Annotated in this window: 797 protein-coding genes, 12 tRNA genes, 2 pseudogenes and 3 riboswitches (2 of these 814 only partly in view); of the genes and pseudogenes, 281 read left to right on the forward strand and 530 right to left on the reverse strand. The window is 73.1% G+C overall.

Annotated elements, in window-relative coordinates; translation table 11 throughout:
- From EDF34_RS03270 to EDF34_RS03285, 4 genes are all read right to left on the reverse strand, one after another.
- Positions 1–364, reverse strand: partial view of a DNA-binding response regulator gene (locus tag EDF34_RS03270; RefSeq protein ID WP_123369909.1) — the 5' portion only. The gene continues 242 nt to the left of window position 1, outside the view; only the first 364 of its 606 coding nucleotides appear in the window; it begins with the start codon at positions 362–364; its stop codon lies off the left edge, out of view.
- Positions 361–1,554, reverse strand: coding sequence for a sensor histidine kinase (locus EDF34_RS03275; protein ID WP_148076563.1), 1,194 nt, complete (start codon positions 1,552–1,554; stop codon positions 361–363). The genes EDF34_RS03270 and EDF34_RS03275 overlap by 4 nt, the downstream gene beginning before the upstream one ends.
- Positions 1,555–1,631: 77 nt before the next feature.
- Complete coding sequence (locus EDF34_RS03280; protein ID WP_123369911.1) at positions 1,632–2,402, reverse strand: ABC transporter permease; 771 nt, start codon at positions 2,400–2,402, stop codon at positions 1,632–1,634.
- Positions 2,399–3,349, reverse strand: coding sequence for an ABC transporter ATP-binding protein (locus EDF34_RS03285; RefSeq protein WP_123369912.1), 951 nt, complete (start codon positions 3,347–3,349; stop codon positions 2,399–2,401). The genes EDF34_RS03280 and EDF34_RS03285 overlap by 4 nt, the downstream gene beginning before the upstream one ends.
- Positions 3,350–3,468: 119 nt before the next feature.
- Between EDF34_RS03285 and EDF34_RS03290 the strand changes: the two genes are divergently transcribed.
- The 4 genes from EDF34_RS03290 (at position 3,469) to EDF34_RS03305 (ending at position 7,414) form a co-directional block, all read left to right on the forward strand.
- Positions 3,469–4,086: a SigE family RNA polymerase sigma factor gene (locus tag EDF34_RS03290; protein WP_123370642.1), complete on the forward strand. Its 618-nt coding sequence runs from the start codon at positions 3,469–3,471 to the stop codon at positions 4,084–4,086.
- On the forward strand, positions 4,083–5,147 hold the full coding sequence (locus EDF34_RS03295; RefSeq protein ID WP_123369913.1) for a DUF4169 family protein: 1,065 nt from the start codon (positions 4,083–4,085) through the stop codon (positions 5,145–5,147). Before EDF34_RS03290 ends, EDF34_RS03295 begins: the two co-directional genes overlap by 4 nt.
- Positions 5,148–5,270: 123 nt before the next feature.
- Positions 5,271–5,915, forward strand: coding sequence for a SigE family RNA polymerase sigma factor (locus EDF34_RS03300; RefSeq protein WP_123369914.1), 645 nt, complete (start codon positions 5,271–5,273; stop codon positions 5,913–5,915).
- Entirely contained in the window at positions 5,912–7,414 is a 1,503-nt protein-coding gene (locus tag EDF34_RS03305; RefSeq protein ID WP_123369915.1) for a hypothetical protein, read from the forward strand. The genes EDF34_RS03300 and EDF34_RS03305 overlap by 4 nt, the downstream gene beginning before the upstream one ends.
- 43 nt (positions 7,415–7,457) lie before the next feature.
- On the opposite strand, the gene EDF34_RS03310 is transcribed toward EDF34_RS03305, so the two are convergent.
- On the reverse strand, positions 7,458–8,843 hold the full coding sequence (locus EDF34_RS03310; RefSeq protein ID WP_123369916.1) for a glycine--tRNA ligase: 1,386 nt from the start codon (positions 8,841–8,843) through the stop codon (positions 7,458–7,460).
- A gap of 159 nt (positions 8,844–9,002) precedes the next feature.
- Between EDF34_RS03310 and EDF34_RS03315 the strand changes: the two genes are divergently transcribed.
- Positions 9,003–9,611 carry a DedA family protein gene (locus EDF34_RS03315; RefSeq protein WP_123369917.1) on the forward strand — a complete coding sequence of 203 codons (609 nt, stop codon included), beginning with the start codon at positions 9,003–9,005 and terminating at the stop codon, positions 9,609–9,611.
- Between the two features lie 7 nt (positions 9,612–9,618).
- On the opposite strand, the gene EDF34_RS03320 is transcribed toward EDF34_RS03315, so the two are convergent.
- The 23 genes from EDF34_RS03320 to hrcA all read right to left on the reverse strand — a co-directional run bounded on the left by EDF34_RS03320 (position 9,619) and on the right by hrcA (position 39,881).
- Positions 9,619–9,981, reverse strand: a complete 363-nt coding sequence (locus EDF34_RS03320; RefSeq protein WP_123369918.1) for a VOC family protein — start codon at positions 9,979–9,981, stop codon at positions 9,619–9,621.
- Between the two features lie 9 nt (positions 9,982–9,990).
- Positions 9,991–10,353, reverse strand: coding sequence for a hypothetical protein (locus EDF34_RS03325; RefSeq protein WP_148076564.1), 363 nt, complete (start codon positions 10,351–10,353; stop codon positions 9,991–9,993).
- A 34-nt stretch (positions 10,354–10,387) separates the two neighbouring features.
- Positions 10,388–10,768 carry a hypothetical protein gene (locus tag EDF34_RS03330; RefSeq protein WP_123369920.1) on the reverse strand — a complete coding sequence of 127 codons (381 nt, stop codon included), beginning with the start codon at positions 10,766–10,768 and terminating at the stop codon, positions 10,388–10,390.
- Positions 10,765–11,553 (reverse strand): isoprenyl transferase, encoded by a 789-nt coding sequence (locus EDF34_RS03335; RefSeq protein ID WP_123369921.1) that lies wholly within the window; start codon positions 11,551–11,553, stop codon positions 10,765–10,767. Before EDF34_RS03335 ends, EDF34_RS03330 begins: the two co-directional genes overlap by 4 nt.
- Positions 11,554–11,581: 28 nt before the next feature.
- On the reverse strand, positions 11,582–12,313 hold the full coding sequence (gene recO / locus EDF34_RS03340; protein WP_123369922.1) for a DNA repair protein RecO: 732 nt from the start codon (positions 12,311–12,313) through the stop codon (positions 11,582–11,584).
- Between the two features lie 189 nt (positions 12,314–12,502).
- Entirely contained in the window at positions 12,503–14,275 is a 1,773-nt protein-coding gene (leuA, locus tag EDF34_RS03345) for a 2-isopropylmalate synthase (protein WP_123369923.1), read from the reverse strand.
- 185 nt (positions 14,276–14,460) lie between these two features.
- Positions 14,461–15,870, reverse strand: a complete 1,410-nt coding sequence (locus EDF34_RS03350) for a PQQ-binding-like beta-propeller repeat protein (protein ID WP_123369924.1) — start codon at positions 15,868–15,870, stop codon at positions 14,461–14,463.
- Positions 15,871–15,893: 23 nt separating this feature from the next.
- Entirely contained in the window at positions 15,894–17,144 is a 1,251-nt protein-coding gene (locus EDF34_RS03355) for an RDD family protein (RefSeq protein WP_123369925.1), read from the reverse strand.
- Positions 17,141–19,438 (reverse strand): transglutaminase domain-containing protein, encoded by a 2,298-nt coding sequence (locus EDF34_RS03360; RefSeq protein ID WP_123369926.1) that lies wholly within the window; start codon positions 19,436–19,438, stop codon positions 17,141–17,143. The genes EDF34_RS03355 and EDF34_RS03360 overlap by 4 nt, the downstream gene beginning before the upstream one ends.
- Positions 19,435–20,577 carry a DUF58 domain-containing protein gene (locus tag EDF34_RS03365; protein ID WP_123369927.1) on the reverse strand — a complete coding sequence of 381 codons (1,143 nt, stop codon included), beginning with the start codon at positions 20,575–20,577 and terminating at the stop codon, positions 19,435–19,437. Before EDF34_RS03365 ends, EDF34_RS03360 begins: the two co-directional genes overlap by 4 nt.
- Before the next feature lie 2 nt (positions 20,578–20,579).
- Complete coding sequence (locus EDF34_RS03370; RefSeq protein ID WP_123369928.1) at positions 20,580–21,536, reverse strand: MoxR family ATPase; 957 nt, start codon at positions 21,534–21,536, stop codon at positions 20,580–20,582.
- A gap of 48 nt (positions 21,537–21,584) precedes the next feature.
- Positions 21,585–27,686: a fibronectin type III domain-containing protein gene (locus EDF34_RS03375; RefSeq protein WP_123370643.1), complete on the reverse strand. Its 6,102-nt coding sequence runs from the start codon at positions 27,684–27,686 to the stop codon at positions 21,585–21,587.
- Positions 27,683–29,152: a serine/threonine-protein kinase gene (locus EDF34_RS03380; protein WP_123369929.1), complete on the reverse strand. Its 1,470-nt coding sequence runs from the start codon at positions 29,150–29,152 to the stop codon at positions 27,683–27,685. The genes EDF34_RS03375 and EDF34_RS03380 overlap by 4 nt, the downstream gene beginning before the upstream one ends.
- Positions 29,149–30,516: an FHA domain-containing protein gene (locus tag EDF34_RS03385; RefSeq protein WP_123369930.1), complete on the reverse strand. Its 1,368-nt coding sequence runs from the start codon at positions 30,514–30,516 to the stop codon at positions 29,149–29,151. The genes EDF34_RS03380 and EDF34_RS03385 overlap by 4 nt, the downstream gene beginning before the upstream one ends.
- Positions 30,513–31,364 carry a PP2C family serine/threonine-protein phosphatase gene (locus tag EDF34_RS03390; RefSeq protein WP_123369931.1) on the reverse strand — a complete coding sequence of 284 codons (852 nt, stop codon included), beginning with the start codon at positions 31,362–31,364 and terminating at the stop codon, positions 30,513–30,515. The genes EDF34_RS03385 and EDF34_RS03390 overlap by 4 nt, the downstream gene beginning before the upstream one ends.
- Positions 31,365–31,498: 134 nt before the next feature.
- Positions 31,499–33,097 carry an alpha/beta hydrolase family protein gene (locus tag EDF34_RS03395; RefSeq protein ID WP_370450021.1) on the reverse strand — a complete coding sequence of 533 codons (1,599 nt, stop codon included), beginning with the start codon at positions 33,095–33,097 and terminating at the stop codon, positions 31,499–31,501.
- Position 33,098: 1 nt separating this feature from the next.
- Positions 33,099–34,010, reverse strand: coding sequence for a GTPase Era (gene era, locus EDF34_RS03400; protein WP_123369932.1), 912 nt, complete (start codon positions 34,008–34,010; stop codon positions 33,099–33,101).
- The gene (locus tag EDF34_RS03405) at positions 34,007–35,365 is read right to left on the reverse strand and encodes a hemolysin family protein (RefSeq protein ID WP_123369933.1); all 1,359 of its coding nucleotides are present in this window, start codon (positions 35,363–35,365) and stop codon (positions 34,007–34,009) included. Before EDF34_RS03405 ends, era begins: the two co-directional genes overlap by 4 nt.
- 10 nt (positions 35,366–35,375) lie before the next feature.
- Positions 35,376–35,828 carry an rRNA maturation RNase YbeY gene (gene ybeY, locus EDF34_RS03410; protein ID WP_123369934.1) on the reverse strand — a complete coding sequence of 151 codons (453 nt, stop codon included), beginning with the start codon at positions 35,826–35,828 and terminating at the stop codon, positions 35,376–35,378.
- Between the two features lie 7 nt (positions 35,829–35,835).
- A complete protein-coding gene (locus EDF34_RS03415) occupies positions 35,836–36,834 on the reverse strand; it encodes a PhoH family protein (protein ID WP_123369935.1) in 999 nt (332 codons plus the stop codon).
- A gap of 113 nt (positions 36,835–36,947) precedes the next feature.
- Positions 36,948–37,706 (reverse strand): 16S rRNA (uracil(1498)-N(3))-methyltransferase, encoded by a 759-nt coding sequence (locus EDF34_RS03420; RefSeq protein ID WP_123369936.1) that lies wholly within the window; start codon positions 37,704–37,706, stop codon positions 36,948–36,950.
- On the reverse strand, positions 37,703–38,824 hold the full coding sequence (gene dnaJ, locus EDF34_RS03425; protein ID WP_123369937.1) for a molecular chaperone DnaJ: 1,122 nt from the start codon (positions 38,822–38,824) through the stop codon (positions 37,703–37,705). Before dnaJ ends, EDF34_RS03420 begins: the two co-directional genes overlap by 4 nt.
- A 31-nt stretch (positions 38,825–38,855) precedes the next feature.
- Positions 38,856–39,881 (reverse strand): heat-inducible transcriptional repressor HrcA, encoded by a 1,026-nt coding sequence (gene hrcA / locus EDF34_RS03430; RefSeq protein ID WP_123369938.1) that lies wholly within the window; start codon positions 39,879–39,881, stop codon positions 38,856–38,858.
- Between the two features lie 148 nt (positions 39,882–40,029).
- Between hrcA and EDF34_RS03435 the strand changes: the two genes are divergently transcribed.
- Complete coding sequence (locus tag EDF34_RS03435; RefSeq protein ID WP_123369939.1) at positions 40,030–40,890, forward strand: DUF3097 domain-containing protein; 861 nt, start codon at positions 40,030–40,032, stop codon at positions 40,888–40,890.
- A gap of 57 nt (positions 40,891–40,947) precedes the next feature.
- Here the strand turns inward: EDF34_RS03435 and EDF34_RS03440 are convergent, their stop codons facing one another.
- The gene (locus EDF34_RS03440) at positions 40,948–41,997 is read right to left on the reverse strand and encodes a hypothetical protein (RefSeq protein WP_148076565.1); all 1,050 of its coding nucleotides are present in this window, start codon (positions 41,995–41,997) and stop codon (positions 40,948–40,950) included.
- A 152-nt stretch (positions 41,998–42,149) separates the two neighbouring features.
- On the opposite strand from EDF34_RS03440, the gene EDF34_RS03445 reads away from it, so the two are divergent.
- Entirely contained in the window at positions 42,150–42,626 is a 477-nt protein-coding gene (locus EDF34_RS03445) for a DUF4870 domain-containing protein (protein WP_123369941.1), read from the forward strand.
- A gap of 88 nt (positions 42,627–42,714) precedes the next feature.
- Complete coding sequence (locus EDF34_RS03450) at positions 42,715–43,092, forward strand: DUF4870 domain-containing protein (protein ID WP_123369942.1); 378 nt, start codon at positions 42,715–42,717, stop codon at positions 43,090–43,092.
- Positions 43,093–43,110: 18 nt separating this feature from the next.
- Here EDF34_RS03450 and hemW read toward each other — a convergent pair whose 3' ends face one another.
- Together hemW and lepA are read right to left on the reverse strand one after the other, a co-directional pair.
- A complete protein-coding gene (gene hemW / locus EDF34_RS03455; RefSeq protein ID WP_123369943.1) occupies positions 43,111–44,349 on the reverse strand; it encodes a radical SAM family heme chaperone HemW in 1,239 nt (412 codons plus the stop codon).
- Positions 44,346–46,235 (reverse strand): translation elongation factor 4, encoded by a 1,890-nt coding sequence (lepA, locus tag EDF34_RS03460; protein WP_305038120.1) that lies wholly within the window; start codon positions 46,233–46,235, stop codon positions 44,346–44,348. The genes hemW and lepA overlap by 4 nt, the downstream gene beginning before the upstream one ends.
- A gap of 111 nt (positions 46,236–46,346) precedes the next feature.
- On the opposite strand from lepA, the gene EDF34_RS03465 reads away from it, so the two are divergent.
- Positions 46,347–47,051, forward strand: a complete 705-nt coding sequence (locus EDF34_RS03465) for a maleylpyruvate isomerase family mycothiol-dependent enzyme (RefSeq protein WP_123369944.1) — start codon at positions 46,347–46,349, stop codon at positions 47,049–47,051.
- Positions 47,052–47,090: 39 nt separating this feature from the next.
- Here EDF34_RS03465 and EDF34_RS03470 read toward each other — a convergent pair whose 3' ends face one another.
- The 3 genes from EDF34_RS03470 to EDF34_RS03480 are packed head-to-tail and all read right to left on the reverse strand — an operon-like array spanning position 47,091 to position 50,419.
- Positions 47,091–47,930, reverse strand: coding sequence for a transglutaminase family protein (locus EDF34_RS03470; protein WP_123369945.1), 840 nt, complete (start codon positions 47,928–47,930; stop codon positions 47,091–47,093).
- Entirely contained in the window at positions 47,927–48,856 is a 930-nt protein-coding gene (locus EDF34_RS03475) for an alpha-E domain-containing protein (protein WP_123369946.1), read from the reverse strand. The genes EDF34_RS03470 and EDF34_RS03475 overlap by 4 nt, the downstream gene beginning before the upstream one ends.
- Positions 48,857–50,419 (reverse strand): circularly permuted type 2 ATP-grasp protein, encoded by a 1,563-nt coding sequence (locus EDF34_RS03480; protein ID WP_123369947.1) that lies wholly within the window; start codon positions 50,417–50,419, stop codon positions 48,857–48,859.
- Between the two features lie 101 nt (positions 50,420–50,520).
- On the opposite strand from EDF34_RS03480, the gene EDF34_RS03485 reads away from it, so the two are divergent.
- The 4 genes from EDF34_RS03485 to EDF34_RS03500 all read left to right on the forward strand — a co-directional run bounded on the left by EDF34_RS03485 (position 50,521) and on the right by EDF34_RS03500 (position 53,051).
- Positions 50,521–51,012 carry a type II toxin-antitoxin system PemK/MazF family toxin gene (locus EDF34_RS03485; RefSeq protein WP_123369948.1) on the forward strand — a complete coding sequence of 164 codons (492 nt, stop codon included), beginning with the start codon at positions 50,521–50,523 and terminating at the stop codon, positions 51,010–51,012.
- Between the two features lie 184 nt (positions 51,013–51,196).
- Complete coding sequence (gene rpsT, locus EDF34_RS03490; protein ID WP_123369949.1) at positions 51,197–51,457, forward strand: 30S ribosomal protein S20; 261 nt, start codon at positions 51,197–51,199, stop codon at positions 51,455–51,457.
- Between the two features lie 181 nt (positions 51,458–51,638).
- The gene (locus tag EDF34_RS03495) at positions 51,639–52,376 is read left to right on the forward strand and encodes an EAL domain-containing protein (protein WP_233575159.1); all 738 of its coding nucleotides are present in this window, start codon (positions 51,639–51,641) and stop codon (positions 52,374–52,376) included.
- A gap of 90 nt (positions 52,377–52,466) precedes the next feature.
- Entirely contained in the window at positions 52,467–53,051 is a 585-nt protein-coding gene (locus EDF34_RS03500; protein ID WP_233575160.1) for an EAL domain-containing protein, read from the forward strand.
- A 9-nt stretch (positions 53,052–53,060) separates the two neighbouring features.
- Here the strand turns inward: EDF34_RS03500 and holA are convergent, their stop codons facing one another.
- The 10 genes from holA to EDF34_RS03550 form a co-directional block, all read right to left on the reverse strand.
- Positions 53,061–54,086 (reverse strand): DNA polymerase III subunit delta, encoded by a 1,026-nt coding sequence (gene holA / locus EDF34_RS03505; RefSeq protein ID WP_123370646.1) that lies wholly within the window; start codon positions 54,084–54,086, stop codon positions 53,061–53,063.
- A 49-nt stretch (positions 54,087–54,135) separates the two neighbouring features.
- Complete coding sequence (locus tag EDF34_RS03510; protein WP_123369951.1) at positions 54,136–55,746, reverse strand: ComEC/Rec2 family competence protein; 1,611 nt, start codon at positions 55,744–55,746, stop codon at positions 54,136–54,138.
- Complete coding sequence (locus tag EDF34_RS03515; protein ID WP_233575161.1) at positions 55,743–56,849, reverse strand: ComEA family DNA-binding protein; 1,107 nt, start codon at positions 56,847–56,849, stop codon at positions 55,743–55,745. Before EDF34_RS03515 ends, EDF34_RS03510 begins: the two co-directional genes overlap by 4 nt.
- Before the next feature lie 112 nt (positions 56,850–56,961).
- Positions 56,962–57,933 carry a DegV family protein gene (locus EDF34_RS03520; RefSeq protein WP_233575244.1) on the reverse strand — a complete coding sequence of 324 codons (972 nt, stop codon included), beginning with the start codon at positions 57,931–57,933 and terminating at the stop codon, positions 56,962–56,964.
- A complete protein-coding gene (gene leuS, locus EDF34_RS03525; RefSeq protein ID WP_123369952.1) occupies positions 57,930–60,854 on the reverse strand; it encodes a leucine--tRNA ligase in 2,925 nt (974 codons plus the stop codon). The genes EDF34_RS03520 and leuS overlap by 4 nt, the downstream gene beginning before the upstream one ends.
- A gap of 50 nt (positions 60,855–60,904) precedes the next feature.
- Positions 60,905–62,107 (reverse strand): MFS transporter, encoded by a 1,203-nt coding sequence (locus tag EDF34_RS03530; RefSeq protein WP_370450035.1) that lies wholly within the window; start codon positions 62,105–62,107, stop codon positions 60,905–60,907.
- A 105-nt stretch (positions 62,108–62,212) separates the two neighbouring features.
- Positions 62,213–62,902 (reverse strand): metal-dependent transcriptional regulator, encoded by a 690-nt coding sequence (locus EDF34_RS03535; protein WP_233575163.1) that lies wholly within the window; start codon positions 62,900–62,902, stop codon positions 62,213–62,215.
- A gap of 25 nt (positions 62,903–62,927) precedes the next feature.
- The gene (locus EDF34_RS03540; RefSeq protein WP_123369955.1) at positions 62,928–64,472 is read right to left on the reverse strand and encodes a D-alanyl-D-alanine carboxypeptidase family protein; all 1,545 of its coding nucleotides are present in this window, start codon (positions 64,470–64,472) and stop codon (positions 62,928–62,930) included.
- Positions 64,473–64,554: 82 nt separating this feature from the next.
- Complete coding sequence (locus tag EDF34_RS03545) at positions 64,555–66,192, reverse strand: metallophosphoesterase (protein WP_123369956.1); 1,638 nt, start codon at positions 66,190–66,192, stop codon at positions 64,555–64,557.
- Positions 66,193–66,428: 236 nt separating this feature from the next.
- Positions 66,429–67,205, reverse strand: a complete 777-nt coding sequence (locus EDF34_RS03550; protein WP_123369957.1) for an LLM class F420-dependent oxidoreductase — start codon at positions 67,203–67,205, stop codon at positions 66,429–66,431.
- Positions 67,206–67,292: 87 nt separating this feature from the next.
- Here EDF34_RS03550 and EDF34_RS03555 point away from each other — a divergent pair, with 87 nt between their 5' ends.
- The gene (locus EDF34_RS03555; protein WP_123369958.1) at positions 67,293–67,826 is read left to right on the forward strand and encodes a GNAT family N-acetyltransferase; all 534 of its coding nucleotides are present in this window, start codon (positions 67,293–67,295) and stop codon (positions 67,824–67,826) included.
- 166 nt (positions 67,827–67,992) lie between these two features.
- Here the strand turns inward: EDF34_RS03555 and EDF34_RS03560 are convergent, their stop codons facing one another.
- The 6 genes from EDF34_RS03560 to EDF34_RS03595 form a co-directional block, all read right to left on the reverse strand.
- Complete coding sequence (locus EDF34_RS03560; RefSeq protein WP_148076566.1) at positions 67,993–69,354, reverse strand: HNH endonuclease signature motif containing protein; 1,362 nt, start codon at positions 69,352–69,354, stop codon at positions 67,993–67,995.
- 87 nt (positions 69,355–69,441) lie between these two features.
- Positions 69,442–71,286: a hypothetical protein gene (locus EDF34_RS17495; RefSeq protein WP_158615032.1), complete on the reverse strand. Its 1,845-nt coding sequence runs from the start codon at positions 71,284–71,286 to the stop codon at positions 69,442–69,444.
- A 69-nt stretch (positions 71,287–71,355) separates the two neighbouring features.
- Positions 71,356–72,294: a VOC family protein gene (locus tag EDF34_RS03580; protein ID WP_370450022.1), complete on the reverse strand. Its 939-nt coding sequence runs from the start codon at positions 72,292–72,294 to the stop codon at positions 71,356–71,358.
- Between the two features lie 46 nt (positions 72,295–72,340).
- Entirely contained in the window at positions 72,341–72,985 is a 645-nt protein-coding gene (locus EDF34_RS03585) for a hypothetical protein (RefSeq protein WP_123369963.1), read from the reverse strand.
- A gap of 16 nt (positions 72,986–73,001) precedes the next feature.
- A complete protein-coding gene (locus EDF34_RS03590; RefSeq protein ID WP_123369964.1) occupies positions 73,002–75,533 on the reverse strand; it encodes an ABC transporter permease in 2,532 nt (843 codons plus the stop codon).
- Positions 75,533–76,282, reverse strand: a complete 750-nt coding sequence (locus EDF34_RS03595) for an ABC transporter ATP-binding protein (protein WP_123369965.1) — start codon at positions 76,280–76,282, stop codon at positions 75,533–75,535. The genes EDF34_RS03590 and EDF34_RS03595 overlap by 1 nt, the downstream gene beginning before the upstream one ends.
- 142 nt (positions 76,283–76,424) lie before the next feature.
- Between EDF34_RS03595 and EDF34_RS03600 the strand changes: the two genes are divergently transcribed.
- Positions 76,425–78,143, forward strand: a complete 1,719-nt coding sequence (locus tag EDF34_RS03600; protein WP_123369966.1) for an alpha/beta-hydrolase family protein — start codon at positions 76,425–76,427, stop codon at positions 78,141–78,143.
- A 172-nt stretch (positions 78,144–78,315) separates the two neighbouring features.
- Positions 78,316–79,776, forward strand: a complete 1,461-nt coding sequence (locus EDF34_RS03605; RefSeq protein WP_123369967.1) for a DEAD/DEAH box helicase — start codon at positions 78,316–78,318, stop codon at positions 79,774–79,776.
- A 4-nt stretch (positions 79,777–79,780) separates the two neighbouring features.
- Here the strand turns inward: EDF34_RS03605 and EDF34_RS03610 are convergent, their stop codons facing one another.
- Complete coding sequence (locus EDF34_RS03610; RefSeq protein WP_158615033.1) at positions 79,781–81,016, reverse strand: MFS transporter; 1,236 nt, start codon at positions 81,014–81,016, stop codon at positions 79,781–79,783.
- Positions 81,013–81,600: a helix-turn-helix domain-containing protein gene (locus tag EDF34_RS17640; protein ID WP_199737614.1), complete on the reverse strand. Its 588-nt coding sequence runs from the start codon at positions 81,598–81,600 to the stop codon at positions 81,013–81,015. The genes EDF34_RS03610 and EDF34_RS17640 overlap by 4 nt, the downstream gene beginning before the upstream one ends.
- A gap of 142 nt (positions 81,601–81,742) precedes the next feature.
- Between EDF34_RS17640 and EDF34_RS03620 the strand changes: the two genes are divergently transcribed.
- Genes EDF34_RS03620 through EDF34_RS03630 form a run of 3 tightly spaced genes read left to right on the forward strand, consistent with a single transcriptional unit; the run spans position 81,743 to position 83,626 of the window.
- A complete protein-coding gene (locus EDF34_RS03620) occupies positions 81,743–82,345 on the forward strand; it encodes a sulfite oxidase-like oxidoreductase (protein WP_123369969.1) in 603 nt (200 codons plus the stop codon).
- Positions 82,338–83,132, forward strand: coding sequence for a ferredoxin reductase (locus EDF34_RS03625; protein WP_233575164.1), 795 nt, complete (start codon positions 82,338–82,340; stop codon positions 83,130–83,132). The genes EDF34_RS03620 and EDF34_RS03625 overlap by 8 nt, the downstream gene beginning before the upstream one ends.
- A gap of 14 nt (positions 83,133–83,146) precedes the next feature.
- Positions 83,147–83,626 carry an NUDIX domain-containing protein gene (locus EDF34_RS03630; protein ID WP_123369970.1) on the forward strand — a complete coding sequence of 160 codons (480 nt, stop codon included), beginning with the start codon at positions 83,147–83,149 and terminating at the stop codon, positions 83,624–83,626.
- A gap of 3 nt (positions 83,627–83,629) precedes the next feature.
- Here the strand turns inward: EDF34_RS03630 and EDF34_RS03635 are convergent, their stop codons facing one another.
- The gene (locus tag EDF34_RS03635) at positions 83,630–86,305 is read right to left on the reverse strand and encodes a phosphoenolpyruvate carboxylase (RefSeq protein ID WP_233575165.1); all 2,676 of its coding nucleotides are present in this window, start codon (positions 86,303–86,305) and stop codon (positions 83,630–83,632) included.
- Positions 86,306–86,394: 89 nt separating this feature from the next.
- The gene (locus tag EDF34_RS03640; protein ID WP_123370652.1) at positions 86,395–87,243 is read right to left on the reverse strand and encodes an NAD-dependent epimerase/dehydratase family protein; all 849 of its coding nucleotides are present in this window, start codon (positions 87,241–87,243) and stop codon (positions 86,395–86,397) included.
- Positions 87,244–87,386: 143 nt separating this feature from the next.
- On the opposite strand from EDF34_RS03640, the gene EDF34_RS03645 reads away from it, so the two are divergent.
- Complete coding sequence (locus tag EDF34_RS03645) at positions 87,387–88,007, forward strand: alpha/beta fold hydrolase (RefSeq protein ID WP_233575166.1); 621 nt, start codon at positions 87,387–87,389, stop codon at positions 88,005–88,007.
- 11 nt (positions 88,008–88,018) lie between these two features.
- Here EDF34_RS03645 and EDF34_RS03650 read toward each other — a convergent pair whose 3' ends face one another.
- Both EDF34_RS03650 and EDF34_RS03655 read right to left on the reverse strand, forming a co-directional pair.
- Positions 88,019–88,561: a hypothetical protein gene (locus EDF34_RS03650; RefSeq protein WP_123369973.1), complete on the reverse strand. Its 543-nt coding sequence runs from the start codon at positions 88,559–88,561 to the stop codon at positions 88,019–88,021.
- A gap of 59 nt (positions 88,562–88,620) precedes the next feature.
- The gene (locus tag EDF34_RS03655) at positions 88,621–89,202 is read right to left on the reverse strand and encodes a dienelactone hydrolase family protein (RefSeq protein ID WP_123369974.1); all 582 of its coding nucleotides are present in this window, start codon (positions 89,200–89,202) and stop codon (positions 88,621–88,623) included.
- Positions 89,203–89,481: 279 nt separating this feature from the next.
- Between EDF34_RS03655 and EDF34_RS03660 the strand changes: the two genes are divergently transcribed.
- Both EDF34_RS03660 and EDF34_RS03665 read left to right on the forward strand, forming a co-directional pair.
- Complete coding sequence (locus tag EDF34_RS03660; RefSeq protein ID WP_123370653.1) at positions 89,482–90,177, forward strand: ABC transporter ATP-binding protein; 696 nt, start codon at positions 89,482–89,484, stop codon at positions 90,175–90,177.
- Positions 90,178–90,182: 5 nt separating this feature from the next.
- Positions 90,183–92,672, forward strand: coding sequence for an ABC transporter permease (locus EDF34_RS03665; RefSeq protein WP_123369975.1), 2,490 nt, complete (start codon positions 90,183–90,185; stop codon positions 92,670–92,672).
- Between the two features lie 42 nt (positions 92,673–92,714).
- Here the strand turns inward: EDF34_RS03665 and EDF34_RS03670 are convergent, their stop codons facing one another.
- A complete protein-coding gene (locus tag EDF34_RS03670) occupies positions 92,715–94,238 on the reverse strand; it encodes a polysaccharide deacetylase family protein (protein ID WP_158615034.1) in 1,524 nt (507 codons plus the stop codon).
- A 54-nt stretch (positions 94,239–94,292) separates the two neighbouring features.
- Entirely contained in the window at positions 94,293–95,141 is an 849-nt protein-coding gene (locus EDF34_RS03675) for a hypothetical protein (RefSeq protein WP_123370654.1), read from the reverse strand.
- A gap of 102 nt (positions 95,142–95,243) precedes the next feature.
- On the opposite strand from EDF34_RS03675, the gene EDF34_RS03680 reads away from it, so the two are divergent.
- The 3 genes from EDF34_RS03680 to EDF34_RS03690 are packed head-to-tail and all read left to right on the forward strand — an operon-like array spanning position 95,244 to position 100,716.
- Entirely contained in the window at positions 95,244–95,948 is a 705-nt protein-coding gene (locus EDF34_RS03680; RefSeq protein WP_148076568.1) for a DUF998 domain-containing protein, read from the forward strand.
- On the forward strand, positions 95,945–99,277 hold the full coding sequence (gene lysX / locus EDF34_RS03685) for a bifunctional lysylphosphatidylglycerol synthetase/lysine--tRNA ligase LysX (RefSeq protein ID WP_123369978.1): 3,333 nt from the start codon (positions 95,945–95,947) through the stop codon (positions 99,275–99,277). Before EDF34_RS03680 ends, lysX begins: the two co-directional genes overlap by 4 nt.
- Positions 99,274–100,716: a basic amino acid/polyamine antiporter gene (locus tag EDF34_RS03690; RefSeq protein ID WP_123369979.1), complete on the forward strand. Its 1,443-nt coding sequence runs from the start codon at positions 99,274–99,276 to the stop codon at positions 100,714–100,716. Before lysX ends, EDF34_RS03690 begins: the two co-directional genes overlap by 4 nt.
- A 4-nt stretch (positions 100,717–100,720) precedes the next feature.
- On the opposite strand, the gene EDF34_RS03695 is transcribed toward EDF34_RS03690, so the two are convergent.
- From EDF34_RS03695 to EDF34_RS03725, 7 genes are all read right to left on the reverse strand, one after another.
- The gene (locus EDF34_RS03695; protein WP_123369980.1) at positions 100,721–101,599 is read right to left on the reverse strand and encodes a hypothetical protein; all 879 of its coding nucleotides are present in this window, start codon (positions 101,597–101,599) and stop codon (positions 100,721–100,723) included.
- Positions 101,600–101,637: 38 nt separating this feature from the next.
- Positions 101,638–102,438 (reverse strand): ABC transporter permease, encoded by an 801-nt coding sequence (locus EDF34_RS03700; protein ID WP_123369981.1) that lies wholly within the window; start codon positions 102,436–102,438, stop codon positions 101,638–101,640.
- Positions 102,435–103,379 (reverse strand): ABC transporter ATP-binding protein, encoded by a 945-nt coding sequence (locus EDF34_RS03705; protein ID WP_123369982.1) that lies wholly within the window; start codon positions 103,377–103,379, stop codon positions 102,435–102,437. Before EDF34_RS03705 ends, EDF34_RS03700 begins: the two co-directional genes overlap by 4 nt.
- A gap of 126 nt (positions 103,380–103,505) precedes the next feature.
- Entirely contained in the window at positions 103,506–104,165 is a 660-nt protein-coding gene (locus EDF34_RS03710; RefSeq protein ID WP_123369983.1) for a response regulator transcription factor, read from the reverse strand.
- Entirely contained in the window at positions 104,162–105,334 is a 1,173-nt protein-coding gene (locus EDF34_RS03715; RefSeq protein WP_148076569.1) for a sensor histidine kinase, read from the reverse strand. The genes EDF34_RS03710 and EDF34_RS03715 overlap by 4 nt, the downstream gene beginning before the upstream one ends.
- Before the next feature lie 71 nt (positions 105,335–105,405).
- Positions 105,406–106,176 (reverse strand): polysaccharide deacetylase family protein, encoded by a 771-nt coding sequence (locus tag EDF34_RS03720; protein WP_199737615.1) that lies wholly within the window; start codon positions 106,174–106,176, stop codon positions 105,406–105,408.
- 306 nt (positions 106,177–106,482) lie between these two features.
- A complete protein-coding gene (locus EDF34_RS03725) occupies positions 106,483–107,187 on the reverse strand; it encodes a VOC family protein (protein WP_123369985.1) in 705 nt (234 codons plus the stop codon).
- Positions 107,188–107,741: 554 nt separating this feature from the next.
- Between EDF34_RS03725 and EDF34_RS03735 the strand changes: the two genes are divergently transcribed.
- From EDF34_RS03735 to EDF34_RS03760, 6 genes are all read left to right on the forward strand, one after another.
- The gene (locus tag EDF34_RS03735) at positions 107,742–108,596 is read left to right on the forward strand and encodes a type II CAAX prenyl endopeptidase Rce1 family protein (RefSeq protein WP_123369987.1); all 855 of its coding nucleotides are present in this window, start codon (positions 107,742–107,744) and stop codon (positions 108,594–108,596) included.
- Between the two features lie 25 nt (positions 108,597–108,621).
- The gene (locus EDF34_RS03740; RefSeq protein ID WP_123369988.1) at positions 108,622–109,662 is read left to right on the forward strand and encodes a hypothetical protein; all 1,041 of its coding nucleotides are present in this window, start codon (positions 108,622–108,624) and stop codon (positions 109,660–109,662) included.
- 152 nt (positions 109,663–109,814) lie between these two features.
- On the forward strand, positions 109,815–110,060 hold the full coding sequence (locus tag EDF34_RS03745; RefSeq protein ID WP_123370656.1) for a BatC protein: 246 nt from the start codon (positions 109,815–109,817) through the stop codon (positions 110,058–110,060).
- Complete coding sequence (locus EDF34_RS03750) at positions 110,060–111,301, forward strand: cupin domain-containing protein (RefSeq protein WP_123369989.1); 1,242 nt, start codon at positions 110,060–110,062, stop codon at positions 111,299–111,301. The genes EDF34_RS03745 and EDF34_RS03750 overlap by 1 nt, the downstream gene beginning before the upstream one ends.
- A complete protein-coding gene (locus EDF34_RS03755) occupies positions 111,298–112,224 on the forward strand; it encodes a sucrase ferredoxin (RefSeq protein ID WP_123369990.1) in 927 nt (308 codons plus the stop codon). The genes EDF34_RS03750 and EDF34_RS03755 overlap by 4 nt, the downstream gene beginning before the upstream one ends.
- Before the next feature lie 270 nt (positions 112,225–112,494).
- The gene (locus EDF34_RS03760; protein WP_158615035.1) at positions 112,495–115,614 is read left to right on the forward strand and encodes a right-handed parallel beta-helix repeat-containing protein; all 3,120 of its coding nucleotides are present in this window, start codon (positions 112,495–112,497) and stop codon (positions 115,612–115,614) included.
- Positions 115,615–115,983: 369 nt separating this feature from the next.
- Here the strand turns inward: EDF34_RS03760 and EDF34_RS03765 are convergent, their stop codons facing one another.
- From EDF34_RS03765 to EDF34_RS03835, 16 genes are all read right to left on the reverse strand, one after another.
- On the reverse strand, positions 115,984–116,991 hold the full coding sequence (locus tag EDF34_RS03765; RefSeq protein ID WP_123369992.1) for a hypothetical protein: 1,008 nt from the start codon (positions 116,989–116,991) through the stop codon (positions 115,984–115,986).
- Positions 116,992–117,025: 34 nt separating this feature from the next.
- The gene (locus EDF34_RS03770; protein ID WP_123369993.1) at positions 117,026–117,682 is read right to left on the reverse strand and encodes an ABC transporter ATP-binding protein; all 657 of its coding nucleotides are present in this window, start codon (positions 117,680–117,682) and stop codon (positions 117,026–117,028) included.
- Entirely contained in the window at positions 117,667–118,617 is a 951-nt protein-coding gene (locus EDF34_RS03775; protein WP_158615036.1) for a peptidoglycan-binding protein, read from the reverse strand. The genes EDF34_RS03770 and EDF34_RS03775 overlap by 16 nt, the downstream gene beginning before the upstream one ends.
- 98 nt (positions 118,618–118,715) lie before the next feature.
- The gene (locus tag EDF34_RS03780; RefSeq protein ID WP_123369995.1) at positions 118,716–119,306 is read right to left on the reverse strand and encodes a hypothetical protein; all 591 of its coding nucleotides are present in this window, start codon (positions 119,304–119,306) and stop codon (positions 118,716–118,718) included.
- Between the two features lie 503 nt (positions 119,307–119,809).
- Positions 119,810–119,962 (reverse strand): hypothetical protein, encoded by a 153-nt coding sequence (locus EDF34_RS03785; RefSeq protein ID WP_158615037.1) that lies wholly within the window; start codon positions 119,960–119,962, stop codon positions 119,810–119,812.
- A gap of 193 nt (positions 119,963–120,155) precedes the next feature.
- Positions 120,156–120,231, reverse strand: a tRNA-Ala gene (locus tag EDF34_RS03790).
- A 130-nt stretch (positions 120,232–120,361) separates the two neighbouring features.
- Positions 120,362–121,525, reverse strand: coding sequence for a hypothetical protein (locus EDF34_RS03795; protein ID WP_199737617.1), 1,164 nt, complete (start codon positions 121,523–121,525; stop codon positions 120,362–120,364).
- A 45-nt stretch (positions 121,526–121,570) separates the two neighbouring features.
- Positions 121,571–121,804 carry a hypothetical protein gene (locus tag EDF34_RS03800; protein WP_123369998.1) on the reverse strand — a complete coding sequence of 78 codons (234 nt, stop codon included), beginning with the start codon at positions 121,802–121,804 and terminating at the stop codon, positions 121,571–121,573.
- The gene (locus EDF34_RS03805) at positions 121,801–122,451 is read right to left on the reverse strand and encodes an RNA polymerase sigma factor (protein WP_199737619.1); all 651 of its coding nucleotides are present in this window, start codon (positions 122,449–122,451) and stop codon (positions 121,801–121,803) included. Before EDF34_RS03805 ends, EDF34_RS03800 begins: the two co-directional genes overlap by 4 nt.
- Positions 122,452–122,477: 26 nt before the next feature.
- Positions 122,478–123,176 carry a histidine phosphatase family protein gene (locus tag EDF34_RS03810; RefSeq protein ID WP_123369999.1) on the reverse strand — a complete coding sequence of 233 codons (699 nt, stop codon included), beginning with the start codon at positions 123,174–123,176 and terminating at the stop codon, positions 122,478–122,480.
- Positions 123,173–123,562, reverse strand: a complete 390-nt coding sequence (gene rsfS / locus EDF34_RS03815; protein WP_123370000.1) for a ribosome silencing factor — start codon at positions 123,560–123,562, stop codon at positions 123,173–123,175. Before rsfS ends, EDF34_RS03810 begins: the two co-directional genes overlap by 4 nt.
- Positions 123,563–123,583: 21 nt before the next feature.
- A complete protein-coding gene (locus tag EDF34_RS03820) occupies positions 123,584–124,945 on the reverse strand; it encodes a hypothetical protein (protein WP_148076570.1) in 1,362 nt (453 codons plus the stop codon).
- On the reverse strand, positions 124,942–125,541 hold the full coding sequence (gene nadD / locus EDF34_RS03825; protein ID WP_123370002.1) for a nicotinate-nucleotide adenylyltransferase: 600 nt from the start codon (positions 125,539–125,541) through the stop codon (positions 124,942–124,944). The genes EDF34_RS03820 and nadD overlap by 4 nt, the downstream gene beginning before the upstream one ends.
- A 20-nt stretch (positions 125,542–125,561) precedes the next feature.
- Positions 125,562–125,717: a hypothetical protein gene (locus EDF34_RS17645; protein WP_199737621.1), complete on the reverse strand. Its 156-nt coding sequence runs from the start codon at positions 125,715–125,717 to the stop codon at positions 125,562–125,564.
- Positions 125,718–125,775: 58 nt separating this feature from the next.
- The gene (locus EDF34_RS03830; protein WP_123370003.1) at positions 125,776–127,101 is read right to left on the reverse strand and encodes a glutamate-5-semialdehyde dehydrogenase; all 1,326 of its coding nucleotides are present in this window, start codon (positions 127,099–127,101) and stop codon (positions 125,776–125,778) included.
- Positions 127,102–127,174: 73 nt separating this feature from the next.
- A complete protein-coding gene (locus EDF34_RS03835; RefSeq protein ID WP_123370004.1) occupies positions 127,175–127,546 on the reverse strand; it encodes a metalloregulator ArsR/SmtB family transcription factor in 372 nt (123 codons plus the stop codon).
- 109 nt (positions 127,547–127,655) lie between these two features.
- Between EDF34_RS03835 and arsM the strand changes: the two genes are divergently transcribed.
- Positions 127,656–128,411 carry an arsenite methyltransferase gene (gene arsM, locus EDF34_RS03840; RefSeq protein WP_123370005.1) on the forward strand — a complete coding sequence of 252 codons (756 nt, stop codon included), beginning with the start codon at positions 127,656–127,658 and terminating at the stop codon, positions 128,409–128,411.
- 46 nt (positions 128,412–128,457) lie between these two features.
- Here the strand turns inward: arsM and EDF34_RS03845 are convergent, their stop codons facing one another.
- The 9 genes from EDF34_RS03845 to EDF34_RS03885 all read right to left on the reverse strand — a co-directional run bounded on the left by EDF34_RS03845 (position 128,458) and on the right by EDF34_RS03885 (position 139,365).
- Positions 128,458–128,874 carry an arsenate reductase ArsC gene (locus EDF34_RS03845; protein ID WP_123370006.1) on the reverse strand — a complete coding sequence of 139 codons (417 nt, stop codon included), beginning with the start codon at positions 128,872–128,874 and terminating at the stop codon, positions 128,458–128,460.
- 27 nt (positions 128,875–128,901) lie between these two features.
- Positions 128,902–129,906: a metalloregulator ArsR/SmtB family transcription factor gene (locus tag EDF34_RS03850; protein ID WP_123370007.1), complete on the reverse strand. Its 1,005-nt coding sequence runs from the start codon at positions 129,904–129,906 to the stop codon at positions 128,902–128,904.
- Positions 129,896–131,008, reverse strand: coding sequence for an ACR3 family arsenite efflux transporter (gene arsB / locus EDF34_RS03855; RefSeq protein WP_123370008.1), 1,113 nt, complete (start codon positions 131,006–131,008; stop codon positions 129,896–129,898). The genes EDF34_RS03850 and arsB overlap by 11 nt, the downstream gene beginning before the upstream one ends.
- Positions 131,005–131,958 (reverse strand): thioredoxin-disulfide reductase, encoded by a 954-nt coding sequence (trxB, locus tag EDF34_RS03860; protein WP_123370009.1) that lies wholly within the window; start codon positions 131,956–131,958, stop codon positions 131,005–131,007. Before trxB ends, arsB begins: the two co-directional genes overlap by 4 nt.
- A 117-nt stretch (positions 131,959–132,075) precedes the next feature.
- The gene (proB, locus tag EDF34_RS03865) at positions 132,076–133,215 is read right to left on the reverse strand and encodes a glutamate 5-kinase (RefSeq protein ID WP_123370658.1); all 1,140 of its coding nucleotides are present in this window, start codon (positions 133,213–133,215) and stop codon (positions 132,076–132,078) included.
- 68 nt (positions 133,216–133,283) lie between these two features.
- A complete protein-coding gene (gene obgE / locus EDF34_RS03870; protein WP_123370010.1) occupies positions 133,284–134,807 on the reverse strand; it encodes a GTPase ObgE in 1,524 nt (507 codons plus the stop codon).
- A 182-nt stretch (positions 134,808–134,989) separates the two neighbouring features.
- Positions 134,990–135,247, reverse strand: a complete 258-nt coding sequence (gene rpmA, locus EDF34_RS03875) for a 50S ribosomal protein L27 (protein WP_123370011.1) — start codon at positions 135,245–135,247, stop codon at positions 134,990–134,992.
- Between the two features lie 70 nt (positions 135,248–135,317).
- Positions 135,318–135,626, reverse strand: a complete 309-nt coding sequence (rplU, locus tag EDF34_RS03880; RefSeq protein WP_199721427.1) for a 50S ribosomal protein L21 — start codon at positions 135,624–135,626, stop codon at positions 135,318–135,320.
- Between the two features lie 262 nt (positions 135,627–135,888).
- The gene (locus EDF34_RS03885) at positions 135,889–139,365 is read right to left on the reverse strand and encodes an Rne/Rng family ribonuclease (protein ID WP_123370012.1); all 3,477 of its coding nucleotides are present in this window, start codon (positions 139,363–139,365) and stop codon (positions 135,889–135,891) included.
- A 460-nt stretch (positions 139,366–139,825) separates the two neighbouring features.
- Between EDF34_RS03885 and EDF34_RS03890 the strand changes: the two genes are divergently transcribed.
- Genes EDF34_RS03890 through EDF34_RS03915 form a run of 6 tightly spaced genes read left to right on the forward strand, consistent with a single transcriptional unit; the run spans position 139,826 to position 149,585 of the window.
- Positions 139,826–141,313 (forward strand): cytochrome ubiquinol oxidase subunit I, encoded by a 1,488-nt coding sequence (locus EDF34_RS03890; RefSeq protein ID WP_123370013.1) that lies wholly within the window; start codon positions 139,826–139,828, stop codon positions 141,311–141,313.
- A 12-nt stretch (positions 141,314–141,325) separates the two neighbouring features.
- Positions 141,326–142,390 (forward strand): cytochrome d ubiquinol oxidase subunit II, encoded by a 1,065-nt coding sequence (cydB, locus tag EDF34_RS03895; RefSeq protein ID WP_123370014.1) that lies wholly within the window; start codon positions 141,326–141,328, stop codon positions 142,388–142,390.
- 13 nt (positions 142,391–142,403) lie between these two features.
- Entirely contained in the window at positions 142,404–144,047 is a 1,644-nt protein-coding gene (gene cydD / locus EDF34_RS03900; RefSeq protein WP_123370015.1) for a thiol reductant ABC exporter subunit CydD, read from the forward strand.
- Positions 144,044–145,777: a thiol reductant ABC exporter subunit CydC gene (gene cydC, locus EDF34_RS03905; RefSeq protein WP_123370016.1), complete on the forward strand. Its 1,734-nt coding sequence runs from the start codon at positions 144,044–144,046 to the stop codon at positions 145,775–145,777. Before cydD ends, cydC begins: the two co-directional genes overlap by 4 nt.
- Positions 145,774–147,507 (forward strand): GAF domain-containing protein, encoded by a 1,734-nt coding sequence (locus EDF34_RS03910; protein ID WP_123370017.1) that lies wholly within the window; start codon positions 145,774–145,776, stop codon positions 147,505–147,507. Before cydC ends, EDF34_RS03910 begins: the two co-directional genes overlap by 4 nt.
- A 56-nt stretch (positions 147,508–147,563) precedes the next feature.
- Positions 147,564–149,585, forward strand: a complete 2,022-nt coding sequence (locus EDF34_RS03915; RefSeq protein WP_123370018.1) for an MFS transporter — start codon at positions 147,564–147,566, stop codon at positions 149,583–149,585.
- Between the two features lie 16 nt (positions 149,586–149,601).
- On the opposite strand, the gene EDF34_RS03920 is transcribed toward EDF34_RS03915, so the two are convergent.
- Entirely contained in the window at positions 149,602–150,228 is a 627-nt protein-coding gene (locus tag EDF34_RS03920; protein ID WP_123370019.1) for a response regulator transcription factor, read from the reverse strand.
- A gap of 46 nt (positions 150,229–150,274) precedes the next feature.
- Between EDF34_RS03920 and EDF34_RS03925 the strand changes: the two genes are divergently transcribed.
- Positions 150,275–151,228: an NAD(P)-dependent oxidoreductase gene (locus tag EDF34_RS03925; protein WP_233575167.1), complete on the forward strand. Its 954-nt coding sequence runs from the start codon at positions 150,275–150,277 to the stop codon at positions 151,226–151,228.
- Positions 151,229–151,231: 3 nt separating this feature from the next.
- Here the strand turns inward: EDF34_RS03925 and mutM are convergent, their stop codons facing one another.
- The 6 genes from mutM to coaD all read right to left on the reverse strand — a co-directional run bounded on the left by mutM (position 151,232) and on the right by coaD (position 154,720).
- Positions 151,232–152,128 carry a bifunctional DNA-formamidopyrimidine glycosylase/DNA-(apurinic or apyrimidinic site) lyase gene (gene mutM / locus EDF34_RS03930; RefSeq protein WP_123370020.1) on the reverse strand — a complete coding sequence of 299 codons (897 nt, stop codon included), beginning with the start codon at positions 152,126–152,128 and terminating at the stop codon, positions 151,232–151,234.
- A gap of 3 nt (positions 152,129–152,131) precedes the next feature.
- Positions 152,132–152,836 carry a ribonuclease III gene (rnc, locus tag EDF34_RS03935; protein WP_123370021.1) on the reverse strand — a complete coding sequence of 235 codons (705 nt, stop codon included), beginning with the start codon at positions 152,834–152,836 and terminating at the stop codon, positions 152,132–152,134.
- A gap of 40 nt (positions 152,837–152,876) precedes the next feature.
- On the reverse strand, positions 152,877–153,071 hold the full coding sequence (rpmF, locus tag EDF34_RS03940) for a 50S ribosomal protein L32 (protein ID WP_118766294.1): 195 nt from the start codon (positions 153,069–153,071) through the stop codon (positions 152,877–152,879).
- A 2-nt stretch (positions 153,072–153,073) separates the two neighbouring features.
- The gene (locus EDF34_RS03945; protein WP_123370022.1) at positions 153,074–153,652 is read right to left on the reverse strand and encodes a DUF177 domain-containing protein; all 579 of its coding nucleotides are present in this window, start codon (positions 153,650–153,652) and stop codon (positions 153,074–153,076) included.
- A 106-nt stretch (positions 153,653–153,758) separates the two neighbouring features.
- Positions 153,759–154,238: a hypothetical protein gene (locus tag EDF34_RS03950; protein WP_123370023.1), complete on the reverse strand. Its 480-nt coding sequence runs from the start codon at positions 154,236–154,238 to the stop codon at positions 153,759–153,761.
- The gene (gene coaD / locus EDF34_RS03955; protein WP_123370024.1) at positions 154,235–154,720 is read right to left on the reverse strand and encodes a pantetheine-phosphate adenylyltransferase; all 486 of its coding nucleotides are present in this window, start codon (positions 154,718–154,720) and stop codon (positions 154,235–154,237) included. The genes EDF34_RS03950 and coaD overlap by 4 nt, the downstream gene beginning before the upstream one ends.
- Positions 154,721–154,759: 39 nt before the next feature.
- On the opposite strand from coaD, the gene EDF34_RS03960 reads away from it, so the two are divergent.
- Positions 154,760–155,374 (forward strand): GNAT family N-acetyltransferase, encoded by a 615-nt coding sequence (locus EDF34_RS03960; RefSeq protein ID WP_123370025.1) that lies wholly within the window; start codon positions 154,760–154,762, stop codon positions 155,372–155,374.
- Here EDF34_RS03960 and rsmD read toward each other — a convergent pair.
- The 5 genes from rsmD to EDF34_RS03985 all read right to left on the reverse strand — a co-directional run bounded on the left by rsmD (position 155,335) and on the right by EDF34_RS03985 (position 161,949).
- The gene (rsmD, locus tag EDF34_RS03965; RefSeq protein ID WP_123370026.1) at positions 155,335–155,883 is read right to left on the reverse strand and encodes a 16S rRNA (guanine(966)-N(2))-methyltransferase RsmD; all 549 of its coding nucleotides are present in this window, start codon (positions 155,881–155,883) and stop codon (positions 155,335–155,337) included. The genes EDF34_RS03960 and rsmD overlap by 40 nt on opposite strands.
- Entirely contained in the window at positions 155,880–157,475 is a 1,596-nt protein-coding gene (locus tag EDF34_RS03970) for a DUF6297 family protein (RefSeq protein ID WP_123370027.1), read from the reverse strand. The genes rsmD and EDF34_RS03970 overlap by 4 nt, the downstream gene beginning before the upstream one ends.
- Positions 157,472–158,161 (reverse strand): ABC transporter ATP-binding protein, encoded by a 690-nt coding sequence (locus EDF34_RS03975; protein ID WP_123370028.1) that lies wholly within the window; start codon positions 158,159–158,161, stop codon positions 157,472–157,474. The genes EDF34_RS03970 and EDF34_RS03975 overlap by 4 nt, the downstream gene beginning before the upstream one ends.
- 61 nt (positions 158,162–158,222) lie before the next feature.
- Complete coding sequence (locus EDF34_RS03980; RefSeq protein ID WP_305038121.1) at positions 158,223–160,478, reverse strand: ATP-dependent DNA helicase RecG; 2,256 nt, start codon at positions 160,476–160,478, stop codon at positions 158,223–158,225.
- Positions 160,479–160,482: 4 nt separating this feature from the next.
- On the reverse strand, positions 160,483–161,949 hold the full coding sequence (locus tag EDF34_RS03985) for a DAK2 domain-containing protein (protein ID WP_123370029.1): 1,467 nt from the start codon (positions 161,947–161,949) through the stop codon (positions 160,483–160,485).
- A 317-nt stretch (positions 161,950–162,266) separates the two neighbouring features.
- On the opposite strand from EDF34_RS03985, the gene rpmB reads away from it, so the two are divergent.
- Together rpmB and EDF34_RS03995 are read left to right on the forward strand one after the other, a co-directional pair.
- On the forward strand, positions 162,267–162,458 hold the full coding sequence (gene rpmB, locus EDF34_RS03990) for a 50S ribosomal protein L28 (RefSeq protein ID WP_123370030.1): 192 nt from the start codon (positions 162,267–162,269) through the stop codon (positions 162,456–162,458).
- A 92-nt stretch (positions 162,459–162,550) separates the two neighbouring features.
- Positions 162,551–163,075, forward strand: a complete 525-nt coding sequence (locus tag EDF34_RS03995; RefSeq protein ID WP_123370031.1) for a GNAT family N-acetyltransferase — start codon at positions 162,551–162,553, stop codon at positions 163,073–163,075.
- Positions 163,076–163,090: 15 nt separating this feature from the next.
- Here the strand turns inward: EDF34_RS03995 and EDF34_RS04000 are convergent, their stop codons facing one another.
- Positions 163,091–164,071, reverse strand: a complete 981-nt coding sequence (locus EDF34_RS04000; RefSeq protein WP_199737623.1) for a thiamine-phosphate kinase — start codon at positions 164,069–164,071, stop codon at positions 163,091–163,093.
- A gap of 84 nt (positions 164,072–164,155) precedes the next feature.
- Here EDF34_RS04000 and EDF34_RS04005 point away from each other — a divergent pair, with 84 nt between their 5' ends.
- Positions 164,156–164,635, forward strand: a complete 480-nt coding sequence (locus tag EDF34_RS04005) for a DUF3515 family protein (protein ID WP_123370032.1) — start codon at positions 164,156–164,158, stop codon at positions 164,633–164,635.
- 6 nt (positions 164,636–164,641) lie between these two features.
- Here the strand turns inward: EDF34_RS04005 and EDF34_RS04010 are convergent, their stop codons facing one another.
- Positions 164,642–165,817: a D-alanine--D-alanine ligase family protein gene (locus tag EDF34_RS04010; protein WP_199737624.1), complete on the reverse strand. Its 1,176-nt coding sequence runs from the start codon at positions 165,815–165,817 to the stop codon at positions 164,642–164,644.
- Positions 165,818–165,868: 51 nt separating this feature from the next.
- On the opposite strand from EDF34_RS04010, the gene EDF34_RS04015 reads away from it, so the two are divergent.
- Positions 165,869–167,005 carry a PLP-dependent aspartate aminotransferase family protein gene (locus EDF34_RS04015; RefSeq protein ID WP_123370033.1) on the forward strand — a complete coding sequence of 379 codons (1,137 nt, stop codon included), beginning with the start codon at positions 165,869–165,871 and terminating at the stop codon, positions 167,003–167,005.
- 7 nt (positions 167,006–167,012) lie between these two features.
- Here the strand turns inward: EDF34_RS04015 and EDF34_RS04020 are convergent, their stop codons facing one another.
- The 7 genes from EDF34_RS04020 to leuC all read right to left on the reverse strand — a co-directional run bounded on the left by EDF34_RS04020 (position 167,013) and on the right by leuC (position 173,910).
- Positions 167,013–167,657, reverse strand: a complete 645-nt coding sequence (locus EDF34_RS04020; protein ID WP_123370034.1) for a hypothetical protein — start codon at positions 167,655–167,657, stop codon at positions 167,013–167,015.
- 65 nt (positions 167,658–167,722) lie between these two features.
- Positions 167,723–168,763: an NAD(P)H-dependent glycerol-3-phosphate dehydrogenase gene (locus EDF34_RS04025; protein WP_123370035.1), complete on the reverse strand. Its 1,041-nt coding sequence runs from the start codon at positions 168,761–168,763 to the stop codon at positions 167,723–167,725.
- Positions 168,760–169,524, reverse strand: a complete 765-nt coding sequence (locus EDF34_RS04030; RefSeq protein ID WP_123370036.1) for a 1-acyl-sn-glycerol-3-phosphate acyltransferase — start codon at positions 169,522–169,524, stop codon at positions 168,760–168,762. Before EDF34_RS04030 ends, EDF34_RS04025 begins: the two co-directional genes overlap by 4 nt.
- Positions 169,525–169,588: 64 nt before the next feature.
- Positions 169,589–170,905, reverse strand: coding sequence for a UDP-N-acetylglucosamine 1-carboxyvinyltransferase (gene murA, locus EDF34_RS04035; protein WP_123370037.1), 1,317 nt, complete (start codon positions 170,903–170,905; stop codon positions 169,589–169,591).
- 118 nt (positions 170,906–171,023) lie between these two features.
- Positions 171,024–171,650 (reverse strand): HU family DNA-binding protein, encoded by a 627-nt coding sequence (locus EDF34_RS17945; RefSeq protein ID WP_123370038.1) that lies wholly within the window; start codon positions 171,648–171,650, stop codon positions 171,024–171,026.
- A gap of 114 nt (positions 171,651–171,764) precedes the next feature.
- Positions 171,765–172,433, reverse strand: coding sequence for a 3-isopropylmalate dehydratase small subunit (gene leuD, locus EDF34_RS04045; protein WP_123370039.1), 669 nt, complete (start codon positions 172,431–172,433; stop codon positions 171,765–171,767).
- Positions 172,434–172,455: 22 nt separating this feature from the next.
- Complete coding sequence (gene leuC / locus EDF34_RS04050) at positions 172,456–173,910, reverse strand: 3-isopropylmalate dehydratase large subunit (RefSeq protein ID WP_123370040.1); 1,455 nt, start codon at positions 173,908–173,910, stop codon at positions 172,456–172,458.
- A 74-nt stretch (positions 173,911–173,984) separates the two neighbouring features.
- Here leuC and EDF34_RS04055 point away from each other — a divergent pair, with 74 nt between their 5' ends.
- Positions 173,985–174,704, forward strand: a complete 720-nt coding sequence (locus EDF34_RS04055) for an IclR family transcriptional regulator (protein ID WP_118767660.1) — start codon at positions 173,985–173,987, stop codon at positions 174,702–174,704.
- Complete coding sequence (locus EDF34_RS04060) at positions 174,704–174,934, forward strand: hypothetical protein (protein ID WP_123370041.1); 231 nt, start codon at positions 174,704–174,706, stop codon at positions 174,932–174,934. The genes EDF34_RS04055 and EDF34_RS04060 overlap by 1 nt, the downstream gene beginning before the upstream one ends.
- A 17-nt stretch (positions 174,935–174,951) precedes the next feature.
- Here EDF34_RS04060 and EDF34_RS04065 read toward each other — a convergent pair whose 3' ends face one another.
- Positions 174,952–175,635, reverse strand: coding sequence for a TetR/AcrR family transcriptional regulator (locus EDF34_RS04065; protein ID WP_123370042.1), 684 nt, complete (start codon positions 175,633–175,635; stop codon positions 174,952–174,954).
- Positions 175,636–175,766: 131 nt separating this feature from the next.
- Here EDF34_RS04065 and EDF34_RS04070 point away from each other — a divergent pair, with 131 nt between their 5' ends.
- Positions 175,767–177,227 (forward strand): MFS transporter, encoded by a 1,461-nt coding sequence (locus EDF34_RS04070; protein WP_123370043.1) that lies wholly within the window; start codon positions 175,767–175,769, stop codon positions 177,225–177,227.
- A gap of 100 nt (positions 177,228–177,327) precedes the next feature.
- Here the strand turns inward: EDF34_RS04070 and EDF34_RS04075 are convergent.
- The 5 genes from EDF34_RS04075 to EDF34_RS04095 form a co-directional block, all read right to left on the reverse strand.
- Positions 177,328–177,400: transfer RNA gene (locus EDF34_RS04075), tRNA-Glu, on the reverse strand.
- A gap of 94 nt (positions 177,401–177,494) precedes the next feature.
- Positions 177,495–177,566, reverse strand: a tRNA-Gln gene (locus tag EDF34_RS04080).
- Between the two features lie 192 nt (positions 177,567–177,758).
- The gene (locus EDF34_RS04085) at positions 177,759–178,211 is read right to left on the reverse strand and encodes a hypothetical protein (RefSeq protein ID WP_123370044.1); all 453 of its coding nucleotides are present in this window, start codon (positions 178,209–178,211) and stop codon (positions 177,759–177,761) included.
- 84 nt (positions 178,212–178,295) lie between these two features.
- Positions 178,296–179,540, reverse strand: coding sequence for a P-loop NTPase (locus EDF34_RS04090; protein WP_123370045.1), 1,245 nt, complete (start codon positions 179,538–179,540; stop codon positions 178,296–178,298).
- Between the two features lies 1 nt (position 179,541).
- Entirely contained in the window at positions 179,542–180,201 is a 660-nt protein-coding gene (locus EDF34_RS04095) for a hypothetical protein (protein WP_123370046.1), read from the reverse strand.
- Between the two features lie 142 nt (positions 180,202–180,343).
- On the opposite strand from EDF34_RS04095, the gene EDF34_RS04100 reads away from it, so the two are divergent.
- Positions 180,344–180,562 (forward strand): helix-turn-helix domain-containing protein, encoded by a 219-nt coding sequence (locus EDF34_RS04100; RefSeq protein ID WP_118767655.1) that lies wholly within the window; start codon positions 180,344–180,346, stop codon positions 180,560–180,562.
- A gap of 33 nt (positions 180,563–180,595) precedes the next feature.
- Here the strand turns inward: EDF34_RS04100 and EDF34_RS04105 are convergent, their stop codons facing one another.
- Both EDF34_RS04105 and EDF34_RS04110 read right to left on the reverse strand, forming a co-directional pair.
- Entirely contained in the window at positions 180,596–181,123 is a 528-nt protein-coding gene (locus tag EDF34_RS04105) for a hypothetical protein (RefSeq protein ID WP_123370047.1), read from the reverse strand.
- A gap of 40 nt (positions 181,124–181,163) precedes the next feature.
- Positions 181,164–181,934 (reverse strand): cutinase family protein, encoded by a 771-nt coding sequence (locus EDF34_RS04110; RefSeq protein WP_158615038.1) that lies wholly within the window; start codon positions 181,932–181,934, stop codon positions 181,164–181,166.
- 150 nt (positions 181,935–182,084) lie between these two features.
- Between EDF34_RS04110 and EDF34_RS17970 the strand changes: the two genes are divergently transcribed.
- Both EDF34_RS17970 and EDF34_RS04120 read left to right on the forward strand, forming a co-directional pair.
- Positions 182,085–183,122: a LysM peptidoglycan-binding domain-containing protein gene (locus tag EDF34_RS17970; protein WP_148076571.1), complete on the forward strand. Its 1,038-nt coding sequence runs from the start codon at positions 182,085–182,087 to the stop codon at positions 183,120–183,122.
- On the forward strand, positions 183,119–183,859 hold the full coding sequence (locus tag EDF34_RS04120) for an Rv3235 family protein (RefSeq protein WP_123370050.1): 741 nt from the start codon (positions 183,119–183,121) through the stop codon (positions 183,857–183,859). The genes EDF34_RS17970 and EDF34_RS04120 overlap by 4 nt, the downstream gene beginning before the upstream one ends.
- A gap of 98 nt (positions 183,860–183,957) precedes the next feature.
- Here the strand turns inward: EDF34_RS04120 and secA are convergent, their stop codons facing one another.
- From secA to mtrA, 7 genes are all read right to left on the reverse strand, one after another.
- Complete coding sequence (gene secA, locus EDF34_RS04125; protein WP_123370051.1) at positions 183,958–186,720, reverse strand: preprotein translocase subunit SecA; 2,763 nt, start codon at positions 186,718–186,720, stop codon at positions 183,958–183,960.
- 156 nt (positions 186,721–186,876) lie between these two features.
- On the reverse strand, positions 186,877–188,142 hold the full coding sequence (locus EDF34_RS04130) for a winged helix-turn-helix domain-containing protein (protein ID WP_233575168.1): 1,266 nt from the start codon (positions 188,140–188,142) through the stop codon (positions 186,877–186,879).
- 98 nt (positions 188,143–188,240) lie between these two features.
- Positions 188,241–188,867, reverse strand: coding sequence for a ribosome hibernation-promoting factor, HPF/YfiA family (gene hpf / locus EDF34_RS04135; RefSeq protein WP_123370053.1), 627 nt, complete (start codon positions 188,865–188,867; stop codon positions 188,241–188,243).
- 167 nt (positions 188,868–189,034) lie between these two features.
- Complete coding sequence (locus tag EDF34_RS04140) at positions 189,035–189,811, reverse strand: ComF family protein (RefSeq protein WP_199737626.1); 777 nt, start codon at positions 189,809–189,811, stop codon at positions 189,035–189,037.
- Positions 189,812–189,872: 61 nt separating this feature from the next.
- Positions 189,873–191,528: an LpqB family beta-propeller domain-containing protein gene (locus EDF34_RS04145; protein ID WP_123370054.1), complete on the reverse strand. Its 1,656-nt coding sequence runs from the start codon at positions 191,526–191,528 to the stop codon at positions 189,873–189,875.
- Positions 191,525–193,219, reverse strand: a complete 1,695-nt coding sequence (mtrB, locus tag EDF34_RS04150; RefSeq protein ID WP_123370055.1) for an MtrAB system histidine kinase MtrB — start codon at positions 193,217–193,219, stop codon at positions 191,525–191,527. The genes EDF34_RS04145 and mtrB overlap by 4 nt, the downstream gene beginning before the upstream one ends.
- On the reverse strand, positions 193,219–193,902 hold the full coding sequence (mtrA, locus tag EDF34_RS04155; protein ID WP_123370056.1) for an MtrAB system response regulator MtrA: 684 nt from the start codon (positions 193,900–193,902) through the stop codon (positions 193,219–193,221). The genes mtrB and mtrA overlap by 1 nt, the downstream gene beginning before the upstream one ends.
- Before the next feature lie 324 nt (positions 193,903–194,226).
- Between mtrA and EDF34_RS04160 the strand changes: the two genes are divergently transcribed.
- Genes EDF34_RS04160 through EDF34_RS04185 form a run of 6 tightly spaced genes read left to right on the forward strand, consistent with a single transcriptional unit; the run spans position 194,227 to position 199,772 of the window.
- On the forward strand, positions 194,227–195,273 hold the full coding sequence (locus tag EDF34_RS04160) for a glycerophosphoryl diester phosphodiesterase membrane domain-containing protein (RefSeq protein ID WP_233575169.1): 1,047 nt from the start codon (positions 194,227–194,229) through the stop codon (positions 195,271–195,273).
- Positions 195,274–195,281: 8 nt separating this feature from the next.
- Positions 195,282–195,908 carry a DUF4129 domain-containing protein gene (locus tag EDF34_RS04165; protein ID WP_233575170.1) on the forward strand — a complete coding sequence of 209 codons (627 nt, stop codon included), beginning with the start codon at positions 195,282–195,284 and terminating at the stop codon, positions 195,906–195,908.
- A complete protein-coding gene (locus tag EDF34_RS17795) occupies positions 195,905–197,098 on the forward strand; it encodes a DUF4350 domain-containing protein (protein WP_123370059.1) in 1,194 nt (397 codons plus the stop codon). Before EDF34_RS04165 ends, EDF34_RS17795 begins: the two co-directional genes overlap by 4 nt.
- Positions 197,095–198,078: a MoxR family ATPase gene (locus EDF34_RS04175; RefSeq protein ID WP_255414171.1), complete on the forward strand. Its 984-nt coding sequence runs from the start codon at positions 197,095–197,097 to the stop codon at positions 198,076–198,078. The genes EDF34_RS17795 and EDF34_RS04175 overlap by 4 nt, the downstream gene beginning before the upstream one ends.
- Positions 198,079–198,084: 6 nt before the next feature.
- A complete protein-coding gene (locus tag EDF34_RS04180) occupies positions 198,085–199,377 on the forward strand; it encodes a DUF58 domain-containing protein (protein ID WP_123370060.1) in 1,293 nt (430 codons plus the stop codon).
- Positions 199,378–199,421: 44 nt separating this feature from the next.
- On the forward strand, positions 199,422–199,772 hold the full coding sequence (locus EDF34_RS04185) for a DUF2200 domain-containing protein (protein ID WP_123370061.1): 351 nt from the start codon (positions 199,422–199,424) through the stop codon (positions 199,770–199,772).
- Between the two features lie 2 nt (positions 199,773–199,774).
- On the opposite strand, the gene EDF34_RS04190 is transcribed toward EDF34_RS04185, so the two are convergent.
- A complete protein-coding gene (locus EDF34_RS04190) occupies positions 199,775–200,974 on the reverse strand; it encodes an MFS transporter (protein WP_123370062.1) in 1,200 nt (399 codons plus the stop codon).
- A 189-nt stretch (positions 200,975–201,163) separates the two neighbouring features.
- On the opposite strand from EDF34_RS04190, the pseudogene EDF34_RS04195 reads away from it, so the two are divergent.
- Positions 201,164–202,162, forward strand: a pseudogene (locus EDF34_RS04195) (winged helix DNA-binding domain-containing protein); the annotation flags it as partial.
- A gap of 50 nt (positions 202,163–202,212) precedes the next feature.
- On the opposite strand, the gene EDF34_RS04200 reads toward EDF34_RS04195, so the two are convergent.
- Positions 202,213–203,202: a stage II sporulation protein M gene (locus EDF34_RS04200; RefSeq protein WP_123370063.1), complete on the reverse strand. Its 990-nt coding sequence runs from the start codon at positions 203,200–203,202 to the stop codon at positions 202,213–202,215.
- Between the two features lie 86 nt (positions 203,203–203,288).
- Here EDF34_RS04200 and EDF34_RS04205 point away from each other — a divergent pair, with 86 nt between their 5' ends.
- Entirely contained in the window at positions 203,289–204,107 is an 819-nt protein-coding gene (locus EDF34_RS04205; RefSeq protein ID WP_123370664.1) for an RDD family protein, read from the forward strand.
- Positions 204,108–204,111: 4 nt separating this feature from the next.
- Here the strand turns inward: EDF34_RS04205 and EDF34_RS04210 are convergent, their stop codons facing one another.
- From EDF34_RS04210 to EDF34_RS04230, 5 genes are read right to left on the reverse strand one after another with little or no spacing between them, the layout of a single operon-like run.
- Complete coding sequence (locus EDF34_RS04210; RefSeq protein WP_123370064.1) at positions 204,112–205,023, reverse strand: cation diffusion facilitator family transporter; 912 nt, start codon at positions 205,021–205,023, stop codon at positions 204,112–204,114.
- Positions 205,024–205,215 carry a Trm112 family protein gene (locus EDF34_RS04215; RefSeq protein ID WP_123370065.1) on the reverse strand — a complete coding sequence of 64 codons (192 nt, stop codon included), beginning with the start codon at positions 205,213–205,215 and terminating at the stop codon, positions 205,024–205,026. It lies immediately after the preceding gene.
- Positions 205,212–206,663, reverse strand: a complete 1,452-nt coding sequence (locus tag EDF34_RS04220; RefSeq protein ID WP_123370665.1) for a phosphomannomutase/phosphoglucomutase — start codon at positions 206,661–206,663, stop codon at positions 205,212–205,214. The genes EDF34_RS04215 and EDF34_RS04220 overlap by 4 nt, the downstream gene beginning before the upstream one ends.
- A 37-nt stretch (positions 206,664–206,700) precedes the next feature.
- Positions 206,701–206,961: a hypothetical protein gene (locus tag EDF34_RS04225; RefSeq protein WP_123370066.1), complete on the reverse strand. Its 261-nt coding sequence runs from the start codon at positions 206,959–206,961 to the stop codon at positions 206,701–206,703.
- Positions 206,961–207,329, reverse strand: a complete 369-nt coding sequence (locus EDF34_RS04230) for a DUF3499 domain-containing protein (RefSeq protein WP_123370067.1) — start codon at positions 207,327–207,329, stop codon at positions 206,961–206,963. Before EDF34_RS04230 ends, EDF34_RS04225 begins: the two co-directional genes overlap by 1 nt.
- 71 nt (positions 207,330–207,400) lie before the next feature.
- Here EDF34_RS04230 and EDF34_RS04235 point away from each other — a divergent pair, with 71 nt between their 5' ends.
- Complete coding sequence (locus EDF34_RS04235) at positions 207,401–207,874, forward strand: metallopeptidase family protein (protein ID WP_370450023.1); 474 nt, start codon at positions 207,401–207,403, stop codon at positions 207,872–207,874.
- Positions 207,875–207,876: 2 nt separating this feature from the next.
- Here EDF34_RS04235 and EDF34_RS04240 read toward each other — a convergent pair whose 3' ends face one another.
- The 3 genes from EDF34_RS04240 to EDF34_RS04250 all read right to left on the reverse strand — a co-directional run bounded on the left by EDF34_RS04240 (position 207,877) and on the right by EDF34_RS04250 (position 213,281).
- Positions 207,877–209,448: a DUF5719 family protein gene (locus EDF34_RS04240; RefSeq protein WP_123370068.1), complete on the reverse strand. Its 1,572-nt coding sequence runs from the start codon at positions 209,446–209,448 to the stop codon at positions 207,877–207,879.
- A complete protein-coding gene (locus EDF34_RS04245; protein ID WP_123370667.1) occupies positions 209,445–212,864 on the reverse strand; it encodes a glycosyltransferase in 3,420 nt (1,139 codons plus the stop codon). Before EDF34_RS04245 ends, EDF34_RS04240 begins: the two co-directional genes overlap by 4 nt.
- An 87-nt stretch (positions 212,865–212,951) precedes the next feature.
- Positions 212,952–213,281 (reverse strand): WhiB family transcriptional regulator, encoded by a 330-nt coding sequence (locus tag EDF34_RS04250; RefSeq protein WP_123370069.1) that lies wholly within the window; start codon positions 213,279–213,281, stop codon positions 212,952–212,954.
- 231 nt (positions 213,282–213,512) lie between these two features.
- Here EDF34_RS04250 and EDF34_RS04255 point away from each other — a divergent pair, with 231 nt between their 5' ends.
- Positions 213,513–214,205: a TIGR03089 family protein gene (locus EDF34_RS04255; RefSeq protein WP_123370070.1), complete on the forward strand. Its 693-nt coding sequence runs from the start codon at positions 213,513–213,515 to the stop codon at positions 214,203–214,205.
- Between the two features lie 4 nt (positions 214,206–214,209).
- On the opposite strand, the gene EDF34_RS04260 is transcribed toward EDF34_RS04255, so the two are convergent.
- Entirely contained in the window at positions 214,210–215,289 is a 1,080-nt protein-coding gene (locus EDF34_RS04260) for an immunoglobulin domain-containing protein (RefSeq protein WP_148076572.1), read from the reverse strand.
- Positions 215,290–215,405: 116 nt separating this feature from the next.
- A complete protein-coding gene (locus tag EDF34_RS04265) occupies positions 215,406–216,530 on the reverse strand; it encodes a hypothetical protein (protein WP_148076573.1) in 1,125 nt (374 codons plus the stop codon).
- Positions 216,531–216,647: 117 nt separating this feature from the next.
- On the opposite strand from EDF34_RS04265, the gene rfbA reads away from it, so the two are divergent.
- The gene (gene rfbA / locus EDF34_RS04270; RefSeq protein WP_123370073.1) at positions 216,648–217,517 is read left to right on the forward strand and encodes a glucose-1-phosphate thymidylyltransferase RfbA; all 870 of its coding nucleotides are present in this window, start codon (positions 216,648–216,650) and stop codon (positions 217,515–217,517) included.
- Here rfbA and rfbD read toward each other — a convergent pair.
- Complete coding sequence (gene rfbD / locus EDF34_RS04275; RefSeq protein ID WP_123370074.1) at positions 217,484–218,359, reverse strand: dTDP-4-dehydrorhamnose reductase; 876 nt, start codon at positions 218,357–218,359, stop codon at positions 217,484–217,486. The genes rfbA and rfbD overlap by 34 nt on opposite strands.
- A gap of 101 nt (positions 218,360–218,460) precedes the next feature.
- Here rfbD and EDF34_RS04280 point away from each other — a divergent pair, with 101 nt between their 5' ends.
- Complete coding sequence (locus tag EDF34_RS04280; RefSeq protein WP_123370075.1) at positions 218,461–219,075, forward strand: dTDP-4-dehydrorhamnose 3,5-epimerase family protein; 615 nt, start codon at positions 218,461–218,463, stop codon at positions 219,073–219,075.
- Between the two features lie 12 nt (positions 219,076–219,087).
- Here EDF34_RS04280 and EDF34_RS04285 read toward each other — a convergent pair whose 3' ends face one another.
- The 3 genes from EDF34_RS04285 to EDF34_RS04295 all read right to left on the reverse strand — a co-directional run bounded on the left by EDF34_RS04285 (position 219,088) and on the right by EDF34_RS04295 (position 222,934).
- A complete protein-coding gene (locus EDF34_RS04285; protein ID WP_158615039.1) occupies positions 219,088–221,001 on the reverse strand; it encodes a glycosyltransferase family 2 protein in 1,914 nt (637 codons plus the stop codon).
- A gap of 87 nt (positions 221,002–221,088) precedes the next feature.
- Positions 221,089–221,943 carry an ABC transporter ATP-binding protein gene (locus tag EDF34_RS04290; RefSeq protein WP_123370077.1) on the reverse strand — a complete coding sequence of 285 codons (855 nt, stop codon included), beginning with the start codon at positions 221,941–221,943 and terminating at the stop codon, positions 221,089–221,091.
- A 1-nt stretch (position 221,944) separates the two neighbouring features.
- Positions 221,945–222,934, reverse strand: coding sequence for an ABC transporter permease (locus tag EDF34_RS04295; RefSeq protein WP_233575171.1), 990 nt, complete (start codon positions 222,932–222,934; stop codon positions 221,945–221,947).
- 200 nt (positions 222,935–223,134) lie between these two features.
- Between EDF34_RS04295 and EDF34_RS04300 the strand changes: the two genes are divergently transcribed.
- Genes EDF34_RS04300 through EDF34_RS04310 form a run of 3 tightly spaced genes read left to right on the forward strand, consistent with a single transcriptional unit; the run spans position 223,135 to position 226,285 of the window.
- Entirely contained in the window at positions 223,135–223,815 is a 681-nt protein-coding gene (locus tag EDF34_RS04300) for a 2-C-methyl-D-erythritol 4-phosphate cytidylyltransferase (protein ID WP_123370079.1), read from the forward strand.
- The gene (locus EDF34_RS04305) at positions 223,815–224,534 is read left to right on the forward strand and encodes an SDR family NAD(P)-dependent oxidoreductase (RefSeq protein WP_123370080.1); all 720 of its coding nucleotides are present in this window, start codon (positions 223,815–223,817) and stop codon (positions 224,532–224,534) included. The genes EDF34_RS04300 and EDF34_RS04305 overlap by 1 nt, the downstream gene beginning before the upstream one ends.
- Entirely contained in the window at positions 224,531–226,285 is a 1,755-nt protein-coding gene (locus EDF34_RS04310; RefSeq protein WP_123370081.1) for a CDP-glycerol glycerophosphotransferase family protein, read from the forward strand. Before EDF34_RS04305 ends, EDF34_RS04310 begins: the two co-directional genes overlap by 4 nt.
- A 6-nt stretch (positions 226,286–226,291) precedes the next feature.
- Here EDF34_RS04310 and EDF34_RS04315 read toward each other — a convergent pair whose 3' ends face one another.
- The 3 genes from EDF34_RS04315 to EDF34_RS04325 all read right to left on the reverse strand — a co-directional run bounded on the left by EDF34_RS04315 (position 226,292) and on the right by EDF34_RS04325 (position 232,064).
- Positions 226,292–227,542 carry a CDP-glycerol glycerophosphotransferase family protein gene (locus EDF34_RS04315; RefSeq protein ID WP_158615040.1) on the reverse strand — a complete coding sequence of 417 codons (1,251 nt, stop codon included), beginning with the start codon at positions 227,540–227,542 and terminating at the stop codon, positions 226,292–226,294.
- 148 nt (positions 227,543–227,690) lie between these two features.
- A complete protein-coding gene (locus EDF34_RS04320; protein ID WP_148076574.1) occupies positions 227,691–229,340 on the reverse strand; it encodes a carboxypeptidase regulatory-like domain-containing protein in 1,650 nt (549 codons plus the stop codon).
- A 120-nt stretch (positions 229,341–229,460) separates the two neighbouring features.
- On the reverse strand, positions 229,461–232,064 hold the full coding sequence (locus EDF34_RS04325; RefSeq protein ID WP_123370084.1) for an N-acetylmuramoyl-L-alanine amidase: 2,604 nt from the start codon (positions 232,062–232,064) through the stop codon (positions 229,461–229,463).
- Positions 232,065–232,213: 149 nt separating this feature from the next.
- Here EDF34_RS04325 and rfbB point away from each other — a divergent pair, with 149 nt between their 5' ends.
- The gene (rfbB, locus tag EDF34_RS04330) at positions 232,214–233,209 is read left to right on the forward strand and encodes a dTDP-glucose 4,6-dehydratase (RefSeq protein ID WP_123370085.1); all 996 of its coding nucleotides are present in this window, start codon (positions 232,214–232,216) and stop codon (positions 233,207–233,209) included.
- A gap of 36 nt (positions 233,210–233,245) precedes the next feature.
- Here rfbB and EDF34_RS04335 read toward each other — a convergent pair whose 3' ends face one another.
- The 8 genes from EDF34_RS04335 to EDF34_RS04370 form a co-directional block, all read right to left on the reverse strand.
- A complete protein-coding gene (locus EDF34_RS04335) occupies positions 233,246–235,327 on the reverse strand; it encodes a SpoIID/LytB domain-containing protein (protein WP_158615041.1) in 2,082 nt (693 codons plus the stop codon).
- 161 nt (positions 235,328–235,488) lie between these two features.
- Positions 235,489–236,364, reverse strand: a complete 876-nt coding sequence (locus tag EDF34_RS04340) for a glycosyltransferase family 2 protein (protein WP_123370087.1) — start codon at positions 236,362–236,364, stop codon at positions 235,489–235,491.
- Positions 236,361–237,167, reverse strand: a complete 807-nt coding sequence (locus tag EDF34_RS04345; RefSeq protein WP_123370088.1) for a CDP-alcohol phosphatidyltransferase family protein — start codon at positions 237,165–237,167, stop codon at positions 236,361–236,363. The genes EDF34_RS04340 and EDF34_RS04345 overlap by 4 nt, the downstream gene beginning before the upstream one ends.
- Positions 237,164–238,390 carry a CDP-glycerol glycerophosphotransferase family protein gene (locus EDF34_RS04350; protein WP_123370089.1) on the reverse strand — a complete coding sequence of 409 codons (1,227 nt, stop codon included), beginning with the start codon at positions 238,388–238,390 and terminating at the stop codon, positions 237,164–237,166. Before EDF34_RS04350 ends, EDF34_RS04345 begins: the two co-directional genes overlap by 4 nt.
- Positions 238,391–238,394: 4 nt before the next feature.
- Positions 238,395–239,084: an NTP transferase domain-containing protein gene (locus EDF34_RS04355; RefSeq protein ID WP_123370090.1), complete on the reverse strand. Its 690-nt coding sequence runs from the start codon at positions 239,082–239,084 to the stop codon at positions 238,395–238,397.
- Positions 239,081–240,361 (reverse strand): CDP-glycerol glycerophosphotransferase family protein, encoded by a 1,281-nt coding sequence (locus EDF34_RS04360; protein WP_233575248.1) that lies wholly within the window; start codon positions 240,359–240,361, stop codon positions 239,081–239,083. The genes EDF34_RS04355 and EDF34_RS04360 overlap by 4 nt, the downstream gene beginning before the upstream one ends.
- Positions 240,362–240,494: 133 nt before the next feature.
- Entirely contained in the window at positions 240,495–241,694 is a 1,200-nt protein-coding gene (locus EDF34_RS04365) for a CHAP domain-containing protein (protein WP_123370091.1), read from the reverse strand.
- Entirely contained in the window at positions 241,694–242,854 is a 1,161-nt protein-coding gene (locus tag EDF34_RS04370; protein WP_123370092.1) for a CHAP domain-containing protein, read from the reverse strand. The genes EDF34_RS04365 and EDF34_RS04370 overlap by 1 nt, the downstream gene beginning before the upstream one ends.
- Before the next feature lie 126 nt (positions 242,855–242,980).
- Between EDF34_RS04370 and EDF34_RS04375 the strand changes: the two genes are divergently transcribed.
- Positions 242,981–244,021 (forward strand): acyltransferase family protein, encoded by a 1,041-nt coding sequence (locus tag EDF34_RS04375; RefSeq protein WP_158615042.1) that lies wholly within the window; start codon positions 242,981–242,983, stop codon positions 244,019–244,021.
- 7 nt (positions 244,022–244,028) lie between these two features.
- Here the strand turns inward: EDF34_RS04375 and EDF34_RS04380 are convergent, their stop codons facing one another.
- Positions 244,029–246,203 (reverse strand): acyltransferase family protein, encoded by a 2,175-nt coding sequence (locus tag EDF34_RS04380; protein ID WP_123370094.1) that lies wholly within the window; start codon positions 246,201–246,203, stop codon positions 244,029–244,031.
- Positions 246,204–246,350: 147 nt separating this feature from the next.
- On the reverse strand, positions 246,351–247,682 hold the full coding sequence (locus tag EDF34_RS04385) for a polysaccharide pyruvyl transferase family protein (protein ID WP_158615043.1): 1,332 nt from the start codon (positions 247,680–247,682) through the stop codon (positions 246,351–246,353).
- Positions 247,683–247,977: 295 nt separating this feature from the next.
- Between EDF34_RS04385 and EDF34_RS04390 the strand changes: the two genes are divergently transcribed.
- From EDF34_RS04390 to EDF34_RS04400, 3 genes are read left to right on the forward strand one after another with little or no spacing between them, the layout of a single operon-like run.
- Positions 247,978–249,984, forward strand: coding sequence for a CDP-glycerol glycerophosphotransferase family protein (locus EDF34_RS04390; RefSeq protein ID WP_123370096.1), 2,007 nt, complete (start codon positions 247,978–247,980; stop codon positions 249,982–249,984).
- A complete protein-coding gene (locus tag EDF34_RS04395; RefSeq protein WP_123370097.1) occupies positions 249,981–250,706 on the forward strand; it encodes a 2-C-methyl-D-erythritol 4-phosphate cytidylyltransferase in 726 nt (241 codons plus the stop codon). The genes EDF34_RS04390 and EDF34_RS04395 overlap by 4 nt, the downstream gene beginning before the upstream one ends.
- A complete protein-coding gene (locus EDF34_RS04400; protein WP_123370098.1) occupies positions 250,703–251,755 on the forward strand; it encodes an NAD(P)-dependent oxidoreductase in 1,053 nt (350 codons plus the stop codon). The genes EDF34_RS04395 and EDF34_RS04400 overlap by 4 nt, the downstream gene beginning before the upstream one ends.
- A gap of 24 nt (positions 251,756–251,779) precedes the next feature.
- Here EDF34_RS04400 and EDF34_RS04405 read toward each other — a convergent pair whose 3' ends face one another.
- On the reverse strand, positions 251,780–252,796 hold the full coding sequence (locus EDF34_RS04405) for a glycosyltransferase (protein ID WP_123370099.1): 1,017 nt from the start codon (positions 252,794–252,796) through the stop codon (positions 251,780–251,782).
- A gap of 42 nt (positions 252,797–252,838) precedes the next feature.
- Positions 252,839–253,837, reverse strand: a complete 999-nt coding sequence (galE, locus tag EDF34_RS04410; RefSeq protein ID WP_123370100.1) for a UDP-glucose 4-epimerase GalE — start codon at positions 253,835–253,837, stop codon at positions 252,839–252,841.
- Between the two features lie 126 nt (positions 253,838–253,963).
- Between galE (EDF34_RS04410) and EDF34_RS04415 the strand changes: the two genes are divergently transcribed.
- Both EDF34_RS04415 and EDF34_RS04420 read left to right on the forward strand, forming a co-directional pair.
- Positions 253,964–255,214 carry an LCP family protein gene (locus EDF34_RS04415; protein ID WP_123370101.1) on the forward strand — a complete coding sequence of 417 codons (1,251 nt, stop codon included), beginning with the start codon at positions 253,964–253,966 and terminating at the stop codon, positions 255,212–255,214.
- Between the two features lie 99 nt (positions 255,215–255,313).
- A complete protein-coding gene (locus EDF34_RS04420; protein ID WP_233575172.1) occupies positions 255,314–256,597 on the forward strand; it encodes an LCP family protein in 1,284 nt (427 codons plus the stop codon).
- Positions 256,598–256,601: 4 nt separating this feature from the next.
- On the opposite strand, the gene purE is transcribed toward EDF34_RS04420, so the two are convergent.
- Positions 256,602–257,144, reverse strand: coding sequence for a 5-(carboxyamino)imidazole ribonucleotide mutase (purE, locus tag EDF34_RS04425; protein ID WP_123370670.1), 543 nt, complete (start codon positions 257,142–257,144; stop codon positions 256,602–256,604).
- Between the two features lie 84 nt (positions 257,145–257,228).
- Here purE and EDF34_RS04430 point away from each other — a divergent pair, with 84 nt between their 5' ends.
- On the forward strand, positions 257,229–257,495 hold the full coding sequence (locus EDF34_RS04430) for a type II toxin-antitoxin system Phd/YefM family antitoxin (protein WP_158615044.1): 267 nt from the start codon (positions 257,229–257,231) through the stop codon (positions 257,493–257,495).
- Entirely contained in the window at positions 257,492–257,881 is a 390-nt protein-coding gene (locus EDF34_RS04435; protein WP_123370103.1) for a type II toxin-antitoxin system VapC family toxin, read from the forward strand. The genes EDF34_RS04430 and EDF34_RS04435 overlap by 4 nt, the downstream gene beginning before the upstream one ends.
- Positions 257,882–257,892: 11 nt before the next feature.
- Here EDF34_RS04435 and EDF34_RS04440 read toward each other — a convergent pair whose 3' ends face one another.
- Positions 257,893–259,026 (reverse strand): 5-(carboxyamino)imidazole ribonucleotide synthase, encoded by a 1,134-nt coding sequence (locus EDF34_RS04440; RefSeq protein ID WP_123370104.1) that lies wholly within the window; start codon positions 259,024–259,026, stop codon positions 257,893–257,895.
- A 105-nt stretch (positions 259,027–259,131) separates the two neighbouring features.
- On the opposite strand from EDF34_RS04440, the gene EDF34_RS04445 reads away from it, so the two are divergent.
- On the forward strand, positions 259,132–259,629 hold the full coding sequence (locus EDF34_RS04445; protein WP_233575173.1) for a GtrA family protein: 498 nt from the start codon (positions 259,132–259,134) through the stop codon (positions 259,627–259,629).
- Between the two features lie 3 nt (positions 259,630–259,632).
- Here the strand turns inward: EDF34_RS04445 and manA are convergent, their stop codons facing one another.
- The 3 genes from manA to EDF34_RS04460 form a co-directional block, all read right to left on the reverse strand.
- A complete protein-coding gene (gene manA, locus EDF34_RS04450; RefSeq protein WP_123370672.1) occupies positions 259,633–260,820 on the reverse strand; it encodes a mannose-6-phosphate isomerase, class I in 1,188 nt (395 codons plus the stop codon).
- Positions 260,821–260,953: 133 nt separating this feature from the next.
- On the reverse strand, positions 260,954–262,279 hold the full coding sequence (locus EDF34_RS04455; RefSeq protein WP_123370105.1) for an ATP-binding protein: 1,326 nt from the start codon (positions 262,277–262,279) through the stop codon (positions 260,954–260,956).
- A gap of 3 nt (positions 262,280–262,282) precedes the next feature.
- Entirely contained in the window at positions 262,283–262,984 is a 702-nt protein-coding gene (locus tag EDF34_RS04460) for a response regulator transcription factor (RefSeq protein ID WP_118768021.1), read from the reverse strand.
- 131 nt (positions 262,985–263,115) lie between these two features.
- Here EDF34_RS04460 and EDF34_RS04465 point away from each other — a divergent pair, with 131 nt between their 5' ends.
- The 5 genes from EDF34_RS04465 (at position 263,116) to EDF34_RS04485 (ending at position 272,307) form a co-directional block, all read left to right on the forward strand.
- The gene (locus EDF34_RS04465) at positions 263,116–264,354 is read left to right on the forward strand and encodes a sensor histidine kinase (RefSeq protein ID WP_123370106.1); all 1,239 of its coding nucleotides are present in this window, start codon (positions 263,116–263,118) and stop codon (positions 264,352–264,354) included.
- The gene (locus EDF34_RS04470) at positions 264,351–265,064 is read left to right on the forward strand and encodes a response regulator transcription factor (protein ID WP_233575174.1); all 714 of its coding nucleotides are present in this window, start codon (positions 264,351–264,353) and stop codon (positions 265,062–265,064) included. Before EDF34_RS04465 ends, EDF34_RS04470 begins: the two co-directional genes overlap by 4 nt.
- Positions 265,065–265,201: 137 nt before the next feature.
- The gene (locus EDF34_RS04475; protein WP_123370107.1) at positions 265,202–265,981 is read left to right on the forward strand and encodes an ABC transporter ATP-binding protein; all 780 of its coding nucleotides are present in this window, start codon (positions 265,202–265,204) and stop codon (positions 265,979–265,981) included.
- Positions 265,981–268,488: an ABC transporter permease gene (locus EDF34_RS04480; protein WP_123370108.1), complete on the forward strand. Its 2,508-nt coding sequence runs from the start codon at positions 265,981–265,983 to the stop codon at positions 268,486–268,488. Before EDF34_RS04475 ends, EDF34_RS04480 begins: the two co-directional genes overlap by 1 nt.
- A 171-nt stretch (positions 268,489–268,659) precedes the next feature.
- Entirely contained in the window at positions 268,660–272,307 is a 3,648-nt protein-coding gene (locus EDF34_RS04485) for an FtsK/SpoIIIE domain-containing protein (protein ID WP_123370109.1), read from the forward strand.
- Here EDF34_RS04485 and EDF34_RS04490 read toward each other — a convergent pair.
- Positions 272,280–272,699 carry a hypothetical protein gene (locus tag EDF34_RS04490; protein WP_123370110.1) on the reverse strand — a complete coding sequence of 140 codons (420 nt, stop codon included), beginning with the start codon at positions 272,697–272,699 and terminating at the stop codon, positions 272,280–272,282. The genes EDF34_RS04485 and EDF34_RS04490 overlap by 28 nt on opposite strands.
- Before the next feature lie 247 nt (positions 272,700–272,946).
- Here EDF34_RS04490 and EDF34_RS04495 point away from each other — a divergent pair, with 247 nt between their 5' ends.
- Positions 272,947–273,195: a WhiB family transcriptional regulator gene (locus EDF34_RS04495; protein ID WP_123370111.1), complete on the forward strand. Its 249-nt coding sequence runs from the start codon at positions 272,947–272,949 to the stop codon at positions 273,193–273,195.
- 149 nt (positions 273,196–273,344) lie between these two features.
- Here the strand turns inward: EDF34_RS04495 and EDF34_RS04500 are convergent, their stop codons facing one another.
- Entirely contained in the window at positions 273,345–274,826 is a 1,482-nt protein-coding gene (locus EDF34_RS04500) for a sensor histidine kinase (protein ID WP_123370112.1), read from the reverse strand.
- Between the two features lie 206 nt (positions 274,827–275,032).
- On the opposite strand from EDF34_RS04500, the gene EDF34_RS04505 reads away from it, so the two are divergent.
- From EDF34_RS04505 to EDF34_RS04525, 5 genes are all read left to right on the forward strand, one after another.
- Positions 275,033–275,566 (forward strand): DUF2505 domain-containing protein, encoded by a 534-nt coding sequence (locus EDF34_RS04505; RefSeq protein WP_123370113.1) that lies wholly within the window; start codon positions 275,033–275,035, stop codon positions 275,564–275,566.
- A 277-nt stretch (positions 275,567–275,843) separates the two neighbouring features.
- Positions 275,844–277,160 carry an ABC transporter substrate-binding protein gene (locus EDF34_RS04510; protein ID WP_123370114.1) on the forward strand — a complete coding sequence of 439 codons (1,317 nt, stop codon included), beginning with the start codon at positions 275,844–275,846 and terminating at the stop codon, positions 277,158–277,160.
- Between the two features lie 99 nt (positions 277,161–277,259).
- A complete protein-coding gene (locus tag EDF34_RS04515) occupies positions 277,260–278,270 on the forward strand; it encodes a carbohydrate ABC transporter permease (RefSeq protein ID WP_123370115.1) in 1,011 nt (336 codons plus the stop codon).
- On the forward strand, positions 278,267–279,193 hold the full coding sequence (locus tag EDF34_RS04520) for a carbohydrate ABC transporter permease (protein ID WP_123370116.1): 927 nt from the start codon (positions 278,267–278,269) through the stop codon (positions 279,191–279,193). The genes EDF34_RS04515 and EDF34_RS04520 overlap by 4 nt, the downstream gene beginning before the upstream one ends.
- 179 nt (positions 279,194–279,372) lie before the next feature.
- Positions 279,373–280,410, forward strand: coding sequence for a LacI family DNA-binding transcriptional regulator (locus tag EDF34_RS04525; RefSeq protein WP_233575175.1), 1,038 nt, complete (start codon positions 279,373–279,375; stop codon positions 280,408–280,410).
- 3 nt (positions 280,411–280,413) lie between these two features.
- Here EDF34_RS04525 and EDF34_RS04530 read toward each other — a convergent pair whose 3' ends face one another.
- A complete protein-coding gene (locus EDF34_RS04530; protein ID WP_123370118.1) occupies positions 280,414–283,704 on the reverse strand; it encodes a proline dehydrogenase family protein in 3,291 nt (1,096 codons plus the stop codon).
- A gap of 311 nt (positions 283,705–284,015) precedes the next feature.
- On the opposite strand from EDF34_RS04530, the gene EDF34_RS04535 reads away from it, so the two are divergent.
- Complete coding sequence (locus EDF34_RS04535) at positions 284,016–285,302, forward strand: Glu/Leu/Phe/Val dehydrogenase (protein WP_123370119.1); 1,287 nt, start codon at positions 284,016–284,018, stop codon at positions 285,300–285,302.
- Between the two features lie 108 nt (positions 285,303–285,410).
- Here the strand turns inward: EDF34_RS04535 and EDF34_RS17975 are convergent, their stop codons facing one another.
- The 9 genes from EDF34_RS17975 to EDF34_RS04580 all read right to left on the reverse strand — a co-directional run bounded on the left by EDF34_RS17975 (position 285,411) and on the right by EDF34_RS04580 (position 297,710).
- Positions 285,411–288,392 (reverse strand): glycosyl hydrolase, encoded by a 2,982-nt coding sequence (locus EDF34_RS17975; protein ID WP_123370120.1) that lies wholly within the window; start codon positions 288,390–288,392, stop codon positions 285,411–285,413.
- A 203-nt stretch (positions 288,393–288,595) separates the two neighbouring features.
- The gene (locus EDF34_RS04545; RefSeq protein WP_123370121.1) at positions 288,596–289,003 is read right to left on the reverse strand and encodes an META domain-containing protein; all 408 of its coding nucleotides are present in this window, start codon (positions 289,001–289,003) and stop codon (positions 288,596–288,598) included.
- Positions 289,004–289,069: 66 nt separating this feature from the next.
- Entirely contained in the window at positions 289,070–289,765 is a 696-nt protein-coding gene (gene hemQ / locus EDF34_RS04550; protein WP_123370122.1) for a hydrogen peroxide-dependent heme synthase, read from the reverse strand.
- 12 nt (positions 289,766–289,777) lie between these two features.
- Positions 289,778–290,947 carry a ferrochelatase gene (locus tag EDF34_RS04555; RefSeq protein ID WP_123370123.1) on the reverse strand — a complete coding sequence of 390 codons (1,170 nt, stop codon included), beginning with the start codon at positions 290,945–290,947 and terminating at the stop codon, positions 289,778–289,780.
- Positions 290,948–291,044: 97 nt separating this feature from the next.
- On the reverse strand, positions 291,045–292,046 hold the full coding sequence (locus EDF34_RS04560; protein ID WP_370450024.1) for a carbohydrate ABC transporter permease: 1,002 nt from the start codon (positions 292,044–292,046) through the stop codon (positions 291,045–291,047).
- Complete coding sequence (locus EDF34_RS04565) at positions 292,043–293,002, reverse strand: carbohydrate ABC transporter permease (protein WP_199737629.1); 960 nt, start codon at positions 293,000–293,002, stop codon at positions 292,043–292,045. Before EDF34_RS04565 ends, EDF34_RS04560 begins: the two co-directional genes overlap by 4 nt.
- 85 nt (positions 293,003–293,087) lie before the next feature.
- The gene (locus EDF34_RS04570; RefSeq protein ID WP_123370124.1) at positions 293,088–294,503 is read right to left on the reverse strand and encodes an ABC transporter substrate-binding protein; all 1,416 of its coding nucleotides are present in this window, start codon (positions 294,501–294,503) and stop codon (positions 293,088–293,090) included.
- A 148-nt stretch (positions 294,504–294,651) separates the two neighbouring features.
- Positions 294,652–296,292 carry a glycoside hydrolase family 13 protein gene (locus tag EDF34_RS04575; protein WP_199737630.1) on the reverse strand — a complete coding sequence of 547 codons (1,641 nt, stop codon included), beginning with the start codon at positions 296,290–296,292 and terminating at the stop codon, positions 294,652–294,654.
- Between the two features lie 389 nt (positions 296,293–296,681).
- Positions 296,682–297,710 (reverse strand): LacI family DNA-binding transcriptional regulator, encoded by a 1,029-nt coding sequence (locus EDF34_RS04580; RefSeq protein WP_370450025.1) that lies wholly within the window; start codon positions 297,708–297,710, stop codon positions 296,682–296,684.
- 259 nt (positions 297,711–297,969) lie between these two features.
- Here EDF34_RS04580 and EDF34_RS04585 point away from each other — a divergent pair, with 259 nt between their 5' ends.
- A complete protein-coding gene (locus EDF34_RS04585) occupies positions 297,970–298,782 on the forward strand; it encodes a serine/threonine-protein kinase (protein ID WP_233575250.1) in 813 nt (270 codons plus the stop codon).
- Positions 298,783–298,784: 2 nt separating this feature from the next.
- On the opposite strand, the gene EDF34_RS04590 is transcribed toward EDF34_RS04585, so the two are convergent.
- A complete protein-coding gene (locus EDF34_RS04590; protein ID WP_233575176.1) occupies positions 298,785–299,294 on the reverse strand; it encodes a flavodoxin domain-containing protein in 510 nt (169 codons plus the stop codon).
- 69 nt (positions 299,295–299,363) lie between these two features.
- Positions 299,364–299,837 (reverse strand): MarR family winged helix-turn-helix transcriptional regulator, encoded by a 474-nt coding sequence (locus tag EDF34_RS04595; RefSeq protein WP_123370129.1) that lies wholly within the window; start codon positions 299,835–299,837, stop codon positions 299,364–299,366.
- 83 nt (positions 299,838–299,920) lie between these two features.
- Between EDF34_RS04595 and EDF34_RS04600 the strand changes: the two genes are divergently transcribed.
- From EDF34_RS04600 to EDF34_RS04610, 3 genes are all read left to right on the forward strand, one after another.
- Positions 299,921–300,496 carry an NYN domain-containing protein gene (locus EDF34_RS04600; protein ID WP_123370130.1) on the forward strand — a complete coding sequence of 192 codons (576 nt, stop codon included), beginning with the start codon at positions 299,921–299,923 and terminating at the stop codon, positions 300,494–300,496.
- A 233-nt stretch (positions 300,497–300,729) separates the two neighbouring features.
- Complete coding sequence (locus tag EDF34_RS04605; protein WP_123370131.1) at positions 300,730–301,416, forward strand: hypothetical protein; 687 nt, start codon at positions 300,730–300,732, stop codon at positions 301,414–301,416.
- Position 301,417: 1 nt separating this feature from the next.
- Positions 301,418–304,207 carry a hypothetical protein gene (locus EDF34_RS04610; protein ID WP_123370132.1) on the forward strand — a complete coding sequence of 930 codons (2,790 nt, stop codon included), beginning with the start codon at positions 301,418–301,420 and terminating at the stop codon, positions 304,205–304,207.
- A 133-nt stretch (positions 304,208–304,340) separates the two neighbouring features.
- Here EDF34_RS04610 and EDF34_RS04615 read toward each other — a convergent pair whose 3' ends face one another.
- The 6 genes from EDF34_RS04615 to nirB are packed head-to-tail and all read right to left on the reverse strand — an operon-like array spanning position 304,341 to position 311,190.
- Positions 304,341–305,123, reverse strand: coding sequence for a hypothetical protein (locus tag EDF34_RS04615; RefSeq protein WP_123370133.1), 783 nt, complete (start codon positions 305,121–305,123; stop codon positions 304,341–304,343).
- Positions 305,124–305,182: 59 nt separating this feature from the next.
- Entirely contained in the window at positions 305,183–305,860 is a 678-nt protein-coding gene (locus EDF34_RS04620; protein ID WP_123370134.1) for a sirohydrochlorin chelatase, read from the reverse strand.
- A complete protein-coding gene (locus EDF34_RS04625; RefSeq protein WP_123370135.1) occupies positions 305,857–306,975 on the reverse strand; it encodes a uroporphyrinogen-III synthase in 1,119 nt (372 codons plus the stop codon). The genes EDF34_RS04620 and EDF34_RS04625 overlap by 4 nt, the downstream gene beginning before the upstream one ends.
- Positions 306,972–308,225 carry a uroporphyrinogen-III C-methyltransferase gene (gene cobA, locus EDF34_RS04630; protein ID WP_123370136.1) on the reverse strand — a complete coding sequence of 418 codons (1,254 nt, stop codon included), beginning with the start codon at positions 308,223–308,225 and terminating at the stop codon, positions 306,972–306,974. Before cobA ends, EDF34_RS04625 begins: the two co-directional genes overlap by 4 nt.
- Complete coding sequence (nirD, locus tag EDF34_RS04635) at positions 308,222–308,611, reverse strand: nitrite reductase small subunit NirD (protein ID WP_123370137.1); 390 nt, start codon at positions 308,609–308,611, stop codon at positions 308,222–308,224. The genes cobA and nirD overlap by 4 nt, the downstream gene beginning before the upstream one ends.
- Positions 308,608–311,190: a nitrite reductase large subunit NirB gene (nirB, locus tag EDF34_RS04640; protein WP_123370138.1), complete on the reverse strand. Its 2,583-nt coding sequence runs from the start codon at positions 311,188–311,190 to the stop codon at positions 308,608–308,610. Before nirB ends, nirD begins: the two co-directional genes overlap by 4 nt.
- A gap of 177 nt (positions 311,191–311,367) precedes the next feature.
- Between nirB and EDF34_RS04645 the strand changes: the two genes are divergently transcribed.
- The 5 genes from EDF34_RS04645 (at position 311,368) to EDF34_RS04665 (ending at position 316,267) form a co-directional block, all read left to right on the forward strand.
- Positions 311,368–311,904, forward strand: a complete 537-nt coding sequence (locus EDF34_RS04645; RefSeq protein ID WP_123370139.1) for a DUF1697 domain-containing protein — start codon at positions 311,368–311,370, stop codon at positions 311,902–311,904.
- Between the two features lie 38 nt (positions 311,905–311,942).
- The gene (locus EDF34_RS04650; protein ID WP_123370140.1) at positions 311,943–312,884 is read left to right on the forward strand and encodes an ABC transporter ATP-binding protein; all 942 of its coding nucleotides are present in this window, start codon (positions 311,943–311,945) and stop codon (positions 312,882–312,884) included.
- Positions 312,881–314,086, forward strand: coding sequence for an ABC transporter permease (locus EDF34_RS04655; RefSeq protein ID WP_123370141.1), 1,206 nt, complete (start codon positions 312,881–312,883; stop codon positions 314,084–314,086). Before EDF34_RS04650 ends, EDF34_RS04655 begins: the two co-directional genes overlap by 4 nt.
- A gap of 26 nt (positions 314,087–314,112) precedes the next feature.
- The gene (locus tag EDF34_RS04660) at positions 314,113–314,562 is read left to right on the forward strand and encodes an HIT family protein (protein WP_123370142.1); all 450 of its coding nucleotides are present in this window, start codon (positions 314,113–314,115) and stop codon (positions 314,560–314,562) included.
- 79 nt (positions 314,563–314,641) lie between these two features.
- Entirely contained in the window at positions 314,642–316,267 is a 1,626-nt protein-coding gene (locus EDF34_RS04665) for a molybdopterin-dependent oxidoreductase (RefSeq protein WP_123370143.1), read from the forward strand.
- 98 nt (positions 316,268–316,365) lie between these two features.
- Here the strand turns inward: EDF34_RS04665 and EDF34_RS04670 are convergent, their stop codons facing one another.
- The 6 genes from EDF34_RS04670 to EDF34_RS04695 all read right to left on the reverse strand — a co-directional run bounded on the left by EDF34_RS04670 (position 316,366) and on the right by EDF34_RS04695 (position 325,112).
- Entirely contained in the window at positions 316,366–320,520 is a 4,155-nt protein-coding gene (locus EDF34_RS04670; RefSeq protein WP_123370144.1) for a bifunctional nitrate reductase/sulfite reductase flavoprotein subunit alpha, read from the reverse strand.
- A 19-nt stretch (positions 320,521–320,539) separates the two neighbouring features.
- Complete coding sequence (locus tag EDF34_RS04675) at positions 320,540–321,898, reverse strand: MFS transporter (protein WP_123370145.1); 1,359 nt, start codon at positions 321,896–321,898, stop codon at positions 320,540–320,542.
- Positions 321,899–322,040: 142 nt separating this feature from the next.
- Entirely contained in the window at positions 322,041–323,087 is a 1,047-nt protein-coding gene (locus EDF34_RS04680) for an ABC transporter ATP-binding protein (RefSeq protein WP_123370676.1), read from the reverse strand.
- A complete protein-coding gene (locus EDF34_RS04685) occupies positions 323,084–323,890 on the reverse strand; it encodes an ABC transporter permease (RefSeq protein WP_123370146.1) in 807 nt (268 codons plus the stop codon). Before EDF34_RS04685 ends, EDF34_RS04680 begins: the two co-directional genes overlap by 4 nt.
- Complete coding sequence (gene modA / locus EDF34_RS04690; protein ID WP_123370147.1) at positions 323,887–324,714, reverse strand: molybdate ABC transporter substrate-binding protein; 828 nt, start codon at positions 324,712–324,714, stop codon at positions 323,887–323,889. The genes EDF34_RS04685 and modA overlap by 4 nt, the downstream gene beginning before the upstream one ends.
- Positions 324,711–325,112 carry a molybdopterin-binding protein gene (locus EDF34_RS04695; RefSeq protein ID WP_123370148.1) on the reverse strand — a complete coding sequence of 134 codons (402 nt, stop codon included), beginning with the start codon at positions 325,110–325,112 and terminating at the stop codon, positions 324,711–324,713. Before EDF34_RS04695 ends, modA begins: the two co-directional genes overlap by 4 nt.
- Before the next feature lie 172 nt (positions 325,113–325,284).
- Here EDF34_RS04695 and EDF34_RS04700 point away from each other — a divergent pair, with 172 nt between their 5' ends.
- The 3 genes from EDF34_RS04700 to nhaA all read left to right on the forward strand — a co-directional run bounded on the left by EDF34_RS04700 (position 325,285) and on the right by nhaA (position 329,165).
- The gene (locus EDF34_RS04700; protein ID WP_123370149.1) at positions 325,285–326,748 is read left to right on the forward strand and encodes an HNH endonuclease signature motif containing protein; all 1,464 of its coding nucleotides are present in this window, start codon (positions 325,285–325,287) and stop codon (positions 326,746–326,748) included.
- A 117-nt stretch (positions 326,749–326,865) separates the two neighbouring features.
- Positions 326,866–327,699 (forward strand): polyphosphate kinase 2, encoded by an 834-nt coding sequence (gene ppk2 / locus EDF34_RS04705; protein WP_123370150.1) that lies wholly within the window; start codon positions 326,866–326,868, stop codon positions 327,697–327,699.
- A gap of 89 nt (positions 327,700–327,788) precedes the next feature.
- Entirely contained in the window at positions 327,789–329,165 is a 1,377-nt protein-coding gene (gene nhaA, locus EDF34_RS04710; protein WP_123370151.1) for a Na+/H+ antiporter NhaA, read from the forward strand.
- Between the two features lie 30 nt (positions 329,166–329,195).
- On the opposite strand, the gene EDF34_RS04715 is transcribed toward nhaA, so the two are convergent.
- From EDF34_RS04715 to EDF34_RS04730, 4 genes are all read right to left on the reverse strand, one after another.
- Positions 329,196–330,023 carry an SDR family NAD(P)-dependent oxidoreductase gene (locus tag EDF34_RS04715; protein WP_233575177.1) on the reverse strand — a complete coding sequence of 276 codons (828 nt, stop codon included), beginning with the start codon at positions 330,021–330,023 and terminating at the stop codon, positions 329,196–329,198.
- Between the two features lie 73 nt (positions 330,024–330,096).
- Positions 330,097–330,660: a thioredoxin domain-containing protein gene (locus EDF34_RS04720; protein WP_123370677.1), complete on the reverse strand. Its 564-nt coding sequence runs from the start codon at positions 330,658–330,660 to the stop codon at positions 330,097–330,099.
- Between the two features lie 69 nt (positions 330,661–330,729).
- Positions 330,730–331,266: a methylated-DNA--[protein]-cysteine S-methyltransferase gene (locus EDF34_RS04725; RefSeq protein WP_305038122.1), complete on the reverse strand. Its 537-nt coding sequence runs from the start codon at positions 331,264–331,266 to the stop codon at positions 330,730–330,732.
- A gap of 86 nt (positions 331,267–331,352) precedes the next feature.
- Positions 331,353–332,885 (reverse strand): mechanosensitive ion channel family protein, encoded by a 1,533-nt coding sequence (locus EDF34_RS04730; protein WP_370450026.1) that lies wholly within the window; start codon positions 332,883–332,885, stop codon positions 331,353–331,355.
- Positions 332,886–332,930: 45 nt separating this feature from the next.
- Between EDF34_RS04730 and EDF34_RS04735 the strand changes: the two genes are divergently transcribed.
- A complete protein-coding gene (locus tag EDF34_RS04735) occupies positions 332,931–333,764 on the forward strand; it encodes a DNA-3-methyladenine glycosylase (protein ID WP_199737632.1) in 834 nt (277 codons plus the stop codon).
- A gap of 143 nt (positions 333,765–333,907) precedes the next feature.
- Positions 333,908–334,885, forward strand: a complete 978-nt coding sequence (locus EDF34_RS04740; RefSeq protein WP_123370154.1) for a DUF4349 domain-containing protein — start codon at positions 333,908–333,910, stop codon at positions 334,883–334,885.
- Between the two features lie 22 nt (positions 334,886–334,907).
- Here the strand turns inward: EDF34_RS04740 and EDF34_RS04745 are convergent, their stop codons facing one another.
- On the reverse strand, positions 334,908–337,019 hold the full coding sequence (locus EDF34_RS04745) for an acyltransferase family protein (protein ID WP_233575178.1): 2,112 nt from the start codon (positions 337,017–337,019) through the stop codon (positions 334,908–334,910).
- Between the two features lie 140 nt (positions 337,020–337,159).
- Positions 337,160–339,028, reverse strand: coding sequence for a cytochrome c biogenesis protein DipZ (locus EDF34_RS04750; RefSeq protein ID WP_233575179.1), 1,869 nt, complete (start codon positions 339,026–339,028; stop codon positions 337,160–337,162).
- A 159-nt stretch (positions 339,029–339,187) separates the two neighbouring features.
- Between EDF34_RS04750 and EDF34_RS04755 the strand changes: the two genes are divergently transcribed.
- Positions 339,188–339,877, forward strand: a complete 690-nt coding sequence (locus tag EDF34_RS04755; protein WP_123370155.1) for a fasciclin domain-containing protein — start codon at positions 339,188–339,190, stop codon at positions 339,875–339,877.
- Positions 339,878–339,950: 73 nt separating this feature from the next.
- Here the strand turns inward: EDF34_RS04755 and EDF34_RS04760 are convergent, their stop codons facing one another.
- The 3 genes from EDF34_RS04760 to sigK are packed head-to-tail and all read right to left on the reverse strand — an operon-like array spanning position 339,951 to position 341,824.
- Complete coding sequence (locus EDF34_RS04760; protein WP_148076577.1) at positions 339,951–340,313, reverse strand: hypothetical protein; 363 nt, start codon at positions 340,311–340,313, stop codon at positions 339,951–339,953.
- Between the two features lie 48 nt (positions 340,314–340,361).
- Positions 340,362–341,180: an anti-sigma factor gene (locus tag EDF34_RS04765; RefSeq protein ID WP_123370157.1), complete on the reverse strand. Its 819-nt coding sequence runs from the start codon at positions 341,178–341,180 to the stop codon at positions 340,362–340,364.
- A complete protein-coding gene (sigK, locus tag EDF34_RS04770; RefSeq protein ID WP_233575180.1) occupies positions 341,177–341,824 on the reverse strand; it encodes an ECF RNA polymerase sigma factor SigK in 648 nt (215 codons plus the stop codon). The genes EDF34_RS04765 and sigK overlap by 4 nt, the downstream gene beginning before the upstream one ends.
- Before the next feature lie 151 nt (positions 341,825–341,975).
- On the opposite strand from sigK, the gene EDF34_RS04775 reads away from it, so the two are divergent.
- Genes EDF34_RS04775 through EDF34_RS04785 form a run of 3 tightly spaced genes read left to right on the forward strand, consistent with a single transcriptional unit; the run spans position 341,976 to position 343,499 of the window.
- Positions 341,976–342,398: a DoxX family protein gene (locus EDF34_RS04775; protein WP_123370158.1), complete on the forward strand. Its 423-nt coding sequence runs from the start codon at positions 341,976–341,978 to the stop codon at positions 342,396–342,398.
- A 53-nt stretch (positions 342,399–342,451) separates the two neighbouring features.
- The gene (locus tag EDF34_RS04780; protein ID WP_123370159.1) at positions 342,452–343,051 is read left to right on the forward strand and encodes a DinB family protein; all 600 of its coding nucleotides are present in this window, start codon (positions 342,452–342,454) and stop codon (positions 343,049–343,051) included.
- Between the two features lie 34 nt (positions 343,052–343,085).
- Positions 343,086–343,499 carry a nitroreductase/quinone reductase family protein gene (locus EDF34_RS04785; RefSeq protein ID WP_199737634.1) on the forward strand — a complete coding sequence of 138 codons (414 nt, stop codon included), beginning with the start codon at positions 343,086–343,088 and terminating at the stop codon, positions 343,497–343,499.
- A gap of 50 nt (positions 343,500–343,549) precedes the next feature.
- Here EDF34_RS04785 and EDF34_RS04790 read toward each other — a convergent pair whose 3' ends face one another.
- A complete protein-coding gene (locus EDF34_RS04790; RefSeq protein ID WP_123370160.1) occupies positions 343,550–348,667 on the reverse strand; it encodes a discoidin domain-containing protein in 5,118 nt (1,705 codons plus the stop codon).
- Between the two features lie 315 nt (positions 348,668–348,982).
- Between EDF34_RS04790 and EDF34_RS04795 the strand changes: the two genes are divergently transcribed.
- Both EDF34_RS04795 and EDF34_RS04800 read left to right on the forward strand, forming a co-directional pair.
- Entirely contained in the window at positions 348,983–350,032 is a 1,050-nt protein-coding gene (locus EDF34_RS04795) for a LacI family DNA-binding transcriptional regulator (protein ID WP_199737635.1), read from the forward strand.
- 51 nt (positions 350,033–350,083) lie between these two features.
- The gene (locus EDF34_RS04800) at positions 350,084–351,349 is read left to right on the forward strand and encodes a YibE/F family protein (RefSeq protein ID WP_233575181.1); all 1,266 of its coding nucleotides are present in this window, start codon (positions 350,084–350,086) and stop codon (positions 351,347–351,349) included.
- A 13-nt stretch (positions 351,350–351,362) separates the two neighbouring features.
- On the opposite strand, the gene EDF34_RS04805 is transcribed toward EDF34_RS04800, so the two are convergent.
- Positions 351,363–352,541 (reverse strand): YibE/F family protein, encoded by a 1,179-nt coding sequence (locus EDF34_RS04805; protein ID WP_123370685.1) that lies wholly within the window; start codon positions 352,539–352,541, stop codon positions 351,363–351,365.
- Positions 352,542–352,731: 190 nt separating this feature from the next.
- Between EDF34_RS04805 and EDF34_RS04810 the strand changes: the two genes are divergently transcribed.
- Genes EDF34_RS04810 through EDF34_RS04820 form a run of 3 tightly spaced genes read left to right on the forward strand, consistent with a single transcriptional unit; the run spans position 352,732 to position 355,336 of the window.
- A complete protein-coding gene (locus EDF34_RS04810; RefSeq protein WP_123370162.1) occupies positions 352,732–353,631 on the forward strand; it encodes a metal ABC transporter solute-binding protein, Zn/Mn family in 900 nt (299 codons plus the stop codon).
- A complete protein-coding gene (locus tag EDF34_RS04815; protein ID WP_123370163.1) occupies positions 353,628–354,422 on the forward strand; it encodes a metal ABC transporter ATP-binding protein in 795 nt (264 codons plus the stop codon). Before EDF34_RS04810 ends, EDF34_RS04815 begins: the two co-directional genes overlap by 4 nt.
- Before the next feature lie 35 nt (positions 354,423–354,457).
- Complete coding sequence (locus EDF34_RS04820; RefSeq protein WP_123370686.1) at positions 354,458–355,336, forward strand: metal ABC transporter permease; 879 nt, start codon at positions 354,458–354,460, stop codon at positions 355,334–355,336.
- Here EDF34_RS04820 and galE (EDF34_RS04825) read toward each other — a convergent pair.
- The 3 genes from galE (EDF34_RS04825) to galT are packed head-to-tail and all read right to left on the reverse strand — an operon-like array spanning position 355,333 to position 358,746.
- A complete protein-coding gene (gene galE, locus EDF34_RS04825; protein WP_123370164.1) occupies positions 355,333–356,316 on the reverse strand; it encodes a UDP-glucose 4-epimerase GalE in 984 nt (327 codons plus the stop codon). The genes EDF34_RS04820 and galE (EDF34_RS04825) overlap by 4 nt on opposite strands.
- Position 356,317: 1 nt before the next feature.
- On the reverse strand, positions 356,318–357,547 hold the full coding sequence (gene galK, locus EDF34_RS04830; RefSeq protein ID WP_123370165.1) for a galactokinase: 1,230 nt from the start codon (positions 357,545–357,547) through the stop codon (positions 356,318–356,320).
- On the reverse strand, positions 357,544–358,746 hold the full coding sequence (galT, locus tag EDF34_RS04835) for a galactose-1-phosphate uridylyltransferase (RefSeq protein WP_123370687.1): 1,203 nt from the start codon (positions 358,744–358,746) through the stop codon (positions 357,544–357,546). The genes galK and galT overlap by 4 nt, the downstream gene beginning before the upstream one ends.
- Positions 358,747–358,999: 253 nt before the next feature.
- Between galT and EDF34_RS04840 the strand changes: the two genes are divergently transcribed.
- The gene (locus EDF34_RS04840; RefSeq protein ID WP_123370166.1) at positions 359,000–360,043 is read left to right on the forward strand and encodes a LacI family DNA-binding transcriptional regulator; all 1,044 of its coding nucleotides are present in this window, start codon (positions 359,000–359,002) and stop codon (positions 360,041–360,043) included.
- A 450-nt stretch (positions 360,044–360,493) separates the two neighbouring features.
- Positions 360,494–365,092: an Ig-like domain repeat protein gene (locus EDF34_RS04845; RefSeq protein WP_148076578.1), complete on the forward strand. Its 4,599-nt coding sequence runs from the start codon at positions 360,494–360,496 to the stop codon at positions 365,090–365,092.
- 76 nt (positions 365,093–365,168) lie between these two features.
- Here the strand turns inward: EDF34_RS04845 and EDF34_RS04850 are convergent, their stop codons facing one another.
- The 5 genes from EDF34_RS04850 to EDF34_RS04870 all read right to left on the reverse strand — a co-directional run bounded on the left by EDF34_RS04850 (position 365,169) and on the right by EDF34_RS04870 (position 370,801).
- Positions 365,169–365,543, reverse strand: a complete 375-nt coding sequence (locus tag EDF34_RS04850) for a cold-shock protein (protein ID WP_123370168.1) — start codon at positions 365,541–365,543, stop codon at positions 365,169–365,171.
- A gap of 98 nt (positions 365,544–365,641) precedes the next feature.
- Positions 365,642–367,411 (reverse strand): beta-galactosidase family protein, encoded by a 1,770-nt coding sequence (locus tag EDF34_RS04855; protein ID WP_123370169.1) that lies wholly within the window; start codon positions 367,409–367,411, stop codon positions 365,642–365,644.
- Between the two features lie 83 nt (positions 367,412–367,494).
- The gene (locus EDF34_RS04860) at positions 367,495–368,835 is read right to left on the reverse strand and encodes an ABC transporter substrate-binding protein (RefSeq protein ID WP_123370170.1); all 1,341 of its coding nucleotides are present in this window, start codon (positions 368,833–368,835) and stop codon (positions 367,495–367,497) included.
- Positions 368,836–368,934: 99 nt separating this feature from the next.
- Positions 368,935–369,816: a carbohydrate ABC transporter permease gene (locus tag EDF34_RS04865; RefSeq protein ID WP_123370688.1), complete on the reverse strand. Its 882-nt coding sequence runs from the start codon at positions 369,814–369,816 to the stop codon at positions 368,935–368,937.
- Positions 369,817–369,880: 64 nt separating this feature from the next.
- On the reverse strand, positions 369,881–370,801 hold the full coding sequence (locus EDF34_RS04870; RefSeq protein WP_370450027.1) for a carbohydrate ABC transporter permease: 921 nt from the start codon (positions 370,799–370,801) through the stop codon (positions 369,881–369,883).
- 180 nt (positions 370,802–370,981) lie between these two features.
- Here EDF34_RS04870 and EDF34_RS04875 point away from each other — a divergent pair, with 180 nt between their 5' ends.
- On the forward strand, positions 370,982–372,037 hold the full coding sequence (locus EDF34_RS04875) for a LacI family DNA-binding transcriptional regulator (protein WP_123370690.1): 1,056 nt from the start codon (positions 370,982–370,984) through the stop codon (positions 372,035–372,037).
- A 38-nt stretch (positions 372,038–372,075) separates the two neighbouring features.
- On the forward strand, positions 372,076–373,326 hold the full coding sequence (locus EDF34_RS04880; RefSeq protein WP_233575182.1) for an APC family permease: 1,251 nt from the start codon (positions 372,076–372,078) through the stop codon (positions 373,324–373,326).
- Here the strand turns inward: EDF34_RS04880 and EDF34_RS04885 are convergent.
- Complete coding sequence (locus tag EDF34_RS04885) at positions 373,289–373,570, reverse strand: hypothetical protein (RefSeq protein WP_233575183.1); 282 nt, start codon at positions 373,568–373,570, stop codon at positions 373,289–373,291. The genes EDF34_RS04880 and EDF34_RS04885 overlap by 38 nt on opposite strands.
- Positions 373,571–373,601: 31 nt before the next feature.
- The gene (locus EDF34_RS04890) at positions 373,602–375,299 is read right to left on the reverse strand and encodes an alpha-glucosidase (protein WP_199737637.1); all 1,698 of its coding nucleotides are present in this window, start codon (positions 375,297–375,299) and stop codon (positions 373,602–373,604) included.
- A 96-nt stretch (positions 375,300–375,395) separates the two neighbouring features.
- Between EDF34_RS04890 and EDF34_RS04895 the strand changes: the two genes are divergently transcribed.
- Positions 375,396–377,810, forward strand: a complete 2,415-nt coding sequence (locus EDF34_RS04895; RefSeq protein ID WP_123370172.1) for a lysylphosphatidylglycerol synthase transmembrane domain-containing protein — start codon at positions 375,396–375,398, stop codon at positions 377,808–377,810.
- Here the strand turns inward: EDF34_RS04895 and EDF34_RS04900 are convergent.
- Positions 377,807–378,253, reverse strand: coding sequence for a hypothetical protein (locus EDF34_RS04900; RefSeq protein WP_123370173.1), 447 nt, complete (start codon positions 378,251–378,253; stop codon positions 377,807–377,809). The genes EDF34_RS04895 and EDF34_RS04900 overlap by 4 nt on opposite strands.
- Positions 378,254–378,317: 64 nt before the next feature.
- On the opposite strand from EDF34_RS04900, the gene EDF34_RS04905 reads away from it, so the two are divergent.
- The 3 genes from EDF34_RS04905 to EDF34_RS04915 all read left to right on the forward strand — a co-directional run bounded on the left by EDF34_RS04905 (position 378,318) and on the right by EDF34_RS04915 (position 380,391).
- Positions 378,318–379,139 carry a UbiA family prenyltransferase gene (locus tag EDF34_RS04905; RefSeq protein WP_123370174.1) on the forward strand — a complete coding sequence of 274 codons (822 nt, stop codon included), beginning with the start codon at positions 378,318–378,320 and terminating at the stop codon, positions 379,137–379,139.
- 37 nt (positions 379,140–379,176) lie between these two features.
- Complete coding sequence (locus EDF34_RS04910) at positions 379,177–379,677, forward strand: DUF427 domain-containing protein (protein ID WP_123370175.1); 501 nt, start codon at positions 379,177–379,179, stop codon at positions 379,675–379,677.
- Between the two features lie 234 nt (positions 379,678–379,911).
- A complete protein-coding gene (locus EDF34_RS04915) occupies positions 379,912–380,391 on the forward strand; it encodes an NUDIX hydrolase (protein WP_123370176.1) in 480 nt (159 codons plus the stop codon).
- Here EDF34_RS04915 and EDF34_RS04920 read toward each other — a convergent pair.
- From EDF34_RS04920 to EDF34_RS04935, 4 genes are all read right to left on the reverse strand, one after another.
- Positions 380,375–380,863, reverse strand: coding sequence for a carbonic anhydrase (locus tag EDF34_RS04920; RefSeq protein WP_123370177.1), 489 nt, complete (start codon positions 380,861–380,863; stop codon positions 380,375–380,377). The two genes, EDF34_RS04915 and EDF34_RS04920, sit on opposite strands and share 17 nt — an antisense overlap.
- A 71-nt stretch (positions 380,864–380,934) precedes the next feature.
- Positions 380,935–381,657, reverse strand: a complete 723-nt coding sequence (locus EDF34_RS04925) for a class F sortase (RefSeq protein WP_123370178.1) — start codon at positions 381,655–381,657, stop codon at positions 380,935–380,937.
- Positions 381,657–382,448, reverse strand: coding sequence for a CHRD domain-containing protein (locus EDF34_RS04930; protein WP_199737638.1), 792 nt, complete (start codon positions 382,446–382,448; stop codon positions 381,657–381,659). The genes EDF34_RS04925 and EDF34_RS04930 overlap by 1 nt, the downstream gene beginning before the upstream one ends.
- 138 nt (positions 382,449–382,586) lie before the next feature.
- Positions 382,587–383,207, reverse strand: a complete 621-nt coding sequence (locus tag EDF34_RS04935; protein WP_148076579.1) for a hypothetical protein — start codon at positions 383,205–383,207, stop codon at positions 382,587–382,589.
- A 130-nt stretch (positions 383,208–383,337) separates the two neighbouring features.
- On the opposite strand from EDF34_RS04935, the gene EDF34_RS04940 reads away from it, so the two are divergent.
- Complete coding sequence (locus EDF34_RS04940; RefSeq protein WP_199737639.1) at positions 383,338–383,886, forward strand: hypothetical protein; 549 nt, start codon at positions 383,338–383,340, stop codon at positions 383,884–383,886.
- Here the strand turns inward: EDF34_RS04940 and EDF34_RS04945 are convergent, their stop codons facing one another.
- Positions 383,887–384,675 carry a M15 family metallopeptidase gene (locus tag EDF34_RS04945; protein ID WP_148076580.1) on the reverse strand — a complete coding sequence of 263 codons (789 nt, stop codon included), beginning with the start codon at positions 384,673–384,675 and terminating at the stop codon, positions 383,887–383,889.
- 43 nt (positions 384,676–384,718) lie between these two features.
- Here EDF34_RS04945 and EDF34_RS04950 point away from each other — a divergent pair, with 43 nt between their 5' ends.
- The gene (locus EDF34_RS04950; RefSeq protein ID WP_123370181.1) at positions 384,719–385,102 is read left to right on the forward strand and encodes a nuclear transport factor 2 family protein; all 384 of its coding nucleotides are present in this window, start codon (positions 384,719–384,721) and stop codon (positions 385,100–385,102) included.
- Positions 385,103–385,124: 22 nt separating this feature from the next.
- On the opposite strand, the gene EDF34_RS04955 is transcribed toward EDF34_RS04950, so the two are convergent.
- On the reverse strand, positions 385,125–386,555 hold the full coding sequence (locus EDF34_RS04955) for an MFS transporter (protein ID WP_123370694.1): 1,431 nt from the start codon (positions 386,553–386,555) through the stop codon (positions 385,125–385,127).
- A 132-nt stretch (positions 386,556–386,687) separates the two neighbouring features.
- Here EDF34_RS04955 and EDF34_RS04960 point away from each other — a divergent pair, with 132 nt between their 5' ends.
- The 4 genes from EDF34_RS04960 (at position 386,688) to EDF34_RS04975 (ending at position 389,873) form a co-directional block, all read left to right on the forward strand.
- The gene (locus EDF34_RS04960; RefSeq protein WP_158615045.1) at positions 386,688–387,251 is read left to right on the forward strand and encodes a TetR family transcriptional regulator; all 564 of its coding nucleotides are present in this window, start codon (positions 386,688–386,690) and stop codon (positions 387,249–387,251) included.
- Positions 387,252–387,328: 77 nt separating this feature from the next.
- A complete protein-coding gene (locus EDF34_RS17650) occupies positions 387,329–388,219 on the forward strand; it encodes an SRPBCC family protein (protein WP_199737640.1) in 891 nt (296 codons plus the stop codon).
- Between the two features lie 28 nt (positions 388,220–388,247).
- Complete coding sequence (locus EDF34_RS04970; protein WP_123370183.1) at positions 388,248–388,973, forward strand: S9 family peptidase; 726 nt, start codon at positions 388,248–388,250, stop codon at positions 388,971–388,973.
- Between the two features lie 57 nt (positions 388,974–389,030).
- A complete protein-coding gene (locus EDF34_RS04975; protein WP_123370184.1) occupies positions 389,031–389,873 on the forward strand; it encodes an HAD hydrolase family protein in 843 nt (280 codons plus the stop codon).
- Positions 389,874–389,892: 19 nt separating this feature from the next.
- Here the strand turns inward: EDF34_RS04975 and EDF34_RS04980 are convergent, their stop codons facing one another.
- Positions 389,893–390,258 carry an HNH endonuclease gene (locus EDF34_RS04980; protein ID WP_199737641.1) on the reverse strand — a complete coding sequence of 122 codons (366 nt, stop codon included), beginning with the start codon at positions 390,256–390,258 and terminating at the stop codon, positions 389,893–389,895.
- Positions 390,259–390,357: 99 nt separating this feature from the next.
- Complete coding sequence (locus EDF34_RS04985) at positions 390,358–394,524, reverse strand: glycoside hydrolase family 3 C-terminal domain-containing protein (protein WP_158615046.1); 4,167 nt, start codon at positions 394,522–394,524, stop codon at positions 390,358–390,360.
- A 244-nt stretch (positions 394,525–394,768) separates the two neighbouring features.
- On the opposite strand from EDF34_RS04985, the gene EDF34_RS04990 reads away from it, so the two are divergent.
- Positions 394,769–395,932, forward strand: coding sequence for an ROK family transcriptional regulator (locus EDF34_RS04990; RefSeq protein ID WP_123370187.1), 1,164 nt, complete (start codon positions 394,769–394,771; stop codon positions 395,930–395,932).
- A complete protein-coding gene (locus tag EDF34_RS04995) occupies positions 395,932–396,411 on the forward strand; it encodes a hypothetical protein (RefSeq protein WP_123370188.1) in 480 nt (159 codons plus the stop codon). The genes EDF34_RS04990 and EDF34_RS04995 overlap by 1 nt, the downstream gene beginning before the upstream one ends.
- A 109-nt stretch (positions 396,412–396,520) precedes the next feature.
- Here the strand turns inward: EDF34_RS04995 and EDF34_RS05000 are convergent, their stop codons facing one another.
- From EDF34_RS05000 to EDF34_RS05010, 3 genes are all read right to left on the reverse strand, one after another.
- Positions 396,521–400,258: a hypothetical protein gene (locus EDF34_RS05000; RefSeq protein WP_123370189.1), complete on the reverse strand. Its 3,738-nt coding sequence runs from the start codon at positions 400,256–400,258 to the stop codon at positions 396,521–396,523.
- 229 nt (positions 400,259–400,487) lie between these two features.
- Positions 400,488–400,561: transfer RNA gene (locus EDF34_RS05005), tRNA-Met, on the reverse strand.
- Positions 400,562–400,622: 61 nt separating this feature from the next.
- Positions 400,623–403,616, reverse strand: a complete 2,994-nt coding sequence (locus EDF34_RS05010; protein ID WP_123370190.1) for a UPF0182 family protein — start codon at positions 403,614–403,616, stop codon at positions 400,623–400,625.
- Between the two features lie 107 nt (positions 403,617–403,723).
- On the opposite strand from EDF34_RS05010, the gene EDF34_RS05015 reads away from it, so the two are divergent.
- Entirely contained in the window at positions 403,724–404,287 is a 564-nt protein-coding gene (locus EDF34_RS05015) for a PPA1309 family protein (protein ID WP_233575184.1), read from the forward strand.
- Positions 404,288–404,303: 16 nt separating this feature from the next.
- On the opposite strand, the gene EDF34_RS05020 is transcribed toward EDF34_RS05015, so the two are convergent.
- Both EDF34_RS05020 and EDF34_RS05025 read right to left on the reverse strand, forming a co-directional pair.
- Positions 404,304–405,446, reverse strand: coding sequence for a PDZ domain-containing protein (locus tag EDF34_RS05020; protein ID WP_233575185.1), 1,143 nt, complete (start codon positions 405,444–405,446; stop codon positions 404,304–404,306).
- Between the two features lie 21 nt (positions 405,447–405,467).
- Entirely contained in the window at positions 405,468–406,526 is a 1,059-nt protein-coding gene (locus EDF34_RS05025; RefSeq protein ID WP_233575186.1) for a nucleoside-diphosphate sugar epimerase, read from the reverse strand.
- Positions 406,527–406,654: 128 nt separating this feature from the next.
- Here EDF34_RS05025 and EDF34_RS05030 point away from each other — a divergent pair, with 128 nt between their 5' ends.
- Positions 406,655–407,992 carry a zinc-dependent metalloprotease gene (locus EDF34_RS05030; RefSeq protein WP_123370697.1) on the forward strand — a complete coding sequence of 446 codons (1,338 nt, stop codon included), beginning with the start codon at positions 406,655–406,657 and terminating at the stop codon, positions 407,990–407,992.
- 24 nt (positions 407,993–408,016) lie between these two features.
- On the opposite strand, the gene EDF34_RS05035 is transcribed toward EDF34_RS05030, so the two are convergent.
- The gene (locus EDF34_RS05035) at positions 408,017–408,628 is read right to left on the reverse strand and encodes a YgjP-like metallopeptidase domain-containing protein (protein ID WP_123370193.1); all 612 of its coding nucleotides are present in this window, start codon (positions 408,626–408,628) and stop codon (positions 408,017–408,019) included.
- Positions 408,629–408,823: 195 nt separating this feature from the next.
- On the opposite strand from EDF34_RS05035, the gene EDF34_RS17655 reads away from it, so the two are divergent.
- Positions 408,824–408,982: a DUF5679 domain-containing protein gene (locus tag EDF34_RS17655; protein ID WP_090034128.1), complete on the forward strand. Its 159-nt coding sequence runs from the start codon at positions 408,824–408,826 to the stop codon at positions 408,980–408,982.
- A 174-nt stretch (positions 408,983–409,156) separates the two neighbouring features.
- Positions 409,157–410,155 (forward strand): ThiF family adenylyltransferase, encoded by a 999-nt coding sequence (locus EDF34_RS05045; RefSeq protein ID WP_158615047.1) that lies wholly within the window; start codon positions 409,157–409,159, stop codon positions 410,153–410,155.
- Positions 410,156–410,186: 31 nt separating this feature from the next.
- On the opposite strand, the gene EDF34_RS17805 is transcribed toward EDF34_RS05045, so the two are convergent.
- Both EDF34_RS17805 and EDF34_RS05060 read right to left on the reverse strand, forming a co-directional pair.
- Positions 410,187–410,528, reverse strand: coding sequence for a WhiB family transcriptional regulator (locus EDF34_RS17805; protein ID WP_305038123.1), 342 nt, complete (start codon positions 410,526–410,528; stop codon positions 410,187–410,189).
- 550 nt (positions 410,529–411,078) lie between these two features.
- Positions 411,079–413,070: an ATP-dependent helicase gene (locus EDF34_RS05060; RefSeq protein ID WP_123370197.1), complete on the reverse strand. Its 1,992-nt coding sequence runs from the start codon at positions 413,068–413,070 to the stop codon at positions 411,079–411,081.
- Between the two features lie 132 nt (positions 413,071–413,202).
- Here EDF34_RS05060 and EDF34_RS05065 point away from each other — a divergent pair, with 132 nt between their 5' ends.
- Positions 413,203–413,466 (forward strand): mycoredoxin, encoded by a 264-nt coding sequence (locus EDF34_RS05065; protein ID WP_123370198.1) that lies wholly within the window; start codon positions 413,203–413,205, stop codon positions 413,464–413,466.
- A 22-nt stretch (positions 413,467–413,488) separates the two neighbouring features.
- Here the strand turns inward: EDF34_RS05065 and nudC are convergent, their stop codons facing one another.
- Entirely contained in the window at positions 413,489–414,496 is a 1,008-nt protein-coding gene (gene nudC, locus EDF34_RS05070) for an NAD(+) diphosphatase (protein ID WP_123370199.1), read from the reverse strand.
- A gap of 162 nt (positions 414,497–414,658) precedes the next feature.
- On the opposite strand from nudC, the gene EDF34_RS05075 reads away from it, so the two are divergent.
- Together EDF34_RS05075 and EDF34_RS05080 are read left to right on the forward strand one after the other, a co-directional pair.
- The gene (locus EDF34_RS05075; protein WP_123370698.1) at positions 414,659–415,606 is read left to right on the forward strand and encodes a phosphotransferase; all 948 of its coding nucleotides are present in this window, start codon (positions 414,659–414,661) and stop codon (positions 415,604–415,606) included.
- Positions 415,603–416,316, forward strand: a complete 714-nt coding sequence (locus EDF34_RS05080; RefSeq protein WP_158615048.1) for a tyrosine-protein phosphatase — start codon at positions 415,603–415,605, stop codon at positions 416,314–416,316. Before EDF34_RS05075 ends, EDF34_RS05080 begins: the two co-directional genes overlap by 4 nt.
- A 28-nt stretch (positions 416,317–416,344) precedes the next feature.
- Here the strand turns inward: EDF34_RS05080 and EDF34_RS05085 are convergent, their stop codons facing one another.
- Genes EDF34_RS05085 through EDF34_RS05095 form a run of 3 tightly spaced genes read right to left on the reverse strand, consistent with a single transcriptional unit; the run spans position 416,345 to position 424,038 of the window.
- Entirely contained in the window at positions 416,345–419,905 is a 3,561-nt protein-coding gene (locus tag EDF34_RS05085) for an ATP-dependent DNA helicase (RefSeq protein ID WP_123370699.1), read from the reverse strand.
- The gene (locus EDF34_RS05090) at positions 419,902–423,099 is read right to left on the reverse strand and encodes a UrvD/REP family ATP-dependent DNA helicase (RefSeq protein ID WP_123370201.1); all 3,198 of its coding nucleotides are present in this window, start codon (positions 423,097–423,099) and stop codon (positions 419,902–419,904) included. The genes EDF34_RS05085 and EDF34_RS05090 overlap by 4 nt, the downstream gene beginning before the upstream one ends.
- Before the next feature lie 36 nt (positions 423,100–423,135).
- Positions 423,136–424,038, reverse strand: a complete 903-nt coding sequence (locus EDF34_RS05095) for a DUF3152 domain-containing protein (protein ID WP_123370202.1) — start codon at positions 424,036–424,038, stop codon at positions 423,136–423,138.
- A gap of 47 nt (positions 424,039–424,085) precedes the next feature.
- Here EDF34_RS05095 and EDF34_RS05100 point away from each other — a divergent pair, with 47 nt between their 5' ends.
- Together EDF34_RS05100 and EDF34_RS05105 are read left to right on the forward strand one after the other, a co-directional pair.
- Positions 424,086–424,754, forward strand: a complete 669-nt coding sequence (locus EDF34_RS05100) for a TetR/AcrR family transcriptional regulator (protein ID WP_123370203.1) — start codon at positions 424,086–424,088, stop codon at positions 424,752–424,754.
- A gap of 122 nt (positions 424,755–424,876) precedes the next feature.
- Entirely contained in the window at positions 424,877–425,101 is a 225-nt protein-coding gene (locus tag EDF34_RS05105; RefSeq protein ID WP_118766019.1) for a DUF3107 domain-containing protein, read from the forward strand.
- A 60-nt stretch (positions 425,102–425,161) separates the two neighbouring features.
- Here the strand turns inward: EDF34_RS05105 and EDF34_RS05110 are convergent, their stop codons facing one another.
- Positions 425,162–425,899: a ferritin-like fold-containing protein gene (locus EDF34_RS05110; protein WP_123370700.1), complete on the reverse strand. Its 738-nt coding sequence runs from the start codon at positions 425,897–425,899 to the stop codon at positions 425,162–425,164.
- 386 nt (positions 425,900–426,285) lie between these two features.
- On the opposite strand from EDF34_RS05110, the gene EDF34_RS05115 reads away from it, so the two are divergent.
- On the forward strand, positions 426,286–427,911 hold the full coding sequence (locus EDF34_RS05115) for a DEAD/DEAH box helicase (RefSeq protein WP_123370701.1): 1,626 nt from the start codon (positions 426,286–426,288) through the stop codon (positions 427,909–427,911).
- 221 nt (positions 427,912–428,132) lie between these two features.
- Here the strand turns inward: EDF34_RS05115 and EDF34_RS05120 are convergent, their stop codons facing one another.
- Entirely contained in the window at positions 428,133–428,756 is a 624-nt protein-coding gene (locus EDF34_RS05120; protein WP_123370204.1) for a MarC family protein, read from the reverse strand.
- Positions 428,753–429,595, reverse strand: a complete 843-nt coding sequence (locus EDF34_RS05125) for a PHP domain-containing protein (protein ID WP_123370205.1) — start codon at positions 429,593–429,595, stop codon at positions 428,753–428,755. Before EDF34_RS05125 ends, EDF34_RS05120 begins: the two co-directional genes overlap by 4 nt.
- 94 nt (positions 429,596–429,689) lie before the next feature.
- Here EDF34_RS05125 and EDF34_RS05130 point away from each other — a divergent pair, with 94 nt between their 5' ends.
- Positions 429,690–431,222: an aminopeptidase P family protein gene (locus EDF34_RS05130; RefSeq protein WP_123370206.1), complete on the forward strand. Its 1,533-nt coding sequence runs from the start codon at positions 429,690–429,692 to the stop codon at positions 431,220–431,222.
- 233 nt (positions 431,223–431,455) lie between these two features.
- Here the strand turns inward: EDF34_RS05130 and EDF34_RS05135 are convergent, their stop codons facing one another.
- A complete protein-coding gene (locus EDF34_RS05135; protein WP_123370207.1) occupies positions 431,456–432,094 on the reverse strand; it encodes a general stress protein in 639 nt (212 codons plus the stop codon).
- An 88-nt stretch (positions 432,095–432,182) separates the two neighbouring features.
- On the opposite strand from EDF34_RS05135, the gene EDF34_RS05140 reads away from it, so the two are divergent.
- The 3 genes from EDF34_RS05140 to EDF34_RS05150 are packed head-to-tail and all read left to right on the forward strand — an operon-like array spanning position 432,183 to position 435,167.
- The gene (locus EDF34_RS05140; protein ID WP_123370208.1) at positions 432,183–433,475 is read left to right on the forward strand and encodes a magnesium transporter MgtE N-terminal domain-containing protein; all 1,293 of its coding nucleotides are present in this window, start codon (positions 432,183–432,185) and stop codon (positions 433,473–433,475) included.
- Entirely contained in the window at positions 433,468–433,977 is a 510-nt protein-coding gene (locus tag EDF34_RS05145; RefSeq protein WP_123370209.1) for a DUF1003 domain-containing protein, read from the forward strand. The genes EDF34_RS05140 and EDF34_RS05145 overlap by 8 nt, the downstream gene beginning before the upstream one ends.
- Positions 433,978–434,024: 47 nt before the next feature.
- Positions 434,025–435,167: an Mrp/NBP35 family ATP-binding protein gene (locus EDF34_RS05150; RefSeq protein ID WP_123370210.1), complete on the forward strand. Its 1,143-nt coding sequence runs from the start codon at positions 434,025–434,027 to the stop codon at positions 435,165–435,167.
- On the opposite strand, the gene EDF34_RS05155 is transcribed toward EDF34_RS05150, so the two are convergent.
- The gene (locus tag EDF34_RS05155) at positions 435,148–435,702 is read right to left on the reverse strand and encodes a transcriptional regulator (RefSeq protein WP_123370211.1); all 555 of its coding nucleotides are present in this window, start codon (positions 435,700–435,702) and stop codon (positions 435,148–435,150) included. The two genes, EDF34_RS05150 and EDF34_RS05155, sit on opposite strands and share 20 nt — an antisense overlap.
- Positions 435,703–435,791: 89 nt before the next feature.
- On the opposite strand from EDF34_RS05155, the gene EDF34_RS05160 reads away from it, so the two are divergent.
- Entirely contained in the window at positions 435,792–437,153 is a 1,362-nt protein-coding gene (locus EDF34_RS05160; protein ID WP_233575187.1) for an MFS transporter, read from the forward strand.
- A gap of 5 nt (positions 437,154–437,158) precedes the next feature.
- Here EDF34_RS05160 and EDF34_RS05165 read toward each other — a convergent pair whose 3' ends face one another.
- The 5 genes from EDF34_RS05165 to EDF34_RS05185 all read right to left on the reverse strand — a co-directional run bounded on the left by EDF34_RS05165 (position 437,159) and on the right by EDF34_RS05185 (position 442,508).
- Complete coding sequence (locus tag EDF34_RS05165) at positions 437,159–437,971, reverse strand: exodeoxyribonuclease III (protein WP_123370213.1); 813 nt, start codon at positions 437,969–437,971, stop codon at positions 437,159–437,161.
- A gap of 86 nt (positions 437,972–438,057) precedes the next feature.
- Positions 438,058–438,543 (reverse strand): VOC family protein, encoded by a 486-nt coding sequence (locus tag EDF34_RS05170; protein WP_123370214.1) that lies wholly within the window; start codon positions 438,541–438,543, stop codon positions 438,058–438,060.
- Positions 438,544–438,625: 82 nt separating this feature from the next.
- A complete protein-coding gene (locus EDF34_RS05175; RefSeq protein ID WP_123370215.1) occupies positions 438,626–439,513 on the reverse strand; it encodes a bifunctional methylenetetrahydrofolate dehydrogenase/methenyltetrahydrofolate cyclohydrolase in 888 nt (295 codons plus the stop codon).
- 1 nt (position 439,514) lies between these two features.
- Entirely contained in the window at positions 439,515–440,807 is a 1,293-nt protein-coding gene (gene glyA, locus EDF34_RS05180; protein ID WP_123370216.1) for a serine hydroxymethyltransferase, read from the reverse strand.
- Positions 440,808–440,882: 75 nt separating this feature from the next.
- A riboswitch (ZMP/ZTP riboswitch) is annotated at positions 440,883–440,971 on the reverse strand.
- Positions 440,972–441,002: 31 nt separating this feature from the next.
- Positions 441,003–442,508, reverse strand: a complete 1,506-nt coding sequence (locus tag EDF34_RS05185) for a hypothetical protein (protein WP_123370217.1) — start codon at positions 442,506–442,508, stop codon at positions 441,003–441,005.
- 130 nt (positions 442,509–442,638) lie between these two features.
- On the opposite strand from EDF34_RS05185, the gene EDF34_RS05190 reads away from it, so the two are divergent.
- A complete protein-coding gene (locus EDF34_RS05190) occupies positions 442,639–443,532 on the forward strand; it encodes a hypothetical protein (protein ID WP_123370218.1) in 894 nt (297 codons plus the stop codon).
- 25 nt (positions 443,533–443,557) lie between these two features.
- Here the strand turns inward: EDF34_RS05190 and EDF34_RS05195 are convergent, their stop codons facing one another.
- The gene (locus EDF34_RS05195; protein ID WP_123370219.1) at positions 443,558–444,268 is read right to left on the reverse strand and encodes an aminoglycoside 3'-phosphotransferase; all 711 of its coding nucleotides are present in this window, start codon (positions 444,266–444,268) and stop codon (positions 443,558–443,560) included.
- Positions 444,269–444,275: 7 nt separating this feature from the next.
- The gene (locus EDF34_RS05200) at positions 444,276–444,764 is read right to left on the reverse strand and encodes a GNAT family N-acetyltransferase (RefSeq protein ID WP_123370220.1); all 489 of its coding nucleotides are present in this window, start codon (positions 444,762–444,764) and stop codon (positions 444,276–444,278) included.
- Between the two features lie 126 nt (positions 444,765–444,890).
- On the opposite strand from EDF34_RS05200, the gene purU reads away from it, so the two are divergent.
- The 3 genes from purU (at position 444,891) to EDF34_RS05215 (ending at position 446,782) form a co-directional block, all read left to right on the forward strand.
- The gene (purU, locus tag EDF34_RS05205; RefSeq protein WP_123370221.1) at positions 444,891–445,766 is read left to right on the forward strand and encodes a formyltetrahydrofolate deformylase; all 876 of its coding nucleotides are present in this window, start codon (positions 444,891–444,893) and stop codon (positions 445,764–445,766) included.
- 147 nt (positions 445,767–445,913) lie between these two features.
- Positions 445,914–446,312: a helix-turn-helix transcriptional regulator gene (locus tag EDF34_RS05210; protein ID WP_123370222.1), complete on the forward strand. Its 399-nt coding sequence runs from the start codon at positions 445,914–445,916 to the stop codon at positions 446,310–446,312.
- Complete coding sequence (locus EDF34_RS05215) at positions 446,309–446,782, forward strand: SRPBCC family protein (RefSeq protein WP_123370223.1); 474 nt, start codon at positions 446,309–446,311, stop codon at positions 446,780–446,782. Before EDF34_RS05210 ends, EDF34_RS05215 begins: the two co-directional genes overlap by 4 nt.
- Positions 446,783–446,812: 30 nt before the next feature.
- On the opposite strand, the gene EDF34_RS05220 is transcribed toward EDF34_RS05215, so the two are convergent.
- From EDF34_RS05220 to EDF34_RS05235, 4 genes are read right to left on the reverse strand one after another with little or no spacing between them, the layout of a single operon-like run.
- Positions 446,813–448,000: a sugar ABC transporter permease gene (locus tag EDF34_RS05220; protein ID WP_123370224.1), complete on the reverse strand. Its 1,188-nt coding sequence runs from the start codon at positions 447,998–448,000 to the stop codon at positions 446,813–446,815.
- The gene (locus EDF34_RS05225) at positions 447,997–448,743 is read right to left on the reverse strand and encodes an ATP-binding cassette domain-containing protein (RefSeq protein WP_123370225.1); all 747 of its coding nucleotides are present in this window, start codon (positions 448,741–448,743) and stop codon (positions 447,997–447,999) included. The genes EDF34_RS05220 and EDF34_RS05225 overlap by 4 nt, the downstream gene beginning before the upstream one ends.
- The gene (locus tag EDF34_RS05230) at positions 448,740–449,828 is read right to left on the reverse strand and encodes a substrate-binding domain-containing protein (protein WP_199737642.1); all 1,089 of its coding nucleotides are present in this window, start codon (positions 449,826–449,828) and stop codon (positions 448,740–448,742) included. Before EDF34_RS05230 ends, EDF34_RS05225 begins: the two co-directional genes overlap by 4 nt.
- Before the next feature lie 11 nt (positions 449,829–449,839).
- A complete protein-coding gene (locus EDF34_RS05235) occupies positions 449,840–451,021 on the reverse strand; it encodes an ROK family transcriptional regulator (RefSeq protein WP_123370227.1) in 1,182 nt (393 codons plus the stop codon).
- A 402-nt stretch (positions 451,022–451,423) separates the two neighbouring features.
- Between EDF34_RS05235 and EDF34_RS05240 the strand changes: the two genes are divergently transcribed.
- The 3 genes from EDF34_RS05240 to EDF34_RS05250 all read left to right on the forward strand — a co-directional run bounded on the left by EDF34_RS05240 (position 451,424) and on the right by EDF34_RS05250 (position 454,639).
- A complete protein-coding gene (locus EDF34_RS05240) occupies positions 451,424–452,722 on the forward strand; it encodes an ABC transporter substrate-binding protein (RefSeq protein WP_123370228.1) in 1,299 nt (432 codons plus the stop codon).
- A 118-nt stretch (positions 452,723–452,840) separates the two neighbouring features.
- Positions 452,841–453,746, forward strand: a complete 906-nt coding sequence (locus EDF34_RS05245; RefSeq protein ID WP_123370229.1) for a carbohydrate ABC transporter permease — start codon at positions 452,841–452,843, stop codon at positions 453,744–453,746.
- Positions 453,743–454,639, forward strand: a complete 897-nt coding sequence (locus EDF34_RS05250; RefSeq protein ID WP_123370230.1) for a carbohydrate ABC transporter permease — start codon at positions 453,743–453,745, stop codon at positions 454,637–454,639. The genes EDF34_RS05245 and EDF34_RS05250 overlap by 4 nt, the downstream gene beginning before the upstream one ends.
- Positions 454,640–454,707: 68 nt before the next feature.
- Here the strand turns inward: EDF34_RS05250 and EDF34_RS05255 are convergent, their stop codons facing one another.
- The 5 genes from EDF34_RS05255 to EDF34_RS05275 form a co-directional block, all read right to left on the reverse strand.
- Positions 454,708–457,782 (reverse strand): glycoside hydrolase family 3 protein, encoded by a 3,075-nt coding sequence (locus EDF34_RS05255; RefSeq protein WP_233575188.1) that lies wholly within the window; start codon positions 457,780–457,782, stop codon positions 454,708–454,710.
- 419 nt (positions 457,783–458,201) lie between these two features.
- On the reverse strand, positions 458,202–465,119 hold the full coding sequence (pulA, locus tag EDF34_RS05260; RefSeq protein WP_123370231.1) for a pullulanase-type alpha-1,6-glucosidase: 6,918 nt from the start codon (positions 465,117–465,119) through the stop codon (positions 458,202–458,204).
- 287 nt (positions 465,120–465,406) lie between these two features.
- A complete protein-coding gene (locus tag EDF34_RS05265) occupies positions 465,407–465,679 on the reverse strand; it encodes a DUF167 family protein (RefSeq protein ID WP_123370232.1) in 273 nt (90 codons plus the stop codon).
- A 23-nt stretch (positions 465,680–465,702) separates the two neighbouring features.
- Positions 465,703–466,707, reverse strand: coding sequence for a malate dehydrogenase (locus tag EDF34_RS05270; protein WP_123370233.1), 1,005 nt, complete (start codon positions 466,705–466,707; stop codon positions 465,703–465,705).
- A gap of 171 nt (positions 466,708–466,878) precedes the next feature.
- Entirely contained in the window at positions 466,879–467,193 is a 315-nt protein-coding gene (locus EDF34_RS05275) for a hypothetical protein (protein ID WP_123370234.1), read from the reverse strand.
- A 138-nt stretch (positions 467,194–467,331) separates the two neighbouring features.
- Between EDF34_RS05275 and EDF34_RS05280 the strand changes: the two genes are divergently transcribed.
- On the forward strand, positions 467,332–469,137 hold the full coding sequence (locus EDF34_RS05280; protein ID WP_158615049.1) for an HNH endonuclease signature motif containing protein: 1,806 nt from the start codon (positions 467,332–467,334) through the stop codon (positions 469,135–469,137).
- Positions 469,138–469,323: 186 nt separating this feature from the next.
- Here the strand turns inward: EDF34_RS05280 and EDF34_RS05285 are convergent, their stop codons facing one another.
- A complete protein-coding gene (locus tag EDF34_RS05285; RefSeq protein ID WP_123370236.1) occupies positions 469,324–470,541 on the reverse strand; it encodes an NADP-dependent isocitrate dehydrogenase in 1,218 nt (405 codons plus the stop codon).
- 281 nt (positions 470,542–470,822) lie between these two features.
- On the opposite strand from EDF34_RS05285, the gene EDF34_RS05290 reads away from it, so the two are divergent.
- Positions 470,823–471,872, forward strand: coding sequence for an MIP family channel protein (locus EDF34_RS05290; RefSeq protein ID WP_123370237.1), 1,050 nt, complete (start codon positions 470,823–470,825; stop codon positions 471,870–471,872).
- Positions 471,873–471,977: 105 nt separating this feature from the next.
- On the opposite strand, the gene EDF34_RS05295 is transcribed toward EDF34_RS05290, so the two are convergent.
- Complete coding sequence (locus tag EDF34_RS05295; protein ID WP_123370238.1) at positions 471,978–472,517, reverse strand: DUF3017 domain-containing protein; 540 nt, start codon at positions 472,515–472,517, stop codon at positions 471,978–471,980.
- Between the two features lie 37 nt (positions 472,518–472,554).
- On the opposite strand from EDF34_RS05295, the gene EDF34_RS05300 reads away from it, so the two are divergent.
- Positions 472,555–473,844: an NAD(P)/FAD-dependent oxidoreductase gene (locus EDF34_RS05300; protein ID WP_233575189.1), complete on the forward strand. Its 1,290-nt coding sequence runs from the start codon at positions 472,555–472,557 to the stop codon at positions 473,842–473,844.
- Between the two features lie 82 nt (positions 473,845–473,926).
- On the opposite strand, the gene purH is transcribed toward EDF34_RS05300, so the two are convergent.
- On the reverse strand, positions 473,927–475,555 hold the full coding sequence (purH, locus tag EDF34_RS05305) for a bifunctional phosphoribosylaminoimidazolecarboxamide formyltransferase/IMP cyclohydrolase (protein ID WP_123370240.1): 1,629 nt from the start codon (positions 475,553–475,555) through the stop codon (positions 473,927–473,929).
- A 68-nt stretch (positions 475,556–475,623) separates the two neighbouring features.
- Positions 475,624–475,711, reverse strand: a riboswitch (ZMP/ZTP riboswitch).
- A gap of 36 nt (positions 475,712–475,747) precedes the next feature.
- On the reverse strand, positions 475,748–476,413 hold the full coding sequence (gene purN / locus EDF34_RS05310; RefSeq protein WP_123370241.1) for a phosphoribosylglycinamide formyltransferase: 666 nt from the start codon (positions 476,411–476,413) through the stop codon (positions 475,748–475,750).
- A 98-nt stretch (positions 476,414–476,511) separates the two neighbouring features.
- Between purN and EDF34_RS05315 the strand changes: the two genes are divergently transcribed.
- Positions 476,512–477,192 carry a cytochrome d ubiquinol oxidase subunit II gene (locus tag EDF34_RS05315; RefSeq protein WP_148076582.1) on the forward strand — a complete coding sequence of 227 codons (681 nt, stop codon included), beginning with the start codon at positions 476,512–476,514 and terminating at the stop codon, positions 477,190–477,192.
- A 5-nt stretch (positions 477,193–477,197) separates the two neighbouring features.
- Here the strand turns inward: EDF34_RS05315 and EDF34_RS05320 are convergent, their stop codons facing one another.
- The 4 genes from EDF34_RS05320 to EDF34_RS05335 form a co-directional block, all read right to left on the reverse strand.
- Positions 477,198–478,550, reverse strand: coding sequence for a DUF6350 family protein (locus EDF34_RS05320; protein WP_123370243.1), 1,353 nt, complete (start codon positions 478,548–478,550; stop codon positions 477,198–477,200).
- Positions 478,551–478,715: 165 nt separating this feature from the next.
- Positions 478,716–479,597, reverse strand: a complete 882-nt coding sequence (sucD, locus tag EDF34_RS05325; RefSeq protein ID WP_123370244.1) for a succinate--CoA ligase subunit alpha — start codon at positions 479,595–479,597, stop codon at positions 478,716–478,718.
- Between the two features lie 36 nt (positions 479,598–479,633).
- Positions 479,634–480,821, reverse strand: a complete 1,188-nt coding sequence (sucC, locus tag EDF34_RS05330; RefSeq protein WP_123370245.1) for an ADP-forming succinate--CoA ligase subunit beta — start codon at positions 480,819–480,821, stop codon at positions 479,634–479,636.
- A gap of 128 nt (positions 480,822–480,949) precedes the next feature.
- Complete coding sequence (locus EDF34_RS05335; protein WP_123370703.1) at positions 480,950–482,887, reverse strand: acyltransferase family protein; 1,938 nt, start codon at positions 482,885–482,887, stop codon at positions 480,950–480,952.
- A gap of 181 nt (positions 482,888–483,068) precedes the next feature.
- Here EDF34_RS05335 and EDF34_RS05340 point away from each other — a divergent pair, with 181 nt between their 5' ends.
- Together EDF34_RS05340 and EDF34_RS05345 are read left to right on the forward strand one after the other, a co-directional pair.
- Positions 483,069–483,278: a helix-turn-helix domain-containing protein gene (locus tag EDF34_RS05340; protein ID WP_123370246.1), complete on the forward strand. Its 210-nt coding sequence runs from the start codon at positions 483,069–483,071 to the stop codon at positions 483,276–483,278.
- Positions 483,278–483,808 (forward strand): Clp protease N-terminal domain-containing protein, encoded by a 531-nt coding sequence (locus tag EDF34_RS05345; protein ID WP_123370247.1) that lies wholly within the window; start codon positions 483,278–483,280, stop codon positions 483,806–483,808. The genes EDF34_RS05340 and EDF34_RS05345 overlap by 1 nt, the downstream gene beginning before the upstream one ends.
- A gap of 7 nt (positions 483,809–483,815) precedes the next feature.
- Here EDF34_RS05345 and pcrA read toward each other — a convergent pair whose 3' ends face one another.
- The 5 genes from pcrA to EDF34_RS05370 all read right to left on the reverse strand — a co-directional run bounded on the left by pcrA (position 483,816) and on the right by EDF34_RS05370 (position 489,554).
- Positions 483,816–486,527, reverse strand: coding sequence for a DNA helicase PcrA (gene pcrA, locus EDF34_RS05350; protein WP_123370248.1), 2,712 nt, complete (start codon positions 486,525–486,527; stop codon positions 483,816–483,818).
- A gap of 81 nt (positions 486,528–486,608) precedes the next feature.
- The gene (locus EDF34_RS05355) at positions 486,609–487,091 is read right to left on the reverse strand and encodes a DUF456 domain-containing protein (protein WP_123370249.1); all 483 of its coding nucleotides are present in this window, start codon (positions 487,089–487,091) and stop codon (positions 486,609–486,611) included.
- Between the two features lie 64 nt (positions 487,092–487,155).
- Positions 487,156–487,503: a hypothetical protein gene (locus EDF34_RS05360; protein ID WP_123370250.1), complete on the reverse strand. Its 348-nt coding sequence runs from the start codon at positions 487,501–487,503 to the stop codon at positions 487,156–487,158.
- A 39-nt stretch (positions 487,504–487,542) separates the two neighbouring features.
- The gene (locus EDF34_RS05365) at positions 487,543–488,205 is read right to left on the reverse strand and encodes a response regulator transcription factor (protein ID WP_123370251.1); all 663 of its coding nucleotides are present in this window, start codon (positions 488,203–488,205) and stop codon (positions 487,543–487,545) included.
- Positions 488,202–489,554: an ATP-binding protein gene (locus EDF34_RS05370; protein ID WP_123370252.1), complete on the reverse strand. Its 1,353-nt coding sequence runs from the start codon at positions 489,552–489,554 to the stop codon at positions 488,202–488,204. Before EDF34_RS05370 ends, EDF34_RS05365 begins: the two co-directional genes overlap by 4 nt.
- A gap of 146 nt (positions 489,555–489,700) precedes the next feature.
- Here EDF34_RS05370 and EDF34_RS05375 point away from each other — a divergent pair, with 146 nt between their 5' ends.
- Together EDF34_RS05375 and EDF34_RS05380 are read left to right on the forward strand one after the other, a co-directional pair.
- On the forward strand, positions 489,701–491,173 hold the full coding sequence (locus EDF34_RS05375; RefSeq protein WP_123370253.1) for a PspC domain-containing protein: 1,473 nt from the start codon (positions 489,701–489,703) through the stop codon (positions 491,171–491,173).
- Entirely contained in the window at positions 491,170–491,859 is a 690-nt protein-coding gene (locus tag EDF34_RS05380; RefSeq protein ID WP_123370254.1) for a hypothetical protein, read from the forward strand. The genes EDF34_RS05375 and EDF34_RS05380 overlap by 4 nt, the downstream gene beginning before the upstream one ends.
- 86 nt (positions 491,860–491,945) lie before the next feature.
- Here the strand turns inward: EDF34_RS05380 and EDF34_RS18005 are convergent, their stop codons facing one another.
- The 3 genes from EDF34_RS18005 to guaA form a co-directional block, all read right to left on the reverse strand.
- The gene (locus EDF34_RS18005; protein ID WP_370450028.1) at positions 491,946–492,704 is read right to left on the reverse strand and encodes a hypothetical protein; all 759 of its coding nucleotides are present in this window, start codon (positions 492,702–492,704) and stop codon (positions 491,946–491,948) included.
- A 189-nt stretch (positions 492,705–492,893) separates the two neighbouring features.
- Positions 492,894–493,316: a DUF3817 domain-containing protein gene (locus EDF34_RS05390; RefSeq protein ID WP_233575190.1), complete on the reverse strand. Its 423-nt coding sequence runs from the start codon at positions 493,314–493,316 to the stop codon at positions 492,894–492,896.
- Positions 493,317–493,370: 54 nt separating this feature from the next.
- On the reverse strand, positions 493,371–494,942 hold the full coding sequence (gene guaA / locus EDF34_RS05395; RefSeq protein ID WP_123370255.1) for a glutamine-hydrolyzing GMP synthase: 1,572 nt from the start codon (positions 494,940–494,942) through the stop codon (positions 493,371–493,373).
- A gap of 119 nt (positions 494,943–495,061) precedes the next feature.
- On the opposite strand from guaA, the gene EDF34_RS05400 reads away from it, so the two are divergent.
- The 3 genes from EDF34_RS05400 to arfB are packed head-to-tail and all read left to right on the forward strand — an operon-like array spanning position 495,062 to position 499,095.
- Positions 495,062–496,909 carry an ABC transporter ATP-binding protein gene (locus tag EDF34_RS05400; RefSeq protein WP_123370256.1) on the forward strand — a complete coding sequence of 616 codons (1,848 nt, stop codon included), beginning with the start codon at positions 495,062–495,064 and terminating at the stop codon, positions 496,907–496,909.
- Positions 496,906–498,639: an ABC transporter ATP-binding protein gene (locus tag EDF34_RS05405; protein WP_123370257.1), complete on the forward strand. Its 1,734-nt coding sequence runs from the start codon at positions 496,906–496,908 to the stop codon at positions 498,637–498,639. The genes EDF34_RS05400 and EDF34_RS05405 overlap by 4 nt, the downstream gene beginning before the upstream one ends.
- Positions 498,640–498,654: 15 nt before the next feature.
- Positions 498,655–499,095: an alternative ribosome rescue aminoacyl-tRNA hydrolase ArfB gene (gene arfB / locus EDF34_RS05410; protein WP_233575191.1), complete on the forward strand. Its 441-nt coding sequence runs from the start codon at positions 498,655–498,657 to the stop codon at positions 499,093–499,095.
- On the opposite strand, the gene EDF34_RS05415 is transcribed toward arfB, so the two are convergent.
- From EDF34_RS05415 to EDF34_RS05425, 3 genes are all read right to left on the reverse strand, one after another.
- On the reverse strand, positions 499,061–500,383 hold the full coding sequence (locus EDF34_RS05415; protein WP_123370258.1) for a YhgE/Pip domain-containing protein: 1,323 nt from the start codon (positions 500,381–500,383) through the stop codon (positions 499,061–499,063). The genes arfB and EDF34_RS05415 overlap by 35 nt on opposite strands.
- Before the next feature lie 37 nt (positions 500,384–500,420).
- Complete coding sequence (locus EDF34_RS05420; protein WP_123370259.1) at positions 500,421–501,047, reverse strand: TetR family transcriptional regulator; 627 nt, start codon at positions 501,045–501,047, stop codon at positions 500,421–500,423.
- Positions 501,048–501,126: 79 nt separating this feature from the next.
- Positions 501,127–502,020, reverse strand: a complete 894-nt coding sequence (locus EDF34_RS05425) for an SURF1 family protein (protein ID WP_233575192.1) — start codon at positions 502,018–502,020, stop codon at positions 501,127–501,129.
- Positions 502,021–502,294: 274 nt separating this feature from the next.
- Here EDF34_RS05425 and EDF34_RS05430 point away from each other — a divergent pair, with 274 nt between their 5' ends.
- The 3 genes from EDF34_RS05430 to EDF34_RS05440 all read left to right on the forward strand — a co-directional run bounded on the left by EDF34_RS05430 (position 502,295) and on the right by EDF34_RS05440 (position 508,162).
- A complete protein-coding gene (locus EDF34_RS05430; protein ID WP_123370260.1) occupies positions 502,295–504,772 on the forward strand; it encodes a phosphoketolase in 2,478 nt (825 codons plus the stop codon).
- 73 nt (positions 504,773–504,845) lie between these two features.
- Positions 504,846–506,924, forward strand: coding sequence for a phosphate acetyltransferase (gene pta, locus EDF34_RS05435; protein ID WP_123370261.1), 2,079 nt, complete (start codon positions 504,846–504,848; stop codon positions 506,922–506,924).
- A complete protein-coding gene (locus EDF34_RS05440) occupies positions 506,921–508,162 on the forward strand; it encodes an acetate/propionate family kinase (protein WP_123370262.1) in 1,242 nt (413 codons plus the stop codon). Before pta ends, EDF34_RS05440 begins: the two co-directional genes overlap by 4 nt.
- A 113-nt stretch (positions 508,163–508,275) precedes the next feature.
- Here the strand turns inward: EDF34_RS05440 and EDF34_RS05445 are convergent, their stop codons facing one another.
- The gene (locus tag EDF34_RS05445; RefSeq protein ID WP_123370263.1) at positions 508,276–509,934 is read right to left on the reverse strand and encodes a succinic semialdehyde dehydrogenase; all 1,659 of its coding nucleotides are present in this window, start codon (positions 509,932–509,934) and stop codon (positions 508,276–508,278) included.
- 294 nt (positions 509,935–510,228) lie between these two features.
- On the opposite strand from EDF34_RS05445, the gene EDF34_RS05450 reads away from it, so the two are divergent.
- The 4 genes from EDF34_RS05450 to EDF34_RS05465 all read left to right on the forward strand — a co-directional run bounded on the left by EDF34_RS05450 (position 510,229) and on the right by EDF34_RS05465 (position 514,254).
- Positions 510,229–511,290, forward strand: coding sequence for an iron-siderophore ABC transporter substrate-binding protein (locus tag EDF34_RS05450; RefSeq protein WP_123370264.1), 1,062 nt, complete (start codon positions 510,229–510,231; stop codon positions 511,288–511,290).
- Positions 511,287–512,342: an iron ABC transporter permease gene (locus EDF34_RS05455; RefSeq protein ID WP_199737643.1), complete on the forward strand. Its 1,056-nt coding sequence runs from the start codon at positions 511,287–511,289 to the stop codon at positions 512,340–512,342. The genes EDF34_RS05450 and EDF34_RS05455 overlap by 4 nt, the downstream gene beginning before the upstream one ends.
- Positions 512,339–513,388 carry an iron chelate uptake ABC transporter family permease subunit gene (locus EDF34_RS05460; RefSeq protein ID WP_123370265.1) on the forward strand — a complete coding sequence of 350 codons (1,050 nt, stop codon included), beginning with the start codon at positions 512,339–512,341 and terminating at the stop codon, positions 513,386–513,388. Before EDF34_RS05455 ends, EDF34_RS05460 begins: the two co-directional genes overlap by 4 nt.
- A 62-nt stretch (positions 513,389–513,450) precedes the next feature.
- Complete coding sequence (locus EDF34_RS05465; RefSeq protein WP_199737699.1) at positions 513,451–514,254, forward strand: ABC transporter ATP-binding protein; 804 nt, start codon at positions 513,451–513,453, stop codon at positions 514,252–514,254.
- A 55-nt stretch (positions 514,255–514,309) separates the two neighbouring features.
- Here EDF34_RS05465 and EDF34_RS05470 read toward each other — a convergent pair whose 3' ends face one another.
- Positions 514,310–515,392 carry an acyl-CoA desaturase gene (locus tag EDF34_RS05470; RefSeq protein ID WP_123370266.1) on the reverse strand — a complete coding sequence of 361 codons (1,083 nt, stop codon included), beginning with the start codon at positions 515,390–515,392 and terminating at the stop codon, positions 514,310–514,312.
- Between the two features lie 328 nt (positions 515,393–515,720).
- The gene (locus EDF34_RS05475) at positions 515,721–516,845 is read right to left on the reverse strand and encodes a GuaB3 family IMP dehydrogenase-related protein (RefSeq protein WP_123370267.1); all 1,125 of its coding nucleotides are present in this window, start codon (positions 516,843–516,845) and stop codon (positions 515,721–515,723) included.
- Between the two features lie 163 nt (positions 516,846–517,008).
- Here EDF34_RS05475 and EDF34_RS05480 point away from each other — a divergent pair, with 163 nt between their 5' ends.
- Positions 517,009–517,728, forward strand: a complete 720-nt coding sequence (locus EDF34_RS05480) for an exonuclease domain-containing protein (protein WP_123370268.1) — start codon at positions 517,009–517,011, stop codon at positions 517,726–517,728.
- 16 nt (positions 517,729–517,744) lie between these two features.
- On the opposite strand, the gene guaB is transcribed toward EDF34_RS05480, so the two are convergent.
- From guaB to EDF34_RS05495, 3 genes are all read right to left on the reverse strand, one after another.
- Complete coding sequence (guaB, locus tag EDF34_RS05485; RefSeq protein ID WP_123370269.1) at positions 517,745–519,253, reverse strand: IMP dehydrogenase; 1,509 nt, start codon at positions 519,251–519,253, stop codon at positions 517,745–517,747.
- A gap of 66 nt (positions 519,254–519,319) precedes the next feature.
- Positions 519,320–520,009, reverse strand: a complete 690-nt coding sequence (locus EDF34_RS05490; RefSeq protein ID WP_123370270.1) for a response regulator transcription factor — start codon at positions 520,007–520,009, stop codon at positions 519,320–519,322.
- Positions 520,010–520,165: 156 nt separating this feature from the next.
- Positions 520,166–521,113, reverse strand: coding sequence for a MerR family transcriptional regulator (locus EDF34_RS05495; RefSeq protein WP_123370271.1), 948 nt, complete (start codon positions 521,111–521,113; stop codon positions 520,166–520,168).
- Between the two features lie 235 nt (positions 521,114–521,348).
- On the opposite strand from EDF34_RS05495, the gene EDF34_RS05500 reads away from it, so the two are divergent.
- Positions 521,349–521,645: a WhiB family transcriptional regulator gene (locus EDF34_RS05500; protein ID WP_123370272.1), complete on the forward strand. Its 297-nt coding sequence runs from the start codon at positions 521,349–521,351 to the stop codon at positions 521,643–521,645.
- Between the two features lie 101 nt (positions 521,646–521,746).
- Entirely contained in the window at positions 521,747–522,130 is a 384-nt protein-coding gene (locus EDF34_RS05505; protein ID WP_123370273.1) for a hypothetical protein, read from the forward strand.
- Between the two features lie 90 nt (positions 522,131–522,220).
- On the opposite strand, the gene groES is transcribed toward EDF34_RS05505, so the two are convergent.
- Complete coding sequence (gene groES / locus EDF34_RS05510; protein WP_118766721.1) at positions 522,221–522,517, reverse strand: co-chaperone GroES; 297 nt, start codon at positions 522,515–522,517, stop codon at positions 522,221–522,223.
- A gap of 238 nt (positions 522,518–522,755) precedes the next feature.
- Here groES and EDF34_RS05515 point away from each other — a divergent pair, with 238 nt between their 5' ends.
- Together EDF34_RS05515 and EDF34_RS05520 are read left to right on the forward strand one after the other, a co-directional pair.
- Complete coding sequence (locus tag EDF34_RS05515; protein WP_123370274.1) at positions 522,756–523,937, forward strand: class I SAM-dependent methyltransferase; 1,182 nt, start codon at positions 522,756–522,758, stop codon at positions 523,935–523,937.
- Positions 523,937–525,085 (forward strand): glutamate--cysteine ligase, encoded by a 1,149-nt coding sequence (locus tag EDF34_RS05520; protein WP_123370275.1) that lies wholly within the window; start codon positions 523,937–523,939, stop codon positions 525,083–525,085. Before EDF34_RS05515 ends, EDF34_RS05520 begins: the two co-directional genes overlap by 1 nt.
- Positions 525,086–525,106: 21 nt before the next feature.
- Here the strand turns inward: EDF34_RS05520 and tsaD are convergent, their stop codons facing one another.
- Positions 525,107–526,147, reverse strand: a complete 1,041-nt coding sequence (gene tsaD, locus EDF34_RS05525; RefSeq protein ID WP_123370276.1) for a tRNA (adenosine(37)-N6)-threonylcarbamoyltransferase complex transferase subunit TsaD — start codon at positions 526,145–526,147, stop codon at positions 525,107–525,109.
- Positions 526,148–526,234: 87 nt separating this feature from the next.
- Here tsaD and EDF34_RS05530 point away from each other — a divergent pair, with 87 nt between their 5' ends.
- Entirely contained in the window at positions 526,235–526,876 is a 642-nt protein-coding gene (locus tag EDF34_RS05530; protein WP_123370277.1) for a malonic semialdehyde reductase, read from the forward strand.
- A 211-nt stretch (positions 526,877–527,087) separates the two neighbouring features.
- Here the strand turns inward: EDF34_RS05530 and EDF34_RS05535 are convergent, their stop codons facing one another.
- Genes EDF34_RS05535 through EDF34_RS05565 form a run of 7 tightly spaced genes read right to left on the reverse strand, consistent with a single transcriptional unit; the run spans position 527,088 to position 532,864 of the window.
- Positions 527,088–527,924: a sulfurtransferase gene (locus tag EDF34_RS05535; protein ID WP_233575193.1), complete on the reverse strand. Its 837-nt coding sequence runs from the start codon at positions 527,922–527,924 to the stop codon at positions 527,088–527,090.
- A complete protein-coding gene (gene rimI / locus EDF34_RS05540; protein WP_123370279.1) occupies positions 527,917–528,384 on the reverse strand; it encodes a ribosomal protein S18-alanine N-acetyltransferase in 468 nt (155 codons plus the stop codon). Before rimI ends, EDF34_RS05535 begins: the two co-directional genes overlap by 8 nt.
- Entirely contained in the window at positions 528,381–529,058 is a 678-nt protein-coding gene (gene tsaB, locus EDF34_RS05545; RefSeq protein WP_123370280.1) for a tRNA (adenosine(37)-N6)-threonylcarbamoyltransferase complex dimerization subunit type 1 TsaB, read from the reverse strand. Before tsaB ends, rimI begins: the two co-directional genes overlap by 4 nt.
- Positions 529,059–529,062: 4 nt before the next feature.
- The gene (tsaE, locus tag EDF34_RS05550; RefSeq protein ID WP_123370281.1) at positions 529,063–529,599 is read right to left on the reverse strand and encodes a tRNA (adenosine(37)-N6)-threonylcarbamoyltransferase complex ATPase subunit type 1 TsaE; all 537 of its coding nucleotides are present in this window, start codon (positions 529,597–529,599) and stop codon (positions 529,063–529,065) included.
- Positions 529,596–530,771, reverse strand: coding sequence for an alanine racemase (gene alr, locus EDF34_RS05555; RefSeq protein WP_123370282.1), 1,176 nt, complete (start codon positions 530,769–530,771; stop codon positions 529,596–529,598). The genes tsaE and alr overlap by 4 nt, the downstream gene beginning before the upstream one ends.
- Before the next feature lie 12 nt (positions 530,772–530,783).
- Complete coding sequence (locus EDF34_RS05560; RefSeq protein WP_123370283.1) at positions 530,784–531,395, reverse strand: nucleoside/nucleotide kinase family protein; 612 nt, start codon at positions 531,393–531,395, stop codon at positions 530,784–530,786.
- Complete coding sequence (locus tag EDF34_RS05565) at positions 531,392–532,864, reverse strand: NAD(P)H-hydrate epimerase (protein WP_123370284.1); 1,473 nt, start codon at positions 532,862–532,864, stop codon at positions 531,392–531,394. The genes EDF34_RS05560 and EDF34_RS05565 overlap by 4 nt, the downstream gene beginning before the upstream one ends.
- 70 nt (positions 532,865–532,934) lie before the next feature.
- Here EDF34_RS05565 and EDF34_RS05570 point away from each other — a divergent pair, with 70 nt between their 5' ends.
- Positions 532,935–533,921, forward strand: a complete 987-nt coding sequence (locus tag EDF34_RS05570) for an LLM class F420-dependent oxidoreductase (protein ID WP_123370285.1) — start codon at positions 532,935–532,937, stop codon at positions 533,919–533,921.
- Position 533,922: 1 nt separating this feature from the next.
- Here EDF34_RS05570 and EDF34_RS05575 read toward each other — a convergent pair whose 3' ends face one another.
- The 4 genes from EDF34_RS05575 to glmS form a co-directional block, all read right to left on the reverse strand.
- Positions 533,923–535,410, reverse strand: a complete 1,488-nt coding sequence (locus EDF34_RS05575) for a hypothetical protein (RefSeq protein WP_123370286.1) — start codon at positions 535,408–535,410, stop codon at positions 533,923–533,925.
- Between the two features lie 64 nt (positions 535,411–535,474).
- Positions 535,475–535,828: a holo-ACP synthase gene (locus tag EDF34_RS05580; protein WP_123370287.1), complete on the reverse strand. Its 354-nt coding sequence runs from the start codon at positions 535,826–535,828 to the stop codon at positions 535,475–535,477.
- Entirely contained in the window at positions 535,825–536,139 is a 315-nt protein-coding gene (locus tag EDF34_RS05585) for a MazG nucleotide pyrophosphohydrolase domain-containing protein (protein ID WP_123370288.1), read from the reverse strand. Before EDF34_RS05585 ends, EDF34_RS05580 begins: the two co-directional genes overlap by 4 nt.
- Positions 536,139–537,995: a glutamine--fructose-6-phosphate transaminase (isomerizing) gene (gene glmS / locus EDF34_RS05590; protein ID WP_123370289.1), complete on the reverse strand. Its 1,857-nt coding sequence runs from the start codon at positions 537,993–537,995 to the stop codon at positions 536,139–536,141. The genes EDF34_RS05585 and glmS overlap by 1 nt, the downstream gene beginning before the upstream one ends.
- 98 nt (positions 537,996–538,093) lie before the next feature.
- Between glmS and coaA the strand changes: the two genes are divergently transcribed.
- A complete protein-coding gene (gene coaA, locus EDF34_RS05595; RefSeq protein ID WP_123370290.1) occupies positions 538,094–539,044 on the forward strand; it encodes a type I pantothenate kinase in 951 nt (316 codons plus the stop codon).
- Between the two features lie 2 nt (positions 539,045–539,046).
- Here the strand turns inward: coaA and EDF34_RS05600 are convergent, their stop codons facing one another.
- The 7 genes from EDF34_RS05600 to EDF34_RS05630 form a co-directional block, all read right to left on the reverse strand.
- Positions 539,047–539,634 carry a hypothetical protein gene (locus EDF34_RS05600; protein WP_148076583.1) on the reverse strand — a complete coding sequence of 196 codons (588 nt, stop codon included), beginning with the start codon at positions 539,632–539,634 and terminating at the stop codon, positions 539,047–539,049.
- Positions 539,635–539,770: 136 nt separating this feature from the next.
- A complete protein-coding gene (locus EDF34_RS05605; RefSeq protein WP_233575194.1) occupies positions 539,771–540,514 on the reverse strand; it encodes a DedA family protein in 744 nt (247 codons plus the stop codon).
- Positions 540,515–540,590: 76 nt separating this feature from the next.
- On the reverse strand, positions 540,591–541,259 hold the full coding sequence (locus EDF34_RS05610; protein ID WP_123370710.1) for a peptide deformylase: 669 nt from the start codon (positions 541,257–541,259) through the stop codon (positions 540,591–540,593).
- A gap of 55 nt (positions 541,260–541,314) precedes the next feature.
- Positions 541,315–542,661 (reverse strand): phosphoglucosamine mutase, encoded by a 1,347-nt coding sequence (gene glmM, locus EDF34_RS05615; protein ID WP_123370292.1) that lies wholly within the window; start codon positions 542,659–542,661, stop codon positions 541,315–541,317.
- Between the two features lie 141 nt (positions 542,662–542,802).
- Positions 542,803–543,291 carry a 30S ribosomal protein S9 gene (gene rpsI, locus EDF34_RS05620; RefSeq protein WP_118767744.1) on the reverse strand — a complete coding sequence of 163 codons (489 nt, stop codon included), beginning with the start codon at positions 543,289–543,291 and terminating at the stop codon, positions 542,803–542,805.
- 32 nt (positions 543,292–543,323) lie between these two features.
- The gene (rplM, locus tag EDF34_RS05625) at positions 543,324–543,773 is read right to left on the reverse strand and encodes a 50S ribosomal protein L13 (RefSeq protein ID WP_118767743.1); all 450 of its coding nucleotides are present in this window, start codon (positions 543,771–543,773) and stop codon (positions 543,324–543,326) included.
- A gap of 232 nt (positions 543,774–544,005) precedes the next feature.
- A complete protein-coding gene (locus EDF34_RS05630) occupies positions 544,006–544,974 on the reverse strand; it encodes a LysR family transcriptional regulator ArgP (RefSeq protein WP_123370293.1) in 969 nt (322 codons plus the stop codon).
- An 82-nt stretch (positions 544,975–545,056) separates the two neighbouring features.
- Between EDF34_RS05630 and EDF34_RS05635 the strand changes: the two genes are divergently transcribed.
- Complete coding sequence (locus EDF34_RS05635) at positions 545,057–545,653, forward strand: LysE/ArgO family amino acid transporter (protein WP_233575195.1); 597 nt, start codon at positions 545,057–545,059, stop codon at positions 545,651–545,653.
- Here the strand turns inward: EDF34_RS05635 and EDF34_RS05640 are convergent.
- Complete coding sequence (locus EDF34_RS05640) at positions 545,650–547,332, reverse strand: ABC-F family ATP-binding cassette domain-containing protein (RefSeq protein WP_123370295.1); 1,683 nt, start codon at positions 547,330–547,332, stop codon at positions 545,650–545,652. The two genes, EDF34_RS05635 and EDF34_RS05640, sit on opposite strands and share 4 nt — an antisense overlap.
- A 115-nt stretch (positions 547,333–547,447) precedes the next feature.
- On the opposite strand from EDF34_RS05640, the gene EDF34_RS05645 reads away from it, so the two are divergent.
- Complete coding sequence (locus EDF34_RS05645) at positions 547,448–547,735, forward strand: excalibur calcium-binding domain-containing protein (protein WP_233575196.1); 288 nt, start codon at positions 547,448–547,450, stop codon at positions 547,733–547,735.
- 69 nt (positions 547,736–547,804) lie between these two features.
- Positions 547,805–548,251 carry a DUF5709 domain-containing protein gene (locus EDF34_RS05650; RefSeq protein ID WP_123370297.1) on the forward strand — a complete coding sequence of 149 codons (447 nt, stop codon included), beginning with the start codon at positions 547,805–547,807 and terminating at the stop codon, positions 548,249–548,251.
- A gap of 19 nt (positions 548,252–548,270) precedes the next feature.
- Here EDF34_RS05650 and truA read toward each other — a convergent pair whose 3' ends face one another.
- On the reverse strand, positions 548,271–549,140 hold the full coding sequence (gene truA, locus EDF34_RS05655; RefSeq protein ID WP_123370298.1) for a tRNA pseudouridine(38-40) synthase TruA: 870 nt from the start codon (positions 549,138–549,140) through the stop codon (positions 548,271–548,273).
- A gap of 38 nt (positions 549,141–549,178) precedes the next feature.
- On the opposite strand from truA, the gene EDF34_RS05660 reads away from it, so the two are divergent.
- On the forward strand, positions 549,179–549,943 hold the full coding sequence (locus EDF34_RS05660; RefSeq protein WP_123370299.1) for an ROK family protein: 765 nt from the start codon (positions 549,179–549,181) through the stop codon (positions 549,941–549,943).
- Here the strand turns inward: EDF34_RS05660 and EDF34_RS05665 are convergent.
- Positions 549,940–550,641 carry an alpha/beta fold hydrolase gene (locus EDF34_RS05665; protein ID WP_199737704.1) on the reverse strand — a complete coding sequence of 234 codons (702 nt, stop codon included), beginning with the start codon at positions 550,639–550,641 and terminating at the stop codon, positions 549,940–549,942. The genes EDF34_RS05660 and EDF34_RS05665 overlap by 4 nt on opposite strands.
- 137 nt (positions 550,642–550,778) lie before the next feature.
- Between EDF34_RS05665 and EDF34_RS05670 the strand changes: the two genes are divergently transcribed.
- Positions 550,779–551,690, forward strand: a complete 912-nt coding sequence (locus EDF34_RS05670) for a hypothetical protein (protein ID WP_148076584.1) — start codon at positions 550,779–550,781, stop codon at positions 551,688–551,690.
- Between the two features lie 74 nt (positions 551,691–551,764).
- Here EDF34_RS05670 and rplQ read toward each other — a convergent pair whose 3' ends face one another.
- From rplQ to rplJ, 39 genes are all read right to left on the reverse strand, one after another.
- Positions 551,765–552,298 (reverse strand): 50S ribosomal protein L17, encoded by a 534-nt coding sequence (gene rplQ, locus EDF34_RS05675; protein ID WP_123370302.1) that lies wholly within the window; start codon positions 552,296–552,298, stop codon positions 551,765–551,767.
- Positions 552,299–552,363: 65 nt separating this feature from the next.
- Entirely contained in the window at positions 552,364–553,374 is a 1,011-nt protein-coding gene (locus EDF34_RS05680) for a DNA-directed RNA polymerase subunit alpha (RefSeq protein WP_123370303.1), read from the reverse strand.
- A gap of 133 nt (positions 553,375–553,507) precedes the next feature.
- The gene (gene rpsK, locus EDF34_RS05685; protein ID WP_123370304.1) at positions 553,508–553,909 is read right to left on the reverse strand and encodes a 30S ribosomal protein S11; all 402 of its coding nucleotides are present in this window, start codon (positions 553,907–553,909) and stop codon (positions 553,508–553,510) included.
- Positions 553,910–553,973: 64 nt separating this feature from the next.
- Positions 553,974–554,351: a 30S ribosomal protein S13 gene (rpsM, locus tag EDF34_RS05690; protein WP_123370305.1), complete on the reverse strand. Its 378-nt coding sequence runs from the start codon at positions 554,349–554,351 to the stop codon at positions 553,974–553,976.
- A 201-nt stretch (positions 554,352–554,552) separates the two neighbouring features.
- A complete protein-coding gene (gene rpmJ / locus EDF34_RS05695) occupies positions 554,553–554,666 on the reverse strand; it encodes a 50S ribosomal protein L36 (protein ID WP_013117849.1) in 114 nt (37 codons plus the stop codon).
- 77 nt (positions 554,667–554,743) lie between these two features.
- Complete coding sequence (infA, locus tag EDF34_RS05700; protein ID WP_013770189.1) at positions 554,744–554,965, reverse strand: translation initiation factor IF-1; 222 nt, start codon at positions 554,963–554,965, stop codon at positions 554,744–554,746.
- Positions 554,966–555,227: 262 nt separating this feature from the next.
- Positions 555,228–556,070 carry a type I methionyl aminopeptidase gene (gene map, locus EDF34_RS05705; RefSeq protein ID WP_123370306.1) on the reverse strand — a complete coding sequence of 281 codons (843 nt, stop codon included), beginning with the start codon at positions 556,068–556,070 and terminating at the stop codon, positions 555,228–555,230.
- Positions 556,071–556,074: 4 nt separating this feature from the next.
- Positions 556,075–556,653: an adenylate kinase gene (locus tag EDF34_RS05710; protein WP_123370307.1), complete on the reverse strand. Its 579-nt coding sequence runs from the start codon at positions 556,651–556,653 to the stop codon at positions 556,075–556,077.
- On the reverse strand, positions 556,650–557,945 hold the full coding sequence (gene secY, locus EDF34_RS05715; protein ID WP_123370308.1) for a preprotein translocase subunit SecY: 1,296 nt from the start codon (positions 557,943–557,945) through the stop codon (positions 556,650–556,652). Before secY ends, EDF34_RS05710 begins: the two co-directional genes overlap by 4 nt.
- A gap of 164 nt (positions 557,946–558,109) precedes the next feature.
- The gene (gene rplO / locus EDF34_RS17810) at positions 558,110–558,871 is read right to left on the reverse strand and encodes a 50S ribosomal protein L15 (RefSeq protein WP_123370309.1); all 762 of its coding nucleotides are present in this window, start codon (positions 558,869–558,871) and stop codon (positions 558,110–558,112) included.
- 2 nt (positions 558,872–558,873) lie between these two features.
- Positions 558,874–559,056 carry a 50S ribosomal protein L30 gene (gene rpmD, locus EDF34_RS05725; RefSeq protein WP_029290623.1) on the reverse strand — a complete coding sequence of 61 codons (183 nt, stop codon included), beginning with the start codon at positions 559,054–559,056 and terminating at the stop codon, positions 558,874–558,876.
- Complete coding sequence (gene rpsE, locus EDF34_RS05730) at positions 559,056–559,721, reverse strand: 30S ribosomal protein S5 (RefSeq protein ID WP_123370310.1); 666 nt, start codon at positions 559,719–559,721, stop codon at positions 559,056–559,058. Before rpsE ends, rpmD begins: the two co-directional genes overlap by 1 nt.
- Before the next feature lie 31 nt (positions 559,722–559,752).
- Complete coding sequence (gene rplR, locus EDF34_RS05735) at positions 559,753–560,124, reverse strand: 50S ribosomal protein L18 (RefSeq protein ID WP_123370311.1); 372 nt, start codon at positions 560,122–560,124, stop codon at positions 559,753–559,755.
- Between the two features lie 2 nt (positions 560,125–560,126).
- A complete protein-coding gene (gene rplF, locus EDF34_RS05740) occupies positions 560,127–560,666 on the reverse strand; it encodes a 50S ribosomal protein L6 (protein WP_123370312.1) in 540 nt (179 codons plus the stop codon).
- 25 nt (positions 560,667–560,691) lie between these two features.
- Positions 560,692–561,090 carry a 30S ribosomal protein S8 gene (gene rpsH / locus EDF34_RS05745; RefSeq protein ID WP_123370313.1) on the reverse strand — a complete coding sequence of 133 codons (399 nt, stop codon included), beginning with the start codon at positions 561,088–561,090 and terminating at the stop codon, positions 560,692–560,694.
- Between the two features lie 87 nt (positions 561,091–561,177).
- Positions 561,178–561,363, reverse strand: coding sequence for a type Z 30S ribosomal protein S14 (locus tag EDF34_RS05750; RefSeq protein ID WP_028045055.1), 186 nt, complete (start codon positions 561,361–561,363; stop codon positions 561,178–561,180).
- Between the two features lie 2 nt (positions 561,364–561,365).
- Positions 561,366–561,938, reverse strand: a complete 573-nt coding sequence (rplE, locus tag EDF34_RS05755; RefSeq protein WP_123370314.1) for a 50S ribosomal protein L5 — start codon at positions 561,936–561,938, stop codon at positions 561,366–561,368.
- Entirely contained in the window at positions 561,938–562,279 is a 342-nt protein-coding gene (gene rplX, locus EDF34_RS05760) for a 50S ribosomal protein L24 (protein WP_118767722.1), read from the reverse strand. The genes rplE and rplX overlap by 1 nt, the downstream gene beginning before the upstream one ends.
- Before the next feature lie 2 nt (positions 562,280–562,281).
- Entirely contained in the window at positions 562,282–562,650 is a 369-nt protein-coding gene (gene rplN / locus EDF34_RS05765; RefSeq protein ID WP_123370315.1) for a 50S ribosomal protein L14, read from the reverse strand.
- 143 nt (positions 562,651–562,793) lie between these two features.
- Positions 562,794–563,078 (reverse strand): 30S ribosomal protein S17, encoded by a 285-nt coding sequence (rpsQ, locus tag EDF34_RS05770; RefSeq protein WP_123370316.1) that lies wholly within the window; start codon positions 563,076–563,078, stop codon positions 562,794–562,796.
- Between the two features lie 7 nt (positions 563,079–563,085).
- The gene (gene rpmC, locus EDF34_RS05775) at positions 563,086–563,325 is read right to left on the reverse strand and encodes a 50S ribosomal protein L29 (protein WP_123370317.1); all 240 of its coding nucleotides are present in this window, start codon (positions 563,323–563,325) and stop codon (positions 563,086–563,088) included.
- Positions 563,325–563,741 carry a 50S ribosomal protein L16 gene (gene rplP / locus EDF34_RS05780; RefSeq protein ID WP_123370318.1) on the reverse strand — a complete coding sequence of 139 codons (417 nt, stop codon included), beginning with the start codon at positions 563,739–563,741 and terminating at the stop codon, positions 563,325–563,327. The genes rpmC and rplP overlap by 1 nt, the downstream gene beginning before the upstream one ends.
- Before the next feature lie 3 nt (positions 563,742–563,744).
- Positions 563,745–564,578, reverse strand: a complete 834-nt coding sequence (gene rpsC, locus EDF34_RS05785) for a 30S ribosomal protein S3 (protein ID WP_123370319.1) — start codon at positions 564,576–564,578, stop codon at positions 563,745–563,747.
- The gene (gene rplV, locus EDF34_RS05790) at positions 564,578–564,949 is read right to left on the reverse strand and encodes a 50S ribosomal protein L22 (RefSeq protein WP_118767717.1); all 372 of its coding nucleotides are present in this window, start codon (positions 564,947–564,949) and stop codon (positions 564,578–564,580) included. The genes rpsC and rplV overlap by 1 nt, the downstream gene beginning before the upstream one ends.
- A 56-nt stretch (positions 564,950–565,005) precedes the next feature.
- On the reverse strand, positions 565,006–565,287 hold the full coding sequence (gene rpsS / locus EDF34_RS05795) for a 30S ribosomal protein S19 (protein WP_028045064.1): 282 nt from the start codon (positions 565,285–565,287) through the stop codon (positions 565,006–565,008).
- Between the two features lie 12 nt (positions 565,288–565,299).
- A complete protein-coding gene (gene rplB / locus EDF34_RS05800; RefSeq protein ID WP_118767716.1) occupies positions 565,300–566,139 on the reverse strand; it encodes a 50S ribosomal protein L2 in 840 nt (279 codons plus the stop codon).
- An 18-nt stretch (positions 566,140–566,157) separates the two neighbouring features.
- Positions 566,158–566,460 (reverse strand): 50S ribosomal protein L23, encoded by a 303-nt coding sequence (rplW, locus tag EDF34_RS05805; RefSeq protein ID WP_118767715.1) that lies wholly within the window; start codon positions 566,458–566,460, stop codon positions 566,158–566,160.
- On the reverse strand, positions 566,457–567,116 hold the full coding sequence (rplD, locus tag EDF34_RS05810; RefSeq protein ID WP_123370711.1) for a 50S ribosomal protein L4: 660 nt from the start codon (positions 567,114–567,116) through the stop codon (positions 566,457–566,459). Before rplD ends, rplW begins: the two co-directional genes overlap by 4 nt.
- 5 nt (positions 567,117–567,121) lie before the next feature.
- On the reverse strand, positions 567,122–567,781 hold the full coding sequence (gene rplC / locus EDF34_RS05815) for a 50S ribosomal protein L3 (RefSeq protein ID WP_123370320.1): 660 nt from the start codon (positions 567,779–567,781) through the stop codon (positions 567,122–567,124).
- Between the two features lie 22 nt (positions 567,782–567,803).
- Entirely contained in the window at positions 567,804–568,112 is a 309-nt protein-coding gene (gene rpsJ / locus EDF34_RS05820; RefSeq protein ID WP_013117879.1) for a 30S ribosomal protein S10, read from the reverse strand.
- Between the two features lie 374 nt (positions 568,113–568,486).
- Complete coding sequence (locus EDF34_RS05825) at positions 568,487–569,239, reverse strand: hypothetical protein (RefSeq protein ID WP_123370321.1); 753 nt, start codon at positions 569,237–569,239, stop codon at positions 568,487–568,489.
- A gap of 132 nt (positions 569,240–569,371) precedes the next feature.
- Positions 569,372–570,565 (reverse strand): elongation factor Tu, encoded by a 1,194-nt coding sequence (gene tuf / locus EDF34_RS05830; protein ID WP_123370322.1) that lies wholly within the window; start codon positions 570,563–570,565, stop codon positions 569,372–569,374.
- A 121-nt stretch (positions 570,566–570,686) separates the two neighbouring features.
- Complete coding sequence (fusA, locus tag EDF34_RS05835) at positions 570,687–572,789, reverse strand: elongation factor G (protein ID WP_123370323.1); 2,103 nt, start codon at positions 572,787–572,789, stop codon at positions 570,687–570,689.
- A gap of 83 nt (positions 572,790–572,872) precedes the next feature.
- Positions 572,873–573,343, reverse strand: coding sequence for a 30S ribosomal protein S7 (gene rpsG / locus EDF34_RS05840; RefSeq protein WP_118767709.1), 471 nt, complete (start codon positions 573,341–573,343; stop codon positions 572,873–572,875).
- On the reverse strand, positions 573,343–573,714 hold the full coding sequence (gene rpsL, locus EDF34_RS05845) for a 30S ribosomal protein S12 (protein ID WP_013770160.1): 372 nt from the start codon (positions 573,712–573,714) through the stop codon (positions 573,343–573,345). Before rpsL ends, rpsG begins: the two co-directional genes overlap by 1 nt.
- Before the next feature lie 469 nt (positions 573,715–574,183).
- Positions 574,184–578,053 carry a DNA-directed RNA polymerase subunit beta' gene (locus EDF34_RS05850; protein WP_123370324.1) on the reverse strand — a complete coding sequence of 1,290 codons (3,870 nt, stop codon included), beginning with the start codon at positions 578,051–578,053 and terminating at the stop codon, positions 574,184–574,186.
- A 108-nt stretch (positions 578,054–578,161) separates the two neighbouring features.
- Complete coding sequence (gene rpoB, locus EDF34_RS05855) at positions 578,162–581,671, reverse strand: DNA-directed RNA polymerase subunit beta (RefSeq protein ID WP_123370325.1); 3,510 nt, start codon at positions 581,669–581,671, stop codon at positions 578,162–578,164.
- 392 nt (positions 581,672–582,063) lie between these two features.
- Positions 582,064–582,453: a 50S ribosomal protein L7/L12 gene (gene rplL / locus EDF34_RS05860; protein ID WP_123370326.1), complete on the reverse strand. Its 390-nt coding sequence runs from the start codon at positions 582,451–582,453 to the stop codon at positions 582,064–582,066.
- Between the two features lie 99 nt (positions 582,454–582,552).
- Positions 582,553–583,083, reverse strand: a complete 531-nt coding sequence (gene rplJ / locus EDF34_RS05865; RefSeq protein ID WP_118765717.1) for a 50S ribosomal protein L10 — start codon at positions 583,081–583,083, stop codon at positions 582,553–582,555.
- A gap of 297 nt (positions 583,084–583,380) precedes the next feature.
- Between rplJ and EDF34_RS05870 the strand changes: the two genes are divergently transcribed.
- Together EDF34_RS05870 and EDF34_RS05875 are read left to right on the forward strand one after the other, a co-directional pair.
- The gene (locus tag EDF34_RS05870; RefSeq protein WP_123370327.1) at positions 583,381–583,797 is read left to right on the forward strand and encodes a DUF4383 domain-containing protein; all 417 of its coding nucleotides are present in this window, start codon (positions 583,381–583,383) and stop codon (positions 583,795–583,797) included.
- Positions 583,794–584,381 (forward strand): hypothetical protein, encoded by a 588-nt coding sequence (locus EDF34_RS05875; RefSeq protein ID WP_123370328.1) that lies wholly within the window; start codon positions 583,794–583,796, stop codon positions 584,379–584,381. Before EDF34_RS05870 ends, EDF34_RS05875 begins: the two co-directional genes overlap by 4 nt.
- A gap of 5 nt (positions 584,382–584,386) precedes the next feature.
- Here the strand turns inward: EDF34_RS05875 and EDF34_RS05880 are convergent, their stop codons facing one another.
- From EDF34_RS05880 to EDF34_RS05890, 3 genes are read right to left on the reverse strand one after another with little or no spacing between them, the layout of a single operon-like run.
- Positions 584,387–586,996, reverse strand: a complete 2,610-nt coding sequence (locus tag EDF34_RS05880; protein ID WP_123370329.1) for a CHAT domain-containing protein — start codon at positions 586,994–586,996, stop codon at positions 584,387–584,389.
- A gap of 6 nt (positions 586,997–587,002) precedes the next feature.
- The gene (locus tag EDF34_RS05885; RefSeq protein WP_123370330.1) at positions 587,003–587,506 is read right to left on the reverse strand and encodes a carboxypeptidase regulatory-like domain-containing protein; all 504 of its coding nucleotides are present in this window, start codon (positions 587,504–587,506) and stop codon (positions 587,003–587,005) included.
- Positions 587,503–588,132 (reverse strand): RNA polymerase sigma factor, encoded by a 630-nt coding sequence (locus tag EDF34_RS05890; protein WP_233575197.1) that lies wholly within the window; start codon positions 588,130–588,132, stop codon positions 587,503–587,505. The genes EDF34_RS05885 and EDF34_RS05890 overlap by 4 nt, the downstream gene beginning before the upstream one ends.
- A gap of 295 nt (positions 588,133–588,427) precedes the next feature.
- Between EDF34_RS05890 and EDF34_RS05895 the strand changes: the two genes are divergently transcribed.
- On the forward strand, positions 588,428–590,227 hold the full coding sequence (locus EDF34_RS05895; RefSeq protein ID WP_123370332.1) for a peptidase S32: 1,800 nt from the start codon (positions 588,428–588,430) through the stop codon (positions 590,225–590,227).
- Positions 590,228–590,281: 54 nt separating this feature from the next.
- Positions 590,282–591,133 carry a hypothetical protein gene (locus EDF34_RS05900; RefSeq protein ID WP_123370333.1) on the forward strand — a complete coding sequence of 284 codons (852 nt, stop codon included), beginning with the start codon at positions 590,282–590,284 and terminating at the stop codon, positions 591,131–591,133.
- Between the two features lie 102 nt (positions 591,134–591,235).
- Here the strand turns inward: EDF34_RS05900 and rplA are convergent, their stop codons facing one another.
- From rplA to EDF34_RS05925, 5 genes are all read right to left on the reverse strand, one after another.
- Positions 591,236–591,955, reverse strand: coding sequence for a 50S ribosomal protein L1 (gene rplA, locus EDF34_RS05905; RefSeq protein ID WP_123370334.1), 720 nt, complete (start codon positions 591,953–591,955; stop codon positions 591,236–591,238).
- A gap of 194 nt (positions 591,956–592,149) precedes the next feature.
- Positions 592,150–592,581 carry a 50S ribosomal protein L11 gene (rplK, locus tag EDF34_RS05910; RefSeq protein ID WP_123370335.1) on the reverse strand — a complete coding sequence of 144 codons (432 nt, stop codon included), beginning with the start codon at positions 592,579–592,581 and terminating at the stop codon, positions 592,150–592,152.
- Between the two features lie 82 nt (positions 592,582–592,663).
- A complete protein-coding gene (gene nusG / locus EDF34_RS05915) occupies positions 592,664–593,479 on the reverse strand; it encodes a transcription termination/antitermination protein NusG (RefSeq protein WP_123370336.1) in 816 nt (271 codons plus the stop codon).
- A 71-nt stretch (positions 593,480–593,550) separates the two neighbouring features.
- Complete coding sequence (secE, locus tag EDF34_RS05920) at positions 593,551–593,829, reverse strand: preprotein translocase subunit SecE (protein WP_123370337.1); 279 nt, start codon at positions 593,827–593,829, stop codon at positions 593,551–593,553.
- A 134-nt stretch (positions 593,830–593,963) separates the two neighbouring features.
- Positions 593,964–594,036, reverse strand: a tRNA-Trp gene (locus EDF34_RS05925).
- A gap of 184 nt (positions 594,037–594,220) precedes the next feature.
- Here EDF34_RS05925 and EDF34_RS05930 point away from each other — a divergent pair.
- The gene (locus EDF34_RS05930; RefSeq protein WP_123370338.1) at positions 594,221–595,438 is read left to right on the forward strand and encodes a pyridoxal phosphate-dependent aminotransferase; all 1,218 of its coding nucleotides are present in this window, start codon (positions 594,221–594,223) and stop codon (positions 595,436–595,438) included.
- Here EDF34_RS05930 and EDF34_RS05935 read toward each other — a convergent pair.
- Complete coding sequence (locus EDF34_RS05935; protein WP_123370339.1) at positions 595,432–597,321, reverse strand: hypothetical protein; 1,890 nt, start codon at positions 597,319–597,321, stop codon at positions 595,432–595,434. The genes EDF34_RS05930 and EDF34_RS05935 overlap by 7 nt on opposite strands.
- 127 nt (positions 597,322–597,448) lie before the next feature.
- On the opposite strand from EDF34_RS05935, the gene EDF34_RS05940 reads away from it, so the two are divergent.
- Positions 597,449–598,465, forward strand: a complete 1,017-nt coding sequence (locus EDF34_RS05940) for an adenosine deaminase (protein ID WP_123370340.1) — start codon at positions 597,449–597,451, stop codon at positions 598,463–598,465.
- Positions 598,466–598,471: 6 nt separating this feature from the next.
- Here EDF34_RS05940 and EDF34_RS05945 read toward each other — a convergent pair whose 3' ends face one another.
- The 3 genes from EDF34_RS05945 to EDF34_RS05955 are packed head-to-tail and all read right to left on the reverse strand — an operon-like array spanning position 598,472 to position 602,219.
- The gene (locus tag EDF34_RS05945) at positions 598,472–599,560 is read right to left on the reverse strand and encodes a UDP-N-acetylmuramate dehydrogenase (RefSeq protein ID WP_123370341.1); all 1,089 of its coding nucleotides are present in this window, start codon (positions 599,558–599,560) and stop codon (positions 598,472–598,474) included.
- A 9-nt stretch (positions 599,561–599,569) separates the two neighbouring features.
- A complete protein-coding gene (locus EDF34_RS05950; protein WP_123370342.1) occupies positions 599,570–600,817 on the reverse strand; it encodes an MFS transporter in 1,248 nt (415 codons plus the stop codon).
- Between the two features lie 34 nt (positions 600,818–600,851).
- Positions 600,852–602,219: an MFS transporter gene (locus EDF34_RS05955; protein WP_370450036.1), complete on the reverse strand. Its 1,368-nt coding sequence runs from the start codon at positions 602,217–602,219 to the stop codon at positions 600,852–600,854.
- Between the two features lie 163 nt (positions 602,220–602,382).
- On the opposite strand from EDF34_RS05955, the gene EDF34_RS05960 reads away from it, so the two are divergent.
- From EDF34_RS05960 to EDF34_RS05975, 4 genes are read left to right on the forward strand one after another with little or no spacing between them, the layout of a single operon-like run.
- Positions 602,383–603,444 carry a LacI family DNA-binding transcriptional regulator gene (locus tag EDF34_RS05960; RefSeq protein ID WP_233575255.1) on the forward strand — a complete coding sequence of 354 codons (1,062 nt, stop codon included), beginning with the start codon at positions 602,383–602,385 and terminating at the stop codon, positions 603,442–603,444.
- Between the two features lie 46 nt (positions 603,445–603,490).
- On the forward strand, positions 603,491–604,900 hold the full coding sequence (locus tag EDF34_RS05965) for an MFS transporter (RefSeq protein WP_148076585.1): 1,410 nt from the start codon (positions 603,491–603,493) through the stop codon (positions 604,898–604,900).
- A gap of 6 nt (positions 604,901–604,906) precedes the next feature.
- Positions 604,907–605,779 (forward strand): formate dehydrogenase accessory sulfurtransferase FdhD, encoded by an 873-nt coding sequence (fdhD, locus tag EDF34_RS05970; protein ID WP_123370346.1) that lies wholly within the window; start codon positions 604,907–604,909, stop codon positions 605,777–605,779.
- Positions 605,779–608,070 carry an FdhF/YdeP family oxidoreductase gene (locus EDF34_RS05975; RefSeq protein ID WP_123370712.1) on the forward strand — a complete coding sequence of 764 codons (2,292 nt, stop codon included), beginning with the start codon at positions 605,779–605,781 and terminating at the stop codon, positions 608,068–608,070. Before fdhD ends, EDF34_RS05975 begins: the two co-directional genes overlap by 1 nt.
- Here the strand turns inward: EDF34_RS05975 and EDF34_RS05980 are convergent, their stop codons facing one another.
- From EDF34_RS05980 to EDF34_RS06005, 6 genes are all read right to left on the reverse strand, one after another.
- Positions 608,071–608,493, reverse strand: a complete 423-nt coding sequence (locus tag EDF34_RS05980; RefSeq protein ID WP_123370347.1) for a MaoC family dehydratase — start codon at positions 608,491–608,493, stop codon at positions 608,071–608,073.
- Positions 608,490–608,942, reverse strand: coding sequence for a MaoC family dehydratase N-terminal domain-containing protein (locus tag EDF34_RS05985; RefSeq protein WP_123370348.1), 453 nt, complete (start codon positions 608,940–608,942; stop codon positions 608,490–608,492). The genes EDF34_RS05980 and EDF34_RS05985 overlap by 4 nt, the downstream gene beginning before the upstream one ends.
- 119 nt (positions 608,943–609,061) lie before the next feature.
- A complete protein-coding gene (gene rpmG / locus EDF34_RS05990) occupies positions 609,062–609,232 on the reverse strand; it encodes a 50S ribosomal protein L33 (RefSeq protein ID WP_028045094.1) in 171 nt (56 codons plus the stop codon).
- A gap of 79 nt (positions 609,233–609,311) precedes the next feature.
- Positions 609,312–609,388: transfer RNA gene (locus tag EDF34_RS05995), tRNA-Met, on the reverse strand.
- Positions 609,389–609,439: 51 nt separating this feature from the next.
- A tRNA-Thr gene (locus EDF34_RS06000) sits at positions 609,440–609,512 on the reverse strand.
- A gap of 136 nt (positions 609,513–609,648) precedes the next feature.
- Positions 609,649–609,730 (reverse strand) — tRNA-Tyr (locus tag EDF34_RS06005).
- Positions 609,731–609,900: 170 nt separating this feature from the next.
- Here EDF34_RS06005 and EDF34_RS06010 point away from each other — a divergent pair.
- Both EDF34_RS06010 and EDF34_RS06015 read left to right on the forward strand, forming a co-directional pair.
- Positions 609,901–610,404, forward strand: coding sequence for a YajQ family cyclic di-GMP-binding protein (locus EDF34_RS06010; RefSeq protein WP_123370349.1), 504 nt, complete (start codon positions 609,901–609,903; stop codon positions 610,402–610,404).
- Between the two features lies 1 nt (position 610,405).
- A complete protein-coding gene (locus tag EDF34_RS06015; RefSeq protein ID WP_123370350.1) occupies positions 610,406–611,068 on the forward strand; it encodes an NAD(P)-binding oxidoreductase in 663 nt (220 codons plus the stop codon).
- Between the two features lie 6 nt (positions 611,069–611,074).
- Here EDF34_RS06015 and EDF34_RS06020 read toward each other — a convergent pair whose 3' ends face one another.
- From EDF34_RS06020 to EDF34_RS06045, 6 genes are all read right to left on the reverse strand, one after another.
- Positions 611,075–611,494 carry an organic hydroperoxide resistance protein gene (locus EDF34_RS06020; RefSeq protein ID WP_123370351.1) on the reverse strand — a complete coding sequence of 140 codons (420 nt, stop codon included), beginning with the start codon at positions 611,492–611,494 and terminating at the stop codon, positions 611,075–611,077.
- A gap of 73 nt (positions 611,495–611,567) precedes the next feature.
- On the reverse strand, positions 611,568–613,748 hold the full coding sequence (locus EDF34_RS06025) for a DUF11 domain-containing protein (RefSeq protein ID WP_123370352.1): 2,181 nt from the start codon (positions 613,746–613,748) through the stop codon (positions 611,568–611,570).
- 67 nt (positions 613,749–613,815) lie between these two features.
- Positions 613,816–622,953, reverse strand: a complete 9,138-nt coding sequence (locus EDF34_RS06030; RefSeq protein ID WP_123370353.1) for a DUF5979 domain-containing protein — start codon at positions 622,951–622,953, stop codon at positions 613,816–613,818.
- Between the two features lie 170 nt (positions 622,954–623,123).
- Positions 623,124–623,999 carry a zinc metalloprotease HtpX gene (gene htpX / locus EDF34_RS06035; protein WP_123370354.1) on the reverse strand — a complete coding sequence of 292 codons (876 nt, stop codon included), beginning with the start codon at positions 623,997–623,999 and terminating at the stop codon, positions 623,124–623,126.
- 86 nt (positions 624,000–624,085) lie between these two features.
- On the reverse strand, positions 624,086–625,465 hold the full coding sequence (locus tag EDF34_RS06040) for an FAD-dependent oxidoreductase (RefSeq protein WP_123370355.1): 1,380 nt from the start codon (positions 625,463–625,465) through the stop codon (positions 624,086–624,088).
- A gap of 240 nt (positions 625,466–625,705) precedes the next feature.
- A complete protein-coding gene (locus EDF34_RS06045) occupies positions 625,706–627,835 on the reverse strand; it encodes a carbohydrate-binding module family 20 domain-containing protein (protein WP_123370356.1) in 2,130 nt (709 codons plus the stop codon).
- A 257-nt stretch (positions 627,836–628,092) separates the two neighbouring features.
- Here EDF34_RS06045 and rarD point away from each other — a divergent pair, with 257 nt between their 5' ends.
- Positions 628,093–629,010, forward strand: coding sequence for an EamA family transporter RarD (rarD, locus tag EDF34_RS06050; RefSeq protein ID WP_123370357.1), 918 nt, complete (start codon positions 628,093–628,095; stop codon positions 629,008–629,010).
- A gap of 16 nt (positions 629,011–629,026) precedes the next feature.
- Here the strand turns inward: rarD and EDF34_RS06055 are convergent, their stop codons facing one another.
- The 19 genes from EDF34_RS06055 to EDF34_RS06145 form a co-directional block, all read right to left on the reverse strand.
- On the reverse strand, positions 629,027–629,773 hold the full coding sequence (locus EDF34_RS06055; protein WP_123370358.1) for a PP2C family serine/threonine-protein phosphatase: 747 nt from the start codon (positions 629,771–629,773) through the stop codon (positions 629,027–629,029).
- Between the two features lie 88 nt (positions 629,774–629,861).
- Positions 629,862–631,169 (reverse strand): RDD family protein, encoded by a 1,308-nt coding sequence (locus EDF34_RS06060; RefSeq protein WP_123370359.1) that lies wholly within the window; start codon positions 631,167–631,169, stop codon positions 629,862–629,864.
- Positions 631,170–631,244: 75 nt separating this feature from the next.
- The gene (locus EDF34_RS06065) at positions 631,245–632,252 is read right to left on the reverse strand and encodes a polyprenyl synthetase family protein (protein WP_123370360.1); all 1,008 of its coding nucleotides are present in this window, start codon (positions 632,250–632,252) and stop codon (positions 631,245–631,247) included.
- A 38-nt stretch (positions 632,253–632,290) separates the two neighbouring features.
- Complete coding sequence (nuoN, locus tag EDF34_RS06070; protein ID WP_123370361.1) at positions 632,291–633,958, reverse strand: NADH-quinone oxidoreductase subunit NuoN; 1,668 nt, start codon at positions 633,956–633,958, stop codon at positions 632,291–632,293.
- Positions 633,955–635,493 carry an NADH-quinone oxidoreductase subunit M gene (locus EDF34_RS06075; protein WP_123370362.1) on the reverse strand — a complete coding sequence of 513 codons (1,539 nt, stop codon included), beginning with the start codon at positions 635,491–635,493 and terminating at the stop codon, positions 633,955–633,957. Before EDF34_RS06075 ends, nuoN begins: the two co-directional genes overlap by 4 nt.
- Before the next feature lie 15 nt (positions 635,494–635,508).
- Complete coding sequence (gene nuoL, locus EDF34_RS06080; protein WP_233575199.1) at positions 635,509–637,461, reverse strand: NADH-quinone oxidoreductase subunit L; 1,953 nt, start codon at positions 637,459–637,461, stop codon at positions 635,509–635,511.
- Between the two features lie 46 nt (positions 637,462–637,507).
- A complete protein-coding gene (gene nuoK / locus EDF34_RS06085) occupies positions 637,508–637,807 on the reverse strand; it encodes an NADH-quinone oxidoreductase subunit NuoK (protein ID WP_123370363.1) in 300 nt (99 codons plus the stop codon).
- The gene (locus EDF34_RS06090; RefSeq protein ID WP_123370364.1) at positions 637,804–638,709 is read right to left on the reverse strand and encodes an NADH-quinone oxidoreductase subunit J; all 906 of its coding nucleotides are present in this window, start codon (positions 638,707–638,709) and stop codon (positions 637,804–637,806) included. The genes nuoK and EDF34_RS06090 overlap by 4 nt, the downstream gene beginning before the upstream one ends.
- Positions 638,706–639,536, reverse strand: coding sequence for an NADH-quinone oxidoreductase subunit NuoI (gene nuoI, locus EDF34_RS06095; RefSeq protein ID WP_370450029.1), 831 nt, complete (start codon positions 639,534–639,536; stop codon positions 638,706–638,708). The genes EDF34_RS06090 and nuoI overlap by 4 nt, the downstream gene beginning before the upstream one ends.
- A complete protein-coding gene (nuoH, locus tag EDF34_RS06100) occupies positions 639,529–640,875 on the reverse strand; it encodes an NADH-quinone oxidoreductase subunit NuoH (protein ID WP_123370365.1) in 1,347 nt (448 codons plus the stop codon). The genes nuoI and nuoH overlap by 8 nt, the downstream gene beginning before the upstream one ends.
- On the reverse strand, positions 640,875–643,436 hold the full coding sequence (locus EDF34_RS06105) for an NADH-quinone oxidoreductase subunit G (protein ID WP_123370366.1): 2,562 nt from the start codon (positions 643,434–643,436) through the stop codon (positions 640,875–640,877). The genes nuoH and EDF34_RS06105 overlap by 1 nt, the downstream gene beginning before the upstream one ends.
- On the reverse strand, positions 643,433–644,764 hold the full coding sequence (gene nuoF / locus EDF34_RS06110) for an NADH-quinone oxidoreductase subunit NuoF (protein WP_123370367.1): 1,332 nt from the start codon (positions 644,762–644,764) through the stop codon (positions 643,433–643,435). Before nuoF ends, EDF34_RS06105 begins: the two co-directional genes overlap by 4 nt.
- Positions 644,764–645,630 carry an NADH-quinone oxidoreductase subunit NuoE gene (gene nuoE / locus EDF34_RS06115; protein ID WP_123370368.1) on the reverse strand — a complete coding sequence of 289 codons (867 nt, stop codon included), beginning with the start codon at positions 645,628–645,630 and terminating at the stop codon, positions 644,764–644,766. The genes nuoF and nuoE overlap by 1 nt, the downstream gene beginning before the upstream one ends.
- Positions 645,630–646,964 carry an NADH-quinone oxidoreductase subunit D gene (locus EDF34_RS06120; RefSeq protein WP_123370369.1) on the reverse strand — a complete coding sequence of 445 codons (1,335 nt, stop codon included), beginning with the start codon at positions 646,962–646,964 and terminating at the stop codon, positions 645,630–645,632. Before EDF34_RS06120 ends, nuoE begins: the two co-directional genes overlap by 1 nt.
- Complete coding sequence (locus EDF34_RS06125; protein WP_123370370.1) at positions 646,961–647,746, reverse strand: NADH-quinone oxidoreductase subunit C; 786 nt, start codon at positions 647,744–647,746, stop codon at positions 646,961–646,963. The genes EDF34_RS06120 and EDF34_RS06125 overlap by 4 nt, the downstream gene beginning before the upstream one ends.
- On the reverse strand, positions 647,743–648,294 hold the full coding sequence (locus tag EDF34_RS06130) for an NADH-quinone oxidoreductase subunit B family protein (RefSeq protein ID WP_118766123.1): 552 nt from the start codon (positions 648,292–648,294) through the stop codon (positions 647,743–647,745). The genes EDF34_RS06125 and EDF34_RS06130 overlap by 4 nt, the downstream gene beginning before the upstream one ends.
- A gap of 37 nt (positions 648,295–648,331) precedes the next feature.
- Positions 648,332–648,694, reverse strand: coding sequence for an NADH-quinone oxidoreductase subunit A (locus EDF34_RS06135; RefSeq protein WP_118766124.1), 363 nt, complete (start codon positions 648,692–648,694; stop codon positions 648,332–648,334).
- Between the two features lie 40 nt (positions 648,695–648,734).
- Positions 648,735–650,030 (reverse strand): geranylgeranyl reductase family protein, encoded by a 1,296-nt coding sequence (locus tag EDF34_RS06140; RefSeq protein WP_123370371.1) that lies wholly within the window; start codon positions 650,028–650,030, stop codon positions 648,735–648,737.
- A gap of 251 nt (positions 650,031–650,281) precedes the next feature.
- Entirely contained in the window at positions 650,282–650,977 is a 696-nt protein-coding gene (locus EDF34_RS06145; protein WP_123370372.1) for a demethylmenaquinone methyltransferase, read from the reverse strand.
- A gap of 273 nt (positions 650,978–651,250) precedes the next feature.
- Here EDF34_RS06145 and EDF34_RS06150 point away from each other — a divergent pair, with 273 nt between their 5' ends.
- Positions 651,251–652,570: an isochorismate synthase MenF gene (locus tag EDF34_RS06150; RefSeq protein ID WP_123370373.1), complete on the forward strand. Its 1,320-nt coding sequence runs from the start codon at positions 651,251–651,253 to the stop codon at positions 652,568–652,570.
- A gap of 241 nt (positions 652,571–652,811) precedes the next feature.
- Here EDF34_RS06150 and EDF34_RS06155 read toward each other — a convergent pair whose 3' ends face one another.
- From EDF34_RS06155 to EDF34_RS06175, 5 genes are all read right to left on the reverse strand, one after another.
- Positions 652,812–654,545 (reverse strand): S1C family serine protease, encoded by a 1,734-nt coding sequence (locus EDF34_RS06155; protein ID WP_123370374.1) that lies wholly within the window; start codon positions 654,543–654,545, stop codon positions 652,812–652,814.
- A 137-nt stretch (positions 654,546–654,682) separates the two neighbouring features.
- Entirely contained in the window at positions 654,683–656,479 is a 1,797-nt protein-coding gene (gene menD / locus EDF34_RS06160) for a 2-succinyl-5-enolpyruvyl-6-hydroxy-3-cyclohexene-1-carboxylic-acid synthase (protein ID WP_233575200.1), read from the reverse strand.
- Entirely contained in the window at positions 656,479–657,429 is a 951-nt protein-coding gene (locus EDF34_RS06165) for an o-succinylbenzoate synthase (protein ID WP_233575201.1), read from the reverse strand. The genes menD and EDF34_RS06165 overlap by 1 nt, the downstream gene beginning before the upstream one ends.
- A 14-nt stretch (positions 657,430–657,443) precedes the next feature.
- A complete protein-coding gene (locus tag EDF34_RS06170) occupies positions 657,444–657,971 on the reverse strand; it encodes a TetR/AcrR family transcriptional regulator (RefSeq protein ID WP_123370376.1) in 528 nt (175 codons plus the stop codon).
- Positions 657,968–658,294 (reverse strand): multidrug efflux SMR transporter, encoded by a 327-nt coding sequence (locus EDF34_RS06175; RefSeq protein WP_123370377.1) that lies wholly within the window; start codon positions 658,292–658,294, stop codon positions 657,968–657,970. Before EDF34_RS06175 ends, EDF34_RS06170 begins: the two co-directional genes overlap by 4 nt.
- Positions 658,295–658,377: 83 nt before the next feature.
- Between EDF34_RS06175 and EDF34_RS06180 the strand changes: the two genes are divergently transcribed.
- Complete coding sequence (locus tag EDF34_RS06180; protein ID WP_123370378.1) at positions 658,378–659,346, forward strand: 1,4-dihydroxy-2-naphthoyl-CoA synthase; 969 nt, start codon at positions 658,378–658,380, stop codon at positions 659,344–659,346.
- A gap of 7 nt (positions 659,347–659,353) precedes the next feature.
- Here the strand turns inward: EDF34_RS06180 and EDF34_RS17665 are convergent, their stop codons facing one another.
- Both EDF34_RS17665 and EDF34_RS06190 read right to left on the reverse strand, forming a co-directional pair.
- Entirely contained in the window at positions 659,354–659,515 is a 162-nt protein-coding gene (locus EDF34_RS17665) for a hypothetical protein (protein ID WP_199737645.1), read from the reverse strand.
- A gap of 97 nt (positions 659,516–659,612) precedes the next feature.
- The gene (locus tag EDF34_RS06190) at positions 659,613–660,683 is read right to left on the reverse strand and encodes a DUF3048 domain-containing protein (protein ID WP_123370380.1); all 1,071 of its coding nucleotides are present in this window, start codon (positions 660,681–660,683) and stop codon (positions 659,613–659,615) included.
- 135 nt (positions 660,684–660,818) lie between these two features.
- Here EDF34_RS06190 and menE point away from each other — a divergent pair, with 135 nt between their 5' ends.
- Together menE and EDF34_RS06200 are read left to right on the forward strand one after the other, a co-directional pair.
- Positions 660,819–661,997: an o-succinylbenzoate--CoA ligase gene (menE, locus tag EDF34_RS06195; RefSeq protein ID WP_123370381.1), complete on the forward strand. Its 1,179-nt coding sequence runs from the start codon at positions 660,819–660,821 to the stop codon at positions 661,995–661,997.
- Positions 661,994–662,863: a 1,4-dihydroxy-2-naphthoate polyprenyltransferase gene (locus EDF34_RS06200; RefSeq protein WP_123370382.1), complete on the forward strand. Its 870-nt coding sequence runs from the start codon at positions 661,994–661,996 to the stop codon at positions 662,861–662,863. The genes menE and EDF34_RS06200 overlap by 4 nt, the downstream gene beginning before the upstream one ends.
- Here the strand turns inward: EDF34_RS06200 and EDF34_RS06205 are convergent, their stop codons facing one another.
- Entirely contained in the window at positions 662,864–663,148 is a 285-nt protein-coding gene (locus EDF34_RS06205) for a DUF4229 domain-containing protein (protein WP_123370716.1), read from the reverse strand.
- A 54-nt stretch (positions 663,149–663,202) separates the two neighbouring features.
- Here EDF34_RS06205 and EDF34_RS06210 point away from each other — a divergent pair, with 54 nt between their 5' ends.
- Entirely contained in the window at positions 663,203–663,514 is a 312-nt protein-coding gene (locus EDF34_RS06210; protein WP_123370383.1) for a PLDc N-terminal domain-containing protein, read from the forward strand.
- An 18-nt stretch (positions 663,515–663,532) separates the two neighbouring features.
- On the opposite strand, the gene ccsB is transcribed toward EDF34_RS06210, so the two are convergent.
- From ccsB to EDF34_RS06240, 6 genes are read right to left on the reverse strand one after another with little or no spacing between them, the layout of a single operon-like run.
- Complete coding sequence (gene ccsB, locus EDF34_RS06215; RefSeq protein ID WP_123370384.1) at positions 663,533–664,546, reverse strand: c-type cytochrome biogenesis protein CcsB; 1,014 nt, start codon at positions 664,544–664,546, stop codon at positions 663,533–663,535.
- Positions 664,543–666,204: a cytochrome c biogenesis protein ResB gene (locus EDF34_RS06220; protein WP_123370385.1), complete on the reverse strand. Its 1,662-nt coding sequence runs from the start codon at positions 666,202–666,204 to the stop codon at positions 664,543–664,545. The genes ccsB and EDF34_RS06220 overlap by 4 nt, the downstream gene beginning before the upstream one ends.
- 1 nt (position 666,205) lies before the next feature.
- The gene (locus EDF34_RS06225) at positions 666,206–667,006 is read right to left on the reverse strand and encodes a cytochrome c biogenesis CcdA family protein (protein WP_123370386.1); all 801 of its coding nucleotides are present in this window, start codon (positions 667,004–667,006) and stop codon (positions 666,206–666,208) included.
- Positions 667,003–667,587: a TlpA family protein disulfide reductase gene (locus EDF34_RS06230; protein WP_370450030.1), complete on the reverse strand. Its 585-nt coding sequence runs from the start codon at positions 667,585–667,587 to the stop codon at positions 667,003–667,005. Before EDF34_RS06230 ends, EDF34_RS06225 begins: the two co-directional genes overlap by 4 nt.
- Positions 667,584–668,234, reverse strand: a complete 651-nt coding sequence (locus EDF34_RS06235; RefSeq protein ID WP_123370387.1) for a histidine phosphatase family protein — start codon at positions 668,232–668,234, stop codon at positions 667,584–667,586. The genes EDF34_RS06230 and EDF34_RS06235 overlap by 4 nt, the downstream gene beginning before the upstream one ends.
- A 39-nt stretch (positions 668,235–668,273) precedes the next feature.
- Positions 668,274–668,780 (reverse strand): MarR family winged helix-turn-helix transcriptional regulator, encoded by a 507-nt coding sequence (locus EDF34_RS06240; protein ID WP_123370388.1) that lies wholly within the window; start codon positions 668,778–668,780, stop codon positions 668,274–668,276.
- Positions 668,781–668,884: 104 nt separating this feature from the next.
- Here EDF34_RS06240 and EDF34_RS06245 point away from each other — a divergent pair, with 104 nt between their 5' ends.
- Entirely contained in the window at positions 668,885–669,442 is a 558-nt protein-coding gene (locus tag EDF34_RS06245; RefSeq protein ID WP_123370389.1) for a YceI family protein, read from the forward strand.
- Between the two features lie 181 nt (positions 669,443–669,623).
- Here EDF34_RS06245 and EDF34_RS06250 read toward each other — a convergent pair whose 3' ends face one another.
- Both EDF34_RS06250 and EDF34_RS06255 read right to left on the reverse strand, forming a co-directional pair.
- On the reverse strand, positions 669,624–670,295 hold the full coding sequence (locus EDF34_RS06250) for a redox-sensing transcriptional repressor Rex (RefSeq protein ID WP_123370390.1): 672 nt from the start codon (positions 670,293–670,295) through the stop codon (positions 669,624–669,626).
- Between the two features lie 46 nt (positions 670,296–670,341).
- Positions 670,342–670,632, reverse strand: a complete 291-nt coding sequence (locus tag EDF34_RS06255; RefSeq protein ID WP_233575202.1) for a glutaredoxin family protein — start codon at positions 670,630–670,632, stop codon at positions 670,342–670,344.
- Positions 670,633–670,677: 45 nt separating this feature from the next.
- On the opposite strand from EDF34_RS06255, the gene EDF34_RS06260 reads away from it, so the two are divergent.
- Both EDF34_RS06260 and EDF34_RS06265 read left to right on the forward strand, forming a co-directional pair.
- Positions 670,678–671,484, forward strand: a complete 807-nt coding sequence (locus tag EDF34_RS06260; protein ID WP_233575203.1) for an HAD family phosphatase — start codon at positions 670,678–670,680, stop codon at positions 671,482–671,484.
- 224 nt (positions 671,485–671,708) lie between these two features.
- Positions 671,709–672,251, forward strand: coding sequence for a GNAT family N-acetyltransferase (locus EDF34_RS06265; protein ID WP_199737647.1), 543 nt, complete (start codon positions 671,709–671,711; stop codon positions 672,249–672,251).
- 45 nt (positions 672,252–672,296) lie between these two features.
- Here EDF34_RS06265 and EDF34_RS06270 read toward each other — a convergent pair whose 3' ends face one another.
- The 3 genes from EDF34_RS06270 to EDF34_RS06280 all read right to left on the reverse strand — a co-directional run bounded on the left by EDF34_RS06270 (position 672,297) and on the right by EDF34_RS06280 (position 674,143).
- A complete protein-coding gene (locus EDF34_RS06270) occupies positions 672,297–672,395 on the reverse strand; it encodes a 30S ribosomal protein bS22 (RefSeq protein WP_003792170.1) in 99 nt (32 codons plus the stop codon).
- 179 nt (positions 672,396–672,574) lie between these two features.
- Complete coding sequence (locus EDF34_RS06275) at positions 672,575–672,808, reverse strand: helix-turn-helix domain-containing protein (RefSeq protein ID WP_123370391.1); 234 nt, start codon at positions 672,806–672,808, stop codon at positions 672,575–672,577.
- Between the two features lie 156 nt (positions 672,809–672,964).
- Positions 672,965–674,143 (reverse strand): acetoin utilization protein AcuC, encoded by a 1,179-nt coding sequence (locus tag EDF34_RS06280; RefSeq protein WP_123370392.1) that lies wholly within the window; start codon positions 674,141–674,143, stop codon positions 672,965–672,967.
- A 112-nt stretch (positions 674,144–674,255) separates the two neighbouring features.
- Here EDF34_RS06280 and EDF34_RS06285 point away from each other — a divergent pair, with 112 nt between their 5' ends.
- Both EDF34_RS06285 and EDF34_RS06290 read left to right on the forward strand, forming a co-directional pair.
- The gene (locus EDF34_RS06285) at positions 674,256–675,632 is read left to right on the forward strand and encodes a TrkH family potassium uptake protein (protein ID WP_123370393.1); all 1,377 of its coding nucleotides are present in this window, start codon (positions 674,256–674,258) and stop codon (positions 675,630–675,632) included.
- Positions 675,625–676,311, forward strand: a complete 687-nt coding sequence (locus tag EDF34_RS06290; RefSeq protein WP_123370394.1) for a TrkA family potassium uptake protein — start codon at positions 675,625–675,627, stop codon at positions 676,309–676,311. The genes EDF34_RS06285 and EDF34_RS06290 overlap by 8 nt, the downstream gene beginning before the upstream one ends.
- Positions 676,312–676,314: 3 nt before the next feature.
- On the opposite strand, the gene EDF34_RS06295 is transcribed toward EDF34_RS06290, so the two are convergent.
- The 17 genes from EDF34_RS06295 to EDF34_RS06375 form a co-directional block, all read right to left on the reverse strand.
- Positions 676,315–676,749: a hypothetical protein gene (locus EDF34_RS06295; protein WP_123370395.1), complete on the reverse strand. Its 435-nt coding sequence runs from the start codon at positions 676,747–676,749 to the stop codon at positions 676,315–676,317.
- Positions 676,746–677,531, reverse strand: coding sequence for a maleylpyruvate isomerase N-terminal domain-containing protein (locus EDF34_RS06300; protein ID WP_158615050.1), 786 nt, complete (start codon positions 677,529–677,531; stop codon positions 676,746–676,748). Before EDF34_RS06300 ends, EDF34_RS06295 begins: the two co-directional genes overlap by 4 nt.
- 85 nt (positions 677,532–677,616) lie before the next feature.
- Positions 677,617–682,434: an immunoglobulin-like domain-containing protein gene (locus tag EDF34_RS06305; protein WP_148076586.1), complete on the reverse strand. Its 4,818-nt coding sequence runs from the start codon at positions 682,432–682,434 to the stop codon at positions 677,617–677,619.
- A gap of 80 nt (positions 682,435–682,514) precedes the next feature.
- Positions 682,515–686,144, reverse strand: a complete 3,630-nt coding sequence (locus EDF34_RS06310) for an immunoglobulin-like domain-containing protein (RefSeq protein WP_123370398.1) — start codon at positions 686,142–686,144, stop codon at positions 682,515–682,517.
- 132 nt (positions 686,145–686,276) lie between these two features.
- On the reverse strand, positions 686,277–690,950 hold the full coding sequence (locus EDF34_RS06315) for an alpha-L-arabinofuranosidase C-terminal domain-containing protein (RefSeq protein WP_123370399.1): 4,674 nt from the start codon (positions 690,948–690,950) through the stop codon (positions 686,277–686,279).
- Between the two features lie 211 nt (positions 690,951–691,161).
- Positions 691,162–692,190 carry a galactofuranose ABC transporter, permease protein YjfF gene (yjfF, locus tag EDF34_RS06320; protein ID WP_123370400.1) on the reverse strand — a complete coding sequence of 343 codons (1,029 nt, stop codon included), beginning with the start codon at positions 692,188–692,190 and terminating at the stop codon, positions 691,162–691,164.
- Entirely contained in the window at positions 692,190–693,227 is a 1,038-nt protein-coding gene (locus tag EDF34_RS06325) for an ABC transporter permease (RefSeq protein ID WP_123370401.1), read from the reverse strand. Before EDF34_RS06325 ends, yjfF begins: the two co-directional genes overlap by 1 nt.
- A complete protein-coding gene (locus EDF34_RS06330; protein ID WP_123370721.1) occupies positions 693,224–694,756 on the reverse strand; it encodes a sugar ABC transporter ATP-binding protein in 1,533 nt (510 codons plus the stop codon). The genes EDF34_RS06325 and EDF34_RS06330 overlap by 4 nt, the downstream gene beginning before the upstream one ends.
- A gap of 128 nt (positions 694,757–694,884) precedes the next feature.
- Positions 694,885–695,901, reverse strand: coding sequence for an ABC transporter substrate-binding protein (locus EDF34_RS06335; protein WP_123370402.1), 1,017 nt, complete (start codon positions 695,899–695,901; stop codon positions 694,885–694,887).
- A gap of 233 nt (positions 695,902–696,134) precedes the next feature.
- Positions 696,135–696,968, reverse strand: a complete 834-nt coding sequence (locus tag EDF34_RS06340) for a DeoR/GlpR family DNA-binding transcription regulator (RefSeq protein ID WP_233575204.1) — start codon at positions 696,966–696,968, stop codon at positions 696,135–696,137.
- Between the two features lie 120 nt (positions 696,969–697,088).
- Positions 697,089–698,597 (reverse strand): L-arabinose isomerase, encoded by a 1,509-nt coding sequence (araA, locus tag EDF34_RS06345; RefSeq protein ID WP_123370403.1) that lies wholly within the window; start codon positions 698,595–698,597, stop codon positions 697,089–697,091.
- Positions 698,594–699,301: an L-ribulose-5-phosphate 4-epimerase gene (locus tag EDF34_RS06350; RefSeq protein ID WP_123370404.1), complete on the reverse strand. Its 708-nt coding sequence runs from the start codon at positions 699,299–699,301 to the stop codon at positions 698,594–698,596. Before EDF34_RS06350 ends, araA begins: the two co-directional genes overlap by 4 nt.
- Positions 699,302–699,324: 23 nt before the next feature.
- Positions 699,325–700,929, reverse strand: coding sequence for a xylulokinase (locus tag EDF34_RS06355; protein ID WP_123370405.1), 1,605 nt, complete (start codon positions 700,927–700,929; stop codon positions 699,325–699,327).
- Positions 700,930–701,049: 120 nt separating this feature from the next.
- A complete protein-coding gene (locus EDF34_RS06360; protein WP_123370406.1) occupies positions 701,050–702,951 on the reverse strand; it encodes a glycoside hydrolase family 127 protein in 1,902 nt (633 codons plus the stop codon).
- Positions 702,948–703,772, reverse strand: a complete 825-nt coding sequence (locus tag EDF34_RS06365) for a carbohydrate ABC transporter permease (RefSeq protein WP_123370407.1) — start codon at positions 703,770–703,772, stop codon at positions 702,948–702,950. The genes EDF34_RS06360 and EDF34_RS06365 overlap by 4 nt, the downstream gene beginning before the upstream one ends.
- Positions 703,769–704,716 carry a carbohydrate ABC transporter permease gene (locus EDF34_RS06370; RefSeq protein ID WP_123370408.1) on the reverse strand — a complete coding sequence of 316 codons (948 nt, stop codon included), beginning with the start codon at positions 704,714–704,716 and terminating at the stop codon, positions 703,769–703,771. The genes EDF34_RS06365 and EDF34_RS06370 overlap by 4 nt, the downstream gene beginning before the upstream one ends.
- A gap of 80 nt (positions 704,717–704,796) precedes the next feature.
- The gene (locus EDF34_RS06375) at positions 704,797–706,125 is read right to left on the reverse strand and encodes an ABC transporter substrate-binding protein (RefSeq protein WP_123370409.1); all 1,329 of its coding nucleotides are present in this window, start codon (positions 706,123–706,125) and stop codon (positions 704,797–704,799) included.
- Positions 706,126–706,321: 196 nt separating this feature from the next.
- Between EDF34_RS06375 and EDF34_RS06380 the strand changes: the two genes are divergently transcribed.
- The gene (locus tag EDF34_RS06380) at positions 706,322–707,386 is read left to right on the forward strand and encodes a LacI family DNA-binding transcriptional regulator (RefSeq protein WP_123370410.1); all 1,065 of its coding nucleotides are present in this window, start codon (positions 706,322–706,324) and stop codon (positions 707,384–707,386) included.
- Here EDF34_RS06380 and EDF34_RS06385 read toward each other — a convergent pair whose 3' ends face one another.
- From EDF34_RS06385 to EDF34_RS06440, 12 genes are all read right to left on the reverse strand, one after another.
- Positions 707,387–708,550, reverse strand: a complete 1,164-nt coding sequence (locus EDF34_RS06385; RefSeq protein ID WP_123370723.1) for an epoxide hydrolase family protein — start codon at positions 708,548–708,550, stop codon at positions 707,387–707,389. It abuts the gene before it with no gap.
- 20 nt (positions 708,551–708,570) lie between these two features.
- The gene (locus EDF34_RS06390) at positions 708,571–709,584 is read right to left on the reverse strand and encodes a LacI family DNA-binding transcriptional regulator (RefSeq protein WP_233575206.1); all 1,014 of its coding nucleotides are present in this window, start codon (positions 709,582–709,584) and stop codon (positions 708,571–708,573) included.
- A gap of 100 nt (positions 709,585–709,684) precedes the next feature.
- A complete protein-coding gene (locus EDF34_RS06395) occupies positions 709,685–713,815 on the reverse strand; it encodes a family 43 glycosylhydrolase (RefSeq protein ID WP_123370411.1) in 4,131 nt (1,376 codons plus the stop codon).
- Positions 713,816–713,898: 83 nt separating this feature from the next.
- Complete coding sequence (locus EDF34_RS06400) at positions 713,899–720,084, reverse strand: Ig-like domain-containing protein (RefSeq protein WP_123370412.1); 6,186 nt, start codon at positions 720,082–720,084, stop codon at positions 713,899–713,901.
- 217 nt (positions 720,085–720,301) lie between these two features.
- A complete protein-coding gene (locus tag EDF34_RS06405; protein ID WP_123370413.1) occupies positions 720,302–721,285 on the reverse strand; it encodes a LacI family DNA-binding transcriptional regulator in 984 nt (327 codons plus the stop codon).
- Positions 721,286–721,317: 32 nt separating this feature from the next.
- Positions 721,318–722,154 (reverse strand): pyrroline-5-carboxylate reductase, encoded by an 837-nt coding sequence (gene proC, locus EDF34_RS06410; protein WP_123370414.1) that lies wholly within the window; start codon positions 722,152–722,154, stop codon positions 721,318–721,320.
- 108 nt (positions 722,155–722,262) lie between these two features.
- Positions 722,263–724,467: an HlyD family efflux transporter periplasmic adaptor subunit gene (locus tag EDF34_RS06415; protein WP_123370415.1), complete on the reverse strand. Its 2,205-nt coding sequence runs from the start codon at positions 724,465–724,467 to the stop codon at positions 722,263–722,265.
- Entirely contained in the window at positions 724,460–725,419 is a 960-nt protein-coding gene (locus EDF34_RS06420) for a DUF5666 domain-containing protein (protein WP_123370416.1), read from the reverse strand. Before EDF34_RS06420 ends, EDF34_RS06415 begins: the two co-directional genes overlap by 8 nt.
- Before the next feature lie 35 nt (positions 725,420–725,454).
- On the reverse strand, positions 725,455–726,687 hold the full coding sequence (locus tag EDF34_RS06425) for an ABC transporter permease (RefSeq protein WP_123370417.1): 1,233 nt from the start codon (positions 726,685–726,687) through the stop codon (positions 725,455–725,457).
- On the reverse strand, positions 726,684–727,454 hold the full coding sequence (locus EDF34_RS06430; RefSeq protein WP_123370418.1) for an ABC transporter ATP-binding protein: 771 nt from the start codon (positions 727,452–727,454) through the stop codon (positions 726,684–726,686). Before EDF34_RS06430 ends, EDF34_RS06425 begins: the two co-directional genes overlap by 4 nt.
- The gene (locus tag EDF34_RS06435; RefSeq protein ID WP_123370419.1) at positions 727,447–728,727 is read right to left on the reverse strand and encodes an efflux RND transporter periplasmic adaptor subunit; all 1,281 of its coding nucleotides are present in this window, start codon (positions 728,725–728,727) and stop codon (positions 727,447–727,449) included. Before EDF34_RS06435 ends, EDF34_RS06430 begins: the two co-directional genes overlap by 8 nt.
- Positions 728,728–728,833: 106 nt before the next feature.
- The gene (locus EDF34_RS06440; protein WP_123370420.1) at positions 728,834–730,351 is read right to left on the reverse strand and encodes a methyltransferase; all 1,518 of its coding nucleotides are present in this window, start codon (positions 730,349–730,351) and stop codon (positions 728,834–728,836) included.
- 84 nt (positions 730,352–730,435) lie between these two features.
- Between EDF34_RS06440 and EDF34_RS17500 the strand changes: the two genes are divergently transcribed.
- The gene (locus EDF34_RS17500; protein ID WP_158615051.1) at positions 730,436–730,603 is read left to right on the forward strand and encodes a hypothetical protein; all 168 of its coding nucleotides are present in this window, start codon (positions 730,436–730,438) and stop codon (positions 730,601–730,603) included.
- A gap of 4 nt (positions 730,604–730,607) precedes the next feature.
- Here EDF34_RS17500 and EDF34_RS06445 read toward each other — a convergent pair whose 3' ends face one another.
- The gene (locus EDF34_RS06445) at positions 730,608–731,063 is read right to left on the reverse strand and encodes a hypothetical protein (RefSeq protein WP_148076587.1); all 456 of its coding nucleotides are present in this window, start codon (positions 731,061–731,063) and stop codon (positions 730,608–730,610) included.
- A gap of 140 nt (positions 731,064–731,203) precedes the next feature.
- On the opposite strand from EDF34_RS06445, the gene EDF34_RS06450 reads away from it, so the two are divergent.
- Complete coding sequence (locus EDF34_RS06450; protein WP_123370422.1) at positions 731,204–732,226, forward strand: LLM class flavin-dependent oxidoreductase; 1,023 nt, start codon at positions 731,204–731,206, stop codon at positions 732,224–732,226.
- Positions 732,227–732,242: 16 nt separating this feature from the next.
- Here the strand turns inward: EDF34_RS06450 and EDF34_RS06455 are convergent, their stop codons facing one another.
- The gene (locus tag EDF34_RS06455) at positions 732,243–732,704 is read right to left on the reverse strand and encodes a hypothetical protein (RefSeq protein WP_123370423.1); all 462 of its coding nucleotides are present in this window, start codon (positions 732,702–732,704) and stop codon (positions 732,243–732,245) included.
- Positions 732,705–732,937: 233 nt separating this feature from the next.
- Positions 732,938–735,241: a sodium-translocating pyrophosphatase gene (locus EDF34_RS06460; RefSeq protein WP_123370424.1), complete on the reverse strand. Its 2,304-nt coding sequence runs from the start codon at positions 735,239–735,241 to the stop codon at positions 732,938–732,940.
- A gap of 202 nt (positions 735,242–735,443) precedes the next feature.
- On the opposite strand from EDF34_RS06460, the gene EDF34_RS06465 reads away from it, so the two are divergent.
- Complete coding sequence (locus tag EDF34_RS06465; protein WP_123370425.1) at positions 735,444–735,971, forward strand: sigma-70 family RNA polymerase sigma factor; 528 nt, start codon at positions 735,444–735,446, stop codon at positions 735,969–735,971.
- Entirely contained in the window at positions 735,968–737,194 is a 1,227-nt protein-coding gene (locus tag EDF34_RS06470) for a hypothetical protein (protein ID WP_123370426.1), read from the forward strand. The genes EDF34_RS06465 and EDF34_RS06470 overlap by 4 nt, the downstream gene beginning before the upstream one ends.
- On the opposite strand, the gene EDF34_RS06475 is transcribed toward EDF34_RS06470, so the two are convergent.
- The 5 genes from EDF34_RS06475 to EDF34_RS06495 form a co-directional block, all read right to left on the reverse strand.
- On the reverse strand, positions 737,178–737,912 hold the full coding sequence (locus EDF34_RS06475) for an anaerobic ribonucleoside-triphosphate reductase activating protein (RefSeq protein ID WP_370450031.1): 735 nt from the start codon (positions 737,910–737,912) through the stop codon (positions 737,178–737,180). The genes EDF34_RS06470 and EDF34_RS06475 overlap by 17 nt on opposite strands.
- 107 nt (positions 737,913–738,019) lie before the next feature.
- The gene (locus EDF34_RS06480; RefSeq protein ID WP_123370428.1) at positions 738,020–739,810 is read right to left on the reverse strand and encodes a ribonucleoside triphosphate reductase; all 1,791 of its coding nucleotides are present in this window, start codon (positions 739,808–739,810) and stop codon (positions 738,020–738,022) included.
- A gap of 348 nt (positions 739,811–740,158) precedes the next feature.
- Entirely contained in the window at positions 740,159–741,025 is an 867-nt protein-coding gene (locus EDF34_RS06485; protein WP_123370429.1) for a biotin-dependent carboxyltransferase family protein, read from the reverse strand.
- Positions 741,022–741,654, reverse strand: coding sequence for an allophanate hydrolase subunit 1 (locus EDF34_RS06490; protein ID WP_123370430.1), 633 nt, complete (start codon positions 741,652–741,654; stop codon positions 741,022–741,024). The genes EDF34_RS06485 and EDF34_RS06490 overlap by 4 nt, the downstream gene beginning before the upstream one ends.
- Entirely contained in the window at positions 741,651–742,409 is a 759-nt protein-coding gene (locus EDF34_RS06495) for a LamB/YcsF family protein (protein ID WP_123370431.1), read from the reverse strand. Before EDF34_RS06495 ends, EDF34_RS06490 begins: the two co-directional genes overlap by 4 nt.
- Positions 742,410–742,513: 104 nt before the next feature.
- Here EDF34_RS06495 and EDF34_RS06500 point away from each other — a divergent pair, with 104 nt between their 5' ends.
- Positions 742,514–745,042, forward strand: coding sequence for a DEAD/DEAH box helicase (locus EDF34_RS06500; RefSeq protein ID WP_233575207.1), 2,529 nt, complete (start codon positions 742,514–742,516; stop codon positions 745,040–745,042).
- Between the two features lie 78 nt (positions 745,043–745,120).
- Here the strand turns inward: EDF34_RS06500 and EDF34_RS06505 are convergent, their stop codons facing one another.
- From EDF34_RS06505 to EDF34_RS06535, 7 genes are all read right to left on the reverse strand, one after another.
- Complete coding sequence (locus EDF34_RS06505; RefSeq protein ID WP_123370432.1) at positions 745,121–745,507, reverse strand: Rv3654c family TadE-like protein; 387 nt, start codon at positions 745,505–745,507, stop codon at positions 745,121–745,123.
- Entirely contained in the window at positions 745,504–745,899 is a 396-nt protein-coding gene (locus EDF34_RS06510; RefSeq protein ID WP_123370433.1) for a TadE family type IV pilus minor pilin, read from the reverse strand. The genes EDF34_RS06505 and EDF34_RS06510 overlap by 4 nt, the downstream gene beginning before the upstream one ends.
- Positions 745,896–746,330 carry a DUF4244 domain-containing protein gene (locus EDF34_RS17815; RefSeq protein WP_233575209.1) on the reverse strand — a complete coding sequence of 145 codons (435 nt, stop codon included), beginning with the start codon at positions 746,328–746,330 and terminating at the stop codon, positions 745,896–745,898. Before EDF34_RS17815 ends, EDF34_RS06510 begins: the two co-directional genes overlap by 4 nt.
- 143 nt (positions 746,331–746,473) lie before the next feature.
- On the reverse strand, positions 746,474–747,067 hold the full coding sequence (locus EDF34_RS06520; protein WP_123370434.1) for a type II secretion system F family protein: 594 nt from the start codon (positions 747,065–747,067) through the stop codon (positions 746,474–746,476).
- Entirely contained in the window at positions 747,064–747,687 is a 624-nt protein-coding gene (locus tag EDF34_RS06525) for a type II secretion protein F (protein ID WP_148076588.1), read from the reverse strand. Before EDF34_RS06525 ends, EDF34_RS06520 begins: the two co-directional genes overlap by 4 nt.
- Positions 747,684–748,862: a TadA family conjugal transfer-associated ATPase gene (locus EDF34_RS06530; RefSeq protein ID WP_123370436.1), complete on the reverse strand. Its 1,179-nt coding sequence runs from the start codon at positions 748,860–748,862 to the stop codon at positions 747,684–747,686. Before EDF34_RS06530 ends, EDF34_RS06525 begins: the two co-directional genes overlap by 4 nt.
- Entirely contained in the window at positions 748,859–749,644 is a 786-nt protein-coding gene (locus EDF34_RS06535) for a pilus assembly protein FlpE (protein WP_233575210.1), read from the reverse strand. Before EDF34_RS06535 ends, EDF34_RS06530 begins: the two co-directional genes overlap by 4 nt.
- Before the next feature lie 232 nt (positions 749,645–749,876).
- Here EDF34_RS06535 and EDF34_RS06540 point away from each other — a divergent pair, with 232 nt between their 5' ends.
- On the forward strand, positions 749,877–750,698 hold the full coding sequence (locus EDF34_RS06540) for an HAD family phosphatase (RefSeq protein ID WP_123370437.1): 822 nt from the start codon (positions 749,877–749,879) through the stop codon (positions 750,696–750,698).
- A 279-nt stretch (positions 750,699–750,977) separates the two neighbouring features.
- Here EDF34_RS06540 and EDF34_RS06545 read toward each other — a convergent pair whose 3' ends face one another.
- The 3 genes from EDF34_RS06545 to EDF34_RS06555 are packed head-to-tail and all read right to left on the reverse strand — an operon-like array spanning position 750,978 to position 752,721.
- A complete protein-coding gene (locus tag EDF34_RS06545) occupies positions 750,978–751,826 on the reverse strand; it encodes a Fic family protein (protein ID WP_123370728.1) in 849 nt (282 codons plus the stop codon).
- A gap of 24 nt (positions 751,827–751,850) precedes the next feature.
- Positions 751,851–752,252: a VOC family protein gene (locus tag EDF34_RS06550; protein WP_123370438.1), complete on the reverse strand. Its 402-nt coding sequence runs from the start codon at positions 752,250–752,252 to the stop codon at positions 751,851–751,853.
- A 52-nt stretch (positions 752,253–752,304) separates the two neighbouring features.
- On the reverse strand, positions 752,305–752,721 hold the full coding sequence (locus tag EDF34_RS06555) for a helix-turn-helix transcriptional regulator (RefSeq protein WP_123370729.1): 417 nt from the start codon (positions 752,719–752,721) through the stop codon (positions 752,305–752,307).
- A 52-nt stretch (positions 752,722–752,773) separates the two neighbouring features.
- On the opposite strand from EDF34_RS06555, the gene EDF34_RS06560 reads away from it, so the two are divergent.
- Complete coding sequence (locus EDF34_RS06560) at positions 752,774–754,168, forward strand: NAD-dependent malic enzyme (protein WP_123370439.1); 1,395 nt, start codon at positions 752,774–752,776, stop codon at positions 754,166–754,168.
- Here EDF34_RS06560 and EDF34_RS06565 read toward each other — a convergent pair.
- A complete protein-coding gene (locus EDF34_RS06565) occupies positions 754,165–755,271 on the reverse strand; it encodes an NADH:flavin oxidoreductase/NADH oxidase (protein WP_123370440.1) in 1,107 nt (368 codons plus the stop codon). The genes EDF34_RS06560 and EDF34_RS06565 overlap by 4 nt on opposite strands.
- A gap of 92 nt (positions 755,272–755,363) precedes the next feature.
- On the opposite strand from EDF34_RS06565, the gene EDF34_RS06570 reads away from it, so the two are divergent.
- The 5 genes from EDF34_RS06570 to EDF34_RS06590 all read left to right on the forward strand — a co-directional run bounded on the left by EDF34_RS06570 (position 755,364) and on the right by EDF34_RS06590 (position 762,141).
- Complete coding sequence (locus EDF34_RS06570) at positions 755,364–756,188, forward strand: formate/nitrite transporter family protein (protein WP_123370441.1); 825 nt, start codon at positions 755,364–755,366, stop codon at positions 756,186–756,188.
- 50 nt (positions 756,189–756,238) lie between these two features.
- On the forward strand, positions 756,239–757,147 hold the full coding sequence (locus tag EDF34_RS06575) for a hypothetical protein (RefSeq protein WP_123370442.1): 909 nt from the start codon (positions 756,239–756,241) through the stop codon (positions 757,145–757,147).
- 88 nt (positions 757,148–757,235) lie between these two features.
- A complete protein-coding gene (gene acs, locus EDF34_RS06580; RefSeq protein WP_233575211.1) occupies positions 757,236–759,224 on the forward strand; it encodes an acetate--CoA ligase in 1,989 nt (662 codons plus the stop codon).
- 81 nt (positions 759,225–759,305) lie between these two features.
- On the forward strand, positions 759,306–760,478 hold the full coding sequence (gene serC / locus EDF34_RS06585; RefSeq protein ID WP_199737709.1) for a phosphoserine transaminase: 1,173 nt from the start codon (positions 759,306–759,308) through the stop codon (positions 760,476–760,478).
- 184 nt (positions 760,479–760,662) lie between these two features.
- Positions 760,663–762,141, forward strand: coding sequence for a cellulase family glycosylhydrolase (locus EDF34_RS06590; RefSeq protein ID WP_123370445.1), 1,479 nt, complete (start codon positions 760,663–760,665; stop codon positions 762,139–762,141).
- A gap of 206 nt (positions 762,142–762,347) precedes the next feature.
- Here the strand turns inward: EDF34_RS06590 and EDF34_RS06595 are convergent, their stop codons facing one another.
- A complete protein-coding gene (locus EDF34_RS06595; RefSeq protein ID WP_233575212.1) occupies positions 762,348–763,883 on the reverse strand; it encodes an NAD(P)-binding domain-containing protein in 1,536 nt (511 codons plus the stop codon).
- Between the two features lie 92 nt (positions 763,884–763,975).
- Between EDF34_RS06595 and mshD the strand changes: the two genes are divergently transcribed.
- From mshD to EDF34_RS06610, 3 genes are read left to right on the forward strand one after another with little or no spacing between them, the layout of a single operon-like run.
- On the forward strand, positions 763,976–764,938 hold the full coding sequence (gene mshD, locus EDF34_RS06600; RefSeq protein ID WP_123370446.1) for a mycothiol synthase: 963 nt from the start codon (positions 763,976–763,978) through the stop codon (positions 764,936–764,938).
- Positions 764,935–767,172: an RNA degradosome polyphosphate kinase gene (locus tag EDF34_RS06605; protein WP_123370447.1), complete on the forward strand. Its 2,238-nt coding sequence runs from the start codon at positions 764,935–764,937 to the stop codon at positions 767,170–767,172. Before mshD ends, EDF34_RS06605 begins: the two co-directional genes overlap by 4 nt.
- Positions 767,169–768,155: an NUDIX hydrolase gene (locus EDF34_RS06610; protein WP_123370448.1), complete on the forward strand. Its 987-nt coding sequence runs from the start codon at positions 767,169–767,171 to the stop codon at positions 768,153–768,155. The genes EDF34_RS06605 and EDF34_RS06610 overlap by 4 nt, the downstream gene beginning before the upstream one ends.
- On the opposite strand, the gene EDF34_RS06615 is transcribed toward EDF34_RS06610, so the two are convergent.
- The 3 genes from EDF34_RS06615 to EDF34_RS06625 form a co-directional block, all read right to left on the reverse strand.
- Positions 768,148–769,152 carry an inorganic phosphate transporter gene (locus tag EDF34_RS06615; RefSeq protein ID WP_123370449.1) on the reverse strand — a complete coding sequence of 335 codons (1,005 nt, stop codon included), beginning with the start codon at positions 769,150–769,152 and terminating at the stop codon, positions 768,148–768,150. The two genes, EDF34_RS06610 and EDF34_RS06615, sit on opposite strands and share 8 nt — an antisense overlap.
- Positions 769,153–769,158: 6 nt before the next feature.
- Entirely contained in the window at positions 769,159–769,779 is a 621-nt protein-coding gene (locus EDF34_RS06620; RefSeq protein ID WP_123370450.1) for a DUF47 domain-containing protein, read from the reverse strand.
- A 646-nt stretch (positions 769,780–770,425) separates the two neighbouring features.
- A complete protein-coding gene (locus EDF34_RS06625) occupies positions 770,426–771,025 on the reverse strand; it encodes a hypothetical protein (protein ID WP_123370731.1) in 600 nt (199 codons plus the stop codon).
- A 200-nt stretch (positions 771,026–771,225) separates the two neighbouring features.
- Here EDF34_RS06625 and EDF34_RS06630 point away from each other — a divergent pair, with 200 nt between their 5' ends.
- The 3 genes from EDF34_RS06630 (at position 771,226) to EDF34_RS06640 (ending at position 775,122) form a co-directional block, all read left to right on the forward strand.
- Positions 771,226–772,740, forward strand: coding sequence for a sugar porter family MFS transporter (locus EDF34_RS06630; protein ID WP_123370451.1), 1,515 nt, complete (start codon positions 771,226–771,228; stop codon positions 772,738–772,740).
- Positions 772,741–772,872: 132 nt separating this feature from the next.
- On the forward strand, positions 772,873–773,385 hold the full coding sequence (locus EDF34_RS06635; protein ID WP_123370452.1) for a MarR family winged helix-turn-helix transcriptional regulator: 513 nt from the start codon (positions 772,873–772,875) through the stop codon (positions 773,383–773,385).
- Between the two features lie 105 nt (positions 773,386–773,490).
- Positions 773,491–775,122 (forward strand): MDR family MFS transporter, encoded by a 1,632-nt coding sequence (locus EDF34_RS06640; protein ID WP_123370453.1) that lies wholly within the window; start codon positions 773,491–773,493, stop codon positions 775,120–775,122.
- Between the two features lie 65 nt (positions 775,123–775,187).
- On the opposite strand, the gene EDF34_RS06645 is transcribed toward EDF34_RS06640, so the two are convergent.
- The 3 genes from EDF34_RS06645 to msrB all read right to left on the reverse strand — a co-directional run bounded on the left by EDF34_RS06645 (position 775,188) and on the right by msrB (position 777,027).
- Complete coding sequence (locus EDF34_RS06645) at positions 775,188–775,667, reverse strand: MarR family winged helix-turn-helix transcriptional regulator (protein ID WP_123370454.1); 480 nt, start codon at positions 775,665–775,667, stop codon at positions 775,188–775,190.
- An 86-nt stretch (positions 775,668–775,753) separates the two neighbouring features.
- Positions 775,754–776,536 (reverse strand): NERD domain-containing protein, encoded by a 783-nt coding sequence (locus EDF34_RS06650; protein WP_123370455.1) that lies wholly within the window; start codon positions 776,534–776,536, stop codon positions 775,754–775,756.
- A gap of 89 nt (positions 776,537–776,625) precedes the next feature.
- On the reverse strand, positions 776,626–777,027 hold the full coding sequence (gene msrB, locus EDF34_RS06655) for a peptide-methionine (R)-S-oxide reductase MsrB (protein ID WP_123370456.1): 402 nt from the start codon (positions 777,025–777,027) through the stop codon (positions 776,626–776,628).
- Positions 777,028–777,189: 162 nt separating this feature from the next.
- Between msrB and EDF34_RS06660 the strand changes: the two genes are divergently transcribed.
- From EDF34_RS06660 to EDF34_RS06675, 4 genes are all read left to right on the forward strand, one after another.
- Positions 777,190–779,253 (forward strand): bifunctional diguanylate cyclase/phosphodiesterase, encoded by a 2,064-nt coding sequence (locus EDF34_RS06660; protein ID WP_233575213.1) that lies wholly within the window; start codon positions 777,190–777,192, stop codon positions 779,251–779,253.
- A gap of 94 nt (positions 779,254–779,347) precedes the next feature.
- Positions 779,348–780,058: a TasA family protein gene (locus EDF34_RS06665; protein ID WP_123370457.1), complete on the forward strand. Its 711-nt coding sequence runs from the start codon at positions 779,348–779,350 to the stop codon at positions 780,056–780,058.
- Positions 780,059–780,091: 33 nt separating this feature from the next.
- Positions 780,092–780,763 (forward strand): signal peptidase I, encoded by a 672-nt coding sequence (locus tag EDF34_RS06670; protein ID WP_233575214.1) that lies wholly within the window; start codon positions 780,092–780,094, stop codon positions 780,761–780,763.
- Positions 780,744–781,028, forward strand: coding sequence for a hypothetical protein (locus EDF34_RS06675; RefSeq protein WP_123370459.1), 285 nt, complete (start codon positions 780,744–780,746; stop codon positions 781,026–781,028). Before EDF34_RS06670 ends, EDF34_RS06675 begins: the two co-directional genes overlap by 20 nt.
- A gap of 5 nt (positions 781,029–781,033) precedes the next feature.
- On the opposite strand, the gene EDF34_RS06680 is transcribed toward EDF34_RS06675, so the two are convergent.
- The 7 genes from EDF34_RS06680 to EDF34_RS06705 all read right to left on the reverse strand — a co-directional run bounded on the left by EDF34_RS06680 (position 781,034) and on the right by EDF34_RS06705 (position 788,784).
- Positions 781,034–782,434 (reverse strand): FAD-binding oxidoreductase, encoded by a 1,401-nt coding sequence (locus EDF34_RS06680; protein ID WP_123370460.1) that lies wholly within the window; start codon positions 782,432–782,434, stop codon positions 781,034–781,036.
- Positions 782,435–782,561: 127 nt separating this feature from the next.
- Complete coding sequence (locus EDF34_RS06685) at positions 782,562–784,376, reverse strand: ATP-binding protein (protein ID WP_233575215.1); 1,815 nt, start codon at positions 784,374–784,376, stop codon at positions 782,562–782,564.
- Complete coding sequence (locus EDF34_RS17505; protein WP_158615052.1) at positions 784,373–784,531, reverse strand: hypothetical protein; 159 nt, start codon at positions 784,529–784,531, stop codon at positions 784,373–784,375. The genes EDF34_RS06685 and EDF34_RS17505 overlap by 4 nt, the downstream gene beginning before the upstream one ends.
- Positions 784,531–786,024, reverse strand: coding sequence for a glycosyltransferase family 2 protein (locus EDF34_RS06690; protein WP_123370734.1), 1,494 nt, complete (start codon positions 786,022–786,024; stop codon positions 784,531–784,533). Before EDF34_RS06690 ends, EDF34_RS17505 begins: the two co-directional genes overlap by 1 nt.
- Positions 786,021–786,746 carry a PHP domain-containing protein gene (locus tag EDF34_RS06695; RefSeq protein WP_123370461.1) on the reverse strand — a complete coding sequence of 242 codons (726 nt, stop codon included), beginning with the start codon at positions 786,744–786,746 and terminating at the stop codon, positions 786,021–786,023. The genes EDF34_RS06690 and EDF34_RS06695 overlap by 4 nt, the downstream gene beginning before the upstream one ends.
- Positions 786,743–787,708 (reverse strand): ATP-grasp domain-containing protein, encoded by a 966-nt coding sequence (locus EDF34_RS06700; protein ID WP_123370462.1) that lies wholly within the window; start codon positions 787,706–787,708, stop codon positions 786,743–786,745. Before EDF34_RS06700 ends, EDF34_RS06695 begins: the two co-directional genes overlap by 4 nt.
- Positions 787,705–788,784, reverse strand: a complete 1,080-nt coding sequence (locus EDF34_RS06705) for a response regulator (RefSeq protein ID WP_123370735.1) — start codon at positions 788,782–788,784, stop codon at positions 787,705–787,707. Before EDF34_RS06705 ends, EDF34_RS06700 begins: the two co-directional genes overlap by 4 nt.
- A 207-nt stretch (positions 788,785–788,991) precedes the next feature.
- Here EDF34_RS06705 and EDF34_RS06710 point away from each other — a divergent pair, with 207 nt between their 5' ends.
- The 6 genes from EDF34_RS06710 (at position 788,992) to EDF34_RS06735 (ending at position 796,456) form a co-directional block, all read left to right on the forward strand.
- On the forward strand, positions 788,992–790,167 hold the full coding sequence (locus EDF34_RS06710; protein WP_123370463.1) for an LLM class flavin-dependent oxidoreductase: 1,176 nt from the start codon (positions 788,992–788,994) through the stop codon (positions 790,165–790,167).
- A gap of 37 nt (positions 790,168–790,204) precedes the next feature.
- Positions 790,205–790,825, forward strand: a complete 621-nt coding sequence (locus EDF34_RS06715; protein ID WP_123370464.1) for an FMN reductase — start codon at positions 790,205–790,207, stop codon at positions 790,823–790,825.
- Between the two features lie 187 nt (positions 790,826–791,012).
- The gene (locus EDF34_RS06720; protein ID WP_123370465.1) at positions 791,013–791,396 is read left to right on the forward strand and encodes a nitroreductase family deazaflavin-dependent oxidoreductase; all 384 of its coding nucleotides are present in this window, start codon (positions 791,013–791,015) and stop codon (positions 791,394–791,396) included.
- Between the two features lie 228 nt (positions 791,397–791,624).
- On the forward strand, positions 791,625–792,965 hold the full coding sequence (locus EDF34_RS06725) for a threonine/serine exporter ThrE family protein (RefSeq protein WP_123370466.1): 1,341 nt from the start codon (positions 791,625–791,627) through the stop codon (positions 792,963–792,965).
- Between the two features lie 183 nt (positions 792,966–793,148).
- A complete protein-coding gene (locus tag EDF34_RS06730; protein WP_123370467.1) occupies positions 793,149–795,359 on the forward strand; it encodes a discoidin domain-containing protein in 2,211 nt (736 codons plus the stop codon).
- A 62-nt stretch (positions 795,360–795,421) separates the two neighbouring features.
- Positions 795,422–796,456 carry a LacI family DNA-binding transcriptional regulator gene (locus EDF34_RS06735; RefSeq protein WP_123370468.1) on the forward strand — a complete coding sequence of 345 codons (1,035 nt, stop codon included), beginning with the start codon at positions 795,422–795,424 and terminating at the stop codon, positions 796,454–796,456.
- A 157-nt stretch (positions 796,457–796,613) separates the two neighbouring features.
- Here the strand turns inward: EDF34_RS06735 and EDF34_RS06740 are convergent, their stop codons facing one another.
- From EDF34_RS06740 to EDF34_RS06760, 5 genes are all read right to left on the reverse strand, one after another.
- Positions 796,614–798,644 carry a glycosyl hydrolase family 28-related protein gene (locus tag EDF34_RS06740; RefSeq protein WP_123370469.1) on the reverse strand — a complete coding sequence of 677 codons (2,031 nt, stop codon included), beginning with the start codon at positions 798,642–798,644 and terminating at the stop codon, positions 796,614–796,616.
- Between the two features lie 181 nt (positions 798,645–798,825).
- Positions 798,826–800,193, reverse strand: a complete 1,368-nt coding sequence (locus EDF34_RS06745; RefSeq protein ID WP_123370470.1) for a PQQ-binding-like beta-propeller repeat protein — start codon at positions 800,191–800,193, stop codon at positions 798,826–798,828.
- 74 nt (positions 800,194–800,267) lie between these two features.
- The gene (locus tag EDF34_RS06750) at positions 800,268–801,977 is read right to left on the reverse strand and encodes a glycosyl hydrolase family 18 protein (protein ID WP_123370471.1); all 1,710 of its coding nucleotides are present in this window, start codon (positions 801,975–801,977) and stop codon (positions 800,268–800,270) included.
- Between the two features lie 366 nt (positions 801,978–802,343).
- The gene (locus tag EDF34_RS06755) at positions 802,344–802,967 is read right to left on the reverse strand and encodes a class I SAM-dependent methyltransferase (protein ID WP_123370472.1); all 624 of its coding nucleotides are present in this window, start codon (positions 802,965–802,967) and stop codon (positions 802,344–802,346) included.
- On the reverse strand, positions 802,964–803,884 hold the full coding sequence (locus tag EDF34_RS06760) for an NAD(P)/FAD-dependent oxidoreductase (RefSeq protein ID WP_123370473.1): 921 nt from the start codon (positions 803,882–803,884) through the stop codon (positions 802,964–802,966). Before EDF34_RS06760 ends, EDF34_RS06755 begins: the two co-directional genes overlap by 4 nt.
- Positions 803,885–803,957: 73 nt before the next feature.
- Between EDF34_RS06760 and EDF34_RS06765 the strand changes: the two genes are divergently transcribed.
- The 4 genes from EDF34_RS06765 (at position 803,958) to EDF34_RS06780 (ending at position 806,630) form a co-directional block, all read left to right on the forward strand.
- A complete protein-coding gene (locus EDF34_RS06765; protein WP_233575216.1) occupies positions 803,958–804,524 on the forward strand; it encodes a helix-turn-helix domain-containing protein in 567 nt (188 codons plus the stop codon).
- A 67-nt stretch (positions 804,525–804,591) separates the two neighbouring features.
- Positions 804,592–805,212 carry a DUF2510 domain-containing protein gene (locus EDF34_RS06770; RefSeq protein WP_158615053.1) on the forward strand — a complete coding sequence of 207 codons (621 nt, stop codon included), beginning with the start codon at positions 804,592–804,594 and terminating at the stop codon, positions 805,210–805,212.
- A gap of 23 nt (positions 805,213–805,235) precedes the next feature.
- Positions 805,236–805,724, forward strand: coding sequence for a GNAT family N-acetyltransferase (locus tag EDF34_RS06775; protein ID WP_233575217.1), 489 nt, complete (start codon positions 805,236–805,238; stop codon positions 805,722–805,724).
- Between the two features lie 27 nt (positions 805,725–805,751).
- Positions 805,752–806,630 carry an aldo/keto reductase gene (locus tag EDF34_RS06780; RefSeq protein WP_123370476.1) on the forward strand — a complete coding sequence of 293 codons (879 nt, stop codon included), beginning with the start codon at positions 805,752–805,754 and terminating at the stop codon, positions 806,628–806,630.
- Positions 806,631–806,648: 18 nt separating this feature from the next.
- On the opposite strand, the gene EDF34_RS06785 is transcribed toward EDF34_RS06780, so the two are convergent.
- The 3 genes from EDF34_RS06785 to EDF34_RS06795 form a co-directional block, all read right to left on the reverse strand.
- Positions 806,649–806,852: a DUF2510 domain-containing protein gene (locus EDF34_RS06785; protein ID WP_123370477.1), complete on the reverse strand. Its 204-nt coding sequence runs from the start codon at positions 806,850–806,852 to the stop codon at positions 806,649–806,651.
- An 82-nt stretch (positions 806,853–806,934) separates the two neighbouring features.
- Positions 806,935–807,219, reverse strand: coding sequence for a hypothetical protein (locus tag EDF34_RS06790; RefSeq protein ID WP_123370478.1), 285 nt, complete (start codon positions 807,217–807,219; stop codon positions 806,935–806,937).
- An 81-nt stretch (positions 807,220–807,300) separates the two neighbouring features.
- Positions 807,301–808,110 carry an IclR family transcriptional regulator gene (locus EDF34_RS06795; protein ID WP_123370479.1) on the reverse strand — a complete coding sequence of 270 codons (810 nt, stop codon included), beginning with the start codon at positions 808,108–808,110 and terminating at the stop codon, positions 807,301–807,303.
- Between the two features lie 77 nt (positions 808,111–808,187).
- Here EDF34_RS06795 and EDF34_RS06800 point away from each other — a divergent pair, with 77 nt between their 5' ends.
- Positions 808,188–809,039 carry a VOC family protein gene (locus EDF34_RS06800; RefSeq protein WP_123370480.1) on the forward strand — a complete coding sequence of 284 codons (852 nt, stop codon included), beginning with the start codon at positions 808,188–808,190 and terminating at the stop codon, positions 809,037–809,039.
- A gap of 24 nt (positions 809,040–809,063) precedes the next feature.
- On the opposite strand, the gene EDF34_RS06805 is transcribed toward EDF34_RS06800, so the two are convergent.
- The 3 genes from EDF34_RS06805 to EDF34_RS06815 form a co-directional block, all read right to left on the reverse strand.
- Positions 809,064–809,936: a hypothetical protein gene (locus EDF34_RS06805; protein ID WP_148076589.1), complete on the reverse strand. Its 873-nt coding sequence runs from the start codon at positions 809,934–809,936 to the stop codon at positions 809,064–809,066.
- A gap of 164 nt (positions 809,937–810,100) precedes the next feature.
- Positions 810,101–810,751, reverse strand: a complete 651-nt coding sequence (locus EDF34_RS06810; protein WP_148076590.1) for a hypothetical protein — start codon at positions 810,749–810,751, stop codon at positions 810,101–810,103.
- 111 nt (positions 810,752–810,862) lie between these two features.
- Positions 810,863–811,522 (reverse strand): DUF4241 domain-containing protein, encoded by a 660-nt coding sequence (locus EDF34_RS06815; RefSeq protein WP_158615054.1) that lies wholly within the window; start codon positions 811,520–811,522, stop codon positions 810,863–810,865.
- Positions 811,523–811,842: 320 nt separating this feature from the next.
- Between EDF34_RS06815 and EDF34_RS06820 the strand changes: the two genes are divergently transcribed.
- A tRNA-Lys gene (locus EDF34_RS06820) sits at positions 811,843–811,918 on the forward strand.
- A gap of 16 nt (positions 811,919–811,934) precedes the next feature.
- Here EDF34_RS06820 and EDF34_RS06825 read toward each other — a convergent pair.
- Together EDF34_RS06825 and EDF34_RS06830 are read right to left on the reverse strand one after the other, a co-directional pair.
- The gene (locus EDF34_RS06825; RefSeq protein WP_233575218.1) at positions 811,935–812,498 is read right to left on the reverse strand and encodes a phosphoribosyltransferase family protein; all 564 of its coding nucleotides are present in this window, start codon (positions 812,496–812,498) and stop codon (positions 811,935–811,937) included.
- A 74-nt stretch (positions 812,499–812,572) separates the two neighbouring features.
- Entirely contained in the window at positions 812,573–813,469 is an 897-nt protein-coding gene (locus tag EDF34_RS06830; protein ID WP_123370484.1) for an SDR family oxidoreductase, read from the reverse strand.
- An 83-nt stretch (positions 813,470–813,552) separates the two neighbouring features.
- On the opposite strand from EDF34_RS06830, the gene EDF34_RS06835 reads away from it, so the two are divergent.
- The 6 genes and pseudogenes from EDF34_RS06835 (at position 813,553) to EDF34_RS06860 (ending at position 820,502) form a co-directional block, all read left to right on the forward strand.
- Complete coding sequence (locus EDF34_RS06835) at positions 813,553–814,119, forward strand: TetR/AcrR family transcriptional regulator (RefSeq protein ID WP_123370485.1); 567 nt, start codon at positions 813,553–813,555, stop codon at positions 814,117–814,119.
- 190 nt (positions 814,120–814,309) lie between these two features.
- Complete coding sequence (locus EDF34_RS06840) at positions 814,310–814,732, forward strand: SHOCT domain-containing protein (protein WP_123370486.1); 423 nt, start codon at positions 814,310–814,312, stop codon at positions 814,730–814,732.
- A gap of 207 nt (positions 814,733–814,939) precedes the next feature.
- Positions 814,940–816,580: pseudogene (locus EDF34_RS06845) on the forward strand (ABC transporter substrate-binding protein).
- Positions 816,581–816,617: 37 nt separating this feature from the next.
- Positions 816,618–817,724, forward strand: a complete 1,107-nt coding sequence (locus EDF34_RS06850; protein ID WP_123370487.1) for an ABC transporter permease — start codon at positions 816,618–816,620, stop codon at positions 817,722–817,724.
- Between the two features lies 1 nt (position 817,725).
- Complete coding sequence (locus tag EDF34_RS06855) at positions 817,726–818,811, forward strand: ABC transporter permease (protein WP_123370488.1); 1,086 nt, start codon at positions 817,726–817,728, stop codon at positions 818,809–818,811.
- On the forward strand, positions 818,808–820,502 hold the full coding sequence (locus tag EDF34_RS06860; RefSeq protein ID WP_123370489.1) for an ABC transporter ATP-binding protein: 1,695 nt from the start codon (positions 818,808–818,810) through the stop codon (positions 820,500–820,502). The genes EDF34_RS06855 and EDF34_RS06860 overlap by 4 nt, the downstream gene beginning before the upstream one ends.
- Positions 820,503–820,507: 5 nt before the next feature.
- Here the strand turns inward: EDF34_RS06860 and EDF34_RS06865 are convergent, their stop codons facing one another.
- Positions 820,508–821,137: a TetR/AcrR family transcriptional regulator gene (locus tag EDF34_RS06865; RefSeq protein WP_123370490.1), complete on the reverse strand. Its 630-nt coding sequence runs from the start codon at positions 821,135–821,137 to the stop codon at positions 820,508–820,510.
- Positions 821,138–821,272: 135 nt separating this feature from the next.
- On the opposite strand from EDF34_RS06865, the gene EDF34_RS06870 reads away from it, so the two are divergent.
- Complete coding sequence (locus EDF34_RS06870) at positions 821,273–822,772, forward strand: MFS transporter (RefSeq protein ID WP_123370491.1); 1,500 nt, start codon at positions 821,273–821,275, stop codon at positions 822,770–822,772.
- Between the two features lie 80 nt (positions 822,773–822,852).
- Here the strand turns inward: EDF34_RS06870 and EDF34_RS06875 are convergent, their stop codons facing one another.
- The 3 genes from EDF34_RS06875 to EDF34_RS06885 are packed head-to-tail and all read right to left on the reverse strand — an operon-like array spanning position 822,853 to position 825,100.
- The gene (locus tag EDF34_RS06875; protein WP_123370492.1) at positions 822,853–823,767 is read right to left on the reverse strand and encodes an LLM class flavin-dependent oxidoreductase; all 915 of its coding nucleotides are present in this window, start codon (positions 823,765–823,767) and stop codon (positions 822,853–822,855) included.
- A gap of 53 nt (positions 823,768–823,820) precedes the next feature.
- On the reverse strand, positions 823,821–824,756 hold the full coding sequence (locus tag EDF34_RS06880) for a cation diffusion facilitator family transporter (protein ID WP_123370738.1): 936 nt from the start codon (positions 824,754–824,756) through the stop codon (positions 823,821–823,823).
- Positions 824,756–825,100 (reverse strand): metallopeptidase family protein, encoded by a 345-nt coding sequence (locus tag EDF34_RS06885; protein ID WP_123370739.1) that lies wholly within the window; start codon positions 825,098–825,100, stop codon positions 824,756–824,758. Before EDF34_RS06885 ends, EDF34_RS06880 begins: the two co-directional genes overlap by 1 nt.
- 133 nt (positions 825,101–825,233) lie before the next feature.
- Between EDF34_RS06885 and EDF34_RS06890 the strand changes: the two genes are divergently transcribed.
- From EDF34_RS06890 to EDF34_RS06925, 8 genes are all read left to right on the forward strand, one after another.
- A tRNA-Glu gene (locus tag EDF34_RS06890) sits at positions 825,234–825,306 on the forward strand.
- A gap of 47 nt (positions 825,307–825,353) precedes the next feature.
- Positions 825,354–825,427, forward strand: a tRNA-Asp gene (locus EDF34_RS06895).
- A gap of 54 nt (positions 825,428–825,481) precedes the next feature.
- Positions 825,482–825,557: transfer RNA gene (locus EDF34_RS06900), tRNA-Phe, on the forward strand.
- Between the two features lie 140 nt (positions 825,558–825,697).
- On the forward strand, positions 825,698–827,974 hold the full coding sequence (locus EDF34_RS06905) for a SpoIIE family protein phosphatase (protein ID WP_123370493.1): 2,277 nt from the start codon (positions 825,698–825,700) through the stop codon (positions 827,972–827,974).
- 79 nt (positions 827,975–828,053) lie between these two features.
- Complete coding sequence (locus EDF34_RS06910; RefSeq protein ID WP_123370494.1) at positions 828,054–829,232, forward strand: cation:proton antiporter; 1,179 nt, start codon at positions 828,054–828,056, stop codon at positions 829,230–829,232.
- A 32-nt stretch (positions 829,233–829,264) separates the two neighbouring features.
- Complete coding sequence (locus tag EDF34_RS06915; RefSeq protein WP_123370495.1) at positions 829,265–829,696, forward strand: phage holin family protein; 432 nt, start codon at positions 829,265–829,267, stop codon at positions 829,694–829,696.
- A 93-nt stretch (positions 829,697–829,789) separates the two neighbouring features.
- Complete coding sequence (locus EDF34_RS06920; RefSeq protein WP_123370496.1) at positions 829,790–830,176, forward strand: phage holin family protein; 387 nt, start codon at positions 829,790–829,792, stop codon at positions 830,174–830,176.
- Position 830,177: 1 nt separating this feature from the next.
- Positions 830,178–830,489: a DUF3618 domain-containing protein gene (locus tag EDF34_RS06925; protein WP_123370497.1), complete on the forward strand. Its 312-nt coding sequence runs from the start codon at positions 830,178–830,180 to the stop codon at positions 830,487–830,489.
- Positions 830,490–830,494: 5 nt separating this feature from the next.
- On the opposite strand, the gene EDF34_RS06930 is transcribed toward EDF34_RS06925, so the two are convergent.
- Entirely contained in the window at positions 830,495–830,701 is a 207-nt protein-coding gene (locus tag EDF34_RS06930) for a BldC family transcriptional regulator (protein WP_123370498.1), read from the reverse strand.
- 445 nt (positions 830,702–831,146) lie between these two features.
- Between EDF34_RS06930 and EDF34_RS06935 the strand changes: the two genes are divergently transcribed.
- Complete coding sequence (locus tag EDF34_RS06935; protein WP_118768448.1) at positions 831,147–831,353, forward strand: DUF3073 domain-containing protein; 207 nt, start codon at positions 831,147–831,149, stop codon at positions 831,351–831,353.
- Positions 831,354–831,468: 115 nt separating this feature from the next.
- On the opposite strand, the gene purM is transcribed toward EDF34_RS06935, so the two are convergent.
- The 4 genes from purM to EDF34_RS06955 are packed head-to-tail and all read right to left on the reverse strand — an operon-like array spanning position 831,469 to position 834,997.
- Positions 831,469–832,587 (reverse strand): phosphoribosylformylglycinamidine cyclo-ligase, encoded by a 1,119-nt coding sequence (gene purM, locus EDF34_RS06940; protein WP_123370499.1) that lies wholly within the window; start codon positions 832,585–832,587, stop codon positions 831,469–831,471.
- On the reverse strand, positions 832,584–834,137 hold the full coding sequence (purF, locus tag EDF34_RS06945; RefSeq protein ID WP_123370500.1) for an amidophosphoribosyltransferase: 1,554 nt from the start codon (positions 834,135–834,137) through the stop codon (positions 832,584–832,586). Before purF ends, purM begins: the two co-directional genes overlap by 4 nt.
- Before the next feature lie 57 nt (positions 834,138–834,194).
- The gene (locus EDF34_RS06950; RefSeq protein ID WP_233575219.1) at positions 834,195–834,590 is read right to left on the reverse strand and encodes a histidine kinase; all 396 of its coding nucleotides are present in this window, start codon (positions 834,588–834,590) and stop codon (positions 834,195–834,197) included.
- A 26-nt stretch (positions 834,591–834,616) separates the two neighbouring features.
- The gene (locus EDF34_RS06955; RefSeq protein ID WP_123370501.1) at positions 834,617–834,997 is read right to left on the reverse strand and encodes a sterol carrier family protein; all 381 of its coding nucleotides are present in this window, start codon (positions 834,995–834,997) and stop codon (positions 834,617–834,619) included.
- 257 nt (positions 834,998–835,254) lie between these two features.
- On the opposite strand from EDF34_RS06955, the gene trpS reads away from it, so the two are divergent.
- Entirely contained in the window at positions 835,255–836,220 is a 966-nt protein-coding gene (gene trpS / locus EDF34_RS06960; RefSeq protein WP_123370741.1) for a tryptophan--tRNA ligase, read from the forward strand.
- 4 nt (positions 836,221–836,224) lie between these two features.
- On the opposite strand, the gene EDF34_RS06965 is transcribed toward trpS, so the two are convergent.
- The 4 genes from EDF34_RS06965 to purL all read right to left on the reverse strand — a co-directional run bounded on the left by EDF34_RS06965 (position 836,225) and on the right by purL (position 843,452).
- Positions 836,225–837,616, reverse strand: coding sequence for a glycoside hydrolase family 6 protein (locus EDF34_RS06965; RefSeq protein WP_123370502.1), 1,392 nt, complete (start codon positions 837,614–837,616; stop codon positions 836,225–836,227).
- A gap of 173 nt (positions 837,617–837,789) precedes the next feature.
- Positions 837,790–839,853, reverse strand: a complete 2,064-nt coding sequence (locus EDF34_RS06970; RefSeq protein WP_123370503.1) for a PQQ-dependent sugar dehydrogenase — start codon at positions 839,851–839,853, stop codon at positions 837,790–837,792.
- Between the two features lie 93 nt (positions 839,854–839,946).
- Entirely contained in the window at positions 839,947–840,969 is a 1,023-nt protein-coding gene (rsgA, locus tag EDF34_RS06975; protein WP_123370504.1) for a ribosome small subunit-dependent GTPase A, read from the reverse strand.
- 116 nt (positions 840,970–841,085) lie between these two features.
- A complete protein-coding gene (gene purL / locus EDF34_RS06980; RefSeq protein WP_123370505.1) occupies positions 841,086–843,452 on the reverse strand; it encodes a phosphoribosylformylglycinamidine synthase subunit PurL in 2,367 nt (788 codons plus the stop codon).
- A gap of 122 nt (positions 843,453–843,574) precedes the next feature.
- Between purL and EDF34_RS06985 the strand changes: the two genes are divergently transcribed.
- The 3 genes from EDF34_RS06985 to EDF34_RS06995 all read left to right on the forward strand — a co-directional run bounded on the left by EDF34_RS06985 (position 843,575) and on the right by EDF34_RS06995 (position 845,770).
- On the forward strand, positions 843,575–844,660 hold the full coding sequence (locus tag EDF34_RS06985) for a hypothetical protein (RefSeq protein WP_123370506.1): 1,086 nt from the start codon (positions 843,575–843,577) through the stop codon (positions 844,658–844,660).
- Positions 844,657–845,403 carry a DUF2599 domain-containing protein gene (locus EDF34_RS06990; protein ID WP_123370507.1) on the forward strand — a complete coding sequence of 249 codons (747 nt, stop codon included), beginning with the start codon at positions 844,657–844,659 and terminating at the stop codon, positions 845,401–845,403. Before EDF34_RS06985 ends, EDF34_RS06990 begins: the two co-directional genes overlap by 4 nt.
- Before the next feature lie 103 nt (positions 845,404–845,506).
- Positions 845,507–845,770, forward strand: coding sequence for a LapA family protein (locus EDF34_RS06995; protein ID WP_158615055.1), 264 nt, complete (start codon positions 845,507–845,509; stop codon positions 845,768–845,770).
- A 106-nt stretch (positions 845,771–845,876) separates the two neighbouring features.
- On the opposite strand, the gene EDF34_RS07000 is transcribed toward EDF34_RS06995, so the two are convergent.
- Both EDF34_RS07000 and EDF34_RS07005 read right to left on the reverse strand, forming a co-directional pair.
- Positions 845,877–847,946 (reverse strand): acyl-CoA dehydrogenase, encoded by a 2,070-nt coding sequence (locus EDF34_RS07000; RefSeq protein WP_123370509.1) that lies wholly within the window; start codon positions 847,944–847,946, stop codon positions 845,877–845,879.
- Positions 847,943–848,860 (reverse strand): TetR/AcrR family transcriptional regulator, encoded by a 918-nt coding sequence (locus EDF34_RS07005; protein ID WP_370450032.1) that lies wholly within the window; start codon positions 848,858–848,860, stop codon positions 847,943–847,945. Before EDF34_RS07005 ends, EDF34_RS07000 begins: the two co-directional genes overlap by 4 nt.
- Before the next feature lie 117 nt (positions 848,861–848,977).
- On the opposite strand from EDF34_RS07005, the gene EDF34_RS07010 reads away from it, so the two are divergent.
- Genes EDF34_RS07010 through EDF34_RS07020 form a run of 3 tightly spaced genes read left to right on the forward strand, consistent with a single transcriptional unit; the run spans position 848,978 to position 852,524 of the window.
- Entirely contained in the window at positions 848,978–850,303 is a 1,326-nt protein-coding gene (locus EDF34_RS07010) for an acetyl-CoA C-acetyltransferase (protein ID WP_123370510.1), read from the forward strand.
- Positions 850,304–850,305: 2 nt separating this feature from the next.
- On the forward strand, positions 850,306–851,649 hold the full coding sequence (locus EDF34_RS07015) for a 3-oxoacyl-ACP reductase (RefSeq protein WP_123370511.1): 1,344 nt from the start codon (positions 850,306–850,308) through the stop codon (positions 851,647–851,649).
- Entirely contained in the window at positions 851,646–852,524 is an 879-nt protein-coding gene (locus EDF34_RS07020) for a MaoC/PaaZ C-terminal domain-containing protein (protein ID WP_123370512.1), read from the forward strand. Before EDF34_RS07015 ends, EDF34_RS07020 begins: the two co-directional genes overlap by 4 nt.
- On the opposite strand, the gene EDF34_RS07025 is transcribed toward EDF34_RS07020, so the two are convergent.
- Positions 852,494–853,093, reverse strand: a complete 600-nt coding sequence (locus EDF34_RS07025) for a GNAT family N-acetyltransferase (RefSeq protein WP_123370513.1) — start codon at positions 853,091–853,093, stop codon at positions 852,494–852,496. The genes EDF34_RS07020 and EDF34_RS07025 overlap by 31 nt on opposite strands.
- A gap of 48 nt (positions 853,094–853,141) precedes the next feature.
- On the opposite strand from EDF34_RS07025, the gene EDF34_RS07030 reads away from it, so the two are divergent.
- On the forward strand, positions 853,142–853,729 hold the full coding sequence (locus tag EDF34_RS07030) for a pentapeptide repeat-containing protein (RefSeq protein WP_123370743.1): 588 nt from the start codon (positions 853,142–853,144) through the stop codon (positions 853,727–853,729).
- Positions 853,730–853,733: 4 nt separating this feature from the next.
- On the opposite strand, the gene EDF34_RS07035 is transcribed toward EDF34_RS07030, so the two are convergent.
- Both EDF34_RS07035 and EDF34_RS07040 read right to left on the reverse strand, forming a co-directional pair.
- Entirely contained in the window at positions 853,734–854,378 is a 645-nt protein-coding gene (locus EDF34_RS07035) for a fasciclin domain-containing protein (RefSeq protein ID WP_123370514.1), read from the reverse strand.
- A 139-nt stretch (positions 854,379–854,517) separates the two neighbouring features.
- Positions 854,518–855,915, reverse strand: coding sequence for an aminotransferase class V-fold PLP-dependent enzyme (locus EDF34_RS07040; RefSeq protein ID WP_123370515.1), 1,398 nt, complete (start codon positions 855,913–855,915; stop codon positions 854,518–854,520).
- Between the two features lie 38 nt (positions 855,916–855,953).
- A riboswitch (SAM riboswitch) is annotated at positions 855,954–856,067 on the reverse strand.
- 232 nt (positions 856,068–856,299) lie between these two features.
- On the opposite strand from EDF34_RS07040, the gene EDF34_RS07045 reads away from it, so the two are divergent.
- On the forward strand, positions 856,300–856,713 hold the full coding sequence (locus EDF34_RS07045) for a rhodanese-like domain-containing protein (RefSeq protein ID WP_123370516.1): 414 nt from the start codon (positions 856,300–856,302) through the stop codon (positions 856,711–856,713).
- A complete protein-coding gene (locus tag EDF34_RS07050) occupies positions 856,710–857,960 on the forward strand; it encodes an O-succinylhomoserine sulfhydrylase (protein ID WP_123370517.1) in 1,251 nt (416 codons plus the stop codon). The genes EDF34_RS07045 and EDF34_RS07050 overlap by 4 nt, the downstream gene beginning before the upstream one ends.
- A 93-nt stretch (positions 857,961–858,053) precedes the next feature.
- Here EDF34_RS07050 and EDF34_RS07055 read toward each other — a convergent pair whose 3' ends face one another.
- The 4 genes from EDF34_RS07055 to EDF34_RS07070 all read right to left on the reverse strand — a co-directional run bounded on the left by EDF34_RS07055 (position 858,054) and on the right by EDF34_RS07070 (position 861,295).
- Positions 858,054–858,533: a pyridoxamine 5'-phosphate oxidase family protein gene (locus EDF34_RS07055; protein WP_123370518.1), complete on the reverse strand. Its 480-nt coding sequence runs from the start codon at positions 858,531–858,533 to the stop codon at positions 858,054–858,056.
- 223 nt (positions 858,534–858,756) lie between these two features.
- On the reverse strand, positions 858,757–859,485 hold the full coding sequence (locus tag EDF34_RS07060; RefSeq protein ID WP_123370744.1) for a DUF72 domain-containing protein: 729 nt from the start codon (positions 859,483–859,485) through the stop codon (positions 858,757–858,759).
- A gap of 37 nt (positions 859,486–859,522) precedes the next feature.
- Positions 859,523–860,350 carry a PhzF family phenazine biosynthesis protein gene (locus EDF34_RS07065; RefSeq protein ID WP_123370519.1) on the reverse strand — a complete coding sequence of 276 codons (828 nt, stop codon included), beginning with the start codon at positions 860,348–860,350 and terminating at the stop codon, positions 859,523–859,525.
- A 72-nt stretch (positions 860,351–860,422) separates the two neighbouring features.
- Positions 860,423–861,295: a carboxylesterase gene (locus EDF34_RS07070; RefSeq protein ID WP_123370520.1), complete on the reverse strand. Its 873-nt coding sequence runs from the start codon at positions 861,293–861,295 to the stop codon at positions 860,423–860,425.
- A 226-nt stretch (positions 861,296–861,521) separates the two neighbouring features.
- Here EDF34_RS07070 and EDF34_RS07075 point away from each other — a divergent pair, with 226 nt between their 5' ends.
- Entirely contained in the window at positions 861,522–862,481 is a 960-nt protein-coding gene (locus EDF34_RS07075; RefSeq protein WP_123370521.1) for a helix-turn-helix domain-containing protein, read from the forward strand.
- 16 nt (positions 862,482–862,497) lie between these two features.
- Here the strand turns inward: EDF34_RS07075 and EDF34_RS07080 are convergent, their stop codons facing one another.
- The 13 genes from EDF34_RS07080 to EDF34_RS07140 form a co-directional block, all read right to left on the reverse strand.
- The gene (locus tag EDF34_RS07080; RefSeq protein ID WP_123370522.1) at positions 862,498–863,496 is read right to left on the reverse strand and encodes a GNAT family N-acetyltransferase; all 999 of its coding nucleotides are present in this window, start codon (positions 863,494–863,496) and stop codon (positions 862,498–862,500) included.
- Positions 863,496–864,191, reverse strand: coding sequence for a phosphoribosylformylglycinamidine synthase subunit PurQ (purQ, locus tag EDF34_RS07085; RefSeq protein WP_123370523.1), 696 nt, complete (start codon positions 864,189–864,191; stop codon positions 863,496–863,498). Before purQ ends, EDF34_RS07080 begins: the two co-directional genes overlap by 1 nt.
- On the reverse strand, positions 864,188–864,457 hold the full coding sequence (gene purS / locus EDF34_RS07090) for a phosphoribosylformylglycinamidine synthase subunit PurS (RefSeq protein WP_118768479.1): 270 nt from the start codon (positions 864,455–864,457) through the stop codon (positions 864,188–864,190). The genes purQ and purS overlap by 4 nt, the downstream gene beginning before the upstream one ends.
- Before the next feature lie 48 nt (positions 864,458–864,505).
- Positions 864,506–865,066, reverse strand: coding sequence for a hypothetical protein (locus EDF34_RS07095; protein WP_123370524.1), 561 nt, complete (start codon positions 865,064–865,066; stop codon positions 864,506–864,508).
- Positions 865,063–866,079, reverse strand: a complete 1,017-nt coding sequence (locus EDF34_RS07100; RefSeq protein WP_123370525.1) for a hypothetical protein — start codon at positions 866,077–866,079, stop codon at positions 865,063–865,065. Before EDF34_RS07100 ends, EDF34_RS07095 begins: the two co-directional genes overlap by 4 nt.
- Positions 866,079–866,414 (reverse strand): PadR family transcriptional regulator, encoded by a 336-nt coding sequence (locus EDF34_RS07105; protein ID WP_123370526.1) that lies wholly within the window; start codon positions 866,412–866,414, stop codon positions 866,079–866,081. The genes EDF34_RS07100 and EDF34_RS07105 overlap by 1 nt, the downstream gene beginning before the upstream one ends.
- 24 nt (positions 866,415–866,438) lie before the next feature.
- Positions 866,439–867,911: an amidohydrolase gene (locus tag EDF34_RS07110; RefSeq protein ID WP_123370745.1), complete on the reverse strand. Its 1,473-nt coding sequence runs from the start codon at positions 867,909–867,911 to the stop codon at positions 866,439–866,441.
- Entirely contained in the window at positions 867,908–868,513 is a 606-nt protein-coding gene (locus EDF34_RS07115) for a TMEM175 family protein (protein ID WP_199737650.1), read from the reverse strand. The genes EDF34_RS07110 and EDF34_RS07115 overlap by 4 nt, the downstream gene beginning before the upstream one ends.
- Before the next feature lie 15 nt (positions 868,514–868,528).
- Positions 868,529–869,452 (reverse strand): phosphoribosylaminoimidazolesuccinocarboxamide synthase, encoded by a 924-nt coding sequence (locus EDF34_RS07120; protein ID WP_233575220.1) that lies wholly within the window; start codon positions 869,450–869,452, stop codon positions 868,529–868,531.
- A 28-nt stretch (positions 869,453–869,480) separates the two neighbouring features.
- Entirely contained in the window at positions 869,481–869,888 is a 408-nt protein-coding gene (locus EDF34_RS07125) for a hypothetical protein (protein WP_123370528.1), read from the reverse strand.
- Between the two features lie 48 nt (positions 869,889–869,936).
- On the reverse strand, positions 869,937–871,196 hold the full coding sequence (gene purD / locus EDF34_RS07130; RefSeq protein WP_123370529.1) for a phosphoribosylamine--glycine ligase: 1,260 nt from the start codon (positions 871,194–871,196) through the stop codon (positions 869,937–869,939).
- Between the two features lie 198 nt (positions 871,197–871,394).
- Positions 871,395–872,681 (reverse strand): adenylosuccinate synthase, encoded by a 1,287-nt coding sequence (locus EDF34_RS07135; protein WP_123370530.1) that lies wholly within the window; start codon positions 872,679–872,681, stop codon positions 871,395–871,397.
- Positions 872,682–872,818: 137 nt separating this feature from the next.
- On the reverse strand, positions 872,819–873,247 hold the full coding sequence (locus tag EDF34_RS07140) for a DUF3151 domain-containing protein (RefSeq protein WP_123370531.1): 429 nt from the start codon (positions 873,245–873,247) through the stop codon (positions 872,819–872,821).
- 172 nt (positions 873,248–873,419) lie between these two features.
- Here EDF34_RS07140 and EDF34_RS07145 point away from each other — a divergent pair, with 172 nt between their 5' ends.
- Complete coding sequence (locus tag EDF34_RS07145) at positions 873,420–873,785, forward strand: STAS domain-containing protein (protein ID WP_123370532.1); 366 nt, start codon at positions 873,420–873,422, stop codon at positions 873,783–873,785.
- Between the two features lie 6 nt (positions 873,786–873,791).
- On the opposite strand, the gene EDF34_RS07155 is transcribed toward EDF34_RS07145, so the two are convergent.
- Positions 873,792–875,882: a SpoIIE family protein phosphatase gene (locus EDF34_RS07155; protein WP_233575221.1), complete on the reverse strand. Its 2,091-nt coding sequence runs from the start codon at positions 875,880–875,882 to the stop codon at positions 873,792–873,794.
- A 156-nt stretch (positions 875,883–876,038) separates the two neighbouring features.
- Between EDF34_RS07155 and EDF34_RS07160 the strand changes: the two genes are divergently transcribed.
- The gene (locus EDF34_RS07160) at positions 876,039–876,455 is read left to right on the forward strand and encodes an STAS domain-containing protein (protein ID WP_123370748.1); all 417 of its coding nucleotides are present in this window, start codon (positions 876,039–876,041) and stop codon (positions 876,453–876,455) included.
- 65 nt (positions 876,456–876,520) lie between these two features.
- Here EDF34_RS07160 and fbaA read toward each other — a convergent pair whose 3' ends face one another.
- Both fbaA and EDF34_RS07170 read right to left on the reverse strand, forming a co-directional pair.
- Entirely contained in the window at positions 876,521–877,540 is a 1,020-nt protein-coding gene (gene fbaA, locus EDF34_RS07165) for a class II fructose-bisphosphate aldolase (protein ID WP_118766209.1), read from the reverse strand.
- Between the two features lie 118 nt (positions 877,541–877,658).
- Positions 877,659–878,315, reverse strand: a complete 657-nt coding sequence (locus EDF34_RS07170; RefSeq protein WP_123370533.1) for a TrmH family RNA methyltransferase — start codon at positions 878,313–878,315, stop codon at positions 877,659–877,661.
- Between the two features lie 84 nt (positions 878,316–878,399).
- On the opposite strand from EDF34_RS07170, the gene EDF34_RS07175 reads away from it, so the two are divergent.
- Both EDF34_RS07175 and EDF34_RS07180 read left to right on the forward strand, forming a co-directional pair.
- On the forward strand, positions 878,400–879,143 hold the full coding sequence (locus EDF34_RS07175) for a VTT domain-containing protein (protein WP_123370534.1): 744 nt from the start codon (positions 878,400–878,402) through the stop codon (positions 879,141–879,143).
- Positions 879,140–879,913 carry an HAD-IIA family hydrolase gene (locus EDF34_RS07180; protein ID WP_123370535.1) on the forward strand — a complete coding sequence of 258 codons (774 nt, stop codon included), beginning with the start codon at positions 879,140–879,142 and terminating at the stop codon, positions 879,911–879,913. The genes EDF34_RS07175 and EDF34_RS07180 overlap by 4 nt, the downstream gene beginning before the upstream one ends.
- 4 nt (positions 879,914–879,917) lie before the next feature.
- On the opposite strand, the gene pyrE is transcribed toward EDF34_RS07180, so the two are convergent.
- Together pyrE and EDF34_RS07190 are read right to left on the reverse strand one after the other, a co-directional pair.
- Entirely contained in the window at positions 879,918–880,493 is a 576-nt protein-coding gene (pyrE, locus tag EDF34_RS07185; RefSeq protein WP_123370536.1) for an orotate phosphoribosyltransferase, read from the reverse strand.
- A gap of 19 nt (positions 880,494–880,512) precedes the next feature.
- Complete coding sequence (locus EDF34_RS07190; RefSeq protein ID WP_123370537.1) at positions 880,513–881,289, reverse strand: SDR family oxidoreductase; 777 nt, start codon at positions 881,287–881,289, stop codon at positions 880,513–880,515.
- Positions 881,290–881,390: 101 nt separating this feature from the next.
- Here EDF34_RS07190 and EDF34_RS07195 point away from each other — a divergent pair, with 101 nt between their 5' ends.
- From EDF34_RS07195 to EDF34_RS07205, 3 genes are all read left to right on the forward strand, one after another.
- Positions 881,391–884,618: a DEAD/DEAH box helicase gene (locus tag EDF34_RS07195; RefSeq protein WP_158615056.1), complete on the forward strand. Its 3,228-nt coding sequence runs from the start codon at positions 881,391–881,393 to the stop codon at positions 884,616–884,618.
- Positions 884,619–884,685: 67 nt separating this feature from the next.
- Positions 884,686–886,677 (forward strand): DNA helicase RecQ, encoded by a 1,992-nt coding sequence (gene recQ, locus EDF34_RS07200; protein ID WP_370450033.1) that lies wholly within the window; start codon positions 884,686–884,688, stop codon positions 886,675–886,677.
- Positions 886,678–886,897: 220 nt separating this feature from the next.
- The gene (locus EDF34_RS07205; RefSeq protein ID WP_158615057.1) at positions 886,898–888,337 is read left to right on the forward strand and encodes an HNH endonuclease signature motif containing protein; all 1,440 of its coding nucleotides are present in this window, start codon (positions 886,898–886,900) and stop codon (positions 888,335–888,337) included.
- Between the two features lie 136 nt (positions 888,338–888,473).
- Here EDF34_RS07205 and EDF34_RS07210 read toward each other — a convergent pair whose 3' ends face one another.
- On the reverse strand, positions 888,474–889,469 hold the full coding sequence (locus EDF34_RS07210) for an aldo/keto reductase (RefSeq protein WP_199737715.1): 996 nt from the start codon (positions 889,467–889,469) through the stop codon (positions 888,474–888,476).
- A gap of 115 nt (positions 889,470–889,584) precedes the next feature.
- Here EDF34_RS07210 and EDF34_RS07215 point away from each other — a divergent pair, with 115 nt between their 5' ends.
- A complete protein-coding gene (locus tag EDF34_RS07215; RefSeq protein WP_123370541.1) occupies positions 889,585–890,049 on the forward strand; it encodes a tRNA (cytidine(34)-2'-O)-methyltransferase in 465 nt (154 codons plus the stop codon).
- A 3-nt stretch (positions 890,050–890,052) separates the two neighbouring features.
- Here EDF34_RS07215 and EDF34_RS07220 read toward each other — a convergent pair whose 3' ends face one another.
- Together EDF34_RS07220 and EDF34_RS07225 are read right to left on the reverse strand one after the other, a co-directional pair.
- Positions 890,053–891,756 (reverse strand): serine hydrolase, encoded by a 1,704-nt coding sequence (locus tag EDF34_RS07220; RefSeq protein WP_123370542.1) that lies wholly within the window; start codon positions 891,754–891,756, stop codon positions 890,053–890,055.
- A gap of 83 nt (positions 891,757–891,839) precedes the next feature.
- A complete protein-coding gene (locus EDF34_RS07225) occupies positions 891,840–892,862 on the reverse strand; it encodes a LacI family DNA-binding transcriptional regulator (protein WP_123370543.1) in 1,023 nt (340 codons plus the stop codon).
- 224 nt (positions 892,863–893,086) lie between these two features.
- On the opposite strand from EDF34_RS07225, the gene EDF34_RS07230 reads away from it, so the two are divergent.
- A complete protein-coding gene (locus EDF34_RS07230) occupies positions 893,087–894,664 on the forward strand; it encodes a UxaA family hydrolase (RefSeq protein ID WP_123370544.1) in 1,578 nt (525 codons plus the stop codon).
- A 37-nt stretch (positions 894,665–894,701) separates the two neighbouring features.
- On the opposite strand, the gene uxaC is transcribed toward EDF34_RS07230, so the two are convergent.
- Entirely contained in the window at positions 894,702–896,132 is a 1,431-nt protein-coding gene (gene uxaC / locus EDF34_RS07235) for a glucuronate isomerase (RefSeq protein ID WP_123370750.1), read from the reverse strand.
- A gap of 234 nt (positions 896,133–896,366) precedes the next feature.
- Here uxaC and EDF34_RS07240 point away from each other — a divergent pair, with 234 nt between their 5' ends.
- The 4 genes from EDF34_RS07240 (at position 896,367) to EDF34_RS07255 (ending at position 901,091) form a co-directional block, all read left to right on the forward strand.
- On the forward strand, positions 896,367–897,392 hold the full coding sequence (locus EDF34_RS07240; protein WP_123370545.1) for a LacI family DNA-binding transcriptional regulator: 1,026 nt from the start codon (positions 896,367–896,369) through the stop codon (positions 897,390–897,392).
- The gene (locus EDF34_RS07245) at positions 897,389–898,885 is read left to right on the forward strand and encodes a mannitol dehydrogenase family protein (RefSeq protein WP_123370546.1); all 1,497 of its coding nucleotides are present in this window, start codon (positions 897,389–897,391) and stop codon (positions 898,883–898,885) included. The genes EDF34_RS07240 and EDF34_RS07245 overlap by 4 nt, the downstream gene beginning before the upstream one ends.
- Positions 898,886–899,037: 152 nt before the next feature.
- On the forward strand, positions 899,038–900,201 hold the full coding sequence (locus EDF34_RS07250) for a Gfo/Idh/MocA family protein (protein WP_123370547.1): 1,164 nt from the start codon (positions 899,038–899,040) through the stop codon (positions 900,199–900,201).
- Positions 900,198–901,091, forward strand: coding sequence for a sugar phosphate isomerase/epimerase (locus EDF34_RS07255; RefSeq protein ID WP_123370548.1), 894 nt, complete (start codon positions 900,198–900,200; stop codon positions 901,089–901,091). The genes EDF34_RS07250 and EDF34_RS07255 overlap by 4 nt, the downstream gene beginning before the upstream one ends.
- Positions 901,092–901,129: 38 nt before the next feature.
- On the opposite strand, the gene EDF34_RS07260 is transcribed toward EDF34_RS07255, so the two are convergent.
- Together EDF34_RS07260 and EDF34_RS07265 are read right to left on the reverse strand one after the other, a co-directional pair.
- The gene (locus tag EDF34_RS07260) at positions 901,130–903,289 is read right to left on the reverse strand and encodes an FAD-binding protein (RefSeq protein WP_233575222.1); all 2,160 of its coding nucleotides are present in this window, start codon (positions 903,287–903,289) and stop codon (positions 901,130–901,132) included.
- A complete protein-coding gene (locus EDF34_RS07265) occupies positions 903,286–904,080 on the reverse strand; it encodes a 3-ketoacyl-ACP reductase (protein ID WP_123370752.1) in 795 nt (264 codons plus the stop codon). Before EDF34_RS07265 ends, EDF34_RS07260 begins: the two co-directional genes overlap by 4 nt.
- 169 nt (positions 904,081–904,249) lie before the next feature.
- Here EDF34_RS07265 and EDF34_RS07270 point away from each other — a divergent pair, with 169 nt between their 5' ends.
- Complete coding sequence (locus tag EDF34_RS07270; RefSeq protein ID WP_158615058.1) at positions 904,250–905,188, forward strand: AEC family transporter; 939 nt, start codon at positions 904,250–904,252, stop codon at positions 905,186–905,188.
- Here EDF34_RS07270 and EDF34_RS07275 read toward each other — a convergent pair.
- The 4 genes from EDF34_RS07275 to EDF34_RS07290 all read right to left on the reverse strand — a co-directional run bounded on the left by EDF34_RS07275 (position 905,169) and on the right by EDF34_RS07290 (position 909,928).
- The gene (locus tag EDF34_RS07275; protein WP_123370550.1) at positions 905,169–906,626 is read right to left on the reverse strand and encodes a Gfo/Idh/MocA family oxidoreductase; all 1,458 of its coding nucleotides are present in this window, start codon (positions 906,624–906,626) and stop codon (positions 905,169–905,171) included. The genes EDF34_RS07270 and EDF34_RS07275 overlap by 20 nt on opposite strands.
- 95 nt (positions 906,627–906,721) lie before the next feature.
- Entirely contained in the window at positions 906,722–908,044 is a 1,323-nt protein-coding gene (locus EDF34_RS07280; RefSeq protein ID WP_123370551.1) for an ABC transporter substrate-binding protein, read from the reverse strand.
- A 101-nt stretch (positions 908,045–908,145) separates the two neighbouring features.
- Entirely contained in the window at positions 908,146–909,081 is a 936-nt protein-coding gene (locus EDF34_RS07285; protein WP_123370552.1) for a carbohydrate ABC transporter permease, read from the reverse strand.
- Positions 909,074–909,928 carry a carbohydrate ABC transporter permease gene (locus EDF34_RS07290; protein WP_233575259.1) on the reverse strand — a complete coding sequence of 285 codons (855 nt, stop codon included), beginning with the start codon at positions 909,926–909,928 and terminating at the stop codon, positions 909,074–909,076. The genes EDF34_RS07285 and EDF34_RS07290 overlap by 8 nt, the downstream gene beginning before the upstream one ends.
- 323 nt (positions 909,929–910,251) lie before the next feature.
- On the opposite strand from EDF34_RS07290, the gene EDF34_RS07295 reads away from it, so the two are divergent.
- A complete protein-coding gene (locus tag EDF34_RS07295) occupies positions 910,252–912,225 on the forward strand; it encodes a DUF6807 family protein (RefSeq protein WP_123370554.1) in 1,974 nt (657 codons plus the stop codon).
- A complete protein-coding gene (locus EDF34_RS07300) occupies positions 912,222–913,385 on the forward strand; it encodes a Gfo/Idh/MocA family protein (protein ID WP_233575223.1) in 1,164 nt (387 codons plus the stop codon). The genes EDF34_RS07295 and EDF34_RS07300 overlap by 4 nt, the downstream gene beginning before the upstream one ends.
- 36 nt (positions 913,386–913,421) lie before the next feature.
- Here EDF34_RS07300 and EDF34_RS07305 read toward each other — a convergent pair whose 3' ends face one another.
- The 5 genes from EDF34_RS07305 to EDF34_RS07325 all read right to left on the reverse strand — a co-directional run bounded on the left by EDF34_RS07305 (position 913,422) and on the right by EDF34_RS07325 (position 918,473).
- Positions 913,422–914,525, reverse strand: coding sequence for a sugar kinase (locus EDF34_RS07305; RefSeq protein ID WP_123370556.1), 1,104 nt, complete (start codon positions 914,523–914,525; stop codon positions 913,422–913,424).
- 25 nt (positions 914,526–914,550) lie between these two features.
- The gene (gene eda / locus EDF34_RS07310) at positions 914,551–915,201 is read right to left on the reverse strand and encodes a bifunctional 4-hydroxy-2-oxoglutarate aldolase/2-dehydro-3-deoxy-phosphogluconate aldolase (RefSeq protein WP_123370557.1); all 651 of its coding nucleotides are present in this window, start codon (positions 915,199–915,201) and stop codon (positions 914,551–914,553) included.
- 171 nt (positions 915,202–915,372) lie between these two features.
- On the reverse strand, positions 915,373–916,167 hold the full coding sequence (locus tag EDF34_RS07315) for an IclR family transcriptional regulator (protein ID WP_123370558.1): 795 nt from the start codon (positions 916,165–916,167) through the stop codon (positions 915,373–915,375).
- Positions 916,168–916,229: 62 nt separating this feature from the next.
- The gene (locus EDF34_RS07320) at positions 916,230–917,189 is read right to left on the reverse strand and encodes a diguanylate cyclase domain-containing protein (protein ID WP_123370559.1); all 960 of its coding nucleotides are present in this window, start codon (positions 917,187–917,189) and stop codon (positions 916,230–916,232) included.
- 108 nt (positions 917,190–917,297) lie between these two features.
- Complete coding sequence (locus EDF34_RS07325; protein ID WP_123370560.1) at positions 917,298–918,473, reverse strand: LacI family DNA-binding transcriptional regulator; 1,176 nt, start codon at positions 918,471–918,473, stop codon at positions 917,298–917,300.
- A gap of 399 nt (positions 918,474–918,872) precedes the next feature.
- Here EDF34_RS07325 and EDF34_RS07330 point away from each other — a divergent pair, with 399 nt between their 5' ends.
- On the forward strand, positions 918,873–919,424 hold the 5' end (the start) of the coding sequence (locus tag EDF34_RS07330) for a discoidin domain-containing protein (RefSeq protein ID WP_123370561.1). Its footprint extends 2,100 nt past the window's final position; 552 of the gene's 2,652 nt are visible here — the first part of the coding sequence; the start codon lies at positions 918,873–918,875; its stop codon lies beyond the right edge, outside the window.

Genomic DNA, 919,424 nt, shown 5'->3' on the forward strand with positions numbered 1-919,424 from the left:
GCCCGCGGTGCACGCGCCGGACCGCGTCGGCGAGCTCCTCGGCCGGGGTGTCCTTCACGACGAAGCCGCTCGCGCCGGCGTCCAGCGCGCGCCGCAGGTAGCCCGGGCGACCGAACGTCGTGACGATCAGCGAGCGGCACGTCGGCAGCCGCCGGTGCAGCTCGGCGGCCACCGTGATCCCGTCGAGGCCGGGCATCTCCACGTCGAGGAGCGCCACGTCGACCGCGTGATCGCGGGCGGCGGCCAGCACCTCGTCGCCGCGGCCCACCTGGGTGACGACCTCGAGGTCCGCCTCGAGGTCGAGCAGGGCGGCCAGGGCGCCGCGGACCAGCGCCTGGTCGTCGGCCAGGAGCAGGCGGATCACGGGGCGACCTCTCGGGTGGTGGTGACCAGCAGGCGGAACCCGCCCAGCGGGCTCGTGGACACCTCGACGCGCGCGCCGGCCGCCCGCGCCCGCTCGACGAGGCCGTGCAGTCCGTTGCCGCGCTCGTCGGCGGCCGGGCCGGTGCCGTCGTCGTCGACCGTGAGCGTGTTGGCCGTCATGGTGATCTGCACGTGGGACGCGGCGGAGTGCCGCAGGACGTTGGTGGTGCCCTCGCGGATCGCCCACGCGAACAGCACGCGCAGCTCCTCGGGCACCTCGTCGATCGTGCCCGGGACGACGGCCTCGATCGCCGCCGAGTCGAAGGCCTGCCGGGCGCCCGCGAGCTCCCCGGACAGGGTCACGGCGCGGGTCGCGGTCACCATGCCGCGCACGTCCGCGAGCGCGGTGCGCGCCAGGTTCTGCACCTCGAGCATCTCGGTCCGCGAGCGCGCGGGGTCGACGTCGAACAGCTTCGCGGCCAGCTCCGCCTTGACCGAGATGACGGTCAGGGAGTGGCCGAGCACGTCGTGCATGTCGCGCGCGATGCGCTCGCGCTCGCGCTCGACGGCGAGCACCGCGACCTCGTCGCGCGCGAGCTGCAGCTGACGGTTGCGCATCACGAGCTGCGTGAACCCGAACACCGCGACGGACGCCAGGATCACGGAGATCACCAGGTCGTCGATCGTGTCCCACCCGGGGACCAGTCGCGGCACGACGACGATGAGCACGGCCGACCACAGCGCGAGGCCGAGCGCGCGCGGGTCGCGCAGCAGGAAGATCCCGGAGACGCAGACGAACACGAGGCCGACGAGCCCGTCCTGGTCGGCCGCGAGGCACGCGAGCGCGACGAGCCCCGTCTGGCCCAGCAGGAAGAGCGCGGCGCGGCGCGGCTCCATCGTCTGGCCGTGCGGACCCGCGTGGGTGAGGACCACCCACGCGAACGAGATCGCCAGGCCGGCGATCGCGACGAGCGAGACGACCCGCTCCCAGCCCGGCGAGCTGTCCCACGCGGACTGCCACGGCTGCAGGAGGAAGACCGCCCAGACGATCCCCATCACGGGGCCGATCACGCGCATCGTGCGGCGTGCGCGCCCGGGGGGCAGGTCCTCGCGCCCGGGCCGGGTCACGTACAGGGCGGTGTCGCCCTGCGGCCAGTTGTCCCGCAGCCGCCCGCGCCAGGACGTCGTCACGGCGCCCACGCTATCGTCCGCGCAGTCGCGCGACCCGGCGCCGCTCGGGCCGCCGGGTCGCGCGTCGCGCGTGCTGGTCACACCCGGGCCGTGTCGCGGCGGAACCGCCAGGCCGCGCCGACGACGAACACGATCCCCCAGGCCACGACGTTGACGACCGCCCACATCGAGACCCCCTCGTCGGTGATCGGTCCGCGCACGATCTCGGCCAGGCCGTACGTCGGCACGAACTGCGCGATCGTCGCGAAGACACCGTCACCGAGCGGCATGAACAGGCCGCCGGCGAAGGACAGCAGTGCGAGCACCGGACCGAGGATCTGCATGACGTTCTCGGACGGCAGCAGGTACCCCATGAACAGGCCGAACGCGGCGAACACCGAGGACCCGACCCACGCGAGGGCGAGCGACGCGACGATGCGCGACGTGTCACCGGTCGCGCCCGAGGCCATGCCGACCGCGGCCGTCACGACGACCGCGCCGAGCCCCATCACCATGGCCACCGCGACCTTCGTCACGACGTACGTCGTGGGACTCAGCGGCGTGAGCCGCAGCTGGCGCGTCCAGCCCTGCGCCCGCTCGACCGAGACGCTCGCCCCGCCGCTCGTCGTGGCCAGGATGGCGCCGTACAGGGCCATCGAGATCATGATCCAGGCGGTCACGTTCGCGTGGCCGACGGACTCGGTCTTGTAGCTGCTCACCGTGCCGAAGAGCAGGAAGAACACCGGCGGCATGACGAGCGTGAAGATGATCCCGCGCCGGTTGCGCAGCAGGCGGCGCAGCTCGATCGTCAGGAACGTGGCGTTGAGCCCGCGACGGGGCCCGGTGACGGGGACGGCGACGGCGGTCATGCGATGCTCCCGATGGACTCGTGGGTGGCGGCGTGGTCGGTGGTCAGGGCCAGGAACGCGTCCTCGAGGCCGCGCGCGGCGATCTCCAGGTCGGTCGCGTCCGTGGCGGTCAGCAGGTGGCGGGCGACGGCGTCGGAGTCCGTGGTGCGGATGATCACGCGCTCGCGCCGCACCTCGACGTCCTGCACGCCCGGCAGCGCTCGCAGCGCGGCCTCGTCGAGCGCGCCCTCGAACGACGCGGAGACCGTGCGTCCCGCGGTCAGGCTCTTGACCTGCGCGGCGGAGCCGTCGGCCACGATGCGGCCGTGGCTGACCAGGACGATGCGGTCCGCGTACGCGTCCGCCTCCTCCAGGTAGTGCGTGGCGAAGATGATGGTGCGGCCGCGGGCGGCGTCGGCGCGCAGCGCGTTCCAGAAGTCGCGGCGGCCCTCGACGTCCATGCCGGTCGTCGGCTCGTCGAGCACGATGACGTCCGGGTCCGGCAGCAGCGCGAGCGCGAACCGCAGCCGCTGCTGCTGGCCGCCCGAGCACTTGCCGACCCGGCGGTCCGCGATCTCGGCGATCCCGGCGCGCTCCATGACCTCCCGCGGCGAGCGCGTGCCGCGGAAGAACGAGGCGGTCAGCTCGATCGTCTCGGCGACGGTCAGGTCCTTGAGCAGGCCGCCGCTCTGCATGACGGCGGACACGCGGCCGGCGGCGATCGCCGCGGACGGCTCGAGGCCGAGCACCTGGACGGTGCCCTCGTCGGGCTCGGCCAGGCCGAGCAGCATGTCGATGGTCGTCGTCTTGCCGGCGCCGTTCGGGCCGAGGAACGCGACGACCTCACCGGGACGGACGGCCAGGTCCAGGCCGTCGACGGCACGCACGGTGCCGAAGGACTTGCGCAGCCCGCGCAGGTCGAGCGCGAGGGTCCCCGTGGTCGGGGTGTCGAGCAGCTCTGTGGTCATGACTCGATCCTGGCGCGCTGCCGAGCGCCGCTCCCCCGCCGTGCGTCACGAGTCGCACATGACGGATGTCATGACTCAACCTTCGGCCGAGGTCGTGCGTCTTCTACGGTGTGACCACCATGCCGATCCCGCTCGTGCGCAGCGTCGCGCACGCCGATCCCCACCCACCGGACGCGCCGGCAGAGGCGAGCACGCCCGAGACCGTCGACGTCGTCGTCTCGGGCGGGACCCGGACCTCCCGGGCCGTGCGCGACGAGCAGTTCACCGCGTTCATGGCTGCGCACCAGGGCCACCTCCTGCACACCGCCTGGCTCCTGACGGGCGACGCGCACCGCGCGGAGGAGCTCGTCCAGCAGGCGCTCGTGCGGACCTACTCGTCGTGGGACCGCGTCGCCACGGACCGCCTCGCGTACACCCGCCGCACGCTCGTGAACCTGCGCGTCGACACCTGGCGGCGCCGGCGGCGCGAGGTGCTCACCTCCGAGCTGCCCGAGCGCGGCATCGCCGACGCGCACGGCCCGACCGATGACCGTGACCAGCTGGTCCGCGCCCTGGCGTTGCTGAGTCCCCGCCAGCGACGCGTCGTCGTCCTGCGCCACCTCGTCGGGCTGCCCGAGGCGGAGGTCGCCGCCGAGCTCGGCGTGAGCCTGGGCACCGTGAAGTCCACCGCGTCGCGCGGCCTGCAGCGCCTGCGCGAGACCCTCGCCGAGACCGACCCGAACGGAGTGGTCCCATGACCATCGCCCCCGAGCTCGATCCCGATCCCACCCTGGCCGCGCTCGCCGCGCGCACCCGCCCGCCCATGGTGCTCGACCCGGTCGCCGTGCTCGGTGCCGCGCACCGGCATGCGCACCGCCGCACCGCCGCGCGGGTCGTCGCGTCGGTGGCCGCGGTGGCTGCTGCGGCCACGGTCGCCGTGAACGTCTCCGGCATGCGGGACCATGCCGCGCCTGCCTGGCGCTCCACGCAGCCACCGTCCACCGCGCAGGTCGCCCAGACGCTCGGAGAGGGCGACCTCGCGACGATGTCGGGCGGCATCCAGGCCGTGAACCTGCCGGGACCGGCAGCACCCCCAGCACACAGCATCAGCGCGGCGATCCCCGGGATCACCGCGGAGCACGACCTCGCGCTCGCCGGTCCCGACGGCGCGTCGGTCGTGCTGCTCACGGGAGGCCCGCGAGCCGACGGGACCGCGGGGCTGCTGGTCACCTACGCCGACAAGTTCGGCGAGCCGATCGATCTCGGGCAGGACATGCCCGTGTGGTCCTGGGGTGGCAGCACGGGCACGTCGGCCGACACGGCGGCCTGGGCCGTCGCTGAGCCCGACGCGACGCACCGGCTCGACGTGGCGCTCGTGCCGGCGGATCTCGAGCTCCCGCGCGTCGTCTACTGGACCGTTGACGACACGGGAACGCAGTGGCAGGAGGTGCCGACGTTCGACGCCGGGAACGGCCGGCTCGTGACGGCCTTCACGACCACCGGTGCGGTGCCGGACAGCTCGGGACTGGCGTTCGTCGGGCACGACGGCCAGATCGTCGAGGCGCCATGCCCTGCGCACCTGCGCTGCACCAGCGCCGACGAGGTCCCCGGCCTCGAGGACTACCTGCACACCTTCACCGCCGCCGGCGAGGAAGAGTTCCGCGTCATCCTCCAGCGCCAGTCCGATGCGGAAAAGGCCGCGCGCGCCGCCAAGGACAGGCTGGCCGCCGCCGATACCGAGGCGGAACGGCAGGCTGCCGAGGACGACATCCAGAAGGCGCAGGCACAGCTGGACGCCATCACCTTCCCGGGCGGCTGACGCCCCGAGCACACGTCACGCCGGGCGCTCAAGGGGCGCGCCCGGCGTGACGTGCGTCAGAAGTGATCGGCATCCTGACTCAACCTCCGGGGCGGGTCCTGCGTTCTCTACGGTGTGAGCACCATGTCGACCGCTGCCAGCACCCCGGCCGATGACCCCGGACCCGCCGTCCACGTCCCGCACGCGGAGGTCGTCGACGTGCTCGGCGTGCGGCGCCGGTCGAGCTCCGCGTCGAGCCCGGCGCGTGACTCGGTCGACGCCGAGTTCACCGCGTTCATGACCACCCACGGCCCGGCGCTGCTCCGGACGGCGTGGTTGCTGTGCGGGGACGGCCACCGCGCCGAGGAGCTGACCCAGCAGGCGCTCGTGCGTACGTACGCCGCGTGGCCACGGGCCCGCCGCGACCCGCTCGCGTACGCCCGCCGCATCCTGGTCAACCTCCGGGTCGACACCTGGCGCCGGCGGCGGCGCGAGGTCCTGACGTCACCCGACGAGATGCCCGACACGGCGGGCACCGTTCGCGTCGGGGCGTCCGTGAGTGACGACCACGCGCGTACCGAGGACCGGGACCAGCTCGTGCGTGCCCTCGCGCTCCTGTCGCCACGACAACGGCGCATCGTCGTGCTGCGACATCTCGTCGACCTGCCCGAGGCAGAGGTCGCGGCCGTCCTCGGGGTGAGCGTCGGCACCGTCAAGTCCACGTCGTCGCGCGGGCTTGCGACCCTCCGCGAGGCGCTGACCGACGATCGTGAAGGAGACGCGCGATGAGCCGCACCGACCAGGACGACCTCCGGGCCCGCATCGACGAGCTGCTGCCCGTGATGACGCTCGACGTCGCGACCGTCCGCCGCGCGGGCCGCCAGCGGCGGCGCACGCAGGTAGCGAGCCTGACCGCGATCTCCGGGGCGGCTGCGGCGCTCGTCGTCGGCCTGGCGCTGCACGCCAACGGGCTCGCGCTCGACCGGACCGAGCCTGCGGGCCCGTCGCCGTCGGTGAGCCAGCCGGCGGCCGTCGTCGACGTCGCGCGAGGGCTCGGGATCACGGCGGCGACAGGCGCGGACCCGGCCGGTGGCGGCTGGGACACGGGGCTCACCTTCGGCCGTGAGGAAGGAGATGCCGGCACGTTGCTGATCCGGGCTGCGTCGTCCGCGGACGTCGCGACGGTCGCGAGCACGGCCGGCGTGACCGCCGACCACGGGCTCGAGCTGAGCCTGGACCCCGAGGACACCTCCGGGACGGTCGTGATCTGGGCCGACGGCGACTCCGCCGACCGGTTCCCCATCGGGCGGACGTACCCGGGATCGATGACCTGGGCGGAGAACGACGACGTGCGGATGGTCGCGGGCGTGGTGCCCACGTGGATGCCCGGCGCACGTGTGCTCCTGTATCTCCCGCGCGGGATCGGCGCTGCCGACGACCGCACGAACGCCGTCGAGGTGCCCACGTTCGTCGACCCGACAGGCACGGGCGCCCGGGTGTACGCGGCGCAGCTGGACGCCGGACTGGTGCGCAACGCGGTGATCCCCGGTGAGGACGTGCGTGTGCTGTTCGTCGACGCCGCGTCGGGCGCGGTGTTCGACCCGCTCGGTGCGTGCAGCGATCTGCCGGCCCCGTGCCTCGCGGCGCAGGACGACGGTGGCGGCATGCTGGCGTCCGCGGTCGAGGCACTCGGCGGGGACGTGAGCTCGGTCGTCCTTGGCCCGGGGGTCCAGCCGCCCTCGGGCGTGACGTCGGCGCGCCAGGTCTCGGCTGGCGTCACCGCGGCGACGACCCTGAGCGAGGGCACACGCCTCGACCTCGGCGAGGACTCGACAGGCGGGCGAGTGTGGATCGACCTGAGGATGTACGACCTCACGGCCGCGCCCGAGCTGTACCGCGGCGCGCAGTCGCTGACCAACCAGCCGTACCAGGTCGACTTCTCGAGCGCGCAGGACGACTACTCCGCGACGACGCTCGACCAGAGCGACGACACCGCCACCTTCGGGTCCGTGCCGGCCGGGACGACGAAGACCTACCTCTGGATGGATGCCGACCAGAGGGCCGTCGAGCTGCCGACCGTCTCCGTTCCCGGCACGGACGGCCGCTCCGCGTACGCGTACCTGGCCCAGCCAGGATCGGCAGCGGCGACCGGGACGACGGGAGTCGTCTTCGTGGCCGAGGACGGCTCCCTCACGGCGGCAGGCTGCGGCCAGGTCAGCGAGTCCGAGTGCGAGACGACGAGCCTGACGGCCGGCATGTTCGACGCCGTCCGGGCGGCGATGGGCTGAACGACGCGCGTGGTGCCGCAGGGGGGCACCACGCGCGTCGGGGTCAGCAGCCGATCAGACGTGCGGCGAGGTAGCTCGTGACCTGGTCGAGCGAGACCCGCTCCTGCGTCATGTCGTCGCGGTGGCGGATCGTGACGGCCTGGTCGTCGAGCGTGTCGAAGTCGACGGTGATGCAGAACGGCGTGCCGATCTCGTCCTGGCGGCGGTAGCGACGGCCGATGGCGCCGGCGTCGTCGAAGTCGACGTTCCAGTTCCGGCGCAGCTCAGCCGCGAGGTCGCGGGCCTTGGGCGAGAGCGACTCGTTGCGGGACAGCGGCAGCACGGCGGCCTTGACCGGCGCGAGGCGCGGGTCGAGCTTGAGCACGACGCGCGTGTCGACGCCGCCCTTCGTGTTGGGCGCCTCGTCCTCCGTGTAGGACTCGACGAGGAACGCCATGAGCGAGCGCGTCAGGCCGGCGGCGGGTTCGATGACGTAGGGCACGTAGCGCTCGTTCTTGGCCTGGTCGAAGAACGACAGGTCCTGGCCCGAGTGCTCGGAGTGCGTCTTGAGGTCGAAGTCCGTGCGGTTGGCGATGCCCTCGAGCTCGCCCCACTCGCTGCCCTGGAAGCCGAAGCGGTACTCGATGTCGACGGTCCGCTTGGAGTAGTGCGAGAGCTTCTCGGCCGGGTGCTCGTAGTGGCGCAGGTTGTCGCGCGCGATGCCCAGGTCCGTGTACCAGTCGGTGCGCAGGTCGATCCAGGTCTGGTGCCACTGCTCGTCGGTGCCGGGCTCGACGAAGAACTCCATCTCCATCTGCTCGAACTCGCGCGTGCGGAAGATGAAGTTTCCGGGGGTGATCTCGTTGCGGAACGACTTGCCGATCTGGCCGATGCCGAACGGCGGGCGCATGCGCGCGGTGGTGTAGACGTTCTTGAAGTTCACGAAGATGCCCTGCGCGGTCTCGGGCCGCAGGTAGTGCAGGCCGGACTCGTCCTCGACCGGGCCGAGGTAGGTCTTGAGCATCATGTTGAAGTCGCGCGGCTCGGTCCACTGACCCCGGGTGCCGCAGTTGGGGCACGCGATGTCCGCCAGGCCGTTCTCCGGAGCGCGGCCCTTCTTCTCCTCGAACTCCTCGAGCATGTGGTCCTCGCGGAACCGCTTGTGGCAGCTCAGGCACTCGGTGAGCGGGTCGGTGAAGACGCCGACGTGACCGGAGGCGACCCAGGTCTGGCGCGGCAGGATCACCGCGGAGTCGAGGCCGACGATGTCCTCGCGGCTGGTCACCATCGTGCGCCACCACTGACGCTTGATGTTCTCCTTGAGCTCGACACCCAGGGGGCCGTAGTCCCATGCGGACCGCGTCCCTCCGTAGATCTCACCGCTCGGGAAAACGAAGCCACGGCGCTTCGCGAGGGAGACGACGGAATCCAGACGGGACGGTGCAGCCACGAGTGTTCACTCCAGGGGTTGGCCCGCTGCTGGGTGCGGCGGGCGGATGACCGCGACCGGGTGCCGCGGGATGAGCCCGCCCAGGCTACCGGCCGGACCGGCGCGCCGCCGGGCCGGTCCGCGCCGGGCGCGTCACCGGTGGCCCTCTAGGATCGCGGCGTGGACGACGACCCCCTAGACGCCTTCGGCCTCGGCTCGGTGTCGCTGATCGTTGCCGTCTGCGCCCTGTTCGTCGTCGCGATGGCCCGCTCGCACGCCACCTACTGGGCCGGCCGTGGCGTGATCCGCGGCGCGAAGACCGTGCACGAGACCGACAAGGGCTTTGCCTGGTGGCGCTCGATGATCGAGCACCTCGAGGCGTGGACGAACTCGCGCGCCGCGCAGCGCGGGCTCGACCTGGTGCGGCGGTGGGGCGCCCCCGCCGTGTCGCTCGCCTACCTGACGTTCGGCGTGCAGACCGCCGTGTTCGCGTCCGCCGGGCTGATCAAGATGAAGTACACCAAGTTCACCATCGCGTCCGTCCCGGGCTCGATCGCGTGGGCCATCATCTGGTCGACGGTCGGGCTCGGTGCGGTCTGGGGCGCGATCCGGCTGTTCGCCAAGTCGCCGGTCGCGCTGATCCTCGTCGTGCTCCTGCTCGGAGTGCTTCTCGCCTGGTGGATGCGCCGACGCCTGCTGCGCCGTGCCGCCGAGATGCAGGCGCTCCCGCCCGCCACGCGCCCCGAGGCCGACCACGGCCGGCACGTCGCACCCTCCGACGAGGACTGACGCCGGCTCAGCCCTCGTCGGACGCCTGAGCCACGCAGAACTGGTTCCCGTCCGGGTCCGCGAGCACGACCCACGGGAAGCCGCCCACCTCGTGCCGCGCGACGAGCGTCGCGCCGTCGCCCAGAAGCCGGTCGACCTCCGCCTCCCGGTCCGGGGCCGAGACGTCCAGGTGGATGCGGTTCTTGCCTGCCGTCGGGTCGGCGATCTGCTGGAACGCCAGGATCGGTCCGGTGCCCGACGACGGGCGAACGAGCACGAACTCGTCGCCGTGGTCCGCGTGCACCGACCCGCCGGTCTGCCGCGCCCACCATCCCGCGAGCGTGGGTGCGTCGGTCGTGTCGAACGTGATCATCCCCAGTGAGATCGTCATGCCGGCACGCTACCGACGGGCACTGACAACGCGTCGTGGCCGCGCCACGAGCACCACGAGCGCCGCCACGACCGCGACCGCCTCCACGAGGACGGCGACCTCCGCCTGCCCCTGAGCCGCTCGACAACCGGCCGGCAGCCCCTCGGGGCCCATGTCGAACGACGTCGTCAGGAGCGTCAGCACGCTCCGTCCGCAGTGCCCGCGGAACCACGGCTCCGTCACGAGGAGTGCGATGCTCAGCGCCGTCGCCGCTCCCAGCCCGAGGAGCGTCCAGCCCGGCACGCCGAAGCCGGCTCGGTCCACGGCGCGGGTCAGGAACGTCAGAGCGATGATGCCGAGCACCGCGACATCGACGAACAGCACGTACGCCATCACGATGCTCGCCCGTCCGCGGCCCAGGACCACCTCATGCGTGGTCGCTCGTCCGCCGGCGAGCGGACCGCCGGCCCGAGAGGACGAGCGCGACGACGACCGCCGCGAGCGCAGCCAGCTCGAGCCCCAGCGCCAGGGCGGGTTGGATGTCCGCGGTGTCCAGGCACGCGCTCTCGTCGATGGCGAAGGCCTGGAGTGAGGCGTCCGTCCCCGTCAGCACGTCCAGCCCGGCGCACGTGCCCAGCTGCCAGGGGCCGCCCCACAGGATCACCAGGTCGACGACGGTCACGAGCACGAGCGCGCCCAACCCGATGGCCGCACGCCTGCTCAACCGCCCCGCCGCACGCAACCGGACGGCCACCAGCACGCACACGGCGATCACCAGCAGGTCCACCGGCCCGAGCATCCCCGTCATGACGGCTGGTCGACCGCCCCGCCGTACCGCCGGTCGCGGCGCGCGTACTCCTCGACCGCGCGCCACAGGTGGCGCCGGTCGACGTCGGGCCACGGCTCGTCGAGGAACACCATCTCCGCGTACGCGGCCTGCCAGATCATGAAGTTCGACGTCCGCTGCTCGCCCGACGAGCGCAGGAACAGGTCGACGTCCGGCAGGTCGGGCTCGTCGAGGTAGCGCGCGAACACCTTCTCGGTGATCCGGTCCGGCTTGACCTTGCCCGCGGCGACGTCGCGCGCGAGCGCCTGCGCGGCGTCGGCGATCTCGGCGCGGCCGCCGTAGTTGACGCACATCGTCAGCGTGCAGGTCGAGTTCCCCCGGGTCCGCTCCTCCGCCGTCTCGAGCTCATTGATGACCGAGCGCCACAGCCGCGGCCGCCGCCCCGCCCAGCGCACCCGCACGCCCCACGAGTCCATGAGGTCGCGGCGGCGGCGCAGCACGTCACGGTTGAATCCCATGAGGAAGCGGACCTCCTCGGGCGAGCGCGACCAGTTCTCGGTGGAGAAGGCGTACGCGGAGACGTACTCGACGCCGACCTCGATGGCGCCGGCGACGACGTCGAGCAGCGACGCCTCACCCGCCCGGTGCCCCTCGACGCGGGGCAGGCCGCGCGCGTTGGCCCATCGGCCGTTGCCGTCCATGACGACCGCGACGTGCTTGGGCACGAACTGCTTCGGGATGGCCGGGGGGCGAGCGCCCGAGGGGTGCGGGTAGGGGGCGACGACGTCGTGAGGCACGACCGCCATTCTGCCGCCCCCGGCTACCGGCGGAGGGTCAAACGCGCTCGACCATCGGCAGCGACCGCAGCTGCCGCTCGAGGTGGAACTGGCTGTACGCGGCGACCAGACCGTTGCCCTCGCCGCGGTGCCGCTCGGCGCTCGCGTCGGCCACCGACCAGTCCCCCGACAGCAGCGAGGCGAGCAGGGCGAACGTCTCCGGGGCCGGCGACGCGGCACCCGGCGGGCGGCAGCGCGAGCAGACGGCTCCGCCGGACGCGATCGCGAACGCGTGGTGGGGGCCGGGCTCGCCGCAGCGGGCGCAGTCCGTGAAGGACGGCGCCCAGCCAGCGATCGCCAGCGCGCGCAGCAGGTAGGAGTCGAGGATCAGGCCGACCGCGTGCTCCCGCGTGGACAGCGCACGGACGGCACCCACGAGCAGCCAGTACTGCTGCACGGCGGGCTCGCGCTCGGCCTCGACCAGCCGGTCCGCGGTCTCGAGCATCACGGTGCCCGCGGTGTAGAGCGTGTAGTCCTCGCACACCGAGCGGCCGTACGCGCCGAGGGTCTCGGCCTGCGTGACGATGTCGAGGTTGCGCCCCGTGGACAGCTGCAGGTCCACGTGCATGAACGGCTCGAGCCGCGAGCCGAAGCGCGACGAGGTCCGCCGCACGCCCTTGCCGACCGCGCGCACCTTGCCGTGCGTGCGGGTCAGGAGGGTGACGATGCGGTCCGCCTCACCCAGCTTATGGGTGCGCAGCACGATCGCCTCGTCGCGGTAGAGGCTCACGCGGTCATTGTCCCCCGCACCACCGACACCTCCGCGGCAACACGCATCGAGCGGGGGTGTGCTCTGCGTGGAGATCGGGTGTCGGCGGCGCGGGAGCATCCGTGCGCGGCGTCGTCGGGGTCGCCGACGACGCTCCGCACGCCCGGCACCGGGCGGCCGTGGTGCCCGGGTGCCGGAAGCGGGAGGTCGTCAGCGCTGGTAGCGGTTGACGGCCGAGGTGATGGCCTTGAGCGAGGCGGTCGTGATCGACGGGTCGATGCCGACGCCCCACAGGATCTGGTCGCCGATCGCGCACTCGACGTAGGCGGCCGCGGTGGCGTCGCCGCCCGACGAGAGCGCGTGCTCGGCGTAGTCGAGCACCGCGATGTCGACGCCGATGCCCTTGAGCGCCGTGACGAACGCGGCGACCGGGCCGTTGCCCGAGCCCTCGATCGTGCGCGAGTCGCCGCGGTCGACGAGGTCCACGACGAGCGTGTCCGCGCCGTCCTGCACGCTCGTCGCTCGCGTCCCGCTCAGCGAGAACCGGCCCCACGGCACGAGGTCACCGAAGTCCTGCACCGGCGTGGTCACCTTGCCGACCTCGACGGGCAGGTACTCGTCGACGAAGATCCGCCACAGCTCGTCGGCCGTGACCTCCGTGCCGTGCTCGTCGGTGTGCCGCTGCACCACCTGGGAGAACTCGATCTGCAGGCGACGCGGCAGGTCCAGGTCCTTCTCGGACTTCATCAGGTAGCTGATGCCGCCCTTCCCGGACTGGGAGTTCACGCGGATGATCGCCTCGTACGACCGGCCCACGTCCTTCGGGTCGATCGGCAGGTACGGCACGGCCCAGACGATGTCGTCGACCGTCTTGCCCACGCGCTCGGCGGACTTCTCCAGCGCGTCCAGGCCCTTCTTGATCGCGTCCTGGTGCGAGCCGGAGAACGCGGTGAAGACCAGGTCGCCGCCGTAGGGGTGCCGCTCGGCGACGGGCAGCTGGTTGCACCGCTCGACGGTCCGGCGGATGTGGTCCATGTCGGAGAAGTCGAGCTCGGGGTCGATCCCCTGGCTGAACAGGTTCATGCCCAGCGTCACCAGGCACACGTTGCCGGTGCGCTCGCCGTTGCCGAACAGGCAGCCCTCGATGCGGTCCGCACCGGCCTGGTAGCCCAGCTCCGCGGCAGCCACCGCGGTGCCGCGGTCGTTGTGCGGGTGCAGCGACAGCACGACCGACTCGCGGTAGCGCAGGTTGCGGCTCATCCACTCGATCGAGTCGGCGTAGACGTTCGGCGTGGCCATCTCGACCGTCGCGGGCAGGTTGATGATGACCTTGCGGTCGGGCGTCGGCGCCAGCTCGTCGAGCACCGCGTTGCAGATCCGCAGCGCGAACTCGAGCTCGGTGCCGGTGTACGACTCCGGGCTGTACTCGTAGAAGACCTCGGTGTCTGGGACCAGCTCCTCGAACTTCTTGCAGAACCGGGCGCCCGAGACGGCGATGTCGACGATCCCGTCCTCGTCCGAGCGGAACACGACCTCGCGCTGCAGCGTGGACGTCGAGTTGTACAGGTGCACGATGGCCTGCTTGGCGCCGGCGATCGCCTCGTACGTGCGCTCGATCAGGTGCTCGCGCGCCTGGGTCAGCACCTGGATGACGACGTCGTCGGGGATGCGCCCCTCCTCGATCAGCATCCGGACGAAGTCGAAGTCCGTCTGGGACGCCGCGGGGAAGCCGACCTCGATCTCCTTGAAGCCCATGCCGACGAGCAGCTCGAACATCTCGAGCTTGCGGGCGGGGTTCATCGGCTCGATCAGCGCCTGGTTGCCGTCGCGCAGGTCCACGGCGCACCAGCGCGGGGCCTTCTCGATGCGCGTGTCCGGCCACCGGCGGTCGGGCAGGTCGACGCGGATCTGCTCGTGGAACGGGCGGTACTTGTGGATCGGCATCGGCGACGGCTGCTGGGGGCTCGTCTCGAGGTAGCTCATGGGGTCAATCCTTCGCTGCGTGTCTGCGGGTGGCCAGCCGGCACACGGAACACCGCGGCGAGGATCCGGCCTAGTAGGCCTCGCCGCGGCAGCGAAGAAGGAGGGTGTACCCGAGCATGCGCGCCACCCTACTCCCGGTCCCGGCGCGAGAAGCAAGTCGGCTCGCACGGCGAGACGCGCGGGCGTCAGCGCAGCGCGACGACCCTGTCGTCGGCCAGGACGTAGAGCTGGGCGCCGAGCCGCACCACCCGGCGCGTGTCGTCGGGCAGCGTGACCCGCCAGACCTGGTCGCCGTCGTCGAGCCGGAACGCCGCGATCCCCCGGCTCCCGTCCGGCATCCGCACGGGCACCGCCACGCGCGACCCGTCGGAGAAGACCCCGCGCGGCTCCACGGCGACCGGCCGCTGCCACACGCGCCGCCCCGTCGCGGCGTCCAGGCCGACGAGGGACTCCTCGCGCTCCAGCAGCACCCGGCCCCCGGCGTCGAGCACGACGGATCCTGCCGGCTCGGTGGCCAGCCACGACGCCTCGGTCGACCGGCCGAGGTACGCCCGCACCGCCACCGCGCCGTCGACCTCCTCGACGGTCAGGGTCCGCGGCGAGGCCGGGTCGTCGACCGAGGGCTCGAGCGCCTCCCCCTGCGTGGTCAGCACGACCTGCCCCGTGCCGTCGGTCACGCGCGAGGCGGCCGCGATCGAGCCGGCGTTCGACAGGTAGCGCGTGCGGACGTAGGTGCCGTCGGTGCGCAGGCGGACCACGTCGTCGGCGTCGTCCAGCGGCAGGGCGGTCCCGTCGGTGGCGTGCAGCGCCAGCTGGGACGGGAACGACGACGCGACGACGACGTCCCCCGATGCCGCGAGGGTGATGTTCCCGGTGTCGCGGGGGTGGGCGCGGTCCGACGGCGGCGCCGCCCAGCGCACCGCGCCGGTCCTGGGGTCCACCCGGACCACGCCGAGGCCGTCGGGCACCCACCCGGCCAGCACCACGTCACGGCCGACGGCGGCGATCTCGCCCCACCGGCCCGGCACGTCGTGGGCCGCCAGCACCCGGCCCGCGGTCGCGTCGAGCAGCACCACGCTCGAGGGCGGGTCGCTGCCTCGCCCGGGACGGCCCGCGACGCACGCCACGCTCCCGCCGAGCGCGACGCAGTCCTGCACCGGCGAGCCGGCCGACCCGAACGGACCCCGGTCCCACAGTCGCTCGCCGGTCACCACGTCGATGCCGGCCAGGTGGTGCGCCGGGTCGTCCGTGGCGACGACGAGCGTGTCCCCGACGAGGACGGGCACGACCGAGCTGTCGGCCGCAACGCTCCAGCGCTCCTCCAGCGGGTGCGCGAGCGAGTGGACGGCCCCCTCGAAGGAGGCGGCCGAGAGCACCGCGGTCCGCTCGCGTCCGGCGGTCAGCCGCGGGGCGACGACGACGAACGCAGCGACCAGGACGAGGGCGGAGCAGCCCCCGATCACCGCGACCAGGGGCCGACGGCGGGCCCACGCCCACAGCCTCGGGGCGTCGTCGGCCGCGCGCGAGCCATCGTCCTGCTCGTCGTCGTCGAGCAGGACCATCTGCAGCGGGCGGTCGCGGCCGTGCGGTCCCACCCGTGCACCGTACGCCCGCCGCGTCAGGACCGGGCTGCGGGTCCTCGCACGACGACGAACGAGTAGTCGCCGAACGCGACGGTCGCGCCGGGGCGCAGCCGGATCGGCTGGTCGACCGGGCAGACCACCTGCGCGCCGTCGGGCAGGGTCACGACCGTCCCGTTCGTCGACCCGCGGTCCGCGACCCAGACGCCGGTCGGCGTGACGGCGACCTGCAGGTGCGTCTTGGACACGGAGCGGCCCGGGTCGATGACGCGCACGATCTGGACGTCGATCGCGGCGGCCGGGTTGCGTCCGACCAGAGCGACGCCCTCGACGACGACGCGGCGGCCGTCGCTCAGCGCGAGCTCGGCCGTGGTCGCAGGCTCGGGGACCGCCACCGGCTCGGGGCGCGGCACGGACCGGCGGGTCATCTCGACCTCGGGGTCGAGGCCGACGGGTGTCACCACGAGCGGCTCGACCACGGTCGGCTGGACCTCGGCGGGCGGCTCGGCGAGCGGCTCGGCGAGAGCGAGAGCGGGCGCCCGGACGGGGGCGGCCGGGGGCGCGGGCGGAGGCGCGCCGACGTGCTGGGCGACCGGGCGCTCGCCGAGCATCGTCGTGCGGACCACCGGGATGGTCCGCGTGTCGACGTCGGGCCCGTGCTCACGCGGTGCAAGCGGCGCGAGCAGGAGCGGCTGGCTGCCCGTCACGGTGGGCGCCTCGGTGCCGTCCAGCGGAGAGAGCCACGGCGGGACGGGTGCCTCGACCGAGCGCGCCGCCCGCACGGCGGCGGCGCGGGGCGGGACGCGGACGTCGGTCGCGTCGTCGCGCCAGGCCGGAGCAGCGGGGGCGTCGCGCCGGATGTCGACCACCTCGTCGCGTGCTGCGCGGTCATGCCAGCCGCGGTTGCGGCCGGTGCGGTCGAACGCGGGCGACGCGAGCACGACGAGCTGGCCCACGCCGAACGCCAGCGCGCCGGCCGCGACCACGAGGCCGCGCAGCAGCACGCGCGCCATGCCGATCGGCTGCAGGGTCTCGACGTCCGCGGTGCGCATGCCGAGCACGAGGCGGCCGAGCGTCCACCCGAGCCGCCCGTGCCACACCCACTGCAGCACGACGACGGCGACGACGAGCAACGAGCCGAGCACGACGAGCACCGTGCCGCCGTCGGCCGCGGTGCCGACCAGGAGCGGCACGGCGGCGAGGCCCGCGACGACCCCGTCGAGCAGGAAGCCCGCGAGCCGCCGTCCCAGCGAGGCGACGGTGGCGGGGGCCTGGGCGAGCGCGGTCATGAGGTCCTTCCTCGGCGCGACGGGCGGTGCCGGCCGCGCAGCGAGACGAGCGAGAGGCGCGCCCGCAGGCGGCGGCGGCGGGTCGCGCCGCGGCGCATCTCACGGACGGCCGTGTCGACGTCCGCCCAGTAGGCGGCGGCCTCGGCTGCGGTCGGTCGGTGCGCGGAGAACACCGCGCGGTCGGCGGTGCGGGCGAGCTGGGCGACGGTCCCGGCGGCGACGGGCTTCGCCCCCGAGCCTGCGAGCGAGTCGGTCAGCGTCCGCGCCGACTCGGTGCGGGTCGCGTGCGGGACGACCGGCTGGCGCAGGTCGACGGCGGCGTCGAGCACCTCGTCCCACCCGCCGGCGACGCGCTGGGCCGCGTCGCGCGTGCGACGGCGTCGGCGGCGTCGGCGGGCCTTGATCGCCCCGACGACGAGGAACGGCAGCGCGAGCAGCAGCAGCGGCACGGCGACGGCCCCGCCGACCAGCGCGATGGTGCGCCACAGCGGCACCGACGTGTCGGTGGCGGGCGGCGACTCCGGCTGGGGCTGCTCGGTGTCGTCGTCGGGCGGCTTGACCGCGTCTGGCGCGGGCGGGGGCGGCTGCACCACCTGCGGCTGCGGCTCGGACGGGTTCGGCTTCTCGTTCTCCTGCGGCGTCTGCTCGCGGGGCGGCGTGGCGTCGAACGGCACCCAGCCGTGGCCCGCGAAGGCGATCTCCACCCACGCCTGGATGTCCTTGCCGGTCACGGCGACGGGAGCGTCGGCGTCGACCGGGGTGCCGTCGGCGTCGGCAGGCGGGACGAACCCGAGGACGACGCGCGACGGGAGGCCCATCGCGCGCGCCATGAGAGCCATCGCCGAGGCGTACTGCTCGCCGTCCCCGACCATGAGGTCGCCGTCGAGCAGGGCGACCATCCGGCTCGCGCCGTGCCCGGACAGCGACGGCGCCTGACCGGCGTCGACGAGGCCGTCGCTGAAGTAGCCCTCCTCCGAGAGCCACTGCGAGAGCGTCTGCGCCACCTGCGCCGCCGTTCCTGCGTCGCGCGCCACGTCGGCGGCGGTGACACCGACGACGTCGGGCACCCCCGTCGCCGGCGGCTGGGACACGTCCTGCTCGTGCGCACCGCCGATCTCGCGCACCGACGGGACGGGCGGCACGACGACGTCCATCGAGTACCGCAGGCCCGGGTGCAGCGCGCCGGTGAGCACGGCCGCGCCCGTCGCCTCGTTGAAGCGCAGACCGTCGGCGGCCGCGTCGTCGCTGATGTCGATCGACGTCGCCTCGCCGACCGTCGGCAGCCACACGCCGGACAGGGCATCGATGTCGACGTCGACGTGGGCGGCCGTGCCGCGCACGTTCGTGGGGATCTCGTCGCCCACGCGCCGGAACTCCCCCGAGCTCTCGGCCGTGCCGTCGCCCGCGACGTTCCAGACGACGCCGTCGTAGCGGTCCAGGGTGGCCAGGCGCACCCGCGCACCGGCCGGCAGTCCGGCGACGGTGAAGAGGGTGGCGTCCTTCTGCCGCTTGACGAAGTCACGGAAGGCGGCGAGCGGGCTCGGGTACGCACGCGGGTCGAACGGCGGGACGATCTCGTCGCGCACGACGAGCCGGGGTGTCTCGCCGACCACGGCGGGAGCGCCGGCGATCGCCGCCCCGGCGGCCACGGCCGTGAGCACCGCGAGCGAGACGACGCGGCGCGCGCGCAGCAGCCCGGCACGCCAGGACGCCCACGGCAGCAGGACCAGGAGCAGCACCACGCCCGTGGCCAGCGGCGGGATGCTCGGAGCGCGTGTGCCGAGCAGTGCGACGACGCTCGCGACCAGCACGGGGACGACGGCCGCCGACGCAGCGGCGGCCGCGTTGCGCACCCGCAGGGCGAGCCCGAGTGCGGCGGCGGAACCGACGAGCGCGAGCAGGTACGGGGCGACGAGCAGGCCGCCGCTGTCGCCGACCGGAGGCTGCAGCGTGAGCATCTCCTGCCACGACGAGCCGACGCCGCGGGCCAGGGTCTCGAACGTGTCGAGCGTCGGGACGACGCCGGCGACGGTCGTCGTCGGCGCGGCCAGCGCTCCCCCGGCCAGCGCGTACACGACGACGAGCGAGGCGACGACGGACAGCGCCGACCACCCGCGCACGGCGGCAAGGACCGCGAGCCCACCACCGAGCAGGAGGCCGCCTACGACGGCCGGCAGTGCGGTCGTGCCGCCGTAGACGGCGAGCAGCGGCCACAGCGCGAGGGCGAGGGCGCCGAGCAGGCACGCCGTGTCGACGGCGGTGCGTGCCGCCGTGCGGACCGGGGCGCGCCTCATGCCAGCGCCCGTCGCAGCAGGCGGGGCAGCTCGTCGAGGTCGCCGAGGGTGGACAGCGTGAGCGCACCCTGGCTGCGCACCGCGAGCTCGCCGTCGCGCACGCAGCGGACGACGAGGGTGCGCGTGCCGAACGGGACGTACCGCGCGGCGACCCGGAGGTCGGCCTCGGTCGGCACCGAACCCGTGACGAGGATCGCGACCGTGACGTCGGGGGTCTCGCGCGTGACGCGGCGGCCCAGGATCGTCGCCCCGGCGCCGGTCGACGACGTCGAGATGGCCGAGCAGTCGTCGAGCAGCCGCGGGGGCGTGTCGACCCGCAGCGAACCGGGACCGGCCAGGACGGCCAGCCCGCGCTCCTCGCGGATCACCTGCGCGCCGATCGACGCGACCGTCGACACCGCGAGCTCGAGCTCGTCCTCGTGCGCGTAGTCGGCGGGGTCGGTGGCCAGCGCGATGACGGTCTGCGTGCGGCGGGTGTCCTCGAACTGCTTGACCATCAGCACACCGCGGCGGGCGGTCGTGCGCCAGTGGATGTAGCGCCGGTCGTCACCCGCGACGTAGTCCCGCAGCGCGTGGAACGAGAGGTCGGCGTCGGTGATCTCGCGGGTCGACTGACCCTCGAGGTCGCGCAGCAGTCCCGCGCTCGCGCCGGCCAGCGGCACGACGCGCGGGTGGACGTAGAGGTCGACCGGCCGCGTCCACAGGACGCTGCGGCGCACGAGCCCCAGCGGGTCGCCGCGCACGGAGCGCACGGGCCCGACGACGACGACCGCGCGCTTCTCGGTCGGGATGGCGAACAGCTCGTCGTGCGTCCCACCGGGCGCCAGGCCGGGCACGCCCAGCTCGGCGACGTTGGTGCCGACAGGCAGCTCGATGCGCGAGGGCAGCGACCGCCGCCGCGCGCGGTTGGTGACCTCGACCCGCCCCACGGCGCGCTCGCCGATCCGCACCCGGCGGTCGGCCATGTCGAGCTCGACGTCGTAGCGGGCACGCCCGATCGTCATGAGCAGCGCCACGACGAGGACGGCGACGAGGCCCGCCCCCAGCGCCGCGAGCTCGAGCCAGCCCAGCCAGCGACCCACCACGAGAGCGGCGGCCGCGACGAGGGCGACCCCCCATCCCAGCGGTGAGACGCGCACGCTCAGGCCGCCCGGACCGTCGGAGGCGGCGTCACCTCGAGCACGCGGGCCACGACCTCGGCCTGCGTCACGCCGGCGAACTCCGCCTCGGAGTCGAGGATGATGCGGTGCGCCAGGACGGGCTGGGCCAGCTGCTTGATGTCGTCGGGCAGGACGAACTCGCGTCCCTGCGAGGCGGCCCAGACCTTGGCGCAGCGGACGAGTGCCAGCCCGCCGCGCACGCTCGCGCCGAGCGCCGTGCGGCCGTCCTCGCGCGTGCCCTCCAGGAGGCGGGCGATGTAGTCGACGACCGCCTCCTCGATGTGGACCGTCGTCGCCAGGTCGGCCATGGTGCCGACCGCCTGCGTCGTGATGCGCGCGGTCAGGACCGACGTGCGGTCCTTCGCACCCGCGAGGATCTCGATCGCCGAGGCGCGGTCCGGGTAGCCCAGGGACGTCTTGAGCAGGAAGCGGTCGAGCTGCGCCTCGGGCAGCCGGTACGTGCCGGCCTGCTCGATCGGGTTCTGGGTGGCGATCACCATGAACGGGCGGCCGACGGGGTGCGTGATCCCGTCGACGGTGACGTTGCCCTCCTCCATGACCTCCAGCAGCGCGGCCTGCGTCTTGGGCGAGGCCCGGTTGATCTCGTCGGCCAGCACCACCGACGCGAAGATCGGGCCCGGGTGGAACTCGAACCGCTGCGTGCCCTGGTCGTAGATCGTCACGCCCGTGACGTCCGAGGGCAGCAGGTCCGGCGTGAACTGGATCCGGTTGTGCGTGCCCTGGACCGTCGCCGAGATCGCCTTGGCGAGGCTCGTCTTGCCGGTGCCGGGGGCGTCCTCGAGCAGCACGTGCCCCTCGGCCACCATCGCCGTGAGCGTGAGCCGGATCGTCTGCTCCTTGCCCAGGAGGGCCAGGCCGACGTTGGACACGAGGGCGTCGAACGTCTCGGCGAACCAGGCGCTCTGCTCGGGTGTCATCTGGGTGTCTCTCCTTGGCGGTGCGGACGGGGTCGGGTGGCTCATGGGTCAGCCGCCACCAGCGGCTGCGGGCATCGTGAACTCGGCGGCGGACGACGGTCCGTCACCCTTCGAGCTGTGGGGCGTCACCACGACCTTGACGACGGCGCCGGGAGCGGGGTCGCCCAGGTCGCCGACGGTGCGGCTCGCCGTGGTGTCGTCGACGTCGTCGCACTTCTTCTGGTCGACGCCGTCCACGGTCCAGCAGACCCTGAACGACACGCTCGCTCCGCCGCTCGGGCCCGCGGTCCACGCCGCGCTCAGCCTCGTCGGTGCGACGGTGTCGTCCGGCGACAGCGACAGTCCGGAGACCGCACCCGGCGGCTCGCCCCACGTGAACGTCTGCGTCTGGCTCGCCTTGTCGCCGGACCCGGTGTTCGTCGTCGACGCCCACACGCGCAGCGTGACGTCGGTGCCGCCGAGCCCGATCCAGTTGTCGATCCGGATGCCCGTCACGGACGTCTGCTCCGTCGTGACCTCACCCGTCGTGCGGTTGCCGCCCGCGCTGAGGACGTACGTGTACTGCAGGCCGCGTCCGCCACCGCTCGACGCCGCGTTCCACGAGATGTCCAGCGCCGTGGGGCGATTGAAGTTCCCGCGGTCGGAGACCGTCATCGTCAGCCCCGACGGGGTGCCGGGCGGCGTGGTGGCCGTGGCGGTCACGGCGGCACTCCACTCGCTCGAGCCCGCGGCGTTCACCGAGCGCACCTGGTACGTGTAGTCGGTCCCACCCGTCAGGCCGGTGAACGTCGCCGACGTGCGCGACCCGCCCACGGACTGCGGCGATCCGTCGGGCAGCTTGATCTCGTAGGCCGTGATCGGCGAGCCGTTGTCGGTCGCCGGGTTCCACGACACGGTGATCGACCCGTCGCCCACGGGCGCCGACGCCGCGACGCCGCCCGGCGTGCCGGGCAGGCCGAACGTCGAGGCCGTCACGCTGCCCCTCGAGCCCCAACCGGCCTTGTTCTTCGCGCGGACCGAGACCGTGTACGGCTTGCCCGTCTCCGCGTCGTTGAACGTGTAGGAGCGCGTGCCGGCAGAGACCGTCGCCGTCGTCCCACCGGGGCCGTCGACCGTGACCTCGTAGGACCCGATGCGGTCGCCGTTGGACTTCGGCTCGCTCCAGGTCACCTCGAGGATGCGCCCCGCCTTGGTGTCCGTCGGGTCCGCCTTGACCTCTGGCGCCTCGGGGACGCCGGCCGGTGTCTCGCTCGCCGAGGGGCTCCAGCCGCTCGGGTCGGGCGCGTCGTTGTGGGCGCGCACGCGGACCGTGTAGCTGGTGCCGTTGCTCAGGCCGGTGAACGTGTGTCGCGTCGAGACCTCGGTGACCGTCGTGGTCGTCCCGCCCGTGAGCTCGACGGTGTACGACGTGACGGGAGACCCCTGCGAGTCGGGCACGTTCCAGGAGACGTCGAGCCGCCCGTCGCCGAACTCCACCGTCGGAGTCCCGGGCGCGTCCGGGACGGCGTCGGGGCGCGCGGGCTGCGAGGCCGGGCTCGGGTCGGACCAGCCGACCTCGTTCTGCGCGGCGACCGTGAACGTGTACTCGGTGTCGTTCGTCAGCCCGTCGAACGTGCAGGTCGTGCTCGCGCACGACTTCTGCAGGTTGCCGGGTTGAGCCGTCAACCGGTAGCCGGTGATCGGCGTACCGCGGCTGTCGGGCGCACGCCAGGACAGCACGACCGTGCGGTCGCGGACCTCGCCGACGCGCGGCGCGGTCGGCGTCGCGGGCTTGCCGCGCACGGTGACCGTGATCCGGCCCTCGGCGTCACGGTCGGGGTCGCCCGTGACGTCCCGCACGCGGAAGCGGACCACCATCGAGCCGATGAAGCCCTCGTTCGGGCGCACGCTCACGGTCGAGGCCGTCCGTCCGGCGGTCCCGGAGTCGGGCGTCTCGACGACCGCGTCGACGACCTTCAGGGGTGAGTCCGGGAAGGGGTTGAAGGCGTCGTCGAGCACGTTGAGCGTGACCTGCTGCCCCTCGGCGCCGTCGGGCACCGAGCGGTCGACCACGCGGGCGGTGGAACGCGTGCTCGCGATCACGCGCAGGTCGATCGTCGTGTCCAGGACACCGGTGCGGCCGTAGCCGACCTTCAGGGCGAGCTGGCCCGTGCGGCCCTTGGCGGTCGACTCCGCGGCCGAGACCGAGAGCATCGTGCCCTCGAGCGTCGCGGTGAAGCCCGGCGGGACGGCGGACGCGAGCGAGTAGGAGTACCGGTTCGCGGCACCCGTCGCTCCCTCCGGACCCGTGGTGAACGACTGCAGGTCGACCTTGATCGGCGCCTCTCCGGGCGCGACCTCGAGGACGGAGGGCGTGAACGTCGGCGGGTGGTCCTCCAACGCGTACACGGTGATCGGCAGCGTGAGGAAGGCCGTGCGCGCGCGCGTGTCGGACGTGCTGGTGGCGTCGGTCACCGGGATCGTGATCGAGGCGTTCCCGGCGAACCCCTTCGCCGACGTGAACTCGACATGGCCGTCGTCCTGGCCGACGAGCGACGCGCCGTTCGAGTTGGAGGCGGTGATGCCGTTCAGGTCCGCGACGCTCGGCTCGCGCCCGGGAGCGACCTTGACGTACTCGTCCAGCGCGATCTCCAACGGCTCGCCCGAAGCGACGCGCAGGGCAGGGGCGTTCGGGCGCAGGGTCGGCGGGAAGTCTCCCAGCGCGGGGACGGTGATGAAGGCGTACGAGGCGACCTTCCCGCCGGGCGCCGTGGTGTTGGTCAGGAGGAACGGCACGGTCTGGGCGTGGTCGACGAGCGTCACGATGACGTTCCCGGACGGGTCCACACGCGCGACGTCCGCCACCGTCGAGGGCACCGAGACGGCGAGGTCGTCGAGCGGACCGCTCGGGTTCTGCGCCACCGCGAGCACGTCGACCGACACCTCCGCCAGGCCGAACGTCTCGGCCGGGGGCACGACGACGTCGCGGGCGATCGGGCGCAGCACCTCGGCCTTGTCGTCCACGTTGACGGTCAGGACGGCCGTGTCCCGTCCGCCGGCCGCGTTGGTCGCCCGGTACTCGACCTGGATCGTCTGGTTCTTGGCCGGGGCCACCACGACGATGCGGCGACCCAGGACCTTCGCGTCGATCCCCGCGGGCACGTCGAGCTCCGGGTCGATGCTGAGCTCGCCGCCGCTGGAGTCGATGTCGTTCGCGAGCACCCGGACCTCGATCGTCTGGCCCGGGCGGATCGTCACCTCGTCGTCGCGCGCGACGACCGTGGCGGCGTTGGTGGGGCGCGGGCTGATGCCGACGCGGATGGTCGCCGTCGCCCGCTGGCCCACCCAGTCCTCGACCGCGTAGGTGAACTCGTCGGTGCCCACGCCCTCGTCGTTCGCCGTGTACTCGATCCAGTCCGCGCCCTTGTCGGTGACGTTGCCCAGCTTCGGCGCGGTGGCGCTGCCGAGCAGCGTCACGCCGTCGCCGTCCTCGTCGATGCCGACGAGCGGGATCGGGATGCGGATCTTCTGGCCGGCGAACACGCGCGCCGTGACGTCCTTCGGACGCGGCGGCTTCTTGCTCTCCGCGTCGGACGCGTGCACCTTCACGGTCACGGTCGCGGCCGTCGGGGTGCTCGTGCCGTCGGTGACCTCGAACGTCGCCCGGGCGGTGATGGGCGTGCTCGGCGCCTGGTAGCGCAGCACGTCGCCCGAGACGAACATCAGGCCCTGGCCCGCACCGAGGGCCTCGACGAGCTCGGGCACGAGCGAGAGCGGGTCCCCGTCGGGGTCGTACGCCGTGTCGAGGACCGGGATCGTGACGATGCCGCCGGTCCGGACGGTGACCTCGACGTTCTGGACCACCGGGCTCTGGTTGGTCGCGGACGCCGGCACGGGCTGCACGACGATCTGCCCGGTGGCGGAGGCCGCGCCGTTCGAGACCGTGTAGGTGAGCACCTCGGGAGCGTCCAGCGTCTGCTCGGAGCGGATCTGGACCAGACGGTGGTCGAGGACCGCGGCGCTGATCGACGAGCCGTCGGGCACGTCCACGTCCTGGAGCACCAGGACGCTGCCCGAGGGGTCGGAGTCGTTGCTCAGCGGGTCGATCGTGACCTCGCCACCGGCCGGCAGGAACGCGCGGTCGCGGACCGCCACGGGCGGCGGGGCGTCGGCCGGCCACTCCTTGACGTCGATGCGCGCGAGGCCGGTCGCCTGCTGGGGTGCGGCGGTCACGGTGAACGGCACGTAGTACGTCCCGACGCGTCCCGCGGAGAACGTGAACGTCCCGCCCGGCAGGTCCGGCGTCAGGGTCGCGCCCGGGACGTCCTGGACCGAGGCGAGCCGGACCGGCTCGGTCGAGCTGGACCGCACGGCGTCGAGCGGCTTCACGGTGACGACCTGGTTGCGGTAGGCCACGGCGTGCACCGGGTCGATCTGGGGCGGCACCGAGCCCGCGGGACGCACGTCGACGTCGAGCGTCCCCTTGATCGTGTGCGTGCCGTCCGAGACCTGCAGCGTCACGCGCGCCCGTCCGAGCTTGTCGCCCCCCGCGGTGAAGGTCAGCGACCCGTCCTGGCGCGTGCTGACCGAGCCCACCGCGTCGTCGACGCTCGCGCCGACCAGCAGCAGGTCGTCCCCGTCGGGGTCCTGGAAGTCGGCCAGCGCCTGGTAGGTCGCCTGCCCACCCTGCTCGACCTTCATCGACCCGGTCCGGATCTGCTCGGGCTCGTCGTTGAGATCGTCGGGCCGAGCCGTCAGCGTCACGGTGGCGGTCGACGGCGCGCTCGTGCCGCGGCCGTCGGTGATGGTGTACCGGAACTGCGCGGTCCCGGTGGCCGTCGGCGCGACGTCCACCTGCAGCGCCCGGCCGTCGTACACGGTGCTCACGTGGCCGAACGAGGAGGGCAGGTCGTCGACCTCGGAGACGACCAGCACGCCGCAGTCGGGCGAGGAGTCGTTGTCGATCACCGGCAGGATCGTGGCCCGGCCGGGGCGCACGCCGAACTCGTCGTCCGCGGCAGCCGGCGGGGCCGACTCCGTCGAGCACTCCGTGACCAGGTCCTGGATCGTCTCGGTGCTGTCCGAGTCGTCCTTCTGGTCCTCGGGGTCGTCGGGGGTCTCGATGTCGTCCCAGTTGGGCGTGCGCAGGTCGGTGTCCTGCAGCGGCATCCACAGCCGGCCCCGCAGCGTGTCGTTGAGGACGACCATCGAGCGGTTGACCCGGAAGACGAGCACGTCCTGCGCCGACGTGTCCTGCAGGTCCTTGACGACGGCGTCCTTGCCGTCGCAGAGCTGCAGGTAGGAGCCGGTCGCGGTGGCCCACGCGGCGTGCGCGCAGGAGCCGACCTGGACGGGAGCGGCGGGCTTGCCGCTGCCCGTCGTGGGGTGCTCGACGACCTTGCCGCCGTCCAGAGGCACCTCGTAGAGCGTGTCCGAGCTCGAGACCAGCACGCGCGACGACGACGGCCCCGGCTGCTGGAGCACCAGGTCGGAACCCGCGAGCTCGACCGAGCCGTGCAGCGTGTGGACCGTCGAGCCGCGGAGCACGACGGGCTCGTCACCGACGGCCGTGAGCGCGTCGAACGACCCCTCGCCGACCGAGCCCGCGTCTGCCGGCGCCTGGCCGGGCGCCACGCGGGTCGCCTCGCCGGTCCCGTCGACGGCCACGACGGTCCCGTCGGGTGCGACCACGGCCTTGCCGCCCTCGCCGAGAGCCACGTCGGGCGCGTCGGTCCCGACCCGCAGCCCCTCGAGCGACCCGAGCGTGCGCACGTAGAGGCCGCCGTCGACGCCGACGACCGACAGCACGCCGGCCGCCATCGAGACGCTCTTGTCCGCGCCCGGCGCGGCCACCTGGCTGCCGAGCGTGACCGTCGCCGGGTCGACCACGGCGAACCCGTCGGGCTGGGTGAGGACCACGTCCCCGCCGTCCTGCAGGACGTCGAACGTGCTGCCGTCGGTCACCAGCCCCGCGTTCAGCTCCTCGACGGGCACGTTGTACCGGCCGAGCTTGAGCTGGCTCGTGGCCGTGACCCACACGCTGCCGTCGTTCAGGTCGACCTTCGCGAGCGGGAAGCCCTGGTTGACGAGCGCCAGGACCGCGACGAGCACGGGCACGGTGACGACTGCCGCGGCGGTCGTCGCGCGCTGGCGCAGGCGGGGCCACCTCACGGCACGCACCCCTGGGTCGGGGTCTCGGAGGCGCGCCCGTCGGCGCGGACGAGCGACACCTCGACGCAGACCTCGCCGCCGCCCGTGGAGGGCACGACGACGGTCGGCTCGGTGACGATCGCGAGCTCGGGCTCCCCCGTCGCCGTCAGCACGCCCCACGTGTAGCGGTCGCCGTCGGCGGGCTCCGGGTTGGTCCAGGTGAACACGACGGTGTCGTCGGCCTGGCGCGTCCCCGACAGGCCGGTCGGCGACGGCACCTCGCGCCCCGCCACCGAGTCCGGCGGCTGCGAGAACTCGGGGCTGCTGGTCGGGTTCGGGTCGGACCCGCCGTTCATCGTGGCGGCCGCGATGGCGACGACGGCGGCGAGCACGACGAGGCCCGAGACGATCGCGGTGACGGCGCGGCCGCGTCCCGGGGCCGGCTCGTCCTCGACCTCGTCGACCAGCAGCTCGGTGACCGGCTGCTCGGGCGCGTCGGGCGGCGGCGGGACCGCGGACCAGGTCGGCACGGAGGGCGCGACCTCGACGACCGGCCGCAACCGGGTCGCGTCGTCGCTCTGGGCGGGCTGCCGCTCGTCGTCGGGCTCGCGCGGCATGTCCGGCAGGTCGAGCGGCGTGACGGGCAGCCCGAGGTCGGCCTCGACCTGCTGCAGCGCGCGGGCGACCGCCTGCGCGCTGGCGTAGCGGCGCGACGGGTGCTTGGCCATCGCGCGCTCGAGCACCGCGAACAGCGCGGGCGGCACGTCCTGGCGGCCCAGCTGCGGCAGCGGCGTGCGCTCGATGCGCGTCACGAGGTCCTGCGCGCTGTTGTTCCCGCCCGGCACCTCGAACGGCGTCCGCCCGGCCAGGAGCGAGTAGATCGTGGCCGCGAGCGAGTAGACGTCCGAGCGCTCGTCGCCCGTGGGGTGCTCGGCGAGCAGCTCGGGCGGGGACCACGGGATCGACATGCCGACCGTCGCGCCGGCGCCCTGCCCGACCGTCGCGGCGATGCCGAAGTCCGTCAGCGCAGGCCACCCGAAGTCGGTGGTCAGCACGTTCGCGGGCTTGATGTCGCGGTGCAGGATGCCGACGCGGTGCGCGGCCTCGACCGCCGAGGCGAGCCGGATGCCGATGCGCAGCGCCTCGTGCACCGAGACGTGCTCGGTGCGGTAGCGCTGCGACAGGCCCGGCCGCGAGCAGTACTCCATGACGAGGTACGGCCGACCGTCGGCCGCGATCGCGGCCTGGTGGATCGTGACGATCGACGGGTGGTGCGAGAGCTGGGCCATGAGGTTGGCCTCGGTCTGGAACCGCGTGCGCACGTCGTCGTCCAGGCTGCCCGCGAGCAGCACCTTGACGGCGACGTCCCGGACGGGCAGGTCCTGGCGGTACAGGAAGACGTCCGCGAACCCTCCCAGCCCCAGCAACCGCACGTACCGGTAGCCGGGAAGCGTCGGCGGTGCCGAAGGCTCCCGGCGTGCGGTCACGACCCGCGCTCCACCGTGAACGTCACGCCGTCGCCGAGGTCGACGACGTGGCCGGCCTCGACCACGGTCGCCTCGCCCGGGTGCAGGCGGCGCGCGCCCTCGCCCTGCTTGGTCACGTGCACCCCGTTCGTCGAGGCGAGGTCGGTGACGAGCACCTGCCCGTTCTCGACGCGGACCTCCGCGTGCGTGCGCGAGATGTCCTGCTGCGGGCTCGGGACCGTGACCAGGTGCGGCAGCTCGCTGTTGGTCACGCGCGCCACCTGGGGCGCGCGGCCGAGGAGCACCGAGCGGTCGAGCGGCACGACGAGCCCCGTCGAGAGCACGAGCTGCGGGACGGGGCCGTCCTGCTTCGGCGCCTCGAACGGGCCGGGGACGGCCTCGCCGCCCGTCCAGTCGGCGGCCCAGGAGGGCAGCCGCTCGCGGATCGCGGCGAGGTCGGTCGACAGGATGGTCAGGCCGTCGTGGTCGTCGACCGACGACGCACCGACCGAGACGAGCGCCGGCAGCGCGGTCGGCGACGTGGACGGGCCGGTGCCGGGCTCGGTGGCCGCGAACGCCGGTGTGGCGACCGGTGCCGGGGTCGGCTCGGGTGCGGGAGCCGACTGCTGGGTCGGGACGGGTGCCGGGGCCGGGACGACCGGCGTCGGCTCGGACTCGAGCGGGACGAGGGCCGGGGCGTCATCGGGCTCGGGCTCTAGCTCGGGCTCGGGCTCGGGCTCGGGCTCGGGCTCAACGGCGGCGACTGGCTCGGGCGCTTCCGGCTCGGGCTCCGCGGCGACCGGCTCCTGCTCCGCAGCAACAGGCGCCACAGCGACCGGCTCCGCAGCGACCGACTCCGCAGCGACGGGCTCCGTTGCAACAGGCTCGGCAACAGGCTCGGCAACCAGCTCCGCAGCCACCGCGGGGATCGCCGCGGTGCCCTCGGCGGCCTCGGCCGGCACGAGCGAGACCTGCACGGCGGACGCGGCGGCGGCCCCGTCGCCGAGCGGCCACGCGCTCTCGTCGGCCGACGACCCGGCGACCCGCAGCTCGACCGCGGTCGCCGGCTCGAGCACCTGCTCGGTCCAGGTGGTGACCCCGTCGGCGGTCAGCGTCCGGGACCCCACGGCCGACGACACGACGACCTCGACGTCCCCGCGCTGCACGACGTGCACGCGCTGACCCCGCACGGCCACCAGCGCGAAGCCGGGCAGCCCCTCGAACCCCTGCCGCGCGAGCACCGCGAGGGCGCCGAGCACACCGTCGGCGCCGCGCTCCCACACGGACCGGACGGTCTCCGCGGGCACGCTCGGGTCCAGCAGCGCGACGAAGCCGGGGCAGGCGACGGCGGTCCAGTCGCCGGGACGGTAGGCGGGCACGCTCATCGCGGCAGCTCCTCGGATGCGGAAGAGGGTCGGAACCGGGGCACCGTGGCCCCGTGCAGCATCTCGTCCCACTGGTGCACGCCGAGCTCGGCGCCCATCCGCGGGACGGTGATGTGGACGTCGTCGAGCTGACCGGCCGCGGTGGCGACGTCGACCACGACCGCGCTGACGTTGTCGCGCGCGCCGTGCTCGAGCGCCCTGCCGACGAGGGTCGCGGCGGCCTCCTGCGCGTCCGGGACGGAGGCGAGCACCGCGGCGAGCTCGGCCGGGCCGAGCTCGCGCGTCAGGCCGTCCGTGCAGATCAGGAGGCGGTCGTGCGGGCCGGAGGGCAGCAGCCAGTAGTCGGGCTCGGGCTCGCCGCTCGTGCCGAGCGCGCGCGTGAGCACGTGGCGCTCGGGGTGCGACGCGGCGTCGGCCACGTCGATCCGGCCCATGTCGATGAGCTCCTGGACCACCGAGTGGTCGACGCTGACCTGCTCGAGCCGCTCGTCGGCCCAGCGGTAGACGCGCGAGTCGCCGACGTTGAACACGAGCCAGTAGGCGCCGCCCTCGTGCACGGTCACGGCCACGCCGGCGACGGTCGTGCCGCCCTGGCGGCCGCCCGTGAACTCGCCACGGATCCGGCTCGCGGTGCGCGAGAAGCACGCGTGCACGTCGTCGGCCGTCGCGGACGGCTGGCCCGCGAGCTGCGCGAACTCCTCGACCGCGATCCGGCTCGCGAGGTCCCCCGCGTCGTGCCCGCCCATCCCGTCGGCGACGAGGAAGACGGGCGGATACGCCAGCAGCGCGTCCTCGTTGACCTCACGCACGAGCCCGCGATCGGTCGCGGATCCCCACGACGTGCGCATGGCCACCCCCTCGTGTCGGTCGCCGGGCGTCGGACCCTGACGATTGCATCGGCGCACATCGTGCCTCACCTGAGGCCAGATCGGCACATCTGGCGGCAGATCGGACGCGCGCGTCGGATGTCAGGCCCGCCCGATCAGATGCCCAGCTGGAAGACGCCCCAGTAGGCCAGCACGACGAGCAGCACGGACGAGCCGACCACCACGCACCAGAAAGCGGCCGCCCGGAGCACGCCCTGCGCCGACCGGCCCGTGGCCGCGAGGGCCTCCCGCTCACGCTGCAGCAGCAGGACGCCGGCGGCGACCGCCGCGATGCCGAGCAGCCGCACGGCGACCCAACCGCCCTTGACCACCCAGTCGTTGTGGGCGTAGTCGAGGGCCAGCTTCGCGATCGCCACGAGGTACCAGACGAGGGCGGCCACCGTCAGCACCGCGCCGAGCGCGCACACCACCATGCGCACCGCGACCCCGCGCGGGAACCGGTGGACCGCGACCTCGGACGCGCCGCGCCGGCGGCGTGCGACCTCGATGACCCGGGCGGTGGGCACGAGCACGAGCGGCAGGACCAGCAGCGCGCCCGCGACGAGCACGGTGGCGATGACCACGTCCCCGTTGCGCAGCCAGCTCGGCTCGGGCACGGGTGCGGCGAGGAACTCCTGGGTGGGCTGGTCCCCGGCGATGTGCGGCGCGGCGTCGGCCGTCGCGGGCAGCCCGAGCACCCAGCCGGACAGGTCGTCGAGGAAGGTCGTCGGCATGACGTCGTCGATCTTCATGCCGTGGTTCGCACCCGCATAGTACCGCACGGTCACGTCGCCGTCACCGGCGATGGCCGTGTCGCGCAGCACCTGCTCCGCGCCCTGCACGATCGGCATCGACGAGTCGCCCGTGCCGTAGACCATGAGGACCGGCTGGGTCATCTGCCGCTGCCACGGGGTCACGTCGAAGTCGGCGTACTCGAACCCGCCGCCCGGCAGCGCCATCCCCACCGCGCGCGGGATCGCGCGGAACACCCCGTGGGGGACGTTGGTGTTGCGCAGGTAGTTGTCGGCCGCGAAGGCGGCCTGCTCGCGCGGCGGCACCACGGGCGCGGAGGCGAGCACGACGAACGCGAGGTCCTCGTCGGTCGCCGCCATCACGGGCGCGATCCACGCACCCTCGCTCTCGGCGTACACGCCGACCCGCGTCGGGTCGACGCCCGCGTGCTTGCGCAGCACGTCGACCGACTTCTCGTAGTCGGCCGCCATCGCGACGTAGTCACGGTGCCGGGCGGAGTAGGTGTCGAGCCGCTTGTCCGGCACCATCGTGACGATCCCGGACGCGGCCATCGCGGCGGTCTGCTCGCTGAACGCGGTCTCCGAGGACCCGGTCCCGGCGCCGTGCACGAACACGACCCCCGGCATCGGCTCGGGCGCGCCGACCGGCACGCTGATCTTGGCCTGCACCGTGGTCCCGTCGAGCTGGACGGTGACGCGCTCGATCTCGACGGGGTAGGTCTGCAGGGGCGGGGCGTGGGTGATCGCGGTGGAGGGGTTCTCGACGACCAACGGGTCGGTGAGCGGGATCGGGTCCCACTGCGGGCCCATCACGGCCCCGAGGACCGCCAGCGCGATGACGCCCAGGGCCGTGCTCGCGACCAGCCGGTACGGCCCGGTGAGACGTCGCTCGACGAACGCGCGCGCGCCGGAGCGCCCCCGACCCGCGTCGGAGGTCACGTCCTCCCGGTCCTGCTGCAGCACCTCAGAACCCGAGCCGTCCGAGCTGCTTGGGGTCGCGCTGCCAGTCCTTCGCCACCTTCACGTGCAGGTCGAGGTAGACCTTGGTGCCGAGCAGCGCCTCGATGCCGCGGCGGGCCTGGCTGCCGACGTCGCGCAGGCGCGTCCCGCCCTTGCCGATGATGATCGCCTTCTGGCTGTCGCGCTCCACGAAGAGGTTGACGCGCACGTCGAGCATGGCGGGAGCGTCACCGAGCCGCTCGCGCGGGACGATCTCGTCGACGACGACCGCCAAGGAGTGCGGCAGCTCGTCGTGCACGCCCTCGAGCGCGGCCTCGCGCACGAGCTCGGCGACCATGACGATCTCCGGCTCGTCCGTGAGCTCGCCGTCCGCGTACAGCGGCGGGCCCTCCGGGAGGTGGCCGATCAGCACGTCGGACAGCGTGTCGACCTGGTAGCCGCCGACGGCGGAGACGGGGACGATGTCGGCCCACTCCCCCAGCCGCGACACGGCGAGCAGGTGCTCCGCGAGGCGCCCCTTGGGCACCAGGTCGGACTTGGTCACGACCGCGACGACCGGGGTGCCGCGACCGTCCCCTGCGAGCTGGACGAGCTGCTCGGCGATGAAGCGGTCCCCGGGCCCGACCTTCTGGTCGGCCGGCAGGCAGAACCCGACGACGTCGACCTCGGTGAGCGTGTCCTTGACGAGCGCGTTGAGCCGCTCGCCGAGCAGCGTGCGGGGCCGGTGCAGCCCCGGCGTGTCGACGAGCACCATCTGGGCGTCCTCGCGGTGCACGATGCCGCGGATGGTGTGACGCGTCGTCTGGGGCCGGTCGGACGTGATCGCGACCTTCTGCCCGACGAGCGCGTTCGTCAGCGTCGACTTGCCCGCGTTGGGCCGGCCGACGAAGCAGGCGAATCCCGAGCGGAAGGTCATGGGGTGGCTCCGTGGTTCGTGTCGTCGTGCGCGTGGTGCGAGTCCTTCGTGTCCTGCTTGTCCTTCGTCTCACGTCCGGCGGGTTCGTCGTCGTCGTGGCGCTCGACCTCGCTGACGAGGACGGTCGCGAGCCGTCGTCGGCGCCCCTCGACACGGTCCGCGACCAGGTGCAGGCCGTGGATGTCGCCGGCGGACCCGGGCAGAGGAACCTTACCCAGTGCCTTGGCCAGCAGTCCGCCGGCGCTGTCCACGTCCTCGTCGTCGACCTCGAGCCCGAACAGCTCCCCGAGCTCGTCGCGGCCCAGCCGCGCGGGCACCCGGTAGGTGCCGGGCGCGACCTCCTCGACCGCCTGCGCGCTGGGGTCGTGCTCGTCGGTGAGCTCGCCGACGATCTCCTCGAGGGCGTCCTCGATGGTGACCAGGCCGGCGATGCCGCCGTACTCGTCGACGACCATCGCGATGTGCGAGGCGCCGGCCTGCAGCTCGCGCAGCAGGTCGTCGACCGGCTTGGACTCCGGCACGAAGATCGCGGGCCGCACGAGCGAGGACGCGGGCGCGTCGAGCACGTCGTCGGACTCGTCGCGCTGGCCCGGGGCGATCGGCAGGCGGCGGACGACGTCCTTGAGGTACAGCACGCCGCGCAGGTCGTCGACGTCGTCGCCGGTCACGGGCACGCGGGAGAACCCGGAGCGCAGCAGCAGCGCGAGCGCCTTGTGCACGGGCGAGTCGGCGTGGGCCGTGACCATGTCCGTGCGCGGGACCATGACCTCGCGGGTGAGGGTGTCGCCGAGGCCGAGCACCGAGCGGAACATCTCGCGCTCGTCGTCCTCGATCGCCTCGGACTCGCTGACGCGCTGCACCATGTCACGCAGCTCGTCCTCGTCGTCGTCGATGCTGCCGCGCGCGCTCGGTGCGCCGCGGGCGATCGTGCCGGCGACCGCGGTGACCGCGAGGAGCGGCCCCGAGAGCAGCACGAGCGTGGACAGCGGGTGACGCCGACCGATCGTGCGCGGGCTGACGCGGACCAGCAGGTACGCGACCAGCGCGCACGCGGCGACGGACACCAGGGCGACGGCCCACCACGGCAGGGACCCGGACGCGACCACGAGCGTGATCCCGACCGTGGCGACCATCTCCGCGAGGAGGCGGACGAAGGCCGCCGCCGCGGCGACGTGGGCAGGGTGCTCGACGAGGCGGCGGACCCGGTCGGACGAGGGGTGCCGCTCGGCGACGAGCTCGGTGACGGCGGCACGCGAGACCCGGAGGACGGCGACCTCACCGGCGGACAGTGCGGCGGCCGCGAGGATGCCGAGCAGAGCGACCAGGACGAGGAGGGCGACGGGGACGTCGGTCATGCGCGGGCTGTCACCTGCTCGCGAGGAACGTCAGCAGGAGGCGGCGCTGGAGGGCGAACATCTCCTTCTCCTCCTCCGGCTCCGCGTGGTCGTAGCCGAGCAGGTGCAGGATGCCGTGCGTCGTCAGGAGCAGCAGCTCCTCGACGGTCGAGTGGCCCGCGGCGACAGCCTGGCCCGCGGCGACCTCCGGGCACAGCACGACGTCGCCGAGCAGGCCGGCGGGCGTGGTGTCGCCGTCGCGGCCGGGGCGCAGCTCGTCCATCGGGAACGAGAGCACGTCCGTGGGGCCGGGCTCGTCCATCCACTTGACGTGCAGGTCCGTCATCACGTCCGTGCCGACCAGCATGATCGACAGGTCGGTCTGCGGGTGCAGGTGCATCTCGTCGAGCACGTAGCGCGCCAGGGCGGCGAACTCGGCCTCGTCGACCGCGAAGCCCGACTCGTTGTTGACCTCGATGCTCATCGGGGCTTCAGCTCCTGTCCCAGCGCGCGTACGCGTCGATGATCTGACTCACGAGGCGGTGCCGGACCACGTCGGAGGACTCCAGCCGGCAGAACGCGACGTCGTCGATGCCGCCGAGGATGTCCTCGACGACGCGCAGCCCCGACGGCTGGCCCGACGGCAGGTCCACCTGGGTCACGTCGCCGGTGACGACCACGGTCGAGCCGAAGCCGAGCCGCGTGAGGAACATCTTCATCTGCTCGACGGACGTGTTCTGCGCCTCGTCGAGGATGATGAAGGAGTCGTTGAGGGTGCGACCGCGCATGTAGGCGAGCGGCGCGACCTCGATCGTGCCGGCCTCCATGAGCCGCGGGATCGTCTCGGGGTCGACCATGTCGTGCAGCGCGTCGTACAGCGGCCGCAGGTACGGGTCGATCTTGTCCGACAGCGAGCCGGGCAGGAAGCCGAGCCGCTCGCCCGCCTCGACCGCGGGCCGCGTCAGCACGATGCGGTGCACGCGCCGCTCCTGCAGCGCCTGCACGGCCTTGGCCATCGCGAGGTACGTCTTGCCGGTGCCGGCGGGGCCGATGCCGAACGTGACGGTGTGCCGGTCGATCGCGTCGACGTAGTCCTTCTGCCCCGACGTCTTGGGACGGATGGTCTTGCCGCGGCTCGACAGGATGTTGAACGAGAGGATGTCGGCGGGCTTCGCGTGCGACCCGGCGGTCAGCATCGCGACCGTGCGGCGCACGACGTCCGGCGTCAGCGGGGTGCCCGCGCCGGCCATCTCGACGAGCTCGTCCACGAGCCGTGCGACGAGCGCGACGTCGCCCGCGGGGCCCGCGAGGCGGACCTCGTTGCCGCGGACGTGGATGTCGACCCCGGTGAAGCCGTCCTCGATCGAGCGCAGCACCTCGTCGCGCAGGCCGAGGAGCTCGACCATCGAGACGTCCGCCGGGACGGATATGCGGTGCTCGACGCGGGCGGGCGCGCCGACGGTGCGGGGTGCGGGGGTGGACTCGGCCATGAGCTCGGCAGGTGCCGCTGCGCTCCTTGCTTGTGGTGGTTTCGTCGTGGGGAGGACGCCGTGCTGCCCAGTCTATCGAGCGCGTCCGACAGCAGGCCGCTCGATATCCGTGCTCAGCCCCAGCGGCCCGAACGTTGCGCGAGCAGCGCGAGCGCGACCGGCCCGGCGGTGGAGGTCCGCAGCACGTGAGGCCCGAGACGCACGGCGCGGGCTCCCGCGTCGGTCAGCCGGCGCAGCTCGTCGTCACCGATGCCGCCCTCGGGGCCGACGACGACCAGGAGCTCGCCGCTGACGGGCAGCGCGGCCTCGGCGATCGGCACGGACGCCTCCTCGTGCAGCACGAGGGCGCCGCCCCCCGCGGCCACCGCCGCGGCGACCCGGACGGCCAGAGCCTTGCTGTCGACCGCGACGCCCACCTCGGGCACCCACGCGCGTCGCGACTGCTTGGCGGCGGTCCGCACGGTGCCGAGCCAGCGGGCGCGGCTCTTGGCGGCACGGTCGCCGCGCCAGACCACGATCGAGCGGTCGGCCTGCCAGGGCACGACGCCGTCGGCGCCGACCTCGGTGGCCGCCTCGATCGCGAGCTCGTCGCGGTCGCCCTTGGCCAGCGCCTGCACGAGGACGAGCGGCACGGCGGGAGCCGGCTCGTCGACGCGCTCGACGACCTCGACGAGCACGCCGTCGGGGACGACCGACGCGATGCGGCCGACGAGCCGCACCCCTGCGCCGTCGACGACGTCGACCCGCTCCCCCACCGCCTTGCGCTGCACGACCCCGGCGTGCCGGCCCTCCGCGCCGTCGAGCAGCACGGTGTCACCGACGTTCGCGGCCCGGACGCGGTGCTCGTCGCCCAGGAAGACCGGCGCGCTCAACGCCCCGAGAGCTTGTCGCGCAGCTTGCCGAACACGCCCGAGTGGCTCGACGCGAGGCGGGCGTCGGGACGCTCCTCGCCGCGCAGCGTCGCCAGGCGGCGCAGCAGCTCTGCCTGCTCGTCGTCCAGGGCCGTGGGGACGGCGACCTCGACGTGCACGTGCAGGTCACCGCGGCCGCCGACGTGCAGGTGCCCGACGCCGAGCCCCTTGAGGGTGACGACCTGGTCCGGCTGGGTGCCGGGGCGCAGGTCCACCTCCTGCTCGCCGTCGAGGGTGTCGAGCGAGAGGACGGTGCCGAGAGCGGCCGCCGTCATCGGCACCTCGAGCGTGGCGTGCAGGTCGTCGCCGCGCCGCACGAACGTCTCGTGCTTGCGCTCGCGCACCTCGAGGTAGACGTCGCCGGCCGGGCCGCCGGCGGGGCCGACCTCGCCCTGGCCCGTGAGCTTGATCCGCGTCCCGGTGTCGACGCCCGCGGGGACGTCGACCGACAGGGTGCGGCGCGAGCGCACGCGACCCTCGCCGGAGCAGTCCGTGCAGGGCTCGGGGATCACGGTGCCGAACCCGTGGCACGCTGCGCAGGGCTGGGTGGTCATCACCTGGCCGAGGAACGAGCGGGCCACGCGCTGCACCGTGCCGCGGCCGTGGCAGACCTCGCAGGTGCGCGGCGACGTGCCGGGGCGGCAGCAGGTGCCGGAGCAGGTGGGACAGACGACCGCGGTGTCGACGGGCACCTCGCGGTGCACGCCGAACGTGACGTCGGACAGCTCGAGGTCGAGCCGGACCAGGGCGTCCTGGCCGCGGCGGGCGCGCGGGATGGGGCCCCGCTGCGCCTGGGCTCCGGCGGCGCCGAAGAACGTCTCGAAGATGTCCTGGAAGCCGAACCCGGCACCCGCTCCCCCGCCGGACGAGCCGTCGCCGCCCAGGTCGTAGGAACGGCGCTTGTCGGGGTTGCCGAGGACGTCGTAGGCGCGCGAGACGTCCTTGAACCTCTCCTCGGCGCCCGGGTCCTCGCCGGCGACGTCCGGGTGGTGCTCGCGGGCGAGCTTGCGGTACGCCTTCTTGATCTGCTCCGGGCTCGCGTCGCGCGGCACACCGAGGATCTCGTAGTAGTCGGTCACAGCTCTCTTCTCGTGGTCACGTCCGGGCCCCTCAGGAGCCGGCCAGGATGCGGGTCAGGTAGCGGGCGACGGCGCGCACGGCGGCCATCGTCCCGGGGTAGTCCATACGGGTGGGGCCGATCGAGCCGACGCGAGCGATCGCCCCGTGCTCGTCGCCGTAGCCGGTGGTCACGAAGCTCGTCTCGAGCAGGCCGGCGTGCTGGGTCTCGCGGCCGATCCGGACCGATACCGTGGCCTCGTCCTCGGCCATCTCCGAGAGCAGCCGCATGAGCACGACCTGCTCCTCGAGCGCCTCGAGCACGGGCCCGAGCGTCCCGACGAAGTCCGCGCCACCCACGCGGGCGAGGTTGGCGGTGCCCGCGAGCACCACGCGCTCCTCGGACTCCTGCGCGAGGGTCTCCTCGATGATCGAGACGACCGAGGCGACGAGCGAGGCGTGCGCGGGCTCGAACGCCGCGGTGAGCGTCTCCAGCGCGCCGCTCAGCTCGGACAGCCGCCGACCGGCGACGCACACGTTGAGCTGGACCCGCAGCCGCGCGACGAGCAGCTCGTCGAGGTCGGCGTCCGTCTCGAGCGTGCGCTGCTCGACGCGGCCGGTGTCGGTGATGAGCACGACGAGCAGGTGCCGCGTCCCGACCGGGACGAGCTCGATGTGCCGCAGCGCCGAGCGCCGCAGCGACGGGTACTGCACCACCGCGACCTGCTGCGTCAGCTGCGCGATGAGGCGCACCGAGCGGTCGACGACGTCGTCCAGGTCCACGGCGTCCTCGAGGAACGAGCCGATCGCGCGGCGCTCGGGCGCCGACAGCGGCTTGACCGTCGAGAGCCGGTCGACGAACACCCGGTAGCCCTTGTCGGTCGGCACGCGCCCGGCCGACGTGTGGGGCTGCGCGATGTAGCCGGCCTCCTCGAGGGCGGCCATGTCGTTGCGGATCGTGGCCGGCGAGACACCGAGCGTGTGGCGCTCGACGAGCGCGCGCGAGCCGACCGGCTCCCTCGTCGCCACGTAGTCCTCGACGATGGCGCGCAGCACGTCCAGGCGGCGGTCGTCGCTCACGGTGCACCTCCCTCGTCGAGTCCTCCGGCCTGACCGCCGGGCGTCCGTGCCAGACCGGTAGCACTCTCGGCCTGCGAGTGCCAAGCGTACGCCGCCACGCCGACACCTACCGGCTCAGGCCCACGGTGGGCGACCTAAGGTGTCGGGCGTGAACGACGACCGCTACGGCTCCGACGTCCTGGCGACAGGCTCCGCGACCCACCACCGACCCGCGCGGACGTCCCGCCCCCAGCCCGCCGAGCGCGGACTGGTGGTCGAGGAGGTCACCACCGGCTGGGTCGGTGCCGTGACGCGCGTCGAGAAGTCGGGCGGCCAGCACGTCGTCGTCCTCGAGGACCGCCGCGGCCGCACCCGCACCTTCCCGCTCGGGCCCGGGTTCTGGGTCGACGGCGAGCCCGTGCTCCTCACGGCTCCGGTCCGGCAGGCCGCCCCGGCGGCCCCCACCCGCACCGCGTCGGGCTCGGTGGCCGTGCACGACGCACGCGCTCGGGTGGCCCGCGCGAGCCGGATCTGGGTCGAGGGCAAGCACGACGCCGAGCTCGTCGAGAAGGTGTGGGGCGACGACCTGCGCCTCGAGGGCGTCGTCGTCGAGCTGCTGGACGGCGTCGACAACCTCACCGACGCGCTGCGCGACTTCGGTCCCGGGCCCGGGCGCCGCGTCGGTGTGCTCGTCGACCACCTCGTGGCCGGCTCCAAGGAGAGCCGGATCGCCGCCGAGGCCACCCGGTCCGCGCCCGCGGGCTCCGTGCTCGTGCTCGGCCACCCGTACGTGGACGTGTGGCAGGCCGTCCGGCCCGAGCGCATCGGCCTGCAGGCGTGGCCGACGATCGAGCGCGGCACCGAGTGGAAGCACGGCATCCTGCGCGAGCTCGGCTGGCCCGCCGCGGAGCAGGCCGACGTCGCGCGCGCCTGGCAGCGGATCCTGCGCTCGGTGCGCAGCTACGCCGACCTCGAGCCGACCCTGCTGGGCCGCGTCGAGGAGCTCATCGACTTCGTCACCGCGCCGTGAGCCGATGGTGAAGGGTTGCGCCCGCTGGGCGGGCGCAACTCTCCGCCATCCACGCGCTCAGGCGACCGGCGCGATCGGCTCGCCGAGCAGGTTGCGATACAGGTACGACGTCGCCACCAGGACCACCGGGATCGCGACGAGCGCCCCGAGGCCGCACAGCAGGAAGCCGACGAACAGGATCACCGCGGCGAGCAGGTAGAACAGGATCGTCGTCGCCAGGTTGGCACGCACGAGCTCGACGCTCGCCTTGATCGCGTCGATCGGCGATAGGTTCTTGTCCACCACGAACCAGAGCGTGAACAGCAGCGCCAGGTTCGCCGCGAGGCCGATGATCTGGCCGATCAGCGGGATCCACGTGACGAGGCCGAGCACGAGGTTGATCCCCGCGATCAGCAGCGCCGTGATCAGCACGTTCGTCGCGTTGTCGAACTTGAAGAAGTCGCCGAACTCGAGACGCTGCCCGTAGGTCACCTTGAGCGAGGCCCGCACGAAGGCGGCCTCGACGAGGTAGAAGACCAGGGAGAAGATCCCGATGATCAGGATGAAGGTGAACGACAGCCCGAAGCCCACCCTGCCGTTGTTGTTCGTGCCGACCGCGTTCGCGATGCCGCCGAAGGCAAGCACCACGATGGTGAAGACCACGGTCGTGATGATGAGCCAGACCAGGGTCGCGGCGACGAAGATGCCGCCGCCCCGCGTGAAGGCGTTCCAGCCGTAGCTGATGGCCGCCCCGATCGGCGACGGCGGCACCGCGGAGTACCCGCCCGGGGGCGGCGGGGACGCGGGGTAGCCGCCGGGTGCCTGCCCGTAGCCACCGGCCGGCGGAGGCGGTGGGTAGCCGCCCTGGGCAGGCGGTGGGTAGCCGCCCTGGGCAGGCGGCGGGTAGCCGCCGGCCGCCGGCTGGCCGTAGCTCGGGGCCGGGGGCGTGTAGCCCGCGGGGGGCTCGGACGGTGCACCGTAGGCCGGAGCCGGCGGAGCGACCGGGGGCGCCGGCGGCTCGGGTGCTGCGGGCTGTGCTGCGGGGTCGGGTGCCGTGGGCTCCGGGGCCACGGCGTCCGGTGCCGGCTCGTCGTCGCGCGGCGGCGTTCCGCCTGGGTTCTCGCTCATGTCGGCATTCCTCCCGATTGCGGGCCTTCGCGCCCTGGTGTGAGCGAACCGAACCCCGCAGGTGGTGTCAAGGAGACCCACCGCTCGTCTCTGCCCCCGACCGATACGCTGACCAGCGACGACGACAGCCGACGCGCGAGAGGGAGCCGACGATGACCAGCCCCGAGCCCGACCCGCAGTTCCTGCGCAAGGCCGAGCAGCCCGAGCAGTTGCGCACCCCGCCGCAGCCGTCGGCCCAGCTGCCTCCGCAGCCGCCCTCTCCCCCGCAGCAGCAGACCTGGGGCGCGGCGCCGCCCGTGCCGCTGCGCCCCGACGAGGAGCGGACCTGGGCGATCCTCGCCCACGTGCTCCCGCTCGTCGTGGGCGGCTTCCTGCCCCCGCTGATCATCTGGCTCGCCTTCAGGGGCCGCGGCGCCTACCTCGAGGACCAGGCCAAGGAGGCGCTCAACTTCCAGCTCACGCTCCTGATCGCCTACGTGATCGGCTTCGTCACGGTGTTCATCCTCGTCGGGTTCGTGATCCTCGCGGCCGCCGGCATCGGCGCTCTCGTGTTCGCGATCCTCGCGGCCGTGGCCTCCAGCCGGTACGAGTGGTACCGCTACCCGCTCACGATCCGGTTCGTGAAGTAGCTCGCCGCGCGCGAGCGGCGCGGACGCGCCAGAATCCTCCACGGTCACGCATCGAGGGCCGGCACGGCCCCGCACGCAAGGAGCTCCCATGTCCCAGCAGTACCCCACCGGCCCGGCCCGCAGCGCGGACCAGTCGCGCACGTGGTCGATGCTCTCTCACCTCGGCGGCATCCTCACGTACTTCTTCATCGGGTGGGTCGTCTCGCTGGTCGTCTGGCTCGTCGAGCGCGAGCGCGGCACGGGTGCGCGCGAGCAGGCACGCGTCGCGCTGAACTTCCAGCTCACGCTGCTCATCGGGATGGTCGCGTTCAAGATCCTCGACGCGTTCCCGGTGATCGGCGTCCTCGGCTGGGTCGGAATGCTGGCCGTCGGGCTCATCGGGCTCGTGCTCTCGATCGTCGCCGCGGTCGCGGTGTCGCAGGGCGGGTCCTACCGCTACCCGTTCTCGCTCGAGCTGGTGCGCTGACGCCGGGCCCGGCGCAGATCAGTCGTCGAAGCCCGCAAGGGTCCGCACGACGAGGTCCGCGAGCAGCCGCCCACGCAGCGTGAGCAGCACGCGCTGGTCGGTCAGCAGGGCACGCCCGTCGACAAGTCCGTCCGCGACGAGCCCCGCCACCGAGGTCCGCGCGTCCACGGGGACCTCGTCGAGCGGCATCCCCTCCGCGAGGCGGACGTGCAGCATCAGCCGCTCGAGCGTCGCAGCCTCGGCGTCGACGACCTCGCGGCCCGCGGCCGGGCTCAGCCCTTGCTCGAGCCGGCCCGCGTACGCGCGCGGGTGCTTGACGTTCCACCAGCGCACGCCGCCCACGTGCGAGTGCGCGCCGGGTCCGACGCCCCACCAGTCGTCGCCGCGCCAGTAGGCCAGGTTGTGCCGGCACGCCGTCTCCGGCGTGCGCGCCCAGTTGGAGACCTCGTACCAGCCGAGGCCGGCGGCGGTGAGCAGCTCGTCGGCCAGCTCGTACTTGGCGGCCTGGTCGTCGCCGTCGGGCAGCTCGAGCTCGCCGCGGCGCACCTGCACGGCCATCTTGGTGCCCTGCTCGACGACGAGCGCGTACGCCGAGACGTGGTCGACACCCGTGGCGAGCGCGGCCTCGAGCGAGGCGCGCCAGTCGTCGAGCGACTCCCCCGGCGTGCCGTAGATGAGGTCGAGCGAGACGGCCAGGCCGGCGTCGCGGGCCCACCGGACGACGTCGGGGATGCGCCGCGGGTCGTGCGTGCGCTCGAGGGTGGCCAGCACGTGCGGGACCGCGGACTGCATGCCGAACGAGACGCGCGTGAAGCCGCCGGCCGCGAGTGCCGCCAGCGACTCGGGAGTGACCGAGTCGGGGTTGGCCTCGGTCGTCACCTCGGCGTCGTCGGCCAGGCCCCAGGCCTCGCGGACGCCGTCGAGCATCCGCACCAGGTCGCCGGCGGGCAGGACGGTGGGCGTGCCGCCGCCGACGAAGACCGTCGAGGCCGCCCGTGCCGGCAGGCCGGAGGCCGCGAGGACGTCGCGGCCGAGCGCGATCTCGCGCAGCGCGGTGTCCGCGTAGGACGACTGGCTCGCTCCCCCGCCGAGCTCGCTCGCGGTGTAGGTGTTGAAGTCGCAGTACCCGCAGCGCACCGTGCAGAACGGCACGTGCAGGTAGACGCCGAACGCGCGGTGCTCGGCTCCCGCGACGACGGAGACCGGCAGCCCGCCGTCGTCGGGCGCCGCGTCCCCCTCGGGGAGGGCCGGGCTCACTTCTTCTTCGCGTCCTTGGCGTCCCGCCCGCCCGCGGAGCCGGCGGCCTCGGAGGAGAGCGCGGCGATGAAGGCCTCCTGCGGCACGTCGACCCGGCCGATGGTCTTCATGCGCTTCTTGCCCTCCTTCTGCTTCTCGAGCAGCTTGCGCTTGCGGGTGATGTCGCCGCCGTAGCACTTGGCCAGGACGTCCTTGCGGATCGCGCGGATGGTCTCGCGGGCGATGACCCGGGCTCCGACGGCGGCCTGGATCGGCACCTCGAACTGCTGGCGCGGGATGAGCTCGCGCAGCTTGCCGGTCATCATCACGCCGTAGGCGTACGCCTTGTCCTTGTGGACGATCGAGCTGAACGCGTCGACCGCCTCGCCCTGCAGCAGGATGTCGACCTTGACGAGGTCGGCCACCTGGTCGCCGATGCGCTCGTAGTCGAGGCTCGCGTAGCCGCGCGTCTTGGACTTGAGCAGGTCGAAGAAGTCGAAGACGATCTCCGCCATCGGCAGCACGTAGCGCAGCTCGACGCGCTCCTCGGACAGGTAGTCCATGCCCTGCAGCTCGCCACGCTTGCCCTGGCAGAGCTCCATGATCGCGCCGATGAACTCGCTCGGCGCCAGGATCGTCGCCTTGACGATCGGCTCGTGGACCTCGCCGATCTTGCCGCTCGGGAACTCGCTCGGGTTGGTCACCGTCACGGTCGACCTGTCCTCGAGGGTGACCTCGTAGACGACGTTCGGGGCGGTCGAGATGAGGTCCAGGTCGAACTCGCGCTCGAGCCGCTCGCGGATGATCTCGAGGTGCAGCAGGCCGAGGAAGCCGACCCGGAAGCCGAAGCCGAGCGCCACGGACGTCTCGGGCTCGTAGTTGAGCGCGGCGTCGTTGAGCTTGAGCTTGTCGAGCGCGTCGCGCAGCACCGGGTAGTCGGTGCCGTCGATCGGGTACAGGCCGCTGAAGACCATCGGCTTCGGGTCGGAGTACCCGCCGAGCGCCTCGCCGGCGGGCTTGCTCGCGTTGGTGACGGTGTCACCGACCTTGGACTGGCGCACGTCCTTCACGCCGGTGATCAGGTAGCCGACCTCGCCGACCCCCAGACCCTTGGAGGGGACGGGCTCGGGTGAGATGACGCCGATCTCGAGCAGCTCGTGGGTCGCGCGCGTCGACATCATGACGATCTTCTCGCGCGGGTTCAGGTTGCCGTCGACGACCCGGACGTAGGTGACCACGCCGCGGTAGGTGTCGTAGACCGAGTCGAAGATCATGGCGCGGGCGGGCGCGTCCGCATCGCCGGTGGGCGGCGGGACGAGCTCGACGATGCGGTCCAGCAGGTCCTCGACGCCCACGCCCGTCTTGCCCGAGACCCGCAGGCAGTCCTCGGGCTCGCCGCCGATGAGCTTGGCGAGCTCCTCGGCGTACTTCTCGGGCTGAGCGGCCGGCAGGTCGATCTTGTTGAGGACCGGGATGATCGTCAGGTCGTTCTCGAGCGCCAGGTACAGGTTGGCCAGCGTCTGGGCCTCGATGCCCTGCGCGGCGTCGACCAGGAGCACGGCGCCCTCGCACGCGGCGAGCGAGCGCGAGACCTCGTACGTGAAGTCGACGTGGCCCGGGGTGTCGATCATGTTCAGCGCGAACGCCTGGTCCCCCACGCCCCACGGCATGCGCACGGCCTGCGACTTGATGGTGATGCCGCGCTCGCGCTCGATGTCCATGCGGTCGAGGTACTGGGCGCGCATGGCACGCGCGTCGACGACGCCGGTCTTCTGCAGCATGCGGTCGGCGAGGGTCGACTTGCCGTGGTCGATGTGCGCGATGATGCAGAAGTTGCGCAGCAGCTCCGGAGCGGTCGCGGCAACCTGGATGCGCGACGACGCGGCGGCACTGGGGATCGGGGACACGCGCGGACAGCTCCCGGCTTCAAGGGGTGGCGGGCACGATTGGCGCTCGCTCGACGGACGATGACCGGCAGACACCTGTCGGGTGTCGGCGGCCGGCACCACCATGGTCCCATGACGACGGCCCCGACCGACGCCCTCGACCACCTCGCGGTGCTGGGCGACCTCCAGGACCAGTTCCTCGCGTCGATCGACCTCGTCGACCCGACGACTCCCATCCCCTGGTGCGGCCGCTGGCGGGTGCGCAACCTCGTCGTGCACCTGGCCCGGATCCACCACTGGGCCGCCGGCCAGGCCCGCCGCCGCCAGGAGACTCCCCTGGGGCGCGGGCCGTTCGTGCTCACCGACCTCTACGCCTCCTGCGCGCGCGAGCTGCGCACCACGCTCGCCGACCTCGACCCGTCGGCTCCGGCCTGGACGCTCGACGACAGCGGCGTCGCCGCGTTCTGGCGCCGACGACAGACGCACGAGACGCTCGTGCACCTGTGGGACCTGCGCACGGCCGGCGGGCTGCCGCTGGACGTGCCGGCCGCGGTGTGGGCGGACACGGTCGACGAGGTCGTCACGGTGATGCAGCCGCGCCAGGAGCAGATGGGGCGGATGGACCCGCTGGCGGCGCCGATCGAGCTCGTGGCCGACGACACGGACGCGTCCTGGCTGCTCGGCGGCCCGGGCGAGCCAGCCGCGCAGGTCACAGGTCCGGCGTCGGCGCTCGCTCTGCTGATGTGGGGTCGCACCAGGCCCGACGACGCCGTCCTCGGGGTGATCGGCGATCGCGAGACGCTCGACGAGGCGCTGGGCTGCAGACTCACGCCGTGACGGTCGGGCGCGACCGGCGTCGCGTTGCCGACCTGGGTCTCACCCCTCGCGCGTGATCTGCACCGTCACCGCGAGCTCCTGCGTCCCGGTCCCCGCGTAGATCCCCCGCAGCGGCGGCACGTCGTCGTACGACCGCCCCCGCGCGAGCACCACGTGGTGCGACCCGGCGGGCATCCGGTTGGTCGGGTCGAAGGGCACCCAGTCCCCCACCCACCACTCGACCCACGCGTGCGACTCCCCGGAGACGGTCTCGCCGACCTCGCTGTCCTGGTTCGGGTGCAGGTAGCCCGAGACGTAGCGGGCGGGGATGCCGAGCGAGCGCAGGGCGCCGACCGCGAGGTGGGCGACGTCCTGGCAGACGCCGGCGCGCGCGGCCCACGCCTCGGAGGCCGGGGTGTGCACGCTCGTGACGCCGGGGATGTACTCGACCTCGTCGCGCAGCGCGAGGCACACGGCCAGGGCGGCGGCGTCGGGGTCGAGGCCGTCCGCAGCGGCGGCGGCCAGCGCGACGAGCTCGTCGGGCGCCTCTGTCGTCGGGGTGTCCGAGAGGAACTCGGCCAGCCGGTCGCGGACCTCGGGCGAGCGCAGCGCAGCCCACGACGCGGGTGAGCGGACCGGCGGGCGGTCGCCGACCTCGACCAGGTGCTCGGCGGTGATGACCAGGGACTCGTGCGGCGCGAGCACCTCGAACGCGGTGACGGCCGTGCCCCAGTAGTCGCGGTAGTCGTGCGTCCACGTCTGCGGCTGGACCGACAGCCGCGTGTCGATGACGGTCTGGCCCGCCTGCGACAGGGGCGTCATGCGCGCCTCGTTGTAGGACGCCTGCACCGGGCCGGAGTAGCGGAAGGTCGACGTGTGCGTCACGCGCAGCCGGCTCACAGCGCCTCACCGACCCAGGTGGTCGCCGCGCCCGAGGGGAAGTAGCGGCCGCGGATCGCGTCGGATGCTGCCGAGCAGGCTCGCTGCACCTTCTCCATCTCCTGGGGCAGGTTGTCGAGGACCTCGCCGAGCGGGCGGTACTCGAGGTTGGTGCGGACGTGGCCGATGTGCCGGCGCGCGTCGTCGACCGTGGCGCGGTCGACGACGGGCTCGAGAGCCGCGAGCGACGCCTCGGCCTGGTTGAGCGCGAAGACGATCGAGCGGGGGAAGAGCCGGTCCAGGAGCAGGAACCCGGCGGCCCGCTCGTCGGACGCGGTGCCGCGGTACGTGCGCAGGAACGCCTCGTGCGCGCCGCACGAGCGCAGCAGGGTGGTCCAGCCGGGGCCGGCCGAGCCGGCGAGCGCGCGGGTCGCCAGGAGACGGGCGGTCATGTCCGCGCGTTCGATCGAGCGGCCGAGCATCATGAACGAGAACGTGTCGTCACGCGAGGTCGCGGAGTCCATGATCCCGGCGACGATCGCCGCGCGCTCCCGCACCCACGTGAAGTAGTCGTGCGGCCGCGCGGGCCGCATGTGCGAGGGCAGCTGGTTCCAGGTCGTGTTGAGGCACTCCCACAGCTCGGTCGAGATGATCTCGCGCGCCCGTCGGGCGTTCTCCCGGGCCGAGACGAGCGAGCCCGCGATCGACGACGGCGCGAACCGGTCGTACGCGAGCATGTCGAGCACGTACTCGCGCCCCACGGCGACCTTCTCCGGCGGCGCCGGACGGTCCATCACCGACAGCAGCGAGCGGCAGGCCAGGTCCTCCTCCGCCCACGGGTCCTCGAGCAGGATCTGCACGTGCACGTCGAGCAGGCGGGCAGTGTCGTCGGCGCGCTCGACGTAGCGGCCGATCCAGAACAGGGACTCCGCGATGCGACTGAGCACTTATGCCCCCATCTGCTGCTGCTGCATGACCTGGGCCCGCATGTCGTTCGGGTTGGTGTCGATCGGCACCGCGCTGTCCACGGGCACGGACTGCGGCCGGTCGATCGCCGGCCGCTTGCCCTGCCACGCCGGGTTCCCGCCGAGCACCCACGTGTCCTTGGACCCGCCACCCTGGGAGGAGTTCACGACGAGCTCGCCCTCGGGCAGCGCGACACGCGTCAGCCCGCCTGGGAGCACCCAGACGTCCTCGCCGTCGTTGACCGCGAACGGGCGCAGGTCGGTGTGCCGCGGACGCATCCGGTCGTCGATGAGCGTCGGGATGGTCGAGAGCTGCACCACGGGCTGCGCGATCCAGCCGCGCGGGTCGTCTTGCAACCGGCGGCGCAGGGCGTCGAGCTCGGCCTTGCTGGCCTTGGGGCCGACGACCAGGCCCTTGCCGCCCGAGCCGTCGACCGGCTTGACCACGAGCTCGTCGAGCCGGTCGAGCACCTCCTCGAGCGCGCCCGGGTCCTCGAGCCGCCAGGTGTCGACGTTCTTGAGGATCGGCTCCTCGCCCAGGTAGTACCGGATCATGTCCGGGACGTAGGTGTAGACGAGCTTGTCGTCGGCGACGCCGTTGCCCACCGCGTTGGCGATGGTCACCGTGCCGTTGCGCGCGCACGTCATCAGGCCCGGGCTGCCGAGCAGCGAGTCGGAGCGGAACGCCACCGGGTCGAGGAACTCGTCGTCCACCCGGCGGTAGATCACGTCGACCCGGCGCCGGCCCTGCGTGGTGCGCATGTAGACGCGGCCGCCGGAGCAGAACAGGTCGCGCCCCTCGACGAGCTCGACGCCCATCGTCCGGGCCAGCAGGGAGTGCTCGAAGTAGGCCGAGTTGAAGACGCCGGGCGTCAGGACGACGACCGTCGGGTCGTCGACCCCCGACGGCGCGGCGGCGATCAGCGCCGCGAGCAGGCGGCGCGGGTAGTCCGAGACGGGCCGGATGCGCAGCGCCGCGAACAGCTCGGGGAAAGTCTGGGTCATCGCGCGCCGGTTGGACAGCACGTAGGACACGCCGGACGGCACCCGCACGTTGTCCTCGAGCACCCGCCAGCCGTCCAGCGCGTCACGCACGAGGTCGATCCCCGAGACGTGCACCCGGACGCCGTTCGGCGGCTGGATGCCGCGCGCGGCCCGGTGGAAGTGGGTCGAGGAGACGATGACCGAGCGCGGGATGACGCCGTCGGCGACCGCGCGCTGCTGGCCGTAGACGTCGGCGAGGAACGCCTCGAGCGCCTTGACGCGCTGCGAGACACCCGGCGCGACGTGGTCCCAGTCGTCGCGGCCGATCACCCGCGGCACGACGTCCAGCGGGAACGGGCGCTCCTCGCCCGCGAAGTCGAACGTCACACCCTGCGTCAGGTACGTGCGCGCCAGCGTGTCGGCTCGCGCCTGCAGCTCGCCGGCCGTCAGCTCGGCGAGCGCGGCGTGCACCTTCGTGTACGCGGTGCGCGGGCCTGACTCGGGATCGAGCATCTCGTCCCATGCCTGCCCCGGCGGGTAGTCGTCGAACAGGTCTGCCATGTCTCGGACCCTATTCCTGGTGTGTTGCGAGCGCGTGACGAGCGAGCGGTCCCCGGAACACTCCCGTCACATGACCGTGCAGGTCCGGCTACGGTCGGGTCATGACGACGAGCGACGTGCGCGGGCTGCTGCGCCGCGCGCTCCGTCGGCTGCGCCCGGGCCGCACGACCGCTCCCGCGCGCCGGGGGCAGCCGGACTTCCACGGCACCGTCCACCTCGAGTACTCCCCGCACGCCGACGACGCGGCGGATCCCGGTGAGATCGTCTGGACGTGGGTGCCCTACGAGGAGGACCCGACGCAGGGCAAGGACCGCCCCGTGCTCGTCGTCGGGCGCGACGGCGCCTTCGTCCTGGCCCTGATGCTCACGAGCAAGGACCACACGCGCGACGCCGCCCGCGAGGCGAGGCGCGGCCGGCACTGGATGGACATCGGGACCGGCCCGTGGGACGCGAAGCGACGGCCGTCCGAGGTCCGGCTCGACCGCGTGCTGCGCCTCGACCCCCACGGGATCCGGCGTGAGGGCTGTATCGTCGACCGTCCGCTGTTCGACTCGGTCGTGCACGCGATGGCTGTGATCCCTCGCACGACGTGATCCGCGGCACGAAGAGCCGCGCACCCCGTCAGTCCTGGTAAGATCGCACTTCGCGTGTCCGCCCAGGTCGGCGGGCACTCGCCCAGCTCCTCCCCGAGGGTGTCCCCACGCCCCAGTCCCGGAGCTGCGCGCGCCCTCTACGACCTGTCAGATCGCTTCGGCGAACGCACAAGAGAGTCCTCACGTGGCAAACATCAAGTCTCAGATCAAGCGCATCACGACGAACGAGAAGGCGCGCCTGCGGAACAAGGCCGTCAAGTCGGAGCTCAAGACGCACGTCCGTCGCGTCCGCGAGGCCGTCGCCGGTGGCGACAAGGACGGCGCGCAGGCCGCGCTCGTCGTCGCCTCGAAGAAGCTCGACAAGGCAGCCTCGAAGGGCGTCATCCACGCCAACCAGGCCGCGAACAAGAAGTCGGCGCTCGCGAAGACGGTCGGCGCTCTCTGAGCCGACCGCCCACGGGCAGCAGCGAAGGCGTCGTCCCCCTCCACGGGGGCGGCGCCTTCGTCGTACGCCAGCAGGACGGGGTGAACTTTCGCGAGCGGGAGAGCGTTCTCCCGCACCAATCGCCCAAAGCACCCGATATCGCCCGCCGTCACCTGGTTGCGTCCCCCTTTCGTGTGGTCTGATGGATGACATGACGCCGGACGGTGCCGACGGGCGGTACGCACGCCTCGCGGCGGCGGTCGAGGATGCGATCCCCGACACGCTGCGCCGCGAGTGGGAGCAACGCGCGGCGGCCGAGCCCGTGCTGGTCGCCCGGCAGGGCATCTTCTCCGCCGCGGGCAACCCGGTCGCCTACCAGCTCTCGTTCCGCTCCCCCGGCGGGGAGACCTCGTCGGCCACCTCGTGGAGCGACACCCAGCACGACCACGCCACGGCCCACGTCCTCGACGCGACCTTCGGCCGCGCGGACCTCGAGAGCGTCGCCCACGGGCGGCTGCTGTTCGTGCGCTGCACACGCGCCTACCTCGTCGGGGACTTGCAGGTGCCGGCCCGCCCGGACCGGCTCGTCATCGAGGTCCCCTACTGGGTCGACGTCGACCGCGAGGTCGTCGCCGGGGTGCGGCGGCTGCGGGACGCCGGGTACCGGATCGCGGTGCCGTCGTTCGTCAGCACCGCGCACCAGCGGATGATCCTGCCGCACGCCGACTTCGTGAAGATCGACGTGCGTGACCTCGACGTCGAGGGCCACCCCGTCGTGGCCTTGGCCCGGTCCTACGGAGCGACGCTGGTCGCCGAGTTCGTCGAGACACCCGACCTGCACCAGCACGCGCAGGAGCTCGGGTTCGCTCTGTTCCAAGGGAACCTGCTGGAGCGTGCCGGCATCCTCGACCGCGCGGGTGCGCGTCCGGTGACGGGCTGACGCGAAGTCGCGTCATAGTCCGCGCCCAGCGCCCTCTCATCCATCGTGAGCATCCCCGCCACGCCTCCTCGGCTCTCGACCCCGCCCCCCGTGGCGCGGCAGCCGATCTGGGCGCGCGACGGATCGCTGTTCGCGCATGAGCTGCTCTACCGCGCTCATGACGGCAGCGCCGTAGGGGTCGACCGGTGGCACGTCAGCGACCAGGACCGCGCGACCGCCTCGGTCCTCTCCGCCCTCCAGCACGGCGACCCGTACCTGCGCGAGGGGCGCGCGTTCGTCAACGTGACCCGGTCGTTCATCGTCGACGACCTCCCTCTCCCGCCGGCTGATCCCGACCTCGTCCTCGAGGTCGTGGAGACCGTGCCCGACGACGACGACGTCCTGGCCGGCCTGCGGCGCCTGCGCGACGCCGGCCACCACATCGCGCTGGACGACTTCGCCGCCGAGGCCCACCAGGTGGCGATGCTGCCGTTCGCCGACTACGTCAAGATCGACTGCCGCGAGCTGGTCCGGCACGGATCCGCGCTCGTCGACCTCGCCCGCCGCGACGGTGCGCTGCTGGTCGCCGAGCGGGTCAGCGACGCCGGGCTCGTCGAGACGTGCCTCCAGCTCGGGTTCGACCTGCTGCAGGGCGACGCCCTCGGGGCTGCGACGACCGCGTCGCCGACCGACTGATCCGCTGGCTCAGCTGCCGCTGGCCTGGGCGACCCGGAGCACGGCGCGCTCGACCGCGAACTGCGGGTCACGGCTCTCGCCCTTGACCTCCGCGTCCGCCTGCGCGACCGCGCTGATGGCCGTCGCGAGCCCCTCGGGCGTCCAGCGACGGAGCTCCTTCATCGCGCGGTCCACCTGCCACGGCGCCAGGCCCAGGTCGCGCAGCGCGCCCTGCCCCTTGCTCCGCACCGCGCCGACCTTGGCCAGCGTCCGCAGCTTCATCGCGAGCGCGGCCACCATCGGCACCGGGTCGACGCCTGTGGCCAGCGCGTGCCGCAGCAGTGCGACGGCCTCCCCCGCCTGGCCCGCCACGGCAGCGTCGGCCACCCGGAAGCCGGTCGCCTCGATCCGGCCGCCGTAGTACCGCTCGACGACGTCGGCGCCGATCAGGCCGTTCGTGTCCGCCACCAGCTGGGAGCAGGCTGCGGCGAGCTCGCGCAGGTCGCTGCCGACCGCGTCGACGAGAGCGCGCACGGCCTGGCCGTCGGCCCGCCTGCCCGCCCGGCGCAGCTCCGCCCCGACGAACGCGGTCTTGTCCGAGTCCGAGGTGATGGGGTCACACGCGACGACCGGGACCTTGGCGGCCTTGAGCGCGTCGAGCAGCTTCTTGCCACGCTGGCCGGAGCCGTACCGCAGCACCATGACGACGCCGGGGGCCGGCGAGGCCAGGTAGGCCGTGGCCTCGGCGAGCAGCTCCTCGGTGCCGCGCTCGAGGCCGTCGACGACGAGCACCTTGTCCTCGGCGAACAGCGACGGGCTGGTCAGCACCCCGAGCGCTCCGGGCGTGTACTGGTCGGCGTCGAAGCGGGTGACCTCGACGCCGGGGTCTGCCGCCTTGGCGAGCGCGACGAGGCGGTCGATGGCCCGGTCCGCGAGCAGGCCCTCCGCGCCGCGGACGAGCACGACCGGGGCGAGGGCCACCTCCTCCCACGAGACGCCCTCGGTGGCGGCGCCGCGGCCGGAACGGGCGGCTGGGCGGCGGGTGGCGGGAGGCACGCGCACAGCCTGCCAGACGCCGCCGACACCGCCGCACCGCGACCGTGGCTCAGGCGGTGGTGCCCGCGCTGCCACCGCCCGACGTCCGGCCACGCGGCAGCAGGAGGCGGACGACGCACAGGCCCGACAGGCCGAGCACCCCGACGCCGAGCGCGCCCGGGAGCCACGCCAGCTGGGCTCCCGGAGCACCGGCAGCGACTCGCGCGACCGCCCCGATCCACCAGCAGGCCGCGCCGGCCACCCACGCGAGCACCGTCGCCAGAGGCGCGCACCACGGCTCGACGACGCCCGCGGCCAGGCCGAGCACGGTGGCCGGAGCCACCGCGGGCGCCGCGAGGACGTTGGCCGGGATCGCGTACGTGGCGAAGCTCGGCGTGAGCACGACGACGACGGGCCCGCACACCACCTGCGCGGCGACGGGCACCGCCAGGGTCGCCGCGAGCGGCCGTCCCAGCCTCGTCGACCAGCGCACGGTCAGCGGCTCGGCGACCAGCACGATCCCGGCCGTCGCCAGCACCGACAGCACGAACCCGATCTCACCGGCCAGCCACGGGTCGAGGACCAGCAGCACCACGACCGCGGCGGCCAGCGCCGCGGGCGCCCGCGCGGGACGCCCGAGCAGCATCGCCCACACGCCGACGAGCCCCATCACGGCGGCCCGCACCACGCTGGGCGACGGGTGCACGAGGAGCACCATCGCCGCCATCGCACCGACGACGACCCCCGCCCGCGCCCGTCGCGGCATGCGCAGGAGCCCGGCGGCGACGACCGTCAGCGTCGCGACCAGCGAGAAGTGCGCACCCGAGACCGCGGTGAGGTGCGTGAGGCCGGACGCACGCAGAGCGTCGCGCAGGTCCTCGTCGACGCCGCTCGTGTCTCCCACCGTCACGCCCGGGAGCAGGGCGCGGGCGTCGCGCGGCAGCGGCGCGGCCAGGCGATGCTCCGCGGCCCGGACGCCCTGCGCCGTCCGCTGCCACGGTGGCGGTGCCCGCACGACGAGCACGTCGTCCGAGGTCAGGAGGGTCGCGACCGCCCGCTCCCCGCGGGGCTCGAGGCGCAGCCGGCCCTGCAGGAGGACGACGGCGTCGAACGGTGGCACGTCCGCCGCCGGTCCGATCACGCGCACGGGAGCGCGCGCGACCTGCCTGCTGGGCAGCGCTCCGGTCGTCTCGACGACGAGCGTCGTCATCCCCCACATCGCCTGCTCGGGAGCACCCGGCCAGGGCGGCGGCAGGCGAATCGCGTCGCCCGTGACCCTCCCTTCGAGGCGCACCTCGTCACCGGCGAGGCGCACCCACGGACCCGAGTCGCGTGCCGCCACCTGGCCCGACCCGGCCGCCATCGTGAAGGTCGCGACGACGAGCGCCAGGACCGCCGCCCCCGCGAACCGGTCGACTCGTCGCGGGTCACCCGGTCCCGGCAGGGATCGGGCCCGACGCCGGCGGTGGACGAGCGACCCGCCGACTCCCATCAGCGCCATGGCCACGGCGGCCGCGATCCTCGCGCTCACCCCCGCCTCGGCCCGGACCACGACGACGGCGGCCAGCCAGGCGGCACCGAGCGAGGGGAACAGCCGCAGGTCGATCCGCGCGGCGGGCGGACCGGAGCGCGACACGTCGTCGGGCGGCGCGCCGGAGACCGGGGGCGTCGACGCCGTCACACGCGCACCAGGTCGCCGAGCGACGCCATCAGGGCGGGGCCGATCCCCGGGACGTCCTCGAGCTGGTCGACGCTCGCGAACGGGTGATCGGCGCGGTGGTCGACGATCCGCTGCGCCAGGACCGGGCCGATGCCGGGCAGGGCGTCGAGTGCGGCGACGTCCGCGGTGTTGAGGTCGACGAGACCGCCGCCCGCGACCCCGGGCTGGCCGTCGGTGCTCGGTGGGGGTGCGGCCGTCGGCGCGGGCGACTCACCTGTGCGCGGCACGACGATCTGCTCGCCGTCGACCAGCACCCGGGCGAGGTTGAGGCCGTCGAGGTCGGCCGACCTCGTCGCGCCGCCGGCGGCGTCGACCGCGTCGCCCACGCGCGAGCCGCCGGGCAGCCGCACGATGCCGTGGTCGTGCACCGCGCCCACCACGTGCACCACGACCTCCGCGGAGCCGGTCGCGGCGCTCGACGGCGCGCTCGACGGACCGCCCGACGCACCGACGCTCCCCGCGGACGAGACCGGGCCGCACGCGGCTGCGCACGCCGTGCCCTCGGGGGACGGCACGGGCAGCACGACGGCGGGGCCGGCGCTGACCGAGGCCGCGCGCACGGCGACCGCTCCCCCGACCAGCGCCAGCGCGAGCGCCGCAGCCCCGGCGGCCCGCCACGACACGGCCCAGCGACGACGCCCGGTCTCGCGCTCGACCCGGTCCAGCGGGTCCCCGTGCTGCTCCACGTACTCGCGGCGCACCGCCCGCATCGCTCGTGCGGTGGCCACCTCTGCCTCCGCGACGGGCGCAGGACCCCCGGTCCGTGCCGGCTGCGCGCTCGGCGCCCCGATCCGGTGGCCGATCTCGTCGAGCGCCCCGGGAGCGGCCGCAGCGACGGGTTCGGCGAGCACGTGCGCCGCGGGTCGATCGGGCACCCAGGAGTCCGGCGTCCCGACGTCCGGCGCCCCGACGTCCGGCGGCCGGACGTCCGACGCCCCGACGTCCGGCGGCCCGAGGCCCGACGTCCCGGGACCGGCGGGCGCGACCGGGCCAGGCACCGTCCCGCCCGCGAGCTCGGCGAGCCGCCGTCCCGCGATCGACGGGTCAGGCGGACGGCGGGGCACCTCTCGACCGTAGGTTCGAGTCGGCCGGCCCCTCGGACCGGCGACGTCCGCCTGTGGACCGACAGCTCACGACGAGGTGCTGTGGACGCCTCGACGGGGACGGCGACGCCGGTCAGGCGTCCGTGACCACCACGGCCAGCAGGCCGGGCCCGGCGTGGGCCGCGAGCACCGCGCTGGACTCGCAGGTCACGGCCTCGACGAGCCGCCCGCCCGACCAGGCGCTGAGCTGGTCGGCCATCTCCTGGGCGACCTCGGGCTGCCCGAGATGGTGCACCGCGATCCGTGCGGACTCGCGCTCGGCGACGTTCTCCAGGGTCACCGCCTGCAGCCGGTCCCGGGCGGCACGCCGCGTGCGGACCTTCTCCGCGACGACGACCTGGCCGTCGGCGAGGGTGAGCAGGGGACGCAGCCCGAGGACGGTGCCCAGCGCGGCAGCGGGCGCGCTGAGCCGGCCGCCGCGGCGCAGGTGCTCGAGAGAGTCGACCAGGAACCAGACGCCCGCCCCCGCCGCGACGCCGCGCGCGTGCACGCCGACGGTCTCGCCCGAGGGCAGCTCGGCGGGCACGGGGCGTCGGCGGAACCACGAGCGCGTCGCGGGCGGCTCGACCACGGCGGGCTCGACGATCGACGCCGGGGCGTCGGGACGGCCCGCCGCGAGCCGGGCCGCGTCGAGCACGGCGAAGCCGAGGGCCATGCCGACGGCACGCGAGTCGACGACGTGCACCGGCACGGGTGCCGACGCGGCCGCGAGGCGCGCGGCCTGCACCGTCCCGGACAGCTCCCCGGACAGGTGCACGGACACGACCTCGTGCGCCCCGGACGCCGCGGCCCGCTCGTAGGCGGCGGCGAACGCGGCGGGCGAGGGCTGCGACGTCGAGACGCGCGCCCCGCGGTTCAGCGCCACCAGCAGGTCGGCCGACGAGAGGTCGACGCCCTCGGCGAACCGCTCCCCGTCGATCACGACGTCGAGCGGCACGACGCCGATCCCCCACCGCTCGGCCGCGCCCTCCGGCAGCGACGCGGTCGAGTCGGTGACGATCGCGACCGACGCCCGACCGGGCGCCGTCCCGCGGTCGCGGCTCAGGCCGGCACCACGTTGACGAGCTTGGGCGCCCGCACGATGATCGTGCGGATCCCCCGGCCGTCGAGCGCCCGCTGCACCCCCGCGTCGGCCAGCGCGAGCTCGCGCAGCTCGTCCTCCGAGACGCCGGCCGGCACCTCGACGCGTCCGCGCACCTTGCCCTGCACCTGCAGGATGCACGTGACCGTGTCCTCGACGAGGTACGCGGGATCGGCGACGGGGAACTCCGCGTGCGCGAGCGAGCGGTCGTGGCCCAGCCGGGACCACAGCTCCTCGGCGACGTGCGGGGCGACCGGCGCGGTCATCAGGACGAGCGCCTCGGCGGCCGCGCGCGGCGTCGTGGTCAGCGTCGTGAGGTGGTTGTTCAGCACGATGAGCTTGGCGATCGCCGTGTTGACGCGCATGTGCTCCATGTCGGCGCGGACGCCGTCGATGGTGTGGTGCAGGATCCGCAGCGTCGCCTCGTCGGGCGCGTCGTCCGTCACCAGGAGCGAGCCGTCGGCCTCGGAGACGACGTTGCGCCACAGCCGCTGCAGGAAGCGCTGCGAGCCGACGACGGCCCGGGTCTCCCACGGACGCGACAGGTCGAGCGGACCCATCGACATCTCGTAGACGCGCAGCGTGTCGGCGCCGTACTCCGCGTACATGTCGTCGGGCGTCACCATGTTCTTCAGCGACTTGCCCATCTTCCCGTACTCGCGGTTGACGGCCTCGCCGTTCCAGCTGAAGCCGGTCGACGACGACGCGTCCTCGACGACCTCGGCCGCCGGGACGTGCACGCCGCGCGCGTCGGTGTAGGCGTACGCCTGGATGTAGCCCTGGTTGAACAGCTTGTGGAACGGCTCCCCGGACGCCACGTGGCCCAGGTCGAACAGCACCTTGTGCCAGAACCGCGCGTACAGCAGGTGCAGCACCGCGTGCTCGACCCCGCCGACGTACAGGTCGACGCCGCCGATCGAGCCTTCCTTCTGGGCACCGTGGCCGGGGCCCATCCAGTACTGCTCGAGGACGGGGTCGACGAGCGTGACGTCGCTGGTCGGGTCCAGGTAGCGCAGGTAGTACCAGCACGAGCCGGCCCAGTTGGGCATGGTGTTGGTGTCGCGGCGGTACTGCTTGGGGCCGTCGCCGAGGTCCAGCGTGACGTTCACCCAGTCGTCGTTGCGGCCCAGGGGCGGCTCCGGCGAGGAGTGCGCGTCCTGCGGGTCGAACGTGCGCGGCGAGTAGTCCGGCACCTCGGGCAGGTTGACCGGCAGCGCGTCCTGCGGCAGCGCGATCGGCTGGTCGTGCTCGTCGTACACGATCGGGAAGGGCTCACCCCAGTAGCGCTGGCGGCTGAACAGCCAGTCGCGCAGGCGGTAGGTGATGGTCTCCTCGCCGACGCCGCGCTCGCCCAGCCAGGCGATGATCGACGCCTTCGCCTCGGCCACGGACAGCCCGTCCAGGCTGATCGACTCGTTCGAGGAGTTGATGACGGCGCCGGCTCCCGTGCGTGCACCCTCCGGGGTGCCCTCGGGAGCGTCGACCGTGTAGGTCACGGGCAGCTCGTAGGCCTGCGCGAACGCGAAGTCACGCTCGTCGCCGCCCGGCACGGCCATGATCGCGCCCGTGCCGTAGCCCATCAGCACGTAGTCGGCCGTGAAGACGGGCAGCAGGTCGCCGTTGACGGGGTTGGCCGCGAGGTGGCCGGTGAAGACGCCCGTCTTGCGGCCGGCGTCCGCCTGCCGCTCGACGGCGGTCTTGGCGGCGGCCTCGGCGCGGTAGGCCGCGACGGCCTCGGCCGGGCTCGCGTGGCCACCCGTCCAGGCGCCGTGCGTGCCGTCGGGCCACTCGGTGGGGACCTCGTCGAGCAGCGGGTGCTCGGGGGCGACGACCATGAAGGTCGCACCGAAGAGCGTGTCGGGTCGGGTGGTGAACACCTCGACCGTCGAGCCGCCGACGACCGCGAACCGCACGCGGGCACCCGACGAGCGGCCGATCCAGTGGCGCTGCATCGACTTGACCTTCTCGGGCCAGTCGATGAGCTCCAGGTCGTCGGTCAGGCGGTCGGCGTAGGCCGTGATCCGCATGTTCCACTGCCGCAGGCTGCGCTGGAAGACAGGGAAGTTGCCGCGCTCGGAGCGCCCCTCGGAGGTGACCTCCTCGTTGGCCAGGACGGTGCCCAGCCCGGGGCACCAGTTGACCGGCGTCTCGGAGACGTAGGCCAGGCGCTGCGAGTCGACGACCCGGCGGCGCTCGACGTCGGACAGGGCCGTCCAGGCGGTGTCGGCCGGCACGCCGTCGACGACGGGCAGGGGGCGCCCGGCCGCGAACGCCTCCTCGAGCGTGGCGATGGGGCGGGCGGCGCCGCGTCCGCCGTCGGGCCGCACCGCGTCCTCGTCGTACCAGGAGCCGAAGATCTGCAGGAAGATCCACTGCGTCCAGCGCACGTAGGCCGGGTCGATCGTCGCGAACGAGCGGCGCGAGTCGTGGCCCAGACCGAGGCGCCGGAGCTGGCGCTTCATGATGTCCATGTTCGCCTCGGTCGTGGTGCGCGGGTGCTGGCCCGTCTGCACCGCGAACTGCTCGGCCGGCAGGCCGAACGCGTCGAACCCGAGGGCGTGCAGGACGTTGTCGCCCTGCATGCGGCGGAAGCGCGCGACGACGTCGGTGGCGATGTACCCGAGCGGGTGGCCGATGTGCAGGCCCGCGCCGGAGGGGTACGGGAACATGTCCATGACGAAGTAGGGGCTCGCGCCGGGTGCCGCGTGCGCGCCCTCGCCGTCGGTCAGGTCGCCGACGGGGTTGGCCGCGAAGAACGTGCCGCGGCTCTCCCACTCCTCCTGCCAACGGAGCTCGATGTCCTGGGCGAGCGCCGCGGTGTAGCGGAACGGGACGTCGTCGGTGGCCGCTGCGGCGGTGGGGGCGGAGGTGTCCTGCGAAGTCACCCGCCGAGTTTACCGGCACGCCTGTCCCGGCCCGTGCCTCGGCCCGTGCCTCACGCAGCTGCGGTGACGCGCTCCCGCTCCGGGGCGGCGACGGTCGCGGTCGCCGGGCCCCGGCCGATCGTCAGGAACACGAGCAGGCCGAGTGCGGTCAGAGCAGCCCCCACCCAGGCGGGCGCGAGGTAGCCGTAGCCGCCCTCGATGACGAGCCCGCCCAGGAACGCGCCGGACGCGTTGCCCAGGTTGAGGGCCGAGTGGCACAGGGCCGCGCCGAGCGAGGGGGCGGCGGGCGAGACGTCCATGAGCCGGGTCTGCAGCGACAGCCCGAGGATCTGCGAGCTCACCCCGAGCAGGACGAGCGCGACCACCGCGGGCAGCGGGAACGGCCCGACGAGCGCGATCGCGACGAGCACGAGGATCGTCGAGACCATCCCGATGATGACCGTGCGCATCACGGACCGGTCGGCCAGCCGGCCGCCGATCACCGTGCCGACGGTCATGCCGATGCCGTACAGGGCCAGGACCACCGGGACGAGGTCCACCGACACGCCGGTGACGTCGGTGAGCAGCGGCTTGACGTAGGAGTAGACGGCGAACATGCCGCCGAACCCGATGGCCCCGCCGGCGAAGGCGATCCAGAGCCGGCGGTTCTTCAGCGCGGCGAGCTCCGTGCGCACCGTGGCGCCCTCGAGCGGGGCGAGCGGAGGCGTCCAGGCGCGCACGGCGGCGAGGGTCGCGAGGCCGATGACGCCGACGCCCGCGAACGCCCAGCGCCAGCCCACGGCGTGCCCGACGATCGCCGTCAGGGGGACGCCGACCGCGCACGCGATAGTCAGCCCGGCCATCATCGAGGCGACCGCGTGGCCGCGCCGCGCCTGGCCGACGACGGCCGTGCCCATGACCGCACCGACGCCGAAGAACGCGCCGTGCGGCAGCCCCGCCAGGAACCGGGCGACGACCAGGGTCGGCGCGGAGGGCGCGAACGCGGAGGCCACGTTCGCGACGGTGAACGCGACCATCAGCCACAGCAGCAGGCGGCGGCGGTCCATCCGGGCGCCGAGCGCGGCGAGCGTGGGCGCTCCGACGACGACGCCGAGCGCGTAGGCGGTGATCGCGTGGCCCGCGACGGGGATGGAGACGTCCAAGTCCCCCGCGATCTCGGGGAGCAGGCCCATCGTCGCGAACTCGGTGGTGCCGATGCCGAACCCGCCGAGCGCGAGCGCGAACAGCGCGGCGCGGGCCTTGCCCTGGGGCAGCGGGAGCACGGGACCTCCGGGTCGTATCGTTTCGATGCGGCATCGGAGAGCGTCGTCGTCAGCTCCGGTGGATGCGCCCCAGCCTAGTTCACGCGCGCGTCGGCGTCAGCGGTGCGCGCCCGGCACCAGCCAGATGGCGCGCGCGGCGACCTCGCCGAGCTCGACGGAACGCTCGTCGGCCCCGACCCGCAACGAGACCACCCCGACGGCGTCGCGTCGCACGACGACCTCGACGGCCGCGTCGAGAACGAGGCCGACGGACTCGACGAAGCGCAGCAGCTCGGGGTCCGCGTCGGAGATGCGGGTGACGTGCCAGCGGCCCGGCTCCGCGTCCCACAGCAAGGTGGCCGCGGGCGGGTCGAAGGAGCCGTCCGGCCCGGGGATCGGGTCGCCGTGCGGGTCGCGGCTCGGGTGGCCGAGGCGCGCCGCGATCCGGTCGACGAACAGGTCGGACACCGCGTGCTCGAGCATCTCGGCCTCGTCGTGCACCTCGTCCCAGCCGTAGCCGAGCACCTCGACGAGGAACGTCTCGACCAGCCTGTGCCGGCGCACCATCGCCAGCGCGAGACCGCGACCGGCGTCCGTGAGGCCGACCGCTCCGTAGGGCTCGTGCGTGACGAAGCCGGAGTCGGCCAGGCGGCGCACCGTCTCGGAGACGGTGGACGCGCCGACGCCGAGGCGCGCGGCGAGCATCTTGGTGGTGACCGGACGGTCCTCCCACTCCGTGGCGGACCAGATCACCTTGAGGTAGTCCTGGCTCACCGCCGACAGCTGGGCGGGCTCGGGTGTGCTCACGCGCCCCAGGGTAGGCGGTGGGGCGTCACCAGCCGTCGACGCTCCAGTGCCACGGCTCGCCCGGCAGGTTCTTCAGCCCGTAGGCGTGCGCGTTCTGCGCCAGCCAGGCCCAGCCCGTCGAGCCCGCCGAGACGACCCGGCCGTCGACCGTGAAGTCGATCGCGAGACCACGCTCGTGCCGGGAGGTCCCGGGCGTCGCGGTCATCGGGCGGCATCCGGACGGCGTGCAGTTCCGTGCACGCAGCGCGCGCTGCTGCTCGTTGCTGCGCCAGCCCCAGCCACCCAGGTCGACTCCGTCCGCGTGCGCCGCGGCGAGCAGTGCGTCGATCGCGACGACCATGCACGGGTGGACCCGGATCCCCGTCTCGGTCAGCACCGTCGCGGCGAGGGGCACCGGGGTCGTCACGTCGGCGCAGTCGGTGACCGTGGTGGCCGCGTCGAAGAGGCCTGGCGGCACGTCGGCGCGCCACAGCTCCTGGCCCGTGGGAGCGCGCAGCACGACCCCGCCCGCGTCGAGCTCGAGCGCCGCGTGCTTGGTGCCGGCCGTCTCCGAGGACCAGTAGACGGCGCCGTCGGTGCCCCGCAGGACGAGGTTGCCGCTCTTGCGCAGGGTCAGCTGGAGCTTCTCGTCGGGCACCGCCGGGATCACGGCCCAGACGGCGTTGCCGTCGAGCTCGAGACGCAGGCCGTCGGCGTCCACGCGCAGCGAGAGCCGGCCGTCCGGGGAGTCCAGCCGCTTGCCGACCGCGAGCGACCTCGTCGCCGCCAGGCCCGTGGGCCCGAGCGCCGTGCCGGTGCTCCAGACCTTCGCGCCGTCGGCGTCGAACAGGACGAGGTCGCCGTCGTCCTGGAGCGTCAGCGTCGTGTCGTCGTGCCCGGCCGTCGCCGTGCTCCACAGGATCGCGCCGGGCTCGGAGCGCACGACGAGGTTCCCGTCCTCGAGCAGGACGAGCGAGGCCCCGGGGACGTCCGTGCCCGACGACCACCGCACGCGGGCGTCGGGCCCCAGGAGCTGCAGGTCGCCCTCCACGCTCATCACCAACGTGTGCCGGCCGTCCTGCGACGCGAGAGCCGCTCCGGGCTCGAGCTTCGAGCCGGCGTTGAGCAGCGTGGGCGGCGTGGCCGTGCCGGCCGACCACACCACGGTGTCCTCGTCGTCCAGGACGACGAGATCGCCGTCGTCCTCGACCACGAGTCGCGCGCCGTCGGCGCCCGTGGTGCCGGTGTGCCAGCCGACCTTGCCGGTCTCGTCCACGAGCGCGACGTCGCCGTCGTCTCGCACCTCCAGCCGCGAACCGGGGACGCCGGGTCCGCTGGTCCAGCGCAGGTCGCCGCCGGCGGCGTACAGCGAGAGCACGCCCTCCTTCTCCACGACGGCGACCTGGCTGCCGTCGGCCGAGACGAGGGACTGCGTCGCCTGCAGGGACTCGCCCGGGTCGAGGGTGTCGTCGTCGGCTGCGGCGTGCGCGGGGGCGGCTGTCAGGGACGCCCAGACGAGGGCGGCGACGACCGGGAGCGCGGAACGTCGGAGCGCACGCGAGGCGTGCGTCGCTCGTCCCGACTCGACCACGCCCTACCTCCCCCTTGCTCGGCCCACCCGACGTCGCTGTCCGGAATGTGCGCTTCCCCACCGTAGACCCAGATCCGGCAGATCACACGGGTGAAGGAGCACCGGGCTGGGTGCCGGTGATCGTCGGCGGGACGACGATCGTCGGCCAGGCCTGCGGCCACAGCACGCGGGCGGTCGCGTCGGGGGTCACCTGCACGACCTGGTAGTCCACGACGCGGCGCGTGCTGGGGTCCCAGTGCAGGACCGTCATCTCAGCCGTGCCCTTGAGGGGGCCGACGGTCGGCTCGTTGAGGGTCGCACCCGCCGAGCTCGAGCTGCCGTACCGGATGCCCTCGCCGATCTGCTCGGGGCCGGTGCGGCGGTGCAGGTGCCCGGAGACCTGCGCGGGGGCGCACCCGCCGTCGAGGGTCGCGTCCCCGACCCAGGGGGTGTGGATCAGGAGCAGGTCGACGCCGTCCTCGTCGTCGCACGCCGTCGCGGCGAGGTCGGCACCCTCCTCCTCCGCGGTCCGCACGCCGGCCGAGGTGCCCTGGCCGAGGCGGGTCTCGTTGGGGTCGCGGTCGCCGAGGATGCGGATGCCGTCGACCTCGACGACCTCGCCGCCCAGGACCTGCGCGCCGGCGCGGTCGTACATCGCCGACGTCTCTGCGGAGTCGTGGTTGCCCGGCGAGGTCACGAGGTCGACGCCGTCGGGGATCGCGCGGGCGAACGTCGAGACGCAGTACTGCTCGACGCTCGTGCCGTTGATCGTCGTGTCGCCGGCGTCGAGGACGAGGCTCGCTCCCGACCGTTCGACGAGCGTAGTGATCAGTGGCGCCATGCCGACGTTGCAGTGCAGGTCGGACACGACGACGAGCGTCACCAGGTCCGGGGCGGGTGCGCGGACGTAGCTGTGGTCGCCCTGGCCGCCGCCCAGGAGCGACTGCTGGGTCGCGATCGCGTCCGACGTGATGTCCCACTGGGTCGACAGCGCGCGGTCGGCGCGGGCGTAGAACGCCTCGTTCGACCGGTAGGCGTCCATCACGTTGCTGCCGTAGGTGTCGATGACGCCGCCGAGCCGGCCCGTGACCCGGGCCCCCTCCAGCGGGGTCCCCGCGAAGACGGCCTCGGCCGGGGCGTCCTCGGCGTCTCGTCGTGCGGTCTCGATGCCCGACGAGGCGGCGAGCACGACGACCGCCGCGATCGCACTCCCGACCAGCAGGTGGCGCTCGTGGGGCCGGACGCGCTCCGCCAGCTCGTCCCGACGCGCGGCGCCGACGAGCGCGGCGATCGTGAACCAGCCCGCGATGAGCACGAGGAGCGCCACCAGGGTGCGCAGCACCGCGTCGACCACGAGCGCCCGCGCGACGTCCCGGACCGTCGCCTCGGGTGCCGAGAAGAACTGCGCGTAGTCGTTGAGGTCACCCGTGAGCGCCTTGAGGGTCGTCGCCTGGTCGAGCTGGTCGAACGAGGCGGGGATCTCCTGGACGGTGATGCGGGCACCGAGCGCGAGCGGCAGCGGGGAGTCGATCCGCAGCGTGCCGAGCGGGCCCAGGTCGACCGTGAGGGTCTCGTCGGTCGTGACGTCGTAGCGGGCCTCGTGCGGGCCGAAGCTGCCCTCGACGGACGCCGTCGTCACGCCGAAGACGAGGCTCGCGACCACCGCCACGGCCCCCAGCAGGATCCGAGGCCACCAGCGCCGACGCGTGCGCGTCGTCCCGGGGCTGGTCAGGCTGCTCATACGCTCCTACCTTAGGTCCGCGCGCTGCCCCGTCCCGAACGCGGGCCTGGCACGCGGGACGGACGAGCACTCCGGTCGGGGTGCTTGCCGGCGGCGCGCTCCAGGCGCGTTGCGGGCGCGAGCGAGGCCGGTGCGGCCGGCGGCACCCTGCGACGCGAACGGTGAGCCGCCTCAGGTGCACTCGGTCGTGCGAGTGCCGCCCGAGCCGTTGCCGGCCCGGGCGACAAGCCGCACGCTCAGCCCTGCGCGTCGCGCCAGGCGACCCACTTCTTGACGAGCTCCAGGTCGTAGTCCGGCCCGGAGGTGCCGATCGTGAACAGGGTCGCCCCGGCCGCCACGAGCGCGTCGGCGACCTCCTCGGGTGCGCTGCCGACCCCGACGGAGCGCTCGACGAGCGTGGCCGTCTCGCGGCCGACCGCCGCCCCGTGCTCGTCGAGGATCGCGCTCTTGCGGGCGAGGGTCTCGACGTCGCCGAAGGAGTGCCATTGGTCGGCGTGCTCGGCCACGACGCGCAGCGTCTTGCGCTCGCCACCGCCGCCGATGAGGATCGGGATCTCTCGCGTCGGCAGCGGGTTCGACGCGGCCCAGCGCGCCTTGATGCGGGGCAGCGCGTCGGCGAGGTCCGCGATGCGCGAGCCGGCGGTGCCGAACTCGTAGCCGAACTGGTCGTAGTCCTTCTCGAACCAGCCGGCGCCGATGCCGAGGATCAGCCGGCCACCGCTGATGTGGTCGACCGTGCGGGCCATGTCCGCCAGGAGCTCGGGGTTCCGGTAGGAGTTGCAGGTGACGAGGGCGCCGATCTCGACGCGCTCCGTCTGCTCGGCCCAGGCGCCGAGCATGGTCCAGCACTCGTAGTGCTTGCCGTCGGGATCGCCGCTGAGCGGGAAGAAGTGGTCCCAGTTGAAGATGACGTCGACGCCGGCGTCCTCGGCGCGGCGGACCGCGTCACGGATCTGGCCGTAGTCGGCGTGCTGGGGCTGGATCTGGACACCGATGCGCACAGGAAAGGTCACCCGACGAGCCTAAGCGGCTCGCGCGGAACCCGCTGGCCCTGACCGTCGCACGGACGAGGCCGAGGCGCTCCGTGCGAGCATCGAGCCGTGGAACTGCTCCTGCGTCCCTGGCGCCCCGACGACGCCGCCGACCTGGCCGCTGCGGCATCGACCACCCCCGACCTCGCCGTCCAGGTCGGCGGCGCCGACCTCTTGGAGCCCGAGGCGAGCCGGCGCCACCTCGTCGCCGTCGACGCCCTACGACCCACGAACCTGGCGTTCGCGATCACCGTGGACGGCCACGCGGTCGGCAACGTGGGCCTGAGCGGCATCGAGCACACCCACGACACGGCATGGGTCTCGTACTGGCTCGCGACCAGCGCGCGCGGTCAGGGCCTGGCCGGCCGCGCCGTCGCGACCGTGGCCCGCCTGGCGTTCGCCGAGCTGGGTCTGTTCCGGCTCGAGCTCGGCCACCGCGTCAACAACCCCGCCTCGTGCCGGGTCGCCCTCGCGGCCGGCTTCCCTGCCGAAGGGCTCGAGCGCGCCAAGCTCCGCTACGGCCGCGATCGCTTCGACGTCGAGACCCACGCGAGGCTCGCCACCGACCCCGACGTGACCTTGACGATGCCCGCCGCCTGGTGAGGTGTCGGGTGCCCCCGGCACCCTGGCCACACATCCACGCCGGGCACGCAGGCACCCAGTCATCCGAGGCACCCAGGCACCCCAGGCACCCAGGCACCCAGGCACCCCAGGCACCCCAGGCACCCAGGCACCCAGGCACCCAGGCACCCAGTCATCCCGGGGACCGCTAGAACGGCGGTGGCCCGATGTCCTCAGGGACGTCCGGCACCGGCGGAGGCCGATGCCCCCGAGCCGACGGCAGCACGATCACTGAGTCCGGCGCTCGGGAGTACGTGATCCCGAGCGCGCTCGTCCACGTCATCACGCCACTGACGGGATCCCGGCGCGGCGTCCACGCCCCGTCGGTCTTCGCCTGGTGGTGGTGCTTGCACAGGCAGTCGAGGTTCGAGGCCGTCGTCTGCTCCTCGGCCGGCCGGCTCGGGTCGAACGGCACCCGGTGGTCGAGCTCGCACCGCATCGCGGGCCGACGGCACCCGGGGAACCGACAGGTCCGGTCCCGCGAGGTCACCAGGCCGGTGAGGTCGACCCCCGGCCGGTACCGGACCGGTGACCGCTCCAGGATCGCCCCGGTCACCGCGTCGTGCAGCAGCCGCGACCAGGTCGCGTCCTGCGCGAGCTTGCGTGCTACCGGCGCCGGGATCGGCCCGTAGCCGGCCAGGTAGCCGGGGTTCTCGTCGAGACCCATCAGCGTCCCCGCCCCGACCGTGACCTCGACCGACGTCCGGCGGCCCTTGCGCTGCGGCAACGGCCGCCCGGACGGCAGTTCGCCGCGATCGAGCACGTCCCCGAACAGGTCCACGAGTGCGTCGGCACGCAGCTGGTCGGCCGTGCGTGTCTCGCCGGGTACCCGACTGTCGGCGAGGGCATCGAGCACGGTCTTCACCGTGATGCCGTCCGCCGCAGCGAGGTACGCGCTCACCCAGACCATCGAGTCGGGCATCCACTGCACCTCGACGCGTCGCTCCTCGTGCGCAGCGACCTCACGCTTCGCGGCGGTCTCCGGGTCCGCGAGGACGACCGCCTGGCGCACGTGCCGCTTCAGCTGCGGCGCGGTCAGGCTCCCGCCGCGCTCGGCGGCGTCGCGCACGACGGCATCCCGTGCCGGACCGTCCGCGAGCGTCGCCACCTCGGCGAGGATCGCGTCGACCTTGCGGACGTCGAGCATCCCGTTGAGCAGGCCGTCGTTCAGGGCGGGCTCGCGGCCGAGCGCCTCCGCACGCAGCACCATCGCCTGGGCAGCCTGCCGCGTGCACGCGAGGGCGCTGGCGATCTCGTCGTCCGCGTACGACGCCGCCAGGCCTCCCCGCGCCGCGATCTCGCGCGCGGCCTCCGCCTGGCGCGCCGCCCCGATGGCCTGGACCTGGTCCCACGCGGCGATCACGGCGATGAGGTCTGGTCCGGCGAGGTCCGCGACCGGCGTCGACTCGACGAGCTCGAGGATGTCACGCGGATCCACGGCCGCGACGGGGAACCGCGGATAGCGGAGCCCGCCGACGGCGGGCTCGAGCACCGCCTCCGCATACGCCACCACCACCGCCACCACCCCGTTCAACTTGTCCGCTATCGAACAAATGTACTATCGGGGCCCGACACGACGTGCGGTTCGTCCACAGGACTACTGGTACGTCACGAGGTCCGGCTTCGGCGTGATCTTGTACGTCTTCTTCGGCGACAGCATCGGGTGGTCCTCGTCGTAGAAGTTCTTCCACCCCCAGTGCACGTCGGGCGCCCCGGCGCGCAGCGCCTTCCACGTCCCCCGCTTCGCCGGCTGCGAGCCCTGCCCGTCCACGTGGATGAGCACCGCCAGCTCGTCGTGCGACACGTCGAGCTTCGAGCGGTCCTTGATCATCGACAGCGAGAACTGGTGCAGCACGAACATCTTCTGCGGCAGGTGCCGCTCGGCCGTGAACTCGGCGAGCCAGTCGCCGACGCGGTTGACCTCCGCGACCTTCACGGACCCGATCTGGCGCAGGTGCTTCTGGTTCTTCTTCAGGCGCCACTCGGGGTCGAGCGCGAGCCCGACGTTCGGCATCGCCAGCAGGTCCTCGTACCGCTTGGCCTGCGTGAGGAAGTCGGTACGCCCCGGCTGGAGGTCGAGCACGACGGCGAGGCCCTTGCGGTGCGCGGCCTCGACGAGCGGGCGCAGCTCGGCGACCGACCGCTCGCGCGAGTAGTCCTTGTCGTCGCCGGCCGAAGCCGACGCGATCGTCGCGATGATCTCCACCATCGGGACCACCGTGTCCTTCGTCAGCGCGCGGTACGGCTTGGCGGTCCTGGTCGCCCGCGCGACCGTCTTGGCCACGGACTGCTCGCCCAGCACGCCCAGCGCCTTGCTCCCCGGGGTCCCGTAGAGCGCGACGTACCGCTTGCCGCGCACGCCGTCGCCCTCGGGGAACACGAGCTGCCCGCCGCCCGGGACGAGCACGCCCGTCCGGGCGGTGGCGACGCGGGCGGCCAGGGTCGAGGGCGAGCCGAAGCCCGTGCCCAGCGCGATGACCGAGTCCGGCGTCGCGGTCGCGACGGCCTTGACCGTCGCGGAGGTCGCGCGCGGGTCGCCGCCAGGGATCGTCACGACCGGCACGCCGGCGGCTCGCAGCGTGGCCAGCGCGGCCACAGGCGTCGGACCGGCGCCGACGAGCGCCACGAGGCCGGCCGGCGCCGTCGGGAGCACGGTGGGCGCGGGTGTCGTGGTCGGGCCAGGTGCGGCCGACGAGGCAGCCGCGCCAGACGAGGCAGCGGAGTCGCCCGACGACGGGCCCGACATCCCGGCCGTCGGCGAACCCGTCGGCGTCGCACTCGGCGTCGACGTCGGCCTCGGTGCGTGAGCCGTCGGCCCGACGAGCACGACCGGCCGCTCCCCGTCGAGCGCCACCACCGCGGAGGCAGCGGCACCGTCACCCTTCTTCACCCGCCGCGCGTCCCCGAACGTCACCCCGGTCACGGCCTCGAGATCCGCGGCGGACGCCCCGGGCGCGACGGCCTCGAGCGAGACCCCGCCCACGTCGGGCACGTCTCCCACGGCCACCACGCGCGTGGCTCCGAGCCGACGGACCTCGGCGGCGAGGGCGGCGTCGGAGACCCCGTCGCCGACCAGCAGCACCGGCGCACCGACGGCGACCGCGATCGACGCCGCGGTCAGCTGCCCGTCCGGGTCGCCCGCGTCGGCCACGACCACCGCGGGCGCTGACACGAACACCGCGCGTGAGGCCTCGAGCGCCGCGACCGCGGGTCCGGCGTCGACGACGGTCGCCGCAGCAGCAGGCGCCGCGACCTCGGAACCAGCAGGAGGCGGGTCGGCAGGAGCCGAGGCGACGGGCGACGGGGTCGCCGGAGCAGAGGAGGGCGCCGACGACGAGGGCGACGCACTCGGCGTCGTCCCCTCCGTGCATGCCACGAGCAGCCCCAGCACCACGACCCCAGCGGCCGCACCCCGCACCAGGCGCGATCGGTCGAACGACACGCAGTCCCCCTCCGTCGAGTCGGCCGCCCACTGTATGTGGGTCACGTGGCCGATCCGAAAACGGGGAGGTCAGACCTCCGCGGAGACCCGGATCAGGTTGCGCCACGGGTCGGCGAACGTCAGCGACGCCCCGTCGTCGGCCACCGCGACCCCGGCCGCGGCGACCCGCGCACCGAGCGCGCCCAGGTCGTCGGCGGTCGGCACGGCGATCCGCACCTCGCCCAGCCCGAGCGCCGAGGCCCGCGGTCCCGCTCCGGCCGAGCTCCACGTGTTCATGGCCAGGTGGTGGTGGTACCCACCGGCGGAGACGAACAGCGCACCGTGCCACTGCGCGGTCACGTCGAAGCCGAGCGCGTCGACGTAGAAGGCCCGCGCGGACGGCACGTCGCCCACCGACAGGTGCACGTGCCCGACGACCGCCTCCCCGGTCCCGGGCGAAGCCAGGAGCGCGTCCGTCAGGTGCTCGCCCAGGAACGCGTTCGGGTCGAGCCGCAGCGAGTCCATCACCACGGTCCCGTCCTCGCCGTGGTTCCACAGCGAGCGGCTCCGGTCCCAGTACAGCTCGACGCCGTTGCCCTCGGGATCCGTGAAGTAGAAGGCCAGCGAGACGAGGTGGTCGGCCGATCCGGTGAACGAGCCCGGCTCGCGCTGCGCGAGCGACGCCAGCGTCGCGGCCAGCCCGGCCTCGTCGTCGAACAGGATCGCCGTGTGGAAGAGCCCGGCCGACCCGCGCGCGGCGGGCGGCAGGTCGGGCGTGTGCTTCAGCACGACGAGCGGCGTCGTCCCTCGTCCGAGCACCACGGTCGCCGGCCCGGTCGCGAACCGGTCCGCCGGCTGCTCGACGACCGACAGCGCCAACCCGTCCCGGTAGAACCGCAGCTGCCGGTCGAGGTCGCCCACCAGCAGCGTGACGGCGTCCATGGCCGTGCCGGCCGCGATGCTGTCGTGCGGGTGCGGGCTCGCGAGCTGCTGGGCGGCGCCCTGTCCGGGGGTGGGTGCGGTCGACACGGTCGTGCTCCTTCGTCGGGGGTCTACCCGAACAATAGTTGAAGCATCAACTTTGTTCCCGGGGCTGCTCCAGCTCGTTCGTCCCGAGCCCCCGCAGGAAGCGCGGCCCCCGCGCGGCGAGCTCCGCCTCGAAGTCGGCCGCCCACGGCCCGTACGGCGTCCTCGACAGCGCGTCGTTGGAGAACCGCGGGTCGTCGGTCACCTCGGTCACGCAGAACGCCGGGATCGCCAGGTCGGTGACCGGTCCCCCGCGCTCGACCTCCGCGACGACGAGCGGCGCGTTGGCCCCGCCGAACGTGTCGATGACCCAGCCGTCCGACCCGAGCCACGACGAGTGCCGCGTCTTGACGATCCGCGACCCGCCGCGCCGGATCATCTCCAGCCCCACGGCCACGTCCACCTCGCGCTCGGCCTCGTACCGCGTGCCGGCGTTCATCGGCCCCTTGAGCGTGATCGCGCAGAAGTCGAACCGGTCCTCGAACGTGTCCAGCACCACGAGCGGCTCGAGCGTGGGGTCCAGCACGGCCGTCCCGCCGGAGGTCTGCGCGCGCAGCCGGATCGCGAAGCCCGCGTCGGCCAGGTAGTAGCTCTGCACGATCAGGGTGGGCGCGCCGTCCAGCACGTCCGTCGGCAGGTCACGGACCCAGAAGCGCCGCTCGAACTCGAAGTCGCCGTACCCGGTGTCGCTCACACGCCGAGCGTAGGCGTCAGTCCGTGCTCACGGCCGCCAGCACGGCGAGCCGCGCCGCGCGCACGCCCGGGCCGACGGCCGCGAGCACCCCGACGACGACCGCGAGCGCGAGCATCGCCAGCAGCGAGGACCACGGCACGGCGAGCTCGCGGAGCCCCACGTCCCCGAACACGGTCGGCAAGGTGGACGCCAGCGCGACGCCCACACCGAGCCCGACGACCGTCCCGAACACCGCCGTGAGCACCGACTCGGCCGTAATCACCGAGGCGAGCTGCAGCCGCCCGAGCCCCACGGCGCGCAGCAGCCCGATCTCCCGCGTCCGCTCGATCACGGACAGCGCGAGCGTGTTGACGATCCCGAGCACCGCGATCACCACCGAGAGCCCGAGCAGCGCGTAGAGGATCACGAGCACCTGGTCCACCTGGTCGGCGAGCTCGGACACGAACTCGTCGGGGTCCATGACCGTCACCACGACGTACGGCCGCACGGTGGCGGTCAGCTCCGCGCGCACGTCGTCGAGCGAGGCGCCCGGGAGCACGGTGACGAACACCGTCGAGACGACCTGCTGCGCGGCGGGCACGAGCGTGGACAGCAGGTCGGCCGGCACGACGACGGGCACGCCGAACGCCGGCGAGTCGATGACCGCCCCGATCTGCGCGGTCCGCGTCCCGCTCTCGCCCGTCAGCTCGACCCGGTCGCCGAGTGCCCATCCCCGGTCGTCGGCCGCGGTCCGCTGCACGGCGATCTCGCCGGCCGCGAGCGCCGAGCCCAGCGACCCGGCGACGTCCTCGACCACGATGCTGCGCCCCACGGCGGCGGGGTCGATGCCCGAGACCGCGGTCGACGAGCCGTCGACGCGCAGCGCCGCGCTCGCGAACGAGTCGGCCGCGCGCACGTCGGGCAGCGCCCGCACGTCGTCGAGCGCCTGCTCGGGCACCGAGGACGACGCCGGCGCCCGCAGCACGAAGTCCGCGGTCGCCTCCTTCGACACGATCGCGCTGGTCGAGGCCTGCGCGGTCGCCGCGATCACGGCCGATGCCCCCACCAGCGCCATCCCGATCATCAGCGCACCCGCGGTGTTCGCCGTCCGCCGCGGGTTGCGCGTGACGTTCCCCCGCGCGAGCCGCCCGACGGGCCGCAGCGGCAGCAGTGCCGCACCGAGCACGCGCAGCACCGCGCGGGCCAGCACGGGTGAGACCGCGAGCACGCCCAGCACCACGGCGCCGGCCCCGTACCCGAGCCGCGCACCCGCAGCATCGTCCCCGGGCCGCGCCATCGCCCACGCGACGGCCCCGGTCCCGGCGACGAGGAGCACGAGCCCGACGACGGCACGCCTCCGCAGCGAGCGCTCCGGCACCGTCACCTCGTCGCGGAGCGCCTCCACGGGCGGGACGAGCGCCGCACGACGCGCGGGGACCGCGGCCGCCGCGACGCTGACCAGCGTCCCGATCAGCACGGACACGAGCACGGTGAAGCCGTCGAGCGGGATCTGACCGGTCAGCTGCATCCCCAGCCCGGCCAGGACGCGCCGCAGCACGACGACGAGCCCGAGCCCGGCGAGCACGCCGACCCCCGCCCCCACGAGCCCGACGACCACCGCCTGCAGCACGATCGAGGCGAACACCTGCAGCGGCGAGGCGCCCACGGCCCGCAGCAGTGCGAGCTCGCGCGTGCGCTGGCGCACCCACATCGAGAACGTGTTGGCGATGATGAACGCGCCCACGAACAGCGAGATGCCGGCGAACACCAGCAGGAACGTCGTGATGAAGCCCAGCACCTGCTCGATCGACGCGGTCGTCTCGTCGCGCAGCTGCTCGCCGGTGACCACCTGCGCGTCGGACCCGACCACGGGCTCCAGCCGGGCCACGAGCGACTCCTGCGCGAGCCCGTCGACCGCGTAGACCCCGATCGACGCGACCGACCCGTCCGGCGCGAACAGCGCCTCCGCGGTCGCCGTGTCGACGAACACGACGGTCGCACCGGCCAACGCCGAGCCGAGCCCGACCTCGCCGACGACCCGCACCTCGCGGATGTCTCCCGCCAGCACCACCCGGGTCGTGTCCCCGATCGCCAGCCCCGACGAGGCCAGCGTGGCGGTCTCGAGCGCGACCTCGTCCGGCCCGCTCGGCGCCACCCCGGCCACCAGGTGCAGCGCGGGGTCCCGCGCGTCGTAGCCGAACGCGAAGCTGGGCGCCTGCGTGCTCTGCACGGCCGTCCCGTCGGCCCCGACGAGGACCGCGGGGCCCTGCAGGTCCGGCAGCGCGCGCTCGACGCCGTCGACCGCCTCGATCGTCGGGACCAGGTCGAGCGGGACGCGGTTGCGGCTCACGCCGCCGAACCCGCTGGTCGACGCACCGGCCTCGTCCGCCCCGCGGACGTAGGCGTCGCCCAGCGTCGTCGTCGCGACGATGTCCGTGAACGTCGAGCCCAGCATCGTGCGCAGTGCGAACGTGCCCGCGACGAAGGCGACCCCGAGCGCCACCGCGAGCACGGACAGGAAGAACCGGACGAGGTGCGCGCGGATCCCGCGCAGCGCGACCCGACCCATCAGGCCGCGTCCCGCGGCGGGCCGGTCAGCGCGCCCAGGGTCTCGAGCACGGCCGCCCGGGTCGGGTCGCGCAGCTCGTCGACGACCCGCCCGTCGGCGAGGAACAGCACCCGGTGCGCGTACCCGGCAGACGTCGCGTCGTGCGTGACCATGACGACCGACTGGCCGAGGTCGTCGACGCTGCGGCGCAGGAACCCGAGCACCTCCGCGGCCGACGTCGAGTCGAGGTTCCCGGTCGGCTCGTCGGCGAACACCACCGCGGGCCGCGCGACCAGCGCCCGCGCGCACGCCACCCGCTGCTGCTGCCCGCCCGAGAGCTCGGTGGGCCGGTGCCCCAGCCGGTCCGTCAGCCCGAGGGTGCGCACGACGAGGTCGAGGTGCTCGGGGTCCACCGGCCGACGCGCGATGTCCAGCGGGAGCGTGATGTTCTCCAGCGCCGTGAGCGTCGGCACCAGGTTGTAGGCCTGGAACACGAACCCCACGCGCGTGCGCCGCAGCTTCGTCAGCCGCCGCTCGGACATCTTGCTGACCGGCTCGCCGTCCACGACGACCGACCCCGACGTCGGCTTGTCGAGCCCGGCCAGGCAGTGCATGAGCGTCGACTTGCCGGAGCCCGACGCGCCCATGATCGCGGTCAGCTCGCCCCGCACGAGGTCCACGTCGACCCCGTCGAGCGCGCGCACGGCCGTCGGCCCCTCGCCGTACACCTTGACGAGGGAACGGGCGTACGCGATCACGGAGCTCGACATGGATTCCTCGCTGGCTCGGGACGGGAGCACGATCGTCCCCCGCGCAGCCCCCGCGCGCCACGGGCCGGACGGCGGTCTGGACCCCCCGGCCGACCCGCTAGGTTCGCCGTGACCAGCGCAGACAGCCCAGCAGGAGCCGTTCATGAGCGACGCAGCCCCCCGCCCCTCCTGGTGGCGCCGCACCCTCGCGCGCCTGGGCCGCTGGGCAGGCCGCTACTCCGCGTTCGGCCTCGCGGGCGCGCTCGCGTTCTTCGCGACTGCGCTCGGCCCGGCGCTGATCCCCCGCAGCCCGCTGTTCCAGGGTCTGGCGGCCGGCATCTGCGCGGCCATCGGCTACGGCCTCGGCGTCCTGCTCGCCTGGGTGCTCCGGCTCGCGGGCGTGCGGTGGCCGGCGCGGGTCGTGCACTGGGGCTGGCGCCTCCTGCTGGCCGCGACGATCGTCACGGTCCCCGTCGCTCTCGTCGTGAGCACCACGTGGCAGGACGACCTGCGGGACCTGTTCGGCATGGAGCACCCCTCGTCGGCGCACTCGATCACGATCCTCGTGCTCGCCCTGCTGATCGCCATCGGGCTCGTCGGCCTCGGCCGCGCGCTGCGTCGTCTCACTCATCTCGTCGGGCGGCTCGTCGGCCGCTGGATCCCGCCCGTCGTCGCCCGGCTCACGGCCGTCGCCGTCGTGGCGCTCGCCGTGGTCCTCCTGGTGAACGGCACGATCGTGCAGGGCGGGATGGCCGCGCTCAACTCGATCTACGGGAGCGTCGACGACACGACCGCCGAGGGCGTCGTCCAGCCGACCGACCCGCTGCGCAGCGGGTCGGACGCGTCGCTCGCGGCGTGGGACGAGCTCGGCAAGCAGGGGCGCACGTTCGTCGCCGGCGGCCGGCCCGAGGCACAGCTCGAGGCCGTCGCTGCCCGCACGGGCGCGACGAAGCCCGTCATGGACCCGATCCGCGTCTACGCGGGCCTGCAGTCCGGCGACGACCTCGACGCGATCGCGCAGGTCGTCGTCGCCGAGCTCGACCGCACCCATGCGTGGGACCGCTCGGTGCTCGCCGTGGTCACCGCGACCGGCACCGGCTGGGTGGACCCGTCGATGGCCGACTCGCTCGAGCTGCTCTGGGGCGGCGACACCGCGATCGCCTCGATGCAGTACTCCTACCTGCCGAGCTGGGTCAGCTTCCTGGGCGCGCGCTCGACGCCGCCCGCCGCCGGCAAGGCGCTGTTCGAGGCGATCTACGCGCGCTGGTCGCAGCTGCCGGAGGACGACCGGCCGCTGCTCGAGGTCGCCGGCATCTCGTTGGGCTCGTTCGGCTCGCAGGGCGCGTTCTCGAGCCTGCAGGACGTGACCGCCCGCACCGACGGTGCGCTGTGGATGGGCACCCCGGGGTTCACGCCGCTGTGGGGCGACCTGACGGCGCACCGCGACGCCGGCTCCCCCGAGATCACGCCCGTCGTCGACGGCGGCGCGACCGCGCGATGGGCCAACCGCCCGGGCGAGGGCGACGACCGCCAGCTCTGGCAGCTCGGCACCAGCTGGCAGCAGCCACGCGTCGTCTTCGACCAGCACGCCTCCGACGGCGTGACGTGGTGGTCGCCGGACCTGATCCTGCACCGGCCCGACTGGCTCGCCGAGCCGCGCGGCACCGACGTGCTCGACTCGACCACCTGGCTGCCCGTCGTGACGTTCTGGCGCTCGACGATCGACCTGTTCGTCGCCGCGTCGGTGCCAGCCGGGCACGGGCACAACTACCACCAGGAGTACGCCGACGGCTGGGCGGCGATCGCGCCCCCCGAGGGCTGGACCGAGCCCGACACGGACGTCCTGCGTGAGGTCGTGGGGTCGGTGGCCAGCGAGAGCTGACCCGTGTCGTTCGTCACGGCGTGCCGGTTCGCGCGGCCGAGTGTGAGAAGGTGGGGCCTCCGGGAGCGCCGCTGTCTGCGTGCGCCCCGCGTCGTGGAGATCGCCCGAGCCCGCACGTTCGACTCGGTTGCTTACGCGGCGATCCCGACCCAGCCCTGAGAGGCCCTTTCCTGTGACGACTTTCGCTGACCTCGGCGTGCCCGCTGCTCTTGTCCGTTCCCTGACGGACCAGGGCATCACCGCCCCCTTCCCCATCCAGACCGCGACCCTGCCCGACTCGCTGGCCGGCACCGACGTGCTCGGCCGCGGCCGCACCGGCTCCGGCAAGACGCTCGCGTTCGCCCTCCCCCTCGTCGTGCGCACCGCCGCGGCCCGCGCCAAGACGGCCCCCCGCCGCCCCCGCGCGCTGGTCCTGGCCCCGACCCGCGAGCTCGCCTCGCAGATCGACGCCACCGTCGCGCCGCTCGCCAAGGAGCTCGGCCTGACCACGACGACGATCTTCGGCGGCGTCGCGCAGTCCCGCCAGGTCTCGGCCCTGAACGCCGGCGTCGACATCGTCATCGCGTGCCCCGGTCGCCTCGAGGACCTGATGAAGCAGCGCCTCATCTCGCTCGACGACGTGCAGATCACCGTGCTCGACGAGGCCGACCACATGGCCGACCTCGGCTTCCTGCCGGTCGTCAAGCGCCTGCTCGACCGCACGCCGACCAACGGCCAGCGCCTGCTGTTCTCCGCGACGCTGGACAACGGCGTCGACGTCATCATCAAGCGCTACCTGCGCTCCCCCGTCGAGCACTCCGTCGACAGCGCCGCCTCGCCGGTCAGCACCATGACGCACCACGTGCTCGAGGTGCGCGACGCCGACACCAAGAAGGCAGTCGTGCAGCAGCTCGCCTCCGGCACCGGCCGCCGCGTGCTGTTCATGCGCACCAAGCACCACGCCAAGAAGCTGGCCAAGCAGCTGACCGCCGACGGCATCCCCGCGGTGGACCTGCACGGCAACCTCGGCCAGGGTGCGCGCGAGCGCAACCTCGAGGCGTTCTCCTCCGGCGCTGTCAAGGTGCTCGTCGCGACGGACATCGCCGCGCGCGGCATCCACATCGACGACGTCGAGCTCGTCATCCACGTGGACCCGCCGGCCGAGCACAAGGCCTACCTGCACCGCTCGGGCCGCACGGCTCGCGCCGGGTCGGGCGGCGACGTGGTCACCCTCGTCCTGCCCGAGCAGCGCGGTGACGTCCGCGCGCTGACGCGGGCCGCGAAGATCACCGCGCAGCCCCAGCACGTCACGCCCGGCGACGCGACGCTCACGCGCCTCGTCGGCGAGGTCGCCCCGCACGTGCGCCCCGCGCCGGTGCAGACCCAGCCGCAGCAGGCCTCGCGCCCGCGGTCGGCCTCGAACGGCCAGCGCTCGGGTCGCGGCCAGGGCCAGGGCCAGGCCCGCTCGGCCCAGCCTCGCTCGACCACGATGTACTCGACCACGACGGGCCAGCCGAGCGTCGGCTCGGCGCCCAGCCACGCGGGTCAGGGCCAGTCCGGCCAGCAGCGCCCGACCGGCGACCCCGCGCGCCGTCGCCGCCGCGGCGGCCGGGGCCGCGGCGCCGCTGCCCCGCAGCAGTCGTCGCGCGCCTGACGTCTCACACCGGCCGGGCACTCCTCAGGGGTGCCCGGCCGAGTGCTGCCGCCCCCAGCAGCACGACGACCGAGACGGCGATGAGCACGCGGTAGTCGACCACCGCCAGTGCGGCGGCACCGAGCATCGTGACGACGGTCTGCGGGAGGTTGAACGACACGTTCATCGCCGCCGACGTCCGCCCCTGCAGCTCGGGCGGCGTCACCTTGATCCGGTAGGTCGAGGCCCCGACGACGACCCACGGGATGCCCACGCCGCCGACCGCGAGGCCGAGCCCGACCGCGACGAGCCCCCACGGCTCGGGCACGGGCGCCACGAACGTGAGCACGAGCGCCCCGGTCATCGCGATCGCCAGCATCAGCAGGCCGGCCACGACGGCACCACGCTCCCCCAGCCGCCGCACCACCCGGGCCGCGACGAGCCCGCCGAGCACCGCGCCCACTCCCTGCACGGGCACGACGACGCCGAGCGCCTCGGCCCCGAGCCCGAGCGCCTGGTCGAGGATCGGGAAGATCGCGACGTTGGTCAGTCCGGTGATGCCGAAGCCCACCGCGAGCACGAGCGTCAGCCGGGCCAGCTCCGGCTCGCGGGCGATGAACCGCACCCCCGCCACGAGCTGGTCCCAGTAGCCGGGCCCCTCCTCGCGGTTCGGCGGCGTCTCCGCGACGCGCACGGTCAGCAGGATGACGGCGGTCGCGACGAAGGTCGTCGAGGTGAGCGCCACGACGGCACCCGGCCCGAAGGCCACGAACAGCGCCGTCCCGAGCAGCGGGCTGAGCAGCCGCAGCGCCTGGTCGATCGTCGTGAACAGCCCGTTGGCCGACGCGAGCTCGTCGTCCGGCAGCAGGTCGCGCAGCAGCCCGGACTGCGCCGCGCCCGTGGCGTACCCCGCGCAGCCGTAGAGGAAGGTCACGACGTAGATGACCCACACCTGCTCGGCGCTGTGCACCGTGAGCAGCGCGAGCAGGACCACGGCCGTCACGACGTTGACCACGACGAGCGCCGCGCGGCGGGACACCTGGTCGACGAGGTGGCCCAGCACGGGCGCGAGCAGCGCCGGCAGGCCGAGCACCGCGAACACGAGCGCGGCCTGCGCGTCCGAGCCGGTGAGCTGCTTCGCCCAGACGGCCATCATCAGGTACAGCGCGCTGTCACCGACGTTCGTGCAGACCCATGCGGCGGTGAGGCGGCGGAACGCAGGCCTCGCGAGCGGGCGGCCGGGCGCCTCCACGGCACTCACCGCTCGACCCCGGGAACCACGTCGAGGTCGGGGAGCACGACGCCGAGGAGTCGGCCACGCACCGCGCCCGCGGGCCGCGCCGACGGGTCGTCCCCGCGCCCGGTGAACGGGTCGGTGAGCTCTCGCACGCGACGGACGAGGTCCGCCATCTCCTCGCGCGTGGCCCAGAAGGTCGACCGGTTCACGACCACCGCCTCGGCCCAGCCCTGCGCCACGCTCGTCGCCGCGGCGAGCTCGGCCGCCATGCTCTCGGCCTCGCGCCGGAGGGTCATCGCCGCCAGCGCGCCCACCGCCCGCACGGAGTCGGGGTCGGACTCGTCGGCCCGCAGCTCGCGGTTCCGGCTGACCGACCGCCACGGCCACGCGGTCCCCTGCCGCTCGCCGCGCTCGATGTAGCCGTAGCGCGCGAGCGTCCTCAGGTGGAAGGAGCAGTTGCCGACCGTCTGGCCGGTGAGCTCGGCGGCGCGGGACGCGGTGAGCTCGCCCTCGGCGTCGAGGAGGTCGAGCAGCTCGATGCGGACGGGGTGGGCCAGCGCCCGCAGGGCCTCGGGATCGGTCGTCGTGAAGACGTCGTCTCTATTCACAACAACCATTGTGCAACACCTCTTGTTATTCCACAAGGGGTGTTGTGGAAGCTCAGGGTCTAGCGCTCCGGCGCGCGGGCGGTCATCATGGGGACACCGCCCAGCCCCGGGGAGATCTCATGCCTCACCTGCAGGAACGCTGATGGCCATCGTCTCGCGAGGCTTTCGCGGGAAGCGCGCCTCCGACCCGCGGCTCCCGCCCGGCCAGTACCTGGAGGGCGGCTTCCCCGTCCTCTCGGCGGGGCCGACGCCACGCGCCGACCTCGGCACCTGGACGTTCTCGATCACCGGGAGCGGCACGACGCGCGCGTCCTGGACGTGGGCCGAGCTGCGGGCTCTGCCGGCCGACGACATCGTCAAGGACATCCACTGCGTGACGAAGTGGACCAAGCTCGACTCCTCCTGGCGGGGCGTCTCCCTGGACACGCTCCTCGAAGCGGTCGAGATCGCGCCCGAGGAGCAGTTCGCGCTCGCGCACTGCGACGGCGGGTACACGACCAACGTGCCGCTCGCCGACCTGCGCGGCGGCAAGGCCTGGATCGCGTACGGCTACGACGGCGCGCCCCTGCGCCCCGAGCACGGCGGCCCCGCCCGCCTGCTCATCCCCCACCTGTACTTCTGGAAGTCCGCGAAGTGGGTGCGCAGCATCGACCTCGGCCCCAGCGACACCTACGGGTTCTGGGAGAAGCTCGGGTACCACGCCTACGGCGACCCGTGGAAGGAACAGCGGTACTGGGGTGACTGACGCTCCCGACGAGGTCGCGGACCTCGTCCCCGACGACGTCCCCTACTCCGTGCCGTGGCGAGTCGCGACGCTCGTGGCGCGCGTGCGCGAGACGGCGACGGCGATGACGCTCGAGCTGGACGTGCCCGGCTGGCGTGGCGCGATGGCCGGCCAGCACGTCGACGTGCGGCTCACCGCGGAGGACGGCTACTCCGCGCAGCGCTCCTACTCGCTCGCGTCCCCCGCATCGATGGGTGCACCGGGACCGGCATCGGAGCGCGTCGCACTGACGGTGCAGGTGGTCGACGACGGCGAGGTCTCCCCCTACCTGACCGAGGACCTGCAGGTCGGAGACCTGCTCGAGCTGCGCGGGCCGATCGGGAACTGGTTCGTGTGGCACCCGACCGACGCCCGTCCGGTGCAGCTCGTCGCGGGCGGGTCGGGGCTCGTCCCCCTGATGTCGATGGCGCGGACGCACGTGGAGAGGGGCTCGTCGGCGCCCATGCGCCTGCTCGTCTCCGTCCGCAGCCCGGCCGATGCGCTGTACGCCGACGAGCTCGACGGACTCGGCCCGGGCGTCGAGGTCACCCGCGTGTGGACGCGGTCCGGGCCGCCCGCGTGGGCCGGGCCGGTGGGGCGCGTCTCGTCGGAGCTGCTGGCCGCGGCCTGCGTCCCGCCCGACGAGTCGCCGCGCGTGTTCGTGTGCGGCCCGACCGCCTTCGTCGAGGCGGTCGCCGACGCGCTCGTCGACCTCGGCCACGACGCCGACCTCATCCGCACCGAGCGGTTCGGGCCCACGGGCACCTGACGCAGACTGGTCGCATGACGTACGCCGCCGACGACCACCTGGCCGAGCGCACCCTGCTCGTCGCCGCCGCCTACGTGGTGCTGCGCCGAGGAGACCAGGTGCTGATGCAGCTGCGGCAGGGCACCGGCTACCGCGACGGGCACTGGGCGGTGCTGGCCGGCCACGTGGACGCGGGCGAGTCCGTGCACGAGGCCGCAGTGCGCGAGGCGCTCGAGGAGGGCGGCGTCACGATCGAGCCCGGCGACCTCGTGCCGCTGACCGCGCTGCACCGCTTCGCGCGCGGCGGCCCGGCGGTCGAGCAGCGGCTCGACGTGTTCTTCGAGGTCACCCGCTGGACCGGCGAGCCGGACCTGCGCGAGCCGGACCGCGCGGCGCGGATGGCCTGGTTCGCGCTCGACGCGCTCCCCGAGCCGGTCGTGCCGCACGAGCGGCTCGTCCTGGACGCGCTCGCGAGCGGGACGCCGCTGCCGGCGTTCCGCTCGCTCGCGTCGTGAGGGTCAGCCCGTGTTCTGGACGCCCGCGGCGACGCCGTTGACGGTGAGCAGCAGCAGGCGGCGCAGGTCGTCGGCCTGCTCGGGGGCCTCGCCCGTGCGCAGCCCACGCAGCGCGCGCAGCTGAAGCAGCGACAGCGCGTCGACGTAGGGGCTGCGCAGCTGGACCGCGCGGCCCAGGATGCGCTTGCGGGACAGCACCGCGTCCGAGTCCGTGATCGCGAGCACCCAGTGGCGGGTCAGCGCCATCTCCTCGAGCACCTGCGCCGCGAGGTCGTCACGGTCGCCGAGCGCGAGGTAGCGGGCGGCGATGCGCTCGTCGGTCTTGGCCAGCGACATCTCGACGTTGTCGATCATCGTGGCGAACAGCGGCCAGCGGGCGTAGGCCTCACGCAGCTCGGTGAGGTCGTCGACCTCCTCGAGCGCGGTGCCCAGGCCGTACCAGCCGGCCAGGTTGATGCGCGCCTGCGACCACGAGAACACCCAGGGGATCGCGCGCAGGTCGTCGAGCGAGGAGACCGACAGGCCGCGGCGCGCCGGGCGCGAGCCGATGGGCAGCAGGCCCACCTCCTCGAGCGGCGTGACCTCGGCGAACCACTGCGGGAAGCCCTCGGCGCGGACCAGCGCGTGGAAGCGGGTGCGCGACGACTCGTCGAGGCGGGTCGCGAGCTCGGCGAACCGCTCGGTCGCGGCCGCGTTGCGCTTCTCCACCGACGGCGTGCCGGCCAGCAGCGTCGCCGCCATGACCTGCTCGATGTGACGGGCGGCGATGACCGGGTCGCCGTAGCGCGCGAAGATGACCTCGCCCTGCTCGGTGAGCTTGAACCGGCCGTCGACCGAGCCCGGGGGCTGGGCCAGCACGGCGCGGTTGGCGGGGCCGCCGCCGCGGCCGAGCGCGCCGCCGCGGCCGTGGAAGAGCGTCAGCTCGATGTCGTGCCGGCGCGCCCAGTCCGTGATGCGGGCCTGCGCGGCGTCGAGCGCGAGCGTCGCGGAGACCGGGCCGACGTCCTTGGACGAGTCGGAGTAGCCGAGCATGACCTCGACCTTGCGGCCGTTGGCGGCCAGCCGGCGCTGGACCGGCTCGAACTCGAGCGACTTCTCGAGGATGTCGACGGCGGCCTCGAGGTCCGCGAAGGTCTCGAAGAGCGGGATCGCGTCGATCACGGGCGCGTCGTCCGAGCCAGCGAACGCGTAGTCGGCCAGCTCGTACACGGCGGCGAGGTGCTCGGGCTTCTGCGTGAACGAGACGATGTAGCGCCGCGCGGCGAGCGGCCCGAACCGGCGCTGCACGTGACCGAGGGCGCGGAAGGTGTCGAGCACCTCGACGGTGCGGGGCTCGAGCGTGCCGTCGACGCCGTTCTTGGCCAGGTCGGCCAGCGCGGCCTCGTGCACCTGCGAGTGCTGGCGCAGCTCGAGCTCGGCCAGGTGGAAGCCGAACGACGTGACCTGCCACAGCAGTCGCTGCAGGTCGCCGTACGCCGAGCGCTTGGCGCCCGCCGCGTCGAGCGAGCGCTGCACGACCAGCAGGTCGGCCTCGAGCGCCTCGGGACCGGCGTAGGCGAGGTCCGCGTCCCGGCGCCGCGTCGCGGCGATCCGCTCGGCGACCACCAGGATGACGCGGCGGTGCGGCTCGTTGGGGGCGTCTGCGGCGATCCGGGCGGTGATCTCGTCGGACAGCGCGCGCTGGCGCTGCCAGAGCGTGGCGAGCTCGGCCGAGGCGGGGGTGCCGTCGCTGTCGAGCGTGAGCCCCTCGGCCGCACGACGGGCCGAGGCCTCGAGCGCGGTGAGCACCTGCTCGGACAGCAGCAGCGCGGACGCCCGCGTGATCTCGGCGGTGACGTTGGGGTTGCCGTCGCGGTCGCCGCCGATCCACGAACCCAGGCGGGCGAACGGGCGGACGACGGGAGCCTGGGTGCCGGCGGCCTCGCCGAGGATCCAGTCGTCCAGGCGCCGGTAGACCGCCGGGAAGCCGTCGGCCAGCGTCGACTCGAAGACCGCCAGGACGGTGCGGACCTCGTCGAGGACGGTCGGCTTGGCCTGGCGCAGGGGCGCGGTGCGCCACAGCGTCTCGATCTCGGACAGCAGCCGGCGCTCGTTCTCGACGAGCGACATCCCCCCGATGTTGCGGGCGTCGCGCTCGGCGACCAGCTCCGCGATGCGGCGGATCGAGCGGGACACCGCACGGCGGCGCGCCTCGGTCGGGTGAGCCGTCAGGACCGGGCGGAACTCGAGGTCCTGCAGGCGCTGGCGCGCGACGTCGTCACCGAGCTCCTCGCGGACCTTGAGCACCGCGGCGGGCAGCGAGTCGTCCGGCGCCAGGCTGTGCGGCTCGAGGCTGGCCTCGCGGTCACGCAGCACGCGGATGCGGTGGTACTCCTCGGCGGTGTTCGCGAGGTGGAAGTAGCAGGTGAACGCGCGCGCGACCTGCTCGGCCCGCTCGAGCGTGAAGCCCGCGACGAGCTCCTCCGCCCGGGCGAGCGCGTCGCTCGTCGGGTCCGTGTGCGCGTGGATCGCGAGCTCGCGCAGGGCCTCGACGTCGGCGAGCAGGTCGTCTCCGCCTGCCTCGGCCAGCACGCGGCCCAGGAACTCGCCCAGCACGCGGACGTCGTTGCGCAGGGGCTCGGGGATCTCGTGGCTGGCGAGGAGTCGGGGGACGTCGCGCGGCGGGAGCGGTGCTGTCACGGGGTCAAAGTAGGCCACAAGCGCCCGGGTGCGTCCAGAGGTCCAGGCGTTGGGCGGTGTGACGCGCGTCTCGTCGACCTCCCCCGGGCTCAGGCCCCGGCGAGCTCGTCGAGCAGCGACGGACGGCTCGGACGCCAGCCCAGCGCGCGGGCCTTCGCTCCCGAGGCCTGCTGGTCGAGCAGCAGCGCGTCGGCGAACCCCTCACCGAGCCGCGCGCGCGTCGCGTCGACGCTCTCGGCGACCACCACGCCGGCGGCCGCCTCGGCGACCTCGCGCGCGGTCGGGTTCTGGCCGCTCGCCGCGATGAGCCGCTCCCCCGCCGGGCCCCGCTCGAGGGCGAGGACGTACAGCTCCGCGAGGTCGTCGACGTGCACGGTCGTCCAGTGCTGGGTCCCGTCGCCGACGAGCAGCAGCGCGCCGTCCCCGTCACGCGGGCCGGCCGCGACGACGCCCGCCGGGATGCCGCCCTTGCGGCCGTAGACGATCGCGGGCGCGACCACCGTGGCGCGCACGCCGGAGGACATCAGGCGCTCCTCACGCGCCGCGCGCCAGGCGACGATCGCTGGCGGGTCCAGCGGGCTGTCCTCCGTGAGGTCCGCGCCGGAGCCCCAGATCCAGATGCCGCTCGTGTGCAGGTACGGCTTGCCGGTCCCGGAGAAGGCGGCGACCACCGCGTCGATCACGCCGTCGTCGAGCTGCGCGGAGGTGCCGTCGTCGGCCGCGGCGAGGTGGATCGCCGCGTCGACCTCGCCCAGGCGCGCCGTGAGCCAGGCGGTGTCGCCCAGGTCCCCGACGACCGCCGTCGCGCCACCCGCGCGCGCCTGCTCCGCGGACGCGTCGCTGCGGGTCAGCGCCAGGACGTCGTGCCCGTGCGCGACGAGCGCCTCGAGCACCGCCGAGCCGACGTAGCCGGTCGAACCCGTGAGCAGCACGTTCATGGTGATCTCCTCCGTCTGGACCATCGACGTGGGCGACAACCACGCGCGGCCCCAGGCTGTTCCCAGGTTGCCGGGCTAACGTGGCGGGACCGCCAGCCGGACCTCACCCAGGAGATCCCATCTCGCTCCGACCGATCGTGCTCGTGCACGGCACGCGCACCTCGTCGGCCATCTGGGCCGACCAGGTCGCCGCACTGCAGCGCTCGGGGCACCCCACGCTGGCCCTCGACCTGCCCGGCCACGGCGTGCGGTCCGCCGAGCGGTTCAGCATGAGCGGCGCCCTCGCGGCCATCGACGACGCCGTGGCGTCGTTCGCGGTCCCGCCGCTGCTCGTCGGCCTGTCGCTCGGCGGCTACACGAGCCTGGCGTACGCGCACGCGAACCAGTCGAAGCTCGCGGGCGTGGTGCTCGCCGGCTGCTCGACCGAGATCAAGGGCAAGCCGCTCGGCGCCTACCGCCGCGCCTCGGGCGTCGTCGCGGGCCTCGCCCGTGCGGGCGGCGGCACCTGGCACGTGGTGACCGACATGCTGGCCGCGCTCGCCGGGTACTCCCCGCTCGCCGACCTGCGCCGGCTGCGACTGCCCGTCTGGCTGGTCAACGGCAGCCGCGACCCCCTGCGTCTCGACGAGCGGCGCTACCTGCTCGCCGCACCGGGCTCGCGGCTGACCGTCGTGCCCGGCGCCGGGCACGACGTGAACTCCCACGCCCCCGTCGCGTTCAACCGCGTCCTGCTCGACGCCCTGCACGAGCTGCGCGCCGCCTGACGGATCGGCACTCAGGCCGTCGGCAGCGCCGCAGGCTCCGGGGGCTTCATCGCCTGCTTCGCCGGCGGGCAGCGCACGTCGCGCACGTGCGTCACGGCGCCCGCCTGCACGGTGTAGACGAAGCAGCGCGCCGCCGCGCTGTCGACCTGCCGCGTGGCGCCGACGACCCGGCCGGCGCGGATCGAGAGATCCGCGTCGATGCGGACCGTCACCCGCGCCCCGCTCGTGCTCGTGGTGCTTCCCCGCCACGCGATCGGGGCGGCGGTGAGCGTACCGGTGGCCTCGTCGGGCACGGGCAGGGTGATGACCGCCGATCCCTTGGTCGCCTTGGCGGCCAGCAGCGCCGCCACGAGCTGCTTGGCCGAGTACTTCTCGTCGTCGGGCGGGTCGAGCCAGCGCGCGACGTCGGCGCTGCGCGCGGCCGCGTACCTGCCGGCCGCGGCGTCGCCCGTGCCGACAGACTGCTGCCCCAGCACCTGCACCGACGCGGCGGCGCTCACGACGAGCACGACCAGCGTGCCCCCGAGTACGCCTGCGGTCAGCTTTGCCCCCATTTGCCGGATGGTAGTCCGGTGCGGTCGGCCCGCGCTGGGGTCTGACGGATGAAGTCCGGCTAGCGCGCGTCGACCGCGGCGAGGAACGCGAGGACACGCTCGAGCGCGAGCGTCGCGGCCTCCTCGTCGTACTCCTCGAGGCTGCTGTCCGCGAACAGGTGGTCCTCGCCGTCGTAGAGGAACAGCTCCGCGCCGGCCACCTTCACGAGCTCGCGCGCCGCGTCGAGGTCCCCCTCCTCGACGAACAGCTCGTCCTCCTCCATCGCGTGCACCTGCACGGGGACGCCGGCGGGCCACTCGTCGGCGAACTCCGTGGGCGGCACGCACGAGTGGAAGAACACCGCGCCGAGCGCGCCGGCCCGGGTCTGCGCGAGCGCCTGCGCCGGCATGACGCCCAGCGAGAAGCCGACGTAGACGACCTCGCCCGGGGCGTCCTCGACCGCGTCCTGGCCGCGCTTGATGACGGTGCCGAAGCCGACCCGGTCGGCGTACTCGAGGCCGTCCTCGAGGGTGTCGAACGTGTGGCCCTCGTACATGTCGGGCACGGTCACGTCGTGGCCGGCCGCGCGCAGCGAGTCGGCGAACTCGGTGATGCCCTCGGTCAGGCCCTGGGCGTGGTGGAACAGGATGATCTCGGCCATGGCGGGCTCCTCGTGCGGTGGTCTGGACAGCCGCGAACACCCTAGCCGTGGGTCCTGACACCCGACCTCCTCACGGACGTCTGGCTGCAGAACCGCAGATGAGCGCTGCAGGCTGCGGGTGAAGTCCGGCGAGCCACCCGATACGGTGTCCGCATCGGGACGTCGGGGGCCGGGTCGTCGTCCTCCACCGTCCAGCCCCTCCCGCAGAAGGCCGGTGGAACTGTGACAGACCTCGACGTCCGCACCGAGAAGATCCCGGCGGCCCGCGCCGTCGACGCGATGAAGACCTACGGCACCGGTGAGGCCTCGGTGCACGCGCTCGCCGGCGTCACGGTGGACTTCCCGCGGCACGGCTTCACCGCCATCATGGGCCCGTCCGGGTCGGGCAAGAGCACGCTCATGCAGTGCGTCGCCGGCCTGGACCGTCTCACGTCGGGGCACGTGTTCATCGGCACGACGGCGATCGACGGGCTCTCGAAGACGGACCTGACGCTCCTGCGGCGTGACCGGCTCGGGTTCATCTTCCAGCAGTACAACCTGATCCCCTCGCTGTCCGCGGAGGAGAACATCCTGCTCCCGCTGTCCCTGGCGGGGACCAAGGTCGATCGAGCCTGGTTCGACGAGGTCGTGCAGACGGTCGGCATGCAGGACCGGCTGAAGAACCTGCCGAGCCAGCTCTCCGGTGGCCAGCAGCAGCGCGTCGCGGTCGCCCGCGCCCTGGTGCCGAAGCCCGAGATCATCTTCGCCGACGAACCCACCGGCGCCCTGGACTCCCGGACCGGGACCGAGATCCTGTCGTTCATGCGCCGTGCGGTCGACACGACCGGGCAGACGATCGTCATGGTCACCCACGACCCGCACGCCGCGTCCTACGCCGACCGTGTGCTGTTCCTCGCCGACGGGCAGATCGTCGACGAGATGGACGCACCGACCACCGACCGCGTGCTCGACCGCATGAAGCGCTTCGAGGGCTGACGCCGATGTTCCGGCTGATCATCAGCAGCGTCCGCCACAACCGGAGCCGCTACACCGCCACGCTGATCGCGATCATCACCGGCGTCGCGTTCTACGCCGCGACCGGGTTCGTCTCCGACCGCGTCATCGACAGCCTCGAGGGCGACGTCAACCGCCAGTACGGCAACGTCGACGTCGCGGTCGTCGCCGAGGAGTCCGCCAGCTCGACGGCCGTCCCGGCGACGATCTCCGGGAAGCAGGCCGACGCTCTCACAGCCCTCCCAGGTGTCGAGGGATCCGCGGGCAGCCTCGTCGGCGCGACCGGCTTCGTCGACGCGCAGGGCAAGCCGTACGCCACCGACGCCGCGGGCCGGCTGTGGATCACGGACGACCAGCTCAACCCGCTGCAGATCTCGTCGGGCCGGGCCCCCGCCAAGACCGGCGAGATCGCGGTCGACCGGGGCCTGGCCGACCGCCAGAAGCTCAAGACCGGTGACCAGGTCACCGTCCTGACCCTGGCGGGCAACCAGCCCGCGACGATCGTCGGCATCACGCACTTCGCCAAGAGCGACGCGCTCGACGACGGCGGGACCGTCTCGGTCCCGGAGGCCGCGGCGTTCGACTGGCTGAGCAACGGTCACCGGGTCTACCAGGAGTACTACCTGCGCGGCGCGGACCCAGACGCGCTCCGCACGGCCGCGGCGAAGATCGCTCCGACGGGTTTCACAGCGCTGTCGGGCGACGAGTTCCGCGCCGAGAAGCGTGAGTCGGTCGGCTCGTTCGGACAGGTGCTCAAGCAGGCGCTGCAGGCGTTCGCGATCCTGGCGCTGCTCGTCGGCGGCTTCGTCATCTACAACACGTTCACGGTGATCGTCGCGCAGCGGCTGCGCGAGCTCGCGGTGCTGGCAGCGATCGGCGCGACGGGCAAGCAGCTCAAGCGCTCGCTGCGGTACGAGGGGCTCGTCATCGGGCTCGTCGGCTCGATCCTCGGCGTCGTCGCGGGGCTGGGGCTGACGTTCGTCCTCATCGGCGCACTCACGCTGTTCGGCGTCTCGCTGCCCGGCAGCGGCCTGGTGCTGACCCCGAGCAACGTGATCAGCGGGATCTTCCTGGGCACGATCATCACGGTGCTCTCCGTGATGATCCCCGCCCGCCGCGCCGCGAGGACCGAGCCGATCGAGGCCATGCGGTCGGCCGCGGTCGAGAGCGTCAAGCTGCCGGTCCGACGCGGGGTCACGGCCGCGGTCCTCGGCCTGCTCGGCCTGGCGGCGATGCTGCTGGGCACCAACGCCGGCCTCATCGGCCTCGGCGTCGTGCTGTTCGTCGCTGCCGTGCTCATCGGCGGCCCGCACATCGCCTCGATCGGCGCACGCCTGGCCCGCCCGCTGCTGTCCCGCTTCGGCATCGAGGGACGGCTCGCCGTCGACAACTCGGTGCGCAACCCGAAGCGCACGGCCGCCACGGCGAACGCCCTGGTGATCGGCGTGTTCCTGGTGACCCTCGTCGCCGTGGTCGGCACCACCGTCAAGGACTTCGCGGTGGGCCAGCTCGCCACTCTCCAGAGCGCGGACTACCTCGTGATCTCCGACGGCGGCACGGTCGACGCCGCCTTCGTCGACAAGCTGAGCGCGGTCAAGGACGTGGAGCAGGTCGTGCCGTTCCAGCGCCAGGCGGTCTCCGTCGACTCCACCCCGGGCGCGCTCTCCACGGGCGACATCGCGGCCCTGCGCCAGGTCGCCAACATCCAGGTCTCCTCCGGCAGCCTGGACAAGCTCGGACCGGGCACGATCGCCGTGCCGGAGGACGACAAGACCCCGCACCGGGTCGGGTCGACCGTCACGGTGACGAACGACGCGGGCACCTCGACGGACCTGCGGGTCGTCGCCGTCATCGGGTTGTCGCTCGACTCGGGCGTCATCGGGAACCTGGTCGACCAGGCCACCTTCACGTCGATCGAGGGGGACGTCGCACCGACGGCAGCGTTCGTCGACACCGCGGACGGCGCCCAGACGGAGACCAAGGAGGCGATCCAGACCCTCGCCGACCTGCGGCCCGACATCACGGTCACACCGGGGAACCAGCTCGGTCAGACCCTGTCGACGGTGTTCGACTTCATCATCAACGCCGTGACCGGGCTGCTCCTCATGAGCGTCCTCGTGGCGCTCATCGGGATCATCAACACGATGTCGCTGTCGATCCTCGAGCGCCGCCGCGAGCTCGGGCTGCTGCGCATCATCGGGACGACCGACGACCGGGTCAAGCGGATGATCCGGCTCGAGGCGGTGCTGATCTCGCTGCTCGGGACCCTCACGGGCCTGGTCGCGGGCGTGATCGTCAGCCTCTGCGTCACGGTGTCGATCAACCGGCTCACGAACGTGGCGATCACACCCCATGCGCCGTTCATCGAGATCGTGGTCATCCTCGTGGCGGGCGTGGTCCTGGGCTTCGTCGCGGCCCTGCTGCCGGCACGCCGCTCGACCCGGATGTCCCCGCTCGAGGCCGTCCAGGCGACGTGACGCGCTCGGCGCCGCGAGGGTGGACCCCGCGGCGCCGAGGCGTCACTCGCTGAAGTACTTGCCGCCCGGCTTGAGCGCGTCGCCGAGCAGCTGCGGGATCGTGACCAACGTGTAGCCCTTGGCCTGGAGCGCGCGGTAGATGCCCGGTGCGGCCTTCACGGTCGACGGGTGGATGTCGTGCATGAGGATGATGGCGCCGCGGTGCGCGCCTGCCAGAGCCCGCTGCGTCGTGATGGCCGCATCGCGGTTCTTCCAGTCCTCGGTGTCGACGTCCCAGAGGATCGCGGACTCGCCGCGACCCTTGAGCACGCCCTGCACGGTGTCGTTGGTGGCGCCGTACGGCGGGCGGACGAGCACCGGCTCGAACCCGGTCGCCTTCTTGATGGCAGCGGCGGTCCTGTCGAGCTCCGAGTTGACCTGGTCCGGCGTGAGCCGACGCAGGTCGGGGTGCGTCCACGTGTGGTTCCCGATCGCGTGACCCTCGGCGAGCTCGCGTGCGGCGACCTTCGGGTAGGACGCCGTCTGCTTGCCGATCTGGAAGAACGTGGCGTGGGCGCCAGCCGCCTTGAGCTCGTCGAGCAGCTTGTCCGTGTACGGGCCCGGGCCGTCGTCGTACGTCACGGCGATGCACTTGAGCTTGCTGCAGTCGACATCGCCGGTCGCGGGTGCCCGCGTCGGGGCGCTGGTAACGGTGGCCGTTGCGGTGGCCCTTGCGGTGGCCGTCGGGATGGCAGTGCTCCCGGCGAACGGCTGCCCCGCCATCGCCGCGGCACGGATCGCCGACCCCTGCGCGGTGAGCAGGGTCGCGGCCTGCGCCGGCTCGATCCGCACGGCGACCGCTCCCGCCGCGGACGCCACGGGCTCGCCCGGGTCCATGACGGTGACGAGCGACCCGTCCGACCCGAAGCGGACGTCGTGCGTGACCTCCGCCGGCTCGGGAGCGGTCTCGGACAGGTCGGCCTGCCCGAGGGCGACCCCGGCCCACTCGGCGAGCTGCTGCGGATCGCCGACGAGGTCGGCGCTGGGCCACGTGCGGTCCGCGGTGACATCCGTGTAGAGCGCCTGCGAACGGCTCTGGCCGTGCGCTCCGCCCGTGTAGAGGAACGTGGTCGCCTGCACGCCGAGGTACGGTCCGGCGGCCAGGACGGCGTCGAAGCCGATGTTCAGCTCGTTCGCGGATCCGGGCGACCGGCGCGGCTCGTACTCGGCGACGCCCGCCGACACGATGGCGTCGGTCGCGGTGCGCAGCGACGTGTCGCCCGCGAGCGTCAACGTCGAGAACGCGCGCTGGTCCTCGTCGTCCGCGGTCGAGCTCTGCGCGGCGACGACGCCGGCGACCGAGCCTGCGTCGATGGGTGCCGGCACGGCCACGACGGACGCGGGTCCGGCCGTGGCGCTCGGCGAGGCGGTCGGCGTGGGCGTCTCCCCGGCATCGGGATCGTCGTCGGAGCTGACCGAGGCGATGGCCGCGGCGACCGCCCCGAGGACGAGGACGATCGTGATGAGGACGGCGACGAGCGGGAGGAGGCGGCGGCGGGGCCGCGGAGCGGTCTCGGAGGTCGTCATGGCGTCCACGCTACCCATCGCCGGGGCGGTGACCGGCCGCCGTGGTCCGGCCCGTCAGGCCTGGATCTCGCCGTGCCGCGCCAGCGCGACCGCACCGCCCACGGCGAGCACGAACCCGGCGATCGCCACGCCTGCCCACCCCGGTCGGGTGTGGTCCCCCAGCACGAGGACTCCCACGATCGCCGGAGCGACCGTCTCGCCCACCACGAGGGGCGCGGTCGCCTGGGTGACGCTCCCCCGCTGCAGCGCCGTGGAGTAGGTCAGCAGCGCCAGGACGCCCGCGATCGCCAGGGCGTACGTCGCCGGGCTGGTCAGCAGCGTCCCGGCATCGTGCAGGACGGCCGACGGCGTCAGCTCGACCGGGAGCATCCGCGCGGCCACGGACGTCGCGCCGAAGGCGAGTCCCGCGATCGCGCCCAGCACGGCGGCCCCACGGGCGCCGGGCACCCGGGCGGCGGGGACGGCCGCGAGTGCCAGCACGACCGTCACAGCGAGCAAGATCCACGCCCCGGTCGTGCTGGCCGGAGCACCCGACTCCTCGGCGGCCGACGAGCCGACGAGCACCAGCCCGACGACCACCACGGTTAGCGCGACGCGGTCGGACCGGGTCAGCGGCATCTTGAGGAAGATCGCCCCCAGCACGGCGGTGACGGCCAGGAAGGAGGCGACGACGGACTGCACGACGAACAGCGGGAGCGACTGCACCGCGACGAGCGAGAGCACGAAGCCGACACCGTCGAGCCCGACCCCGAGGACGTAGCGCCACGACCGCAGCAGGCGGATGAGCAGGCGTGGGTCGAGGCCCTCGGCGGACGCCGTCCCGCGCGCCGCCACCGCCTGGAGCACCGAGCCCACGCCGTAGCAGAGCGCTGCCGCGACGGCGGTGACCAGGCCGAGGAGCACAGGGTGACGGTAGCGGAGCGGTGCGACGAGCGGCGTGATGCGACAGACTGACGACGCGGTGGCGTGGACCACCAGCCGAAGCACCGAGCCTCCGGGGGGCCGATGAGCACAGGTAGCCAGCCGAGGCTGCACCCCCTCCCGCTCGTCGTCGGCATCGTGGCCGCCCTGCTCTACTGCAACTTCCTGATCGACTGGGTCCTGCGTGGGTTCGAGGGCATGGGCGAGATCGTCAGCGAGCTCGAGTCCCCGGGCGAGCCGAACGCCATGCTGCTGCGCGTCACCGACGTGGTGTGCGCGGTCCTCGTCGTCGTCCTGGTGGTCTGGGCCCGAGCCCTGCTCCCCCGGGGCGCGTGGCGCGAGGTGTTCACCTGGTCGACCGTGCTGTTCGCGATCGGCGCCGCGCTGGCCGCGATCGTCCCCGAGCCGTGCGGCCCGGGCGTGCCGTGCGACGCGCCGCACCAGGTGCTGCAGCGCGACGTGCACGGGTACGCGTCGGTCGCCAGCGACACCGCCCTGTTCCTCGGCGTCTTCGCCGTCATCGTCGTCACGTGGCGCGTGGGGCCGGCGTGGCTGCGGCGCGTGGGATGGGTCGTCCTCGTCCTGGGCGGCCTCGTCTCGAGCCTCGCGTTCGGCTACTACCACCGCTACCCCGACCCCGACTGGGCCGTGGGCGCCAGCCAGCGGATCCACATCGCGTTCATCGCCGCGTGGATCTTCTGCCTCGGGCTGTTCTCGGCCCGCGCCGAGCCCCCGTCCGCACCCGAGACCTCCCCCGCCCCAGCGCACGATCGGACGATGACGCGATGAGTGAGGCACAGCCCGAGCGAGAGCTCTCGATCCACCGCGCCGGCGACGACCGGTGGCCCGACCGGTTCGCCGGCGCGATGTTCCTCTTCGCGGCCTTCACCGCGGTCGTCACGGTCGTGCCCGCGTGGCGCGCGTACTTCGAGAGCCCTCAGGACGCCGTGTCGCTCCTGACCATCCCCGTCGTCCCGAGCCTGGTGTACGTCACGCTCCTGCTGGTCGTCGCCGTCGCCCTGCGCCGCCGGCTGCGGGCCGCGTGGTGGGTCCTGGTGGTCTGGTGGCTGGTCATCCCGCAGCTCGGACGAGCCACGTTGATCGTGAACGGCGAGCACGTCGCACTCGCCGTCATCGGCATCGTGGTGAACCTGCTGGTGCTGGTGATCGCGATCCGTGCACGTCGGCAGTTCGTCGCGCGAGGCGTGCCGGGGAGCTTTCGCGCGGCGGTCGCCGTGTTCGCGCTGGGTGGCATCGTCACTCTCTTCGGCGGCGCGGCGCTCGTCATGGCCTTCGGCAGCGCGGACACCTACGGCGACGCGTGGCTCTACGTGTTCGGAGGCATGCTCACCGACATCGGCCGCGTCGGGCTGGAGAGCTCGGGCTCCGCGCCGTGGTGGATCAGTCTGCTCACGGGGGTGGTCGGGGCCATCGTCATCGTCATCGCCGCGACGCTCCTGTTCCGCGCGCCTCGTGGCACCCGGACGATGGCCGTCGCCGACGAGGCCCAGGTGCGTGCGATGCTCCGGGACTTCGGCGACCACGACTCCCTGGGGTACTTCGCGACGCGGCGGGACAAGGTCGTCGTGTGGGACACCGCAGCCGCGGAGACGGCGCGCGCCGGCGTCTCCCATCGGGTGATCGGCTCCGTCAGCCTCGCCAGCGGCAACCCCCTGGGCGATCCGGCACGCTGGCCCGACGCGATCGACCGGTGGCGCCGGGACGCCCATGCCCGTGGCCTGTCGCTCGCGGTGATGGGCGCGGGGCACGAGGGGGCGCTCGCGTACGCGGACGCCGGGCTGCGCATGCTCGACATCGGCGACGAGGCCGTGGTCGACATGGGCACGTTCTCGCTGCGGGGGCCCGGCATGAAGGCGGTACGCCGCTCGGTGTCGAGCCTGCAGCGCCGGGGGTACACGACGACGGTCGTCCGGCACGCGAACCTCACCCGCGACGACTTCGACGCGCTCGACGCCGCGGCAGCGAGGTGGCGGGGCGACGGCGGCGAGGAGCGAGGGTTCTCGATGGCCCTCGGCCGGTTGGGCGACCCGCTCGACGGGCAGTGCGTGCTGGTGGAGGCGCGCGACGGCGAGGGTGACCTACGGGGCTTCCTCAGCTTCGTGCCGTGGGGCCGGGCCGGCCTCTCCCTCGACCTCATGCGCCGTGATCCCACCGCGGACAACGGCCTCGTCGAGCTCATGGTCGCGGGGCTCGCTGCACACAGCGCGACCTTCGGGGTCGGGCCCGTGTCGTTGAACTTCGCGATGTTCCGGGAGGCCTTCGAGCGCGGTGCGGAGGTCGGCGCCGGGCCGATCGCGCGGCTCTGGCGCCAGGGGCTGCTCGCCGCGAGCAAGAACTGGCAGCTCGAGTCGCTCTACCGCTCCAACATGAAGTACGCGCCGGAGTGGCAGCCCCGCTACATGGGCTACGAGTACACCTCGGACCTGCCGCGGGTGGGCGTCGCCGCCGGAAGCGCGGAGGGGTTCCTGAAGACGCCGACGCTCGCGTCGTTCCGCCGCGCGGGCGAGGTCAGCGACGCCCTGGACTCGGGCAGCACCGACCACGCGTCGGCGGTTCTCGCGCTCATCCCGCCGGCCCCGGACCCGGTCGCCGAGGCGCTGTCGACCGCGCACCTCCCCGAGCAGATGCGGGTGCGGCGGGCCAAGCTCGACCGGATCCGCGCGCAGGGCGTCGACCCCTACCCCGCGTCCGTGCCCCGAACCCACACGGTCGACGAGGTCCGCACCGCAGCGGGCGACCTCGCGCCCGACACCCGCACCGGCAGCACGGTCTCCGTCGCCGGCCGCGTCGTGCTCAAGCGCGACATGGGCGGCCTCGGGTTCGCCACGATCCGCGACGGCAGCGGCGACCTGCAGGTGATGGTCGACGCCCAGTCGCTGCCGGCCGAGCAGCTGACGTTCTGGGAGCACTCCGTCGACATCGGCGACCACGTCGGCGTCACGGGTGAGGTGATCACGACCCGCAAGGGCGAGCTGTCGGTCCTGGCCTCGTCCGTCGTCCTGGCCAGCAAGTCGTTGCGGCCGCTCCCGGACAAGCACAAGGGCATGGTCGATCCCGACGCGCGGGTGCGGAAGCGGTACGTCGACCTCATCGTCCGACCGGACGCCCGCACGATCGCCTACCAGCGCGCGACGATCGTGCGCAGCGTGCGCGACTCGCTCCAGGCGCGCGGGTTCACGGAGGTCGAGACCCCGGTCCTGCAGACGATCCACGGCGGCGCCAACGCCCGCCCGTTCGAGACGCACATCAACGCGTACGACATGGACCTCTACCTGCGCATCGCGACCGAGCTGCACCTCAAGCGCCTGCTCGTGGGCGGCATGGAGAAGGTCTTCGAGATCGGCCGCCAGTTCCGCAACGAGGGCGCCGACTTCAAGCACAACCCCGAGTTCACCTCGCTCGAGGTCTACGAGACCTTCGGCGACTACGACACCATGCGGGTGCTCACCCAGGAGCTCATCCAGGAGGCGGCGACCAGCATCTACGGCTCCCCGGTCGCCCGACGAGCGGGAGCGGACGGCAAGGTCGTCGAGTACGACCTGTCCGGCCCGTGGCCGGTCAAGACGATCTGCCAGGCGGTCTCCGAGGCGCTGGGCGAGGAGGTCACCGCCGACACGCCGCTCCCGGTGCTGCTGCGCCACGCGGAGCGCATCGGCCTCGAGCTCGACCGCGAGCCCACCTGGGGTCCCGTGCTCGAGGAGATCTACGGCGAGCTGTGCGAAGGCCAGACGACGACGCCGGTGTTCTACACCGACTTCCCCAAGGAGAACGCCCCGCTGACCCGCCCGCACCGCGGCGACCCGCGGCTCGCGGAGAAGTGGGACCTGGTGATCTTCGGCGCCGAGCAGGGCACCGCCTACTCCGAGCTCGTCGACCCCGTCGACCAGCGCCAGCGCCTCGTCGCGCAGTCGCTGCTCGCGTCCGCGGGCGACGCCGAGGCGATGCAGGTCGACGAGGACTTCCTCGAGGCGCTCGAGTACGGCATGCCACCGACCGGCGGCATGGGGCTCGGCATGGACCGGCTGGTCATGAACCTGACCGGCCTGAGCATCCGCGACACGATCCTGTTCCCGCTGGTCAAGCCCACCGGCTCGTGACGACCACCTCGACGACCGCGCACCCGGCGGTGCAGAAGGTCTCCGTCCTGACGCTGGCGGCCATGGTCGTCGGCTCGATGGTCGGCGGCGGCATCTTCACGCTCCCCGCGCAGTTCGGCGGCGCGACCGGGGTGCTGGGAGCGCTCATCGCGTGGACCATCGCCGGCCTGGGCATGCTCATGCTCGCGTTCGTGTTCCAGTCGCTCGCGCTGCGCCGCCCGGACCTCGACAACGGCATCTACGCCTACGCACAGGCCGGGTTCGGCAACTACGCGGGCTTCAACGCCGCGTGGGGGTACTGGGCGAGCAACGTCGTCGGGAACGTCTTCTTCATGACCTTCGCGATGGCCAGCATCGGCGCGTTCGTCCCCGGGCTGGGCAAGGGCGACTCGGTGCTCGCCGTCCTCCTCGCGTCGGCCGGGGTGTGGCTGTTCCACGTGCTCATCGTCCGCGGGGTGCGCGAGGCCGCCGTCATCAACCGCATCGTGACCGTCGCGAAGATCGTGCCGATCGGCATGTTCATCATCATCGTGGCCGTCGCGTTCGACGCCGACACCTTCGGCCAGAACCTCCTCGGCGACGCCACGGGCTCGAGCCTTTTCGAGCAGGTCACGGACACGATGCTCGTCACGACGTTCGTCTTCCTCGGCATCGAGGGGGCGAGCGTCTACTCGCGCATGGCCCGTCGGCGCGAGGACATCGGGCGCGCGACCCTGCTCGGGCTGGGGAGCACCCTGGCGCTGTTCGCGTCCGTCACGCTCGTCTCCTACGGCGTGCTCCCCCAGCGCGACCTCGCCGCCGCAGCCGAGCCGTCGATGGGCGCCGTGCTCGAGTCCGTGGTCGGCGGGTGGGGCTCGACGCTCATCGACCTCGGCGTCATCGTCTCCGTGCTCGGCGCCTACCTGGCCTGGACCCTGCTCAACGCCGAGGTCCTCTACATGCCGGCCCGCACCGAGCTGATGCCCCGCGTGCTGGCCCGCGCGAACCGTGACGGCACGCCGGTCGCCGCCCTGATCGCGACGAACATCTCCGTGCAGGCGTTCCTGCTGGTCGTGCTCGTCGTCGACGACGCCCTCGACTTCCTGCTGACCCTCGACACCGCGCTCACGCTGCTGCCCTACCTGCTGGCCGCGGCGTTCGCCGTGAAGCTCGCGGTCACCGGTCAGACGTACGAGGTGGACGGCGATCGACGACGCCGGGAGCTGGTGGTCGCCTCGCTCGCCGTCGTCTACTCCCTGTTCCTGGTCTACGCGGCCGGCGTGGAGTACGTCCTGCTCGGCTGCATCATCTACGCGCCCGGGGTGTTCCTCTACCGGCGGGCACGGCGCGAGCACGGCGAGCGTGTGTTCACGCCCGCCGAGCTCGTCGCCTGCGTCGTCCTGTGGGCGCTCGCCTGCCTGGGCGTCGTCCTCATCGCGACCGGGGTGGTGTCGGTGTAGCCGATCACCTGTCGTGGCGCACCGCGGCCATGCGGACCGGCCCGGCGAGCAGCCCGCCGAGGGCGAGGAGCACCGCGGCGACCAGCGCCATGGCGCCGAGGTTCGCCCCGGTATGGGCGAGGACCCGGGTCTGCTGCGCCGCGACCGGGTCGGGCGTCGCCTGCTGGGCCGTCGGAGGCTCGGCCCGGTCGCCGGGCGTGACCGCCTTCGTCGGGGCGGGCGTGGTCGCCGTGGTCGGGACGGGGGTCGACGTCCGCGCGACAGCGGGCGTCGGGGTCGTCGTCGGGACCGCGGTCGGCTTGGCCGGCGTCGTCGGGACCGCGGTCGGCTTGGCCGGCGTGGTCGGGACCGCGGTGACCTTGGTCGACGTCGTGGGGACCGCGGTGGGGCGCGGGTCCGGCGACGCGGTCTTCGGCGGCACGACGACCGTCGCAGGCTGCTCGGTCGGGAGCGGCACGGGCGTGACGGTCGCAGGAGGCTCGGGCGCGACGGTCGGCAGCGGCTGGTCCACCAGGTCGATCCCGCAGACCGGCAGCCGCTCGGTCGGTACCCGCACCGGACCCTGCACCTCGATCTGGGTGATGCACGAGTCGATCGGGACGCCGGGCAGCGAGGACCAGGCCAGGAACGACGACCCCGCGAGCGACGAGCCCGGGTCGATCGTCAGGGTCGTGGTCCGCGTCTCACCGCGGTAGGTGTACGTGACCTCGACGGCGACGGCGTCCCGCAGCACGGCCCCCTGCGGGAGCTGGATGCCGTCGATGGTGAGGCCGGCCGCGTCATCGGGCGTGGATGCCGCCTCCGCCGAGGCACCCGCGCCGACGAGCAGCGCGGTGCCGAGGACGGCGGTGAGGACGGCTCCGAGAGTGCGTGATCTGGACATGGTGGTGCGTGCCTTCGTTCTGTGTGAGGGAGGGAGGTTCAGACGTCGCGGCGGTTGAGCACGGCGACCGCGGCACCGAGGGCGAGCACGACCCAGGCGAGGAATGCCCCGAGCCCCGCGGACGGAGACATCGCCGCGTCGCCCGTGATGGTCGCGAAGGCCTCGCCGGCCGAGGCGGGCAGGGCGTCGAGCACCGTGCTCCACGCCGCGGGAAGCAGGGCAGCGAGGATCGGCGGCAGGACGAGCACGAGGCCGATGACGGTGGCGACCGAGCCGGCGACGCTGCGCAGGATCATGCCGACGGCCATGCCGATCAGGGCGATGCCGACGAGGTAGACGACGACGCCGAGCATCGCGCGCAGGGCGAGCGGGTCGGTGAGCGCGAGGGTCGGCACACCGTGCGATCGCTGGACCGCCGATCCGACGCCGGCGGGGAGAAGCACGCCGATCGCCGCGGCGGGCGCGAGGAGCGCTGTGAGGGCGACCCCCTTGCCGACCACGATCCGTGAGCGCCGCGGAACGGCGGCCGCCGTCGTCCGGATCATGCCCGAGCCGTACTCCCGTGCGCCGACGAGCGCGCCCAGCGCGCCGACGAACATCACGGCGAGCCCTGTCCCGCCCACGGTGACGCTGAACGCCTCCGGGGCGGTCGTTCCCGCCGTGGTGCTGGTGGCCGCGATGATGCCGAACGCCGCGAGGACGGCGACGGCGGCGCCGAGGGTGACCCAGGTGGAGCGCAGGGTGCGCAGCTTGATCCACTCGGATCGGACGACCCGTCCCGTCGTGACGCGGATGCGGGCTGAGCTGAACGTCGGCGCGGGGGCCGAGAGGGCGGTCATGAGCGTGCACCTTCTGCGAGCAGGGCCGAGTCCGGCCCGGTGGTTCCGTGGTGGGTGACCGCGGAGTGGGTGAGGGCCATGTAGGCCTCTTCGAGCGAGACGGACACGGAGTGCAGCTCGTGGAGCACCACCCCGTTCCGCAGGGCGAGGTCGCCGATGGCGGCAGCCTCGAGGCCGGTGACCTCGAGCGTGTGCGCGCCGCACCGCGTGAGCGAGACACCCGGCGTGGCCAGGATCCACTGGAGCCGGGCCGCGTCAGGGGTGGTCACGCGGACGTGCGCGCGGCCGGAGCCACCGAGCAGCTGGGCCATCGGCATGTCGGCGATGATGCGGCCCTTCCCGATGACGACGAGGTGGTCGGCGGTGAGCTCCATCTCGCTCATCAGGTGCGAGCTGAGGAACACCGTGCGGCCCTCGTCGGCAAGGCGACGCAGGAGGGTGCGGATCCACAGGATCCCGTCCGGGTCCAGGCCGTTGACCGGCTCGTCGAGCATGACGATCGCGGGGTCCGCAAGGAGGGCTGCCGCGATGCCGAGGCGCTGCCCCATGCCGAGCGAGAAGTCCCCGGCCGCGCGGTGCGCCACGGCGGTGAGGCCGACGGTCGCGAGGACCTCGTCGACGCGCTTGGTGCCGATGCCCACCGTCGCCCCGAGGGCGCGTAGGTGGTTGCGGGCGCTGCGCCCCTTGTCGACCGACTTCGCGTCGAGCAGGGCGCCGATGGTGCCGATCGGGGCGCGCAGGTCGCCGTAGGCGTGCCCGTTGATGAGGACGCGGCCGGCGGTGGGCCGGTCGAGGCCCATGATCGCGCGCATCGTCGTGGACTTCCCGGCACCGTTCGGGCCGAGGAAGCCGGTGATCACGCCGGGCCGGACGGCGAACGAGATGTCGTCGACGGCGGCGGTCTTGCCGTACTTCTTGGTGAGGCTCTGTACCTCGATCATGATGATCAGGCTCCTGGGTCGTTGTGCTGACAAGACCCAGGCTCGTCCTACGGGGTGCTGCTCGTCGTCGTCCGGATGCGGTGACCTGCGCGTACTGCGCACGCAGTACGCGCAGCGATCAGCGGGTCAGCCCTTCGCCAGGCCGGACTGGTAGGCGAAGACCACCAGCTGGGCGCGGTCGCGCGCCCCGAGCTTCATCATCGAGCGGTTGACGTGCGTCTTGGCCGTCAACGGCGACAGGTACAGCTGCGCGGCGATCTCGTCGTTGCTCAGGCCCCGCGCGACGAGCTCGACGATCTCCCGCTCGCGCGGCGTCAGGTGCGCGAAGGCCTCGCCGTCCACGACCGGGGCGGCATGCTGGTCGAGCACCTGCGCGATGAGGCTGCGCGTGGCCTTGGGTGACAGGAGCGAGTCGCCGCCGGCGACCGTCCGGATGCCGTCGAGCAGCGCCGCGGGCCGCACGCCCTTGCCGAGGAACCCGCTCGCCCCGGCGCGCAGCGCGGCCACCACGTACTCGTCCATCTCGAAGGTGGTCAGGACGATGACCTTGACGTCCGCGAGGTCCGGGTCGGCGGCGATGACCTCGGTGGCGGCGATGCCGTCCATGCCCGGCATGCGGATGTCGATGAGCACGACGTCGGGGCGCTCCCGGCGCGCGATCTCGATCGCGGCCGCGCCGTCGTCGGCCTCGCCGACGACCTCCATGTCCGGCGCGGCGCCCACGAGGGCGGCGAACCCCGCTCGGATGAGCTCCTGGTCGTCGACGACGAGGACGCGGATCGTCACGGGGCTCCGATCACGGCGGGGGTGGCAGGTGGAGGAAGGGTCGGCAGCACCACGCTGACACGGTAGACGGTGCCGTCCGAGGCTGCCAGGACCGCTCCCCCGACCGAGGCGACGCGCTCACGCATCCCCACCAGCCCGTGCCCGCCGTCGGGCCGGCCCACCTGCGGCGTGGCAGCCAGCGGGTTGGTGATCTCGATGGTCAGGCTCGGAGAGGTCCAGGCGAGCAGGAGCTGCGCGCGCCCGGAGCCGTGCTTGTGCGCGTTCGTCAGCGCCTCCTGGATGACGCGGAACGCGGTGAGGTCGACGACGGGTGCCAGGGGCTGCTCCTCCCCGGACACGTGGACGTCCAGCGCGAGACCCGTCGAGCGCACGTCGTCGAGCAGCCGGTCGAGGACCGACATCCCCTGGGCGGGCGCGGCGCGCAGGTCGTCGTCGGTCTCCCGGAGCACCTCCACGAGCGCGCCGAGCTCGCTCAGCACGGACTCGGCCGCGTCCTGGACGTGCACGAGTGCCGTCCTGGCCGCGTCGGTGTCCGTAGCCAGCAGCATCTCGGCGACCCCGGCCTGCACGCCGATCACGGCGACGTGGTGGCCGAGCACGTCGTGCAGCTCGCGCGCGATCCGAAGCCGCTCCTCGGCGACGCGCCGCGCCGCCTCGAGCTCGCGGGTCTGCTCGGCGCGCTCGGCGCGGTCGCTGGCCTCGCGGATCGCCGACCGACGGGACTCGACGGCGAAGCCTGCCGCCACCGCGATGGCCAGGAGCGCCGAGACGCCCAGCACGTCCCCGTCGGCCCAGTCTCCCGTCTGCACCGCGACCACGACCGCGACCGCGACGATCTCGACGAGCGCGGCCATCGTCCCGGCGAACCGTCGGCCCCAGGCGATCGCGGAGTACACGCCGATCAGGGAAGCGGCGAGCCCGCCCGAGGCCGCGCCGCCGAGGACCGTCGCGAGGCACAGCGCCGAGCCGGTGACCCCGAGCGCGAGCAGCGGGAGCGTGCGGCGCCACACCAGTGCGGCGATGCCGACGACGATGACCACGAGGACCCCGGCGGGCCGGTCGTCGTTCCGGCCGTCGACGAGGACGAGCGCGAGCAGCACCGCGGCGAGCACCCCGTCGCGCAGCATCGTCGGGCGCGCTCGCCACGCATCCAGGGCACGTCGGACCATGCGCGCACGATACCGAGCACGCGACGATCCCCCGGGGCTGCGCGCCGGGGGATCCTCGCGGTGCGAGCAGGTCACCGGTTGAAGTACTTGTGACCGGCGACCGGGTGGCCCAGCAGCTGCGGGACCGTCACGAGCGTGTAGCCGCGCGCCTTGAGCGCCTTGATGATCCCGGGCACCGCCTGGACGGTCGTCGGGTGGATGTCGTGCATGAGGATGATCGCGCCCGGCCGGGCGCCCGCGAGCGCGCGCTGGGTCGTGATGCTGACGCTGCGGTTCTTCCAGTCCTCGGTGTCGACGTTCCACAGCACGGCCGACAGGTGGTGCTGGCCCAGCACGCCGAGGACCCGCGGGTTGACGGCGCCGTACGGCGGGCGCATGAGCGTCGGCGTGATGCCGGCCGCGTGGTGGATCGCGGTCTGCGTGCGCGCCACCTCACGGGCGACCGCGCTCGAGGACAGCAGCGTGAGCTGCGGGTGCGACCAGCTGTGGTTGCCGACCGCGTGGCCGCCGGCGACCTCGGCCCGCACCAGGCTCGGGTAGTGGCCGACGTTGCCGCCGATGAGGAAGAACGTCGCCTCGACCTTGGCCGCCGCCAGCTCGCCGAGCAGCTTGTGCGTGTACGGCCCGGGGCCGTCGTCGAACGTCAGGGCGATGCACTTCTTGACGTTGCAGTTGACCTTGGCTGCCGGGACCGCGGGCGCGGCGGGGACACGGTGCGCGACGAGGGTCACGGGAGCTGTGCCCGCGGGCGGCGTGCTCACCGGGTGGTGCGAGCCGGTCGTGCTGGTCGACGAGACCTCGACCTGCGCGGCTGCAGCGGGCGACCGATGCGCCCAGCTCACGGCTCCGACGCCGATCATCGCTGCGGCCGCGACGGTCGCGGTGATACCGAACGCGACACGGCGGCCCCTTCCGCTCCCCGCCATCGGCGCCGGACCAGACTGGGGTGCGTAGCTCACCTGGATCGGCCTGCTGTGCGCCGACCGGGGCTCCGGACCCTGCGTGCCGTTCATCGTCGTGCTCCTCCGCTGTGCTCTGCCTCGGACCGGTCGGCCCGTCGAGCACCACTCTTCGCCGCGGGGGCGCGCGGGTCGTCCTCCCTGCGCAGACACCTGTGCGTACTGCGGCGGCAGTACGGCGCGGCCGGCTCAGCGGGCAGGGCGGAGGCTGAACACGTTCCCGTCGGGGTCCGTGAGCTCGACGACGCGGTCGTCGAGCGCCGCTCGCGCCGCACCGAGGCCGACGAGCCGCGCGACCTCGTCGGCCAGGCCGCCCGCGACCACCGCGAGCTCGAACCACTGCCGCCCACCGGGGTGCCGCTCCCCGGGCGGCTCCCCTCCCCACGAGATCTTCGTGCCGCCCTCCGGCGACTGCACCGCCGTCTCCTGGTCCTGGTCCCACACCAGCGGCCAGCCCAGCGCCGCGGACCAGAACAGGCCGTCCGCACGCGTGCCCTCGCAGGTGACCTCGCCGAGGAACCCGGTCCCGGCCAGGAACGACGTGCCCGGTTCGATCACGCACAGCTCGTTGCCCTCGGGATCTGCCAGCACGACGTGCCGCTCCCCCGGGAGCTGACCGACGTCGAGGTGCCTCGCGCCGAGACCCAGCGCGCGGCCGACGACGTCCTGCTGGTCAGCCTCGCTCGTGCTCGTCAGGTGCAGGTGGAGGGGGTTCTGGTCCACCTTCGCCGAGCTGCTCGGGACGAACCGCAGGCCGAGCTGGGTCTCGGTCCCCGGAACCAGCACGCCGCGTCCGTCGTCGACCTCCGGCCGGCCGAGCAGCGCGGCCCAGAAGGTGCCGACGCGGGCGGGGTCGGCGGCCTCGAAGGCGACGGCCATCAATCGGCTGGTCATCACGGCAACGTACGCGCGGTCGCCCCGCGCGGCACGCGGTCGCGCCGGCTCCGCGCGCGCCGCAGGCCGACCCGCTCCAGGAGCCGGGCCACGCGCGCCGTGGGCCGTTGGTCCGTCCTCGCGGGTCCGGACCGCCCGTAGCGTCGAGCACGTGATCACCCTTCGACGACGTCCGACGACATGCCGCACGAACGACTCGACGCCGAGCACGAAGTTCTGCCCGCGCTGCGGCGGTCCGAGCACGTGGGTCCGCCGTGAGGCCGGGCCGCAGAGCGACGGGGACTCCCTCGCACGTACTGCCTGCGGGCGCTGCGCACCGGCCCTGGCCGCGTGGCTCGACGAGGGGCGCGATCCCGACGCCTTCGTCGACGTCACGCTCGCTGCGCCGTGGCGCGCAGCGCTGGACCATTTCGACGGCCTGGCGGATGCGGCGGCCCGCGACGAGGTCAGATCGCTCGTGCCCACGGCCTGACCGTCGACGCACGTGCGCCCTGTTGTCGGCGCTGACCAGGCCCGATAGCGTCCTCCCATCGTCATCCGACCGAGGGGGCACCATGGCAGCGGACCAGGCTCACGACGAAGATCGCGGCGGTCTGCGCGGGTTCCTGGCCAGGGGCGGCATCTGGCGCTGGCTCCTCGTCCTGGTCGTGTACCTGGTGATCTACGAGCTCGCGAGCGTGGTCGCCGGGAAGGTCGGGGGCCACTACGTCGACGACGACCTGCTCAGCAGCGTCGGGTCCGTGTTCTTCCAGGTCACGTTCGCACTCATCGTGGGCGCGATCGTCCTGATCGCGTTCACGGCGTACATGGGGTGGGGCAGCGAGGTGTTCGGGCGGCAGCGCGTCTACCGGTCGTGGTGGATGTGGCTCGGCCCCGTCATCGTGCTGATCCCGATCGTCCTGCGGGTGCTGGGCATCGAGTGGGGGGCGCACACGACCGAGATCGTCGTCGCGATCATGGTGACCGGGCTCCTGATCGGCTTCGTCGAGGAGCTCGCCTACCGGGGCATCGGCGTCAAGATGGTCCGCGACGGCGGTCACCGCGAGTGGGTGGTCGCAGCGGTGACCTCGCTCTTCTTCGGACTCTCCCACCTGTCGAACCTGATCGGCGGGCAGTCGGGCCAGACCGTGGGCGGCACGGTCGTCTACACGATCGCGTTCGGCGTCCTCATGTACCTCACGCTGCGCACCACGGGCTTCCTGGTCGGCGCGATGCTCCTGCACGGGCTGACCGACCCCACGACCATCCTCGCGACGGGCGCCATCGACGAGGTCAAGACGGGTGCGGCCGCGAACTCGATGCTGACCGGCGCGGCCGGCTTCACCGTCCTCGTGATCCTCGCCGGGTACGTGCTGCTCATCTTCATCCGCGGCCGCGTCACGGATCGTCGCGCTGCTCAGGTGGCGTAGCGCGCGTCACGATGCGGACCGACCGGTGAGCCAGCTCGAGGACGTCGTCGACGACCTCTACTCCGGCCCGCTGTCGGAGTTCGTCGCCCGTCGCACCGCCGCGGTGAAGGCCGCCCGGTCCGCCAAGGACCGCGGGCTCGCCACCGCCATCGGTGAGCTGCGCAAGCCGACGGTCTCGGCGTGGCTCGCCAACCTCCTGGTGCGTGACCAGCCCGACGTGGCAGAGCAGATCGTGGCGCTGGGCGCGGGGCTGCGCGAGGCCGAGCGGTCGCTGGACGGACCGGCTCTGCGACAGCTCTCGTCCCAGCGGCGCCAGCTCGTCCGGTCCATGGTCGCGCGGGCGCGGACCCTCGCGCAGGCGGAGGGTGCCGCCGTGGGCGAGAGCGCGGTGCACGAGCTGGAGACGACGCTCGCCGCTGCCCTTGCCGACCCCGAGACCGCCCGCGAGGTCGTCTCCGGCCGACTCACCGGTCCCCGCGAGCACGTCGGGTTCGGTGGGACCGACGCTTCCGAGCAGTCGGCCTCCACGCCGTCGTCGCGACGAGCGGACACGCCGGCACCGACCCCGACGGCCCGGGCCGGCGGCAGGTTGCGGCTCGTCGGCGACGCCGAGCGAGCACCGAAGGCGACCGGACGGACGCCCGGCCTGGCGTCCGGCCCGAGCCCGGAGGAGCACCGCCGGGCCCGACGCGAGGAGCGGGAGCGGCGCGTGCGTGACGAGGCCCGCGCTGCGTGGGAGCAGGCCGACCGGGCGGTGCAGGAGGCGCTGCAGCGCACGGAGGCTGCTGCGGGGGTGCGCGACGAGAGCGCCGCGCAGACCGCGCGGGCCGAGGAGGCCGCCGAGCGGGCGCACGCGTCGGAGGAGGACCTCGTCGAGGAGCTCGCCGAGGTGCGGCGCCGGTTGACGGCGGCGGGCAAGGCAGCGACCGCTGCCGACAAGGCGCTCGCGACGAGCCAGCAGACGCTGCGCGCCGACGAGAAGGACGTCGCGGCCGCGGACCGCGCGCTCCGACGCGCGCAGGATCAGCTGCTGGCCGCCGCCGAGTCGCTCGACCAGCACGCCTGACGACCGGGTGCCGCCCAGCCGTCGGGGGCGCGGCGTGCAGCCCGCGCAGGGAGCGCACGCCGAACGGCGCGATGTGCGGCTGCTCGATACGCTCGCGGAGCGACATGGTCGAGCAGCGGCGCAGTCGCGTCACGCAAGACGAAGGGACGACGATGGGCATCAACGACGACGACATCAGCACCGAGGCGCCCGCGGCGGGTGAGGGCACGGCCGACGGCGGCGCCAACCCGAGCGGGCACGACGGCGGCGCGGACGGCTCGGCGGGCGAAGGCACGGCCGACGGCGGCGCCAACCCCAGCGGCCACGACGGCGGCGCGGACGGCTCGGCGGGCGAAGGCACGGCCGACGGCGGCGCCAACCCCAGCGGCCACGACGGCGGCGCCGACGGCTCGGCGTGATGGCTGGTTCGAGCACCGGCCGGGGGTCCGCCCTCGGCCGGTGCCTCGGCACGTCGCCGGAGACCTTCGCACGTGACCACTGGGGCACGGCGCCGTTGCTCTCCCGGGCCGGCACCCTGGGCGACGGCGGGTTCACGGACCTGTTCTCCGTGGAGGCCGTCGACGAGCTCGTCGCCCGCCGGGGTGTCCGCACGCCGTTCGTGCGCATGGCCAAGGAGGGCTCCGTCCTGCCGGCAGGTCGGTTCACGGGCCCGGCTGGTTACGGCGCCGAGGTCGGCGACCAGCTCTCGAGCGAGAAGGTCCTGGCCGAGTTCGGCGCCGGCGCCACGATCGTGCTCCAGGGCCTGCACCGCCTGTGGCCTCCCCTGATCGACTTCACCAGGCGGCTCGTCGCCGAGATCGGGCACCCCGCCCAGGTCAACGCGTACGTGACGCCGCCGTCGTCGCGCGGCTTCGACGCGCACTACGACACGCACGACGTGTTCGTCCTGCAGGTCGCCGGCGAGAAGCACTGGAGGATCCACTCCCCCGTGCACGTCGACCCCCTCGCGGACCAGCCGTGGTCGGCGCATGCGGACGACGTCGCCCGCGCGGCACAGGGCGAGCCCGTGATCGACGCGGTCCTGACCGCGGGCGACGCGCTCTACCTGCCGCGAGGCTGGATCCACTCCGCCGAGGCCCTGGGCGACACCTCGGTGCACCTCACCGTCGGGATGTCGGCGTACACACGTGCCGACGTCGTCGACGCCCTGCTCGGTCTCGTCGGCGACACCCCTGCCCTGCGCTCCTCCCTCCCGCTCGGCGTCGACGTCTCGGACCCGGAGGAGCTGCGCCCGATCGTCGATTCCGTGCTGGCGGACCTTGCCAACGCCCTCGCGCAGCGATCCGACCGGGCGGCCGAGCTGGTCGCCAAGGGGCTCGGCTCGCGGTTCGAGCAGCAGACCCGGCCCGAACCGGTCGGCCCCGTGCAGACCCTCGCGGCGGCGGCCCTCCTCACGACGACCCACCGCGTGCGGCTGCGGGAGGCGCTCGGCGCATCGGTCGAGGACGCTGACGACACGGTGCGCCTGAGGGCCCGCGGGCGAGCACTGGTGTTCCCTGCCGAGGCGGGGCCGGCACTGCGCCACCTGCTCACCGGCGAGCCGGTGGCCGTCGGCGACCTGCCCGGGCTCGACGCCGCGAGCGCCGTGGTCGTGGCTCGACGCCTCCTGCGCGAGGGGTACGTGGTGACGGCGGGGTGAGTGCCGAAGCGCCGCTCTGGGCACCCTGCAGCGACCGGTCGCGGGAGCGCGCCGACCCGCTGGCCGGGACCGGGTCGCACGGCGACACCTGGTTCCTGGTGGAGAGCTCGGGCGGGTGGGGGCGGCACGCCTTCCTCGACCCGCCGGCCGACGTCGAGCTCGGGCGCGCGCTCGTGCGCCGCATCGAGGGCGCGGGCACCCGCCCCCTCGCGATCCGCCGCGTCGGGCGTCGCCCGCGGCAGACCTCGACCCGCTGGGCCTTCGTCGACTCCCGGGCCGGGCAGGAGGCGATCGTGTGGGGCGAGGTCGACGACCCCCGGGACCTGCTCGACGTGCCGCTCGACGGCTCCGCAGGGACGCCCTCGGAGCGACCGGTCTTCGCCGTCTGCACCCATGCGCGCCACGACCAGTGCTGCGCGGTGCGCGGCCGCCCCGTGGCCGCCCGCCTCGCGGAGCACTACCCCGACGAGACGTGGGAGTGCTCGCACCTCGGCGGCGACCGGTTCGCCGGCACCATGGTCGTGCTGCCGCACGGGCTGTACTACGGCCGGGTCGACGACGCCGACGCGCTGGATGTCGCGACCGCCCACGGACGCGGCGAGGTGCTCCCGCACCTCCTGAGAGGGCGCAGCTCGTTCTCCCACGCGGTCCAGGCCGCTCAGCACGCTGCCCGGTCCCGGTTCGGCGACAACCGCATCACCTCCTACGCCCCGCTGCGTGAGGAGCGAAGCGGCCGGACCTGGTTCGTGGAGCTCGCCACTCCCGACGGGTCGCTCGACGTCACGCTCGAGGAGGCGGGGTCGCCGCCCCTGCTGTCCACCTGTGCGGCGACTCGCGCCATCGCCGTCCCCCAGCTCGTCGTGGTGCAGGTCGGCCCGCACCGACCCGGGGATGGCGTTCGGCGTGCCGCACCCGAGGGCTGACCCAGCGGCAGCTGACCTCCGCGGCGCGGACGTCCGGGCCTCACGTCCCGGACCGGGCATCTCGTTCACCAGGCAGAGTGCCTTGACGAACTGCCCGCTTTGGGGCCATCTGGGACCAGGGCACGACTCTGCGACGGCGCAGGACCGACGACCGGGGGCGCGATGCGGGTTGCGGGCACGTGGAGGGAGCGGCGCCGCGCGACGGCGTGCGCGGCTGCGGTCGCGCTCGTCGCCGCCGCACTTCTGACGCCTGCAGCGGTCGCTCCGGCCATGGCGGCCTCGCCGCCGGACACGGTCGACACCGGCGACCCGCCACCGCCCGCGGACCCGACGACTCCCGGCGGCCTGGAGCAGGCGACTCCGGTCCCGGACGACAGCGTCGTCGAGATGCCGCCCCCGGCCTCCCCGGGCATCGTTGCGAATGCGAACACCGTCAAGATGGCCTGGGTCGGAGCGCCGAGCGATCGGCCGGCCGACGCGGCTCTCCTCACCCTTCAAGCCGCTCTGAACGCAGCGCCTGCCGGGGCCACGGTCTCCTTCGACCCGAACGACTACGCGTTCACGGGTGCCCTCACGGTGCCGCGGGCGGTGACGCTCGACAGCAGCGCCGCGTCGATGCTCTACACCCGGGTCACGGTCAGCGGCGGCGGCCTGGCGCTGGACGACGACGTCACCATCGCCGCCGCCAACACCGGCGCCGTGATCACCGTCACGGCGGCGAACGCGGTCCTGACCGACGTGACCATCCGCAACCCGACCCCTGTGCTGCGACCTATCGGCGTCCAGCTCGGAGCAGGCGTCACGGGCGTCGTCATCGACGGGCTCGACGTGGACGGCGCGGGTCAGGCGTCGTCGTACGGCGTCAACCTCACGACTGGCGCTGCGACCGTGACCGATCCCACGATCGCGGGTGTCGCCTCTGGCGTCGTCGTCACCGCGGCCTCGGCGGCGGCCGGTATCACCGTGCGCGGCGGCTCGATCGCTGCGGTCACCGCCGGAATTGCTCTTGGCTCCGCCACCGGCCCCACGGTCGACGGCGTCGACGTCAGCGGGCCTGCGGGCGCGGGAACGGGGATCGACCTGGCGAGCTCGACGGGCGCCGTCGTCGAGGCCGTCACCGTGCATGGTTTCGCCCGCGGCATCGGCACATCGCCGACGAATGCCGGCGCCGGCGCGACGATCACGGACGCGGTCGTCGACGGCAGCGGCCGCGAGGGCATCGCCCTCGGTTCGACGAGCGGCGCCGAGGTCACCGATGCCACGATCACGCTGACGGGAGCGGTGCAGACCACTGGCATCCTCACGCTGCTGGCCACGGGCGTGGTGATCGAGAGCCCCACGATCTCGGGCGCGATGTACGGCATCACGACCAGCGCCGCGAACACCGGCGCTGGACCGACGATCACCTCACCGACGATCACCGCCTTCGGTGGCATCACGCTCGGCTCGACGAAGGACGCGCTCGTCACCGACGCCGTGCTCGACAGCGGGACGTGGAGCGGGGGCACGGGGATCAACATCGTCAACGCCGGGCGCGTGACGATCTCGGACGTGACCGCCTCGGGCTTCCTCTACGGGATCGCCTCGCAGTCGACGATCGATCCGGCATCGAACCGCGTCGACATCTCGATCTCCGACGTCCACGTCGACGGAGCACCGAGCGCGTCGCACGGCGTCTCTCTGTACGACGTGGAGAACGCGACCGTCTCGCGCCTCACTGCGGACCTGACCGGGACCGGCCTCGTCGTCCACGAGTCGCAGGACGTGCAGGCGCAGGACCTCGTCATCACGGGCCACGAGGGGCCGACCTCCGTCACGGGAGCATCGATCCTGCGCGCCTACGGCTCCCTTGACGTCGACGTGAACCGTGCCTCGATCGACGGCGGCTCGTACGGCTTCTTCTACTCGGGCACCGACGGGTCCACGGTGACCAACGCGACGGTCGAGAACCTCGTGGAGTACGGGCTGTACGGGCGCAGCGTCGCGAACCTCGACGTGAGCGCGACCACGTTCACGGGCAACTCGGCCGTCGGGCTGTTCATCGTGACGAAGCCCGAGGACGGCATCAGTCACGACATCGCGGTGCACGACGACGTCATGACGGACAACGACCACGGGATCAGCGTGCTGCAGGGCACCACCGGAACGCGCATCACCGGGAACACCGTCAGCGGCCAGCCCGACTTCGTCGTCGCCGGCCCTGCACACGACCTGCTGGTCGCCGACAACGCGGTCGACCAGGTCGGCACCGCCGACGACGCTGCCATCACCGTCGCGCCGCTGTGGGAGGACGGCGCCCTGGCCGGCTCGTACTCCTCGTCGAACGTGCATGTGGCCCGGAACGTGTTCTCCGGCACGGGTACCTGGCTCCAGGTCGGCACCGCCGACCCTGACGCCGAGGCGGCGACGCGCCGGACCCTGCGCGACGACGTCCTCGTCACCGGCAACACCTTCCCTGCGGGCTCGACCGCAGTGCGCACGTTCGGCAACGCCGTCGTCGGAACGGACACGGCCACGAACGTCGCGCGCGCGCTGCCCGTCGACGGTCCGATCGCCGTCGACGCCCGGGACCACGACGACCCCAACGACTGGGGGTCACGGTGCCGAGCGACCGGCTTCCTCGACGGCGCCTCGTACTACGACGGCGGCGGCGCAGGGGTGTACGAGCTCACCGATGCCCCCGTGCTCTACCCGATGAGCTGCATCGACCTGTCCCTCGTCGAGACCCTCGATTCCAGCACCGGCGCGCCGTTCCGCGCTGGCGACCTCGTGACCTGGGTCCTCACGCCGCACAACGACGGACCCCGTGTCGCGCCGGCCGGCTGGACGATCACCCAGCTCCTGCCCGCCGGGGTGGAGCTCGTCTCAATGACGGGTGACGGCTACACGGTCAGCGGAGCCACGGCTACGGCCACAGCAGACCTCGCCGTCGACGCCGACGGCGGCGCGCTGACCCTCACGGTGCGTCTCGTCACTCCCCCGCCCGGCCGGTCGACGATGCGCGACGTCGCCTACGTCGCGCCCGCACCCGACACCGATCTCGACGGCGACGGCGTGGTCGACGCGATCATCGAGCGGCGGAGCCCGCTCACCGTCCCCACGATCAGGACCGACACCACGGAGTCCGCGACCGACAACGACGCCCAAGGCCTCTGGGAGGCGGTCGGTGCGCCGGCGCCGACCCCGACGCCGTCCCCCACCCCTGACGACCCGACACCGGCGCCCAGCGACTCGACGGCACCGACGGCCGCGCCCGGCGAGGGCACCGGCGAGCCACCCGCGCCGATCGCTCTGACCGGTGCGGACGTCATCGGGCCCGGCCTGGTTGCCGCGGTCCTGGTCGCGGCCGGAGCCGCACTGGCGTTCCTGCGCCGCCGACGTATGCCGTGAGCCACCGCGCGATGCGGGGTCGGCACATCAGGTCCGGGCCGGCGCCGCGGCTTTCCGAACGCAAGCAAAGAGGCCGTCTCTCCTCAGGAGAACGGCCTCTGGCCTGCTACTTCGGTGGAGCTGAGGGGATTCGAACCCCTGACCCCCTGAATCACGCACCCCTTGTTGCCCGTGTCGAGCAACCTGGACCCGCCTCGTGCGTGCTTCACAAGTCTCGAGTAAACGCCGAGATCAGCGCCGTTCTCGCTACCGATCGTATCGCTCAACCTGGATGGTTCTCGAGCCGCCGAGACCTGCCTCGCGACGCATTAATGGCCACTTTCTGGCCATCGCAGCTCGCTCCGAACGGGCTCGCGGACGCGGGCCCGCCTAGCGATCTCGAAGGATGTCGGTCACGTTGCCTCGCGTAGCAGCGATCGTGAGCCCAACCCCAATCAGCAGGGCAGTCAGCGTGGCGGCGACAGCTTGAGCGACAGCCGTGACGACAAGCGCTGGCAGTGCACCGCTGCCGGTCACCATCGCGTGCGCGAGTACGCCGAGCAGTGTGCCGGCTGCGGGCGCGGGGGCCAAGGCCAACGTGTTCTCGATGACCACCAACATGACGACTGCTGAGCGTGGAGTGCCGAACGTGCGGTAGACGGCCAGGTCGGTGCGTCGTGCCCACAGAGCGAGTGCTGCGGCGGCGGCGACGGCAGCAGCGGCGAGCAGCCAGGGTTGTTGGTCCACGGTGCGTTTCCAGACCTGCGCGGGTGGAACGTCACCTGCTTGCTGCCGCACGAACGGGGCGACGGCCGCGACGCCGTCGGGGTACGCGGTGGCGAGGATGTCGTGGCCGTAGGCGACTGCGGCGGGGTTCATGCGAATCCAACACGCATCGAGCGGCGCATCCGGGGCGATCGGAACCACGACGCTGGACGTCAGCGCCCCGATTGGCGCCTGCGAGATGACGGCGGTGACCTGCTGCGCTCGCGCGCCCTCCTGGTCGATCAACCACGAACCGTCGCCGACTTCGTTCAGCGCCGCCAAGTCGGCACCGACGGTCGTCGCCGCCCACGGTGCGCGCGGTGCGAATACCTGGGCGGCGCCTGGGGTCAACCCGGTCAGAGGCAAGGGCTGGCCGCCAGGAAATGCGCTCAGCTCGGGTAGTCCGGTCGAGGACTGGCCGCCGGCGGCGGCCACACCGTCGAGCACGGCCAGGCGGGTGCACGTCGTGCCGTCGAGCGGAGTTGCGAGGTCAGTCGCGGTCGCGGTCCACACGAGTGAGCCAGCGGCGCGCCGGGCGGATTCCTGGTTGATGGCGTGGCTACCTTGCACGAGCAGGAGCGCGATGAGCGCTCCTGCGACGATGCTCCCGACCAGTCCCAGGACGAGGTGCACCGGCCCGAGGTTGCGTCGGGCTTCGGTGCACAGTTCACGAAGGCGCCACATCGCCGCTCACCTCAGGCTCGAGCCGCAAGATCGCGTCGGCCATCTCCGCGACGTGCTCGTCGTGTGTTGCGAGCAGCACGGTCGTTTCAGTCGCGGCCTGAAGCAAGGCACGGGCCACGCCGCGGCCGGTGGCGATATCGAGATTGGCGGTCGGCTCGTCGGCGATGATCACGGCGGGGCGGGACATGAGCGCACGCGCTACCCCCACTCGTTGCGCCTGGCCACCGGACAGGGTGCGCGCGACCTGATCGGGGCTCTCGATCCCGACCCGCAGGAGCACCTCGACGGCGTCGTCGTGCAGATCGTCGCGCGACCCCCCGGCAGCGAGGGCTGGCAGTAACACGTTGTCCAGGGCCGTGCGCCGCGGAAGCAGGTTGACCGATTGCAGCACCCAGGCGATCTCGCCGCGCAGCATCGTCGGCGCGTCACGGACGGTGCGCGTCTGGCCGTCGATCGTGACCTCACCTGATGTCGGTGCCAGGAGCAGTCCAGCGATGGCGAGCGCAGTGGACTTTCCGGTGCCCGATGGTCCCATCAGTGCGAGCGATGTCCCGGTCGGGACGAAGAGGTTGAGGTTGGTCAGCACCGCCCGGGCAGTGCCGGGATACGTCAGGCTGACGTCCGTCAGCGCGAGGGACACGTCACGTCGCCCACGATCATCAACGGATTGAGTAGTACTTGGTCTCCCTCATCGAGGGTTGTGCCGATGCGAGCCGTTCCGTCGGCGCCTGCTCCCACGACCTCGACCAGACGCGGTTTGCGGTCGGCAGCGAGCACGACGCAGGTCGCGCCCGCTGCGTCAGTCACGATCGCAGCGCCCGGCACCGCTTGACCCTCGACTGGGTTGGCGAGCCGTACCCGCCCGCCGAGGTTCGCGGTCGTGCCCGTGACATCACCGGTGAGGACGAGAGCGGCAGCCTCATCGGAGTCGTCAAAGGTCCAGCCCGTGGCATCGCGTTCGACGGCTACCGTCTGCCCGTGGCTGACGAACTCGTACGCGCCGGCTGGTCCACGTGACTCCGTCGTCAGACTGAAGCCGGTGGCCGTCGCGGCGCCGGTCAGGATGGCTTCTCCAGTGCTCGGGGCGGAAGCCCCCAGCTGAGCGTTCACGTTCTCGACGAGGAACGGGTCCTTCGGGAGCCTGGTGAACCACGCGGGATTCAGCACGCCCGACGGTGAGTGTCCGATGCGCTTTTCGTATGCACGGACAGCGTCGCGCGTCTCAGCGTCAAACGTGCCGTCGTCGTCGAGCGACTGGCCGAGCAAACTCGCGAGGAGCCGTTGCGCGGTCTTCACATCGGGACCAGTGGCGCCGAGCTCGAGCGGTCGGTAGAGCACTGCACCGTCGCTGTACCCGACCACCGGAACTCCATCGACCGAGTAGATCGGCTCCCCAGTATGAACGGGCTCGCCGGCCCGTGCTGCGATCTTCGTGACTGTCCCCGACAGCGCGGACGCCAGCACGGCCGGCCCGGGAGCGACCTCTGCCGAGATTGTCGCGTCGGCCGCATAGTCGAGGCTCCCCGAACTCACCGGAGCCGAGACGGGTACAGGCGGCGGGTCGAGCGTCGCCAACGCATCTCCTGCTCCGCGGGTCAGCAGCCACACTGCCAGCACTGCACCGACGACCAGGACTACGAGCAGGGCCCCATAGCCCGCACGGATGTGCCGCATCAGCCTGCTGAACCGAAGAGCTGCGCCTTGTACTGCGTCCAGCATGCACCAGCCGCATCACCGTCGCCGCCGTCATTCACTGCGCGCGCGATTTTGTCCTGCACCTGGCTCACCGTGTCCGCCGAGCTCAAGGCGTGCACCCCAGCCGTATCGAGGCACGCTGCGAAATCAGCAAAGGTCGCCTCACGTTCGGCTCCCGTCGCCGCGTTCTGGTCTTGAATCGCCAGTTCGGCCTCCATGAGCCCGTACTGCTGCTCGCAAGCTGCCTGATCGTCTGGCCCGCTGACGGTCTTGCCACTCGCATCGACTTGCGTGCCAGCCCCGCCGCTGAACGTAAACCCGAACGTGACGCCATCGGGCCGCTTCTTAACCTCGTTGACGTCATACCCCTTGTCCACCATGCACTGCCTGACCGCGCGAACGATTCCCACGTACTGCGCCTCAGTAATCGGTCCCGACCCGTATGACAACGATGGCGTAGGGTCTCGATCCGTCGGTCCGCAGGCCCCCAACAGGAGCGTCACGATGAGCGCCAGGATCGCCGCTCCGGCCGCAGGAAGGTGACCGGCGTTCGACTTCGCGCTCAGCACGAGATCGACGCGTATGCGCCGTAACCCTCTTCTGCGCCGGTAAAGGTGTCGTTGCCCCAGCCGTACGTGCGGTAGTTGCCTGCGGTGCAGGACGTCGTCGAGGACGAAGACGTGAGTGTCGTCGTTCCGCCGCTGCTGGCCGCAGGGGCGGACGCGACGACGGTGCTGACCCGACGAAGCTGCGCCTTTGCGTAGGCCGCATAGGCGGAGTTCCCGCACGTTGTGATCGATGAGTAGTAGGTGTGACCGCCGGAGCGGTATGGCGTACCCGGGTACAGCCCACACTTGGAATTCATGGCTGCGTCTGCGGGTACCGCAGCCGCGAAGGCATCGGTGACAGACAAAGCGACGGCGGCCAGTACTGAGACAACACGAGAATTCGACCCGCGCGCCATGCTTCCCCCTCGAACGAAGTGAGTGCTGAGATCACTACAACCCAGTCCCCTTTCGGTTGCCTGGGCTACCTGCGACGCTAGACCGGACGCTGCGCGCCGGTCGTGGGATCACAATGTGATCTGCATCACATCGATGCCGCCTCCCTCGCGCAACGCGCCGCTCCATCGCAGGTCTGCACCGCCCGCCTCGCGTGGCGCAGTGGGGAGCCCATAGGACTGACCGCTCACCGACAAAAACGCGGCGAGCTCGGGCAGGGTCATCGACGGCTCTGTGGCCGACCTCACGGTGGTGTCCATGCCAGCAGGTGTGCGGCGGACGTCCAAGACGCGACGAGGCGGTCCGAGACTCAACCCTGCGGACTCGATGCCGGGATCAATTCTGGCTATTAAATGGCTAGTGGCCACGTCCAGCTCCTGTGTTCAGGATCCCGACGTGGCCTCTGACCTGCGAAAATGGTGGAGCTGAGGGGATTCGAACCCCTGACCCCCTGCATGCCATGCAGGTGCGCTACCAGCTGCGCCACAGCCCCGCGGTCCACCGGAGCGGACCACCACACCCTTGCGGGCGCTCGGAGAGTTTAAGACGATCCGCGCCCGGAAAGCCAATCGGGCACCGCCCGCCCTCGGGACCGGGCCGGAGCCCGGTCCCGGGGGTGGCGGTCAGGAGGAGGCCAGGCCTTCGCCACCGATCGTGCCGGGCACGGTGACCGTACCCACGGGGGTCAGCGCACCACCCGCGCCGATGCGGAACGTGTCGACGGTCCCCAGGGCGCCGGTCTGCACGTCGAGCCAGCGGCCGTCGCTGCTCACGGTCGCGTCGACCGTGCCCGGGTTGGTGGCGGTGCGGCCGGTCGCCGTGAGCGTGCCGGAGCGTGCGACGTCGAAGCCGCTCAGGGTGGCGCTGCCCGCGTTCGAGGCCCACAACTGGTCGCCGGACGCCACGATCCAGCAGGTCGCCGCCTGAGCGGTCGGCTGCACGTCGATGGCCGCCAGGGTGCCGTGCGCGCCCAGCGCGAAGGTCGCGACGTTGCCGCTCGCCTCCGCGACGACCACGTGGTCGCGGGCGTCGAGCTCGATCGCGAACGGCACCGCGCCTGGCAGCGACGTCACCGTCGGCGCGTGCGACGGCCGCCCGAACGGCCCGAAGGTGAACACGTCGATGCTGTTCGCCGCGGCCTTCGTCGTGACGAGCAGGGTCCGGCCGTCGGGCCCGAACGCGACCTGACCCGGCGTGTGCGTGAACTCGGGCGCGACGGTCGGGTCCAGCCCGAGATCGCGGTGCCAGGACGGCACGGCGACGAGGTGGGAGCCGATGCGCGCGAAGCCCTGGACCGATCCGCCGTCGCGCGCGTTGAGCACGTAGACGCGCGCGTCGTGCACGGCGACGCTCACCGGGAACTCGCCGCGGGTCGGCACCACGTCGCGCAGCCGCAGCCGGTCACCGTCGACGGCGAACACGCTCAGGCTGTCGCTTCCCGCGTTGACGACGTAGAGCAGGCCCGCACCGCGGTCGAGCACGGTCGAGCCCTGGGATGCCAGCCGGTCGACGACCGCGCCGTCGAGAGCGCCGCCCGATCCGTGGGTGGGGTAGGAGCCGGCCGCGTGGAGCGAGCCGTCGTCGGCGCGGTCGTAGACGCGGACCGCGTTGCCGCCCGGGTCGTTGGTCGGGACGTAGACCACCGAGGGCGTCGGTGCGTGCCGCGCTGGTTCGTTCGCGAGCGCGGGGACGGCGGCCAGGACCGATGCGGAGGACAGGGCGACGATCGCGCCCCACCGGGTCATGCGCTTCATGAGATGCCTTTTCTCGTCGGAGAGGTTGGACATCTCATCTGCGTCACGCGGGAAGCGGTTCTTACCTCGTCGCCCCGATCAGCTCTCGTCGGCGGCGTCGGCCACGAGCGCGCGCAGGATCCCGGCGAGGTCCTCGGCGCAGGGACCGCACTGCGAGAGGTGGACCGCGATGCCGGGGTAGCGGGCACGGGCGGACCGCGGGTCCGCGTGGGTGAGCTCGGCGTACACCTCCAGCACGGCCATGGCCTCGTCGCACCCGACGTCGGCGGGGTCGGTGTGCAGGAAGTGCTCGACGCGCGTCCAGTCGCTCATGCCGGCCTCCCCTCCCCCTGGCCAAGCTGCCCGTGCTCGACGAGGGCCGCGCGCACCTTGCGCCGCGCGTCGAACAGGGCCTTGTAGACGGTGTTGCGGCTGACGCCCAGCCCTACGGCCACGGCCTCGAGCGGCACGCCGTCGATGAGCACGGCGACGAACACGCGGCGCTGGTAGTCGGTGAGGTCCTCGTCGACGGCCCGCGCGACCTCGGAGACGAGCTCGCGCTGCACGGCGTGCTCCTCCGGGCCCAGCCCCATCCGGTCCGGCAGCACCTCCCAGTCCACCTCGGTCCGCCCGGGCGCGTGGTGCTGCCACTGGTGGCGAGCCACCTTCGCGGACACCTCGAGCATGACGAACTTGTAGACCCACGTCGTGAACCGGGACTCGCCGCGGAACTGGTCCAGCTTGGCCAGCACAGCGAGCATCGCGTCGCCCGCGGACTGCACGGCGAGGTCGTCGAGCTCGCGGCCCGAGACCGCGATCTGGTGCGCGCGCCGGCCCATCTCGCGCCGAGCCACCCGGGTCATGAGCTCGTGCAGGCGAGCCAGGCACCCCTCGTGATCGACCGCCGAGTCCTCGAGGCAGCCGAGCCACCCCGCGGAGGCAGGGTCGAGCTTGGCGGGGTCGACCCCGGCGGTGGGCACGGTTCGGAGCGTACGCCCGCGCTGGCTCAGTCCGGGTCGCGGGTCTGCGCGTCGGCCTCGGAGCCGTGCACGGTGTCGGGTCCGGCGTTCCAGTCCGACGAGGCGTCCGTCGGGCCGAGGTTGTAGCCCGTCATGCGCCAGGAGGCCCGGCCGTCGACGGTCGAGGAGATGAGCTCGGCCCAGTGGGCGTTGAGCATGCCGACGAAGCCACGCCACTCGGGCGCCATCCCCAGCAGCTCGCCGACCGCGGAACTGATGGCCGCGCCGTGCGAGACGACGACGAGGGTGTCGCCGCGGTCCAGCGCGGCGGCGCGCTCGTTGATGGCCTCGGACGTGCGGGCGGCGACCTGGGCACGGGTCTCGGCGCCGACGCGCGACGGCTCTCCCCCGGCACGCCACAGCGCGAAGTCCTCGGGCCAGCTCGCGTGGATCTCGTCGCCCGTCAGGCCCTCCCAGTCGCCGAACGCGCGCTCGCGCACGCGGACCTCGGGGACGACCTCGAGGCCGGCGGCGCGCGCCAGGAAGCGCGCGGTCTCGTCGGCCCGGACCAGGTCGGAGGCGACGATGTGCGTCGGCTCGTGCCGCTCGAGCATGCGGGCAGCCGCCGTGCGAGCCTGCCAGCGCCCGATGTCGTCGAGCGGGATGTCGACCTGGCCCTGGAGGCGGGCCTCGGCGTTGTAGGCGGTGCGTCCGTGCCGCCAGAGCAGCAGCCGGCCGGCCGTCACGCCACGTCGCTCGGCTCGGTGCCCCTCGCGTCCTCGGGCAGCTCGATGACCGGGCAGTCCTTCCAGAGGCGCTCGAGCGCGTAGTAGACGCGGTCCTCGGAGTGCTGCACGTGGACGACGACGTCGCCGAAGTCGACGAGCACCCAGCGGCCGGCCGACTTGCCCTCGCGGCGCACCGGCTTGGCACCGAGCTTGTGCAGGGACTCCTCGACGGCGTCGACGATGGCGCCGACCTGCCGCTCGTTGGTGCCGGACGCGATGAGGAAGACGTCCGTGAGGACGAGCTGCTCGCTCACGTCGAGGGCGATGATCTCCTCGGCCTTGATGTCGGAAGCTGCGCGGGCTGCCGCGATGGCAAGCTCGACGGCGCGTTCGGTGGCAGGCACGGGACTCCTTGGATCAGGGGATCAGACAGACGAGGGTGTGACGGCGCCCGAGGACGACGCGAGGTGCACGCCGCCCGTCGTCGCGCCCGAGGCGCTGCCGTCAGGACGGCCGTTCACGACGAGCAGCATGATGAGGAAGCCCAGGACGAAGGCGACCAGGGCGAGCACGATCAGGTGCAGCCAGGTGTACGGGTGCCGCGGCTTGCGCTCGGCCTCGTCCTCGTCGTCGAGCTCGTCGACGTGCGGGGCCGCGGCGGACTCGGCGGCGGGCAGGCCGACGGCGACGGGCGCCCACGCGGGCGCGATCTCGTCGGAAGCGCCCGCGGCGGCCGGACCGGCCGGCGCGGCTGGCGTGACCGGCGCGTGATCAGGCTGAGCGGACCAGCCGACCCCGGGCGACGGGGTCGGGCGCACAGGCGCGGGCTCGGCGGGCCGCGCGGGCTGGGCCGTGGGGGTCCACGCGGCCGGAGCGGCCGGAGCGGCCGGGCGCTGGACCGGCGGCTGAGCGGCCTCCGGCGTGCGAGGCGCCCAGGGCGCGCGCTGCTCCGGGACAGGTGCGGCGGCCGGCTGCTGGAACGCCGAGGGGGCGGCCGGCGCCGTGCGCGGGGTCGGGGCGGACCACGACGGCGTGCCCTGCGTGACAGGTCGCGGGCTCGCAGTGGGGTCCAGCACGGTGTCGCGGCTCGATCGGCGCGAGCGCGCGGCGTCGCCGCCGTACGTCGGCGCGTCCCCTGCGGCCGGCCGGGGGCCAGAGCTCGACGGACGGGAGGTCGCCGTGGAGTCCGCGACGGCACTGCGCGGCGCGGCGTTCGGGGTGGCCGAGGGGCCACCGGGTGCCCGGACCTCCGAGGCCGTCCCCCACGCGGTGCGCGGCGGCGTGCTGGCGGCCGGGAGCCGCGTGGGAGCAGGTGCCGCGGACTGGGGCGACGCGGGCTGGGGAGCGGACATCTGCGGGGCAGAGGTGCGCGGGTGCGCCGAGGGCGACGTCTGCGGGCGGGGCGCCGACGCGGCGGGCCTCGCGCTCGCCGGCTGCGGGGGGGCCGCGGGCCAGGACGTCTGCGGCGCGCCGTTCGTCGGCCGCGCGGGTGCAGCCGAAGGTTGCGCGGGTGCAGCCGAGGGCCGTGCGGGAGCTGAGGCAGGCTGCGCGGGCGCCGCGGCGCTCGTCGGCCAGCCCGACGGCTGCGCGGGGATCGGCTCGGAGACGCGGCGCGCGCGGCGGGAACCGGGCGCGGCGGGCGTCGAGCCGGTGGCGGGTGGTGCTGCGGGCGTCGTGGGACCTGCCGGCGCCGGCTGCGCGGGGGCAGGCGGGGTCGACTCGACAGCGCCGGTCTCGGCGCTGCGGTGGAGGTCACGGCGACGCCGCCGCTCTCCGGGTTCACTCATGACAGACCTCGATACAACCTGTGCTTGGCGATGTACTGGACGACCCCGTCAGGGACGAGGTACCAGACGGGCTTCCCTGCCTGGGCACGCGCGCGGACGTCGGTCGAGGAGATGGCCAGTGCGGGGATCTCGAGCACGTGCACTCGGTCCCGCGGGAGGCCGTCGACCGTCAGCGTGTGCCCGGGGCGGGTGACCGCCACGAACTGCGCCATCGAGAACAGCTCCTCCGCATCCTTCCACGTCAGGATCTGCTCGATGGCGTCCGCACCCGTGATGAAGAACAACTCGGCGTCCGGCCGCGTGTCCTTGAGGTCCCGCAGGGTGTCGACGGTGAACGTCACACCCTCACGGTCGATGTCCACGCGGCTCACGGTGAACCGGGGGTTCGACGCGGTCGCGACCACGGACATCAGGTAGCGGTGCTCCGGCAGGGTGACCTGCTGGTCGAGCTTGAAGGTGGGCCGGCCGGTCGGGACGAACACGACCTCGTCGAGGTCGAACGTCGCGGCAGCCTCCGACGCGGCGACGAGGTGGCCGTGGTGGATGGGGTCGAACGTGCCGCCCATCACCCCCAGCCGGGGTCGTCGCGTCGTCATCTCCCCAGGGCCCGCGGCGCTCAGTGGCGCGTGCCCACGCTACGGAAGGCGTAGGTGATGAGCAGCATCGCGATGAGCCCACCGAAGGCCCCGAGCCCGAAGACGACGGGCGGGAACGGCAGCTCGGTCGTGTGCTCAGCGGCCTGCTCGGCAGCGGAGATCAGGGCAGCGTGCACGTGACTTCCTCCAGGGGTGGTTGGGCTGGCGACCAGTGTCGCACGGGGGTCTGAGCGATCAGGGCCTGACGTGCCCGTCGCCGTGCACGATCCACTTGGTGGTCGTGAGCTCGGCCAGGCCCATCGGGCCGCGGGCGTGCAGCTTCTGCGTCGAGATGCCGATCTCGGCGCCCAGGCCGAGCTGCCCGCCGTCGGTGAAGCGCGTCGAGGCGTTGACCATGACGGCCGCCGAGTCGACCTCGGCGACGAACCGCTCCGAGGCTGCGAGGTCGCGCGTGATGATCGCCTCGGTGTGGCCCGAGCTCCACGTGCGGATGTGCTCGAGCGCCTCGTCGAGGTCCTCCACGACGCGGACGGCGAGGTCGAGGGACAGGTACTCGGTGGCCCAGTCCTCGTCGGTGGCGGGCACGACGTCGGCCTCCTCGGGCGCGAGCGCGAGGGTCTCGGCGTCGCCGTGGATCGTCACGCCCTCGTCGGCGAGCATCGCGATCGCGATCGGCAGGAACTCGTCGGCCACGCCCTGGTGCACCAGCAGCGTCTCGGCCGCGTTGCACACCCCGACGCGCTGGGTCTTGGCGTTCAGCAGGATCGGCAGCGCGACGGCGAGGTCGGCGCTCTCGTCGACGTAGACGTGCACGTTGCCGACGCCGGTCTCGATGACGGGCACGGTCGACTCGCGCACGACGGTCCGGATGAGGTCGGCTCCCCCGCGCGGCACCAGCACGTCGACGAGCCCGCGGGCCCGCATGAGCGCCACTGCGCCCTCGCGCCCCCAGGCGTCGATCGACTGCACGAGCGCGCCGGGCAGGTCCCGGGACTCGAGCGCTGCGGCGAGCACCTCGACGATCACGGCGTTGCTCGACGCCGCCGCCGAGCCGCCGCGCAGGATCACGGCGTTGCCGCTCTTGAGCGCCAGCCCGGCGGCGTCGACGGTCACGTTCGGGCGCGCCTCGTAGATCATCCCGACGACGCCCATCGGCACGCGCACCTGGCGCAGCCGCAGGCCGTTGGGCAGCGTCGAGCCGCGCACGACCTCGCCGACGGGGTCCGGCAGCGCGGCGAGCTCGCGCAGCGCGTCGGCGATCGCGACGATGCGCTGCGGGTCCAGCGCGAGGCGGTCGAGCAGGCCCGCGGCCATCCCCGACTCGCGGCCGCGCGCCAGGTCCTCGGCGTTCGCGGCGACGATCCGGTCGGTCGCGGCGACCAGCGCGTCCGCGAGCGCGTGCAGCGCGGCGTCCTTGGTGGCCCGGTTGGCGGTCGCCAGTCGGCGCGACGCCCGCTTGGCGCGGGTCGCGACCGCCTCGACCTCCGCCGCGACGTCCACCGGGGCCGGCGTGCCGGGGGTGGTCGTCGTGAGGTCGGGGGCGTCGAGCGACGTGGTCATCCGGCCAGGGTAGTCCGGTCGCCGACGGGTTGTCCGGCCCGTCCCGTGGAGAGAGACCCCGCGCCCGCGCCGGTCAGCGCGAGCCTGGGGCCAGGTGGGTGCCGAGCTCGTGCGTCACGGCCGCCAACGCCCCGGGGACGAGCGCGTAGTACGCCCACACCCCGCGCTTGTCCCGCGTGACGAGCCCCGCGTCGACGAGCACCTTGAGATGGTGCGACACCGTGGGCTGGCTCAGCCCGACCGGGTCAACGAGGTCGCAGACGCAGGCCTCCGCACCTTCGTGCGCGGCGATGAGCGAGAGGAGGCGCAGCCGAGCAGGGTCAGCGAGCGCCTTCATCGTCCGAGCCAGGTCGACGGCCGCTCGCTCCGTGAGCGGCGCGCGGGTCTGCGGTCCGCAGCACGCGCCGTCGGTCGCGGTCGTCACCGGCAGCATGTCGAGTGGCATCGTCCGATTCTGCCCCAGACATCCACGGCTGTCGATATTGACATCGATCGATGGATCGCCCAGATTGGGCATCGACAGCTATCGATGGATGAGCGGGAAGGCGGATGACATGAACGAGGTGCGCGAGCAGGTGCGTCAGCGGTACGCGCTGGCCGCCGTCCAGGGCGGCGACCAGGGTTGCTGCAGCGGCGCGTCGTGCGATCCGGAGCAGATCGTCGTCGACGAGAAGTTCGGCGCCTCCCTCTACAGCGCGCAGGACGCCGTGAGCATCCCCGCCGAGGCCCTCGCCGCGTCGCTGGGCTGCGGCAACCCGCTCGCGGTCGCCGACCTGCGAGCGGGCGAGCGGGTGCTCGACCTCGGCTCGGGTGGCGGCATCGACGTGCTGCTCTCCGCCCGGCGGGTGGGGCCTGACGGGTTCGCCTACGGCGTCGACATGACCGACGAGATGCTGGAGCTGGCGCGCGCCAACGCCACCAAGGCCGGCGCGACGAACGTCGAGTTCCTCCGGGGCACGATCGAGGACCTGCCGCTCGACGACGCCGTGGTCGACGTGGTCATCTCCAACTGCGTGGTCAACCTGTCGACCGACAAGCCTGCCGTCCTGGCCGAGGCCTTCCGCGTGCTGGTTCCCGGAGGCCGCATCGGGATCTCGGACGTCGTCGCCGAAGACCACCTCAGCGAGCGGGACCGGGCGGAGCGGGGCTCGTACGTCGGGTGCATCGCCGGCGCGCTGTCGCGGTCCGAGTACGTCCAGGGGCTCGCCGCCGCAGGCTTCGCCGATGCCGAGGTGACGTTCACTCACGAGGTCGCCGAGGGCATGCACGGCGCCATCGTCCGGGCGCGCAAGCCCTTGGCCGCACACTGACGCGGCCTCGGCGGACGCACCCGACCAGGGTGCGTCCGTCGACCCGTCAGACCGAGACGGGCTCGACGCCGAGCTCGGAGAGCAGCGCGAGGATGCGCCCGCGGATCTCGTCGCGGATGGGCCGGACCGACTCGATGCCCTGCCCGGCGGGGTCCTCGAGCACCCAGTCCTCGTACCGCTTGCCCGGGAAGTAGGGGCAGGCGTCCCCGCATCCCATCGTCACGACCACGTCGGAGGCCTGCACAGCCTCGGTGGTCAGCACCTTGGGCTGCTCGGCCCGGATGTCGATGCCGACCTCGGCCATCGCCTCGACGGCGACGACGTTGACCTGGTCGGCGGGCATCGATCCGGCCGAGCGGACCTCGACGGCACCGCCGGTCAGCGCGGTCAGGAAGCCGGCGGCCATCTGGGAGCGGCCGGCGTTGTGGACGCAGACGAACAGGACGCTGGGCTTGGTGCTCATGGTTCTCCTTGGCAGTTGCAGAGGGGTTCAGGCGGGCAGTTGCAGGTGGGGTGCGAGGTCGGCGAGCAGGTCTCGCACGCGGGCGTCGATGTCGGCACGGATAGCCGCGACGCCTTCGGGTGAGGCCAGGGCCGGGTCGCCGACCGCCCAGTCCTCGTAGCGGATGCCGGGGTAGGTCGGGCACACGTCGCCGCAGCCCATGGTGATCACGACGTCCGCCGCGCGGACCGCGTCGTCGGTCAGCGGCTTCGGGAAGGCATCGTCCGTCGCGCCGAGGGCGGCGAGGGCGGGCTGCACGAGGGCATGGACGCTCTCGGACGGGGCCGAGCCAGCGGAGCGGACGGCAATCGCGTCGCCGGCGTAGTGGTTGAGCAGGGCAGCGGCGAGCTGGGAGCGGCCGGCGTTGGCGACGCAGACGAACAGGACGTGCGGGACGCTGGCCACGCCGTCGATGCGGTTGAGGTCCTCGAGCCGCTGGCGCGCGAACTTCTCGGCCAGGACCACGAGGTGCGCGCGCAGTCCCGCTGTGCGCGCGAGGGCGGTGGAGGAGTCGCGCACGACGTCGCGGATGCGCGTGGGATCGATGGCCGGGAACCGGTCGGTGAGGTCGGTGGTGATTCGGTCGAGCATGTGGTCGAGATCCGCGATCCCGTCCTCGACTCCTGAGAGCCCGGGCTCGCCATGGTCGACGGTCGCAGGGGCGAACGACTCGAGCAGCGAGCGGATCGCACCCGTGTGGTCCGGACTGATCCGGTAGTAGACCCACGTGCCACGCCGCTGGGAGGTCACGAGCCCGACGTCCTTGAGGACCTTGAGGTGGTGGGAGACGGTCGGCTGGGAGACGTTCGTGAGCTCGCTGATGTCGCACACGCACGCCTCGTGGGTCGGTGACGCGGCGATCAGCGACAACGCCCGCAGACGCAGCGGGTCAGCCAGCGCCTTGAGAGCTCGGGCGACCTGGTCGGCGGCCGGCGCACCCATGGCCCTGTCAGTGATGGACTCCAACGAGTCGCAGGACGTGTCAACGGTCATGACGGTCGCCTCCCAGCGTTGCGGGCATCTGCGGCTGCGGCCATCGGCGCGCGAGCCAGAGCGAGACGTAGACGAGGCCGACGAGCACGGGGACCTCGATCAGGGGCCCGACGACGCCGGCGAGCGCCTCACCGGACGCCGCGCCGAAGGTGCCGATCGCGACGGCGATCGCGAGCTCGAAGTTGTTGCCGGCGGCCGTGAACGCCAGCGTCGTCGACCGGGCGTAGCCGAGGTCCAGGACGCGGCCGGTGGCCATGCCGGTGCCCCACATGATGGCGAAGTAGGCCAGCAAGGGTGCGGCGATGCGCACGACGTCCAGCGGGTTGCTCGTGACGGCGTCGCCCTGCAGAGCGAACAGCAGCACGATGGTGAACAGCAGCCCGTACAGCGCCCAGGGCCCGATCCGCGGGACGAAGCTCGACTCGTACCAGTCGCGCCCGCGGCGCCGTTCGCCGATCCATCGCGAGGCGAACCCGGCGACCAGCGGGATTCCGAGGAAGACCAGCACGTTCAGCGCGATCTGCCCCATCGAGACGTCCAGGCCCTGGGAGTCCAGACCGAGCCAGCCTGGCAGGACCGTGAGGTAGAAGTAGCCCAGCAGGGAGAACGCCACGACCTGGAACATCGAGTTCAGCGCGACCAGGACCGCGGCCGCCTCCCGGTCTCCGCACGCGAGGTCGTTCCAGATGACGACCATCGCGATGCACCGCGCGAGCCCGACGATGATCAGGCCGGTGCGGTACTCGGGCAGGTCGGGGAGCATCAACCAGGCGAGCGCGAACATCAGCGCCGGACCAACCACCCAGTTGAGCACGAGGGAGGACACCAGCAAGCGCTTGTCGCCGGTGACGGCCCCGACGCGGTCGTAGCGCACCTTGGCCAGAACCGGGTACATCATCACGAGCAGACCGAGCGCGATCGGCACCGAGATCCCGCCGACCTGCACCGCCTCGAGTGCGTCGCCCACGCCCGGCACGAACCGTCCGAGCAGCAACCCTGCAACCATCGCCAGCCCGATCCACGCGGGCAGCCAGCGGTCCAGCGTCGAGAGTCGGCCCGGACTGACCGCCGGTGCGGACGGCGCGATGGCTGCGGCGGTCACGGTGCGACCTCGGACCGATCGTCGAGCGCGGCGAGGAAGTGCTGGGCGTCCAGGGCGGCGGAGCAGCCGGAGCCGGCGGCGGTGATGGCCTGGCGGTAGGTGTGGTCGACGAGGTCGCCGCACGCGAACACGCCGGGCAGGTTGGTCGCGGTGGTGCGGCCCACGACCTTGACGTAGCCGGCGTCGTCGAGCTCGATCTGCCCGACGAGCAGCTCGGAGCGCGGCACGTGGCCGATCGCGACGAACACGCCCGTGGCGGGGTGCTCGCGGGTCTCGCCCGTCACGGTGTCGCGCAGCGTCACGCCCGTGACCTTGGCGTCGCCGGCGATGGCGACGATCTCGGAGTTCCAGGCGAACTCGATCTTCGGGTCGTTCGCGGCTCGGTCGGCCATGATCTTCGAGGCGCGCAGCTGGTCGCGGCGGTGGACCATCGTGACGCGCTTGCCGAACCGGGTCAGGAACGTGGCCTCCTCGACCGCGGAGTCACCGCCGCCGACGACGATGATCTCCTGGTCCTTGAAGAAGAACCCGTCGCAGGTCGCGCACCAGGACACGCCGCGACCGGACAGACGCTTCTCGTCGTCCAGGCCGAGCTCGCGGTACGCGGAGCCGGTCGACAAGATCACCGACCGGGCCAGGTAGGTCTCTCCACCGGAGACGACGATCTTCTTGACCGGGCCGTCGAGCTCGAGCGACGTCGCGTCGTCCCACAGCACCTCGGCACCGAAGCGCTCGGCCTGCTTCTGCAGGTTCTCCATGAGCTCGGGGCCCTGGATGCCGTCGGGGAAGCCCGGGAAGTTCTCGACCTCGGTCGTGTTCATCAAGGCGCCGCCCGCGGTCACCGAGCCGGCGACGATCAGCGGGGCGAGCCCGGCACGTGCTGCGTAGATGGCCGCGGTGTAGCCGGCGGGGCCGGAACCGACGATCACGAGGTCGCGTTGCATTGACATGCTTCTATATTGAAGATCATCTAAACACGAGTCAAGCGGAGGCTTCGCAGCACCGGAGCAGGCCAGCAGGCGCCGTCACCCTCGAGCTCGGCACGAACAGGCAGACGCACACTCGAACTAGCGTCGGCGGCGCGCCAGGACCAGGTCGTCGCGGTGCACGAGGGCGCGGTCGTAGCCCGCACCGAGCTCGACTCTCAGGTCGGACGTCGAGCGGCCGAGCAGCCGCGGCACCTCGTCGGACCCGTAGGCCACCAGGCCGCGACCGACGACGACCGCGTCGGGGCCGACGAGCTCGACCGGGTCCCCGGCCTCGAACTCGCCCTCGAACCCGGTGACCCCGGCGGGCAGGAGCGAGGTCCGGCGGTCGACGACGGCCCGCACCGCCCCCTCGTCGAGGACGAGCCGACCGTGCGCCTTGGCGGCGTGCGCGAGCCAGAGCAGGCGGATGGACGTGCGGCGGCCGGTCGCGGCGAACCACGTGCCGACGTCCTCGCCGGCGAGCGCCGAGGCGGCCTGGGCAGCGGACGTGAGGACCACGGGGATGCCCGACTGCGTGGCGATCGCGACCGACTCGAGCTTGGTGATCATGCCGCCGGTGCCCACGGCGCTCCCCCGCGACGCGACGTCGATGCCGTCGAGGTCCGCGGCGCCGTCGACGCGACCGATGCGGCGCGACCCGGGCCGCGAGGGCGGGCCGGTGTAGAGCGCGTCGACGTCGGTGAGCAGGACGAGCGCGTCGGCGTGCACGAGGTGGGAGACCAGCGCCGCCAGCCGGTCGTTGTCGCCGAACCGGATCTCGTCGGTCGCGACCGCGTCGTTCTCGTTGATGACCGGCACCACGCCCAGGTCGAGCAGGCGGGTGAGCGCGCGGTGCGCGTTGCGGTAGTGGCCGCGCCGCACGGTGTCGTCGGCGGTCAGCAGCACCTGCCCGACTCGCAGTCCGTGGTCGGCGAAGGCGCGCGTGTAGTGCGCGACGAGCAGCCCCTGGCCGACGGACGCCGCCGCCTGCTGCGTCGCGAGGTCACGCGGGCGGGCGGCCAGTCCCAGCGGGCCGATGGCGGCGGCGATGGCACCCGAGGAGACGAGGACCACCTGCCCGCCGGCCTCCCGCCGGGCCGCGAGGACCTCGACGAGGGCGCGCAGACGCTCCGGGTCCAACCGACCGTCAGGGCTGGTGAGCGAGCTCGAACCCACCTTGACCACGACCCGCGCAGCCGCCGGGAGCTGCTGGCGGTCGAGCAGTGCGGCGGCGGTCACGTGGGCATTGTGCCGCGTGCCGCCGCCGAGCCGTGCGTCCATTCATGGACCGGACAGGCCGGGCGACCTCAGGCCTCGTCGGCCGGGTCCGCCCAGTGGCCCTGCTTGCGCTCGGTCCACAGCTCCTCGCGGGCGAGCGCCTTGGCGTCCATGCGGTCCTTGTACTCGACGCGCTTCTCGCCACGCGTCGGACGGCTCCGCTCCTCGATCCGCTGGTCGGTGCCGCGCGGGCCGCCGAGCAGCTCCGAACCGGTGAGCAGGGTGGGCTCCCAGTCGAAGACGACCGAGTTGTGGTCCGGACCGATCCGGACCTCGTCACCCGCGACGGCGCCCGCGGCGAAGAGCCGCTCCTCGACGCCGAGCCGCGCGAGACGGTCGGCGAGGTAGCCGACGGCCTCGTCGTTCGAGAACTCGGTCTGCCGCACCCAGCGCTCGGGCTTCTCGCCGCGCAGCGAGTACCAGACCGCGCCACCGCTCTCGCGGCGCGTGACCGTGAAGCCCGCGTCGTCGACGGCCTTCGGTCGCAGGACGACGCGGGTCGCCTCGGGCACGGGTGCCTCGCGACGCGCCTTCTCGACGAGCTCGGCGAGGCCGAACGTCAGCGCGCGCAGGCCCTCGTGGGAGGCCGTCGAGATCTCGAAGACCCGCATGCCGCGCGCCTCCAGCTCGGGCTTGACCATCTCGGCCAGCTCACGCGCCTCGGGGACGTCGATCTTGTTGAGCGCGACGATGCGCGGGCGCTCGGTCAGCGGCACGCGGCCACCCTCGATGCCGAGGTCGCCGGCGTACAGCGCGAGCTCCGCCTCGATGATGTCCAGGTCCGAGATCGGGTCGCGGTCCGGCTCCAGCGTCGCGCAGTCGAGCACGTGCACCAGGACGGCGCAGCGCTCGATGTGGCGCAGGAACTCCAGGCCGAGGCCCTTGCCCTTGGACGCACCCGGGATGAGCCCGGGGACGTCGGCGACCGTGTAGCGCGCCGAGCCCGCCTGCACGACGCCGAGGTTCGGGATCAGGGTGGTGAAGGGGTAGTCGGCGATCTTCGGCCGCGCGGCCGAGATCGACGCGACGAGGCTCGACTTGCCGGCGCTCGGGTAGCCGACCAGGGCCACGTCCGCGATCGACTTCAGCTCGAGCACGACGTCGAGCGCGTTGCCGGGCTCGCCGAGCAGCGCGAAGCCCGGTGCCTTGCGGCGCGGCGAGGACAGCGCGGCGTTACCCAGCCCTCCGCGGCCACCCTCGGCGACCACGAACTGCGCACCCACGCCGACGAGATCGGCGAGGACCTCGCCGTCCTGGGACTTCACGACCGTCCCGTCCGGGACGCCCAGGACCAGGTCGCCACCCGTGCTGCCCGCACGGTGGTCGCCCATGCCCTGCGTGCCGCTCGGCGCGTGGCGGTGCGGCAGGTGGTGGAACTCGAGCAGCGTGGTGACCTGCGGGTCGACCTCGAGGATCACCGAGCCGCCGTTGCCGCCGTTGCCGCCGTCGGGCCCGGCCAGGGGCTTGAACTTCTCGCGGTGGATGGACGCACAGCCGTTCCCACCGTCACCGCCGGTCGCGTGCAGCACGACCCGGTCGACGAATGTCGCCACAGCTGTCCTCCTTCGTTCCGATCCCGCCCGTCTTGTGACCGAGCGTGGCGCGTGCGGCTCCGGGGAGCCACACGAGTGCGCTCGTGTCACAGGTGGGGCGGGGTCTGGCTACTGCGATGGTCACACGACGAAGGGGCGCACCGCACCGGTGCGCCCCTTCGTACGAGAAAACTGGGTGAGGCTCAGGCCTCGACGGCGACGATGTCGATGACCTTGCGGCCACGACGCGTCCCGAAGGTCACGGCACCGGGGGTCAGCGCGAACAGCGTGTCGTCGCCGCCACGGCCGACGTTGACGCCGGGGTGGAAGTGGGTGCCACGCTGGCGGACGATGATCTCGCCGGCCTTGACGACCTGGCCACCGAAGCGCTTGACGCCCAGGCGCTGGGCGTTCGAGTCGCGGCCGTTGCGCGAGGAGCTCGCGCCCTTCTTGTGTGCCATGACGAACCTGCTTTCGTGCTCAGAGAATGGGGGGCTGTATCCCGATAGCCGTCCGGCCGACGGCGCGAGATCAGGAGATGCCGGTGACCTTGAGCCGGGTCAGCTGCTGACGGTGACCCTTGCGCACGCGGTAACCGGTCTTGTTCTTGTACTTGAGGATGTCGATCTTGGGACCCTTCTCGTCCCGCACGACCTCCGCCGTCACCGTCACCTTGGCCAGGGCCGCGGCGTCGGTGGTGATCTTGTCACCGTCGACCAGCAGCAGCGCCGGCAGCTCGACCGAGGCGCCCGCCTTGGCGGCGAGGCGGTCGACGACGACGATGTCGCCGACGGCGACCTTCTCCTGGCGGCCGCCAGCCTTCACGATCGCGTACACCACGTTGCTGCTCATCTCTGCTCGTCGAACTGCTTGCTGTCTGCGGGTGCCCCGTCGGCGCCCGCGCACGACCCGATCCGCCGACATGAGCCGGTGAGGTGCGGGGTTCGCATGAGCGCCGCTGCGGCGGCACGGTGATCGGCGCGCACCAGACGCGCCGACAGTCCAGGGTACGGACCCAGCACCCCAGGGTCAAACCTGGACGGCGGCGCGGAGGTCCGTCCGACCCCCGACGTGACCAAGGCCACGCCGGGAGCCGGGTCGATCAGTGCTGCGGCGAGCCGTCGGGCTGGTCGCCCTGCTCGTCGGTGGCGTCGTCATCGGCCTCGCCGCCCTCGCTGACCTCGAAGAGGACCGCGTCGACGGGCGTGAGCTCGAGGGTCGCGTCGCTCGTCGGCGCCGGCGTGTGGTCCGCGAAGGCGGCCAGCACGTCCAGGACAGGGCGGTCGGCGACGGCCTCGGCCTCGGGGGCCTCGTCGGCCTCCGGTGCCTCGACGGGCTCGTCGGCCGCCTCGACCTCGAGCTCCTCGAACGTCTCGACGGCGACGAGGTCGTCGACGACGATCGCGTCGCCGACGGGCACGTCGTGGTCGTGGTCGTGGTCGTGCGCGTGCGCAGCGGCCGCGGCGATCGTGGCGAGCGTGGCCTTGACGGCCTCGCGCGCCTCGGGCAGCACCGGCACGGGCGAGTGCGGCGCGCCGCCGGCGGGCTCCTTGACGGCCGCTCCGCCGCGCTTGCGACGCGCGCGCTTGGGCTCGCCGGCCCCCGCGGACGGCTCGGCGGGGACCTGCTGAGCGGCGCCCGCGTCGGACCGGCCGTTCTTCTCGATCGGCTCGTCGTGCACGATGAAGCCGCGCCCGTGGCAGTGCTCGCAGGTCTCGGAGAACGCCTCGACCAGGCCCTGGCCCACGCGCTTCCGGGTCATCTGCACGAGGCCGAGCGAGGTGACCTCGGCGACCTGGTGCTTGGTGCGGTCGCGTCCCAGGCACTCGACCAGGCGCCGCAGCACGAGGTCACGGTTGGACTCGAGCACCATGTCGATGAAGTCGACGACGATCATGCCGCCGATGTCACGCAGCCGGAGCTGGCGCACGATCTCCTCGGCGGCCTCGAGGTTGTTGCGCGTGACCGTCTCCTCGAGCGTCCCGCCCGATCCGGTGAACTTGCCGGTGTTGACGTCGACGACGGTCATCGCCTCGGTGCGGTCGATGACGAGCGAGCCGCCCGACGGGAGCCAGACCTTGCGGTCCATCCCCTTCGCCAGCTGCTCGTCGATCCGGTGCGCCGAGAACACGTCGCCCGTGCCCGTGTACTTCGAGATCTTCTGCGCCAGGTCCGGCGCGAGCTCGTCGATGTACTGCGAGATCGTCGACCACGCCTCGTCGCCCTGGACGACCAGGGAGCCGAAGTCGTCGTTGAAGATGTCGCGGACCACGCGGATGGCCATGTCCGGCTCGCCCTGGAGCAGGGCCGGGGCGGACGCGGTCTTGGACTTCTTCTCGATGGCGTCCCACTGCGACTGCAGGCGCGCGATGTCCGCGCGCAGCTCCTCCTCGGAGGCGCCCTCCGCCGCGGTGCGCACGATGACGCCGGCCGAGTCCGGCACGACCTCGCGCAGGATCTTCTTCAGGCGGTTGCGCTCGATGTCGGGCAGCTTGCGGCTGATGCCGGTCATGCCGCCGCCGGGCACGTACACGAGGTAGCGCCCTGCGAGCGTGACCTGCGACGTCAGACGGGCGCCCTTGTGGCCGATCGGGTCCTTGGTGACCTGGACCAGCACGGAGTCGCCGGACTTGAGCGCCTGCTCGATGCGACGGGCGGAGCCGCCCTCGACGTTCGCGGCGTCCCAGTTGACCTCGCCGGCGTAGAGCACGGCGTTGCGGCCCTTGCCGACGTCGACGAACGCGGCCTCCATGCTCGGCAGCACGTTCTGCACGCGGCCGAGGTAGACGTTGCCGACCATCGAGACCGACGCCTGGTTCGAGACGTAGTGCTCGACGAGCACGCCGTCCTCGAGCACGGCGATCTGCGTGCGACCGGCCTTCTCGCGGACGATCATCGAGCGGTCGACCGACTCACGGCGGGCCAGGAACTCGGCCTCGGTGATGATCTGGCGGCGACGACCGGCGTCGCGGCCCTCGCGGCGGCGCTGGCGCTTGGCCTCGAGGCGGGTCGAGCCGCGCAGCGCCGTGACCTCGTCGCTGACCGGGCGCGTGCGGGCCGGGCGAGGCTCGGCGTCGGGCTCGCCCGGTCGGGCGGAGCCGCGGCGGCGACGGCGACGGCGACGGCTCGACGAGCCGGGCTCGCCGTCCTCGTCGGACTCGTCGTCGTCCTCGTTCGGGGTGCTCTCGGGGTCGGCGCTGCCAGGCTCGCCCTCGGGCGTGCCGTCCGCGTCGTCAGCCGTCGCGTCGCCCGCGGTGGCCTCTCCCGCGTCGGGCCGACGACGGCCGCGGCCGCCCCGGCGGCGACGACGACGCGGGGCGTTGCCGCCTGCCTCGCCGGACTCGTCGTCCTCGTCCTCGTCGTTCTCGTCGGTCTCGCTCTCGACCTCCGCCGCGGGCGCACCCTCGACGTCGCGGGTCTCGTCGGTCTCGTCTGCCTCGTCCTCGGCCGGCGTCTCCTCGGCGGGCTCGTCGTCAGCAGCACGCGGCGGCTCGCCGCCGCGGCCTCGACGGCCACGACGGCGCGAGCTGCGGTTGCCGGAGGCGGCGGGGCGCTCCTCGACGACGGGGGCGTCCTCGGTCTCGGTCTCGCCGTCGGCCGACTCCAGCCGAGCGGCCTCCAGCTGGGCGGCCTCGAGCTCGGCCTGCTCCTCCTGCTCGCGTTCGATCCGTGCGGCCTCGGAGATCGCCTCGGGCGAGCCGGCGCTGGACGTCGCACGGCGACGGCGCTGGCGGGAGGCCGTGGGGTCGGGCGCCTGGAACAGGAGCGCGGTCGTCGCCAGGCGCGGCTGCGCGGCGGGCGGCGCGGCCTCGGTGGCCGGGGCGGACCGGGGGGCGTTGCGCGGGGCACGAGCCGAGCGGGAGGTCCGCGGCGCGGCTGCCGCCGGCGCGGCTGCCGCCGGCTCGGCGAACGCCGCGAGCACGTCGAGCGCCGGTGCGTCCTCGACGGGCTCTGCGGCAGCGGGTGCCGCCGCCTCGACCGGCGCACCGGGCGCAGCCGCGGGGCGCGAGCTCGCGCGGCGCCGGCGGGCGGGCGCGGCGCTCTCGGGGGCGGCGACGGGCGCCGCCTCGGCGGGGGCAGCAACGGTGGGTGCGGCGGCGAGTGGTGCAGTGGGCGCTGCGGCGGAAGGCTCGGCTGCCGGCACGACGGCGTCGGCCGCGGCTGCCGGCCGCGTGGCGCGCTTGCGGGTCTTCGTGGGGGCGGGCGTCTCCGCCACGGTGACCGAGGGCTCGGTGACCGAGGGCTCGACGACCGGGGCCTCGACGACCGAGGCCTCGACGGGCGCGGCAGCCTTGCGGCCAACCCGCGAACGAGCGGCGCGCGGGGCCTCGGTCGCTGCGTCGCCGGCGGGCGTCTCGGCCACGTCGGTCGCGGGCTTGGCGCGCTTGCGCGCGGGCTTCTTGGCTGGCGCCTCGGCGGCAGCCTCGAGAGCGGGGGCCTCCACGGCGGCGGGCGCGGGCGTCGAGACGGCGTCCGGGGCGGCCACGCTACGGGTGGCGCGGCGGCGACGCGCCGGGGCCGGCGCTGCCTCACTCCCGGTCGACGTGGTGACTGCGGACTCGGGAGTGTTGTCGGACATCACGCGAGGTGCTCCTGGGTACCACGAACCGCCGTCCACACGTGTGGCGGCCCGTAGCGGGTCGGTCGTCGCTCACGCTGCGCGCGGCGACGGAAGTCGTCGGTCATGGCTGCTGCACCTGGCCGGGGCCATCGCCTGCCTGACGGAATCCCGGCCCCGATCGGGGACCTGGCGGACTGCCGGGCGGCGGCTGGCGCACGCGACGTGGTCGATGCGGCGAGCTCACGGGTTCACGGGGCGGTGTGGACGCTTTGTGGACCGCGGTCAGTATCGCACAGACACCTGGTCCGGGCCCGCCATCGCCGCTCGAAGAAGACGACAGCGTGTCAGTACCCGGGACCTTGGTCCCAGGGGCAGACTGGACCCCGTCCTAGCGTTTCCCCAGGTCCGCTCCTAGAAGCTGCTCGAGCACCCCGCGGACTTACGACCACCGACTCGCACTCCCCCGCTCGGAGATCCTGTGGACGCCCTCGACCTCGCCCGCTGGCAGTTCGGCATCACGACCGTCTACCACTTCATCTTCGTACCGCTGACGATCGGCCTCGCGCCCCTCGTCGCGATCATGCAGACGGCGTGGGTCCGCACCGGCAACGAGCGCTGGCTGCGCCTGACCAAGTTCTTCGGCAAGCTGCTGCTGATCAACTTCGCGATCGGCGTCGCCACCGGCATCGTGCAGGAGTTCCAGTTCGGCATGGCGTGGAGCGAGTACTCACGCTTCGTCGGCGACGTGTTCGGGGCACCGCTCGCGATGGAGGCGCTCGCCGCGTTCTTCGTCGAGTCGACGTTCCTGGGGCTGTGGATCTTCGGCTGGGACAAGCTGCCCAAGAAGATCCACCTCGCGTGCATCTGGGCCGTCGCGATCGCGACCAACCTCTCCGCCTACTTCATCCTCGCCGCGAACTCGTGGATGCAGCACCCGGTCGGCGCGATCTTCAACGAGAAGGCGGGCCGCGCGGAGATGAACGACATCGGGGCGGTCCTCACCAACCCGACCGTGCTCGCAGCCTTCCCCCACACGATCTCCGCCGCGTTCCTCACGGCGGGGACGTTCGTCGCCGGCATCGCCGCCTGGTGGATGGTCAGGCTGGTCCGCCGCGGTGACGCGGCCACGGCCAAGGACGTCTACCGCCCCGCGGTGATCGTCGGCCTCGTCGCCATCATCGTCAGCGGCGCGGGTGTCGCGATCACCGGCGACCAGCAGGCCAAGCTGATGTTCGAGCAGCAGCCCATGAAGATGGCGTCCGCCGAGGCGCTGTGCACGACGTCGTCCAACGTCTCCTTCTCGATCCTGGCGATCGGCAACCTGTCCAACGACTGCGACAACGTCACGCACGTCATCGAGATCCCCGGCATGCTGTCGTTCCTCGCGACGGGCGACTTCAACGCCACGCTCCAGGGCGTCGACGACCTGCAGGCGGAGTACGAGCAGAAGTTCGGGTACACCGACGAGAACGGCGACCCGATCTCCTACCAGCCCGACCTCACGGTCACCTACTGGGGCTTCCGCCTCATGATCGGCTTCGGCATCGGCTCCGCCGCGCTCGCCGTCGCGGCGCTGTGGCTCACCCGCAAGGGCCGGGTCACGGGCAAGACGTGGTTCGGGACGCTCGGCATCGCCGCGATCGCCACCCCGTTCCTCGCCTCGTCGGCCGGCTGGGTCTTCACGGAGATGGGCCGCCAGCCGTGGGTGGTCGCGCCCAACCCGAACCCGTCCGGCGTCGACGGCGTGTGGCTGATCACCGCGCGGGGCGTGTCCACGGTGCCCGGCGTCTCGAGCATCGCGATCTCGCTGGTCGCGTTCACGCTGCTCTACGGCGTGCTGGCGGTGCTCTGGTACCGCCTCATGCACCGCTACACGATCGAAGGGGTCGCTCCGTCCGAGAAGGACCCCAGTCCGGAGGCGCGCACCGACGACGACGCCGACGCCCCGCTGTCCTTCGCGTACTGACAGGAGACGACCATGGAGCTGACCACCGTCTGGTTCATCCTCATCGCCGTCCTGTGGACGGGGTACCTCGTGCTCGAGGGGTTCGACTTCGGCGTCGGCATGCTGCTCGGCTGGCTGCCGCACAAGCAGGACCGCGAGCGCGAGCGCCGCGTCATGATCAACACGATCGGCCCGGTGTGGGACGGCAACGAGGTGTGGCTGCTCACCGCGGGCGGCGCGACGTTCGCCGCGTTCCCCGAGTGGTACGCGACGTTGTTCTCCGGCTTCTACCTGCCGCTGCTGCTCATCCTGCTCGCGCTGATCATCCGCGTGGTGGCGTTCGAGTGGCGCGGGAAGATCAACGACGACCGCTGGCGCGCCTGGGCGGACCGGGCCTTGATCGTCGGCTCCTGGGTGCCCGCCGTGCTGTGGGGCGTGGCGTTCGCGAACATCGTGCGCGGCGTCGAGCTGGACGCCGACCACCAGTACGTCGGCGGGTTCTGGGCGCTGCTCAACCCGTTCGCGCTGCTCGGCGGCGCGACGACCGCGCTCATCTTCCTCACGCACGGCGCCGCGTTCCTGGCGCTGAAGTCCGCCGGTGACATCCGTGACCGGGCCGCGTCGCTCGCCGCGCGTCTCGCGCCCGTCACCCTCGTGGTCGCCGCCGCGTGGGCGATCTGGGCGCAGGTCGCCTACTCGGACGCCGCCTGGACGTGGGCCGCCGTCGCGGTCGCCGCTGTGGCGCTCGTCGTGCTCGTGCTCGCCACCCGGACGCGGCGCGAGGGTCTCGCGTTCATCGCCTCGGCGGTGACCATCGTGGCGGCCGTCGTGCTGATCTTCGGCTCGCTGTTCCCCGACGTGATGCCGGCGTTCGACCCGGCCAACTCGCTCACCGTCACCAACGCGTCCTCGACGCACTACACGCTGACCGTGATGACCTGGGTCGCCGTGATCCTCACGCCGGTGGTGCTGCTCTACCAGGGCTGGACCTACTGGGTGTTCCGCAAGCGTGTCTCGACGGCCCACATCCCCGACTCGATCGGGCTGACGTTCGACCGCAGCCCCGCGCGCGTCGGTGCGGCCGACGAGGAGCGATGACGGCACCGGCCGCATGAGGCCCCTCGACCCCCGGCTGCTGCGCCACGCGCGTGCGGCGCGCGGCTACGTCGCGCTCACCGCCTCGCTCGGCATCCTCACGGCCGCGCTCGTCGTCGCGCAGGCGCTGCTGCTCGCGCACGCGCTCGGGCGCGCGGTGCACGACGGTGCCGACCTCGAGGCGATCGGCCCGCTGGTCGCGTGGCTCGCGGTCGTGGTCGCGCTGCGTGCGCTGGCGACGGCCGCCCAGGAGCGGTTCGCGCACCGCGCGGCGACCCGGGCCGTGGCCGAGCTGCGCGAGGGCGTCGTCGCGCACGCCGCGGCGCTCGGACCGCGGTGGCTCGCGACCGGTGAGGGGCCGGGGGTGGCCACGCTGGCGACCCGTGGGCTCGACGCGCTCGAGCCGTACTTCGTCCGCTACCTGCCGCAGCTGGTCCTCGCCGCGACCGTCACCCCCGCGACGCTCCTGGTGATCCTTGGCCTCGACTGGGTGTCGGCCGCGATCCTCGTCGCGGTGCTGCCGCTCGTGCCGATCTTCATGTGGCTGGTCGGCCGGCTCACGCAGGGTCGCTCCGAGCAGGGGCTGGCCACCATGCGGCGGCTCGGGGCGCAGACGCTCGACCTCCTCGCGGGCCTGCCCACGCTGCGGGCGTTCGGCCGCGAGCGCGGCCCCGCGGCGCGCGTGCAGGCCCTCGGGGACGCGCACCGACGCGCCACGATGGGCACGCTGCGCATCGCGTTCCTGTCCGGCATGGTGCTCGAGCTGCTCACCACGCTGTCGGTGGCCCTGGTGGCCGTGGGCATCGGGCTGCGGCTCGTCGAGGGCGACCTCGACCTGGTCACCGGGCTGGCGGTGCTGGTGCTGGCGCCCGAGGTGTTCAACCCGTTGCGCCAGGTCGGCGCGCAGTTCCACGCCTCGAGCGACGGCGTCGCGGCCGCCGAGCAGGCGTTCGCGGTGCTCGAGACGCCCGTGACCGCCGACGGCACCCGGCCGGCGCCCGACCTCGCGGGCGTCACGGTGCGGCTGCGTGGCGTGACCGTCACGACCGCCGCCGGCCGCACGCCGGACGGTCTCGACCTCGACGTGCGGCCGGGGCGCGTGGTCGCCCTGGCCGGGCCGACCGGTGGCGGGAAGTCGACGACCGTCGAGGTCGTGCTGGGGCTCCTGGTGCCCGACGAGGGGACCGTCGAGCTCGTCGCCCCGGCCGGGCCGATCCCTCTGGCCGACGTGGAGCGCGCCGGGTACTGGTCGCAGGTCGCGTGGCTGCCGCAGCGCCCGGTGCTCGAGCCGGGCTCGGTGCAGGAGGTCGTGGGCGGGGCCGACGACGCCGCGCGCGCGAGGGCCGCCGCGCTGACCGGACTCGACGCGGTCCTCGCCGACCTCCCGGACGGCTGGCAGACCGCCGTCGGCCACCTGTCCGTCGGGCAGCGCCAGCGGGTCGCCCTCACCCGGGCGCTGCTGTCCCCCGCGCCGCTCGTCGTGCTCGACGAGCCGACCGCGCACCTCGACGCGGCGGGCGAGCGGGTCGTGCTCGACACGGTCCGCGCCCTGCGTGCCGGCGGCCGCACGGTCCTGCTCGTCGCGCACCGCGCATCCCTGCTCGCCGCGGCCGACGAGGTCGTCATGGTCGCCCCGGTGCGGACGGAGGCGCTGCGATGACTCCCCCGCCCCGCGGCACGCTGCGGCGGGCGGTCGCCCTGCTCGAGGTCGACCGGCGTCGCGCGGTCCAGGCGGTCGTGCTCGGCACCCTCGCGCTCGGCTGCGCGGTCGCGCTGGCCGCCGTGGCCGCGTGGCTCATCGCCCGCGCGTCCCAGATGCCGCCGGTGCTGACCCTGAGCGTCGCGACGGTCGCCGTGCGTGCGTTCGGCATCGGCCGGGGGGTGCTGCGCTACTGCGAGCGACTCGTCTCGCACGACGTCGCCCTGCGGGGCATGACGACCCTGCGGACCACGCTCTACAGCCGCCTGGCGAGCGGGCAGCCCGGGGCCGTCCTCGGCGTGCGGCGCGGTGACCTGCTGGCGCGCGTCGGGGCCGACGTCGACGCCGTCGGCGACGTGGTGGTCCGTGGGCTGCTGCCGGGCGCTGTCGCCGCCGTCCTGGGCGTGGCGACCGTGGCGGCGATGTCGCTGATCTGGCTGCCCGCGGGCCTCGCGCTGGCGGGGTGCCTCCTGCTGGCGGGCGTCGTCGCGCCCACCCTGGCCGCTGCGGGTGCCCGGACCACCCAGGCGCGCGCCACCGACGGCCGGGCACGGGCGACCGCGAGCGCGCTCGGCATCCTCGACGACGCCGGCCCGCTCGCCGTCGCCGGCCGCACCGCCACCGAGCTCGAGGCCCTGCGAGCCGCGGACCGCGAGGTCGCCGCCGCCACCGACGCAGGCGCACCCACTGCGGCGCTGGCCGCCGGCATCGGGCAGGTCGCCGTCGGTCTCGCGGTGCTCGCCGCCCTGCTCACGGGCGTGCCGGCCGTGGTGTCGGGGCAGCTGTCCGCCGTCGGTCTCGCCGTCGTCGTCCTCACGCCGCTCGCCGCGTTCGAGGCGACCTCCCTGCTGCCGGCCGCTGCCGTCCAGGTGCGGCGCTCGCGCGCCGCGGCCGCACGGATCCTCGCGCTGCTGGACGCTGCCGGGCCGTCTGCCGCGCCTCGCCCTGCCGGCGCCGCCGGCCGCGCGCACCTGACGGCCCGCGACCTGGACTGCGGCTGGCCCGGTGCGCCGCGCGTGGTGCGGGACCTCGACCTCGACGTCTCCCCCGGCCGCGCGATCGCCGTCGTCGGCCCGAGCGGCACGGGCAAGACCACCCTCCTGCTCACGCTCGCCGGCCTGCTGCCCCGCCGCGGCGGCGAGCTCGAGCTCGACGGCACCGACGTCGAGGACCTCGCCCGGCCGGCCGACGCCGTCGTGCACGTCGCCGAGGACGGGCACGTCTTCGGCACGAGCGTGCTGGAGAACCTGCGCGTGGCTCGCGGGGACGTCACGCCCGACGAAGCCACGCAGGCTCTCGCCGACGTCGGCCTCGACGCCTGGCTCGCGGCGCAGCCGGACGGCCTCGAGACGCTGCTGGGGCCCGACGGTCGCACGCTGTCCGGCGGCGAGCGCCGGCGGCTCCTGCTCGCGCGTGGTCTCCTGAGCCCCGCCCCGCTGCTGCTCGTCGACGAGCCCGCCGAGCACCTGGACCCGGCCACCGCGGACGCGGTCGTCCGCAGCCTGCTCACCCGGTACCGGCACCGCGGCGTCGTCGTCGTCACCCACCGCCTCTCCCCGCTGGCCGATGCCGACGAGGTGGTCCGCCTCGACGGCGGACGCGTCGCGGCGCGTGGGACGCACGCGGACCTCGTAGAGCGAGTCGCCCGCTACCGTGAGGACCTCGCCGAGGAGTCCAGGGAGGACGCGTGAGTCCGCACGACGAGGGACCGGGCGCACCGTTCCGCGGCGGCGTGCTCTCCGAGGTCGACGCGCTGCCCGTGCCGTTCACGGGCGACGCGCTGCACGACCTGCTGGACGCGATCCTCGCGGTGGCGAGCGAGCTGGACCTGCCCGAGGTGCTCAACAGGTTCGTCCAGGTCAGCGCCGAGCTGACCGGCGCCCGGTACGCGGCGATCAACGTCGTGGACGCCCGGGGCGCCTCGACGACGTTCGTCTACACCGGCGTCCCGACCGCGGTCGCCCGGATGATGGGCCACGCCCCGCACGCGTTCGGGGTGCTCGGCCAGATCCCCGCCGAGGGGGCCCTGCGTCTGGACGACCTGCGCGAGCACCCCGCGTTCATCGGCTTCCCGCGCGAGCACCCGCCGATGGGCTCGTTCCTCGGGGCGTCCGTGCGGGTGGGCAACCAGGTGTTCGGTCAGCTGTACCTGTCGGAGAAGGCGGGCGGCTTCACGGCCGCCGACGAGCGCACGGTCATCGCCCTCGCCGCCGCGGCGGGCGTCGCCGTCGCCAACGCCCAGCTCTACGCCGAGGCCGCACGTCGCGAGCACTGGCTGCGTGCGGGGCAGGACATCGCCACGATGCTGCTCGAGGGCATCGACGAGGAGGAGGCGCTCGAGCACATCGCCGCCACCGCGCGCGAGATCGCGGGGGCGGACGTCGCGGCGCTCGCGCTCCCGGGGGTCGGCGGCCAGCTGTTCATCGAGCTCGCCGCGGGGCACGAGTCCGCCCGCCTCGTCGGCGCACGGATGCCCGAGGGCGGTCGCGCCTGGACCGTGATGACCGAGGGCCGGGGCCTGCTGACGCCGTCGCTGTCGCAGTCGCGGAGCGTCAAGCTCGAGGTCATGCGCGCGTTCGGGCCCGCGATGTTCGCGCCGCTGCAGACCTCGGGCCGGGGCGTGGGGGTCCTCATCCTGCTGCGCCGCATCGGCGCAGCGCCGTTCGACGAGAGCGACCTGGCCACCGCGGAGTCGTTCGCGGCGCAGGCCGCGCTCGCGTACGTGCTGGCCGAGGCTCGCCACGCGCAGGACATCGCCGCCCTCCTCGACGAGCGCGAGCGCATCGCGCGCGACCTGCACGACCTGGCGATCCAGCAGCTGTTCGCCACCGGCATGCAGCTCGAGACGGTGCGTCGGCGCTCGGCGCGCGGCGTCGACCCCGCCGAGCTCACCTCGATCGTCGAGGAGGCGCTCGACAACGTCGACTCCTCGGTCCGCCAGATCCGCCAGATCGTGTACGCGCTGCGCGACCCCGACGCCGCCACCGGCCTCGTCGAGCGGCTGCGCCGCGAGGCGTCACTGGCCCGCACCGGCCTCGGGTTCGCGCCGTCGATGGTGCTCACGCTCGACGGCCACGGGCTGTCAGACGACGGGATCGACGAGGACCTCGTCGACGAGCGCACCGGTACGGACCTGACCGACGACGTCGTCGCCGTGGTCCGCGAGGGCCTGGCCAACGCGGCCCGGCACGCCCACGCCGCCTCCGTCACCGTGCGGGTCGACGTCCGTGGCACCGGTCCCCTGGGGGTCGTCCACGTCGAGGTCGAGGACGACGGCGTCGGGCTGCCTCCCACGCGCGACCGCTCCTCGGGCACCGGCAACCTCGCCGCGCGGGCCCGCCAGCACGGCGGGACGTTCACCCTCGGCGCGGCCCCCACGGGCACCGGCACGCTCCTGACCTGGCAATCCCCTTTGTCCTGATCTGTTGCGTCGGGCGCCCGTCGGTAAGACGATGCACTCGAGACGAGGGGGCACCCATGACCGAGCAGGTCTCAGCCGGACCCACCGACGCGGGGTTCCCCGCGGCCAAGCAGCTGTCGCAGCGGGCCATCTGGACCATCTTCGGCGGGCTCATGCTCGCGATGCTCCTGGCCGCCCTGGACCAGACCATCGTCGCCACCGCGCTGCCGACCATCGTCAGCGACCTCGGCGGCGCGGAGCACCTCTCGTGGGTCGTCACGGCCTACATGCTCGCGACGACGATCACGACTCCGCTGTGGGGCAAGCTCGGCGACCTGTACGGCCGCAAGATCCTGTTCATCACGTGCATCGTCATCTTCCTCATCGGCTCCGGGCTCGCCGGGACGTCGCAGAACATGGGCCAGCTCATCGCCTGGCGCGCCGTGCAGGGCGTCGGCGGCGGCGGGCTCATGGTGCTGGCGCAGGCGATCATCGCCGACGTCGTCCCCGCCCGTGACCGCGGTCGGTACCAAGGTGCGTTCGGCGCGGTCTTCGGCATCTCCAGCGTCGCGGGCCCCCTGCTCGGCGGGCTCTTCGTCGACACCATCGGCTGGAGGTGGGTGTTCTACATCAACCTCCCGATCGGTGTCGTCGCCCTCGCCGTGGTCAGCGCCGTGCTCCCGGTCACCAAGGCCCGCACGTCGCCCAAGATCGACTACATCGGCGTGACCCTGCTCGCGGTGGTCGCGACGTCGATCGTGCTGATCACGAGCCTCGGCGGGAGCACGTGGGACTGGGGCGGCACGCAGGTGATCGGTCTCGCGGTCCTCGGCGTGCTCGCCGCGATCGCCTTCGTCTTCGTCGAGGCGCGCGTCCCGGAGCCGGTGCTGCCGCTGCGGCTGTTCAAGAACCGCGTGTTCGCGACGACCTCGATCGTCGGCTTCGTCGTCGGCTTCGCGATGTTCGGCTCGATCACCTACCTCCCGCTCTACCTGCAGGGCGTGCACGGGGCGTCGCCCACCGCGTCCGGCCTGCAGATGCTGCCGATGATGCTGGGTCTGCTCATCACGTCGATCGGCAGCGGCCAGCTCATCAGCCGGACCGGGCGGTACAGGATCTATCCGATCGTCGGCACAGCGGTCATGACCGTGGGCCTCTACCTGCTGTCCCTCATGGGCCGGGACACGTCCGGGCTGCAGGCCAGCATCGCGATGTTCGTGCTCGGCGCCGGGCTCGGGCTCGTCATGCAGGTGCTCGTGCTCGCGGTGCAGAACGCGGTCGAGTACCGCGACCTGGGCACCGGGACGAGCGGCGCGACGTTCTTCCGCACGATCGGCAGCTGCGTGGGCGTCGCGGTGTTCGGGACCGTGTTCAGCTCGCACCTGGGCTCGACGCTCGCGAGCAGCCCACCCGCGGGGGCTGTGGGGGGATGCTCTGCCGATGTGCTGACCAAGACCACCGCGAACATCGACAAGTGCGGCTCCGCAGTCATCAACTGGTTCCTCGACGGCTACGCCGACTCGATCCACACGATCTTCCTGCTCGGCGTGCCGATCGGCGTGGTCGCGTTCCTGCTCACCTGGCTCATCCCCGAGCGGCCTCTGCGCACGGGCGCGAGCAGCCCCGAGCAGGGCGAGGTGTTCGCGGCCCCCGCCGGCCGCTCGTCCTACGAGGAGCTGCGCCTCATGCTGTGGCGCGAGGTCGGCCGCCAGGACCCGCTCGCGGCCTACGCGATCCTCAACAAGGACCTCGACATCGACCTCACGCCTGGCCAGTGCTGGATGCTCTCCCGCGTCAGCGGCGAACGGTCCCGGACGTTCGCGCGCATGACCGAGCGGTCGGGCGTCGAGCTCGACCGGGTGCGCGCGGTCGCGGCCGAGCTCGAGTCCCGCGGCCTGATCGAGGTGCACGACGAGACGGCGACGCCGACCCCGGCCGGCGACGCAGTCGCCGAGGAGCTGCGCGAGAACGAGCGCTCACAGCTGCGCGAGATCGTCGCGCAGTGGGGCGACGGCGAGCCCGAGCTGGAGGAGCTGGTCGAGCAGGTCACGGACCGGTTGCGCCAGCAGGACCCGTCGTCGGCCGCCCTGCGGGGCTGACCGGGTCAGCTCGGGCTCAGTGGCCCGGCTCGGCCCGCCAGCCGGAGTGCTTGCGCGAGGCGACCCAGGCGGCGACCTGGGTGCGCCGCTGCAGCCCCATCTTGGCGAGCAGCGACGTGATGTGGTTCTTCACGGTCTTCTCGGCGACGCCCAGCCGCTCGGCGATCTCGCGGTTGGACAAGCCCTCGCCGATCAGGTCGAGCACACGCAGCTCGCTGGGCGTGAGGTTCTCGGTCGGGTCCTCGTGGCCGGCCTTGCGGCGGGTGATGGTCCGCTCGTCCAGCAGGGTGCGGCCCGCGGCGACCGCGCGGATCACGTCGGTGATCTCCGCACCGCGCACGGACTTGAGCAGGTAGGCCGACGCGCCCGCGTCGAGAGCGGCGGCGAGCGCCTCGTCGTCGTCGAAGGACGTCAGGACGATCGCGCGGGCCTCGGGCTGCGCCGCGTGCACCTGGCGGATGAGGTCGATCCCCGTGCCGTCGGGCAGCTGCAGGTCGACGAGCAGGACCTGTGGCCGGACGAGGCCGGCGCGGCGCACCCCGTCGGCGACGGAGCCGGCCTCGGCGCTGACGGTCATGCCCTCGGCGCGCTCGACCACCTCCGCGATGCCGCGACGCACGACCTCGTGGTCGTCCACGATCATGACGCTGATGGGACCAGGCTTCGCTGCGGTGGCGGGAATCGGCACGATGGCATCGTATCGAGGTGTGACCACGATCCTCGTCCCCACCACGCTGCACGACCACGTCACACTCCCCGCCGGGGTGCAGGCGGTCCGCTACGCACCCGACGAACCCGTGCCGGACTCCGACGCCGAGGTGCTCGTCGTGTGGGGCAGCGGCCGCCGCGTGCTGCGCGACGCCGCGACACGGCTGCCGCGCCTGCGCTGGGTGGCGGGCCTCGCCGCCGGCGTGGACACCATCCTGGAGGCGGGGTTCGCGCCCGAGGTGGTGGTGACCTCGGGCCGCGGGCTGCACGACGGGCCGGTCGCCGAGCACACGCTCGCGCTCGTGCTGGCGTGCGCGCGCCGGGTCCCCGAGCTCGTGCGCGCGCAGGACGAGCACCGCTGGGTCGCCGAGCTCGGCGGCATCCAGGAGATCCGGGCCGACGAGTTCCGTTCCCTGGCAGGCGCGCGCGTCGTCGTCTGGGGCTTCGGCTCCATCGCAGGACGGCTGGCCCCGCTGCTGACCGCGCTCGGCGCGTCGGTGACCGGCGTCGCGACGTCGTCGGGTGTCCGCGGGGGCTACCACGTGGTGACGCCCGACGAGCTGCTCGGCGTGCTGCCCGCGACGGACCTGCTCGTCTCGCTGCTGCCCGACACGCCCGGCACGCGCCACGCCATCGACGCCGAGGTGCTCGCATTCCTGCCGCCCCACGCGTGGGTCGTCAACGTCGGGCGCGGCGCCACGCTCGACCAGGACGCCCTGCTCGCCGCGGTCCGCACGGGCGCGCTCGCCGGCGCCGCCCTGGACGTCTTCGAGCGCGAGCCCCTGCCCGCGGACTCGCCGATCTGGGACGAGCCCCGCATCCTGGTCAGCCCGCACGGCGCCGGCGGTCGCCCCATCGGCGCGGGCGCTCTGCTCTCGGAGAACCTCGCCGCCTACCTGGCCGGTCGCCCGCTGCGGAACACCGTGGACCGCTGAGCGCTACCAGCGGCCGTTGCGCGGGCGCGGCTGGCAGCGCGGGCACGTGAAGGCTGAGCGGTTCATGAACTCGTCACGGCGCACCGGCGTGCCGCAGCGCGGGCACGGCCGGCCCTCCTGGCCGTAGACCGCGAGCGATCGGTCGAAGTAGCCGGACGCTCCGTTGACGTTGACGTACAGCGCGTCGAAGCTCGTGCCACCCTGCGCGAGCGCCTCGGACATCACGTCGCGCGCCCCGGACAGTGCCCGCTGCGCGTCGGGCCGCCGCATCGTGTCCGTGGCACGGGCGTAGTGCAGCTGCGCGCGCCACAGGCCCTCGTCGGCGTAGATGTTCCCGACCCCGGAGACGAGCGTCTGGTCGAGGATCGCGCGCTTGAGACCCGTGCGGCGGGCGCGCAGCGCGGTGAGCACGGCAGCCTCGTCGAGGAACGGGTCGAGCAGGTCGCGCGCGATGTGGCTCACGGGCTCGGGCACGGCGGCCAGGTCGGAGCCCGCTCCGCCCGGTGCTCCGTCGGGCGTGGGGACGAGCTCCTGGACGCTGAGGTGGCCGAAGGTGCGCTGGTCGACGAAGTCGAGCACCCCGTCGTCGAGCAGCAGGCGGACCCGCAGGTGGGGGTGGTCAGCGCCCTCCTCGGCCGACGACCGCACGAGCAGCTGGCCGCTCATGCCGAGGTGGGCCAGCAGGGCCTCGTCGTCCCCCAGCAGCAGCCAGCAGAACTTGCCGCGTCGCACGGCGGCCTCGAGCCTGCGGCCCGTGAGCCGACCGGCGAAGTCGAGCGGGCCGGCCTCGTGCCGGCGGACGCTGTAGTCGCGCCGGACCTCGACGCCGCGCACGGTGCGCCCCAGCACGTGGCGGGCCAGCCCGTCGCGGACGGTCTCGACCTCGGGCAGCTCGGGCACGCGTCAGGAGCGACCGGCGCGGGCGCGCAGCGGCTCGAGCGCCAGGTAGGCCGCCTCGGCGGCCTGCTGCTCGGCGACCTTCTTGGCCGGACCCACGCCGCTGCCGCGCGGCTCGCCGGCGATCATCGCGTGCGCCGTGAAGGTCCGGGCGTGGTCGGGGCCCTCGCCGGTCACCTCGTAGTGCGGTGCACCGAGGTCGAGCTCGGCGGACAGCTCCTGCAGGGACGTCTTCCAGTCGAGCCCGGCGCCCAGGTCCGCGGCCGCCACGAGCGACGGGCCGACGAGCCGCTCCACCACCGTGCGCGCGACCTCGAGGCCGTGCGAGAGGTAGATCGCGCCGAACAGCGCCTCGAGCGTGTCGGACAGGATCGAGTCCTTCTCGGTGCCGCCCGTCGCGAGCTCTCCCTTGCCGAGCAGCACGTAGGAGCCCAGGTCCAGATCGCGCGCGACCACCGCCAGCGCGCGCTGGGAGACCGTCGCGGCCCGCATCTTGGCCAGCGCGCCCTCTGGCTCGTCGGCGTGCGCCCGGAACAGCGACTCGGTGACCACGAGGCCCAGCACCGTGTCGCCGAGGAACTCGAGGCGCTCGTTGGTGGGGATGCCACCGGCCTCGTGGGCGAACGACCGGTGGGTCAGGGCAAGCACGAGAAGCTCGGGGTCCAGAGGGACCCCGAGCTTCTCGAGAAGTTCAGCTGCCGCGGCGCTCACGCCGTCTCCGGCTCACGCGTCACGGATGGAGACGCAGTCGTCAGACCGCGAGCTCGGTGCGCTGCGCCTCGGCGTACGTGCGGCCGTTGTAGGCACCGCACGACGGGCACGCCGTGTGGGGCTTCTTGTCGGCCTTGCACTGCGGGCACGACGTGAGCGTCGTGGCAGTGGTCTTCCACTGCGACCGACGCGCACGGGTGTTGCTGCGCGACATCTTGCGCTTCGGAACCGCCACGGCTAGCTCTCTTCTCTCTCGTCTTGCACACCAGCCAGGCCGCTCAGTGCGGACCAGCGCGGGTCAAGGATCTCATGCGAATGGTCAGGGTCGTCCGCCAGGCGGGCTCCGCACTCGGAGCACAGACCCGGGCAGTCAGGTTGGCACAACGGCTGGAACGGCAGAGCCGGCACGACCGCGTCCCGCAGCGCGGGCTCGAGATCGATCAGATCGCTCTCCAGCTCGCGCACGTCTTCGTCCTCGTCCCCGTCGTCGGCCGCCGCCTTCGCACGCTCGGGGTAGACGTACAGCTCGGTGAGGTGGAGGTCGACATCCTCGACCGCCTCGCCCAAGCAGCGCACGCACTCCCCGATCGCCCGACCGCGAACGGTTCCGGAGACCAGGACCCCCTCCATGACCGCCTCGAGCCGGAGGTCCAGCTCGACGTCGGTCCCGGTGGGGATGCCGATCACGTCCGTCCCGAGATCCTCAGGGGCGTCGACCGTCCGTTGCACGGTCCGCGTCGATCCCGGACGTCGGCCGAGCTCATGGGTGTCGAGCACGAACGGCGAGCGGGGATCGAGGTGGGCAGGGCGCTGCACGGCCGGGTCCCCTCGTTGATCTCGGTCCGTGCCATGAACGGCAGGACCAACCGACAACAGTACGGCACTCGCGCGCGCCGCCCAAATCAGCCGGGTGCTCAGCAGATCAGTCGCCGGTCAGTCGGCCGGCGAGCTTCGCACGGCCCGCCTGCACCTGCGCGAGCACCTTGCCGAGGTCGATCTCGAAGTCGGCCAGCCGCCGGTCGCAGTAGTCGTCCGCGTCGCGGCGCAGCCCGTCCGCGGTCTCCTGCGCGTCGGCCACGACCTGGGCGGCACGCTCGTGCGCGGCGACGACGACCGCCTCGGACTCGACGAGCCGCGCCGCCTCCTGGCGCGCGGCGTCGAGCACGGCGTCGGCCTCGGCCTGCGCGGCCGTCCGTGCGGCGTCGGCGTCGGCGAGCACCTCGTCGGCCTGGCTCAGCTGCGTCGGCAGCACGTCGCGAGCCTGCAGGACGAGGTCCAGCAGCTCCGCGCGGTTGACCAGCACCGACGAGGACATCGGCATCGCCCGCGCGGCGACCACCGCGCTCTCGATCGCGTCGAGCACGCCCGTCAGGCCCTCGGGCCTCGTCGTCGGTTCGCTCATCGCGCACTCCCTCCCAGCGCCTCGCGCACCGCGACGGCGACGCCGTCCGGCACGAGGTCGTCGATCGGCCCACCGAAGCGGGCCACGTCCTTGACCAGCGAGGACGCGATGTGCGCCAGGCCGGGGTCTGCCACCACGAACACGGTCTCCACGCCGGTCAGGTGGCGGTTCATCAGGGCCATCGGCAGCTCCGCGTCGAAGTCGGCGCCGCCCCGCAGGCCCTTGACCAGCGCGTCGGCACCGCTGTCGCGGACGAAGTCGGCGAGCAGCCCGTCGACGACCTCGACCCGCACGCCCTCGTCGTCGGCCAGCGCCGCCCGGGCCAGCGCGACGCGCGTGGCGACGTCGAGCAGGGCGGTCTTCGAGGAGTTGCGGGCCACGCCCACGATCACCTCGTCGAAGAGGGTGCGAGCCCGCCGCACGACGTCGACGTGGCCGAGCGTGAGCGGGTCGAACGAGCCGGGGCACACCGCGATGGTCACCGGCCCAGGGTAGGCCAGTGCGCCTCGTACGCTCGGCCCATGGACGACGAGGTGCGCGACGCCTGCCAGGACGACGTCCCCGCGATCCGCACGGTGCTCGCGCGCGCCTACGACGCGAACCCGTTGATCCGGTGGGTCTTCCCGGACGACGCCACGCGCGCCGGGTCCACGGCGGCCTGGCTGGGACCGTCGATCGAGCAGTACCTGGCCGTCGGCGTGGTGCACGTCGCCCTCGCCGGCAGCGCGGTGGTCGGCGTGGCTGCCTGGCGCCCGGCGGGTGCGGCGTCGGCTCCCGCGGGCCGGCCGGCCCCCGCGGACGTGCTGCGCGGGCTCGTCGGGCCCACGCGCGCTGCCGAGGTCCTCGAGGTGCTGGCCGGCACGCGCGAGCTCGCGCCCTCGACGACCGCCGCGTACCTCAACTACTTCGCCGTCGATCCCCCGCACCAAGGACGAGGCCACGGCGCGCGCCTGCTCGGCGCCGCACCCGAAGGTGACGCGTGGCTGGGCACGACCGACCCCACCAACGTCCCGTTCTACGAGCGGCTGGGCTACCGCACCTTCGCGAGCCGGCCGCTCGGCGACGGCCCCACGCTCACGCTGATGGCCCGCAGCGGTCAGGACGGCTCGGCGAACCAGACGACGGTCTCCCCGTAGGCCCGGCGGTCGAACCGGGTCACGCCCTCGGGCCACACCGGCTCGGGTGCGCGCGACGACCGCTCGACCGCCAGCACGGCGCCCGGCGCGAGCGCGCGGCCGGCCCCGGCGACCACGGCCTCGAGATCCGGCTCGGGCAGGTCGTAGGGCGGGTCGACGAGCACGAGGTCCCAGGCCGCGGCCACGGGCCGCTCGACGAACCTCTCGGCCCGCTCGGCGACGACGACCACGCCGGGCAGGCCGAGCACGGCGGCGTTGCGACGGCAGACCTCGGCCGCCTCCTTGGCCGCCTCGACGAGCGTCACGGCGACCGCGCCGCGGCTGGCCGCCTCGAGCCCGAGTGCCCCCGAGCCGGCGAACAGGTCGAGCACGCGGGCGCCGTCCACGACGTCCAGGTGCTCGAGGCGGGAGAATAGCGCCTCGCGGACCCGCTCGCTCGTGGGGCGGGTCCCCTTGCGCGGCACGCTCAGCGTGCGCCCACCGGCTGCCCCGGCCACGATGCGGGTCACTTCTTCGCCTTCTTCTCCAGCTCCTCCTGGCTCGCCATCATGCGCTCCATGAAGGTCCCGGTCGCGACCGACGAGGCGATCCCGAACGCGATCGCCGCGAGCCCCGCCTGGATCACGATCATCGTCTCGTTGACGTCGCGCAGCAGGACGGCGATCCACACGGGCAGCAGGCCGAGCACGACGAGGTCCGGGCCGCGGGCCAGCACCGCGCCGACGCCGGTCGGCAGCGCGCCCATGGGCGTCGACACCAGCGGGCCGGCCCAGTCGGGCGCCGGGCGGTACGACGAACGCACCGCGGCCGCCGCCCACACGGGCGTCGAGGCGACGCCGAGCACGATCCAGGACGCCATGTCGCCGGTCCAGCGCCCGACGGCCCCGAACGCGACGACCGACCACACGAGCATCGCGATCGCCGGCACGACCGTTCGCAGCCGGCGCACGGTCTTGGCCTCGAGCGGCAGGAGGCGGTCCAGGATCGGTGCCATCTGCGCGCGCCGGGCCCCCTCGCCCGTCGCGCTCATGGCCACGTAGCCGGACACCAGCAGCGCGAGCAGCACACCCGCGGAGCTCGCCAGCTGCGGCACGGTGCTGACCAGCACGGGCACGAGCGCGGCGACGACGAGCTGGACCATGTGGCGCAGCGAGCGGCGCAGGACCACGAGGTCGGCGGTGACGACCGCGGACGCCGGCCCGCGCGCGGTGCGCAGGCGGGAGATGCGGCGGCGCGTGGTCCGGGCGGCTCCGTCGGTGAGCGCGCGCCCGAGCTCGCGCGAGTCCAGCGAGACGGCCGCGCCCACGGCCTGCGTGGCGACCGACCCGCTCTCCCGCAGCGACCGCGTCGGGATCCGGTGCAGGCGGCGGTCGACGAGCACGCCCGCGCCGGCCAGCAGCAGCGCGGCGACGACCGCGCCGTACCAGGGCAGCGTCGGCACCTCGTCCAGCGACCAGCCGGTCAGCGCGAGCACGACGGCCGCGACGGGCGCGGCGCCCAGGATCAGGTCCCCCGTGAGGGCGGTCGCGGACCGGCTCACCCCGCGCGACTGCGCGAGCGCGGCGAGCAGCACGATGCCCGCACCCACGAGCGCCGAGGTGATGACGACGTGCACGACCCGCGGCCCGGAGTCGGCCAGCAGCCCCGCGTCGAGGAGCCCGACGAGGATCGCGGCGACCAGCGCGGCGACCAGCGGCAGCCGGCGCGCGGCCGGTCGCAGCAGCCCGCGCCGGTCGACGGGCAGCGGCAGCCACCACGCGGCCTCGGCGCCGCCCGCGCCCACGGGACCGAGCCGTCCCGCGAGCGAGACGAGCGTGCCCGCGAGCGCCACGATGATGACCACGACGAGCGTCGCCAGGCTCAGGCTCAGGTGCGTCCGCACGTCGGGCTCGGGTGGGAGCGCGACGCGCATCGCCTGCGCGAAGCCGAGCGCCATGCCGATCGCGATGCCGATCGTGATGACCGCGTAGTAGACGCTCGCGAGCAGCGAGCCCAGGCTCGCGCCGCCACGCGCGTTGGCAGCCTGCGCGGTGTACCGGCGGATGTCGCGCGCGGCCGGGACCTCGCCGAGGCCACCGGGGTGCACCGCCGGCTCGGTCACGGGTTCTCCTTGCTGATGAGCGTCGCGGCCTCGGCCGGAGCGAGCACGCGCGTCACGTCGTCGGCCACGTGGACCGCGCGGTCCGCGACGGCCAGCACCAGGTCGGGGTCGTGCGTCGCGAGCAGCACCGCGCCGCCCGCGCGCTTCTCGGCGACGAGCCGCGCCGCGAGGCGGTCGCGCATCGCGCGGTCCAGGCGCTGCTCGGGCTCGTCGAGCACCAGGAGCGAGCGCGGCCGGACGAACCCGGCGGCGAGCAGCAGCCGCCGGCGCTGGCCGGAGGAGAGCGCGACCGGCAGCGAGCGGGAGTGCTCCGTGAGCCCGAACTCCTCGAGCAGCTCGGTCACCACACCGTCCGCGCCGACGACGCCGTGACCGCGCGCGGTGAGGTACAGGTGCTCGTAGACGGTCAGGGCCGGGAAGTACGCGTCGTCGTCGAGCACGCTGGCGACCTGGGTGCGGAAGGAGATCTCGCGCTCGTCGACCTCCTCGCCGAACACCGCGAGCTTGCCGCCCGACGGCTCGAGCAGGCCGATCACGGCGCGCAGGACCGTCGACTTGCCCGATCCGTTCGCGCCGACGAGTGCCACCGCCCTGCCCGGCGAGAGCGTGAACGTCACGGGGGCGCACACGGGGGCACCGCCGTAACCGACGAGCAGGTCCTGGGCGCGCACGGCAGGCTTCGACACGCCCGCCAGGGTATCCGCGCCAGCCCAGTGCTCGGGCACGCCGGTCGGCGGGCTCGACGGGTCAGGTGCGGTCGAGGAACTCGTCGCGGCTGTCGGTCAGGCGGGCGTCGATCGCCGCCTGCAGCGCCGGCCAGGCAGCGAGCTCGGGGTCCTGCTCGACCAGGGCGCGGGCGTCGGCGCGTGCGTCGTCGATGAGGTCGCCGTCCCGCGCGACACGCAGCAGCCGCAGCGAGGTGGCCGCGCCCCACTGGGAGGCCCCGAGGACGTCGCCCTCCCCGCGCTGCTCGAGGTCGAAGCTCGCGAGCTCGAAGCCGTCGCTCGTGCCGGCGACGGTGCTGACGCGGTCGGCCGCGGGTGTCCCCGGTGGGGCGGAGCTGACCAGCAGGCACACCCCGGGGGCGGCGCCACGACCGATCCGGCCGCGCAGCTGGTGCAGCTGGGAGACGCCGAACCGGTCCGCGTCGAGGACGACCATCACCGTGGCCTCGGGGACGTCGACGCCGACCTCGACGACGGTCGTCGAGACGAGCACCGGCACCGCACCGGACGCGAAGTCCGCGAGCGCGCGCTCCTTGTCCTCCGGGCTCATCCGGCCGTGCAGGATGCCCACGGCGACCCCGTCGAGGTCGGGCAGGCCGCGCAGCTCGTCGGCGACCTCGACCACGGCGCGCAGCGGTCGGCGGGGCGCGGCGCCGGAGTCGCCGAGCGTCACGGGCTCGGTGGCCACCAGGTCGGCGCCGTCGTCGTCGTCCCCCTCGATCCGCGCGCAGACCACGTAGGCCCGGCCGCCCTTGTCGACCTCCTCGCGCACCCGCTTCCAGGTGCGTGCGACCCACGGCCGGTTGTCCGCGGGCACCACGTGCGTGCTCACGCCGCTGCGGCCTGCCGGGACCTCGGTCAGCACCGAGGTCTCGAGGTCGCCGAAGACGGTCATCGCGACGGTGCGCGGGATCGGGGTCGCGGTCATGACCAGCAGGTGGGGGCTCGCGGCGGCCTTGGCGCGCAGGGTGTCGCGCTGCTCGACGCCGAACTTGTGCTGCTCGTCGACGACCACGAGCCCGAGCTCGGCGAACTGGACGTTCTTGGACAGCAGCGCGTGCGTGCCCACCACGATGCCGGCGGCGCCGCTCGCGGCGTCCAGGAGCGCGTCGCGCCGCGCGGTGGTCGAGAGCGAGCCGGTGAGCAGCGCGACGCGCGTGCCGGCCTCGGCGCCGCCGAGCATCCCGCCCTCGGCGAGGTCGCCGAGCAGCGCGCGCAGCGACCGGGCGTGCTGGGAGGCGAGCACCTCGGTGGGTGCCAGCAGTGCCGCCTGCCCGCCGGCGTCGACCACCTGGAGCATCGCGCGCAGCGCCACGACCGTCTTGCCCGAGCCGACCTCGCCCTGCAGCAGCCGCTGCATCGGGACGGGCAGCGCGAGCTCGCGGGCCAGCTCGTCGCCGACCTCGCGCTGACCCGCCGTGAGCGTGAACGGCAGCCGCGCGTCGAAGGCGTCCAGCAGACCGCCGACGACCCGGGGGCGCGCGGTCGCGGGCTCCGCCGCCGCGCGGGCTCGGCGGCGGGCGAGCTCGGCCTGCAGGACGAAGGCCTCCTCGTACCGCAGCCGGTGGCGCGCGCGCCGCCAGTCGTCGTCCGTGCGGGGCACGTGGATGTCGTACAGGGCCTGTCGCAGCGGCCCGAGCCGGCGGGCCTCGCGCACCGACGCGGGCACGGGGTCGCTCAGCTCGTCCTCGCGCAGCGGCTCGACCACGAGTCGCGCGACGGCGCGGATCTTCGTCGAGTCGAGCTGCGCGCTGGCCGGGTACAGCGGCGTCGGCCAGCCGGCCTCCTCCCGGGCGCGCTGCTCCACGTCGTCGTCGCCGTCGAACCAGTCGTGCTTGGGGTTCGTCAGCTGCGCCTGGTCCATGAACACCGAGACCTTGCCGGTGAACAGCCCCCGCCGCCCGCGGTGCATCGACTGGACCATGTGCTGCGCCATGCCCTGCCGCTTCGTGAAGAACGTCGCGCGCAGCGTGCGGGTGCCGTCCGTGATCTCGGCCTCGACGCGGGGCGCGCCGTCCTTGCGCGCGTGCTTGATGACGGCGCTGCGGACCTCGGCGACGATCGAGACGGTCTCCCCGACCACGAGCCCGGAGATGTCGGTCAGGTTCGACGGGTCGGCGTAGCGGCGCGGGTAGTAGCGCAGCACGTCGCCCGCGGTGCGCATGCCGAGGGCCTCGAACGCCTTGCCCATGCGCGGGGCCACGCTCGAGACCGGCTTGTCCAGAGCACCGGACGAGCCCACCCGGTCCTCGTACCCGACGTCACGTCGCGTCGCCACGGCGTCAGTCCAGCCCGGCCGCGAGCGCGGGACCGTGCCCGGTCGGGCCGACGAACGTCACCTCGAGCCCCCCGCGGGCCTGCTCGATGCTCGCGCGCGCCGCGTCGTCGAGCGGGTCGCGGTGCACCACCGTGAGGTTCTCCCCCGGCCAGCCGAGCGCCCCGACGCGGCTCACCAGCCCGGCGACGTCGTCGGCCTCGGCGGGCTGGAGCCGTTCGAGGGCCGCGCTCGCAGCGTGCTCCGGGCCGTCGTCGGCGGCCGCGACGAACGCGAGCGCCGCGACGGACGCGCGCAGGGCGTCCCGCGCGTCCAGGACGACCAGCCGCTCTCCGTGCGCGCGGACGAGCGCGTCGATCTCGTCGGGCGCGAGCCCGTCACCGGCGAGCAGCACCACGCGGGACGCACCCGTGTCGGTGATCGCGCGCGTCACGTGCTCGGCCGTCACCGGCGCCTCGGGACACCGCACGACGGTCACGGCACCGGTCGCCGCGAACCACGTTGCCAGCGCTGGCGAGGCGGTGCAGGCCACCAGGCCCGGGCCGCTCGTCTCGGGCACCTGCCCGTGCGAACCCTCGAGCAGACGCACCACGACCTGCTCCCGCACGCCGACCTCGCACAGCGCGATCGCGCCCTCGGGGTCGTCGGTGTGGACGTGCACGTGCCACCAGCCGTCGGCGCCGACCACCGCCACCGAGTCGCCGACCGTCCCCAGCGACGAGCGCAGCCCCGCACCCAGGTCCTGCGGCCCGCCGCGCACCAGGGCCATCACCTCGTACGCGCCGCCCTCCGCGCTGGCCTCGGCCTCGTCGTCGCCCGCCGCACGGGCCGTCGGCAGCCAGGTGACGTCCGGGACCGCGTCGGCATCCTCCGCGGCGACGCGGGCCAGCGCGCCGAGCACGACGAGCAGCGCGCACGCGCCGGCGTCGAGGACGTGCGCGCGGCGCAGCACGGGGTGGGCGGCGCTGATCGTGGCGAGGGCGCGGTGGGCGTCGTCGAGCACCTCGGCGAGCATGGTGGACAGGTCCGCGCGGGCGCCGGCCGCGATGAGCGCTCCCTGCGCGACCTCGTCGGCGACCGTCAGGACGGTCCCCTCCTGGGGGTCCGCGAGCGCCTGCCGGGCGGACCGCGCCGCGTTCGCCAGCCCGGCCGCGACCTCGTCCGTGCCGGGCGCGTCGCCCCACGAACGGGCCAGCCCCGCGAGGTACTGGCTGAGGATCACGCCGGAGTTGCCGCGCGCCGCGAGCATCGCCCCGCGCGCGAACGCGACGACCAGCTCGTCCGGCCCCGCGCCCGCCTCGACACGGTCGACGGCCTCGACGCCGCCGGTGACCGTGAGCAGGACGTTCGTCCCCGTGTCGGAGTCGGCCACCGGGAACACGTTCACGGCGTCGATGCTCGCGCGTGCGCGCTCGAGCCCGGTCCGCGCCGCGTGCGCCCAGGCGCGCACCGCCGCCCCGTCGAGCCGATCCATCGCCACGTCCGCCTGCGTCCCCTCGTCGATCGCTCGTCAACCCGGCGCCGGGCTCCCGGCTGTGTCCGACCACACCCTGCCCCATCCCGCCGACATTTGGGGTGCCGCCCGACGATGGGCTAGTCTTGACCGGTTGCCCGGAGGACTTCGGGCACCTCGAGGCGCGCGGACATCGTCTGCACGGCCCGCATCCGAGCTCCGGAGACGGTCCCCAGTCGTGCGTGCGCCCGGTACAAGCTTCGCCGCTCTCGCGGCGTGACCGCACACCACCGGGTCCGGATCGCTTCGGCCCCGGACCGAGAACACAGGAGAAACTCGTGGCTGCCAACTGCGACGTCTGCACCAAGGGCCCGAGCTTCGGGCACAGCGTCTCGCACTCGAACCGGAAGACGAAGCGCCGCTGGAACCCGAACATCCAGCGTGTGCGTGCCGTCGTCGCGGGGACGCCCAAGCGCCTCAACGTCTGCACCTCGTGCCTCAAGGCCGGCAAGGTCCAGCGCGCGATCTGACGTCTCGACCACATCGAGTTCGTGTCGAGGGCCCGCACCGTTCACGGTGCGGGCCTTCGTCATGCCCAGCAGGGTGTGGCAGGGTGAGTGTCATGACAGAGCAGCTGGACGAGGTGACGATCCGCATCGCCCGACCGGACGACGCCACGCCCCTGGCCCAGGTGCACGTCCGCTCGTGGCAGGAGGCGTACGCGGACATCGTCCCGGCGGCATACCTCGCCTCGCTGAACCCCGAGACGCGTGCCCAGCAGTGGACGTCCTACCTGACCAAGGGTCCGGAGGACGGCATCACGACCTGGGTGGCGATCGCCGGGGAGCGTCACGTCGGCTTCGTCTCGCTCGGCCCGGCCCGCGACGAGGACGCCCGGCGCGGTGACCGCGAGATCTACTCGATCTACCTCGACCCCGGCACGTGGGGTCACGGCGTCGCCCGTGAGCTCATGCGGACGGTCATCGCCGAGGCCGGCGAGCGCAGCCGCATCACGCTGTGGGTGCTGGCCGACAACGAGCGTGCCCGGCACTTCTACCGGCGGCACGGCTTCCAGGCCGACGGGGTCGAGCGCTTCGAGGACGTCGGCGGCGCCGAGCTGCTCGAGGTCCGCTACCGCCGCAACTGACCCGGCGGGGCCCGCTCAGCCGAAGTGGTCCCAGCCGGCGCTGCCGGTCCAGGCGCGCCCCTCGACGAGCACACCCGGGACGCCGCTCCGGACGCGTCCGACGACCCGGAAGCCGTCGGGCAGCGCGACGCCCTGCGGGAACGTCGCGAGCAGCCCGTGGTCCTCTCCCCCCGTCATGACCCAGTCGCCCGCGTCGCGACCCAGCGCCGACGCCGCGGGCGCAAGGGCGGCCACGTCGGCGCCGTAGGCGGCCGGCCCGACGAGGTCCAGCACGACGGCGCTGGCCCGGCCGATCCGGCCCGCGTCGCGCACGAGCCCGTCGGAGACGTCGATCATCGCTGTCGCTCCCGCGAGTGCCGCGGCTGGCCCGAGCGCCAGCGGCGACGACGGTCGCAGGTACCCCGCGACGAGATCGGGGGCGAGGTCGGCGCGATCGGCCTCGAGCAGAGCCCACCCGGCCGCCGACCACCCCCGCACGCCTGCGTGGGCGACGACGTCGTCGGCCCGCGCTCCCCCGCGCAGCACGGGCTCACGACCCTCGAGGTCGCCGTGCGCGGTGACCGCGACGACGACGACCGGCCCTCCGGACAGGTCGCCGCCGACGACGCCCACGTCGAGCGGCGCGCACGCCGCGCCGAACCCGCGCGCCAGGTCCTCGACCCACTGCGCCGGGAGGTCGCCGGGCACGACGAGCGACACGACGAGGCTCGTCGGGCGCGCGCCCATCGCGGCCACGTCCGCGAGGTTCTGCACCGCGGCCCGCACCCCGACGTCGAACCCGCCCGACCAGCGACGCCGGAAGTGGCGGTCCTCGACGAGCACGTCGGTGGTGACCACGAACCGGCCGTCCGGCGCCGCGACGACCGCCGCGTCGTCGCCGGGCGGCACGAGGGTCGCCGCGCCGCGGGGCAGGTGCGGGAAGATCCGAGCCAGCAGGGCGTCCTCGTCCAGGTCACGCACGAGGGGACCGACCGCCGACTGCCCGTTGCTGCTCACGCGGACACGCTAGACGACGTCGGAGCGGCGGGGATCACAGCGCCAGCGGTCGGGAGTGCGGTCCGCGGCGGCTAGCGTGGACCGGTGCGCAGACGACCGGCAGCCCTCCTCGCGGCCACGACGCTCGTCCTGCTCGCGGGCTGCGCGACGACGGTCCCCACGAAGGTCGGGCCCGACGCCACCGATCCCGTGTGCGCGGACGTCGTGCTCTCGACGCCCGACGAGCTGTCCGGCCTGGCGCGCAAGGACACGAACGCGCAGGCGACGACGGCGTGGGGCGAGCCCGAGGCTGCGATCATCCTGCGCTGCGGCGTCCAGCCGCTCGGCCCGACGACCGACCGGTGCGTCACGGTCGAGTCGGCTGACGGCACCGCGATCGACTGGGTCGTGACCCAGGGCGACACCGACTCGAACGAGGGCGACGCGACCTTCACGACCTACGGCCGCGTGCCCGCCGTCGAGGTGTTCGTCCCCGCGTCGGTCCGCAAGGAGCACTCGACGTCGATGCTCATCGACCTCGGGCCGGCCGTCGCGAAGACGCAGAAGCAGCGGTCCTGCCTGTAGCCGTGCTCAGCGCAGCCCGGTCGGCCGGTGCAGCGCGAGCCGGACGAGCTCGTCGACCAGCTCGGGGTACTCCAGGCCGGAGGCCTGCCACATCCGCGGGTACATCGAGAACGGCGTGAAGCCGGGCATCGTGTTGATCTCGTTGACCACCACCTCGCCGTCGGGCGTCACGAAGACGTCGACCCGCGCGAGGCCCTCGCAGCCCACCGCCTCGAACGAGCGGATGGCGACGTCCTGGACCTTCGCGACGATCTCGTCGGGCAGGTCGGCCGGGCAGACGAGGTCGACGCCCGCCTCGTCGAGGTACTTCGCCTCGAAGTCGTAGAAGTCGTGGCGCGCGTCGGTGACGATGATCTCGCCGGGCAGCGACGCCCTGGCGCGGTCCCCGTCGTGGCCGCCGAGCACGCCGCACTCGATCTCCCGGCCGACGATGCCGGACTCGACGACGATCTTCGGGTCGTGCTGCGCGGCGGCCTCGACCGCGGCCGGCAGGTCGTCGAGGTCGTCGACCCGGGTGATGCCGAGGCTCGACCCGGCGCGGGCGGGCTTGACGAACAGCGGCAGGCCCAGCGGCTCGACCCGCGCGGTCGCGGCGGCCGGGTCGCGGTCGAACTCGCCGGGCGCCAGGACGACGAACGGCCCGACGGGCAGCCCGTGGCCCGCCAGCACGACCTTCATCATGTGCTTGTCCATGCCCACGGCCGAGGCGAGCACGCCCGCGCCGACGTAGCGCACGTCGGCCAGCTCGAGCATGCCCTGCAGGGTGCCGTCCTCGCCGAACGGGCCGTGCAGGAGCGGGAAGACGACGTCGACGTTTCCCAGCGCGCGCGGGAGCTCGCCGGGCTCGAGGACCTGGACGTCGCGGTCGTCGACGGCCTGGGGCAGCAGGACGTGGGAGGCGGTGTCCTCCACCTGCGGGAGCTGCCCGTCGGTGATGGCCCAGCGCTCGGGGTCGGGGTCGGCCAGCACCCAGCGGCCGGTCGGCGTGATGCCGACGGCCAGCACGTCGTACCGCTGCGGGTCGAGCGCGCGGAGCACGCCGCCGGCAGTCGCACAGCTGATCGCGTGCTCGCCCGAGCGGCCCCCGAACAGGACCATCACCCGCGGGCGGTGCTCGGTGAGCACCCACTGGGCGTCCTCGTCGGGCGTGGTGCGGACCTCGGAGTCGGGAGTCGCGTTCATCGGCCCCGACCCTACCCGCCAGCCGGGAGACCGGGTGCGTAACCTGCTCTCGTGAGCCACGACGCACCCCTCGCACCCGCCACCGTCACCGTCGCCGCGGGCCGCCCCGCCAGGACGCAGGGCGCTGCGGTCAACCCTCCGGTCGTCCTGTCCTCCACGTTCGTCTCGCAGGGCGTCCCGGCCCCTGGCGAGCTGCTCTACGGGCGCATCGACGCAGACACGTGGCACCCGTTCGAGCAGGTCCTCGGCGAGCTCGAGCAGTCACGCCACCCGGCGCTCGTCTTCGGCTCGGGGATGGCCGCGATCGCCGCCGCCCTCTCGCTGGTCCCGCCCGGCGGCCGGCTCGTCCTGCCCCGGCACTGCTACCAGGTGACGCTCGGCTACGCGGCGGACCTCTCCGAGCGGCAGGGCGTCGAGGTCGTGCTGGTCGACATCGACGACACCGACGCGGTGCTCGCCGCGCTGCCCGGGACGTCGATGCTGTGGGTCGAGTCCCCCACCAACCCGATGCTCGAGGTCGCCGACCTGCCCGTGCTGGTCGAGGCCGCGCACGCGGCGGGCGCCCTGGTCGGGGTCGACAACACGTTCGCCACCCCCCTGGTCCAGCGCCCCCTGACGGTCGGCGCGGACGTCGTCGTGCACTCGGTGACCAAGTACCTCGCGGGGCACAGCGACGTGGTGCTGGGTGCGGCCCTGGCCGACGACGACGCGCTGCACGCTCGTCTGCACGCGTACCGGACCCTGCACGGCTCGATCGCCGGGCCGTTCGAGGTGTGGCTCGCGCTGCGCGGGCTGCGGACGCTGGCGCTGCGCGTCGAGCGCGCACAGGCCAACGCCGCCGAGCTCGCGCGGCGGCTCTCGGCGCACCCCGCCGTGGTGGCCGTCCGGCACCCGAGCCTGCCCGACGACCCCGGGTACGAGCGGGCTGCCCGGCTGATGGACGGGTTCGGCTCGATCATCGGGCTGCGCCCGAGGGGCGGCGCCGCCGGCGCGGACGCCGTGATCGCTGCGCTGCGCCTGTGGGTGCCCGCGACGAGTCTGGGCGGCGTCGAGTCGAGCCTGGAGCGGCGGCGGCGGTTCGCCACCGAGTCGCTCACGGTGCCCGAGGACTTGCTGCGGCTGTCGGTCGGGATCGAGGACGTCGACGACCTCTGGGCCGACCTCGCGGCGGCGCTGGACCAGCTGTAGGCGCGAGCTACGACGGCAAGCTGCAGTCCTCGCCGATCGAGACGGCCAGCGCGCGAGCGGCCGCCGCGGTCGTGCTGCCGCGATCGGTGTCGTCCTCGCAGGACAGGGTCCCGGAGCCCGAGAAGTCGTACGTGTGCAGCAACCCGGACGCGGACGCACCGCCGCACGTGAACGTGAACGGCGTCGTCATCGCCGTCACCCAGCTGTAGGCCAGCGTGCGGCCGGGCCCGGTGGCAGTGGCCTGGTCGTCATCGCCGGTGTCGAGGTCGTCGAACGAGCGCAGGTAGTCCCCCTCGTCCGCCGACTCGCGGACCGCAGCCACGACGGCTCGCTCCGGCACACCTTCAGGCAGGTCGCTCACCGCCAGCGAGGGGTCCGGCGGGTTCCAGGTGTTCTCGACCTGGGAGAGCCCCCCGTCGCCCTCCTCCGTGACGGCGTACGTCGTCCCGACGATCCGGACCTCACCCCGCTCGGCGGTGCCGAGCACGACGTCGCCGACGATGCACGCGGACGGCGTCGGAGCCGATGTCGTCTGCCCGGCGCTCGGGGCCGCGGCCTCGGGTACCCCCGTCCCCGCGAGGGCGATCGCCACGGGCGCGGCCAGGCACAGTGCCGCGACGCCCCCGACCGCCCACCACCGTCGTCGTTCCATGCGCACGCCCCCCGTGTCGGCCGCCCCGCACGCGCGGGCCACGCCGATGGTGCCAGATGGTGTGGCTAGACGCCCTCGGCCTTGTGCGGGCGGGCCAGCAGCAGTGCGGCCAGGTCGTCGACGGGCAGGCCCTCGTGCAGCACGCGGACCACGGCGTGCGTGATCGGCATCTCGACGCCCAGCGACTCGGCCAGCTCGAGCACGGACCGGCTGGACTTGACGCCCTCGGCCGTCCCGCCGGTCGCGGCGAGAGCCTCCTCGAGCGTCATGCCGCGGCCGATGTGGTTGCCGAGCGTGTGGTTGCGCGAGTCGGGCGACGCGCACGTGGCCATGAGGTCGCCCATGCCGGCGAGGCCTGGGAACGTCTCGGCGTCGGCGCCGAGCGCCAGGCCGAGGCGCGTGATCTCGACGAGGCCACGCGTGATGACCGTGGCCATCGTGTTGTAGCCCAGGCCGCGGCCCTGCGAGATCCCGACGGCGAGCGCGATGACGTTCTTCACCGCGCCGCACAGCTCGACGCCGACGACGTCGCGGTTCGTGTACGGGCGGAAGTACGACGAGGCGCAGGCCTTCGCGACGAGCTGCGCCGTCTCGTCGTTCGTCGAGGCCACCACCGTCGCCGTCGGCTGGCGGTGCGCGATCTCCTTGGCCAGGTTCGGTCCCGAGACGACGGCGATGCGGTCGTGCCCGATCCCGAGCGACTCGGCCACGACCTGGCTCATACGCCGGTCGGTGCCGAGCTCGACGCCCTTCATGAGCGAGACGGCCACGGCGTCCGGGCCGATGACGTCGCGCAGGGTCTCGAGCGTGGCCCGGGCGCTCTGCGAGGGGATCGCGATGACCACGAGGTCCGCGCCGTCGACGGCCGCGCGCGCGTCGGTGGTCGCGGTGATGCCCGCGGGCAGCTCGACGCCGGGCACGTACCGCTCGTTGCGGTGGTGCTCGGTGATCTGGCGGCAGACCTTCTCGTCGCGCCCCCAGACCGTCACCTCGCAGCCGGCGTCGGCCATCACGGCGGCGAACGTGGTCCCCCAGCTGCCGGCACCCAGGACCGCGGCGCGCAGGGCGTGCGGCTGCGCGGGAGGGACCTCGCGGTCGACCGTCACGGCAGCTCGGGCTTCGTCGCGTGGTCGCCGCCGACGCGCTTGTCCCCCGGCGGCACCGGCTTGCGCATGTCGTAGCGGACTGCCGGCGCCTTCTGGCCGCGCACGCCCTCGAGCAGCGCGGTGATGGCGTCCATGACCCGCTCGGTCGCCTCACGCAGCGTGGCGTTGTCGAGCGGTCGTCCGTACAGGTCGTCGAGGTCGACCGGCGGGCCGGCGACGACGGTGATCTTCTTGGGCGGGACGGGCTTGAGCCACTTGGAGTAGCGGCCCAGCAGGTCCTGCGCTCCCCACTGCGCCACGGGGATCACGGGCGCCCGGGTCATGAGCGCGAGCCGCGCGACACCCGTCTTGCCGGCCATCGGCCACAGGTCAGGCTCACGGGTCAGCGTGCCCTCGGGGAACACGGCCACCGCCTCGCCCGCATCGATCGCGGCCACGCCCGCCGCCAGCGAGTCCACGGCCGCGGTCGTGTTGCGGTACACCGGGATCTGACCCGTGGCCCGCAGCACCCCGCCGACGACGGGCACCTTGAACAGCGAGGCCTTGGCGAGGATCTTCGGCGCGAAGCCGTTGTCCCACAGGTAGTGCGCGAACGTGATGGGGTCGACGTTGGTCATGTGGTTGGAGGCCACGATGAAGCCCACGTCGGTCGGCAGGTGCTCGGCACCGTGCCAGTCACGCTTCGTCACCACCATCAGGACGGGGCGCAGGACGCGCGCGACGTTGCGGTAGGCGCGGTTGGATCGAGACGGCGAATGCACGGGAGCCGATGCTACCGGTTGGGTCGGGACGTGAGTCCCTTCCCCACCCGTCCCCGCCGCACCGTCAGTCCCTGCTGAACTCGGCGCCGAGCGCGTCGAGCTTGTCCATGAAGTGCTCGTAGCCGCGGTCGATGAGGCTGATCCCCCGCACGGCGGACGTGCCCTTCGCGGTCAGCGCGGCGATGAGATGGCTGAAGCCGCCACGCAGGTCGGGCACCTCGATGTCCGCCGCCGCCAGGGGCGTCGGGCCGCTGATCACGGCCGAGTGGTAGAAGTTGCGCTGGCCGAACCGGCACGGCCGGCCGCCCAGGCACTCCTTGTAGACCTGGATCGTCGCGCCCATCCCGACGAGCGCGTCGGTGAACCCGAACCGGTTCTCGTAGACGGTCTCGTGCACGATCGACAGGCCCTTGGCCTGCGTGAGCGCGACGACGAGCGGCTGCTGCCAGTCCGTCATGAAGCCGGGGTGCACGTCGGTCTCGAGCTGGATCGAGCGCAGGTCGCCGCCGGGGTGCCAGAAGCGGATGCCGTCGTCGTCGACCTGGAACTCGCCGCCGACCTTGCGGAACGTGTTGAGGAACGTCGTCATCTCCGGCTGGGTCGCCCCGCGCACGTAGATGTCGCCGCCCGTGGCGAGCGCGGCCGAAGCCCAGGACGCGGCCTCGATCCGGTCGGACAGGGACGTGTGCTGGAAGCCCTCGAGGCGGTCGACGCCCTCGATCCGGATCACGCGGTCGGTGTCGACCGAGATGATCGCGCCCATCTTCTGCAGGACGTTGATGAGGTCCATGATCTCAGGCTCGATCGCGGCGCCCGCGAGCTCGGTGATCCCCTCGGCGCGCACGGCCGTCAGCAGCAGCTGCTCGGTGGCGCCGACGCTCGGGTAGGGCAGCGCGATCTTCGTGCCCTGCAGGCGGCGCGGTGCGCGGATGTGGATGCCGTTGTGGGTCTTGTCCACCACGGCGCCGAACTGGCGCAGGATGTCGAGGTGGTAGTTGATCGGCCGGTCGCCGATGCGGCAGCCGCCGAGGTCGGGGATGAACGCCTCGCCGAGACGGTGCAGCAGCGGGCCGCAGAACAGGATCGGGATGCGGCTCGACCCGGCGTGCGCGTCGATGTCCGCGACGTGCGCGGACTCCACGTTCGTCGGGTCCAGGTGCAGCGTGCCGGCCTTCGCGTCGGCGACGACGCTCACGCCGTGCAGCTCGAGCAGGCCGGTCACCACGGCGACGTCACGGATCTGTGGCACGTTGCGCAGCACGCTCGGGGTCTCCCCCAGCAGCGCGGCCACCATGGCCTTCGAGACGAAGTTCTTGGCGCCGCGCACGGTGATCTCACCGGACAGAGGCGTCCCGCCATTGACGTAGAGCAGATCGTTCACGGGCCCCATCCTCGCCTACCTCTCGCTGTGCCTCGTCCTGCACGTGCCCGCGAGTCGTCGTCCGCCCGAAACCTTCACAGACCGGACCCGCGGGCACCATCACGTCGCAGACGCGGAGCTACTTCTTCTTGCCCTTGGCGGACTTGGCCTTCGTCGTGGCTGCGGCCTTCTTCTTGGCAGAGCTCTTGGCCTTCGCCGCCTTCTCGGCAGCCTTGACCTTCGCCGCCTTGTCGGCGGCCTTCCGCTTCGCGGCCTCGGCCTTGGCGGCCTTCTCGGCCGCGGCCTTCGCCTTCGCGGCGGCCTTGCCCGTCGTCCTCGCCGGCTTGACCTTGACCTTGTCCGCACCCTTGGCACGGTGGATCGTCTCCGTGGTGTCCTCGTGCTGCCCGTGCGAGGTCCTGCTCGCCGAGCCGGCGGCCAGCACGGGTGACGCCGGGGCTGCCGCGAGCTCGCCGAGCGCGACCGGGCTGCCCGACGCGACGCGGGACCGCAGCGTGGCACCCGGGTGGAACCGCGCGACGGTGGTGGCGGCGACGTCGATCGACGCACCCGTGCGCGGGTTGCGTGCCGACCGGGCAGCACGGGCCGCGGGCTCGAACGTCCCGAACCCGGTGAGCGTCACGCGCTCGCCCGCGGCGAGCGCCGCGGTGATCTCGTCGAGGACGGCGTCGACGGCCGTGCCCGCTGCCTGGCGGCTCCATCCCCGTGCGGCGATCCGGTCGGCGATCTGCGACTTGCCGGGCATGGTCGTCCCTTCGTCGGCGGCACGTCGCGCACCGCGATCGTGCCCACCGTATCGACCCGGACGCACCGATGGGCCGTCCGCGCGGCGGACGGCCCATCGGGTGAGATGCGGTGCTCAGGGTCGACGCAGCCCGATCTCCACCGGCACGCCCGCGGGACGTGCGGCCTTGATCTCGACCGGCGGCAGGTGCTTGGCCGGCAGCGTCGCGGGGCGCCAGGACTCACGCTCTGCCTCGAAGGCCGTGATCTCGTCGGCGTGCTCGAGGGTCAGGCCGATGTCGTCCAGGCCCTCGATGAGGCGCCAGCGCGTGTAGTCGTCGACCTGGAACGGGACGACGACGTCGTCGCACGTGATCGTGCGCGCCTCGAGGTCCACCGTGATCTCGGTGCCGGGACGGGTCTCGAGGATCTTCCAGATGAGCTCGATGTCCTCGGCCGAGGCGACGGCGGCGAGCAGACCCTGCTTGCCGGAGTTGCCGCGGAAGATGTCGGCGAACCGGGTCGAGATGACGACCTTGAACCCGTAGTCCTTCAGGGCCCAGACGGCGTGCTCACGCGAGGATCCGGTACCGAAGTCGGGGCCGGCCACGAGCACCGAGCCGCTCGCGTAGGCCTCCTGGTTGAGGACGAACGCCGGGTCGCCGCGCCAGGCGGCGAACAGCGCGTCCTCGAACCCGGTGCGCGTGACCCGCTTGAGGTACACGGCCGGGATGATCTGGTCGGTGTCGACGTTGCTGCGGCGCAGCGGGACGCCGACGCCGGTGTGCTGGGTGAACTTCTCCATGAGGCTCTTCCTTGTCTTCCGGTCAGACCGTCTGGAGGTCGCTGAGCGGGCTGCCGTCGGGCGCAGGGGCACCCGTCGCGAGGTCGGAGTACGACGAGAGCGTCCCGCGGATCGCGGTCGCGGCGGCGACCAGGGGTGAGACGAGGTGGGTCCGTCCGCCCTTGCCCTGGCGGCCCTCGAAGTTGCGGTTCGACGTGGACGCCGAGCGCTCGCCCGGGGCCAGCTGGTCCGGGTTCATCCCGAGGCACATCGAGCAGCCGGCGTTGCGCCACTCGGCACCGAAGTCGAGGAAGATCTTGTCGAGCCCCTCCGCCTCGGCCTGCAGGCGGACGCGCGCCGAGGCGGGGACGACCAGGACGCGCACGTCGTCGGCCTTGTGCTTGCCGGCGACGACCTTGGCGACCGAGCGCAGGTCCTCGATGCGACCGTTCGTGCACGAGCCGATGAAGACCGTGTCGACCTTGATCTCGCGCAGCGGCTGGCCGGGGACCAGGCCCATGTACTCGATCGCACGCTCAGCGGTGACGCGCTCGTTCTCGTCGGCGATGAGCTCGGGCACGGGCACCGAGCCGCTCAGCGGCAGGCCCTGGCCGGGGTTCGTGCCCCACGTGACGAAGGGCTCCAGGTCCTCCGCCTCGAGCACGACCTCGACGTCGAACGTCGCGTCGTCGTCGGTCTTCAGGGTCTTCCAGTACTCGACGGCCGCGTCCCAGTCGGCGCCCTCGGGCGCGTGCGGGCGGCCCTGGAGGTAGTCGAACGTGGTCTGGTCGGGCGCGATCATGCCCGCGCGGGCGCCGGCCTCGATCGACATGTTGCAGATGGTCATGCGGGCTTCCATCGACAGCGTGCTGATCGCCTCGCCGCGGTACTCGAGCACGTAGCCCTGGCCACCGCCGGTGCCGATCTTGGCGATGATCGCCAGGATGATGTCCTTGCTGGTGGCACCCTCGGGCAGCTGGCCGTTGACCGTGATCGCCATCGTCTTGAACGGCGCGAGCGGCAGCGTCTGGGTGGCGAGCACGTGCTCGACCTCGCTCGTGCCGATGCCGAACGCGAGCGCGCCGAACGCGCCGTGCGTCGAGGTGTGCGAGTCGCCGCAGACGACCGTGAGGCCCGGCTGCGTCAGGCCGAGCTGCGGGCCGACCTGGTGGACGATGCCCTGGTCCGCGTCGCCCAGCGAGTGGATGCGCACCCCGAACTCCGCGGCGTTGTTGCGCAGCGTCTGGATCTGGGTCCGGCTCGTCTCGTCCGCGATGGGCCGGTCGATGTCGAGCGTCGGGGTGTTGTGGTCCTCGGTGGCGAGCGTCAGGTCGGGGCGCCGCACGGGGCGCCCGGCGAGGCGCAGACCCTCGAATGCCTGCGGGCTCGTGACCTCGTGCACGAGGTGCAGGTCGATGTAGAGGAGGTCCGGCGCTCCGTCCGCGCCATGGCGCACGACGTGTGCGTCCCAGACCTTCTCTGCCAACGTGCCGGCCATGTTCTCGGTCCTGTCTCTCGTCCAGCTGGGGGGTGTCGCTTGCATCTCAGTCTACGAGACGGCAATATCGACCTATGGACAACTCTAGCGGAGTCGGCGTTCTGGACAAGGCCGCGTCCGTTCTCAGCGCTCTGGAAGCCGGGCCGGCCACCCTCGCCCAGCTCGTCACCGCCACCCATCTTGCTCGCCCGACGGCCCATCGTCTCGCAGTTGCGCTCGAGCACCACCGCCTGGTCGCTCGCGACATGCAGGGCCGGTTCGTGCTGGGGCCGCGCCTGTCGGAGCTCGCGACCGCCGCGGGCGAGGACCGGCTGCTCGCCGCGGCGGGTCCCGTGCTCGCAGCGGTGCGCGACCACACGGGCGAGAGCGCGCAGCTCTACCGCCGCCAGGGCGACCAGCGGATCTGCGTGGCCGCCGCCGAGCGGCCGATCGGCCTGCGCGACTCGATCCCGGTCGGCGCGACGCTCACCATGCAGGCCGGCTCGGCCGCGCAGGTGCTGCTCGCGTGGGAGGAGCCCGACCGCCTGCACCGCGGGCTGCAGGGCTCGAAGTTCACCGCGACGATCCTGTCCGGCGTGCGCCGCCGCGGCTGGGCGCAGTCCGTGTCCGAGCGCGAGGTCGGCGTCGCGTCGGTCTCCGCGCCGGTGCGTGGCCCGTCCGGGCGTGTCGTGGCCGCCGTGTCGGTCTCCGGGCCGCTCGAGCGCCTCTCCCGTCAGCCTGGCCGGCTGCACGCCGCCGCGGTCGTCTCGGCGGCCAACCGGCTGACCGAGGTCCTGCGCCGAACGGCCGACTGATGGCCGTCCGGGGTGCCGCGGCTGCGCGCCGCCGCCTGCGCCGGCGGGTGGCCGTGGTCTGCGGTGCCGTGGGCCTGCTCATCGGCGCCACCGCCGCCCTCATGGGTGGCGGTGGCCTCGGCGACGCACTGGTCACAGGCATCTTCCTGGGCGCTCTCGCCGCGCTGATCGGCTACGTCGTCGTCGCGCTGCTGCCGACCTCGCACCACGGCCCGCCCGGGCAGCACTGACGCCTGCGGGGCGCGGGTCAGTGCCGCCAGGCACCCACCCACTCGTCCCAGGGCGGACCATCGGCCAGCACGACGCCCGCACGGGCGTCCTCGTGCAGCCCGCGCGCGAGGAGCGCGAGGTAGCGCAGGTGGAGGGCGTCGGCGCGCTCCCGGGGGAACGGGAGCGCCGGCCGCAGGTGCAGGAGGAGCTGCATCACGTCCGCGGCCGTGAGGCCCACCGGGACGAGACCCGCCGCGAGGTCCTGCGCGATCAGCCGCTCGAGGCCGACACGGAGGTCCTCGGAGGCGGCCGCGAGGGCCGGAGGAAGCGCGCTGGAGGCGCCCCGGGGACGCAGCAGCGGCCCCGTCGCGTCGGTGATCTGACGGCCGAGAAAGGTCACCACGGCACCGACGTCCTCGGCCGCCAGCAGGCCCCCCCACGTCGACGGCACACGGTCCCCGCCATCGTCGGCGACCTCACCGACCAGCCGGGCCGCCTCGCCGACCGCGTGCAGGTGCAACGCCGCGACGAGGGCCTCCTTCGTCGGGTAGCGCCGGTAGACCGAGCCGACACCCACGCCCGCGTGCCGCGCGACGTCGGCCATCGACGCGTCGTGCCCCTGGGCAGTGAAGACCTCGCGCGCCGCGGCGAGAACTGCGGTGTCGTTCGACCGCGCCTCGCGCTGCCGGCCGGGCAGGGGGCGGTCGGTGGCGTCGGGCATGGCCCCAATGTACTGGCGGCCCTGCTGTTACGATGAATCGGAACGGAGCCTCCGTTCCGCTTGGATAGCAGATCTCGTCGTGAGTCGACGAGAGCCTCGACACCCCCCTGGCACAGAGAGCGAGCACGCCCATGTCCCCCGCCATCACCACGAACGAGGACGCCGTGCGGGTCGAGCCCGGCGCGGGTCGCCGGGCGGAGGTGGTCCCGCCCCGCGCGTCACCACGTGCCGGGCGCTTCACCTTCGCGCTCAGCGCCACGGTCTTCTCCTTCGCCCTGATGCAGACCCTCGTCGTCCCCGCGCTGCCGACGCTCGGCCACGACCTCGGCGCGACCAGCCAGGGCACCGGATGGATCCTCACGGCGTTCCTCCTGGCCGGCGCGATCCTCGCACCCGTGGTCGGCAACCTGGGCGACCGGTTCGGGCACCGCCGGGTGCTGCTCGCGGCGCTGATCGGCTTCGCGGCCGCGACCCTCGTCGCGGCGGTCGCCCCGAACCTCGCGGTCCTCCTCGCCGCACGCGTCGTGCAGGGCGTCGGAACAGCCACCTTCCCGCTCGCGCTCGCCCTCGCGCGCGGGATGCTGGACGGACCACGGCGCGCGGCGGCGTTCGGCTGGATCGCGGGGATGATCGGCCTCGGCGCCGGCGTCGCCCTCGTCGTCGGAGGCGTCGTCGTCGACGCCCTGTCCTGGCGCTGGCTCTTCGTGCTCGGCGCAGCCCTGATCGTCGCGTCGGGCGCGATGGTCGCCGCCTGGGTCCCGCGTACCGCGGCGCCTGCCGTCGCCCGGCGGACCGACTGGGCAGGGATCGCCCTGCTCTCGAGCGGTCTCGTGGGCGTGCTGCTCGCCGTCTCGCAGGGCAGCGACTGGGGTTGGGGCTCGAGCCGCACGATCGCGACCGGCACCGCGGGCCTGCTCCTGCTCGCGATCCTGGTCGCCGTCGAGCTCCGGGTCGCGAACCCGGTCGTCGACGTGCGGACCTTCCGCCATGGCCCGCTGGTCCTCATCAGCCTCGTGACGATCGCCGTCGGGTTCGTCCCGTACGTGTGCTACATCGCGCTGCCGGTGCTGCTGCAAGCCCCGACGAGCACCGGTTACGGGCACGGCATGAGCGTGACCGCATCAGCTCTGGCGATGCTCCCGAGCGCGATCCTGGTGTTCCTCGGCGGCCGCCTGACACCCGTGCTGGTCGCCAGGATCGGCGCGGGCGGCGCAGCCACGGCCGCCGGCGCGACGATGGCCCTCGGTGCCGCCGGGCTCGCGCTGTGGCCGACGTCGACCGTTGCCGTCGTCGTGGCCTTCTCGATCCTCGGCATCGGGAACGGGATCGGGTACGCGATCTGCGCCCAGCTCGTCATGGCGTGGTCCCCGGCCGCGGAGGCAGGGGCGGCCGTCGGCCTGAACAGCGTCGTGCGCACGGTCGGCTCCGCGGCCGCCGCCCCCGTCGTGGTCGCGCTGCTCTCGGCGCAGGGCGTCGCGACCCACGGTGCGGCGTACCCGTTCTCGGCCGCCTTCTGGGTGGCGGCCGGGGCGAGCCTTCTCGGCGTCGCGGCCGCACTCACCCTGGTCGCGCGCTCGCGCCGGGCTGCCTGACGGCGCACGGTCGCTCGCCGGCGGCGGCCGGCGCGGTGTCCACGGCCAACGCAGAAGGCCCCTCCTCGCGCTTCCGCGAGGAGGGGCCTTCTGTGCTCTGTACCCCCGACCGGATTCGAACCGGCGCTACCGCCGTGAGAGGGCGGCGTGCTAGGCCGCTACACAACGGGGGCCTATCAGCTGCGTGACCCGTGGGCCTCGCTTACCGAGTGAACACTTTACCCGATGCTCCGAGTGGCTCGGAACTGCGGATCAGCGGTGCTCGCGCTGGGGTACCAGGACTCGAACCTAGACTAACTGAACCAGAATCAGTCGTGCTGCCAATTACACCATACCCCATGGGGGTATAACCCCCGGTGAGAGCGCCGTCCCCGAGGGGGCGGAGCGATCGTGCACCGGACGTCGTACCGGGCGTGAACACTACCTGGTGACAGGCGCCGTGGTCCAACCGGCCCCGGCCTCCGGGCCCGTTCGTGACGAAGGCCACGCACCTGCGACCCGCAGGACCGGGGAGATCCGCGCGAAGACGCGTCAGCGTGGGATCGCGGCGAGCTCGCTCGCGTCGTACCAGAGCAGGTCCGCGTCGTCGAGACGCTCTCCTGCCTCGTCGTCCCCCGCCACCGTCGCGCCGACGTCGGCGGCGGCACCCGGCTCGTCCACGTGCACGCAGGCGATGTCGGCAGCGGCAACCGTCCCGACGATCTCCACGAGGCTGGGCGCGCCGTCCTCGGCGTCCTCCACGGTCGTCACGCGAGCGTCCGGGAGGTCGACCGAGACGACGAGCCGCAGCCGCGGGGCAGCCTCGGACGCGCGGATCAGGTCGAGGCTGTCGTCGGCGGCCATGAGCTGCGCGGCGAACTCGAGGCCCTCGTCGTCCTCGTCGGGCAACGCCGCTCGCAGGGCCGCGGTGACCGCGTGCCCGCGTCGCGGGGGAAGCTCGCTCGCGTCGAGCTCGTCGAGGGTGGCCGGCAGGTAGATGCGCACGAGTGCCAGTGTGCCCCTCGGCGAGCGTGGGTGGCGGCAGGCGCGGCCAGGACGGGGCGCCCGACGGGGTCGACCGGCCGGGGTTCAGGAGACGACGGTCGCGAGGTCCGGGGAGGCGACCAGCGACGCCACGCGCGCCGCGGCCTCGGCGATCGCGCGTCGAGCGGGCGAGCCCGGGGCCACCTCGCGCAGCGTGCGCGCCTCGAGCAGGGCGGTGTCCGTCGCCGCGCGGTCCTCCGGCACCAGGACGGCGTCGACGACTCCCGCGTAGCGGGCCAGCGCCTGCGCGACGGCCTCGGCGGGGCGGGGACCGGCGACGGACGCCCGCACACGGTTGACCAGCACCACGCGGGTCGCCCCCAGGCCGAGGTCGGTGAGCTCGGTCAGCCCGCGCACCAGCCGCTGGATGCCGACGGGGTCCCCACCGCCGACGATCACCACCACGTCGGCGGCCTCGAGCGTGCGCACGGTGGCGGCGTTGCGCTGGGGCGCGCGGGTGTCGTAGCTGAGCAGCTCGTCCTGCTCGAGGCAGAAGCCCACGTCGACCACGGTCCAGCGCGCCAGGTCCCGGGCGACGCTCCACACCGTCTCCAGCGCGGACGACGACAGCTCGGGCCAGCGGTCCGCGCGCGACGTCCCGGAGAGGATCCGCAGCTGGGGCGAGAGCACCGGCGCGAGCCGCGCGAGGGTCGTCACGTCCAGCAGGCCGAGCCCCGCCTGCCGCACGGCCGCGGCCAGACCGGGGGCCTCGTCGAGCAGCCCGACGACCTGGGCGACGCTGCCGCCGTACGTGTCGGCGTCGGCGAGCAGCACCGAGGCCCCGGTCGCCGCGAGCTCGGCAGCCACGTTGACCGCGACGGTCGTGCGCCCCGGGGCGCCTGTCGGACCCCAGACCGCGACGACGTCGCCGCGCGCGCCCGGCCTGGGCGCGGGCGGCGGCGCGGCCGGCTCGCGCACCGCGGGCGTGGCGGCCAGCGCGCGCAGGACGGCCGAGACGACGGCGGCCGCGCCCGCCTCGTCGTCGGGCTCCGGCACGACGTCGTCAGCACCCGCACCGCGCAGTCGCTCGGCCGACCACGCGGCGTCCGCGCTCGCGAGGCCGACGAGCAGGACCCCGGCGGCGCGCAGCGCGTCGACGGCCTCCCGGTCCAGGTGCTCGAGCGCGCCCGAGGCGACCGCGACGCGACCCAGGCCCGCCTCGGCGGCGGCCAGCAGCTCGGTGAGGTCGGCGCAGCGGCGCGTGACCTGCAGCTGCGGGTTGGCGTCGAGGGCCTGGACCACCAGCGACTCGGCGACGCCCCGGACCGCGCAGAGGACTCCCAGCGGCACGTCAGCCGCCCGTGCCGGGGACGGGGACGACGTCGAGCACGCCGTCGGACGCGAGTGCCGCGAGGACGTCCGGCAGCTGGCCCTGCGGCACCAGGACGTGCACCGCGTTGCCACCCGATCCGCCGAGCGAGCGCTGGGGCCGGCTCACCTCCGCCACCGGCAGGCTGGTCGCGAGCTGACGCGGCTCGTCGGGCTCCCCGTCCGCGCCCGCCGCGGGTGAGAACCAGACGTCGACCAGCGCGCCGACCGTCACGTCCCGGGAGGGGGCACGCTCCAGCGGGATCGCCACGGCGCGCACGTCCACGTCCGCCGCGCTGCCCAGCGCGGTCGCCGGCACGAGCTCGTCCTGCCCGACGACCCGCACCGCGACAGCGTCGTCAGGAAGCGGCTCGTCGGCCCGCAGGTAGTGCTCGAGCTCGCCGTCCGCGAGCTGCACGTCCGCGACCACGAGGTCGTCGGCAGCGACCCGCTGGCCCGGCACGAGGGCCTCGCGGGCGACGTAGACCGGCACCGTCGTCTGCGCCGACCGCACGACCCAGGACCCCAGCGCCACCGACGCGGCCACCATCGCGACGCCGACGAGGAGACGCGGGTCCCGCCACCCCGGCCGGCGCAAGCGCGCCGCGACGGGTGCGGGCAGATCGAGCACGGCGCTGTCCATCGGCTCTCCGTCCGGTCGGCGGCCTCTCGCGCGAGATCAGGCCTCGGGGCGCCCATCCTGCCCGACCGAAGGCCGCTTTCGGGGCGAAACGGAAGATTGTGGACAACCCCGATCGAGGGGCGAGCCGTGCCAGACTTCCGCCATGCCCCCGCGGTTCCTCACGCTCGCCGACGTCAGCGAGGTCCTCAACATCTCCGCGCAGCAGACCTACCAGCTGCTGCACTCCGGCGACCTGCGCGGCATCCAGATCGGCCCCAAGAAGATCTGGCGCATCGAGGCCAGCGAGCTCGAGGGCTACATCCAGCGGATGTACGAGCGGACCCGGCCGGCGTCGGCCGAGCAGGTCGACGCGGACAGGTAGCCGCTCGGGGCTCGCTCGACGTCCGGCGGTCCCTCAGCCCGTCCGGATGGTCGCCAAGGACGCGAACGGCACCACGGACGAAGCGGCAGCCCCCCGGGCGTCCCGGGCGACGACCTCGACGTGGTCGGCGCCGACGGCGCCCAGCACGCCAGCCAGCTCGACGTCACCGGAGCGCACGAGCACGGCGGCACGGTCCCGAGCCAGCACGCGCAGGGCGTGCCCGAGCCCGAGTCGACGCTCCACGCGACCCGGCTCCGGCGCGGCGTGCGCGCCGAGCCCCGCGATGGCGACGATCGCGCGCGAGGGCACCAGCACCCGGCGCTCCCGCTCCTGCCCGACGAGGAGCCACTGCTCCGTGGCATCGATGACCTCGCCCTGGATCACCTCGGCGCCGAGGACGTGGACCCGGACCTGACGTCCGACGGCCGCCCGTAGCCGATCGACGAGGTGCACCGTCGCGCGCTCGGCGCGCACGAGCTCGGCGACGTCCGCGCGCACGCCAGCACGCTCGGCCGCCTCGAGCTGCGCCTCCATGTCCGCGAACAACGCCTCCCACCGCATGCCCACACCGTAGGGGCCGCGGCAGAGCGACGGGGCGGGTTCAGAGCTTGCTGCGGATGAACGTCGCGGCGGCCTTCTCCAGCGTGATGTTGTCGTAGCTGGTGTGGATCTTCATGGCGTCGGCGTTGTCGACGTTCTGGCAGAACCGGTCGCCCGCGTAGCAGTACGACCGGATGCGTGACGCGAACGCTGCCAGCTGACCGGCGCCGCGCGGGAACATCCCGCTCCGCGTCCGCTTGACCGAGTTGAACGACTCCCCCGCGCGGTAGGTCGGGTCCCCGAAGAGCACGACCGCCTTGATGCGCGCCTTCGCCGTGGCCGAGAGCTGGATCGGCTGACCCTTGGACAGCGTGTCGCCGATGATGTGCGCGCCCTGGGAGTAGCCGACGAGCACGACGCGGGTCGCCGAGGAGCAGGTCGCGAGGTCCTCGAGCTCCTCGCGCAGCTCGTAGCGCCCACGCGTCATGCTCGTGACGTACCCGCCCGGCATCGGGAGGCTCGGCCAGATCGACGCCGGGTACTTCAGCGCGGCCGTGCGCACGCCTGCCGTCGAGAGCGACTGCGTGTAGTACGCCGCGCCGCTCGTGGTGCCGAACCCGCCGTTCGCATAGGTCCGGTCACCGGCACCCGAACCGGTGCCCGCCTTCTCGTACGACCCGCGGACGCCGATGACGACGACGCTCGCGCAGTGCTTGCTCGAGACGGTGGCCTGCGCGGGCGCTGCCGCCAGCGGGAGCAGGGCGACCGCGCACAGGGCGACGATCAGCGTGGTGCGGGTACGGGTCGACGACCTACGGGTGCTGCCGAGCATGCGCGCTCCTTGGTCAGTGCCGCGTCCACGTCGAGCGGCCTGCGCACCGTAGCGCACACCGCTCGGGGTGGACACGAAAGGGACGATCGGGTACATCTAAGGCAACGAAACGTTGTCAAAACAGATCACCAGTACCCAAGAGGAGTCATCATGGTCAGACGCGTCGATGGGGTGGCTCGGTCCGCAGCTGGTGGCGGGCTGCTCGCAGGTGGCGTCGCGGCCATCGCGGTCGCCGGCGCGCTGTGCGGCCGGCTGGTCGCAACGGCCTCCACCCCCCTGCTCGGCGTCGACGACATCGTCGAGGCCGCCGTCCTGGGGCTCGGGCTCGCCGCGGCGTCCTGGCTCGCGCTGTCCTGCGTCGTCGGCGCGCTGTGCGTCGCTGCACGGACCGTCGGAGCGACCTGGCGGTCCGGCGAGCGTGCCGTCCAGCGGTACGCCCCCTCGGTCGTCCGGCGGGCGCTCGGGGTCGGCGTCGCGACCTCGCTCGCCGTCGGCCTGGCCTCGGGCGCCGGCGCGGTCGCGCCCCCCGGGGACGCCTCGCCGCCAGGGAGCACCGCCGGCACGAGCGCGACGGCCGAGCTGGGCTGGGTCGGCGTGGAGGCCGCCCGCGTCGACTCAGGCTCCGCGGCCTCCGTCGGCGCGGTGGGAGCATCGGGGTCCGGCGGCGACGCCGCGGGCGCGCACGACGACTTCGGATGGGTCGTCAGCGACGACGCACGGCCCGCGTCGGAACCCGCGGCTGTACCTCACGCCACGCCCACCGCTCCGCCGACGAGATCTCCCCAGGCGACCGTGGCTCCGAGCGCGACGCCGTCGAGCCCGTCCGCTGACGGCGCGACCGCGGACGTCGCGTCGCCGGGCTGGCGGTGGTCGCCGATCCCGTGGCCTGCCGGGCCGGCCGCGCCTCCGGTCGACGACCCAGGAGCGGCGATCCGCCCCGATGCGCGGCAGGCCGTCACCGCGACGGCCGTGGGAGCGACAGTCGTCGTGCACGCCGGGGACTCGCTGTGGAGCATCGCCGAGGCTCACCTCGGCAGAGGCGGTGCTGCGGCAGGCGTCGAGGAGATCGCCGCGGCGTGGCCCGCCTGGTACGCCGCCAACGCCGACGTCATCGGCGACGACCCCGACAGCATCCGCCCCGGGCAGCGCCTGGTCGTCCCGACGAGCACCGAGCGGAGCGGACGATGAGCGCACTCACCGTCGAGCGGCCGCGCTCGCTCGTCGAGGACCAGTTCGCCGTCCCCGTCCTGGCCATCGCCCCTGGCGACCACGTGGCAGCACCGGTCGTCGACGCAGCGGCTGGCGAGCCAACCCCCAGCGAGGCGAGAGAGACCGACCCGCCGACCCTCGGGACCGCCTCGAGCCTGTCGAGCTTCACCGTCGCCGACGCCGGCCTGACGAGCACCGTGCCAACCGCCCCCGCGCCCACGCCGCGCGTCCGGCTGCTGGCGGCTCGCGCGCCGGGCGCTGCCGCGGTCGCCCACGGCCAGGCGGCGCAGGTGCCGCCGACGCTCACCGAGCGGATCGCCGTGCTGCGCGCGACCGACCGCTCCCCCGTGCTGGAGGCGGTCGACGAGGACCGGGGCCCGGAGCCCGCCGCGGACCCGGCCCACGTCGCGCGCGCCATCGCGCACGCCGTCGTGGAGGTGCTGCTCGGGCGCCGCCCGGTCACCCAGCTCGCCCGCTGGATGACACCGGGCGTCTACGAGACGTTGCAGGGCCGAGCGGCACTCACGGCGCGCGTCCTGGGCCCGCGGAACTCCGGACGCGGCGCGGCCGTGCGCCGGGTGCGCGTGTGCGCCGTCGAGCCGCACGTGTGCGAGGCGGGCGTCGTGGTCGACGACGGCGTACGAGTCCGAGCGGTCGCTCTTCGGCTCGAGACCCACCGCGGCACGTGGCGCACGACGTCGCTCGAGGTCGGCTGACCCGGCTGCCTGCCTGTCCGCCTGACGAGCAACCACAAGCCCCCGCGAGAACGCCGAGGGCCGCACCCGGTGAACGGGTGCGGCCCTCGGTCGGTCGATCAGCGGCGCTTGGCCTGCTTGGCCGCCTTGCGGCGCGCCTCACGGTTGTCGCCGTCGCCGGACACCGTCTGAGCGGGCGCTCCGGGGGCGTCGCCCTTGACGACGACAGCACCGTCACCGTCGGCGGACGGCGCCGTGTACTGCAGCGGCACACGCTCGGCGGGACCGTCGATGCCCTTGGCGATGAGGCGCTGCGCGGCGGCACCGGACTGCATCGCGACCTGGGCGGCCGAGGCTGCGGTGACCGGGGCCTCCGCCTCCTCCTCGACCTTGACCTCGAGGTTGTACAGGAAGCCGATGGTCTCTTCCTTGATGGCGTCCGTCATCGCGTTGAACAGCTGGTAGCCCTCGCGCTGGTACTCGACGAGCGGGTCGCGCTGGGCCATCGCGCGCAGGCCGATGCCCTCCTTGAGGTAGTCCATCTCGTAGAGGTGCTCACGCCACTTGCGGTCCAGCACGGACAGCGTCACGCGCCGCTCGAGCTGGCGCATGTTCTCCGAGCCGATCTGCTCCTCGCGCTCGTCGTACGCGTGCTCCGCGTCCGAGAGGACCTCGCGGGTCAGCAGCTCGGCCGACAGCCGCGTGGGCCCACCGGCCTGCTCCACGACCTCCTCGGACGTGATGCTCACCGGGTACACGGCACGCAGCGCGGTCCACAGCGCCTCGAGGTCCCACTCCTCCGGGCGCCCCTCGGCGGTCGCGGCGTCGACGTAGGCGGACAGGACGTCGGAGCGGAAGTGGCCGACCTGCTCGTGCAGGTCCTCGCCCTCCAGGACGCGGCGGCGCTGCTCGTAGATGACCACGCGCTGACGGGACATGACGTCGTCGTACTTGAGCACGTTCTTGCGGATCTCGAAGTTGCGCGCCTCGACCTGCGACTGCGCGGACTGGATGCCGCGCGTGACGATCTTCGACTCGAGCGGCATGTCCTCGGGGAAGCCCGCGCGCGTCATCATCGACTCGGCCAGGCCGGAGTTGAACAGGCGCATGAGGTCGTCCTGCATCGACAGGTAGAAGCGGGACTCGCCCGGGTCTCCCTGCCGGCCGGAGCGGCCGCGCAGCTGGTTGTCGATGCGGCGGGACTCGTGGCGCTCGGTGCCGAGCACGTAGAGACCACCGAGCTCGACGACCTCGTCGTGCTCGGACTGCACGGCCTCCTTGGCCTTCTCGAGCGCGTCCGGCCATGCGGCCTCGTACTCGTCCGGGTTCTCGGCCGGGTCGAGGCCTCGCGCGGCGAGGTCGGCGACGGCCATGAACTCGGCGTTGCCACCGAGCATGATGTCCGTGCCACGGCCGGCCATGTTGGTCGCGACCGTGACGGCACCCTTGCGACCGGCCTGGGCGACGACGGCGGCCTCGCGCTGGTGCTGCTTGGCGTTGAGGACCTCGTGCGGCACGCCCTGCTTCTTGAGCTTGGCGGACAGCAGCTCGCTCTTCTCGACGCTCGTCGTGCCGACCAGGACGGGCTGGCCCGCGGCGTGCCGCTCGACGATGTCCGCGACGACGGCGTCGAACTTGCCGTCCTCGCTCTTGTAGACGAAGTCGCGCTGGTCGATGCGCTGCATCCCCCGGTTGGTGGGGATGGGCACGACGCCGAGCTCGTAGGTGCCCTGGAACTCGGCCGCCTCGGTCTCGGCCGTACCGGTCATGCCCGAGAGCTTCTCGTACAGGCGGAAGTAGTTCTGCAGCGTGATCGTGGCGAGCGTCTGGTTCTCGGCCTTGATGGCCACGCCCTCCTTCGCCTCGATCGCCTGGTGCATGCCCTCGTTGTAGCGACGGCCGGGCAGGATGCGGCCGGTGTGCTCGTCGACGATGAGCACCTCGCCGTTCATCACGACGTAGTCCTTGTCGCGCTTGAACAGCTCCTGCGCCTTGATGGCGTTGTTGAGGAAGCCGATCAGCGGCGTGTTGAGGGACTCGTAGAGGTTGTCGATCCCGAGGTAGTCCTCGACGCGCTCGATGCCGGGCTCCAGGACGCCGACGGTGCGCTTCTTCTCGTCGACCTCGTAGTCCTGCTCGACCTTGAGGCGGCGCACCACCTTGGCGAACTCCGCGTACCAGCGGTTCGTGTCGCCCGAGGCCGGGCCGGAGATGATCAGCGGCGTCCGGGCCTCGTCGATGAGGATCGAGTCGACCTCGTCGACGATCGCGAAGTTGTGGCCACGCTGGACGAGCTCGTCGGTGCTCCACGCCATGTTGTCGCGCAGGAAGTCGAAGCCGAACTCGTTGTTCGTGCCGTACGTGATGTCGGCGGCGTACTGCTCACGGCGCTCGGACGGGTTCTGGTTCGACAGGATCACGCCGCTCGTCAGGCCCAGGAAGCGGAAGACGCGACCCATGAGCTCGGACTGGTAGCTGGCGAGGTAGTCGTTGACCGTGACGACGTGCACGCCCTTGCCGGACAGCGCGTTGAGGTAGGCCGGCGCGGTGGCGACCAGCGTCTTGCCCTCGCCGGTCTTCATCTCCGCGATGTTGCCGAGGTGCAGGGCGGCGCCGCCCATGAGCTGGACGTCGAAGTGCCGCTGCCCCAGGGTCCGGCGCGACGCCTCGCGGACGGCCGCGAAGGCCTCCGCGAGGATGTCGTCCAGCGTCTCGCCCTCGGCGAGGCGGGCCTTGAAGCGGTCCGTCTCCTCGCGCAGCTCGGCGTCGGACAGCGACGTGAAGCTGTCCTCCAGGGCGTTGACCTGCTGGGCGATGCCCGACAGCTTCTTGATGATCCGGCCCTCGCCGAGACGGAGGACCTTCTCGAGGATCGCTGGCACGCATGACTCCCGACGTGTTCACACCCCGGGCGCCAACGGCGTCGGGGCGGCTTCGATGACCGGCCGCACGGCCGGGCCCGACCATCGTAGGCGAGGCCGGCGCGCCTGCGGGCGCATCGGCCACACCTCGACGGGATTCCGCCACACGTGAACGCGTCAGGCAGCCAGCACGGCCGCGTGCAGTGCCGGAGCGAGATCCCCGACGAGCGTCCCGCTCGCGTCCGCCACGACCACCTGCTCGAGGCCCAGCCACTGCGCCATGAGCTCGAGCTCGTCCACGAGGGCCTCGACGACGCTCACGTCGCTCGCGCCGGACCGCGCCGGTGCGGGCGCCCGGTGGACCCCGTGCACGCGCAGCACCTTGTCCTTGCGGTCCGCCTTGAGGTCGACGAGCGCCTCGATGTGCTCGCCCATGAGGAAAGGCAGCACGTAGTAGCCCCACACGCGCAGGTGCGCGGGCACGTAGATCTCGATCCGGTAGCGCAGCCCGTACACCTCCTCGAGGCGACGGCGCTCGAAGACCAGCGGGTCGAACGGGCTCAGCAGCGCCGAGGCCGTCGCCCGGCGCGGGAGCGTCGCGTCGCGGTGCCGGAACACCCGCCGCGGCCACCCGTCGACCGCGACGGGGACGAGCACGCCCTGGTCGACGAGGTCGGCGACCGCAGGCTCCACGCGCGCCTGCTTGATCCGGAAGTAGTCGCCGAGGCACTTCTGCGAGCCGATCCCGTGGGCCCGGGCGGAGATCGCCACGAGCTCGCGCACGGCGTCCGCGTCGTCCGGCAGGGGCTGCGCAGCGACGGCGGGAGGCAGCACGCGGGAGGTGAGGTCGTAGCGCCGCTCGAACGCGCCGTTGCGGCCGGCGGAGGTCACCTCGCCGACGAAGAAGAGGTACTCGAGGGCCTGCTTGGCCACGGTCCAGTTCCAGCCCCACTCCGTGGTGCTGCGCGGCGGAGACGCCTCCATGAGGTCGTGCACCTTGGCCGCGGAGACCGGCCCGTGCTCCGCGACGAGCGCTCGGACCTCGTCGAGCACCGCGCTGCGCTCGCTGGGCATCGAGGCGATGCCTCCCCACGCCTCGGTCTGGTAGGCCCGGCGCCGCCACTCCAGGAGCCGGAACGTCTCGGGCGGGACGAACGAGGCCTCGTGCGCCCACGCCTCGACGAGTCGCCGCGGCGCGGTGCCCGCGGCGCGGTCGAGGAGCCCGGTGTCGTACGGCCCGAGCCGGGAGAAGGCGGGCATGAGGTGGGCACGGGCGAGCACGTTCACGGAGTCGATCTGCAGCAGGCCGAGCCGGTCGACCACCTGCTGGAACCCGCGCATGGTCACCGGCCCTGCGCGCGACGGGCGCGGGCCCGCCAGGCCCTGGGCGCGCAGCGCGATCCGGCGGGCCTGGGACAACGAGTAGCGCTCGGCAGCGACCATGACCGCCATCCTGCCGTCGCCCACTGACACGACGGCGGGGACCGGGCAGAGCGACGCCCGGCCGGGGCATGGCACCGGCCGGGCGTCGGTCGAGGGTGTCAGCGAGCGACCGCCGGCACTGCCACGGGTGTGTCGAGCTTGATGACGCCGTAGCTCCAGCCGCGGCGGCGGTACGCGACCGACGGCTGGGCCGTCTCGGCGTCGACGAAGAGGAAGAAGTCGTGCCCGACCAGCTCCATCTCGTAGAGCGCGTCGTCGATGGTCATCGGCTGCGCCTCGTGCAGCTTCTCGCGGATCAGCACCGGCGAGTCGCCGAGCATGTGCTCCGTCACCGACCCGTCGCCCTGCGGCGCGTCCTCGGCCGCCGGCGGTTCCGGCTCGGGCGGGCGGACGTCCACGGGCGTCAGCGGAGTGTGGTTGCGATGGTCCTTGCGCCGGTCCCGGGTCCGACGCAGGCGCTCGAGCAGCTTGGCGAGCGCCAGGTCGAGGGCCGCGTACCGGTCGTCGGCGCACGCCTCGGCGCGGATCACGGGCCCCTTGTCGATGACGGTGAGCTCGACACGCTCACTGCTGTCGGCCTGTCGGGGGTTGACCTCGTGCGAGACGAGGACGTCGATCCGCTGCGCGCGCGGGGCCAGCTGTTCGACCTTGGCGAGCTTCTGCTCGACGAAGGCGCGGTACTTGGGCAGTACCTCGGTGTGCCGGCCGGCAACCACAATCTCCATGTGAGCCTCCTGGGAGGTGAGGGCGGGACGCAGCCCGCCACGGGTCTCGTGCGTTCGTCGCCCCGGTTGGGGCGCCTTGGCGGCATCACCTCCTCCCACACCCCACCCGCGTCACCCCCGCAAGGGTGCGCGCCACGGTGTCGTCGGCAGTCGTAGAGCTCGGACTCCTACGCTAGTCCCCGCAGCGTCTCCTCGACCACTCGCGCAGCAGATCCACAGGGATCGCTCGGCCCGCTCGCAGGCCGGGCACCCGGCGGCGGGGTCGAGGCGAGCGTGACACCGGCCGCGACGAACGCCCCCGCGGCCTCCAGGACGGTCCGGCACGCGACGACCGTGGCGCCCGTCGTCAGCACGTCGTCGACCACGACCACGCACCGGCCCGCCAGCCGCGCCCTGTCGCGCGGCCGCACCCGGACGTGCCCGGTGAGGTTCAGCCACCGCGCGCGCGTGCCGAGCCCGACCTGGTCCCCGCCGCGCCGGGCGAGCACGGGCGACGACCGCGCGGGGCACCCACCGGAGCGCAGCCCGGCCGCGAGCGCAGCCGCCAGGTCGTCGACGAGGTTCCCGCCGCGCCGTCTGCGTGAGGCCGGGGTCGAGGGCGCGGGGACGACGAGCACCTCACCCGGTCCGAGCACGTCCGCCAGCTCCTCCCCTGCCGCGACGAGCGCCGCCGCGAAGGGCCGCGTGAGATCGCGCCGACCGTGGTCCTTCCACGCCAGGACGGCGGCCCGGACGGGTCCCACGCAGTCGGCCACGGTCCACACCGGCAGCCCGCCGGGCGCGCCCATGAGGTCGAGCCGCCCGGCGCGGCTCTCGCAGCGCCACGGCGGCCCGAGCAGCGCGTCGCACGCCGAGCACCACGGCTCGTCGTCGACCCCGCAGCCCCCGCAGGCGACGGGCAGCACGAGTCGGCTCAGCTCGGTCCACCACCTGCGTGCGCCCACGGTCCCAGCGTCGCCGACCGACCGCGCCCGTGGACCCGTCGGGCGGGATCTGTGGACAGGCTCAGCCGGGGAAGCTCGGATCCAGGACGCCCTCGACCCCGGGCACCGCGGTCCAGCTGGACGCGGTGTACCGCCGCAGCATGCCGTCCTTGCTCGTCGCGTACAGCACGCTCCCGCCGGCGACCGCGTCCAGGTCGGGCACCTCGGGCAGCGCCGACGTCGTTCCCGAGACGGGCACGAGGTGCACGGCGAGGGTCCCGGCGCTGCGGCCGACGACCGCGAGCGTCGACTCGTCCTTCCAGACGAGCGCGGTCGCGTCGGTCAGCAGCGACCCGGCCCGGATGACCTCGCCGATCTGCTGCGGCGCGCCGTTGGCGTCGCGGACGACCGCACCGACGTTGATCGCGACGCCGTCGGGTCCCGAGGAGATGACGGCCACGCGCGTCCCGTCCCGCGCCACGCGCACGGACCGGACCTGGCGGCCCTGCAGGAAGTCGGCGGTGATGCTGACCGGCTTCGCGCCAGCCCGCCCGGCGACGAGCCCGTCGGCGGTCGTCGCCGTCCAGGCCCAGCCGAACCGGTCGACCGACGGCGCCACGAGGTCGGCCCCCGTCAGCAGCGTCGTGCCGGCCTTGCCGCCCTGCGGGAGCGTCACGAGCGACGAGCCGCCGGACACCCCGACCCGGACGTCGCCGTCCTCGTCGCGCGCCGGGTAGCGGATGCCGAGGCCCTCGAGCGACCCGATGCCGTCCACGGGCTTGACCGTGCCGCCGGCCAGGGAGACGAGCTTGCCCGCCTGGAGCATCTCGACCGGGACGTCCGGCGTCGGGCCCTGCTGGAGCGTCGCGGCCCCCTCGAGGATCACCCCGTCGACGCCACCCGCGGTGACCTTCACGGAGCCGACGCCCGGCAGCGGGCGCAGGCTCGCGTCGATCTGCGCGAGGAACAGCTTGCGCTTGGCGGCGAGCACGGTCGCCGCGGGTTCGAGCCCCACCTCGGCCGTGCCCGCGCCCGTGATGACGACGGCCTCGGGCTTGAGCTGTGTGCCGTCGGGGATCTCGGTGACGACGGCGTCGCGCAGCCACGGCGACGGCCCGGCGAGCAGGGCCTTCATCACGTGGGTCGGCAGCTTGTCCTGGGGGAGCCAGCGGGTCTCGGGGACCAGGAACGTCTCGTCGGCGGACAGGAAGTAGATCGAGGCGGCGCGGAACCGCGCGTCGAACACCACCTTGGGCAGCAGGAGCCCGTCGGGGACGCCGGAGATGCGCCACTCGCCGTCCGCGTTGCGCACGAGGTCGTACGTGACCGACTCGCGCGCGTCCGGCGGCGCCTCGGTGTACCGGCCGTCGCCGTCGACCCGCGCGAGGACGGGGACGTCGACGGTCACCTGCGTCTTGGAGGTCGTCGAGTAGGTGAGCGGCCCGGCGACGACGACGCCGGCGAGCGGCTTCCACGCCTGGCGCGCGTCGCCCGCGAGGTACTGCCGCGCGGTGACGAACTCGTCCGGGAACCCGTTCGCCCCGGCGATCAGGAAGCTCTGCACGATGTCGACGGGTCCGGCGCCGGCCTGGGGCCCCTCGGGCAGCGGGGCGGCCCGTCCCTCGTCGCTGGCGACGACGTTGCTGCGGACCGGGGGGCCGGACGTGGGCATCGAGGTGCAGGCGGCCAGGAGCATCACGACGACGGCGAGCGTGACGGCGCGCAGGCGGACGTTCATCGGACCTCCTGGCGGGCGTCGTGGCTCTCGTCGTCGAGCTCGGGCAGCGCCGCGGGATCGGTGCGGGGCCGGACCACGGGGGCGAGCACGGGCTGCGGGTCCGCGTCGTCGGGCACGAGCGGGAGGGGCGAGTCGGTCAGGCGGATGCCCGCGCGGCGCGGCAGCGTCAGGCGGAAGCAGGCACCGCGACCGGGCCTCCCCCACGCCTCGAGCCAGCCGCCGTGCAGGTGCGCGTCCTCGAGCGAGATCGCCAGCCCCAGGCCGGTGCCGCCGGTCGTCCGCGCGCGGGCCGGGTCCGCGCGCCAGAACCGGTCGAAGACGTGCGCGGTCTCGACCGTCGACATCCCGACGCCGTGGTCGCGCACGGTGACAGCGACGGCGTACTCGTCGGCACCGACCGTGACCTCGACGGACGTGCCCTCGGCGTGCTCGATCGCGTTGACCAGGAGGTTGCGCAGCACGCGCTCGACGCGGCGGGGGTCGATGTCCGCCTGGGCCCGCTTCTCGGGGAGCGTGACGCGCAGCCACGTCCCGCGGCGCTCGGCGAGCGGGAACGCGTGGTCCGCGGCCGCGATGACCACGTCGCGCACGTCGCGCCCCTCGGCGTCGAGCACGGCGGCACCCGCGTCGAACCGGCTGATCTCCAGCAGGTCGGCGAGCAGGTCCTCGAACCGGTCGAGCTGGGTCTGCAGGAGCTCGGCCGAGCGCTTGACGGCCGGCTCGAAGTCGGCGCGCGACGCGTGGATGACCTCGCCGGCCATCCGGATCGTGGTCAGCGGGGTGCGCAGCTCGTGGGAGACGTCCGAGACGAACCGGCGCTGCAGCGCAGACAGGTCCTCCATGCGGCTGATCTGGTCCTGCAGACCGGCGGCCATCTCGTTGAACGAGCGCGCGAGCGTCGCCATCTCGTCCTCGCCCTTGACCGGCATGCGCTCGGACAGGTGGCCGTCCGCGAGGCGCTCGGCGACCTGCGCGGCCCGGCGCACCGGGCGCACGGCCTGGCGGGTGACCAGCCACGTCATCGAGCCGAGCAGCAGGACGAGCGCGACCGCCGCGAGCGCGAGCGTGCGCTGCAGGAAGTCGAGACGCTCCTGCTCGGCCTCGAGGCTGTACAGGAAGAAGAGCTGGAACGTGCCGGCGACCGGTACGTCGACGTTCTGGCCGACCATCACGGCGGGCTCCTCGCCCACCGCGACCGGCCACGCCACGGACTGCCAGTGCTGGCCGCCCACGGCGGTGGCGGCCTGCAGCTGCTTGGTGACGATCCCGGTCTGGGCGAGCGCCAGGTCCGAGGCCGCCGCGCCGACGGACACCGTCGAGCTCTGACCGGGCGCGCGCAGGAGGAAGACCTCGCGCTCCCCCGAGCCGCCCGAGCTCTGCGCGGTCACGACGTCCGTGAGCAGGCGCGAGACCTCGGGCCCCTGCGTCGCCGTCGACTCGTCGAACGTCGCCTGCGCCTGCTGCGTGCTGCGGGCGCTCTCCTCGAGGATCTGCTCCACGCGGCCGTCGAAGAGGCCGTCGCGCATCCTCTCCCCGACGTACAGCCCGACGAGCACGAGGGTGACCAGGCCGATGGCCGTGGTCGTCGTGATGACGCGCACCTGCAGCGACGAGCGCCAGGCGTGCCCGCCCGAGCGGATCCGCCGGGCCGTGCGGGCCCGGACGAGGCGCCACGTGCCGGCGACCCGCATCACGTCGTGGTCACGCCCGCCTTGTAGCCGACGCCGCGCACGGTGACGACGATCTCGGGCTGCTCGGGGTCGTTCTCGATCTTCGAGCGCAGGCGCTGGACGTGGACGTTGACCAGGCGCGTGTCCGCGGCGTGCCGGTAGCCCCACACCTTCTCGAGCAGGATCTCGCGCGTGAAGACCTGCCACGGCTTGCGGGCCAGCGCCACGAGGAGGTCGAACTCGAGCGGAGTCAGCGAGATCGGCCGACCGGCGCGGACCACGCGGTGGCCGGGCACGTCGATGCTCACGTCGCCGATCGACAGGTGCTCGGGGGCGGGCTCGTCGCTGCGGCGCAGCCGGGCCCGCACGCGGGCGACGAGCTCCTTGGGCTTGAACGGCTTGGAGATGTAGTCGTCTGCTCCCGACTCCAGGCCGAGGACCACGTCGACCGTGTCGCTCTTGGCCGTCAGCATGACGATCGGCACGCCCGACTCGGCGCGGATCTGACGGCACACCTCGTTGCCGTCCTTGCCCGGGAGCATGAGGTCGAGCAGCACGAGGTCCGGCTGCGTGGCGCGGAACACGCCCAGCGCCTCGTCACCGTCCTCGCAGAACACCGGGTCGAAACCCTCCGACCGCAGCACGATCCCGATCATCTCTGCCAGCGCGGTGTCGTCGTCGACCACCAGCACGCGTCCCCTCATGGCGGACATTCTCGCATCGGAAACGGTGCGCCACGGCGCGCCTGTGCACGGATCACCCGTGTGCGTCCCGAACGAGGGTGCCGCGTGGCACGATGGGCGTCCGCCTGGGGGTGGCGCCGGCGCCTGGCCGCCCCTCCCGGCCCCGTCAACGACCGACGACAGCCGAGGAGCCGCGCTCGCATGACGAGCCCGCAGGACGACGAACCGCAGCCCACCTGGACTGCCCCGGGATCTGCCGTGCCACCGCCGCCCACCCCGCCCACCTCACCCGCAGCGGCTCCGGACCTGACGAAGCCCGTGCCCCCGGTACCGCCCGTGCCCCCCGTGGCACCGCCCGTCGCACCGCCGGTCCCCGTGCAGGGCTGGGGCGGCCAGCCGGCGTGGAACGGCCAGCCCGGCTGGGGCGCGCCCGCCCCGACCGCGTGGCGCCCGCCCGCGCTGCAGCCCGGCATCGTGCCGCTGCGGCCGCTCGGGCTCGGCGAGATCCTCGACGGCGCCTTCAAGGCCGTGCGGGCCAACCCGCGCGTGATGTTCGGGCTGTCCGCGATCGTCGTGACCATCGCGGTCGCCGTCGAGTCGGTGCTCACCTGGTACGTCTCGGGCCTCATCGACGGCGCGATCGCCGACGCGGCGGCCTCGTCGGACCTGTTCACCGAGTCCGACACGGACGGCCTCGGCACCGTGTTCAGCCAGGTCATCGCCGCACCCATCACGACCGTCGTCACCACGATCCTCACCGGCTGGCTGATCATCTCGGTGAGCCGGTCCGTGATCGGGCAGAAGGTCAGCCCGCGCGAGGTGCTCCGCAGCAAGCGGATCTGGCTCGTGGTCGGGTTCACCGCGCTCCTCGGCCTCGCGATCGCCCTGGTCGTCGGCGCGTACGTCGCGCTGGTCGTGCTGTTCGCCTCGCAGGACCTGGTGGGGCTCGCGGTCGGCTTCGGCCTGCTCGTCGGGCTCGCCCTGTTCCTGCTGCTCGTGCTGGTGTCCGTGCGCACCCTGCTCGTGCCACCCGCGCTCATGCTCGAGGGCAAGAGCTTCCGCTCGACCGTGGCGCGCGCGTGGCGACTGACCCGCGGCAGCTTCTGGCGGCTGCTCGGCATCTACCTGCTCGTCAGCCTGCTGGTCGGGGTCATCACGCAGATCGTGGTGACGCCCGCCGCGATCCTGTCGGCGCTCGTGTTCTCCGACCCGATGGGCGAGGAGTTCGGGTCCATCGTGGTCACGGGCATCGCCAAGATCATCGCCCTCACGCTGAGCACCACCTACCTCGCCTCGGTCGTCGCGCTGCTGTACATCGACGTGCGGATCCGCCGCGAGGGGCTCGACATCGAGCTCGCGCGCGCAGCCGACGCGGCCGTCGCGGCACGGTGACCCCAGGAGTGCGCACCGACGTCCCCGTCACGCCCGACGGGCCGACCGGACGCCGCTGGGCGCTCGAGGAGCTGAGCCACCCCGAGTACCACGAGAACAAGTCGCTGCTGTCGCGGTTCATCGAGTGGGTGCTCGACCGGTTCGACGGGCTCGGCGGCGTCGGGCTCTCCGGGGTCCAGTCGGCGCTGGTCGTCGTGGGCATCACCGTGGTCGTCGTCGCCGTGGCGTTCCTCGTCGCGGGACCCGTGCGCCGGTCTCGGCGGGTGCGCACGTCGGGCGCGGTGCTCGCGCAGGACGACGCGCGCACGGCCGACCAGATGCGCGCCGCGGCCGACGCCGCCGCGCGCGCCGGGGACTTCTCGCTCGCCGTGGTCGAGCGGTTCCGCGCGCTCGTCCGGGGCCTCGAGGAACGCCTCGTGCTCGACGAGCGCGCCGGCCGGACCGCGCACGAGGCGAGCCTCGACGCAGGCCGCCGGCTGCCCGCGCTCGCGGCCGAGCTCGCGTCCGCCGGCGCGCTGTTCGACGACGTCGCCTACGGCGGCCGCACCGCGGGCGCCGACGACGACGAGCGGCTGCGCGGGCTCGAGGAGCGCGCGCGGCACGAGCGGCCCGCCCTCGCCGGAGCCGCGCGATGACCACGACCGCCCCCGCTCCCGTCGTCGGCGACGGGACGACCGCCCGCTCCCGCGCGACGGGGCGCTGGCGCCGCTGGCGCGGACCGATCGCGATCCTGTCGCTCCTGTGCGTCGTCGGGCTGCTCGCCGCCCTGCCGGAGCCGCGCACGTCGTCCGTGCCGCTCGCGCCGGACAGCACCGCGGCGACCGGTGCTCGCGCCGTGGCCCAGATCCTCGAGGAGCAGGGCGTGCAGGTGACGTTCGTCCGCCGCGCGTCCGCTGCGCGTGCCGCGGCGACGCCGGGCTCGACCGTGCTGCTCGCGGGTGACCGCAACATCTTCGACCAGTCGCAGTTCGACTTCCTGGCCGACCTGGACGCCGACCTCGTGCTCGTCGACGCCTCGTGGCCCGCCTCGGAGCTGGCCGGCGTCGACTCGTCGTGGTCGGACGTCGCCACGAGCGCGGCGCTCGAGCCCGGCTGCGACGACCCGGACGCGACCGCCGCGGGCTCCCTCCGGGCCTCCGGACGGGTCCTGGCGTCGAGCCCGGACACGGTCGTGTGCTTCCGCGGTCCGGGGGACGCCGCCGACCAGGGCGCCTACACGGTCCGCACGGTCGAGGGCCAGCGCGTCGCCGTCCTCGCGGACGCTGCCCCGCTGATGAACGCCCACCTCGCCGAGGCGGGGAACGCGGCGCTGGTGCTGCGGATGCTCGGCCGCCACGACCACCTCGTGTGGTACCTGCCCAGCCCGTACGACACCGGCTCCGACGAGGGCGAGGCCGGCCCCGGCCTCGGCGACCTCGTGCCGCCTGTCGTCGGCGTCCTGGGCCTGCAGCTGCTGCTCGTGGTGGTCGTCGTGGCGTTCTGGCGCGGCCGGCGGCTGGGCAGGCTGGTCACCGAGCCGATGCCCGTCGTCGTCCCCGCCGCCGAGGCCACCCGCGGCCGCGGCCGGCTCTACCGGCGCTCACGTTCCTACGGCCACGCTGCCGCCGCCCTGCGGGCCGGCGCGGCGAGCCGCTGCGCACGCCGGCTCGGCCTCCCGGGATCCACCCCGGCGCCCCAGCTGATCGACGCCGTCGCCCTGGCGACCGGTCGACGCAACCCCGACGTGGCGGCCCTCTTCTACGGGCCGCCTCCCACCGACGACTCCGCGCTGGCCAGGCTGGCGCGGGACCTGGACGACATCGAGAGCGAGGTCCAATCATCGTGAGCGACCACACCGAAGCAACCGTCGACCCATCCCCGGAGCTGCGCGCCGCGCTCGCCGGCGTGCGCGCGGAGGTCGCCAAGGCCGTCGTCGGCCAGGACGCCGCCGTGTCGGGCCTGATCATCGCGCTGCTGTGCCGGGGGCACGTGCTCCTCGAGGGGGTCCCGGGCGTCGCCAAGACGCTGCTGGTCCGGACGCTGTCCGCCTCGCTCGACCTCGACACCAAGCGCGTGCAGTTCACGCCGGACCTCATGCCCGGCGACGTCACCGGCTCGCTGGTCTACGACGCCCGCAGCGCCGAGTTCTCCTTCCGTGCCGGGCCGGTCTTCACCAACCTCCTGCTGGCCGACGAGATCAACCGCACGCCCCCCAAGACGCAGGCCTCCCTGCTCGAGGCGATGGAGGAGCGGCAGGTCTCGGTCGACGGCACCCCGCGGCCGCTGCCGGACCCGTTCCTGGTCATCGCCACGCAGAACCCCGTGGAGTACGAGGGCACCTACTCGCTGCCCGAGGCGCAGCTGGACCGGTTCCTGCTCAAGCTCACCCTGCCGCTGCCCGAGCGCGAGGACGAGGTCGAGGTGCTCGCACGTCACGCCGCCGGGTTCGACCCGCGCGACCTGGCGGCGGCGGGCGTGAAGCCCGTCGCGGACGCCGACGTGCTCGCGCGGGCGCGGGCCGAGGTGGCACGCGTCCAGGTCTCGCGCGAGGTGCTCGCGTACGCGGTCGACGTGTGCCGCGCGACGCGGACGTCGCCGTCCCTGTCCCTCGGGGTCTCCCCGCGTGGTGCGACCGCGCTGCTCGCGACGTCGCGCGCGTGGGCGTGGCTCTCCGGCCGCGGCTACGTGACCCCCGACGACGTCAAGGCCCTCGCGCACCCGACGCTGCGCCACCGCGTGCAGCTGCGCGCCGAGGCCGAGCTCGAGGGCGTCACCACCGAGTCCGTGCTCGACACGGTGCTGGCCTCCGTGCCCGTCCCCCGCTGACCTTCCGTGGCCCTCACCTGGCGCGCGGCCGTGCTCGCCGCGCTCGGCATCCCCGCGGTGCTCGTCGTGCCCGTGCCCGGGACCGTGCTGCTGTGGGCGCTCGTGGTGCTCGTCGTGTGCGCGGTGGACGCAGCCCTCGCCGCGTCGCCGCGCGAGGTCGCCGTCGTGCGCCGCGTGCCGCCCTCGGTGCGGCTCGGCGAGCCCGCGACGAGCGACCTGGAGGTCACCAACGTGGCGTCGCGCCGGTTGCGCGCGCTCGTGCGGGACGCCTGGCCGCCGTCGTCAGGCGCGGTCGCACCCCGGCACGAGGTCGACCTGCCCCCGGGCGACGGGCGGCGCCTGCGCACCGTGCTCGTCCCCACCCGGCGCGGTGACGCGCACGCCGACCGCGTGACGATCCGCAGCATCGGGCCGCTCGGCGTCGCCGCGCGGCAGGCCTCGCTCGAGGTGCCCGCGCGGCTGCGCGTGCTGCCCGAGTTCGCCTCGCGCCGGCACCTGCCGAGCAGGCTGGCCCGGCTGCGGGAGCTCGACGGGCGCGCGGCCGTGCAGGTCCGCGGCGCCGGGACCGAGTTCGACTCGCTGCGCGAGTACGTGATCGGCGACGACGTGCGCTCGATCGACTGGCGTGCCTCGGCCCGCCGCTCCGACGTGGTGGTGCGCACGTGGCGCCCGGAGCGGGACCGGCGCGTCCTGGTCGTGCTCGACACGGGCCGCACGTCCGCGGTCCGGGTGCTCGACGCACCCAGGATCGACGCGTCCATCGAGGCCGCTCTCCTGCTCGCCGCCCTGGCCACCCGGGCGGGCGACCGCGTCGAGCTCCTCGCCTACGACCGCCGAGTCCGGGCACGCGTCGCGGGAACCGGCGGCCCGCGCCTCATGCCCGCGCTGGCGGACGCGCTCGCGACCGCGCACCCCGAGCTCATCGAGACGGACTGGGCCGGCGTGGTGAGCCAGGTGCGCGAGCGGCTGAGCCAGCGTGCGCTCGTCGTGCTGCTCACGGCGCTGGACCCGGCCGTGGTCGAGCAGGGGCTGCTGCCCGTCGTCGACCAGCTCACGTCGCGCCACCAGGTGGTGCTCGCGTCGGTCGCCGACCCCGAGCTGCACGAGCTCTCGCAGCAGCGCGGGTCCGCGGCCGAGGTGTTCGACGCCGCGGCGGCCGAGCGCGTCGGGCTCGAGCGTGCGGCCGTCGCCGTCCGGCTGCGGCAGCGGGGCGTCGAGGTGGTCGAGGCGCTGCCCGACGACCTCGCGCCGCGGCTCGCCGACACGTACCTGGCGCTCAAGGCGGCCGGGCGGCTGTAGGCGGCAGACTGGTCGCCAGCACATCACGACGACGGAGGTTCACCGTGGCAGGGCACCGCATCTTCGCGACGAGCTTCGCGAGCATCTACCCGTTGTACGTGACCAAGGTCGAGCGCAAGGACTACACCCGGGACGAGGTCGACGAGGTCATCACCTGGCTCACCGGCTACTCGGAGGCGGGCCTCGCGAAGGCCGTCGCCGACGAGGTGGACCTCGAGACGTTCTTCGCCGAGGCGCCCGCCCTCAACCCGAACGCGGCCCTCATCACGGGTGTCATCTGCGGGCACCGGGTCGAGGAGATCGAGGACCCCCTCATGCAGAAGATCCGCTACATGGACAAGCTCGTGGACGAGGTCGCCCGGGGCAAGAAGATGACGTCGATCCTGCGCTCCTGACGTCAGGCGTGGTCGGGTGCGGCGGGGAACGCGCGCCGGGCCAGTAGCACGACCACCAGGGCGAGCGCCACGAGTCCGGCTCCCCAGTACGGCAGCGAGCCCAGGCCGGGCCCGGCGAGCACCCAGGCGCCGAGAGCCGCCCCTCCCCCGATGCCGATGTTCGCGGTGGAGTTCACGAGCGCGCCGATGACGTCCGGCGACGCCCCCGACGTGCGGATGGCCGCGGTCTGGAACACCGACGCCACGGCGCCGAACCCGGCCGTCCAGACGGCAGCCGCGGCGAGCACGCCGACCTGAGCAGGGAACAACAGGCCGAGCGCCAGCAGGCCGAGAGCCACGGTCGCGAGGACGACGAGCGTGCCGCGCCGCGGCTGCCGGTCGAGCAAGGACGCCGCGTACGCGGTGCCGACCAGGCCGAGCGCGCCCAGCACGAGCAGCGTCGGCCCGACGGCCGCGCGCGTCAGGCCGGCGGCCAGCAGCAGCAGGGTGACGTAGGTGTAGACGGTGTACTGGCCGAGGTACGTGAGCGTGTTGGCGGCCGAGACGACGCCGAGGCGGGCGCGGTTGGTGCGGCGCGCGTCGTCGGCGGCCGGGGCGGCGCCCGTGCTGACGGCGGGCAGCAGCACCGCGACGAGCCCGCCCGCGACGGCGCAGGCGATCGCCAGCGCGACGAACGAGGCCCGCCACCCGACGGCCGCCCCCAGGGCCGTCGAGAGGGGCACTCCGAGGACGAAGCCTGCCGACGCACCGGCGGTGACCAGGGCGAGCGCGCGGCCCGTGAACCGCGGGCCGACGAGGCGCGACGCGTACCCGATCGCGACCGAGAAGAACACCGCGTGCGCGATCCCCCCGAGCGCCCGCGCGCCGGCCACCACGCCGAACGCCGGTGCCACGGCCACGAGCGTGTTGCTCACCGTGTAGGCGGCCAGCGTGCCGAGCAGCAGCGGCTTGCGCGCGAACCGCCGCGTCGCGAGCGTCAGCGGCACGGCGAGCACGGCGACCATGACCGCGTACACGGTGACGAGGAGGCCCGCGACGGAGCGGGTCACGTCCAGGTCGTCGCTGATCTGCGGCAGCAGCCCGACGGGCAGGAGCTCGGTGGTGATCGCGGCGAAGGTCGCCAGCGCGAGCGCGAGGATCCCGCCGGCCGCGGCACGGACGGTGCCGGCCTGCGAGCGGCTGTCGGTGGTCGCGTCGGTCACGAGCGCATGCTCGCACGCGGCCCCGACACGTGCCGGTGCCGTGTCGGTGAGTGACGGTAGGTTTCGGGCACCGACGCCTGACGAGGGAGAGCCGTGGTGGACGGACCGGTGCTGACCGCCGACGAGCTCTCGCGTGCACTGCTCGCGCGCCAGCACCTCCTGGAGCGGACCACGGCGCCGTTCCACGAGGTGGTCGACCACCTCGTCGGGCTGCAGGCGCAGAACGCCTGGTCGCCCTACCTGGCTCTGGCCAGCCGCGTGGACGGGTTCACGCACGCGCAGCTCGGCGACGCGCTCGTCGGGCGCTCCGTGGCCCGCATCGCGGTGATGCGCGGCACGATCCACCTGGTCACGGCGGACGACGCGCTCCTGCTGCCGGTCCTGACGGCACCGATCTTCACGCGCGACCTGCTGGCCAACGCCCAGCACGGCGCGCCGCTGCGCACCGTGGACGTCGCGGAGGTGACCGCCGCCGCCCGCACGCTGGTCGAGCAGGAGCCGCGGGTGACCACCGTGCTCGGCGCCCTGCTCGCCCAGCGGTGGCCGGACGTCCCGCCCGGGTCGCTCGCGCACGCCGCGCGCGGGACGCTGCCGCTCGTCCAGGTGCCCCCGCGGGGCGTGTGGGGACGGTCGGGCCCGACGACGTGGACCACGGCCTGGCACTGGCTCGGCGCGAGCGCACCTGACCTGTCCGACCCCGACGCCCTCGCGGTGGCGCTCGAGGACCTGCTGCTGCGCTACCTCGCGGCGTTCGGGCCCGCCACGGTCGCCGACGCCCAGGCGTGGTCGGGCCTCACGGGGCTGCGGGCGGTCGCCGACCGGCTGGGCGACCGGGTCGTGCGGCTCGCCGCGGAGCCGTCGCCGGGCAAGGTCCGCCCGCGCGAGGTGCTCGACCTGCCGGACGCCCCGCGGCCGCCGGGCGGGACCCCCGCGCCCGTGCGCTTCCTGCCCGACTTCGACAACCTGCTGCTCGGGCACGCCGATCGGACGCGGCTGATCAGCGACGAGCAGCGACGGTCCTTCCAGTCCTCGAACGGCGTCGTGCCCGGCACGTTCCTGCTCGCCGGGCGTGTCGGGGGCACGTGGCGGATCGACCGATCGGCGCGAGGGCGCGCGACGCTCGTCGTGTCGCCCTTCTCGCCGCTCTCCCGCGCGGCGGTCGACGAGGTGAGCGCCGAGGCCGAGGCGGTCGTGCGGTTCGTCGCCGACGACGCGGCGGACCACGACGTGCGGCTCGGTCAGCCGACGGTCTCGAGCACGTATCCCGCGCGGTCCGCCTCGAGGTCACCCGTCTCGCCGTCGCGGACGCCGCGCCGGCCGAGCACCAGCACGTACGCCCAGAACCCGGCGAGCGCGATCGCGCCGATGACGATCTTGAGCCACCACGGCATCGCCGACCCGGTGACGAAGCCCTCGATGAGCCCCGAGACGGCCAGCACGCCGACGAGACCGATGGCCACGGTGAACAGCGCCCGCGCCTCCTGCGACAGGGCCCGCGACCGCGTGCGTGGCCCTGGGACGACCCAGGTCCAGAAGATGCGCAGCCCCGCGGCCCCGGCGACGAAGACGGCCGTCAGCTCGAGCATCCCGTGCGGGGCGATGAGCTGCAGGAAGATGTCCAGCTTGCCCGCCTCCGCCATCATCCCGCCCGTGGCGCCGACCATGACCGCGTTGTTGACCATGAAGTAGACCGGGCCGATCCCGGTGATGCCGGTGGCGACGCACACCGCGGTGAGCCACGCGTTGTTCGTCCACACCGTCGCGGCGAAGCCGGCACCCGGGTCGTAGTACTCCGCGAACGCACGGTCCACGTACTCCTGGCGCGCGGCGGGGGTGCCCATCGCCGCGAGCGCGTCCGGCTGGGTGGCGACCCAGATCCCCGCGACGACCGCGAGCAGCACGAACGTGCCACCGACCGCGACGGTCCACCAGCGGATCCGGTACATGGCCACGGGCAGGGTCACGGCGACGAACCGGGTGACGTCGCGCCATGCCGGCTCGTGGGTGCCCGCGATCGCCGACCGGGCGCGGGCGAGCGTCTGCGAGAGGCGGGTCACCATCTCGGGGTCCGGTGCCGCCGAGCGGATCACCGAGAGGTCGGTGGCGGTCGCCTGGTACAGGCGCACGAGCTCGTCGGCCTCGGCTCCCGTGCGGCGGCGCTGCTTGGTCAGGGTGTCCAGGCGCTGCCACGCGGGACCGTGCACCAGCAGGTAGGCGTCCAGGTCCATGACGCACAGGATGCCATCCGCGAGCGCCCCGCAGCGGTTACTCTGCCCAGGTCGCGGCAGGCGGCGGCAGAGACCTGGGAGGTGTGGTGGACGGCATCGTCACCGGCGAGGGCGTCCTCCTCGACTCGCAGGCCGCCTCGGCCGCCTCACGGCTCCTCGCGGGCCTGATCGACGTGGCGGTGCTCGCCGTCGTCATCATCGTGCTGAGCCTGGCCACGGTCGGGATCGCCAGCAACGTCCGGTCCGATGCCGCGCCCGCCGTCGCGACCATCCTGCTGCTCGTCGTGCTCATGCTCGTGCTGCCCGTCACCGTCGACACGCTCACGCGCGGCCGTTCCCTCGGCAAGGCCGCCGTCGGCATCCGGGTCGTGCGCGACGACGGCGGCCCGATCGTGTTCCGTCAGGCGTTCGTCCGTGCGCTGACCGGCATCGTCGAGCTGTGGCTCACGTTCGGCATCGTCGCGACGATCTGCTCGATGGTGCACCCGCAGGGCAAGCGCGTCGGCGACATCCTGGCCGGGACGTACGCGATCCGGGTGCGCGGCGCGACGAAGGCCCGGATCCCGGTCCAGGCCCCGCCCTACCTCGTCGGCTGGGCGCACCAGGCCGAGATCGCGCGCCTGCCCGACGGCCTGGCGCTCACCGTCCGGCAGTTCCTCCAGCGGGCGGCCCAGCTGCACCCGACGTCACGGGTCGAGCTGGGTGGGCGGCTCACGGCCGAGGTCGCGCAGTACGTGCAGCCCCTCCCGCCGGCCGGCACGCATCCCGAGGACTTCCTCGCCGCGGTGCTCGCCGAGCGGCGGCGTCGCGAGATCGACGTGCTCTCCCGCAACGCCACCCGCAACGCCCAGGACGCCCAGGGCCTGCACCGGCTCCCGCACGGGGTGCCGGACCCGGTCGACTGACCCGTCAGTCGCGGCGCAGGTCCGGCTCGAGGTAGATGACCCGGGCGATCGGCACGGCCGCGCGCACGCGCTGCTCGGCGGCGTCGATCGCGGCCGCCACGTCGGCAGCCGTCGTCGCCGCCGGCACCTCGATCTTCGCGGCCACCAGCACCTCCTCCGGGCCCAGGTGCAGCGTGCGCAGGTGGATGACCGACGAGACGCCGGGGCCGACGAGAGCGGACTTGATCGCGGCGACGTCGGACTTGGTGGCCGACTCCCCCAGCAGCAGCGACTTGGTCTCCAGCGCGAGGACGATCGCGATGAGCACGAGGAGCACGCCGATCCCGGCGGTGCCCGCGGCGTCCCACTCGCCGTTCCCGGTCGCGAGGGTCATGCCGACGCCGATCAGCGCGAGCACCAGGCCGATCAGCGCACCGAAGTCCTCCAGGAGCACCACGGGCAGCTCGGGCGCTTTCGCGGTGCGGACGAACGACACCCACGACTGCTTGCCGCGGACCAGGTTCGACTCGTGGATCGCGGTGCGGAACGAGAAGCCCTCGAGACCGATCGCCGCGACGAGCACCACCACGGGCACCCACTTCCACGACTCGATCGGGTGGGGGTCCTGCCACTTGTGCCACGCCTCGTACAGCGCGAACAGGCCACCGAGCGAGAAGAGCACGATCGAGACGATGAACGCGAACACGTACCGCTCGCGCCCGTAGCCGAAGGGGTGCGCGTCGTCAGCCGCCTTCTGCGCACGCTTGCCGCCGATGAGCAGCAGCAGCTGGTTGCCGGAGTCCGCGAGCGAGTGCACGCCCTCGGCCAGCATCGAGCTGGAGCTCGTCAGCAGGTAGGCGATGAACTTCGTGACCGCGATTCCCAGGTTCGCCGCGAGCGCGGCGACGATCGCCCTGTTCCCGCCACCGTGCGACATCTAGCGCCCCTCGTCGGCGAGCAGGATCGGGATGCCGTCGCGGACCGGGTACGTGCGCGGGTCGGTCGGGTGGGTCGAGACGAGCACGGGCTGGCCGTCGTCGTCCACGCCGTCGACGAGCGTCGCGCCCGTCACGGGGCAGCGCAGCAGGTCACGGGCCCACTGCTCGAGGTTCACACCGGACTCGCTCATGCCTGCTGCTCCTGTCGGACGAGCGCGAGCACGTCGTCGCGCACCTTCTCCATGATGTCCTCGTCAGCCGCCTCGACGTTGAGCCGCAGCAGCGGCTCGGTGTTGGAGGCGCGCAGGTTGAACCACCACTGCGGGTGGCCGTCCCAGTGCGAGACGGTCAGGCCATCGAGCTCGTCGACGGTGACCGGACCGGCACCCTGCTGCGTGACGTACGCGTCGACGACGCGCGCGCGGGCCTCGGGCACCGAGGTCACGACTGAGTTGATCTCCCCCGAGGCCGAGTACGGCTGGTAGAGCTCGGCGAGGACCGACAGCGGGTGCGGCTGCTCGCCGAGCGCCGCGAGCACGTGCAGCGCCGCGAGCATGCCGGTGTCGGCGAAGAAGAAGTCGCGGAAGTAGTAGTGCGCGCTGTGCTCGCCGCCGAAGACCGCGTCGTTCTCGGCCATCTCGGCCTTGATGAACGAGTGGCCCACGCGCGTGCGGACCGTGCGGGCGCCCGCGGCCTGCAGCAGGTCGGGCACGACCTTGGAGGTGATGAGGTTGTAGATCACCGTGGGCGTCCGGCCGGCGGCGCGCTCGCGCGCGACCTCGCGCAGGCCGACCAGGGCGGTGATCGCCGACGGCGAGACCGGGTCGCCGTGCTCGTCGATCACGAAGCAGCGGTCGGCGTCGCCGTCGAACGCCAGCCCCAGGTCGGCGTCGTGCTCGACGACCGCCGCCTGCAGGTCGCGCAGGTTCTCGGGGTCGAGCGGGTTCGCCTCGTGGTTGGGGAACGTGCCGTCGAGCTCGAAGTACAGCGGGATGATCTCGAGCGGCAGCCCGGGCAGCCCCGCGCCGGTGCCGAGCACGGCCGGCGCGGTGAAGCCGCCCATGCCGTTGCCGGCGTCCACGACGACCTTGAGCGGGCGGATGCCGGACAGGTCGACGAGCGAGCGCAGGAAGGCCGCGTACTCGGCGAGCATGTCGCGCGTGCTGATCTCGCCGACGGCGTCGGCCACCGGGACCTCGTCGGCCAGGTAGGCGCCCGCGAGGTCTCGCACCGCGGCCAGGCCGGAGTCCTGGCCCACCGGACGGGCACCCGCACGGCACAGCTTGATGCCGTTGTACTGCGCCGGGTTGTGGCTCGCGGTGAACATGGCGCCCGGGATGCCCAGCGAGCCGGACGCGAAGTAGAGGCCGTCGGTCGAGGCCAGGCCGATCGTGATCACGTCGACGCCCCGCACCGCGAGGCCGTCGGCGAACGCGGCGACCAGCGACGGGCCCGAGGGGCGCATGTCGTTGGCGATCACCACCCGCGGGCGCTGACCGGCGGCGACCTCGGGCAGCACGACGACGTCGGCGAAGGCCGCGCCGATCGCGCGCGCGACGGGCTCGTTCAGCTCGCTCGGCACGACGCCGCGCACGTCGTAGGCCTTGATGAAGGCGGACAGGTCCACGGGCTCGGGCAAGGTGACCCCTCGGTGAGTCGGCAGGAACGGCGCCACTCTAGTTGCCGAGGACCTCGGAGCGGTCCAGCGGGACGCCGTCGCCCTCGAGAGCGAACCAGTTGGTCTGCTCGCACGCGGGGCACGAGACGAACACCGCGGGGCGGCCGTCGGTCAGGGTCATCCGGATGCGCGTGAGCTCGCTCGCCCCGCACTTCAGGCAGGACTCGGTGCCGGCGACGAGCGGCCCGGTCGGCTGGCTCATCGAGCCCAGCGGCTCGACCGGCTGACCCGCACGACCGGCGCCCCGGCGGCGAGCCATCAGCCCTCGCCCCGCAGCACGCGCAGGTGGCCCCGACGCGGGGCCTCGGCGAGCTCGGCGGACTCGGTGACGGGTGCCGCCGCCGCTGCGACCCGCGGCCGGCCGGCCTCGCGCACGGCGTCGGCCAGCGCGAGCAGGTCGTCGTGGCTGGGCGCGGCGGGCTCGAAGTCGGGCGTGAGCCGCACGACCTCCCAGCCGCGCGGTGCCGTGAGCCGCGACGCGTGCTCGGCGCACAGGTCGTACGAGTGGGGCTCGGCCGTCTGCGCGAGCGGCCCGAGCACGGCCGTGGAGTCGGCGTAGACGTAGGTCAGCGTGGCGACGGCGGCACGGCCGCAGGCCGAGCGGGAGCACTGCCGGACGGATCTCACCCGCAGAAGGTACTCCCGCGCGCCGACACCCCGCTCCCCCCACGCCGTGGCACCCGAACTACGATGCAGGCGTGACGACCGACCCGTACGCCCGCCGTGGGCTCACCACGAGCCGTGGGGCCGGGTCGAGCGCCGCTCCCGTCCGTCGCCGCGACCGGCGGGGCCACGGCCCGCGCGGCCCGCTGATGCCGACGTCGATGCCCGCCTACCGCACGCGCGCGCAGCGGTTCGACGACTACGTCCTCGACGCCGTCGAGCGCATCGAGCGTCGCTGGTCACGCCAGCTCGCGGGCACCGAGTTCGCGGTCGAGGACGTGCCGCCCTCCCACCCGGCGCCGTGGGAGCACGGCGGCGTGCCGCTCGGGCGCTACTTCCCCGCGGACGCCGGTCAGGCGGCCCGCATCGTCATCTACCGGCGCCCGGTCGAGTCCCGGTCGAACGATGCGCTCGACCTGGCGGACCTGGTGCGCGAGGTCGTCGTCGAGCAGGTGGCGCACATGATCGGCCGGGCGCCCGAGGAGATCGACCCCGAGCTGCGCGACTGACCTCAGCGCGTGCCGACGCGCGGGTCCTGGCGGACGGTGACCGCGGCGCTGGCAGGGTCGGCGGGCACCGGGCTGAGCACCGAGACGAGCGTGCCGTCGGGGCGCGCGACGTCGGCGACCAGGGCCCACGCGAGCGTCGTCGGGCCGTCGTCGGGCACGAGCTCGAGCGCGGCGACCGTGACGCCGGGCGTCGCGGTCCCCTGCTTGCCCGGCACCACCGTTCCGGTGCCGACGAGCGTGTCGGCGACCCACGAGCCGGTCGTCCCCGCGGGGACGGAGACCTGCCGCTCCGCGAGCACGCGACCGTCGGACCCGATCGCGCGCAACGTGCCGGTCGCGCTCCCGGCCTCGCCGACGGCGGTCGCGACCAGCACCCCGCGGGTCCCGCCGGGAACCGTGACGATGCCGCTGACCCCCGCAGTCGTGGACGGGACCCAGGCGCGTTCCCTGCTCGGCGCGGGGTCGACCGAGGTCGCCGCGCCGGCGCGCGCGACGAGTCCCGACGCGACGACGGCGCGATCGGCGTCGATGACGGCCGTGTACGCGCCCGCCGGCAGCCCGCCCAGCGGCACGTCCGTGACCTCGCCGGGCGCGAGCTCGATCTCCTGCGCGCCGGGCAGGTCCTGCACGCCGTCGGGTCCGAGCAGCTGGACGTGTGCCGTCGTGGCCTTCTTGCCCGTGACCATGAGCCGCAGCGCGCCTGCCAGCGGGCTGTCGACGTCGGCCGCGACCACCGACAGACCCGGGACCACCTGGTGCTTGGCGGGTGCGGAGCCTGGGACCACCAGGTCGGTGCCCAGCGGGGTGAAGCCGTCGAGCGCGGAGTCCTGGAGGTAGGTGGTGATCGCCCCACCGGTCGCGGTGACGCGCACCGCTACCCGCCGCTGCTCGGGCGCGACGGCGCCGAGCACGACCACGCGCTGCGCACCCGGCGCGACGAGGTAGTGCGACGCCGAGAGGTCGACCTTGCCCGACGGGCCGTAGACCGCGACCGTGACCTCGGCCGGCGTGGAGCCCGCGGCGGCGATGACGAGCTGCGCGGTGCTGGACAGGTCGGTGGCGCCGCCGACGAGCCACGCGTCCGTCGTCGGGCGCTGGCAGGACGCGGCCGAGAGACCACGCAGGTCTCCCGCGGTGACGACCGACCCGACGGACGCGGCCACGCGGGCGGCGACCTCGGTGGGCTCCGCGCGCACGACCAGCGGCGCGGTCGGGGTGACACGCGCCGCCGACGAGCCGGGGGCCAGCGTCGCGACCGCGTCTCCCCCGGCTGCGGGCGCGACGGAGCCGCCGGCGGACGACGCCGCCGCGGCCACGAGCGAGAAGATCGGCGCGACGGGCGTGGGGTCGAAGGCCTTGTCGCCGGTGCTGTCCGGCAGGATCAGGGGCCCCGGGCAGGTCAGCGTGACGGTTCCCGGTGGCACGTCGACGACCGTCCCGTCCAGCGGCGCGGCCGTGTCCTGGTCGGGCAGCCGGACTCCCGCTGCCACGACGGCGGCGACGAGCGCGACGACGCCGAGCCCCGAGACCGTCCGGACCGTGCGGCCGAGCCATACCGTGCGTCGCGCGCTCATGCGCGGACCCCCCGTCGGCGCCGCACGGGCACGGCGAGCAGCACCGTCACGAGCAGGACGAGGCCCTGCGCGACGAGCCACGGCGTGCGCTGCGGCGCGTCGTAGTGCACCGTCAGGTGGCCGCCCGCGGCGCCCACCTGGAAGACCTGGCGCCAGCCGTCGTCCACCGCGCGCAGCGAGCGCCCGTCGAGGCGGGCCTGCCAGTGCGGGTCGGCCCGCTCGGCGAGGACGAGCAGCCGCTCGCCGCTGCCCGCCGGGACCGTCGTGTCGACGCTGCGCTGGTCGGACGCGACGGCGGTGGCAGCCGTGGCGGGATCGGCCAGGTCAGCGCCCTGCGGGGCGATCCGCGCCCAGGAGGTCACCGCGGTGTCCGCGTCGCGGGTCAGGGGCTGGACCCGCCACAGGGTGCCGCGCGCGCTCTGCGTGACGCGCTCGAGGCCGGCCGTGGAGTCCAGGGTCGCGACGAGCCGCTCGCGCGCGGTCCGGGCCGCGCTCGAGTCGCGGGTGTCGGTCGCGACCGACGGGACGAGCACGTCGCTGACGGCGAGCGCGCCGAGCGGGCCGGCGACGTCGCCGGACGCCCCACCGACGAGCCGTGCGACGAGGTCCTCGACCTCCGCCGCGGCGGCGTCCGGCCCGCGCACGGACGCATCGGTCAGCCCGCCGACGAGCAGGCGGGTGCTCACGGCCGCGGCCTGGTCGACGAGCAGGGGGCCGTCGCCGCGCAGGAGCTGCCAGGTGACGTCCGGGCCGGCGCTCGCTCCTGCGGGTGCGGCGGCGAGCGCGAGGACCCGCGAGGCGTCGGGCGAGGTCTGGGACTGGCGGCCGACCGCGGGGACGATCTCGTCGTCGATCGCGCGCAGCGCCACGGCGTCTCCCGTCCGTGCCTGCCAGGTCCACCCACCCAGCCAGGCCACGGGGGCGGCGACCGCGACGACGGTGACGAGCGCGACCAGCGGCTGGCGCCACCCGAAGCTCTGGTGCCCGAGCCGGGCCTGCAGCCGGTCCGCGCCGAGCACGGCCGCGGTGAGCAGCCCGAGCCCGGCGAGCGACAGGAGGGGGCCCGTCCAGCCGTACGCGGTCACGCCGTCCTGCACGCCGACCGGGACGCGCGCGACGAGCGTCGCGGCGGCGAGCCCGATCGCGGCGACCATCCAGGCGGCGCGCACCGCGCGAGCCGCGGGCGCTCCCCGCAGGAGCGCGAGGAGGGCGAGGAGCACGACGACGGCGCCGGCGAGCAGCGGCCACACGTCGGCGACGGGCTCGGCCCAGGACGGCACGAGCGCGGCCGCGTCGGCCGGCAGCCCGAGCAGCCGCTCGACCGGGGTGGCGGGGTCGCCGGCGACCGGCAGGCCCGGCCCGGCGACCAGGAGCCGCCAGCCGGGCAGGCCACGCCGGGCGGCCTCGACGAGCGTCGGGCCGAGCAGGACGAGCGCCGGCGCGAGCACGAGGAGCAGGCGAGCCCGGCTGCGCCGTGCGCAGAGGGCCACGACGAGCAGCGCGAGGGCTCCGGGCAGGAGCAGGACGGGCGCGCCGGCGGCGACGACGGCGAACGCGAGGCCCGCCGCAGCGGCGGCGGTCAGCGAGCCGGTCGGGTCGGGTGCGCCGACGAGCTCGCCGCTGACCCGCTGCGTGGGGATCGTGGGGTTGCCCCGCACGGGCGTGTCGACGTCCGCCTCGTCGGCGGCCTCCTCGTGGCTGGCCGTGGCCACCCCGGACAGCACCTGGTCGACGCGCTGGACGCCGACGGCCCGGGCGACGCCCAGCACCACCCAGGGCAGCGTCGCGTGCGCGAGGACCGCACCGAGGCGCCCCTGGCCCAGGCCGAGCAGCAGCGCGGGCGCCCCGGCCCACACGATGGCGGCCCAGGCGCGCACGCCGACCGAGCGCGTCGCGGCACCGGCGGCCGCCCACGCGCCGAGCCCGGCGAGCAGCACCGAGCCGAGCAGCAGCGCCGAGACGGCACCGGTGAGCTGCCCGCCCGCGACGAACGTCGGCGCGGCGAGCACGTCGAGCAGCGCGTCGGCCGGACCGGGCGCGCCGAGTCCGCCGGCGACCCAGCCCGACGTCGCGGCGGCCCACAGCTGGCCGAGGTCGGAGGCGGCGGGCGCGAGGGCGGCCCCCACGAGGCGGGCACCGCCCGCGGCGGCGCCGATCAGCGGGCCGAGCGCGACGGCGACGACCAGCACGAGAACCGCGGACACGACGCCGAGGGTCACCCGCCGGCGCGTCGTGAGCTGTGCGAGCTCGCGCAGCTCGAGCTCGCTCGGCGCCTGGACGACGCGGCGCGCCTCGGCGCGGGCGAGCCGGCGGTCCTGCGTCTGGCGCCAGACGTCCTGCCAGGTGGCCTGCAACGGGCGCAGGGTGCGTCGGCTGACGGTGCTCGTGCGTCGTGCGGTCGCCCGTGCCCTGACGACGGCGACGGGCCGGGCGAGCGCCTCGAGCGGCGCGCGCAGCTCGTCGACGGCGAGACCGGGCTGCTTGGCGGTGAGCTGCGCGAGGCTGCGCACCACGCCGAGCGCGAGCGCGAGGACCGCGACGACCGGCACGAGCAGCAGCGGGGCGGACGCGAGGCGCTGGTGGACCAGCGAGCGGCGGCGGGCCGCGTGCGAGCGGCGGGCGTCGGGCTCGTCGTGCTCGTCGCGCAGACCCAGGAATCCCGCCTGTGCGTGCCGCACGACGGCCTCGGGCACGACGATGACGCGGTGGCCCGCGAGCCGCGCACGCCGGGACAGGTCCAGCCCGTCGCCGAACGGGCCGAGGACGGGGTCCGTCCCGCGCAGGGCGTCCCACACGTCGCGCCGGACGAGCGCACCGGCCAGGCCGACGCCGAGCACGTCGTCGCGCGCGTCGTGCTGCCCCTGGTCCAGCTCGCCGGGCTCGACGTCCGTCATCCGCCGGCCGGACCGCGAGGTGCGCAGGCCTGCCTCGAGCAGGCGCTCGGGGTCGGACCAGGTGCGCTGCTTGGCCCCGGCCACCCCGACGGAGCGCGCGCGGGTCACGGCTCGCGTGAGCTCCGCGAGGGCGCCGGAGGCCGGCGCGCTGTCGTCGTGCAGCAGCCACAGCCAGGTGGCGGGGAGGCCGGCGCCCTCGGCGCCGTCGGCGAGGGCACGGCGGACGGCGTCGCCGAACGTGCGGGCGCCCGGGACGGAGATCGTCCGGAGGGCCGGTTGCGGCGCGCCCCCGGCGGCGGCGACCGTCTGCTCCAGAAGAGCGCCCAGCTGCTGGTCGGGGCTCTCGCCCGCGTCGACCAGCACGATGCGCAGCGGACGGCGCGTCTGCGCGGCCAGCGCCGCGAGCGTCGTTGGGAGGTACGTCGTCAGACCTCGGGTGACGACGACGGCCGTCACCGGCGCGGTCGCCGGTGTCGAGGATGTCGTCGTGGGAAGGTCCACGGGAAGGAGCGTCTCAGTCATGCTGCGGCCCATGATTGCCCGGGGAGCGGGTGCTGCTCGGCAGCGACACTCCCCGTGCTCGCACAGGTTGTCCTCAGGCTGGCTGCGTCAGACGACGCGGCGCTTGAGCTTGCGACGCTCCCGCTCGGACAGGCCACCCCAGATGCCGAACCGCTCGTCGTTGGCGAGTGCGTACTCCAGGCACTCGGACTTGACGTCGCAGCCGGTGCAGACCTTCTTGGCCTCCCGTGTCGAGCCGCCCTTCTCGGGGAAGAAGGCCTCAGGGTCGGTCTGGGCGCACAGCGCGCGCTCCTGCCAACCCATCAGCCCGTCGTCCTCGGGCGTGCCGAACAGGGGAAGGACGTTGTCGGGCTGCGACGGTGCAGCCGTCCGTGCGTCGGAGGGGAAGCTCCCGTCGCCGTCGAGCAGATTCCACATGCGTGCCTCCGTGCGGCTGGTTGCTCGTTCTTGCTTCGGTGATCGTCCGTGAGCGGTTGGTCCCAGGTGGGACGGACCCGCGTAGCGTGCAAGCACCGGCCTGAACCGGTTGACATGAATTACACGCGTGTCGTTCACCTGCGTCAAGCGGGCCCGTGGTAGTTGTCCGGGTTTGCCGGGTGAACTTCGGCGCCATGAGGCCTATCGGCGTGTCGCGCCTAGTCTTGAGCAGTGCCCCTCCGTGATGTCGCCGCCCTGCTCAGCCAGCTGACCCGTGACCCGGGGCGCCCCCGGATCACCTGGTACGGCGCCGACTTCGAGCGCGTGGAGCTCTCGGGCGCCGTGCTCGACAACTGGGTGAGCAAGACCACCAACCTGCTCGTCGAGGAGTTCGACGCCGCCCCCGGCGTGCGCGTCCTGGTCGACCTGCCGCCGCACTGGCGCACGCTCGTGTGGGCGTTGGCGACCTGGCGGACGGGAGCCTGCGTCGTGCTCGACGGCGAGGCCGACGTCGTGGTGACGTCCCGCCCGGAGCAGCACTCCGGGCACGCCGTCGTCGCGGTGTCCCTGCCCGCGCTCGCCCGCCGCTTCGACGGCACGCTGCCGCGCGGGGCGGTCGACGCCGCCGCAGCCGTCATGACCTACGGCGACGCGATCGGGTGGCTGCCGCCGACCGAGCCCGGCTCCCCCGCGCTCGAGGGCGTGCCCTACGCGGAGCTGGCCGGCTGGTGGACGGCGGCCGACGAGGCACGGGTGGCGCTCGACACCGGCGACGACACGGCCGCGTTCCTGCGGCGAGTGGTGGGGTCGTTGGCGGGCGACGGGTCCGTCGTGGCGATCTCGTCGGCGCGAGCCCTGGAGCTGGACGCGAACGACGGCGCGCGCGGCCGCCTGCTGGAGACCGAGCGCGCCGTCGAGGGCTGACCTGTCAGTTGACGGCCAGGTACTCCGTGAAGCCGTTGCTCGTGTCGGTGACCTTCCAGACGGCGCCCCTGAGCGCACTCGCCGGGACCAGTGCCACGGCACCCAGGTCCTTCGACTCGCCCGACGCGATCATGACCGGGTCGGAGTCGATGAGCGCGGGGTCACCCTCGGTGTACGTCTTGCCATCGCCGCCGACGAGGACGACCTTGAGGCCGGACTGAGCGTTCCCCGTGCCCTCGCCGATGTAGTAGACGCGCGTGCTCAGCGCGTAGTAGCGCGTGCCTGTTGCCGGGGTGTGGGCACCCGCCTTCACGGCATCCGTCGTGACGTCGTCGGTCCCGAAGGACGCGAGGGCCCACTCGTTCAGCTCGGCGTACTGGCCGATCGCGAACGGGTCCGCGACGGACGAGCGCACCCACAGGGTCGCCACCTTGCTCGCGACCTTGCCGGCCTTGTTGCTGACCACGACGCGGTAGTCGGTGCCGTCGAACGCCGTCCTCGTGCTCACCACGATGCTCGCGCTCGTCTTGCCCGACACGGTCGCCCACGCGCCACCGTCGACCGACTTCTGCCACTGGTAGTGCAGCGCGTGACCTGCGGCCTTGACCGTGAACGTCGCCTTGGAGCCCGTCTTCACGAGGACGGTGCGCGGGTTCGTCGTCACCTTCGGCTTCGACACGACGACGAGCCTCGCGGACTTCGAGGTGACGGTGCCCTTCGCCCCGCGGACGACGACGCGGTAGCGCGCCCCGTCGACCTTGCTCGAGGTCTTCACCGAGTAGGAGGACTTCTTCGCGCCCGAGATCTTCGCGAACGACTTCTTGCCGGGCTTGCTCACGTACCACTGGTAGGTGAGCTTGGTGCCCTTGGCGCCGACCTTGAACGTCGCCTTCTTGCCGGCGACGACGGTGAGCGACCTCGGCGCGGTGGTGACCTTCGTCGTGACTGCCTTCGCAGCAGCCTGGTGCGTCACCACGGCCGAGGTCACGGGGGCGGCGTTCGCGGGAGCGACGAGGCCGAGGGCAAGGGCGCCACCGAGGACGGCGGCGATGCCGGCGCGGAGGGCCATCGGGCGGGCAGACATGGGTGTTCCTCTTCCTGACAGGTGCTGGCGCAGAGCGGCGCCGTCAGAGAATCGGTTGCTGCAGGCTCCGGCTTGAGCCGGACGGCACACCCGCCGGGTGTGCCGTCCGTCTCAGGTCAGGCGGCCTTGACCGCCCAGTACGCGGTGGAGGCGGGGAGGTAGAGGCCCTTGGGTCCGGTCGCGGCCCAGGTGGCGCCGACGATCGCCGAGTCGGGGACGAGGGCTCCGACGGTGGAGAGCGTGCAGCCGGCCTCCACCAGGTCGGAGTACTTCTTGACCGCCGCCGCGGGGGCCGCCGGCAGCGTGACGCCGGCCGCCGTGTAGAACGCACCGTTCTTGGCGCGCAGGCGGACGGTTGCGGGAGCGGGCGTCTCGTCGTCCTCGGCGAAGCTGCAGGCGACGAGCGTCGAGGTGACGTACGTCGAGCCGGCGGGCGCGGGAGCGTTGGCACCCGAGGCCGCGGCGACCTCGGCGTCGGCGTCGAGGTCGGAACCACCGAGGACCAGGGCCCACTCACCGGCGAGCGCCATGGTGTCGGGCGCGTAGGGGTCCTCGGGCGTCGAGCTCACGTCGAGGAAGGCCGGGAAGCTCTCGACCTTGCCCGCCTTGTTCTTCACGACGGCCTGGACGACGCTGCCGTTGAGCGCCGTCCGCGCGGTGATCGTGACGGTCCGGGCGTGGCTCGGCAGCGTCGCCCAGTCCACGGAGTCCGCACTCATGATCCGCCACGAGTACGACAGCCCGTGCCCGACGGCCTTCACCGAGAACGTCACCTTGTCCCCGCTGGTCACCTCGCGGTCGGCGGGGTCCGTGGTGATCTTCGGCTTGGAGATCACGACGAGCGCGGCCGACTTCGACGTCACGGCGCCCTTGGCGCCCTTGACGACCACGCGGTACCTCGCGCCGTCGATCCGGCTCATCGCCGTCACGGCGTACGTGCGCGACTTCGCCCCGGTGACCTTCGCGTACGAGGTCCTGCCCGGCTTGCGGACGTACCACTGGTAGGTGAGCTTGGTGCCCTTCGCCGTCACCGAGAACTTCGCGCGCTTGCCCGCGACGATGCTGACGGACTTCGGGGCACGGGCGACCTTCGTCTTGACCGCCTTCGCGGCCGCCTCGTGCGAGACGACGACGGACGTGACGGGACCGGCCGCGCTCGCCGGGGACATGAGGCCGAAGGCCAGGGCTCCACCGAGAACCGCGGCGATGCCGGCTCGAAGTGCCAACGGACGGACGGGCATGGGTTCCTCTTCCTGACGGCTGCGCGCGCCAGTCGGCACAGCCGTGAATCGGTTGCCGGAGGGACCGACTTGAGGGACGACGGTCCGCGAGTGCCCCACATCGGCAAGGATGGCCCCATGCGAGGCATCATCCTGGCCGGTGGATCCGGTACCCGACTGCACCCGATCACGCTCGGCGTGAGCAAGCAGCTCGTCCCCGTGTACGACAAGCCGATGATCTACTACCCGCTGTCGACGCTGATCCTGGCGGGCATCCGGGACGTGCTGATCATCACGACGCCGCACGACGCGGACCAGTTCCGCCGGCTGCTGGGCGACGGCTCGCAGTTCGGGATCTCGATCGAGTACACCGTGCAGGCGGAGCCCAACGGCCTCGCGCAGGCGTTCGTCCTCGGCGCGAGCTTCCTCGGCTCGGAGCCCGCCGCCCTGGTGCTCGGCGACAACATCTTCTACGGACCGGGCCTGGGCAACCAGCTGCAGCGCTTCGCGCACGTCGACGGCGGCGCGGTGTTCGCCTACCGCGTCGCGGACCCGACCGCGTACGGCGTCGTCGAGTTCGACGCCGACGGCAAGGCGCTGTCGATCGAGGAGAAGCCCACCGCGCCGAAGAGCAACTACGCCGTGCCTGGGCTCTACTTCTACGACAACGACGTCGTCGCGATCGCTCGTGACCTGCAGCCGTCCCCGCGCGGCGAGTACGAGATCACCGACGTCAACCGCACCTACCTCGCGCAGGGCCGCCTGCAGGTGGGCGTCCTCCCCCGCGGCACGGCGTGGCTCGACACGGGCACGTTCGACTCGCTCATCGAGGCGTCGGACTACGTCCGCACGGTCGAGCACCGCCAGGGCCTGAAGATCGGGTCGCCGGAGGAGGTCGCCTGGCGCCGCGGGTTCCTGTCCGACGACGAGCTGCGCGTGCGCGCCGAGGCGCTCGTGAAGTCGGGCTACGGCACCTACCTGCTCAGGCTGCTCGACGAGGACCGCTGACCGAGCACCTCGTCGGCCGCGAGCGCCCAGCGCTCGTCCCAGCGGCCGATGGGCGCGACGCCGGCGGCGTGCAGGGCGTCGTGCCCCAGCACGGAGTAGGCGGGCCGCGGCGCCGGCCGGACGAAGGCCGCGCTCGTCGTCGGCGCCACGATGGCCGGGTCCAGGCCTGCCGCGGCGACGACAGCCTGCGCGAAGCCGTGCCACGAGACGTCGCCCGACGAGGTGCCGTGGTAGGTGCCGACCGGGGCGCCCGCGGCGACGAGCCGGACCACGAGGTCGGCGAGGTCCGCGGTCCACGTCGGCTGGCCCACCTGGTCCGCCACGACGTCCAGCCCACCGCGCTCGGCGGCGACGCGGGCGATCGTCTTCGGGAAGCACGGCCCACCGGCGCCGTACAGCCAGGCGGTCCGGACGACGAGAGCGGCCGGGTGCTCCGCGCGCACCGCCCACTCGCCCGCGGCCTTCGTGCGACCGTACGCGGAGCGCGGCGCGATCGGGGCGCCCTCCGCGTACGGGGTGGTCGCGTGCCCGTCGAAGACGTAGTCGGTGCTGATGTGCACCAGGCGGGCACCGGCGCCCCACGCGGCCCGGGCGACGACCTGCGCGCCGACCCCGTTGACGGCGAACGCGGCTGCCTCGTCGGCCTCCGCCGCGTCGACCGCGGTGTACGCGGCGCAGTTCACGACGACGTCGGCGCCGGCGAGGGCGCGCGTCGCCGCCTCGAGGTCCGTCACGTCGAGGTCGCCGCGACCCAGCCCGACGACGTCGGCACCGTCCCCGGCGAGCCGGCGCACGAGGTCCTGGCCCAGCATCCCGTTCGCCCCAGCGACCACCCAGCGCACGTCGACCTCCGTCCCGTCCCACCCCGGTGGCGCGACGACGGTCCAGCGTAGTCAGCGCACTACCCTGGCGCAGACGCGTGCGCCGAGAGACGAGGAACCCCATGGAGTATCGAGAGCTGTCCGTCCCGGGCGCGTGGGAGATCACGCCCCGCCAGTTCGGCGACCCGCGCGGGGTGTTCCTCGAGTGGTTCAAGGAGGCGCCGTTCGCGGAGAACGCGGACCACGCCCTGAGCCTCGCGCAGGCCAACCTCTCGGTCTCGGCGGCCGGGGTGCTGCGCGGCATCCACTTCGCCGACGTCCCCCCGGGGCAGGCGAAGTACGTGACCTGCGCCCGCGGCGCCGTGCTCGACGTCGTCGTCGACATCCGGGTCGGCTCGCCGACCTTCGGCCAGTGGGACTCGGTGCTGCTCGACGACGTCGACCGGCGCGCGATCTACCTCGGCGAGGGCCTCGGCCACGCGTTCATGTCGCTCGAGGACGACTCGACCGTGCTGTACCTGTGCTCGACGGGGTACGCGCCGGGCCGCGAGCACGGGATCCACCCGCTCGACCCCGGGGTCGGCATCGACTGGCCGCGGACCGCCCGCGACGGCACGCCCCTCGAGCCGTTGCTGTCGGACAAGGACCGCGACGCGCCGACGCTCGCCGAGGCCGCCGCCCAGGGTCTGCTCCCCCACGCGGACGACGTCGCGGCGTACCTCGCGTCGCTGGGCTGACCGGCGCCGGAGCTACGACTCGGCAGGCGGCGTGGCCGGCGGCGGGGAGGACAGGATGACCCCGTCGGCCGCGACCTTGAGCACGTACCTCGTCCGACGGAGCTCGTCGAGCCTCAGGGCGTAGACCCGGTACTGCCCGGCCGCCAGCGGCGTCGCGTCCGCCTCGATCCGCGCACCGCCAGAGTCGGCCACGAGCCGAGCGCCCAGGTCGATGCCCACGTCGATCGAGAGGTGATCCGCGTCTTCCGGGGCGGGGACGGCGTACAACGGCGCTGGCTGCTCCGTCGCGCCCACGACCGCGATCTGGTCGAGCGGGACAAGGAGGCGGTCCCCCTTGTCGATCCTGCCCAGTCGCGGGTGCGCGTCGATCGCGACGGTGCGCAGCTGCCCCGAGGAGTCGATGGTCAGCGCGTGCTTGCCGTTGCGGTACGCGGTCGCAGTGACCCCGGCGAGCGCCGCCGGCTTCACGGGCAGGTCGTAGGCGACGGCACCGATGCGTTCCATCCCGCCGAAGATCATCGACCACCGGAGGTCCCAGACCCCGGGCTCGAGCGCGGCACCGAGCTGGGCACGCGCGAAGTCGAGCGTGACCGTCGCCTCGCCGTACAGCTCGGCCACGCCCGCGACCTCGCGGCACTCGACGCTCTCGACGCTGACGGGAAGCTCCCACGAGACGAACCGGGAGCGCTCGCGGGCGACCACGCGGACCTGCATGTCGCGCACGTCGTCGGTCACGTCGAGGTCGCGCTCGCGCAGCGCCTTCTTCACGGGCTCGGAGGCCTCCACGAAGATGCGGTCCCCGGCCGTGCGGAACACCGGGGTCTTCTTGTCCCTCGAGGTCCAGCGGAACTGGAGGCTGATCTTCGCGGTCGTGCCGCTCCACCGGATTCCCGTCGCCTCGAGCTGCGCGGTGCGGGCAAGGTCGGACTGGTGGTGCTGGGCGAACAGGTCGGGCTGGTTCTTCCGGAGGAACCCTGCCTGCACACGGTGCTTCTGCGGCAGGTGCCGCTCGATGCTGCGCGTGCTGTGCTTCAGGAGCAGGCGCCGCGCGTAGTCGAAAGCGCGGACCTTCTCCTCCTCGGGTGCATCGCTCACGAGAAGACGCGCTGTGCGGTCGACGATCCGGACGCGCACCTGCTGCGCGCGCATGAACTCCCGCTCGTTGCGGAACGCCCGGCCGGACAGGGTCTCGTCGGTGAAGTCCAGCAGCTTCTCGAGCATCGTCCAGAAGTCCTCGCGGGACGGGTCGAACGTGTGCGAGCTGTTCGTGGCCGACGAGTGCCACAGGTAGGTCGGGTGGTCGGCCTGGACGGAGACAACCTTCGCGTGGCGATAGACCGCGATGTTGAAGAACTGGTCCTCCCAGAGCACGCGCTCCCCCTCCGGGAAGGCGATCCCGTGGTCGACGAGGAGCTGGCGGCGGTACAGCTTGTGGGGCACCATCGGGACGATCGACTGGATGCCGTAGCCGTCGCGGACGTCGGCGAGGTTCGTCGACGAGGCCGGGGCCGTGGGCCACCACGTGTAGTTCAGCCCCCACCAGGCGTCGTTCGTCTTCGACTCCTTGGGGCTCACCAGGTCCGAGCCGTTCGCATGCGCGAACTCCCACAGGCCGCGCAGCGCGTCCGGGTAGAGCGAGTCGTCGTGGTCCATGTACAGCGTGTACTCGCCCCGGGCCTGTCGCGTGCCCTCGTTGCGTGGTGCGCTGCCCCAGCCGGAGTTCGGGATGGTGAACACCCGCATCCAGGGGCGGGTCTCCGCGAGGACGCGCAGGCGGTCGAGGGTGTCGTCCGGCGACCCGTCGTCGACGAAGACGGCCTCGAACTCGTCCGTCGGCAGCGTCTGCGCCTCCAGGGAGGAGATGACCCGATCCAGACCGTCCTGGGGCGTCGCGTAGGCGGCGATGACGACACTGACCTTGATCACGCAGGCAACCTCCTGTGGAAACGTGTGCCGGTGGAGTCTACCGGCGCGCGCGTCCCCGACCAGCGACAGCGGGCACGACGGCGGGTGCTACGACTTCCCGTCCTGCGCCTTGACGAAGGCCTTGTACGCGGCGCAGACCTCGGCCGACGGTCCGTCCATGACGAGTCGGCCCTTGTTGATCCACAAGGTCCGCGAGCAGATGCTCTCGACCGTCGCGAGCGAGTGGCTGACGAGGAACACCGTGCCGGCCTGGTCGCGGATCGCGTCGATGCGGTCCTTGCTCTTGCGGCGGAAGGCGGCGTCGCCCGTGGCCAGGGCCTCGTCGATCATCAGCACGTCCGGCACGGCAGCGGCGCTGATGGCGAACCGCAGCCGCGCGCTCATGCCCGAGGAGTAGGCCTTCATCGGGAGGTACACGGCGTCGCCGATCCCCGAGAACTCCACGATGTCGTCGAACTTCTCGCGGACCTCGTCGGGCGACAGACCCAGGGCCAGCGCGCCGATCATGATGTTGCGCTCGCCGGTCAGCGAGCCCATGAGCACCGCGTTGACGCCGAGCAGCGACGGGTCGCCCGCGACGTACACCGAGCCCTGGGTCGGCGGGATCAGGCCGGCGATCGCCCGCATGAGCGTGCTCTTGCCGGACCCGTTGGTCCCCACGATGCCGATCGACTCGCCGTGACGGGCGACGAACGAGATGCCCTTGACGGCCTCGACCTGCGTGAGCCCGCCGACGTGCGCGCGCCCGCGGCTGAGCACGCGCTTGAGCACGTTCGGCGGCGTCCCCGAGCCGTTGCCGACGCGCTTGCCGCCGAAGACCCGGTAGGTGATGTAGAGGTCGTCGACGACGAGCGACGGTGCGCCGAGCTGCTTGGTGGACTCGACGAGCGGCGTCAGGTCGTCGACGTCGACCTCGAAGTCGATCTCTTCGGGGATGCTCATGTCAGTCCCGTCCGTAGCGCTCTTCGCCGCGCCAGAAGACGAGGAAGCCGGCCACGAGGGTCACGACGGCCCACCCCACGGCGGCGAGCCACATCTTCGGGTCCAGCGGGATCGTCGGCTCGTTCAGCACGGTCGACCGGGCGATGTCCAGGAACACGGCGATCGGCTGGTAGCTCAGCACGGCCGCCAGGAGCTCATTCTTGATGAGGTTGTCGATGCTGAACAGCACCCCGGAGGCGTAGAACACGAACCGCAGGGCGAACGGGATCACGTTGTTGAGGTCCGGAGTGATCGCGACCCAGCGCGCGACGAAGAACGCGCAGCCGGTGTTGAACAGCCACATGAGCGCCACCGCGACCGGCAGCAGCAGGAGGCGCCACGTGATCGGCACCTCGCCCTGCATGGGCAGGAGGCCGGAGGCCCACGAGACCACGCACATGACCGCGAGCGCGGGGCCGAGGGTCGCGAGCTCGGTGATCGTGGTGGAGATCGGCAGCACGGCGCGCGGGAAGTGCACGGACCGCACCAGGTTCATGTTGCCCTTGAGCGAGTTGGCGCCCGCGCTGACCGAGGCGTCGAAGAACCGGTACAGGAACACCCCGGTGACGATGAACGCGATGCCGTTCTCCATGCCGCGGGTCGTCTCGATGAGGATCCCGAAGATGAAGACGTAGACCAGCGAGTTCAGCAAGGGCGTCAGCACGGACCACAGCTGGCCGAGGTAGGACCCCTGGTTGCGCGCGTACGCCTTGGCCGAGCCCAGGGTGCGGATGAACGAGCGCCGCGCCCACAGCGAGCGGACGTAGTCCGTCAGGGGCGGGCGCACGCCCATCTGCCGCAGGCCGCTCGCCTGGGCGATCGCGCGCAGCTCCTCGCTCGACGCGAGCGTGCCGAGGGGCTCCGGGAGTGCTCCCCCGGTCGGGGCCTCGCGCGCAGGGCGCTCGGGAACGACGATCCCGTCCGCGCCCTGCCCCTGGGACGCCGGAGTCACGAGTCCTGCGGACTGCGTCGGAGCGGGCACGTGTGGTCGGGCCAATCTGTCGGGGATCGGGCGCCGGCCCGGTCGCACGGGGCGCCCGGACCGATGCCCCATACTAGACGCCGGGCAGGGTCGCACCGTCGCGACAGGTTCCGCCTGCGGCCGCGAGTCGCGCCGTAGCGTCTCGCCCCACGTACGTGAGAGGACTCTCGATGTACTCGTTGCTGCTGCTCAACGGCGGCATCGGCGCCCGAGCCGGAGCCGGCCAGCCCAAGCAGCTGGTCAAGGTCAACGGCCTGCCGATCCTGGTCTACTCGCTGGTCGCAGCAGATGCGGTCGACGAGATCACCCAGATCATCCTCAACTACCCCGACGGATGGCGCCAGCAGATCGAGGCGATCGTGTCCGCCTACGCGATCCGCACGCCCGTCGTCTACGTGCGCGCGGGCGCCACGCGCCACGAGTCGGTGCGCGCGATGCTCGACGCGGCGACCGAGGACGACGTCGTGATCCACGAGACCGCGCGCCCGCTGGTCACCTCGGCGGACTTCAGCACGCTGGTCGCCTCCGAGCACCGCAACGTCTCTCTCATGCTGGAGATCCCCTTCACGGTCGCGCCGGTCGATCCCGCCACGCAGCGGGTGACCGGCTACCTGGAGCGTTCGACGCTGCGCAACGTGCAGCTCCCGCAGAAGTTCTCGACGGCAGACCTGCGCGACGCGCACGCGTTCGCCGAGCGCGAGGACCGCCTGTTCACCGAGGACGCCACGCTCGTCGCCGTCGCGGGTCACGACGTGCGCTTCGTCCCGGGCTCCGACCGCAACATCAAGGTCACGACGCCGACCGACATCAAGCTGGCGACGTACCTGCTCACGGGCGGGGACGAGGAGTGATGTCCAAGACGCTCCTCGTGACGGGGGCCTCGCGCGGGATCGGCCAGGAGACGGTCCGACGCTTCCTGCAGGACTCGAGCCCGGAGAAGGGCACGGTCGACAAGATCGTGCTCGTCGCGCGCGACTCCCAGGACTACACCGACGCGCTCGCCGAGCTCGAGGCGGCCAACCCGCGGGGTGTGGAGCTGGCCGCCTACCGCGCAGACGTCGGCGACCGCGCCGCACTGCTCGAGCTCGTCGACCAGCTCGCCGAGGAGCAGGGCAACATCGACTTCCTGGTCAACAACGCGGGCTACACCAACCCGGTCCCGCTCCAGCAGGTCGACTTCACCGACTTCGAGCGCACCATGGCCGTCAACCTGTACGCGCCGTTCACGCTCGTGCAGGAGCTGCTGCACCGCGGCAACCACTTCGACCTGATCGTGAACATCGCCTCGACGGCCGGCATCACGGGCCGCTCGGGATGGCTCACCTACTCGGCGTCCAAGGCCGCGCTCATCAACATGAGCGAGGTCATGCGCGAGGAGCTCGCGATCTACGGCACCCGGGTGGTCTGCATCTCCCCCGGCCGCACGGCGACCGCCCTGCGCAGGGTGCTCGCGCCGACCGAGGACCCGACGACGATCATGCAGCCCGGCGACGTGGCGGCCGTCATCGAGATGCTCGCGTCGCCGGTGGGCAGGTACGTGGACTCGGCCAACCTCGTCGTCCGTCAATGAGAGCACTCGTCGGCCGGCTGCGTCTGCGGCTGCGGCCGGGCACGGCGGGCAAGGCCGTGCTCACGGGTCTCCTGAACGGCGTGGCCGTCCTCGCGGTCTGCGCGGCGGCGCTCGACCACACCGTGTGGGCGTTCGTCCTCGGCGGGGTGGTGCTCGGCGCGACTGCGGTCGGCCTGCGCCACCGGCCGCGCTCGCTGCGCCACCTCGGGTCGTGGGGCGCCGCGCGCACCCTCACCGCGGTCGCCGCGGTCGTGCTCGTCGCGCGGTCCGACCTGCCGGAGTGGACCGTCCTGATCGGCGCGACCCTGGCGGCGATCGTCGCGACCGAGCCGTCCGGGGCCCGCCTCTGGCGCGCCGCCGGGCGCCCTGTGCTGAACCTGCCGGGCTTCGACCTCGACCGTCCCTACGTCCGCAGCGGCGGGCTGGTCGTCGCCGCATCGGTCGCACTCATCGCGCTCACCGCCTTCGGAACCCTCTGGACCCCGGTCGCAGCGGTGGCGGCGGTCGGCACGGCGGTGGACACCGCGGTGATCGCCGCCTGGACGCTGCACGCCGTGCGCGACCGCTCCCGGCTCGGCGATGCCGTCGCGACAGCGCTCGAGGACTACGCGCCGCAGGTCATGCTCTACCTGTCCGGGCCGGCGGGGACCGAGTACCAGCTGCGGACCTGGCTCGAGCACATCGACGCCGTGGACCGACGGCACGTGGTCGTCGTCCGCGAGGCGCCGCTCGCCCAGGCAGTCGCCCGGCTGACGGACGCGCCGGTCGTCGCCGCGGGCACGCTCCAGGAGCTCGACCGCGTCCAGGTGCCGAGCCTGCGGGTCGCCCTGTACGTCAACAACGGGGCGAAGAACAGCCACAACGTGCGGTACCGCGACCTGGTCCACGTGCAGCTGCTGCACGGCGACAGCGACAAGCCGTCGAGCTTCAACCCGGTCGCAGCCATGTTCGACGCGATCTTCGTCGCAGGCCAGGCCGGCGTCGACCGGTACGCGCTGCACGGCATCGCGATCCCCGCGTCGAAGTTCCGGATCGTCGGACGCCCGCAGGTCCAGGACATCGCGCGCGCGGCGGGCGACCGTCGCGAGCACGTGCTCTACGCGCCGACCTGGACGGGGTTCCACGCGGACAACAGCTTCGGGTCGCTCGCCCACGGCACGCTGCTCGTCGGCGAGCTCCTCGCCGCGGGCTGGACCGTGACGTTCCGTCCCCACCCGTACTCGATCGCGGATGCCGCCTCTCGCCAGCACATCGCGGACGTCCACGCGATGCTCGACGCCGACACGGCACGGACCGGCCGTGCGCACGTGTACGGCGAGGCGGCCTCCGCCCTCGACCTGGTCGAGAGCTTCAACGCCTCCGACGCGCTCGTCGCCGACGTCTCCTCGGTGCCCGCGGACTACCTGTTCAGCGAGAAGCCGTTCGTGCTGGCCCGCATGGGGACGGCCGACGACGCCACGTTCCTCGCCGAGTTCCCGCTCGCGCGGGCGGCGTACGTCGCGCACGCCGACGACCGCGCGGAGGTCGCGGCCGCGGTCGCCCGCCTGAAGGTCGACGACATGGCCGGCGTCCGCGCCGAGCTGCGCCGCTACTACCTCGGCGACTTCCCCGTCGAGGGGTACGGCCAGGTGTTCGTCGACGCGGTCCGCGACCTCGTGGACGCGCCGCGGGACGACGGGCACGAGGCGACCGACGACGACGAGCTCGAGGCGCACGCGTTCGAGGCGGAGCTGGCCGACGACGAGGTCTGAGGCCCCTCAGGCGCGGGAGGGGTCCGCCTGCTCCGGCACGGCCCCGGCCGTCGGCGGCTCGCCGCCGGCGAGGATCGCCTCGCACGCCTCGAGGAACCGGCGCGAGGCCGAGCCGGGGCTGATGTCGCCGAGGTAGTACTCGGCGACCTCGCGGCGCGCGTCGGCGCGCTCGTCGAGCTCGACCTCGCGGCGCAGCAGGGCCGCGGCGTCGACGGCGCCGACGGAGGGGAGGCGCGTGACCGCCTGGGCCAGCGCGCCGCGCATCGCGGGGGTGTCCGCGTCGCCGGGCTGCGTGAGCACGAGGGGCCGGCCGGTGGCGAGCCAGTCGACCGCGACGGCCGAGACGTCGCACACGAGCACGTCCGCGGCGGCGAAGTCCTCCGCGAGCGGCCCGCCTGCGGAGATGCGCTGACCGGTCTCGGCCACGACGCTGCGGACGGCAGCGTCGGCCTCGCCGTACTCCGGGCTGCGGACGCCGGTGAGCGGGTGCGGGCGGTACACGAGGCGCAGCCCGGGGTCGGCGGCCACCGCTCGCGCGAGAGCGACGCCGTGGGTGGGCAGCGACCCGTAGGCCGCCGACGTCTGCGCCCCCTCCCACGTGGGCGCGTAGAGCACCGTGATCGGGTCGTCGTCACGGCGTGGCCGGGGTGCGGGCGCCGCCTGCGGCCTGCCGATGACGACGCAGCGCGCTGCCGCGTCGAAGTGCCGGAGGTGCGCGTCGAGCCGGTCCACCGCAGCCCGGCCCGCGACGAACGTGAAGTCGTACGCCTTGGCCTGGTTGGAGACGGAGACGACCTTGTCGCTGTCTCCGTGCAGCAGCGAGACGTGGGTCAGCGCCGCGAACCTCATGAGCGAGAAGTTCTGGACGTGGTGGTTCACGTAGAGGGCGAGCCGGGCGTCGCTGCCCGCGAGCACGTCGTCGAACGTCGCGTAGCGGGCGACCGTGACCACGCGCAGCCGCGTCAGCTCGCGCAGACGTCGCGCCGACCGGGAGTCGGCGGTGACGACCAGGACCGGGTGCGCCGCATCGAGCTGCTCGAGCACGGGCAGCCACTGCTCGAGCTGGTAGACGGTGTCCGCCGTGCTGCCGAAGTACACGACGACCTGCTCGGTCATCGGACCGGCGGCCACGAGCGCGGCGTCGTCACCACGGGCGTCGGGGACTCCGGCGGGCAGCAGGCCGAGCCGCTGGATCCACCGGCCACCGATGCGCCTGAACCTGCGGGCCACGGTGTCCGTGCGCGCGACTGTCGTCATTGCCATCCGTTCCGCTCGTGGGCACGTGGAGTCTAGTACCGGCAGGTTCGGGCCCCTCCGCCGCGGCGGCGGCTCCGGGCCATGCCTCCGGAGACGGGTCGAGGCCCGGTCCCGCGCAGGGACCGGGCCTCGACGTCGCTCGAGCGTGCTACTTGACCGTGACGGTCGAGACCTTCAGGGACTTGCCCTTCTTCACGGTGACCTTCTTCGCGGCGTTGTGGTACCCACCCGTGTACGGGTCGGTCACGCTGACCGTGGTCTTGCCGGGGGCGACGCCCGTGAGCGTGTACTTGCCGCTCGCGTTCGTCGTCGTGAACGCGCCACCCGCACTGACCGAGACGCCCTTGACGCCCTTCGACCCGTGCTTCACGTAGCCGGTGAGCGTCGAGCCCTTGCCGAGCGTCAGGTTCTTGGTGACGCTCTTGCCCTTCTTGACCGTGATCTTGGCGCTCACGGCGTAGTCCTTGCCGCCGTTCGGCGAGGCCCAGACGTAGTAGGTGCCGCTGATCAGGCCCTTGATCTTGTAGCGCCCCTTCGAGTCGGTCTGGGCGGCTCCGGCCTGCGTGCCCTGGCCGTCGGACAGGTAGACGTAGACGGCCTTGGCGGCCTTCTTGCCCGAGGACTTGACGACGCCCTTGACCGTCGTGAGCTTGCCGCGCGAGATCGTGCCGAAGCTCTTCGTCTTGCCGGCGGAGACCTTGACCTTCTTGGTCAGGTTGGTACCGTCCACGGCGACCGTGTACGTGCCGGCCTTGAGGCCCGCGAACGTCACCTTGCCGGAGGACGTGGGCTGCGCCCACGCGACGGGGAGCTTCTTCGAGTTGAGCAGCGAGACGCCCTGCGTGGTGACCTTGGAGCCGGCCGTCTTGACCTTGCCGGTGATCTTGGCCGAGCCGGCGGCCTTGAGCTTGATCGTCTTCGCGGTGCGGGCCGAGCCCTGGACCGCGGTGACCGTCGTGCTGCCCGTGACGTAGGTGGTACCGGACTGGCGGCCGGCGCTCACGCTGACCTTGCCCGACGGGAGCCCCGTCAGCACGTACACGCCCTTGGAGTTCGTGCCCGCGTAGGTGTAGCCGTACCGCGAGAGGTTGCTCGCGGAGACCTGGACGTTCTTCAGCGGCCGGCCCTTGGAGTCGACGACCTTGCCCGTGATCTTGGCGCCGACCTTGACGGCGATGCTCGCCGACGTCGTGACGCCGGACTTGACCGTGAGCACCTTCGCGTCGGGCAGGCGAACGGTGTTGCCGTAGTACGTCGGCAGGTAGTTCGTCCCGTAGGTCTGGGCGACGACGGTGTAGCTGCCGGGCTTGACGCCGTCCGTGGTGAACCTGCCCGAACCGTCCGTCTGGGCGTAGCCGTACTCCCCCTTCGCGCCGCCGACGCCCGTGAAGGAGAGCGAGACGTTCTTGAGCGGGCTGCTGCCGGCCTTCAGGGTTCCGGTGACCAGCGTGACGCCGGAGACCTTGACGGTCGTCGTGACGTCCGAGGCACCGACGGTCAGGGCGCTCGACGCGGCGTGGGACGCCCCGTTGGAGTACACCGTCGCCGTGGCCTTGTACGAGCCGGGGTCGACCAGCGAGAACGACGCCACCCCGGCCGCGCTGACCGACTCGCCGTCCACCCAGCTGTCGGTGCTGGTGTACAGCTCGACGTAGGCGTTCGGCAGCGGCGTGCCCGACGAGTTCGTGACCTTGACCGTCACGGTGTAGGCGCCCGCGGCCGTGGCGGGCGCGGCGCCCACCAGACCGAGGACGAGCGCCGCGACGACTGCCGCGGCGAGAGAGAGGGACTTCCTCACGGGATCTCCAGTGTTCTCGTGCGCCCCCTGGGTGTCCGGCGCTGGGTGCGACAAGGCTCCCAGGTCGCACCCACGTACCGGTGCAGCCGACCGGGTGATTGTTGCCCCAGGGCTCGGCGGTCAGCGTCCGAGGACGACCGCGGAGATACGCACGCGCTTGTGGTCGAGCGTGGTGAGGGTGACCGTGCCGCTCATCGCCCTCGGCAGGACGACGTCGACGTGGCGGTGCGCCACGTGCTTCGCCGACGCGGTCGACACCGTGCGGATCATCGTGGACCCGACCTTGATCTTGACCCGACCGCGGTCGGGCGCCGAGGCGACGATCAGCCGGATGGAGCGGACGCTCTTCGCCTTCGTGATCGTGAGGGTGCGCTTCGCGGTCGTCGCCTGGAAGGCGGCGTCACGGAACCATGCGTCGTTGTGCACGGTCTTCCATCCGGACGACCTCTTGACCAGTGCACTGGACACCGGCCGCGTCGCGGCGGGGAACGCCGTGATCGCGCTCGTGCCGCCCTTGCCGACCGTCCGGACCCCGACGACCCAGGTGCGGCCGGTCTGCGTCATCTTCTGCACGAAGGAGGTCGCGGTCGTCGTCCGCACCTTCGTCCACGACGACGGCAGCGTCGAGCCGTGGGCCGCCGTGCGGACGAAGACCTCGTACCTGGTCGCCCCCGGCACGCGCTTCCACCGGTACGTGGAGCTGGTCGTCTCGCGGAACGGCGCCTGCGACGCCGCGAGCGTGACCTTCGTCGGCTTGGCCGGCGGCAGCGTCCCGGTCCCGATCGCCTTCGACGCCACCGCCACGCGCGGGAACGCGAGGGCCGCGACGCGCACCGCACCGGTCCCCTTGACGGTCCGGACGGTCAGGGTGCCGGACACGGAGCGGCCGAGGTCGAGTCGAACGACCGAGCGCGCGCTGGCCGTCGACGCTCGCGTCTCGACGAACCCCAGTCGCGTCGACCCGACGCGTACCTCGAGCCTGCCGGTGGACGGTCCCCGCTCGACCTGGAGCACCACGGCACGGGCCTGCTTCACGCCCTTGACGGTCAGGACCGCTCCCCCGGCGGTGGCACGGTACGTCGGGTACCCGGCCGAGACGCTGCCGGACCACCCCGACGACCGCGCGACCGCGGACCAGTCGACCATCCGGGTCACCTGCCCGACCGTCGCGACCGTGCCGCGGCGGCCCTTCGAGTCGATGGCACGCACGGCGACGACGCGCGTACGGCCGGCATCTGTCGGCACGGAGGCGGACGTCGTCCGCACGGTCTTGAGCACGCTCCAGGCGCGCGCGTCGTCCATCGCGTAGCTCAGGCCCGACGAGCGCGTGAGCACCTGGTAGGACACCGCACCCTTGACCGCCGCCCAGCGGTAGGTCGACGAGGCCGACCACTGCACCGGCGCCTGCGTCGAGCTCGGGGCCACGACGGTCGGCGCCGCGAGGGCGGGAACGGGCTTGCCGTACTTCGCCAGCGCCGCGGTGACCTGCGTCTTCACGGCCTTGCGGATCGCGGGGAGCTTCTCGTACAGACGCCACCCGGGGCAGGCCGTGTAGTTCGTGTCCCGGTGGCCGAGGATCACCGGGACGGTGACCTTGGCGCCGCCCTTGGCGCGCGTGCCGCTGCCGGTGCTCGAACCGGTGATCAGCGTCGTCCTGCCCGTCGCGTCCAGGCCGTGCGCGTAGGCCTGCCACGCGAACACCTTCTCGATGGAGGCGACCATCGCGGCGGGCGGGTTGCCGTCCTGGAAGTTGCCCATCGCCGAGACGCCGATGGTCGCGGTGTTGTACCCACCGGCCTGCGCGCCGATCGGCAGGTCGTTGATCGCCTCGCGGCGGCCCTGGTAGACGGTGCCGAACCGGTCGACGAGGAACTGGTAGCCGATGTCCGGCCACCCGCGGCTGCCCGTGTGGAAGGCGTAGATGCCGCGCACGATCGAGGCCGACTGCGCCTTGGTGTAGCTGTTCGTCCCTGCGGTGTGGTGCAGGTACATCGCGGAGAGCTTCGCGGAGACCTCGGGCCACGCGCTGCCGCGCTTCTCGTTCGCGCCCCACTGCGCGCGGGTGACGATGCCCGGCCGGATGACGTCGCCGGTGGCGCCCTTCGCGGTCACCGCGGTCGTGGTGGTCGTCGTGGTCGTCGTCGTCGGCTCGGTCGTCGCCGTGCCGTCGTCGACGACGTCCAGCCGGAGCCCCGCGACGTCCGCCGCACCGTCCGCGGTCGCGACCCGCACCTGCGCGGCGTCGGCACCCGAGCTCACGACGGGCTCCGTGCCCGGCCGCTCCCCCGGCACCCCCGCGTCGACGACGTCGAGCTCCTGCCACGCCGTCCACGCGCCCTGCTCGCGGACGCGGACCGCCACCTGGGTCACGTCGACGTCCTGCCCGGCGTCCCAGGTCACGCCCGCGACGAGGAACCGGGCGGTCAGCGTGCGCGCGCCGAGCGCGACGACGTCCGCCGGGTCGACCGGCTCGGTGCCGGGATCGGTCGCGCTCGCCGACTCGCCCTGCGCGTCGTCGAACGCCGTGGCGTCCCGAGCCGCGGCGGGATCGATGCCGTCGACCGCGACGGTCGTCACCGTGGGATCGACGGGAGCCGGTGCGGCCAGCGGGGCCACCGCAGGCGACTCGACCGTCGGGGACGGTCCCGCGGCCGCCGCAGGCGACACGAACCCCGTCACCACCAGCGCGGGCGCGACGAGCACCCCGAACCATCGTCGACCCATGAGCCTGCCTCCCCCGTGGACGCCCGCACCAGGCACCAGACAGGCGGCGCGGACGCCGTCCAGAGTACGTGCGCCGTTAGAGTGAGGCCGTCCTGCGCCGGGCGTGTTCCATCGCCGGGCGGACGAATCGAATCCTCGCGGGAGCTCACGTGCGTGTCCTCGTCACCGGCGGTGCCGGCTTCATCGGCGCCAACTTCGTCCACCAGACCGTGCGCGAGCGCCCGGACGTGCACGTCACGGTCCTGGACGCCCTGACGTACGCGGGCGACGAGGCCAGCCTCGCCGACGTCGCCGACGCGATCACCTTCGTCCGGGGCGACGTCGCGGACGCCGAGGTCGTCGACCGCCTCGTCGCCGACGCGGACCTCGTCGTCCACTTCGCGGCCGAGTCGCACAACGACAACTCGCTGTCCGACCCCTGGCCCTTCGTGCAGACGAACGTCATCGGCACGTTCACGCTGCTCGAGGCCGTGCGCCGGCACGGGGTGCGCTACCACCACATCTCGACCGACGAGGTCTACGGCGACCTCGAGCTCGACGACCCCGCCAAGTTCACGGACCAGACGCCGTACAACCCGTCGAGCCCGTACTCCTCGACCAAGGCGTCCTCCGACCTCCTGGTCCGCGCGTGGGTCCGGTCCTTCGGGGTCCAGGCGACGATCTCCAACTGCTCGAACAACTACGGGCCGTACCAGCACGTGGAGAAGTTCATCCCGCGGCAGATCACCAACCTCGTCGACGGCGTCCGGCCCAAGCTCTACGGCACGGGCCAGAACGTGCGCGACTGGATCCACGTCGAGGACCACAACACCGCGGTGTGGGCCATCGTCGAGCGCGGCGAGATCGGCCAGACCTACCTCATCGGCGCCGACGGCGAGGTCGACAACAAGACCGTCGTCGAGACCCTGCTCGAGCTCATGGGCCAGGACCGCGACGCGTACGACCTGGTCAGCGACCGCCCCGGCCACGACCTGCGCTACGCGATCGACGCGACCCGCCTGCGTACCGAGCTCGGCTGGCGCCCGCAGTACGGCTCGTTCCGCGACGGCCTCGCGGCGACCGTCGAGTGGTACCGCGCGAACGAGGCCTGGTGGCGCCCCCGCAAGGACGCCACCGAGGCGAAGTACGCGACGCTGGGTCGCTGAGATCCACCAGCCGGTCGGCCCGCGAGGGCCGACCGGTCACTTGGGCTGGACGGCCTTGAACGACTTGATCCACGGTGCCTTGACGTAGCCCACCGCGATCGCGTTGAGCTTGCTGCGCAGCGCGTCGGACTTGCCGGTGATCGTCTTCGTCGCACCCGTCGAGGACGTCGCCTTCATCGACCTGATCCCGCCACCCGCGTAGGTGCCGACCGAGATCGCGACCACGTCGCGCAGGCCGAAGTAGGACCGGGCCGTCGCCTGCGTGAGCGACGCCGTCCACGCGATGTTCGGGTTGCCCGAGCTCGCCATCAGGCTCCACGGGTCGTCGACCGAGCGCTCGTACGGGACGACCGACGCCCAGACGTCCTCGCTGTTGAGCGTGCCGCCGCCCGACGCCGAGTAGTAGTGCGTCGCGACCGGCTTGCCGCCGTAGGTGACCAGCAGGCCGTTCGCGCCGGAGACCGTCTTGTCGACGGCCGCCTTCCAGAGCTTGCCGTAGACGGCGTTCGTGCCCTCGTTCTCCTTCTTCCACCCGGTGAAGTTCTGGTCCCGGATGTCGTCGACCAGGTGGCAGCCGCACGAGCTCTTGATGCCGGCCCGGTACTTGAGCAGCGCGTAGGACCGTGCGGTCACGACCTGGGCCTGCAGGGCCGCCGAGCCCTTCGTGCCCCACGACGAGGGCATCTCGGCGATCCCGTAGAGGTACTCCGTGTTGAGGTCCAGGTCGTTCACGACGTTGATGAAGCCGTTGATGACCGAGATGGTCAGCCGGCCGTGGCGGTAGGAGCCCTGCGCCCCGGCGACCGTCGCGTACGTCGTCGCCCCGCTCTTGGGGTAGTCGGACGTGCCCGTCCAGTACAGCCGCAGCACGGAGTCCTTGGAGGTCTTCCCGCCGTAGGTCACCGACGCGCTGCTGCCGTCGACCTTGAACGTCAGCGTCGAGTCCGTGGTCTTGGCGGCGACCGTGCTCCCGGCCTTGTTCTGCACCATCCAGCCGCCGCCGTTGACGCTCACCGCGACCGAGGTCTTGCGGTCGTCGTAGACGGAGTTGCTGGCATCCGGCCCGAAGACCTGGACGGAGAGCGGTGCGGTCGGCATCGCGGTCTGCGCGACGCTCACCCCCGTGTAGTACGTCTTGAGGATCGACGTGGCGGACTTGCCGGCCCGCGCCATCGCGTAGGCGCCGTACTGCGACATGCCGATGCCGTGGCCGAAGCCCGAGCCGTTGATCGTGAACGACGTCGGGATCACGGTCTTCACGCTGACCGTCACCGAGGCGCTCGAGACCTTGCCCGCCAGCAGCCGGTAGGTCCGCGTGACGAGGGGCTTGACGGAGACGGTCGCGGCGCCGGAGGTCACCTTCACGCTCTTGGCCGTCGTCCACGCGCCGCTGCCGATCCGCTGCTGCAGCACGATCGTGCCGTTCGCCTTCTTGCCTGCGGAGTACCAGACGATGCTGGCGGTGGTGGTGGCCTCGGAGGTCGTCAGGGAACGCGAGGAGAACGCGAGCGACGCCCAGTCGCGGTCGACCGTGACGGTGCGCGTCGCGCTGGGGGCCACGCCGGACTTGGCGAGCCGGTAGGACGTCGTCGTCGTCGGCCGCACCACGACCTTGGCCCCGCTGGCCGGCACCGCGAGGCGCGTGACCGACACCCAGCTCGAGCCCGACCGCCGCTGCAGGCTGACCGCTCCCGCGGTGGCCTTGCCGTTGTGCACGTACTTCAGGGACAGCGTCACCGCCGAGCCGACCTTGATCGAGGCCGACGTCGGGCCGAGCGAGAGCCAGTTCTTGACGACGGTCACCTTCTTCGAGGTCGACCGGTGCGCCGAGGTCGCCATGCGGTAGGTCGCGGTCGCCGTCGGCTTGATGGACACCGAGCCGCGGCCCTTGACGACCTTGACCTTCGCCACGGTCTTCCAGGTGGTCCCGGACTTGCGCTGCAGCTTGACGGTGCCGGTGGCGCCCGTCCCCCGGGTGAACCAGGTGGCCTTCATCGTCGCGGACGACCCGAGCCGGACCGAGGTCGGCGCGGTGAGCGTGTAGGCGGTCGTCGCCGCCTGCGCCGCCGCCGGCACGGCGACCGTGAGGCCCGCCATCACCAGGGTGGCAGCCAGCACGGACGCCAGGGTCCGCGTGACACGAGTGAACGAATGACGACTCCGGTGGCGCATGAGGCCCACTGTGACACGCTCCCGCGCTCTGCTTCCAGTCCCGTCCGTGCGGCCGGGAGGTTCTACCGGAAGATCGGCACGGACCTCGCCCTGATGAAGCGAAGCCGTCAGACGATCGGCGGCCGCCCGTGCGCGGTCATCCGGGCGACCGTGCGCCAGGACATGACGCGGACGTCACCCGGGTCCTCGGCGAACCCCTCGCGGAAGCCCGTGAACCAGACGCGCAGCGCCGCGCGGTCCGACCGGTCGCGCAGCACCTGCACGGCGGTCCACGTGCCCAGGTACAGCGGGCGAAGCACGACGGGCAGGTTGCGCCGCGCGAGCCAGACCCGGTTGCGGCCGTTGAGCCGCTGGCTCACGGCATGGCGCGAGGGGTCGGTCGCGGGATGGTGCATCTCGACGTCGCCCATGTGCCAGACCTCGAAACCCTGGTCCCACACCCGCCACGCGAGCTCGATGCCCTCGTGCGCGTAGAAGAAGGCACCCGCCCAGCCACCGGCACCCTCGAAGGCGTCGCGGCGGACCGCGGTGACGCCCTCGGTGACGGAGAAGATCGGGCTGGACCGGCGAGGGTCACCCTTGCGCAGCCGGCGCACCCAGCGACCCGGCGACTCCGAGCCGTCGGTGGCGGTCAGCAGGGCCTGCGCCATCCCCAGCTTCGGGCGGCGGGCGAACCGCTCCGCCATGGTCCGCAGGGCGGTGGTGGACGGGATCACGGCGTCGTCGTCGAGGAAGAAGACGAGCTCGCCCGTCACGTGCGCGGCCCCGACGTTGCGGCCCTCGGGGATGCCAAGGTTCTCCGGCAGCGCGAGCGCGCGCGCACCGTCCGGCAGCCCCGTGGGCTCCCAGCCGTTGCCGACGACGAGGACGTCGAGCTCGACGCCCTCCTGGGCGAGCGCGGAGTCGACCGCGATGGTCAGGTCCACGGGTCGGTTGCCCATGGACAGGACGACGACGCCGATGGACGGCAGGGCCCGGCTCATGCGCGCAGCCGCGAGGACGTGAGGATCGCCAGCACGTGGCCGAGCCCCGTGACGACGACCGCGACGATGAGGCCGATCAGGGTCCAGCGCGTGACGTCGTCGCCCCCGACGAACGCGTCGACGATCGCCGCGAGCGCGATGACCGTCGCGAGCTCGACCGCGTGGAACAGCCGGTGGAACGGCACGAACCGCGCCGCCCGACGCAGGCGCGCCACTCCCCCGACTCGCGGCGCCGCCACCTCGGCCGCGTCCTTGGCGGGCGGCAGGCCGCCCTGCGCGCGGGAGGAGACGACGAGGTCGTTGACGACCTTGTTGAGCAGCAGCAGCGTCGCGAACAGCCCGCCCCACGTGGTCCACACGAGGTTGTCGCCGATCTCGCCGAACCCGCCAGCGGCGCGCACGCCGAGGGCCAGGGCGATGAGCGCCTCGGTCGTGTAGTGCGCGAGCTTGTCGATGAAGATGCCCACCGGTCCGGTCGTCTGCCGCCAGCGGGCGACCTCGCCGTCGGAGGAGTCGACGACCATCTGCAGGTGGCAGAGCACCACGGCGAGCACCGCGAGCGGCCAGCCGGGCACGGCGACGGCCACCGCGGCCAGCCAGCCGATCGCGAGCATCACCCAGGTGACGGCGTTCGCGGACATCCCGAGGCGCAGGGCGACCAGCGTCAGGTAGGGCGAGATGCGCCGGCCGTAGACGTCGGCCGTCCAGTGCTCGGCGTTGCGCCGCTTGCGGATCGCGTCCGGCTGCCCGACGCGGCGGATGTCCGCCACGGTGGGCCGGGAGTTCGTGGTGTCGTGAGTCATGCCCGTCCTCGTTCGGTGCGCAGGTCGTCGCGCTCGCGCACGACGCGGTCGCACTCGGCGACGAACCGCGCGGTGGCACCACCGACGGTGCCGAAGTAGTACTCGACGAGCGCGGCGCGCTCGTCCGCCGTCGGGTCCAGCTCGACCTCGCGCGCGACGAGCTCGGCCACCTTCCCCACGTCCTGCGCCGCCAGGCGCGGCACGGTCGCGAGCAGCCGGGTCGCCGCGACGTCGGCGGTGCCCGGGGGCATGGTCACCACGAGCGGCCGGCCCGTGGCCAGCCAGTCGAAGGCGATCGCCGAGACGTCGGTCACCATGACGTCCGCACCGCCGAAGGTCTGGTGGGGATCGCGGTGGGAGTCGACCCGGTTGCCGGCCCCGGCGGTGGCGACGGCGGCGCGGATCGACGCGTCGGCGGACGCGTACCGGGCGTCGGTCACGCCGGTGCGTGGGTGCGGCCGGTAGACGACCCTGAACCGTGGGTCACCGACCAGCGCCTCGACCAGGGCCACGCCGTGGCTGAGCACCGAGGAGTAGGCGCTGGCGGCGTCGCTGCCCTCCCACGTCGGCGCGTAGAGCACGACGATCGGGTCGAGCGTCCCGCGCACCCGCGGGCCGGTCGCCAGCGAGTCGAGCTGCGGGCGCCCGACCGGCACGGCGTGCGCCCGCGCGTCGAACCGCATGAGCTGGTCGGCAAACCTGTCGACCGCACCCTGCCCGGCCACGAACGCGTAGTCGTAGGCCTTGATGACGTTCGACGCCGCGACCCTCTTGTCGCTCTCCCCGTGCGAGAGGAAGACGTGCAGGACGCTCGGGGTCCGCAGCGCCCCGAGGTTGCCGTTGTCGTGAGCGACGTAGCAGAACAGGGCCGCGTCCGACCGTTCGGCCATCGCGTCCAGCGTCGCGGCGCGTCCCACGGTCACCACGGGCAGCGTCTGCTCGGAGGCGACCGCGCGCGCGGCCCGGGAGTCCGCGCAGACGATCAGCACGCCGTGCACCGCATCGAGCGCGAGCAGCGCGGCGTACCACTGCCGCAGCTGGTAGAGGTTCTGCCGCGTGCCCCCGAAGTAGACGAAGACGCGCTGGTCGACGGTGCGCCGCAGCAGTGCCGCGTCGTCGCCGAGACCGTCGGGCGTGCCGGCGGGCAGCAGACCGAGACGGCGTACGGCTCGCCCGCCCCAGCCGCGTACCCGTCGGCGCACGCGCACCTTGTCGACACCCATGCGCTCAGACGTACTCGTTGGCGCGCGCGAGGTCCTCGGCGAAGTCCACCTCGACGGCCCACAGGTCGGAGATGTCGACGGGCACGAACTTGATGCCGTCCTGCTGGATCGCGAGCTCGATGCCCCGCTCGAAGTAGTCCTGCTCGCCGACCTCGTCGAGCCGCGCGATGAGCGCGGCCTTGTCCGGCGCCGCGACGTAGTTGATGCCGACGGCCTCGCCGAGCGCGTCGGCGACCTGCTTCGAGAGCTCGTCGATGAACCCGTCCGCGTCGACCGTGTACTTGACCTCCTCCTCGGCCACCGCGGCGGTGTTGACCGCGACGAGGGACCGCTCCTGGGCGAGGTAGGGCTTGAGGCGGTCCAGGATGGCGGGGTCGAACACGACGTCCCCGTTGAGCCACAGCACCCCGCCGTCGCCGGACGCGCGCAGCGCGCGCAGCAGGCTCTTGGACGTGTTGGTGCGGTCGAACTCCTCGTTGTAGACGAAGAGCGAGCGGGGGTGCGCCTCGAGGATCATGTCGAGCTTGAAGCCGACGACCGTGTAGAGCTGGACGTCCTCGAACGCGGCCCGGATCTTGGCGACCTGCTGGTCCATGATCGTGGTGCCGTCCCGCAGCGGGGTCAGCGGCTTCGGGAACGGGCGGCCCAGCCTCGTACCCATGCCCGCAGCGAGGATCGCCACCTGCGTCGTCATTGAGAAGTCACTCCCCGGTCGTCACCCGTCCACCCGGCGTTCGGTGCCCTGCGATCGTAGTCGTCCACGCCCTCGGCCCGGGCCAGCAGCGCCTGCGCCCGCTCACGCACGACCTGGTCGGCTGCGGCCAGGAACCGCGCCATCGCGGCACCCGGCGTCGTGTCGCCGAAGTAGTCCTCGACGATCTGCGCGCGGCCCGCGCTCTCGCCGGCCAGCTCCTTCTCGATCCGGGTGACCACGTGCGGCGCGTCCGCTGCGTCGAGCGTCTCGATGCGGTCGGCCAGCGAGCCGGGCGCGATCACGGCCTCGGGCGAGGCCGGCTGCGCGAGCAGCAGCGGCCGCCCGGACGCGAGCCAGTCGAACGCGACCGCGGAGACGTCGGTGACGCACACGTCGGCCGCACGGACGTGCCACCCGAAGTCGGTGTCCCGGTCCACCACGTGCCCCGCCGACGGGTCGTGGCGGTTCGCCTGCTCGAGGAGCGCGCCGAGCGCCCGGTCGGCCCGCGCGAAGGCGGGGTCGAAGGCCCCGGTGCGGGGGTGCGGGCGGTACACGACCCGGAACCGCCCGTCGTCGACGAGCGCCGCGAGCATCGCGGCCCCGTGGCTGACCAGGGACGAGTACGCCATCGACGGTCGGTCGCCCTCCCACGTCGGCGCGTACAGCACCACCGTCCGACCGTCGTCGGGCAGGGCCGGCCCGGCGTGCTCCACGTCGACCTGCGGTCGACCGACGGGGACCAGACGGTCCGCCGGCAGGTCGAAGACGTTCGCGCCGATCCGCCGGACGGCCGCGGGGCCGGCGACGAACACCCGGTCGTAGGCCTTGAGCTGGTTGGAGGCCATGTACGCCTTGTCCGACTCCCCGTGCGAGAGGAACACGTGCGCCTGGTCCGCGAACCGCATGACCGCGAAGTTGCGACGGTTCTGGTTCACGTAGAAGAAGGTGGCCACCTGCTGCGTGGCGAGCCAGCGCTCGAGCCCGGCGATCGTCGAGATGGGCAGCACGGGGAACGGGCTCTCGTCGAACAGGGCGAGCGTCGCATCGGGCGACCGGGTCACGACGACGACCGGGTGCTGCTCCGCCAGGCGCCGCAGGGGCTCCAACCACTGCCGGACCTGGTACAGGTTCACGGCGCTGTCGGCGAAGTAGAGCACGACGCGCGCGTGGCCCTCGGGCACCCGGGGCCGCCTCGCGGCTGCGCGCACCATCTGCCGGTACGCCCCGCGTCGACGGATGACCCGGCGCACCTTGGCCAGGTCGGACGTCACCTTCACGATCAACTATCGGCTCCTTGAGGGCGACGTGGGCGGAAGCGCACCAGGCTAGCCGTCCGGCGAGCGGGCTGCCGGAGCGGTCCCGTCCCGCCGCGGCGCGAGCCGGGCGACCCCGAGGAGCCGGGCACGGCACTCACCAGTCGGGCTCCGCGTAGAACAGGATCTTGGAGGCCGGCCGCGTGTGGACGTACACGCCGCGCTTGTCCGTGAAGCGAGACCCCGACGACGCGTTGCCCTCGAGCACCGTGACGGTCCCGCCGGAGCGGCTGATCAGCACGCCGACGTGCGACGCCTTCTTCGGCGACGCGTTGCGGAAGTCGAAGAACACGAGCGTTCCCGCGTGCGGCTTGTGGGTCTTCGACCGAGGGCTGAACGTCGTCAGCCGGTTCTTCACGGCCGCGACGAAGCCGGGGAACGTCGTGCGCGCCGGGACCGCCCCGGGGTTGCCCGCCGCGGCCGCGACCCAGGCCTGGAACGTGCCGCACCAGGCCTCCTTCGCGCCGATCCAGGTGTTGTACTTCGAGCCGCGCCACGACGGCTCCTTGTAGCCGACCTGCGACCGCGCCGTGGCGAGGTACTCGGCCCGGCGCGACGAGCCGGCCTGGTAGAAGGCCTTGGACTTGGTGGCGTTCTGGTAGGCCGCGACCTTGCTGAACTGCTGCACGCACCCCGACTCGAGCACGACGCACCGGGCGTCCCGGCGGGGGACGCCGAACGTGCCGGTCGGCCCGCCGGTCGCCGCGTACCGGGTGCGGATCTTGCCGGGGACGAACCAGGTCCGCTTGGTCCCCGCGCGCACCACCTCGACGAGGGTGCCCTTGGCGTAGGCGCGGTAGCGGACGGACGTCACCGTCGTGTCGCCCACCTTGGCGACCTTGCCCGACGACAGCCGCTTGAGGGACGACGTCGCCGCACCCAGCCGTGAGCCGAGCAGCTGCGCCCGGTTCTCCAGGGTCTGCCCGGCGCTCGTGCGCTTCACGGGCAGGTCCTTGCCGCGGACGGCACCCGTCCCGGACGTCCGCACGTAGTAGCGCGCGGACGCGTCGGGTGCCGCCGGGATCGAGAAGCCGCCCGTCGCGCTCGTCCGCGCCGACGTGACGAGCACCTTGCGCCCGGAGGTGGGGATCTTGACCAGCTGCACGGTCGTCCGCGGCACGGCCTTGCCGTTCTTCTTGACATGACCCGTGAACCACAGGCCCTCGCCGATGCGGAACGTCGAGGCACTCACCTTCGAGGTGATGACCACGGTCGCCGCGGCGGCCGGCATCGCGCCGACGAGTCCCGTGACCGCGAGCGCGAGCACGCACCCGGCGGCGGTGACGAGGCGCCGCATCAGTACCTCGGGTAGGCGTAGTAGAGGGGCATAGAGCGCGGACGCTCCTTCTGGTACACCCCGCGACCGTCGCTGGCGCCGGGGGTGCTCGTGTTGCCCTCGATCGTCACGATGGTCTTCGAGCGGACCTCGACCACGAGGCCGACGTGGGTCGCGGCGGTCTTGCCGTCGAGGATCGTGTCGTAGAACACGAGCGCGCCGACGCGCGGCGTGCTCCCGAGCTTCTCGTTCTTACGCACGTCGGCGAGGAAGCTCGCCCACCGGGCGTGCTGCGGGATGACCCAGGTGTTCCCGGAGGCCGCCGCCGCCCAGGACTGGAAGACCGAGCACCAGGCGCCCGTGCGCCCGGCCCACTTGTTGTACTTCGAGTTGTTGTAGGACGTCTGCTGGTACCCGACCTGCGACTTCGCCGCGGCGATGATCTCGACCTTCCGGCCGGTACCGCGCACGACCACGGCCGCCTTGTTCTTGTTGTCGTAGATCGCGCCACCGGTGAACCGCTGCACGCAGCCGCTCTCGAGCAGGCCGCACTTCGGGTCGGCCAGGGGAACGCCCAGCCACCCGGTGGGGCCGCCCCGCTTCCGGTACGCCGTGAGGATGTCGCCGTAGACGAGCCAGCTCCGCTGGGTGCCCGAGGCCTTCGTCACCTGGACGAGCATGCCCTTCGTGAACGAGCGGTAGCGGACCGACTTCGTGCCCTTCACCGTCGCCGACGCCGTGGAGCCCTTCGCCGTGCCCAGCCGGGACCCGAGGATGTCGGCACGCTGCCACAGCCCGCGCTTCCCGCCCGTGATCTCGATGGACCGCCGGGCGCTGGCCACGCCCGCCGCCTTGGCGAGCACGCGGTAGGTGTGCTCGGCGGCGGGTCGCTGCCGGATGGAGAACGTGCCCTTCGACGACGTCGTCGACGTCGCGACCGTGGTCCACGTCGAGCCGCTGCGGCGCTGCAGGGCCAGGCTCCGGCCCGTGGCGGCCTTCCCGCCCGCGGTGACCTTCCCGGAGAACCAGACCATCTCGCCGCGGCGGACCTGCTGGCTGCTCACGGACATCGTGACCACCGTCCGGCCTGCCGCCCCGGCGGGCGGTGCGAGCACCGTCAGCCCCGAGGCCACCAGGATCGCGACGATCGTCATGACGCTCCACCGCTGCTTCGTCACCATCGGAACACCCTGAACGACGTGAGGACGGACGGCAACCCCTCGGGCCCGTCGAGACGACCGCGCGCACCCCACCGGTCGTCGGCGCCGAGGCTGGCGCAGCCGAGCCGCACCGCCTAGATTCCGGCCGTGAGCAGCAACGAGGTGACCGTCGTCCGCGAGCGGGACCCGTACTGGGACAACGCCAAGGCCATCCTGGTCACGCTCGTCGTCGTCGGGCACGCGATCCAGCCCGCGGCCGCGCACGAGCAGGTCGGGGCCGACGTCCTCTACCGCTGGATCTACCTCTTCCACATGCCGGCGTTCGTGCTCGTCGGCGGCTACCTGTCCGCGAGCCTGACCCGGCGCCGTGCGGGCCTGCTGGCGGTCGGCCTCGTCGTCCCGTACCTGATCTTCCAGGTCGCCCAGGCGGTGGAGCGGGCGGTGATCGACGGCGAGCAGCCCGACCTGACGCGGCTGCTCGTCCCCCGCTGGACGCTCTGGTTCCTCGTCGCCATGGTGCTGTGGCGCCTCTCGGCGCCGCTGTGGCTGGCGCTGCGACCCACGGTGGCCGTGGTGGGTGCGGTCGCGCTCGCGGTCGTGGCCGGGCTCGGCAGCGGTGTGGGCCACGCCCTCGCGCTCGACGACACGCTGGGCTACCTGCCGTTCTTCGTCGGTGGGCTTCTCCTGCGCGAGCGCGGCTGGCGTCCGCCGGCCACCACGAGCGCGCGCTGGCTCGCGGCAGGAGCGCTCGTGCTGGCCCCCGTCGTCATCGCCCTGACCCGCGACTCGTACTCGCGGTCGGTCCACCAGCTCGGTTTCGCAGCGACGGCGACCGACGACGGCAACCTGTCGGCGTCGGCGCTCCGCCTGCTGCTCCTGGGCGCCGGCGCCGTCCTCACGCTGGCCGTGCTCGTGCTCGTGCCGCGCGGCGGGCACGCCTGGACGTCGGTGGGGCGCTGGTCGCTGTACGTCTACCTGCTGCACGCCCTCGTGCTGATCCCGTTCCGCGAGGGCGAGCGGCTGGGCCAGGTCGGGGCGCTCGGCGTGGTCGTCGTCGTCGTGCTCTCGGTAGCCCTGACCCTGGTGCTGGCCAGCCGCCCGGCCCGGGTCCTCACCTGGTGGGCGGTCGAGCCCACGTGGACCGGCCGGCTCCTCGTCCGGCCGTCCGAGGGCCCCGAACCCCGGTAGCCCGTCGCTACCGGGCGGCGACGTCCGCGAGGATCCCCGACAGCTGCTTCCAGAGGTAGGGCGCGAGCGTCGCGCTGTAGGTCGCCGTCACGTGGTGGCGGTCGCGGTAGACGTTCGCCCCGCCGATCACCGCCGGGCACGTCGTCTGCGTGCAGTACATGTCCGTGAGGTCGACGAGGTGGGCCCGACCGCCGGTGCGCTCGACGGCGTCGACCTGCGGGTCGGGGAACTCGAGTGCGTGCTCACGCGAGATGTCGCACGCGCTCGCGTCCTTGGCACCCTCGGTGCGCAGGCACTCGTTCGGGTCCGTGCCGGGGATCGGGTTGTCCCGGAGGGCGATGACCGGGTCACCGGCGTCGAGGAGCGGCGTCCACGCGGCCAGCAGGCCGTCCGCTCGGTACACGGCACGGTCGCCCACGTCCGCGGGGTAGACCAGCTTCGCGGCCGAGAACCCCGCGGTGACGATGGCGTCGTACTGGCCGGCGTCCGACAGCAGCTTCTTCTCCAGCGCGGTCCGCCAGATGCGGCACCCCTTCTGGCCCGCGGCGTCTCCGGCGACCGCCACGGTCGTCGACCACGCGCAGGACGCCTTGAGGTAGGTGTCGACCACGATCTTGTGCTGGTCCGCGAGCTCGACGAAGGCGGGCAGCCACGCCCGGGCGTGCGAGTCACCGACGAGCGCGATGTGCGGCACCGCGGGATCGCCCTTCGCGTCGCCGAAGGTGCACGAGGTCAGGTCGCTGTCCTCCGAGACCACCCAGCACTCCTTGTGCGACCCGCTGTCTCCGCTGACCCGCGACGGGTCCGGGACGACGACACCCGCGAGGGCGGCGGTCGGGCACTGGGGGCGGGTCGGGTCCATGGACGCCGCGCCGAAGCACTCCGCGCGGCTCTGCGAGATCTGCTGCTCCTCGGCCAGAGCCCTCGAGGCCTCGACGTCGGCGCGGTGCGTCATCGCGGCGCACGACGCGACGACGAGCACCATCGCGACGAGCATGGCGCCGAACGTCACCGACGGGCGTCGCAGGCCGAACCGGTTCGTCGTCCGCACGGGGTCCTCGACCCACCTCTTCGTCGCCCACGCGAGCACCAGGACCACGGCCAGCAGGACGAGCTTGGTCTTCGCGTCCAGGGCGTGCCCGAGCACGAACGGGAGGATGACGATCGGCGGCCAGTGCCACAGGTACGTCGAGTACGAGATGTCGCCCAGGAGCTGGGCAGGACGGAGCGCGAGCATCCGGGCGGGTGACCACGGCGCAGCCGACGACCCCGCGGCGATCACCGCGCCGGCGCCGAGGACCGGGACGAGGGCTGCCGTGCCGGGGAAGGGCGTCGCCGCCGTGAAGCTCACGGCACCCCAGGCGATCGCCGCGAGGCCGATCCACGAGACAGCGGCGCGGGTCCGCACGGCACCGTCCCACCGTCGCTCGAGCGCCGGGGCCGCGAGGAGCAGCGCCAGGAGGGCGCCCGCGCCGAACTGCCAGGCCCGCACCGGCGTCACGAAGTAGGCCCGCGCGGGACTCGTCTCGGTGAGGTGCAGCGACCAGAGGAAGCTCGCCGCCGTGAGGACGCCCAGCACGCCCGCCACCACGGCGGTCGGCCTCCGGCGACCCCGCAGCGCGAGCCACAGGGCGAGCGCGATCAGCAGCGGCCAGACGAGGTAGAACTGCTCCTCGACCGAGAGCGACCAGTAGTGCAGCGCGGGCGACGCGGTGTTGTCCGCCGCGAGGTAGTCGACCGAGTCGGCCGCGAGCACCCAGTTGAGGACGTAGACACCGGCGGCGCCGATCTCGCGCGCGTACTGCTGCCAGAGCGCGACCGGCACCCAGACGTACGTCGCCACGAGGCTCGTCACGAGCACGAGCAGCGAGGCGGGCAGGAGCCGGCGCGCACGCCGCGCCCAGAACTGCCCGAGCCGCACCCGCCCGTGACGCTCGGCGTCCCGCATCAGGTGCGCGGTGATGAGGAACCCGGAGATGACGAAGAAGACGTCGACGCCGATGTACCCGCCCGTGAGGCGCTTCGGCCACAGGTGGTAGAGCACCACGAGCATCACGGCGATGGCACGGAGCCCCTGGATCTCGGGGCGCACCCGCGTCGCCTGCGCGACGGCGCCAGCGGGCGGCGTCGACGGCGTCCCGCTCGTGACGGTGGTGGTGCTCAGCCCGGCGGGCAACGACACTGATTCACTCCTTCGCGGGACCACAGGACCGCCGCACCCTACCCGGCCGACCCATGTTCTCCGTCCTCGCGAGCGACGCCCAGTCGTCCCCGCCCGCCGCGGAAGGCCTCGAGGTGACCGTCGTCACCCGCGGTGGCCCCCCTCACGTCACCGAGCGGGACGCAGGACGCGCTTGACCTTCCCCAGGACGCGGCGGGGCAGCGAACGCTTGACGGCCTTCTTCTTCGGACCGCGGGCGTTCAACGTGTCGTAGATGCGCCGCAGCTTGTTGCGCATCTTCTCCTGGTACTGCGCGGGGGTCGTCCCGGGGTAGCGCGGCAGCTTCTCGCGCAGCTCGCCGTACGTGTACGGCTCGGGGTCGCTGCCCGGCGCGACGATCGCCTTGAGCCCGGCGAACAACGTCGAGTAGACGCTCGTGAGGAAGTCCTCGTCCTTCGTCACGCCGGCCGCCATGGCCTTCTCGAGCGCGCCGACGACGTCGGTCGCGTTCCAGTGCTCGCGGCCGAGCGCGCGGTCGCCGTGGCCGACCGACTCGTAGAAGTACGGCACCTTGAAGTTCCAGGACAGGCCGATCGAGGGAATGCCGTAGGCGAATGCGGTGATGCTCGCGTGCAGGCGGTAGGCGATCACGCCGTCGCAGGCGCTGAGCTCGTCGACGAGCTCCTCCTGGGAGTTGACCGTGATGGCCGCGTTGCTCTGCGGGACGCCCTTGACCTTGACCAGCTCGTCGAGGAACGCCTCGTCCGTGAAGTGCCCCGTCGTGAAGAGCTTGTAGTCGAATCCACGCTCCGTGAGCAGGTCGATGACGTCGAGCCAGAACTTCTGCTGCTCGCCCTTGGTGAAGGCGATCCCGTTGTCCTTGAAGATGCCGGCCCGGGTCACCACGAGGCCGACCTTGCGACGTGCGCCCGGGCGACCCGCGAGGCCCGACTTCGCCTCACCGAAGACGACGTCCGCGAACACCGCGGGGTCGGAGACGTGGGCGACGGGGATCTCCGTGCCCTCGACGTACTTCTGGAGCGACGCGAAGTCGTCCCGCGTCGTGATCTGGCGCACGCAGGACAGCGACAGCGCCTCCTTGAGCGCCACGGACTTCGGGTTCGTCGGGTCGTACGGCTCGACGCCGATGCTCGAGAACAGGACGGGGACGTTGTACTCCTCCGCCAGCTCCAGCGTCCTGATCGTGCGCAGGTAGAAGCTCTGGTAGGAGTAGTTGAACAGGGGCGCGCCGCCGAAGACGATCACATCGGCCGCGGAGATCGCCGCGCGGGCGGGCGCCAGGAGCGCCGGGTCGCCGCTGCTCATGTACTTCCTGGAGATGATTCCGGCGGCGCGGCTCGAGATCGCGTAGTCGCTCGTCGGGACACCAAGGTTCGCCATGATTCCCTTGATGATCGAGACAGCGGTCGCCTCGATGATCTGGTCACCGACATTGTCGGAATCCCTGTTGGTGAGCAGCAGAATCCTGAACTTCGCCACCGATACTCCATTCGTCGAAACCGGCGCAGGCAGCGCGATCCAGTGGTTTGAGCCAGCGCCGAGGGTAGCAGGCCAGCCTCCCCGGGCACCCGTCCAGCAGGCGGTGCGGAGGCCCCCGCAACCGGGACGTGACGACCGCCACACCCGCCCCCGGCGGGCCCCGCGCAGGCTCGTCCGGAACGGTGGGGGCACCACCCGTCTGGCACAATGACCCAGCCGGATGATCGGAGCGACCTCGGTCTGGGGCACCGGCCCGATTCCACCGAATCGGGTAGTCGTCATGAGAGGCAGGTCCATGTCCACCGAGTTCCGGGTCGAATCCGTCGAGTGGGCGAGGGTCAACCTGACCTTTCATCTCCGTCTTGGCTGGACCCCCCGTGACGGAGGGCCGTGGGAGCCTGTCGCACCGCTGGTCTCGGCGCCGCTGACGCTGGGACAGGGTGACAGCGAGCCTGTCGACCTCGTCGCGCTCGAGGACGTCGACCAGGGCCCCGGAGGCGCCGAGGGCGGCGAGTCGGAGGACTTCACCGAGGTCGACGACGACGGCACCGTGGCCGTGGCGTCGCCCGAGTCGGCGCTGGCGCCCACCGAGGAGGCGGACCTCGACACCCACCCCTCTCCCCTCGTCGGGATCTTCATCCGCGACACCAAGGCCATGCACACCGTCGACTGGACCTCGCTCGGCGAGGGGCGCTACCGCGTCGACATCAACATCAGCAACTTCGCCGAGCGCGCGTTCCTGCCGCGCGGCACGTGGAAGTTCTTCGCGAAGCTCGAGTCCGGCGCCGAGATCGGCGCGGGCTGGGAGCTGGCCCGGCTGGACGAGCTCGACTCGCTGACCCGCGTGTTCCTCTTCGCGGGGAACCGCCAGGCGTACACGGTCTCGTTCGGCCTGACCGAAGACGACGTGAACCCGCTGTTCGCGGTCCGCGCCTACAGCTTCGTGCGCAAGCCCGGCGCGACCAAGCGCGCGCGGAACCCGATCCGGCTCGCGCAGCGGGTGGCCAAGAAGTACGCCTCGCAGGGTCGGCGTCGACAGCTCGCGCAGGCGATCTACAAGCGGACCGCCCAGGAGGAGCAGGCCCGCCGTGCGGTACGGGGCGCCTCCGGCCAGGCCCGCAGGACGCGGGTGCTGTTCGCCTCCGAGATGCGCGAGGGGCTCGAGGGGAACCTGCTCGCCGTCCGCGACCGGATGGTCGCCCGCGGGCTCGACCAGGAGCTCGACCTGCACTACTCGTTCCGGACCTCGCGCACCGCGACCCGCTCGAACTACCTGAACCTCGTGCGCGAGCTCGCCCGTGCGGACATCGTCCTCATCGACGACTACTTCCCGCCGTTCGAGAACCTCACGCTCGACCCGTCGACCCGCGTCATCCAGGTCTGGCATGCCGGCAGCGGCTTCAAGAGCGTGGGCTTCAGCCGGTTCGGCAAGTTCGGCTCGCCCGGCCTGACGAACGCCCACCGCAAGTACACCTACGCGATCTCGGCCTCGCGGAGCCTCAAGCACGTGTACGCCGAGGTGTTCGGCATCGAGGAGGAGGCCGTGATCCCCACGGGCCTCCCCCGCATCGACACCTTCCTCGACCCCGACGCGCAGGCCGAGGCGCGGGCCAGGGTCTACTCGCTGTACCCGACCCTCGAGGGCAAGCGCGTCATCATGTTCGCGCCGACCTTCCGCGGCCGTGGGGCGATGCAGGCGAGCTACGACTACGCGCAGATCGACTTCCAGGCGCTCTACGACCTGTGCGGCGAGGACACCGTGGTCGCGTTCCGCATGCACCACTTCATCCACGAGGGCGTGCCGATCCCGGACTGGATGCGGGACCGGTTCGTCGACGTCTCGGAGTACCGCGACGGCAACGCGCTCCTGCTCGTCACGGACCTGCTGATCACCGACTACTCGTCGATCATCTTCGAGTACTCGCTGCTCGAGCGCCCGATGCTGTTCTTCGCGTACGACGAGGAGGTCTACAGCGCCGTGCGCGGCTTCCACCGCCCGTACAAGGAGACCGCGCCGGGCAAGGTCTGCCACACGTTCGACGAGCTCCTCACCGCGATCCGCTCGGAGGACTTCGAGCTCGAGCGCGGCGCCGCCTTCCGCGACGAGAACTTCGACGTCATCGACACGCACTCGTCCGACCGCGTGATCGACTGGCTCGTCATCGGCGACCCGCCCGAGTCCGCGGTCGTCGCGGAGCCGCACGGCGCCCACGACGTCCCCGCCCCGCCCGTCTCACCCTCACCCGTGCCCCTCGACGACGCCGGGACCCTCGACGACGCCCAGGAGAGTCAGGTCCGATGAACATCGCAGTGGTCTTCGCCGGCGGCATCGGCTCGCGGATGAACAGCCGCGCCCTGCCCAAGCAGTTCCTCGAGGTGCACGGCAAGCCGATCCTCGTGCACACCCTCGAGAAGTTCGAGAACCACCCCGAGATCGACGCGATCGCCCTGGCGATCCTCCCGGAGTGGCGCGAGCACACCGAGCGGATGGTGCGCCGCTACGAGCTCACCAAGGTCCGCTGGATCGTGAACGGCGGTGCGACGGGCCAGGAGTCGCGGCACAAGGCGCTGCGCACGGTCGCGGCCGACATCACCGACGTGTCCGACGCCGTGGTCCTCATCCACGACGGCGTGCGACCCCTCATCACCGCCGACCTCATCTCCGAGAACATCGCGACCGCCCGTGAGCACGGCAACGCCATCACGTGCACGAAGTTCAACGAGACCGTGGCCGTGAGCGCGGACGAGACGATCTCCGACGTCATCCCGCGTGACCACATCTACGCGGCGCAGGCGCCCCAGACGTTCCACCTCGACGAGATCCTCGGCCTGTACGACGACGCCGTGGAGCGGGGCGAGCACGACTCGATCGACTCCTGCACCCTCATGCAGTCCCAGGGCCGCACGCTCTACCGCGTCGACGGGCCGCGCTCGAACATCAAGATCACGACGGCCGAGGACTTCTACGTGTGCCGCACCTACTTCGACGTGCTGGAGAACCAGCAGATCGCAGGCATGGCATGAGCGCACCGTCCCCCGTCGTCGCCCACGACGTCGAGGAGATCCTCGGGCGCGACCTGCCCTGGCACGAGCTCGACGGTGCCACCGTGCTCGTCACGGGCGCGAACGGGATGCTCCCGTCGTACGCGCTGCACACGCTCCTCGCGCTCAACGACGCGCGCGGCGCGGGCCTGCGCGTGATCGGCCTGGTCCGCAACGAGGCCAAGGCCCGTGGGATCCTCGGCGCGACCGTCGACCGGCCGGACTTCGAGCTCCTGGCCACCGACGTCACGCGCCTGACCGAGCTGGACGGCCCCCTCGACGTGGTGATCCACGGCGCCAGCGCCGCACGCCCGGCGCTGCACGCGACCGACCCGGTGAGCACCATCAAGGCGAACACGCTCGGCAGCTTCAACCTGCTCGACCTCGCCGTGGCCAAGCAGGCCGGCCGGTTCGTGCTGATGTCCTCCTCGGAGGTCTACGGCGCGCAGCCCGAGGACGTCCGGCTCATCCCCGAGGGGTCCTACGGCGGGTTCGACATCCTCGACCCGCGGGCCAGCTACTCCGAGGGCAAGCGCGCGGCCGAGACCATCGCGAGCGTGTACGCGGCACAGCACGGCATCGACACCCGCATCGTCCGCTTCGGCCACGTGTACGGCCCGGGCCTGGCGCTCGACGACGGGCGCGTCCAGGCCGACTTCGCCGCGAACGTCGTCCGCGGCGAGAACATCGTGCTGAACAGCGACGGCCGCGCGATGCGCACGTACACCTACGTCGCCGACGCGGTGGCCGGCATGTTCTACGCCGCCCTCGTCGGGACCGACCGCGCCTACAACGTCGCCGACCCGAACGGCATGGTCAGCATCCGCGACCTCGCGCAGCACTTCACGCGCGCGCGGCCCGAGAAGCACCTGGAGCGCGTGTTCACGCGCGCCGAGGACGCGGAGGAGCGCTCGTACAACACGAGCCGGTTCCTGGGGCTCGACGCGAGCGCGCTCGGGGCCCTCGGGTGGCAGCCGCTCGTCGACCTCGACGCGGGCATCGACCGCATGCTGCGGAGCTTCGAGGCCTGACCCGACCGTCAGGCTCCGGGCGGGTCAGCGCCCGCGCGGACCGCCGCGCAGGTAGCCGAGCCCCCATGCGAGGTGCATGGTCGCGAGCACGGCAGGCAGGGCGGCCCACGAGCGCAGCGGCAGCCCGCGCCCGCTGACGAGCGCCGCGGCGACCTCGCCGAGGACCCACAGCGCGGGCGCGACGAGCGCGAGCGTCAGGAGCGTGCTGCCGAGCACGAGGCCGACGAGCCCGACGAGCGTCCCGAGCACGACGACCGCCGCGACGACCGGCGGGGCCAGGTACCGCGCCGAGGCGGTCCGCGGGTAGCGGGACACGACCTCGCGCCGCCAGCGCCCCGTCTTGTAGAACTGCTGCGCGACGGCCCGCAGCGACCCGCGCGGGCGGTACTCGACCCGCATGCGCGGCGTGAACCAGACCAGGGCGCCGCTCTCCCGCAGCCGCAGGTTCAGCTCCCAGTCCTGCGCGCGCGTCCAGTGCTCGTCGTACCCGCCGAGGCGCTCGAACGTCGCCCGCCGGAACGAGCCCAGGTACACCGTGTCCGCGGCGCCCTCGGCGCCGCCGGTGTGGAAGCGCCCGCCGCCCAGGCCGACCGGGTGGGACATCGCCAGCGCGACGGCCTCCTGCACGACCCCGTCGCCGACGGGCACCATCATGCCGCCGACGTTGTCCGCGCCGGCGCGCTCCAGGGTGTCGACCGCGACGCGCACGTAGTCGACGGGGAGGGTCGCGTGCCCGTCGGTGCGCACGAGGTACACGCTCGAGGGCTGCGCCGCGATCCCCGCCTGCACGGCGATGTTGAGGCCCTGCGGGGTCAGGCCCGTCGGGTTCTCGACCATCACGACCCGTGGGTCGGCGTCCGCGAGCTCGGCGGCGATCGCAGCGGTGGCGTCGCTCGACGGCCCGACCGCGAGCGCGAACACCATCGGCCCCGGGTAGTCCTGCGCGAGGACCGCGGCGACGGCTGCGCGCAGGTCACGCTCCTCGTTGCGGACCGTGGCGAAGACGACGACGGGGGGCCGGGTGGAGCGGGCTGCGGGCACGCGCGAAGGATAGGTCACGGCACGCGGACGGCCCGAATCGCCTCAGGCCGTCGGGCGGATGGGGTCGAGGCCTGCGGCCCGCTGGGCTCGCCACGCCTCCCAGGCCGACGCGACGATCTCGTCGAGCCCCCGGCGCGGCGCCCAGCCGAGCTCGGTGCGGATCCGCTCGGCGGTCGCGACCAGCACGGCGGGGTCCCCCGGACGTCGGTCGACCACGCGCGGTGCGATCGTCGACCCGCTCGCCGCAGCGATCGCCGTCAGCATCTCCGCGACGGACACGCCCCGGCCCGAGCCGACGTCGAACGTGTCGGACCGGTCCGGCCGCTCGAGGTGGTCGAGGGCGGCGACGTGGGCCTCGGCGAGGTCCGCGACGTGGACGTAGTCGCGCACGCAGGTGCCGTCGGGCGTCGGGTAGTCGTCGCCGAAGATCACGGGCGCCTCGCCGCGCTCGAGGCGGTCGAGCACGAGCGTCATGAGGTTGAGCACCGCCGGGTCGCCCAGGTCCGGCCGCCCGGCACCGGCCACGTTGAAGTAGCGCAGCGCGACCTGCCGCAGCCCCCACGCGCGCTCCGCGGCACGGACCATCCACTCCCCGACGACCTTCGTCTGCCCGTAGGGGTTGATGGGTGCGGCCGGCGTCTCCTCGGTCACCACGCCGCCCGCCGGCTCGCCGTAGACGGCCGCGGACGACGAGAACACGAGGCGGTCGCAGCCGACGGCGCGCGCCGCCTCGAGCACGGTGCCGAGCCCGCCGACGTTCTGGCGGAAGTACCACTCGGGCCGCGCGACGGACTCCCCGACCTGCTTCTTGGCGGCAAGGTGCACGATGCCCGTCGCGCCGTGCGACGTCAGCACCTGCGCGAGCTCGTCGGGAGCCGACGGCGCCGCCAGGTCCAGCCGATGCAGCGGGAAGCCGTCCACGCGCGCGGCGCTGGAGGTCGACAGGTCGTCGACGACGACGACGTCACGGCCGGACTCGGCCAGGGCCTGGACGACATGGGCTCCGATGTAGCCGGCGCCGCCGGTCACGATGATCGTCATGGTTCTGGAGCCTAGGTCCGATTCGAGCCGGTCCGGGCAAAGATGTGCGCCCATCTGCACAGATCCTCCACCGCGCTCCCGCGCCGGGTCCGCCGCTCGCGCAAGGCCCGAACCTAGGATTCCGGTGTGACAGTCCGCCACGCCACGCCCGAGCGCCCCCGAACGGCGCGCCACTCGCGCCACGCCACCCACGCCACCCGCAGGGTCCTGCGCGGCACCGCCATCGCGGCGACCGCGCTCCTCGCGTTCGGTGTCGGCAGCGCCGCGGCGACGTACGCCCGCATCAACGGCAACGTCAACCAGGCGGACATCGGCTCGCTCGTCGAGGACGACCCGCGCCCGACGAAGGCCGCGAACCCCGACGACCCGAACGCCGGCAAGGACGTCAACATCCTGCTGCTCGGCTCGGACCAGCGCGACGGCGAGAACGCCGACATCGGCGGCAGCTTCGGCGGCATGCGCTCGGACACCACGATCGTGCTGCACATCTCCGCCGACCGGTCCCGCGTCGAGGCGATCTCGATCCCGCGCGACTCGATGGTCGACGTACCCTCGTGCACGCTGTCCGACGGCAAGAAGACGAACGCGTACTTCGGCATGTTCAACTCGGCGTTCGCGACCGGGTGGGACCAGGGCGGCGACATCGCCTCGGCCGTGGGCTGCACCTGGAAGACCGTCGAGAAGAACACCGGCGTGCACATCGACCACTCCGTCGTCGTCGACTTCGCGGGGTTCGAGAAGATGGTCGACGCGCTCGGCGGCGTCCCGATCTGCATCCCCAACGAGATGATCTCGAAGAAGGCCAAGCTGCACCTGCAGCCCGGCAACCAGACGCTCAACGGCACCGAGGCCCTCGGCTTCGCCCGGGCGCGCACCGGCACCGGCGTCGGCGACGGCTCGGACACCAACCGCATCGGCCGTCAGCAGCAGCTCATCGCCGCCATGGTCCAGGCGATCCTGCACAAGAACGTGCTGACCGACGTGGGTGACCTGCTGGGCCTGCTGGGGGCCGCGACGAGCTCCGTCACCACGGACAAGGGCCTGTCCCTGACCGACATGGCCGGGCTCGCCTACACGATGCGGGACATCCGCGGTGGCAACATCACCTTCATGACGATTCCTTGGGGCGCCTACCCGGCTGACCACAACCGTGTGCAGTGGACCGCCGAGGCCGCCACGGTCTGGGACAGGCTCGCGAAGGACAAGCCGCTCGACGGCGAGACCACGCCGACGTCCAAGCCGTCGGCGACGTCGAACGCGACACCCGGTGCGACGTCGACCTCCACGCCCAAGGCGACCCCGAAGCCGACCGAGTCCAAGCAGGCGGGTCGCGAGGCGTTCAGCCTCGACGACAGCACCGCCAGCTGCTCCGCCTGACAGGAGACCTCTCTGAGCCCGGACCAACCGCGCCGTCCCGCGCCGCCGAGCTTCGCTCCCGGCGCACGGGTCACCCGGCCTGCCGCCGAGGCCGAGCCCGTGGTCGTCGGGCAGCAGCAGCCCGACGCGACGCGCGTGCTGCCCACGACGCCGCCGCGCGCGCCGTCGAGCCGTCCCGCGGCCCCGCGCGCGACCCCGCCCCGGGGTGCCGCGAGCGTGCCGCCGGCGGCCGCCCGGCCCGCGAGCAGGTCGACGAGCGCGCCGCGCCCGACGAGCACCGCGCGACCGGCGAGCGCCGCCGCCGCACGCACCACGAGCGGTCACCCCACCGGCCACGCCCCGTCGCGCCCCGCCGGTCCGGCGCAGCGCTCCGGGCCCCCGTCGCGCCCCAGCGACCCGGCCGGCACCGGTGGCGGCGAGCCGCCGAGGAAGCGCCGCCGTGGCCGCAAGGCGATCGTCGTCTCGATCGTCGCGATCGTGCTCATCGCGCTGCTCGCGTGGCCGATCGGCCTGGTCATGTGGGCGAACGGCAAGATCCAGCACACCGAGGCGCTGTCCGGGTCCCCGGGCACCGACGGCACGACGTACCTCCTGACCGGGTCCGACTCCCGCGCCGACGGCGGCGTGAAGGACGACGGCACGGTCGGCGCGCGCACGGACACGATTCTGCTGCTGCACGTCCCCGACAGCGGCCCGACGGCGCTGATCTCGCTCCCGCGTGACACCTACGTCGACATCCCCGGTCACGGCCCCGCCAAGCTCAACGCGGCCTTCGCGTGGGGTGGCGCGCCCCTGCTCGTGGAGACCGTCGAGGGCCTGTCCGGCCTGACCGTGGACCACTACGCCGAGATCGGCATGGCGGGCGTGAAGAACGTCGTGGACGCCGTCGACGGCGTCCGGCTCTGCTACGACAAGACGGTCGACGACAAGGACTCGCACCTCAAGTGGAAGGCCGGCTGCCACGTCGTCCACGGCAAGAAGGCGCTCGCCTTCTCCCGCATGCGCAAGTCGGACCCCGAGGGTGACATCGGCCGCGCGCAGCGCCAGCGCCAGCTGGTCTCCGCGATCATGGCCAAGGTCGACCCCAAGTCCCTGGTGCTGCACCCGTCGCAGCAGGTCGGGCTCATCGACGCCGCGACCGGCGCGCTGACGGTCGACGAGGACATGGGCATGATCGACATGGGCAAGATGGCCCTGGCGTTCAAGGCGGCCAACGGCGACGGCGGCATCACGGGCACGCCCCCGATCAAGAGCCTCGACTACCGTCCGGGCGGCGTCGGCTCGACCGTCCAGCTCGACCCGAAGAAGACGCCCGCGTTCTTCGAGAAGATCCGCGACGGCAAGCTCGACCCGGGCAAGGTCGGCGGGATGCCCGGGTCCTGAGGACTCAGGCCTGGAACCCGATCCCCGCGCGCGTTGCGCCCGTCTGACCGCGCAGGCGCTGACCCTTGGCGTCGGCCTGCTCGCGCAGACCGACCTGGAACGCGGCCATCGCGGTGCGCAGGCGCGCCGCCTCGTCGCCCGCGCCGGACGCGAGGATCCGCACCGCGAGCAGGCCCGCGTTGCGCGCCCCGCCCACGGAGACGGTCGCCACGGGCACCCCCGCGGGCATCTGCACGATGGAGAGCAGCGAGTCCATCCCGTCGAGGTAGGCGAGGGGCACGGGCACGCCGACGACCGGGAGCGTCGTGACCGAGGCGAGCATGCCGGGCAGGTGCGCCGCTCCCCCGGCGCCGGCGATGATCGCGCGCAGCCCGCGGTCGGCGGCGCTGCGGCCGTAGTCGATCATCTTCTCGGGCTGGCGGTGCGCGGAGACGACGTCGACCTCGACGGGGACGTCGAACTCCGCGAGCACGTCCGCGGCGGCCTGCATGACCGGCCAGTCCGAGTCCGAGCCCATGACGATCCCGACCAGGGCACCTGCAGCCATCACGCTCTCCATCCGTCCGTCATGCTCGCAGCTCGTGCCGCGGGGCCATCATCGCCCGTGGTACGCCCGTGGTACGGTCGCCCGATGGAGACGACGACGGTTCGGCGACTCAGTCACGACACGGCTGGGGTGCTCGCCCTGGTGGCGACGGGTCACACCGTCGAGGTGACCCGCAACGGTCAGCCGGTAGCACGGATCGTCCCGGTGCAGCCTGATGTCCTGGCCGGCCTGGTCGCGTCAGGCGCCCTGATCGCAGCCGACCCGACCGCCGTTCGCCCCTCCCGCCTGCCGGCCGGGCCAGGTCCCTCGACGACGGAGATCCTCGACGACCTTCGCTCCGACCGCCTGTGATCTACCTCGACACGAGTGCGCTGGCGAAGCTGCTGATCGACGAGCCCGAGTCTGCCGCGCTCGAGACATGGCTCGAAGCGCGGCCAGGACCGCTGCTGACCTCCGTCCTGGCCCAGATCGAGCTGGCGCTGACACTGGCGCGACGAGGCAGTCCGGTCGGCCTCGGGGACGAGCTGCTCCGGGGCGTTGCGCGTCTGGAGATCAACGAGCCGGTGCGCCGCCGGGCGACGACCTTGCGGTCGATGCGGGCGCTCGACGCGATCCATGTGGCGACCGCGATCGAGCTCGACGCACTCGCGCCTGGGTCCGTGATCGTCGTGACCTACGACGCCCGGATGCGGGCCGCTTCGGCGTCCGCGGGCCTGGCGACCGCCGGGCCCGCGTAGCTGCAGGCGGGCTACTCGCCGCGCAGCAGCGCCGCCGCCGCGTCCGCCCGACGGCGCACGTCGGTCAGGTCGTCCCCCGAGACGTTGACGTGCCCGAGCTTGCGGCCGGGGCGCACCTCCTTGCCGTACAGCTGCACCTTGGCCGCGGGGTCGGCGGCGGCCACGGCCGCGAGCGCGTCGGTCAGGTCGGCGAGCTCGCTGCCCAGCACGTTCGCCATCACGGTCCACCGCGACCGGGCGCTCGTGTCACCGAGCGGAAGATCGAGGACCGCGCGGAGGTGCTGCTCGAACTGGCTGGTCACGGCGCCGTCGATGGTCCAGTGCCCCGAGTTGTGCGGGCGCATCGCGAGCTCGTTGACCACGACGTCGCCGTCGACCTCGAACAGCTCGACAGCCAGGACGCCGGTGACCCCGAGGCCGTCGGCGATCCGGACGGCGACGTCCACCGCACGAGCGGCGAGTGCCGGGTCGAGGTCGGGGGCGGGCGCGACGACCTCGGCGCAGACACCGTCGCGCTGCACCGACTCGACGACGGGCCAGGTGCGCACCTCCCCGGAGGGGCGGCGCGCGACGAGCACCGCGAGCTCACGCGCGAACGGCACCTTCTCCTCGGCCAGCAGCGGCACTCCGCCGTCGGCCGCGGCGGCGAACCAGTCGGCGACCTCGTCGGCCGAGCGGACCACGCGCACGCCCTTGCCGTCGTACCCGCCGCGGGCGGTCTTCACGACCGCCTCGCCGACGTCGGCGAGGAACGCCGTCAGGTCCTCGGGCCCGGACAGCTCGGTCCAGCGCGGGCAGGGCACGTCGAGCTCCGTGAGCCGGCGCCGCATGACGATCTTGTCCTGCGCGTGCACGAGCGCGTGCGTGCCGGGGTGCACGGGCACGCCGGCAGCCGCGAGGCGGTCGAGCAGCGCGAACGGGACGTGCTCGTGCTCGAACGTGAGCACGTCCGCGCCGACGGTCAGCGCGGAGACCGCCGCGGCGTCGGTGGCCGCACCCACGGGCGCGTCGACGACGACCTGGGCGGCCGACGAGGTCGGGCTCTCGACCAGCACGCGCAGGTGCACGCCCAGCGCCGTCGCGGCGGGCGCCATCATGCGGGCCAGCTGCCCACCACCGACCACGGCCACCACGGGTGCACTCACGGGCGCCGAGCGTAGTCCAGGCGGGCAGGACGCTCGGTGCGTGACCAGGATCCGGGGCTATCCTCGCGGAGACCGACGACCGAGCATCACCCGAGGAGTGCAGGCGTGAGCGAGACCGACGAGGCCACCGTGGGTGCACCGCTCCCCGGTCCGCCCCCGCCCGCGGCCCTGCGCTGGGTGGTGATGCGTGCCCGCGCGCTCGAGGTCGCGCGGTTCCTGTCCGTCGGCGCGATCGCCTTCGTCGTCGACCTGGGCCTGTTCAACCTGCTGCGGTTCGGCCCCGGCCACGTCCTGGAGCACAAGCCGATCACCGCGAAGATCATCTCGGTCGCCGCGGCGACGCTCGTGTCGTGGCTCGGCAACCGGCACTGGACCTTCGCCGAGCACGCCACGCCGCAGCGCGGGCGCGAGCTGTTCGTGTTCGCCCTGATCAACGTGCTCTGCGCGGCGATCCCGATCGGCACGCTCGCGTTCTCGCACTACACGCTCGACCTCGTGTCGCAGACCGCGGACAACGTGGCCACCGTGATCGGCATCGCGATCGGCACGGTGCTGCGCTACGTCGGCTACAAGCGCTGGGTCTTCACGGGGCACCGCCCCTAGGCGTCAGGGGACGTCGGCCTGGACCAGGACGCCGTCGCCCCGGGCCGTGAGCGGGCCGTCCGCCGCCGGCACGAACGCGGACTGGCCGCGCTCGAGCACGAGCGTGCCGTCGAGCTCCCCGTGGACCTCGACCTCTCCCTCGATGCACAGGATCACGCGCGGGCCGCGGCCCGGGATCCGGGTCGTGCCCTCGTCGGTGAGCCGCGTGACGGACAGCTCGAAGTCGTCGACCGGCGCGTAGAAGATCTCCGTCGAGGTGAACACGCGCTCGGGCGCGATGCGGATCGGCGGCGCGGCCACGGTGTCGAGCGTGGCGAGCAGCTCGTCGGTGTCGATGTGCTTGCCGGTGAACCCGGCGCGCAGCACGTTGTCGGAGTTCGCCATGATCTCCACCGCGAGCCCGCCCAGGTACGCGTGCACCGCACCGGCGGGCACGAACAGCGCCTCGCCCGGTCGCAGCGTCACGGGGTTGAGCAGCACCGACGTCGCCGCGCCCGGGTCGCCCGGGTAGGCGGCGGCGAGGCGCATGACCGTGCGGTCGGTACGCGGCGAGGGCGAGCCGTCCTCGAGACGGCGCGCGCAGGCGGCGGCGAGGGCGTCGACGTCGGCCGCGCTGGGCCGCGTCTCGGACGCGAGGAGCCAGGAGAACGCCGCCCGGACGCCCGCCGACGTGGGGTCGGCGACGAGGATCTCCTGCAGCCGGGCCGCGAGCGGGACGTCGAGGCCCGTGAGGAGCTCGGCGGCGCGGCGCGGCGCACGGAAGCCCACCATCGCGTCGAAGCGGGTCAGCGCGTAGACGAGCTCGGGCTTGTGGTTGCAGTCCTTGTAGTTGCGCTCGGGCGCGTTGCGCGGGATGCCCGCGGCCTCCTCGGCGGCGAAGCCGGCGCGGGCGCGCTCGACGTCCGGGTGCACCTGCAGCGAGAGGGGCGCGTCCGCGGCGATGAGCTTGAGCAGGTACGGCAGGTGCGCGCCGAAGCGGGCCGCGACGCCCTCGCCGAGCGCGGAGGCCGGGTCGGCGGCGATGAACGCGTCGAGCGCGGGTCCGTCGACGATCGTCGCGGGGGCGCTCGGGTGGGCCCCGAACCATGCCTCGGCGAGCGGCAGCCCGTCCGGGACGGTGCGCAGCACGTCCTGGATCGCGGTCGTCGAGCCCCAGTCGTAGCGCTGGGTGGCGGGCGTCAGCCGGTACAACGTCACTCCTCGGGTCTCCGGGTCCTGCGGGTGCCGGTCACGCTACGGGACGCCCGTGCCCGAACTGCCTGAGTTCGGCCGTCGTTCAGCCGATGTTCGGCGCATCGTCGCCCCTCGGCCGGCCCTCGCACGGCTACCTCCGCCGCCGGTCGTGCCGCGACGCGACGACCGAGCCCAGCGGCAGCACGACGTCCGCCCGCAGGGACGCGGGCACGCCCGAGAGGAACAGCGCGAACACCGCGGGGCGACGCTGCGCGAGCTCGAGCCGCCCGCCGTCGGCGGCGGCCAGGTCCCGCGCCAGCGCGAGCCCGAGGCCGGTCCCCGCGCCGGAGGTCACCTCGCGCTCGAAGATCCGGCCGGCGAGGTCGTCGGGCACGCCCGCACCCTCGTCGGCCACCTCGACGACGATCATCCCGGACGGGCCGCCCGGGCGGGACCGGACCGTCGTCGTCCCGGCGCCGTGCTTGAGCGAGTTCTCGATGAGCGTCGCGAGCACCTGCGCGAGCGCGCCCGGTGTCGCGAGGACCTGCGTGGAGCTGTCGACCTCGACGGCGAGCCGGCGGCCGGCCACCTCGAACGTGGGCGCCCACTCCTCCTCCTGCTGGTGGACGACCTCGATGAGGTCGACCGCCTCGGTGGTCCCGCCCTGGCTGCGGCGCGAGGCCATCAGCAGGTCGTCCACCACGCGCACGAGCCGCTCGACCTGCTCGAGCGAGATGCGGCCCTCCTCGCGGATCTCCTCGGAGTCCGTGGCCAGCATGATCTCCTCGAGCCGCATCGAGAGCGCGGTCAGGGGCGTGCGCAGCTGGTGGGAGGCGTCCGCAGCGAACTGCCGCTCGGCCGCCAGCCGCCCGGCCATGCGGTCGGCGCTGCGCGCGAGCTCGGCGGCCACCAGGTCGATCTCCTCGACGCCCGACGGCTCCACGCGTGGTCTGACCTGCCCGGAGCCCAGCTGCTCGGCCGACGCGGCCAGGTACACGAGCGGGGCGGTCAGCCGGTTGGCCTGCCAGATCGCCATCGCGATGCCGGCCGCGAACGCGACGATCGCGGCGGCCACGACGAGCGCGATGACGCGCGCGCTGAGCCAGAACACGTCCCACCAGGAGACGTACAGGAGGACCGTCGCGCCGGCCGTCGAGTCCGCCTGGACCGACAGGCTGCGCCCGCGGATCCGGTCGCCGGCGTGGTAGACCTCGCCGGTCGGTGCGCGCACGACGACGGACGCGTCGATCTCCTCGTCGTCCGTGCCGGTGTAGGGCTCGAACATGCGGTCCGTGAGCTCGATGTTGCTCTCGACGCGGAAGTCGACCGCCCGGGCCGCCGACTGCGCGCGCGACTGCAGCGTCTGCATCTCGTTCTCGCGCACCAGCTGGGCACCGAGGAACGCGAGCGGGAAGCCGAGCAGGACGACCGCGACCGTGACGGCCGCGATGGTCGCCTGCAGGACGCGACGGCGCAAAGGTCAGCCCCGCTCGGGGCTGCTCGGGCTGCCGGTCTCGAACCGGAAGCCCATCCCTCGCACGGTCGTGACGTAGCGCGGCGCGTTCGCGTCGTCGCCGAGCTTGCGACGCAGCCAGGACACGTGCATGTCGAGCGTCTTGGTGGAGCCCGTCGGGTCCGAGTCCCAGACCTCGCGCATGAGCGTCTCGCGTGCGACGACGGCACCGGCGGCCCCGACGAGCACGCGCAGCAGCTCGAACTCCTTGGCGGTCAGGTGCAGCTCGCGCTCGCCCTGGAAGGCGCGGTGCGCGGCGACGTCGACGCGCACGTTCTGCGCGTGCAGCTCGTCCTCGTCGGCCGGCTCCCCGACCGTGCGGCGCAGCAGCGCACGCACCCGCGCGAGCAGCTCGGCCAGCCGGAAGGGCTTGGTCACGTAGTCGTCGGCGCCGGCGTCGAGCCCGACGACGAGGTCCACCTCGTCGGCGCGCGCGGTCAGCACCAGCACGGGCGTCGTGAGGCCCAGGTTCCGGATGGCGCGCGCGACGTCGAGGCCGTCCATGTCCGGCAGGCCCAGGTCGAGGACGACCAGATCCGCCGCGGCGGCACCGTCGATCGCTCCTTGACCAGTTCCTTGCACGCGCACGTCATAACCTTCACGTCCCAGCGCGCGAGCCAAAGGCTCGGCAATGGCGGGATCGTCCTCGGCCAGCAGCACCAGGGTCATTCGCCCATGTTAGGTCACGAGTGCATCCCCGACGCCAGACCGGCACGCCCACCTGTGGTCGGATGCGTCACGGCGGGTTCTCCTCCCCCGGGCCGACGCCTCCGCGTGCGGCCCGCCCCTACCCTCGGGGGGTGAACACCTGGGACCGCCTGCTGGCGTGGGAGGAGCGGCACCGGTTCCTCGTCGACCTCGTCGGCACGCTGCTCCTGATGCTCGTCGTCGCCCCCGCGACCGCCGCGTTCGGGCAGAACGCGTTCTACGACTCTCGCAGCACCGGCGGCTGGCTCGGCATCCTGCTCATCGCGCCGCTCGCCTGGCGGCGGGTCCGCCCCACCGCCTCCTGTGCGGCGGTCTACACGATCGCGCTCGTGCAGATGCTGTTCTTCACGCCGATCGCGCTGCCAGCAGACCTCGTCGTCCTCCTCGCGCTGTACTCCGTGACGGTGCACGGGCCCCGATGGGCGCACCGGGTCGCGATCGGCGGCGCACTCGTCGGCGCGATCGTCCTCATGGGCGCGACGCGGACGTACGACGACCCGCTCACGACGCTCGCGATCGGCGCGTTCACCGCGACGCTCTCGCTGACCGTGTGGGCGTTCGGCCTCGTCCGCCGCTCGCGGCGCGAGACCATCGAGGCGCTCGTCGACCGTGCCGAACGCCTCGAGACCGAGCGCGACCAGCAGTCCCGTCTGGCAACTGCCGCGGAACGCGCGCGGATCGCTCGCGAGATGCACGACATCGTCGCCCACTCGCTGACCGTGATGATCGCGCAGGCCGACGGCGGTCGGTACGCCGCCGACGCCGACCCGCCCGCGGCGACGCGCGCGCTCGGCACCATCGCGGAGACCGGCCGCGCGGCGCTGACCGACATGCGTCGCCTGCTCGGCGTGCTGCGCGACGAGCCCCGCCCGGAGCGCGGGGGGGCGCCCGCGCTCGGCACGACGACGCCGCAGCCGGCCGCCGACGACCTCGAGGCGCTCGTCGAGCAGGTGCGCGCGAGCGGCGTCCGGGTCTCGATGGTCCGGATGGGGTCGCCCCGGCCGCTGCCGCCCGGCGTCGGTCTCACCGTGTACCGGATCGCCCAGGAGGCGCTCACCAACGTGCTCAAGCACGCCGGGCCGGAGCCCGTCACCACCGTGATGGTGCAGTGGCGGCCGGACGGCATCACGCTCGAGATCACCGACGACGGCCGCGGCGCCGCCGCGGACAGCGACGGGCTCGGCCAGGGCCTGCGCGGCATGGCCGAGCGCGCGACGATGTTCGGCGGCAGCGTGAGCGCCGGCCCACGCCCCGGCGGCGGGTTCCGTGTCCGAGCCGTCATCCCGACCCCGGACGGCTCGAGCCGTCCCCCACAGGTGGAGACCCCGTGAACGACGAGCAGGTCCGCGTGGCCGTGGTGGACGACCAGCAGCTGGTGCGCGCGGGCTTCCGCATGGTCATCGACTCCCAGCCCGACCTCACCGTCGTGGTCGAGGCCGGCGACGGTGCCCAGGCCGTGCGCGCCCTGACCCCGCCGGCCGCGACCCCCGTGGACGTCGTGCTCATGGACGTGCGGATGCCCACGATGGACGGGCTGACCGCGACCGCGCAGATCATCGCCGCCGGCACGCCGGACCACCCCGCGCCGCGCGTCATCGTGCTGACCACCTTCGACCTCGACGAGTACGTCCTGTCGGCCATCCGCGCCGGCGCGAGCGGGTTCCTGCTCAAGGACGCGCCGCCCGAGGAGATGCTCGCCGCGATCCGCACCGTCCACCAGGGCGACGCGGTCATCGCCCCGTCGAGCACGCGCCGCCTCCTCGAGCACCTGATCACGGCGCTGCCGTCCGACGAGCCCGGCGCCGCGACGGACCCGGCACGCCTGGCGGTCGCCGACCTGACCGAGCGCGAGCGCGAGGTCCTGGTGCTGATGGCTCGGGGCCGCTCGAACACGGAGATCGGCCAGGACCTGTTCGTCGCCGAGGCCACGGTCAAGACGCACGTCGGTCGCATCCTGGCCAAGCTCGGCGCGCGCGACCGGGTGCAGGCCGTGGTCACGGCCTACGAGACCGGCTTGGTCCGCCCCGGGGACGCCCCCTGAGTCGTCCACTGGTCGTCCACAGGTCGTCCCATGGGATGACGGGTCCTCCCCCAGGACCAGACCGCAGCCCGATGCCCCGCCGCCGGGGTGCCGCCTAGCGTCGAGGTATCACCGACGACGAAGGAACGAGCACCCACGTGAGCATCGAATCGAGCACCTCCACAGCTCCCCGCGCGACGGCCTCCAGCGCGCGCGGCCTGACCAAGGTCTACGGGTCGGGCGCGGCCGCCGTGCGCGCCCTGGACGCGGTCGACGTCGACTTCGCGGCCGGCGCCTTCACCGCGATCATGGGCCCCTCCGGCTCCGGCAAGTCCACCCTCATGCACCTGCTCGCCGGCCTCGACCAGGCGAGCGCGGGGCGCGCGCTGCTGGGCGAGACCGACATCACCGCGCTCGACGACGACGCCTTGACGGGCCTGCGCCGCGACCGGGTCGGCTTCGTCTTCCAGTCCTTCAACCTGCTGCCGATGTTCACGGCCGAGCAGAACGTGCTCCTGCCGCTGGACCTCGCGGGTGCCGCCGTCGACCGGCAGTGGTTCGACACGCTCGTCGAGACCCTGGGCCTCGGCGCACGCCTCTCCCACCGTCCGAGCGAGCTGTCCGGCGGCCAGCAGCAGCGCGTGGCCATCGCCCGCGCCCTGATCGCCAAGCCCGAGGTCGTCTTCGCCGACGAGCCCACCGGCAACCTCGACTCGCGCTCGGGCGCCGAGGTGCTCAGCTTCCTGCGCCGCTCGGTGCGCGAGCTCGGCCGCACGGTCATCATGGTCACGCACGACCCGGCCGCAGCCGCCTACGCCGACCGCGTGGTGCTGCTGGCCGACGGCCGGATCGCGGGCGAGATCCTCGACCCGACGCCGGAGTCCGTGCTCGCAGGCCTCGACGCGCTGCGCGCGCTCGACTCGGTGGTGGGTGCCTGATGCTCCGCCTCACCCTCGCGCAGATGCGCCGGAGCCTGGGGCGGCTCGCCGCCGCCGGGATCGCCATCGCGATCGGCACGGCATTCGTCACGGCGACGCTGATCGCCGGCAACGTCTTCTCGCAGACCACGAGCAACGCGCTGACCGCCCGCTACGGCGACGCGGACCTGGTGGTCAACGGAGCAGTCACCGCCGACCGGGTCGCTGCCGTGCGTGCGACGCCCGGCGTGCTGGGCGCAGCGCCGCTGCTCCTGGGCTACGCCGAGGTCGGGGCCCACCAGCGCGGGGAGTACCTGGCACTCGTCGCGCAGGCGCCGGACCCCGCGTTCGACACGCTCACGGCGACGTCAGGCACCCTCGCCAAGGACGGCCAGGTCGCGCTGCCGCAGACGACCGCGAAGCGCCTCGGCGTGGGAGTCGGCGACACCGTCGAGGTGACCTTCACGCCCGCGGACGCCACCACGTCGACCACCGAGCAGGTCCAGGTCTCCGGCATCGTCGACGACCCGGCGGGGGCGTGGACGGAGTACGGCGGCGCCGGATCGGCGACCGCGTCCGACGTCGACCGCTGGAACGGCGCACCCGTCGACTCGCGCTCGATCCTCGTGCGCACGGACGACCCGGCCGCCACCCAGGCCCAGCTGGCCGAGCGGCTCGGGGCGACCCCCGCGGGCGGCGACGCCCTCACCAAGCAGCAGGCGGCCGAGCGCGCGATGGGGCAGCTGTCGGACGACGGGACCAACTTCGTCGTCCTGCTCGTCCTGGGCTTCGCCGCTGTTGCGCTGCTGGTGGCCGGGCTCGTCATCGCCAACACCTTCCAGGTGCTGGTCGCCCAGCGCACCCGCACGCTCGCCCTGCTGCGCTGCGTCGGGGCCCGACGCTCGCAGCTGCGCGCCTCGGTCCTGTTCGAGGCGTCCCTGCTGGGCCTGGGAGCCTCCGCAATCGGGGTGCTCGCGGGCGTCACGCTCGCTCAGGGAACCCTCTGGGCGCTCGACGGCGCGCGCACGGGCGCCGGGCGGCTGCCCACGACGATCAGCGTGTCCGCCTGGACCATCCTGGTCCCGCTCGTCGTCGGCGCGCTGGTCACCGTGGTCTCGTCGATGGTCCCGGCACGCGCCGCGACCCGCGTCGCCCCGATCGCCGCGCTGCGGCCGGCCGACGCCCCCACGGTCCGCTCCACCGCGGGCACCGTGCGGCTCGTGCTGTCTCTCGTCATGGCCGTCGGCGGCCTTGCCGGCCTCCTGCTGTCGGTCGCGGCGGCGCAGGTCAGCCCGATGCTCGGGCTCGCGCTAGGCGTCCTGGCCGGTGCCGTGTCGTTCGTCGGCGTGCTCGTCGGCGCCGTCTACTGGGTGCCGAAGGTCGTCGGTCGAGTCGGTGGGCTGCTGGCGCGCAGCGGGTCCAGCGCGCGGCTCGCGGCGGCGAACGCCGTGCGCAACCCGCGCCGCACGGCCGCGACCAGCACGGCACTGCTCATCGGCGTGACCCTGGTCGCGCTCATGAGCACGGGAGCCGCGAGCGCACGCTCGTCGCTCGCGGGCGGGCTCGACGAGCAGTTCCCGGTTGACATGATGCTGACGTCGACGAGCTGGACAGAGGGACAGGGCAGCGACCCGCTGCCCGCGGCGACGAAGCAGCAGGTGCTCAGGGTCGACGGCGTGGCCGACGCGATCGAGCTCCCCGCGGCCACGCTGCAGGACGCCTCCGGCAACCAGTTCGACGTCGTGGCCGTCGACCCCGCCCAGGCGAAGACGGTCCTGCGGGACGAGTCGCTGGTCGACGGCCTGCAGGACGGGACGATGCTGACGAACGCCATCGACGACCCCAGGGACGCCGAGATGCAGGCCGTCGAGGGCGTGTCGGCCGCCGGCACGAGCACCGACATCCTGACGCTGGTCCCGCGCCGGCAGCTGAACGGGACGTCGATCGTCACGCCCGCGACCCTGGAGGCGCTCGCGCCGGGCGCGCCCACCACGACCCTGTGGGTGCGCCTGGACAAGGACGCCGACCCGGCGGCCGTGCTGAACGACGTCCGCGAGGTCGTCGACCCGAACATCGCCGTGCAGAGCGCCGGTGCTGAGCGGCGCAGCTACGAGCAGACGATCGACGCGCTGCTCGCCATCGTGGTCGGCCTGCTCGGCGTGGCGGTGCTCATCGCGCTCATCGGCGTCGCCAACACGCTGTCCCTGTCGGTGCTCGAGCGGCGCCGCGAGTCGGCCACCCTGCGGGCGATCGGGCTCTCCAAGCGCCAGCTGCGGATCTCGTTGGGCGTCGAGGGGATGCTCATCGCGGGCGTCGGCGCGCTGCTCGGGGTGCTGCTCGGCCTCGTCTACGGGTGGGCCGGGTCGGCGATCATCTTCGGCGCCTTCGGGGACCTGAGGCTGGCCGTGCCGTGGCGGGACCTCGCGATCGTGCTGGTCGTGGCGGTCGCGGCCGGGCTCGTCGCGTCGGTCCTGCCGGCGCGGAAGGCGGCGCGCACGTCGCCCGTCGCGGCCCTCGGGGTCGAGTAGAGCTCTCGGCGTCGAGAAGGGGGTGCTCGACGCCGAGCAGGGGGTGATCGCCGTCGTCTGAGGGGCCGACGGCGGTCACGAGCCGACCGGGCGGGCTGTGGAGCGGGGGGACGTCCCCCGGTCCGCGGCCCCGCCCGGTCGGCTCGTTCGTGCCGCGGGCACAGTCGTCCGGTGCGTCTGACCCTGTCCTCCCCCGCGGCCGAGCTCGACGTGGAGGTCGACGTCGGCGCGTGCGTCGGCGACCTCCGCCCGCACCTCGCGCGCCTCACCGGCGAGCCAGGATGGGCGGCCGCACCCCTGACGGTGGGAGGACGGGTGCTCGACGACTCGCACGCGGCCGGCCACGCTCCCCTGGTCGGCGGTGCCGTCGTGCGCCTCGGTCCGGGGCTCGTCGACGCGGCCGTGGACGCGGTGCGGGCGCCCTGGCACGTCGCCGTGCTCGCCGGCCCGGCCGCAGGGGCGCTCGTGGCACTGCGGGTGGGCGACGAGGTGCGGCTGGAGGCCCTCCGGGTGCGAGCCCGCGGCCGGGGCGGGGTCCGAGGCGGGGTCCGGGTCCGCGGTGCCGGACGCGGCCCGCTGTGGCGGCGGTGGCGCGTCGGGTCCGAGCTCACGGCCGGCGCCTCACGGTTCGAGCTGCGGACGACCGCGCCGGCCCGCGCCGCGACCGCCGTGCCGACCACGACCCGACCCGGCCGCGACCCGGGCACGGGTGCCGGCACCTGGCTCGCTCCGCTCGTGGGAGCGGGGGCACTGGCCGCCGTCACCGGCCAGCCCCTGTTCCTGGCGGCGGCGCTCGCCGTCCCGCTGGCGGCTCTCGCGCCCCGCGTGGTGCGCGCCCTGCGCCGCCGTCGAGGGTCCGGGCCGGCTCCGACCGGCCCGGACCCGACCGCGGCCGCCGACCTGGCGGCGGTGGTGGCGCGCTCCGCGGCTGCGGCCGACGGCACCCTCGGCACGGTCCGGCTTGCCGTCACCTGGGGGGCCGACGGGTCGCTCGCGGTGGTCGGGCCACGGGCGGCCGCCCTCGCGCGTGCGCGGGAGATCGCCGTGGGTGCCGTCGGGTCCCACGCCGAGGTCGATCTCCACGTGCGCTCGCGCGCACCGCAGGACTGGCGCTGGGCGCGCTGGGCGGCGGGCGGCTCCCCCGCGCTGCCCGACGCCGGCGCGAGGGACACGGTGGTGGTCGACGACGGGTCGGCCGACCTCTCCGCGGTCGCGGGGTGGCGCCGCGCCGCCGAGCCCCGGCACCGGCTGCTGCTGGTGCTGCCCGGGCCCGGCGACGTGCCGGCGTGGTGCGGCACGGTCGAGCAGGCCGAGCCGGGACGCACCGGCCCGACGGCGGCCACGGCCGAGGACCAGGTGCGCCGCGCGATCGCGGCGCGCGGACCGTCCGCGCGGCCGGTGCCGGACGAGGTCGCGCTCGGCGCCCTCGACGGCGTCCCACCACCGAGCGCCGCGGAGGTCGCCGCTCGGTGGGAAGCCTCGACAGGCTCGCTCGCGCCCGTCGTCGGGCGAGGTCCGGGCGGCTCCCCCGCGCGGCTGGACCTGGCCCGCGACGGGCCGCACGTGCTCGTCGGCGGCACGACGGGCGCCGGCAAGTCGGAGCTGCTGGTCTCGCTCGTCCTGGCGTGCGCACTCGCCCAGCCGCCCGAGCGGCTCGCGGTGCTCCTCGTCGACTTCAAGGGCGGGACCGGTCTCGGCCCGGTCGCTGGCCTGCCGCACGTGGTCGACCACGTGAGCGACCTCGACCCGGCCGCCGCGGCGCGGCTGCTCGTCGGGCTGCGCGCCGAGCTCCGGCGTCGCGAGCGAGTCCTCGCCGGGGCGGGCGCCCGCGACCTGCGCGATCTCGACCCGACGGACCCGGCCACGCCGCCGCGGCTGCTGGTGGTCGTCGACGAGCTGCGGGCCGTGCTCGAGGACGTCCCGGACGCCGCCGCGACGCTGGCGCGGCTGGCGGCGCTCGGGCGCTCGCTCGGCGTCCATCTCGTGCTCGCCACCCAGCGGCCGGCGGGAGCGGTGGGTGCCGACCTCCGCGCCAACGTCTCGCTGCGGATCGCGCTGCGCGTCGCCGACGACGCCGACTCCACGGACCTCATCGACGTGCCTGACGCTGCCCGGATCGACCCGCGCACCCCCGGACGCGCACTGGTCCGCGCCGGCGACGGCACGGTGCGCGAGGTCCAGGTCGCTCGCGCCGTCACGGCCGCACGGCGTCCGCCGGTGCGGATCGCCGACGACGCCGTCGGCTGGAGCCCGGTCCTGCCGACCGCGACGGACGACGTGGCGGCCTGGGTGGGCGCGGCCCGCTCCGCGGCCGGCTGCGAGCCCGCGGGCGCACCGCGGCCGACTGCCCCGGGCGTCCCCGCTCCCACAGCCACCCCGAGGCGCCCGAACGTCCCGTGGCTACCCGCCCTGCCCGTGCTCGTCCACGGCGCCGACCTCGACCGGGGCGATCCCCACGACCAGGAGCTCACCCTCGCCCTGGCCGACGAGCCGGCCGAGCAGCGCCGCGGGCTCGTCCGCTGGGGTCCGGACGCGGGCCACCTGCTCGTCGTCGGCGGCCCGCGCTCGGGCCGGACGACGGCCCTGCTCACGATCGGCACGACCGCCCTGCTCGCCGGCCGGGCGGTCCACACGCTCGGCCTGCCGCCCTGGGCCGTCGAGCACCTGGCGCGCCTCGGCGGCCGGCTCGGGACCGTCGCCACGCTCGACGAGCCCCGGCTCCTCGCACGCCTGCTCCGGCTGCTCGCGGACGACGTCGTCGACGACCCGCACCTCCCGGTGCTGCTCGTCGACGGCCTCGAGGCAGCCCTCGAGTCGCTCGGGCGCGTCCATCGCGGGGCCGGTGCGGACCTGCTGACCGCCGTGTGGCGCGGCGGACCGCGGCGGGTCGGGCTCGTGGCCTCGGGGGACACTCGAGGCGCGGTCCTGGCCCACGCCCCGGCGTTCCGCGACCGGCTCGTGCTCCCCGTGCCGGACGCCGGGGCGGACGTGCTCGCGGGCGTGCCGACCGCGCTGCTGGGACCCCGCGGCGTCCCCGGGCGGGCGATCCACCTCGACGGCGACCGCGCCACGCTCTGCCAGGTCGCCCTCCCGCTCGACGAGCACGCCCGGGACGAGCACGCCCGCGTCGAGCATGACCGCGTCGGCGGCCGACGCGACCCGATCCGGCTCCGGCCCCTGCCCGTCGTCGTCGACCGCCCCGCCGCACCGGCGGGCACCCGGACGCGGACGGTCGACCTCCGCGCCATCCCCCTCGGCATCGGCGGCGACACCGCGCACGAGGTCGGGGCCGACCTGACGCGCGGCGTGCTCGTGGCCGGCCCGGTCGGCTCGGGCCGGACGACCACGCTCAGCGTACTGGCAGCGGGCGCGCTGGCGGCCGGCGCGCGCGTGCTCACCGCGAGCGCCGGCGTGTGGCCGGTGGGCGTGGAGAGGCTGGGACCGAGCGACCTCGTGGCCGCCTCGGCAGCGACCGGTCCCGCAGCCGTCGTGCTCGTCGACGACCTCGACGAGCTCGAGCGCGACGACCCGTCCCGGGCGGATGCCCTCGCCGACCTCGTCGCGAGCGCGGGCGTGCGGGTCGTGGCGGCGGCGACGGCTGGCGCCGCCGCGGGCGCCTACCGGGGCGTGCTCGCCACGCTCCTCCGGCGGCGCACGATGGTGGTGCTCGACCCGTCGGACGGCGCCTCGGCCGAGCTCGTCGGCCCCGGCTCCGGGTGGCTGGCCGACGTCGTCAGCCCGCCGGGCCGGGCCGTGGCGGTGCAGGGCCGACGCGCGGTACCCGTCCAGGTCTACCGGGCGGTGCGGGGACCGTCCTGAGCGTCCGAGCTCCCCGTGCGCGCGGTGGCGGCGACGACCGACGGGAGCAGCAGGCCGACGCCGATCACGAGCGCGACCACCAGGACGGCGACGCCCCAGACCGTGACCTCGGCGCCGAGCCAGCCGAGCGCGAGCACGACCAGCAGCACCTGCCAGGTGATGACGGGCGAGCGCGCCCAGCGACGGCTGTTCCACAGGCCGCGCGCGGAGAACCCGAGAAGCGCCGCGATCCCGAGGCAGAACACGACGAGGAACACGACCGCGCCGGGCAGCTCGGCGCCGTTGCGGACGAGGTCCACGAGCCAGGCCACGGCGAGGCCGACGAACGCGAGCGCCTCGACCAGCACGAGCAGGCACACGACGAGCAGCAACGGGGGTCGGTGTTCATCCACCGGACGAGCCTAGGCCGAACGCGGATGCACCCTGGACAACTGGACAAATGACCAGGTGACGTCTCAGGCGGCGCACAGATGTGACCAATGCCTCACCCGTTATCGACTCGAAACCTATTCGTAACCCCTTGTGCGACAAGCCGGGGGATGTGACTCTAGGTGGAGCACGTCCCCCCACCCCTATTACCACGACTTGTCGCGCGCCCTGACCACGGGCAGCCCGGTCGTGCGGCCGAGGAGAGCAACCATGGATTGGCGCCACCGCGCAGCGTGTCTCGACGAGGACCCGGAGCTGTTCTTCCCGATCGGCAACACCGGTCCTGCGCTCCTCCAGATCGACGAGGCGAAGGCCGTCTGCCGTCGTTGCCCCGTCGTGGACACCTGCCTGAAGTGGGCCATCGAGACCGGCCAGGACGCCGGTGTCTGGGGCGGCCTCTCCGAGGACGAGCGCCGCGCGCTCAAGCGCCGCACGGCCCGTCAGCGCCGCGCCAGCTGACGTCCTGACCTACCGAGGTCGGGCTCGCCCCCGCACCTCCCACGACGGACCGGATCGCCCCCGCGACCGGTCCGTCGTCGTGTCAGGCCCCGGTCGAGGCGAGCGCGGCCGCCCGGTCCCGCGAGCGCGGTCCGCGTCCAGCCGTCCGCTCAGAGCAGCGCGAGGTCCCGCCCCGAGCGCAGCCGCGCGGTGATGACCACCGACGTCCCACCGCCCTCCCGCGGGTTCCACTCGATCGTCCCGTGCAGCTCGTTGGTCACCAGCGTGAGCACGATCTGCGTGCCGAGCCCCGAGCCCGCGCCGCGGTCGGCCGGGAGCCCGGCACCGTCGTCGGCGACCTCGACCCGCAGGTCGTCGCCGTCACGGGCCACCGTGATGTCCACGTTGCCGTCCTCGCGTCCGTCGAGGCCGTGCTCGACGGCATTCGTCACGAGCTCGGTGAGGACGAGCGCGAGGGCCGTGGCGTCGTCGGCCGGGACCGATCCGAACGTGCCGTGCACCGTCGTCCGCACGTGCGTGCTGGCCGTCGCGACGTCCGCCGCGAGGCGCAGGCTGCGGCCGACGAGGTCGTCGAACGGCACCGTCTCGTCGATGGTCTGCGACAGGGTGTCGTGCACGAGCGCGATCGTCGCGACGCGGCGCATCGCCTCCGCGAGCGCGTCCCGCGCCTCGGGCGACGACATCCGCCGCGACTGGAGCCGCAGCAGGGCGGCCACCGTCTGCAGGTTGTTCTTCACGCGGTGGTGGATCTCGCGGATCGTGGCGTCCTTGGTGATCAGCTCACGCTCGCGGCGGCGCAGCTCGGAGACGTCGCGGCACAGCAGGACGGCACCCATCCGCTGACCGTGCTCGGTGAGCGGGACCGCCCGCAGCGACAGCGCGACACCACGTGCCTCGACGTCGGTGCGCCAGGGCGCTCGGCCCATGAGGACCAGCGGCATCGACTCGTCGACCGTCGCCTGCTGCTCGATGAGGTCGGCGGTCACCTCGACGAGGGAGCGCCCGACGAGGTCGCCCAGCGCGCCGAGCCGGTGGAAGCAGGACAGGGCGTTCGGGCTCGCGTACAGCACCTCGCCCTCGGAGTTCAGGCGGACGAGGCCGTCGCCGACTCGGGGCGCTCCGCGGCGCGGACCGGTCGGGGCGTCGGGGGCGGGGAACTCGCCGCGCGCGATCATCCCGAAGATGTCGTCGGCGGCTTCGACGTAGTTGAGCTCGAGCCTGCTCGGGGTCCGCGCGCCGCCGAGGTTCGTCTGCCGCGCGATCACGGCGATCGGGCGTCCCTTGCGCACCACGGGGACGGCCTCCTCGCGGACGGCGTACGCGCCGAACCACCGCGGCTCCCGTGAGCGCTGCGCCACCTTCTCGTCGAGCGCGCGCTGGAGCTGGGGCCGCTGCCCCTCGGGCGCGTGGGAACCGACCACGTCGTCGTAGTGGACCGTGGCGCCGGTCGACGGCCGCGCCTGACCGACTGCGACGAAGTCGCCCGCGTCGGTCGGCAGCCAGAGCACGAGGTCGGCGAACGCGAGGTCCGAGACCGCCTGCCAGTCGCCGACGAGCAGGTGGAGCCACTCGAGGTCGGCGGCGTCGAGCGTCGAGGCATGACGGGCGACGAGATCGCTGAGCGTGGGCACGGCCCCAGGTTAGGTGGGTGTCGCGGTCGCGACGAAACAGGCACGGGGCGGCCGCGGGCACGCACGGCCAGGCGCCCTGCCCGCCGGGCCGACCGCCGCACCGCTGCCCCACCGGGGATAACCTCGACCAGGGGCGCCCGCGCCCGCCGCCGGCCGCGCCGCCGGCACCGCCTCAGTCCCACCCGTCCGACCACCAGGGGACCCCCGTGCGCCTCACGTTGACCGTCGAGATCCCGACCGATGCGCACGCGGCTGCCCGCCTGCTGGCCGACCCGGAGTTCGTCCGCGAGACCGTGCGCGCCTCCGGGGCGACCGGCGAGCAGGTCGACGTCACCGGCTCCCCCGACGCGGCCTTCACCGTGACCAGCCGCCGGGCCCTTCCGGCGGACCAGATCCCGGCGCACCTGCGCGGCTTCGTCGGGAGCACGATCGACGTGCGGCAGGTGGACGCCTGGGAGGCACCGGGCGCGGACGGCAGCAGGCTGGGCACCGTCGTCGTCGAGATCGCCGGTGCGCCCGTCCGCCTGACCGGGCGGACGACCCTGGCGCCCGCCGGGCCTGCTGGCTCGACCGCCACGTACGACGGCGACCTCAAGGCCGCGATCCCCCTGTTCGGCTCGGCCGTCGAGCAGGCCGCCGCGGGAGCGATCCGATCCGCCGTGGCCGTGACCGCGGACGTCGCACGACGGCGACTCGCCGAGCGAGGCCGAACAGGCGACGGGAAGGACACCGCGCCGTAACGATTCGGTAACGTGGGAACGGGTGAGAAACGCTGTGACCTGCAGGAACGTTGGTGTGGGATCGCTACCACACCACATCACGGCGTGGTCCTCCTTGACACTTCCCACGGCCCGGGACGACAGTTCACCCAGCGCGTGGGAACGCTCCCGCAACTGCGGAGGGGAGCGCTCCCAAGCCGGGTCCACCAGGCCCACGTAGAAGGACCGTCATCGCAGACGGACGGCCTTCTTCGTCCAGGTACGGCGACGCAGCCGTCCGACCGACAAGGGAGTCATAGTGCGCAAGACCACCCGCAAGTTCCTGGCCGTCACGGCCGGGGTCGCGAGCATCGCCCTGCTCGCCTCTGCGTGTTCCTCCGACAGCGGCGACGGCGACAAGCCGTCCGGCTCGTCGTCCGCCTCGGCGCCGAGCGATGAGAAGGTGACGCTGAAGGTCGCGACCTTCAACGAGTTCGGCTACGCGGACCTGTACGAGGAGTACATGAAGCTGCACCCGAACGTCACGATCGTCAACGACAAGGCTGACACGTCGGACAACGCGCGTGCCGCCGTGCAGAACTCGATCGCCACCAACACGGTCGTCGACGACATCGTCGCCGCCGACTCCGACTGGATGCCCGAACTCATCGCATCCTCCGACTTCTTCGCCGACCTCGGCTCGGACACGGTCAAGGACCGTTGGCCCGCCTGGAAGGCGCAGCTGAGCACGACCGCGGACGGCAAGCTCATCGGCTACGGCACGGACTCGGGCCCCGAGGCCGTCTGCTACCGCAAGGACCTGTTCGAGAAGGCCGGTCTCCCGACCGACCGCACCGAGGTCGCCAAGCTGCTCGAGGGCAGCTGGGACAACTACTTCACCGTGGGCCAGAAGTTCATGGACGCCAAGACCGGCGCCGCCTGGTTCGACTCCATCGGTGCGCTCTCGCAGGGCATGATCAACCAGCTCGAGGCCCCGTTCGAGGACCCGTCCACGGACGAGATCACGGTTCTGGGCGCCGACTCCAAGGCGAAGCCGGTCTACGACCTGCTGACCTCGGACAAGGTCCTCGGGCAGTCCGCTCACCTCGGCCAGTGGTCGCAGGACTGGACCGACGCGTTCAAGGGCGACAAGTGGGCCACCATGCTCTGCCCGCCGTGGATGACGCAGATCATCGCCGGCAACGCGCCTGACCAGAAGAACTGGGACGTCGCCGACGCCCTGCCCGGTGGCGCCAGCAACTGGGGCGGCTCCTTCCTCCTCGTCCCCGAGGGTGGCAAGAACGTCGAGGCCGCCAAGCAGCTCGCTGACTGGCTGACCGACCCGAAGCAGGCCGCGGCCGTCTTCGTCAAGTACGGCAACTTCCCGAGCCAGACGGCCGCCACGACCGACGCCTCGGTCACCGGCAAGACGGACGACTACTTCGGTGGCGCCCCGACCGGCCAGATCTTCTCGAACCGCTTCGCCCCGATCGAGAAGCAGCCGTACCGCGGCTCGCACTACTTCGCGATCAACCAGGCGCTCTCTGACGCCTACACGCGTGTCGACGTCGACAAGACCGACGACTCCGCCTCGTCGTGGAAGAAGTTCGAGACGGCCGTCAAGGACCTGAGCTGACGATCTGCTAGAACGAACCACCGGGGTCGGGACCTAGCGTCCCGGCCCCGGTGGCCAGCCCAGCCCGAGCACCACCGATCCGCCGCTCGAAGGACCTTCATGACCAGCACCCGAACCCCGGCCGCACCGGGACCCACGGCCAGCGACGAGAGAGACCGGCAGCAGCGACGTGTCGGCTTCTCGCAGAAGCTCGGGCGCTGGGACGTCAAGCTCTCCCCGTACCTGTACATCTCCCCGTTCTTCCTCCTGTTCGTCGTGGTGGGCCTGTTCCCGCTGCTGTACACAGGCGTCGTCTCGGTCCACCAGTGGGACCTGCTCAAGGGCAAGGGCGACTTCGTCGGATTCGAGAACTTCTCGACCGTGCTGCAGGCGCCGGTCTTCTGGAAGTCCGTCCGCAACACGCTGAGCATCTTCCTGCTCAGCTCGATCCCGCAGGTGATCCTCGCGCTGGTCGTCGCCGCGCTGCTGGACGCCAACCTGCGCGCCAAGACGTTCTGGCGGATGGGTGTCCTCGTCCCCTACGTCGTGGCCCCCGTCGCCGTCTCGCTGATCTTCGGCCAGATGTTCGCCGACCAGTCCGGCATCATCAACCAGATCCTGCGCAACCTGGGCTTCGCCGGCATCGGCTGGCACTCCGAGGTGCTGCCGAGCCACATCGCGATCGCGTCGATGGTGAACTTCCGCTGGACGGGCTACAACACCCTGATCTTCCTGGCGGCCATGCAGGCCATCCCGCGTGACCTCTACGAGGCCGCGCTGATCGACGGCGCCAACCGCGTCCGCCAGTTCTTCTCCATCACCATCCCGATGCTGCGACCGACGATCATCTTCGTGATCATCACGTCGACCATCGGTGGTCTGCAGATCTTCGACGAGCCCCGCATGTTCGACCAGTTCGGCCGCGGTGGCGCCGACCAGCAGTACCTCACGGTGACGAACTACATCTACCAGCTGGGGTGGACCAACAAGAACTTCGGCCGAGCGGCAGCCGTCGCGTGGTTGCTGTTCCTGCTCATCCTGGTCATCAGCATCGTCAACTACCTCATCACGAGACGCATCGCGTCCGAGGGCGGCGCCAAGCAGAAGAAGCGAAAGAAGGTCTCCGCATGAGCACGCCCTCTGTCGCTGCCATCGAGCAGTTCGCGGGCAAGGGCGCAGCGCGCAGCGCGGCCCGCAGGCGCAACCGGAGCGCCGGGCTCAACGCGGGTTCTGAGCGTCGCCCCCGCTGGCTCACGTACGTCCTGCTGGGCCTGACGATCGCGATCTCGTTCTACCCGCTGTACTACGCCTTCCTCCTGGCGTCGTCGACGGCCTCGGACATCGCGCGGCACCCGATCCCGTCGCTGATCCCGGGCAGCCACTTCTTCGAGAACGTGCAGCGCGTCCTCGAGTCGGACATCGGCTTCTGGAAGGCCGTCACCAACTCGGTGATCATCGCGGTCATCACCTCGCTCTCGGTGGTCCTGTTCTCCACGCTGGCGGGCTTCTCGTTCGCGAAGCTGCGGTTCAAGGGCCGCGGCCCGCTCCTGGTGTTCGTCATCGCGACGACGGCCGTCCCGACCCAGCTGGGTGTGGTGCCGCTGTTCCTGGTGATGAAGCAGCTCGGGTGGATCGGTCAGCTCCAGGCGGTCATCGTGCCGGGCCTGGTCACCGCGTTCGGCGTGTTCTGGATGACCCAGTACCTCGAGTCGGCACTGCCGTACGAGCTGATCGAGGCCGCCCGCGTGGACGGCGCGTCGATGTTCCGCACGTTCTGGAGCATCGCCCTGCCCGCCGCACGACCCGCCGCCACGATGCTCGGCCTGTTCACGTTCGTCGCCTCGTGGACGAACTACTTCTGGCCGTTCATCATCCTCGGCTCCGCGAACCCGACGCTGCCCGTGGCGCTCCAGCTGCTGCAGGCGACGTTCTTCAAGGACATGTCCCTGATCATGGCCGGCGTCGTGCTGTCCGTGATCCCGCTCCTCCTGCTCTTCATCGCCGCCGGTCGCCAGCTGGTCGCCGGCATCATGCAGGGCGCCGTCAAGGGCTGATCGCTCCACCCCGGTCCCGGTGCGCGGTCCTCCACGGACCCGCACCGGGAGCGGTGGGCGCGTCGTCGCGCCACACTCGCAGGACCAGATGTACTGCTCGCACCGCCGCGCGCACCGATGCGCGGGGAAGCCACAGCTTGGATCCGCTGCCCACCCGCAGCACGGAAGGGATGCCCCCGGTGAACACCACGTTCCGACAGGACGAGGCTCCCCCCGTCACGCCGACCCTCGAGCAGGTCGCCGAGCGCGCCGGGGTCTCGCGCTCCACCGCGTCGCGCGCCATCAACGGCGGGCTCCGCGTCTCCCCCGAGGCGCAGGCATCCGTGGAGGCCGCCGTCGCCGAGCTCGGCTACACGCCGAACCGCGCCGCCCGCTCGCTGGTCACCAAGCGCACCGACTCGATCGCGCTGGTCGTGCCCGAGCCCGACGAGCGCGTGCTGTCCGACCCGTTCTTCGCCGGAACCCTCAACGGCCTGAGCTCCTCGCTCGCCGACTCCGACATCCAGGTGGTGCTGGTCATCGCCCGCCCCGGGGAGGCCGAGCGCACGCTGCGCTACCTGCGCAACGGCCACGTCGACGGTGCGGTCGTCGTGTCGCACCACCGCGCCGACGACCTGGACAGCGCGCTGCTGAAGTCGCGCGTCCCCAACGTCTTCGTCGGCCGGCCCCTGTCCGCCGACGTCGCCGACGTCAACTACGTCGACACCGACAACGTCGCCGGCGGACGCCTCGCCACGCAGGCGCTCATCGAGCGTGGCTGCCGCCGCATCGCGACGATCGCCGGCCCGGAGGACATGTCCGCGGGCATCGACCGCCTCGTGGGCTGGCGCTCCGCCCTGACCGACGCCCGGATGGCGACGGACGCGGTCGTGTTCGGCGACTTCACGATCGCCTCGGGTGCGGCCGCCGCGCGCGAGCTGCTGGCCCGCCACCCCGACGTCGACGGCATCTTCATCGCCTCCGACCTCATGGCCGCGGGCGCGATGGGCGTCCTCGGCGAGGCCGGCAAGGACATCCCGGGCGACATCGCGATCGTCGGCTACGACAACATCGGCGTCGCCGCGTCGACCACTCCCCCGCTGACCACCGTCGTGCAGCCCGTCGCGGCGATGGCCCGGGCGGCCGGCGTCCGCCTGCTGGCACAGCTGCAGGGGATGCCGATGCCGCTCGAGCCGCTCATCTTCGCGCCCGAGCTCGTCCGCCGCGCGTCCGCCTGAGCCTCACTCCGCGGGCAGGTGCCCGAACCGGTGCCGTGTCCTGCTGATCGCCTGCTCGCGCACCACCGTGAGCAGCTCGCGCTCGGCTGAGGCGAGCACCGGCCCGTCCAGCACCGTCACCTCACCGGCCCGGCCGGCCGCGGCGGCCCGCAGCGCGTCGTCGGGCCCACCCAGCACGCGGATCCGGCCGCTCACGTCCCCACGGGCCACCCGGCCGGCGAAGACGTCGTCGGGCTCGGTCGACACGGTGACGGGGACCCCCGCGACCTCGGCCGCGTGCAGCACCCGGTCGAGCTCACGTCCGCCGGCTCCCGGGCGGACGCGCACCACCAGGGCGGGCAGGGGCCGGTAGCGCAGCACGTTCGCCTCGGCGCGCAGGCCGCTCGGGTCGTTCTCGGTGCCGAACACCTCCGCCCACGCCCGCTCGTCGTCCGCCGCCGCCCAGGCGAGCCAGCCCTCGTCGTCGGTCGGCACCTCCGGCGCGTCGGCCCACGTCCCGAGCTGGGCGACGTAGTGCGGACCTCCCGCCTTCGCGCCCGGCCCGACGACCGACGCCTTCCACCCGCCGAAAGGCTGGCGCTGCACGATCGCGCCGGTGATGTGGCGGTTCACGTAGGCGTTGCCGACCTCGACGCGCTCGAGCCAGTGCTCGATCTCGTGCTCGTCGAGCGAGTGGAGTCCGCCCGTGAGGCCGAAGGCGACGGCGTTCTGCCACGCGATCGCCTCGTCGAGCGTGCGGGCGCGCATCACGCCGAGCACCGGCCCGAAGCACTCCGTGGTGTGGAACCACGAGCCCGGCCGCACACCGTGCTTGACGCCCGGCGTCCAGAGCAGCCCGCCGTCGTCGAGCTGCCGGGGCGCGACCAGCCACTCCTCGCCCTCGTCGAGGGTCGTCAGGGCCCGCAGCAGCTTCTCGCTCGGCGGCTCGACCAGCGGCCCCATGCCCGTGGCCAGGTCAGCGGCGGGTCCGACGCGCAGGGAGGAGACGGCGTCGGCGAGCTGGCGGCGCAGCCGGTCGTCGCTCCCGGTGGAGCCGACGACGACGAGCAGCGACGCGGCCGAGCACTTCTGCCCCGCGTGCCCGAAGGCCGAGCGCACCACGTCGGCCACCGCGAGGTCGACGTCGGCCGAGGGCGTGACGACCAGGGCGTTCTTGCCCGACGTCTCGGCCATGACGTCGAGGCCGGGACGCCAGCCCGCGAACGCACGCGCGGTCTCGATCGAGCCCGTGAGCAGCACGCGGGCGACGTCGGGGTGCGTGACCAGGCGTCGCCCGACGTCCCCCTCGGGGCTGAGCACGACCGTGAGCACGTCCGGAGGCAGCACGGCCGCGATCGCCGCCATCGCGACCTGCGCGCACTGCGGCGTCGCCGGCGCCGGCTTGACCAGCACGGGGCTGCCGGCCGCGATCGCAGCGAGCACGGACCCGACCGGGATCGCGACCGGGAAGTTCCAGGGCGGCGTCACGACCGTCACCCCGTGCGGCCGGAACAGAGCGCCCGGCGTGCGCCCGTCCGCGAGGTCCTCGGCGCGGTCCGCGTAGTAGCGGGCGAAGTCGACCGCCTCGCTGACCTCGGGGTCGGCCTCGGCCACGGTCTTGGCGGCCTCGCGCACCATGACGGCCACGAGGTCGCCGCGCGCGGCCTCGAGCGCGTCGGCGGCCCGCCGGAGGGCCTCGCTCCGGGTCCGCGGCGAGGCTGCGGCCCAGCCGGGTGCCGCGGCGACCGCGCGCGCGACGACGGCGTCGACCTCGTCCGTCGTCGTGACGCGCACCGCGCCGTCAGGCGGCTGCACGGCCCGGACGACCAGGCCGCGCGCCCACGCCCGGGCGTCCGGGACGGCGGGGTCGGTGTCGGCAGCGTTGGCGAAGGTCCGGCCCGGCGCCGGGCGCTGGTCGTCGCGGCGCGGCGTCGAGGCGACCGAGGTCCGACGGGCCACGGCGGCGACGAACGCGGACTCCTGGTCGCCCATCGCCGCGTGCTCGAGGTCGGACCGGTCGGCGTCGGCCTCCGCCGGCGCGAACAGCGCGTGCAGGAAGTTCTCCCCCGCCGCGTTCTCCTCCAGCCGCCGCACGAGGTAGGAGACCGCGACGTCGAAGTCGTCCCGCGCCACGACCGGCGTGTACAGGAGCACCTCGCCGACGTCGTCGCGGACCGCGCGAGCCTGGGCGGGGGCCATGCCCTGGAGCATCTCGACGTCCATCGCGTCGGACACCCCGCGCGCACCCGCGAGCACGTGGGCCGCGGCGACGTGGAACAGGTTGTGGCTCGCGACGCCGACCCGCAGCGCGCGGGTCCGGTCACGGTCCAGCGCGCGGTCGACGAGACGCAGGTAGGCCGCGTCGACCTCGGCCTTGGTCCCGTACGGCGCCTGCGCCCACCCGTGCAGCTCGGCCTCGACGCGCTCCATCGCGAGGTTCGCGCCCTTGACCAGCCGGACCTTGAGCGGCGCACCACCCGCCGTGCGACGCTCGTCGGCCAGCGCTGCGAGCTCGTCGTACGCCGCGAGCGCGTCGGGCAGGTAGGCCTGCAGCACGATGCCCATGGGGGCGGCACGCAGCGCCGGGTCGGTCGCGAGCTGCCGGAAGACGCGCAGCGTCAGGCCCAGGTCGCGGTACTCCTCCATGTCCAGGTTGAGGAACGTGCCGTGCTCCGCCGCGGTCGCGTAGAGCGGTGTGAGCCGCTCGGCCACGCGTGCCGCGCTGCCCTCGGTGTCCCACGTGGACAGCTGGCTCGCGACCGCCGAGACCTTGACGGAGACGTAGTCGACGTCGGGCCGCTCGACGAGCGCGGTGAGCCGGGTCAGCCGCGCGGCCGCCTCCTGCTCCCCGAGGACGGCCTCGCCCAGGAGGTTGAGGTTGAGCCGGTAGCCCTGCGTCCGCATCCGCGCGAGGTGCGGACCGAGCCCCGGCCCGGCGTCGGCGATGAGGTGCCCGACGAGCTGGCGCAGGCGGATGCGCGCCGCCGGCACGACGAGGGCCGGCGCGAGCGGGGCGACGCGGGTGCCGATCGTCAGCAGGGCGCGGTCCGCGGGGCCCAGGAACGAGGCGTGACCGGCGGCCCGGCCCAGGGCGGCGAGCTCGCGCGCGGCGACGTGGAGGTCCCGCGGTCGCGCGACCCGGTCGACGAACCGGACGGCCAGCTCGAGCCCCGCGGGATCCGCGACGAGCGCGCCCAGCCGGGCGGCGGTGCGCCGCTCCTTGGCGGGTCCGGCCGCGGTGCCCTCCGTGGTGGCGTCGAGCCACCAGTGGGCCAGCGCCAGCGCGCGCGGGACGAGGTCGTCGAGCTCGGTCATGGTCCTCCTCGGTCCGACGGCACCGGGGGTCGCCCGCGCCGTCGCGTGACTGGGCCGCGCAGGGTGCGCGCGACTCGTGACCAGTCTGGACCGGAGCGGGCCGTGGACGCGACAGGCACGCGACAGGCCCTCGTCCGGCAGGCGACAGGCACGCGTCCGGCAGGCGCGCGGCGCACCGCGGCGCGTGCCTGCCTCGTGCGCGCCGCGTCGCGGTGGCAAGGTGGAGGCGCGGCGCGGGAGCACCGCGGTCGGCGACGAGGCCGACCACCTGTGCCGGTCACGAGCCGGCCGCACGTCCGGGAAGGACATCCATGCCTGACGAAGACCGCACGACGCCCGCCACCACCCCCGGCACGGCGACCGCACCCCTCGAGACGGCGCAGGCGCAGCTCTCGTCCGCCGTCGAGATCCTCGGCTACGACGAGGGCCTGCACCAGATGCTGGCGACCCCGCGGCGCGAGATGAACGTCGCCGTCCCGCTGCGGCGCGACGACGGCTCGATCGAGCTGTTCCGCGGCTACCGGGTGCAGCACAACATCTCCCGCGGACCCGGCAAGGGCGGCCTGCGCTACTCGGCCGGCGTCGACGTCGACGAGGTCCGCGCGCTGGCGATGTGGATGACGTGGAAGTGCGCCGTCGTCGACGTCCCCTACGGCGGCGCGAAGGGCGGCGTCACGATCGACCCCGCCGACTACAGCACCACCGAGCTCGAGCGCGTGACCCGGCGGTACACGAGCGAGATCATGCCGATCATCGGCCCGGAGCGGGACATCATGGCGCCCGACATCGGCACCAACGAGCAGACCATGGCGTGGGTCATGGACACCTACTCGGTGAACATGGGCTACACGGTCACCGCCGTCACCACCGGCAAGCCGTTGACCGTCGGCGGCTCGCTCGGCCGGGCGACCGCCACGTCACGCGGCGTCGTGCACGCCGCCGCGGCAGCCCTCGCGGAGGCCGGCGTGCGGCTCGACGAGGTGTCCGCCGCGGTGCAGGGCTTCGGCAAGGTCGGCTCGCACGCGGCACGGTTCCTGCACGAGGCCGGCACGAAGGTCGTGGCGGTCAGCGACGAGCACGGCGGCATCCAGTCGTCCGACGGGCTCGACGTCCCCGCCCTGCTCGCGCACGTCGCCGAGGGCGGGCACGTCTCGGACTTCGAGGGGGGCTCGCCGGTGAGCAACTCGGAGCTGCTGGCGCTGGACGTCGACGTGCTCGTGCCCGCGGCGGTGGAGGGAGTGCTCGACGCCGAGACCGCTGCGCGGGTCAAGGCCCGCTGGGTCGTCGAGGGCGCCAACGGGCCGACGACGACGGAGGGCGACCGCGTGCTCGCGGAGCGCGGCATCGTCGTCGTGCCCGACATCCTCGCCAACGCGGGCGGCGTGATCGTGTCCTACTTCGAGTGGGTCCAGGCCAACCAGGCCTACTGGTGGACCGAGCAGGAGATCGCCGAGCGGCTCGAGCAGCGCATGGCCGCGTCGTTCAACGCGGTCTCGACCGTCTCCCGCCGCGAGCAGATCACCATGCGCGACGCGGCGCTGATCATCGGCGTCCGCCGTGTCGCCGAGGCCCACCAGATCCGCGGGCTCTACCCCTGACGAACCCCTCGGTCGTTGCGCACGCCCTGGCCCCCACCAGCGTGCGCAACGACCCGGGCGGCCGGCCCGCCGCAGCGCGGGCCGGCCCGTCAGGTGGTCGCAGCGCCGTCAGCGGGTCAGCGGCAGGTGCAGCACCGACGTGCGTGCGTCGAGGCTGGTCGACTGGCTGCCGATCGCGTTCCAGACAGCCACCCGCACCGTGCCGCGGGTCAGGGCGCCCAGCGTGCCCGACGAGCGCACGAGGCCGACCGCCTCCGTGTAGTGCTCGTCGCCGGGCACCGGGTCCGTGGCGAAGTAGCGGTACACCTCGGTGCGGTCCCAGGTGCCGTCGCCCGTGAGGTCGTAGGCGATCGAGACGCGAGTGCCGCTGCCGACAGCCATGCCCGCGTCGACCGCCAGGTCGAACCGTGCCGGCTGCCCCGTCGCCGCCGCGGTCACGCCGCGCAGCGTGAACACCCGTGCGTCGGACGGCTCCTCGAGGTTGTCCCCCAGCCCCGTCGAGCGCGGGATCGCGATCCGGGCCGCCGGCGGTGCCGTCGGGGTCAGCACCCCGGACGGGTCGAGGTAGAGGGACCCGAGCGAGGTCGGGGTCGTGGGAGTCGGTGTGGGTGTGGGCGTGGGCGTCGGCGTCGGAGTCGGCGTGGGGGTCACGGTCGGCGTCGGAGTCGGCGTCGGCGTGGGAGTCGGGGTCGGAGTCGGCCCGCCGCCCCCCGGGCCGCCGGGCGCACTGCCCCCGGACCAGGTCTGCGCCCCGACGGCGACCGTCTTCCCGGCCGGTACGGGCACGACGCGCCCGTCGCTGAAGGTCACGGTGATCGCCGCCGACGTCACGTTCGCCGCCACGTACGTCCGCGCGCCGGAGCGCGTGAACACGGCCGCGAGCGGATGGTCGGCGTGCACGCTCGCGTCGAGCGTGCCGAGCGCCGCGAGGTTGGCGATCCAGTGCCGCGTGTGCGCGCGCGACTCGCCCTCCTCGACCGCGTACCCCGGGTTCGCGTCGAGCTTCACGAGCGCCGCGGCGGGGTCGCCGAGCGCCAGGTAGCTCCACAGGATGTCCTGCCAGACGCCGGGCTCCCCGCCGTTGGCCGTCACCAGCTCGGCGTAGTTGGCGCGCACGTCCGCGGGCCGCAGGCCCAGGTACAGGTGCGCACCCGTGATGGGCAGCGTGTTGATGCCCTGGATCATCTCGGGCTCGCCGCTGAACCACGTCGCGTAGGCGCCGCCGTCGCCCCAGATCATGCCGACGGTCGAGTGGCCGAAGCCGGCAGGGATCGCCTGCGCCCCGTCGAACCAGTAGTCCTGGATCGCGGCGGCCTGCGTCGCGTAGAGGTACGCACCCGCGTCCCGCGCGGCCTGGTCACCGGTCGCCTCGCCCCACAGGAGCAGGGCGCCGGCGTAGTTCATGCCCTCCGAGCTCGACTCCTGGTTGTTGCCCGCGAGGAAGCCGCCGTGGCCCGAGGCCCAGTCGTGGCCGGCGTACACGTCGAAGTCGCGCAGGTACGGGAAGAGCGTGTCCGTCCGGTCGTAGCCGTTCGCGTCGCGGATGAGCAGCTTCACCATGCCGCCGTACTTCTGCGCCCACTGCGGGTCGAACCGCGCAAGGGTGGCGGCCGCCGCCACGAAGTACCCGTAGTGGAAGTGGTGGTCGTTGAGGTCCTCGTCGGACCCGTAGGACGCGGGGTAGCCGATCAGGGTCCCCCACCGGCGGTCGTAGGCGAAGACCTGCGCGGTCTTGCCCGGCGTCGCGGTGAACCAGTCGGTCAGGGCGGTGCGGACGCCCGCGAGGAGCCGGTCGCGCAGGTCGGTGCGGCCGAGCTGGTCGGCGATCTCCGCGAGCCGGGTCGCCTTGCCGAGCGCCTTGCCCGTCCAGTACGTGTCCGTCGACGGGATCGGCAGCGCCTCCGCCGTCGCCGCCTCCAGCAGGCCGACCAGCTGGGTCCGCGCGGACCCGGACCCCGTCGCCACCGCAGGCACCTCGGGCAGCACCCCGGTGAACGGCGTGCTCGTGGTGAACGCCTGCACGCCCGCGTACGCGGTCATCGCACCGCGCGGCGAGACGTAGGTCGCGGCCACCTTCGTGCCGCCGGTCGCCGTCACGTACTGCTGCTGGTGCGGGTACAGCGCGACCACGCTGCGACGCTCGGTGCCCTGGCGTGCCACGGTCGTCAGCGCGTACGTCGTGCGGACCACCGCGTTCGCCTCGTCGTACACGTAGGTGGCCTTCGTGCCCGTGACCTCGGCGAACGCGTACGGCTGGTACGCCTGGGCCGCAGCGGTGCGCGCGGCGTCGGAGGCCGACGAGGGGGTCGGCAGCGCCACGACGGACAGGAAGCCCGAGCCCGCGAGCGACGAGGTCGCCCGCGTCGAGGTCGTCGACCACGTGCTGCCGGTCGGCGCGAACGCGGCGTAGTCGTGGCCGTTCGCGGTGAAGCCGATCGCGCCGCCGGAGCGCCACCACAGGGTGAGCCCCTGCGACGCGGTCAGGACGGCGTCGCCGCCCGTGAGGTGGTACCAGCTGAACGGCAGCCCGTGCCCGATCGTCGCGCGCAGGCTCTTGCCGTCGCCCTCCCAGGCGGGCGTCACGGTCCAGTCGCTCCAGCCGGCGACCTTCACCACGGGCGCGTCGAGCCCGCTCACGCCGACGACGACGTCCTCGGCGTACGGGTAGTGGAACTCGCCGATGCCACCGGACGTGCCGCTGAGCACCGCGGTGCGTGGCGTCGACAGGCCCAGCCCGGCGGCCGTCGGCTGGTAGGCGACCGGGTGCGCGTACAAGGGAGCGCTCGTGCGGCACTCCCACTTCTTGAACAGGAGCGAGGACCACCAGTCGTTCGTCGGCAGCGCACCGGTGGGCGCGTCCGCCGTCAAGGACGACCGCGGGTCGGTCTCGACCGCGGGGCAGCCCTTCGGCGTCGCGCCGGGCGGCGTGCCGAGGTAGGACCCGCTCCCGACGGGGTTGACGCCCGCGCCCGGGTCGGCGGCACCGGCCGGTACCGCGAGCGCGCCGAGCAGGACCACCGAGGCCACGGCGGCGACGAGGCCACGACCCCGACGGCTCCTGCCGTCGGGAGAAATGAGGTGCGATGACATGGGTGGAGCCCCCGGTCCTGTCATGCGCTCGGCCGACCCCTGCAGCAGGACCGAGCGCCCGGCGGGTGCGTCGTTGCGCCCGCCCGGGGGCGCGCCGGTCTGACCCAGTCCCTGTCGGCTGACAGACCCCTAGGAGCGCTCCCACGGTCTAATCCATCACCCTTTCGGGTGAAGGGCAAGCGCTGGAGCGCCGCGTCCTCGGATCAGTTTCGCGGCGTCGTCCGGCGGAGCTCGACCGAGCCACCGTCGCTCGCGAGCAGGTCGACGATGGCCGGCCTCCCGGCCGCCGACGCCGCCGGGTCGAGCATCGGGTCGGCGCTGCTGGCCGCCGCCCCGTCCGCGGTGTGCAGCGTCAACGGGGCCGCCAGGAGCCCGTGGAGCGCGCTCTCGAGCGCCATCGCCTGGGGCGGGCCAGCCATCATCGTCGACGCCAGCGGCCCGAACGTCAGGACGTCTCCGTCGACCGACCACGTGCCGCGGACACGGTTCACGCCGGACATCCCGAACACCTGGCCGTCGCCGTCGAACGTCAGCCACGGCCCGTGCTGCTCACCCGAAGGCACCGTCACCCCCGACACCGCGGTCACCGTCCAGGTCCCCACGAGTCTCATCACGAGGACGATCCTGGCACCGGCCGCCGACCCGCGCCGGGCGGACGGCCGATGTCACCCGGCGGGTCAGCCGCGCGGCTGCTTCTCCGCCCAGGCCGCCAGCTCCACCCGAGGACCGGTGTAGAACGGCACCTCCTCGCGGACGTGCAGGCGGGCGTCGGTGGCGCGCAGGTCACGCATGAGGTCGACGATCCGGTACAGCTCGCCGGCCTCGAACGCGAGGATCCACTCGTAGTCACCGAGCGCGAAGGCCGAGACGGTGTTGGCGCGCACGTCGGCGTAGTCCCGGGCGGCCTGGCCGTGCTCGACGAGCATGCGGCGTCGGTCGTCCTCGGGCAGCACGTACCAGTCGTACGACCGCACGAACGGGTACACGCAGATGTAGTCCCCCGCGGGCTCGCCCGCGAGGAACGCCGGCACGTGGGCCCGGTTGAACTCCGCCGGACGGTGCAGGCCGACGACCGACCACACGGGCAGCAGGTACCGGCCCAGCGCGCTGGCCCGCAGCCGCTGGTAGGCGCCCTGCACCTCCTCGATCGTCTCGGCGTGCCACCAGACCATGAGGTCGGCGTCAGCCCGCAGGCCCGCGACGTCGTACCAGCCGCGCACGACGAGGCCGTCGCGCTCGACGGACCGCAGCGCCTCGGCGATGAGCTGCGCGCGCTCCGAGTCGTCCTCGGGGAGGACGTCCTCGAGGGAGAAGACGGTCCACATGGTGTAGCGGACGGTCGCGTTGAGTGCTTCGGCGTTCGGGTGGCTCACGGGGGGATCCTCTCAGGACAGCGCGTCGGTCGAGCAGGCCGCCGGCACGCCGGACGCGACGCCGTCCTGGCGCCGGCAGCAGCCGGGCGCGCAGATGCTGCGCCACGCGGGCAGGTCACCGGTGGTGGCCGCAGCGGGCGCCGCCTCCCCGGAGTCGATGGCGCGTGCGAGGGCGGCGCGCTCCAGGACGAGGTCCACCAGCCCGGAGACGAATGCGGCCCGCACGCCGACGGTGTCGGCGCGCACGGCAGTCAGACCCAGCCGGGCCGCCGTCTCGAGGGCCTCGGTGTCGAGGTCGAACGCGACCTCCATGTGGTCGGAGATGAAGCCGATCGGCGAGATCACCACGGCCGTCGTCCCCGCGGCGGAGAGCGCCTCGAGGTGGTCGTTCACGTCGGGCTCGAGCCACGGCTGGCTCGGCGGGCCGGAGCGCGAGCAGTAGGCGAGGTCCCACTCGACGGCGTGCCCGACGCGCTCGGCGACCTGGCCGGCCACCTCGGCCGCGACCGACAGGTGCTGCGCGCTGTAGGTCGCGCCGCTGACCGCCGAGGCGGCCTCCATCGTGTCCGGGATGGAGTGCGTGACGAAGACGATCCGGGCGCCGTCGGGCACCTGCGCGTACGCCTCGGTCACGGCGTCGACGTTCGCGGCGACGAAGCCGGGGTGGTTGAAGTACGAGCGGACCTTGTCGATGACGAGGGGGTGCTCGGTCTCGCCCAGGTCGGAGGCCAGCGCGTCGAGCGAGGACCAGAAGTCCTCGCGGTACTGCCGGCACCCCGAGTACGACGAGTACGCGCTCGTGACCAGCGCGAGCACACGCCGAGCCCCGTCCGCGTGCGCGGCCGCGAGCGCGTCACGCGTGTACGGCGTCCAGTTGCGGTTGCCCCACACGACCGGCAGGTCGACGCCCCGGCGCTCCAGCTCCTGGACGAGCGCGCGCTGCAGGGCGAGGTTCTGGGCGTTGATCGGGCTCGCGCCACCGAAGTGGTGGTAGTGCTCGGCGACCTCGGCGAGCCGCTCGTCGGGGATCCCCTTGCCGGCGGTGACGTTGCGCAGGAACGGGAGCACGTCGTCGGGGCCGTCGGGTCCTCCGAAGGAGGCGAGCATGAGGGCGTCGTACGGTGCGGTCAGGGTGTGTGGGGGCACGGATCGATCATCGCACCCGGCCCCGGGTGCCCTCATCCCGAGCGACGTGATCTTGACCCGACAGCGCGTCAGCAACACGCACGAGCGCCCGGGACGACGAGGACCGTCCCGGGCGCGCGCTGTGGATGGACGGTCAGCCCTTGACGGCTCCACCCAGTCCGGCCCCGCGCAGGAACATGCGCTGGAAGATCAGGAACATCGCGATCGGGATCAGCGTCGAGATCGCCAGGGCCGCCATGAGCGTGCCCTTGTCCACGTTGGCCATCGACTGCAGGTAGACCGACAGCGGCTTGACGCTGTCGTCCTTGAGCACGAGGAACGGCCAGAGGAAGTCCTTCCACGACGCGATCACCGCGAACACGGAGACCACGCCGATGATCGGCTTGCTCATGGGCAGCACGATGTGCCAGAAGAGCCGGAACGGCCCGGCGCCGTCCACACGTGCGGCCTCGAAGATCTCCCGCGGGAGCGAGTCGAAGAACCGCGCGACGAGCACCACGTTGAACGCGCTCGCGCCCGCCGGCAGCCACACCGCGAAGAAGCTGTTGATCAGCGAGTCGCCGATCGGCGGGTGCACGATGAGCTTGTAGAGCGGGATCAGCAGGACGACGGCCGGCACGAACAGCGTGGCGAGCACCGCCCAGTTGAGCACCTTCGCCCAGCGGGGGCGCAGCACCGACAGGACGAACCCGCCCGTGGTGGCCACGAGGATCTGGCTGAACCAGGCGCCGAGGGCGAACCACACGGTGTTCATGAAGAACTGGCCGATGTGGTACCGGTTCCAGGCCTGGTCGATGTTCTTCGTCGTCGCCCCGTTCGGGAAGATCGACATCGGGTGGGTCAGGATGTCCTGCGTCGGGGTGAACGCGAACTTGCCGAGCAGCAGCAGCGGCCCGAGGCACCACAGCAGCAGCAGCAGGAGCAGCACGAAGTGCATGCCGCGCCACGAGTACTTGACGCCCGGTCGGCGCCAGTCGGCGGTCGAGAGCGCGCCGCGGTCGGGGTTGTCGGGCGCCGCACGGCGGCGGCGCCGGACCGTGGTCGCGAGCACCGCGCTGGGTGCCGCGGCACCGGCGGAGCCCGGCATCGCGCCGGGGAGGGCGGGGGGCGGGGTGCTTGCGTCAGTGGTGGTCACGACTGGCTCCAGGAACGCGTGATGCGGAAGTACACGAGCGACATGACCGCGAGGAAGGCTGCGAGCAGGAGGCTGAGCGCCGTGGCCTGCCCGAAGTTGTTGCCGAGGTTGGCGAACGCGAGGTTGTAGACCCGCAGCATGATCGTCTCGGTGGCGTGGTTCGGCCCGCCGTTGGTGAAGAGGAAGGGTTCGAGGAACACCTGCGCCGTCCCGATGATCTGCAGGATCAGCGTGATGAACAGGACGCCGCGCAGCTGGGGCATCGTCACGTGCCAGACCTTGCGCCAGACGGAGGCGCCGTCGACCTCGGCCGCGTCGTAGAGCTCGGCGGGCACCGAGATGAGGGCCGCGAGGTAGATGATCACGGTTCCGCCCGCCGCGGCCCACGTCGCCTCGAGCACGAGGGACGGCATGGCCCACGTCGAGTCGGCGAGCCACGGGTACGGCCCGAGCCCGATCCAGCCGAGCACCGTGTTGAACACGCCCTCGGGCCGCGGGTCGTAGAAGAACTTCCACAGCAGCACCGCGACGACCGGGGGCACGACGACGGGCAGGTAGGCCAGCACGGAGTAGAGGCCCTTGCGCTTGCGCAGCTCGCTCATGAGCACCGCGCCGACGAGCGGCACCGGGTAGCCGAAGATCAGGGCCAGCACCGCGAACCAGGCGGTGTTCTTGATGACGGTCGGCAGCAGCGGGTCGGCGAACACCGCGCGGAAGTTGTCGAGCCCGACCCACACGGGGGCGTCGGTCAGGTTGGTCTTCTGCAGGCTCATGATGAAGGCCGAGATGATCGGCCACCACGAGAACGCCCCGAAGATGAACAGGATCGGGATCGCGAACAGCAGCGCGCTGAGTCCGCCCCGGCGCACCCAGGTGACGGGTGAGCGGCGGATCCTCGGGCGCGTGTGCAGGTTGATGGCGGGCGGTGCCGCGGGGACGACGTCGTCCGTGGTCATGTGCTGGTTCTCTTCCCTCTGGTGCGAGTCGGGCAGGGGTGCCGGGCAGGGGCTTCGCGCCCCTGCCCGGCACCGTCCGTCCGGATCAGCCGGCGGCGTCGATCGCCGCCTGGCCGGTCTTGTTCGCCTCGTCGAGCAGCTTGTCGACGTCGGCGTTCTTGTCCGTGATCACGGCCTGCACCACGGGGACCAGCGCGTTGTACAGGTCCTGGACCGAGGCCGAGGCCTCAGGAACCAGCTTCTGCGTGAACATGACGTCCGTGTAGCCCTTCATGTCGTCGAGGGGGACGTTGATGTAGTCCTTGATCCACTCCTGCGACTCCTTGTAGTTCTCCTCGCTGAAGATGGGGAGAACGGGCGTGCCGACGGCCTGGGCCGGGTCGGCCTCGGCGCGGGTCTTCGCGTCGGCGACGGCCTGCGTCTGGTCCTGCAGCTTGGACAGGTACCACCAGTCGATCCACTTGACCGCGGCGTCCTTCTGGGCGTCCGTCGAGTCCTTCGTGACGGCGGCCAGGGTGCCACCCGTCAGCGCGCCGCCACCGTTGTCGGTGGGGATCGCCGTCAGGCCGTAGCCCCAGTCGGCGTCGACGCCGTTGCCCTCGACCAGCGCGTTGTAGACGTCGGAGCCCGACGTGTACATGGCGAGCTCGCCACCGCCGAACGCGGCGTTGATCTCACCCCAGCCGAGGTCGGCGCGGGCGAGCAGCGAGTTGTCCTCCCACCGCAGGGCCTTGAGCCACTCGAGGTGGGCCTTGACCGCGGGGTCGGTGAGCGTGGCGGTGTACTTGCCGTCGCCCGCCGAGGTCTCGATGAGGCCCCCGCGCGAGTTGGCGCCTGCAGCGAGCTGCCAGCCACCCGACGCGTCGAGCGCCATCGTCGCGTAGCCCGCGACGCCGGTCTTGTCGTGGATCGCCTTGGCGTCCTCGCGGACCTGGTCCCACGTCGTCGGCGGCTTGTCGGGGTCGAGCCCCGCCTGGGTGAACAGCTTGCGGTTGTAGTGCAGCGCGACCGCGTAGATCGACTTGGCGGGCACGGCGTAGATCTTGCCGTCCGAGCCCTGGCCGTTGGCGAGCAGCGCCGGGTTGAAGTCGCTGCCGTAGGGCAGGGCCTTCACGTACTGGTCGATGTCGGCCAGCTGGCCGTTCTCGATCAGCGTCTTGCCGTCGGTCAGCGGGATCTCGAACACGTTCGGCAGCGTGCCGCCGGCGAGCTGGGTGGTGAACGTCGAGTTCTTCCACTCGTAGTCCTCGGACTTCACCGTGATGTTCGGGTACTTCTCCTGGAACGAGGTGATGCGGTCCGCGAGCTGCTGCTTGGCGGCGTCGTCGGCGGTGGGGAGCAGGCCGGCGACCGTGATCTCCACGGGCGCGTTCGGGTCGGCGGACGTGGCCGGGCTGCCGCTGTCCGACGTCGTCGGGTCGTCGTCGTTGCTGCACGCCGCCAGCAGGCCGAGGGACATCGTCCCGGCCATGACGAGCGCGGTGGTGCGATTGAACCTCATCGTCACTCCTTCGTGAGGTACGTCCTGACCGGTGCCAGGGCCGTGATGGGGAACTTCTGTGCGGTGGTGCGGGCTGGTGCGGGTCCTGCGAGGTGGTGCTGCCGTCCGTGCCGGGGCTACTGCGGGACGCTCCGGACCGGCCGGCCGCCTAGGGGGTCGTGCGGAGCCACACGGCGGTGTCGCGCGGCAGCTTGCCTGCCACGAGCGGCGCGCTCGCGAGCAGGAGATCGGTGTGCGCCGGCAGGTCCGCCGGCTCGTGGCCCAGGTTGACGACGCACGCGACGTCCCCCCGGGAGAACGCGAGGACGTCGTCGTCGCTGTCGAGCCACGTCATGGGTCCGTCGCCCAGCGACGGCTCGGCGTGCCGGTGGGCCAGCACGTCGCGGTACAGGTGCAGCATCGACGTCGCGTCGGACGACTGCGCCTGCACGGTCAGGTCCGCCCAGTCCGCCGGCTGCGGGAGCCAGGTCGGGTCGGCGCCCTCGGGGCTGAAGCCGTACGGCGCCTGGGTGCCGGCCCACGGCAGGGGCACGCGGCACCCGTCGCGACCCGGGTCGACGCCCTCGGAGCGGAAGTGCATCGGGTCCTGCAGCAGCTCGCGCGGCAGGTCCTCCACCTCGGGCAGCCCGAGCTCGTCGCCCTGGTACAGGTAGAGCGAGCCGGGCAGCGCGGCGGTCAGCAGCGCGGCGGCGCGGGCGCGGCGACGGCCGGCGTCGAGGTCGGTCGGTGTGCCGAAGCGCTTGGCGGTGAAGGCGAAGGAGCTGTCCTCGCGGCCGTACCGCGTCACGGGCCGGGTCACGTCATGGTTGGACAGCACCCAGGTGGCCGGTGCCCCGACGGGTCCGTGCGCCGCGATCGTCATGTCGATCGACTCGCGCAGCTGCTTGGCGTCCCAGGGGCGGGCCATGAAGTCGAAGTTGAAGGCGGTGTGCATCTCGTCGGGGCGCAGGTACTGCGCGAAGCGCGAGCGGTCCTGGAGCCACACCTCGCCGACGAGCACGCGCGTGCCCTCGTAGGAGTCGGCGACCGAGCGCCAGGCCCGGTAGACGTCGTGGATCTCGTCGCGGTCCACGTGCGGGTGCCCGCCGGGGCTGACGTGCTCGGCGTACTCGGGCAGCGTCGCGTCCTTGATGAGCAGGGCCGCGGAGTCGATCCGGATCCCGGCCACGCCGCGGTCGAACCAGAAGCGCAGGACGTCCTCGAACTCGGCGCGCACCTCGGGGTGGTCCCAGTTGAGGTCGGGCTGCTGGGGGGCGAACAGGTGCAGGTACCACTCCCCCGGCGTGCCGTCGGGGTTCGTCGTGCGCGTCCAGGTGTTGCCCTGGAAGTCGGACACCCAGCCCGTCGGGATGACCTCGCCGTGCTCGCCCTTGCCGGGGTGGAACCAGAACCGCTCGCGCTCGGGAGAACCCGGTCCGGCGGCGAGTGCCGCCTGGAACCACGCGTGCTGGTCGGAGACGTGGTTGGGGACGATGTCGATGATCGTGCGGATGCCGAGTGCGAGCGCCTCGTCGACGAGCGCCTCGGCCTCCTCCAGCGTGCCGAACGCCGGGTCGATCGCGCGGTAGTCGGCCACGTCGTAGCCGCCGTCGGCCAGCGGCGACACGTACCAGGGGGTCACCCAGATCGCGTCGACACCGAGGTCACGCAGGTACGGCAGGCGTGCTCGCAGACCCGCCAGGTCGCCCGTGCCGTCGCCGTTGCCGTCGGCGAAGCTGCGGGGGTAGACCTGGTAGATCACGGCGCCGCGCCACCACGTGGGGTCGGTCTCGGGCTGGGCGTGCGCCACGGGGAGCTCGTCTCTCGTGGGCCGACGACGTCGTCGTGGCCGGTGGGTCGATGTCTGCGGCAGGTCCGCCGCCCACTCGTCGTGCACCGTGGCCGGCGCTCGACACCCGAGGACGTCTCTGTCGTGGATGACACTAAAGGACCGAACGAGAAGTACGCAAGAACATGACAGGACAGTTATCGAAGCGTGACCGAACGTCAGGTCGAACGCGATGAGAACCTGTCGGGCGCTGGCGTGACGTGGGACACAGGCGGCACGCTCGAGCCTCCCGGACACGCGATCACCCGGCCGGCCCGGCCCGCAGACGACGAGGCCCGACCGCAGGCTGACGGGCAGCGCGTGCGACCGGGCGGAGGTCGTCGTCGGCAGGCGTCGTGCGCCCGACGAGGTCAGGAGGCGGGCACGGCCACCCGGACGGGGGCGGGGCCGGTCGAGCCGCGCACCACGAGCTCGGGCTCGAACAGGAGCTCCTCCTGCGGCACGGACCCGCCGTTGATCTGGTTGACCAGCAGGTCGATCGCCGCGCGGCCCATCGGCTCGATGGGCTGACGGACGGTGGTCAGCGGCGGCTCGGTGCAGTTCATGAAGGCCGAGTCGTCGTACCCGACGATCGAGATGTCCTCCGGGACGCGCAGGCCCGCCCGCCGGGCGGCGCGGATCGCACCGAGCGCCAGGGGGTCGCTCGCGCAGACGATGCCCGTGACACCCTCCTTGATCAGGCGCGTCGCTGCGGCCTGCCCGCTCTCGAGCGAGTACGCCGACCTCACGACGTGGCGCTCGCCCAGCTCGATGCCGAGGCGCTCGGAGACGATCTTCGCCGCGTGCAGCTTGCGCTCGGACGGCACGTGGTCGTTCGGGCCGAGGACGAGGCCGACGCTCGTGTGGCCCAGCGAGGCGAGGTGCCCGAGCGCCTGCTCGATGGCCACCTCGTCGTCGCACGAGACACGCGGGAACGGCAGGTCCTCGATCGAGGCGTTGATGAGCACGACGGGCAGGTTGCGGCCGGTCAGGCGCTCGTAGTGGCCGTGCACGGCGTCGCGCTGGGCGTAGTTCCCACCGGCGAACACGATCCCCGAGACCTGCTGGCCGAGCAGCAGCTCGACGTAGTCGGCCTCGGACACTCCCCCGGCGGTCTGCGTGCACAGCACCGGGGTGAAGCCCTGCTGCGCCAGCGCCCCTCCGACGACCTCGGCGAACGCGGGGAAGATCGGGTTCTGCAGCTCGGGGAGCACCAGCCCGACGAGGCGGGCGCGCTCGCCGCGGAGCTTGGTCGGGCGCTCGTAGCCGAGCACGTCGAGCGCCGTGAGGACGGCCTCGCGAGTCTGCTCGGAGACGCCCGGCTTGCCGTTCAGCACGCGGCTGACCGTCGCCTCGGAGACTCCGACCTTGCGTGCAACCTCTGCGAGACGCCGTGACATGGCGCTCACTCTACGGGTCATGACTGCAAGTTGCTTGCAGATCGTTGCAAGCGGTTCGCGGGCGCGTCCGCACGGCTCGCACGATTCCACCCGGCCGCGCGCCCGCCTCACCGTGCGCGTCGCGCACGGCTCCCCTACGTTCAGGAGGGAAGAGACGACAGCGAGGGGGATCCCTCCGCGAACGACGGGACATGCCACGGACACCGAGCTCTCGGGGCGACCCGGGCCCGCCACCACGACGCTCGGGCGGCGCTACCGCATCACGTCCCGGCTCGGCGCGGGCGGCTCGGGCGAGGTGTTCCGCGCGATCGACCTCCGCCTCGGCCGACCGGTCGCACTCAAGGTGTTCGCACTGGACGACGCGTCCCCGCAGGACGTGCGCCGGTACGCGCAGGAGGCGCGGGTGCTCGCCGGCCTGCGCCACCCGGGCCTCGTCGCCCTGTTCGACGTCGGCGCGGACCAGGTCCCCGCACTCGGCCCGGTCGCCTACCTCGCCATGGAGCTCATCGAGGGCACCACGCTGCGCGACACGATCGCCCAGGGCGCGCTGCCGGCCGGCGTCACGGCCGAGGTCGGCCACCAGCTGGCGCTCGCGCTGGCCCACGCGCACGCTGCGGGCGTCGTGCACCGGGACGTCAAGCCGTCCAACGTGCTGGTCGCCGAGCCCGACGGCGCTCCCGTGGTGATGGACCAGCCCGTGCTCACCGTCGTGCTCGCCGACTTCGGGATCGCGACCACCCGGACCCGGTCAGGGCCGGCGAACCGCGGCCCGGCGGTCTCGTCGGGCACCGCGTCCTACCACTCGCCCGAGCAGGCGCTCGGGCAGGCCGTCGGACCGGCGTCCGACGTGTACTCGCTCGGCCTGGTGCTGCTCGAGTGCCGCACCGGCTCGCGCACCTACCCGGGCGCGCCGCTCGCGAGCTCGCTCGCGCGGCTGCTCGGTCCGGTGCCGGTCCCGCAGGACCTGGGACGCGACTGGGTGCGGCTGCTGACGGCGATGACCGCGGCGGACGCCGACGACCGACCGCCGCTCACGGCCGTGGCCGCCGAGCTGCGCGCGCTGCGCGGCTGACCTCAGACCGACGCGCGCTCGTCGGCGAGCACGTCCGCGATCTCGGCCGCCCAGCGCTCGATCGCGGGGAAGTCGCGGTGGTCGCCGTCGCGTCCCCGTGCGCCGGCGATGATCGCGCGCTCGGTGAAGCTCAGGACGGACCGGTCCAGCCGGCCGCGAAAGCTGCGGTGCCCGCGCGCGCCGATCGTCGCGCCCAGCGCCGCGATCTCGTGGGGCGAGTTGGCCGCGGCCGCGGGCTGGGTCGCCAGGCCCGACGAGAAGAGCCAGACCGGCCGCGCCGCGAGGGCGTCGCGCTCGCGCGCCACCAGCTCCCGCGCGGCGGGCAGCCAGTGCGCGGTGTAGACCGCCGAGCCGACGACGACCGCGTCGTAGCCCGCGACGTCGGTGACGTCCTCGACGTCGCGCACGTCGACCGCGTTGCCGCGTGCGCGCAGCACCTGCGCGACGGCCTCGCCGATCTCCTGCGTCGCCCCGTGGCGCGACGCCACGGCCACCAGCACCCAAGCTCCCACCGCACACCTCCTGGCCTCGGCCTCCATCGTCCGTCGCAGGGGCGCCGCCCGCGTGGGCCGGAGGTCCCGTCAGGAGTCGGGGATGCCGGCCTGGGCCGCGCGCAGCTTGTCGGTCAAGGCCTTCAGCGTCGCGAGCTCGTCGGCGTCCAGCGCTCCGCCGACGAAGTGCCGGATCGAGCGGGCGTGCGCTCGTCCGACCTCGCGCTGCAGGGCGGCACCCGCGGGGGTGAGCGTCACCGCGACGCCGCGACCGTCGCCCTCGACCGGACCCCGCGTGACCCAGCCGTCGACCTCGAGGCGCTCGACGAGCCGCGAGAGGCTCGGCTGCGTGAGCAGGCTGTGCTCCGCGAGCTCGCGCAGCCGGGCCGAGCCGCCCGGGCAGCCGGAGAGCGTGAAGAGCACGTCGTACTCGCGGATGGTCAGCGGCCCCCACACGTCGTCGCGCTGGAACCGGCGCATGAGCGCCACCTGCGCGCGGAACAGCGACTCCCAGGCCTGCGCGGCCTCGCGCGTGCCCGGCTGCTTGCGGCCCTCGTCGGCCATGCCGTCCTCCGTTCCATGCGTACGCATGGACCAACCGCGCGACACCCGGTGATGTTCCCCGCTCGTCCCACTACATTGGCGGCATGAGCACCGAGGACGCGGTCCGCACCACCTACGTGATCGTCGACGGCGAGAACATCGACGCCACCCTCGGGTCCAGCATCCTCGGCGGTCGGCCGGCCCCGGACCAGCGCCCGCGCTGGGACCGGATCCTCAGCTTCGCGAAGCAGGAGTGGGCGCAGCCGGTCAAGGCGCTGTTCTTCCTCAACGCGTCCAACGGCTCGCTGCCGATGCAGTTCATCCAGGCGCTGACCGCGATGGAGTACCAGGTCATCCCGCTGTCCGGCGAGTCGTACGAGAAGGTCGTCGACATCGGCATCAAGCGCACCCTCGCGGCCATCGCGCTGCGCGAGGGCGACGTGCTGCTGGCCAGCCACGACGGCGACTTCGCGCCCGAGGTCGAGGTGCTGGTCGACGACGAGGACCGGCGGGTCGGCCTGCTGGCGTTCCGCGAGTTCACCAGCGGGTCGCTCGCCTCGCTCACCGCCCGCGGCCTGCAGACGTTCGACCTCGAGTACGACGTCAAGGCGTTCAACGTCCAGCTGCCGCGCCTGCGGATCATCCCGCTCGACGAGTTCGACCCGCTGCGCTACCTCTGAGCCGGATGGCCCGACGTGGCGCAGGTCACAGCCGCGTAACTCTTACCTAGTACCGGGGTCGATTTACCTAGTACCTCGTGGCCCAGGTGTTTCGCCTGCTGGTAGACAGACCGCGGTCTCGTCCCGGGCAGGGCTCGCGCGCGGTCGTCAACGGCGACGAAGCGCGCGCGAACCCCTGCCCCGGGCGGACCAGTCATCCGGTCGTTCCAGAGGTTCACCACATCGAGGTGGTCATGAGGCGGTACATCTTGGCGGGACTCGTTCTCGCCGTCCTGACGACGTTGCTCGTCGTCCTCTCCGACGCGCTCGGGCTCGACACCGAGGGCATCGCGCTGCTCGGTGGCGCGCTCGGCGGAGCACTCGGCCTCGTGCCGGACCGCTCCCCCGCGCAGCGCGCGGGGGCCTTCATCGTCGGCTTCGTCGCGGCCTGGGTCGGCTACGGCCTGCGGGCCGCGGTGCTGCCCGACGCCACGGCGGGACGCGCGATCGCGGTCCTGGTCGTGCTCCTGGTCTGCCTCGCCGTCGGTGCCGCCACCCGCGGCCGCCTGCCCCTGTGGGCGACGCTTCTCGGCGCCGCCGCGATGGCGGGCGCCTACGAGACCACGTACGCCGCCGACCCGACGGCGTTCATCTCCTCGTCCGCCGCGACGGCCACCTCGATCCTCGTCGCCGCCGGCGCCGGTTTCGTCGCCACGTCGCTGCTCGGCCCGCAGGTCGAGCGCGAGCGCGAGAACGAGCGCTCCGCCGCCCGGCACGCCGAGACCGCGCCGGCGACCGAGGTCGCTCCCGAGCTCGAGAACGCCCACGCGATGGCCGTCGAGACCCCCGCGAACGGCACCCCCCAGGTGGGGTCGACCGCCGAGAACCGTCGGCCCGGCATCGCCCCGTACCTTCCCCTGCAGCCCCGCCCGGAGGCCTGACGTGCGACGCACCACCCTCACCACCGCCGCCGCCCTGGCCGCGGTCCCCCTGCTCGTCGGGACCTCCGCCGCGCCCGCCCTCGCCGCCGACAGCGGCGACGTCTCGGTGACCAACACCGAGACCGTCCAGGCGCACCTCGACGCCAGCGGCTCGTTGCAGGACGCCCGCATCTACGAGCAGCTCGCGCTCAGCGGTCACGGCACGACGACGATCACCAACCCCGTCTCCACGCACGGCCTGCGCAACCTCGACGGCTTCGGCGGGTACCGCGTCGTCGACGGCAACGTCGTCGCGCAGGTCAGCGTCGACGGCGAGCGGCGGCTGCGCTCGGTCAGCGACTACGACAAGAAGCTGCCGCTGTCGGTGAAGATCACCTACACGCTGGACGGCAAGCCCGTGAAGCCGGGCGCGGTCGTCGGCAGGTCCGGCCTGCTCGAGGTCCACTTCACGGTGACGAACGAGACGGCCGAGCAGCAGTCGGTGACGTACGACGACGGCCACGGCGTGATGAAGACCTCGACCGAGACCACCGTCATCCCGATGATCGGCCAGCTCGTCACCGTGCTGCCCTCGTCGTTCACCGCGGTGCAGTCCGACGAGGCCGGCATGGCCGGCGACGGCCGCGGCGGCACGCAGATGACGTTCCAGATGACGCTCTTCCCGCCCATCGGCTCCCCCACCGCGGAGTTCGGCTACTCGGCGCGGATCAGCGACGGCGTGGTGCCCTCGGCATCGCTGACGTCGATGCCCGTCTCGCCGCTCGACTACCCGTCGTTCAAGGGCGGCTCGGCCAGCTACAAGGCGGGGGCCGCCAGCGGCGTGGCCCTGACCGCCGGGTCGGCCGAGATCGACAGCAACCTGCTCAAGCTGCACGACGGCGCCGCGCAGCTGCTCGGCGGTCTGCTGCAGCTCAGCGACGGCGCGGGCCAGCTGTCCGACGGGCTGAACGACGACGCCAAGCCCGGGTCAGCCGAGCTCGCCGCGGGCCTCAACGACCAGGCGAAGCCCGGGTCCGCCGACCTCGCCGCGGGGCTCAACGACAAGCTCGCTCCCGGGGCCCACCAGATCGCCGACGGCCTGGCCACCGCCGCCCCCGGGACGGGCGACCTCGCGGACGCCCTGGGCGACCAGCTCGCACCCGGAGCCGGCGCCATCGCGGGGGGGCTCAACGAGCAGCTCGCGCCCGGCCTGGGCGACCTCGCAGACGGCCTGAACAGCGAGCTCGCCCCCGGGGCCAAGGAGCTCGCGACCGGGCTGAACAAGGACGCGAAGCCCGGTGCGGCCAAGCTCGCCGCCGGCGCGTCCGCACTCGACGACGGTCTCGCTGCGGCCCTGGCCGGCGCACCGACGCTCGTCGGCGGCGTGGCCCAGGTGTCCGCCGGGCTCCAGAGCGTCGACGACGGTCTCGCGCTGCTCAGCTCGACCGTCGGGGGCCTGTCGAGCAACGACGACGTCGTGAAGCTCACCGCCGGACTGGCATCGATCCGCGCCGGCCTCGCCGCCGACGGCGACCTTCGCCAGGGGGTCGCGGCACTGCAGGCGGGCGTCTCGGGGACATCCGACACGAAGGACGGCGCCGGCACCGGCGGGGCAGGCCGCCTGCTCTCCGGTGTCGGCGCTGGCGCGAGCGCGAGCGCGGGTGACATCGCGGCGCAGATCGCGAAGCTGACGGCGGTCTCCCAGAGCCTGAGGGCGGCCCAGCAGGACGCGGACGCGGACGCTGTCGACGCCTCGATCAAGGCCCTGGGCGGCATCGCGCAGTCGGTCGGGGTCGCCGGGGGCACGGTGAGCGCCGTCGGTGGCAAGCTCACCGCGCTCGGGCCGTCGTTCGACAAGGTCAGCGGCGGTCTCGCGCAGCTGGCCGGGGGCTCCGTCGCCGTCGACGAGGGCACGAAGAAGCTGTTGGCGACGGTCGTCCAGGGCGTGCAGCAGGCCATCGGCGGCGCGACGGACGTGCCGCAGAAGGACCCCAGCAAGACGACGCTCCGCGGCGGTGTGCACGGCCTGCAGGCCGGGGCCGGCCAGCTGGGTGCCGGCGGGGCCGACCTCGCCACCGGCCTGGGCAAGCTCGCAGCGGGCGCCTCAGCGCTCAAGGCGGGCTCCGCCGACCTCTCGACCGGCATCACCAAGGCCGCTGACGGCTCGGCGAAGCTCTCGACGGGCGCCGACGCCGCGGCTGACGGGGCAGCCCAGCTCTCGGACGGCGCGAACCAGCTGGCCGACGGCTCCGGTCAGCTCTACGCGGGCATGCTCGAGGCAGCGACCGGATCGCACACGATCGCGGTCGGCGTCGAGAAGCTGTCGACCGGCGCCGACGCACTCTCCGGCGGTCTCGACACGGCCGCGGCCGGGTCGACCAAGCTCGCCGGCGGGATCTCCGACGCGGCCAGTGGTTCGCAGCAGCTCGCCGACGGCATCGCCTCGGCCGCCGACGGGTCGAAGAAGCTCGCCGACGGCGCCGGCAAGGCCGCGGACGGGGCCCCCGCCCTGGTCGACGGCTCGCAGCAGCTGTCCGACGAGGGCACCTCGAAGCTGGTCTCGACCGGCGAGGAGACGGCCCAGTCCTACGGCGCCGAGTACGCGGTCCTGGCCGCGGGCGCCGAGCGCGCCTCGGCCGAGGGCATGGCGGAGGGCGCGCCGCAGGGCGCCGTGGGTGCCACGGCGTACTCGATCGAGATCGCCGGCGCCGATGGTGAGGGCGCCAGCTCGCTGGGCCGCCTGATCCTGGCGATCGTCCTGTTCGTGGGCGGCGCGGGCATCGCGACGGTCGTCCGGCGCCGCTGGGTCTGACCGGGCTGACCGAAGGGGGCGCGGCCTACGGGCCGCGCCCCCTTCGTCGTCCGCTCGCTCGTGTTCAGCGTTGGTGCCGCTGGGCGCGAGCAACGCTGAACACAAGTGGGCGAAGCGCGTGCGCGCGGCGCGGTCAGCCGGCGAAGGAGCGGGTGAGCTCGTCGTCGATCGCGAAGGTCACGTGCTCGGCGTGGTCCGTGTCGGCGAGCATCGCGACGCCGTGCGCCGCGAGCGGGATCTCGAGGAACGAGGGACCGTCGTCCGGGCGGGAGACCCGGCGGGAGTCGGAGCTCGCCACGCCGCGGTCGTCCCTGGCCGCGATGACCAGGAGCGGCCCGGTGTAGCCCACGTTGATCGAGCGAGCGTCGAGGCCCTCGAACACCGACGGCGGGCTCAGCGCGACGACCCCGACCGCACCGAGCTCCTCGGCCATCGCGGCGGCGTACGTCCCGCCCTTGGACGCGCCGACGAGCGCGACGGTCGGCGCCCCGGCCTGGTGCAGCGCGTCGACCGCCGAGCGCATCGCAGCCTCGCCCGCCTCCCGGCCGGTGTCCGGCCACGTGAACGTCGCCACCCGGTAGCCCTCGTCGACGAGGTGCTCGGCCTCGTGCGCCCACTGGCACCAGTCCCCGCCGTTCTGCGGCGCGAGCACGACACCGCGCTCCCCGCCACCGGCCACGGCGACCGCCGTGGCGACGTCCCCGGACGTCACCGCGACGGCCTGGGTCCCCGCCGGGAGGCAGTCCGGCGCCTTGACGCCGCGCATCGGGGCGGCGGACGGGCTGCCGGACGGCGCGGCGACCGACGGGTCGGCGTTTGACGGGTCGGCGTCCGACGACGGCGCCGACGTGCAGCCGGCAAGGCCCGCGACGAGCGCGAGCGCGAGCAGCGGGAGGCGGTTCACGGCGGTGTGCACCCGTCATTCCTACGCGTGGGAGAGCGCTCTACGCCAGGGCGTGTCCGGGATGTGGCCGGTCAGAGGGCGGCGTCGAACCGGTCGAGGACGATCGCGGCGAGTCTCATGTCGGGCGCGAGGGGGTCGGTGACGACGTCGGCGCCCGCCTCCATCACCCGGTCGTGGAAGTAGCCCGGCGCGAGCAGGTAGGAGGCGATGACGACCCGCCCCCCGGCGTCCAGCGACGCGCGTGCGTCGGCCACCGCGGCGGGCACGGTGGGCGAGGCACCGGCGCCGTAGCCGATCGTCACCGGGTTCTCGATCGCGTCGGCGAGTCCCGCGGCGACCGCCTCGACCGCGATCGCCGCGGCGGGGTCGGTGGAGCCGGCGGCGGCGAGCACGACGACGTCGTCGGGCTGGAGCCCGACGGCCTCGAGCCGGTCGACGAGCATCGCCACGAGCCGCGGGTCCGGCCCGAGCGGCGGCGCGGCGGACGCCCCCTCGCGGTCGACCGCCTCGGCGATGTCGACGCGCACGTGGAACCCCACGGACAGCAGCAGCGGGACGACGACGGCGGACCCGCCCCCGGCGACCGCGTCGGCGACGACCGCGGCGACCTCGGGGATCTGCACGTCGACGAACGCCTCGCGCGCGTCCAGCTCGGGCCGCATGCGGCGCACGTCGGCGAGGATCGTGCGGATGGCCGCGCGGCCGTCGGTGTTGTCGGTGCCGTGCGAGCAGCCGACGAGGACGGTCACGACTGCCCCGCCAGCTCGAGCCGGTAGCCGCGCTTGACCACGGTGCGGATCAGCGCGCGGCTGCCGGTCGCCTCGCGCAGCCGCGCGATCGCCACCTCGGCGGCGTGCGGGTCGCGCGAGTCGCCGGGCAGGACGTCGAGCACCCGGTCGCGCAGCACGACCGACCCGCGCGCGGCCGCGAGCACGCGCAGGACCTCGAGTCCGCTCGGGCTCAGCGCGAGCACGTGCCCGTCGAGGACGGCGGCACCGCGGTGGACCTGCAGCGGACCGGCGATGGTGTCGAGCGCCTGCAGCTCGCCGTAGTGCCCGATGATCAGCCGCACGAGCGCGCCGAGACGACCACGGTCCGGCACGAGGGGCTCGATGCCCCGGTCGACGAGCGGCTTCGCCGTCACCGGGCCGACCGCCGCCATGATGACGCCGCCGGCCTTGCACCGGCGCACGATCGCCTCGGTGACGCCCTCGTCGTCGGCGGCCGCGAGCCACGCCGCGGCCCCGGGGGCCGAGGTGAAGGCGACCGCGTCGATCTCGCCGGCGGCCACGGCACGCACGGATGCGGCGACGACGGCCGGGTCGGGTGGCGGTCCCCAGCGGTACACGACGAGGCTGCGCACGCGCGCGCCGGCCGCCTGGAACGCCTCGTCGAGCCCGTCGGCCCCCGCGCCGTGGTGCTGCACGGCGATGTCCTGCCCGGCCACGCCCTCGTCGAGCAGCACCTCGGCGATCTCGGCGCTGGTCTCGGACTCGGCGACCCAGTCGGCCGTGAGCCCCGCCGCCTGGATCGCGCCGCGCGCCTTGGGCCCGCGCGCGACGATCCGGGTGCCGCGCAGCATGTCGACGAGCGGCTCGGCGAGGCCCGCCGCGTCGGCGGCCTCGATCCAGCCGCGGAAGCCGATGCCGGTGGTGACCACGACAGTGTCCGGCGGGTCGGCGAGCAGTGACCGCGTTCCGGCGAGCAGGGTCGCGTCGTCGATGTGCGGGACCATCCCGAGCGCGGGTGCGTGCCGGACCGTCGCCCCGCGCCGGGTGAGCGCGGCGGACAGCTCCGCGGACCGCCGGTCAGCGGTCACGAGCACGACGCAGCCGGCCAGGGTCTGGTCGATGGGCTCGTTCACGTGGCCATTGTGTCGTGCTTGTGAGCACCAGGGGCGACCTGGGGCTCCCCCAGCAGCCCGGGCGCGGCGACGTCCCCGAGGACGATGACCGCAGGGGCGCGAACTCCCGCCGCGGAGGCGGCGTCCACCACCGCGTCGAGCCGGGCACGGGTGACCCGCTGCGTGTCCAGCGTGCCGCTCTCGACGACCGCCACGGGCGTGGCCGGGTCGACCCCGAACTCGAGCGCACCCTCGACGAGCGCGCCGAGCACGGCGACGCCCATCAGCACGACGACCGTGCAGCTCGCATCGCGCAGGCCGACGAGGCCGGCCGACGACCAGCCGTCGTGCCCGTTCATCACGTGCACGGCGCCGACGACGCCGCGGTGGGTCAGCGGGATCCCCGCGGCGGCGGGCGCGGCGAACGCGCTGCTCACGCCGGGGATCACCTCGACCCGCACGCCCGCCTCGCGGCACGCGAGGACCTCCTCGCCGCCGCGTCCGTAGACGAACGGGTCGCCGCCCTTGAGCCGCACCACGGAGCGGCCGCGCTGCGCCTGCTCGACGAGGATGCGGCCGATCTCGTGCTGCGGGACCGGGTGGTTGCCGGGCGTCTTGCCCACGTCGATGATCTCCACGTCGGGCGCGAGCTCGTCGAGCACCTCGACCGGGCCGAGCCGGTCGACGACGACGACGTCGGCAGCGGCCAGCGCGCGACGCCCCGCGAGCGTGAGCAGGCCGAGGTCGCCCGGTCCGCCGCCGACGAGCACCACGTGGCCGTCGGCCGCCGTGCGGGACCGGTGGGAGCGCAGGTCGACGTGCCCCTCGCGCAGGTGCGCCGCGATGGCGTCCCGGACGACGGTCGTGCGGCGCGGGTCGGGAGCGCCCGCGGACACGACGCCGACGAGCACGTCTCCGCTGCGCGTCGTCGCGGGCGTGCGAGCGGAGCCGGCCGCGGCGTAGCCCGCGTCGATGCAGAAGATCCGGCGCTCGTGCGCCCAGCCGACGACCGCGGCGTCGGTCGCGCGGTCGCCCGTGGCCGTCTGGACGAGCCAGGCACCCTCGAGGTCGGCGGACGTCACCTCGCGGGAGACCCACTCGACGAGCCCCCACCGGTGCATGTCACGCAGCGGCTCGCACACCGCGGGCGCGACGACGACGACCGCGGCCGCGTCGGCCAGCAGCCCCTGCGCGCGGCGCGCGGCCACCGGTCCCCCGCCGACGACGACGACGCGCCGTCCGGCCAGGTCCACCCCGAGCATCGTGGTCATGCCGGCACCTCGATCTCGACGACGCCGCCGGTCACCCGGGCGGGCCAGGTGCGCAGGTCCGCGGGCAGGCCGCGGGCGGGGGTCTTGCCGACCGGCTCGAGGCATCGGCCGGTGCGCAGGTCGAAGACCTGCTTGTGCATGGGCGAGGCGACGGTCGGCACCTCCACGCCGTCCACCGAGCGGGAGCCGACGATGCCGCGGGCCAGCACGTACGCGTCGCTGAACGGGTCGTGCTGCTGGACCGCCAGCACGGTGTCGTCGGCCAGCCGGAACACCGCGACCTGCTCACCGCCCAGCAGTGCTGCGGCTCCGCGCTCGCGCGCCAGGTCGTCGAGGCGGCAGACGGCCGTCCACACGGCCGTCGTCGGGTCGTCGAGGATCGTCATGACCGCACCTCCAGGGTGGTTCCGGCGACGAGCACGGGCTCGCCGCGCAGGGCTGCGTCCCGCTCGTCGGCCGTCGCGGGCCGGGCCTGGCCGCGCTCGGGGACGTAAGCGAGGGACGGGTCGGCGACGTCGGGGGCGTTGACGAAGGACGCGAACCGCTTGAGCTTCTCGGGGTCGTCGAGCGTGGCCTTCCACTCGTCCTCGTAGTCCGCGACGTGCTCGAGCATCTGCCGGTCGAGGTCCGCGGCGATGCCGAGCGAGTCCTCGAGCACCACGGCCCGGACGCCGTCGAGGCCGCCCTCGACGTCCTCGATCCACGGCGCGGTGCGCTGCAGGCGGTCGGCGGTGCGGACGTAGTACAGGAGGAACCTGTCGATGGTGCGGATGAGCGTCTCGGTGTCGAGGTCCTCCGCGAGCAGCTGCGCGTGCCGCGGCGTGAAGCCGCCGTTGCCGCCGACGTAGACGTTCCAGCCCTTGTCGGTCGCGATGACGCCCACGTCCTTGCCGCGGGCCTCCGCGCACTCTCGCGCGCAGCCGGAGACGCCGAGCTTGATCTTGTGCGGCGAGCGCAGGCCGCGGTAGCGCAGCTCGAGCAGCACCGCGAGCGCCACCGAGTCCTGCACCCCGAACCGGCACCACGTCGACCCGACGCAGGACTTCACGGTGCGCAGCGACTTGCCGTACGCGTGGCCGGACTCGAAGCCCGCGTCGACCAGGCGCTGCCAGATCAGCGGGAGCTGGTCGATGCGGGCGCCGAACATGTCGATCCGCTGGCCGCCGGTGATCTTCGTGTAGAGCCCGAAGTCCTTGGCCACCGCGCCGATCGCGATGAGCCCCTCCGGCGTCACCTCGCCGCCTGCGATGCGCGGCACCACGGAGTACGAGCCGTCCTTCTGCAGGTTGGCCATCACGTGGTCGTTGGTGTCCTGCAGCGCGGCCCGCTCGCCGTCGAGGACGTGCGCGGGGGCCGTCGTCGCGAGGATCGAGGCCACCGCGGGCTTGCAGATGTCGCAGCCGCGGGCGTCGGGGCGGGTGCCGAACCGCGCGACGACCTCGGTGAACGAGCGCACGCCCGCCACCCGGATCGCGTCGTACAGCCCGGCGCGCGAGAGCGCGAAGTGCTCGCACAGGGCGGTCGAGACCGCGATGCCCTGCTTGGTGAGCTCGGTGGTGACGAGCTTCTTGACGAGCGGGAGGCAGGACCCGCAGCTCGTGCCGGCCTTGGTGCAGGCCTTGACCGCGGGCAGGTCGGTGCAGCCGTGCTCGGTGACCGCGCCGCGCACGGCCCCGGCGGACACGTTGTTGCACGAGCACACCGCGGCGTCGTCGGGCAGCTCGAGGTCCGGGGCTCCCCCGGTGCCCTCGGGCAGGAGGTAGGCCGCGGGATCGCCGGGCAGCTCGCGGCCGAGCATCGGCCGCAGGCTCGCGTACGCGGACGCGTCGCCGACGAGGACGCCGCCGAGCAGCGTGCGTGCGTCGTCGGACATGACGAGCTTCTTGTAGACGCCGGCCACGGGGTCGGCCCAGACGATCTCGAGCGCGCCGGGCGTCTGGCCGAACGCGTCGCCGAAGCTCGCGACATCGACGCCGGAGAGCTTGAGCTTCGTGGCCGTGTCAGCCCCGGGGAACGACGCGTGGCCGCCCAGCAGCCGGTCGACGGCGACCTCGGCCATCGCGTACCCGGGGGCGACGAGGCCGATGCAGGCACCCTGGATGCAGGCGACCTCGCCGACCCCGGAGATGTGGGGATCGGACGTGAGGCAGGTGTCGTCGACGACGACCCCGCCGCGCGCGCCGATCTCGAGCCCGGCGTCGCGGGCCAGCTCGTCGCGGGGCCGGACGCCGGCGGCGATGACGACGACGTCCGCGTCGACCCGACCTCCGTCCGCGAGGTCGAGCCTGCCCACGCCGCCGCGGCGGTGCGGACGGATCCGCGTCGTGGCCGCGTTCAGCCGCACACCGACGCCCAGCGCGTTGATGAGGCGGCGCAGCGCCTCGCCGCCGCCCAGGTCGACCTGCGCGGACATGAGGTGCGTGCCCACCTGCAGGACCGTGGTCTGCGCGCCGAGCGCCTGGAGGGCGCCCGCGGCCTCGAGCCCCAGCAGGCCGCCTCCGAGCACCGCACCGCGCACCGTCCTGCCCTCGCCCATCGCCTCGACGTACCCGCGCAGGGCTGCGACGTCGTCGATGGTGCGGTAGACGAACACGCCCGGCAGGTCGGCGCCCTCGATGGGCGGCACCCAGGCCGACGAGCCGGTCGCGAGGACCAGGTGGTCGTAGTGCTCGACGCGTCCGCGGGCCGTCGTGACGGTCCGGGCCTCGCGGTCGACGGCCACGACCCGCTCGTCGCGGGCGAGCGTGACGAGCGGGTCGTGCCACAGGTCGGCGTCACCCAGCGCGAGGTCGTCGGCGTCGCGGCCCGAGAAGTAGCTGGTCAGCGCGACGCGGTCGTAGGGCCGACGAGGCTCCTCGGCGAGGACGGTGACGCGCCACGCGCCGGCCCGGTCCCGGTCGCGCAGGGCCTCGACGAGGCGCTGCGCGACCATGCCACCGCCGACGACGACGAGGTGCTGGCTCATGGGGCTCCGTCCGTGCTGCTGCTCGAGGCGTCGGGTCTGCTCTGGGGGTGCAGGTCCGTGCTCCGACGGTAGGAACCGCGTGTTTCGCCTCCAGGCGCGCATCGGTTTCCTGGTCGGAACGCTTCCCGCACACCGGGCCCCCGGCCGTTGTGAGAGGTCCGTGGCACGCTGGCGCGCATGGGAGTCGTGATCGCGCTGCTGCGGGCCGTCAACGTCGGGGGCCGCAAGGTCACCGCCGCGGGGATGCGGTCGGTCGCCGAGGGGCTCGGGTACGAGCAGGTGGCCAGCTACGTGAACAGCGGGAACCTCGTGCTCGTGACGTCCGAGCGGCCGGCCGCCGTCGAGCGCGACCTGTCCGCAGCGCTGTCCGCCGACGTCGGGTTCGACGTGCCCGTCGCCGCGCGGACGCTCGCGCAGTGGGACGCCGTGATCGACGCGCTGCCGTTCCCCGACGAGGCGCGCGACGACCCGTCCCACCTGGTCGTCTACGCGTGGGACGGAGACGTGGGCGGCACCACCTTCGACCCGTCGCCGTACGGGAACGAGCGGGTGGTGTGGAAGGGGCACGAGGCGTACGCGTCCTACCCCGACGGCATCGGCCGCTCGAAGCTGACCCTGCCGGTGCTGAGCAAGGCGTGCGGGCGGGCCGGCACCGCACGCAACTGGAACACCGTGCTGGCGCTGGCCAGGCTCGGACACGAGCGGGAGCCGTGATCCCTGCCGATGTCGGGAGGATTTGATTGAATCGGGCGATGGCCTCGCTCGAGATCGACGCTCTCAACAAGACCTACGGATCCGTCCGCGCGCTGCGCGACATGACGTTCGACGTGCGCGCCGGGGAGATCTTCGGCTTCGTCGGCTCCAACGGTGCCGGGAAGTCCACCACCATGCGCATCGTGCTGGGCGTGCTCGCCCAGGACAGCGGCGAGGTGCGCTGGGACTCCGCGCCGCTGGGCCCGGACACGCGCCGCCGGATCGGGTACATGCCCGAGGAACGGGGCCTGTACCCCCGCATGAAGGTCGGCGAGCAGCTCGTCTACCTCGCGCGGCTGCACGGCATGGACACCGCGGCAGCGCGCGCGTCGATGGAGCGGTGGACCGAGACGCTCGGCATCGAGGAGCGCCGCGGCGACGAGGTGCTCAAGCTCTCGCTCGGCAACCAGCAACGCGTCCAGCTCGCGGCCGCCCTGGTGCACGAGCCCGACATCCTCGTGCTCGACGAGCCCTTCTCCGGGCTCGACCCGGTGGCGGTCGACGTGATGAGCGGGGTGCTGCGCGAGCAGGCGGCCGCCGGCCGGCCGGTCGTGTTCTCCTCCCACCAGCTCGAGCTCGTGGAGCGGCTGAGCGACCGGGTCGGGATCGTGCGGGCCGGGTCGATGGTGGCGCTCGGCGGGATCGACGAGCTGCGCACGACCGAGCACCGACGCTGGGCGGTCGACGGTCCGCCCGACTCCTCGTGGGCGACCGGCGTGCCCCAGGTCCGCGTCGTCGAGTCGTCCGGCACGACGACCGTGGTCGAGGCCGCGGGGACCGGCCCGGACGACGTGGACCAGGCCGTCCTGCGCGCGGCGCTCGCCGCCGGACCGGTGCGGGAGTTCTCGCTCGTGCGGCCGTCGCTGACCGAGCTGTACCGCGACGTGGTGGCAGCCGAGGCTCCCGCCGACCAGGACGAGACCGAGGAGGGGGCCGCATGAGCGCCGACCGCTCGCTGGGTTCCGGCGCCGCGATCCGGCTCGTCGCGGGCCGGGAGATCCGCACGCGCCTGGCGTCGAAGGCGTTCATCTGGCTCACGCTCGCGTTCGTCGTGATCGTCGTGCTCGGTGGGCTGCTGTTCAAGCTCACGGGCTCGTCGAGCGACCCGCAGCAGGTCGCCGTCACGGCCGACGCCGCAGCGGTGGCGGACCAGGTCGAGGCGACCGCGACCGGCGTCGGGGTCGAGGTCGTCACGCGCGAGGTCCCCGACCGTGCCGCCGGCGAGAAGCTCCTGTCGTCGGGGGACGCCGACGCCCTCGTCGTCGCGACCTCGCCGACGCTCGAGATCGTGGTGAAGCAGGACCTGAGCGACCAGCTCGGGTCCGTGTTCGGGTCGCTCGCGCAGCAGCTCGCACTGAGCAGCGCGGTGACCGACCTGGGCGGCGACCCGGCCGAGGTCGGGAAGGCGGTCGCGACCGCCGCGCCGACGGTCACCGCGCTCGAGCCCGAGCCCGAGCGCGACGGCGGCCAGATCGCCGCCGGGGTGATCGTCGGGATCCTGCTGTTCATCGCCCTGATGAACGCCGGCCAGCTCGTCGCGCAGGGCGTGGTCGAGGAGAAGACGAGCCGCGTGGTCGAGCTGCTGCTCGCGACGCTGCGCCCGTGGCAGCTCATGGCGGGCAAGGTGCTCGGGATCGGCGTCGTCGGGCTGGTGCAGCTCGTGCTGATCGTCGGCGCGGCCGTCGCCTCGTCCCTCGGGTTCGGCGTGCTCGACTCGTCGTCCCTGGACGTGGGCGCGATCGCGGTGTGGGCGCTCGTGTGGTTCGTCGTCGGCTTCGCGATGTTCGCGCTCGTGCTCGCCGCCCTCGCCGCGTTGGTCTCGCGCCAGGAGGACATCGGCTCGGTGACGGGACCCGTCATCGCGCTGATGATCGTCCCGTACATCGTCGGCATCAGCATCGCTCCCTACGACCCGGAGAGCACGATCGTCGTCGTGATGTCCTTCATCCCGTTCGCGGCGCCGTTCATCATGCCGATCCGGCAGGCCCTCGGCGCGGTCGAGGGCTGGGAGGTCGCGGTGTCGCTCGGGCTCTCGATCGCGCTGATACCCGTGCTGGTGTGGCTCGCGGGGCGGGTGTACTCCAACGCGGTGCTGCGCGCCGGCGGTCGGGTCAAGCTCAAGGACGCGCTCGGGGGACGCTGACCGGCGCACCTGGTTAGGTTGGGCGCATGGCGACCCTGTTCACGCGCATCATCGACGGCGAGATCCCCGGGCGCTTCGTCTGGGCCGACGAGGTGGCGGTCGCGTTCGCGACGATCGCGCCCATCACGGACGGGCACGTGCTCGTGGTCCCGCGTGCGGAGATCGTGCAGCTCACCGATGCGCCCGACGAGGTCCTCGCACACCTGGTCGGTGTCGCGAAGACGATCGGGCTCGCGCAGCAGGCCGCGTGGGGCGCACCGCGCGCCGCGCTGCTCGTCGCCGGGTTCGAGGTGCCGCACCTGCACCTGCACGTGCTCCCCGCCTGGGACGAGGCGAGCCTGTCGTTCGCCAACGCCAGGACCGACCTGCCCGGTGCGGAGCTGGACGCCGCCGCGCAGAGCGTCCGCGCCGAGCTCGTCGCGGCGGGCCACGGAGCGCACGTCCCTCGGACGCTGGTCTCGCCCGAGCTCGCGTGACGATCACCCCCTCCGCAACGCGCGTCGGCGCGCGACCCACAGCCTGCGGGCGCACCATGGACGCCGAGCGGAGGTGCCGATGAGCACGCGGGAGAGCAGGACGCGGGACGGGCTGGCCGCGCTGGCCGGGCTCGCGGCAGGCGCCGTCACCGTCGGTGTCGGGAGCCTCGTCGCGCTGTTCACCGGCGCGGCCTCCGACCCGATCAACGCGGTCGGCGCGACGTTCGTCGACGCGACTCCGCTCTGGCTCAAAGAGTTCGCGACCTCCACGTTCGGCACCGACGACAAGCTCGTGCTCGGGCTCGGCGAGGTGCTGGTCCTCGCCCTGCTGGCCGCGGTGGCCGGGGTGCTGGCCGCCCGGAGGTGGGCGTGGGGCGCGACGCTCGTCGTGCTGCTCGCGGCCGTGAGCGGGATCGCCGCGATGTCCCGGCCGGACACGGGGACGCTCGCAGCGGTACCCAGCGTGGCCGCGGGGGTCGCGGGACTCGTCTCGCTGCGGCTGCTCGTCGACCGGCTCCCCCGGGTGGCCGCGAAGGCCGCGCGTCCGACGCCTGCCGCACCCGACCCACGGCCCGTCGACTCCGCCCGGCCCATCGGCGCAGCCGCAGCGACGACACCTGCGCCGCGCCCGGCTCCCGGGCCGGACCGGCGGGCGTTCCTGCAGGCGACGGCCGCCGCGGCGAGCCTGGGTGTCATCGCTGCCTTCGTCGGCCGCGCCGTGGGGGCGACCGGGCGCGCCGCCCGCAGCGCCCGCGCGGCCCTGCGCCTTCCGGCGCCCGCGACCACGGCGGCACCCGTTCCCACGGGCGTGCAGGTTGACACCCCCGGGATGGAGCCGTGGGAGACACCCCCGGACGACTTCTACCGGATCGACACGGCGCTCGTCGTCCCGCAGGTCGACCCGAGCACGTGGGAGCTGCGCGTTCACGGGCTGGTGGAGCAGGAGGTCACGCTCACGTGGGACGAGCTGCTCGCCTCCGAGCTGGTGGAGGCGTGGGTGACGCTGTGCTGCGTGTCCAACCCCGTGGGCGGTGACCTGATCGGCAACCAGCGCTGGCTCGGCCTCCCGATCCGTGAGGTCCTGGCGCGGGCCAAGCCGCACGCCGACGCCGACATGGTGCTCTCGAAGAGCTCCGACGGGTTCACCGCCTCGACGCCGATCGAGGCCCTCACCGACGACCGCGACGCCCTGCTCGCGATCGGCATGGACGGCGAGCCCCTGCCCATCGAGCACGGGTTCCCCGTGCGGATGGTGGTGCCCGGGCTGTACGGGTACGTGTCGGCGACCAAGTGGGTGGTCGACCTCGAGGTCACCCGGTTCGCGGACAAGACGTCGTACTGGACCGACCGTGGCTGGTCGCCGCACGGGCCGGTCAAGACGCAGTCGCGGATCAGCGTGCCGCGGTACGACGACTCGCTGAAGGCCGGCGAGATCGTCGTGGCCGGCACCTCGTGGGCGCAGCACCGCGGCGTCACGCGCGTGCAGGTCCGCGTGGACAGCGGGCCGTGGGTGGACGTCGACCTCGCCGACGACGGCGGCATCGACTCGTGGCGCCAGTGGAGCTACCGCTGGCAGGCCGAGCCCGGCAGGCACACCCTCCTGGTGCGTGCGTACGACCCGGACGGCGTGCAGTCGGGCAAGCGGGTCGACGTGGTCCCGAACGGCGCCGAAGGCTACGACCAGGTCCAGGTCACGGTCGCCTGACCCCCACGCCCCCCGCGAGTGCTACCCCAGCCGATCGAGTGCGCCCGTAACGACGGGCGCACTGGGTGGACACGGGGCACTCGCCGGGGGCGGGGGGATCAGTAGACGTCGCGGACGTAGCGGCGGGTGGTCGTGAGGTGCTTGACGTAGGCGTCCGCCGCCTCGGGGGTCAGGTGGCCCTGGGTCGCGACGATCTCGCGCAGCGCCGCGTCGACGTCCTTGGCCATGCGGGAGGCGTCGCCGCAGACGAAGAACGACGCGCCCGCCTCGAGCCACTCCCACAGGCGCGCACCGTGCTCGCGCATCCGGTCCTGGACGTAGACCTTGCCGCGCTGGTCGCGGGAGAACGCGGTCGAGAGCCGGTCGAGCGTGCCGTCCTTGAGCAGCTGGGACAGCTCGTCGCGGTAGTAGAAGTCGGTGGCCTGGTGCTGCTCCCCGAAGAACAGCCAGTTGCGCCCGGTGTGGCCGGCGGCGGCGCGGTCGGCGAGGAAGCCGACGAACGGCGCGACGCCCGTGCCCGGTCCGACCATGATCGCGGGCACGTCGGGAGCCGGCGGCAGGAAGTGCGAGGTCGGCTGCACGTGCACCGGCACGACGGTGCCCAGCGGGGCGTCGGCCAGGAACGTCGAGCAGACCCCTCCGCGGTCCGTCCCGGTCGGTGAGGCGTACCGGACGACGGACATCGTCAGCGACACCGCGTGGGGCGCGACGCGCGCGCTCGACGAGATCGAGTACTGGCGCGGCGCGAGGCGGCGCAGGACGCCGACGAGCTCGGCGGCCGGCACGCCGGGCGCGAGCTCGGTGACCACGTCGACCGCCTGCCGGCACCACGTCCAGCGCGCCAGGTCGTGGGCGTTGCCGGGCCGCAGGAGCTGGCGCAGCTCGGCGCTGCCCGAGCGCTCGGCGACGAAGGTGAGCAGGTCGGTCGACAGGCGGCTGATGTCGAGGTCCGTGGTGAGCGCGTCGCGCAGAGCTCGGGCGCGCCCGTCGACGACGACCTCCTGGTGCGGGTCCCAGCCGGTCACGGCGAACCACTCGTCGACCAGCGCCGTCGCGTTCGTCGGCCGGACCGCGATCGCGTCGCCCGCGCGGTAGACGACCGCGCGCGGGCTGTCCGCGACGTCGAGGACGACCTCGCGGACCTCCTTGCCCGAGCCGGGCAGGGACAGCAGGCGGTTGCCGACGAGGCGCGCCTCGCCGGGGTTCTGACGGGTGGCGGGGCCGGCGGTGGGCGCGGGGCTGGGGGCGACGGCGGCAGCAGGCCCGACGTCCGACGACGGCGGTGCCGGGTCCACCGCGGCGAGCGCGGCCGCGACCGCGTCGATCCATGCGTGCGCCCGGTCGTCCTCGCCGGGCTCGCAGTCGACGCGCTCGACGACCCTGGCCGCACCGAGCTCCTCGAGCCGGTGGTCGAGCCGGCGGCCGTGCCCGGCGAACCGGTCGTAGCTCGAGTCGCCCAGGGCCAGCACCGCGAAGCGCGAACCGTCGAGGCGGCGCGCTCCCTCGGCGGCGACCGACTCCCAGAAGGCGGTGCCGTTGTCGGGGGCGTCGCCGTCGCCGAAGGTGCTCGTGACGAGGACGAGGTCCGCGCCGACGGGCAGGTCGGCGGGCAGGCAGTCATCCATCGCGACGGTCCGGGGCGCGAGGCCCGCGCCGGTGAGTCGCTGCGCCGCAGCTGCGGCCAGGTCCTCGGCCGTGCCGGTCTGGGACGCCCAGAGGACGACGACCTGGCGGGTGGTCGTCGTGGCCTCGTCGGGCGCCTCCCCCCGCCCGTGCCGCTCGGGCGTGCGCGAGAACAACCCGGCGAGCAGTCCGTCGACCCACAGCGCCTGGTCGGCGTCGAGCGGAGCTGTTGACGGGAGCACGGGCGTGCCCGGCTCTCCCCCGCCGAGGCCCGCGAGGAACCCCGCGAGGTAGCGCCGCTGGCTCTCGCCGAGCCGGGGAGGCTCGGGGACGTCGAGCCCCAGGGCCGCGCCGAGCGCACGGATCGCCAGGGCACCGGGGGTCAGGCCGCCACGGGTGACGGGCTCCTCCACCACGGGAGCCACGGGCGCAGCGACCAGGTTGAGCGCGACCGCGCACACCTTGAGCTCGGGCTGGAAGGAGAGCGGGTCCACCGCGTCGTTCGTCACGGCGTTGACCGCGAGGTACTCCCCGAACACGTCGTTCCAGTGGAAGGGCGCGAACAGGGCGCCGGGCAGCACGCGGTCCGTGACCCGTGCCGGCAGCACGGCGCGGCCCCGGCGTGAGGCGATCTCGACCGACGCGCCGTCGACCAGGCCGAGCTCGGCCGCGTCCGACGGGTGGATCTCGACGAACGGCCCGGGCGCGAGCTTGGTGAGCTTGGCGACCTTGCCCGTCTTGGTCATCGTGTGCCACTGGTGCTGCACGCGGCCGGTGTTGAGCACGAAGGGGTAGTCGTCGTCGGGTAGCTCGGCCGCGGGCAGGTGGGGACGGGCGTGGAACCGGGCGCGGCCGGACGGCGTCGGGAAGCGGAGGCGGGGCCGGGTGCCGTCGGGGTGCTCGAGGACGGGCTGGCTGACGCCGTCGTTGAGGTAGCGGATGGGGTTGCGGCGCGGGGCGTCGGGCGCGGCCGGCCACTGCACGGACCCGCCGCGGAGGCGGTCGTACGTCACGCCGCGCAGGTCGTAGCCCGTGCGGGGGTTCGCGAACGCGCGCAGCTCCCCGAAGACCTCCTCCGACGTCGCGAAGTCGAAGCCGTCGTAGCCCATCGCGGTCGCCACGCGGGCGATCAGCTGCCAGTCCGGCAGCGCGTCGCCGGGCGGCCGCAGCGCCGCGCGGGCCAGGGTGAGGTTCCGCTCCGAGTTGATCATCACGCCGTCGGACTCCGACCACAGGGCGCCCGGCAGCACGACGTCGGCGTACGCGTTGGTCTCGGTGTCCGCGAAGGCGTCCTGCGTCACGACGAGCTCGGCCCGCTCGAGGCCCTCGATGACCGTGCGCCGGTTCCCGACCGACGCTACCGGGTTGGTGCACACCACCCAGCACGCCTTGATCTCCCCGGCGGCCATGCGCTCGAACATGTCGACCGTGCCGCGGCCGGTGAAGTCGGGGCGCAGCGTCCCGGGCGCCAGGTCCCACACGCCCTCGACGAACGCGCGGTCGTCGGCGTCGAGGACTGAGCGCTGGCCCGGCAGCCCGGGACCCATGTAGCCCATCTCGCGACCGCCCATCGCGTTGGGCTGGCCGGTCAGCGAGAACGGACCGGACCCGGTGCGGCAGATCGCGCCCGTCGCGAGGTGCAGATTGACCAGCACGTTCGTGTTCCACGTGCCGTGCGCGGACTGGTTGAGGCCCATCGTCCAGCAGGAGACCCAGCTGCTCGCTCCCGCGAGCATCGAGGCGGCCGCGCGCAGGTCGGCCTCCGGGACGCCGGTGATCCGCGCGACCTCGTCGGCCGGGTAGTCCTCGAGCATCGCCTCGACGTCTTCCCAGCCCTCGGTGTGCTCGGCCACGAACTGCTCGTCGAGCCCGCCGGCCTCCACCACGAGGCGCAGCAGGCCGTTCATCAGGGCGATGTCCGTGCCGGGCGCGACCTGGAGGAAGAGGTCGGCCTTGTCCGCGGTGGCGGTCCGACGAGGGTCGACGACGATCAGCTTCGCGCCGGCCTTGACCCGGTCGAGCAGGCGCAGGAACAGGATCGGGTGGCAGTCGGCCATGTTCGCGCCGATGACGAAGAACACGTCGGCGTGGTCCAGGTCGTCGTACGACCCGGGCGGGCCGTCGGCGCCCAGCGAGAGCTTGTAGCCCGTCCCCGCGCTGGCCATGCACAGGCGCGAGTTCGACTCGATCCACTGCGTGCGCACGTACCCCTTGGCGAGCTTGTTGGCCAGGTACTGCGCCTCGAGGCTCATCTGCCCGGACACGTACAGGGCGAACGCGTCGGGGCCGTGGGTGTCGACGACCTCACGCAGGCGGCGCGCGACGAGCTCGATGGTCGCGTCGAGGTCCGCCCGCGCCGGCTCGGCACCGCGCTCGTCCCGCACGAGGGCGTGGCTCGCGCGGCCGCCCGCGGCGAGCATGTCCGCGCTCGTCGCCCCCTTGGTGCACAGCCGTCCCGCGTTGGCCGGGTGCGACTTGTCACCGCGCGCGCCGCGTGCCACCCGGCGGCCCTCGTCGTCGCACTCGACGTCGAGGACGATGCCGCAGCCCACGCCGCAGTAGGAGCACACCGTCGCGACCTGCTCGAGCGACGTGGTGCTCCCCTGCGGCGCGGGAGTGGTGGTGGTCATCGGGGGCCGGTACCGGCGGTCAGATCTTCGTCGTGCCGAAGGAGGAGCCGCGGCGCTGGTAGATGGCCCACACCACGGCGGCCATGACGACGTAGGCGCCGACGATCACCCACAGGGCGGCCTGGATGTTGCCCGTGTGGTTCGTCGAGTAGGCGAACCCGCGCGGGATGAGGAAGCCGCCGAAGGCGCCGATCGCGCCGGCGATGCCGAGGCAGCCGGCCGCGGCCTTGGCGCGGCGGGCGCGGTCGGCGTCGTCGGTCACGCCGTGCCGGAACACGGCCGGGATCATCCGGTAGACCGAGCCGTTGCCGGCACCGGTGGCGGTGAACAGCACGAGGAAGGAGGCGAGGAATGCACCGAAGGCGTGCTCGCGCAGGGCGAAGATCGCGCTGACCGTGCCAGCGGCCATGATGGCGAACGCCGCGATCGTGACGCGGGAGCCGCCGAACCTGTCCGCGAGCCAACCACCCGCGGGGCGGGCGACCGAGCCGACGAGCGCACCGAGGAAGGCGATCGACATCGTGACCTCGGGGAACTGGGCCTTGAGCAGCGTGGGGAACGCGCCGGAGAAGCCGATGAAAGAGCCGAAGGTGCCGATGTAGACGAACGAGATGATCCAGGTGTGCCGCGAGCGGGCCGCGACGCCGTAGGTGCGCGGGTCCGACTTGGCGTTCGAGAGGTTGTCCATGAAGCGCCAGGCCAGGACGGCCGCGATCAGGATGAGCGGGAGGAACATCCAGCCGGCCCGCTCGAGCTGCACGCCGGCGGCGCCGACGATGATGATCGGCACCGCGAACTGCACGGCCGCCGTGCCGATGTTGCCGCCCGCGGCGTTCAGGCCCAGCGCCCGGCCCTTCTCCCGCTCGGGGTAGAAGAACGAGATGTTGGCCATCGAGGACGCGAAGTTGCCGCCGCCGAGACCGGCGAGCGCGGCGACGAGCAGCAGGACGCCGAACGACGTGTCGCTGTTCTGGACTGCGAGCGCCAGCGACACCGTGGGGATCAGGAGCAGCATCGCCGAGACGATGGTCCAGTTGCGGCCACCGAAGATCGGGACCGCGAACGTGTAGGGGATGCGCAGGGTCGCGCCGACGAGGCTCGGCACCGCGATGAGCCAGAACATCTGGTCGACCGTGAGGTCGAAGCCGGCGGCGGGCAGCTGCGGGACGACGATGCTCCACAGCGCCCAGACTGCGAACCCGAGGAACTCGGCGAAGACGGAGAGGCCGAGGTTGCGGCGGGCGACCGAGCGGCCCTCGACCGCCCACTGCCCCGCGTCCTCCGGGTCCCAGCCGTCGATCCACCGGCCGGGCCGACGGGTGAGCGTCGCGGCGGTCGCGACCGTCGATGGTGCTTCGTCCACGAGCGGTGTCGCCATGAGTGCCTCCGGGAGGGAATGGTGCTGACTCGACGCGACGAACGCTAGGAAGCCGATGTTTCCGCCCCGTGCGCGCGGCTGTTGCGCGTTGCGAACCTTTCGCGCACCGGCACGCCCCGCGGGCTGTGAGGTTTTCCGCGGGTCAGGCGTGCGGGACGGCGCGCGCGCGGACGTCGCCGGGCGCGACCGCGAGGCGCAGGGGTGCACCGACGCGCAGGTCCAGGGCCGCGGCCCGCGCGGGCGCGAGGTCGACGACCACGTCGGCCGACGTCCGGACGCGGACCCCGGTGGCGCCGTTCTCGACGTCGACGACGCGGGCGTCCCAGCCGGTCGCCGAGACCTCGACCGCCGACGGGGCGAACGTGACCTGAGCGCGCGCGCCGGTGGGCGGGGCGTCCGGACCGCACGGGACGACGACGCCCTCGGGGCCGACGAGCGCCCCGTCGGCCATCGTGCCGACGACCAGGTTGACCCCGGCGAGGGCGGCCGTGAACGGGTGCACGGGGTCGGTGAGGACCGCGAGCACGTCGCCCTGCTCGACGACGCGACCGTCGTGCAGGACGACCACGTGGTCGGCGAGCGTGAGCCCGTCGACCAGGTCGTGCGTGACGAGCACCGCCGCGGTGCGCGTGCGACGGACCTGGTCGCGCACGAGGTCGCGCAGCTCGGCCGCGGTGCGGACGTCGAGCTGGGCGAAGGGCTCGTCGAGCAGCATCACGGCCGGTCCGGGCGCGAGCGCGCGGGCGAGCGCGACGCGCTGGCGCTGGCCGCCCGAGAGGGCACCGGGACGTCGGGCGGCCTGGTCGGCCAGGCCCACGTCGGCGAGCCACCGCGCGGCAGCGGCGCGGGCGTCCCTGGCCGACGTGCCGCGGCTGCGCGGTCCGAAGGCGACGTTCTCCAGCGCGGACAGGTGCGGGAAGACGAGCGGGTCCTGACCGAGCAGCCCGACCGAGCGGTGCTCGGGGCGGACACGGTCGCCGGTCGCGGCGTCGGTCAGGACGCGGTCGCCGATCGCCACGCGGCCCTCGTCGGGCATCAGGAGGCCCGCGATCGCGTCGAGCAGGGTCGACTTGCCGGCGCCGTTGGGGCCGACGACGGCGACGATCCGGCCCGGGTGGGCCTCGATCTCGGCGTCGAGGACGAAGTCGCCGCGGCGGACGAGGACGCGGGCGTGCAGGTTCGCGGTCACGCCGCCCTCCCGGGCCGCCACGCGCGGGCGGCGAGCAGCACGGCGACCGCAGCCGCGACGAGCAGCAGGGACAGCGCGACGGCCGTCCCCTGCGACACGCCGGAGCCGTTGAACGCCGAGTAGATCGCCAGCGGCATGGTCTGGGTGACCCCGGGGGTGTTGCCCGCGAACAGCGCGGTCGCACCGAACTCCCCGAGGGCACGCGCGAAGCACAGGACCGTGCCGCTGATCAGGCCGGGCGCGACCAGGGGCAGCGTGATGCGGCGCAGGACGGTCCAGCGGCCGGCACCCAGCGTCGCGGCGACGACCTCGTAGCGGGTCCCGGCCGTGCGCAGGGCGCCCTCGAGGCCGAGGACCAGGAACGGCATCGCGACGAACGCCTGGGCGATCACGACGGCGGCGGTCGTGAAGGGCAGCCGGATGTCGAACCAGACGTCGAGCTGCTCACCGAGGAGACCTCGCCGGCCGAGCAGGTAGAGCAGCGCGATGCCGCCGACCGTCGGCGGCAGCACGAGCGGCAGCGTGACGAGGGCCCGCAGCAGGTCGGCACCCCACCCGTCGGCCCGCGCGAGCAGGACCGCCAGCGGGACGCCGAGCAGGAGGCAGATCACGGTCGCGGCGATCGACGTGGTCAGCGACAGGGTCAGCGCGCGGACGGCCGCGGGCGAGCTGACGTCGGACGGGAGCGAGGACCAGTCGGCGCGGACGACGAGGGCCACGACGGGCAGCACGAGCAGGCCCACCGCGAGGGCGGCGGGGGCCCAGAGCAGTCGAGGGGAGCTGCTCGTCCTGCCGGAGCTCACGGCGCGGTGAACCCCTTGTCGGCGAGCACCTGCTGGCCCTCGGCGGACAGGACCAGGTCGACGAAGGCCTGGGCCGTCGCGACCTCGTGGCCGTCGTCGCGTGCGTCGTCGCCGAGGGCGGCGATGGGGTACTTGTTGACGACGCCGGCCGCCTCGGCGAAGTCGACGCCCTCGACGTCGTCGCCGGCCTTGAGGACGTCGGTGCGGTAGACGAGGCCCGCGTCGGCCTCGCCCGAGACGACCTTGGTGAGCACGGCACTGACGCTCTGCTCCTCGCTGGCCGGCTTGAGCTCGACCTTCGCCGCGTCCAGGACCTGCTGCGAGGCCGAGCCGCAGGGGACCGCCGCGGCGCAGAGGACGACGATGCCGCCGTCGTCGGCCAGCGTGGCGAGGTCCGCAAGGCTCGTGACCTTCTTCGGGTTGCCGGGCGCGACGACGATCTGGAGCGTGTTCGTCGTGAAGATCGTCGGGGCCGACGCTGTCAGGCCGGCGTCGACGACCGGCGTCATGGTCTTCTCGTCGGCCGAGGCGAAGACGTCCGCGTTGCCACCCTCGACGAGCTGGGTCGCCAGGGTCGACGAGCCGTCGTAGGTCACGGGGTTGACCGTGACGTCCGGGTGGTCCGCGGCGAACGTGGCGGCGAGCTCGTCGAACACGGGCTGCAGGCTGGCGGCGGCGAAGATCGTGAGCTCCCCGGTGAGGCCGTCGCTCGGGACGCTGCTGCTGGGGCTCCCGGTGCCTGCCTCGTTCGTCGACGTGCAGCCCGTGAGGGCGAGGAGGGCCGCGAGCACGAGGGCCGTGCGGACTGTCGTCGTGCGGGTCATCGGGCGCCCCCTGAGGTCTCGACGACGACCGTCGTCGCCTTGACCACGGCGGCCGCGCGCGAGCCGACCTCGAGGCCGAGGTCGCGCACCGCCTCGCTCGACATCAGGGAGACGACGCGGAACGGACCGCACTGCAGCTCGACCTGCGCCATGACGGTGTCGGCGGTGATGGCGGTGACGAGCCCGACGAAGCGGTTGCGGGCCGACGTGCGGCCGGCGTCGGGGTCGTCGGGCGTCCTGGCGCGTTCGACCGCGAGGGCAGCGAGGGCGGCTCCCTCGACGACCGTTCGTCCGGCCTCGGTCTGGGCGTCCAGGGCGCCAGCCTCGACCCAGCGGCGCACCGTGTCGTCGCTGACGCCGAGCAGCGCGGCGGCTTCACTGATCCGGAAGAGAGTCACAACCGGGAGCCTAGTGCCGCATCCACGTTTCAAATCGCGCAATGCAAGCGCACATGCGGAACGGGCCACTCCTCCCCTCACGGGCGATCCTCGCCTGTGGATGACGCGCTCGTGATGTCAGAGGCGCCTCGTACACTTGTTCGAGTCGGACATTCCGGGCGGAGGGCAGGTCATGGGCGTCGAGCGCAGCGAGCTGATCGCGACGATCTCCGCATGCGCGGACGCTCTGCACGAGCTCACGGTCGACGGCCTCGACGGCCGCGAGGCGGCCGAGCACCTCCTGGCGATCGACGCTCTCGCGGGCCGGTTCACGGCGTTGTCGGCCCGCCTCGTGCCGGTGGTCGAGGCCGATGGCTGGTGGGCGGTCTCGGGCGCGCGGTCGATCGCGTCCTGGCTCTCGACGACGAGCCGGATGGCCCACGGCCGCGCGAAGCGGCTCGTCGCGATGGGCCGGGCGTTCGCGGCAGAGCTCGAGGCGACGGGTGAGGTCGCCGCGGGCGGCGAGCTGCCGATCGATCACGCCGAGGCGCTCGTCCGGCATGCGCCGACGTCGGCGTTGCGACGCGAGACGCTCGCCCGGCCCGCGGCCGAGTGCGGCGAGGACTTCCTGCTCTCCCACGCCCCGCTCTTCGGCGCCGACACGTACACGCGCCTCGTCAAGCGATGGGCCGCGGCAGCAGACCCCGAGTCGGACGACCGCGGCTACCGCAAGGCGAGCGACCGCGAGCACCTGACGCTGTCGGACACGACGGGGGGCGCCTTCCTCCGGGGGTTCCTGACGGCCGAGCACGGCGCGATGCTGCGCAGCGCCCTCGAGGCGGTCATGGTGCCGCCCGCCAAGGACGACGAGCGGACGACGACGCAGCGTCGCGCCCAGGCGCTGGCCGACCTCGCGCGCCTCACCCTGGACCACGGTCTCGCCGGCACCGGCTCGGACGTGCGCCCCCACCTGAGCTGCGTCGTGGACTTCGAGACGCTGCAGCGTGCGGTCCGCCGCGCGTACGGCGACGAGACGGACGAGTGGGGCCATGGGGACCGCGAGGACACGAGCGGCGAGGACCCGAGCGGCGAGGACCCGAGCAGCGACGACACGAGCAGCGAGGACCCGAGCGGCGAGGAGGCCAGCGACGGGAGCGCCGGCGGCGCGCCCGACAGCGGCGCAGCGAGCAACCGTCGCGCTCCAGGTCCGGCCACTCGGCCGCTGAGGCTTGCGTCGGTGGCCGACATCGAGCGGTTCGCGGTGGGTGAGGTGCTCGGCATGGGCCCGATCCCCGGCTCGGTCCTCGCCCGGCTCGCGTGCGACAGCGAGGTCACGCGCGTGGTCTTCGGGCCGTCCTCGCAGGTCATCGACGCGGGCCGGGCCGAGCGAACCTTCTCGGGGCCGCGCCGTCGGGCGATCATCGCCCGCGACCAGACCTGCCGGTACCCGAGCTGCACCGCGCCACCCGCGTTGGGCGAGCTGCACCACGTCGACCACTGGGCTTCCGGCGGTAGGACGGACATCAACGCGGGCATCCTGCTCTGCTGGTACCACCACGACCTCGTCCACCGGCTCCGGATCAGCATCAGCCGGTCGCCCGGCGGCGGCTGGACGTTCACGACGAGGCACGGCACCGCCCTGCCCCGCGCCGCGTAGGGGCTGCGGCACACGGATCGTGCCGACACCGATCGTGCCGACGACCTGCGGTTCTGCGCGTCGGCGAGTTGCCGCTCAGTCCCCCTCTTCGCACGCCCGGACGGGTAGGTTCCGGACATGGCGAAGAAGGCGGACAAGAAGAAGCTGTCCAACAAGGTCTACGAGGCGGAGCTCTTCCGCCTCCAGACCGAGCTGGTCACGCTCCAGGAGTGGGTCAAGGCGACGGGCGCACGCATCGTCGTGATCTTCGAAGGACGCGACGCAGCGGGCAAGGGCGGCACCATCAAGCGCCTGACCGAGTACATGAGCGCCCGCACGGCGCGCATCGCGGCCCTCCCCGCGCCGACCGAGCGCGAGAAGACTCAGTGGTACTACCAGCGCTACGTCAACCACCTCCCCGCCGCGGGCGAGATCGTCGTCTTCGACCGCTCCTGGTACAACCGCGCGGGCGTCGAGCGCGTCATGGGCTTCTGCACGCCGCAGGAGTACAGCCGGTTCATGCGGCAGACGCCGATCTTCGAGCAGATGCTCGTCGAGGACGGGATCCTGCTGCGCAAGTACTGGTTCTCGGTGTCGGACGGCGAGCAGCTCAAGCGGTTCCGCTCGCGCTTGAACGACCCGCTGCGCCAGTGGAAGCTGTCGTCGATGGACCTCGAGTCGATCTCGCGGTGGGAGGAGTACTCGCGCGCCAAGGACGAGATGCTCGTGCACACCGACGTCCCGGCCAGTCCCTGGTACATCGTCGAGTCGGACATCAAGAAGAACGCCCGCATCAACATGCTGGCGCACCTGCTCTCGACCATCCCGTACACCGACGTCCCGCGGGACAAGATCCACCTGCCCGACCGGCCGGCACCTTCGAGCGGGTACGAGCGCCCCCCGCGCGACCTGTCGACGTACGTGCCCGACCAGGCCGCCCGCCTGCAGGGTGACCGCGAGAAGGACCTGTAGCCGGTCTCGTCGGCCGCCGACGACGGTCCGACGAACGTCACGTGGCGCGCCCGTTGCGTCCGCCGCGTCGACCTGCGACGTTGGACGCCATGTCGGCCCCCACGTCCTCCCCCGGGCCGACCCTGCGCGTCCGGGTCCCCGGTGTCTCCCCCGCGGTGCGGGACTTCCTGGCCACGGAGGCCGGGTCGGCCGTCGTCCTCCTGGCCGCCACGGTCCTCGCCCTGGTGTGGGCGAACTCCCCGTGGTCGGACGCTTACGAGACGTTCTGGTCGACGACCGCCGGGTGGCACGTCGGCAGCTGGTCGATCGACCTCGACCTGCACCACTGGGTCAACGACGCCGCGATGGCGGTCTTCTTCGCGGTCGTCGGTCTCGAGATCAGCCGCGAGGTCAGCCACGGCGAGCTGCGTGACCGCCGGACCGTCGCCGTGCCGGCACTCGGCGCCCTCGGCGGCCTCCTCGTCCCGGTGCTCATCTACCTCGCGTTCACGGCCGGCACGGACGCCATGCACGGCTGGGGCGTCGTGATGTCGACCGACACCGCGTTCCTCGTCGGGATCCTCGCGCTGTTCGGCCCCGCCTGCCCGGACCGCCTGCGGCTGTTCCTGCTGACGCTCGCGATCGTCGACGACATCGGTGCGATCACCGTGATGGCCGTCTTCTACTCGGACGACGTCGACCTCATGGCGCTCGGCCTCGCCGCGCTGGTTGTCGTCGCGATGCTCGTCATGCGGTGGCTGCGGGTCTGGCAGCTGACCCCGTACGTGCTCGCCGGCCTCGTGCTGTGGGGCGCGGTGCAGGCCTCGGGGGTGCACGCCACCCTGGCGGGCGTGCTCGTCGGGCTGCTCGTGCCGGCCACCCTCCCCCGCCGCGAGCACGTCGAGGCCGTCGCCGGGTACGCCGGCGACCTGGTCGACGACGCCACCGCGGAGCGCGAGCACCTCGCCGAGCTGGCCGCGCGGGCCGCCGTGCCGACGAGCGACCGGCTGCAGCGGATGCTGCACCCGTGGAGCGCCTACGTCGTCGTTCCGCTGTTCGGCCTGGCGAACGCGGGCATCGAGCTCGACCCCGAGACGCTGTCGGACGCGATGCGCTCACGCCTGACGATCGGGGTCGCGGTCGCGCTCGTCGTCGGCAACGCGGTCGGCATCACCGGTGCTGCGACGCTCGCCATCCGGCTGGGGCTCGGCGAGCTGCCCGGTCGCGTGCGGTACGGGCACCTGCTCGGCGGGGCCGTGCTCGCGGGGATCGGGTTCACGATCTCGCTCTTCATCGCGCAGCTGGCGTTCGACGACGAGACCCAGCTCTCCGAGGCCAAGATCGGCATCCTCGCGGGATCGCTGATCGCTGCCGTCCTCGGGTCGATCCTGCTGCGCTGGCTCGGCGAGAAGCTGCCGCTGTGCTCGCCCGGGACGGACGGGCCACCGCCGTCGCTGCCGCCCCTGCCGTGGGGCGTCCAGGTCTGACCTCGCGGCTCCAGGTCAGGCACCCGAGTCTCACGCGATCGGGTCGTCCTCGCCGTACGGCGGCAGGCGCAGGGTGCGCGCGTCGGTCGCGACGATCCGGTCGCTGGCGTCGAGCAACGTCTCGACCGTGTCGACGCCCGCCCGGACCAGCCGGCCCGACAGCGCGTCGAGCGTTCCCTCGCCGAACGCCGTGACCAGCGCGACGACGGCCTCGAGCGGCGTCCAGTCGGTGCGCCCCTCGTGCATGGGCATCGAACCCGTCATGTCGGTCTCGACGTGGCCCGGCGCGAGGTCGAGGACCCGGATCCCGCGCTCGCGGTACTGGGTGTCGACCATCGTCGTGAGCCGTGCGAGCGCGCCCTTGCTGATGCTGTAGCCCGTGTACGTCGAGGCGCGGCGGTACCCGGATCCGGAGTTGAGGTTGAGCACGCGGCCACCGCCCCGCGCGAGCATCGCCGGGAGCACCGCGTGCGTGACCAGGAGCGGTCCGCGCACGTTGGTCTCGATGACCCGCCACGCGTCCTCGACGTCGTCCGCGACGAAGTCGGTCTCGGCCCGCTCGATGACGCCCGCGTTGTTGACGAGCAGACCGATGCCGCCGAGATCGGCCTCGGCCCGCGTCACGGCGTCGGCGACCTCGGTCGCGTCGACGAGGTCCGCCGACGCCGCGAACGCCGTGCCACCCGCTGCCCGGATCTCGGCGGCGACCTGGTCGACGTGCGCGCGCGTCCGCCCGACGAGCGCCACCGCGAACCCGGCCCGCGCGAGCCCCGACGCGATCCCGCGTCCGATGCCGCGACCACCACCCGTCACGAGTGCCGTACGAGGGACAGGGGCGGGAGCGGAGAGGTCGGTCACCGCTTCATGGTGCCGCATCGCCCGGGGACGCGACCGCCCGAGGGAGGTGTGCAGCCAGTCCCGGCCCGACGGGTCAGGCCGTCGCCGCCGCGACGGCCTCGCGCAGCGCCGCGAGCTCGACGCGACCGCGGAACCGGGTACCCCCGACGAACAGGGTCGGCGTCCCCTGCACGCCCGCGGCGAGGCCGGCGAGGTAGTCGCTCTCGACAGCCGGCGCGTACCGCTGAGCACCCGCGCCGGCGAACGCGGCGGGGTCGAGCCCGAGCGTCGTGGCGTGGCGACGCAGGTCGGCGTCGGCCAGGTGGCCCTGGTCGGCGAAGCACAGGTCGTGCAGGTCCCAGAACCGGCCGTGCGCCGCCGCCGCCTCGGACGCCAGCGCGGCCGTGAGGGCGTGGGGGTGCACCTCGAACAGCGGGAAGTGCCGCCAGACCAGCCGGACCTGCCCTCCTGAGGTGTCGACCAGCTCGCGCAGCACGGGCGCCGCGGCCCGGCAGTGCGGGCACTCGAGGTCGCCGTACTCGGTCACGGTGACGGGTGCGTCCGGCGACCCGTACGCGTGCCGCTCCGGGGCGGCCGAGGGGACCGGGGCCGTGGCGGTCGGGGAAGCAGAGGCGGCGGTGGCGGGGGCGTCGTCCATGGTCAGAGCATGCACGCTGCGCGCGGCGATGCCCATGCCGGACAGCGCGGGACAGAACAGCCGGGCCGGTCAGAACAGCCGGGTCGCCTCGAGGTCGAGCAGGAACCGCTTGCGCTCGATCCCGCCGGCGTACCCGGTCAGCGACCCGTCGGCGCCGATCACCCGGTGGCACGGGACGACGATCGCCAGCGGGTTGCGCCCGTTGGCGGCGCCGACGGCCCGCGAGGCCGTCCGCGGGTCGAGCCCCACGTCGACGGCGAGCTGCCCGTACGAGCGCGTCTCGCCGTACGGGATCCGCATCAGCCCTTCCCACACGCGGCGCTGGAACGCGCTGCCGACCAGGTGCAGCGGGAGGTCGAACGAGGTGCGGATCCCCGCGAAGTACTCCGCGAGCTGCCGCGCGGGCTCCTCGAAGCCGTCGTCGGCCGGGGTCCCGAACGCACCCCGCGCCGGCGACCCGTCGAGCTCCGGCAGCAGGAGCTTGCTCAGGACGCCGTCGGTCGCCACGAGCGTGACCGGGCCGACCGGCGAGGGCACCACGGTGTGCGTGACGACGCCCGCGGGGCCCGCCAGGTCGTGGAGCGTGTCAGCCGTCATGGTCGTCATCCTGCCGTCCTTTCGTCGTCGGGCCGCCGGTGCGAGCAGGCCCTACGACGTAGACGGCGCGCGGACGCACGATGTGAGATCGGCCGTCAGGACCGGTCCGGCTCCCGCCCGTCGTCGTCCGCGCCGTGCTCGTCCTGCGAGTCCTCCGCGTTGTGCTCGCGCTCGTCCATGACGTCCTGCCCCGGGCCCTGGAAGTTCCGCGAGCGCTCGAGCGCCTCGACGCTGCCCGTGAACAGCCGCGAGTCGCTCCCGACCGGACGCATCGTCTGGGTGTCGTCCATCGCCCAGCCGCCCGGCAGCGGGAGCGGTCCGGTCGCGGCCTGCGAGGCGTCGTCGGGCACGGTCACAAGCGGGACGGTGCCCGACGAGACGGGCACACCCGCAGGCGGTGGCACCTCGGCGTCCTCGGCACCCGGATCCTTGCCCGCCGCGAGCGCAGCCGCCGGGTCGGGCGCGACGTCCGGACGCAGCGCACCGGCCACCGCCGGCCCGTCGGTCGGCGAGACGTTCGCGGCCCCCTCCCACCGCGTGCGCGGGATCGCGTGCGGCGCCTCGCGCTGCGCCCACTCGACGAGCCCCTCGCGCACGTAGCAGCGCAGGTCGAACAGCGTGGGTGCGTCGGCGGCGCTGGCGAGCGCACGGACCCGCACGGAGCCGCCGACGGCGTCGACCACCTGCAGGATCCCGACCCGGCGGTCCCACAGGTCCGTCGCGTCGAGCAGCCGGGTGAGCTCGTGGCGCATCGCCTGGACCGGGACCTGCCAGTCGACGTCGAGCTCCACCGTGCCGAGCAGCTCGGCCGCGCGACGGGTCCAGTTCTCGAAGGGCGTCGTCGTGAAGTAGGTCGACGGCAGGATCAGCCGCCGGTCGTCCCACGCGTGCACGACGACGTACGTGAGCGTGAGCTCCTCGATGCGTCCCCACTGACCGTCGACGACGACCACGTCGTCGACCCGGATCGCGTCGGTGAACGCGAGCTGCATGCCCGCGAAGACGTTCGCGAGCGACGACTGCGCCGCGAGGCCCGCGACGATCGAGAGCAGGCCGGCCGAGGCGAGCAGGCTCGCGCCGAACGCCCGCGCCGACGGGAACGTGAGCGCGATGCCCGCGGCGGCACAGACCACCAGCACGGCGACCGTCACGCGCCGCAGGACCTGGACCTGGGTCCGCACCCGGCGGGCGTGCCGGTTGTCGGCGACGTCGGTGCGGTAGCGCGCGAGCGCGGCGTCCTCGAGGACGAAGGCGAGGCTCCCGACGAGCCACGTGACCGCGACGATCAGCGCCACGAGCAGCAGGTGCTCCATCACCCGCCGCCAGTGCGCCAGGTCCGTGCTGATCCGTAACGCGATCCACACGGCGACGATGACGAGCACGGCACGCAAGGGCGTCCGCGAGCGCCTGGTCAGGTCCGCGGCGATCGACGAGCGCCGGGCCAGGCGCCCGACGAGGGCCCCGACGAGGGCCGACACCGCCACGGCGACCACCCCCGCGACGACGACGGCGAGGACGACGAGCAGGACGTCGGTCACCTCGGTGGCCGCCTTCTCGACATCCGGCTGCGCGGCGGCGAGGTTCGGGGGGCTGAGGACGGGGTGGGCAGTCGTGAGGAAACGGATCACCGGCACAGGTTAGGCGCCGCACCCGTGAGCGGGCAGACTCGCGCGGTGGACGTCCCCCTCGACCCCGGCCCGCTCCTGGGATCCCTGCGCGCCCACGCGATCCCCGGCGTCGAGGACGTCGACGTGGACGCCGGCACCGTGCGGCGAACGGTCCGGCTGGCCACCGGGCCGGCCGTCGTCGAGGCCACGCTGGCTCCCGACTCCGTCCAGGTCCGCGTCGTCGCGGGCAGCGCGTCCGACGACGACCTCACCGCGCTGGCCGAACGGTGGTTCGGCCTGGCCGACGACGTGGCGGCGGTCGGACGGCACTTCGCCGACGACCCGGTCCTCTCCCCGCTCGTCGCCGCGCGCCCCCGCCTGCGGATCCTCGGCCACCCCGACGGCTTCGAGGCGGCCGTCCAGACCGTTCTGGGCCAGCAGGTCTCGCTCGCCGCGGCCCGCACCTTCACCGGCCGGTTCGCCGCCGCGTTCGGGACGCCCGGGCCGGGCGCCTCCACGGTGTTCCCGACCCCGGCCGACGTGGTCGGGCGCGACGCCGACGAGGTCCAGGCCGCCGTCCGCGTCACGGGTGCCCGCGCCCGCACGCTCGTCGCCCTCGCGCGGGCCTGCGCCGACGGGCTGGCCCTCGCGCCCGGTGTCGACCTCGCCGACGCCCGCGCCCGTCTGCTCGCCCTGCCCGGCATCGGCCCGTGGACCGTGGAGTACCTCGCGCTGCGGGTTCTCGGCGATCGCGACGCCTTCCCTGCAGGCGACCTGGTGCTGCGCCGCGCGCTCGACGTGCCGGACACGCGCGCGGTCGACGAGGCCGCCCGCGCCTGGTCACCCCTGCGCGCCTTCGCCGCCCAGCACCTGTGGACCGTCACGGCCTACCCCGTCTGACCTGCGGCGACCTCGCCCGACGCACCGGCGCCCCGATCCGTTGACACTCCCGAGGTCCCGATCGCGTGACGGTCACGTCACCGTTGGGCGACGATTCGCCCGTTCCCGCCCGACGCGCGCCCCGCACCCCTAGCGTCACGACCATGACCACCTCGACGGCACGACCCACCCACCGCACCGGCGCCGTGCTCGCGGGCGCCGCCCTGCTCGTCGCACTGCTCGCGGGCTGCTCCGCGAGCGATGACGCGGGGTCCGCCAGCGAGCCGGCGTCCGTCGCGGGTGGCGCCGACAGCGCGGCCGACGGCGTCGCCGCGAGCACCGAGGAGGGCGGCGACCAGGCGTCCACCCTCCCGGCGAGCGGCGAGGAGCGTCAGGTCGTCCAGACCGGCGACCTGGACCTGCGCGTCAAGGACGCCCGCACGGCGACCGACGCGGTCGTGACGCGGGTCGAGGCGGCGGGTGGCCGCGTCGACGACCGCTCGGAGCAGGCCACCACCGAGGACTCGGCGGGCAGCGCGACACTCGTCGTCCGCATCCCGGCCGACCAGGTGACTCCCGTGATCGACGGGCTGGACGCGATCGGGACCGTCGACCGCATCGACCTCAAGTCCACCGACGTGACGGGGGCCGCGCAGGACCTCGACGCCCGGATCCACGCGCTCGAGGTCTCGGTCGACCGCATGGACGCCCTGCTGGCCAAGGCCACGACGAGCAAGGACATCATCGACGCGGAGAGCGCGCTCACCGAGCGCCAGTCGAACCTCGAGCAGCTCCAGGCCGAGCGCAACCGCCTCGCGGACCAGGTCTCGCTGTCGACGCTGACGGTGAACGTCTACGGCCCCGACGTCGCGCCACCGGTGGAGACCGAGGGACCGACCTCGTTCCTCGACGGGATCGGCGTCGGGTGGGACGCGTTCCTCTCGTCGGCCAAGGCCGTGCTCGTCGTGGCAGGCGTGCTGCTGCCGTGGCTCGCGTTCGGCGGGGCGATCGCGGCCGGCATCGTCGCGCTCGTGCGCTGGAACCGCCGCCGCCGTCCGGCCGGCCCGGTCGCCCAGCCCGCGCCCATGCGCGCGTACGTCGCCCCGGCCGAGCAGGACGGTCCGCCGCGGGCCGACGGCTGACAGGTGCCGGCTGGCGGCGCGGTCAGCCGATCCGGGCCGCGACCGCCGCCTCGACCTCAGGTCGGAGCGTCCGCGCGAACGTCGTCGTGAGGTGCCCCCAGTCGAACAGGACGATCACCCCGCCGATCACGTCGCGGCAGGTCCCGTCCTGGCAGAGCAGGTCGTTGACGTCGAGCACGTCGACGAGACCTGTCGTGTCGGCCGCGGCGACGTCGGCCAGCGGGTCCGGCTCGAGGGCGACATCCGCAGGGGTCGAGCACTGCGCGTAGTGCGAACGCTCGCGCGCCACGCAGTCGGGCGCGTTCTCGGCGGCCGCCGGGGTGTCGCGCAGGACGAGCACGGGGATGCCTGCATCGGTGAAGCGGGCCACCACCCGGGCGTAGGCCGCGCGCGCGGTCGCGACCTTGTCGTCCTCGCTCACGCCCACCAGCGGTTGGAACGTGCGGTCGGACATGATCACGAGGTCGGGCGCCTCCGTGATCACGGCGTCGACGGCCCAGGCGTTCCACGCGCTGCAGCCGTCGCTCGCCTCCGCGGTCTCGATCTCGATCGGGACGTCCACGGTGTAGCAGACCGAGGCGAGGTAGGTGGACAGCTGCCAGCTCTCCCGGTCGAGCTGGTCCTGCAGCGCGGGAAGCCAGTGGCCGGCGTGCGAGTTGCCGAGCAGCGCGATGCGCTTCGTCGGCGTCGTCGAGCCGTACTCGCACACGTGGCGAGACGTGAAGGGGGCGTTGTTCCAGCAGCCGTCGCGGTAGACGTCGGGGGTGTCGGTCGCCGCCACGGTCGGGCTCGTGAACAGCGTGTCGCCGACGAGGTCGCAGGCGCTGTCCCTGGCGGCCTCGGCTCCGAAGCACTCCGGCGAGCTCGCCTGGACCGCCGCGAACGTCGCGCGCTCCTGGTCGAGCCGGTCCGAGCCCCACGCGCCGGCCGCGGTCGCCGCACCCGCGGTCAGCGCCATGCACAGCCCGCCGACCAGGAACGTGCGGCCCACCGAGCCCGTCAGCCGCCGGTCGGAGCGCACCGGGTCCTCGACGAGAACCTTGGTGAGCGCGGCGAGCAGTACCGACGCGGCCAGGATCGCGAGCTTCATCGGCCAGCTCATGGCTGCTCCGAGCGCGAACGGCAGCAGGATGATCAGCGGCCAGTGCCACAGGTAGACCGCGTACGACAGGTCGCCGAGCCGGACGACGGGCCGCCGCCCGAGCACCCCGCTCGGGCCTCCGCGCGCGTCGTCGGCGTCCGCCCAGATCACCGCGGCGGCGCCCAGGGTCGGCAGCAGCGCGGCCACGCCGGGGAACGGCGTGCCGGCCGAGAACTGCGTCGCCGCGGCGACGATCGCCGCCAGGCCGCACCACGCGAGGACGGCCCGCACCGGCGCGGGCAGCGAACGGCGCGTGACCAGCACCGCGACCAGGCCGCCGAGCGCGAGCTCCCACATGCGGGTCCGCGTGACGAAGTAGGCGCGGGCCGGGTCGTCCGTCGTGAGCTGGACGCCGTACGCGAGACTTGCCGCGAACACCGCCCCGATGCCCACCGCCACCGCCACGCGAGAGCGACGCAGGCGCAGCCCGACGAACGCCACGAGCCCGATCACGAGGGGCCACACGACGTAGAACTGCTCCTCGACCGCGAGCGACCAGAAGTGCTGCACAGGCGTCGGCGTGTTGTCCGCTGCGAGGTAGTCGGTCGCCTGCTGCGCCAGAGACCAGTTCTCGGCGTAGAACGTCGCACGGACCGCCTCGTGCGCCGCACGCACGAGCAGTCCGCTGGGCAGCAGCACGGCCGCGGCGACCACCGTCACCAGGAGGACCAGGCTCGCGGCCGGCAGCAGTCGCCGGACCCGGCGGGCCCAGAACTGCGCGAGGTCGCGCGGCCGGCGCGGGGGGTGGCGCAGCAGGTGGGACGTGATGAGGAAGCCCGAGATGACGAAGAAGACGTCCACGCCGACGTAGCCACCGCGCAGGCTCGCCGGCCACAGGTGGTAGACGACGACGAGCGCCACCGCGAGCGCGCGCATCACCTGGATGTCGCGGCGGGGGGCGGGCTGCTCACCGCGCGCGGGCCGCGTGGCGGGCAGCGCGAGGGCTGTCGGGGAGGTCGTCATGAAGGGCGCCGGGGTCGGGGGTCGGCGCACCGCATCGTAGTTCCGGCGCGTGTGAGCCCGCGCCCGGTGCGTCGCTCGGGGGTGCCAGGTCGGACGACCGCCGGTCGGCGGCGTGGGGCGGGGCTGCGGCTCCTTTGTTGGAACCACAGCCCCGCGCTGGGCCGGTCGGGTCACCCGAAGGTGAACGAGAACGCCTGCACGCCCTTCGACGGCGCGATCTCCACGGTGCCCTCCGCGACCTTCGACCCCTCGACCAGCGTGTACGCCTTGGGCGAGCCGGACACCTCGACGGTGTCCCGGCTGACCTCGGCGCCGTTCGCGTCGCGCCGGATCACGTCGACCGTCCCGGACCCGCCGAGCACCGCCTGCACGACGGCCGCGTGGTACGTCAGCCGCAGCCGCGCGTCGGCCCCCGCGGTCGCGCCCTGGTAGTCGGTCGTCCACGTGCCGCCGAACGCGACGGTGTCGGGCTTCTGGTCGGCCGGGAGCGTCGCGGAGAACTCGCCCTCCTGGTAGTCGCCGTCGACGTTGCGGTGCTTGCTCACGGACAGGAACGTCTCGGGCGTGATGTCGCCCTGGGGAGTCGTGTCGCCGACCTGCGTCTCGGCGGGCAGGTCGACCGACGGGTTCGCGTCCTTGAGCAGCGTCCGGATGAGCTTCTCGGTCTGCTCGTAGCCGCCCTCACCCTGCGAGACCTGGCGCACCTGGCCGGTCGCGTCGATGAGGTAGTGCGCCGGCCAGTAGCGGTTCCGGTAGGCGGTCCAGGTGGCGTAGGAGTTGTCCTGCGCGACCGGATAGGTGATGCCGAGGCGCTTCGCGCCGTCGACGACGTTGCGGGTCTCGCGCTCGAACGCGTACTCCGGGGTGTGGACGCCGATCACGACGAGGCCGTCGTCGGCGTAGGCCTTGTCCCAGGCGGTGACGTGCGGGACCGAGCGCTGGCAGTTGATGCAGCTGTATGCCCAGAAGTCGATCAGCACGACCTTGCCCTTGAGGTCGGCGAGCTTCAGGCCCTGGCCGTCGGGGGTGTTGAGCCAGGTGTCGATGCCGCGGATCTCGGGCGCCGGCCCGCAGTCCTCGAGCGTCGCGGAGTTGTTGGTGCAGCGCGACAGGCCCTTGTTCTCGTCCGTCGTCAGGCCACCGAGGTTGAGCTGGCTCTGCACGGTCTTGTCCGCGGCGATCTTCGACTGCAGCGTGTCGGTGTACCCGGGCAGCGCGCGCTGGATCGCGTCGGTGAGGTTGAAGGAGAGCGCCAGCGCGAGGGCGAGCATGAGCGCGCCGCCGATCTTGCGGACGGTGCCCTGGTGGGCGCGGAACGCCGCGACCCGCTCGGCGACCTTGCGGCCCGCGAGCGCGAGGATGAGCAGCGGGATGGCGGCCCCGATCGCGAAGGCGACGGTCAGCACCACGGTGCCCGGCCCGACCGTCCCGGTCGCACCCGCGACCGTGATCGCCGCGAGCACCGGCCCGGCGCACGGCACGTAGACCGCGCCCAGACCGAGGCCGAGGACGAACCCGCCGCGGCCCTGGCCGGGCGCGCGCTTGGGGGTGAGCCGCTGGAACGGCCGCTCGATGATCTCCTCGAAGCGCGGCACCAGGAGGCCGACGCCGAGGATCGCCAGGACGGCGATGCCCGCCCACCGCAGCAGGTCCTGCGGGAGACCGAGCAGCGACAGCACCAGGGTGCCGAGCAGGGTCACGACCGTGAAGCTCGTGACCAGGCCGGCGATGACCAGGTACGGCCGCGCCGACTCGCCGCGGCTCGGCGGGGTCTCGACCGGACGCTCGGCGACGGCGACGCCGCCCGCTTCCCCGGCCGGCGGAGGAGCGGCCCGGGACAGGAAGGCCGGTTGGGCCATCGCCCCGACTCCCCCGGCGGCGCCGCTCGCGCGGGCCACCTTGATCTCGGTCCGCGCGGGACGGGCGTTCTCCACGCCACCCGCGAAGAAGACGACGGGCAGCACGGGGAGGATGCACGGCGAGATTCCCGTGACGAGTCCTCCGACGAGGCCGATGAGCGCGAGCGTGAGCAGGTCCATGGCGGAGGTTCGGCGCGGCGACCCGCTCGGATGGGCCCGAGGCTGGTCGAGAACTCGTCGCACATCCGACCCATCCACCCCGGCGTGGGCGCCGAACTCCCCTCGACAGTGGACGCCGGGAAGCTCCCGGGGTCTCCACCCAAGACAAGGAGTTCCACCATGCGTACCACCGCCCGCACCCGCATCGCCGCAGTCCTGCTCGCCGGTGTCACCGGCCTGGCCCTGACGGCCTGCAGCTCCGACAGCGACAGCTCCACCGACGCGGGTGCCTCGTCGCCCGCGATGGAGTCGCCGGCCATGGAGTCGCCGTCGATGGCACCGAGCGACGACGCCACCACCGGGATGATGGACCCCGCTTCGGACCTCGTCGGCGCCGGCTGTGCCGACTACGCCGCCGCCGTCCCCGACGGCCCGGGCTCGGTGACCGGCATGTCGACCGACCCGGTCGCGGTCGCCGCATCGAACAACCCCCTGCTGACCACGCTCACCGCGGCGGTCTCCGGCAAGCTCAACCCGGACGTGAACCTGGTCGACACGCTCAACGGCAGCGAGTTCACGGTCTTCGCCCCGGTCGACGACGCGTTCAAGAAGATCGACGCCGCCACGATCGACGGCCTCAAGACCGACAGCGACACCCTGACCAAGATCCTCACGTACCACGTGGTCCCCGGTCAGATCTCGCCCGACAAGATCGACGGCGAGCACAAGACCGTCGAGGGCGGCACCGTGAAGGTGACCGGCTCGGGCGACGACATCATGGTGAACGGCGCCAAGGTCATCTGCGGTGGCGTGCACACCGCGAACGCCACGGTGTACCTCATCGACTCGGTGCTCATGCCGACCATGTGACACGAGCCGGACCGGAGCCCCCGCGCCAGCCCCCACCGGGCGCGGGGGCTCCTTCATGCCCGGCTCGCGACGCTCAGGGCAGGTGCGGGGCGTCGTCGAGCACAGCGGTGAGCTGCCGGTCGTACGCGCGGTGTCCCCCGAACGCGAGTCGCCACGGGTAGCGCCGCGAGCGCCCCAGGTCCCACACCAGCACGCCCCGCGCTGTCGAGACGGTGATCACCACACCGTGCGGCGCGTACTCGTACGGCACCGGGCCGACCCTCGCGAGCACGGTGTTCATCCGGTAGGCGAAGGATGCTGCGGTCGGGAGCAGCAGTCCGACGCCCGTGACCTGGGACCAGGCGACGTGCTCAGGCGCGTCGACCGCTCCTCTGCGGGTCACGCCGGAGTCGTCGAGCACGACCGACGCCGCACGGTCGGCCGACCGCCACGTCACGCCTTCGGCCGTCGCCCGCCAGGGCAGGTCGGCGACCACCCGCGCGGGTCAGCTCTGGGTGAGGACGACGACCGGGGTGGTGGTCGGCTGGGCGGAGCCGCCCTCCGGCTCGACGGTCATCGCCAGGGCGTCGCCCGACGAGAAGTCGTCGGTCAGTCGACGCACGGAGCCGCCGTCGGCGGAGAGGACCCCGGCCGACGCCGCCTCGTCACCGTTCACGACCCACAGCTGGTAGACCTTCCCGTCCGCGAGGGCCGGCAGGCCGGTCGCGCTGAACAGGGCGTCGTCGTCGGTGAGGACGGCCGTCGCGGTGCCACCGCCGGCCACGTCGCCGTGCACGAGCACGGCAGAGGGGTCGCGGAGCACGTCGGCGAGCGCCTGCTGCTGGTTGCTGGCGTCCTCGGCACGCTGGTGCTGCTGCACGAGCAGCGCGCTGGGCACGGCGGCACCGATGACGACGGCGGCGGCCAGCGACCACCAGCGCTGCGCGCCGCGCGGCGTGGCGGCGCGGTGCGACGTCGCGGGAACGGCGGCCGGGCGCTCGGGCTCCCGCAGGAGCGGCGCGGAGTCGTCGGCCGACGGTGCGGCGCCGTCCGCCGGTGCCTCGGCGCTCGTCGGCCGGGCCTCGCGGGCCACCGCGGCGAGCACGGACGCACGCAGGCCGGCGGGCGGCTCGGCGGCGACCGCGGAGCCGAGGCGGGCGGCGACGGCGAGGAGGTCGGCGAGCTCGCGGGCGGCATCGGCATCGGTCGCGACTAGGCGCTCGACGGCGCGGCGCTCGATGTCGTCGACCGCGTCGAGCGCGTACGCGCCGAGCAGGGAGCGCACGTCGTCGCCGGTGGCGCGGACGTCGTCGTTCTCGGTCATGCCGCCACCCCCAAGCAGTCCTTGAGCCGGAGCAGGCCGTCGCGGATGCGCGACTTCACGGTGGGCAGCGCGGCGCCGAGGGTGTCGGCCACCTCGCGGTAGGTCTTGCCGCCGTAGTACGCGAGCACCACGGCGCGGTGCTGGGTCTCGGTGAGCGTCTGCAGGCAGTCGCGCACGCGAACCTGCTCCAGCATGCCCTCGACCTCGTCGGCGACGACGTCGAACGGCCGCTCGCCGCTCTCGTCGAGCACGCGCTGGTCGCGGTCGCGCTGGGCCTGGACCGAGCGGACCCGGTCGACCGCGCGGCGGTGCGCGAGCGTGACGACCCACGTGCGGGCCGAGCCTCGCGCCGCGTCGAAGCGCGACGCGGTGCGCCAGACCTCGACCCAGACCTCCTGGGCGACCTCGGCGGCGTGGTCGGGGTCGCGCAGGACGCCGAAGCAGGTGCCGAACACGGGTCGCTCGAGCTGTCCGTACAGCTGCTCGAACGCAGACTGGTCCCCGGACGCGACGGCCGCGAGCAGATCGGGGGCGTCGCTCGTCGGTTCGGGGGCCTGCACCACGCGCGCCAGTGTGCCGTACGAGCGCACCAGATGCGCGCGCGACGTGCGCGGGGCTGGGCTCGGAGCCAGCAGGAGGAGCACGGGACACCTTCCGGATCGGCAGGCAGGGACCGGGGACGATGGGAGTTCGGAGCCGAACCGGCCGCGGATGGCCCCTAGCGCACAATCACCCCCTCAGCGCGTCGGGAGCGGGTGAGAAGCGCACCGACGCCGCCCGACGTAGGTTGCGGGGATGTCGACCCTCGCCGCCGCGCGCCGCCAGCTCGTCCAGCACGGACCCGCGCTCGCCCTCGCCGCGCTGCTCGCCACCTCGGGCACCATCCACCTGGTCAAGCCGGGCGTGTTCCGGCCGCTGATCCCGCGGTCGCTCGGCGACCCGGACCCGTGGGTGCTCGGCAGCGGCGTCGCAGAGCTCGCGTGCGCCGGGGCGCTGGCCGTGCCCGCGACGCGTCAGGTCGGCGGGCTCGCGTCGGCGGCACTGCTCGTCGGGGTCTTCCCCGGCAACGTGACGATGGCCGTGCGGTCGCGGCCGGACGCGCGCTCGTGGGCCGGCAAGCCGGCCGTTGCATGGGCCCGACTGCCGCTGCAGGTGCCGCTCGTCGCGTGGGCCCTCACTGTTGCGCGCAGCGCCCGCAGTGCCCGCAGTGCCCGCTGACGGGCCGCCCGAAACAGGAGGCGCCCCGCCGACGCCTCGTCGATAGTGGACCGATGGACGACAAGGCCACCCTGCACCGCTACCTGCGCACTGCCCGGAACGACCTGCTCGGCAAGATCGACGGCCTGAGCGAGTACGACGCCCGGCGCCCCCTGACCCCCACCGGCACGAACGTGCTGGGCCTGGTCAAGCACGTGGCCAGCGTCCAGCTCGGCTACTTCACCGACACCTTCGGCCGCGCCTCCGACATCACGGCACCCTGGCTCGCCGACGACGCCCCGCCCGACTCCGACATGTGGGTCGCGGCCGACGAGAGCCGCGCGTCGATCGTGGCGTTCCACGAGGCGTCCGCCCGGGCGTCCGACGAGGTCATCGAGGCCCTCGACCTCGACGCGGCAGGCACCGTCCCGTGGTGGCCCGACGACCGCAGCGCGGTGACCCTGCACCAGGTCCTGGTCCATGTGCTCGCCGAGACGGCCCGGCACGCCGGCCACGCCGACATCCTGCGCGAGCACCTCGACGGGTCCGCCGGCCAGCGGGTGGGCGACGCGAACGTGCCGGACCGCTCGTCGGACCAGTGGTCGGACTATGCCGCACGGATCGAGGCTGCCGCCCGCGTGGCGGCGGCCGCGGCCGGCGAACGAGTCCCCTGAGGCGCCCGGCGGTGTCTGGGGCCACGATGGCGAGATGGCAGAGATGACCCAGCTGGAGATCAATGCCCACGTGATCGAGCAGTTCCGCGCCGGGGGTCCCATCGAGGGGATGCACCGCGACCGGCTCCTGCTGCTGACCACCACGGGGCGCTCGTCGGGCGAGCCGAGGACCGCGCCCATGATGTTCCACCTCGACGAGGGCCGGCCGGTCGTGATCGCGTCGGCCGCCGGCGCACCGCGCGACCCGCAGTGGTACGACAACCTCGTCGCCGACCCGGCCGTGCACGTCGAGCTCGCCGACGAGGAGTACGACGCCCGCGCCGTCGTCGCGAGCGGGGACGAGCACGACCGCCTCTGGGCGGACATCACGGCTGCCTACCCGTTCTTCCTCGAGCACCTGGCCAAGGCCGGGCGGGCGATCCCGCTCGTGATCCTCGACCGGGCCTGACCCGGCCGGAGGGGTGGACGGCGCAGGCCGCCCACCCCTCCGCAGGTCCGCTACGCGGCGACGCCTCCTCGCCTCGAGCGGGCGACGAGCAGCACCAGTCCTGCGAGCAGCGTGATCACGCCCGCGAGCGCGAGCCCGCCCACGTCACCGCCCGTGGCGGCGAGGTCGCCCGCCGCCACCACGCGCAGCACCGCGCTGCCCTCGGCTCCCGAGCCGACGCCCCGCACGACGACGGTGTGGGACCCGACCGGCGTCTCGGTCGGCACGGTCGCGACGACCTCCACGCCCCCGTCCGCATCCGCCTCGCCCTGCGTGAGCAGCACCGGCGTCGAGTGCAGCCAGACCTCGACCGCCTCGCCGGGCTCGAGCCCGGTCGCCCGGACCGTGAGCGTGCCGCCCGCCTCGACCCGGCCGGCCGAGAGCGTGACGTCGACGTCGTCCTCGTCCCCGGGCAGGGCCGGGTCCGTGGGGTCGGTCGGGGTCGGCCTCGGCGCGGCCGAGCCCGACGGCGTCGGACCCGCGGTCTGGGACGGCGAGGGCGTCGGCGACGCGGTGGCCGTCGGGCTCGGTGACTGCGACGGGGTCGGGGTCGGCGTCGGCGTCGGCGACTGCGTCGGCTCGGGGTCGGTCGGCCCCGACGGGCTCGTCTCCGGGTTCGTCCGCGGGTCCGCGGGCGCGGCCGGCGGCTCGATCCCGGCGTCGGGGTCGGCCGGGTCGGGGTACCGCTCCACGTAGCTCGGCACCGTGCTCGAGCTCTCGTTGCGCGCCCCCACGCCGTTGACCACGTGCTCGAAGATCCCCTCGCCGCCGAGCGAGACCACGAGCAGGTGGTGCAGCGTCACGCCGTCGGTCTTCGGCACCTCGAAGCCGCCGTCGACCGTGATCTCGTCCTCCTCGGTGTCCGACGTGAAGTTGGAGTACGACCCCAGCCCCCACGCCTCGTGGTGCTTCACCGAGCTGTCGACCTTGTAGGCCGCCCAGCCCTTGACCCCGTCGTGGTTCCACGCGGCCTGGTCCGGGACGTCGTACGGCAGCTCGTTCTGGAAGAACACGGTCCGCCCGCGCTCGCCCTTCCAGAGCACGTTGTAGCGCTGGAAGTGCTCGACGAAGAGCCCGTACGCGGAGACGTCGTCGCCGTTGACCACGAACCCGTAGTCCGAGGTGTTGGCGTCCCAGCCGATCCCCGCTCCGTGGTCGCCGCGCCAGGACCACACGTGGTCGACGATCGTGTCGTCCGCGTCGACGACCATCGCGGCGTCGACCTTGCCCGCCACGGCGCCACCGACACGCAGGAACACGTCGCTGAGCACGATCGGGTCGGCCGCGTGGTCGCGGTGCACGTCCTTGTCGCCGACGACGAGCAGGGCGGGCGACTCGGTCACGGCCGCGTCGAACAGCAGGCCCGCGACGCGGATGCCGTCGGCGTCCGCCACGTGCATGCCGATGCCGCCGCCCGTCGGGATGATCGTCGCGAGGCCGAGTCCCAGCACCACCGTCCCGGGCCGCGTGACCTGGATCGTCTTGTCCATCCGGTACACGCCGGGTGTGAACAGGACGTTCTTGCCCGCCGCGAGGGCCGCGTTGACCTGCGTCGCGGTCGCGCCCTGCTTCACGACGAAGAAGTCGGTCAGCGGGATCGACGTGCCCGGGGTCGTGCCGTTCTCCCACGTGGTGCCCGTGGTGCCGTCGCGCAGCGCCGGGACGCGCACGGACCAGTCGGCCGCCGCGTTCTCGTCGTCGCCCGACAGGTACAGGTAGGGCTTCTCGGCGATCGCGCCCGTGTGCTCGAGCGCGGTGATCGGCGGCGTCGGGTACGCACCCCAGCTGGCAGGGAGCGTCGCGCGGGGGTCGCCCGCACCGTCGCCCTTGGACACGTCACCGGTCACGCCCGAGTAGACGAAGTTCCACACCCCGCCCGCCCACGTGCCCACCGAGCTGTCCCGGGCGTACCACTGCTGCTGGGTGAACGACTTCACGTAGCCGGTGACGTTCGAGTCGGCGATGAAGCCGCCCGACGACCACCCGTACCGCCCGGAGTCGAGCTGGAGGTTGCCGTTGACCTGCACACGCCGCAGCGGAGCGGCCTGCGAGGTCGCCCAGTGGCCGGTGCCGCCCGTGGGCGTGTACGAGAGGTTCTCCGCCGAGCGCCAGAAGTTCTGCGTGGCGTTCATGTCGAACCACTCGGCGTCGACCCAGTCGCCGCCGCTGATGTCCACGTCCGTGGGGTCGAGCCCCGCGCCCGACATCGCCGTGTAGAAGCCGACCCGCGCGTCGAGCGTGTAGTCGCCGGGCTTGAAGAAGATCTGCCAGCGCCCCTCGCCGAACTGGTCCTCCTCCTGGTCCGCGAACACCGAGTCGAAGATCGCCTGGATGTCCTGGGCGTCCATCGACGGGTCGAGGACCAGCACCCGGGAGCCGAGCAGGTCGGTCGTCGGGAGCTCGATCCTGCGGCCCTCGAAGATCTCGAGGTCCCACAGCGAGACACCGAACGTCGTGCCGCGCGTGACCGCCTCGATGCGCACGTACCGGGCCCGCACGGGCTCGAACCGCGTCACCTCCGGCCCCTTCTCGCCCAGGCCGCGCACGCGCGCCGCCGTGGTCCAGGTGGAGCCGTCCATCGACGTCCTCACGTCGTAGTCCTTGGCGTAGGCGCCCTCCCAGTACGGCTTGAGGCCGCACACCGGAGCGACCTTGCCGAGGTCGACCTGGATCCACTCGCCGTCGCGCCCGACCCAGTTGCCGCTGCCCGGGGGCGTCTCGGCCACGCCCGAGTCCCAGCGGGACCAGACGTTGGAGTCGATCGCGTCGCCGCCGTTGCCGTGCGACGCCGTCGCGGTCACGCCGGCGTCCCTCACCAGGTCGCGGCCGCACACGAGGTCGCCGATGCCGGGCACCACGGGACCGGTCGGGTCGGGGTCGGTCGGGTCGGTCGGGTCGGTCAGGCCTGCGTCCACCGGCTCGCCCGTCGCGGAGAGCACCTGCAGCTCGTAGAGCGAGTAGCCGAACGTCGAGCCGCGGTGGATGCCCTGCATGCGCAGGTACCGCGCGGTCGTCTCGTCGAAGTCGACCGTGTGCGTCCCGGCCGCCTTGTCCCGCTGCTGCGAGACCGTGGTCCACGCGGTGCCGTCCGTCGAGACCTGGACGTCGTAGTCCTTGCCGAAGGCGGCCCCCTCCCAGAACAGCTTGACCTGGTGGACGTCGTACCGGGCGCCGAGGTCGACCTGGAACCACTCGTCGTCCTTGCCGTTCCAGCTGCCGTCGAGCGCGCTGCCCCACTTCGTCGTCATGACCCCGTCGACGCCCTGCGCGGCCGGGTCCTGGGACGACGAGGCGGTCGCGGCCTTGCCGAGCGCCACGTTGACCCCCGCCCCGTCGACGACCTTCACCGAGCGGGTCTCGATGCCCACGTTGCCGCGACCGTCGCGCGCCAGGACGTAGACCTTCCACGCCCCCGCCGTCGTCGGCGCGGTGACCGTGAACGTCCCCGCCGTCCCGGAGTAGGTCGCCTTCTTCAGCGACTTGTCCCCGGTGGCGTAGCTGCCCGACAGGTCGATCTCGTAGGTGATCGCGTCGCCGTCGGGGTCGCTCGCCGCGGCCGAGACCTCGAACGTCGAGCCCGCCACCACCGAGCCGGTCGGCACGGTCATCGAGGAGATCACCGGCGACGAGTTGTCGTCCGCCGCCGAGCCGCCGTAGGCCTTCGCGACCGCGTAGTAGCCGAGCCGCTTCTCACCGCCGGTCAGGACGTTGAGCCAGACACCGCCCATGTCCTTCTCGACGCCGTAGTGGAACAGCGTCGCGCCGAGCGCCTGCCCGGGGTGGTCGGTGACGGCCTTCCACGCCTTCGTGTACCCGGCCGCCTTCTGCACGTCCGTGGGCTCGACGGGCACGCCGTTGGCGTCGTCGGGCACCTCCCACTCCCCCGTGGGTCCGCCCTCGGTGATGAGGTACGGCTTGCCGTAGTCGCCCGCCTCCCACGCGGCGTGCACGTCGCCGATCGCGCCGTAGGAGTTGACCGCCAGCAGGTCCAGCGCCGGTGCGTTCTTCTTGTAGTACGGCCACGCGCCGACGTACGCGTCGGTCGAGGTGACCGGGTGGTTCGGGTCGATCGCGTGGATCGCGACGGCCGCGTCGTTGACGAACGACGTGTAGGCGTCCCGCTGCGCCTCGAGCTTCGCGCCCGAGTAGCAGCTCTGCAGCCCCAGCACGGACTCGTTGCCGACGTCCCACAGCAGCACGGCCGGGTCGTCCTTGTACTGCGTGGTCCACTTCTCGATGTCGGCCAGCGCGGCCGCCTTGTAGCCCTCGGCGTCGTCCACGAAGTCGGGGCAGCCCCCGCTGCCCGGCCCGCCACCCGGCTGCAGCCAGAACCCGGCGACCACGCGGATGCCGTTCGCCGCGGCCACGTCGAACAGGTGTGCCGACGAGGCGTCGGTCCCCCACGTGCGGATGGTGTTGACCCCCATCGCCTTGAGGTCGGCGACGTAGTCCTCCGCGTGCGCCGCGTCGGGACCCCACGTCATGCCCTTGACGACGTACGGCTCGCCGTCGACGAGCAGCTGCCAGCTGCCGTTGCCGCCGACCACCTCGACCGTCCTGCCCGAGGGCTCGACCGGCGGCGTCGTGACGGTCTCGCCGTAGACCTGCACCTCCCACAGGGAGTACCCGTAGCCGATCGCCCGCTCGGTGCCGAGCACGCGCACGTAGCGTGCGGTCGCCGGGGTCGGGAGCGTGACGTCGTCCTCGTAGAGCTCGGGGTTCGCGGAGCCGGCCAGCAGGGGCGCCGCGCCCGGGGCGGTGTAGACCGTCGTCCACGCGGCGCCGTCCGACGAGACCTCGACCGTGTACGCGCTCGCGCGGGCCCGCTCCCAGTCGAGCTTGACGCGCTCGATCGTGCTGGCCTTGCCGAGGTCGACCTGCAGCCACTGCGGGTCGACGTCGTGGACGCTCTCCCACCGGCTCTGCAGGCTGCCGTCGACGGCGGCGGCGGCACCGGCGCTGTTCGAGGACGCGGTCGCGGTCTTGCCCTGCGAGAGCAGCACGGGTGCGTCGGCGGCGGCCGGCAGCACGGCTGCTCCGACCGTGAGACCGACGAGCGAGAGCACGCCGATCGAGGCGACGGCCGCACGCCAGCGGCGGCGGGAGAAGGGTGGGGCCAGGGCTGTCATCGGGGTCCTCCTGGTGGTGCCGGTCGTCGTCGACCGGGCGGGCACGCGCTGTTCGTCCTTGAGCAGGGGCTGGTGGTGCTCGCGCCGGGCACGGGGTGCTGTGCGGTGCGCGGATCTGTCGAGCGCTTGCGCGCACGGGCGTCGCTGCCCGCGTCAGAGAGCGCTCTCTGTGTGCTGGGAGTATGTCGGGATCGCGCCGCATGCCGCAAGAGAGCGCTCTATGGATCCCACTTTCGGGTGCATGAGCCAGCACTCGACCGGTCCCGCCCGCGCCGGTCGGGCCGCGGCCCGGCCCGCGGGCGCTACCGTGCGGGGGTGCAGGACGACGTCGCCCCCGGCCCCCGTGTGAGCACGCTCGAGGACGTGGCACTCGTCGCGGGCGTCTCCCGCGCGTCGGTCTCGCGCGTCGTCAACGGCAAGGCCGGAGTCGCGGCCCACATCGTCGAGGCCGTCAACGACGCCATCGCCCGCACGGGCTACGTCCCCAACCGCGCCGCCCGCTCCCTGGTCACGCGCCGCTCGGACACGGTCCTGGTCGTCGTCTCGGGCAGCGACACGAGCCGCGCAGGTCCCTGGGGTCCGGGCGACGTGCTCGCCGACCCGTTCTTCGGCCGCGTCGCCGGTGGCCTGATGAGCTCGTTGCGCCCGCGCGACGTGCACCCCGTGCTCATGCTCGCCGTCACGGACGACGAGCGCAGCCGCGTGCTGTCCTACGTGCGCGAGGGCAGCGCCGACGGCGTCCTGCTCGTCTCCGCGCAGGCCGGCGACCCGCTGCCCCAGATGCTCACCGACGCCGGCCTCCCCGTCGTGCTGTTCTCCCGGCCGGACCACCCGCTGCCGCTGAGCTACGTCGACGTCAACAACCGCGCAGGCGGGGCACTCGCCGCCGACCGGCTGGTCGCGCGCGGCTGCCGCTCGGTCGGCATCGTCACCGGTCCGCTCGACATCCCGGGCGCCGAGGACCGGCTGGTCGGCTTCCGGGAGGCCATGGCCCGGCACGGCGTGGCCTACGTGCCGTCCGCGGCGGGGACCTTCTCCGTCGAGAGCGGCGTCGCCGCGATGGGCACGCTGCTCGCCGACCACCGGGTCGACGGGGTGTTCGCCTCGAACGACAACATGGCGGTCGGCGCGATCCTCGCTGCCCAGGAACGCGGCCTGACGGTGCCCGACGACGTCGCCGTGGTCGGCTTCGACGACAGCACCGCCGCGCTGATGTGCCGGCCCACGCTCACCACGGTGCGCCAGCCCATCGAGGCGATGGCGGCGGAGATGGCGCGCCTCCTGCTCGAGCGGCTCGACGCCCCCGACCAGCGGCCGAGCGCGGCGATCTTCGAGCCCGCCCTGGTCGAGCGCGGATCGGCCTGACGAGCCGCACCCGGTTCGTCGGTCGGTCGCCGCGCGGGACACAATCGAGCGGTGACGGCGACCACGCAGACCCAGCCACCCGCCCCGCGGCGCGCTCGTCGCGCGCACGGGAGCCCGGCGATGACCGTCGCGCTCCTCGTCGTCGTCGGCGCGATCGTGCTCGCCTCCGCGCTCGTGGTCGCGCTCACCTGGCCCGGCCACGTGACGCCGTCCGGCCAGGCCGCGGGGCTCACCGACGCGGGCGTCCAGCACGTCAAGGCCGAGGTGACGGGCGCGCGCATGGAGAGCTGCGACGCGAGCGTCGAGAACATGCTCCCCGACGGCACGCTGCCGTCGTCGGTCGCCTGCCTCGAGGTCGAGGCGCGCGTGACGTCCGGCGCCGACGAGGGGCGGGTGGTGTCGGTCTACGCGACGTCGGGCATCACCGCGGGCGACGTCCCGGCGGGGACGCGGATCATCGTCGAGCACTACCCCGCGGCCGACGGCGCCCCCGAGACGTGGGCGTGGTCGGACTTCTCCCGCGGCGTGCCGTTGGGCGCGTTCGCCCTCGCGTTCGTGCTGGTCGCGGCCGTGGTGGCCGGCTGGCGCGGGTTGCGCGCGGTGGCCGGGCTGGCGGTCGCGTTCACGGTCATCTGGGTCTACCTGCTCCCGGCCCTGGTCGCCGGCAAGCCGGCGCTGCTCGTCGGGCTCGCGGCGTCCGTCGTCATCATCACGGTCGCGCTCTACCTCGCGCACGGGCCGAGCCTGCGCACGACGACCGCGCTGGGCGGCACCCTCGCAGGGCTGTTCCTCGTCGCCGCGCTCGGCGTGCTCGGCGCGCATGCCGCGCACCTGTCACCCGTGGCCTCCGAGGACGACTACCGGCTCGCCGCGCTGCTCGGCGACCACGGCGTCCAGACGCTGCACGGCGTGTTCCTGTGCGGCGTCGTGCTCGCCGGGCTCGGGGTGCTCAACGACGTCACGATCACGCAGTCCTCGGCGGTCTGGGAGCTGCGCGCGGCCGATCCCACGGCCTCGTGGCAGTCGCTGTTCACGGGCGGGATGCGGATCGGGCGCGACCACATCGCGTCGACGATCTACACGATCGCCTTCGCCTACGCGGGCGCCTCGCTCCCCGTCCTCATGGTCCTGCAGCTCTACGACCTGCCACTCGGGCAGACGCTCACGAGCGGGATCTTCGCGCAGGAGATCGTCCGGACCCTTGCGGGCTCGATCGGTCTCATCCTCGCCATCCCGCTGACCACCGCGATCGCCGTCACCGTCGCCACCCGCGCGAGCACCCGCCAGCTCACCGTCACGGGCGGCCACACCCACTGACCCCGGGCCGGCTCTACGCGACGGGCACGGCGACCTCCGCCCGCGCGTTCTCGGCGGGCGCCGAGGCGGAGCGGACGACCAGGGCGGCGATGGCCGTCGTCAAGGGAATCGCGAGGACCAGCCCGATCGAGCCGACGAGCGTGCGGGCGACCTCCTCCGCGAGCTCGCCGTTCTGCAGCGTGTCGAGGATCGCGCGGTCGGAGATGCTCACGAGCAGGACGAGCGGGAGGGTCGCGCCGACGTAGGCGAACACGATCGTGTAGACGGTCGAGGCGATGTGGTCGCGGCCGATCCGCATCCCGCGGGAGAACAGCTGGCGGCGCGACGCGTCGGGCGAGGCCGCGCCCAGCTCCCACACGGCCGAGGCCTGCGTGATCGTCACGTCGTTGAGCACGCCGAGGCCGGCCAGCACCATGCCGCAGAGCAGGACCGCGCGGAGCCGGACGTCGGGCGCGGCGGACATCAGGTCGAGCGCGTACTCGTCGGACAGGCCCGTGAGCTGGGCCGCGCCGCTCGCCCACGCCGCGATGAGCGCGGTGGCGGCGAGGCCGGCGAGCGTGCCGACCAGCGCCGTCGACGTGCGCAGCGTGAACCCGTGCGCCAGGTACAGCACGACGAACATGATCGCGACGGCGGTGACCAGCGCGACCGGCACGGCAGGCTTGCCCTGCAGGAGCGCGGGCAGCGTGAAGGCGCCGATCATGCCGAGCGACGCGGCGAGCCCGACGAGCGCCGCGAGCCCTCGCCACCGGGCGACGGCGACGACCAGCACGACGAACCCGAGGGCCAGGATCGCCAGCGGTGGACCGCGGACGTAGTCGACGAACACGTACGGCGTCCCACCGGGACCCGCGTCGCCCGTGTCGACGACCTGGATCCGGTCCCCCGCCTCGAGCTCGCCGAGGTACTCGGGCGGCACGTTGACCCACACCGGGGCCCCACTGATGCGCGCTCGGAGCTGGTGGACCTGGTCGGCGGCGTCAGGGTCCACGGCGACGACCGTGCCCGTGTGGAACGTCGCGCCCGGGGCGGAGGTCTGGAGCGTGGGCTGCTCGCCGTGCGGCCAGAGCAGCACGGCCCCGAGCACGGTCGCCAGCAGCACCGGGACCAAGATCGCCGTGAAGATCGCTCGCGCGCGGCGCCTCAGCCGGTCCGGGGTCGGCCCGACCGGGCCGTGCACGTGTCCGCTCATGGCGCCGAGCATCACGCGCGCGGGCCTCGAGACGAGGGAGCCACGCCGCTGTTTGCTTTTGATAGTCATTCTCGTTTAGGTTCGAGACGTCGCTCCGGCCCGCAGTCCCGTCAATGGGAACTGTTATCGTTACGGTGCCCGGACGCGGCCTCCCACCGCCCGGCACATCTCCCGCTAGGACCTCGTCGCCATGAAGAAGTCGCTCGCCCTCGTCGTCGCCACCACGGCCGCGCTCGCGCTGTCCGCGTGCTCGTCCTCCGACTCCGACCCGGGCGGCGCCGCGACCGGGACCGTCGCGGTCGTCACGTCGACCAACGTCTACGGCGACATCGCCGCGCAGGTCGGCGGGGACCTCGTGCACGTGACCGCGATCATCGACGACCCGTCCGCGGACCCGCACTCCTACGAGGCCAGCGCCCAGACGCAGCTCGCCCTGTCCAGGGCCGCTCTCGTCGTCGAGAACGGCGGCGGGTACGACGACTTCGTCGACACGATGCTCGACGCGATCTCCACCGAGCCCGTCGTCGTCAACGCGGTCGAGGTCTCGGGCAAGGACACCGGCGGCGACCTCAACGAGCACGTCTGGTACGACTTCCCGACCGTGCGGGCGCTGGCCGGCACGATCGCCGACGAGCTGAGCAGCATCGACGCGGACAACGCGGCGACCTACGCTGCCAACGCCACGGCCTTCCAGGCCAAGGTCGACGACCTGATCGCCGAGACGGACGCGATCAAGGCCGAGCACGCGGGTGCGGGGGTCGCGATCACCGAGCCCGTCCCGCTGTACCTGCTCGAGAACGCGGGCCTCGTGAACAAGACGCCCGAGGCCTTCTCGGAGGCCATCGAGGAGGAGACCGACGTGCCGCCGGCCGCGCTCAAGGACACGATCGCGCTCTTCTCGTCGCACGCCGTCGACGCGCTCGTGTACAACTCCCAGACCACCGGCACCGAGACCGAGCGCGTGCTGTCCGCCGCGAAGGACGCCGGCGTGCCCGTGGTGCCTGTCACCGAGACCATGCCCGAGGGCAGAGACTATGTCTCGTGGATGACGGCCAACATCGACGCGGTGCGCAGCGCGCTGGCCTCGTGACCGCCCATCCCCCGCTCGAGCTCACCGACGCGAGCCTCGCCTACGGCGAGCGCACGGTCTGGTCCGGCCTGGACCTGACCCTCGAGGCCGGCGACTTCCTCACCGTGCTCGGGCCGAACGGCTCGGGCAAGACCAGCCTGCTGCGCGCGATCCTCGGGCTGCAGCCGCTGACGGGGGGACGGCTGAGCATCCTGGGGCGGCCGGCCCGCCGCGGCAGCAAGGACGTCGGCTACATCCCGCAGCAGCGGCTGATCGACCCGGCGACCCCGGTGCGTGCGCGCGACCTGGTCCGCATGGGGATCGACGGCGACCGGTGGGGCCCGGGGCGGCACAGCCACCGCGAGCACGTGGAGGAGCTGCTCGCCGCGGTGGGGGCCTCGTCCTACGCCGACGTGCCGCTCGGCATGCTCTCGGGCGGCGAGCAGCAGCGGGTGCGGATCGCGCAGGCGCTCGGCACGCGCCCCTCGATCCTGCTGTGCGACGAGCCGCTCCTCTCGCTCGACCTGCGCCACCAGCACGAGGTCACCGCGCTCATCCACGAGACCCGGCGGGCCACCGGCACCGCGGTCGTGTTCGTGACGCACGAGATCAACCCCGTGCTGCCGTGGACCGACCGCGTGCTCTACCTCGCCCCCGCCGGCCACGCGATCGGCGCCCCCGACGACGTGCTCACCTCGGAGAAGCTCAGCGCCCTGTACGGCACGCCGGTCGAGGTCCTGCACTCCCAGGGCCGCGTCCTGATCGTCGGGGGCGACGAGCACAGCCACCACGTCGACGAGGTGGGCGAGTGATCACGACGATCGTCTCGGCGGCACTGCCGACCGCGGTGTCCGCCGCCGGCTCGGACGACTGGTGGAACCGGCTGTTCAACTTCGACAACTACGGCGAGCTGCTCTCGCTCGTGCACAACTCGATCATCGCGGGCGCGGTGCTCGGGCTGGTCGGCGGGCTCGTCGGCGTCTTCGTCATGCAGCGCGACCTCGCGTTCGCGGTGCACGGGATCAGCGAGCTGTCGTTCGCGGGCGCCGCCGCGGCCCTGCTGTTCGGCATCGACGTGGTGCTCGGGTCAGTGCTCGGGTCCGTGCTGGCGGCCGTCGTCATCGGCTTGCTGGGCACCCGCGCGCGTGACCGGAACTCGATCATCGGTGTGCTCATGCCCTTCGGGCTCGGGCTCGGCGTGCTGTTCCTGTCCCTCTACCCCGGGCGGGCGGCGAACAAGTTCGGCCTGCTCACGGGGCAGATCGTCGCGGTCGACGACACGCGGCTCTCGCTCCTGGTCGTCATCTCGGCGATCGTCATCGCGGGGCTGCTGGTCATCTGGCGGCCCCTGACGTTCGCGAGCGTGGACCCTGACGTGGCCGCCGCCCGCGGGGTGCCGACCCGCGCCCTGTCGTTCACGTTCATGCTGCTGCTCGGTCTCGCGGTCGCGCTCGCCGTGCAGGTGGTGGGCGCGCTGCTCGTCCTGTCGCTGCTCATCACCCCCGCCGCGGCCGCGAGCCGGATCAGCGCGTCGCCGGTCGTCGTGCCGCTGCTCAGCGTCGCCTTCGCGGTGACCAGCGCCGTCGGCGGCATCCTGCTCGCACTGGGCGGCAACGTGCCGATCAGCCCGTACGTCACGACGATCTCGTTCGTGATCTACCTGGTGTGCCGGCTCGTCGGGAGCTCCCGGACGCGCCGGGGCTGGACGCGCCGGGCGATCGCCTAAGCCCGAGCCGCCGAGCGCGCCCGCCAGTCGCTGGCCACCATCTCGACGAGGTCGTGGCGCATCTGCCAGCCCAGGTCGCGCGCTGCGAGCTCGCCTGACGCGACGATGCGCGCCGGGTCACCGGGCCGGCGCGGGGCGATCGCGGGCTCGACGTCGCGGCCGGTGACGGCCGCGACGGCGGTCATGATCTGCCGCACCGACACGCCGTCGCCGCTGCCCAGGTTGTACGCGGGCTCCAGGGGGCTACCGGCGTCCAGCGCCTGCGCCGCGGCGACGTGCGCGAGCGCGATGTCGCCCACGTGGACGTAGTCGCGCACGCACGTGCCGTCGGGCGTCGGGTAGTCGTCGCCGAAGATCGTCGGCGTCTTCCCGGCCGCGACGGCCTCGAGCGCGAGGGGGAACAGGTTGTGCGGGCTGGTGTCGACGACGGCCTCGTCGGCCGAGCCCACGACGTTGAAGTACCGCAGGCTCGTGTGGCGCAGGGGCGACTCGGAGTCCGCCGTCGCGCGGCCCTGGTCGCGCAGCAGCCACTCGCCGACGAGCTTGCTCTCGCCGTACGGCGACTCGGGCGCGGTGGCGGTGGCCTCGGTGACGAGGTCGGTGTGCGGCGTGCCGTAGACGGCGGCCGACGACGAGAAGACGAGCGAGCTGACGCCCGCGTCGGCCATCGCCTGCAGCACGCTGGCCGTGCCGGTGACGTTCTGCTCGTAGGTGTGCAGCGGCCGCCGGACGCTGACGCCGGCGTACTTGAAGCCCGCCAGGTGCACGACGCCGGCCACGTGGTGCTCACGCAGCGCGGCCGTCAGCGCGGCGGTGTCGAGGATGCTCGTGCGCAGGAACGGCACGCCGTCGGGGACGAAGGACTCGTGGCCGCTCGACAGGTCGTCGACGACGACCACGTCGAGCCCCTGCGCGACGAACGCCCGCACGATGTGCGCGCCGATGTATCCGGCTCCGCCGGTGACCAGCCAGGTGCTCACGTCACTCCTTCTCGTCGACGCGGCTCGCCGCGCCGTCTCCCGTTGCTGCCAAGAATCCCGGCCCGCTCCAGCCGTGCTCCGCGAACGCGGCGCGCACGGCCTCGGACACGGCTCCGACCTGGTCGGCGTCGACCAGCGCGATCGCCGACCCGCCGAACCCGCCGCCGGTCATGCGCGCGCCGTACGCGCCGGCCGCGCGCGCGGCCTCGACGGCCACGTCGAGCTCGGCGCAGCTGACCTCGTAGTCGTCGCGCAGCGAGGCGTGCGACGCGTCCATCGCGGCACCGACCTCGCGCACCCGGCCCGCGGTCAGCAGGCCGACGAACTCCTCCACGCGGCCGATCTCCGTCACCACGTGCCGGACCCGGCGCCGGACGACGTCGGCGGCCACGGTGCTGCCGTCGGGCAGCGTGACGTCGTCGAGCTGCGCGAGCGCTCCCGGGAGGTCCGTGACCTCCCGAAGCGTCGGGACGCCGAGCCGCGCGGCCGCCGCCTCGCAGGTCGCGCGGCGCTGGCCGTACTGGCCGTCGACGAGCTGGTGCGGGGCGCGGGTGTCGATGACCAGGAGCGCGAGACCGTCGGCCGCGAGATCGAACGGGATGTGCGTGAGGGAGCCGTCGCGCATGTCGAGCAGCAGCGCCGTGCCGTCGCGCGCGAGCAGCGCGGCGGACTGGTCCATGCCGCCCGTGCTCGCCCCGGCGACCTCGTTCTCGGCGCGGATGCACGCGGCGACGAGCGTGCGGCGCCCCTCGTCGTCCCCGCCCAGGCCCAGGCCGAACGCCTCGTCGACCGCGACCGCGACCGCGGACTCGAGCGCCGCGGACGACGACAGCCCGGCTCCGTACGGGACGCACGAGTCGACGGCGGCGCGGTAGCCACCGATCGCATGGCCCTCCTGCGCGAGCGCCCAGGACACCCCGACCACGTAGCCCGGCCAGCCCTCGACCCGGCCGGGGCCGATCTCGGCGACCGGCTGGGTCCACACGTCGCTCTCCTGCTGCGACGTCAGCGTCACGTCGGGCGTGCCCACCGGGGAGAGCGCGACGTAGGTGTGGTGCGCGAGCGCGATCGGCAGGCACAGGCCGCCGTTGTAGTCGGTGTGCTCGCCGATGAGGTTGACGCGGCCGGGCGCGGCCCACACGCCGGCGGGCTCGTCGCCGAACGCGGCTCGGTACGCGGCGCGTGCGCGCTCGGCACCCTCGGCGTGCGTCCAGGCGGGGATCTGGTTCATGCGAGCTCCTGCAGACGGGCGGCGATGCGCTCGGGGGTGGTGTCGCTGATCCAGGCGGCCATGCCGGACTCGACGCCGGCGAGGTACTTGAGCTTGCCCGGTGCGCGCAGCACCGAGAACAGCTGCAGGTGCAGGCGGCCCAGCTCACGGCCCTCGCCGACGACGGCCTGGTGCCAGCCCGAGATGTAGGGCAGCGGGATCGGCTCGCCGGTGGCCGGGTCGACGAAGAAGCGGTCGAGCCGCTGCAGCAGCGTCAGGTAGGTCGCGGCGAGGTCGTCGCGCTCGGCGTCGGTCAGGCCGGGCAGGTCGAGCACGTCGCGCCGCGGCGCCAGGTGCACCTCGACCGGCCATTTGGCGGCGGCCGGCACGTACGCGACCCAGTGCTCCGACTCGAGCACGACGCGCACGCCGGCGCGCAGCTCGGCGGCGACCACGTCGGCCAGGAGCGAGCCGCCCGTGCGGTCCCGGTAGGCGCGCGCCTCGCGCAGCATCGCGGTCGTGCGGGGGGTGACGTACGGGAGCGCGTAGATCTGGCCGTGCGGGTGCGGCAGGGTCACGCCGATCTCCCGGCCGCGGTTCTCGAACGCGAAAACCTGCTCGATGCCCGGCAGCACGGACAGCGCCTCCGTGCGCTGGGCCCAGGTGTCGACGATCGTGCGGACGCGCTCGACCGGGAGCGTGCCGAACGACGCGTCGTGGTCGCTGGAGAAGACGACGACCTCGCAGCGGCCCGCCGCGGGACGCACGGTCCACAGGTCCTCTCCGTCGAGCGCGACGGGGTCGGTCGACTCCCCTGTCGACTCGCCTGGCACCTGCATGAGCGCCGCGAACCGGTTCTCGAAGACGGCCACGTCGTACGCGGTGTCGGGGATCTCGCCGTCGCTGTAGGCAGCGCCGGGCTTGGCCGGGCACAGCGGGCAGGAGTCAGCCGCCGGCAGGAAGGTGCGGTTCATCCGGTGGGACGCCATCGGGACCCACTCGCCGGTGAGCGGGTCGCGGCGCATCTGGGGGCCGACGAAGGGCGTGGTGTGCCCGTCGGGGCCGACGACCGGCGCGAACCGGTCCGCGAGCGGCCGCGGGTCGTCGAGCCGCCGCGTCGCCGCGCCGGAGAGGTACGGCTCGGTGTCGTCGACGTAGACGAGCTCGCGGCCGTCGGCGAGGCGCGTGGAGGTGAAGCGCGGGCCGGTGCCGTTCCGCACGCCGGGCTGCGCGACGCGCTGCGTGCCCGTCGTCCCGTCCACCGTCGTGTCCTCGTCGTGCGCGTCCTCGCGCCTCAGGCCTGCCACGGTGACCTCCTGCGTGTTAACGTCAACATCCGAACACCACGGAGATTGTCACGACTCGCGGCGCGATGTCAACGCCAAGCCCCCCACCTGCAACGATGCCCCCGGGTGGCTCTCGGCCGGGCGGCGAGGGCTGCGTGTTCACGTGAACATGCTCTAGGGTCCTGGCATGACCACCCCGACGCCGAGCAGCGCTCCGGCCCCGCGCAGGCCCGGCGCGTCCATCGGCGACGTCGCGCGCCTCGCCGGCGTCTCCGCGCAGACGGTCTCACGGGTGTCCAACGAGGCCGGCAACGTCCTGCCGGCGACGCGCCAGCGCGTCCTCGACGCCATGGAGCAGCTCGGCTACGCCCCCAACCGCGCCGCGCGGGCGCTCCGCACCGGGAGCTTCGCCGCGATCGGCGTCGTCGTGCACCGCCTCGCGCGCACCGGCGAGTCCGGCACGGTCGACGCGATCGTCGACGCCGCGCGCCGCGAGGGGTACACCGTCAACCTCGTCGACGTGGCCTCCCCCTCGTCGGACGACGTCGCCGCGGCGCTGCAGCGGCTGAGCAACCAGAGCGTCGACGGCCTGATCATCGTCCGGGCCGAGACGGCCACGCCCACCAGCCTCGCGCTGCCGCCGCGCACCCCGGTCGTCGTGGCCGACTCGCGCTTCGTCGGCCACCACCCCGCGGTCGGCGCGGACCAGGTCGCTGGCGCGAGCCGGGCCGTGCAGCACCTGCTCGACCTCGGCCACGCGACGGTGCACCTCCTGGCCGGACCCGTCGAGTCCGGCCCGGCCCAGCTGCGCGCGCAGGCGTGGCGCAGCACGCTCGAGCGGGCCGGTCGCGGCGTGCCCGCCCCCGTGCAGGGCGACTGGTCGGCGCAGTCCGGGTACGAGGCGGGGCGGCTGCTCGCGCAGGACCCCGCGGTGACCGCCGTGTTCAGCGCCAACGACGAGATGGCGACCGGGCTCCTGCACGCGCTGCACGAGGCCGGCCGCCGCGTGCCGCAGGACGTCTCGGTCGTCGGGTTCGACGACATCCCCCTCGCGTCGCACCTCTGGCCGCCGCTGACGACCGTCAGGCAGGACTTCACGCGCGTGGGCGAGGAGCTCGTCCGGCTCCTGCTCGAGCAGATCCGCAGCCGGTCGGCGTTCGTCGACCGCAACGTCGTCGTCCCGGCCCCGCTCATCGAGCGCGCCAGCACCGCCCCACCTCCGCCGCGCTGACGCACGTCTTCGCCGGCCCCGCACAGGCGGCCCACATGGTGACGTGACCATCTTGTGTCCTGGTTCGTCTTGACGTCGCCCCGGCGGCATGGAAACGTGGCTCACGCGGCTGGATGTTTACGTCACCATCGGCCGCGGTACGGATCTCCACTCAGGGTCGAGTGCCCCTCGATGACATCGACGTCACCGCCGCCGCACGCACACGCGGCACCCGTCGACGCCGTCCGGACTCTCGGCCCGTCGGCCCAGGACGACCCGGTTCGCCGCGCGAGCCGGCCCGTCGACGGCCGGTTCGACCTGCACGCACCACCCGCACCACCCCACCCGCACCACACCGCCCGCCGCGCGCTGCCACGCGCGGCGGGTTCCACACCTGGCTCGTCGCGCGCTGCCACGCGCGACGAGCTCGTCACGCGGGACGCCCGTCCCGCCCACGAGGAGAGGCAGTTCATGACAGTGACATCGCAGTCACGCCGCAGGCGGCTGGTCGCCGGCGCGCTCACCGCGGCACTCGCGACGGGCGGGACCGTCACGGGTCTCGCCGTCGGCGCAGCTCCCGCCGCGGCGGCGATCTCGACGACCATCACACCCAACCCCGCCTACGCGGGCGCGCCGTTCGAGGGCTGGGGCAACTCGCTCGTCTGGTTCGCGAACGCGACCGGCGGCTACCCGGACGAGCTGCGCGACGAGCTCTACGACATGGTGTTCGGGTCCGACGGGCTCAACATGAACGTGGCGCGCTACAACATCGGCGGCGGTCGCGCGTCCGACGTCGGCAACTACTTCCGCCTCGGCGCGGACGTCGACGGGTACTGGGCCGCGGACACGAGCACGGCCCCGGACAGCCTGTACGGCGCGGCGACGACGAGCTTCGCGGACCGCGACGCGCTCGCCGCGGCATGGGACCCCGACGACCCGGCGAGCTACGACTGGTCCAAGGACTCGACCCAGCGCTGGTGGCTGCAGAAGCTGGCGAGCGAGCGCGACGACCTCGTGCTCGAGGGCTTCTCCAACTCGCCCCCGTACTTCATGACGAACTCCGGCTACACCTCGGGCGGCGCGAGCTCGACGGCCGAGCAGGTCTCGACCGCGAACAACAGCCCGACGAAGTTCGCGAAGTACCTGACGACCGTCGTCGAGCACCTCGAGGACACCTACGGCGTGACGTTCCAGTCGGTCGACCCGTTCAACGAGCCGTGCACCGGCTACTGGTCGACCCCGAGCGGTCGCCTGGCGGACGGGATCACGCCGTTCACGACGGCCGTGAAGAAGCCGCAGGAGGGCGCGCAGATCTGCCCCGGGACGGGCGCCGGTCAGCAGCAGAACCTCATCGCGCTGCTCGCGCAGCAGCTGCGAGGCTCGTCGTCGGACGCGGTCGTCTCCGCCAACGACGAGACGAACCCCGGCAACTTCAACACGGCGTGGTCGCAGTACGGCGCGGCCACCAAGGCCGACGTGGACCAGATCAACGTCCACTCCTACGGCACCAACGGAATCCTGCAGGCGCGTGACACCGCGATCACCGCGGACAAGGCGCTGTGGATGAGCGAGACGGGCGGCGACTTCGTCGGCTCGGGCTTCGACCCCGTGAGCATCAGCGGCGGCCTCGGCATCGCGCAGAAGATCAACGACGACCTGCGCCAGCTCCAGCCGGACGCCTACGTCCTGTGGCAGGAGGTCGAGGACTACTACAACATGCAGAAGGGCGAGAAGCTCAACTGGGGCTCGGTCTTCATCGACTTCGACTGCAGCTACGTCGACGCGACCGGTGCGGTCGTCGGCGAGAGCGACGCGATCGGCTTCAAGTCCGAGCGCCGCGTCGCCGACGCGATCACTGCGGGCACCCCGGTCGCCGACGTCGAGAACTGCTCGATCGTCACGAACTCCAAGTTCGACGCGATGCGCAACTACATGCAGTACATCCAGGCGGGCGACCGGCTCGTCCCGACGAACGACACCGCCTCGACCGCGGCCGTCACCGCGGCGGGCACGGGCCTGAACGTCGTGCACACCAATGCCGCGACGCAGGAGCAGGTCGTCACCCTCGACCTGTCCAAGTTCGGCGACATCGCGCCCGGCGCGACGGTCACCCCGATCGTCACGACGCAGGCGGCCGACGCTGACGACACGTCGACCGCGCTCGTCCGGGGCGCCCCGGTCGCCGTGGACCGCACGGCCCGCACCGCGACCCTGACGGTCCCCGCGCGCTCGGTCACCACGTTCGCCGTGACCGACGTCTCCGGGGTCGCCGCGGACGCCAACCCGCTCGTCGACGGCGCCACCTACCAGGCCGTGGGCGTGCAGAGCAGCAAGGCGCTCGCCAAGTCGTCGGCCGGCACGCTGGTCATCGACAACCTCGCCACGACCGCCGCGGCACTGAAGTCGCAGCAGTGGGTCGCGCACGAGACGACGCCGGCCGGCGACCCGACCGCGCGCCGCTCGTTCGTCCTCGAGAACGCCGGCGACGGCACCTTACTGAGCGCGAGCACGGCCGGCACGAGCTTCTCGACGGCCTCGCTGGCCGACGCCCGCTCGTCGGCGAGCACCACCTGGTACCTGACGACGATGGACGGCACCACGTGGTCGCTCATCAACAAGAGCACCGCGTCCTCGCTCGACGTCGCCGGCCAGGCCACTGCGGCCGGCACGAGCGTGGGGATCTACGGGACGAACGGCGGCGCGAACCAGCGCTTCACCTTCCGCTCCGCGACGGCCACGCCCAGCGTCGCCCCGCTCTCTCTGCGCACCCTCGTCGGCACCGCCGCCGCCCTCCCGGCGACCGTGGTCCCGACGTACTCCTGGGGCGCGGGCGTCGCGACGCCCGTCACCTGGAACGTCCCCGCGGACGCGTGGGACACCGCCGGGACGGTGTCCCTCCAGGGCACCGGCACGGACATCTACGGCAACGCCATCACGGCGACCGCCGTGGTCGAGGTCGGCGACGTCGTCGCCACGGACCCGACGTCCGTCACGGTGGTCGCCGGCTCGAGCCTCGGGCTCGTCCAGCGGGCAGCACCTGCCACCGTCAAGGCCCAGGTCGGCACGAGCGCATCGCGGTTCGCGCTGCCGGTGACCTGGGACTTCTCCGCCCTGAGCACCTCGTCGTTCGCGGCACCGGGTGTCGTCACCGTGCCCGGCACCGTCGCTGCGGCGGCCACGGGGACGTCCGACGTCGCGGCCGTGCTGCACGTCGTCGTCAGCCCGGCGGGCGGCGTCACGAACGTCGCGCTCACGTCGACGCCGACGGCCACGTTCACCGAGTCGGGCTACCCGGCGACCCGCACGATCAACGGCGACCGGACCGACAAGGGCTGGTCGAACTGGGTCAGCGGGACCAAGGACGCGTCCGAGACGCTGACCTACGTGCTGAAGAACGAGGGCATCCTCAACCAGGCCCGCGTCTACTTCTACAAGGACGGCACGTCGCTGACCTGGCCGACCACGGTGAAGACCGAGTACCGCGACGCGGGCACCGGCCAGTGGACCGCTCTGCCCACGCTGACGACGCTCACCGACTCGACCACCGCGCCCGCCCCGGTCGCGACGATCGACCTCGGCGGCGTGTCCGCCAACGCGGTGCGCTTCGTCCTCACGGCCCGGGCGGCGACGCACCTGGTCGTGTCCGAGACGGAGATCGACGGCGTCGCGCCGGCGGCCTCGTCGGTCTCGTCCCTCGCCCGGCTCACGGTCGGCGGCGTCGACGTCGCCGACTTCGACCCGGCGACGACGAGCTACACGGTCGAGCACCGTGGCAGCGCACCGGTCGTCGCGGGCGTGCCGACCGACGCCTCGGCCACGGTCACGACGGTGCGTGACGGCGACACGGCGACCGTCACGGTCACCGCGGTCGACGGGACGACCACGGTCTACACGGTCGTCCTCGACCTGCAGGTCGACCTCGGTGCCGTCCGCATCAGCGGCAGCCCCGTCGCAGGCCAGCAGCTCACCGCGTCGGCCGTCACCGACCCCGCGGACGCGTCGCTCACCTACGAGTGGTCCGTGGACGGCTCGCCCGTGGCGACCGGTCCGACGTTCACGCCGGGCCTGGCCGAGGTCGGCAAGACCCTGACGGTCGCGGCCGAGGCCACCGCGTCGGGCTTCCGCCCGGCGCAGGGCACGTCGGACGCGGTCACCGTGCTCGACGGTCGCGTAGCCAGCACGGTCGCTCTGAGTGCCTCGCCCACCTCGGTGGTCGCGGGCAAGCCCGTGGTGCTCACGGCACGCGTCACCTCCTCCGCGCAGGGTGCGGTGGCAGGCGGCTCGGTCGCGTTCCACGACGGCTCGGTGCTTCTCGGCCGGGTCACGGTCGGGGCCGACGGCACCGCCCGGTACACGATCGCGAAGCCGGTGGCGGGCACGCACACCTTGTCGGCGGACTTCACGCCCGCGGCGGGCTCGGCCACCGTGGTCGCGCCGTCGGCCTCGTCGTCGGTCAGGCTCGTCGTCACCGTCCCGGTCGTCACCTCGACCACGAAGGTCTCCGTCAGCCCGACGAAGGCCACGACGAAGACCAAGCCGGTCGTCACGGTCTCGACGCGCGCCGGCAGTGCGGCGGCCGCAGGATCGGTCACCGTCACGGTGAAGCGGGGGACGACGACGGTCCGCACCACGACCGTCCGCCTCACCAACGGCTCCGCCAAGGTGACGCTGCCGGCGCAGGCGACGCCCGGCACGTACGCGGTCACGGCTCGGTACGCCGGGACGACGGGCGTCAGCGCCTCGTCGGCCTCGACGTCCTTCTCCGTGGTCCGCGCGACGACCATGAAGGCCGCGGTCTCGCCCAGGACGGTCACGTCGAAGGCGAAGGCGAAGGTCAAGGTCGGCGTCACGGCCTCCCCCAAGGCGACCGTGACGGGCAAGGTCACCGTGAAGGTCTACAAGGGCTCCAAGCTCGTGGCGACCAAGACGGCGTCGCTGTCGAGGTCGGCCGCGACGGTGACCCTGCCGAAGCTCGCCAAGGGGACCTACACGGTCAAGGCGTCCTACGCCGGGTCGTCCTCCGCGGCGGCCGCGACGGCGAAGAGCGTGACCCTGAAGGTCAAGCGCTGACCCGCTGACCGACGACGAAGCCCCCGGGTCCTGACGGACTCGGGGGCTTCGTCGTGCCGCTCAGGCGTCGTCTCACTCAGACGCGGCGGGCGTCGCCGGCTTCGTCGCCGCCACCATCGTCTTCGTCCGCGTCGACGTGGATGATCAGCGTGCTGTGGAACGCCGACGAGTCGTCGGGCTCGTCCTCGCGACGGACGGGAGCCTGCCCGGCGGGCCACACCTCGAGCGCCCGGAACACGAACCCGTCCTGGTCCACCTCCTCGAAGGTGAAGCTCACCGCCTCCCCCGCCGTGAGCGACCGGTAGCCGGCGACGAGCAGGTGCGAGAAGTGCGCCCAGCAACCGCCCGGGGTGAGCTCCGAGTCGAGGACTCCCCACCCCTTCTGCTCGTGCCACACGCGCACACGCCCCTGCACGGGACCCTGCGGCCGCTCGTCCTCCGTCGTCGCCATGCGCCCAGCATCCCGCGCCGCGTCAGGCGTGCGCGCGCCGGGTGGGCAGACGGCAGCGGCCCGGGGCTGGTGAGCCCCGGGCCGCTGTGCCGAGCGGGTCAGCGCTCGGTGTGCCCCAGGTCGGGGGCGTCGACGAACGACACGGCGCCACGTGCGGCTCCGTGCAGCTCGAGCACGACGATCTCGTTCTCGCCCGCCCGCAGCAGCGGAGCGGCGACGTACATCGTGTGGGTCGGACCGGCCGCCCAGTAGCGGCCGAGGAGGGTGCCGTTGACCCAGACGAACCCCTTGCCCCAGCCGTCCAGGCGCAGGAAGTGGTCGGCGGCAGGGTTGGTCGGGAACGTTCCGCGGCACAGCGCCGGACCGTCCACCGGCCCGGTCGCCGCGGCCACCGGGGCGGCGGAGCGCAGGCGGTCGAGGACCTCGTCGGGCAACGGGGTCAGGCGCAGCCCGCCCACGTCCCAGCCGGTGACCTCGCGCGTCACGGTGCGCGCCGATCCGATCAGGCCCTTCGCCTCGCCGATGCGCGGACCGTAGTTGACGCGCCCCTGGTCCTCGAGGACCACGTCGAGGCGGCCCGCGCGGCGCGGGAGGGAGATCGTCGTCAGGCCCTCGGTGCGGCTCAGCGTGCCGATCGGCTCGCCGTCCAGCAGCACGAGCGCCCGGTCGCGGACCTCGTCGACCGTCAGCGCGAGGTCGTCGGGCTCGACCTGCGTGCGGTACAGCGTCAGTCCGGACCAGTGGCCGAGCTCGTCGGTCGTCGGCAGGTGCGAGAAGGTCTTGGGCTCGGTGAGCAGCCCCAGCACGTCGACGAGCGGCAGCCGCTGGTCGACGACGACGTCCAGGACCGGCGCGGGCGCACGGCGGGCGGGCCGCTCCGCGGGGACCGGCGCGTGCCGGGCGATCACCGCCCGGAACGCGTCGTACTTCGCGGTCGGCGTGCCGTCCTCGGCCAACGGGGCGTCGTAGTCGTACGACGTGGTGATGGGCAGGTAGGTGCCCTTGTCGTTCGCGCCGTTGGTCAGCCCGAGGTTCGTGCCGCCGTGGAACATGTAGAGGTTGACCGAGGCTCCGGTGCTCAGGAGCGCGTCGAGGTCGTCAGCCGCGGCGTGCGGGTCCGTGGTGTGGTGCTGCTCGCCCCAGCTGTCGAACCAGCCGTCCCAGTACTCCATGCACATGAGCGGCCCGGTGGGCTGGTGCGAGCGCAGCGTCGCGAGGCGCTCCGGGCTGCGGGAGCCGAACGTCGCCGTCTTGTGCAGCTCGGGCAGGCCGCCGCGGGAGAGCATCTCGTCGTTCGCCTGGTCGCACGTGGTCAGCGGCACCTCGATGCCGCGCTCACGGACCAGGGCGACCAGGGCGCGCAGGTAGTCCGCGTCGTCGCCGTAGGCGCCGTACTCGTTCTCGACCTGGACCGCGAGGACCGGCCCGCCGCGGGTGACCTGGCGCGACGCGACCACGGGCAGCACCGCGTCGTAGTACGACGCGATCGCCTCGAGGTAGGTGGGCTCGGCGGTGCGGACGCCGACGCCGGGCGTCGCGAGCAGCCAGGCGGGCAGGCCGCCGTTGTCCCACTCGGCGCAGATGTAGGGGCCGGGGCGCACGATCGCGTGCATGCCCTCGGCGGCGACCAGGTCGAGGAACCGACCCAGGTCGCGCTGCCCGGACAGGTCGAAGACCCCCCGCTCGGGCGAGTGGAAGTTCCACGCGACGTACGTCTCGATCGTGTTGAGACCCAGGAGCCGCGCCTTGTGGATGCGGTCGGCCCACAGGTCCGGGTGCACCCGGAAGTAGTGCAGCGCGCCCGAGAGGATCTGCAGCGGCTCACCGTCGAGCAGGAAGTCCTGCTCGCCGATCTCGAACGAGGGCATGACGGTGCGCTCCTTGGCGTACGGGGATGGGGGTGGGGCTGGAGGTGGGGGCGGGCGACGAGACCCGCCCCCACCTCAGGGCGTCACTTGACGGTGAAGCCCTGCTCGTTGCCGTAGTCGATCGACGCCTTCTGCCAGGCGGCAAGGCCGTCGGTCAGCGAGGTGCCGGACACGTAGGCCTTGCCCACGGTGTCGTTGAAGATGCTGTTCGAGTAGACCTGGAACGGCAGGTACTGCCAGCCGGCGACCACGTTCGCGGCGGACTCGGCGAGCACCTCGTTGACCTTCTGGCCACCGAAGTACGGGAACTCCTTGTTCTTGAACGCGTCGGAGTTCAGCTCGGCGGTCGTGGCCGGGAAGGCGCCACCGTCGATGCGGGTCTGCACGCCGTCACCGGCGTCCGCGTACTTGATGAACTCGTAGGCGAGCTTCGCGTTCGCGGAGGCCGCGGGGACGGTGAGCGAGGAGCCCCCGTTCTCCGAGGAGGCGTTGGCGCCCTCGGTCCACTGCGGCATGGGTGCGACGGCCCACTTGCCCGAGCCGTCCGGCACGCCGGACTCGAGGTTGGCGGGCATCCAGGCGCCGATGGTCAGCGTCGCGATGCCGCCCGAGCCGAGGCCCTGGTACCACTCGTCGCTCCACGAGCTGATCGGGGCGAGCAGCTTCTCGTCGATCAGCTTCTGCCACAGCGTCGCGAACTTGGTCGAGCCCTCGTCCGTGAAGTTGATGCCGACGTTGGTGCCGTCGACCGTGTAGGGCTTGCCACCGGCCTGCCAGATCATGGAGGTCGTGAAGCCGGCGTCACCCGTGTCGTTGGCGATGTACGCCTTGGGGTCGGCCTTGTGCAGGGCACGCGCAGCCTCGAGGTACTGGTCCCAGGTCTTGGGCACCTCGATCTTGTACTTGTCGAACAGCTCCTTGTTGTAGAACAGCGCCATCGGGCCCGAGTCCATCGGCAGGCCGTAGATGCCGTCGCCCTGCTTCACCGAGGCCCACGGGCCGGGCGTGAAGGTGCCGTCCAGGTCGGACGCGCCGAGCGGGGCGAGGTCCGTCAGGGAGTTGGCGATGGCGAACTGCGGCAGGGCGTAGTACTCGACCTGGGCGACGTCCGGCACGCCGCTGCCCGCGGCGATCGCGTTCTGCAGGGCGGTGTACTGGTCGTTGCCGGTGCCCGCGTTGACGAGGTCGATCGTCACGTCGGGGTGCGCGGCCTCGAAGTCCGTGACGACCTGCTTGAGCGTGGGCTCCCAGGCCCAGACCGTCAGCTTGCCCGACAGGTCGCCCGCGGCAGCGGACGAGCCGGCGTCGGACGGGGTGCTGCTGGCGTCGTCCGAACCACCGCTGCAGGCAGCCAGGGTCAGACTGAGCGCTCCGGCGATGGCCGTGATGCGCATGGCGCGCCGGAACGGCGACGTGGTGGTCATGCGAGTCCTCTCACTTCGTTGTAGGCGGAATCTGTGGGGCTGAACATCTGTGATGACGTCACCATCAAGCAGGCGACGATCGTCGGGGGGCTTGCCCGCTCACTCCTTGACGGAGCCCGCCGCCAGGCCTGACTGCCAGTACCGCTGCAGGAACAGGAAGGCGACGATCAGGGGCAGGATCGTGAGCACGGAACCCGTGATCACGAGGTTGAAGATCGCCTCGCCGCCGGCGGTGGCGGCCTGGGCGTTCCACGCGTTGAGCCCCAGGGTCAGGGGGTACCACGCGGGGTCCTTGAGCATGATCAGCGGCAGGAAGTAGTTGTTCCAGGTCGCGACCATGGTGAACAGCAGCACCGTGACGATGCCGGGGGCGAGCAGCGGCAGGCAGATCTGCACGAAGGTGCGCAGCTCGCTCGCGCCGTCGACGCGGGCCGCCTCGAGCAGCTCCGTGGGGATCGCCTCCGCGGCGAACGTCCACATGAGGTAGAGCCCGAACGGCGAGATCAGCGACGGGATGATGACGGCCCAGGGGGTGTTGGTCAGGCCCATCTTGCTGAACATGAGGAACGTCGGGACCGCGAGCGCCGTGCCGGGCACCGCGACGGCGCCGATGACGACGGCGAACACCCAGCGCTTGCCCGGGAAGCGGAACTTGGCCAGCGCGTACCCGCCGAGCACGGCGAGCAGCGTCGCGCCGCCCGCGCCCAGCACCACGTAGAGCACCGTGTTACCGAGCCAGCGCACGAAGATGCCGTCGTCGTAGGTCAGGGTGTCGCGGATGTTGTCCCACAGGTTGAAGCTGTCGCCGAACCACAGGCCGAACGAGCCGAGCAGGTCCGGCTGGGTCTTGGTGGCGTTGATGACCAGCCAGGCGAGGGGCAGCAGCGCGTAGACGAGCACGATCGCGGTGACGAGCGTGAGGGTCTTGCTCTTGCGGGGTGCGCGCGCGTCGTGCTCGTGGTGCTTCTTCGAGGGGCGCAGCCCGCTCGGGGCGCCCCGTCGACGGGCCGGGCGCAGCGTCTGGACGGACTCGGCGGTGGCCACGTCATGCCTCCTTGCGCATGCCGCGCAGCTGGACCACGTAGGCGATGACCATGGTGATCAGACCCATGATGATCGCGACCGTGGCCGAGTAGTTGTACTGCTGGCCCGAGAAGGACAGCGAGTACGCGTACAGGTTCGGGGTGAAGTAGGTGGTGATCGCGTTGGGCGCGAGGTTCTTGAGGATGCTGGGCTCGTTGAACAGCTGGAAGCTGCCGATGATCGAGAAGATCGTCGCGATGACGAGCGCGCCGCGGATGGCCGGCAGCTTGATCGCGCGGATCACGCGCCACTGGCCGGCACCGTCGATCTCGGCCGCCTCGTAGAGCGTGGCCGGCACGACCCGCAGCGCGGAGTAGAAGATCAGCATGTTGTAGCCGACGAACTCCCACGTGACGATGTTGCCGATCGAGGCCAGCACGAGGTCCGGCGACAGCGGGTTCGGCAGCGAGGTGCCCAGCGCCTCGTTGATGTTGCCGATGAGGCCGAACCGCGTGCCGTACATGAAGCCCCACATGAGGGTGGCGACGACGGCAGGGACGGCGTACGGCAGGAAGATCGAGATGCGGAAGAAGTTGCGGCCGTAGAGCCGCCCGCTGTCGAGGGCGAGGGCGACGAGCAGCGCGATGCCGAGCATGATCGGCACCTGCACGACGAGGAACAGCGCGACCCGCTCGAACGACTCCCAGAACTTGGGGTCGGTCAGCGCGGTCGTGAAGTTCTCGAGGCCGACGAACGAGTTGCCGCCGACGAGCTGCTTGCGGAACAGGCTCAGGTAGATCGAGTACGCGATCGGCGCAAGGAACACCAGCGCGAACACGATCATGAACGGCCCGATGAATCCCCAGCCGACCCAGGACGGCCGCGACTTGCGCACCGTGCGCGCCGCGGTCGACACCACCGGCGCCGCTGCCACCTCAGTCACTCCCGACCACTCCCTTGTGTGGGCACGATGTTTACGTCACCATCGCGTCTGATCCGAGAGTTCCACGCGATCGGCGACGGTGTCAACTCGCGGAGGGTCACGAAATGGTGACGTTGCCATCTCGCCGGACACAGTGCCGAACCGCCCCGATGGTGACGTCGCCATCGCTATGCTGTGGCGATGCCCACCGACGCGCCGACACCCGACGCCCCGGAGACCACGACCGGTCGCCGACGCCCCGGCCCCTCGATCGGCGACGTCGCGAAGCTCGCTGGCCTCTCCCCCCAGACCGTCTCCCGCGTCTCGACGGGCGCCCTCAACGTCCGCCCCGAGACGCGGCAGCGCGTGCTCGACGCGATGGAGCAGGTCGGGTACTCCCCCAACAACGCCGCGCGGGCCCTGCGGTACGGCAGCTTCCGCACCATCGGCCTGGTCGCCCACCGCCTGTCCCGCACCGGGGAGTCGCGCACGATGGAGGCGGTCGTCGAGGCGGCCCGCCGCGAGCGCTACACCGTGACGCTGGTCGACGTCGAGACGCCGTCGTCGGCGGACGTCGACGAGGCCGTGCAGCGGCTCACGCACCAGTCGATCGACGGCCTGGTCATCATCCGCGCCGAGACCGCGACACCGACGACCCTCGCCCTGCCGCCCCGCCTGCCCGTGGTGGTCTCCGACTCGCGCTTCGTCGGCCACCACCCCGCGGTCGGTGCGGACCAGACGGCCGGCACGATCGCGGCGGTGCACCACCTGCTCGACCTCGGCCACGCCACCGTGCACCACCTCGGCGGACCCATCGACTCCGGTCCCGCCGAGCAGCGCGCGCAGGCCTGGGCGGCGGCGCTCGCCGATGCCGGGCGCCCCGTCCCGCCGATGATCGCGGGCGACTGGAGTGCGCGGTCCGGATACGAGACGGGCGGACGGATCGCGGACGACCCCACGGTCACGGCGGTCTTCTGCGCGAACGACGAGATGGCCGCCGGGCTGGTCCGCGCGCTGTCCGAGCGCGGGCTGCGCGTGCCCGACGACGTGTCGGTGGTCGGGTTCGACGACATCCCGCTGGCCGACTACCTGTGGCCGCCGCTGACCACCGTGCGGCAGGACTTCACGCAGATCGGCGAGGGACTCATCGAGCTGCTCATGCGGCAGATCCGCGCCGGGGAGCCGCTCCTCGACGAGCACGTCTCGATCCCCACGACGCTCGTCGTCCGCGCCAGCACGGCACCACCCCGCGCTTGAGCGCCGCACGGGCGGGACGCCCGTGCCAGGCTTCACCCGTGCCGACCACACCTGACCGGTTCGCGCGTCGCCTGGGGCCCTTCGACGCTGTCGTCGTCGGCCTGACCGCGATGATCGGCGCGGGCGTGTTCACCGTGTGGGGCCCCGCCGCCACTGCCGCAGGACCGTGGCTGATGGTCGGGCTGCTCGTCGCCGCCGTGGTCGCCTGGTGCAACGCGACCTCCACGGCGCGGTTGGCCGCGCTGATGCCGGAGGCCGGGGGTACCTACGTCTACGGCACGCAACGGCTCGGTCCGGTCTGGGGCCACCTCGCAGGATGGTCGTTCGTCGTCGGCAAGACGGCGAGCTGCGCCGCGATGGCCCTGACGTTCGGCACCTACGTGTCGCCGGACCACGCCCGGCCGTTCGCCGTCGCCGCCGTCGTCGCCGTCACCGCCCTCGGCTGGGTAGGCGTGCAGCGTGCCGCGCGGTTCGGCCGGGTCGTCGTGGCGGTGGTCCTGGCGGCGCTGGTCGCGGTGGTCGTCGTCGGGCTCTCCGGCCCACGCGCGCCCGCAGGTCCAGCGGTCGGCACCGGGGCGGGTGTGCTGACATCGGCCGGCCTGCTGTTCTTCGCGTTCGCGGGCTACGCGCGCGTCGCGACCCTCGGCGAGGAGGTGCGCGACCCCGAGCGCACGATCCGTCGAGCCGTTCCGATCGCCCTGTCGGTCACCCTGGTCGTCTACGCGGCGATCGGTCTCGCGTGCCTCTGGACGCTCGGCCCCGCCGGGCTCGCGAGGTCCACAGCGCCGATCCGGGACGTCGTCGAGGCGGCCGGGCTGGGCGGGCTCGCGGGTGTGACCAGCGCGATCGCCGCGGTCGCGTGCCTGGGCGCCCTGCTCGCACTCGCGCTCGGGGTCTCGCGCACGGCGGTGGCGATGGCTCGCGACCACCACCTGCCCGCCCGGCTCGCGCGGCTCGACCAGGGCAGCGGCAGCCCGCGGTGGGCGGAGGGCGCCATCGGCCTCGCCGTCACCGTCGTCGTCCTCGTCGCTGGCACCGGGTCCGTCATCGGGTTCTCGTCGTTCGGCGTGCTGCTCTACTACGCGATCGCGAACGCGAGCGCCCGGACGCTCACCCGCGACGAGGGCCGACCGCCGCGCGCGATCCCGCTCCTCGGGCTCGTCGGCTGCCTCGTCCTGGCTGTCAGCCTGCCGGTCGGGTCGGTGGTCGCGGGCGTCGCCGTGGTGCTCGTCGGTGTCGGCGCGTGGCTCGTCACCGGCCGGTCCGCTCCGGCGGGACCAGCCAGCTGACCGAGCGCGCCACGTCGCCCGCGCGCAGCCACTCGTGCCGCTCGGAGCGCGGGTCCCGCTCGACGTCGCGCCACGCCACCATGACGTGCGTGCTCGTCCAGCGCACCGCACGCGCCGGGCGCCACTCCTCAGTCCCGTCGGTCCACACCACCCGGACGATCACCGGGACGTCGCCGGTGGGTCGCAAGGGGACATGATCGGGGATCTCCCGGTTGGCCACGAGGCGCTCGAGTGGTGCTGTCACCGCCTCAGGGTATCGAACGTCTGTTCGAGCGTCAGTCGTCGACCAGCACGACGAGGGCCGCCCACGGACCCAGCTCGACCCACCCGTCCGTGACCTGCGCGGACGGGCCGTTGGTCAGCACAACATCACCCGCCGCCCACTCGGCGGCGACCTCGAGGCGCACGGTCTCGGCCGACAGGTTCGCCGCCACCAGCAGGCGCGCTCCCTCGTGCCGCCGTTCGTACACGTACGCGGTCGGGTGCTCGGCGTGCAGCATCGTGAAGTCGCCGTGCGCGACGACAGGCAGCCGGTGCCGCAGGTCGATCAGCTGCCGGTAGTGGTGGAACACGGACGCCGGGTCGTCGTGCTGCGCGGCCGCGTTGAGCCACGTGTGATTCGGGTTGACCGCCACCCACGGCTCGCCCGTCGTGAACCCCGCCTGCTCCGTGCCGTCCCACTGCACCGGGGTCCGTGCGTTGTCGCGGCCCATGGCGCGCACGCCCCGCAGGACCTCGGCCGACGAGCGGCCCAGGGCGGTCGCCTGCGCCCAGTAGTTGAGCGACTCCACGTCACGCAGGTCCTCGACGCCGGCGAACGGCGCGTTCGTCATGCCGAGCTCCTCGCCCTGGTAGACGTACGGCGTGCCGCGGTGCAGGTGCAGCACCGTGGCCAGCGCCGTCGCCGACTCGCGCCACCAGTGCTCGTCGTCGCCGAAGCGGGACACCACCCGCGGCTGGTCGTGGTTGTTCCAGTACAGGCTGTTCCAGCCGACGGTGCCGAGCTCCGTCTGCCACCGGCCCAGCGAGGCCTTGAGCGCCCGCAGGTCGAGCGGCACCGGGTCGAACTTCCCGCCCGGGCCGTGGTCGAGGCCGACGTGCTCGAACTGGAAGACCATGTCGAGCTCGCGGCGGGACGGGTCGGTGAACAGGCGCGCCTGGTCGAACGTGACGCCGGGCATCTCCCCCACGGTGAGCAGCTGCGCGTCGCGCCCGTCGAACACCTCGCGGTGCATCTCCTGCAGGTACTCGTGGACCCGGGGCCGGGTCATGTAGTGCGGGGAGCCGTCACCGAGGCCGGCGTGCGTCGGCGGGCCGTCGGGCAGCGCCGCGTCCTTGCTGATGAGGTTGATGACGTCCATCCGGAAGCCGTCGACGCCGCGATCCAACCACCAGCGCATCATGGCGTACACCGCCTGCCTGACCTGCGGGTTCTCCCAGTTGAGGTCGGGCTGCTTGCGGTCGAACAGGTGCAGGTAGTACTCCCCCGTGGCCGGGTCCAGGGTCCAGGCCGGGCCGGAGAAGAAGGACTCCCAGTTCGTCGGCTCGGCGCCCGGGTCGCCCGGCGCGTAGCCCTCGCGCGACGGCCGCCACCAGTACCAGTCGCGCAACGGGTCGTCCGCCGACGAGCGCGACGCCTGGAACCACGCGTGCTCGTCCGAGGTGTGGTTGACGACGAGGTCCATGACGAGCTTGATGCCGCGCGCGTGCAGCGCCGCGAGCAGCTCGTCGAAGTCGTCGAGCGTGCCGAACAGCGGGTCGATCGCCTGGTAGTCGCTGATGTCGTAGCCGTTGTCCGCCTGCGGCGACGCGTACACGGGCGAGAGCCACAGCACGTCGATCCCCAGCCGCTCCAGGTGGTCGAGACGCGACGTGATGCCCCGCAGGTCGCCGACGCCGTCACCCGACGCGTCCGCGAAGCTGCGCGGGTAGACCTGGTAGACCACTGCCGACTTCCACCACTCGTCCGCCATCGCCGGACTCCCTTCGCTCCCTGCCACGCTCTCACCCACGCGCCGCGGCCACCAACCGCCGGGCCGACGCCGAGCCGCCTGGCTACACTCCGCGAGGTGAGCCCCGAGACGACCGCCGCTGACGCGGGCGTCGACCTGCCCGCTCCCCCCTACCGCGACGTCAACCACCGCCACAGCCGCGCCGACGCCCGCACGGCCGCCGTGTTCCTCGCGATCGTCCTGGTCGGCCTCTCGTTCGCGACCGTCGCCGCCGAGACGATGACCGGCATCAGCGAGGACACCCAGAACGGGATCGAGCGCGTGCCGCAGGCGCTGCTGCTCGTCGTCCTGGTGCTCGTGCAGGTCACCTACCTGGCCGTCCTGCTGGTCACGCCCGTGGTGCTCCTGTTCCGCCGGCGGTTCAACCTCATCGCCCGCGGCGCCGCGGCGCTGCTGCTCGGGCCGCTGCTGTTCCGCCTGCTGTCCCTCATCCCCGGCGTCCGCGCGTCGGGCGACGCGCTCGCCGGCATCTCGGACAAGCTGCCCGACGCGGTGACCGTCGAGTGGCCGTCGACCGGGGCCGTCGCGGCGTGCGCCGCCCTGGCAGCGGCGACCGCGCAGGGTCTGAGCCGGCCGTGGCGGCGCGCCGTCTGGGGGTTCCTGGCGGCCCTGGGCCTGCTGCGGGTGCTGACCGCGACCTCCGCCCCGCTCGACGTCGTGCTCGCGGTCGGCGCGGGCGGGCTCGTCGGCTCGGTGATGGTGCTGCTGCTCGGTCGTCGGGCGAGCGTCCTGACGGCGGCCGGCGTGAGCGCGGCGCTGCGGCAGTCGGGCCTCGCCACGAGCGCGGTGCGGCGCGACCCCGACGCTCCCCCGGGCCGGTACGAGGCGAGTGCGCCGACGGGTCCGATCGACGTCAAGGTGCTCGACGAGCACGACTGGCGCACCGCGCGCCTCGACCAGACCTACCGCTGGCTGCGCTGGCGCGACGTGGGCGACGACGTGCTCGCACCGACACCGTCGCAGGCAGTCGCGGCCGAGGCCATGAGCGGCCTGCTCGCGGCGTCGCGCGGCGTGCACGTGCCGACCGTCCGGGCCGTGACGCAGGCCCCGCACGGCGAGTCGGTGCTCGCGGTCGACCGCGTCGCGGGGCGGGCGCTGTCCGACCTGCCCGCTGACGAGCTGACCGACGACGTGCTGCGACGCGCCTGGCAGGAGCTCGCCCTGCTGCGCACGGCCCGCATCGCGCACCGCCACCTCGACCTGAGCCGGGTGCTGCTGGACGCCGACGGGCGCATCTGGATCACCGGCCTGGACCGCAGCCTGCCGGGAGCGGGCGACCGGATCCTCGCGTGGGACGTGGCCGAGCTGCTGGCCGGGACCTCGGCGCGGGTCGGTCCCGAGCGCGCCGTCGCCGCGGCCCGCGGGCAGGTGCCCGACGGGGACCTCGTGGCGGCCCTGCCCCGGCTGGTCCCCTCGGCCCTGTCCGCCCCGACGCGCGTCGCGCTCAAGGACGCGCCGTCGGGCGCCGCGGAGCTGGTCGACGAGGTCTGCCGGGTGACGGGCGTCGAGGAGCCGCAGCTCGAGAAGGTCGAGCGCTTCAAGCCCCGCACGCTGCTTACCGCGGCGGCGCTCGGCCTCGCCGTGTACTTCCTCGCCCCGCAGCTCACCGACCTGCCGAGCACGATCACCGCGCTCGGGGGCGCGAACTGGTCGTGGGTGCCGGTCCTGCTGCTCGCGTCCGTCGCGACCTACGTCGGCGCCGCGCTCGGCCTGGCGGGCGGCACCCCCGGCCGAATCCCCGTCCCCGAGGCGGCCGGCGTCGCACTCGCCTCGTCGTTCGTGGCGACCTTCGCCCCGCCGGGCGTCGGCCAGGTGGGCCTGAACATCCGCTACCTGCAGAAGCGTGGCCTGCCGACCGCGGTCGCGGTCTCCGCCAGCGCGGCGAAGGAGACGGCCGTCCTCGCCGTCCACCTGCTGCTGCTCGTAGCCTTCGCCGTGCTCGCCGGGTCGACCGGCGCGATCTCCGGGGAGCTCGACAAGCTGCCGCCCGCCGGGGTCGTCGCGGCGTTCGTCGGGATCGCCCTCGTCCTGGTCGGCGCGGCGATCGCGCTGCCGCGTGTGCGCCGCGTGGTCCGCGAGCGCGTCGTGCCGTCGCTGCGTGCGTCCGCCGACGCGATGCGCGAGGTGTTCTCCAGCCCGGTCAAGATCGTCACGCTCTTCCTCGGTGTCGCGCTCCTCCCGCTCGGCTACGCGCTGTGCCTGTACTTCTCCGTGCGCGCGCTCGGGCAGGACACCAGCTTCGTCGCCGTGGTGCTCGTCTCGCTGACCGCGGGCACGGTTGCCGCCGCCGCCCCGACCCCGGGCGGCATCGGCGCCGTCGAGGCCGTGCTGCTCGCGTCGTTGACGGGGCTCGGGATCGCGTCGGCACCGGCGCTCGCGGCCGTGGTGCTCTACCGGCTCGCGACGTTCTGGCTGCCGATCGCGCCCGGGGCCTGGGCCTTCCGGTCGCTGACGGCCCGCGGGGTGCTCTAGCCGTCCTTCGCTGGTCGCGCCTCGTGGCCCGGGCGGCCGTGCGTCCGCTCGCTCTCCTTGAGCTGCGCCTCGAAGACGTGCCGGCGGCCGGCGAGCAGCGCCTCCCGGACGTGGGCCTCGGCGTCGCCGAACGCCCGGTAGTAGCCGTCGTCGAACTCCTCGACGACCTGGAAGGTCCACCGGCCGTCGAGGACGTTGCGGCCGACGATCTCCGCCCGCAGCTCGTCGGCCAGGTCCCCGTGCCCGGCGGCCTCGAGCTGGTCGAGCGCCTCGCCGAGCTCCTTGTCTGCGCGGCCGACCAGGCGGTGGAACGCGTAGAGCATCCCGCGCGCGTGCTCGATCACCTCGAACGCGGCGGTCACGCCGCCGACGGCCTCGACGACATCGTCGGGCACGCCGTCCGGGGCGCGGTGCCGCTCGGCCGGGCCGTCGTCATGGCTCATCGACCCATCGTGACCCAGTGCCGCTGCACGCGCTCGCCCAGCGCCGGATGTGCGACCGTGTGCCATGCGTCGGATCCCTGCCCTGGCCTCGGCGCTCGCGCTGGCCAGCCACCCCGGACCGACCGTCGCCGTGAGCCTGTTCGCCGGCGCGTACGCACTGGGAGTCGGCGCGGACCTCGCGCTGGCCGCCCTCGTCCTGGTCGCCGTGATGGCCGGGCAGCTCTCGGTCGGCTGGTCGAACGACTGGATCGACGCGGGGCGCGACCTTGCGGTGGGTCGCAGCGACAAGCCCGCCGTCACCGGGGACGTGTCGCTCTCGACCCTGCGGACCGCGGCCCTCGTGGCGGTCACCGCCTGCGCCGCGCTCTCCCTCGCGCTGGGGGCACCGGCAGCCGTGGTGCACCTGGCCGCGGTCGCCTCCGCGTGGGCCTACAACGCGCGGCTCAAGTCGACCGTCTGGTCGTGGGCTCCGTACGCCCTCTCGTTCGGGCTGCTGCCGTCGGTCGCGACGCTGGCCCTGCCCGACCCAGCCCTCGCGCCCGCGTGGACGACGGCGGCCGCCGCGCTGCTCGGGGTCGGCGCGCACCTGGCAAACGTGCTCCCGGACCTGGCCGACGACGCCGCCACGGGCGTGGTCGGCCTGCCGCACCGGCTCGGCCGCCGGGCGACGTCGCTGCTGTCGGTGGCGCTGCTGCTGCTCGCGACGACGATCGTGGCGCTGGCCTCGTCGGTCCCGGCCGCGATCGCGGTGCCGGCCGTCGTCGTCGCCGCGGCGCTCGCCCTGAGCGGGGCGTGGGCTGCGCTGACCCGGCCGACGAGCCGGTGGCCGTTCCTCGCCGCGATCCTGGTCGCAGCGCTCACCGTGGTGCTGCTCGTCGTCGGCTGACCCGGCGGTAGCGCCGGCGCCGACGTAACGTCGACTCGTGCCCCGACCTCGCCCAGTCCCGCCCGCTCCCGGCCAGGAGTCGGTCTGGGACTACCCCCGCCCGCCGCGCGTGGAGCAGTGCTCGGCGTCGATCACGGTCGAGCTGGGCGGCAAGATCGTCGCGCAGACGACCACCTCGTGGCGCGTGCTCGAGACGAGCCACCCGCCGACGTACTACCTGCCGCGCACCGCGTTCGCGCCGGGCGCGCTACGGGAGGCCGACGGTGCGTCGTGGTGCGAGTGGAAGGGCCAGGCGGCCTACCTCGACGTGGTGGGCGGCTCAGGCGCGGTCGCGCCGGGCGCGGCGTGGACGTACCCCGCGCCGAGCCGCGGGTTCGAGGTGCTGGCCGGTGCGATCGCGGTGATGCCGGCCGCGATGGACCGGTGCACGGTCGACGGCGAGGTCGTCGAGCCGCAGGCCGGCGGCTTCTACGGCGGCTGGATCACGGCGGCTGTCGTCGGCCCGTTCAAGGGCGACCCGGGCACCCACGGCTGGTGACCCCCTCGCCCGCCCGGTGCGATCGCCCCTAGGTGCAGGGTTCCGCCCGCTCACCGGGCACAGCCCTGCACCTAGCCCTCCGCCGCGAGCGGCTCGCAGACATCGTGAAGCGTTCTGCCCGCTCAGGGGGCGAGATGCTCCACGATGGCGGCCGGCCGGCTGCGCTGATGGCGCGCCCGGCGGGAGCGGGCCGCGTCGGAGACGGGCGGCGGGCGAGGTCGGTACCGTGCGGGGATGCAGCTTCCTGTCGTCGACGACCGCGGCGAGGCACTCGTCGCACTGGACGAGGCCGACGAGAACGCCGCCGACTCCGACGCCGCGCCCTGCCCGCTCGCGCTGGTCGTCGTGGTGCGGGACGACGGCGCGGTGCTGTGGGGGCTCGACGCGTGGCGCGGCCGGTGGGAGATGCCCGGCGGGATGCGCGAGCCGGGCGAGTCGCCGCGGGACGCCGCTCGCCGGGAGCTGCGTGAGGAGACCGGGCTCGTCGTCGGCGAGCTCACGTGGTGCGGGCTGGCCCGCTTCGAGCTGCGGGACCCTGCGCGCACGGAGCTGGCCGCCGTCTACGTGGCGCGCTCGTCGGCCGGCGCCGAGGTGGCACCGGCCGACGGGGAGCTGCTCGAGACGCGCTGGGTGGCGGTCGGGGACGCCCCGCCCGAGCCCGTCGCCGAGCTCGATGCCGCTATCGCCGCGTGGGCGCTCAGACCACCTCGGTGAGCAGGCCCGTCGCGACGTCGAACACGAAGCCGCGCACCGAGTCCGTGTGCGGGACGAACGGGCTGGCCGTGATGCGGGCGATCGACTGGCGGACGTCCACGTCGAGGTCGTCGAAAGCCTCGGCGGCCCACTCCGGCTTGATCCCTGTCTCGTCCTGGATCGACTTCTTGAAGGCGTCGTCGGTGAACGTGAGCATCCCGCAGTCTGTGTGGTGGATCAGGATGATCTCGGTCGTGCCGAGCAGGCGCTGGCTGATGGCTAGGGATCGGATCTCGTCATCGGTCACCACGCCGCCCGCGTTCCGGATGACGTGCGACTCCCCCGCGCCCAGCCCGAGGAGCGCGTAGACGTCCAGCCGCGCGTCCATGCACGCGACGACGGCGACGTGCTGGGACGGCGGCAGCGGGAGCGGCCCGGAGAAGCCCTCGGCGTACGCGCGGTTGTTGCTCAGGTACTCGTCGGTGACCGTCATCGGTTCCTCCTGGTGGCTGTTCCCCCCGCGAGAGCCGACGCTAGTCAATGTCCGACATATCCGCTCGGCTTTCATGCTTGGTGCGCGAACACCACGGTGTTGTCGACGTAGTGGCCGGTCTTGCGGTCGAACTCTCCGCCGCAGGTGATGAGCCGCAGCTGTGGGTCCTTCGTGTTGGCGTAGACCTTCGTCACCGGGAAGTCGTCCTTGGGGTAGGACGCGACGCCGTCGACGACGAAGTGGACCTTCGAGCCGTCCTCGCGGGTGACGGTGATCTTCGCGCCCTTGGTGATCTTGCCGAGGTCGTGGAACACCGACGGCCCGTTGTCGCCGTCGACGTGGCCCTCGATCACGGCCGGTCCGTCGGCGCCGGGGCGAGGCGATCCGTCGAACCACGCGGCGCGGTCGTAGTTCTTGCCCTTGGCCGGGACCGCGATCGTGCCGTCCTTCGCGAGCCCGAGCGTGAGCAGCTTCGAGCTCACGTCGAGCGACGGGATGCTGATCGTCGTCGGCAGCGGGACCTTCTTCGCCACCTCCGTGGCCTTCTCGGTCGGAGCCGGCACCGGTGCGCTCGTCGCGGTCGGCGTCGACGACTCGACCGGAGCCTCAGCTGCCGGCGGCACCGGAGGAGCGGGCTCCTGGTCGTTGATGCCGATCACCACGGCCGTCGCGCCGCCCAGCAGCAGGGCGGCGCCCAGCACCGTGGCGACGGCGCGACGGCGCCCGGCCCGGGGGGCGGGCGCCGACCCGTGCCGGCCACCCTTCTCCCGGGCCCGGGCGTCGTCGGTGGCCATCAGTCGTTGACGGTCACGTCGGCCGTGCGGCGACGACGGGCGATCAGCAGACCACCCGCGACGAACGCCGCGCCACCGGCGGCGAGCAGGCCGGTGTCCTGCACGCCGGCGGTCGAGCCGCTACCCGTCTGGGCGCCACCGGACGGCGTGGCGGACATCTGCGAGACCTCGAGGACGCCGCACAGCGCGGGGTCGGTGGCCTCGGTGGGCAGCGACGGGTCGAGGTCCGACTTGGTGTCGCCGTCGTACTTGCCGTCGTGGTTGTGGTCGACGCCGTGGATGACGACTGCCGACTGGCCGGAGATGATCGCCTTCGCGACGTCGTCCGAGACCTTGATCGAGCCGCGCTGGTAGTTGATCTTGCCGCCCTTGGCGGTGTCGAACCGGTCGACGGCCAGGCCGGACTTCGCCGAGGTGTCGCCCGTCTTGGTCAGCGACACGACGATGTCGCCGTACGCCGGCCCACCCTCGGTGGTGTTGAGGGTGCCGTCGCCGCTCTTGTCGTCCGCGGCGGCCGGGCACTCGTGACGCGCCTCGGCACCGAAGTGGATGTGCGCGGCGTGCGGGTTGTCGGCGAGCAGGCCGTCGGCCGTGAACGTCACCGTCAGGACGTCGTCCTTGATCGTCGTCATCGCCATGCCGGAGCCGTCGACGCCGTTGAGGGCGACCGGCTTCAGCGTCGCCTCGTTCGATCCGTCGCTCGACGCGGCGGAAGCCGGCATCGCCATGGCGAGCATGGCGGCCAGGGACAGGGCGGGAGCCGCGAGTGCGACGCGCTTGGTGGTCTTCATGGGTGTTCCCCTCGGTTCGTCCTGGTGGGGGGCCACCAGGAGTCATGCCGAACGCCGCAGGTCTGCGGCCTTGTACACGGGAGTTCGGCGCCGAGGAGCTGGCGGATGGGTGGGACCCGGACATTTCTCCGCGGTGCCTCAGTCCCACCACAGACGCCAGAAGGTCGGCTCCTCGCCCAGGTCGAGGAGGTCGTCCACCGGGGCACGCCATGGCGTGATCTCGTCAGGGCCGTGCAGGTGGTCGAGGCCGTACCGGTCACGGACCAGCACGTCGAGCCGCGCGCACTGGCACCAGTCGGGATGCGGCGTCTCCTCGTCGTCCCACGACGGACTGAAGATCCGCAGGCCGTCGGGACCACGGACCACGACCGTCGGGATCGAGATCGCTTCCACACCACGGGCCGGGCCGGTGGCGAACCCGTGCAGCCCGACCTCGTCCGGGAACTCGGCCGCGGCGATCAGGCAGGCGCGCGTCGTCGGGGCGAAGTTGTGCCGACACTCCCGCTCGCTCTCCGGCAGCGCCTCCAGCAGATCAGCCGCCGCCGGTCCGCTCAGGCCGCCGAAGTGAAGCAGGTCCGTGGGCCGCCGCGGCACCGGGCCTGCGAACGGCGCGAGGATCTCGGGCACCCCGGCATCGAGCGCCCATCCTCGCGGTGGCCTGCCGGGGAAAGCACCCGTCTCCCACTCCGGCGCCTGGCCGAGGTGGGCCGTCCACGTCTCTCTGAGGTCGGCTTCGTGCTCGTGTCGTCTCGTCGTCATGCGAACAGCGTCGGGTGCCACGGTCGTCCTGCGGGGGCGTCACGGGCGCTTCTGTGGGCCGGTCCGCGGAGGCGACGCCCTGTGGTCGGCTCGACTAGCTTCTGGTCCCACGAGCTGCGAAGCTCACGCCGTGACCGGCCGGCACCACCGCTTCGCGAGGCGTGACACGACGCCCGCCGAGCTCGCCGAGCTCGCGGTCGTCGATCGACTCGCCGAGCAGCTCGCGGCGCACCTGGCCCTGCGCACCGCCGACATCGACCTCGTCCATATTCACGGCGCCGGCAGCTCGCGCGTCCAGGCGATCGTCTCCGAGCTGCTGCACGACGAGCTCGGCTTCCGCGAGGAGGTCGTCATCACCCCGCAGGACGGCCTCGTCACCCGGGCTCGCCCCGACTTCTTCTACCGGTTGGGTCCGGACCGCGGGATCCTGGCCGAGGTCGAGCGCGGCGGGACGACGACGAACAACCACGACCTCAAGGACTTCTGGAAGGCCCACATCTCTCCCGACGCGCAGCACCTGTTCCTCGTCGTGCCCATGGCGAACTGGAACGAGCGCGGCACCGCCCGCGAGCGACCGTACGCACGGGTGGTCTCGCGCATGGGCGCATTCTTCGGGGAACCGCGACGCGAGGTCGACGTGCTCAGCGCGCACGTCTTCGGGTACGGCTCGCAGGGCTGATCAGCGGTAGTCGGACCCGCCGTCCACGTCGAACGTCTCCTCCAACGTGGTCACCCCCAGCTCGGCCATGTGAGCGGTGAGCGAGCGCCCGACCCACCGCAGGTGCCACGCCTCGGGCGCGTACCCGGTGACGTCCTGGTTGGCCTTGGTGTAGCGGACCAGGAAGCCGTACTCCCGCACGTGCTCGGCGATCCAGCGCCCCTCGGGCGTCGTCGCGAAGCACGGGTCGAAGTCGCACGCGGGCTTGCTCGCGCCGCCGAGGTCGACCGCGAGGCCGGTCTGGTGCTCGCTGTAGCCGGGGCGGGCGGAGAGCCGCTCGGCGTACTCGCGGCCGTAGACGCCGAGCATGTTGCCGAAGATCTGCTGCTGGTAGGCGTACGAGCGGTAGCCGCTCTGCATCGTGAGCGTCACACCGTCGTCGGCCGCGGCGTCGAGCATGTCGCGGAGGTCGTCGGCGACCTCAGCGCGGACCTGCTCGCCGGCCGAGACCGTGACCAGGTCGTCGGGTGCGTAGTCGACGGGGTCGAGCGGGTGGTGCTTGTTGACGACGATCCAGGGGCTGGCGGGGTTCGTCGTCGAGTGCGCGGCCCGGTCGAAGGTGGGCGTGGGGGTCGGCGTCGGGGTCCGCGACGGCGGCGGCGTGAAGGACGGGGCGGCCGCCGTGGGCACGTCGAGCGCAGGGTCTGCGGACGACGAGGGCCGGGCGAACGCCCAGGCGGCGAACCCGCCGACAAGGAGCGCGAGGACGACGGTCGCGGCGCCTGCGGCGCGAGACGGTCCACGATGCACGCCGTCACGGTATCCCGACCAGGCCCCGTGCCAGACTCGCGCGATGAGCACTCCCGACCCCACCGCCTTCGCCGCAGCCTGGGTCCACGCGTGGAACTCGCACGACGTCGAGGCCGTCCTGGCGCACTTCGCGGACGACGTCGTGTTCACCTCCCCGGTCGCTGCCCGCGTGCTGCCGGAGACGGGTGGCGTGCTGCGCGGGAAGGACGCCCTGCGCGAGTACTGGACGCTCGGGCTCACGCTGATCCCGGACCTGCACTTCACGGTCGAGCAGGTCTTCGCCGGGATCGACGTGCTGGTCATCGCCTACCGCAACCAGCGCGGCAACGCGGTCGACGAGGTGCTGCGGTTCGCCGACGGCCTCGTCGTCGAGGGCCACGGCACGTACCTGGGCGACGACGAGAACCCCGCCGGGACCGTCGGCTGACGATCCCGGCGAGGTCGACGGGTCAGGCCCGCTCGGCCCGGTCCCCGCGGCGCAGCACGAGCGCGACGCCCGCCGCGAGCAGTGCGGCCAGTGCGCACATCGCGAACAGCTCGCGGTAGGCGCCGAGCGACGGCAGCGTGATCGTCCCCAGCGCCACGGTGCTGGACGCGAGGACGGCGCCGCCGAGCGCGCTGGCGAGCGAGCTGCCCACCGAGCGGATCAGCGTGTTGAGGCCGTTGGCCGCGGCGATCTCGTCGGCCGGGGTGTTCGCGTTGATGAGCGAGGGCATGGCCGCGTACCCGATCGCGGTGCCGACGCCGACGACGGTCGCGCCGACGACGACCTCGACGAGCGACCCGGTGAGCACGATGCGCATCGCCCAGCCGATCGCGACGACGGAGGCACCCAGGGCGAGCGTGAAGGGCGCGCCCTTGCGCACGATGAGCCGGGCGGAGACGGGCGCGAATGCGAGCATCGCGAGCCCGCTCGGGAGCATCACCAGGCCGGAGACCATCATCGAGCTGCCGAACCCGTAGCCGCTGGACTCCGGCGCCTGCACGTAGGCGGCGGTGCCGATGAGCGAGGCGAACAGCGCGAAGCCGAACAGCAGCGACGCGACGTTGGTCAGCACGATGGGCCGACGACGCAGTGCGGTGAGGTCGATCAGCGGGTGCGACGTGCGGTGCTGCCACCACCCGAGGACCGCGAAGAACACCGCGGAGAGCACGAGCAGGCCGATGACCTTGGCGGAGCCCCACCCCCAGTCCGACGACTCGGCGAGCGGGAGCAGGAGTGAGACGAGGGCGCCGGCGAGGAGCACGGCTCCGAGCACGTCGACGCGGCCGCCGCTGCGACCGGCCCGCTCCGGGACGACGAGCGCGACGCCGGCGAAGGCGATCAGCGCGCCGACCGCCGTGACCCAGAACAGCACGTGGAAGTCGGCGTGCTCGGCGACGAAGCCGGCCAGCGGCAGGCCGAGGGCACCGCCCACGCCGAGCATCGCGCTCACGGCGGCGATCGCGGCGCCGGACCGAGCCCTCGGCAGGATCCCCGCGAGCAGGCTGATGCCCAGCGGGATCGCACCCGCGGCCACGCCCTGGATCGAGCGGCCGACGATGAGCACGACGAGGTCGTCGGAGAGGGCGCACACGAGCGAGCCGAGCAGCATCGCACCCAGCGCGACGAGCAGCATCCGGCGCGTACCGAACATGTCCCCGAGGCGACCGAGCAGCGGGATCGAGATCGCGGAGACCAGCAGGGTGGCGGTCAGCAGCCACTGGACCTGGTCGGACGACGAGTCCAGCAAGCCGGGCAGTGCCGGCAGCACGGGGATGAGCAGCGACTGGGCGAGCGAGACCACGAGCGCCCCGAAGCCGACGAACACGATCCACAGACCGGGTCGCTGCTTCGTGGCAAGGGTGGTGGCGCCGGACGAGGCGACATCGACGGACATGGGGTTCCCTCCGAGGGACGGGGCGGACAGGCGACCCGACAGCACCGGCGGGACGAGCGACCACAGTCAACACCGTTGACCGGGGGGTGTCAACGACGTTGACCGGCGGGCTCGATGCGCCATGATCGTCACGTGGAGACCACCGAGACCGCCCCGCCGACCGGCCGCGAGGCCGTCGAGCGCGCCGCGCTGGAGCTGTTCGAGGAGCAGGGCTACACCGGCACGTCGATCCGCGCGATCGCCGGCGCGGCGCACGTCGACCCCGCCCTGGTCATCCGCTGGTTCGGCTCCAAGGAGGAGCTGTTCCTGCGGGTGCTGAGCCTCACGGAGAAGCCGGTCCCCGACCTCTCCGGACCGATCGAGACGCTCGGCGAGCGCCTCGTCGCCTTCGCCCTGGCCCCCGGGCAGCGCGACGTGCGCCGCGACCTGACCGCGCTCGTGCGCGCGTCCGACTCGAGCAGCGTGCGCTCCCGCCTGCGCCAGATCACCCGGACGCTGTTCGTCGAGCGGCTGGTCGAGCACCTCGACGGACCGAACGCCGAGCTGCGCGCGCACCTGATCGCCTCGCAGCTGGGCGGGCTGCTGCAGTCGTGGGACGTCGCCGAGGACCAGAACGTCGCAGCGGCCTCGCGGGACCGCATCGTCGCGCTGTACGGATCTGCACTGCAGACGCTCATCGACCCTCCCGTCAACTAGCAACCATGGGGTTGCGCTTCGTCGATCCTGTGTGCAACCTTGGAGTTGCACACAACGACGACGAACGGAGCGACCCCATGAGCGACGACCGCATCGAGCGCGACATCCTGATCGACGCCACCCCCGAGCACGTCTGGTTCCTGGTGAACCAGCCCGGCTTCTGGGTCGCGGAGGAGGCGAGCCTGCCGGGGACGGTGGCTCGCGAGGGCGAGACCACGCTCGCCCGGAACGCCACCTACGGCGACTACCCGGTGCGCGTCGAGCGGGTCTCTCCGCCGTCGGCAGTCGCGTACCGCTGGGCGCCGGCGTTCCCCGGCGCCGACCTCGCGGACGACAACAGCACGCTGGTCGAGGTGAGCATCGCCCGCGAGGGCGAGAAGGCGCGGGTGACCGTCGTCGAGAGCGGGTTCGCCGCACTGCCCGACGAGGTCCGCGACCGGACCCGGGAGGCGAACAGCGAGGGCTGGCCCCAGGTCATGCAGGGCCTCGGGACCCGCGCCGAGCGACCGAGCGAGGACGACTTCACCACGTCGTTCGTCGTCGACGAGTCACCCGACGACGTCTTCGCCGCGGTGCTCGACGTGCGCGGCTGGTGGACCGACGACATCGAGGGACCCACCGGCGACGTCGGCGACGTGTTCGTCTTCCGGCACACGGACGTCCACTACTCGAAGCTGCTGATCACCGAGGTCGTCCCCGGGCGCCGAGTCACGTGGCTCGTGCTCGACACCGAGCTGTCCTTCGTCGAGGACACCACCGAGTGGATCAACACGTCGATCACGTTCGAGGTCACGCCCACCGCGGCGGGGACCGAGGTGCGGTTCACGCACCACGGCTTGGTGCCCGCGTACGAGTGCTACGACGCGTGCTCGAGCGCCTGGGGCTTCTACCTCGTCTACAGCATGCGGTCGCTGATCGTCACCGGTGCGGGCATGCCCGCGCTCAAGGCGCTGCCCCGCCCGTTCTGAGGATCGTCCGGAGACTACGGTCGGGCAGGTGCCGACCCTGCGCTACGGAGACCTGCCCGACCAGGTCGTCGACCTCATCCTCCCGGAGGCCGCAGACGCTCCGCTGGCCTGCCTGATCCACGGCGGGTTCTGGCGGGCCGCCTACGACCGCACGCACCTCGCGCCCCTGGCGACCGCCCTGACCGCGCACGGCTACGCCGTGGCCAACGTCGAGTACCGGCGCGTGGGAGCGGGCGGCGGCTGGCCGACGACCTTCGACGACGTCGCGTCCGCGCTCGACGCGATCGGGCCCGCGCTCGCGAGCGAGCACCCGGGCCGGGTCGACCCGGCGGCGACCGTGTACGTCGGCCACTCCGCCGGCGGGCACCTGGCCCTGTGGGCCGCCCACCGCTCCCCCACACCTCGCGGGGTGGTCGCGCTCGCGCCGGTCGCGGACCTCGTCGAGACGTCGCGGCTCGACCTGAGCCGCGGTGCCGTCCGCGAGCTCCTCGGCGGCTCGCCGGAGGACGTCCCGGAGCGCTACGCGGCCGCCGACCCGATGGGGCTCGGACCCACGACGGCCCGCACGGTGCTGGTGCACGGCGACCTCGACGACCTGGTCCCGCCCGACTTCTCGCGCCGGTACTGCGCGCGCACGGGCGCGCGGCTCGTGGCGCTCGCCGGTGTCGAGCACTTCGGCGTCGTCGAACCCGGGTCCACGGCCTGGCCGGCCGTCCTGGCGGCCATCGACTGGGCCGCCGAACCGGACGGGTGACGTCCGGAACAGGTCCTGGCGCGCCGGGATCGACGTCCTGTTTGCGACCATGGTCCGGTGCCACCCCTGAGTCCCGACCGCAGCAAGCTCGTCTTCCTCGACATCGACGGCACCTACGCCGTGCACGGTGTGGTGCCGCCCGGCCACGAGGCCGCCGTGCGACGGGCCCGGGCAGCGGGCCACCGCGTCTTCCTGTGCACCGGCCGCTCCCGCGCGCTGCTCCCGCCCGGCATCCTCGACGTCGGCTTCGACGGCCTGGTCGCGTCGGCCGGCTGCTACGTCGAGGTCGGGGGGACCCTGCTCGCCGACCGCCGCTTCCCCGACGCCCTCGCGCAGAAGGTGGTCGCGCTCCTGCTCGAGCACGACGCGGCGTTCGTCCTCGAGGCACCCGAGGGGCTCTACGGTCCGCCGGGCGTCGACGACCGGTTGCGGGCACTTCTCGGCACGGGCGCCGACGGCGAGCAGCACGGAGCCGACGACTTCCTGCGGGCGCTGGAGATGCGCGAGGACCTGTCGGGAACGTCGTTCGCGAAGATCACCTACCTCGCGGCGACGGCGCCGTGGACCGCGCTGCTGGACTCGCTCGGGCCGGCCGTCGGCTTCGTGCCCAGCTCGATCGTCGAGGCTCATGACTTCGCGGGCGAGCTGTACCTCGCGGACGTGCACAAGGCGCTCGGGATCGAGCTGGTCCAGCGCCACGTCGGGGCGGTGCAGGACGACGTCATCGCCGTCGGAGACGGCATCAACGACCTCGAGATGCTCGAGTACGCCGGGGTCGGCGTCGCGATCGAGGGGTCGGACGCCAGGGTGCTCGCCGCCGCCGACGCGGTCGCACGCGGCCCTCACGTCGAGGGACTCGTCGACCTGTTCGACGACCTGGGGCTCTACCGCAGCGCCTGACGCCCGACCCGGGCGCGAGCTACGCCGGCTGCTCCAGCGGGAACCGCACCGCGAGCGACGCCTGGATCGCGACGTGCCGCTCGAGGAACGCGCGCTCGTCCAGCTTCTTGCGCCGCAGCCAGCCGGTGACCTCGTCGTTGCACTTGCTCGCGTTGCACGACCGGCACGCGGGCGCGATGTTCGCGAGGGTGTAGCGCCCGCCGCGGGAGATCGGCAGCACGCAGTCGCGCTGCATCGGCACGTCGGTCGCCCCGCAGTACGCGCAGCCTCCCCATGCGGCTGTCAGTGCGGACCACTGCTCGGGGAGCAGGTCGTGCTCGACGGCGTCCATCCGCTTCTTCCGTCGTCGGGCGTACCGCGCCTGACGCGTCCGAGGGGGTGCCATGGGCCCGAGGCTATCCACGTGCCGCAGCGCCCTGGCGGCGGCGCGCGCGACGACGGGCCCCCGCCGTGTGGCGGGGGCCCGTCGGTCCAGCTGCTTCGGCTACTTCGCAGTCTTCGGCGCCGAGGTCTTGGCCACGGTGACGTAGCCCGACTTCTTCGCCGTGACCGTGACGGTCAGCTTCTTGCCCGAGTCGGCCGCGACGACCTTGTGGCTCGACGTCGTCGCGCCCTTGATCGCCTTGCCGCCCCGGTTCCACTGGTAGGTCAGGGTCGCTCCGCTGGTGTGGGAGGCGACCTTCGCCTTGAGCGTGCTGCCCTGGGTCGCCTTGCCCGTGACGGACGGCGTGGACAGCGTGAGCGTGCCCTTGACGGTGACGGCGGCCGAGGTCGCCGAGACCGAGGTGGAGCCGGACTTCGCCGCGGTGACGGTCACCGACAGCGCCTTCCCGGTGTCGGCGGCGACGGCCTTGTAGGTCGCCTTCGTCGCGCCCTTGATGGCCTTGCCGGCCCGGTTCCACTGGTAGGTCAGGGTCGCGCCGCTGGTGTGCGAGGAGACCTTGGCCGTCAGCGTGCTGCCGACGACGGCCTTGCCGCTGATGACGGGCTTGGCGACCGCGAGCTTGGCCGTGACCGTGACGGACTTCGTCGCGCTGACGTTGCCCGCCTTGTCGGTGGCCCGGTACTGCACCGCCTTCGGTGCACCGGTGATCGCCGCCGCCTTGGTGTACGTCACCCAGTGCGCCCCGCCGTCGACGGAGTACTGGATCGACGCGACGCCCGACAGGTCGTCGCTCGCCGCGAGGACGAGCGAGCCGTCCTTCGCGGAGGTGACCGAGGTCGTCGGCGCGGTGCCGTCGATCTTGATCGTGAGCGACTTGCTGGCCGGCGGTGCGTCGTCGCGCGAGACGGCCACGAGCACCTGGTGCTCGCCGTCGCCGGTCACGACGACCGGCTCACCCGTGTAGAGCAGGCTCTCGCCGCCGTCGACGCCGACCGACGCGATGTCCCCGTCGGCCACGCCGACCGACACCGCGACGTCACCCGTGTACCAACCGCTGGCGGGCAGCGCCGGGCTCGTCGTGACCGTGAACTCGGGCGCCGGACCCGAGGGCACCGTCGTCACCTTGCCCTTGGTCACCGCGACGTACGACTTCAGGTCGCTGAACTGGTTCGTGTACGGCACCGCCTTGATGCCGGACACGTTCTGGATCGACGCCAGCTGCGCGAACTGCGCGGACTGGCTCACCGTGGTCAGCACGCGGATGGCCGAGCGCTGCAGGTCACCGAGCCGCATGTTCCAGCCGGCGGCCGGGTAGTTGCCCTTGACCACGACGGTGTACGCCGTGACCGGGCTCGTGCTGTCCGCCGGGTCGGCGTGCACGACGTCGGTGATCGCGACCCCGGCCTTCTGGGCCGCCGTCAGCGCCGAGCCGGCCAGGAGCGCGGCCGTCTGCGTGTACGCGTCGTTCACCGAGGTGAACTTGGCGTTCGGCGTGAACACCTGGTTGTTGATCACGTCGACGGTTGTCGTGCCCGAAGCCGGGACCTTGGTGAGGTCCGTGCTCGAGTCGACGGTGGTGCTGATCGTCTCGGCACCCGTCGCGGACGGGGTCAGGCCGTTGAAGGACCAGGCGTAGCTGGTGCGCGTGGCCGTGACGGTCTTGTTGAGGACGGGCAAGCCCGAGATGTCGATCGTCGGCGGCACCTTGAGCGTCGCGTTGATGACGTTCTGCGGAGCGTTGCCGGGCTCGATCAGGTCGTTGCCGGCGTAGAGCGTGGCGGTCGTGTCGTGGCTGCCGCCCCAGTCGGACATCACGGTGCCCTTGAAGCCCCACTCGCCGCGGAGCACGTCCTCGAGGAGGTCGTAGTTCTGCGCCGCGTAGGTGCCGTTCACCTTGTTGTAGGAGCTCATCACGGCCATCGGCTGCGACGACTTCACGGCGATCTCGAAGCCCTTGAGCTCGATCTCGCGCAGGCCACGCTCGCTGGCGATGATGTCGCCACCGCTGCGCTGGGTCTCCTGGTTGTTCGCCGCGAAGTGCTTGATCGTGACGCCCTCGCCGGGCACCGACTGCACACCGAGGGTCGTCGCCGCGGCGGTCAGGCCGGAGACCACGGGGTCCTCCGAGTAGTACTCGAAGTTGCGGCCGTTGAGCGGGTCGCGGTGGATGTTCATGCCGGGTGCGAGCCACAGCGAGACGCCGTACTCCTGCATCTCCTTGCCGATCGCGGTGCCGACCTCGGTGACGAGGTCACGGTTCCAGGTCTGCGCGAGCGCCGTGCCGACGGGCCAGGCGGTGCCGAACTGGTAGGTCGCCGGGGTGGTGGCGATCTTCTGCGTGATGCGCAGGCCGGCCGGGCCGTCCGAGAGGGTCAGGGCGGGGATGCCCAGGTTCTCGTACTTGGCGGTCGTGTAGCCCGCGGCGCCCGTGGCGGACAGCGTCGAGCCGATGGCGCTGGCGCCCTCGACGATGTTCGCGAGCTGGGTGACGTTGAGCTTCGCGACGAACTGCTCGATCGTCGTCTTGCCCTTCGCCACGTCGTACAGCGTGCTGGCCGGGTCGGTCGTGACGTCCTTGATCGTCTCGCCGGTCTTGGCCGCGTACGGCGCGCCGGTGCCCTCCCAGCTCGTCTGCGCCGGGTCGACGTACGCCGTGGTCGACGAGATCTGGCTGCCGTCGATCGCGAAGTAGGGCGACGTGCTGTCGACCGCGACGTCCTGCTGGACCTCGGACGCGGCCTGCACGGGCGTGAAGCCCGTGGTGTCCAGCGTCAGCTTCGGCGCTGCGGCGATCTGGTCCGCCTCACCGTCGTAGGTGTAGAAGTCGGCGGGGTCGCTGGTGAGCTCGGTCGCGGGCTTCTCGTCGTCGACGAGCTGGCTCGAGTCCTGCTCCGTGACCGTCGTGTCCGCGAGGCCGATCGTCGCGGCCACCTGCGTGTTGCGCGACGAGCTGCCCACGCGCACGACGTAGTCGCCTGCGTCGAGCACGTACTGCGAGGTGGACTCGTCGTACGAGGACATCTCCGTGGTGTCGTACGTGATGGTGACCGTCTGCGAGGCCCCGGGGGCCAGCACGTCGGTCTTCGCGTAGCCCGCGAGCTCCTGGTACGGCTTGTCGAGGCCCGTCTGCGGCGCGGAGAAGTAGGTCTCCACGACCTCCTTGCCGGCGACGTCGCCGACGTTCGTGACCTTCGCCTTGACGGTCACCTTGTCGGTGTCCGCCGTCACGCTCTGGGCGTCGATGTGGAAGCTCGTGTACGACAGCCCGTAGCCGAACGGGTAGTCGACGACGTCGGCCGGGTCGTCGGCGAGCGTCTTGTAGAACGAGTCGAAGTACCGGTAGCCGACGTACACGCCCTCGCTGTAGGTCTCGGGCGAGGAGCTGCCGTCGTTGTTCGCGAACGTCGCGGCCGCCGGGTAGTACGAGTACTTCGAGGCCCACGTGTCGGTGAGCTTGCCCGAGGGGTTCGCGTCGCCGTCGAGGACCTCGGCCAGCGCGTTGCCGCCCTCCTGGCCCGCCTGGCTCATGAGCAGCAGGGAGTCGACGGCCTTGCCACCCTGGGGGTCGTTCGCCGAGGAGTTGATCGTCTTGAAGAACGACGTGTCCACGACACCGCCGACGTTGAGCACCACGACGACGTGCTCGTAGGTCTGCCCGATCCGCTGGATGTCGTCGTACTCGGTGTCCGTCAGCAGGTAGTCGCCGGCCCCGGACTTGCGGTCGGCGCCCTCACCCGAGTTGCGGGCGACGACGAAGACCGCGGTATCGGTCGGCGCGGTGGGCTGGGCGCTGGCCCGCGTGAGGACCTGCTCGACCGACGAGTAGTCGATCGCCGGTCCGAAGATCGAGCCGGTGGTGGCGGGGTACTTGGTGTCGTAGGCCGACGTCATGGCGGACCAGTAGGTCGAGCTCGTCGTGACGGTGAAGCCGGCGTTCTCCAGCCCGGTCCGCACGTTGACCTTGTAGCGGTTGTTCACGTCGCCCGAGCCGGTACCGCCCTTGACGGTCGCGTACGCGCCGACGCCGAACAGTGCGACGTTCGACGACTTCGCGATCGGGAGCGCCGCGTCGTTGTTCTCGAGGAGCACCATGCCCTCGGTCGCTGCGCGCTTCGAGAGCTGGGCGTTGGCCAGCTCGAGGTCGTTGGGACTGGGGTTCGTGGTGGCTGCGACCGCCGCACCCGTGCCGGACAGCACGAGTGCGGTGACGACCGCGATGGGCACCGCCGCGCGCGTGACCGCGCGGGTGCAGGAGGGAAGGTGCATGAAGGAGTCGTCCTCTCTGACAACTGCTGACTGCGTTGACGTACCGCGATGCGGCCCGGGGCTGCCCTGGGACTCGGGCATCGGCGCCCGGGTCTTGCGTTCAACGCTCGAACGCTAAACACGACTTTTTGGACTGTCAATGGCGCAAGTTGGTGGGAGCGGTCCCATTATTTGTGCCGAACTTGGCCATTTAAATGGCCGGAAATCGGCCCAAAACAGGGGGTGGTTGCCCTACTCTCGGACCATGGCGACGACCTCTGAACGGACGGCTCCGCGCCTGCGGACCCGCGAGGACCTGCTGCACCTGATCCGCGCGAACGACGACGTGACGCGCGCCGAGCTCGTCGAGCTGACCGGGATGTCGCGCAGCACGGTGAACCAGTCGGTCGGCCGGCTCATCGCCGACGGCCGCATCACCGAGTCCGAGGCGCTGCCGCAGGGACGCGGCTCCGGCAGCGGCCGCCCGGCCGCAGGGCTCAAGGCCGTGGCGGACGGCGCACCCGTGGCCGGGATCGACTTCGGGCACAACCACGTGCATGTCGCCGTCGCGGACGCGCTCGGCAAGCCGATCGCCGACGAGCGCACCACGCTCGACGTCGACCTGCGCGCGACCGACGCCATCGACGTGGCCGTCGGCATCCTCACCCGGATCCGCGCGGAGCAGGGCATCGGGCACATCTCGAGCCTGGTCGCGGGGATCCCCGGCCCGCTCGACGCCCGGACCGGGCTCGTCCGCTCCCCCACCATCCTGTCCAGCTGGGTGGGGCTCGCGCCCGCCGACGAGCTGCGCCGGCGCGTCGAGGACGTCGGCCACGTGCACGTCGAGAACGACGCCGTCCTCGGTGCCTACGGCGAGCTCAAGGCCGGCGCCGGCCGGTACCGCCGGGCCTTCCTGTACGTGAAGGCGTCGCACGGCATCGGCGCGGGCCTCGTCATCGACGGGGTGCCGTTCAAGGGTGCGAACGGCCTCGCGGGCGAGATCGGGCACACGCACCTGCCCGGGCACACCGAGATGTGCCGGTGCGGCAACCGCGGCTGCCTCGAGTCGGTCGTCTCCGTGCAGGCACTGCTCGCCCAGCTCGCCCACACCCACCCCGGCACGGACCCCGCGGAGATCGGTCTGACCACGTTCACCGACGGCATCACCCAGCGCCTGCTCGACGAGGCAGGGCGCGAGCTCGGGCGCGTGCTGGCCAGCCTGTGCAACCTGCTCAACCCCGACGCGCTCATCATCGGCGGCGAGCTCGGCGCCACCGGCAGCGGCTTCCTCGATGGCGTCGAGGCCACGGTCGCGCGGCACGCCCAACCCGCGACGGCCGCGGCGCTGGAGATCATGCCCGCGGCGCTGGGCGTCCGGGCCGAGGTGACCGGGGCACTGCAGATGGCCGCCTCGATGGTGGTGCGGTGATGTCGCGCCAGGACCCGGAGCTGCTGCTCGCCCTCGTGGCGCTCAGCGAGACCTTCGACGGCATCAACACGATGGTGCGGCACGAGGCCGAGCACCGCTCCGGTCAGCCCGACGTCCCCACGACCGAGGTGACCCTGCTGCGGCTGCTCCTGCGCGTCTCCGGGCTCACGCTCGCCGAGTGCGCCGCGACAGCCGAGCAGCCGGTCACCGAGACGCGCCGTGCGCTGCAGGATCTCGAACGGCGCGGCCTGGTCGCGACGTCGGCGTCTCCCGGCCGGACGACGACCTTCGCGGCGACCCCCGCCGCCGCCGCACTGCGGGGTGCCGCACGCGAGCGCGCTGCGCAGCACCTGCGCTACGCGCTGGCGGCACTGCCCGCTGCCGAGGTCGAGGACCTCGCGCGCGCCAGCGGTGCTCTTGCGAGCCTGGCGGCGTCGCTCGGCTTCCGCGACGTCCACCCGACCTACCGGCAGGACTGAGCCCGGCGCGCACTCCGCCGCCGAGCCGTGGGTCGCTCGCGCTCTGGCCGGGCTGAGCGCGAGCGCGGCGCGCTCGAGCAGCGACCGAACGAGGGCTCCCCACCCGACGTCAGGGCCGTCCGATCAGGCGCTTGAGCAGCTCGATCAGCTGCGCCAGGGCCTCCTCGATCCAGCTGCACCGGTCGTGGACGACGACTCCCGGCGAGACGGCGACCACGGGGTCCGACCCCGCCGCCACGGCCGTGACCTGCACCGACAGCGTGTGCCCGGCGTCCGCATTCACGACCTTGTACGTCGCGGCCGTGCCCTTCGTGCCGATCGGCTTGCCGTCGCGCAGCCAGCGGTAGGTGAACGTCGCGTCGATGGACCAGGTGCCGGGATCCGCCGTGAGCGTCGCGCCCTTGACGGCATGACCGACGACCGTCGGCGCCACGACGTTCTCCAGCACGGGGGTGGTCGAGATCGGCGGCAGCGGCGTGATCTGCGTGGGGTGCTCGTTGGCCGTCAGGCGGGCGCCGGTGTCCGCCGGCGCCAGCGCGGTGAGCTCGTACAGCCCGTGCATCTCGACCGAGCCGTCGGCGGCGATCTCCGGGGCGGTGGACGCGTCCGTGCTCACGAACCAGGCCTCGCTGACCTGCGCCGGCCGCCCGTCGGCGGTGTCGGCCGTGGCGCCGTCGACGTAGTTCGACGGATCGGCCAGCAGGGACGTGTCGGCCTGCTTGAGTCCCAGGACGTCCTTCTGGGGGTTCCGGAACGACAGCACACCGCTCGCGCGGTAGTTCGTCACGCCCGCGTTGGTCTCGAGCCGCACGCCGCGGTCGTTGTCCGCGGACGTCACGCGCTGGAGGCGGACGTCGGGCCCGGAGTTGGACGTCACGCCCGTGCCGAGGTTGCCGTAGCTGATCGAGTTGCGCAGCAGGTGGTCACCCGGCATGGACTCCCCGCCCAGCTTGAAGCCGTTGCCCTCCCCCGTGCGCGGGTCGTCGCCGGAGAGCCGACCGTTGTCGTACGCGACCGAGTCCTCGACCACGACCGTCCCGATCGGGCCCGTCGTCGACTTCGCGTACAGGTCCCAGCCGTCGTCGATGTTGTGGTGGGAGATGTTCGAGCGGAAGACGTTGCCCTCGCCGACCGTGAGCTTGGCCGCGAAGCCGTCGGCGTCGTTGCCGCCGGGGTCGGCGTTGTCGTGCGAGACCGACGAGACCACGAGGTTGTCCGACGGCCACATCGCTGGCGGCTCGTTCGACGAGCCCGAGATCTGGACTCCCGTATCCAGGTTGTGGTGCGACTCGACCCGCTCGACGACGTTGTGGTGCCCCTCGATCAGCATCGGCTTCTGCTTGTCGCCGGACCGGGTGATCTCGAGGTCGTAGACGTGCCACCAGTCGCCGCGCAGGCGCAGGCCGCCGCTCGACGACTGCGACAGGTCGAGCACCGCGCGCGTCCCCGGCGCCGACATCAGCGTGATCGGCGCCTGCTCCGTGCCGTCACGGCCGCGCTCGACGACGATCCCCGACGTCGGCCGGTACGTGCCGCCCGCCAAGATGATCTGCTGACCCGCCTGGGCGAAGTCGACCGCGGTGTGCAGGTCGAGGGGCGCCTGCGGGCTCCCGTCGCCCTGCGGTGAGCCGTCCGGGGCGACCTGGATCGACTGCCCGGGCTTGCCGTAGGACCTCACGGTGAAGCTCAGCGGCACGTCGACCGGGTCGGTCGACTCGATCGCCTCGTCCTCGTCGAGCTGCGGCTGCTCCGCGGCGGGGAGCAGGCGCGCCGTGAAGGAGTTGTCCCCCGCCTTCAGCGCGAGAGGGACGAGCGTGCGCTCGCCCGGGGCGAGCGCGACGTCGTCGACGACGACCGTCCCGTCCGCGGCCAGGATCTGTCCCGTGCCGTACATCGTCGAGACCAGGGGGACGTCGATCGAGTCCTCCGGGGTGGTCGAGGTGACGTCCACGCGGAGCTCGGCCGGGATGTACGTCGTCGGCGGCTCCTGTGCGGGCTCGTCGTCCTCGGGCGCGATGGTCGTGAAGCTCCAGTCCGTGACCGTCACGACGATCTTGCGCGCCGCGACCATCCCGACGTAGAACGCGTCGGCGTCCTGCGCCAGCAGCATGTCGGGGTCGTACTCGATGACCTCGGCGTCTCCCCCGTCACCGCCGCCACGGTGCCAGATCGCATGGAAGCCGGTGTTCGACCGCCGCAGCGTCAGCTGGTAGACGTCGCCGGTGGCGAACTTCGGGCCGGCGGTGTCCGCGCGGTAGGTCGGGTCGAACGGCTGGGAGTCGCTGCTGTCGCGCGTGCCGGCCGTCGCGTCGTCGGTGCTGCCCGTGTACCCCTGGACGAATCGCGCACCCGGGGTGCCGTCGAGCACGGACGGCGTGCCTTCGCCGTAGCGGGTGATCAGCGCGCCGGCGGAGTTGAAGTACCGGTGCGTGGCGTCGCCCGGGACGATGGAGTCGACCGCGAGGATGCCGAACCCGGACTGGTTGTCCTTCGTCGAGGCGTCGTCCACCCGGAAGGTGGCGTCGAGCGTGAAGTTCTCCGTCGTTGGGTCGACCTTCGTGTAGAAGTACTGGAACCCGTCCTCGGACGTCGCCAGCTTGGTCGAACTCGCCTTGGCGTCGAACGTGATGGTGCCGTCGCCGTTGTCGGTCACGGCGCCGCCGCTGTTGGCGTTCGACCCGACCTCCGTCGTCGCCCAGCGCTGCACCTCCGCCGCGACGGCCACCTCGAACGGTGCACCCGCCGCCTCGTCGTCGCCCCGGTGCGCGACGACGCGCACCTGGTACGTCGCGCCGGGCACGAGCCCGGCGACATCGGCCGTCGTGCCGGTGACGCCCTCGACCGCGTCGACGTAGTCGGTCCCGGCGGCGCTCGTCTGCACCGTGTAGGTCTCGGCCTCGGGCACCGCTGCCCAGCTGACGGTGACGGTCGCGCGGCCGGCGGTGATGGCGGAGGTCAGTGCCCCGCTCGACTGCGGGCCGACGAGCGGCAGCGCGAACGCCCCGGTGGTGACGCGCTCCGACGTCAGTGCGTCAGCCTCTCCCGAGCGAGTGAGCTGCACCGCGACCTCGTAGGTCCCCGAGCCCGGCGGCGTGAGGGCGATCGTGCCGCGGGGACCGTCTGTCGCCGTGAAGCCGCGGTCGACGACCGTGCCGTCCGCGTCGTACAGCACCGCACGCGCGACGTCACCGCCGTCGGTGCCCAGCACGCCGGTGTAGCTCACGACGAGGCGCGAGGGGTCGCCGGCGTCCACCGCGACCCCGTCCACGACGGGCGCCTCGACGCCCGACCAGGGCGCGCGATCGACCGTGCTGCCGTCGGTGATCTCGGCGTAGTACACGTTGACGCCCGAGGCGGGCGACGCGATGAAGTAGGTGCCGGCCGCGGGTGCCGAGAGGTACTCGGTGGCGATCGGCAGATCGCCGTCGTCGGCCAGCGCCGGCACGGAGTCGACCGCCGTCCCGGTGGCGTCGTACAGCGTGAGGGCGCGGTCGGCCGTGCTGCCGCTGCGCGTGTGGACGAGCACCTCGGCCGCCGCGTCGACGGTGAACGCCAGGGCGCGGTTGGTGGCGGCGCCGGCACCGTTGAGCTTGATCCGCTGCGTGTACACGTCGCCGCGGTCGGACGTGCGGTCGCTCGCGTCGACCGTCACGTTCTTCGCCGCGGTCGCCTTGATCGTGAAGTCGCCGACGACGGCGTCGGCGGTGATGCTGCCGACCGCCAGGCTGGACGCGTCGAGCGCGGTCTGCGGCCCGGCCGCGACCGCGACCAGCGACGTCGACGCGGTCATCGCCGCAGCGGCAAGGACGGCCAGCGAGGCACGGACTCGTGCACCGAGCGGTGTCATGGATCTCCCCGTCGAGATGTGACCGCACGTCGTCGTGCCGTCGTGGAAAGCGATTTCCCGGACCTTACGGGCGTCCCTCGACGGGCGTCAAGAGGGAGAGCTGTCCGGATCGACCGCGATCGCTGGCTGGGAACGCCTGAGGCCCTCCCGCTCATCTGAGCAAGAGCGCCTCAGGCGACGAGTCAACGACGAAGGCCCGGACCATCGGGTCCGGGCCTTCGTCTTCTTGTAGCGGGGGCAGGATTTGAACCTGCGACCTCTGGGTTATGAGCCCAGCGAGCTACCGAGCTGCTCCACCCCGCGTCGGCTCCGTAACCATACGTCAGTCACGGAGCGAGGCCAAATCGGCCGGTCCCGACGGGGGTTACTGACCCAGCTGGGCCTCCGCGTCGAGGGCGTCCTGGATGGCCGCGTCCAGGCGGTCCTGCGCCTGGCCGTAGGCCGTGAAGTCGCCGTCGGCCAGGGCCTTCTGCCCGTCGAGCACGGCCTGGTTGGCGGCCGTGAGGGCCTTCTCCAGGTCGGCCCGCGCGGTCTGCGGCGTGGTGGTCGACGTCGGGTTCGGCGTCGGCGCGGTCGTCGCACCGGGCGTCGGGGTGGGCGACGGCGTGGCACCGGGGTCCGGCGTCGGCACCGGGGTGCCGGGCGACGTGCCCTTGTCCCCCGCGTCCGCGCCCGAGTCGCCGCCGAACACGTCGTCGAGGGCCTCGTCGAGGGTGGCCGCGAAGCCGACCTTCTCGCCGAAGCCGACGATCACGCGCTGCAGCAGCGGGTAGGACGTCCCCGCACCCGCGGCCTGGACGTAGACGGGCTGCACGTAGAGCAGACCGCCGCCGACCGGGAGCGTGAGCAGGTTGCCCTTGACCACGCTCGAGCCGCCGCGCGCCAGGATGTTGAGCTCGTTGGCGACGTCCGGGTTGGTGCTGAAGATGTTGCTCATCTGCCCGGGTCCGGGGATCGTCGTCTCGCTCGGCAGCTCGAGCAGCCTGAGCTTGCCGTAGTCCGCCGATGGCTTGCCGGCCACGTCGCCCGCCTCGGCGTCGACCGCCAGGTAGCCCGTGAGCACGTTGCGAGCGCCCTCACCGGCCGGGATGAAGGTCGACATGAGCGAGAACTTCGCCGCGTCCTGGTCGGGCATCTTCATCGTCAGGTAGTACGGCGGCTGCGGGATGCCGGCGTGGTTCGGGTCGTCCGGCGTGGCCCAGAAGTCCGTGCCCGAGAAGAACTGCGCGGGGTTGGTCACGTGGTAGCGGCCGAGCAGCGTGCGCTGCACCTTGAACAGGTCCTCGGGGTAGCGGATGTGGCTCATCAGGTCGCCGTCGATCTTCGAGACGGGCTCGAGCGACGTCGGGAAGACCTTCGACCAGGCCTTGAGCACCGGGTCCTGCGCGTCCCAGGCGTACAGCGTGACCTTGCCCGAGTAGGCGTCGACCGTGGCCTTGACCGAGTTGCGGATGTAGTTGACCGTCTTGGGCTGCAGCGCCTGGATCGTGTTCGTCGTCTCCGTGAGGGAGTCGACGGTCGCGTTCTCCAGCGAGCGCGACGCCGCGTACGGGTACTGGTCGCTCGTGGTGTAGCCGTCGATGATCCAGACGACCTTGCCGTTGACGACCGCCGGGTAGGTCCGGCCGTCGAGCGTCAGGTACGGCGCGACCTTCTGGACCCGCTCGCGCGGGTCGCGGTCGTAGAGCACCTGCGAGTCCGCCGTCACGCGGTCGGAGAACAGGATCTGCTCGGACCCGAACTTGATCGCGTAGAGCAGCTTGTTGATCGGGTTGCCGATGCTGGGCCCGGCCGAGACCGTCTGCGTCGGGAACGTGGTGTTCACCGAGCCCGTGGTGCCGGACGACGGGTAGTCGAGCTCCCAGGGCTCACGGCCCTCGGGTGCGCCGACGATCGAGTACGTGGGAGACGTCGGCCCGAAGTAGATGCGGGGCTCGTACTCGCCCAGGTCGCCGCTCGAGGGGATGCCACCCTCCCAGAACAGCGGCGCACCGCCCGTCGCGGTCGTGTTGCCGTAGGCGGCCACCACACCGAAGCCGTGCGTGTAGACGGTCGTGTCGTTGGTCCAGTTGCGCTGCTGCGCACCCAGGCCCGCCAGGTTGAGGTCGCGGACCGCGATGACGGTGTCGCGGTTCTCGCCGTCGATCGTGTAGCGGTCCACCGACAGCGAGTCGGGGAACTGGTAGAAGTTGCGCACCGCCTGCAGCTGCTTGAACGACGGGCTGACGATCTGCGGGTCGAGCAGGCGGATCGACGCCGTGGTGTCGGCGTCCTCGCGCAGCGCGCCCTGCTCGGCCGTGACCTTCGCGTCGTAGTCGCTGGTGTCGACCTCGTTGAGGCCGTACGCGTCCTTGGTCGCCTCGATGTTGCGCTCGATGTACTCCGCCTCGGCGTCCTGCTGGTTCGGCTGCACCTGGAAGCGCTGCACGACCGCGGGGTAGATGCCACCGACGGCGATCGCGGCGATGACCATGAGTCCGACGCCGATCAGCGGCAGGCGCCAGTTCCCGCGGATGGCGGTGACGATGAACGTGATCGCGACGAAGATCGCGATGCCCGCCAGGATCGCCTTGGACGGGATGACCGCGTGCACGTCGGTGTACGCGGCGCCCTCGAACTTCTCGCGCGTCTTGGTCAGGATCGAGTAGCGGTCCAGCCAGTAGTTCGCGGCGATGAGCAGCATCAGCACGGCGCCGACGACCGACAGGTGCACGCGCGCGGCCTTCGTCGTGCGCGGCGTGTCCGTGCGGGGACCGCCGATGCGCAGCCCGCCGTACAGGTACTGCGTGGCCAGCCCGGCGATGCCTGCGAGGACGGTGACCGCGAGCAGGAACGAGACGATGAACCGCAGGCCGGGCAGCGTGAAGAGGTAGAAGCCCAGGTCGATGCCGTACTGCGGGTCGGACGTGCCGACCCTGCCGCCGTGCATCCAGAGCTGGATCGTGGCCCACTGCTGCGACGCGGCGCCGCCGGCGAAGAGCCCGACGACGACCGGGGCGACGATCAGGACCAGGCGACGCAGCGGCTCGACGGCCTCGCGGTACTGGTCGAGGTTCGCCTGCTCCTGCGTGCTGGGCGCGTACACGGGCCGCGAGCGGTAGCCGTAGGACAGGCTCCACCACACCGCGCCGCCCATGACCAGGAAGCCCGCGAGGAACAGCAGCGCGCGCGTCCCCCACTCGGTCCGGATGACCTCGACGAAGCCGAGCTGCTGGTACCACAGCACCTCGGTCCACACCTGGGCGAGGATCAGCACGATCACGACGATCACGCCGAGGACGATCAGGGTCGGGATCAATGGCCCGCGGCGCCTGCGAGGGCCGGCGGGGCGAGGACGGGACGAGCTGGCGAAGGTCACGGAACTCCCAACGGGTCGGTCTGAGCACAGGTTCCCACAAGGTTGGTGCGGAAGCGCCCTCCGTCCCCGCGATGACCAGCGCACGGACCGGGTGCGACCATGTGGGGGTGACCGACGCCGTGCCCACCACGCCCCTGCACCCCGCCACCACCGACCTCGCCGCCGCCGTGCGGGAGGTCGAGCACCACGTCGCCGCGGCCGGCTGGGACGCGCCGGTGCGGGTGTTCGCCCTCGTCCGGACCCAGGCTGCTCTCGCCACCGAGCCCGGGCTGGCCGACCAGCTGGCCGACGAGGTCCTCGCGGCCGCGCAGGCGGCGCCGTGGCACCTGACCTCGATCGAGCAGGAGGGGCTGCCGGCCGCGCCCGACCTCGAGTCGCTGCTCGCCGAGCTGTCCTGGCCGGACGCGGTGGACGGCGTGGCCGTCACGGTCGAGCGCGTGGTGCTACCGCCCGAGGCCGAGGCCCAGATGCCGCAGGGCAAGGCGGCCGCGCTGGCCTACCTGCTCGCGCACCCGGAGCGCCAGGACGTGCGCCTCGCGGTCGGCGTGCTGCGCGACGGGCCCTCGTGGTGCGCGGTGCGGACGCGCGCGAACGACGCCGACGACCAGGTGGGCCAGGGACCCGACCTGGTGCCGGGGCTCGTCGCCGCGCTGCGCTCGACGCTGGACTGAGCTCGTCCTCGGCGGCTCAGCCGGCCGAGCAGGTCGCCAGCGTCGACCCCTTGCCCGCGCCGATCGCGGTCATCGCCTCGCGCGCCTCGTGCAGGGTCGCGATGCGCGCGACGTGCAGCCCGTCGGGGATGTGCCCGACGACCTCGTCGCAGTTGCTGGCCGGTGCGAGGAACCAGGTCGCGCCGTCTCGTCGGGCGCCCTCGAGCTTCTGCCGGATCCCGCCGATGGCGCCGACCTCGCCGCTGACGTCCATCGTGCCGGTGCCCGCGATGACGACGCCGTCGGCCTCGTCCTCCTTGGTCATCTTGTCGATGATCCCGAGCGCGAACATCGTGCCCGCGCTGGGGCCGCCGATGCCGTCGATGCTGATGGTGATGTCCACGGGCATGTCGAACGTCGGGTCGATGTAGACGCCGATCATCGCGCTGCCGTCGTCCTTGGTGCCCGTGACGATCTGCAGGTCCTTCTCGGCGTTGTTGCGGCGGACGGTCAGCGTGATCGTGTCCCCGGCCTCGACCTCGCCGAGGCCGTCGAGCAGCGACTGGTAGTCCGGCAGCTCCGTGCCGTCCAGCGCGAGGATGATGTCGCCCTTCTCCACGACGCCCGCGGCGTTGGAGCCCTCGACCGTCCCGGCCACCGTCAGCGTCGCGGGGACCTCGTAGCCGAGCTCGGTCAGGGCCGCGACGCTCGCGTTCTCCTGCGAGGAGACCATCTGCTGGGTGTTCTCGCTGTCGATCTGCTCGCGCGTCTCCTCCTGCGGGAAGAGCACCTCACGCGGCTGGACCACGGACCACGGCGAGGCCCAGCCCTGCAGCACGCGCAGCGGGGTCGACGGGTAGCCCGGGCCGCCGGTCGCCGAGACCGTGGTCAGGTGCAGCTCGCCCGTCGACGGGTAGGTCTTCGCACCCGAGATGGAGATGAGCGGCTTGCCGTTGTCCTTCCCGAGCACGTCCCGCGTCGGACCCGGCGAGCTCACCGCGTAGGCGGTCGGGACGACGAGGAGCACGGCGAACAGGATCGCGCTGAGCAGCATGCTCACGGTCAGCGTCACGGCACGGGCGCTCGTCGGCGCGCTCGCGTACGGCGGCTCGTCGAACGGGTCGGGCTGCGCCGCGCCGGGCTGCTGCGGGGCGTCGTCGGGCAAGGGCTGGTCAGGCACGGGCCCGATCATGCCCCACGCTCATGTGCGCCGCCGTCCACGCGCCTGACGCCACACGGCCGCGGTGCCGATCAGGGCGACCGCAGCCCCGGCGGCGCCGAGTGCGGCCGCGTCTCGCGCGCCCACCCGCCGGCCCGCGACGCCCAGCCGGCCCTGCACGCCCTCGAGCAGCACGTCGAGGCACGCGGCGCTGGACCACCGCGCCTCCCAGCCCGCCGAGACGAGCCCGTCGGACGCGACCGTCCAGGGGTAGACGACGTAGGCGAGCTCCGACGCCGGCGCGGGCAGCACGCCGACGCGGTGCAGCCGCTCGGCCGTGCCGAAGGCCGTGGTCGCGGCGAGCTCGATGCGGCGCATGCCCGACGCGGCCTCGACCTGCGCGGGCGTCAGCACGTCGGGCGCGCCGACGGTCAACGGACCGGTCAGCCCGTGGTCGACCGCGAACCTCGCCGCCGCGGCCACGTCGTCGACGTGCACGAACTGCCAGGTCCGGACCGCGCCCCGGACCGTCAGCAGGCGCGGGGCCTCGAAGTGCCGGGTGACGAACGTGTCGATGCCCGGGCCGACGAGTGCCGCGGGGCGCAGCACCGTGAGCAGCGGGGTGCGGCGCCGGGACGCCCGCGCGACGACGGCCTCGACGCCGAGCAGGCCGCCGACGAGACCTCCGCGGTCCGCCTCGTCGGGATGGTGCAGGTCGTCGCCGTCGTGGATGACCGGGCGGTCGAGCCACGCGCCGTGCACGACCGCGGAGGTCACCACGACGACGTGCGCGACGCCGGCGTCCCGGGCGGCCGACAGGGTCCGCTGCGCCTGCGCGATCGTGGCGGCGACCTCGTCGGCCGGTCCGCGGGCGACGAGCGTGGCGAGGTCACCGGGGTGCGCGACGAGGACGAGGACGCGGGCACCCGCGAGCGCCGTGGCCGGCTCGCGCTCGGGCAGGGCGTCGAGCGTGCGCACCGGGCCGTCCCAGGCGGTGGTCAGGGCGGCCGCGAGCGCACCGGGTCCGACGACGACCACGTCGCCGCCGCTCTGCGCGCCGCCCGCACGCCGACTGCGCCCTGAGCGAACCTGTGAGATCACCGTCCCCCGTTCCCCGGCCACGTGGTTACCGTGGACGCAGCCGGCCCCCATCGTCGCAGGAGGTCCCCGTGAGTTCCGAACACCCCGCCGTCCCCGGCCCCGACGGCTCGGGCGAGCCGTGGGAGCAGATGTTGCGCGCCATGCTCGGCCCCGGCGCCGACGACGCCATCCGCGAGCTGCGCGAGCGCGGCATCGACCCGGCCGCCATGTCCGGGCTGCCGACCGACCCCGCCGCCCTGCAGCAGGCGTTCACGCAGATGCAGAGCATGCTCGCGGCCTCGGGCGACGAGCCCGTGAACTGGCAGATGGCGCACGACCTCGCGCGCCAGCAGGCGTCCGCCGAGGGCGACCCGTCGCTCACGCCGGCCCAGACCCGGCAGGTGCTCGACGCCCTGACGCTGGCCGAGCTGTGGCTCGACGCGGCGACCGAGCTCCCGCCCTCGTCCGGCACGGCACGCGCGTGGAGCCGCGCCGAGTGGGTCGAGGCGACGCTGCCCACGTGGCGCACGCTCACCGAGCCCGTGGCCAGCTCGCTGTCCCACGCGCTGGTCGGCACGCTCGGCGACGCGATGGGCGAGGGGTTCGGCTCCGACCTCGAGGGCGAGCTGCCCGGCGGCATCGACGCGACGCAGCTGCTCCGCCGGCTCGGCTCGGCGGTCTTCGGCCTCCAGGTCGGCCAGGCCGCGGGCACGCTCGCGCGCGACGTGTTCGGCACGACCGACATCGGCCTGCCCCTGCTGGCCAGCCCGACGCCCGCGCTCGTCGCGAGCAACGTGGACGCGTTCGCGGCCGGGCTCGACGCGCCGGTCGACGAGGTCCGCCTCTTCCTGGCGCTGCGCGAGGCGGCCGCGACCCGGCTGTTCACGCACGTGCCGTGGCTGCGCGCCCACCTGCTCGCGACTGTCGAGGCCTACGCGCGCGGCATCACGATCGACGCGGACCAGCTCGAGGAGGCCGTGCGCTCGATCGACCCGACCGACGCCGCGGCACTCCAGCAGGCGCTGTCGGGCGGGGTGTTCGCACCGCACACCACGCCGCAGCAGAAGGCCGCGCTCGAGCGGCTCGAGACCGCGCTCGCGCTGGTCGAGGGCTGGGTCGACGAGGTCGCCTCGGCTGCCGCGATGCCGCACCTGCCCCACACCGTCGCGCTGCGCGAGATGATCCGTCGGCGGCGTGCCGCGGGCGGCCCGGCCGAGCAGACGTTCGCCAACCTCGTCGGCCTCGAGCTGCGGCCCCGCCGGCTGCGTGATGCGGCGGCCCTGTGGTCGCAGATCGCGCGCGACAACGGGACGCAGGCGCGGGACGCCGTGTGGGACCACCCGGACCTGCTGCCGACCGCCGAGGACCTCGACGACCCGGCGGGCTACTCGACCCGGCGGGCCGCCGCGGTCGACGAGGCGGCCGAGGTCGACCGGGCCCTGGCAGAGATCCTGGGCGAGGACCCGCAGGCACCGTCGGGCGCGTAGCGGGCCGCCGTCGGCGCGGTGCGGCTACGCCGTGGGCGCCTCGTCGCGGACCACCCCGTCGAGCTCGTCGCCGTCGAGCTCGTCGACCTCAGCGGCCTCAGCGGCACTGCCGTCGGCGTCCTCGCCCCGCTCCGCCCGGAACGAGTAGCCCTCGAGGAACCCCTGCGCGCGCTGGGTGCGGGGGTAGGCGTCGAGCTCGGCCCAGAACTCCGGCCCGTGGCAGGCGTGCAGCAGGTGCGTCAGCTCGTGCAGCAGGACGTAGTCGATGACCCACCGCGGCATGCCGCGGACGCGGTCGGAGATCCGGATCGTGCCCTCGGACGGGGTGCAGGATCCCCAGCGGCGGCCCTGGTTGGTCGACCACCGCACGCTCGTCGGGACCGCACGGCTCGACAGGTAGCGCGCGGACAGCTCCCGGGCCCGGTCCGCGAGCTCCACGTCCGACGGCCGCCGCCGGCGCTCCTGGGTCGCCAGCCGGGTCACCATGCGGTGCACCCACTCCTTCTCCTGCGCGCGCGTGAACCGCGCCGGGATGGCGATGACCGTCCGCTCCCCCTCACGCCACGCGCTGACCGTCCGCACGCGCTTGCGCGACCTGCGGACCTCGACCAGCGCCGGGTCGTGAAGTGGCTGCACACCGGCACGCTAGCGCGCAGCGCCCATGCCTCACCCGATTGATGCACCGACATACCGGCGCGTCCCGCTCAGAGATCGGCCTCCGGGCGTCTGCGCGCGGCTAGGGTTGTTGGCGCTCGGCCTGGTCGAACGACCGGTCCGACCGCCGGCCGGCGGAATCCCGGTCCGGTTCACGACATCGAGGGAGGACCGGCGATGGCCGAGACGTATGCAGGCGAGTTCTACTGCGTGAAGTGCAAGGAGAAGCGCGAGGCCGAGGGTGACGTCGTCGTCTCCGAGTCGGGGCGCAGGATGGCCAAGGCCGTCTGTCCGGTCTGCGGCACGAAGCTCAACCGCATCCTCGGCAAGGCCTGATCGCTCCGCACTTCCCGCGAGGGGCGCCGTCCACCCGGACGGCGCCCCTCGCGCATGTCCGGCGGCCCCCGCGCGGATGTCCGGCGGTCCTCGCGGATGTCCGGACGGCCCTGTGGACGAGGCCCGACGAGGCCCGGCCGTCGGTGGCAGGGTGGGGCGGTCGAAGGGGGGCCGATGCGGCTGCGTGAGGGGCTGCGGGTCGTGCGCCGCAGCGACACCGAGGTCCAGGTCGGCACCGACCCGCGCTGGGCGGTGCGCGTCACGGACCTGACGCCCGACGAGGTGGTCGCGCTCCTGGCCGCGGACGGCACGCCCGGGCCGAGCGGCAGCGACGGTTCGTCGACCGCCCGCCGCGCGCTGCCCGCGCACACCCCTCGCCTGCGCGCGATCTGCGACCAGCTCGTCGCCGCGCAGCTCGCCGAGCCGGCGTCGGAGGGCCGGTCCGTCCGCGGCACCGGGACGGCCGACGCGCACGCGTGGGACCTGCAGGACGGCAGCGGGGGCGCCCGCCTCGCCGCGCGCGGTCGGCAGGTCGTCGGGGTGCTGGGGCTCGGACCGACGGGAACCACCGCAGCGGTCACGCTCGCCGCTGCGGGCGTCGGCACGGTCCTCGTCGATGACGCACGGCCCGTGCGCTCGACCGACGTCGGCGCGTCCGGCTACCGCTGGAGCGACGTCGGGCGCCGGCGCGACACCGTCGTGGCGCGGATGGTGCGCGACGCCGCGCCGCGGGTGGCGGTCGAGAGCGTCCAGGTGCCGGACCTGGTGGTCGTCGTCGAGCACGGCGCGACCGACCCGGTCCGTGCGGCAGACGTGCTGGCCACGGGCGTGCCGCACCTGTCGGTCGTCGTGCGCGAGGCGGACGTCGTCGTCGGGCCGCTCGTCGTCGACGGCGACGGGCCGTGCCTGCGGTGCCTCGACCTGCACCGGACCGACGCAGACCCCGCCTGGCCCGTCGTGGCGCAGGGGCTGTCGCGCCCGGCCCGGGACGGCGACGAGGTCGGGGTGCTGGCGGGCGTCGCGGGGGCGACCGCCGCCGCAGCCGCCCTCGCGTACCTCGACCGGCGGGAGCCGCTGGCCGCCACCTACGAGATCGGCCTGCCCGACGCGCTCCCCCGCAGACGCGACTGGGCGGTGCACCCCACCTGCGGGTGCACCGCCCAGTCGACCTGACGCGCGTCCGCGCCGTCAGGTCCGTCGGCCGTCAGGCGACGACCGCGTTCTTCCGCGGCCGCCCCCGGCCACGCTTCGTGGCCACCACGACCCCACCGATGAAGACCTCGCCCCCCCAGACGCCCCACGGCTCGGCGCGCTCGACGGCGCCGGCCAGGCAGCCCTCGATGAGCGGGCACTCGCGGCACAGGGCCTTGGCCTGCTCCACCTGCGTGGTCTGCTCGGCGAACCAGAGCTCGGGGTCGCCCGAGCGGCAAGGGATGAAGTCGGCGACGAGCTGGTCGAAACGCTCGTCGGTGGTCGTGGTGCTGGCGGCGGTCGGCCAGGGACCGGATCCGGTCCGGTCGGTGTCGAGCAGCGTCGTGAGCCGCACGATGTCCTCCTGATGTCCTTGCTGGTGGGTCGAGGTCTGTGGGATCACGGGCCTCGACCCCCGCATCAGGGGGAGAAGAGAAAGGCCGCGGATCCGGTGACGGACTCCGCGGCCTGCTGACCTTGTCGGGTCAGAGCGGGGATGTCCGGCGGAGTCGGGGATCGGTCGCACCGAGGGCGATGACCGGGGTGTGGGCCGACTTCGGCGTACCGCCGATCGGCTCGGTCACCAGAACGCTCGTACCGCCCACGGGGATGAACCCGAACGTGGACGGAGCGCGCCCCTGAAGCGTCGTAGCGACGGGCACGAGGGAGCGCTGGCGCGTCTCGAACGTGTACGTCGACTGGACCGTCATGTTCTCCATCGCTAACCGCACCCCCTCTCTGCTACGGACCGGGCCTCTCGGCGCAGTCGCTCTCTACAAGGACAGGAACACCCTAGGACGGGCCCGGAAGTGCGGACAACCGAATTAACCAAGAATCTTCGACGAGTTTTTCCGGGGGGCCGACGCGCCCGGGACAGACCCCCGCGAAGCGCCCCCGGAGCCGGCTCAGCCGGCCGGGGCTGCGGCGTCCGCGACGACCTCGAGGATCCGGTCACCGACCGTGGCGAGCGTCTGCTGACCGACCCCGCGCAGGCGGGCCAGCTCCTCGAGGGTCGCCGGGCGACGGGCGGCGATCGCCTCGAGGGCCGTCGTCGTGAGCACGCGTGCAGGCGTGACGCCGGTCTGACGCGCCTGCTCCTCGCGCCACGTCGTCAGCCGGTCCGCGATGCGGCGAGCCGTGGGGTCGTCGCTGACCTCGCGCGGCACGTGCGGCTGCGGACGACTGGTGCCCGGCCAGAGCGGGACCAGGAAGCGCGACATCGAGCGCGACGCGCGCCCACCGGGCATCCGCGATCGCGCCCAGGACAGCTGCAGGTGCTCGCGGGCGCGGGTGACCCCGACGTAGAGCAGCCGGCGCTCCTCGGCCACGGCGGCCGGGGTGTCCGCGAGCGCGGTGGGCAGGAGCCCCTCGCTCAGGCCGGCCAGGAAGACCGCGTCCCACTCCAGGCCCTTGGCGGCGTGCAGCGACGCGAGCGTGACGCCCTCGACGGTCGGGGCGTGCTGGGCCGAGGCGCGCTCGGCGAGCTCGGCCACGTACTCGGCGACCGTGGTGGCCGGGTTCGCGAGCGCCATCTCGTCGGCCAGCGCGACCAGTGCCTGCAACGCGTCCCACCGCTCGCGCGCGGCGCCGCGCGTCGGAGGCGGCTCGGGGGTCCAGTGCGCCGAGACGAGGATGTCCCGCACCGCATCGGGCATCGGCTGGTCAGGGTCGGCCGCACGCGCGCCGCCGCGCAGCAGGACGAGCGCGTCGCGGACGTCGCGCCGCGCGAAGAAGCGCTCGCCGCCGCGCACCTGGTAGCCGATCCCGGCCGACGCCAACGCCTCCTCGAAGGCCTCCGACTGGGCGTTGGTCCGGTACAGGATCGCGATCTCGCTGGGCCGGGTCCCGTCCGCGACGAGGCGCGCGGCCGCGCGCGCGATGGCGATCGCCTCGGAGTCGTCGTCGTCGTAGGTCGCGTACCGGACCTCGGGTCCGTCGGGCCGCTGCGCGCGCAGCTCGAGCGGGGTCGGGCCGCCGGCGTGCCGGGTGGCGTCGATGACCCGGTTCGCCAGCGAGACGACCTGCGGCGTCGAGCGGTAGTCGCGCACCAGCCGGACCACCTCCGCGCCCGGGTGGTTCTTCGCGAACGACGTCAGGTGGTGCGGCGTCGCGCCCGCGAACGAGTAGATCGTCTGGCTCGGGTCGCCCACGACGCACAGCTCCTGGCGGCCGCCGAGCCACTGGTCGAGCAGGTACTGCTGCAGCGGGCTGACGTCCTGGTACTCGTCGACGACGAAGTGCCGGTACTGGCCCCGGACCTCGTCGGCCACGTCCCGCCGCTCCGCGAGCATCGCGGCGAGCAGCAGCAGGACGTCCTCGAAGTCGATCACCGCGCGCTCGTCCTTGACCTCCTCGTAGGCGGTCATCAGGCGCGCGACGGCCTGCGCGTCGTTGCCGCCCGGCACGACCCGGTCGATCGCCGCGGCGGCCTTGGCGTACTCGTCGGCCACGACGAGCGACACCTTGGCCCACTCGATCTCGGAGGCGAGGTCGCGGATCGAGGTCCGGTCCGCCGCGATGCCGACGCGGCGCGCGGCCTCGGCGACGAGCTGGGCCTTCTGCTCCAGGATGCGTGGCGGTGCGCCGCCGACGACCTTGGGCCAGAAGAAGCCGAGCTGCCGCAGCGCCGCGGCGTGGAAGGTGCGGGCCTGGACCCCGCCGGCGCCGAGCGCCCGCAGCCGCGTGCGCATCTCTCCCGCGGCGCGGGCCGTGAACGTCACCGCGAGCACGTTGCCGGGCTTGTAGATCCCGGCCGCGATCCCGTAGGCGATGCGGTGCGTGATCGCGCGCGTCTTGCCGGTGCCCGCGCCCGCGAGCACGCAGACGGGCCCGCGCAGGGCGGTGGCGACGGCTCGCTGCTCGGGATCGAGCGCGGCCAGCAGGTCATCGGCGGACATCGGGCCTAGTCTCGCAGCCGCCACCGACACCCACGGCTCCGTCCACAACCCGCGCGCACCGCACGGGAAGATGACGCGGCGCCGCGCTGTTGAGCAGGTGGCAGCTCATGTACCCGTCACGATGAGGACCCGATGACCGCGCAGACCACCCCCGCCCCCGGCACCGTCACCATGTACTCCACCACCTGGTGCGGGTACTGCCGCCGGCTCAAGACGCAGCTCGACTCCGAGGGCATCGGCTACACCGAGATCGACATCGAGGACCACCCGGACGCTGCCGAGCTCGTCGCGTCGCTCAACGGGGGCAACCAGACCGTGCCGACCGTCGTGTTCCCGGACGGGAGCGCCGCGACGAACCCGTCGCTCGTGCAGGTCAAGCAGCGCCTGACCGTCTGACCGTCTGACCGTCTGACCGTGGTCAGCGCCAGGTCGCGCTGGGGCCCGACGACTGCGGCAGCGGACCGCCGAACCAGTCGTCGACGAGGGCCCGCGCGATCGACGACCGCCCCGGCGGGATCACCTGGCCGGCCCGGACCGCCGCGGCGAGCTCGTCGCGCGTGAACCAGCGCGCGTCGACGAGCTCGTCGCCGTCCGCCTGGACGTCCGTGCTCGTGGCGTGCGCGACGAAGCCGACCATGAGCGAGGCCGGGAACGGCCACGGCTGGCTGCCGCGGTACTCGACGTCGCCGACGACGATCGACGCCTCCTCCAGCACCTCGCGGCGCACGGCGTGCTCGAGCGACTCCCCCGGCTCGACGAACCCCGCGAGGGTCGAGAACCGCCGCTCGGCCCAGGCGGCGGCGCGGCCCAGCAGCAGGCGGTCGCTCTCGTCGACCACCGCCATGATGACCGCGGCGTCCGTGCGCGGGTAGTGCTCCGAGCCGTCCGCGACGCACCGCCGGACCCAGCCGGCCTGCACCACCTCGGTCGCCGCACCGCACCGCGGGCAGCGCGGGTGGCGGGTGTGCCAGGCGTCGAGCGCGACCGCGGTCGTGGCCAGGCCGGCGTCGAGCGCGGACAGGTCGCCGCCGATCTGCCGCAGCGGTGTCCAGCCGTCCGCGTCGTCCTCGGGGGCCGTGGCACCCGCCGCACGGTGCACCAGGACGTCCGCGGCCTCGCCGCGGCGCGGCACGGGGTGGCCGGCCGGCACGCGCAGCGCGAGGTAGGTGGTGGCCTCGTGCCGGCCGAGCAGCAGCCACGCCTCGTCGTCGGGCGGCGACGTCGCGTGCGCACGCGACGCGACGGCGTCCGCGACGGTGAGCAGGGACAACGCTCCGTCGCTGCCGGTCAGCACCTGCGCGTCCGCCACGAGCAGCACCCGCGTGGCGGCGTCGGCCCGCGCCTCGTCGAGCACGTGCGGGCGGGTGCGCAGCTCGGCCGCCCTGTCCGCCAGCGCTCGGGACAGGGGCAGGTCGTCTGAGTTCACCGCGCCACCGTACGTCCGGAGGCTGCCCGCGCGCCGACCGGGCTGAAGGCCGGACGACGGTCCGCCCGACGGTCCGCGCGACGCCGGCCCGCAACGGACGAAGCGGGCAGACACGCCGCGCGGCGCGCCGAGGCTGAGCGTGCGGCGCCCTACGCTGTGGGCGTGCCTCGCTCTCCGCTCGCTCTCGCCGCCCTGGCGACGGTCGCCGTGCCCGGGCTGGACGCGTTCGACGTCCGGCGCCCCGCGCACCCGGGCACCGACTTCGACATCGCGGTCGTCATCGACGCCATGCGCCGCCGCTGGGTGGTCCGGGCTCCCGTGAACGCCGCCGCGGGTGCCGCGCTCGAGGCCGAGGTCGTGCTCCTCGACGCGCTCGGCGACGCTGCGGAGAAGGACGGTCTGCCGTTCGACGTGCCGCGTCCCGTCGGCTTCGCCCACCTGCCCGAGGGTGGCCGCGCCACCGTGCACGCCGAGATCCAGGGCCGCACGCTCTCGCTCGACGAGCTCGCCCCCGGCCCGGGCCTGTCGGCGTCCGTCGGCCGGGCCATCGCGGCGATCCACGAGCTCTCGCCGTCGATCGTCGAGAACGCCGGCCTGCCGGTCTACGACGCCGAGACGTACCGCGCCCGGCGCCAGGCCGAGGTCGACGAGGCCGCCCGCACCGGCCGCGTGCCGGCGACCCTGCTGCGCCGGTGGGAGGAGCGCCTCGAGGACGTCTCGCTGTGGCGCTTCCGGCCGGTCGTGACGCACGGGGACCTGACCAACGAGCGGATCCTGGTCCGCGACGGGGCCGTCAGCGGCATCCTGCACTGGGGCGACGCGTGCGTCGCCGACCCTGCGGACGACCTCTCCTCGATCCTCGTCGCCGCCCCGCCGGACGCGACCGACTCGATCGTCGAGGCCTACCAGCTGCGCCGGACCGAGCTCATCGACCCGCACCTCGTCGACCGGGCGCTGCTCGTCGGCGAGCTCGCGCTGGCGCGCTGGCTGCTCTACGGGGTGCGGTCCGGCAGCGCGGACATCGTCGAGGACGCGGTCGGGATGCTCGAGGACCTCGACGCGCACACGCGCGCGATGGCCGAGCCGGAGGCCGAGCCGTCGCTCGCGTGAGGCCCCCCGCGGCACCGGACCGCACGGTGCGCTGGGGTTCGGTCGTCAACGTGCGCGACCTCGGCGGGCTCCCCGCCGGTTCGGGGCTGACCGTCGCGGGACGCGTCTTCCGTGCGCCGCGGCTCGACGACCTGGACGAGGCCGGGTGGGCGGCCGTGGACGCCAGCGGCGTGCGCACGCTCGTCGACCTGCGCAACGAGGACGAGGTGCGCCCCTCCCGGCGGCCCACCTCGATCGCCCGGCGGCACGTCCCCATCGAGGACCCCACGCACCCGGGCTTCCTCGAGACCTGGGGCGACCGCCTCGACTCGCCCGCCTACTACCCGACCAACCTCGAGCTGTGGCCCGACCGGGTCGCCGCCGTCTTCGTCGCGATCGCGCACGCGCCGCCCGGCGGCGTCGTCGTGCACTGCTCAGCGGGCCGTGACCGCACGGGGCTCGTGACGGCGATGCTGCTCCAGCTGGTGGGGACGCCGGTCGACGTCGTCGTCGAGGACTACCTGACGAGCGTCGAGGCCATGCACGCGCACGCGCGCACCGCGCCCGGCTGGCCCGAGCGGGCGCGCGACGACGAGTCGCACGCCGCGCACGTCGCCGACTCCGAGCGATTCCTGCGTGCCTTCCTGGCCGCCGTGGACACCCGCCGGTTCCTCGAGGACCGGGGGCTGTCCGCCGAGGCCGACGCCGTCCGCGCGCGGCTGCTGGCCTGATCCAGCGCATCGCCACTCGGTCGCGGGGTCAGCGCCCCGAGCGGTTCCGTGCGGACTCACGGGCCCGGCCGGGCGGCCGGGGGCTGCCGCCGGCACGGCGCGGGTTCGGGTGGTCGGTGCCCGGTGCGCTGCCCTCGGTCGCTGTGCGCAGCAGGGCGACGATCTCGGCCTCGCCGAGCAGCCGCTCCGGGTAGACCGTGACGCCCGCGCCGACGTAGCTGAACGCCGCGCTGACGTCGTCGAGGGGCAGGCCGGTCCAGCGCGACCACGCCAGCCGGTACACCGCGAGCTGGATCTCCCGCGCCGCCCGGACCTGCGGGTCGGACGGCGGCGAGCCGGTCTTCCAGTCGACGACCACCACGCGCGGTCCACCCGTCGGGTGCTCGCCGCGCCCGGTCGCCGGACGGCCCGGGGCCGCCGGTCCGCTCGTCGCGGGCGGGCGAGGATCAGCGAAGACCGCGTCGATGCGGGACCGCAGCACGAAGCCGTCGACGTTCGTCTCGACGTCCACCTCGATCGCGACCGGCACGCGGTTCGCCCACTCCCCCGCGAGGAAGGCCGCACGCAGGACGGCGATGTCCGCGTCGAGCCCGGCCGGATCGGTGTCGAGCTCGTCGCGCACGTCGTCGGCGCCCGGGAGCGCGTCGACGTCGACCAGCGACGCCGAGCCGAAGTACCCCTCGACCCACGCGTGGAACCGGGTGCCCAGCCGCGCCTGGGCGGACGGCTCCTGCGGGATCGGCCTGCGCAGCGCGCGCGAGAACTCGTCCGCGTCGGCGCCGAGGCGGACCAGGGCCGAGGCGGACAGGTGTGCGGGGAGCTCGACGTCGCGCGTCGTCGCACGTGCCCGGGAGCGCTCCGCGAGCAGCCTGTCGGCGAGCGCCGCCCAGCCGCGCGCCGGGCCGTCGGTCACCCGGGCGTCGGTCGTCGGTGCGTCGGCCCTCGGCCCGTCGGCCGCAGGCCCGGGCTCGCCCTCCCCCTGCGCTCGACGCTCGGCCGCCTCGGCCTGCGCGTCGCGCACCCACCGCGCCGACCGTTCGAGCGCGGGCCGCCGCCCGGCCGTTCCGTCCTCGGTCGCGAACGGGTCGGCCGGCCACGTCGCGGTGACCACGACCCCGGCGCGCGGGTTGGACGCCGACTCCTCGGGTGTCCCCGCCCACGTCGCCGACTCGACGAGCCCGGCCTCGGCGAGCTCGGTCAGGAAGGTCGAGACGCGGCGCGCGCGGCTCCCGTCGCCCCACCACGCGGCCGTCAGCAGCAGGTCGGTCCGTGCGCGGGTGAGTGCGACGTACGCGAGGCGCCGCTCCTCGGCGACCTCGTGGTCGCCCGCGTCGAGCACGAACCGGCGCCGCCGCTCCTCGAGGTCCTTCGGGTCCGCCGCGCCCTCGTAGGCGAACGCGGGCAGGTGCGCGCGGTCGCCGCGCAGGGGGTACGGCAGGTTGCCGAGGCCGACGAGCCACGCCGAGTCCTTGGGCCCGTCCTTGCCCTGCGTGGCCGTCGCCGGGAGCCCGCCGTCGACAAGGCCGGCCACCGCGACCACGTCCCACTCCAGTCCCTTGGCGGCGTGGATCGTGATGATCTGCACGGCGTCCGGGTTCGGCTCCGTGACCGGCATCTCGAGCCCGTTCTCGCGCGCGTCGGCCGCCTCGAGCCACGCGAGGAAGCCGCCCAGCGTGGGGTGGTCAGACGTGCGGGAGAACTCGACGGCCACGTCGCGGAACGCGTCGAGCTGCGCGCGGGCGGCGCCGGGCGAGACGCCTGCGCGCGCGGCGACCTCGATGTCCAGGCCGAGCACCCGCTCCGCCTCGGCGACCAGCTCGGGCACGGCGAGGTAGGCGTGCGCGCGCAGCGTCCGCAGCAGGCCGGCCAGGTCGGTCAGCCGTGCGCGTCCCACGTCGCTGAGCGAGCGGCCGGACGCGCTGCGCCAGCCCGGCCGGGGCAGGTCGTCGAGGGCGTCGACGATGCTGCGCTCGTCGACCGCGTCGGCCTCGACGCCTGCCTCGCGACCGCGGCCGCCGTGCCGGCCGGCGAGCTCCGCCGACCACGCGCCCAGGGCGTGCAAGTCTGCGGCGCCGAGCCGCGTGCGCGCGCCCGTGAGCAGCCGCATCAGCGCGTCGCCGCGGGTCGGGTCGTGCGCGGCCTGCAGGGCGGCGAGCAGGTCGACCACCTCGGGCGCCGAGAGCAGTCCGCCGAGCCCGACGACCTCCACCGGCAGCCCCTGCGCGCGCAGCGCGCGCCGCAGCGGCTCGAACTGCGAGCGCTTGCGGCACAGCACCGCGGCCGTGACCCGCTTCTCGTCCCGCCCAGCCGGCCGCCACCGCTCGACGACGAACTCGGCGACGGTCCGCGCCTCGTCCTCGATCGTCTCGGCGACGTGCGCGAGGACGCGGCCGTCGCCGGCTCCCGGCCGCGTGGCCAGCAGGGGCACGTGGACGAGCGACGCGGCCGCGCGCAGGGGCCCCGCCACGTGGTTCGCGGCGTCGAGCACCGCGGCGTCGTTGCGCCAGGAGGTCGAGAGCTGGTGCACGTCGGCGGGCCGCCGACCCTGCGGGTTCACGATCGGGAACGTCGTCGGGAACCCCTCGAGCCCGCCCGCGCTCGCGCCCCGCCAGCCGTAGATCGACTGGTGGGGGTCACCCACGGCCGTCACCGCGTGCCCGCCCCCGAACAGCGCGGACAGGAGCGTGAGCTGCGCGTACGAGGTGTCCTGGTACTCGTCGAGCAGCACCACGCGGAACCGGTCGCGCTCGGCGGCGCCGACCTCGGGGACGTCGCGCGCGAGCCGGGCCGCGAGCGCGACCTGGTCGCCGAAGTCGATCGCGTCCGCGCCGCGCTTGCGGTCGCGGTAGCGGGCCACGACGTCGAGCAGCCGGGCGCGCTCGCCCAGCGACCCCAGCAGCCGGACCACGTCGGCGTAGGGCTGGCGCGGCGGCGTGCCGGCGGGCGTCGCGAGCAGCGCCTCGGCGATCGCCTCGATCCCGGACCTGGCTGCGGCCGGGGTGAGCAGGTGCTCGTCGAGCGCGCCGGACATCGCCAGCACCGCCTCGACCACCGTCGAGAGCGCGGCGTCGGTCCCCAGGTCGTCGTCCCATGCCTCGACGACCTCGCTGGCCAGCTGCCACTGCGCCGCCTCGCCGAGCAGGCGTGCCGACGGGTCGAGGCCGAGGCGCAGCGCGTGGTCGGAGACGAGCGAGGCGGCGTAGGCGTTGTACGTCGAGATCGTCGGCCGCGCCAGGCCGTCCAGGAGCCCGCCCGCACCCATCGCCTCCCGCCCGGGCAGCTCGACCCCGGCGGCGGCCGCGCAGCGCGCGAGCAGGCGGACCCGACGCCGCACGCGTTCGCCGAGCTCGCCCGCGGCCTTGCGCGTGAACGTCAGGCCCAGCACCTGGTCGGGCGCGACCAGCCCGTTGGCCAGCAGCCAGACGACCCGCGCCGCCATCGTCTCCGTCTTGCCGGACCCGGCGCCCGCGACGACGAGCGCGGGCAGCAGCGGCGCCTCGATGATCCGCTCCTGCTCAGCGGTCGGACGCGGCTGGTCGGTCAGCTCGGCGATCCGCACGGCGCTGAGCGGTGCGACGGGCTCGCTCATGCGACCACCTGCGCGCCCTCGCCACGGACCGGGCACGAGCGGCGCACCGGGCAGCGGTCGCACAGGTCGTTGCTGGTCGCGACGAACGTCGAGGCCGCCATCGAGTCGGCCACGGCGTCGACGAGCGTGCGCGCCCAGCCCGGCCCGTCGACCTCCGGCTCGAGACCCGGCTGGGTGCGCAGGGTCGCCCCCGCGCCGGTGCCGAGGAAGACGAGCCGCGCCTCGGCGCTCGTCGCGCCGTCGGGCAGCTCCTCGAACGCCCCCTCGTCGACCGCGAGCTGGTAGGCGGCGAGCTGCGGGTTCTCCAGCGCCTTGGCCTTCGACGGTGGGCTCGCACCGGTCTTCAGGTCGACCACCCACACCCGGCCGTCGCCCGCGGACTCGATGCGGTCCGCCGTGCCGCGCACGAGCGCGCGATCGGTGACCAGCTCGAAGCCGCCCTCGACCAGCAGCGCCTCGCCTGCGCCCGCGAGGTAGCCGGCGAGCCGTCGGACCATCGCCTCGGCCTTGGCCCGGGTGGCACGGGCCGGCCAGCCCGTGCCGAGGCCGAGCTCTCCCCAGCGCTCGTCGAGCGCCGCGACCAGCTCGTCGTACGTGCCGTCCGGGTGCTCCTGCGCGATCGCGTGCACGAGCGTGCCCAGCGTCTGGTGCCCGCTGTCCGCGGCGGTCCCGCCCGCGGCCTCGAGCGCCCACCGCAGCGTGCAGCGCTGGGCGGTCTCGATCCGCGACGGCGAGACGGGCACGCGCTCGCCGGGGCCCCACAGCGCCACGTCGGTCGACGGCTCCTCGAGGCCGTGCCACACGTCGGGGTCGGCGCCGTCGACGCCCGCGTCGGCGAGCCGGGCCAGCGTGGCGACCGCGTCGGGATCGGCCTCCGACCCGTCGCGCGCGGCCGTCTCGAGCGTCGCGCGCAGGCGGGCGACGAGCCCGCGCAGGTCCATGGGCGACCCGACCGAGACGCGCCGGGAGTCGTCGACCTCGTCGTCGACCGCGTGCACCAGGTCGAGGAACGGCGAGGGCTGCGAGTCCGCGTCGGCGACCGCCGTCACGAGCAGTCGGGAGCGGGCGCGCGAGCAGGCCATCGCGAAGGAGCGCAATTCGTCGGACAGCACGGCCGCCCGTGCGAGCGCGGCCCGTTCGCCCGCGTCGCCCGACGACGACGCGCGGCCCGCGACCACGTCGACGAGCGCCTGCGCTCCCAGGATCGAGTCGCGCAGCCGCAGGTCTGGCCACGCGCCCTCCTGGACGCCCGCGACCACCACGACCTGCCACTCGCGCCCGGCCGCGCCGGCGGGCGTCAGGACCTGCACGTCGGCCCGCCGGGCTCGCGCGGCGATGCTGTCGGAGGGCAGGTCCTGGCCCTGCAACCAGTCGACGAACGCACCGGGCGTCGCGCGGGGCATGCGGTCGACGAACGTCTCGGCGGCGCGGAACAGCGCCAGCACCGCGTCGAGGTCACGGTCCGCGCGCTCCCCCGCCGCCCCGCCCGCCAGTGCCGAGCGGCGCCACGGCTCGGCGAGGCCCGCAGCGGACCACAGCGCCCACAGCACCCGCTGCGCGTCGGCGCCGGGCTCCTGCGCCGCATCGCGCCCGGAGGCGAGCACGTCGGCGAGCCGGTGCACCGGCCGCGCGACGCCCGAGGCGAGCGTGACGGCGCGGTCGCGACCCTCGAGCGCCTCGACGAGCAGCGCGTCGCTGCTCCGGCCGCCGCCGCCCGCGAGCTCCTCGGCGCGCAGCGCCCGCCGCACGCGTCGCAGCGCCACCGCGTCGAGCCCGCCGAGCGGCGAGCACGCCAGCGTGGCGGCCACACCGGCGTCGAGCGGCAGCACGCCGACGGCGACCGCCATCGCCACGAGCAGCGGCCGCACGGCGGGCTCCTCGCGCAGCGGCACGTCGCTGCCCAGCACGCTCACCGGGACCGAGGCACCCGCGAGCGCCCGGCGCAAGGCCGTGACCTGCGTGCCCGAGCGCGCGATGACCGCCATGTCCGACCAGTCGACGCCGTGCTCGAGGTGCGCGCTGCGCAGTGCTCGGGCCACGTAGGCGGCCTCCTGCGCGGCGCTCGGCAGCACCGCGGCGCGGACGCTGCCGCCGTCGGCGCCGTCCACGCCGTCCACTGCTCCGGCACGGCGGTGCCGCACCGCGCCGACGGTCCCCACCCGTTCGGTGATGCGCCCGACGACGTCGCGCACCTCGGCGCCGTGCCGCCACACCGACCCGAGCGTCATGACCTCGGCCCCGAGCTCGCCCTCCCCGTGCCCCGCGACCGAGGCGCGCCCGACGAGCGCCGGCGAAGCACCGCGGAACGTCTGCACCGCGAGGTCCGGGTCGGCGAGCAGCAGCAGCCGCGCGCCGTCGTCGGCCAGCACGCGCAGCAGGCGGGCCGTCGCCGAGGTGCTCTCCTGGTGGTCGTCGACCACGACGAGGTCCCAGCGGGGCCGGGGTGCGCGCGGTACCTCGTCGTCCCACGCGAGCAGTGCCGCCGCGGCCTCGTCGACCACCACGGCGGGGTCGTAGCGGACCCCCAGGTCCGGCGTGCCGCTGCGCAGCTGCAGCACGTCGAGGTACTCCTCGTACAGCCGTGCCGCCGCCGACCACTGCGGGCGACCGTTCCGCGTGCCGAGCGCGTCGAGGTCGACCGGGGTCAGGCCGCGCTCGGCGGCGCGCATGAGCAGGTCGCGCAGCTCGTCGCGGAAGGCGCGCACGCCCAGCGCGTCCGTCGGCACCTGGGGAGGCCAGTCGAGCGGCACGCCCTCGCCCTCGGCGTGACCCGCCAGCAGGTCGCTGAGCAGCAGGTCCTGCTCGGCGCCGGACACCAGGGTGGGCGCGGGCTCGCCGAGGAGCCCCGCGCGGGCGCGCAGGATCGCGAACGCGGCCGCCGCGGGGGTCTGGACCAGACCGCGTCCGGAGGTGCGGCGCAGCCGGGCCGCGAGCCGGTCACGCAGGTCCGCCGCGGCGCGGCGGCTCGCGGCGAGCACGAGGATCCGGTCGGGGTCCACGCCGCTCTCCACGGACGCGACCACGGACTCGAGCGCGACGCTCGTCTTGCCCGTCCCCGGAGCCCCCAGCGCGAGGACGGCGCGGGCGCCCGCCACCACACCCTGCACGACCGCCGCCTGCGTCGCGTCGAGCACGGGAACCGCCGCGGGGCCCGCGAGGGCGGGTCGCAGCAGGCGCAGGGCGGGATCGGTCACGGCGCAGATCCCATCACAGCCCGCCCACACGACGCGTCAGGCGTCGGGGTGCGGCCAGGCGTTCGCGACGCACGGCGCCACCCGGTACGACTGCTGCTGCATCACCGGCGCGAGCCGGCCCGCACCCGGGCACCCCTGGTGGGGGTGGCCGAGCAGGTGGCCGACCTCGTGGCTGACGACGTAGTGGCGGTACAGCGTGCGGTCGTCGAACTCGTCGGTCGCCCGCACCCACCGCTTGAAGTTGATCGTCGCGTGCCCGCCGCGCCCGCAGGAGACCTCGCCCGCGGTCCGCAGCGGCGCGCACATCTCGTCGACCTTCTCCGGCGAGGCGAGGACCACCCGGAGGTCCGCCGTCCCGTCGGTCCGCGCGAACGAGAGCGACCCGTCGGCGCCCCAGCCGCGCCGGTCGTTGAGGGTGGCCATGACGAACCGCGCGAAGGCCTCGCCGTCGACCGGCAGCCCGTCCTCGACCTCGACGCGGACCTCGCGGACCGTGCCCGTGCCGGGCCCTGCGTCGGTTCCCGGGACGACGACGAGGTCGCCCGACGCCGAGTCGGCCACGTCGGTGCCGAGCAGCCCCGAGTCGACGTCGGCCTGCGTGAGGCCCGGCGGCAGCGTGGGCGTGGATGTAGGCGTGGATGCGGGTGTGGATGCGGGTGGTTGCGCGGCCGCGACGTCCGGGGCCGACGACGACGCCGTGGCGGCCGTCGCGGACGGCTCCACCGCCGGTCGGGTCGTCGTGGCAGGGACGACCTGCGCGGCGTCGCTCGTGCGGGGCCGCAGCGCGGTCGCGGTCAACGCGCCCGCGACGAGGCCGACGGCCACGACGACCGCGGGAGCGCCCAGCAGCCAGCGCCTCGAGTGCGGACGCGAGTGCCTCCGGTCGGGCGGACCGGGCACCCCCGGCGCGTCCGAGGCGTGGGATCCCACGGATGTCACCCCGCCATCGTGACATCCCTGTCACATCCCGTGGCTACCATCGCGGCATGACGGCGGCCGCGAGCGCACCGGGGCAACGGCCCCGCAGCCCCCGCATGGCTCGGGACGAGCGGCGCGCGCAGGTGCTGCGCATCGCCCAAGAGCTCTTCTCCTCCGAGGGGTTCCACCACGTCTCGATGGACGACATCGCCGAGCGCGCCGAGGTCTCCAAGCCCGTCCTCTACCGCCACTTTCCCTCCAAGCTGGACCTCTACCTCGCGGTCGTCGACCAGCGGGGCACGGACCTGCTCGCCGCGGTCGAGGCCGCCGTCCAGCCCGTCGAGAACGGGCCGGTGTCGCCGGGCGACGGGCGGGCGGTCGTCGCGGCCATCGTGCGGGCCTACATGGCGTTCGTGGAGACCGCCGGCGAGTCGTCGGCCCTGCTCTTCGAGTCCGACGTCACGCACGACGCCGACGTGCGGGCCCGGGTCGAGCACGCCTCCTCGGAGACCGCGCGCAGGATCGCCGCGGTCCTGGCCCCCGTCACCGGCCTGCCGGCCGAGGACTGCGACATCCTGGCGGTCGCCCTGATCTCGCTCGCGCAGGGCGCCGCGACGCACCGGTACCGCCAGCCGGACGACGAGGGGCACGAGCACGCCGCCGAGCTCGTCACCCGGCTGGCGTGGGCCGGCGTCCAGGGGCTCATCCGCGCCGACTTCGAGTACACGACCCCCTGACACCCGCTCCGGAGCGGGTCCGTTCGCCGTGCGCGGACGGAGCCGAACCCGGCGCGACGACGACCTAGGATCGAAGCAGCAGCGGCAGGTGCCGCGCGTTCGGCCAGAACAAGGAGCTCATGGTGGAGATCACGATCGGGGTGCAGAACCTGCCGCGAGAGATCGTGCTGGAGTCGGACCAGTCGGCCGAGGAGGTCGCGGCCGCGGTCGCCGCCGCCCTGGCGGGTCGTCCGGCCCTCGAGCTCGTCGACTCGCGCGGGCGCCACGTGATCGTGCCGACGGCGTCGCTCGGCTACGTGGAGATCGGCGCGGAGACCAAGGGCCGCGTCGGCTTCGGCACCCTCTGACAGCCAGCAACGACGAAGGGGACGGCCCGCGGGCCGTCCCCTTCGTCGTTGGTGCTCAGGTCAGGGCGTGAGCCCCAGGCGCGACATCCGCCGGGTGTGCTGCGCGGTGAGCTCGCCGAACACCTTGCCCGGCGCGTTCGCCGGTGTCGTCGCGGGCGTGCCCGACTCGACCGCGGCGCGCGCGTCGGACCGGGCGAGCAGGCGCCCGAGGGCAGGCCGCTGCGTGAGCAGCCCCTGCACGACGCCGAGCGCCTCCCCCACGAGCCGGCGGCCCCACAGCGCCAGGCGCGACGTCAGCACGCCGTCCTCGGCGCCGGCCGCGTCGAGCTCGGTCACGGCGAGGTCCGCGTGCGACGCGTCGTCGAGCACCTCGAGGACGAGGGCGCGCGAGCGCTCGTCGAGCCCGTCGGCCGCCAGGCGGCAGAAGTCGTCGGCCACGCCGTAGCCGACGTAGGCCTTGAGCAGCCGCTCCCACCACGTGCTGGGCTCGGTCCGCGCGTCGAAGTCCGTGAGCACGTCGGCGAACTGACGCAGCGCGGACTCCGGGTCGCCACCCAGCTCGACGATCCGGCCGAGCACCCGGTCACGGCGCTCGACGGCCGCGGCGGCGAACCTGCTGAGCGCGAGGCGCTGGGCGATGCTCGGCGCGATCGCCGAGTCGCTCGCCAGCCGCACGAACGCGGTGTGCTCGAGGTGGGCCACCAGGCCGAGCAGCTCCACCGCGTCGGCGCTCTCGCCGGCGCCGGCGGGGCGGTCGGCGGAGGACTGCGGTGCTGCGTCGGGGCGTGTGGTCGTCATCCGGCGCATCGTAGTCGCGTCCTCGGTGAGGAGACATCGGGCGGCGTGCGGACGTCCGCGGCGAGGCGCCACAGGGCGCCGGCGGCGGGGTCCGATAGAGTGGGCCCGTACAACGGTTGCCCGGTCGTCTCGGTTTTCCGGTCTGACGACCATCCCGCGTAGCCCCGGACCTCCTCGACGGAGGGCTCGGAGGAGCTCGCGGGACGACTTTCACGATCGGCTGCCGGCCAACTCGAGTGACGACGACCGCTGTCGCCCGGGATTGACCGACGTCCTCGTCGGCCCCGGACAGCGCGCGGCGCGCCACCCTTCGCAGTGAAGAGTCGACCGTGACCACCACCGATCCTGAGATCGAGTCCACCGAGGCCTCTGCCCTCGCCGCCCCCATGTCGCGCCCGCTGAAGAGCACGTACTCCTCGGTCCAGGCCGTCGACGCGTCGTTCTCCGACTTCGACGTGCGCCCCGAGATCGTCGCCGCGCTCGCCGCCGCGGGCATCACCCACCCGTTCCCCATCCAGGCCATGACGCTGCCGGTCGCCCTCGCGGGTCACGACATCATCGGCCAGGCCAAGACGGGTACCGGCAAGACGCTGGGCTTCGGCGTCCCGCTGCTCAACCGCGTCCTGGCCCCCGGCGAGGACGGCTACGACCAGCTCCTCTCGCCCGGCAAGCCGCAGGCGCTCGTCGTCGTGCCGACCCGCGAGCTCGCGGTCCAGGTGGCCGGCGACCTCGCCACCGCCTCGGCCGGGCGCTCCGTGCGTGTGGTGCAGGTCTACGGCGGCCGCGCCTACGAGCCCCAGATCGCCGCGCTGAACAGCGGCGTCGACGTCGTCGTCGGCACGCCGGGCCGCATGATCGACCTGCTCAAGCAGCGTCACATGGACCTGTCGTTCGCCAAGACGGTCGTCCTCGACGAGGCCGACGAGATGCTCGACCTGGGCTTCCTGCCCGACGTCGAGACCCTCCTCGCCGCGACGCCCGCCTCGCGCCACACGATGCTGTTCTCGGCCACCATGCCGGGCGCCGTCGTCGCGATGGCCCGCCGGTACATGACGCAGCCGACGCACATCCGCGCGCAGGACCCAGACGACGACGGCCGCCAGACGGTCAAGAACATCAAGCAGGTCGTCTACCGCGCGCACGCGCTGGACAAGGTCGAGATGGTGGCCCGCATCCTGCAGGCCAACGGCCGCGGCCTGACGATCGTCTTCGCGCGGACCAAGCGCACCGCCGCGAAGGTGGCCGACGACCTCGTCGAGCGCGGCTTCGCCGCCGGCGCGCTGCACGGCGACCTCGGCCAGGGCGCCCGCGAGCAGGCGCTGCGCGCGTTCCGGCACGGCAAGGTCGACGTGCTCGTGGCCACCGACGTCGCCGCGCGCGGCATCGACGTCGAGGACGTCACGCACGTCATCAACTACCAGTGCCCCGAGGACGAGAAGACGTACCTGCACCGCACCGGCCGCACCGGCCGCGCGGGCAACAAGGGCACCGCGGTCACGTTCGTCGACTGGGACGACATCCCCCGCTGGGGCCTGATCGACAAGGCGCTCGGCCTCGGCATCCCCGAGCCCGTCGAGACGTACTCCAGCTCGCCGAACCTCTACGAGGACCTCGACATCCCGAGCGGCACCAAGGGCCGCCTGCCCAAGTCGCAGCAGACCCGCGAGGGCCTGGGCGCCGAGAAGCTCGAGGACCTGGGCGAGACCGGCAAGCGTGGCGGCGGCGCCCGCCCGGCCGGTGGCGACCGTGGCCCGCGCCAGGGTGGTCGTGACTCCGGCGGCCGCGACGGTGGCCGTGACGGCGGCCGTGACGGCCGTAGCCGCTCCGCCGAGCCGCGCCGGTCCGAGGCCGCCAAGCCCGCGACCAACCCGGCACCGCGCTCGGACGCCGCACAGGCGCCGTCCGCCGACGGCGAGGCCCGCACGGGCGCCCGCCGCAGCCGCAACCGCCGTCGCACGCGCAGCGGCCGCCCGACCGAGGGCGGCGCGCCGGCCCAGTCGGCCGCCGAGTAACCACCGCACCACGAAGGGGCGCCCGCACACCGCGGGCGCCCCTTCGCGCTACCCGGGGCCGGCGCTGCCGTCCGGCTACCCGGGGCCGGCGCTGCCGCCACCGAGATCGACCCTCCGGCGCGAGACCGACCGTCCCGGACGGTCGGTCTCGAGCCGCAGGGTCGTTCTCGAGCGAGCGGGGGCGCGGGCGGCGGGGCGCGGGCGGCGGGCGGCGGCTCGGGTCAGGCGGCCTGGACGAAGGCGGTGACCGCGTCGGCGATGAGCTGGACCGCGATGGCGGCCAGGAGCAGGCCCGCGATGCGGGTGACGAGGATCGTCCCCGAGTCCTTGAGCACGCGGTGGATCACGTTGGCGAACCGCATCGAGAGGTACAGGCAGACGTGCACGGCCAGGACGCCGAGCGCGATGGCGGTCCAGTCGGCGACGGTCCCGTCGGACTGCTGCACGAACACCATGGTCGCGACGATCGCGCCGGGACCGGCCAGGAGCGGGGTGCCCAGGGGCACGAGCGCGACGTTGACCTTCGAGTTCCCCGACGGCTGCGGATCCTCCGCCTTGCCCGTGAGCAGCTCCATCGCGATCAGCAGCAGCAGCAGGCCGCCGGACGCCTGCAGCGCGGCGAGCGAGATGTGCAGGTAGTTGAGCAGCTGCTGGCCGAAGATCGCGAACGACACGATCACGCCGAACGCGACGAGGATCGCCTGCCGCGCGGCCCGGTTGCGCTGCTTGCGCGTCATCGCACTGGTCAGCCCCAGGAAGATGGGGACGGTTCCGGGCGGGTCCATGATCACGAACAACGTGATGAAGACGGACCCGAACAACCGCGGGTCCAGCACGTCGCTCACCCTCGGATCACCTCGCTCTTGCCTTGCTCCTCGATCGCCGCCAGGACGTGCGGCTCGGTGAGATTCTCCCCCAGCCGGTTGGCCTTCCCGGACCCGTGGTAGTCCGACGAGCCCGTCATGAGCAGCCCGAGCCGCGTCGCGATGCCGGTGAGCCGCTCCCGCTGGTGCTCGGAATGGTCGCGGTGGAACACCTCGATGCCCCCCAGGCCCGCCTCGGCGAGCTGGTCGAAGACCGCGTCCGGCACGATGCGCCCGCGTGCGTCCGCCCCGGGGTGGGCGAACACAGGCACGCCGCCGGCGGCACGGATGGCCGCGACGGCGTCGGGCGCGTCGGGCGCGTAGTGCGGCACGTGGTAGCGGCCGTCGGCGCGCAGCAGGTCGACGAAGGCGACGTCGCGGCTGGGCACGATGCCCCGGGCGACGAGCGCGTCGGCGATGTGGGGACGCCCGACGACGACCGCGTCCTGCGACTGGTCCAGCACGTCCTGCCACGTGATCGGGTGGTCGCGCGCGAGCAGCTCGACGATCTGCTGCGCACGGTGCAGGCGCGCGTCGCGCGTGCGGTCCAGCTCGGCGACCAGCGCGGGGTGCTCGGGGTCCTGCAGGTAGCTCAGCAGGTGCACCGAGATTCCCCGCGAACGCCCCGAGACCTCGGTGCCGCGCACGAGGGCGATGCCCTGCGCGCGAGCAGCCGCGGCGGCCTCGTCCCAGCCCGCGGTCGTGTCGTGGTCGGTCAGCGCGACGACGTCCAGCCCCGCCGCGGCGGCCTCGGCGACGACCTGCGCCGGGGAGCCCGTGCCGTCGGACGCGGTGGAGTGGGTATGCAGATCGATGCGCACGGTCCCCCACGCTATCGGCCCGCGGTCCGCTCCCCCGCCCGCCGCCGGTGCGACCGAGGAGCAGGCGACCGGGAGGCGGTGGGAAGATGGGGGGATGAGCCAGGACGTGACGCCCGAGACCAGTTCCCCCGAGTCCGAGCAGCCGCTGGCTGACCGCGGGTCCAACCGGGCCCAGCGGCCGGGGTCGGCGGAGTTCGTCGCCTGGATCACGTCGGGCTGGGGCGAGCGGCCCACGTCGGGCGCCACGCGCAGCCCCGCGGCCGACCGCACCGCGTCGCGCCGCAGCGCGCTGTCGGGCCAGTTCCCCGGCGATCGCCTCGTCGTCCCGGCCGGCACATTCAAGGTCCGGTCGAACGACACCGACTACCGGTTCCGCCCGCACTCCGCGTTCGCGCACCTCACGGGCCTGGGCGCCGAGCAGGAGCCCGACGCGGTGCTCGTGCTGCACCCCGTCGAGGACGGCGCGGGCGACGACGGCAGCGGCCACCACGCCGTGCTCTACGTCCGCCCGCTGGCCGGTCGCGACACCGACGAGTTCTTCTCGGACTCCCGCTACGGCGAGTTCTGGGTGGGCGCCCGCCCGACCCTCGAGGACCTCGAGACGACGACGGGCATCTCCACCCGGCACATCGACGAGCTCCGCGACTCGCTGGCCAAGGACGTCGGCGCGGACGGCGTGCAGGTGCTCGTGGTCCCCGGCGCCGACGAGAGCGTGGAGGCGGTCGTCGAGGAGATCCGCGCCGCCGAGGCCGCGGGCGAGCGCGACGAGAAGCTCGCGGAGGCGCTGTCCGAGCTGCGCCTGATCAAGGACGCGTACGAGATCGAGCAGATACAGCTCGCGGTCGACGTGACGATCGAGGGCTTCGTCAAGATCGTCTCCCGGCTCCCCGTCGCGCAGGAGCACGCGCGCGGCGAGCGGGTCATCGAGGGCACGTTCGTCGGGCATGCCCGCCAGGAGGGCAACGCGGTCGGCTACGAGACGATCGCGGCCGCCGGCGAGCACGCCACCACGCTGCACTGGACCGACAACGACGGCCCCGTGCGCGCAGGCGAGCTCGTCCTGATCGACGCCGGCGTCGAGGTCGACTCGCTCTACACCGCGGACGTCACGCGCACCCTGCCGGTCGACGGCACCTTCACCGAGGTCCAGCGCCGGGTCTACCAGGCGGTCCTCGACGCCGCCGACGCCGCGTTCGCGGTCGCCGTGCCGGGAGCCCGGTTCCGCGACATCCACGCCGCGGCGATGGAGGTCATCGCGCACCGGCTGGCCGACTGGGGCCTGCTGCCCGTCACGGCCGAGGAGGCCCTCGACCCGGAGAAGCAGCACCACCGCCGGTGGATGGTGCACGGCACGAGCCACCACCTGGGCATCGACGTGCACGACTGCGCGCTGGCCCGCTCCGAGCTCTACCTCGACGCCGTGCTCGAGCCCGGCATGGTGTTCACCATCGAGCCCGGCCTCTACTTCAAGTCCGACGACCTGCTGGTCCCGGCGGAGTACCGCGGGATCGGCGTGCGGATCGAGGACGACGTCCTGATCACGGCGGACGGCAACGTCAACCTGTCTGCCGCCCTGCCGCGCGACCCGGACGCGATCGAGGCGTGGATGGCCGACCTCATCCAGTAGGTCGAAGGGCAGGGTCGTCGACCGTCACCTCTGCGAACGGGCCACCAGGGCCCCGGAGCAGGAGGCCGACATGGACCCCGCACCCCTCGCGCTGCTGCACTCGCGCGCGTCCACGATCATCATCGCCACGAGTGCGTTCCCGGCGGCGCCCGTCATCGAGCAGGGCCCGAGCCGACTGCGCGAGATCGACTCGCTCGCGTGGCCGCGTCGGCTGAGCCGGCGCCAGCGGCGCCTCAGGACTGCGGCGGCGCGGGAGGCTGCGTCGGCGTCTCGTGACCGCCCGCTGCCTCCGGACCCGGTGCGCCGGCCGGTCCCGGGACGCCGCCGTCCGGCGCCGGCCTGACGTCGGGCGCGGGCTGCGTCGGCACGCTCGACGGCCAGCCCGACGTGACCCCGCCGACCCCCTGCAGCAGGTGGCGCGCCTGGTGCGCCTTCTCGGAGGCGCACAGGACCGCGTACGACGAGGCGACGATCTGGCTCGACGACGTGAAGTCGCGGCGACCGCGCGTGAACGCGTACGTGAGCACGGAGAAGAGCAGGCCGAACGCGCCGCCGATGACGATCGACGGCAGGAACGGGCTCGGCCCGTCGCCACTCGCGAACAGCGTGAGCACGAGGCCGACGAACAGCCCGAACCACGCCCCGGTCGCGAACCCACCCGACGCGACGCGCGGGTAGGACAGCTTCCCGGTCACGCGCTCGACCATCCGCAGGTCCGCGCCGACGATCGTCAGCAGCGGCACGGGGAACTGCTTCTCGGCCAGCACCTCGACCGCGCGCTGCGCCTCGAGGTAGGTGCCGTAGGTCGCCACGGTCTCGCCCTGCGGCAACGTCGGCGTGCGCGGGATGCGGGCGGGGCGGTTGAACGACATCCCCCGATCCTCCCTGGCTCGCGGACCGCACGCCAGGGCACTCCCGCCCTGCACGCCGATCGGCGCGCATGCGTCTACTCTGACCCACGTGAGCAGCGTCGGGACCAGGGTGTTCGTCGCGCGCCTTGCCGGGACGACCGTCTTCGACCCCTTGGGTGACCAGGTCGGGCGGGTGCGCGACGTCGTCGTGCTGATCCGGCCCAAGGGCGCGCCGCGAGCCGTCGGCCTCGTCGTCGAGGTCCCCGGCAAGCGCCGCGTCTTCCTGCCGCTCACGCGTGTCACCGCCATCGACGCGGGCCAGGTCATCTCGACCGGCCTGGTCAACATGCGCCGGTTCGAGCAGCGCGCCTTCGAGACGATGGCGGTCGGCGAGCTGCTGGACCGCACGGTCGAGTTCGTCGACGGCACCGGCTCGGCCACGATCGAGGACGTCGCGATCGAGCTGCAGCGCACGGGCGACTGGCTCGCCACCAAGCTGTTCGTCCGGCGCCACACGCCCGGGCACCGCGGCCTGCTGCGCCGCCGCGGCGAGACCACGCTCGTCGAGGTCGGTGAGGTGACGGGTCTCTCGGGCGGCACCGCCGCCCAGGGCGCCGAGCTGCTGCTCGCGCAGTACGAGGACCTCAAGCCCGCCGACCTGGCCGACGTGCTGCACGACCTGGGCAGCACGCGCCGCCTCGAGGTCGCCAGCGCGCTCGACAACGACCGCCTCGCCGACGTGCTCGAGGAGCTGCCCGAGGACGACCAGGTCGCGATCCTGCAGGGCCTGGCCCTCGGCCGCGCCGCCGACGTGCTCGAGGCCATGGAGCCGGACGACGCCGCCGACCTGCTGGGCGAGCTGCCCGACGACCAGGCGGCCGAGCTGCTCGAGCTCATGGAGCCCGACGAGGCCAAGGACGTGCGCCGGCTGCTCGCGTACGAGGACAACACCGCGGGCGGTCTGATGACCACCGAGCCCGTGATCCTCGGCCCCGAGACGTCGATCGCCGCGGCGCTCGCGCACGTGCGCCGCCAGGACCTGACGCCCGCGCTCGCGTCGATGGTGTTCGTCACGCGCCCGCCGCTGGAGACGCCGACCGGGCGGTTCATCGGGGTCGTCCACCTGCAGCGGATGCTGCGTGAGCCCCCGCACGAGTCGATCGGCTCCTACGTCGACACCGACATCGAGCCGATCCTCGTCGACGCGCCGCTCATGACCGTCACCCGCCGCCTGGCCACGTACAACCTGCTCGCGCTCCCCGTCGTCGACGCCGAGAAGCGGCTGCTGGGCGCCGTCTCCGTCGACGACGTCCTCGACCACCTGCTGCCCGAGGACTGGCGCGAGGCCGACGACGACGCCGGCGACGGCGAGCAGCAGAGCGTGGGGGTGCGCCGTGGCTGACCGCCTCGACCAGCCGCGCTCGACGCGGCGCACGATCATCCCCCGTCCGCGCCGCGAGGAGGACGCCGCCGGACGCCTCTCGGAGTCGATCGCGCGGTTCCTCGGGACGCCCACGTTCATCATCTGGCTGACGATCTTCTGCATCGCCTGGATCGCGTGGAACACCCTGATGCCCGAGGACCTGGTGTTCGACCGGGCGTCCAACGGCTTCACGGCGCTGACCCTCATGCTCTCCCTGCAGGCCTCGTACGCGGCGCCGCTGATCCTGCTCGCGCAGAACCGCCAGACCGACCGCGACCGCGTGCAGTTCGAGCAGGACCGGCAGCGCTCCGAGCGCAACCTCGCCGACACCGAGTTCCTCGCCCGTGAGGTCGCCGCGCTCCGCATCGCGCTGTCGGAGGTCGCGACCCGCGACTTCGTCCGGTCCGAGCTGCGCAACCTGCTCGAGGAGATGCGCGAGGACCGCGAGGAGCAGGACGAGGGCACCGAGCGCAGCTCCTGAGCCGGACGGCCCACGGGGCACGCCCGCGCGCGACCTACGATGGGCCCATGCCTGAGCTGACCGACGACGCCCTCGTCGCCGCCGTCCGAACCGCGCTCGACGCGGTGCTCGACCCCGAGATCCGCCGGCCGATCACCGAGCTCGGCATGGTCCGCTCGGTCGAGGTGACCGCCGGGACGGCCGTCGTCGGGATCGACCTGACGACGCCCGGCTGCCCGCTCAAGGAGACCCTGACGCGCGACGTCACCGGCGCCGCGGTCGGCGTCCCCGGCGTGAGCGACGCGCGCGTGGTGATGGGCGTGATGAGCCCCGAGCAGCGCGGGGCGCTGCGCACCCTGCTGCGCGGCACCGACGCCGAGCCGACGATCCCGTTCGCGCAGCCCGGATCGCTCACCAAGGTCTTCGCCATCGCGTCGGGCAAGGGCGGGGTCGGCAAGTCGTCCGTCACCGCGAACCTGGCCGTCGCGATGGCCGCCGACGGGCTGCGGGTCGGCATCGTCGACGCCGACATCTACGGCTTCTCGATCCCCCGCATGCTCGGCGTCACGCGCCAGCCGACGCGGGTCGACGACATGCTGCTGCCGCCCATCGAGCACGGCGTGAAGGTCGTCTCGATCGGCATGTTCGTGCCGCCGGGCCAGCCGGTCGTGTGGCGCGGCCCGATGCTGCACCGTGCGCTGCAGCAGTTCCTCGCGGACGTCTTCTGGGGCGACCTGGACGTGCTCCTGCTCGACCTGCCGCCAGGCACCGGGGACATCGCGATCTCCGTCGCGCAGCTGCTGCCCGGCTCGCAGATCGTCGTCGTCACGACCCCGCAGCTCGCTGCCGCCGAGGTCGCCGAGCGCGCCGGGTCGGTCGCCGTGCAGACGCGGCAGCACGTGGTCGGCGTCGTCGAGAACATGGCGTGGCTCGAGCAGCCCGACGGCTCGCGCCTGCACCTGTTCGGCGAGGGCGGTGGCGAGCGCGTCGCGACCAGCCTGACGAAGCTCACGGGCACGGACGTGCCCGTCCTCGGTCAGATACCCCTGGACGTCCGGCTGCGCGAGGCCGGGGACGCCGGCACGCCCGTCGTGCTGACCGACCCCGACTCCCCCGCCGCCCAGGCGCTGGTGGAGGTCGCCCGTTCGCTGACCGCGCGCAAGCGCGGGCTGGCCGGGATGGCGCTGGGGCTCACGCCGACCGGTCGCTGACCGCGCCCGGCCTGCCGGTCGGCGCCGGGGCGCGGCTGAGGTCCTCGTGCAGGGCGAGGAAGACCGAGTAGGGCTGCCCGTCGGGGTCCGGCGGCCGCGACGCGTACTCCTGGAACAGGTCGTTGAGCCGCTCGCGCAGCTCGTCGTGCGCGGCCGCGTCGAGGCGCAGGCCGAGGCGGACGCTCATCATCGCGTCCGGGTCCGGCAGCAGGGCGACCTCCTGCAGGAACGCGTCGATGAGGACGCGGGTCTGGCCCGCCATGCTCGGCGAGCGCCACGACCGCCGGGTCGCCCGGTAGGGCACCTCCCGCGCGCCGCGCGCGCCGCGTCGGGCCGGATCCGCGGCGAGGAAGCCGCGGTCGACGAGCGTGCGCACGTGGTGCAGCACGCTCGCGGGGTTGCGATCCAGCCGCGCGGCGATCTCGCGGTTGGTCTGCGGGTCGTCGAGACACATCCGCAGGATGCGGAGGCGGACGATGGACGCGAGCGCTCGGGCGTCGGCGTCGGGGTCGTCGGTGATCTCGGCAGCGCTCACGGCCTCATCGTCGCCGACCGATCGGGAATTCTCAATGGCGTGTCGCTAAGTGATTGACTTTCCCCAATCACTTGCCGCACGCTGTGCCGGTGAACGACGCACGCCGCTCCCTGGTCCACCACCCCGACTTCCGCCGACTGTGGACCGGTGACGCCCTCGGCCAGCTCGGGGCGCAGCTGACGTACCTCGCGCTGCCCGTGTTCGCGGTCAAGCACCTCGAGGCGACCGAGTGGCAGATGGGCGCGCTCACGGCGGCCGAGACCGCCGCCTTCCTCGTCATCGGGCTTCCCGCGGGCGCGTGGGTCGACCGGATGCGCAAGCGTCGGGTGCTGATCTTCTCCGACCTCGTGCGCGCGGCCGTGCTGGCGGTCGTCGTCGTCGCGGCGTTCACCGACCACGCGACCATGCCGCTGCTGATCGTCGCCGGCCTGGTCATCAGCGCGGCGTCGGTGTTCTTCGACGTCGCCCACCAGAGCTACGTGCCGGGCCTGGTCGGCATGGAGCACATCGTCGAGGGGAACTCGAAGCTGCAGGCCACCCAGTCGGTGGCCCAGGTCGCCGCGCCCGCCATCGGCGGCGCGCTGCTGCGGGTGGTCACCGCGCCCGCGCTCATCGCCGTCAACGTCGTGACGTACCTCGTCTCAGCGTTCGCGGTCGCGCGGATCCGGCACCGCGAGGAACCGCCCTCCCCCGAGTCGCGCCGCCCGTTGCGCACCGAGATCGCCGAGGGCATGCGGTTCGTCGTGCACCAGCCGCTGCTGCGCCGGATCGTCGCGTGCACCGGGCTGTCGAACTTCGGCAGTGCGATCACCAACGCCGTGTTCGTGATCTTCGCACTGAGGACGCTCGGGCTGAGCACGGCCGCGTTCGGCACCGCGATGTCGGCGTCCGCGATCGGCGGGCTGCTCGGCGCCGTGAGTGCCGACCGGTTCGCCCGCTGGATCGGCGAGGCCCGCGTCATCCCCATCTCCGCGCTGGCGTGCGTGCCCGCCGTCGCGCTCACCCCGCTCGCGGGCCACGCCGGCCTCCCGACCCAGACGCTCATCATCGTCGGCGGGTTCACGCTGTCCTTCTGCGTGGTGGTCTACAACGTCGCGCAGGTGAGCTTCCGCCAGCGGGTCTGCCCGCCGGCGCTGCTCGGCCGGATGAACGCGTCGGTGCGCTTCATCGTGTGGGGCTGCATGCCGATCGGTGGCCTGCTGGGCGGCTGGCTCGGCACCCACCTGGGCATCGAGCCGACGCTGTGGATCGCCGTCGGCGTCACCGGCGCGGCCACGCTGCCCGTGCTGCTCGGCCCGTTCCTGGGCATGCGGGACCTGCCGGGAGCGCCCGACGAGGCACCGGACGACGAGGCGCCCAGCGCTCCCGACGACGGGGCACCCGACGAGACGACGGTCGCCGCCGCCTCGACGGCACCCGCCGAGGCCCCGCGCACGTCACCGGTCGACTGACGCCCTCACAGGTCGTACTCGACCACCAGCGGAGCGTGGTCCGAGAACCGCTCGGCGTACGTCGCGGCACGGTCCACCGTCGCGCTCACCGCGGCGTCCGCGAGCTCGGGCGTCGCGAGCTGGTAGTCGATGCGCCAGCCGGCGTCGTTGTCGAACGCCGCCCCGCGCCAGGACCACCACGTGAACGGGCCGGGACCCTCGCCGCCGAGCTCGCGGCCGAGGTCCCGCCAGCCCAGGTCGTCGAACCAGCGGTCCAGGTAGGCCCGCTCGCGCGGGAGGAACCCGGCCGACTTCAGGTTGCCCTTCCAGTTCTTGATGTCCGCCTCACGGTGCGCGATGTTCAGGTCGCCCGCGACGACGGCGTAGCCGCCACCCTCGGCGATGTCCGCGACCCGGGACGTGACGTGGTCGAGGAACGCGTACTTCTCGTCCATCGACGGCTGGCCGACCGTGCCGGAGTGGATGTAGGTGGAGACCACCGTGACGCTGCGGGCGGGGGCCCCCTCGTGCGCGGCGAGCTCGAGGTCGGCCTCGACCCACCGGCCGGTGTCCCCCGTGACCCCGGTCTTCAGCCCGATCCGCACCGCGCTCATCGGCAGGCGCGACGCGATCGCGACGCCCGAACGCCCCTTGGTCTCGCTCGCCTCGTGCGCGAGGTGCCAGCCCTCGGCGGCCAGGTGGTCGGCGAGGATCTCGTCGGAAGCACGAACCTCCTGGAGCAGCAGCACGTCCGGCGTGCGCTTCTCGAGCCAGGTGTCCATCCCCCGGCGGAAGGCGGCACGGATGCCGTTGACGTTGACGCTTGCGATCGTGAGCACCCGCTCATCCAACCCCACGCCACCGACACGGGGCGCCGCCGCTCAGCCGACGACGAGCGCCGCACGCCGGAGCAGCACGTGCGCGCTCACTCCCCCCGGTACGCCGCCTCGAGTGCCGCGATGTCCAGCTTCACCTGCGTGAGCATCACGGCCGTCGCCCGCGCGGCCCCCGCCGGATCGGCGTCGGGCGCCAGGGTCAGCTCGATGAGTCGACGCGGCACCACCTGCCAGGACAGCCCGAACCGGTCGGTCAGCCAGCCGCACTGCACCTCTTCGCCCCCGCCCTCGAGCAGCGCGTCCCAGTAGCGGTCGACCTCCTCCTGGGTGTCGCAGTCGACGACCATCGAGAACGCCGCGTTGAGCTTGAGGTGCGGCCCCGCGGACAGCGCCTCGACCGGCTGCCCGTCGAGCAGGAAGTGCACGACGAACGGGTCACCCTTCGCCACGCCCGGCATGTCCGCCGGGGCGTGCAGGACGTCGACGATCGAGGAGTTCGGGAAGATCGAGACGTAGAACTGCGCGGCTTCGAGCGCGTTGTCGTCGAACCAGAGGTGCGGGTGGACGATGCCCATGACGGGCCCCCTTCGGCCGGGCCGGGAACGAGGACCGCCCCCGGGGAAACCCCCGAGGGCGATCCTCGTCGTTCCGCGACGGTCAGGCCAGGCCCGCGGCCCGCTCGGCCGAGTCGACGACGTTGCTGAGCAGCATCGCGCGGGTCATCGGGCCCACGCCGCCGGGGTTGGGCGAGACCCAGGACGCGACCTCGAGCACGCTCGGGTCGACGTCGCCGACCACGCGGCTGCGCCCGGTCTCCTCGTCCACGATGCGCGAGACGCCGACGTCGATGACGACCGCGCCGGGCTTGACGATCTCCGAGGTGATGACGCCCTGCACGCCCGCCGCCGCGATGATGACGTCCGCGTTGCGGGTGTGCTCGGCGAGGTCCTCGGTGCCGGTGTGCGTGAGGGTGACGGTCGCGTTGACCTCGCGCCGGGTGAGGAGCAGGCCGATGGACCGGCCCACGGTCACGCCGCGCCCGACGACGACCACGTCGGCGCCGGCCAGCGAGATGCCGTGCCGCTCGATGAGCTCGATGATGCCGCGCGGCGTGCACGGCAGCGGGCTCGTGACCGGCTCGTTGACGCGCAGGACCAGGCGGCCCAGGTTCGTCGGGTGCAGGCCGTCGGCGTCCTTGTCGGGGTCGACGAGCTCGAGCACCCGGTTGGTGTCGATGCCCTTCGGCAGCGGCAGCTGGACGATGAACCCGGTGCAGGCCGGGTCCTCGTTCAGGCGCCGCACCGCGGCCTCGATCTCCTCCTGGGTGGCCTCGGCGGGCAGGTCCTCGCGGAGCGAGGCGATGCCCACCTCCGCGCAGTCCTTGTGCTTGCCCGCCACGTACCACTGCGAGCCCGGGTCCTCGCCGACGAGCAGCGTGCCGAGCCCGGGCGTGATCCCCCGCTCGGCCAGGGCCGCCACCCGGGAGGTCAGCTCGGCCTTGATGCTCGCCGCGGTCGCCTTGCCGTCCAGGACCTGTGCCGTCATCTCAGTACTGCTCCAGGCCCGAGTACAGCGGGAACGCGTTCGCGAGCTTGGCGACGCGCGCACGGAGGGGCTCGACGTCGACGGCCTCGCCCGCGACGAGCGCCTCCGCGATGATGTCGGCGACCTCCGTGAACTCGGCGTCACCGAAGCCGCGGGTGGCGAGCGCGGGGGTGCCGATCCGCAGGCCGGACGTGACCATGGGCGGGCGCGGGTCGTTGGGGACCGCGTTGCGGTTGACCGTGATGCCGACCTCGTGCAGGAGGTCCTCGGCCTGCTTGCCGTCGATCGCTGCGTCACGCAGGTCGACGAGCACCAGGTGGACGTCGGTCCCGCCGGACCGGATCGAGATGCCCGCACCGGCGACGTCGGCCGCGGTGAGGCGCTCGGCCACGATCTGCGCGCCCCGGACCGTGCGCTCCTGGCGGTCCCGGAACTCGGGCGTGCCGGCGATCTTGAACGCGACGGCCTTCGCGGCGATCACGTGCATGAGCGGGCCGCCCTGCTGGCCGGGGAACACCGCCGAGTTGATCTTCTTCGCCAGGTCGGCGTCGTTCGTGAGGATGAAGCCCGAGCGCGGGCCGCCGATCGTCTTGTGCACGGTCGAGGAGACGACGTGGGCGTGCGGCACGGGCGACGGGTGGATGCCCGCCGCGACGAGGCCCGCGAAGTGCGCCATGTCGACCCACAGGAGCGCGCCGACCTCGTCGGCGATCGCGCGGAACGCGGCGAAGTCGAGCGTGCGCGGGTAGGCGGACCAGCCCGCGATGATCACCTTGGGCTTGTGCTCGACGGCGAGCCGGCGCACCTCGTCCATGTCGACGAGCGACGTGGTCGGGTCCACCCCGTAGGCGACGATGTTGTACAGCCGGCCGGAGAAGTTGATCTTCATGCCGTGCGTGAGGTGGCCGCCCTGGTCCAGCGCCAGGCCGAGGATCGTGTCGCCGGGCCGGGCGATCGCGTGCAGGACCGCGGCGTTGGCCGTGGCGCCGGAGTGCGGCTGGACGTTGGCGAACTCGGCGCCGAACAGGGCCTTGGCGCGGTCGATCGCGATGGTCTCCGCGATGTCGACCTGCTCGCAGCCGCCGTAGTAGCGGCGGCCGGGGTAGCCCTCGGCGTACTTGTTCGTCAGCACGGAGCCCTGCGCCTGCAGGACGGCCCGGGGGACGAAGTTCTCGGAGGCGATCATCTCGAGCGTGGACTGCTGGCGGGCCAGCTCGCCGTCGAGGACGGCGGCGATCTCCGGGTCGAGCTCGGAGATGTTCTGGTCGAGGAGGGGCGTGTTCTCGGGGCTCATGCAAGCTCCTTCGGCAGCGTGCGGGTGCTGGATGGTCCGGCACCGCGCACTCGGTTGGGGACCGGTGTGGTGGTGACCGGGGGCCCAGGCGTCCGACCCGTTGGTCCTGCTGCTCGTCGCTCCCCGGTGGTAACCCACCCGTTGCGCCAGTCACGACATCGCACACAGTAGCAAGCCGGCACCGCGGGCCACACCTCAGATGTAGCCGCCGAGACCCTTCGGAGCGCCCGCCGCGTCGTCCGCCGGGGCGGGCGCGCTCGCGCGCAGGAGCAGGTCGGATCCGTGCGACGCGGTCGTCGTCGCGAGCCACCGGATCCCCGACACCGGGCACTGCAGGAGGACGCCGGGCCGTCCCGTCGGCAGCAGGTCCGAGACGGGGACCCGCGCGCCGCCGAGGTGCGCCGAGCCGTAGGCCAGCGCGAACGGGCCGACGAGCGCGTCGGACTCCCAGCACCGGCAGACCTGGGCGCCCGCGAGCCGCGCGACATCCTCGTCGGCCTCACGCCTCCGGACCTTCGACGCGTCCCGGTGGCGAGTGAGTCGGAGCCCGGCACCGAGACCCAGCACGCTGCCGCCCACGATCGGGACGAGCCACAGGATCGCGTGCACCCCGGTACCCACCTCCCGGCCGGCGACCGCACCGTCGAGCCCGATCCCGACCAGGACTCCGACGGTGAGCCCGACGAGCAGGCCCAGGGTCGGCCACGCGCGCACCTCGGTCAGGGACGACCCCGTCGCACCGCGACGCTCGTCGAAGCGCAGCCCCTCGATGCTCGACCAGACCTTCTCGTCGGTCTCGCTCATGCTCGGGACGAGCCGCACGAAGCGCCGCGCGAGCCGGCCGGCTCCGATCCCCAGAAGGAGGGCGACCGGGCTCTTCAGCGCCATGCCCAGCACGGCGCCCGCCGCGCCGCAGACCCACGGCACCACGCGACCGGCCATGCTGATCGCCGGCCTCGTGCGTGCGGCGAGCTCGTCCAAGGACGCCGCGGCCGGACTGGTCCGTCGCACCGCCGCGGCCAGGAGAGCCGCGCCGGCGTCGTCGCCGCGCCCGAGCAGGTGATCGATCGTCAGTCGGGTCGTCGCTGCGTCCTGGACGGGTCGCGGCGACATGGCACGCAGCGCGTTCGCCCACCCCATGACGGTCCCGACGGCCTCCGGGGCGTTCGTCCTGCTGCGTCCGGCGACCGACCCGGCGGCGGCGCGACTCATCGTGAACGTCGTGCGGACGCCGTGGTCGACGACGACGCTGCGCCACGCCTCGTCCGCCATCCCGGCCTGCCCGACGCTCTCCGCGGCGATCGCCAGGACGTACAGGAAGCGCACCCGCAGAGCAGGCGGGACGTGGGGGCCGACCGCGACCAGAGCCGAGAACGCGGCGACGTCGCCGCGGCACGAGCGCGCGCCGAGCGCGAGCACCCCGTCCATGGACTGCGGGCCCTCCGGCGCGACCTCGTGCGCACCGATCTCGGCCAGGGCGCGCAGCGTCGCCTCAGGATCGCGCCGCAGGTAGGCGGCGTTGGCACGCAGGGAGGCCGTGCGCTCCGGGGCCGCGCCCGAGGTCCGCGCCAGCACCTCCATCAGCTCGACGTCGTCGACCGCGTCGGCGGACTGCGCCCAGTCGAGCACCATGGCAGCGAGGTCGTCCCCGGTCGGACGCGTCGCCGCCTGCGTCGGCGGAGCGAAAGGGTCGAATGGCATGTCACTCACGTCGGCATCCGGGATGGTCGGCTTGAGCAACCGAGTCCGGCCCGGACCGACGATCCGCTGTGCGCGGACCCGATTCGCGGCTACGCTCTGCCGGATCGTCCGACAGTCGAGGAGGCCTGCCGTGGCCAGACGTGCCCGCTGGATCGCTGCGTCGCTCGTCGCAGCTCTGCTCGCCACCCTCGGACTCGTCCTGGCGCCGTCGGCGAGCGCCGCCGTGAAGACCTTCGTCAGCGTGATCCCGCCGTCGTACGCGCTGTCCACCGCCACCGTGAAGTTCAGCGGCACCGTCTACCCGGCGCTCGGCCAGAAGGTCAGCGTCCAGCGCAAGGACGGCAGCAGGTGGGTCACGGTCGACACCGCGAAGGTCTCGCGGTCGTCGGCGAAGTTCTCGGTCGCGTACAAGGCCAAGCCCGGCAAGAAGTCGTTCCGCCTGGTGGTCGCCAAGACGTCCCAGTCCACGTCCAAGACGCAGAAGTGGACGACGTGGACGACCGACGGGGTGAAGTACAAGTCGTACATCGCGCGCGCCCGCTCCTACATGAAGGCGTACTGCCCGCGCACCCCGATCTTCGTCAGCACCAACCTCGTCGACTCGTACACGGTCGGCATGGCGACCGAGAAGTACGCGTGGGTCAGCACCGTGGCCGGCAAGAAGACCTACACCTGGCAGCACCAGATCCACCTGCAGGGCGGGATGACGAAGGCCGAGCTGCGGCACGTCGCGCTGCACGAGTGCGCGCACGTCGTCCAGTTCCGGCGGCTCGTCAAGGGTCCCGAGGCCCGCGAGAAGGCGGAGCGCACCACCGCCAAGGTGTTCAAGGCCCGCGCGGGCGAGTACGGCGACGGCAACGAGCGGCAGGCCGACTGCATGGCGATCGTGATCACCAAGAAGAAGCAGTACGGCGGCTACACGCAGTACTGCGGCGGGGCGCGCGCGACCTCGGCGAAGGCGCTGTGGAAGGCCTACGGCAAGAAGTACCAGGCGCCGGTCTACACGTTCACACGCTCGTCCTGACCCGTCGCTGACCGGTCACGTCGCGTCACGTCGCGTCCCACAGCCGGCGGTAGAAGGCGATCCGCTCGGCGTCGGGGTCGACGCCGTACGCCTCGTAGACGACCGGCGCGAAGCCCGGGCCGTAGTTCCACTCGGTGCTCCACGCCGCGATGGCGAGGTCGGCCCACCGGTCGGCCGTGCCGAGGGTCCCGAGGTCGACGTGGGCCGCCCACGTGCCGTCGTCGGCCAGCAGGGTGTTGGGCGCGCACGCGTCGCCGTGGCAGACGACGAGCACGTCGACCGCGGGCGCCTCGGCGACCAGCTCTGCCGACGAGCCCGCCCGGCGGACCCGGGAGGCGACGCCCCAGTCGAACGGGCACTCCGCCACGGGCAGCGCGTCGTGCAGGGCTCGCAGGCCGGCGCCGATCGCCCGGGCCGCGACCGCCGGCTCCGCCACCCAGCGCGGGTCGACCGCACTGCGGGCCGGGATCGCGCGCGTCACGAGCCACGAGCCCTCGTCGTCGGACCCGTGCTCGAGCACCTCGGGCACCGGCGTCCACGCGGCGGCCCAGCCCAGGCGCGCGGCCTCGGGTGCGAGGTCGGTCGGAGCCCACTTGAGGTAGCGGTCGGCCGCCCGGAACGTCAGCCCGCCGGCCTCGTTCGCCCACACGGGCTCGAGCGCGTCGCCGCGCGCGAGGCGGGCGACGGCCGCGGGCACGTCGACCGGGCCGTCCGGGCGGCCGGACAGCTCGCGCACCTGCTCGTCAGGCGTCGGGGTCGCCGAGCGTCTTGCGCAGGAACGCGTACGTGAGGTCGCCCGCGGTCTGGTCGTGCTGGTGCTCGTAGCCGTGCTTGGCGTACAGGGCCAGGTTCTGCACCGAGTCACGCCCGGTGAACACCCAGACCTCCTCGATGCCGTCGGGCAGGTACGGGAGGATCGCGAGCAGCATCTGCGTGCCGAACCCGAGCCCCTGCAGGTCCGGGGCCACCGCGAAACGGCCGAGCGTCGCCTTGGAGCCCTCGATGAGCACGCGGATGGAGCCGACCATGCGGTGCCCGTACCAGCCGCCGAGCGTGATCACGCCCTCGGCCTGCAGGTCCTCAGACAGCTCTCCGAGCGTCTGGGTCAACGGCGGGATGTGGGGGTCGCCGTACTGCTGGGCCTCGGTCACGAAGGCGGCGCGGCGCAGCGTGAGCAGCTCACCCACCTCGTCGAGGGTGACCGGGCGGATGTCGAGGTCGGCCTGCGTCATGACCCCATCGTGTCAGCCCGGCGCGCGGGTGCACGACTCCGACCGCCCGTGTCACCCGCCGCGTCCCATCCTGCGGATGGTGGGCGCCAGGGCGCGCGCGCGGGTCGCCGCACTACTCTCGGCCTCGTGCCTCTTGCCGAGCCCCTCCCGACGGACGACGCGACCCACTGGGTCCTGACCCTGTCCTGCCCCGACCGACCCGGCATCGTGCACGCCGTGGCCGGCCTGCTCGCCGAGCACGGCGGCAACATCACCGAGTCGCAGCAGTTCGGGAACCCGCTCTCGGGGCTGTTCTTCATGCGCGTGCAGGTCACCGCGTCGGTGGGCCGACCGGTCCTCGAGGCCGCACTGGAGGGCCTGACCAAGGAGTTCGGCCTGACCTGGTCGCTCGACGTCGCCGGCCGCCCGGTGCGCACGCTCGTCATGGGCTCGACCGCGGCGCACTGCCTCAACGACCTGGCGTTCCGGCAGCGTTCGGAGAACCTGCCGGTCGAGCTGGTCGCGGTCGTCTCGAACCACACGGCGCTCGAGCCGCTCGCCGACTTCTACGGCATCCCGTTCCACCACGTGCCGGTGACGACCGCGACCAAGGCGGACGCCGAGGCCCGGCTGCTGGCGCTGGTCGAGGAGCTCGACGTCGAGCTCGTCGTGCTGGCGCGCTACATGCAGATCCTGTCGGACGACCTGTGCCGCGCCCTGTCCGGCCGGGTCATCAACATCCACCACTCGTTCCTGCCCTCGTTCAAGGGCGCCCGGCCGTACGCGCAGGCGCACGAGCGCGGCGTCAAGCTCATCGGCGCGACCGCGCACTACGTGACGGGCGACCTCGACGAGGGCCCGATCATCGAGCAGGACGTCGAGCGGGTCGACCACTCCCGGTCGGTCGAGAACCTCGTCGCGCTGGGCCAGGACGTCGAGCGTCGGGCCCTGGCCCGGGCCGTCCGCTGGCACGCCGAGCACCGCGTCCTGCTGGACGGGCACCGCACCATCGTCTTCCGCTGACCCGATCGGCGAGCGCATGGGTGTGCGGCACGCCGCGCGCGCCCCGGCGTGTCGCCACCCACCGGTTCACCCACCCCTTGACGCATCGCGGACCGCGGCGTACCTTCGTATTCAACGCATTGGTTGATCAATCGATAGGTAGATGACGTGCTTCCTGATCCGACCTCCGACGACCGGCTCGACCGCGCGTTCGTCGCGCTGGGCGACCCGGTGCGGCGGCGGATCGTGGCCCGGCTCAGCCGCGGTCCCGTCACGGTCGGCGACCTCGCCGCACCGTTCGAGATCTCGCTGCAGGCGGTCTCCAAGCACATCCAGGTGCTCGAGCAGGCAGGGCTCGTCACGCGCACGCGCGACGCCCAGCGCCGGCCGGTGCACCTCAACCCGGGCGCCCTCGAGGAGCTCACCGCGTGGATCGACCGCTACCGGCTGATCCACGAGCAGAGCTACCGAAGCCTCGACGCGCTCCTCTCGTCACCACCAGCAGCACCACCGTCCGACCGGCCCGCCGACCTCGGCCCGGTCACCCACCAGGAGGAACGACCATGAGCAACGACCTGCACGTCGACGCGCCCGAGGGCGTGCCGTTCATCGACATCACCCGCGAGTTCGACGCCCCCGTGGCGCGGGTCTTCGAGGCCCACGCCAAGCCGGAGCTCGTCGCCCGGTGGATGGGCCCGCGCGACCTGACCATGGACATCGCCGAGTGGGACTTCGTCTCCGGCGGCCGGTGGAGCTACGTCAGCACCGGCCGCGACGGCGCGAGCTTCGGCTTCCGCGGCATGTTCCACACGGTCCGCGAGAACGACTTCGCGATCCAGACCTTCGAGTTCGAGGGCTACCCCGACGTCGTCGCGATCGAGAGCGTCGCGTTCGAGGACCTGGGCGACGGCCGGACCCGCCTGCGCATCCACTCGGTCTACCCGACCCTGGAGGCGCGCGACGGCATGGTGGCCAGCGGCATGGAGGGCGGGCTCAAGGCCGGCTACGAGCAGCTCGAGGAGCTCCTCGCGGCCTGACCCGCCCGCGCGAGGCGCCGGGCTCGCGGGCTACTGCTCGCGCGCCCGGCGCTGCAGCGCGTCGATCACCACGGCGATGGCCAGCACGAGCCCGGTGACGACGTACCGCACCGACTGGTCCATGTTGAGCAGCGTGAGCCCGGTCGAGATCGACTGGATGATGAGGATGCCGAGCAGCGCCGACCAGGCCGAGCCGCGACCCCCGTACATGCTGGTCCCGCCGATGACCGCGGCGGCCACGGCGGTGAGCGTCACGTCGACGGCACCGCTGGCCTGGTTCGCCGCGGCGAGCCGGCCGACGGCGAGCACGCCGCCCAGGGCCGCGAGCGTCGAGCACGCCGCGAACACGCTGACGAGCACGCGCCGCACGGGCACGCCCGCCCGACGAGCAGCCTCGGCGTCGCCGCCGACGGCGCGGACGAACCGGCCCCAGCGGGTGCGGCGCAGCGCGAGGTCGGTCAGCGCCACGAGCCCGACGAACAGCGCGAACACCGACCCGACCCCGCGGTTGGTGCCCAGGTAGGCGACCGCCGCGGCGAGGATCGCGGCGAGCACGCCGACCCGCACCAGCACCGAGGCGAGCGAGGGCGCCGAGAGCTCCGCGTGCAGCCGACGTGCCCGGTCCCGCAGGCGCGCCCCCGCGAACACCGCGACCACGCCCGCGACGACGAGCCACGAGAGGGCGGACGGCAGGAAGCTGGTCTGGCAGAACCGGACGAGCCAGGACTGGAACGGCAGGTTGACCGACCCCGTCGAGCCCAGCACGCGCAGCTGCAGGCCGCCGACGACGAGCAGGCCCGCGAGCGTGAACACGAAGCTCGGCACGCCGAGCCGGGTGTGCACCGCGCCGTACAGCAGCCCGATCAGCACGCCCGCTGCGAGCGCGGCAACCACCGCGAGCGTCAGCGGCCACCCGATCCGCACCGACCCGACGGCCACGATCGCGGCCGCGAGCCCCGACACCGCGCCGACCGAGAGGTCGATCTGGCCCAGGTGCAGCGTGAGCACCACGCCGAGCGCGATGACGCCCGTCGCGGCGGACTGCTGCGTGAGGTTGACGAGGTTGTCGCTCGAGAGGAACGAGCCGTTGAGCGCCTGGAAGACGATCCAGATGAGCACGAGCGCGCCCGCGATGGGCAGCGCGCTCATCTCGCCCGTGCGCAGACGCTGCCAGAGCTCGGCGCCCGGGCGCGGCTGGGTGGCCAGGGGCGCGCTCATCGGGCGACCCCGGTCATCGCGGCGAGCAGGTCCTCGTACGTGACACGGTCGGCGTCGAACTCGCCGTTGGTCCGGCCGAGGCGGAGCACGACGATCCGGTCGGCGACCGCCTGCAGGTCGGACAGCGAGTGGCTCGTGATGAGCACGGCGTGACCACGCGCGCGCAGGCGCTCGACGAGCGTGAGGAACTCGGCGATCTGCGTGAGGCCGAGGGAGGCGGTCGGTTCGTCGAGCAGGATGACCCGCGGCTCGCCGAGCAGGGACCGGGCGATCGCCACGGCGCGACGCTGCCCGCCGGACAGCCCGGCGACCGGGATCCGCACGGACGGGACGCGGGCCGCCAGCTGGCCGAGCAGCTTCCACGCCTCCTTCTCCATCGCGACCTCGTCGAGCAGGCCGCCGCGGACCGGCTCCTGGCCGAGGAACAGGTTCTCGACCACGTCGAGGTTGGCGCACAGCGCCAGGTCCTGGAACACGGCGGCGATGCCGAGCGCGCGGGCCGCGGCGGGGTCGGTGAGGGTCACGGGCGCGTCGTCGACCAGCACCTGACCCTCGTCGGGCTGCAGCGCGCCCGACAGGACGCCGACGAGCGTCGACTTGCCCGCGCCGGTGTCGCCGACGACCGCGACCACCTCGTGCGCGTGGATGTCGAGGTCGATGCCGTGCAGCGCGCGCGCGGCACCGAAGCTGCGCGAGACGCCGCGCAGGGAGAGGACCGGGGTCCGTGCGGGTGGGGTGCTCATCCGACCGCCCCGCCCAGCAGTCCGGCGGCGACGCACGCCTCGGTGTACGGCTGCACGCAGATCTCCTCGGTCGTGAACACGCCACCATCGACGATGATGCGGCGAACATTGTGGATGTCGACGGCGACGGGAGCCAGCAGCAGCGCCGGGACGCCGCCGAGCCGCGCGGTCGCCACGGGGTGCTGGCCGCGCGCCACGCGCACCGCGAGCTCGGCGGCGGTGCGCCCCTGCTCGGACAGCGCGCGGTAGACGGTCATCAGCTGGGTGCCGGAGACGATGCGCTGGACGGCGGCGAGCTCCGCGTCCTGCCCGGTCACGGGTGCGACCGGGTCGAACCCGGCGGACAGCATCGCGGAGATGGCGCCGCCGGCCTCGCCGTCGTTCGCGGCGTACACGGCCTCGACGCGGGAGCCGTACTGCGTGAGCTGGTCGCTCACCCAGGCCTGCGCCTTGTCGGGGCTCCAGTCCGGGGTGTCGTACTCCGCCAGGACGTCGATCGGGGTGCCCGCGAGCGCGGCGGACAGCCCCGCCTTGAATCGCACCGAGTTGGGGTCCGTCGGGGAGCCGTTGACGACGAGGATCCCGTCCCGCTCGGTGCTGGGTCCGGTGCGGCGGGTCGCCAGCGCGGTGACGAGCGCCTCGCCCTGCAGCCGCCCGACGCGCGCGCCGTCGACGCCGACGAAGTAGTCGAGCGGGGCGTCGGCGATGAAGCGGTCGTAGGCGATGACGGGCACCCCACGGGCCGCGGCCCGCTGCACGATGCCGATGGCCGCGGTCGCGTCGACGGCGTCGAGGACCAGCACCGCGGCGCCCTGGGTCAGCGCGGACTCCGCCTGCTGCTGCTGGCGCGCGGCGTCCTGGTCGGCGTTGGCGTACAGCACGCGGCACTCGGGGCAGCGGCGCGCGACGGTCTGCTCGAAGGACGGGCGGTCGACGCTCTCGTAGCGGGCGGCCTTCGACTCGGGCAGGAGCAGCGCGATCGTCGTCGGCGAGGGCCCGCGGTCCGCGGGCGCCTGCGCGCAGCCGGCGAGCGCGAGCAGCACGACGAGCAGCGCGGCCGCTGCGGCCGGGACACGGCGGTTCACGACACGGCAGTTCACGAGACCCCCACCGCGGCGCTGATGTTCACGCGGTCGAGCGCGACGGCGAGCGCCCCACGCACCTCCGCCGACGCACCGAGCGCGCCCTCGACCACCTCGACCGGTCCCCCGGTGCTCGGGATCGTGCGCTCCATGAGCGTCGCGCGCAGCGGACCGAGCAGCATCTCCCCCGCCTCCGCGAGCTGGCCGCCCACGACGACGACCTCCGGGTCGAGCAGGTTGCACACGCTGGCCGCAGCGACGCCGAGGTGGCGGCCGGCGTCGCTCAGCACCCGCCGGCAGCCCGGGTCGCCCTGCTCGGCGCGGGTGATGACGTCGCGCAGGGTCAGGTGCCCGTGGCTCGAGCGGAGCGTCTCGAGGATCGCGGGGGCCCCGACGAACGTCTCGAGGCAGCCGCGGTTGCCGCAGCGGCACACGGTGCCGTTGTCGTCGATCGTCACGTGCCCGACCTCGCCCGCGGCGCCGACCCTGCCGTGGAAGAGCTCGCCGTTGAGGACGAGGCCGCCGCCCACGCCGTGCGAGACGCGCAGGTAGACGACCTGCCGGCGACCGCGAGCGGCGCCGAGCCGCACCTCGGCCAGCGCGCCGAGGTTCGCGTCGTTGTCGACGTGCACCGGCACGCCCAGGCGCGCTCCGAGCAGCTCGGGCACGGCCGCGCCGTCCCAGCCGCGCAGGAGCCCACGTGTGGAGACGCGCCCCGTGCGCACGTCGACGGGCGCGGGGACACCGACACCGACGGCCAGCACCTCGGACATCGTGGCCCCGACGGACGCGACCATCTCGTCCGTGAGCATGGCCGCACGCTCGAGGCCGGCGTCGGCCCGGTGGTCGGGCGGCAGCGGCAGGCGCTGCTCGGCGACGATCCGGTGGGCGACGTCCGAGAGCGCGACCCGCAGGCTGCGGGTGCCGAAGTGCAGGCCGACGACGAGCCCGAGGTTGCGCGCGAGCGTGACCTGCTGCGCGCGGCGGCCGCTGCGCGTGGTGGGTGCGGTGTGCAGGACGCCCGAGCCGGTGAGCTCGTTGACGATGTTGGACACCGTGGCCGGGGACAGCCCTGTGACGCCGGCCAGCTCGACCTGCGTGAGGGAGCCACGCTGCTGGACGGCGTTGACGATGCGGGCCCGGTTGGCTTCACGCAGTGAAGTTTGAGAGCCCGGTGTGACCCGGTCTTCGCCCACGCCGGGAAGGATACATGGCGCGCGTCACACCACTCGCCGAACCCGCAGGTGACAGGCCTGGGATCGGCCGGTGACGAGCCTGGCGCCCGTGTGAAGGTTGCCCTGGGCGTGCACTTTCGGCCCGCGGCCCTGACGATGGACGACGGCGTTCGCGTACTGCGCCACCCGTTCGGATGCCTGGTCACCCGTTCGGCCGGTCCCCGGACTCGGCCGCTTGCCTCCGTGAGGTGAAGGGAAGATCACGATTCGATCACCACTGGCTTCATTAGTTGACGCCAAGGCTTCGGACGGGTTGGCTGTGCGTCGAACGGTCCGGGAGCAGCGTTGTTCCCCGGACCTGGTCGGACCCGCGTGACGTGGGTCCAACAGCCTCTGAGCGATCAACGACGACGTAGGAGCATCATGCGTACACGACGTACCCTCATGGCCGTCACGGCCGGGCTGGCCGCGAGCACTCTGCTGCTCACGGCCTGCAGCTCGGGTGACGACAACCCGTCCTCGGACGGCAGCGGCGCCGCGGGCGGCGACGCCAGCGAGGTCGAGGTCTTCACCTGGTGGGCCAGCGGCTCCGAGAAGCTGGGCCTCGACGCCCTCGTGAAGGTCTTCAACGAGCAGCACCCGGACACCGAGTTCATCAACGGCGCTGTCGCCGGTGGCGCCGGCTCCGCGGCCAAGGACCTGCTCCAGACGCGCCTGCAGGCCAACGACCCGCCGGACACGTTCCAGGCCCACGCGGGCGCCGAGCTCCAGGACTACATCGACGCCGGCCAGCTCGAGGACGTCTCCGACCTCTACAAGGAGTTCGGCCTGACCGACGTGTTCCCGAAGGACCTCGTCGACCGCCTCACGGTGGACGGCAAGATCTACTCGATCCCGTCGAACATCCACCGCGCCAACGTCATGTGGGCCAACCCCAACGTCCTCAAGGACGCGGGCCTCGACCCCGCGGCGACCTACGCGTCGATGGACGACTGGTTCGTCGCGCTGGACAAGGTCAAGGCCTCCGGCAAGACGGCCCTCTCGGTCGCGACGACCTGGACCCAGGTCAACCTGCTCGAGACCGTCCTCATCGCCGACCTCGGCGCCGACGGCTACTCGGGTCTGTGGGACGGCTCGACCGACTGGAACGGCTCGGACGTCACCAAGGCGCTCACGGACTTCCAGAAGCTCATGAGCTACACCAACACCGACCGTGACGGCCTGGACTGGCCCGACGCCACCCAGCAGATCATCGACGGCCAGGCCGGCTTCAACGTCATGGGCGACTGGGCCGAGGCGGCGTTCGAGGAGGCCGGCAAGAAGGCTCCCGCGGACTACGTCTACGCGCCGGTCCCCGGCACCGACGGCGTCTTCGACTTCCTGGCGGACTCCTTCACGCTCCCCGTGGGCGCGAAGCACCCGGGCGGCACGAAGAACTGGCTCGAGACCATCAGCTCGGCCGAGGGCCAGACGGCGTTCAACAAGGCGAAGGGCTCCATCCCCGCCCGCAACGACGCCAAGCCGGAGGACTTCAGCGAGTACCAGCAGACGGCCATCGCGTCGTTCGCCAAGGACACGATCGTCTCGTCCCTCGCCCACGGCGCGGCCGCCCCGGTCGCCACGCTGAACGCGATCTCGGACGCCACGAGCAAGTTCACGACCGGTGCGTCCGACCTGGCCCAGTACCAGAAGGACCTCGCGGCCGCGGCCGCCGGCAAGTGACGCCAGTCGCCTGACCGGTGACGGCCCCGCTCCCCGCCTCACGGGAGCGGGGCCGTCACACCGCCGTCCGGGGTCGCTGGGTTGCCACAGACCCGCCCCGCAAACGCTAGGAACCGTCATGCCCCGCAACCTGCGCCGCTGGGGACCGCCCCTGCTGCTGATCTCCCCGTCGCTCATCCTGCTCGGCGTGTTCGTCTACGGCCTGCTGGCGATCAACGCCAAGACCTCGATGACCGACATGCACACGGCTGCCCAGACGACCGGCCGCAAGCCCACGTCGTTCGTCTGGCTCACCAACTACGGTGACCTGCTCACCTCGCCCGACTTCCAGCACTCGCTGCGCAACCTGGTGATCTACACGGTCGTGTTCCTCGGCGGGACGATGCTCTTCGGCTTCCTGTGGGCGTGGCTCCTGGACCGGCCGGTGCGGTTCGAGGGCGTGTTCCGCTCGATCTACCTGTTCCCGATGGCCGTCTCGTTCGTCGCCTCGGGCGTGGTGTGGCGCTGGCTGCTCAACTCCAACCAGGGCGAGAACGCCTCGGGCCTGAACCGCCTGTTCCAGATGGTCGGCCTGGACTTCCTGCAGAACAACTGGTGGAACAACGTCAACTACGGCATCGCGGCCATCGCGATCCCCGCCATCTGGCAGCTGTCCGGCTACGTCATGGCCCTGTTCCTGGCCGGCTTCCGCGGCGTCCCCGAGGAGCTGCGCGAGGCCGCCAAGATGGACGGCTCGACGACCTGGCAGATGTACCGGCACGTGATCTTCCCGCAGCTGTCGCCCGTGGCCCTGTCCGCGGTGATCATCGTCGGCCACATGTCGCTCAAGGCGTTCGACCTGATCATGTCGATCTCGAAGCCCGCGAACTACCAGACCAAGGTGCCCGCCATCGACATGTACGTCTTCAAGTCGAGCTTCAACTACGCCGACGCGGCAGCGGTCGGCGTGATCCTGCTCGTGATCGTCGCGGTGCTCGTCATCCCCTACCTGGTGCACCTGAACCGGACGGAGAAGAACGCGTGACCGCCGCGACCGAGCCCCTGACCGCGCCGATCAAGGCCGCGCCCATCGGTGGCGGCGGCAAGGCCGGCCGTGACCGCTTCTCCTGGGGACGCGGGCTGAAGTACCTGGCCCTGCTGTTCTTCCTGCTCATCGTGCTGATCCCCGTCTACGTGCTGATCGTCACGAGCTTCAAGGGCACCGGCGACGCGTCCCCCGTGCGGGCCTGGAACCTGCCGCTGCACTGGACGACGGACAACTGGAAGGAGGCGTGGACGTCGCTGTCCCCCGCCATCTGGCGCACCATCCAGATGGTCGTCCCGGCCGCGCTGATCTCCTCGCTGCTCGGCTCGATGAACGGCTTCGTGCTCTCGCGCTGGCGGTTCAAGGGTGCGGACATCGTCTTCACGCTGATCCTGTTCGGGATGTTCATCCCGTACCAGGCCGTGATGATCCCGCTGCTCAAGCTCATGCAGAGCGCGCACATCCCCAACGGCATCCCGTCGCTGATCATCCTGCACGTGATCTACGGCCTGCCCATCACGACGCTGATCTTCCGCAACTACTACATGTCGATCCCGAACGAGCTCATCGAGGCGGCACGCGTGGACGGTGCGGGCATGCTCCGCACCTACGCGTCGGTGGTCCTGCCGATCTCGATCCCCTCGTTCGTCGTCGTGCTGATCTGGCAGTTCACGTCGGCCTGGAACGACTTCCTGTTCGCCGTGTTCTTCTCCTCGAGCCAGAACGGCCCGGTGACGCTCGCGCTGAACAACCTGGCCAACGGCGCGCTCCTGCAGAACTACGGCGTGTCGATGGCGGGCGCACTGCTCGCCTCGCTGCCCACGCTGCTGGTCTACGCGCTGCTGGGCAAGTACTTCATCGGCGGACTCATGTCGGGCTCCGTCAAGGGCTGACCGCCCGCGCGAACGACGAAGGCTCCGGTCCCCGCTGCGGGGGGCCGGAGCCTTCGTCGTTCCGGCTGCTAGTCCGTCAGCCGCAGCGTGGAGATGCGCTGCGCGGAGTCGAACACCAGGTAGACGTCCTGGATGCCGCGGACCTTGTCGAGCGCGGCCCGCACCGTCCGGTAGGAGTAGACGTCACCCGAGCTCGGCACCACGGCGGTGCCGACGAGCTTCCCCTTCGGCGAGCCCAGGCGGATCGCGATCCGGCCGGTGCCCGCCTCCGCCTTCGCCACCTTGGCCGTGAAGGTGCGCGGCCCGGTGCGCAGGTCGACGTCCTTGAACGCGATCCAGCTGCCCTTCGCCGTCGCGCCGACCGAGGTGCCCTCGACCTTTGAGGTGTCCACCAGCGTGGCGGCCTTGTAGGCGTCGAAGTTCTGCGCCTGGGTGGTCCGGGACAGGTCGCGCGGCGGGATCTTCTCGCCGATCACCTTGACCGTCGAGGCGGCCCGGACGTCGCTCGACGAGGAGCCGACGCGCACGTCGTAGGTGCTCGTCTCGACGACCCACCGGTTGCGCGTCACGTCCCAGTGCCCGAGCTCGGAGACCGGCACGTCGAGCTTCACGGTCTTCGTCTGACCGGCCGCGAGGCTCACGCGGTCGAAGTCCCGCAGCTGCGTGAGCGGCTGGGTGTCCCGCGAGGTGCGCTGGTGCGTGTAGAGCTGCACGACCTCGTCGCCGGACCGCTTGCCGGTGTTGGTCACGTCGACGCTCACCCTGACCGTGTCCTTCTTGCCCAGCGACCGGTCGTCGACCCGCAGCTTCGAGTACCGGAACGACGTGTAGCTCAGGCCGTACCCGAACGGGTAGAGCGGCTTGGTCGAGTCGTACAGGTACGTCTGGCCCGACGAGATGATGTCGTAGTCCAGCAGGTCGGCCGGCAGGGCGTCGGTCGAGGTGGGCCACGTCTGGGTGAGGCGGCCCGCCGGGTTGGTGTCGCCGTACAGCACGTCGGCGATCGCGTTGCCGGTCTCCTGGCCGGCGTGCGTGGTCCAGACGATCGCCGGGACCTTCTTCTGCAGCGCCGTGATCGTGTCCGGGTAGCTGGTCTGCAGCACGACGACGGTGTTCGGGTTGGCCTTGAGCACGTCCTGGACCAGCGCCTCCTGGCTCGGGGCCAGGTCCATGTCCGCACGGTCGTGGTCCTCGCGGCCGTTGATGAACGGCATGCTGCCGACGACGAGCACCGCGGCGTCCGCCTTCTTGGCAGCCGCGACCGCCTGCGCGCTCCCGCTCGTGACCACCTCACGGGAGAACTTGGCGGCCTTGGCGGCCGTCGGCGCACCGAGCACGAGGGCGCCGTCGGCGTTCACCGTGATGTAGGGGTTGGTGTAGGACTGCGCCCAGTCGGACGTCGACTCGTAGCCCGCGTAGCGCAGTGCGACCGTGCCGTCGCCCTGGTCCTCGATCTTGAACTGCTGCTGGACGAACCAGCCGTTGGGCTGCGCCTGGTCGTTGGCGAATCCGCTCCAGTTGTAGCCGACGTACTTGCCGTTCGCGGCACTGCGCAGCGTGACGATCCCGCTGCCCCAGTCGAAGACGTCGAACTGGGAGGTCGCGTCCGCCGTCGCCGCGGACGCCGTGAGCGCCCCGCCTGCCGTGCCCGCGCCGCCGGCGACGTACTTGCCGGTCGCGACGTCCTTGAGCGCGATGCGGTCCACGCCCTCCGTGCCGGTCACGTTGCTCGCGCCGGCCTTGGCCTCGATGCCGTCGCGCGCGGTGACCGCGTACGGCAGCGAGCCGCCGTACCAGTCGGTGTAGAGCGTGTCGGCGAGCGGGCCGATGACCGCGACCTTCTTGTCGGACGCCGTGTCGAGCGGCAGCGTCTTCTTCGCGTTCTTGAGCAGGACCATGGCGTCGGCCGCCGTCGTCCGGCTCAGGGCACGGTTCGCCGGGGTGTCGACCGCGGCCTTGGTGATGCCGGCGTACGGCCCGCCGTCCGGGTCGAACTCGCCGAGCCGGAAGCGGATCGAGAGCTGGTGCGACGCGGCCTCGTCGATGTCCGCCTGCGAGAGCAGCCCCTGCGCGAGCGCGTCCTTGATCGCCTGGATCGTCGGCTGCGGGTTGTTGTCGTTGACGGTCATGCTGTCGATGCCGGCCTTGATCGCGGCGGCGTTCGCCTCGGGCGCGGTCGCGTAGTACTTCTGCGAGTTCACCAGGTTGGCGGGGGCGGCCGCGTCGCTGACGTTGAACAGCGTCTTGTCGGTCCAGGTGCGCAGCAGCGAGTCCATGGTCGGGTCGACGGTCGCGGGGCGGCCGTTGATCAGGTTGTAGGACGCCATGACGCCGGTGGCGGCGTCGGCCGTGATGGCCGGCTTGAACGCCTGCTCGTCGTACTCGTGCAGCACGCGCGGCGGGACGCTCGAGGAGGTCGTGTCGCGGTGGACCTCGTTGTTGTAGGCGAGGTAGTGCTTCAGGGTCGGCGCGGTCTTGAGGTAGAACGGGTCGTCACCCGACATGCCCTTGCCGTACGCCGTCGAGATGGCGCCCGTGAGCTTCGTGTCCTCGGAGTAGCCCTCCTCGTTGCGGCCCCAGCGCGGGTCGCGCAGCAGGTTGACGACGGGGGCCCAGAGGTTGAGGCCCCACAGTGCAGGGTCCTCCGAGTTGTAGCCGCGGGCCTCGTCACCCACCACGGTGCCGACCTGCTTGATGAGGTCCGGGTCCCAGGTGCTCGCCAGACCGACCGCCTGCGGGAACGTGGTCGCCTTCGCGGTGTGCACCGCGCCGTCCACGTAGCTGGTGGTCCACGCGAGGCCGTGCAGCGCCTCGGTCCCCGTGCGGAACTGGCCGATGCCGAGGCGCGGCACGGGCAGCGGGAACTGGTGGAGCAGCGAGATCTCCTCGTCCGGCGTGAGCCGGCCCAGGAGGTCGTCGATCCGGGCCTGCAGCGGCAGGTCGGGGTTGCGGAACGGCAGCTCGTCCTCGCCGTGGGCCGCCTGCGCGGGGATCAGCCCCGCGAGCGCCAGGGCCAGCGCGGTGGGGACGGCCCACCGCGCTGCCCGGCGCTGCCGCGACCGACGCCCCGGTCTCGGCGCGCTCGTCGTGCTCGTCATCGGTGGCGCCGCCTGGCGCCCTGCGGGGTTCGGTGTCTCGTGCACGGGCTGGGCTCCTCGTTCCCGGCGGGGGCACCAGCGCCCCCGCGTCTCGGCCCGTCGACCGTCGGGCCCGACGCGGCCCTCACGGCGACGTGAGAGCGAGCGCGCAGGACCCGCGCCACGGGGTGCGCGGAACCGGTGGGACCGGACCTGTCTCCCGACGACGCTGACGGTGGACGGCTGATGGATGGGACCCGTCATCGAAGCGCTTCGATGACTGATCGCTTCGACCGTAGAAGTGTCCGGAATGCCTGTCAACCCGTCTTTGTCCGGATCGTGGCGCTTCAGCAGGTGCTAAAGGATTCACATCGGCGTCCCGCGATGCCGTGGCCAGGCGAAGCGCTTCGAGCGCCGGCGGGCACACGACGACCCCGGTCGACCGGCGCCGGAGCGTCGGTCGACCGGGGTCGCCCCGCGGGCCGCTACCCGGCCGCGCCCGGCCAGCGGCGGGCGACCACCGTCGCGACCACGCCCGCCAGCAGCGCCAGGGCCGCGACCACGCCGAGCGCCGGACCGAACCCGGTGGCGCCCAGCGCGCCCGGGTCGTCGGCCGCGAGCACCCGCAGCGGTGCCTGCGCGCTCAGCCCGGAGGACAGCCCGGTCACGACGACCGTGTGCGCACCCACGGGCGTGCTCACCGGGACGGTCGCGGTGACGTCGAGCTCACCCGACGCGTCCGCATCGGTCGCGACGAGCAGCACCGGCTCGGAGTGCAGCCACACCTGGACCCGCTCCCCCGGCGTGAACCCGCCGCCCGCGACGTGCACCGTGCCGCCCGCGCGGACGGACCCCAGCGAGAGCGACAGGTGCGGCTTGCCGGGCTTGTGGGTCGGCTTGGGCTTCGGGGTCGGCTTCGGGTGGGTCGTGTGCGTGGGCTTCGGGGTCGGGTGGGCCGGCTTGGTGTGCGTCGGCCTCGGCGTGGGGTGCGGGTGCGTCGGCTTCGGCGTGGGGGTCGCCGTCGGCGTCGGGTCCGGTCCGCCGTCGTCGTCCTGCGCCTCCACCAGCACCGCGACCGTCCGGGCCGGCACGGTGACCGCACCCGAGCCGGCGTCCCACGTCGTCGTCCGGACCACCGCGTCGGCCCCGTCGGCCTGCACGGGCGACAGCGCGTAGGCCCGCCCCGCGAGCGCGGGCACCGTCTGGGTCACGGCGCTCGTGCCGGCGTTGAGGACGACCAGCGCGCCGTCCAGCGCCGGGTCGGCGTCCGTGCCCACGGTGTCGTCGATGCTCATGACGATCACCCCGGGCGCCGCGTCGGCCCCGCTGCCCGGGAACGTCACCTTCTGCTCGATCGCCGCGGCGCTGCCGAGGCGGAACAGCCGGGACGACGAGCGCAGCCGCAGCAGGTCCTGCGCCTGGTCGGAGGCCGTGGCCACCTGAGCAGCGGTCGGCTTGAGCGCGGCGTCCTCGAGGAGCGGCGCCTGGTACGGCCACTTGGCCTCGTTGTCGGCGGCGGGTGGCAGGCCGTGGCCGAACCCGTTGTCCGCGCCCGTCCAGTCGATCGCGTTGAACCAGTCGCCCGAGTCGTAGCTGTTCCGGTCGAGCGACTTGCTGCGCAGCATGTCGGCCCCCGCGTGCCAGAACGACGGCGTCTGGGCCAGGGCCGTGGTGGCGAGCGACAGCGTGTTCATGCGGATGCGGTCGCTCATCGTCGTGGCCTGCGGCAGCTTCATCGTCAGCGAGTCCCACAGGGTCTCGTTGTCGTGCGCGTCGACGTAGGTGATCACCTCGTCGGGCTCGTCGGCGTAGCCCGCGGGCTGGCCGTTGTAGTCGATCTGGCTGCCCGACCGGACCTGCCCGTCGCTCGTCGTGAACGTGAAGTCCTTGAGGTTGCCGGCCAGCCCGAGGCGGACGAGGTCCGCGTCGTGCTGCGCCCGGGTCAGCTGCTCGGCCTCGGTGCCGTTGACCGCGTCACCGTTCGGGTCGGTGTACCCGCCCGAGCCGAAGCCCTGGACGCGCGGGTTCTCGTCGAAGGGGCCGCCGCCGCGCACGGCGTCGCGCAGCCGGTCGCTGAACGTGCCGATCCCGGTGCCGCCGAGCTGGCCCTGCGTGGCCTGCGTGAACAGCGCGTCGTCCGCCACCTCGCCGAAGTTCCAGCCCTCGCCGTAGAGGTAGATCTTCGTGCCGTCGACGCCGTCCTTCGCGAGGGTCAGCTCGTCGAGGGCCGCGCGGACGTCCAGGAGGTTCTGCTTCGAGTGGTGACCCATGAGGTCGAACCGGAAGCCGTCGACCTTGTACTGCTTGGCCCACAGCACCACGGAGTCGACCATGAGCTTGCCCGCGAGCGCGTGCTCGGTCGCCACGTTCTGGCAGCAGGTGCTGGTCTCGACGGCGCCCACCGCGTTGAGGCGGTGGTAGTAGCCGGGCACGACCTTGTCGAGCACCGAGGTGTCCGCCTGGCCCGAGGCCGCGGTGTGGTTGAACACCTCGTCGAGGACCACCTGCAGGCCCGTGGCGTGCAGAGCTCCGACCATCGTGCGGAACTCGCTGACCCGCGACGCGCCCTCGGGGTCCACCGCGTAGGAGCCCTCGGGCGCCTGGTAGTGGAACGGGTCGTAGCCCCAGTTGAAGCCGTCGGAACCGGCGACCGCCGCGACGCAGGCCTGCTGCTCGGTGGCGGCAGGGCCGTACGACGCGAGGTCGCAGTCGGGGGTCGCCTGGTCGGCCTTCTTCTCGGCGATGGTCGCGATGTCGAAGGTCGGCAGCAGGTGGACCGTGTTGAGCCCGGCCGCGGCGAGCTCACGCAGGTGGCGGGTCCCGGCGCTGTCGCGGGCGAACGCCAGGTACGTGCCGCGCTCGGCTGCCGGGACCGTCTCGTCCTTGATCGAGAAGTCACGGACGTGCAGCTCGTAGATGGTCCGGTCGACGGCCTTCTCGACGAGCGGCGCCTTCGTGTCCGCCCACAGGGCGGGCTGCGTGCTCGGGTCGTCGAGGTCGACGACGACCGAGTGCGTCGAGTCCGTCGTGAGCGCGACCGAGTACGGGTCGGTGACCACGTTGTGCTCGACCTCGTCGGTCGAGGGGACGTAGACGCTGACGTCGTAGCGGTAGGCGGCACCCGTCCAGGCGTCGTCGCCGGCCACGCGCCAGACGCCGTCGGCCGATCGCTCCGCCTGCACACGCCGGGGCTCGCCCGTCGTGCCGTCGGTCCAGAGCAGGAGGTCGACGTCCTTGGCCGTGGGGGCCCACAGCGCGAAGGTCGGGTCGCCGCCGTGCCAGCTGATCCCGAGGTCGGCGTCGTCGGCCGCCTGGGCGTAGAGGTCGTCGACCACGCCGGGGATCTGCACGCCGGTCCAGGCCGACGCACCGTCGTCACCGGACTGCAGCACGGCGAGCTGACCCGTGAGCAGGTCGGCGGCGGTGTCGCCGTCGACCGTCAGGGCGACGTAGCCCGTGAGCGCGGGGAACTCGTCGGTCACGGCGGTCGGCAAGCCGTCCGGGTCGTAGGTCAGCGCGAGGCCGTTCCCGCCGCTGACGATGCCGTCGGTCAGGGTCAGGCCGCCCGTCGGCGCGTGGAACAGCGACCAGGTCAGGTCCGCCGGGTCGGCGCCGGCCGGCAGCAGGTCACGCGGCCAGGCCAGGGTGCTCCTCGTGACCCAGTGCGCGCGCTGCTGGCCGGTGCCCGGCAGCGGCGGGTCGGCGACCGTGACCGTCAGGACGTGGGTGGCCGAGTCGAAGCTGAACAGCACCTGCTTGCCCTCGGTGGCGGAGAAGGCGATGTTGGCACCACCCGGTACGCCGTCGGCGCCCCAGTTCGGGTCCCAGCTCCCCTGAGTGGTCTTGACCTCGTAGGAACCGGTGGGCAGCTTCGTCGTCGAGAACGTGAACGTGCCGTCGCCGTCCGGGTCCTGCAGCCAGGCTGCGAGGCACTCGGGCTGCCAGTCGGAGGTGCAGCCGAGCTCGGACTGGAAGCTGCCCGTCAACCGGTAGATCGGGCCGTCGACGGTGCTCGTGAACGCGTGCGTCACCGGGTCGTAGACGAAGGTGACGTCCGTGGTCGCCGTCAGGGAGTACGCCGCGTTGCCGCCGTCGCGCACGCCGCCGGCGCCGTAGTTCTCGGTCCACGAGCCGCCGATCGCGACCTTGTACTCGTAGTCGCCCGCGGGCAGCGTGAACGTGCCCGCGTAGACGCCGCCCGGCTGCTTGGTCAGCACCGCGTCGGCGCAGTCGGGCGACCAGTCGGCCGCGCAACCCATCTCGGAGTTGTGGCTGCCGGGGACCGTGACGAGCAGGTCGCCGCCGCCGCCCGGGTCGGTCGGGGGCTGGGCGGCGTCGATGCTCAGGACGCCCGACGAGGTGTCGAGGCTGAACGTCACCGTCGGCGTCTCGGCCGTGACGGAGAACGCCACGTTGCCTCCCGACGCGGTGCCGTAGCTGGTGTCCCAGCTGAAGCCCTTGAGGGCCTTCGCCTCGTAGCTGCCCGCCGGGATCGCCGATGTCGTGTAGGTCCACGTGCCGTCGCCGTCGGCGTCCGCGAGCAGGCCGGTCAGGCAGTTCTGGTTCCAGTCCGCGGTGCAGCCGAGCGCCGTCTGGAAGCTGCCCGCCACGGTGTAGACCGCGCCCGCGGCGTCGTTGGTGACGCGGTGGGTGCTGGGGTCGTACCAGAACGTCACCGCACGGTCGGGGTCGGTGACCGTGTAGGAGATGTTGTCCGCGGCGGAGTTCTTGACGCCGTCGACGCCGTAGTTCTCGAACCACCCGCCGTTCTCGTCGCCCGCGGCCTCGTGGAACGCGGCGCCGATCGCGGCCTTGTACTGGTAGGTGCCGGCCGGGAGGTCGAAGCTCGCGGAGTACAGGCCGTTGGCCTGCAGCGTCAGCTCGGCGTCCGCGCAGGTGGGCTGCCAGTCGGCCGGGCAGCCCATCTCGGAGTTGTGGTCGCCGGGGACGGTGACCTTGCTGGCTGCGTCCTCCTCGACGGGGGTGCCGCCGCCGTAGCCCTCGCCCACGGTGGCGAAGGTGCTGGTCACGGACGTGTTGCCGCTCGCGTCGACGACGGTCGCCCGGTACTCGACGAGCGACCCCGCGGCCAGCCCGGCGGTCGTGTGGAAGACGCGCGGGGCGCCCGTGTCGCTCGTGCCGAGCGTGGTCCACTCGTCGTCGCCCGCGACCCGGTAGTCGAACGTCGTCTCGGCGTAGGCCTGCTCGTCGAGGGTGACCGCGACGGGGTTGAGCGCCTTGACGGGCTCGCCGGGCGCGCCGGTGAACGTCGGCGTCGGGGCGTCGGTCCGGGCCGGGAGCTCGCTGGTCGCGCGGTAGACGACCGCCGAGAGCGCGGGGACGGTCAGCGTGACGTCGCCGTCGGCGGTGACCTCGTCGTCGGCGCCGTAGACGCCCTCGAACGTGGCGGTCGGGCTCAGCGGCGAGAACGTCGCGGTCTTCGTCGTCGTCGCGTTGTTCACGGCGACCAGGTACTCGACCTTGTCGTCACGGTCGACGCGGGAGAACGCGTACACGCCCGTGCCGTCGGCCACGTACTGCTCGACCTGCGCGCCGTCGGCGAGCGCGGGGTTCGCCTTGCGCAGGGCGCCGAGCGCGGCGATGTCGCCGTAGAGCGCGCTGCCGGTGTCGAAGTGGTCGTCGGTGCCCATCGTCGTGCCGTCGACGAGCTGCTGGTTCGCGTAGGCGTCGACCTGCGTGCCGAACATCGACTGCCGCGCGTCCTTGTCGCCGCCGGTGCCGACGAAGCCCTGCTCGTCGCCGTAGTAGACGACGGGCTGGCCGCGCGTGAGGAACATGAGCTGGTGCGCGAGCACGTCGCGCTGCTCGACGTCGCTCTTGCCGTCGAGGAAGTAGCCGATGCGGCCCATGTCGTGGTTGCCGAGGAAGGTCGGCAGCGCCGACGCGCTCGAGTCGGGCATCGTGTAGTAGTCGTCGCTCGCGTACAGGCCGGCCAGGCTCTTGGCCGAGCCGCCGCCCGCGTAGCCCGAGGCCGCGGACTGGAACGAGAAGTCGAGCACCGAGCTCATGTCGGTCCTGCGGACGTACGGGCTCGTCTTGGTGGCGTCGGCGTCGTAGACCTCGCCGAACATGAAGAAGTCGTCCTTGCCCACGTCGTGCGCGTGGTCCATGACCTGCTTCGACCAGGACTGCCAGAACTCCATGTTGACGTGCTTGACGGTGTCGATGCGGAAGCCGTCGATGCCGACGTCGACCCAGTCGCTGAAGATGTCGGCCATGCCGTCGACGACCGTCTTGTTCTCGGTCATGAGGTCGTCCAGCGCGCCGAAGTCGCCGAGCGTCGAGGACTCCCCGGCGTAGGTCGACTCACCGCGGTTGTGGTAGAGCGTGGGGTCGTTCAGCCAGGCCGGGACCTTGACGTCCTTCTCGGCGTCCGGGACCACCGGGGTGTACGGGAACGACTCGGCGTTCATCGTCGGGAACGTCGTCCCGACCTTGTCGGCGAGGCTGAACGCGGTGCCGTCGGCGTCCTTGTACGGGCTGCTCGCCTCGGAGACGTAGGGGTGGTCGCCGGTCTGGGTGTACTGGATGACGTCCGCCGTGTGGTTGGCGATGATGTCGAAGTAGACCTTCATCCCCTTCGCGTGGGCGTCGTCGATGAGGCCGTCGAGCTCGGACATCGTGCCGTAGTGCGGGTCGATCGTCGTGAAGTCGGTGACCCAGTAGCCGTGGTACCCGGCGGACACGTCGTCGGTGCCGGCGCCCTGCACGTACTTGTTCGTGAACGACGGGGTCAGCCAGATGGCACTCGTGCCGAGGCCCTTGATGTAGTCGAGCTTGCCGCGCAGGCCGGCGAGGTCGCCGCCCTGGTAGAAGCCCTTGTCCGTGGGGTCGAACCCGGTGGTCAGCCGGTCGCCCGTGACACCGCCGTCGTCGTTGCTCGTCTCGCCGTTGGCGAAGCGGTCGGTCATGACGAAGTAGAACTGCTGGCCGGAGCCGGGCTCACGGACCGGCTCCTGGGGCTGCGGGTCGGCTTCCGCGTCGGACTGCAGGTCGAGGGGCGTCAGCGACGTCCGGCCGGTGGCGGGGTCGAACCGTGCCGCGAGGCGGGTCTCGCCGGCCAGGACGAGCGGGATGTTCGCCGCACCCGCGTCGCTCGACCCGCCGAAGCCGTAGGCCTCGTCCCACGCGTGGTCGCCGACGACCTTGAACTCGTAGCTGCCCGCGGGGAGCGTGAGCTCGGCGACGTAGGCGCCGTCGCCCGTGGGCGCGAGGTCCCCGTCGGTGCACGTCGGGGCCCAGTCCGCGGCGCAGCCGAGCTCGGACTGGAGGCTGCCCACCAGCGTGTAGGTCTCGGCGACTGCCGTGGCGGCCTGCTGGCCGACGACCACGCCCGCGAGGGCGAGGGCCGCGGCGACCCCGGCGGAAAGTGCACGACGCATGCGGGTGACTCCTTCGTCTCCGCGCCGGTGCGCGGGCATGTGGTCCACGGCTGTGCGCGCGGGCCCGCCCGGTCCGCCGGCGTTGGCGGAGCTACGGGCCACGCGTCGCTGTCTGAGATGTCTGACTCGCGATCACCGGTCGACGACCTCGTCGACCGGATGGCGGCACCGTACCGGCTTGCAGCAACTTGCAGCAACCACTTGCGGAAAGTTGGTCTCCACTCGGGGGTGACGGCGCCCGGCGGGTCGGGCTCCGTGGGTGGGCGGAGGTCGGCGGCGGCGCGACGCTAGGTGCTGACCGCGAGGAGAGCCGCGAGGCGATGCGCCAGGTCGGCGGGGTCGCCTTCGACCTCGATCACCTTGTCGCGGCTCGTCGGCCCGGAGACGAGCGAGACGTGCCGCCGGCGCACGCCGAGGGCGGCCGCGCACGCAGCCAGGGCAGCCTCGGTCGCCGCGCCGTCGACCGCGCGCGCAGCGACGGCGACGACGAGGCGTCCGTCGTACGAGCCACCGACCCGCGGCCGCGAGGCACCCGGCCGGACGCGGATCGGGACGCGCAACCTCCCTGCGTCGTGCCTCGTCGTCAGACCAGGCCCAGGGCGCGCACCGCGTCGCGCTCCTCGACGAGCTCGGCGACGCTCGCGTCGATCCGGCCGCGGGAGAACTCGTCGATCTCGAGGTCGGGCACGATCGCGAGGACGCCACCCGACGCCGTGACGGGGAACGAGGAGATCAGGCCCTCGGGGACGCCGTACGAGCCGTCGCTCACGACGCCCGCCGAGGTCCAGTCGCCGTCGGTCGTGCCGTTGACCCACGTGTGCACGTGGTCCAGCGCCGCGTTGGCCGCGGAGGCCGCGCTCGACGCGCCCCGGGCCTCGATGATCGCGGCACCGCGCTTGGCGACCGTCGGGATGAAGGTGTCACGCACCCAGGCGTCGTCGCCGACCACCTCGAGGGCCGCGCGTCCTCCGATGGTCGCGTGCGACAGGTCCGGGTACTGCGTCGCCGAGTGGTTGCCCCAGATCGTCACGCGCTCGATGTCGGTGACCGGCGCGCCCGTCCGCGCGCTGAGCTGGGCGAGCGCGCGGTTGTGGTCGAGGCGCGTCATGGCGGTGAAGCGGTCCTTCGGGACGTCGGGCGCCGCGGCAGCCGCGATGTAGGCGTTGGTGTTCGCCGGGTTGCCGACGACGAGCACGCGGATGTCGTCGGCCGCCCCGGCGTTGATCGCCGCACCCTGCGGTCCGAAGATGCCGCCGTTGGCGCTCAGCAGGTCGCCGCGCTCCATCCCCGCCGCGCGCGGCCGCGCCCCGACGAGCAGCGCCACGTTGGCACCGTCGAACGCGGCGGTCGCGTCGTCGTGGATGTCGATGCCCGCGAGCAGCGGGAACGCGCAGTCGTCGAGCTCGAGCGCCACACCCTGCGCCGCCTTGACCGCCTGCGGGACCTCGAGGAGCCGCAGCCGCACGGGGACGTCCGGGCCGAGGAGGTGGCCGGCCGCGATGCGGAACAGGAGCGCGTAGCCGATCTGGCCGGCAGCCCCCGTCACGGTGACGTCGACGGGCTGCTGGGTGGGCTGCGGGGAAGGCACGGGCGGGCTCCTTCGGTCGTCTGCGTGGTGCGTCGCCCGCTTGCCGCAGGCTCAACCGCACCGTACCCCGGACGCCGCTGGTCGGCCTCGGTCAGCGCGAGCCGATCAGCACGAGCCGATCAGCACGGCGGACCGGAGTGGCCGACCGGAGTGGCGGACCGGAGTGGCAGATCAGCGTGACGCAGACCGGCTGCGTGCCCGGCGGACCAGGGCACCGGCGACGACGGCGAGCGCGGCGGAGACGCCCAGCCAGCAGAATCCGTGCACCAGCGCCTCGTTCCCGCTGCGCAGGAGCTCGGCGATCGTCCAGGTCGCGTCGGTCGCCCCGTTCGCGAACCGCTCGGCCATGTACCAGTGGTTCACCCAGATCCCGACCTGCCAGGCGCCGACGAGGACGGCGATGACCGCGAGCGTCCCCACCCACGAGATCGCTCGTCGCAAGCCTCGACCCACCACGGCGGGCCGCGTCTCGACCACTGCCGTCATGCGCGCTCCTCCGCCGTCATGGGCCATGTCTACCGGACGGTCGACCCTCGGCGCCGAGGTTTGGGCGAGCATTCTCCTCGTCCACAAATTCGAACGCCTGTTCGACATCGTGTCAGTGGTCGATGGGACGATACGGACATGCCCGAGAACGAGATCGCCGATGCCGCAGCGCTGGTGCGTGCTGCCCTCGGCGTCGACGCGTTCGTCGGATCGCCGCTCGTGGAGCCGGCCGGGTGGGACGACGAGCGGGTGATGGCCGGTCTCGTCTCGGTCGAGGCGCTGTCGCGGCAGGTGGACCTGTGGCGGGTCGGGCTGGTCGCGCAGGTGGAGCAGCGCTCGGCGCGCGGGCTCGGCACGGCCGGGCTGTCGGCGAGGCGCGGCTGCCGGAACGCCCGCGAGCTGGTGCGGCGCCTGACCGGCGCGGCGGACGTCACCGTCTCGCGGTGGCTCCGGCTCGGACGGGCGATCGAGTCCCCGCTCGGCCTCACGGGCCAGGAGCTGCCCGCAGCGTTCCCGGCTGTGGCAGCAGCCCTCACCGACGGGCGCGTGGGCATGGAGGCGGCCCTGCGGATCATCGACACGCTCGACCCGGTGCGTCCCGTCGCCGGCGACGCTGCTCTGGCCGTCGCCGAGGAGGAGATCGTGGCCGGCTGCGCCGCGTCCGAGCCCGGCGGCGTGTGCCCGGCCGACGCCGACTCGGTCCGGATCCAGGCTTCGACCTGGGCGGCCTTCCTCGATCAGGACGGGGCCGCACCGCCCGACTCCGAGCTCGCACGTCGGAGCCTGCGGCTCGGTGGGCTGAAGAACGGCCTCGTCCGGCTCAGCGGGCTGCTCATGCCCGAGGTCGCGGCCGCACTGCGGGCGTTCGCCGACTCGTGCACCAACCCGCGGACGTCGGACGCACCGGCGCCCGACGACGGGGCCGACGACGAGCTCGAGCGTGACGGGCTAGGACTCGATGACCCGGAGCGCGACGTGCTGAGGGGTGACGCGCCGAGGGGTGACGCGCTGAGGGGTGACGGGCTGGGCCGTGACGCGCTGTCGGCCACCGGGGCGCGGCTCGCCGACGGGGACGCGCTCACCGCCGATGCGCTGCTCGCTGCGCTCGACGACCGCGCAGCGGCCGGAATCTTCGACGAGGCCGGGATTCTCGACGAGGGCGGGGCCTTCGACGAGCGCGGAGCGGCCTCGTGGGGTGAGTCATCCGGCGAGCCCGCAGCGGGCCACGCCGACGTGGTCGACCACCGGACCGGCGCTCAGATGCTGCACGACATCCTCGCGATGGCACTCGGTGCCGCGGCGCGCGTCGCGAACCAGAGTTCCGTGGCCGGCAACTCCCCCACCGTCGTGGTGGCGGTCCGCCAGTCCGATCTCGAGGCCCGGCGCGGAGCGGGAGCCACGCTCCTCGGTGGGGGCTTCGCCGGCTCGTGGCCGCTGTCGATCGACGCGACGCTCCAGCTGGCCTGCTCGGGAGCCGTCCAGCGCGTCGCCCTGGACGACCTGGGCGCCGTCGTGGGCCTGTGGTCCCCCGAGCGATGCTTCACCGGCCAGCAGCGACGGGCGATCGCCCTGCGCGACGGAGGGTGCGTCATCCCCGGCTGCCAGGTCCCCGCGGGGTGGTGCGAGGTCCACCACATCACGCCGCACAAGGACGACCCCGAGGGCACCCACACGTCCAACGGGTGCCTGCTGTGCTGGTACCACCACCGCACCATCGAGACCTCCGGCTGGGAGATCCGCACCCGCAACGGCGTCCCCGAGGTCCGGGCACCCGCATGGCTCCGCACCCTCACCCGCGCCGGACCACACCCACCACCCGGAACGGACAACTCCGAGGGCAGCGTCACCGACGACGGATGGCGACGGGCAGCCGGGTCGCCCACACGCATCCTCGACACCCTGGGCTCCCGCAACCGCGGAATGCTGGGCGCGCTGGCCGGCTGATCGGCGCGGCCACGCTCGGGCCGGCTCGGCAGCACGCTCACGCTCGGGCCGGCTCAGCGGCAACCCCATGCTCGGGCCGGCTCGGCGGCACGGCCGTGCGCAGGATCGAGCACCAGCCACTGCCGGCAGGACGACGAACGGCGCACCCCCACAGGGATGCGCCGTTCGTGCGTGAGCTGTCGAGCGTCAGGCCAGACGTGCAGCCAGGTTCTCGTCGAGCGCCGCGAGGAAGTCCTCGGTGGTCAGCCACTCCTGGTCGGGCCCGACCAGGCTCGCGAGGTCCTTCGTCATCTTGCCGCTCTCGACGGTCGTGATGATGACGTCCTCGAGCGTCTCGGCGAACTGCGTCACCTCGGGGGTGGCGTCCAGCTTGCCGCGGTGCTTGAGGCCACCGGTCCAGGCGAAGATCGACGCGATCGGGTTGGTCGACGTCGGCTTGCCGGCCTGGTGCTGGCGGTAGTGGCGCGTGACCGTGCCGTGCGCCGCCTCGGCCTCGACGGTCTTGCCGTCGGGCGTCATGAGCACAGAGGTCATGAGGCCGAGCGAGCCGAAGCCCTGCGCGACGGTGTCGGACTGCACGTCGCCGTCGTAGTTCTTGCAGGCCCAGACGTAGCCGCCCTCCCACTTCATGGCGGCAGCCACCATGTCGTCGATGAGGCGGTGCTCGTAGGTGAGGCCGGCGGCTGCGAAGTCGGCCGCGAACTCGGCGTCGAACACCTCCTGGAAGATGTCCTTGAAGGCACCGTCGTACGCCTTGAGGATCGTGTTCTTCGTCGACAGGTACACGGGGTAGCCGCGCTGCAGGCCGTAGGCGAACGAGGCGCGCGCGAAGTCGCGGATCGAGTCGTTGAAGTTGTACATGCCCATGGCGACGCCGCCGCCGTCGGGGTACGTGACGACCGTCTGGTGGATCGGCTCCGACCCGTCGGCCGGCGTGTACGTCATCGTCAGCGTGCCGGCGCCGGGGACCTTGAAGTTGGTCGCCTTGTACTGGTCGCCGTGCGCGTGACGGCCGATGATGATCGGCTTGTTCCAGCCCGGCACCAGGCGCGGGATGTTCGAGATGATGATCGGCTCGCGGAAGACGACGCCGCCGAGGATGTTGCGGATCGTGCCGTTGGGCGAGACCCACATCTTCTTCAGGCCGAACTCCTCGACCCGCGCCTCGTCGGGCGTGATCGTCGCGCACTTGACGCCGACGCCGTGCTCCTTGATGGCGTGCGCCGCGTCGATCGTGACCTGGTCGTCCGTCGCGTCGCGGTTCTGGATCGACAGGTCGTAGTACCGCAGGTCGATGTCGAGGTACGGGTGGATGAGGCGGTCCTTGATGAACTGCCAGATGATGCGCGTCATCTCGTCGCCGTCGAGCTCGACGACCGGGCCGACAACCTTGATCTTCGCCATGCGGGATCTCCTGTGCTGGGGACTCGTGCGGGGAGGGTGCCCTGCGTCGGCTGGTTCTTCCCGCGCCGGCGGCTCCGTCCGGGAGCAAGATTACTCGACGTCGAGAGATACCGAGAGATCTGGTGCCTCACGCGACGACTCACCGCATCTTCACAGGTGACATCCCGTGGGCTTGGCGGTGACGCGCGGGCCTCGTGCTGGCATGCTGGCCCCGCAAGGACGGCCTGACCGCGCGTCGACGCTGGTCCCGCCTCACTCGACCCACACACGACAGGACCGACATGTCCCAGACACCCGACCCGGTGGCAGGCTCGCCCGAGCCCGAGGAGGTCACGGCAGCAGCCGCGGCCGACGACGCCACCGCAGCCGCACCGGCTGCGCAGCCGATCGAGACGCCCGCCGAGCCCACGCTGCAGAAGGACTCGGCACCGGAGCCGACGGTCGAGGAGATCGACGCCTACGTCGTCCCCGCCGGCACGCCGATCGTGACGGGCCCGAGCCTGATCGCCCGCCTGGGCTCCGAGGTCTTCGGCACCTTCTTCCTCGTGCTCGCCGGCCTCGGCGTCGCCCTCTACGCGAACAGCGCGTTCGCCAGCGTCGGCGGCGGCGGCGGTCCGCTCGCGGTCGCCCTCGCGTTCGGCATCGCGGTCATCGCCGGTGCCAGCGCCGTCGGTCACGTCTCCGGTGGCCACTTCAACCCGGCCGTCACGGTCGGTGCCGCGATCGCGGGCCGCACGGCCTGGCGCGACGTCCTGCCCTACTGGCTCGCACAGCTCATCGGTGGCGCCATCGCCGCGGCCGTCCTGTTCGTGAGCATCCCGTCGGCCCTGCCGGCGCTGGTCTCGCAGGGTGCCCAGACCACCACGAAGGCCTTCTTCAGCGGCCTCTCCAACGGCTACGGCGCGCACTCGCCGATCGGCACTGCCAGCCAGGGCTCGGTCGAGTTCTCGCTCGCCATCGCGCTGCTGGTCGAGGTCGTCGTGACCGCCGTGTTCGTCGGCGTCATCCTCGGCGCGACGGACCGTCGCGCCAACAACAAGATCGCGCCCTTCGTCATCGGCCTCTCGCTCGCCGTCCTGATCCTGGTCGCGATGCCCGTGACGAACGCGTCGCTCAACCCGGCGCGCTCGACGGCCTCGGCGATCTTCTCCGACGGCTGGGCGCTCAAGCAGCTCTGGCTGTTCTGGGTCGCCCCGATCGTCGGTGCCGCCCTCGCCGGCCTCGTGTACCGCGCCTTCGCGGCCGAGCCGCCGAAGGACGACCTGCTCGCGGAGGACGACGCCTACGTCACCGACGAGGACGTCCTCGTCGTGGAGGAGCGCCGCGCCTGATCCGCACGCGCACGAACGCCCGGTCCCCTCGAGGGGCCGGGCGTTCGTCGTCGGTGGACCGGGTCAGGTCGTCGATGGACCGGGTCAGGTCGTCGGTGGACCGGGTCAGGACGCGCGGCCCGGGAGCAGCTGGGCCAGGACGCCGATGCTCACCGCCAGCACGCTGAGCACCGTCACGTCGATCGCCTTGGCGCGGACCGAGACCGCCACCGGGCCGGGGTGCGGGAGCACGGCCCGCACCACGGCGCACACCGCGAGCACGCCCGCGAGCGTGTAGGCACCGGCGCGGGTCCCGACGGCCAGCGCGACGACGGTTGCGACCAGGACACCGGCGCTCGTCCACCAGAGCGACGCGTTGCGGCTCGCCTCCAGGGACGCGCGCGCGATCGCGCGGGGGTCGATGAGCTGTTGGGCCTGGATGGGCACCTGGCCGTCGGGGAGTGCCGCGTCGGCCTCGGCGTCGCCACCGCCCGAGCTGGCACCAGGGACCGAGTCAGCACCAGGGACCGAGTCGGTCTCCGGCTGCGCCGACGCCGCGTCCCCGGTCGTCGGGGTCGCCTGCTCCGCACCCGGCTCCCGGCCCGGCTGAGCGCCGTCGTGCGTCTCGTCGGCCGGCGTCGGACCGCTCGCCCGCTTCACGTCCATGGATGTGCCTCCCGACGGGGAGACTACCGTTGCGGGCGTGACGTCCCCGCCCCCACCACGCCCTGACCTGCCCCGCCGGATCGTGGTCGTCGGTGCCGGGCTGGCCGCGACGCAGACCGTCGCGGCGCTGCGCGAACGCGGGTTCGACGGGCGGCTCACGGTGCTGGGCGCGGAGACGATCCCGCCGTACGACCGCCCGCCGCTCTCGAAGCACCTGCTCGACCGGCCCGGTCCGACCTGGCTGTCCGAGGAGCTCGGGGTCGACGTCCGGACACTGGCCGACGAGGTCCGCCTGGGCAGCCCGGCGACGGCGCTGCGCGTCGGTCCGTCGGGGGTCGAGATCGACGCGGGCACGATCGTCGAGGCCGACGTCGCGGTGGTCGCGACCGGCGCACGTGCTCGGCGCGTCCCCGGCTGGGAGCACGCCCTGGTCCTGCACACGGCCGACGACGCTGCCGCGCTCCGCGCCCGGCTGACACCCGGGACGCGCCTCGTGGTCATCGGCGCCGGCTGGATCGGCGCCGAGGTCGCGGGCGTCGCCGCGGCTGCCGGCGTCGAGGTCACGGTCATCGAGGCGGCGCCGGCGCCCCTGACGGGCGCGCTCGGCACGCAGGTCGGCGCGCGCGCCATGCCCTGGTTCGCAGCTGCCGGCGTGCGGCTCGTCACGGACGCGCGGGTGGTGCGTGTCGAGCCCGACGCGGTGCACCTCGCCGACGGCGAGCGGGTCCCGGCCGACGTCGTGCTCGCGGCGGTCGGCGCGGTGCCTGCCACCGACTGGCTCGGAGCCGCGCTCCCGCGTGAGCCGGACGGGTCCCTCCGGGTGGACGAGGGCTACGCCGTGCTCGCCGCGCCGCACCGCGTCCGGGCGGTCGGTGACGTCGCGCTGCGCCGGTCCCACCGGCATGGCTGGGTCACGGGCGGCCACTGGGACGGCGCACTGCGCGGACCGGTCGACCTCGCCACCGACCTCCTCGACCCATCCGACGGCCCGCTCGACGGCACGTCCGACGGCACGTCCGCCGCGCACGCGTCCGACCCGGTCCCCTACGTCTTCTCCACGCAGCTCGGGCACGACCTCACGCTGTTCGGGCTCCCCCGGCCGGGGGACGACGTCGTCCTCCGCGACGGCGCGGGCGCAGGCGGCGGCGACTGGTCAGCTCTGTGGTTCCGGCCCGGCAGCCCGGTCCTCGAGGCGGTCCTGACCGTGGACCGACCCCGCGACGTCGGCGCCGCACGCCGGTTGTTCGCGGGCCGCGACCTCCCGCGCCTCGACCGCGACCGCGCCGGCGACGTGAACGTCCCGCTCCGCGACGCCGCGCTCGCCTGACGCCGCGCTCGCCCGACGACGCGCTCGCCCGACGACGCGAGCGGGCGCCGCACCCCCGGTGCGACGCCCCGCTCGGCAGCCGTCAGTGCGCGAAGTGGCGCGTGCCCGTCAGGTAGAGCGTGACGCCGGCGGCCTCCGCCGCGGCAATGACCTCCGGGTCGCGCACCGAGCCCCCGGGCTGGACGACGGCGCGCACGCCGGCGTCGAGCAGCACCTGCAGGCCGTCGGCGAACGGGAAGAACGCGTCGGACGCCGCCACGGCGCCGCGCGCGCGCTCGACGTCGCCGGTGTTCGCGCGCTCGACCGCGAGCTTGCACGAGTCGACCCGGTTGACCTGCCCCATCCCGACACCGACCGAGGCTCCCCCGTCGGCGAGCAGGATGGCGTTCGACTTCACGGCGCGCACCGCGCGCCAGGCGAAGTCCAGGTCAGCCAGCGTGGCCTCGTCGGCCGCGGCGCCCGTCGCCAGCGTCCAGGTGGACGCGTCGTCGCCCGGGGCATCGATGCGGTCGACCTGCTGGACCAGCACCCCACCCGAGATCGCCCGCTGCTCGGTCACGGCGCCCGTGAGGCCGCTGACCCGCAGGACGCGGATGTTCTTCTTGCGCGACAGGATCTCGATGGCCTCGGGCTCGAAGTCGGGCGCGAGGACGACCTCGGTGAAGATCGGGGCGATCTGCTCGGCCGCGGCCGCCGTGAGGGTGCGGTTGGCCGCGATGACGCCGCCGAACGCGGAGACCGGGTCGCACGCGTGCGCCTTGGCGTGGGCGTCGGCGATGTCCGCGCCGACCGCGATCCCGCACGGGTTGGCGTGCTTGATGATCGCGACCGCGGGGCGCTCGTGGTCGTGGGCGGCGCGCCAGGCGGCGTCCGCGTCGACGTAGTTGTTGTAGCTCATGGCCTTGCCGTGCAGCTGCTCGGCGCCGGCGAGCCCCAGGCCGGCCGCGCCGTCGGGCGAGACGTAGAGCGCGGCACCCTGGTGGGGGTTCTCGCCGTAGCGCAGCACGTCCGAGCGCTCCCACGTGGAGCCGACCACGTCGGCGAAGCCGGACTCGGCGGCGACCTCGTCGGGCGCGTACTGCGCGGCGAACCAGCCGGACACGGCGACGTCGTACGCGGCGGTGTGCGCGAAGGCCTGCGCGGCGAGCAGGCGGCGCTCGGCGAGCGTGAAGCCCGAGGCCGCAGCGGCCGCGACGTCGGCGTAGCGCGCGGGGTCGACGACGACGGCCACGCTCGGGTGGTTCTTGGCGGCGGCGCGCACCATGGACGGGCCGCCGATGTCGATCTGCTCGACGCACTCGTCGGGGCCCGCACCCGACGCGACGGTCGCCGTGAACGGGTAGAGGTTGACGACGACGAGCTCGAAGGGTGCGATCCCCAGCTCGGTGAGCTGCGCGAGGTGCTCCGGACGCCGCGTGTCGGCCAGGACGCCGGCGTGCACGCGCGGGTGCAGGGTCTTGACGCGCCCGTCGAGGCACTCGGGGAAGCCCGTGAGGTCCTCGACCCGGGTCACCGGGACCCCGGCGGCGGCGATGGTCGACGCGGTGGAGCCCGTGGAGACGAGCTCGACGCCCGCAGCGTGCAGCGCGGTCGCGAGCTCGGTCAGGCCCGACTTGTCGTAGACGCTGACCAGCGCGCGGCGCAGGGGTCGGCGGGTGGCGTCGTCGTCGGGGGCGAGGTTCGACGTGGTGACAGGGGCAACATGACTCATGGCGCATCTCCTGGGTCGGCGGCTGGTGCTCGTCGTCAGCCGTCGCCGCGTCGTGCACGGCGGCGGTACCCAGGCACCCAGGCGGGCGGTGCTCTGCAGGGGACTGCGGTCGCTCCCCGGTGGTTGTCCCCACCTGCGCCAGTCACGACCGTGGCCGAGTCTACGGGACGGGGCCGTCCAGGGGCACGTCGCTCAGCCGATGCGGGCCCGGTGGCCCTCGACGGCGAGACCGTCGCGGGCGATCCGGCCGACGACGTCGACGAGCAGCGAGCGCTCGACGACCTTGATGCGCTCGTGCAGGCTCGACTCGTCGTCGTCGGGCAGCACCGGCACGGCCTCCTGCGCCAGGATCGGGCCGGCGTCGATGCCGCCGTCGACGACGATGACCGAGCAGCCGCTGACCGTGACGCCGTAGGCGAGCGCGTCGCGCACGCCGTGCGCACCCGGGAACGACGGCAGCAGCGCCGGGTGCGTGTTGACGATGCGGTTCTCGAACCGGTCGAGGAACGGCCGGCCGACGAGCTTCATGAAGCCGGCCAGCACCACCAGGTCGGGCGTGAACACCGCGACCGCCTCGGTCAGCGCGCGGTCCCACGCGCCCCGGTCCTCGAAGTCGCGCAGAGCGACGACGGCCGTCGGCACGCCCGCAGCCTGCGCGATCTCGAGGGCCTTGATGTCCGGACGGTCGGCGACGACGGCCACGACGCGCCCGCCGAACGCCGGGTCCTCGTGCGCGGCGAGCAGCGCCGCGAGGTTGGAGCCGGTCCCCGAGACGAGGACGACGAGCCGACCCGCCGAGCGCGTCGCGTGCGCGGGAGGCGTGGGCTGGGACGACGAGGTGCCGGGTCCGGGAGTCACGGGCGAAACCCTACCGACCACGACCGGCCGGGCCGTCCCGACGTCCAACGGGTGCGGCACCTCCCCCTCGTCCACGGTTCCTGGGTGAGAATGGCGTGGTGAGCAACCCGTACGCCCCGCCGGAGGATCGCCGCCGCCCCGCGGACGACGACTCCGCCGCGCCCCCGCAGGGTTCCTCGCCCGCAGGCCCACCGACCCAGGGCAGCACGCCCCCGGGTCCGCCGCACCCCCCGCCGCACTGGTACCCGCCCCAGCAGCACCCCGGCCAGCACGACGCCGGACCCCAGGGCCAGCAGCACCCCGGCCAGCAGCACCCCGGCCAGTACCCGCCGGCCGGCCACGACCCCCGGCTCGGCCACCCGAAGCCTGAGCCGCTCCCGACCGATCCCGCAGGAGCTGAGCGCGCCCGCACGCTGGCCCGCACGTTCGGCCTGTACCTGCTGGCCGCCGTCGTGCTCAGCACGATCCGCGCGCCGTGGCAGGCCGTCGCGCTCCCCTTCGTCGTCGTCGCGATCGTCTACGCGATCCGTGCACTCGTGACGGCCACGCGCGCCCACGTGCGCGGCGCGCTCGTGCCGATGCTGGCCGGCGGCATCGCGATCGCAGCCTTCTGGGCCTTCGTCACCGCCGGGATGCTCGCCCTGTGGCCGCTGCAGGCGGACCGCGAGGAGTGCCTCGCCGGCGCGCTCACGATCTCGGCGACCGCCGAGTGCAACCAGACGTTCGAGCAGGGCCTCCAGGACTGGCGCGACCGGATCGGCACCCGCTCGGGCGGCTGACCGCGTCAGGCGTCGGCCGTGCTCCGGCGCGCGGTGGCGCCACGGACCGCGCCACGGACCGCGGCCCGGACGACCGGGTCGGCGGGGAGCGCGACGACGAGCGCCCCGAGCAGCACGGGCCACGCGACTGCCAGCCCGACGACCAGCCCCGACGCGCCCACGTGGGCCATCCGACCCGGCCCGATGCCGCCCGAGGCGACGACCACCAGGACGGTGATCAGCAGCGTCGTGAAGGCGGCCAGCGCCACGCAGGCCACGGCCGGGTGCCACCAGCGCGGTCCGCTGATCCGGCGGTGCACGTACCAGCCTCCCAGCGCACCGAGCAGGACCAGCAGCAGCGGCGTCGCGAAGCTCCAGACGCCGGGCAGGGTGTTGGTCGGCAGCGCGCCCAGCAGCGGCACCGCTGGCATCGGCCCGGCGATCACCTCGTGCGGCGCGAAGTGGGTGCCCGCGCCGACGGCGAAGCCCGGCCCCGCGAGCCAGGCGATCGCCCAGACGACGAGGTTGGGGGCGAACGCGAGCTCGCCGAACGCGAGCACGGCGCCCCCGATCGGGTCGAGCCCCAGTCCGTCGACCACGTCTCCGATCGTCGCGAGCCCGGCGACGACCCACAGCGCGGTGACGACGGCGGCGACGGCGACGAGCGACGCCGCGGCGATCGTCCCGGCGGCCGCCCCCACGCGCACGACCCGTGGCACGCGGCTCCACACCGGCCGCGTGATCGAGCGGACGGTGGGCGCGTCGCTGCGGGCCGCGAGGCCTGTGCCCATCCCGATGCCCGCGACGAGGACGGCGCCGGCGAGCCCGCGCAGCAGCCCGGACACGCTGGTCCCGACGACGAGGGCCACGCCGAGCACCATCGCGACGTACCCGCCGAGGCCGGCGAGGTAGGCCGTGAGGGTCGGGACGCCCGAGCGTCGGGCCGAGGCGTAGCAGGTGAACACCGCGAGGGCGGTGACCCCGAGCGGCACGATCGTCACGCCGACGCCGCCCACGCCGAACGGCACGCCGTGTCCCGCGAGCCACAGCGAGCCGCCGACGCGCACGGCGCGGAACCACGAGACGCCGGAGTTCGAGGGGTCCGCGGCGGTCGCGACGAAGGCGGCGATCGCCGGCAGCACGAGCGCGAGCAGCGACAGCACGGCCGCCTGCAGCGCCGCCAGGACGCCGGAGACCCAGCGGGGCGCTCCGTCCAGCGCGCTCCCGGACATCGCCTCGGCGGTCCGGGCCGACCGCGACGCGGCGGTCACCGGCACCGAGCCGGTGTCCGTGCGGCGGCGGCGCGAACCGCGTCCCGGCCCGGCCGCGCGTCCGCGGTCGGCGACCGCGGACCCCGTGGACGGACGCGACTGGCTCACCGTGCCATGGTCGCCGCGGACCTCACGCTGGCGCGTCAGGCGCCCCGGCGCGTCGAGGACTCCGCACGAAGTCACAGCGCACGGCGCTGGCCGGGAGACGACGAACGCCCGCCCGGCGGCCGACCCCGGAGGGCTGGCGCGCCGGACGGGCGTCGCGAGCGTGGATCAGGACTGCGTGAGCAGCTCCCGCGCCAGGGCTGCGGTCTCGGACGGCGTCTTGCCGACCTTGACGCCGGCGGCCTCGAGGGCCTCCTTCTTCGCCTGGGCGGTGCCCGACGAGCCGGAGACGATCGCGCCGGCGTGGCCCATCGTCTTGCCCTCGGGGGCCGTGAAGCCCGCGACGTAGCCGACGACCGGCTTCGTCACGTGCTCGGCGATGTACGCCGCGGCGCGCTCCTCGGCGTCGCCGCCGATCTCGCCGATCATCACGATGACCTCGGTCTCGGGGTCCGCCTCGAACGCCGCGAGGGCGTCGATGTGGGTGGTGCCGATGATCGGGTCGCCGCCGATGCCGATGGCCGTCGAGAACCCGAAGTCCCGCAGCTCGTACATCATCTGGTAGGTCAGCGTGCCCGACTTCGACACGAGGCCGACGCGGCCGGGGCCGGTGATGTCGGCCGGGATGATGCCGACGTTCGACTTCCCGGGGCTGATCAGGCCGGGGCAGTTGGGGCCGATGAGCCGCACGCCCTTCTCCTGGGCCAGGGCGAAGAACTCGGCGGTGTCGGCCACCGGGACGCCCTCGGTGATGATGACGACCAGCGGGATGCCCGCCTCGATCGCCTCGACGACGGCGCCCTTGGTGTGGGCCGGCGGCACGAAGATGACGGAGACGTCGGCACCCGTGGCCGACATGGCCTCGGAGACCGAGCCGAACACGGGGACGTCGACGTCACCGAACGAGACGGACGTGCCCGCCTTGCGCGGGTTGACGCCGCCGACGACGGTGGTGCCGGACGCGAGCATGCGGGTGGTGTGCTTGGTGCCCTCGGAGCCCGTCATGCCCTGGACGATGACCTTGGATGCCTCGGTCAGGAAGATCGCCATGGTGGTGTGTGCTTCTCTCTCGAATCGTCAGGGGTGTCAGACGTTGGCCAGCTCGGCTGCCTTGTCGGCGCCGCCGTCCATCGTGTCCGCGAGCGTGACCAGCGGGTGGCCGGCGTCGGCGAGGATCTGACGGCCCTCGACGACGTTGTTGCCGTCGAGCCGCACGACGAGCGGCTTGGAGGCCTCGTCGCCCAGGATCTCGAGCGCCGCGACGATGCCGTTGGCGACCGCGTCGCACGCCGTGATGCCGCCGAAGACGTTGACGAACACCGACTTGACCTGCGGGTCCGTGAGGATGATGTCCAGGCCCGCAGCCATGACCTCGGCCGAGGCGCCGCCACCGATGTCGAGGAAGTTGGCGGGCTTGACGCCGCCGTGCTTCTCGCCGGCGTAGGCGACGACGTCGAGCGTGCTCATGACGAGCCCCGCGCCGTTGCCGATGATGCCGACCTCGCCGTCGAGCTTGACGTAGTTGAGGTCCTTCTCCTTGGCGCGCGCCTCGAGCGGGTCGGCCGCGGCCGCGTCCTCGAGCTCGGCGTGCTCCGCGTGGCGGAAGCCGGCGTTCTCGTCGAGCGTGACCTTGCCGTCGAGCGCGACGATCTCGCCGTCCTCGGTGAGGACCAGCGGGTTCACCTCGACCAGCGTGGCGTCCTCGTCGCGGTAGACGAGCCAGAGCTTCTGCAGCGCGTCGGCGACCTTGGCGGCGATCTCCGGGGTCGTCTTCTCGGGGAAGCCGGCCGCGGCGACGATCTCGTCGGCCTTCGCCTGGCCGATGCCGACACGGGGGTCGACGGCCACGCGAGCCAGGGCCTCGGGCCGCTCGACCGCGAGCTCCTCGATCTCCATGCCGCCCTCGACCGAGCACATGGCCAGGTAGCGACGCTCGGCGCGGTCCAGCAGCAGGGAAAAGTAGAACTCCTGCGCGATCTTGGCGCCCGCGGCGATCATGACGCGGTGGACCGTGTGGCCCTTGATGTCCATCCCGAGGATCTCGGTGGCCTTCTCGGCCGCGTCGTCGACGGAACGTGCGAGCTTGACGCCGCCCGCCTTGCCGCGTCCGCCGACCTTGACCTGCGCCTTGACGACCACGACGCCGCCGGTGTCGCCGAGCAGCTGCTCCGCGCCCGCCCGGGCCTCGTCAGGGGTCGTGGCGACCACGCCGCCGAGCACGGGAACGCCGTGCTTCTCGAAGATGTCTCGTGCCTGGTACTCGAACAGGTCCACCTGGTCCGGTTCCTCTCATCGACCGCGGTCTGCAGCATCGGGTAGGCCACAGCGCCCGGTCGATGGTATCCGCCACGCGGAGATCTCTTCACATCGAGAGATATGGCGTGCGCGACACTGCCCGCGGCTCAGGCCGGCGGGAGGTCGGCGAACGCAGAGCGCAGGACCTTCGCGTAGGCGACGACGCCCTTCATGTTCGGGTGGGTGCGGTCGGCGTGCAGCAGGCCCGCGTGGTCGTCGACGTACCCGCGCCAGTCGGCCACGGTGACGTTCGGGTGGGCGGCCGCGAGCTTCTTGAGCTCGGCGTTCGCGTCCGGGATCCAGTGGCTGATCCCGTTGATCGTCACGACGACGACGCGGCGGTCTGGCCCGATCGCGTCGAGGATGTCCTCGAACGCGGCCTCGGAACCCTTGAACTGGAAGCCTCCGTTGGTGCCGAAGTTCAGCACGACGACGGGACGCAGCGTGCCCGCCGCGGCGGCCTTCTCGATGATCGGGGTGGCGTCGATCCACTTGCGGATGGGCTTGGCGTCGATGCGGATGCCGGGGAACGCGTCGTACAGCGTGGGCGCGGCGGCCGAGAGCACGGAGTCCCCGAACGCGACGACCTGGTCACCGGTCACGGGCGCGCCGGGCGCCTTGCTCGGCGCACTGCTCGGCGAGGGCTTCGTCGGCGCCTGCGCGTTCTGGGCGTCGACCTGCGCCTGGGCGGCCTCGACCGACTCCTGGGCGCGGGACTCGTCGGGCGCCGTGATCACGGCGACGACCGCGGCGAGCACGACCACGACGGCGAGCCCGGCGAGCACCCGCGGCAGCCGCGCCGGACCGCGACACGCGTCGCGGGCACGACGCGCGGACTCCCGCGCACCGAGCTGCCGCACGGGCGACTCCACCCAGCGGTAGCTCGCCCAGGAGAGCGCGACGGTGAGCGCCAGCGCGAGCAGCGCGGTGCGCCACCACGACGAGGTCCCGGTCCCGTCGCCCGCGACCGCGGCGACCACGAGGATCACGGGCCAGTGCCACAGGTACAGCCCGTACGACCGCTCACCGACCCAGACCAGCGGCCGCACCGAGAGCGCGCTCACGTACCCGGACGACCCGGCGGCCGGGGTCGTGCACGCGACCACGGCGACCACGGCGAGCAGGGAGGCGACGAAGATCCCGCCGCGGTACGCGACCGCCTCGTCGGCGCCCATCACGACGACGAGCACGCCGAGCAGCGCCAGTGCGGCCGGCCCCGCCCAGCGAGCCCAGGCACGGCGCGGCAGCAGCTCGTCGCGCCCGGCCCAGGCGAACGCCGCGGACGCCCCGAGCAGCAGCCCGAACGCGTGGGTGTCCGTGCCGTAGTAGACGCGCGTGGGGTCGTCGCCCGGGTGGTAGCGCAGGGCCATCAGCAGTGCCGACGCGAGTGCCCCGGCGAGCGCGAGCCGCGCGCGGACGCGCCACGTGCGGCAGACCGCGAGCACGACAGCGAGCAGGAGCGGCCACAGCAGGTAGAACTGCTCCTCGATCGCCAGCGACCAGAACGTCTGGAACAGCTCGGGCTGCGTGGAGTCGAAGTAGCTCGCGCCCGCGCCGATGGCGAGCCAGTTGGTCGAGAACGTGAGCGCGCCGAGCACCTGGCGGCCGATGCCGACGAGCAGGTCACGATCGGCCAGCGCGGCCGCGGGGATGCTCACCGCGACGACGAGCAGCAGGGCGGGGACGAGCCGCCGCGCGCGCCGCACCCAGAACCGGGCGAGCTGCAGCCGACCGCCGTCGCGCACCTCCCGCAGCAGGAGGGTGGTGATGAGGAAGCCGCTGACGACGAAGAACACGTCGACGCCCAGGAACCCGCCCGGCAGCTGGTCCGGGAACAGGTGGTAGGCGATCACGGCTGTGACCGCGAGCGCCCTCAGTCCGTCGAGCCCGGGGATCCGCCCGGTGCGGCGGTGGGCGTGCGCGGCGTCGGCCGACGCCGCCGAGGCGAGGTCGGCGTCCGGTGCGCGGCCTGGCCCCGTCCCGCGTTCCCGTCCGGGCGCGCGATCGAGGTCAGGCCCGCCACGCGGCCTGCTCTCGACGGTCATCGCCACCCCACGGGCTCGCTCGCCGTGGCCACCCGCACCGTTCCGTCCGTGCAGCCCTGTCCGATTCCCACGGTAGGTCGGCGCGGGCCGCTTCCCCGGACCCGCGGTCGGCGTGTCGGGTCCGGTGACGGTCCGTCAACCAGAGTTGACAGATCGCCAGTCGTCAACCTAGGTTGACACCATGCCCGACGACCTCCTCGCCACCGCCGCAGCCGCCGCACCCGCGGAGGGCCTGCGCGCCGTCCGCTCGCTGCACGAGCTGGCCGACCGGCTCGAGGCGCTGCACGTCGAGCGAGCCCGCGGCCTCGGCTGGTCCTGGCAGCAGGTCGCCGAGGCCCTGGGGGTCTCCCGCCAAGCCGTCCACAAGAAGTACGGGAAGAGGTTCGACTGATGTTCGAGCGATTCGCCACCGAGGCCCGTGACGCCGTCACGGCCGCCCAGTCCGTCGCTCGCTCGCGCGGCGACTCCCTGATCACGTCGGCGCACCTCCTGCTCGCGCTGGCGGACGAGCCCACCTCCGTCGCGTCGCTCGCGCTCTCGTCGCTCGGCGTCGACGGCCCCGCGCTGCGCACGGCGATGGACTCCCCCGCACGAGCCGCTCTGGACGGCGACGCGCTCGCCGCGATCGGCGTCGACCTCGACACCGTCCGGGCACAGGTCGAGGGCACGTTCGGCGCAGGCGCACTGGATCGGGCCGCGCCGACCGGCGGGCGACACCTGCCGTTGACGCCCGATGCGAAGAAGGTGATCGAGCAGTCCCTGCGGGTGGTCGTCGCGGAGCGGTCCCGAAGCATCGACACCGGGCACCTGCTCGTCGCGGTGAGCCTGGTCGACGACTCCGCCGGACGCGCGATGCTGACGCGCGCCGGCGTCACCGCGGAGTCGGCCCGAGCGGCCGTCGCGGCCACGCGTGCAGCCTGAGCCCTCGCTAGAGCTTGGTCACCGGGGAGTACCGCAGCAGGAGCCGCTTGCTGCCCTCGCTGCCGAAGTCGACCTTCACCACGGCGTTCGGTCCGGCACCCTCGAGCGCGACGACCGTGCCGAGGCCGTAGGCGTCGTGCGTGACCCGGTCGCCGATCGCCAGCTGCGGCAGGTCGCCGACGGCTCGCGGGGTCGCCGAGCCGAAGGTCGCGCCGGTCGAGGGCAGGGCCGGCCGCTGCTCGGCGCGCGCGCGCGACCCGGGGCTCGTGCTGTACCCACCGGACCCTGCGCCTCCGGATCCGTACGCGCCCGACCGCGACCCGCCCGAGCCGTAGCCCGACCCCCAGCCGCCGCGCAGCTGGGACGTGGACGACTCGCGCCGCCGCCAGTCGATGAGCTCGTCGGGCAGCTCGTCGAGGAATCGACTCGGGGGGAACTCGTTCGGCACGCCCCACGCGGTGCGGATCGCGGCGCGTGAGACGTAGAGCCGCTCCCGCGCGCGGGTCACGCCCACGTAGGCCAGGCGCCGCTCCTCGGCGAGCTGGTCGACGTCCTGCAGCGACCGCATGTGCGGGAACGTGCCGTCCTCCATGCCCGTGAGGAACACGACGGGGAACTCCAGGCCCTTGGCCGTGTGCAGCGTCATGAGCGTCACGACGCCCGGCTCGGGGCGCGCGGCCGCGTCGGCGGCCTCCTCCGCGCCGTCGGGCGTCGGGATCTGGTCGGAGTCCGCGACGAGCGAGACGCGCTCGAGGAAGTCGGCCAGGTCACCCTCGGGGTCGGACTGCTCGAACTCGGACGCCACCGCGTGCAGCTCGGCCAGGTTCTCGACCCGGGACGCGTCCTGCGGGTCCTCGCTCGCGCGCAGCTCGGCCAGGTAGCCCGAGCGGTCGAGCACGGCTCCGAGCACCTCGGCGGGGCCGGCGCCGGCGTCGGCCAGCACGCGCAGGTCGGTCATCATGTCGGCGAAGGCCGTGAGCCCCGTGATGGCACGGGTGCCGAGCCCGGGGACCTCGTCGAGCCGGTCCAGCGCGGCGCCGAACGAGATCCGCTCGCGCTCGGCGAAGGTCGCCACCATCGCCTCCGAGCGGTCGCCCAACCCACGCTTCGGCACGTTGAGGATGCGGCGCAGGTTGACGTCGTCGTCCGGGTTGGCCACGGCCCGCAGGTACGCGACGGCGTCCTTGATCTCGCGCCGCTCGTAGAAGCGCGTGCCGCCGACGATCTTGTACGGCAGCCCGACGCGGACCAGCGCGTCCTCGATCGCGCGGGACTGCGCGTTGGCGCGGTAGAAGATCGCGACGTCCCCCGGTCGCACATGCTCGGAGTCCCCGAGCCGGTCGATCTCGCCGACGATGAACCGGGCCTCCTCGCGCTCGTCGTCCGCGACGTACGCGACGATCTGCGCGCCCTGGCCCGAGTCGGTCCACAGCCGCTTGGGCTTGCGGCCCGGGTTGCGGCTGATCACGGCGTTGGCGGCCGAGAGGATCGTCTGGGTGGAGCGGTAGTTCTGCTCGAGCAGGATCGTGCGGGCGTCGGGGTAGTCGGCCTCGAACTCCATGATGTTGCGGATCGAGGCGCCACGGAACGCGTAGATCGACTGGTCGGCGTCGCCGACGACCGTCAGCTCGCCGCGCGGGACACCCACGGGCGCCGGCTCGTCGGGATCCCCCGCCGGGGGCTCGTCGGCGTCGAACAGCGACGTCGCCCGGGCCGCCGGCGGTGCCGCCGCCGCGCCGAGCGGCGTCCCCGGGACCAGCACCGAGCGGTCGCTGCCGACGAGCTCGCGCACCAGCACGTACTGCGCGTGGTTGGTGTCCTGGTACTCGTCGACCAGCACGTGCCGGAACCGGCGCCGGTAGTGCTCGGCGACGGCGGGGAACGCCTGCAGCAGGTGGACGGTGGTCATGATCAGGTCGTCGAAGTCGAGCGCGTGCGCCTGCCGCAGCCGCGCCTGGTACCGGGTGTAGACCTGCGCGAGCGCCGCGTCGAAGTCGTTCGCCGAGCCGCCTCCCGACGTGCGGGCGAACTCCTCGGGATCCACGAGCTCGTCCTTGAGCGAGGAGATCTTGTGCGCGAGCGCCTTGGCCGGGTAGCGCTTCGGGTCGAGCTCGAGCTCGCGCGCGACCAGGGTGAGCAGGCGCTGGGAGTCGGCCGCGTCGTAGATCGAGAAGCTCGAGCGCAGCCCGAGCGTGGCGGCCTCGCGGCGCAGGATCCGCACGCACGCGGAGTGGAACGTGGAGACCCACATCCGCCCCGCCGCCGGCCCGACCAGCTGTTCGACCCGCTCGCGCATCTCGGCTGCGGCCTTGTTCGTGAACGTGATCGCCAGCACCTGCCCCGGCCGCGCGCGACGCGTGGCCATCAGGTAGGCGATCCGGTGCGCCAGGACGCGCGTCTTGCCCGAGCCGGCGCCCGCGACGATGAGCAACGGGCCGCCGTGGTGCACGACGGCCTCGCGCTGCTCGGGGTTGAGCCCGACGAGCAGCGCGTCGGCCTCGGCCTGGCGGCGCTCGTCGTCGGCCGCGCGGCGCGCGTCCTCCTCGATGCGCTCGTCGGTGCGGTGGTCGACCTCGTCCTCCGAGCCGTCGCCGCGCGGCGGCACGACGCGCGGCAGCCCCGACGGGTCGCGGCGCTGGGTGTGCTGGGAGCCCCCCGGGGCAGCGCGGCGCGCACCCTCGGGCAGGGGCAGGGCGAGGTTCTCGAAGAGCGACGTCATGGCCGTACCAGCGTAGGCGCCGGTACTGACACGTGGGTGCGTCGGCGACGTGATGTGGACGGCCCGCCGCCGTCAGGGCCGTCAGGTCAGCGCGACGCCCACGAGCCACGCCGCGGTCGCGACGAGCGCACCCGCGAGCTCGACGACGATCGTGATGCCGGTCGCCTGGAGCGCCACCACCGTGGCCCGCCACGCACCGCGCGGCTCGCGCAGCCGCACCCACTCCGCGGCATAGGTCCCGGCCAGGAAGCCGACGAACAGCCCGACGACGGGGATGACGAAGAAGCCGACCACGCCGGCGATCCCGCCCCATACGACCGCCGACGACGGGACTCCCCCGCGGGCGAGGTGCCGCCCGGCGAGCAGGTACTTGACCACGGCGGCCCCCACGGTCGCGAGGACCGCGACGGCGACGACCGTCCAGCCGGTCCCGCCGCCGACCACCACGCCCCAGACGACGACCGCACCGAGCACGAGCAGCGCGCCGGGCAGGACCTGGACCACGACGCCGACGAGCCCCGCGAGGACCACGAGCCCGACGAGCAGGTCACCGGCCCCGTTCACGCGGACACCGCGGCGGGCGGGGTGGGCGAGCTGCTCGGCGAGCCGCTCGGCGAGGGCAGGACGGTCAGCGCCAGAAGACCGCGACCGCGACGTTCACGGCCGTGAGCCCGGCGATCGCCCCGAGGTAGCCCGTGGTGACCGTGCGCGGCTTGCGCACGCCGTAGACGACGAGGGCCGTGACGACGAGCGCGATGACGAGCTTGACCGCCACCTTGGCGTTGTCCGGGTCCCGCAGGTCGTCGCTCGCCGAGGCGAGGCCGACCATGAGGAGCCCCGTCAGGAGCGCCGTGAGGATGCCGTGCAGGACGCCCTTCGGGATCTTCGCCGAGCGCAGGTTGACCAGCACGCCGCCGAGCACGATCGCCCAGCCGAGCAGGTGGAGCACCAGGAGCAGGTGGTAGAGGAATTCCATGACTGCACCCTAATGGATCTGACGCCATGTCAGAACAAATCACAGCAGGCGCCTGGCCGCGGCCCACCGCGTGAGCTCGTGCCGGCTCGACAGCTGCAGCTTGCGCAGCACCGCCGAGACGTGGGTCTCCACGGTTTTGATCGAGATGAAGAGCTCGGTCGCGACCTCCCGGTAGGAGAACCCGCGCGCGATGAGCCGCATGACCTCGCGCTCGCGCGCCGAGAGGCGGTCCAGCTCGTCGTCGCCGGTCGCGACGTCGCCGGCGGCGGCCCCGAACGCGTCGAGCACGAACCCCGCCAGGCGGGGCGAGAACACAGCGTCTCCGCCCGCCACCCGGCGGACCGCGTCGGACAGCGCCGGCCCGTCGATCGCCTTCGTCACGTAGCCCCGCGCGCCGGCCCGGATCACGGCGACGACGTCCTCGGACGCGTCGGACACGGACAGCGCGAGGAACCGCGTGGAGCCCAGGAGGTCGGCGCACGAGCGGATCACCTCCGCGCCACCGCCGCCGTCGCCGCCGGGCAGGTGCACGTCCAGCAGCACCACGGGTGGCTGGAGCTCGCGGACCAGGGCGATCGCCGAGTCGACCGTGTCGGCCTCGCCGATGACCAGCACGCGGTCGTCGAGCGACGCCTTCACGCCCGTGCGGAACATGTGGTGGTCGTCGACCAGCACGACCTCGACGGCCTCGGGCTCGGTCATGCCTGGTCCTCTCGTGCGTCGTCCGGCTCCTGGTCCGGCGCTCCATCATGGCCGGGTTCCTCGGGTCCAGGTTCCTCGCCGACGGGGACCGTGAGGTGCACCTCGGTGCCGCGACCCGGCCGGCAGTCGACGGTCGCCTCGCCTCCGCGTCGCCGCACGCGGCCGATGATCGACTCGCGCACGCCGAAGCGGTCGGGGCCGACCTCGTCGAGGTCGAAGCCGTCGCCGTGGTCGCGCACGAACACCTCCACCATGCGCGGGCCGACCTCGAGGTAGAGCGAGACGGGCGGCCGGCCGTGCACCACCGCGTTGACCAGGGCCTCGCGGGTCGCCTGCAGCAGGGCCTCGGTCGAGGCGTCGGGGACGTGGTCGCCGACGACGACGGTCTCGATGGCGACCGGGTCGCCGGTGGGGCCGGACCGCGAGTCCTCGACCTCGGCCACGATGCCGCGCAGGGCCGCCGCGACCGATGTACCAGGAGCAGGTCGGTCGTCGTACAACCACTCCCGCAGCTCGCGCTCCTGCGCGCGGGCCATGCGCGCGACCTCCGCCGGGTCGTCGGCGCGCGACCGGATCAGGGCGAGCGTCTGCAGCACCGAGTCGTGCAGGTGCGCCGCGATGTCCGCCCGCTCGGACTCGCGCGCACGCGCAGCGCGCTCGTCGCCCAGCTCCCGGACCAGGCGCAGCCACCAGGGCGTCAGCACGAGCGCGACGCCGCCGAGCACGGCGACCGACGCGACGATCGACTGCACGAGCGCCGCGGGCTCGACGCCCTCGCCGTTGGCCTGCGAGACCAGCAGGAGCACGCCCACGCCGGCCAGGATCATCCCGCCGAGCAGCCGGAGCACCGACACCGGCGTGCGGCCGCCGGCACGCCTGCGCAGCCGCCCGCGCTGCACGGCGTCGAGCTGGCTCCAGGCGAGGCCCAGCCCGGCCAGCACGATGAGGGACGGCAGGACCCAGTCGAGCTGCACCCGGTCGGTGCGCACGGCGATGAGGACGACGGCCAGCAGGACGAGCAGCGCGCCGACCGCCACGTCCGTCACGGGCCAGCGTCGCCCCTCCGCCTCGGCGCCCTGCGCGCGGGCCAGCCGGGCGAGCGCCGCGGGGCGCGCGGCCGCCGCGGCGTCGGCAGGGTCGCCGACCGGCACGGACAGCCACCAGAACGCGTAGAGCAGGATGCCGACACCGCCGAAGGGCGCGGTCACCACGAACGTCAGCCGGACCCAGACCACGGGGACGTCCAGGTGCGCCGCCAGGCCGACCGCGACGCCCGCGAGCCAGCGCCCGCGCTCGGGGCGGCGCAGCGGCAGCCGGGCCTTGGGCGCGGCGAGGACAGGAGTGCTCACGGGGAGATCGTCACACGCCCGTGGGTCGCGCAAGCCCGATCGGGGCCAGGATCAGGGGTGCGCCGCCCGGGTTCCGGGGGTGGTTCAGGGTCGAGTCAGGGTGGCACCCGATACCCCGGCGCTCGGGGCGGCGTCAGGATCGAGCCATGGACATGCACGCACCCGGCGACGACAGCGCCGACACCTCTGCACCGGCCGGTCCGGGCGCCGGCACCTCGTCGGCCCCGCCGCCCGACTCGAGCCCGACGCCGGGCTCCGGCTTCTTCGGCACCGTGCGGCGCCTCGACGTCCAGCGCGCCGACGACCGCTGGATCGGCGGCGTGTGCGCCGGGCTCGCCAACCGCACCGGGTTCGACCCGCTCGTCTGGCGCGGCATCTTCGCGGCGTCGCTGCTCATCGGCGGCCTCGGCCTGGTCCTCTACGGCGTCGCGTGGGCCCTGCTGCCCGAGCGGCGCGACGGCCGCATCCACCTCGAGGAGCTGTTCGCCGGCCGGTTCGACGTCGCCGTCCTGGGCGCGCTCGCGTTCACGGTGATCGGGCTCGGCCGCGGCGGGGGCGTGTTCTCGCTGTGGTTCTGGGGCGGCGAGCCCGGCTGGGTCAACGGGTTCTTCGACTGGATCGCCGGACTGCTCTGGCTCGGCTTCGTCGCCGCGGTGGTCGTCGTGATCGTCATGGCGCTCAACCGCCGCGGCTCTCGTCGGCCGCCCGTCCCGCCGGGCCCCTACGGCCCCTACCCGGCACGGCCCGCCGGACCCGCGCCCACGTCCCCGTACTCGCGCTCGACGACCTACCCGAGCGCGCACCACGGCACGACGTCCCCCGGCACGACCCCGTACCCGCCCGCACCGGCCTCGCCGGGTGCCACCGGCTACCCGGGAGCGACCACGTTCCCGTCGTCGGCGCCCGCCCAGCCCGCTCCCGCGCCGCCCGCCCGGCCCGCCAAGCAGCCCAAGCCGAGCACCCCCGGCCCGGGCGTGGCGACCGTCGGCGTCGTCGTCGCCCTGAGCCTCATCGGGCTCGCCGTCCTGCTCGCCACCGACCGCGCCGACACCTTCACCGGACCGGTCGCCCTGACCGCCGTCGGGATCGCCGTGGTCCTCGCCGGGCTCGGCATCGTCGTCTCCGGCTTCCGGGGTCGCTCGAGCGGCTTCCTCGGGTTCCTCGCGATCGCCGGCATCGTCGTCGCGCTGCCGCTGGGCGCGGCGAGCACCTCGCAGTGGAGCTGGGACGACGACGGCGTGCACCGGTTCGCCGGCGACGTCGACCTCGTCGTCACGAACCGGTCCGAGGCCGCCGACGGCTACGCCCTCGGCTTCGGCCAGGCGAACCTCGACCTCAGCGACCTGCCCGTCACCGACGAGCTGCTCGAGGTCCCGATCGCCGTCGGGGCCGGTGACGTCACGGTCGTCGTCCCGCAGGACGCCGCCGTGACCGCCGACGTGCGGCTGCGCGCCGGCCAGATCACGTGGGACGTCGACGGCACCGCGCAGCACGTGGACGGCCTCTCGTCCGACACCCGCACCTTCACCGACGCCGCCTCCGCCGACGGCTCTGCGCAGCTCGACCTGCAGATCAGCGTCGGCGCCGGCAACGTCACCGTCATCCGGGAGAACTCATGAGCACGACCACGCCCGACGAGCCGCAGGACCCGCGCGCCGACGCCGACACCGAGCTCGTGCCGGCGGTGACCGACGAGGTCGAGGCCGACGCCGCAACCGACGCCGAGACCGAGACCGAGACCGAGACCGACGTGACCGCGGTCCTGCCGCTCGCCCCGACCGACACGCAGGTGCTGCCGGCGTCGGGCGCGGCCGACGAGATCGCCACGGAGCCGGAACCGGGTGAGCCCGCGGCGGACGTGCCCGAACCCGCTACCGAGCCGCTCGTCGCCCCCACGGCCGCGTTCACGACCGGGACGGGGACGGGGACCGGGACGGGGACGGGGAACGCCGAGCCGCGCACGACGAGCGTGCCCCTGGAGAAGCCGACCGGCGTCCCGATGGACAAGGCACCGCGGCCCGAGGCGTCCGCTCGTCCCACGGGCCCGGCACCCGCCGCGCCCTCCGCGCCCGCAGCCCCCTCGTGGGCCGAGGCCCCCGCGGCGCCCGCGCCGGTGCGCCGGCGGCTCCGCGTGAGCACCGTCGTGTGGGGCCTGATGCTCGTCGCGGCGGGCGTCTGGATCCTCGCCTGGGCGTCGGGGGCACGCATCGACGTGCAGCTCACGCTCATCGTCCTGCTCGCGGCTGGAGGGGCCGCGTTGCTGGTCGGGTCGATCGTCTCGGGTGCTCGGCACTCGCGGCGCTGACCCGACGACGCGAAGCGGCGGCCGTCCCCGGGGTGGGGAGGGCCGCCGCTTCGTCGTGCTCAGGCTGTGCCGTGCGGTCGAGCAGCTCAGATCGAGTGCGACGACGGGGGCTCGTCGGGCGAGGCCAGGTGGCTCGAGCGCGTCGGCGGGTTCGTCGACGGCGTCTCGTCGGTCGCCGGCTTGTCGACGACAGGCTCGGCGGCCACGGGCTCGGCGGCCACGGGCTCGTCGACCACCGGCTTCTCCACCGCAGGAGCGGCGGCCGCGGGCTCAGGAGCCGGCGGCGCGACGGGAGCCGGCGGCGCCGCCGGGGCCTCGGCCACGGGTGCGGCGGCCACCGGGGCGGCAACGGGTGCGGCCACCGGGTCGGGCGCGGGGTACGGGTTGCTCAGCGCCGTCGTCTGACCGTCGATGCCCGCGAGGCGCGAGCCGGTCTTGCGCAGCGCGAAGCCGATGAAGAGCAGGACCACGCCGATGCCGACGACCAGCAGCGCGACGCCGAACGCGACGACCGAGGTGAACAGCGACGCGCGCAGGAACGAGGCCGTCATGACGGTGTCCCGCTTGGGGTCGTCCTGCGGCAGCTCGGCGTAGGTGAGACCGCCGGAGGCCTCGAGCGCGTGGTGGTTGATGATGTCGGCCTGCACCCAGGCCTCCCACGGCGTGTCGACGATCTGCCCCTGGAAGGCCTTCGCGTCGTCGGAGACCGTGATCTGCTCCGCGTTGAGGTTCGTGGTGACCGCGCCCCACGTGACGGCGCCGGCGACCACGAAGATGATCCCGAAGATGATCGTCAGCAGGCCGATGCCCTTGACGCCCCCCGACTTGCCTGAGCTCTGTGCCATGTCCCCGGTTCCCCTTCCGTACCCGAAAGTGCGAGCCCGAAACGGCGGGCCCGGCGGGCCCCCGTCGACCCGCGCGCAATGCGTTCGTGCAGGTCGACTGTATCGACAGACGTGCACGTCGCGTCACTATTCGGGCGAAAGAGACTCCTGCGCGTCCGGCGGGTGCCGGCAGATGTCGGCAGAGACGCGTCAGCGCTCGGCGGCCTCGATGCGCGCGAGGGCCTGGCGGTGCGCCTTGCGCTCGAGGATGAAGGACATGACCGGCACGACGCCCGCCGCGGCGAGCGTCACGAGGCGGCCCAGCCGCCAGCGCATCGTCGACCAGAGGTTGACGACGGTCACGAGGTACACGACGTAGATCCAGCCGTGCGCGAAGGCGACCCAGTTCCCGATCACCGGCTTCGCGTGGCCCTCGGCGTCGTAGCCGTTGACGTGGAACACGTACTTGAGGATCAGCTCGAGGCACAGCAGCAGCAGCATCGAGCCGGTGATCCACGCCATCACGCGGTAGCGCAGCAGCGCACCGCGCGCCTTGCGCGACCAGTCGGCGTCCGCCGGGCCGCTCGTCGCGGCGGCAGCAGGCTCGGGGGCGGTGGTGGGTGTCTCGCTCACGGGAACGATTGTGCCCCCGCGGGCGCGTGCACGACGCACGTCACCGACGTGACGTCACTCCCACTCGATGGTGCCCGGCGGCTTGCTCGTGACGTCGAGGACGACCCGGTTGACCTCGGGCACCTCGTTGGTGATGCGTGTGGAGATCACCGCGAGCACGTCGTACGGCAGGCGGGTCCAGTCGGCCGTCATCGCGTCCTCCGACGAGACGGGCCGCAGCACGATCGGGTGGCCGTACGTGCGGCCGTCGCCCTGCACGCCGACCGAGCGCACGTCCGCGAGCAGCACGACAGGGCACTGCCAGATGTCGCGGTCCAGCCCGGCGCGCGTGAGCTCCTCGCGGGCGATGACGTCCGCCGCGCGCAGGATGTCGAGGCGCTCGGCCGTGACCTCCCCGATGATGCGGATGCCCAGGCCGGGGCCGGGGAACGGCTGGCGCCAGACGATGGCCTCGGGGACGCCGAGCTCGAGGCCGACCGCCCGCACCTCGTCCTTGAACAGGGTCCGCAGCGGCTCGACGAGCTGGAACTGCAGGTCGTCGGGCAGCCCGCCCACGTTGTGGTGCGACTTGATGTTCGCCGCGCCCTCGCCGCCACCGGACTCGACGACGTCCGGGTAGAGCGTGCCCTGCACCAGGAACTCGACCGACTCGTCGCTGCCCTCGACGATCTCGCGGGCGGCGTCCTCGAACACGCGGATGAACTCTCGGCCGATGATCTTGCGCTTGGTCTCGGGGTCGGTGTGGCCCGCGAGCGCACGCAGGAAACGGTCCTTCGCGTCGACGACGACGAGCTGCACGCCCGTGGCCGCGACGAAGTCCTTCTCGACCTGCTCGGCCTCGCCCGAGCGCAGCAGCCCGTGGTCGACGAACACGCAGGTCAGCTGGTCGCCGACAGCCTTCTGCACGAGCGCCGCGGCGACGGAGGAGTCGACGCCGCCGGACAGCCCGCAGATGACGCGCGCGGTGCCGACCTGCGCGCGGATCCGCTCGACCTGCTCGGCGACCACGTTGCCGGGATTCCAGTCGGGGGCCAGGCCGGCGCCCTCGTAGAGGAAGTTCTCGAGCGCCTTCTGGCCCAGCGGCGAGTGCTTGACCTCGGGGTGCCACTGCACGCCGAACAGGCGCCGGGCACGGTTCTCGAAGGCGGCGACGGGCGAGCCCGACGAGGTCGCGAGCACGTCGAAGCCCTCGGGCGCGGCGTGCACCGCGTCTCCGTGGCTCATCCAGACGGTCTGCGCGTCGGGGCTGCCGGCGAGCACGGTCCCGGCCTGCGTGACCTCGACGGCCGTGCCGCCGTACTCGCGCTGACCGGTCTGCGCGACGGTCCCGCCGAGCGCGGCGGCCATCGCCTGGAAGCCGTAGCAGATGCCCAGCACGGGCACGCCGGCCTCGAACAGGGCGGGGTCGACGAACGGTGCGCCCGCGGCGTACACCGAGGACGGGCCGCCGGACAGGATGATCGCGGCCGGGTCCTTGGCCAGCAGGTCCGCCACGGAGGCCGTGTGGGGGACGATCTCGGAGTACACGTTCGCCTCGCGCACGCGGCGCGCGATGAGCTGGGCGTACTGGGCGCCGAAGTCGACGACGAGCACCGGTCGGTGCGCGGGAGGGGGCGTCTGCGTCACGCCCCCAGGGTAGTCGGACGAGGAGACCGCCCGGCCCGCCCGTCCACGCCCGGCACGCACCCGCACCGGGCGGAAAACGATTCGAGCGGTGTCGGTACGGGCACGTAACGTTGCCGCTCGTGAGATCCCTCCCCCTCGACGACCCCGGCACCCCGCCGCTGTCCGGTCCTGTCCGCTACCTGTGGTGGCTGGCCTGCCGGCAGTGGGGCATCCTGCTGGTCGCGGTGCTGCTGGGGATCGTCCTGTTCGCCTGCCAGGCCTTCCTCCCCCTCCTCACCGGCCACGCCATCGACTCCGGCCTGGCACACGGCTTCGGGCCGGACCTGTGGCGCGCGGCCGGCCTGCTCGGCCTCCTCGGCATCGTCAGCGCCGGCGCCGGCGCGATCGGCCACCGGTACGACATCGCGAACTGGCTGCGGGCCTCGTTCGCGTCGTCCCAGCTCGTCGGTCGCACGGTGTCCCGCTCGGGCCACGCGATCACGGCGGAGCTGCCCACCGGCGAGGTCGTGTCCGCCGTCGCGAACGACGCGCTGCGGGTCGGCGAGCTCTACGCCGTGCTCGCGCGCTTCGTCGGCAGCATCGTGGCCTACGCGATCGCGGCCGTCCTCATGCTGCGGGTCTCGGTCCCGCTCGGCCTCGTCGTCGTGCTCGGCCTGCCGGTCGTCGCGGTCTCGCTCGGCCTCATCGTGCGCCCCCTCCAGAAGCGCCAGGTCGCCCAGCGCGAGGCCTCCGGCCGGCTGACGACCCTCGGGTCGGACACGGTCTCCGGCCTGCGGATCCTGCGCGGCATCGGCGGCGAGGGCGTCTTCAACGCGCGCTACCGCGAGCAGTCGCAGCTCGTCCGCGCGCGTGGCGTCGAGGTCGCGGGGACGCAGTCGTGGCTCGACGCGCTGCAGGTGCTCCTGCCCGGTGCGTTCGTCGTCGTGCTCGTCTGGCTCGGCGCGCACATGGCCGTCGACGGCACGATCACGCCCGGCCAGCTGGTCGCCACGTACGGCTACGCGGCGTTCCTCAGCTGGCCCGTGCAGAACGCGACCATGATGGTGCAGTCCGCCACCCGCGCCCACGTCGGCGCCGGGAAGGTCGTCGGCGTCCTGCGCGTCGTGCCCTCGACGGGTGCCACTCCGGGCTCGGCCCCGATGCCGGCCCCCGGCGCACCGCTGGTCGACGAGACGAGCGGCGTGCGGCTCGACGACGGCCGGCTGGTGGCCCTGGTGTCCGCGGACCCCGACGAATCCGCGGCGATCGCGACCCGGCTGGGCCGGTTCGACGACGAGGCCGAGGCAGGCACGCCGGTCACGCTCGGGGGCGTCCGGCTGTCCGACCTCGACAAGGCGGCGGTGCGCGAGCGCGTCGTCGTCGCCGAGGCCACGCCCCACCTGTTCTCCGGGACGCTGGCCACCGAGCTCGACGTGCACGGACCGGGAGACGAGGAGCGGCTGCTCGCCGCGATCGCCCTGGCGGACGCGCACGACGTCGTCGACTCGACGCCGGACGGTCTCGCGGGCGAGCTGCCCGAGAAGGGCCGCTCGCTGTCGGGCGGCCAGCGGCAGCGGGTCGCGCTCGCGCGGGCCCTCCTGCTCGAGCCGGAGATCCTCGTCCTCGTCGAGCCGACGTCGGCGGTCGACGCCCACACCGAGGCGCGGATCGCGTCGCGACTGGTCGACGCACGCGGCGGACGCACCACCCTCGTCGTGACCGCCTCCCCGCTCGTGCTCGACCACGTCGACGAGGTGCAGTTCGTCCAGGACGGTGCCGTGGTCGCGCGCGGCACGCACGCCGAGCTGTTGGGGGCGTCCGGCCCGTGGGCCTCCGCCTACCACCGCGTGGTGGGTCGCAGCCTGGACGAGGACACCCCAGCCGGCGGTCTGCCGACGGTCGCGCTGGACGAGGACCGCATCGCCGACGAGGCGTTCGACGCACTGCTCGAGCAGCAGTCCGCAGACAGGACAGGAGGCCGGCCGTGAAGCTGCCCATCGCGGACTCCGCGCAGGTGCGGGCGTACGCCGCACGCCTGTTCCGCCTGCACCGGGCGCCCCTGACCAAGATCGCGGTGCTGCACACGCTCGCCGCGATCGCCGGCCTGACCGGCCCGTGGCTCATGGGCCGGCTCGTCGACGCGGTCAACGACGGCACGACGACCGGCTACGTCAACATGCTGATCGCGATCGGCGCGGGCGCGGTGCTCGCGCAGACCGTGCTCATCCGGTTCGCGCAGCGGTCCTCGATGGTGTTCGGCGAGATGGTGTTCGCCGAGCTCCGCGAGGAGTTCATCGCGACCGTCACGTCACTGCCGCTGTCGACCGTCGAGCGCGCCGGCACGGGCGACCTCGTGGCACGCACGACGAACGACGTGAACCGGCTCCAGCACGCGGTCCGGTTCGGCGTGCCGCGCGTCATCGTCGCCGTCGTCACGGTCACGCTCACCGTCGTCGCGAGCCTGATCATGTCCCCGCTCGTCGCGGTCGCCATGTTCGTCGGCGTCCCGTCGATGCTGGTGATCGTGCGCTGGTACCTGCGCCGCGCGACGCCTGCCTACCAGCGCGAGTCCGCGGCCTACGCGGCGCTCAACGGCACCATCACGGAGTCGGTCGAGGGCGCCCGCACGGTCGACGCGCTGTGCCTGGGCACGCGCCGGATGGGTCGCGTGAACGCCGACCTGCACGAGGCGTTCGACGCCGAGAAGGCCACGCTCAACCTCCGCACCGTGCTGTTCCCCGGCGTCGACCTCGCGTTCGTGCTCGCCCCCGTGGCGGTCCTGCTCTGGGGCGGCTACCTCGCGTCCAACGACTACGTGACCCTGGGCGCGGTCACCACGATCGTGCTCTACACGTACCAGGTCACCGGCCCGGTCTGGGAGCTGATCTTCTGGGTCGACGAGATCCAGGTGGCGACCACGTCGCTCGCCCGCATCGTCGGCGTGCAGCTCGTGGACACCGACCGCGTCGAGCGCCCGGGCGAGCCCCGTGACGAGGACATCGCGGCCCGTGACCTGACCTACGCGTACCGCGAGGGCCACAACGTGCTGCACGGCATCGACCTCGACCTGGCCGCCGGCGAACGCCTCGCGGTCGTCGGGCCCTCGGGCGCGGGCAAGTCGACGCTCGGGCGCATGCTGGCCGGCATCCACCCGCCCTCGGGCGGGACGGTGCGCGTCGGCGGCGTGCCGCTGGTCGACCTCGCGCTCGAGAAGCTGCGCGGGCACGTCGCCCTGGTCACGCAGGAGCACCACGTGTTCGTCGGCACGGTCGCGGACAACCTGCGGCTCGCGGACGCGAGCGCCGACGAGGACGCGCTGCGGCGTGCGCTCGAGGCGGTCGACGCGTGGGGCTGGGTCGCGGCCCTGCCCGATGCGCTGGCGACCGAGGTCGGCTCGGGCGGGCACCCGCTCACCCCGGCGCAGGCGCAGCAGATCGCGCTGGCCCGCCTGGTGCTGCTCGACCCGCACACGCTCGTGCTCGACGAGGCGACCTCGTTGCTCGACCCCCGGGCCGCGCGGCACCTGGAGCGCTCGCTCAACGGTGTGCTCGCCGGCCGCACGGTCGTCGCGATCGCGCACCGCCTGCACACCGCGCACGACGCGGACCGGGTGGCGGTCGTCGACGGTGGCCGGATCACCGAGATCGGCCCGCACGACGAGCTGGTCGCCGCGGGTGGCGACTACGCCGCGCTGTGGCACTCCTGGCAGCACGAGTAGCGCGGTGAGCCTGCGGTGAGCGGCGCGCTGAGCGGTCCCGTCGTCCTGCGTGGGGGCGTCGTCATCCCCGACGACGCCCTCACGTGGCGCTTCTCGCGGTCCAGCGGGCCGGGCGGTCAGTCGGTCAACACGACCGACTCGCGTGCCGAGCTCTCGGTCGACCTCGACGGCCTCGCCTGGGCGAGCGAGCCGCAGCGCGAGCGCGTGCTCGAGCGCCTCGCCGGCCGGCTGCGCGGCGAGATCCTCACGGTCACCGCCTCCGAGCACCGCTCGCAGCTGCGCAACCGGGAGGCCGCGCTCGCGCGGATCACGGCACTGCTCGACGAGGCCCTCGCTCCCCCGGGTCCACCGCGGCGTGCCGCCCGCGCCAGCCGCGGGTCCCGCGAGCGACGCAAGGCGGGCGAGCAGCAGCGCCGCGCGATCAAGCAGCTGCGCCGACGGCCTCCGGAGCGCTGACCACCGGGTAGCCGAGCCGGCGCAGCCCACGCCGGTCGTAGAAGCGCGCCGCGACGAGCCCGCCGACGACCGCAAGCACGGCGCCGAGCGCGATCATCGACCAGCTCCGGGGCAGCGCCCCGGTCGCCTGCGCGTCGAAGTACAGGATCGAGCGCACGCCGTCGGACAGCTGACGCATCGGCTCGAACGCGGACAGGAACCGGTAGAACGACGGTAGCGCCTCGAGCGGGATCGTCGCGCCCGACGAGGGCAGCGCGAGCACGATGAACACGAACATCGACACCAGCTGGCCCAGCCCGCCGAACACCACGTTGATCGCGTGCACACCGAGCGCGACGGCCGCCGAGGCGCAGACCGAGAACGCGTACAGCAGCGGCAGGTGGCCGGCGTCCATGCCGAGCAGCGTGATCGTCGCGAACATGACGATCGCGGAGGTCACCAGCGCGAGCACCACGGAGATCGCGGACTTCACCAGGAAGGTCTGCGCGCGGCTGATCGGCGCCGCGGCGCGGCGCGAGTGGAAGGGGCCGTACTCGGTGTCGGCGTAGCCGAGGGCGCCGTCGACCGCCGTGCTGACGACGGTCGCGCCGATGAAGCCGGCGAGCACCAGCAGGAGCGTGAAGTAGAACGCGCTCAGCCCCGCGCCGGAGTGCGGGCCGAGCTGGTGCCCGGGCTGCACGACGACCGACACCGGGTCGGCGAGCAGCAGCGCGGTCGCGTTCGCAGTGGGCGCGTCGCCCGACGAGGCCTGCGCGGTGAGCTGCTTGCCCACCTCGGACGAGGCCGCGTGCGCCGCCGTCTGGGCGGCGTTCGAGGCGAACGACGAGCCGAGGCTGCCCGCGCCCTGGTTCGTGAGCACCGTGATCGTCGGCCGCACGGGGTCGGCGGTCGCGGTCCCCAGCGCCGCGATCGAGGCGGTGAAGCCGGCGGGGATCTCGAGCGCCCCGAACACCTCGTCGCGGGCCAGCGCGTCGCGGGCCTCCGCAGCAGTCATGACGCGCCAGTCGACCGCCGGGTCGTCGTCGGCCGTGATCGCCCCGACCACCTGGTCGCCGACGTTCGTCTGCGTGCCACCGACGCTCGCACCCTCGTCGGAGCTCACGAGCGCGACGGGCAGGTTCGACAGGTCCGTCTGCGGGTTGAGGATGCCGCCCATGTAGAGCAGCGAGAGCAGGAGCGCGACGACCGCGACGACCCCGGTGGGCAGCGCCCAGGTCTTCGGCTCGCGGAGCACGTGCACCGCCCGGAGCGCGTCGGCGTGCCGGGGTGCGTGGTGCGTGGTGGGCATGGCGGTCTCCAGGAAGGTCTGGTGAGGCGGGATGTGCTCAGACGGAGCGAGGCGGGACGGCGGCGATCGCGGCGTGCAGGATCGCGAAGACCTGCTCGATGACCTCGGGCAGGTCGGGGGCGTCCCCGGCGATCCAGGCGCGGCCCGCTGTGGTCAGCCCCGAGGTGGCGACCCCGGCGAGGGTGGCCGGACGCAGGTCGCGGGCCGCGTCGACGCCGAGCCGGAGCGCCGCGACGCGGGTGGTCTCGTCCTGCGCCTGCGCGATGAGCTGGCGGAACGCGGCGCCGAGCGCGGGGTCGGTGGCGGCGAGCCGCAGGATCGCCTTGCTGCGCGGGCTCCGGTGCCAGGCGGGGTGGACCTCGTCGCGCATCCAGGTGCGCAGCGCGGCGACGTACGCCTCGACCAGGCCTTCGTCGGCCGGCCTGGCCTCGAGCATCGCGTTGACGCGTGCGAGGTCCCGGCGCAGGAAGTCGAGCGCCGCCTCCTCCTTGGTGCCGAAGTAGCGGCTGAACGTGCGGCGCGAGACCTCGACCCGGTCGGTGACGTCCTCGATGCCGACGCGCTCCGGGCCGCGCTCGAGCAGCAGGTCCAGTGCCGCCTCGGCGAGCGCCTCACGCGTGCGGCGCGAGCGGGGATCGGTGCGCGGCGCGGTGGGCTCTGTCATGCGACTCACGCTACGCCTGTTTGTCCCAGTGGGACATTTGTCGCGCTGAGACGTGGGTCACGGCGCGAGCCGCGCCCGGTCAGGCCGGAGCGGGCGGTGCGGTGGCGTCCTCGTCGTCGGCCGCGTCCTCGTCGCGACCGTCGCCCCGCGCCTCGTCGCGCACGAGGCGCAGCCACAGCAGCACCGCGAACGTCCCGAAGATCCACCACTGCGCCGCGTACGCGAGGTTCTGGATGTTCAGCCCCTCGCCCGGCTTGGTCGGGATGCCGAGCAGCGCGAGGTCGGCGGACTGCGCGGGGTCGGACGACGAGAGCACGAGGTAGCCGGTCCAGATGGGCCCGCCCCACTGCCCGACGAGCTCGGCGGAGCTGATCGCGTCCGTGCGGCCGTCGGCCACCCCCGAGCCGGCCTGCTCCGAGGCCTGCAGGAACCCCTCGACCGCCACGCTCCCGGCGGGGGCCTCGTCGGCGTCGTCGGGCTGAGCGACCCACCCGCGCACCACCGGGAGCACGCCGTCGGACGTGCGCAGCGGCGTGAGCACCAGGTAGCCGGTCTTCCCGTCGAGCGCGCGGTCGGGGACCAGGAGCTGCTCGTCGGCGTCGTACGCGCCGGTCACGCTCACCTTGCGGCCCACGTCGTCGCCCTCGAACGCGGTCTGGGGCGCGAGGACGTCGAGGATCGGGACCGGCGGTGCGGCGAGCTGCTCGGCCACGTGCCGCTCCTGGGCGCCGGCGCCGCGGATCTGCGCGCGGTCCAACTGCCACACGCCCAGGCGTCCGCAGACGTACGCGGCGCCGAGCAGGAGGAGGAGCAGGACGATCATGCGTGGCCGGATCGCGGCACGGAACATCGTCGTGGGCGGCCTGCGCGCGGCGACGGCCCAGGGGTCCTGGCCGCCAGCTGGCTCGACGGGCCGGGCCCCGGCGTCGGCGGGCTCCGCCGCGGGCGCGACGGCGGGGGTCGGGTCAGGCACGATCCACGGTAACTCGCCGCACGTGACGGACCCGCATCGGCTCCCGCCCGCCCGACCGCGATTGCGCCTCTGACCTGGGCTATGACGCCCAGGTGTGTCCGATCGTTCATCCACGCCCCGCTGCATTCCGCGCCCGAGTGCGGTTGTATGGCTAGTGCGTGACACGGACGGACGCGGGCCCGTGGGACGGAGGTCCCAGCCGGTGCCGGGTGCGCGCGGTTGGCTTGCATCGGGCCGGCGGGGTGAACCCGTCGGATGACCACGGGGAGCACGCATGAGCACGACGACGTCAGCGGCAACGACCTGGCGCACGGGGAGCGGCGGTCCGGTGGACCCGGACACCCTCGCGCGCATCGACAAGTGGTGGCGAGCAGCGAACTACCTGTCGGTCGGTCAGATCTACCTGCTCGCCAACCCGCTGCTCCGCGAACCACTGACGCGCGACCACGTCAAGCCGCGGCTGCTCGGCCACTGGGGCACGACGACCGGGCTCAACTTCCTCTACGCGCACCTCAACCGCGCGATCGCCGAGCGCCAGCAGTCCACGATCTACGTCACCGGCCCCGGCCACGGCGGCCCCGGTCTGGTGGCCAGCGCGTACCTCGACGGCACGTACTCCGAGTACTACTCGGACATCACCGAGGACTCCGAGGGGCTGCGTCGCTTGTTCCGCCAGTTCTCCTTCCCGGGTGGTATCCCGAGCCACGTGGCGCCCGAGACCCCCGGCTCGATCCACGAGGGCGGCGAGCTCGGCTACGCGCTGAGCCACGCCTACGGCGCCGCGTTCGACAACCCGGACCTGCTGGTCGCGACGATCGTCGGCGACGGCGAGGCCGAGACCGGCCCGCTGGCCACGAGCTGGCACTCCAACAAGTTCGTCAACCCGGTGCACGACGGCGTCGTGCTGCCGATCCTGCACCTCAACGGGTACAAGATCGCCAACCCGACGGTCTTGGCCCGCATCGACGACGACGAGCTCGTCGACCTGATGAAGGGCTACGGGCACAAGCCGCACGTCTTCGTCGCGGGCTTCGACGACGAGTCGCACGAGAGCATCCACGGCCGGTTCGCGGCCCTGCTCGACGAGGCGCTCGACGAGATCGCCGCGATCAAGGCGCGCGCCCACGACGGCGACGAGAGCCGCCCGCGCTGGCCCATGATCGTGTTCCGCACCCCCAAGGGCTGGACCGGTCCGGACTACATCGACGGCAAGAAGACCACGGGCTCGTGGCGCGCCCACCAGGTGCCGCTCGCCAACGCCCGGGACACCCCCGAGCACCTCGACGTGCTCCGCCAGTGGCTCGAGTCGTACAACATCAACGAGCTGTTCGACGAGGACGGCCGCGTGATCGACGACGTCCGCGCGCTCGCCCCCGAGGGCGACCTGCGGATGAGCGCCAACCCGCACGCCAACGGCGGCCTGCTGCTCAAGGACCTGCGGCTGCCGGACTTCCGCGACTACGCGGTCGACGTGCCGGTGCCGGGCGGGTCGATCAGCGAGGCACCGCGCGTGCTCGGCGAGTGGCTCACGGACGTCATCCGGCAGAACCCGGACAACTTCCGGATCTTCGGCCCCGACGAGACGGCGTCCAACCGCCTGCAGGCGGTCTTCGAGGTCACCGACAAGCAGTGGAACGCGCAGTTCGAGGGGCCCGAGGTCGACGAGCACCTGGCGCGCGCCGGCCGCGTGCTCGAGATGCTCAGCGAGCACCAGTGCCAGGGCTGGCTGGAGGGGTACCTCCTGACGGGCCGGCACGGCCTGTTCAACTGCTACGAGGCCTTCATCCACATCATCGACTCGATGTTCAACCAGCACGCCAAGTGGCTCAAGGTCACCAACGACATCCCCTGGCGTCGGCCGATCGCGTCGCTCAACTACCTGCTGTCCAGCCACGTCTGGCGCCAGGACCACAACGGCTTCAGCCACCAGGACCCCGGGTTCGTCGACCACGTGGTGAACAAGAAGGCCGAGGTCGTCCGGGTCTACTTCCCGCCGGACGCGAACACGCTGCTGTCCACGTACGACCACTGCCTGCGCAGCCGGCAGTACGTCAACGTGGTGGTCAGCGGCAAGCAGCCCGCGCCCAACTTCCTCACCATGGAGCAGGCCGTCGCGCACTGCACCCGCGGCCTGGGGATCTGGGAGTGGGCCGGCACCGAGGTCGCGGGCGAGAAGCCCGACGTGGTGCTCGGCTGCGCGGGCGACGTACCGACGCTCGAGGTGCTGGCCGCGGCCGACATCCTCAAGCGCGAGCTGCCCGACCTCAAGGTCCGGGTCATCAACGTCGTCGACCTCATGCGCCTGCAGGACGAGCGGGAGCACCCGCACGGCCTGTCGGACAAGCAGTTCGACGGCCTGTTCACGCCCGACCGGCCCGTGATCTTCGCGTACCACGGGTACCCGTGGCTGATCCACCGCCTCACCTACCGCCGCCACGGGCACGCGAACATCCACGTGCGCGGGTACAAGGAGGAGGGCACGACGACGACGCCGTTCGACATGGTCATGCTCAACGACCTCGACCGGTTCCACCTGGTCATCGACGTCATCGACCAGGTGCCGCACCTGGGCTCGGCGCAGGCCCCCTTGCGCCAGAAGATGGTCGACGCCCGGCTGGCCGCCCGCGAGTACACCCGCGTGCACGGCGACGACCTGCCGGAGGTGCGCGACTGGGTCTGGCCCGACGCGCAGGACCTGGCCGACTCCTCGCAGGTGGAGGCGACCATCTCGACCGGCGGCGACAACGAGTAGCTGAGCGGGGCGGGGGCCGCTCGTCGGCCCCCGCCTCCTCGGCATCCACGCACAACCACAGGAGAAGCCCACCGTGGCCCGCAGCATCTACGTCGCCTCACCCGAGGGCGACACCGGCAAGTCGATCGTCGCCCTCGGGCTCGTGGATCTCCTGAGCAGGACGGTGCAGCGCGTCGGCGTCTTCCGGCCCGTCGCGCGGTCCACCGACACCAAGGACTTCGTCCTCGAGCTCCTGCTCGAGCACGACGGCGTCGACCTCGCGTACGACGACTGCATCGGCGTGACCTACGAGGAGCTGCTGCCGGACCCCGAGGCGGCCCTGTCCCGGATCATCACGCGGTACCACGCCGTCGCGCGGCAGTGCGACGCGGTGGTCGTCGTCGGGACCGACTACACCGACGTCGCCGGCGCCACCGAGCTCGCGTACAACGCGCGGATCGCCGCCAACCTCGGCGCGCCCGTCGTGCTCGTGATCAACGGGCGCGGCCACAAGACGGACGCGATCGGCCAGGGCGCGAGCGTGGCCGTGGCCGAGCTGCACGCCAATCACGCGCAGGTCGCCGCGATCGTCGCCAACCGCGCGGCCAACGGCACGCTCGACGCCGTGCGCGCCGCGCTGAGCACGCCCGAGATCCCCGCCTGGGCGCTGCCGGAGAGCCCGCTGCTCAGCGCGCCGACCGTCCGCCAGCTCATGGAGGCCGTCGGCGGCGAGCAGATCGGCGGCGACGACGACCTGCTGGCCCGCGAGGTGCTCGACGTGCTCGTCGGGGCGATGTCGATCGAGCACCTGCTCGACCGGCTCGCCGACGGCGCCGTCGTCATCACCCCCGGCGACCGGGCCGACGTGCTGCTCGGCCTCCTGCTGGCCCACCAGGCCGACGGCTTCCCCAACCTGGCCGGCATCATCCTCAACGGCGGCTTCCGCCCCGCGCCGACGATCACCCGGCTGCTCGACGGCCTGGGCAGCCGGCTGCCCATCATCGCGACGAACCTCGGCTCCTTCCGCTCCGCGAGCGCGGCGGCCTCCACGCGAGGCCGACTGACCGCCGACTCGCAGCGCAAGATCGACACCGCGCTGGCCGTCTTCGAGCAGCACATCGACGGTCCGGCGCTGCTCGCGGCGCTCGACGTCGCGCGGCCGGAGGTCGTCACGCCGCTGATGTTCGAGTACGAGCTGCTCGACCGAGCCCGGGCGGACCGCAAGCACATCGTGCTGCCCGAGGGGAGCGACGACCGGATCCTGCGGGCCGCCTCCACCCTCCTGCAGCGCGGCGTCGCGCGGCTGACCCTGCTGGGTGAGGAGGCGTCGATCCGCACGCGCGCCACCGAGCTGGGCCTCGCGCTCGACGACGCGACGGTCATCGACCCGCACGACGAGCAGTGGGTGTCGCGGTTCGCCGAGGAGTACACGCAGATGCGGGCGCACAAGGGCATGACCGTCGAGCGGGCACGGGAGATCGTCCCGTCGGTGTCCTACTTCGGCACGATGATGGTGCAGCTCGGGCTCGCCGACGGCATGGTCTCCGGCGCGGTCCACACCACGGCGCACACGATCAAGCCGTCCTTCGAGATCATCAAGACGGCGCCGGGCGTCTCGAACGTGTCGAGCGCCTTCCTCATGTGCCTCGAGGACCGTGTGCTCGTGTACGCCGACTGCGCCGTCATCCCCGACCCCACCGCCGAGCAGCTCGCGGACATCGCCATCTCGTCGGCCGGCACCGCAGAGCAGTTCGGCATCGAGCCGCGCATCGCGATGCTGTCCTACTCCACCGGCGCCTCGGGCACCGGGGCCGACGTCGACAAGGTCCGGCAGGCCACCGCGCTCGTCCGCGAGCGCCGCCCGGACCTGTCCGTGGAGGGCCCGATCCAGTACGACGCGGCCGTCGACGCGTCCGTCGCGCAGACCAAGCTGCCGGAGTCGACCGTCGCCGGGCGCGCGACCGTGTTCGTCTTCCCGGACCTGAACACCGGCAACAACACGTACAAGGCCGTGCAACGCTCGGCGGGTGCGGTCGCGATCGGGCCGGTGCTGCAGGGCCTGCGCAAGCCGGTCAACGACCTGTCGCGGGGCGCGCTCGTGCAGGACATCGTCAACACCGTCGCGATCACCGCGATCCAGGCGCAAGCCCTCTCAGAGGAGAACCAGGCATGACCGTCCTCGTCGTCAACTCGGGCTCGTCGTCCATCAAGTACCAGCTGGTGGACCCGGTCGGCGGGGGCGCGGTCGCCTCCGGCGTCGTCGAGCGCATCGGCGAGGAGACGGGCTCGCTCACGCACACCTTCGGGGACACCAAGGTGACGCGCACCGACCCCATCCCGGACCACGCGGCCGGCCTGCGCGCCGTGCTCGCGCTCTTCGACGAGGTCGGGCCGGACCTCGCGTCGTCGGACGTCGTCGCCGTGGGGCACCGCGTGGTGCACGGCGGCTCGGTGTTCTCCACGCCGGTGCTCGTCACCGACGAGGTCGTCGACCAGATCGAGGCGATCTCCCCGCTCGCGCCGCTGCACAACCCCGCCAACGTCACCGGCATCCGGGTCGCGCGCGAGCTGCTGCCCGACGTGCCGCACGTGGTCGTCTTCGACACCGCGTTCTTCCACGGGCTGCCCGAGGCCGCCTCGACGTACGCGATCGACCGCGCCGTCGCGCGCGAGCACGGCGTGCGCCGCTACGGCTTCCACGGCACGTCGCACCACTACGTGTCCCAGCAGGTCGCCCGCTTCCTGGGCCGTCGTGTCGAGGACCTCAACACCATCGTGCTGCACCTGGGCAACGGCGCGTCAGCGTCCGCGGTGCGCGGGGGCCACGCGGTCGAGACGTCGATGGGCATGACCCCGCTCGAGGGCCTCGTCATGGGCACCCGGTCCGGCGACGTCGACCCCGCCGTGCTCATCCACCTGCAGCGCAACGCCGGCCTGTCGGTCGACGAGGTCGACGACCTGCTCAACCGCCGCTCCGGCCTCAAGGGGCTCGCCGGCGAGAACGACTTCCGGGCGCTGCACACTCTGATCGCCGACGGCGACGAGGACGCGCAGCTCGCGCTCGACGTCTACATCCACCGGCTGCGGAAGTACATCGGCGCGTACACCGCTGTCCTCGGCCGGGTCGACGTGCTCGTGTTCACGGCGGGCGTCGGCGAGAACGACGACGTCGTGCGCGAGCTGGCCACCGCGGGCCTCGAGCCGCTCGGCTTCGAGCTGGACGCCGCGCTGAACGCGGGCCGCAAGAAGGAGCCCACGGTCGTCTCGCGCGACGTCAGCCGCACCACGATCGTCGTGTACCCGACCAACGAGGAGCTGGCCATCGCCCGGCAGGCGGTCGAGGTCGCCGAGGCCGCTGGCCTCACGGGCGAGGACGCCGACGACTCCCCCGCCGCAGCGGGCCACGCCTGACAGGTCCTGCGCGCACGCCCTCCTTGTGGCAGCAGGGATCGTTGCAGCGAGCGCGCTCCCCGCGTGCACGCACGCTGCGACGAACTCTGCGCTCATCCACTCCGCCGGCGGGATCAGGGCAGGCGGGCAGCCTTCATCAGGCGCAGCAGCCTGGTGTAGACGGGCGGGAACGTCTCGGTGCCCAGCCCGTACAGGCGGCCCAGCCCGACGCGCGGGCCGCCGCCCGGGAGCAGGCCGCCGAGCAGGCCGTGGACGCCGTGCTGGACCGCGACCGTCTGCAGGCGGGTGGTCTCCCACAGCCCCTCGCGCCCGTGCCGCACGCCGATGCCCGACGAGCCCACGCCGCCCTGCGGCGCCCCGACGGACCCCCACGTGGCGACGTAGCCCTCGTTGACGTTCACGCTGCCGGCGTGCACGCGGCGGGCGAGTGCCGCACCGCGCGCGGTGTCGGCGGTCCAGATGCTCGCGTTGAGCCCGAACTCGCTGTCGTTCATGGCCGCGACGGCCTCGTCGTCGGACGAGGCCCGGTATAGCGCGACGACCGGGCCGAACGTCTCCTCGCGCGCCAGTCGGGCCTCGGCGGGGACGTCGGTGAGGATCGTCGGCTCGTAGAACCACGGGCCCAGGTCGGTGCGGTGCACCGCACCGGACAGGACGGCGGCACCGTGCCCGATGGCGTCCTCGACGTGCTCCACGACGGTCGCGAGCTGCGCGGCGGAGGTCAGGGAGCCCACGTCGAACCGGTAGTCCAGGCCCGAGCCGATGCGCAGCTCGCGGGTCCGCCGCGCGAACGCGGCGGCGAACTCCTCGAACACCTCGTCGCGCACGTAGATGCGCTCGATCGAGACGCACACCTGCCCGGTCCCGACGAAGCACGCGCGCACGGCACCCTCGGCGACGACCTCGACGTCGACGTCCTCGGCCACGTACATCGGGTTCTTGCCGCCGAGCTCGAGCGTCGCGGGGACGAGCCGCTCCCCCGCCTGCGCTGCGACGACCCGACCCGTGCGCGTCGAGCCCGTGAACGAGACGTGGTCGACGTTCTCGACGACGGCCCCGCCGACGGACGGCCCGTCACCCACGACGATCTGCAGCAGGTCGGCGGGCAGCCCCGCCTCCTCCAGCTGCTCAGCGGCCCAGAGCGCGGTGAGCGCGGTCTGCGGGTCGGGCCGCAGGATGACGGCGTTCCCGGCGACGAGTGCGGGGAGCACGTCGCCGATGGTGAGCGTGAGGGGGAAGTTCCAGGGCGCGACGATGCCGACGACGCCGACCGGGTGCCGCAGCACCCGCACCGACGTGAGGCCGGGCACGATCCCGCCGGCCCGCCGGGGCGCGAGGTAGCGACCGGCGCGGGCCGCGTAGTGCCGCGCGACGAGCGCGATGTCGCAGATCTCCTCGAACGCCGAGACCCGGGCCTTGCCGTTCTCGAGCTGGATGAGGTCGAGGACGTCGCTCTGCCGCTCGAGCAGCAGGTCGTGGAACCGGGAGAGGACCGCGGTGCGGTCGCGCACGGGTCGGGCGGCCCACAGCTTCTGCGCGGCGCGGGCGGCACGCGCGGCACGCGCCACGTCGTCGGGCGTCGACAGCGGCACGGCCGCGATCGGGGCTCCGGTGAACGGGGCGAGCGACGTGTGGGTCGCGGCACCCGGGGCGGCCACGACGCGCGCCAGCAGCGGGCGGACGTCGTCGGGCTCGAGCACGTAGGTGGCGAGGGGGTCGGTCTCCGGGTCGTGCAGCTCGGCCGATCCGGGTCCGTGCGAGTCGTGCGCCATGCGCGCCAGGGTACGCGCGCCACCCAGGCGAACCCCGCGACACCCCCGAAGCCGCGAGTGCGCCCGATATCGATCGAGTGCGCCCGCAACGACGGGCGCACTCGACGGGCGCACTCGACGGGTAGGGGTAGCACTCGCGAGGGTGGGGTGGGTGGGGACGGACACGTCTGGATGTTGGTTCGGACTGTGACGCACCTCGTGTTGGCCGGTCCCCGATGACGTCGTAAGGTGAGGCTCGCCTAACCGATGTTCGCTTCACCCGATCACTCCACCTCATCGACTCCGAGGACCTCCATGCGCTCCGCACTCCAGCGTCCGGGCCGGCTCGCCGCGCTCGCCGCCGTCGCCGCCCTCGCACTCACCGCCTGCTCGTCGGGCGACGACGACGCGACGCCCGCCGCGACCACCTCCGGCTCGTCCTCCGCCGCGGCGCAGGCCTTCCCGATCACGCTGACGAACACGTTCGGCGACACCACGATCGAGAAGCAGCCCGAGCGCATCGCGAGCATCGCCTGGGGGAACCAGGACGTCCCGATCGCCCTCGGCGTGGTGCCGGTGGGCTTCGCCAAGGCGAACTACGGCGACGACGACGGCGACGGCGTGCTGCCGTGGGCGTTCGACGCGCTCAAGGCGCTCGGCGCGACCGGCGACAAGCTGCCGAAGCTGTTCGACGAGACCGACGGCGTGGACTTCGAGGGCGTCAACGACACCACGCCCGACGTCGTCCTCGCGGCCCAGTCAGGCCTGACCAAGGAGGACTGGACCACCCTGTCGCAGATCGCGCCCACGGTGTCGTTCCCGAAGGTCGCGTGGGGCACCAACTGGCGCGACATGGCGCTCGTCGACGGCGAGGCGATCGGCAAGAAGGCCGAGGCGCAGGCCAAGATCGACGAGATCGAGAAGCAGATCACCGCCGCCGTGGCGACCCGTCCCGACATCGCCGGCAAGACGTTCGTCTACACAGCGGCAGACCCGGCGGACAAGAGCAAGCTCTGGATCTACACGGGCGTCGACGCCCGCGTGCAGTACGTCGAGGACCTCGGCCTGACGGTGGCTCCCTCGGTCGCCTCGTTCACCGAGCTCAGCGGCTTCGGCGGGACCATCAGCTCGGAGAACGCCGACAAGCTCTCGGACGCCGACATCCTGGTCACCTACGGCGACGACACCACGCTGGCCTGGCTCCAGAAGGACCCGCTGCTGGGCAAGATCCCGGCGGTGAAGAACGGCGCCGTCGTCGTCGTACCCGACGCCACGCCGTTCGCGGCCTCGACCTCGGGCCCGACGATCCTGTCGATCCCGTGGGGCCTCGACAAGTACCTCGACCTCTTCGAGGCAGCGGCCAAGAAGGTCAAGTGACGCTCCAGGCTCCCGCACCGGCACCGATCGCCCCCACCCGGGGGCGGTCGGTGTCGTTGCGCAGGCGGCGGGTGCTCGGTCTCGTCGTCTGCGTCGTCGTGCTGCTCGTCATGGTCGTGGCGTCGCTCGCCTTCGGGTCCCGCATCGTGTCCTGGCCCGACGTCGTGGCCGGGGTGCTGCACCCCGACCCGGACGACATCGCGCAGGCCGCCGTGCACGCGCGCATCCCGCGCACCGTGCTCGGACTCCTGGTGGGCGCCGCGCTCGGGCTCGCGGGTGCCGTCATGCAGGGGTTGACCCGCAACCCGCTGGCAGACCCGGGGATCCTCGGCGTCAACGCGGGCGCCTCCCTGTTCGTCGTCATCGGCATCGCGTGGTTGGGGCTGTCCAGCCTCGACCAGTACATCTGGCTGTCGTTCGCCGGCGCCGCGCTCGCCGCCCTGCTCGTCTACACGATCGGCTCCATGGGCCGCGAGGGCGCGACCCCGCTCAAGCTCGCGCTCGCCGGCGCCGCGACCACCGCGGCCCTCGGCTCGATGGTCTCGATGGTGCTGCTGGCCCGCACCGACGTCCTCGACACGTTCCGGTTCTGGCAGGTGGGCTCGCTGGGCCGCGCCGACCTAGCCGAGATCGGCCAGGTCGTGCCGTTCCTCGTCGTGGGGGCCGTGCTCGCCGTCGCGTGCGCCCGGGGCCTCGACGCCCTCGCGCTCGGCGACGACCTCGCCGTGGGCCTGGGCCAGCGCACGGGCCTGGTCCGGGTGCTCGGCGCGACCTCCGCGGTCCTGCTGGCCGGCTCGGCCACCGCGATCGCCGGGCCCATCGCGTTCGTCGGACTCGTCATGCCGCACCTGGCCCGCACGTTCACCGGCCCGAGCCACCGCTGGCTCCTGCCCTACTCCGCCGCGTTCGGCGCCGCGCTGCTGGTCGGCGCCGACGTCGTCGGCCGCATCGTCACCCGGCCGCAGGACCTCGAGGTCGGCATCATGACCGCCCTGCTGGGAGCACCCGTGTTCATCGCGATCATCCGCCGACAGAAGGTGCGCGAGCTGTGACCGCCGCCCTGCTCGAGCGCGCCGCCGGCACCACGGTGGCCGCGGGGCGCCGTGCCCGCTCGCGGCGCTGGCGCCGGGTCGTCGTCGCGCTCGTCCTCGTGCTGCTCGCCGTCACCCTGCTCACTCTGTGCGTGGGCGAGCGCAGCTACTCGCCGCTGGAGGTGCTGCGCGTGATCCTGGGCCAGGACGTCCCGGGCGCGTCGTTCACCGTCGGCGACCTGCGGCTCCCGCGCGCCCTGACCGGGATCCTCGTCGGCGTCGCGTTCGGCATGGGCGGCGTCATGTTCCAGACGATGCTGCGCAACGTGCTGGCCAGCCCGGACATCATCGGCATCAGCGCCGGCTCGAGCGCCGCCGCGGTGGTCGCCATCACCGTCTTCGGCATCAGCGGCGCCGCGCTGTCCGCCGTCGCGGTGGTGTCCGGCATCGGCGTGGCCGGGGTGATCTACGCGCTGTCCTGGCGCCGCGGCGTGCACGGGACGCGGCTCATCCTGATCGGCATCGCGGTCGGCGCGATGCTCGACTCGGTGATCTCGTACGCGATCTCCCGCGCCGGGATCTACGACGTCAACGAGGCGATGCGCTGGCTCACCGGGAGCCTGAACTCGGCCTTCTGGCCCGTGGTGAAGCCGCTCGCCCTCGCACTGGTCGTCCTGGTGCCGCTCGCCGTGGTCCTGTCCCGCCGGCTCGCGGCCCTCCAGCTGGGCGACGACGCCTCGACCGCCCTCGGCGTCCCCGCCGACCGCAGCCGCCTCGCCCTGCTCGTCGTCGCCGTGGCGCTCGTCTCGGTCGGCACCGCCGCGGCCGGACCGATCGCGTTCGTCGCGTTCCTGGCCGGCCCGATCGCGCATCGCCTGGTCAGGGGCTCGGGCCCGCTGCTGTGGCCCGCGGCGCTCGTCGGCGCGCTGCTCGTGCTCGTCGGCGACTTCGCGGGGCAGCACCTGCTCGGCCTACGGTTCCCCGTGGGCGTCGTCACCGGCGTGCTCGGCGCGCCCTACCTGCTCTGGCTGCTGGCCAGGTCCAACCGCACGGGAGGATCCCTGTGAAGCACACGCTGGCCGTCGAGGCCGCGACCCTGGGCTACGACGACCGCGTCGTGGTCCAGGACATGACCCTGGAGATCCCGCAGGGGCGGATCACGACGATCGTCGGCGCCAACGCGTGCGGCAAGTCGACCCTCCTGCGCGCGATGGCCCGCCTCCTGCGCCCGACGGCCGGACGCGTGCTGCTCGACGGCACACCCATCGACGACCTGCCCTCGCGCGAGGTCGCCACGATCCTGGGACTGCTGCCGCAGACGCCCATCAGCCCCGAGGGCATCGCCGTGGCGGACCTCGTCGGGCGGGGCCGCTACCCGCACCAGGGGTGGTTCCGGCGCTGGACCGCCGACGACGACGCGGCCGTCGAGGAGGCCCTGCGGACCACGGACACGCTCGACCTCGCGGACCGCCCCGTCGACGAGCTCTCGGGCGGCCAGCGCCAGCGTGTGTGGATCGCCATGGCGCTCGCGCAGCAGACCGACGTGCTGCTGCTCGACGAGCCGACGACGTTCCTCGACGTGGCCCACCAGGTCGAGGTCCTCGACCTGCTCACGGACCTCAACCGGCGCCGCGGCACCACGGTCGTCATGGTGCTGCACGACCTGAACCTGGCGGCGCGGTACGCCGACCACCTCGTCGCGATCCGCGCCGGGCACCTCTACGCACAGGGCACGCCGGCCGAGGTCGTCACCGAGCAGATGGTGGCCGACGTGTTCGGCATGGCGTCGCGCGTCATCAACGACCCGGTCTCGGCGACCCCGCTCGTGCTGCCCGTCGGGCGGCACCACAGCGGGACGGACGTCACCAGCAGCGCGGCCGACGACCAGCGCGCGGCCCCCGACGCACCGCTGCCGGCGGACGCGCTGCGCTGATCGGCGGCTGATCGCCTGCCGATCGGCGACTGATCAGCGGCTGATCAGCGGCTGATCACCGCAGCTGCGAGGCCAGCGGGCAGTCGAACGGGTCGCGCGCGGCCAGGCCGACGCGGTTGAGGTAGCGGATGACGATGCCGTACGACTGGAACAGCGTCGTCTCGGTGTAGTGCACCCGGTGCTCGGCGCAGAACTGCTTGACCATCGGCTGGATCTTGCGCAGGTTCGGCGACGGCATGCTCGGGAACAGGTGGTGCTCGGTCTGCAGGCTCAGGCCGCCGGTGAGGAACGACATCACGCGGCCGCCGCTGATGTTGCGGCTCATGAGCACCTGCCGGCGCAGGAAGTCGAGCTTCGCGTCACGCGCGACGATCGGCATGCCCTTGTGGTTCGGGGCGAACACGGCACCCATGTAGACGCCGAAGATGCCGAGCTGGACCGCGAGGAACGCGACCGCCATGAGCGGCGGCAGGAACCAGAACACGAGGGCCAGGTAGCCGCCGAGGCGTAGCGTCACGAAGACGATCTCGACCGGGCGGCGCTTGACCGCACCGCGGCCGAAGATCGTCTTGACCCCGGACACGTGCAGGTTGAGGCCCTCGAGCAGCAGCAGGGGGAAGAAGAGCCAGCCCTGGTGGGCCGTGAACCACTGCGCGAGGCGGCTGCGGCGCGGGGGCGGCGCCTCCTCGTTGTGGAAGATGATCACGTCGTTGTCGATGTCCGGGTCCGCGCCCACCTGGTTCGGCTTGGCGTGGTGCCGGCTGTGCTTGTGCTGCCACCAGCCGTAGCTCATGCCCGCGTAGAGGTTGGCGATGACCAGGCTCGCCCAGTCGTTCCACCGGCCGGACCGGAAGATCTGCCGGTGCGCGGCGTCGTGGCCCAGGAACATCACCTGGCCCAGCACGACGGCCAGGAGCGCGGCGACGACCATCTGCCACCACGAGTGCCCGATCAGCACGATGGCCGCGACGAGCGCGCCGAGCAGGCCGGTCAGGACGGCGAAGCGCGTCCAGTAGTGCCCGTAGCGGCGCTCCATGAGGCCCGTGGCGTTGACGGCCTGGCTCAGGGCGGTGAACTCGCTGACGTGGCGCTCGCGCACCGTCGTCGCGGGAGCGGCAGGAGCTGCGGTGGGGGTCATGGGTGACTCCGCTCTGGGACTGGCCCGGGGTGCAGGGCGTGCAGGTGGGTGAGGCATCACCCGAAGGGCACGCGCACCGTGGGGTGCCAGCCTTCCGCGCGTACTCCCGGGCTGGCGGCCCGGGCGAGTGCTGATCATGACAGATCGGTGCGATGTGACACGCCGCCGTGTCACGAACCGCCGTGTCGCTCGCCGTGACGAGGGCCTCGACGAGCACGCGAGTGGAGCGTCAGCCCCGGACGTTCGTCCAGGACGTGGTCCCGACTGTACGCGGGCCGGCCGCGACTCGCCCGGGCGCGCCGCGACTCGCCCGGGCGCGCCGGACTCGTCAGTGCGGCTGGTACGGGGAGACGACGACCTCGACGCGCTGGAACTCCTTGAGGTCGGAGTACCCCGTGGTGGCCATCGCGCGGCGCAGCGCGCCGATCAGGTTGAGCGTGCCGTCGGCCGTGTGGCCCGGCCCGAACAGGATCTGCTCGAGCGTGCCGGCGGTGCCGACCTCGACCCGCTCGCCGCGGGGCAGCTTGCTGTGGTGCGCCTCGGGGCCCCAGTGGTAGCCGCGGCCCGGCGCGTCGGTGGCGCGCGCGAGGGCGGCACCGAGCATCACGGAGTCGGCGCCGCACGCCACGGCCTTGACCAGGTCGCCCGAGCGGCCCACGCCGCCGTCGGCGATGACGTGGACGTAGCGCCCGCCCGACTCGTCGAGGTAGTCGCGGCGCGCGGCCGCGACGTCCGCGACGGCCGTGGCCATCGGGGCGTGGATGCCGAGCGACGTGCGCGTCGTGTGCGCGGCGCCGCCGCCGAACCCGACCAGCACGCCCGCCGCACCGGTGCGCATGAGGTGCAGCGCCGCCGTGTAGGTGGAGGCACCGCCGACGATGACCGGCACGTCGAGCTCGTAGATGAACCGCTTGAGGTTGAGAGGCTCCGCGTGCCCGGAGACGTGCTCGGCCGAGACGGTGGTGCCGCGGATGACGAACAGGTCGACGCCCGCGTCGACGACGGTGCGCCAGTGCTCCCGCGTGCGCTGCGGCGAGAGCGCGCCGGCGACGGTGACGCCCGCGTCCCGCACCTGGCGCAGCCGCTCGGTGATGAGCTCGGGGCGGATCGGCGCCTCGTAGATCTCCTGCATGCGCGCGGTGGCGCGCGTCGCGTCGAGCGAGGCGATCTCCGTGAGCAGCGACGTCGGGTCGTCGTACCGCGTCCACAGTCCCTCGAGGTCCAGGACGCCGAGCCCGCCGAGGCGCCCCAGGGCCACCGCGGTGTCCGGGCTCATCACCGAGTCCATCGGCGCCGCGACCACGGGCAGGTCGAAGTGGTAGGCGTCGATCTGCCAGCCGACCGAGACCTCCTCGGGGTCGCGCGTGCGGCGCGAGGGCACCACGGCGATGTCGTCGAAGGAGTACGCCCGGCGACCACGCTTGCCGCGCCCGATCTCGATCTCGTTGCTCACCGGGCCAGGCTACCGGCGCGGGCGGCCCGAGCCCGAACCGGGTCCAGCATCAAGCCCGCTCCGAGCCCGGTCTGCGGCTCGCGGGCCCGGCTCCCGGGTCGTGTCGGTGGGCGGTGCGATCCTGGAGCCGAACGACACGGATGTGATTCGAAGGACGTGGGACATGACCTGGAGCGCCGGCCCCCTGCTCGGTTTCGACACCGAGACCACGGGTGTGGACGTCGACTCCGACCGCATCGTCTCCGCGGCCCTGGTCCGCCGGGACGAGAGCGGCACGCACGTGCGCACCTGGCTCATCGACCCCGGCGTCGAGATCCCCGAGGGCGCGGCCGCGATCCACGGCATCAGCACCGAGCACGCGCGCGAGCACGGCGAGCCACCGGCGCCGGCGCTCGACGAGATCGCGAGCCTGATCGCCGAGGCGCTGCGCGGCGGGGTCCCCGTCGTCGCGTACAACGCCGCGTTCGACCTGTGCCTGCTGGATGCCGAGCTGCGCCGCCACGGCCTGCCCACGGTCCCGGACCGCCTGTGCTGCGACACCCGCCCGGTCATCGACCCCCTCGTGCTCGACCGCGCCGAGGACCGCTACCGGCAGGGCAAGCGCAAGCTCGTGGACCTGTGCGGGTACTACGAGGTCACCGAGTCGGGCTCGCTGCACAGCGCCGACGTGGACGTCGTCGCGACCCTCGACGTGCTCGAGCGCATCCTCGGCCGCTTCCCGCACCTCGCGGACCTCGACCTCGACCAGCTGCACAGCTACCAGGTCACCGCGCACCGGGCGTGGGCCGAGGGCTTCAACGCGTGGCGCGAGCGCAAGGGCCTCGACGGCCCGGGCGCGCAGGACCACTGGCCCGTGCGCGAGCCCGTCGGCACCCTGTGGTGACCGAGCGGACCGCGCGTCAGCGACCCGAGTAGTTCGGCGCCTCGGAGACCATCTGCACGTCGTGCGGGTGCGACTCCTTGAGCCCGGCCGGCGTGATGCGGATGAACTTGCCCCGCTCCTGCAGCTGCGGGACGGTCCGCGCGCCGACGTAGAACATCGACTGGTGCAGGCCGCCGATGAGCTGGTGCGCGACGGCCGCGAGCGGGCCGCGGTAAGGCACCTGGCCCTCGATGCCCTCGGTGATGATCTCGTCGTCGGACAGGTCGCCCTGGAAGTAGCGGTCCTTGGAGTACGACCGGCGGTCGCCGCGCGACTGCATCGCGCCGAGCGAGGCCATGCCGCGGTAGCGCTTGAACTGCTTGCCGTTGACGAACACCAGGTCGCCGGGCGACTCGTCGCAGCCAGCGAGCAGGCCGCCGAGCATCACGGTGTCGGCGCCCGCGACGAGGGCCTTGGCGATGTCGCCCGAGTACTGCAGGCCACCGTCGCCGATCACGGGCACGCCCGCGGGCTTGGCGGCGAGCGAGGCGTCGTAGATCGCGGTGATCTGCGGCACGCCGACCCCGGCGACCACGCGCGTGGTGCAGATGGAGCCCGGGCCGACGCCGACCTTGACGGCGTCGACACCCGCGTCGACCAGCGCCTGCGAGCCCTCGCGCGTGGCGATGTTGCCGCCGATGACCTGCACGTGGCGCGTGCCCTTGTCGGACTTGATCCGCCGGACCATGTCGAGCATGAGGCGCGCGTGCCCGTTCGCGGTGTCCACGACGAGCACGTCGACGCCCGCCTCGACCAGCGCGGTCACGCGGTCCCACGCGTCGCCGAAGAAGCCGACGGCCGCACCGACCACGAGCCGGCCCTCGCCGTCCTTGGTGGCGTCCGGGTACTGCTCGGACTTCACGAAGTCCTTCACCGTGATGAGGCCGCGCAGCACGCCGGCCTCGTCGACGAGCGGGAGCTTCTCGATCTTGTGCTTCGCCAGCAGCGCCGCGGCGTCGTCGCGGGTGATCCCCACGGGCGCCGTGATCAGCGGCATCGGCGTCATGATCTCGCGCACGCGCAGCGACTCGAACTCGCCGGGCGGCACGAAGCGCAGGTCGCGGTTGGTGATGATGCCCAGGAGGCGGCCGTCGGCCTCGACGACCGGGAGGCCGGAGACGCGGTAGGTGCCGCACAGGCGGTCGAGCTCCGCCAGCGTCGCATCGGGCGAGACCGTCACGGGGTCGGTCACCATGCCCGACTCGGAGCGCTTCACCAGGTCCACCTGGTGCGCCTGGTCCTCGATCGACAGGTTGCGGTGCAGGATGCCGATGCCGCCCTGGCGCGCCATGGCGATGGCCATGCGCGACTCGGTCACGGTGTCCATCGCCGCGCTGAGCAGCGGCACGCGCACGCTGATCTCACGCGTCAGCCGCGAGGCCGTGTCCACCTCGCTGGGGATGACATCGGTCTCCCCCGGCAGCAGCAGGACGTCGTCGTACGTCAGTCCCGTCCGGGCGAACGGGTCGTGCACCAGCTCCGTCATCGGGCCAGGATACGTCGACCGGACACCTCGTCGGACCCCCGTCTCGAAGGTCCGACGAGCATCACGTCAGCGGATGAGACCGCCACGCAGGCCGATCGCCACGGCCTGCGCCCGGTCCGAGGCGCCGAGCTTGCGGAACAGCCGACGGGCGTGGGTCTTGACGGTGTCCTCGGACAGGAAGAGCTCCTGGCCGATCTGGGCGTTGGACCGCCCGTTGCTCATCCCGACGAGCACCTCGATCTCGCGCTTGGTCAGCACGACGGGGTGCGGCTCGGGTGCCGCGTTCGCCTCGTTCGCCACGGCTCCCGCGGCCCCCGTGGCGCTGTCGGCCAGCGGCGGCGCGGCGGGGTGCGGGACCTCGCTCACCGGGCGCGGGCCGGCGGGAAGCACAGGGCTCGCCAGGACGTGCGCGGCGACGGCGGACAGCTCGGGCCGGCCGACGTCGGGCGCGAGGAAGCCCCGAGCGCCGAGCGCGAGCGCACGGTCGAGCGCGGCGGTGTCGTCGGCGGCGGCGAGCAGCACCACGGCTGCGGACGGGGCGACGGCACGCAGCCGTCGGATCGCCTCGTTCGCACCGGGCGCAGGGATGTGCGCGTCGAGCAGCACGATCGTCGGCGGGATCCGGCGCGCGTGCGCCAGCAGCTCGTCGACGCTCGCTGCGGCGCGCACCGGGCTCAGCGTCGGGACGCCGATGGACGTCACCACGAGCCTCTCGCGCACGACGGTCGAGCCGTGACACACCACGACTCCAGCCATGCGTGCTCCCCTCCCACTCACAGTCGTCGGCCCGATCGTCAGACCGGGTCGTTCGTTGGCTATCGGCCATTCCCGGGGGTGACGTTAGCGGTCCGCGCCAAACTCGTGCGGGTGAGGTCTTGACTACGCCGGTTCCCAGGCCGTATGGGCGGTATGTCAGGGGGTCGCGACGGCGAGGACCTCGTGGAGGGTCCCCTGGAAGCTGCGGGCCCGGTGCACGGACCTCCCGACGGGCACGTCGACGTGCACCGTCTCGGGCACCATGACGAACTGGGGCACGTCGGGATGTTCGTCCGCAAGCCGCCCGACGACGGACAGATCGGGGTCGTCCCGGCGCGCCACGACGACCACGGCCCGCGGCCTCGTCATGACGACGAGCTCGGCGGCCTGCCGCGGCCCGGTCGGCCCGCCGACGATGCGCGCATCCACGTGGCCGGTCACCAGCGCGGCGGCCAGCGCGTGCGTGAGGAGCGGGCGCGAGTGGCCGACCGGGACGAGCAGCAGCACGACGGGAGCGCCGCGGGGGGCGGGGCCGGCGACGCGGGCGCGCAGCGCGTCGAGGGCCGCGGTCTCGATGGTGCGTGCCGCGTCCACCCCGGGCCGGTCGACGACCGTGCGCCGCGCCAGGTCGTGCAGCGCGGGCTCGACGAGTGCGGTCCACCACCGCGCGACGTCCCCGGTCGGCTCCATCGCGAGCAGCCGGGCGCAGGTCGCGCGGTCGTCGACGAGCGCGGCGTCGACGAGCATCGTCGGCGTCGCCACCCGCGGCGCGCCCAACGGGGCGACGGCCGGGCCACCCGGACCGCCGGAGCTCAGGGCGAGGCGAGCAGCGTCGCCCGGCGCGACGCCGTCGAGCGTGAGCCTGCGCATCACGAGGAGACGGTCGACGTCGGCCGGCGAGTACCGCCGGTGCGCCCCCGCGGAGTGCTCGCTGGGTCCGAGCCCGTAGCGCCGGTCCCACGTCCGCAGCGTCGCCGGGGCGACCCCGAGGCGGCGTGCGACGGCGGCGACGGCGAGCGCCGGTCCGTCGCCGGGATCGGGCTCCAACCGCGCCACGTCCGCGTCAGCCGTGGGCGCGGCCGCAGCGTCGTCGTCGTCGGCCATGGCGCGATTGTGCCAGCACACAGGCGGTTACCGCGCCGCGGGACCGTTCGCAGCCCGGGGAGCACCCATCTCGATCGATTCACCGAATTGGGTGACGAACGGGTCTTGAACAACTTCTGGCGCGGTTGTAACGTTCCCCTCGTCGCCCCGCCGCAAGCCCGGTGACACCCCGACTTTCCACCCCGACCATCCGGCGCCACCACCCAGCAGGCGCCACATCCCCTTGGAGGAACACATGGCCGAGATCTCGCGGTTGCCCGGACCGGTGATGGATCTGTGGGAGTGGCAGTTCGACGGCGCGTGCCGCGATGCCGACCAGGACCTCTTCTTCCACCCCGAGGGCGAGCGCGGCTCGGCCCGCCGCCGCCGCGCCGAGGCCGCCAAGGCGATCTGCGCCACGTGCCCCGTGCTCAAGGAGTGCCGCGAGCAGTCCCTGCAGGTCCGTGAGCCCTACGGCGTGTGGGGCGGGCTGTCGGAGGACGAGCGCGCCGCGATCCTCTCGCAGCGGTCCCGCACCACGAAGGCCGTCTGACCCGAAGACACCGACAGAAGCCCCCCGGTCGAGGACGACCGGGGGGCTTCTGCGTCGCCGCGTCGTGCGCCAGACTGCGTGGGGGCGACGAGGGGGTCTGCATGCGACGCGAGACGGTCGTGACGGTGCTGGTGTGCGCGGCGGCGCTCACGGCGTGCACGGGACCGGGCGAACCCGCCTTCGTCTCGGACCGCCCGAGCCTGGAGCCCTGCGGCACGGTCACGCTCGGACAGGGCGAGACGGTTCCCACCGAGGCGTGGACCTGCTTCGACGCGGCGGCAGCGACCGGGGCCGAGCTCGTCGTGAGCCGACCGACGACCGAGGGCGACCCGATCGTCACCTACTACCGCGCCGGCCCGGGGATCACCGGCGTGGAGGTCCTCACCGACACGACCGCCGACGCGTTCGGACCGCGGACCTGGACGCACGAGCTCTGCGCCCGCATGGACGGCGCGCACGACCCGCGGGACTGCCGGACCGTCTGACAACGCGAGAGGCCCCCTCGGGCTCGTCGCGTGGACGAGCCCGAAGGGGCCTTCGCTGGGCGGATCGACCGGGGTCGCGCGCCCGTCAGATCACTTGACGACGACCGCGAGGATGTCGCGGGCCGAGAGGATCAGCAGCTCCTCGCCGGCGTACTTGACCTCGGTGCCGCCGTACTTGGAGTAGATGACCTTGTCGCCGACGGCCACGTCGAGCGGAACCCGGTTGCCCTTGTCGTCGATGCGGCCGGGGCCGACTGCCAGGACCTCGCCCTCCTGGGGCTTCTCCTTGGCACTGTCCGGGATGACGAGACCGGAAGCGGTCGTCGTCTCTGCCTCGAGCGTCTTGACGACGATCCGGTCCTCGAGGGGCTTGATGGAGACCGACACAGCGGACCTCCCCTTCGCGTGTGAGTAGTTCAGCGATGTGGGTGCTGCGCGTTCGGGCCACGTCGTCGCGGGTGCCGGGGCCTGAGGCGCGTTGGCACACTCACGGGGAGAGTGCCAACGTCCTCACTGTAGGAAGGCGTTAGCACTCGGTCAACCTGAGTGCCAACATTGCTCGACGGGTGCTCGGCGGAACCTCGCCGGTGGCTCGTCCGCGGGGCGCGCATGGAAGGATCAGCGCGTGGATCCCGCCGGCCTGACCGCACTGCTCGCCCCGGAGGGCTGGGCGCTGCTGTCCGCCCTGCCGCCGTACGACGAGAAGCTCGCCATGACGATCTCCCAGCGGCTGCGCGACGAGGGGCTCGACCCCGTCCTCGTCGCAGCCGCCCTCACGCAGTCGCGGCTGCGCGCCAAGGCACACGCCAAGCTCGGCGACTTCGCCGACGGCATGCTGTTCACCCAGGCGGGCCTCGAGCAGGCGACGCGCCTGGAGGTCGGCGCGCACCACGCGCGCCGGTACCGCGACGCCGGTCTCACGCACGTCGCCGACCTCACGTGCGGCATCGGCGCGGACGCCATGGCCTTCGCGGGGGTCGGCCTGCGGGTCACCGCGTCGGACGTCGACGAGATGACCGCGGCCATCGCGACGGTCAACCTGCGCCACTTCCCCGAGGCCGTGGTGCGGCACGGCGACGGGCTGACGCTCGACCTGGCGGGCATCGACGGCCTGTACGCCGACCCCGCCCGCCGCACCTCGCGCGGGACCCGCGTCTTCGACCCCGCCGCGTACGCACCGTCGCTCGACTCGGTCCTCGCGCTGCGCGAGTCCGTGCCGGCGCTCGGCCTCAAGCTCGGCCCGGGCATCCCGCACGCCGCGCTGCCCGACGACGCGCACGCGCAGTGGGTCTCGGTGGACGGCGACGTCGTCGAGGTCGGCCTCTGGTTCGGCCCGCTGGCTCCCGAGGGCCCCGGCCGCTCCGCGCTGCTGCTGGCCCGCGGTCAGGCGCACGTCGTCGCCCCGGGACCCGACGGCCCGGCGCTCGCCGACGCGGGCCCGGTCGGCGCGTACCTGTACGAGCCGGACGGCGCGGTCATCCGGGCGGGGCTGGTCGGCGACGTGGCGGTCCGGGTCGGCGGCCGGCTCGTCGACACGACGATCGCCTACGTGACCTCCGACTCGCTGCGCCGGGACCCGTCGGCCACCGCCTACCGGGTCCTCGACACCATGCCGTTCGGCCTCAAGCGGCTGCGCACCTACCTGCGCGAGCGCGGCGTCGGGCGCCTGACGATCAAGAAGCGGGGCACCGCCGTGGTGCCCGAGCAGCTGCGCAAGCAGCTCGACCTGCGCGGCGACGCCGAGGCGACGATCGTCCTGACCCGCGTCGCCGGGCACCAGCAGATCCTCGTCGTGGAGGTGGTGTGATGGCCGCGCCCGTGCAGATCCCGTTCGCGCAGTCCGAGCGCTCCACGGTCGGCATCGAGTGGGAGGTCGCGCTCGTCGACGCCGACTCGGGCGACCTGCGCCAGGCCGCGGAGACGGTGCTGGACGCGGTGCGGTCCGACGACGGCACGGACAACCCGCACATCACGCAGGAGCTGCTGCGCAACACCATCGAGGTCTCGTCGGGCAAGTGCGTCACCGTGCGGGAGGCGGCCGACGACCTGCAGCGGGCGCTCGACGAGGTCGCCGCGGCCGCCGCTCCCCTGCGCATCGACCTCATGGGCGGCGGCACGCACCCGTTCGCCAACTGGGCCACGCAGAAGGTCAGCGACAAGCAGCGCTACGCCACGCTCATCGACCGCACGCAGTGGTGGGGCCGGCAGATGCTCATCTACGGCGTGCACGTGCACGTCGGCGTCGAGGACCGCGACAAGGTGCTGCCGCTGTCGCGCGCTATGCTCACCGTGTTCGCGCACATCCAGTCGCTGTCCGCGTCGTCGCCGTTCTGGGCCGGCAAGGACACGGGCTACGCCTCGAACCGCGCGCTGCTGTTCCAGCAGCTGCCGACGGCCGGCCTGCCGTTCGGGTTCGACGAGTGGGAGCAGCTCGAGCAGTACGTCGGCGACATGATGCACACCGGCGTGATCGACCAGTTCAACGAGGTCCGCTGGGACATCCGCCCCGCGCCCCGGTTCGGCACGCTGGAGATGCGGATCGCCGACGGCGCCGCCAACCTGCTCGAGGTCACGGCCATCTCCGCGCTGACCCACTGCTTCGTCGAGCACTTCTCCACCCTGCTCGACCAGGGCGAGACGCTGCCGACGATGCCGCCGTGGTTCCTGCAGGAGAACAAGTGGCGGTCCGCGCGCTACGGCATGGACGCCATCATCATCACCAACGCCGCGGGGGACGAGCAGCTCGTCACGGACTCGATCGCCCACTGGCTGACGGTCCTCGCGCCCGTGGCCGAGCGCCTCGGGTGCTCCGCCGAGCTCCAGCAGGTCCGCGTGATCCTGCGGCGCGGTGCGTCCTACCAGCGCCAGCGCGCGGTCGCCCGCCGCAACGCGGGAGAGCTCGACGCGGTGGTCGCGTCGCTCGTCTCCGAGTTCAGGGCCGGCCGGCCGCTGTAGCTCGCCGGTCTGCGGGAGGGGTCAGACCAGGACCGTGGTCAGCGGCATCGAGGAGTCGACGGGGATGTCGAGCGACGACGGCGGCAGCCCGCGCCGCACCACCGCGGAACCGAGCGCGGCGATCATCGCGCCGTTGTCCGTGCAGTACCGGATCGGCGGGATCCGCAGCTCGATGCCGGCCTCGGCGCAGCGCACGGCGGCCATGTCCCGCAGCTGGGAGTTGGCGGAGAAGCCGCCGCCGACGACGAGCGTCGAGACCCCCTGCGCCCGGCAGGCGGCGATCGTCTTCGCCGTCAGGACGTCCGCGACCGCGGCCGCGAACGAGGCGGCGACGTCCGGCAGCGGGATCTCCAGGCCGGCGTCCTGCCGCGCCTCGACCCACCGGGCGACGGCGGTCTTCAGCCCGGAGAACGAGAAGTCGGTCGCGTGCTTGGCCTGGTCCTTGGGCGCTGTCAGGCCGCGCGGGAACCGGATCGCCGCGGGGTCGCCCTCGCGTGCCAGCCGGTCGATGTGGGGTCCACCCGGGTAGGGCAGGCCGAGCAGCCGACCGACCTTGTCGAAGGCCTCCCCCGCGGCGTCGTCGAGCGTGGAGCCCAGCTCGGTGACATTGACGGTGTCGTCGATGAGCAGCAGCGAGGAGTGCCCGCCGGAGACGACGAGCGCCATGACGCGCTCCGGGAACGGCCCGTCGACGAGCTCGTCGACCACCGCGTGCCCGATGACGTGGTTGACGCCGTAGAGCGGCTTGTCGAGAGCGATGGCCAGCGCCTTGGCCGCGGACGCGCCCACGGTCAGCGGGCCGACGAGACCCGGACCGGCGGTCACGGCGATCGCGTCGACCTCGCCGAGCGAGACGTCGGCCGTGGCGAGCGCGCGCTCGATCGTGGGCACCATCGCCTCGAGGTGGGCGCGCGACGCGATCTCGGGGATGATCCCGCCGAATCGTGCGTGCTCGTCGACCGACGAGGCGACGGCGTCGACCAGCAGGTCGTGGCCGCGCACGAGCGCCACCCCCGTCTCGTCGCAAGAGGTCTCGATCCCGAGGACGAGGGGTTCAGCCATGCGTCCTAGGATAGGTGTGCCGGGTGGCGTGACGAGCGTCACGGCCGCACGCGGAACACCGCCAGGTCGTTGAATCTTGTACGAGTCATGACGACTGACACCACCGTCCTCGACGGCCTCGACTTCCCCGCTCCCGCGCTCGCCGTCGCCGACGACGTCGCCGACCTCCTGTTCCGCGAGGCGCGCACCATCGCGTCCTTCACCGACCAGCCCGTGACCGACGAGGAGCTCGCCGCCGTCTACGACCTGGTGAAGTGGGGCCCGACCGCGATCAACACGACGCCGCTGCGTCTGCTCGTCGTGCGCACGCCGGAGGCCCGCGAGCGCCTCGCGAAGCACGTGAACGACGGCAACCGCGACCGCGTCCTGGCCGCCCCGGTGACGCTCATCGTCGCCTCGGACCCCGGCTTCCACGAGCACATGCCGTTCCTCGCCCCCCACATGGCGGCCCTCGGCGAGGCGCTGCACCCGCAGACCGAGACCCGCGAGCAGATGGCGCGGATGAACACGCTCATCCAGTTCGGCTACCTCATCGTCGGCCTGCGCGCCGCCGGCCTGGACGCCGGCCCCATGGCGGGCCTGGACACCGACGGCGTCGACGCGGAGTTCTTCGCCGACAACGGCTGGAAGTCGCAGCTCATCATCAACGTCGGCCACCGCGACGGCGTCGGCACCACGTACCCGCGCGGGCAGCGCCTGTCCTACGACCAGGTCTCGCTGACCGTCTGACGCACCGCCGACGGGCGCGCATCCCCCACCGGGATGCGCGCCCGCGGCATGTCCGGACCCGTTCGCTCAACCCGCGCCCGACCGCACGCGCGATGGACGCAGTTCTCGTCGCAGCGATCACGCTGCTGGCGTGCACGATCGCTGCGACGAGAACTGCACTCACGCTGAGGACTCAGGCGGGCGGGGCCATGCGTGCGCGCGGCGGCGCGTGTCAGGAGCCGGTCGCGACCGGGCGGGCCTCGTCGTTGGACCACTGCGACCACGAGCCCGGGTACAGCGCGGCCTCGATGCCGACCGAGGCCAGCGCGGCCACCTCGTGCGCGGCGGTCACGCCGGAACCGCAGTAGACGGCCACGGGCGCACCCGCCGCGGCTCCGAGCGCACGGAACCGGTCCCGCAGCGCGTCGGCCGCGAGGAAGGTCCCGTCGGCGTCGAGGTTGCTCGCCGTGGGCGCGGAGACCGCACCGGGGATGTGGCCCGCCTGCGGGTCGACCGGCTCGACCTCGCCCGCGTACCGCTCCGCGGCCCGGGCGTCGAGCAGGGGGCCGTCCCACGCGGCGGCGTCGTCGGCGTCGATCGTCGGCATGCCCCCGGGCCGCACGACGAGGTCGCCGGGCTCGGCGACGACCGCGCCGGCCTCGAGCGGGAGTCCCGCTGCCGTCCACGCCTCCAGGCCGCCGTCGAGCAGGCGCACCTCGCGCAGCCCCGCCCAGCGCAGGAGCCACCAGGCGCGCGCCGCGGAGATGCCTCCACCACCGTCGTAGGCGACCACGGCCCGGTCCTCGCGCACGCCCCAGCGCCGCGCGGCGGCTTCGAGGTCCGCGACGGCGGGCAGCGGGTGGCGGCCCTCCGCGGGGCTCGGCGGTGCGGCGAGCTCGGCGTCGAGGTCGACGAACACCGCGCCCGGCAGGTGACCCGCCAGGTACTGCTCGTGGCCGTCGGTGCGGCCGAGCGCCCAGCGGACGTCGAGCAGCACGGGCGGCTCGTCCCCCGCGAGCGCGGCGGCCAGTCCCACGGCGTCGACCAGGACGTCGTCGCGATCACTCATGAGCATCCCCGTTCTGTGCCGACGTCAGCCCCAGCTGCATCGTCCACGCGTCCTTGTTCTCCGGCTGGTAATACCCCCGGCGCAGGCCGAGCCGCGTGAAGCCCGCGCGCTCGTACAGCCGCAGCGCGGGCTCGTTGTCGACCCGCACCTCGAGCAGCACGGACGCGGCACCGATCTCGCGCGCCCGGGCGACGAGCGCCGCCAGCATCACGCCACCCAGCCCACGGCCCTGGTGCGCCGTGGCGGTGCCGATCGTCATGACCTGCGCGTCGTCCCCGTCGAACCACAACCCGGCGTAGCCGGCGAGGATTCCGTCGACCTCCACGCCCACGTACCAGCGGCCAGGCCCGACGAGCTCCTCGGCAAGCATCGCGGCCGACCACGCCCCGGCGCCGAACAGCTCGCGCTCGAGCGTCTCGAGCACCGGCAGGTCCGCCGCGGTCAGCGGGCGGACGCTCATCCCCCGACGCGCTTGCTGGCCGCGGGCGGCACGGCGTCGGGGCGACGCAGGTAGAGCGGCTCGGTCGGCAGGTCGAGGCCGGCGGCGCGGCGGGCGATCGCCAGGACGGCGAGCTCGGCGGGGTCGGGGTCGAGCAGGCCGTCCGGCACGGTGTGCGCGCCGAGCGCCTCGGGGTAGAGGGCGGCGCCACGCCCGACGACGAGCGCGCCCGGCTCGACCGTGACCGTCCTCGCCGCGCCCACGGCGGGCTCGGCGAGGACGGTCACGAGGCCCGGACCGTCGGCGCGGTAGGTGGACGAGTAGACCTCGCGGCGGCGGGCGTCGGTGGCGACGACGATCGTCGTGCCGACCGGCGCGACCCGCGAGGCGGCGAGGGCGATCGCGTCGAGCGACGGGACGCCGAGCACCGGGATGCCCAGGCCGAGCGCGAGCGTGCGCGCGGTGACGAGCCCGACGCGCAGGCCGGTGAACGGCGCCGGTCCCGTGCCGACGACGACCGCCGTCAGCTCGCGACGGTCCACACCCGCCTCCGCGAGTACCGACTCGATCATGGGAGCGAGCAGCTCGGCGTGGTGCCGCTGCTGGCTGTCGGCCCGGGCGGCGAGGACCTCGCCGGCGTCCGAGGTCAGGGCGACCGCGACGGCGCCGGAGGTGTCGAGAGCAAGAACGGGCACGGGATCAGCCTGCCACGTCGGTGCCGGTGGCTCCGGGCAGGACGGCGCCGGCCCAGCGGTCGCCGACGCCCCGCACGGTCGCGACACGCTCCCCCGCCCCGCCGTCGCCGTCGGCCTCGTCGACCACGCCTCCGCGCGGACGCTGCAGGGCGACCTCGAGGCGGTCGTCGGCCAGGCCCTCGACCCAGCCCGCGCCCCACTCGACGACGGTCACCGACTCGTCGAGCCCGGCGTCCAGGTCCAGGGCGTCGACCTCGTCGAGCGAGCCGAGACGGTAGGCGTCGACGTGCACGAGGGCGGGTCCGCGGGTGCCGTCCTCCCGGGGCAGCGGCGGGTGCTCGCGCGCGATGACGAACGTGGGCGAGGCGACCTGGCCGCGCACGTGCAGGCCCGCGCCGAGGCCCTGCGTCAGGGTGGTCTTGCCTGCGCCGAGGTCGCCCGTCAGGACGAGCAGGTCACCCGCGCGCAGGAGCGCGGCCAGCGCGCGGCCGTACGCTCGCGTGGCCTCGGCGTCGGGGAGACGGACGACGACCTCGTTCACTGCTGCTCCTCACCCTCAGGGTTGCTGTCGACGTGCACGCGCGGCACGCGCGGTCCGATCCTCGTGACGATCTCGTAGGAGATCGTGCCCGCCGCACGGGCCCAGTCCTCGGCCGTGGGGCCGCCGTCCGCGCCCGTGCCGAACAGCACGACGGGGTCCCCGGCCCGGTCGGTGGCGCCGGGACCGAGGTCCACGACCACCTGGTCCATGCACACGCGCCCCGCGACCCCCAGCAGCCGGCCCCCGACGAGCAGCGGCCCGCCCGGCGCGGCCTGCGTGCCCGAGGCGTGCCGCGGCACCCCGTCGGCGTACCCGACCGGCACGACGCCGAGCACGGTGTCCCGGTCGGTGACGTACTGGTGGGCGTAGGACATGCCGCCACCGGCCGGCCACGCCTTGACGTTGACGAGCGGCGCCTCGAGCGTCATCGCCGGCACGAGGCCGAAGTCGTCCGGGCCGCCGAGCTGCGGCACGGGCGACAGCCCGTACACCGCGAGGCCGGGCCGCACGAGGTCGTAGTGGATCGACGGGTTGGTCAGCGTCGCGGCGGAGTTGGCCAGGTGCCGCACCTCGAGCCGAGCGCCCGCGTCCTCGGCGAGCTGCACGGCCGCGGCGAACGCGACCGCCTGATCGCGGACCACGGCGTGACCGGGCTCGTCGGCGAACGCCAGGTGCGACCACACGCCGACGAGGCGCACGGCGCCCTCGGCCTCGGCGCGCAGCGCGTCGGGCAGCAGGGCCGCGTAGTCGGTCGCGTTGAGCCCGTTGCGGCCGAGCCCGGTGTCGACCTTGAGGTGGATGCGGGCGGTGCGGCCGGCGGCACGGGCAGCCGCGACGACCTCGTCGAGCGCCCAGCGCGTCGCCACGGACAGGTCGACGTCCGCCTCGATCGCCTCGCGCAGCGGCGCGCCCGGCGCGTACAGCCAGGTCAGGACGCGCGGACCGACGACGCCCGCGGCGCGCAGCGCGAGCGCCTCGGGGACCTGCGCGGCGCCGAGCCAGGCGGCACCCCCGGCGACCGCGGCGATCGCGGAGGGCACCAGGCCGTGGCCGTAGGCGTCAGCCTTGACGACGGCCATGACCTGCGCGGTCGGCGCGTGCGCCGCGAGGCTGCGGACGTTGCTCCGGATGGCGGCCAGGTCGACGACGGCGCGCGCGGGGTACGAGCTCACGGCGCCAGTCTCTCAGGTGGTCCGCACGACGAGGTCCGCGCGCCCGGCGGTCGCGGCGACGAGCTCCGCGTTGCGCTCGTCGGGCCCGTGCGACCACGCGTGCGCCGCGTCCGCGGTCTTGCCGAAGGCCACGTGCCGCGCGACGAGGCGCTCGCGCCGCACCGCGTCGTCGGGCGCCACGAACCACGCCTCGTCGAGCAGGTCCGCGACCGGGGCGAACCCGAAGGCCTCGAGCAGCAGGTAGTTCCCCTCGACCACGACGAGCGGCACCTCGGGCGGCACGGCGATCGCCCCCGCCACGGGGTTGCGCAGGTCGCGGCGGTACTCGGGCGCGTAGACCGTGCCCACGCCCGCGCGGAGCCGACGCAGGAGCGCGACGAACCCGTCGGCGTCGAAGGTGTCCGGCGCGCCCTTGCGGTCCGCGCGGCCGATCCGCTCGAGCTCGGACTGCGCGAGGTGGAACCCGTCCATCGGCACGACGACCGCCCGCTCCCCCAGCTCGGCGGCGACCGCCGCGGACAGCGTCGACTTGCCCGCGCCCGGCGAGCCCGCGATGCCGAGGAGCCGTCGCCCGCCGTCCGCGAGCGCGCGCGCCCGGGCGGCCAGCCCGGCGTCGAGCGTCACGCGCCCGCCAGCAGCGCCGCGATCGTCTCGGGCAGCGCGACGGCCACCGCGCGCGCAGCGACCGGTCCGCCGGGGTTGGCCCGGTGCGCGGCCCGGCCGTGCACGAGCGCCGCTGCCGCCGCGAGGGCCGCCGCCAGCGAGGGGTCCTCGTGGATGTCGTCGGCGCGGCCCGCGAGCAGCGCGCCGAGCAGCCCGGCCAGCACGTCACCGGCACCCGCGGTGGCGAGCCAGGACGGGGCGTCCGCCTGGCTGTAGACGGCCCCCTGGGCACCGACGACGATCGTCACCGCACCCTTGAGCAGCACCGTCGCACCCGTGAGCTCGTGCGCGCGGCGGGCCCAGCGCAGCGGCTCGGCCTCCACGACGTCCCGGTCGACCTGCTCGCCGCGCGTGGCCAGCAGGCGCGCGAGCTCGCCCGCGTGGGGCGTGAGCACCACGTGCGGTCCCACGCGCGCCGGCAGCAGCTCGAGCGCGCCGGCGTCGCACACCGCGGGCTCACCGCGCTCGTGCACGCCCTCGAGCGCGTGCTCGATGCGGCGGCGCTGCGAGGCGTCGTCGGGCGAGACCCCCGGCCCGAACACCCACGCCTGCACGCGGCCGACACCGATGACCACCTCGGGGCGCCGCGCGACGACGAGGTCGCCCACGTCCCCGAGGTACCTGACCATCCCGACGCCGGCCAGCACCGCCGCGGTCGTCGAGAGCACCGCGGCGCCGGGGTAGCGCCGCGCGCCGGCGACCACGCCGAGGACCCCGCGCGTGTACTTGTGCGCGTCGGTGGGCGGCACGGGCCACAGGCCGGCCACGTCGGCGTCGTCGAGCCGGGCGACGGCGGGCGCGCCGCCGGGCGCGAGCCCGATGTCGACGACCGCGAGCCGGCCGACCGCGCCCGCGGCCGGCGGCAGCAGGAGGCCGGGCTTGGCGGCGCCGAAGGTCACGGTCTCGTCCGCCGCGAGCACGGGGCCGGGCAGCGAGCCGTCGTCGACGCCGATCCCCGAGGGCGCGTCGACCGCCACGACCACTCCCCGCACGTCGGCGGAGAGCCGCTCGACGAGGTCCGCGGCCGCGCCCCGCAGCCCGCCGGAGGCCCCGATGCCGAGGAGCCCGTCGAGGACGAGGTCGGCGTCGACGGCCCAGGCGAGCCCCTCGTCGGCCGGGACGACACGGCCACCCGCGGCCCGCAGCGCCGCCGCCCCTGCGGCATGGACCCGGTCGTCGACCGTCAGGGCCCGGACTGCCGCACCGCGCCGGGCGAGGAGTGCGCCGGCGAGCAGGGCGTCGCCCCCGTTGTTGCCCGGCCCGACGAGGACCGCCACGCGGGCGCCGCCGACGCGCCCGAGCCGCTCGCGCAGCAGGGCCGCGACGTGCGTCGCGAGTCCGAACGCGGCGCGGTCCATCAGCGGGACGCCGGCCGCGAGCAGCGGCTCCTCAGCGGCCCGGACCTGCGACGACGTCCAGGAGAGCAGCACCCCACCATCCTGGCCCGTCCGACCGCCGGGGGCCAGGCGCGATGTCGAACCCACGGGTAACGTGCAGGTCATGCGCTTCGGAATGTTCGTCCCCCAGGGCTGGCGGCAGGACCTCACGGGCATCGAGGCCCGCGACCACTGGCAGGTGATGAGCGGGCTCGCGAAGCACGCCGACGACGGCGACGTGTGGGAGTCCATCTGGGTCTACGACCACTTCCACGCCGTCCCCGAGCCCAACGGCCAGGCGGTGCACGAGGCGTGGAGCCTGATCAACGCCTTCGCGGCCTCGACGAGCCGCGTGCGCCTCGGCCAGATGTGCACGTGCATGGCCTACCGCAACCCCGCCTACCTGGCGAAGGTCGCCGCGACGGCGGACGTCATCTCCGGCGGACGTGTCGAGATGGGCATCGGCGCCGGCTGGTACGAGCACGAGTGGCGCGCCTACGGCTACGGCTTCCCGACGGCCGGCGAGCGGATCGCGATGCTCGACGAGGGCGTCCAGATCTTCAAGCAGCTGTGGACCAACGGCGTCGCGACGCTGGACGGCAGGCACTACCAGGTGGACGGGGCGCAGCTCGCCCCGCTCCCCCTGCAGGTCGACGGACCGCCGCTGTGGATCGCCGGCGGGGGCGAGCGCAAGACCCTGCGGATCGCGGCCGAGCACGCGCAGTACACGAACTTCGACGGCACGCCCGAGACCTTCGCGCACAAGTCCGACGTGCTGCGCGGCCACTGCGACGCGATCGGGCGCGACTTCGCCGAGATCACCCGCTCGGCCAACTACAACGTGGTCATCGGCGAGACGCAGGCGGACGTCGACGACCGGATCGCCTGGATCGAGGAGCACTACGCGAACACGCTGCCCGAGCGGGCGCCGGGCATCGCCGAGGACTTCCGCAAGGGCCCGCTCGTCGGCACCCCGGAGCAGATCGTCGAGAAGCTCACCGAGCTCCAGGGCCTGGGACTGGCCTACGCGATCACCTACTTCGCGGACGCCGCCTACGACCGCCAGAGCATCGAGCTCTTCGAGACGAAGGTCGTCCCCGAGCTGCGGTGACTCAGTCGTCGACCGCGCCCAGCAACGTCAGCCGGTCGCGGTCGACCACCAGCACCCCGCCCTCCTGCGGCGATCCGACAACTCTCAGGTCCTCGTGCCGGTACCAGCCGAGGACTGAACCGTCCGTCGCGTCCAGCACCGTCACCTGGGTGGCGTCCGAGCCCACGAACGGGTTGAGGCCGACCGGCGAGCTGCGCAGCGCGACCGTGCCCGGCCCGACCTCCTTGTCCAGGGTCCCAGCGCCACGCCCCGACCAGGTCCAGGCCGTCGCTGTGCTCGGCGGAACCGCCGCTCGGATCGAATCCGACCGCGACAGCAGCACGTCGCCCGTGCTCGCGTACTGGTCGACGCCCGGCAGCGTCGTGGTCTCGCCCGTCTCCACGTCCAGCATCGTCGGAGCGACCGAGGTGTCGACGGGGTCGTCGGAGCCCCAGTACCGCTCGCCGGTCCACGCGGTCTCCCCCAGGCAGGGCATCTCTCGCGTCCAGAGCACCTGGCCGCGTCTGGTTGCCGAGGTCTCGCACCCGCTCCCTTCGTCGGACACCGCGCTCCACAGGGCGAGGTCGGCGCTCGCCGATCTCAGGCCGGCGTCGCGCGGCGTGCGGGCGAGCTCGTCGCCCGTCCGCACGTCCACCGTCACGACCTCGTCACCGTCGCGCGACAACGCGTAGCCGACGGTCGGCAGGGGCTCGACGATGCGGTGCCGGTAGCGACCCTCGTGCTCACCGGTCAGCGCCGGTAGCCCGCGGGCGAAGCCGCTGCGTGTCCAGGTGATGCTCCCGTCAGCAGCTCGTGCCGTGACTGTCCCGCCGCACGAGCTCGCGTCGATCAGCAGGACCAGGTCCCCGTCGGCCGCCGCGGGCTCGACCACCCCGTCCTTCTCGCACGCGCTCGTAGCCCGCCACTCCGGCTGCGTGCTGCTCAGGTCCCATCCCGCCGAAGCGGGGCGCACGCGGTAGAACGCCACGGATCCGTCGCTCGCGACCAGCACACCGTCGGAGCCGACGGGCGTGACGCCGCGGACCTCCGGCCAGACGGCCAGCCCTCCCCGACGCTGCCCGGTCGCTGCGTCGATCACGTCCACCCGGTACCTGCTCACGAGCAGGTACGCGTCGCCGACGGCAGCCACGTCCTCGGGCTCGAGCGCACCGCTCTCCTGCTCGACGCTCCACACGACGCCGTCACCGGCCGACCGCACGGCCGCCGCCGGGACGGTGACGAGCACCGCCACCACGACGAGCGCGGCACCGAGCGCGGGCCACCACCGGGGGGCCCTGCCCTCGGCCCTGCGCGCGAGGAGCGCGGCGGGCAGCATCGCGACACCAGCGGCCGTCGCCACGGCGCCCGCGACGTAGGCCAAGGCATCCTGCCCGAGGAGCCCGAGAGCGATCAGGCCGATCCCGGCGACCAGCAGCGCCGCGGCGACGACCGGGCCTCGGGCCCAGCCCTTCCGCACCTCGGTCTCGTCCGAGCCCTCCTGGTCGCTCACGTGTCCCCCTGGCTTCGCTGTCAGATCCACGCGCACAGTACCGAGCGGTCAGATGCGGCGCGCGTCAGTCGCGCTCGGCGACCACCATGGCCGACGCGATGCCCGCGTCGTGCGAGATCGACAGGTGGAACCGCGTCACGCCGAGCTCGGCGGCCCGCGCGGCCACCGTCCCGATCACCTCGACCACGGGCTGCGCGCCCGCGACGCGCCGCACGGTCGCGTCCTGCCAGCTCATCCCGGCCGGCGCCCCGAGCGCCTTGGCGATGGCCTCCTTCGCGGCGAAACGCGCGGCCAGCGAGGTCTCGGGCATCTCCCGCTCGGCCGGCGTGAACAGCCGGTCGCGCAGCGAGGGGACCCGGCGCAAGGTCTCGACGAAGCGCGCGACGTCGACCACGTCGATGCCGATCCCGACGATCACGTGCGGTCCTCGTCCGTGATCAGGTCCCGGTACCGGAACCACTTGGCCTCGAGCGCCGCCGCGAGGTCCACGTCGAAGCGCTGCGCCACGAGCATCAGGTGCGCGAGCACGTCCGCCATCTCCGCCGCCAGCGCGCCGTCGTCGGGCTCCCGTCGCGAGCGCCCCGTGTGCGCGAGGTACGCCTGCGTGAGCTCGCCCATCTCCTCGCCCAGCTTGAGCACGAGCCAGTCGTCGGTGCGCTCGATCGCGTGCAGGCGCGCGTACACGCGCGAGATCGTCTCGACCTCGGCCTGCGCAGCCGCGAGGTCCACTACTCGACCGTGACGGACTTGGCCAGGTTGCGCGGCTGGTCGACGTCGAGGCCCTTGGCGGTCGCCAGCTCGCACGCGAACACCTGGAGCGGAACGACGGTCAGCAGCGGCGCGAGCAGGGTCGGCGACTGCGGCACGTAGAAGACCTCGTCGGCGTAGGGCCGCACGGCCTCGTCGCCGTCCTCGGCGATGACGATCGTCCGGGCACCGCGAGCGCGGATCTCCTGGATGTTGGAGACGACCTTGGAGTGCAGCGAGTCACGGCCGCGGGGCGAGGGGACGACGACGAACACGGGCTGGCCGGGCTCGATGAGCGCGATCGGGCCGTGCTTGAGCTCGCCGGCGGCGAAACCCTCGGCGTGGATGTACGCGAGCTCCTTGAGCTTGAGCGCACCCTCCAGGGCGACCGGGAACCCGACGTGCCGGCCGAGGAACAGCACCGACTGGGTGTCCGCCATCCAGCGCGCGATCTCGCGCACGCGGCCGGCACGGTCGAGCACCTGCTGGATCTTGTCCGGCATCGCGCGCAGCTCGTCGAGGATCTCGGTGACCTCGTCGGCGTACTTGTTGCCGCGCAGCTGGGCCAGGTAGAGGCCGAGCAGGTACGCGGCGGTGATCTGCGAGAGGAACGCCTTGGTCGACGCGACGGCGATCTCCGGGCCGGCGTGCGTGTAGAGCACCGCGTCGGACTCGCGCGGGATGGTCGAGCCGTGCGTGTTGACGATGGCCAGCACCTTGGCGCCCTGCTCGCGCGCGTGCCGGACGGCCATGAGGGTGTCCATCGTCTCGCCGGACTGCGAGACGGCGACGACGAGCGTGCGCTCGTTGACCACGGGGTCGCGGTAGCGGAACTCGTGCGCGAGCTCGACCTCGACCGGGATGCGGCACCAGTGCTCGATCGCGTACTTGGCGACGTGGCCCGCGTAGGCAGCCGTGCCGCACGCGATCACCACGATCTTGTCGACGGCCCGCAGGATGCCCTCGTCGATCCGCACCTCGTCGAGCACGAGGCGCCCGCGGGCGTCGGTGCGACCCAGCAGGGTGTCCGCGACGGCCTGCGGCTGGTCGTGGATCTCCTTGTCCATGAACGAGCGGAAGCCGCCCTTCTCGGCCGCCTCCGCGTCCCAGTCCACGGTGTAGCGGCGGGCGTCGGCGGGCGAGCCGTCGAAGTTCGTCACGCTGACCGAGCCCGGCGTGATCGTCACGACCTGGTCCTGGCCGAGCTCGAGCGCCTCGCGGGTGTGGGCGATGAACGCCGAGACGTCCGAGCCGAGGAAGTTCTCCCCCTCACCCAGGCCGACGACCAGCGGGGAGTCGTGCCGCGCGCCCACCACCGTGCCGGGGTCGTCGGCGTGCACCGCGAGCAGGGTGAACGTGCCGTGCAGTTGGCGGACGACGCTCGTCATGGCGGTCGTGAGGTCACCCGTGGTCGCGTACGCGCGGGCGATGAGGTGCGCCGCGACCTCGGTGTCGGTCTCGGACAGGAAGGTGACGCCCTCCCCCTCGAGCTCGGCCTTCAGCGCGGCGAAGTTCTCGACGATGCCGTTGTGGATGACGGCGAGGCGGCCGGCGACGTGCGGGTGCGCGTTGGTGTCGGTGGGGCCGCCGTGCGTGGCCCAGCGCGTGTGGCCGATCGCGGCGGTCGCGGGGTCGAGCGGGTGAGCGTCGAGCTCCTCGACGAGGTTGGCGAGCTTGCCGGCCTTCTTGGCGGTCTCCAGCCCGGTCGCGGGGCCGACGAGGGCCACGCCCGCCGAGTCGTAGCCGCGGTACTCCAGGCGACGCAGCCCCTCCATCACGACGTCGAGGGGACGGGTGCTGGCCTGCTGGCTTCCGACGTAGCCGACGATTCCACACATGGCGGCAAGTCTATCCGGGGCATCGCGCCGCGCCCGGGGCCCCGCCCGTGACCAGCCCCACACGGCCGCCTCGGCGGGAGTCGGGCACAATCGTGCGCGTGCCTGCGTCGCTCACCCCGTCCACCCCGTACGTGGACCTCGACCGCGCGGCGTGGACGCGCCTGTCGGCCTCCACGCCCCTGCCCCTGACCGATGCGGACGTCGACCGGCTCGCCGGCCTCGGCGACCCGATCGACCTGGCCGAGGTGGACGCGATCTACCGGCCCATCTCCCGGTTGCTCGACCTCTACGTCGAGGCCACGCGCGGCCTGCACCAGGCCTCGAGCACGTTCCTGCGCGAGGACATCGTCGCGACGCCGTTCGTCATCGGCGTCGCCGGCTCGGTCGCGGTCGGCAAGTCCACGACGGCCCGCCTCCTGCGCGAGCTGCTCGCCCGCTGGCCCGCGACCCCCCGCGTCCAGCTGATCACGACCGACGGCTTCCTCTACCCGAACGCCGAGCTCGAGCGCCGCGGCCTGATGGACCGCAAGGGCTTCCCGGAGTCCTACGACAGGCGAGCGCTGCTCCGCTTCGTCTCGAAGGTCAAGGCGGGGCGACCCGAGGTCCGCGCGCCCGTGTACGACCACCTCACCTACGACATCGTGCCGGGCCGCGAGATCGTCGTGCAGCACCCGGACGTGCTCGTCGTCGAGGGGCTCAACGTGCTGCAGCCCGCACGCCCGACGGCCGCGGGGACCTCGAACCTCGCCGTGAGCGACTTCTTCGACTTCTCGATCTACGTCGACGCCCGCACGCCCGACGTGCGGCAGTGGTACGTCGACCGGTTCCTGTCCTTGCGCAGCACGGCGTTCTCGGACCCGGACTCCTACTTCCACCGGTACGCCGCGCTGTCCGACGACGAGGCCGTGGCGCGTGCCGAGCACATCTGGGACACGATCAACGCGCCCAACCTGGAGGAGAACATCCTCCCGACGCGCAGCCGCGCCGACCTCGTGCTGACCAAGGGCCGCGACCACTCCGTCGAGCGCGTGCGACTGCGCAAGATCTGACGTCAGGGGTTCGGCGCCGGCTCCAGCAGCCCGACCGGGTACGTCGCGGTGTCGGTGACCTCGAGCGCGTCGAGGGCCGTGGTGATCTCGGCCCGTGGGCCGCCCCCGCACGCGCCCTCGGGCAGCGAGGCACGCACCGCGCGGCCGAGCGCGTCGACGAGCCACAGGTCGAGGCGGGACACGGGCGCGGGCGTGCAGCCCTGCGACGTCGGCGCCGGGGCGAGAGCGAGCGCCGCCTCCAGAGCCGTCGTGTCCCCGTCCAGCCGCCGCGCACGCACCGAGCTCCACGTGCCCGCGCTGTCGACGAGCGTGCCGCCCGGCGTGCACTCGACCGCTCCCGTTGCCACGAACGTGCTCGGGACCCGGCCGGGGGCGGGCGCGTCGACGTGCGGCGCTGCCGACGACGGCACCGTGGCGGCCGTGCCCGCTGCCGGGGTCAGGTCGAGGGCGGCGAGCACCTGCGGGGCCATGCAGTCCGCCGCCTCGACGACGTGCGCGACCGGGACCGTCGGGCTGGGGTCGGGAGCTGCCGAGGAGCACCCGGCGAGCACGAGCACGGCGAGCAGACCCGGCACGAGTCGTCGTCCCATGACTGCCCCCTTCCCGTGCGCGCGACGAGGCCTCCCCTGACCGGGGTTCGCCACGTGGTGGAGGGACGGCAGCGCAGCCGTCCCACCTCGAGGGTATGAGCCCGAACGGGTGAACGCGCGCGCCGAGACCGGATCGTTAGGCCGGGGGCACCGATCGTGAGCGACCCGTGACCGGACGGGCGTCGTCGTCGCTCCCCGAGGGCGTCGAGCCGTCGTCGTCGGCGGGCCCCGCTGCGAGCCCTGCGAGCTCGTCCGTGGCCTCGTCCGTGGGCTCGTCTGCGGCGTCGTCGTGCCGTCCGTGCCACCGGCGCAGGGCCCAGTCGACCAGGAACCCGAGGACGATGCCGCCCACCACGCCGACGCCGACGGCGACCACCGGGTGCCCCTCGAGGAAGGCCCCCGACGCGATGCCGATGGCCGCGGAGTACGCGGCCCACATCACGGCGGCCACGGCCGTCAGCCCGACGAACCGACGTCGCGGGTAGCCCAGCGCGCCGGCGCTCATGTTCACCGCGACCCGGCCGATCGGGATGTATCGCGCGGCGATGATGAACGACGCCCCCCGCCGGTCGAGCGCGTTCTCGGCCCAGTCGAGCGACGCCTGGGCCCGCTTGGACCGCAGCAGCCGCAGCGTGCGGACGTGCACCTTGGTGCCGATCTGGTACGCGATCTGGTCACCGGTGAAGGCCCCGAGCGCGGCCACGGTCAGCAGCAGCACCAGGTTGGGCTCGCCCGACGAGGCCGACAACGCGGCCAGCGCGATGATGAGCGACTCGCTCGGCAGCGGGGGGAAGAAGCCGTCGACCGTCGCGAACGCGTACATGACGACGAAGACCCAGGGGGATCCTGCGAGGGCCAGCGCCCACTCCTCCAGCCCCACCGTCACCCACCCCCGAGGTTCGTCGTGCCCTCACGGTATGCGCTGGGGCGCGGGTGCACCTCCGCCAGCGCCCAGGTCACCCCGCGTCGAGGGCGAAGCCAAGAGCCTCGGCAGCCCCCGTGGGTCGCGGCTCGCTCGCCCAGCGCATGCCGATCTCGTCGGCGGCCGCGAGCGAGCGCAGCTCGGCGCGATCGAGGTAGAGCGTGCCGCCCAGGTGGTCGGTCTCGTGCTGGACGATCCGCGCGGACCAGCCGGTCACGACCTCGTCCAGCGCCGTGCCGCGCTCGTCGGCCCCCGTCAGCCGGACCGACCGCCAGCGGGCGACGACCGCCTGGTAGGCGGGCACGCTCAGGCAGCCCTCGTAGAACGCGACCCGCTCGTCGCCGTCGGGCTCGTCACCGGCGGGCTCGTAGGACGGGTTGACCAGCACGCGGTACGGCAGCGGGGCCCGCTCGCGCACCGCGGCGACCTGCTCGGACGTCATCCCGGGGTCCTCGAGCACCGCGATCGCGAGCGGCAGCCCGATCTGCGGAGCCGCGAGGCCGACGCCCGGCGCCGCGCGCATCGTGCGGTGCATGAGGGCGAGCAGCCCGTCGAGCTCCTCGCCCTCCAGCTGCCCGTCGAACGGGACGGCCACGCCGCGCAGGGCCGGGTGGCCGGCCCGCACGATGGGGGCCGGCCCGGCACCGGCCGCGTCGAGCAGCCGCAGCGCGTGCTCGCGCAGCGCGACGTCGCGCTCGGTCACGGGGGTCACCGGGGGCTCACTCCACGCTCACCGGCGCTCACAGCGCTCACAGCGCTCACAGTGCGAGGCGGTCGCGCACCACGTCCGCCAGCTCGTGCGCGACGCGGTCGGCGTCCTCCTGCGTCGCGGCCTCGACCATGACCCGGACCAGCGACTCGGTGCCCGAGGGCCGCAGCAGCACCCGCCCGGTGGCACCCAGCCGGTCCTCGGCGCGCTTGACCGCGTCGGCGAGCGGGCCGTCGTCCGTGCGCGCCTTGTCGACACCGTTGACGTTGACGAGAGTCTGCGGCAGCCGGCGGACCACACCCGCCAGGTCGTCCAGCGGTCGGCCCGTGGAGACGACGCGCGCGGCGAGCTGCAGCGCGGTCAGGACCCCGTCGCCCGTCGTGGCGTGCTTGGCCATGATGATGTGCCCGGACTGCTCGCCGCCCAGGGAGTACCCGGCGGCACGCATCGCCTCGAGCACGTAGCGGTCGCCCACGCCGGTCTCGACCGTCGCGATCCCGGCGGCCTCCATCGCGAGCCGCAGCCCGAGGTTGCTCATCACCGTCGTGACGAGGGTGTCGTCCACGAGCTCACCGCGGTCCCGCATCGCCAGCGCGAGCACACCCATGATCTGGTCGCCGTCGACGAGGACGCCGAACCGGTCGACCGCGAGGCAGCGGTCCGCGTCGCCGTCGAAGGCCACGCCGAGCGCCGCGCCGGACGCGACCACCGCAGCCTGGAGCTGCTCCGGGTGCGTCGAGCCGCACTTCTCGTTGATGTTGCGCCCGTCGGGCGACGCGTTGATGACGACCACGTCGGCGCCCGCCTCGCGCAGGGCCGAGGGTCCGACCTCGCTCGCAGCGCCGTTCGCGCAGTCGACCGCGATGCGCAGACCGGCGAGCGGCGTGTCGATCGTGCCGACCAGGTGGTCGATGTAGGAGGCGCCGGAGCTGCCCGTGTCGACCCGGATCCGACCGACGTCGCCCCCGAGCGGGCGCTCCCAGTCCTCGCCGATGCGCGCCTCGATGGCGGCCTCGAGGTCGTCGTCGAGCTTGTGCCCGCCGCGCGCGAGGAACTTGATGCCGTTGTCGGGCATCGGGTTGTGCGACGCGGAGAGCACCACGCCGATGTCGACCCCGGTGGACGCCGTCAGGAACGCCACCGCCGGCGTGGGCAGCACGCCCACGTTGTTCACGTCGACGCCAGCGGACGCCAGGCCCGCGCTGACCGCCGCGGCGAGGAACTCGCCCGACGCGCGCGAGTCGCGCCCGACCACCGCGCGCGGCCGGTGCCCCGCGAACACGCCGCGCGTGCCGAGCACGTGCGCGGCCGCCACCGACAGGTCGAGCGCGAGCTCGGCCGTCACGTCGCGGTTGGCGAGTCCTCGTACTCCGTCGGTCCCGAACAGCTGACCCATGTCAGACCCCTTCGTCGTCCGTGCTGAACGCTAGCCCTCGCGCCACAGGCGTGCTGACGTTCCCTGGTCGTCCGCCGCCGGACATGCCGATGGCCCCACCGGTCTCGCGACCGGCGGGGCCATCGTGCGCAAGCGCGAGGATCAGCGCTTCGAGTACTGCGGAGCCTTGCGGGCCTTCTTGAGACCGGCCTTCTTGCGCTCGACGACGCGGGCGTCGCGAGTCAGGAAGCCGGCCTTCTTCAGGGCCGGGCGGTTGTGCTCGGCGTCGATCGCGTTGAGCGCACGGGCGATGCCCAGGCGCAGCGCGCCGGCCTGGCCGGAGACGCCACCGCCGGTGATGCGCGCGACGACGTCGAAGCGACCCTCGACGTCCACGAGCTTCAGCGGGGAGTTCACCAGCTGCTGGTGGACCTTGTTCGGGAAGTAGTCCTCGAGCGTGCGCCCGTTGATCTTCCACTCACCGGTGCCGGGGACCAGGCGAACGCGCGCGATGGCCTCCTTGCGGCGGCCGAGCGCGTTGGCCGGCGCGGTGATGCTCTGGCCACGGCCGGCGGGGGCCGCGGACTCGGAGGTGTAGCTGGTGGGGGTGTCGTCGCCCTCGAGGTCGATGTCGACCGTCGTCTCTGCCACGGGTTTTCCTGTCGTCTCTATGCGCAGCGGCCTCAGGCCTGCTGCGCGACCTGGGTGATCTCGAAGGGCTTCGGCTGCTGGGCCGCGTGAGGGTGCTCGGCACCCGCGTAGACCTTGAGCTTGCCGAGCTGCTGACGGCCGAGGCTCGTCTTGGGGATCATGCCGCGGACGGCCTTCTCGATCACACGCTCGGGGTGCTTCTCCAGCAGGTCCGAGTACGCGGTGGCGCGCAGGCCGCCCGGGTAGCCGGAGTGGGTGTACGCGAGCTTGTTCTCGCGCTTCTTGCCGGTCAGGGCGATCTTGTCCGCGTTGATGACGATGACGAAGTCACCGCCGTCCACGTGGGGGGCATAGGTCGCCTTGTGCTTGCCGCGCAGCAGCGTGGCCACGTGAGTGGCCAGGCGGCCCAGGACGACATCGCTCGCGTCGATGACGTACCAGGTCCGCTCGACGTCGCCGGGCTTCGGGGTGTACGTGCGCACGGTCGTAGCCTTCGTTTCGTGTTGCGTGGTGTGGCGGCATGGGCCCGCAAGCCGCAGGTCCGCCGTCAATGGCTGGTCGGTGGCATCCGCGGTCCGGCGAGTGGGATCACCGGCCCTGCCGACGCGACGGGTGCTGAGTACACCGGCCAGCGTGCGGGGACGCACAACGAGTCACCAGGTTAGCCGCCGCCCGCCGGAGGGGTCAAAGCCGGACGGCTGTCACGGTGGTCACTCACCCGTCGCCCACCGGTCGGTCGGCCGCGCGTCGAGGCGCGGGACCGTGCGGCGCGACGGGCCGAAGGGCAGCCGCCGCGGCGCGCACGACGCGGTCGGTGAGGTCGTCGAGCGTCGGGGTCCGCAGCGCCCAGTGCTGCCAGTAGAGCGGCACGTCGAGGTGGCGCCCCGCGCGCAGCTCGACCAGCGTCCCGCGGGCCAGCGCGTCGGCCGCCGCTGCCGACGGCACCATGCCCCACCCGATCCCGGCCTCGATGAGCCGGACGAACGCGCCCTGCGACGGGACGTAGTGCACCAGCGGGGCCGCGGAGCGCCGCCCGACCGCGGCCGCCACGAAGCGTTCCTGCAGGCCATCCTCACGATTGAAGGCCAGCAGCGGCGCCGCTGCGAACGCCTCGGCGCGCAGCCCGCCGCCGAACCACTGCGCCCTGCGCTCGGGCGCGGCGACGGCGAGGTACCGCATCGCGCCGAGCCGCCGGACGCGGCAGCCCTGCACCGCGCGGGGGTCGGCCGTCACCGCCGCCATGACCGTGCCGTCGCGCAGCAGGTCGGCGGACAGGTCCTGGTCCTCCCGCCGCAGGTCGAGCAGGACGTCGGCCGGCAGGTCCGCGAGCGCGTCGGGGAACCAGGTGGACATCGAGTCGTCGTTCACGGCCACGGGCAGGCGCCGCATGGCCGCGGCGGAGGGCACCGGCCGCGTGCTGCCGGGAGACGGGACGAGCTGCCCGAGCGCGTCGCGTCCCAGGACGTCGATCTGGCCGGCGAGCCGCACGAGGACCTCCCCGTCCTCGGTCGGCCGGCACGGGCGCGTCCGGAGCACCAGCACGCGTCCCACCTGCTGTTCTAGCGCCTTCACGCGCTGGCTGACGGCCGACGGGGTGACGTGCAGACGCTGCGCCGCGGCGTCGAAGCTGCCCTCGTGGACCACCGCGGCGAGCGCGTCGAGCTGGTCCGGGTCGAACGCCATGGGCCGCTTCCTCACTGTTGCTTATGGTTCTGTAGATTCTTGCGCTGGACTGAATCTACCGCAGCGCCCTACGGTCGTCGCCGTGCCCGCCGCCGCCCTCTCGGGTTTCCTCACCGCGCTGACGCTCATCGTCGCGATCGGTGCCCAGAACGCCTTCGTCCTGCGTCAGGGGATCCGCCGGGAGCACGTGCTGCCCGTCGTGGCCGTGTGCGCCGCCGCCGACGCGCTGCTCATCGCCGCCGGGGTCGCCGGCCTGGGAGTGCTCGTCACCGAGCACCCGGTCGCCCTGACCGTCACCCGCTACGGCGGCGCGGCCTTCCTGCTGCTGCTCGCCGTCGGCGCGGCCCGCCGTGCGAGGCACCCGGAGCACCTGGACCCCAGCGCCGACGGACCGGCGGGCCTCGGCGCCGTGCTGGGCACCTGCCTCGCGCTGACGTTCCTCAACCCGCACGTCTACCTGGACACCGTCGTCCTGCTGGGCTCCCTCGCGCACCAGCACGACCCGGGCGCGTGGGCCTTCGCCGTCGGGGCGGCGTGCGCGAGCGTCGTGTGGTTCACCGCGCTCGGGTTCGGGGCCGCGCTGCTGCGGCCGGTGTTCGCCCGGCCACGGGCGTGGCAGGTGCTCGACGTCGTCGTCGCCGTGGTGATGGCGACGCTCGCGGTCCTGCTGGTCGTCTAGCGCGCGCGGGACACGCGCGCGACGTCCCACACCGGCTCGGGCGTCTCGACGACGGTGCCGTCGGCACCGAACACGAGGAACCGGTCGAACGTGCGCGTGAACCAGCGGTCGTGCGTGACGGCCATGACCGTCCCCTCGAACGCCTCGAGCCCCTGCTCCAGGGCCTCGGCCGAGTGCAGGTCGAGGTTGTCCGTCGGCTCGTCGAGGAGCAGCAGCGTCGCGCCGCCGAGCTCGAGCAGCAGGATCTGGAGCCGCGCCTGCTGGCCGCCGGAGAGCGTCTCGTAGCGCTGCTCCGCGGCGCCGACGAGCTCGTAGCGGTCGAGCGCCTTGCTCGCCTGCTCGCGGCCCATGCCGGAGCGGTGGGTGTCGCCGCGGTGCAGGATCTCCAGCAGGGTGCGACCGACGAGCTCGGGGTGCGCGTGGTTCTGCGCGAACCAGCCCGGCCGGACGCGCGAGCCGAGCGTCACCTTCCCGGTGTGGTTGACGGCGACCACCGGCGTCTCCCCCGCGGGCAGGTGCTCCGGGCCCGGGTCGGACCCGCCCGCGGCCAGCAGCCGCAGGAAGTGGGACTTGCCCGAGCCGTTCGACCCGAGCACGGCGACGCGCTCGCCGAACCAGAGCTCGAGGTCGAAGGGCTTCATCAGGCCCGTCAGCTCAAGACCGTCGGCGACGACCGCGCGCTTCGCGGTGCGGCCGCCCCGCAGGCGGACCTTGACGTTCTGCTCACGGACCAGCACGGTCGGTGGCCCGGCCTGCTCGAACTTGCGCAGCCGCGTCTGGGCGGCCTGGTAGCGCGAGGCGAGGCCGTCGTTGAACGCGGACTTCGTCTTGAGGGTCAGCACGAGCTCCTTGAGCTTCGCGTGCTCCTCCTCCCAGCGGCGCAGCTGCTCCTCGAGCCGGTTGCGCCGGTCCTCACGCGCCTGGTGGTAGGTGCCGAAGCCGCCTCCGTGCACCCACACGGAGGCGCCGACGGCGGTCGGCTCGAGGGTCGCGACCTGGGTGGCCACGCGGGCCAGCAGCTCGCGGTCGTGACTGACGAACAGCACCGTCTTGCCCGAGGCGACCAGCCGCTCCTCGAGCCACCGCTTGGTCGGCACGTCGAGGGCGTTGTCGGGCTCGTCGAGCAGCAGCACCTCGTCGGGCCCGCGCAGCAGCGCCTCGAGCACGAGCCGCTTCTGCTCGCCGCCCGACAGCGTGCGCACCTCACGGTCCTGCGCGCGGTCGAACGGGATCGAGAGCACGGCGTCGGTCACGCGGTCCCAGCCCGCCTCCGCCTCGTAGCCGCCCACGTCGGCCCAGTCGACGAGCGCCTGGGCGTAGCGCATCTGCGACGGCTCGTCGTCGACCGTCATGATCCCCAGCTCGGCGGCCGCGAGCTCGGCCGCGGCGTCGCGCACCGCGGGCGCGGCCAGCGACGCGAGCAGGTCGCGGATCGAGCGCGCGTCGTCGACCCGCCCGATGTCCTGGCGCATGATCCCGAGCCCGCCGCTGCGGCCGACCGTGCCGGAGTGCGGTGCCTCGTCGCCGGCGACGATCCGCAGCAGCGTGGACTTGCCGGCGCCGTTGGGGCCGACGAGCGCCACTCGGGCGCCGTCCGCGACGCGGAACGTGACCTCGTCGAGCAGCTCGCGGCCGTCGGACAGGACGTAGGTCACGGAGGCGATGTCGAGGTGTCCCACACACTGAAGTGTGCGGGTCCGTGGGCCGACCGGACGAATCCTTTGCCGCCACCTCATCGCCGGGCTCCCGCCGGCCGATGACCAGATGACCACCACCGAGACACCAGGAGAACCCGTGCGCCGCACCCTCGCCGCCCTGACGCTCGTCGTCGGCCTCGTCGTCGCGCCCGCCGCGGCCGCCGAGGCGCAGGTCCACACCGCCAAGTCCTTCACGAACTGCACAGCGCTGAACAAGACCTACGCGGGCGGTGTCGCGAAGAGCTCGAAGGTGCACAACACCAAGACCGTCGGCGGCAAGAAGGTCGCCGCGAAGTCGAAGTACAAGCCGAAGGTCAGCGCGGCCCTCTACGCCGCCAACAAGAAGATGGACCGTGACAAGGACGGCATCGCCTGCGAGCGCTGACGCAGCCCTCAGCCAGGCTCGCACGGGCGGACGCTGGCGGTCCGGGCCGCGGGGTGCGAGTGTCGTGTCATGAGTGATGACACGTCCGGCACCAGCACCGACCCGGCCCTCGGCAGCGAGGGCGACACCGACCAGCTCCCCCGCGAGGACACGCTGGTCGACCGCGGCGTCGACGACCTGCTCGACGAGGGCTACTCCCCGCCCGAGCGTGACCGATCCACCCACTACGGCGAGACCGCGTGGGAGGAGAGCCACCGCGAGGGCATCGACCAGCGGGCCGCGCAGGAGGAGCCCGAGGTCTGGGAGCAGCGCCCCAAGATCGCCGGCGACCGCGAGGAGCTCCGCGCGGGGCGGCTCGTCGAGGACGACGGCGCCGTCGAGGCGGGCGGCACCGACAGCTTCGCGATCGACGCCGGCGTCTCCGGCGGGGCCGCGAGTGCCGAGGAGGCCGCGATCCACCTCGTCGAGGAGGAGTACGTCGACGAGGACCGCTACCGCGACGACGACGAGTCCTGAACGGCCCGTCAGCAGCAGGTCAGCAGCAGGGCGGCGCGGCGGCCTCGACCGAGCGGCGCGCCCGGGTCAGCTCGGCGCGGTCGGCCATCTCCTGCTCCGGCGGGTAGCTGACCTCCTCGAGCGTGAGCCCGTGCGCGGGTGCGACGTGGGTCTTGCCGTCCCGGCTGCGCCCGGCGAGCTGCTCGGCGGGCCAGTCGGTCCCGCGGCGCCCCTCCCCCACGGCGAGGCTCGCGCCGACGAGCGATCGGACCATCGAGTGGCAGAAGGCGTCCGCCTGCACGTCGGCCACCACGAGGCCCTCGTCGTCCCGGGACCACCGGAACACCTCGAGCGTGCGGATCGTCGTCGCGCCGGGCCGCGGCTTGCAGAAGGCCGCGAAGTCGTGCAGCCCGACGAGCGGCGCGGCCGACTCCTGCATGGCCTCGACGTCGAGCCGGCGCCGGTGCCAGACCACCGACGTGCGGACGAGGGGGTCACGGACGGTCGTGTCGTCGCAGAGCCGGTAGGTGTAGCGGCGGCGCTCGGCGGAGAACCGGGCGTCGAACCCGTCGGGGGCGTCCGTGACGCGGTGCACGACGAGGTCCGGCGGCAGCACTCCCGCCAGCCGCGCGACGAGCGCCTCGAGCAGCGGCCGATCGCCCCGGCCGCGGGAAGCCTGCAGCGCGTCGGGCTCGATGTCGATGTGCGCCACCTGACCCCGCGCGTGCACTCCCGCGTCCGTGCGGCCGGCGACCGTGGGCCGCGGCGTGGGCACCCCGCGAGGTCCGGTGCGCAGGATGGTGGCGAGGGCATCCTCCAGGACGGCCTCGACCGTGCGCAGGCCGGGCTGCTTGGCCCATCCGGCGAAGGCGGTCCCGTCGTAGGCGAGGTCAAGGCGCAAGCGGATCACGCACCCACGGTAGGCGGCTCCTCGCTACGGTGGGGCGCGTGACCCGCGGCCAGACCTACACGCTGGGCGTCGACTGCGGCGGCAGCGGCATCAAGGCCTCGGTGCTGGACGAGTCCGGTGTGCTGCACGCGCCGCCCGTGCGCGTCCGGACCCCGTACCCCCTGCCGCCCGGGCGTCTCGTGGACACGATCGCCGCGCTGGCCGCGGACCTCCCGCCCGCGCACCGGGTGACCGTGGGCGTGCCCGGCATGATCCGGCACGGCGTCGTCGTCGCGACCCCGCACTACGTGACCCGCTCCGGCCCACGGTCCGCGATCGTCCCCGAGCTCGCCGACGCATGGCGCGACTGCGACGTCCGCGCGCTGCTCGAGGAGCGGCTCGGCCTGCCGACGCTGGTGCTCAACGACGCCGAGGTGCACGGGGCGGGAGTGGTGACCGGCGAGGGGATCGAGCTCGTGCTCACGCTCGGCACCGGGCTCGGCGCGGCCCTGTTCGACCGCGGCGACCTCGCCCCGCACCTCGAGCTCTCGCACGCCCCGGTGCGTCGCGGCCTCACGTACGACGTCTACATCGGCCAGGTCGAGCGGCGCAGGCTCGGCAGCACGCTGTGGTCGCGGCGCGTGCAGCGCGTGGTCGAGGGCCTGTGGCCCGTCGTGCGCTGGGACCGCCTCTACCTCGGCGGCGGCAACGCGCAGAACGTCACGCCCGCCGTGCTCGCGCGGCTGGGTGAGCGGGTGACCGTGGTGCCGAACCAGGCGGGGATCATCGGCGGCGTGCGCGCGTGGGCGCTCGGGACGGCCTAGGACCGCTCGAGCTCGTCGAGCGCCTCCAGCAGCACCCGCGTGAAGCGCACGGGCTGGACGACGCTCACCAGGTGCGTCGCGCGCGGGACGACGACGAGCCGGCCGTCGCGGCACGCACCGACGAAGCGCCGCTCCTCACCGCGGAAATGGTCGAGCGCGCCGTTGACGACCCAGACGGGCACCTCGATCCGGGCGAGGTCGTCGAGCGGACGGGCCTCGCGCATCGCCCGGAGCACCGGCACGGTCGCGTCCAGCGCGTATCCCCCGGCGCCGACGTCCGCCGCGCCGACGGCCGGCAGCGTCCGGTCGACGAGGCCCTGGTTGAGCCGCGCGCCGCGGTCGGGCAGCGCCCCGATCCCCCGGGCGGCCACGCCCCAGGTCTGCAGGACCACCGGCGCGGGCCGGGTCGAGCAGCTCGCGGCCACCAGGCCGGCGACGTGCTCGGGGTGACGTGCCGCCGCGGTGATCGCCGTGTAGCCGCCGAGCGAGAGCCCGACGAGCAGCGCGCGCCCCGCCACGTCGAGCGCGCTGCGCACCGTCTCGACGGCGCCGTCGAGGGTGAACTCCTCCTCGACCCGCGTCCCGTGCCCCGGCAGGTCCACCGCGATCGCCCGGTGGCCCGCGCGTTCGAGCGCCTCCACCTGGAAGCGCCACATGGTCCGCGACGTCCGCAGCCCGTGCACGAGCACCACCGGCATCCCCACCGAAGCCACGCTACGCCGCTCGCTGCCGGTCAGGTGCCGCCAGCCGCCACCGGGGACCGAGCACCCGGCAAGCGGGTGATCCCAGCCTCGCGTACGCCTGTGGCGTCCATGGGTGTCCTAGAGTCCCGCGCATGGCTTGGTTCTCGCGCCCCGCGCGCGTCCCGGATCCGTTGCTGGGAACGCTGACCGTCGACCAGGCAGAACAGCTGCGAAGCCTCGCTCTGCATGCGTGGACCGAGGCGGGGTTCCCGTCGCCCGATGTCCAGGGCGACCGCGTCGTCGACGGCACCGGGGCCGTCTACGGGCTCGGCAACCTGGCGGCGCTCGTCGCTGCCCTCCCCCGACGGCAGTGGGCCGCCGCGGTCCGCCATCACGCCGACACCCTCGCCGAGATGGACAGCGCCCGGGAGCCCCAGACCTTCGACGAGGTGCGCGGGCTCGTCGTCGCCCGCATCGTCCACGTCGAGGACCTGCCCGATCCCGACGCGACCGGGGCGGGACCAGCGCTGGCCGCCAACCTCGTCGTCCGTGCGGCGCTCGACCTGCCCACGCACGTCCAGATCCTCCATGACGGCGCTCGGTACGGCGGCTGGGCGGTCACCGGCCCGACCGCGCTGGCCAACCTCGGCAGGCTGCCCGCGCCCGAGCACACGACGCACGATGCCGGGGACGGTGCTGTCGTGCACTGCTTCTTCGCCGAGGACTTCTTCGGGGCGAGCCGCCTCCTGCTGCTCGACGAGCTCCTCGCCTCGCAGGCCGGGATCGAGCGCCCCGAGCACGGCGTGCTCGTCGCCGTGCCCCACCGCCACCTCGTCGCCGTGCACGTGCTGCAGGACGCGTCGGCAGCGCGGGCCGTCGGCGCCTTGATCGGACTCGCCCAGGGCGGCCGAGACGCAGCGGGCTCGCTGAGCGCGGACGTCTACTACCGCTCGCCCGACGGTGCGATGCAGGTCGTCACCGACGTCGACCCCGACGGCGGTACGCGCGTCGTCGTCGACGGGCCGTTCGGGGACGCGATGGCCCGGCTCGGCCTCGTCGGCTGACCTGGCCAACGCAACACCCGATGCACGAAGGCCCGGACACCGTGTGGTGTCCGGGCCTTCGACGAGTGCTGGCGTCAGGCCTTGTCGGCCTTCTCGTCGGCAGCGGCCTCAGGGGCCGTCTCCTCAGCAGCGGTCTCCTCGGCGGGAGCCTCCTCGACGGGGGCCTCCTCGACCGGGGCGGCCTCAGCCTTGGGGGCAGCCTTCTTGGCGGCCTTGGTCGCCTCGCGGACGACGGCCTGCTTGGGCGAGACGGGCTCGAGGACGAGCTCGATCACGGCCATGGGCGCGTTGTCGCCCTTGCGGGGACCGATCTTCGTGATGCGCGTGTAGCCACCCTCGCGCTCGGCCATGGCCGGGGCGATCTCGGTGAACAGCACGTGCACGACGCTCTTGTCCTTGACGACGGTCATCACGCGACGACGCGCGTGCAGGTCACCGCGCTTGGCGAACGTGATCAGGCGCTCGGCGAGGGGGCGAAGGCGCTTGGCCTTGGTCTCCGTCGTCGTGATGCGCTTGTGCTCGAACAGCGCCGTCGCGAGGTTCGCGAGGATCAGCCGCTCGTGAGCCGGTCCGCCACCGAGCCGGGGACCCTTGGTGGGCGTAGGCATGGTCAGTCTCCTTGAGTTCCAATGATGGGCGACGCACCCGCGTCAGCGGATGCGTTCCCCCGGCGTCAGTACTGCTCGTCCTCGACGAAGTCACCCTCGTCGTCGCCGTAGGCGTAGGCCGTGCTCGGGTCGAAGTCGAGCGGGCTGTCCTTGAGGCTCAGGCCCAGCTCGGCGAGCTTCTCCTTGACCTCGGTGATCGACTTCGCACCGAAGTTGCGGATGTCGAGCAGGTCGGCCTCGGAGCGCGCCACGAGCTCACCCACGGAGTGGATGCCCTCACGCTTGAGGCAGTTGTACGACCGGATCGTCAGCTGCAGGTCCTCGATCGGGAGTGCCAGGTCGGCGGCGAGCGCGGCGTCCGTCGGCGACGGGCCGATCTCGATGCCCTCGGCCTCGACGTTCAGCTCGCGCGCCAGGCCGAAGAGCTCGACCAGCGTCTTGCCGGCGGACGCGAGAGCGTCGCGCGGGCTGATCGCGGCCTTGGTCTCGACGTCGACGATGAGCTTGTCGAAGTCCGTGCGCTGCTCGACACGCGTCGCCTCGACCTTGTAGGTCACCTTGAGGACGGGCGAGTAGATCGAGTCGACCGGGATGCGGCCGATCTCGGCGTCGAACGACTTGTTCTGGTTCGCCGACACGTACCCACGGCCACGCTCGACCGTGAGCTCGATCTCGAGCTTGCCCTTGTCGTTCAGCGTCGCCAGGTGCAGACCCGGGTTGTGCACCTCGACACCGGCCGGCGGCACGATGTCAGCGGCGGAGACCTCGCCGGCGCCCTGCTTGCGCAGGTACATCACGACGGGCTCGTCGTTCTCCGAGGAGACGACCAGCTGCTTGATGTTGAGGATGATCTCGGTGACATCCTCCTTGACCCCGGGCACGGTCGAGAACTCGTGCAGCACGCCGTCGATCCGGATGGACGTGACGGCGGCACCGGGGATGGAGGACAGCAGCGTCCGGCGCAGCGAGTTGCCGAGCGTGTAGCCGAAGCCGGGCTCGAGCGGCTCGATGGAGAACCGTGAGCGGTTCTCCGAGATGACCTCTTCGGTCAGGGTGGGGCGCTGTGCGATCAGCACGGTGTGATTCCTCTCAGCGAGCGTCCGCCATATGACGCACCGCAGGTACTTCAGACCGCCGCGGTCTCGGTCCACCGGGGCGGGACAGGCGAAACCCCCGGGAGCGAGCGAGTCGCTCCCGGGGTACGGATGGTCAGACGCGGCGACGCTTCGGCGGGCGGCAGCCGTTGTGCGCCTGGGGCGTCACGTCCTGGATCGAACCGACCTCGAGGCCCGTCGCCTGGAGCGAACGGATCGCGGTCTCGCGGCCCGAGCCGGGGCCCTTCACGAAGACGTCGACCTTGCGCATGCCGTGCTCCTGCGCACGACGAGCGGCGGCCTCGGCGGCGAGCTGGGCGGCGAAGGGCGTCGACTTGCGCGAGCCCTTGAAGCCGACCTGGCCCGACGACGCGGACGCGATGACGGCGCCCGACGGGTCGGTGATCGAGATGATCGTGTTGTTGAACGTGCTCTTGATGTGCGCCTGGCCGTGGGAGACGTTCTTCTTCTCCTTGCGGCGCGGCTTGCGCACTGCGGAACGGGTCTTGGGAGGCATGTCTTCTTCTCTCTACAGGTACGAGGGTCCGGCTGCGCGTGTGTTCGCGCGGCGGCGGACAGGGCTACTTGCGCGCCTTCTTCTTGCCGGCGACGGTGCGCTTGGGGCCCTTGCGGGTACGCGCGTTGGTCTTCGTGCGCTGACCGCGCACCGGGAGGCCGCGGCGGTGACGCAGGCCCTCGTAGCAACCGATCTCGACCTTGCGGCGGATGTCGGCGGCGACCTCACGGCGGAGGTCACCCTCGAGCTTGAAGCTGCCCTCGAGGTAGTCGCGCAGGGCGACGAGCTCGGTGTCGCCCATGTCCTTCACGCGAAGGTCACCGGAGATGCCGGTGGCGGCGAGGGTCTGCTTGGCGCGCGTGCGGCCGACCCCGTAGATGTAGGTGAGCGCGATCTCCAGCCGCTTCTCGCGGGGGAGGTCGACTCCGATAAGACGTGCCATGTGCCTGGTGGCTCCTGAACTGCGTCGGAGGTCTTCCGCGCCACCCTCCCGCGTGCTGCGGGCCCCGGCCTCCGACCGAGGGTTCGCCGGTCCCGGCCGCGAGGCCGAGCACCGGAGTGGTGGTGCGCTGTGTCGGCACCCGATCTCTCGGGTGCCGTCTCTCCTTCATGGGTACTGCGAGACGCCGACGGCGTCAGGGCATCAGCCCTGGCGCTGCTTGTGGCGCAGGTTCTCGCAGATCACCTGGACGCGACCGTGCCGGCGGATCACCTTGCACTTGTCGCAGATCTTCTTGACGCTGGGCTTGACCTTCATCGCGTGTTCCTCCGCCGCCGTTCGGTTCCCGGTCTACGTGGAGTCTCCGGGGACATGACGGCGTGTTGATGTGGTGATTACTTGTAGCGGTAGACGATGCGACCGCGGGACAGGTCGTACGGGCTCAGCTCCACCACCACGCGGTCCTCGGGGAGGATCCGGATGTAGTGCTGGCGCATCTTGCCCGAGATGTGCGCGAGAACCTTGTGGCCGTTGGTGAGCTCCACGCGGAACATCGCGTTCGGGAGCGCCTCGACGACACTGCCCTCGATCTCGATGACGCCGTCCTTCTTCGCCATGTCCTCCGCTAACTGTCGGTCTGCTGGAACAACCCACGATGACCCGCGACCGCGCGGCAGGCATGCCGTACGTCCGCGACCCTCGTGGAGAGCGAGTGCGGCTTGACGCCGTACCCCGCCGCCATCGGAGCCCAGAAGGACACGGGATGACTGACAGGGCGCACACACCCAACGGACAACTCTACGCCATGACGTCCAGCGGACGAAACCACCGCCGACGTGACGTGCAGGACAGTTCGTCCTCAGGCGTCCTCAGGCGAGCTCAGGCGAGCGGCGCGACCGTCACGCCGAGCTCGGCGAGGCGCGCGGCTCCGCCGTCTCGGGCTGTCAGCACCCAGATGCCGTCGTCGTGCACCGCGACCGAGTGCTCCCAGTGCGCCGCGCGCGAGCCGTCCGTCGTGACGACCGTCCAGTCGTCCTCGAGGACGACCGTCTCGCGCGAGCCGCGCACGATCATGGGCTCGACCGCCAGGCACATGCCCGGGCGCAGCCGGGGACCGCGGTCGCGGGCGCGGTAGTTCAGGACGTCGGGCGGCTGGTGCATCGCGGTACCGATGCCGTGCCCGACGTACTCCTGCACGATCCCGTAGTGCGCTCCCCCGTTGAGGCCCGCGGCCTGCGCGCCGTCGACGACGTCCTCGACCGCCTCTCCCACCGCGCCGAGCCGCTCGCCGCCCGCGAGGGCCGCGATGCCGGCCCACATCGCGGCCTCGGTGGTCGCGACCAGGTCGGCGTCGGGCTGCGTGCCACCGTCGACCACGACCGAGATCGCGGAGTCGCCGTGCCAGCCCTCGACCACCGCGCCGCAGTCGACCGAGACGACGTCGCCCGGCTCGAGCACGCGGTCGCCCGGGATGCCGTGCACGACCTCGTCGTTGACCGACACGCACAGCACGGCGGGGTACCCGTGGTACCCCAGGAACGACGGCGTCGCGCCCGCTGCGGCGATGACGTCGGCCGCGACCGAGTCGAGGTCGGCCGTCGTCGCGCCGGGCGCCACGTGGGCGCGCACGGCGTCGAGGGCGTCCGCGACGACGAGGCCGGCACGCCGCATGAGCAGCATCTGCTCGGGCGTCTTGTACTCGATCTTCTCGCGGCCGAACATCGCGTCAGCTCGCCGCGGTGCCGATCACGGCGAGCAGTCGCTCGGTGACCTCGTCGACCTCGCCGATGCCGTCGACCTTCGCCAGCAGCGACCGCTCGGCGTAGACCGCCGAGATGGGCGCGGTCTGCTCGGCGTAGACGTCGAGCCGGTGACGGATCACGTCGGCCGTGTCGTCCTCGCGGCCCTCGATCTCGGCACGCTTGAGGAGCCGCTCGGTGACGACGTCGGGGTCGGCCGTGATCTCCAGCGCGAGGTCGAGCTGGAGACCGGCGTCCGCGAGGATCGCCTCCAGCTCGGCCACCTGGGCCACGTTGCGGGGGTACCCGTCGAGCAGGAAGCCCTCGGCCGCGTCCGGCTCGGCCAGCCGGTCGCGGACCATCGCGTTGGTGACCTCGTCGGGCACCAGAGCGCCGCGCGAGGAGTACGACTGCGCGAGGACACCGAGCTCCGTGCCGCCCTTGATGTTGGCGCGGAAGATGTCACCGGTCGAGATCGCCGGGACCCCGAGCCGCTCGGCGAGCCGAGCGGCCTGGGTGCCCTTGCCGGCACCCGGAGGACCGAGCAGGACGAGCCTCGCGCTCATCGCAGGAAGCCCTCGTAGTGGCGCTGCTCCAGCTGGCTCTGGATCTGCTTGACCGTCTCCAGGCCGACGCCGACGACGATGAGGATCGACGAGCCGCCGAACGGGATGTTGTTGTCGACGTTGAGCACGATGAACGTGATCGTCGGGATGAGCGCGACCAGGGCGAGGTAGATCGCACCGGGCGCGGTGATCCGGGAGATCACGTAGCTCAGGTAGTCGGCCGTCGGGCGACCGGCACGGATGCCGGGGATGAAGCCGCCGTACTTCTTCATGTTGTCGGCGACCTCGTCCGGGTTGAACGTGATGGCCGTGTAGAAGTAGCAGAAGAAGATGATCAGGACCACGTACAGGAGCAGGTGCAGCGGCGCGCTCTGCTGCGCGACGTTCCGCGAGACCCACTGCACCCAGTCGGCGCTCTGGTCGCCGAACTGCGCGATGAGGCCGGGGATGGCGAGCAGCGACGACGCGAAGATCACCGGGATGACACCGGCCATGTTGATCTTGATCGGGATGTAGGTGCTCGAGCCGCCGTACATGCGACGACCGACCATGCGCTTGGCGTACTGCACCGGGATACGGCGCTGGCTCTGCTCGACGAACACGACGAGCCCGATGACCAGGACGATGATCGCCAGGACCACGATGAACTTCGAGGCGCCGTTCGCGCCACCGGCGATCGACCACATGGCGCCCGGGAAGGACGCCGCGATCGACGTGAAGATGAGCAGCGACATGCCGTTGCCGACGCCGCGCTCCGTGATGAGCTCGCCGAGCCACATGATCAGGCCCGTGCCCGCGGTCATCGTGATGACCATGATCAGCAGCGTGACCCACGAGTCGTCGGGGATCACGTCGAACTCGCAGCCGCTGAAGAGCTGGCCGGAGCGCGCGATCGTGATGATCGTCGTCGACTGCAGGATCGCGAGCCCGATGGTCAGGTACCGCGTGTACTGCGTGAGCTTCGCGGTGCCGGCCTGACCCTCCTTGTGGAGCTCCTCGAACTTGGGGATGACCACCCGGAGCAGCTGCACGATGATGCTCGCCGTGATGTACGGCATGATCCCGAGCGCGAACACCGACAGGTGCACGAGGGCACCGCCGCTGAACAGGTTCACGAGCCCCAGCAGGTTGTTGTCCGCTGTCGCATCGATGCACTTCTGGACGTTGGGGTATGACACCCCGGGCGTCGGCAGGAAGGAGCCGATGCGGAACACGACCATGATGCTGATCGTGAAGAGCAGCTTCCGCCGCAGGTCGGGCGTCCTGAACGCCCGCACGAATGCGCCTAGCACCTGTTCCTCCTGTACCGCTGGAGCGGCATGTCGTGCGACCGGGTCGTTCCGGCCGCGTCGCCCGGCTCAGAGCACGGGCACCCGGGGCACCCTAACCGATGCCCGTCCACATATGGAAAGAGGCCGGTGGGCGTGAGAACGCACCACCGGCCTCTTCCGGCAAATCAGTCCTGCGAGACGCTACCGCCGGCAGCGACGATCGCGTCCTTCGCCGACGCCGAGAAGGCGTCCACGGCGACGGAGACCTTGACCGTCAGCTCGCCGGTGCCGAGCACCTTGACGGGCTGGCCCTTGCGGACCGCGCCCTTCGCGACCAGGTCGGCGACCGTCACGTCGCCACCGTCCGGGTACAGCGCGGAGAGCTTGTCCAGGTTGACGACCTGGTACTCCACGCGGAACGGGTTCTTGAAGCCACGAAGCTTGGGCAGACGCATGTGCAGCGGCATCTGACCACCCTCGAAGCGGTCGGGGATCTGGTAGCGGGCCTTCTGGCCCTTGGTGCCACGACCGGCCGTCTTGCCCTTCGACGCCTCACCACGACCCACGCGGGTCTTGGCGGTCTTGGCGCCGGGAGCCGGACGCAGGTGGTGCACCTTGAGGGTGCCACCGTTGCCGGGCTGCGCAGCGGCCTCGGCCGCGGCGAGCGCTGCAGCCGACTTCTCCGCCTTGGGCGCGGCCTTGGCGGCAGCACTCTTGGCAGGAGCCTTCTTCGCAGCAGGCTTCTTCTCGGCCGGTGCGTCGGCAGCAGCCTCGGCCTTGGCCGTGGTCGCCTTCTTCGCAGCAGGCTTCTTGGCCGCCGCCGTCTTCGGAGCGGACTCCGAAGCAGCAGCTGCCTTCTTCGCAGGAGCCTTCTTCGCGGCGGCCTTGGGGGCTGCTGCCTCCGAGGACTCCACGGACTCCTTGCTGGCGTTCTTCTCGTCAGCCATGGTCACTCCACCTCTTCGACCGCGACGAGGTGCTGCACGGTGCGGACCATGCCGCGGATCTCAGGGCGGTCCTCCTTGACGACGACGTCGCCGATCCGCTTCAGGCCCAGCGTGCGCAGCGTGTCGCGCTGGTTCTGCTTGCCACCGATGCCGGACTTCTTCTGCGTCACCTTGAGACGGGCCATCACGCACCCACCTTCTCGGCAGCCTTCGCCCGACCCTCGGCCTGGGCGCGCAGCAGCGCGGCCGGGACGACGTGCTCGACGGGAAGTCCACGGCGAGCCGCCACGGCCTCCGGCTGCTCGAGACCCTTGAGGGCCGCGACAGTCGCGTGCACGATGTTGATCGCGTTCGACGACCCGAGCGACTTGCTCAGGATGTCGTGGACGCCGGCGCACTCCAGGACGGCGCGCACCGGGCCACCGGCGATCACACCGGTACCCGGCGAGGCCGGACGCAGGAAGACGACACCGGCAGCGGCCTCACCCTGGATGGGGTGCGGGATGGTGCCCTGGATGCGGGGGACGCGGAAGAAGTTCTTCTTCGCCTCCTCGACACCCTTGGCGATCGCCGCGGGCACCTCCTTGGCCTTGCCGTAGCCGACGCCGACCGTGCCGTCGCCGTCTCCGACCACGACGAGCGCGGTGAAGCTGAAGCGACGGCCGCCCTTGACGACCTTCGAGACGCGGTTGATCGTCACGACGCGCTCGAGGAACGCGCTCTTCTCTGCGGTGTCGCGGCCACCACGGCCGCCACCGTCACGGCCGCGGCCGCCGTCGCGGCGGTCACCGCCGCCGGTCCCGGTGCCGCCCGCAGGCGCCCCGGTGTTGCTGCGCTGAGGAGCAGCCATCAGTGAGTCCTCTTCTTCCGGTTCGTCGTCGTCACAGCGCCAGACCACCCTTGCGGGCACCGTCGGCCACCGCGGCCACACGGCCGTGGTACTTGTTGCCGCCGCGGTCGAACACGACCGCGTCGACGCCGGCTGCCTTCGCACGCTCGGCGATCAGCTCGCCGACCTTCGTGGCCTTGGCGGTCTTGTCGCCGTCCGCGGTCCGCAGGTCGGCCTCGAGGGTCGACGCGGAGACCAGGGTCTGCCCGATGCCGTCGTCGACGACCTGAGCGGTGATGTGGCGCGCGGAGCGCGTCACGACGAGACGGGGACGCTGCGCCGAACCCGAAACCTTCTTGCGAAGGCGCAGGTGACGACGCTGACGCGCCTTCCGCTTGCCCTTGCCGATGATCTTGATCGCCATGGCTACTTACCGGCCTTTCCGACCTTGCGGCGCACGTTCTCGCCCGCGTACCGCACGCCCTTGCCCTTGTAGGGCTCCGGCTTGCGGATCTTGCGGATGTTCGCGGCGACCTCGCCGACCTGCTGCTTGTCGATGCCCTGCACCGAGAAGCGCGTCGGGGCCTCGACCACGAAGGTGATGCCCTCGGGCGGGGTGACCACGACGGGGTGGCTGAAGCCGAGCGCGAACTCGAGGTCCGTGCCCTTGGCGACGACGCGGTAACCCGTGCCGACGATCTCGAGCTTCTTGACGTACCCGTCCGTCACGCCGGTGACGAGGTTCGCCAGCAGCGTGCGGGTGAGGCCGTGCAGCGAGCGCGAGTTGCGCTCGTCGTTCGGGCGGGAGACGACGAGTGCGCCGTCCTCGTTCCGAGCGACCTCGATGGGGGAGGCGATCGTGTGCGCGAGGGTGCCCTTGGGGCCCTTCACCGTCACGACGGCACCGTTGATGTTGACGTCCACGCCGGCCGGAACCGGGACGGGGACTCTGCCGATACGAGACATTGGCTAGCTCCTTTCCGTCTCGGAATTACCAGACGTAGGCGAGGACTTCCCCACCCACGCCCTTCTTGGCGGCCTGCTTGTCGGTCAGGAGGCCGGAGGACGTGGACAGGATCGCCACGCCGAGGCCGCCGAGCACCTTGGGCAGGTTGGTCGACTTGGCGTACACGCGCAGGCCCGGCTTGGACACGCGCTTGACGCCGGCGAGCGCACGCTCGCGGTTGGGGCCGTACTTCAGCTCGACGATGAGGTTCTGGCCAACAGTGGCCGCCTCAACCTTCCAGCCGACGATGTAGCCCTCCGCCTGGAGGATCTCCGCGATGTGCGACTTGAGCTTCGAGAACGGGATCGACACCTCGTCGTGGTGTGCCGAGTTCGCGTTCCGCAGACGCGTCAGGAAGTCTGCGATCGGGTCGGTCATGGTCATGGGGGCTTCCGCCCTTCCTCGCCGGGGTATCCCGCCCTGCTCTCGCAGGGCGGGACCTACCGACGCTTGTGTGTCAAAACTGAGGTGTTACCAGCTGCTCTTGGTGACGCCGGGGAGCTCGCCGCGGTGGGCCATCTCCCGCACGCAGATCCGGCACAGGCCGAACTTGCGGTACACCGAGTGCGGACGGCCGCAGCGCTGGCAGCGCGTGTAGCCGCGAACCGCGAACTTCGGCTTCGCAGCCGCCTTGTTCTTCAGAGCGGTCTTCGCCATGGTCAGTTCTCCTTGAACGGGAAGCCGAGGAGCTTGAGGAAAGCGCGACCCTCGTCGTCCGTGTCAGCGGTGGTGACGATCGTGATGTCCATGCCGCGGACACGGTCGATCTTGTCCTGGTCGATCTCGTGGAACATCGACTGCTCCGTGAGGCCGAACGTGTAGTTGCCGTGGCCGTCGAACTGCTTGGGCGACAGGCCGCGGAAGTCGCGGATGCGCGGCAGCGCGGTCGAGAGCAGGCGGTCCAGGAACTCCCAGGCACGGTCGCCGCGCAGCGTGACGTGCGCGCCGATCGGCATGCCCTCACGCAGCTTGAACTGGGCGATCGACTTGCGGGCCTTGGTGACCTGCGGCTTCTGGCCCGTGATCTGCGTGAGGTCGCGGATGGCGCCCTCGATCAGCTTCGAGTCCTTGGCGGCGTCACCGACACCCATGTTCACGACAACCTTGACCAGGCGCGCGACCTGGTTGATGTTCTCGTGGGAGAAGTCCTTGAACAGCGTCGGCTTGATCTCGTCGGCGTACTTCGTCTTGAGGCGCGGAATCGCCGGAGCCTCGATGGTCGTCTCGGTCATCAGACGTCCTTCCCGGAGCGCTTGGCGATGCGGACGCGAACGGTCCGGGTACGGCCATCACGCTCGACCTGCTCGGTGCGGTAGCCCACCCGGGTGCCCTTCTTGGTCTCCGGGTCGACGAGCATCACGTTGCTGATGTGGATGGGGGCCTCGACGGTCTCGATGCCACCGGTGCGCGTGCCGCGCTGCGTCTGGCCGGCCTTGACGTGCTTCTGCACGCGCTGGACGCCCTCGACGACGACGCGCTGCGTCTCGGTGAGAACCTCGAGGACACGGCCCTCGCGGCCCTTGTCACGGCCGGAGATGACGACCACGAGGTCGCCCTTCTTGATCTTCGCCATGGTCAGAGCACCTCCGGAGCCAGCGAGATGATCTTCATGAACTTCTTGTCGCGCAGCTCGCGGCCCACCGGGCCGAAGATGCGCGTGCCACGGGGCTCCCCGTCGGTCTTGAGGATCACTGCGGCGTTCTCGTCGAACTTGATGTACGAGCCGTCCGGGCGGCGGCGCTCCTTGCGGGTGCGCACGATGACGGCCTTGACGACGTCGCCCTTCTTGACGTTGCCGCCAGGGATCGCGTCCTTGACGGTGGCGACGATGACGTCACCGATTCCGGCGTAGCGGCGTCCCGAGCCACCGAGAACGCGGATGCAGAGAATCTCCTTGGCACCCGTGTTGTCGGCGACGCGAAGCCGCGTCTCCTGCTGGATCATCTACCTACTCCTGTCGTCTGGCGGGTTCTGCGCTGCGCTTCTCGCAGGCAGCCTGGCCGAACGGATAGTTGCCGTGATGCACACGTCGCGGCGGGGGCCGTTGCTGGCCCCCGCCGCCCGTGGGCAACTGGGGGTGGTGCTGCCTACTTGGCCTTCTCGAGGACCTCGACCAGACGCCACCGCTTGGTGGCGCTGAGCGGACGGGTCTCCATGATCAGCACGAGGTCGCCCACGCCCGCCGAGCTCAGCTCGTCGTGCGCCTTGACCTTGCTGGTGCGTCGGATGACCTTGCCGTAGAGCGGGTGCTTGACCCGGTCCTCGACCTCGACCACGACGGTCTTGTCCATCTTGTCGCTCACGACGTAGCCCCGGCGCGTCTTGCGCTGCGCGCGGTGCTCCGCCGTGGCGGTGGTGTGCTTGTCAGTCATGTCAGCCTCACTCGCTCGCGGTCGGAGCGGTACGGATGCCGAGCTCACGCTCGCGCAGGATCGTGTAGATCCGGGCGATGTCGCGGCGCACGGCCTTGAGACGCCCGTGGCTCTCGAGCTGACCGGTGGCCGACTGGAAGCGAAGGTTGAACAGCTCTTCCTTCGCCTTCTTCAGCTCGGCAACCAGCTTCTCGTCGTCAAAGGCATCCAGCTCGGTGGGAGCCAGGTCCTTGGTCCCGATAGTCATCAGTTACCACCCTCGCGAACCACGAAACGGGTCTTCATCGGGAGCTTGTGCTGCGCGCGGCGCATGGCCTCGCGGGCAAGGGGCTCCGGGACGCCGGCGAGCTCGAAGAGAACTCGGCCCGGCTTGACGTTGGCGATCCACCACTCGGGCGAACCCTTTCCGGAACCCATGCGGGTCTCGGCAGGCTTCTTCGTGAGGGGGCGGTCCGGGTAGATGTTGATCCAGACCTTTCCCCCACGCTTGATGTGGCGGGTCATGGCGATACGAGCAGCCTCGATCTGGCGGTTCGTGACGTAGGCGGGCTCGAGAGCCTGGATGCCGTACTCACCGAACGAGATCGACGTACCACCGGTCGCGGCGCCGGAGCGCCCCGGGTGGTGCTGCTTGCGGTGCTTCAGCCTGCGCGGGATCAGCACGGCTCAGGCCTCCGTTCCGGACTCAGGGGTTGCCTCGGGGCTGGCCTCGACAGCCGGCTCGGCCGCAGGGGCGTCCGTCCGCTCGCGGCGGGGGGCAGCGGCACGGGGGCCACGGTCTCCACCACGCTCGGGACGGTCGCCACGCGGGCCGCGCGACGGACGGGGAGCCTGGGTCGCCTGCTCGCGGGCGAACTCCTTCTCCGTCATGTCGCCCTTGTAGATCCACACCTTGACGCCGATACGGCCGAACGTGGTGCGGGCCTCGAAGAAGCCGTAGTCGATGTTCGCGCGCAGCGTGTGCAGCGGCACACGACCCTCGCGGTAGAACTCCGTGCGGCTCATCTCCGCGCCGCCGAGGCGACCGGAGACCTGCACGCGGATGCCCTTGGCGCCGGCACGCTGCGCCGACTGGATGCCCTTGCGCATGGCACGGCGGAACGAGACGCGGCTCGCCAGCTGCTCGGCGATGCCCTGGGCGACCAGCTGCGCCTCGATCTCGGCGTTCTTGACCTCGAGGATGTTGAGCTGGACCTGCTTGCCCGTGAGCTTCTCGAGCTCGCCGCGGATGCGGTCGGCCTCCGCGCCACGACGCCCGATGACGATGCCCGGGCGGGCGGTGTGGATGTCGACGCGAACGCGGTCACGCGTGCGCTCGATCTCGACCTTGGCGATGCCGGCCCGCTCGAGACCCGTGCTCATGAGCTTGCGGATCTGCACGTCCTCGCGGACGTAGTCGCGGTAGCGCTGGCCCGGCTTGGTCGAGTCAGCGAACCACCGCGAGCGGTGATCGGTGGTGATGCCCAGGCGATACCCGAGCGGGTTGACCTTCTGTCCCACTATCGGGTCCGTCCCTTCGTGCTCTGGCGCTCCGCAACCACGACCGTGATGTGGCTCGAACGCTTGAGGATCTGGCTCGCACGGCCCTGCGCCCGGGGGCGGAACCGCTTGAGGGTCGGCCCCTCGTCGACGAAGACCTCGGAGATGTAGAGGTCCGCCTCGTCGAGACGCTCACTGTTGCGCTTGGCACCCTCGACCGCGTTCGCGATCGCGGACTGCACCGTCTTGAGGACGGGCTCCGCCGCAGACTGCGGTGCGAACTTCAGCACCGCGACGGCCTCGCCGGCCTGCTTGCCACGGATGAGGTCCACGACGCGCCGGGCCTTCTGGGGAGTGACGCGGACGAACCGCGCGCTCGCCTTGGCTTCCATTGCTGTCCTGCTCTCTTGTCTCTGCCGGTGAGGGCGTCGCCTGGCTGACCCGGGGGTCAGCGGCGACGGCCCTTCCGGTCGTCCTTCTCGTGGCCGCGGAACGTCCGCGTCGGAGCGAACTCGCCGAGCTTGTGCCCGACCATCGACTCCGTCACGAACACCGGGGTGTGCTTGCGTCCGTCGTGCACGGCAAAGGTGTGGCCGAGGAAGTCCGGGGTGATCACCGATCGGCGCGACCACGTCTTGATGACGTTCTTCGTGCCGGCCGTGTTCTGGACATCGACCTTCTTCTGCAGGTGACCGTCGACGAACGGGCCCTTCTTCAGGCTACGTGGCATCTCAGGCTCCTATCAGCGCTTGTTCTTGCCGGTGCGCCGACGGCGCACGATGAGCTTGTCGCTCGGCTTGTTCGGGTGGCGGGTACGGCCCTCGGCCTGACCCCACGGGCTGACGGGGTGACGTCCACCGGACGTCTTGCCCTCGCCACCACCGTGCGGGTGGTCGATCGGGTTCATGGCGACACCACGGACGGAGGGGCGCTTGCCCTTCCACCGCATACGGCCGGCCTTGCCCCAGTTGATGTTCGACTGCTCGGCGTTGCCCACCTCGCCGACCGTGGCGCGGCAGCGCAGGTCGACGTTGCGGATCTCACCGGACGGCAGACGCAGCTGGGCGTAGGGGCCGTCCTTGGCGACGAGCTGCACGGACGCACCAGCCGAACGGGCGATCTTCGCGCCGCCACCGGGCTTGAGCTCGATGGCGTGGATGACCGTACCGGTCGGGATGTTGCGCAGCGGCAGGTTGTTGCCGGGCTTGATGTCGGCGCCGGGGCCGTTCTCGATGACGTCGCCCTGCGACAGCTTGTTCGGCGCGATGATGTAGCGCTTCTCGCCGTCCGCGTAGTGCAGGAGCGCGATGCGCGCCGTGCGGTTGGGGTCGTACTCGATGTGAGCGACCTTGGCCGGCACGCCGTCCTTGTCGTGACGACGGAAGTCGATGACGCGGTACGCACGCTTGTGACCGCCACCCTTGTGACGGGTGGTGATGCGGCCGGTGGAGTTGCGGCCACCGGTCTTGTGCAGCGGGCGGACCAGCGACTTCTCCGGCGTGGAGCGCGTGATCTCGACGAAGTCGGCGACCGACGAGCCACGACGGCCCGGGGTAGTCGGCTTGTACTTACGGATTCCCATGAGTTCTCAGTCCTTCGATCAGCCGACCGGACCGCCGAAGATGTCGATCGTTCCCTCGCGGAGGGTGACGATCGCACGCTTCGTGTCCTTGCGGCGGCCGGTGCCGAAACGGGTCCGACGGGACTTGCCCTGTCGGTTCGCGGTGTTGACCGAGTCGACCTTGACGCCGAAGACCTGCTCGACGGCGATCTTGATCTCAGTCTTGTTGGCGCGCGGGTCCACGAGGAAGGTGTACTTCCCCTCGTCCAGCAGGCCGTAGCTCTTCTCCGACACGACGGGGGCGAGCAGGATGTCGCGCGGGTTCTTCCCGAGGTCGCTCACTTGGACTCCTCCTTCGCACCCTTGACGGGGCCGGCGAGGAACGCGTCGAGCGCGCCCTGCGTGAAGACGACGTCATCCGAGATGAGCACGTCGTACGTGTTGAGCTGGTCGGCGACGAGCAGGTGGACCCGCTCGACGTTGCGCAGCGACTTCCACGTGATCTCGTCCGAACGCTCGACGACGACGAGGACGTTCTTGCGACCCGACAGGTTCTCGAGCACGGCAAGAGCGGACTTCGTCGACGGCGCGGTGCCGGGCGCGAAGCCCGAGACCACGTGGACGCGACCCGCGCGGGCGCGGTCCGAGAGAGCACCGCGGAGCGCCGCGGCCTTCATCTTCTTGGGGGTGCGCTGGCTGTAGTCGCGCGGCGTGGGGCCGTGGACGACGCCACCACCGGCGAACTGAGGCGCACGGGTCGAGCCCTGACGGGCGCGGCCGGTGCCCTTCTGCTTGTACGGCTTGCGGCCGCCACCACGGACCTCGCCACGAGACTTCGTGTCGTGGGTGCCCTGGCGAGCCGCCGCGAGCTGCGCGACGACGACCTGGTGGATCAGCGGAACATTGGTCTGCACGTCGAAGACGTCCGCGGGCAGCTCGGCCTGGCCGGCCTTGGTGCCCTGGGCGTCGAGGACGTCGACGGTCAGCGTGTCACTCATCGTGTTCACGCACCCTTCGCAGCGGAACGCACGACGACGACGCCACCCTTGGGGCCGGGAACGGCACCCTTGACGAGGATGTAACCCCGCTCGGCGTCGACCGCGTGCACGGTCAGGTTCTGGGTGGTCTGACGGGCGACGCCCATCCGACCGGCCATCTTGATGCCCTTGAACACGCGCGACGGCGTCGAAGCGCCACCGATCGAGCCGGGCTTGCGGTGGTTGCGGTGCGCACCGTGGGAAGCGCCGACTCCGTGGAAGCCGTGGCGCTTCATGACACCAGCGGTGCCCTTGCCCTTGGTGGTACCGATGACGTCGACGATCTGGCCGGCCTCGAAGGCCGCCGCGGTGATCTCCTGACCGAGCGCGAACTCGGCAGCGTCGGACGTACGGATCTCGGCCACGTGCCGGCGGGGGGTGACCCCGGCCTTCTCGAAGTGGCCCTTCAGCGGCTTGGTGACCTTGCGCGGGTCGATCTGGCCGTAGGCCAGCTGGACCGCGGCGTAGCCGTCAGCGTCAGCGGAGCGCACCTGGGTGACGACGTTCGTACCGACCTCGACGACCGTCACGGGAACGAGGCGTCCTGCCTCGTCCCAGAGCTGGGTCATGCCGAGCTTGCGGCCGAGCAGAGCCGTCACGGGGCGCTCGTTCTGCTGGGTAACCATAGAAATCAGTTCCTTCCCAGCGTCAGAGCTTGATCTCGATGTTCACGTCCGCAGGCAGGTCGAGACGCATGAGCGAGTCGACGGCCTTCGGCGTGGGATCGATGATGTCGATGAGCCGCTTGTGCGTGCGCATCTCGAAGTGCTCGCGGCTGTCCTTGTACTTGTGGGGCGACCGGATGACGCAGAACACGTTCTTCTCCGTCGGCAACGGCACCGGACCCACGACCGACGCACCAGCGCGAGTCACCGTGTCGACGATCTTGCGCGCCGAGCTGTCGATGACCTCGTGGTCGTAGGACTTGAGCCTGATGCGGATCTTCTGTCCCGCCATGGCGTCGTCTCAATCTCTCTCTTCGAACCGGGACCGTCCGACCCCCGCACTCGGGCGTGTCGCTCTTCGCGCCATGCCCGTGCGCTGCGTACCGTGAGGCACGAGGTCGGTGGTTGTTGTCGAGCGTCCACCACCGGGTTGACCCCGGGGTCCGGACACTCGCCACGTCTGTCAGCCCTGCTGGTCGAGCGCGCACGAACGCGCCACCTCAGCGGGCAACTTGTACAGTCTGCCAGACGCCCCACCCAAAGGCCAATCGCCTCCGTCACACCCTGGCCCGCGATCGCCGTGATCTCGCGCACAGCGGCACCGACCCGTCGGGCCACGGCCCCCCGGCCCGCTCCCCCGTGCCCGACCCGCGGGCGCCGGGCCGGTCAGCGGGACTGGGTGTCCGGGTGGTCGACCCTGAGGGTGCCCAGGCCGCCGCCGATCTTCAGCTGGTAGTAGTCGTCGCCCAGCGGGTCGGTCTCGAGGTCGGTCCCCGCGCCGACGCCCTGCGTCGACTTCCCGTCGATCAGCACGGTGCCGACGCCGGACGTGACGCTCGCCCGAGCGCCCGTGACCTGCGGCAGGTGGACGACGAGGTCCTGCGCGCCGGCGGCCTGGTCGATCGTCACCGCGCCGTCCGACTTCGGCAGCGTCAGCGTGATGAGGCGCGCTCCCCCGCGCAGCTCCAGCGCCGCGAGCCGGCCGCCCGTGAGGTTGACGTCGACGGTGTCCATGCCCTCGGTGATCGCGAGGGTCCAGGCGACGTCGGGCGCGAGCCGCAGGTGGACCAGCCCGCCGTTCAGCTGCAGGCGGTCGCCGTCGGCGGTGGGCTGGGCGTTGCCGTCGCTGTCCGCGCGCAGCAGGTCGTCGTCGTCCGCGTCGGCCGTGACCTGCAGGGCCTGGGCGCTGCCCGCGATCGTCAGGGTCGACGCATCAGCCGTCCCGCGGGCGACCGTCGCCGCCTCCTGCGTCGCCGGTCCGCCGGCAGCGTCCGACGGGTCGTCGTCGGACCAGGGGTGCGTGGCCACCAGGGCGATCACCACCGCGACGACGACGCACACGGCGACGACGACCCAGCCTGTGCGGGACGAGCGGTCAGGACGGTGGGCGCGGCGGGCAGGCTCGGTGTCGATGGTCACGAGCGCCGACGGTACCGACCTGCGCGCGGGCCCGCACCCGGACCTCAACGTTTCAGTTCAGGGATGACGAGAGGGCCCGGGTGCCGAAGCACCCGGGCCCTCCCGGTGGATCAGTGCCCCGAGGGGCTCGGATCACTTGATGATCTTGATGACCTTGCCCGAGCCGACGGTGCGGCCACCCTCACGGATGGCGAAGCCGAGGCCCTCCTCCATGGCGATGGGCTGGATCAGCGTGACGGAGATCTCCGTGTTGTCGCCGGGCATGACCATCTCGGTGCCCTCGGGCAGCGTGATGACGCCGGTGACGTCGGTCGTACGGAAGTAGAACTGGGGGCGGTAGTTCCCGTAGAACGGGTTGTGACGGCCACCCTCGTCCTTGGCCAGGATGTAGACCTGGCCCTCGAACTCCGTGTGCGGCGTGATCGAGCCGGGCTTGACGACGACCTGGCCGCGCTCGACCTCCTCGCGCTTCGTGCCACGCAGCAGCAGGCCGACGTTCTCGCCCGCCTCGGCGTAGTCGAGCAGCTTGCGGAACATCTCGACGCCGGTGACCGTGGTCTTGATCGCCTTCTCCTTGATGCCGACGATCTCCACCTCCTCGTTCACCTTGAGCGCGCCGCGCTCGACGCGACCGGTGACGACCGTGCCACGACCGGTGATCGTGAAGACGTCCTCGATCGGCATGAGGAACGGCTTGTCGATCTCGCGGACGGGGTCCGGCACGTTCTCGTCGACAGCGTCCAGCAGGTCCTCGACGGACTTGACCCAGACCGGGTCGCCCTCGAGGGCCTTGAGGCCGGAGACGCGCACGACGGGGACGTCGTCGCCGTCGAAGCCCTGCGCGGAGAGGAGCTCACGCACCTCCATCTCGACGAGGTCCAGGATCTCCTCGTCGTCGACCATGTCGGTCTTGTTCAGCGCGACGAGCAGGTAGGGCACGCCGACCTGACGGGCGAGCAGGACGTGCTCGCGCGTCTGGGCCATCGGGCCGTCGGTCGCCGCGACCACGAGGATGGCGCCGTCCATCTGCGCCGCACCCGTGATCATGTTCTTGATGTAGTCCGCGTGACCGGGAGCGTCGACGTGAGCGTAGTGACGCTTCTCCGTCTGGTACTCCACGTGCGCGATGTTGATGGTGATGCCGCGCTGCTTCTCCTCAGGCGCCTTGTCGATCTCGTCGAAAGGCGTGAAGGGGTTCAGGTCGGGGTACTTGTCGTGCAGCACCTTCGAGATCGCGGCGGTCAGCGTCGTCTTGCCGTGGTCGACGTGACCGATGGTCCCGATGTTGACGTGCGGCTTCGTCCGCTCGAACTTCGCCTTGCCCACTGGGTGTCCTCCTCAGGACTTGGTAGAGATTGCCCGTCTGCCGGTACCGGACGGTACCTGCCAGGCGTGCTGTCCTACGGGTCGGTTTATGTGATGGAACTACAGGGTTCGACCTGTGGGACTACTCGCCCCGGGTCTTCTTGATGATCTCCTCGGCAACATTCCGAGGAACCTCGGCGTAGCTGTCGAACTGCATCGAGTACACCGCACGGCCCTGCGTCTTGGAACGCAGGTCGCCGACGTAACCGAACATCTCGGAGAGGGGCACCTGCGCGCGAATGACCTTCACGCCGGTTGCGTCCTCCATGGACTGGATCATGCCGCGACGGGAGTTGATGTCGCCGATGACGTCGCCCATGTACTCCTCAGGGGTACGGACCTCGACGGCCATGACCGGCTCCAGGAGAACCGGGTCAGCCTTGCGGACCGCTTCCTTGAGGATCATCGAGCCCGCGATCTTGAACGCCATCTCCGAGGAGTCGACGTCGTGCGCGGCACCGTCGAGAAGGATCGCCTTGACGCCCACCAGCGGGAAGCCCGCCAGGACGCCGAGCTGCATCGCGCTCTGGATACCCGCGTCGACAGACGGGATGTACTCGCGCGGGATGCGGCCACCGGTGACCTTGTTCGAGAACTCGTAGAGCTCGCCCTCGGCCGGGTCCAGAGGCTCGAAGCTCATCTGCACCTTGGCGTACTGGCCCGATCCACCGGTCTGCTTCTTGTGGACGTAGTCCATCTTCTCGACCGTGCGGCGGATCGTCTCGCGGTACGCGACCTGCGGCTTGCCGACGTTGGCCTCGACCTTGAACTCGCGCCGCATGCGGTCGACGAGGATGTCGAGGTGGAGCTCGCCCATGCCGCCGATGACGGTCTGGCCGGTCTCCTCGTCGTGCTTGACGCGGAAGGTCGGGTCCTCCTCGGCGAGCTTCTGGATGGCGATGGAGAGCTTCTCCTGGTCGCCCTTCGTCTTCGGCTCGATGGCCACGTCGATGACGGGCTCCGGGAACGTCATGGACTCGAGCACGACCGGCGCCGACGGGTCGCTCAGGGTGTCACCGGTGGTGACGTCCTTGAGGCCGATGAAGGCGTAGATGTGGCCGGCGGTGGCGTCCTCGACCGGGTTCTCCTTGTTGGAGTGCATCTGGAAGAGCTTCCCGATGCGCTCCTTCTTGTTCTTGGTCGAGTTGAGCACCTGGGCACCCTGCGAGACCTTGCCGGAGTAGACCCGGACGTAGGTCAGCTTGCCGAAGAACGGGTGCGAGGCGACCTTGAACGCGAGGGCCGAGAACGGCTCCGTCGAGTCGGGGTGGCGCTCGACGACGAGCTCGGGGTCCTTCATGTCGTGGCCCTCGACAGCCGGGACGTCCAGGGGCGTCGGCAGGTAGTCGATGACGGCGTCGAGCATGGGCTGGACGCCCTTGTTCTTGAACGCCGAGCCGCACAGGACCGGGTAGGCCTCGCTCGCGACGGTGAGCTTGCGGATGCCGGACTTGATCTCGGCGACCGTCAGCTCCTCGCCACCGAGGAACTTCTCGAGCAGCTCGTCGTCGGTCTCGGCGACGGCCTCGAGGAGCTCGGCCCGGTACTGGTCGGCCTTCTCGACGAGGTCGGCGGGGATCTCCTCGACCTCGTACTTCTCGCCCAGGGCCGTCTCGCCGCGCCACACGAGCGCGCGCATCTCGACCAGGTCGACGACGCCGATGAAGTCGTTCTCGGCACCGATCGGCAGCTGGATGACCAGCGGCTTGGCCTTGAGGCGGTCGACGATCGTCTTGACCGTGAAGTAGAAGTCCGCGCCCAGCTTGTCCATCTTGTTGACGAAGCAGATGCGGGGGACGTCGTACTTGTCGGCCTGACGCCAGACGGTCTCCGACTGGGGCTCGACGCCCTCCTTGCCGTCGAACACGGCGACGGCACCGTCGAGGACGCGCAGCGAGCGCTCGACCTCGACCGTGAAGTCCACGTGGCCCGGGGTGTCGATGATGTTGATCTGGTTGTTCTTCCAGTAGCAGGTCGTCGCGGCGGACGTGATCGTGATGCCGCGCTCCTGCTCCTGCTCCATCCAGTCCATCGTCGACGCACCGTCGTGCGTCTCACCGATCTTGTAGTTGACCCCGGTGTAGAACAGGATCCGCTCGGTGGTGGTGGTCTTGCCGGCATCGATGTGAGCCATGATGCCGATGTTGCGGACCTTCGTGAGGTCCGTCAGCACATCCAGTGCCACGTGAGTTGCCCCTTATCGGTTGGCGTAGGTGGTCCCGCGGGCCCGCCCGCTTGCGCAGGCGGGCCGCGGCGACCGGGCTGGTGTTACCAGCGGTAGTGCGCGAAGGCCTTGTTGGACTCGGCCATCTTGTGCATGTCCTCACGACGCTTGACCGCGGCACCGAGGCCGTTGGACGCGTCGAGGATCTCGTTCATCAGACGCTCGGTCATCGTCTTCTCGCGGCGAGCGCGCGAGTAGTCGGTGAGCCAGCGCAGCGCGAGGGTCGTCTGGCGGACCGGACGGACCTCGACGGGGACCTGGTAGGTCGCGCCACCGACGCGGCGCGAGCGCACCTCGAGCGAGGGGCGCACGTTGTCGAGCGCGCGCTTGAGCACGACGACCGGGTCGCCCTGCGTCTTCTCACGCACGCCCTCGAGGGCGCCGTAGACGATCGCCTCGGCGACGGACTTCTTGCCGTCGAGAAGGATCTTGTTGATCAGCTGCGTGACGACCGGGGACCCGTAGACGGGGTCGACGATCAGCGGCCGCTTCGGGGCCGGACCCTTGCGAGGCATCAGCCCACCTTCTTCGCGCCGTAGCGGCTACGCGCCTGCTTGCGGTTCTTGACGCCCTGCGTGTCGAGGGCGCCGCGGACGATCTTGTAACGGACACCGGGGAGGTCCTTCACGCGGCCACCGCGCACGAGCACGATGGAGTGCTCCTGCAGGTTGTGACCGACACCCGGGATGTACGCCGTGACCTCGACCTGGCTCGAGAGGCGAACGCGCGCGACCTTGCGGAGGGCGGAGTTCGGCTTCTTCGGGGTCGTGGTGTAGACGCGGGTGCACACACCGCGTCGCTGGGGGCTGCCCTTGAGGGCAGGCGTCTTCGACTTGTTCGTCTTCGCCTGCCGGCCCTTGCGGACCAGCTGCTGGATCGTAGGCACTACGTCTCCGTCTGTTGGATGAGCTCTGGTCGACCGGATCCCGTCACCCTGGACGGCCGGCATGTTCGAGGAGTGCCGCCCGTCGCGCGGCTGCCTCGGTCTGTCTGGAGTCCCGAACCGACCCCCGCGCCCGGGCGTGTCGCCCCGTTCTCCGGCGCTGACGTCCTGCCAGGTCTCCCTGGCCAGATCGACGACGCTCGGTGGACGGTTCTCCACCCCGGCGCACCCACCGGACGAGTCCGGCGCGAGTGCACGCACGAGGGCCCGACGGCGCGGGCACGGTGTCCAACGTTACCTGCCGCCCCGGAGGGCGTCAAAGTGGCTGACCAGCGCGACGGCCGAGGGCCATTCGTGGGCAGAGGACGTCCTCCAGGCTACGCCCCTGCCCCTGTGGTGCACCAGGGACGAACGGCCCGAGGGGGCCCACCGCGGACGGTGGACCCCCTCGGGGAGAAGCAGACCTACGAGATCAGCGGAAGTCGCCGAAGTCGATGTCCTCGAGCGGGATCGCGTCGCCCGAGCCGAGGCCCAGGGCGGGGAAGTCGATCTCGTCGTAGCCGAAGGTCGGGTACAGCTCGGCCTTGGCCTCCTCGGTCGGCTCCACCGCGATGTTGCGGTAGCGGGGCAGGCCCGTACCAGCGGGGATGAGCTTGCCGAGGATGACGTTCTCCTTGAGGCCCAGCAGCGGGTCGGACCGACCCGACATCGCGGCCTCGGTGAGGACGCGCGTCGTCTCCTGGAAGGAGGCCGCGGACAGCCACGAGTCCGTCGCGAGCGACGCCTTCGTGATGCCCATGAGCTCCGGACGGCCCGAGGCCGGCTGGCCACCCTCGGACACGGCCTTGCGGTTCGCGTCCTCGAAGCGGCCACGCTCGGCCAGCTCGCCGGGGAGCAGGTCGGTCGTGCCCGAGTCCAGCACGGTCACGCGACGCAGCATCTGCCGCACGATGACCTCGATGTGCTTGTCGTGGATGTCCACGCCCTGCGAGCGGTAGACCTCCTGGACCTGGTCGACCAGGTGCTCCTGCGTCTTGCGCGGGCCGAGGATCCGCAGGACCTTCTTCGGGTCCACGGCGCCCTGGACGAGCGACATGCCGACCGTCACGCGGTCGCCGTCCTGCACGAGCAGGCGCGAGCGCTTGGTGATCGGGTAGGCCACGGGCTCGATCTCGGAGTCGTCCGGCGTGAGCAGGATGCGCCGCGAGCGGTCACCCTCCTCGATCGTCACGACACCCGAGTACTCCGCGATCGGCGCCTCACCCTTGGGGGTGCGGGCCTCGAAGAGCTCCTGGACACGGGGCAGACCCTGCGTGATGTCGTCGGCCGACGCCACACCACCGGTGTGGAAGGTACGCATGGTCAGCTGCGTGCCGGGCTCACCGATCGACTGGGCCGCGATGATGCCGACGGCCTCGCCGATGTCGACGAGCTTGCCCGTGGCCAGCGAACGGCCGTAGCACTTGGCGCAGGTGCCGACGCGCGACTCGCAGGTGAGCACCGAACGCACCTTGAGCGCGTCGACACCACCCTCGAGCAGACGGTCGAGCAGGACGTCGCCCACGTCGTCGCCGGCGTGGCCGACGATCTCGCCGTCCACCTCGACGTCGGTGGCCAGCGTGCGCGAGTAGACGCTCGTCTCGACCTTGTCGTGACGACGCAGACCGTCGGTCCCGGCCACGCCGATCGGCATGCTCAGGCCGCGCTCGGTCCCGCAGTCCTCCTCGCGGACGATGACGTCCTGCGAGACGTCCACCAGACGACGCGTGAGGTAGCCCGAGTCGGCGGTCCGCAGAGCGGTGTCCGCCAGACCCTTGCGGGCACCGTGCGTGGCGATGAAGTACTCGAGGACGGACAGGCCCTCGCGGTAGTTGGACTTGATCGGGCGGGGGATGATCTCGCCCTTCGGGTTCGCCACGAGGCCGCGCATACCGGCGATCTGACGGACCTGCATCCAGTTACCACGCGCACCCGAGCCCACCATGCGGTACACGGTGTTGCGGTCCGGGAAGGACTTGCGCATCGCGTCGGCGACCTCCTCGGTCGCACGGGTCCAGATCTCGATGAGCTCCTGGCGGCGCTCGTCGTCGGTGATCAGGCCCTTCTCGTACTGGCCCTGCACCTTGGCAGCCCGACCCTCGTAGTCCTCGAGGATCGCGGCCTTGCCGGACGGCGTGGCCACGTCGGAGATCGCGATGGTGACACCCGAGCGGGTGGCCCAGCGGAAGCCGGCCTCCTTGAGCGCGTCGAGGGACGCCGCGACGGCGACCTTCGGGTAGCGCTCGGCGAGGTCGTTGACGATGACCGAGAGGCGCTTCTTGTCGACGACCCCGTTCTCGTACGGGTAGTCGACGGGCAGCAGCTCGTTGAAGAGCGCGCGGCCCAGCGTCGTCTCGTAGACCAGCGGCTCGCCCTCGGACCAGCCCTCGGGCGCGTCCTCGGCGGCGAGCACCAGGTCGTCGAAGAGGATCCGGACGACGGCGTTCAGGTCCAGGCTGTGCTGGTCGAACGCCATGATCGCCTCGGACACCGAGCTGAACGTGCGACCGGCGCCCAGGGCGTCGTTCCGGTCGGACGTCAGGTGGTACAGACCGATGATCATGTCCTGCGAGGGCATGGTCACCGGACGGCCGTCCGACGGCTTGAGGATGTTGTTGCTCGAGAGCATGAGGATGCGGGCCTCGGCCTGCGCCTCCGCGCTCAGGGGCAGGTGCACGGCCATCTGGTCACCGTCGAAGTCCGCGTTGAACGCGGCGCAGACGAGCGGGTGCAGGTGGATGGCCTTACCCTCGACCAGCTGGGGCTCGAACGCCTGGATGCCGAGACGGTGCAGCGTGGGTGCGCGGTTGAGCAGCACCGGGTGCTCCGTGATGACCTCTTCGAGGACGTCCCAGACGACGGGGCGCGCGCGCTCCACCATCCGCTTGGCCGACTTGATGTTCTGCGCGTGGTTGAGGTCCACGAGGCGCTTCATCACGAACGGCTTGAAGAGCTCCAGGGCCATCTGCTTGGGCAGACCGCACTGGTGCAGCTTGAGCTGCGGGCCGACGACGATGACCGAACGGCCCGAGTAGTCGACGCGCTTGCCGAGCAGGTTCTGGCGGAACCGGCCCTGCTTGCCCTTGAGCATGTCGGAGATCGACTTGAGCGGGCGGTTGCCCGGACCCGTCACCGGACGGCCACGACGGCCGTTGTCGAACAGCGAGTCGACGGCCTCCTGGAGCATCCGCTTCTCGTTGTTGACGATGATCTCCGGCGCACCCAGGTCGAGCAGGCGCTTGAGCCGGTTGTTGCGGTTGATCACGCGGCGGTACAGGTCGTTCAGGTCGGACGTCGCGAAACGGCCACCGTCGAGCTGGACCATCGGACGCAGGTCCGGCGGGATGACGGGGACGGCGTCGAGCACCATGCCGGTGGGCGAGTTGCTCGTCGTGAGGAACGCGTTGACGACCTTCAGACGCTTGAGGGCACGCGTCTTGCGCTGGCCCTTGCCCGTCTTGATGATCTCGCGCAGCGAGTCGGACTCGGCCTCGAGGTCGAAGGCCTCGAGACGCTTCTGGATCGCCGCGGCGCCCATCGAGCCCTCGAAGTAGTTGCCGTAGCGGTCCTGCAGGGACCGGTAGAGCAGCTCGTCGCCCTCGAGGTCGGCGACCTTGAGGTTCTTGAAGCGGTCCCAGACGTTGTCCAGGCGGTCGATCTCGAGGTCCGCACGCTTGCGGATCTGCGCCATCTCCCGCTCGGCCGAGTCGCGGACCTTGCGGCGCGCGTCGGCCTTGGCACCCTCGGCCTCGAGCTCGGCCAGGTCGGCCTCGAGCTTCGTGGCGCGGGTGTTCACGTCGTTGTCGCGGCGGTCCGAGATCTCCTTGCGCTCCAGGTCGATCTCGTTCTGGAGGTTGGGGAGGTCCTCGTGCCGACCGTCGACGTCGACCCAGGTGATCATGTACGCCGCGAAGTAGATGACCTTCTCGAGGTCCTTCGGGGCGAGGTCCAGCAGGTAGCCCAGTCGCGAGGGCACACCCTTGAAGAACCAGATGTGCGTGACGGGCGCGGCGAGCTCGATGTGGCCCATGCGCTCACGACGGACCTTCGAGCGGGTCACCTCGACGCCGCAGCGCTCGCAGATGATGCCCTTGAAGCGCACGCGCTTGTACTTGCCGCAGTTGCACTCCCAGTCCCGGGTGGGACCGAAGATCTTCTCGCAGAACAGGCCATCCTTCTCCGGCTTCAGGGTCCGGTAGTTGATGGTCTCGGGCTTCTTCACCTCGCCGTGCGACCAGGCACGGATGTCGTCGGCCGAGGCAAGGCCGATACGCAGCTCGTCGAAGACGTTGACGTCGAGCAAGGGGGGTCCTACTTCCTTCGCTTGCCGGCTCGTGCCGGCGGACGGAAATGGTGCAAGGGGTGCGGGCGCCCGCCGCCCACCCGTGAGGCAGGGCGGCGGGGCTCGGCGTCAGATCTCTTCGATGCTGCTGGCGTTCGGCCGGCGCGACAGGTCGATGCCGAGCTCCTCCGCTGCGCGGTAGACCTCGTCGTCGTTGTCCTTCATGTCGATGGAGACACCGTCCGAGGACAGGACCTCGACGTTCAGGCACAGCGACTGCATCTCCTTGAGGAGGACCTTGAAGGACTCGGGGATGCCCGAGTCGGGGATGTTCTCCCCCTTCACGATCGCCTCGTAGACCTTGACGCGGCCGGGCACGTCGTCGGACTTGATGGTGAGGAGCTCCTGGAGCGTGTAGGCAGCGCCGTACGCCTCGAGGGCCCACACCTCCATCTCACCGAACCGCTGACCACCGAACTGCGCCTTACCACCCAGCGGCTGCTGCGTGATCATCGAGTACGGGCCGGTCGAGCGTGCGTGGATCTTGTCGTCGACCAGGTGGTGCAGCTTGAGGATGTACATGTAGCCGACCGAGACGGCCTCCGGGAACGGCTCGCCGGAGCGGCCGTCGAAGAGGAGACCCTTGCCGTCGCCCCCGACGGTGCGGACGCCGTCGCGGTTGGGCAGCGTGCTCGAGAGCAGCCCGGTCAGGGCGTTCTCCTGCAGGCCGTCGAACACCGGCGTCGCCACCGGGTTGCCCGGCCCGCTGCTCGCGGCGATGGCGGGGACGTTGTCCTTCCAGGACAGGTCGCCCTCGGTGGCCAGGGAGATGTCCCAGCCCTGCGCGGCGATCCACCCGAGGTGGACCTCCAGCACCTGGCCGACGTTCATGCGCCCCGGGACACCCATCGGGTTGAGGATGATGTCGACCGGCGTGCCGTCCGCGAGGAACGGCATGTCCTCCTGCGGCAGGATCGTCGAGATGACGCCCTTGTTGCCGTGACGGCCGGCCAGCTTGTCGCCCGCGGTGATCTTGCGGCGCTGGGCGATGTAGACGCGGACCAGCTCGTTCACGCCGGCGGGCAGCTCGTCGCCGTCGTCGCGGCTGAACGTGCGGACCTCGATGACCGTGCCGGACTCGCCGTGGGGCACCTTGAGCGACGTGTCGCGGACCTCGCGCGCCTTCTCACCGAAGATCGCACGGAGCAGGCGCTCCTCCGGGGTCAGCTCGGTCTCACCCTTGGGCGTGACCTTGCCGACGAGGATGTCGCCGGCCGCGACCTCGGCACCGATGCGGATGATGCCGCGCTCGTCGAGGTCCGCGAGGACCTCCTCGGAGACGTTCGGGATGTCCCGCGTGATCTCCTCGGGGCCGAGCTTGGTGTCGCGCGCGTCGACCTCGTGCTCCTCGATGTGGATCGAGGACAGCACGTCGTCCTGCACGAGGCGCTGCGACAGGATGATCGCGTCCTCGTAGTTGTGGCCCTCCCACGACATGAACGCGACCAGCAGGTTGCGGCCGAGCGCGAGCTCGCCCTCGTCCGTGGCCGGTCCGTCGGCGAGCACCGAGCCGGGCTCGACGCGGGCGCCGGCGTCGACCAGCACGCGCTGGTTGTAGCTGGTGCCCTGGTTCGAGCGGCGGAACTTCGCGACGCGGTGCGTCGTGGTGGTGGCGTCGTCGTTCGCGATGGTGATGAGCTCGGCCGACACCTCCGTGACCACACCGGGCTTGCTCGCGACGATGACGTCGCCCGCGTCGATGGCCGCGCGGCGCTCCATGCCGGTGCCGACGTACGGCGCCTCGGAACGGACCAGCGGCACCGCCTGGCGCTGCATGTTGGCACCCATGAGGGCGCGGTTGGCGTCGTCGTGCTCGAGGAACGGGATCAGGGCCGTGGCCACCGACACCATCTGGCGCGGGGAGACGTCCATGTAGTCGACGTTCTCGCCGGCGACGTACTCGATCTCGCCGCCCTTGACGCGGACCAGGACGCGGTCCTCCTCGAAGTGGCCGTTGGCCTTGAGGGGCGCGTTGGCCTGGGCGATGACGAAGCGGTCCTCGTCGTCGGCGGTGAGGTACTGGACCTCGTCGCTGACCTTGCCCTTGATGACCTTGCGGTACGGGGTCTCGACGAAGCCGAACGGGTTGATCCGTCCGTAGGTCGCGAGCGAGCCGATCAGGCCGATGTTCGGGCCCTCAGGGGTCTCGATCGGGCACATGCGGCCGTAGTGCGACGGGTGGACGTCGCGGACCTCCATGCCGGCGCGGTCACGGGACAGACCACCCGGGCCCAGCGCGGACAGACGACGCTTGTGCGTCAGGCCGGCGAGCGGGTTGTTCTGGTCCATGAACTGCGAGAGCTGCGACGTGCCGAAGAACTCCTTGATCGACGCCACCACGGGGCGGATGTTGATCAGGGTCTGCGGCGTGATCGCCTCGACGTCCTGCGTCGTCATGCGCTCGCGCACGACGCGCTCCATCCGGGACAGGCCCGTGCGGACCTGGTTCTGGATGAGCTCGCCGACCGCGCGGATGCGACGGTTGCCGAAGTGGTCGATGTCGTCGGGCTCGACGCGGACCTCGACGGCCTCGCCGGCACGCGTGCCCGGCAGGGTCACGACGTCGGCGTGCAGCGCGGCGAGGTACTTGATCGTCGCGACCACGTCGGCCAGCGACAGGACCGAGTCGGCCAGAGGGACGTCGATGCCCAGCTTCTTGTTCAGCTTGTAGCGGCCGACCTTCGCGAGGTCGTAGCGCTTCGGGTTGAAGTAGAAGTTCTCGAGCAGCGCGCGACCGGCCTCGACCGTGGGCGGCTCGCCCGGGCGGATCTTGCGGTAGAGGTCGAGCAGCGACTCGTCCTGCGTCTGGACGTGGTCCTTCTCGAGGGTGTCGATGACGGCGGGGAACGCGCCGAACTCCTCGCGGATCTCGGCCTCGCTCATGCCGAGCGCCTTGAGCAGCACGGTGGCGTTCTGCTTGCGCTTGCGGTCGACGCGGACGCCGACGTTGTCGCGCTTGTCGATCTCGAACTCGAGCCAGGCTCCGCGGCTCGGGATGACCTTCGCCGTGAGGATGTCCTTGTCGGACGTCTTGTCCGCGGTGCGCTCGAAGTAGACGCCCGGCGAGCGGACGAGCTGCGAGACGACGACGCGCTCGGTGCCGTTGATGATGAACGTGCCGCGCTCGCTCATGAGCGGGAAGTCGCCCATGAAGACGGTCTGGCTCTTGATCTCACCGGTGGTGTAGTTCACGAACTCCGCGGTGACGAACAGCGGGGCGGCGAACGTGAAGTCCTTCTCCTTGCACTCCTCGGCCGTGTACTTCGGCGGCTCGAAGCGGTGCTCGCGGAACGACAGCGACATGGTGCCGCCGAAGTCCTCGATCGGGGAGATCTCCTCGAAGATCTCCTCCAGGCCGGCGGTCCCGGGAACGTCCTGGCGGCCGGCCTCGAGAGCGGCGGCCACGCGGGCCTGCCAGCGCTCGTTGCCGAGCAGCCAGTCGAAGCTCTCGGTCTGCAGACCGAGGAGGTCGGGGACCTCGAGCGGCTCGTGGATCTTGGCGAAGGAGATGCGACGTGATGCGGTGCGGTTCGCAACGGCGTCGGCGGACGGAGCAGAAGGGGTGCGCGAGGCAGCCAAGAGGGGTCCTTCCCTGCAGTTCGTTTGCACGCAGCGCGGGGTCCCGGCGGATCACGACCCCCCGGCCTCGCAGCACTCCACGTCGCGCACGTACGACGTGTGAGGGCTCGGGTTATACGGGATCGCGGGCACAGGCCAGCGCAAAGCGCTAGCATACGCAGCCCGCCGGGGAAAGTCCACCCGGCACGGACGACCGCCAGCGACCCGGGCGTCACCGCCCTTGGACGACTCCCTCGTCGTCGGTCGCCATGGTGACACACGCCACCCGTCGCGCGAAACTCCGACCCGCCCGCGCGGGTCCTGGCTCGACGTGCGGAGGCCGTGAAACTGCGGAAGCCCGCACCCCCTGGGGGGTGCGGGCTTCCGTGCGCTCCGGCAGGCCGGAGCTCAGATCACTTGAGCGTGACGGTCGCGCCGGCGCCCTCGAGCTGCGCCTTGGCCTTCTCGGCGGTCTCCTTGTTCGCGCCCTCCAGGACGGCCTTGGGGGCGGCGTCGACGAGGTCCTTGGCCTCCTTGAGACCGAGGGACGTGAGCGCGCGCACCTCCTTGATGACCTGGATCTTCTTCTCGCCGGCGGCCTCGAGGATGACGTCGAACGCGTCCTTCTCCTCCTCGGCCGGGGCGTCCGCGCCGGCGCCGCCGGCGGCAGGGGCGGCCGCGGCGACCGGGGCGGCCGCGGTGACCTCGAAGACGTCCTCGAACGCCTTCACGAACTCGGAGAGCTCGATGAGGGTGAGGCCCTTGAACTGCTCGATGAGCTCGTCGGTGCTGAGCTTCGCCATGAGAGGCGTTCCTTTCTTCGGTGCCAGGCGGCGGTGTGGTGTGCCGGCCTCAGCAGGGTGTGGGTGTGCGCGGTCGCGCGATCTCGGCGGGTGCCGGGATCAGGCAGCTGCGGCTTCCGAGTCCTGCTTCTGGCGCAGGGCATCGATGACACGGGCGGCCTGGGCGGTGTTCGCGGTGAAGGCGTAGGCAGCCTGGTAGAGCTTGCCCTTCATCGCGCCGGCCGCCTTGGCCAGCAGAACCTCGCGCGACTCGAGGTCCGCGAGCTTGGTGACCTCGGCAGCGGTCAGGGCGCGTCCGTCGAGGACACCGCCCTTGATGACCAGTGCCGGGTTCGCCTTGGCGAAGTCACGCAGTCCCTTGGCGGCCTCGACCGGGTCGCCGGTGACGAAGGCGATCGCCGACGGGCCCGCGAGCGCGTCGTCGAGGCCGGTCAGACCAGCTTCCTTGGCCGCGATCGCGGTCAGCGTGTTCTTCACCACGGCGTAGGTTGCGTTGCCGCTGAGCGCGACGCGGAGCTTCTTGAGCTGCGCGACGGTGAGCCCGCGGTACTCGGTCAGCACGGCCGCGTTCGACTCGCGGAACTTGTCCGTGAGCTCTGCGACTGCGGCTGCCTTGTCCGGCCTCGCCATGGCAATCCTTCCAGTGGTGGTGCCACCGGCTCCTGGCCCCGAACGTAGAAAGAGCCCCGCGCAGGCGCGGGGCTCGGCATCCGGACTGGTCCGGGGGCTGAACTCTCACCTGCGCTGGCTCCCGCTGTGCGGGACTTCGGGCGGTCCGACGAATCGGGCCGACAACCGGCGGTCTTGGGCGGGAGCAACAGTACGCGAGGCCGGGCCGACGACCAAATCGCCGGGTGGACCCATCCGCAGGGAGCGGGGCACCGAACCCGGGGCGTACACGATCCCGACCCCGAAAGGGTGCCCACCATGAGCCAGTCACCGAACCGCGTCATCGGAGCCGTCTTCGGCGCCGTCTACCTCCTCGTCGGCGTCGCCGGCTTCTTCGTCACCTCGGGTGTCGCGTTCGCCGGGACCGACGGCAAGGCCCTGATCATCTTCGACGTCAACCCGCTGCACAACGTCATCCACCTGCTGATCGGCGCCGCCCTGCTGATCGCGGCGACCCGGTCCGTGCCGGCGTCGAAGGCGGTCAACACGACCGTCGGGGCCGTCTACCTGCTGGTCGGCGTCGTCGGCCTGTTCCTCGTGGGCTCGGGCGCCAACATCATCGCCCTCAACGGCGCCGACAACGTGCTGCACTTCGCCAGCGCGATCCTGCTGCTGGGCGTCGGCCTGGGCGCCGACAAGGCTGCCCGCACGTCGGCCACCACGGCACGAGCATGAGCACGGGCCCGCGTCCGAGCACGGTGGCGTTCGCCGACGACGAGCGGACCGCGACCTTCGTCGCACGCTCGTGGGCGTCGCTCGCCGCGCTCGGCGCGGGCCTCGTCCTGCTCGCCCTCGGCGCGGAGCACGTCACCGCGCACCCCGTCGTCGGCGCAGCGCTCCTGGGGCTCGGCGTCGCCGAGCTCGTGTGGTCCCTGGCCGCGATGCGCGGCCCGCTCCCGCTGCCCCGCACGACCCTCGGCGTCCTGCTGGGCGGCGCGGTGGGGTGGGTGCTCGCCGCCCCGGCGGTCGGCACGCTCGGCGCGGCCGAGCTCACCGCCGTCGGGCTGCAGCTGCTGGCCGCGGTCCTCGTGGCCGTCGCGACGCGCACGACGACGAGCGCCGCGAACCCGTCCGCCCGGTCGCACCCGCTGGGCCGCCTCGGCCTCCTGGCCGTCGGTGCGTTGGCGGTCGCCTCGCTCACCGTCCCCGGGCTCGCGTCGACCGATGCCGGCGCGCACGCCCAGCCGCACGGGTCGCACGGGCTGCCGGGCTTCCCCGGCCTCGGCGGCCACGCGGGCCACGCGGGCCACGGCGGCTGACGACGTCACACGGGCGCACCGAAGCAGATCAGGGGCACGAGCGCCCCGGTCGCCTCGCGGGCCTCGTGCGTGGCGGTCGCGACGGCCGTGGCGATCGGGACCTCGTCGCGCAGCAGGGCGTGGGTGCGCGTCATGACCCGCAGCGCGGTCTCGTCGGGCAGCGGGGCGAGCGCGGCGACGACGCACCCGACGCCCGTGCGCAGCAGCACGCTGGCGAGCCCGAGCGCCTCCCCACCAGCACGGATGCTGGCGCGTCCCACCTCGCACGACGAGAGCAGGACGAGGTCCGGCACGGCACCGCCCATGTCCAGCTCGTGGGCGAACAGCGGCCCGTCGGCGAGCCGGACCGAGGAGAACAGCGGGTTGTCCGGCTCGTGCCGCCCGTGCGCCGCCAGGTGCACGATCCCCGGGGACGCCAGCAGCTCGACCATCCGGGCCACGGTCGCGTCCTCGCCCACGACGACCTCCACGTCGGGCCACAGCTGACCGATCTCCGTGACCTCCGCCTCGGCGTGCCGGAGGCCCGGGCCTGCGGCCGCGCTCACGTGGGTGGGGCGCCCCGCCGCGCTGCCGGCGTAGCGCATCCAGTGGTGCACCGACGGCGCCACGACCGTCGGCCGTCCGCTGCGCGACGGCAGCATCGACCAGGGCAGGACGCCGAGCCAGCCGGCAGCGACGACGACCAGCTCGTCGGGCGCCAGCAGCGCGGGCGCCAGGCGGGCCTCGATGTGCGCGAGGCTGCGGTCGAGAGACCGGTTCGCGACCGCGCGCAGGTCGGCCGGCACGAGCGGGTTGGCGAGGACCTCCAGGTCGGCGTGCACACGGCGCACCTCCTCGGCCACGTCGGCCGCCGGGCCGAGCGTGTGCAGGGTCGAGCCCGAGTCGTCGACCCGCACGGCGAGCAGCTCTCCGCGGTGCTCGAGCACGTCGAGCAGCACGCTGCCCGCCCGGCGCTCGACGGTCCGGCGCACCTCGGCCGTGCGGGCCGCGCGCTCCTCGCGCGCACTGCCGCGCTCGTGCCACGACCGCGCCAGGATCTCGTGCTTGAGCCGCTGCGCCTCGCGCACGTGCCGCACGCGGACCGGGTCCGAGGCGGGCAGGTCCGGCGCCTCGCGGCCCGCGTCGATGAGCCGGCGCAGGTCCCACAGGAGCTCGGCGGTCTCGGGGTCGCTCGGCGGGTTCACCCGCGGGGACCCGCCGATGACCGACCGCACGCGCTCGGCCGCCTCCAGCACGGCCGCCGGGCGCGCGTTCGAGAGCGCGAGCTGCATGTCGAGGTCGGCCAGCGCGGTGCCGTGCACGGCGCCCGCGGTGCGCAGGTCGAGCGAGCCGAAGCGGGCGCGGTGGTTCTCCAGGTCGCGCTGACCTGCGCGGACGTAGCGTGCCGCACGGCCGGGCTCGTCGGCGGCGATCGCCAGGACCGCGCGGATGCGGCGGCCGTGCAGGCGCACCGCGAGCGGGTCGTCCGTCCGCACCGGCCCGAGGGCCTCGAGCAGCCCCGCCGGGTCAGGCACGGCGCCACGGGCCAGGTCGGCCTCGATGCGGACGTACGAGGCGGCGTCCTGCCAGACGCGTCGCCCGGTCGCGGCGCACAGGTCCTCAAGCACGGCGGCCCGCCGTGACAGCCCCGCCCAGGCCGTGCGGGTGCGCGCGTCGGTCGGGGACGTCGCGAACGCGGCGGCGTCCGCCTGCAGGGACAGGAGCGTGGCGCGCACGGCCCAGGCCTCGTCGCCGCGCCGCCGGAAGCGTCGTCGGGCGGACGCGGCGAACGCCCGCGCGGCCTCGAGGTCGCCGCGCAGCAGCGCGCACTCCGCGCGTCCCAGCTCGCACTCGGCCACGTCGCGCGTCAGCCGCTCGGCGGCGAACATCGCGGCCGCCTCGGCGAGGGTCGCGTCGGCGACGCCCACCAGCCCTGCCTCGAGCAGCACGTCGCTGCGGTCACGCAGGGCCGTGGGTCGGGGCGGGCCGGGGAGCGTGCGGGCCGCGGCCTCCATCTGGGCGAGCGCCTCGGGCAGGTGCCCGGCGTAGAAGTGCACGTAGCCGAGGTTGTGCTCGGCCTTGAACAGCAGCCGGTCGAAGCCCGCCTGCCGGGCCCGCCGCGCGCACTCCCCCAGGTCCGCACGGGCGGCTGACAGCTCGCGGCGCTCGATGTGCAGCACGCCGCGGTTGAGCAGCGCCCGGCAGCCGTCGACCGGGTCGGCCACGTCGATCGCGTCGATCACCGCGCTGAGCAGCTGCAGTGCCTCGTCGTGCCGTCCGGCCCGCAGCGCGGCCAGCCCGCGGGTGCCGTCGATCGCGGGCTGCAGGCCGGGCCACACCTCACCGGCACCGGTCTCGACCATCTCGTCGAGCCGCTCGGCGGCCGTCCGGGTGCGCGTCCCCGTCTCGGCCTCGCTCTTGACGAGCTCGGTGAGCGCTCGCGCTCGCACCCGGACCACGGAGCGGACCCGGTTGCTGGGGTCGATGCCGTCGAGCGCCGCGAGCGCGCCGTGCAGCCGCCGCCGCGCGCGCTCGGGTCGCCCCTCCGCGTTGTCCGTCTCGGCGCGCCCCACCACCCCGACGACGGCGTCGAGGGATGCCGGTCCGGCCGCTGCCGGGCCGTGCGAAGGGGACATGTGCGCCTAGAGCTCGATCTGCGGGGTGACCACCGGGACGGTGGGGTCGGAGGGCCGACGCAGCACGAGCCGCGCGGGACCACGGTCGACGTCGACGAACGAGAACCTGCCGTCCTCGTCGGAGACCGTGACGGTGACGTCGCCCCCCTGGTGCAGCTCGACCTCGATCTCCTCGGCCGGCGCGGCCCAGCCGTCGACCCGCACGTGACCGGCCTCGGGACGCACGGAGATCATCACGGTGAGCACGTCGGTCGTGAACGTGATGGTGCCGGCCTCGATGCTGGTCTCGTCGGCCCGCACCGCGAGCGCCGGCTCGCCGACCAGGCGCAGCTCGGCCACCTCGGCGTGCAGGGCCTCGATCGTCAGGGCCATGCCGATGCGGTCGACCAGGCCTGCCGGCACCGGGTCTGCGAGCTCGACCATCCGGGCGAGGTCCTCGAAGATGACCCGGTCCGTCGCGTCGAGCGTGCCGGCGGCCAGCAGGGCGAGGGTCGCGTCGTCGTGGCTCATGACAGGCTCCAGGTGGGGTCGGCGGTGAGTGAGGCGCGCAGCTTGGCGAGGCAACGGCCGCGGGTCGGGCCGATGCTGCCGACGGGCATGCCGAGTGCCTGGGAGACGACGGCGTAGTCGGGGCGCTCGACCATCGCGACGAGGCCGAGCAGCTTGCGGCACCGGTCGGGCAGCGCACTGACGTGCCCCCACAGCGCCTCGTCCCGCTCGGTGCGGACCGCGACGCTGTCCGGCCGGTCCTCCGCAGGGGTCGTGAGCCATTCGGTCGCGTGCTCGTCGTTCGTCTGGCGCACCTGCTCGTCGCGGCTGCGACGCACGGTGCGCCACGCCGAGCGCTTGGCGGTGACGAGCATCCACTGCAGGGTCGCGCGGGGGTCGCGGATCTGGTCGATGTCGCGGACGAGTGTCAGCCAGACGTTCTGGACGATGTCCTCGGCCTGCTCCTTGTCCGTGCCCTGCGCACGGACCGTGTGCCACAGCAGCGGCGTCATGACGTGGACGAGGGCGGCGAGCGGGGCACGCTCGCCCTCGCGATAGGCGAGCACCGCACGGGCTGCCTGGTCGGCGAGCCCCTCCCCCTGGTTGCGGAGCGCGGTGTCCACCGGCTCCACCAGGTCGTCACTCATCATGGACCCCTCACAGCAGGCTCGTCGGGCGGCCGCCCCCGTCAGAGTAGGGCGGCCCTCACATACCGGACAAGGACCGTCGACGGCGCACCTCACGGTGGCCGCCGGCCGACGCTCGCCTGCTCCGGACGCCGGGAAGGAGCACGGCATCCGGCGCCCTGATACATCGGTCCCGACATTCACCCGTTCGCGTGTATCTGGGCCGTATCGCGCGGCTCTTGACCGGGTGCCGCGGCCACGCTGAGATGCCACGTCCGGTACCCGTTCGAGCCCGATCCACCAGGAGACGCCCGAGATGAGTGAGCAGGAGAGCGCGGACCTCACGCGCGACCAGATCCGTCCGACGAAGCGCAGCGTCGAGGACGCGCTGCTGGCCCGACCCGGCGTGATCGGCGTCGACATCGGCGAGAAGTGGTCCGGGGGCGCGCCGACCGGGCGCCAGGCCATCGTCGTGCACGTCACGGCGAAGCGCGGCGACGACGAGCTCGACGACACCGACCGCATCCCCTCGAGCTTCGCGGGGATCCCGACGGACGTGGTCGAGCACCGCGTCTCGGCGCTGTCGGTCCAGGAGCACGCGACCGACGAGACCGCCGAGGCACCCCCGACCCGGCTCCGCACCCGGCCGCTGGCCGGCGGGCTGAGCTTCGGGCCCGCGGACGTCGTGACGATCCCGGTCGACGGGATCGCCCAGCGGCGCACGGTGAACGGCACGCTCGGCGTGCTGGTCGTCGAGCGTCACACGGGACGCACGTTCGGCCTGACCAACTGGCACGTCGCGGCCGGCGACGGCCTGGAGGACCTCGGCAGCACGTGGGTCCAGCCGGCCCTCGCCGACGGCGGCGACCCGCACCGCGACCGCATCGGCGCGCTGGTCCGCGGCACCCTGACCGACCGGATCGACGCCGCCGTGGTCGCGCTCGCCCCGGGTGCCCCCTGGCTGCCCGGCATCGTCGGGATCGGTCCGGTCACCGGGTCGACGACGGCCACCGAGGGGATCACCGTCCGTAAGGCCGGCCGCACCACCGGCCTGCGGACCGGCACCGTCACCTCGACCGACTACACCACGTCCGTCGACTTCGGCCCCGGCATCGGGTGGCGCACGCTGCGCGAGCAGGTCCGGATCGAGCCGGTCGCCGACGGCGGGGCGTTCTCCGCGGGCGGCGACTCCGGGTCCGCGGTGGTCGACGAGCAGGGGCGCGTGGTCGCACTGCTGTGGGCGGGCGAGGACGACGGCAGCTTCGCGGTCGCCAGCCCGATCGCCGTGGTGCTGGACACGCTGGGGATCGACGTCCTCAGCGTCCAGCGGGCGCGCGCGATCGCCGAGGCGCGCAGGCGGGCGCCCCGCACGCCCGCGGTCGGCGGGTGGGGGGCGTTGCTGCCGCCGATCTCGGCGGCGTACGGAGCTCGTCGGCGGCGCCCTGCGCGCCGGGCTGCACGGGCGTGGGACGCGGGCGAGCCGCGGCAGACGAGCGCCGCAGGTGGGCAGCGGGCCGCCGGCGAGCGCCCCGGAGCGGGTCCCGCCACGCGGGCCTCGGCCGCCAACGGCGCGACGCGGTCGGGTGCGGCGGCGCACGCCCAGCCGTTCACCGAGCCGTTCACCGAGCCGTTCACCGAGCCCTTCACCGAGCCCTTCACCGAGCCCTTCACCGAGGCCGTCACCAGCGACCCGTTCACGGAGCCGTTCACCGAACCTTTCACCGAGCCCTTCACCGAGGCCCTCGGAGCGGACCCGTTCACCGAACCGTTCACGGAACCCTTCACCGAACCATTCACCGAGCCCTTCACCGAGGCCCTCGGAGCGGACCCGTTCACCGAGCCCTTCACGGAACCCTTCACCGAACCGTTCACCGAGGCCCTCGGAGCGGACCCGTTCACCGAACCGTTCACGGAACCCTTCACCGAACCGTTCACCGAGGCCCTCGGAGCGGACCCGTTCACCGAACCGTTCACGGAACCCTTCACCGAGCCCTTCACCGAGGCCCTCCGCGCGACCGCCACCTCTCCGGAGGCACGTGCACGGCTCGTCGCGAGCCTCCGCCTCCGCGAGGCGTTCTGGGCCGGCTACGTCGCCGCGGTCACCCGCGGGCGCTGAGCCCGGTCCCTCACCACGCCGATCGATGACCACGACCGAGAGGGCCCCGAGGCCATGACCGACCTGCGACTCGTCGAGCGCCGCCCCGCGCTGCACGTCGTCCCGAGCAGCACGAGCACGCACGGCATCGACCGGCGCCCGCTCGTGCGCGAGCTCGAGGACGTCGTCGAGCGCATGCACGATCACGGAGCGACGCCCCGGCTCCGCTCGGACCTCGTCGCGCTGCTCGGCGCCTGGGCCAGCGCGCTCGTCGACCTCCACCGCGCCCGAGTCCCGATCACCGACGCACCCCCGGTCCTGCCGTGGGTGCTGGAGGACGGCCTGCCGCTGTGGCTCGACGAGGTCGCCCCCGAGGCGGGGCCGGTCTGGGCGGTGCGCGCCCACCCGGGCGTCGCCCACGCCTTGGAGCGGACGCGGCTCGGGTGGTCGGCCGTGCAGAGCACGCACGGCGACCCCAACGGTGACGTGGTCGTCGTCGAGCGCGAGCACGGGTTCGTGCGCGCGCACCTGGACGGAGCCGACGGGTCGCCGTGCCGGGGGGTGCTCGGCGACCCGCGGTGGGACGTCGCGACCGTGGCGGACTGGCTCGCGGTGGCGCTCGGCCCGGCGCTCGACCCGCGGTGGGGCATCGACCCCGCGGCGACGTTCGTCAGCCGGTACCGCGCCCATGGCGGCGACGCGCTGCCGTCTCGGCACATGGCGGTCGCCCGCACGCTGACGACCGCCGTCGAGTGGACCGCTCAGCTCGCCGTCCTGACGGAGCCGGACGACGAGGCGCTGGCCTGGTTGTCCGGGCTGTGGAGCCGGCCGCTCGCCCTGCTGGGTGTGGCGACCGGTGCTCGGTCCAGCGAGTCCCGTGCGGGCGCTGCTTCCCGCACGGTGCTGGCCGGCGCGCCGCAGGCGTAGTCCCGATCCGCAGGGGGGATCGGGCGTACGACCGGCCGGGCACAACGACGAAGGCCCGATCCGCAGGGGGGATCGGGCCTTCGTCGTACGGTGCGGGCAGCGTCAGGCCGCGTCGTCCTCAGAGGTGAGGTTGCGCGTCTTGTTCTGGTCCAGCGGGATGCCGGGGCCGTTCGTCGTCGAGATGGTCGCCTTGGCGATGTAGCGACCCTTCGAGGACGACGGCTTCAGACGCAGGATCTCGTCGAGCGCCGCGGCGTAGTTCTCCACCAGCGCGACGTCGGAGAACGAGGTCTTGCCGATGATGAAGTGCAGGTTCGCGTGACGGTCCACGCGGAACTCGATCTTGCCGCCCTTGATGTCGGCGACGGCCTTGGCGACGTCCATGGTCACGGTGCCGGTCTTCGGGTTCGGCATGAGACCGCGCGGGCCCAGGACCTTGCCCAGTCGACCGACCTTGCCCATGAGGTCCGGCGTCGCGACGGCGGAGTCGAAGTCCGTGTAGCCCTTGGCGACCTTGTCGATGAGCTCGTCGCCACCGACCTCGTCGGCGCCGGCCGCACGGGCCTGCTCGGCGCGCTCGCCCGTCGCGAAGACGATGACGCGGGCGGTCTTGCCGGTGCCGTGGGGCAGGTTGACCGTGCCGCGGACCATCTGGTCCGCCTTGCGCGGGTCGACACCGAGGCGGAAGGCCACCTCGACGGTCGCGTCGTACTTGGTCGTCGACGTGGTCTGGGCCAGTCGGACGGCCTCGAGCGGCACGTAGAGCTTGTCTGCGTCGATCTTCTCGACCGCGGCGCGGTACGCCTTGCTGTGCTTGGCCATCTGCTTGTTCTCCTGTTCAGCAGTCGTGGTCTTGTCGGGCCGCACTGGCCCTGCCACTGATTCCGTCAGCGAACCGTCAGCTCGCTGTTCTTGCGTGGTGCTTCCACGTCGCCCCGCCCGCTGTACCTGCTCTCGGGCTGAGCGCCGCTGCGTGATCGGCGGGTGCTTCGCCCCCACCGATCACTACGCTCTGCTCAGCCCTCGACCTTGATGCCCATCGAGCGGGCCGTGCCGGCGATGATCTTCTCGGCGGCGGCCAGGTCGTTGGCGTTGAGGTCCTCGAGCTTGGTGGTCGCGATCTCGCGCACCTGGTCCTTGGTCAGCGTGGCGACCTTGACCGTGTGCGGGGTCGGCGAGCCCTTGGCCACACCGGCGGCCTTCTTGATGAGCTCGGCGGCCGGCGGCGTCTTCGTGATGAAGGTGAACGTGCGGTCCTCGTAGACCGTGATCTCGACGGGGATGACGTTGCCGCGCTGGGCCTCGGTCGCCGCGTTGTAGGCCTTGCAGAACTCCATGATGTTGACGCCGTGCTGACCCAGCGCCGGACCGATCGGCGGCGCGGGGGTGGCGGCGCCGGCCTTGATCTGGAGCTTGATGAGGCCGGTGACCTTCTTCTTCGGGGGCATGCTGTGTTCCTTTTCGTGTGGTGGGCCGACGCCGTGGGCGATGACCCGGTTGCAGGACCGCCCCGCTGCGGGGGCGGCTCAGTCAGATCTTGGCGACCTGGCTGAAGGCGAGCTCGACCGGGGTCTCCCGGCCGAAGATGGAGACGAGCACCTTGAGCTTCTGGCTCTCGGCGTTGATCTCGGAGATCGTCGCGGGGAGCGTGTCGAAGGGGCCGTCGGTGACGGTGACGGACTCGCCCACGGTGAAGTCGACCTGGATCTTCGGGGCGGCCTTCGCGCCGCCCGTGGTGCCGGCCGGAGCCTTGACCTCGAGCGTCGGCGCCAGCATCGAGAAGACCTCGTCGAGCGTCAGCGGGACGGGCTGGTGCGTGTGGCCCACGAAGCCCGTGACGCCGGGCGTGTGCCGGACGGCGCCCCACGACTCGTCGGTGAGGTCCATGCGCACGAGGACGTAGCCGGGGATCCGGACGCGGCGCACGACCTTGCGCTGCGCGTTCTTGATCTCGACGACCTCCTCCATGGGGACCTCCACCTGGTAGATGAAGTCCTCCATGTTGAGGCTCTGCGTGCGGTTCTCGAGGTTCGCCTTCACGCGGTTCTCGTACCCCGCGTAGGAGTGGATGACGTACCAGTCGCCGAACTGGCTCTTGAGCTGCGCCTTGAACGCGGCGACCGGGTCCTCGTCGACGTCGGGCTCAGCCTCGTCTGCCTCGTCGGACTCGGACTCCGACTCGGCGTCGGCGTCGACCTCGTCGGACTCGACCTCGTCCTGCTCCGGCTCGCCATCGACAGCGGGCGCGTCGACGTCGCCCGCGGGCACCTCGACGGCCTCGACCGACGCCAGCGCGTCCTCGAGCTCGGCGGTGGCCGGCGTGGGCTCCTGCGACTCCTGCGACACGTGCGAACCTGCTTTCTACAAACGTTGGTGGCGGGCGAGCCCGCGGGCGTGACGAGTGGGGATCAGGCGGGTCAGCCGAACATCCACAGGGTCAGCTTGCCGATGCCGATGTCCACCACGGTGACGAAGGCCATGACCACGGCCACGAACACCAGGACGACCGACGTGTAGGTGATGAGCTCCGAGCGCGTGGGGCGCACGACCTTCTTGAGCTCGGAGACCACCTGGCGGCAGAACAGCGCGATGCGGGCGAACAGACCCTTGCGGGCGTCCTTCGACGACTTCGCCGCCGAGTCAGGCGTGCGCGGCGCGTCGGCGCCCGGCGCAGCGGAGGCTGCTGTTTCGCTCACGTCTGGCCCCTACGTCTCGTCGTGGTCGGCCCCCGTGCGGGTACCGACGTGACGGACGGCCGACGCGTCGCGCCGGACCGTCCGGCGGTCCTGCTCGCATGTCCCGCCGGGAGTACCCGGACGGACCGCGTGCGCAGGGCAGACAGGACTCGAACCTGCAACCTGCGGTTTTGGAGACCGCTGCGCTACCAATTGCGCCACTGCCCTACGGCGGATCTTCCCGTCACGAGTCCCCGGGCGCCCTTCGCAGGGCGCGGAGCATCATGGCGTGCGTCAACCGCCGACGGATCACTGTACGCGACCGGAGCCGGTGGGTCGAACCGCCCACCGGTGGGTGCCCGACGGACGAAAGGCCGCGCCCAGCCAGCGTGACCTCTGCCACTATGGATCCGTGAGCGAGCCGACCTCCCGTCCCCGTGTCTCCGCCCGTCTGGCAGCGATCGCCGAGTCGGCGACGCTCGCCGTCGACGCCAAGGCCAAGGCCCTCAAGGCCGCCGGTCGCCCGGTGATCGGCTTCGGCGCCGGCGAACCCGACTTCCCGACGCCGTCGTACATCGTCGACGCCGCCGTCGCCGCCGCGAAGGACCCCGCCAACCACCGGTACACGCCGGCGGCGGGCCTGCCGGCGCTGCGCGAGGCCATCGCGACCAAGACGCTGCGCGACTCGGGCTACGAGGTCGCCCCGTCCTCGGTGCTCGTGACCAACGGCGGCAAGCAGGCCGTCTTCCAGGCGTTCGCCGCGGTGCTGGACCCGGGCGACGAGGTCCTGCTGCCCGCGCCGTACTGGACGACCTACCCGGAGGCGATCCGCCTCGCGGGAGCGGTTCCGGTCGAGGTGTTCGCCGGCGTGGACCAGGGCTACCTCGTGACGGTCGAGCAGCTCGAGGCGGCACGGACCCCGCGGACCAAGGCGCTGCTGTTCAACTCGCCGTCCAACCCGACGGGCGCGGTCTACTCCCCCGAGGAGACCGCCGCGATCGGCCGCTGGGCGCTCGAGCACGGCATCTGGGTCATCACCGACGAGATCTACGAGCACCTGACCTACGACCACGCCGTGTTCACGCCCGTCGTGCGCGTCGTGCCCGAGCTGGCGGACACCACCATCGTGCTCAACGGCGTCGCCAAGACCTACGCGATGACCGGGTGGCGGGTCGGCTGGATGATCGGTCCCTCGGACGTCATCAAGGCCGCGACCAACCTGCAGAGCCACCTCACGTCGAACGTCGCCAACGTCTCGCAGCGGGCCGCCATCACGGCACTGAGCGGCGACCTGGCGGCGGTCGAGGAGATGCGCACGGCGTTCGACCGCCGGCGCCGCACGATGGTCGAGATGCTCGGTGCGATCGACGGCGTGACGATCCCGGCGCCGCAGGGCGCGTTCTACGCCTACCCCTCGGTCGAGGGCGTGCTGGGCCGGACGATCCGCGGCACCACGGTGACCACGTCCGCCGAGCTGGCCACGGTCATCCTCGAGGAGGCCGAGGTTGCGGTCGTGCCCGGCGAGGCGTTCGGCCCGAGCGGGTACCTGCGCCTGTCCTACGCCCTGTCCGACGACGACCTCGTCGAGGGCGTCGGCCGGATCCAGAAGCTGCTCGGCGAGGCTCAGTAGTCGGACGCGTCGGGCGGCGCCCACAGCACGTTGCCGTCCCCGTCGACGAGCGCGCCCTCGTCGGAGACTGACCACTGCTCGACGACGACGCCGTTCGGGTTGAGCAGCTGGCCCTTCCCGTCGAGCGTGTAGCCGCCCATGCCGGAGTCGACCGACTCGTCCGACCCGTCGCTGGACTGGTCGGTCGGCGGCTCCAGCAGGCCGTCGAGGTCCGACCCGTCCGAGGTGATCTCCCCGAGGTCCTCGTCAAACTCCTGGTAGTCCCCGAAGCCGCTGCCGAGGACCAGCTCCTGCAGCCAGGTGCCGTCGTCGAGCTCGCCTGAGTCCTTCAGCTCCTGCAGGTGCGTGCTGACGATGCTCGACCAGTCGGCCGTCGTCGCGAGCAGGGACACGTGCCAGCCCCCGTCGCCGTCCACCGCCACGAGGCCGAAGTCGCTCAGCCCGAGCTCCTTGCCGAGCTTCGAGTCGTCGGCGCACAGCTTCTGCCCGGACGACTCGTCGGTCACGCACACGCCCTCGAACGTCGCGGGGTGCTCGCCCCCCAGGGTGACGCGCTCGATCGCCAGGCGCGTGTGGTCGGCGTCGATCCGCGTCGGTCGGAAGCGGGCTTCGCCGAGGGTCGGGTTGCCGGTGTCCGCGTCCGCCTCGTCGAGCCATGCCTGCACGTAGACGGACACGAACCGCGCCTCGGCGAGCGGCAGCGCGGCGACCATCGGGCGGGTGTCGCCGCCGAACAGCGTCGCCACGGCGCCGACGAACTGCGTCCCTGCCGCCTCTGCCGTGTCCGCGCCGGCGGCCGACGACCGGTCCGGCATCGCACCGCGGTCGCCGTCGGTCTCGACGTTGACGTACTCCCCCAGCGTCATCAGCGGGCTCACGTACCAGGAGCCGCCCTCCTCGACCGCGACGAGGAACGGCTGCTGCGGCCCGGCCTCGGCGTCCCAGGTGAGCTCGGTCGCGTCGACGGACCACGGCAGGGCCTGGTCGACCTCGGTGGCCGCCTCGTCCCACATCTCGTCGGTGCTACCGCCGGTCAGGCCCTCGAGCCCGCCCATCGCGGGCTCGTAGACGTCGGCCAGCGCGTCCACGATCTCCTTCGCGTCGCCGTCGACGGTCAGCGTGCCGGCGACGACGGAGACCTTGGCCAGGCCGTCGCCGATGGGCTCGACCGTGACGTCGAGCCCGGCGAGGTCGACGTCGAACGCGTCGAGGACCTTGATGAGCTTCTTGCGGTTCGCTTCGTCGTCGGCGCCGGTCTGGGCCGAGAGCATCGGCGAGAGGGCGTCGATCTCCGCCGGGGAGATCGCGCCGTAGACCGCGATGCCGTCCTTGTGCGCGACGCCCTCGATGAGCTGGGTGACCGCGGCCTCGGGCGTGGGCGCGCCGTCGAGCTTGCTGAAGACCATCAGGTAGGCGGCCAGGGCGCCGCCACCGACGAGCACGACGGCCGTGGCGACCAGGCCGATCCACAGGCCGCGGCGCGAGCGCGGAGGCTCGCCCTTGAACGAGACGTCCTGCACGGCACCGGCGGGCTGCACGGAGGCGGGCTGCGCGAAGGGGGCCGGGGCGTAGGCCGCGGGCGCGGGAGCTGCGGACGTCTGCGTCGTCGCGGCCTGCCGCGCCCAGCCCGAGCTCAGGGTCGTCGGCTCGGGCGCCCAGCTGACGGGCGCCGGCGGGGCCAGCCGCTGCGCCGCGCCGGCCGCCCGGGCCGCGAGCGCGGCGTCGACGGCGGGGTCGCGCAGCGTCGCGAGCCAGTCGAGCAGCGCAGGCTGGGCCGCGGGGTTGGCGGCGACCACGGGTCGCAGATCGGGTCGCTGGGAGACGATCCGCGCGAGTGCTGCGGCCGGTGCCTGCGGGTGTGCGGCGATCGTTGCGTCGTCCATCGGCCCAGCCTTCTGCGTGCCCCCTGCCGGTGCGGGTGCTGGCCGGCCCTGCCAGGCTATGACCCCGCTGTGCGCCGCGAGCCTGCCGTCCGGGTGATCTCTCGGGCAGAACTGGCACACTGGCCACGTGCGTGACCTGGAGAAACTCCCCAAAGCGCACCTGCACCTGCACTTCACCGGATCCATGCGGGTCTCGACGCTCGCGGACCTGGCGACGCGGCACGGGGTGCGGCTGCCGTCCCAGCTCCTCGACGACGACCCCCTGCACGTGCCGGCCGACGAGCGCGGCTGGTTCCGGTTCCAGCGCCTGTACGACGCGGCCCGCGCGTGCGTGCGCGGCGAGGCGGACATGCGCCGGATCGTGGCCGAGGCCGCGCTCGACGACGCCGCCGAGGGGTCCGGCCGGCTCGAGATCCAGGTGGACCCGACGTCGTACGCGCCGTTCGTCGGCGGCATCACCCCCGCGCTGGAGATCGTGCTGGACGCCGCGCGCGAGGCCGGCGAGGCCGCGGGCATCGAGGTCGGCGTCATCGTGGCGGCCTCCCGGATGCGGCACCCGCTCGAGGCGCGCACGCTCGCCCGGCTCGCCGCCCTGCACGCCGGTGACGGACCCGGGCAGGTCGTCGGGTTCGGGCTGTCGAACGACGAGCGGCGCGGCGACACCGCCGAGTTCGCGGGAGCGTTCGCGATCGCGCGACGGGCCGGGCTCGCCTCCGTGCCGCACGGCGGCGAGCTGCTGGGCCCCGCGCACGTCGAGGCGGTCGTCGACAACCTCGCGCCCGACCGGCTGGGGCATGGGGTGCGCTCGGCCGAGGACCCGCGCGTGCTGGACCGGGTCGCCGCGCACGGGATCGCGCTGGAGGTGTGCCCGGCGTCGAACGTCTCGCTCGGGGTCTACGGCTCGCCCGACGAGGTCCCGCTGCGGACCCTCGTCGACGCCGGGGCCCAGGTGGCCCTGGGCGCCGACGACCCCCTGCTGTTCCGCTCCCGGCTCGTGGCGCAGTACGCGATCGCGCGCGACGTGCTGGGCTTCAGCGACCCCGAGGTGGCCGACCTCGCGCGCTCGTCGATCCGCGCGAGCCGGGCGTCGGGGTCCTCCAAGACCGCGATGCTCGCAGGCGTCGACGCGTGGCTGGCGAGCTGACCGGCGCTACAGCGAGACGCCCACCAGCACGGGCTCGGCCTCCAGGGTGATCCCGAACGCCGCGCGCACGCCGTCACGCACCTCGCGCGCGAGGGCGACCAGGTCCGCGGCGGTCGCCCCGCCCCGGTTGGTCAGCGCGAGCGTGTGCTTGGTCGACAGGGACGCCGGGCCCGGCGCACCGTGGCCTCGCGCGAAACCGGCGTGCTCGATCAACCACGCGGCGCTGGTCTTGACGGCGCCGTCCGCGGCCGGGAAGCGCGGCGCGTCGGCGGGCAGCGTCCCAGCCTCGTCGGCCGAGAGGATCGGGTTGGTGAAGAACGAGCCCGCGCTCGTGGTGTCCGGGTCGCTGGGGTCGAGCACCATGCCCTTGCCCGCGCGCAGCGCGAGCACCGCGGCCCGGACCTCGAGCAGCGGTGCGCGCTCCCCCACCTCGACGCCCAGCGCGCGGGCGAGCTCGGGGTAGGTGATCGCCGCCGACAGGGTGCCCTGGCGCAGCTGGAAGGTCACGTCCAGGACGACGTACCGCGGCGTCGGGTGCCACGGTGAGCGCTCGTCGTCGGCAGACGCACGCATCGACCGCTTGAGCAGCGAGGTGCGGTAGCCGAACTGCAGGTCGACGTAGGGCAACGTGCGGACCTTGGCGCGCGCGCGGTCCCAGACGCGGACGGTCGCGATGGTCTGGGCGACGTCCTGGCCGTAGGCGCCCACGTTCTGCACGGGTGTCGCTCCGGTCGAGCCGGGGATGCCCGAGAGCGCCTCGATGCCGTAGAGGCGATGGCTCGTGGCCTCGTCGACCACCTCGTCCCAGGGCGTCCCGGCGGGGACCTGGTAGGTCACGCCCGCGCACGCCGAGTGGTCGGGGACGTCGATGCCGCCGCGCAGGTCGCGCACGACGACGCCGTCGAAGCCCGCGTCCGCGACGAGCAGGTTCGAGCCGCCGCCGACGACGAGCAGCGGGCGGCCCTCGTCGTCCGCGGTGCGCACCGCGTCGATGAGGTCCGCCTCGGTCGTCGTCGTCACGTACTGCGCCGCCGGGCCGCCCACCCGAAGCGTGGTGAGGTCGGCCAGGGCGGGGGCGGTCGTCACGTCGGTCACCCGACCAGATTAGTCCGCGGCGGTCGCGGGGACCTTGCGCAGCGGTGCCGCGGCGCCCGTGACGAGCAGGCCGAGGATCGTCGGGATCGCCACGGCGAGCAGCGCGTGCCGGTAGCCGACGTGGTGCGCGAGCAGGCCGAGCAGCGGCGGTCCGGCGAGGAACGCGCTGTAGCCGATCGTCGACACGACGCTGACGCGCGCGGCCGCGCGGGCCGGGTCGTCGGACGCCGCGCTCATGCCGACGGGGAAGCCCAGGGCCGCACCCGCGCCCCACAGGACGACGCCGACCATCGCGAGCCACAGCGGCGTCGCCAGGCCGAAGATCAGCAGGCCGACGAGGGCCAGGACGCCGCAGGCGCGCAGCACGGCGACGCGGCCGTACCGGTCGAGCATCCACGTGCCGAACCAGCGCGCGGTCGTCATGGTGCCGACGAACACGGCGAACGCGACGGCGCCGAGCGCGTCCTGCGCGTCCCAGCCGTCGACGACGGCGAGGCTCACCCAGTCGTTCGCCGAGCCCTCGGTCAGCGCCGCCGCCATGACGACCAGGCCGATGAGCAGCGTGCGCGGCTCGATCCAGGCGGCGAGCGCCCCGCGAGCGCCGCGCGGGGCGGACGCCGCGGGCTCGGTGCCGGGGCTGGGAGCCACGACGTGCTCGTCGGTCGACGGCAGGAACGAGCGGACCGCGACCAGGACGCAGATCGAGGTGATGACGACCGCGACCGGGAGGTGCACCCAGACCGGCACGCCGAAGCCGGCGGCGAGCACGGCGACGCCCGCGGCCGCGAACGTGCCGAACGAGAAGCCCGCGTGGTAGCGCGGCATCACCGTGCGACCCAGCTTCTGCTCGACGGCCGCGCCCTCGAGGTTCATCGCCGCGTCCCACACGCCGGTGCCGACGCCGAAGACGACGAGGCCGACGACCGTGACGGGGACGAGGTCCACGCCGACGCCGGCCGAGGCGAGGATCAGCCCGAGGGCGTTGAGCAGCGCGAAGACCGTCACGGTCCGCGCGGCGCCGAGCCGCTCGACGACCATCCCGGCCAGCGGCAGCGCGACGAGCGAGCCGACCGCGATGACCAGGAGGAGCAGGCCCATCTGCGACTCGGAGAACTCGAGCCCGTCGCGCACCGCGGGCAGGCGGGACGCCCAGGTGGCGAAGTTGAAGCCGTTGAGGAAGAACACCGCGAAGACCGCGACGGACGCGGCTTGGGCGGTGCGCTGCTTGGTCATGGTCACTCCGGTGCCGGTCGTCATCGATCGTCCTTGGGTGGTGTGGTCAATTGTGTCGTCACGACGGCGTCGGTACTGCGCGCGGGGTCGTCGCCACGAGGGCGGCGAGCTCATCGTCCAGCTCGCCGGTCGCCGGGGGCGGCACCACGGTGGTGCGCTGCGGGGCGACCTGCTTGGCCAGGAGCACCGAGACGACCATCGCGACGGCGATGAGGCTGAGCGCGTGGCGGGCACCGATCGACTCCGCGGCGATGCCCAGCAGCGGCGGCGCGGCGATCGAGGCCACCGACGCGAACGACGAGACGACCGCGACGCGGCCGGCCGCGCGCAGCGGGTCGTCGGACGCCGCGGCGATGCCCACGGGGACGGCGAGCGCGGCGCCGAAGCCCCACAGCGCGACGCCGATGCCGGCGAGCTCGAAGCTCGGGGCGAGCCCGAACAGCAGGAGACCGACGATCGAGACGACCCCCGACGCGCGTAGCACGACGACCCGCCCGAGCCGGTCGAGCAGCCGTGTGCCGAGCAGTCGCACGACGGTCATCGAGGCGACGAACAGGCCGAGCACGATCCCGCCGACGGCCTCGGTCCGGTCGAAGCCGTCGACCACGGCGAGCGAGAGCCAGTCGTTCGCCGACCCCTCGGACAGCGCGGCTGCCATCACGACGACGCCGATGAGCAGGGTGCGGGGCTCGCGCCACGAGTCGAGCGCCGAGGCGATGCGGCGTCCGCCCTTCGGGGCGCCGGGCGCCGCGGGGGCGATGCGGGCGCGGGGCATCTCGTCGGGCGCGTAGGGCAGGACGACGCCCCGGAGGGAGGCGAGGCGCCAGACGACCGCGACAGCGGCGATGACCGTGAACTGGGCGGCCACGGGCACGTCGAGGTGCGAGGCCGCCGCGCCGATCGCGGAGCCCGTCACGGCGCCGATGGAGAAGGCCGCGTGGAACTGGGGGATGACGGTGCGGCCCATCGCGCGCTCGATGCGGCCCGACTCGACGTTGATCGGCACGTTGCCGAGCGCGACCGCGACGCCGTTGAGGAAGATGCCGACCGCGAGCAGCGCCACCGAGCCCGTGGTCGGCCCGATGCCCATCAGGACGTAGCCGACGGCCAGGACGACGGTCGAGGCGAGGATCGCGCGGCGGCTGCCGAACCGCTGCACGACGATTCCGGACGCGGTCACCGTGAGCAGCGCACCGACCGACCCGATCAGCAGGATGCCGCCGAGCTCCGCTGTCGACAGACCGAGGGCGTCGCGGACCGTGGGGATGCGGGCGAGCCAGCTGGAGAACGTGATGCCCGTGAGGGCGAAGAGCCCCATGAGGAGCCAGCGGGCGCGGGCCAGGTCGGGGTGCAGCGGGGTACGCCCTGTCGGGGCGGGGTGGTTCACGGGGGCGCTCCGGTCGGGAGGTGCGGGCGGGATGCGGATCGTGCAGTCGAATCGATTCGATAAGCGTTTGAGGTGGAAGTCGAATCGATTTGAGGGACGGGAACATTCTGCGGGTACGCTGACCGCTGCGTCAAACAGCGATCTTGCTCGCGACCAGCGCCGTCACAGCCCCGACGCCGCGGTCACCACCCGGAGGTGCCAGCTGTCCGCCCACCGCCCGACCCTCGCGGACGTCGCCGCTGCGGCGAACGTCTCGGTGTCCACCGCCTCGCTCGCGTTCTCGGGCGCCGGGCCGATCGCCACCGCGACGCGCGAACGCGTGCACGAGGCCGCCGGGAGGCTCGGCTACGCCGGCCCCAACCCGCTCGGGCGCCAGCTGCGCAGCGGCCGCTCGGGCATCGTCGGCGTGGTCATCGGGGACGCCTTGCGACGCGCGTTCCGCGACCCCGTCTCGACGCAGGTGCTCGACGGCCTCGTCGGAACGCTCGGGCCCCTCGACCTGGGCGTCCTGCTCATCCCCTCCAGCAACGACCCCGACTCCCCCGCCGTCGACCCCTTGCTCGAGTCGGCCGCCATGGACGTCGCCGTCGTGATGTGGGGCGGCGGCGAGGACGAGCCCGTGCTGTCCGCCCTGCGCCGGCGCAACATCCCGACGGTCCTCGTCGAGGGCCAGTTGCTGCCCGGCGTCGGCGCCGTGGGGATCGACGACCGCGGCGGGATCGCGATGGTCACGCGGCACCTCGTCGAGCTCGGCCACACCCGGATCGCGTGCGTCACCCTCCCGCTGAACCGCGAGCGCCTCGAGGGCTTCGTCGGACCCGACGAGCTGGCCGCGCAGGTGTGGGAGATCACCCGCCGACGGCTCGCCGGCATGACCGACGCGGGCGTGACCCCCGTCGCCGTGTGGCAGACGCCCGCGTCGCTGGTCGAGCACGGGGCGACGGCCGGCCGCGCGATCCTGTCCGCGGAGGACCGCCCGACGGCGGTCGTGTGCCAGTCGGACCTGCTCGCCTCCGGCGTAGTGCTGGCCGCGCGTGAGCTCGGTCTGCGCGTCCCGCAGGACGTGTCGGTCGCCGGGTTCGACGGCATCGACCTCCCGTGGCTCGGTGGCGACGTGCTCACCACCGTGGTCCAGCCGCTCACCGAGAAGGGCGCCGCGGTGGGGCATCTCGTCGAGGACCTGCTGGCCGGTGCCGAGCCGGACCACCGCGAGCTGCCCGTGACGCTGCGCGTGGGGACGACGACGGGGCCCGTCCCCGCCTGACCCGCAACGGTTGCCCGCACGGCCGGCGGTCCCTAGGTTCCGTGCAGTGACCTCAGTGGCGGACGGGACGCAGCGGCGGTTCGCCGTCGTGCTGCTCGCCCTGTCCCTCGTGCTCGTCGAGTTCCTGGCGGGCATGCAGCGCTACCTCTCGCAGACCGTCCTGCCGCTGGTCGCTGCCGACCTGGACGGCGCCGACCTGTACGGGCCGCTCGACGCGGCGGCTCAGGCGCCGATGTTCCTCATGATCCCCGTCGGGGCGTGGCTGCTCTCGCGCTTCCGGGTGGGTCGGCTGATGGTCACGTTCACCCTGGTCACGATCGCGGGCGCCGTGCTGTGCGCGACGGCGCAGTCGATGGGTGCGTTCATCGCCGGGACCGCGGTGCGCGCGTTCGCGGCGGGCGCGCTCGCGACGATCGGGATGGGCGCGATCAGCCGCGGGCTGCCGCCCCGGTACCGCCAGCTCGTGCTGGCCGGGCTGTCGGGCGTCTGGTTGTTCTCCTCTGTGCTCGGTCCGGTGTACGCCGTCACCGTGGCCTCCGCCCTGAGCTGGCGGTGGGCGATGGTGGCGTACCTGCCGCTGCTGCTCCTCGCCCGGCTGATGACGGCGCGGTACATGCCCGAGCGCACCGAGGCGGTCCCCGCCGAGCGAGCCCCGTGGGGGTGGGCGGTGGTCCTCGCGGCGGGATCGGCCGTGCTCGCGCTGCCGCTCGGGGCGTGGTCGGCGCTGGCCGTCGTGCTGGGCGCCGGCCTCATGCTCCGTGCCACTGCCGCCGTGCTGCCCGCCGGGACCTTCCGTGCCCGCGACGGCCGACGTGCCGCGCTCGGCGCCCTCGGGGTGACCGCAGCGGTGTACTTCGGTGCCACCCTGGTGCTGTCGGTCGTCGCGCACGACGCGTTCGGCCTCGAGGCGACGCGGTACGGGTTCGTCATCGCCGCGCCCGGGCTGCTGTGGGCGGTGGCCGCGCTGTGGACCGGGACGCACCCGGCGGCCGACCTCGACGCCCTGCGCCGCCGGTTGCACGCAGGCGGAGCCGTCGTCGCGCTGGGCGTCGCGGCACTGCTCACGACGACGCTCGTCGCCGACCCCGGCACACCGGCGTTCGTCGGCCTCCTTCTCGGGGCGGCCGCGAGCGGGCTCGGCATGGGGACGCTGTACCCCGACCTGCTGGGGCGCTGCCTGGGCGAGCCGTCGGTCGACGACGGGATCTCGCAGGACCGGATGGCCGCGGCGGTGGTGCTCGCCGAGTCCGTCGGTCTGGCGCTCGCGAGCACGCACGCCTACACCTGGCTCGGCTCGGGCCTCGGGCTCGTGGACGACCCCGTGCTCCGCGCCCAGCTGCTCTACGCCGTCCTGCTGCCCCTCGCCGGTGTCATGGTCTGGCGGCTCTCGGCCGCAGCGCGTCCGGGCATGCCGACCGTTCCGTCGAAGTCCCGCGGCGCACGGCGGCTGCGATGATGGCGTATGGCCAGGATCGTGGTTCGTCGCCAGGTGACACGGATCGAGCTCGGCGCGCCGACGCGGCGCGCGGAGGACCACCTAGCGGCGGAGGAGCCGCTCGAGATCCGCGTCGGCGGCCGGCCGTTGGTCGTCACCATGCGGACGCCGGGGCACGACGTCGAGCTGGCCAGCGGGTTCCTCCTCTCGGAGGGAGTCGTCACGGCGCGTGAGCACGTGGCGGCCGCGCGCTACTGCGCCGGAACGGACGACGAGGGCCGCAACACCTACAACGTCCTCGACGTCACGCTCGCAACTTCGCTGCCGGCGCCGGCGCTCCAGCGCGCGTTCCCGATCACCTCGGCGTGCGGCGTGTGCGGCAAGACGAGCATCGACGCGGTCCGCACCCGGTCGCGCTGGACCGTGGCGGACGACGACCTGGTCGTCCCGGCGGACCTGCTCGCCACCCTCCCCGACCGGCTCCGCGAGCACCAGGCGGTGTTCGACCGGACCGGTGGCCTCCACGCCGCCGGCCTGTTCGACGGCCGCACGGGCGAGCTGCTGGTGCTGCGCGAGGACGTCGGTCGCCACAACGCCGTGGACAAGGTGATCGGGTGGGCGCTGACGCAGGGCCGCCTGCCGCTGCGGGGCACCGTGCTGATGGTCTCGGGGCGCTCGTCGTTCGAGCTCACGCAGAAGGCGCTGATGGCCGGCATCCCGTTCCTCGCCTCGGTCTCGGCACCGTCGTCGCTGGCCGCTGAGCTCGCCCACGAGTCCGGGCTGACGCTCGTCGGGTTCCTGCGCGGGCCGTCGATGGTGGTCTACGCGAGACCGGACCGGGTGGACGCGTCATCGGCGGTCGAGGCCGTCGCACCGAGCGGACGGGCGGTCACGGCGTGATGGCCCGCGCGCCCCGCGACGCTCCGGACTCCGAGCAGCTGACCGTCGGCCCGCCCCAGACGCACTCGGTGGGCCTGCCCGCCGTCGCCAACGCGATGGCGTACGCGCTCGAGGGCATGGGTCCGGCGCGCACGCTCAAGGTCCTGAGCCACCTCAACCAGAAGGACGGCCTCGACTGCATGAGCTGCGCGTGGCCCGATCCCGGGCACACGGGCCGCGCCGAGTTCTGCGAGAACGGGGCGCGCGCGGTGACCTGGGAGGCGAACCCGCTGACGGTCCCGACGACGTTCTGGGCCGAGCACCCGGTGACCGACCTGCTGGAGCGGTCCGAGTACTGGCTGGGTCAGCAGGGCAGGCTCGTCGAACCGGTGCACAAGCCGGCGGGCAGCGACCACTACGTGCCGATCAGCTGGGCGGACGCCTTCGCGCTGGTGGCCGACAGGCTCCGCGGGCTCGACTCGCCCGACCAGGCCGCGTTCTACACGAGCGGCCGCACGGCCAACGAGACGGCGTTCGTCTACCAGCTGTTCGTGCGCGCGTTCGGCACCAACAACCTGCCCGACTGCTCCAACATGTGCCACGAGTCGACGGGCGCCGCGATGGGCGAGACGCTCGGCATCGGGAAGTCGACGATCGCGTACGACGACTTCGCGCAGGCGGACCTGATCATCGTGATGGGCCAGAATCCGGGCACCAACCACCCCCGCATGCTGACCGCCCTCGAGGCCGCGAAGCGGAACGGCGCCGCCATCGTCACGGTCAACCCGCTGCCGGAGGCCGGCCTGCGGCGCTACAAGAACCCGCAGACGGTCCGCGGGGTGCTCGGCCGAGGCACCGAGCTCGCGGACCAGTTCGTGCAGATCCGCAGCGGCGGCGACATGGCGCTGCTGCAGTGGGTCTCGAAGCGGGTCCTCGAGGCCGAGGACCGTCACCCGGGCACCGTCCTCGACCACGAGTTCCTCGCGGAGCACACACTGGGCCTCGACGCGCTGCGCACGCACCTGGGAGTGCTCGACGAGCAGGAGGTCCTGGCCGCGACGGGCCTGACGATCGCGGAGATGGACGAGCTGGCCGACCGCTACCTGGCCGCCGACCGCGTGATCATCACCTGGGCGATGGGCATCACGCAGCACCGCAAGGGCGTCGACACCATCAAGGAGATCGTCAACCTCCTCCTGCTGCGCGGGAACATCGGCAGGCCCGGCGCAGGGGCCTCCCCCATCCGCGGCCACAGCAACGTGCAGGGCGACCGGACGATGGGCATCTGGGAGCGGATGCCCGAGACGTTCCTGGAAGCGCTCGCGGCGGAGTTCTCGTTCGCGCCCCCGCGTCGGCACGGGCTCGACTCCGTGGGGTCGATCCAGGCGATGCAGCGCGGCGAGATCAAGGTCTGGTTCGCGCTCGGCGGCAACCTCGTCGCCGCCATCTCGGACACCGCTGCCGCGGAGGCCGCGATGCGCGGCACCGAGCTGACCGTGCAGGTCTCCACCAAGCTGAACCGCTCGCACGCGGTCACCGGCGCCGAGGCCCTCATCCTGCCGACGCTCGGCCGCACGGACGTGGACCTGCAGGCGAGCGGGCCGCAGTTCGTCTCCGTCGAGGACACCGTGTGCGCGGTGCACGCGACGCACGGCCCGCTGTCGCCGCCGTCCGACACCCTGCTCTCCGAGATCTCGATCGTCACGCGCCTGGCCCGCGCAGTCCTCGGCGACGACGGCCCCGTCGACTGGGCCGGGTTCGAGCGGGACTACGACGCCATCCGCGCCTCGATCTCTCGCGTCGTGCCCGGGTTCGAGGACTTCAACGAGCGGATCCGGGTCAAGGGCGGCTTCGTGCTGCCCAACGGTCCACGGGACTCGCGGACGTTCCCGACGGCCACCGGGAAGGCGATGATCACGGTGAACGAGCTGGTCCCCGTCGAGTGCCCGCCGGGCCGGCTGATCCTGCAGACGATCCGCTCGCACGACCAGTTCAACACCACCATCTACAGCCTCAACGACCGCTACCGCGGCATCAGGCACGGCCGCGACGTCGTCTTCGTCAACCCCGACGACCTGCTCGACCTGGGCCTCGCCGACGGCGACCGGGTGGACGTGTTCAGCGAGTGGCGCGACGAGCCCGACCGCGAGCTGCGCGACCTCCGCGTGGTGGCCTACCCGACCTCGCGGGGGTGCGCCGCGGCGTACTTCCCCGAGGCCAACGCACTGGTCCCGCTGAGCAGCACCGCGATCGGCAGCAACACCCCCGCGTCCAAGGCCGTCGTCGTGCGACTCGAGAGGCGCGCCCGGTAGCTACGCCAGGCGGACGACCGCCTGCGCCTTGCCCAGCACGCGGGTGGCCTCGACCGAGACCGTCAGGTCGACACGGGCCGTGCCGGCCTCCTCGTCGAGCGCGCCGATGACGGCGACGACCTCGACGGTGGCCGACCCCGGGTCCGGCACCGGGACCGGCCGCGTGAACCGCACCTGGTAGTCGAGGATCGCGCCGGGGTCACCGGCCCACTCCGCGACCGGTCCGGCCGCGGCGCCCATCGTCCACATGCCGTGCGCGATGACGCCCGGCAGGCCGACGGCGGTGGCCACGCGCTCGTTCCAGTGGATCGGGTTGAAGTCACCCGACGCACCGGCGTAGCGGACCAGGCGGGCCCGGTCGACGACGACCTCGGCGCGGGCGACCTCCTGACCGACGGACAGGTCGGCGAGGGCGGGGCTCATGCGGACTCCTCGGGACGGACGGCCAGCGTGGAGCGGACGGTGGCGACGGGCTCGCCGTCCTCGCTCGCGATCTCCGCGCGCGTCGAGATCATCGCCAGGCCCGCGCGCTCGACGATCGAGTCGACGTGCAGCACCGTGACCAGGCGGTCGCCGGCACGGATCGGGCGGTGGTGCGTGAACCGCTCGTCGGCGTGCACCACGCGGCTGAAGTCGATGCCCGCGGCCTCGTCCTCGAACAGCTGGGCCTCGGCGCGCTGCGCGACCACCACGGCGAACGTCGGCGGCGCGATGACGTCGGGGTGGCCGAGCGCCTGCGCTGCGGCCGGGTCCGTGTGCGCGGGGTGGCTCGCGCCGACGGCGCCGGCGAACTCCGCGAGCTTGACGCGGCTCACCTCGTAGACGGCGTTGGGCGGGTACTCGCGCCCCGCGTAGCTCGTGTCGACCGGCATCTTTGCTCTCCGTCGTGAGTGGGTGTCCTGCGCCATCGTGCCGGGAACGACACAGGCACGCCTGCCGGCCGGGGCCGGGGCGTGCCTGGTGTCACTGCAACCCCTGTGCGGGGCTGGGATCAGCGGGTCTCGCGGTGCACCGTGTGGCGGTTGTCACGCGGGCAGAACTTCTTCATCTCAAGACGGTCGGGGTCGTTCCGACGGTTCTTCTTGGTGATGTAGTTCCGCTCCTTGCACTCCGTGCACGCGAGCGTGATCTTCGGACGGACGTCCGAGCTCTTGCTGGCCATGGTCTTGCCACCTCTCGCGCCGAGGCGCTCGCTTCTGCTGATCGCAACGCGCCGGCCGACGCGCTGCTTCGTTCCTGGTTGGTAGCGGGAGCGGGACTCGAACCCGCGACACCACGATTATGAGCCGTGTGCTCTAACCACCTGAGCTACCCCGCCACGGGAGCCTCCGACCCCGCGCCTCACGACGCGGGACCGGACACACCACAGAGCCCCGAAAGGGAATCGAACCCTTGACCTTCTCCTTACCATGGAGACGCTCTGCCGACTGAGCTATCGGGGCAGCGCGGATTAGGTTACACGGCGACCGGGGTGGACGCGAAATCGGTGCCCGCTCCCCCTCGGACGCCCGCCCGGCGCCGCGGCCGGGAGGACGACGAAGGGGCGCCCTCCTGGTGGAGAGCGCCCCTTCGGCAACGTGGCGGGTGAGGGATTCGAACCCCCGTAGGCGTTGCCAGCTGATTTACAGTCAGCCCCCTTTGGCCACTCGGGTAACCCGCCGGGGATGCCGCCTGGAGGACCGCCCCGTTGGGACGGCGCCGCCGTGGCGTGCCGTGGAAGGATAGCAACACCGGGGCGCCCAGAGCGAAACGGTCATCCACGACGCCAGCCCGCACGAGGACGGGGCGGGCGTGACGAGCACCAGCCCGGCAGGGCGAAGGAGGACAGTCATGGCGAGCGAAGCGTCGTTCGACGTCGTCAGCAAGGTCGAGCACCAGGAGGTGGACAACGCGCTGAACCAGGCCTCGAAGGAGATCGCCCAGCGGTACGACTTCAAGGGCGTCGGCGCGTCGATCGCCTGGAGCGGCGAGAAGATCCTCATGATCGCCAACTCCTCCGAGCGCGTGCTCGCGGTGCTCGACGTCTTCCAGACCAAGCTCATCAAGCGCGGCATCTCGCTCAAGTCCCTCGACACCGGCGAGGACGGTCCCGAGCCCAAGCCGTCGGGCAAGGAGTACCGGCTCGAGGCACTCATCAAGGAGGGCCTGAGCAGCGAGACGGCCAAGAAGGTGGCGAAGATCATCCGCGACGAGGGCCCCAAGGGCGTCAAGACGCAGATCCAGGGCGACGAGCTGCGCGTGACCGGCAAGAGCCGCGACGACCTGCAGGCGGTCATCGCACTCCTCAAGGGGTCGGACGTCGACGCCGACCTCCAGTTCACGAACTACCGCTGACGTGCGCGTCTTCCAGATCGGTGCGGCCGGCGGCGTGGGCCGCCGGCTCGCGGCCCTGCTGACCGCGCGCGGCGACGAGGTGACCGGCATGCACCGGCGCCCCGAGCAGGCCGAGGTCATCGCGGCGAGCGGCGCGACGCCCGTCGTCGGCGACCTGGTCGCCGACGACGTGCAGGCCCTGGCGGACGCGTTCGCCGGGCACGACGCGGTCGTGTTCTCGGCGGGCGCGCACGGCACGGGCGCCGAGCAGACCAGGCTCATCGACGGCGTCGGCCTGCAGAAGGCGGCCGACGCGGCAGCGCTCGCGGGCGTGCCGCGGTTCGTGCTCGTCTCGGTGTTCCCCGAGGCCGGCCGCGGCGCAGGCGCCGGCGAGGGCTTCGAGCTCTACATGCGGGTCAAGAAGGAGGCCGACGTCTACCTCGTGGCCACCGATCTCGACTGGGTGATCGTCCGCCCGGGGACTCTCGTCGACGAGCCCGGCGACGGCAACGTCACGGCCGGCCCCGCGATCCCCTACGGCGACGTGCACCGGGACGACGTGGCGGCGTTCATCGCCGCGGCCCTGCACGAGCCCGCGCTGTCACGGGCGATCGTCGAGCTCACGGACGGCCCCACGCCCGTGGCGGACGCCGTGGCCCGACTGGTCGGGACCACGGCGGCCTGACGCGAGTCAGCCGACGGTGATGTCCAGCTCGACGTCGATGTTGCCGCGGGTCGCGTTCGAGTAGGGGCACATGACGTGCGCCTTGGCGACGAGGTCGTCGGCGACGTCGGCCTCGACGCCGGGCAGCTCGATGCGGAGCACGACGCCCAGGCCGAAGCCCTCACCGGCGCGGCCCAGGGCGACCTCGGCCGTGACGGAGTCGTCGGCGAGGGTCACCGAGGCCTGGCGGGCAACCCCCCGCAGCGCGGAGTGGAAGCAGGCCGCGTAGCCCGCGGCGAACAGCTGCTCGGGGTTCAGCGCACCGCCCGCGCCGCCCATCTCCTTCGGGATCGCCAGCTGGGCGTCCAGGGTGCCGTCCGACGTGCGGACGCGGCCGTTGCGGCCGTCACCGGTCGAGAGGGCGGAGGCGGTGTAGATCGGTTCCACGATGAGGACTCCTAGCGAGGTGCGGTCAGTACCTCCGGGACAACCGCCCCGCGCTCCCCGATGTTCCGGGCAACTATCGGCTGCTGGTGCTCCTGCGGGAGACGAGCAGGACGACGAGGCCGGCGGCGACCAGGACCAGCGCCCACACCAGCGGCGTCGCGGCGTCGCTGCCCGTCAGCGCCAGGCCGCCGTCGTCCGTGGGCGACGGGGTCGGGGTCGCGGACGACGACGGGCTCGGGTCCGAGGCGCTCGGCGTCGGCGTCGGCGGGGTCACGACCGTCGAGACCCGCGTCCGGACGCTCGCCGCGTTGTCCGCCAGGTCCGCGTCGGTGCAGGAGGCGCAGGGGGTCACCGTCGCCGTGTTGTCGATGAAGGACGCGTCGCCGACCGTTCCGCGGACGACCACCGTCGCCGCACCGCCCTCGGGGACCGTCATGACGACCGCGTCGACGTCCCCAGCCCCCGAGGCCGGCGAGCAGGAGGAGCCGTCGGAGACCGTGCAGGTCCACGTCGCGTCGCGCAGGGCTCCTGGCAGCTCGTCGTCGACGACCGTGCCCGGCGCGGCGTTCGGGCCGGCGTTCGAGGCCACCACCGTGTAGACGAGCCCGTCGCCGAGGGCCGCCTCGTCCGGTGCCGTCTTGGTGATCGACAGGTCGACCGGCACGGTGCACGGCACGGCGACGCTGTCGACGTCGTTGTCCGGGTCGGCGTCGGTGCTCGACGTCGAGGCCGTCGCGGTGAACGTCGAGTCGCCCGCGGTGCAGACGTCCACGTCGCCGACGGCTGTGCCGGCGAACGCGAGGGTGGCCGTCCCGCCGGCCGCGAGCGGGCCGAGGCTGCACAGGAACCCGGCGGGCGAGGGCGTGCAGCCTGCCGGCGGCGTCAGGGTGGTGCGGTCGACGACCGGCGGGACCGTCACCGAGACCGCGGCGTCGGGTGCGTCGCCGTCGGCGGCCGCGAGGTTGGCGACGTCGACCGTCCAGCTGACCGGGCCGGTCGGCTCGAGGAGGGCCTGGTCGACCGTCACCGTCGGCGCGAGGTCGGGCAGCGCGCGCACGCGGGTGGTCCACGAGTCCTCGTTGTCCGTCGGCGTCAGCTCGGTGCGGCTCGCGGCGGTGATGGCGGCCGTGTTGGTGATCGACGAGCCGGCGAGCGCATCCGTCGCCGTGCCGGTGATCGTGATCGTCGCGGCATCGTCGCGCAGCAGCGCCAGCGGCACCGTCACGACTCCGCCCGCCGCGGCACCCGTCGCGGGCACCGGGCACACCGCGGCGGAGGCGGACGTGCACTCCCACGTCGCGTCCTCGACCCCGACCGGCACCGTGTCCGTCACGACCGCGTCGCTGACGGGGTTGGTGGCGTCGTTGGTGGCCTCGACCTGCCAGGACACCTCCCTGCCGGGGTAGACGGTCGCCGGGCCGGTCTTGGCTACCGCGAGGTCGACGTCGGCCGTGACCACGAGGTCGCTGACCTCGTACGTGTTCGTCGCACCGCCGGTCGCGGCGGAGAACCCGATCCTGAACTGGGCGGGACGCACGGGCTGCCCGCGCCCGAGCCCGCGCACGTCGACGCGGTCGTACACGGTCGTCAGGGGGCCGCCGGCGACGGCCGCGACCCGGACGGTGACGAGGTTCCCGTCGGCGCCGTCCGGCTCGACGACGACCTGGACGTGCCGCGGCGACCCGGCCGTGGTCTGCACGGTGCCCCCGGGGACCGGGGTGTCGGCGAGCACCGGCCACGGGTCCGGCGCCGCGGACGAGGCCCCCCGCAGGGTGACCGTGTTCGGGGTGTTGGGGAACTGGTTGTCGGCGCCGAAGTTGCCGGCGTTGTCGAGCCCGATGGCCAGGTAGGCCCCCTGCATCCCGAAGTACCCGGCCGAGCCGCCGCTGCCGCCGAGCTCGGGAGGCTGGGAGCCGTTCATGAGGAAGACCGTCATGGCGTCGCCCGGGTTGCCGCCGCCGTACGCGCCGTAGTCGAAGTCCATGGTGAACGCGACGTCGGAGCGGAACGGGTCGTCCAGCGTCGCGTTGGCCACCTGGAACCCGGGCGAGGGCGTCGTGAGCCGCAGGGCGTCCCCGCTCAACGTGGCGGAGTTCGCGTCGCCGCCGGGCAGGACCCACGCCGGGTCGGCAAAGGTGGTCCCGCTGAACGGCTCGTCGACCGGCAGCGGGTCGGCGACGCCCGGGGACGCGAGGACGGCGACGAGCGCCAGCGCCCCGCCCGCGGCGAGCACACGGCGGAGCGGGAGCGTCATCACCGCCTCATCATCACCGCCGCGCCCGGTTCTGGCCATATGTCCAGGTCGGGCGCGGCGGGTGAACTCAGGCCTCGCCGCGTCGGCGACCCCGGACCGCGACCGCCCCGAGCAGGAGCAGCAGCACGGCGAGCAGAGCCAGCCTGCCGACCCCGTCGGCACCGGTCGACGACAGCGCTGGCGGCGGCTCCGCCGCGGGCGGGTCGTCGACGGCCGGCGGGTCGGCCTTCGGCACCGTGACGGTCGCGTCGTCCGTGTCCGTCTTCGTCACGTCGCCTCCCGTGTCGGGGTCGCTCCACGTGACCGTCGCGCTGTTGACCACGTCGCCGGCAGCCGTCGGGAGGACCCGGGCGGACACGGTGATCGTCGGCGCGCTCTGGTCGCGGCCGAGCCAGCCGCCCAGGACGCAGCGGACCAGCCCGCCGCCCCCGTCGCTCGCCCGGTCGCTGACCTCGCACGTCCATCGCGGCGTCGTGTCGTCGGCCGGCTTGGCTCCCTTGACCGACAGGACCTTCAGCGTCGCGGGCACCTGGTCGGTGACCACCACGTCGTCGGTCGCACCGAGGCCCGTGTTCCGGACGTCGAGCGCGTAGGAGACCTTGTCCCCGCGATCGGCCTTCTCGACCGACGCGGTCTTGGTGATCTCCAGGTCCGGGGTCCGCGCCACCTCGCACAGCGGGGTGGCGTCGGGGTAGGCCTGCTCCACCCGCAGCGTCGGGTTGACCTCGATGCGCACCAGGGCGCCGGCACGCAGCGCGTACTCGGGCAGCGTCGGGTCGGCGATCTGGTTCTCCCAGACGGGCGTCTCCCCGACGCGCACCTGGCGCCAGCCCGGCCACGCGATGCCGATGCCGTCCGCGTCCACGGCGGCGCCGGGCCACAGCATCTTCCCGGTCAGCGCGCCGCCCGCGGGGATCGTGTCGACGCGGATCGCGTCGCCGTCCGGGACGCCGTCGTGGTCGGCGTCCGCGAACCAGCTGATCGTCACCGGGTGCGTCGACATGTCGACGTTGCGCGGGTCGATGTCGTAGCTCAGCCACGGCACGTCGGCCACGCACGCGGAGCTGACCGTCGCGTCGATCCACTTCACCAGGACCGGGGCGTCGTCGTCGTCCTCGCGCACCGGCGGGTCGACCTGCGGCGAGCCCGTGTCGGTCCAGCGCACGCTCGCGTCGTTGACGATCTCGTCGACCGCGATGTCGTCGGCCACGCGCGCGTGCACCGCGACGACCGGAGCCGTCACGCCGGGGTCGAGCGACGTGCCGGCCGCGTAGACGCAGTCGACCACGTCGCGGTCGGCGGGCCTGGTCGTCGTGCACTCCCACGGCGCGGGCGCGTCGAGGGAGACCAGGCCGATCGCCGCGGGCAGCTCGTCGTGGAGCCGGACGTCGGACGTCGCGGCGGGGCCGGTGTTCTCGACCGTGAGCGTGTAGTCCACGTCGTCGCCGCCCTGGACCGTCGTCTGCGCGACGTCCTTGGTCAGCTCGAGCGCGGAGAACGCGTTCTCCACCGTGATCGTCTGGCCGTCGGCCGGCACCGTGACGGTCCCGTCGGAGCCGAGCACCGTCGAGGTGCCGACGCGGTAGCCGACGAGCGCGCCGTGCGTGCCGGTCTCGACGACCTCGCACTCGGTGCCGATCGGCAGCTCCTCCACCGTCCGCGAGCCGCCCGCGAGCAGGTCGAACGCGGCGTCGGCGGGGTCGAGCGCGAGCGGCTTCCCGTCGTAGGTGCACTCGAGCGTGAACGAGTAGACCAGGTCGTCCGCGACCTGCGACGACGCGTCGACGACCTTGCGGACCGTCAGCGCGGCCGCGTCGTAGGCGTTGCGGATGGTCAGCAGGTCGGCGTCGTCGCTGCCGTCGCCGACCTCGACGTCCACGGGGTCGACGCTCGGGTCCGCGGACTCGTCGCCCGTGCCGTACGTGACGCTCGTCGCGCCCGTGCCGCCGGCCTCGGTGACCGAGCACAGCGAGCCGAGCGGCACGTCGTGGATCACGGTCTCGACGCCGTCGGTCAGGACGACCGCCCCGTCGTCGGGCAGGGCCACGTCCGCTCCGTGCCAGGTGCAGGTCACGGTCGCGTCGAACGTGGCCGGCGCGAGGTCGGACCGGACGCCGGAGACGTCCTTGCGGACCGCGATCTCGCCGTTGTCGAACGTGTTCGTCACGACGACCTCGGCGGTGTCGGCCTCGTCGATGGTCACGACGCCGTCGGCCGGCTCGAGCGCGTGGGACTGCGCGTGGCCGAGGTCCGTCTCGGTCACGGTGCACTGCGCTCCGGACGGGAGGCCGGTGTAGGTCGCCGAGCCGGCGCCGGTGATGGTGCGCGTGGCGCCACCCGGGACGGTGATCTCCTGCTCGGTGCCGTCGACGTCGCGGGTGCAGGCGAGCGAGACGGTGTACGTGCCCGTCGTCGCGGGCGTCAGGGACGCGGCCGGCTCCCCCGCCAGCTCCTTGCTCACCCGCAGGCTGCCGGTGCCGAACGTGTTCGTCACCGTGACGGCGGTCGGGTCGCTCTCGTCGTCCCCGACGACGAACGTGCCCGGGTCGACCTCGTGCTCGGTCGCCGCACCGAACGCGGTCTCGGTGACCGTGCACGAGGCACCGGAGGCGAGGTTCTCGACCGTCCAGGACGGCGAGGCCTTGCTCAGCGCGTGCGAGCCGTGGAAGACCGTCTCAGGCGAGGCGCCCGCGAGGGTGCACTCGAGGTCGACCTCGAACTGCTCGTTGCCCCAGTCGTCCGAGCCGAGACCGTCGACGACCTTGGTGATCGCGACCGCACCGACCGCGTAGGTGTTGGTGACGGCCACCTGCGTGGTCGCGGCACCGTCGGCGTCGTCGGCCGTGAGCGTGAAGGACGTCGTCGGGCCCGCGCCGGGGAACCCGGCCACGCCGCCCTGCGTGACGACGGTCGAGGCGTTCGCTCCCGTCGGCACACCCGTCTCGGTGACGGAGCACGCGGAGCCTGCGGGCAGGCCGGCGTACTCCTGCGGGTCGTCACCCGGCGCGAGCGTGAACGTCGTGTCCAGCACGTCGTGCCCGAGGAACGTGCACTCGGCCGTGAACGAGTACGGGCCCGGGTACGTGATCGCCGCACCGTCCGCGTCCTGGGCGCCGCTCGCGTCGACGAGCTTGCTCACCGAGAAGCCGGCCTCGGCGTAGGTGTTCGTCGCGGTGATCCGCTCGATCGTCGCGGCGGCGGCGGAGCCGTCGGTCGCGGCCGGGCGGGCCACGTCCGCGCGCGTCACGAAGTCGCGGTGCGCCGTGACGGTCGACGGCGCGTAGGTGACCTCGGCGCCCTGGCTTGGGTCCTCGACCGCCGAGCAGGTGGCGTACGCCGGGAGGTTGACGGCAGACCACGCGTCGTGACCCGGCTCGCCCGCGTCGATGCCGTTGTTGTACTCGAGCACCGAGCCGTCGGCGGGGACCGTGACGCTGCTCAGGTCGGGCGTCGAGCTGCCCACCGGGACGCCCAGCAGCGGGACGTCCTGGCCGAGCGAGGTGCACTCCAGGGTGAAGTCGTAGCTCGTGGGCAGCAGCGTGGCGAACGAGTCGCCCCCCTCGACCAGCTTGCGCAGGTCGAGCTTGCCCGTGGCCATCGCGACGCCGGTCTTGCGGACCTCCGTGACGGGCGTGACGATCTTCGTGCCGTCGGTCGCGACGCCGCGGGCGCCGGCCGCGACCGAGTTCCAGGCGATCGAGTCGCGGTCGCTGGTCTCAGCGCGGGCGGGGAAGGCCGCCGTGGTGGAGCGGTAGGAGACGGCGAGCGTCTGACCCGGCAGCAGCCCCTCGACCCGGTTCGGCTGGGAGTAGGTCAGGACGTACTTGAGCGCCTTGATCTTCGCCTTGTCGGCGGCGGGCATGCTCTCGTCGTACAGGTGCCAGGTCCGGGCGTTGACGTCGTTCGCGCCGCCGGCCAGGCACGCCGTGGTCTCGCCCGGGAAGCTGGTCGGGTTGAGGTCGGCGGCCGTCGCACCACCGGCGCGCGTCGTGTTGAGGATGTCGATCCGGTTGCAGACCGTGACGGGGACCGTCGTGGAGTACTGCACGGCGAGCGAGACGCCGTCGGCCGAGTCGTACGTCAGCGGGTTGCCGCTCGCGTCCGTGAACGTCGCGGCCACGTGCCCCGTGAGGACGGGCGCCCACCGCGAGCTCCGCGCCTGGTTGATGATGACGCCGCGGTCGTCGACCGCCGGGAGCACGTCGATCGCGGACACGACCGTGGCGGGGACGTTGCCCGTGTTGCTGAGCCACGTCTTCCACTGCTCGGTGCCGCCCGGCCGCGTGATCGGGATGCAGGGCGTGCGGTAGTAGCCCTCGTACGCGGTGTTCGGGTTCTCGCAGTACGCGGTGCTCGGTGCACCCGAGTACGCGAGGACGCCCAGGTCGTCGTAGCTCGCGTCGCCCGGCGCGGCGGTCGGGAGACCCGCACCGACGCCCTTGACGCCCTTGACGACGCGCATCGGCGAGGCCGGCAGCGTGTAGACCGAGGTCGTCGAGGTGCAGGTGGTCACGGCCGTGGTGGACGGCCGCGAGGCCATGCTCGCCGTGAACGTGCAGGTGTCGAAGATCCGGTCGCTCGCGACCGTGGCCGAGTTGGCGATCGTCTGGCCGGAGGGCAGGTCCGCGCGCACCTCGAGGTTGGCGGTGATGGTCAGGGTGTACCCAACGGGCAGCGCGTACCCCGAGGGGAGCGCGAAGGTGATCGTGCCGTCGTCGGCGTAGGCCGTCGTGTCGACCGTCACCGCGGGCGCCGTCTGCGCGGTGCCGGACGCGTTGGTCAGCGCGAACGTGAAGATCGGGGTCGTGTCGAGCGGTTCGCGGTCCGGCAGCACCAGCAGCGGGCCGTCGCCGTCCTGCTCGACGACGTCGGTGACGCGCACGCCGGTCATCGGCCGGCTGCCCGCGTTGCGCACCGCGATCTGGTACGGGATGTCCCCGCCCGGTGCGACCGCGCCGGTGGGGCTCTTGGTGATCGCGACCGCGTTGTTGGTGTGGGTCACCTTGATCGTGTCGGTCGCCGAGTCGGAGTCCGTCCAGGGCGCGAGGTCGTCGTTCCACGCGCCGGTCGCGTCGACCGTGAACGTGTTGGTCGTGACCCCGAGCTGCGACTCCCCCGGCGCCTTCGTGAAGGAGGGGCGGGTCGACGGGACGGCCCCACCCGTCACGAGCGTCGCACGACGCGTCGCGGTGAAGGTGACCGTCTGGTTCGGGTTGCTGGGGCGCTGCCAGGCCCCGCCGTTGTTGTCCAGCGCGTAGCGCAGCCCGCGGACCTGGCCGGCGGTCACGCCCGCCGGCAGCACCGCCGTGGTGGCGACGCCCGGCGTCGCGGTGGTCCAAGCGCCGGGGCGCCAGCAGTCGGTGAGGTCGGCGACGCCACCGCAGGTCGTGCTGATCGCCTGCGTCGTCGGGTCGACGACGTAGCTGACGCCGACGAGGGCGTCGACGCGGAAGCGCTTGACGGGCGCGACCAGCGTCACCTTCGACAGCGACGTGAAGTCGTACGCGTTCCAGAACGTGGGCGAGATGTCCGTGTAGACCATCTGCCGCGTCCGCACGGAGGACTGCGGGGTCAGCTGCGCGCCGAGCGTCACCGTGGCGACCTTCGTGCCGGAGTCCTCGTTGGTGGTGTCCGGCGAGATCGCCTTGGCGGCGGTCACGGCGTAGCTCGGCGCGACGATCGCGATGTCCTCGGTGTCGTCGTCGGTCGCGGAGCCGTTCTGGGAGGCGAGGCCGCCCGCGTCCAGCACGGTCGCGAGCACCGTGTTGGTGGCCAGGCGCGAGGCCCCGACCGCCGGCGTCGGCAGGGCGGCGGCGGTGTAGCGGTCCGCGGAGCGGAGCTGGAACGCGAGCGTCAGCCTGGTCGTCGCGTCGGTCACGATCCGGCCCGTGTGCCGGACCTCGATCCCGATGACGTCCTGCAGCTGCGCGGGCGTCAGCGCCTTGGCCTGCGCGATCGTGTAGTCCGCGGTGGTCTCGACGGTCGTGGCCGGGTCGCGGAACCGCAGCGTCACCGTGGAGGCTCCGGTCGTGGTCCCGCTGGGGACGGTCACGTCCGTGATCTCGTACAGGTTGAGGTACGTGAACGGGTCGTCGGTCGTGGCCGACGGGTCGGGGTCGGCGACCACCAGCTCGTCGACGCGGCCCACCGTCTGGTTGGTCGCGACGATCGTCGCCGTCGCGATCGGGTAGAGATCGGGGTCGGTGCCGGCCTGCGGGACGCCGAGCGGGCCGTACGCCCACGTCTTGGTGACGTTCACGTTGAGCGGGCTGTCCGAGACCGTGACGGAGGCTCCGTCGGTGGAGTCGAACGTGCCGCCGCCCGGCAGCGTGCCGACCACGCTCACGTCGTTGGAGACGACGCCCTGCTCACCGCTGTTGTACGTCAGCGGGTGGGTCGAGCCGAGGACCGCCTGGCTCGGGTCGGAGCGCAGCGTGTCGCGCACGCGGAACTCGAGGTCGATCGCGCGACGACCCGTGGTGGCGGCGACACCGGTGCCGACCGCGGGGTCGAGCGCGCCGGTCGCCCGCGCCGCGCGCGTGGGGCTCTCGACGAAGACCAGCCGGACGGCCAGGGTGTCGGCCTGCTCTGCGGCGCTGAGCGTGTAGCCGCCGAAGACGCCGTCGCAGCCGGCCGCGCACGCCGCGGTCGTGATGTTCACCCACGCGCCGCTCGCGGCGCTGTAGCGCCAGACCTCGCTGACCTTGTCGAACGTCATCCGCGAGTCGGTCGCGGACGTGATGGGGGCGATGCGGACCAGGTCGAACGCGTCGTACACGGTCCCGGTGGTGACTCCCGGCGTGGCCGTCGCGGGGTCCGCGACGCTCACCTGGGCGAAGGACAGCCCTCCGGTGCTCCACGCCAGGCGCGCCGTGGCGGTGTCGCCCGAACGAGCCACGACCTGGGCGCCCGTCTGCACGTAGGCGCCGGTGCTGTCGCGCCAGAGCTTGTCGACGAGGTTCGGGCCGGAGCCACCCGCCGAGGGCAGGAGCGTGACGACCGCGTCATCGACCGCCGTGCCGGTCGTCGGGGACGCGTTGAGGTTCGTCGCGGTGGTGCGGGCGGTGTTGGTGACGTCCGTGTCGGTGGTGACCGACGTCGCGCCGCCGTCGCGGGCCGTGGCGCGCAGGCCGACCAGGAGCGCGGGCACGACCGTGTAGCCCGGCTGCAGGAGCGCGCCGGCGGTGGTCGGGGTGAAGGTGAACCGGATGCCCTCGACGGAGTCGCGGACGCCCGCGGGAACGACGTAGGACCAGCGGGTCGGCCCCTGCACCCCGACGCCAGCGGCCGCGCCCGCGCCGAACGTGCTCCACGCCGAGCCGTCCCAGTACTCGACCGTGAGCCGCGACCCGGCGGGCACGTCGGTCGGGGCGATCGAGCGCACGTCGTACAGGTTCCAGAACGCGTCGGGCCCGGCCGTCGGGTCCTGCGGGTCCGAGACGACGAGCGACTGCGCGCCGATCGTCGAGCCGGAGCCGACGGGCAGGTCGCGCTTGACCGTGGACTCGAGCTGCACGACCGTGCCCGTGCCCGGCACGTCGTACATCGTGTCGGGGGTGAACGTCTTGGTCAGCGTCGTGGCGACCCGCAGGGCACGGCGCGTGAGGTCGGCCGAGTCGTGGTCGGTGCCGGTCTGGCCGGTGCTGGTCTCGACCGTGCCCGCGGCCCAGTTCGTCTCGGTGACGTCGCCCGAGTCGGCCGCGAGCGCGGTGACCGTGAACGGCACCACCGCGTACTCGTCGGCCGCCATCGGACCCGTGAACGTGACGTCGAACCCGGTGACCGTGCGGCCCGCGGCGGGTGCGGGGAGCGTGTCGCGCGTCGAGGTGCCGGCCGTGGTGGGAGCGCCGGTGTCGTAGGCGTAGGTGATGGACGCGTGCGTCGCGCCCACGGGCCACTCGACGTCCGCGGCCACGAAGCCGGCGAACGTGAGCCCCTGCTCGGCGAGGTCCTTGTGCCCGGACTGCGGCTCGGCCAGCGTCATCGTGGTGATCGGGTAGTCGCCGTTGCTCACCTTGACGGTGGCGACGGTCGACGCTCCGGCGAGCAGCGACGGGACGCCGAAGGCCTTCTGGACGACCGGGCCGAGGTTGGCCGGCACGAGCACGAGGTTCGCCGGCTTGGTCACGTCGGGGCTCGTCGTCGCGCCCACCACGACGTGCGAGCCGGCGGTGTTGGTGACGGTCGTGCTCTGCGTGACGTCACCGGCGGCGGCCGACGTCGTGGTCGCCAGGACGATCGACGCGGGCGCGGTCGAGACGGGCAGCTGGCCACCCTGCACCGTGAACGTGAACCGGGTGCCCTTGACGTCCGCCGCCGTGATGCCCGCGAGCAGCGAGCTCGGGTTCGAGGGGATCGCGACCGGTGCCCCCGTGTGCCAGGTGCCCGAGCCGTCGAGCCAGTCGAGCTGGACGCGGTTCGCGCCGGTCGGGGGCGTCAGGGTGGTGATCCCGGTCAGCGCCACGTAGGCGAACGCGGTGGGCGTCACGCCCGTGGCCGGGTCCTGGATGACCAGGGAGTCGACCGAGCGGTTCGAGGAGTTGGCACCGCCGAGGGTGTACGTGACGGCCGAGTCCCGCACGGCGGGCAGCTGGGTGGGTGCCACCGACTTGGTCACCGTCGACGCCAGCGTGGTCGGGATCGTGGGGATGACGGTCGCGGTGTCGGTCACGGGCGAGATGAGCGCGTTGCTGGCGGTCAGGCTCGCGGTGTTGACGAGCGACGCCCCGTCGTGGTCGGCCAGGGTGCCCGCGGGCAGCGTCGCGGTGTACCGGATCGTGTACTGCGCGCCGTCCTCCATGCCGACCTTGCCGCCCAGGGCGGCCTTGAAGAACTTCACCGTCAGCGCGTTCCCGCTCGTCGTCACCGCGTACGTGCTGGCGGCTCCGCCGGTCACCTGGACGGAGCCCGGGTTGAGCACGAGCGGGGCCGGGACGGTGTCCTTGAGCGTCGCGTCGGTGCACACGTCGGTGAGGCTCGAGCACGACAGGACGAGCGCGTAGCTGACCGTGGTGCCGGCCGTGGCGTGCACGGACTTCTGGTCGTTGACGGTCTTGCCGATCGTGATCGTCGACGAGTCCGCGTCGTCCGCCGCGACGGCCGCCCCCACGGGGACGAGCGTGAGGACCAGGACGGCCGCGGTGACCGCGGCGACCCCCCGCCCGGCTGCTCGCATCCAGGTGGAGAAGAACGTCGCGTGGCGCATGAGTCATCCGTCGGTCGGGGGCAGGCGGCTCGATCAGCCCCCATTAACCCAGGCAACTGTCGGGCTTCCTGCCGCCGCCTGGGTGCATGCACCCCCAGGTCAGGGTGACTTTTTCGGACATGCGCGACGTTACGTCCGGGTCTGCGCGCGGAGTCCGAAATGCGCTCCGCTCAGTAGCGGGTGATGCCGCCCTTGCCGCCCGCCTGAGCCTCGAGCCGCGCGATCCGCTCGGCCATCGGGGGGTGGGTCGAGAACAGCTTCGCCATGCCCTCGGCCTTGAACGGGTTGGCGATCATCAGGTGCGAGACGTCGACGAGCTCGCGGTCCTGCGGCAGCGGCCGGGCCGCGGTCCCCGACTCGAGCTTGCGCAGCGCGGAGGCCAGCGCCATCGGGTCCCCCGTGAGGCGTGCGCCGTCCTCGTCGGCGTCGAACTCGCGCGTGCGGCTGATACCGAGCTGGATGATCGTCGCGGCGATCGGCGCCAGGATGACGAGCAGCAGGCCGCCGAGCGGGTTGCTCCGCTCACGGTCCCCGCCGAACCAGAACGCGATCTGCGCGAGCGAGGTGATCACGCCGGCGATCGCGGCGGCGACCGACGACGTGAGGATGTCGCGGTTGTAGACGTGCATGAGCTCGTGCCCCAGGACGCCGCGCAGCTCGCGCTCGTCGAGGATCGCCAGGATCCCCTCGGTGCAGCAGACGGCCGCCTTGGCCGGGCTGCGGCCCGTCGCGAACGCGTTCGGGGCGGCCGTCGGCGAGACGTACAGCCGAGGCATGGGCTGACGGGCCGAGGTCGAGAGCTCACGCACGATGCGGTACATCGCGGGCTGCTCGGCCTCGCTCACCGGCCGGGCACGCATCGCCTTGATGGCGATGGTGTCGGACTTCCAGTAGCTCACCGCGGTCATCACGAGGCCGAGGCCGGCGAACAGCAGGACGTAGCGCGCGCTGCCCCCGCCGACGAGCCAGCCGATGCCGAGCACGACGGCCCACATGACGCCGAAGAGCGCGGCCGTCTTCAGACCGTTGAAGTGCTGGTGACCCATGGACCTACCTTCTGTGAGAACGCCGCACCGGTGCAACGTGCACGCCGGTGCGGCGGTTCCCAGGACGGCGGTTCCCCGACAGGTGGTCAGACGGTCGCGCGCCCCAGGGCCACGGAGACCATCTCGTCGCGCGGGACGACCTTGATCCGCTCGCGGCCGTGCGGCTCGCCGAGGCCGCGCTCGTAGGCGTCCAGCAGCTCCCAGCCGGTCCACTCGACGACGTCGACGCCGCGCGAGGCGAGGAACTCGGTCACGGCCGACGGCTCGCGCTCGGTGGCCGTGTAGAACGACTCCCCCGCTGCGGCGACGTCCTCGCCGAGGTGGCGAATGGTCTCCGACGCGTCGGACTTGGTGTGGCCGATGAGGCCCACCGGGCCGCGCTTGATCCAGCCGGTGGCGTAGACGCCGGGCAGGTGCTCGCCGTCGACGTCCGTGACGCGACCCTCGCGGTTGGGGATCACGCCGGCGACGTCGTCGAACGGGATGTCGACGAGCGGCGAGCCGAAGTACCCGATCGCGCGGTAGACGGCCTGGACGTCCCAGTCCTGGGTCTGGCCCGTGCCGGTGACGTTGCCGTCTCCGTTGAGGGCGGTGCGCTCGGTGCGCAGGCCGACGACCCGGCCGTCCTCGCCGAGGATCTCGACCGGCTTGTGCAGGAAGTGCAGGTGCAGGCGGCGGCTGGCCGAGTTCTCCTCGGGGTCCTTCAGCGTCCAGTCCGTGAGGGTCTTGACGACCTGCTTGGTCTGGTTCGAGGAGTGGATCGCGGCCATCGAGCCCTCGTCGAACTCGAAGTCCTCGGGGTAGACGATGACGTCGACGTCCGGCACGTGGCCGAGCTCGCGCAGCTCGAGCGGCGAGAACTTGACCTGCGCGGGGCCACGGCGCGCGAACACGTGCACGTCGGTGACCGGCGAGGTCTTGAGGATCTCGTAGACGTTGGCGGGGACGTCCGTGGGCAGCAGGTCGTCGGCGTGCTTGGCCAGGATGCGCGCGACGTCGAGCGCGACGTTGCCGGCGCCGAGGACGGCGACCTGCGTGGCCTCGAGCGGCCAGGACCGCGAGACGTCCGGGTGCCCGTCGTACCAGGACACGAAGTCGGCGGCGCCGTAGGAGCCCTCCAGCTCCACGCCCGGCACGGGCAGCGCCGCGTCGCGGATCGACCCGGTCGAGAAGATCACGGCGTCGTAGAACGTCCGCAGGTCGTCGAGCTTGAGGTCGGTGCCGTAGTCGACGTTCGCGAGCAGGCGGATGTCGCCGCGCTCGAGCACCTTGTGCAGCGCGACGATGATCTGCTTGATGCGCGGGTGGTCCGGCGCGACGCCGTAGCGGACCAGGCCGAACGGGGCGGGCAGGCGCTCGAACAGGTCGATGCTGACGTCGAGGCCGCTCTTGGAGAGGATGTCCGAGGCGTAGATGCCGGCGGGACCGGCGCCGACGACGGCGACGCGCAGGGTCGGGGTGCTCACGGGAACCGGATGCCTTCCAATCGGGGAGCCCTGCCGGGATACGTCACGGAGCAGGGCTGTGCTGGGCCTCAGTCTAGGACGCCGGCACAGGGTCGCCTCACCTGGCAGCCAGGATGCGGACAGTCCCGGCCGGCTGTGGACGCGCCCTGCGCCCTTCCGACACGGGCCAGGGGTGGCGCCCACACCTCCACGCGCCGGCGCCACCCCGTCCCTCGACCGGGCCCAGCGGGCCCGGTCCGCTCAGCTGCGCCAGGTGTCCGTCACGGTGAGCACGCCGCTCGCAGGCACCGTGACGCTGCGGTTCGCGCCGGACTCCCAGGTCACGGCACCGCTCGCGTCCTTGCGCACGTACTTGTACTGCACGGTCGAGCCCGCGGGCAGGGGCACGGCCGCCCGCCAGACGGGATAGGCCGCCGACGACAGCGCGACCGCCTTGGCCGGGTCCCAGCCGCCGAGCTCCGCCGACGACCCGACGACGAAGACGTTCTGGCCCACCACCGTCGTGGCCTGCACACCGAACGACACCTGCGCAGCACTGCTCGTCGGGCTGCTGGTGGGCGTGCTCGTCGGGGTGGGCGTGCTCGTCCCGCACGGGTTGGTCGACCCGACCACGCCGTCCTTCACCGAGGCCACGGACCCGGTCAGCGTGTAGTTGCTCGACCCGTTGTTGTCCCACTGCCCGGAGCCGTCGGTGAACGCCGCGGTCACGGCGCCACCGCCGGAGGCGACCTGACGGGACACCCAACCGGTGCACGCGGCCGCCATCGCCTCGCCCGGCACGGCGGTCCACGCGCCGTTGCCGACGCGGTAGTGGATGCGGTAGCCGGACCAGCCCTTGGTGGTCGCGTAGTAGACCGTCGTGCCGGTCCCCGAGGTCGGGTCCGTCGTCGGGCTCGTCGTGCTGCCGGACCGCGCGCCGACGTGCAGGGCGACCGAGCCGTTCGCGGGGACCGTGAAGCTGGCCGTGCCCGACGACGACACGTCGACCGTCGTGCCCGAGCAGCCCGACCCGCTCACGCCGCCGCTGATCACGTCGCAGTACCGGCCGGCCGGCAGCGACGTCGAGAACGTGCGCGTCAGGGCCGAGCCCGCCCGGTTGATCGCCACGTAGCCACGGTCGCCCCGCCCGAAGGCGATCTGGTTCGAGCCGTTGTCCCACCACTGCGTGAGCGAGGTCCCCGCGACGGCGTTGCGGAAGCCGACCATGTGCGCGGTCTCGTTCCACCGCTGCGCGCAGGTCCAGGTGCCCTGCCCGCAGACCGCGTCGTCGACCTTGCCGCTGCCCTGCTGGGGCGCTCCCGCGTCGTTGTTGCCGAACGCGTAGCCCGAGTAGACCGTGGGGGTGCCGTAGGGGTAGGCGAGCATGAAGACGTTCGCGAGCCGGTAGGTCGAGCCGTCCTTGTAGCTCAGCGTCTCCCCGTTGCGCTCGGTGTCGTGGTTGTCGACGAAGACGCCCGCGCGGTCCGAGGGCAGCAGCCAGGACGCGGTCGCGATCCCCTGCAGCGACGCGAGGCTGCCTCCGTTGAAGACCGACTTGAGGTTGCGCGCGTAGGTGAACTCGTGGACGTCGCCGATCCCCGTGTACTCGCTGGGCTGCACGGGCTCGCCCGAGGCGCCGATGACCTCCTGCACGATGTAGACGCTCTGGTCGGAGATCTTGGCCTTGATCGCGGCCAGGTCGGTCGCGGCGATGTGCTTCGCGGCGTCGACACGGAAGCCGCGCACCCCGAGGGAGATCAGGTCGTTCAGGTAGTCGGCGATCTCCTGGCGCACGTACTCGCTGCCCGTGTTCAGGTCCTGCAGCCCGACGAGCCGGCAGTTCTGCACCTGGTAGCGGTCGGAGTAGCTCGCGATGTTGGTCCGGCAGCTGTGGAAGTCCTGCGGGCCGTACCCACCGGCTGGGCCGGGGTAGCTCTCCTCGCTGAACGGCGTACCCGCCCAGCCGGTGCCGCTGCCCGTCTGCCCGCTCATGTGGTTGATCACCACGTCCGTGCTCACCGAGACGCCCGCCGCCCGGCAGGTGTCGATCATCGCCTTGTACTCCGCGCGGGTGCCGAGCTTCGACTCGATCTTGTAGCTGACCGGCTGGTACGAGGTCCACCACTGGCCGGCGAGCCTGACGTGCTCGTTGGGGGGCGAGGTCTGCACCCAGCCGTAGCCGGCAGGGCCGAGCGTGTCCGTGCACTCACGGGCGATCGAGGTCCAGGTCCACTGGAACAGGTTCACCGCGGTGGTGCGCGGCCCGCTCGGGGCGGCGACGGCGGGCGTGGCGGATCCGAGCGCGGTCAGGCCGGCGAGCGCGAGCAGCGCGGCCAGCAGGGCACCGAGCGCGCTGCGGCGCGCGCCGGTGGGACGGGGGGTCGTGGGCACGACGGCATCTCCTCGAGGTCCGGGCCCGACGACGTCGTCGGGCCTGTCCCGGCCGTCGCCTCGTCGCGACGACCGTTGCTGCGACGCGTGCTCGCGCACGCGCTGGGTCCGGCGGACCGGGCCCGGGAGGAGGTGTGCCGCGCGCCGGCCGAGGCCGACGACGCGGGACTGCAAGCCCACGGCAAGAACCGTAGAAACTTGCTGCAAACGGACAATAGGGCGAGGGTCGCCGCCCGTCAACCGCCTAGAGTCGGCGCGTGCCCTCGACCCCCACCCGATCCGGCCTGCTGGCCGGGATCGGCGCCTACGCCCTGTGGGGCGTCCTGCCGCTCTACTTCCCGCTGCTGCAGCCGGCCGGCGCGGTCGAGATCGTCGCCCACCGCGTGGTCTGGTCGCTGCTGTTCTGCCTGCTGCTGCTGCGGGTGACCCGCACGTGGCAGCCGTTCCTCGAGACGCTGCGCAACCGCCGCACGCTGACCCTGCTCGCGGCCGCGGCGGTGCTGCTCGCGGTCAACTGGATCGTCTTCGTCGTCGGCATCCTGTCCGACCGGGTGGTCGACGCCGCTCTCGGGTACTTCATCAACCCCCTGGTCACCGTCGGCCTCGCCGTCGTCGTGCTGCGCGAGCGGGTGCGGCCCGTCCAGTGGGTGGCGCTCGGCTTCGGTGCCGCGGCGGTCGTCGTCATCACCGTCGGGTACGGGCGGCTGCCCTGGATCGCGCTCACCCTCGCGTTCAGCTTCGGGTTCTACGGGCTGATCAAGAACCGGGTCGGCCGGTCGGTCGGCGCGGTCCCCGGGCTGGCCACGGAGACGCTCGTGCTGGCGCCGCTCGCGCTCGGCTACCTCGTCGTGCTGCAGGCGCAGGGGACGGGGTCGTTCAGCACCCACGGCGGCTGGCACGCCGTCGCGCTCGCCTCCGCGGGCGTCGTCACCGCGGTTCCTCTGCTGCTGTTCGGGACCGCCGCCCGGCGTCTGCCGCTGAGCGTGGTGGGGATGCTGCAGTACATCGCCCCCGTGCTGCAGTTCCTCATCGGCGTGCTCGTGCTGGACGAGCGGATGGAGCCCGCGCGGTGGTGGGGGTTCGCGCTCGTGTGGGTCGCGCTCGTGATCCTGTCCGTGGACGGGCTGCGGCACTCGCGGGCCGAGGCGCTTGCGCGACGCGGTGCCGGTCGGTAGGAAGCCCCGGCGCGGCTCACCGCGCGCGCGCCGACCGCACCGTCGCGTCGACCACCAGCACCGTCACGTTGTCCGACCCGCCCGCCGCGAGCGCCGCGTCCACGAGCCGCTCGGCGGCGGCCTGGGGGTCGGGCTCGGCCTTGAGCTCGGCCTCGATGCGGCTGTCCGGCACCTCGTCGGTCAGCCCGTCGGAGCACACGAGCATCCGGTCCCCCGGGCTCACCGGCAGCCAGAACACGTCGGGGTCCACCGTCGCGGACCCGCCGCCCAGCGCGCGCGTGACCACGTTGCGGCGCGGGTGGTGGGCGGCCTCCTGGGCGGGCACGACGCCCCGCGCGACGAGCTCGGCGACCTCGGAGTGGTCCTGCGTGACCTGCTCGAGCACGCCGCCGGCCATCCGGTACGTGCGCGAGTCGCCGACGTTGAGGACGAGCCAGCACGGCATGCCGTCGTGCTCGCTGAGCACCACGCCCGACGCGGTCGTGCCCGGACGACGCAGCGCGTCCGCGGCGGGCAGCGCGCGCACCCGCTTGTGCGCGGCGCGCAGCACCGCGCGGGCTCGGGCCAGGTCGGGCACTCCCTTGGACAGCACCTGCAGGGTGTCGACGGCGGTGCGGCTCGCGACCTCGCCCGACTCGTGCCCGCCCATCCCGTCGGCCACCACGTAGACTCCGTCCGCCGCGTGCAGCGCGTCCTCGTTGCTGGCGCGCTGGGCACGGTCGGTCGCGACGCCGACCTCGATGCGCACGGACGCGGGACTCACCGGAAGGTCTCCGGGCAGGTCGCGTCGGTCATCGTCGTCCTCGCAGGGCACTCGCGGGCTGGAGCCGGTCGGTCGCCCGCCAGCATAGTCAGCGGCGCTCGACCCTCGCGCTGCGCTGGCCGAAGCGGATGGTCCATCCCGCGCCGACGAACGCCCGCGCGCCGGCCGGCAGCGTGGCGGCCACGCCGTCGGGGTCGACGAGCACGGTCCCGTTCACCGAGGCCCGGTCGATGACCCACAGCTCGTCGCGCGCCGGGGTGAGCCCGAAGTTCAGGTGCACCTTGGACACCGAGCGCGCGGGGTCGTCGATGACGATGACGTGCACGATCCCCATCTCGCCCTCGGGGCTGCGACCGACGATCCCGTCGCCGGTCACGTCGATGCGCTGGCCCGTGTCGAACACGAGCCGCAGGAGGTCCTCGCGCTCGGTGGGGATCTGGTCGCGCAGGCGCGTGTACTCGAGCTCGCCGAGGTCCTGCGCGCGCGGCACGGGCGGCACGGCCGTGCCCGCCTGGCCGGGGTAGCCGGTGATGAGGGGTGCGGGCCCGGCCGGCGCACCCTCGGGCTCGGGCGGCGGGGTCGGCCCCTGACGGGCGGCGTCCTGCGCGGCCCGCGTCTCGTCGAGCACCGGGGAGTCGTCGGTGGCGGCCTCGGCGGCGGCCAGGCGCTCGAGGTAGGCGGACGCGACCGGGCCTCCGCGCGGACGCACGGGGGCGGGCTCGGGCTCGGGCTCCGCGACGGGCTCCGGCTCGGCGGCGCGCTCCGCGGCGGCAGTCACGAACTGCGCGGCGGGCGGTGCGACGGCCGGGGCCAGCGGGGGCATGGGCGGCACGACGGGCAGGGGGCGCGGCGCGGGCGGCGGCGGGGCGGAGCCCACCGCGCGCTCGACGGCCTGGTTCCACGCCCCCGGGCCGCCCGGCTTGCGGGGACGCAGCGCCGAGGCACGCAGCACGAGGGTGCCGGCTGCCTTGTCGTGCCAGCCGCGCTGCGCGGGACCGTTGTCCCACGCGCCGGAGGCGACGACGACGATCTGCCCGACGAAGCACGCGATCGCACCCGCGGCCACCACGAGCTGGCGCAGCAGGATGGCGAGCAGCCCCGCGGGGCGGCCGGTCCGCGCCGAGATCGTGCGGTAGCCGAGCAGCCAGCCCCCGACGGTGGCGCCCGTGAAGGACTCCGCGACCCACTGGCCGATGCCGACCAGCGACGCGAGGACGAGCGGCGCGACGAGCCGGGCGGTCGAGCCGTCGACCACGAGACCGATGCCGATCCCGATGCCGTAGGCGAGCCCCACGACGAGGCCGTCGACCAGGTACGCGAGCACGCGGCCGCCGATGGGCGCGACCGTCCCGGGAGTCACCGCGACCCCGGTGCCCTCGAAGGTGGTGCTGCTCACGTGACCCCCAACCTCGGTCCGCGGCCGCCGTGGCCGCGCGGGACATCGTGCCAGATCCGCGGCCTGCGGCGGGCCTCAGGAGGCGCGGTCGACCAGCAGGTCGGCGAACGCGACGAGCGCGTCCTTGACGGGCCCGTCGGGCAGCGGCGCGAGCTCGGCCGACGCGCTGTGGGCCAGGGCGACCGCGCGCTGCCGGGTGAGCTCGACGACAGGGTGCTGGGAGAGGGCGGCCACGGCGGCCGCGAGCGCCTCGTCGCCGGACAGGTCGGCGTCCAGGAGGGCGAGCGCGGCGCGGTCCTCGTCGGTCGCGTCCGGGCCCGTGGCGCGGGCGCGCAGCAGCAGCGCGGGCATCGTCGGGACCCCCTCGCGCAGGTCGGTCCCGGGCGTCTTGCCGGTCACCGAGCCGTCGGAGGTGAGGTCGATGACGTCGTCGGCCAGCTGGAACGCGACACCGATGCGCTCGCCGAACGCCGTGACGGTCGCGACCACCTGCGGCGGGCAGCCGGCGAACATCGCGCCCAGCCGCGCGGAGGTGGCGATCAGCGAAGCGGTCTTGTCCGCGAGGACCTGCAGGTAGTGCTCGACCGGGTCCTCGTCGGGGCGCGGCCCGACCGTCTCGTGGAGCTGGCCCAGGCACAGCCGCTCGAACGTGGCCGACTGGATGCGGACCGCCTCGGGCCCGAGGCCGGCCACCGTGGACGACGCACGCGCGAACAGCAGGTCGCCCGTGAGGATCGCGACCGAGTTGCCCCACACCTCGTGCGCCGAGGGGGCACCCCGGCGCAGCGGCGCGGAGTCCATGACGTCGTCGTGGTACAGCGTGGCGAGGTGGGTCAGCTCGACCACCACCGCGGCGTCGAGGACCTCGCGCCGGCTCCCGTCGCCGAGCTCGGCGGTCAGCAGCGTGAGCACGGGGCGCAACCTCTTGCCGCCGGCGTTGACGAGGTGGCGCGAGGCCGTGTCCGCCAGGGCGTCGGCGTGCGCGACGGCGTCACGCAGCCGCTCCTCGACGAGGGCGAGGCGCGCCGTCAGTCGCTCGGCAAGGGCCGGGTCGGCCAGCGGGATGGCCGTCGTCGAAGTCACGGGACGAACCTATCTCGCCCCGCGGGTGGTCACCGCACTCACGGCAGGAACGTCGACATGTGGGAGATGGCGTCGAGCACCGGCGTCGGGAACACGCCGAGCACGATCGTGGTCACCGCGCACAGGGCGATCGCGATGGCCGCGAAGCCCTCCGTGCCGACCACGGTGGTCGTCAGCGCGGGCGCCTTCTCGGCCACCAGGGTCGCGACGGCGGGCGTGGCACCACCCTCGAGGACGACGTCCGACTCCACGGGTGCCGGGGCGGCAGCGGGTGCCTCGTCGGCCGGGGCGTCCGAGAAGAACATCAGCACGACGATGCGCACGTAGAAGAACGCGGCACCGGCCGAGGCGAGCACGCCGAGCAGCGCGAGCGGCCAGGCGCCGCCGTCGACCGCGGCCGAGAACACGCCGAACTTCCCGACGAACCCCGCGGTGAGCGGGATCCCCGCGAACGAGAACAGGAACAGGGCGAACGCGCCGGCGTGCCACGGGTGCCGCCGGCCGATGCCGGCCCACTGCGACAGGTGCGTGGCCTCGCCGAGGACCACCCCGTCCGCGTCACGCTCGCGCACCAGCCAGACCACGCCGAACGCGCCGATCGTCGCGGCGCCGTAGACGAGCAGGTAGAACAGGACCGCGGACACCCCGGCGCTGTCGAGCGCGACGACACCGGTGAGGATGAAGCCGGCGTGGGCGACCGAGGAGTAGGCCAGGAGCCGCTTCATGTCCGTCTGGACCATCGCGATGACCGTGCCGACGACCATCGTCAGGATCGTCACGGTCCACAGCACCACGTCGATGTCCCACTGCAGGCCGGGGATGACGGTGTAGACCACGCGCAGCAGGGCGCCGAACGCGGCCACCTTGGTGCACGCGGCCATGAAGCCGGTGATCGGGGTCGGAGCGCCCTGGTAGACGTCGGGGGTCCACGCGTGGAACGGGACGGCGCCGATCTTGAACAGGAGCCCCGCGAGGACCATGACGGACCCGACGAGCAGCAGCGTGTCCAGGCCGGACGGGTTCTGGGTGGCCGCGGCGATGTCCGCGTAGCTGAGCGAGCCCGCGTAGCCGTAGACCAGTCCGATGCCGAACAGCATCAGGGCGGACGCGAACGCGCCGAGCAGGAAGTACTTCATGGCCGCCTCCTGCGAGAGCAGCCGGCGACGACGCGCCATGCCCGTCAGGAGGTACAGCGGCAGCGACAGGACCTCGAGCGCGACGAACAGCGTCAGCAGGTCGCCCGTGGCGGGGAAGATCAGCATGCCGCCGGTGGCGAACAGCACGAGGGGGTAGACCTCGGTCTGCGTCAGGCCGTGGCGCCGAGCCAGCTCCTCGTAGTCCGAGCCGGGCACGGACGCGGCGGACGGCGCGAAGGCGTCCTCGCCGGTGCTCGTCCGGTCGGCGATGATCAGCAGCGAGACCAGCGCGAGCGCCGCGATCGTGCCCTGCAGCACGAGCGTCGGGCCGTCGACGATCAGCGACGTGCCCAGCACGCGCACGCCGCCCGACGACTTCACGCCGCTCCACAGCGCGGCCACGGCCACGAGTGCGCCCGCCAGCGCGGCGCCGGAGAACGCGAGCTGCACGGTGCGCCGGTGGCGGGCCGGGACGAACGCCTCGAGCAGCACGCTGACGGCGGCGGCGCCGAGGACGATGAGGACCGGGCTCAGGTGCGCCCAGTCGACGTGCGGGGCCGTGAACGTCACGGGTTGCTCCCTTCAGCGGCGCTGGCGGGCAGGTCGGTGACGCCCACCTGCTCGAGGGTCACGGAGGCCGGCGGGCGGACCAGGTCCAGCGCGGGGCCGGGCACGAAGCCGAGGACGAGCATCGCGACCAGGAGGGGACCGACGGCCCACCGCTCACGGGTGCGCATGTCCGGCATCGACTCGAGCCCGTCGCGCACGGGACCCGTGAAGATCCGCTGGTAGGTCCACAGCACGTAGATCGCGGCGAGGACGACGCCCAGCGTGGCCACGATCGCGGCCGCCGGGTGCCGGGCGAACGTGCCCACGAGCACCAGGAACTCCGAGACGAACGTCGAGAGCCCTGGGAGCGAGAGCGCCGACAGGCCGGCGACGAGGAACGTGCCCGCCATGACGGGCACCACCTTCTGCAGCCCGCCGAAGTCGGCGATGTCCTGCGACCCGCGCCGGGCCACGAGGAACCCGGCGATGAGGAACAGGGCGCCCGTGGAGAGCCCGTGGTTGACCATGTAGAACGACGAGCCGGCCACCGACGTCGACGTGAAGGCGAAGATGCCCAGCACGATGAAGCCGAAGTGCGACACCGAGGTGTACGCGATCAGGCGCATGAGGTCCTTCTGCCCGATCGCGAGCAGCGCCCCGTAGATGATCGAGACGATCGCGAGCACGATGACGAACGGCGCGGCCCACCGCGAGGCCGCGGGGAACAGCGGCAGGCACAGCGTGAGCATCCCGAACGTGCCGACCTTGTCGAGCACGCCGACGAGCAGCACGGACGTGCCCGGGGTCGCGTTCTGGGCCGCGTCGGGCAGCCACGTGTGGACCGGGAACATCGGCGCCTTGATCGCGAACGCGAGGAAGAAGCCGGCGAACAGCCACTTCTCCAGCGTCGGGTCGATCGCCAGGTTCGTGAGGTTGTCCGTGAGGAAGCCGTCCGGGCCGCCGGGGCCCTGCAGGTACAGCGCGATGACGGCGACGAGCATGATCAGGCCGCCGGTCAGGGAGTAGATGAGGAACTTGATCGCCGCGTACCGCCGCTGCGCCCCACCGAAGGCGCCGATCATGAAGTAGACCGGGATGAGCATGGCCTCGAACAGGACGTAGAAGAAGAACACGTCCCGCGCGGCGAAGACCGCGACGATGAAGGCCTCGAGCACGAGGGCCAGGGCCAGGAAGTGCCGCAGTCGGTCGCTCGGGTCACCCTCGGAGCCCTGCTCGCGCCAGGCGGCGAGCACGACGAGGGGCACGAGCACCACGGACATGAGGATCAGCGCGAGCCCCACGCCGTCGACGCCCACGGCGTAGGAGACCCCCAGCGAGGGGATCCACTGGTGGGTCTCGAGCAGCTGGTGCTCGCCCGCCGTGCCGGTGTCGAAGGACAGGAGCGCGCCCACGCCGAGGGCGACCTCGGCGAGGGTGAAGGCGAGCGCGACGGTGCGCGTGTGGCGCCGGGCTCCGGCGGGCAGCAGCCACAGCACCGCGGCGCCCACCAGGGGCAGCACGATGAGGGCAGTCAGCCAGGGGAAGTCGGAGGACATCGTGTTGTGCGCTCCTCAGCTCTGGATGACCAGGACGGCGACGACGAGGACGACCAGACCGATGAGCATGGTCGCGGCGTAGGAACGCACGAAACCGGTCTGGGTCTTGCGGAGGATCTGGCCGAGCCCGACCGTCGTCTGGCCGATGCCGACGGCGCCGCCGTCGACCACGGCCTTGTCGGCGTAGACCAGCGAGCGGGTCAGGTGCAGACCCGGCTCAACGAGCAGGGCGTCGTTGACCGCGTCCTGGTAGAGGTCGACCCGGGCGGCACGCGTCAGCGGCGCCCCGATCGGCGGGATGACGGGCACGGTCGAGATCGCGTACCGCCGCCACGCCAGCACCGCGCCGGCGATGACGAGCACGAGCGTGAGGGCGATCAGCACCCCCGCGGGCAGCACAGGCTCGCCGTGCTCCCCGCTCCCCGTGACCGGCGCGAGCCAGTCGACGAACCGGCTCCCGGACGCGAGCACGGCACCGAGGCCGACCGAGCCGATCGCGAGGATGATCATGGGCCACGTCATCAGCCGCGAGGCCTCGTGCGGGTGCTGGTCGCCACCGTCGGCCTTGGTCGTCCAGCGGCGCTCGCCCTCGAACGTCATGAAGAACAGGCGCGACATGTAGAAGGACGTGATGCCGGCGCCGAGCAGCGCGACCATGCCGAACAGCCACGCACGCCACGTGTGCCCGTCCGTGGGGATGAACGCCGACTCGATGATCTTGTCCTTCGACCAGAAGCCCGAGAACGGCGGGACGCCCAGGATCGCGAGCCAGCCGGCGCCGAAGGTCACGTACGTGATCTTCATGTACCGGGCCAGCCCGCCGAACCGGCGCATGTCGACCTGGTCGTCCATGCCGTGCATCACGGAGCCGGCGCCCAGGAACATGCCAGCCTTGAAGAAGCCGTGCGTCACCAGGTGGAAGATCGCGAACGCGTAGCCGACGGGCCCGAGGCCCGCGGCGAGCACCATGTAGCCGATCTGGGACATCGTCGACGCCGCCAGCGCCTTCTTGATGTCGTCCTTCGCGCAGCCGACGATGGCCCCGAAGAGCAGCGTGATCGCGCCGACAATGACGACGACGAGCTGCGCGGTCGGCGCGGCGTCGAAGATGGCCGACGACCGCACGATCAGGTAGACGCCGGCCGTGACCATCGTGGCCGCGTGGATCAGCGCGGACACCGGCGTGGGGCCGGCCATCGCGTCGCCGAGCCAGGACTGCAGCGGGAACTGCGCCGACTTGCCGCACGCGGCGAGCAGCAGCATGAGCCCGATGCCGGTCAGCGTGGCCTGCGAGACGCCGGACATGTCCGCGCCGAGCACGGTGCCGAAGTCGACGCCGCCGAACGTCGCGAACATCAGCCCGAGCGCGACGATCAGCCCGATGTCACCGATGCGGTTGGCGACGAACGCCTTCTTGGCCGCGACCGCGTACGGCGTGCGGTGGTTCCAGAAGCCGATGAGCAGGTACGACGCGAGGCCGACGCCCTCCCAGCCGACGAACATCAGCAGGTAGCTGTCCGCGAGGACGAGCACGAGCATCGCCGCGACGAACAGGTTGAGGTAGGCGAAGAACCGCCTCCGGTCCCGGTCGTGGTCCATGTACGCCACGGAGTAGATGTGAATCAGGGTGCCGACGAACGTCACGAGGAGCACGAACGTCATCGACAGCGGGTCGAGGCGCATGCCGGCGTCGAGGTGGAACGCACCGGCGTCGATCCACGTCCCCAGGTGCACGTCCAGGACGCGTGAGCTCGAGTCGCGGCCGAGCATGGCCAGGAACGTCAGCAGGCCGATGACGAACGCCCCGGCCGAGGCCAGCACGCCGAGCCAGTGGCCCCACCTGTCGGAGCGCCGGCCGAGCAGCAGCAGGAGCGCGGCGGAGGCCAGCGGCAGGCCGACGAGCAGCGGTGCGACGGCGTAGATGCCGGCACGGACGGGCTCGGCGGTCGACGGACCGATCTCGCTCATGGGCACGCTCGTCGCCCAGGACATCAGGGTGTGCACGGTCCGCCCCTCAGCTCTTCAGCAGGTTGACGTCGTCGACCGAGGCCGAGCGTCGGGTTCGGTAGATGGACACGATGATCGCGAGGCCGACGACGACCTCGGCGGCGGCCACGACCATGACGAAGAACGCGAGCACCTGCCCGTCGAGCTGGCCGTGCATCCGCGAGAACGTCACGAGCAGCAGGTTCGTCGCGTTGAGCATGAGCTCGACGCCCATGAACACGATGATCGCGTTGCGCCGCAGCAGCACCGTGGCGGCGCCGATCGAGAACAGGATCCCGGCGAGGACCAGGTAGTGGTCGAGGCTCACTTGCCGTCCCCCTCGAGGTCGACGCCGGCGACGGCGTCCGCGATGTCGGGCGCGTTGACGGGCTGGCCCGCGGGGTCCGCCGCGGGGGGCGGGTTCGTCGCGTCGCCCTTGGCCGACCGGCCGGCCAGGACCCTGTCGATCCGGGCCGCGTACTCGGCGGCGTCCGCCTCCTGGCCGCGCACGCGCAGCACGCGCGGCACGGAGGACTCGATCGGGTCGCCGTACGGGTCGAGCGCCGGCACGTCCATCGCGTTGTGCCGGGCGTAGACGCCGGGCGCGGGCAGGGGGGCCAGGTGGTGGCCGCCCTCGACGCGCAGGTCGGCGAGCTCGCGCTGGCCCCGCTTGGGGGTCAGGCGACGGCGGTGCGTGAGCACCAGGGCGCCGAGCGCCGCGGTGACCAGCAGCGCGCCGACGACCTCCATCGCGAACACGTGCTGGGAGAAGATCACGCGAGCGACGCCCTCGGGGTTGGTCGGGGCGTTCGCCTCGTCCAGGCCCACCGGGTCCGGGTAGAGCGCGGTGCCGAGCACGCCCGCGAGCACGGCGGCGAGGCCGAGCCCGGCGAGCCAGCCGGCCCAGCGCTGTCCGCGGATGGTCTCGACGAGCGAGTCCGACGAGCCGACGCCGACGAGCATGAGGACGAACAGGAACAGCATCATGATCGCGCCGGTGTAGACGACCACCTGGACCACGCCGAGGAACACCGCGCCCTGCGCGACGTACATGAATGCGAGCGAGATCATCACGACGATGAGCGACAGGGCCGCGTGCACGGCCTTGCGGGCGAACAGCAGGCCGAACGCGGCGAGCACCATGACGGGCGCGAGGACCCAGAACAGGGCCTCCTCGGCACCCGACGTCTGCGTCCCGCCGGCCAGGGCCGCGTGGACCACGGCGCTCATCGGCGGCCCTGCTTGTTCGCGGCGGCGACCAGGCGGGCCATCTCCGCGGCCGTCTCCGCCGCCTCGTGCTGCGTCGCGTTGGCGGCGTCGACGCCGTCGCCCTCCGGCAGCGTGGCGTCGTCGGGCCGACGCTCGCGCACCCAGGCCTGCTGCGCCTCGGTGGCTCCCGTGACCTCGCCGCGGTAGTACTCCGTGTCGGTGGTCCCCTCGACCATCGGGTGCGGCGCGGAGAGCATCCCCTCGCGCAGCGGCGCGAGCAGGTCCTGCTTCTCCCAGATCATCCCGGCGCGCGTGGGGCCCGCGAGCTCGTACTCGTTGGTCATGGTCAGCGCGCGGGTGGGGCAGGCCTCGATGCACAGCCCGCAGAAGATGCAGCGCAGGTAGTTGATCTGGTAGACCGCGCCGTACCGCTCGCCTGGCGAGCGCTGGTTGTCGGGGGTGTTGTCCGCGCCCTCGACGTAGATCGCGTCGGCCGGGCAGGCCCACGCGCACAGCTCGCAGCCGATGCACTTCTCCAGGCCGTCCGCGTAGCGGTTGAGCTGGTGGCGACCGTGGTACCGCGGCTTGGCAGGCACCTTCTCCGAGGGGTACTCCTCGGTGACGGTCGGCCGGAACATGTTCGAGAGCGTGACGCCGAACCCGCCGACCGGGGCGAGGAAGCCCCGCACGCCGCCGGCCGGCTTCATGAGCGGCTCGTAGCTCGCGGGCGCGCCGACGTCACCGACGGGTGAGCGCTTCTCGACGTCCTGGGCCTGCGGCTTCGGTGCGGGCTCGGCCGCCGGGCGCGCGACCTGCCGGCTCGTGGGCTTCTTGCTGGGCTCAGCCACCGTGCACCTCCGGTTCCGTCGTGGTCGTGTCGGGGACCTCGCTCGTCGTCGACCCGACGAGCGCGGCGTCGGCGCGGCGCTGGGCGCGCGGCGACGGGGGCAGCACCTGGCCGGGCATCGGGGGCACCGGGTACCCGCCCGCGAACGGGTCGAAGACCTGCGGGCCCGCCGGTGGTGGTGCCACCGGCTTCTTCTTCTCCGGTATCAGCAGGCTCACGACGACGAACAGGCCGAGGACCCCCGCGACGACGAAGAGGGCGGTCCGGTCGATGTGCCAGAACGTGCGCAGCCCCTGCACCAGGGCGACGAGCACGACCCACACGAGCGCCGCGGGGATGAGCCGCTTCCAGCCGATGTTCATGAACTGGTCGTACCGGAAGCGCAGCACCGAGCCGCGGACCCAGACGAAGAAGAACATGACGGCCCAGAGCTTGACGAGGAACCACAGCACCGGCCACCAGCCGGTGTTGAACATCCCGTCGTTGATCGCCGAGATCGGCCACGGCGCGCGCCACCCGCCGAGGAACAGCGTCGTCGCGACGGCCGAGACGTTGAGCATGTTGATGTACTCCGCCAGGAAGAACCAGGCGAACTTCATCGACGAGTACTCGGTCATGTAGCCGGAGACGAGCTCGCCCTCGGCCTCGGGCAGGTCGAACGGCAGGCGGTTGGTCTCGCCGACCATCGAGATCACGTAGATGACGAAGGCGGGCAGCAGCGGCAGGACCCACCAGATGGTGTGCTGCGAGCTGACGATCTGCGACGTGGACATCGAGCCGGCCAGCAGGAACACGCTGACGAGCGACAGGCCCATCGCGAGCTCGTAGGAGATGACCTGCGCGGTGGAGCGGACCGAGCCGAGCAGCGGGTACGTCGAGTTGGACGCCCAGCCGCCGAGCACGATGCCGTACACGCCGACCGATGCGCAGGCCAGGATGTAGAGCACCGCGACGGGGAAGTCGGTCAGCTGCAGCGGCGTCTCGTGCCCGAACAGGTTCACGGACGGCCCGAGCGGGATGACGGCGAACGTCAGCAGCGAGCAGAACACGGCGATCATCGGCGCGACGACGTAGACGATCTTGTCGGCCGCCGTGACGGTCATGTCCTCCTTGAACAGGAGCTTCATGGCGTCGGCGAGCGACTGCAGCAGGCCGAACGGACCGTGCACGTTGGGGCCGGGCCGCACCTGCATGCGCGCGACGACCTTGCGCTCGAACCAGATCGCGAACAGCACGCTGGTGAGCAGGAACACGATGATGACGACGGCCTTGATGACCCACAGCCACCAGGTGTCGTTGCTGAAGTCCGCCCCTCCGGGCGCGACCGCGGCTGCGAGCATCACGCCACCTCCGTGCTTCCTGCTGCGACGCGGACGAGATCGCCGGCGTCGGCGTGCAGCGTGTCCCGCACCGCGGAGCCCGGCGCGTTCGTCGGCAGCCAGACCACGTGGTCCGGCATGTCCGTCACGGCGACCGGCAGCGTGATCGTGCCGGCGTCCGTGCTGACCGCGAGCGCGCCGCCGTCGGCGACTCCCGCGGCAGCGGCGGTGCCGGCCGAGATGCGGGCGACCGGGCGCTTGGCGGTGCCCGCCAGGTGCTGCTCGCCGGACTGCAGGCGCCCGTTGTCGAGCAGCTGGTGCCAGGTGGCCAGGACAGCGGTGCCGGGCGCGACGGCCGGGGGCTCGTCCGCTCCCACGGCGGGCGCGGCGGCGCGGGCGCCGTCCCAGCCGCCGATCTGGTCGAGCTCGGCGTGCACCTCGGCCAGGGACCCGAGGCCGAGCACGACGCCCAGCTCGTCCGCCAGGCGGTCGAGCACGCGGTGGTCGGGCAGGGCGTGCGACACGAGCGCCTGGGGGAACGGCCGTGGCCGGCCCTCCCACGTGACGAAGGTGCCGCCGCGCTCGACCGGCGGCGCGACCGGCAGGACGACGTCCGCGCGGTCGGTCACCTCCGACGCGCGCACCTCGAGCGACACGAGGAAGCCGACGCGGTCCAGCGCGTCGCGCACCAGGGCGGGGTCGGGCAGGTCGGCGGGCTCGAGGCCGCCGACGAGCAGGCCGCCCAGGCTCCCGTCGCGCGCACCGGCCACGATCTCGCCGGTGCTGCGGCCGGGGGCCGAGGGCAGCGAGCCCACGTCCCACGCCGCCGCCAGGTCCACGCGTGCGGCCCCGTCGGCGACGGTCCGCCCGCCCGGCAGCGTGTTCGGCAGCAGGCCGGCCTCGACCGCACCCCGCTCCCCCGCGCGGCGCGGGACCCACGCGAGGCGGGCACCCGTGCGCTCGGCGAGCGCCAGGACGGCGGTGAAGCCGCCCGGGACGGTCGCGAGCCGCTCGCCCACGAGGATCACGGCGTCGTCGGCCGCCAGGAGCTCGGCCGTCGCGCCGAGCTGGTCCGACGCGCCGTCGACGATGCCGTCGAGCACCTCGGCCTCGGTCCCGGGTGCGGCGGCCAGGAGCGTGCCCGAGAGGCGCTCGAGCCCGCGGCTCGCCAGCGCGGCCACGGAGACCACGCGCGCACGGTGGTGCACCACGGCCTGCCGCAGCCGCAGGAACAGGATGCCGGCCTCCTCCTCGGGCTCGAGCCCGACGAGCAGCACGGCGGGCGCGCGGTCCAGGTCGGCGAACGTCACCTCGAGGGTGCGGCCGGCCACGCGGTGCGCGAGGAAGGCCTCCTCCTCGTCGGAGTGCGGGCGCGCGCGCCCGTCGACGTCGTTGGTGCCGAGCACCACGCGGGCGAACTTGGCGTAGGCGTAGGCGTCCTCGAGCGTGAGCCGGCCACCCGGGAGCACGCCGACCGCGCCCGCGGCCCGCAGGCCTGCGGCCGCGGCGCCGAGCGCCTCGACCCAGCTCGCGGGAACCAGCTCGCCGCGCGTGCCGTCGTCGGTCCGCTCGCGGACCAGGGGCGTCATGATGCGGTCCGGCGCGGACTGCCACGTGAACGCGAAGCGGTCCTTGTCGCTGATCCACTCCTGGTTCACGGCCGGGTCGTCGCCCGCGAGGCGCCGCAGCACGACGCCGCGGCGGTGGTCGATCCGGATCGCCGAGCCGTTGGAGTCGTGCTCGGAGACGCCGGGCGTGGAGACCAGGTCGAACGGGCGCGAGCGGAACCGGTACGCCGCGCTGGTCAGCGCGCCGACCGGGCAGATCTGCACGGTGTTGCCCGAGAAGTAGGAAGCGAACGGCTTGCCGCTCGTGTCGAGCGTCGAGGCGCCCGTCGGGACGTCGCCCGCGAAGCCGAGGACGTCGGTGTCGAACGTGCCGATCTGCTGGTTCGCGCCGCGCTTCTGCAGGTCGATGAACACGTCGCCGGCGATCTCCTCGGAGAACCGGGTGCAGCGCTGGCACAGGATGCAGCGCTCGCGGTCGAGCAGGATCTGCGTCGAGATCGCGATCGGCTTGGCGAACGTGCGCTTGACGTCCACGAACCGGGTCGACGCGCGACCGTTGCTCATCGCCTGGTTCTGCAGGGGGCACTCGCCGCCCTTGTCGCAGACCGGGCAGTCCAGCGGGTGGTTGATGAGCAGCAGCTCCATGACGCCGTGCTGCGCCTTGTCGGCCTCGGCGGACGTGTGCTGCGTCTTGACCTGCATGCCCGGGGTCGCCTCGAGCGTGCAGGACGCCTGCGGCTTCGGCATCTTCGCCAGCTTGCCGTCGCGGCCGGGCGCCCAGACCTCGACCAGGCACTGCCGGCACGCCCCGGCGGGCGCGAGCAGCGGGTGGTCGCAGAAGCGCGGGATCTGGATGCCCAGCTCCTCGGCAGCGCGGATGACGAGCGTGCCCTTGGGCGCGGAGGTCTCGATGCCGTCGATGCTGAACGCCACGGTCTCGACGTCGGTGGGCGCCACGGGCACCGGTGCTGCCGGGACCAGCGACGTGGTCGGGTTGGCCGATGTGATCGTCATGCGTGCACCCCCGCGAGAGCCTTGCGCGGCCTGTAGTCGAACAGCGCGCTGCGCTCCGGCGGGAAGAGCACGTCGGCCGGCGTGTGGCAGCCGGCCTCGAACTCCTCCCGGAAGTACTGCACCGCGCTCGTGATGGGGCTCGTCGCGCCGTCGCCCAGGGCGCAGAACGCGCGGCCCAGGATGTTGTCGCACAGGTCGAGCAGCAGGTCGATGTCGGCCGGCGTGCCCTGCCCGCGCTCGATGCGCTGCAGCACCTGGGCCAGCCAGAACGTGCCCTCGCGGCACGGCGTGCACTTGCCGCAGGACTCGTGCTTGTAGAACTCGGTCCACCGCGTCACCGCGCGGACCACGGACGTGGTCTCGTCGAAGATCTGCAGCGCGCGCGTGCCGAGCATCGACCCTGCCGCGCCCACCGACTCGTAGTCGAGCGGGACGTCGAGGTGCTCGGCCGTGAAGATCGGGGTCGACGAGCCGCCGGGGGTCCAGAACTTCAGCGCCCGGCCCCCGCGCATGCCGCCGGCCATCTCGAGCAGCTCGCGCAGCGTGATGCCGAGCGGCGCCTCGTACTGGCCGGGGTTGGTCACGTGGCCCGACAGGCTGAACAGGCCGTGGCCCGTGGAGCGCTCCGTGCCCATCGACGTGAACCAGCCCGCGCCGCCGACGACGATCCCCGGGACCGACGCGATCGACTCGACGTTGTTGACCACGGTGGGCCGGGCGTAGAGGCCGGCGACCGCGGGGAACGGCGGCTTGAGCCGCGGCTGGCCGCGCAGGCCCTCGAGCGAGTCGAGCAGCGCGGTCTCCTCGCCGCAGATGTAGGCGCCCGCACCCGCGTGCACCGTGATCTCCAGGTCGTAGCCGGAGCCGAGGATGTCGCTGCCGACGTAGCCCGCCGCGCGGGCCTCCTCGACGGCCTTGAGGAGTCGCCGGTAGACGTGCAGCACCTCGCCGCGCACGTAGATGAAGGCGTGGTGGCACCCGATCGCGTACGACGTGATGATCACGCCCTCGATCAGGTGCTGCGGGCTGGCCATCATGAGCGGGATGTCCTTGCACGTCCCGGGCTCGGACTCGTCGGCGTTCACGACGAGGTAGCGCGGGCCACCGTCGGGCGCGGGCAGGAAGCCCCACTTCATGCCCGTCGGGAAGCCTGCGCCGCCGCGGCCCCGCAGGCCGGACTCCTTGACCATCGTCACGACGTCGGGCGCCTGCATGTCCAGGGCGCGACGCAGGCCGCGGTAGCCGCCGTTGGCCTCGTACGTCTCGAGGGCCCACGAGCGGTCGGCGTCCCAGAAGGCGCTCAGCACGGGCGCCAGGGTCGTGGCCATCAGGACTCCTTCGCGTCGGTCGAGGCCTGCTTCTTCTGCTCGGCCTCGGCCGAGACGTCGCTGCCCGTGGTGGCCGGGCGTTCCGCGCTCGACTGCTCCTCGCCGGGCTGCGGCTGGTGCGTCGCGCCGCCGGTGCCGGCCTCGCTCGTCGAGCCGGACTCGTCGCCGGGGAACGCCGGCGCCTGCCAGCCCTTCTCGCGTGCCAGCCGCGTGCCGATCACGGTCGGCCCGCCGGCCCCGACGCCCTCGTCGGCCCGGCCGTCCTCGAACCCGGCGAGCACGCGGGACATGGCCTTGAAGCTGATCACCGAGTCCGCGCCGCGCGTCGGCGCCACGGGCCGGCCGGCGCGCAGCGCGTCGGCGAGCTCGGCGGCCGAGCCGGGCGTCTGGTTGTCGAAGAACTCCCAGTTGACCATCACCACGGGGGCGTAGTCGCAGGCCGCGTTGCACTCGATGCGCTCGAGCGTGATCGCGCCGTCGTCGGTCGTCTCGTCGTGGCCGACGCCCAGGTGGTCCGCGAGGTGCTCCCAGATCGCGTCGCCGCCCATCACGGCGCACAGCGTGTTGGTGCACACGCCCACGGTGTACTCGCCGTTGGGGTGGCGCTTGTACTGCGTGTAGAAGGTCGCGACCGCGGACACCTCGGCGGTGCTCAGACCGAGCGTCGACGCGCAGAACGCGATGCCGCGGGGGCTGACGTAGCCGTCCTCCGACTGCACCAGGTGCAGCATCGGCAGCAGCGCCGAGCGCTCTTGGGGGTAGCGGGCGATGATCGCCGCGGAGTCCGCGGCGAGGCGCGCGCGCGTCTCCTCGTCGTACGCGGTCCGGTGCGTCTGCCCGGGGGTACGGCCAGCCTCGACGGACATCAGCGGTCCACCCCTCCCAGCACAGGGTCGAGGGACGCGACGGCGACGACGACGTCGGCCACCTGCCCGCCCTCGCACATGATCGACGTGGCCTGCAGGTTGTTGAAGCTCGGGTCCCGGAAGTGCGCGCGGTAAGGGCGCGTGCCGCCGTCGGAGACCAGGTGCACGCCGAGCTCGCCGCGCGGGTGCTCGACCGTCTGGAACACCTGCCCGGCCGGGACCCGGAAGCCCTCGGTCACCAGCTTGAAGTGGTGGATGAGCGACTCCATCGAGGTGCCCATGATCTCGCGGATGTGGTCGAGCGAGTTGCCCATGCCGTCCGTGCCGATCGCGAGCTGCGCGGGCCAGGCGATCTTCTTGTCCTCGACCATCACCGGGCCGGCGTTGGTGTCGAGGCGGTCCAGGGCCTGCTCGACGATGCGCACGGACTGGTGGATCTCCTCCATGCGCAGCACGATGCGCGCCCACGAGTCCGCGTCGGTGGCCGTCGGGACGTCGAAGTCGTACGTCTCGTACCCGCAGTACGGGTCGGACTTGCGCACGTCGTACGGCAGGCCCGAGCTGCGCAGCACGGGTCCCGTGATGCCCAGGCCCATGCAGCCGGCGAGGCCCAGGTAGCCGACGCCCTTGGTGCGCAGGTGCAGGATCGGGTTGGCCAGCATGAGCTCCTCGAGCTGGGCCACGTAGTGCTTGACGTTGACCAGCGCGTCGCGGGTCGCCTGGACCGCGCCCGGGGGCAGGTCCTGCGCGACGCCGCCGGGGCGGATGTACGCGTGGTTCATGCGCAGGCCGGAGATGAGCTCGAAGATCCGCAGGATCTCCTCGCGCGCCGTGAAGCCGACGGTCATGATCGTCGTCGCGCCCAGCTCGTTGCCGCCGGTGGCCAGGCACACGAGGTGGGAGGTGATCCGGTTGAGCTCCATCATCAGCACGCGGATCACCGACGCCCGCTCGGGGATGTCGTCGGTGATGCCGAGCAGCTTCTCGACCGCGAGGCAGTAGGCGGCCTCCTGGAACAGCGGCGCGACGTAGTCCATCCGGGTGCAGAACGTCACGCCCTGCGTCCAGGTGCGGAACTCCATGTTCTTCTCGATGCCGGTGTGCAGGTAGCCGATGCCCGCGCGGGCCTCGGTCACCGTCTCGCCGTCGATCTCGAGCATGAGGCGCAGCACGCCGTGGGTGGACGGGTGCTGGGGGCCCATGTTGACGACGATGCGCTCCTCGCCGAGGCGGGCGGCCTCCTCGGCGATCTGCGACCAGTCGCCGCCGGACGCCTCGAAGAGCGGCAGGTCCGCGTCGTCGACGATCCGCGCGGTCGAGTGCGTGGTGCTCATGAGTAGGACCTCCGCTGGTCCGCGGGCGGGATGGTCGCGCCCTTGTACTCGACGGGGATCCCGCCGAGGGGGTAGTCCTTGCGCTGCGGGTGCCCGGGCCAGTCGTCGGGCATCTCGATGCGGGCCAGACCGGGGTGGCCGTCAAAGATCAGGCCGAAGAAGTCGAACGTCTCGCGCTCGTGCCAGTCGTTGGCCGGGTAGACCCCGGTGGTCGACGGGACGTGCGGGTCCGCGTCGGACGCCGCGACCTCGAGCCGGAGCCGCCGGCCGTGCGTGACCGAGACGAGCTGGTAGACGGCGTGCAGCTCGCGGCCGTGCTCGTGCGGGTAGTGCACGCCGCTGACGCCGAGGCTGAGCTCGAAGCGCAGGTCCTGGTCGTCGCGCAGCGCCTGGGCGACCTCGACGAGGTGCGCCTTCGCGACGTGCAGCGTGAGCTCGCCGCGGTCGACGACAACGTACTCGATCGCCTGGGCGTAGCCGGTGCCGGACTCGTCGAGCACCTCGGTGAGGATGTCGACGACCTCGTCGAACCAGCCGCCGTAGGGGCGCTCGGACGGGCCGGGCAGCGCGATCGTCGTGACCAGGCCGCCGTAGCCCGAGGTGTCGCCCGTGCCGTGCGCGCCGAACAGGCCGCGACGGACGTCGACGACCTCGAACGCGGTGCGGCCGGTGTGCTGCGAGCCCGCCTCGAGCGCGGCCTTGCTGGTGTCCTGGGCGCCGGTGGTGGCGTCGCCCGGCTTCACCGCTGCCGCGGCATCGGACTTCTCGGTCGGTTCCGTCATCGCAGCAGGCCCGTCATGTGCGACGTGGGCGTCGCGGCCAGTGCGGCGGCCTCGGCGGCGGCGGCGGCCTCCTGGCGGTTGACACCCAGGGGCTCGTTCTGGATCTGGTCGTGCAGCGTGAGGATCGCGTTGATCAGCATCTCGGGCCGGGGCGGGCAGCCGGGCAGGTAGATGTCGACGGGGACGATGTGGTCGACGCCCTGCACGATCGCGTAGTTGTTGAACATGCCGCCGCTGCTCGCGCACACGCCCATCGAGAGCACCCACTTGGGCTCGCTCATCTGGTCGTAGACCTGGCGGACGACGGGGGCCATCTTCTGGCTCACGCGCCCCGCCACGATCATCAGGTCGGCCTGGCGCGGCGAGGCACGGAAGACCTCCATGCCGATCCGGGACAGGTCGTACCGCGGCGCGCCGGCGGCCATCATCTCGATGGCGCAGCAGGCCAGGCCGAACGTCACGGGCCAGAGCGAGCCCTTGCGGAAGTAGCCGACCAGATCCTCGATCGTCGTCAGCAGGAAGCCCGACGGTGCCTCTTCGATGCCCATGCTCAGGCCGCCCTTCCGGTCGGTGCCGTGCAGATGTTCAGTCCCACTCCAGGCCCCCGCGCTTCCACTCGTACACGAAGGGGATCGTGATGAGCACGAGGAACATGAGCATCGCGACGAGGCCGAAGGCGGCCAACGTCTCGAAGCTCACGGCCCACGGGTAGAGGAAGACGACCTCGATGTCGAAGACGATGAACGTCATCGCCACGAGGTAGTACTTGATCGGGAACCGGCCGCCGCCGATGGCGTGCGGGGTCGGCTCGATGCCGCACTCGTAGGCCTCGAGCTTGGCGCGGTTGTAGCGCTTGGGGCCGACGACGGCGCTCGCGCTGACCCCGCCGATGGTCAGCACCGCAGCGATGCCCATGAGGATGAGCAGCGGGACGTACGGATTGCTCATCGCGCGTCACTCCACTTCGTCGTGGTGGTGCTGGTGGGGGTCATGCTGCCGGTGCGATCCTGGCGAGGGCCGCGATGGTCCGGTCCACCACGTCGCCGCCCCGCGGCTCGTAGCAGTCGGACAGGAGCTTGAGCACGAACTTCATGAGCAGCGGCCGCGGCAGCCCGTGCCGCGTGCAGATTCTCATGATCTCCGGGTGCTCGATCAGCCGCACGAAGTACCGGCCGAGCGTGTAGTAGCCGCCCAGGTCGTCCTTCATGCGCCGCTCGTAGGTGGCGAACGCGCGCTCGCGTCCCGCCGCGGTGCCGCGGGCCAGGCCCTGGGCGATCGCGTCGGCGGCGACGCGACCGGCCTGCAGGCCGTAGGCGATGCCCTCGCCGTTGAACGGGCTGATCATCCCGGCGGCGTCGCCCGCGAGCATCAGGCCGTTGCCGTAGAGCGGGCCGCGGTTGAAGCCCATCGGCAGCGCGGCGCCGCGCACGGGGCCGATCTGGTTCTCGGGCGTGAACTCCCACTCGGCGGGCGCGTTGCGCATCCAGGCGGCGAACAGCGCCTTGTAGTCGACCTTCGTCGCGGCGGCCGTCGAGCTCACGGAGCCGAGGCCCACGTTGGCCGTGCCGTCGCCGAGCGAGAAGATCCAGCCGTAGCCGGGCATGAGGTTGGAGCGGCCGGGCTCGCCGTCCCAGAGCTCGAGGTGCGACTCCATCCACGGGTCGTCGTGCCGCGGGGTCGTGAAGTACGTGCGGACGGCGACGCCCATGGGCCGGTCGTCGCGCTTCTGCAGGCCCATGCCGGTGGCGAGGCGCGCGCTCACGCCGTCGGCCGCGATCACGACGGGTGCGCGGTAGACGACGTCGTCGCCGGCCCGCTTGCCCGCCTCGTCGACCGGTCGGGCCGTGACGCCGAGGATGCGGCCCGTGCGCTCGTCGCGCACCGGACCTGTGACGCTCGTGCGCTCGTGGACCTTGGCACCGGCGGCGCGGGCGTGCTCGACGAGGGTGTGGTCGAACGACATCCGCGACTTCGCCAGCCCGTAGGACGGGTAGCTGGAGATCTCCGGCCAGGCCATCTCGATGCGGTGGCCGCCGCCCAGGACGCGCAGGCCCTTGTTGCGGATCCAGCCGTCCTGCTCGCGGATCGGCAGCCCCATCCGCACGAGCTCGGCGACGGCGCGCGGCGTCAGGCCGTCGCCGCAGATCTTGTCCCGGGGGAACGAGGCCTTGTCGAGGAGCAGCACGTCCAGGCCCGCGGAGGCGCAGTGGAAGGCGGCGCCGGCCCCGGCGGGACCCGCGCCGACGACGATGACGTCTGCGTCATCTGTCGCAATGTCCACCACGGGTGACCCCACTTGTGACGTTGTTCACTATCGGCTCCGGCGAGCATAACCACGAGTTCTGGGGCTGTCTGCGAAGGTATGGCTAACCTCATCCGGCCGGGTGAAGAACGGCTCGTGATCTGGGCCTCCGCAGTCGGGGCGCGCCACGACCCCGGTCCGCACGAACACGGCGATCCGGCGTCCGTTCTACTCCGCGCGGGCCGCCACCTCACTCTCGTCGGGCGGCCCCGGAGCCAGTCCTGCCAGCCGGCTCAGGCCGGCTTGGTGCCCCGGTGCAGGGCGACGATGCCGCCCGACAGGTTGCGGAACGCCACGTGCGCCCAGCCCGAGCGCTTGATGAGGAGGCCGAGCTCGCGCTGGTCGGGCCACTCGCGGATCGACTCGGCGAGGTACACGTACGCGTCGGGCTCCTTGGACACCGCGCGGGCGACCGGCGGCAGCGCGCGCATGAGGTAGCCGGTGTAGATCGCCCGGAACGGCTTGAACGTGGGCCGCGAGAACTCGCAGACCACCAGGCGGCCGCCGGGCTTGGTGACGCGCAGCAGCTCGGCCAGGGCGGCGGGGACGTCGGGCACGTTGCGCAGCCCGAACGACATGGTGACCGCGTCGAAGGACTCGTCGGCGAACGGCAGCCGCAGCGCGTCGCCCGCGACGAACGGCAGGTCCGGGCGCCGACGCTTGCCGACCCCGAGCATGCCCTCCGACAGGTCGCACGGCAGGACGTGGACGCCCTTGTCGGCCAGCGGCTCGGCCGAGGTGCCGGTGCCGGCCGCGAGGTCGAGCACCGTCTCGCCCGCCTGCGCGTCGAGCGCCGCGAGCGTCGCCTTGCGCCACTGGCGGTCCTGGCCGAGGGAGATGACGTCGTTCGTGCGGTCGTAGCGGTGCGCGACGGCGTCGAACATCGCTGCGACCTCGTGGGGGTCCTTGTCCAGGCTGGCGCGAGACATGCCCCCATCGTCGCAGGTCGCCGGCTCCTGCTCGAACTCCCCCGCTCCTGGTCCCCCGCACGCGCCTCCGAGGCTCGCGCCGGCGTCGAGCCCCTGGGTGTGCGGGTGGGTGTGCGGGTGGGTGTGCGACACGCCGCACCGGCCGCGGCACGTCGCACACCCACGCGCTCACCGCCCGGGGCGGATCGGGCTGTGGGAGGGCTGAGGAGGGGTGGTGCGTGTCACGGGGACGGGGCCGGTGCGGCGCGCGGAGCGGGCATACGCTGGTCGGTGATGAGCACGCTGACCTCCGCGGACGACGTGCCGCAGCCGCTCGTCGTCCGGACCGTCGCCCTCGACGGCCTCGGCACCGACGACGCAGCCACCCCCGACCCGGCCGACCTGCTCGGCCTGCTGCCCGCCGACGCCCCGCTGGCGTGGGTCCGGCGCGGCGACGGCCTGGTGGGCTGGGGCGAGGCGCTGCGCGTCGAGGTGGCCGGGCCGACGAGGTTCGCCGACGCCGAGCGCGCGTGGCGCGAGGTCCTGGCGCGCGCGATCGTGCGCGACGAGGTCCGGGTGCCCGGCACCGGGCCCGTGGCGTTCGGGTCGTTCGCGTTCGACGAGCACTCGGCGGTCGGCGGCGTCGTCGTCGTCCCGCGCGTCGTCGTCGGGCGGCGCGGCGGGCGCACCTGGCTGACCACGGTCACGACCGGCGCGCAGCTCGGCTCGGCACCGGCCCTGGCGGACGTCGTCGGCCCGCGCGTGCCCCCGAACGACCCGGGCGAGGTCGCCTACGCCGACGAGCACGCGGCCGACTGGCAGGACGTGGTCGCGCTCGGCATCGCGGCGGTCCGCGCCGGCGAGGTCGACAAGGTGGTCCTCGCGCGGGACGTCGAGGCCCGCACGGAGCGTCCGCTCGACGCCCGCTGGGTGCTCGACCGGCTCGCGGCGCAGTACCCGTCCTGCTGGACGTTCAGCGTCGACGGCATGCTGGGCGCGACGCCCGAGCTGCTGGTCCGCTCCGAGAAGGGCCTGGTCACCTCACGCGTGCTGGCCGGCACGATCCGCCGCACCGGCGACGACGCCGCGGACGTCGCCCGCGCCGCGATCCTGGCGCACTCCTCGAAGGACCTCGAGGAGCACGAGTACGCCGTCTCGTCGGTCGCGCACGCGCTCGAGCCGTTCTGCTCGTCGACCAACGTGCCCGACGTGCCCTTCGTCCTGCACCTGCCGAACGTCCTGCACCTCGCGTCCGACGTCACCGGGGTGCTGACTGGCACCGAGGGTGACCACCCCACGTCGCTCGCGCTCGCCGCCGCCCTGCACCCGACCGCCGCGGTGTGCGGCACGCCCACCCAGGCGGCGCGCGAGCTCATCGCGCGCGTCGAGGGCATGGACCGCGGCCGCTACGCCGGGCCCGTCGGCTGGTTCGGCGCCGACGGCGACGGCGAGTGGGGCATCGCCCTGCGCTCGGCACAGGTCGACCCCGACGACGCGCGCCGCGTGCGGCTCTTCGCGGGCTGCGGCATCGTCGCCGCGTCCGACCCGGCCGCGGAGCTGGCCGAGTCCGAGGCCAAGCTCGTTCCGATGCGCTTCGCCCTCTCGCGCGACTGACCGACCCCGGCCCGCCGTCGGCGGACGACCGTGCCCGCAGATGGCGCTCGCGCCCGTGCTGTCCTGGGGAGGACGGCACGGGCGCGAGGCGTCTCGGCCACCCGAGGGGACGCGGGGGCCGGGTGCGGTCCAGGGTGCGGACCGCGTGAGCGGCACGAGGGGTGCGTGCCGCTGGTCTGAGGTCGGCGGCCGGCGCGTCAGGGGGGATCGCGCCGGTCGCCGACCGGTTCTGGGGTGGGCGTCAGCCCTGACCGCCCTGGTCGCTGCTGCCATCCTGGCCGCTGCTGTCGCCCTGGTGCTCCTGGAACCACTTGTACAGCTGCTCCGGGGTGAGCGACCCGAGGTCCGAGCCGTCGCCGGGGGCCGACTGCGAGCCGTCGCCGGGGACCGTGCCCTGGTCCGAGCCGTCACCAGGCAGCGTGCCCTGGTCCGAGCCGTCGCCCGGCAGCGTGCCCTGGTCCGAGCCGTCGCCGGGGGTGGTCTGGTCGGGCGTGGTCTGCGACGAGGTGGTGTCCTCGCGCGTCGCCAGCGTCACCGTGACGTCGAGCGCCTTGCCGTCGCGGACGATCGTCAGCTTGGCGTCGTCGCCCGACGTGAGCGACCGGACGTACGCGGTGAGCGACTCGGCGCCGCCGACCGGCTTGTCGTTGATCGCGACGACGACGTCACCCTTGACGAGCTTGGCCGCGGCGGCCGGGGAGCCGTCGGAGACCGACTCGACGACAGCACCGGCGCGCGTCACGCCGTCGGCCGTGGCCGTGCCGTCGTTCAGCGTCACACCGAGGAACGCGTGCTTGGCGGTGCCGCTCGAGATGAGCTGGGCGGCGACGTTCTTGACGAGGTTCGACGGGATGGCGAAGCCGAGGCCGATGGAGCCCGACTCGCTCGACAGCGTCGCGATGGACGAGTTGATGCCGATGACGCGGCCCTGCGCGTCGAACAGCGGGCCACCCGAGTTGCCGGGGTTGACCGCGGCGTCCACCTGGATCGCGTTGGTGACGGTGCCCTCGCCGCCGTTCTCGCCCTGGGTCGAGACGGGGCGGTCGACGGCCGAGACGATGCCGGTCGTGACGGTGTTCGCCAGGCCGAGCGGGTTGCCGACGGCCATGACGGGCTCGCCGACGATGACGGCCGCCGAGTCGCCGATCGCCGCGGGAACGAGGCCGCTGGGCGCGTCGTCGAGCTTGATGACCGCGAGGTCCGTCGTCGGGTCCGTACCCACGACCGTGGCCTGCAGGATGCGGCCGTCGGTCAGCGTGACCGAGACCTTGCCCTGTGCGCCGGAGACGACGTGGTTGTTGGTGACGATGTGGCCGGAGTCGTCGATGATGACGCCCGAGCCCTGCGCGGTGCCGTCGGCGGTGGTGACGGTGATCGCGACGACGGAGGCCTGCACGGCCGCGGAGACCTTCTGCCAGTCCGGGTCGTCAGCGGTGGAGCCCGAGACCGGGACGGCGTCGTTCGACGACTGCCCGATGGTGGCCAGCGACGCGGCGGACGTGCCGCCGTTGTCGCCGTCGTCGTGCGTGATGCCGTAGACGGCGATGCCGGCGACGAGCGCGCCCACGGCGGCCGCGGACGTGATCGGGAACCAGACGCCGCGCTTCTTGGCGGGCGCCGGCGCGGTGGCGACGGCGGACTGCTGCTCGCCGAACCACGGGGTGGCCGGCTGCTGCGGCGCCTGCTGGGCGTACGGGGTGCCGGCGTAGGCGATGGGAGCCGTGTGAGCGGCGGGCGCGGCCTGCGCCTGGGGCGCGGCGGGCGCGGCCTGCGCGATGGGCGCGGTGTGCGCCTGCGCGGCGGCGCGGTCCGCTGCCTCGCGCTGGGCTGCCTCGCGCTGCGCGGCCTCGTAGAGCGCGCGCTGGTCGGCGGGCGCGGCGGGGTGCGGCGGGGTGAACGGGTTCGTGGGGTGCGCGACGGGCGGGATGGGCTGCGTCGGCGCCGCCTGCGGGTGCTCGTTCTCTGGCGTGGTCATGTGTGGCCTCCTCGGTATGACGACCACTCAACCCGGTCGCGCTGGAGGCAGCCTTCGTGGAACCTGGGAGTTCGCTGCGAGTTCTTCAGGTGCGGCTGTGCCGTCGGCCACAACCGTCATGGCCTGGGACTTCGTGCCTACTGCTCGGGGAGCCCTCGGACCGCCGCGGCCACGTCGGAGGCCAGCCGCTCCCCCAGGGCGCGGCGTCCGACGCGGTCGACGCGGACCTCGACGACGGACAGCCCCGGCCCGGGAGCCGCGAGCGCGGGCAGCAGACCCTCGACGTCGCCGACCCGGGTGTGCCGCACGCCGTAGCCCGCGCACAGCGCGGCGACGTCCGCCCCGTGGGGCGTGCCGAACACGCGCTCGAAGACGTCCGCGCGAGCGGGCTCGCCCGGCTCGAGCGTGGCGAAGATCGACCCCCCGTCGTCGTTCGCGACGACGATCTGCAGGTCGACGGCAGGCTCGAGCGGCCCGCGCAGCAGCCCGCCGACGTCGTGCAGGAACGTCAGGTCGCCCAGCAGCGCACGCACGCGGCGGCGCGGCACGCCGAGGGCGACCCCGACCGCGGTCGAGACGGTGCCGTCGATGCCCGCGAGCCCGCGGTTGGCGAGCACGGCCGGCGGCTCGGCCCAGCGCGCGACGAGGTCCAGGTCGCGCACCGAGCTCGAGGATCCGATGACGAGCACGTCGTCGGCGTGCGTCGCGGCCGCGACGGCCCGGGCGAGCGCCGGCCCGGTCACCCGCGCGCCGGCGCGCTTGCGGTGGCCGCGCTCGGGCGGGTCGAGCACCGCGTCGACCGCGCGGGCCGCGGCCGCGCCGGCCGCCTGCCAGGCCTCGAGCCAGCCCGCGGGCGACCCGAGGCGCCCGGTGCGCATCCGGCTCGGCGGCTCGAGGAGCACCTGGTCGGCGCCGCGGGCGGCGTCGGGCCAGGTCGCGCCGGTCGGGGCGATGACGACGACCTCGACGTCCGGGCGCGCGAGCAGCTGCTGCACCGGACGGGACAGCGTCGGGCGGCCGAGCACGACGACGCGGCGCACCCGGCCGCCCAGCCGCTCGTCGGCCAGCAGCAACCGGTACGCCGGGATCGCGTTCGGCCCACCGCGCGCGCCCGAGGACGGCTCGGCGAGCAGCGGCCACGCGTTGGCCTCCGCGAGGCGGCGCGCGCCCGGGCCCGCGCCGTCGCCCGCCACGAGGACCGTCGGGGTGCCGCCGAGCCGGCCACCTCGCACGGGCGCGCGCGACGGGTCGGGAGCGGGGATCGTCGCCACGGGGCGCGCGTCCACGTGCGCCAGGCCGGCCGTCGCGGGCTCGGGCCACGGCTCGTCCCCCGGCACGAGGGGCTCGCGGTAGCAGAGGTTGAGGTGCACCGGACCGGGCGCACCCGTGCGCGCCCCGGTCGCCGCGGCGACGGCACGGACCGCGAGCGCGCGGGTGTCGCGCGCCTCGTCGGGCCGGCCGGCCGGGGCGGGGACGTCGACCACGAGCCGGACGGCGCCGGCGAAGATGCCGACCTGCTCGGTGGTCTGGTTGGCCTCGGTCCCGCGCAGCTCGTGCGGGCGGTCGGCCGTGAGCAGCAGCAGCGGCACACCGCTGTGGTGGGCCTCGAGGACGGCGGGGTGCAGGTTGGCGACCGCGGTGCCCGAGGTGGTGACGACCGCGACCGGGCGGGGCGCGTCCGCCAGCGCGTGCGCGCGGGCCAGGCCGAGCGCGACGAAGCCGGCCGAGCGCTCGTCGACGCGCACGTGCAGGTTGAGAGCGGGGGCGCCGGCCGGGCGCTCGGCCTCGGGGCGGGCGGCGTCCGCGAGCGCGTACGCGAGCGGCGCGCTGCGCGAGCCCGGGGCGAGGACGACGTCCTGCACGCCGAGCGCGGCGAGCGCCTGGAGCAGCACGCGCGCCGCCGTCGTCGCGGGATGCGTGGTCACGCCCGCCATCATGCCTGGTCGGCGCCGTGCCGCTCGACCTCGCGGAGGCGCTCGGCCCAGCGCCCGGTCAGCGACGGGCCCGCCGTCGCGCGCTCGAGCAGCGTCGGGTCCGGAACGGGCCGCCGCACCTCGAGCGCACCGTCGACGGGCAGCAGGGGGTCGACGACGACGTCGGACGTCAGCAGCTGCGCGGTCGCGAGACCGCACGCGTAGGGCAGCTCGGGCAGCGCAGCCGCGAGCGCGACGCCGGCCGCCAGCCCGACCGACGTCTCGAGCGCCGACGAGACGACCACGGGCAGCCCGATCCGCTCCGCGAGCTCGAGGCAGGCGCGCACTCCGCCGAGCGGCTGCACCTTGAGCACGACGACGTCGGCCGCCTCGGCCCGCGCCACGGCCAGGGGGTCCGACGCCCGGCGGATGGACTCGTCCGCGGCGATCGGCACGTGCGTGCGCCGGCGCAGGCGGGCCAGGTCGTCGACCGTCGGGACGGGCTGCTCGGCGTACTCCAAGCCGCCCGCCGCGCGGTCGAGCGCGGCCAGGCGGGCGACCGCCGTCTCCAGGTCCCAGGCCGCGTTGGCATCCACCCGGATGGCGCCGTCGGGCCCGATCGCGTCCCGGACGGCCTCCAGGCGCGCGATCTCGTCGGCCAGCGACTGCCCCGGCTCGGCGACCTTGACCTTCGCGGTCCGGCAGCCGCCGGAGCGCGTGACGATCGCGTGCGCCTGCTCGGGGCCGACAGCGGGGACCGTGACGTTCACCGGGATCCGGTCACGCAGCGCCGCGGGCCAGCCGACGTCGGCCGCCTCACGGGCGGCGCGCCACCAGGCGTGCGACTCGGCGGCGTCGTAGTCCCAGAACGGGCTGAACTCGGCCCAGCCCGCGTCGCCCCGGACCAGGACGCCGTCGCGGCGGAGCAGGCCGCGGAAGCGGGTCCGCAGGGCGATGTCGTACACGAGCACGGGGACCACCGTAGTCAGAGCGCCTGCGAGACCACACCGCGCACGTGCTCGCCGACGGGCCGTCCCTCGCTCAGCGCGGCGACGGCGGCACCGTCGACGAGCGCGACGAGCACCGCGGGCGGCCACGGCAGCCCGAGGCCGGCGATCGCCGCGTCGAGGTCCGCCCGACCCGCGGCGTAGGCGTGGGCGAGGGCCGGGAACGCACCGGCGCCGACGAGGTGCGCGTAGTGCCCCCGTACGTGCTGGGCGTCCCCGGCGGGCAGCACAGCCCGGACCAAGAGCTCGGCAGCCGGCGCGTCGGCGGCGTCGACCGTCGCCCGCGCGTGCGCCACCCAGGCCGCGGCGAGCGCCGCACCGGCGGCGGCCAGCAGCTCGTCCAGGTCGGCGAAGTAGTACGTCGTGGCGGACAGGGAGGCGCCCGCACGCGCCGCGACGGCCCGGTGGCTCACGCCTGCCGGGCCGCCCTCGAGCACGAGCGCGGCCGCGGCCTCCACCAGGTCGGCGCGGCGCTGCTCACCGCGGGCGCGGCGACCGTCCGTCATGCGTGCGCGCCACCCGACGCGTTCAGCCCGACCACGCCGGCGACGATGAGCCCGATCGAGACGACCTTGACCAGCGTCACGGGCTCGTCGAGGAACGTCATCGCGAGCACCGCGGTCGTGACGGCACCGATGCCCACCCACACGGAGTACGCCCCGCCGACGGGGAGCGTGCGCAGGGCGAACGCGAGCCCGGCCATGCTCGCGGCCAGCAGTACGCCGAACCCGACGCTCGGCCACAGGCGGGTGAACCCGTGCGACTCCTTGAGGCACAACGCCCAGCCCGCCTCGAGCAGACCCGACACCACCAGCACGACCCACGCCATCATGACCACCTCGGAACGGACGAAGCGCGGGCCGGGTGGCAGATCCGCCGTCCCCCGCACTTCTGGTACGAGCGTACCAGAAGATGCGCGCCAGTAGGCTGGCGCACGTGAACGCACCGCTGCCCGACCGCGTGTCCGAGACGTTCGACCCGACGCGGTGGCGCACCGTCGAGGGGTTCGAGGACCTCACGGACCTCACCTACCACCGCGGGTACGACCGCAGCGGCGACGGGCGCGACCTGCCCGTCGTCCGGGTCGCGTTCGACCGGCCCGAGGTCCGCAACGCCTTCCGGCCGCACACGGTCGACGAGCTCTACCGCGTGCTCGACCACGCGCGCATGACCTCGAGCGTGGGCACGGTGCTGCTCACGGGCAACGGGCCGAGCCCGCGTGACGGCGGCTGGGCGTTCTGCAGCGGCGGCGACCAGCGCATCCGCGGCCGCGACGGCTACCGGTACGCCGACGGCGAGACCGCCGAGGCCGTCGACCCCGCGCGCGCCGGCCGGCTGCACATCCTCGAGGTGCAACGGCTGATCCGGACCATGCCGAAGGTCGTCGTCGCTCTCGTCGGTGGCTGGGCGGCGGGCGGCGGGCACTCGCTGCACGTCGTCGCCGACCTGACGATCGCCTCGCGCGAGCACGCGCGGTTCATGCAGACCGACGCGAACGTCGGCTCCTTCGACGGCGGCTACGGCTCCGCGCTGCTCGCCCGGCAGGTCGGCCAGAAGCGGGCCCGCGAGATCTTCTTCCTGGCCCGCGAGTACTCGGCCGACGACGCGCTGGCCTGGGGTGCGGTCAACGACGTCGTGGCCCACGCCGAGCTCGAGGACGCCGGGCTCGAGTACGCGCGGATCATCGCCAGCAAGTCGCCGCAGGCCGTGCGCATGCTCAAGTTCGCCTTCAACCTGGCCGACGACGGGCTCGCCGGCCAGCAGGTGTTCGCCGGCGAGGCGACCCGCCTGGCCTACATGACCGACGAGGCGGTCGAGGGCCGGGACGCGTTCCTGCAGCGCCGCGAGCCCGACTGGTCGGGCTTCCCGTACGCCTACTGACGCGGGCTCAGGTGGTCGTGAACGACCAGATCACGACGTCGACCACCTGGGCGACCAGCACGGCGGCGCCCACCAGGAGCGCGACGAGGATCACCCCGGCGGTGACCACGGCACCCAGGGATGCCGTGTCGTGCTCGCGGAGGGGCTGGTGCGGGTGCGTCGTGGCCATGCGACCAGGCTCGCCCGCGGGCACGCCCGCCCACATCGGCCCGGGGTCGTGACGTCACGCGACCCGCGTCACCCCGCAGGCGCGGGACCCTCCTCCCTCAGGAGGAGATCGTCACCGTGCCGTCCTCCTTGGGGACGAGCTCGACCCAGGTGTTGCCGGGCGCCAGGAGAGCGGGCTCGCCGTCGGCCGTGAACAGCCGCAGCGGCTTGTCCTTGGCCTCCTTCTTCCAGGTCACCGCGATCGACTTCCCGCCGGTCGCGACGAAGCCCTTGCCGGAGCCGACCAGGTCGTAGGTCGGCACCGGCGCACCGCCCTGCGCGTTGAAGCCCGAGTCCGGGTGGCGCGCGATGACGGTGACGACGTTGACGGCCGAGAGCTGCTTGCCGCTGCGGGCCATCGCCTTCGCGGAGCCCTCGTTGCGCTTCCAGGTGCCGGACCCCTTGTCCCAGTCCCACGAGGGGTTGGCGGCCGCGGAGAGGCGGTAGGTGAGCGTGGAGGCGGCCTTGCCGCCGGCGACGGCCGCCGCCGCGTCGGCGTCACGGGCGAACAGGAACTGCTGCCCCGGCGCGTCCTGGTGCGTCGTGTTGGCGGACTTCCAGAACGTCTTGGGCGTGCCGTAGACGTTGTGCGGCGCCGCCCGGTCCTGGGTGCGGTACATCCCCGCAGCGCCGGCGTCGTGGCTCAGCGGCTGGATGCCGTTCTTCGCGATCAGCGGGAGGATCCCCCGCTGCCCGCCGGAGAAGGCCAGCAGGCCGTGCATCGGGGACAGGATGATCGGGTCCATCGGGCGGACCGAGCGGATGGGGCCGACCTCGTCGGGCACCTGGGACTGGAACACCGCGATGAACCGCGAGACCTGGAACTCGACGACCGTCTCCCAGACGATGTCCGCCTGGTCGAGGCCCGTCTGCGGGCGGGCCTGCGACGTGTTCTCGATCTTGACGGCGAGCGCGGCCCGGTCGACCGGCTTCCCCGCGACGCCGGTCAGCGGCCAGACGGGCTCGACCGACGGCGTGGGCGCGGGCGTCTTGTCGGCCGTGATCGTCGGGCCCACCGTGACCGGAGCCGGGGTGGTCGGCGCGGGGTCGGGCGACCCGCTGCACGCCGCGAGCGCGAGCGCGAGGCTGCTCACCGTCGCCGTGGCCAGCCAGCCGGACTTCGTCGTCATCTGCACTCCCCTGGGGTTCCGCACGGGGACAAGGCTGACATACCCCGGGCGTCGCCAGCGCGCGCCCACGCCGCAGCCGACGGCCGCGTGACGACTCTGACGGCGCCGGCCCGCCCCGGGACCTAGTCTGGTCGCGTGAACCGGCCGCTGCGTGCTCTCCCCGCGCGGCCCGACCTCCTCCTCGACGCGCTCGCCGCGGCCCTCGACGGGACCGGGCCGGCCGTGGCGCCCGACGCGTCCGGAGCGGGTGCCGGAGCGGGTGCCGGAGCGGGTGCCGGGGCGGGTCCCGGTGCCGGTCCCGATGCAGCCGAGGTCCCCGACGACGTCGCCCTCGTCGTCCGCACCTCCGGCTCCACCGGCGAGCCGCGCGGCGTCATGCTCGGAGCGACCGCGCTGCGGGCCTCGGCCGCCGCGACCGCCGGGCGCCTGCGCGGCCCGGGCCGCTGGCTGCTCGCGCTGCCGGCCCAGCACGTCGCCGGGGTCCAGGTCCTGGTCCGGTCGGTGCTCGCGGGCACCACGCCCGTCGTGATGGGTCCCGGCCCGTTCCGGCCCGACGGGTTCGTCGCCGCGACCGCGCGGCTGGGCCCGGGTACCCGGTACACCTCGCTGGTCCCCACCCAGCTCGTCCGGCTGCTCGACGACCCGGCAGCCACCGAGGCGCTGGCGTCCTACGACGCCGTGCTGCTCGGCGGTGCCGCGACGGCGACAGCGGTGCTCGACGACGCCCGCGCGCGCGGCGTCCGGGTCGTGACGACCTACGGCATGTCCGAGACCTGCGGCGGGTGCGTCTACGACGGGGTCCCGCTCGAGGGCGTGCACGTCACCGTCGAGGACGGCCTCGTCTCGCTCGCGGGTCCCGTGCTGGCCACGGGCTACCTCGGGCGGCCCGACCTCGACGCGCAGGCGTTCGTCGTGACCGACGGCGTGCGACGGCTGCGCACGGCGGACGTCGGCCGGATCGACGACGGCGTGCTGACCCTGCTCGGCCGGGCCGACGACGTCATCATCACCGGCGGCACCAACGTCGCGCCCGCGGCCGTCGAGGACGTCGTGGCGGGCCTGGCGGGCGTCGCGGAGGTCTGCGTCGTCGGGGTGCCCGACGAGCAGTGGGGCCGGCTCGTCGTCGCCGCGGTCGTGCCCGCCGGCGACCCGCCCACGCTCGACGAGGTCCGCGCCGCCGTCACCGCCCGCCTGGGCGCCCCGGCCGCGCCGCGGCGCCTCGTCGTCCTCGACTCCCTGCCCCTGCGCGGCCCCGGCAAGCCCGACCGTCGCGCCCTGACCGCAGCACTCACCGACCGGAGGACCACCACGTGACGTCAACCCAGGACTGGGTCGCCGGCGCGCGCCTGCGCACCCTGCCCGCAGCCGCCGCCCCCGTCCTCGTCGGCACGGGCGCCGCCGCCGAGCTCGGCTCCGCCCACCTGGGACGGGCCGCGCTGGCGCTGGGCGTCGCGCTCGCGCTGCAGGTCGGCGTGAACTACGCCAACGACTACTCCGACGGCATCCGCGGCACCGACCTCGACCGCGTCGGCCCGATGCGCCTGACGGCCTCGGGAGCCGCCGAGCCGAAGGCGGTCCGCAACGCGGCCTTCGCGGCGTTCGGCGTCGCGGCGCTGCTCGGCCTGTGGCTCGTCGTCCTGTCCGGCGCGTGGTGGCTGCTCGCGGTCGGCGTGCTCGCGATCGCCGCGGCGTGGTTCTACACGGGCGGCAAGACCCCGTACGGGTACCTGGGCCTCGGCGAGGTCGGCGTCTTCGTCTTCTTCGGCCTCGTCGCGGTGCTGGGCACCACGTACACGCAGGCCGGCGAGCTGTCCTGGGCCGCGTGGGTGGGGGCTGTGGCGGTGGGCCTGCTCGCGTGCGCGCTGCTCATGGTCAACAACCTGCGCGACGTCCCGACGGACGCGCTCGTCGGCAAGCGGACCGTGGCCGTCCGGCTCGGCGAGCACCGCGCCCGGCGCGCCTACGCGGCGCTCGTGATCGTGCCCGTGCTCCTCGGCACGGTCTGCGCGTTCGCGAACCCGTGGGCCGTCATCGTGCTCGCGCTGCTCGCACCGGCGATCGTGCTGGCCGTCGCCGTCCTGGTCGGCGCCCGCGGCCGGGCCCTGATCCCCGTGCTGGCCGGGACCGGGCTGCTGGAGCTCGCGTTCGGCGTGCTGCTGGGGCTCGGCCTGGCTCTGTAGTCAGCCGGACTCGGCGTCGCGACGCGCGGCCTCGTCGATCGCGTCCTCGAGCTCGGCGTCCTGCTCGGTGTGCGTCGGCGCGCGGTCCGCGCGCTTCTCGGAGCGCGCCTGCACGTACGCGGCGGCCCGCTCGCGCTGCCTGCCGAGCAGCACGTAGCTGAGCAGCCAGCCGATCACCAGGCCCGCGACGGGGGCCAGCCACGAGTGCATGCCGGCCCACCAGATCCCCGCCGTCGCGACGGCGAACAGGGCGAGGCGCAGCAGGGTGTAGGTCACGACGGGCACGCCTCCAGGGTAGGTCAGGAGGGGACCCCAGCCGAACCGCACTAACCTGGGCCCATGCGCTACCTCGGCACCCTGCTGGTCATCGGACTCGTCGTCTACTGCGTGATCGACATCGTGCGCAGCGAGTCCTCCGAGCGGCTCGGCGTCCCCCGCGCGCTGTGGGTGCTGCTCGTGGTGCTCATCCCGGTGCTGGGCTCGGTCGTGTGGATCGCGGTGAGCTGGACCCACCGCACCACGCACGGCACGGCGACGACCCGTCGCGTCAGCCGAGGGCCCTCGGCGCCCGACGACGACCCGGAGTTCCTCTGGAAGCTCGACGAGGAGCGGCGCCGGAACAACCCGCCCAAGGACGAGCCCGCGCCGTAGCCCGTCAGGACCGACCGGTCAGAGCCCCGAGTACGAGTGCTTGCCGGTCACCACGAGGTTGACCACGGTGAAGTTGGCCAGCACCACGGCGTAGCCGACGAACACGAAGTACACCGCCCGACGACCGCTCCAGCCGCGCGTCGTGCGCGCGTGCAGGTAGGCGGCGTAGACGACCCAGGCGACGAACGTGCCGATCTCCTTGGGGTCCCAGCCCCAGTAGCGGCCCCACGCGTGCTCGGCCCAGATGGCGCCGCCGATGAGCGTGAAGGTCCACAGCACGAAACCGACCGCGTTGAGGCGGAACGCCATCGCCTCGAGGCGACGCGCGTCCGGCACCTGCTCGAGCCACGCGAACCGCGGTCCGGTGACGGCCCAGCCGGCCAGCGACGAGCGCAGGCCGCCGGCCTTCACGGACGGGCCGACGAGGTGCGAGTGGTCGTTCTCGCGCCCGTCGCGCAGCACCTGCAGCACCGAGGCGGCGAACGCCACGGTGAAGATGCCGGTCGCGGTGATCGCGACGCCCACGTGGATGATCAGCCAGTAGCTCTGCAGCGCCGGCTGGACGGCCTCGGCCTGGATGTAGAACTTCAGCAGCGCGAGGGCCAGGGACAGCACGGCCATGCCGAGCACGATGACGCTGATGAACGGGATGATCCGGCGCCGCTGCATGATCGCGAGCACGAGGGTCGCGACGAACACGCCCACGAGCGTGAACTCGTACATGTTGGCGGTGGGCCAGCGGCCCGCCGCGATGCCCCGGGTGACGATGCCGGCGAACAGCAGCGCGACGCCCAGGTAGTGCGTGGAGCGGGCGATGCCCTCGGCGCGCAGCGAGCGGCTCGGCGCGGCCTCGTCGGCCGACCCGGCGACGGCGCTGACCGGGCCGCCCACAGTGACGGGCACGGCGGCCGGGGCGCGGCGCGTGGCCTGCTCGGCGATGCGCGCCATGTCCACGGTGTAGGCGATCAGCGCGACCGTGAACGTCGTCGCCGCCGCCCAGACCAGGAGGGTGCTCAGGTCACCGGTGTTCATGGCGTCTCCTGCGTCGTGGCGGGCTTGTCTGGCGTGTTCTCAGGATCGTCGGGCAGCGTCGCGGCCAGGATCCTGTCGAGCTCGGGCTGGAGGCCCACGTCGTCGCCGCGCGCCAGTCCAGCGGCGGTCACCACTGTACGACCGCCGTCGCTCGCGGCGCGTACCCAGATGCGGCGGCGCGGGGCGAACAGCGAGGTGGCGAGGCCGAGGAAGGCCAGCACCGCGAACACGAGCACGAAGGTGAGCGACGGGTCGTACCGCAGGTCGAGCGCGACGAACCGCGGGAGCCCCTTGAACGTCAGGGTCCCCAGCCCGTCGGGCAGGTCGACCGTCTCGCCGAGCTTGACGTAGAGCGTCACGGGATCGCCGTTCGCGTCGACCGACTGCTTCATGCGGGACTCGTCGAGCTCGTAGACGTTCTGCGGGACGCCGGTGTCGAGGCCGAGGTTGCCGTGCCACACGGTCAGCACCAGCAGCGGGTTGCCGGGCTGCGGGTAGATCGACTGCCACGTCGTGTCGTCGACCTGCCGCGCGGTGGGCAGCAGGTACCCGACGATGCCGATCTGGTCCTGGTCGCCGGAGACGCTCGGCACCTTGACCACGCCGCGCGAGGTGTACTGCGGGTTCTGCGGCAGGAACGGGGTCTCGCCGCCGCCCGCGACCTTGCCGGACGCGTCGCGCACCTCGATGTCGGGCGCGTACCCGTTGCCCTGCAGGTAGACCTTCGCACCGTCGACGTCGAGCGGGTGGTTGACCTTGATCGTCTTCTTCACCGGGTCCTTGCCGGGCTCGGCGAGCGTGACGTGCGCGGTGAAGTCGCGCGGGTGGAGCGTCGTGGGGTCGAACCGGGACTCGAAGTCGTCGAGCTGCATGGTGAACGGCTCGAGCGTCTCCGGGTCGAACGCCGTGCCCTGCTCGAACGTGTCGTACTTGACCACGGAGTTGGCGAAGCCGTTGCCCTGCACCACGATCGCCTGGCCGCGGTAGTGCAGCAGCTGGCCGGTCGCCACGGAGATCAGCAGGCCGACGAGGGCCAGGTGGAACAGCAGGTTCCCGCTCTCGCGCAGGTAGCCGCGCTCCCCCGAGACCGACCAGGTGCCGCTGCCCTCGTCGCGCACGTCGACGCGGTACCGGGGCCACAGCGGCAGCCACGGCCGGCGCAGCACCGCCGCCGCGGCGCGGACCACCGTCTCGGGCTCGTCGGACGAGACGCCCTCGCCCTGCGCGGGGAAACGCGTGAAGCGGCGCGGCGTGCGCGGCGGGCGGCCACGCATCGCCGTGAAGTGCACCTTGGTGCGCGGCAGGATGCAGCCGACGAGCGAGACGAACAGCAGGATGTAGATCGCCGAGAACCACACCGACGCGTAGACGTCGAAGAACCCGAGCCGGTCGAGCCACGGACCGCTGGTCGCGTGGTCGGCGAGGTAGGTCGCGACCTTCGTCTCATCCTGCGCGCGCTGCGGGAACATCGTCCCGGGCACCGCAGCGACCGCGAGCAGCATGAGCAGCAGGAGCGCCACGCGCATGCTCGTCAGCTGGCGCCACATCCAGCGCAGCCAGCCCACGAACCCGATGGAGGGCACCGCGACGGGCGCGTCCGGGGTGTCGGACTCCGCGCTGAACGTGTCCTCGAGCCCCTCGGGGCGGTAGCGCACCACGTCACACCACCGTCGTGAAGGCGTCGTCGCCGGTCAGCAGGCCCTGCAGCCAGGAGGCCCACTCGCCCCACACGCCCGTGACGAGCGCGAGGCCGATGACGACGAGCATGCCGCCGCCGATCCGCATGATGGCCAACCGGTGGCGGCGCAGGAATCCGAGCGCGCGCGTCGAGGACTCGAACCCGAACGCGACCAGCAGGAACGGCAGCCCCAGGCCGAGGCAGAACATGACCGACAGCAGCGCCCCACGCCACGGCGTCCCGCCGTCGAGCGACAGCGCGAAGATCGCGGTGAGCGTCGGGCCGATGCACGGCACCCAGCCCAGGCCGAACGTCAGCCCGAGCAGCGGCGCACCCCACAGCCCGGCGCGCGGCGCGAGGTGCACGCGGCGCTCGTTCTGCAGGAACGGGATCAGGCCGATGAACGCGAGGCCCATGACGATCACGACGACGCCCATGACGCGCGTGATGGGGTCCTGGTAGCGCGAGAGCCAGCCGCCGAGCGAGCCGGCGAGCACCCCGAAGGCGACGAACACGACCGTGAAGCCGGCGACGAAGAGGGAGACGCCGAGGAGCACGCGCGAGCGCGCGGGGGCGACGCGAGTCGTCGTCGTCCCGCGCTCCGCGAGACTCTCCGCCGAGCCGGACATGCCGCCGAGATACCCGAGGTAGCCCGGAACCAGCGGCAGCACGCACGGCGAGGCGAAGGACACCAGGCCGGCGATCACCGCGACCGGGATCGCGAGCAGCAGCGTGCCGGAGGTGGTGGTCGATGCGAACCAGTCGCCGGCGCCGGCGATCACGAACCCTCCGCGAGCGCGTCGTCGACGACCCCGCGCAGGGTGGAGGCGTCGGCGATGCCGAGCACGCGCGCCGCGACCTTGCCCTCGCGGTCGAGGACGACGGTCGTCGGGACGGCGTTGATCGGGACGACGCCCTGCAGCGCGGCCACGCCGGCGCCGGTGCTGTCGTCGATGCTCGGGTAGGGCACGTCGAACTTGCGCTGGAACGCCTCCGCGTCCCCCGCGCCGTCCGTGCCGTTGAGCCCGATGACGTGCACGCCCTTGCCCGCGTAGTCGTTCGCGAGGTCGACGAGGTCCGGCGCCTCGGCGCGGCACGGCGGGCAGTTGGCGTACCAGGTGTTGACGACGACGACGTCGCCGAGCCAGTCCGCGACGTCCTGCTCCTTGCCGGCGAAGTCGGTCCCCGACAGCGCGACGGGGCCCTTGCGGTCACCGACCGGCCAGGTGGCGATCGCGCCGTCGCTCGAGACGTAGCCCTGGTTGCTCACGTCGTTCGACCCCTGGCCGTCGCCGCCGCTGCAGGCGCCGAGCAGGCCGACGACGAGCAGGGCTGCCGCCAGGGTCCGTGCGCGCACGTTCACGCCCCGGCCACCGTCGCGGCACCCGGCAGCAGGTGGGCCGCGGGCTCGGCGTAGCCGACGCCGACGAGGCGGTCGTCCTCGAAGGTCAGGCTGGTCAGGCTCGCCAGCGCGCACTGCCGCTTGCGGGGGTCGTGCCACAGGCGACGGTGCTCGACCGCGAGGCGCGTGACCCACACGGGGAGCTGGTGGCTGACCAGCACGACCTCGTGGCCGCGAGCGACGTCGCGGGCGGCGTTCACGGCGGCGAGCATGCGCTCGACCTGCTCGGTGTACGGCTCGCCCCAGGACGGGCGGAACGGGTTGCGCAGGTAGGGCCAGTGCTGTGGGTGGCGCAGCGAGCCGTCGCCGACCCCGAACTTCATGCCCTCGAAGTGGTTGCCCGCCTCGATCAGCCGTGGGTCGGTGCCGACCTCGAGCCCGAAGGCGGCGGCGATCGGGGCGGCGGTCTCCTGCGCGCGCTGGAGCGGCGAGGCGATGACGGCCACGACGTCGCGCGGCTGCCGCTCGTCGGCCAGGTGGGCGGCGACGACGCGGGCCATCTCCTGACCCCGCTCGGACAGGTGGTATCCCGGCAGACGCCCGTACAGGACGCCCTCGGGGTTGTGCACCTCACCGTGGCGCATCAGGTGGACGGTCGTGGCAACCATGCGGTCAGTCTCCCCTACGAGGCTGTGTGCGTGGTGCGCTCAGCACTCCGTCGCGGCGTGACACGGGCCACTGACGAGGTGCTCCCGCACGGCGGCCATCGCCTCGCCCAGCGCGCGGAACTGCTCCGGCGTGAGCACGTCGACCAGGTGCTCGCGCACCGACCGGACGTGCAGGGGCGCCGCGGCGACGAGCGTCGTCCAGCCCAGCTCCGTCATCGCGCAGTTCACCCCGCGGGCGTCCGCGCTGCACGCGGAGCGCTCGACGAGCCCGCGCTCCTCCATCCGCCGGATGGTGTGCGTGAGCCGGCTGCGCGAGTGCGCGAGGTCGTCGGCCAGCTCGGACATCCGCTGCGTGCGCGCGGGCGCCTCGGACAGCCGCACCAGCACCTCGTACTCGTGCGCGGACAGGCCGGAGTTCGAGTCGAGCTCGTGGGCGATCACGTCGAACAGCCGGATCGTGCCGTCGCGGAACGCGCGCCAGTCCTGCTGCTCGGCCTCGGTCAGCCACTTCACGTCGACTGGCGAGGTCGTCTCGGTCGTGCCCATGGTGTGGACCTCCGTCCGTCTGGTCTTGCGCTTCTGGTGCGAGTGTAGTACAAAGTTGAACTAACAGTTTGGTTGAGACTTCAACGATGCCTAGGAGGCACCCGATGAGCACCACCACCGCACTCCCCACCGGCCTGACCACCGGCACCTGGGCCATCGACCCGACGCACACCGAGGCCGGCTTCACGGTCCGCCACGCGGGCATCTCCAAGGTCCGCGGCTCGATCGGCGTCACCGGCGGCACGGTCGTCGTCGGCGAGGACCTCGCGAGCACGTCCGTCTCCGTCACGCTGGACCCCGCCACCGTCTCCACCGGCGACGCGAACCGCGACGGCCACCTCAAGTCGGCCGACTTCTTCGAGGTCGAGACGTTCGGCGAGTGGACGTTCGTCTCCACCGAGGTCCGTGCCGACGGCAGCGACTACGTCATCGTGGGCGACCTGACCATCCACGGCGTCACGAAGTCGGTCGAGCTCGCCACGGAGTTCAACGGCACGGCCACCGACCCGTTCGGCAACGAGCGCGCGGGCTTCGAGGCGACCACGACGTTCTCCCGCAAGGACTTCGGCCTCACCTGGAACGCGGCCCTCGAGGCCGGCGGCGTCCTCGTCTCGGACAAGGTCGCCATCGCCCTGGACGTCTCGGTCATCAAGCAGGCCTGACCTCCTCGTACCACCCGTCACGAGCGCGCGGCCCCTCCGGGGACCGCGCGCTCGCGCGTTCCCTCTCCCCCGCGACCCACTCCCGCGAGTGCAACCCCTCTCCGTCGAGTGCGCCCGCAACGACGGGCGCACTCGGTGCGTGTGGGCAGCACTCGCGGGGGGTTTGTGTGGGTGAGTGGGGTCACGCGCCGGTGGCGCTGCGGCGGGCGTCGTGGAAGGCGAGGATCTGGAGCTCGCTCGCCACGTCGACCGCGCGGACGTCGACGTGGTCGGGGACGCGCAGGGCGCGGGGGGCGAACGTGAGGATGCCTGCGACGCCCGCCTCGACGAGCGCGTCGCACACGTCCTGCGCGCCGGCGGCCGGGGTCGCGATCACCCCGATGCTCACGTCGCGGGCCTCGACGATGGCCGCCAGCTGGTCCAGGGGCTCGACGACGAGCCCGGCCACGGTGGTCCCGACGACGGCAGGGGCCGCGTCGACGAGAGCGACGACCGCGAAACCCCGGTCGGCGAACCCCGAGTAGTTCGCCAGCGCGAGCCCCAGGTTGCCGATCCCGACGATGACCACGCGCCGCTGCGTCGCGAGGCCGAGGACGACCCCGACCTGCTCCGACAGGTGCGCCACCTCGTAGCCGACCCCCCGCCGCCCGTAGGACCCGAGGAACGACAGGTCCTTGCGCAGCTGCGCCGGGTTCACCCCCGCCCGCTCGGCGAGCTCCTCCGACGAGGTGGTCACCACGCCGTCCTCGGTCAGCGCGTCCAGGGCCCGCAGATAACCAGGCAGCCGCGCCACCGTGGCCGGGGGGACGCCGCGATCAGTGCGCCCGGTGCCGTCCGTCGAGTGAATCGCCACGCCAACCCCCTTGCGACCTGGGTCGTCATCGACCCTGCGCGTCAGGTTATGGCTCGCGCCGCGTCGTGGCGAGAGCCCGGCGCACCCGATCCGCGTCGATGCGCCAGTAGCCCTGCCGCACGCCGTCCACCTCGACGACGGGCACGAGCTCGCCGTACTCCTCGAGCACCGCACCCCCCGCCGCGTCGATGTCCACCTCGCGCCACAGCGCGCCCGCCTCGGCCGCCACGGTGCGGACGAGCTCGCGCGCGTCGTCGCACAGGTGGCAGCCGTCGCGCCCGAACAGCACGATGCGCGCCTCGGGAGAGGATTCACCGGTCGTCTGCGCGTTCGTCACCCGCCGACGATAAGTGCTCCCAGCCGCCGTCGTTACAGTGGCGGCGTGCGCCAGGCCGATCCTTCCCCCCGAGCGGAGCAGTGCCCTGTCGCGGCGTTCTTCGACGTGGACAACACGATCATCCGCGGCGCGAGCTCGTTCCACCTGGCCGTCGGCCTGTACCGGCGGGGGTTCTTCCGGAACTGGGACCTGCTGCGGTTCGGGGTCCACCAGGCGCGCTACCGGCTGTTCGGGGAGAACAAGCACCAGATCGACGAGCTGCGCCAGCAGGCCCTGGAGATCATGCGCGGCCACTCGGTCGCCGAGGTCACCGCGATCGCCGAGGACATCTACGACGAGGTCCTCTGCCTGCGCATCTACCCCGGCACGCAGCGGTTGCTCGACCAGCACGTCGCCGCCGGCCACTCCGTCTGGCTCGTGACGGCCACCCCGATCGAGATCGCCGGCCTGCTCGCACGCCGCCTGGGCGCGACGGGTGGCCTGGGCACGATCGCGGAGCACGCCGACGGCTACTACACCGGACGGCTCGTCGGCGACATGCTGCACGGCGAGGCCAAGGCCGCCGCGGTCCGCAAGCTTGCCGAGGAGCGCGGCATCGACCTGCGCGCGTCCTACGCCTACGGCGACTCGCTCAACGACGTGCCGATCCTGTCGGCGGTCGGGCGCCCGTGCGCCATCAACCCCGAAGGCCGGCTGCGGCGCTACGCCGCCGAGGTGGGCTGGCCGGTGCGCGAGTTCCGCGGCCGCCGCCGGACCGCGCGCCGCGGCGTGAACGCGGCGAGCCTGGCCGGCGCCGCGTGGGCCGGTGGCCTGGTCGTCCGCGCGATCCGCCGCTCGATCCGCACCCGCTGACTCCCGCCCTCCCGACCTCCCGCCCTCCCGCCCTCCCGGCCCGTCCGGCCCGTCCGCACGGGCGAGGTCGCTGCACGGATCGATGCCGGGATCAGTGCAGCAATCGTTGCAGCACCCGCGCTGCGGGCGTGCACGGGTGCTGCAACGTTCCCTCCAACCACGCGCGCCGCCCCGACGCGCACCGCCCCCGGGGACGCCGCCCCGCCGGACGCGACCCACTGCCTATGCTGGCGGGCGTGCCCGTCGAGATCCGCCCCGCCCAGGCCACCGACGTCGAGGCGCTCGCGCGGCTCGCCGCGCTGACGTTCCCGCTCGCGTGCCCGCCGGGGTCGACCGCGCAGGACCAGCAGGCGTTCATCGACGCCGTGCTGTCCCCCGAGCGGTTCGCGGACTACGTCGCGGACCAGCAGCGCGTGGTGCTCGTCGCGCAGTCGGACGACGACCTCGTGGGCTACACCATGCTTGTCGCGGGCGAGCCCGCCGACCCCGACGTCCGGGCGGCGCTGACGATCGCCCCGACGATCGAGCTGTCCAAGTGCTACGTGCACCCCGACCACCACGGCGCCGGCACGGCCGCCGCGCTGATGGATCGGTCGCTCGACGAGGGCCGCGCCCGCACGGCCGGCGGCATGTGGCTCGGCGTGAACCAGCTCAACGCGCGCGCCCGCCGCTTCTACGAGCGGCACGGGTTCGCGGTCGTCGGGGTCAAGCACTTCCAGGTCGGCGGCCGGCTCGAGGACGACTACGTGCTCGAGCGAGCGCTCTGACCTGGCGAAACACGTCGGGCCCGGCATCAGCCGGGCCCGATCGGGTCACTTCTTGTTGCGGCGCTGGTGGCGCGTCTTGCGAAGCAGCTTGCGGTGCTTCTTCTTGGCCATCCGCTTGCGGCGCTTCTTGATGACGGAACCCATAGGTCCACTCTCGCTTCCGGTGGAGGGCCCGGCCCGAGGGCCAGACCTGCTTGATCGACGCGCGGTTCGTCGATCAGCCATCGAGTCGCCCACGCACGGAGAAAGTCCGAGGCCCTACCTTACGCGATCGACGGGCCTGGCCGCGACGCGCCGCTCCTGAAGCGACGCGACGTGCCGGTTCACGAGCTCCGGCGGTCGGCCTCGTCGGTCGCTGCGTCCACGACGACCGGCTGGATCGACGTCGCGAGGTAGTGCTCGAGCGCGTCGGCGGGGACGCGGAACGAGCGGCCCACGCGGACGCCGGGCATCTCGCCCGAGTGCAGCAGTCGGTAGACGGTCATCTTGGAGACCCGCATGATCTCCGCGACCTCGACGACCGTGAGGTAGCGCTGGCGGCCTGGCTGGTCGCTCATCGTCCGTTGTCTTCCGTTCCGGCCGGCGTCGCGTCGGCCCCGCGCACCCCCATTGGGTGTCGCACCACCCTAGTGGCGCGTGGGACGCGAGTGAAAGAGGTGAACCAGAGTGATCACTCGGCTGCGCGACGTCCCGCGCCACCAGGAACGATGCGTTCAGTCGAGCTCGGCGTCGAGGCCCAGGAGCGGGAACGACGCGAGCCTCGTCGCCCGGATCGCCCGGTCGACGTCGTCGGCCGGGTCGTAGCCCGCCGACCACGGCCGCAGCACGGGTTCGCGACCGTCACCCATGAGGTCCGCGCCGGAGCGGCCGTACCGCTCGCGGACCACGTCGCGCCACTGCTCCGGCACCGCGACGGAGACGTCGACGGGCGCGTGCGCGGCGATGCCCAGCACGTGCGTCCACGCGCGCGGCACGACGTCGATGAACGCGTAGCCGCCGCCGCCCAGCGCCAGCCAGCGACCGCCCGTGACCTCGTGCGCGAGGTCGTGCAGCCAGGTCGCGACGAGGCGCTGCGCGTCGATCGAGACGCGCAGGTGCGTGAGCGGGTCCATCACGTGCGAGTCGCAGCCGTGCTGGGTGACGAGGACCTGCGGCGCGAACTCGCGCACGGCGGCGGGGACGACGGCGTCGATCGCCCGCAGCCAGCCCGCGTCGGACGTGCCGGACGGCAGCGCGACGTTGACCGCCGCGCCGGGCGCCCCCGGCCCCCCGGTCTCCCGCGCGTGGCCCGTGCCGGGGAACAGGACGTGACCCGACTCGTGGACCGAGATCGTCAGGACGCGCGGGTCGTCCCAGAACACGGCCTGGACGCCGTCTCCGTGGTGGGCGTCGATGTCGACGTACGCGATGCGCTCGGCGCCCGCCTCCAGCATCGAGCGGATCGCGACGGCCGCGTCGTTGTAGACGCAGAACCCCGAGGCGGCCCCCGGCATCGCGTGGTGCAGCCCGCCCGACAGGTTGACCGCGTGCAGGGCCTCGCCGGCCCAGACCGCCCGTGCGGCCTCGACGCTGCCCGCCACGACCCGGGCCGCGGCGTCGTGCATGTGCGCGAACACCGGGTCGTCGCGCGTGCCGAGCCCGCGCGCCGGGTCGGGTGTGCCGTGCTCGGCCGCCGCGCGCACCGCGCGGACGTACTCCGGCTCGTGGACCGTCTCGAGCAGCTCGTCGGACGCGACGCCCGGCGCGATGAACGACACGCCCTCCAGGACTCCCAGCAGCTCCGCCAGGCGGAAGGTCAGGTCCAGGCGCTCGGACGTCATCGGGTGCCCGGGCCCGAAGTCGTACCCGAGCATCTCCGGGGACCACACCACCCGCACCGCTCCGGACGCCATGCGCCCACTGTCCCACGCGCGCGGCACGGGATCGCGCCGGGCGGACTGCGCCGCACACCGCGTCGTCGCATGCCACAGTGGTCCCGGTCCGGCGAGGTGCACGGGAGGTGCGATGGCGCGGGGTGGTCCCGGGGTGGCGTGGCGAGCCCGTGAGTTCGTCGACCGCTCGGCCAGGCAGTCCCCGGCGCGGCTCGCGCTGTTCGTCTTCGGCGGCGTCATCGCGGTGATCACCGTGCTGCTGGCGACGCCCTGGGCGACGAGCAGCGGTCACCGCGCACCGTTCGTCGACGCGCTGTTCACCGCGACGTCCGCGAGCACCGTGACGGGCCTCGTCGTCGTCCCGACCGGCACGTACTGGTCGGGGATGGGGCTCGTCGTGATCCTCGTCGCGATCAAGGTCGGCGGCCTGGGCGTGATGACGCTCGCGTCGCTGCTCGGCATGGCCGTCTCGCGCCGCATCGGGCTGACGCAGCGCCTGCTCGTGTCCTCCGAGACCAAGGTGACCCGGCTGGGCGAGGTCGGCTCGCTCGTGCGCACGGTCATCATCACCTCGACCGCGCTCGAGGTGATCATCGCGCTGATCCTGCTCCCCCGGTTCCGCATGTACGACGAGGGCTGGGGTGAGGCCGCCTGGCACGCGCTCTTCTACGGCGTCTCCGCCTTCAACAACGCGGGCTTCGTGCCCACCGAGGAGGGGCTGGCGCCCTTCGTGTCCGACTGGTGGGTGCTGATGCCGATCATCATCGGCGTCTTCATCGGCTCGCTCGGCTTCCCCGTGATCCTCAACGTGGCCCGCAACCTGCGCGAGCCGCGGCGCTGGAGCCTGCACTCCAAGCTGACGATCACGACGAGCCTCGGGCTCGTGGTCGTCGGCTCGGTGCTCGTCGCCGCGTTCGAGTGGACCAACCCGGGCACGTTCAAGCCGCTCGGGGCGAGCGCGACCGCGCTCGCCTCCCTGTTCGCGGGCGTGATGCCACGCTCCGCGGGCTTCTCGACGGTCGACATCGGGCAGATGCACGAGAGCACCTGGCTGCTCACCGACGCGCTGATGTTCGTCGGTGGCGGCTCCGCGTCGACCGCGGGCGGCATCAAGGTCACGACGCTGGCGGTCATGCTGCTCGCGATCGTGGCCGAGGCCCGGGGTGACCGGGACGTCGAGGCGTACGGCCGCCGCATCCCGCGCGAGGCCCTGCAGGTCGCGATCGCGGTCTCGCTGGTCTCCGCGACCTTCGTCCTGGTCGCGTCGCTGCTGCTTCTCGCGATGACCGGGCTGACACTGGACGTGGTGCTCTACGAGGTGATCTCGGCCTTCGCCACCTGCGGCCTGTCCACGGGTGTCACGGCGGACCTGCCCACACCCGCCAAGTACGTCCTGACCGTGCTCATGTTCATCGGCCGGACCGGCACGATGACGCTTGCGGCCGCGCTCGCGCTGCGCAACCGTCGTCGGGTCATCCGGCTCCCCGAAGAGAGGCCGATCATTGGCTGACACCCCGCACTCCGCGCCCCGGACCCCCAAGAAGTCCGACGGCGTCCTCGTCATCGGCCTCGGACGGTTCGGGTCGGCCATCGCCGCGACCCTCGACCGCCTCGGCCAGGACGTGCTCGCGGTCGAGCGCAACCCCGAGCTCGTCGCGCAGTGGGCGGGCCGGGTGGCGCTCGTCGAGGCCGACGCGACCAACCCCGAGGCGCTCGAGCAGCTCGGCGCGCGCGAGTTCCCCGTCGCGGTCGTCGGCGTCGGGTCCTACCTCGAGGCCTCCGTGCTCATCACCGGCAACCTCGTCGACATCGGCGTCCCGCAGATCTGGTCCAAGGCGATCAGCACCGAGCACGCCCGCATCCTGCAACGCATCGGCGCGCACCACGTGGTGCTGCCCGAGGCCGACGCCGGCTCCCGCGTGGCGCACCTGGTCTCCGGCAAGCTGCTCGACTACATCGAGGTCGAGGACGGGTTCACGGTCGTCAAGATGCGCCCGCCCAAGGAGACGCAGGGGTTCACCATCGCGCAGTCGAAGATCCGCGAGCGCTACGGCGTCACGATCATCGGCGTGAAGAGCCCCGGGATCGACTTCGTCTACGCCGACTCCGACACCAGGATCTCGGCGAACGACCTGCTGATCGTGTCCGGGCACGCGGACCTGCTCGAGCGGTTCGCGGCCCGCCCGTAGCGCTCAGTCCCGACCGAGCGCGCGCACGAGCACCGCCCGCCGGGCCTCGCTGCGGCGTTGTGTGTCGTTCGCGACGTTGAGCGGATCGAGCACGCCGGTGTCGCGGACCAGGACGAGCGTCGCGCCGAACCGCGACGGTCGGCCGTAGTTGAACGCGCCCGCGTAGGGCGCGAGGGCCACGTCGTCGATGTCCCGGTCCGGGAAGGACCTCGTCGGCCACCAGCCCCGCTCGACGAGCGACTCGCCCCGGCGGAAGACGCCGGTGAACGGTGCCCTCGCGAGCACCAGCAGGCCACCGCCGACCAAGGCGGCAGAGACCCCGGGCATGCCGATGACGCCGCTCGCACCGACGAGCACGAGCACCAGTGCCCACCCGAGCCACAGCGCCAGCGTGAGCCGCCCCGGCCACAGGATCCGGACCGCGCGCTCCGTGCTCACTGGCTCGACTCCACGATGATCGCGCGCAGCCGGTCGGCGACCCCGGCGTCCCCGCTGGTCGCGAGCACGCCCGCCGGCCCTCGTCCCCACAGCCAGAGGTCGAGGTCCCAGGCGGTCCCCCGCACCTCGCCCGTCGCTCCCTCGGGCGTGTCCTCGACCAGCTCGGCGCAGTCCTCGTCGTAGGTGGTGCCGCTGGTGGGCGAGGTCCCGGTGAACCGGCCCAGCGCGACCGTCCACGCGCGGTCGGCGTCCGTGGCGAGGAGCCGCAGGCGCGCGCCGTCCGGCGTGAACGTGGCCCACCCGGGCAGTCCGCTGACCATCACCTCGAGCATCTCGGCGACGCCGTCGGCCGCGAGGTCGGCTGCGGGTTCGGTGAGCGGGACCCCCGCGGTCTGCTCGGCGTCGACGCGGTGGATCAGCGCCTCGTGCGCCTGGCGGCGCAGCACCCAGGCGATGTCCCCGCCGACGGGCGACCACGACCAGCACGCGTCGCCGGGCTCGTGCACCGCGAGCGCGTCGAGCAACGCCGAGGTGCGGGTGCGCAGGAAGCCGACGAGCTCGCCGTCCGGTGGCCGGGGCACGGCGTCGTCGGAGGGCTCCGCGGGGGCGGACGCGACCACCCGGGACCAGAAGTCCTGCACCTCGCCGAGGTGGTAGGCCAGGTCCGCGGCCGTCCACTCGGGGCAGGCGGGCACCTGACCGGCCGGTGAGGTGCCGGCGAGCGCGTCGGCGCAGCGGTGGGACTCGTCCGCGATGACGGTCGTGTACTGAGGGTGCGTCACCCGCACGACGCTAGCGACCACCACCCACGCAGCGCCACGGCGCCGACCCCCCGGAGGGAGCCGGCGCCGCGTCGCTGCGGGTGGGTCAGCGCACCCGCAGGCTCACCGCCTTCGACGTCGTGGCCCCGAGCGTCGCGGACCCGGCGTACCGCGCCGAGACCGTGTACTTCCCGGAGGCCAGCGCCGGGAGCGTGATCGAGGCACGCCCCGAGCTCGACAGCGTCAGCGTCTTCGTCGCGAACGTGTGCGAGCCCTTGCGGATCGTCACCGTGACCTTGCCGGTCGCCTTGAGCCCGGTCGGCGCGGAGACCACCACGGTCGCCTTGACTCTCTGCGACGTCGTGGCGGTCGTCCGGCTCAGCGCGACCTTGGCGGTCGCCTTCGCCTTCGCCACGGTCCTGGTGGTGGTGGCCGACGAGCCCAGCACCGCGGTCGAGCCCGCGTAGGTCGCCACGACGCTGACCTTGCCGGCGGGCAGGCGCGGCAGCGTCACCGCTGCCTTGCCCCGCGCGAGCGTGGCCGTCCTCGTCGTGAGGACCTTCGAGCCCTGCGACACCATCACCGTGACCTTGCCGGTGGGCGTGACGCCCGTGCCGGCCGTGACCGCGACGGTGACCCGTGCCGTCGACGCCGTCGTCAGCGAGGCCGGCAGCCCCACGGAGAGGGTCGACGACGAGGCCACGGCGACCGATGCGGCGGCACTGACGTTGCCCGCCTTGTCGACCGCGCGGTACCCGAGCGACGCGGCCTGCTTCGGCAGCGTGACGGGGCCGGTGTACGTGGCCCACGCGCCGGTGCCGACGCGGTACTCGAGCCGCGCGATCCCGGAGGTCGCGTCCGTCCCGGTCAGGGTGACCGTCCGGCCGGCGACGGCAGCCTTGGCCGTCGGTACCGTGCGGTCGATCTTCACGGTGGTGCTCACCGGGGTCGACGTGTTGCCGGCGACATCGGTGGCCCGGACGCGGACGGCGTGCGTCCCGTCCGTGGAGACCTGCACCCCGTCGACCGGCAGCGGCGCCCAGGCGCCCCCGTCGACCGACACCTCGACCGACTCGACGCCCGAGACAGGGGTCCCGGCGTCGGTCGCGACGGCGGTGACCGTCACCGCCGAGGTCCACCAGCCACCGAGCCCGTCGGGCACGGCAGGGGCGGTGCTCAGCACGACCGCGGGTGCGACCGTGTCCGACGGCGGCGCGACGACCGTCAGTGCCGCCGTGCCGGAGCCGGCCCCGACGACGTCGTACCCGGCGTAGGCAGCGCGGACCGTGTAGGTCCCGGCGCCGAGCGTCGCCGGCAGGTCGACGTGCGCGGCGCCGTCGACGAGCGTCACGGTCGTCGAGAAGTCACCCGCGGTGACCGTGACGTCACCGGCGACCTGGCCGCCGTCGGAGGCCTCGACCGTGACGTCCGCGCGCACCGAGGACCCGAGGTCGACCGAGGAGGACGACAGCGTGACCTCGACGTCCGAGGTGACGGCGGCGGTGGTGGCCCCCGTGAGGGTGTTCCACTCGCTGGTCGACACGTTGGTGACCGTGCCGTGCCGCGGGTGGGTGGGCAGGTCCCACGAGGCCGGGAGCGTCCAGGCCGGGTTCGCCAGGCTGGGGCTCTTCAGCGGGATGTACCCGCGGCCGCCGTACTCGTCGACGAACAGGTAGAAGCCGGAGCCGTTGACGTCGCCGGGGTTCGCCTTGAAGATCGTCGGCCCCTCGACGCCGCCGGTGCCCGCGTTCTTGCCGATGCAGTTGGCCTGCAGCGACCACGCGGGGGACGGCGACGTGGCCAGGAGGTCGGTCGACTTCTCTTGGATGATGTCGGTGCAGCCGCTCGCGGCCGCCTCGTCCTTGGTGAACCGGTAGTAGGTGTCACCGTCCTTGAGCACGGTCGAGTCGATCACCGACTTGCCCGGGTCCTGCCAGACCTGGGGCTCCGTGAAGGTCACGAAGTCGCGCGTCGTGGCGTACATCATCCGGTTGTACGTCGAGCCGGTGTGGTCGGGGTCGGACGCCGCGTAGAGCTTGGACGCCCAGAACACGACGTACGCGCCGATCTCCTCGTCGTAGTACGCCTCGGGGGCCCAGGTGTTGCCCGCTGTGCTCGGCGAGACGCGCACGTGGCGCTGCGCCGACCAGTGGACCAGGTCCTCCGACTCCCAGACCTCGATGTACTGGCTGCCCGAGCGCTGCGAGGCGTCCCAGCTCGTGCCCCCGCCGATCGAGAGGTCGGTGGCGATGAGGAAGAACTTGTCGCCCTCGGGCGAGCGGATGAGGAACGGGTCGCGCAGGCCCTTGCTGCCGAGCGTCGAGGTCAGCGCCGCGGCGCCGCCGTTCAGCTCGTCCCAGGCCAGCGCGTTGTTGCCCCGGCTGGCAGCGAAGTAGATCTTCTCCCCCGCGAGCGAGTCGCCCGTGAAGTAGCTGAACACGTATCCCGTCTTCGGAGCCGTGCGCGGCAGCGCCGGCACGGTGGCGGTGTAGGCGTGGCTCGCCTGCTCGCCTCCGTTGGTCGCCGTCGCGGTGAGGGTCACCGTGGCGGCGTCCTGGCCGTAGGCGGGCCGCGTGACGTCACCGGTCGTGGAGATGACGGACGCGGACGACGAGGTCCACGTGATCGCCGACCCGCGCGGGCCGGTGGCCGGGAGCGTGAGGTTGCCACGCACGTCGTCGAGGTTGGTCACCGTGAGGTGCTCGGCGTCGTAGGTCGCCTTGGCGCCCGGCGCGATGTCCGCGAGCACGGTCACCGTGAAGGCCTTCGTCGTGCTGACGCCGCCCTTCGTGAGCGTGGCTGTGAGCGTCACGGTCGCGTCGGGGCCGCCGAACGCGGGCCGCGTGACCGTGCCGGTGCCCGTGACGACGGCCGGGTCGGAGGAGGACCAGGTGATGGTCGAGCCCTGCGTCCCGGTCGTCGGGAGCGTGAGGTCGGCCGTGACCGCGTCCGTCCCCGTGAGGGCGAGCGCTGCCTTGTCAGCGTCGACCGCGGCCTGGTTCGCCGCCGCCGCGCCGGCCGCGACCTGAGCCGGGGTCAGCGCCCGGTTGTAGATCGCGAAGTCGCGGACGTTGCCCTTGAGGTAGGCGTCGGCCGTGTAGACCGAGCGGCCGATGTAGTTGGCCGCGGTGACCCCGCCGCCGATCGAACCCGGCGTGAGGGTCACGTTCGTGTTGCGCGCGACCTCGATGCCGTCCTCGTACAGGATCCCCGTGGTGCCGGTCTGCGTGTAGGTGACGCGCTTCCAGACGTCGCGGGCGAGGTTGGAGCTCTTCGCCGTGACCTGCTCGGTCGACCAGTTGCCGCTCGCGATCGCGGTCCGGTAGGCGTTGCCGGTGGTGAACAGGTAGCCGTTGCCGACGCCGCCACTCGTGTTGCCGATCCCGTACAGGAAGTACGAGCCGGTCTGCGACCCCGCGATGCGGACGTCGAAGTCGATGCTCACCGAGCTCAGCCCCGCGAGAGGGCTGGCGGGCAGCACGACGTGGCCGTTGGTGCCGTCGAGCTTGACGCCCTCCCCGGAGGTCCAGGTGGCGCCGCCGACGAGCGTGCCGTCACGGCCCTGGCCGGACGAGTCGTGCGCGACGGCGCCCGAGGTCTCGTCGAGCGCGTAGTGCAGGACCTGCCCGGCCGGGATGGCGGGGTCGACCGTGATCGTGGCGGTCGCCGAGACGCCCGCGGCCGAGCTCTGCGCCGTGATGGTCGCCGTGCCGTTCGCGACGGCGGACACGACGCCCGACGACGAGACGGTGGCGACCGCCGGGTCGGAGGACGTCCACGCGATCGAGGGGTCGGTCGCCGTCGCGGGCGAGACGGTGGCCTTCAGGGCCTTGGTCGTGCCGGCCGCGATGGTCGCGGTGGTCGGCGAGACGCTGACGCCCTCGACCGCGATCGGGCCGCCCGGGAGCACCGTGACCGTGAAGGTCTTGGTGGCGCTCTGGCCGCGCTGGGAGACGGTGGCGGTGAGGTGGACCGTCGCCGACGCGCCGCCGGCCTCGGGTCGCGTGACCGCGCCCGTCGCGGTGACGTGCGCCGCGTCGTCGGTGGCCCACGTGACCGCCTGGCCGCCCGCGGCCGTCGACGGCAGCGTGAGGTTGGCGACCACGCCGCTCGTGTCGCCGAGCGAGAGGGCGGCGGCGTCGCTCGCGACCGTGCCCGCGGCACCGGCCGTGCTGCGCGTGGCGGCCTCGGCCACGGTCAGCTCGCGGTCGTAGACACGGAAGTCGCGGATCTTGCCCTGGAACGACGCGTCGCCGGAGTAGGCGGAGCGGCCCAGGTAGTTCATGGTCGACGTCGCGACGTCGGACGGCATCGCCGTGATCGGGCCGGTCGCGACCTGGACGCCGTCGCTGTACAGGAACGAGCGGCCGAGGGTCGCGACCGAGCCACCGAGAACGGTGTAGGTGATGTGCTTCCACACGCCGGACGGCAGCGCGGCCGTGCCGATCGCGCGCTGCTCGCTGTTGTAGCCCAGGTTCGCGAACGTGCCGCGCATCTTCTGGTCGCTCGAGCGCCCCGTCACGAACATGTAGCCCGTGCCGTTCGGGTAGGTGGCGCTGTTGCCCAGGTTGAACTGGAAGTGCGCGGTGTTCGTGAACGACGCGGGCACGAGCACCTCGTAGTCGACGCTCACCGCGCTCAGGCCCGTCAGCAGGTTGTTCGGGAGCTTGATGGCGTTGCCGGAGCTCGACGCCCCACCGCCGAACGAGAACCCGTTGCCGCCGTTCCAGGAGGCGGCGCCGACGACGGCGGCGTCCTTGCCGTTGCCGGAGGAGTCGGGCACGACGGTCCCCGACGTCTGGTCGAGCGCGTACCGGACGACGAGGCCCTCGTCTGTCGAGTCCGCGGCCGCGGGGAGGGCCCCGAGGCCCGTCAGGACCAGGGCGGCGGCGGTGACCGCTCCCCAGCTGGTGCGTGTTCTCACTGCGACTCCTTCGTCAGGGTGGAGGACGGGTGCGAGGGGTGGCGGCGTCCCGGCCGCCACCCCTGTGACGATCAGCGGGCTCAGCGCGTCACGACGAGCGTCGTGGCGGCCTTCGAGCTCGAGATGTTCGCCGTGCCGGCGTAGGTCACGGTGACCTTGTAGGTGCCGCGGGCGAGCTTGGGGAGCGGCACCGAGGCCTTGCCGGACCTCAGGGAGGTCGTGACGCTCGCGTAGGTCCAGCCGCCGCGGGTGACCTTGGTGGTCACCGATCCGACCGCGGTGCCGGCCGGGGTCGCGACCGAGACCGCGACCTTGCCCTTGGCCTTGGCCTTCACCGAGCGAACGGTGGCCTTCGTCGTCGAGGTGGCCTTGGTGACCTTGACCGTGACGGCGTCCGACGAGCCCAGGAACCGGGCGTCGCCGGAGTAGACGACCGTGAGCCGGTGCGTTCCCGCTGCCAGCTTCGGCAGCTTCACCGTGAGCCGGCCGCCAGCAAGGGTGCCGGTCGCGAGCTGCTTGGCGCCCTCGAGGACCCGGACCTTGCCGGTCGGTGTGCCCGACGCCCCGGTGACCCGCACCGCGACGGTGCCTGCCTTGCCGTAGGCGACCGGCGACGACGCGGCGGCAGCCGTGACCGAGGCGGCGAGCTGGACGCCGGCCGCCGGCAGCGCGAGGGCGTTGACGACCTCGGTGTTGCCCGCGACGTCGACCGACCGGTACTGGACGGTCGTCGCGCCGGACCCCACGTGCAGCGCGGTCGTGTACGCCGACCAGGCCCCAGAGGTACCCGTGCGGTACTCGACCCTGGCCACCCCCGACGTGCTGTCGGCGGCCCGTACCTCGACGGTGCGCGCGACGGTGTCGACGGTCCCCCGGCTGACCGGCGCGGTGGCGTCGATCCCGACCGTGAGGCTCGCCGGCGCCGCGGAGGTGCGACCCGTCGTGTCCGTGGCGCGGGCGGTCACCAGGTGCCGGCCGTCACCGGTCAGCGACGTGGCGGCCGACGACCCGGGCGTGGAGGTCCACGCACCGCCGTCGACCGAGACCTCGACGCCGGCCACGCCGGACGGGTCGGTCGCGGTCGCCGTCACGCCGACCGGGGCGGTCCGCCACCAGCCAGCCAGCCCGTCCGGTGCCCGCCCGGCCGCGAGCGCCACGGTCGGGTCCGTGGTGTCGGTGACCGTCACCACGACGCTCGCACGCTTCGACGAGCCGGCGGCGACGGTCCCCTCGACCGTGAACGTTCCCGGCGCCGCGTACTCGCCCGGGTCCACGGCGTCCCAGGTGACGGGCGTCAGGGCCGACGAGCCGTCGGCGAAATGGACGTTCGCCTGCGCGGGCAGCGCCGGGGCCGTGCCCTGCTCGGTGCTCACCGCCAGCGGGTCCACCGACGTGACGAGCAGGTCCGCCTGGTAGCTGCCCAGGAGCCGCTCGTACTCGGCCTGGGTGACCGGCAGGACCGTGCCGTGCCGCGGGCTGCTCGGCAGCTGCGCGGACGGGACGCTGGTCCAGCTCCCGGAGTCCAGGTCGGTCGACGTGAACGCCAGGTACCCCTGGCCGCCGTGGTAGCTCGGCTGGTCGATGAACAGGTACCAGCGGTCCTCGGTGTTCGACTTGAAGATCGTCGGACCCTCGCCGCCGGTGAACGTCCCGCCCCACGGGTTGGGCTGGCCCTGGCCGACCTTCTCCTTGACGAGCTGCCAGCCCGGCGTGCTCGTGGTCGTCGGCAGCGAGCCCGCGACCGTCGCGAGCAGGTCCGTGGACCGCTCCTGGCGCGGGATCATGTACGCCTCGTCCTTGGTGAACCGGTAGAACGTGTCGCCGTCCTTGATCACCGTGGAGTCGATCATCCCCAGGCCGGTGCCGCGCTTGACGTCGATCCACGGCTGGGGGTCGGAGAACGTCACGAAGTCCCGCGTGGTGGCATACATCATGCGGTTGTAGCTCGTGCGGTAGTCACGGCCCGCGGTCGTGGTCGTGGGGTACAGGTTCGACGCCCAGTAGACGACGTAGGAGCCGAGGTCCTCGTCGTAGTACGCCTCGGGCGCCCAGGTGTTGCCCGCGTAGTCGGACGACACCTTGACGTGCCGCTGGGCGGACCAGGTCACCAGGTCGGTGGACTCCCAGACCTCGAGGTACGTGCTTCCGTTCTGCTGCGCGGCGGAGAAGTTGTTGCCGCCGTAGATCTTCAGGTCGGTGGCGAGCAGGTAGAACTTGTCACCGTCGGGCGAGCGGACGATGAACGGGTCCCGCAGCCCCTTCTCGCCGAACGTCGAGGTCAGCACGGGGTCGCCGTCGTTGAGGTCGGTCCAGTGCGTCGGGTCGTCGCCCTTGCTCGCGCCGAAGTAGATGGACTCGCCGTCGGGCGTGGACTCGCCCTCGAAGTACGCGAACATGTAGGCCGTCGGGTCGACGGCCTCCGGCAGGGCCGGGACGGTCGCGGTCAGGACGCGGGTGTCCGAGAGCCCGTCGAGGGTGGCCGTGACGGTCAGGTCGACGGATGCGGTCGGCTGACCGTGGGCCGGGCGGTGCACGACGCCGGTGCCGGCCACGACGCTCTCGTCGGCCGAGGCCCACGTGAGGACCGAGCCGTTGGCGCCCTTGGTCGGGAACGTGAGGTTGCCGCGGACGTCGCCGAGGTTGGTGACGGCGACGCCGGCCAGGTCCTCCGCGAGCAGGCCGACCGTGTCGGGCAGCGCCACGACGGTCACCGTGAAGGTTCGCGTGCTGCTGACGCTCGCGCGGGAGACCGTCGCCGTCAGGGTCACGTCGGTGTCGCCGGTCGCGGCGGACGGCCGGGTGACGACGCCCGCGTTCGAGACGATCGCGGGGGCCGACGAGGACCACGCGACCGTCGTGCCGGTGGCGCCCGTCGCCGGGAGCGTGAGGGACGACGTGACGGCGGAGGTGTCGCCGAGCGTGAGCGCCGCGGCGTCCGCCGTCACGGCCGGGGCGACCGCGTCCTCGGCGAGCGCGGTCAGCTCGGTGCCGGTCAGCGTCCGGTCGTAGATCCGGAAGTCGCGGATCTTGCCCTTGAAGGAGTTGTCGCCGGCCCACGGCGAGCGGCCGATGAAGCTGTTCGTGCCGCCGCCGACGAGGTCGCTCGGCTTGACCGTGATGGCGTTGTTGCGCGCCACCTCGACGCCGTCCTCGTAGAGCACGGAGTACCCGGGCGTGGCCGTGGTGCCCCCGACGATCGTGTAGGTCAGGTGCTTCCACAGGCCCGTCGCCAGCGCGCCCTGCCTGATCGTGTTCTGCTCGCCGCTGCCGTCGGTGATGGCCCCGCGCAGCCGCGGCTCCCAGTCCTTGCCGGTCACGAAGATGTACCCGGCGTCCGAGGCGTTGCCGAGGCTGAAGATGAAGTAGTTGTTGGCCAGGGTCGGGTCGATGTTCACGTCGAAGTCGACCGACACCGTGCCCAGGCCGGTGAGGAGGCCGTCCGGCAGGTCGATCGCGTTGCCGGACCCGGACGCGCCACCGGAGAACGTGAACCCGTCGCCGCCGTTCCAGGTGCTCGCGCCGACGACGGTCGCGTCCTTGCCGTGGCCCGACGCATCGGGCACCGCGGCGCCTGTGGTCTGGTCCAGCACGTACCGGGCGACGAGCCCGTCGCTGGGTCCCTCGGCGGCGCCGGCGGGTGCCGCCACCACCGCCCCTGCCAGTGCGACCGCGAGTGCGGTCGTCGCTCCCCAAGCTGCTCGAGTCCTCATCAGGACACTCCTTCGTGTGCTGGAAATCGTGGGTGCGCGCATCTCGCGCAGGCCGCCGCGGTGGGCACGTGCGTGCACGTACGTGACCAGGCGAGGCATCCCGGGCGACGGACCGGGATGCCTCGCTCGGGGCTACCTGCGGACGGTGAGGGTCACCGTCCGGGTCGACGAGGCGACGCCCGCGGATCCGGCGTAGGTGACCTTGACCTTGTACGTGCCGGCCTTGAGCTTCGGCAGGGTGGTGCTCGCCGTGCCCTTCGTCGAGAGCGTCGCCGTCTTGGCCGTGACCTTCTTGCCTGCCTTGGTCACCGTCACCGTGACCTTGCCGGTGACCTTGCCGGTGGCCTTGACGCCGGTCGACGAGGCGACGGTCGCGGTGACCTTCGCCTTCGTGGTGGTGCGCACCTTCGTCGGTGACACCGTCACCTTCGTCGTCGAGGAGGCCTTGACGACCTTGAGCGTGACGACGTCCGACGAGCCCGCGAACCGGGCGTCGCCGCCGTAGACGACGGTCAGGCGGTGGGCGCCGACCTTGAGCGACGACGCGAGATTCACGCTGACGCGGCCGCCCGCGAGCGTCCCGCGGCCGACCTGCGTCGAGCCGTCGAGCACCCGGACGGTGCCCGTCGGGGTCCCGCCGGCGCCCGTGACCCGGACCGTGACGACGCCCGCCTTGCCGTAGGTGAGCCTCGCCGGGGCGACCGCCACGGCCGAGGACGGCGCCAGGACGACGCCGGCCTTCGGCACGACCACCGAGCCCGTGCTCTCCACGTTGCCGACCCCGTCGACGGCCCGGAACTGCACCGTCGTCTGCGCGGCCCCGACCGCGACCGCCTTGGTGTACGTCGTGAAGGAGCCCGTGGTCCCGGTCCGGTACTCGATGCGGGCCACGCCCGAGCCGTCGTCGGCCGCGCGGAGCGCGACCGTCCGGGCCTTGCCGTCCACCGTGGCCTGCGAGACCGGGGCGGCCGCGTCGACCTTGACGGTCAGCGAACGCTCCGGGGAGGTGTTGCCCGCCGCGTCCACCGCCCGGGCCCGCACCTCGTGCGTGCCGTTGCCGGCGACCTGCACGGACGCAGTCGAGCCGTCCGTTGACGCCCACGCGCCGCCGTCGAGCGAGACCTCGACGTGGTCGACGCCGCGGTCGTCGCTCGCCTTCGCGACCACCGTCACCGGCGAGGCGTGGTAGCCGTTCACGGCCGTGCCCGACGCCGCCAGCGACGTGATCGTCGGCGCCGCCTCGTCCGTCGTGTGCAGCCGCAGGAAGGTGATCGAGTACGCCGGGAAGTCGTAGGTGAAGTCGTTCGACAGCCCGGTCAGCTCGCGCTCGACCGGCACGATCTTGGTCTTGTCGGCCTTGGTGTTCATGTCCGACGGGTTGCCCACCATCTCGGTGGCCGTGCCGGTCGGGGCGACCTCGACGTCGGAGACGGCGACCTGCGTGCGCAGGCCGCGGTCCGCCGTGTTGACGACCTTGACCAGCAGGTCCCCCGTGCTCTGGTCGCGCGTGACGACCTGGTAGAGCTCGGTGGTCGGCAGCTCGTCGGTGTAGTCGATCTGCAGCTCGCCGTCGAGGTAGAGCTTGATGTTCCGCCCGTCCACGACGACCTTGACCTTGTAGGTCTTGCCCGTGGTGACCGACGTGTTCTCGATCGCCTTCACCTCGTTCGCGCTGCCGCCGTCCGCCTTCTGCAGGACCGAGCGGGTGTTGTTCCAGCCGCCGAGGTTCCACCAGAAGTAGTTGTTCGGGCCGCCGGCCGCGAAGCCCACGAGGAAGCCCTCGCTGCCCGAGACCTTGCGGGCGTCGAGCTCGAGCGTGTAGTCCGACCAGTCCTTGGCGTAGGTGTCCGTGACGATCGAGCGCGCGTCCGTGACCGACGTCGAGCTCTGCACGTACTCGCCGTTGGTCACGGCCCACGTGCCGGTCTGGCGCGACCACTTCGAGGCGTCCGTGAACGTGTCCTCGAACAGCGTGGCGCCGCCGTCGTTGCTCGTGACCTTGACGTTGTCGTAGGCCGCGCTCGTCGACCACGTGGACAGGAACACGCCGCCCTTCAGGTCCGGCACCACGGGGGTCGGGCCCGCGTACGTGCTGGGCACCACCTGGTCACCGACGTTGTTGGCGAACAGCTTCTGCACGTAGTAGTTGACCGAGCCCCAGGACTCGTCGTTGTCGTACCAGATGGCGTCCGGGCTCCACTGGACGTAGTCCTCGTTGGCCAGCAGCGGCGCGTAGGACGCGAGCTTGACCACGTCGGAGTTCCGCTCGAGGCCCGTCATGTACGACGCCTCGGACAGCGCGTTCCACATCGTGTTCCCCTTCGAGGCGTACTCGCCGAGGAAGACGTCGGGACCCGAGCGGTCGTACGAGTCGTAGCGGTCGTTGTTCGCGAGGAACCACGAGGGGTCGTTGTAGTAGTGCTCGTCGACGAGGTCGACCTTCTGCTTCTTGTTGAACGCCCACAGCGTGTCGAAGCGGGCGCCCGAGTCGTCCGGGCCGGAGTTCGACAGGATCTTGACGTCCGGGTACCGCGCCGCGATCGCGTCGCGGAACTTGGGGAAGTTCGCCTCGAACGTCGTGGTGTTCTCCTCGTTGCCGAGGCCGATGTAGCGCAGGTCGAACGGCTCCGGGTGGCCGAGCGCCGCACGCTTCGCGCCCCACGTCGTCGTGACGTCGCCGTTGGCGAACTCGATGAGGTCCACGGTGTCCTGCACCCAGCGGGCGATGCTGGCGTCGTCCTTCATCTCCGGGATCGTCGAGCCGCAGCCGTTGGCGCCGACCGAGAGCACGGGCAGCGGGGTGGCGCCCAGGTCCTCGGCGAACTCGAAGTACTCCAGGTACCCGATGCCGTAGGACTGGTTGTAGCCCCAGAAGTTCCAGTTGGTGGCGCGCTCCTCGACGGGACCGATCGTCTCCTTCCACTGGTACGTGCGGCGGCGGTCGAGGAAGCTCGAGTCGACGTAGGTGTCGAACGTGCCGACGTTGGTCACGCAACCGCCCGGGAACCGCAGGAACGAGGGGTTGAGCGCCTCGATCTTGTCCGCGAGGTCCTTGCGCAGGGGTGACTTGCCGTTGACCGGGCCGACCCAGGTGTCGTCCGGGAACAGCGAGACCATGTCGAGGCGCACGGTGCCGGCGGCGCCGGCGACCACCGCGAGGCGGCCCGCGGCCGTGGTCGCGGTGGCCGTCAGGCTCGCCGTGTACTTCTTCCAGGTGTCCGAGCCGTCGACGGCGACCGTGCCCGTCGCGAAGACCGTGGCGCCTGCGGCGTCCTCGACCTGGACGGTCAGGGTCTGCGCCGTGCTGGAACGGGCCCAGACGGAGAAGTCGTACGTCTGGCCGTCCTTCACGGGGATGCCGCTGTTGTAGCCCGCGTTGCGGACGCCCGCGCCGGCGCCGGTGGCGTCCAGCCGCAGGTAGTTGCGGTTCGTGGCGTTCAGCCGCGCGCTGTCGTTGGCGACCGTGCCCGTGCTGGCCGAGCCGGCGCCGCGCTTGAGGACCTCCCACGCAGTCAGTCCGGTGAACGACGCGTTGTCGTTGGTGTTGAACTCGAACGAGCGGTTGCGCACGAGCTCGGCGTACAGGCCGCCGTCCGCGGCGTAGTTGATGTCCTCGTAGAAGATGCCGTAGAGGTCCTTCGAGATGTCGATGCTCGTCGCGTCGCCGTCGACGTCCAGGGTGCCGACGTCGGTCGCCTGGTACTCGATCGTCAGCGCGACCGCGTCCTGCTCGGCACCGAGCGTGAGCAGCCCGTCGGCGTCGAGCCCGACGTACGCGCTGCCGTCCGCGAGCCGCAGGTGCAGCGCGCCGCCGCCCGCGTCCGTGATCCGCAGGGCGCTGGCCGCGCCGCCCGCCATGCCGACGACCAGGTGGCCGTCGGTTGCGACGACCGGGAGGTCGCCGTCACGGGTGCGCAGCGTGACCGCGCCGTCCCCGGCGTCCGTGGGCACCAGGCCGACGACGCTCGTCGGCCGGTCCGCCGCGAACGCGAGGACGCCCTCGCGGTCCACGAGGTACCGGGCCCCCGAGTCCGGGTGCAGGGTGAACGGCCCGGTGGGCGTGACGTCCGCACCCGCCGCCGACGTGACGCCGAACGAGTCGAACGCGACCGCGTGCGACGTGCCGTCCTGCGCGGCGAGCGCGTAGAGGCCCACGGCCGTCATGTCGAAGCTGACCGTCGTCGAGTTGGCCAGCACCCAGGCCGCGCCGTCCCAGTAGCTCGTGGTGACGGTGTCGCCCACGCGCTGCAGCTGGATCGTCTCGCCGGTCGACGCCGGGCGGTCCTCGAAGTCGAGCGCCGCGAACGTGCCGCCGGACTCGGCATCCGTCTCGATCGCGCGAGCCGAGGGCGCCAGGTCACCGACGTAGGTCAGGCCCGCGCGGACGTAGTTGTCCATGTCCTTCCACGCGATGATGCCCGCGCCCTGGTACACCTTCGAGACCGCGCCGCTGAGCTTCGCGACGGCCGTGAAGTCACCGGCGGGGATGTCGACCATGAACACGTTCTTGGCCGAGTTGGCGGTCTGCCAGGTGTCGCCGGCCTGCGAGCTCAGGGTGAGCGCACCGTCCCCGAGGGACCACGCGGCGGGCACCTCGTTGGTGACCTTCCAGCGCGCGTCGAGCGTGGCGGAGTCGAAGTCGTCCGTCCACGCCTGCGGCGTGGGCTCGGCAGCCGAGGCCGGCGCACCGAGGGACACGGCGCCCGCCGTGACCAGGGCGAGAGCCGTGGCCGCAGCGACCAGCCGGCCCGTCCTGCGGTGCCGCGCTGTTCCCTCCGCGCGTGCCGGGGCGTGTGTCATCATCATCAGTGCTCCTACCTCTCCCAGGTGTGGTGCGCCCGAATCCGGGTCGACCCGTCCGCTTCGTTGCGTGACGGGCCCGGATCGGCGTCTCCCGTCCCGGCCAGGGACACCCCGGTGGCAGCCGGGCCTGGCCGGACGGGAAGATGCCGTCCGCGTGCGTATGAAGTTGTGCCGTTCGAGCAGCCCCTGGCAGGGGGCCGGGTGGCGTACCGGCTCAGCGCCGGCGGACCACGAGCAGTCGCTGCAGGATCACGAAGACCAGCAGCAGCGCGCCGATCACGATCTTCGTCCACCACGACGAGAGCGTGCCCTCGAACGTGATGATGGTCTGGATCAGGCCGAGCACGAGCACGCCGAGCACCGACCCGAGCACGAAGCCCGAGCCACCCGTGAGCAGGGTGCCGCCGATGACGACCGCGGCGATCGCGTCGAGCTCCATGCCGACCCCCGTCAGCGAGTAGCCCGAGCTCGAGAACGCGGCGAACAGCAGGCCGCCGAGCCCGGCGCACGTGCCGGAGATGACGTACACGAGCACCTTGGTCCGCGCGACGGGCAGACCCATGAGGCGCGCGGACTGCTCGCCACCGCCGATCGCGTAGACGGTCCGGCCGAACCGCGTGTAGTGCAGGGTCACGAACGCGACGACGACGACCGCGAGCGCGATCAGCCCGCTCGGCGTGATCGCCCAGCCACCGCCGAGGTCCCAGCGCGTCCCGAGCTTGATGATCGTCGGGTCGGTGATCGGGATCGACTCCGGCGCGATGACGTAGCACAGGCCGCGGGCCAGGAACATCGCGGCCAGGGTGGCGATGAAGGGTTGTATCTCGAAGACGTGGACCATCACGCCGACGGCCCATCCGATCAGTGCGCCCGCCAGGATCGCGGCGGGTATCGCGACGTACGCCGGCCAGCCGTGCACGAACATCCACGCCGAGATGCAGGTGGACAGCGCCAGCACCGCGCCGACCGACAGGTCGATGCCCCCGGTGAGGATGACGAACGTCATGCCCACCGCGACCACGATGAGGAACGAGTTGTTGATCAGCAGGTTGGCCATCACGCGGCCGGACAGGAAGTTCTCGTAGCGCGAGCCGCCGATGATCAGCATCAGCGCGAGCACCACCACGGTGCCGAGCACCGGCAGGTAGCGCCGGTCCAGCGTCGGGCGGCTGCGGTGCACCTCGCCCGTCAGCTTCGGCTCCGGCTGCTTGCGGGCCTTGACGGTCATCTCGTCGGTCGCCATCAGGCCGGCACCTCCACGGGCACGGGAGCCGCCTGCCTGCGGCGGGCTCGCAACTTGTGCTGCACCACGGGGGACTGCAGCAGGCACACGACGATGACGACGAGGGCCTTGAACAGGGACACGGCGTTCACGGGGATGCCGATGACGGTGATGGACAGCGTCAGGGTGGTGATGACCAGGACGCCGACGAGCGTGCCGGTGAGCGAGAACTTGCCGCCCGCCAGCGAGGTGCCGCCGATGACCACCGCGAGGATCGCGTCGAGCTCGATGAACAGGCCCGCGTTGTTGGAGTCGGCGGCCATGATGTTCGAGCTCTGCAGGAAGCCGGCGATGCACGCGAACAGCGCGCACAGCACGTAGACCGTCCAGATGATCGTCCGCGCCCGCACCCCGGCCAGCCGCGAGGCCGTCGGGTTGATGCCCACGGACTCGATGAGCACGCCGAGGGCCGTGCGCCGGGTGACCAGCGCGACGACCACGAAGAAGAAGCCTGCGATGAGCGCCGCGACCGGCAGCCCGAGCCAGAACCCGGAGGCGAGCGTCTTGTAGGGCGCGCTCGTCACCGTGGTGATCTGGCCGCCCGTGATGAGCATCGCGATCCCGCGCCCGGCGGTCATGATGACCAGCGTCGCGATGATCGGCTGGATGCCCAGCACCGCGACGAGGAAGCCGTTGAACACGCCGATGACGAGGCAGACGGCTAGGCCGGTCAGCATCGCCACGGCGACGGTCGAGACCGCGCCCGGGTCCGGCGACGAGGCGATCTGCGTGAGCGTCACGGCACCGGCGATCGCCATCACGGCACCGACCGAGAGGTCGATCCCGCGGGTCGCGATGACCAGGGTCATGCCGAGCGCGACGAGCAGCAGGATCGACGAGCGCCGCATGATGTCGATCGGGGCGCCGTACAGGTGGCCGTCGCGGACGGTCACCTCGAGGAAGCCGTGCGACTTGAGCGTGCTCGCCAGCAGCAGCACGACGAGGGCGACGATCGGCCAGAACAGCCGGTGCCGCGTGAGTTGGGCCAGCCCGGTCATGCGCTGGTGCCTCCGCTCGCGATGAGGTCGACGACGACGTCGGTCGTGACGTCGTCCGAGTTGATGAGCTCGGCGACCTTGTGGCGGTCGCGCAGCACCGCGATGCGGTGCGAGAGGCGCAGGACCTCCTCGAGCTCTGCCGAGATGAACACGACCGCCATCCCCTGCGCGGCCAGGTCGGCCACCAGCTTCTGGATCTCGGCCTTGGCCCCCACGTCGATGCCGCGGGTCGGCTCGTCGAGGATGAGCAGCTTGGGGGCGGTGGCGAGCCACCGTGCGAGCAGCACCTTCTGCTGGTTGCCGCCCGAGAGGTTGCCGGCGATGGCGTCCGGGTTGGCCGGGCGCACGCCGAGCGCCTCGATGTACTGCGCCACGACCTCGTCGGCCTTCTTCTTCGGCACGCGACGCATCCAGCCGCGCTCCGCCTGCAGGCCGAGCACGATGTTCTCGCGCACCGTCAGGTCGCCGATGATGCCCTCGGTCTTGCGGCTCTCCGAGGAGAACACGATGGACTTCGCCAGGCCCGCGCGCGGGTTGCGCAGCTTCACCGACTCGCCGGAGACCAGCGTCTCTCCGCTGTCCGCGTGGTCCGCGCCGTACAGGAGGCGCGCGAGCTCGGTCCGGCCGGAGCCCAGCAGACCCGCGAGGCCGACGATCTCACCGGGGTAGATGTCGAGGTCGAACGGCTCGATCGAGCCGCGCCGCCCGACGCCGACGGCCTGCATGAACGGCGTCCCGCTGCGGTCGACGACGGCCCGCTCGGAGCGGCCCTCGAGCTCGCTGAGGACCTCGAGCGTGCGGCCGATCATCTTGCCGACGAGCTCGACGCGCGGCAGCTCCTCGGGCGTGTACTCCCCGACGAGCGTGCCGTTGCGCAGCACCGTGATCCGGTCGCTGATCGCGTAGATCTGCTCGAGGAAGTGGGACACGAAGAGGATCGCGACGCCCTGGTCGCGCAGCGTGCGGATGACGTCGAACAGCCGCGCGACCTCGTCGCTGTCGAGGCTGGACGTCGGCTCGTCGAGGATGAGCACCCGGGCGTCGACGACCATCGCCCGCGAGATGGCGACGAGCTGCTGGACGGCGAGCGAGTGCGAGGACAGCGACGACTTGGGGTCGATGTCGAGGTTGAGCGCCTGGAGGTACGTGCGTGCGGCCTTGCGCGTCGCGTGCCAGTCGATCAGGCCGAAGCGGCGGATCTCGTGGCCCAGCATCACGTTCTCGGCGACCGACAGGTTGTCAGTGAGGTTGACCTCTTGGTAGACGGTGCTGATGCCGGCGTCCTGCGCGGCGGCGGGGCCGGAGAACACCTGGTCGACGCCGCCGACGACGATGCGCCCGGAGTCGATGCCGTAGACGCCGGTGAGCGCCTTGATGAGCGTGGACTTGCCCGCCCCGTTCTCGCCCATCAGCGCGTGGACCTCGCCCGGCAGGAGCCGGAACGCGACGTCGTCGAGCGCCTTGACTCCGGGGAACGAGATGGTGATCCCCGTCATCTCGACGATCGGGGTGGTGTGCGGCTCGGTCATCATCGACCTCTCCTACGTCTGGCCGGTCGTCCGGCCGGGTGGAACGGACCGCCCTCGGGAACGCGACGCGTGGATCGCGTTCCCGAGGGCGTCAACCGTGGTTCAGCTGTGCCTGATCAGATCGGTGATCAGTACTGACGGTCGGGCAGGGCTGCCTTGGCCTGCTCCTGGTCGAACGCACCGTCCTGCGTGACGATCCGCGGCTCGACGGTCCCACCATCGTGCAGCGTCTTGATGATCTTGGCGAGGTCCGGGCCGAGCAGCGGGTTGCACTCGACGATGTAGTTGATCTTGCCCTCGGACAGGGCGGTCATGCCGTCCTTGACACCGTCGATCGAGACGATCTTGATGTCCTTGCCCGGGACCTTGCCGGCCGCCTCGATCGCCTCGATGGCACCGAGCGCCATGTCGTCGTTGTGCGCGTAGACGAGGTCGATGTCCGGGTTGGCCTGCAGGAAGCCCTCCATGACCTTCTTGCCGCCGTCACGCGTGAAGTCGCCGGTCTGCGACGCGATGATCTTGACGTTCGCGTTGTCCTTCGTGGCGTCCTCGAAGCCCTGCTTGCGGTCGATCGCCGGCGCGGAGCCGGTCGTGCCCTGGAGCTCGACGACGTTGATCGGCTCGGTCGCGACGTTGTCGTTGACCCACTCGCCGATCCGCTTGCCCTCCTCGACGAAGTCCGAGCCGATGAAGGTCACGTAGAGCGACTTGTCGGCGGTGTCGACGGCGCGGTCCGTGAGGATCACGGGGATGTTGGCGGCCTTGGCCTCCTGGAGCACCGCGTCCCAGCCGGTCTCGACGACGGGCGAGAAGGCGATGTACTGCACGCCCTGCGCGATGTAGGACCGGATCGCCTGGATCTGGTTCTCCTGCTTCTGCTGCGCGTCCGAGAACTTCAGGTCGAACCCGGCGTCCTTGGTGAGGGTGTCCTGGATCGACTTGGTGTTGGCCGCGCGCCAGCCGCTCTCCGCACCGACCTGCGAGAAGCCGACCGAGATGGCGTCGCCGCTCGCGGCGCCGCCGTCGCTCGACGTGCTGCCGGGCTCGGCGGTGTTGTCGTCGCCGCTGCTGCAGGCCGTCAGGCCCAGGGCGAGCACGGCGATGCCGGCCGCGACGGCCTGCGTACGAATCTTCTTGCTGACCATGCTTCTCCTCCTCGAGAAACCACCGGTTGCGCGGTCCGACCGTCCGGTCCGATCCGCCTCATGCTCTGGTCCGGCCCACACTGGCCGGGTTGTCGAACACACTTCGTCCCACTCGTCCGCCGCACCACAGTGTGAGCGTTCACACAGATGTTAGCGCTCACATTCGGCCGGGCACAAGACCGCACGTCGTCCGTTACGAACCTGTGACCCACCGCCCCTTCTCCCCCGATCTCTCATGCCAGGACGACCTCGACGTCGTGCCGGCGCAGCGCGTCCAGGTGCTCGGTGTCCGCGCTCGAACCCGTGATGACCGTGTCCACCTCGGCCACGGGGGCGATCCGGCCCAGGTGCACCTGGCCGAGCTTGGAGCCGTCGGCGACGACGACCGCCCGCTCCGCGGAGCGGACCATGCGCCGCTTGACCGCCGCCTCCGGCAGGTTGATGTTGGTGATGCCGTGCTCGACGTCCACGCCGTTGCACCCGATGAACGCGATGTCCGCGTGGACCTGGTCCAGGACCGCGTCGGCCAGCGGGTCGACGAGCGAGTGCTGCAGCCGGCGCAGCGTGCCGCCCGTGACCATGACCGTCATCCGCGGGATCGTCGCCTCGAGCTCGAGCGCGATGTTGAGTCCGTTGGTGACCACGACGACGCGCTCCAGGTCGCCCCGCGCGGCCAGGGCGCGCGCCACCGCGGTGGTCGTGGTGCCGACGTCCAGCAGGACGCTCATCCCCGGCTGCACCAGGGCCGCGGCCGCCGCCCCGATCAGGCGCTTCTCCGGGGCGGAGTCGGCCAGGGACTCCTCGAAGGACTGCTCGGCGCGGGTCCGCCCCCACGGCACGGCTCCCCCACGCACGCGGCGGACCTGCTGGGTCCGGTGCATCGCCTCGAGGTCGGTGCGCACCGTGACGTCGGAGATCCCGAACTCGGCGGACAGGTCCGCGACGCGGACGAACTGACGGCCGTCGATCAGGTGGCGCATCCGCTCGCGACGGACCTCGGCCGGCACGGTCGCCTGGCCGGATCCCGTCGCGGCGGTCGGGTCGTTCCCGTCCTCGTCGTTGAGCACGCTCACATCGTCGAAGATCGTCGATACGCCGTCAATCGCCTTGCGTTGCCTTTCGATAACGAAACTTGCCGGGCGGTCACCGTGGGGTGACCGCCCGGCAAGGGGGTGCTTCGTGCGGCGTCAGAAGCCCTGCGCGAGCCGGTGGTAGGCCTGGTTCCAGCGGACCTGGTCGGCGAACCCGCGCCGGGTCGTGCTCTCGTCGATGACGAGCAGCTCCGTGCGGGACAGCTCGGCGAAGATCTCGAACGCCTCGACGCCGACCGCCGACGAGAGCACGGTGTGGTGCGCGCCGCCCGCGGTGAGCCACGCCTCGGCGCTCGTCGTGAAGTCCGGGCGAGGCTTCCACACGGCGCGCGCGACGGGCAGGTTCGGCAGGGCCGCGCGCGGCGGCACCACGTCGACCACGTTGGCCGTGAGGCGGAACCGGTCGCGCATGTCGGCGAGCGAGACCACCACGGCCGGGCCGGGGTCCGCGTCGAACACCATCCGTACCGGGTCCTCCTTGCCGCCGATGCCGAGCGGGTGGATCTCGACCTTCGGGGTGGAGGTGGTCAGCGTCGGGCAGATCTCGAGCATGTGGGCGCCGAGGATCAGCTCGTCGCCGGGCGTCAGGTCGTAGGTGTAGTCCTCCATGAGCGACGCGCCGCCGGGCAGCCCCTCACCCATGACCTTGGCGGCCCGGACCAGGACGGCCGTCTTCCAGTCGCCCTCGGCGCCGAAGCCGTAGCCCTGGGCCATGAGGCGCTGCACCGCGAGGCCGGGCAGCTGGCGCAGCGCGCCGAGGTCCTCGAAGTTGGTCGTGAAGGCGTGCGCGCCGAGGTCGCCCAGCAGGGCCAGCAGCGCGAGCTCCTGGCTCGCGGCGTAGCGCAGGGACTCGTGCCGGTCGGCGCCGGCACGCAGCTCGGGCGCCACGTCGTAGGTGTCCTCGTACTCCTTGACGAGCACGTCGACCTCGGCGTCGGAGACGCGGCCGATCGCGTCGACGAGGTCGTTCACGCCCCACGTGTTCACCGAGACGCCGAACCGGACCTCGGCCTCGGTCTTGTCGCCCTCGGTGACGGCCACGTTGCGCATGTTGTCGCCGAACCGCGCGAGGCGCAGGGACTGCGTCGCGGCCCGGCCGGCCGAGGCCCGCACCCACGTGCCGACGCGGCGCGCGACCACCGGGTTGCCCGCGTGGCCCACGACCGTCGTGCGCGCGACGCCGAGGCGGGTCGCGATGTACGCGTACTCGCGGTCGCCGTGCGCGGCCTGGTTGAGGTTCATGAAGTCGAAGTCGATGGCGTCCCACGGGAGCTCGACGTTGGCCTGGGTGTGCAGGTGCAGCAGCGGCTTGGTCAGGGCCGAGAGGCCGCCGATCCACATCTTGGCCGGGCTGAACGTGTGCATCCACGTGATCACGCCGAGGACGTTCTCGTCCGCGTTCGCGTCGAGCATCGCGCGGCGGATCGAGTCCGAGTCCTTCAGGACCGGCTTCCACACGACCCGCACGGGCACGTCGGGAGCGGCGTCGAGCGTGCGCGCGACCTCCTGCGACTGCTCGGCGACCTGGCGCAGCGTGTCCTCGCCGTACAGGTCCTGGCTGCCGGTGAAGAACCAGACCTCGCGGCCGGCATAGGGCTTGCTCACGCGTGCTCCTCCTCGTTCGCCGGGGCGCCGTCGCCCGGGCTCGTGTCTGACTGTCCGTAGACGTTCTGGTACCTCGCGTACAGCGAGTCGACGTGGTGCTGCTCGATGGGCAGCGGCTCGCCGAGCTGGCGGCTGATGTGCACCGTGCGCGCGACCTCCTCGACCATCACCGCGGCCTTGACCGCGGCCTTCGCGTCCGCGCCGATGGTGAAGGGGCCGTGGTTGCGCATGAGGACCGCGGGGCTGCGCGAGCCGCGCAGCGTCTCGACGATGCCGCGCCCGATGGAGTCGTCGCCGATGAGGGCGAACGGGCCGATCGGGATGTCGCCGCCGAACTCGTCGGCCATCATCGTCAGCACGCACGGGACGGGCTCGGCGCGTGCGGCCCAGGCCGTCGCGTAGGTCGAGTGCGTGTGCACCACTCCCCCGACCTCGGGCATGTGCCGGTAGACGTAGGCGTGCGCGGCCGTGTCGCTCGAAGGTGCCCGGGTGCCGTCCACCAGGTTCCCGTCCAGGTCGCAGACCACCATCGCCTCGGGCGTCAGCTCGTCGTACGTCACGCCCGAGGGCTTGATGACGAACAGGTCGGTGCCGGCCACCCGCTGCGAGACGTTGCCCGCCGTCCACACGACCAGCCCCCAGCGGGGCAGCTCGGCGTGCAGCCGCGCGACGACCTCGCGCGTGCGCTGGATCTCGTCGGTCATCGACTCCCTCTCCCTCAGACCCCTCAGACCGCGTCCGCGGCGGCACGCTCGACCGGCAGGCCGGCGACGTACCGCTCGAGGAACGCGGCGAAACCCTTGACGTCGTCGGCGTCCGGCTCGACGACGTCGATCTGCGCGCCCGCGAACACGCGCTCGGCCAGGTAGGTGCCGAGGTCGAGCCCGTCGGCCTCGTGGAGGTAGCCGGCGAGCACCGCGATGCCCCACGCGCCGCCCTCACCCGCCGCGCTGCCGACCGCCACGGGCGCGCCCACGGCCGCCGCGAGCAGCCGCTGCGCGACGCCCGCCGTGCGGAACAGGCCGCCGTGCGCGTACATCGCGTCGAGCTCGACGCCCTCGTCGGCCAGCACGCGCATGCCCAGGCTGAGCGTGCCGAAGGCCGAGTAGACCTGCGCGCGCGCGAAGTTGGCCAGGGTCAGCCGACTCTCGGGCGTGCGGACGACGAGCGGGCGCCCCTCGGCCAGGCCCGTGATCGGCTCGCCGGACAGGTAGTTGTACGCCAGCAGGCCGCCCGCGTCGGGCTCGCCCTCCAGCGCGGCACGCAGCAGCGCGCCGAACACGGCGTCCTGCCCGGCCGGCTGCCCGAGCGCGCTCGCGAACTGGCCGAAGACCTCGGCCCACGCACCGAGCTCGCTCGCGCCGTTGTTGCAGTGCACCATCGCGACCAGGTCGCCCGCGGGCGTCGTGACCAGGTCGAGCTCCTCGTGCACCTGCGCGAGCGGCTTCTCCAGCACGACCATCGCGAAGATGCTGGTCCCGACACTGACGTTCGCGGTGCGCGGGGCGACCGAGGCCGTGGCGACCATGCCCGTGCCCGCATCACCCTCGGGCGGGCAGAACGGCGCTCCGGGCTGGAGGGTGCCGGTCGGGTCGAGCAGCGCGGCGCCCTCGGCAGTCAGGGTGCCCGCCTCCTCGCCCGCGACGAGGACGTCGGGCAGGAGGTCGACGAGGCGCAGCGCCCGGTCGGCGACCAGCGCGTCGAACCGCGCGAGCAGCTTCCCGTCGTACTGGTGCGTGATCGGGTCGATCGGGAAGACTCCCGACGCGTCGCCCACCCCCAGCACGTCGCGGCCGGTCAGGCGGCGGTGGACGTACCCGGCGAGCGTCGTGACGGACGCGATCTGCGGGACGTGCGGCTCGTCGTCGAGGATCGCCTGGTAGAGGTGGGCCACCGACCAGCGCAGCGGGATGTTGCAGCCCAGGACACGCGTGAGCTCGGTCGCGGCGCGCTCGGTGCTCGTGTTGCGCCAAGTCCGGAACGGCACGAGCAGCTCGCCGTCCGCGTCGAACGCGAGGTAGCCGTGCATCATCGCGGACACCCCGACGGCGCGGAACGTCGTCGGGCGCACGCCGTAGCGGCGCTGGGTGTCGGCGAGCAGGTCGGCGACGCACTCCTGCAGCCCGGTCCAGACGTCGTCGAGCGCGTAGGTCCAACGCCGGTCGACGAACTGGTTCTCCCAGTCGTGGCCGCCGCTCGCGATCGGCACGGAGTCCGGACCGACGAGGCACGCCTTGATCCGCGTCGAGCCGAGCTCGATGCCGAGGGTCGCCCGACCCGTGATGATCGCCTCGCGGGTCGCGTCCCCCCCGAAGCCCTGTTCCTGGCTCATCGCGCCCCTTCGCACGTTCGGCCCGGGACGGCTGTGTCCCGAGGTCTGCCGGCCTCACGGCGACAGTTGGATGTTAGCGCTAACAACCGAGGTCTGTACACATCGCCCCCGGCGCGCGGCTCAACGCGCCGCCGGGATCCACACGCGCATGGTGCTCGGCCCCCGCTGCGCCCACGAGTGGTACGGCACGAGTGCGGCCTCGAAGGCGGGCGCGAGGTGCTGCTCGTCGGTGGCCGCGCCGTAGGGCCACGGCGCGTCGCCTCGCTGCACCTCGAGGAAGGACGCCCGCGCTCCCTGCCCTTCGTCGACCACGTCGCCGTGCAGGACGACGGAGGCCACGTCGAGCCCGCCCGGCAGGTCGATCGACTCGAGGCACAGCACGACCGGCCCGCGCTCGACCGCGACGCACCCCTGCACCGCGTCGATGCGCGAGTCGGGCACCGTGACGCGCGCCGCGACGGGCACGTGCAGGCGCACGACGTCGCCGGTGGCCAGCGGGCGGTCGACGCGTGCGACCGGCCCGTCGACGACGTCGCCGTCGAGCGTGGCGGCGCCCGCGGCCCACCCCGGGACGCGCAGCTCGAGGCCGGTGACGCCCGCAGGCGCCTCGAGCACCGTCACGACGACGTCGCCGTCGACCGGGTAGCCCGTGGCCACCTCGAGCTCGACCCGGCCCTGCGGCAGGTCGACCGCGATCGTGCACGGCACGAGCTGGTGGATCTGGACGACGTCGCCCTCGACGCTCGCCACGTAGGCGGCCAGCGAGGCGACGGTCCGCGCGACGTTCGTCGGGCAGCAGGAGACCTCGAACCACGGCGCGCGCAGCTGGGCGAGCGCCCGCGGGCTCACCTCGTCCGGATCGGCCGCCGTGCCCGGGACCCTCTTGTGCAGCGGGTTCGTGTAGAAGAACGAGCGCCCGTCCGCGCCCGGCGACGTCGCGACGACGTTGTACAGCGCGCGCTCGATGACGTCGCCGTACTCGGTGCGCCCCGTGGCCAGCAGCAGCCGCCAGGCGACCATGACCGACCCGACGCCGGCGCAGGTCTCGCAGTAGGACCGGTCCGGCGGGAGCTCGAAGTCGTCGCCGAAGGCCTCGTCCTGGTGGTGGGAGCCCATGCCGCCGGTGACGTACGTGCGGCGCGCGAGGGTCCGGTCGTACTGGGCCCGGACCGCGCCGAGCAGCTCGTCGTCGCCGGTCTCGACGGCCAGGTCGACCGCGCCGGCCGCGAGGTAGAGCGCCCGCACGGCATGGCCCCGCAGCGCGGACGCCTCCCGCACCGGGACGTCGTCCTGGTAGTAGGACCGCCCGAACTCGATGTCCGGCAGGGTCCCGGTGCCCCGCCGCTCGACGAACAGCGCCGCCTGGTCCAGGTAGCGCCGCTCGCCGGTGACCCGGTAGAGCTCCACGAGCGCGACCTCGACCTCCGGGTGCCCGCAGACCGAGGCGATCCCGTCCGGTCCGAAGGCCTCGCACAGGTGGTCGGCGGCGCGCAGCGCGACGCGCACGATCGTGTCCTCGCGCCCCGACCGCAGTCGCGCGACGGCGGCCTGGATGAGGTGCCCGTAGCAGTACAGCTCGTGGCCCCAGGCGAGGTCGGAGTACCGCGGCTCGAGTCCCGGGTGCCCGTAGCGGGTGCTCAGGTAGCCGTCGGGGTCCTGCGCGCGCTCGATGAGCTGCGCGAGCTCCTCGATCCGGGCGTCCAGGCGCTCGTCGCCCGTGCGGGCGACCTCCCAGGCCATCGCCTCGATGAGCTTGTACACGTCGGAGTCCGAGAACTCCCGGCCCGTGCGCCGCTGCGCGATCGTGCCGTCGACCACGGCCGCGAAGTTGCCGACCCAGCCGACGCGGGTCTCCCACGTGTCGCAGTGGTCGATCGTCGCCGAGCCGTTGATCTCCTGCCGGTCCGCCCAGAAGCCACCGGTGATCGTGACCTCGTCCATGCCCAGCGGGCGCCGTTCCCCCCGCCCGGGCCGCACCGGCGTCAGCCGGCCGCGCTCGTCCGTCGTCAGCATCGGAATCATCCCTTCAGAGCACCGGACATGAATCCGTTGACGTAGTGGCGCTGGAGCACCAGGAACAGGACGACGCACGGGACGGTGAGGATGACCACCCCGGCCTGCGTGGCGCCGTAGTCGATGACCCCCATGACCTGCTGGCGCATGTTGACCATGGCCAGCGGGAGGGGTTGCTTGTCGCCGCCGAGCAGGAAGAGCGGCACCATGAAGTCGTTCCACGCCGCCAGGAAGGCGAACAGGCCGACGGTGATGAGGCCGGGCTTGACCGCGAACAGCAGCACCCGGCGGAGCGCGCTGAACGAGCCGCAGCCGTCGACGAGCGCGGCCTCCTCCATCTCTCGGGGGATCGCCTCGAACGAGATCCGCATCATGAAGGTCGCGAACGGGAGCTGGAAGACCGCGAGCACCAGGCCGACGCCGACGAGCGTGTTGTTCAGGTGCATCGTCTTGAGCCAGATCATCAGCGGGATCAGCAGCGTCGCGTACGGCACCATGAGGATCGCGAGGGTCAGCAGGAACAGCAGGTTCTTGCCCGGGAACGTGAACCGCGCGAACGCGTAGCCGCCGAGCGTCGAGACGAGCACGGTGACGACGACCGCCACGACCGAGATGACGATCGAGTTGCCGAGGTAGGTCCACAGCCCGGCCTGGTAGTTCACGACCGTCGAGTAGTTCCCGAACCCGTACCCGTCGGTCTGCGCCGAGCCGGGCTGCGGGGAGACCGAGCTGACCGCGGTCCAGATCATCGGGTAGAGGAACAGGATCGCCAGGCCGCCGGTCAGGACGTAGTACGGCGTGCGGGATAACCCGCGCATCAGCGCGCTCATGCCTTGCCCCCCTTGCCCTCGTCCGTGCCGCGCAGCACGCGCAGCTGGAGGGCGTTGATCACGACGAGCGCGAGCAGCACGATGACGGACAGCGCGGCCGCCATGCCGAGGTTGCGCTTGGACTCGAACGCGAGGTTGTAGACGAGCTGGACCACGGTCATCGTCGACCCGTCCGGTCCGCCCTTGGTCAGGATGTAGAACTGGTCGAACGCCAGCAGCGAGCCCGTGACGCACATGATCGTGGACAGCGCGAGCGACGGTCGCAGCAGCGGGAGCGTGATGCCCTTGAAGGTCTGCCAGCGGTTCGCGCCGTCGAGGCGGGCGGCCTCGTAGACCTCGCCCGGGATGCCCTGCAGCCCCACGAGCAGCAGCAGCATGTAGAAGCCGGCGAACCGCCAGACGATGAGGAACACGGTCGACCAGAGCGCGCCGGTCGGGGTCCCGAGGATGCTCACGTTGCCCTCGATCAGCCCGAGCTTCTCGAGCAGCGGCGTGAGCGGACCGACCTGCGGGGAGTACAGCGCGTAGAAGAGCAGCGACGCGGAGGCCAGGCCCAGTGCGGTCGGCAGGAGGAACGTGGTGCGCATGAAGGCGCGCCAGCGCGTCGACTCCTGGACCAGCATGGCCAGGCCGAGGCCGAGGCCGATGAGCAGCACGGTGGCGATCACCGTGTACTTGAGCGTGAAGCCGACGGCCGGCCAGAACATCCGCTGGTCGACGACGTCGGTGTAGTTGTCCGGCAGGTTGATCCCGCGGTTGCCGGCCAGCAGCGGCCAGTCCGACGCGGACATCCAGAACACGAGGACGACCGGGATCACGAAGAACACGAGCACGAGTGCCGCGGTGGGGCTCGCGTACGCCCAGGCGCGCAGGCTGCGGGCGCGGTACCGCCGCTTGGGCGGGGTGACCGCCGTGGCGATCGACGGGGCTTGGGTCAGGGTCATGAAGGTCTCCGGGCAGCAGCGACGGCGGGCACTGGCGGGGGCGGGTGGCGGCGCGCGATCACGCGCCGCCACCCGGACCGCTACTGGCCCAGCGTCGCGGTGATCGCGTCGTTGTCCGCGTCGACGGTGTCGGTGCGGTCGAACGTCGCGTTGCGGATCAACGTGACCCACGGGCTGCCCGAGGCGTTGAACGCCTCGCTGAAGTTCGCCGCGACCGGCGTGCGGCCGTTCGGGATGACCGCGGTCGCCACGGAGGCGGTCGGGTCGTCCTTGGTGAACTCGTTGTCGAGCAGGGAGTTGCGCGAGACCACGTCGCCGGCCTTGGCCACGACGTTGAGCTGCGTGTCGTCGGACAGCGACCACGCGAGGAAGTTCCACGCCTGGTCGACCTTCTTCGAGTCCTTCGAGACACCCATCGCGTCACCGCCGAGGAACGTCGACGTGCCGCCCTCGATGCCCGGGATCGGGCCGACGCCCACGTCGATGCCGGCCTCGATGGCCGCGGCGACCGCGGTGTTCGGGTACGGCATGACGCCGACGTTGCCGCCCGAGAACGGCGCCGTCCACGTGGCCCCGGTCTCCTCCTTCGAGCCCGCGCCCACGGCGCCCGACTCGTTGAGGTCCGCGAACGTGTTGTAGAGCGTCTTGGCGGAGTCGCTGTTCAGCAGCGACTCGGTGCCGTCCTCGCTGATGACCTCGTCACCAGCGGCCCAGATGCTCGGGAACCAGGTGAACACGAGGCAGCCGCCGCAGTTGCCGCCGTAGTAGGTGCCGGAGACGCCGTCCTTCTTCAGACCGGCCACCGCCTGCGCCTGCGTCTTGAACTCCTCGATCGTGGTCGGGCCCTTCTCGGGGTCCAGCCCGGCCTCCTTGTAGAGCGCCTTGTTCCAGACCATCACCGAGATGTCCTGGACGAACGGCAGCGTGTGCTCCTTGCCGTCGGTGTCTGTGCCCGCGTCGATGTGCCCCGAGGAGATGTCGTCCTTGAAGGGCAGCGCGTCGATCCGGTCGGTGACGTCGGTGAACAGGCCGTTCTCGACCCAGTAGGGCACGCGGACCACGTCGCCGGCGAGCAGGTCGGGCAGCTCGCCGTTGGTGGCGGCGCCGCCGACCTTCCCCTCCATGTCGTCGTTCGGGATGATCTCGAGCTTCACCTGGTTCTTGTGCGACGCGTTGTACGCGTCGACGAGCTGGGTCGCCTGGCGCTCCAGGGGTGCGCGGGTCCACATGCTCAGCGTGGTGCCGTCGTCGACACCGTCGGCGCTCGCGCCGGGTGCCGCGGAGCCACTGCTCTCGTTCGACGACGGCTCGTCGCTGCTGCACGCAGCGAGTCCCGTCAGGGCGAGGGCGCCCATGGCTACTGTCGCGACCAGACGTGCGGGTCGTCGACGCAGGTAGAGCTTGGTCATCGGTCCTCTCCTCAGCAGTTCGACATTGATGCTGACGGTCGGCTCGCGGGCTGCGGCCGGGCACTTCTCTGTGCTCGCCCTTCGCGACTTTGACGAAAGTCACGAAATGGTTTTCTGACCATAGGGCAGCCCGCCCGGCGACGTCAACCACCGTGTTGACCGTTGCATCGATCGTGCTGATGGGTAGGATCCAGGCATGGATGAGGCGCAGGACGGCACGCCGTCCTCGGGGGGGCGTACGAAACCTCCGAAGAACGGCTTTCAGAACAAGACGACGACGTTGTCCGACGTCGCGCGTCTCGCCGGCGTCTCTATCGCGACGGCCTCGAAGGCCCTCAACGGACGCTCCCAGGTGCGCGCGGAGACGCGCGAGCGCGTGGTCGCCGCGGCGGAGCAGCTCTCGTTCTCGCCGAACAGCCTCGCGCGCAGCCTGCTGTCCGGCCGGTCCGGCACGGTCGGCCTGATCACGCACGACCTCGAGGGCCGGTTCTCGATCCCCACGCTCATGGGCGCGGAGGACGCGTTCGGCTCCGGCAAGGTCTCGGTGCTGCTGTGCGACGCCCGCGGCGACTCGATCCGCGAGCAGCACCACATCCAGGCGCTGCTCGGCCGGCGCGTCGACGGCCTCATCATCGTCGGCGCCCGCCCGGACCCGCGGCCCTCGCTGGGCGCGATGCCCGTGCCCGTCGTCTACGCCTACGCCCCGTCCGAGGACCCCGAGGACGTCTCGCTCGTCTGCGACAACGTGGGGGGCGGCCGGCTGAGCGTCGAGCACCTGATCGCCTGCGGGCGTTCCCGCATCGCGATCATCACCGGCGACGCGAGCTACGGAGCGGCCAACGACCGCGTCACCGGCGCGCAGCAGGCACTGTCCGAGGCGGGGCTCGAGATGGTCGGCGGGCAGGCGCTGTTCGGCGCGTGGACCGAGGAGTGGGGCCGCGGCGCGACCCGTTCGCTGCTCGCCCGGCACCCGGACCTCGACGCCATCCTGTGCGGCAGCGACCAGATCGCGCGCGGCGCGCTCGACGTGCTGCGCGAGCTCGGCAAGCAGGTCCCCACCGACGTCGCCGTGATGGGCCACGACAACTGGGAGATCCTGGCGACCAACGCCCGCCCGGCGCTGACGAGCATCGACATGAACCTCGAGGAGCTCGGCCGCCGTGCGGCCGCGAAGCTGTTCGAGGCCATGGAGGGCAACCCGTCGCACGGGGTCGAGATGGTGCCGTGCAAGCTCGCGCTCCGGGCGTCGACCGCGTCCTGACTACCGCGGCACCCGGAACGGCCGTGCGAAGTCGCGCAGCTCCCGGGCGTAGGCCTCGGGCTGCTCGAACGGCGCGAAGTGGCCGCCCTGCGGCGGCTCGGTCCAGCGCACGACGTTCGCGGTGCGCTCGCCCCACGCCCGCGGCGGGCGCACGACGTCGCCGCCGAAGATCGAGAACCCGGACGGCACCTCCACGCGGCGGGCGAGCTGCGCCGGGTCGATCGCGGCGTTCGCGCTGTACATCCGCATGGACGAGCCGATGGTCCCCGCGAGCCAGTACTGCGTGACGTCGGCGAGGATCTCGTCCTTGGTGAACGCGCGCTCGACGTCCCCGCCGCAGTCGCTCCAGGAACGCAGCTTCTCGACGATCCAGGCGGCCAGCCCCACGGGCGAGTCGGTCAGCCCGAACGCGGCGGTCTGCGGCTTGGTCCGCTGGATCGCCCCGTAGGCGCCCTCGGTCGCTCCCCATGCGGCCACCTCCGCGAACCACGCCCGCTCCTCGGGCGTGAGCGAAGCGGGGTCACCGCTGAACACCGGTAGCCCCGCGTCCGTCCGGTGCACGGCCAGAACCCGGTCCGGGTGGTCGAGCGCGAGGTAGCGGCTCACGTGGCTGCCGAGGTCGCCGCCCGCGGCCACGAACCGGTCGTGGCCGAGCGCCGTCATGAGCTCGGCCCACAGCCCTGCGACGGCGATCGAGTCGAGCGGCAGCCCGGCGGGCGCGTCCGACCAGCCGAAGCCCGGCAGGTCCGGGACGACGACGTCGAACGCGTCGGCCGGGTCGCCGCCGTGCGCGCCCGGGTCCGCGAGCAGGCCGACCACCTTCTGGTAGCGCCAGGACGAGTCGGGCCAGCCGTGGCTCAGCACGATCGGCAGCGGGTCCGGGCCGGTCCCCCGCGCGTGCACCACGTGGATGCCCAGGCCGCCGACCTCGACACGCAGGCGCGGGTGCCGCCAGAGCGCCGCCTCCTGGGCGGGCCAGTCGAACTCGTCGGCCCAGTAGGCGACGAGCTCGCGCAGGTAGTCGACGTCCGTGCCGAGCGACCAGCCCGCGTCCGCGGGGGCGTCCGGCCAGCGCGTCGCCCGGAGGCGGCGACGCAGGTCGTCGAGCGCCGCTGCCTCGTCGCGCGCTGGGAACGGCTCGATGCGGGCGGGCACATCCGTCATGCCCGCCACCCTAGGCCGGGCTACCGACGCGAGCTGGCCCGGACGACGAGCTGCGGCTCGACCGTGCGCCGCACCAGCTGCCGCCCGGCGTACGCCGCCCGGAACGACTCCGTGGCGAGCCGTCCCAGCGCGCCGAAGTCCTGCCGGACGGTGGTCAGCGGGGGCATGTAGTGCGCCGCGCCGGACTCGTCGTCGAAGCCGACCACGGCGACGTCGTCGGGCACCCGGACGCCGGCCTCCCAGAACGCGTGCAGGAGGCCGAGCGCGAGCTGGTCGTTCGCGGCGAAGATCGCGGGCGGCAGGCCGGTGCGCAGGAGGCTGCGGCCGACCTCGTGGCCGTCGGCGGCGGTCCAGCCGGTGACGACGGGCGGCCGCGTCGGGACGCCGGCTGCGCGGCACTCGTCGGCCCAGCCCGCCAGTCGGTCCTGGGCGTCGAACCAGTCCTGCGGGCCGGCCACGTGCAGCACGGAGGCGTGCCCGGCGGCGAACAGGTGGCGGGTGGCCAGGCGAGCGCCGTGGCGCTGGTCGACGCCCACGGCGTGCAGGTTGCGGCCCGCGGGCACGTCGGCGGCCGACGAGACCATCACGACCGGTACGGGCGAGTCGACCTCCGCGAGCGCTGCCGCGATCTCGACGGTCGGTGCGACGACGGCCACGCCGTCCACCCCCTGCGCGAGGAAGTGCTCGAGCACGTCGCGCATGGTCGCGGCGTCGAACTGGCGCACCGTCGAGACGGCGACGTACCAGCCGGCCAACCGGGCGGCCTCCTCGAGACCGACGAGCGTGCTCGTCGGTCCGTGCAGGGCCGTCGCCGGGGTGACCACTCCGAGAGTCTCCGTGCGGCGGGTGACCAGCGCGCGCGCCGCGCTGTTGCGGCGGTAGCCGAGCGCGGCGACGGCCTCGACCACGCGGTCGCGCGTCTCGGGCCGCACGCTCGGGTGCCCGTTGAGCACCCGCGAGACGGTCTGGTGCGAGACGCCGGCGCGCAGCGCCACGTCGCTCATCGCGGGCGCCCGCTCGGCGGTGCTGGTCATGCGGTCCCCCTGGTGGTCGCTGGCAGGTCATCAGATGCCGCGAGTCCGGAGCCGGCTGCCACCAGCTCCGGACCCGCGGCCCTCGTTCAGCGCTCGGGCGTCAGCGCTTGACCGTCACGCTGGAGGACGTGACCACCTTCGTCGTGTAGCCCGAGCGCTTGCCCGTCACCGTGACGGTGACCTTCTTGCCCTTGTCCGCGGCGCGGACCTTGTAGGACGTGCCCGTCGCACCCGGGACGGCCTTCCCGCCGACCGACCAGCGGACCTGGACCGTCGTCGGGGTCGGCGACCACGACCCGACCTTGACCTTGAGGGTCTTGCCGGCCTTCGCCGTCCCGCTGATCACCGGCTTGGGGGCCACGAACGACCCCGCGGCGACCTTGGCGGACCGCGCCGACGACACCCACGCCGTCGTGACGTACCCCGTGGCCGACGCGCGTGCCTGGGCCTGCACGCGCTTGCCGACGTCGGCGGCACGGACCGTGAACGACGTGGCCGTCGCTCCCGCGACGACCTTCCCGTCCACGAGCCAGCGGTAGGCGAGCTTGGCACCCGACGGCCACCCCGTGGCCGACGCCGTCAGCTTCGCGCCGACCTTCGCCGTCCCCGCGAGACCGACCTTGCCGACGGCCAGCGCACCGGGTCCCACCGGTCCGACGGCGGCCGACCCGACCGAGGCGCCGACGAGACCGTCGCCGAAGCCGGACACGCGGACGGTGATCGCCGCGCCGAGGTGGGCGGCGGTCAGCTTCAGCGTGCGGCCGGTGGCACCGGCGATCGCGGCACCGTCGGCGGACCACTGGTAGGCGATCCGCGTCTCGGCGGGCGTCCACCCGGCGGCCGTGGCGGTCAGCACGCTGCCGACCTTCGCGGCTCCCGTGACCGTCACGGTCCCCGGCACGACGAGCCCGGGGGCCGGCGTGCAGTCGGGCACCGGGAACGCGAACGCGTAGGTGACCGCACGGCTCGCACCGTCGAAGGTGTACCCGGCCTCGGGCCGCGCGACGACGGAGACCGTCGCGCCCGCGTCGACCGCCACGGAGCCCGTGACGACCTCGCCGTCGACCGTGTAGCGCACGCCGGTGACCGCCGGGACGGTCAGTCCGCCGTCGACGACCTCCCCGGCGACGCACGACGCGGGCGTCGCGACCGGCGCCACGGGGGCGACGACGACGTCCTCGACGGGGCAGTCGGGGGCGACGAACGTGTGCGACCACGTGCTCGTCGCGCCGTCCTCGAGGGAGTACCCGTCGGCCGCCTCGGCGGTCAGCGTCACCTGCGCGTCAGGGGCGACCTCGACGGTCCCCGTGACGACCTCACCGTCGAGCCGGTAGACGACGCCCTCGACCTCGGGCACCGTGATCGACGCCTGCTCGGGCGAGCCGGCGGTGCAGACCGTCGCGTCGGTGAACGTCGGCGCGAGCGGCACGACTCCCCCGACCACCGGGTCGGCCGCGACGACCTGCAGCTCGCGGATGCCGATCGAGCCACCGGCCTCGGCCTGCCCCCACGACTGGGCGAGGACGCGCAGCGCACGGGTGGTGACCGGCGCGAAGTGCACCGGGACGTAGGCGTTGCGGGTCCGGGCGTAGGTGCTGCCCTCGTCGAGCGTGACCTCGCGCCACGTGGTGCCGTCGGCGTCGAGGTACTGCACCACCCAGCTGGCGGGGGCGATGAGGCCCGCGTTCGCCGAGTCGTCGGAGTCCTGGTCCCACCAGACCCCGACCGTGTCGGCCGTGACGTCGAACGCCCAGGTCAGGCGGGCCCACTGCTCGCCCACCTGCGGCCAGGTCCCCCAGCCGGCGCCGATCGCGCCCGCGTCGGTGCCGAGCACGGCACCCGTGCCGTCGTTGATCCCCTTGGCGGGTGCCCAGCCGGACGCGAAGGACGTCGTCGGCGTGGCGTACGGCGCGAGGTTGCCGGTGAGTGCGGCACCCGAGCCGAGCGGGATCTGCACCGAGCCGGTCGTCGCGTTGCCTGCGACGTCCAGCACCCGGTAGACGAACAGGTGCGGCAGGGCGTCGGGCGCGGGGACGGCCGTGCCCGCCGCGACCGTCGTCCAGGTCGGGTCGCTGTCGAACCGGTACTGGATCGAACCGACACCCGAGAGCGCGTCCGACGCGGTGACGGCGACGGAGCGCGCCTCCGCGTCGAGCTGCGCCTGCGCGGTCGGGGCGACCTTGTCGATCTTGACCGTGCGGGTGACGTCCGCGGAGGTGTTGCCCGCCGCGTCCTGCGCCTTGCCGCGCAGGGTCGTCGACCCCGAGGCCGAGACCGTGACGTCCTTGAAGCGGACGTCGGGCGTCGCCACCCAGGCGGCATCCCCGACCTGGGTCGAGATCGTGGTGCGGTAGTCGACCGCGTCGTCGGCGGCCACGCGGGCCACCACGTTGGTGGAGTACCAGCCGTCGCCGCCCTGCGTGCCGGAGAGCGCGATCGAGACCGCGGGGGCCGCGGTGTCGGCCGGCGGGGTGGTCGTCGCGTCGTCGTCGACCGTGACGGTCGCGGTGACGTAGCCCGACGAGTAGCCGAGCGCCCGGCCCTCCACCTCGAACGTGCCCTCGTCCGCGTACGACGAGGCGGCGACGGGACGCCACGTGACGGGCGCCCACAGGGACTGGCCGTCGACGGTGACGCGGACGGCCTGCGGCAGCGCCGGGGCGACACCGGGCTTCGTGGCGACCGCGACGGGCGCGTAGCTCGTCGGGACGACGCCGTAGACCTCCCACTCGGAGACCGAGACGGAGTGGTAGTACGCGCCCTCGGCCCGGCCCGTGAACGTGGCCCGCAGCGCGGTCGTGGTGACCGGCGTGAAGGTCACGGTGTTCCACGCGTTGACCGAGGTCGGGTACGTCGCGCCCTGCACGGGCTGCCAGTCGCCGGCCGCGTCGAGGTACTCGAGCTTCCACGAGGCGGGCGGGCGGATCCAGTTGCCGTCCTGGTGGAACTGGATGCCGACCGAGCCGGTCCGCACCGGCGCGTCCCACTGGTAGGAGACCCAGTCGGACTCGATCGTGCTCGTCGTGCCGTGGTAGTTGCCCCACTGGTCCGGCGGCAGGAGCGCGGTGGTCGCGCGGCCGTCGTTGAGGGCACCGAGGCGCATGGGCGGCTGCTCGGTGAAGGAGGCCGCCGGCGTCGCCTCACGGGCCACGTTCGTGGTCAGCCAGAAGCGCGGGTCGTCGGCGCGGGTGGGCGTGACCGGCAGGATCGTGTCGCCGTCCCAGCTCACCTCGTCGATCGCGACCGAGCGGCGGAAGTGGCCACCGTTCACAGCGTCCTTGGTGTGGTACGTGATGTACCACTGGCCCTCGTGCTCGAGCATCGAGGGGTGCACGGTCGTCGCCGACGTGCCGCCCAGGATGATGCCCTTGTAGGTCCAGGGGCCGGTCGGGCTGGTCGCCGTCGCGTACCCGATGCACGCCTGGTAGTTCGACGGGGTGCACGCGCTCCCGCCCTGCTTCCAGTCGTAGAGCATGTAGTAGGTGCTGTTCCGCTTGAACACCCACGGCGCCTCGTAGAAGCCCGTCAGGCCGCTCAGGGTCGTGATCGAGCCGGTCGTGGCCGTGAGCGAGGGCGCGAGGCTGATCACGCGCGCGACGCTCCACGAGCCCCAGTACAGGTAGCCCTTGCCGTCGCTGTCGACGAAGACGTGCGGGTCGATGACCTCCTGGCCGTTCGCGCTCGTGCCGAACACGTCGGTCCAGGTGAGCAGCGGCTTGCCGATCGCGTCCGTCCACGGACCCACCGGGCTGTCGGAGACCGCCACGCCGACGGCCATGGCGTTGGGCACCGTCGTGTCGTCGGACTGCACCGGCACGTACCAGTAGAACTTGCCGTCCGGGCCCTCGACCGTCTGGCCGGCGTAGGCGTTGTCGCCGGTCGCCCAGGAGAAGACCTCGTCGGGGTCGAGCGCGTCCTTGTGCAGCGTCCAGTCGCCGCTCGCGACGTCGTCGGTCGAGAAGATGCCGTAGTCGTGCATCTCGAAGCCGGCCTGCTGCGGCGCCGCCTCGTCGTGCCCGGCGTAGATGTAGAGCGTGCCGTCGCTGGCCGCCAGGGGCGCCGCGTCGGCCGAGTAGTAGGAGCCGTCGCCCAGGATCGGGTTGCCGTCGGAGTGGAACGTCACGTCGGTCGGGGCCGCCACCGCCGGGAGGGCGGTGAGCAGCGAGGCCACCAGGGTCGCGCCGAGCGCCGAGGCGAGGAGCCCGGCCCGGCGGTTGTGCGTGCGGGTCATACGAGGAACCACCTTGTTCGTCGATGAGGGGATGCGGGTCGCCGGGCCCGCCGGCACGTGCGGCGGACGGGCCCGGCTGCTGGTCAGCGCTTGACGGTCACGGCCTTCGAGGTGACGGCCTTCGTGACGTAGCCGGCGCGCTTGCCGGTCACGGTGACGGTGATCTTCTTGCCCTTGTCGGCCGCGCGGACCTTGTAGCTCGTCCCCGTGACGCCCTTGACGACCTTCCCGCCGACGGACCAGCGGACCTGGACCGTCGTCGGGGTCGGCGACCAGGACCCGACCTTCACCTTGAGGGTCTTGCCGGCCTTCGCCGTCCCGCTGATCACGGGCTTGGGGGCGACGAACGCCCCGGCGACGACCTTCGCGGACCGCGCCGACGACACCCACGCCGTGGTCGCGTACCCGGCGGCCGCGCCGCGGACCTGCGCCTGCACCCGGTGCCCCGCGTCGGCGCCGCGGACCGTGAACGAGGCACCCGTGGCACCGGCCACGACCTTCCCGTCGACGAGCCAGCGGTAGGAGAGCCGAACCCCCGTGGGCCAGCCCGACGTGGTGATCGCGAGCTTCTTGCCCACCTTGGCCGTGCCCGAGAGCCCGACCTTGCCGGTCTTCAGCGTGCCGAGCGCGACCCGAGCGGTCCCCGCGGAGACCTTCGAGGCAGCCACGAGGTTGTCCCCGAAGCCGGTCACCCGGACGGTGACGACCTTGCCGGCGTCACCGGCCCGCGGCGTCCACGTCGCGCCGTCGGCTCCCGAGACGATCGAGCCGCCGACGAACCACTGGTAGGCGTAGGCGATGCCGCTGGGACCCCAGCCGGAGACCGTGGCCCGCAGCGGGCTGGCGACCTTCGCGGTCCCGGTGATCGCGACCGTGCCGGCCACGACCTTCTCCTGCACGGGCGGGAGGGTGACCGCCTGCACGTGCAGCGTCGCCTCGTGCACCTCGTCGCCGGCCGTGAGCCGCACCGTGTACTCGCCGGTGGCGAGCTTCGTGGGCAGCGCGGCCGTCAGGAGCATGCCGGCACCGTCCTCGTCGGTGCGCAGCGTCCCCAGGGCGGCGTCGCCCGGGCTCAGCGTCACGACGTAGTCGGTCTCGGGCGTGGCCCCGGAGAGCGTGACCGGGAAGCCGTTGCCGGCGAGCACGGCGCCGGTGGGCACCGTGACGACCGCCTGGGCGGCGGGCACGTCCTGGACCTGCCACTCGACGATGCCGACGTACGCGGACGTGGGCTTGGTGAGCGTCGCCCGCAGCGCGGTCGTCGTCACCGGGTCGTGCGTGACCACGTCGTACTCGCCGACCGTCGTGCTGAACCCGCTCGGGTTCGGGACCGGGGTCCACGTGGTGCCGTCGGCCTCGAGGTACTCGAGCGTCCAGTCGGTCGGGACCAGCACGCCGCCCCCGTCGTCGAGGAAGAGCAGCCGGCTCGTGTCGGTCGTGACCGGCTCGGGCCAGGTGAGCTGTGCCCACTGGGTCGCTCCCGCCAGGCCCCACGTGCCCCAGGCGGTGGCCTGGTTCGTCACGGGGAAGGCGTCGGCGCCGTCGTTGATGCCCGCCGGGCGATTCCACGTGGTGGTGGCCGACGCGGTCGCCGTCGCGTTGGGCGCGATGTTGACCGACTGTCCCGGCTCGGGAGCCGGCACCGCGAGGTGGCCGACCGCCGAGACGTTGCCGGCGACGTCGGTGGCCCGGTAGGACACGTCCGCCGCACCGACGACCGTCGCCGCCGACCCGTAGGTCTGCCAGGCGCCGTCACCGACCTTGTACTGGATCGAGTCCAGGCCCGAGCCGCCCTCGACGGCCGCGACCGTGAGCCGGCGGGTCGCCGGGTCGAAGGACGCGGTGACCGTCGGTGCGACGGTGTCGATGGCGATCACGAGCGAGCGGACGGTCGAGACGAGGCCGTCGTCGTCCGTGGCCCGGGCGCGGACGGTGCTGCTGCCCTCGGCCGAGACCGTGACGGGCCCGGTGTAGGGCGCCCACGTGCCGCCGACCTCGATCTCGATCGCCGGGTCGGCGTCCTCGGAGTCGGTCGCGGTGACCGCCACCTGGACGGGTCCGGCGAACCACTCCGAGTCCGGCAGCGCCGGAGTCGTCGTGAGCGTGACCTCCGGCGCGGACGCCGACGAGGCGACCACGGTCACCGTGACGACCGGCCGCTTGTCCGTGCCGGCAACGGTGCCCTCGACCTCGAACGTGCCGGTCGTGGCGTACGACGTCGGGTCGACGTCGTCCCAGGTCACCGGGAGCGACGCCTCACCGCCGTCGTTGTAGGTCGCGACCACCCGGGCGGGCAGCTGCGGGGCGGTGCCCTTGACCGTGGTCGCCGTGGCGGCCACGAACGTGTTGACCTGGACCGCGCTCACGTCGCGGACCCAGACCGTGGCACGGGTCAGCTCGGTGGAGCCGCCGACGAAGCCGAGGACGGTGAACCGTCCCTCTGCCGCATACTGGGCCGGGTCGACGTCCTGCCAGTCGACCGCCGCCTGGGCACGGGAGCCGTCCGCGTAGACGACCTCCACCTGCTCGGGCAGCACCGGCGCGGTGCCGGTCGCCGTGCGCACCGACGGCTGCTCGACCGACGCGGGCGCCTCGGCGAGGGCCTGCCACTCGATGATGCCGGGGTAGGACACCCCGTTGCGGACCAGCGTCGCGCGCAGGGCCTTGGTGGTCACCGAGCCGTGCGTGACCGAGTTGAAGACCCCCGGCACCGTCGGGTACGTGCTCGGGTTCGGCACCTCGGACCACGTGGTGCCGTCGGCGTGCAGGTACTCGAGCTTCCACGACGAGGGCGGCAGGATGCCGTCCGGTGCGCCGTTGCTGTGGAACAGGATCTTCGACTCGTCGACGCGCTGCGGCTGCGCCCAGGTGAGCGTCGCCGTGTAGGCGTTGTTGGCGGCCGGGCGGCCCCACGTGGCCCATGCGTCGGTCTCCGCCGACACGGGGTACGGCGCGTTGCCGTCGTTGATCGCCGAGACGCGGTTCCAGCTGGTGACCTGCGACGCGGTCGCGGTGGCGTCGGGCGCCACGTTGACCTTGTCGGCGGCACCGACCACGGCGTCGACCGTGACGTCGCGCGTCGAGCTGAGCTCGCCGTCGTCGGCCGTCAGCCGCAGCACGTACCGGCCGGCGGCGGTGAACTGGACCACCGTGGTGGCCGCGTTCGGGCTGGCGAAGATCGCCTCGCCGTCCTCGGGGGCCGAGACGACGGACCACGCCGAGCTCAACGAGAGCGCGGGCTGGCCGTCGTCGGAGACCGAGCCGATGATGCGGACCTGCGAGGGCTGAGAGAACGTCGCGTCGAGCGCGGCGCGCACCTTCGGCGCCGCGTTCGTGGCGGCCGGCGCGTCGGCCCCGGTGCGGAAGACCTGGATCTCCTTGACGCCGGTCCGCATGCCGGCGGCGTGCTTGACCGTCAGGCGCACCTTGCTCGTCGTGACCTCGCCGAATCGGACGTGGTTGGCGTTGGCCGAGGAGTAGACCGGCGCCCGGGACTGGTCCGTGATGGGCTTCCACGTCCCGCCGTCGTCGTACTCGAGGCCGTAGTTCTCCGGTGCCGCGTAGCCGGCGACCGTGGCGGTCGTGGACGAGCGGTAGAAGAAGAGCCGGATGTCGTCGATCGCCTGCTGCGCGCCGAGGTCCACGACGAGCGTGTCGGTCGCGTTCGGCGAGCCGGCCGTGCCCCAGAAGGGCTCGTTCGCGGTCGAGCCGTCGACCGCACCGGCCGCGGCGCGGCCCGTCGTCGTGAAGCTGGCCGTGACCGGCTTGCCCTGCGCGAGGTCGGTCGAGCCGGTCGTCGCCGTCTCGATGTCCGTGCCCGCCTTGGCGAACAGGTCCACGACGCGCGAGTCGTCGGCGAAGCGGACGTCGGACGCGGCCTCGAGGTCCGAGGCGACGTTCTCGACGACCGTCGCGCCGCCGTCGGGCAGCGTGACCTCGCCCGTGGCGGGGTCGTAGACGACGTGCGCGAGGTCGCTCACCGTGAAGGCCCGCTCACCGTCGACGTACACGGAGTAGCCGGCGGGGACGTCGGCGCCGTAGTGCGTGCCGTCCTCGTCCCACACGACCGTGACGTCCTTGTCGTGGTACCGGATGTTGTCGGCGGTGAAGTACGGCCAGTCGATGTCGATCGGGTCGAGCTCGATCTTGTCGTCGTCGCGCGAGCGGAAGCCCATCGCGTCCTCGATGACCGTGAAGTTGGTCGCGCCGAGGATGGTGTGGTGGATCCAGGAGCGGTAGCCGATGGAGCCGCCGTCCGCGGCCGAGCCGTTGGACCAGAACTCGTTCTGGTTCGGCAGCCGGTTGTCACCGTTGTTCTGGTACTGCGACCAGGCGTTCCAGTACAGGAGCTGCTTGTACATGTCCTTCGTGACGTACTCCGACGGGTAGTCGCGCAGCACGCTGGCCAGCATCCGGAAGGAGACGGTCGAGTTGATGACCGAGAAGTTGTTCGACCCCTGCTCGGGCGACGCCGCCTTGTCGACCTGGTTGGCCGTGTAGAACGGGAAGACCGGGTACTGGTCCGCGTCCGCGAACAGCCGCAGCGCCTCGACGTACTTGGGGTCGTAGTCCGCGTCGCCCACCTTCGGCATCAGGCCGACCGTGAACGGGTAGTAGTTGTTGATCTCCTTGTACGGGTTCAGGGTCCCGTCGCTGGTCATGCGGTGCTTGAGCAGGTTGCCCTTGAGGCCGACCGCGTCGGTCGTGGTCTTCGCGTCCTCCCAGAGCAGGTCGATGACCGCCGTGCGGACGTCGTCGGCGAACGCGTCCATGCGCTCGGCACCCGCGGTGTCGCCGGCGGTGCGGTAGAAGTCCGCGGCCGCCTTGGCGTTCGAGTACAGGTACGCGCTCTCGGTGCGGTCCATGTTGGTGCCGTGACCGGTCCAGTGGAACGAGACGGCGTCGGCGTCGTTGCCGGTCATCGCGCCCCAGCTGTACTCGAGCAGGTTGTTCTTGTTGGAGTCGTACGCCTTGAGCAGGCCCTCGACGTCCTCCTCGCCGTGCTTGGCGAGCAGCGAGCCGATCGCGGCCGGCCCGCCGTGCAGCTGGTAGGCCCGCCAGGCGGCCTCGGTGATGTACTCCGTGTAGCTGTTGTTCCAGTTGGCCGGGTCGCCCGGGTTGTCGGTGAACTTGTCGCTCTTGGACGTCTCGCCGACGGACACCGCGGGGCCGTAGGAGTAGGCCGGGTCGCGGAAGTACTTGAGGTCGTCGATGAACATCCCGACCGTGAGGACGATCGCGTTGTTGTACCCGAGCACGCCCTCCATGGACGTCGGGAACTGGTAGTCGTTGCCCGGGATGTCCGCGTCGAGGTAGTTGTAGCGCATCAGCCACCAGCGGTAGAAGAGCGTCTTGTCGATGTTGTCGTCCGGGGTGTCGAGGTAGACGAGGTTGTCGACCCACCACTGGTTGTAGGCCGTGACCTGCGTGGTGAACGCCTGCGCGGGCGTCAGCGCGCGGTAGTCCTCGTACTGCGTGGCGGACTCGGAGATCTCGTCGGTGATGAACCCGAGCTGCAGCTTGGTGGTCGCGGAGCCGCCGGCCGGGACGGCCAGCGTGCGCGTGAGCGACGTGCCCGACGCCGTGAAGCCGTCGCCCGACAGGCGCGGGTAGAGCGTGGTGATCTTGTTGAACGCGTCGAGCGTGCCGGTCAGCTCGTCACCGTCGGCCTGCGTGACGTGCGGGGAGGTGGCGGTGATCTTGACCGAGTGGGCGCCGGCGCCGCTCACCTCGATGTTCGCGACCATGACGTTGGCGTCGGTGATGAACTTGGTCTGCTTCAGCGTGATGCCGCCGCCGGTGAAGACGCTGGAGAAGTAGCTGGGCGTCTGGCGACGCTGGGCGGACTGCTCGGTCATCGTCACGTTCGCGCCGTCGACCTGCACGGTGTACGCGAACGCGTCGCCCTTGCCGGTGGTCTCGCCGTACGCGGTGTCGCCGCGCCAGCCCAGGCCGGTGGGGGTGTGGGTCTTCATGAAGACCGCCCGGCCGCGCGTGAACGCGACGAGGTCCTCCGTCGCGTCGTACATCGGGCCGGTGCGCGCGAGCATCCGGTCGATCCAGAAGTCGTTGCCCGGCGTGGTGCCGGCGCCTGCGGCGACGTCCTGGGCGAACACCTTGCTCAGGTAGCTCCCCGGGGCGTACGCGACGCCCGTCTCGGGCACGGGCGTGGCCGACCCCTTGAAGGCGGGGTAGCCGATGGTCGTCTGGGGAACCTCGTCGCCCGGCACCGCCGCCGCCCCCGGGGGGACCAGCGCTGCCAGGGCCAAGGCCGAAACCGTTGCCATTCCGATGAAAGCAGCTCGCGGCGGGAACGAGCGCGCGACTGGACGGCGATCCACGATGGACACCTCTCGACGGTGAGATTGGGCGTGATCCGCAGTGTTCCAGGCGTCGAGCAACTATGGCAATGGGTTTCGGTCTTTTCGGTGAAGACGAACCTTCGGGCATGACGAAGCCACGCGGGACCCGACCAGAGGTTTCGCGTCAGGCGCGCGTGGAGCTCGCGCGGACCACGAGCTCGGGCGGCAGCACGTGCCGCTCGCTCGGGCCGCCGTCGAGCGCGGCCTGCATGACCGAGGTGGCCAGCCGGCCGAGCTCGGCGAAGTCCTGGCGCACGGTGGTCAGCGGCGGGGCGTAGTGGGACGAGCCCGCCTCGTCGTCGAAGCCGACGAGCGCCACGTCCTGGCCGACCCGGACGCCGGCCTCCCAGAAGGCGTGCTCGAGGCCGAGCGCGAGCTGGTCGTTCGCGGCGAAGATCGCGCTGGGGAGGCCGTTCTCGACGAGCCGCCGGCCGATCGCGTAGCCGTCGTCGGCGCGCCAGCCGGTGACGACGGGAGCGAGGAGCTCGATGCCGGCGGTGACGCACTCCTCGCGCCAGCCGGCCAGGCGGTCCTGGGCGTCGAACCAGTCCTGCGGGCCGGCGACGTGCAGCACCGGTCCGCCCAGGTCGAGCAGGTGCCGGGTCGCGAGTCGCGCACCCTGGCGCTGGTCGACGCCGACCGCGTGCACGTGCCGGCCCGGCGGGACGTCCGGGGTCGAGGAGATCATCACGATCGGCACGGGCGAGTCGAGGCCCGCGACGGCCTGCGCGATCTCGTTGGTCGGGGCGATGACGACGATGCCGTCGACGCCCTGGTCGAGGAAGTGCTCGGCCGTCCTGCGCATCGACTCGGCGTCGACCTGCCGGACGGTGGCCACCGAGACGTACCAGCCGGCCACACGGGCGGCCTCCTCGAAGCCCACGAGCGTGCTCGTCGGGCCGTGCAGCGCGGTGGCCGGGGTGACGACACCCAGGGTGTCCGAGCGGCGTGTCACCAGCGCACGGGCCGCGCTGTTGCGGCGGTAGCCGAGGGCCGCGATGGACTCGAGCACGCGGTCGCGGGTCTCGGCGCGGACGCTGGGGTGACCGTTGAGCACGCGGGAGACGGTCTGGTGCGAGACGCCCGCGTGCAGCGCGACGTCGCTCATCGCCGGTGGGCGCGCGGGCATCTCCACGGCGATCAGCCGGCGTACTGCGAGCCGAGCTCGCGTGAGCGGTCCGCCGCGGCCTGGGCCGCGGCCACGATCCCGGCCCGCACGCCGTGCGCGTCGAGCTCGCGCACCGCCGCGACCGTGGTGCCCCCGGGCGAGGAGACACGCTCGCGCAGGACCACCGGGTGGTCGCCGCTCTGCGCGGCCAGGGCCGCCGAGCCCTCGACCGTCGCGACCGCGAGCTTCGTGGCCAGGTCCCGCGGGAGCCCGAGCAGCACGCCCGCCTCGGCCATCGCGTCGATCAGGTAGAACGCGTACGCGGGCCCGGAGCCCGAGATCGCGGTGACCGCGTCCAGGTCCTTCTCGGCGACGCGGACGACCAGGCCGGTGGTGGACAGGATCTTCTCGACGAGCACGAGGTGCCCCTCGCCCGCCGCGGCGCCCGGCGCGATCGCCGACGCTCCCTCGCCGACGACGGCCGGGGTGTTCGGCATGACGCGCACCACGGGGGTGCCGGTCGGCAGGCGCCGCTCGTAGAAGGACAGCGGCAGTCCCGCCGCGACGCTCACCACCAGGGTGCCGCCGCGCAGCACCGGCGCGATCTCGTCGAGGACCGAACCCACGACCTGCGGCTTGACCGCGACCAGCACGACGTCGGCGCGGGCCGCGGCGGTCGCGTTGCGCGCTCCGGTGCGGACCGCGTAGCGACCGGCCAGGTCGTCGGCGCGCGCGACCTGCTGCTCGGTCACCTCCACCTGCTGCGGCGACCACCCCGAGGCGAGCAGCGCCGCGAGCAGGGTCTCCCCCATGACGCCACCGCCGAGCACGGCGACCTGGGCGCCCGCCTGGTCCTGCTGCTCGCTCATCGTCGTGCGTCCTTCACGTCAGGGGTTCGACGCGCCGACACTGGCGCCGCCCGCGAGCCTACCGACGCGGGCGGCGCCATGAGCCCCGGCCTCGCCGGGATGGACAGATCAGCCGCGGTCGCCGCCGCGCTGGAAGCTGCCGCCGCCCTGGAAGCCACCGGGGAACCCGCCGCCTGGTGCCTCGGTCGTCGACCCGCCGAGGCCCGACAGCCCGCCGCTCGTGGAGTCGGCGCCCGAGTCCATCGACACCGTCAGGTCCGCGAGGACCACCTCGTCGCCGGCCTTCAGGCCCGAGGTGATCTCGGTGAGCTCGGCGCCCACGGCGCCGCGCTCGACGGTGACCGAGGAGGCCTTGCCGTCCTTCAGCACCTGGACCGTGGTCGCCGAGCCGTCGACGTGCACCGCGGAGGTCGGCACCGTGAGGACCTTCGCGCCGCCGGCGACCTCGATGAGGACCTGGGCCGACGAGCCGTCGTACAGCTGCACGTCCGTCGGGTCCAGCGCCAGGTCGACCGTGTACGCAGGCGTCGAGGACGTGGACACGTCCAGCACCCCGATGCTCGAGACCTTCGCGGTGAGCTTCTGGTCCGTGCTGCGCACCGTGACGTCCGCCGGCTGGCCGACCGCGACCACGTCGATGGAGCCGAGCGGCACCGACGTGGTGACCGTGTAGCCGTCGGACCCGAGGACCGTGATCACGGCCGTGGTCGACGAGGCCGAGACCGTGTCGCCCTTCGCGATCGAGACCGCCGCGACCGTCCCCGCGATGGGGCTGGTGAGGTCCACCAGGGCGAGCTTGCTCGTGGCGATGTCGAGGTCGGCCTGCGCGAGGTCGATCGCGGCGCGGTCGGCGACGACGTCCGCGGCCGTGGCCGCCTGCGTCGTCGCCTGACCGCCGCCGCCCTGGGTGCCGGTCCCACCGGTACCCGTCCCACCCGTGCCCGTGCCGCCCGTGGTGCCCGTGCCGGTGCGGCCGTCGGTCGGTGCCGCCGGTTGCGTCGCGTGGTCGCTCGGCGCGGTCGGCTGGCCGGAAGGCTGGCCCGACGGCTGGCCCGACGGCTGACCCGAGGGCTGGCTGGGCGTCGTGGGCGTCGTCGGGGTGGACGGCGTGCCCGAGCCGCCCGCCGCAGCGACCGCCTTCGCGTACGCGGTCACCGCCGCGTCCAGGTCCTTGGCCAGCGCCATGAGGCTGGTCTGGGAGTCGCCCACGGTCGTCGCGGCGTCGAGCGCGTCGCCGATCGCGGCCTGGCAGTCGGCCAGCGCGTCGGCGACGGACCCGTCGCCGGCGGCCGTCACGGTCAGCGCGGTCGACGAGATCGCCGTGCCGTCCCCGCTCGTGAGCTGCAGCGCGTCCTTGCCGGCGTTCGTGCCGGCCGGCAGCACGACGCCCACCGTGAACGCGCCGTCCTTCGGCGTGACCTCGGTGAGCACGGCGCCGCTCGACGCGAGCCGCACCTGCACCGGGTCGCTCCCGGCGCCCGCGCCGGTCACCTTGACCGCCGAGGCCGCCGCGGCGGTCCCCGGCGTGATGGTCAGGACGTCGCCGGTCGTCGCGGCGCCCGACGTCGTGGTGACGGCGAGGAACGCGGTGCAGGCCGCGGTCGACGCGTCGACCGCGTCGCCGCTCGCGGTGAGCTCCTTCGTCGTGGTGTCGTACTGCGCGAGCAGCGCGTCCTGCGCGTCGTGCACCGCGGCGAGGGCCTTGTCGAGGCCCGACGAGCCGGTGCTCGGGCTCGCCGAGGGCTGCGCCACCGGCTTCGTGGCGGCGGTCGTCACGCTCGTCGTCACGTACGCGGCGTTCGAGACGACAGCCGCGCTCGTCGACGCGGCGGGGGCCACGGCCGCTGCCCCGGACGAGACCGAGGCGCCGGTGGCCGTCGTCGTGCTCGTCGTGCTCGTCGACGTCTGCGAGTCGAGGTCGTCGGAGAGCTGCTGGTTGGCGTCCGCGAGGGCGGAGGTCGCGTCGTCGACGTCGCCCTGCAGGTCGCCGGCGTCCAGGGAGGCGAGCCCGTCGCCCGCCTCGACGGAGTCGCCGACCGCGACGTCGACCTTCGAGACCGTCCCGGCCACCGAGAACGCCGCGTCGCGGCGTTCGGCCGAGCTGACGGTGCCGACCGCGTCGACGCGCTGCGTGACAGAGCCGAGGGCGGCCGTGGCCGTGCGGTAGTGCTCGCCGTCCTCGCGGCCGGCCGCGAGCGCGACCCCGCCGCCGACGAGGGTCACCGCGACGACCGCCACGACGACGAGGACCGCGATGCGGCGACGCCGCTTGCGGCGACGCACGGCGGCGCTGGGCCGGGTGGGCTCAGGCATCGGCCGACCCCTGCGTGCTCGTGTCGTCCTGGCCGCCCTGCGCGGGTCCGCCCTGGCCACCGCGGCCGCCGAACCCGCCGCCGAATCCCGTGCTGCACGTGCCGTCGGTGGCCTGCGAGACGACGATCCGTGTCGCGGCGACCGCGCCCTTGTCGTCCGCCTTGCCCTGCACCGCGGCGCACGCGCCGACGACGAGCGCCTTGGCGCTGGCCTTCGCGGTGGCCGAGTACGTGGTCGACGAGTCGACGGTGACCGTCTTGCTCGTCGTGGTGCCGTCCTGGCCGGTGGCGTCGATCGTGAGGGTCGAGCCGTCGACCGCGGTCACCTTGCCGGTGGTGAACCCACCGAGGCCGCCGAACCCGCCGCGACCGCCTGCCGCGCCTGTCGGGGCGTCTCCGGGCTGTGCCGCACCCCCGGTCGGCATGTCGGTGGGGGCGCCCGAGGGTCGGTCGCCCGGCGTCCCGCCACCGCGGCCGCCGAAGCCGGTCGTGCACTCCCCGTCGGTCGCGGCCGTGATCGTCACCGTGGTCGCGGCGGCGTCGGCTGCCGTGCCCGCGCTGTCTGCGGTGCTCCCGTCCGTCGCCCCCGAGCCCCCGGGCGCGCCGCCGGTGATCGCGGTGACGCACGAGCCGACCGTGACGTCGGCCAGCGTGCCGGCCGTCGTCGCCGAGAACGTGGTGTCGTCGGTCCAGGTCACGGTCGTCTGACCATCGTCGTCGCGCACCTGGAGCGTCGCGTCGCCGACCTGGGCGATCTGGCCGCTCGTGCCGCCGCCAGCCCTCTGCCCGCCTCCCGGGGCGGTGCCGCCGTTGCCGTTCGCGGCTGCGGGGGCAGACGCGGACGCGGACGCGGCGGGCTCGGCGGCGTCGGACCCGCCGGAGCAGCCGGCGAGCACGAGCGCGGCCACCGCGAGGGGCGCGGCAAGCGTGAGGAGGGGACGGGTTCGAGACATGGTGGAGCTCCTGGGTGTGGTGGAGGCCGCGCGGGTCATTCGGACCGCAGCGCGTCGATGGGGGTGAGGCGGGCCGCACGGGTGGCCGGGTAGACGCCGAACACGAGCCCGATGCCGACGGCCACGACGACGGACCCGGCCACGGCCGCGCCCGACACGACGATCGAGGTGTCGAGCAGCCCGGGCAGGACGTGGGCCGCGACGATGCCGAGCCCGGCACCGATGACGCCGCCGGCCAGGCCGAGGACGGACGCCTCGACGAGGAACTGCCGGCGGATCGCCCACGGCGGTGCGCCCAGCGCCTTGCGCAGGCCGATCTCGCGCGTCCGCTCGGTGACCGAGACGAGCATGATGTTCATGACGCCGATGCCCCCGACCAGCAGGGACAGGGCAGCGATGCCGGTCAGCAGCACGGTGAGCGTGCGGTAGACCGCGGTCGCCGTGGACACCAGGGCGTCCTGCGAGCTGACCGTGAAGTCGGCCGAGTCGGTGGCCGTGATGCCGTGCAGGTTGAGCAGGAGGTTGGTCGTCTCCTGGTTGGCCGCGGAGAGCTGGTCGGTCGAGGCCGCCTGCACGTAGATGGTGGACACCGAGTTGCGGGCGTTGCCGCCGACGAGCTGCTCGGACGCCGTGGACAGCGGGACGAGCGCGATGTCGTCGAGGTCCTCCGAGCCGCTGGCCCCCTCGGCCGCGAGGACGCCGACCACCTGGTAGTCGTCGTCGCCGATCGTGACGGACTGCCCGACGACCCTCGTCGTCCCGAACAGCTCCGTGGCCGTCTCCGAGCCGAGCACGATGACGTCAGCCCGGTCGGTGTCGTCGGCGGCGGTGAGGAACCGCCCGTTCTCGAGCTCGCGCGAGCGCACGTCGAGCCAGTCGGCCGTGGTGCCGGTGACCGACGTCGTCCAGTTGGTGTCGTTCGCCTCGAGGCTGGTCGAGGTCGTCTTCTCGGGGGCGACCGCGGAGACGTCGGGGGCGTTGGTCCGCGACGCGAGCGCCTCGGCGTCCGCCCGGGTCAGCGTGGCTGCCGAGCCGAAGCCGCCGCGCACGCCGTCGGTGCCGGTGCTGCTGCCGGGCGTGACGATCAGCAGGTTGGAGCCGAGCGAGCTGATCTGCGCGCTGACGTCCTTCTGCGTCCCGAGCCCGAGGCCGACGGTGAGGATCACCGCGGCGATGCCGATGAGGATGCCCAGCACGGTCAGCGCGGAGCGCAGGCCGTGCGACCGGACGGCCGCCAGGCCGGTCCGGAGTGTCTCGGTCCAGCTCACCGGTCGATCACCTCGTCGGACTGGATGAGCCCGTCGCGCACCCACACGATGCGCCGCGCGTGCTGCGCGACCTCGAGCTCGTGGGTGATGAGGACGATCGTGCGGCCCTGCTGGTGCAGCTCGTCGAGCAGCCCCAGCACGTCCGCTGTCGACTGCGAGTCGAGGTTGCCGGTCGGCTCGTCGGCCAGCAGCAGGTCCGGCTCCCCGACGAGCGCACGGGCGACCGCGACGCGCTGCTGCTGGCCGCCCGACAGCTCGCCGGGCCGGTTGGCGACGCGGTCGCCCAGCCCGACGCGCTCGAGCGCGGCCGCGGCGCGCGCCTTGCGCTCGCCCACCGGCACCTGCCGGTACATGAGCGGCAGCTCGACGTTGCGCCACGCGGACAGCGCGGGCAGCAGGTGGAACTGCTGGAAGACGAAGCCGATGCGCAGGTTGCGGATCTGGGCCAGGTCGATCTCGTCGAGCTCGGCGATGTCGTCGCCGGCCAGCCGGTAGTCGCCCTCGGTGAGCGTGTCGAGGCAGCCGATGATGTTCATGAGCGTCGACTTGCCGGACCCCGAGGGGCCCATGATCGCGACGTACTCGCCCTGCTCGATCCGCAGGTCGATGCCGCGCAGCGCCTCGAACTCGATGCTGCCGGTGCGGTAGGTCTTGCGGGCGCCGACGAGCTCGATGACCGGGGAGCCGGGCTCGGCGAGCGCCGTGCTCGTCGTGCTCGTCGTGCTCGTCGTGCTCGTGGACGGGAACGCGTCGAAGACGTCAGCCATTGGTGCCACCGCCCTGAGGACCGCCCTGGCCCGTGCCCTGGCCACCCTGGAAGCTGCCTCCGCCCGGGAACCCGCCCGGGAAGTCGCCGCCGCCGGGGACCTGACCGGTCTGACCGGTCTGGCCGCCCTGCCGGTTGCCGGTGCCGGCCTGGAAGGTCTGCACGACGACCGCGTCGCCCTCGGCGAGCCCGTCGGTGATCTCGACGAGGTTGCCGGAGGTCTCGCCGGTCTTCACGGTGACCTTCTTCTGCGTGCCGTCGGTCGCCTGCACGGTCACCGTGCTGGCGCCGTCGGCCGTCGTCACCGCGAGGGCCGGGACGGTGAGCACGTCGGTGCGGCGCTCGTAGATGATCGAGACGTCGACGCTCGTGCCGTCGTGGAGCTTGGCGGTGTCGCCCGTGACGTCGACGACGACCGGGTAGGCAGCCACGCCGGACGTGCTCGTCGAGACGAGCCCGACCGAGGCGACCGTGCCGTAGAGGGTGTCGGAGAGGTCGTCGGACGTCATCTCGACCTGGTCACCGGCGGCGACGTTCGCGACGTCGGCCTCGCTGACCGTCGTCGCGACCTGCCACGCGCCGGTGCCGACGATGACGAACTGCCCCGTGCTCGTGGTCGTCGAGGTGCTCGACTGGCTCGAGGGCTGGCTGCTGCCGGACGCCCCGCCGCTGGAGCTGCCCGCTCCGCTCGAGCCGCTCGACGAGGACCCGGTGACGACGTCGCCGACCTCGAGGTCGGCCGTCGTGACCAGGCCCGCGGCGGGCGCCTCGAGGACGGCGTCGCCGACGGCGTCCTTCGCGTCGTCGACGCCGGCCTGCGCCACGTCGACCTGCGCCTGGGCCGCGGCGATCTGCGCGTCCGAGGAGTCGGTGCCATCGGCTGCGTCGTCGGCGTCAGCGAGCTTGGCCTTCGCCTGCGCCAGCGTGGACTTCGCCGAGAGCAGGTCCGCGTCGAGGGTCAGCGTGTCGACCGTCGCGAGCACCTGGCCCTTCCTGACCGTGTCACCGGCCGCGACCTTGACCTTCGTGACCGTGCCCGAGACGGCGAAGCTCACGTCCTCCTGGACGGTCGGCTCCAAGGTGCCCGTGCCCGAGACGGTCTTCTCCATCGTCGACAGGCTCGCCTGCACCGTCCGGGTGGTCGGCCCCTGCGCCTCGGCGGACGCGGGCTGACGCCACCACACCCACCAGGCACCGGTGGCGACGAGCCCCAGGATGACGACTGCTCCGACGACCCGGGCCCACGGCCGGGTCCTTCTCCAACGCGCGCGCATGCTCTCCCTCACGGTCCTGGTGGCGATCTGAGCCAGAACCTAGGGAGGCCACCTGGTGGAGGCGTATCAGGAACCTATGACCAGGCTGTGAGGGTGTGACCTGCGGTTACGCGACGACGAGCAGCCCGTCGCGCACGAGCCCGCGCACGCTCGGCAGCACGTCCGCGGCGACGTCCTGCGCCGGGACGCCGAGCAAGGCCCCGAGCGCGCCGACGATCTGCCCCGCGGACAGGTCTCCGTCGCACGCGCCGACGAACCCGGCCAGCGCCGTCCCGGCCTGCACCGCGCGCCCGAAACCGCCGCCCTGCCGCAGCAGGACGACCTGCGGGTCGACCGCGCCGGGCGTCAGGTAGCGCTCCTCGGTGACGTCGGGCGCGACGACGAGGTGGGCGGCGGCGAGCACCTCGTCGGACGACGAGGAGAGCCACGTCTCCGCCGCGAGCGACGCGGCGATCGCGGGGCCGAGCGGCTGCTGCACCGTGCCCGTGACCTCCTCGAGGCGGCGCATCGTCGCGACACCGAGCGGCGGCCGGCGCAGCGTGATGATCCCGAACCCGATCGCCTCGACGTCGCGCGACGCGAAGTCGTCGAGCCACGCGCCGTACCGGGTGCGCCAGGCGTCGAGGTCGCGGTCCGGGGTGGTGCCGCCGTCGCGGATCCAGGTCTCGGCGTACTGGGCCGGGTCCTGCAGCTCGCGCTGGACGACCCAGCCGTCGAGCCCGGACTCGTCGATCCACTGCCCCACGCGCTCGTCCCACGACGAGCCCCGCGTGACCTCCCAGTTGCCGAGCATCTGCGCGACGCCGCCGGGCGCCAGGACCGAGCCGATCCCCGTCACGAGGTCACGCACGATCGCGTCACCGGCCCGGCCGCCGTCGCGGTACTCGTAGGCGGGCACGTCGGCGGACCGCGGCGTGATGACGAAGGGCGGGTTGCTCACGACGAGGTCGAGCTCGCTGCCGGCGACCGGGTCGAGCATCGAGCCCAGCCGCAGGTCGAGCTCCACACCCGCCAGGGCCGCGTTGAACCGCGTGAACGCCAGCGCGCGCTGCGAGATGTCGGTGGCCACGACCTGTTGCGCGTGGCGGCTGGCGTGCAGCGCCTGGATCCCGCACCCGGTCCCCAGGTCGAGCACCCGGCCGACCTCGGACCGGACCGTGACCTGCGCCAACGTCGTCGACGCGCCGCCGACGCCGAGCACGTGGTCGGTCCGCAGCGCGCGGCCGGTGGCCAGCTCGCCGAGGTCGGAGGCGATCCACCAGTCGACCTCACCGTGCCCGTCCGCCGCCGTGTACGGCCGCAGGTCGACCAGGGCGCGGACCTCGCCGCCCGACTCCTCGACGAGCCCGAGCGCTGCCGCCCCCGCGACGCCCAGCCGCGGCAGGGCGCGGCGCACCTGCTCGCTCGGCACCGCGAGCCCGAGCAGGAACAGGCGGACCAGTGCGGCCAGCGGGTCCGTGCTCGCGGCGCTCCTGCGGAGGGCCGGCACGGGCTCCTCGCGGTGCAGGGCGTCCGCCGCGACCGGACCCAGCAGCTCCTCGACGCCCACGACGCCGTAGCCGGTCGCGGTGAGGTCCGAGCGGAGGGTCTCGACGAGCGACGGGTCAGGGTTCGGCGGGGTCATGCGCCCATTGTCCGGTGCGGATGCGCCGCGCGACGAGCGGACGCACAGTGAGGGTCCACCCGACGCTCGACGAGGGGAACGACGATGTCCGACGAGACGACCAGCCAGTTCGAGGGCGACTCCCCGGAGCCGGTCGAGGCGGCTCCCTCCTCGCACCCGGGCGACGACGACCAGCCGCCGCAGGGGCCGACGCAGGAGGACACGCAGCGCAAGATCTACCCGACCGACCCGACGGGCGCCGATCCGGCGTAGCGGCTCAGGCGGTCGCGGGGCCGATCGCGACGACGGCGAGCGCCTTCTCGAGGTCGCGGCGCCACTCCTCCGCTGCCTCGGCGGACAGCCCGCTCGCCACGACGATGGGCGTCGACGGGATGCCGTCGGCCAGACGCTTCGCCACCTCGAACTCGTAACGGTGGCGCATCAGGGCGCCCCTGACCGCTGTGCGGTTCGGACCGACGTCGACGAGCGTGACGTGGACCGCCGTGACGGTCGTCGGGTTCGGGACGGACCGGATGTCGGGCGCGGGGCGCACGACCTTGAACGCCACGAGCTTGGCCACGGGCAGGACCACGAGAAGGAAGAGGACGACGCTCCAGTCACTGCCGACCCACGCGTCGGCGAGCGACATCAACGGGACGGCCACGACGATCATGACCAGGTAGGCCACGAGCAGGCGCCCGCGCGGCACCATCCCCCACAGCATCGTTCCCACGCACGCTCCTCTCGTCGGCGCAGATCCTCCCAGCCCGCCAGGCGTGCTCGCGACCTCCGAGCGGGTGACCAGCGTCTGCCATCCGGACACCTCCGCGTCGGCGAGCATCGGGGACAGGCCGCCGTCCTACGCTGCCGTCCGTGACCCGACTCGAGCTCAGCTTCCTCACCTTCGTCCCTTACGACGACCCGGCCGGCGCTGCTGACTCGCTGCGTGACGCCGTCGACCTGTTCCGGTACGCCGAGGACCTCGGCTACGACGTGGGCTGGGTGCGGGTACGGCAGCTCGAGAAGTTCCTGTCCTCACCGTTCCCGCTGTTCGGGGCCATCGGCCAGGCCACGAGCCGGATCCGCTTCGGCACCGCGGTCCTGCCCATGCGGTACGCGGACCCGATCGGCGTCGCGCAGGACGCGGCGACGGTCGACCTGCTCTCGGGCGGCCGGCTCGAGCTCGGGGTCGCGGGCGGCATCAAGCCGGCGTCGACCCTGTTCGACACGGTCCACGGCACGAGCGAGCGGTCGTTCGACGACGAGTCGCAGGACCGCATCGCCCGGCTGCGCGCGGCGCTCGCCGACGAGCCCGTCGCCGTCGCTCCCGAGGGCGGCTTCCCGATCGCCCCACCCGGGACGCCGCTGACCGTGACCCCGCACAGCCCGGGCCTCGCCGACCGCGTCTGGTACGGCCCGGGCTCGGTCGAGACTGCCGTCCGGACCGCCGAGCAGGGCATGGACCTGCTCGTCTCGACGCTGAACACCAACGACGACGGCCGGTCGTTCGAGGAGGGCCAGCGCGACCAGATCCTCGCCTACCGCGATGCGTTCGACGTGCCGGGGCGGACGCCGCGGGTCGTCGCCGGGCGCATCGTGCTGCCCTCGGTGACGCCCGCCGACGACGAGTTGTTCGCCGAGTACATCGCCTGGTACGCGGGCCGCTTCGACGAGCGCGGCCGGCCCAAGCAGGGCGGGTTCGGCGTGTTCAGCCCCACGCACCACGGGTCGCCCGACGAGGTCGTCGCGAGCCTGTCCGCGGACGTCGCGCTACGGGAGGCCACGGGCCTGGACGTCGTGCTGCCCGCGGACGCGACCCACGCGATGAGCCGGCGCATCCTGGAGAACGTCGCGACGTCGGTCGCGCCGGCGCTGGGGTGGACGCCCTCGCGCTGAGTCCCGCGCGGCGAGATCAGAGCTCGACGGCGACCCGGGCCCGGGCCTTCTCGAGCTCTCGACGCCAGAGGTCGGCCTCGACGTCGGTCACCGCGGTGGCGACCCGCACGGGGAAGGACTGGGAGCCGTCGGTCACCCTGGCAGCAAGCTCTCTCGTGAAGCCGCGTCGCCTGAGGACGCGAGCGACGGCCGTCGGGCGGGGTCCGAGCGCGACGAGCGTGACCCGGCCGAGCGCTCGGTCCTCCGGCAGCGGCAACGCGGCGACGGGGACCTGCACCGGGCCGGGCGCCAGCCACCGCACGATCCAACGCGCTGCGCGGAGGATCCCCAGCAGGACGAACGCGTTCACGACCGCCGGGAGCAGGTCCGAGTCCGTCCTGCGCAGCACCAGGAGGTTGAGGACGAACGCGAGAGCGATGGCCGCGGGGTACACGACCAGGCTGACGACGAGTCGCCGATCTCCCGATGCCTCGCGCACCCCGTCCTCCCCTCACCCGACGCATCGCCCACGCTAGCGGCGCTCGCCGCCGGCGCCATCGCGCGCAGCTGCCGCCCACGGGGGGACAGCACCCTTCTCGACCACGCTCCCCGGGAGCATGATGGGAGGGCGAGCCGACGCGGCCTGCCCTCCCCTGCGGGCAGGCCGCGTCCTGCATGACGGCGGCCCCCGGGACCAGTCCCGGGGGCCGTCGTCGTGCGATGCGTCAGTCGTCAGGAGACGAGCGCGTCCTGCGCCGGCACCTGGTCCCGCTCGGCCTCGCGGTCCACGCGCGCCGCCCGCAGCCGGGAAGCGACGACCGCCCCGAACGCGATGAGCGCCGCCACGATCGCGATGCCGAGACGCAGCCCCGTGTTCGCGTCGGGACCGACGGTCACCACCACCACCGCGGGGGCGATGAGCAGCGCCACGAGGTTCATGACCTTGAGCAGCGGGTTGATGGCCGGGCCGGCGGTGTCCTTGAACGGGTCGCCGACGGTGTCGCCGATGATGGCCGCGGCGTGGGCGTCGGAGCCCTTGCCGCCGTAGTGGCCGTCCTCGACGATCTTCTTCGCGTTGTCCCACGCGCCGCCCGCGTTGGCCAGGAAGACGGCCATGAGCACGCCGGCGCCGATGGCCCCAGCGAGGAAGCCAGCGAGCGGGCCGATGCCGAGGCCGAAGCCGACGGCGATCGGGGCGAACGCCGCCAGGAGGCCCGGGGTGGCCAGCTCGCGCAGCGAGTCGCGCGTGCAGATGTCGACGACACGGCCGTAGTCCGGGCGCTCCTCGTAGGTCATGATCCCGGGGTGGTCGCGGAACTGGCGGCGCACCTCGTTGACGATCGCGCCCGCCGCGCGGGTCACGGCGTCGATCGCCAGGCCCGAGAAGAGGAACACCGTCGCGCCGCCGAGGATCACGCCGACGAGGGTGATCGGGCTGATGATCGAGTAGTTCATCATCGCGTTCGTCAGGTCGCTGAGCGTGTCACCCGGCCGCAGGACCTCGGCCGTCTTGGTCGCCACCGCGTCGGCGTACGAGCCGAACAGCGCGGTCGCGGCGAGCACGGCCGTCGCGATCGCGATGCCCTTCGTGACGGCCTTCGTGGTGTTGCCCACGGCATCGAGGTCGGTGAGGATCTGCGCGCCCTCCTCGCTCACGTCGCCGGACATCTCCGCGATGCCCTGCGCGTTGTCGGAGACCGGCCCGAAGGTGTCCATCGCGACGATCACGCCGACGGTGGTCAGCAGACCGCAGCCCGCGAGCGCGATGAGGAACAGCGAGAGGCCGATCGAGCCGCCGGCGATGAGGAACACGCCGCAGATCGCCGCCGCGATGATGCCCGCGGTGTAGACCGCGGACTCGAAGCCGACCCCGATGCCGGACAGCACCACGGTCGCGGCGCCGGTGCGGGTGGTCGCCGCGACGTGCAGCGTCGGCTTGCTCGTCGTCCCGGTGAAGTAGCCCGTGACCCACAAGATGATGCCCGCGAGCAGCACGCCGATCGCCACCGCGAGCGAGGCGATCAGGCGGGGGTCGCCGTCGTGGGTGGGCAGGTTGCCGTTGGTGAAGTCCGCGAACGACGACGGCAGGTAGATGAACGCGGCGATCGCAGCGAGCACGACGCCGATGACGGCCGAGATGTAGAAACCCCGGTTGATCGCCGTCAGGCCCGACTCCTCGCCGCGCACCCGCGTGATGGCCACGCCGATCACCGCGACGATGGCACCGACGGCCGTCACGATGAGCGGGAAGACGAGGCCCTCCTCGCCGAACGCCGCCTTGCCGAGGATGAGCGCCGCGACGAGCGTGACCGCGTAGGACTCGAACAGGTCGGCCGCCATGCCGGCGCAGTCGCCGACGTTGTCGCCCACGTTGTCCGCGATGGTCGCGGCGTTGCGCGGGTCGTCCTCGGGGATGCCCTGCTCGACCTTGCCGACCAGGTCGGCGCCGACGTCCGCGGCCTTGGTGAAGATGCCGCCGCCGACGCGCATGAACATGGCGAGCAGCGCGGCCCCGAAGCCGAAGCCCTCGAGCACCGACGGCGCGTCCGCGCGGTAGATGAGCACGACGCTGGCCGCACCCAGCAGGCCGAGGCCGACGACCGACATGCCGACGACGCCACCGGTGCGGAACGCGATGCGCGCACCCTCGGCGCGGCCGTTCTTCTCGGACGCGGCAGCGGCGACGCGCAGGTTGGCGCGCGTGGCGAGCCACATGCCGAGGAACCCGATCGAGGCGGAGAACCCGGCACCGATCAGGAAGAAGATGGACCGGCCGACCTTGATGCCGCTGTCGCCGGGCAGGAGGAACAACAACGCACAGACGACCACCGCGAACAGGGCCAAGGTGCGGAACTGACGGTTGAGATACGCCGATGCGCCTTCCTGGACCGCCTTGGCGATCTCCTGCATCGACGCCGTGCCTTCACCGGCCGCGAGCACCTGGCGGCGCAGCACTGCTGCGATCACGAGCGCGGCGACCGCGATGGCGGCGATGACGGCGACGATCGTGATGCTCGTGGATCCGAGCTCGATCATGCATCCTCCTAGGGAGAACGGCGTGACCCCCTGATCACGCCACGCCCTGCGGCCCCGTTGCCGCCGGACCCGGGCAGTCTAGCCACGGCGAACGGCCCGTCGGTGACGTGTGGGTAACGTCTACAACGATTCCTGCCCGGTGAGCGTCTTGGGCTGATGACAGGGTCGCCCGACCCCGTCGGGGACAGGGGGACGGGGACACGTGGACGACGATCCGCTGGCGGTGCTGGCGCGGGAGCGGGGCCGCGCCCTGTTCGGCTACGCCTACCTCGTGAGCGGCGACGCCCGCACCGCGGAGGACCTGGTCCAGGACGCCCTCGTCCGCACGTTCTCTCGTCGGCGCGCGGGGTTCACGCCCGACGACGCCGAGCGCTACGTGCGGCGCGCGATCCTGACCTGCTACCTGGACGGCGTGCGGCGCTCGCAGCGCTGGTCGCGGGTGCGGCACCTGCTCGGTCCCGCCTCGGAGGTCGCGGACCCGGCGCTCGCCGTCGGGGCCGTCGTCGACGTCCGCTCGGCGCTCGCCACGCTCGCTCCCCAGGAGCGCGTCGCCGCCGTCCTGCGCTACTGCGAGGACCTCACCGTCCCGGAGGTCGCCGCCCGGATGGAGCTCGCCGAGGGCACCGTCAAGCGGTACCTGTCCACCGCCACCCGCAAGCTCACCGACCTGCTGGGGCCGCTGCCCGCGCTCGAGGAGCTCCCCGTCCTGCAGGGAAAGGCCCGGCCATGACGCACCCCACCGATCCGGTCGACCCGATGCACCGCGCGCTGTCCGACGCCGAGGCGTCCGACGAGGCCGCCGGCTACACCGTGCCCGTCGCGCTCGTCCGCTCCCGGGTGCGCCGCCGCCGGGCCGTCCGGGCCGGGGGCGCCGCGGGCGTCGCGTGCCTGGCGGTGGTGGCCGTCGTCGTCGCCGTGCCGTCGTTCCTGTCGCGCACGCCGGCCGCCGGGCCACCCGCCACTCCGCCGCCCGGGGTGAATGCCGACTGGCCGGCGCAGTTCGACCGGTGCGGAAAGAAGTTCGCCACCGTGCTGCCGGACGTCGGCCGCGCGACGCTCACGACGAGCGACGGCACGTTGGACGAGGCGAACCAGGCGATCGTGCTCGTCACGACGACCACGGGCCCCGCCGGCGTCGACGAGGGGTGGGTGTACGGGACGGAGCTCTCGGCGGTCGACGACGACGGCACGATCATCGGCGTCCAAGAGGGCCCGAGCGTCCCCGCGGTCGACGACGTCGACGACTACTACGCCGGCACCGACTTCGCGAGCGTGCCGTTCCCGATCAAGGATCACGCCAAGATCCCGTTCGTCTCCTGCGGCCAGTACCCCGACGGCTCGGGCGCGCTGGCGCTCGAGACCGGCACGTACCACCTCTGGGCCACGCAGACGATCGGCTACCGGCAGGGCTCCGAGTCGGTCGTCGCGCGTGCGACCGTGGAGGTCCCGATCGTCGTGCCCCTCCCCGCGAGGCCCGCTACAGCCGAGGACTACTTCGCGTGCGGTCTTCCGGTGGCCCGGCTCACCGAGGCGCGGCCCGATGCCGCGGGCCTCGTCCTCGAGGCGAACACCCCGGCTGCGGGCTGGGGCTCGACGGCGCCGGCCTGGTCGGTGACGGTGGGTGCGTCCGACGGCCGCACCATCTCCGCGCGCTCCGGAGCGGCGGGGAACTTGGCGCTGGTCGACAGCTCGGACACCGTCGTCGGCTTCGTCACCGCCGGTCGTAGCCCGCTCCGGGAGTTCGAGGTCGGCCCCGACGCGACGACCACCCTCGACGGTCCGACGCTCGTGACCTCGTGCGACGGCACCGACCTGACCGGGGACTACGAGGCGTGGCCGTTCCTGGTCGCGACGCTCGAGTCATCCACGCTCGCTGACGGTTCCGTCGCATCGACACCGACGACGCCGGTCGTCGTGGTCGCCGACCGCCGCGATCTCACGTTCGGTCCCTGACCGCGGCGTGGGCGGCGCGGTACTCGCTCGTCGTCCCGTCCGTGCGGACCACCTGCAGCACGTGGTCCCGCACGCCCTCGGCGGCGAGCGCCGCGGTCAGCTCGGCGACGTCCGCGCTGGTCAGCACCGTGGGGTCGACGGTCGTACGCACCTGCACGTCGACCCCTGCGTCGAGCACCAGCCTCAGCGACGCGAAGGCCTGCGCCGCGCCGCCGCGCCGGGTGATCGCGTCGTACAGCCGGGCCGGAGCCTTGACGTCGAACCCGACCCAGTCGACGTGCGTAAGCACCCGCGCCAGGGCCGGAGGGAAGGCGCCGCCGGTGTGCAGCCCGACCTGGAAGCCGGCGTCGCGCACCTCCTGCGCCGCCGCGACGACCCCGCGCTGCCGGGTCGGCTCACCGCCGGAGAAGACGACGCCGTCGAGCAGCCCGCGCCTCCTCGCCAGCAGCTCGCGGACCCCAGCCCACGGCACCACACCGGGCGTGCGGGGATCGAGGATCGCCGAGTTGTGGCAGTAGGTGCACCGCCACGGGCATCCCTGCAGGAACACCGTCGCCACGAGCCGGCCGGGCCAGTCACAGCTCGACATCGGCGTGATCCCGGCGATCGCGAGCTCGTCGGCGCCCTGCCTGCGCGCCGGCGTCGCGGGACCGCGGCCCGCGACCGCGCTGCTGTCCGCGCGCCCCCCGATCTCCGGCCCGATCCCGACCGCCCCCACCTCGGACCTGGCCCCATCCCGCCGCACTTGTGACGGGTGAGCCCAGAGTGACGCCGATTCGGTCTCACCAGCCACTCTGGTCACAAGCAGGGAGGGATCGGGCGTCATCAGGCGAGCGCCGGCTCGCGGAAGGGCGTGCGCTCCGCGTGCTCGCCCTTCTTGCCCACGTTGAACGAGCTCACCGGCCGGTGGTAGCCCATGACGCGGGTCCACACCTCGCACTCGCCGCCGCACGTCGGGCACGACGCGTGCTCGCCGGCCAGGTACCCGTGCGACGGGCAGATCGAGAACGTCGGCGTGACCGTGAGGTACGGCAGCCGGAACGTCTCGAGCGCGCGGCGGACCAGCGCGCGGCACGCGTCGGGCGACGACATCCGCTCGGCCATGTACAGGTGCAGCACCGTCCCACCCGTGTACTTCGTCTGCAGCTCGTCCTGCCGCTCGAGCGCCTCGAACGGGTCGTCCGTGAAGCCGACCGGGAGCTGCGAGGAGTTCGTGTAGTACGGGTTCTCGTCGGTCCCGGCCTGCAGGATGTCCGGCCAGCGCGACCGGTCCTCCTTGGCGAACCGGTACGTGGTCCCCTCCGCGGGCGTGGCCTCCAGGTTGTAGAGGTGGCCGGTGCTCTCCTGCAGCTCGACCATCCGCTCGCGCACGTGGTCGAGCAGCCGACGTGCCATCGCGTGGCCGGCGTCGTCGGTGATGTCGATCGCGTCGCAGGTGAAGTTGCGGACCATCTCGTTGATCCCGTTGACGCCGATCGTCGAGAAGTGGTTGTCGAGCGACGGGAGGTACCGCTGCGTGTAGGGGAACAGGCCCTCGTCGAGCAGGCGCGCAATGACCTCGCGCTTGAGCTCGAGGCTCGTGCGGGCCAGGTCGATGAGCTCGTCGAGGCGCGCGAGCAGTCCCTCCTCGTCGCCCCCGTAGAGGTACCCGAGCCGCGCGCAGTTGATGGTCACGACCCCGATCGAGCCGGTCTGCTCGGCCGAGCCGAACAGGCCGTTGCCTCGCTTGAGCAGCTCGCGCAGGTCGAGCTGCAGGCGGCAGCACATCGACCGGACGTCGCCGGGGTTCATCTCGGAGTTGATGAAGTTCTGGAAGTAGGGCAGCCCGTAGCGGGCCGTCATCGCGAACAGCGCGTCCGCGTTGGGGCTGTCCCAGTCGAAATCCTGGGTGATGTTGTAGGTGGGGATCGGGAACGTGAACACCCGCCCGCTCGCGTCGCCCTCGGTCATGACGTCCATGTACGCGCGGTTGATCATGTCCATCTCGCGCTGCAGGTCGCCGTAGGTGAAGTCGCACGGCTGCTCGCCGACGAACGGGACCTCGCCAGCCAGGTCCTCGGGGCAGATCCAGTCGAACGTGAGGTTCGTGAACGGGGTCTGGGTGCCCCACCGGCTCGGCACGTTGAGGTTGTAGACGAGCTCCTGGATCCCCTGCCGGACCTGCTCGTAGGTCAGCGCGTCGGTCCGCACGTAGGGCGCCATGTAGGTGTCGAAGCTGCTGAACGCCTGCGCGCCCGCCCACTCGTTCTGCATCGTGCCGAGGAAGTTGACGATCTGCCCGATGGCCGCGCTGAAGTGCTTCGCCGGCCGCGCGTCGACCTTCCCGGGGATCCCGCCCAGGCCTTCCTGCAGCAGCGCCCGCAGCGACCAGCCGGCGCAGTAGCCGGACAGCATGTCGAGGTCGTGGACGTGCAGGTCGCCCTCGCGGTGCGCCTGCCCGACCTCCGTCGGGTAGACGTGGCTGAGCCAGTAGTTGGCGATCACCTTGCCCGACGTGTTGAGGATCAGCCCGCCCAGCGAGTAGCCCTGGTTCGCGTTGGCGTTGACCCGCCAGTCGCTGCGCTCGAGGTACTCGTCGACCGCCGAACCCACATCGACGACCACCCGCTCCGCCATGTCGTGCTCCTTCGCCCGTCTCACGGCGCCGGGCCCACATGTTGTGGTTGCCCTGGGTGCGGACCGCAAGATGTGCGCATTTCTATGCCCGACGAGGGCCGCGCCGGAGGACCAAGGTCCCGCGTCCGGACCCGCTGCGGGCCGCCACCCGGCGTGTCGCCCGCGAACCCGGCCGGGGCGCGCGGCGTGTCGCGGCGCACTCGCCCGGGAGGCCTGCCGATCGATACGCCGGTTCGGCATCACCACGCCGGTTGCAACCGGCGTGATGATGCCGATTCGGCGTGATGACAGCATCGGCGCGGGTGGCCGGGGGACGGGTGTCGGGGGGGCGGGTGGCGGGGGGGCAGGTCAGCGGGTCAGGACGAAGCGGAGTGGGTCGCCCGGGCGGAGCTGGGCGAGGGCGCCCAGGGCCGACGAGCGCACCACCGCCAGCACCGGGTAGCCGCCGGTCACGGGATGGTCGGCACCGAACACCACCGGCAGCCCGTCCGGCGGGACCTGCACCGCGCCGGCGACGAGCCCGACCGGCGGCAGCTCGCGCCCCTGCGCGTCAGGACGGCGTCCGACGACGGCCCCGTCGAGCCGCACCGCGACCCGGTCGCTCGCGGGCGTCGCCCGGTACCCGGTGCGGGCCGTGAGCACCTCCAGCCCGTCGGCGAACCAGTCCGCGTGCGGGCCGGGGAGCACGGGCACGACGACCTCGTCGGGCCAGGGCGGTCCGGGCGCGACGTCGACCGTCGGCAGCTCGTCGGGCGCGGGACCGACTCCGAGCACGTCGCCCTCGGCGAGCGGAGCAGGCCCCAGCCCGGCGAGACGGTCGGCCGACCTCGACCCCAGGACCACGGGGACGTCCACGCCGCCCCGCACCGCGACGTACGTCCGCAGCCCGCGGGTCGCGGTGCCGATGACGAGCTCGCCGCCGTCGGGCACCTCGAGGACCGCGCGTCGCCCGACGGGCCGGCCGTCGACCGTCGCCGGGCCCTCGGCGCCCGTGACCGCGACGGTGACCGGACCGCGTGCGCGCAGGTGCAGGCCGCCGAGCAGCACCTCGATCGCCGCAGCCGACTCCGGGTTGGCGACCAGGCGGTTGGCGAGCCGCAACGCGCCCCGGTCGGCCGCCCCCGAGCGCCCCACGCCCACGTGGGCCCAGCCCGGCCGGCCCAGGTCCTGCACGAGCGCGAGCAGCCCGGGCGCGAGGACCTCGAGGGCGGTCATCGGCCCGCCTCGACGAACCGCACGTGGGTGCCCGGCGCGAGCAGGGCGGGCGGGCGGCGGTCGACGTCCCAGAGCGGCTGGTCGCACCGACCGAGCAGCCGCCAGCCGCCCGGTGTCGCTGCCGGGTAGACCGCGCTGAACTCGTCGGCGATCGCCACCGAGCCCGCGGGGACGCGCTCGCGAGGACTCGCACGCCTCGGCACGCGCAGCGCAGGGTCGAGCCCGACGAGGTACGCGAACCCGGGCATGAAGCCGCCGAACGCGACCGTGTACGTCGCCGCCGCGTGGCGCTCGACGACCTCGCGGGCTGGCAGGCCGGTCAGCGCGGCGACCTCGTCCAGGTCGGGCCCGTCGTAGGTCACCGCGAGCTCGACGGGCGGCACCGCGGCCACCTCTGGCGAGGCACCGCTCGGCACGCCGAGCGCGCGCACGGCCGCCGCCAGGCCGGCGTGGTCGACGGCGCCGACCCCGCGCAGCAGCAGGGTGCGCGCGGCGGGCACCTGGTCGACGACCTGCGCGAGCGCACCCTCGCGCCGCGCCGCTCGCACGGTGTCGTCGAGCACGCGGACCTGGGCGAGGTCGTCCAGCTCGACGAGCACGGCGTCGTCGCCGAACGGCACCACCCTCACGCGAACGCCCGCAGCTCGACCCCGGCCGTCAGGAGAGCGGCGCGAACGCGAGCTGCCAGCGCGACGGCTCCGGGTGTGTCCGAGTGCACGCACACCGACTCGGCCGCGACGGCGACGTCCCGACCGTCCGCTCCGCGCACCAGCCCCGCGGTCGCGATCCGCAGCACCCTGGCCGCGACCTCGTCCGCGTCGGTCACGAGCGCGCCGGGCTCGCCGCGGGGGACCAGGGTCCCGTCCGCGCGGTAGCCGCGGTCGGCGAAGGCCTCGGTCACCGCGCGCAGCCCGCGTGCCGTCGCCAGCGCGAGGACGGCGGACCCCGGGAGCCCGACGAGCGGCAGGTCGCCGACGCCGTCGACGACCGCCCGGGCCTGGTCCTCGTGGTGCACCACGGTGTTGTAGAGCGCGCCGTGCGGCTTGACGTAGGCGACCCGCGCGCCGTTCGCGTGCGCGACCTCGCGGAGGGTCTCGACCTGCCGCGCGACCTGGTCGCGCAGCTCGTCGGCCGGCACGTCGACGAACCGGCGGCCGAAGTTCTGCCTGTCGGCGTACGAGACGTGGGCCCCCACGCTCACGCCGTGCCTGGCGGCGGTCCGGCACACGTGCGCCATCACGCGCTCGTCGCCCGCGTGGAAGCCGCAGGCGACGTTCGCGCTGGTCACGATCCCGAGCAGCTGCGCGTCGAGCCCCTCGACGCCCGGCAGCCAGGCGTCGAAGTCCTCGCCGAGGTCGCAGTTGAGGTCGATGCTGGCCGCCATCCGACCAGCGTCCCAGAACGGGCGGCCCCGCGCGGATCCGCTCGCCTCGCCGCCCGGCGTCCCCGTCGGGGCCGAGCGTGGCCGACCGATGGGAGGATGGCGACGTGGACCTGCTGGACGTGCTGGGGGCCGGCGGTCGTCGCACCGATCGGATCACGCACGTGCGCCACGTCCCGGCGCGCCCGGGCGAGCACGCCGACTGGCCCGCGTGGGCCGACACCGACCTCGTCCAGGGCTACCGAGCCCTCGGTGTCGAGCGCCCGTGGGTGCACCAGGTGGCCGCGGCGGACGCCGCGTGGTCCGGCCGGCACACGGTCCTCGCGACCTCCACCGGGTCCGGCAAGTCGCTCGCGTACTGGCTGCCCGCGCTGTCCAGCATCCGCGCGGACGCGGCCGGGGCGCTGCTCGACCCCGGCCGCATCGAGTCGGTCACCCGCCGCGGCAGCACGCTGTACCTGTGCCCGACGAAGGCGCTGGCCGCGGACCAGCTCGCCGCGCTCGACCGGTTGCTGACCGCGGGCCGCACGCGGGACGTGCGGGTCGCGACGTGCGACGGCGACACCTCCCTCGACGAGCGCCGCTGGGTGCAGGACCACGCCGACGTCGTCCTGACCAACCCCGACTTCCTGCACTTCGCACTGCTCCCGCAGCACCGGCGATGGGCCCGGCTGCTCGGCTCGCTGCGCTACGTCGTGCTCGACGAGTGCCACGCGTTCCGAGGTGTCTTCGGCGCGCACGTGGGCCTCGTCCTGCGTCGGCTGCGCCGGCTGGCCGCTGCCTACGGCTCGTCGCCCGTGTTCGTCCTCGCGTCGGCGACGACGGCCGACCCGGCGGCGAGCGCCGCTCGACTCCTCGGCGTCACGCCCGACGAGGTCACGGCGGTGACCGACGACGCCTCCCCCGCGGGCCGCAAGACGTTCGTCCTCTGGCAGCCGCCCGAGCTGCCCGGCACCTCCGGTCCGTGGTCCGACCTGGTGCCCGACGACGACCCGTGGGCCACGCCGCTGCCCGTCCCCGCCCAGGCCACGCGTGCTGCGGGCGACCTCGCGCCGCCTGCCCCGGACGACGTCTGGCCGAGCGCGGCCGCTCCGGCCGAGGGCGCTGGGCCGCGCGGGACCGGCGAGCGGCTGGTCGCCGACGCCACCGACCGCCCCCGCCGCACCGCGACCGCCGAGATCGCCGACCTGCTCACCGACCTCGTCGTCGCGGGTGCCCGCTCGCTCGCGTTCACGCGGTCGCGCCGGGGGGCGGAGTCGGTCGCGTCGGCGACGCGCTCGCACCTGCTCGAGGTCGACCCGTCGCTCGTCCGGGCGGTGTCCGCCTACCGCGGCGGGTACCTGCCCGAGGAGCGTCGCGAGCTCGAGCGCGCGATCCGGACCGGCGAGCTGCGCGCGCTGGCCACGACCAACGCGCTGGAGCTGGGCGTGGACATCTCCGGGCTCGACGTGGTGCTCATCGCCGGCTGGCCCGGCACGCGCGTGTCGCTGTGGCAGCAGGCCGGGCGAGCCGGACGGGCAGGCGCCGACGGGCTGGTCGCGCTCGTCGCGCGCGAGGACCCGCTCGACACCTACCTCGTGCACCACCCCGAGGCCATCTTCGACGTGCCGGTCGAGGCCACGACCTTCGACCCCACGAACCCCTACGTCCTGGCCCCGCACCTGTGCGCGGCCGCGGCCGAGCAGCCGCTGCGGTTCGACGAGCTGGACCTGTTCGGCCCGCGCACGGCCGAGCTGCTCGACGAGCTGGTCGAGCGCGGGGCCCTGCGCCGGCGTTCGTCGGGCTGGTACTGGACGCACGCCGAGCCGGCCTCGCGGCTGACCGACCTGCGCGGCGCGGGCGGTGACCCCGTCCGCGTGGTCGAGTCCGTCACCGGTCGCCTGCTCGGCACCGTCGACGCCGCATCCGCCGACTCGACCGTCCACCCCGGTGCCGTCTACGTGCACCAGGGCCTGACGTTCGTGGTCGACGAGCTGCACCTGGACGACGGCGTCGCCCTGGTCACCCGCGACGACGTGGACTACGGCACGTGGGCGCGGTGGGTGACGTCGACCGAGATCGTCGCCGTCGAGCAGGAGGTCGCGTGGGGGCCGATCACCTGGGGCTTCGGCTCGGTCGACGTGACCACGCAGGTGCTCGGCTACCAGCGCAAGCGCATCCCCGACATGCAGGTGCTCGGCAGCAGCGAGCTCGACCTGCCTGCCCGGACCCTGCGCACGACGGCGGTCTGGTGGACCGCTCCGGCCGCGGTGCTCGAGGAGGCGGGTGTCACGCTCGAGGCCGTGCCCGGCGCGCTGCACGCCGCCGAGCATGCGTCCATCGGGCTCCTGCCCCTGCTGGCGACGTGCGACCGGTGGGACCTCGGGGGGCTCTCGACCGCGCTGCACGCCGACACCGAGGAGGCGACCGTCTTCGTGCACGACGCCTACCCCGGCGGCGCCGGCTTCGCCGAGCGCGGGTTCACGCTCGGCGCGACGTGGCTCCGGGCGACCCGCGACGCCATCGCGTCCTGCCGGTGCGCCACGGGCTGCCCCGCCTGCGTGCAGTCCCCCAAGTGCGGCAACGCCAACAACCCGCTCGACAAGGCCGCCGCCGTCCGGCTGCTCGACGCGGTCCTCACGCACGCCACCACCTGACCCCTCCTCGCACGCCCGCTCCGGGCGTGCACCCCGGCCCTCGTCAGCCATCCCGCACACCGCCCCACCCATCGGCCGTCACGGCACCGGCCCGGCCCGTGCGTCCGCGGTCGCCGCCCCGGCGGGAGACCGGGCCGCGACGACGACCGCGACCACACCGCCCGCGAGCGCGTCGCAGGCGACGAGCCGCCCGCCGTTGCGCCGCACGGCCTCGGCCGCCACGCCGCACGGGTCTCCCCAGCCGTCACGCCAGGCCGACGCAGCAGCGAGCGCCGCGAGGTCCGCGGCGCTCTGCGCTCGCCCGCGGGCCCCCTGCGCCGCCGACAGCAGCCCGAGCACCACGGCGACCAGACCGAGCACCCCGACCACGGCCAGCAGCAGCACGGTCCCGGAGCCACGGTCGCCCCGCGGACGGGACGACCGCCTCGCGTCCCGGAGGTCGGCGCGAGGTCCACGGCGCGTCATGACCCCGCCTCCGCGCCCAAGCCCTCACCGGCACCGCCACCGCCGAGCGACGGCTCCACCCGTGCGACCGACGACGCGCTCGCGCGCAGCGCCCCACCGCCGAACGGCAACCCGCCGATCTCCGCGCTCACCGTCACGGTCACCCAGCCGCCCGACTCCGCGATCGCCACCCGCGCCCCTTCGCCGGCAGCCCGGCGAGCATCGTCGGCCGCGTCGTCGGACCCCAGGGCTGCTGCGCGGGCGCCGGCCCGGGCACCGTCGGCGCAGCGCAGCTGCGCGATGCCGGCGGCCGCAATCGTGAGGACCGCGACGAGCAGGAGCACCACGGCGGGCAGTCCCACGGCGAGCTCGGCGGTGACCGACCCCCGTTCGCGACCGACGGCGGGGCTCACAGCGACAGCGCCTGCCGCACGATCCCGAGCAGGAGACCACGCACCTCGTTGCCCTTGAGGATCACGACCAGGAGCCCCGCGAAGCCGACCGCGGCGAGCGTGGCGATGGCGTACTCCGCGGTCGCCATGCCCGCCTCGCGCAGCTCGCCGCGCACCGCCTGGCTGGCGCGCTCCACGAGGTGCCGCCCGCGGGCCACGGGGCGCCAGTCGGTCCGCGGCCGGGCCGCCCGCAACCGCCGGCGGACGTGGAGCTCGTCCGGCTCCTCCGCCGCACGCGGGCCATCGCTCCCCTGCTCGTCGGCGCCGCCGCCGCGGGCCTCCAACGGTTCGACGCTCGGTGCGTCGAGGTCCTCGCGCCGACGTCCGCCCTGCGCTTCCGGGGCGGGGATCGTGGGCGGCGTCGACGGCCGCGGGTCCAGCGTGATGCTCATCGCTCCTCCAACCTGTCCTACGCGCCGGAGATCGGCGCCCACCCAGGCTGCGTTGCCGCGGCGATCGGCCGCGGGCGCAGGAGTCGATTCCGTGGACGACGGGCGCGCGACACGGGGCTGTGGTCGGCTCGCCGCGCTCGGGCTCATCCGAGCAGCCCCGACGCCAGGCTGAGCACCAGCGGCACCAGGCCGAGCAGCACGAACGCCGGGAGGAAGCAGAGCCCGAGCGGCAGCACGAGATGGACGCCGAGCGTCGCGGCGGCGGCGCGGGTCCGGCTCCGACGCTCGGCACGCACCCGTGCTGCTCGCGCCCGCAGCGCGGGCCCCGGCGCGACGCCGGAGGTCCACGCAGGCTCGAGCCCGTCCGCGAGGTCGCGGGCCGCGGGCGGGCTCCCGGCCCACGCGGCCGACCACGACGCGCCGAGCACGAGCGCACCGCCCGCACGCACCAGCGCACCCCCCGTCGCACCACCGAGCAGCTCGCCGACTACCTGCAGCGCCCGCGGGATCGGGGCGCCGGCGGCCAGCGCGGCGTCCACGACGTCGAGGAGCAGTGCCGAGTCGATGCCGACGACGGCCGAGCGCCCGCGCGCGGCACGAGCCCTCGGCTCGCCAGACGCCGAGGGGTGCGGTCCGCGGCCTCGGGGACGTGGGCCGGTGCCTCGACCTGGCGGCCGGGCCCACGGCGCCGCGACCGCCAGGCTCGCGACGACGCACGCCAGCACCGCCACGCTCACCCGCGCCCACCGCCGGCCCGCCGCAGCAGCGCGCGCGTCCAGGCACGGCCCAGCACGAGGAGCCCTGCACCGGTCGCGGCGGCGGCGGTCCCGACACCGCCGCCGAGCAGCACCCCCAGCGGATCGGCCCCCAGCAGCCCGGCCACGGCGAGCCCGAGCACGGGCAGCCACGCGAGCACCCGGGCAGTCGCCCGGGGGCCCGCGAGCGCAGCGTCCAGCTCGGCCGCCGCCTCCTCGTCGGCGGCGACCGAGCCCGCCACGTGCTCGAGCACGCCCGCGAGCGGCGCACCGAGCGACCGCGCGACGCCTGCGGCCACGACCACCGCCGCCGCGCGTCCGGCATCGCGGTCCGAGGCCCCGCGCCGCGGCGCGGGCCCGACCAGCGCAGCCGCGGCCGGCAAGCCGTCCCGCACCCTCACCGCGGGCCCGAACGCGCGCCGCCAGGCCTCCTCGGGAGCCGCCCCCGCCCGCAGCTGCGCAGCCACGACGAGCAGCGCGGCCGACAGCACGAGCGGGCGTGCCTCGACCCGTGCGCGTCGGCGCAGCCCCGGTCCGCGGTGCCGCCGAGGCAGCCCGGACCACGCGAGCGCCCCCGCCACGACCGCGACCAGCACGATCACGCGGCCCCCGCCCGCCGTCCCGAGCGAAGTCCCCACCGCTCCGCGAGCGCGGACCACGCCGTCCCTCGCACGGTCGCTCCCCCGGGGTCGGCACTGATCGCCGTCGCCACCTCCAGCCCGCCGGGCGCGCGCCGGACGACGCCGACCTCGGCCAGGTACCGCGTCGCACCGGACCGCCGCAGGTGGAGGACCGCGTCGAAGGCGCTGGCCGCCTGGGCGTGCACGGCCTCGCGGCTCAGGCCCGCGAGCGCGCCGAGCGCCTCGAGCCGGGCCGGGACGTCGGCCGCCGCGTTGGCGTGCAGGGTCGCGCACCCTCCGTCGTGCCCGGTGTTGAGCGCGGTCATCACGTCGCCGACCTCAGCGCCTCGGCACTCCCCCAGCACGATCCGGTCCGGCCTCATCCGCATGGCGTGCCGGACGAGGTCGCCGAGGTCGACGCGCCCGGCTCCGTCGACGTTGGGTCGCCGAGCGACAAGCCGGACGACGTGCGGGTGCCCGCACTCGAGCTCCCCGGCCTCCTCGATGAGCACGATGCGCTCGTCGGGCGGCACGACGGCGAGCATCGCCGCGAGCAGCGTGGTCTTGCCGGCCCCGGTCGCGCCGCACACCAGCAGGTTGGCGCGCCGCTCGACCAGGGCGCGGACCAGCGGGGCGAGCGGCGGGGCCAGCGTCCCGGACGCCACGAGGGCGTCGAGCGTGAACGCCTGCCGTCGCACCGCACGCAGGCTGATCACGGTCCCGCCGTCCGCGATCGGCGGCAGCACCGCGTGCAGGCGCGTCCCGTCGGGCAGCCGTGCGTCGACCGCGGGTTCGGCGTCGTCGAGCCGCGCCCCACCGGCTGCCGCCAGGCGGACCGCGAGCGCACGGACGTCGGCGGCGGTCCCGAGATCGACGTCCGTGCGCGCCAGACGGCCGGCTCGCTCCACCCAGACGTCGCGCGGCCCGTTGACCAGGACGTCCGTCACCGACCGGTCGTCGAGCAGCGCCTGCAGCGGCCCGGCGCCCAGCATCGCGTCGCGGACCGAGCGGACGAGCTCCGCCGCGGTCGACGACCCGAGCAGCCGCCCTCGCGCACGGGCCGCGTCCTCGACGGCGTGGGTGATGGCCTCGTCCGACACCGCGCCCGCCCCACCGAGCGCGGTCCGGACGGCGTGGAGCACCTCGTCGTCGCTCACGATGCCGCCGGACCGAGCAACCGTCCGGGCGGGCGTTCGAGGGCCCGCACGACCGCCGACACCGCGCGGGCCGCCCGCCCGGCCAGCCGCAGACCGCCGTGCTCGATCGACGCCGCGACCCGCCGGTCCTCCGGCCAGGTCGCCGCGACGGGCAGCCCGAGCGCCCGACCCACCTCGGCGACGCCCATCCCCCCGGGCGCGGGTCCGCGGACGACGAGCACCACCGGGACGTCGGGGAGCCGCTCCAGCAGTGCGAGCGCCCCCGCCACGGCCGCCAGATCGCGCGGGACCACGACCACGACGACGTCGCACGGCACGGCTCGGCCCGCGAGGACGTCGCCCCGGCCGAGGTCGAGCACCATCGCGCCGAGCACCGAGCCGAGCCCTCGGAGCACGTCACGCACGACGTCCTCGTCGGGCTGGCCTGCCCCGGGCACCGAGGCCGCCGCGCCGAGGACGGCGCACGACCCCCACCGTGGCAGCAGGTCGACGACCTCGGCGCCCGGCACCTCACCCCGAGCCCCCGCGAGGTCCGGCCACCTCCCGCCCGGCACGCGCTCGGTCCCGAGCAGCAGGTCGAGCCCGACCGACGCCCGGTCGAGCGACACCAGCGCGGTCGCGGTGGAGCGGGAGAGTCGTTGGGCGACCCCGGCCGCGAGGACCGACGCCCCGACGCCGCCGCGGGCGCCGAGCACCCCGACGACCCGCGCGGTCGCAGCTGCGCGCTCGGAGCGCGGCGGAGGGTGCTGCGCGGCACGCACGGGCCACTCGACGACGTCCATCGGCCGAGCATCGACCCCGGTGGCCCGACCGCACGGCGGGGTGGCGGCGTTCTGGGGACGGAGCGGGCGACGGCGGGGGCTGTGGTCGGCTCGACGCGCGCCGCGGCACACCTTGCCAGGGCCGGCCCACGCGATGTGGGTGCCGCGGGCTACGCTCGCCGCGACCGCTCACCACCCCGAGCTCCCCCCAGACCCGCAGCCAGAGCGCACCCGAGAGCAGACCCGGACCAGCATGGACGCCCACCCGATCACGGCCACCCGCGAGGCGGCGTTCTTCGACCTGGACAAGACGATCATCGCGACGTCGTCGGCGACCGCGTTCTCCCGGGGCTTCCTCGCGCAGGGCATGCTCACGCGTCGCAAGGTCCTGCGGACGGCCTACGCGCAGCTCGTGTACCTCATGGGTGCGGCCGACGAGGACCAGACCGAGCGCCTGCGCGTCCAGCTCTCGCGCAACGTGGCCGGCTGGGAGGTCTCGCAGGTGTCCGCCGTCGTCGCCGAGACCCTGCACGAGGCCATCGACCCGACCGTGTACGCGGAGGCGGTCGCACTCATCGAGGAGCACCACGCCGCGGGGCGCGACGTGGTGATCGTCTCGGCCTCGAGCAGCGAGATCGTCGAGCCGATCGCCGCCGTGCTCGGCGCGGACCACGTCATCGCCTCGCGCATGGCCGTGACCGGGGGGCGCTACACCGGCGAGATCGACTTCTACGCGTACGGCGAGAACAAGGCCACGGGGATCCGCGAGCTCGCGGCGCGCGAGGGCTACGACCTCGCGCGCAGCTTCGCGTACTCGGACTCGATCACCGACGCGCCGATGCTCGGGGTCGTCGGCCACGCCTACGCGGTCAACCCCGACCGCACGCTGCGCCGCCTCGCCGAGCAGGAGGGCTGGGGCGTGCTCTCCTTCAGCCGGCCCGTGGCGCTCTTCGCGTTCGCGCGCCGGCCCGCCTCGATCGCCGCCGTGGGAGTCGTCGCGCTGGTGGCCGCCGGCCTGGCGGTCGGCTGGTACCTCGGCCGACGACGAGCACGCGACCGACCCGGACGCCCGTAGCCCGGGACGTCCGCATAGCGGGACGGCCGTCCCGCCATGCGACCCTCGCCGCGGCCCGACCTGCGCCGACGCCTCCGGGCCTTCCCATCCGCCGGAACGGGGAGTACCAACGGAGTCACAACTGCATGACCGCGAGGAACCCACGCGCAGGAGCGCCCACCTATGGGCAGTTCGACCGGGCTGGACCCGTTGCGAACCACACAGAGCGCGCTTGATCTCCTCCGGTCGCAGGCGGAACGGCGGCGCCCCTCGGGACGCCGCCGTTGTGTGTCCGGACGGCTACTCGACGGCGGAGGGCGCGAGCGAGCCGCCGAGCACCGCGTCGGCGACGGCCCGCGCGGCGTCCGCCCCCGAGACGACCCCGTCCGCGCACAGCACGATCCACCGCGCGACCGCCTCGCCAGCCCCGGTCGCGAACCCTGCGGCGGTCCCCAGGTACGGGTTCGGCGCGGCGGCCCACCCGGCCGAGCAGATCACCGACCCGGTCGGGTCGAGCCCGCGCGACGTGAGCAGCAGCCGGAACACGGCCCGCGCCACGACGCCGTTGCCCGCGACGAACGGGCGCAGCGTGAGCAGCTCCCCGTGCACGACGGCCGCGACGACGAGCGCGGGGGCGCGGGAGGCGTCGACGAGCGAGCCGAGCAGCGCGAGCCGCGCCGCGAGCTCCTCGCCGGCGGCCGCGTCGCCGAGCCCGGTCAGGTCCTGCGGGGGCTCGGAGGCCCGCAGCCGTCCGAGGTCCGCGGGTGGCACGAGCCCTGCGGCAGCGGACGTGTGCAGCCGCGCGAGCAGCTGCCCGAACGGCGGCAGCGCCGGTGTCTGGCGCGCACCCAGGTCCGGCATGAGCGACTCGACGAGCGCCGACGCCCGCAGCGCCCCGGACGCGAGCACGAACGGCAGCCCCGCCGGCACGGGCCCGCCGACGGCGATCGACCGCACCGCCTCGACCGGCACCCGGCCCCCGTCGAGCGCGGCGCTGGCCCGTGCCGACCGGATCCCGGCCTCGGCGCGCACCTCGCGCCACCGGCGCCGGTACGCCTCGTGCCAGCGGAGCTCCTCGCAGGCCGTCCGGGCCCGCGCGAGCGCGTCGGCGACGCCGGGCAGGTCGGCCAGGGCGGCGAGCGGGTCCACGCCCGCCACCCTAGGAGACGCGGGTCAGACGGCCTGCGCGATCCGCACGCTGTTGCCCGACGGGTCCCGGAACGCGCAGTCGCGCGGGCCCCACCCCTGGTCGATGGGCTCCTGGAGCACCTCCGCCCCGAAGGACAGCAGGTTCTCGAAGGTCGCGTCCACGTCCGACGAGCCGAACACGAGGAACGGCAGCGACCCCTTGGTCAGCAGCTCCTGCAGCGCGTCGCCGTCGGCCTGCGAGCGACCCGCGTGCGGGACCGAGATGACGATGCCGAGGCCCGGCTGCGTGTCGCTGCCGAGGGTGACCCAGCGGAAGTCGCCGGAGGCCACGTCGTTGAGGATCTTCAGGCCGAGCGCCTCGTAGAAGGCGATCGACTCGTCGACGTCGTTGACCGTCACGTTGGTGTACTTCAGCGAGATGTCCATGCCCTCGACCCTAGGGAGCCGCCGAGCACGTCGCTTCTTCGATCCTGCTCGATCAGTCGCGATCAGGGACGGGCCGACGAGCGGGCCGCGTCTGCACCTTCGCCACGCACGGCGGCATCGCCTTCACGGCGGCGTGCTCCCGGCTCCGGTAGGCGGTCGGGCTCTCCCCCACGATCTCCGAGAACCGCGAGCTGAAGGACCCGAGCGAGGTGCACCCGACCTCCATGCACGCGTCGGTGACGGAGACGCCGGACCGCAGCAGCGCCATCGCCCGCTCGATCCGCCGCGTCATCAGGTAGCTGTACGGCGTCTCGCCGTACGCGGCGCGGAACCGGCGCGAGAAGTGCGCGGGTGACATGAGCGCGCGCTGCGCCATCGTCGGGACGTCGAGCGGCCGCGCGTACTCGCGGTCGATGAGGTCGCGCGCGCGGCGCAGGTCGGCCAGCGTCGCGAGCTCGTCGGGGGTCATGCCGACCACGGTAGGACAGGTCGCGCAGCCGCGGCAGGGGCAGACTGGCCAGATGCCCACCCCCAGCGTCTCGTCGTCCATCACCGCCCGCCTGCAGGTCCAGGCCCGCCCCACCGCCGTGAGCGAGCTGACCACCGCGATCGAGGTCGCCGGCGGCATCGTCACGGCCCTCGACGTGACCGCCTCGGGGCACGAGCAGATGACGGTCGACGTGACGTGCGCGACCCGTGGCGAGGACCACGCGGCGGACATCGTCGAGGCGCTCAAGGGCCTGGACGGGGTGGTCGTCGAGCGCGTCAGCGACCGCACGTTCCTCATGCACCTGGGCGGCAAGCTCGAGATCACCTCGAAGGTCCCGCTGCGCAACCGCGACGACCTGTCGATGGCGTACACGCCGGGCGTCGCGCGCGTCTGCGAGGCCATCGCCGCCCACCCCGAGGACGCCCGCCGCCTGACGATCAAGCGCAACACCATCGCGGTCGTCACGGACGGCACCGCGGTGCTGGGGCTCGGCGACATCGGGCCGCTCGCGGCGCTGCCGGTGATGGAGGGCAAGGCCGTGCTGTTCAAGCGGTTCGCGGACATCGACGCGTTCCCGATCGCGCTGGACACCACCGACGTCGACCAGATCGTCGAGACGGTCTGCGCGATCGCCCCCGTCTTCGCCGGGATCAACCTCGAGGACATCTCCGCGCCGCGCTGCTTCGAGGTGGAGCGCCGGCTGCGCGAGCGGCTCGACATCCCGGTGTTCCACGACGACCAGCACGGCACGGCCATCGTCGTGGTCGCGGCCCTCACCAACGCGCTGACCGTGGTCCGCAAGGACATCCGCTCGGTCCGCATCGTCCTGTCCGGCGCGGGCGCGGCCGGGACCGCGGTCCTGCGGCTCCTGCTGGCCGCGGGCGCGACCGACGTGGTCGTCGCGGACGTCGACGGGCTCGTCCACGCCGGGCGCCCCGGCCTGACCGAGCGCCTGGGCTGGACCGCGAGCGTGACGAACCCGCGTGGGGTCACGGGCACGCTGCGCGAGGCGCTCGCCGGGGCCGACGTGTTCATCGGCGTCTCGGCACCGGACGTCATCAGCGGCGCGGACGTCGCGACGATGGCCGACGACTCGATCGTCTTCGCGCTGGCCAACCCGCGCCCCGAGATCGACCCCGACGAGGCCGCGAGGTACGCCGCCGTCGTCGGCACCGGCCGCTCGGACTTCGCGAACCAGATCAACAACGTGCTCGCGTTCCCGGGCGTGTTCCGCGGGCTGCTCGACGCCCAGGTCCACCGCATCACGGACACGATGCTGCTGGCCGCGGCCCGCGCGCTCGCGTCGGTGGTCAACCCCGACGAGCTCAACCCCACCTACATCGTGCCGAGCGTCTTCAACCCCGAGGTCACCACCCGGGTCGCGCACGCGGTCGCGGAGGCCGCGCGCGCGACGACGAGGGTCTAGGAGCGCCAGGCGCCCCGGACGTACTGCGGCTGCCACCCGGTGGTCGTCCCCGAGGACGCGTCCACGGGCAGCACGTCGGTCGCGACGCCCAGCTCGTGCGCGGCCCGCAGGGCCCAGGACGGGTCGCGCAGCGCACCGCGCCCGACGAGCACCGCGTCGGCCTCCCCGGTCGCGATGACGTGCTCGGCGAGCACCGGGTCGTCGAGCAGCCCGACGGCCGCGACCGCGATCCCTGCCGCTGCGCGCACCTCGCGAGCCGCGGGCACCTGGTAGCCGGGTCCGACCGGGATGTCGGCCGCGGCGTTGCCACCCGTCGACACGTCGATGAGGTCCACGCCGTGCCCGGCCAGGTCCTTGGCGACGAGGGCCACGTCCTCGACCGCGAGCCCGCCGTCCACCCAGTCGGTCGCCGAGACGCGCACGATCAGCGGCAGCTCGTCGGGCCAGACCGCCCGCACCGCGTCCGCGGTCTCGACGAGCAGCCGCGCGCGGTTCTCGAGCGAGCCGCCGTACTCGTCGTCGCGCGCGTTCGACAGCGGCGAGAGGAACTGGTGCAGCAGGTAGCCGTGGGCCGCGTGGATCTCGACCACGTCGAACCCGGCGGCCAGCGAGCGGCGCGCGGCCTCGGCGAACTGCCCGGGCACCTCCGCGACCTGGGCCGCGGTCAACGCCGCGGGCTCCGCGTAGCCCGCGAACGCGAGCGCCGAGGGTCCGACGGTGGCCCAGCCGCCCTCCGCCTCCGGGACGGAGCCGCGGCCCGCCGCGAACGGCGAGTACGTCGACGCCTTGCGTCCCGCGTGCGCGAGCTGGATGCCGATCCTGGTCCCGCGCGCGTGCACGAAGTCGGTGATGCGACGCCAGGCCGCCACCTGCTCGTCGTCCCAGATGCCGGTGTCCTGGGGCGAGATCCGGCCCTCGGGGACCACGGCGGTCGCCTCGGTGAGCAGCAGGCCGAAGCCGCCCGCGGCACGAGCGCCGAGGTGCACGAGGTGCCAGTCGTTCGGGACGCCGTCGACGGCGGAGTACTGGCACATGGGCGCGAGCCACGCCCGGTTGGCGAAGGTGGTGCCGCGCAGGGTGATCGGGTCGAACAGAGAGGTCATGGGTTCCACGCTAAGGCGCGCTCCCGGCGCGCGCGTCGGCCATCGGTCCTTCGTCCCAGGATCCGGGTGCGTGTTCGCGAGACGCTGAACCCGTGCTGACCATCACCGAGACCGTCGACGCCCAGGCCGAGGCGGCACACCACAAGGTCGACCTGCTGCGGACCCCGGGCGTCTTCCTGGTGCGCACGGCCCTCGCGGGCGCGTACATCGGCATCGGCGTCGTCATCATGGCGACCGCCGGTGGACCGCTCGCCGCCGTCGGCTCGGGGTTCACGCCGCTGGTCCAGGGGCTCGTGTTCGGGGTCGCGCTGACGATCGTCGTCGTCGCCGGAGGCGAGCTGGCGACCTCCGCGATGATGATCCTCACGCAGGGCGCCGTCCGCGGCGTCGTCGGCTGGGGCCGCGCCGCGGTGACGCTGCTCGCGGTGCTCGCCGGGAACCTGGTCGGCGCCGTGGTGTTCGCGGTGCTCGTGCACGCCTCCGGCGTCCTCGCACCCAGCACGCCCGGAGGGGCGATGATCGCGACGATGGTCGAGCACAAGGCGGCCGAGTCGACGGGACAGCTCGTCGTGCGCGGCATCCTGTGCAACCTGCTCGTCTGCCTGGCCGTCTGGTGCGCCGCCCGGCTGCGCAGCGAGGGCGCGCGCATCGCGGTCATCTTCGCGTGCGTCATGGTCTTCATCACCTCGGGCTTCGAGCACGTGGTCGCCAACATGACGACGTTCTCGCTCGGGCTGCTCGGCGGTCTGCCGGGTGCCAGCATCGGCGAGCTCGCCCGGAACATCGCGGCGGTCGGCCTCGGCAACACGATCGGCGGAGCGGTGCTCGTCGGCCTCGCGTACGCGTACGGCAGCCGACCCGCCTCGTCCGACACGCCCGCACCGGAGCGCGAGGCGGCGGCCACCGCAATACGGTGACCGGGAACGGCGGCGCGCCTGCGTCGCCCGCGGCCACCTCTGGAGCACGGATGAGCACCTCCGACCCCGATCGACCGACCGAAGCCCAGCCCGCCGTCAGCGGCGAGCCGCCGGCCGAGACCGCCGCGCAGCCCGCAGCCGAGCCTGTCGCCGAGTCCGCAGCCGAGCCTGCCGCCGAACCCGCGGCCGAGCCTGCCGTCGAACCTGCGGCCGAGCCCGCTGTCGACACCGGCCGCCACGCCGTCGTCCGCCCCGCACCCACGCCCCCGCCAGCGGACGAGCCGCCGACCACGACCTTCGCGCGCGTCAGCTCCCGCACCCCGGTCGAGCCGGTCGCGCCGACGACCGGCCCTGCCACGGCCGTCGTCCCGCCGCCCGCCGAGCCCGCGACCGGCACCAAGGAGCAGCCCGCGGTCGCCGAGCCCGCGTCGACGTCCACCCCGCAGCCCGCGACCGACGAGGAGCTGTTCCCCGACCCGAACGCCCCCCGCTCGACCTCGGTCGGCACCCACGTCGTCGGCGCGATCGTCGGGCTCCTGCTCGGTCCGGTCGCCGCGGGCACGCTGCTCGTCGGTCAGGCGCGCATCCTCGAGGCTCAGGCCAGCGGCTGGACGGCGACGGTCGACACGATGGGCATCGTGCTCGTCGGCATCGGCCTGCTGCTGCTCGGCTGGGTCGTGCTGCTCGGCACCTGGACCCCCGCCGTCCCGATCACCGCGGGCCTCGTCCTGTCCGTGCTCGGCGGCGTCTCGCTCGTCGCGCCCGGCGTCGCCCGCGACCTGACGTTGCAGTACATCGACTCCTCCGGGTGGCACCTGACGATCACGCAGGTGCTCGTCTCCGGCTCGTCGGGAACGCTGCTGACGGCCGGGTTCCTGGTCCTGCTGTCCGGCTTCGTCGCGGCCGCCGCGCGGCGCCGCGGCGTGCGGCTCGGGGAGTTCCGCGAGCGGCACCGCTGACCTCGACGCGAGCCTCCGGGCGGAGATGACTAGAGTGCGGTCCGGGGGCTCGCCCCCTCGCACCGATGCCGCTGCACAGGAGGTCTGCGTGACCGACACGACCCCCGGTGGTCTGGAGAACCTGCTCTCCGAGGACCGCCGGTTCCCCCCGAGCCCCGAGTTCGCCGCCCAGGCCAACGCCCACAAGGACACGTACTCCTGGGCCAACGCCGACCGGCCCGCGTTCTGGGCCGAGCAGGCGCGTGACCTGCTCGACTGGAGCACCCCGTTCGAGGAGGTGCTCGACTGGTCGGGCGCCCCCGTCGCGCGGTGGTTCGCCGACGGGCAGCTCAACGCCGCGTACAACGCCGTCGACCGGCACGTCGAGGAGGGCAACGGCGACCGCGTCGCGCTGCACTTCGAGGGCGAGGCCGGCGACACCAGGACGATCACGTACGGCGACCTGCAGCGCGAGGTCTCCAAGGCCGCCAACGCGCTCGGTGCACTCGGCGTCGAGACCGGCGACCGCGTCGCGATCTACCTGCCGCTGATCCCCGAGGCCGTGTTCACGATGCTCGCCTGCGCGCGCATCGGAGCGCCGCACTCGGTCGTCTTCGGCGGGTTCTCCGCGGAGGCGCTGTACTCGCGGATCGTCGACGCCGAGGCGAAGCTCGTCGTGACGGCCGACGGCGGCTACCGCCGCGGCGCCGCGTCCGCGCTCAAGCCGGCGGTCGACGAGGCGCTGACCAAGGGCGAGCACACGGTCGCGCACGTGCTCGTCGTCAAGCGCACCGGCGGTGAGGTCGAGTGGACCGACGAGCGCGACGTGTGGTGGTCCGACGTCGTCGACGGCGCCTCCGACCAGCACACGCCGGTGCCGCTCGACGCGGAGCACCCGCTGTTCATCCTCTACACCTCGGGCACGACCGGGAAGCCGAAGGGCATCTTCCACACCACCGGCGGCTACCTCACGCAGGCCGCGTACACGCACAAGGCGGTCTTCGACCTCAAGGCCGAGACGGACGTCTACTGGTGCACGGCCGACATCGGCTGGATCACCGGGCACACCTACGTCGTCTACGGACCGCTGGTCAACGGCGCGACGCAGGTCATCTACGAGGGCACGCCGGACACGCCGCACCGCGGGCGCTGGTGGGAGATCATCGAGAAGTACAAGGTCTCGATCCTGTACACCGCGCCGACGGCGATCCGTACGTGCATGAAGTGGGGCGAGGAGATCCCGTTGAAGTTCGACCTCTCCTCGCTGCGCGTCCTCGGCTCGGTGGGTGAGCCCATCAACCCCGAGGCGTGGATGTGGTACCGCCGGGTCATCGGCGGCGACACGGCACCCATCGTCGACACGTGGTGGCAGACCGAGACCGGCGCGATCATGATCAGCCCGCTGCCGGGCGTGACCGAGACGAAGCCGGGCTCGGCGCAGGTCCCCCTGCCGGGCATCGCCGCGACGGTCGTCGACGACGACGCGAACCCCGTGCCGGACGGCGCGGGCGGCTACCTGGTGATCACCGAGCCGTGGCCGTCGATGCTGCGCGGCATCTGGGGCGACCAGGAGCGCTACGCCGACACGTACTGGTCGCGCTTCAAGGACCTGTACTTCGCCGGGGACGGCGCCAAGAAGGACGACGACGGCGACATCTGGCTGCTCGGCCGCGTGGACGACGTGATGAACGTGTCCGGCCACCGCCTCTCGACGACCGAGATCGAGTCCGCCCTCGTGTCGCACCCGTGGGTGGCCGAGGCAGCGGTCGTCGGTGCGGCCGACGAGACCACGGGGCAGGCGGTCGTCGCGTTCGTCATCCTCCGTGGGGACGCGGGCGGCGGCGACCAGGCGCCCGACGAGGTCCAGACGACCCTGCGCAACCACGTCGCCAAGGAGATCGGGCCGATCGCCAAGCCGCGCCAGATCCTCGTGGTCGCGGAGCTGCCCAAGACCCGGTCCGGCAAGATCATGCGCCGCCTCCTGCGCGACGTGGCCGAGAACCGGCAGGTCGGCGACGCCACGACGCTGGCCGACTCCTCGGTGATGGACCTGATCGCCGCGGGCCTGTCCGCACCGGGGGCCAAGCAGGAGGACTGAGCGGCCGAACCCGAGGTCGTGGTCGTTCCCAGCACGGGCAGCGACCACGACCTCGGGTTCGTCGTCCGCCGCGTGGAATGGATGCCGGGCGCGCGCAGGGGGGCTGCCAGACTGGCCACCCCGATCGAGAGGCATCCCGTGGCTGAGCTGACCATCCCCGCCGACCTGCTGCCCGCGGACGGTCGCTTCGGGTCCGGCCCGTCCAAGGTCCGTGACGAGCAGGTCGACGCGCTGGTCGCCCATCGCGCCCTGCTCGGCACCTCGCACCGCCAGCCGCCGGTGAAGAACCTGGTGCGCTCGGTCCAGGAGGGCCTCGCGACGCTGTTCGGGCTGCCCGACGGGTACCAGGTGGTGCTCGGCAACGGCGGCGCCACCGCCTTCTGGGACATCGCCACGTTCGCGCTGGTCCGGGAGCGCGCGCACCACCTGGTGCTCGGGGAGTTCAGCCGCAAGTTCGCGCGTGAGACCGCCGCGGCACCGTTCCTGGCCGCCCCGGTGGTGCAGGAGGTGCCGGCCGGCCAGGGCGTCCTGCCCGCCGCGAGCGCGGGCAGCGACGTGTACGCCTGGCCGCACAACGAGACGTCGACCGGCGTGATGCTGCCGGTGCGGCGCGTGGCCGGGGCGGACGAGGGCGCGCTCGTCGTCGTCGACGCGACGTCCGGCGCGGGCGGCCTGCCGGTCGACCTCACCGAGACCGACGTCTACTACTTCTCGCCGCAGAAGGGCTTCGCCTCCGAGGGCGGGCTCTGGGCCGCGGTCCTGTCGCCCGCCGCCGTCGAGCGCGCGCACCAGGTGGCCGCGACCGACCGGTGGATCCCCGACTTCTTCGACCTGGTCACGGCCATCGACAACTCGGCCAAGCACCAGACGTACAACACCCCGGCGATCGCCACGCTCGTCCTCATGGACGCCCAGCTCCGGTGGCTGAACGCGCAGGGCGGGCTCGACTGGGCCGTCGCCCGCACCAGGGACTCGTCGTCGCGGCTCTACGACTGGGCCGAGCGGACCGACTGGGCGACCCCGTTCGTGACGGACCCCGCCTTCCGCTCGCAGGTCGTCGGCACGATCGACCTCGACGCGTCCGTGGACGCCGACCGCGTGGTCACGACGCTGGCGGCGAACGGCGTGCTCGACGCGTTCCCGTACCGCGCGCTGCAGCGCAACCAGCTGCGCGTAGCGATGTTCCCGGCGATCGAGCCCGACGACGTGAGCCGGCTCGTCGGCTGCGTGGAGTACGTGGTCGAGCGCCTCTGACGCGCCCTCGTCGGGCAGCCCGACATCGGGGGTGAAACGTTTCGGGCCGTGGAGGCCCGCCGGGCGGGGTGGTTGTGTGACGGGGCACCCGCCTGTCGGCCGACGACGGCGCGGCGGGTGGGTGCAGCCAACCGGCCGCCGGCACGTGCGCGGCCACCCGAAGCCCCCGGAACGAGGATGTCCCATGAGGTCTCGAAAGTCTCTGCTGCCCGGCGTCGCCGTGGCCACAGCGCTCGTCGCGCTCGGCGCGACCACGCTGATCTCCACGTCGGCGCAGGCCGCCACACCGCCCGGCCTGCACATCTCCGGCACGCAGCTCGTGGAGAAGGACGGCACGCCGTTCGTCGCGCGCGGCGTGAGCCACGCGCACACCTGGTACACCTCGCAGACCGCCGCGGCGATCCCCGCCATCCGCGCCGCAGGTGCCAACGCGCTGCGCGTCGTCCTCTCCGACGGCACCCGCTGGACCAAGAACGACGCGGCCGACGTCGCCAACATCATCAGCCTCTGCAAGGCCAACAAGCTCATCTGCATGCTCGAGGACCACGACACCACGGGCTACGGCGAGGAGGGCGCCGCCTCGAGCCTCGACACGGCCGCCAACTACTGGATCTCGCTGGCCTCGGTGCTGCAGGGCCAGGAGGACTACATCCAGATCAACATCGGCAACGAGCCGTTCGGCAACAACGACACCGCGAACACCAAGTGGGCCGGTGACACGGCCGCGGCGATCAAGAAGCTGCGCGCAGCCGGCCTGCACCACAACATCGTGGTCGACGCCCCCGCCTGGGGCCAGGACTGGAAGAACATCATGCGCGACAGCGCGGCGACGGTCGCAGCCGCCGACCCCGACGCGAACACGCTGTTCTCGATCCACATGTACGGCGTCTACAACACCGCCTCGTCGATCACGTCCTACCTCGACGCGTTCAAGGCCAAGGGCCTGCCGCTGATCATCGGCGAGTTCGGCTACCGCAGCAGCACGGCCGACGTCGACGACGCGACCGTGATGGCCGAGGCCGTGAAGCGGAACATCGGCTACTACGGCTGGTCGTGGTCGGGCAACACCGACCCCGTCCTCGACATGGTGCTCAGCTTCAACCCGGCGAACCTCTCGCCCTGGGGTCAGAAGGTGCTCAACGGGGTCAACGGCATCAAGTCCACGGCCGTGACCGCCAAGATCTACGGCGGCACCCAGCCGACGCCGACACCCACCCCGACGCCGACCGTGACGCCGACTCCCACGCCCACCCCGACGCCCACGCCGACTCCGACCCCCACGCCGACGCCCACCCCGACGCCGACGCCGGCGCCGACGCCGACCGTCACGCCGACCCCGACCGTCTCCCCGACGCCCCCGGCCGGCAAGGCGTGCACCGCGGTGCTCTCCGTCAGCAGCACGTGGCCCGGTGGCTACCAGGCGGGCGTCACCGTCAAGGCGGGCACGTCGCCGATCAGCGGCTGGAAGACCTCCTTCGCGGTCCCGGCGGGCGGCACGGTCCAGGGCTGGTCCGGCACGTTCAGCCAGTCCGGCTCGGTCGAGACGGTCACCAACGCCCCGTGGAACGGCTCGCTCGGTGCGGGCGCGACGACGACCTACGGCTGGGTGGGGACGGGCACGGCACCCGCCGCCTCGACCGTCGTGAGCTGCTCGGCCAGCTGACCTGATCCGCCGCGTGGCCCCGTGCTCCCCCGAGCCCGGGGCCACGCGCGTCCCCCCGCTCCCCTGCGCCGGAGCGCGCATCGCCCGACTGGCCCTTAGGTGCAGCGTTAGTGCCGCTATGCGCAACTAACGCTGCACCTAAGCGCCATGGGCGGCGCGTGGGCGGCGCGTGGCGCGCGTGGCCGGCGCGTGGGCGGGGCCGGGCGTCAGCGGGGCGCGAGCGCCAGGAGGTTGCGGGCGGCCTCGCGGCCGGCACGGTTCGCGCCGATCGTCGACGCGCTCGGGCCGTAGCCGACGAGCTGGATCCGCGGGTCCGCGACTACCGAGGTGCCGTCCATGACGATCCCCCCGCCGGACCCGCGCAGGTGCAGCGGCGCGAGGTGGTCGAGCGCGGCACGGAACCCCGTGCACCACAGCACCGTGGCGGCCTCGACCGACGCCGGACCGGTCGCCCAGCCCTCGCCGGCGGGCGAGGGGTCGTCCCACTGCGCGCCGGTCGCGGTGAGCCGGCTGAACATCGGCCTCGGCACGAGCACACCGGACTCGATGCCCGCCCGGTAGGCGGGCGTCAGCGGCAGGCCCGTGACGCTGACGACGCTCTGGGGCGGCAGCCCGGCTCGCGTGCGCTCCTCGACGAGCGCCACGGCCGCGCGTCCGACCTCGGGCGTGAACTCCTCGTCGCGCCACCGCGGCACCCGGCGCGTGACCCAGGTCGTCGTCGTGACCGGCGCGAGGGCGAGCAGCAGCTGCACCGCGGAGGTGCCGCCGCCGACGACGACCACGTGACCGTCGGCCAGGTCCTGCGGCGTGCGGTAGTCGTGCGTGTGGAGCTGGCGGCCGCGGAACGTCGCCTGGCCCGGGTAGACCGGCCAGAAGGGCTTGGACCACGTCCCGGACGCGTTGACGATCCCGCGCGCGCGCCAGGCGACGCCCTCGTCGGGCTGCTCGACGCTGTGCGACTCGACCACGAGCCAGCCGTCGACGTCGCTGACGCGGCTGACCTTCACCGGCCGCTGCACGTGCAGGTCGAACGCGTCCTCGTACTGCGCGAAGTAGTACGGCACCGCTCGCGCCGCGGGCTCGGCGGCGTCGACGACGCGGAACGGCATGCCGGGAAGCTCGTGCACGCCGTGGGCGTCGGCCATCGTCAGGCCGGGCCACCGGTGCTGCCACGCACCGCCCGGCGCGGGCGCGTCGTCCAGGACGACGAACGTCCGCTCCGCGCGCTCCCACCCGCGCTCCCCGACGGCCGTGTACCCGCTGGTGCGCAGGTGGTGGGCCGACGAGAGGCCCGCCTGGCCGGCACCGATGACGACGACGTCCACCTCGACCGGCCCGTCCGCTGCCCGGTGCGCACCCCGCTCGCGTCGCTGGCGCCGGCTCGGTGCGGCCTCGGCGCGCGGCGGCTCGGCGGCCGCACCGGACTCGTCCGCGGGCCCGGTCCCGTCGGGAAGGGTGGTCTCGTCGGGAACGGCAGCCTCGTCGGGAACGGTGGTCTCGTCGGCCGCGGTCGTCTCGTCGGTCGCGGTGGTCTCGTCGGCCGCGGCAGCCGTGTCCGGGACGGTGTCGTCGTCCCGCGGGCCGTCCTCGACAGCCTCGTCGGCAACACCGCCGACAGGAGGCGACGACCCCGCGTCGTCGAACTCCAGGACCAGCTCCATCGTGTCGTCGTACCGGGCCGTCGGCCGTCGCGGCTCCGGGCTCGCCGGAGCCTTGCGCGTCTCGTCGGGCGGCTCGTCCATGTCGGCCCAACGTACCCGCCCGCACCGCCGCCGAGGAGCGGTTGCTCATTTCACCCGTCCCGGCGACGCGCCCGTCGTGATGAGATGGACGGATGTCCGATGCCCGCACGCCGGTCCAGGTCCGCACGGGGCCGCTGCCCACGCCCGAGGCGGACGAGGTCCGCGAGCTGGCCGCTCGCGCCGCCGCCGTCGACGGCATCGCCCCCCTCTCCGAGCAGCCGCTGCTGTGGCTGCAGGACGACGAGGCCCGCGTCGTGCACCTGCTGGCGCGCGACCCGGACGGGACGCTGGCCGGCTATGCGCAGCTCGACACCAGCCTGGCCGCGACGGTCCGCGGCGAGCTCGTCGTGGGCCCGGACCACCGCCGCCGCGGCGTGGGCCGTGCCCTGCTGGCCGCGGCCGTCCCGGTGACCGACGACGTCGCCGACCGGGTGCTGCACGTGTGGGCGCACGGCGACCTGCCCGCGGCGCGCGCGTTCGCCGCCGACGCGGGCATGCCGGTGGTCCGTGAGCTCTGGCAGATGCGCCTCGAGCCGCTGCCCGGCCGACGCGACGTCGTCCTGCCCCCGGGCGTGACGCTGCGGGAGTTCGTGCCGGGCCAGGACGAGGACGCGTGGCGACGCGTGAACTCGCGCGCCTTCGCCCACCACCCCGAGCAGGGCCGGATGACCTCGGCCGACCTGCGCGCCCGCGAGCAGGAGGCGTGGTTCGACCCGGCCGGTTTCCTGCTGGCCGAGCGGGACGGCAAGCTGCTCGGCTCGGTGTGGACCAAGGTGCACCCGGCGGGCGAGCACGGGCCCGACCCGGTCGGGGAGATCTACGTCGTGGGCGTCGACCCGGACGCGCAGGGGCTCGGCCTCGGCTCGGCGCTGACGGTCGCGGGCCTCGACCACCTGGCCGCGCGGGGGCTGTCGGCGGCCATCCTGTACACCGGCGCGGAGAACACCGTCGCGGTCCGGACGTACCGCCGCGCGGGGTTCGAGAGGTCCGCGACCGACGTGATGTTCGGTTCGGATACCCGCCGTTCACCGTCCGGTGCCACGATGGCACCATGACGGACGCACCTGCGCTCGAAGCCGAGCTCGCCGCCCACATCGCCGAGCACCTCGAGGCGCCCGAGCCTGCGCGCGAACCGGCGCCCTCCGAGCCCCTGCCCGAGGACCGGTTCAGCGACCGCGAGGTCTCGTGGCTCGCGTTCAACCAGCGCGTGCTCGAGCTCGCCGAGGACCAGGACATCCCGCTGCTCGAGCGCGTGCGGTTCCTCGCGATCTTCGCCTCCAACCTCGACGAGTTCTTCATGGTCCGCGTGGCCGGCCTCAAGCGCCGCATCGCGACCGGCATCGCCGTCACGGCCGCGTCGGGCCTGGCACCCCGCCAGGTGCTCGAGTCCATCAGCGAGCAGGCCCACGAGCTGATGGACCGGCACGCGCGCGTGTTCGCCGAGCAGGTGCAGCCCGCGCTCGCGCAGGAGGGCATCACGCTCGTGCGCTGGCAGGACCTCGGCGAGGGCGAGCAGGACCGCCTGCGCAAGTTCTTCCGCCGCCAGATCTTCCCGGTGCTGACGCCGCTCGCGGTGGACCCCGCGCACCCGTTCCCCTACATCTCGGGGCTCTCGCTCAACCTCGCCGTCGTCGTCGTGAACCCGACGACCCGCAAGGAGCACTTCGCGCGCGTCAAGGTGCCGCCGCTGCTCCCCCGGTTCATCGCGGTCGACGCGAGCGGTCGCCCCAGCGCGCCCGACGAGCAGACCGCCAGCGTCGAGAAGGGCCCGACCAGCTTCGTGCCCGTCGAGGACGTCATCTCCGAGCACCTGGAGCACCTGTTCCCCGGCATGGAGGTCCAGGAGCACCACACGTTCCGCGTGACTCGCAACGAGGACGTCGAGGTCGAGGAGGACGACGCGGAGAACCTCCTGAAGGCCATGGAGAAGGAGCTCCTGCGCCGCCGGTTCGGCCCGCCCGTGCGGCTCGAGATCGCCGAGGGCATCAGCCCCCGCATCCGCCGCCTGCTCGTCCGTGAGCTCGGCATGGCCGACGACGAGGTCTACGAGCTGCCCGCGCCGCTGGACCAGACCGGCCTGAACCTGATCGCCGACCTGGACCGCGCGGCCCTGCAGTTCCCGCGGTTCGTCCCGACGACCCACCGCCAGCTGGCCGAGGTCGAGAGCGCGACCCCGACCGACGTCTTCGCCAAGATCCGCGAGCGCGACATCCTGCTGCACCACCCGTACGACTCGTTCTCGACCTCGGTGCAGACCTTCCTGGAGCAGGCCGCCGCCGACCCGCAGGTCCTCGCCATCAAGCAGACGCTCTACCGCACGTCGGGCGACTCCCCGATCGTCGACGCCCTCATCGACGCCGCCCAGGCGGGCAAGCAGGTGCTGGCGCTGGTCGAGATCAAGGCCCGGTTCGACGAGCAGAACAACATCTCCTGGGCGCGCAAGCTCGAGCAGGCCGGCGTGCACGTCGTCTACGGCATCGTCGGGCTCAAGACGCACTGCAAGCTCAGCCTGGTGGTGCGCCAGGAGTCGGACGGCCTGCGCCGCTACAGCCACGTCGGCACCGGCAACTACCACCCCAAGACCGCGCGCCTGTACACGGACGTCGGCCTGCTGACCGCCGACCCCGAGGTCGGTCAGGACCTCACGCGCCTGTTCAACCAGCTCTCCGGGTACGCGCCCAAGAGCCGGTTCCACCGCCTGCTCGTCGCCCCGCGCAGCGTGCGGGCCGGCCTGATCGAGCGGATCGAGCGCGAGGCCCAGGCTGCGCGCGACGGCCACCCGGCGTGGATCAAGATCAAGGTCAACTCGATGGTCGACGAGGCCATCATCGACGCCCTGTACCGCGCGTCCCAGTCGGGCGTGCAGGTCGACATCGTCGTGCGCGGCATCTGCTCGCTGCGGCCCGGCGTCCCCGGCCTGAGCGAGAACATCCGCGTCCGCTCGATCCTGGGTCGGTTCCTCGAGCACGCGCGGATCTTCGCGTTCGCGCACGCCGTGCCCGCCGAGGACGACACGTTCGAGGGCCCCGACGTCTTCATCGGCAGCGCGGACCTCATGCACCGCAACCTCGACCGTCGCGTCGAGGCCCTGGTCCGGATCGCCGACCACGACCAGGTCGCCGAGCTCGTCGACCTCATCGACGAGTCGATGGACGAGGGCACCGCGTCGTGGCACCTCGACGCCGACGGGCTCTGGACGCGTCACGCGCAGGGTCCCGACGGGCCGCTCGTGGACCTCCAGGCCCTGCTCATCCAGCGCCAGCGCCGTCGCCCGGGCACGGGCCGGTGAGTCACCCGAGCCACCCGGCGGTCGTCCAGGCCGCCGGCGCTCTCGTCTGGCGTGTGCGCACCGGCCGGCTGCAGGTCGCGCTCGTGCACCGGCCGCGCTACCGCGACTGGTCGTGGCCCAAGGGCAAGCTCGACCCGGGCGAGACCATCGTCCAGGCGGCCTGGCGCGAGGTCGCCGAGGAGACGATGCAGGACGTCGTGCTCGGCATCCCGCTCCCCGGCCTCGAGTACAAGGTCTCCGACGGCCGCACCAAGCGGGTGCACTACTGGGCCGCGCAGGTCGCCGGCCGCCAGGACGCGGCGGCGCTGCGCGCACGGCCTCCCGTGCCCCGCGCCTCGATGGACGAGATCGACCAGGTCCGCTGGTTCGACGTGGACGTGGCCGGGCAGCGGCTCACGCGCGCCGACGACGCGATCCCGCTGGTCCACCTCGTCGAGGCGCACCGCAAGGGGAGGCTCGACACCCGCGCGGTGATCGTCGCCCGGCACGGTCGCGCGACGCGCCGGTCGGCGTGGAAGGGCACCGAGCTGGACCGGCCGCTGACCGCGGTGGGGTCCCGGCAGGCGACCGGCCTCGTCCCCGTGCTGTCGGCCTTCGGCGCCTCCCGGATCGTCACGAGCGAGTGGGGCCGCTGCGCGGCGACCGTCCAGCCCTACGGCGCCGCGGCCCAGGTCCCGATCGAGGTGTCGCCGCTGCTCACGGAGCAGGAGCACACGGTCTCGCCGGCGCGCGTGGCGCGGCAGCTCGTCGACCTGCTCGAGTGGCCCGGGGACTCGGTGCTGTGCACGCACCGACCCGTCCTGCCGACCGTGCTGGACGTCCTCGCGCAGCACTCGCGCCGGTCCGTCGTCAACGCGATGCCGACCGAGGACCCGTTCCTCGAGCCCGGCGAGGCGCTCGTCGCGCACGTCGCCCAGACGGCCAAGGGGCCGCGGGTCGTGGCCGTCGAGCGGCACAAGCCCTACGTGGCCGCCGTCAGTTGAGGATCGGGTTCAGCACGAAGTAGATGATCGCGGCCACCGCGGCCGCGGCCGGGATCGTCAGCACCCAGGCGATGCCGATGTTCTTCGCCACGCCCCAGCGCACCGCGGAGGCCCGCTTGGTGGCGCCGACGCCCATGATCGCCGAGGTGACCGTGTGGGTCGTGGAGACCGGGGCGTGCAGCACGAACGCGTTGACGTAGAGCACCGTCGCGGAGACCGACTCGGCCACGAAGCCGCGCGCCGGGTCGACCTCGATGATCTTGCGGCCGAGGGTGCGCATGATGCGCCACCCGCCCGAGTAGGTGCCGGCGGAGATGGCGGCGGCCGCGCAGATCTTGACCCACAGCGGGATGCCGTCGTCGGGGTTCGCCCAGCCGACGGTGAGCAGCGCGAGGTAGATGACTCCCATCGTCTTCTGCGCGTCCTGCAGGCCGTGGCCCAGAGCCATCGCGGAGGCCGAGACCGTCTGCGCGAGGCGGAAGCGCCGCATCGTCTTGGCGGGGGCGGCGTTGCGCAGCAGCCACAGGACGCCCACCATCAGCGCGAACGCGAGCAGGAAGCCGACCAGCGGCGAGAAGACCATCGGCAGCACGACCTTCTCGTACACCGAGCTCCAGTAGACGCCGAGGCTCGCGGCCAGGCCGGCGCCGACCAGGCCACCGATCAGCGCGTGCGTCGACGACGACGGCAGGCCGAACCACCACGTGATGAGGTTCCAGGTGATCGCACCGACCAGCGCGCAGACGATCACGACGAGCGCCTGGTGCCCGGTCGCGTCCTTGAGGTCGACGATCGACGTCGCGATGGTCTCGGCGACGGCCGTGCCGAGCAGGGCGCCGACGAAGTTCATGACGGCCGCCATGGTGAGCGCGACCCGCGGCGTCAGCGCGCGCGTCGAGACCGAGGTCGCGATGGCATTGGCTGCGTCGTGGAAACCGTTGGTGTAGTCGAAGCCGAGCGCGAGCGCGACGACGACGACGACGAGTGCTGCCTCCACCGTGGCTCAGGACTCCTTGACCGCGATGGTCTCGACGGTGTTCGCCACCTTCTCGAACGCGTCGGCGGCGTCCTCGAGCTTCTCGACGATCTCCTTGAGCTTCATCAGCTCGATCGGGTCCGTGATCTCGTCGAACATCTGGGCCAGCAGCTTGCGGTGGATCTTGTCGGCCTGGTTCTCGAGGCGGTTGACCTCGACCCAGTACTCCGACAGCGAGTCCATCGAGCGCAGGCGCGGCATCGCGTCCGCGGTCAGCTCGGCGGCGCGCTGGAGCACCTGGACCTGGTCCGAGACGCGTGCGGGCAGCGCGTCGACCTTGTACAGGACGATGAGGTCGGCCGCCTCGTCCATGTAGTCCATGCAGTCGTCGAGGCTCGAGGCGAGGTTGTAGATGTCGTCCCGGTCGAACGGCGTCACGAACGTCTGGTTCAGGCGACGCATGATCGTGTGGGTCGCGTCGTCGGCAGCGTGCTCGACCTCGGCGATCGCCTTGCCGATCTCCTTGCGGGTCGGCCGGTCCGCGCCGAGCATCTCACCCAGGAGGTTGGCTCCGGTGACCAGGTGCTTGGCAGAGGCGGCGAAGAGGTCGAAGAACGTGGTGTCGCGCGGTGTCAGGCGCAGGCGCACGGGAGGCTCCGGGGAGGGGGACGGCGGACGGAAATCAGGCTAGGACAAGCACCCCTGTTTACCTAACGCGAGGCGACTCGGGGGTGCACACATGGTGACACCCGAACGACGTCCTCGGGACCGCTTTCGTCCCGCCCCCGACGACCGTCCTGGCTGCTGGCCGCCGGGCACGCTCACGACCCGCCGGTGCGTGCGGCTCGAGCGTGGCGAGCCTCACTCCCGGGAGGCCGGGCCACCCTCCGGCACCGCTCCGCGTGAACCGGGGCGAACCGCCCGCCGCGGTGCGGCCCCCGCTCTTCTGCGGGCCCGTCGACGCCCCGTCGCCGCCCGTCCCCCGATGAACGCAGATCTCGTTGAAGCATCCGTGTCACCCCCGTGCACGCACGCTGCAACGATCCCTGCGTCCACGGGTTCACGGGTGGCAGCCAGCAGCGTTGCCCGCTAGGTCCTGGGCGACGCCGGGCCGGTGGGTCCTGGCCGGCGACGGTGCGAAGCACCGGCGCAGCAGGCGTTGCCCGCTAGGGCGACGCCGGGCCGGGAGCGCCTCTCGGCGCGGGGCCACTCGAAGTGGCTTGAAATGGAGCCCGGGGCTACCGCGACCCGGCGTCGCGCTCCATCGTACGCCCGGCCTCGCGGGGACGACCGGTCACTCGAGCCTGCCCGCCCGCCACAGGGCGGCGGCGTGCTCGAGCTCCTCGGCGGTCCGCACGAGCGAGGCCGCACCGTGGGTCAGGCGGACGGCGCCGCCGGGGTCGACCGTGTCGAGGTGGTCGGCGTCGAAGGCAGCGCCGGCGGCGAGCACGCGGCAGAACGACGCGGCCCGCTCGAGCGCGACGTCCAGGTCACCGGTGTAGACGCCGGAGAGGACCGCATCAGCCACGGCACGCACGTCAGCGGGCCCCGGCGCGTCGGCGACGCCCGCCACGACCTCGTGCACCGGCGCGGCGCCGACCCCGAGCCGGTAGCGGTCGGCGACCGTGCCGGGGTCGCGACGCACCCACTCGCGCAGCACGTAGAGCCGCCACAGGGCACCGGGCAGGGTCGCTGCGGGGGCGTCCGACCAGAGCGCCGCGACGACGTCGAGGCCCTCCGTCTCGACGAGGGCGATGAGCCGGGCCAGCACGTCGGGGTCCTCGTTCGCGCGACCGTGGTGCACGAGCGCCGCGGCGGTCGTGTGCGCGACCTGCGAGCGGACGGCGGGATCCAGCCCGCCGGGCAGCTCCTCGGCCTGGACGGGGTCGAGCATCGCGGGACGCCGTGGGCGTCGGGACTCCGAGTCGGGCATGACCACCTCCGAGATCCATCCTGCCTCACACCTCCCGCGGCGCCCTCGCGCTGAGTAGTGTCCGAATCACCCTTCGACGTGCAAGGACGCAGGTCGCGGGCCAGAGTGGGTGCAGCACACCCCAGGAGGCGCCTGGGGGCGGAGCCGGAGGAGCCTGGACCATGTCCCACACGCCAGAGCCGCCGCAGGGCGCATCAGGTGCGGCATCCGCCGCCGCGTCGGGGCGGCACCCGCACCACAACAGGGCGATCGCTCTCGCCGTCGCCGCCGCCGTCGGTGGCTTCCTGTTCGGCTTCGACAGCTCGGTCATCAACGGCGCGGTCGACGCGATCGCCGTCCAGTTCGACCTCAGCGACGCGCTCAAGGGCTTCGCGGTCGCGATCGCGCTCCTGGGCTGCGCGTTCGGCGCCTGGGCCGGCGGCAAGCTGGCCGACCGCTGGGGCCGCACCCGGGTGATGTTCCTCGGAGCGGTCCTCTTCTTCGTCTCCTCGATCCTGTCCGGCCTCGCGTTCGGCGTCTGGGACCTGATCCTGTGGCGCGTGATGGCCGGCATCGGCATCGGCATCGCGTCGGTCATCGCCCCGGCCTACATCGCGGAGATCGCCCCGGCCGCGATGCGCGGTCGCCTGGGCTCGCTGCAGCAGCTCGCCATCACGATCGGTATCTTCGCCGCGCTGCTGTCCGACCAGCTCATCGCCACGTCGACGAGCCCGACCGGCGACCAGCTCGCCGCCTCGGCCGAGCTCTGGGGTCTGGAGGCGTGGCGGTGGATGTTCATCGTCGCGGTCATCCCCGCCGCCGTGTACGGCATCCTCGCCCTGACGATCCCCGAGTCGCCGCGCTTCCTCATCGCGCGGGGCAAGCGCGAGGACGCCAAGGCGGTCCTCGCGTCCGTCCTCGGGCCCGACGAGGACCCGGAGGAGCGCATCTCCGAGATCGAGCGGACGATCGAGGAGGACAAGAAGCTCGAGGAGCAGGCCAGCCTCAAGGGCCCACGGTTCGGGCTGCTGCCCGTCGTTTGGATCGGCATCCTGCTGTCCGTCTTCCAGCAGTTTGTCGGCATCAACGTGATCTTCTACTACTCGAACACGCTGTGGCAGGCGGTCGGCTTCGACGAGGGCGACTCGTTCACGATCTCGACCATCACGTCGGTGACCAACGTCGCCGTGACGTTCATCGCCATCGCGCTGATCGACAAGATCGGCCGACGTCCCCTGCTCCTCATCGGCTCGTTCGGCATGGCCGTCTGCCTCGGCATCATGGCGATCGCGTTCACGCAGTCCACGGGAAGCGGCGACGACGTCTCGCTGCCGGGCGCCTGGGCACCGACCGCCCTCGTCGCGGCGAACCTGTTCGTCGTGTTCTTCGGCGCGACGTGGGGGCCGCTGGTCTGGGTCCTGCTGGGCGAGATGTTCCCGAACCGCATCCGTGCCGCCGCGCTCGGCGTGGCCGCCGCGGCGCAGTGGATCGCCAACTTCGCGATCACCATCTCGTTCCCGCCGCTGCTCGGTGCGTTCGGGGCCACGATCCCCTACGCGATGTACGCCATCTTCGCGGCGCTCTCGTTCTTCTTCGTCCTCACCAAGGTGCCCGAGACCAAGGGTCGCCAGCTGGAGGACATGGAGGGCATCAAGGTCGAGCGCCGCGGTCGCGGCACGGCTGCCAAGGCGACCTAGCCGCCGGAGCACCGACGAGGGGCGTCCGACCATCGTGGTCGGGCGCCCCTCGTGCGTCGTACGTCACCCGGTGACAAGTTGCTTGCTGCAAGCATCGGTGTATATGGTTGCAGCAAGCAACTAAGGAGCTCCATGATCATCGCCCTCGACGAGCCCGCCCCGGCGGACGTCGACCCCGGCCCCGGCGCGCGAACCGCCACGGCCGTGAGCCCCCACCTCGCGCTGCTGCGAGCGGTCGAGGCGTTCACCCGCACGCTCCGCGAGGGCGGCGCCACGCTCGCGCGCAGCGTCGACTGCTCGCGCGCCACGCTCGCCATCATCCGCACCCTGCAGATCCGTGGGCCGCTCCCGGTCAGCGAGATCGCCCAGGTCCTGCGCGTCGACATCTCGGTCGCCAGCCGTCAGGTGAGCCTGATGGTCGACGACGGCTTCGTCGAGCGGACCGTCGATCCCGACGACCGCCGGGTCCGGACCATCGCCCTGACGGCCGCGGGTCGGCAGCGCACGCGCGAGATCGAGGTCTCGCTCGAGGGCAGGGTCCGCGAGATCTTCGCCGGCTGGACGCCGGCCGAGATCGCCGGAGCCACCGACGTCCTGCAGCACCTTGCGGCGACCATCGACACCGCCGAGCACCCCACAGCCTGATCCCACCCTTCGACCTGCCGACGACGCCGGGCCGCCCATCCCCGCACACGAAGGAACATCCCGTTGAGCACTGAAGTCACCACCGAAGACGTCAAGGCACCCGCCATGACGCACCGCGAGGTCCTCGAGGCCCTCTCGGGCATCCTCCTGGGGATGTTCGTCTCGATCCTGGCGACGAGCGTCGTCTCGTCGTCCCTCCCCCGGATCATCACCGACCTGCACGGCAACCAGTCGGCGTTCACCTGGGTCGTCACCGCGACGCTGCTCACGACGACGATCTCGACCCCCATCTGGGGCAAGCTCGCCGACCTGGTCAACCGCAAGCTGCTCATCCAGCTCGCGCTCGTCATCTCGGTCGTCTCCGCGGCACTGGCCGGCTTCTCGCACAACACCGAGATGCTCATCGGCATGCGCGCCCTGCAGGGCATCGGCGCCGGCGGCCTGACCGCGCTCGGCAGCGTCCTGATCGCCGACATCATCAGCCCGCGCGAGCGCGGCCGGTACATGGGCTACATGGGTGCCGTCATGGGCGTCGCGATGGTCGGCGGCCCGCTGCTCGGCGGCGTGCTCACCGACTCCGCGCTCGGGTGGCGCTGGAACTTCTTCGTCGGCCTGCCGTTCGCCGTCGCGGCCATCGTCGTGCTGCAGCGCACCCTGCACCTGCCCAAGGTCGTGCGCCGCGTCGTCAAGATCGACTACCTCGGCGCCGCGCTCATCTCGGTCGGCATCGCCGGGCTCCTGCTGTGGATCACGTTCGCCGGCGACAAGTTCGCGTGGGGCTCGTGGCAGACCGCCGCGATGGTCGGTGGCTCGCTCGTCGCGCTCGCGCTCGCCATCTGGGCCGAGTCGAAGGCCGCCGAGCCGATCATCCCGCTGCACCTGTTCAAGAACCGCACGCTCGTGCTCGCGGTCATCGGGAGCGTCGCCGTCGGCATCGCGATGTTCGGCACGTCGGTCTTCATCGGCCAGTACATGCAGCTGGCGCGCGGCAAGACGCCGACCCAGTCCGGCCTGCTGACGATCCCGATGATCCTCGGCCTCATGGTCTCCTCGACCCTGAGCGGCCGGATCATCGCCCGCACCGGTCACTACAAGCGCTTCATGATCGTCGGCGCCGTCATGCTCACCGTCGGCCTCGGGCTGATGGGGACCATCCACTACGACACCAACTTCATCCTCGTCGCCCTCTACATGGCGATCCTCGGTGCCGGTGTCGGCATGCTCATGCAGAACCTGGTCCTGGCCGTGCAGAACACCCTGGACGTCCGGGAGATCGGCTCCGGCACCTCGTCGGTCGCCTTCTTCCGCACGCTCGGCGGCGCGATCGGCGTCTCGGCGCTGGGCGCGGTGCTGGCGAGCCGGTCCACGGACCTCATCGCCAGCGGCCTGGCCAAGCTCGGCATCGACTCGTCCGCCATGGGCACCTCGGGCTCCCTGCCGGACCTGAGCACGCTGCCCGGCCCGGTGCGTGAGGTCGTGGAGCGCGCGATGGGCGACTCCATCGCGGACCTGTTCCTCATCGCGACGCCGATCGCCTTCATCTCGCTGATCGCCGTGCTGTTCCTCAAGGAGGTGCCGCTCGGCAACCGCTCCGGGATCCAGCAGCGCATCGAGGTCGACGGGCACGCGATCGACGAGCAGCCCGTGCTCGGCCAGCCGCTCGTGGGCGAGCCGGTCGTCACCTCGGCGTCGGACGACGAGCTCGAGGACGCCGACCCGCGCGGCGCGCGCGTCTAGCTGTACTGCCCAGGGACGACGAGACCCCCGGACCGTCCGCGGTCCGGGGGTCTCGTGCGTGCAGGTCAGACCGCGCGCGGCACCGGGCTGCCGGCGGCGGACTGCTGCCGGGCCTGGGTCAGGGCGCCGTTGAGCCGGGCCAGCTGGCGGGAGAGGTCGACGATCTCCTCCGGGCTCCAGTCGGCGAGAGCGGTGTGCAGGTAGCCGCGGCGGGAGGCCTGCGCGGACTCGAGCCGCTCGCGGCCCACGTCCGTGAGGCTGAGCAGCTGACCGCGGAAGTCGTCGGGGTCGGGGCGGCGGGCGACGAACCCGAGCTCCGCGAGACGGCTGAGCTGGCGCGACATCGTGCCGCGCCCGACGCCGATGTGCGCCGCGAGGTCGCTGGCGCGGACCACCGGCGTCGCGGCGATCAGCGCGAGCAGCTCGTAGGCCGCCGGCTCCAGGTCCGGGTGCACGCCGCGAGCGACGGCCGCCGAGGCCGCATGGGCCCGGCGCAGGAAGAGACCGAGCTCGCGCTCCAGCTCACGGAAGTTCTCGTCGACCACGGCTCACATCCTGGCCCACCGGACGCGCGTCCATAACCAGCAAACGGACACGATTAGGTGACAGCACCTAGGCCGAGCGGGTGGATTCAGCGTGCCCAGGTGAGGCGCTGGCGTGCGACGGTCGCCAGAGCGGCCACGCGAGCGGGCTCGAGCGTCGTCGGCATGGCCCGGAAGACGGCGGGGACGACGTGCCGCGGGACGACGAGGATCGGCGCCAGCGGGTCCTGCCGGCCGAGCACCTCGAGCTCGCCCTGGACGACCACGATGCTGCGCACGGTGATCGACGCGCAGCCGGCCGCGACGAGGAGCGCGTGGGTGCGCTGGGCCTCCAGCCGCGCGTCGCGCAGGTAGCGCACGGACTGCCCGTCGACCTCGAGGACGCGACCGTCGAGCCGGACGCGGTGGCCGGTGAGCCTGTGCTCGGCGATGGTGAAGATGCCGCCCGGCCCGAGCAGCAGGTGCGCGAGGAGAGAGCCCTGACGGCCCAGCGGCACGTCGTGCACGACCTGCCAGCCCTCGGCGGCCAGACGTTCGAGGCGCGCGCGCAGCGGCGAGCCGCGTTCGGCACGGGCGCGGTCCACGTCGACGACGTCGCGGTCGTTGCCGAGCCACGCCTCGAGGGCCGCCTGGTCGGCGGAGCCGAGGTCGTCGCCCGGTGTCGCGGGGACGGGCAGGACGAGCTCGGCGACGTCCGCGCGCAGGTACTCCTGGGCGGCACGGCGGAGCCGGTCCTCGAGGATCGGGTCGTCGACCACGACCTCGCCCGACTGCAGGTCGACCGAGCCGACCGGGGCGCCGGTCTCCTGGGTCACGAACAGGCGGTCAGCGCCGTAGCGCCTCCACCGTCGGACCGTCAGGAGCTGTTCCACACGAGCATTATCGGCAGGAACAGCTCCCGACTACAGCGATGTCCAGCACGTGTCGACCAGATGGCCGAACCCGTTCGGGTGGGTCCGGGTCAGGCGGTCGGCTCGAACGTCAGGCTCACCGAGTTCATGCAGAACCGGTCACCCGTCGGGGTCTGCGGGGCGTCCTCGAAGACGTGCCCGAGGTGCGAGCCGCACCGCGCGCAGCGGACCTCCGTGCGCACCATGCCGTGGGTGCGGTCCTCGATGAGCTCGACCGCGTCTCCGGCCAGCGGCGTGTAGAAGCTGGGCCAGCCGCAGTGCGAGTCGAACTTCGCGTCCGACTGGAACAGCTCCGCGCTGCACGCCCGGCACCGGTACACGCCGGTGCGCTTCTCGTCGAGCAGCTCCCCGGTCCACGCCCGCTCGGTGGCTGCCTGCCGCAGCACCGCGAACTCCTGGGGGTTCAGCTCGAGCGCCCACTCCTGGTCGGTCTTGGTCACGTCGTACGCCACGTCGGCCTCCTTCGTCGTCCTGCTCTCAGCGAGGGCTCGGTCGTGCCGTTCCCTCGACCAGCCCAACACCGTGCCACGCTCGGACGTTCCCCGCGCGCCGCCCGGTACCCTCGCCTCACGCACGCCGCCCCCGGCGTGCCGCGGAAGGTCATGAGGTCCCGCGTGCGCTCCTCCTCCACCCGTCGACGGCGCTGGTCGCTGACGCGGTACTTCGCATTCGTCAGCGTGCTGGCGATGGCGGCACTCGGGTGTGCGCTCGTGTGGGTCACGTCGACGGTGATGCGGGAGCAGGCGATCAACGACGGCACCGCAGCCGCGGAGTCGGTGATGGCCTACGCAGTGGCACCGCTGCCGGCGTCCGCGTTCACCGAGGGACAGCTGACCCCCGAGCAGAACCAGGCGGTCAAGGACGCGACGGCACCGTTCGGCGACAAGGTCGTGGACCTGCGGCTGTGGAGCACGGTCGGCGTCCTGCTCTACAGCAAGGCCGGCGCCGAGACCGGGTTCCCCGACACGGACCGCAACAACGCCGTCCTCCAGAACGGCGTGCCCGACGCGCGGGTCATCGTCGACGTGCGCGAGTCGGAGGAGGGTGACGCACCCAGCGAGCAGCGGCAGGTGCTCGACGTCTACGTCCCCGTCCTCATGTCGAACACGAGCGGCGCCGCCCCCGCGGGTGCGGTGCCCGGCTCGGGGGAGCCGATCGGGACGGCCGAGGTCATGCTCGACCACACCGCGTCGGCGGCCGCCCTGCGGTCGGCGATCGGCACGGTCGCACTCGTCGTGTCCGGCGGCCTCGTGGCGCTCTGGCTCCTGCTGTTCCGCACGGTGTTCACCACCTCGAAGCGCCTGCAGGCGACCGCGCTCGAGAACGCCCGGCTCGCGCTGCTCGACTCGCTCACCGGGCTGCCCAACCGCCGGCTGCTCACCGAGCGGATGACCAAGACCGTCGCCGAGGCCCAGCGCGACGGCGCGCGGCTCGGCATGGTCCTGCTCGACATCGACCGGTTCAAGGACATCAACGACTCGCTCGGCCACGACCACGGCGACGAGCTCCTCGAGCAGGTCGCGGACCGGCTGCGCAAGGCGCTGCGCGACGAGGACGTGGTCGCGCGCCTCGGCGGTGACGAGTTCGCGATCCTGCTCACCGACGTGCGCTCGGTGGCCGACGCCGAGCACCTGGCCCGTCGCGTCCGGGAGCTGTTCGGTCCCCCGTTCAAGCTCGGCGAGATGTCCCTGCACGTGGAGACGTCGGTCGGCGTCTCCTGCCTGCCCGACCACGCCGACGACGCCTCGTCGCTCATGCGCACCGCGGACGTCGCGATGTACGCCGCCAAGCACCACCGCACCGGCGTCGCGACGTACTCGCCCGAGGAGGACCACTCCTCCCCCGCCCGGCTCGTGCTGCTCGGCGACCTGCACCGCGCGCTCGACCCCGAGCCGGGCGTGGCGCGCGAGCTCGAGCTGCACTACCAGCCGAAGGTCGACCTCGACACCGGCCGGATCGTCGGGCTCGAGGCCCTCATGCGCTGGCGGCACCCGGAGCGTGGGCTGCTGCTGCCGACCGTGTTCATCCCGCTCGCGGAGCAGTCCGGCATCATCCACCGGCTCACCCGGTACGCGCTGACCAGCGCCGTGGAGCAGCTCGCCGCCTGGATCGCGGAAGGACGGTCGACACCCATCGCCGTGAACCTGTCCGCGCACGACGTGACCTCGGGCAAGGTCGTCGACGTCATCGAGGAGCTCCTCGCCGAGCACGACGTCCCGGCCGCGCTGCTCGAGGTCGAGATCACCGAGACGGCGCTGGTCGCGGACCCGTCGCGCGTCGTGCCCGTGCTCGAGCGGCTCGCCGCGCTGGGGGTCAAGGTCGCGATCGACGACTTCGGGATCGGGAACACCTCGATCGCCCAGCTCCGCGACCTGCCCGTGCAGGAGCTGAAGATCGACCGCCTGTTCGTCACCGACCTCGGCGACGGCGGGCGCGAGAGCGCGCACGTCGTCGTGCAGGCCATGGTCGACCTCGCGCACTCGTTCGGGCTGCGCGTCGTCGCCGAGGGTGTCGAGGACCAGATCACGGCCGCGACGCTGCGCCGGCTCGGCGTCGACCAGGCGCAGGGCTTCCTGTACTCGCGCGCCGTCCCGCCCGACGAGGTCACCGCGCTGGCCATGCTGCCGCAGCCCCGTCGCACGACGACACGCACACCGCGGAGGCAGAAGAGCGGGTGAACTGAGGCAGACTCCTCAAGGTGCGCGCGATCCTGCCGATGAACGAAGTGGGGGACCTCTACCCCCACCTGGACCGGAGGAGTGCCCGCTCGTGATGGACGACCTGCTGCAGGAGATGATCAACCCGGCGCCGGCACAGCACGACCGCCCGCGCCGCCGCCGCCTCTGGACGACCGTCGTGGTCGTCGGGCTGGCAGCCGTGGGTGTGACGTCCCTGACGACGTCCGCGCTCTTCTCGGACCAGGAGAAGTCCGGCTCGACGATCACGACCGGTTCGTTGGACCTCAAGGCCGACGACAGCCTGACCTTCTCCGTGCCGTTCGACAACATGCTCCCGGGCGCGCAGGTCGTCTCCCCGGTCACCCTGAAGAACGACGGCAGCCTCGCGTTCGAGTACGCGGTCAGCGTGGACGCGACGTCCACGTCCAGCGGCAACGCGGACCCCAGCCTCGGCAACGGCGACGACCCGGGGACCGGGGACCTGCCCGACCAGCTGCACCTCGACCTCTACTCGGTGACCAGCACCAGCGCGTGCACCCTCAACGGGGTGTCCGCGAAGACCCCGCTCGGCAGCTCGAGCGGGGCGTGGGGCATCACGGGCGAGCGGATCGTCGGTGGCGCGACCGCCGGTGCGACCGGGAACCGCACGCTGGACGCGACCGAGGACGAGGTGCTGTGCGCGCGGGTCTCCTTCGCGACCGCCGCCGGCAACGAGTACCAGAACACCGCGGCCAAGGTCACGCTGACGTTCGACGCCATGCAGCTGCCGTTCAACCCGAGCCAGCCCGACACCAGCCAGCGGTAGCCCATGCCCCGGGCGGACGCACACCCGCTCGCCGTGGAGGTCGAACGCCGACAGCCGCGGCCGGTGCTGGCGACCGCTCCGAAGCCCGCGAAGCCACGCAAGCGCCGGCGGCTGCTCTCCGTCGCGCTGTGGGCGGTCATCGTCTCGTGCGCGACCGCCTATCTCGCGTCCCTGGCCGTCCCGCTCTGGTACCAGCTGCACGACCAGCGGCTGCTGATCGTGACCTCGGGGTCGATGGCGCCCTACTTCGACGCGGGCGACGCGGTCGTGATGCAGTCCGTGGAGAACCCGTCGCAGCTCAAGCCCGGCCTCGTCGTCTCGTTCTGGCCGCCGAACTCCGAGCAGCTCGTGACGCACCGGATCGTCGCGCTCGTCAACCTCGTCGGCTCGCAGAGCACCGGCGGCGACGGGGCGGGGACGAAGTCGCCCCACATCATCACCAAGGGTGACGCCAACGAGGAGAACGACCCGGACGCGACCCCCATCACCCGCGTGCGCGGCATCGTCCTGTCGACCCACCCCGGCTGGGGCTGGGTGATGCAGTGGGCGGCCTCGCCGGTCGGTCGCGCGGTCATGCTCGTCCCGCCGCTGCTCGCGCTCGCTACGCTCGAGCTGCTCGCGGTGGCCGACGGTCGCCGACGGGTGAAGCCGAAGCAACGCTCGAGCGCAGAGGAGAGGCACGTCGATGCCGTTCTCCGCGGGTGAGACCGACGAGGGTCGACGCCTGATCGGCGCCGACCGTGCGACCTGGGTGCGCCTACTCGTCGCGCTCGGCCTCGCCGTCGCCGCGGCCGCGTTCCCGCACGTCGGCTGGACGTCGGCGGAGTTCACGGACTCGCACAGCTCGACCGGCGTCGTGCAGACAGCTCCTGACTTCGACCCCGGGGCGCCCCCGGCCGTCGACGACGCGCCGACGGCACCGACCGACGAGCCGTCCGCGCCCGAGGATCCCCCGGGCACGGACGGCTGACGGGCTCAGTCCCGCACGCCTCGCGCGGCCAGCAGCACGCCCGCCGGGTCGAAGCGGCGCGACAGCTCCCCCAACCGCGTGGCCACGGCGGGGCTGTAGACCCGTCGCGCCCACGCGGGACCGGCCGTGTCGGTGAAGTTCGGCAGGCCGCCGTCCCTCGCCCACGGCTCGAGGGCCCCGACGATCCGTCGGGAGTCGGCGACGACGACCTGGGCGATCTCGGGGATCATCAGGCCGATCGTGAACACCTGGTAGGCCGCGTCGCGGTGCGTGAACGCGCAGTCCGGACCGCGGCGGACGCGGCCACCGAGCTGGCGGACCTCGACCATCGCCTGCGCGGTCTGCGCGTCGGGGCCGACGAGGTCGACGAGCACGTCGGCCGTGTCGGGCCCGAACTCGTCGAGCAGCACGGACCGCTCGTGCAGCGGCATCGGGTCGTCCGGGTCGGAGTGCACGGCGCCGATCGCCGCGTACGGCATGACCCCGACGGCGTCGATCAGCGGCGTCGCGACCGCGCGCATGGCGCGGATCATCTCCTCGCCGACCGCCGGGTCCCCGGTCCAGACGAACCGCAGCGCGATCGTCGTACGGCCGCGCAGCGGCTCGGGGAACGGGTCCATGTCCGGCAGCCGCATGACGGCCACCGACGTGGTCCCCTCCTCCGGCAGCAGGTCGGTCCACACGCTCCAGGTCCGCAGCACGGCCGTCGCGTCGGCGCCGTCGAACCAGAGGGCTCCGCCGTAGACCTCAGGCAGCTCGACGAGGTCGATCTCGACCGCGGTGACGATGCCGAGCGAGCCCTTGCCGCCGCGCAGCCCCCAGAACAGGTCGGGGTGCTCGGTGGCCGAGGCCCGGCGGATCTCGCCGTCGCCGGTCACCACGTCGAACGCCCGGACCGTGTCCGACGACAGCCCGTGCGACCGGGCGAGCGGGCCGACGCCGCCGCCTGTGAGGAAGCCGACGACGCCCACGTCGGTCGACGACCCGCACAGCCCCGCGAGCCCGTGGGGCGCGGCGGCCTCCAGCACGGCCGACCAACGCACGCCGGCGCCGACGCGGGCCCACCGCTCGTCGGGGCGGATCTCGAGCTCGTCGAGCGCGGCCGTGTGCACGAGGACCGCGTCGGCCATCGTCTCGGTGGCGCCGTGCCCGGTGCCGGCGACCGCCACCGGGACGCCGGCGGATGCGGCGATCCGGAGGGTCGCGGCGACCTCGTCGGCGCTCGTCGCCTCGACCACCGCGAGCGGACGGACGGCCTTGGTGATGTTGCTCGTGACGGTCAGCTCGCGGTAGCGCGCGTCGCCGGGGAGGTGCAGGCGGGCGACGGATCCGGCCAGCGCACCGACCGCGGCGGCAGAGGCGGGACGGAATGCCGTGCCGATCGCGGCAGGGGTGTGTGTGCTCATCGTTCGTCCTTCGGGGGCTCGGCGCGGGTGTGCCCGTGCCGGGTTCTCTCGGCGCCGTGTTCGACGCACCGGGCAGGAAGGGGCCGCGGTCGGTACGCCTGATACGTCCGGTGTCCGTCGGGAGCGGTCAGACGCCCGGGAGGGTGAAGCTGAACGTGGTGCCCTCGCCCACGCGGCTCGCGATCGCGAGCTCGCCGCCGTGCGCCTCGACGATGGCCTTCGCGATGGACAGCCCGAGGCCGATGCCCGGGATGGCCCGCTGGGTGGCGGTGGTCGCGCGGAAGAAGCGGGTGGCGAGGCGGTCGAGCTCGTCGGGCGGGATGCCGATCCCGGTGTCCGTGACCGAGACGACGGCGCCGCCGTCGGGGGACGCGGAGACGCGCACGTCGATCCGGCCGTCACGCGGCGTGAACTTCACCGCGTTCGACACGAGGTTGGCCACGACCTGCTCGAGCCGCATGGCGTCGCCCGGCACGTGCACCGGCTCCGCCTCGAGGTGCAGCGTCACACCGGCACCCTCGGCGCCCGGCGCGGCCTCGGCGAGGGTGGCCCTCGCGACGTCGGCGAGGTCGACGTCCTGGTGGGCGATCGTGAAGCGGCCCGCGTCGAGCTGGGCCGTCAGGAGCAGGTCGCTGACGAGGCGCAGCTGGCGGCGCGCGTTGCGCTCGACGACGAGCAGGAACTCCCGCTGCTCGTCGGTGAGCGGGTCGGGGCCGTCCAGGATGAGGTCGACGTAGCTGAGCACCGACGACAGCGGGGTGCGCAGCTCGTGGCTGACCAGGGAGACGAACTGGTCCTTGAGGCGCGCGGCCTCGCGCTCGGTGGTCACGTCTGCAGCCACCACGACGTAGCCGATCGTGGAGCCGTGGCCGTCGATGCGGCGGGTGACGGCGAGCTGGAGCGTGCCACCGCTGTCGTCGTGGCGGCGGAAGGTCCAGTCGCGCACGAGCACGCCCGCCGTCAGGGTGGGCGCTGCGACCGCGGCGAACAGGGAGTCCGCGTCGGCCTCGGCGGCGGCCACTGCGTCGACGTCGAACACCGCGCGGTAGCGCGCCTCGAGCTCGCCACGGTCGAAGAAGCTGACGAGGTTCCTGCGGCCGATGACCTCGTCGCCCGTGTACCCGAACATGCGCTCGGCGCCCGGGTTGAAGACCTCGACGACCCCGTCGGGGTCGGTGGCGACGATGGCCTGCTCGGTGACGGCGTCCATCACCGAGCCCAGGTGGGCGCGCGCGGCCTCCGTCTCACGGACCAGGCTGGCCAGCGCCTCCGCGTCCTCGGTGAGCTGGTCGTTCAGCCGCAGCTGATGGGCCTGGAGCTCCGCGAGCGCGGCGTTGCGGGCCCGCAGCCGGGACGTCGCCTCGTGCACGATGATGCCGACGACCCCCGCCACGACGGCCACGAACAGGCTGCGCACGATCAGCGCGACCGTGACCTCCGCGTCGGCGTCGAGGATCACCGGGACCTCGACGACCGCGGCCACGCCGACCGTCCCGACGACGACGCCGGCCCGGCCCGGGCGGCCCGCGAGCATGACCGCCGGCAGGAACAGGAGTGAGCCGAACGGCGACGCGACGCCGCCGGTGCCGGTGCGCAGCAGCGCGATCGCGAGCAGCTGGAGGACGGGAAGCCAGATCTGCGCGGACTCGCGCCAGCGGTGCCACGGCAGCACCCACGCGAGCACGATGACGAGCGCCGCGATGGCGGAACCCAGCCACAGCTTCGACGCATCGACGAGGATCGACGGGACCAGCGTGAGCGCGACCAGGCACAGCGCGTACACGAGCACGAACGGCAGCTGGCGCTCGAAGACGCCGGCTTCCGGGCCGATCACCTGGCCGAGGACGCGCAGCCACCGCGAGCCGCGCGAGCGCAGGTCGTCGTCGGTCTCGACGAGCGGGGGGGACTGCGCGGGGACCTGCGCGGGGACCCGGACGGTCACGCGACCATCGCCCGCACGACCAGGGCGACCCCGGTGATCGCCGCGGCGAGCAGCCCGAGCACGATCAGCCTGCGCTCGCCGCGCTGGTCGGCGCGGATCTCCCGGCGCATCGCGGCGGGGGACCAGGGCTCGCGGGTCTCGTCGTCGGCCACCATCACCCCACCACCCTGCCAGTCTTCTCGGTCTTGTCCCAGGCCGTGCTCGCGCCGCGCCACTGCTTGGCGTAGGCGTCGAGGGTGATCGCGCACAGCACCGGTCCGAAGCCGACGACGTACAGCAGCACGCGCGACGGCCACTTGCCCCCGGGCAGCGCCTCGACCCACCGGACCAGCCAGGCGCTGAGCATGGCGATCACGGTCCACGCGTAGAAGACGAGCGTGAGGACCTCGACGCCCGTGGCGGACATCTCCATGCCCAGCAGGTCCGGGACCCGCTCCTCCCACAGCCCGGGGACCCACGCGGCGAGCATCACGACGATCGCGCCGATGCCGGGGAACAGCAGTCCTTGGACCCACGACCGGCGGGCCGTCTCCCGGTCGAGCAGCAGCGTCATGCTCGTGATGAAGACGTAGGCGACCACGGCCACCCACCACATGCCCTGGAACGTGGTCCGCGCGACGTCGTGGTCGACGAAGTACAGCCCGACGAGGCCGATCGCTGCGGCCGTCATCGCGACGGGCAGCAGGTAGATCGAGAACCAGATGGCGCCGAAGGTGAGCGACGAGAGCCGGTGCCCGGCGCCGCGGGACGAGAACGGGCGGCGGAACCAGACCTTGGTGAAGCGCCGCGTGATCTGCACGTTGCCGCGGGCCCAGCGCACCCGCTGCTTCCACAGTGCGACCACGGAGTCGGGCTCCTCCGCGAGCACGACGGCCGCCGGCTCGAACACGACCGTGCGGCCGTCGAGCTGGGTCAGGAACGTGGTGAACGTATCCTCGGCGAGCGTCGTGGTGTCGATCCGCCCGCCGACCGCCTCGAGGTTGGCGCGTGCGTGCAGCTGGGCACCGCCCGCGAGGCAGGCCATCGCGCCCATGACGTTCTGGGCCCGCCGGGCCGCTGCCTGCGCGGTGACGTACTCGTACCCGATGAACTTCGAGACCGTGCCCGGCTTGCCGGAGCCCTCGCGGATGAAGGCCGTGACGGCACCCACCTGCGGGTCGGCCAGGTGGCGGGTCATCTTGCGCAACGAGTCGGGGCGGTAGATGACGTCGGCGTCCATGATGAGCAGCGCCTCCATCCAGTCGTCGGCCAGCGCCCGCTCGATGCCGTGGTTGAGGGTGTGCGCCTTGCCCTGGCCGCCCTGCGCGCGGCGCAGGTGCACGATGCGGCCGGGGTGCTCGGCGGCCTTGGCCAGCACGACGTCGGGGGTGTCGTCGGTGCTCGCGTCGTCGACGACGTAGACGCGCAGCCGGTCCGGCGGGTACTCGAGCCCCATGAGCCGCTCGAGGGACGCCCCGAGCACCGCGCCCTCGTTCCAGGCCGGCACCACCACGACGACGCGGGGCAGGTACGGGGCGGCCGCACCGAGGTGGTTCTTCACCGCGTGCACGGGGACGAGCAGGTACTGGACCAGCCCGGCGATGACCGGGATGATCCCTGCGGCCACGGCCATCAGGAGGACCACGACGAGCACGTCGTGCCAGGTCATGAGCGCCCGACCGACCTCAGCCACGGGTAGCGGCCCACGTCGGGCTCGTGGTGCGCGTCGGACGCGGCGACGAGCTCGACGCCTGCCGACGCCCATCGGTCGCGCACGCGCGGACCGGGGCAGCGCCACTTCTCGTTGACCTCGACCGTCGTGCCGGTCTCGACCGCGGCCGCGGCGAACGCGTCGAGCACCTCGTCGCTCACGTCGTCCTCCGTGAGGCCGATCTTCGGCAGCAGGGAGAACGGGTGCGCGACCTGCGCGCGAGCCACCGACCGCATGGCCCGGACGGTCGCCAGGACGAGCATCTCGACGGCGTCGGCCGGGGCGAGGCCCGCGGCGATCCGCTCGGCGGTCACGCGCGGGCTCCACGGGCCGTCAGGACCGGGGAACTGGTGGTCCGCGAGCAGCACGCGGTCCACGCCCTCGGTCGTCCCGACGGCCGCGAGGACGTCGGGCGGCGCGTCGATCGCGCCGGACGCGTCGAGGATCTTCGCCTCGACGCCGGTCAGCACGGTGAGGCCGTCGTGCGCCGGCAGCGCCCGGACCACGGCGAGGAAGTCGGGCACGTACGTGGTGGTCGTGCGGACGTGGTCGACCATCCGGACCGTGGCCAGCCCCGCGCGGACCGCCGCGTCGAGGTTCTCCTGCGGAGAGCTGACGGCGTCGTCCGAGAACGTCGAGTGCACGTGGTGGTCGCCGTCGAGCACCGGTCCCCCGCTCATCGCGGTGGCAGGACCTGGTCGACCGGCAGGAAGACGTCCTCGAGGTAGCGCACGTTGGCGATCTCGACGAAGTCCATGGTCGTCGGGACGTGGCGGGAGAGCACGGCGTCGAGCGTGATCGACGGCATGTCGACCCCGGCCGCGATGGTCAGCGGCATGGCGCCCGGGAACCGCGGGTTGACCTCGAGCAGCGCGGGGACGCCGTCCTTGTCGCGCTTGAGCTGCACGTTCGCGACGGTCGTGAGCCCGATGGCCTTGGCGACCGCGGTCGCCGTCGCCACGAGCTCGTCGTCGTGCACGGTCACCCCGGCCACGGCGACGCCCGAGTCGACGCGCAGCCGCGCGCGCGGCACCGCCGCGATGACGTGCCCGTCGAGCCCGGCCAGCACGTCGACCGAGAACTCGTCGCCCGGCAGGTGCTCCTGCACGAGCAGGTCCTCCTCGGCGTGCACGGCGTCGAGCTCGGCCTGCGACTGCACGAGGCGCACACCGCGCGAGCCGGCGCCGCGGCGCGGCTTGACGATCACGGGGAACTCCCAGCCGGACACGGCCTGCGGCGTACCGAGCAGCTCGGTGCGCGGCACCCGGCACGTCCGCTCGGTCGCGCGCGCGAGCGCGAGCTTGTCGAGGCAGGTCTCGAGCGTGCGCAGCGACGGCGAGGCGAGCAGCGTGCCGCCCTCGTGCAGCCGGTCGCGCTCCGCCGCCAGCCGCGGCAGCTCGACGTCGACGGTGGGGAACAGCACGTCGATGCGGTCGTCGCGGCACATCGCCAGGACGACGTCGACGAAGTCGTCGGCCAGCCCGGCGGGCACCAGGCGGCGGTGGTCGCCGTCGACGAGGTAGAGGCCGCTGGCCCAGCGGTCCATGTCCGCGGCCACCACCTCGACGTCGCCGCGGCGCAGCAGCGAGCGGATGACCGCGACGCCCGCCGGTCCGCCGGCTCCGGTCACGAGAACTCTCATCGGTGGCCTCCGTGCTGGTCCTCGGCACGCTCGGGTGCTGCGGCCCGGAGGCCGGCCCCACCCGAGCGCGTGATCATGGCGGCGGCGCGGATCATCTCGAGCGGCTCGACCCACCCGCCGGTGCCGAACCTCCCCCAGTACCGGGCCGTGCTGCGCACGAGGTCCGGGTCCATGTAGTCGCGGTGCTGCTGCGAGGTGAACGCGGCCAGCATCTCGAGCTTCTTGTCGACGAACCCGTCGATGGGCACGAAGCGCGTGGGCCGGTAGTCGATCGTGGCCGACGGGCTCTGGAACGAGCCCACGTAGGGGATCTTGCGCGCGGCGACCTGCACGGCCTCGTGCACCGCGCGGTGGTCCTGGTGCCGGTCGTGCGACGAGTGCGTGTAGACGATCGTCGGGTCGACCAGACCGATCGTCTCCTCGATGGCCGTGATCAGGCCGGCCGCCGGGTCGAGGCGGGTGTCGGGGAAGTCGTGCAGGAACAGGCGGGCCCCGATGACTCCCGCCGCGGCGAGCGCCTCGTGGCGCCGCTCGTCGGCCGCGCCCCCGATCGCGCCGCCCGAGAGCGTGAGGATCACGACGGTGTCTCCGTTGGCCTGGTGCGAGGCGAGCGTGCCGCCGATGCCGATCTCGACGTCGTCCGGGTGCGCGCCCACGGCGAGGACGACCTCGCCGTGGCCCGAGGCCGCGCGCCGCTGGCGGCCCTGCAGGCCGAGCGTGGACACGCGGTCGACGAGCACCGCGGCGGGGACGGGCTTGACGAGGAACTCGTCGGCGTCGCGGCGCAGCGCCTCGACGGCGTAGTCGACGCTCGCGAAGGCGGTCGTCACGACGACGGGGACGCCGGGCGCCCGCGAGCGCAGCTCGACGAGCAGGTCGAGGCCGGACATGCCGGGCATCTGGATGTCGGTGACGACGGCGTCGAAGGACTCGGCGGCGACGGCCGCCAGGGCGGACATCGCCTCGTGCACGACGGAGACGGACATGCCCCCGCGGCGCTCGAGCACCGTGCGCACGAACTGCGCGGTGTCGACGTCGTCCTCGACCACCAGGACCTTGAGCGGTTCCTCCGTCACGTCCACCATCCTTCCGGCCCCCACGCTAACGGGATCGGCTGGGCTCCGCTCACAGGCGGTGGGGTGATGGCGCCCAGGTCAGGGGGTGAGGATCACGGTGATCCACCCCACAGTCCTCGTCGTGGAATACGCGAGCCACCTCCCCGGTTGAGCGCATCAGTACATGCAAACGCATGAACTTTCGAGACTGGACCTGTGAGGCGCGAGATGCAGTTCGGGATCTTCACCGTCGGAGACGTCACCACCGACCCGACGACCGGCCGCACGCCGGACGACACCGAGCGCGTGCGGAGCATGCTGACGATCGCCAAGCACGCCGACGAGGCGGGCCTGGACGTCTTCGCGACGGGCGAGCACCACAACCCGCCCTTCGTGCCGTCGTCGCCGACCACGATGCTCGGCTACCTCGCGGGCGTGACGAAGAACATCACGCTGTCGACCTCCACGACGCTGATCACGACGAACGACCCGGTGCGCCTGGCCGAGGAGTACGCGATGCTCCAGGTCATCGCCGACGGCCGGATGGACCTGATGATGGGCCGCGGCAACACCGGCCCCGTCTACCCGTGGTTCGGGCAGGACATCCGCCAGGGCATCCCGCTGGCGATCGAGAACTACGCGCTGCTGCGCCGGCTGTGGACCGAGGACGTCGTCGACTGGTCCGGCAAGTTCCGCACCCCGCTGCAGGGCTTCACCTCGACGCCCCGCCCGCTCGACGGTGTCCCGCCGTTCGTCTGGCACGGCTCGATCCGGTCCCCCGAGATCGCCGAGCAGGCCGCGTTCTACGGCGACGGGTTCTTCCACAACGCGATCTTCTGGCCCATGGAGCACACCGCGCAGATGGTGCACTTCTACCGTCAGCGCTTCGAGCACTACGGGCACGGGCAGGCGGACCAGGCGATCGTCGGGCTCGGCGGCCAGGTGTTCATGAACAAGGACTCGCAGCGCGCGGTGTCCGAGTTCCGGCCCTACTTCGACAACGCGCCCGTCTACGGGCACGGGCCGTCGCTCGAGGACTTCTCCCGGGACACCCCGCTGACCGTCGGCTCGCCGCAGCAGGTCATCGACCGCTACGGCAAGTTCCGCGAGCAGGTCGGCGACTACCAGCGCCAGCTGTTCCTCATGGACCACGCGGGCCTGCCGCTGAAGACCGTGCTCGAGCAGATCGACCTGCTGGCCACCGAGGTCGTCCCCGTGCTTCGTCGCGAGGCCGAGGCCGCGCGACCCTCCCACGTGCCGGCCAACCCGCCGAGCCACGCCGAGCGCGTCGCCGCCGCACGCGCCGCGGGGTCGGTCCACGACCAGCACGTTGCTGCAGCCGATCACTGGACCGGCCGCACCGCCGAGGACGACGTGGAAGCAGCGGACGCCGTCTCGCGTTGAGACACTCGAACCACCTGAGCTCTAGGAAGAAGGAACGATGAGCGAGCGCTCGATCGTCGTCATCTCGGCCGGCCTGTCCCAGCCGTCGTCCACGAGGCTCCTCGCGGACCGCCTCGCGGACGCCACGGTCACCGAGCTGGCAGCCCGCGGCATCACCGCGCGGGTGCACAACGTGGAGCTGCGCGACCTCGCGCACGAGGTGGTCAACACCATGCTGACCGGCTTCGCCACGGGCGAGCTGGCCGCAGCCCTCGAGGCCGTCAAGGGCGCCGACGGCGTCATCGCCGTGACACCGATCTTCTCCGCGTCCTACGCGGGGCTGTTCAAGTCGTTCGTCGACATCCTCGAGCCGGACGCGCTGTCCGGCGTCCCGGTGCTGCTCGGCGCGACCGGCGGCTCGGCCCGCCACTCGCTCGCCATCGACTACGCGCTGCGCCCGCTGTTCGGCTACCTGCACGCGGACGTCCAGCCGACGTCGGTGTTCGCGGCCACCGACGACTGGGCCACGGCCGGCGGCGACGACAGCCACCCGCTCCCGAGCCGGATCCGCCGCGCGGGCCGCGAGCTCGCCGAGACGGTCGCGGACCGAGAGCCGTCCGCCCCCGCAGGCCTGTACGACGCGGTCCCGACCTTCTCGGACCTCCTCGGCCCCGCCTGAGCCCGGCCCCGGCCGGCCTCCCCGCCGGCCTCGCCGCCGTCATCTCGCCGATTCCGCATCGCCTCGCCGGTCTGAATCGGCGAGACGATGCGGAATCGGCGTCCTGATCGGGGGTCGACTCGCCGCGGCGGGCCGGGCGTCCCGGGGTGATCGCGCGCGGAGCGCGGCGGGCGCCTAGCGTTCAGGGATGACCGCGCCGTACTGGGTGACCCGGGTGAACCTCGTGTTCACCAACAAGATCATGGGGACGTTCTCCGACGACGTCCCGCCGCTCGCCACGCTGCACCACGTGGGGCGGACCTCCGGGCGGCGCTACCGGACGCCGATCATGGCCTTCCCCACGCGCCGCGGGTTCGTCATCGCGCTCACGTACGGGCCCGGCGTGCAGTGGCTGCGCAACCTCGAGGCCGGCGAGGGCCGGTTGGTGCGGGCACGCCGGGTGCACGTGCTCACCGATCCGGTCATCCTCCCGCCCGACGAGGGCGCCGCGCTGGTTCCTCGCTGGACGCGCACCGCCCTGCGCGTGCTGCACTGCGACGACTTCGTCGAGCTGGCCGCCGCCCCGCGCTGACCCACCGCCGTCTCGCGACTGCCCCGCGCCGCGCCGCCCCGGCCTGACCCCACGACCGAGATAGCCGCACTTGGGACCAGAGTGGCCGGTGAGACCGATCCGGCGTCACTCCGGTATCCACCAGTCACAAGGGCGGCTACCTCGGGCCGGTCAGTGGGGGGACAGCCCGTCGCGCCCCGCCCCCCGCCGCGGCCTACGATCGGCAGGACGGTCGACGAGGAGGCGCACGTGACCCTGGCAGCCCGCCTGCGCAGCGCCGCGCGTGCCTTGACCGCCGCACCCTCGATGCCGACCCTCGAGGACCCTCCGGCCCTGCCGGACGTCCCCGCCGACCTGACGCCGTTGCTGCGCGAGCTTGGCGGCGCACTGCTGTCGTCGGGTCAGTCGGTCGTCGAGACGGAGCTCCAGCTCGCGGCGGTCGCACAGGCGCACGGCGCCGACCAGGTCCGGGTGCTGGTGCTCCCGACCGGCGTGTTCCTCCAGGTGGAGACCGCGCGCGGCCCGCAGAGCGACTTCACCGGGCCGGGCACCTCCGGCACGCTCCCCCTGCACCAGATCGGGCGCGTCGACTCGCTGGTGCGGCGGCTGACGCACGGTGGCGTCGAGCTCGCCGACGCCCGGCTCGAGCTGCGCGAGATCCTCGCCTCGCCCCCGCGGTTCGGGCCCCTGCTCGTCGTGCTAGGCCATGCGCTGCTGACGCTCGGCTTCGGCCTCATCCTCTACCCGACCGTCGACGCGCTGCCGATCTACCTCGGCATGGGGGCCGCCGTCGGCGTCCTGCGCCTGGTCGCCACCCGCTGGCCCACGCTCGAGCAGGTCCTGCCGGTGTTCGCGGCGTTCCTCGTCGCCCTCGCCACGATCGAGTGGATCGCCCCGTGGGTCGGCGCCGACCCCCTGCGGCTGCTGACCCCGGCACTCGTGAGCTTCCTGCCCGGCGCGGTGCTGACCGTCGCCGCCATCGAGCTGACGAGCAACCAGGTCGTGGCCGGCGCGAGCCGGATGGTCTACGGCGTGGCCCAGCTCCTGCTGCTCGCATTCGGCGTGGTCGCGGCGGTCACCGTCACCGGGCCGTGGGAGTCGTCGGAGCAGCTCGACTCGTTGAGCCGGTGGATCGGCCTGGCCGGCGTGCTGGTCGTCGCCGTCGGCTACCGCTTCTTCTCCTCGACCCCGAGCGGCTCGTTCTGGTGGCTCCTCGCCGCCCTCTACTGCGCCTACCTCGCACAACGGCTCGGCACGGAGCTGCTCACCCCGGAGCTCGGCGGGTTCATCGGCGGACTGGTCGTGGCGCCGGTCGCCCAGGCCATCGCGCGCGTCCGGTCCGGGCCACCCGCCATCGTCGTCACTCTGCCCGCGTTCTGGCTGCTCGTGCCGGGTGCGCTCGGCTTCCGCAGCCTGTCCGAGATCGCGACGGGCCAGTCGCTCGGCCTCGCCGACCTGGTGGACACCGTGCTCGCGCTGTTCTCGATCGCGCTCGGGGTGCTCGTCGGCAGCGCCCTGACGCGCGACGCCCGTCAGGTGACGCACGTGGTCCGTGCGGCCATCCCGTCGCGCCGCGACGACACCGCCTGACCGCCCCCACGGCCCCCGCGTCTCGTCGCACACCGACGAGCGGCCCAGTCGAGGGAGCGGTCCCTCGCCGGTTTCTCCGGTCTTGACAGGCACATTGTCCGGGTTGATGGTGATCCCTGAGAGAGCGCTCCCTGGCTCCTCGCGCCACATCCCACCCTGTCAATGACGACCCCTGGGGGAAGCATGGCTCCCGAACTCCGTCCTGGCTCGGCCGCGTCTCCACGCGGCAGCCACCCGCTCGCCGACGCGCGCCAGAGCCGCCCCGCCGCGCGCGCAGCGGTCGCCGCGCTCGCGGTCCTCGCGGTGCTGCTCTCGCTCGCCGCCGTCCGGGCCGACGAGGCCCACGCCCTCGCACCGGGGGTGGTCGTCCTGTCGCAGGGCAAGCCGACGACGGCCTCGTCGTCCGAGTCCGCCGCGACGCCCGCGAGCGCGGCGACCGACGGCGACACCGGCACGCGCTGGTCGAGCGCCTTCTCCGACAACCAGTGGATCCAGGTGGACCTCGGCGCGACGAAGACGTTCGTCGGGTTCGACCTCACGTGGGAGTCCGCCTACGCCTCGAAGTACACGATCGCGACGTCGACGGACGGCACCACGTGGACCACCGTCGTCAACGGCACGGCGACCTCGGCCGCCAAGCAGTCGCTCACCGCGAGCGGCAGCGCCCGCTACGTGCGCCTGACGGGCACGCAGCGCGCGACCGGCTACGGCACCTCGCTGTTCGAGCTCCAGGTGCTGGGAACCACGGACACCTCCGCGGCCACGCTGCTGTCGAAGGGGCGGCCGACGACGGCCTCGTCGAGCGAGTCGGCCGCGACCCCCGCGTCCTCGGCGACCGACGGCGACCTCGGCACGCGCTGGTCGAGCGCGTTCTCGGTCCCCCAGTGGATCCAGGTGGACCTCGGGTCCTCGCGGGCGCTGACGCGCGTCGACCTCACGTGGGAGTCCGCCTACGCCACCGCGTTCACGATCCAGTCCTCGCAGGACGGCACCACGTGGACGACGCAGGCCACGCAGACGGCGGCCACCGGCGGCAAGCAGTCGATCGCGCTCGGCGGCACGGGCCGCTACGTCCGGCTGAACGCGACCGCGAAGGCCACCGGCTACGGCATCTCGCTGTGGGAGCTCGAGGTCTTCGGCAGCGGCGACGGCAGCACGGCCACCCCGACGACGACACCGACACCCACCACCACGCCCACCCAGAACCCCGGCGGCGCGGTACTGCTCAGCTACAAGAAGCCCGGCACCGCGTCCTCCAGCCAGGACGACGGCACCTGCTACCAGTGCACGCCGGACAAGGCACTCGACGCCGACGCCGCCTCGCGCTGGGCCAGCGCCAACCCCGCCGGCTGGACCGACGCGGGCTGGCTCCAGGTGGACCTCGGCGCGACCGCCCACGTCTCTCGCGTCGTGCTGCAGTGGGACCCGGCGTACGCGACCGGCTACCAGATCCAGGTCTCGCCCAACGGCACGACGTGGACGACGATCTACTCGACGACCACGGGCAAGGGGCTCAAGGAGACGCTCGACGTCTCGGGCGACGGCCGCTACGTGCGGCTGAACCTCACCAAGCGCAGCGGCCCGTACGGGTACTCGCTGTACGGGTTCGACGTGTACGGCACGGGCGGCAACCCGGTCCAGCCGCCCACCGTCAACCTTCCGGCGCCGAACTTCACCCGCCTCGCGTGGAGCGACGAGTTCAACGGTGCCGCCGGCTCGGGCCCGGACGCGTCGAAGTGGACGGTCGATGCCGGAACCGGGCAGAACGGTGAGCAGCAGTACTACACGCCCACCGGCAACCTGAACATGGACGGCCAGGGGCACCTGGTGATCGAGGCCCGCAAGCAGACGGCGGGCGGGCGCGACTACACGTCGGGCCGGATGAACACGTCCAACAAGTTCATGTTCACCTACGGCCGGGTCGAGGCGCGGGTCAAGGTGCCGACGGGCCAGGGCTACTGGCCGGCGTTCTGGATGATGGGCGCCGACTTCCTCACCGGCCGGCCGTGGCCGTACAACGGCGAGGTCGACATCATGGAGGTCCTCGGCAAGGACACCACCACGTCCTACTCGACGCTGCACGCCCCGGCATACAACGGCGCGGGCGGCTACGGCGGCTCCTACAAGCTGCCCGACGGCGCTCCGCTGTCGAACGACTTCCACACCTGGGCCGCCGAGTGGGACGCGAACGGCATCCGGTACTACCTGGACAACCGCCTGGTGTTCACCGCCGACAAGGCGACGGTCGAGTCGACGCGGGGGCCGTGGATCTACGACCACGACTTCTACGTGATCCTCAACCTCGCCGTCGGCGGGGACTGGCCCGGCCCGGTCGACGCGAGCACGCCGTTCCCGGCGAAGATGCTGGTCGACTACGTGCGGGTCTACCGCTGATCGAGACGGCGGCGCCGGGGCGCTCCCCCGGCGCCGCCGCTGGCGGTGCTATAAGGAACACCATGACGAGCCAGAGCAGTCCGTCGACCATCGAGGAGGTCGCCCGCCGTGCGGGGGTCTCCCGGTCGACCGTCTCGCGCGTGCTCAACGGCGTCGCGACCGTGGACCCCAAGATGCGCCGGGCGGTCGACGAGGCGGTCCGCGCCACCGGCTACGTCCCCAACCTGGCCGCGCGCTCGCTGGTCACGCGCCGCACCAACTCGGTCGCGCTCGTGATCTCGGAGCCGGCGTCCGGCTCCGCGGGTGCCGAGTTCCTGCAGCGGATCTTCTCCGACCCGTACTTCGGGCGGGTCACCGCCGGGGCGCAGCAGGTCCTGCGGGCCACGGGCGTGCACCTCGTCGTCGTCCCGGCCGACCGGGAGGCGCACGACTTCGTGCTGTCCTACCTGCGCCAGGGCCACGTGGACGGCGTGCTGTTCCTGTCCGGCGGCGACGAGCACGGCCTGCCGCACGCGCTGCACGAGATGAACGTGCCCGTCGTCCTCTCCCACCAGCCGACCACCGCGCTGCCGGTGAGCTGGGTGGACGCCGACCAGGCGATCGGCGGGCGGCTCGCCGCGGAGCACCTGGGGCGGCTGGGGCGACGTCGCGCCGTGGTGCTGGCCGGTCCGCCGGAGATGCGCGCGGCGCGAGAACGGCTCGCGGGCTTCCGGGCCGCCGCCGCCGAGGCCGGCATCGCGGTGACCGTCGAGCACGGGGACTTCACGGCCCGCAGCGGGGCGGCGGGCGCGCGCAAGGTCCTCACCGCCCACCCCGACGCCGACGCGGTGTTCGCCGTCAACGACCTCATGGCCGAGGCGGCCGTGCGCGTGCTGCAGGACGGCGGACGCCGGGTGCCCGACGACGTGGCCGTGGTCGGGTTCGACGACAGCGCGACCGCCACCGAGGCGAGCCCGCCCCTGACGACCGTGCGGCAGCCGGTCGAGGACATGGCCGGCGAGATGGCCCGCCTGCTGCTCGACCGGATCCGCACGCCCGACCAGCCGCCGCGCGGCGTGATGTTCACGCCGAGCCTCGTCGTGCGCGCGACCGCCTGACGTCAGTCGCCGATCGACGCGAGCGAGGGCCCGACGACCCCCGTCGTCGAGCCCTCGCTCCTTACCGCCTCCCCTGCGGAGGGAGGACGCCCGCGCCCGGATCGCACCATCGCCGGACGCGGGCGTCGTTCAGTGGCGCCTCACATGCAGTGGCGCCTCACCACGTGCTCGGCGCCGGCGGGGTCACCACCGGCGGCCGGTCGTTGCAGGTGATGGCGTTCGGCACGAAGGGCGTGAACCAGTTGCGGCCCACCTCCCACGGGTTGCCGTCGGTGCCGTCGTTCCCGCCGCCGTCGACGAGCGAGAACTCCGAGCCGGTGGCCGGGAAGCCGAAGGCGCCGCAGTTGTTGACGCCCGCCCACCCGACGTTGCGGACGTCGACGTTGGTGAACGACGCGGAGCCGAAGGCGCGCGCGCTGACCACCGAGGTGCCGGCGCCGTCGACCTGGACGTCGGAGAAGTGCACGTCGTCGATGCCGTACAGGTCCTTCACGCCCCACTCCGAGACCATCATGATCGCGTTGTACCCGTTGTCGAGGTAGTGGTCGCCGGTCACGTCGATGCCCTTGACCGGGCCCTCGAGCGCGTAGAGCCAGATCGCGCCGAGGCCGATGTTCCAGTTCAGGTCGAGGGTGCTCGCCCGGACCGTCGTGTTGTCCGTGAAGGTGGTGCGACCCGAGAACGGCACCGCGCTGAACCGCGCACCGGCGTGCAGGCCGCTGCCCTCGCGGACCGGGTCGGCGACGACGTTGTTCGCGACCGTGTTGTCGTGCCCGCCGTAGATCGCGATGTTGTTCGCGAGCGCCGGGTTGAGCACGGTGTTGTGCGAGAACACGTTGTCGTGGTCCGCGTCCTGCGCGGGCGTGGAGACGCCGTGCGACCACATGGCCAGCCCGTCGTCGCCGGTGCCGCGGACGAAGTTGTTCGTCACGGTGGCGTTGGAGATCCCGCGACGCAGGTTCAGGCCGTCGGCGATCTGGTCGACGATGACGTTGTCCTTGACGGTGAGGCCGCTGAACGGCCCGTCGAACCACATGCCGACCTTGGTGTGCTGGATGAACAGACGCTCGACGGTCGAGCCGCCGCCCAGCGCGCCACCGACCCCGTTGACCTGGTCGTCGTCGACGCGGTCACGGACGTTGCCGATGATCGAGAAGTCCGCGAGGTGCACGTCGGTCGAGCCGCCGTCCTCCACGTACTTGCCGTAGACGCCCACGCCGTCCCCGGTGAGGGTCGTCCACCAGCTGCCGGCGCCGATCACGGTGACCTTGTCGACCACGAGGTGGCGGTCCACCTTGTACGTGCCCGGCGGGATGTAGACGGGCACCTGGAGCTTCTTGCCCGCGGCGATCGCCTTGTCGAGCGCGTCGGCCGAGCTCTTGCGGCCCGTGGGGTCGGCGCCGTAGAGCCAGGCGTTGACGCTCTTCCTGGGCGGCAGCTTGGGCAGACCGACCTGCTCGAAGTCGGCCACGTCGAGGACGACCCAGTCGAGCTTGGTCGTCTTGGGCACCGTGAAGCGGACCGTGTCGCCCTTCTTCAGCGGCACGACGAGCGGGATGCGCTTCTCCGCGTAGTAGTGGAACGGGCGGAACGGCTTGTCGAACACCGGTGCCGGCGTGGTCGCGGACGGCACGCAGCCGCACTCGGTGAGCCACCAGTCCTTGTTGGGGTCGGCCTGCGGGTCGTTCGAGAACGGGTAGGTGCCGTACAGCCACGAGTACTGCGAGGTGAGCGTGGCGCTCGTCAGCCTGATGCCGTTGACCGCGACGTCGATCGGCCCCGTCAGGCCGCCGCCCGCGGGGGCGTCGGGGATCGCGTACCGCAGGGTCACGGCGTTCGCGGGCTTGGTGAGCGTGTACTGCACGTACTCGCCGGGGGCGTCGAGCTTGACGGCCTTGCGGCCCGAGGCCTCGCTGGGCAGCGTGTAGGGCGTGCGGTCGGGGCCGATGAGGTCGCCGGTGAACGTGGCGTTCTCGGCCTCCTGCTCGACGAAGGGAACGGTCGCGCCGCGCCCCGCGGTCAGAGCGGGGTCGATGCCGGCGACGGTCTCGACGCCCGGCTTCGGCTTGGTGGACCCGGCTGCGAGGCCGGGCTGGGCTGCCGCCAGCGTCGCGACGAGCGCGAGGGCGGTCGCCGCGGCGACCCGACCTGCTCGTCTGCGACGGGGGTGATGAACGGAAATCCTCACGGAAGCGCCTCCTTGCGCACCGGGGGTCGGCGCCGCAGGGGGATGCGGCGCCGCATGACGGGACACACCGTACGGACTGGACAAACCCGTAGACAAGAGTCAAAGAGGAAGTGGAAGAACTTACGCGAATCGCGGCAACAAATGCGCAACGCGCGGCGCAACGGGCTGCAGGATGCGCGCCTCAGCCCAGGACCATGAGCGTCCCGCCCCGGTCGGAGCCGACGAGGTGGCGGCCGAGCTGGATCAGCCCCAGCAGACCGCCGGGGAGCTGCACGTCCCAGCTCCGGTCGTCACCGTCGGCACTCACGGCGAGCAGCCGCGGCGCGTCGGACGGCGCACCCCGCAGCATCGTCAGGTACGTCGGGCCGTCGGTCACGGGCGACGACGGCAGGGTGTCGGGCCGCAGGGCGGCACGATGGTGGACCGCGCCGCTGCGGGCGTCGATGGTCACGAGCGCGTCCTGGTCCGACGAGCCCACGACGTCGCCGTCGCGCAGCAGGTAGATCCCCGACAGGGGGTCGGGCGCCTCCCACAGCTTCTTCCCGGTGCGCGCGTCGAAGCCGCGGGTGGTGCGGTCGGAGGTCACGACGACGTCCGGCGCCGAGCCGTCGTCGACCCGCGGGACCATGACGATGCCGTCGACGGCCACAGGCTCGGCGCCCGCACTCAGGAGCCGGGAGGTGCCGGTGCCGTCGCCGGCGAGGTCGAAGAGCGCGATCCGGTCGCCCAGCGCGGCGGCGGCGCCGTCGTCGGACTCCTCGACGATCTCGCCCGACGAGGTGAGCACGGTGACGTGCTCGCGCGTCGAGCCGACCGCGACGAGCCCACCCGCGACGACGAGCTCCGGGCGGCCGCCGCACGCGACCGTCGTCGTCCAGAGCACGGACGTCGCGCCGAGCGCCGTCACCTCGCAGTCCGTGCCGGTCGAGCGGGCCAGGTAGGTCGTGCCACCGTCGACGGCCAGCAGGTCGGCCTTCGTCGGCAGGTCCTCGCGGCGCAGGACCGTCCCACTGGTCGCGTCGACGACGACGAGGCCGCGGTGCGAGTCGACGAGGCAGGCGAGGACGGGCACGTCGGCGGCCCCGCCGGGGACGCAGTACGGGCTGCCCATGAGGCCGATGGTGAAGTTGCCGGCGTCGATCGGGGCGCCTTCGCCCTCGCCGCGCGGGCCGAGCCCGGTCGACCAGCGCGCGAGGCCGGTCCCCGCGTCGAGCGCGACCGCCGCGAAGGTCTCGTCGGCCGCACGCCGCATGCCCACGTACGCGCCGTCGACCTCGTACCCGGCGCTCACGACCCCGTAGTCGTCGGGCGAGACCTTCCACTGGACGGTCAGCGCCTCCCCGACGGGCGCGAGGGTGCCCGGCAGCGAGGCGATGCGCTCGTCGTGCGCACGAGCCCGGGCGTCGAGACCGGTCTGCAACCCCACGGCGAGCAGAGCGAGCACCACCGGCACCGGCCACCAGCGCCGCCACCGCGAGCGCGGGCGCGGCTCGTCGCCGACCGGCTCGTCCTCGAGCAGCTCGACCTGCGACACCGCGGTGCGGCCCATGCCCCGACGCTACCCACGCGCACGACCGGGGGCCCGCCGCAGTGCGGCGAACCCCCGGTCGCGAGGGGTGAAACTCAGCTGAGGCCGGCCTTCATGGCCGAGATGAGCTCACCGTTCGTGGTGTCGCCGGACAGCTCCCAGAAGAAGGAGCCGCCGAGCCCCTTGTTCTTGGCCCACGTCATCTTGCTCGTGATCGTGGCGGGGGTGTCGTAGCTCCACCACTCGCTGCCGCACTTGGCGTACGCCGTGCCGCCGACCGTGCCCGTGGCCGGGCACTTCGTCTTGAGCACCTTGTAGTCCTCGATGCCCTGCTCGTACGTGCCGGGCGCCGGGCCCGTCGCCGAGCCGCCGGGCGCGCTCTGCGTGACGCCGGTCCAGCCGCGGCCGTAGAAGCCGACGCCGAGCAGGATCTTGCTCGCCGGGATGCCCTTGCCGATCAGCTTGTTGATCGCGTCCTCGGCGTTGAACCCGGCCTGCGGGATGCCGGGGTACGACGTGAGCGGGGCGTTCGGGGCCGTCGGACCCTGGGCGTTCCATGCTCCGAAGTAGTCATACGTCATGGGCATGATCCAGCTGAGCTTGGTGGCCGCCGTGGCGTAGTCGGTGGCGTCGATCTTGCCGCCGTTGCTGCCGTCGGCCGTGATGGCCGCGGTGACCAGGAAGCTCGAGCCGAACTTGGTGCGCAGCGCGGAGATGACCTTGTCGAACGCCTGCGGTCCGCTGGTGTCGCAGGACAGGCCGCACGCGTTCGGGTACTCCCAGTCGATGTCGATGCCGTCGAAGATCCCGGCCCAGCGCGGGTCGTTGATCAGCGAGTAGCAGGAGTCCGCGAACGCGGCCGGGTTGGCGGCCGCTGCCGTGAAGCCGCCCGACCAGGTCCAGCCGCCGAACGACCAGATGACCTTGAGGTTCGGGTTGGCCGCCTTGAGCTTGCGCAGCTGGTTGAAGTTGCCGCGCAGCGGCTGGTCCCAGGTGTCGGCGACGCCGTCGACGCTCTGGTCGGCCGTGTACGCCTTGTCGTAGGCGGCGTAGCTGTCACCGATCGAGCACTTGCCGCCCGTGGTGTTGCCGAAGGCGTACAGGATGTGGGTCAGCTTCGAGGCCGAGCCGCTCGTCTTGACGTTGTTCACGTGGTAGTTGCGGCCGTAGACGCCCCACTCCGCGAAGTAGCCGACCAGCTTCTTGCCGCCGGGGGGCGGGGTGGTGGGCGTGACGGTCGGGGTCGGCGTCGGGGTCGGGGTCGGGGTGACCGTCGGCGTCACGGTGGGGGTCGGCGTCGTCGTCGGCGTCGTGGTGGGCGTCGTGGTCGGGGTGGTCGTCGGGTTGCCGCCGGTACAGGCCGCACCGTTGATCGTGCAGTTCAGCGGGCCCTTGAACGGACCGGAGCCGACGTAGCCCCACGTCTGCGAGGCTCCGGGGGCGAACGGGCCGGCCCAGCTCTTCGAGGTGGCCTTGTAGTGGTTGCCGGTCTTGACGACGTCGGCGTCGTACGAGCTCGTGATCGCCGTTCCGGCCGGCAGGTCGAACTCGAGCGTCCAGGTCGGCGAGCTCGTCGTCGACGCGTTCTTCACCAGGACCGAGACCTGGTGGCCACTGCCCCAGTCACCGGTCGACGTGAAGGTGGCGGTGAACGAGCCGGCCGCGCTGGCCGAGGTGGGAAGGACGGCCACCAGGGTGGCGACGAGCCCTGCCGAGGTGAGGAACGCCAGCGCGGCGTTGCGCCGGCGTCGAGGGTGGGTCGTGGTTGTTCCGGCCGCCGGAGCGACTCGTCTCGCGAAGTGCATTGGTGCCTCCGTGGTGACGCATTTGGAAGGGGTGTTTTGTAAGGATCACTCACTAATCCTTCATCTGCGACGTTAGTCAGACCGGGTGAAATCGGTCAAGAGTTCGGGTGATATTCGGGCAAGCGCGACGCACCGGACACCGCCGCTCCACCACCTGGCCGCGCTGCCCTGACCTGCGAGGACACGAGTCGTCGGCCGTCCGAGAATTGGTCGGCACGAATGTGCGCGCTCGGAGTCTGTGAGCCCGCTTTTCGCGCACCCTTGTCGGCCGCCCGATGCCTGGCACCGCGACCGGCTCGACGGGGAGGTCCGCAGCCGCGACGGGCGCGGGGTGCCGCATCGATGGCAGCGCCCGCGGTGCCAGCGTCAGGGTTGGCGCTGCGCCACGATGACGTTGTCCGTCAGGTCGGCCAGCTCTCCGTCGGGTGCCGTCGCACGCCGCACGGGCGCGTCGATCCGGACGAGGTCCCAGCCGTCGTCGAGAGCGAGCGAGGCCCACGTCTCGGCGACGCTCGGGAAGTGGTGGTGCGCGTGCGCGAGCCGCGATCCGGGCGGGGCGTTGCCGTGGTCGATGACGACGAGGGTCCCGCCGGGACGGACGAGGCCGACCGCGCGGCGCAGCATCGCGTCGCGGTCGATCTCCAGCGGCGTCTGGAAGTAGGTCGCGGTCAGCAGGTCGACCGCGACGTCCGGCAGCGTGCGGGTCAGGTCGTGCTGCTCGGTCGCGACGGCGAGCCCACGTTCCGCTGCCCCCTCGGCGACCCGGGCCAGGGCCGTCGCGGACACGTCCACCGCGGTGACGCGCCACCCCAGCGAGGCCAGCCAGAAGGCGTCGCCGCCGTGGCCGGCGCCCAGGTCGAGGGAATCACCGGGCGTCAGGTCGAGGCCGCCGAGGACGTCGACGAGGACCGCGTTCGGCCTGGTCCCCCAGGCCGCCTCACGGTCGCGGTAGCGGTCCTCCCAGTACGTCTCGCTCTCGGTGGCGCTCATGCCGACACCGCCATCGCGAGGCGGACGTCCTCGGTGACGAGGTCGTGGTTGACCATGGCGCCGACGCTGGCGCCGGCGCCCATCGCGACCGGCACGTTGGCCCGTGGGTTGACGACGTTGCCCGCAGCCCAGACGCCCGGGACGGCGGTCGCACCGAACTCGTCGACCGGCACGAAGCCGCCGCTGCGCTCCGCGCCGAGCTGCAGGAGGACCTCGTCGTGCGGGGTGGGGCTCGGCATCGCGAAGATGACGTCGAGGTCGACGACCGCTCCACCGACCAGCTCGACGCCGGTGAGCACGTCGCCGTCGGTCAGGACGCGCGCGAGAGGCGCGTCGACGACCTCGATGCCGCGCGCCTCGAGCTCGGCGCGCTCGTCGGGATCGGGGGTGCCCGTCCCGTTGGTGAGGAAGACGAGCGAGGGCGACCACTGCCGGATCAGCTGGGCGCGCGCCGCGCTGCCCGGGCCGGCGGCCAGCACGCCGATCCGCCGGTCGCGGACCTCCCAGCCGTCGCAGTACGGGCACGAGACGACGCCGCGTCCCCACTGCTCGGCGAGGCCGGGGACAGCGGGCAGCTCGTCGCGCAGCCCGCTGGCCACGACCAGTCGTCGGCCGACGAACGTCTCGCCGCCCGCCACCTCCACCACGAAGCCCTCGTCGGACCGGGACGCCCCGACGACCTGCGCGCCGACGACGACTCCGCCGTAGCCCTCGATCTCGGCGCGGCCCTTGGCCAGCAGCTCGGTCGGCGGCAGGCCGTCGTGCCCGAGCACCGCGTGCATGTGCGGCGCGAACCGGTTGCGCGGCGCGGCGCCATCCAGCACGACGACGCGTCGTCGTCCCCGCACCAGCATCAGCGCGGCGCTCAGTCCCGCGCTGCCTCCACCGACCACCACGACGTCCCAGGTTTCGCTCATGGCGACACTCTGCGCGCCCGCCGCCAGTCCGTGCAATCCTTGTTGCCGAAACAGCAAACTCGGAGGTGTGCGCGTGACCGGCTTGGACGACGTCCTGGACGCGGTGGGCCCGCGGCTGCGTGACCTGCGCACCCGCCGCGGCCGCACGCTCGCGGAGGTCGCCGACCAGACCGGCATCTCGGTCAGCACGCTGTCGCGCCTGGAGTCGGGGCTGCGCCGGCCGAGCCTGGACCTGCTGCTGCCCCTCGCGCAGGCGTACCGCGTCCCGCTCGACGACCTCGTCGGCGCCCCCGCCTCCGGCGACCCGCGCGTGCACCCGCGCCCGCAGCGGCGGGGCAACCGCATCTTCATCCCACTGACCCCGCACGCCGAGGGCGTGCACGCGTTCAAGATGATCCTGCCGGGCCGCACCGGCGACCCGATCGCGCAGAACGCCCACGCGGGCTACGAGTGGATCTACGTGCTGTCGGGGACCGCGCACCTCAAGCTCGCCGACTCGATCACCGTGCTCGCCACCGGTGAGGCGGCGGAGTTCGACACGCGCACCCCGCACGGCATGGCCAGCGCCGACGAGCACACGGTCGAGCTGCTCGGGCTGTTCAGCCCGCAGGGCGAGCAGATCCACATCAAGGACGCGTGAGCGCACGCGGGTGAACCGCGCGCGACGGACCGCACCTGGGGGCGCTCGACGTGCGAGCATCACCGTCGTGAGCGAGCTCCCGCCACCCGGGTGGTACGACGACGGCACGACGCCCGATGTCCTGCGGTGGTTCGACGGAGACGGGTGGACCGAGCGCACGACGCCCGTCACTCCGGTCGGGACGGTCACGACGACCGCACCGCCGTGGGAGCTCGAGGCGCCGACGTCCGGCTTCGGCACCACCGTCCCCGTCCGCCTGGGCCAGTCCGCGAACCTCGCCGACGCCGTCACCCAGAGCCCCGAGTACCAGCTCAACCGCATCGCCGCCGCGTATCGCGTGCGGCGCAACGCGATCACCCTGTTCGTCCTCGCGCTGGCCGCGCTGGCCGCGGCGGCCGCGATCGGCCTGACGTTCGACGGGCCGGGCAACATGTGGATCCTGCTCGGTGTCGGGGCGGTCGCGGCGGCCGTGAAGTCGTTCCGGGACTACCAGCGCGCGACGTACCGCGGCGCGCCCCCGGCCGGCCGGGTCGTCGTCGTCGCCGGCGCCCTCGCCCTGGTCGCGGCACTGAGCGCCTACGTCGCCGTCCCCGTCATCGCGATCAACCGGACCAACGCGGAGGTCGCCCGGATCGTCGACGAGACGACACGGCTGATGCACCCGGACAGCCCGTCGGCCACGCCCTGACCACGACGTCGTACCGTCGTGCCGTGCCGCTCTCCCTCACTCCCGCCGCCCCCGGCGACGTCGAGCAGATCCACGCGCTGCGCCGCTCGCTCGAGGACTGGATGGCCGCACGCGGCCTCGACCAGTGGCCGGTCGGCTCGTTGCCGCGCGAGCGGATCGCGGCCCAGGTCGACGCGGGCGAGTGGCTGCTGGTCCACGACGACGAGGGGCTCACCGCGACGGTCCGCCTGCTGTGGTCCGACCCGGACTTCTGGGGCGCCGACGACACCCCGGCGGTGTACGTCCACGGCCTGATGGTGGCCCGCCGACGACGCGGCGACGGCCTCGGCCGCGCCCTGCTGGACTGGGCCGCCGACCAGGGGCGCGAGGCGGGCGTCGGCCTGCTCCGGCTCGACTGCCGCACGACCAACCCGACCCTCCAGGCGTACTACGAGGCGTACGGGTTCACGGCGGTCGGCCGACGAGACTTCGGCGACTTCTCCTGCACGCTGCTGGAGCTCGGCCTGGAATAACCGTGGCCGGCCCTGCGTCGTACCCACGTGACCACTTCCCAGGAGTCCACCCGTCCCGCCGCCGCGTCCGGCACCTTCCGCCTCGGCGGAGACCTCGAGATCACCCGCCTCGGCTACGGCACGATGCAGCTGCCCGGACCCGGCGTCTGGGGCGAGCCGAAGGACCGCGACGAGGCCATCCGCGTCCTGCGCCGTGCGGTCGAGCTCGGCGTGACGTTCTTCGACACCGCCGACAGCTACGGCCCCGAGGTCGCGGAGAACCTGCTCCGCGAGGCCCTGCACCCGTACGCCGACGACGTCGTCATCGCGACCAAGGCCGGGCTGACCCGTCAGGGCCCCGGCGTCTGGACGCCGGTCGGTCGCCCCGCCTACCTGCGCCAGCAGGCGGAGCTCAGCCTGCGCAGGCTCGGCGTCGAGCGCATCGACCTGTTCCAGCTGCACCGCATCGACCCCGAGGTCCCGCTCGAGGACCAGGTCGGCGAGCTCAAGGCCCTGCAGGACGAGGGCAAGATCCGCCACATCGGGCTGAGCGAGGTCAGCGTCGAGCAGGCCGAGGCCGCGCAGCAGGTCGCACCGATCGTCTCGGTGCAGAACCTGTACAACCTGACCAACCGCTCGTCGGAGGCCCTGCTCGACTGGGCCACCGAGCGCGGCATCGGGTTCATCCCGTGGTTCCCGCTCGCGACCGGCAAGCTGTCGGGCGAGGGCAGCCCGCTCGCGTCGCTCGCTGCTGACCACGACGCCACGCCCTCGCAGCTCGCGCTCGCCTGGCTGCTGCGCCGCTCCCCGGTGGTGCTGCCGATCCCGGGCACGTCGAGCGTGGCGCACCTCGAGGACAACGTCGCCGGCGCGGAGATCTCGCTGACCGACGAGGAGTTCGAGGCCCTGTCCGCCGTCGGGCGCTGACGGGCCCGGGTGGCGGCGTCAGATGAAGGACGCCGTCACCGCGACCGACAGGGGCACGTTGATCCCGCCCGGCACGGCGGGCACCCACGGCGGGCGCTCGTACCGGACCACGCCGGGCCGCTCGGGGTCGACCAGGTAGCCCGTCCACCGCGCGCCGTCCCAGTACCGCAGGCGCGCAGGCGCATGCGGGTCCGGGTACCAGTCGGCGGGGGCAGCGGCCATCTCGACAACGTAGCTCGCACCGCCGGACGCCGGTATCCCTGCGGCGGCGGCCGTCCCGCTGCGCGACGCGGCCGTCAGCCGGTCACGGCGAACCCATCCGCTGCGGGCCGGCCGGCGGGTCCGCGAAGGTGTCCGCGTCGTACCGCGACGCCGAGTCGCAGGGCAGGCACGGAGGGCTCACGGCTCCCGTCGGCTCGTCGGGCCCGGCAGCGGGCGTGCCGGTCAGGATCACGATCACGACGAGCCCGACGAGGGCCGCCCAGGCACCCGCGACGGCGCTCGGAGGTGTGAGGCCCCGGACGCCGCGTCGTCCGCGCGGGTCCGGGGCGAGACCGAGCTCGACGACCGTGCGTGTCGTTGCGACCATGGCGCCACCTCGGATCGGGCGAGGGCTCGCCCGATCCGAGCGTGCAGCCCGCTCCGCACGCCGTCACGCGACCTGGGCCACTCAGCGGCCCCGGTGCGCGGCGAGTGCCCGGCGCGCGTCTGCCTCCGCGAGCGGGATCGCGGCCGCCAGCGCGTCGGCGGCCCGCGCGAGCGGATGCCGTACCCGCTCGGGGTCCCACGTCCCCCCGTGCCCGATCACCCCGACGATGCCGACGACCGTGCCGTCCGCTCCGCGCACGCCAGCGGCGATGCACGCCCAGCCGGGGGTGTGCTCCTCGCGTTCCACCGCCGTGCCGTCGACGAGCGTCGCGTCGATCGCCGCGAGCAGCGCGCGGCGGGTCGGCGTGGAGTGCCCCGTCGGCCGCCGCACGCCCGCTGCCAGCAGCGCGTCGACGCGGTCCGGGTGCTCGGCGTAGGCGATGCGCCCAGCCGCCTTGAACAGCAGAGCCGGCTCGACGGGCTCCACCGGCGGCCAGCCACCGAGCGTGCTGCTCACGGCCGGCGCCCGCTGGTGCCCGTAGGCCACGTGCAGCGTCACCAGCGTCAGGTCACGCTCCAGCCCCATGACGAACGCCACCTGCCCGGTGCGCGCGAGCAGGTCCTGGACGTACGGCGCCGTGACGACACGGAACGGGTGGTGGCCGAGCGCCGCGGCCCCGAGGCTCGCCAGTCGCGGCCCCAGCTCGTAGCCGTCGACGCAGCGCGTCAGCATCCCGCGCCGCGTCAGGTCACCCGCAATGCGACGCACGGTCGGCTTGGGCAGGCTCGACTGCCGGGCCAGGTCGGCCTGGCTGAGGCAGCCAGCCGCTTCGACCAGCTCGAGGATGAGCGTCACGCGCCCGAGGACTGTCCCGTCGTCGACGGATCCCACGACGCCAGCATGCTCCGACGACCGCGAGGAGCGGTAGGGGTCGGCTCCGTGTGGGTGCCTGTTCGTAGCCTGCCTGGATGACCGATCAGCAGCGGACGTACCCCGCGGGCGTGACCTCGTGGGTCGACATCGAGCAGCGGGACGTCGAGGGCGCCAAGGCCTTCTACGGCCCCGTCCTCGGCTGGCAGTTCCACGACGCCACGCCTCCCGGCCTCCCGACGCGGTACGTGATCGCCCAGGTCGACGGTCGCGATGCCGCGGGCATCGGTGGGCCGTCGGATCCCGACGGTGAGGACCCCGGCGACCCCACGTGGCACACGTACGTCGCTGTCGAGGACCTCGGCGACGCGCTCCGTCGCGTCGCGGGCGCCGGAGGCACCGTGACCGCGGAGCCGACCGTCGCCGGCGAGGGCGGCACGTGGGCCGCCCTGACCGATCCCCAGGGCGCCTCGCTCCGCCTGTGGCTGCCGAAGCGGCGGCTCGGCGCGCAGGTCGTCAACGAGCCCGGCGCCTGGAACTTCAGCGACCTGCACACCAGCGACCCGGCAGCCGGTCGGGCGTTCTACGAGCAGGCCTTCGGGTGGGAGGTCGTCGACGTCGGCTTCGGCACGCTGATCCGCGTCCCCGGTTACGACGACCACCTCGCGGCGACGATCGACCCGGGCACCCACGAGCGGCAGGCGAGCGTGTCCGCTCCCCCAGGCTTCGCGGACGCGATCGGCTGGATCGCACCGCTCGGACAGACCGAGTCCCCGCACTGGCACGTCTCGTTCACGGTCGCCGACCGCGACGCCGTGGCAGCGCTCGCCGACGAGCACGGTGGCACGGTGATCGCGACGGAGGAGACGGGATGGACGCGGACCGCGACCATCCGTGACCCCCAGGGGGCCGTCTTCACGGCCAGCCAGTTCACGCCGCCCGGCGGGTAGCCCGCCGGGCGGCGCGAGGCGCTGTCAGCCCGTGACGACCCAGGTGAGCTCGAGCGGCGCCGACGAGCCGTCGACGTCGCTGACCGCGTAGACGCTGAGCGTGTGCCGACCGGCGGCGAGCCCGTCGAACGTGAGCTCGCCGTCCTCGTCGACCCGCTCGGCGGGAGCACCGTCGAGCGCGTAGAAGGTCTCCACCGCGTACTCGGGGCCGAGGTCGTAGTGCGTGAACAGCGCGAACGTCGCGCTCGGGCCCGTCACCGGGTCGGCGTCGTCGGCCCACGGTGCCTCGTCGAGCGTGACCTCCGGAGCCGCCGCGGCGGGCGGCAGCTGGACCCACGAGTAGGTCAGCGGTGCAGACCAGTTGCCGGCCTCGTCGCTCGCGGTCACGGTCACGGTGTGCTCGCCGTCCGCGAGACCGTCGAGATCCGGGTCGGTCGACCACGTGCTGCTCGCCCACAGCTCGGGCGCGTCGTCGTCGAGCTGGACGAAGGTCTGCGCAGGGCCGTCGGCGGTCACGTCGTCGGCGAAGGTCCACACCACGTCGACGGACCGGTCCTCGACGCGAGTCGTCGGCGCGTCCGTGTGCTCCCACGTCAGCGTGGGCGCGGTGGTGTCCTGCTCCGGCGCGACGGCCTCGTCGGGCACCGCGGGAACCTCCTGCGCCTCGGGCTCGGCGGCGGCCTCGTCCTGCGCGGCTGGCTCGTCGGGGGCGGACTCCTCCTGCGGCGCTGCGCCTTGGTCGAACCACGGGTACTCGCGCACGCCGTTGTCGTGAGCCAGCTCGGCGGTGGGCTCGGGCGAGACGGCGACCGCGGTGGCGGCACCGGTAACCACGAGCGCGCCCGCGAGCGCCACGGCGGTGGCGGTGGCGCGGCGGCCGGACAGTCGTATACGCATGAGGTGCGGACCCTTCGTTCGTCAGGTGCCGGTCGAGAACGACCGGTCGCCGTTCCGTTCGGTCCCGGCGCGCACCTGATGAGACGTTGGGGGCGGGCACAGCCGAAGGCCACCCTTTCGAGCGAACGCGCACCCCCGGAGTGGAGCAGCCCGCTCGGCAGACGTCAGGCGGTGCGCCGACGAGCGGCCGAAACCACGAGCAGGACGAGGCCGACGACGAAAAGAGCAACACCGCCACCGGCGATCGCCAGCGGCACGTCCAGGTCCGCGGAGCCGCAGGGCGTGAAGCCGCCCCCGTCGCTGGAGAACTCGTCCGGAAGGACCGGTCCGTCCTCCGTGGTGACGACCCCAGGCTCCAGCGTCCCCCGCGGCATCGTGAGGTAGGAGGCGTAGCAGCCGTTGGTCACGACGATCGTCGAGCCCGCCGGGAGGGGGCCCTCGCCTTGAGGCACGCGCTGGCGAAAGGCTGGCGGAACGGTACCGATCGGGACGACGCCGTCCCAGTCCGCGCCAGGCACCCGGTCGATCGACCAGAGGACGTCGCGCGATGCCCCTCCTGCCTCGACCGAGATCTCCGTGACGCCCCGGGCGCCCTCGCGCTGGACGACGAGCGTCGGCGCGCCATCGGCAGCAGGCACCAGGCCCACCCACGGGGTCGCGGGGTCGGACATCATCGTGACCATCAGGACGAGCGCCATCAGCCCGGTTGCGACGGCCCCGACGACCATCGCGGTGATGCCCGTCGGGAGAAACCAACGGACCCACCGTGGGTCTCGCGGGAGAGCGAGCACGGGCGGGGCGGTCGGCGCTGGCACGGCACGAGTGTGCCGGTCACGGGTCACGAACCGACGTCGAACGGGCGACGATCCTTGACCGGCTCCTCCGAGCACACGTCTACCGCGCCGTCCGAGGACTGGTCGCCGACGTCAGAGGTCTGCCCCCGGCGGAGGAGTACCCGGTAGCCCACTGAGCGCCCACGGGATCATGAGACCGTGCGAGACGACACTGACCTCGTGGCCCGCTGCGTCGTAGCCGACGAAGGTGGGGTACCCACCGTCGCCTATCCCCGCAGGGAACTGGACCCCGTCCACGCCGGCACTCGTCGACCGCAGGACGCAGACGTTCCCGCTGGCTGAGTCGCCGTCCGGGTACATCGCCTCGATCGAGTCGAACGCGGCCGCGTCGTCGGCCGCCTCCTCGTCAAGCCTCGCCGGGGCCCACACGCCACCGTCCCCGCCGTCGGTCACGAACCCGAGCTCGGCGTCTTCCTCCCACCGGACAGGCACCCCGGTGCCGACCCGCACCTCGAGGAAGGCCACCCGCCGTCCCGAGGTCGGGCTGTCCAGCACCGCCAACGTGACCGGTGCCGATGTCCCCGCCGGAGCGACCTTGTGCAGCTGGACCCCGCCGATGCCCCCGACCGAGGCGTCGTACCCGTTGCCGAATCCGAGCATTCCCAGCGGCAGGGTCAGGTCTGTCGCGTGCTCGAGGACGACGCGCCCGTCGGGGACCGCGCCGCCCCACGCCAGCACCGTCGCCCGGTCCGCCTGGGTCAGCTCGGAGGGTCGCAGGTTCGTCGTCTCCACGCGAGCGGGCTCCCGTCGGCACGCCTCGAAGCTCGGACGCTCACTCGCCTCAGCGATCGGCGAGGGCAGAGGCGGGCGGGCTGCCGGACCTGAGGTCGAGGTGCATGCGGTCGCAACCACGAGCAGCATGCCGGCGATGGCCACGGTCGTTGCCGCACGGACGTCCATGCGGAACAGGGTGCCGTACCGAACGCGTCCTGCGGCTCGACGTCGACGCCACGCGTGCGAGGACGAGGCGCCGTCTGGGTGCTGCGCACGCGACAGCCTGCGGACTCGCCCAGCTCGCGCGGAGCCCCGCCCGGCTAAACTCCCGATCCACCGGGCCTCTAGCTCAATTGGCAGAGCAGCGGACTTTTAATCCGCGGGTTGTGGGTTCGATCCCCACGGGGCCCACCACGACCGGTCGCCCGGTTCACCGATGCCGCAGCTCGCGCACGTGGAGCAGGCCTCGGAGGTTCAGGTTCCGTCGGTCCGCCGAGTTCTCGAGGGCGTCGACCACGACCGCGGCACCCAGCCACGTGGCGCGCGCATCGCCCACCAGCTGCTGGCACGCCAGCGCCTGGCCGCCGCTCGCGGCCCACTCGTCGACGAAGAGCACCCGGTCCCCCGGTCGGAGCACGGAGCGACGGACGGCGAGATCGAGGTGCCGGTCCCGGTAGTCGGGTGGGGTGCGCCGGACCAGCCACACCTCGTCGTCCGAGGTGCGCTCGGGCTGTTTGCGCACCGCGGCGAAGCCGACCCCGAGGTGCAGGGCCACGAGAGGCCCGAGCAGGAAGCCGTGGGCCTCGGTCCCGAGGACGACTGTCGGCTCGTGGTCACCGGCCAAGGCGGCGAGCGCGGGTCCGATCTGGGCGAGCACGGTGGGGTCGCGCCACCAGGCGGTGTAGTCGGCGTAGTAGGTGCGCGTCGCCGGCCACACAGGGGGATCGGACCGCCACTGGAAGCCGGAGATGAGGCTCGCGCGCAGGTCGTCCACGGGCGCAGTCTGCCGCACAACGGACGAGGCACCGCCGGCGCGCGAGGGCGAGGTCCCCGCGCGCGCCGCACGGCTCACGCGCCGGTGTAGAACCCCGCCTCGATGTCGGCCAGCAGCCCGGCCTCGCGCGGCTCCCACCCGAGCAGCTCACGCGTGAGCGCGCTCGAGGACGGGATCTCGAGCGCGAAGAACCGCCCGATCCAGCCGAAGTGCCCGTCCACGTCGTCGGGCGCGATCGACGCGGCAGGCAGGTCGAGCCCGCGGCCGAGCGCCTCCGCGATGGCACGCGCCGGCACGCCCTCCTCGCCGATCGCGTGCACCACGGTGCCCGCCGGTGCGCTGTCGAGCGCGAGCGCGACGAGTCGCGCGGCGTCCCGGCGGTGGACCGCCGGCCAGAGGTTCGCGCCGTCGCCGACGTAGCCCGCCACGCCCTTCTCGCGGGCGACGCCCGCCAGGGTCGCGACGAAGCCGTGGTCGCCCTCGCCGTGCACGGTCGGCGCGAAGCGCAGCGCGACCGACCGGACCCCGCGCGTGGCGTAGTCGAGCGCCAGGTTCTCGGCCCCGCCGCGCGGGGACCCGGGGCCGACCGCGAGCGACGGGGTGCGCTCGGTCACGACGCTCCCGGGCGCGAGACCGGCCGTGCCGGACGCGAGCAGGAACGGGCGGTCCGAGCCCTCGAGCGTGTCGAGGAACGTCTGGACGACGGCGCGCTCGGTGGCCCAGGCGCCGGGCATGTCGGAGAAGTCGTGCTTGAAGCCGAGGTGGACCACGGCGTCGGCGGCCTCGGCCCCCGCGCGCAGGCTCTCGAGGTCGTCGAGGCTCCCTGCGTGGGGCTCGGCGCCGGCGGCGACGATGCGGGCGGCCGACTCGTCGGACCGCGCGAGGCCGACGACCTGGTGGCCGGCCGCGAGCAGCTCGGGGACGACGGCCGAGCCGATCCAACCGGATGCTCCGGTGACGAAGACGCGCATGGGGAACTCCTCAGTGATGTCAGTTGCTGTCATCACCGACTGTAGACCCGATGTCAGATCCTGTCATCACTACACTGCTCGTCATGGGTCGATGGGAACCGGGTGCGCGCAGCCGGCTGGCACAGGTCGCGCTCGAGCTCTACGCCGAGCGCGGGTACGAGCAGACGACGGTCGGCGACATCGCCGAGCGCGCCGGCGTGACCGAGCGGACCTTCTTCCGGCACTTCGCCGACAAGCGCGAGGTGCTGTTCGACGGGTCGGGGACGCTGCAGACCATGCTCGTCGAGGCGATCGCGCAGGCACCCGACGGGCTGGCGCCCCTCGAGGTCGTCGGCGACGCGTTCGCCGCCATCGGGCGGCTGCTCGGCGAGACCCGCGAGCACGCCGTGCGACGAGCGGCGGTGGTCGCGGCGAACTCGAGCCTCATGGAGCGCGAGCTGCTCAAGATGGCCACGCTCGCGACCGCCGCCGCCGCCGCGCTGCGCGAGCGCGGCACCCCCGCGGCGACGGCGACGGTCGCCGCGGAGGCGGGCGTCACGGCGTTCCGGATCGGGTTCGAGGCGTGGGTCTCGGGTCCCGCGGACGGCGACCTCGCCGACGGGATCCGCACGGTTCTCGACGAGCTGCGTGCGGTCGCCGCCGGCGCCTGACCCGCGAGCCGCGTCGCCCCGATCGCTGCAGGGATGGACGCAGGAGTCACGCCGCTGAGCAGCACGAACGCTGCGACGAGACCTGCGGCCACGGGCGGCGAGCGGCACCACGCCAGCGAGGGATCGCCGGTCGGCGGGCCCGGAGGTACGCTCCCAGACACCGACAGACGCGAACCAGGTTGGGAGTCACGTGGCTGAGAAGCGCAAGACGATGAGCGACCGGATCCGCGCGTTCGACATCGGGTCGAGCACGGCGGACGCCCTGGGCAAGGGCATCGACAAGCTCCCGGTGAGCCCCCAGACGCAGGCGACCCTGAAGTCGAAGGCGGCACCCGTGGTGGCCGGAGCGGCCGCCGGAGCGGTGACGTTCGCGAGCGCCGCGGTCGACGCAGGGACCCGCGCGTACGACGCGACGAAGGTCGGCGCGCGGGCTGCCAAGCCCGACGAGCCGCGCCTGATCGACGTCCCCGACGTCCCCGAGGACGAGGCGGACGTCGTCGACCTCGACGGGTCCGTGCCGGACAAGCTCGACCGCCTCGTCCGGCTGCACGAGTCCGGCGTCCTCGACGACGAGGAGTTCGCCGCCGCCAAGCGCCAGACGCTCGGCCTGTAGCAGCACCGCGACCTGCGGCGACGGCCCACCGGCCCGTCGCCCCTCAGGCGCGCGTGTGAACGCTCACCCGTGCCCGAGACCAACCTGAGACCGCGGCGTTACTCCCCGGTAGCAAGTGCGTGACCTGTGACACATCTGTGTGCTAGACAACCGTCCACCTGGAATCAAGCCGGCCACCACGGGCGGCTCTGACGGAAGAGGAACCGGATGTCTTCGCTTGCTGGAAACCCGCGTCGCCTCGTCGCGACGACCGCAGGACTGGCCGTGGGTGCCCTCGTGCTCACGGCATGCTCGAGCAACAACGACGACGACGGCGCCTCGGGCGACGGCGCCGGCGGCACCCTGACCATCGGCACCACCGACAAGGTCACCTCGCTCGACCCCGCCGGGTCGTACGACAACGGGTCGTTCGCCGTGATGAACCAGGTCTACCCGTTCCTGCTGAACACCCCCTACGGCAGCCCGGACGTCGAGCCGGACATCGCCGAGTCGGCGGAGTTCACGGGCCCGACGGAGTACACCGTCAAGCTCAAGGCCGGCCTGAAGTGGGCCAACGGCCACGACCTGACGTCGTCGGACGTCAAGTTCACGTTCGACCGTCAGCTCAAGATCGCCGACGAGAACGGCCCGTCCTCGCTGCTGTACAACCTCGACAGCACCGAGGCCGTGGACCCGACGACGGTCGTGTTCCACCTGAAGTCGAAGGACGACCAGATCTTCCCGCAGATCCTGTCGAGCCCCGTGGGCCCGATCGTCGACGAGGAGGTCTTCTCCCCCGACGCCCTCACGCCGGACGCCGACATCGTCTAGGGCAACGCCTTCGCCGGCCAGTACGAGATCACCGACTACGACCTCAACAACCTCGTCGCGTACAAGGCCTACGCCGGGTACAAGGGCATCCTGGGCGCGCCCAAGACCGCCGAGGTCAACGTCAAGTACTACGCCGAGTCGTCGAACCTCAAGCTCGACGTGCAGCAGGGCAACATCGACGTCGCGTTCCGCAGCCTGGCCGCGACGGACATCGACAGCCTGCGCAAGGACGACAAGGTCCAGGTCGTCGACGGTCCCGGCGGCGAGATCCGCTACATCACGTTCAACTTCGACACCCAGCCGTACGGTGCGAAGGCGGACGGCGCGGACCCGGCCAAGGCTCTCGCCGTGCGCCAGGCCGTCGCCGACCTCATCGACCGCCAGGCGATCGCCGACCAGGTCTACAAGGGCACCTACACGCCGCTGTACTCGTTCGTGCCCGACGGCCTGACCGGTGCGACCGAGTCGCTCAAGGGCCTGTACGGCGACGGCAAGGGCGCTCCGGACGCAGCCAAGGCGCGCCAGACGCTCGAGGCCGCCGGCGTGACGCTGCCGGTGGAGCTCAAGCTGCAGTACTCGAGCGAGCACTACGGCCCGTCGTCGACCGACGAGTACACGATGATCAAGGACCAGCTCCAGACGGACGGCCTGTTCGCGGTCGACCTGAAGTCCACCGAGTGGGGCCAGTACTCCGACGACCGCGTCGCCGACGTCTACCCGGCCTACCAGCTCGGCTGGTTCCCGGACTACTCGGACGCCGACAACTACCTGACGCCGTTCTTCCTCACGAAGAACTTCCTGTCCAACCACTACGAGAACCAGCAGGTCAACGACCTGATCCTGCAGCAGGCCACGACGGCCGACGCCGACGCCCGGACCAAGCTCATCGAGCAGATCCAGGACCTCGAGGCCAAGGACCTGTCCACGGTCCCGTACCTGCAGGGCGCCCAGGTCGCCGTGGTCGGCAAGGACGTGAAGGGCACCGAGGACACCCTCGACGCCTCCTTCAAGTTCCGCTACGCGGCACTGTCGAAGTAAGACCGACGAGCCCCGCCCGCACCACGTCAGGATCTTCATGACCTCGACCACCACGAGCGAGCCGACCGACGTCGATCCGGCCACGCTCCCCGGCACCACCAAGACCGGACCCCGCAAGTCCGGCGGAGGCCTCGGCCGCTACCTCCTGGTCCGCTTCCTGCTGATCTTCCCGACGATCCTCATCCTGGTAACGACCGTGTTCGTCATGATGCGGGCGACGGGCGACCCGATCACCGCGGCCCTCGGCGGCCGCCTCCCTCCGGACCAGCTGGCCGAGCGCATCCACAGTGCGGGCTACGACCGGCCGATCTTCGTCCAGTACCTCGACTACCTCGGCAGCATCCTGCGCGGCGACTTCGGCACGACGATCTCCGACCACCGCCCGGTCACCGAGGTGCTCCTCACGTACGGCACGGCGACCCTCGAGCTCGCCGCGTACGCGCTGGTCGTCGCGTTCGTCGTCGGCATCCCGCTCGGGCGCATCGCCGCCGCGCGGCGCGACCGCGGGATCGACGCGACGCTGCGGATCTCCGCGGTCGTCGTCTACGCGACGCCCGTCTTCTTCGCCGGCATCCTGCTCAAGCTCGTGTTCTCCGTGTGGCTCGACTGGCTGCCCGTGGCGGGCCGCGCGACCACCGGCACCGAGATCGAGCTGCAGCGCCATGGCGCGGGGACCGGGATCTACCTGATCGATGCGATCAGCACGGGCGACCCCGCCGCGGTGCAGGACGTGCTGGAGCACGCCATCCTGCCCGCGATCGCGCTCGGCATGCTCACGGCCGGGGTGTTCCTGCGCCTGGTGCGCACCAACGTCATCGGCACGCTGTCGACCGGCTACGTCGAGGCCGCCCGCTCCCGCGGCGTCCACGAGCGCCGGCTGCTGCGCAAGCACGCGTGGCGCCCCGCGCTCGTCCCGATCATCACCGTCATCGGCCTCCAGATCGCCATGCTGCTGGCCGGTGCCGTCCTCACCGAGACCACGTTCGAGTGGAAGGGGCTCGGCTTCCAGCTGGTCCAGTACCTGCTGGCGCGCGACTTCGTCGCCGTGCAGGGCCTGGTCGCGCTGCTCGCCGTCATCGTCGCCGTGACGAACTTCCTCGTCGATGTCATCGCGGCCCTCGTCGACCCCCGGATCAGGTACTGACATGACCACCGTCATCCCCGAGCGCGCGCCGCTCTACAAGCGCCTGCCCGTCGTCCACCAGCTGCGCGCGAGCGTCGGCCTCCAGCGCACGATGCTCGTCACCGGGCTCGTGCTCAGTGCGCTCTTCCTGCTCACGGCGATCTTCGCACCGCTGCTCGCGCCCTACGGCTGGGCCCAGATCCGCGCCGACGGCGTGCTGTTCGGCGCCCAGCAGAGCCCCTCCGCCGACCACTGGCTCGGGACCACGGTCGGCGGGTTCGACGTGCTCAGCCGCGTCATCTGGGGCTCGCGCACCGCGCTGCTCACGATCGTCATCGGCGTCCTGCTCTCGATCTTCCTCGGCGTCGCCATCGGGCTGGTCTCCGGCTACTTCGGTGGCTGGCTCGACCGCGTGCTCGTCGTCGTCGCCGACGCGATCTACGCCTTCCCCTCCCTGCTGCTCGCGATCCTCGCGGCCATCGTCATCAGCGGCGGCCAGTCCTCGATGTGGGGCGGCATCCTCGCCACGGCCATCTCGATCACGGTCGTGTTCATCCCGCAGTACTTCCGGGTGATCCGTGCGGAGGCGGTGCGGATCAAGGCCGAGGCGTTCGTCGAGTCGGCCCGCGTGGTCGGATCGAGCCACACCCGGATCATGACGCGGCACGTGCTGCGCAACTCGACGCGCACCCTGCCGCTGATCGTGACGCTCAACGCGGGCGAGGCCGTGCTGACGCTCGCCGGGCTCGGGTTCCTCGGCTTCGGCATCGAGCCGACCGAGGCCGGCGACTGGGGCTACGACCTGAACAAGGCGCTCGCCGACGTGACGAGCGGCATCTGGTGGACCGCGATCCCCCCGGGCGTCGCGATCATCCTGGCCGTCCTCGGCGTGAGCCTGGTCGGCGAGTCGCTCAACGACCTGGCCGACCCCCGGCTGCGCACCCGTCGTCGGGCCGCGGCCACGGCGGGCGTCGTCGGGACGACGACCGTGGTGCCGGGCGGCGTGCTCAGCGCCGGGCCCGAGGGCGTGGGCGGCATGGACGACCTCGAGGGCCCACCCGACTTCCCCCTGTCCGGCCCCACGGCCGAGGACGGAGAGCGCGCATGACCCGCGTCGTCGACATCCAGGACCTGACCGTCACGTTCGACACGGACGCCGGGCCGGTGCGCGCCGTGCGCGGCGTGAGCCTGCACGTCGAGCCCGGCGAGGTGCTCGCCGTCGTCGGCGAGTCCGGCTCGGGCAAGACCGTCACCGCGCGCTCGATCCTCGGGCTGCTCCCCTCGACCGCGGAGACCTCCGGCGCGGTGCTGCTCAGCCGGCCCGACGGCTCCTCGCCGCACGACGTCACGACCCTGTCCGGGGCGGGGCTGCGTGCCGTGCGCGGTCGCGACGCCGCGATGGTCTTCCAGGAGCCGTCCAGCGTGCTCAACCCGGTCTTCCCGGTGGGCTGGCAGATCGCCGAGGGCCTGCGCGCCCACGGCGGGCTGTCGCGCGCGGAGGCCCGGGAGCGGGCGATCGACGTGCTGCGACGGGTCGGCATCCCGGACCCCGAGCACCGCGTCGACCACTACCCGCACCAGTTCTCGGGCGGGCAGAAGCAGCGCATCGTCATCGCCCAGGCGCTCGTCCTCAACCCGAGCCTGATCATCGCCGACGAGCCGACGACCGCGCTGGACGTCACCGTGCAGGCCGAGATCCTCGAGCTGCTGCGCCGCCTGCCGTCCGAGTTCGGCACGGCCATCGTGCTGATCACGCACAACATGGGCGTCGTCGCGGACCTCGCGGACCGGGTCGCCGTCATGTATGACGGCGAGATCGTCGAGCAGGCGTCGGTCGCGGACCTGTTCGCGTCGCCCCAGCACGCCTACACCCGAGCGCTGCTCGACGCGGTCCCCCGCGTCGGCGGCTTGCGGCTGCGGGACCGGGCCGAGAGCGCCGAGGCGAGCCTCGCTCGCAAGGTCGTCGACCGCGACGGCCCGGCGATCGTCGAGGCACGCGGCCTGCGGATCACCTACCCGGGTCGCCTGCGCACGCCGGGCTTCACGGCGGTCGACGGCGTCGACCTGCGGATCGGCCCCGGCGAGGTCGTCGGCCTCGTCGGCGAGTCCGGCAGCGGCAAGACGACCATCGGCCGGGCGATCGGTGGCCTGACGCCCGTCAGCGACGGGTCGCTCGAGGTCCTCGGGATCGAGATGAACGGGGTGCGCGAGCGCCGGTTCCGGCCGGTGCGCAAGCGGATCGGGTTCGTCTTCCAGGACCCGGCGACGAGCTTCAACCCGCTGCTCACGATCGCGCAGTGCATCGCCGAGCCGCTCGTCGTGCACGGCGTGGCGTCCTCGCCGCACGCGGCCCGCCGGCGGGTCGACGAGCTGCTCGAGGCCGTCCAGCTGCCGCGTGCGTTCGGCGACCGGTTCCCGCACGAGCTCTCGGGCGGGCAGCGCCAGCGGGCGTCGCTCGCACGCGCCCTCGCGCTCGACCCGGAGCTGCTCATCGCCGACGAGCCGACCTCCGCGCTCGACGTGTCGGTGCAGGCTCGCGTGCTGGACCTGTTCGCACGTCTGCAGTCGGAGCTCGGGTTCGCGTGCCTGTTCATCAGCCACGACCTGGCCGTCGTCGACATGCTCGCGGACCGGATCGTCGTGCTGCACCGCGGCGTGGTGGTGGAGCAGGGCGCGGGCGACGACGTCCTCGGCGCACCCCAGCACCCGTACACGCAGCGGCTGCTCGCGTCGCTGCCCGTGCCGGACCCGGTCGAGCAGGCCACGCGACGCACGGCGTGGGAGGCGACGCGCGCGTGAGGCGGTCAGGCCTGGGGTGACTCCCCGGTCGCGAGCGGCAGGATGATCGTGTCGATCATCCGCTCGATGAACTCGGGACCGACCTTCCGGCCCGCGACGACCTTCTGGTAGGCGATCATCGCCGGGGCGACGGTCGCGATCATGTCCAGGTCGCGGCCGGGGGCGATCTCGCCGCGTTCGAGCGCGCGCTCGAGCAGGCCGCGCATCAGCGCCGTCCGGGCGGTGACGAACTGCTCGTGGAACACGGCTGCGACCTGCGGGTCGGCCTGGGCGGCCTGGTGCAGGCCGTGCATGAGCTCGTCGTTGCGGGCGCCCTGCGGCCGGCCGCGCGTGGCCATCAGGTCACCGCGCAGCGAGCCGGTGTCGGGGACGTCGTCGACGGTGAGGACCATCGCGCGGCCGCAGATCACGGCGTCGACGGTGAGCTCGACCTTCGACGGCCAGCGGCGGTACACGGTGGCCTTGCCGGTGCCGGCGCGCTCGGCGACGGCGCCCATCGTCATGCCCTCGTAGCCGCGCTCGGCGATGAGCTCGCGCGCCGCCTCGAGGATCACGTCGTCCTTGGAGTCGTCGCGTCGACGACCGGGTCGACGCGCGGGGACGGCTTCGACGACGTCCTCGTCGTGCACCTGCATGGGGGCCTCCGCTCTCTCGCGCGGCCCACCTTACCGTGAATCGACACGGACAAGTTCCGGAACTTGGGGGTTCCGGAACTCCGAAGTTCTGTATTAGAGTCGCCCCACCGACCACGACGTCCCCGGAGCACCCCCATGTCCTCGACACCCCCCACGCCCGACCACACCGGCCGCCGCCGCTGGTTCGTCCTCGCGACGGTCGCCCTGGCGCAGCTGATGGTCGTGCTCGACGCGACCATCGTGAACATCGCCCTGCCGTCCGCGCAGGCGGACCTCGGCTTCTCCGACAACGACCGCCAGTGGGTCGTGACCGCGTACGCCCTCGCCTTCGGCAGCCTGCTGCTGCTCGGCGGTCGCCTCGCCGACATGTTCGGGCGTCGCCGCATGTTCCTCATCGGCCTCGTCGGCTTCGCGACGGCGTCCGCCCTCGGCGGTGCCGCGCAGACGTTCGAGCTCCTCGTGGGCGCCCGCGCCCTGCAGGGCGCCTTCGGCGCGGTGCTCGCCCCGGCCGCCCTGTCCGTTCTGACCACCACGTTCACGATCCCCAAGGAGCGCGCCCGCGCGTTCGGCGTCTTCGGCGCGATCGCCGGCATGGGTGGCGCCATCGGCCTGCTGCTCGGCGGTTTCCTCACCGAGAACTTCGACTGGCGCTGGAACCTGTACGTCAACGTCCTCATCGCGGTCATCGCGTTCGTCGCCGGCTCGATCCTGCTGACGAGCAGCCGCCACGCCAGCCACGGCCACCTCGCCATCCCGGACGTGCTGCTCGGCTCGGCCGGCCTGTTCGCGCTGGTGTTCGGCTTCTCGCAGGCCGAGCCGAAGGGGTGGGACTCCCCGTACGTGTGGGGCTCGCTCGTCGCGAGCGTCGTGCTGCTCGTCGCGTTCGTCGCCCGCCAGCGCGTCGCGGAGTTCCCGGTGCTGCCGCTCAACGTCATCCTCGACCGCGACCGCGGCGCCTCGTTCCTGTCGATCCTCGTCGCGGGGTCGGGCATGTTCGGTGCGTTCCTCTTCGTCACCTACTACCTGCAGGCGACGCTCGGCTACACCCCGATGCAGACCGGGGTCGCGTTCCTGCCGATGATCGTCTCGATCATCATCACCGCGCAGATCATGAGCAACATCCTGCTGCCGCGGTTCGGCCCCAAGGTGCTCGTGCCGATCGGCATGACGCTCGGCGCGCTCGGCATGCTGTGGTTCACCACGCTCGAGGTCGACAGCACCTACTGGCAGGTCCTGCCCGGCCTGGTCATCCTGGGCGTCGGGATGGCCTCGATCATGCCCGCGTCGTTCCAGCTCGCGACGCTCGGCATCGCGCCGCAGCAGGCCGGTGCCGCCTCGGCGATGGTCTCGACGAGCCAGCAGGTGGGTGGCGCCATCGGCACCGCGCTGCTGAACACCCTGGCCGCGACCGCCACGACCGCGTACATCGCGGACCAGGCCGCCAAGACGCCCGACGTGCTGGCCCAGGCGGCCCTCGAGGGCTACTCGACCGCCTACACGTGGTCGGCCGGGATCTTCGCGATCGGCATCGTCATGGCGGCCACGATGTTCCGCACCCGCGCCGACCGGGCCGCACGCCTGGCGGCCACGCCCGCGGGTCCGGGTCCGGCCCCCGAGGTCGCGCTCGCCCACTGACGCACCGCCCAGCCCCACGTCGCAGCCCCACGTCGCAGCGCGCGGCGTGGGGCTGCGCCGTCCCTGCCCGGGTGGCGGCTCTAGCGGGTCGCCGGCTCGAGCGCCTGCAGCCCCGGCAGGGCCGCGGCCAGCTCCTCGAGCGCGCGCTGCGGGCCGGCGTAGATGCCCTCGTCGCGCGGCCAGTGCACGACCACGTCCGTGAAGCCGAGCGCCGCCGCCCGCTCGATCCCCTCGATGGCCACCTGCGCGGACTCGAGGGAGAAGATCGGCGCGCCGTCGAGGTTGAGGTAGCGGCGCAGCGGGGTGGTGCGGCCCGCGGCGGACTCGGCGGCGTCCATCTGCGCCGACGCGGTCGCCAGCTCCGCCCACCAGTGCTCGTGCGCGGCGTCCCGGTCGTCGCTGACCTCGTCGGGCACGAAGGACGAGCCGTACGTCACCCACCCGTCGCCGCGGCGGGCCGCGAGCGCCATGGTCCTCGGGCCGGCCGCGGCCAGCAGGAGCGGCGGACGCGTGGCCGGCACCGGGATCATGCGGGCGTCGTGCGCCTCGTAGAACTCCCCGGCGTGGTCGGTCCGGGGCTGGGTCAGCAGGCGGTCCAGGACGTCGACGAACTCCTCGAACCGGCGCGTGCGCTCGCCGCGGGTCGGCGCGGGGCCGAGCACACCGGCGTCGAACCCCTCACCCCCGGCGCCGAGGCCCAGCAGCAGCCGCCCGCCGGAGACGTCGTCAAGCCCGAGCACGTCCTTGCCGAACGGCACGGGGTGGCGGAAGTTCGGGGACGCCACGAACGTGCCGAGCCGGATGCGCTCCGTGACGGCAGCCGCAGCGGCCAGCAGCGGCACGGTGGCGAACCACGGCTCGTCCACCAGCGTCCGCCAGGACAGGTGGTCGTAGGTCCACGCGTGGTCGAAGCCCCACTCCTCGGCCCGCTGCCACTTCTCCCGGGCCACGGCCCACCGATCCTGCGGCAGCAGCACGACCCCGACAGCAACCATGGGTCCGACCCTACCCACCGCACAGCCCCCACCCCGCGAGCGCTACCCCGGGGTCAGGCGTGGGTGTGGGGCTCTGTGCCTGTCGACGGGGGTTCGAGCTGGAAGGTGCAGTGGTCGACGTCGAAGTGGCCCGCCAGGCAGCCACGCAGGTCGTCCAGCACGCGTCCCGCCTCGCCGCGCTCGAGCACGGCGTCGGGCACCTCGACGTGCGCGGAGAGGACCGGCACCCCGGACGTGATGGTCCAGGCGTGCAGGTCGTGCACGCCCACGACGCCCGGCACCCCGCAGATGTGCGCGCGCACCGCGGCCAGGTCCACGCCCGTGGGGGTCGCCTCGAGCAGGACGGTCGCCACCTGCCGGAGCAGGCCGACGGCCCGCGGCAGGATCATCAGGCCGATCAGCACGGACGCGACACCGTCGGCCCGCTCGAAGCCGGTGGCGAGGACGACGAGGGCCGCGACGACGACGGCCGCCGAGCCGAGCAGGTCGCCGAGGACCTCCAGGTACGCGCCACGCACGTTGAGCGAGTCGCGCTGACCAGGCACCAGGAGCACGAGCCCGATCCCGTTCGCCACCAGGCCGACGCACGCGACGACGAGCATGAGCCCGCCCTCGACCTCCTGCGGGTCGACGATCCGCCGCACGCCGCCGGCCAGGACCAGCACGCCGACGACGAGGATCAGCAGCCCGTTGACCAGCGCGGCGAGCATCTCGGCCCGCTGCCACCCGAACGTCCGCTCGGCGGTCGCGGGCCGTGCCGCGAGCGCGGTCGCGCCCAGCGCGAGGGCCACCCCCGCCGCGTCGGTGAGCATGTGGCCGGCGTCGGCGACGAGCGCGAACGAGCCGGACGCGATGCCGCCGATCACCTCGACGACCATCACGGTGAGCGTCAGCCCGAGGACGGCCGCGAGCCGGCCGCGGTGCGCGTGCGCGGCGGTAGTGCCGTGGGTGTGGCCGTGGGAGTGGCCGTGGGAGTGCGAGTGACCCATCAGCCCCACCCCAGCTCGTGCAGCTTGTCGTCGTCGATGCCGAAGTGGTGGGCGATCTCGTGCACCACGGTGATCGCCACCTCCTCGATCACGTCGTCGCGGGTGTCGCAGATGGCGAGCGTCGGCAGGCGGTAGACGAAGATCCGGTCCGGCAACGAGCCCGCGGCCCAGAACGAGGTGCGCTCGGTGAGCGGCGTGCCCTCGTACAGGCCGAGCAGGTCGGGCTCGTCGGGCGGCGCGTGGTCCTCGACGAGCACGACGACGTTGTCCATGACGCGCGCGAGCTCCTCGGGGATCCCGTCGAGCGCGTCACGGACGGCATCCTCGAACTCCTCGCGCGCCATCTCGAACACCCCACCATCCTGCCTGCTCAGCGGCCCACCACCGACCCCGGGCCGACTCGCTTTGGAGATCGGGCCGATGACCACGTATGCTCATCACCGGTTCCCGGCGCCTCGCCGCCGGGGGCGGGACTTAGCCCTCATCGTCTAGCGGCCTAGGACCCCGCCCTTTCACGGCGGTAGCACGGGTTCGAATCCCGTTGGGGGTACGAGCAGGAACAGCAGTACAGCAAGAAGGTCTCGCAGCAGTACACGAGGCCCCGTAGCGCAGTTGGTTAGCGCGCCGCCCTGTCACGGCGGAGGTCGCGGGTTCAAGTCCCGTCGGGGTCGCTCGAAGCGCCGGTCCTCGGACCGGCGTTCTCGTTCGAGGGCTGGTTCCCTCACGGCTCTGTAGCTCAGTTGGTAGAGCGTTCGACTGAAAATCGAAAGGTCACCGGATCGACGCCGGTCGGAGCCACCACGCAAGCCCCGCACGCCTCAGGCGCAGCGGGGCTTCGTCGTTCCGGGTGCCCGAACCGTCCAGGCTGTGCAGCACCCCGCCGACGGGTTAGGTTCTGCGGTGCGGTCGAGCATGGGCCGTCCAGCACGTGAAGGGTGGCGATGACGCAGAGCGACGAGGGCCTCCTGGCCCCGGGCGAGCCCGTGGACCTGGACAACTGCGCCCGTGAACCCATCCACATCCCCGGCAGCATCCAGCGCTGGGGCGTCCTGCTGGCCGTGACCGAGCCGGACCTCGTCGTCCGGCACGCGTCGGCGAACGTCGACGCGCTGCTGGGCCGCGACGTCGAGGACACCGTGGGCGCCACCCTCGACGACGTGCTCGGCAAGGTCGCCTCCGACCAGCTGCGCCACCACCTGCGCACCTGGGGCGACCTGCGCGCGCGCAACCCCGTGGTCGTCACGGCACAGACGCCGGCCGGTCCCGTCGAGATGGACGCCGTCCTGCACCGGATCACCAGCGGGCCCGCGACCCTGCTCGTCGTCGAGCTCGAGGCGGCCCTGGGACCGCGACCGTTCTCGTTCCCCAACACCTACCAGGCCGTGCGCGGCGCGATCGAGCAGCTCAACCACGCCCTGACCCTCGACGAGCTGTACGACGTCACCGCGCGCGAGGTCCGCGCGCTCACCGGGTTCGACCGCGTGATGATCTACCGGTTCGACGCCGAGTACAACGGCGAGGTCGTCGCCGAGGCCAAGCGGGACGACCTCAACTCGTTCTTCGGGCTGCACTACCCGTCCACCGACATCCCGCCCCAGGCGCGCGCGCTGTACGAGAAGAACTGGGTCCGGCTCATCGCGGACGTCTCCTACGTCCCCGTACCTCTGGTCCCCGGGCTCGACGAGCACACCGGGCTCCCGCTGGACCTCACGCACTCGGTGCTGCGCAGCGTCTCGCCCATCCACTGCGAGTACCTCGGCAACATGGGCGTCGCCGCGTCGATGTCCATCTCCCTGCTGCGCGGCGGCCGGCTGTGGGGCCTGATCGCGTGCCACCACTACTCCGGACCGCACAACCCGCCGTACGGCGTGCGGGCGGCGGCCGAGTTCCTCGGCTCGAGCCTGTCGCTGCGGCTCGTCGCACGCGCCGACGAGCGCGCGCTCGAGGAGCAGCTCGCTGCCGCGGCGGCTCTCGGGCACCTGCTCGCCGCGTCGCGCGACGGCGACCACGCACTGGCCGACGCGCTCGTCGGGCGACCGGGCACCGGCGCGGCCTCGGCGCTCGACCTGGTCCCGGCCCAGTCGGTCGTCGTACGCGCCGAGGGTCGCGTCGCGACCGCGGGCGAGACGGTCGACGACGTCGAGGCGCTCCTGGCGTGGGTCGAGGCATCGCCCGACGACGTGGCCGTGCGCACCTCCCTGCGCGAGCAGGAGCCCGCACTCGCCGACGCGCTCCCCTCCGTCGCGGGGGTGCTCGCCGTCCGGCTCCCCGACGACCAGTGCGTCGTCTGGCTCCGGCACGAGGCGGTCCGCAACGTCGACTGGGGCGGCGACCCGCACAACAAGGCGATCGCCCGGCGCGAGGGCGACACGGTCCGTCTGAGCCCGCGCAAGTCGTTCGAGCGCTGGAGCGAGGTGGTCAGCGGGACCAGCGAGCCCTGGACCGAGCAGCAGGTCCGGTCCGCGGGCGAGCTGCGCAGCCGTCTCCTGGAGACGCTGCTGGTGCGCAACCAGTGGCAGCTGCGCACCGCGCAGAACGTCCAGCGCAGCCTGCTCCCCCAGCACCTGCCCGAGATCGACGGCTGGTCCGTGCGTGCACGCTACGAGCCCGCCGCGGGTGGGCAGGTCGGCGGCGACTGGTACGACGCGCTGGAGCTGCCGGGCGGCCGGTTCGCCGTGGTCGTCGGTGACGTCGCCGGTCACGGGCTCGGCGCGGCGGCCGCGATGGGGCAGCTGCGCAACACGCTGCGCGGGTTCCTGCTCCGGGGTGACGACCCGGGGCAGGCGCTGCGCTGGGTCGACCACGTCGCCCGGCTGACGATGCCGATGGACATGGCGACCGTGGTGGTCGCGGTCGTCGACGCCGCCACCGGCGAGGTGGACGTCTCCGTGGCCGGCCACCCGCGCCCGCTGCTGCTCGACGCCGTGGGCGGTGCCGCGCTCAGCGACGTCGCCGTGGACCGCCCGCTCGGCGCCGGCTCCGGCACCCCACCCGTCACCCGGCTCACGCTCGAGCCCGGCGGCGGGCTCGTCCTGTACAGCGACGGCCTCGTCGACTCCCGCCAGACGGACCTGCGGGCTGGTCTACGTCGGATCGTCACGCTGTTCGAGCGGGACGACGCGACGACGCCGGTCGACATCGACGAGGTGATGGACGCGTGCCGCGACGACGCCTCCGTCGACGACCTGACGCTCCTGGTCCTCTGCCGCGACACCTGATACCGGCGCGCCGGTGGTCGCACGTCGCGCGCGCCCGGAAGGATGACCCGGTCGCGGTCCCCGCCAGGGCAGGAGTGCCATGGAGTTCGAGAAGCTGTTCCCGGTCGTCCTGGTGGCGGCGCTGACACTGCTCGTCGTGACCGTGATGCCGCGGCGCTACCGACTTCCGCAGGTCGTCGTCCTGCTCGCCGGCGGGGTCGTCATCGGGCCCGACGCGCTCGCCCTGTCGTCGGCCCAGGACGTGAGCCTGCTCTCGGACCTCGGGATGGGCTTCCTGTTCCTGCTGGCGGGCTACGAGCTCGACCCCGGCATCGCCAGGCAGCCCGCCGGTCGGCTCGGGATGCGCGCGTGGGTGACCTCGCTCGTCCTGGCTGCCGCTCTGCTGTGGGTGCTCAACGTCGACCACGACGTCCCCGCGTCCACCGCGATCGCCATCGCCCTCTCGACGACCGCGCTCGGCGTGCTGATCCCCATCCTGAAGGAGGAAGGACTGGCCACCAAGCCGATCGGCGGCTACGTCGTGGCCGGCGGTGCGATCGGCGAGCTCGGTCCGATCGTCGCGATGGCGGTGCTCCTCGGGACGCGCGGGACGGTGGGCGCCCTGGTCGCTCTTCTGCTGTTCGCCGCCGCCGTCGTCGCCCTCGCGCTGGTGCCGCGCCGCTTCGCGATGGACCGCACGCGACAGTTCCTGGCGACGATGAGCGACGGCAACACGCAGGGGCCGATGCGCTTCACGCTCGTCCTGCTCGTGGCCCTGCTGGCGAATGCGACCTTCATGGGCTTCGACGCGGTGCTCGGGGCCTTCCTCGCGGGCATGGTGCTGCGAGCCTGGTCGCCGGTCGACAACGAGGCCTTCGAGGCCAAGCTCGACACGGTGGGCTGGGGTGTCTTCATCCCGATCTTCTTCGTCTCCTCGGGGATGGGCCTCGAGATCGACGCCATCGCCGAACGGCTCTGGCTCCCGTTCGCCTTCGCCGGCCTGCTCCTCGTCGTGCGCGGCGGCCCGGCCCTCTTCTGGTACCGGCGGGTCCTGGGCCGACGGGACCGGCTCCGCGTGGGCCTGTACTCGGCGACCACCCTGCCCCTGCTCGTCGCCCTCACCCAGCTCGCCACCGAGGACGGCAGTCTCGACGACGCGACGGCGGCGTGCCTCGTCGGTGCCGGAGCCCTGACCGTGCTCGTCTTCCCGCTGCTGTCCCGAGCCGTCGGGAGCCGGGGTGGGACCGAGGACACCCAGGTCCCGGCCGAGGCTCACTAGGCTGGGACCACCCGACGACGAGGAGACGTACCGTGACCGGCACCCCGGGTCCCGACCAGCCCCGCAGCTTCTTCGACCGCCTCACCGAGCCCCTGGCCGACCGCGCGCGGGAGAGGCTCAACCAGGCCGAGGACAAGGTTCGCGCGTCCATCCAGGCGGAGATCGACGCCGTCCAGGCGAGCGTCCGCGCGCGTGCGGTGCAGATCCGCCCGTCCGCGATCGCCTTCGGCGCGGCCGTGCTGCTGACCTTCTTCGGGCTCGCGCTGCTGGTGACCGCGTCCGTGCTCGGCCTCGTCGAGGGCGGGCTCGACGCGTGGCTGGCGGCCCTGCTCGTCGGCGTCGCGCTCATCCTCATCGCGGGCGGCTTCGCCGCGTGGGGCAAGGCCCGGCTGCCCAATCCCGCGCCCAAGGTCGCACCCGCCCCGCACCCCGCCGGTGACCAGGTTCACCCCTGGGACAACTGAGCTCGCAGCCCGCGGGCGTGCGCCGCGGCGCGCATCCGGCCACACTGAGGACCGGACGTCCGCGTTGACGTGTGCTGACGAGAGGGCTGCGAGATGGCGAAGCATGACCGGAGCATCGGTGAGCTGATCGGCGAGCTCAGTGACCAGCTGAGCAAGCTGGTCCGTGCCGAGATCGACCTGGCGAAGGCCGAGATCCAGGGACGCCTGCAGAAGATCAGCATCGGGACCGTCCTGGTCCTGGCCGCCGCGATCCTGGCGTTCTACCTGCTCGCCGTCGTGATCGCGACCGCGATCATGGCGCTCGCCGTGCCGTTCGAGCCGTGGCTGGCCGGGCTGATCGTCGCGGTGTTCCTGCTGCTGGTGATCGCGCTGCTCGCGTGGCTGGGGATCCGCCACCTCAAGCGCGGCGTCCCGCCCACGCCCGCGACCGCCATCGAGAGCGTCCAGAAGGACCTGACCGCCGTCAAGGAGGCGATCTGACGTGAGCGAGCCGTTCAGCACCCCCCGCATGGTCGAGCTCGAGGCGGAGATCGCGGTGACGCGCGTCCAGCTGGCATCGACCGTCGACGCGCTCGCGCAGCGGCTGTCTCCCGGCGCGCTCGCGTCCGAGGCGAGCAAGCAGGCCCGGCTCGGCGTCGAGCAGGCGAGGGCGACCGTGGAGCAGCTGGTCCACGACGCGACGAGCGCGGAGGCCGACCCGGAGGCCAGCACCCGCGCTCGAGTGATCCTTGCGGGCGCGGCAGGAGCTGTCGCGCTCGTGGTGGCCGTGACGCTGCTGCGGCGCCGCGGCTGACCGAGTCAGACCTGACGGTCCCTCTGGTTGGGGACTCCCAGGAGCTCGAGGACCTCCGACTCGCGGTACCGGCGGTGACCGCCGAGCGTGCGGATCGAGGACAGCTTTCCTGCCTTGGCCCAGCGCGTGACCGTCTTGGGGTCCACGCGGAAGAGCGTGGCGACCTCGGACGGCGTGAGCAGGACCTCGGACTGAGCGGGCTGCGTGGTCATGTGCTGCCTCCTGGCAAGCGTGCGGCCGGTGGACTGGATGACCTCCGGCCAGGACTGAAGCATGAGCCGACCCGTGGTGGCGCCGGTCCCTCTAGCACGAACAAGCGGGACAAACGATGCATTTCGCAGCACGGAACGGTTACGAAATGGTACACATCACCCACCCGGAGTAACGAACCTGCTGGTCACGCCGGACCATCTCACCCTAACTCGGACATATCACCCGCGCACGGGCACGGCGCGCCGGGACTTCGCGTGGCCCGCGCCGCGACGATCGGCCCGGGACGCCGGGATCGCTCGGACGTGACATGTGTCGCGGCCCGGCAAGTGGCCGGAATAGCCATCGGCCATGTACCGTTGCGGCACGAAGAGACGATTCAGCACCCCGGGGCCGCACGTGTCAGCACGGAGCCGCCCCGCTTCCACGTAAGAGGGGGTCGATGCCATGGGGCGCGGCCGTCAGAAGGCTAAGCAGACGAAGGTTGCCCGGGAGCTGAAGTACTTCAGCCCCGACACCAACTACCGAGCTCTCGAGCAGGAGCTCACGTCGCATGGCCACAATGACCTAGGCGAACGGCGCGGTGGTGCCGCAGTGGACACCGCTGACGACGATGACGACGACTACAAGCGCTGGAACGACGACGACCGTTGACGTCGCTCTCCGCGTCACCGACTCGACGATCCTGAAGGCCCTGCGCGTCTGACGCGCGGGATCCCTCAGGATCGTCGGTCGTTGGTGGGGTCGTGACGGGCAGCCGGCTCGGGCCTCAGCCCCGGTAGGCGCCCGACATCAGCACCGCGCCACCGTGGACACCCTTGGTGCCCGCGACGAAGCCGGGTGCACCCACGACGTCCGTCTCCGGGTCGCTGTCCCGCACCGTGCCGAGCTCCCACGCGGGCAGCCCGAGCTCGGCGGCGTGCGCGAGCACCCCGGCGAGCGCGTCGGGCGCGACGATCGCCACCATGCCGACGCCCAGGTTCAGGGTGCCCTCGAGGTCGGCCCACGGGACCTGGCCCAGGCCCTGCACGAGCGAGAAGATCGGCGGCAGCTCCCAGCCGCCCCGGTCGATGTCCGCGACGAGCCCCACGGGCAGCACGCGCGCCACGTTGGACGCCAGCCCGCCGCCGGTCACGTGGCTGAACGCGTGCAGCCCGGCGACGCCCGCCCGGCGCGCGAGCGCGAGGCAGTCGGAGGCGTACACGCGCGTCGGCTCGAGCAGCTCCTCGCCGAGGGTGCGGCCCAGCTCGTCCACGTGGCGGTCCAGCGCCCAGCCCGCCTGACGGACCACGGCCCGCACCAGGGAGTAGCCGTTGGAGTGCAGCCCCGACGAGGCGAGCGCGACGAGGACGTCGCCCGCGCGCACCCGCTCCGGGCCGAGCAGCTCGTCGGCCTCGACCACGCCGGTCGCGGCGCCGGCCACGTCGTACTCGTCGGGCGCCAGCAGGCCCGGGTGCTCCGCGGTCTCGCCGCCGACGAGGGCGGTCCCGGCCACCGAGCACGCCGCGGCGATCCCGCGCACCACGTCGGCGATGCGCTCGGGCACCACCCGCCCGGTCGCGATGTAGTCGGTCATGAACAGCGGCTCGGCGCCGACCACGACGATGTCGTCGACCACCATGCCGACCAGGTCGAACCCGATGGTGTGGTGGATGTCGAGCGCCTGGGCGATGGCGACCTTGGTGCCGACGCCGTCGGTCGAGGTGGCCAGCAGCGGGCGCCGGTAGCGCGTGAGCGCGGTCGCGTCGTAGAGCCCGGCGAAGCCGCCGACGCCGCCGAGGACCTGCGGGCCGTGCGTCGCGCGCACGGCGTCCTTCATCAGCTCGACGGCCTTGTCACCGGCCTCCGTGTCGACTCCGGCGCCGGCGTAGGTCACCGGCCCGTTCACGGGTGCTCCAGCGCGGTGGCGCCACCGGTTCCGGGCAGGATCGACATCAGACCGTCCTCGGGTGCCCCCAGCGGGAGCTCGTTCTGCTCGAGCAGGTGCTTGCCCAGCCGGTCGGCGGGCGGCAGCTCGATCGGGTAGACGCCCGAGAAGCAGGCGGTGCACAGCTGCGAGCGGGGCTGCTCGGTCGCGGCGACCATGCCGTCCTCGGAGATGTAGCCGAGCGAGTCGGCGCCCAGCGAGGCGCCGATCTCGTCGACGGCCAGGCCGTTGGCGATGAGCTCGGCGCGGCTGGCGAAGTCGATGCCGTAGAAGCACGGCCACTTCACGGGCGGCGACGAGATGCGGATGTGCACCTCGGCTGCGCCGGCCTCACGCAGCATCCGGACGAGCGCGCGCTGGGTGTTCCCGCGCACGATCGAGTCGTCGACGACCACGAGCCGCTTGCCGCGGATGACCTCGCGCAGCGGGTTCAGCTTGAGCCGGATGCCGAGCTGGCGCAGGGTCTGCGACGGCTGGATGAACGTGCGCCCGACGTAGGCGTTCTTGGTCAGGCCCTGCCCGAACGGGATGCCGGACTGCTGCGCGTAGCCGACGGCCGCGGGTGTGCCGGACTCCGGGACGGGGATGACCAGGTCCGCCTCGACCGGGTGCTCGATCGCCAGCCGGCGGCCCATCGCGACGCGCGCGGTGTGCACCGAGCGGCCGGCGATCGTCGTGTCGGGGCGCGCGAGGTAGACGTACTCGAAGACGCACCCGGCGCGCGGCTCGCTCTTGGGCGCGAACCGCGTGGAGCGCAGCCCGTCGGCGTCGATCGCGATGAACTCGCCGGGCTCGATCTCGCGCACGAAGGACGCGCCGACGATGTCGAGCGCCGGGGTCTCGCTCGCGACGACCCAACCGCGCTCGAGACGACCCAGGACGAGCGGGCGCACGCCCTGCGGGTCGCGCGCGGCGTACAGCGTGTGCTCGTCCATGAAGACCAGGCAGAACGCGCCGCGCAGGCGCGGCAGCACCTCGAGCGCCGTGGCCTCGAGCGTCCGGTCCGGGTCCCCGGCCAGCAGGGCCGTGATGAGCGCCGTGTCGGTGGTGTTGCCGCGCGCGAGCTCGCCGCGTCGCTGGCTGCCGTACCGCTCGGCGACGAGGTCGACGAGCTCGGCGGTGTTGGTGAGGTTGCCGTTGTGCCCGAGGGCGACGGTGCCTGCGGCGGTGGGCCCGAGCGTCGGCTGGGCGTTCTCCCACGTGGACCCGCCGGTGGTCGAGTACCGGGCGTGGCCGATGGCGATGTGTCCCTGCAGGGCGTTCAGCGCGGTCTCGTCGAAGACCTGGGACACGAGGCCCATGTCCTTGTAGACGAGCAGCTGCGTGCCGTTGCTGGTCGCGATGCCGGCGGACTCCTGTCCGCGGTGCTGCAGCGCGTACAGGCCGAAGTAGGTCAGCTTGGCGACTTCTTCGCCAGGTGCCCACACTCCGAAGACGCCACAGGCGTCCTGGGGGCCTTTTTCGTTGGGGAGGAGGTCGTGGTTCAGACGTCCGTCTGCGCGGGGGGCCACGTGCTCATCGTCGCACAGGTCCCGGGGCCGACGAGAGCGCCGTCCGGCTCGCGAACGTCAGCGGACGCGCGGAGCCTTCGACCGCCTGTCGGCCCAGACGGCCAGAGCACCGCCGACGAAGCCACCGACCACCCCGACCGCGACGACCATGACCGTGCGCACCGCGCCCTCGCCGTCGAGGAACGAGATGAAGCCCGACCCGTCGGCGACCAGCCGCGTCTCGGGGTGGATGATCACGGCGAGCAGCAGGCCGACGAGCATGCCGCCGAGCGCCCCGAACGTGATGAACGCGCTGAACTTGGGGGCCCGGCGCACGGTCGCGGGGGTCGCGGTGCGCTCGAGCTCGTCCTCCGAGGGGATCGGGGCCTCGGCGTCCTCGTCGGCCGCGGCGTCGGACGGCGGCACGACGACCGTCAGGTCGTCGGGCGTCTCGTCGCGCGGCTCGGTGGGCACCCGCAGATCCTAGGTCAGCACGGGCGTCAGCCCCGCACCCGGGTGGCCTGCAGCGGCAGCCAGTCCGCGAGGTCCGCGCGCTCGCCCGAGGCGTGCACCAGGCCGGCCCCCACCGCGTCGTCCCAGGTCAGCGCGCCCGTCGCGAGCCCGAGCCAGGTCTGCGGGTCGGTCTCGACGACGTTCGGCGGGGTGCCGCGGGTGTGACGAGGTCCCTGCACCGCCTGGACCGCGCCGTCAGGCGGGACCCGCACCTCGACCGAGTTGCCGGGCGCGACGTCGGCCAGCTCCTCGAGCGTGAACCGCACGGCGGTGCGCCGCGCGGGCGTCGGGACCGCCGACGGGTCGGCCCGCCAGACCGCGAGCGCGGAGCGGCCGTCGGCGGGGTCGGTGCGGCGACGCGGGGGCATGACCCGATCATGCCGCGCCCTGCCCACACAGGCCCACAGCGGCCCACACAGGCCCACCCCCATCCATGCGCGCCGATGCCGCGCTAAGGTGCTGGGCATGTCCTCGACGACCTGGCGCTGGCTGCACTAGACGCAGCCCGCGGTCGTCCTGCCCCCGAGCTGCTCACGCGGCTGCGGGGGCATCGCTGTCTCTCGTCGGCCCGTGCGCTGCTCTCGTCCCCTGAGGAGCACCCGTGCCCGAGACCACCCGTCCCCGCATGCTCACCGGTGAGCGCCCCACCGGCCCGCTGCACATCGGCCACCTGTTCGGCACGGTGGCCACCCGCGTCCGCCTGCAGGCCTCCGGCGTGGAGACGTTCCTGGTGGTCGCCGACTACCAGGTGATCACCGACCGGGAGGTGGCCGGCGACCTGCGCGGGAACGTCCGCGAGGTCGTCCTGGACTACCTCGCCGCCGGCATCGACCCGGACGCCGCGACGATCTTCACGCACAGCTCCGTGACCGCGCTGCACCAGCTCATGCTGCCGTTCCTGTCGCTGGTGTCCGTCGCGGAGCTCGACCGGAACCCGACGGTCAAGTCCGAGCTCGCCGACTCCGGGCGTGCCCTGAGCGGCCTCATGCTCACCTACCCCGTCCACCAGGCCGCGGACATCCTGTTCTGCCACGCGACCGTCGTCCCGGTCGGGCGGGACCAGCTCCCGCACCTCGAGGCCACCCGCACCATCGTGCGGCGGTTCAACCAGCGGTACGGCGACTACTTCACCCCGCCCGAGGGGCTGCTCTCGGAGGCGCCGACCGTGCTGGGGACCGACGGCCGCAAGATGGCCAAGAGCCGCGGCAACGGGATCGAGCTGCGGGCCTCGGCCGACGAGACCGTCCGGGCGATCCGCTCCGCGCGGACGGACTCCGAGCGGTTCATCACCTACGACCCGGTCGGCCGCCCCGAGGTGGCGAACCTGCTGCTGCTCACGTCGCTGTGCACCGGCCTCGAGCCCGAGGCCGTCGCGGACGGGATCGGCGACGGCGGTGCGGGCCGCCTCAAGGAGGTCCTGGCCGACGCGCTCGTCGCGCACCTCGCACCCCTGCGCGCGCGCCGCGCGCTCTACGCGGCCGAGCCCGGGCTCGTGGCGGACGTGCTCGAGCGCGGCAACGCCCACGCGAACGAGCTCGCGGACGCCACGATCCGTGACGTCCGCGAGCTCATGGGGATGACCTACCGGTGAGCGGTCACCACTTCGCGTTGCGGGCCAGCTCCAGGGCGATGTCCTGGAACCAGGCACCGGCCGACGGGCCGCCGTTGCAGGTGCCGTCGGACTCGCCGGGCAGCTTGACCCAGAGCAGGGCGTCCAGGCCCGAGCCGTCGTTCACGAGCGTCGGCTTGTCACCGAGCGCACGGCCGCGGGGGTTGCACCACTCGCCGTTCGCGCCGTTGCCGTTGCGCGAGGTGTCGATGACGAACTTCTTGCCGCCGAGCTGCTGGGAGATCTGCTGGCCGTACGCCTTGGACGCGGCGGTCGTCTGGTAGTTCGAGGTGTTGAGCGCGAAGCCGACCGCGTACTCGAAGCCGACCTGGTTGAGCCGCTGGACCGCGGTGCTGACCGGCAGCCAGGCCGAGTGGCCGGCGTCGATGTAGACGCGCGCACCCTTGAGCGTCAGCGACTTGGCGGCGTACTTGAGGAAGCCGACGCGGTCGCCCTGGCCGGAGCAGTCGCCGAGCTGCGCGAGCGCGTCGGGCTCGAGGACGACGTACGGCTTGCCCTGGATGCCGGACGCGACCGTGTCGATCCACGAGGCGTAGGCGCTCTCCGCGACGCCGCCGCCCGAGTAGGAGCCGCAGTCACGGCCGGGGATCGCGTAGATGACGAGCATCGGGACCTTGCCCGCAGCGGCCGCGCGGCCGGTGTAGTCGGCCACCTCGGCCCTCGCGTGCGCCGGGTCGGCCCAGTTGCCGACCCAGTACGCCTGCGGGGTGAGCGCGATCTTCTCGAGCAGGGCCTTGTCGGAGCCCGAGGCGGACTGCCACGCCTTGTAGCCCTGCGTCGTGGGGTCGACGTAGAGGCTGCCGGCGGTGACCGGCGGGGTGGTGGGCGTGACGGTCGGCGTCGGGGTGGGGGTCGGCGTGGGGGTGGGGGTCGGCGTGGGTGTCACGGTCGGGGTCACCGTCGGGGTCGGGGTCGGGGTCGGAGTCGTCGGCGGCTGCGTGGGCGTCGAGCCCGTGCACGTCGTGCCGTTGACGGTGAACGTGCTCGGCACCGGGTTCGAGCCCGACCACGAGCCGTTGAAGCCGAAGTTCGCCTTGGCGTTCGTCGCCAGCGAGCCGTTCCACGCCAGGTTCGCGACCTTGACGGACGAGCCCTGCACGGTCAGCGCACCGTTCCACAGCTGGGAGATCGACTGGCCGGACGCCAACGTCCAGCCCACGTTCCACGAGCTGACGGCGTCGCCGAGGTTGGTGACCGTGACGTCGGCACCGAACCCGCCGGTCCACTGGCTGGTGATCTTGTAGTCGACCTTGCAGCCGGGGGCGGCCTGGGCCGCGCTGGCGGTCACGGCGGTGAGGCCGCCGACCGCGACGGCGGCGGCCGCGAGCAGCGCGGCGGCACTTCTGCGGGTGGACATGGTGATGGGTCTCCTCGGGGGGCGTCCGACGGCGGCGGGCACGCGCGACGTCGTCGGTGACGCCGCGGGCTCCGCTCTCCCCTCGAGGAAACCCGACGGCGACTCCCGTGGCGAGGCCGGAGGGCACGACGAAACGTTTCAGTACCGCGATCCGCGGCGTCGAAGCGCTTCCCTCAGCTCCCCAGCGTGACGTGCAGGATCTTCTCGTTGCTGTTGTTCGCGATCGAGTCCTTGTCGCCCGCGGTGCTCGTCGTCAGCCACAGCCCGCCGTCCGGCGCGGGCTCGACCGTCCGCAGCCTCCCGTAGGTCCCGGTGAAGTAGGTCTGCACGTCGGTCAGGCTCGTGCCGCTGATCACCTCGCGGTACAGGCGCGTCCCGCGCTCGCAGGCCACGTAGAGCACGTCGCGCACGATGGCGATGCCCGAGCAGGACCCGTCCGCGGTCGGGTACGTGCGCTTCGGGGCGAGGTAGCCGGCCGTTCCGCAGGTGCCGCTCGTGCCCTCGCACGCGGGCCAGCCGTAGTTGCCACCCTTGGTGATCAGGTTCGTCTCGTCCATCACCGCGTTGCCGAACTCCTGCTCCCACAGCCGCCCCTGGGAGTCGAACGCCAGGCCCTGCGGGTTGCGGTGGCCGTAGCTCCACACGTAGTTGCCGAACGGGTTGTCGGACGGCACCGTCCCGTCCGGGTTGAGCCGCAGCACCTTGCCGTTGAGGCTGCTGATGTTCTGCGCGTTGTCGCCGTTCTGCGCGTCACCGGTGCTGGCGTAGAGCTTGCCGTCCGGCCCGAACCGCAGGCGCCCGCCGTCGTGGAACTTGTTGCGCAGGATGCCGCTGAGCAGCACCTGCTCGGAGCTCGTCACGAGCAGGTTGTTCTCCACCTTGAAGCGCACGATGCGGTTGTCGGTCGGGGACGTGTGCATGACGTAGAGCCAGTGGTCGCTCGCGTACGTCGGCGCGATCGCGAGCCCGAGCAGCCCGCCCTCGCCGTCCGTCCCGGAGACGTTGGGGACCGTGCCCACGGTCGTCTTGGCGCCCGTCGCCGGGTTCAGCCGGACGATGTCCTGCGCGTCCCGACGGCTATACAGGATCGTCCCGTCGGGCAGCGTGACCAGCCCCCACGGGATGTCGGTGTCCGTGCCGACCTGCTGCACCGAGCAGATCGCGCTGCCGCACGCGGCGCCGGTCGTCACGCTCGTGGTCGCGCTGCGGGGCGAGACGTTGCCCTGGCCGTCGCGCGCCTCCACGGCGTAGGCGTAGGTCGTCGACGGGGTGAGGCCGCTGTCGACGAACGTCGTGGCGGGCGGGACCGTCGCTGTACCGGTGACCGTGCCCACCTTGGCGCCGCCGCGGTAGACGTCGTACGCGCGCACGCCGGTGTTGTCGGTCGACGCGGTCCAGCGCAGGGTGACCGTCGTCCCGGCGGCCGTCCCGGTCACGCCCGTCGGGGTGCTCGGCGGCTGGGTGTCGACCTGGCACTGCGGCGGCGTGATCGACACGGTGCTGCTGGCCTGCGAGACGTTGCCCGCGGCGTCCCGGGCGTTGACGAACAGTCCCCAGGTCACGCCGGCGACGACCGTCAGGCTCGTCGACAGGGTGGTCCCGCTGACCGACTTCATGAGCTGGCCGTCGTGGAAGACGTCGTAGGCGACGACCCCCACGTCGTCGGTCGACGCGTTCCAGGAGAACGTCACGGAGTCGCACGTCAGGTTGCCGACCCGGGCGTTGCCGGGCACCGACGGCGGGTTCTTCTCCGCACTCAGCGCGGTGCTCCACTGCTGGTTCGTCTGCCCGTTGCAGGTCCACATGATCACCGCGCTGCCGGTGGCGGTCGCACGGCCCGACACGTCGAGGCACAGCCCCGACTGCACGCTGCGGACCGATCCGTCGGCGTTGAGCGTCCAACGCTGGTTCGCGCCGCCGTTGCACGGGTAGATCTGCACCTTCGCACCGGTCGCAGTCGAGGCACCCGAGACGTCGAGGCACGTCGCGGCGTCGAAGACCGTGAGCTGGCCACCGGTCGTCAGCGTCCAGCGCTGGTTCACCGCGGTCCCGCAGTCGTTGATCACGACGGGCGTCTTGGCGGTCCGGGCGCCTCCGGCGGCGTCGAGGCAGCGGCCCGAGCCGACGCCGACGACCGTGGCGGTGGTGGCCGCCGACGCGGGTGGCGCGACGAGCGTCGAGACGACGAGTCCGGCGATGACGACGGCGAGCAGCCAGGGTGAGCGACGCGAGGGCATCCGGGTCTCCTTCGACCGTGACCGCCCGAGCGGGGCGGTCGGCGCGCCCCACTCTGCCGCGCCGGGCCCGACCTGTCGCGCCGACGTGACGGATCAGTCCCGCGGCCGCCCGGGGCCGCGCATCCCGCGCTGGTACTCCTGCGTGATCTTCTTCCAGCGGTGGCGCTCCTCGGCCGCAAGCCGCGAGTCGGTCCGCCGCGCCTGGTAGGCCGCCTCGCGGGCGAGCTTGCGCCACGAGTCGTACCGGCGCCGGGTCAGCTCCCCGGCGGCCAACGCCTCGGTCACCGCGCAGCCGGGCTCGCCCGCGTGGTGGCAGTCGGCGAACCGGCACATCGCCACGAGCTCGGCCACGTCGGCGAAGGTGGTGGCCAGCGCGTCACCGTCGGCCACGACCCCGATCCCTCGGATCCCGGGGGTGTCGATGAGCACCGCGCCACCGGGCAGCGGGACCAGCTCGCGGTGCGTCGTCGTGTGCCGGCCGCGGCCGTCCGACTCGCGCCGGTCGCCGGTCGACATCGCGTCGCGACCGGCGAGCGCGTTGACCAGGGTCGACTTCCCGGCGCCGGACGGCCCGACCACGACGAGCGTCACGCCCGGCGTGAGCAGCGCGCGCACCGGCTCGAGGCCCTCGTCCGTCGCCGCGCTGACCGCGTGCACGTCGACCGCGATCGCCGCCGCGGCGACGTCCTGCACCATGCCGGCGGCGTCCGGGACGAGGTCGGCCTTCGTCAGCACGACGACGGGGCGCGCCCCCGACCGCCACGCGAGCGTGAGCAGCCGCTCGACGCGGCCGAGGTCCGGGTCCGGGTCGAGGTGCTCGACCACCAGCACCACGTCGACGTTCGCGGCCAGCACCTGCTCGCGGGACGTGGCGCCGGCGGAGTCGCGCACCAGGGCCGACGAGCGCGGCAGGACCCGACGCACGTGCGGCTCGCCGTCGGCCTCGTCGACCAGCACCCAGTCACCGACGGTCGGCACGACTCGGCCGCCCTCGAGAACCGCCAGGCCGTCCCGGTCGAGCACCGCACGCACCGGCTCGCGTCGGTCGTCGGGCACGACGAGCACCGAGCCCTTGTCGGCCCGGACCACCCGCGCAGCACCCTCGTCGAACGACATCGCCTCGACGTTAGCGACGCCCGGCCGGCGCCCCCACACCTTTATCCCCCCGTCCCCCGCCCCCTTCCGCGAGTGCGCCGGGTGGGGAGGGGTGGGTCCGCGTGGGGGTGCGGAGTTCAGCCGAAGTAGTGCGGGAGGGTGGACTCGTGGGCCTCGCGGGCCTCCGCGAGGGGGAGCGTGAAGAGGCCGGCGACCTCGACGGCGGGGCCGTGGTCGTGGTCGGCGTCATCGATCGGGGCGCCGGCACCGGGGGTGCACGACTCGGCCGTCTCGCCGATGCGCAGTGCCGGGACGCCGCGCGCGGTGCACAGGTCCACGAGGCGCACCTCCTCCGTGCGGGGCACCGCGACGAGCACGCGGGCGGTCGACTCGGAGAACAGCGCCTCGAACGGCGTCACGCCGTCGCGCGCGCACAGCTCGTCGAGCGAGACCTGCACGCCTACGCCGTAGCGCAGCGACGACTCGACGAGCCCCTGCACCAGGCCGCCCTCGGACAGGTCGTGCGCCGAGTCGACGAGGTCGTCGCGGCTGGCGTTCTGCAGGACGCCGGCGAGGCGGCGCTCGGCGGCCAGGTCGACGACCGGCGGGACGCCGCCCAGGTGGTCGTGCACCACGTCGGCCCACGCCGAGCCGTCCAGCTCGGGGCGGGTCGTGCCGAGCAGGTAGACGGCCTGCCCCGGGGTGGTCCAGCCGGACGGGGTCGCGTCCGCGACGTCGTCGAGCACGCCGAGCACGCCGACGACGGGCGTCGGGTGGATCGCGGAGTCGATGAGCCCGGGCTCGCCGGTGCCGTTGTAGAGCGAGACGTTGCCGCCGGTCACCGGGACCTCGAGGATCTGGCACGCGTCGGCCAGGCCGCGGATCGCCTCGACGAGCTGCCACATCGAGTCGGGGTGCTCGGGGCTGCCGAAGTTGAGGCAGTCCGTCACGGCGAGCGGGCGGGCGCCCGTCGTGGCGACGTTGCGGTAGGCCTCCGCGAGCGCGAGCTGCGCTCCCGTGTACGGGTCCAGCTTGGCGTAGCGGCCGCTCGCGTCGGTGGCGAGCGCGACGCCCAGACCGGTCGTCTCGTCGACACGGATGACGCCGGAGTCATCGGGCTGCGCGAGCGCGGTGTTGCCCTGCACGAACCGGTCGTACTGGTTGGTCACCCACGCCTTGGAGGCGAGGTTGGGCGAGGCGAGCAGCTCGAGCACCGTGCCGCGGATCTCGGCGGCGCTCGTCGGGCGGGCCAGCGACGCAGCGGTGTCGGCGTTCAGCCCGTCCTGCCAGGCCGGGCGGGCGTACGGGCGGTCGTAGACCGGGCCGTCGTGCGCGACCGTCTTGGGGTCGACGTCGACGATGCGCTCGCCGTGGTGGTCGATCGTCAGGCGGCCCGTGCCGGTGACCTCGCCGATCACGGCGGTCTCGACGTCCCACTTGCCGGTGATGGCCAGGAACGCGTCGAGCTGGTCCGGCCGGACGACGGCCATCATGCGCTCCTGCGACTCCGACATGAGGATCTCGCCCGCGGTCAGCGTGGGGTCGCGCAGCAGGACGTGCTCGAGGTCGACGTGCATGCCGCCGTCGCCGTTGGAGGCCAGCTCGCTCGTCGCGCAGCTGATGCCGGCGGCGCCCAGGTCCTGGATGCCCTCGACCACGCGCGCGGCGTACAGCTCGAGGCAGCACTCGATGAGCACCTTCTCCATGAACGGGTCGCCGACCTGCACCGACGGGCGCTTGGAGGGCTTGGTGTCGTCGAACGTCTCGCTCGCGAGGATCGAGGCGCCGCCGATGCCGTCGCCGCCTGTCCGGGCGCCGAACAGGACGATCTTGTTGCCGGTGCCCGACGCGTTGGCCAGGTGGATGTCCTCGTGCCGCAGCACGCCGAGGCACAGGGCGTTGACGAGCGGGTTGCCCTGGTAGCTCGCGTCGAAGACCAGCTCGCCGCCGATGTTCGGCAGGCCGAGCGAGTTGCCGTAGCCGCCGACGCCGGCGACCACGCCGTGCACCACGCGGGCGGTGTCGGGGTGGTCGACCGCGCCGAACCGCAGCTGGTCCATGACCGCGACCGGGCGCGCGCCCATCGAGATGATGTCGCGCACGATGCCGCCGACGCCCGTCGCGGCGCCCTGGTAGGGCTCGACGTACGACGGGTGGTTGTGCGACTCGACCTTGAACGTCACGGCCCAGCCGTCGCCGATGTCGACGACGCCCGCGTTCTCGCCGATGCCGACGAGCAGGTGCTCCTTCATCGCGTCGGTCGTCTTGTCGCCGAACTGGCGCAGGTGGTTCTTGCTCGACTTGTACGAGCAGTGCTCCGACCACATGACCGAGTACATGGCGAGCTCGGCGGCCGTGGGGCGACGCTCGAGGATGTCGCGGATGCGCTGGTACTCGTCGGGCTTCAGCCCCAGCTCGGCGAACGGCTGGGCGAGCTCGGGCGTGGCAGCCGCGTTCTCGACGGTGTCACTCGTGTGGGCGGGACGCGCAGGTGCGGTGGTCATCGATTCCCTCGTGGAGAGCCCGGGGGCCGCGGCTGGTGCTCGCGCGGCCGACGTCGGCAGACGACGCACACGATACCGGCCCTGCCGGACACCTCGGACGCTCGTCCGCTACGGTCGCGGGCATGCTGAAGAACCGGACGAACGCCGCGATCCTCTCGGCCGGGGGCACGGCGGTCCTGCTCTGGTTCGCGCTCGGTTCGCTCGGGACGAGCATCGAGCGGTCGGGGGCGTGGGCGGCCTACCTGCCGTCGATCCCCGCCGGCACCTGGTGGCTCACCTCGGTGGACGCCGGCGGCGTGTTCCTCGTCATGGTGCTCGTGCTGGCGCTCGTGCTCGCGCTGTCGATCCCCGTCCTGCGCTCGACCCGCACGGGCGGCGTCGCGGTCGTGCTCGCGCTGTGGTGGGTGACGATCGCGGCCGGTGCGCTCGGGACGCTCGCGTGGGCCGTGATCCGCACGGACCGGGGCCCTTACGAGGCCGCCTGGTCCTCCGCGACCGCCCTGGGCCCCGGGGCGTGGTGGGGGCTGGTGTCCGGGTGGGTGGTCGGGCTCGTCGGCTGGCGGGTGCGCGGGAGCGCGGGGATGGTGCCGGCGCCCGCCGCGCACCGGCTCGCCCTCCCGGCGGCCGCCGGTGCCGCCGCGACGACGGCCGTCCTCGCGGCCGCGGGCTGGGCGCTGTCCGGGGTGCTGCACAGCTGGGCGCTCGAGCAGATCCTGCCCGCCACGTCGCCGGCGCGGCTGGACGCGCAGCGCCTCGTCGAGGCGTTCCTCCCGCTGTCGCGAGGGATGTCGGTGCCGGTGAGCGACACGGACGGGTCCGCGTACCTGCTCGGGGCGGTCGCGCTCGTCCTCGTCGTCGGCCTGGTCGGCACCGCCGTCGGGCTCGCCGCGAGCCTGCGCGGTGGTCGGACGGCGCTCGTGCTCGGGCTGTGGTTCACCGCCGTCCTGGGCAGCACCGTGGCTGCGTTCGTCTCCGTGCTGCCGCTGACCGAGCAGGTGGGGGGTCTCGGCTCGCTGGTCAGGTACGGTTCCGCGCTCGTCACCGCGGGCGGCGTGTGGGGGCTCATGTACGGCTGGGTCGCGGCCCTGGGTGGTCTCCTGGTCGGGTGGCTCGTGGACCGGTCGACCGTGCGCGAGACGCCGACCCTGCTGACCGAGGTGCCCACGCCGGCGCGCGGCCCCGGTGCGCGCCCGGACGCCGCCGGATGAGGCGAGCGGCGACGCTCGCCGTCGCGGCCGTGCTGCTCGCGGCGGGCTGCTCGGCCACCGCCGCGCCACCGGCCCCGACGAGCGAGGCCGCCAGCCCGACACCGACGACACCACCGCTGCCGAGCGTGCCGAGCGTGCCGACGGCGTCCGAGGTCGACGCGGAGGGCACGGCCGTCCGCAGCGACGACGCGCGGATCCACGTCCTGGCGGTCGAGGGCGTGCGCGTGAAGCAGAGGGCCGCCGACGACGGGTCGGTGCACCTGACCTTCGTCGTGCCCACCGGGTCGACGCCGACCACGCCCGTCGCCTACCTCGCCGGCACCGACGCCCAGCCGTACGCGGACGGGACCGCCACGGCCGGTGGCGGTGGCCTGTCCCCGAGCCGCGGGCGGCTCGGGGCGTCGTCGGACGGCGTCCTGGTCCTGCTCCCCGGCGGCGCGGACGACGTCACCGTGTGGTTCGCCGGCGCGACCATCGCGAAGACCCGGTGGGCCGTGCAGGAGGGTGGGCGCTCGCTCGCCGTCACCCCGACCGCCTGGGCCCGCGCGGGCGGGCTCGCAGCCCACGACCTGGTCTGGACGCAGCTCGTCGACCGCGAGCCGGACGCCGACTCCGCCTCGATGCGTGCCCAGCTGCAGTGCCACGAGCTCGGCGCACCGGACAAGCCGACGTGGAACCTGGAGCCGTGGCGGCCCGAGGTCAGCGACCTCGAGATGATCGCGGCGCGCTGCAACCCCACCTGATCCGTTCCGTCCGCGGGTCCGACGGGCCAGGATGAGGACCGACGGGACGGCAGGGCGGGAGAACCGCCGGCGACCACGCACGGACAGCGACACGGAGGCCAGCATGACCAGTCAGAGCCCGAGCCCACGTCCCGGCGGCACGCCGGCCGCCAAGAAGCCGATCCCGTGGCGGCTGTACCTCGGCGGCGTGGTCGTCGTGCTGGCCGTCGTGATCATCCTGCAGAACCAGCAGGAGGCCTCGTTCGACGTGCTCTGGCTGTCGGTCCGCATGCCCACGTGGGTGATCCTGCTGATCACGCTCGCGCTCGGCGTCGTCATCGGCTGGCTCCTGCACTACCGCCGCACGAGCAACAAGAAGCGCAAGTAGGCACGACGACCCCGGACCGTCCGCCTCGTGAGCGGTGGTCCGGGGTCGTGACGCACCGGATCGGGCGCGCCGTGACCGGCGCCCGGCTGGTGCCGGGCGTCGGTGGTCAGCGGTGGTGCTTCTCGGGGACGGGCGCGTCGCCCGACGCCCGCTGCGCGCGGTAGTAGGCGCGCGCCTCGTCCTGGCGGACCTGCTCCTCGCCCGACGCGATCGGCGCGCGCAGGTGCTCGGGGCCGTAGCCGAACGCGTCGACGAGGTCCTGGGCGTGCGGGCGCAGGCGCACCAGCAGGCGGTCGATGTACGAGGTGACCGTGCGGGCGCGGCCGGCCGAGAGGCGGCCGTTGATCAGGTACCAGGCCAGGTGCCGCTCGATGACCTGCAGGCCGAACAGGTCGCGCACCCACGTGAGCACCTGCTTGGTCGCGGGGTCGCTCACCTGGGCCAGCCCGCGCGTGAACGCCTCCCACTGGACGCGCTCGGCGTGCGCTCGCGCGGCCTCGATGAGCTCGTGCTGGTGGGCGTTGAACAGCGCGGCGGCCTCGGCCGGGGCCATCTTCTGCGCCGGACGCAGCGAGTTGGCCAGGTCCGCCACCATCGACTCGACGCGGTCCGTGAGCAGCTCGCGCTGCGACGCCTCGTCGCGCAGCTGACCCACCGAGCGACGCGCGTCTCCCGCGTCGGCCAGCGTCTGCACGGCGCGGATCAGCGGGGTGCGGTGCAGTGCGGCGTCGGCGGCCCGGCCGGCCACCAGGCGGGCCACGTCCCCGGCGCCCGCGACCTTGAGCGAGCGCGCGTAGTCCGTGAGCAGGCGCTTGGCGACGAGCTGGTACAGCACGGTGTTGTCGCCCTCGAACGTCACGTAAACGTCCATGTCCTGGTGCAGGCCGACGAGGCGGTTCTCCGCCAGGTAGCCCGCGCCGCCGCACGCCTCGCGTGCGGCCTGGATCGTGCTCATCGCGTGCCACGTCGAGGTCGGCTTGAGCGTCGCCGCGAGCGTCTCGAGGTCCTCGCGGCCCTCGGGCGTGTCGCCGCGGCCGGAGAAGACGTCGTCGAAGGCGGCGAGCAGCTCCTCGTGCGCGAACGTCGTCGCGTAGGTCTCGGCGATCAGGGGGAACAGGCGGCGCTGGTGCTGGCCGTAGTCCATGAGGACGACCTCGTCCGACCCCGCGCCGGCGAACTGGCGGCGCTGGTTGGCGTAGGTGACCGCGATGGCCAGCGCCATCTTGCTCGCGTTGGCGGCGGCACCGTCGAGCGAGACGCGGCCCTGCACGAGCGTGCCGAGCATCGTGAAGAAGCGGCGGCCCGGGCTCGCGATGGGCGAGCTGTAGGTGCCGTCGGCCGCGACGTCGCCGTACCGGTTGAGCAGGCTGGTGCGCGGGACGCGGACGTGGTCGAAGTGCAGGCGGCCGTTGTCGATGCCGTTGAGGCCGCCCTTGAGTCCGTCGTCCTCGCCGCCGACGCCCGGCGCCCAGGCGCCGGACTCGTCACGGATCGGCACGTAGAACGCGTGCACGCCGTGGTTGACCGCGGGCTGCTCCGGGCCGGCGGTCACGAGCTGCGCGAACACGACCGCCGCCGTGCCGTGCTGGCCGGCGTTGCCCAGGTAGTCCTTCCACGCCGCACGGAACGGCGTGTGGATGACGAACTCCTGCGTCGCGGGGTCGTAGGTGGCGGTCGTGCCGATCGAGGCGACGTCCGACCCGTGGCCCGTCTCGGTCATCGCGAACGCGCCAGGGACCTCGACGGACATCGCCGCGGGCAGGAAGCGCTCGTGGTGGTCCTCCGTGCCCAGGTGCAGGATCGCCGAGGCGAACAGCCCCCACTGGACGCCGGCCTTGATCTGCAGCGACGGGTCGCCCGCGACGAGCTCCTCGAAGCGGGACAGCGAGCCGCCGTGGTCGTCGGCGCCGCCCAGGTGGGACGGGAACGCGCGCAGCACGTCGTGGTGCGCGGCGAGCTCGCGCAGCTGGTGCAGCACGCGCTCGCGGTGCTCGGCGACCGGCTGGCCCTCGATCTTCTGGAAGTCGGGGTTGCCGGCGACCGCGCGCGCCTCGCGCCGCAGGTCGGCGTACGGGCCCAGCAGCTGGTTCGCGAGCGCCTGGACGTCGATGCGGACGTCCCGGGGGTCGTTCAGCGGTGCCTCGAGCGAGGCGGGCCGGTCGGTGATGGCGGTCATCGGTTCTCCCTGGTGGTGCTCGTGTGCTCGTCGTCCTGCAACGTGGTGGGTTCGGCCTCGGGGCGCGTGCGCTCGCGGGCGAGCAGGCCGACCGGCCCCGCCCACAGCCACGCGGCGACCTGCGCGGTGATGTCCTCGCGGTCCGGGCTGCCGGGCTCGTCGCGGTGGGCCAGCCACCACTCGCCGGCGCCGCGGACGAAGCCGACGGCCCCGGCGGCCCAGGACTCGGCCAGCGCGATGCGGGCGGACGTGGCGTCGTCGGGCGAGGCCTCGGGGCGCCGCGCGTAGCGACGGCCGTCCGCGGCCTCCTCCGTCAGCCCGCGCGCGAAGGGCGCCGCGACCAGCGCGGTCACCGAGTCGAGGAAGTGGCCGAGCGGCCCGCCCGACTCGACCGACCCGTTGCGCGTCACGAACGCGTAGACGTGCGGGGAGGACTCGATCATCTCGAGGTACACCGCGACCATCGCCCGCAGGCCGTCCCGCGGCGTCGGCGCGACCCGCAGAACGCCCTCGAGCGCCCCCTGGATCTGCAGCACGACGGCCTCGGCGACGGCGATCTGCAGGCCGGTCTTGTCCGCGAAGTACCGGTAGACGATCGACTTCGAGGTCCCCGCGGCCGTCGCGATCTCCTCCATGGAGACGTCGGGGCCCTTGTGGTGGACCGTGCGGCGCGCGATCCGGACGAGCTCGGCGCGGCGGGCCTCGCGATGGTCGGCCCACCGGGTGGACCGGCCGTCCGAGGCGAACACGTCCTCGGCCGGGCGGCGGGAGGCGGGCGTCGTGGGCACGGTGGGCGACGACGCAGGCGTGCGGCCGGCGCCGCGTCCCGTGGGGGGCGCGGCGTCGTTGCTCAGCAGGGTCAACCCGCTCGTCGTGGAGGCGCTCGTCTTCGAGCTGGGTGTGATGGGGCTCACGAGACCGAAGGTATCAGGTACTGTGGGTTCCGGAAACACCCAGGGACGAAAGTCCGTGGACACGCACTTCACCAGCCATCAGTGACGATGCACCCGACGATGCGAGAGGGACGCCCCATGGCAGCCTCGAAGACCACCACCCCGGCCGCCGCGCCCCGCGCGCTGGTGCTGGGCGGCAACCGGATCCCGTTCGCCCGCGCAGGCGGCAAGTACGCCCACGCGAGCAACCAGGACATGCTCACGGCCGCGCTCGACGGGCTCGTCGCGCGCTACGGCCTGCAGGGCGAGCGGATCGGCGAGGTCGCCGCGGGCGCGGTGCTCAAGCACAGCCGCGACTTCAACCTCACGCGCGAGACGGTGCTCGGCTCGGCGTTGTCGGCCGAGACTCCGGCCTACGACCTGCAGCAGGCGTGCGCGACGGGCCTCGAGACGGTGGTGTCGCTGTCGAACAAGATCCGCCTCGGCCAGATCGAGTCCGCAGTCGCCGGCGGGGTCGACACCACCTCGGACGCACCGATCGCGGTGAGCGACCGCCTGCGTCGTGCGCTGCTCGACCTGTCACGAGCCCGGTCGGTCGGCCAGAAGATCGCGGCCGCCTCGAAGATCCGCCCCAAGGACCTCGCGCCGGCCACGCCGCGCACGTCGGAGCCGCGCACCGGCCTGTCGATGGGCGAGCACCAGGCCCTGACGACCGCGCAGTGGGGCATCACGCGCGAGGCGCAGGACGAGATCGCGTTCGCGTCGCACCAGAACCTCGCGGCCGCGTGGGCGGAAGGCTTCTTCGACGACCTGGTCACCCCGTACCGGGGGCAGTCGCAGGACGGCAACCTGCGCGCCGACACCTCGCTCGAGAAGCTCGCGACCCTCAAGCCGACGTTCGGCCTCGGCCTGGACACCCCCGCGACGATGACCGCCGGCAACTCGACCCCGCTGACCGACGGCGCCTCGACGGTGCTGCTCGGCAACGACGCGTGGGCCACCGCCCACGGCCTGACGCCGCTCGCCGTGGTCGTCGACGCCGAGGCGGCCGCGGTCGACTTCGTGCACGGCGTGGACGGCCTGCTCATGGCGGGGGCGTTCGCCGTGCCGCGGCTGCTGGAGCGCAACGGCCTGACGCTCGCCGACTTCGACTACGTCGAGATCCACGAGGCGTTCGCGTCCACCGTGCTGACCACGCTGGCTGCGTGGGAGTCGGAGACCTTCGGGCGCGAGCGCCTGGGGCTCGACGGCGCGTTCGGCACCGTCGACCGTGCGCGGCTCAACGTGCACGGGTCGTCCCTCGCGGCGGGGCACCCGTTCGCGGCGACCGGCGGCCGCATCGTGGCGACCATCAGCAAGGAGCTGCACCGGCGGCGCGCGGCTGAGGGCCGTCCCGTCCGGGCGCTCGTGTCCATCTGCGCGGCCGGCGGGCTCGGCCTGACGGCGATCCTCGAGGCGGCCTGACCATGAGCGACACCTACCTGAACCTGGTCAACAGCGGCTTCACGAAGAAGCTCGCCAAGCAGCTGGGCCTGCCCCAGCCCGCTCCCCTGCGGCGCTATCGGCCGGGCCAGCCGCTGCTCGAGGGTCCCGCCCTCGTGCTCGGCCGCGGCGCCGACGCCGACTCGGTCGCGGGGCTGCTCTCGACGACCTGGGACCTCGAGGTGCACCGGAACGCCACGCCGGACCTGCGCTACGCGGCCGTCGTCGTCGTGCTCACCGAGGTCACCCAGCCCACCGACCTCAGCGAGCCGGTGCTCGCCGCGGCCGGCGTCCTCAAGTCGCTGGCCCGGGGCGGACGCGTGGTCACGCTGTCGCGCACGGCGTCGGCCGACGACGCCCCCGCAGTCGCCGCCGCTCGGCAGGGCGTGGACGGCCTGCTGCGGTCGCTGGCCAAGGAGCTGCGCGGCGGGTCGACCGGCAACGGGATCGTGCTCGACGCGGCGGTGGGCGTCGACGCTCCGTCGGTCGTCGGCGCCCTGCGCTTCTTCCTGTCCACGCGCTCGGCCTTCGTCGACGGCCAGCTGCTCACGGTCTCCTCCGCGGCCGGCACGCTGCCTTCGTCGTGGGAGCGCCCGCTCGAGGGCCGCGTCGCGGTGGTCACGGGCGCCGCGCGCGGCATCGGCGAGTCGATCGCCGACACGCTGGCCCGCGACGGCGCGACCGTCGTCGCGGTGGACATGCCGTCCGCCGGCGAGCACCTGGCCACGGTCGCCAACCGCGTGCGCGGCACCGCGCTGCAGCTCGACGTCACGGCCGAGGACGCCGGCGAGCGGATCCTCGAGCACGCGCTCGCGCGTCACGGGCGGATCGACATCGTCGTGCACAACGCCGGCATCACGCGGGACAAGCTGCTCGCCAACATGACGCCCGAGAAGTGGGACCCGGTGCTCGCGGTGAACATCGCCGCGCAGCTGCGGATCAACGAGGCGCTCCTGACGTCGGGCGACTTCACCGACGCCCCGCGGATCGTGTCGCTCGCCTCCACGTCGGGCATCGCGGGCAACCGCGGCCAGACCAACTACGCGGCCTCCAAGGGGGGCGTCATCGGCATGGTCCGCGCGACCGCGCCGCTGCTCGAGGCGTTCGGGGGCACCGCCAACGCGGTCGCCCCCGGCTTCATCGAGACCGACATGACCGCCCGCATCCCCGCGGTCACGCGCCAGGTGGCGCGCCGGCTCAACTCGCTGCAGCAGGGCGGGCAGCCGGTGGACGTGGCGGAGACGGTCGCGTTCCTGGCCTCGCCGGCCGCCGGTGGCGTCGTCGGGCGCGTGCTGCGCGTGTGCGGGCAGAATATGGTGGGTCAGTGACCCTCCGGACGGTCCCCCTGCCCGGCGTCCCCGGGCTCGGCGGCGTCTACGCGCGCGGCGCCGGGGCCGCGGCACGGCTCGCGATCGCCCGCCGTGCGGGCCGGGCGCCTGCCGGCCTGCCCGACGTCGCGTACGAGGTGCGGGGCGTCGAGGTCGACCCGACGCACCTGACGGACTACCAGCACCTGCTCGGCGAGCCCGCGAGCGACGTCCTGCCCGCGGGTTTCGTGCACGTGCTCGCGTTCCCGGTCGCCACCGCGCTCATGGCGCGGACCGACTTCCCGCTCTCGCTGCTCGGGCTCGTGCACCTGTCCAACGTGGTCACCCAGCGGCGCGCGGTCCGGCTCAGCGAGGTCCTCGACGTGCGCGCCTGGGCGCAGGACCTGCGCCCCCACCGGGCCGGGACACAGGTCGACCTGGTCACCGAGGTGTCCGTCGCCGGCGAGCTCGTCTGGTCGGGCGTCTCGACCTACCTGGCCAAGGGCGTGTCTCCCGCCGAGTCCGGAGGCGACGCGCGCGAGGAGTTCGTCGCTCCCGTGCCGACCGGGCAGTGGCGACTGGCCGGCGACGTCGGCCGGCGGTACGCCGCGGTGTCCGGCGACCGGAACCCGATCCACCTGTCGAAGGTCTCCGCCAAGGCGCTCGGCTTCCCGCGGGCCATCGCGCACGGCATGTACACCGCGGCGCGCGCACTGGCCGACGTCGGCGCGGCCCGCGGCGAGGCGTTCGTCTGGAGCGTCGAGTTCGCCAAGCCCGTGCTGCTGCCGGGGACCGTCACGGTCCGGGTGGCTGCGGACGACGAGGGTTTCGCGTTCACCGGCTGGGACGCGAAGCGCACCCGCCCCTACCTGACGGGGACCGTCCGCCCGCTCTGACCCTTAGCCAGACGAGCCTCGAGTCCCGCGCGGACCGCGGGCCACTCGTCGGCCAGGATCGAGAAGTAGGCGGTGTCGCCGCGCGACCCGTCCGGGCGGACGCGGTGGCTCCGCAGCACGCCCTCGGGCGTCGCGCCCAGGCGCTGGATCGCGGCGGTCGAGCGCGTGTTCTCCGAGTCGGCCCGGAGGGCGACACGCGCGCAGCCCCACGTGTCGAAGGCGTGCGTGAGGAGGAGCAGCTTGCACGCAGGGTTGGTGGCGCCGCCCCACCACGGCCGCCCGTAGTAGGTGTGCCCGATCTCGACGCGCGCGTACTGCGGCGCCCAGTCGTAGAACGACGTGCTCCCCCGCACCTCCCCGGTCGCGCCGAGCACGGCGAACGAGACCCGGCCGGGCGCTGCGAGGGCGTCGGCGATCGTGGTCGCCATCTCGTCCGGCGTCCGCGGCGTCGCGCTCGTCATGCCGCGCCACAGGGCGTCGTCGACGAGGGCAACGAGCGCGGACGCGTGCGACGGGTCGAGCGGGACGAGCCGGACGCCGTGGCCTTCGAGGACGAGGTCGTGGTGCACGGCGCGATGGTGTCACGGGTGCATGGCAGGGTGGGGCGCGTGACCGAGATGAGCCTGGAGCCCGGAGCCGACCTCGACGGGCTGGAGGTGATCGGGCAGCGGCTCGACGGCCAGGACGGCTCGTCGGCCCGCGTCCTGGAGTGCTCGTTCAGCGGGTGCTCGCTCGACGGGGTGCGCCTCGACCACGCCCGGGTCATCGACACGACCGTGGCCGACTCGCGCGCCGGCGAGCTGCTGCTCGCCTCGTCGACCTGGCAGGACAGCGCGTGGACCGACCTGCGCCTGGGGGCCGTCCAGGCGTACGGGTCGACGTGGACCCGGGTGCGGGTGACCGGCGGCAAGTTCGACTACCTCAACCTGCGCGACGCCCGCCTCACCGACGTGACGTTCGTCGGCGTGGTCATCGACGAGCTGGACCTCGCCCGCGTCAAGGCCAAGAAGCTGACCTTCGAGGAGTGCCGCGTGCGGCGCCTGCTGCTGTCCGGCGCGACCCACCAGGACACGGACCTGCGCGGGATCAGCGGCCTGGAGTCCATCGAGGGCATCGACGGGCTGGCCGGGGCGACGATCAGCCCCGACCAGCTCGTCGACCTGGCACCCGCGCTCGCCGACCACGTCGGCCTGCGGGTGCGCTGAGACGTCAGAGATCGGCGGGCCGCAGCACGAACGTGATGGCGTGCGCGATCTGCTTGTTGCCCTTGTTGATGTCGAGCTTCCCCGGGACCAGGAACGGGTTGATGTCGTTGCGGTCCTTGTCGACGAGCTGCACGATGCCGAACCGCTTGGACAGCACGTCGACCTTGACGGTCCCGCCCTGGGCGGTCGTGAGGACCGCATTGTCCGAGGACAGCGCCGTCTTCGAGTCGATCGTCGCGCCCGGGACCACGTGGTAGAGCAGCACCTGCTCGAGAGCGTCGACGCCGACGGCGTTGGCGAGCGCGGTGAACACGCCCTTCTCGGTGAAGTACCAGCGGTGCGTCAGGTCGAGGGCCAGCAGCTGGAACGCCCGGTCCGTGGGGATGAACGCGGTCAGCGGCACGGTCCCGTCGGCGAGAACCGCGACCGGGCTGCTCGGCTTGGCAGCGAGGACCGCGCCGACGGCCTGGTCGAGGATGTCGAAGTCGCCCCAGTTGCGGTCGAACGTGTCGCCGTCCGAGGCGAGGACGGCCGCGAGGCTCGTCGTCCCGGACGGAGGTGCGGCTGACGCGGCGGGCGCGAGGACGACGACCGCCCCGGTCGCGAGGGAGGCGGCGGCGAGGGCGGAGACGAAGCGACGGATCGGCATGGCGAGCTCCAGCGGACGAGGGGACGCGGGGCGACGCCAGGCGCCGCACCGCGCAGGGCGCCGACCGGCACCCCTCGACCCCTCTTCCGTTCGAGCAGCCGATCCGGATGCACGAATTGTCCGACCGCTGGGGGCGGGATCAGTCGTCGAGCGCGGGTCCGCAGGCCGCCGCAGCGGTCGCCGCGAGGTGGTCCAGGCCATGCACCGCGAGCAGCGGGCGCGTGTCGTCGACCACGGCCCAGCAGCCGTCGACGATCTCGTACGCCGAGCGCGCGCCGGCGCTCAGGTACGCCGTCAGCGCCGTGACCAGGCGGTCGACCGCCTCGCTCGTCGTGCCGACGCCGACCGACGCCCGGATCGCGCCGCCGGTCGCGCCGAGGTGCGCCAGGAGCGGGTGGGCGCAGAACCGTCCGTCACGCACCCCGATGCCGTGCTCGGCGGCGAGGTAGGCGGCGACGAGTCCCGGGTCGTGGTCCGGCACCGTGAACGTGATGACGCCGACGGGCTCCTCGGAGTCGGGCCAGATCCGCGCGACCTGCACGCCCTCGATGCCGGACAGGCCGGTGACGAGGCGGTCCCGCAGCGCCTGCTCGTGCGCGTGCAGGGCGCCGGCGGGCAGCGCGGCGAGCTGGTCGCAGGCCTCCGCGAGCGCGATCGCGCCGATGACGTTGGGCGAGCCGGCCTCGTGCCGCGCGGGCGCGGGCTGCCAGACCGTCCGGTCGGTCCGCACGTCGCGCACCGCACCTCCCCCTGCGAGGTACGGCGTGCCGGCGTCGAGCCAGTCGCGGCGCCCGACGAGCGCGCCGGCGCCGAAGGGGGCGTACGTCTTGTGCCCGGAGAAGGCGACGTAGTCCGCGCCGCTCTCGGCGAGCGAGAAGCCGCGGTGCGGCACGAGCTGCGCACCGTCGACGGCCACCCGGGCGCCCTCGGCGTGCGCGATCGCGATGACGCGGTCCAGCGGCAGGGACTCGCCCGTGACGTTCGAGGCGCCCGTCACCGTGACGAGCGCGTAGGGCTGCCGGGCCAGCTCGTCGGCCAGGGCCTGCAACGTCTCGGCGACGGTGCGGGCGATCGGCAGGATCGTCGTGGAGTGCCCCTGGCCCGGGCGCGAGTGCACCCACGGCAGCAGGTTCGCGTGGTGCTCGACGTCCAGCACGAGCACGCGTCCGCCAGCCGGGACCACGCCCGCCAGCAGGTTGAGCGAGTCCGTGGTGTTGCGCGTGATGATCGCGACGTCGTCCTCGCGCGCGCCGACGAAGCGCGCGATGCTCTGCCGCGACGACTCGTACAGCGCGGTGGAGACCTGCGAGAGGTACCCGGCGCCGCGGTGCACGGACGCGTACAGCGGCAGCACCTCGGTGACCCGCGCGGCCACGGCCTCGAGCGCCGGGGCGCTGGCCGCGTAGTCGAGGTTGGCGTAGACGACCTGCGTCCCGTCGACGAGGGGGACGGTGGTCGTGCCGCCGACGACGGGGACCAGCGGGCTGATCACGTCGTCGACGCTCGCACAGGACGTCCGCTCGGCGATCGCTGTCATGGTGCACCTCCAGATCGAGGGACCACCGCCCATGGGGTGTCCCGCGCTTGCCGGGCACCAATCGGTGCCGGCCTGGTCGTCACCCGGGGCACCCCGCCGCGGAGGAGGGTTGCCGGCCAGCGAGCCGGGGCTTGACGCTGGCGCTCATGACCTGAACCCGAGGGTTCCTCACGTCGACCGCTCCGGTCAACGGCACACCCGTCCTATCTCGCATGACGGGACGCGGTGTTCATCACGTGGATGGTCGCGGCTCCGGCGCGCTACCATCGCCGGACCATCCAGAGCGGCCGAGAGATCTGGCTCGACGACGCCGCAGCAACCCATCCGGGGCAGGGCACACGCCCCGGAGCAGGGTGCTACCGCCAGGACCGATGGAGGAGAGCAATGCCCTACGCAGGTGACCTGACCCCGCAGCAGGCCTGGGAGCTGCTGGCGTCCGACGAGAGCGCGCTGCTCATCGACGTCCGCACCGACGGCGAGTGGCGCACGATCGGCGTCCCTGATCTGTCCTCGTTGCACGACCGCTCAGGTTTCGTCGAGTGGGTGACCCCCGCCGGGCCCAACCCGAACTTCCTGGGCCAGCTCGCCGAGTCCGGCCTCGAGCCCGGCGACGAGCGACCCGTCATCTTCCTGTGCCGCTCGGGGGTCCGCTCCGTGGCGGCCGCGCACGCGGCGACGGCCGCCGGCTTCGGCCCGTCGTACAACGTGCTGCACGGCTTCGAGGGCGACGTGGGCGCCGACGGGCAGCGCGGGCACGAGGGCTGGCAGGCCGACGGCCTCCCGTGGCGGAACCTGTGAGCCGGGTCCCCGGGCCCGGGGACTGGGACGCACGCCGCGTCGCACGTGAGGGGCTCCGGCCCGACACGCTCGCGGTGCGCGGCGGCCTGGTCCGCACCGAGTTCGACGAGATGTCCGAGGCGCTGTTCCTCACGCAGGGCTACGTCTACGGCTCGGCCGGTCAGGCCGAGGCCGCGTTCGCGGGCGACGTCGACCGGTTCCTGTACTCCCGGTACAACAACCCGACGGTCCAGACGTTCGAGGAGCGGCTGCGGCTGCTCGACGGCGCCGAGGCGGCGGTCTCGACCGCGACCGGCATGTCCGCGGTGTTCACGTCGCTCGCCGCGATCGTCAAGCAGGGCTCGCGCATCGTCGCCGCCCGCGCGCTGTTCGGCTCGAGCGTCGTCATCTTCGACGAGCTCCTCGCGGGCTGGGGCGTGACCACCGACTACGTGGACGGCCACGAGCTGTCGCAGTGGGAGGCCGCACTGGCGACCCCCGCCGACGTGGTGTTCTTCGAGACGCCGTCCAACCCCATGCAGGACCTCGTCGACATCGCGGCCGTCTCGGCGCTCGCGCACGCGGCGGGTGCCCTGGTGATCGTCGACAACGTCTTCGCGACGCCGGTCCTGTCCCGCCCGCTCGAGCTGGGCGCGGACGTCGTCGTGTACTCAGCCACCAAGCACATCGACGGGCAGGGCCGCGTGCTCGGCGGCGCGATCCTCGGCCCCGAGGAGTACATCCGTGGCCCGGTGCAGACCCTGGTGCGCAACACCGGTCCGTCGTTGTCGCCGTTCAACGCGTGGGTGCTGCTCAAGGGCATCGAGACCCTCTCGCTGCGGGTCCGGCACCAGACGGCCTCGGCGCTGGAGCTCGCGCGGTGGCTCGAGGAGCGCGACGAGGTGGCGCGCGTGCGCTACGCCTACCTGCCCTCGCACCCGCAGCACGAGCTCGCGCTGCGGCAGCAGAAGGGTGGCGGCACGGTCGTGACGTTCGACCTGCGCGTGCCCGCCGACGCGACCGCCGAGGTCGCGAAGAAGACCACGTTCGCGTTCCTCGACGCGCTGCGGATCGTCGACATCTCGAACAACCTCGGCGACTCGAAGTCGATCGTCACGCACCCGGCGACCACGACGCACCGCAAGCTCGGCGCCGAGGGCCGCGCGGCGGTCGGCATCGCCGAGTCCACGGTCCGCTTCTCGGTAGGCCTGGAAGACGTGGACGACCTTAAGGACGACCTCACCCAGGCCTTCGCAGCCCTCCCTTAACCCGCGAGCGCTACCAATCCCCATCGAGTGCGCCCGTCGTTTCGGGCGCACTCGATGCGTTTCGGGCGCACGCGCGGGTGGGGTTCCCGGGGGTTACAGGGAGACGGTCTCGTTCTCGCCGCCGTCGTAGCGCTCGCCCTTGACCTTCGCCTTGACCAGGCTCAGGACCGTGGCGATGCGGCCGCCCGGGCTGTCCCAGTACTCGGCCGTCTCGCCGTGCAGCACGACGAGGACCAGGCCGGGGGTCTCGGGCCCGTCGGGGTACCAGGCCTCGGCGACCGGCCCCCACAGCTCGCGCTGCTTGGCCACGTCGCGGACCACCTCGGCCGGGCCGGACACCGACACCCACGACGACGAGTCCGCGAACGCGGCGTTGGCCGGGCTGCCGTGCTCGATCTCGGCGACCTTGTGCGAGTCGGCGTCGGCGAAGAACCAGAGGTCGCCGTCGAAGTCCACGTCCTGCACCCCCATCGGCCGGCTCACGAGCGACCCGTCGGCACCCACCGTGGTGAGCATCGCGGTGCGGGCGTCCTTGATGAGCTCGGCGACCTTGGCGATCTGGTCCTGCGACATGTGTCGACCTCCTCGTCGTGCGGCCCGCGGCGGGCCGGACGGCCACGCTAGGTCGCGCTCCGTGAGACCGCATCCGGAACGCGAGTCGCGCGCGCTGCCAGCGCGGGCCGCGATCCGCCGGCACCTGGCCGTCGTTGCACGAATGGTTGCGGCGAACGCACCGTGGGCGTGCACCACACCTTCAACGATGCCTGCGATCACGAACGGCGCGCGACCGCGGGCGTCACGCCCCCAGCAACCCGCGCAGCGTCCGGGCGTTGCGCACGGCGTTCCCGCCGCCGTCGTTGTTGAAGTAGGCGAGCACGTCGCGCCCGCCGCCGTCCCACTCGCGCATCCTGTCCGCCCACCAGCGCAGGTCCTCGTCCGAGTAGCCGCCGCCGTAGAGGTGCTCGGGGTCCGGCCCGTGCAGCCGCACGTAGACGAACGGCGCGGTCGCGCGCAGCACGCAAGGCAGGTGCGCACCGCTCATCACGACGTACGCAGCACGGTGCCGCTCGAGGATCGCGAACACGGCGTCGTCGAGCCACGACGGGTGCCGGAGCTCGACCGCCACCCGCACCCACTCCGGCAGGGACCGCAGGAACCAGTCGAGGCGAGCGTCGTCGCGCTCGTGGTCGGGCCGCAGCTGGACCAGCAGCACCTCGCGACGAGGACCGAGCTCGTGCCAGGCACCGGCGATGCGGCCGGCCCAGACCTCGGGCTCGAGCAGCCGCTTGGCGTGGGTGAGGCCGCGCGGGGCCTTGACCGACATCGCGAACCCGTCGGGCAGCCGGCGGCGCCACCCGGCGAAGGTCGAGTCCCGCGGCCAGCGGTAGAAGCTCGCGTTGAGCTCGACGGTGTCGAACTCGCGCACGTAGTGCTCGAGGCGCGCGCTCGTCGGCGTGCCGTGCGGGTAGAGCACGCCGTCCCAGTGGTCGTACGACCAGCCGGACGTCCCGATCCGGATCGTCATGAGCGCCATCGTCGCCCGGGTGGCGCGATCCTGCGCGCTACATCTCCTGCGCGGTCCCGGTGACGCGGATGCGGCCGTCGCGCGGGATCTCGACGACGAGGAAGGACGGTCGCCCGGTCTCGGCGCCCTGGTCGACGGTGATCACCACAGGCGCCTCGACGTGGCCGCCGGCGCGCAGGTAGGCGCCGAGCCCGGCCGCCGCCGACCCCGTCGCCGGGTCCTCACGGATGCCGCCGCGCGGGAAGGGGTTCCGCGAGGCGAACCGCGTCGGCGAGAGCCGCTCGACGACGGGCACGGTCCCGTCCCAGCCGTGCTCGTCCTGCAGGGCCAGCACCGCCTCGTCGTCGTGGTCGAGCCGCGCCAGGACACCCGCGCGCACCGCGAGCAGCGGGTGGAGGTTGCCACCGTGCACCAGCGCCGGGGGCAGCGCGGGGTCGAGGTCGCCGGCGTCCAGGCGCAGCGCGCGCAGCAGGCCGCCGACGATGGCCTCGTCGAGCGGCTCGACCACGGTGTCGACGGCCACGAGCGTCGCCCGCTCCGCGGTCACCTCGACGGGGACGAGCCCCGCGTTCGTCGTCAGGCGGACCGTTGCGGCGGCGGCCCGGCGCTGCGCGAGCGCCACCCCCGAGGCGATCGTCGCGTGCCCGCAGAACGCGATCTCCGCGCGCGGCGTGAAGTACCGGACCCGGGCCGCGTCGCGCTCGATCCCGGTGAGGAACGCGGTCTCGCTGAACCCGAGGTCGGCGGCGATCGCGAGCATGTCCGCGTCGCCGAGCTCCTCGGCGTCCAGCACGACGCCGGCCGGGTTCCCCGAGGCCGGGTCGGGCTCGGCCGTGGTGAACGCGCGGTACCTGAGGATCTCCATGCGTCCATCGTCCCGGCGGGTCCGCCGGTGCGCGATGGCCAATCCGGTACCGGTGGCCTCGGCCGGTCCCGGTCAGACCTTCCCGGGCGGGGCGAAGCGCTCGATGAAGTCGAGGGCGGTCTGCGCGACCTCGCGCCACCCGTGGTCGATCGTCAGCGAGTGGCCCCGCCCCGCCATCTCGACGAACTCCGTGACCGAGGCGTTCTTGCTGTGCTTCTTGTAGGCGGCGTGGGAGATCTCGTGCGGGACCGTGTGGTCCTTCTCGCCGGACACGACCAGCAGCGGCCCCCTGTCCTGCGCCGTGTAGTCCACCTTCGTCTCGCTGAACGGGTTGAGGTTGGCCGCGGCCGCCTGGAAGATCGGCACGCCCGACGCCGCGACATGGAACTCCTCGTAGAGCTGCCTCGCCTCGTCCTCCTCGAGGTTGTTGGCCCAGCCGTAGACGAACTCGTCGAACGTCAGCGTCACCGCCCGACGCGCGTTGGCCGGGTTGCCCAGCACCGGCGAGCCCGCCTTGAGCGCGGAGACGGGCAGCGGCAGCACGCCCCGGCCGGGCGCGGGGTCGATGGTGACCGTCGCCGCGGCGACCTCCTCGCCCGCGAGCTTCTGCACGATGAGCCCACCGAACGAGTGCCCGACGATCGCGGGCTTGACGGTCAGCTGACGTGCGCCCTCGAGGTAGTGGTCGGTCACCGCCTGCACCATCTTGTGCGCGAAGGCGTCGGGGTTGGCCCTCGCCTCGGCGACGGTCTCCGGGTCGTCGGGCCAGCCGGGCGCCACCGTGGCGTAGCCCGCCTCCTCGAACATCGCCTGCCAGGGGTCCCAGCTGCTGGAGAGGAGCCACAGCCCGTGCACGAACATCACGGGTCGGCGGCCCGAGGCGTTGGCCTCGGCGAGCTCCGCGAGCTCGCGCGGTGTCAGGGTCGGTCGGGGGGAGTCAGCCATCACGTCGCCGCCGTTCTGTCGTGGGTCGTCGGGTGGTGCGCGACACGCTAGGACCGCACCGAGGCGGCGGATCGGCTCGCCCTGCGTCGATCTGTGCTGCGCGTGCGCAGAGGATCGGTCGCAGGCTCAGCAGGGTTGTGCCCGAGCGCCCTCCGTGAGGATGCTGGGCTCACGTGGCCGCGGCGCCACCCCATCGATGCTCAGCGGGCAGACGCGGAGAGTCGTCATGACGACGTTGTGGAGCGCGACCGAGGCGGCCGGCACCGACCGGGCCGCCGCCGTCCGCGAGGCCGTCGGCAGCAACGTCGTCCGGGTCGACATCGACCTGCCGGACGACCCCGGTCAGATCGACGTCGAGCTGACGCTCTCCGAGGCCGGGCCGGTGCAGGTGCTCTCGGTGCGGTCGATGGCGACCACCGTCACGCGGAGCCCGCGCCTGGCTCGTGACGACTCCGAGCCGCAGCTCTTCGTCACGCTCCAGGCCACGGGCAGCTCGGCCATGGCGCAGCACGGCAGGTACGCGCAGCTGGGGCCGGGCCAGTTCGCCGTCTACACGACGACGAGCCCGTACACGCTGGCCTTCGACCGCGGCCTGGACGCGCACTTCTTCCGCATCCCGCTCGCCGAGGTGGCCCTGCCCGCCTCGGCCATCCGCGAGGTCTCGGCCCGGACGCTGGGCGACCACGACCCGGTGGCAGCCCTGACCTCGTCGTACCTGCGTCGGCTCGCCGTCAGCCCCGGACTGAGGGCGAGGGCGGTCGCCGACAGCCTGGCGCAGCCGACGATCGACCTGGTCCGGGCGGCACTCGTCTCCAGCCTGGGTGACCCGGGACTCGGCAAGGAGTCGCTCCAGACGACCCTGGAGATGCGCCTGCTCGAGCACATGCGGGCGCACCTCGCCGACGGCCGCCTCAGTCCGCGCAGCGTCGCCGACGCGCACAACATCTCCGTCCGGCACCTCTACACCGTCCTGGGCCGCTGCGGCATCACCTTCGGCGACTGGGTCCGCACGCACCGGTTGGAGGCGTGCCGCCGCGAGCTGGCCCAGCCGCACGCCCGGGCACGGACGATCGCCTCGGTCGCCCGGCAGTGGGGCTTCCCGGACGCGACGCACTTCAGCAGGGTCTTCCGCGAGGCCTACGGCATGACGCCGCGGGAGTGGCGGGCCCTCAGGACGGAGCGCTGATCGCTCCCGCCCGACCTCAGCCGGACGGTTGCTCGTCGAGAACCTTGCCGAAGCAGAGCGAGTGCAGGTCCCCGACGTAGGGGCCGAACGGGGCGATCGGGCGCCAGCCCGTGGCGAGGTAGAGGCCGACCGCCTCGGGCTGGCGGATCCCGGTCTGCAGCACCAGGCTCGCGTAGCCGAGCGCCCGCGCCTCCTCGTCGGCCGCGGCCAGCAGGGCACGCGCCGCGCCCGCCCCGCGCGCGGACTCCTCGAGGAACAGCTTCTTCAGCTCGGCCGAGCCCGGGGGGTACCCGTCACGGGGCGCCCGGATGCTCACGCAGCCCACGGCGACGCCGTCGATCCGCGCGACCCACGTGGCCAGGTCCCCCACGCCCTGCGCGGCGTCGTCGGCCCAGAAGCCGCCCGCCTGTTCGAGCTGGTCCACCAGCTCCGGATAGGTGGGCCCGTTGAACTCGGTGAACATGCGGTGCCGCAGGTGGGCGGCCTCGGGGTGGTCCCAGGTCACGCGCTCGACGACGACCGCCCTGCGCTCACCGCCGGCGCGGCGGGGAGCCGGGACCTCGGCGAGGGACTTCGCGAAGCAGCGGGAGTCGACGACCCCGACGTACTCCCCGTAGTTGTCGATCGAGCGGTAGCCGGCCGCGAGGTACAGGCCGATCGCCTCGGGCTGCAGCGGGCCGGTCTCGAGCACCAGCCGCGTGAACCCGCGCTCGGCGGCGATCCGCTCCAGGTCGGTGAGGACAGCCCGCGAGTAGCCGCGGCCGCGGTGGGCGGGCAGGACGAACATCCGCTTGAGCTCGCCGGTGGCCGCGCCGAGCTCGTCGGCCGCACGCAGCGCGCCGCACGCGACGACCCCGCCGGAGACTCGCAGCACGACCATCGCGACGATCTGCTCGCCGGTCATGTCGTGGCCGAGGTCGTCCTCGCCGTAGCGCTCGCGCAGCTCGGCCTGCTGAGCGACGCGCAGCGCGGCGGCGTCCGGGTCGTCCCAGGCGACGAGGTCCAGCGTGGTCATCAGCCGACGAGCGAGTGCAGCACCGACGTGAAGAAGCCGAGCCCGTCCGTCCCCGTGCGCGGGCCGTTCGCGCCGTCGGGGCCGAAGCCCGCCTCGACCGCGTGCTCGGGGTGCGGCATGAGGCCCACGACGTTGCCGGCAGCGTTCGAGATGCCTGCGATGTTGCGGCGCGAGCCGTTCGGGTTCCAGCCGACGTAGCGGAACACGACGCGACCCTCGCCCTCGAGCTCGTCCAGCGTGGCGTCGTCGGCGACGTACTGGCCGTCCTGGTTCTTCAGCGGCACGGTGATGTGCTGGCCCGCGGTGTAGTCGCGCGTCCAGGCGGTGTCGGCGTTCTCGACGGCCAGCACCTGCTCGCGGCAGACGAAGTGCAGGTGGTCGTTCTTGATCATCGAGCCGGGCAGCAGGTGCGCCTCGGTGAGGACCTGGAAACCGTTGCAGATGCCCAGCACGGGCAGCCCCTTGGCCGCGGCCTCGACGATCTCGCCCATGACGGGCGCGAACCGGCTGATGGCCCCGGCGCGCAGGTAGTCGCCGTAGGAGAACCCGCCAGGCAGGACCACGGCGTCGACCCCGTGCAGGTCGGCGTCGGCGTGCCACAGCGCGACCGGCTCGGCGCCGGCCAGGCGGACGGCGCGCGCGGCGTCCCGGTCGTCGAGCGTCCCCGGGAAGGTGACGACCCCGACGCGGGTCATGCCTGGGCGTCCTGCGCGACCGCGTCCTCGTACACCGCGACGACGTCCTCGATCACGGGGTTCGACAGCACCTGCTCGCCGGCGGCGCGGGCGGCCGCGAGGATCTCCTCGGTCACCGGCCCGTCCACCTCGAGCTCGAAGCGCTTGCCCTGGCGGACCGACGCGAACTGGCCGAAGCCGAGTCGCGGCAGCGCACCGGCGACGGCCTTGCCCTGCGGGTCGAGGATCTCGGGCTTCGGCATCACGTCGACGACAACTCGTCCCACGGGTGTGCTCCTGGGGTCTCACGCGGCGATGGGGGTTCGCCGGGGAGTCTACCGACGGGCGTCGGGATCCAGGACCACGGCCCGATCGGTGGATGCCACCACGCCGTCGAGCCCGCGGTAGGGCAGGAACGGGCCGACGTCGGGACCGGGTGGCGGCGGGAAGAGGTGCGCGATCCTCCGCGACCTGCCGAACGCCGTGACGATCGCCTGGCCGACGACGAGGACCGGTGCCGTCAGCACGAAGTTGACCCATGCGTCCGACCAGACCTGTGCGATGAGGAGCACCAGGGGAAGCAGCGCGACCGGGGTCCAGAGCGCGTCTCGCAGCGGGAAGAGCAGGCCGTCGACGTCGTCGCGCAGCCACGCGTCGTACCGTGCGGCGGGGCGCCTGTCGAACAGGCGGTAGGCGGCCACGACCCGCAGCGGTGGCCGCATCCGCACACGGGTCGCCCAGCCGCCGAGGACCAGGTCGACGACCGTGCGCGCGTCGAGCCGCCGGGTCGGCCCGGCCTGCTCCTCGAGCACCGTGAGCATCTCGGAGGCGCGGACAGCCCGCCACCGGCGCGGGTAGGCGCGCAACCAGACGGATGCCGACCGGCCGCCCTTCACGCGTGCGACCCTTCGGCACCCGCAGCACGCACCTCGCGAGCACCGGCCGTCGCGAACCCACCCGCAGCCGCGACTCGTCGGAACGGCTGGGCCGCGTCGAGGCGTGGTCGCCGCCCGGTCAGCGCACGCCAGACGTCCACGGCCGCGAGGGTGGACCCGCGCCGTGCGGACCACCACCACACCGCCAGCGCGAGCGGCGTCACGACGAGCCACACCGACCCGAGTTCCACGAAGCTCCCGGCTGCGGACCCCAGCGCGACGGTCAGAATCATCACCACCCACGACCCAGCAGCGACGAGATGACGCGGACGGAGCCCGACGAGCACGCGATGCGGCTGGGTGACCGACGACGCGCGACGCAGCAGCAGCAGACCGCCCCCTGCGGCGACGATCCCCGCGCCGAGTGCGAGGGCCAGCGGACGCGTGAGCCCGAGGAGCGTGGTCCAGGTGAGGGACCCCGTCACGCCGATGACGGACATCACGGCGAACGCCGCCGACGCGGCGATCCGACGGCGCGGGCCGAGCACGGTGACGACATCGCTGACGCCGTCACGCGTGTACGGCGACGGCGCCAGCTGACCGCGCAGCGCGACCTCGCGAGCAGTCCGGGGGTCGCCGGCGATGCCAGTCACCGCGACGACGAGGAAGAACGTCACGGCGAGGTGGGTCGGCCACGTCAGAAGCAGGACGGGCAGGAGCCACACCGACCACAGCGCCCTGCTGACGAGGTAGGACGGTCCGAGGATGTCGTCCTGGACCCACGCGCGGTACCGAGCAGGCACCGGGGTACCGAGGAATCGGTACGCGAGGTAGATGTGCAGCGGCGGGCTCCCCCGCCAGCGCGTGGCCAAGCCGCTGCGGAGCAGCCCCCACGCCGTCCGCCGATCGACCCGGACGGCGTCGGGCCCGGCGAGGTCCGCCAGCACCGCGACCAGCTCGTCGCCCCGCTCCGCGCGCCACCGGCGCGGGTACGCCCGGAGCCAGAAGGCGGCTGACCGCTCGAAGGTCGCCATCACGCACCCCCGAACGCCGGCCGAGCCCCGAGCACCCGCTGCGCCCGCGTCGCCAGGGCCCGCAGCCGCGCGGTCTCCGCGGTCAGTGCCCCGAGCCCCTCGTCGGTCAGCCGGTAGTACCGCCGCAGGCGCCCGTCGACGACGACCTCCCCCGACGCCTCGGCGAGGCCTGCCTCGACGAGCCGGTCGAGGATCCCGTAGAGCGTGCCCGCGCCCAGCTTCACCTGGTCGTCGGACAGCGTGAGGACGGCCTGCACGACGCCGTAACCGTGCCGCGGCTCCTCGGCCAGGGCGAGCATGACGAGGTACGCCTGCTCGCTCATCCGGAAGGTCATGTGCGATATATATCGCGCGCCGACCTATAGGGACAAGGGGTGCGTCCAGGTTCCACCCGTCAGGGTGCCGGCCACCCGTGTGCCCCGGACGGCGCCGGGTGTCGCCGCGAGCGCGACGGGGTCGTCGTCGAGCACGACGAGGTCCGCGGGGTCTCCCACCCGCAGGCCGAGCGGCCGGCCGTCGACGGACGCCGCGAGCGCGGTCAGCACGTCGATCCTCTGCTCGGGATGCCACGGCTCGTCGCCCGGCGCCGCCCGCCAGACGGCCGCGTCGATCGCCGCCCACGGGTCGAGCGGCGCGACGGGCGCGTCCGACCCGAACGCCAGCCGGGCACCGGCCCGGTGCAGCGCGCCGTACGGGAAGGCTGAGCGAGTCCGGCCGCGCCAGTGCCGGTCGGCCACGTGCCGGTCGTCGACCGCGTGCTGCGGCTGGACGCTCGCCGTGATGCCGAGGGCGGCGAAGCGCGGCAGGTCCGCGTCGGCGACCAGCTGGGCGTGCTCGACCGAACCTGCGGCGCCGGTCGCCGCGAAGGCATCCAGGACCAGGCGGTTCGCGGCGTCCCCGATCGCGTGGGCGGCGACCCGCAGGCCGTGCCGGCGTGCATGCTCGAGCATCGGCACCAGGGTCTCGGCGGGCACGGCGAGCACCCCGCGCGCTTCCGGGCCGGTCAGCCCCGGGTACGGGTCGTCGCACCAGGCCGTGCGCGTGTTGAGCGAGCCGTCGACGATGACCTTGAGCGGCCCCTGCTCGACGAGCCTGCCGGGGCCGGCCACCCGGTCGCCCGTGTGCAGCTCCTCGCGGACGACCCGCTCGACGTACCGGCTCCACACGCCCGCCCGGACCCGGACCTCTGGCGGCGCGTGCTCGGCACGCCGCCGCCACACCTCGAGGTTGTCGGCGATCTCGAAGTCGGTGAGCCCGACGACGCCGATCGCCGCGGCGGCCGCGGTCGCGTCGGCGACCATCTCGTCGGCCACGTCGTCGGGCACCCGGTCCGCGACGCCCTGCAGGGGCAGCCAGTCCCCCTCGCGCAGCAGGCCGTCGGTGCGCCGAGCTCCGAGGAAGCGCAGCCCGGCGCTCGAGGCCCAGGCGCAGTGCAGGTCTCCCGAGACCAGGACGACGGGCACCAGCCCGGCGACCGCGTCGAGCATCGCCACCCTCGGCTCGTCCGGCCACAGGCCGTCGCGGAAGCCGAACCCGACGAGGGCCGCACCCGGGGCCGGTGGATCCGTCGCGAGCCGGTGCCGGACGAGCGCCACGGCCTGCTCGGCGGACGCGGCGGCCGACACGTCGAGCCGGCGCCGCACGAACGCCCACTGCGTCAGGTGCACGTGCTGGTCCCACAGGCCGGGCATGACGATCCGACCGTCGAGGTCGATCTCCTCGACTGGCCCGCCCGGGGTGCCGAGCGCCGCGATGCGGCCGTCGCGCACGAGCACGTCGACGGGCTCGTCGTACCCGACGCGCCGCACCCGACGCAGCAGCAGCGCGCTCACCGCCGGCGGGCCCACAGCTTCTCGACGGGACCGGACAGCAGGAGCAGCAGCAGCCAGAACATGCCAGGCCAAGGCACGAGCAGGACGAGCCCGAGCGCCGCGAGCAGCAGGATCGTGGTGATCCACCGGCCGGCGTCGTGCGCGTCCGGCGAGTCCGACGCGCGGAGCTCGGGGCGGCGGGCGATCCGCACGCTGACGAGCGCGAGCGATGCCGACGAGACCGTGACCAGCCCGATGTACAGCACGAAGACCCAGGGGTCGCTCGAGTACAGGTTCGACAGCTCCTGCGCCGCGAAGGGCAGCATGACGATGCACCCGAGCCAGAGCAGGACGAGCCAGACGACGACGGAGTCGTACGACCGCAGACGCTCGAAGAGCTGGTGGTGGGCGACCCACAGGCGGGCGATGACCGCGAACGTCACGAGGAACGCGATGAACGTGTCGGCGTGGTCCGCCAGCACGTCCCCGAGCCTGGTGTCGCCCGAGTCGGACGCGATGTCCACCAGCGGCAGCACGAGGATCGTGATGGCGATGGCGACGGCCGCGTCGGTGAAGTTGACGAGCCGGTCGAGCCCTCGGTCCGTGCGCACGTCAGGGGCCATCTCGCGAGGCTAGCCTCAGAGCGCGAGCGGCGTCCCCGTCAGCCGCTCGTAGGCGTCCAGGTAGCGCTCACGCGTGCGAGCGACGACGTCCGCGGGCAGCTCCGGCGGCGTCGTGTCCGACTCGCGGTCCCAGCCCGAGGCGGCCGACGTGAGCCAGTCGCGGACGAACTGCTTGTCGAAGCTCGACTGCGCACGCCCGGGCTGCCAGCCGTCGGCCGGCCAGAACCGCGACGAGTCCGGGGTCAGCACCTCGTCGCCGAGGGTGACCTCGCCCGCGACGGGGTCGGTGCCGAACTCGAGCTTGGTGTCCGCCAGGATCACGCCGCGCTCGCGCGCGATCGCCTCGGCGCGGGCGTACACGGCGAGCGTGAGGGCCCGCAGGGTCTCCGCCTGCGCGGCGCCGACCGTCTCGACCACCGCGGAGAACGGCACGTTCTCGTCGTGGTCGCCCAGCTCGGCCTTGGTCGCGGGCGTGAAGATCGCCTCCGGCAGGCGCGAGCCGTCGACGAGCCCGGCCGGCAGCTCGATGCCCGTCACCGATCCGGACACGCGGTACTCGGCCAGGCCGGAGCCGGTGAGGTAGCCGCGCGCGACGCACTCGACGGGGAACATCGCGAGCCGGCGGCAGACCATGGCGCGGCCGGCGACCTGCTCGGGCACGTCGGTCGAGACGACGTGATTCGGCACCAGGTCCGCGAGCTGCTCGAACCACCACAGGCTCAGCTGCGTGAGCACGATCCCCTTGTCGGGGATGCCCGGGCTGAGCACGTGGTCGTACGCGGAGACGCGGTCGCTCGCGACGACGAGGACCACGTCGCCGTGCTCGGCGGTCAGCGCCTGGCCGGCCTCGGAGGAGTCGGGCACGTACAGGTCGCGGACCTTGCCGGAGTAGGTGTGGGCCCAGCCGGGCAGGTGCGTGGTGGTCGTCGTGGAGGTCACGGGCCCTAGTGTGCCGGTCCGCAGGGGCTCAGACGAGGTCGTCTCCGCCTTCGAGCCCCTCGGGGATGGGCAGGCCGACGAGGCGCACGAGCCGCTCGACCGTCTCCTCGACGAACGTGTCGGCGGGCTCGTCCACGTGATCATCGGCCAGCAGCCGCCGCACGTGCTTGGCCTCGACGTCCACCGCGCCGACCAGGAGCGCCCACTCCGCGAACGCCTCGGACTCACCGGCCAGGTCCACCGGCGCGCTCTCGGCGGGGTCGTCGAAGAAGTCCCGCGGCTGGAAGCCGAGGTAGAACCGGCCCAGGCCCTCGGGCGCCGGCCGGTAGTCCACCGTGGCGATGTCGCCGTCCTGCACCTCGATGCTCAGGCTCGGCTCGTCGGCCGCGTCCCCGCCCCACGTGCCGCCGCCGTACACGAACGTCCCGTTGCCCATCAGGTCACTCCTCGTCCGGTCGACTGCTCGACCCTGATCCTGCGGGCCTCAGCCCTGCGACGCCGCCAGCGCGATGTCCGAACGGTGGTGCGCGCCGCGCAGGCTGATGCGGTCGACCCCGGCGTAGGCCGCCGTGCGCGCCGCCGTCAGGTCCGCGCCGACGCCGACGACGGACAGGACCCGCCCGCCGGCCGAGAGCAGCACGCCGTCCTTCTGCGACGTCCCCGCGTGCAGCACGTGCACGTCGTCGAGGGCGTCCGCCTGCACGACGCCGAGGATCGGGTCGCCCGAACGCGGGTCCGCGGGGTAGCCCTCGGAGGCGACGACGACCGTCACGGCCGCGTCGTCGCGCCACTCGAGCGGGGGCAGCGAGCCCAGCCCGCCGGTGGCCGACGCGAGCAGGACTCCCGCGAGCGGGGTGGCGAGCCGGGCGAGCACGACCTGCGTCTCCGGGTCGCCGAAGCGCGCGTTGAACTCGACGACCTTGAGGCCGTTCGACGTCAGCGCGAGTCCCACGTAGAGCACGCCGGCGAACGGCGTGCCGCGGCGGGCCATCTCGGCGATCGTCGGGCGGGCGACGCGGTCCAGCACCTCGTCGACCAGGCCCTCCGGGGCCCATGGCAGCGGCGAGTACGCGCCCATGCCGCCCGTGTTGGGGCCCGCGTCGCCGTCGTGCACGCGCTTGAAGTCCTGCGCGGGGACGAGGGGGACCACGTCGGTGCCGTCGGACAGCACGAACAGCGAGACCTCCGGGCCGTCGAGGTACTCCTCGATGACGATCCGGCCGTCCTGCTTCTCCAGGCACGCGTGCGCGTGCGCGAGCGCCTCGTCGCGGTCGTCGGTGACGACGACGCCCTTGCCGGCGGCCAGCCCGTCGTCCTTGACGACGTACGGGGCGCCGAGCTCGTCGAGCGCGGCCGCAGCCTGCTCGAGGTCCGTGGCGACGCGCGGCGCGGCGGTCGGGACGCCGGCGGCCTCCATGACCTCCTTGGCGAAGGCCTTCGACCCCTCGAGGCGGGCGCCCTCGGCCGACGGGCCGAACACGGGGATCCCGGCCTCGCGCACGTGGTCCGCGACCCCGGCGACCAGCGGCGCCTCGGGCCCGACGACCACGAGGTCGGCGCCAAGGTCGGCGGCCAGGTCCGCGACGGCGGGACCGTCGAGCGGGTTCACGGTGTGCAGCGTGGCGAGCGCCCCGATCCCGGGGTTGCCCGGGGCCGCGTGCAGTTCGGTGACCGCCGGGTCGAGGGACAGCGCGCGGACGATCGCGTGCTCACGGGCGCCGGTTCCGACGACGAGGATCTTCACGGTCGCCGAGCCTACCGACCCCGCCTGGCGCCGCGATCCCCCGTCTCAGCGCCGCCCCCGCCGGCTCACCCCGCGATCAACACGCCGATTCCGCATCATCACGCTGGTTCAGATCGGCGTGATGATGCGGAATCGGCGTGATGACGGCATGGCGACCGGCGACTGGCGACTGGCGACTGGCGATCGCCGCTCGGGAGCTCAGCCCAGGAGGTCGTGGCGGACGATCGTCGCCTCGCGGCCCGGGCCGACGCCGATGGCGCTGATCCGGGTGCCGGAGATCTCCTCGAGCCGCAGCAGGTAGCGCTGCGCGTTGACCGGCAGGTCGTCGAACTCGCGCGCGTCGCTGATGTCCTCGGTCCAACCGTCCAGGTACTCGTAGACCGGCTTCGAGTGGTGGAAGTCGCTCTGGTCGTCCGGCATCTCGTCGAACCGCCGGCCGTCGACGTCGTAGGCGATGCAGACCGGGATGCGGTCGCGGCCCGTGAGCACGTCGAGCTTGGTCAGCACGATGTCCGTGAGCCCGTTGACGCGCGAGGCGTACCGGGAGACGACCGAGTCGTACCAGCCCGTGCGGCGGGGGCGGCCCGTGGTCGTGCCGAACTCCCCACCGGTCTGGCGCAGCCACTCGCCGTCGTCGTCGAGCAGCTCGGTGGGGAACGGGCCCTCGCCGACGCGCGTCGTGTACGCCTTCGCGACGCCGACCACGCGGTCGATCCTCGTCGGCCCGACGCCCGAGCCCGTGCACGCGCCGCCGGCCGTGGCCGACGAGGACGTGACGAACGGGTACGTGCCGTGGTCGACGTCGAGCATCGTGGCCTGGCCGGCCTCGAACACGAGGGTCTTGCCCTCGTCGAGCGCCCGGTTCAGGACGAGCGGGGTGTCGGCGACGAACGGCTTGAGCCGGTCCGCGTGCCGCAGCAGGTCCTCGAGCGTCTCGTCGACGGTGATCGCGCGGCGGTTGTAGACCTTGACCAGCAGGTGGTTCTTCTGGTCGAGCGCGCCCTCGATCTTCTCGGCGAGGATCTTCTCGTCGAACAGGTCCTGGATGCGGATGCCGACGCGGTTGATCTTGTCGGAGTACGCCGGCCCGATGCCGCGGCCCGTGGTGCCGATGCGGCGCTTGCCGAGGAACCGCTCCGTCACCTTGTCGAGCGTGCGGTTGTACGGCGCGATGACGTGCGCGGCCGACGAGACCAGCAGGCGGGACGTGTCCACGCCACGCGCCTCGAGCGCGTCGATCTCCTCGAACAGCACCTCGATGTCGATGACGACGCCGTTGCCGATCACCGGGACGACGCCCGGCGAGAGGATGCCCGACGGCAGCAGGTGCAGCGCGTACTTCTCGCCGCCGACGACCACCGTGTGGCCCGCGTTGTTGCCGCCGTTGAACTTCACGACGTACTCGATGCGCGACCCGAGCTGGTCGGTCGCCTTGCCCTTGCCCTCGTCGCCCCACTGGACGCCGAGCACCACGACGGCGGGCATCTGATCACCACTCCTGTTGCTGCCTGGCGGTCCGGCTCGACACGGAGGAGCCTCGGCACGGGCGGCAGTGACCCAGTACCCCGAGATGCTACCCGATGGTCAAGCGCCGGTCATGGCGGCGTCCACAGCCGAACCGCTCAGCGGAGCCCCGCGACGGCCTCCGCCGAGGTCCCCGAGTCGTCGAGGAACTTCCCGCAGCGGTCCGCCTCGTCCTGCTCGCCGATCGCCTCGGCGGCCTCGGCCAGCGCGAGCAGCGCGCGCAGGAATCCTTCGTTGGGACGGTGGTCGGCGGGGATCGGGCCGCGGCCGTGCCAGCCGGCACGGCGCAGGGCGTCGAGGCCGCGGTGGTAGCCCGTGCGGGCGTAGGCGTAGGCCGCGACCGGGTCGCCGACGTCGGCCAGGGCGTGCTCGGCGAGCAGGGCCCAGACGAGCGACGCGGCGGGAGCGGCCGCGGCCGCCTCCTGCAGCGTCGAGCCGGAGGCCAGCGCGGCGCGCGCTTCGGCGTCAGGCCCCTCGGCGGGGAGCAGGGTGGGCGCGGGTCCGTCGAGCAGGTTCTCGTGGCTCATGCGGCCAGTCTCGCACCGCAGCGCATCCGTCCTGCGCGGGTCGTCCTGCGCGCGGTGCCGGGAGCGGCAAGAATGGCCCTCGCAGCGGTGGGGGCAGCGCGGCCCGGATGCACAGGTGCGTCCGGCAACCTACAGTCGACCCGCCCCACCACTCGACCGATCTGGGTGCCCGATGATCGAGATCTCCGCCTCGTCCACCACGACGACCATCGTCATCTCCGGCGACCTCGACCTCGCCGAGCGCGACCAGTTCCCCGAGATCGCCGCGCGCGTCGTGGGCCTGCGCCGCCAGCTCGTCGTCGTCGACATGTGCCGGGTCAACTTCATGGACTCGACCGGCGCCGCGTTCCTCATCTCGCTCGCCGACGCAGGCCGCAAGCGAGGCGGCGCGACCGTGCTGCGCGGGGCGGACCCGCGCGACCTGTTCGTCATCGAGGTGTGCGGCGCGCTCGACCTGTTCCGCATCGACCCGGACCACCACTGCGAGCCGGTCACCGCGCCGGACGACACCGAGACGGACCCGACGCCCAGCGTCTGACCCGCGTCAGCGACCGGCGGGCGGCAGGTCCCCGGGGCGGACCTTCGCCCAGACGAGCTTCCCGCGCGCCGACGGGCGCCAGCCCCAGTCGGCCAGGCGCTCGACGATCTTGATCCCGAACCCGCCGACCCGGCCCGGGTGCCCGTCGGTGGCGATCGGCGGGGCGGGGTTGCCGTCCTCGACCTCGATGCGCAGCCCGTCCCCCGTGTCGTACAGCTGCAGCGACACGTGGCCGAAGCCGTGCAGCACCGCGTTGGCCACGAGCTCGGAGACGACCAGCTCGGCGTTCGCAGCGTTCGGCATGTCCCAGGCGTGGCAGGTGCGCACGACGGCGTGCCGCGCACGCCCGATCGATGCGGGCTCGCTCGGCAATGACCAGCGGCGCCGGCGCGGGCTCCGGCCGCGCTCGAGGTGGTCGCGCGGGTCAGGGACGCGCACGACGACCACGGCGACGTCGTCCTCGGGGTGGTCGGCGAGCCGCGACAGGATCTCCTCGCCGATGCCGGCGGAGTCGCGCGCGGTCACCCCGCCGACGACCTCGGTGAGCGCGTCGATGCCCTCGCGCAGCCCGCGGTCGCGCCGCTCGATGAGCCCGTCGGTGTAGTAGACGAGCACGTCGCCGGGGTCGAGCGCGAGCGACTGGGTGGAACGCCCCTCGCCGCCGAACCCGATGAGCGGGCCGCCGCCCTCCATGAGCGCGACGACCGCACCGTCGCGCACGTGCAGCACCGGCAGGTGGCCGGCGCGGGAGTACTCGAGGCGCCATGACCCGGCCGAGCGGGTCAGCGTCGAGAGCACGAGGCCCGCGCTGCGCGGGATCCGCATGCCCGCGACCAGCTGGTCGACGCGCTCCAGCACGGGGCCGGGGGTCGTGATGTCGTAGGCGTAGGACCGCACGACCGAGCGCAGCTGGCCCATCGCCGCCGCCGCCTCGACGTCGTGCCCGACGACGTCGCCGATCACCACGCCCACCACGTCGGGCGAGATCTGCAGCACGTCGTACCAGTCGCCGCCGACCTGCACGTTCTCGGCGTTCGGCGCGTAGTAGGTCCACACGTCGAGGCCGTCGACGTCCGCCTGCTGGGGCAGCATCGCGCGCTGCAGCGTCTCGGCCAGGCGGTGCTCGCGGTCGTAGAGCCGCGCGTTGTCGATCACCAGCCCGACGCGCCGGGCGGTGAGCTCGAGGACGGTCCGCGCCGACTGCTCGAGACCGTCGAGCCCGCGGCCGGCGCGCGGCAGCACGACGAGCAGCCCGAGGACCCGTCGTCGGCCGGACACCGGGAACACGGCGGCGCGCGACGGACCGTCGACCAGCTCGTGCGGCCCCTGGGCGTGCGCGTGCGCCGCGAGCCACGACGAGGCGCTCCCGCGGGGGAACCACCCGTCGAGCGGCAGATCGACGGGGCGCTCCTTGACGCCGTCGAGCAGCAGCTGCACCGAGTCGGGGCCAGGCGTCTGGTCGCCGCCCTGCTCGGCGACGCGCGCCGGCGCGCCGTGCCGGCGCCCCTTGCCCGACGGCGGGTGGTGGGAGTCGATCCCGTCGGCCGGCCGCAGCCCGCCGTCGTTCACGTAGAACCGCGCCCAGCCGACGATCGTGTCGGTGAGCAGCGACGCGATCTCGTGCAGCGGCGTCATCCGGTCGTCGACGTCCATGAGCAGGTCGGAGACCTGGGCGACGATCCCGAGCGCGCGGCGCTCCCGACGCTCGGCCGCGACGAGCGCGCTCTGCGCGGCGTCGTGGCTGAGCTGCTCGGTGAGGTCCTGCAGCGCGGCGATCCAATGCGTGATCCGCTCGTCGGCGCCGACGAGCGGGGACAGGTGCACGAGGCAGGTGTAGACGGACCCGTCGGCCCGCCGCAGCGACAGGGTCTGGGAGACCTCCCGGCGCTCTCGGACGGCCTCACGGACCGCGAGCAGCGCGTCCGGGCGGCGCGCGCCGGGCGGCACGGGGTCACGCTGGTGCCGACGGGCGTCGGCCGCGTCGTACCCTGTGCTCACCTCGAACGCCCGGTTGACCCACACCACGGGCAGATGAGGATCGGCACCATCCAGCAGTGCGACGGGCACGGCGAGGTCCCGCAGTGCACGTTCGAGCACCACTGGTTCCACAGCAGAGCGTTCCGGCACGTCAGAAACGATCTCGGTGACAGTTCGACTCTCAGGGGAGTTGACCACCACCACCTCCGATCGTCTAGCGTGCTGAACGGGCGAAACGTCGATCACAACGGCGACGCCTTCACCGGAAGGAGCACCGTGCGCGACGGTAACAGCACGACCCCCGACGAGCCCGCCGACGCCGCGGGAGCGGCGGGCGCTGCAGGCGAGCCCGGAGCCGTCCACGTGATCGTCGGGACCGACAGCACCCGCATCGTCCTGTCGGGCGAGGTCGACGCCGACCTGGCCTCGGAGCTGCAGGAGGCGACGGCCGAGGCCGAGCACCTGGGGCTCCCGATCGAGGTCGATGCGCACCACGTGACGTTCATGGACTCGTCGGGCGTGGCGTTCCTCGCCCGGCTCTCCATCCGGTCCCAGCACCGCGTCCGGTTGCTGCGCGTGCCGCCGACGGTCCGCTTCCTGCTCGAGGTCACCCGCATCGGCGAGCTGCTGGACGTCGTCGACGGCGACGACGACCGCGAGTTCCAGCCCGTGGGCGACACGACCACGGACTGACCGCTCGACCACTCGACGAAGCCCCCGGTCGCCCTTGCGGGCCGCCGGGGGCTTCGTCGTGCGGGTCAGAGCTTGTGGCCGGCCGAACGCAGCTGCTGCGCGGCCTCGACCAGGCGCTGTGCCAGCCCGGCCTCGGCGAGCTTGCCCCAGGCGCGCGGGTCGTAGGCCTTCTTGTTGCCCACCTCGCCGTCGACCTTGAGCACGCCGTCGTAGTTGCGGAAGAAGTGGTCCGCGACGGGACGGCTGAACGCGTACTGCGTGTCCGTGTCGATGTTCATCTTGATGACGCCGTTGTCGACCGCCTCGGCGATCTCGGCCTCGGTCGAGCCCGAACCACCGTGGAACACGAGGTCGAACGGGTTCTCCTTGCCGATCGCGTCGCCGACGGCCTTCTGGATGTCCGCGAGGATCGACGGGCGCAGCTTGACGGCACCCGGCTTGTAGACGCCGTGCACGTTGCCGAACGTGAGGGCCGTCAGGTAGCGGCCGCGCTCGCCGGCACCGAGGGCCTTGACCGTGGCCAGGCCGTCCTCGACGGTCGTGTACAGCTTGTCGTTGATCTCGGCCGTGTGGCCGTCCTCCTCGCCACCGACGACGCCGACCTCGATCTCGAGGATCGTGCGCGCGGCGACGGACAGCTCGAGGAGCTCCTCGGCGATGACCAGGTTCTCGTCGAGCGGCACGGACGAGCCGTCCCACATGTGCGACTGGAACGTGGGGAGCTTGCCGGCCTTGACCTGCTCGATCTCGAGCGCGAGCAGCGGGCGCACCCAGGAGTCGAGGTTCTGCTTGGCGCAGTGGTCCGTGTGCAGGGCGACCGTGATCGGGTAGCCCTTGGCGACCTCGGCGGCGTAGGCCGCGAGCGCGAGCGACCCGGCGACGCGGTCCTTGACGGTCGAGCCGGCTGCGTACTCGGCACCGCCGACGGACACCTGGATGATGCCGTCGGACTCGGCCTCGGCGAAGCCCTGCAGCGCGGCGGTCAGCGTCTGGGAGGACGTGACGTTCACGGCCGGGTAGGCGAACTTGCCCGCCTTCGCCCGGTCGATCATCTCTGCGTACACCTCGGGGGTGGCGATAGCCATCTGCTCACATCTCCTGCGGCTAGTGGGGGAGGTATCGATCAGAGTTTGCCACTACCGGGCGATACCGCGTCCGGGACGTCCTGCCCATGGACGCGTGACGCAGCTCTCCTCGACGCGCTCAGGTGGCGGCGTGCTGGGCGACCCACGCGTGCATCGCGATCGCGGCCGCCGCGCCCGCGTTGATCGAGCGGGTCGAGCCGAACTGGGCGATGTGCAGCACGTCGGCGGCCGCCGCGCGGACCTCGTCGGACAGGCCCACCGACTCCTGGCCGAACACGAGGACGCACGCGCGGGGCAGCGGGTAGCCCTCGAGCGGAACCGAGCCCGGCAGGTTGTCGACGCCGAGCACCGGCAGCCCCTCCGCGTCGGCCCACGCCACGAGATCGGCGACCGTCGGGTGGTGGCGCACGTGCTGGTAGCGGTCCGTCACCATGGCGCCGCGGCGGTTCCAGCGGCGGTTGCCGACGATGTGCACCTGCGCCGCGAGGAACGCGTTGGCGGTGCGGACCACCGAGCCGATGTTGAGGTCGTGCTGCCAGTTCTCGATCGCGACGTGGAACGGGTGGCGGCGGGTGTCGAGGTCGGCGACCACTGCCTCGAGGGTCCAGTACCGGTACCGGTCGACGACGTTGCGGCGGTCGCCGTGCGCGAGGAGCTCGGGGTCGTAGCGCTCGTCGGGCGAGCCGTCCGCGTTCCGTGGCCACTCCCCCGGGCCGCCGGGCCAGGGGCCGACGCCCACCTCGTCGGGCCGGCCGCTCTCGTCGTCTGCGCTCACAGCGACGACGGTACGGGCGAAGCCTCACGAGCCGCACACAGCCCGCACGAGGGCGGCACACATCCCGGCCCGTAGGCTGGCCGCATGCTCTCGACGACGCTCGCCGCCGCAGGCTCCGTGCACGCCCTCGGTCCCGACTTCCTGGACGCCGACAAGCTCATCAGCTCGTTCGGCACGTGGGCCCTCGTGGGCATCGCCGTCGTCGTCTTCATCGAGTCGGGCCTGCTGTTCCCGATCCTGCCCGGCGACTCGCTGCTGTTCACCGCGGGCGCGCTCGTCGCGCAGGGGACGCTCGACCTCAACATCTGGTGGCTCAGCGCGATCCTCTTCGCCGCGGCGTTCCTGGGCGACCAGTGCGCGTTCCTCATCGGGCGCACGGTCGGGCCCAAGGTCTTCAACAAGCCGGACTCGCGGTTCTTCAAGAAGCGCTACGTCGACCAGACCTACGCCTACTTCGACCGCTACGGCGGACGGACCATCGTCGTCGCGCGCTTCGTGCCCATCGTGCGGACGTACGCGCCCGTCGCGGCCGGTGTCGGCGGCATGCGCTACCGCCACTTCGTGGGCTTCAACGCGCTCGGCGCGCTGCTCTGGGCCGTCGGCGTGACGTGGCTCGGGTACGCGCTGGGCAACATCACGTTCGTCAAGAACAACATCGAGCTGCTGCTGGTCGTCGTCGTGGCGATCTCGGTCATCCCGATCGGGCTCGAGCTGCTGCGCGCGCGGCGCAAGGCCAAGGCGGGCGAGTCGCTCGAGCAGCCTCGCGACGAGCGGTACGACGAGCCCCACGAGCGGGCCGAGGTCGAGAGGAAGGCGTTCGACGCATGACGCGCGAGATCCGCTCCTGGCTGTCCGACATGGACGGCGTGCTCGTCCATGAGGGCACGGCCCTGCCGGGCGCCGCCGAGTTCGTCCGCGCCCTGCGCGACAAGGAGCGCCCGTTCCTGGTGCTCACGAACAACTCGATCTTCACGCCGCGGGACCTGCGCGCGCGGCTCGCCGCGTCCGGCATCGACCTGCCCGAGGACGCGATCTGGACCTCGGCGCTGGCCACCGCCCAGTTCCTCGTCGACCAGATGCCGCACGGCTCCGCGTACGTGATCGGCGAGGCCGGCCTGACGACCGCGCTGTACGAGGCCGGCTACACGCTGACCGCCGCGCAGCCCGACTTCGTCGTCCTCGGCGAGACGCGGACGTACTCGTTCGAGGCGATCACCCAGGCCATCCGCCTGATCCAGGGCGGCGCGCGGTTCATCGCGACGAACCCCGACGTCACCGGCCCCTCCGCGGACGGCGACCTGCCCGCCACGGGCGCGGTCGCGGCGATGATCCGCGCAGCGACCGGGCGCGACCCCTACTTCGTCGGCAAGCCCAACCCGATGATGATCCGCTCGGCGCTCAACCGGATCGACGCGCACTCGGAGACCACCGCGATGGTCGGCGACCGCATGGACACCGACGTGGTCGCGGGCATCGAGGCCGGGCTCCGCACGTTCCTGGTCCTCACGGGCTCGACGCGGCTCGAGGACGTCGAGCGCTTCCCGTTCCGGCCCAGCGAGGTGCTGCCGTCGGTGGCCGACCTGGTCGAGCGGGTCTGACTCCTCAGGCCAGGCCGAGGTCGGTCAGGCTGAAGAGGTAGTGGTACGGCACGCCGTACGCCTCGATCTTCTCCTGCGCACCGGTGTTCCGGTCGACGATCACGGCGACGCCGAGCACCTCGGCGCCCGCCTCGCGCGCGGCCTCGAGGGCGGCGATCGGCGAACCCCCGGTCGTCGACGTGTCCTCGAGGATGACGACCTTGCGGCCGGCGATGTCCGGGCCTTCGATGCGGCGCTGCATGCCGTGAGCCTTGGCCTCCTTGCGGACGACGAACGCGTCGAGGTCCTGCCCGCGGCTCGCGGCGGCGTGCAGCAGCGAGGTCGCGACGGGGTCGGCGCCGAGGGTCAGCCCGCCGACGGCGTCGATCTCCGCGGTGCCGAGCCCGACCTCCTCGAGGCGGTCCAGCAGCAGGTGGCCGATGAGCGGGGCGGCCCGGTGGTGGAGCGTGGCGCGACGCAGGTCGACGTAGTAGTCGGCCTCGCGGCCCGACGAGAGCGTCACCTTGCCGTGCACGACGGCGAGGTCCTGGATGAGGGCGAGCAGCTGCTCGCGGGGCGTCGGGGAGAGCGTCTCGGTCACGCGCGCCAGGGTAGCGGGCCTACCGGTCCTGGTGCTCGATCGCCTTGCGGTAGCGGCCCACGGCCCGGACCGCGGACCGGGGGGCGATGCGGGCGAGCGCCGAGATGGTCCGGTAGCGGGCGCTCGGCGTCGAGATGACCACGCCCCGGCGGACGTCCGCGAGGGCGGTCGCGACGACGCTCTCCGCGTTCAGCCACGCGATCGCGGGGTAGCTGCTGACGTCGATGTCGCCGCGCTCGTGGAACTCGGTGTGCACGAAGCCGGGGCACAGGGCCGTGGCGGTGACGCCGGTGTCCTTGAGCTCGACCGCCAGGCCCTCGGTGAAGCTGCGGACCCACGCCTTGTGGGCGGAGTACGTGCCCGACGCGAGCAGTGCGGCGACCGAGGCGACGTTGAGGATCGCGCCGCGGCCGCGCGCGGTCATGGCCTCGGCAGCGGCGTGGGACAGGACGAGGACGGCCCGGACCATCACGTCGAGGGCGGCCTCCTCGCGGGAGACGTCACCGCCGACGAACGTCTGGTTGAGGCCGAGCCCGGCGTTGTTGACGAGCAGACCGACGGGTCGCTCGTCGTCCCGGAGGCGGATCGCGACGCGCTCGACGTCGACCCGGTCGGACAGGTCGGCGACGAGGACCTCGGCCCGGATGCCGGCCGCTGCCTCGAGCTGCGAGGCGAGGCGCGTGAGGCGCTCCTCGTCGCGCGCGACGAGGACGAGGTCGTGCTTGGCTGTGGCCAGCTGCCAGGCGAACTCGAGGCCGAGGCCGGCGCTGGCGCCGGTGACGAGAGCGGTACCCATGGTGGTCAGCCTATGCGGGTCACGCCGCCCTCGTCGGGCGGACCGTCGTGTCGGCGCACCCACCTACCCTGGGGGCCCGTCCCGTCGCGAAGGAGGCCCGCGTGCTCGTCGCCGATCCCGAGATCCGCGCCGCCGTCGGCGACGTGGCGTTCGAGCGGGGCCGGCGGTACGCCGAGCGCGGGGACGTGCTCAAGACCGTGTGGAACGCGCGCGAGCTCGTCCTGATCGGCCAGGTGCAGGGGTCGTCGCCCTTCCCGTACACGACGGTCGTCGAGCTGGCCCGGCACGGCACGGAGCTCTCGCTCGTGCGCTCGTCGTGCACGTGCCCGGTCCGCGTGATGTGCAAGCACGCGGCCGCGGTGCTGCTCGCGCCCGAGCGATCCCCTGCGGCCGGAGCCCTCGCCGTGCCCGCGTGGCAGAGCTCGCTGGACCGCGCGCTCGACTCCGGCGGCTCGGTGCGCTCGCGGGCGCGCGGCTCCGCGCTGGCGCTGCTCGTCGAGCTGACGACCGACCGTGACGACCGGTTCCGCCTCCGGGCCCGGCCCGTCGCACGGTCGGCGGCCGGGCGCTGGGTGAAGTCGGGGATCTCGTGGGACGTGGTCAACCGGCGCCACCACTACGGCATCGACGCGTCGCACGCCGCGGCGCTCGCGTCCGTCTACCGGGCGGCGCACGACGACGTGCCGTGGGCCTCCGCGCCGACGTCGATCTGGCTCGACCAGGGCGGGCCCGGACTCTGGCCCGCGCTCCTGGGCCTCGTCGATGCGGGCGTCGAGCTCACCTCGGACGTCCCGGTCACCCTGTCCCCCGAGCCGGCGGGGATCGAGGTGGACCTGCGCGCCGCCGACGACGGCGCGCTCGACATGGGCGTGCACGTCCGGGTCGGCGACCTGGACCTGGACGCCGACCGCATGCTGCTGATCGGGCGGGACACGGCCTCGGGCGTGTGCTGGTGGGACGACGCCGCCGTCGAGCGCCGGCCGGGTCGCGCCCTGCGTGGCCAGGACCCACGGCCCGCGCACCTGGTCCTGGCGCCGTTCGCCCCGCCCGCGTCCGACGCCGCCACCGCGCTGCTGCGCGACGTCGGGCAGCTGCGGGTGCCGGCCGCGGAGACCCCCCGCTTCCTGCGGACCTACTACCCCCGGCTCGCGGCGCACGCACGCGTCGGCTCGTCGGACGGGTCGGTCGCACCGCCCGAGCTGCCCACGCCGACGCTCCGGCTGCGGATCGGCGCCGAGCCGGGGCACGTCGTCGTCGCGTCCTGGGCGTGGGAGTACCGCGAGCACGACGGGAGCGTCGCCCACCGGTTCGGCGTCCACGAGTCGACGACGGACTGGCGCGACCCGGCCGCCGAGGCAGCGATCACCGCCGACGTGCTGGCCCTCGCGGGGCCGCTGCTCGACGGCTCGGGCTCGCTGGTCGACGCGCGCCTCGTCGCCTGGCAGGCCGTCGAGCTCGTCGAGCAGGTCGTGCCCGCGCTGCGCGGCGTGCGCGGGCTCGAGGTGGTCGTCGACGAGGCCGTGCCCGCCTACCGTCAGGCGTCCGGCGAGGCCGCGGTCGAGATCATGACCGAGTCCAAGGACCGCGACTGGTTCGACCTCACGGTCCGGGTGGCCGTCAACGGAGTCGAGGTCCCGGTGCCCGCGCTGCTGCGCGCCTTCGCGCTCGGCGAGACGCGCGTCCTGCTGCCGGACGGGCTGTGGCTGCAGGTGGACACCCCGGCGCTCGCGCGGCTGCGAGCACTGGTCGAGGAGTCGCGCGCGCTGGAGGACACGCACTCGGACTCCGTGCGGGTCGGCCGGTTGCAGGCAGGCATGTGGGCAGAGCTCGAGGACCTCGGCATCGTCGTCGCGCAGGCCGCGCAGTGGCAGGAGGCGGTCGCGCAGGTGCGCGCGCTGGAGGAGCCGCTGGCCGACACGCCCGTGCCGGCCACCGTCCGCGCCGAGCTGCGGCCCTACCAGCAGTCCGGCTTCGCGTGGCTGGCCAGGCTGGCCGACGCGGGACTCGGGGGGATCCTCGCCGACGACATGGGGCTCGGGAAGACGCTGCAGGTCCTGTCGCTGGCCGCGCACCTGCGGGCCTCGGGCCGGCCGCCGCTGCTCGTCGTCGCCCCCACGTCCGTCGTCGGCGCGTGGGCCGGAGAAGCCGCGACCTTCCTGCCCGACCTGCGGGTGGTCACCGTCGACCGCACGGCCGCGCGGCGGCGGCACCCGCTGGCCGAGGCGGTCGCCGGCGCGGACGTCGTCGTGACGTCCTACGCGCTGTTCCGGCTCGAGCACGACGAGTACGACGCGCTCGAGTGGTCCGCCCTCGTGCTCGACGAGGCGCAGATGGTCAAGAACCACGACTCACGGGCCTACGCCTGCGCCCGGACCCTGCGGGCACCGGTGAAGTTCGCCGTGACCGGGACCCCGCTGGAGAACACGGTCATGGAGCTATGGGCGCTGCTGGGCATCGTCGCGCCCGGGCTGTTCCCCTCCCAGCGGCGCTTCGTCGAGCACTTCCGGCAGCCGATCGAGCGCCAGGGCGATGCCGAGCGGCTCGCCCAGCTGCGTCGGCTCATCCGCCCCGTGGTGCTGCGTCGGACCAAGGAGGCGGTGGCCTCCGAGCTGCCGCCGCGGGTCGAGACCGTCGTCGACGTCGAGCTCGCACCGCGGCACCGCTCGGTCTACGACCGTCAGCTGCAGCGCGAGCGGCAGAAGGTGCTCGGGCTGCTCGCCGACTTCGACGGGAACCGGTTCGAGATCTTCCGCTCCCTCACCCTCCTGCGGCGGCTCGCGCTCGACCCGTCGCTGGTCGACGACGCGCACTCCGGGGTGCCCGCGTCGAAGCTCGACGTGCTGGAGGCGATGCTGTCCGAGATCGTCGCGGACGGGCACAGGGTGCTCGTGTTCTCCCAGTTCACCGGGGTGCTCGACCGGGTGCGGTCGCGGCTGGACGCGAGCGGGACGTCCTTCGCCTACCTCGACGGGAGCACGCGCGGGCGGCCCGCGGTGATCGAGTCGTTCCGGTCCGGGTCCGCGCCCGTGTTCCTCATCAGCCTCAAGGCCGGCGGCTTCGGCCTGACGCTGACCGAGGCGGACTACGTCGTCGTGCTCGACCCGTGGTGGAACCCGGCGGTCGAGGCGCAGGCCGTCGACCGAGCCCATCGCATCGGCCAGACGCGGACCGTCATGGTCTACCGGCTCGTCGCCAAGGGCACGATCGAGGAGAAGGTGATGGCGCTCAAGGCTGAGAAGGCCGCGCTGTTCGACTCGGTGATGGGCGGCGGCGAGCTGTCCGACTCGCGGCTCGGCGCCGACGACGTGCGCGCGCTGCTCGGCGTCTGACCCCGGCCGTCCACAGGCCCCTGCGCCGATGGCGCCCGATGTGGGAACCGGCTCGTAGGGTTGTCGCGTGCACCCCGACCCCGCTTCCGACGAGGGCTTCGACTGGCATCTCGAGGAGCCCCCGTTCGACCCGGGCTACGACGAGGTCCCGCCGGAGTCGACCCTCCCGGCGCGCACGCCCCCGCCCGCCGCGGCGCCGCGCGTCCCTGCGTCCGTCGTCGTCGGGAGCGCCACCCAGGGCCCCGACGACGGACCGCTCCCCGACCCGCTCGAGGTGCTGCGGCGGGTCTGGGGCTACGACGCGTTCCGCGGCGAGCAGGCGGACATCATCGCGACCGTGGTCGAGGGCGGCGACGCCCTCGTGCTCATGCCCACCGGCGGCGGCAAGTCGCTCTGCTACCAGGTCCCCGCACTGGTGCGCCCGGGCACCGGGGTCGTCGTCTCCCCCCTGATCGCGCTCATGCAGGACCAGGTCGACGCACTCTCCGCGCTCGGCGTGCGCGCCGGGTTCCTCAACTCGACGCAGGACGTCGTGCAGCGTCGCGCCGTCGAGGACGCGTACCTCGCGGGTGAGCTCGACCTGCTCTACCTGGCACCCGAGCGCCTGCGGGTGCGCGAGACCGTCGAGCTGCTCGACCGCGGACGGATCTCGCTGTTCGCGATCGACGAGGCCCACTGCGTGTCGCAGTGGGGGCACGACTTCCGGCCCGACTACCTGCAGCTGTCCCTGCTGCACGAGCGCTGGCCCGAGGTGCCGCGGATCGCGCTGACCGCGACCGCGACCGACGCGACGCACGCCGAGATCGCCTCGCGCCTGCAGCTCGAGGACGCGCGGCACTTCGTCGCGAGCTTCGACCGGCCCAACATCCAGTACCGGATCGCCCCCAAGGACAACCCGCGCTCGCAGCTGCTGACCCTGCTGCGCGAGGAGCACGACGGCGACGCGGGGATCGTCTACTGCCTGTCCCGCAAGTCCGTCGAGCAGACCGCGGAGTACCTCGTCGGGCAGGGCGTGACGGCGCTGCCGTACCACGCGGGTCTCGACCGGAACGTGCGCGCGCGCAACCAGTCGCGGTTCCTGCGCGAGGACGGCGTCGTCATGGTCGCGACCATTGCGTTCGGCATGGGCATCGACAAGCCCGACGTGCGGTTCGTGGCGCACCTGGACCTGCCGAAGTCGGTCGAGGGGTACTACCAGGAAACCGGGCGCGCGGGCCGTGACGGGCTGCCGTCGACCGCGTGGCTCGCGTACGGGCTGCCGGACGTCGTGCAGCAGCGCCGCATGATCGACACCTCCGAGGGCGACGCCGCGCACAAGCGGCGGCTCACGCAACACCTCGACGCGATGCTCGCGCTCTGCGAGACGGTGTCGTGCCGGCGCGTGCAGCTGCTCAACTACTTCGGCCAGGCGAGCGAGGCGTGCGGCAACTGCGACACGTGCCTGACGCCGCCGGACTCGTGGGACGGGACGCTCGCGGCGCAGAAGCTGCTCTCGACGGTCGTGCGGCTCGAGCAGCGCGGGCAGCGCTACGGCGCCGGGCACCTCGTCGACATCCTGCGCGGCAAGACGACGCCGCGGATCACGCAGCTGGGGCACGCGTCGCTGTCGACGTTCGGGATCGGGGCCGACGTCTCGGAGGCGGAGTGGCGCGGCGTCGTGCGCCAGCTGCTCGCCGCCGAGCTGCTCGGCGTCGACTCCGACGGGTACGGCACGCTGCGCCTGACGCCCGAGTCAGGGTCCGTGCTGCGCGGCGAGCGGACCGTGCTGCTGCGCCGGGAGGCGGAGAAGGCGGTGCGCGCACGCTCGAGCACGCCGCGTCCCGCCGCGGTCGACCTCGACGCGACGGCCGCGTCCGTGTTCGAGTCGCTGCGCGCCTGGCGCGCGGGCGCCTCGCGCGAGCAGGGGGTGCCGGCCTACGTGGTGTTCCACGACGCGACGCTGCGGGAGATCGCCGTGCGGATGCCGTCCTCGCTCGAGGAGCTCGGGACCGTGAGCGGGGTCGGGGCGACGAAGCTCGAGCGGTACGGGCCGGGGGTTCTGGCGGCGCTGGCGGGGTGACGCGCCCTGCGTCGGGGTTCCTGCTTCGGCTTCCTGCCCTCCTGCTGTCCGGCCCTCCTCCTTTCCGCTCGCTGCGCCTGTCGACGGGCGCCGTGACCGCGAGCCGACCACAGCCCCCGGTGCCGGGCCGTGTGTCCACAGGCCGCCGCCGACGCACTCCCTGATGTCAGACCTCAGTCGTACATTTGTTCGTATCGAACATTTCGGACGCGGGGGTGGCATGGCATTCTCGACCGACGAGCTCATCGACGCCATGCGCGTCGCCGTCGACCTCCTGGCCGAGATGGACCCTCGGGACCTCGACGGGCGCGAGGCCGGCCAGCAGTTCGTCGAGCTCGACCGCCTGGCTGGCCGGGTGACCGCGCTCGCAGCGCGACGCCTGCCCGTCGTCGAGGCGGACGGCTGGTGGGCTGCCGAGGGAGCACGCACGGTCACGTCCTGGGTGTCGAGCGCGGGCCGCATGACGCACGGCCGCGCAGCGTCGCTCGTCCGGCTCGGCCGCGCGTTCCAGAGCTCGCTCCCCCTCACCGCCGACGCCGCCACGGCCGGCACGGTGCCGCTCGACCACGCGCAGGCGCTCGCACGGCACGCCCCGACCTCGGACGTGCGCAAGGAAGCCCTCGCGGCACCGGCGTCCGAGTGCGGCGAGGAGTTTCTCGTGGACCACGCCGAGCAGCTCGGAGCGGATCCGTTCGCGCGGCTCGTCGCGAAGTGGGCTGCAGCCGCCGACCCGGAGAGCGACGAGCGCGGCTACCGCAAGGCGACCGATCGCGAGTTCGTCGGGCTCTCCGCGACGACCGACGGCTTCCACCTCAAGGGCTTCCTCACGACCGACCACGGCGCCTCGCTGCGGGCTGCCCTCGACGCCGTGATGACACCGCCGACGCCCGACGACCGCCGGACGACCCAGCAGCGACGCGCCCAGGCACTCGCGGACGTCGCGCGCCTGACGCTCGACCACGGGTTGGTCGGCACCGGCGCTGCCGTCCGCCCGCACCTGACGTGCGTCGTCGACTGGGAGAGCCTGCAGCGTGCCCTGCACGGCACCGGCGCCGCGGGGCGGGGCGTTCGTGCGACGTCGGACCTCGGCGCCGATCGGGATGCTGCGGTTGATGCCGATCCTGATGCCGGTGCCGATGCCGGTGCTGGCACCGGTGCCGATCCTGATGCCGGTGCGGATCCCGATTCCGGGGGAAGCCGCGACGCCCCCGGACCGCTCCGCTTCCGGCTCGAGCCGATCGCCGACGAGGAGCGCTTCGCGGTCGCCGAGGTCCAGGGCGGCGGGCCGATCCCCCAGTCCGTCCTTGCCCGCCTCGCGTGCGACAGCGAGATCACCCGGGTCGTGTTCGGCCCGCAGTCGCAGGTCATCAACGTCGGGCGGGCCGAACGCACCTTCAGCGGACCCCGACGGCGGGCGATCATCGCCCGGGACGCGACCTGCCGCTACCCCGACTGCAACGCCCCACCCTCGCTCGGCGAGCTCCACCACGTCGACCACTGGGTGCGCGACTTCGGCGACACCGACGTCAACCGCGGCATCCTGCTGTGCTGGTACCACCACGCCCTCGTGCACCGGCTCGGCATCGAGATCGGCCGGTCTCCCACGGGCAGGTGGACGTTCACCACCCGCCACGGGAGCAGCCTCGCCCGCGCGGCATGAGCACGCCGGCCCGGGCTGGCGCCCAGCGCCCAGCACGCCGTGGCACGCCGGTGACGCCGGTCACCCGGTCACGCCGGTCACCCGGTCGCGCCGGTCGCGCCGCAGACGATGCGGACGACCCGGCGCGCTCCGGACCTCAGGACCGCTGGTGCGTGCCGTCCACGGCGAACGGCTCGATCGCGGCGATCTCGTCATGGGTGAGCGCTGGTGCCGACAGCGCAGCCACGTTCGCCTCGAGCTGCGCGACGGACGAGGCGCCCACGAGTGCCGACGTGACGCGCGGGTCGCGCAGTACCCAGGACAGGGCCAGCTGAGCCAATGACTGCCCACGCGAGGCCGCGATCTCGTTGAGCCCGGCCGCCCGCGTCAGGTACTCCTCGGAGATCGCGGAGGCCTTGAGGAAATGACCGACCGCCGCGCGCGAGTCCGACGGCACGTCGCCCGACAGGTACCGGTCGGACAGCAGCCCCTGCTGGAGCGGAGAGAACACGATGGTCCCGACGCCGAGGTCGCCGACGACGTCGAGCAGCGACTCCGTCTCACCGTCGCGCACGTACTCGACGTGTCGGCTGAACATCGAGTAGTTCGGCTGGTGGATCACGAGGGGCGTGCCCAGGTCGGCGAGGATCGCCGCGGCCTGGCGCGTCTGCGAGGGCGTGTAGTTGGAGACACCCACGTAGAGCGCACGGCCGCTCGTCACGGCGGTGTGCAGCGCGCCCATCGTCTCCTCGAGCGGAGTGGTCGGGTCGAACCGGTGGGAGTAGAAGACATCGACGTAGTCCAGCCCGAGTCGGCCGAGGGACTGGTCGAGCGACGAGAGCAGGTACTTGCGCGAGCCGCCGTCGCCGTAGGGTCCCGGCCACATGTCGTAGCCGGCCTTCGACGAGATGATCAGCTCGTCGCGGTACGGACGCAGGTCGGAAGCCAGGATGCTCCCGAAGTTCGACTCGGCGGACCCCGGAGGCGGACCGTAGTTGTTGGCCAGGTCGAAGTGCGTCACGCCGAGGTCGAAGGCGCGACGGACCACTGCGCGCTGACCGTCGAGCCCGTTCGAGCCCCCGAAGTTGTGCCACAACCCGAGCGAGACTCCGGAGAGCCGGAGGCCCGAGCGCCCCACCTGCCGGTAGTCCATCGAGGCGTAGCGGTCGTCGGCAGCGAGGTAGGGCACGGATCCTCCGGGGAGCAGCGAGTGGGCACGCTCACCGTATCCGGCGCGGGGCGACGTCGGAGCCAGGGATGATGGCTTCGTGCTGCACATCGTCTTCTTCGAGCCGCGCATCCCGGGCAACACCGGGAGTGCGATCCGGCTGTCGGCCGGCACCGGCGCCGCGCTCCACCTCGTCGAGCCGCTGGGCTTCGACCTCTCGGAGGCCAAGCTGCGGCGGGCGGGCCTGGACTACCACGACCTCGCGCACGTGGAGATCCACCCGGACTGGTCCGCGCTCAAGGCGCGCCTCGACGACCGCCGCGTCTTCGCGTTCACCACGCAGGGCACCCGGACGTACACGGACGTGGCGTACGCCGACGAGGACGTCCTGCTGTTCGGCCCCGAGCCGACCGGCCTGCCCGACGAGGTCCTCGCCGACCCGTGGCTCACCGACCAGCTGCGCATCCCGATGGTGCCCGGCCGGCGCTCGATGAACCTCACGAACGCCGCTGCCGTCGCCACCTACGAGGCGTGGCGGCAGCTCGGGTTCCCCTCGGCCGTCTGAGGTTCACCAGCCCGGTTCGGGCATCGCCGACAGGTCGGCGGTCAGACGGCCGCGGATCGTCGGGATGGTCGGCGCACGGAAGTCGGGCGTGAACCGTCCGTCGACCTCGACCCCGACGGCGTCGCCCGCAGCACCGTCGGCCCCGGTGACGACGGCCCCAGCGACGTCGGCCCCAGGAACGTCGACCTCGGCAATGTCGACCTCAGGGACGTCGGCCCCAGCGACGTCGGCCCCAGGAACGTCGGCCCCAGCACCGTCGGCCACGGCTCCGGCGCCGGTGAACCGGAGCCGGAACGATGCCCGGTACGGGCCCGAGGGCAGCAGCACGGCGATCTCGTACTCAGCCGCGCTCTCGTGCTCAGCCGCGCTCCACGTCCCGGCCGCGCACAGCACCAGCGGCGTCCCGTCCGGCTCCTGCGCGCCCGGGGCGAACAGCCGGGGCGCGTTCTCGAGGACGGTCGTGGCCCACGCCCCGTGACCGAGCTCCACCGTGCCGGACCAACCCTCGGACACCAGCGTCAGTCGGTCGAGCTCGACACCGAGCTCCAGGTGCGCCTCGCGCAGCCCGAACGGGTTCTCCGCGAACCGAACCCGCTTCCCGTCGAGGGCCGCGGCCGCGAAGGCAGAGGCCGCGGAGGCAGAGGGCGGGGAGGCAGAGGGCGGGGAGAACGGCGGCGGCGCGATACGCAGCGCGTCGAGCCGCGACACGAGAGCGTCGTGCGCCGCGTGGTCAGGCACGAGCGGCTCCGGGTGCAGCGCGGGCCGCAGGTGCTCGAAGACGATCGCGAGCTGCCTGTGCATCGACGTCGTCCCGCTCGTGATCGCGACGACGACCTCCTCGTCGGGCAGCACGATGCAGAACTGCCCCAGCGCCCCGTCCCCGCGGTAGCCCCACCGTGAGCGCCAGAACTGGAAGCCGTATCCCTGCGCCCAGTCGCCCGCCGGGTCGGTGTCGGGCTGCTCGTCGTTGGCGACGTGCCGTGAGGTGGCCAGCTCGGCCCATCCCTCGGGCAGGACCCGCCGACCGTGCCACGTCCCGCCGCCCAGGTAGAGCTGGCCGAGCGCGGCGACGTCCTCGGTGCGCATCCACATCCCGGACCCGCCCGCGTCCACGCCTGCGGGCGACTGCCCCCAGGACGCGCCCTCGATCCCGAGCGGCTCGAGCAGTCGCGGGCGCAGGTAGTCGAGCGAGCGCTGGCCGGTCACGCGAGTGAGAAGTGCGGAGAGCACGAACGACCCGCCCGTGTTGTAGACGAAGTGCGTGCCCGGCTCGTGGGTGACCGGCGCGGCGAAGAACTCCCCGAGCCAGTCGTCGCCGACCGAGTCCGGACCGCCCGCCGACGCCTCGTGCCCCGTCGTCATCGTCAGCAGGTGTCGCACCCGCATCCGCGGCAGGTACGGGCCGGGGTCCGCCGGGACGAGCTCCGGGAAGTGGTCCACCAGCAGGTCGTCGAGCCCCAGGAGCCCCTCACCGACGGCCAGGCCGATGGCGGTCGACGTGACCGACTTGCTCAGCGAGAACAGCAGGTGCGGGCGGTCCGGCGTGTAGGGGTCCGCGAAGCCCTCGGCCAGGACGGCGCCGTGCCGCAGCACCATGACCGAGTGCAGCTCGGGGCACTCGGTCACCAGCGCGTCGACCATCCGGTGCAGGGCACCGGGCTCCACGCCGTGCTCGTCGGGACGTGCGCGCGGAAAGCGATTGCTCATCGCCCCACTCTCGCGCCTGCCGTGGCGCGCTGTCACATCGGGTCGGCGGGATGGCCGTCGGGACCTGACGGAGCCGACGCGCGTCAGCGCTGCGGCGTCGACTCGCGCAGCACGACCTCGGTCGGCACGGGGAGCGCGCGCGGCTCGTCGGCCGCCTCGCCGAGCGCGAGCTCGGTGGCCATCACACCGACGTCCTCGAGCGGGATGCGCACCGTCGTGAGGCCGGGCACCACGTCCCGCAGGGTGGCGATGTCGTCGAAGCCGGCGACCGCCACGTCACGGGGCACGTCGAGCCCGGCATCGCGGGCCGCGCGCAGCGCACCGAGCGCCATCACGTCGTTGACCGCGAACACGAGCTCCGGACGCGCGCCCGACGCGAGGAGCTCGCTCATCGCCCGCTCACCGCCCTCGTGCGTGAAGTCGCCGGCGACCACGCGGTCGGCCGGCACGGTCACACCCCGCGCGGCAAGACCCGCCAGGAAGCCGTCCCGGCGGTCCCGCGCCGTCAGGTGCGACGCGGGGCCGCCCAGCACGGCGACGTCGCGGTAGCCCCGGTCGACGAGCGCATCGGCCAGTGCCCGGGCGCCCGCCTCGTTCTGCACCTCGACGGCGTCGACACCCAGCACGGCCTGCCCGATCACGGCGACGCTGCCACCCGACTCGCGGTACTCGGCGAGGGCCTCGCGCAAGGCCTCCGTCAGCGCCTCGTCGGCCAGCCGCCCGCCGGCGATCACGATCGCGCGTGCGCGCTGGCGGTGCAGCAGCTCCACGATCGCGGCCTCGCGGGACGGGTCCTGCTCGGTGCTGGCGAGGATGACCTGCAGGCCCGCGCGGTCGGCGGCGCGGGTCACGCCGCGCGCGATGGAGGAGAAGTAGGGGTCCGCGATGTCGTGCACGACGAGGCCGACGGACGTCGTGCGCCCCCGGGCCATCGCCTGCGCGTTCGCGTCCGGCAGGTAGCGCAGCTTGCGGGCCGCCGCGTGCACCTTCTCGCGCAGGTCGGCGCGCACCGTGCGGTTGGCGCTGCCGTTGAACGCGCGCGACGCGGTGGCCAGCGAGACGCCTGCCTCGCGGGCGACGTCGCTCAGCGTGACGGGTCCGGCCATGGTGCGAAGCGTAGGGCTCCTGCTCGCCCGACGGTCGCAGCCGGGCCGGACGACGGCGTGGGCGATGGCGTCTCGACGGAGACCGTCCACGCGGGCGCGGGGCCCGCCAGGAGGCGGAGAGCCGTCCAAGAGGCATGCAAGAGCCGTCCGAGCGCGTCCGAGCGGGGACGCTCCACCGCTCGGGAAAGCGGTATCCTGACGACGATCCCCGCGGAAGGACGACGATGACGACGACGCCCGCACTGCCCGGCGCCCACCCTGTCCAGGCCCCTGCACCCCTCGCCGACTGCGTGCTGGTGCTGCGCCCTGAGGACCACGTGGGCGTCGCGACCCGCGACCTGCAGTCGGGCACCGACCTCCTGCGTCCGGACGGGTCGCTGCTGCACGTGCGGCAGAGCGTCCCCCGCGGGCACAAGCTCGCGCTGCGCCACGCGGCGTCCGGTGACCAGGTCCGCAAGTACGGCCAGTCCATCGGCCGGGCCACCCGGGACGTCGAGGTGGGCGACCACGTGCACAGCCACAACCTGGGCATGGACGACGCGGAGCGGGCGTACGAGTTCGGGACCGCCCGCGTCACCCCGCCCGCGGCGACCACCCCGCGGACCTTCGACGGCTACCGGCGGTCCGACGGCCGCTGGGGCACCCGCAACTACGTCGGCATCCTCACGTCCGTGAACTGCTCGGCCTCGACCGCGCGCCTGATCGCGGACCAGTTCCGCGGCCCGGTGCTCGACGCGTACCCGCACGTCGACGGAGTCGTCGCCCTGACGCACGACACGGGTTGCGGCCTGGTGCCGACGAGCGAGGGCGCCCAGGTGACGCTTCGCACGCTGCGCGGCTATGCCGACCACCCCAACATCGCCGGCCTGCTGGTCGTCGGGCTCGGCTGCGAGATGCTGCCGACCGCCTCGGTGCTGGACGGCGTCGACCTGCCGGCGGACAAGGTCGTCCGCACCCTGCAGATCCAGGAGACCGGCGGCATCCGCAAGACGGTCCGTGCCGGCGTCGCCGCGATCCAGGAGATGCTCCCCGCGATCGACGCGCTGCGGCGCGAGCCCGCCCCCCTGTCCGCGCTCGTCCTGGGGCTGAACTGCGGGGGGTCCGACGGCTACTCGGGCATCACGGCGAACCCGGCGCTCGGGCACGCCTCGGACCTGCTGGTCTCGCACGGCGCGACGACCGTGCTGGCCGAGACCCCCGAGGTGTTCGGCGCCGAGCACCTGCTGCTGCGCCGCGCCGTCACGCGCGACGTCGGCCAGAAGCTGCTCGACCGCCTCGAGTGGTGGAAGACCTACACGGCCGCGGGTGGCGGGACGATGGACAACAACCCGTCCCCCGGCAACAAGGCGGGCGGCCTGACGACGATCCTCGAGAAGTCGCTCGGCGCGGTCGCCAAGGGCGGGACCGCGGAGCTCACGGCGGTGTACGAGTACGCGGAGCGCGTCGACACCCCCGGGTTCACGTTCATGGACACCCCCGGCTACGACCCCGTCTCGGTCACCGGGCTGGTGGCCGGCGGCGCGAACGTCGTCGTCTTCACCACAGGCCGCGGCTCCGTGCTGGGGTGCAAGCCCACCCCGTCGATCAAGGTCGCCACCAACACCACGACCTACCTGCGGATGACCGAGGACATGGACCTCAACGCCGGGCGCATCGTCGACGGCACCGCCACGGTCCCCGAGGTCGGCGAGGAGATCTTCGAGCTCGTCATCGCGGTCGCCTCAGGCCGTCAGACCGTCTCCGAGGAGCTCGACCTGGGCGCCGACGAGTTCGTCCCCTGGCAGCTCGGCGCCGTCACCTGAGCCGGGGCCCGGGGCCCGGGCCAGGGGCGCACGCCCGTCACCGCGGCGGCGGGGCGTACGACTCGCGCGGCAGGTTCAGGGCCAGGTCGACGGCGGTCTCGACGGCCTCGTCCAGGTCCAGCCGGTGCTCGGCGACGAGCCGCGCCAGGTAGCCGGCATCGATCCGGCGGGCCAGGTCGTGGCGCGCGGGGATCGAGCAGTACGCACGCGTGTCGTCGACGAAGCCCGTGGTGTTGAAGAAGCCGGCCGTGTCGGTGACGGCCTCGCGGAAGCGGCGCATGCCGTCGGGGGTGTCGAGGAACCACCACGGGGCACCGAGCCGGACGGCCGGGTACACGCCGGCGATGGGCGCGAGCTCGCGGCTGAACACGTCCTCGTCGACCGTGAACAGCACCATCCGGAGGCCCGGGTGGTGCCCGAACGCCTCGAGCAGCGGTCGCAGGGCCCGGGTGTAGTCGGTGGCGACCGGGACGTCGTAGCCGACGTCGGGCCCGCGCACGGCGTGCACCGCGCGGTCGTGGTCCCGCAGCACGCCCGTGTGCAGCTGCATCACCAGGCCGTCCTGCGACGCCATCCGGGCCGTCTCGAAGAGCATGTGCGCCGAGAAGGCCGCGGCGTCGGCGGCGTCGACCTCGCCGCGCAGCGCCGCCACGACGACCCGGTCCGCCTCGCTGTCGCTGAGCGGGGTCGTGTCCGCGGACAGGTGCCCGTGGTCGCTCGCCCGCGCGCCCGCCGCCACGAACGCCGCACGACGCACCTCGAGGGCCCGCACCAGGTCCCGGTAGCCCCCGATGCTCACCCCGGACCGCTCCTCGAGCGCCGTGATGTCGGCCCGCCAGCCCGGGCGGTCGACGTGCACCACCGCGTCCGGGCGGAACGTCGGGACGACCTTCTCGCCCCACCCGTCGGCGGCCAGCCGCGCGTGCGCCTCGAGGCTCGCGTCGGCGGCGTCCGTGGTGGACAGCACCTCGATGCCGAACCGCTCGAACAGCGCGCGCGGGCGGGACGCGGGCTCGGCCAGCCGTGCGGCGATCGCGTCGTAGAGCCGGTCCGCCGATCCGGCGCTCGGCCTCTCCTGGACCCCGAGCACCTCGACGAGGACGTGCTCCATCCAGTACCGCGTGGGCGTGCCGCGGAACAGGTGCCAGTGCGAGGCGAAGGTGCGCCAGATCTCGCGCGGGTCCGCCTGCACCGGGCCACCATCGCGCCGCGGCACACCCAGGGCGTCGTGCGGCACGCCCTGCGAGACGAGCATGCGGACCAGGTAGTGGTCGGGGACGACGAGCAGCGCCGCCGGGTCCGCGAACGGCTCGTCGTCGGCGATCAGCGACGCCTCCACGTGCCCATGCATGGCGACGATCGGGAGGTGCTCGGTGTGCGCGAACACCTCGCGCGCGATCGGCCGCAGGACCGGGTCGGCGGGGAGCGCTCGGTCGGGGTGCAGGGTCCACGGGGCAGCGGCGGTCATCGTCGTCCTCCTGCGGTGCGCGTCGTCGCGCACCCGTCGTCTGAAACACGGTGCAAACCTGTTCATCCCCGCCGACGGCGTCGCAGCCGCCCGGGAGGTGGGGCGCGACCAGCGTACGGGATAGCGCTTGCCGCGCCTACCCTGGCCATGGTGAAATCCCATTCAGGAACGGCCGAGCCACGGTGGTGGCCACACGCGGCACCACCACGAGGTCCCACCGACGAGGAGGTCGAGATGGTCGCCACGCTGCGGGACGTCGCACGGGCTGCCGGCGTGTCCCCCGCGACCGCCTCGCGCGCGCTGTCCAGCCCCGACCTCGTCGCCCCCGCGCGCCGCGCGCTCGTCGAGAGGGCCGCGAAGGACCTCGGGTACCGGCCCAACCGCGCCGCCCGCGAGCTCATCACGGGCCGCACCGGCAACCTCTGCCTGGTCGTCCCGGACCTGGCCAACCCGTTCTTCGCCGGCCTCGCCAAGGGAGTCCAGGCCCGCGCCCGCGAGCTCGGCCACGCGGTGTTCGTCGCCGACTCCGACGAGGACCCGCGCCTCGAGGCGGAGCTCGTCACCCAGCTGGGCGCCCAGGTCGACGGCACGCTGCTGTGCTCGCCGCGGATGAGCAGCGCCGCCCTGGACGCGCTGGTCCGCGACAACCCGCTCGTGCTGGTGAACCGACGGCACGGGGAGGTGCCGTCGGTGGTCATCGACAACACCGACGGACTGCGGCAGGCGGTCCGCCACCTGCACGCGCTCGGGCACCGGCGGATCGCGTACGCGGGTGGGCCGTCGGGGTCCTGGTCGGACGCCCGACGACGCGACGGGCTGGAGCTCGCGGCGCACGGCCTGCACCGGCTCGAGGTCGTGGACCTCGGCAGCTTCACCCCCACCGCCGTGGGCGGCACGGCCGCGGGCGACCTCGTGGCGGCGGCCGGCGTCACGGCCGTCCTGGCCTACAACGACATGGTCGCCCTGGGCATCGTCGAGCGGCTGCGCGTCCGCGGCGTCGGCGTGCCCGACGACGTCTCCGTCGTCGGCTACGACGACACGCTCGCGACCCTGACCAGCCCCCGCCTGACCACGCTCGCCGTGCCCCTGGCCCGGCTCGGGCGCGTGGCCGTCGACCTCCTGCTGGACGGGACCGCCGACGCCGACGGGAGGGGCGTGGCGTCGCACGCGCCCGTCCTCCCCGTCGAGCTCGTCGTCCGCGGGTCGACCGCGCCCGCCCGCCCCGTCCCGCCCGCCGAACCCACGGAAGCACACCGATGACCAGCCCTCGCCTCTCGCTCAGCACCCTCGACGGCGCCCTGCCGCGCCCGCACGTCACGGGACCGGCCGTCGACCCGCGCGACACGACGATCGGCCTGGTGCACCTGGGCCTGGGCGCCTTCCACCGCGCCCACCAGGCCGTCTTCACCGAGGACGCCGCCGCGGCCACGGGCGAGACGGGGTGGGGCATCCTGGGCGTGACGCAGCGCTCCGCGCGGGTGGCGGGTCAGCTCGCACCGCAGGACTGCCTCTACGGCGTGCTCACCCAGGGGGCCGACGCCAGCGCGCTGCGGGTCGTCGGCGCGCTGCGCGACGTCGCGTTCCCGGGCAGCGCCACACCGCACGTCCTGGCGACGATCGCCGCGCCGACCACCCACGTGGTCACCCTGACCGTCACCGAGAAGGGGTACCGCCGCGCACCCGACGGCGGCCCCGACCTGGCCGACCCGGACCTCGCCGCCGACCTCGCGGCGCTCCACGACGAGCGCGACGGCGCCGAGGCCGCCGCGCCGGGCCGCTCCCCCGTCGGCATCCTCGTGCGCGCGCTGGCCAGGCGGAGGCGCGACGACGCAGGCCCCCTGACGATCGCGAGCTGCGACAACCTCGCGGACAACGGCGCGGTCCTCCGCTCCCTGGTCGACGCCGTGCTCGCCGCGGCGGGCGACGAGGCCCTGCGCGCCTGGGTCGCGGAGAGCGTGCGGTTCCCGTCCACGATGGTGGACCGGATCGTGCCGGCCACCACGGACGCGCACCGGGAGCAGGCGCTCGCAGTCCTCGGGCTCCGCGACGAGGGCCTGGTGGTCGGTGAGCCGTTCTCCCAGTGGGTGATCGAGGACGACTTCGCGGGCCCTCGGCCCGCCTGGCAGCTGGCCGGCGCGACGCTGACCGCGGACGTGGCGCCGTACGAGCGGGCCAAGCTGCGCGTGCTCAACGCCAGCCACTCGACCCTGGCGTACCTGGGCGCGCTGCGGGGGTACCGCACCATCGCCGAGGCGATCGCCGATCCCGAGCTCGCGGCCGTCGTCCGCGAGCTCGTCGACACCGACGTCCTGCCCACCCTGACCCCGCCGGACGGTCACGACCTGGGCGCCTACCGCGACGAGGTGCTGCACCGGTTCGCCGACCCGGCCACCGGCCACACGTGCGTCCAGGTGGCGATGGACGGCTCGGTCAAGCTGCCGCAGCGCGTGCTGGGGACGGTGCGCGACCGGATCGCGGCGGGCGCCGTGCCGACCGCGGCGGCCGTGACGATCGCGGCGTGGATCGCGTACGTGCGTGCAGCGTCGTCCGGCGGGCTCGAGGTGGCCGGCCGCGCGGTCCCGCTCGACGACCCCATGGCCGACGCACTGGCCCACGCGGCCGCCGGGCCCCGAGCGGGGCTCGTCGAGCGGATGCTCGCGGTGCGGGCGGTCTTCGGTGCCGACCTGGCCGACGACCAGGCCCTGCGCCGTGCGGTGGAGCACGCGCTGACCCAGATCGCCCCGGGCGCCTGACCTCCGCACCCTTGGTGCGCCTTGAAGACGGCGTGGCCCCTGCGCTAATCTGGAAAGCGCATTCCGTCGTTCGGACAACGCCGCCGGCGCACGCGATGCCCCAGCTGACACCTCGACGTGCCCGCGAGCACGCGACACCCCGGAGGCCACCGATGACCACCCGCACCCTGCGCATCGCGATGAACGGCATCACCGGCCGCATGGGCTACCGCCAGCACCTCGTGCGGTCGATCTTGCCCATCCGCGACCAGGGCGGGATCACCCTGCCCGACGGCACCCGCGTGCAGGTCGAGCCGGTGCTCGTGGGCCGCAACGCCGACAAGGTCGCCGAGATCGCCCGCCGCCACGACGTGGAGCTCTGGAGCACCGACCTCGACGCGGTCATCGCCGACGACGCCACGGACGTCGTCTTCGACGCGTCCATGACCAGCCTGCGGGCCGAGACCCTCACGCGCGCCATGAAGGCGGGCAAGCACGTCTACACCGAGAAGCCGACCGCCGAGACCCTGGCCGAGGCCGTCGAGCTGGCCCGGCTCCGCGAGGGCACCGGCGTCACGGCCGGGGTCGTGCACGACAAGCTCTACCTGCCCGGCCTGGTCAAGCTGCGCCGACTGGTGGACGAGGGCTTCTTCGGGCGGATCCTGTCGCTGCGCGGTGAGTTCGGCTACTGGGTGTTCGAGGGCGAGCACCAGGCGGCACAGCGCCCGTCGTGGAACTACCGCACGGAGGACGGCGGCGGGATGACCACGGACATGTTCTGCCACTGGAACTACGTCCTCGAAGGCATCCTCGGTGCGGTCCGCACGGTCACCGCGACCACCGTCACCCACATCCCGACCCGCTGGGACGAGCAGGGCCGCGAGTACGCCGCCACCGCCGACGACGCCGCCTACGGGATCTTCGACGTGCAGACCCCGGGAGGTGACCCGGTGGTCGCGCAGATCAACTCGTCGTGGGCCGTACGCGTCCACCGCGACGAGCTGGTCGAGTTCCAGGTAGACGGCACCCACGGATCCGCCGTCGCGGGGCTGCGCCGGTGCGTCGCCCAGCAGCGCGCCCACACGCCGAAGCCGGTGTGGAACCCGGACCTGCCCGTCACCGAGCCCTTCCGCGACCAGTGGCTCGAGGTGCCCGCCAACGCCGACCTCGACAACGGCTTCAAGCTGCAGTGGGAGGAGTTCCTGGCCGACGTCGTCGCCGGCCGGCCGCACCGCTTCGACCTGCTCTCGGCGGCGCGCGGCGTGCAGCTCGCGGAGCTCGGGCTCCGCTCGTCGGCCGAGGGCCGGCGGCTCGACGTCCCCGAGATCACGCTGTGACGCACGACCTCGCCCGCCTCTCCCTGAACACCGCGACCACCAAGCACCAGACCCTGCGCGAGGCCGTCGACGCGGCCGCCCGGGCGGGGTTGCCCGCCATCGGGGCGTGGCGGGACCGGGTCCAGGAGGTCGGTGCGCGGCAGGCGGCCGCGATCATCGCCGACGCGGGCCTGCGGGTGTCGTCCCTGTGCCGCGGCGGGTTCCTCACGGCGAGCGGCGACGACGACGTCACGGCCGCGCTCGACGACAACCGCCGGGCGGTCGAGGAGGCGGCGACGCTCGGCACGCGCGAGCTGATCATGGTCGTCGGCGGCCTCCCGGCCGCGAGCGCCCCGGGCGGTCCCGCTCTGCCCGGCCCGGACGGCGCCCAGGACCCGGCGCGCGACCTGGTCGAGGCACGGCACCGGGTGGCCGAGCGCATCGGCGACCTGGCGCCCTTCGCGGCGGGCCACGGCGTCCGGCTGGTGATCGAGCCCCTGCACCCGATGTTCGCGGCCGACCGCGCCGTGGTCTCCACGCTGGGCCAGGCGCTCGACCTCGCCGAGCCGTTCCCGGCGGAGGTCGTCGGCGTCGTGGTCGACACCTACCACGTCTGGTGGGACCCGGACCTGCACCAGCAGATCGCCCGCGCCGGCGCCGGCCGGCGGCTCGCGTCGTACCAGGTGTGCGACTGGGTCCTGCCGCTCGCGGCCGACCCGCTGCTCTCCCGCGGGCACGTGGGCGACGGGTACGTCGACTTCGCGTCGATCACCGGCTGGGTGCGCGAGGCCGGGTACACCGGCGACGTCGAGGTGGAGATCTTCCACGAGGACGTGTGGGCCGCCGACCCCGACAGCACGATCGCGACGATGGTCGAGCGCTACACCCGCCACGTGCTGCCCTACCTCTGAGCCCGTCGGGGCGGCATGCCTGCGCCGCCCCGACGGCGTCAGCGGATGTTGCCGTCCTCCCGGAACTCCCGCCAGACGTTCTCGAAGAAGTCGTCGTCCTCGGGCAGCGGCCGGCGCGGTCGCCAGCGGAAGGCGGGCGTGCCGGCCGGGTCGTCTCCGGCACGCGGCACCACGGGGGTGAAGTCAGGCACGGCCCCACCGGGGCCCACCCACGCGGTCTCCTGGACCTCGCCGTCGAGCGCGCCCCCGTCGAGGCGGAACCGGAAGATCGCCGGCAGGTCCAGCTCGTCGTCCGCCGCCGGCTCGGTGCCGACGCGCGGGAGGCCTCCCTCGGGGTCGCTGTAGAGCACCGACCCGCGGGAGCGCCCACCGTGCGCGACGTAGTCCGCCATCGCCGAGAGGTAGACGTACGCGCTGGTCAGGACGTCGCGTACGAGGAACGTGCGGTTGACCGAGCGGCGCGACGAGGTGTCCGCGCTGACCAGCTCCTCGTAGCCCGACAGCCACGCGTGCACCTGCACCAGGGCCTCGCGGATCGACGCGGCCGAGCGCACCGGGCCTGCCTTGGCGCTCATCAGCACCTGCACGTCGCGCAGCAGGTCGCCCGTGTTGTCAGCGACGCCGGAAGCCGCCCGCTGCCCGGCACGCGCGACGAGGTCCGCCGCCGCGTCCAGCATCGGCGCAGCCACCTCCGCGAAGGCCGCCTCGCCCAGGGGCGGAGCCGCGCGGCGCGCCGCGACGTACTGCGCGGCGCGCGTCGCCCCCACCTGCCCGCTGTTGAGGGCCGCGCCCCCGGGTCGGTAGACGCCGTGGGCTCCGCCCGCCTCCCCCACGGGGAAGAACCCGGCGACGTTGGACTGCCACCACTCGTCGACCACCAGGCCGCCGTTGTTGTGCTGGGCGCACACGTCCACCTCGAGCATGTCCTTCTCGAGGTCCACGTACGGGTTCTTGTCCAGGTAGAACTGGTAGGCGGGCTCGTTCATGCGGCGCAGCCGCTCGATGGGCGTGCCGAACAGCACGCCGGCGCGCTGCAGGTAGTCGTGCGCCTCCGGGCTCAGCGCGCTCGGGTCCAGCTCCTCGCGCGCGGGGTTGCGGCGGAAGTCGAGGAACACCCGGCGGCCGCGCAGCACCGTCTCGCGGTACACCAGCAGGTCGACGAGCGACGAGCCGTCCAGCGCCTTGCGGATGTCGAAGGGCCACTGGTAGCCCTTGAGGAAGACCATCGACAGCAGGCGGCCGTAGTCGGTGATGACCTCGGTGAGGAACTCGCGCTCGTCGCCCCCGTCGGCGTCCGTCGAGACGAACCGGGGGAGCACCTGCATGTAGGTGCCGGAGACGTTCCAGCGCGGCTTGATGGACGCGAGGCCGAACTGCCACTCGGTGAGGTTCTTGCCGTGCACGCCGGCCCGGTACGCGGCACCCGAGGCGCCCCACTGCCCGTTCGGGAACACCCGGGTGGCGTACATCCCCGCCGGACCGCCCGTGGCGTAGACGAGGTTGGTGCAGCGGAACAGCAGGTAGGGCGACTCCCGGCCGTCGTGGACCACGTCGGTGCGCAGCACCAGCAGTCCCGCGACCGCCGTCCCCCCGTCGGGCAGCGGCCTCGTCAGGACGTCGACCACGCGGCACTCGTCGTAGATCGCCGTGCCCTGCCGGTGGACCCGCTTCTCGAGCTGCTCGACCATGGTCCGGCTCGTGTACGGCCCCACGGACGTCGCCCGACGACGAGGGTCGTGGTCGGTCTTGTAGCCGATGAACTCGCCGAACCGGTTCTGCGGGAACGGCACGCCCAGGTCGCACAGGTGCAGGAAGCCGCGTGCGGACAGCGCTGCCTCCGCCAGGGCGTTGTCGCCGTCCATCGCGCCACCGGAGAACAGCGTCTGCGCCATCTCCCGCACCGAGTCGCCGTCCCCGCCGGACAGCGTGAGCTTGTAGTAGGTCTGCTTGTCGCTGCCCGCGTTGCGCGAGGACCCGGCGTGCACCTTGTCCGCGACCATGACGACGTCGTCCTGGCCGAGCTCGACGAGCCGCTCGGCCGCGCAGTACCCGGCGGACCCGGTGCCGACGACAACGGTGTTGGCCGTCACGACGGGCACCTCGTGCCGCCCGATGCGCACCGTCGGCACGTCCCCCGCGGAGGCGGTGCCGTGGTTGCCGGGACGGGGCTTCTCGGAGCCCCTCTCTGCCCCGCTCACAGGACCGGGACGTGCATGCCGCCGTCGACGTGGAACACCTCGCCGGTGGAGTACGGGGTCTGCCCCGCGGCCAGGATCGCGACCGCGCCCGCGACGTCGGACGGGCGCCCCCACCGGGCGATGGGCGCGAGGCCCCCCTCGAGCAGCGCGTCGTACTTCGCGGTGACGCCCGCCGTCATGTCGGTCGCGATCACCCCGGGCCGGACCTCGTAGACGACGACCCCCTCGGGCGCGAGCCGCACGGCCCACAGCTGCGTGGCCATCCCCACGCCGGCCTTCGAGATGCAGTAGTCGCCCCGGTTGGTGGAGACCGCCGTGGCCGAGATCGACGAGACGTTGACGATCGTCGCGACCGGCCTCGCGGGCGGCTCCGGGAGCGCGGTCAGGTCGCCGCGCAGCGCGATCACGCGGCGCGCGAACGTCTGGGTGAGGAAGTACGGTCCACGCAGGTTGATCCCGAGCACCCGGTCGAAGGACTCCGGCGACGCGTCGAGCAGGTCGGCCCGCACCGACGGCGCGACCCCGGCGTTGTTCACCAGCAGGTCGAGCCGGCCCCACGCCTCGACGGCGTCCTCGACGTAGCGCGCGTGGTCGTCGACGTCGGCGACCGAGCCGCGCACGTAGCGGACCCGCGAGTCGTCGCCGGCCAGCGCGCGCAGCTCGGCGAGGACGTCGCTCGGCTCCTCACGCGTGGCAAGGATCGAGACGGCGTAGCCGTCCGCGAGCAGGCGGCGGCTGATCCCGAGGCCGATGCCTCGGTTGCCGCCGGTGACCAGTGCGACCGGGGTCATCCCGCACCTCTCCGTCGTGCGAGACCGACAGGTCCGCTCGTGTGACGCGGCGGGACGTCCGGCCGCGCGGGCGGTCCCGGGCACCGGCGACCGCACGGCGATCCTGCCACGCGGGGACCCTCGCGGGCAAGCGCTTTCCACCTCGTCGCCACCGTGCGAGGATCGACGCGTGGACGCCGTGCTGACCGCCCTGGGGACGCTGGCCGTCGTCGTCGCGGTGGGCTGGGTGCTCGGCCGGTGGGGGGTGCTCGGCCCGCACGCGCCGGCCCTCCTCGCGACACTCGTCTTCCTGGTCACGACGCCGGCGCTGCTGCTGTCGACCCTCGCCCGCACGGACCTGCACCTGCTGCTCTCCCGGTCGGCGGCGACCACCTGGGCGAGCACCGCCCTGGTCGCCGTCGTCGCGCTGCTGGTGCTCCGGTTCGTGGTGCGGCGCGACGCCGCCGACGTCACGGTGGGTGCTCTCGCGGCGTCCTACCTCAACGCCGGCAACCTGGGGCTGCCGTTCGCCGTGTACCTGCTCGGCAGCCCGGTGGCCGTGGTGCCGGTGCTCCTGTTCCAGCTCCTCGTGCTCGCGCCCGTCGCGTTCACGGTCCTCGACGGCCACCAGGCGCGCTCGGCACCGGGTGCGGAGCCCCGCGTGGCCGGAGCGGGCATCCTGCGGCGGACTGCGTCCAACCCGATCATCGTCGCGACCCTCGTCGGCCTCGTGCTCGCCGCCCTGCCCTGGCAGGTGCCGTCGGTGCTGCTGGAGCCGTTCGCCCTGGTGGGCGAGGCCGCCGCCCCGCTCGCGCTGATCACGTTCGGGATGTCGCTCGCCGTCCCCCGTGACCACGCCGGCCGGCCGCCGCGGGCCGACCTCGCGCTCGTCGTCGTGCTGCGCACGGTGGTGCAGCCCGCGGCCGCCTGGGCGATCGGCACCGCCCTGGGCCTCGAGGGGACCGCCCTGCTCGCCGTGGTGGCGATGGCCGCCCTGCCGACCGCGCAGAACGTCCTGGTCTACGCGATCCAGTACGGGCGCGGCGTGCCGCTGGCCCGCGACGCGGGTCTGGTCACGACCGTGCTCGCGGTCCCCGTGCTGCTCGTCGTCACCCTGCTGCTGGGGTGAGGTCCGCGCCCAGCTCCAGGTCGTCGACCAGCACCGGACCGCCGGTCACCAACGACCTGTTGGCCGCGATGCCGACCGCGACGGCACGCAGGCCGTCGAGGTAGCCGGCCGCACGGCCGAGCGGGTCAGGGCCCGTGCGCAGGTGCCGGCGGAAGACGTCCTTGAGCAGGATGGCGTCGCCACCGCCGTGCCCGCCGATGCCGGCCGGGATCCGGTGCTCGCGCGGCTGCTCCCAGTGCCGCTGCACGATCAGCCGCTCCCCCTCGGGCCGCAGCGCGTGACCGGCGAACCCCTCGGGCGTCGCCGACGGGTCCAGCACCGCCTTGCCGTTCTCGTCCAGGGTCACCGCGCCGCGCTCGACCACCTGGAGCTCCGCACGTCCGGCGGTGCCGTTGACCGAGACGCGGTAGCCCTCCCACGGACTGTGCGCGTTGAGCGAGTAGGTGAGCACCGCGCCGCCGCGGTAGTCGACGACGAGCGCCAGGTTGTCCTCGATCGTGATGCCGGGGCCGAAGACGTCCTGGTCGCGCAGGTACCCGTCGTGCCGCTCGGAGTCCAGGTAGAGCGCGCGCAGGCGCGGGTCGTCGTTGAGGTCGAGCGCGAACGGGTCGCCCACCACGCCCGTGCCGCGCGCAGGGCGCTCGCCGAGGCCGCGCGCGCCCGCGTTCTTGTCGCCGTAGAACTTCAGGCCGCCCGACGCGTACACGCGCTCCGCGACGTCCCCGAGCCACCAGTTCACCAGGTCGAAGTGGTGGCTGGACTTGTGCACGACCAGCCCGCCCGAGCTCTCCTTCTCCCGGTGCCAGCGCCGGAAGTAGTCGGCGCCGTGGACGGTGTCCAGGGCCCACTCGAAGTGCACGCTCGTGACCTCGCCGATCTCGCCCGAGGCGATGACCTCGCGCAGGGAGGAGTTCCGCGGCGCGTAGCGGTAGTTGAAGGTCATCGTCAGGTCCCGGCCCGTCGCCTCCACGGCGCCCGTGATCCGACGGCAGCCCTCACGCGTCGTGGTCAGCGGCTTCTCGACCACCACGTCCGCGCCGGACTCGAGCGCCCGGGACACGAGGTCGGCGTGCGCGTGGTCCGGCGCGGTCACCACGACGGCGTCGACGCGCTGCTCGGCGATCATCCGCTCGAGGTCGTCGGGCGCGTACCGCGGAAGTCCCGCAGGTCCACCCAGGCCCAGCGCCGCGCCGACCTCCGCGTCGTAGTAGTCCATCCGGCCGGGGTTCGGGTCCAGCCAGGCGACCAGGGTCGCGACGTCGGCGTGCTCGCCCGTGATCGCGGCGACGTACATGCCGGCGCGGTGGCCGGTGCCGATCACGGCGAACCGTCGCTGACCGCCCGGCGGGGCGGGCGCGAAGTCCGGGACGACGCCCGCTCCGGCGACGGTGCCGCGGTGCGAGGCGGGTCGGGGTGCGGTGGGGTTCTGGTCGCTCACGGTGTCCCTTGCCGGTGGTCGGTCGTGGTCCGTCGGGCGGGCCCCCGGTCGCGTCGACCGGGGGCCCGCCTGCTGGTGCTCGTGCGGTCAGTCGGTCACTTCGAGGTGGCCGACGTGACCTCCTGCGTGAACTGCTCGGCCGCCTCGGCCGGGGAGAGCTGCTCGAACAGCACCTCCTGGTTGATGCGCTGCGTGATGTCCGCGACCTCACCGGCACCGTTCGGCGGCACGGCGGGACCGTCCACGACGTCGCTGCCCAGCTCGGCGAGGAACGCCGCCGCCTGCTTGTCGGTGTCGTTGAAGTCGGGCGTCACGGCGGTGCGCACGTCCGTGTTCGCGGGCAGGCCACGGTCGGAGAGGATCTTCTTGCCGGCCGCCTCCGAGTTGATGAGGTAGTCGACGAGCAGCTGCGACTCCTTGGGGTGCTTCGACTTCGCGGAGACGGAGTAGAACATGGCCGGCTTGAAGTACATGCCGGTGCGCTCGTTGCCCGTCTCCCCCGGCACCCGGAGCAGCTGCAGGGGGTGGCCCGCGGCGTTCGTGATCGCCGTCAGCTGGTTGGTCCAGTACCAGGCCATCGCGCCCTTGCCGGTACCGATGAGCGACTGCTCCGGCCCGGCGTTGCCCAGCTCGACGCTCGCTGCCGCCTTCGGCTGACCACCGCTGTTCTGCAGGTCGATCGAGTGCTGCCACCACGCGGCGAGCGTCGCGTCGTCGTACCCGAGCGAGCCGTCCGGCTTGTAGAGGGACTGCCCCTGCTGGCGGGCGAAGATCGAGAAGCCGGCCTCGTTGGAGCCGTAGTCCTGCGCGCCGATGATCTTGCCGTCGGACTTCTTCGAGATCTCGTCCGCGGTGCTCACGTAGTCGTCCCACGACCACGTCTTGTCGTCGGGCAGCGCGACGCCCGCGGCCTTGAACGCCTCCGGGTCGGCGACGACGACGTAGGCGTTGATGCCGGTCGCGACGCCGTACAGCTTGCCGTCGATGGTGCCCGACTGCAGGACGCTCTTGTCGATCTTCGAGGTGTCCAGGCCGAGCTCGTTGAGGTCGGCGAGCACGCCACGCGACGCGTAGTCGGTGAGGAACCGCTCCTCCTGCGTGATGACGTCCGGCGCGTCACCTCCGGCGACCGCTGTGCTGAGCTTGTCGAAGTACGAGTCCCAGTCCGTGTAGTCGGCGACCACCGTGATGTTCGGGTGCAGCGCCTCGAAGTCCTTGATGACGTCCTGGGTGAGCGTGTGGCGGGTGTCGGACCCCCACCACGAGAAGCGGATCGAGACCTTCTCGTCTCCGCCGCCGCTGCCGTCGGCGCTCGGCGAGTCGTCTCCACCGCCGCAGGCGGTCAGGGCCAGGCTTCCTACGGCCGCGAGCGCGACGACGCGCAGGACGGCCGATCGAGTGGTGCGGTGGTGACGCATGGTTCTCCTTCGGTGACGAGACTTCGTTGACTGGTCACTCCGGGGGCTCTCCCCCGGGCTTCGTGCGACCGTCCGGTGCAGCGGACGGAAACTTCGTGCGGCTACTTGATCCCGGTGGTGGCGATCCCCTTGACCAGGTACTTCTGGCCGAACAGGAACGCCAGGAACACGGGGACGAGGGTCACGATGGACATCGCGAACATGGGCCCCCACGAGCTCTCGCCCGTGGAGTCGATGAAGGTGCGCAAGGCGACCGGCGCCGTGTACATCGCCGGTTTGGTCAGGAAGATGAGCTGGCTGAAGAAGTCGTTCCACGTCCAGATGAACGTGAAGATCGCCGTGGTCGCCAGGGCCGGCGCGGACAGCGGGAGCATGATCCGCAGGTAGATGCGGATGTGGCCGCAGCCGTCGAGCCGCGCCGCCTCGTCGAGCTCCTTGGGGATGCCGCGGAAGAACTGCACCATGAGGAAGATGAAGAACGCGTCGGTGGCCAGGAGCTTCGGCACGATCAGCGGCAGGAACGTGTTGATCCACTCGAGCTTCGAGAAGAGCACGTACTGCGGGACGATGATCACGTGGATCGGCAGCATGATCGACATGAGCATGATCGCGAACCACAGCTGGCGGCCCTTGAACTCCAGCCGCGCGAACGCGTACGCCGCCATCGAGCAGCTGATCAGATTCCCGATCAGCGAGCCGAGCACGATGATCCCGGAGTTCAGCAGGTAGCGGCTGAACGGGTACGTCAGCGCGTTCCAGCCCTGGCTGTAGTTGCTCGCGTCGATGTTGTGCGGGATCAGCGACAGGTCGCGGAAGATCTCGTCGTTCGGCTTGAACGAGCTCACCAGCAGCCAGATCAGCGGGTAGAGCATGACCACCGCGAGCAGGATCAGGCCCAGGTGCTTGAACCCCGAGCGGATCCGCGACGGCCACAGCGACCGCCGATGGTGGGCCGCGGGTGCCTGCGTCCCCCGGGAGTCCTGCCGCGACGCGTGGATCCCCGCAGCGGGATCGGGTCGGATCTCGGTGTCAGTCATTGTAGAAAACCCAATACTTCGAGGCGAGGAAGTTGATCGCGGTCATCGCGGCGACGATGAGCAGGAGCAGCCACGCCATGGCGGACGCGTACCCCATGTCGAGGGCGCCGAAGCCCTTCTGGTAGAGGTACAGCGTGTAGAAGAGGGTCGAGTCCGCAGGTCCGCCCGAGCCGCCGGAGACCACGAAGGCCTGCGTGAAGCTCTGGAACGCCCCGATGATCTGCAGCACGAGGTTGAAGAAGATGATCGGCGTCAGCAGGGGCACGGTGATCGCCCGGAACTGGCGGAGCTTGCCCGCTCCGTCGATGGAGGCCGCCTCGTAGTACATCTCCGGGATCTGCCGCAGACCGGCCAGGAAGATGATCATCGGCGCACCGAACGTCCACACGTGGAGCAGGACGAGCGTGCCCAGCGCGGTGTCGGGGTCGGAGACCCAGCCCTCGCCCTGGATGCCGAAGAACCCCAGGAACGCGTTGACGAGCCCGTCGACGCCGAAGACCTGACGCCACAGGATCGCGACCGCGACCGAGCCGCCCAGCAGCGACGGCAGGTAGAACACCGACCGGTAGAAGGCCAGGCCCCGCATGCCGCGATCGAGCAGGAGCGCCAGGCCCAGCGCCGCGGCCAGCTGCAGCGGCACGGCCGTCACCACGTAGGTGAAGGTCACGACGAGCGACTTGTGCAGGCGCGGGTCCTCCCACATCCGCGTGAAGTTGTCGAAGCCGATCCAGTGCGGCGCCTGCAGCAGGTCGTAGTCCGTGAAGGACAGGTAGGCGGAGGCGAGCATGGGGCCGACCGTGATGAGGGCGAGTCCCAGGAACCAGGGCGCGAGGAAGATCGCCGCCATCTTGCCGTCGCCGCGCCCCTTGGTGGCGCCACGGGGTGCCGGTGGCACGCCGGCGTCGTCTGCCGGTGGCTCTCCGGGCGGGCTCCCGCGACGGCCCGAAGCGGACCTTCGCAGCTCTGACACCACGGACATCGTCGATCACCTCTTTGTGTTCGATAGATCTGGGAAACCGGTTCCCTCGGCGGTAACGTAGCACCAAGCGGGGATCCTGGGAACCGGTTTCCCATCGTGTATGTTCACTCGTGACCTGGCCGGACCCGACGCCCCGCGGCACCGTCGCCGCGAGCACGCGGACGTCCCGGCGACCATCGCAGGAGGCTGCAGTGACGCAGAACATGTGGGCCCGTCCGGTGGCCACGATCGCCGAGGTGGCGCGTGCTGCCGGCGTGTCCCGCGCCACCGTGTCACGGGTGATGAACGGGCGCGACACCGTCGACGCCACCCTCGCCACGAGGGTGCGTGAGGTGGCCGAGCAGCTGCACTACCGCCCGAGCAACGTCGCCCGCAGCCTGTCCCTGGGCCGGACCAACACCGTGGCCGTCGTCGTCCCGGACCTCGCCAACCCGATGTTCCAGCAGGTGCTGCGGGGGGTCGCCGGGGCCGCGGGCGAGGCCGGCTACCGCGTGCTCGTCGCCGACACGAGCGAGTCGGAGACGGACGAGCACGCGGTGGTGCTCGACGCCCGGATGCGCTGCGACGCGCTCGTCCTGGTCTCGTCGCGCCTGCCCGAGGCCGAGCTGCGCATGCTGCTGGCCGAGGTCGGCCCCGTCGTCGTCGTGAACCGGGAGCCGGACGGGCGCACCCCCACGCTGACCATCGACTACCGCAGCGGCATCGAGGACATCGTCGACCACCTCCTGGGCCTGGGGCACCGGCACCTGCTGTACCTGGCGGGACCGCCGGCGAGCGCCTCCCACGAGGCGCGGCTGCAGGCCCTGCGTGCCGCGGCCGCGCGGCGCGAGAGCGTCCGTCTCAGCGAGCGCGCGACCGGCGCCTCGGTCGAGTCGGGCTACGAGGCGGCCGCGGACGTCCTCGCCTCCCGTGCGACCGCCGTCATCGCCTACAACGACCTCGTGGCGTTCGGGCTGCTCGCGCGGCTCAACGAGCTGGGCGTCGCCGTCCCGGCGGACATCTCGGTCACGGGGTTCGACGACATCGAGCTCGCGCGTTTCGCCGTGCCGTCGCTCACCACGGCGACCGTGCCGCAGCTCGAGCTCGGCCGGCAGGCGTGGCAGCACCTGCGCACGCTCGTGGACGGCGACGGCGGGTTGGACCCGACGCCCCCACCCATCCGGCCCGTGCTCGCCGTCCGAGCCAGCACGGGTCCCGTTCCACCGGCGGCTCGCCCTCTGCGCGTCGCGACCGACGAGCAGGGAGTGCTGGTGCCTCAGATCGACCGGACCACCTGGCGGATCGCGGACGGGGTGGCCCACCTCGACGGGCGCACGGGCGACGCGCGCATCCCGCTGGCCGGCTACGAGTCGGGCGAGCGGATGCCGACCGTGCACTCGCCGCGTCCGCACCTGCACCCGGTCTACTCGGCGGCCGGCACGGCGCTGACCGAGACGAGCCCGGTGGACCACCGCCACCACTACGGGGTGTCGATGGCGTTGCCCGTGGTCAACGGGACGTCCTACTGGGGTGGCCGCACGTTCCTGCGCGACGAGGGGCCGACCCTGCTGCCCAACCACGGCTGCCAGCAGAGCACCGGCCTCGGCCTCGTCGACGACGGCTCCACGCTGGTGGACGACGTGGTGTGGCGTGACGAGCACGGCGACGTCCTGCTCGTCGAGGACCGCCGGATCAGCACCGGTCGCCTGGCTGGCGGGACGGGCTGGTCGCTGCGGTGGGCCAGCGTGCTGCACGCGAGCACCCAGGACCTGCGCCTGGAGAGCCCGGGCACCAACGGCCGGCCGAACGCGGGCTACGGCGGGTTGTTCTGGCGACTGCCCGCCGCGGACTCGACGGTCGTGCTCGGGGAGGGCCTGGTCGGCGAGTCGGCGGTGCACGGCAGCTCGTCGCCGTGGGTCGCGTTCGTCCAGCGGCGCGACACCGGGACGACGACGCTGCTGCTGGTGCAGGACCCGCACGACGTCCGGCCGTGGTTCGTCCGCGTCCAGGAGTACGTCGGCGCGGGGCCCGCCCTGGCCTGGGACCGGCCGCTCGCGATCGCACGGGGCGACCGGTTCGCGGTGCGGCTCGCTGCCGTCGTCGTCGACCGCGCGCTGGACGGTGACGAGGCCGCGGCACTGGCTGCCGACGAGGTGCGGCAGCTGGCGGGCGAGGTCCGGGCGTGACCCCTGCACCTGTCGACGTCCCGCCGCCGAGTGCCGCCGCGGTGTCCGTCGCCGTCGTCGGCGTGCACGGTCACGGCCGCACGCACGTGCGCCGGGTGCTCGAGCTGGCCGCGGCCGGGCGGGCGCGGCTCGCCGCCGTCGTCGACCCGCGGCCCGTCGACGGCCTGGAGCACGTCCCGCCGGGCACGGCGTGGTTCCCGGACCTCGAGGCGCTGCTCGCCCACGAGCCCCCCGACGTCGTCGTCCTCGCCACGCCCATCCACACCCACCTCGCGCTGGCGTCGGCGGCGATGCGCGCCGGCTGCGACGTGATGCTCGAGAAGCCGACCACCGCGTCCCTGGCCGAGCACGACGAGCTGGTCCGGGTGGCCCGGGAGACCGGGCGTGCCTGCCAGGTCGGATTCCAGACGTTCGGGTCGGGGGCGGTCGACGAGGTCGCGCGGCTGGTGGCGTCGGGCGAGCTCGGCGACGTCGCGCACGTGGCGGCCGTCGGGACGTGGGTCAGGACCACCGGGTACTACGCCCGCGCCCGGTGGGCCGGGCACCGGATGCTGGACGGCGTCGCGGTCGTCGACGGCGTGCTGACCAACCCGCTGGCCCACGCCGTCGCGACCGCGCTGCTGCTCGCCGGCGCACGGACCGCGGCGGACGTGAGCGACGTGCGCGTCGACCTCTTCCACGCGCACCGCATCGAGGCCGACGACACGTCGGCCGCCGTGATCCGCACCGCGGCCGGCACCACCGTCGCCGCGGGCGTGACGCTCTGCGCACCGGAGCGCTCGCCCGCGCGGATCACGGTGCACGGCAGCGAGGGCAGCGCGACGCTCTTCTACGAGACCGACCGTCTGGAGATCACCTCGGGCCGGGGCACCCGGAGCGTCCCGTGCGGACGCACCGACCTCCTGGCGAACCTGCTGGCAGCGCGCACCGACCCTGCCGTCGCCCTGCTGTGCCCCGTGGCCGACACCGGCGCCTTCATGCGCGTGCTGGACGCGGTCCGGTCCGCGCCCGAGCCGGCGCCGATCGACCCGGCGGCGGTGCAGTGGTTCGGCGAGGGCGACGAGAGCCACCCCGTCGTCGCGGACGTCGAGCTCTGGTGCGAGCGGGCAGCCCGCGAGGGTGCCACGTTCACCGAGCTCGGCGCGCCGTTCGCGCGCTGACGGAGCGGGCGGCCGTCCGTCGGCGAGCTCAGCCCCTCACCGGTCGACGCGCGCGCCCCCGCCACCCGCGAGCTTGAGCACCTCAGCCTTGCTGACCATCGTCGTGTCCCCGGGCGTCGTCATCGCGAGCGCGCCGTGCGCGGCGCCGTACTCGACGGCGGTCGCCAGCGGCTCGCCCTCGAGCAGCCCGTACACGAGGCCCGACGCGAACGAGTCACCGCCACCGACGCGGTCCAGGATCTCCAGCCGTTCCCGGTGGGTGGCCTGCACGAGCCCGGTCGTCGGCGACCACGCGAGCGCGCCCCAGTCGTTGATGGTGGCGCTGCGCACCGTGCGCAGCGTCGTGGCGATGACCGAGAAGTTCGGGTACGCCTGCGCGACCCGGTCGATCATCGCGCCGAACGCCCCCACCTCGAGGTCCGAGAGGTGCTCGTCGACGCCCTCCACCTCGAACCCGAGCGAGGCCGTGAAGTCCTCCTCGTTGCCGATCATCACGTCGACGAACGGTGCGATCTCGCGGTTGACCTCCTGCGCGCGGGCCTGGCCGCCGATCGCCTTCCACAGGCTCGGTCGGTAGTTGAGGTCGTAGGAGACGACCGTCCCGTGCCGCTGAGCCGCCTGCACGGCCGCGAGCACGGTCGCGGCCGACGTCTCGGACAGCGCCGCGAAGATGCCGCCCGTGTGCAGCCAGCGCACGCCGAGGTCGCCGAACAGGTGGTCCCAGTCGACGTCGTCTGGGCCCAGCTGCGACGCGGCGGTGTGCCCCCGGTCCGAGACGCCGACGGCCCCGCGCACGCCGAACCCGCGCTCGGTGAAGTTGAGCCCGTTGCGGACCGCGCGGCCGACGCCGTCGTAGGGCAGCCACCGCACGAAGGCCGTGTCGACGCCGCCGGTCAGGATGCAGTCCTCGAGCAGCCGGCCGATCTCGTTGTCGGCCAGCGCCGTGACGATCGCGGCGCGCTGCCCGAAGGCTCGGCGCAGGCCGCGGGCCACGTTGTACTCGCCGCCCCCCTCCCAGACGCGGAGCTGACGGGCGGTGCGGATGCGGCCCTCACCGGGGTCCAGCCGCAGCATCACCTCGCCGAGCGAGACGACGTCGTAGCGGCAGTTGTCGGCGGGGCGGATCGTCAGGTCGGGCACGGCATCCTCCAGGGGGTCGTCAGGGTCAGCGGTCGCGCACGTCGGGGCGCAGCGAGGTCGCCAGCGCCACCGCCTCGCGCACCAGGTCACGCACGGCCGTGAGGTCGCCACCGCGCACCAGGTCACGCGGCACCATCCACGAGCCGCCGACGGCCGCGACCGACGGCAGCGCCAGGTACTCGTCGAGGTTGCCGGGGCCGATGCCGCCGGTGGGCACGAAGCTCAGTCCGACGAACGGCGCCCCGAGCGCCGCGATCGCCTTCGCCCCGCCGGAGGTGCCGGCGGGGAAGAACTTGACGGTCGTGACGCCCAGCTCGAGGGCCGCCTGCACCTCGGTGGCGGTGACGGCACCCGGGAGCACGGGGATGCCGTGCTCGGCACAGCGCTCGACGACCGCACGGCTGGTCCCGGGCGAGACGACGTACCGAGCGCCTGCCGCGACGGCCTGGTCGACCTGGCCGGCGGTCAGGACGGTTCCGGCGCCCACCAGGACGTCGCCACGGGCGGCGATGGCCCGGATGGCGTCGGGGGCCGCGGCGGTCCGGAAGGTCACCTCGGCGACGGGCAGGCCGCCGTCCACCAGAGCCTGGGCGAGCCCGTCCGCGTGCGCGGCCTCGTCGAGGACGACGACGGGCACGAGCCGGTGCGACGCGAGCTGGGCGAGGGTGTCTGCCACGCAAGTTCTCCTGATCGTTTCGCTAGCCGCAACGTTGCGACCGCTAGGCGCAACGATTGTGCCACAGGAGAGCCCGGCGCGACAGGGGTGCGGGTGCGCGGGTGCGCGGGAGCGCGCGGTGCGCGGGAGCGCGCGGGTGCGCGGGAGCGCTGGCGCGCGGGAGCGCTGCGCTCAGGACGCCGCCGGACCGGGCAGCACCAGTCCGTCCGGCAGGAGCGCCGGCAGCACGGCGAGCATCCGGCCGTGGATCTCCTCGACCCGGCCCGGCCCGAGGCGCTCGACGGGCACGGTCACGCTCACCGCCGCCACCGGGACCCGCCCCCGCAGCACGGGCACCGCGACGCAGCCGATGCCGGGCTCGTTCTCCTGGTCCTCGACGGCCCGGCCCGTCTCCCTCGCCCGCTCGAGCTCGCCCCAGACGTGCTCGAGGTCCACGCCGGTCGCGTAGCTCGCCAGCGTCGCCCGGTCGGTCCCGCTGAACGCGAGCACCGCCCGCCCCAGGGCAGTGCGCACCGCCGAGCTGCGGTGCCCCACCTGCGACCAGACGCGCACGGGTCGCTCCGGCTCGACCTTGTCGAGGTACACGACCTGGTCCCCGGCCAGCACACCCAGGTGCACCAGCTCGTCGACGTCCCGGCAGAGAGCCACCAGCGCGGCGTGCAGCAGCACCGCGAGGTTCTCGCCCGCCAGGTACTGCTCACCCAGAGCCACGGCGGACGCCCCGAGCGCGTAGGCGCCACCGGGCTGCTGGGTCACGTAGTCGCGGTGCCGCAGCGCCGACAGCGTGCGGTGCACCGTCGTCTTGTGGATGCCCAGGCGCGCGGCGATCTCGGCGAGCACCAGGCCGCGCGGGCCGGCGTCGCCGAGGAGGGTGAGGACCTGCAGCGCCCGGTCGACGCTCTCCAGCGGGGAGGCGGTCGGCACGGTCGCCGGTCCGGTGTGCGGTGGCTCGGTCGCGGCGCTCATCACGCGCCATCGTGGCACGTGCGCCCGTGCTCCCGTGCTCCCGTGCTCCCGTGCTCCCGTGCTCAGCGGGACTTGGCCGCCCGCATCCGGGCGTCTGCGAGCGCGACGAGCGCCTCGGGGTCCGCAGCGCCCGCTGCCGACGAGACCGCCGCGCTGTCGAGGGCCGGCCACGCGCGGGGATCGATGCCGGCCGCGGGGGCGGCCATCGCCTCGACGACGTGCGCGCGCAGCCCCTCGGCCAGCGACTGCGCGTGCGCGTCGTCGACCGCCCCGGGGAGCGTGACGGCCACCGCGAGCTCGTCACCGTCCACGCGCGCGAGGTCGCTCCCCGCGGGCGCCACCGAGCGCAGACGCATGGCGAGCGACGCGAGCACGATGTCCCCGACCGCCTGCCCGTACTGCCCGTTGACCCGCCCCATGCCCCGCACGTCGAGAAGCAGGACGACCACCCGCGCGCCCGCGACGCTCGCGTCTGCGCACCGCCGGGCGAGCGCGTGGCCGAACATCGCCCGGTGAGCCAGCCCCGTCAGCTGGTCGTGGAGCGAGCGTACCGCCAGCTGGGTCGAGAGCGAGCGGACGAGGTCGGCCGTCGACGCCGCCCGCCACATCTCGCCCGCGACGAGGACGTCGTCGTACCGGCGTTCGTCGTAGCGCTCCATGGCCCGCACGGCGACCTCCGAGACCGGCGCTGACGGGGCGACGACCATGGGCGCGAAGTCCGTCAGCTCGGACGTCGCACGACGAGCGTGCACCGCGCGCCCGAAGCCGAGCCTGCCGGTCATCGCCGCGGTGAACCGCGCACGCGTCACCAGGCCGATCCGGTGCGGGTCGCGCGCGTCGCGCACCGCCACCGACGCGACATGCGGGGAGCGGAAGACCACCTCGAGCCGAGCGACCGGCAGGCCGGCGTCGACGACGTCGATCGGGTGGGCGAGCTGGTCGACCGTGGCCGCCGCCGTGGCGCGGTAGTCCCCCACGGCCTGCGACAGCCGGTCGGCGAGGACGGTGATCTCTGCGTGCATCCCGCGAGTATCACTGCAGGTCACGGGGATTGGTCCGGGTCTGACGCCCGGTTCACGCACAGTTCGAGCAACGTTCTCGACAGGGCTTACGACCAGCTCACGACGAGCTCAGCTCGTGCCGCGCACCACCAGGGTCGGCTCGAAGATCACCGAGGTCACCCGCCGTTCGGGGTCGGCCAGCACGTCGAGCAGGATGCGCGCCATCTCGGCCGCCATCTCCTCGATCGGCTGCCGCACGCTCGTCAGCCCGGGCCGCGAGTGGGCGCCCAGGGAGCTGTCGTCGAAGCCGACCACCGCGACGTCCTCCGGAACCCGCCGACCGCGCGTCGTCAGCGTCTCGATCGCGCCGAGCGCCATGAGGTCGTTCGAGGCGAAGACCGCGTCGATCTCGGCGTCCTGGTCGAGCAGCTCGGCCATCGCCGTGATGCCGCTGCCGTAGGTGAAGTTGCCGGTCGCGACCGGGATCCAGGCGTGCCCGTGCCGGGCCATCTCGTCCTGGAAGCCCGACAGGCGGTCCTGGGCCGACGGGACGTCGAGCGGGCCGGAGATGACCGCGACGCGGCGCCGACCCCGCTCGACGAGGTGCGCGGCGGCGAGCCTCGCCCCGTCCCGGTTGGCCACGTCGACGTAGCTCATGGGCAGCGGGCGGGCGGGCCGCGCGAACCGCACCGCGGGCATCCCGGCCTCGACGAGCAGGCCGGGCAGGGGGTCGTCCCCGTGCGTCGAGACGAGGAGCGCCCCGTCGGCGTTGCCGTTGCTCAACGCCGAGATCACGCGAGCCCGGTCCACGTCCGTCTCGGCGAGCATGAGGATCGGGTCGACGTCGCGGGGGCGCAGCGCGCGCAGCATGCCGCCGACGACGCGGCCGAAGAACGGGTCGGCGAAGTCGACGCTGACGCGGCCGTCCGCGGCCGCCTCCTCGGCGCCGGACACCACGACGACGACGGCACCCGTGCGCCGCGTGACCAGCGATCGCGCCGCGAGGTTGGGTACGTAGCCGACCGTCGCGATCGCCTCGCGCACCACGTCCTGGATGTGCGGCGCGACGCGGCGCTTGCCGTTGACGACGCGCGAGACGGTCGCCCGCGAGACGCCGGCGACCCGAGCCACGTCCTCGAGCGTCGGGGCTCCGCCGGCGCGCTCGACGAGCTCGCCACCGCGGGCGGTCACCGCCGGGCCGCCGGGCGTCGCCGCCGGGCGCACCGGCGCTGCCGCGAGAGCGAGCGTGGCTGTGCCCGGCGCATCGTCGGCGGGCGGGGCTGCGCCGGGCCGGTCCTGTCCCATGCGGGGATCCTAGCAGCGGGGCAAACGCTCTCCCGCTGAACGGGCCAGATCGGCCTCCTTCACAGCCGATTCGGGAGAGATTCGGGAGAGATCCGGGAGAACGACCCTCCGTCCCGGCTTGACGGATCGGGCGGAAGCGGGTGAAATCCCGGTATACCTTCCCCGTCGGGAGCGTCATTCAGGACCACCACCCCGGTCCACCACCTCGCCTGCAGACCAGCCCGATCTTCTGCAGCGGCGGTAGAGCGCTCTCCCAGATTTGCTGATCGGTTCGGAAACACCCAGCACCACACGGCATCGACAGGCACCGGCTCGACGACGAACCCCCGCCCTGCGACCGACATCGACGTCGGTCCGCGGTCGCTCCCCCGTCGCTGGGCCGCTCACGAGGAGACACCCATGACCACGCACCACCCCTCGGGCACCGCCCGCGGCAAGCGCCTCGCGGCGCTCGTCGCGACCGGCGTGCTCGCCATCGCGGGCCTCACGCTGCCCGCCGCGTCCGCGCAGGCGGCTCCCGTCCTGCTCTCGCAGGGCAAGACCGCGACGGCGTCGACCACCGAGAGCGCCGACTACCTGGGCGCCAGGTACGCGGTCGACGGCGACAACGGCACGCGCTGGGCCAGCCAGGCCACCGACAACCAGTGGATCCAGGTCGACCTCGGCGCGAGCGCGTCGATCGAGCGCGTCGACCTGCGCTGGGAGTCCGCGTACGGCAAGGGCTACCAGATCCAGACGTCCGACAACGGGACCACGTGGACCACGGTCGCGACCAAGACGAACGGGACGGGCGGCAACGAGTCGCTCACCGTCACGGGCACGGGCCGCTACGTCCGCCTGCAGGGCACCGCCCGCGCGACCGGCTACGGCTACTCGCTGTGGGAGTTCCAGGTGTTCGGCACGGCCGGCACGGGCGGCGGGGGCACCGGAGGCGGCGGTACGGGCACGTGC

The sequence above is a fragment of the Cellulomonas sp. PhB150 genome (genome assembly GCF_003755175.1).
Lineage (GTDB): Bacteria > Actinomycetota > Actinomycetes > Actinomycetales > Cellulomonadaceae > Cellulomonas.

Bases quoted from the DNA above. Each gene is read 5' to 3' on its own strand.
- EDF34_RS03280 (WP_123369911.1), bottom strand. From the start codon at position 2,402: ATGACCGCCGTCGCCGTCCCCGTCACCGGGCCCCGTCGCGGGCTCAAC.
- EDF34_RS03285 (WP_123369912.1), bottom strand. From the start codon at position 3,349: ATGACCACAGAGCTGCTCGACACCCCGACCACGGGGACCCTCGCGCTC.
- EDF34_RS03290 (WP_123370642.1), top strand. From the start codon at position 3,469: ATGCCGATCCCGCTCGTGCGCAGCGTCGCGCACGCCGATCCCCACCCA.
- EDF34_RS03295 (WP_123369913.1), top strand. From the start codon at position 4,083: ATGACCATCGCCCCCGAGCTCGATCCCGATCCCACCCTGGCCGCGCTC.
- EDF34_RS03300 (WP_123369914.1), top strand. From the start codon at position 5,271: ATGTCGACCGCTGCCAGCACCCCGGCCGATGACCCCGGACCCGCCGTC.
- EDF34_RS03305 (WP_123369915.1), top strand. From the start codon at position 5,912: ATGAGCCGCACCGACCAGGACGACCTCCGGGCCCGCATCGACGAGCTG.
- EDF34_RS03320 (WP_123369918.1), bottom strand. From the start codon at position 9,981: ATGACGATCTCACTGGGGATGATCACGTTCGACACGACCGACGCACCC.
- EDF34_RS03325 (WP_148076564.1), bottom strand. From the start codon at position 10,353: ATGGCGTACGTGCTGTTCGTCGATGTCGCGGTGCTCGGCATCATCGCT.
- EDF34_RS03330 (WP_123369920.1), bottom strand. From the start codon at position 10,768: ATGACGGGGATGCTCGGGCCGGTGGACCTGCTGGTGATCGCCGTGTGC.
- EDF34_RS03335 (WP_123369921.1), bottom strand. From the start codon at position 11,553: ATGGCGGTCGTGCCTCACGACGTCGTCGCCCCCTACCCGCACCCCTCG.
- leuA (WP_123369923.1), bottom strand. From the start codon at position 14,275: ATGAGCTACCTCGAGACGAGCCCCCAGCAGCCGTCGCCGATGCCGATC.
- EDF34_RS03355 (WP_123369925.1), bottom strand. From the start codon at position 17,144: ATGACCGCGCTCGCCCAGGCCCCCGCCACCGTCGCCTCGCTGGGACGG.
- EDF34_RS03360 (WP_123369926.1), bottom strand. From the start codon at position 19,438: ATGAGGCGCGCCCCGGTCCGCACGGCGGCACGCACCGCCGTCGACACG.
- EDF34_RS03370 (WP_123369928.1), bottom strand. From the start codon at position 21,536: ATGACACCCGAGCAGAGCGCCTGGTTCGCCGAGACGTTCGACGCCCTC.
- EDF34_RS03385 (WP_123369930.1), bottom strand. From the start codon at position 30,516: ATGAGCGTGCCCGCCTACCGTCCCGGCGACTGGACCGCCGTCGCCTGC.
- EDF34_RS03390 (WP_123369931.1), bottom strand. From the start codon at position 31,364: ATGCGCACGTCGTGGGGATCCGCGACCGATCGCGGGCTCGTGCGTGAG.
- era (WP_123369932.1), bottom strand. From the start codon at position 34,010: ATGACCTTCCGCTCGGGATTCGCCTGCTTCGTCGGCCGGCCCAACGCG.
- EDF34_RS03405 (WP_123369933.1), bottom strand. From the start codon at position 35,365: ATGACCGACGTCCCCGTCGCCCTCCTCGTCCTGGTCGCTCTGCTCGGC.
- ybeY (WP_123369934.1), bottom strand. From the start codon at position 35,828: ATGAGCATCGAGGTCAACAACGAGTCGGGCTTCGCGGTCGACGAGGCC.
- EDF34_RS03415 (WP_123369935.1), bottom strand. From the start codon at position 36,834: ATGGCCGAGTCCACCCCCGCACCCCGCACCGTCGGCGCGCCCGCCCGC.
- EDF34_RS03440 (WP_148076565.1), bottom strand. From the start codon at position 41,997: ATGAGCGAGAACCCAGGCGGAACGCCGCCGCGCGACGACGAGCCGGCA.
- EDF34_RS03445 (WP_123369941.1), top strand. From the start codon at position 42,150: ATGACCAGCCCCGAGCCCGACCCGCAGTTCCTGCGCAAGGCCGAGCAG.
- EDF34_RS03450 (WP_123369942.1), top strand. From the start codon at position 42,715: ATGTCCCAGCAGTACCCCACCGGCCCGGCCCGCAGCGCGGACCAGTCG.
- EDF34_RS03465 (WP_123369944.1), top strand. From the start codon at position 46,347: ATGACGACGGCCCCGACCGACGCCCTCGACCACCTCGCGGTGCTGGGC.
- EDF34_RS03480 (WP_123369947.1), bottom strand. From the start codon at position 50,419: ATGGCAGACCTGTTCGACGACTACCCGCCGGGGCAGGCATGGGACGAG.
- EDF34_RS03485 (WP_123369948.1), top strand. From the start codon at position 50,521: ATGACGACGAGCGACGTGCGCGGGCTGCTGCGCCGCGCGCTCCGTCGG.
- EDF34_RS03495 (WP_233575159.1), top strand. From the start codon at position 51,639: ATGGATGACATGACGCCGGACGGTGCCGACGGGCGGTACGCACGCCTC.
- EDF34_RS03545 (WP_123369956.1), bottom strand. From the start codon at position 66,192: ATGAGCAGCCTGACCAGCCCCGGGACGACGCGCACGCGTCGGCGCTGG.
- EDF34_RS03590 (WP_123369964.1), bottom strand. From the start codon at position 75,533: ATGGGTCGGGTCGCGCTGCGCGGGATCCGCGCGCACCTCGTCCGGTTC.
- EDF34_RS03595 (WP_123369965.1), bottom strand. From the start codon at position 76,282: ATGTCGAGCTCCGTGATCGCGTACGCCCGTTCCCTCGTCAAGGTGTAC.
- EDF34_RS03600 (WP_123369966.1), top strand. From the start codon at position 76,425: ATGAGCGACGCAGCCCCCCGCCCCTCCTGGTGGCGCCGCACCCTCGCG.
- EDF34_RS03620 (WP_123369969.1), top strand. From the start codon at position 81,743: ATGGCCATCGTCTCGCGAGGCTTTCGCGGGAAGCGCGCCTCCGACCCG.
- EDF34_RS03630 (WP_123369970.1), top strand. From the start codon at position 83,147: ATGACGTACGCCGCCGACGACCACCTGGCCGAGCGCACCCTGCTCGTC.
- EDF34_RS03640 (WP_123370652.1), bottom strand. From the start codon at position 87,243: ATGAACGTGCTGCTCACGGGTTCGACCGGCTACGTCGGCTCGGCGGTG.
- EDF34_RS03650 (WP_123369973.1), bottom strand. From the start codon at position 88,561: ATGGGGGCAAAGCTGACCGCAGGCGTACTCGGGGGCACGCTGGTCGTG.
- EDF34_RS03655 (WP_123369974.1), bottom strand. From the start codon at position 89,202: ATGGCCGAGATCATCCTGTTCCACCACGCCCAGGGCCTGACCGAGGGC.
- EDF34_RS03660 (WP_123370653.1), top strand. From the start codon at position 89,482: ATGAAGACCTACGGCACCGGTGAGGCCTCGGTGCACGCGCTCGCCGGC.
- EDF34_RS03665 (WP_123369975.1), top strand. From the start codon at position 90,183: ATGTTCCGGCTGATCATCAGCAGCGTCCGCCACAACCGGAGCCGCTAC.
- EDF34_RS03670 (WP_158615034.1), bottom strand. From the start codon at position 94,238: ATGACGACCTCCGAGACCGCTCCGCGGCCCCGCCGCCGCCTCCTCCCG.
- EDF34_RS03680 (WP_148076568.1), top strand. From the start codon at position 95,244: ATGAGCACAGGTAGCCAGCCGAGGCTGCACCCCCTCCCGCTCGTCGTC.
- lysX (WP_123369978.1), top strand. From the start codon at position 95,945: ATGAGTGAGGCACAGCCCGAGCGAGAGCTCTCGATCCACCGCGCCGGC.
- EDF34_RS03695 (WP_123369980.1), bottom strand. From the start codon at position 101,599: ATGTCCAGATCACGCACTCTCGGAGCCGTCCTCACCGCCGTCCTCGGC.
- EDF34_RS03700 (WP_123369981.1), bottom strand. From the start codon at position 102,438: ATGACCGCCCTCTCGGCCCCCGCGCCGACGTTCAGCTCAGCCCGCATC.
- EDF34_RS03705 (WP_123369982.1), bottom strand. From the start codon at position 103,379: ATGATCGAGGTACAGAGCCTCACCAAGAAGTACGGCAAGACCGCCGCC.
- EDF34_RS03715 (WP_148076569.1), bottom strand. From the start codon at position 105,334: ATGGTCCGACGTGCCCTGGATGCGTGGCGAGCGCGCCCGACGATGCTG.
- EDF34_RS03725 (WP_123369985.1), bottom strand. From the start codon at position 107,187: ATGACCAGCCGATTGATGGCCGTCGCCTTCGAGGCCGCCGACCCCGCC.
- EDF34_RS03735 (WP_123369987.1), top strand. From the start codon at position 107,742: ATGGCAGCGGACCAGGCTCACGACGAAGATCGCGGCGGTCTGCGCGGG.
- EDF34_RS03745 (WP_123370656.1), top strand. From the start codon at position 109,815: ATGGGCATCAACGACGACGACATCAGCACCGAGGCGCCCGCGGCGGGT.
- EDF34_RS03750 (WP_123369989.1), top strand. From the start codon at position 110,060: ATGGCTGGTTCGAGCACCGGCCGGGGGTCCGCCCTCGGCCGGTGCCTC.
- EDF34_RS03760 (WP_158615035.1), top strand. From the start codon at position 112,495: ATGGCGGCCTCGCCGCCGGACACGGTCGACACCGGCGACCCGCCACCG.
- EDF34_RS03785 (WP_158615037.1), bottom strand. From the start codon at position 119,962: ATGACCCTGCCCGAGCTCGCCGCGTTTTTGTCGGTGAGCGGTCAGTCC.
- EDF34_RS03795 (WP_199737617.1), bottom strand. From the start codon at position 121,525: ATGTCCAACCTCTCCGACGAGAAAAGGCATCTCATGAAGCGCATGACC.
- EDF34_RS03800 (WP_123369998.1), bottom strand. From the start codon at position 121,804: ATGAGCGACTGGACGCGCGTCGAGCACTTCCTGCACACCGACCCCGCC.
- EDF34_RS03820 (WP_148076570.1), bottom strand. From the start codon at position 124,945: ATGAGTGAACCCGGAGAGCGGCGGCGTCGCCGTGACCTCCACCGCAGC.
- nadD (WP_123370002.1), bottom strand. From the start codon at position 125,541: ATGACGACGCGACGACCCCGGCTGGGGGTGATGGGCGGCACGTTCGAC.
- EDF34_RS03830 (WP_123370003.1), bottom strand. From the start codon at position 127,101: ATGACCACGTCGCTCGACGCCCCCGACCTCACGACGACCACCCCCGGC.
- EDF34_RS03835 (WP_123370004.1), bottom strand. From the start codon at position 127,546: ATGCCACTCGACATGCTGCCGGTGACGACCGCGACCGACGGCGCGTGC.
- arsM (WP_123370005.1), top strand. From the start codon at position 127,656: ATGAACGAGGTGCGCGAGCAGGTGCGTCAGCGGTACGCGCTGGCCGCC.
- EDF34_RS03845 (WP_123370006.1), bottom strand. From the start codon at position 128,874: ATGAGCACCAAGCCCAGCGTCCTGTTCGTCTGCGTCCACAACGCCGGC.
- EDF34_RS03850 (WP_123370007.1), bottom strand. From the start codon at position 129,906: ATGACCGTTGACACGTCCTGCGACTCGTTGGAGTCCATCACTGACAGG.
- trxB (WP_123370009.1), bottom strand. From the start codon at position 131,958: ATGTCAATGCAACGCGACCTCGTGATCGTCGGTTCCGGCCCCGCCGGC.
- rpmA (WP_123370011.1), bottom strand. From the start codon at position 135,247: ATGGCACACAAGAAGGGCGCGAGCTCCTCGCGCAACGGCCGCGACTCG.
- EDF34_RS03885 (WP_123370012.1), bottom strand. From the start codon at position 139,365: ATGTCCGACAACACTCCCGAGTCCGCAGTCACCACGTCGACCGGGAGT.
- cydB (WP_123370014.1), top strand. From the start codon at position 141,326: ATGGAGCTGACCACCGTCTGGTTCATCCTCATCGCCGTCCTGTGGACG.
- cydD (WP_123370015.1), top strand. From the start codon at position 142,404: ATGAGGCCCCTCGACCCCCGGCTGCTGCGCCACGCGCGTGCGGCGCGC.
- cydC (WP_123370016.1), top strand. From the start codon at position 144,044: ATGACTCCCCCGCCCCGCGGCACGCTGCGGCGGGCGGTCGCCCTGCTC.
- EDF34_RS03915 (WP_123370018.1), top strand. From the start codon at position 147,564: ATGACCGAGCAGGTCTCAGCCGGACCCACCGACGCGGGGTTCCCCGCG.
- EDF34_RS03920 (WP_123370019.1), bottom strand. From the start codon at position 150,228: ATGATCGTGGACGACCACGAGGTCGTGCGTCGCGGCATCGCGGAGGTG.
- EDF34_RS03925 (WP_233575167.1), top strand. From the start codon at position 150,275: ATGGCATCGTATCGAGGTGTGACCACGATCCTCGTCCCCACCACGCTG.
- EDF34_RS03950 (WP_123370023.1), bottom strand. From the start codon at position 154,238: ATGAGCGAACCGACGACGAGGCCCGAGGGCCTGACGGGCGTGCTCGAC.
- EDF34_RS03960 (WP_123370025.1), top strand. From the start codon at position 154,760: ATGGACGACGAGGTGCGCGACGCCTGCCAGGACGACGTCCCCGCGATC.
- EDF34_RS03985 (WP_123370029.1), bottom strand. From the start codon at position 161,949: ATGGATCGGCTCGACGGGGCGGCGGTGCGCGCCTGGGCGCACGCGGCG.
- EDF34_RS03995 (WP_123370031.1), top strand. From the start codon at position 162,551: ATGACAGAGCAGCTGGACGAGGTGACGATCCGCATCGCCCGACCGGAC.
- EDF34_RS04010 (WP_199737624.1), bottom strand. From the start codon at position 165,817: ATGAACGCGACTCCCGACTCCGAGGTCCGCACCACGCCCGACGAGGAC.
- EDF34_RS04020 (WP_123370034.1), bottom strand. From the start codon at position 167,657: ATGGAACGACGACGGTGGTGGGCGGTCGGGGGCGTCGCGGCACTGTGC.
- EDF34_RS17945 (WP_123370038.1), bottom strand. From the start codon at position 171,650: ATGCCCGGCAAGTCGCAGATCGCCGACCGGATCGCCGCACGGGGATGG.
- leuD (WP_123370039.1), bottom strand. From the start codon at position 172,433: ATGGAGAAGTTCACCCAGCACACCGGCGTCGGCGTCCCGCTGCGCCGC.
- leuC (WP_123370040.1), bottom strand. From the start codon at position 173,910: ATGGCCGGCACGTTGGCAGAGAAGGTCTGGGACGCACACGTCGTGCGC.
- EDF34_RS04055 (WP_118767660.1), top strand. From the start codon at position 173,985: ATGGACAACTCTAGCGGAGTCGGCGTTCTGGACAAGGCCGCGTCCGTT.
- EDF34_RS04060 (WP_123370041.1), top strand. From the start codon at position 174,704: ATGGCCGTCCGGGGTGCCGCGGCTGCGCGCCGCCGCCTGCGCCGGCGG.
- EDF34_RS04065 (WP_123370042.1), bottom strand. From the start codon at position 175,635: ATGCCCGACGCCACCGACCGCCCCCTGCCCGGCCGGCAGCGCGAGGCG.
- EDF34_RS04070 (WP_123370043.1), top strand. From the start codon at position 175,767: ATGTCCCCCGCCATCACCACGAACGAGGACGCCGTGCGGGTCGAGCCC.
- EDF34_RS04095 (WP_123370046.1), bottom strand. From the start codon at position 180,201: ATGGACAGCGCCGTGCTCGATCTGCCCGCACCCGTCGCGGCGCGCTTG.
- EDF34_RS04100 (WP_118767655.1), top strand. From the start codon at position 180,344: ATGCCCCCGCGGTTCCTCACGCTCGCCGACGTCAGCGAGGTCCTCAAC.
- EDF34_RS04105 (WP_123370047.1), bottom strand. From the start codon at position 181,123: ATGCGGTGGGAGGCGTTGTTCGCGGACATGGAGGCGCAGCTCGAGGCG.
- EDF34_RS04110 (WP_158615038.1), bottom strand. From the start codon at position 181,934: ATGCTCGGCAGCACCCGTAGGTCGTCGACCCGTACCCGCACCACGCTG.
- EDF34_RS17970 (WP_148076571.1), top strand. From the start codon at position 182,085: ATGGTCAGACGCGTCGATGGGGTGGCTCGGTCCGCAGCTGGTGGCGGG.
- EDF34_RS04120 (WP_123370050.1), top strand. From the start codon at position 183,119: ATGAGCGCACTCACCGTCGAGCGGCCGCGCTCGCTCGTCGAGGACCAG.
- EDF34_RS04130 (WP_233575168.1), bottom strand. From the start codon at position 188,142: ATGGTCGCTGCCGAGCGCTACTCGTTGTCCCAGGCCCGCCGGATCGCG.
- hpf (WP_123370053.1), bottom strand. From the start codon at position 188,867: ATGGAGATTGTGGTTGCCGGCCGGCACACCGAGGTACTGCCCAAGTAC.
- EDF34_RS04145 (WP_123370054.1), bottom strand. From the start codon at position 191,528: ATGAACGTCCGCCTGCGCGCCGTCACGCTCGCCGTCGTCGTGATGCTC.
- mtrB (WP_123370055.1), bottom strand. From the start codon at position 193,219: ATGCGGGTCGCCGGCACGTGGCGCCTCGTCCGGGCCCGCACGGCCCGG.
- mtrA (WP_123370056.1), bottom strand. From the start codon at position 193,902: ATGAGGGGACGCGTGCTGGTGGTCGACGACGACACCGCGCTGGCAGAG.
- EDF34_RS17795 (WP_123370059.1), top strand. From the start codon at position 195,905: ATGACCACGACCGCCCCCGCTCCCGTCGTCGGCGACGGGACGACCGCC.
- EDF34_RS04200 (WP_123370063.1), bottom strand. From the start codon at position 203,202: ATGGACCTGGACGCCTACCTGCTGGTGCACGGTCCCGCGTGGCAGCGC.
- EDF34_RS04210 (WP_123370064.1), bottom strand. From the start codon at position 205,023: ATGTCGCACGGTGGCGGGAACAGGGCGATCGTCGCCGCGCTCGCGGCG.
- EDF34_RS04215 (WP_123370065.1), bottom strand. From the start codon at position 205,215: ATGAGCGAGTCCGGTGTGAACCTCGAGCAGTGGGCCCGTGACCTGCTG.
- EDF34_RS04225 (WP_123370066.1), bottom strand. From the start codon at position 206,961: ATGGCTCGCCGCCGGGGCGCCGGTCGTGCGGGTCAGCCGGTCGAGCCG.
- EDF34_RS04240 (WP_123370068.1), bottom strand. From the start codon at position 209,448: ATGAGCGCGCGACGCACGGTATGGCTCGGCCGCACGGTCCGGACGGTC.
- EDF34_RS04245 (WP_123370667.1), bottom strand. From the start codon at position 212,864: ATGACTGAGACGCTCCTTCCCGTGGACCTTCCCACGACGACATCCTCG.
- EDF34_RS04250 (WP_123370069.1), bottom strand. From the start codon at position 213,281: ATGTGGAATCTGCTCGACGGCGACGGGAGCTTCCCCTCCGACGCACGG.
- EDF34_RS04260 (WP_148076572.1), bottom strand. From the start codon at position 215,289: ATGTCTGCCCGCCCGATGGCCCTCCGCGCCGGCATCGCCGCCGTCCTC.
- EDF34_RS04265 (WP_148076573.1), bottom strand. From the start codon at position 216,530: ATGCCCGTCCGTCCGTTGGCACTTCGAGCCGGCATCGCCGCGGTTCTC.
- rfbA (WP_123370073.1), top strand. From the start codon at position 216,648: ATGCGAGGCATCATCCTGGCCGGTGGATCCGGTACCCGACTGCACCCG.
- EDF34_RS04280 (WP_123370075.1), top strand. From the start codon at position 218,461: ATGGAGTATCGAGAGCTGTCCGTCCCGGGCGCGTGGGAGATCACGCCC.
- EDF34_RS04290 (WP_123370077.1), bottom strand. From the start codon at position 221,943: ATGAGCATCCCCGAAGAGATCGACTTCGAGGTCGACGTCGACGACCTG.
- EDF34_RS04300 (WP_123370079.1), top strand. From the start codon at position 223,135: ATGTACTCGTTGCTGCTGCTCAACGGCGGCATCGGCGCCCGAGCCGGA.
- EDF34_RS04305 (WP_123370080.1), top strand. From the start codon at position 223,815: ATGTCCAAGACGCTCCTCGTGACGGGGGCCTCGCGCGGGATCGGCCAG.
- EDF34_RS04310 (WP_123370081.1), top strand. From the start codon at position 224,531: ATGAGAGCACTCGTCGGCCGGCTGCGTCTGCGGCTGCGGCCGGGCACG.
- EDF34_RS04315 (WP_158615040.1), bottom strand. From the start codon at position 227,542: ATGACGACAGTCGCGCGCACGGACACCGTGGCCCGCAGGTTCAGGCGC.
- EDF34_RS04325 (WP_123370084.1), bottom strand. From the start codon at position 232,064: ATGGGTCGACGATGGTTCGGGGTGCTCGTCGCGCCCGCGCTGGTGGTG.
- EDF34_RS04340 (WP_123370087.1), bottom strand. From the start codon at position 236,364: ATGAGCCGGGCCCTGCCGTCCATCGGCGTCGTCGTCCTGTCCATGGGC.
- EDF34_RS04345 (WP_123370088.1), bottom strand. From the start codon at position 237,167: ATGACTCACGACACCACGAACTCCCGGCCCACCGTGGCGGACATCCGC.
- EDF34_RS04350 (WP_123370089.1), bottom strand. From the start codon at position 238,390: ATGGGTGTCGACAAGGTGCGCGTGCGCCGACGGGTACGCGGCTGGGGC.
- EDF34_RS04355 (WP_123370090.1), bottom strand. From the start codon at position 239,084: ATGACGACGCAGGTGGCGATCCTCGCTGCGGGCATGGGTACGAGGCTG.
- EDF34_RS04365 (WP_123370091.1), bottom strand. From the start codon at position 241,694: ATGCGGCGCCTCGTCACCGCCGCCGGGTGCGTGCTCGCGCTCGCGGTC.
- EDF34_RS04370 (WP_123370092.1), bottom strand. From the start codon at position 242,854: ATGGTGACGAAGCAGCGGTGGAGCGTCATGACGATCGTCGCGATCCTG.
- EDF34_RS04390 (WP_123370096.1), top strand. From the start codon at position 247,978: ATGTCCACCGAGTTCCGGGTCGAATCCGTCGAGTGGGCGAGGGTCAAC.
- EDF34_RS04395 (WP_123370097.1), top strand. From the start codon at position 249,981: ATGAACATCGCAGTGGTCTTCGCCGGCGGCATCGGCTCGCGGATGAAC.
- EDF34_RS04400 (WP_123370098.1), top strand. From the start codon at position 250,703: ATGAGCGCACCGTCCCCCGTCGTCGCCCACGACGTCGAGGAGATCCTC.
- galE (WP_123370100.1), bottom strand. From the start codon at position 253,837: ATGACGATCATCGTGACCGGCGGCGCCGGCTACATCGGAGCCCATGTC.
- purE (WP_123370670.1), bottom strand. From the start codon at position 257,144: ATGGCTGCAGGTGCCCTGGTCGGGATCGTCATGGGCTCGGACTCGGAC.
- EDF34_RS04430 (WP_158615044.1), top strand. From the start codon at position 257,229: ATGGAGACGACGACGGTTCGGCGACTCAGTCACGACACGGCTGGGGTG.
- EDF34_RS04460 (WP_118768021.1), bottom strand. From the start codon at position 262,984: ATGACCCTGGTGCTGCTGGCCGAGGACGATCCCGCCATTGCCGAGCCT.
- EDF34_RS04480 (WP_123370108.1), top strand. From the start codon at position 265,981: ATGCTCCGCCTCACCCTCGCGCAGATGCGCCGGAGCCTGGGGCGGCTC.
- EDF34_RS04495 (WP_123370111.1), top strand. From the start codon at position 272,947: ATGGATTGGCGCCACCGCGCAGCGTGTCTCGACGAGGACCCGGAGCTG.
- EDF34_RS04515 (WP_123370115.1), top strand. From the start codon at position 277,260: ATGACCAGCACCCGAACCCCGGCCGCACCGGGACCCACGGCCAGCGAC.
- EDF34_RS04520 (WP_123370116.1), top strand. From the start codon at position 278,267: ATGAGCACGCCCTCTGTCGCTGCCATCGAGCAGTTCGCGGGCAAGGGC.
- EDF34_RS04530 (WP_123370118.1), bottom strand. From the start codon at position 283,704: ATGACCGAGCTCGACGACCTCGTCCCGCGCGCGCTGGCGCTGGCCCAC.
- EDF34_RS04535 (WP_123370119.1), top strand. From the start codon at position 284,016: ATGCCTGACGAAGACCGCACGACGCCCGCCACCACCCCCGGCACGGCG.
- EDF34_RS17975 (WP_123370120.1), bottom strand. From the start codon at position 288,392: ATGTCATCGCACCTCATTTCTCCCGACGGCAGGAGCCGTCGGGGTCGT.
- EDF34_RS04545 (WP_123370121.1), bottom strand. From the start codon at position 289,003: ATGAGACTCGTGGGGACCTGGACGGTGACCGCGGTGTCGGGGGTGACG.
- EDF34_RS04555 (WP_123370123.1), bottom strand. From the start codon at position 290,947: ATGAGGGCACCCGGGGCCGGGTGCGATGATCGATCCGTGCCCCCACAC.
- EDF34_RS04565 (WP_199737629.1), bottom strand. From the start codon at position 293,002: ATGACCACGGACGACGTCGTCCCCGCGGCACCGCCCGCCATCAACCTG.
- EDF34_RS04570 (WP_123370124.1), bottom strand. From the start codon at position 294,503: ATGAGGTTCAATCGCACCACCGCGCTCGTCATGGCCGGGACGATGTCC.
- EDF34_RS04580 (WP_370450025.1), bottom strand. From the start codon at position 297,710: ATGTCACGGCGTCTCGCAGAGGTTGCACGCAAGGTCGGAGTCTCCGAG.
- EDF34_RS04595 (WP_123370129.1), bottom strand. From the start codon at position 299,837: ATGGCCGACGAGGGCCGCAAGCAGCCGGGCACGCGCGAGGCCGCGCAG.
- EDF34_RS04600 (WP_123370130.1), top strand. From the start codon at position 299,921: ATGAGCACCGAGGACGCGGTCCGCACCACCTACGTGATCGTCGACGGC.
- EDF34_RS04605 (WP_123370131.1), top strand. From the start codon at position 300,730: ATGAGGCGGTACATCTTGGCGGGACTCGTTCTCGCCGTCCTGACGACG.
- cobA (WP_123370136.1), bottom strand. From the start codon at position 308,225: ATGACCACGATGCTCGGGGTGGACCTGGCCGGACGGCGCGTCGTCGTC.
- nirD (WP_123370137.1), bottom strand. From the start codon at position 308,611: ATGACGATCCTCGACGACCCGACGACGGCCGTGTGGACGGCCGTCTGC.
- nirB (WP_123370138.1), bottom strand. From the start codon at position 311,190: ATGAGCCAGCACCTCGTCGTCGTCGGCGGTGGCATGGTCGCGCAGCGC.
- EDF34_RS04645 (WP_123370139.1), top strand. From the start codon at position 311,368: ATGGGAGTCGTGATCGCGCTGCTGCGGGCCGTCAACGTCGGGGGCCGC.
- EDF34_RS04650 (WP_123370140.1), top strand. From the start codon at position 311,943: ATGGCCTCGCTCGAGATCGACGCTCTCAACAAGACCTACGGATCCGTC.
- EDF34_RS04655 (WP_123370141.1), top strand. From the start codon at position 312,881: ATGAGCGCCGACCGCTCGCTGGGTTCCGGCGCCGCGATCCGGCTCGTC.
- EDF34_RS04660 (WP_123370142.1), top strand. From the start codon at position 314,113: ATGGCGACCCTGTTCACGCGCATCATCGACGGCGAGATCCCCGGGCGC.
- EDF34_RS04665 (WP_123370143.1), top strand. From the start codon at position 314,642: ATGAGCACGCGGGAGAGCAGGACGCGGGACGGGCTGGCCGCGCTGGCC.
- EDF34_RS04670 (WP_123370144.1), bottom strand. From the start codon at position 320,520: ATGACCACCACCACTCCCGCGCCGCAGGGGAGCACCACGTCGCTCGAG.
- EDF34_RS04675 (WP_123370145.1), bottom strand. From the start codon at position 321,898: ATGGCGACACCGCTCGTGGACGAAGCACCATCGACGGTCGCGACCGCC.
- modA (WP_123370147.1), bottom strand. From the start codon at position 324,714: ATGACCCGCACGACGACAGTCCGCACGGCCCTCGTGCTCGCGGCCCTC.
- EDF34_RS04700 (WP_123370149.1), top strand. From the start codon at position 325,285: ATGGGCGTCGAGCGCAGCGAGCTGATCGCGACGATCTCCGCATGCGCG.
- ppk2 (WP_123370150.1), top strand. From the start codon at position 326,866: ATGGCGAAGAAGGCGGACAAGAAGAAGCTGTCCAACAAGGTCTACGAG.
- nhaA (WP_123370151.1), top strand. From the start codon at position 327,789: ATGTCGGCCCCCACGTCCTCCCCCGGGCCGACCCTGCGCGTCCGGGTC.
- EDF34_RS04720 (WP_123370677.1), bottom strand. From the start codon at position 330,660: ATGGACGACGCCCCCGCCACCGCCGCCTCTGCTTCCCCGACCGCCACG.
- EDF34_RS04725 (WP_305038122.1), bottom strand. From the start codon at position 331,266: ATGACGACCATGACGGCTGACACGCTCCACGACCTGGCGGGCCCCGCG.
- EDF34_RS04740 (WP_123370154.1), top strand. From the start codon at position 333,908: ATGACCACCTCGACGGCACGACCCACCCACCGCACCGGCGCCGTGCTC.
- EDF34_RS04750 (WP_233575179.1), bottom strand. From the start codon at position 339,028: ATGGACCTGCTCACGCTCGCGCTCATCGGCCTCGTCGGAGGACTCGTC.
- EDF34_RS04755 (WP_123370155.1), top strand. From the start codon at position 339,188: ATGCGTACCACCGCCCGCACCCGCATCGCCGCAGTCCTGCTCGCCGGT.
- EDF34_RS04765 (WP_123370157.1), bottom strand. From the start codon at position 341,180: ATGACCGAGAACGACGACGTCCGCGCCACCGGCGACGACGTGCGCTCC.
- EDF34_RS04775 (WP_123370158.1), top strand. From the start codon at position 341,976: ATGTCGACCCTCGCCGCCGCGCGCCGCCAGCTCGTCCAGCACGGACCC.
- EDF34_RS04780 (WP_123370159.1), top strand. From the start codon at position 342,452: ATGGACGACAAGGCCACCCTGCACCGCTACCTGCGCACTGCCCGGAAC.
- EDF34_RS04785 (WP_199737634.1), top strand. From the start codon at position 343,086: ATGGCAGAGATGACCCAGCTGGAGATCAATGCCCACGTGATCGAGCAG.
- EDF34_RS04790 (WP_123370160.1), bottom strand. From the start codon at position 348,667: ATGACAGCCCTGGCCCCACCCTTCTCCCGCCGCCGCTGGCGTGCGGCC.
- EDF34_RS04805 (WP_123370685.1), bottom strand. From the start codon at position 352,541: ATGAGCGGACACGTGCACGGCCCGGTCGGGCCGACCCCGGACCGGCTG.
- EDF34_RS04810 (WP_123370162.1), top strand. From the start codon at position 352,732: ATGAAGAAGTCGCTCGCCCTCGTCGTCGCCACCACGGCCGCGCTCGCG.
- galK (WP_123370165.1), bottom strand. From the start codon at position 357,547: ATGAACCAGATCCCCGCCTGGACGCACGCCGAGGGTGCCGAGCGCGCA.
- EDF34_RS04840 (WP_123370166.1), top strand. From the start codon at position 359,000: ATGACCACCCCGACGCCGAGCAGCGCTCCGGCCCCGCGCAGGCCCGGC.
- EDF34_RS04845 (WP_148076578.1), top strand. From the start codon at position 360,494: ATGACAGTGACATCGCAGTCACGCCGCAGGCGGCTGGTCGCCGGCGCG.
- EDF34_RS04850 (WP_123370168.1), bottom strand. From the start codon at position 365,543: ATGGCGACGACGGAGGACGAGCGGCCGCAGGGTCCCGTGCAGGGGCGT.
- EDF34_RS04855 (WP_123370169.1), bottom strand. From the start codon at position 367,411: ATGCCCTCGTTCGAGATCGGCGAGCAGGACTTCCTGCTCGACGGTGAG.
- EDF34_RS04860 (WP_123370170.1), bottom strand. From the start codon at position 368,835: ATGACCACCACGTCGCCGTTCCGGCGCGCCATGCGCATCACGGCCATC.
- EDF34_RS04875 (WP_123370690.1), top strand. From the start codon at position 370,982: ATGCCCACCGACGCGCCGACACCCGACGCCCCGGAGACCACGACCGGT.
- EDF34_RS04890 (WP_199737637.1), bottom strand. From the start codon at position 375,299: ATGGCGGACGAGTGGTGGAAGTCGGCAGTGGTCTACCAGGTCTACCCG.
- EDF34_RS04900 (WP_123370173.1), bottom strand. From the start codon at position 378,253: ATGAGCCATGACGACGGCCCGGCCGAGCGGCACCGCGCCCCGGACGGC.
- EDF34_RS04905 (WP_123370174.1), top strand. From the start codon at position 378,318: ATGCGTCGGATCCCTGCCCTGGCCTCGGCGCTCGCGCTGGCCAGCCAC.
- EDF34_RS04915 (WP_123370176.1), top strand. From the start codon at position 379,912: ATGCAGCTTCCTGTCGTCGACGACCGCGGCGAGGCACTCGTCGCACTG.
- EDF34_RS04920 (WP_123370177.1), bottom strand. From the start codon at position 380,863: ATGACGGTCACCGACGAGTACCTGAGCAACAACCGCGCGTACGCCGAG.
- EDF34_RS04925 (WP_123370178.1), bottom strand. From the start codon at position 381,657: ATGGCCACCGACGACGCCCGGGCCCGGGAGAAGGGTGGCCGGCACGGG.
- EDF34_RS04930 (WP_199737638.1), bottom strand. From the start codon at position 382,448: ATGAAGACCACCAAGCGCGTCGCACTCGCGGCTCCCGCCCTGTCCCTG.
- EDF34_RS04935 (WP_148076579.1), bottom strand. From the start codon at position 383,207: ATGACGACGAGACGACACGAGCACGAAGCCGACCTCAGAGAGACGTGG.
- EDF34_RS04950 (WP_123370181.1), top strand. From the start codon at position 384,719: ATGAGCACTCCCGACCCCACCGCCTTCGCCGCAGCCTGGGTCCACGCG.
- EDF34_RS04955 (WP_123370694.1), bottom strand. From the start codon at position 386,555: ATGTCCGTCGATGTCGCCTCGTCCGGCGCCACCACCCTTGCCACGAAG.
- EDF34_RS17650 (WP_199737640.1), top strand. From the start codon at position 387,329: ATGAGCGACGACCGCATCGAGCGCGACATCCTGATCGACGCCACCCCC.
- EDF34_RS04980 (WP_199737641.1), bottom strand. From the start codon at position 390,258: ATGGCACCCCCTCGGACGCGTCAGGCGCGGTACGCCCGACGACGGAAG.
- EDF34_RS04985 (WP_158615046.1), bottom strand. From the start codon at position 394,524: ATGCACCTTCCCTCCTGCACCCGCGCGGTCACGCGCGCGGCGGTGCCC.
- EDF34_RS04990 (WP_123370187.1), top strand. From the start codon at position 394,769: ATGGCGACGACCTCTGAACGGACGGCTCCGCGCCTGCGGACCCGCGAG.
- EDF34_RS04995 (WP_123370188.1), top strand. From the start codon at position 395,932: ATGTCGCGCCAGGACCCGGAGCTGCTGCTCGCCCTCGTGGCGCTCAGC.
- EDF34_RS05000 (WP_123370189.1), bottom strand. From the start codon at position 400,258: ATGACACCGCTCGGTGCACGAGTCCGTGCCTCGCTGGCCGTCCTTGCC.
- EDF34_RS05030 (WP_123370697.1), top strand. From the start codon at position 406,655: ATGTTGCGCGCCATGCTCGGCCCCGGCGCCGACGACGCCATCCGCGAG.
- EDF34_RS17655 (WP_090034128.1), top strand. From the start codon at position 408,824: ATGGCCGAGACGTATGCAGGCGAGTTCTACTGCGTGAAGTGCAAGGAG.
- EDF34_RS05045 (WP_158615047.1), top strand. From the start codon at position 409,157: ATGCGGCTGCGTGAGGGGCTGCGGGTCGTGCGCCGCAGCGACACCGAG.
- EDF34_RS05060 (WP_123370197.1), bottom strand. From the start codon at position 413,070: ATGTCCGCCGATGACCTGCTGGCCGCGCTCGATCCCGAGCAGCGAGCC.
- EDF34_RS05065 (WP_123370198.1), top strand. From the start codon at position 413,203: ATGACCGCGCAGACCACCCCCGCCCCCGGCACCGTCACCATGTACTCC.
- EDF34_RS05085 (WP_123370699.1), bottom strand. From the start codon at position 419,905: ATGAGCGAGCCCGTCGCACCGCTCAGCGCCGTGCGGATCGCCGAGCTG.
- EDF34_RS05100 (WP_123370203.1), top strand. From the start codon at position 424,086: ATGACGGCGGCCGCGAGCGCACCGGGGCAACGGCCCCGCAGCCCCCGC.
- EDF34_RS05110 (WP_123370700.1), bottom strand. From the start codon at position 425,899: ATGACGACCACACGCCCCGACGCAGCACCGCAGTCCTCCGCCGACCGC.
- EDF34_RS05115 (WP_123370701.1), top strand. From the start codon at position 426,286: ATGTCGCGCCCGCTGAAGAGCACGTACTCCTCGGTCCAGGCCGTCGAC.
- EDF34_RS05130 (WP_123370206.1), top strand. From the start codon at position 429,690: ATGAGCCAGGACGTGACGCCCGAGACCAGTTCCCCCGAGTCCGAGCAG.
- EDF34_RS05135 (WP_123370207.1), bottom strand. From the start codon at position 432,094: ATGTCGTTCAACCGCCCCGCCCGCATCCCGCGCACGCCGACGTTGCCG.
- EDF34_RS05150 (WP_123370210.1), top strand. From the start codon at position 434,025: ATGCCTGAGCTGACCGACGACGCCCTCGTCGCCGCCGTCCGAACCGCG.
- EDF34_RS05170 (WP_123370214.1), bottom strand. From the start codon at position 438,543: ATGGGCATCGTCCACCCGCACCTCTGGTTCGACGACAACGCGCTCGAA.
- EDF34_RS05175 (WP_123370215.1), bottom strand. From the start codon at position 439,513: ATGACGGCACAGGTCCTGGACGGCAAGGCGACCGCGGCGAGCATCAAG.
- glyA (WP_123370216.1), bottom strand. From the start codon at position 440,807: ATGAGCCCCGAGAACACGCCCCTCCTCGACCAGAACATCTCCGAGCTC.
- EDF34_RS05185 (WP_123370217.1), bottom strand. From the start codon at position 442,508: ATGCCATTCGACCCTTTCGCTCCGCCGACGCAGGCGGCGACGCGTCCG.
- EDF34_RS05200 (WP_123370220.1), bottom strand. From the start codon at position 444,764: ATGACGCAGGCCGACCTCGACATCCGCCCGGTCACCCTCGACGAGGTG.
- EDF34_RS05215 (WP_123370223.1), top strand. From the start codon at position 446,309: ATGAGCAACGACCTGCACGTCGACGCGCCCGAGGGCGTGCCGTTCATC.
- EDF34_RS05220 (WP_123370224.1), bottom strand. From the start codon at position 448,000: ATGAGCGCGCCCCTGGCCACCCAGCCGCGCCCGGGCGCCGAGCTCTGG.
- EDF34_RS05225 (WP_123370225.1), bottom strand. From the start codon at position 448,743: ATGAGCACCCCACCCGCACGGACCCCGGTCCTCTCCCTGCGCGGCGTC.
- EDF34_RS05240 (WP_123370228.1), top strand. From the start codon at position 451,424: ATGCGTACACGACGTACCCTCATGGCCGTCACGGCCGGGCTGGCCGCG.
- EDF34_RS05245 (WP_123370229.1), top strand. From the start codon at position 452,841: ATGCCCCGCAACCTGCGCCGCTGGGGACCGCCCCTGCTGCTGATCTCC.
- pulA (WP_123370231.1), bottom strand. From the start codon at position 465,119: ATGCGTCGTGCACTTTCCGCCGGGGTCGCCGCGGCCCTCGCCCTCGCG.
- EDF34_RS05275 (WP_123370234.1), bottom strand. From the start codon at position 467,193: ATGACGGCAGTGGTCGAGACGCGGCCCGCCGTGGTGGGTCGAGGCTTG.
- EDF34_RS05280 (WP_158615049.1), top strand. From the start codon at position 467,332: ATGCCCGAGAACGAGATCGCCGATGCCGCAGCGCTGGTGCGTGCTGCC.
- EDF34_RS05285 (WP_123370236.1), bottom strand. From the start codon at position 470,541: ATGGCGAAGATCAAGGTTGTCGGCCCGGTCGTCGAGCTCGACGGCGAC.
- EDF34_RS05290 (WP_123370237.1), top strand. From the start codon at position 470,823: ATGTCCCAGACACCCGACCCGGTGGCAGGCTCGCCCGAGCCCGAGGAG.
- EDF34_RS05295 (WP_123370238.1), bottom strand. From the start codon at position 472,517: ATGGACGTGAAGCGGGCGAGCGGTCCGACGCCGGCCGACGAGACGCAC.
- purH (WP_123370240.1), bottom strand. From the start codon at position 475,555: ATGAGTCATGTTGCCCCTGTCACCACGTCGAACCTCGCCCCCGACGAC.
- sucD (WP_123370244.1), bottom strand. From the start codon at position 479,597: ATGGCGATCTTCCTGACCGAGGCATCCAAGGTCATCGTCCAGGGCATG.
- EDF34_RS05335 (WP_123370703.1), bottom strand. From the start codon at position 482,887: ATGACCGTCGAGAGCAGGCCGCGTGGCGGGCCTGACCTCGATCGCGCG.
- EDF34_RS05340 (WP_123370246.1), top strand. From the start codon at position 483,069: ATGCCCGACGACCTCCTCGCCACCGCCGCAGCCGCCGCACCCGCGGAG.
- EDF34_RS05345 (WP_123370247.1), top strand. From the start codon at position 483,278: ATGTTCGAGCGATTCGCCACCGAGGCCCGTGACGCCGTCACGGCCGCC.
- pcrA (WP_123370248.1), bottom strand. From the start codon at position 486,527: ATGACGTCGCTCTTCGAGAACCTCGCCCTGCCCCTGCCCGAGGGTGCG.
- EDF34_RS05360 (WP_123370250.1), bottom strand. From the start codon at position 487,503: ATGGAATTCCTCTACCACCTGCTCCTGGTGCTCCACCTGCTCGGCTGG.
- EDF34_RS05365 (WP_123370251.1), bottom strand. From the start codon at position 488,205: ATGACCGAGCCCGAGGCCGTCGAGGTCGTGCTGGTCGACGACCACCAC.
- EDF34_RS05375 (WP_123370253.1), top strand. From the start codon at position 489,701: ATGGACATGCACGCACCCGGCGACGACAGCGCCGACACCTCTGCACCG.
- EDF34_RS05380 (WP_123370254.1), top strand. From the start codon at position 491,170: ATGAGCACGACCACGCCCGACGAGCCGCAGGACCCGCGCGCCGACGCC.
- EDF34_RS18005 (WP_370450028.1), bottom strand. From the start codon at position 492,704: ATGGCACAGAGCTCAGGCAAGTCGGGGGGCGTCAAGGGCATCGGCCTG.
- EDF34_RS05415 (WP_123370258.1), bottom strand. From the start codon at position 500,383: ATGCCCACCACGCACCACGCACCCCGGCACGCCGACGCGCTCCGGGCG.
- EDF34_RS05420 (WP_123370259.1), bottom strand. From the start codon at position 501,047: ATGACAGAGCCCACCGCGCCGCGCACCGATCCCCGCTCGCGCCGCACG.
- EDF34_RS05430 (WP_123370260.1), top strand. From the start codon at position 502,295: ATGAGCACGACGACGTCAGCGGCAACGACCTGGCGCACGGGGAGCGGC.
- EDF34_RS05440 (WP_123370262.1), top strand. From the start codon at position 506,921: ATGACCGTCCTCGTCGTCAACTCGGGCTCGTCGTCCATCAAGTACCAG.
- EDF34_RS05445 (WP_123370263.1), bottom strand. From the start codon at position 509,934: ATGGCGCACGACTCGCACGGACCCGGATCGGCCGAGCTGCACGACCCG.
- EDF34_RS05450 (WP_123370264.1), top strand. From the start codon at position 510,229: ATGCGCTCCGCACTCCAGCGTCCGGGCCGGCTCGCCGCGCTCGCCGCC.
- EDF34_RS05465 (WP_199737699.1), top strand. From the start codon at position 513,451: ATGACCCTGGAGATCCCGCAGGGGCGGATCACGACGATCGTCGGCGCC.
- EDF34_RS05470 (WP_123370266.1), bottom strand. From the start codon at position 515,392: ATGACCCCCACCGCAGCTCCTGCCGCTCCCGCGACGACGGTGCGCGAG.
- EDF34_RS05480 (WP_123370268.1), top strand. From the start codon at position 517,009: ATGACCTGGAGCGCCGGCCCCCTGCTCGGTTTCGACACCGAGACCACG.
- guaB (WP_123370269.1), bottom strand. From the start codon at position 519,253: ATGACGGAGCTGGTGCACGACCCGTTCGCCCGGACGGGACTGACGTAC.
- EDF34_RS05490 (WP_123370270.1), bottom strand. From the start codon at position 520,009: ATGGCTGGAGTCGTGGTGTGTCACGGCTCGACCGTCGTGCGCGAGAGG.
- EDF34_RS05495 (WP_123370271.1), bottom strand. From the start codon at position 521,113: ATGGCCGACGACGACGACGCTGCGGCCGCGCCCACGGCTGACGCGGAC.
- EDF34_RS05500 (WP_123370272.1), top strand. From the start codon at position 521,349: ATGGCCGAGATCTCGCGGTTGCCCGGACCGGTGATGGATCTGTGGGAG.
- EDF34_RS05505 (WP_123370273.1), top strand. From the start codon at position 521,747: ATGCGACGCGAGACGGTCGTGACGGTGCTGGTGTGCGCGGCGGCGCTC.
- EDF34_RS05520 (WP_123370275.1), top strand. From the start codon at position 523,937: ATGGCCGCGCCCGTGCAGATCCCGTTCGCGCAGTCCGAGCGCTCCACG.
- tsaD (WP_123370276.1), bottom strand. From the start codon at position 526,147: ATGGCTGAACCCCTCGTCCTCGGGATCGAGACCTCTTGCGACGAGACG.
- EDF34_RS05530 (WP_123370277.1), top strand. From the start codon at position 526,235: ATGACGACTGACACCACCGTCCTCGACGGCCTCGACTTCCCCGCTCCC.
- EDF34_RS05535 (WP_233575193.1), bottom strand. From the start codon at position 527,924: ATGAGTGATCGCGACGACGTCCTGGTCGACGCCGTGGGACTGGCCGCC.
- rimI (WP_123370279.1), bottom strand. From the start codon at position 528,384: ATGAGCGTCCGCCCGCTGACCGCGGCGGACCTGCCGGTGCTCGAGACG.
- EDF34_RS05570 (WP_123370285.1), top strand. From the start codon at position 532,935: ATGCGCTTCGGAATGTTCGTCCCCCAGGGCTGGCGGCAGGACCTCACG.
- glmS (WP_123370289.1), bottom strand. From the start codon at position 537,995: ATGTGTGGAATCGTCGGCTACGTCGGAAGCCAGCAGGCCAGCACCCGT.
- EDF34_RS05600 (WP_148076583.1), bottom strand. From the start codon at position 539,634: ATGGGACGACGACTCGTGCCGGGTCTGCTCGCCGTGCTCGTGCTCGCC.
- glmM (WP_123370292.1), bottom strand. From the start codon at position 542,661: ATGGGTCAGCTGTTCGGGACCGACGGAGTACGAGGACTCGCCAACCGC.
- EDF34_RS05630 (WP_123370293.1), bottom strand. From the start codon at position 544,974: ATGGCGTTCGACCCGGACCAGCTCGACGCGCTCGCCGCGGTGGTCCAC.
- EDF34_RS05650 (WP_123370297.1), top strand. From the start codon at position 547,805: ATGAGTGATGACACGTCCGGCACCAGCACCGACCCGGCCCTCGGCAGC.
- EDF34_RS05665 (WP_199737704.1), bottom strand. From the start codon at position 550,641: ATGCCGGTGGTGCTCGTGCACGGGCTGCGGACGTCGCGGACCATGTGG.
- EDF34_RS05670 (WP_148076584.1), top strand. From the start codon at position 550,779: ATGGCTTGGTTCTCGCGCCCCGCGCGCGTCCCGGATCCGTTGCTGGGA.
- rplQ (WP_123370302.1), bottom strand. From the start codon at position 552,298: ATGCCTACGCCCACCAAGGGTCCCCGGCTCGGTGGCGGACCGGCTCAC.
- rpsK (WP_123370304.1), bottom strand. From the start codon at position 553,909: ATGCCTCCCAAGACCCGTTCCGCAGTGCGCAAGCCGCGCCGCAAGGAG.
- rpsM (WP_123370305.1), bottom strand. From the start codon at position 554,351: ATGGCACGTCTTATCGGAGTCGACCTCCCCCGCGAGAAGCGGCTGGAG.
- rpmJ (WP_013117849.1), bottom strand. From the start codon at position 554,666: ATGAAGGTCAAGCCCAGCGTCAAGAAGATCTGCGACAAGTGCAAGGTG.
- infA (WP_013770189.1), bottom strand. From the start codon at position 554,965: ATGGCGAAGAAGGACGGCGTCATCGAGATCGAGGGCAGTGTCGTCGAG.
- map (WP_123370306.1), bottom strand. From the start codon at position 556,070: ATGTTCGGCCGCGAGAAGATCGAGTACAAGACGCCCGAGCAGATGCTG.
- EDF34_RS05710 (WP_123370307.1), bottom strand. From the start codon at position 556,653: ATGAGCGCGAGGCTCGTCCTGCTCGGTCCTCCGGGTGCCGGCAAGGGC.
- rplO (WP_123370309.1), bottom strand. From the start codon at position 558,871: ATGGCTGACGAGAAGAACGCCAGCAAGGAGTCCGTGGAGTCCTCGGAG.
- rpmD (WP_029290623.1), bottom strand. From the start codon at position 559,056: ATGGCCCGTCTCAAGGTGACGCAGAAGAAGTCCGGCATCGGTGGCAAG.
- rpsE (WP_123370310.1), bottom strand. From the start codon at position 559,721: ATGGCTGCTCCTCAGCGCAGCAACACCGGGGCGCCTGCGGGCGGCACC.
- rplR (WP_123370311.1), bottom strand. From the start codon at position 560,124: ATGGCGATCAAGATCATCGGCAAGGGCAAGCGGAAGGCGCGTCAGCGT.
- rplF (WP_123370312.1), bottom strand. From the start codon at position 560,666: ATGTCTCGTATCGGCAGAGTCCCCGTCCCGGTTCCGGCCGGCGTGGAC.
- rpsH (WP_123370313.1), bottom strand. From the start codon at position 561,090: ATGACCATGACCGACCCGATCGCAGACTTCCTGACGCGTCTGCGGAAC.
- EDF34_RS05750 (WP_028045055.1), bottom strand. From the start codon at position 561,363: ATGGCGAAGACCGCTCTGAAGAACAAGGCGGCTGCGAAGCCGAAGTTC.
- rplE (WP_123370314.1), bottom strand. From the start codon at position 561,938: ATGACCGAGACGACCATCGAGGCTCCGGCGATTCCGCGCCTCAAGACG.
- rplX (WP_118767722.1), bottom strand. From the start codon at position 562,279: ATGGCGAAGATCAAGAAGGGCGACCTCGTGGTCGTCATCTCCGGCCGT.
- rplN (WP_123370315.1), bottom strand. From the start codon at position 562,650: ATGATCCAGCAGGAGACGCGGCTTCGCGTCGCCGACAACACGGGTGCC.
- rpsQ (WP_123370316.1), bottom strand. From the start codon at position 563,078: ATGACTGACAAGCACACCACCGCCACGGCGGAGCACCGCGCGCAGCGC.
- rpmC (WP_123370317.1), bottom strand. From the start codon at position 563,325: ATGACTATCGGGACCAAGGACCTGGCTCCCACCGAGCTGGATGCCTTT.
- rplV (WP_118767717.1), bottom strand. From the start codon at position 564,949: ATGGAAGCCAAGGCGAGCGCGCGGTTCGTCCGCGTCACTCCCCAGAAG.
- rpsS (WP_028045064.1), bottom strand. From the start codon at position 565,287: ATGCCACGTAGCCTGAAGAAGGGCCCGTTCGTCGACGGTCACCTGCAG.
- rplB (WP_118767716.1), bottom strand. From the start codon at position 566,139: ATGGGAATCCGTAAGTACAAGCCGACTACCCCGGGCCGTCGTGGCTCG.
- rplD (WP_123370711.1), bottom strand. From the start codon at position 567,116: ATGAGTGACACGCTGACCGTCGACGTCCTCGACGCCCAGGGCACCAAG.
- rplC (WP_123370320.1), bottom strand. From the start codon at position 567,781: ATGGTTACCCAGCAGAACGAGCGCCCCGTGACGGCTCTGCTCGGCCGC.
- rpsJ (WP_013117879.1), bottom strand. From the start codon at position 568,112: ATGGCGGGACAGAAGATCCGCATCAGGCTCAAGTCCTACGACCACGAG.
- rpsG (WP_118767709.1), bottom strand. From the start codon at position 573,343: ATGCCTCGCAAGGGTCCGGCCCCGAAGCGGCCGCTGATCGTCGACCCC.
- rplL (WP_123370326.1), bottom strand. From the start codon at position 582,453: ATGGCGAAGCTCAGCACCGACGAGCTCATCGAGCAGTTCAAGGGCCTC.
- rplJ (WP_118765717.1), bottom strand. From the start codon at position 583,083: ATGGCGAGGCCGGACAAGGCAGCCGCAGTCGCAGAGCTCACGGACAAG.
- EDF34_RS05870 (WP_123370327.1), top strand. From the start codon at position 583,381: ATGAGCCAGTCACCGAACCGCGTCATCGGAGCCGTCTTCGGCGCCGTC.
- EDF34_RS05875 (WP_123370328.1), top strand. From the start codon at position 583,794: ATGAGCACGGGCCCGCGTCCGAGCACGGTGGCGTTCGCCGACGACGAG.
- EDF34_RS05880 (WP_123370329.1), bottom strand. From the start codon at position 586,996: ATGTCCCCTTCGCACGGCCCGGCAGCGGCCGGACCGGCATCCCTCGAC.
- EDF34_RS05885 (WP_123370330.1), bottom strand. From the start codon at position 587,506: ATGAGCCACGACGACGCGACCCTCGCCCTGCTGGCCGCCGGCACGCTC.
- EDF34_RS05890 (WP_233575197.1), bottom strand. From the start codon at position 588,132: ATGAGTGACGACCTGGTGGAGCCGGTGGACACCGCGCTCCGCAACCAG.
- EDF34_RS05895 (WP_123370332.1), top strand. From the start codon at position 588,428: ATGAGTGAGCAGGAGAGCGCGGACCTCACGCGCGACCAGATCCGTCCG.
- EDF34_RS05900 (WP_123370333.1), top strand. From the start codon at position 590,282: ATGACCGACCTGCGACTCGTCGAGCGCCGCCCCGCGCTGCACGTCGTC.
- rplA (WP_123370334.1), bottom strand. From the start codon at position 591,955: ATGGCCAAGCACAGCAAGGCGTACCGCGCCGCGGTCGAGAAGATCGAC.
- rplK (WP_123370335.1), bottom strand. From the start codon at position 592,581: ATGCCCCCGAAGAAGAAGGTCACCGGCCTCATCAAGCTCCAGATCAAG.
- EDF34_RS05935 (WP_123370339.1), bottom strand. From the start codon at position 597,321: ATGGACGACGCAACGATCGCCGCACACCCGCAGGCACCGGCCGCAGCA.
- EDF34_RS05950 (WP_123370342.1), bottom strand. From the start codon at position 600,817: ATGACGACCGGCACCGGAGTGACCATGACCAAGCAGCGCACCGCCCAA.
- fdhD (WP_123370346.1), top strand. From the start codon at position 604,907: ATGGCCAGGATCGTGGTTCGTCGCCAGGTGACACGGATCGAGCTCGGC.
- EDF34_RS05975 (WP_123370712.1), top strand. From the start codon at position 605,779: ATGGCCCGCGCGCCCCGCGACGCTCCGGACTCCGAGCAGCTGACCGTC.
- EDF34_RS05980 (WP_123370347.1), bottom strand. From the start codon at position 608,493: ATGAGCCCCGCCCTCGCCGACCTGTCCGTCGGTCAGGAGGTCGCCCGC.
- EDF34_RS05985 (WP_123370348.1), bottom strand. From the start codon at position 608,942: ATGCCGGTCGACACGAGCTACGCGGGGCGCGAGTACCCGCCCAACGCC.
- rpmG (WP_028045094.1), bottom strand. From the start codon at position 609,232: ATGGCCAGCAAGAGCTCGGACGTCCGTCCGAAGATCACGCTCGCGTGC.
- EDF34_RS06010 (WP_123370349.1), top strand. From the start codon at position 609,901: ATGGCGAGCGAAGCGTCGTTCGACGTCGTCAGCAAGGTCGAGCACCAG.
- EDF34_RS06025 (WP_123370352.1), bottom strand. From the start codon at position 613,748: ATGACGCTCCCGCTCCGCCGTGTGCTCGCCGCGGGCGGGGCGCTGGCG.
- EDF34_RS06030 (WP_123370353.1), bottom strand. From the start codon at position 622,953: ATGCGCCACGCGACGTTCTTCTCCACCTGGATGCGAGCAGCCGGGCGG.
- htpX (WP_123370354.1), bottom strand. From the start codon at position 623,999: ATGGGTCACCAGCACTTCAACGGTCTGAAGACGGCCGCGCTCTTCGGC.
- EDF34_RS06075 (WP_123370362.1), bottom strand. From the start codon at position 635,493: ATGTCCTCCGACTTCCCCTGGCTGACTGCCCTCATCGTGCTGCCCCTG.
- nuoL (WP_233575199.1), bottom strand. From the start codon at position 637,461: ATGAGCGAGATCGGTCCGTCGACCGCCGAGCCCGTCCGTGCCGGCATC.
- EDF34_RS06090 (WP_123370364.1), bottom strand. From the start codon at position 638,709: ATGAGCGCCGTGGTCCACGCGGCCCTGGCCGGCGGGACGCAGACGTCG.
- nuoH (WP_123370365.1), bottom strand. From the start codon at position 640,875: ATGCTCGCAGCCGCGGTCGCGCCCGGAGGGGCGGACTTCAGCAACGAC.
- EDF34_RS06105 (WP_123370366.1), bottom strand. From the start codon at position 643,436: ATGACGATCACATCGGCCAACCCGACCACGTCGCTGGTCCCGGCAGCA.
- nuoF (WP_123370367.1), bottom strand. From the start codon at position 644,764: ATGGCCACGACCCTGGCGCCCGTGCTGAGCGCCTTCTGGGACGCCGAC.
- nuoE (WP_123370368.1), bottom strand. From the start codon at position 645,630: ATGTCCGTCGAGGCTGGCCGTACCCCCGGGCAGACGCACCGGACCGCG.
- EDF34_RS06120 (WP_123370369.1), bottom strand. From the start codon at position 646,964: ATGAGCACCACGCACTCGACCGCGCGGATCGTCGACGACGCGGACCTG.
- EDF34_RS06125 (WP_123370370.1), bottom strand. From the start codon at position 647,746: ATGACGGAACCGACCGAGAAGTCCGATGCCGCGGCAGCGGTGAAGCCG.
- EDF34_RS06130 (WP_118766123.1), bottom strand. From the start codon at position 648,294: ATGGGCATCGAAGAGGCACCGTCGGGCTTCCTGCTGACGACGATCGAG.
- EDF34_RS06135 (WP_118766124.1), bottom strand. From the start codon at position 648,694: ATGAGCAATCCGTACGTCCCGCTGCTCATCCTCATGGGCATCGCTGCG.
- EDF34_RS06145 (WP_123370372.1), bottom strand. From the start codon at position 650,977: ATGTCTCGCGCCAGCCTGGACAAGGACCCCCACGAGGTCGCAGCGATG.
- EDF34_RS06150 (WP_123370373.1), top strand. From the start codon at position 651,251: ATGAGCACGCTGACCTCCGCGGACGACGTGCCGCAGCCGCTCGTCGTC.
- EDF34_RS06155 (WP_123370374.1), bottom strand. From the start codon at position 654,545: ATGACCACGCCAGAGAACGAGCACCCGCAGGCGGCGCCGACGCAGCCC.
- menD (WP_233575200.1), bottom strand. From the start codon at position 656,479: ATGGCGGGCGTGACCACGCATCCCGCGACGACGGCGGCGCGCGTGCTG.
- EDF34_RS06170 (WP_123370376.1), bottom strand. From the start codon at position 657,971: ATGACGGACGGTCGCCGCGCCCGCGGTGAGCAGCGCCGCGCCGACCTG.
- EDF34_RS06175 (WP_123370377.1), bottom strand. From the start codon at position 658,294: ATGGCGTGGGTCGTGCTGGTGGTGTCGGGTCTGCTCGAGGCGGGCTGG.
- EDF34_RS06180 (WP_123370378.1), top strand. From the start codon at position 658,378: ATGCGCGCCAGTAGGCTGGCGCACGTGAACGCACCGCTGCCCGACCGC.
- EDF34_RS17665 (WP_199737645.1), bottom strand. From the start codon at position 659,515: ATGGCCACGACGCACCCGCACCAGCCCCTCCGCGAGCACGACACGGCA.
- EDF34_RS06190 (WP_123370380.1), bottom strand. From the start codon at position 660,683: ATGACGACGAAGTCCGGCTGGCTGGCCACGGCGACGGTGAGCAGCCTC.
- EDF34_RS06210 (WP_123370383.1), top strand. From the start codon at position 663,203: ATGCGCTACCTCGGCACCCTGCTGGTCATCGGACTCGTCGTCTACTGC.
- ccsB (WP_123370384.1), bottom strand. From the start codon at position 664,546: ATGAACACCGGTGACCTGAGCACCCTCCTGGTCTGGGCGGCGGCGACG.
- EDF34_RS06235 (WP_123370387.1), bottom strand. From the start codon at position 668,234: ATGGTTGCCACGACCGTCCACCTGATGCGCCACGGTGAGGTGCACAAC.
- EDF34_RS06240 (WP_123370388.1), bottom strand. From the start codon at position 668,780: ATGGGCACGACCGAGACGACCTCGCCAGTCGACGTGAAGTGGCTGACC.
- EDF34_RS06245 (WP_123370389.1), top strand. From the start codon at position 668,885: ATGAGCACCACCACCGCACTCCCCACCGGCCTGACCACCGGCACCTGG.
- EDF34_RS06265 (WP_199737647.1), top strand. From the start codon at position 671,709: ATGCTGGCGGGCGTGCCCGTCGAGATCCGCCCCGCCCAGGCCACCGAC.
- EDF34_RS06270 (WP_003792170.1), bottom strand. From the start codon at position 672,395: ATGGGTTCCGTCATCAAGAAGCGCCGCAAGCGGATGGCCAAGAAGAAG.
- EDF34_RS06275 (WP_123370391.1), bottom strand. From the start codon at position 672,808: ATGAGCGACCAGCCAGGCCGCCAGCGCTACCTCACGGTCGTCGAGGTC.
- EDF34_RS06280 (WP_123370392.1), bottom strand. From the start codon at position 674,143: ATGGCGTCCGGAGCGGTGCGGGTGGTGTGGTCCCCGGAGATGCTCGGG.
- EDF34_RS06285 (WP_123370393.1), top strand. From the start codon at position 674,256: ATGGCGCGGGGTGGTCCCGGGGTGGCGTGGCGAGCCCGTGAGTTCGTC.
- EDF34_RS06310 (WP_123370398.1), bottom strand. From the start codon at position 686,144: ATGAGGACTCGAGCAGCTTGGGGAGCGACGACCGCACTCGCGGTCGCA.
- EDF34_RS06315 (WP_123370399.1), bottom strand. From the start codon at position 690,950: ATGATGATGACACACGCCCCGGCACGCGCGGAGGGAACAGCGCGGCAC.
- yjfF (WP_123370400.1), bottom strand. From the start codon at position 692,190: ATGGCGACCGACGAGATGACCGTCAAGGCCCGCAAGCAGCCGGAGCCG.
- EDF34_RS06325 (WP_123370401.1), bottom strand. From the start codon at position 693,227: ATGACCGGGCTGGCCCAACTCACGCGGCACCGGCTGTTCTGGCCGATC.
- EDF34_RS06330 (WP_123370721.1), bottom strand. From the start codon at position 694,756: ATGACCGAGCCGCACACCACCCCGATCGTCGAGATGACGGGGATCACC.
- EDF34_RS06335 (WP_123370402.1), bottom strand. From the start codon at position 695,901: ATGGTCAGCAAGAAGATTCGTACGCAGGCCGTCGCGGCCGGCATCGCC.
- EDF34_RS06350 (WP_123370404.1), bottom strand. From the start codon at position 699,301: ATGACCGACGAGATCCAGCGCACGCGCGAGGTCGTCGCGCGGCTGCAC.
- EDF34_RS06355 (WP_123370405.1), bottom strand. From the start codon at position 700,929: ATGAGCCAGGAACAGGGCTTCGGGGGGGACGCGACCCGCGAGGCGATC.
- EDF34_RS06360 (WP_123370406.1), bottom strand. From the start codon at position 702,951: ATGATTCCGATGCTGACGACGGACGAGCGCGGCCGGCTGACGCCGGTG.
- EDF34_RS06365 (WP_123370407.1), bottom strand. From the start codon at position 703,772: ATGAGCGCGCTGATGCGCGGGTTATCCCGCACGCCGTACTACGTCCTG.
- EDF34_RS06370 (WP_123370408.1), bottom strand. From the start codon at position 704,716: ATGACCCTGACCCAAGCCCCGTCGATCGCCACGGCGGTCACCCCGCCC.
- EDF34_RS06375 (WP_123370409.1), bottom strand. From the start codon at position 706,125: ATGACCAAGCTCTACCTGCGTCGACGACCCGCACGTCTGGTCGCGACA.
- EDF34_RS06380 (WP_123370410.1), top strand. From the start codon at position 706,322: ATGGATGAGGCGCAGGACGGCACGCCGTCCTCGGGGGGGCGTACGAAA.
- EDF34_RS06385 (WP_123370723.1), bottom strand. From the start codon at position 708,550: ATGACGGATGTGCCCGCCCGCATCGAGCCGTTCCCAGCGCGCGACGAG.
- EDF34_RS06390 (WP_233575206.1), bottom strand. From the start codon at position 709,584: ATGACCAGCACCGCCGAGCGGGCGCCCGCGATGAGCGACGTGGCGCTG.
- EDF34_RS06395 (WP_123370411.1), bottom strand. From the start codon at position 713,815: ATGACCCGCACGCACAACCGCCGGGCCGGGCTCCTCGCCTCGGCGCTC.
- EDF34_RS06405 (WP_123370413.1), bottom strand. From the start codon at position 721,285: ATGAGCGACGTCGCGCTGCACGCGGGCGTCTCGCACCAGACCGTCTCC.
- proC (WP_123370414.1), bottom strand. From the start codon at position 722,154: ATGAGCGAGCAGCAGGACCAGGCGGGCGCCCAGGTCGCCGTGCTCGGC.
- EDF34_RS06415 (WP_123370415.1), bottom strand. From the start codon at position 724,467: ATGCCTGAGCCCACCCGGCCCAGCGCCGCCGTGCGTCGCCGCAAGCGG.
- EDF34_RS06420 (WP_123370416.1), bottom strand. From the start codon at position 725,419: ATGTCTCGAACCCGTCCCCTCCTCACGCTTGCCGCGCCCCTCGCGGTG.
- EDF34_RS06430 (WP_123370418.1), bottom strand. From the start codon at position 727,454: ATGGCTGACGTCTTCGACGCGTTCCCGTCCACGAGCACGACGAGCACG.
- EDF34_RS06435 (WP_123370419.1), bottom strand. From the start codon at position 728,727: ATGCGCGCGCGTTGGAGAAGGACCCGGCCGTGGGCCCGGGTCGTCGGA.
- EDF34_RS06440 (WP_123370420.1), bottom strand. From the start codon at position 730,351: ATGACCCCGCCGAACCCTGACCCGTCGCTCGTCGAGACCCTCCGCTCG.
- EDF34_RS17500 (WP_158615051.1), top strand. From the start codon at position 730,436: ATGTCCGACGAGACGACCAGCCAGTTCGAGGGCGACTCCCCGGAGCCG.
- EDF34_RS06460 (WP_123370424.1), bottom strand. From the start codon at position 735,241: ATGATCGAGCTCGGATCCACGAGCATCACGATCGTCGCCGTCATCGCC.
- EDF34_RS06470 (WP_123370426.1), top strand. From the start codon at position 735,968: ATGACGCACCCCACCGATCCGGTCGACCCGATGCACCGCGCGCTGTCC.
- EDF34_RS06480 (WP_123370428.1), bottom strand. From the start codon at position 739,810: ATGGCGGAGCGGGTGGTCGTCGATGTGGGTTCGGCGGTCGACGAGTAC.
- EDF34_RS06485 (WP_123370429.1), bottom strand. From the start codon at position 741,025: ATGACCGCCCTCGAGGTCCTCGCGCCCGGGCTGCTCGCGCTCGTGCAG.
- EDF34_RS06495 (WP_123370431.1), bottom strand. From the start codon at position 742,409: ATGGCGGCCAGCATCGACCTCAACTGCGACCTCGGCGAGGACTTCGAC.
- EDF34_RS06505 (WP_123370432.1), bottom strand. From the start codon at position 745,507: ATGACGCGCCGTGGACCTCGCGCCGACCTCCGGGACGCGAGGCGGTCG.
- EDF34_RS17815 (WP_233575209.1), bottom strand. From the start codon at position 746,330: ATGAGCATCACGCTGGACCCGCGGCCGTCGACGCCGCCCACGATCCCC.
- EDF34_RS06535 (WP_233575210.1), bottom strand. From the start codon at position 749,644: ATGGACGTCGTCGAGTGGCCCGTGCGTGCCGCGCAGCACCCTCCGCCG.
- EDF34_RS06540 (WP_123370437.1), top strand. From the start codon at position 749,877: ATGGACGCCCACCCGATCACGGCCACCCGCGAGGCGGCGTTCTTCGAC.
- EDF34_RS06550 (WP_123370438.1), bottom strand. From the start codon at position 752,252: ATGGACATCTCGCTGAAGTACACCAACGTGACGGTCAACGACGTCGAC.
- EDF34_RS06555 (WP_123370729.1), bottom strand. From the start codon at position 752,721: ATGACCCCCGACGAGCTCGCGACGCTGGCCGACCTGCGCCGCGCGCGC.
- EDF34_RS06560 (WP_123370439.1), top strand. From the start codon at position 752,774: ATGCCCACCCCCAGCGTCTCGTCGTCCATCACCGCCCGCCTGCAGGTC.
- EDF34_RS06565 (WP_123370440.1), bottom strand. From the start codon at position 755,271: ATGACCTCTCTGTTCGACCCGATCACCCTGCGCGGCACCACCTTCGCC.
- EDF34_RS06575 (WP_123370442.1), top strand. From the start codon at position 756,239: ATGAGCACCTCCGACCCCGATCGACCGACCGAAGCCCAGCCCGCCGTC.
- serC (WP_199737709.1), top strand. From the start codon at position 759,306: ATGCCGGGCGCGCGCAGGGGGGCTGCCAGACTGGCCACCCCGATCGAG.
- EDF34_RS06590 (WP_123370445.1), top strand. From the start codon at position 760,663: ATGAGGTCTCGAAAGTCTCTGCTGCCCGGCGTCGCCGTGGCCACAGCG.
- EDF34_RS06595 (WP_233575212.1), bottom strand. From the start codon at position 763,883: ATGGACGAGCCGCCCGACGAGACGCGCAAGGCTCCGGCGAGCCCGGAG.
- mshD (WP_123370446.1), top strand. From the start codon at position 763,976: ATGTCCGATGCCCGCACGCCGGTCCAGGTCCGCACGGGGCCGCTGCCC.
- EDF34_RS06605 (WP_123370447.1), top strand. From the start codon at position 764,935: ATGACGGACGCACCTGCGCTCGAAGCCGAGCTCGCCGCCCACATCGCC.
- EDF34_RS06625 (WP_123370731.1), bottom strand. From the start codon at position 771,025: ATGCTCGACCCCGTCCAGGCCGAGGAGCTGCCCGGCGGGCTGGATCCC.
- EDF34_RS06630 (WP_123370451.1), top strand. From the start codon at position 771,226: ATGTCCCACACGCCAGAGCCGCCGCAGGGCGCATCAGGTGCGGCATCC.
- EDF34_RS06635 (WP_123370452.1), top strand. From the start codon at position 772,873: ATGATCATCGCCCTCGACGAGCCCGCCCCGGCGGACGTCGACCCCGGC.
- EDF34_RS06640 (WP_123370453.1), top strand. From the start codon at position 773,491: ATGACGCACCGCGAGGTCCTCGAGGCCCTCTCGGGCATCCTCCTGGGG.
- EDF34_RS06665 (WP_123370457.1), top strand. From the start codon at position 779,348: ATGGACGACCTGCTGCAGGAGATGATCAACCCGGCGCCGGCACAGCAC.
- EDF34_RS06675 (WP_123370459.1), top strand. From the start codon at position 780,744: ATGCCGTTCTCCGCGGGTGAGACCGACGAGGGTCGACGCCTGATCGGC.
- EDF34_RS06680 (WP_123370460.1), bottom strand. From the start codon at position 782,434: ATGAGCACACACACCCCTGCCGCGATCGGCACGGCATTCCGTCCCGCC.
- EDF34_RS17505 (WP_158615052.1), bottom strand. From the start codon at position 784,531: ATGGTGGCCGACGACGAGACCCGCGAGCCCTGGTCCCCCGCCGCGATG.
- EDF34_RS06690 (WP_123370734.1), bottom strand. From the start codon at position 786,024: ATGACCTGGCACGACGTGCTCGTCGTGGTCCTCCTGATGGCCGTGGCC.
- EDF34_RS06695 (WP_123370461.1), bottom strand. From the start codon at position 786,746: ATGAGCGGGGGACCGGTGCTCGACGGCGACCACCACGTGCACTCGACG.
- EDF34_RS06700 (WP_123370462.1), bottom strand. From the start codon at position 787,708: ATGAGAGTTCTCGTGACCGGAGCCGGCGGACCGGCGGGCGTCGCGGTC.
- EDF34_RS06710 (WP_123370463.1), top strand. From the start codon at position 788,992: ATGCAGTTCGGGATCTTCACCGTCGGAGACGTCACCACCGACCCGACG.
- EDF34_RS06715 (WP_123370464.1), top strand. From the start codon at position 790,205: ATGAGCGAGCGCTCGATCGTCGTCATCTCGGCCGGCCTGTCCCAGCCG.
- EDF34_RS06720 (WP_123370465.1), top strand. From the start codon at position 791,013: ATGACCGCGCCGTACTGGGTGACCCGGGTGAACCTCGTGTTCACCAAC.
- EDF34_RS06730 (WP_123370467.1), top strand. From the start codon at position 793,149: ATGGCTCCCGAACTCCGTCCTGGCTCGGCCGCGTCTCCACGCGGCAGC.
- EDF34_RS06735 (WP_123370468.1), top strand. From the start codon at position 795,422: ATGACGAGCCAGAGCAGTCCGTCGACCATCGAGGAGGTCGCCCGCCGT.
- EDF34_RS06745 (WP_123370470.1), bottom strand. From the start codon at position 800,193: ATGGGCCGCACCGCGGTGTCGCAGGTCGAGCTGCTCGAGGACGAGCCG.
- EDF34_RS06750 (WP_123370471.1), bottom strand. From the start codon at position 801,977: ATGCACTTCGCGAGACGAGTCGCTCCGGCGGCCGGAACAACCACGACC.
- EDF34_RS06755 (WP_123370472.1), bottom strand. From the start codon at position 802,967: ATGAGCGCCACCGAGAGCGAGACGTACTGGGAGGACCGCTACCGCGAC.
- EDF34_RS06760 (WP_123370473.1), bottom strand. From the start codon at position 803,884: ATGAGCGAAACCTGGGACGTCGTGGTGGTCGGTGGAGGCAGCGCGGGA.
- EDF34_RS06785 (WP_123370477.1), bottom strand. From the start codon at position 806,852: ATGGCCGCTGCCCCCGCCGACTGGTACCCGGACCCGCATGCGCCTGCG.
- EDF34_RS06790 (WP_123370478.1), bottom strand. From the start codon at position 807,219: ATGGTCGCAACGACACGCACGGTCGTCGAGCTCGGTCTCGCCCCGGAC.
- EDF34_RS06800 (WP_123370480.1), top strand. From the start codon at position 808,188: ATGACCGATCAGCAGCGGACGTACCCCGCGGGCGTGACCTCGTGGGTC.
- EDF34_RS06805 (WP_148076589.1), bottom strand. From the start codon at position 809,936: ATGCGTATACGACTGTCCGGCCGCCGCGCCACCGCCACCGCCGTGGCG.
- EDF34_RS06830 (WP_123370484.1), bottom strand. From the start codon at position 813,469: ATGCGCGTCTTCGTCACCGGAGCATCCGGTTGGATCGGCTCGGCCGTC.
- EDF34_RS06835 (WP_123370485.1), top strand. From the start codon at position 813,553: ATGGGTCGATGGGAACCGGGTGCGCGCAGCCGGCTGGCACAGGTCGCG.
- EDF34_RS06850 (WP_123370487.1), top strand. From the start codon at position 816,618: ATGACCTCGACCACCACGAGCGAGCCGACCGACGTCGATCCGGCCACG.
- EDF34_RS06855 (WP_123370488.1), top strand. From the start codon at position 817,726: ATGACCACCGTCATCCCCGAGCGCGCGCCGCTCTACAAGCGCCTGCCC.
- EDF34_RS06860 (WP_123370489.1), top strand. From the start codon at position 818,808: ATGACCCGCGTCGTCGACATCCAGGACCTGACCGTCACGTTCGACACG.
- EDF34_RS06865 (WP_123370490.1), bottom strand. From the start codon at position 821,137: ATGCAGGTGCACGACGAGGACGTCGTCGAAGCCGTCCCCGCGCGTCGA.
- EDF34_RS06870 (WP_123370491.1), top strand. From the start codon at position 821,273: ATGTCCTCGACACCCCCCACGCCCGACCACACCGGCCGCCGCCGCTGG.
- EDF34_RS06875 (WP_123370492.1), bottom strand. From the start codon at position 823,767: ATGGTTGCTGTCGGGGTCGTGCTGCTGCCGCAGGATCGGTGGGCCGTG.
- EDF34_RS06880 (WP_123370738.1), bottom strand. From the start codon at position 824,756: ATGGGTCACTCGCACTCCCACGGCCACTCCCACGGCCACACCCACGGC.
- EDF34_RS06885 (WP_123370739.1), bottom strand. From the start codon at position 825,100: ATGGCGCGCGAGGAGTTCGAGGATGCCGTCCGTGACGCGCTCGACGGG.
- EDF34_RS06905 (WP_123370493.1), top strand. From the start codon at position 825,698: ATGACGCAGAGCGACGAGGGCCTCCTGGCCCCGGGCGAGCCCGTGGAC.
- EDF34_RS06910 (WP_123370494.1), top strand. From the start codon at position 828,054: ATGGAGTTCGAGAAGCTGTTCCCGGTCGTCCTGGTGGCGGCGCTGACA.
- EDF34_RS06920 (WP_123370496.1), top strand. From the start codon at position 829,790: ATGGCGAAGCATGACCGGAGCATCGGTGAGCTGATCGGCGAGCTCAGT.
- EDF34_RS06930 (WP_123370498.1), bottom strand. From the start codon at position 830,701: ATGACCACGCAGCCCGCTCAGTCCGAGGTCCTGCTCACGCCGTCCGAG.
- EDF34_RS06935 (WP_118768448.1), top strand. From the start codon at position 831,147: ATGGGGCGCGGCCGTCAGAAGGCTAAGCAGACGAAGGTTGCCCGGGAG.
- EDF34_RS06955 (WP_123370501.1), bottom strand. From the start codon at position 834,997: ATGCCCCCGCGTCGCCGCACCGACCCCGCCGACGGCCGCTCCGCGCTC.
- trpS (WP_123370741.1), top strand. From the start codon at position 835,255: ATGCTCACCGGTGAGCGCCCCACCGGCCCGCTGCACATCGGCCACCTG.
- EDF34_RS06965 (WP_123370502.1), bottom strand. From the start codon at position 837,616: ATGTCCACCCGCAGAAGTGCCGCCGCGCTGCTCGCGGCCGCCGCCGTC.
- EDF34_RS06970 (WP_123370503.1), bottom strand. From the start codon at position 839,853: ATGCCCTCGCGTCGCTCACCCTGGCTGCTCGCCGTCGTCATCGCCGGA.
- rsgA (WP_123370504.1), bottom strand. From the start codon at position 840,969: ATGTCGTTCGACGAGGGTGCTGCGCGGGTGGTCCGGGCCGACAAGGGC.
- purL (WP_123370505.1), bottom strand. From the start codon at position 843,452: ATGACCACCGCACCTGCGCGTCCCGCCCACACGAGTGACACCGTCGAG.
- EDF34_RS06985 (WP_123370506.1), top strand. From the start codon at position 843,575: ATGCTGAAGAACCGGACGAACGCCGCGATCCTCTCGGCCGGGGGCACG.
- EDF34_RS06990 (WP_123370507.1), top strand. From the start codon at position 844,657: ATGAGGCGAGCGGCGACGCTCGCCGTCGCGGCCGTGCTGCTCGCGGCG.
- EDF34_RS06995 (WP_158615055.1), top strand. From the start codon at position 845,507: ATGACCAGTCAGAGCCCGAGCCCACGTCCCGGCGGCACGCCGGCCGCC.
- EDF34_RS07000 (WP_123370509.1), bottom strand. From the start codon at position 847,946: ATGACCGCCATCACCGACCGGCCCGCCTCGCTCGAGGCACCGCTGAAC.
- EDF34_RS07010 (WP_123370510.1), top strand. From the start codon at position 848,978: ATGGCAGCCTCGAAGACCACCACCCCGGCCGCCGCGCCCCGCGCGCTG.
- EDF34_RS07015 (WP_123370511.1), top strand. From the start codon at position 850,306: ATGAGCGACACCTACCTGAACCTGGTCAACAGCGGCTTCACGAAGAAG.
- EDF34_RS07030 (WP_123370743.1), top strand. From the start codon at position 853,142: ATGAGCCTGGAGCCCGGAGCCGACCTCGACGGGCTGGAGGTGATCGGG.
- EDF34_RS07035 (WP_123370514.1), bottom strand. From the start codon at position 854,378: ATGCCGATCCGTCGCTTCGTCTCCGCCCTCGCCGCCGCCTCCCTCGCG.
- EDF34_RS07040 (WP_123370515.1), bottom strand. From the start codon at position 855,915: ATGACAGCGATCGCCGAGCGGACGTCCTGTGCGAGCGTCGACGACGTG.
- EDF34_RS07045 (WP_123370516.1), top strand. From the start codon at position 856,300: ATGCCCTACGCAGGTGACCTGACCCCGCAGCAGGCCTGGGAGCTGCTG.
- EDF34_RS07055 (WP_123370518.1), bottom strand. From the start codon at position 858,533: ATGTCGCAGGACCAGATCGCCAAGGTCGCCGAGCTCATCAAGGACGCC.
- EDF34_RS07060 (WP_123370744.1), bottom strand. From the start codon at position 859,485: ATGACGATCCGGATCGGGACGTCCGGCTGGTCGTACGACCACTGGGAC.
- EDF34_RS07065 (WP_123370519.1), bottom strand. From the start codon at position 860,350: ATGGAGATCCTCAGGTACCGCGCGTTCACCACGGCCGAGCCCGACCCG.
- EDF34_RS07070 (WP_123370520.1), bottom strand. From the start codon at position 861,295: ATGGCTGACTCCCCCCGACCGACCCTGACACCGCGCGAGCTCGCGGAG.
- EDF34_RS07075 (WP_123370521.1), top strand. From the start codon at position 861,522: ATGACGACGTTGTGGAGCGCGACCGAGGCGGCCGGCACCGACCGGGCC.
- EDF34_RS07080 (WP_123370522.1), bottom strand. From the start codon at position 863,496: ATGACCACGCTGGACCTCGTCGCCTGGGACGACCCGGACGCCGCCGCG.
- purQ (WP_123370523.1), bottom strand. From the start codon at position 864,191: ATGACCCGCGTCGGGGTCGTCACCTTCCCGGGGACGCTCGACGACCGG.
- EDF34_RS07100 (WP_123370525.1), bottom strand. From the start codon at position 866,079: ATGGCGACCTTCGAGCGGTCAGCCGCCTTCTGGCTCCGGGCGTACCCG.
- EDF34_RS07105 (WP_123370526.1), bottom strand. From the start codon at position 866,414: ATGACCTTCCGGATGAGCGAGCAGGCGTACCTCGTCATGCTCGCCCTG.
- EDF34_RS07115 (WP_199737650.1), bottom strand. From the start codon at position 868,513: ATGGCCCCTGACGTGCGCACGGACCGAGGGCTCGACCGGCTCGTCAAC.
- EDF34_RS07125 (WP_123370528.1), bottom strand. From the start codon at position 869,888: ATGGGCAACGGGACGTTCGTGTACGGCGGCGGCACGTGGGGCGGGGAC.
- EDF34_RS07135 (WP_123370530.1), bottom strand. From the start codon at position 872,681: ATGCCCGCCGTCGTGGTGCTCGGCGTCCAGTGGGGCGACGAGGGCAAG.
- EDF34_RS07140 (WP_123370531.1), bottom strand. From the start codon at position 873,247: ATGAGCCACGAGAACCTGCTCGACGGACCCGCGCCCACCCTGCTCCCC.
- EDF34_RS07145 (WP_123370532.1), top strand. From the start codon at position 873,420: ATGATCGAGATCTCCGCCTCGTCCACCACGACGACCATCGTCATCTCC.
- fbaA (WP_118766209.1), bottom strand. From the start codon at position 877,540: ATGGCTATCGCCACCCCCGAGGTGTACGCAGAGATGATCGACCGGGCG.
- EDF34_RS07175 (WP_123370534.1), top strand. From the start codon at position 878,400: ATGCTCTCGACGACGCTCGCCGCCGCAGGCTCCGTGCACGCCCTCGGT.
- EDF34_RS07180 (WP_123370535.1), top strand. From the start codon at position 879,140: ATGACGCGCGAGATCCGCTCCTGGCTGTCCGACATGGACGGCGTGCTC.
- EDF34_RS07190 (WP_123370537.1), bottom strand. From the start codon at position 881,289: ATGGGTACCGCTCTCGTCACCGGCGCCAGCGCCGGCCTCGGCCTCGAG.
- EDF34_RS07205 (WP_158615057.1), top strand. From the start codon at position 886,898: ATGGCATTCTCGACCGACGAGCTCATCGACGCCATGCGCGTCGCCGTC.
- EDF34_RS07210 (WP_199737715.1), bottom strand. From the start codon at position 889,469: ATGGACTACCGGCAGGTGGGGCGCTCGGGCCTCCGGCTCTCCGGAGTC.
- EDF34_RS07220 (WP_123370542.1), bottom strand. From the start codon at position 891,756: ATGAGCAATCGCTTTCCGCGCGCACGTCCCGACGAGCACGGCGTGGAG.
- EDF34_RS07225 (WP_123370543.1), bottom strand. From the start codon at position 892,862: ATGGCCGGACCCGTCACGCTGAGCGACGTCGCCCGCGAGGCAGGCGTC.
- EDF34_RS07230 (WP_123370544.1), top strand. From the start codon at position 893,087: ATGACGACGACGCCCGCACTGCCCGGCGCCCACCCTGTCCAGGCCCCT.
- uxaC (WP_123370750.1), bottom strand. From the start codon at position 896,132: ATGACCGCCGCTGCCCCGTGGACCCTGCACCCCGACCGAGCGCTCCCC.
- EDF34_RS07240 (WP_123370545.1), top strand. From the start codon at position 896,367: ATGGTCGCCACGCTGCGGGACGTCGCACGGGCTGCCGGCGTGTCCCCC.
- EDF34_RS07245 (WP_123370546.1), top strand. From the start codon at position 897,389: ATGACCAGCCCTCGCCTCTCGCTCAGCACCCTCGACGGCGCCCTGCCG.
- EDF34_RS07250 (WP_123370547.1), top strand. From the start codon at position 899,038: ATGACCACCCGCACCCTGCGCATCGCGATGAACGGCATCACCGGCCGC.
- EDF34_RS07265 (WP_123370752.1), bottom strand. From the start codon at position 904,080: ATGACCCCGGTCGCACTGGTCACCGGCGGCAACCGAGGCATCGGCCTC.
- EDF34_RS07280 (WP_123370551.1), bottom strand. From the start codon at position 908,044: ATGCGTCACCACCGCACCACTCGATCGGCCGTCCTGCGCGTCGTCGCG.
- EDF34_RS07285 (WP_123370552.1), bottom strand. From the start codon at position 909,081: ATGACTGACACCGAGATCCGACCCGATCCCGCTGCGGGGATCCACGCG.
- EDF34_RS07290 (WP_233575259.1), bottom strand. From the start codon at position 909,928: ATGGCGGCGATCTTCCTCGCGCCCTGGTTCCTGGGACTCGCCCTCATC.
- EDF34_RS07315 (WP_123370558.1), bottom strand. From the start codon at position 916,167: ATGAGCGCCGCGACCGAGCCACCGCACACCGGACCGGCGACCGTGCCG.
- EDF34_RS07320 (WP_123370559.1), bottom strand. From the start codon at position 917,189: ATGCACGCAGAGATCACCGTCCTCGCCGACCGGCTGTCGCAGGCCGTG.
- EDF34_RS07325 (WP_123370560.1), bottom strand. From the start codon at position 918,473: ATGGGACAGGACCGGCCCGGCGCAGCCCCGCCCGCCGACGATGCGCCG.